Origin of the sequence: Lacinutrix gracilariae (assembly GCF_042684485.1) — a bacterium.
GTDB classification, from domain to species: Bacteria; Bacteroidota; Bacteroidia; order Flavobacteriales; family Flavobacteriaceae; genus Oceanihabitans; species Oceanihabitans gracilariae.
This window is the reverse complement of sequence record NZ_JBHULM010000011.1, coordinates 57672-980417: the sequence shown is the minus strand read 5'-3', so window position 1 is coordinate 980417 and position 922746 is coordinate 57672. Positions and strand designations below refer to the sequence as shown.

Below are 922746 nucleotides of genomic sequence, written 5' to 3'. Positions count from 1 at the left end.
TAATATTAGTATTGTTTCCGTTTCGTAAATCTAAACTACCAACGGAGCAATCATTTAAAGTAACAGCAGTTAAATTGGTACTATTAGAAAGATCGAGATGGTTAACAGAAATACCTTCTAAATAGAAACTCTCTATATCTATTAAATTACTTGTGTCTAAATTTGTTAAAGTAATCCAACCCTCGGAAACAATAGTATTAACTTTAGTACAATTAGTTAAATTAATAGTATCTAAATTACTCATCCACCTAAAACTTAATCTTTCTAAATTGATACAATTAGTTACATTTAAATCTTCGAGAGCACTATTAAATACACCAAAATTTATTAATGCTGGATTATTACTTAAATCTAAACTACGAATACCAGTTTCACTAATATTAATACCACTTAAGGAAGTACAACCCGCAACATTTAGAGTCCTTAAATAAGATTCACTTGCACTAATAGATATTAAAGAAGTTAAACCAGAAAGATCTAAATCTTGTATAGTACATTTATACATGTTAATAGATTCTAAAGAAGTACACGTGCTTACATCTATAGTATCTAAAGAAGTTAGTTTAATATTAAGATTTTTTAATCCTGTACAGCCTGTAACATTTAAGGTTTGTAAACCAGTATTTATAGATACATCTAATTCTTCTAACGCAATTAAACCACTTACATCTAGATCTGTAATATCTGATGTTTTTAAATACGTTAATGCAGTAAAATCTTGAATTCCAGTAATATCAGATATCGTAGAGGGAACATCTAAGTTATTAACAACTGCTATATCACTAGTTAATACTTGTCCGTCAAGCGTTCCTTCGCTATCTATGGTTTGATCTATTAAAAATTGTTCAAAAGTAACATCAGGAATCGCTGTATATTGTGCATGTACTTGATACATAGCTACAATACATAATAAAAGTGTGAATATTTTTTTCATGAGTTAATAGTTTAAATTAGACATAATTTATTTTTCCGCTTTACCGCAAAAACTATTAACCGTTTAAAAATAAATAAGAGAGAGATACAAATATATAAAAATTTATTTAAATAACTGATATATTGATAGTTACATATTATTTGTTAATAAAGTGGAATATAAAACCAGTGTATTAATAACTTTCAAAAAACTAGTTATAACTTGTTAATATCTTCTTATTGTTTTTTAAAACTTTAATTAGGATTATTCAGTTTATTTTTAAAACAAAAAGTGAAACTTAACCACCAAAAAAGTTAGCACTTTTTTTCAGAGAAGTTTTCCAACTAAAAAATACAGATACCAACACAAAAAATTATAATACTTATTAAAAATTTTATGTGAATTAGAGTTATTAACAACTGTTAATAGCGAATTTAAAACCTTTATAAATGAAGCGTTTATAAAACTAATAACTTGTTAATAGAATGCTTTATTAAAAAAATCAAACTAAAATCTCTAAAAGTTATACCGTTATTAACAAGCAATAATAAACAGTATTATTTTTTTAAATTTTTAAAAGAAAAAGATGAATATATATATATATGTTTATAACTACTTTTTTTAAATTTAACTTTAAGTAAATATGCATTTAATATTAAATACGTAGCTTTGTAAAAACAAATAGCGAAAATTCTCCACTTAAAACGCTAGATAATAACAGAATTTCACATAACTTAGAAATTCAATTGATTACAATTAATAAATGACAAAAAAGAAACACAGGAAACCTTCACATAATAAGATTTCTAACCTTACAAATACTATTTTAAGTATTTTAAAAAAAGATAGAACCAAGTCTTTTAACTACAAACAAATAGCTGCTAAACTGGGAGTTAATGATGCTAGTAGCAGAAACCAAATAATTAAAAAATTAGCAAAACTTAAAGCCGATGGCGACATCGAAGAAGTAGAACGTGGTAAATTTAAAGCCATTGTAAATACAGAATACTATACAGGTAAACTAGATCTTACATCTAAAGGTTCTGGTTATGTTATAGTTGAAGGTTTTGAAGATGATATTTTTATTGCTTCTAATAACATCAATAAAGCATTACATGGTGATGAAGTAGAATTATATATTTATAACCGAAGAAAAAGAGGTAGACTAGAAGGTGAAATTACCAATATAATTAAACGTGCTAAAAGCGAGTATGTTGGTATTATTCAAATTCACGAAAAGAAAAACTTTGCATTTTTTGTAGCAGATTCTAACAAAATGTACAAAGATATTTTTATACCTATCAATAAAATTAACAAAGCGCAAGATGGTGATAAAGTGTTAGTATCTCTTGAAGATTGGCCAGAAAAGGCTGATTCTCCGTATGGTAGAGTTATACAAGTGCTTGGTAAACCAGGTGAACACAATACAGAAATTCACGCAATACTTGCAGATTATGGCTTGCCTTATGAGTTTCCAGCAGAAGTAGAAGCTTTTGCAAATAAAATAGATACTTCTATAACCAAAGAAGAAATTGCTAAACGTCGAGATATGCGAGACGTTTTAACCTTTACCATCGATCCTAAGGACGCAAAAGATTTTGATGATGCCTTATCCTTTCAAATTCTAGAAAATGGAAATTACGAGGTAGGAATCCATATTGCAGACGTTTCACACTACCTGCAAGAAGGAAGTATTTTAGATGATGAAGCTTATGAACGTGCTACTTCTGTATATTTAGTAGATAGAGTAGTACCTATGTTACCAGAAGTACTCTCTAACAAAGCATGTTCTTTAAGACCTCACGAAGAAAAATATACCTTTTCTGCCGTTTTTGAAATAAATGATAAAACCGAAATTTTAAACCAGTGGTTTGGTAGAACAGTAACCTATTCTGATGCTAGATTTGCTTATGAAGAAGCACAGGCTATTATTGAAAACAATGATGGAAAAACATTTAATAGCAAAGAAATTGCTTTGATAGATACTACCATTCCTGAAGCTGTTTCGCTAACAGGAAAAGAATACAAAACCAAGCCAGAAATAGCCTTTGCAACCTTAAAATTAGATCAATTAGCAAAAATTATGCGTAGCAAACGTATGCGTACAGGTGCTATTTCTTTTGATAAGGTTGAAGTAAAATTTAACTTAGATCAAAATGCAAATCCAATTGGTGTTTTCTTTAAAACTAGTAAAGATGCTAATAAGTTAATTGAAGAATTCATGCTTCTAGCAAATAAAAAAGTAGCAGAATTTGTAGGAAAACAAAAACCAGAAAAAACATTTATTTATAGAGTTCATGATGAACCAGACGAAAGTAAACTAGCGGCTTTACAAGGCGTAGTTTCTAAATTTGGTTACAAACTAAACTTTAAAGACAGAAAAACAGTTTCTTCTTCTTTAAACAATTTACTAAAAGATGTAAACGGAAAAAAAGAACAAAATTTAGTAGATACTTTGGCTATTAGAACCATGTCTAAAGCAGAATATACTACCAAAAATATTGGACATTATGGTTTGGCTTTTGATTATTACAGTCATTTTACATCGCCAATTCGTAGGTATCCAGATGTTATGGCACACAGGCTGTTACAACATTATTTAGATAAAGGAAAAACCGTTAGTCAAGAAGCCTATGAAGATAAATGTAAACATTCTTCAAACATGGAAGGTCTAGCTACTAAAGCCGAAAGAGATTCTATTAAATACATGCAAGTAAAATTCATGCAAGACCATCAAGACGAAGAATTTGTTGGTGTTATTTCCGGAGCAACAGATTGGGGAATTTACGTAGAAATTATCTCTAATAAATGCGAAGGAATGGTTAGAATGCGTGATATTACAGATGATCATTATGAGTTTGACGAAACCCAATATGCTATTATTGGACGTAAAAACAAAAAAATGTATCAGCTTGGTGACGAGGTAATTGTTAAAGTTAAAAATGCAGATTTAGTTAAAAAACACCTAGACTTTTTATTAGTAGGAAAAGCAAATTAATACACGATAACATCTTCCTTAAACTAAGCGAAGATGTTTTTTTTTTAAACAATTAAGAAAAATGATTTTAACCACAACAAACACTATTGAAGCACATAAAATTCATGATTACTTAGGTGTTGTTACTGGAGTTGCAGTAAATAGAAAACAAACAGGAATGACTTTTAGTATAAAAAAGTATTATGATGCTTTAGAAACTAATTTAGAAGAGGTAAAAGAATTAGCTTTTCAAAACCTAAGAAAAAACGCTATTGCTTTAAAAGCAAATGCTGTTGTAGGTATTTCTGTAGATGTAGAAACTATTGCAACTTCTGGTATAATTATGGTTTCAATAACAGGAACAGCTGTTAAAGTTGCCTAAAATACAAGGCCTAAAAACCTTATTTTTTTAACTTTGTACAACTGTTAATAACCTATATATTTTATGAAAAAGTTACTTTGTTTATTATTTCTTTGTACAGCAATTACAAGTTTTGCACAAGAATCTATAGAAATTCCTATAGGTGAGTTTAGCGAAATTAAGGTCTATGATTTAATAGAAGTGAGCCTTATTAAAGCCGACGAAAATAAAGTAGTTGTTTCTGGTAAAAACACAGAAGATCTTGTTATTGTTCATAAAAAAGATATTTTAAAAATTAGAATGTCGTTAACAGAATCTTTTAAAGGCGAAGATACCACAGTACAAGTATATTATACCTCTTTAGATGTTATTGATGCTAATGAAGGAACTTTTATTGGCTCTAATGATATTTTTGAACAATTTGATTTAACCATTAAAGCACAAGAAGGAGGAACCGTTACTTTACAGGTAAAAGATTTACATTATTTAGATATTAAGGCTATTTCTGGTGCAGATATTAACATTTCAGGTTCTGCTAAACAACAAACCATAGATATTAACACTGGAGGTGCTTATAATGCTAAAGATTTAATTGCAGAAAACAGTACAGTTACTATTAATGCAGGTGGTACAGCAGATATTCATAGCACTAAAAAAGTAGAAGCAACAGTAAGAGCAGGAGGTAAAGTTTACATTTATGGTAACCCAGAAACCATAGATAAAAACACTATTTTAGGAGGAAAAATTATTATTAAAGAATAATACTAGCATTTTTCTTAAATTTGTAAGAAAGTCTTTCTTATGCTAGATGCTATTTTAACAGCAATCCCTTTTGGTATTATCTTATCGTTCACCATAGGACCTGTTTTTTTTGTTTTACTTGAAACTAGTGCCACCAAAGGGTTTAAAAGTGCGCTAATTTTTGATTTGGGAGTAATTCTAGCAGATATCTTTTTTATAATTGTGGCTTTTTATAGTACTACTAAACTCTTAGAAAAGGTAAAAGACGATCCTAGTTTTCTTATTTTTGGAGGTGTTTTTTTAACAGCTTATGGTGTTATTTCTTTTATAAAAACATCTAAATCTTTTAGAGAAATTGTTAGAGAATATCATAGAGTAGAATTTAAAAAAGACTATGGTAAACTCTTTGTAAAAGGCTTTTTACTTAATTTTATTAACATTGGTGTTTTACTAGGTTGGCTAGGTTTTATAGTAATAGGAAACTCTTTAACAGAAAGCACTTATGAACTGCAAATATTTTTAGCAACCATTTTATTGGTTTACTTTTTAGTAGATTTATTAAAAATAGCAGCAGCAAAAACACTTAAAAATAAGCTTACACCAAGACGTATTTTTAAAACTAAAAAAATAGTAGCGCTAGTAATTTTAGGCTTTGGTGTTTTACTTTTAGTACAAGGATTCTTTCCAAAAGAAAAAGAATTAATAAAAGATAAATTAGAACAGATTAATCCGTTAAACTAATTTTTAAGCCAATACACAACGGTTTTTTAGGTTTTATTAGATAATTCCTTCTGAGATCTAGCAGCAAACTATTAGGACCACTGTTTTAGTATAATCTTATTTAAAATCTAACGTAAAACCACTACTTATCTACAAGTAATTCTTTTTGATGTGTAGCAGCAAACTACTAGAAATGCTGTTTTATACTTCTTTAATTTCTTAAAAATTTAACGTAAAACCACTACTTATCTACAAGTAATTCTTTTTGATGTGTAGCAGCAAACTACTAGAGCCACTGTTTTAGTCTAATCTTATTTAAAATCTAACGTAAAACCACTACTTATCTACAAGTAATTCTTTTTGATGTGTAGCAGCAAACTACTAGAAATGCTGTTTTATACTTCTTAAATTTCTTGAAAATTCAAACTAAAACCACTACTTATATAGAATCAACTCTTTTTGTGATGTAACAGCAAACTACTAGAGCCACTGTTTTAGTCTAATCTTATTTAAAATCTAACGTAAAACCACTACTTATCTATAAGTAACACTTTTTGAGGTGTAGCAGCAAACTACTCGAACCGCTGTATTTTATTACTTAAATTTTCCTAAAATTTAAACAAAAAAAAAAAAGAGCTACTTAATTTAAGTAACTCTTTTTGAGGTGTCGAGCGGATTCGAACCGCTGTAGATGGTGTTGCAGACCACTGCCTAGCCACTCGGCCACGACACCTTATATTTCTTTAAATAGAAACCTCATTATTTCTAACGAGAAGGCAAATATAAAAATAATTCCCTTTTTACGCTATTTAGAAACACTTTTTCTTTTTTCGGTAATTTCAATAGTTACCATTTCAACATCTCCACCAATAGGAGGATTTATTTTACTTACTGCTACTGTAGCTACTGTAATTAGCTTATCTTCATTAAAAACACGTGTTAAAATGCGTTTTGCAACGGTTTCTAATAACTGTGATGGCTTAGCCATTTCTTCTCTAATTACTCTATTTAAAAACACATAATCTACAGTGTCTTTTAAATTATCTGTACTAGCACTTTTTTGTAAATCGGCTTTAACTTTAATATCTACACGATAATCGCTTCCAATTTTAGTTTCTTCGGTTAAGCAACCATGATGTGCAAATACACGAATGTTTTCTACTTTAATTATTCCCATGCCACAAAAATAGTATAACCAAAGCCACAGATACCATAATTTTTAAATTAATTTTTCACTATTCAATTAGTTGGTAAATAAATCAAAAATATTACTAAGTGCGCTAGTTTTAGATTTATAAAACTCAGTATATGTGCAGTTATTGCAGGTTACAGAGGTGTATTTTTGTGATTGTACATCAAATATTTTAGACCACGTACCTCCAGTTGCTCGCATTTGTCCTGTAGTATAAGTATTGTTATTACATTTTGGGCATTCATAGTTTTTGTGTTCCATAGCTTATCTTATTTTATTTATAGGTCTTCATTTTTATAAAAAGTTACAAAATATATACCCTTAAGCTACTATATAGTTACTATAAATTTGTCTAGTTTTGTACTTCAGTTAAGAAAGTAATACAATTATGTCTGAAGAAAATAAATCGCTCCATTTTATAGAGCATATTATAGAAGAAGATTTACAAAACGGAATGCCAAAAGAAGATTTACGTTTTCGTTTTCCACCAGAACCAAATGGCTACCTGCATATAGGGCATACCAAAGCCATTGGTATTAGTTTTGGTTTAGGAGAAAGATACAATGCACCTGTAAATTTAAGATTTGATGATACCAATCCTGCAAAAGAAGAACAAGAATATGTAGATGCTATTAAGCGTGATATTTCTTGGTTAGGTTACCAGTGGGCAAATGAAGTATATTCTTCAGATTACTTTCAACAATTGTATGATTGGGCTGTTGCTCTAATAAAAGAAGGTAAAGCATATGTAGATTCGCAAAGTAGCGAAGCTATGGCAGAACAAAAAGGAACTCCTACTAAAGTAGGTACCAATAGTCCGTTTAGAGATAGAAGTGTAGATGAAAATTTAGACCTATTTCAACGTATGAAAGCAGGAGAGTTTAAAGCAGGAGAACATATTCTTCGTGCTAAAATTGATATGGAAGATCCTAATATGCTTATGCGTGATCCTATCATGTATCGTATTATGCATGCTCACCACCACAGAACAGGAAATGATTGGTGTATTTATCCTATGTACGACTGGACGCATGGTGAAAGTGATTATATAGAACAAGTTTCTCATTCTCTTTGTTCTTTAGAGTTTAAACCACATCGTAAATTATACGATTGGTTTAAAGAACAAGTATACCCTTTAAGTGCAGAACAATATCCTTTGTTACCAAAACAAAGAGAATTTGCACGTTTAAATTTAAGTTATACCATTATGAGTAAGCGTAAGCTACTTAAATTGGTAGAAGAAGGTATTGTTACAGGTTGGGACGACCCAAGAATGCCTACTATTTCAGGTTTACGAAGAAGAGGTTATACACCAAATTCTATCAGAAAATTTATAGAAAAAGTAGGAGTTGCAAAACGTGAAAATGTAATTGATGTTTCGCTTTTAGAATTCTGTATACGCGAAGATTTAAACAAAACAGCACCAAGAGTTATGGCTGTTTTAGATCCTTTAAAAGTGGTCATTACTAATTATCCAGAAGATAAAGAAGAATGGTTTGAAGCAGAAAACAATCCGGAAGATGCTTCAGCAGGAAGTCGTAAAGTACCTTTTTCTAGAGAAATTTATATTGAAAAAGAAGACTTTAAAGAAGAAGCTAGCAATAAGTTTTTCCGTTTAAAACTAGGAGGAGAGGTACGTTTAAAAAATGCCTATATCATTAAAGCAGAAAATGTTGTTAAAGACCTAAACGGAAACATTACAGAAGTACATTGTACTTATACTGAAGATACTACTAAAAAAGTAAAAGGAACCTTACATTGGGTTTCTGTTAAACATGCAGTACAAGCAGAAGTTAGAGAGTACGATAGATTGTTTATTGATGAAGCTCCAGATAGTCATGAAGACAAAGATTTTATGGAGTTTATTAATCCTAATTCTTTAAAAATAAAAACAGCTTTTGTAGAACCTAGTCTAAGCAAAACAACTGTAGGAGAGCAGTTTCAGTTTCAACGTTTGGGTTATTTTAATGTAGATAATGATGCTACAGAAAATAAATTAGTGTTTAATAAAACGGTAGGTTTACGTGATTCTTGGGCAAAGGCAAAACCAAAAGAAAACACAAAGCAAAACCAACAAAAAGCACAACAGCAAAGCCAAAGAAAACCAATTAGTGTAATTCAACAATTAGGAAAAAAATATACCAATCTTCCTGAAGAAAAACAGCAAAAAGTAAGAGCAGAAATATTAGAATTGGCTAAAAATGTTCCTTATGAAGAATTAGAACCTCTTTTTGCAACTGCTGTTAAAAAAGCAGGAACCAGAATTGCTGCTATGTTAACACTAAGTGTTTTATTAGAAAATGGTTTAGAAAAAAATGAAGCAATACATAACTTTATAGCAAAAGCTTTAGAAGATAAAAATGAATTATTAGTTGCAGAAGCAAGTAAGCTTTAAGCAGTTAGTACCTTTTTTTAAAAAGAACCTTGATTGAAAAATCAAGGTTTTTTTGTACATTTAAAAGAACCCTTTAAACTTTAAAATATGGAATTAGCAGTAACACCTTGGGCAATACCAGTAGCAGCAGTAGCAGCTTTAGTAGTTGGGTCAATTTGGTATAATCCAAAAGTATTTGGAAATGTTTGGATGCGAGAATCTGGTATGACAGAAGAAAAAATGAAAGGAAGCAACATGATAAAAATCTTTGGTTTATCTTTAGTTTTTGCTGCTTTATTAGCCATTTTATTAATGCAATTTACCAACCATCAATGGGGAGCAATGGGAATGGTAGGAGGAGATCCTACAGATGCATTACCATCCTTTGAAGCATTTATGGCAGACTACGGAAATGCTTTTAGAACCTATAAACATGGTGCATTACATGGTACTATTTTTGGTTTATTTGGCGCATTACCAATTATAGGAACCATTGCTTTATTTGAACGTAAAAGCGCAAAATATATCTTTATAAATGCTGGATATTGGGTAGTTACTCTTGCTATTATGGGAGCATTACTATGCGGATTATAAAAAAAACGTAATGATTTTATACATTTAAAGACTGAATTTAAAATTATTCAGTCTTTTTTATTTTTACTATTTGATACACTATAAGCTATTTCATACCATAAAAGACCTTCCAGATAACTGGAATACATTACCAACACAAGATATATTCTTAAAAACCTCCTTTTTACAAGCACTAGAACAATCATCACCAAGTAATATTAATTCGTATTATTTAGCTGTTTTTAAAAACCAGAAAATAGTAGGAATTGCTGTTTTACAACGCGTAAAATTATATACCGATGATATCTTTAGAAAAACATCTACCAATATTTTTAAAGTACTAGCAAAAAAAGGAATTTCTAAAATTGTAAAAGGAAATATGTTAGTGGTTGGTAATTTAATGCATACAGGACAACATGGTTTCTTTTTTTTAAAAGATGAAATTTCGCAAGAAATCTTTTTAAATCAAATACATGATGCTATTAAATACTTGTGTATTGCTATAAAAAAGAAGCACAATAAAAAGATAAGAATCATTGCTTTTAAAGATTATTTTGAAAGCGATACCATTCATAAAAGCGAAGAATATTTTAAAAAAGAAAATCTTTATAAAGTACAAGTACAACCTAATATGTTGTTTGCTATTCCGCAAGAATGGCATACTAAAGAAGATTATATTAGTGCATTTACTAAAAAATATAGAGATCGTTTTAAAAGAGCAAGAAAAAAGAGTAATCTGTTACAAGTACAAGAACTAGACTTAGAAGCTATAAATAAGCACGCTAATACACTTTTTAACTTATATGAGTGCGTATCAGACAATGCAGGTGTAAATACGTTTAAATTAGCTAATAATCATTTTTTTAGTTTAAAAAGCCATTTAAAAGAAGATTTCAAGGTTTTTGGTTACTTTTTAAATAATGAATTGGTTGGTTTTTATACCTTAATTGTAAACAATAACACACTAGAAACTTATTTTTTAGGATACCATCCAGAGCTTCAACACCAATACCAAATGTACTTAAACATGCTTTATAATATGGCTATTTTTGGTATAGAAAATAATTTTAAAAGCATTATTTTTGCAAGAACTGCTATGGAAATTAAAAGCTCTATAGGAGCCAAACCACAAACCATGCACATTTACTTAAAGCACACCAATAATTTTATAGCTAATACTGTTTTAAAACTAATAGTAAAGTACATGAACCCAATTAGAGAATGGCAAGAACGCCATCCTTTTAAGTAGTTATATCTAATTTTTTTGTTTTTAAAGTAGGGTAAAGCAGTATTTAATTGTCTTACTCTAAAATAAACACGTAAAAAATTAATTATGACAACATCTAAAAAGAAAGGAATAAAAACCATTTTATCTGTTTTTATTTTATTATTTGTAAGCTATGGTGGCTATTCTTTAATTAGCTCTAAAATCACTAATAATACAGAAATACTAAGTGATAAAAAGTTAATTTTAAATAAGTTAAAAGAAACTTCACTGGCTTATGATACTGCAATTAAAGAAAGTAAAGTAAAAGATGTTCATCTAGAAGAAGCCAAACTTAAAATAGATCATTTAATAGATTCTTTACAAACCAGTAATGCTACTGTTAAAGATTTACTGCTATTAAAAGAAAAACAACTAGAGCTTTCTAGTGAAATGAAAAACCTTATTAGAGATAATAAAGAACTTATTCAAGACAATAAAATATTGGTGCATTCTTTACAAAAACGCAAAACACAACTTTCTAATAGCGAAGCTATATCTACAGAACTTAAAAAGGAAAATGAAGCATTACAAGCAGAAAAAAATCTATTGCATAACAGTATAGAAGAAGCTAAATATTTAACCTTATTAGATTTAGAAATAGCAGGAATTAAAGAGCGTTCTTCAGGAAAAGAAATGACAACCAATAAAGCAAAACGAGTTAATAAACTTAAAATTTGTTATGCTATTGCTAAAAATACATTAGTGCAAGAAGGAGATAAAACCATGCAAGTTCAAATTTTAGATCCTAATAATGAATTAGTCACGCAAAATACTGGAGCTTTACAAATAGCCGAAAGTAATATTTTATATTCTTTTAATACCACATTTAGTTATAAAAATGAAAACTTAAATGTATGCGATTACTTTGTTTTTAATGCAGATACAACACTTGAAAAAGGAACCTACCAAATACATATTTACGACAATAAAAATGTAGTAACAAGTTCTACTATAGCATTAAAATAAACCTTTTTTGCCCAAAAAAGCAGTTTAGTAATTGGTCTAAGCTGCTTTTTTATTTTCTTTAAATTGGTTTTTTATACCAATTGCTATGCGTAGAAAACGAATAAACATAGAGTAAAATTTGCTTCTTTTTATACCATACTTTTAATTAATTTTAACGATTATGGTTTTTGTTTGTCCTTATAAATCAGTATATTAAAAGGAATAAACAAAATTTAAGAACCATGAAAAACAAGCAAAAAATATTAACTAAAATTTCTAATCTTTTATTAGATATAGAAAAAAACCACCATGAATTGTATGTACATTTAGATGAAAACCCGATGACAATTCCTATTTCAAATCAGCCTAATATAGACACTAAATCTCTAGAAGATTATTTTATTAGCCTGAAAGAAATTTTAAAAAAATATAAAAAGAATCAATAAAAAAACCTCAAAGCAATACTTTGAGGTTTTTTGTTGGTTTTAACTATTCTTACTCTTCGTCTTCTTCTTCTTTCTTTTTCTTTGCATTTTTCATTGCTTCACCAATTTGATTACTTGCAGTAAAACTAGCAACCATATCGTTTAACATTTGACTTCCTGCTTGTGGTGAATTAGGTAGTAAAATTAAATTACTATTGGTTTCTTGACCTATAGATTGTAAAGTATCATAATGCTGCGTTACCACAATTAAAGCAGATGCTTCTTGACTATTTATACCTACTTTATTTAAAACCTCTACAGACTCTTCTAAACCACGTGCAATTTCACGACGTTGGTCTGCAATACCTTGTCCTTGTAAACGTTTGCTTTCTGCTTCTGCTTTTGCTTTTTCTACAATTAAAATACGTGCTGCATCTCCTTCAAATTGTGCAGCTGTTTTTTCTCTGTCTGCAGCATTAATTCTATTCATTGCTGCTTTTACTTGTGCATCAGGATCAATATCTGTTACTAATGTTTTAATGATATCAAATCCATAGTCAGACATAGCATCGTTTAATTCTGTTTTTACTGCAATTGCAATATCATCTTTTCTAACAAATACATCATCTAGTTTCATTTTTGGTACTTCTGCACGCACTACATCAAACACATAGCTTGTTATTTGCTCATGCGGATAATCTAACTTGTAAAAAGCATCATATACTTTTTGACTAATGACACGATATTGTACAGATACTTTTAAACGTACAAATACATCATCTAATGTTTTTGTTTCTATAATAACATCTAATTGCTGAATTTTTAAGCTTAATCTTCCTGCAATTTTATCTATTAAAGGTATTTTTAAGTGTAATCCAGATTGGCTTATTTTATGATATTTTCCAAATCGTTCTATAATTACTGCTGTTTGTTGTTTTACTACAAAAAATGCAGAAATTAAGAGGATTAGTCCTAAAAAAATAAGTGGTATTAAAAGAAAGTTTCCCATAATATGTTTTTTAATGGTTTAAATTATATGACTTTAAAATTAAACTATATTTGCCCAAACACATAAAACATTTATGAAATTTAAACAATACATCTTATTAGTAGCTTGTAGCATAGGTTTTGTTACAATAAATTTTGCACAACATAGAAGAGTACCTATAAAAAACGGTATTGGTATTCAAGGTGGTATCACTCAATTTGATATTATTACCGATAATTTTAATACTAAAAAAGGCAATGGTTGGATTGGTGGAGCCTCTGCAACAGTAGAGCTACCACACAAATGGTATAACATGAGTTATAGCATACAGCTTTCTGAAAATAACATTGGTATTGCTGCTAGACCTTTTGCTTTAGCTTCAGAAGAATATATAGATTATAAACTTTTTACAGCGCAAATTTCTTTACAAGCACATATAAAAATAGTGGAAAGCTTTTTAACGCTAGACGTAGGACCAATGCTACAGTACAATAGTGAAATGGAGTTAAAAGATAAAGATCAAGAAAACTATATCATTAATAATTACAGTAATTTATATGCTAAAGACATTAGTGATATTACTAAATTTAATGTAGATGGAGCCATTGGTTTATCTGCTGGAATAAGCCATTTTAGACTTAAAGCACAGTATATTTATGGGTTTACCAATATGTTTAATAAACTAAATAAAAACAATTTAGACACTTCAGGAAGTAGTGAAAGTAAGTTTAAAGGAAACCAATCTATGTTGGCTTTTACTTTGATGATTACTCTTTAATAAAAGTTTTATTAAATAATCTTATAAAAAAAGCGAGCCGTTAAGCTCGCTTTTTTATTTATATGGTAGTTGCTAAATTTTCTATTCGTTCTATGGTTTGGTTTTTACCAATCATATACATAATATCAAATACATCTGGACCTTGTAATGCACCAACCAAGGCTAAACGCAATGGCATCATCACTTTTCCAAATCCTATTTCTTTATTAGTAATCCATGTTTTAATAGTAGAAGTAAGGTTTTCTACTTCAAAATCTTCTATCGTTTGTATCACACCAGAAAGCTCGGTTAATAATTCGCGAGTACCTTCTTTCATAGATTTTTTATATGCTTTTTCATCATAGCTTTTAGGACTAACAAAAAAGAAAGCACTTAAGTTCCAAAAATCACTAATAAACGTTGCTCGTTCTTTTATTAAACCAACAACCATAGTGATATAATTAACATCAATGTCTTTTAATTCTTCATGATTTTGTTGAAACATTGCAGCCAATTCTTCATTGTTTTGGTCTTGCATATAATGATGATTAAACCATTTTATTTTATCAGGATCAAAACGAGCTCCAGATTTATTTACACGTTCTAAATCAAAAGCAGCAATAAGTTCTTCTAGGTTAAAAATTTCTTGTTCTGTTCCAGGATTCCATCCTAAAAAGGCAAGAAAGTTTACCATAGCATCTGCAAAATAACCATCTTCTTTATAACCTCTAGAAACTTCACCATCAGGAGAATTCCATTCTAAAGGAAAAACAGGAAATCCTAATTTGTCACCATCACGTTTGCTTAATTTTCCTTTTCCTGTAGGTTTTAAAATAAGTGGTAAATGAGCAAATTCTGGAGCTTTCCAACCTAAGGCATGATATAAAGAAATGTGAAGTGGAACAGATGGTAACCATTCTTCACCACGAATAACATGTGTAATTTCCATTAAATGATCATCTACAATATTTGCTAAGTGGTAGGTTGGCATGCCATCACTTTTGTACAATACTTTATCATCTAAAACTTCTTTTTTAAATGAAACATGTCCTCGAATAATATCTGTGGTAGAAATTGTACCATGAGAACCTTCAGTAGTGTCTAACATTTTAAAGCGAACTACATAATCATCACCATTAGCAATTCTTTTTTCAACCTCTTCTGCAGAAAGCGATAAAGAGTTATTTAATTTTAACCTATTATGCCAATTGTAAATAAAAGTTTTTCCTTTTGCTTCGTGATCTTTTCTATGAAAATCTAATTCTTCAGCAGTATCAAAAGCATAATATGCGTTTCCTGAAGCAATTAATGTATCGGCATATTTTTTATATAGATCTTTACGCTCACTTTGTCTGTATGGTCCAAATTTTTCATTTTTTCCTGGTCCTTCATCAAAAGGAATATTACACCAGTTTAAAGCATCTATAATATATTTTTCTGCACCTTCAACATAACGGTTTTGGTCTGTATCTTCAATACGTAATACAAAAGTTCCGTTGTGTTTTTTAGCAAATAAATAGTTGAATAAAGCAGTACGTACTCCTCCAATATGTAAAGGTCCTGTAGGACTTGGTGCAAAACGCACTCTAACGTTTTTGGTCATGTTATTTTTAATTTGAAAGTGCAAAGATAGTTATAAAGCCATAAGACAAAAATTAGATGCTAGAAGTTTTTTATAAAGTTGTAAGCATCTCTTTTGGTATACGTTTATTCATGATTTTAAACCAAAGCGGAGGAAATAATGAAATTAACATAGAGGTTGGGTAGCCATATGGCATTTGCGGACTCTCTTTATGGCAATCTAAAATCTGATATTTTTTGGTTGTTTTATAATGATGGTCACTATGTCTGGTTAATTCATACAAAACAATTCTGCCAATAATATGGTTAGAGTTCCAGGAATGTATTTTTTGTAAACGCTCATATCTTCCCGATTTTGTTTTTAAACGAAGCAAGCCATAATGCTCAATATAGTTAACCGTTTCTAACATTATAAAACTAACAGTTGCAGCTGCTATTGCAAAAATTAATCCTGTATTTGAAAAAAATAGATATACCAAAACCAAATAGCTAATTTGAAAAATAGTATACCAAAACATATCATTTTTAATAGAAAAAAAGGACTTGTTATTATTTTTTAAAAGCTTTTTTTGAATTTTCCACGACTTAAAATATTGTCTAATAGTAGAGGTAAACCAAAATGAATAAATGGTTTGGTTATACCTTGCAGTTGCAGGATCTTCAGGTGTTGCAACATGTAAATGATGTCCAAAATTATGCTCTATATAAAAATGCATGTATAAAGATGGTAAGAGCAAGGCTTTGCCTAAAAAACGTTCGTTGGTAGTTTGTCTGTGGCCAAGTTCATGCGCAACATTAATACCATTAATAGCCAAAACAATTCCTAAAGAAACTAGAATACCTATAAATTCATAGGTTTCTAATTTTTGACTTGCTACTGTGTTTAAACTAATAAAAACTAATGTAAAAACTATGGGTAGATTTAAATATAACAACCAATCAAATATGTTGTTTTTTAGCTTACTAGCTACAGCTTCTGCATCTAAATTGCTAGCATCTATAGGAAAACTCATTTCTAAAATGGGTAAAAATATAAAAGCATAAACAGGTACCAAATAAGTAAATATTCCTTTAAAATACACACCTAAAAAAGCCATTAACGGAATAGAAAACGCAGCTAAATATTTAAAATCTTTCATTAATAGTACTTTATGAGGTTTCCGTAATGGCAAAAATCTTTGTAATTCTTTTTAAAATTAACAGAATGTTACCAAATTTCAATATTTCTAGTTAAAATTATTATTGTAGTTTAGTGAGTTAAACAGTTATACATTGCGCAATTTTAAAAACATACAGTTAAAACTTGAAGCGTTTATTAGTAAATATTACACTAATGAACTCATTAAAGGTACCATTCTATTTTTTAGTATAGGCTTATTGTATTTTTTATTAACCTTACTTATTGAGCATTTTTTATGGTTAAGTTCCTCAGGAAGAACCATTTTATTTTGGTTGTTTGTGGTGGTTGAAATCTTGTTGTTTGCTAAATTTATAGCTATTCCTTTAGCAAAGTTGTTTAAACTTCAAAAAGGGATTAATTATGAAGAAGCTTCGCAAATAATAGGAAATCACTTTCCTGAAGTTAATGATAAGTTGCTTAATGTGCTTCAGTTAAAGCAATCTTCAGAACAATCCGAATTACTTTTAGCAAGTATCGAACAAAAATCGGAAGCATTACAACCTATACCTTTTAAGTTAGCGGTAAATTTTAAAAAGAATACCAAGTATTTAAAATATGCAGCAATACCTCTTTTTATTCTGCTTTTAGTTTCGGTTTCTGGGCATTTTAATTGGTTTAGTGATAGCTACAAAAGAGTTGTAAATTATAAAACGGCTTATGAACCACCTGCACCATTTCAGTTTTTTGTAATTAATGATGATTTACAAGCTACAGAAAATAAAGATTTCACTCTTTTTATTAAAACAGTAGGAGAGGTACAACCAGAAAATGTACAAATCACTTATAATAACGAGACTTATTTTTTACAACAAAAAGCCGTTGGTACTTTTGAGTATGTCATTAGTAAACCTAAAAAAGATATTAGTTTTCAATTGGTAGCTAATAATGTTACTTCTAAACCTTACACATTACAGGTAATAGAAGCACCAACTTTATTGAGTTTTGATATGGTTTTAGACTATCCTAACCATACCAAAAAACAAAACCAAACCCTTAAAAGTACAGGAAATGCCATAGTACCACAAGGCACTAAAGTGACCTGGAAATTAAAAACAAAAGCTACAGATCAAGTGCATTTATATGCTAAAGATACTATGAGGTTTACTGCTGATGCAGGAGTGTTTACAGCATCAAAAAAAGTATATAATAATTTAAAATATAATCTTACTACTAGTAATAAAAACTTAAAAGATTATGAGAATTTAGCTTTTAGTATTGATGTTATTAAAGATGAATATCCTGAGCTAAACATACAAATGAAAGTAGATAGTTTAGACCAACAAACACTTTATTTTTACGGACAAGTAAGTGATGATTACGGATTAAAAAAGTTACAATTGGTGTATTATCCTTCAGAAAATGAAGCAGAAAAACGCATAGAAAATATTCCTATTTCTACATCTAACGTGGCAGATTTTATAACTGCGTTTCCAAATAATTTAGAAATTACGGAAGGTATCTCTTATGATTTATTTTTTCAGGTTTTTGATAATGATGCTATTCATCATTTTAAAAGCACAAAAAGCGAAGTATTTTCTTACAGAAAATTAACACAAGAAGAAGAAGAACAAAAACAGTTACAGGAACAAAAGCAAACAATTCAAGAACTAAATAAGTCTCTTGAAAAAATGGAAGAACGCGATAAAGAGCTAGAACAACTTTCAAAAAACCAAAAAGAAAAAACCACCTTAAGTTTTAATGACAAACGTAAATTAGATAATTTTATAAAGCGTCAAAAAGAACAAGAAGAGATGATGAAGAGCTTTAATAAAAAGCTTAAAGAAAATTTAGAAAAATTTCAGCAAGAAAAGCAAAATGACGCATTTAAAGACGATTTAAAGCAACGTTTAAAAGAAAATGAAGAACAGCTTCAAAAAGATGAGAAACTCTTGGAGGAGTTAGAGAAATTAAGAGAAAAATTAGACAAAGAAGAGCTGAGCGAAAAATTAGAAAAGTTAGCCAAACAAAATAAAAATCAAGAACGTAGTTTAGAGCAGTTATTAGAACTGACTAAAAAATACTACGTAGCAAAAAAATTAGAAAAGCTACAACAAGAATTAGAAAAGTTGGCTAAAAAACAAGAGCAACTTTCGGAAGCATCTCCAGAAGAAAACACCAAAGAAAAGCAAGATGCCATCAATAAAGAATTTGAAGAATTTCAAAAAGAGATGGATGCATTGCAAAAAGAAAACAATGCATTAAAACGTCCTGAAAAAATAGAAAGAGATACTAAGGAAGAAGAAAACGTAAAACAAGATCAACAAGAAGCTTCAGATAATTTAGAAGAAAAACAAAATAGTCAAGACCAAGATCAAAAACAAGCAAGCCAAAGTCAAGCACAGAAAAAGCAAAAGCAAGCCGCTAAAAAAATGAAAAAAATGAGCCAACAAATGCAAGCAAGTATGGCTTCTTCTGGTGGTGAACAGTTAGCAGAAGATGTTGAGATGTTACGTCAAATACTTGATAATTTATTACTCTTTTCTTTTGATCAAGAAAAATTAATGAAGCAGTTTAAAGGCATAGAAATTAATCATAATATGTATGCTTCGTATTTACGTAAACAACATAATTTAAGAGAGCATTTTTCGCATATAGATGATAGTTTGTTTGCTCTTTCTTTACGTCAACCAAAAATTTCAGAAAAGGTAAATAAAGAAATAGGAGAGGTGTTTTATAATGTAGATAAATCGCTTGAAGAGTTTTCAGAAAATCAAATTTATAAAGGTGTTTCTAGCCAGCAATACACCATTACTTCAGCAAATAATCTTGCTAATTTTTTAAGCAATGCTTTAGATAATATGCAAATGCAAATGAGTGGTCAAGGGCAAGGAGGTCAAGGACAACCAAAACCTGGTGCAGGTGAAGGAGGAGATGGTGGACTTCCAGATATTATTAAAAGTCAAGAACAGCTTGCTAAAGAAATGCAAGGTAAAATGGGAGAAGGAAAAAAAGGAGAATCTGGTGAAAGTAACAAGGGAAAGGAAGGTGAAAATGGAAAAGAAAATGGCGATGGTAATAAAGGAAAAAATGGTGATGGCGAACAAAAATCAGGAGAAGGTAATAGCGAAGAATTAAATGGAGAATTGTTTAGAATTTACCAACAACAACAACAAATACGTCAAGCCTTACAAGATCGATTAGCTAAAGAAGGTAAGTCTGGATTAGGTAGTAATTTGGTAAAACAAATGGAAGAAATTGAATTAGATTTATTAAACAAAGGTTTTACTAAACAGACCATGGAAAAGATGATGAATTTAAAACATCAGTTGCTTAAATTAGAACAAGCAACCTTTCAACAAGGTCAAGAAGAAAAAAGAGAATCTCAAAGTAATAACAAACAATTTGATAATAATACTAATAATAGCATTCCTACCGCAAAACAATATTTCAACACTACCGAAATATTAAATAGACAAAGCTTACCTTTGCAGTCTATTTATAAAAAGAAAGTACAAGAGTATTTTAAACAAAACAATGATTAATTTTAATTACGAGAACGATTTTCAATTAGAAAACGAAACGAAAATAGCAGCATGGATTTCTTCTGTTATTGCTTCAGAAGGATGCAAAGAAGAGGAGATCAATTATGTTTTTTGTGATGATGACTATTTATATAAATTAAATGTAGAATTTTTAAATCACGATACCTTAACAGATATTATTAGTTTTGATTACTCCATAGGAAAAATATTACAAGGAGATATTTTCATTTCAACAGAAAGAGTAGCAGATAATGCTAATGATTTTAAGGTGACTTTTAATGAAGAACTACATCGAGTAATTGTTCATGGTGTTTTACATTATTGTGGTTATAAGGACAAAACAGATGAGGATGCTAAAATCATGCGAAGCAAAGAAAATTTCTACTTAGAGCAATTGTCTCAAGATTAGAAGTTTCGTTGTATATTTGCAGACTATTTAGTTTTAAAATAGAAGTGTTCCACGTGGAACACTGTTATCATTCTTGTAGTTTTATAAGAATATAAAGTATAATATAAATTCGATTTAAAGGTATAATTACATGTTTAACGAAGTATATGATGTTATCGTTGTTGGAGCTGGTCACGCAGGAAGTGAAGCAGCAGCTGCAGCAGCAAACATGGGAAGCAAAACGTTGCTTATTACCATGAACCTACAAAATATTGCACAGATGTCTTGCAATCCTGCTATGGGAGGAATTGCTAAAGGGCAAATAGTGCGTGAAATTGATGCGCTTGGAGGTTACTCTGGTATAGTAAGTGATACTTCTGCTATACAGTTTAAAATGCTTAATAAATCTAAAGGACCTGCAATGTGGAGTCCTAGAGTGCAAAGTGATAGAATGCGTTTTGCAGAAGATTGGAGATTGTTATTAGAGCAAACTAAAAACTTAGATTTCTATCAAGAAATGGTTGCTGGATTGTTAGTAGAAAACCATAAAGTTGTTGGTATAAAAACTTCTTTAGGTGTAGAAATTAAAGCTAAATCTGTAGTACTTACCAATGGTACTTTCTTGAATGGTTTAATCCATATTGGAGATAAGAATTTTGGAGGTGGTAGAGCAGGAGAAAAAGCTGCAACAGGAATTACAGAACAACTCGTTCAATTAGGTTTTGAATCTGGTAGAATGAAAACTGGAACACCACCAAGAGTAGATGGTCGTTCTTTAGATTTTTCTAAAATGGTAGAACAACCAGGAGATGTTGATCCTGAAAAATTCTCGTATTTAGATATTACAAAACCTTTGACAAAACAACGTTCTTGTCATATGTCATACACTAGTGAAAAGGTGCATGATTTACTTCGTGAAGGCTTTGATCGTTCTCCTATGTTTAATGGTAGAATTAAAAGTTTAGGTCCTAGATATTGCCCTTCTATTGAAGATAAAATAAATCGTTTTGCAGATAAAGATAGACATCAATTATTTGTAGAGCCAGAAGGTTGGAATACGGTTGAATATTATATTAATGGTTTTTCAACTTCTTTACCAGAAGATGTACAATTTAAAGCCTTACGTTCTGTAGCTGGTTTTGAAAATGTAAAATTCTTTAGACCAGGTTATGCTATAGAATATGATTATTTTCCGCCAACACAGTTAAAGCATACTTTAGAAACTAAGCTTGTAGAAGGCTTGTATTTTGCTGGTCAAATTAATGGAACTACAGGTTATGAAGAAGCAGCTTCTCAAGGTTTAATGGCAGGAATAAATGCTAGTTTAAAAGTAAGTGAAAAAGATACTTTTACACTACAAAGAGATGAAGCGTATATAGGTGTTTTAATTGATGACTTAATTACAAAAGGTACAGAAGAGCCATATAGAATGTTTACTTCTCGTGCAGAATATAGAACATTATTACGCCAAGATAATGCAGATTTACGTTTAACACCTAAAGGTTTTGAACTTGGTTTAGCAAGTGAAAAACGTTTAAAACGTATGGAAGAAAAACATGAAGAAGCAGCAAAGTTTGTTCAGTTTTTTAGAGAAACAAGTGTGCAACCAGCAGAAGCAAATCCTGTTTTAGAATCTAAAAATTCGGCATTAGTTAAACAATCCGATAAGATGTTTAAGTTGTATTCTAGACCTAATATTACTATTGATGATGTTAGAAAATTTAAAGCAGTTGAGGATTATATTCAAGAGCATAATCTAGATAATGAAATTATAGAGCAAACAGAAATTCAGGTAAAATACGCTGGATATATTGCTAAAGAAAAACTGAATGCTGATAAATTAAATAGGTTAGAGTATGTAAAGATTCCTGAAAATTTTGATTACTCTCAAATAAAATCTATGAGTTTAGAAGCGCGTGAAAAACTTAAAAACATTCAACCAACTTCTATTGCACAAGCATCTAGAATAAGTGGTGTTTCACCAAATGATATTTCTGTTTTACTGGTATATATGGGAAGATAATTTTCTTCTTTTATAGTAGAAAAGTAATTAGTGTTCCACGTGGAACATGTTTTTGTTTTGTATTAAAAAGGCTTAAAAAAGGTAGAAATATACTTTATGAAAGTTTAAGTGAAATTGGTTCTGTTTCTATTGGTGTGTACTTCTTGTATTCCTATTAAGTCTGTTCAAGATATAAATGGATATCATATTATTGAAAGAAATACAAAGGGAAACACAAAGAAGGACGATAGCTTTAAAAGCCAAAATGTTTTTACTTTTCAAATCTATAAAAATAGACGTGTTTTTAATACATATTTAAAAGAACGCTTTGCAGATATTCCTGGTTTTTCTTCGTCTCATTTTATTGTTGAAATAGAAGAGGTACCATTTATTATTCGTGTTTTAGGAAAAGAAGAAGCAAACCAATATGTAGATTTTACCGATTATATTTTTGAAAAGGAAGATCCTGAATTGGTAAAGAAAGGGAAGAAGAAACAGTTTATTTATATTCTTGTAAAGGATGAAAACGGAGAAGATGCTTTAAGTACAAATTCGTTTTACAGATATATTGTAGCAAAATATTTAGATACCATCCGAAGAGATTTTAATGCATATTAATATCTTTGAAAAAAAAGAAACCATCATTAAAAAAATAGTTATTTGTCCTTCTGAAATAATTTCAGAATTTATTCCTAATGAAAGAAAATAATATCCATTTTAAAGTAAAAGATTTTTCTGTTTCTGGAGAAGAATTTCAATTAATAGAAAATAAAATCTATGGTTTTTTAGAAACCACTCCACAACCTAAAGAAGAAAAACTTTCTGAGTATTATAAAACCGAAGACTATATTTCGCATACAGATGCTAAAAGAAATGTACTTGAAAAAGTATATCATATTGTTAGAGGTATTTCATTAAAAAGAAAATTAAAGCTTATTAATTCTTTTTCTTCTACTCAAAAAACACTTTTAGATATTGGTTGTGGTACAGGTGATTTTTTACAAACAGCACAACAAAATAATTGGCAGGTTTCTGGAATAGAACCTAACGAGCAAGCTAGAGCAATTGCAAATACAAAAACAAATAATGCTGTTTTTACTACAGAGCAATTACAAGAGTTTAAAAAGCAAAGTTTTGATGTGATTACCTTGTGGCATGTTTTAGAGCATTTGCCAAACTTAACAGAACAAGTTTCTGTGCTTAAAAGTTTATTAAAAGAAAATGGATCTTTAATTATTGCTGTACCTAATTATAAAAGTTATGATGCTACACATTATAAAAACTTTTGGGCTGCTTTAGATGTGCCTAGACACCTTTGGCATTTTAATCAAAAATCGATACATACCCTTTTTGCTAAAGAAAATATGAAAGTAGTACAAACGCTTCCTATGAAATTTGATGCGTATTATGTGAGCTTGCTTTCCGAAAAATACAAATCTGGTTTTATGAATCCTATTAAGGCTTTTTGGTATGGTTTTCTTTCTAATTGTAAAGCAAGACGTTCTGGAGAGTATTCTTCGTTAATTTATGTCTTAAAAAACGACTAATTCTTATTTTAACGACTTTTATTTCTTTTTTATTCTTTTACACGATAAAACACTACTAAAAATATTTAAAATCGCTTAAAACGCTTTATTTTAATTCATTTTTAATAAATTTTAGTTATTATTTAGTTTTTTAGCATAAATAATTTTTATACTATTAAATTCCTTTGCTTTTTCTACATTTGCTCCGATAAAAAATAAAATATTAAAACATGAAAAAAATAATTTTAGCATTAGTAACCGTTTTCGCTTTAAGTTCTTGTGAGCAACAAAAAATTGCTTTTATAGATAATGGAGAATTGATAAATGAATATCAAGGTAAAAAAGACATTGAAGCTAAATTTCAAATTAAAGACGAAGCTTTTAAAAAGAATACAGATAGTTTAGCTAACGGTTTTCAAATAGAAGCAAAAGCTTTTGAGCTTGCTGCAGCTAAAATGTCGCAATCTAAAGCACAAGAACAATACAGTGCTTTAATGCAAAAACAACAAGGTTTACAAAGACAAGTGCAAATGCAACAACAAGCAATGCAACAAGAATTTCAAGTAGAAATTGATTCTGCAATTGTAGCAGTAAAAGAATTTGTTACAGACTACGGAAAGAAAAATGGGTATACTTATATTTTAGGTAAAAATGAAGCAGGAAGCGTAATGTATGGTAGCGAAGCTAATGATATTACAAAAGCAGTTTTAGAAGCGTTAAATGCGTCTTATAAAAAATAATATATACTTGTAATAGGAGTAGAAAAAAAGTCAAGCTTATGCTTGACTTTTTTTATGTAGTAATCTGGTTAGTTTTATAGATAAATCGGTTAGAATTATTTTAGAATTTCCGTTACGTTCTATATGGTAAATGGCATCTTGCAACTCATCAGATATTTCTAGAATATTGTTTCCATGAATGAAAGGAGCAAAATTTTCTAGTTTAAATTTTTCGGTTTTGGGCTCAAAATATACTAGATCGTTAGCGTTATAATTTAATAATAATGCTTGTCTAAAAAAGTCTATACAAAAGAGTAAAAATTGCTTTTGAGTTTCTCTTCCTGTTTTAGCAATATCTTCACTCCACGATATTAAATCATGTATTGCTGCTTTGTTTCCTTTTGCTTTAAAAGCGCTTCTAATCCAGAAAATAAACCAAGTTTCAAATTGCGTGTCTTCGGTATCTTGGTATACTAAATCACAAGCTTTATTATAGTTTCCGTTGGCTTGATGTGCAATTTTTGTTGCTACAGCATCTTCTAAATTATAATGTTGTATAAGTCCTTTTTTTACATCGTTTTCTGCTAAAGGAGGAAATTGTAAAATTTGACAACGTGATTTAATGGTGTTAATTATTTGCTCTTCGTCTTCAGCAATTAAAATAAAAATAGTCTTATTTGGTGGCTCTTCAATAAGCTTTAAAAGTTTATTGGCTGCAGCTGTATGCATTTTTTCTGCCATCCAAATCAGCATTACTTTATAACCTCCTTCATAAGATTTTAATGCTAGAGATTTTACAATTTCTTGCGCTTCATCTACACCAATTTGCCCTTGTTTGTTGTCTACACCTAGTAGCTTATACCAATCAAATAAATTACCATAAGGTTGCTCTTTTAGTAGTTGTCTCCATTCTTCTAAATAAAAATTAGAAACAGGTTTACTTTTTACCTTGTCACTAGTAGTAACAGGAAAAGCAAAATGTAGGTCTGGATGTGAAAGGTTATTAAATTTAAGATTACAAGCAGCGTTTCCGTTGTCGTTTTCTTTGTTTGTATTGCCACACAAAATATATTGTGCATACGCTATTGCCATTGGTAATGTACCAGAACCTTCTGGACCTACAAATAATTGAGCATGAGCAATTCTACCATTATCAACACTTTGTGTTAAATGGTTTTTTATGTGTTCTTGTCCTAAAATATCACTAAAAAGCATATGGCAAATATAGTTTTTATACTTAAAATCTTACCCAAAAGCATTCTTCAATTTTAAATTTTAAACAAGCATACTACAGCTTAATGATTGTTTTGATGCACAAATACATGCCAATTATATAAAATATGGTTGTTTAGTTTAAAATAGATGTTAAAAACTTGTAAAACAATTATTTACTAGTGTTTTTGTGTGTTTTAAAAGAAGTAAAATCTATTATTGCTAATGCAGAAGGCAAAGCGTAAAAAGCTTTACAGACATACTACAATAAAAAAATTGCGCATATTATTTATTTTAAAGACCTTTAGCATTTAAAATAAACTGCGCAATTTTATATATAACTAACATGAAAACACTTAACGACTTCAACTTTAAAAACAAAAAAGCATTAATAAGAGTAGATTTTAATGTACCATTAAATGAAAACTTTCAAGTAACAGATGCTACCAGAATAATTTCTGCAAAACCAACTATTATTAAAGTTTTAGAAGATGGTGGAAGCTGTATTTTAATGTCGCACTTAGGAAGACCAAAAGGTGTTCAAGACGAATTTTCTTTACGTCATATTACAAGTACAATGGAAGAAATAATTGGAGTACAAATAAAATTTGTTTCTAATTGTGTTGGTGAGGAAGCAGAAGAAGCTGCTAAAAATTTAAAACCAGGCGAAATTTTATTATTAGAAAATTTGCGTTTTCATAAAGAAGAAACTGCTGGAGATAAAGACTTTGCTCAAGCACTATCTAAGCTAGGCGATATTTATGTTAATGATGCTTTTGGTACAGCGCATCGTGCACACGCTTCTACAACTGTTGTTGCTCAGTTTTTTCCAGACAGCAAATGTTTTGGTTATTTATTAGCTCAAGAAATTGAGAGTATTAATAAGGTTATGGAAACAGGAGAAAAGCCTGTTCTTGCTATTTTAGGAGGAGCAAAGGTGTCTTCTAAAATTACAATTATTGAAAATATTTTAGATAAAGTAGACCACTTAATTATTGGTGGTGGAATGAGTTTTACTTTTATTAAGGCACAAGGCGGACAAGTAGGAGATTCTATTTGTGAAGATGATAAAATGCCATTGGCTTTAGAAATTTTAAAACAAGCAAAAGCTAAAAATGTACAAGTACACATTCCTGTAGATGTTTTAGCGGCAAATGCGTTTAGCAATGAGGCAGAAACACAAGTTTGTGATATTACTGCTATTCCTGAAGGTTGGCAAGGTTTAGATTGTGGACCAAAATCAAAACAAAACTTTAATAACGTGGTATTACAATGTAAAACCATACTTTGGAATGGTCCTTTAGGTGTTTTTGAAATGGAAACTTTTGCTAGCGGAACTATTGCTTTAGGAGATTCTATTGCAGAAGCTACTAAAAATGGAGCCTTTTCATTAGTTGGAGGTGGTGATTCTGTTGCTGCTGTTAAACAATTTGGTTTTGAAAACAAAGTAAGCTACGTAAGTACAGGTGGAGGAGCAATGTTAGAAAGCTTAGAAGGAAAAACCTTACCAGGAATTGCTGCTATTTTAGAATAGTAGCAATCCATCTCTCTTTTTTTATTTAATAAAACACGAATTTAGTATCTTATACGTTTAAACAAGACGCTAATTATATAATCATGCAGTTACATAAACTCTCTTTCTTTGCTTATTTTTTAAGTCTTGGCCTTTTACATGCGCAAGATACCTTGCAGGTTGCTACAGAAAATACGAGACTTACAGAACAACAATTAGAAGCAGGAAAAAACTATGTTATAGATACTGTTATTGATGGTCAAGCCTTTTATAAAAAGGAAATTAAAGTGGTAGAACAGGTAGCTCTTGATAGTATTTTACAAGACAATAAACACGCTGCAGAAATAGACCAAAAGTGGCTTCAAGAATTATACAGCAACGCTTTGTATGATACTATTTATAGAAGCGTTAGTGAACTTGATTATAAAAAGGTTGACTATCCAGAATTATCTACAGAAGTACTAAAATCAAGACTTGCAGAACTAAATGCTAGAACACCTTTTAATGTAGAATACAATACCTCATTAGAAAGTGTTATTAAATCCTTTTTAAAACACAGAAGAAAATCTTTTGAAAAATTAATGGGTTTAAGCCATTATTATTTTCCAATGTTTGAACGTGAATTAGACAATTACAACATTCCGTTAGAAATGAAATATCTAGCCATTGTAGAGTCTGCATTAAAACCAAGAGCGCGATCAAGAGTAGGAGCAACCGGTTTGTGGCAATTTATGTTTGCAACAGGAAAACAATACGGATTAGATGTAAGTTCTTATGTAGATGAGCGTAGTGATCCTATAAAATCTACAGAAGCAGCATCTAAATATTTGTCTAAGTTATATCAAATTTTTGGCGATTGGGATCTTGCACTTGCTGCATATAACTCAGGACCAGGAAATGTAAGTAAAGCAATAAGACGCTCTGGAGGTTATGAAAACTATTGGAATATTCGTCATAATCTTCCACGTGAAACAGCAGGATATGTTCCAGCTTTTTTAGCAACTATGTATATTTTTGAGTTTGCCGAAGAGCATGGTTTTAAACCTGTAAAACCAGAATTTCAGTACATAGAAACAGATACTATTCATGTAAAACACATGATTACGCTAGACCAAGTTGGTGAGGCAACAGGAGTTCAAATTGAGAAATTACAATTCTTAAATCCTTCTTATAAACTAGATATTATTCCTGTTGTAGAAGGAAAAGATTATACCTTAAGGCTGCCAAGAGATGTGGTTGGTAAATTTGTCAATAATGAAGAAGCTTTCTATGCTATGGCTAAAGCCGAATTTGATAAACGCGAAAAGCCATTACCACAATTTTTTAATTCCGAAAGTAAAACACGATACACAGTTAGAAGTGGTGATTATTTAGGAAAAATTGCTAGAAAATTTGGTGTTCGTATTAGTCAATTAAAACAATGGAACGGTTTACGAAGCAATAATTTAAAAATAGGACAACGCTTAACTATTTATCCTAGAAACACAGCAGCAAGAACAAAAAGCACGTCAAGTAAACAGGCTAGTTCTACTGTTTCGCCAAATGCTAAAACCTATTTAGTAAAAAGTGGAGACTCACTTTGGAGTATATCTCAAAAATTTCCTGGAGTTTCTGTTCAAAATATTAGAGATTGGAACGATATTAGTGGTAACAATTTAAAACCAGGAATGAGGCTTGTTGTATCTAAAGGCTAATATTTCTATAAAAACAATCAATTATGCGTAATTTTCTATGTATTGCAATGGTAGTACTATTGTTTACATCTTGTAATGATGATAAAAAATCAAAAAAAAGAATCCTTTCTGCTTCTTCAGGAACACTTAATAATATTTCTGTAGTTGTAGCTAATGAGCTTTGGGATGGTGAAGTAGGAGCTACTGTTAGAGAGGTGCTTGCAGCTCCAATTTATGGCTTACCACAAGATGAGCCAATCTTTACTATGGCACAAATACCACCACAAGTATTTTCTGGTTTTGTAACCAAAAACAGAACGGTTTTAAAAATTGAAGTTGGTTCAGAAAAAGCAGAAGTAAAAATTGCTAATAATGTATTTGCAGAACCACAAAAACTAGTGTTAGTAACAGGAAAAAACAATAAAGAAATTATAGAACAGCTTACAGATAATGCAGATAAAATTGTTGCTGCTTTTAAAAATGAAGAACTTAAAGAAAAACAACGAAGAATAAATTTATCGCTTCATAAAGACGATGTTATTAAGCAAAAATTAGGGTTTTCTATAAACTTTCCTACTGCTTATAGAATAGCTAAAGAAGAAAACGATGTATTCTGGATACGAAAAGATATAACTACAGGAACAACAAATCTAATGTTGTACAGCATACCAGAAAGTGCAATTAAAAAAAATGATAGCTTAATTAGGCAAATAATTAAAATTAGAGACTCTATTAATAAAGTTTTTATTCCTGGTCCTACAGATGAAGCTTATATGGTTACAGAAGATGCGTATACACCATTTCTTTCAGAAACGATTATAGATAATAAACCAACATTAGAAACTAAAGGAATTTGGGATATGGAAAATGCTTTTATGTCTGGTCCTTTTGTTAATTATATGATAGAAGATAAGGTAAACAAGCGTTATGTAGTTCTTGAAGGTTTTGCTTTTGCTCCATCTGTTGCAAAACGCGACTATATGTTTGAGTTAGAAGCTATAATTAAATCTATAAAAATAGATTAGTAGTGCTTACTAAATACACAAAAAAAAACCAACGTCATGCGTTGGTTTTTTTTGTATCTAAAAAAGAACAAAACTATTCTTTTTTCTTTTCTTCTTCCTCTTCGCTATTGGTAGCGTCTTTAAATTCTTTAATTCCACTTCCTAAACCACGCATCAGTTCAGGTATTTTTTTACCACCAAAAATTAGTAAAATAACTACAGCAATTAAAACAACTTGAGGCCAACCTATAAAAAGAGGGATCATATTTGAAATCATAATCTTTAAATTTAAAGCAAAGTTAATAATTAAAGTTTAATATTATCGTTTTAACGCTAACTTTAGTATAATATTAAAGTGAGACTTTGTAAATTTATTTACTTTTGTTTTAGGCATGGAAAGAAAAAAGAAAAAAGAAAAAAAAATAGCAAAAAAATTACTGCATAAGTATAGGTTAGTTATACTTAATGAAGATACTTTTGAAGAGCGCTTATCCTTTAAGTTAACAAGGCTTAATGTGTTTGTGTTGCTAGCTTTTTCTTCTGTGTTATTAATTATTGGTACTACTATTTTAATTGCTTTTACACCATTAAAAGAATACATTCCTGGTTATTCATCAACAGCTTTAAAAAAGAAAGCTACTACTTTATATCATAAAACAGATTCTTTAGAAAAAGTAATAGCAGTAAATGAACGTTATTTTTCTTCCATAAAAAAAGTGTTGTATGGTGAAATGAGTAGCGTAGATTTTAATAGAGATTCTATTATTGAAGCTGCTAAATTAGATGTAAGTGAAATAGATCTTGCTCCTACAAGAGAAGACTCTTTATTACGTGAAAAAGTAGTAAAAGAAGACAAGTATAATCTATTTGAATCTGCAACCACAGACGTAAATTTTGTATTGTTTCCTCCAGTTAACGGAACCATTACAGAAAACTATAATGCAAAAGAAAAACACTACGCAGTAGATGTTGTAGTCGCTAAAAACACACCAATTAAAGCCACTGCAGATGGTACTGTTATTTTTGCAGAATGGACTACCAAAACAGGATATGTAATAATTATAGAACATAGTCATGGCTTAATTTCTGTTTACAAACACAATGCTTCTTTAAACAAAGAACAAGGAGATTTAGTAAAAGCAGGAGAAGTTATTGCTATTTCTGGAAATACAGGAGAAATTACAACAGGACCACATTTACATTTTGAACTTTGGAGTGATGGTTACCCAATAAACCCAACTAACTTTATAGACTTTGAATAAATGCTATCAATAAAAGCAGCCTTAGCAAAACCATTTGCAAAATATGTGTATAAGTCCATACAAAAATGGGCTAATAACCCTGTAGAAACACAAAACAAAGTGTTTCAAAAACTAATTAGTGCTGCAGCAGCAACACAATTTGGTAAAGACCATGATTTTATTAGTATTAACAATTATGAAGACTTTGTTGCACGCGTTCCTGTTAGAGATTATGAAGAATTAAAACCTTATGTCGAGAAAGTTGTAGCAGGAGAAGAAAATATACTGTGGAAAGGCAAACCTATTTACTTTGCTAAAACCTCAGGAACCACCTCTGGAGCTAAATACATTCCTATTACCAAAGAAAGCATGCCAACACATATAGAAGCTGCTAGAAATGCTATTTTAATGTATATACATGAAACTGGTAATGCGAAGTTTGTAGATGGTAAAATGATTTTTTTACAAGGTTCTCCTATTTTAGAAAAGAAAAACGGTATACAGCTTGGTAGACTCTCTGGTATTGTTGCGCATTACGTACCTAAATACCTTCAAAAAAACAGAATGCCTTCGTTAGAAACGAATTGTATTGAAGATTGGGAAACTAAAGTAAATGCTATAGTTGAAGAAACGCTACCAGAAAATATGACTATTATTTCTGGAATTCCTTCTTGGGTACAAATGTATTTTGAAAAACTTCAAGAAAAAACAGGAAAGAAAGTAGGAGACATTTTTAAAAACTTCAACTTATTTATTTTTGGAGGTGTTAATTACGAACCTTACCGAGCTAAATTTGAAAACTTAATAGGTAGAAAAGTTGATAGCATAGAGCTGTATCCTGCAAGTGAAGGTTTTTTTGCCTATCAAGATAAACAAAACGTAAAAGGAATGTTACTGCAATTAAACTCTGGTATTTTTTATGAGTTTATAAAAGCAGACGATTTTTTTAATGAAAACCCAAAACGTATTAGCATAAAAGATGTAGAAATAGGTGTAAACTATGTCATGATTATATCTAGTAATGCAGGACTTTGGGCATATAATATTGGTGATACAGTTCAATTTACTTCCACAAAACCATATCGAGTTATTGTTTCAGGTAGAATAAAACATTTTATTTCTGCCTTTGGCGAGCATGTAATTGGTAAAGAGGTAGAACAAGCATTACAAGAAGCTTTGGTTGCTAATAATGCAGAGGTTTCAGAGTTTTCTGTAGCACCACAAATTAACCCTTCACAAGGATTACCATATCATGAATGGTTTATAGAATTTGAAAAAGAACCTGAAAATATTTCCGCATTAGCGCAAAAAATAGATGCATCTTTACAAAAACAAAATAGTTATTATTTTGATTTAATAGAAGGTAAAGTATTACAACCATTAAAGATAACTTTAGTTAAAAAAGGTGGTTTTCAAGACTATATGAAATCTATTGGTAAACTTGGTGGACAAAATAAACTACCACGTTTATCTAATGACAGAAAATTAGTTGATAATTTAGAAACATTAAATCTCACTAAATAATTCTATCTTTGTAGGTTAAATAAAGTATATGAGTAACAAAAAACATCATGCAAGAACGAGAGCTCAAGAAAGCTCAAATGCTATAGAACGTATGTATATAACCATGAGACACCTGTTTAATCGTGGTTTTTATAAGCCAATGGGTGTTTCTGGAGAAACATTAAGAGAGGCATTATTACTACTAAGACCAGAAATTTATGGTTCTATTGGTGAAGAAAAAGCAGAATTAGAAGGACTACTTTATGTAGTAGATAGATTACCAGAAGGTATAGAAGAGTGCACTTTTATTAACTTAACAAGTGATGAAGGTTATGCAAATTCTCATTTTAAGCCTATAATTCCTCCAAAAAGAAGACGTAATTGCTATAGAATAGACGACGAGCAAATGAACATCGAGATTACTCGTGGACGTTCAGAAATCTATGATATTTTAACACACCTTACCTTTCTTTTTGTAGAGTCTCATAAAATTAGCAAACGCGTTTTAATAGATGAAAACGGAGCTACTACTAGAGACTGGGTAAAGCTTGAAAAAGCAGTAACTACCAAAAAGAAACTTACACAACAAGAACGCGAAATTGCAATAACACATACTGCAAATATTTTAGGCAGAACATTTAATGAGTTAAATGAAGTGTATAAAGATTTTGCAATTCCTACGCAACCAGAACGCTTATTACACATTGTATATTGGTTAGGTAAATTAGCTATAGAAGAAGTGGTTAATAACAACAAGAGAACCATTACATTTAGTCCTGTTTTAAGAGAGCGTTTAGGGCATCATATTCACGGTGAAATTTGGGCCAATAATATCAAGGCTATTTTACACAAAAACGGCTTGCTTGAAAGACCAATTCATGTTATAAGTGCCAATATGCATAGTGTTATGAATACGCTTTTTGCTCCAAACGCATTAAAACAATTAGCTGCTAAAAAAGATATTTTTCAGGTATACGAAGCTATAAGTGATAAAAACAATGCAGATCTACGCAATAAAGTAACTAAAGAAGCGTTGCAAAAAGGGATGCTTTATATTGAAGATGGATCTGGAACCAATATTAATGTACAGGTTTTTGATACAGATAAAATAGATTTTTCTAAAATTGATATAGAAGTTAATGCAGAAAAATTAAAAAAGGAAAAACCAATTATTTTGGTAATGGATTATGCTTTTGGTGAGCAAGCTTATGAAACTATAGATGAGCTTTTAAAACCTTATCAACCCAACGGAAATAAAACGCATTTATATGTAGATTCTATTTCTATTATGGGAAAAGCAGGTATTTTAGAAGGCGGAAAAGGAGATATTATGATACCTTCGGCACATATTTTTGAAGGTACAGCAGATAATTATCCTTTTAAAAATGAGTTGTGTACAGCAGATCTAGAAGGTCAAGGTTTACAAATATTTGAAGGAGCAATGATTACCGTTTTAGGTACCTCATTACAGAACAAAGATATTTTAAAGTTCTTTCATAGTTCTACATGGAATGTAATTGGACTAGAAATGGAAGGAGCACATTACCAAAAAGCAATTCAAGCAGCCTCAAAAGTGAGAGGTAGTATTAATGAAGACGTTAAAGTGCGTTATGCTTATTATGCAAGTGATAATCCTTTAGAAACAGGAGGAACTTTGGCGTCAGGAGGTTTAGGAACATCAGGTGTAAAACCAACATATTTAATAACAAGAAAAATTTTACAACAAATATTTAACTAACCATTATGAGTGAAAAACAAACAGAAACAAGTGCTTCTGATGAAATTGATTTAGGGCAACTTTTTAATGCTTTAGGTCGTCTTTTTGATCGATTATATAATTTTATAAAATCCATTTTTAAAGGAATATTAAGCTTTATCGTTTCTATTCTAAGGGTAATAATTAATAATTATAAAATTATATTGATAGCTGTAGTCGTTTCCGGTATAATAGGCTTTACTCTTGAAAAGGTAAAACCAGCTACTTATGGTTCAAGTATGTTAGTTAAACCTTATTTTGATTCTAAATACCAGTTAGTTACTAATATAGACTATTTTAACGCATTAATAGGAAATAAAGATTATACTACTTTATCAAATATTTTCGATTTAGATGAAGAGTCTGTAAAACAAATTAAAGCTTTTGAAATAGCTCCTGGTCCAGAAACTGAAAATGATAGAATTAAACAATATGATAAGTTTGTTAAATCTATAGATAGTGTAAGAGCAGCCGAAGTTGAATTTGAAGATTTTGTTGAAAATAGAAGTATTTACTCTGGTGATTTTTATGAAATTAGTGTCGAGTCTTACAAAAAAGATATTTTTAGCTCTTTAGAAAAAGGGTTGAACTCTTCATTTACTAATCAGTATTCTTTAAAGAAAATGAAGAAAAGAGACTCGTTGATTATTATTCAAAAAGAGAATATTTTAGCATCAATACAAGAGTTAGATTCCTTACAAAAAATCTATGTTAATGTTCTTAATGAAGAGGCTAAATCTTCTAGTGGTAAACTAAATTTTGATTCAGGATTTCCTTTAAAACAAGAAAAATCAGACACCAAAGAATACGAATTGTTAAATCAACAATTAAAATTAAGAAACGAATTAAGAATTCTTGAAGAAAAGAAGATTGAAGAAGATGTTTTCTTTGATACTATTTCCAGTTTTCAAAAAATTGGTACCAAATCGGATAAAATTTCTGAAAAGTATAGCTTAATATTTCCAATATTATCCATTATTTTACTTGTTCTTTTATATATAACTACATCTGTAGTAAAGTTTGTTAATTCTTATGGAAAAGAATAATGTTTTAATTACAGGAGGAGCTGGCTTTATTGGTTCAAATTTTATAGAATATTTTTTAGAAGAAAACACAAATATTCATATTGTTAATTTAGATAAGCTTACTTATGCAGGTGAGCTTTCTAATTTAGTGAAAGTTCAAAATAATAAAAGATACACTTTTATTAAAGGAGATATTTGTGATAGGGAGTTGGTTGAAAAGTTATTTAATGAATATCAATTTAAAGGTGTTATTCATTTTGCAGCAGAATCGCATGTAGATAACTCTATAACTAATCCAGACGCATTTATTAATACAAATGTTTTTGGCACCTTTAATCTTTTAGATGTAGCTAAAAACTATTGGATGTCTCAGCCTCATATAGTTAAAGAGGGATTTGAGAATTGTAGATTTCATCATATTTCAACAGATGAGGTTTATGGTACGCTAGGTAGTGAAGGGTTGTTTACAGAAAAAACACCTTACGCACCAAATAGCCCTTATAGTGCATCCAAAGCATCTTCAGATTTTATAGTTAGAAGTTACTTTCACACCTTTGGTTTGAATGTGGTAACCACAAATTGTTCTAATAATTATGGCCCGAAACAGCATGATGAAAAATTAATACCTACAATTATTAGAAAAGCTTTATTAGGAGATAATATACCTATTTATGGAGATGGACAAAATATACGTGATTGGTTGTATGTTTTAGACCATTGTAAGGGAATTGATTTGGTTTATAAAAAAGGAGTTGCCGGAGAAACATACAATATAGGAGGAAAAAATGAGCGTAATAATTTATATATAGCTAATAAAATTTGCGAAATTTTAGACCAAGAAAAACCTAAAAGTACATCTTATAAAAAACAGATTTCATTTGTAAAGGATAGAGCAGGTCATGATTTTAGATATGCCATAGATGCAACTAAAATTGAAAATGAATTAGGTTGGAAAGCAGATGAAAACTTTGAAACAGGAATAAAGAAAACCATTGATTGGTATATTAAAAAATACAAATAAATAAATGAAAGGTATAATATTAGCTGGCGGTTCAGGCACAAGATTACATCCGCTTACAAAAGTGGTAAGTAAGCAACTAATGCCTATTTATGATAAACCAATGATTTATTATCCTTTAACAACCTTAATGTCTGCAGGCATTAAAGAAATATTAATAATATCTACATCTAAAGACACTCCTAGGTTTCAAGAATTATTAGGTGACGGAAGTGATTATGGATGTAATTTTCAATACGCTATACAAGAACAGCCAAATGGCCTAGCAGAAGCCTTTGTAATTGGTGAAGAGTTTATAGGAAATGATGCTGTTGCTTTAATTTTAGGTGATAATATTTTTTATGGTTCCGGTTTAGACCAAACATTAAAAGACACTGTAAATCCAAAAGGAGGAGTTATTTTTGCGTATCATGTTCAAGACCCTAATCGCTATGGTGTTGTTGAGTTTGATGCAAATAAAAAAGCAATTTCTATAGAAGAGAAACCAGAACATCCTAAATCTAATTATGCTGTTCCTGGAATTTATTTTTATGATAATTCTGTAGTTGAAATCGCTAAAAAGATTAAACCTAGTAGTAGAGGAGAGTTAGAAATAACAGATGTCAATAAAGTATATTTAAATCAAGGAAATTTAAACGTTCAAATATTAGATAAAGGAACTGCTTGGTTAGATACAGGTACATTTAATTCACTTATGCAGGCCTCTCAATTTGTACAAGTGATTGAAGAGCGACAAGGGTTAAAAATTGGTTGTATAGAAGAGATAGCTTTTACAATGGGGTATATAAATAGAGATCAATTAAATAAATTAGCAGAACCATTATTAAAAAGCGGCTATGGTAAATACCTGCAACAATTAAAATAACATGATAGTTGAAGAAACATACTTAAAAGACTGTTACATAATTACACCTAAGGTCTTTAATGATGATAGAGGATATTTTTTAGAAACTTTTAATAAAAAACAATTTGAAGAAAGTACAGGTATAAAAACCTCTTTTGTACAAGACAATCAATCTAAATCTAATAAAGGAGTTTTAAGAGGATTGCATTTTCAAACAGGAAAACATGCGCAAGCAAAATTGGTTAGAGTAATTAAAGGTAGTGTTTTAGATGTTTGTGTGGATTTAAGAAAAGACTCTAAAACTTTTGGGAAATATTTTTCAATAGTATTAGATAATATTAAACACCAACAATTATTTGTTCCTAAGGGTTTTGCTCATGGTTTTGTGGTTTTAGAAGACAACACTGTTTTTGCTTATAAATGCGATAATTATTATAATAAAGAAGCAGAAGGAGGCATTATTTATAATGATAAAACGGTAAATGTAGACTGGAAATTTTCTACTGACGCTTTAATCCTTTCACAAAAAGATAAAGACTTGCCAACTTTTAAATCGCTTTTTAATGATAACTAAGGTTTTGGTTACTGGATCTAATGGGCAACTAGCAAAAACCATAAAAGATCTTTTTGAAAAAAATGAGGATGCTTTAGAATTTACTTTTGTTAACAAAAAGCAATTTGATATAACTAATACAGAAGAAATAGAAAATGTATTTAGTAAAAATGAATTTCACTTTTGTGTTAATTGTGCTGCTTACACAAATGTAGAAGGAGCAGAAGATGATGAAGAAAATGCTTTTAAAGTAAATGCCGAAGCGGTAAAGAATTTAGCAGAAGGTTGTAAAAAACATGATGTTACTTTAATTCATATCTCAACAGATTATGTTTTTGATGGCAAGGCAAATACTCCTTATCTAGAAACAGATAACACAAACCCTATAAGTGTTTATGGTAAATCTAAGTTGCAAGGAGAACAGTATATTCAACAAATAATGAATAACTATTTTATTGTTCGTACATCGTGGTTGTATTCGTATCATGGTAAAAATTTTCTAAAAACCATAATATCTAAAGCTCAAGAAAATGCAGATTTAAACATTATAACTTCTCAAAAAGGAACACCAACAAACTGTATAGATCTTTCAGCATTTATTTATGCTATAATTACTACAAAGTCTTCAGCTTATGGTATATATCATTATACAGGAAAAGGAGAAACAACTTGGTATGGTTTTGCTAAACAAATTGTCAAGTATTTTAACAATTATGATGTATCTAAACTAAAGCCTATTAAGAGTTTTAAAACTAAAGCAGAAAGACCCATTTATAGTGTGTTAAATAATTCAAAAGCACTTCAAATAATCTCTAAACAAGATACTTGGGAAGAAAGTTTAGATCAAACAATTAAAAAATATTTTATATAAAATACAAGCTAGTTAATAATTGTAACACAATCTCAAAAACCTTACATTTGTTAGCTAATATGTTTTAATTAATAAGTTTAATACATTACCAGATGTTGAATTCAAACCTAAAAACAGCTGTAGAAGCTAGCTTAAAAGCAGGAAAAGTAATCATGCAAGTATATGATACAGTTTTTGATGTAGAAATAAAAGATGATAAATCTCCTTTAACCGAAGCAGATAAAAAAGCAAATGATGTTATAAATTCTTATCTAGTTAATACCGAGTTTCCAATTATTAGCGAAGAGAATAAACAAACAGATTACGCTACAAGAAAAAATTGGACAACTTGTTGGGTAGTAGATCCTGTAGATGGTACAAAAGAGTTTATAAAGCGTAACGGAGAGTTCACTGTAAACATTGCTTTGGTAACAAACGGTAAACCCGAATTTGGAGTTATTTATGTACCAGCTACTAAAACTATTTATGTTGCAGATGTCACTAAAAAAGATGCTTTTAAAGCAGATTTAGATTCACATGATGCTACTATTGAAGAAGTAATGCAAGCAGCTATAAAACTACAGCCAAAAGCACCAGAATCAAACCCTGTGCAAGTGGTAGGTAGTCGCTCACATATGAGTCAAGAAACATTAGATTTTGTAGAGTCTATTAAAAAAGAAGGAAAAGAGGTTGAGGTAGTTTCTAAAGGAAGCTCTTTAAAATTCTGTTTGGTAGCAGAAGGAAACGCAGATGTATACCCAAGATTTGCACCTACTATGGAGTGGGATACTGCTGCTGGTCAAGCCATTTGTAATGCTGTTGGTATTGATGTAATTTCGCAAGACACCAACGAATCTCTTCTTTACAACAAAGAAAATCTATTAAATCCTTGGTTTTTAGTAAGTAAATAATGGCAGACGTATCTTATAAAAGACATATTGCTAAAACAGTAACCTGGAGACTAGTAGGTACTATAGATACTATTATCTTATCTTGGATTATCTCAGGAGACCCTTTTACGGGACTTAAAATAGGCTTTGCTGAGGTGATTACTAAAATGAGCTTATATTACCTTCATGAACGTGTATGGTTTAAAATAAACCTATCTAAAGAAGGAAAAATTTTAGAAAGTAGAAAACGTCACATTGCTAAAACAGTAACTTGGCGATTTATCGGTACTATGGATACCATGTTGCTAGCTTGGCTAATATCTGGAGATCCATTAACAGGTCTTAAAATAGGCTTTGCAGAAGTAATTACTAAAATGATACTATATTATTTACACGAACGAGCATGGTATAAAATAAATTTTGGACTTGAAGATCGTGCAAAATAATTAAAAGATACAGATGAAAGAAAATATTATCCCACATAGCTATCAGGTTTCAAAATCAGATAGACAAGAAAAAAACAAGCATAACTCTTTTTTGATTTGGTTTACAGGACTTTCAGGTTCTGGAAAATCAACAATTGCAAATGTTGTAGAACAAGAATTGTATAAGCTAGGAGTAAAAACCTACACCTTAGATGGTGATAATATAAGAAAAGGAATCAATAGTGATTTAACTTTTGCTCCAGAAGATAGAACAGAAAATATAAGAAGAATTGCTGAAATAGCAAATTTAATGGTAGATGCTGGTTTAGTAACTTTAGCAGCATTTGTTTCTCCTTATAGAAAAGACAGAGAGAACATTAAAAGTATTGTTAAAGACGTTAATTTTATTGAAGTCTATATAAATACTAGTGTTGAAGAATGTGAGCGTAGAGATGTAAAAGGATTGTATAAAAAAGCAAGAGCAGGTGAGATAAAAAACATGACAGGAATCTCTGCACCTTATGAAGCTCCAGAAAATCCAGATATTGAAATTAAAACAGAAGAAAAAACCGTAGAACAAGCGGTTAAAGATATTCTAGAATATATTAAGCCTAAATTAGAAATTTAATTATAACCAATTTTTATTTTATTAAAAATATAGAATAATAATGGATAGAATATGAGTGATAATAAAAAATCATTTTTAAAAAAAATAAAGCTAATACTACCTATTGTATTAGCTGTTTTTTTTGGGTGGCTAACCTTTTCTAAGCTTCCAATTTCAGAAATCATTCCTTATTTTAAATCTGCTAATTATTGGTGGATTGCTTTAGGTTTGGTTTTTGGTATTTTAAGTCACTTATCAAGAGCGTATAGGTGGAATTATCTATTAAAACCAATGGGATACTCTATAAAAGCGCCAAACAGTATCATGGCTATATTTATTGCATATTTAGCAAATTATGGCGTGCCAAGATCTGGAGAAGTTTTACGTGCAGCTGTAGCTACCAATTATGAGAATATTCCCTTTGAAAAAAGTTTTGGTACTATAGTCACAGAACGTATTTTCGATTTAATAATGATGCTAATTATTTGTGTTATTACCTTGTTTTTTCAATTTGACTTTATTTATAATCTACTAATAGAAAAGTTTAATCCAATTAAATTAATAGGTATATTCTTAATTTTGTGTCTCTTATTTATCTTTTTTGTTTTTTATGTTAAAAAGTCTAAAAGTAAAATTGCTAATAAAATTAAAGACTTTACAATAGGTCTTTTAGAAGGTATTACCAGTGTTTCTAAAATGAAGCATAAAGGTGCTTTTATTTTTCATACTATTTTTATTTGGTTAATGTATGTTTTAATGTTTTATATAACATCCTTTGCTATTTCAGAATTGCAAGGAGCCCCTTTTCCATCTATGATAGTAGCTTTTATTGCTGCAAGTTTTACTATAGCTACAACAAATGGAGGGGTATTCTTTTACCCAGCAGCAGTTTTATCTGCGCTTACATTATTTGGTTTAGCAGAAGAGCCTAGTTATGCTTTTGGTTGGATTATATGGAGCTCTCAAACGTTGATTATTATTGTAATAGGAGTATTGTCGTTTATATTTTTACCTATCTATAATAAAATCAAGATTAAAGTAAGTAAATAGAATATCATTAATATTTAAAGTCTTGATTATTAAATTCATTAATAGGTGTTCGTTTATAAAAAAAAACGATTAAAGATTATAAAATATCGTTAAAGATGTTAACTTTGACAAATTCATGTAAGCACTAGTAAGTCAAAATGTTAAGGTGTTATAGAATGAAGTAATTACAGTAACAGAAGATAAAATTCTGATAATTAAATAAAAAGCAAAAAATCCTAAGCAGTAGAAAAATTACTATTTTAGGAATACTATAAAGAAAAAACTAAAATTCGAGCAATGAGTAAATATTACTTAAATTATTTAGATGAATTAGAAAGCGAAGCAATCTTTGTTTTACGCGAAGTTTGGGCGCAATTTGAAAACCCAGTAATATTATTTTCTGGAGGAAAAGATTCTATTTTAGTAACGCATTTAGCAAAAAAAGCATTTTACCCAGCAAAAATACCATTTCCATTAATGCACGTAGATACTGGACATAATTTTCCAGAAACTATTCAATTTAGAGATGATATCATTAAAGAGTTAGGTGTAGAGCTTATTGTAGGTTCTGTACAAGAATCTATTGATGAAGGTCGTGTTGCTGAAGAAAAAGGTAAAAATGCCACTCGTAATGCACTTCAAATCACAACGCTTTTAGATGCTATTGAAGCAAATAAAATTGATTGTGCTATTGGTGGAGGAAGAAGAGATGAAGAAAAAGCAAGAGCCAAAGAGCGTTTCTTTTCACATCGTGATGATTTTGGGCAATGGGATCCAAAAAACCAAAGACCGGAACTGTGGAACATATTTAACGGAAAGCATTTTGAAGGAGAACACTTTAGAGCGTTTCCTATAAGTAACTGGACAGAAATGGATGTTTGGAACTACATAAAAAGAGAAAATATAGCTATACCTTCTTTATATTTTGCACACGAGCGTGAAGTAGTACGTAGACAAGGTACTTGGATTCCTAATTCTGAATTTTTAGTGCTAGAAGAGCATGAAGAAGTAGTAACTAAAAAAATACGTTTTAGAACCTTAGGAGATATCACTATTACAGGAGGAGACGAATCGGAAGCAGATACTTTAGAAAAAATTGCTGCAGAAGTTGCAGGAATGCGTAACACAGAAAGAGGAAACAGAAGTGATGATAAGCGATCAGAATCTGCAATGGAAGACAGAAAACGCCAAGGATATTTCTAGAAATTATAAATTTGTAATTCTTGTTTAAACAAGAATCTATTCAATAAAAAGCAAAAAATGTTAGATAACAATCAATTATTACGTTTTACAACAGCAGGAAGTGTAGATGATGGAAAAAGTACTTTAATAGGTAGACTATTATACGATTCTAAATCTATTTTTGAAGATCAATTAGAAGCTATTACAAACACAAGTAAAAAGAAAGGTCATGAAGGTGTTGATTTAGCCTTATTTACAGATGGTTTACGTGATGAGCGTGAACAAGGTATTACCATAGATGTTGCCTATAGATATTTTACAACACCAAAACGTAAATTTATTATTGCAGATACTCCAGGGCATATTCAATATACTCGTAATATGGTTACAGGAGCATCAACAGCAAACGTTGCAACTATTTTAATAGATGCAAGACATGGTGTAATAGAGCAAACCAAAAGACATGCTTTTATAGCTTCTTTATTACAAATACCACATATTATTGTTTGTATTAACAAAATGGATTTGGTAGATTTTTCTGAAGAAGTTTACAATAATATTGTTAAAGAATTTGAAGATATTTCTTCTAAAATGTTAGTAACAGATGTTCGTTTTATACCAATGAGCGCATTACTAGGAGACAACGTAGTAAATAAATCAGAAAACATGCCTTGGTACCAAGGAGCTCCAATGTTACATACATTAGAGACCATGCACATTAGTAGTGATATTAATAAAGTAGATGCTCGTTTTCCTGTACAAACTGTTTTAAGACCACAAAGAGAAGGTTTTATAGACTATAGAGGGTATGCAGGTCGTGTAGCTAGTGGTATCTTTAGAAAAGGAGATGAGGTAACAGTAATGCCTTCAGGATTTACTTCTAAAATTAAAACCATAGACACATTAGATAAAGAATTAGAAGAAGCTTTTGCTCCAATGTCTGTTTCTATAACATTAGAAGATGATATAGATATTAGTCGTGGTGATATGATTGTGCGCTCAAACAACAAACCAGAAGCATCTCAAGACATTGAGGTGATGTTATGTTGGTTAAATAATGATGCCGCAAAACCAAGAGCTAAATACACGATAAAACATACTTCAAACGATCAAAAAGCAATGATTAAAGAGGTTGTCTATAAGTACAATATTAATACTCTTGACCGTATTGAAGACGATAAAGAACTTAATATGAATGATATTTGTAAGGTTAAAATACGTACCACAAAACCATTAATGGTAGATGCGTATAGAGAAAACAGAACCACAGGAAGTATTATTCTTGTAGATGATGCAACTAATGAAACGGTTGCAGCTGGAATGATTGTGTAGGTTAAAAATATATAATCTAAAATAATATGAAAAAATTAGCTCTAACATTTGTTGTAGCTTTAATCGCATTTGCTTGTAAAAATGAGGCAAAGCATTCAGAAATACAAGAAACTATTAATTCGAAACTTATTGAAACAAGCCCAGAATTAATAGTTTCAATTGATTTCAAGACGAATAAAGTAGATGAATTTAGATTGTTGCTTAATAATATTAAAGTAGATGAGTTTCAAAAAAAGAATATACAAATTATTGAAAAAGTATCTCCATCAAGTAGTACTGATAATATAATAGCCAAATTTGGAGAAAATAATATATCTAAATTATTTTTAATAGTATTAGGAACCAAAGAGCTTAAAGAAGTTATTATAGAGAATATACGCCTTTCTTACGGAAAGAATAATATAAACATTAAACCTTCAGAATTAGAAAAATATTTCAACTTTAATAAATTTATTGAATTTGATTCAGCGTCAAATAAAATTTTAACCAAAAAAGTTGAAGGAAAACACAACCCTGTATTACAGTTAAAACCATTTGCTTTAAAAAAATTAGAAGAATCTTCTGATATTTCAAAATAAAAAGGTTAACGTTTATGGTTGTTAGTGTGGTAGTTTATTTTTTTTCTAATTATAAACGTATTTATTTCTCTATATGTTTTAAGTATCTATAAATTTTTTATTTTGTTTTTTGTAAAGCAGAAAATTAAAAAAAATAAAAACGCAGTAATGTCTTTAAATAAATCAGTACTACTTTTTGTTATAATTAATATACTTTATTATCAATTTCATTTAATTCTAATTTAACCGTCAAATAAGGTATATGATAGTAAATCTATATAATAAATTATTGTACTTTTTTAAAAAGGGACCTATTAAAAAAAGCATGAATGTTTTGTTTATTAGGGTTATAGGTGTGTTTCTTTTTTTTTCATTAACATTATTTATCACTAATTTTTTTGATCCAAAACTTGTTGGTTCTTATGATTATAGCAGGTCTTTGTTAACTATTTTGGCCTCGATTTCAGTCTTAGGTATGAATCAATCAATACTTTATTATTCTGGAGTTTTAAGTTCTAAAGAAGCACTTCATGAAATTAAGGATGTGTATCATAAAATGATGAAAATTACAGTGGTTATTTCAATATCTGTAACTCTATTAACACTTGTTTTTAACTTTTTTTTAGGCGCTTTTTTTTTAGAAAAAGAACTATCTACCATACTGTTCAAGTCAGTAATTATATTGTTGTTTTATTCACTATTAATTGTAAATATTGATACATTAAGAGCGCTTAAAAAAGTGTATTTATCTGAATTTTTCAGAAATATTTTAAGATATACTCCTCTTTTTTTAGTAGCAATTATATTGTACTTAACTAATAATCAAAAATGGCTACTAGAAGGCTTTTTGTTAAGTTTAAGCCTATTAGGAATAGGCTCAACAATTTATATTTTAAATTACTTTAAAAAATATAAATCTATAGTTGTAAAAAATAACTTTAGCTATAAAAGTATAATTAAAAGATCTAGTCCTATGGCAATTAGTGCTGTAGCATTTATGTTAATGCAAAGTGTAGATATAATTTTACTAGGAAAATTTACAGATTTAGCCGTAGTTGCATATTATGCTTCGTCAGTGAAGATAACAATGGTTGTAGGCCTTGTTTTAACCTCGGTAAATGCTATTTATGCTCCTATAATATCTGAATTATTTTCTTTAAATTCTTTTAACGAATTAAAGGTTAAATTGCAAGATGCTACGAGACTAATTTCTATTTTAACTCTTCCTGTTATTGTTTTCATTGCTTTTTCATCTAAGTTAATATTAAGTGTTTTTGGAGATAACTATGAGAAAGCTCAATCGGCATTACTAATACTGTTAGTAGGTCAGACAGTTAATATGTTTTGTGGATCTGTTGGGATTTATATGAATATGACAGGAAAACAAAAAGTTTTGCAATCAATATTGATTATAAGTTTCCTCTTAAATTTGCTATTTAACTGGATTTTAATACCAATTTACGGAATGAATGGTGCAGCAATTTCAACAGCTTTAAGTATGGCTTTTTGGAATATTACCGGCGCAATATACTTATTAAAAAAAGATAAAATAAAAACCTTTTTGAATTAAAATCTAAGTCGATATATTATGGAAACAACACAAAATAAAGTAAAAAATATACTGCCAGATTTTTTAATTGTTGGTGCAGCCAAATCAGGTACCACATCATTGGTTAAATATTTAGATGAGCATCCAAATATATATACATACCCTTTTAAAGAACCTAAATACTTGTCTTATAAAGTTTTAGAAAATGGTTATCAAGGTCCTGGTGATTTTTCAACAGAAAAACATATCATTAAAACATTAAAAGATTATTATAAAATATTTGAAAATGCTAAAAAAGACCAAAGAGTTTGTGAAGCAAGCGTAGATACTTTATATTACTATAAAACAACTATACCTCAAATTAAAGAATTGATGGGTGATCCTGAAATTATTATAATGCTTCGGAATCCTGTTAAGAGAGCAATTTCAGCATACTCTCATCTTATACGTGAAGAAAGAGAGAATTTGCCGTTTAGAGAGGCTTTAAATAAAGAGAAAGAAAGAATTGATTTAGGGTATGAGTTCATTTGGGCTTACAAAGATGCAGGGAGATACTATGAGAGCGTAAAAGCATTTAAAAATGCTTTTTCAAATGTTAAAGTGGTAATTTTTGAAGATTTTGTTAAGGATAGACATAAAGTAGTATATGATGTTTTAGATTTCTTAAAAATAAAAGAGAAACATGATTTTAAAGATTCTCAACACAATAAATCAGGCGTTCCAAAAAATGTAATTCTAAATAAGTTTTTGATAAATAAAAATCCAATAAAAAGTATGATAAAAAAACTTATTGGAAGGAAAAATGGAAAACTAATAAGAAATTATATTCAAAAAATCAATCTAAAACAAATTGATGTACCTAATGAAGATAAAGACTATCTACACGATTATTTTTTAGAAGATATTAATAAATTAGAAGCATTATTACAAAAGGATTTAACTTTATGGAAAAAAAATAGAGCAAATGAAAGATAAACCTTCCTTCTTGTTAGTTACAGGTTGTAGACGTTCTGGTACAACATTTTTAGGAAATTTAGTAGGAACCTTAAGCAATAGTTCTTATGTAGAAGAACCGTTTAATAAACTTAGAGGTCTTAAAACAATCCCAGATGTATGGTACCCATATCTAACTGATGAAATAGTGAATAAAGAGCTTAAAAGAGATTTAAATCGTTTTTTTGAGTTAAAAAAAATACCATTCAGACATTCAATTAATAATAATGATACTGGATATTTAGATTGTAATACAACTGTTGGTAAAGTAATTTTAGATGTTTTTAAAAATCAATCTGGAGAACCATTATTAAAAAGAATTTTAAGGGTGGTTTTAAAAAATCATCATTATTTATCATATACAAAAACAAGGTATAAAAGCAACCTTAATTACGCAGTAATAAAAGATGCTTTAATTGCTTTGTCTACACCATATATAGCAGATAATTATAATGTAAAAACTGTTTTTATATATAGAAATCCAGAAGCATATTTTTACAGTATGGTAAAACAAAATTGGTATATTGAATTAACCGATTTTCAAAAACAAAATCAATTATTAAAAGATTACCCCTTTGTTAAAAACTTGGTAGAAGAAGAACATACTAAAGATAATAGAGTTATTAATGAGTGGATAATAGTAAATAAATTTCTATTAGAAATTTATAAAAAACACGATGTAATATGTATATCGCAAGAGGAATTAGCAAAAAAACCAATAGAGCAAATGGAAAAACTCTGCGCTAAATTAGGTATTAATTCAAATGAGTTAGACTATGACAAAATAAAGAAGATGACAACAGCTTCTACTGTTAACCCTAAAAATATTAAAAATGTTAACAGAAACTCTATAGAAACATTAAAGTCTTGGAAAGGTAAATTAACAGAGCAACAGCAGCATATGATTAAACAAAAAACCGAATCCATTTTGTCTGAATTAGAAACGATCAAACTTTAATTAAAATATCAATGCCTTTAAAACTTAATGTATCAGCAGTAATAGCTGGCCTTTTTTATATAGGTCTGTTTTTTATTCCTTTCAATACTTATGAAGGATTGGGTTTTTTAGGTGAGTTTAAAAAGGAAGCTGCAGCTGTTTTTTTCTTAATTGCATTTTGCTTTCTTCTTTTAAAAAAGAAAGTTTTTATACCTATAAAAAACCCAATATTTCAAATTTTCCTATTATTTTTAATTTGGACAATAATATCTGTTATTTTAAATATTTTTGAAGTTTCTACAAACAACTTAAAAGGCACAAACGGTCTTGTAAGGTTTATTAGAGCTTTTGTTTCAGTAATAATTTCAGGAATAGTCTTCTTTTTAGTTTATTTTAATGTTTTTGCAAAGAATTCTAAGGAGTTTATTTTTTATAAGGTCAGGAAAATTCTATTCTATTCTTTTGTTTTTGTTGTAATTGTTGCTTTTTTTGAGATACTTATTATTAAGTTAAATATTGTTGCTTTAAAGCCATTATACCATCTTTTTAATTATTTGCCTTTTACCGTAGCAGATTTAGACACTAACCTACATAGGGTGTCATCTGTTACATATGAACCTCCTGCATTAGCAACATACTTGTGTTTTCTTTTTGGATGGATGGCTAGTTATATTATAACAGAAAAAGGATTAAAAAAATATATACCAATAGCAGTAGTTTTTATTCTATCGTTTTTAACAGGATCTCGTTCAGCTTTAGTTTTTATATTTTTACAAGCAATATTATTTATGTTTTTGTTACTTACAAAAACAAAATATAATAAATTTTTTATTAGAATTGTTAAGTATAGTTCTATTATTATTTTTGTCCTTTTATTGTTTAAGGGTAAAACTCTAACAGAATATATTTTTGAAAAGGCAACCTCTTTTAGTGTAGAAGAAGGTGATCATCGTGTTTCAAATAAGACAAGATTAGGGATACAGTATGCTTCTTTACAAGTGTTTTTAGAATCTCCAATTTATGGTGTAGGTTATGGTCAATTACCTTATCGAGCTAGAGATTTATATCCTGAATGGGCAACAAAAAACAATTGGGAGTTTAGATTAAGATATTTAAATGATGATTATAATAAATTTCCACCAAGTTACAATTTATATTTAAGACTTTTAGCGGAAACAGGACTAATTGGGTTCTTAATCTTTTTTATATTTATTGTTTCGGTTATATATGTTGCTTTTATATTTTACAAAAATTCAACAAAAGAAGAGGCGGTATTTTATTTGGTAATTATTACCACATTATTTGGTCTTTCAATTAATTGGCTTAAAGAAGATACTTTTAGAACATTTGGTTTTTGGGTAACATTAGCTCTGTTTTATAGGCTTACTCAAGATAAATATATTAAGGTTTATGAATAAAAATAGTGATTTAATTATAGTAATTCCGTATTTCAATGACCCTGTTGGTATAAAAACTTCTATTGATTCTATAACTGAAGAAATAAACATTGATATTATAATAGTAGATGATGGAAGTAAAACAAAATTTCATGAAGAAGATATAAAATCGTGTTATACAAAAGGGGAAATTCATTTTGTTTATTTACAAGAAAATTTAGGAATAGAACACGCTCTTAATAAAGGATTAAAAACAGCTCAAGATTTAAAATATAAATATATAGCAAGATTAGACTGTGGAGATAAGTGTAAACCAAATAAATTTAAAAAACAATTAGATTATTTAAACCAAAATCCTGATGTAAAACTGTTAGGTACTTGGGTTAATGTTGTTGATGAACAAGGAAATCACTTGCATTATATAAAACATCCTGTAAGTTATGTTGAAATAAAGAAGAAAATGTATTTAAATAGTATGTTTGTTCATCCTTCGGTAATTTTCTCAACAAGCATAATTGATTCAGTAGGATATTATCCTGTAAATTATAAAGCAGCTGAGGATTATGCATTCTTTTTTAAAATTATTAAAAAATTTAAGGCAGAAAACTATCCTGAAGTATTACTAGATTATGAATTAAATGAAAATTCTATCTCAAGTACCAAAAGAAAAATTCAAGTACAAAACAGAATAAAAATTATAAAAAAACATTTTTATTTTGGTATTACGCCAATTTATGGAATTTTAAGAAACTATATACTACTTTACGTGTCGAGAGAAGGAGCAACAAAAATTAAAAAACTTTTAAATAAATCTTGAGACCTACTCTTTTAAAAATATATAATATTGTATTTGCTCTATTGGTTTTTTTTATTCCAATGTCAGGGAAACTTACGGCTGTACCTAATATCTTACTTATTATATTAATTCCACTTTTTGTCGTTTTATTTAATAAAAATGAACTTAAATCTAGGCTACTAAAACCTGAGCTAATAGCTTTTTTGTTTTTCGTTTTATTGACCTTTATAATAGTAAGTATTAAAGGAAACATAAACCATGAATTAGATTTATTTGGTAGGTATGGTCTGGCAATCCTTTTTTTATTACTAGCAACGCCTGTTACAAACTTAAAGTATTTAAAGTATGCTATAATACTTTCTGTAATGACAATGGCTGTTTACACCTTTGTATTGTCAGGCTTTTATATTGTTCAAAATGGAAGTTTTGATATTGCAAAAGGAGGAGAAATAAAAAAGTTATTAATTACCGAAAGGTTATATACTGGCTTCTTTTCAGCATTAAGCTTTTTGTTCTCTTTAGATTTAATTTCAAGAGAAAACAAAAAAATAAGACGATTACATTATTTAAATCTATTTTTAACTTTAACATTTGTTTTAGTGGTTTCTTCTAGGATGGCACTTTTAATAATGATTACTGTTCTTTTTTATAGGTATTTACTTTTCAATAAAAGTAAAAAAGCCTTCATTGGCCTTTTTGCAGGTATTTCATTCATCGTATTATTGTTTATTTTAAACCCAAACCTCTCAAACCGATTTTTCCATCTTAACAGAGATAAAGGAATTATTGAAAATTTTAAAAACTGGGAACCTAGACTAGTTATTTGGAGTTGTGTAAATAACCTTATACAAGATGATCAAGAAAACTATAATTTATTTTTAGGTTTTGGATCAGAATATATAACAAACAATAAACTAGTTGAGTGCTATTCTTCACAAATAGAAAAAAAAGGGAGAAGAAATTATTTCCTTAAATCAAGATTTAATGCACACAATCAGTTTTTAACCTTTTTAATGGCATACGGACTAGTTGCCTTACTTTTGTTTTTAGCCATTTTTATAATACCTTTAATATATAGAAAAAAATCCCTTTTAAAAGGGAGTATTATATTAGCAGTATTTATGTTTGGTTTAATAGAATCCTTTTTATCCAGACAAATGGGAAGTTATATTTTAGGAATACTTTTAGTAATTGTTGTGAGTTTTAAATATAAAAATGAGCAGTTTAAGTTTCTTATCAAAAACAGATAATATATTTGATTAAGCATTTATAATGATATGAAAAAAATTAAAGTAGCCCATATTTTACATTCCGTTGGAGGTGTAGATGTATACTTAAGATTAGTTACAGAAAATATAAGTACTGATACAGTTGAAAATATTATTCTTCACCAAAATGAGGATAAAAAAGGCTATTTTGCTAAAGATAAATCTGTTATAAAAGAATACAAGTTACCTATTCAAAGAGAGATTAATCCCATAAAAGATTTAAAAGCAATTTTAGCTACAATAAAAATATTAAAATCAGAAAAACCAGATATTATTCATGCGCATAGTGCTAAAGGAGGTATAATTGCTAGAGCAGCATCTTTGTTTTATAAAGTAAATGTTTTACATACACCACACGCATATTCTTTTTTAAGTGCAGAATCAAATATTAAGAAAAAGATTTTTTTAACAATTGAAAAAATATTTAAGTATGCCAATTCTTATTTATTAGCTACCTCAGAATCCGAATTAAAACAGGGTATTGATAAGGTTGGTTATAAAAAAGAGCGCGCTTTAGTCTTTAATAACTCTATTCTTCCAATAAAAAGCTTTAAACCGTTAAGTATTAATAAAACATGGCCAGAAAATTATATCTGTTCTGTTGGTAGACCTTCATTTCAAAAGAACATTGAATTTATGGTTGATGTTATTTTAAAAGTAAAACAATCTCAACCTAATATACATCTAGTCTTAATGGGAGTTGGTTATCATGCACCAAATCTTGAGGCTGTAACAAAAAAAATTAAAGAATTAGATCTAGAAAATAATATAACACTTTTAGATTGGACTACCAGAGATGATATTTTTAATATTATAAAAGATAGTCAGTTATATATTTCAACATCAAGATATGAAGGGTTACCTTACTCAGTTATTGAAAGTTTAGCGCTAAGCAAGCCCATCGTTGCCACAAACTGTGACGGAAATCGAGATTTAGTTAAACATGGTTTTAATGGTTATTTACTAGACACAGAAGACGCTAGTAAAATGTCTAAATACATTTTAAACATCTTAAATGATGAAAAATTAAAATTAAAGTTCTCAAAAAACTCTTTTCAATTTTTTTTAGATAACTTTGATTTAAGTAAAAATATCTTAAAGTTAGAAGAGCAATATAAAGAGCTGATAAAAATTAAAGAAGCATAATTAAATGAAAATAAAAAATATCTGTTGTATTGGAGCTGGATATGTTGGTGGTCCAACTATGGCTGTAATAGCAAAGCAATGCCCTAACATAAAAGTAACAGTTGTAGATATTAATGAGGCTAGAATTGCAGCATGGAATGACGAGAATTTAGATAACCTTCCTGTTTTTGAACCTGGTTTAGATGCTATTGTAGCAGAAGCAAGAGGACGTAATTTATTCTTTTCAACAGAAGTAGATAAAGCTATTGACGAAGCAGAAATGATATTTATTTCTGTAAATACACCAACCAAAACCTACGGAAAAGGAAAAGGGATGGCTGCAGATTTAAAATATATCGAGCTATGTGCTAGACAAATTGCTAGAGTTTCTAAACAAGATAAAATTATTGTTGAAAAATCTACACTTCCTGTGCGTACCGCTTCTGCAATAAAAGATATTTTAGACAATACAGGTAATGATGTTGCTTTTCAAATATTATCTAATCCAGAATTTTTAGCCGAAGGTACAGCTGTTGAAGACCTTTTAAGTCCAGATAGAGTGCTTATTGGTGGAGATACAAACCCTGAAGGTTTAAAGGCAATTGAAGCCCTTGCAGATGTATATGCTAATTGGGTACCTCAAGATAGAATTTTAAGAACAAATGTGTGGTCTTCAGAGTTGTCTAAACTTACCGCAAATGCCTTTTTAGCACAACGTGTTTCTTCTATTAATGCCATGTCTGAAATCTGTGAGAAAACAGGTGCAGATGTAAACGAAGTTTCTAAAGCTATTGGTATGGATAGTAGAATAGGAGCTAAGTTTTTAAAATCATCTGTAGGGTTTGGAGGTTCTTGTTTTCAAAAAGATATTCTAAATCTTGTGTATATTGCTAAAAGTTATGGTTTAAATGAAGTAGCAGATTACTGGGAGCAAGTAATATTAATGAATGAACACCAAAAACAACGTTTTTCAGATAATATTGTAAGTACACTTTACAACACAGTATCAGGAAAAAAGATAGCGTTTTTAGGTTGGGCATTTAAAAAAGATACTAATGATACTAGAGAGTCAGCAGCAATTAAAATAGCTGATAATTTACTAAATGAGCAGGCTGAAATAACTGTTTTTGATCCTAAAGTGGTAGAAGAACGTATCTATGCCGATTTAGAGTATTTAAATACAAGATCTAACGAGGAAAATAGAAACCTTTTAAAAGTGGAAAATGATCCTTACAAAACATGTGAAAATGCACATGCTATTGCTATTTTAACCGAATGGGATGAATTTAAAACCTATGATTGGAAGCAAATTTTCAATAAGATGCAAAAACCAGCTTTCGTTTTTGACGGAAGAGGTCTTTTAGATAAAGAAACTTTAGAAGATATCGGTTTCGTTTATTATAAAATAGGAACAGGTCAATAATCAATATTAAATAATGAAAAAAGTACTAATAACAGGAGCAGCAGGATTTTTAGGGTCACACTTATGCGATAAATTTATTCATGAAGGTTTTTATGTTATTGGTATGGATAACTTCATTACTGGCGACAAAAAAAATATTAGTCACCTTGCTAATAATCCTAATTTTGAGTTTATAGAACACGATGTAACCGAGTTTATTAAAATTGAAGGAGACTTACATTATATTTTACATTTTGCTTCACCAGCAAGCCCAATAGACTATTTAAAAATACCTATACAAACCTTAAAAGTAGGTTCTTTAGGTACGCATAACTTATTAGGATTGGCTAAGGCTAAAAATGCGAGATTATTAATAGCATCTACATCTGAAGTGTATGGAGATCCATTAGTACATCCGCAAACCGAAGACTACTATGGTAATGTAAATACTATAGGTCCAAGAGGAGTATATGACGAAGCTAAACGTTTTCAAGAATCTATAACCATGGCTTATCATAGATTTCATGGTCTTGAAACACGTATCGTTCGTATATTTAACACCTATGGACCAAGAATGCGACTAAATGACGGAAGAGTTATTCCTGCATTTATGGGGCAAGCACTTAGAGGAGAAGACTTAACTGTTTTTGGTGATGGTAAACAAACTAGATCTTTTTGCTATGTAGATGATCAAGTAGATGGTATTTATAAATTAATGTTTAGTGACTATGCATATCCTGTTAATATTGGTAACCCAAATGAAATTACCATTGGAGATTTTGCAGAAGAGATCATTAAACTTACTAATACCAATCAAAAAGTAATTTACAAAGAATTGCCTGTAGATGATCCGCTACAGAGACAACCAGATATAACATTAGCAAAAGAATTACTAGGTTGGCAACCTAAAGTAGAACGTGAAGAAGGTATGCTTAAAACGTTTAATTATTTTAAGTCTTTGTCTGAAGAAGATTTATATAAAAGCGAGCATAAAGATTTTTCTAAACATATAAAAAAATAAATTGAACACATTTAATCAAGGAAGATATTCAGTCTATTTAAGGCCAATTTCATATATAATAGATTTAACTATAATAAATAGTTTGGCGATACTTTATTTTTTTAAAAGTGTAGAGCCTGCAATTTTTGTTTTAGTTATATCTATATCTTGGATTGTTATTTCTACGCTATCCAAATTTTATGCAGTTTTTAGGTTTACTCGTGAAGTAGCTATTATGACCCTTGTTTTTAGGCAAATGGCTCTTTTTACATTAGTAGTATTTGCTTTTTCAGGATTTTATTATGATTTAGACATATTACCAAAAACAATTTTTAAGTATATAGGCTGTGTATTTGTTCTTGTAACCTTATTTAAATTTACGTTGTATTACTTATTGCAGAAGTATAGAGCTTCTTTTGGTGGTAATTTTAGGGTTACTGCTATTTTAGGTAAAAATAAGCAAACACAAGCTTTAGAGAGGTTTTTTAATGACAAACCAGAATACGGATATTCACATACAAAAACCTTTAACTTTAAAAATATTACAGAAGAAGGATTGCAAGATTGTTTTCAATTTTTATTAGAAGAGAATGTAGATGAAATTTACTGTTCTTTATCGCAGCTTTCTAATAGTCAACTGAGAAAGGTTATCGATTTTGCAGATAATAACCTTAAAATATTAAAGTTTTTACCAGATAATAAAGATATATATTCTAAAAAATTAAAATACGAGTATTATAACTATACACCAATACTGTCTTTTCGTAATATTCCCTTAGAAGATTCTGTTAACCAGTTTATTAAAAGAGTTTTTGATATTGTGTTTTCAACAGCTGTAATTGTCTTACTGCTTTCTTGGTTAACTCCAATTATTGCAATTCTTATTGTACTAGAATCTAAAGGTCCAATATTCTTTAAACAGTCTAGAAACGGTTTTAACTATAAAGAATTTGATTGTTATAAGTTTCGCTCTATGACTCCAAATAAAAATGCGAATTTAAATCAAGCTACAAGAGGAGATCAACGAGTAACAAGAATTGGTAAATTTATACGTAAAACTAGTATAGATGAGTTACCACAGTTTTTTAATGTGTTGTTTGGTGATATGTCTGTAGTAGGTCCTAGACCTCATATGGTGAGTCATACCAATATGTATGCAAAACGAGTAGATAAGTTTATGGTAAGACACTTTGTTAAACCAGGAATAACAGGTTTAGCACAAGTAAGTGGTTTTAGAGGAGAAATAGAAACAGATAAAGACATCATTAATCGTGTAAAATTTGATATCTTTTATATTGAAAACTGGTCTTTATTATTAGATATTAAAATTGTTACTCAAACTTTCATGAATATTGTTAATGGGGAAGATAAAGCCTATTAAAGCAAGTTAGAAAGTGTTTTAAGCTGTGCTTCTAAATTAAAAGTAGAAGTTGCAGTTTCTTTTATTTTTTGTTTGGAAGATAAAGTAATTTCAGAGATTTGAATAGAAGCTATTATACGGTTTAAGTCACTATAATCTCCAGCAGCAGCAATCCAACCAAGTTGGTTGTTGTTTACTACATCTTCACCTTCACCACCTCCAAAATATAGAATAGGTAAGCCTAGTTTTGCATATTCAAATATTTTTGAAGGTACAGAACCATAAATTCTATTTAATAAAGGAATAATGGCAACATCATACTGCAAAAGAACTTGGTGTAGCTCTTCTCTAGCAACTCTACCATAAAAGTATATAGGAAGTTTGGGATATTTCTCTATAAACCCTTCAATAAGCTTCTGTTCTGCGCCAGAACCATAAATATGAAGTTCTATATTGTTATTAAAATCTAATTCGGTACAGAGCTTGTATATACCTTGTGCAATTCCTAAAAGTCCAGCATAAACCAGTTTTATGTTTTTATCAGAAGGGTTTCTTGGTGTTATTTTAGGTGCATCAAATTCTGGATAATTTCTATATAAAAGTGTTTTTTTGTTAGCAAATAAAGAGCTTACATGTGTTAATATTTCTTTGCTTTGCCCTAAAACTAAATCTGCTTTTTTGTAATTAAAACGCTCAATACTCTCTAGCATTTTATAACTAAAATTCTTTTTAAAAGCACCTAGTTCTAATCCTGCAATTGGCCATAAATCACTAACATTTAATACTAGTTTTCTTTTTTTACTACGTAAAAAAAACATAGAAGTAAATGCAACCAATAATGGAGGAGATTGTACAATTACTGTTTTTGGTATTTTATTAAAAGCAAAAAACCAAACCAGACTAAAACTGTACGATAGCATAGCTATTAAACGCAAAAACTTGTTTTTAGAAACTGATGCATAAATCCATAATCTAGTAATAGTGATGCCTTTTTCAACACTAGTATGTTTAAATTTTCCTTGGTAAGCATCAAATATTTTACCAGTAGGATAATTAGGTAAAGGTGTTAATACCTGCACATTAAAGTTACGTTCTTGTAAACCTTCGGCAAGGTGATAAATTCTATTTGAAGCAGCTCCAATTTCTGGAGGAAAGTAGCTAGTAATTATTAAAATATCTTTCATTTACAGCGCATAAATTTCAACCAAACAATCTGTAATTCGTTTTGCAGCATGACCATCCCAAAGTTCTGGTGTTTGTCCTTGTTTCCAATTACCTGAGAGTAAATTAGCAAAAGCAGCTTCAATTTTATTGGTGTCGTTTCCTACTAAAATATTAGTTCCAATATCGCAAGTTTCTGGTCTTTCTGTGCTATCTCTAAGTGTAATACATGGCACATTCATTACTGTGGTTTCTTCGGTAATTCCTCCAGAATCGGTAAGCATAGCAAAAGCATTTTTCACTAAATAATTAAAATGTAAATAACCTAGAGGTTCTACATAATGCAGATTTTCAAAGTTTAAATCTAAACCTTCTAAAAGCTTTTTGGTTCTTGGGTGAACAGGAAAAATAATAGGGTAATCTTTACCAAGGGTTACAATTTGATGTATTAAATTTTTTAGTTGGTTTTCTTCGTCTACATTACTTGGTCTATGCAAAGTCATAACCATATATTTCTTTTCTTCTAGCTTTAAATCTTCCCAAATTTGAGGTTTTTTAAGTCTTGGTGCGTGTTTTAATAAGGTATCTATCATTACATTTCCAACAAAGAAAACGTTGCTTTGCGCAACACCAAGATTGGCTAAGTTTGCATTAGCATAGCTAGAAGTGGTAAAAAAATAATCGGTTAAACTATCGGTTACAATTCTGTTAATTTCTTCTGGCATATTCATATCACCAGAACGTATTCCTGCTTCTACATGTGCAACATCTATTCCTGCTTTTTTTGCAACAATAGTACAAGCCATGGTTGAGGTTACATCACCAACAACCATTACCAAATCACAAGGGTTTTGTTGTAATTCTTTTTCAAAACCTATCATAATTGCAGCAGTTTGCTCTGCTTGTGTACCACTTTTTACTTCTAGATTAATATCTGGAAATGGTATGTTAAGTTCTTTAAAAAAAGTATCACTTAAGTTTTTATCATAGTGTTGTCCTGTATGAACTAATCTGTAATTTATATTAAAACCTTGCGCTTTTTTTTCTTGAATAGCATCTATAATTGGTGCTATTTTCATGAAATTTGGTCGTGCTCCTGCAATAATTGTTACGTTCATATTAGTTAAGTAAGGATCTAAATTGTTTTAATTTACCGCTTTTAGATCGTTCTATTTTATCTTGTTTTTCAAATATAATGGTTAACCCTTTTTCTAAGTAGTTTTCCATTTGTATTTTAATGTTCTCTTTATTTTCTTCAGAAATTGCTGTAGCACTAACATAAATAACTTTAAAAGTTTCTGCTGTATGTTGTTCTATAATAAACTCCTTTACATTTCCGTCGTCTTCAATAATACTTTTGGTAATGTAGTAAAAAGTAAGTCCAGCTGCTTTTTTTCCGCTAGGTAAAATAGCAATATCATTGGTTCTACCTATTAGTTTTTCAAGAATAGGCTTTTGTAATGTACTTTTTTTAGATAAAACACCAATATCACCAATGTCATAACGAATAAAAGGATGTGCTTTATTGTAAAGCGAAGTAATAACAATTCTGCCTTCTTCGCCATTAGGTAAAATATTGTCTTGTTGGTCTAGAATTTCAACAAAAAGCGTCTCGCTATTTACTTGCCATAGGTCTTCTGGGTTTTGAAATGCTATTAAATCTAATTCAGAGGCTCCATATTCATTCACTACAGGAACATCCAATTGTTTTTCTAGTAGCTTTTTATCCATTTCAAAAAGCATTTCAGAAGTAACCACACATGCTTTTAGTGTAGGGCAAACCTGCTTTAAAACTATGTTTTTTTTCTCTAAGTATTTTGCAAATTGTACAATGGCACTTGTGTAGCCATTAATATAGTCAAACGGAGTGTTTTTAAATTTTTTTAAGCATTTTTCAAAAGCAGCATCACTTAAATCGAACACCGAAAACCGATGACGATTACTTAAAGTATCTTTAAGACGTTCTTTATAATATCCTTTTTTATCTAAAGGAATACCATAAAATCGCGCTTGTTTTGAGGTGTTAAAATCTAAACCAAACCAACCAAATCTATTTTGTATTACAGACCAAGTTAATGCATGACAAAATTTGTCTTTTGCAAAAACAAAAGGATCTCCAGAAGAACCCGAAGTCTTGTTTATATATACGTTTTCTGTGGTATAGTCTTTACTCAGTCTTTGGCTTAAAGGATGTTGAAAATGTCTTTTTGTCATAACAGGAATGCTTTTCCAGTCTGTAACAGTAGCGTTTTTTGCAATATTTTGATAGAAGGTATTGTTTTGAATATGGTAATTAAAAATATTTTTTTTCTTCTGAAGGATATATGCCTCAAAATCAGCTTCATTTTTACCATGAATCCTCTTCAAAGTGCTTTTTGCTTTCTTTATAGGAAAGCCATTTAGTAATAATGAAAGGTTAAATAAATTCAAACGAAAAGATATTTTTGTAAAGTAAATAAAAAATATTCGTGTATTCGGCGCATTAGTTTTATTTTTGGGCAAACAAATTACAACATGACTATTTTAATTCTTGGTTCTGGCGGAAGAGAACATACTTTTGCTTGGAAAATATCACAAAGCCCTAAATGTATAAATTTATATGTTGCTCCTGGTAACTCAGGAACAGCAGAAATTGCTACAAATGTACCTATTGGTGTAACAGACTTTCAATCTATTAAAACATTAGTTTTAGAAAAAGAGATTGATATGGTGGTTGTTGGTCCTGAAGATCCTTTAGTACAAGGTGTTCATGATTTCTTTTTACAAGACGAAGCTTTAAAACATGTAGCTGTAATTGGTCCTGAAAAGGCAGCAGCAGAATTAGAAGGTAGTAAAGAGTTTGCCAAAGAGTTTTTATACAGACATAATATACCTACTGCAGCTTATCAAAGTTTTGATGCAAGTAGTGTAGAAGCGGGTTATGCTTTTTTAGAAACTTTAAAAGCTCCTTATGTTTTAAAAGCAGACGGATTAGCGGCAGGAAAAGGTGTTTTAATTTTAAATGACCTAGAAGAAGCTAAAGCAGAACTTAAAAGCATGCTTGTAGACGCTAAATTTGGTGCAGCAAGTACCAAAGTGGTTATTGAAGAGTTTTTAGACGGAATAGAATTAAGTTGTTTTGTTTTAACAGATGGTAAAAACTACAAAATATTACCTACAGCAAAAGACTATAAACGTATTGGCGAAGGTGATACAGGATTAAATACAGGAGGAATGGGAGCAGTATCTCCAGTACCTTTTGCTACCGAAGAATTTTTAAATAAAATTGAAGAACGCATTGTAAAACCTACTATTTCTGGTTTACAAAAAGATAATCTACCATACAAAGGTTTTGTATTTATTGGTTTAATAAAAGTTGGTGACGACCCTAAAGTTATAGAGTATAACGTAAGAATGGGAGACCCAGAAACAGAAGTTGTTTTACCAAGACTTAAAAATGATTTGGTTGAAATATTTCAAGCCATTGCAAACCAAACCTTAGATACTATAGAAATTGAAATAGATGAACGCGCAGCAACAACAGTGATGTTAGTTTCTGGTGGTTATCCTGAAGCTTATGAAAAAGGAAAAGTAATTACAGGAGTTAATGATATTACAGACTCTATAGCTTTTCATGCAGGAGCAAAACTAGAAGACGATACAATTGTAACTTCTGGAGGTCGCGTTATGGCAATAACAAGCTATGGTGATACGTACCAAGAGGCCATAAAAAAATCTTACCAAAGTATAGATAAACTACATTTTGATAAGATGAATTATCGTAAAGATATTGGTTTTGATCTGTAAATCTTATAAATAAGAATGAGCAGAAACGCTTTTATCTTCTTCGTTGTTTTGATCAAATATTCTTAATTGAAGCATCCAGTATACCATAGCTACAAATCCAATAAGAATAAAAATCCAAGAAATAGTATTTGCTGCAAACCAGTTTTCAAGTTCTAGTTCTTTAATTGCATCTAATGGAGCGAATAAAACGTTTACAAATAAGTCTTGTATTGCGTAAAAGAAATCTTTCATAATAGTAATAATAGTATATTTACACTACAAAAATACAAAAAGAGTTAATGATTACAAGTATTTTTAGTAAATCTAAACCAATTAATTTTTTAATCGTTTTTGTACTTACTGCTTTATCGTTTTTAATCGTTAAATTTAAGTATGTACAAGAACCGGTTGCTAGTTTGTTTATTTTAAAACAAGTAAGCACTTTTATGGTTGCTTATTTATCTATTTTGCTGTTAAATTTTATAACCACAAAAAACGATTTAACGCAAAAAAGTAATCTAGAAATTATACTGTTTAGTCTGTTTTTACTTCTTATACCAGACGCATTAGTAAGCGCTAAGGTTATTTGGGCTAATTTTTTTATTCTATTTGCTTTACGTCGTTTAATAAGTTTACGAACAAAAAAAAACACCAAAAGTAAACTGTTTGATGCTGCGTTGTGCATTACTATAGCTTGGTTATTTTATTTTTGGGCTATCTTATTTCTTGTATTAATTCCTTTAGTTTTATTGTTTCATTCCAGTAATGATGTGAAACATTGGCTAATTCCAATAGTAGGAGTTGTAACTGTTTTTATATTATGTATAAGTACATCTATTGTAGTTAATAACTCTTATTTAGGCTTTTTTAATAGTAATTATCAAACAAGTTTTAGTTTTATAAAGTACAACAGCTTGCCTTTTCTAGTAGCTTTAACTTTGCTATTTTCTTTTGGCTTTTGGTCTGTTTTTTATTATCTAAAAAGCTTTAGAACAAAAATAAGAACCATAAGACCTGCCTATAAAACAATATTAGCCATGTTAATACTCGCTTTTATTTTGTTTGTTATAGCGCCAAATAAAAACGGAAGTGAAATTTTATTCCTGTTTGCTCCTTTAGCAATAATTATTGCTAATTATATAGAAACCATTAGTGATAAGTGGTTTAAACAAGTGTTTTTTGGTGTATTATTAGTAACGCCAATTATACTTTTAGTGTTGCAATTTTTCACCAAAAGCTAAGTCTCCAGCATCACCTAAACCAGGAACTATATATCCTTTATCGCTTAAGTCTGGATCAATAGTAGCAATCCATAAACTAGTGTCTTCACTAAAGTTTTTGTCAATAAAATCTACACCTTCTTGTGCCCCAATAACACTAACTAAATGTACGTTTTTTGGTTTTCCAAAAGGTTTTAAAGCTTCATAAGTAGCAAGCATAGATTGACCTGTTGCTAGCATAGGATCTGCAAGAATAAGCGTCTTGTTTTCTAAGCTTGGGCATGCCAAATATTCTACAATAATCTCAAAACTATCTGGATCTTCTTTATGGTGTCTGTAGGCAGATATAAAAGCATTTTCTGCAGTGTCAAAATAATTTAATAAGCCATTGTGTAAAGGTACTCCTGCTCTTAATATAGAACACAAAACAATATCATTATTTAGTAAACTCATGGTGCAATTTCCTAATGGTGTTGCAACATTTGTGGTGTGGTATTGTAAGGATTTGCTCATTTCGTAACCCAAAATTTCACCAATACGTTCTATGTTTCGTCTAAAACGCATACTGTCTTTTTGAATTTTTTCATCTCTTATTTCAGAAATAAAAGTGTTTAAAATGGAGTTTTCTTTAGCTAGATTAAATATTTTCATGGCATAAAAATAACAATAAATTACATACTACTTACTTGCGTTTTGCTCTCTTTTTTAGATTTTAGCTTAAAATAGAACTAAAATATACTTCATAACCTTTACTGTAAGTGTACTAAAACTAGTATACATTCAGTTAAATAGTAACTTTTAGCTTCATAAAAAATAAGTTGCTACACCAAAACAATAATTAAACGCATATAGTTTAAAACCAAAAAGTTGCTTTAGGTAGCTTTTTGGTTTCATTAATGTATATTTGCATTCAAATAAATTAAAATATGTTTTCAGAACAAGCGAATAAAATATTTCAAGACGTAATAAATAAATACCATGTTTTAAATACGGTAGACCAATCATTTACTAATGTGTATGATAAAGACACTAATTTATTAGAGCATTTGCTATACAGAAAATGTTGGATAGATACTGTACAATGGCATTATGAGGATATTATTAGAGATCCGCAAATTGATCCAGTTGCAGCTTTAAAACTAAAACGTCAAATTGATGCTTCTAACCAAGATCGAACAGATATGGTAGAGTATATTGACAGTTATTTTTTAGAAAAATATAAAGACGTTACTGTAAAAGATAATGCAACCATTAATACAGAAAGTCCTGCTTGGGGAATAGATAGATTATCTATTTTAGCTTTAAAAGTGTACCACATGCAAGAAGAAGCAACACGTACAGATGCTACAGATGCTCATAAAGCGGCTTGCCAAAAGAAACTAGACGTTTTACTAGAACAACGTGTAGACTTATCTACAGCAATAGATACATTACTTAATGATATTGCTAATGGTGATAAATACATGAAAGTGTATAAACAAATGAAAATGTATAACGATGATGAACTAAATCCTGTTTTACGTTCACAAAAATAATTCGTAATTTTTATTTCTAAAAAACCACCTTTCTTTTTTATAAACAAAGGTGGTTTTTAATTTATTTAAATAAAAAGATAAAAAACCTATGGCTAAGCAACCCAAACATATATTAGTAATTAGGCTTTCTGCAATGGGAGATGTTGCTATGACAGTTCCTGTTTTAAAAGCATTTACACAGCAATATCCAGAGGTTAAAATTACGCTTTTAACAAGAGCTTTTTTTGCTCCTTTTTTTAGAGATATAAATAATGTATCTTTTTTTTCAATAGATTTAAAAAATAAGCACAAAGGTGTTTTGGGGCTTTTTAAACTTTCAAAAGAATTAAAAAAACTACAAATTGATGCTGTTGCAGATTTGCATAACGTGTTGCGTACTAAAATTTTAAAAGTTTTTTTCTTTGGCATAAAATTTATGCAGATTAACAAAGGCAGAGCAGAGAAAAAAGCATTGGTTTCTGGACAAGATTTTAAGCAATTAGAAACAACACATGAACGTTATGCTGCAGTTTTTAAAAAACTAGGTTTTCCTATAGATTTAAGTAACCCAACCTTTCCAGATGTGGTGGAACTAAGCTCAAGTGTGCTTGCTAAAACTGGTGAAAAAAACAAAAAATGGATTGGTATTGCGCCTTTTGCTACGTATAAAAGTAAAATGTATCCTCTTGATGCTATGCAAGTAGTGATTGAAGGACTATCAAAAGAACATACGGTTTTTTTGTTTGGAGGAAAAGCAGACAAAGAAGCGTTACAAAGTTTAGCAGTAAATGCGCATGTAATTAATTTAGCAGGACAGTTGTCTTTAAACGAAGAGCTAGATATAATTTCAAATTTAGACCTTATGTTGTCTATGGATTCTGGAAATGCCCATATTGCAGCTATGCTTGGTAAAAAAGTTGTTACAATTTGGGGTGTAACCCATCCCTTTGCAGGATTTTCTCCGTTTAATCAACCTGAAAATTATGCGCTATTAGCAGATAGAAAACAATTTCCTTTAATACCTACTTCTATCTACGGAAACACTTTTCCTGAAGAATATGAAGAAGCAGCAAAAAGTATTTCTCCTCAAAAAGTTATAGACACAATAAATACCTTAATTTAAAAGGTTTAAGTCTCTTTTTATTTAAACTGTAATTGGTATAAAATAAAAAACCCTACTCCAAAGAGTAGGGTTCATTTTAAACATACCATAAAATATATAATCCCTAACTATTATTATTTTTGTTTAAAACTTAAACGAATATATCTGCTTTATTTATTAAACAAATGAAAGCGTAAATTAAAAACGGTAAAATCGTTAAAGTGTATATTTATTAGGTTTAAGTGGTTTGTATTATCGGTAAAAAGCTAATTCATGTAAAATTAGCGTGTTTTTTTTTATTAAACATCATCGTAATCTACAGAAACTTTAGGCGTTGTAGGATGCGCTTGACACGTTAAAATTAACCCTTCTGCTAGTTCGCTTTCTGTTAAAATATTGTTTTGTCTCATTGTTGCTTCTCCTTCTGTAACTCTAGCAATACAGCTACTGCAAATTCCGCCTTGACAAGAATACGGAGCGTCTAAATCTTTATCTAAAGCAGCTTCTAGAATAGTTTGTTTTTGAGACATGGTAAATGTTTCCGTTTCATCATCAACCGTTATGGTGATTTCTGTGTTTCCGCTAGCAACTTCTTCATCTAAAGCAACTGTTTTTGCTGCTTTAAAAAGTTCAAAGTGAATTCGTTCTTTAGGTATTTCGTGTTCCGTTAAAACATCTTTAACCGTATAAATCATGGCTTCTGGTCCGCAAAGATAAAAAGCATCTATATCTATATTTTTATGCTTGTTTTTCATCACATAATTTACAGTGCTTTTTTCTATTCTTCCAAAAATAGCATCATCTTCATCTTCTTGGCTAAATAAAAACTGTATAGAAAATCGATCTTTATACGAGTGTTGTAAATCTAATAACTCTTTTAAAAACATGGTTTCTTTACTAGATTTGTTTCCGTAAACAAGAATTACCTTACTATGTACTTCTTCTTCTAAAGCACATTTTATAATACTTAAAATAGGTGTAATTCCGCTTCCTGCAGCAAATGCAGCTATGTTTTTTGTTATAGCGTCGTTTGGTGTAAATACAAATCTACCTTTTGGCGAAGCTACTTCAAGGGTATCACCAACTTGTAAGGTGTTGTTAGCATAAGCAGAAAAAGTACCACCTTTAACTTCTTTTACAGCTACTTTTAATTCGCCGCTTTTTGGTGAAGCGCATAAAGAGTAATCGCGTCTTACCTCGTTACCATTAATAATGGTTTTTATAGTTATATATTGTCCTGCTTTAAAAGCAAAAGCTTCTTTTAAATTTTCAGGAACATTAAAAGAAATAGTAACAGCCTTTTCTGTTTCTCTTTGTATATCTTTAATGGTTAATGTATGAAATTGTGACATATTTTTATTTTTTGTAAAAATAAGAAACTAAAACAGTAATTTCATTTTGTTTGTAACAAAAAGGGCTTTAATATTACTAATGATTTAAAACCAACCAAAATGATACAACGTTTTTTAGATTTAGAATGGAAACAATTTACTAGGTCTGCAAGCTTTGGTAAAAGTGTAGCGCTAAAAATAGTAATGGTGTTTTTTGCCTTGTATTTTATTGCTATGTTTTTAATTGTGGGAATTGTTATGTTTCCTTTGTTAAAAAAAGTGTTTCCAGAAAGGGATCCTTTTGTGGTTTTTAATGGATTAATTTTCTTCTGGATTTTAGGCGATTTAGTCATTCGGTTTTTCTTTCAGAAATTACCAGTAATGAGCGTAAAACCATTGCTTACGCTTCCTATAAAAAGAAGTAAAGTGGTAAACTTTGTGTTGGGTAAATCGGCATTGTCCTTTTTTAATTTCTTGCCTTTATTTACAATAGTGCCTTTTGGTGTAATGCTTATTATTAATGATTATGCCATTTCAGTCGTTTTAGTTTGGCTATTAACTATGGTGCTTATTACACTTATTAATAATTATTTAAATTTTATTATTGAAAGCCTTGCTGCTAAAACAGAGTTGTCTTTTTTACCTGTTATACTTTTTGCAGGTTCTCTTTATACATTAAACCATTTTCAATTAATAAATATTGCAGAGTTGTTATCTAACGGAATTCAGGCTATTGCAAATAATCCGTTGTGGTTAGTGGTACCATTTTTTATATTAATTGGTTTGTATTGGTACAACTTTAAAATACTTCGCAATAAATTGTTTTTAGACAGTTCTTTACAAACAAAAACACAAGAAGTACAAGCTTCAAACCTAGAATGGACTAAAAAGTTTGGAGATATAGCACCTTTTATGCAGCTAGATTTAAAATTACTTTGGCGTAATAAAAGACCAAAATCTTCGGTTTGGATGTTGGCTTTTGGAGTTTTATATGGCTTGTTCTTTTATCCAAATCCTATATATCAAGACAAAGAGTTTTTATTTGCCTTTGTAGGCATATTTGTAACAGGTATTTTTCTTATCAACTTTGGGCAATTTATTCCTGCTTGGGATAGTGGTTACTATAAAATGTTAATGAGTCAAAATATTAAATACCAACAATACTTAAAATCTAAATACACATTAATGACTTTAAGTGTTATTTTACTGTTTGTACTAAGTATACCTTATGTGTATTTTGGTTGGAAAATTTTACTAGCACACTTTGCGGCAGCAGTATATAACATTGGTGTAAATACCTATGTTATTTTATTAGGAGGCTCTTTTAATCGAAAAAAAATAGACTTAAACCAAAGAGCTGCCTTTAATTTTCAAGGTACAGGAGCTGTGCAATGGGTTATTGGTTTGCCTTTGTTGCTTTTGCCAATAGGAATTTTTTCTATTTTCAATTTTACTTTTAGCTTTGAAATAGGTATTCTAGCTTTAATTCTTTTAGGAGTAACAGGAATTATTCTACACCAAAAAATAATGCAATTAATTACCAAAAAATATCTAGCTTCAAAATATAAAATGATTGCTGCTTTTGATCAAGATAATTAAAAAATAACAAGATGATAACGACTACAAATCTTACCAAAAAATATAATAACAATCAGGTTTTGCACATAGAGCAATTAGATATTCCTAAAGGGCAAAGTTTTGGCTTGGTTGGTAATAATGGCGCAGGAAAAACTACTTATTTTAGTTTGTTATTAGATTTAATACAGCCAACAACAGGATATATTAAAAACAATGATATTCAAGTAAACCTGAGTGAAGATTGGAAACCTTTTACTTCGGCCTTTATAGACGAAAGCTTTTTAATTGGTTACCTAACAGCAGAAGAATACTTTTATTTTGTTGGTGAACTTAGAGGGCAAAACAAAGCAGATGTAGATGCTTTAGTTGCTACTTTTGAAGATTTTTTTCACGGCGAAATTCTTGGTCAGAAAAAGTACTTAAGAGACTTAAGTAAAGGAAATCAAAAAAAAGCAGGAATTGTTGCTGCGCTTATTGGTAATCCTGAAGTAATTATTTTAGATGAACCTTTTGCTAATCTTGATCCAACTACACAAATAAAACTAAAACAAATAGTAAAAGATTTAGCAAAAGAGAAAGGGGTAACTGTGCTTATTTCTAGTCATGATTTAATGCATGTTACAGACGTGTGTGAGCGTATTGTTGTTTTAGAAAAAGGGGAAATAGTAAAAGATATTGTTACTAGTCAAGCTACTTTAAAAGAGTTAGAAAATCATTTTGCTGGAACAGAAAAAATCTAAAAACAAGTAGTTTTTATAGCTAAATAAAAAAAGATGCGTATTTTTACCTACTTATGTATCATTTATTTCAAGTAAGTGATAGTGTTTATAATATTTGCCTGAGTTTACAGTTATTTATTTGAGTTAAATACACAGCTTTAATAATGAGCATAAATAAATTTAATATTTTTAGAACTAGACAAAATAATTCCGTTTTTTGTGCGAAAGTGAAGCAGTTGGTTTTTGCAGAAAATTTTTATTTAGTTGTTAGCAAAAATGAAAATTTTTATTAAAATGAAAACATCTTACAAGATAATATTAACCCTTTTAGTTGCTGTTACTTTAATAACTAGTTGTTCTAGAAAAAAGAACACTTTTATTAGTAGAAATTACCATGCTTTAGCTGCAAGAGACAATACCCTTTTTAATGGGTATAATGCACTAGAAGAAGGTAGAGAAAACCTTATACAAAACTATACCGATAATTATTGGGAAATTCTTCCTATTGAGCGTATGCAGGTTTTTGAAGAGGTAACACTACCAGGACAAAACAAAAACCAAAACTTTAGCAGAGCCGAAGAAAAAGCAGTAAAAGCCATTCAAAAACACGGTATGAATATTCAAGGTAAAGAATATAATTACCAAATAGATGAAGCGTATTTGCTTTTAGGAAAAGCGCGTTATTTTGACCAACGTTTTGTTCCTGCTTTAGAATCTTTCAATTATATATTATATAAATATCCTGCAAGTAACAATATTAACCAAGCCAAGGTTTGGAGAGAAAAAACAAATATTCGTTTAGAAAATGACGAGCTTGCTATTAAAAATTTAAAACGTCTTTTAGAACAAGAAGAATTAAGCGGACAAGATTTAGCAGATGCAACCTCAATACTTGCACAAGCATATATAAATACAAAATCTTTAGATAGTGCTATTACACAAATAGATATCGCTGCTAAAGTAACAAAGAGTAATGATGAACGCGGAAGATACCGTTTTATTCAAGGACAATTATATAATGCTTTAGGAGATAAAGACAGTGCTAATATTGCTTTTGATAGAGTAATAGATCTAAACCGAAGCACGCCAAGAATGTACCTTATTAGTGCACATATTGAAAAAGCTAAAAACTTTGATTATGAGCAAGGAAACAAATTGGAGTTTTTTGAACTGTTAACCGATTTAGAAGAAAATCGTGAAAACAGACCTTATCTAGATAAAATTTACCATCAAATAGCTGAGTATCACGTTAAAAATAATTCCGATTCCTTAGCTCTTGCTTACTATAACAAATCCTTACGTACAGACTCTAGAGATAAAGTTTTAAAGGCCAAAAACTATGAAATTATTGGTGATATGAAATTTGATCTGGCAGAATATAAAAGTGCTGGAGATTATTATGATAGTACCATGACAAATATGGTGCAAAACAGTAAGCCATATAGAGTTATTAAGCGTAAAAGAGACAACTTAGAAGATGTTATTTATTATGAAGACATTGCAAAAAATAACGATAGTATATTAAAACTAGTCGCTTTACCAAAAGAAGATAAGATTGCATATTTTGAGCAATACATTGAAAAACTGAAAGAAGCAGCAGAAAAAGAAAAAGAAAGACTAGAAGCGGCAGAAAGAAAAAAAGGACTTGTTACTACCAATAATAATTTTGGTAACAACGCTTCTGGCTTAACAGGAGTAAAAGGTTCTAAAGGAGGTCCATTACCAGGACAAGGCTCTTCTTTTTATTTTTATAACACTACAACAGTAGCTTATGGTAAATCAGAATTTACTAAAAATTGGGGAAACCGTAAATTACAAGACGATTGGAGATGGTCTAGTAGTATTAAATCAGGTGTAAACACTGCTGAAACAAATCCTGCTTTGGCAAATGCTTCTAATGAAGAAATGTATGATCCGCAGTTTTATATAGATCAAATCCCTTCCGAAGAAAAAGTAGTAGACAGTATTACTAAAGAAAGAAACTTTGCATACTACCAATTAGGTTTAATTTATAAAGAAAAGTTTAAAGAATATCCTTTGGCTATTTCTAAGTTTACACAATTACTAGATAATAATCCCGAAGAAAACTTAGTACTTCCTTCTAAATATAACTTGTATAAAATATATCAGTTATTAGAAGAAGAAACCGAAGCAGATTTTTTCAAAAAAGATATAATAACAAATTATCCAGATTCAAGATATGCAACCATTTTAAATAATCCGGAAGCAGCAAATCTAGAAGATAAAAATAGTCCAGAAACCATATATAAAAACCTTTACAGTCAATTTGAAAATCAAAAATATGCCGAAGTGCTTTCTAATATAGATACTTATATTACAGCATTTGAAGCAGAAGAAATAGTTTCAAAATTTGAACTTCTTAAAGCTACCACAACAGGGCGTTTATATGGTTATGAAGCTTATAAAAAAGCAATTAATTTTGTAGCACTAAACTACGCAAACACACCAGAAGGTAAGCAAGCGCAAAAGTTAGCAAGCAGTACCTTGCCTAAATTATCTAAAAAACAATTTGTTTCAGATACCTTAAAAGGTAATTATAAAGTAATCTATAAATTCAATACTGCAGATACAGAAGAAATAACAAGCTTTGTAAAAACCTTAAACGAGGTAAATGCTAATATTGCACATTATGATTTAAGTACATCTATAGATATATATGATCCTGAAACTACATTTGTAGTAGTTCATGGATTAAAAAGTATAGATGGAGCAAAAGGATTTGCTTTTATATTAAGAGATGAAGATAGATATAAAATAACCAAACCTTCTATTGCTATTTCTTCCCAAAACTATCAAATCGTTCAAATACATAAAAATATTGACGATTATATTAAAGAGCACCAATAATAAAACTAGAGTTATGTTTTCAGATAAAAAAAAGGACAAAAACAATTACGAGAATTCTTCAAGCCAAAACATTATTGCCAAAGGAACCAAAATTGTTGGCGACTTGATAAGTGAAGGAGATTTAAGAATAGATGGAATTGTAGAAGGAAACATACAAACTCCAGGAAAAGTAGTAGTAGGTAAGTCTGGAGTTATCAACGGAACATTAAGTGGGTCTGACGCTTATTTTCAAGGAAAATTTTCTGGAAGCTTAAACCTATCAGGTACACTAACTTTAAAATCTTCTGCACATATTGAAGGCGAAGTTGTTTTAGGTAAACTAGAAGTAGAGCCAGGAGCAACATTTAATGTAACCTGTGTAATGAAAGGAGCAGTGAAAGATTTAAATCATGGCAAACAACGAAAAACAGAAAAAACAGCTTAATCCTTATATTCGGTTTTCGTCTATTGCTATTCAAATGGGACTTACTATATATTTAGGAAGTAAACTAGGTGAGTGGGTAGATGTAAAATGTAATAACACTAACCAGCTGTATTATAAAATTATCACCTTGCTTTCTGTATTTATAGCTATGTATGCTGTAATAAAACAAGTGTTAAAAATCACCAATGACAATTCTTCCAAAAAATAATAAATAATGAGTAAGCGTATTTTAGTGGTAACTAGTATATTTTTTGGTTTGTTTTTAATAGCCTACAACCTGCATAACTATTTAATAGATGCTGTGTTGCCCTTTTCTTTATTTAAAGTATATCTTTTTCATCTTATAGCAGCTATTATAGTGTATATAGGTATAGAAATAGTGTCTGATAAATTGCCTAACCAAGCAGGTTATGCGTATTTAACTTTCATATTTATTAAGATAGGAGTTTTTGTTTTAATTTTTCAATCTAGCGTTTTTGCTAATGATGATTTAACACAAATAGAAAGAGTTGGTTTGGTTGTTCCGTTATTCCTGTTTTTAATTACAGAAGCTGTTAGTGTTTCTAGGCTTTTAAATAACCAATAATCAGGTGTTTTCGGTTTTTTTTGATTTAAAAATCAACTCTAATAAAATCAAAGTCAAAAAAGCCTTTATTTTTTTAAATTATTACTTACATTTGCACAAAATTTACAAAGCATAAATTCATTTAGTTACAAAAAGCATGATGGTGTCAAAAAAATCTATCAATTTTATAGCGATATTAGTTCTCACTTTATTTTCAGTTTCCTCTTATGGAAATAGTGATAAACAAGAACCACGAAATAAAGTGGATACTGCTCAAGAAATTAAAGAGTATATCGAACATCACTTAAAAGATTCTCATGACTTCCATTTGTTTACACACAATGAATCTGGAACTCATGTTAGTTTTCCTTTACCAGTAATTGTTTGGACTAGCAATGGTTTAAAAACTTTTATGTCTTCTGCATTTCATCATGATGATAGCGGAAGTGTAATTGTTGAAAAAGGCGATACGCGTTTAGTAAAAATTCACAGTAAAATATACGAGTTGGAGGAAGGTGCAACAGCTGTTGCTTTTGATGAACACCACCATCCAGAAAATGCACATAAAGTATTAGATTTTTCTATTACAAAATCTGTGTTCGGAATGTTGTTAACAGGGTTGTTAATGTTGTTAGGGTTTAGTGCTTTAGCAAGAGGTTATAAAAAAGGACACACTGTACCAAAAGGTGTTGGTCGTGTTTTAGAGCCTTTAGTAATTTATGTTAGAGACGATATTGCAAAGCCAAATATTGGAGAGAAAAAGTACCGCAAGTTTATGGGCTTTTTATTAACTGTATTTTTCTTTATCTGGATACTTAACTTATTAGGTTTAACACCAATAGGATTTAATGTAACAGGACAAATAGCAGTAACAGCATGTTTAGCTATTTTTACAGCAGTAATATATTTATTTAGCGGAAGTAAAGATTTCTGGAAACACACATTATGGATGCCAGGTGTGCCAGTGATTTTACGTCCAATATTAGCAATAATAGAGCTAGTAGGTTTTGTTTTAATTAAACCTTTCTCTTTATTAGTTCGTTTGTTTGCAAACATGACAGCAGGTCACTTTGTGGTAATGAGCTTAATTGCATTAATGATAACATTAAAAGAATCATTTGGTGTTGTAGGATCAACAGGAATGTCATTAGTGTTAGCATTATTTATTTCGGTTATTGAAATTTTAGTAGCCTTTTTACAAGCATTTATTTTCACGATGTTATCATCGTTATTTATAGGAATGGCTGTTGAAGAACATGACCATCATTAATAAGAATTTGTTTAATTAATATTTATAAAACCAAATTAGTATGTACAATTTAATTGGAGCAGGATTAATCGTAATCGGAGGAGGAATCGGATTAGGTCAAATTGGAGGAAAAGCAATGGAAGGTATTGCTCGTCAACCTGAAGCAGCTGGAAAAATTCAAACTGCAATGATCATCATTGGAGCCTTATTAGAAGGTTTAGCATTCGGTGCATTAATCTTAGGGAAATAAGAATTTCCTAAAAACAAAAAGAAACAGTTTTCTGCAACGGTTGGTTGCAGAAACTGTTTTAAATTAAACAAAACATTATTTAAGTAATCTATTTTTATGGAAGCTTTATTAAACGACTTTTCAGTAGGCTTATTCATTATGCAAGCCGTTATCTTAATAATTTTAATATTATTAATGAGAAAATTTGCATGGAAACCTATTCTAGACGCTTTACAATCTCGTGAAGACGGAATTCAAGATGCATTAGATTCAGCAGAAAATGCGAAACTAGAAATGCAAAATCTTCAAGCAGATAACGCAAACTTATTAAAAGAAGCACGTGCAGAACGTGAGTCTATGCTTAAAGAAGCAAGAGAGTTAAAAAATAAAATGATTGAAGACGCTAAAACAGAAGCTCAAGCACAAGCAAACACTATGATTGCTCAAGCACAAGCAGCTATTGAAAGCGAAAAGAAATCAGCTATGGCAGAATTAAAAAGTCACGTAGCAGGATTATCTTTAGATATAGCAGAAAAAGTAGTGCGTCAAGAATTATCAAGCAAAGACAAGCAATTAGAATTAGTTGAGTCTATGTTAAATGATGCTAAATTAAACTAAGTTTAAGTCATGGCAGGAGAAAGAGCAGCAATACGTTACGCAAAAGCAGTTTTAAGCTTAGCTACAGATAATAATACAACAGAAGTTGTAAATAATGACATGGAGCTAATTAATAATACAGTAGCGCAAAGTAAAGATTTAAAAGATATGCTTTACAGTCCTGTAATTAGTTCTAGCATTAAAAAATCTGCATTATTAGAAGTTTTTAAAGGAATTAACCCAGCAACGGTAAACCTTATAGATACACTAATAACAAACAAAAGAACAGATTTATTACCACAAGTAGCTGCAAAGTTTATTACTTTATATGAGCAACAAAAAGGTAGTCAAATTGCTACAGTTACAACAGCTGTTCCATTAACAGAAGCTTTACAAGATAAAGTTTTAGCTAAGGTTAAAGAACTAACAGGTAAAGAAGCAGCAATAAAAAATATAGTAGATGAAAGCATCTTAGGTGGTTTCATTTTAAGAGTTGGTGATACACAGTATAACGCTAGTATCGCTAATCAATTAAGCAAGTTAAAAAGAGAATTTACAATAAACTAAGACTTGCCCTAAGCTAGTCATAGGGTCTAAATTTCAATAAAGATGGCAGAAGTAAAACCAGCTGAAGTATCAGCAATCTTAAAACAACAACTTTCAGGTTTTGAAGCAAGTGCTTCATTAGACGAAGTTGGAACAGTATTAACAGTAGGTGATGGTATTGTACGTGCTTACGGATTATCTAACGCGCAATATGGTGAGTTAGTAGAATTCGAAGGTGGTTTAGAAGGTATCGTACTTAACCTTGAAGAAGATAATGTAGGTATTGTACTTTTAGGAACTTCAGTAGGAGTAACAGAAGGATCTACAGTAAAGCGTACAAATCGTATCGCTTCTATTAAAGTAGGAGAAGGTATTGTTGGTCGTGTTGTAGATACATTAGGTAACCCAATTGATGGTAAAGGACCAATAACTGGAGACACATATGATATGCCTTTAGAGCGTAAAGCTCCTGGTGTTATCTTTAGAGAACCAGTAACAGAACCACTACAAACAGGTATTAAAGCAATTGATGCTATGATTCCAGTTGGTAGAGGACAACGTGAGTTAGTAATTGGTGACAGACAAACAGGTAAAACTGCAGTTTGTATTGATGCTATCTTAAATCAAAAAGAATTTTATGATGCAGGTGAGCCTGTATATTGTATATATGTTGCAGTTGGGCAAAAAGCTTCAACAGTAGCACTTATTGCTAAAACTCTGGAAGAAAAAGGAGCTTTAGCGTATACAACAATAGTTGCTGCAAATGCATCAGATCCTGCTGCAATGCAAGTATATGCACCTTTTACAGGAGCTTCTATTGGTGAGTATTTTAGAGATACTGGTAGACCTGCTTTAATTGTTTTTGATGATTTATCAAAACAAGCAGTTGCATATCGTGAGGTATCTTTATTATTACGTCGTCCACCAGGACGTGAGGCGTATCCTGGAGATGTATTCTACTTGCACTCTCGTTTATTAGAGCGTTCTGCAAAAGTGATTAATAATGATGAAATTGCTAAAGAAATGAATGACTTACCAGAGTCATTAAAACCAATCGTAAAAGGTGGTGGTTCTTTAACAGCTTTACCAATTATTGAAACACAAGCAGGTGATGTATCTGCATATATTCCAACCAACGTAATTTCTATTACAGATGGTCAAATCTTCTTAGATGGAGATTTATTTAACTCTGGTGTTCGTCCAGCAATTAACGTAGGTATTTCTGTATCTCGTGTTGGTGGTAACGCACAAATTAAATCTATGAAAAAAGTATCTGGTACTTTAAAATTAGATCAAGCACAATACCGTGAGTTAGAGGCGTTTGCTAAATTTGGTTCCGATTTAGATGCAGTTACTTTAAATGTAATTGAAAAAGGAAAACGTAACGTAGAGATCTTAAAACAAGGTCAAAACGAACCGTTTACAGTAGAAGATCAAGTAGCAATTATTTATGCTGGATCTAAAAACTTATTAAAAGACGTACCTGTTAATAAAATTAAAGAATTTGAAAGAGATTATCTTGAATTCTTAAACGCGAAACACAGAGGTGTTTTAGATACTTTAAAAGCAGGAAAATTAACAGATGAGGTTACAGACACTTTAATTACTGTTTGTAAAGAATTATCTGCTAAATATAGAGCATAATACTATAAATTTAGAGTTGTACATCAAGTACAACTCTAAATTTAAATTTTAAACCTAATGTCACTCTGAGCTTGTCGAAGAGTCTTTATAAAAATAAAGAATGGCTAACCTAAAAGAAATACGTAACAGAATATCTTCAGTATCTTCAACGATGCAGATTACCAGTGCCATGAAAATGGTATCTGCCGCAAAATTAAAGAAAGCTCAAGATGCTATTACAGCAATGCGTCCTTATGCAGATAAGTTGACAGAACTTTTACAAAGTTTAAGTGCAACTCTTGATGCAGATTCTGGAAGTAAATTTGCTGAAGAACGTGAAGTTAATAATGTATTAATCGTATCTATTACCTCTAATAGAGGTTTGTGTGGTGCTTTTAATTCTAATATTATTAAACAAACACAACACTTAATTTCTAATGTATATGCAGATAAAAAAGTATCTGTTTTAGCAATAGGAAAAAAAGCAAACGATGCGTTTTCTAAGAAGGGAATTGTAATAGACAATAAGAGTACAATTTTTGACGATTTAACCTTTGATAATGTATCAGAAATAGCAGAAATGCTAATGGATACTTTTGTTGCAGGTGAGTATGATAAAATTGAAATTGTTTATAACAAGTTTAAAAATGCAGCAACTCAAATTGTAATGACAGAACAGTTTTTACCAATTGTTCCTGTTGCAGGAGAAGCAGTTAATAATGCAGATTATATTTTTGAACCTTCAAAATTAGAAATCGTTGAGCAATTAATTCCTAAGTCTTTAAAAACGCAATTATATAAAGGTATTAGAGATTCTTTCGCTTCAGAGCATGGTGCACGTATGACAGCAATGCATAAAGCAACCGATAATGCTACAGAGCTAAGAGATCAACTTAAGTTAACGTACAATAAAGCACGTCAAGCAGCTATTACCAACGAAATCCTTGAGATTGTTGGTGGAGCAGAAGCTTTAAATAACTAGTTTTTGTACTAAATAAACTTTAGTATCTTATTACATATAAAAGGAAACCTCACATATTGTGAGGTTTTTTTATGGAACACTATTTGATTTACTATCTTTATAATAACTAAATATTAAGTCATGCGTTTTATTAAAACATCTATTCTATCGGTTCTGTTACTCTTTTTTATGGCAAGTTTTTCTAACTGTTCCAGTACAAAAGAAACCAATAACCAAGCAAAAAAAGTAACCATGCAAGATCTTCAAGAAAATCCATCTTTTACCTTAGGACAAAGCTTTTACAAACATTGGGTTGCTGGTGTTAAAGGAGGAGGTTCTGGTATACATTTACAAATAGAAGTTACTAGTAATGATAATAACGTGGTTTTTGATTCTGTATATTTTAGAAACATGAAATCTGCTTTAGAACCTATTAAAGAAGGCTACGTTGCAAATTTTAATACTAATGCAAATACAAGGGAAGATATTATAATGAGTACAGATAAACACGCAGAATATGCTAATCAATTACCTAGTACAGCAGATTTTCCTTTTCAATTAAAAGATAATGAATGTGTTATTAGTTATGTAGAAGATAATAGTACCAAGTATTTTAAAATAGAAAACCTAGTTAAAAAATCTAGAGATGAATATCCTAGTGCTCCACCTAAACACTAATACTATTTAGCTTTGTACATCGTTTTTTATATATGTATATTTAGCAGAATAAAAAAAGAAGCTTCTTGAGCGCATTAAAATCCCTTTTTAAACAAACTTTTATTTATGGTTTAGCAACTGTGCTACCTAGAATGATGAGTTTTATTTTGGTGCCACTTTACACAGATCCAAAGGTACTATCTACAGCAGAATATGGTCGCGTTTCTTTTATCTTCGCCTATTTTGTGCTTTTTAATGTGGTTTTGGCCTACGGAATGGAAACGGCTTTTTTTAGGTTTTTTAATAAAGAAGAAAACCCTGAAAAGGTTACAAGTACTTCTTCCATATCATTAATACTAAGCTCCTTTACCTTATTGGGTGTTGCTTTTTTATGCAGAACACAAATATCTACGTTAATAAATATTGAGGTTAAGTACCTTAATTTAGTCTTTATTATTTTGCTCTTAGATGCTCTAGTTATAGTACCATTTGCTTGGTTACGTGCAACAGCAAAACCTATGCGTTATGCCATTTTAAAAATATTAAACGTTGCTATTAACTTAGGTTTAAATGTGTTTTTACTGCTTTTTTTAAAAGACCTAGCACAAGATTCTTCTTTGTTACATAGTATTTACAAACAAGATTTTGAAATAAGTTATATTTTCATATCCAACCTAATTGCTAGTGCTATAACACTAGTATTATTACTCCCTTTTTATGCTAAGGTGCAATTTAAGTTCGATACTGTTTTATGGAAAAAAATGATGCAGTATGCCTTTCCTGTACTTATAGCAGGTATAGCCTATTCGGTAAACGAAACTTTTGATCGTATTTTATTAGAAAAACTATTGCCACCAAATATTGCAGATGAGCAAGTGGGTATGTATTCGGCATGTTATAAATTGGCTTTATTCATGACCTTGTTTGCTACAGCTTTCCGTTTAGGTATAGAACCCTATTTTTTTAGCCATTCTAAAACCGAAAACCCTCAAAAAAATTATGCTAGAATTTTAGAATACTTTGTAGCCTTTGGTTCTGTCATATTATTAACTGTAGTTGTTTTTGCAGATGTTTTAAAACCTTTTATTATTAGAAGTGAAGCCTATTATGAAGCAATGTGGATTGTTCCTTTTATTCTACTTGCTAACTTTTGTTTAGGTATTTACCATAATCTTTCGGTTTGGTATAAAATTACAGATCGCACAAAGTTTGGTGCCTATATTTCTATTATAGGAGCGCTAATAACCTTGGTGATTAATTATATATTAATACCTATTATTGGCTTCAAAGGGTCTGCTATTGCTACATTTGCTGCTTATGCAGTTATGATGTTGTTGTCTTTTTACTTCGGAAAAAAATATTATCCTATTCCCTATAATTTAAAAAAGATACTACTTTATTTCTGTCTTTCAACATTATTTTCTATGTTGTATTTCTATCAATTTAGAGAGAATTACGTTATAGGAATTGGTGCAATAATTGTATTTTTAGCTTTAGTTTTTCAACTAGAGAAAAAAGAATTAAAACGAATATTTATTAATAAATAGTTTTTCCATTTAGAAAAACCGAATGATACCGCTTTCGCGGAAACAAAGCATGAACATAAAAATAATAAACAAATCTAGTCACGCATTACCAAACTATGAAACCATAGCGTCTGCAGGAATGGATTTAAGAGCAAATATTACAGAATCTGTAGTACTTAAGCCTTTAGAAAGAACTATTGTTAAAACAGGCTTATTTATTGAATTACCAATAGGTTTCGAAGCACAAGTAAGACCAAGAAGTGGTCTTGCAGCTAAAAAAGGAATTACTGTATTAAATGCTCCTGGAACTGTAGATGCAGATTATAGAGGAGAAATAGGAGTTATTCTAGTAAACCTTTCTAACCAAGATTTTACCATTGAAAATGGTGAGCGTGTGGCACAATTAGTAATTGCAAAACACGAAAGAGCAGAATGGATAGAAGTAGAAACACTATCTGAAACCGATAGAGGGGAAGGTGGTTTTGGTAGTACAGGGACTTCTTAAGAAACCCTGAAAGGTTTTTAAAACCTTTCAGGTAAAAATAACATAAAGTTTAATGAAACAGATTTCCACTTTCGTGGAAATAAAAATATATTTTTCAATGAAAATAATAGTACCAATGGCAGGACGAGGTTCTCGTTTACGTCCACATAGTTTAACAGTACCAAAACCATTAATTCCTGTTGCAGGACAACCAATAGTTCACAGATTGGTAAAAGATATTGCAAAGGTTTTAAAGCAACCTATAGAAGAAATAGCATTTGTTCTTGGTGATCCTGCATGGTTTGGTGATGATGTTGTTACTAGTTTAAAAGAACTAGCTAAAAGTCTTGGCGCAAAAGCATCTATTTACAGACAAGACCAACCATTAGGTACAGGTCACGCTATTATGTGTGCAGAACCTTCGCTTTCTGGTCCTGCAGTTATTGCTTACGCAGATACGCTAATTCGTGCCGATTTTAATTTAGATCCAGAAGCAGATGCTGTAATTTGGACTAAAAAAGTAGAAAATCCTGAAGCTTATGGTGTGGTAAATTTAAATGCAGATAATCATATTACAGAGCTTGTAGAAAAACCACAAACCTTTGTAAGTAACCAAGCAGTAATTGGTATTTATTACTTTAAAGACGTTGCTGTTTTAAAAGGAAAACTGCAAGAAGTTTTAGACGAAAACATAATGAATGGAGGAGAATACCAAATTAACGATGGTATTTTACGCATGATGCAAGAAGGTAAAGTCTTTAAAACAGGAACTGTAGACGAGTGGATGGATTGTGGTAATAAAGCTGTTACTTTAGAAACCAATACTAAAATGTTAGGCTTTTTAAAAGCAGATAACCAAGAACAATTGATTGCAGATTCTGTAACTTTAGAAAATGCTACAATTGTGGAACCTTGCTATATTGGCGAAAATGTAAAACTTAGCAATGCTACTATTGGGCCAAATGTGTCTATTGGTAATAATTGTGTAATAGAAAATGCAAGCGTTAAAAATAGCTTAATACAAAACCATACCACCATAAAAAATACTAATTTAGATCAAGCAATGATTGGTAATCACGTAAAGTATAATGGTGAATTCACTAAAATTAGTATTGGTGATTATTCAGTTTTGGAATAACTATTGCTAAGCAATAATAACAATGTTATGCTGCGCTTGTTCTAGCATCGCTATTTATGAAAAAACAACTATACATACTACTGTTTGTTTTCGGAATACTTCTTTTTCCGCAGGTAAACTATGCGCAAGTTGATTTTAATAAAAAGCCAGATGACGATTTAGGAAACAATGAAGATGCTTACCAAGAACTCTTTTTTGAAGCCTTAAAACAAAAAGGAATAGAAAACTATGATCGTGCTATTGAAGCTTTACTAAAATGCGAAGAAATAGACGACTCTGATGCTGCTTTGTTTTTTGAATTAGGAAAAAACTACAACAAGCTTAAAGATTTTGGTGCTGCAGAAAAAGCCTTACAACAAGCCATAAAAAAAGAACCAGATAACGAATGGTATTTAGATGAGCTTTATGATGTATATGCAAAACAAAACAATCTTGAAAAAGCCATTAAAACGGTAAAACAACTTGTAAAATACCATCCAGATTATAAAGAAGATCTAGCCACATTGTATGTAAAAACCAAAAAGTATGATGATGCTCTGGAGGTTTTAGATGAAATGGATGCAGAATTTGGGGTTTCAGAAACAAGAGATCGTGTAAGAAACATGATTTATAATGCTACAGGAGATAAAAAAGGACAAATAGAAAAGTTAGAAGAGCGTGTAGAAGAAAATCCTGATTTAGAAATAAATTACCTTTCTCTAATTTTTAGATATAGTGAAAATAACGAAAAAGAAAAAGCCTTTGAAACAGCTAAAAAGCTATTACAAAGCCATCCTAATTCGCAAATGGTTCACTTAGCTTTGTATAAGTTTTATTTAGATGATAATGAAGCAGAAAAAGCAGTAGCTTCTATGGAGATTGTGCTTAATTCTAGTCAAATTAAACCAGAAGCAAAAATGATGGTACTAGCAGATTTTGTAAAGTTTGTTGGTAAAAATCCAGAGTATGAAAGCCAATTGGTTGCTATTACTTCAAAAATAGCAGACGACGAAAAAGGGAAATCTAATATTGAAGTAGCGCAATACTTTTTAGCCAAAGGAGAAAAAGATAAAGCCTTGGCTTATTATGAAAAAGCACTAGAAAAAGAACCAGAAAACTATGGTGTACTGCGTAATGTATTGTTGTTATACATTGATGTAGAAAACTATGCAAAAGCAGTAGAAATGAGTGAAGATGCTTTAGATAAATACCCTTCGCAACCCATTTTTTATTTGGTACATGGTGTAGCACAAAACAAACAAAACCAACCAGAAAAAGCAATCCGTGTTTTAGAAACTGGATTAGATTATGTAATAGATGATAATAAAATGGAAAGCGATTTTTACAAGCAAATAAGTATTTCTTACTTACAATTAAACAATACGGTAAAAGCAAAATCGTTTAGTGATAAAGCAAAACAATTAGAATCTACAAATTAGATGCAAACAAAACGCCTCATATATACACTTTCCTTTTTTGTTTTTTTATTGGTAGGTTGTAAATCTTCCAAAACAGTAACTACAGGAGACAGTAATTTAAACCTTTCTGCAAAACAGCTAATAAAAGCAAATGCAAAGCAAACACCAAGCTTTAAAACCCTTGCAGCTAGAGTAAAAATAGACTACTCAGAAGGTAGCAGTTCTAAAAGTACAACTGTAAGTTTTAGAATGGAAAAAAACAAAACCATTTGGATGAGTAAATTAGGTTTTGTTAAAGTGCTAATTACTCCAGATCGCGTTAGTTTTTATAATAAATTAGACAATACGTATTTTGATGGTGACTATGCCTATTTAAGTGATGTATTAGGTATCGAGCTAGACTTTAATAAAGTGCAAAACCTATTATTAGGCGAAGCTTTATATACGTTAAAACCTAATGATTTTGAAGTGTCAACACAAGAAAATCAATACGTTTTAATGCCTAAAACACAATTAGAAGCATTAGAGTTATTTTATATTTTAGATGCTTCACATTTTAAAATAAACTCACAGCAGTTAGCACAAGCAAAAGAACAACGAATGCTTCAAATAGATTATACCAATTATCAAGAAGTAGATAAACAAACGTTTCCGCAGCACATACAAATTAATGCTATTGAAGGTTTTGATGAAACAAGACTGCATATAGAATTTAAATCGATAACATTAAATGAAAAATTAAAATTTCCGTTTAATATACCATCAGGATATCAAGAAATTGTACTTAAGTAATGCAAAATAAACCAATATATACAACCGTTTTTCTTATTGCATTCTTTTTATGCACTACGCTTTCGTTTGCGCAAAGTAAAAAACAACAAGAATTAGAAGATAGAAGACAAGAGTTACGTCAAGAAATTCAACAAATAAATAGCTTATTAACTAAAAATAAATCGCAACAAAAATCGCAATTAACCTTAATTGAAGATTTAAATTATAAGGTTAGTGTACGTAGAAATTTAATTAAAGTTACCAACCAACAAGCAAATCTGCTTACTAGAGAAATTAACGATAACCAAAATAATATTTCTGAGCTAAGAGAAGAGCTAGCCACCTTAAAAGACAATTATGCAAAAATGATTGTTACTTCTTATAAGAGTAAAAGTGAGCAAAGTCGCGTTATGTTTTTATTGTCTTCTACCAATTTTCAACAAGCATATAAACGTGTTAAATACATTAATCAATATGCAGAATACCAAAAGGAGCAAGGTGAAGCTATAAAGGCTAAAACGGCAGAATTACAGGTAATTAATAAGGCTTTGTTAAAACAAAAAGAAGACAAGCAAAAACTAATTAACGAAAATAAAATTGCCCAAGCAGAATTAGTAAAAGAGCTACAGCAGCATGAAACTTTAATGGCAGCTATTAATAAAGATGTTACTAAATACGCAGCACAAATTAAAAGTAGGCAAGCAGAAGCTAATCGTATTGATAAAGAAATAGAGCGTATTATTAAAGAGGCTATTGCAAGTTCAAATAAAAAAGTAGGTAAAACCACAAAAAGTAAATCTACTGCTTATGCAATGACACCAGAAGATAAGGTTTTAGCAAATAGCTTTATTTCTAGTAAAGGTAAATTGCCTTGGCCTGTAGAAAAAGGTGTGGTAAAACTTCGTTATGGTAGACAGCCAAGTCCTATTGTAAAAACCATTATGATACAAAGTAATGGAGTTAGAATTGAAACCGAAAGTAATGCTAAGGTAAGAGCCGTTTTTAATGGTGAAGTATATAGAATTATTGCATCTAAAAACGGAAACCCATCTGTTTTAATAAGACATGGTAACTACTTTACAGCATATTCTAATTTAGGAAAAATATACGTTAAAAAAGGAGATAAGGTAACTACAAAACAGGAAATTGGTGAAGTTTTTACTAATCCATCAGACGGAAAAACAACCTTAAGTTTTAGTGTGTTTAAAAACTCTAAAACCGAAAATCCTGCTTCATGGATTTATAAAATGTAGTATTTTAAAGCGTATAGACTTCTAGACTAGCTTCCAAATAAAACGCAAGTATATTATGTATTATACACATAGTATGTTATGTGTACATGAAATAAAGAAAGGCTTGGTGAAAATGAATTATACAAACAAAGCTTTTAGCTCTGTAGCATCATTAGGTTTCATTTTCCCTGCAAGTACTAAACTAAGTTGTTTACGTCTTAAAGCGCCATTAAAACGTTCTTTTTCTAAGTCGGTTTCTGGGTAAATGTCATCTACTTTTACAGGTCTTCCAGTTTCATCAACAGCAACAAAGGTGTAAATAGCTTCATTAGCTTTCGTTTTTTCACCAGATTCTCTGTCTTCTATCCAAACATCTAAATAAATCTCCATAGAGCTCTTAAAAGCACGAGAAACCTTCGCTTCAACTGTTACTACACTACCAACAGGTACAGCACGATTAAATGCTACGTGATTTACAGAGGCTGTAACTACAATACGTCTTGAATGTCTTCTTGCTGCAATACTAGCAGCACGATCCATTCTTGCAAGTAATTCTCCACCAAATAAATTATTTAAAGGATTGGTTTCACTAGGTAAAACTAAATCGGTTAATGTAGTTTTTGATTGTTCTGGAGTTTTTAAAGACATCTTGTTTTTTTAATTAAAGCGCAAAGGTATAACGAATTTCGTTTTTAGGAGTAAAGAATATAATTTTATTATAACATTAACGCTTCTATATTCTTCCTATAAAAAAGCGTGTAAAAAAAAACTTCCCTTAAAAAAAGGGAAGTAATTATATAAAAATGAATTGTTATAAAAAGTAACTTAGTTTAAGTCTTTAACTAATAACCAAGCATCTTTATTATGTGTTTTTTTAATATCACGTAAGGTTTTTAAGGCCTCTAATCTATCTGTATGACTAGAGTAAACCACTTGGTGTAAGCCATATTTATTAACGCCAATTTTTCTAGCATTATAGCCTTGGGTTTTTAATTTTTGTACGGTTTTATCGCTATTAGCTTCTTCTCTAAAAGCACCAGCAATAATATGGTATTTTCCTACTTGCTTATTTACCGTAACATTAAGTGTTACAGCAGGAAGCGGATTGTCTATAACAAAAGTAGCTTCTTGAATTTTATTCTCTAATTGCGTGTTTGCTTCTTCTTGCGCTAATTGGTTATGCGTTTTAATCTTGTTTACATAGAAATTAGAAGAAACCAAACCACCAACAGTTAATGCTAATAAAGCAATTGCAGCATATTTTAAATATGGTCTTGCTTTGCGTTTTTCAGTAGTTACAGCAATAGGAACCACTTTTTCTATAGCTTCTACCTCTTCTTTGTAAACCTCTCTTTTAACTACAGGAGATACCAATTGGTTTAAACCAAAAGCATCTGTTAAATAGTTTAAGTGGTAAGAAGGTTCAAACAATATTTTACCTTCGTTATTAAAAGATAAATCACCAATATTATCAAAAGTAAGTGTTTCTCCTTCTGTTAAATATGATTTTAAAGATTTTACTCTTTTCTCAATTTTTTTAACAGCAACCTCAAAAGGTATTTTTTCTACATCTGCAATATAATGCGCTAATAAACCATCATTTTGTTGTATTTGCTCGTTAAAAGACAATACTTTTTTTGGTGGATAAAAGGCATTGGTTGATTCGTGTAGTTTTGCTGAAACACGTTGTGTTAAAAAGGAACCAAATCCTGGAACTGTAACACAGTCATATCTATATAGTAAATCGCTTATGTATATTTCTAATCGCATAAAACAAAGTTAATTTTTTTTCGCTTTCTATAAAAATTCCGTCTAACTATTTATTAACAGGCCAAAAATTAATTAAATTGTAAGTTGAAAATCAAAACAATAGATGGTAGAAAATAATTTGCTTTATATATTAGCGCTGCAACATGTTGCCAAAATAGGCGATATAACTGCTAAAAAGCTTATTGCACATTGTGGTTCTGCCGAAGCTGTGTTTAAAGAAAAAAAACAAAATCTATTACAAATTGATGGTATAGGAAGTGTTGTTATTAGCGATTTGTTTTCTAGTGCACATTTAAAAGCTGCAGAAAAAGAGTTGCAATTTATTAAAGACGAAAAAATTGTATGCCATTATTTTACAGATGATGCCTATCCTGAAAAACTAAAACATTGTATAGATAGTCCTATTGTACTATTTCAAGTAGGAAACATTAACTTAAAGCAACAGCGTATTATTAGTGTTGTTGGTGCCAGAAAAGTAACTACTAATGGTATTGCTTTTTGCGAAAAACTAATAGAACAGCTTGCTGTTTTTAATCCTGTTATTGTTTCTGGTTTTGCTTATGGTACAGATATTACAGCACAAAAAGCTGCTATAAAACACAATTTACAAACCATAGGTTGTTTAGCACATGGTTTTAACCAGATTTACCCTAAAACACATAAAAAGTATGTAGCAGATGTAGAGAAAAATGGTGGCTTTTTTACCGATTTTTGGAGTAGTGATACTTTTGATAGAAACAATTTTTTAAAACGAAACCGAATCATTGCTGGTATTAGTCAAGCAACTATTGTTATAGAATCTGCAGAAAAAGGAGGAAGCCTTGTTACTGCAGATATTGCAGGATCTTACAATAGAGATGTTTTTGCAGTTCCTGGACGTGTTACAGACAGCCAAAGTGTTGGTTGTAATAATTTAATAAAACACCAAAAAGCACATATGTTATCTACTCCTTTAGATGTGCCTTATATTTTAAATTGGCAATTAGAAGAAAAGCAAAAACCTGTAGTGCAAAAACAACTATTTGTAGAGCTTGACGACCAAGAAAAAGTAATTTATAATTACTTAAAAGAAACCGAAAAAGAACAACTAGATATTATTGCTTTGCGTTGTAATTTACCAACATTTAAAGTAGCTAGCATACTTTTAAATATGGAATTAAAAGGAGTGGTAAGGCCACTTCCTGGCAAGTTGTTTGAAGTGATTTAACCTTTATAAATAAAAAAAGCAGTTATGTTGCTTTTAAAGAAACATAACTGCTTTAATTTTTCTCTAAGAAAGGTGTTTAATACCCAACTTTTTCTCTTACTCTAGCTAAAACATCATTAGCAATTACTGTTGCTTTTTCTGCACCAATAGCAAGTATCTTATCTAATTCGTCTGTGTTATTCATATAGTAATTATAACGCTCTCTTTGGTGTGCAAATTTTTCAACAATTAGCTCAAATAAGGCTTGTTTTGCATGACCATAACCAAAACCACCATTTTCATAGTTAGCTTTCATGGTTTCTATTTCTTCTTCAGAAGCTAAAAGTGCATATAAGGCAAAGCAGTTACAGGTTTTCCAGTCTTTAGGATCTTCTAAAGCAGTACTATCTGTTTCAATACCCATAATTTGTTTACGTAGTTTTTTATCGTTTAAAAACAAATTAATAAAGTTGTTTCTACTTTTGCTCATTTTTTCACCATCTGTTCCAGGAACAAGCATGATGTTTTCTTGTATTTTTCCTTCTGGTAGTACAAAAGTTTCTCCCATTTTAGCATGAAAACGAGATGCTACATCACGAGTCATTTCTATGTGTTGTAGTTGGTCTTTTCCAACAGGAATTATATTGGCATCATAAGCTAAAATATCTGCAGCCATAAGCATTGGATAGGTAAATAAACCAGCGTTTACATCGTCTAAACGATCTGCTTTGTCTTTAAAACCATGTGCTAAGGTTAAGCGTTGAAAAGGGAAAAAGCAAGACAAGTACCAAGATAACTCTGTTACTTGCGGAACATCACTTTGTCTGTAAAACACTGTTTTTTCAACATCTAATCCAAAAGCAAGCCAAGTAGCAGCAACAGAGTAGGTGTTTTCTCTTAAAACTGCTGCATCTTTAATTTGCGTTAAAGTGTGCAAGTTTGCAATAAATAAAAACGATTCGTTTTTTGCGTCTTCAGCCATTTTAATTGCTGGCATAATTGCGCCTAAAATGTTTCCTAAGTGTGGAGTTCCAGTACTTTGTACTCCTGTTAAAATTCGTGCCATAGTATTACCTACAAAAGCAGGTATCTCTTTAAATTAAACTTAATTCTTTTTTTATAAAGCAAAGATAATTTTTTTATAAAGATGAGTTCAATAATTTTAGTAGTTTTGGAGCTTATGAAAATTTTTAAATACATTTTCTGGATTTTCTATCGTATCTGGTTTTATATACTAGTTGCATTACCAATACTTGTAATGTTTCCGTTGCTTTTAATTTCTATACTTAAAGAATCTTGGTATCCTTATTTTTTTAAACTAGCGCGTATTTGGTCTAAGTTTATTTTAATAGGAATGGGTTTTAAAACAAAAATAGAACGCGAAGAAATTACAGATAAAAACAAAAGTTACATGTTTATTGCTAACCATACCTCTATGGCAGATATTATGCTTATGTTGGTTACTGTAAAAAATCCTTTTGTATTTGTAGGTAAGGCAGAATTGGCAAAAATCCCGCTATTTGGTTTCTTTTATAAACGTACTTGTATTTTGGTAGATAGAAGTAGTGAAAGTAGCAGAAAAGGCGTTTTTAAAAGAGCACAAAGACGTTTAAACCAAGGTTTAAGTATTTGTATTTTTCCAGAAGGTTTGGTTCCTGATGAAGATGTGCTTTTAACCCAATTTAAAGATGGTGCTTTTAGGTTAGCTATAAACCACCAAATACCAATTGTACCTTTAACTTTTGGAGACAATAAAAAACGTTTTTCTTATACTTTTTTTAGCGGAAGTCCTGGTAGAATGCGTGTTAAAATGCATCGATTTATACCAACAATAGGTTTAAAAACAAATAATACTAAAGAACTTAATAGTAAAGCTAGAGCTATAATTTTAAAGCAGTTAATTGCTTATAATGCATAAAAAAAGCTGTTCTAGGCACAGAACAGCCTTTAATTGTGATTGTTACTCTACATACTATAGAATAACAAAAACCAGTCTAACCAACTAGAACTTATAGCTCAACCCTGTGTAAAGCCCTATTATGTATGGTTTAAAATCACCAGAAGTGTTTTCAAACGCATTCATTTGGTACTTAAATGTAGGTTGTGCATTAAATATTATTTTATCAGAAAATTTATAATCAAAACCAAAGCCTAGGTTTCCGCTAAAACTAAAGTTGTTTACATTATTGGCTTCTCCTATCTCTGTTTTTCGTCCTTCAAATTCAGAGAATATTTTATTGTGATTTAAAAAGAAAGTACTTAATCCTGCAATTACATTTACGCCAAACCTTTTAGTAGATATTGTATATTCTAGTTCCATAGGTACTTCATAATAACCTAAACGCTGGCTTATTGCAGCATTTTCATCAGGTAAAATACCAAGTGCCTGTTGTACAGTAAGGTTGGTTGCAGAAATTGCTGAAATAGGTTGTTCGCTATTAAAAGTAATGTTTTTTAAAGGTGCATTGTTTGAAGAGTTACTAGATACGTTTTGATAAATAATTACATCATCTGTATCATAACTTAAATCTAAGGAGTTAAAACCAGTTCTAAGTTTTAATCTTTCGTTAAAAGCATAGCTTACATTTACACCATAACTGGTATTTATTTCTCCTGTTTTTGTATTGTTTACAAACTGTTCATCAATATGCGATCCTTTACCAAGCGTGTTGTAGTAAACAGGAGCAATATTGGCGTACATTTCCCATCTTTTTATTTTTTTTGTTTCTTCTTCTTCTTTTTCTTCATCCTTTAGCTCTCCTGTTTTGGCTATGGCTTCTTCTATAGATAGTGTTTCTTTTTTTATTTCTTTAGTAGGAATTGAGTCTGTGCTTGTGTTTTCTATTTCTGTATTGTTTGTATTTGCTGCAATAGCATTTGCTTTGTTGTTTTTTAATGGGGAAGTTGTCTTGTTTTCATCTTGTGCTGTAGCTGCTTTTTTGTTGTTGGTGTTATTTGATGAATTGTTTTGTGCTACAGCATTAGTATTAGCGTTAGAGTTAGCGTTGGTGTTAACGTTGTTGTTTCCTGTTTGTTCTGAAGGAATTGTAGTAGAAACAACAGTGTTGTTTTGAATTTTTTCTTCTTGGTTTTGTTCTTGCGTAGTATGAGCTGCAACTCTGTTTGTATCTGAGTTATTTATACCAACCGTTGGTTGTTGTGTACTTTTTATAGCTTCTTTGTTAGTATTCTTGTTTTTTGTTGTGCTAGTGTATGTTTTATTGTTTGCTACAGGATTAGCATTAGCATTAGCGTTGTTCAATTGTTTTTTTGTAGTTGTAGACTTGCTGGTAGTGGTGTTTGCAATACTTGTATTGGTGCTGGTATTGTTTTCTTCAGTAGTTTTTGTAGTATTGTTTAAATGCTCTGCATCATGAGTTGTATTGGTTGTTTTATCAACAACTTTGTTGTCTGTTATTGTTGTATTTGAAGCGTTTTGGTTCGTTGTATTGTTTTCTATTTCTGAAGCATTTACGGTATTTTCTGTATCTACAACATTGGTGTTAGTTTTTGTGTTGTTTTTGTTGGTATTGTAGAGGTTGCCAATGGTAATTAAAAGCAATAAAACTGCTGCAATACTTAAAACACGTAACCATATAGGAAACACTTTTTTGTTGTCTTCCTTAGGTTGTTCTATTTTACTTTGAATATTTTTCCAAACCTTAGCATTAGGAGTTTCCTCTAAATCTTTAAGTTTTTCTTGAAAAATTCTATCTATATGTTTTTTGTCACTCATTATAATGTCTGCGCGTTTAAACTCGCTCTATAGGTTTCTATCTTATCTTTTAAAATCTGTCTAGCTCGTGCTAGGTTAGATTTAGAGGTTCCTGTGCTTATTTTTAACATAGAAGCTATTTCTTTGTGCGAATAGCCATCTAAAGCATAAAGGTTAAATACTAATCTGTATCTGTCTGGTAGTTCTTGAATAATTTTAAGTAGATAATCTATGCTTAGCTCATCATCTTCAATTTCTAATGTTATGTCTTCAATTTTTTCTTCGTTTACAATTTCAAAAACTCCTTTGTTTCGGTAGCATTGTAAAGCGGTATTTATAGTAATTCGCTTTAACCAACCTTCAAAAGAACCTTTGTTATTGAATTGTGATATTTTGTTAAAAATAGTCACAAAAGCATCCTGCAGATTATCTTCCGCTTCGGCGTAATTTCGTGAATACTTTAAGCAAATAGAAAACAGTTTACCCGAAAAGAGCTGGTATAGTTCGCTTTGTGCTTGAGCATCATTCTTTTTACAATTTTGAATGAGTTGGTTTAAACTCACATGTTCATGTATTAGTTAAACTTAAATTTATTCTACAACTTCTATTTCAACAACGTTATAGTGGTCTTCACCTAATTCATCTTCGCCTTGCCAAAATTTAAAAATATAGGTTCCTAATTCTGTAGGTCTAAAAGCAAAAGAAGTTTCGGCTTCTGTACTTATTTCCTGGCAATTGTCACTTGCTGTATATACTTCACTTACTATTGCTACAGTTCTTTGGTTTTCGTTTATAGCATAATATATATCATTTAAAACATGACAAGTGGAAGGTAAGTTATAAAATAAATCTATGTTATGTGTTTGGTACCTTGTAAAAGTATCAGGCATTTGAACACTTTCAATAGGTAAAAATTCAAAGTAAGAGCGTGGTGTGTCATCACTCACGCTGCAGGAAAATAATAAAGAAACGAATAATAAGAAAGTTATTACTATTTTTTTCATAAGTACATAAGTATGCTTAAAATACATGTTTTATTACTAGATGCAGAAAACTAGAAAAGGTTGCGTATAAAAATAAAAAATCCCGAATATATCGGGATTTTTTAAAAGTAATTAGGTATGTTTTATTCTTTACCTTCTTTAATGGCTTCTTTAATTTTTACTTCTAATTCATCCATTAATTCTGGGTTGTCTTTTATTAAAGCTTTTACAGCATCTCTACCTTGACCTAGTTTGGTATCTCCATAACTAAACCAAGAACCGCTTTTCTTTACAATTTCAAATTCTACAGCAATATCAAGAATTTCACCAACTTTAGAAATTCCTTCGCCATACATAATATCAAATTCTGCAAGTCTAAAAGGTGGAGCAACTTTGTTTTTAACAATTTTTACTCTGGTTTTGTTTCCTTGTACATCTCCATCTGTGCTTTTTATTTGTGTAGATCTTCTAATATCTAATCTAACAGAAGCATAAAATTTTAATGCATTACCACCAGTTGTTGTTTCTGGGTTACCAAACATAACACCAATTTTTTCACGTAATTGGTTAATGAAGATAACTGTACAGTTTGTTTTGCTAATAGATGCGGTTAGTTTTCTTAATGCTTGTGACATTAAACGTGCATGTAATCCCATTTTAGAGTCTCCCATTTCACCTTCAATTTCACTTTTAGGTGTTAATGCTGCAACAGAATCTACTACAACAATATCTATGGCTCCAGAACGAATTAAGTTATCTGCAATTTCTAGTGCTTGCTCTCCATTATCTGGTTGTGAGATTATTAAATTGTCTATATCTACGCCTAGTTTTTCTGCATAAAATCTATCAAAAGCATGCTCTGCATCAATAAATGCTGCAATACCACCAGATTTTTGCGCTTCGGCAATAGCATGTAAAGTTAGTGTGGTTTTACCAGAAGATTCCGGACCATATATTTCAATAACACGACCTCTTGGGTAACCACCAACGCCTAAAGCAATATCTAAACCTAAAGAACCAGAAGATATAGCTTCTACATCTACTATGGCCTTGTCGCTCATTTTCATTACTGTTCCTTTTCCGTAGGCCTTATCTAATTTATCTAAAGTTAGTTTAAGTGCTTTTAATTTTGCTTCTTTTTCGCTGCTCATCTATGTATATTATTTATTCGTGTAATCGATGCTAAAATACTACTTCTTTTATCATATTACAATACAATATTACATTTCATTTTAAATTAGTAAAATAATATTTTCCTTCTAGACGCAACCTTTTTATTCTTTCTGCATCTACTATATAAAGTGGGAAAATTTTTATGCTATGAAAAAGAAAAACAACCTCGCTTTTTAATTAATAGTGCCAAATAAACTCGAGAACAATAGAAGAAAAATGGTATTATATTTTCTTTTAATGAAATAGAAATTGTACGAAACTACATTTTTGTTTTATGTTGGAATAGAAGAAAATAGAAACAAATTACAGCTGCTGTTTTTGTCTTTATGAGGTATATATAGTTTAATCTTTTAAAGCATCAAACTATGAAGTTTTTTAAAAAAAGTATTCATGTATTAGGCCTTTCAGTTGCTATATTTGTAAATAGCAATTGCAAAGCCGATGGAGGTTAACTCGTAACATATTTTAAAATTTTAAATAATTAAAAATATTAATAACGAGTTAGTCTATTAAAAGCACTTTAGAACGTCTAAAGTGCTTTTTTTTTGTTTAGAATATAGCCTAAAGCAGTATCAAACTATGCAAATCTTGTTAAGTCTTTTTAAAACACTACCTTTGCAAAAAATTATTCTTTAACCTTAAAAATTAGTATAGCATGCAACTGTACAACACATTAAGCGCAAAAGAAAGAGCTGCGTTAATCGAAGAAGCAGGAAAAGACCGATTAACACTTTCTTTTTATCAGTACGCAAAAATTGAAAATCCTCAAGAATTTAGAGACCACCTATTTTTAACTTGGAACGCATTAGATGTTCTAGGAAGAATTTACGTAGCTACAGAAGGTATTAACGGTCAATTATCGCTACCAGCAGATCAATTTGAAGCCTTTAAAAATCATTTAGATACTATTGAATTTTTAAAAGGAATTAGACTAAATATTGCTGTAGAGCAAGACAATATGTCTTTTTTAAAACTAAAAGTAAAAGTTAGAAACAAGATTGTTGCTGATGGCTTAAATGATGAAACTTTTGATGTAAGAAATAAAGGAGTACACCTTTCTGCTAAAGAGTTTAATGAAATGCTTGAAAACCCAAACACGGTTTGTGTAGATATGCGTAATCATTATGAAAGTGAAATTGGTCATTTTGACGGAGCAGTAACACCAGATGTAGATACCTTTAGAGAATCTTTAGATATTATTGAAGAAGATTTAAAAGAATATAAAGACGAAAAAAACCTGTTAATGTATTGTACAGGTGGAATACGTTGTGAAAAAGCAAGTGCATACTACAAACACAAAGGTTTTAAAAATGTATACCAATTAGAAGGCGGAATCATTGAATATACACGTCAAATTAATGCGGAAGGTTTAGAAAATAAGTTTATTGGTAAAAACTTTGTTTTTGATGAACGTAGAGCAGAAAAAATTAGTGAAGACGTAATTGCACAATGTCACCAATGCGGAACACCTTTTGACGTGCATACCAATTGTGCAAATGATGCTTGCCACCTTTTATTTATTCAGTGTGATGCTTGTAAAGAAGAAATGAACAACTGTTGTTCTTCAACTTGTCAAGAAATTCACGCGTTGCCTTTTGAAGAACAAAAAGCATTACGTAAAGGACAAGCAAATAGTAATGATATCTTTAAAAAAGGAAGAGCAGATCACTTGCCTTACAAGAAAGATTTAAGAAACATTTTCGAGAATTTTAATACGTCAGAGTCGTAGTTAACGAAGTTTTATTATGCAGAAAATTGAATTAATGGCTCCTGCAGGAAACTTTGAATCCCTTCAGGCAGCTTTAGATAATGGTGCAGATTCTGTTTATTTTGGTGTAGAACAATTAAATATGAGAGCTCGCGCCTCTATTAATTTTACATTAGATGATTTAGCTGAAATTTCTAGACGTTGTTCTCAAAAAAATGTACGTACCTATTTAACACTAAACACCATCGTGTATGACCACGATTTATCTATAGTAAAAACGCTAGTAAAAAAGGCAAAAGAAGCTAATATTACTGCGGTTATAGCTATGGATCAAGCAGTTATTGCAATAGCTAGAGAATATGGTTTAGAAGTACATATATCTACACAAATAAACGTTACAAACATTGAAACTGTAAAGTTTTATAGCATGTTTGCAGACACCATGGTTTTAAGTAGAGAACTAAGTTTGCGACAAGTAAAAAAAATTACAGAGCAAATTGAAAAAGAGCAAATAAAAGGACCTTCAGGAAACCTTGTAGAAATCGAAATATTTGGTCATGGAGCACTTTGTATGGCAGTTTCTGGAAAATGTTATATGAGTTTGCATGCGCATAATTCTTCAGCAAATCGTGGTGCTTGTAAGCAAAATTGTAGAAAAAAGTACACTGTTATTGATCAGGAAACAGGATTTGAAATGGAATTAGATAATGAGTATATCATGTCTCCAAAAGATTTGTGTACTATAGATTTTTTAGATCAAATTGCAGATGCAGGAATTAAAGTATTAAAAATTGAAGGAAGAGGTAGAGCACCAGAATACGTAGCTAAAGTAATAAAATGCTATCGTGATGCTTTAGATAGTCTTTCTCAAGGCAATTACAATAAAGATAATGTAATTACCTGGATGCAAGAACTAGAAAAAGTCTATAATCGTGGTTTTTGGAATGGCTACTATCTGGGACAAAAATTAGGAGAATGGAGCAATGGTTCAGGATCACATGCAACACAAAAAAAGGTGTATTTAGGTAAAGGCATGCATTTTTATCCTAAAGCTAAAATTGGTGAGTTTAAAATGGAAGCCTATGATCTTAATCTAGGAGACACCATTTTAATTACAGGACCAACTACAGGAGCAAAAGAATTACAGGTTAAAGAAATGTTGGTTAATGACCAAGCTTTACAAACAGGTTCAAAAGGAGATTCTGTAACCATACCTTTAGATTTTAGAATTCGTCCTTCAGATAAGTTATATAAAATTGTTGAAAATAAAGTAGAAGCTTAATGGTTATTGTTACCTTACAGCGAAATAAATGCATTGGTTGTAATTACTGTGTTGAAATGGCTCCAGAGCAATTTCAAATGTCTAAAAAAGATGGCAAAACCGTTTTATTAAACGCTAAAGACAAAAAAGGTTTTTATACCATAAAATCTAATGATCATCTTATTTTAGAAGGTTGTGAAAAAGCAGCCAAAGCATGTCCAGTAAATATTATAAGTGTAAAGTTAAATTAAATGAACATTTACAAGTTATTACAACTAAACAGAAAGATTAAAAGTCACAGAATTAAATTTTTAGGACTTTGGCTACTGCATAAATTCAATAAAAGGTATTTAGCAGTAAATCTAGATCCTGTAATGGCTTGTAATTTACGTTGTAAAATGTGTTATTTTACAGATGCAGACTATGTAAAAACCTTAAAAGGACAATTTAAACCAGAAGAGCTAGAGCAAGTAGCAAAAACCATATTTAAACGTGCATTAAAATTGCAAATAGGTTGTGGTACAGAGCCTACTTTGTATAAAAACCTACCAGAAATTGTAAAACTAGGTAAACAATACGGAGTTCCTTATATTTCTGTAACTACCAATGCCAATTTGTTGGATGAAGAAAAAATAGAAGCGCTTTTAAAAGCAGGACTTAATGAGTTTACCATTTCTTTACATGGTGTTACTAAAGAAAGCTATGAAGGTTTTATGAAAAAAGCAAGCTATGAAAAGTTTCATAATGCGTTTAATGCTTTTCAAAAACTAAAAAACAAATATGATTTTAAGGTAAGAATTAACTACACTTTTAACAAAGACAATTTTTACGAACTAACAGAACTTTTTAATCATTTTAGCGGAAAAAGTTTCGATATACTTCAAATACGTCCAATAAGAAAAATAGGAAACACAGAATACAGTGATTTTGATTTAGAAAGTATTCGAGCAGATTACTCTACGCTCATAAAACAAATTAGAGATAATTGTAAAGCCAATAATATTACGCTTTTAGCTTCTAATGAAATTCCTGAAAAAACACAAATTAACAACTCTAGTTTAATTTTTGACTATACGTTTTGTTATGTTTCACCAAATAATTTCTGGAAAGATGGTTTTGATTGGAAAAATGAATCCTTCAATCAATACTCAAAAAGAATCGGTTGGAGCAAGCAATTATATGCCAATATTTTTAAGTCTGAAACCGAATTAAAATCCCTTTCTAATCGATTGAACTATGAAGTAGAGTTTAATTAAAAAACTTTGTTTTTAAGTCTTTAGAATAATATTATCTTTACAATCCAAAGTAAAACTTGGAAATCTTTAAAAAAGAAACTATTTTTTATTAATCTTCTTCTGAAAAAAAGATACTTTTTCAGAATCAATATATACTACTTTATGGCTTGTGGAACTTGTTCAACAGGAAAAGATGGCCAACCAAAAGGCTGCAAAAATAACGGAACATGTGGAACAGACAGTTGTAATAAACTCACTGTTTTTGATTGGCTAGCAAACATGTCATTGCCCAATGGTGAAAAACCATTTGACTGGGTGGAGGTTCGTTTTAAAAACGGAAGAAAAGAATACTATAAAAACACAGAAAACTTAACATTAGCAATAGGTGACATTGTAGCCACACAAGCACAATCAGGTCATGATATTGGTATGGTAACCCTTACAGGAGAGCTTGTAAGAGTACAAATGAAGCGTAAAAAAGTTTCAGAAAAACCAGAAAATGTTTTAAAACTATACAGAAAAGCATCACAAAAAGATATTGATATTTGGTCAGAAGCTCGTGATAGAGAAGAAGCCATGAAAGTAAAAGCGCGTCAATTTGCAATAGACTTAAAATTGCAAATGAAAATTTCTGATATCGAGTTTCAAGGAGATGCAAGTAAAGCCACTTTTTACTACACTGCAGAAGAACGCGTAGATTTTAGAGAACTTATTAAGCTTTTTGCTAGAGAGTTTAGAACTAGAATTGAAATGAAACAAGTTGGTTTTAGACAAGAAGCAGCCAGACTTGGTGGTATTGGTTCTTGTGGTCGTGAGTTGTGTTGCTCTACTTGGTTAACAGATTTCAGATCAGTAAGTACTTCTGCAGCTCGTTACCAACAATTATCTTTAAATCCGCAAAAACTAGCAGGACAATGTGGTAAACTAAAATGCTGTTTAAACTATGAGTTAGATAGTTACTTAGATGCTTTAAAAACAATACCAAAACCAGAAATTAAGCTATACACACAAAAAGGAACTGCTGTTTGTCAAAAAACAGATATTTTTAAAGGACACCTTTGGTATGCTTATGAAGGAGAATGGATGAATTGGCACAAGATTACCAAAGATCAAGCCAATGAAATTATTGCCATAAATAAAAAAAGAGAAAAAATTGTAAGTCTTGAAGAATACGCCTTAGAGCTTGTAGAAGATACTAAAACAGAGTTTGAGAACGTTGTAGGTCAAGATAGTTTAACACGTTTCGATAGTCCAAAAGGCAATAAAAAACGTAAAAACAATAGAAACAGTAGAAATAGAAACAAGAAAAAAAATAATAACACCAATAAACCTAAGCCAACCAATAGCGCTAATAACAAGAAAAATAGTAACAACAAGCGAAGAAGAAAACCTCAAAATAAAAAGAACAATGAGAAGTAGTGTTATTCTAATGCTTTTCTTTCTTTCTGCGTTGGTTGTGTCTTGTGATGCTAATGGTGTTTTTGATGAGTACCAAAGTGTATCCAATCCGTGGAATAAAGAAGATATAGCACAGTTTAAAGTGCAAGCTCCAGATACAATAAGTGCTTATAATTTGTTTGTAAACTTGCGCAACAATCAAGAATATAAATACAATAATTTGTTTTTAATTGTAGAAATGAATTTTCCACACGGAAAAACAGTTAAAGATACTTTAGAGTACAAAATGGCTAAACCTAATGGAGAATTTCTAGGAACAGGTTTTTCAAGTATAAAAGAAAATAAACTTTGGTATAAAGAAGGTTTTGTGTTTTCAGAAACTGGAGAATACCAAGTAAATATTCAGCACGCCATGCGTGAAAACGGAAAAGTTAAAGGTATTGTTAACTTAGAAGGTGTCACAGATGTTGGATTTAGAGTAGAAAAAACAAGTAAAAATTAAGGTCACTTCGAGAGATTTTATACCACGCAGAAATGCCTAAAGTGTAGTAAAATGATATCGAGAAGTAAATATAATATGGCAAAAAAACAAGCGAAAAAGCAAACTAAAAAACAAGCAGAAACACAAGACTTTACAAAATACATTCGTTTATTTTGGAAACTGTTTTTAGGAGGTGTTTTAGCAATTATCTTATTGTTTGTATTAACCTCTATGTTTGGTGATTTACCAGATCATACCATTTTAGAAAACCCAAAAACCAATTTAGCAACAGAAATTATTTCTTCTGATGGTAAAACCTTAGGAAAGTTTTATTTTAACGATAACAGAACACCTGTAAGTTATGATGAGCTACCACAACATTTGGTAGATGCTTTAATTGCTACAGAAGATGCTCGTTTTCATGAACATTCTGGTATTGATGCTAGAGGAACTTTAAGAGCTATTGTAAAACTAGGAAAAGGCGGAGGAGCAAGTACTATTTCGCAACAACTAGCAAAACAATTGTTTCATGGTGAAGGGTCAAAAAATACCATAGAGCGAATACTACAAAAAGCAAAAGAATGGATTATTGCCATTCGTTTAGAACGCCAATATACCAAAGAAGAAATTATAGCGCAATACTTTAATATCTATGATTTTGGTAATAATGCAGATGGTATACGTTCTGCTTCCAGAATTTATTTTGGTAAAGAACCTATGGAGTTAGATATTAAAGAATCTGCTATGTTGGTAGGTATGTTTAAAAACTCTTCTTTATATAACCCAAGACCAGAACGCAATCCTGTAGGTGTTAAAAACAGACGTAATGTGGTTTTAGCACAAATGGAAAAGTATGATTATATAAGTGAAAAAGTTAAGGATTCACTACAAAAACTAGATTTAGGTTTACGCTATTCTCCAGAGTCACATCGTGAAGGTACAGCTACTTATTTTAGAGAATATCTTCGTGCTTTTATGAAAGATTGGACCAATGATGAGAATAATAGAAAGCCAGATGGTACTAAATACAATATCAATAGCGACGGATTAAAAGTGTTTACTACCATAGATTCACGTATGCAACTATACGCAGAAGAAGCTGTGGCAAGACACATGCCAAGGTTGCAAGCCGAATTTTTTCATCAAAATACACCAAAAAGAAATCCTACAGCACCTTTTTTAGATTTAGATAAAGCCGAAATAGAATCTCTAATGAAACGTTCTATGAAACAAAGTGAGCGTTGGAGACATATGAAGTATGATTTAAAAAAGAAAGATAAAGAAATCATTGCTTCTTTTGATGTGCCTAAAAAAATGACCATTTTCTCTTGGAAAGAAGGAAAAGTACATGAAATAGATACTATTATGAAGCCAATGGATTCTATGCGTTATTATAAGCATTTCTTACATCCAGGAATGATGAGTATGGATCCGCAAACAGGACATGTAAAAGCTTGGGTTGGTGGTATGAATTATAAGCATTTTCAATATGATCATGTAAAACAAGGAAAACGTCAAGTAGGTTCTACGTTTAAGCCTTTTGTGTATGCCACAGCAATAGATCAATTACACCTTTCTCCTTGTGATGAGTTGCCAAATACACAAATTACTATTGAAGCTAATAAATATGGTAATCCAGAACCTTGGACACCTAAAAATTCCGACAATAAATATGGTGGTACAAGAACCTTAAAAAATGCATTAGCAAACTCTATAAATACAATAACGGCTAGATTAATGGATAAAGTTGGTCCGCAACCAGTTGTAGATTTGGTGAAGAAATTAGGAGTAGAGTCAGAGGTGCTTCCTGTGCCTTCCATAGCATTAGGTACACCAGATTTAAGTGTGTATGAAATGGTTGGTGCTTATGCTACTTTTGCAAATAAAGGAGTGTATACCAAACCTGTAATGGTAACACATATTGAAGATAAAAACGGAACTATTTTATATCAATTTACACCAGAATCTAGAGACGTATTAAGTGAAGAGGCTGCATATGTAACAGTAAATCTAATGCAAGGTGTAACACAATCAGGATCTGGTGCTAGATTAAGAACAAAAGGAGCAGATTCTTACAGAGCAGATTATAGAGAGATAATAACAGGATATCCATACCAATTTACAAATCCAATTGCAGGAAAAACAGGAACCACACAAAACCAAAGTGATGGTTGGTTTATGGGAATGGTGCCAAACCTAGTTACTGGAGTTTGGGTTGGTGCAGAAGATAGAGCAACCCATTTTGCATCTATAACCTATGGTCAAGGTGCAGCAATGGCATTACCAATTTGGGGAATGTATATGAAAAGCTGTTATGAAGACGAAACTCTTAATATATCTCAAGCAGACTTTGAAAAACCAGAAGACTTAACCATTGAAGTAGATTGTAGTAAATACAATCCAAACCAAGATGCTGGATCAGATACTCCAGAGGAAGATATTCCAGAAGAATTAGATTTCTAAAAGGAAGTATTATTGTGTTCTAGCTATTTCTTTAGGTAAAAAGCAGGTTTTTTTTATGCAATGAAAAACCATATTGTTAGAAGATAAATAAGAAAATGTACCAATAGTCACACATAAATTAAAAGCCATTCTTTTTAGAATGGCTTTTTTATTTTGTATTTTTCAAACACGAAAAACAATTCAAAATGATTAGTAAAAAAGTAAACTCTGTAGAAGAAGCATTACAAGGAGTTCAAGACAATATGACTTTTATGTTTGGAGGTTTTGGGCTTTCTGGTATTGCCGAAAATTCGATAGCAGAATTAGTAAAAAAGAATATAAAAGGATTAACCTGTATTTCTAATAACGCAGGAGTTGATGACTTTGGTTTAGGTTTGTTACTGCATCAAAAGCAAATCAAAAAAATGATTTCTTCTTACGTAGGTGAAAACGCAGAATTTGAACGTCAAATGCTTTCTGGCGAATTAGATGTAGAGTTAATTCCGCAAGGTACTTTAGCAGAACGTTGTAGAGCAGCACAAGCTGGTTTTCCTGCTATTTATACTCCAGCAGGATATGGTACAGAAGTAGCAGAAGGAAAAGAAACCCGAGAGTTTGATGGTAAAATGTATGTGTTAGAGCACGCTTTTAAAGCAGATTTTGCTTTTGTAAAAGCATGGAAAGGAGATGCTGCAGGAAACTTAATTTTTAAAGGAACTGCAAGAAACTTTAATCCTAACATGTGTGGCGCAGCAAAAATAACAGTTGTTGAGGTTGAAGAATTGGTTCCTGTAGGAGCATTAGATCCTAATCAAATTCATATTCCTGGAATATTTGTGCAGCGTATTTTTCAAGGTGCTACCTATGAAAAACGAATTGAGCAACGTACTGTAAGACAAAGAAGTTAATACGTTGTCATTCCTGCAAAGACAGGAATCTACTATTCATATTTAAGTATCATATTTAAAGCATCCTGCTTTGGCAGGAATGACAAAAACTAAAAGAAAATGTTAGATAAAACAGGAATTGCAAAACGAATAGCTAAAGAGGTACAAGATGGTTACTATGTAAATCTTGGTATTGGTATACCAACCTTGGTAGCAAACTATGTTAGAGAAGATATAGAAGTAGAATTTCAAAGTGAAAATGGCGTTTTAGGAATGGGACCATTTCCTTTTGAAGGAGAAGAAGATGCAGATGTTATAAACGCAGGAAAACAAACCATAACTACGCTTCCTGGAGCTAGTTTTTTTGACTCTGCTATGAGTTTTTCTATGATTAGAGGAAAACATGTAGATCTTACCATTCTTGGTGCTATGGAAGTTGCTGAAAATGGAGATATTGCCAACTGGAAAATTCCAGGTAAAATGGTTAAAGGTATGGGAGGAGCAATGGATTTAGTTGCTAGTGCCGAAAATATTATTGTTGCTATGATGCATACCAATAGAGCAGGAGAATCTAAACTACTTAAAAAATGTAGTTTACCATTAACAGGTGTTGGTTGTGTTAAAAAGATTGTGACCAATCTTGCTGTTCTAGAAGTTACTAAAGATGGTTTTAAGTTATTAGAGCGTGCTCCTGGTGTTACAGTTGAAGAAATTAAAAAAGCTACAGAAGGTAATTTAATTATAGAAGGCGAAGTGCCTGAAATGAGCTTGTAATAAATAAGCTTTTAGAGTAGATTGCTAATAACGAATTCTGTTTTTTCTATTTAAAGTAATAGAATAGGTTACCTTAAAAAGGTTCTTTAAAAATTTATAAAGTGTTATCAATCAGTTCTTATAAAAATCTATTTAAGCTGTTATTGATTTGTTGTTTTACATATACTCTAAAGGTGCTAAAAAGAAGGGGAAATGTCTTAAAAAACTGTTAAAATGTTAAAATCTAGTGCATTTCATCGATTAATTATGCTTTTAAGCAGATTATTCTAAAATATAGTTCATATTAGCAGTCCCCAAATGTACCAAATACAATAAATCCAAGTCTACCATAGACCTAACCTTAAATTATAAATGATGAATACAGATTTATTTTTTTTAAAATTTTTTAAAACGGTAAAGAACACATTCAAATTTATAGGAAGCTTATTGTATTTAACAAAAAAGGTGTTCATGCTATAATCCTTTGGGTATAGCATGAATTAGCTTTTTTGTATATTCTTTTTTAGGATGCTTATAAATTTCATCAGCATCGTCTATTTCTTCAATTTTTCCAGCATTCATAACTAGTAATTGGTCTGCCATATATTTTACAACTGCCAAATCATGTGATATAAATATATAGGTAAACCCAAAATCGGCTTTTAGTTCGTTAAGCAGATTTAATACTTGTGCTTGTACAGAAATATCTAAGGCAGAAACAGACTCATCACAAATAATAAGTTTGGGTTGTAGTGCAATAGTTCTAGCAATACCAATACGTTGCCTTTGTCCTCCAGAAAACGCATGAGGATATCTATTAAAAGTATCGGCTTCTAAGCCAACTCTATTTAAAATTTCTATCACTTTTTCTTTCCTTTCGATATCAGAACTATAAAGTTGGTGTACTTTCATAGGTTCTAAAATGGCATTACCAACTGTTAGCCTAGGGTTTAGAGAAGCATAAGGATCTTGAAAAATAATTTGAATATCTTTTCTAAGCGTTCGCATTGCTTGTTTAGATATTTTGGTAATATCTTCTCCTTTATAAATAATACTTCCAGCAGTAGCTTTGTCTAATTGTAAAATGGCTTTACCAAGGGTAGATTTTCCACAACCCGATTCACCAACAAGTCCTAAGGTTTCACCTTCGTATAGTTTAAAACTTATATTGTTTACAGCTTTAAATCCTTCGGTTTTATTAAATAATCCAGAAGTGTTAAAGTATTCTTTTTCTAAATTAATAACTTCTAGTAAAGGCGGTTTGTTATAAATTAGTTCCTGTTGTTTTTTTCTATCTTCTTTGGTAATTATTGTTGTAGAAATACTTCCTTTTAAATAATCTTGTATAGTTGGTAGCGTTTTAAGTCTAACGTCTAATGAAGGTCTAGAATTAATAAGAGCTTTGGTGTAATTGTTTTCAGGGTTTTTAAATATTTGTTGTATGTTTCCTTGTTCTACAATATTTCCTTGATACATTACTAATACACGATGTGCAATTTCTGAAATTAAAGATAAATCATGTGTAATAAAAAGGATGCTCATTTTAGTTTTTGCTTGCAACTCTTTTAAAAGTAGAATAATATCTTTTTGTACAGTAACATCTAAAGCAGTTGTGGGCTCATCTGCAATAAGTATTTCTGGCTCGCAAGCAATTGCCATGGCAATCATGACACGTTGCATTTGTCCTCCAGAAATTTCATGAGGATATTTATTAAACGTTGTTTCTGGTATTGGTAGTTTTACTTGTTCAAACAATGAAATAACCTGCGCTTTTGCTTCGGTTTTACTTAGGCTTGTGTGTTGTAAAACAATTTCTAAAACTTGTTTTCCGCAAGTCATAGAAGGATTTAAAGAACTCATAGGTTCTTGAAAAATGATAGAAATTTTCTTTCCTCTTATTTTCTGAAAAGCTTTAGCGTTTAGTGTGGTTAAATCTTGCGCTTTGTAGAGAATGCTTCCGTTTGTGATTTTTGATATTTTTTTTGGTAACAAACCTAGAATAGCCAAAGAAGAAACAGACTTTCCTGAACCAGATTCACCAACAATTCCTAGTATTTCGTTTTCATATAAATCATAAGAAATGTTGTGAATAATTTCTTTTTCTTTCTGTTTATTAAAGAAGGAAATAGAGAGGTTTTTAACAGCAAGTATTTTGTTTTTTAACATAGTTAAAAGTAAAGATTTATACACAAATATTTACGGGAAATCCGTAAAAAATACCCGAATAATTTTAAATGAAATGTATTTCATCGAATAGTTGTTCGGATATTATTATTTTGTTAAAAAAATACTAAATTCATTGCGTTTTGAATAAAATATTAACTAAAACTTAAATTATTCTCATGAAAAAAACAATTACGTTAACAGTTATTTGTTTTCTAATGGTTGGTTCTCTTTTTGCACAATATCAAAGATGTGGTGCTATGGAAAATCTAGATTATAGAAAACAATTAGATCCACAATTGGAGCAGAGAATGGCTGAAATTGAAAGTTTCACGCAAGCAAGAACTCAGGAAATTTTAAACAATGCCAATTCCAGTAGGATAGATGGTGACATTATTACTATTCCTGTTGTTGTACATGTACTTTATAGAAATAGTACAGAAAATATTAGCGAAGCACAAATACAATCGCAACTAGATGTTTTAAATGAAGATTTTAGACGTACCAATGCAGATGCAGATAATACGTGGTCACAAGCAGCAGATACGCAAATAGAATTCTGCTTGGCTTCTGTAGATCCAAACGGAAATACTACAACAGGTATTACTAGAAAATTAACAACGCGTGAAGATTGGGGCGCTAATGACGAAGCCAAAAGCGCTTCTTCAGGAGGAATTGATCCATGGAATACTTCAGAGTATTTAAATATGTGGATTGTTCCAAAAATGACTACAACTTCAGGAGGACAAACAATTAACCTTTTAGGTTATGCTCAATTTCCTGGTGGTAATGCTGCAACAGATGGTTTGGTAATGATTTACAATGCTTTTGGTAGAACAGGAGCTGTAACCTCTCCTTATGATGGAGGAAGAACAACTACACATGAAATTGGACACTATTTTAATTTACGCCACATTTGGGGAGATTCTAATTGCGGAACCGATTATGTAAGTGATACTCCTACACACCAAACGTCTAACTATGGTTGTCCTACAGGGCAAGTTTCCTGTTCTTCTACAGATATGGTTCAAAACTATATGGATTATACCAATGATTCTTGTATGAACTTATTTACAGAAGGGCAAAAAATAAGAATGCGTACCGTTTTAGAAGCTGGAGGAGCAAGACGTGCTTTAGCTTTATCTGATAAATGTAGTGGAGGAGGAACAACACCTACATGTTCAGATGGTATACAAAATGGCGATGAAACAGGAGTAGATTGTGGAGGTACTAGTTGTACACCATGCCAATCAGGTCCTCAATATTGCGATTCTGCAAGTACAAATGTTAATGATGAGTATATAAGTCGTGTACAATTAGGAAGTATTAATAATGCGTCTGGTGCACAGTTTTACTCTAACTTTACAAGTATTTCTACAGACTTAACAAAAGGAAGTGCTACTACTATAACTGTAACTCCAACATGGACAGGATCTGTTTACAGTGAAGGATATGCCGCTTGGATAGATTATAATCAAGATGGCGATTTTACAGATGCTGGTGAACAAGTTTGGAGTCAATCTGCTACACAAACCACTCCAGTAAGTGGTAGTTTTACTGTTTCTTCTTCTGCAACAAATGGTGAAACCAGAATACGTGTTGCTATGAAGTATAACGCAGTGCCAACATCTTGTGAAACATTTAATTATGGTGAAGTAGAAGATTATACCGTAAATATTGTTTCTGGGCAAGCAGATACGGTTGCGCCAGTAATTACATTAAATGGTGCTGCTACAGTTAACTTAACAGTAGGTGATAGTTACTCAGATGCAGGAGCTACAGCAACAGATAATGTAGATGGCGACTTAACTTCTAGTATTAGTGTTACTGGTTCTGTAAATACAAATGTAGCAGGAACATATACTTTAAATTATAATGTAAGTGATGCTGCAGGAAATGCTGCAACACAAGTTTCAAGAACTGTTATTGTTACTGAAGCTTCTAGCGGAAACGAATGTTCAGGCTCAATTACAGCTTTTCCTTATAGTGAAGGGTTTGAATCTAGTTTAGGTGCTTGGTCACAAGATAGTTCAGATGATTTTGATTGGACAAGAACTTCTGGTTCTACACCTTCAAGTAATACAGGTCCATCTAGCGCATCTGCAGGTTCACAGTATATATTTATGGAGTCGTCTTCACCAAACTATTCTGCTAAAAGTGCCATTTTAAATTCTCCTTGTTTTGATTTAAGTGGAGAGAGTCAAGCAACATTTGAATTTGCATACCATATGTATGGAGCTTCTGCAATGGGTAGTTTAGCTTTAGAGGCAAGTAGTAATAATGGAAGTTCATGGACTAGCATTTGGAGTGCATCTGGAAACCAAGGAAATTCATGGAAAACAGCATCTGTAGATCTATCTGCTTATGCAGGAACAACGGTTCAATTACGCTTTAATGGTGTTACAGGTACCACATGGCAAGGAGATATGGCTGTTGATGCCGTAAGCTTGTCAACATCTGGAGGATCTTCTGGAGGTGATACTAATGTTACTTTATCTATAACTTTTGATAATTATCCAGAAGAAACCTCTTGGACAATTGCAGATGGTTCAAGTAGTGTTGTAGCATCAGGAGGAACATATGCTAGTCAAGCAGATGGGTCTACCTTAAATGTTAATGTTAGCTTACCAGCAGGATGCTATACTTTTACCATAAATGATGCGTATGGAGATGGTATTTGCTGCTCTTATGGTAATGGCTCTTATTCTTTAACAGATGGAGGAACTGTATTAGCAAGTGGAGGTTCGTTTGCAAGTTCTGAAGCAACAACATTTTGTGTTGGCGGAGCAACAAACGCTACATCTAATTACTTTGCTACAACTCCAGTACAAAGTGTAGATAGCCAGTTTACGCTATATCCTAATCCAGTAAAACAAACACTTAATGTAAGTTTAATAGGATTAGAAGCACAAAGTTTTGAAATTAAAAACTTGTTAGGTCAAACTGTGCTTAAAGGTAGATATACCAATGCTATTAATGTGGCTACATTGCAACAAGGCATGTATATTTTACAATTACATATAGGAGAGAAAACAAAAGTTAAAAAGTTTATAAAACAATAATGAATAAGCACCAATAATTAATTTAATTAAAAATCCAGAGTGAAAGCTCTGGATTTTTTTATTTCTTTTTACAAGAAGATATTTCAAATAGTTAAAAAGGGTTTTGTTTTTTTGTGCAAATTTTTACCAGAAAAAGGTAAAAACCAGGCTTTCGGCAGTCGCTCTCTTCGAGGAGCTTCAACAAAGCCTCAATCCTTTTCGCGAATACTACACATGCATAATTTCATTATCATGAAGTAGTGCATCACCACGAAGCCTTAAAAATATTTGTGCTACAGCAATAGTGTCTTTTTCGCAGTAAGTAACAATTCTGTCTATTTCATTTTCTTGGTAGTACACTTTGTAAACCTCACTACCATCAATATCATCTTTTGGTGATGGTATACCTAAAACATTGGTTAGTAGTTTTAAAGAGGTGTAGTTTTTATAGTCACCAAATTTCCAAAGTTCTAAGGTATCTAGATGAGGTACTTCCCAAGGTTTTTTGCCAAATAAATTTAGTTTGTATGGTAATTTTATATTGTGAATTATCATACGTCTTGCTATATACGGAAAGTCAAATTCCTTACCATTATGCGCACAAAGTAAATGTTTAGTTTGACTAAAATGAGAAAGCAATAGATTTTTAAAGTCTTTTAAAATTTTAGGTTCTTCGCCAAAAAACGAAGTAACCCTAAAAGTTCTTATATCATTTTGAATGGCAAAATAACCAACCGAAATACATACTATTTTACCAAACTCAGCCCAAATTCCTGCTCTATCATAAAATGCTTCAGCAGTAAACTCCTCTTTTCTTTGGTAACGTGATTTGGTTTCCCAGAGTTCTTGTTTAGTAGTGTCTAAATCAGAAAAATATTGTGTTTCTGGAACGGTTTCAATATCTAAAAATAAGATGTCTTCTAGGTTTAGTTTGCTAATCATGTTTCCTATTGCTTTGGGCTAGACTTATTAAAAGCGCTAGCGTTTATTTATTTGTTCATCATTTTGTAAGCTTCATCTATGTATAAAGAGATATCTTTGGTATATGCACCAATACCAGCATCTGGAGATTTTTGGTGTCCTAAGCGTACAATAATTACATTGTCTTCTGGCTGTACAATAACGTATTGTCCAAGGTGACCTCGCATCATGAAAAAGTCTTTATTGTTTTGTGTTTTTAACCACCAACCATAGCCATATTCTGGACTATTAGGAAAACGAGGTTTTAAAGATTTAGCTACAAAGGTAGAATCTAGAATTTGTTTGCCATTCCATTTTCCATGGTCTTTATATAGTTTACCAAAACGTGCAAAATCTTTTGCGTTACTAGTAATGCAGCAATATGCTTTTACTAAATCATGTTCTTCACTGTCAACTTGCCAAAGGGTTGGGTTTTCACTACCTAATGGTTTCCAGAAGCTTTCGGTTAGGTAGTTGTATAGTTTTTTTCCTGTTGCTTTTTCTATTACCATTGCTAGCATTTGTGTGTCTCCACTTGCGTATTTAAATGCTTTTCCTGGTTCTGTAACAACTTTTAAACCATTCATAACTTTTTCTAAATCATCATCAAAATATGCTCTAGTGGTTATAGATAATGGTGAGTAATAGGCTTCATCCCAATTGGTACCAGAAGACATGCTACTTAAGTCACCAACAGTCATTTTAGCTGCTTCGCCATCACAGAAAGCAGGTAGGAAGTCGCAAACAGGTTGGTCTAAACTTTTAATGTAACCATCTTTAATAGCTTTACCCATTAAACCAGAAACATAGCTTTTTGCCATAGAAAAAGAGTTAGATTTAGAGTCTTTGTTGTAGCCATCATAATAGTTTTCAAACCAAACGCTATCGTTTTTAATGATTACGTAAGCTACGGTTCCCCAATCTTTATTTGCTTTTTGTAGGGTTTCGGTTTCTATTACTGTATTGTAGTTTTTATGTGTTGGCCATGGTTGTGGTGTGCCGTTTTCTACAACTTGGTAATCGAATTTTTTATAGTCGTCTAAAAATGCAGTGGTATATCCTTGCATATAAATAGTACGCACTGCTTTAATAAGGTAATCTGTATCTGTAATGTATAGGATTGCAATTAGTAAACCGAAAAGCACAGCTAGTACTTTTAGAAGCTTTTTTGTTAATTTCATTTTTTTGTTAGTTTAGGGTATTAAATATAGGGAATCTTTAAAAAGTATGCCCTTTTTTTTGAAAAATCTTACTTTTAGTTTGGCTGTGCGTTAGCGATTGTAGTGGTTAGCTTTTGGCGAGCGTGCTCTTTGAGCCAAAACTAGTAACGTAAAGCGCGACCCTTGTGGTAACGCCAAAATATTAAAAAAGGCTTTGTTGTGTATAAGGACTTTCATGTTCTAAAAGCCATTGTTTGCGGTGTAAACCTCCTGCGTAACCTGTTAAACTACCATCGCTACCAATAACTCTGTGGCAAGGAATGATAATCCATAATGGGTTTTTGCCGTTGGCATTTGCTACTGCTCTAATGGCTTTTACGTCGCCAAGCTGTTTTGAGAGTTGTAGGTAAGAGGTGGTTTTGCCATAAGGTATGGTTTGTAAGGCATTCCAGACGCGTTTTTGAAAATTGGTGCCTTTTGGATTTAATTTTAGGGAGAATTGCTTTCTAGAGCCTTTAAAATATTCATGCAGTTGGGTTACACATTCTTGTAGTGTTTCTGGAATATTTTCTGTTATTGTTGTTTCTTGTTCGCTCTGTAAAGACCCATTGTTTGGTTCTTTGTTGCTGAGATTTGTAGGGTTTAAAACGGTTATGGATGCAACACCATCTTGATTGCCTGTAATTTTAGTGAGGCCTAAAGGGGTTTTGATGTTGCATGTTTGCATGGTTATTTTGAGTTGTTTTCTTCTTCTATGATGCCAAGTTTTTTAGCGCGTGCTTCCCAACTTTTTCTGGCTAGGTGTTGTAGGTCACTTACGTTATCACTTTCATCCATGATTTCCATACCAAGAAGTGTTTCTATGACGTCTTCCATGGTTACAATTCCGCTAACGCTTCCGTATTCATCTACTACTAAAGCCATGTGGTTTCTAGTTTCTACTAGTTTTTCAAAAAGAGTTGGTATGGCTAAATCGCGATCTACAATAATGATGTCTCTTTTAAGTTCAGACAGTTTTTTGCTACCATTACCTAAGGCCATTTCTTTAAAAATTTCGTCTTTTAAAACAAGCCCTTTAATATTGTCTTCTGTGTCTGCATAAACAGGTATTCTAGAAAAACGAAGGTTCATGTTTTTGTTAAAAAAGTCTTCAACGGTTGTTTTTTCGTTTTCTGTTTTCATAACAGTACGAGGTGTCATGACGTTTTTAGCAAATACTTCTTTAAAGGTTAAAAGGTTTTTAATGATTTTACTTTCATTGTGCTCAAAAACACCTTCTTCGTGTGCCATATCTGCCATTACTAAAAAACCTTCTCTACTTAAAACGCTTCCGTGTCCTTTACCACCAATAAGTTTTGTGGTAAGTTGCATTATCCATAATAAACCGGTCCATTTTAATGGAAAGATTAAGAGGTTAAGCGCTGTTGTAGTAAAACCAGCTAGGTTTTTCCAGTAGGTTGCACCAATGGTTTTTGGGATAATTTCTGAGGCAACTAATATTAAAATGGTCATTACAGCAGAAACTATAAATACACCATAGCCATCACCACTACCATAAAGTCCTTCGGCTTCTTTACCTACTAATATTGCTCCAACAGTGTGTGCAATAGTATTTAAGGTTAAAATAGCTATTAAAGGTCTGTCTACATCTTTTTTTAATTCTTCTAAGTTTGTAGCAAAGGTTTTACCTTCTTGCTTTTTAACATTAATAAAAGTAGGTGTAACGCTTAAAAGTACAGCTTCAAGTATAGAGCATAAAAAGGAGAAAAAGATAGATATAACTCCGTAAAATATTAATAATCCCATGAATTGGTTTGTTTTTGGCTAATTTACAAAATCCTATTAATAATAGCGATTAAAGAGAATTGGTTATTTTGCTTTTCTTGTTAAAGATTTTCTTTAAAATAGCTTACTGTATTTTTACAAAAGAATGATTTTTGTAAAATAGAATTAACAGTAATACTGCAAAATAATCACCATTTCGCGTACTTTATTGTGAATTCTTCTTTTTTATGTTATTAAAGATGTGTTTTCTTGTAAACTATTGTTTTTCAGTTAATTATGTTTGTTTTTTTACTTTCAAATTTCGGTAAATACCAAAAACATAATCTTTTTTTATGGTATTTGTAGTCATATATTTATAGAGGAGTTAACTAACCCTATTAATTTAAAATAACATAAAATGAAAAAAATTACTCTTTATTTGATGATGCTGCTAAGTGTCACTGCTTTTGCTCAAGTAGAAATTATTGAAGATTTTGACAGCGCAACAAGTTGGACAACTTCTAGTATGCAAACTTTTGGAAATTTTGCTTGTGGAGGTGCTGGAGATAGTATGGTACATTATGCTGAAGCTAATTCAACAGGTTCTGCTACTTCGCCTAATTTTACAGCAATTTCTAATGGTACGAATTTAACAGCTAGCTTTAGCTACAATATCTTTATACAAGATAGTCAATTTCCACCAGCAACGTATAGTGCTCCACCATCAGGTTGGGGAAGTTTAGTTTTAGAATATTCAACAGATGGAGGTTCTACATGGACTACTATTACTACAATTGATGATTCTAATTATACATTAATAGATGAAGATACTTGTCAAGATACAGGAGCTATATCTGTTGGTACAATAGCAGCAGGTGCTGATTTTCAAGCTAGATTTAGAAGCACAGTAAATACTTTTACTGGTTTTAGATTGTTAGTACAGTTTGATAATGTGTCTATAACACAATTAGCAAATGATGTTCCAAATTGTGATGCTGCACTTGTTAACCCTGTTAATGGGTCTGATACTGCAGATTTAGATACCACATTAATTTGGGAAGCTGCAACAGGTTTACCTACAGGTTATACAGTAACTGTTGGAACAAATTCAGGAGGAACAGAGGTTGTAAATACAACAACAACACAAACAAGTTTAGCATTAACAGGTTTAGCTTATAGTACTACATATTATGTAAATATAGTTCCTTATAACGCTATTGGTGATGCAACAAGTTGTACCGAAGAAACATTTACTACACGTGCAGAACCACTTGCAGGTGCTACTTGTGGAAATCCTATAGTTGTAGATGCTTCTGCAATTAGCCCAACGACTCCATATTTTACAGCTAATGACACTGCTAATTTTGAAGACAATATAGATGATAGTCCTTGTAGCAGTTACTATATGAATGGTAATGATGTGTTTTATGAAATTACTCCAACAACAGATATGTCTGTAAATATTGAATTATTAAATATAGATAATAATGGAGCTAGTATACATGTAGTAAACGGTTGTCCTGATGTTGCAACAGAATGTGTTGCTTATGTTGGTACGTATTCGCAAACTGCACAAAGAAGATTAGAAAATATAGTTTTGTTATCTGGTAATACTTATTTTGTTGTTTTAAGTAATTCAGGATCTACAAGAACATATAGTTACTTTTTAAATATAGAACAAAACTCTTGTATTAATCCAACTATTGATACTTTAACACCAGTTTCAGACTGTTTAAACGCACAATTTACTGTAAATGTAGATGTGTCTTATTTAGGTAGTGCTACTTCTTTAACATTAACAGATGATTATGTAGGTTCTGCAGATGTTACTAATATTACCTCTACAGGAGTAGTTACAGCTGGTCCTTACCCAAGCGGAACAATGGTTAATTTTACATTAACTAATGATCAAGATAGTTCTTGTTCTTATTCAGATTCAGCATATTTTTACTGTCCACCAGTAAATGATGAGTGTGGAGGAGCTATAGATTTAACTAGTACAATAAATACAGATGATACTTGTACTATGTTTACAAGCGCAACAAACGCAGGTGCTACAGAATCTTTAGCAGACGCTAATACTTGTGCATCTTCAAACAATAACACAAATGATGTTTGGTTTAGTTTTGTTGCTTCATCAGAAGTTATGATTTTAGAATACCTAAACGCTGAGCCAGCACCTGGTTACAATTTAGGAGGTACTGTTCAGGCTACAGAATTATTAGAAGGTAGTTGTGGTGCATTAACATCTATTGCATGTTTTGAAACCAATTATGTTACTTTATCAAGTTTAAGTATTGGTAACACATATTACGTTAGAAATAATACTAGAATTAGCGGAGAATATGCTCAAGATTTTGATATCTGTTTAAAAGAAGCACCTTCAGCTCCAGCTAACGATGCTTGTGTACAGGCAGAAGCTATATCAGTTCCTGTAACAGATAATGTTACAGAAACAGTTTCAGGTACAACTGTAGGAGCAACATTATCTTCAGATAACGCATGTAATACTTCTGGTTATGGAGATGTATGGTACCAAGTAGCACCTTCAACAGATGGTTTATATGAGTTTTCTCTTGAAGAAAATCCAGCTTCTCAAAGTGGTTCGGTTTACTATTCTATATATGAAGGTACATGTGGTAACTTGATAGAAAAAACCGTTTCTTGTACTTCTAATTCTAATTATGTTTTTGAACTTGCAAACGGAACTACTTACTTTGTAATGGTGCAGTCAAGCCAAACAACTCCTGGTTTAACTTTTGATCTTAGTGTAACTAAATTACCAGATGCAGTAGTTAATAATGATTGTTCAAATCCAACAGTTTTATTAGAATCTTCAGATGATTCTGGTAATAATGCTATTATGGGTAATTTAGATAACTCTTATCCTTCACCAGAAGCTTGTACTTCTAGTTATAAGTCTATTTGGTATAGCTTTACTCCTAGTTTAACAGGAATGTATCATTTTGATTTTACAAGAGTAGGTGCTTATTATTCAGTTTATAATACAGACGATTGTTCAAGTACATCAGGAAATTATGTTGACGGATTTAGCTGTTATAACTCTGGTGATAAAACAGGGGAATTAGTAGCTAATAACACGTATTTGATTAGTGTTCATATTTCTACAACAACTTCAAATAGTTCTGAGTTTACATTATTTGTATATCCAGATCCTTCTTTAGGTGTAGAATCAAATAGTTTTGAAGCTTTTAAATACTATCCTAATCCTGTTGTAAATACATTAACTGTTGAAGCAAAAAATACAATTTCTAAAATTAGTATTCACAATATTGTAGGTCAACAAGTACAAACCATTGTACCAAATAATTTTAAATCTACTATAGGTATGAATGAATTAAAAGATGGTGTTTACTTTGTAACCGTTACTATCAATAATTCACAACAAACGTTTAAGATTATTAAAAAGTAGTTTTTTAACCCTTAATACTTTTAATAGCATCCCTAAGCTTGGGCAACATCATGTTGCTCAAGCTTTTTTTTATTCTAAAGGATAACTTTTTTTACAAGTGCAATGTTCTAAGGTAAATTGCTGAATATCTAAATTTTAGTTGTTTCGCTCAAAGATATTTGTAGTATTATTCTGTAATTTAAAACTGCTCATATATTCACAAAAAGTAATTCTTTTCTAAAGTTTATTATATTTACTTCTAGCTTAATTGTTAAACCCCTTAATTAAAATCTGTTTTGCTATTATGAAACGAAGTTTTACATACTTTTATAAGCGCCTTTTTAAGGTTGTTTTGTATGTGATTTTGTTTCAGGCTAGTGCTCTTTTTTCACAACAAGACGATTTATTAAGTAAAGCAGAAGAATTAGTTTATTCTAATCCAAATGAGGCTATTAAAATAGCAAAACATACGCTTAAAACAGCTCAAGAGGCGCAAACAAAAATTCATTCTAATTTAATAATAGGTAAAAGTTATTTAGCCAAAGGAGATTATAATACAGCTTCGCTTTCTATTTTTAGTGAAGAAATTCAAGACGAAAACGTAAGTATACCAACAAAAGTAGAGGTTTGTTTACTAAAGGCGCAACTTTTAAGAATTCTGTACTTAGACAAACAGTCTACCAAATATTTAAGTGAAGCAGAAAATTTAACAACACAAATTACTAACGATAAAGAAAAAAAACATTTTCAGTTTTTGGTTGCTCTTGAAAGTGTTAATATGAAATTAAATAGGCGAAAAAACAGCGAAGCCTTACATTTAATAGAAGCACTACGTAGTCGGTTTACAGATTTTCTAGACGAAAATAAAACGCTACAAATGAAGCTTCTGTTGGCTAAAGAAGTAGCTTATAGCCAACTTGGTGAATTTAATTTAGCCACACAAAGTATAGATAGTGTGTTTGCGCTTTTAGAAGTAAATTCAATAAACAATTTAAACCAAAAAGGATTTATATATAACGAGCTAGGGAATTTGTATTTACAAAAAAAGGAATTTGTAAAAAGTGAAGAAACCCTATTTGTAGCATTACGTTATGCCGAAATTATAGATAATCCGGTTTTAAAAATGCAAATAAATAGAGGTCTGGCAATTAGTTATTTAGCAACCAACCAAAAAAATAAATATAAAGTTTATAACGAAGAGTTTTTACTATTAAGTAATAACGTAGAATTAATGGAGCAAGAATCTGTTAATACTGTATTTAACTTAATAACAAAGCAAAATGAAGATGTTGTTTTAGCTAAAAAAACAGAAAATACTAGGTATCAAAATTTATTACTATTTGGTTTACTTTTTATTTTAACTGTAGTTGCTTTTGTGTTATTAAAAAATCAAACAAGAAAAAAACGATTAAAAGAAATCATTAAATACTTAGAAGTAAGTAGAAACCAATTTAACAAAACAAAGCCTAAAAAACGTAAGCAAACCAAGCGTATTGTAATTCCAGAAGAAACAGAAAAAGCCATATTGCTAAAGCTAAAAAAGTTTGAAAACTCACAAAAGTTTTTAAATAAAGAAATGTCTTTAGCTGTTTTAGCGGGACAATTTGAAACCAATACCAAATACCTGTCTGAAATAATCAATAAGCATTACAATGATAATTTTAACACTTTCATAAATAAATTGCGTTTAAATTATATCATAAACAAGCTTAAAAACGAACCTAGTTATATTAATTATAAAATAAGTTTTTTAGCAGAAGAAAGTGGTTATTCTTCGCATAGTAGTTTTGCTACAGTTTTTAAATCTATAATCGGTATGTCGCCTGCAACTTTTATTAATTTAATAAAAGAAGAGCGTGATGAACAAAAACAACAACAACAACAAGATGAAAATTAAACTTACATATAGTTTTGCTCTTTTGCTGTTGTTTGTTAAAACAGCAAGCTTTGCTAATACCATAGAAAGTTATACGCAACAAATAGATAGCTTGTTAGAAGATAGTAAAAACCGTATTTATGAAACGCCAGACAAATCTATTGTACTTGGTCTTTCGGCTTATGAAGACACTAATAATTCTATAAAAACCAGAACAAGAGCTTTAATGTTGGTTTCTTTAGCTTACACCTCTAAAAGAGACTATCAAAAAGCATTAGAATATATTGAAAAAGCAGAACAACTGTCTATTGATTTAGAAGATAAAAGACTGCAAATAGAAATATTGTTTATGACAGGTATTCTGTACCAACAATTAAAAATATTCGATAAATCTATAGAGTTTTTAGAAAAAACAGAACAGCAATCCTTAATTTATCCGCATAGAGATTCTGTTGGTAAATACTTGGCAAACAGTTATATTGTTAAAGGGTTTATTTATAAAGATAATTTAAATTGCGATATTGCTCTAGAGTTTTTTAATAAAGGAATTAGAGAATACGAAAAGCTAAAGGGAGAAAACCACAGAGCCAATTTAAGTATTGTTTATTACAATAAAGGAAACTGTTACACTTTACTTTCTGAATACGGAAACGCAAAAAATAGCTTTAATAGATCTATTGCTTTTGCTAAACTTGAAGACGCAAGCAGTTTAATTTCTTTTGCGCAAAAAGGACTTGCTGAAGTGTATACTTTAGAAGGCCAATATGATGAAGCAGTGTCTTTACTAAAAACGGCTTTAAATCAATCTGAAAATGTTGGCGATTTAGTGCTAAATCTAGGAATATATAAAGGTCTTTTTGAAAACTATTTGGCTTTAGATAATTGGGAAGAATATCAAAAATATTACGACCTCTATTTAAAAGTACAATTAGACATAAAAAAATCAGAACGTAACTCGATTAGTGACTCCATTAATAAAAGTTCTACTAGCCAAAAAAAGGAATTAGAAGCGCTTAACAAACAGTTTAAAAATAGGGTTAAATGGATAATTGTTTTCGGTGTTTTAGCAGTCATTATCCTGTTCTTTATTCATAGAAAAGATAAAAAATACATTTATTTGCTTCAAAAAAAGGTAGAATCTATACAAAATATCAAACCAACACTTTAATGAGTTTGTTTTATAGGAATTAACAGTAAACCGTTGTTTTTCAATACATTAACCTATTTTTTATTCTTTCAAATTTCGGTAAAACGCAAAGACTTAGCTATAAAACAGAATAGTATTATATATATATTAGACATTCAATACTAACAGAAAATGTCATAATATGAAAAATAAGTTACACAATCCTGTAGCAATTAATAACCTCTTTTTTTTAAAAGAAAGAAGTAGTATTAAATTAGATTTCAAAATCAAAAATCTTCTTTTCGTTTTATTAATTGGTTTTTTATTTTTAAGTACAAATAAAAGTTATGCTCAGTTAGTAGAAGACTTTAATTCTGGTGTTCCTAATACTTGGACAATTATAGATAATGGTGTTGGTACAACTAATTGGCAAAGTACAACAGATGGTTATTTAGGCACAAGTGGCGTTTCTGTAAACCCAAGTGCAGATAATATTGGCGATCAAAATACAGCGGAATATTTTTTAGTAACTCCGCAAGTTACTGTTCCAGAAAATGGAGAAATACAATTTTATACCAAACAAGCTAGTGCTATAGATAATGGAGCTGCATATGAAATTAGAATTTCTACTGCAGCACAACCAGATATTAATGGATTTAATATTGTAATACAATCGTATACAGAAGCAAATTTAAATAATGGCTCTCCAACAAATTATGAGAAAAAGGTTGTAGAATTACCATCTTCAATTCCTGCAGGATTTAATATCTATATTGCATTTGTAGCTGTTAATACACAAAACGGAACGACACCAACTGGAGATGAGTGGTTTGTAGATACTATTTCTGTTGTAGAAGGCTGTGAAGATATTCTTGAAGAAGATGTAACTATAGATGCAATAACGGTTAATGGAGCAGAAGTAAGTTGGTCACATCCAACGGCAACTAATTTTGAAATTCAAATATTACCATCAGGAGGAACTCCTGCAGAAAGTGGTATTCCTGTTACAGGTAATACATATTCTTTATCAAGTCTAGATGAAGATACAGAGTTTGATGTTTATTTAGCAGCAATTTGTGATAATGATACACAAAGTGATTTTACTGGACCTTATTCTTTTAAAACTCTAAAATTAGGTTTGTCTTGTGATGCTCCTATAGAAATTCCAGACATTTCAACAACACCTTATGTGTTAGCAGATAATTTAGATGCTTGGGCAAATCCAGACGTAGTGTATTCTACACAAGGTGCAAACTGTATTTCAGGAAGTTCTACTACTAATTACCTTAACGGAAATAAAATTTTTCTAAGCTATACACCAACGGAAGATGGGTTACTAACACTAACACAAACAACATTTACAGGAACTGGAGGAGAAAATGATAACTGTTATAATGATAGCAGTTCTTTATTTGTTTATGAAAGTTGTAGTGATGTAGGAGTAAATTGTATGGCAGGTACAATAACTACAGATCCTTTTGATCCTAAAACAATTTCAAATTTATTAGTACAACAAGGGCAAACATATATTATAGTAGTATCTTCTCAATTATCAACTACAGCAGGTATTTGTTTTGAATTAGAAATATCTAGTCCAACATGTGCACCTCCAGGAGAAATTGTTTATAATAGTTTAACAGAAAATAGTGTTAGTTTATCTTGGGATAATAATGGAGGGTTTTCAGATTCTTGGGAATATGTAATTGTACCAACAAATTCTGGCGAACCAACAGGTTCAGGTACTGCTACAGCTAGTAATATAAATAATGTAATCAATACAGGTTTATCACCAGATACTACATATGATGTTTACGTAAGATCTGTTTGTAATGGCACACCAGGAATATGGAGTAACCCAACTACATTTACTACACAATGTACTGTTTTTGACACACCTTATTCAACAGATTTTGAAACAGCAACCAATCAAAACCCTGAGGCTTGCTGGACAACTATTGATGCAAATAACGATGGAACACAATGGAGTTTTATTGGTGGTTATGCTACAGTAGTAACAAGTGCTTCTCAATATGAAAACTATGACTTTTACATTTCACCACAAATTAACTTTAATGATGGTGTTCAAAAAAGAGTACGATACAAGCATAGAGCAACGCAAGGTGTTTCTACTTATGCTGTAAAATTATCTACTACAGGAGTTGGTGTAGATGACTTTACAACGGTACTTACTACAGAAACTATAAACAATACTAATTTTCAAGAAATAATTGTAGATATTCCTGAAACAATAACAGGCATTGTAAATATTGCTTGGATTGTTGAGCCAAATACTACTGAATCTGCTTTAAGAGTTGCTATAGATGATGTGTTTATTGAAGATAAACCAACATGTCCAGATCCTACAGATCCATTAGTATTTAATATTACTACCAATTCTGCTTGGTTAGTTTGGACAGCTGGAGATAGTGAAACACAATGGGAAGTTGCAATACAAGATTTAGATTCTGGTATTCCTACAACTTCAGGAGTTTTAACATCTAGTAACTTTCCTTACATGGCAACAGGTTTAACTCCTGGAAATAGATATGAGTATTATGTAAGAGCATATTGTGCAGAAGATGATCAAAGTGAATGGGTTGGTCCTGTTCCTTTTACAACATTATGTACATCGTATGATACGCCTTTCTATGAAAGCTTTAATGATGAAGATCCTGATACACAAAAATTCTGTTGGAGCGTAAATGATAATAATAATGATGATGCTACTTGGTCTATCAATGAAACCGAAGCAATTTTGGAAACCTCAGTGGTTTCACCTCCTTCTAGTTTTGATGATTATTTAATTTCTCCAGCAATTAATATAGATGGAACTAAAGAGCTAAAATATAAATACAGAGCACAGTTTTCATTTTTTACAGGTGATCCTCGTTATGGATTAGAAGTATTAATGTCTACAACCAATACAAATCCAAGTAGTTTTTCAGTAATTGCTCCTTTTGAAGTAATTACAAATTCAGAATACATTGAAAAAAGTGTCATTATTGAAGGCAACGGAACTATTTACATAGCTTTTAGAGTGCCTCCAGAATTTACAGGAAACTTCTCAGTTTTAAATATTGAAGATGTTAGTATTACAGATGCACCTGCTTGTCCTAATCCTGCCAATTTAATAGTAGAAACAACTACTACAAACGGAGCAACATTTTCATGGACACAAGGGTATCAAGAAACAGCGTGGAATGTTGTAGTGCAACCAGCAGGTTCTGGTGTGCCAACAACTACTGGTGAAGAAGTTACACAAACCAATTACACAACTACCTCACTTAATCCAGATACAGAATATGAAGTTTATGTTATGGCAAATTGTGGAGCAGATGGTAGTGAGTGGGTAGGTCCAGTTGCATTTAGAACCCTTTGTACTGCTTTTACTTCTCCTTTTGTAGAAACCTTTAATTATGATTCTACTTCAGAAGATTGCTGGCAAGTAGTTAATAATAACGACGATGGCGAAACTTGGGAACTAGATAGTGCTTCTTTCCCTTTTGAAGGAGATCAAGCAGCAGCAATATTTACAGGTAGTAATGGGCAAAATGAAGATTGGTTAATTTCACCAACAATTACCATTACAGAAAACCAACGTTTACGTTATTATTACAGAGTTAATGATGAATTCTTTACAGAAGATTTAGAAGTTTTACTTTCTACTAGTGGTACAGGATTAGATCAATTTACAACAGTTTTATATGATTCTGATGACGATCCAGTTTTAATTAATAATGAAGAATATAAAGTAAAGATTATTAATTTTCCTGCTGGAATAACAGGAGATATTAATATTGCTTTTCATGTTCCGTATTTTGCAAGTACTACTTCTTACAGAGGTCAAACGCTAGTGATAGATAATGTTAATATTGAAGATGTACCAGAATGTCCAGAACCAACTAATGTTTTCTTAAACAATATAACAGATACTGCATTTCAAGTAAATTGGGATGCTAACGGAAGCGAAACCGCTTGGGAAATATCTGTACAACCAACAGGAACTCCTGCTCCTACAGGAAGTACAGAACCAGAATATTTGTTTGAAACGACAACAAATCCTTTTACCATTACAGGTTTAACAGCTTCTACGATGTATGATGTTTATGTTAGAGCCGTTTGTGATGGTGATGAAGGTGCTTGGACAGGACCAACAGAGGTAATTACTAAATGTAGTTTTGATAACTTATGCCAATATACGTTTGTGCTTACTAGTGATTCAAGTTCACCAACATTAGATATTACTCAAAATAACCAGGTAACACAATCCTTGCCTTTTACAGGCCAAGCAGGTGAAGCGTTTCCAGTGTTTTTATGCTCTGGAGTAGAGTTCTCTCTATTTTTTGATACTATTGGTTGGTCAACACCTCAATATGCAAACTTTCAATTCGACATTTTAAATGATCAAGGAGAAACGGTTTACTCTAGTCCAACAGGATTAATACCAAGAACTACAGTATATACAGGTATGGTAAGTTGTGGTGTTATTGATTGTCCGCAACCAACAGACCTTACTATTAGTGATCAATCTGTGTTTTCATGGACTCCAGGAGGAAGTGAAACACAATGGGAAGTAGCTGTACAACCATTACAAAACGGAACTATTCCGCAATCAGGAACCATTGTTTCTACAAATTCTTATACGCCAAATGCAGCAGATTTTAGCGATTTAAATGCAACAACCTATGAGTATTTTGTAAGAGCTATTTGTGGTACAGATGACGAAAGTTATTGGTCAGGACCTTTTGAGTTTGTTAGAAATGATGACGTTTCAAACGCAGTAACTTTACCAATAAATAATGATGGTGTTTGTAATGTGTCTAGTACAAATGTATCTTTTATAAACGCTACAGCTTCTTCAGAAACGATGAGTTGTGAAGGTGTAAATAATGGAGATGTTTGGTTTCAATTTACAGCAGCATCAGAAATACACAGTATTGAAATAAATAATTTTAGTGGTGGTTTAAGAGATAGTAATGGATATCCATTATATCCAGAAATTGTAATGACTTTATATAAAGACAATGCAGGAACCCTTGAAGAATTAGCTTGTAGTTATGATAATGTAATTATGGCAATGTATGCTTCAGAGTTGGTTGTTGGTGAAAACTATAAAGTAAGATTAACTTTAAACGCTACATATATTTCAGAGTATTTGTTTAGCGTTTGTGTTAAAACACCAGAAGATTTATGTGCTGTAGATATTGTTAATGGAGGTTTTGAAGAGCCTGCTTTAGAAGGTTTAAGTGGAACAAATACAATTATTTCATTAAACACAGTTCCAGGATGGCGTTCTAATTTAGAATCGTCTAACAATATATTTTACTGGGAATCTTTAAATGCACCTGGTTTTGAACCTTATGAAGGAGGACAATGTGTACAAGTGCTTTCAGAACAAGGAACAACAATAGATCCAAATGATCCTAACATTAAAGGATTATACAGAGATTTAGATACTTCTGAAATAACATTATTAGAATACAGTTTTGCACACCTTGCAAGGTTTGATGGTAATACTATTCAGTTATTTGCAGGTCCTGTTGGTGGTCCTTATACCATGATTCAAGAAAACTTAGGAACCACTTTAGCGTGGACAGTTATTGCAGATACTTACCAAGTTCCTGCAGGCCAAAACCAAACTCGTTTTATATTTAGAGCAAGTGATGGTGATGATATTGGTAATGTGTTAGATGCTGTAAGTATTTTACCAAATAGTGAAATTATTACAGAACCATTTGAGGTAGATTGTACAAATCCTACCGCTTTATTAGAAGCGAATGGAATCGGACAATGGATTGCTGGTGATGAAAACCCAGGAGAAGTAACTATTACAAATGATAATACAGGAGAAGCAACAGTTACAGACTTTTTTAACCCTGGAACATATACTTTTATTTGGCAAACGGGTTCTTGCTCGTACAATATTGAGGTTTCTTATAATGGTATTTCAGAAATGCCAACAGTAGAATCACCAATAGAATATTGCTTAAATGAAACTGCAGAAGCATTAACAGCTACAACAACTAGCGATTATACCTTAATTTGGTATACCGAAGCTGTAGGTGGTACAGGAAGTATTATAGCGCCAACTCCAAACACAACTGCTGTTGGTGATACTATATATTATGTGGCAAATCAAGATGAAAATGGTTGCGAAGGTCCAAGAGCAGAATTAATAGTAACTATTAACGAAGCAATAGTACCAGAATTAACTTTTAGCTATTTAGAAACTTGTATTTTAGATACAGATAATCCTACAGCAATTTTAGTAGATGATTTTGTTACTGGAGGAACATTCAGTTCTCCAACTTTAACTGTAGATGCAACTACAGGAGAAATTGACATTAATTCTGCAACAGAAGGAGTACATGATGTTGTTTATACCTATAATGGTGATACAGATACTTGTACACTAGCAGATAGTTATACAACAACCATTACTTTTTCTCAAGCAATTCCTGCAGTAACTACCTTTGATTATGGAGCAACTTCATTCTGCGAGTTAGAAAATACTACAGTAACACCTAACTTAGTAAATGGGTTTACAACAGGAGGAACCTTTAGTTCAACAACACTAACTGTAGACGAAACAACTGGTGCTTTAGATTTATCTTCTGCTACCATTGGTAATCATGATATTACATATACCTACGTTGCAAATGAAAGTGCTTGTGAAGAAGATGGAGACTTTACTGTAAACATAGAAATTACAGAAGCTATAGCAACAATTACAGATTTCACTTATGCTGAAAACACGTATTGTTCAGATGCTACTCCAGTTTTACCAATTTTAGCAACAGACTTTACAACAGGAGGAATCTTTAGTGCAGAACCTGGTTTAACTATTGATGCGGTTACAGGAGAAATTAATGTTGCTACAAGTACAGTAGGAGATTATATAGTAACCTATCAAATAGCAGAAGATATTGCAACATGTACTCAAGGTAATACAAGTACGTTTGCAATTTCTATTCAAGATATAATTACACCAGAGTTAGCCTTTAGCTATGCAGATACTTGTGAGCTAGTAGCAGATAATGTGATGCCATTATTAAATGACAATTTTGTGTTAGGAGGAACGTTTAGTTCTACTACCTTAACTGTAGACCCAACAACTGGAGCAATTGATGTTACTTCAGCAACTGCAGGAACACATAACATAACTTATACTTTTGGAGGTGATACAGATATGTGTATACTTTCCGGAAGCTATACAGCTACAATAAACGTTACACAAGCAGTTTCTGCTGTGGTGACTTTTGATTATGGAGCAACTTCTTTTTGCGAATTAAATGCAACTACAGTGCTACCAAACTTAGCAACAGGGTTTACAATAGGAGGAACCTTTAGTTCTTCTACATTAACGGTAGATGCTGTTACTGGTGAGTTAGACCTAACAGATGCTAGCTCAGGAACACACGAAGTTGTGTATACATTTGGAGGAGATGTAACTGCGTGTTTAGCAGATGCAAGCTTTGTACTTACAATAGAAATAATTGAAAAAACAGTACCAAATACTTCATTTACTTATGTAGATGATGTGTATTGTGCAACAAGTGCTAATGTGCTTCCAGAGTTAGCAGCTGATTTTACAACTGGTGGAACTTTTTCTGCAGAAACAGGATTAACAATTAATTCTACAACAGGAGAAGTTACTGTTTCTTCAAGTGGTATAGGAAATTATACTATTAGCTATGAAGTTTCAGAAGATTTAGAAACATGTACAGAAGCAAGTGTTAGTACGTTTAATATTACCATTTTAGATACTATTGAAGCTTCTATTGATGGTGCATGTAATAACGAAGAATATTGGTTAACAGTTTCTCCTATAAATGGTTCTTACAGTCCAGATGAGGTAACTTATACTTGGATGGATGCTAACGGAAATGTAGTTGGTGAAAATTCAGAACTATTTAATGTAACTGCATATGCAGATCAAAATCCAAACATTACAGTACCAACCCAATTTACTGTATATATAGATTTTGGTAACTGTCAAACAACAGCTTCGTTTACAACAGAGCGTTTTGCTTGTAGAAATATACCAAGAGGTATTTCGCCTGACGGAAATGGTAAAAATGACACCTTTGACTTAACCGGTTTCGGAGTTACTAATATGATCATATTTAATAGACACGGAAAAGAAGTATATAGTTTCAGCGGAAACTACTCGAATCAATGGAATGGTAAATCAAATAAAGGAAAAGAATTACCAGATGGTACGTATTTCTATAGAATTCAAAAAGAAGATGGAAGCGCTGTAACAGGTTGGGTTTATATTAATCGAGCGCACTAATTGTAAATAATTTATTATACAAATGAAAAAAATATATGTAACAATAGTCTTTATACTTGTGGTTTTTATAAGTGCAAAAGCACAGCAAGACCCTCAGTACACACAGTACATGTATAATATGAATGTAGTAAATCCAGCATATGCAGGATCTAAAGAAAATCTAGCAATAGGTTTATTGTATCGTTCACAATGGGTTGGCTTAGAAGATGCTCCTAAAACAGCAACCTTTTCAGTGCATAGTCCTGTTGGAAAAAACGTAGGTTTAGGTTTATCTGTTGTTTCTGATCAAATTGGTCCTGTAGAAGAAAATAACGTATATGCAGATTTTTCATACACCCTTAATTTAAACCAATCTCACAAATTAGCATTTGGTTTAAAAGGAGGTGCTACTTTTCAAAAAATAGGATTGTTTAGCCAAGTAGGTAATGGGTATGTTCCAGATGCAAATGATGAAGCTTTTGGTCAAGATACTAATAATACACATTTAAATTTAGGAGCAGGATTATTTTACTATACAGACCATTATTATGTGTCTTTAGCAGTACCAAATATGTTAAAAAACACCTATCTTGATGTTACCAATAATGGTCAAGAATATCAATATGGTTCTGATGTGATGCATTATTTCCTTTCTGCTGGTTATGTTTTTAACCTTTCAGAAAACACCAAGTTTAAGCCTTCCTTTATGTTAAAATCTGCATTTGATGCACCAACTTCTTTAGATGTTTCTGCAAATGTGTTATTTTTTGATAAATTAGAATTAGGTGCTACTTATCGTTTAGAAGATGCTATAGGAGCCATGGTAAATTTTGCAATTACTCCAGAATTAAGAATAGGTTATGCTTATGATTATACTACATCAGAGTTAGATGTTGTTTCTTCGGGTTCTCATGAAATTATGTTGTTATTCGATTTAAATTTCCCTAAAAAAGTATCTATTTCACCTAGATTTTTCTAATAAAAAAACAGTTAAAAATGAAAAATATTCTCAGTCTTTTTTGCTTCTGTTTACTTGTAACAACAAGTTACAGTCAAAATAAATATTCAGAAAAAGCAGACGAGCTTTACAGTTCTTATCAATATGTAGATGCTATTGAAGCATATCTAGATATTGTGAAAAATAAAAAAGCAGATAGTCATGTATATAAACAATTAGCAGATAGCTATTATAATGTTTTTAATATAGACGAAGCTTCTAAATGGTATGCAAAAGCTTTAGATAAAAACCAAGATGCAGAAACGTATTATCGTTATGCACAAGTTTTAAGATCTCAAGGAAATTATGCAGCAGCCAACACGCAAATGGATGAATTTTCAAAAATGGTCCCAGAAGATCCTCGTGCAAAAGAGCATTTAGCAAACCCTAATTATATTCCAAAATTAGCTGATGACTCTAAGCTGTTTGATGTAGAAAACACAAATATTAACGATACTGAACAAAGTGATTTTGGTGCTGTTTTGTCTACAGATAATGTGCTATACTTTGTTAGTTCTAGAAGCAATGGTAAAAAAGAGGATAATTGGACAAATAATCCTTATCTAGATATTTATACTACAACTAGAAGTCCAGAAGGTACTTTTACAGAACCAGAACCGGTTAATAGTTTAAATACACCATATCACGATGGTCCAATTACCTTGAGTAAAGATGGAAAAACAATGATTTTTTCTAGAGATGGACATAGCGAAGGAGTTTATAAAAGACTTAGTAAAAAGCAAATAAAATTATCGCAACAAGGTCTGTATAGTGCTACGTTAGTAGATGGTAAATGGACAAACATAAAGGCGTTGCCTTTTAATAGTACAGAGTATTCTGTAAGTCATCCTAGTTTAAGTAATGATGGTAAAACGCTATTTTTTGCATCTAATATGCCAGGAGGTTTAGGAGATACAGATATTTGGAAAGTTAGTGTAAATAACGGTTCTTATGGAGAACCTGAAAATTTAGGACCACAAGTAAATACAGCAGGTAAAGAAGGGTTTCCTTTTATTGCAGATAATAATATTCTTTATTTTTCTTCTAGAGGAAAAAAAGGATTAGGTGGTTTCGATATTTTTAAAGTAGATCTTAGTAAAGAAGAGGAGGCTGTAAACCTGGGAAACGACGTAAATACTAAAAGTGACGACTTTTCTTTTAGTATTAATGCCTTAGAAAAAGTCGGTTTCTTTTCATCAAATAGATCTGGAGTAGATAATATTTATATGGCTATTCCTATCTGTAAATATTTAGTAGTAACTTTAGTAAAAGATGCTACAACAGAGGAGTTAATAGCCAATGCAGATGTTTCTATTTTAGACGAAAAAAAGAATATAATTGCAACCCAAAAAACAGAAGAAGGAAAAACTAGTTTTCAAGTAATCTGTGCGTCTAATTACGTAATTCATGTAGAAAAAGAAGGTTATGAAAGTCTATCTATTCCTGTAGAACGTTTAGATAAAGACCAAATAGAAGTAAATGCTTCATTACAACCAATTGTAGAATCTTCGATGCAGGAAATGATTACAGATACAGAGGTGAAACTTAATAATATTTACTTTGAGTTTAATAAAAGTAACATCACGTATCAAGGAGCTAGTGAATTAGATAAATTAGTAGCTATTATGAATGCATATCCTGAAATGGAAATAGCAATTCGTTCTCATACAGATACCAAAGGAAGCGAAGCATATAACTTGAAATTATCAGAAAGAAGAGCTCAGGCAACTATGCAATATGTAATTTCTAAAGGAATTAATAAAAATAGATTAACTGCAATAGGATTAGGTAGTACTACTCCTAAAATTGATTGTAAATCTAATTGTACAGACGCAGAAGACGCTCAAAATAGACGTTCTGAGTTTTTAATTAAAAAGTAAATATTCTTCATATTTAACTTCAAAATAGTTAGAAGTGAAGGGAGTAAGTATTAAAGGTTATGTTTAGTCTATTTGTGTTTTTTGTAATAGAATAAATGTTATAATGAAGTAAAGGCATGATGAAAAAGTTTTTATTATTAGGGTTATTCGTTTTCTTGTTTTCTAAAGTGCAAGCGCAAGAACCAAATGATTGTGGTGGTGCAATTACCGTTTGTGGTAACGGAAACTTTATGTCTAACTCAAATGGGGCAGGAGCTGTTAATGAAATTAATCCACCACAATGTGGAGGTTTTGAACATAACTCTTTGTGGCTAGAAGTTAATATCGTTCAAGCAGGAACTTTAGGGTTTGATTTAATACCTAATGATCCTGATATTCTTGTAGATTATGATTTTTGGGTATATGGTCCTAATCGTTCTTGTTCTAATTTAGGAAGTCCTATTCGTTGTGCTACAACCAATCCGAATGAAGCGGGCTTAGCTAATAACCATACAGGTATTAATGGAAGTACAACGTTAACGCAAACAGGACCAGGTGCTAACGGAAATGGTTATGTATACTGGTTAAATGTTAATGTAGGCGAAACTTATTTTATTGTAATAGATCGTCCGCAAGGTGATGGTGGTTTTGAAATACAATGGACAGGAACAGCAAATGATGGAGCAGGTGCTTTTCCTTCTCCTCCAGTTGCAAACCAAATTAATGATGTTGTTGCCTGTAGTGGTACTCCAGATGCATCTATCTTTAATTTAAATGGTTTAAGTAGTAGTATTAGTAATGATTTAGCAAATGAAACTGTTGAGTATTATGAAGATTTAGCCGATGCTACAGATGGTGTAGATGCTCTTCCTGGTATTTATGTTAATACTTCAAATCCGCAAACCATTTATGCTAAAGTTTTATCCAGTGTTACCGATTGTTACAGCTTGGTAGAATTTAATTTAGTTGTTTCAGAAATACCAGATGCTGTAGTTTCTGCTTCTGATACAGATGTGTGCGAAGGTGAAAATGTTACGTTTACTTTTTCAGGAACACCAAACACAGTCGTACATTACAACACAAATGGTGGAGCAACAGAGCAAATTGTTTTAGATAATTCAGGAGAAGCAACTTTAAACCAGGTGCTTACAGTAGACACAACAATTACTCTAGAAGATGTTCAAGTTGTAGATGGATCAGGAACTGTAATATGTTCGCAAATACTAGTAGATAGTGTTTCTGTAACCGTAAATCCTAATCTTACTCCAACATTTACGCAAGTGCCTCCAATTTGTAATGGCGATACTTTAAGTTCGTTGCCAACAACCTCAAATAATGGTATAACAGGAACATGGAGTCCTGCTTTAGACAATACTGCTACAACCACGTACACCTTTACTCCAGATGCAGGGCAATGTGCTGTTACAGAAACCATGACTATTACTGTAAACCCAATTATAACACCAACATTTACACAAGTGCCTCCAATTTGTAGTGGCGATACTTTAAGTCCGTTGCCAACAACCTCAAATAATGGTATAACAGGAACATGGAGTCCAGCTATAGACAATACAGCAACAACCACGTACACCTTTACTCCAGATGCAGGTCAATGTGCTGTTACAGAAACCATGACTATTACTGTAAATGCAAACATAACACCAATATTTACACAAGTAGTAGCAATATGTAGTGGCGAAACCTTAGCGGCATTACCAACAACATCAAATAATGGTATAACCGGAACTTGGAGTCCTGCTTTAGATAATACAGCAACAACCACTTATACCTTTACTCCAGATGCAGGGCAATGTGCGGTTTCAGAAACCATGACCATAACCGTAAATGCTAATATTACACCAACGTTTACACAAGTTGCAGACATATGTAGTGGAGAAGCCTTAGCGGCTTTACCAACTACCTCTAATAATGGTGTAGCAGGAACTTGGAGCCCAGCATTAGATAATACAACAACTACGACCTATACCTTTACTCCAGATGCAGGAGTTTGTGCTACCACACAAACGATGACTATAACTGTAAATCCATCTGTGTCTCCTACATTTACACAAGTAGGACCAATTTGTGATGGCGAAACCTTAGCGGCATTACCAACAACCTCAAATAATGGTATAACAGGAGCTTGGAGTCCAGCTATAGACAATACAGCAACAACAACTTATACCTTTACGCCAGATGCAGGGCAATGTGCAGCTACGCAAAGCATGACCATAACGGTAAATCCTAATATAACACCAACGTTTACACAAGAACCAGCAATTTGTAGTGGTGATACATTAAATGCCTTGCCAACAACTTCTAACAATGGTATAAACGGAACTTGGAGTCCAGCTGTAGACAATACAACTACAACAACATATACGTTTACACCTGCTGCAGGAGAATGTGCTACCACACAAACCATGACGATAACGGTAAACTCAAATATAACACCAACGTTTACTCAAGAACCAGCAATTTGTAGTGGTGAAACTTTAAATGCCTTACCAACAACTTCTAACAACGGTATAACCGGAACTTGGAGTCCTGCTTTAGACAATACAACTACAACAACATATACGTTTACACCTGCTGCAGGAGAATGTGCTACCACACAAACCATGACCATAACTGTAAACCCTATATTAAAGCCTGTTATTTCTTCTGTAGATGGATTAAATACGCTTTGTGTAGATTATGTTACTGGAGTTGTGCAAAATACAATTACTTTAGTTAGTGATTTACAAAACACGAATTATAACTATACATGGTATTTAAATGGAGTAGTGATATTAGGAGCAAATCAAAGTACATATACTGTAGACACTGCTGCTCCTGGATTATACACCTTATCTATTGAAGAAATTTTACCGACAGCAAATTGTAATTCAGAAATTAGTGAAGCTTTTGAAGTTATTCAATCAGGACAAGCAGTATTTGTTAATGTAGTACAATCAGGATCTTTTGAACCTAATCCTACAATAACGATACATGTAGAAGGTTATGGAGATTATTGGTTTCAGTTAGATGATGGTCCTATTCTAGATAATGGAGGTGTTTTTACTAATGTAAGTAGTGGTATACATACGGTTTATGTATACGATAGAAAAATAGGAACACCTTCTTGTGATTATATTACAATTGATAATATTAGTATTATAGATTTTCCTAAAATACTAACACCAAACAACGATGGTTATAATGATACTTGGAATGTTTTTGCCTTAAGTAACCAACCCAATAGTATGGTTAGTATTTATGACAGATATGGTAAATTATTAAAGCAGATACGTACATCAGGTCCTGGTTGGGATGGAACATTTAATGGTTCTGTTTTACCTTCTAGTGATTATTGGTTTGTTTTAACGTATGAAGAAGGTGGTGAACAAAAACAATTTCGATCTCATTTTACTTTAAAAAGATAAGTATTGAAAATAAAAAATCCTGAACTGTTTTGTTCAGGATTTTTTATTGGAAATATAATTTACTTTATTGGTTTAGTAGCTTTACAACATCCTTAGCAAAGTAACTAGCAATGATATCAGCTCCAGCGCGTTTAATGGCTGTAATTTGCTCCATCATAACCGCATCATGGTCTAGCCATCCTTTTTCTGCAGCTGCTTTAAGCATAGCATATTCTCCAGAAACTTGATATACTGCAACAGGAACATCGACTTCGTTTTTAATTTCACGAACAATATCTAAATAGCATAAACCTGGTTTTACCATTACAATATCTGCACCTTCATCAATATCCATTTCGGTTTCACGTATTGCTTCAAATCGGTTTGCATAATCCATTTGATATGATTTTTTGTCTTTTGGAATGTCTTGAGAATCTACAGGAGCAGAATCTAAAGCATCACGAAAAGGACCATAAAAAGCAGAAGCATATTTTGCCGAATAACTCATAATTCCTGCGTCTGTATACTCTCGATCTTCAAAAGCTTCACGAATCGATAAAATACGACCATCCATCATATCACTAGGCGCAACAAAATCTGCTCCAGCTTCAATATGAGATACACTCATTTCTGTTAATACTTCTACACTTTCGTCGTTTATTACTTTTCCGTTTTCAATAATACCATCATGACCATAAACAGAATAAGGATCTAATGCTACGTCTGTCATTACTAGCATTTCCGGACAAGCATTTTTAACCGCTTTTATGGCACGTTGCATTAATCCGTCTGGGTTTATGGCTTCGGTTCCTTTATTGTCTTTTAAATTGTCTGGTACTTTTACAAACAGTAATACCGATTTTAATCCAAGTTTCCATAGTTCTTTTACTTCTTCTTGTAGTAAATCTAAACTGTAACGATAGTAATTTGGCATCGATGCAATTTCTTCTTTAACACCTTTTCCTTCTACCACAAAAAGTGGTACTAAAAAATCGTTTGGTGAAATAATAGTTTCTCTAACTAAGCTTCTAATCGCTTGGTTTGTTCTTAATCTTCTATTTCTTTTAATAGGATACATAATATATTAATTTTTGGCATAACCTAAGTAATACCATTTGTTGTTTTCTTTGATAAATGCAGACTTTTCATGAATGACATCTACTTTTCCGTTTTCATAAAAATACGCGTTAAAGGTAACTGTGCCTTCTTTATCTTTTTCTAATCCTTTAGTGGTTTCTTGTACTTCTAGTTTTATCCATTCTACAGATTTTGCCCATTTTACAATTTCCTTTTTTTCAGATAATGGTCTAGTAGAAGCGTGATGTGTTTGCATTAAATAATCGCCATTTGCTAGTACAAAAGCACTATATCTTGAGCGCATAAGCTGTTCTGTAGTTTCCGTTTTTCCTTGGTTTAAATGAAATACTTGGCAACAAGCTTTATAGGTTTTATTATTTCCGCAGTAACAATTCATATTAAGCCCAATTTTTAGGGTTTTTTAATACTTCAATTAGTTTTTCTTCTTCGCTACCAGCTTCTGGATGATGGTTGTAAGCCCATTGTACATGTGGCGGAAGACTCATTAAAATACTTTCAATCCTTCCGTTGGTTTTTAGGCCAAAAAGGGTTCCTTTATCGTGTACTAAATTGAATTCTACATAACGACCACGACGTATTTCTTGCCAATCGCGTTGTGCTTTGGTGTATGCTACATCTTTTCTTTTTTCTACTATTGGAACATAAGCTTCTAGGAAACTGTCGCCAACTTCGGTAACAAAATCGTACCAGTTTTGCATGCTCATTTCTTCGGAAGCTTTGCAATAATCGAAGAATAAACCTCCAATACCACGACCTTCATTTCTGTGTGTGTTGTAAAAATACTCGTCGCAACGTGCTTTGTATTTTGGGTAGAATTCAGGATTGTGTTTATCACATGCAGTTTTACAGGTTTGGTGAAAGTGTTTCGCATCTTCCTCAAACAAATAGTAAGGAGTAAGATCTTGTCCACCTCCAAACCATTGGTCTACAATATTCCCTTCTTTATCATACATTTCAAAATAGCGCCAATTTGCATGTACTGTTGGTACCATTGGGTTTTTTGGGTGTAAGACAAGGCTTAATCCGCAAGCAAAAAAATCGGCATCTTCAACACCAAAATATTTTTGCATACTGTCTGGTAGTTTGCCATGTACACCAGAAATATTAACACCACCTTTTTCAAAAACGTTTCCGTTTTCTATAACTCTAGTTCTTCCGCCACCACCTTCTGGTCGTTTCCAGATGTCTTCTTGAAAAGTGGCTTTACCATCTATTTTTTCTAGACCTGCAGTTATACTGTCTTGTAATTGGTGTATGTATTTAAAAAATGTGTCTTTCATTATATAATGCATAGAACTCCATGTTTAGAGGGTTTTCACTAATTGGAGTAAATTCGTTTTTTTAATTGAATGTTTTAAAACCATCAAATTGTATTTTCATTACATGGTATTTGTTGTTGAGGTTTCGTCTTTTAAAAGGTTTACAGTGCTTATAGAAGCAGCAGTAACGCTTAGTGGTAAAACTAAAATGACACCAATTACAGGAATTAGTAAAAAGAGCATAAAAACAATACCATTACCAATAGCAACGCCTCTATTTTTTCTAATAAACTGTATGCTTTCTCTGTATTTAAAGTGTCGTTCTAAGGTATAATCCATATTACCAAAACCAGCATAGTAGGCTTGTAATACGAATAATAAAACAGTTGAAAATACATTTACAACAGGAATGAATTTAAGGAATAATAAAGGGATTGTATATAGAAGTTCTTTTCCTAAGTTTCTAATATTGATGCGTATTCCTCGCCATAGTTGTTCTTTAAAAGAAGTATTTCTGTGTGTGTGGTTTTCTATTCCTGTGAGGTGTGCTTCAATTTTTTCGGAAACAGGACTCATAAATGGTGCAGAAAGTGCCATGATGATGTGTTTATATAGAATCAAACCAATGGCTAAAACAGCAATTCCGCCAATAACTGTTGCAATAGAGGTGAAGGTTTCTTTTCCCCATTCCCAAAACCATAATTTGGCTATAAAGCTACCTACATTATCTGAAAAACCATAAGCCGAAACACCAATAATTATGGCAGTTATGATGCTTATTATGATTGGAATGAAAAAGAATTTCCAGAGTTTTAATTGGGAAATTAATGTGAAACTATTTGCGTATGCTTTTAAGCCTTTTAGTATGTTTTTAACCATAGTATTTGTTTTAAAGCCAAGCTTTGCGTTAGCGATTGAACTATTTGTTTGAGCTCCTCGCAGAGAGCGAGTAGTGAAAGCGCGACCTACTTTTTTATACTTATTTGTTGCAATGTATAAGAAATTGTTACTCAAAAAAAGTAGGTAACGCCCAAATTATTTTTATCTCTATTCCGTTTTAATGGAAAGCAAATTCACATGTTTTATTTTTGTGCCGAAGCAGTTTCTTTCTTTTAGAGAGATTAAGAAGGGCTTTGGTACTCTTTTACTGCATCTATAAATGCTTTAGCGTTTTCTAACGGAATGTTAGGTAGAATACCATGACCAAGATTTACAATGTATTTGTCTTTACCAAAATCGTTAATCATTTGCGTAACCATTTTCTTGATTTCTGCAGGAGGCGAAAATAAACGAGTAGGATCAAAGTTACCTTGAAGCGTGATGTTTCCACCAGTTAAATAACGTGCGTTTTTAGCAGAACAGGTCCAGTCTACACCTAAAGCAGCAGCACCAGATTTTGCCATAGTATCTAGCGCAAACCAGCAACCTTTACCAAATGCAATTACAGGAGCGTCTTCTTTTAACGCATCGATGATTTGCTGAATATATTGCCAAGAAAATTCTTGATAATCTGTAGGAGAAAGCATGCCTCCCCAAGAATCGAATACTTGAACAGCATTACAACCTGCTTTTACTTTTTCTTTTAAGTAAGCAATAGTAGTGTCTGTGATTTTTTGTAGTAAACCATGTGCAGCAATTGGGTTTGTAAAACAAAACTCTTTGGCTTTATCAAAGTTTTTAGAGCCTTGACCTTGTACGCAATAACATAGTATGGTCCATGGAGAACCTGCAAAACCAATTAACGGAATTTCGTCATTTAGTTTTTCTTTAGTTGCTTTTATAGCTTGGTACACATAGTCTAAAGCTTCTTTTGCATCAGGAACAATAACATTGTCTACGTCTTTTTGAGAACGAATAGGGTTTGGTAAATAAGGACCAAAATTAGGTTTCATTTGTACCTCAATATTCATTGCTTGTGGAATGACTAAGATATCTGAAAACAGAATAGCAGCATCCATACCATATCTACGAATAGGTTGAACGGTAATTTCACTTGCTAATTCTGGAGTTTGACAACGTGTAAAGAAATCGTATTTGGCTTTTATTTCCATGAATTCTGGAAGATATCTACCTGCTTGACGCATCATCCAAACTGGTGGACGTTTTACGGTTTCTCCTTTTAATGCTCTTAAAAATAAATCGTTTTTTATCATGCTCACTTTCCGCGAAAGCGGAAATATTTTTTAATTCAACTTGATTTTAATGCTCACTGCAAAACAAACTTGTGTTCTATGGTAGCCTGGTTATTTTGAGTTTACCACATTACATATAATGACAGCTATTAAATATAATGCTCATTTACTAATTGTATAACACTTTCTACAGTTGGTACTTTAGCAATACGTATGTCTTTAAAGTGTTTTTTTGCTTCTTGTGCAGTAGTTTCACCAATGCAAAAAGCAATCATATTATCTTTTGCTGTATTCTCTTGTTTAAAACTTTGTACTGTAGATGGACTGTAAAATAAAACCGCTTCAACAGTGTTTGGTAGTTTTACTGCATCATATTTTGTTTGGTAGGCTTGTATTTCGTGAACCGTAATATTGTTTTCTTCTAAAATAGTAGGCAATGCATCTAGACGTAAGTCACTACAAAAATAAGTCACTTCATTTCCTTCAATATAATCTACTAAATAGTTAGCTAGTTTTTTAGCATTAGGTTCTACGTGTTTTACTTTACCAATACGTTTTTCTACCAAACGTTTGGTTCTACGTCCTACACAGTATATGTTTTGAAATTGTAATTCTACAGCAGAAAAATTTTGAAGTAAAGCTTCTACTGCATTTTTACTTGTAATTACCACATTTTGAATAGGGTTTCTAACCAATTGTGGTTTTAATCTGTTGGTGCTTATTTTTATAAAGTCTGAGCTTTCTACACCTAAGTTTTCGTTTACTAATAAACGTTGGTCTTCGGTTAGCGATTTGGTAGAGTATACTTTTGTTGGCTTGCTAACTTCTTTAAGCGCATCCATTAATCGTTTACCACCTTTTTCTATTACGTAGTTAGCACACCATTCTGCTAAATCATGGTGTTCTCCTAATTTTTTGCTACGTTGTACTGTTATTTTTTTGCTTCCGTTAGGACTTAATAAAACACCATCAAAATGTATTTCTTCGTCTTTTATGTAGCATAAAGCACCAATAGGAGCAGTACAACCACCTTCTAAACGATTTAAAAACTCACGCTCAATTTGAGTACAAGTTTGTGTTTCTTCGTCATTAATTTCGCTTAAAATAGCTCTTGTTTCTTCGTCTTCTTCTAGTGCAACAGCTACTATAGCTCCTTGTGCTGCAGCAGGAATCATCCAGTCTAAATTTAAAGCAGTTTCAGGACGTAAACCTAAGCGCCCAATTCCTGCTGCTGCAAAAATAGCAGCATCAAAATGTTCTGTGTCTTTTAGCTTTTGTAAGCGTGTATTTACGTTACCGCGAATATCTTCAACAGTATGTGTAGGATAACGGTTTAACCATTGTGCTTTTCTGCGTAAGCTACTAGTAGCAATTACGGCATCTTTTGCGCCTAGAAATTCTTCGGTAGTTTTAAAAACTAAGGTATCGCGTACGTTACCACGTTTTAAAACTGCTGCTTGTACAATGCCTTTAGGTAAAATGGTTGGTACATCTTTAAGAGAGTGTACAGCAATGTCTATATCACCATTTAACATAGCGATGTCTAGGGTTTTGGTGAAAATACCAGTGATTCCTAGCTCGTATAATGGTTTGTTTAGTTGTAAATCTCCTGTAGATTTTACAGGAACTAATTGTACGTTATGGCCAAGGTGTTCTAATTGGCTTTTTAATATGTTGGCTTGGTATAAGGCAAGTTCGCTATCGCGAGTACCAATTCTTATTGTTTTAGGCATTTTTTGTGGCTGTTTCTAGTTGAAACACTTTTTTTATAAGTTCTAGACTTTCGTCTGTAGAGATAGCATCATCTTTTAAGTGATGCGCAAAATGGTTTGTTATTTTTTGAATGATTTTATTACCAATAATTTCGGCTTGTTCTTCATTAAAGTTAGCCATTTTTTTGCGTTGCGTATCTAATTCAGCATTTTTAAAGTCTTGTAATTTATGCTTTAAAGCTTTTATAGTTGGTGCAAACTTTCTAGTTTCTAACCAAGCGTTAAACTCGGTTTTTACTTCTTCAATTATGGTTTCGGCAAGCGGAATGTGCTCCTTGCGTTTCTCTAAAGTATTGTCTGTTATTTTAGACAAATAATCTAAGTGTACTAAGGTTACATTTTCTAAATCTGATACGTTATCATTTACGTTTTTAGGAATAGATAAATCTAAAATTAAAAGCGGTTTGTTGTTTTGAATGATGTGTTTGTCAACTGTTGGCATTTGTGCTCCAGTGGCAACAATTAATATATCTGAAGTATGAATTTCTTCTTGTAAATTACTATAATCTTTAACTACAAGATTAAACTTTCCTGCAATCGCTTCGGCTTTATCTTTAGTTCTATTAATTAAAGTAATTTGTTTGTTTTGTGAGTGTTTTACTAGGTTCTCGCAGGTGTTTCTTCCTATTTTTCCTGTTCCAAAAAGCAAGATGTTTTTTTCAGAAACGTTTTCTACTTCATTTAAAATATATTGCACAGAAGCAAAAGATACAGATGTTGCTCCTGTAGAGATATCTGTTTCTGTTTTAATGCGTTTGCTGGCTTGAATTACAGCATTTACTAAGCGTTCTAGAAAATGATTTAATAAACCTTCTTTTTTGGATTGGGAGGCTGCGTGTTTTAACTGACCAATAATTTCAAAATCGCCCAAAATTTGGCTGTCTAAACCAGAACCAACTCTAAACATGTGCGAAATAGCATCTTTGTTTTTAAAAACAAAGGCTACTTTTTGAAATTCTTCAACAGTACCTACTGTATTGTCACAAAGTAATTTTATAAGTTGAAAAGGGTGTTGTGCAAAACCGTAAATTTCGGTTCTGTTACATGTAGAAGTAACAACAAGACTTTCTATGCCTTCTTGTTTTGCTTGCTCTAGTAAGTTTATTTTAGATTCTGTGTCTAAACTAAAGTGTCCACGAATTTTGGCATCTGCTTTTTTGTAGCTTAAACCTATTGCGTAAAATGAGTTGCCTTTAGAAATATTGTATTGCTCCATTACCTGATTTGGATATTACCACACAAAAGTAAAACGCTTATATCTATAAAAGTAACGCTAAAAGAACTTTTAGTGTCGTTTGTGGTTTTTTAGCGTTATTTTTTAATATAATATGAAAAATATCATACTTTTGTAGGCATAACAGCGCTTTTTAGCGTTGCTGTTTAGAACTATTCTAAATAAGATTTTAAAAATGAAAGAGATTACTACTTTAAAAAATGTCGCTAGAGGTACTTTCAATGAAACACAGGTAGATGATGGTTTTTTTGTGTTAACCTATCAAAATGAAAACCAGTTAGTTGAAACCTTAGATCGTGAAATAGATAGTAGTTTCATTCAGTTTCACTTTTGTATTAAAGGGTCTGCTGCTTTTTTATTTAACAAAGGAAGTTATACTTTAAACATACAAGATGAAACTTCTTTATTGCTATATAATCCGCAACGCGATTTACCAATTCACTTACAAGTAGAGGCAAAGACCTGGTTGGTTTCTGTTTTAATTTCTATTAAAAAATTTCATGGTTTGTTTAGCCAAGAAGCAGATTATATCACGTTTTTAAGTGATGATAATAAAGATAAAAAATATTATAAAGACGGAAAGATTTCACCTTCTATGTCTATTGTATTAAATCAATTGATACACTATAATTTAAATCAGTCTATTAAAAATCTTTATTTTAAAGGAAAGGCATATGAGCTTTTAAGCTTGTATTTTAATAGAAATGAAGATGCAGATGTAGAGCAATGCCCTTTTTTGGTAGATGAAACCAATGTTATTAAAATTAGAAAAGCGAAAGATATTATAATTTCAAGAATGGCAGAACCACCAAGTTTGCAAGAACTAGCAGATGAAATAGGTTTAAGCTTAAAAAAGTTAAAAGAAGGGTTTAAGCAAATTTATGGCGATTCTGTATTTAGCTTCTTGTTAGATTATAAAATGGAAGTAGCTAGAAAATTATTAGAGTCTGGAGACCATAATGTAAATGAAGTAGGACTAAAAGTTGGTTATAGTACCTCTAGTCATTTTATTGCAGCTTTTAAAAAGAAGTATGGTACAACTCCAAAAAAATATATACAATCTATAAACTAAAATGTTTCCACTTTGGTGGAATTTAATAAGCATATGAGTAAAGGAATATTATTAGTAAATCTAGGGTCGCCAGATAGTCCAGAGCCTAAAGATGTTAAACGCTATTTAGGTGAGTTTTTAATGGATGAAAGAGTTATAGATTTACCTGTTTTAGCTAGAACAGCATTGGTAAAAGGTATTATTTTAAATACTAGACCAAAAGCATCTGCTGCTGCTTATAAAAAAATATGGTGGGAAGAAGGTTCTCCGCTAATCGTGCTTTCAGAGAGACTTCAAAAGAAAGTACAAAAACAAACAGAAATGCCTGTGGCTTTGGCCATGCGTTATGGTAGCATGACCATTAAAAAAGGATTGCAAGAATTGGTTGATCAAGGAGTAGATGAAGTTTTGCTTTTTCCTTTATATCCACAGTTTGCTATGGCAACTACAGAAACCATTACTGTTAAGGCAGAAAAACTACGTCAAAAGTTTTTTCCTAATTTAAAAATAGAATCTGTTCCTGCGTTTTATAACAAGCCAGATTATATTGAAGTGTTGTCTAATAGCATTGCAAGACACTTAGACGGTAAAAACTATGAGCATGTATTGTTTTCTTATCATGGTGTACCAGAAAGACATATTAGAAAAAGTGATGTAACTAAATCGCATTGTAAAATAGATGGAAGTTGTTGTGCAACACCTAGTAAAGCACATGAGTTTTGCTACAGACATCAGTGTTTAGAAGTAACACGTTTGGTTGCTGAAAAGCTACAGTTTAAAAAAGGAGCCTTTTCTACATCGTTTCAATCTAGATTAGGATTTGATCCTTGGTTACAACCATATACAGACAGAACTATTGAACGTTTGGGTAAAGAAGGAGTAAAAAGTATGGCAATTATAACACCTGCTTTTGTTAGTGATTGTTTAGAAACCTTAGAAGAAATTGCCATGGAAGGACAAGAAATCTTTCATGAAATGGGAGGAAAAGATTTTACAACAGTTCCTTGTTTAAATGATGATGACGAATGGGTTGCATTACTTGCTAAATGGGTTAATAATTGGGCTTTATCTAAAACAAAAGCCTAAAAATGGCTAGAGTATCATCAGAAGATTTGGGTTCACAACCCATTAGTAAATTACTTGTTAAGCAAGCTGTACCAGCATCTATTGGTGTTTTGGTAATGTCTCTTAATGTATTGGTAGATACTATTTTTGTTGGTAATTGGATTGGTGCAGTGGCAATTGCAGCAATAAATATAGTATTGCCTGTTTCTTTTTTTATAGCTGCCTTAGGAATGAGTATTGGAGCAGGAGGTGCTTCTATTATTTCACGAGCAATTGGTGCATCCAACCATGAAAAAGCGTTAAAAACATTTGGAAACCAAATAACACTGGTTTTGTTGTTAACGGTTTCTATTGTTTCGCTTGGCTTGTATTATGTAGATGATATTATTGTTTTGTTTGGTGGAAAAGGAGTTATTTTTGATCCTGCAAAAATTTACTATAAAATAGTGCTTTATGGAGTTCCGTTATTGGCATTATCTATGCTTGGAAATAATGTAATACGCGCAGAAGGGAAACCAAAATTTGCCATGTATGCCATGATGATTCCATCTATAGGAAACTTGATTTTAGATTATATTTTTATTTATATTCTAGATTATGGAATGGCAGGAGCGGCTTGGGCAACCACTATTTCTTATGGTTTATCTTTTTTGTTTGTACTTTGGTTTTTTCTCTCTAAATATTCCGAATTAAAAATAAGTATTCCGCATTTTGGTTTAGATTTTTCTCTAGTAAAAGAAATAGGTGCTTTAGGTTTTGTAACTCTTGCAAGGCAAGCAGTAGTGAGTGTAACCTATTTGTTTATGAATAATATTTTGTATGATTTAGGAGGTGAAACTTCTGTTACAGCATACGCTATTGTTGGTAGAATGCTTATGTTTGCTTTGTTTCCTGTATTAGGAGTCACGCAAGGTTTTTTGCCAATTGCAGGTTTTAATTATGGCGCTAAAAATTATGAAAGAGTGCGTGAGAGTATAAATACTGCTATAAAATACGCAGCTATTTTAGCAACTATCATATTTATTTTACTCATGCTTTTTCCTGAAGCTATTACTAAAGCTTTTACTACAGATATTGCTGTTTTAAATCAAGCACCACATGATATGCGTTGGGTGTTTGCAGCAACGCCAATTATTGCATTACAGCTTATTGGTGCTGCGTATTTTCAAGCCATTGGTAAAGCTACTCCTGCATTATTGCTTACCTTGTCAAGACAGGGTTTTTTCTTTATTCCGTTAATATTAATTTTGCCTAATTTTTTTGGTGAGTTAGGTGTGTGGATGTCATTTCCTATTTCAGATGTGCTATCAACAATAGTAACGGCTTATTTTTTAAATCGAGAAATAAAAAGAACTTTAATTAAAAAAACGATATAAATTAGTTGCATTATGGAGTATTACCAATACATAAAGTCATTACATCTTATTTTTGTAATTACATGGTTTGCAGGTTTGTTTTATATTCCTAGATTATTTGTGTATCAAATTGAAGCCTTTCATAAACCTTCTCCAGAAAAAGAAATTCTAGGAAAACAGTTAAAGCTTATGGCTAAACGTTTATGGAATATTATTACTTGGCCTTCTGCTATTTTAGCAACTTTTTTTGCTGTTTGGTTGCTTATTTTACAACCTGTTTGGTTGCAACAACCTTGGATGCATGTTAAATTAACCTTTGTAGTTTTGCTTATTTTGTATCATTTAAAAACCCATCAGTTTTATAAACAATTGCAAAGAGATGTGGTTACAAAGACTTCTAATTTTATGCGTTTATGGAATGAAGGCGCGACCTTTATTTTGTTTGCAGTTGTGTTTTTGGTAATACTTAAAAACGCTTTTAATTGGATTTTTGGTGTTATAGGTATTTTTGTTCTTGGTGTACTTTTAATGTTAGGTTTTAAGCTGTATAAAAAAATACGTAGTAAGAATCCAGAAGCATAAAAGTCTTTTTTAAAAGCGCTTTGTAGGTTCTTTTGTGTAAAAGTAGTGTAATATCGATTCTTTTAATATTTGGTGTGATTATTGTTATATTTAGACAATTACAAATACTAATTTAAGATACCTGTTTGTGCAGGCGTTTCTATGAAATTAAAAAAACTCTCCTTACGTTTTCGCATATTTATTGCTATGATTTTTCTGGTACTAGTTGCATCTATTCTTATTACAGGAGTTGCAGTATACCAATACAAAGAAGAAACTCAAGATTATCATAAGCAAAGACTAGAACGTAAAGAATCTGCTATACAAAGACATATAAATTTTGTAATTCAAGAAACTACTTTTGAGGTGAAAACCGATAAGTTGCCTTTTATTTTTAAAGAAGAAATTTATAAAATAGCAACTACACATGATTTACCAATAAATATTTATGATTTAGGAGGTCAGCTTTTAAAATCATCAATTGCTACATTAACACAAGATTCTATTCAAACCTGTTTAAATGCTGAGGTTTTAAATGCCTTATCGAATACTGTAGAGCATCGATTTGTAGAAAAACGTCAGGTAAATGGAGAAACCTACCAATCGTCATTTACTTATATAAAAGATCAAAAATCAAAACCCATTGCTATTTTAAATCTGCCATTATTAGAAAATGATGATTTTTTAGCCAAAGAGTTAGATGAGTTTTTAGAGCGTATTACTTTTGCGTATTTGTTTATGTTGCTTATGGCAATTGGCTTGGCTTACGTGTTGTCTAAGTATATTACAAAGTCGCTTAATACTATAAGTGATAAAATAAATGCTACAAGATTAGAAAAACGCAATCAAAAAATTGAATTAGATTCTGCAACTGTAGAAATTGCCACGCTTGTTAAATCGTATAATAGTATGATTGATGAGTTAGAAGAAAGTGCTGTGCAATTAGCAACTAGTGAGCGTGAACAAGCATGGCGAGAAATGGCAAAACAGGTAGCACATGAAATTAAAAACCCGTTAACTCCAATGCGTTTAAGTGTTCAGAGTTTTCAACGTAAGTTTGATCCATCAGACCCAAACATACATCAAAAAGTAGATGAGTATAGTAAAACATTAATTCAGCAAATAGACACCATGAGTTCTATAGCATCTGCCTTTTCTAACTTTGCTAAAATGCCAGCCCAGAAAAATGAAATGTTGAATGTGGTTGAAATTGTAAATCTTTCTTTAGATATTTTTAATGAAAATTATATCGAATTTTCTTCTAATAAAGAACAAATCATTGCCAAGTTTGATAGAACACAACTTATTCGTGTGGTAACTAATTTAATTAAAAACGCTATACAGTCTATTTCTCAAGACACCACACCAAGAATTGTAGTAAAAGTTTTAGAAGAAAAAGATACCGTTAAAATTACAGTGTCTGATAATGGAATAGGTATTACAGCAGAAAATAAATTAAAAATATTTGAACCTAAGTTTACCACTAAAACTAGCGGAATGGGTTTAGGGCTTGCGATGGTTAAAAATATTATGGAAACTTATAACGGAAGTATTACCTTTACATCTCAAATAGGTGAAGGCACAACATTTACAGTTACTTTTCCTAAAGAATAGACAATATTAAAACAAACAAAAATGGCATACAATAACATACTATCTAAAACAGAAGACGGAATAACCACTATTACTATTAATCGTCCTAGTAAATTAAATGCATTGAATAAAGAAACCATTCAAGAACTACATGAAGGTTTTAAAGCAGCAGATGCAGATGCAAATACCAAGGTTATTATTGTAACAGGAAGTGGAGAAAAAGCTTTTGTTGCAGGAGCAGATATAAGTGAATTTGCAAACTTTAGTGTAGAAAATGGAGGCAAACTAGCAGCTAAAGGACAAGAATTATTGTTTGATTTTATTGAAAACTTACAAACACCAGTTATAGCAGCTGTTAATGGTTTTGCGCTTGGTGGAGGATTAGAATTGGCTATGGCTAGTCATTTTAGAGTAGCAAGTGATAATGCTAAAATGGGATTACCAGAAGTGTCTTTAGGTGTAATACCTGGTTATGGTGGTACACAACGTTTGCCACAATTAGTTGGTAAAGGTCGTGCTATGGAAATGGTAATGACTGCAGGAATGATTGATGCAGAAACAGCTAAAAATTACGGTTTAGTAAACCATGTAACTACACAAGAAGAGTTACTACCTCTAGCTAAAAAAATAGCGAGTAAGATCATGCGTAATTCTACAGTGGCTATTGGTAAAGCTATAAAAGCTATTAATGCTAATTATAAAGATGGTGAAGATGGTTTTAAAGAAGAAATAAAACAATTTGGAGCTTGCTTTGGTACAGAAGATTTTAAAGAAGGTACAACCGCCTTTTTAGAAAAACGTAAAGCAGATTTTCCTGGTAAATAATAGTGTTTGTAAATAAATACAAAACATTTAAAACAAAAAAAAAAGCGAGCATCATGCTCGCTTTTTTATTTAGAGGGAATAATTATATATAATCTAACTAAAATTCTATATAATCAACAAACTTTCTTCCTTCTGTTTTTGTTACTATTTTGTATTTTCCTTTTTTCTGAATATCTAAATTTAAAATTCGGCTAATACTATTAGAGTTTTCTAATGTTTCAGAATAAATTAAGTTAAAATCATTGCTTACTGCATCTTCATAATACACAGAAACTTCTAATGGCTCTAAGTTTAAAGACAACTTGTTGATGTAAACTTTATTCTCTTTATTTCTAATAGAAGGTTTAAAAATAGTAGTTTCTTTATTGTTATTAAATACTACTACATGGTTAGAAACCTTAAAAGGAATAATTTTAATTTGAAAATCTTTATTTAATTCAAAAAAGTAATCTCCTTTTGGTAATTCTGTTAAGTCAAATCCTTTGTTGTAGCTACCAGAATTTTTAATGGTTTCTTTATATAGAATAATTCCGTAGACATTTTTAATTAATAGTTCATCTCCTTGTTTAACATCATTTAGTGTTAAAACCGTCTTTCTTACATCATTTAAAGTGTTTAAAGATGTGTTCGCGTTTGCTAGTAAAGCAGTAAACAGTACTACTATTACTAAAGTGTTTTTCATTAAATTTTTCATAATCTTAGTGTTTTCATGATTATATGGGCAAAGTTAAAACCAAAGAAGCGTTAAAAGAGCATCTATTTTTACAAGTATATGTGTTATTTTAACCTAAATATAGTTTACGAAAACGTAATATGATAAAATAGCATATAATAGTGGTAAATTAACACACACTAAAATTTTTATTATTTGTAATTTTGCTAAAAGATTTAATACATAGAATATATTTTGCAATTAAAACCAACATTCAAAAAGATAACGCCAGATTTTGGCAGCTCTATAACTGCTGTTCAAAAAACAAAAAAGCGTAAAAGAAGTGAGGCCTTCTGGCATTTTCATCCAGAGTTAGAATTGGTGTATGTAAATAAAGGAAAAGGAAGAAGACATATTGGTAACCATTTGTCTTACTTTAATAATAGTCAATTAATATTAATAGGTTCTAATTTACCTCATAATGGGTTTACAGACCGTTTAACTTCTAAAGGAAAAGAAACTTTAGTGCAATTTCATCCTGAGTTTTTAGGAGACTTGTTTAATAAGCTGCCAGAAATGAAAAACATTGTGCAGTTGGTTGAACGTGCCAAAAAAGGAATTTTATTTAAGCGTGAAATAAAAGAAGTTGTTGGACCTAAAATTGAAAAACTACCAAAATATGAAGGTATAAAGCGTGTAACAAAACTTCTTGAAATATTAGAGTTGCTTGCTTTAAGTTCAGATTATGTACTGTTAAATGAAAATGGGTATATGTTTGAAACGCAACCACAAGACAGTAATAAAATAGATATCATTTTTAAATACGTAAATAAAAACTATCAAGAACATATTACGTTAGATGAAATAGCAGCGCATGTAAACCTTACAGTTCCTGCTTTTTGTAGGTATTTTAAAAAGGTTACTGGAAAAACATTTACGCAGTTTGTAAATGAGTGTAGAGTGTTTTATGCTACCAAGCTATTAACAGAAAGCCAAAGTAGTATAACAGATATTTGTTTTGAGTGTGGTTTTAATAATTTTTCACACTTTAATAAGGTGTTTAATGAAGTAATAGGTAAAAGCGCATCAAAATATAGAAATGAAATGCGATTGATTATTCAATAAAAGGCAACAGGAAAATAAATAGATATTTATATAAGAATAGTTACGGATTTGTATGCAAAGATTTTTTGAAGGAAAAAGAAGTGTAGCAAATACGTAACTTTCTTTGTTTTAACACAAAACCACAATCCTTTTTATACGTTGTTGTGGCTGCTTTTTTTCTTTTTTATTAGTTGAAATATTCCTAAAGTTAAAACTGTAATTATAACGCCTTGAAGAAACGTCATTCCAATTCCGAATGCGAATAAGTTTATTGATTCCGTATTTCCATTTTTTGGCAAATAATTTCGGTGAAAACTAGTGACCATTAGCGTAAATCGTTCAAAATACATTCCGATTTTCATTGCAAATGCCACTAAAAGCACATACCAGAATTTTGAAGCTAATTTTTTAATGCGTAAAGTGAGCGGCAAAATTAAGGCAGATAAAAGCATGAGCCAATAAGCCCAAGCATAAGGTCCAGTTGCTCTATTAATAAAAGCATATTCCTCTGGATTTATAGCCATTCCTATGAAATAGAATGTAAAGGTGACTATGGTATAAATGATGATAATCCAGCAAATTAAACGCAGTGCTTTTCTTGTTTCAAATCGGTTTTTGAAGAAGCGTTCAACAATCATTAAAGTTAGAATTATTGGAATGAGGCAGAAAATTAGATTCGCATCCATTATTTCAATAATCCTTTTATATACTTCCATTTTTTGTTTTCCGTAGGTAGACTATAACTAGTAATATATTATATATAGTGTTGACAACAGTTTTTATTATTGAGATTACAGTATGTCGTTTAAATCTTGTCTTCCTACAATTGCCATTATTTCAACAACGTTATTATTTATTTTATAGTAGATACTATCTATTCCGCAAACACATCTCCTGTAGTCTTTTTTAATGTAGTCAACTGACTCAAAAGAAAAAGGTCTTTGAGAAATAATGTCAAAATATTCAAAAAAGGATTCAAAATACTTATCGGCTTGAGTTATTTCAAATTTTTGAACTGCGTAATGATGAATTCTAATTAAATCGTTATTAGCTTCGTTACTTAATCTGTAATTAGCCATTTAATAAGGACTTTGATTGGGCTAAGATTTCATTCTTAGTGTCATTCGTAAATCCGCTTTTTTCAGCATTATTCAGTTTTGCTCGAACCCAGTCAATTTGTATTTGCTGTTTTCTAGCTTGTCTTATTAAATCGTTTACTAATTCGCTTTTACTTGAATATTCATTTTTATTCACTTGTTCTTTTAACCATTCATCGTTAGGTTTGGTAAATGATATACTCTGTCTTGACATAATTATATGGTTTTGGTGTAAATATACATCAAATACGAATCATGTCCGAATTATTGCTAACGGTTGCGTATAAGAATAGTTGCGGTTTTGTGTGCGAGGATTTTCCGCAGGAAAATCAGACGTAACAAAATAGCAACGACCTTTGGTTAAGCACTAATTTAGCAATTATTTTTATACATTGTTGTGCCCAGTTTTTATTCGTTCAATTAACTTTTCAAGTTTATCATTCCGACACCAAGCAGTTCTGTCAAAATTAATTTCGTGTAATGCTTTTTCGTTTTTTATAATATGTAAAATTCTTTGTTTTCCAAAAAGCGCATCGTCAGATTTATATAATTTAAAATCAATAGTTTCATAATCGTAATTAAATAATTTTTCCGCTTGATTCATTGTGTTGACTGTCCAAATATTCAGCACTTTTTTTACATCGTCAAATTTTATTTTATAAACTTCTCCGTACTTATATTTTTTTTTAATCCGAAAAATAAACCAACTAATAATCGAAACAGAAAACAGCAAACTAAAAATAATAGGATTTTCCGCTAAAAATTCCACAACAGAATTGATTCGACTTCCTCGTCCTTTTGCAATGAATAATGGAATCGCAATCCAACTTGCCAAAAACAGAACGATAAATAGTACAACATACTTAATTCCTATTGTAAAATAGTTTGTTTCAGAAGTAGGTTTTTCAATTTGGTACGTGTTTTTCATAAATTGGGCACAACTAGCTAGTAAAGATTTAGGGTTTATTTTTCGCCATTCCACTCTGCGTAAAATTGCGTTAAAAAGCCTTCCATATATTGGTGTCTTTCTTGTGCAATACGCTTGCCTGTTGTGGTATTCATTTTATCTTTTAGCAGTAATAGTTTTTCGTAAAAATGGTTAATGGTAGGAGCATCCGATTTTTTATACGCTGCAGCACTCATTTTTAAGTTTGGTTTAATGTCAGGATTGTAAAGGGCTCTGTTTTTAAAACCACCATAATTAAAACAACGTGCAATACCAATAGCACCAATAGCATCTAACCTGTCTGCATCTTGTACTACTTCTAGCTCTTTAGAGGTAAAAGCAGCAATGCCTTCTAACGATTTGTTAAAAGACATATTTGCTATAATTTTTACCACATGCTCTATTGTTGTGGTATTAATCTGTTGTTCTGTTAAAAATTTTCGAGCTACTCGAGGTCCAACCGAATCATCTCCATCATGAAATTTGCTGTCAGCAATATCATGTAAAAGAGCAGCTAAAGAAACTACTAATGTATCTACATCTTCACTTTTGGCAATAAGTAGCGTGTTGTTGTATACACGCTCTATATGAAACCAATCGTGACCACCTTCTGCGTTTTTAAGTTTGTCTTTTACAAAGGCTTTAGTAGCTTCAATAATCTGGTGATTAGGCATTGGTTTTTATAATTTTGCAGGTTCTACCCATTTAAATTCAAAAGAATTATCAGATATTTTCATGCGTTCTGCAATACGAATCATTCTAGAAGGAAGTTTCATAAGGTAATCTCTAGCTTTTTCGGCTTCATCTGTAAGATTTGTAACTTTATCTATTTCCCAACGATTAATAAGCTTTTCTAAAATATCCACATAATCTGTAGCTGTGTAAACACCAATACGTTGTGCTGTGTTAGAAAATTCTTCAAAAGCAGTACTGATTTTATTTCCAGACTCTCTTAAAAAATGTGCAGGCATGGTAATTTTTTGTTTCATCATGTATTGAAATGCAAGCATCATTTCACTTGGGTCTACAGCAAAAATTCGCTCTACAAACTCACAGTATGCATGATGGTGTCTCATTTCGTCTCCAGAAATAATCTTACACATTTTAGAAAGTTGTTTGTTGCCTTTTTGTTTTGCAATTTTTGCTACTCTATTGTGAGAAATATAAGTAGCTAGTTCTTGAAAACTAGTATATAAAAAGTTTTTATAAGGATCTCTATCTGTACCAATATCAAAACCATCAGCAATAAGATGCTGTGTGGTTTTTTCAATTTCTTTCATGTTTACACGTCCAGAAAGGTATAGGTATTTGTTAAGTACGTCACCATGTCTGTTCTCTTCAGCTGTCCAATGGCTAACCCATTTAGACCATCCGTTTCTTCCGGTTTGATCTACACCTTCTACATTCATTAACCAAGACTCATAGGTTGGTAATGCTTCTTCGGTAATCATATCACCTACTAAAACTACCCAAAAATCATAAGGTAACTCTTTGGCTAATTCTCTAATTTCTTTTACTTCTTCAAAAAAATGATTTCCTTCACTATTTGGTAAAAAATCTGTTGGTTGCCAGATAGTGTCTACAGGAATTAAATATTTTTGAATTAGTGCGTCTATGTCTTTTTCTAAAAACGACATTACTTCTAATCTTACATTTTTTATGGACATAATTTTATAGTTTAATGCTATTTACAATTGTTGATTCAATATGTTCTAGTAATAATTCTTTAGATTCAAAATCACTAAGTTTAACGGGTTTGTGTGCTGTAAAAGTTAAGTGATTTCCTATGCCTAACGGAAATTTTCCATAGCATAGATTTTTCCATGAATTATTAATAGTAACAGGTATAATTACAGCGTTAGGTATATATTTTATTAGTGTTTCTAATCCTTTAGTACGAAAAGGTTTAGGTTTTCCGTCACGACTTCTAGTTCCTTCCGGAAAAATTACTGCTGCACGATTTGTAGCTTTTATATAGTCTGCAAATTTACGAATAGCAACAATAGATTGACGTGCGTTTTTTCTGTCTATTAAAACAGAACCTCCATGACGCAAGTTATAAGAAACACTAGGTATACCTTTGCCTAATTCTTTTTTACTTACAAATTTAACATGGTGTTTTCTAAAATACCACATTAATGGCGGAATATCAGCCATGCTTTGGTGGTTAGAAACTATTATTACAGGCTGTGAAGTGTCTGTAGTATACGCGTTGTAAAAGGAATGTCTAGAACCTAAAAGGTTAACACATCGCATTAAACAAAACTGTAAAATATCTACACTTTTTTTATGCGCTTGATAGCCTAAAATATTAAAGCAAAACCATTGTATAGGATGAAATATTAATAAAGACATCCCAAAAAAAAGATAATATATACAGGTTAAAGGGTATGCTAATAGTTTTCTCATCATAATATAATAAATATCCTTCAAAAATAAAAAAACCACGTCTATAAAACGTGGTTTAATACTAATTGTTTGCCTATTTTAACATATAAAAGCTAAAAGGTTCTAGCAATGTTCGTTATAAGCATCCATAAGGTTTTCTGCAATCATTTCTGCAGGTCTTCCTTCAATATGGTGACGCTCTAGCATATGCACTAATTCTCCGTTTTTAAATAGCGCCATACATGGTGAGCTAGGAGGAAAAGGAATCATATATTCACGTGCTTTATCTACTGCTTCTTTGTCTACACCAGCAAAAACCGTAGTTATATGGTCTGGTTTTTTTGCGTTTTGTAAACTCATTCTAGCTCCTGGTCTTGCATTAGCTGCTGCACAACCACAAACAGAATTTACAACTACTAAAGTTGTTCCTTCTTTTGCAATTGCAGCATCCACATCTGCAACAGTGTGTAATTCTTCAAAACCTACGTTTGTTAAGTCTTCACGCATTGGTTTTACTAATTCTGCTGGATACATATCTTGTAATTTTATATTTATAAATCTATTTGGTGCAAAGATAATCAAAAACCATGCAATTTAATGTGATGGTCATTTTTAAAGACAGAATGACGCAGAAAAATGCACTAACCCAATTTATTCTGTTGTAAAACGGAATCTTATTAAGTGAACTTCTATTTTTTTAACTAAAGCTGTTACAAAATGGCAGAAGGGTTATGTAACAAAACCCTCTGCATTATAACTAACAAATAGTATATTTGAATTTTTAAAAATAAATACATGAGTTTTGGAAAATGGATTGGAGCATCTTTAGGATGGTCCTTTGGAGGGCCAATTGGTGCCATTGTAGGGTTAGCACTTGGGAGTTTTGTAGATACACTATCTTCTGGAAAAGGAGGTTTTACTATTGATCAAGGTAGTAAAAGAGGTAGAACAGAATATGGAGGCGGAAGTTGCAGAAGTCAGCAACAACGTAGAGCGCAAACCACTTCTGGTGATTTTGAAGTAAGCTTACTAGTACTTGCCTCAGTAGTAATAAAAGCAGATGGTGTACAAGATCAAAGAGAGTTAGATTTTGTGCGTAATCAATTTGTGAGCATGTATGGTAAAGATAGAGCTAACAAGGCATTTAAGCTTTTTAAAGGCATAAATAAGCAAACCATACCTTTACGTCAAGTATGTGTTCAAATAAAGCAAATGATGGATCATTCGTCTCGTTTGCAATTGATGCATTTTCTTTTTGGAATAGCCAAAGCAGATGGGATGGTGACCGAAGATGAAGAAAGCCAAATCTATACTATTGCTGGTTATTTAGGTATCAATGCTAGTGATTATAGCAGTATTAAAGCAATGTTTTATAATAGCAGTGATAATGCCTATAAGATTTTAGAAATTACAAAATCTGCTACTGTAGATGAGATTAAAAAAGCCTATAGAAAAATGGCTAAAAAATACCATCCTGATAAGGTAGAGCATCTTGGTGAAGAGCATAAAAAAGGAGCTGAAGAAAAATTTAAACAAGTACAAAAAGCGTACGAGCAACTACAAAAAGAAAGGGGTTTTTAATTTTTCTTTTTACTGTTTACTTTTTTTTCAACACTCTTAAAATAGCGTTTTTCTTTCCACTTTCTAATAAAATAGACTACTGTAACAATTAGTCCAAGAATTAGTATTCCTTCTTTTCCTGTTAGGTATTCTAGTATTTTCATGATGCTTGTTTTGTTTACAAAAGTCGGTATTAAATATAAAACTTACGTTTTATAATGTGGTTTTTTAGAGATTCTTCGCTGCGCTCTGAATGACAAAAAGCTACACCTATGTCATTCAGAAGGAGGTACGACTGAAGAATCTATATGGTAAAATGTAAATTCATTACTAGAGATTCTTCGCTACGCTCTGAATGACATAATATTCTTCCCTGCGCTTTGAATGACACAAGTTTTTTTGTTGTACTCTGAATGGTACTTCGGTTCTGAAAACATAAACAAACATAAATAAAATTGTCATTCAGAAGGAGGAACGACTGAAGAATCTATAAGCAAAATGTAAATTCATTACTAAAGATTCTTCGCTGCGCTCTGAATGACAAATCGTTCTTCGCTGCGCTTTGCATGACACATGGTTTTTTGTTGTACTCTGAATGGTACTTAGGTTCTGAAAACATAAACAAACACAAATAAAATGAAATTGTCATTCAGAAGGAGTTACGACTGAAGAATCTATATGGTAAAATGTAAGTTTATTAGTAGAGATTCTTCGCTGTGCTCTGAATGACACAATATTCTTCGCTACGTTCTGAATGACAAATCGTTCTTCGTTGTGTTCTGAATAATATTTACGCTCTGTATTGCAAGACTTACTCTATTTATCCTCTAAAAAGGAAGAAGTCATCTTTCATATCTTCAATTTGAGCATCTTCATTGGTAATGATATAATCAATAGCTTTAGAGGTAAAAGTATCTCCTTTATCTGTTAAAGAAACAATGTTTTTATTAATGGTAATCATATTGTTTTTTAATGCCAAATCTAAAACCGTTTTAGCTCTAACTTTTTGCCAGTTTATATGTTCTTGTAAATGGTTTACATGGCGTTCGCGTTCTTCGGTATGGTTTTTTAAATGCAATAAAAAAGTCAATAAAGATACTTCTGAGCGTTGTTGTTTTTCTCTATATATAACAGCTATAATGCCTTTGCTTGGTGCAAATAAAAACACGATTAAAAAGATAACACCTAACATGGTAGTAATCGATCCAGCTATAGAAGCATCTAACCAATGTGCAAACCAATATCCTGAAATAGCACTTAAAATACCAAAACTAATAGCGAGCGCTAACATTTTTTTTAAATCTGTAGTTAATAAATACGCAGTTGCAGCAGGAGCAATCATTAGTGCTACTACCAAAATAGCACCAACAGCATCAAAAGCACCAACGGTTGTAATAGAAGAAACAGACATTAAGCCATAATGTATAACTGCAGGCGAAAAACCTAAAGATGCTGCCAACCCTTTATCAAAGGTGCTTAGTTTTAATTCTTTAAAAAAGGCGAAAAGCAAGGCAACTGTAACTACTAAAATAGCACCAATAATCCATAGTGATTTTGGTCCAACATCTGTTCCTTGAATGTGTAATCTATCAAAAGGAGCAAATGCTAATTCGCCTAATAAAACAGCATCGACATCTAAATGTACATCATTGGCATTTTTGGCTATTAAAATAACACCAATACTAAATAAGGCAGGAAAAACTAAACCAATAGCAGTGTCTTCTTTTACCAATCCTGTTTTTTGAATGTATTCTACCATAACAACGGTAATAATACCTGTTAAAGCTGCTAGTAAAATAAGTAGTGGAGAGTTGAGGTCTTGGGTTATAAAAAAACCAATGACAATTCCTGGTAAGATGGAATGGCTAATAGCATCACTAATCATTGCCATTTTTCTTAGTACTAAAAAAGTGCCTGGAATTGCACAAGCAATGGCAACCAAGCTAGCAATAAGCTGTATTTCTATTTGCGCACTATTCATTTTTAGTCGTTTGTTTGTTGTATAAATTTGCGGCTGTTTTAAAACCTAAATCGGTTAAGCTCCACATAGAATCATCAATAGTAACGTAGTTTTTTTCAACTAACTTTTGAAGTGTTTTTTTAGTAAACCCTTGAAAGTTGTTTAATAATTTAATAGCGTGTGGATGTGAAATGTTTTCATGTGTTTCTGCTATATGATACATAAAAGACAAGGTTTTATGAAGCTCTAAATCCCTTCTGTTTTTTATAAATCTAATTTGTTTAAAAAGCAATCCTCTACTAGGAGAAAAAATAAAAGAAAACACTACAAAAACAGCAGCTACTAATACAATTACAGGTCCTGTAGATAGGTTGTTTTGGCTTGCGCTAATTGCTGTACCAAATACTCCTGAAAAGGCACCAAAAATGGCTGCTAAAAAAACCATGGTAGCCAAACTGTTTGTCCATTGTCTTGCAGCAGCAGCAGGAGCCAATAGCATAGCACTCATTAAAACTACACCAACGGTTTGTAGGCCTAAAACAATGGCTAAAACAATAAAAGTGGTAATTAAAATGTCTATAAATTTTGTGTTAAATCCTAAGGTTTTGGTGTAATCTGCATCAAATAAGAGTATTTTAAATTCTTTCCAGAAAAGTAGTAATACCAAGAGGCAAATTCCGGTAACAACTGCCATGAGCCAAACGTCACTTTCTACAAGAGTAGCTGCTTGCCCAAATAAATATTTATCTAATCCAGCTTGATTGGCATTTGGTTGTTTTTGAATAAAGGTTAGCAATAGCATACCAAAACCAAAAAATAACGATAGTATTAAACCTAAAGCGGTATCGCTTTTTAAATGCGTTTTGGTTATTATTGCTCGAATCCAGAAAGTACCAACTAAGCCACTAACCAAAGCACCTAAAAGCAGCGTGTTGCTGTCTTTTGCGCCAGTTATTAAAAAAGCAATTGCAATTCCTGGTAAAGCAGCGTGTGAGATGGCATCGCCTAAAAGACTTTGTTTTCGTAATACAGCAAAGCTACCAAGCATACCAGTTACTGCTCCAAGAATGGCAGTTCCGAGTGTGATGGTTCTTAGTGTATAGTCTGTAAAGACTAATGAAAAATATTCTGTTATATTCATAATTTCTGCAAATGCAGGGATTTTTTTCTGCTATGCAATTTGTTGATTTCTTGTCATTGCGAGACTTTATGAAGTCGTGGCAATCTGTTGATTTCTAGTTTTGTTTTTAAACCCTTCCGTATTTAATTCCTTTTTGGGGAATTAAATCCACCTTCCCTTAAAAAAGGGAAGGAGTTTTTTAATTTTATTTAGCCAAGTAAGTACTGCAAACTGTGACTGAAAACTGTTTTTTTCTCTATTCTTGAATACTTACTTTGTAATTAATGCCGTAGGTTTTGGTTAAATTATCATCATTAAAAATTTCTTTAACAGGACCTGTGGCAATTTTTTTCACATTTAAAAAAGTTACCCAATCAAAATATTCAGGAACCGTTTGTAGGTCATGATGTACTACAATTACTGTTTTTCCTGCTTTTCTTAATTCTTTTAAAATATTAATAATTGCAATTTCTGTTGTAGCATCTACACCTTGAAAAGGTTCATCCATAAAATAAATAGATGCGTTTTGCACTAAGGCTCTTGCTAGGAATATACGTTGTTGTTGTCCGCCAGAAAGCTGACTAATTTGCCTGTTTTTAAAAGCTAACATGCCTACTTTTTCTAAAGCCTCTAATGCTATTTTTTTTTCTTTTTGTCTAGGACGTTTTATCCAACCTAAAGTACCATAGGTTCCCATCATAACAACGTCTAAGGCTGTTGTTGGGAAGTCCCAATCTACACTCCCTTTTTGTGGCACGTAGGCTACTAATTTGCGTTGTTTATCATACGGTTTTCCGTAGATGCTTACGCTTCCTGCAATGGGTTTTAAAATGCCTAAAATAGATTTTATTAAGGTAGATTTTCCAGCTCCATTTGGGCCAACAATAGCCATAAGAACACCTTCAGGAATTTCTAAATCAATATCCCAAAGTACAGGTTTGTAGTTGTATGCAACGGTTAAGTCGTCTACTTTTACTGCTAGTACTCCTGAATAGGCAGGAGTGTTTTTATTAAGTTTACCGTTGTTTTTATTTTCTACTGTTTTATTTTTCATTTCATAATTATCTATAAGATTATGAGATTCCTGCTTTCGCAGGAATGTGACTTACTTTAAAGCATTCACAATAGTATTCACGTTATATTCAAACATACCAATATAAGTTCCTTCAACGGTTCCTGCGTTACCAAGAGCATCGGAGTATAATGTGCCTCCAATTTTAACATCGTGTCCTTTAGAGTTTACAGCTGCTTGCAAAGCTTCAATGGTTCGTTTTGGTACAGAGCTTTCTACAAAAATGGCTTTAATCTGTTTTTCAATAATAAAAGTAGCTAATTTTTGAACATCTTGTACGCCAGCTTCAGTTGCAGTAGAAATACCTTGTAAGCCAACAACCTCAAAACCGTAAGCTTTTCCAAAATAATTAAAAGCATCATGAGCGGTTACCAATACTCTTTTTTCTTTAGGAAGTGTTGCAATAGTTGCTTCAATTGTTTTTTGAAGTGCGTCTAATTTTGTTAGATAGGCATTCTTGTTCTCTAAAAATTTAGCGGCATTTTCAGGGTTTTTTTCAGATAAAACAGTGGCTACTTTTTCTGCAAATTGCTTGAAATAATGAATATTAAACCATACATGCGGATCATAATTAGAAGCAAAATATTCAGAACCAATAAGCGTGTTTTTGTCTAAGGCATCTGCAAGTGCTATAGTTGTTTTGTTCATGTGCTCCATTTTTTCAAGCACATCAACAAGTTTTCCTTCTAAATGTAATCCGCTGTAAAAAATAATATCTGCGTTTACTAATTTAGAGACATCTCCTTCGCTGGCTTTGTAAAGGTGCGGATCTACTCCAGAACCCATTAAACCTTGAATGTTTATATAATCTTCACCTATGTTTTTAACCAAATCGGTAATCATGGTGGTAGTGGTGACTATGTTTAGTTTCCCGTTTTCTTTAGTGTCTTTTTTGCAGGATACTAATGCAAAGGAAATAGCTAATAGGAAAATTATTTTTTTCATAAATCTAAATATTTATTACGAAGGTACTAAAAATGTATGATTAATTTAGCTTATATCTTAAACCTAAGAAGAAACGAATGCCTTGATTTGGACCGTAAACATACGAAGGATCAAAGGTTAAGGCATAAGGGTTGTCTGCTGTAGCTATAACTTCTCCATTGGTATCAAATTGTACATTTTCATCAAAAGGATCATTTGATCTTGCAATTATAAACGGGTTTCCTTTGTTAGGTGTCCAGTTTAATAGATTTTTTACACCACCATAAATTTCTAAATTATCTAATCCATCATGTGTTAATTGTATGTTTTGAATGCTCCAAGTAGGAGCGTATTCTTGTCTAGGATCAAGGTCGCCAAGTAAAGGCAATCGCATAGGTCCGTAGATATTTCCTGTGTAATCTAAGGTAAGATTTGTTGGATAGTTTTTGTAGCTAAAAGACCAGATACCAGAAAATTTTTCGGTAAGAATTTGTTCTGTTCGTGTGCCATTTTCATGCTGTGAAACATCTTGATATGTTGCACCAATAGATGCTTTTATGCCACTTTTTAATACCGCATCTACACTAAAACTTAATCCTTTAGAAGTGGAGTAACCATCTAGATTATCATAAATAATTTGGTTTGGATTACTATCATAATCTGGAATAATAGCATTTGTAAAGTAGGTATACCAAGCAGAGGTGTCAAGAGTAAAATACATTCCGTTTTTTAGGTATAGTTTCTTTAAGTAATTAAGGTTGATGTTATAAGATTCCTCTGGATTTAGAGCTTCTTCAATAATAACATCTCTTGCTCCTGTAAGTGCTGCATGTTCTTCGGTAAATAAATTAACTACTCTAAAACCTGTACCAGCATTTACTCTAATAATATCATTATCTGTTGGTTTGTATTTGTAAGCAATTCTTGGTGTAAAAATAGTACCATGTCTGCTATCATAATCATAACGCATGCCTAATAACAAGCTTTGTTTTTTACTAAAAGCAATTTCATCTTGAATAAATAAAGAAGGTATAGTAACTTGATCGGCATCTATGGTAGCTGTAGTGTTGTCGTTATAATAATTATAGCGTACAGCAGTACCAAGTAGTAAGTCGTGTTTGCTTATTTTTTTGTCCCAAATAAACTGTCCGAAAGCAATACGTTGCTTTGCTAAATAGGGTGTGTCTCCATAAACCGAGTTTTGGTCATGATCGGAATATGAAAATTGAAGGTTTACCTTTTCCTTAAAAGGGAGTTCATAGTTTCCTAAGATTTCAAATCTAGAGGTATAAATGCTTTCTCCATACACTTGGTCACCACCTCTATCTGCTTTGGTCCACTGTAATTCTCCTCCCCAACGATCTTCGTAAAAGTAACGTCCTGCAAGCGATAGCTTTTTATTGTTGGCTCTTTTAAAGTCCCATTTTTGAAAAATAGAAATTCGATCTTGAAGGGTTAAGTCGGTAAAATTATCCTGGTTATTATCTATAATATTGTCGTATTTAAAATAGTTAGCACCAAATAAAACCGTTGCTTTTTCACTTACATTAGCTTTAAATCCAGCATCTAGGTTTACTTCGCCCCAACCAGTAACAAAGCCATCTGCAAAAAATGTAGGCGCATTTTCTGGAAGTTTTGTAATAACATTTATCAAACCACCAACGGCTTCACTACCATACAGGGAAGAGGCAGGACCTTTAACTACTTCAATTTGTTCAATTAATGAATTTGGGATTCCAGATAAACCATAAACCGTAGATAAGCCACTTACTATTGGCATTCCGTCAATTAAAACCAAGGTGTAAGGGCCTTCAAGTCCGTTAATATGAATATCTCCAGTATTGCATACATTACAATTTAATTGTGGCCGAACACCATTTACATTTTGAAGTGCTTCAAAAATATTTGGTGTTGGGTTTTTCTTTAAAAAAGTAGGAGAGTATACTTCAACAGGAACTGGGCTTTCTAATCTCGTTACAGCTTTGAGTGTTCCTGTGATAATTACTTCTTCTAAATCTTCATTTTCATTAAGATGAAAGCGAACAGAAACAGCTTTGTCTTTTATGGTAACGGTCTTTTTTTGAAGGGTGTATCCTGTAAAAGATGCTGCAATGCTATATTTTCCAGGTGCTAAATTTTTAATAATAAAAGTTCCTTGTTCATCTGTTGTTGTTCCTTTTGTGGTGTTTTCCAAATAGATGTTGGTATAAGGAAGAGGTTCTCCGTTAGAGAGTACTTTCCCTTCTATAATGTAGGTAGATTGTGCAGATGCGGAATAAAAAACTAGTAATACGAAAAATTTAATTAGTCTCATCTTTGTTTATTTTTTAACAAATATAAATTAATATTTAGATTAGTCTAAAAATATTTTAAGAAATATATCTTTTCTATATTTGTATACTAGAAATTCACTATGATTACATTAACAGAAGAAAATTATATAAAGGCTATTTATCACCTTGGAAACAATGGCGAAGAAACGGTAAATACAAATGCTATAGCAGAGGCCATGCAAACCAAAGCCTCTTCGGTTACCGATATGATTAAAAAGTTATCGGAAAAAAATTATGCCGATTACAAGAAATATCAAGGTGTTACTTTAACAAAAGAAGGAAGGTTTGTTGCTGTAAATATTATTAGAAAGCATCGTCTTTGGGAAGTTTTTTTAGTGGAAAAACTTAATTTTTCTTGGGATGAGGTACATGAGGTCGCAGAGCATTTAGAACATATAAAATCTGAAAAATTAATCAATCAATTAGATGCTTTTTTAGGGTTTCCAAAACACGATCCGCATGGTGATCCTATACCAGATAAGGAAGGAAATTTTAAACATGTAGAAAAAATTGTCTTAGCAAAGGCAGAAGTAGGGTCTACATATAAATGTGTTGGTGTAGATGATACTTCTTCTAGTTTTTTAAAGTATTTAGACAGTAATAATATTGGACTTGGTACTATCATTACTATAAAGCATAAGGAACCTTATGATAATTCTATTAAGCTAGCGTTAGAAACTACAGAAATAGTTGTTTCGCAAAATGTGGCTAAAAATCTTTATTTAAAGAAGATTTAGTTTTCAGTAAGCTGGCTAACTAAAGTAGATTGGTTGTTATTATAGTACTTTGTGTATTTAGTACGTTTACTACATGATTTTACGTTATAGTAGCATTTCCTGTTTATTTAGTACTTAATTACAACCACAATCGGTTGTGCCACAAGCTTTCTTTGTTTTCTTTTTGTAAAAAAACTTTTTTATAAGAAAAGCTACTGCTAGTAAAACTGCAGAAAAAGCAAGTATGTTTTGAATGATGGTATTCATGTTTTTTTAGTCGTAAATTGTACTATAAAATTACAAAAATTTTATAGTAAGTGTTTCTTGTTTTTGCAAGAAACACTTACTTTAAAAACTGGTATGCAATTAATGCTGCTATATATGCTATAACGGTCATGATTACTAACTGTAAGGTTGGCCATTTCCAGGAATTGGTTTCTTTTTTAACAATGGCTAATGTGCTCATGCATTGCATAGCAAAGGCATAAAAAAGTAATAATGAAATACCAGAGGCTAGGTTAAATAATGGTCCGCCAAGAATAGGGTTTACCTCTCCAGCCATTCTGTTTTTTATGGTTTCTTCTTCATCGCTACCCACACTATAAATTGTAGCAAGAGTACCAACAAAAACTTCTCTAGCAGCAAAAGAACTTACAATAGCAATACCAATTTTCCAGTCGTAACCTAAAGGTCTTATCACAGGTTCAATAGCTCTACCAGTAATACCAATAAAAGAATGTTCTAATTTATGCGAAGCTACTTTTTGGCTTAAATCTTCTTCCGATAAATTTTGCGAAGCATATTCCGTTTTCACAATTTCTTCGGCATTATTAAAATCTTCACCAGGACCATAAGATGCTAAAAACCATAGTACAATAGAGATTGCTAAGATGATTTTACCTGCGCCAAACACAAAAGATTTTGTTTTTTCTAAAACAGTTAAGGCAACATTTTTAAACATTGGTAGTTTGTAGTTTGGCATTTCTACTACAAAAAACGATTTGTTTTTAATTTTTAATATTTTGTTTAGTATGTAAGCCGAAACGATAGCAGTTCCAAATCCTATTAAATATAATAGCATAAGGGTTAGTGCTTGATAGCTTAAACCAAAGAATCTACCTTCCGGAATTACTAGTGCAATAATGATTAAATATACAGGAAGTCTAGCAGAACAGGTAGTAAAAGGTGTTACTAAAATAGTGATTAAGCGTTCTTTCCAGCTTTCAATATTTCTGGTTGCCATAATTGCTGGAATCGCACAAGCGGTACCAGAAATAAGAGGTACTACACTTTTTCCGCTTAAACCAAAGCGACGCATGATTCTATCCATTAAAAATACAACACGACTCATATAGCCACTTTCTTCAAGTATGGCAATGAATAAGAACAAAAATGCTATTTGCGGTATAAAAATTACAATACCACCAAGTCCTGGTATAATTCCTTCGGCAATTAAATCTGTAAAGGCACCTTGAGGTAATGCATTCTTTGTCCATTCACTTAAAGACGCAAAAGCAGAATCTATAAAGTCCATTGGTATGCTTGACCAATCGTAAATTGCTTGAAATATAGTAAGTAAGATAAACGCAAAAATAAGATAACCCCAAACTTTGTGTGTTAGTATTTTATCAATTTTAGCACGTAAGCTTTTGGCTTGTAAAGCATCAATAGTTTGTCCTTTTTTAAGGACATTATTAATAAATTGATAGCGTTTTATGGTTTCTTTTTGTTGTAGTCTTTTTAGGTTGCTAGAAGATTTGGTTTTAAAGCTAGAAATAGCTTCCATTTCTTTTCTTTCTAACTTACCAAAATTAACATCTTGGGTAATTACTAGCCAAAGTTTGTATAACAGTTGGTTAGGAAAAGTGCTGCGTAACCTGTCAAAATATTCTTTATCAATTTCAGAAGCATTTAAACAAGGGGTTACAGAAAGTTCTTTGTAGTCTGTAATTAGTTGCTTTAATGTGTCTATTCCTTCGTTTTTACGAGTACTAATTAAGGCTATTTTTGTTTTTAGTTGCTCTTCTAAATAAGCTATGTCTAGTGAGATGCCTTTGTGTTTCATTCTATCAGACATATTGATAGCAAGAATACAAGGAATTTCTAAATCTTTAATTTGTGTAAAAAGCAGTAAGTTTCTTTTTAAGTTTTCTACATCACTTACTACTATTGCAACATCTGGATAGTCTTTATCTGTTTTGTTTAAAAGCAGTTCTATAACCACATTTTCATCTAGTGAAGAAGCATTTAAGCTATAGGTTCCTGGTAAATCTATAATGTGTGCTTTTACTCCACGAGGTAGTTTACAAATACCTTCTTTTTTTTCTACAGTAATTCCAGGATAGTTACCAACTTTTTGATGTAAGCCAGTAAGTGCGTTAAATACAGAAGTTTTTCCTGTATTCGGATTTCCAATAAGCGCAACATTTATTTGTTTACTCATGGATTGTTTTTTCTATGATTATATAACTTGCTGTTTCTTTTCTAATCGCTAAATGTGTGCCGTTTATATTTAGATACATAGGATCTTGAAAAGGAGCAACTTGTAAGAGTTTTACTGTATTGCCAGGAAGACAACCCATTTCTAAAAGTTTCAATGGTATGTGCGCTGACGAAACATCAATAATGATGCCTTGTTCTCCACGTTTTAGATCTGCTATAGTTACCTGCAAGCTTATTTAGATTGATTTTAAAGAAGCAAAAGTAATATAAAAGTTGTAGCTAAAAAAATTGTAACCTAATAAACTATTTATATTCTTTTTTTAGCGTTTTAATATCTTCTAATAAAAGGTTTATATCTTCTAGTTTTGTACCATCATAAAAACCTCTAATTTGTTGCTTTTTGTCTATAAGCATAAAGTTTTCTGTATGCACCATATCAAAAGGACCTCCATCTCCATCTTCTTTAACTGCAAGGTAGCTTTTTCTAGCAAGAGCATAAATTTGTTTTTTATCTCCTGTTACTAAATTCCATTTGGTATCATTAACTCCTTTTTTTATAGCATACCTTTTTAATTGTGCTACACTATCTATTTCTGGAGTTACAGAATGAGAAAGTAGCATTACGTCATCATCGTCAAGTATTGCTTTTTGTATAATAACCATGTTATCTGTCATTAGCGGACAAATAGTTTGGCAGGTTGTAAAGAAGAAATCTGCTACATAAATTTTATCTTTATAATCTTCTTGGGTTATGGTTTTTCCGTTTTGATTAGTAAGACTAAAATCGGCAATTTTATGATATTTCTTTTTGTACTGTATAGTACTGTCAACCAGTTCTGCATTTACCGAAGCAGGTTGGTAAATAGGAAGTACTTTTTCTACCTTTAAAATATTGTAAAAAATAGAAATTATAATAACAGATAAGATACCTAAAACTATAGCAAAATATTTGTAGTCTTTAAAAAATGAAAGCATAAAATGAAATTTATTATGCAAAATTACAATTTATTTCAAGCTCAACTAGTAACTGTGGTTACATAAATTTCAACTAATTATTGTAACTTTAATCCTTAAAATGTTATCCCAATGAAATATTATTTTTTGTTAATGGCTTTATTATCTGTGTCCTTTTCTTTTTCGCAAATAGAGGAAAGTGATTTTAATGCTATTGTAGAAGCAGAAGCTAAAGCTGCTTCAAATAGAATTTACAACCATAGAGTAAATATAAATACCGGAAATTATGATGTTACATATCATAAATTAGAATTTACTGTAGACCCAAGCGTAGCAAGTATTTCTGGTGTAGTTACTACTCATTTTGTTGCAAAAGAAGCCATGACAGAGGTTACTTTTGATTTGGCAGATAATATGACTGTTTCACAAGTTATGCAAGACGGAAACTCACTGTCGTTTACTCAAAATTCAGATGATGAGCTGGTAATTACCTTGCAAGGAACTTTAAATATTGGCGAAACAGGAATTGTTGAAATTACCTATTCTGGAAATCCAATAAGTTCTGGTTTTGGTTCATTTGCGCAAACTACGCATAATGGAGATCCTATAATATGGACGCTCTCTGAGCCTTATGGAGCTAAAGGTTGGTGGCCTTGTAAACAAGATTTAAATGATAAGATTGAAAGTATTGATGTGTATATTACCACACCACAATTTAATCCAGATAATGAAGAGTATATTGCTGTTAGTAATGGCGTAGAGCAAAGCCAAACTATAAACGGAACTACTAAAACTACCTATTACAAACATGAGTTTCCTATTCCTGCTTATTTAGTAGCTATTGCAGTAACTAATTATCAAGTGTACTCACATACGGTTCCTAATAACGGAAATCCTTTTGAAATTGTAAATTATGTATATCCTGAAAGTTATAACTATGTTCAAGAAAATACTGCAATTACAGTAGATATAATGGAATTGTTTTCTACTAAATTTGAAGAATATCCTTATGCATCAGAAAAATATGGACATGCTCAATTTGGTTGGGGAGGAGGTATGGAGCATACTACTGTTTCCTTTATGGGAAGCTTTGGAAGAGAATTAATAGCTCATGAATTGGCGCATCAATGGTTTGGTGATAAGATTACTTGTGGTAGTTGGAAAGATATTTGGTTAAACGAAGGTTTTGCAACCTATTTATCCGGATTGGTAGTTGAAGATTTTGATGGTGATGATGCTTTTACAAGCTGGAAACAGGTTAAGGTAAACTCTATCACATCGCAAACAGGAGGCGCTGTATATTTATCAGATGCAGATACTACAAGTGTTAGCAGAATTTTTAGTAGCAGACTAAGCTATAATAAAGGATCTATGGTGTTGCATATGCTTAGAAAAAAATTAGGAGATGTTCCTTTTTATCAAGGTATGCAAGATTATTTAAGTGATACAGATTTAGCTTTTGATTATGCCAAAACACCAGAGTACCAAGCTAAAATGGAAGTTGCAGGTGGAACAGATTTAACCGAGTTTTTTAACGATTGGATTTATAATGAAGGATACCCAAGTTATACCATAAATGCCAATTGGATTAATACAAATCAACTACAAATACAGGTAAACCAAACACAAAGTGATGCTTCTGTATCTTATTTTGAAGCACCAGTTCCGTTGCGAATTGTTGGTACAAATAATGAAATTTTAGATGTTGTTTTAGATAATACCTTTTCTGGTGAAACCTTTGTTGAAACAGTAAATTTTGCCGTAAGTGAAATATTATTTGATCCAGAAGTAGATTTAATTTCAAAAAATAATACGGTTACCTTAAGTACTAATAATTTTCAAATAGAGCAAAGTTTAACAATGTATCCTAACCCAACATCTAGCCTAATTTATATAACAAAACCAGATGCATTAGAGGTAGACAGCATTCAAATATTTGATGTGTTAGGTAAATTAGTGTTAGAAACTAACTATCAAGAAACTATACGCACAGAAAGCTTGTCTTCTGGAGTACATTTTGTAAAGTTTTCTACAAATCAAGGAGATTTTCATAAAAGGCTGTTAAAGGAGTAAGCAATACCTCTTTGCGCTTTTTTAAGTTAGTATAAAAGCGTACTTTTGCACGTTATAAACAAAACCCAATACATGACTGTATTTATTATTAAAGCGGCTCAGTTATTTTTGAGCCTTTCTATACTAGTTGTTTTGCATGAATTAGGACATTTCATTCCTGCAAAACTATTTAAAACCAAAGTAGAAAAATTCTACTTATTCTTCGATGTTAAATTTTCATTATTCAAGAAAAAAATTGGCGAAACCGTTTATGGTATAGGTTGGTTACCACTTGGAGGTTATGTAAAAATAGCTGGTATGATAGATGAGAGTATGGATAAAGAACAAATGGCTAAACCACCACAACCATGGGAGTTTCGTTCTAAACCAACTTGGCAACGTTTAATAATTATGCTAGGTGGTGTTTTTATGAATTTTGTATTAGCATTTTTTCTTTTTTCTGTAATGCTTTTTGTTTGGGGAGGAAAATACCTTACTAAAGATAGCGTGAAATATGGTTATGCTGTAAGCAAGACCTTAGAAAATTATGGTTTTCAACAAGGAGACAAAATTATATCTATAGATGGTGAGCCAATAGAAAACTTAACTGAAGATGTTGGTAAATACTTAATGTTTAGAAATGTAGAAAACATTAAAGTAGAACATGAAAATGGTGTAGCAGAAAATATTGCAATTCCAGAAGATATAGGAAAACAACTTTTTGCAGCAGGAGATTATCCTGGTCTAGAACCACGTTCTCCTTTTAAATTAGATTCTGTGCAAGCAGGTTTACCAGCAGCAAAAGCAGGTTTATTAGCTAGTGATAAAATAATAGCTATTAACGGAAAACCTATTAACTATTTATCTGATTTTACTTACGAACTAAAAAACAGCACGCAAAAAGATATTGTTTTACAAGTAGCACGTGATAATCAAGAAAAAGAACTTGTTATAACACCTACCGAAGATAAAATGATAGGTATTGTTTATAGCAGAACAGATCCTGATTTTATACAATACAAGGATAAAACCTATACTTTTGGTGAAAGTGTTTCTGGAGGTATAAGTAAAGGATATTGGGAGATTAAAGATTATTTAGCACAGTTTCAATATATCTTTACTAAAAAGGGAGCTTCACAAATAGGAGGATTTGCTGCTATTGGCCAAATGTTTCCTTCTCAATGGAACTGGCAAGCATTTTGGTACCTAACAGCATTCTTATCTATTATGCTAGGAGTTTTAAATTTATTACCAATTCCTGCTTTAGATGGAGGTCATGTAATGTTTTTATTATACGAAATGATTTCAGGTAGAAAACCAGGCGATAAGTTTATGGAATATGCGCAATTAGTTGGTTTTGTTTTACTTATAGGTTTGGTTTTATTTGCAAATGGTAACGATGCCTTTAAAGCAATACAGGACTGGTTAAATTAATTTAAAATTTTTTTAAATTTTTTTAAAAAAGTGTTTGTAGTATTTAAATAATAACATATATTTGCACTCGCAAAAGCGAATAACACTCCTCCTTAGCTCAGTTGGTTAGAGCATCTGACTGTTAATCAGAGGGTCCTTAGTTCGAGCCTAAGAGGAGGAGCAAGTTAGAATAAGCCACTAGAAATAGTGGCTTTTTTTATGCACTAAACTCAAATGCTAAGACCAATCGGTTGTAGTAATTAAATGATTAATTATCAATGTATTGATTGTTTTGGTAAACCATTCGTCTACACTTATTTAGCATTCATCTATTCTCACAAGGGGTCTTATAGAAAATTTTAAAAATCACTGTAGTCTTGATGTAACTTTATCCTTGTTAATCCAAAACAAGTGTTATGTTATACAAAAAAATACCCTCAGGACGCTTTTTAAAGAAATTAAGTAGATGTTTCTTTAAAACAAATAAAACAACAAAACCCGCTTTTAAAAATGAAAATAAAATACATTTATTAGAAGTTAATGATGATGAAAATAATTTACAGTCTATTAAAATAAAAGCATTAGATAAAAACATTAAAAACTTAGAGTTTATAAATCATTTAGAAATGAATTTACAAGACAAGCAACTAGATAATTTGCCTATGGAGTTTTTTACAGATTTAAAACAGCTAAAACAGCATTCACAGAGAAGCATTCTTATTACGTTAGATTCTAAATCTGACAAAAAATAACATTATTTTCATATTTACAAAACCATTCGTCTATACTTAAACGTGATTCGTCTACACTAAAATTATTATAAACGAATTAAAAAATTAAAACTATTGAATAGTGCTAATTTTGTCAAGATTCATAATATACCCTCTAAATGATTAAGAAACTAAAAATTCTTCTTATTGAAGATGACATGATAGAAATAATGAAATTGAATAGAACAATTTCAACATTAAAATTAGACCACACCATAATTGAAGCTAATAATGGTGAAGATGCGCTACAGTTATTAGAGCAAAAAGATAATTTACCAGATATTATTTTGTTAGATTTAAATATGCCTAAAATTAATGGCATTGAATTTTTAAAAATCTTAAAAAACGATGACATTTTAAGGTACATACCAACAATAATTTTAACGACATCTAACAATCAAAGAGATTTGTTAGAGTGTTATAAAACAGGTGTTGCAGGTTATGTTATAAAACCTTTAAAATATGAAGATTATGTTAGTAAAATTGAAAAATTATTAGCATATTGGAGCATTAATGAGTTAATAGTAGTTTAAAAATAATGAAAGGTATTGTTTTTACAGAATTTCTAGAGTTAGTAGAAGATAAGTTTGGCTTAAAAATGGTAGATACTATTATTTCAAATTCTAACTTAGAATCTGAAGGTGTTTACACAGCAGTAGGAACCTATAGTTTTTCAGAAATGTTACAATTATTGCAACATTTAAGTGAAAACACAGGTATTTCTATAGATAATTTGCTCTTGGTATATGCAGAACACTTTTTTAGTGTGATTGAAAGAAGTTATCCAGGGCTTTTAGCAACTTATAAAGATCCTATAGAAATGATTTCATCTATAGAAAATCATATTCACGTAGAAGTACGTAAAATCTATCCAGATGCAGAGTTGCCAACTTTTGAAGTTACTAATAAAACCGAAAACTCATTAGTAATGATATATAAATCAAGTAGAGCAATGCATCATTTTGGTTTAGGTTTAATGAATAAAACCTTCGAGCATTTTAATGCCACAGCAACCATTGATTTAGAAAAAATAAAAGAAGACGGAACAGAAGTTAGATTTGTTATTCATAAAAATTAATGAGTCAAGATCAAGTTGAAATACTAGAACGAGCTTTAAAAAGAGAAAAAGCAGCAAGAAAAGCAGCAGAAAGTATTCTAGAAGAAAAATCAAGAGAACTATATTTTACTTCCCAAAAGTTAGAAGAACATTTAAAAGAAAAATCATCCCAACTACAAGGTGTTTTTGAAAACATAGTAGATGCATACGTCGTTATGGATCTAAATGGTAATATCATAAAATTTAATGAGGAAGCCGTAAAGTTATTTGGCTATGATATTGCTAATGAAAAAGTAAATGTTGTAAACCTGCTTTATAAAGAAGACTATCAATATGCAATGGCTTCCTTTTTAGAACTACAAGAAAAAGGATTTTTTAAAGACTATGAAGCCAGAGTGTACACCAAATCTAAAGAGGTAAAATGGGTACACATTAATGCAAGTATTATTTTTGATAAAAATAAAAAACCAGTTGCAGCACAAGGTATTGTTAGAGATATAACTGAACAAAAAATATCTGAAGATAAATTAATAGAGTCAGAAAACAGACTTTCTGCACTTATTTTAAACCTAGATAGTGGTATTGTTTTAGAAGATGAAAACAGAAACATTGTACTTATAAATAATAAGTTTTGTGAGCTTTTTAATATTGATGCTAAACCTGCTGATTTAATAGGTACAAACTGCAATGTAGCATCAGAGCAAAATAAGGTGTTGTTTAAAGATCCTGAGGCATTTTTACAAAGAATGCGTGCTATTGATGCAGCCAAAAAAGTAGTTATTGGTGACGATCTAGAAATGCTTGATGGCAAAATATTAGAACGTAACTACATGCCAATTACAATAGGTGAATTTAATAAAGGATACCTATGGACGTTTAAAGATGTAACCCTTAAAAGAACTTATAGTAAAAGCCTAGAAATACAAAAGCAAAAGTATTATAATATTATTGCTAATATGAATTTAGGCTTAATTGAAGTAGATACAAAAGGAAAAATTTTAATGGTAAATCAAAGTTTTTCTCAAATGTCTGGTTATAGCAAAAAAGAACTTTCAGGTAAGTTATCCAAAGAGGTGTTTCCTATTGATAAAAAAGGCACAGAAGTCATACAAGATGAAAACATCAAGCGTAATAGAGGAGAGTCTAACTCTTACGAAATTCAAATAAAAACCAAAAGCGGAGAAGAAAAACATTGGTTGGTAAGTGCAGCTCCTAATCTAGATATTGAAGGAGTGCAAACAGGATCAATAGGTGTTACTTTAGATATTACCGATTTTAAAAGCTTACAACTTCAAAAAGAAAAACTACTAAGTAAATTAGAAAAAAGTAATGACGAGCTGCAAGAATATGCACATATTGTTTCGCATGATTTAAAATCGCCTCTTCGTAGTATTAACGCTCTAGTTAATTGGTTACAAGAAGACAATAAAGGCAAGTTAGATGAGGTAAGCCTTCAAAATTTTGCACTTATTGAATCTACATTAGAAAAAATGGAGCAGTTAATTACAGATGTATTAAACTACTCTAGTGTAGGATCTGATATTGCAGAAAAAACAGATGTAGACTTAAACAGTTTGGTAAATGAGTTGGTTACTATGCTATATATTCCTGACCATATTAAAATTACAAGTTTAAATGTACTACCTAATATAAAAGGAGATAAAACCAAACTACAACAATTATTTCAAAACCTAATTAGTAATGCGGTTAAGTTTATAGATAAAGAAGAAGGTAGTATTACAATAGATGTTGAAGATTTAAAAAGCCATTACAAATTTTCTATACAGGATAATGGTATTGGTATAGATAAAAAATACCACGACAAAATATTTAAGATATTTCACTCTTTAAATAAAAGTAAAGATTCTACAGGAATAGGCTTATCTATAGTTAAAAAAATTGTCACTTTACATGAAGGTGAAATTTGGTTAGATAGTGAGCCAAACGTAGGAACCACCTTTTATTTCACTTTAAAAAAATAATAATGAAATCTGTTCAGTTAGTAAAATATAAAGGAAAAAATTGGCAGTATTTAAGCCCTAAGCAAGAGTTAGAACAACCTTTAGTATTGGTTTTTGGTAATAGGTATATGCTAGAAGATCCTGGTATTTATCAAGAAGTAAAACAATTGTTTCCTGGCGGACATATTGTTTTTGCATCCTCTTGCGCAGAAATTTCAACCAGAGAAGTACACCAAGAGAGTATTACCATAACTGCTATTTCATTTCAAAAAAGCACATTTGTTATTAAAACAAGTAATGTTTTACATACAGATTTAGATAGTTTTAAAACAGGAAAAGACCTTATTGAACAACTTCCGCATGAAGGGTTAAAATATGCGTTTGTAGTATCTGATGGTAGTTTTATAAATGGAAGCCAGTTAACCAAAGGAATGAGCGCTTCTACAGAGGATAACTTAGTAATTACTGGAGGTTTGTGTGGTGATGATGCACGTTTTGAAAAAACACTAGCTAGCTATAATGAAAACCCAAAAGAAGGAGAATTAGTAGCTATTGGTTTTTATGGTGATTCACTAGAAATTTCCTTTTCTATTCATGGTGGTTGGACACCTTTTGGTCCAGAACGCGTGGTTACAAAATCTAAGGACAATACACTATATGAGTTAGATGGGCAACCTGCTTTAGATTTGTATAAAAAGTATTTAGGTGATAAAGCTAAAGATTTACCAGGAGCAGCATTACTGTATCCATTAAATGTGAAGTCTTCTAATGAAAAACAATCTATAGTTAGGTCTATTTTAAATATAGACGAAGAACAAAACGCTGTAGTTTTAGCAGGAGATATAAAAGAAAACTCTAAGGTACAGCTCATGATGACTAATGTCGATAATATTGCAAATGCATCAGAATGTGCGGCTAAACAGGCCTTAGAACACCGAAAAAACAAACCAGAATTAGCAATACTAGTAAGCTGTATTGGTAGAAAATTAGTACTTGATCAACGTGTAGAAGAAGAAATTGATGAGGTTATTGAAGTTATTGGTAAAGACGCTGTAATTAGTGGTTTTTATTCTTATGGTGAAATTGCACCTTTTAATGACGAGATGGCTTGTCAATTACATAATCAAACCATGACTGTAACGCTAATTAGCGAATAATGAATACATTACTAAAGAGACAGATTCGTAAATATTTAAGCGAAGATTTAAAAAACAATGCTGAAATAGCCGCGTTTATTAAAGCTGTTGATCTTTCCTATAATAATTTTGACGAACAATCTAGCATGATTCAAAGAGCCATGTCTATTAGTTCTGATGAATTATATACTGCTAATAGAAAATTACAAAACGAAGCAGAAGAGCAAAAAAAAGTAATTGAAAAGCTAAAAAGCGTTATTAATACCCTAAAATATTATAACCTAGAAGAAGACCATAAAGAAGGAAACCAAGAGTTAACAGGTTCTAGTTTGGTAGATTTTATAGATAATCAAACCAAAGAGATTATTGAAATGAATAAGCAAAAACAATCTCTTTTAAATGAACTAGCACACCAAAACCAAGAGCTTAGTGACTATGCACACATGGTGTCACATGATTTAAAATCGCCTTTGCGTAGTATAGACACCTTAACAGCTTGGTTGGCTCAAGATTATAAAGATGTTTTTGATGCTAATGGTATAAAAACATTAAACCTTATTAGAAACAATGTAGAAAAAATGGATACTTTAATTAGTGGTATTTTAGAGTATTCAACCATTGGTAAAAATGAAATAGCAGTTTATGATGTAGACCTAAATAAACTTATAGACAACCTAATACAAACGCTTCATATTCCGGAACATATTCATATTAAAAAAACAGATTTACCAATAATTAAAGGAGACAAACACAGGTTGCAACAACTGTTTCAAAACCTAATTGGTAACGCAGTAAAGTATAACGATAAAGAAGAAGGAATTATTGAAATAGGAGTACAAAACCTAAACTACTATTGGCAATTTTATATAAAAGACAATGGAAAAGGTATTGAAGAAGCTTACTTTGATAAAATTTTTCAAACCTTTGAAAAACTAGAAAATAATCCAGAATCTTCAGGTATTGGTTTGTCTATAGTAAAAAAAATTGTAGAATTATATGGTGGTAAAATATGGCTAGAATCTCAAGTAGATATAGGAACCACTTTTTATTTCACCCTTAAAAAATCCCCAAATGGAACAGCCTAACCAATCTTACATTAACAGCTTATCTGGAGGTGATGAAGCTTTTAAACAACAATTAATAGATGTTATTAAAAAAGAGTTTCCAGAAGAAAAACAAGTATACTTTGATAACCTAAAGGCTACAAAATATAAGTTAGTAGCAGATAATGTACATAAACTTAAACATAAAATTAGTATTTTAGGCCTTGAAAAAGGTTATGAAGTTGCTGTAGCTTATGAAAATAACTTACTAGAAGGAAATACAACCCTGAAAGAAGAATTTGAAGAAATACTAAGTAACATAACAGCTTATCTTGAAAAAATATAAAAAGTATTTATGAATTGTATTGTTATTGATGATGAAGCAACAGCGAGAATGATTATTTCTCAACTATGCTCTAATGTACCAAGTCTTAATGTTATAGAAGCATTTCCAAATGCAATGCAAGCCATTAAATATTTAAATCAAAATGAAGTTGATTTAATTTTCTTAGACATACATATGCCAGATTTTACAGGTTTCGATTTTATTGAAACCCTAAAAAATCCTCCAAAAATAATTCTTACTACTTCAGATCCTAATTTTGCAATTCAAGCTTTTGAGTATGATTGTATTGTAGATTATTTGGTAAAACCAATCACACAAGAACGCTTTAACAAAGCTATTGCTAAAGCCGAAGCTAAACAGAGCAAACCTGTTACTACAAATTCTAATGAAAAAATTGAAAAGCTAGAAACTACTTCTGGTAATGATTTATATGTAAATATTGATAGACGCTTAATTAAAATAGATATACCAAGTATATATTTAGTAGAAGCTAAAGGAGACTATATTCAAGTAAAAACCGAAGGGAAAAACTATACAGTACATTCTACCTTGAAAAAAATAGCAGATAAACTTCCTGATAGTCTATTCTTAAAAGTGCACAGATCCTATATTATCAATATCATGAAAATTATAGATATTGAAGATAATAGCGTTTTAATTAAAAAAGATGTTATTCCTGTTAGTAGATCTAATAGACCAGAATTAATGAAAAGGCTAAATTTATTGTAATTTAAGTGTTTCATCGGTTTTTTTAGCAGTTAGTCTTAAAAAAATGTTTAGCACTTCTTTAAAAGAATAATTAATGCAATTCCTTTTAATTTTACATTGTAATCAATTTTGAGGGAATATTGATTAATTAATAAAAAAGACAGAAAAACATAATTTCTGTCTTTTTTTATGCGTTAAATGTAAAAAAATGTGAAATGCTTATTCTGTTTGTCTTTAGTAGTTTACCGTTCGTCTATGCTTAAAAATGTGTTAATCGAAAAACATAAAATAGAACAGACTTTCCATCTAATTTTATCATCAAACAAACCCAATCACGATGAAAAAATTAGTTATAGCAGCAGTAATTTTATTAAATATTTTTTTAACATCTTGTTCTGTAGAAGAAACAAGTCATACAGACAAAACGTCTAGTACAGAAACAGTATATGTAGAATACACTATACTAGATTATGAAATTGCAGAACTAATAAATGCGCACAGAATTTCAATAGGTCTTAATGCTTTAAATATAATAAACCATGCTTCGCTTGAAGCAATTACGCATAATCAATATATGATTAATGAAGGTGTGTTAAGTCATGATAACTTTCATGCACGTTCAGAAAACTTACATGCAGCAGTTCGAGCAACAAAAGTGGCAGAAAATGTTGGTTATGGCTATTCTTCTGCAGCATCTATAGTTAATGCTTGGTTAGCTAGTGAAGGTCATAGACAAACCATAGAAAACCCTGCGTTTACAGATTTTGGTATATCTTCTAAAAAAGACGAAGAAGGTAGAGATTATGTAACTAATATTTTTGTAAAACGCTAAGCAAAAAATAACTTATCTACACATAATTACCATTCGTCTACACATAAATTACATCTATCTAAAAATACATTTTAAGGCTAATTTCTAAAGTAAATTTGTCTTGTAAATAAGAATTATACAAACCATGATAACAAAAGTACACACCTTAAAAAAACAAATATTAGTAATAGCATTATTGTTTTTAACAGTATCAATACACGCACAAGACATTCCTTTTAATTGCGATTTTAGTGCCTATTTATTTCAACGTAATGATGTATACTCTATTGATTTAGCTTCTGGTAATTCTTACCTAGCAGCAACAGATATTACAGAAGGAAATATTAATGCAACCGCTTATAATCCTGCAGATGGTTTTATTTGGGGATATTTAAGTACACCTTCTAAAACTATTGTTAGAATTGGTAAAAATTTTCAAACTACCACTTTTACTCTTCCAGAATTACCTAATGGAAATAAATATGTTGGTGATATTAGCCCAGAAGGTATTTATTATTTTAAAGCTGGAGGAACAAGCTATTTTAAAGTAGATTTAAATCCAAACTCAGCAACCTATACACAATACTTATCTACAGAAACTTTAACGCAAAACATTAAAGTTCATGATTGGGCTTTTAATGCGGTAGATGGTTACTTATATGCCGTAGAAAAAACTACAAATATTTTATATAGAATAGACCCAACAACAAGTATGGTAACTCCTTTAGGTGTTGTGCCAATTCTATCAGGACTAGGTTATACTTATGGAGCTGTTTATTTTGATGCAGATGGTCGTTTTTACGTGTCTGCTAATGAAACAGGAACTATTTATGTAATACAAAGTGTTCAAGATTTAGACGGAATAAATATTATAGAATCTAATTTGTTTGCATTCGGACCTTCAAGTTCAAGTAATGATGGTGCACGTTGCCCAACTGCTCCTGTAGCTCAAGAAATTTGTGATAACGGAATTGATGATGATGGAGATGGTTTAATAGATTGCGAAGATCCTTCTTGTTCTGGTTTTGGTAGCTGCGAGGTGGTTGCTCCTCCAACAACAGCAAACGATGGTGGTTTAGAAAGTAACGGAAGATTATCTGAAGCAATTAGCAAACGTAACTTTAATCGTGCTATAAAGAGCTATACGTTTGACCAAATGTCGGCAAAGCGTGTTACGCCAAGTACTGTAAGTTATACAAGTAGAAGTGGTAATGATTTTCAATTACAAGATTTTGTTCCATTAACAACTATTAATGAAGATTACGCGGTAGAATCTACACCAACAGACTTATTACAAATTACCAATGCAACAGAAGTATATTCTGTAGATTATATGCAAAATGATGCTTCTATAGCTTCGGTTTTAGCTTTAAAAACAGAAAATGGTGTGTATGAACATACAAAATACATTTGCGATAGATTATTAGGAGCAGAATTAATTTCGGTATCTACCATAGATATTAATGAGCAAGCATTTATTAAATCGATAATAAAAAATGCAGATGGTTCTTATGAGTATGTATTAAGTTTATCGGCTAAAGTAACAAATGATGCTGCTAATTTTGAAGTAGAATCTCACTGGAATTTAGATGTATACCAAGAAAATGTAACCTTTTATAATTTTCAAATATGGTCAGATTCTATAGATGATTTATATAGCCTTTCACAAGAAGTTTTAAACCTGTTAGAAGCTGTAAAACCAATTTCAGATTACCAGTTATCTACACCTCCAACAGTTTTTGTTAGAAAAGGAAGATATACTAATGGCGCTTTAAATCTTCAAATAATAAACACAAACGCAACAGAAAATGTAACCATAGATTCTGGGTACAGAGAAACAGAAACAAGCGATTTTAATTACACAACATCTACTATTGATTTAAACCAAGAGTATATTACAGAAGTGCAAGTACCAACAGGAAGATTGTTTGATATAGGATTTAGAATTGGAGATGGAATACATACACCAGACGATTTATTTATGTCTGATGGTCCTTGGGGAATTGATGATTCGCAAACAGGTACAGTAGTTAATAACTATACAATTTCACCAAATACTAATGCTTTTGATGCTGAAGATTTTCCAGTAGAAAGAAACCTAGAGTTAAATGCAACAACAAGTACTTATTTTGCAGCATACAGAGCATTAACACCTCGTTTTAAAGCAGTAGATTTAACAGATTTTGATAGTTTTAAACTAAGAGCAAAAGGTACAGGAAACTTAGAGATCGCTTTTGTAAAACAAAGCATCACGAACTGGGAAGAACAATACAAAACCACCATTGCTTTAACAGATCAATTTCAAGATTTTGCTATTCCTTTTTCAGCGTTTACTTCTTCGTTAAACCAAGATTTAGAGCTAAATGATATAGTTACTATAGTATTTACAATGGTTAGTGAAGATGGTTCTAGAACAACAAAAGAGATGCAGTTACAAAACCTACGTTTCTCTACAGGAAATACCTTGTCTGTAACTACTATAGATACACCAGATACAAGTGCACTTGCTGCTTATCCAAACCCAATGGTTACCAATGCAAACATACAGTTTACAACAAACCAAACCGAAACTGTAAAACTAACCATTTATAACCAATTAGGTAAGGTAGTTTATAATACAACAGTTAAAGCACAACCTGGTAAAAACCAAATTGCAATTAGCAGACAAAATTTAAGTACAGGATTATATATCTGTAAATTGTCTAGTACACAAACCCATTATAACCCTTTAAAATTACTAGTGAAATAACCCTAATTATTTATTTTTGATTGATAGCTAGAAACTAAAAACTAATAATAGCTTATAGTTGGTTTCTACAAAAGGCAAGAACACGAGGGGTCTTGCCTTTTTTTTGTTTGTCTCCAAGCAAAAGAATTATCCTTTTTTGAATTATGTTTACGTGTTTTAGAAGCATGCAGAACTATGGCATCACTACATTAAATGAATCATTATTACTAATAGAATTCATTACTTTCTAAACTTAAATTAAACCTTTTTTAATTTGCAAAGTCTAATAAATTAAAATAAGATTTTGATAAACCCTAAAGTTTTAAAACAAAATGCAAAGCAGTTCTTTTGCCTACTGTTTGTATTGTGTATTACTCTAAGCTGTAACAAGGCTAAAAAGGAAATAACAACACCTAGTAAAACAGTTTCTACCAATACTTCTTCTATTAATGATAGTATTCCTGTTTATAATTTTAACGAGTTAGAACCTTTATTGTACACAGATAGTAACAAAACCTATATTGTTAACTTTTGGGCTATGTGGTGTGCTCCTTGTGTAAAAGAGCTTCCTTATATTCAAGAATATGCCAATAAACATCCAGAGGTAGAGGTGTTGTTGGTTAGTATGGATTTTCCTAAAGATATTAACACCAAACTAAAACCGTTTTTAAAAGAGAAAAATATTACTTCTAAAGTGGTAATTTTAGACGATCCAGATGCCAATACATGGATCAATAAAATTGATGCTAACTGGTCTGGAGCAATACCTTTTACTATTATTTTTAATAATAAAAAACGTGCTTTTTATGAACGCTCGTTTGCACATTTAGAAGACTTAGAAACCGAAATAAATAACACCTTAAATAATTAATTAAATATGAAGAGAATATCTGTAATACTTACTATGATTGCGTTATCTGCAATTGTACTAGTTTCTTGTAAAGATAAAGCAAGTGATAAAAAGGAAACTGCTAAAGAGCAAAAACGTCACCAACATGGTCCAGATGGAGAACATCATGAAGGAGCACATCATGAAGGAGACCGAAAAGGTCCACCACCACATGGAGGAGATAGAAAAGGACCACCAAGAGGAGGAAGTCCTGAACAAACAAAAACTTTAGAAGAAATAGGAGGTTATAAAATTGGCGAAGTTGCAACCGATTTTAGTCTTAAAAATGTAGATGGTTCTATGGTTTCTTTAGCTGGTATTGAAAACGCTAAGGGTTATATTGTAACTTTTACATGTAACGAGTGTCCTTTTGCAAAATTATATGAAGACCGTTTAATTGCATTACATAATACCTATGCACCTCAAGGATATTCGGTAATTGCAATTAACCCAAACAGTCCAGAAAATGAAAAAGAAGGTTATGCAGCAATGCAAGCAAGAGCAGAAGAAAAAGGATTTCCGTTTCCGTATCTTGTAGACGAAGGACAAAAAATATATCCACAATATGGAGCAGTTAGAACTCCTCATGTATTTTTACTAGACAAAGATCGTAAAGTGCAATATATTGGAGCAATAGATGATAATTCTAAATCTCCTGAAGATGTAAAAGTAAAGTATGTAGAAGAAGCAATAAAAGCTTTACAAGCTGGTAAAACGCCAACAATTACTTTAACAAAAGCAATAGGATGTCCTGTAAAACCTAGTAGAGGATAAAACAATAGTAACATCTTTTATAAAAAAAACACAAGCTTAAAGCTTGTGTTTTTTTATGTTTTATTTTAGGTATAATTAAATTTAGTTTCTAAAAACAGGCTTTTTAAATAACAACCATTTAAAACGCAATCCAACCTCATTAAAAGTAAATCCTGCAGCTGTTGCAGATGCAATGTTACTTCGTGTACCAAACAGGTTTGCCATACAACGATCAGAGAATTTGTAGCCTAATTTTCCTTGAAAACGATAGGTGCTTTGGCTTTCATCATCATCAATATATTGTAATCCTGTAGCAGCAGTAAGCTCATAAAACCATTCTTTAGGTTTTGCTGTGTTTTCGTCTTTAATAATATTGGCAAATACCTCTACAGCATTAAATTTTTCTGGCGAAAAATAAACCGTTGGCACTTGATTTTTAAAGGTAATATATTGGTAGTTTAAACCAGCTTTTAATGATGGTTTTGCTAAAATTTTATAGTATAATGATGTAAACAATAGGTTTCTTGCATTGTCATCACTTTGGCTAGTGTAAAAATATTGCGTAAACCAACCTAAGTTAAAATTGGTGTTTAAACTGTAGTTTGCGTAAAAGTTATTTTGAACAATTTCACGATCTAATAATTCTGCATTAAAGCTTTGTAGTTCACGTTTGTAACCAACAGTTAAATCTTGTAGTTTAAAGGGCTTTATGTTTAAAGAAATATCTGTTAAAAATTGTGTGTAGTCATTGGTCGTTGCTTTTGCAGCAGATAATCCTGCAGTACCTTTAAAGATTAAATTTGGTAATAATTGATACGATATACCTAAACTAAAATCGTTAGATGTAGCATCATTATTAGTAACAGCATTGGTAGTGTTTCTGTAATTATAACTTGCTAATATTTTAAATTTTGTAGAAAACGGAAACTCTATATTATTGTTAAAGGCAAAGGCTTCGTTATCTCCATTATCAAAAGAATAAGATATTTTTCCTTCGTAAAAAGGAGTAAAAGTGGTGTTGAGGTTTTTAATAAAGTTGGTAGCATCCTTTTGATTTTCATAAAACTTCAAGGTGTTTTCTGCAGAAGTATATGCAGCATCGTATTTACCCAATGCTTTTAACGCATTTGCGTTTCCTAAGTTACCATCAAAAGAAGTACTATCATTTATCAATATTTGATTGTAATCTTTTACACTCTTTTTAAAATCGCTTTTATAAATATTAAGGGTTGCTCGTAAGGCTAATAACCAGTTTTCGTTTGGTTTGTTTTCTATTAAATTAGCAATAAGCGTATCTGCTGTTTTGTATTTCTTATTCCAAATTAAGGCTTGAATTTGTCGCTCTGTGGTTGGCTGTATTAACTTAGGGTTAGTATCGTTTCCTAAGTTTTCAAAAGCTTGATTGCTTAATTGTAATGCTTCTTTTTCTTTTCCGTTTAAATGCGATACTAATGCTAAACCGTTTAATGCTGTGATTTTATTTTCAGGATTTTCAGCTAAAATGTTATAGGTTGCCTTGGCATCTTCTAACCGATTTGCAATTAAATATAAGTTGGCTAAGTTTAATAAGGTGTCTTTATCATTATTAAATAATGTAAGGTTTTGTTTTAGTAAATACTCAGCTTCATCGTATTTTTGCGATTGTTGTTTTTGGTACGCATACCCTAAATACATATATTTTTTAGAAGTTAATGCATTTGGGTTTCCTGGTAATACTTCTAAAGCTTTATCTACATACTTTAAAGCTTCTTCATATTCTTTTAAGTTTGAAAGTGTGTTGGCATAACTTAAAAGCGCAGGAAAGCTTTTAGGATCTTGGTCTATTAAACCTTTAAAATAGGTTTTTGCTTTGGTGAAATTGCTATTCCATAATAAAGACTCTCCGTAATTTAGTTTCACCTCAAAATCTGTTGGGTAATCTGCTAATAGATTTGTAAAAAGCGTATTGGCTTCTTCTGGTTTTCCGTTTAACCCAATAGCACGACCATAGCATAGTCTTGCTGTTTTATTGTCTGGATGTTCTTGTAATATATTTTGAAAAAATGTTTCCGCTTTAGCGTACTTACCAGTTTCTAAATAGGTAAACCCTTCTTGCATGTCTTGCGCGAAGCTTTTACAAGCGGTTAGTAATAAGATAAGTATGGCAAAAAATTTTAGTTTCATGTTCTTGTTTTAAATCATTTGCAAGTTAGTCATTCCTTTTCATTCATTCATCTACAGCAATGGTCCACTCGTCGAAATTTAAAGCGATTTCAAAGGTTTACAATGCATCTTTGCATCATAATTAAGACCCAAACAATATAAAAATAACAATTATTATGGCACTTACAATTACACAAAAAGAGAATACAATAACATTAGAAGGAGCATTAAACGCAAACACATTAAAAAGTTTTAAAAATCACTTTAATGTTGTTTTAAATACGAGTAAAAATTTGACATTAGATATTGATAAGGTTACCGAAATTGATGCGTCTGGAATGCATGAACTAAAAGAAATGTACAAAAATGCCATACATAATAACAATATATTTTTTGTAATTGGTTATGGTTGTAAAGATGTTTACGAAGATTTTAAGTATCCAAACGTAGCCTAATTAATACTAACCAAAACCACAGAATAAGATGCAAGCTTTATCTATATTAAAATCAAAAAAAATAACTCCAGAACAAATATTTATGCTAAGTGTATTGGCAGTAAATGGAGGAAACTACTTGTATAATCTTATTTTGGGTCGTGTATTAGGTCCAGCACAGTTTGCAGATGCAGCAGTGTTAATTACTTTTTTGTTAGTGCTATCTTTTGTAGCAATGACCTTTCAACTAGTAACTGCAAAATTTTCTGTGGTTTTTGAAAATGAAACCTTTAAAAATTTCATCTCTAAAATTTATAAAAACGCAACGATTGTTGGGTTAACATTAGGAGCATTAATAGTGGTTTTTGCAAACCAATTACAAGCTCTTTTTAATACTTCTACTTCAAGCATGTTTACCATTTTTGGAATAGGAGTGCCTTTGTACTTTTTAATGAGTGTTAACAGAGGTGTGTTTCAAGGAAAAAAGGAATTCAAGTATTTATCGATTACTTATCAAGCCGAAATGTTAAGCAGATTAGTAATTACCTTAGCTTTAATCTTTTTATTTAATATACAATCTTCTATTGTGATTGCGATAGGGATTTTGATTTCTTTCGGATTTGGATTAGTGCCATTTGAATTTAAAAATGTAAGCATTAAAAAATCTATTGCTATTGAAACAAGCCAATCTAAACAAGTACGAAGCTTTTTTATAATTACTGCTTTTTATGAGTTTACACAGATTATAATTAACAACAGTGACATCTTATTAGTAAAGCATTATTTTGATGCTTATGAAGCAGGTTTATATGCATCTTTAGCCTTAATAGGTCGTATTGTATATTTTGTTGCCTGGATGTTTGTTATGTTGTTACTACCAACAGTAGTACAGCTTAAAAAAGAAGGAAAAGAAACAGCGCCAATTTTATTTAAATATGTAGCTTACATTGCAGCCATTGCAACAGCTATAGTTATTGGTTGTGCATTGTTTCCAGAAACTGCAATTACCATATTATTTGGAGATAGTTACTTAGCCATGGCTCCATTATTATGGAAGTACGCCTTAGCAACAGGTTTGTTTGCCATATCTAACATTTTTGCTTACTACTACTTATCGTTAGATCAATTTGTTCCTGTAGTAATTTCTGGAATCTTCGGAATGCTTCAAATGGGATTAGTCATCTTTTTTCACGACAGTTTAGAGCAAGTGGTACACATGCAGATTGTGGCAATGGTTTCATTGTTAGTAGTACAGATCTTCTTCTTTGTTTTTAATACAAAACGTAAGAAATAAAAATTAAAAAATATTTTATATTATTAGTCTATATAGATGAAGAAGCTGTGGTTTTATACTGCAGCTTTTTCTGCGTTTAGCGTATGTAGTTTTTTTAGAACTTCTGGCATACAAGGTATACGTGTCATTCCGTTTTCCGAGTTACTATGTCATTCAGAACGCAGTGAAGAATCTCAAAAAAGCACTAGTTTTAATTATTAAGATTCTTCAGTCGTTCCTCCTTCTGAATGACAGTATTGTTTTTATTTGTGTTTCGTTATGTTTTTAGAGTTGCTATGTCATTCAGAGCAAAGCGAAGAATCTCGAAAAAGTAATAGTTTGATTTATCTAGATTCTTCAGTCGTTCCTCCTTCAGAATGACAATATCGTTTTATTTGATTTTCGTTGTGTTTTTATGGTTACTATGTCATTCAGAGCACAGCGAAGAATCTCAAAAAGTACTAGTTTCATTTATCTTGATTTTTCAGTCGTTCCTCCTTCTGAATGACAGCATCGTTTTTGTTTGTGTTTCGTTGTGTTTTCAGAGTTACTATGTCATTCAGAGCAAAGCGAAGAATCTCAAAAAAGTAATAGTTTGATTATTCAGATTATTCAGTTGTACATTATTGGTAATGATAAGGTTGTCATATTTTTTTTATATTGAAACATGAAGACAAAAGGCACACACAATTATTATGTTTACATACTAACCAACAAAAGTAAAACTGTGCTTTATACAGGAGTAACAAATAATTTATCAGAAAGATTATATTTTCACAATAATCCACTTCCTTCTTCCAAAGCTTTTACTGCAAAGTACAGATGTTTTTATCTAATTTACTATGAACATTTTTTTGAAATAGAAGATGCTATTAGAAGAGAGAAACAAATTAAAGGAAAGAGTAGAAGCAAAAAGGAATTACTTATTAATACCTTTAATCCGGATTGGAATTTTTTGAATGATAATATTTAATTATTAAGATTCTTCAGTCGTACCTTCTTCTGAATGACAGCATCGCTTTTGTTTGTGTTTAGTTGTGTTTTCCGAGTTACTATGTCATTCAGAGCAAAGCGAAGAATCTCGAAAAAGTACTAGTTTGATTTATCTAGGTTCTTCAGTCGTTCCTCCTTCTGAATGACAGCGTCGTTTTGTTTATGTTTCGTTGTGTCTTTATAGTTACTCTGTCATTCAGAACGCAGTGAAGAATCTTAAATGCAATAGTTTTAATTCTCTAGATTCTTCAGTCGTACCTCCTTCTGAATGACAGCATGGTTTTGTTTATGTTTCGTTGTGTCTTTATAGTTACTATGTCATTCAGAACGCAGTGAAGAATCTCAAAAAAAGTACTAGTTTTAATTATTAAGATTCTTCAGTCGTACCTCCTTCTGAATGACAGTATCGTTTTTATTTGTGTTTCGTTGTGTCTTTATAGTTACTATGTCATTCAGAACGCAGTGAAGAATCTCGAAAAAGTACTAGTTTTAATTCTCTAGATTCTTCAGTCGTTCCTCCTTCTGAATGACAACATCGCTTTTATTTGTGTTTCGTTGTGTCTTTATAGTTACTATGTCATTCAGAACGCAGTGAAGAATCTCAAAAAAGTACTAGTTTGATTTATCTAGATTCTTCAGTCGTTCCTCCTTCTGAATGACAGTATTGCTTTTGTTTGTGTTTCGTTGTGTCTTTATAGTTACTATGTCATTCAGAACGTAGTGAAGAATCTCAAATGCAATAGTTTTAATTCTCTAGGTTCTTCAGTCGTTCCTCCTTCTGAATGACAGCGTCGTTTTATTTGTGTTTCGTTATGTTTTTAGAGTTACTATGTCATTCAGAGCAAAGCGAAGAATCTCGAAAAAGTAATATTTTTGATTTATCCAGATTCTTCAGTCGTTCCTCCTTCAGAATGACAAGGTTTTCTAATCACTGCTCGTTAATAAAAACGCATTATAAATAGTAAAACGACATCTTTTTACCATTCGTCTACAGTAACATGCAACCTATCTAAAGTTGTCTGATTTACTGACATTTAAAACGCAAATTTGTAGTGTAATTAAGAAACACCTATAAAAGTATATATTATGAAACTAGCAATTGTAACAGCATATCCACCAAGTAAAGTAACTTTAAATGAGTATGCTTACCATTTAGTAAAACATTTTAGACAAAAAGAAAATGTTACTGAAATTGTTTTGTTAACAGATAAAACCGAAGGTAAAAAAGATATTGCTTTTACAGAAGATGGTTGTAAAATAACAGTAAAAGAATGTTGGGCATTTAATAGCTACACCAACATTATAAATGTTACTAAGGCTATCAATAACACGCAACCAGATGCTGTTTTGTTTAACCTACAATTTATGAAGTTTGGTGATAAAAAAGTAGCTGCAGCTTTAGGTTTAATGTTACCATTGGTTTGTAAGCTAAAAAACATTCCAAACATTGTATTATTACATAATATTTTAGAAGAAGTAGATTTAGGTTCTGCAGGATTTACAAGTAATAAAATCATGCAAAAAGTATATGGATTTATTGGTACTAGCCTAACAAAGTTGATTTTACAAGCAGATACTGTTGCTGTTACTATGCAGAAATATGTAGATATTTTAGAGAAAAAATACAATGCTAAGAATGTAACATTAATTCCGCATGGAACTTTTGAAATTTCTGAAGAAAAACCAGAATACACCTTACCAGAAGGACCTTTACAAGTAATGACCTTTGGAAAATTTGGAACCTACAAAAAAGTAGAAGGTATGATTGAAGCGGTTGAGAAAGTAAGAGCGTCTACAGGATTAGATCTTGAAGTGGTAATTGCAGGGACAGACAATCCAAATGTACCAGGTTACTTAGCAAAAGTACAAGAAGATTATAAGCATGTGCCACAAGTACGTTTTACTGGTTATGTAGAAGAGTATGAAGTGCCAACCTTATTTAAAGAAAGTGCAGTAGTAGTATTTCCATACACATCAACAACAGGAAGCTCAGGTGTATTACACCAAGCAGGAAGTTATGGTAAAGCAGTAGTGATGCCAGATTTAGGAGATCTTGCTTTATTAGTAAAAGATGAAGGATATAAAGGAGAATTTTTTGAGCCAACATCAGTAGATAGTTTAGCAAATGCCATTGAAGCAATTGTAACTAACGAAACATATAGAGTAGTTTTAGGAAAAGCAAACTACGAAGCTGCAACAGCTTACCCAATGGAAAAAATTGCAGATATGTACTTGTCTAATTTTGATGCTATTATCAATAAAAAAACAGCCCAAAGTAAAAATGCATTAAAACCTACAAATGCATAGAACGAAATAAAAACGAAGCCTTTTTTGTCCCAAATACAATGAATAAACCGTTAGTTTTTATAAAGAAGTAAACCAGAAGAATCTTAAGCGTTAACCTACTTGATTTGAGATTCTTCACTTTGCTCAGAATCACAAATAGAATGAAAACACTGTCAATAAAAAGACTAAAGGGATTATTAATATCCTGTCATTAACAAGAAAGTATGACTGAAGCATCTTAACATAACCTACTTAAATTAAGATTCTTCGCTTTTAATGGCATAATTACTAATTAGTAATGTATTTAAACGAAGCCTTTTTTGTCCCATTTTTATCTATAAACCCAAAATGTTTTTGGGTATTTCTACGCCAAGGTCTGCTACCTACAACCGCTTTTGGCACATCTACAAAATCATATAAAGTCCAAGACATAAATTGCAACTTATTAGCAGCAATAATTTCTTGGATTTTTTTGTGGTAATTGGCTTGATCTTCTACAGAACTGCCAAAAGGTTTCCAGAAACCACTATAAGAGGATATTCCAAATTCTTGCAATACTATTGGTTTATTAGGTATTTTGGTTTTTAATGTGTTGATGGCTAGCTCTAGGTTTTCTAAACCTTCATAATAGTGAAACGATACCATATCTACTTTATCCTTTAAAATAGGAGCACTTTGTGTATTAGACCAACCAATGGTAACAGGATGTTCTGTGTCTATAGATTTCACTAAATCTATCATTTTATCTAACCAAGCAATAACTCTATCTTTTCCTCTAGATTCAAAATCAAGGTTTGGCTCGTTTTTAATATCCCAAGCAAGCAATGCGTTGTGGTCTTTTACTGCTTTGATAATAGTTTCTGCGTGACGTTGGTTTAATGTCCAATTCATAACCGAATAATCGCCATAAAAATCAAATAAGGTTACTACTACTTTTAGCTTGTTTTCTTCGGCAGCATCTAAAGTTTGTTTTAATTTTTCTAGCTTTTTAGAATCTACATCTGCTTTCCCAAAATCATCATATTGCACAAAAATTCTCACCGAATTTAAGCCAGCATCTTTTATTATTTTAAAGTCGTTTGCAATAGTGTCTTTAGAAAAAGCATCACCAAACATATTCCATGGTGTCGCTTTAGGGTAATAATTAATTCCTTTAATAGTTAAACTATCGGTTTTAATTTTTGTTGTTTGTGCTTCAAAAGGAGTGCTGCTTTCTTTTACCAAATGCCTAATACGCCAAAACCCATCTTCTAATAAAAATACTATTTTGTAGGTAGATGTTTCTGTAGTTTCTAGTATTTGTTTTTCAGCTTTAAAAACACGTTTATACTCTACAACATGTCTATCTGTAAGTACAGCTAGTTGTCCATCTTCACTAAAAAACTCTAAGGTTGGTTTGTGGTTTAATGTTGTGGCTTCTATAGTAATATCTTCTGCTTTATTAAGTTCTATAAAAGCATATAAATTTTCTCTAGCACTATCTGTATAATAATCTTTTATACCAGCAGTTTTATTGGTTTTGTAAGCTATTTGTTTTACATACCAAGCGTCTAAATAATTGTTTTGTAAGGCATTTAAAGTTTGCTTGTCCATTGGTCTGCCTTCATTTTGTAAAGGTTCCCATTCTAATTTAGGCAGATACTGTTCTACTTTTTGAATTTCGGTATGCAGCATAGTGCTTCGGTCTGCTCCTGTATTTAGATAACTAAATAATGCGCTAACACCAGAAATTATTAAGGCTACAAGCATAATATATGAAAGTATTAATATGGTACGCATGATGTTTTTATTAAGACCTACCATAGTTTTTTTGATTTAAATTCTTTTAATAATCCTGCTGTTTCAATGCTAAAATTATAGTTGCCATTACTGTATATAGCAGGTTTTAATAGAAACGTAACATAGCCATTAAAAGTCGTTTTTGTGAGTGTTTCAATATGTGTATTATCTCTATAGATATTTAACTTTACATGCAATCCATCAGGAATCATTTGCTGCATAAAACTTTGTAAAGGACCAACCGTTATTTGTCTGTTATTTTGTGAGAAATCAACATCAAAATGGGTAATAACTTGTTTGTAATCAAGAGAAATACTATTGCTTTCAGACATTCCATCAACAAAAGCTTGTATACGCCAAAGATCGGCATAATCAGGATGTATCATTTTTGATGTAGCAACACCATCAATAGTGGTTCCTGTAGTTTTTAAAATATTTCCCTTTTTGTTTTTTATAAAAAACGTAACAAAAGTACCATCGCTAACTACGTTGTTTTGTTTGTCTTTTATAATAGATGTGGTAAAGGTTGTAATTTGATTACCATCTGCATAATCATGTGGTCTTGTAGCAGAAATGCTAAAATCTGTTGGAATTGCAGGCATGACATTGATGATAAATTCTTTTGAATTTACGCCTATGCTTTCTGAAGACACCAACATGCGTCCGCTTTCTTTTTTAGAGTGTATATTTTTAAAAGCAATTAAATTATTGGTGTAAATAGCTTCTTGTTCTTCGGAAGTTAAAAACTGAAACTTTGCATTTACCAAGGTGTTTTTTGGTACAGGATTATCTAAAGAATCGGTAGGAATAACCACTAACATGGTATAATCTTCTTCACCAGCTTCAATACTTGGTGGACCAATATAGGTTTCCATATTAGCCACTTCTGCCTTTGCAAGCATGTTTACTGTTCCTGATAAAGACGTGTTTTTTGAAAGTAATTCCCAACGAACAATTCCAATTTTTTTTGTGATGTTTTCAGGTATAGCGTATGCTAAGGTTTTGTTTTTTAAAGTTGCAGAAATAACCGTAGAACCATAACTGTTAGAACAATATAATAAAGGGCTTTCTGTTTCTGAAGTGCTAAATTTTAAAACAAGATTGCTACCAACTTCAAAAGTAGTGTCTGTGGTTATTAGTTGGATAGAGTCTTTGGTTTGTTGGTTTTGTGCAACAGTAAATGTGGCTAGTAAAAACCATCCTAAAAGAAATGAATATGTACGTTTTAATTGCATTAATTAGGGCTTCCTATATACGTGTTAATTTCTATTTTAATATAACTAAAATCCGGATGATCAATTGGCTGTAATAGATCATTGGTATGGTTTATAATTCTGTTTGGTACTATTTTATCTGAAATATCTTGGTTTGGCAAACCGTTTACAAAAATATTCTCCATGCTTGTATTAATAATTTTTACGTTGCCATTTTTTAAAATTTCATATGCAAAATCTTGTTTACGTTGTTGTCTTACACCTGCTTTTACAAATAAATGATCTACCCAAACCATATTTTTATCAGCATCGTAATACGTGATAAGTAGCTGTGGTATGGTTATTTCTTGAATACCACTATTAAAAAGATTTCCGTTTAAGGTTTCTTCTTTAATATGAATATCACTTAAAACTACATTTTTATATAAGTCTGTACCAGCAACATTTCCTGCAACTTGCAAGTTAAATTTGGTAGGTTGCTCTTCAAATTCCACAGGAGTAAATTCGTCTGGATTAAAGGTGTCAGGAATAGAATCTTGGGTTCTAGACCAAGCAATGCCTTCAAAATTAATACGGAAACTACTAGACTCTTTTGGCATTAATTTATGCTTTACATGATATTTAGCATTGTAAGTAGCGAGTTCTTTATTGTCATCGTTGTATAAAGTGCCTTTTAAAATAACATCGGCAGGCACATTGTCGATATTTTGTACTTCACCAATTATAGCATAGCTGCCATCATACTGAACAAGTTTTGCCGAAACAACTTCTAAAACAGGTTGTTTTAAAATATCTTCATGATGGGTTTGTTCTGTAGTAATGCGTCTTCTACCTTGATTAAAATATTTGGTTACATTATCAGAATACAGTTGGTCTGGAGGTAAATCGTTATTTAAATCGCCTGGTTGTAAATACCATTTTCCTTTACGTTTAGATAAGGTTTTGTAATCTACTTTTTCAATTTTCTCTAAAGGCGTAATCCATTGAGTAGTCACTTTTGCTGCTACTGTACTGTCATTATATGTAGTAATTTCTGTTTCTATAGCATCCATTTTGGCATAGCTACTTAGCAAGCCATCTGTTACAGAAATTTCTAACATGTATTGCGCAATAGGAATGCTGTTATTAGGATCAATTAAACTATGCGCTTTTTCAAATTCTTTAAAATCTAAAGCATCATAATAGGCAATAATAGCATTTTCAGGACTACGCTGCGAATCGTTTTTTAAATAGAATAGATAGATGCCATAAAACACAATAATTGCCAAGATTAGCGACCACATATGTGTAATACGTAATACGTTTCTATTAAATTTAGAATAGGTTGTAGGGAACTTTAAAAAATCAGGTATAGGTTTTATACGTGTCTTTAACATGTTTACCCAAAGCATTTGTATGTTTAAAATAAACGCGATTAATACGGTTAAAAAAGGCATAATTCCCCAATGTATTTTTAACCATTTGGCAACATCTTCTTTGGGTAAAATAGAGGATACTGGTGGAATGTTTAGTCGTTCCCAAACCATGATGCCATTTTCTAATTGGCGCAAACGTTGCCATCCACAGAAATAGAGTATTGGGTCGTAAAACTTATCATTAGAAAAAATATACTTCAAGTTATATTTTTCTGGAGTCGTTAAAAATTGCTGTAAAGAACCAATTCCTGCAACGCCTTTAAATTTAGAATTTTCTAAGCGTTCTATGGGTCTTGTGGTTAACTCTGGTAAACGTCTTGCAGAATGGTAGTTTCCATCTACAGTCATGGCATTTGTTTGTGCGCTTAGCCAAGCCATTTGGTCACCAAAACCTAAAGTTAAAAAGCGCCATTTATCATGATCATCTTGATTTAAGAAATTCACAATAGGCAACATTTTTATCTTTTGTGGTTGCGAAGGTCTAAAGTAGTTAAGACTCATGGTAAAAACAACCATAAATACCATTAGTCCTGCTAAAATTCCGCCAATAATACGATGGTAAACAGCACCAAATTTAGATTGTATTAATTCTTTTAAATCGCCTTCTATAAAACGATAGGCAAATTCTCCCATTAATGGAATGGATAAAATAGAAGCCCAAAGCGTAAATCGGTCTAATGTTAAAATATTAAAGGCTGTTTCACCTAACATTTTTAAAGGAACAGGAGTTGTTCCTCCAGTACCTAAAATGGTACAAATAGTAACCGATAAACCAAAAAATAAGTAGCGTTTACTATAATATCTGTAAAATATATAAGGTAAGAGAACCAGTAGAATTCCCCAAGGAATTAAAAAGAACACCAAACCAGAAGAGGTAATTTCAAGAAAGTTATCACGAGAACCATGCGGAATAGGTACTTGTGTAATTGGGTTGGCTTTAGAATTTAACCAATACGGAAAAATACAACCTATAATTAATACTAACGATAGCATACCGAAACTTACAATACGCTTAAAAAGCTTGAAAAAAGTATTCAAAAATATCTTGAAGGTTACTTCTTTCATCGAGTTTACTTGCTCTCTAGAAACATCCATAATTACCATTCCTATTAAAGGAAAGATAAAAAACACCATCCCGAAAATAGGTGTTACGTGATGCGAGGTAACCGTTACAGCTATTAAAGATAACGAAGTTGCTAAATACCATTTCTTACCTGTTTTTAGCCATAAATAAATTTCAGGTAAGGCATGCATTAACACCGAAACGCCAACAATACTAGGTAATTGCCCGAAAATATGAAGGGTTTCTACAAAAGACGAACTAAAAACGGCCAAAACACAAGCATAACCAGCAACGGTTTTATTGGCTGTCATCATTAAAGAAAAACGATAGGTACCAGTAACAAATAATACAATGGCAATTAAAGCTACACTAAACATTCCAAACTTTAAACCACCAATCATCGAGAGTAGACCAATAGATTGATGTACTAAAGGCGGATAGCTCTGCACAGTAAATCCTGTATACCACTCATAGTTCCATGGTTCAAACCAACTATTGGCATAATGATCTGCAAAAAATAGGTGTATTAAGGCATCATAAGTAGTCTCCAATGTAAAAAATATGGAGCTACCATGAAAAGCCAAACCTAAGAGAATGGCAGCGATTAAGTATTTATTTGAGGTTTCCTTCATTTAAAGCCTAAGCTACAATAATATGGTAAAGATAAATAAATTAAATAGTGCTTTGTTTTTTAATTATCTACAGCAACCTACCATTCGTCGACACTTAGTTGTAGGTTAAGCTAAATAACAATTTTAGAGCGCGTATCTCCTGTACATTTGTAGTATCAAAAATAAATAAACACCCTTATTATGAAAGTTTTAGCAATAGATGATCAACAATTAGTATTACTGCCTTTACAAAAGCGATTAGTAGAATTAGGATACGAAGTAAAAATAGAAACCGAAGGAAATAAAGGAATGGAAACCTTTAATTCGTTTCAACCAGATTTAGTAATTGTAGATATTAATATGCCTGGAATATCTGGATTAGAAATTGTAAAACATATTAGAATTACTAAAAATGCGCAAACTCCAATCATGGTTTTATCTGGAGATACAAAAGACGAAACCATAACAGAAGGTTTTGAATTAGGTATTAATGATTATATGAAAAAACCATTAAGCTTAAACGAGATTAGTGCACGTGTAAAACGATTAATAGGTGCTCCTGTAATGCAAAATGAAGTAGCTAAAAGCAATGTCATGATTCAAGAGCGTTGTGTAGGTGTTGTTATTCCTTGTTATAACGAAGAAGAACGTTTATTAAGTGAAGAGTTTATTACTTATATCGATAAAAATTCTGGTTACCATTTATGTTTTGTAAACGATGGTAGTAAAGATAAAACACTAGAAGTTTTAAAAGACTTACAAAAAGGAAGAGAAGATTTTATTACAGTATATGACTGTGAAAAAAATGGAGGTAAAGCCGAAGCTGTACGTTTAGGTATGTTACATATGGCTAAAAAAGAAGATTTAGATTATATCGGTTTTTTAGATGCCGATTTATCTACAGACTTAGCAGACTTTGATGATTTAGTGAAAACTATTGAAACTTCAGATTTTAAAATTGTAAGTGGTTCACGTATCTCTAGAATGGGAGCAAATATCACCAAAGAATCTGCTAGAAAAATTATTAGCTTGACTATTAATTTTATCATCAGAAAGATTTTAAAAATGGATTTTAAAGACACACAATGTGGTGCAAAAATCTTTCGTAAAGACGTTATAGATATTGCTTTTGGTAAAAAGTTTGTAACGCAGTGGATTTTTGATGTAGAGATCTTTAAAAGAATGTCGCTACACTTCGGATTAAAAGAAGCTAAAGCTATGCTTTGTGAGCAACCATTAAAAAGATGGATTCATGCAGATGGTTCTAAACTATCAATGAAAGATTCTGTAAAAATTGTAGGACAATTAGCGCAGATTGCTTGGGTGTATAGAGCTAAAAAACAAACCGTAAAACTAGAAAAAGAAACAGCATTACATACTGTTTAATTAATACAATAAATAGAGTTCCCTAAATTTATGAAAACAGGTATTATCATCATCTTCCATAATAATGCAAAAGAAATTGATACTTCTTTTTTTATTGAACAAATAAATCAGAGTTTAAATCTGGAGTTATGCTTGGTAAATAACGATAGTAAAGATGAAACCAATCATCTGTTAAATACTATAAAAGCGTCTTGTAGCAATGTGTCTGTAGTTAATATTAGAAAATTTACATCAGATAATGCAGCAGTAAAAGCAGGAGCTAGATATATGTATAATGCATTTGAGTTAAACCATTTAGGATATGTTTCTATAAACATGTTAAACATAAAATACCATGGTTTAAATGGTTTAATGCAGATGATCTGTAAAAATCAAGAGCTTATTTTAAATTATAATTATAAAAATTTAAAACGAAAACAAACATTAAAGCAGCGTTTGTTTTCTGTAACAGATTACTTAAAGCAACTAAAAGTTAATAACCCTTTTATTAATCTTCAATACCAAACTAACCTATAAAAACAGCTATTATGAAAGTATATCCAATAAAATTCAATCCAATATTAAAAGAAAAAATCTGGGGAGGAAACAAACTAGGAAACCTTTTAGGAAAAGACACAAACAAAGAGAATGTAGGTGAAAGTTGGGAAATTTCTGATGTAAACGGAAACATTTCAGAAGTGAGTAATGGTGTGTATAAAGGAGCAAATTTAAAAAGCCTAATTGAAAACCATGAAGCAGCTCTTTTAGGAGCAGAGAACTTTGCAAATTTTGGATATAATTTTCCATTACTAATAAAGTTTTTAGATGCCAAAACAGATTTATCTGTACAAGTACATCCAGACAATGCAATGGCAAAAAAGCATCACAATAGTTTTGGTAAAACCGAAATGTGGTATATTATGGATAGTGATGAAAATGCAGATATTGTTTTAGGTTTAAAAGACAAAACTACAAATCCAGAAGTTTTGCATCATATTAATGCTAATAATGTAGACGCTGTTTTTAATAGAGAAGAAGTACAGAAAGGCGATAGCTTTTTTATTCCAGCAGGAAAAATTCACGCTATTGGAGCAGGAGTATTAGCTGCAGAAATACAACAAACAAGTGATATTACCTATCGTGTTTACGATTGGGATAGAACCGATGCTTCTGGGCAAAAAAGAGAATTGCATACCCAATTAGCAGAACAAGCTACCAAGCAGTTTGATTCTAACGGAAAAGCAGCATATAATTTACAACCAAATGCAAGTGCTAGCTTAGTAAGTTGCGAATATTTTACAACAAACATTTTAGATATAACCAATCACCAACTAAAGGATTACAGTAACTTAGATTCTTTTGTAATTTTTATGTGTGTGGAAGGGGAAGCGAGCATAACAGCTGGTTTACATACCGAAACCATAAAAATGGGTGAAACTATTTTAATACCTGCAAACACAAAAGAGGTTGCATTTAGTGCTACTAATGCAAAACTATTAGAAGTTTATGTAGATAAAGGATTGGTGCAAAACATGCAGCAGGCATCTTAATACCTTATGCACGTTTATCAATTACCAAAATAGGTTTTCTACTCATTTTAGGAAACTGTAATTTTAAGATTTCCTTTTTATCATGAAAGGCAATTTTTGGAGCAACACGTAGCTTGGCTCTAAAGTGATTTTTTATACTTTGTAATAATTTTTCTGAAGGATCTGTAGCAGCAATTTTAATTAAAATTTCATCAGTACCAATATCGTTATGCGAAATTTCAATAATATAGCTTTCTACATCATTAAAATCGTTTAAAATATTATCCATTGCTGGAGGATACAAAGTAGTTCCTTTATATTTTATCATTTGTTTTTTTCGTCCAACAACAGGACCTAAACGCATGGTATTTCTACCACAAGCACAAGCAGTGTTATTGGCTTTTACCATGTCTCCAGTTTTAAAACGTAGCAAAGGCATACCTTCTATACCAAGGGTTGTAATGGTTAATTCACCAACTTCTCCTGGTGTTACTATATTGTCGTTATCATCTAAAATTTCAACAATAATAAGTTCTGGATGCTGATGTCCACCTTGTTGGTATTCACATTCTGTAAAAGCCGTATTCATTTCGGTTGATGCATAGGTAGAATACAACTCAATATTCCACTTGGCTTTTATTTTTTGCGATAAGGTATTTAAACTAAAATCTTGTTCGCGTAAGGGTTCGCCAATACAAATAGCTCCTTTAACACCAGAGGCATTTACATCTATATTGTTTCTTTCTGCATATTCTATTAATTTTAATAAAAATGAAGGAACAGCAATAAGGTACGTTGGTTTAAATTTTAAAATAGAATCCCACTGTAATTCTGGTATTCCTGCACCTACACGAATAATTCCTGCACCAAGTTTACGTACACCAAGAAAATAAGCAATTCCTGCCATAAAACGTCTGTCTATGGTAGTCATAAGTTGTACAATATCTTCTTTACCAACTCCTGCACAAGCAAATGAAATGGCTTCATTGTATGCCAAACGTTCTAAGTCATTATCGGTTAAAGCAAAAGTTACAGGATCGCCTAAAGTACCAGAAGTAGTAACGTAATCTATAATTTTACTTTTAGGTACACATAAAAAATCATCATTATACTGCTGTAATTGATCTTTTGTTGTTACTGGAATTTTAGATAAATCTTCAATAGATTGTATGGCATCTATAGCAATGTTGTTTTCTTTAAAAATACGTTTATAGTAGGCAGAATTTTCATTTAAATACGCTAATAATTGGGCTAACTTTTCTTCTTGAAAAGTTTTTATTTCTTGTTTAGATGCTTGTTCTATTTTAGGAATCATAAATCTAATTTCCTTTTAATTTTCTTAATATACTTATCTAATTCCTCTTGATCTGGAACGGTTGTAATTTCTTTGGTTTTTGCAGTTTCAAATGCATTTAAAGCTGCTGTGTAAAACCCTTTTTGGTAATAATATTTACCGACAAGATAATATACTTCCCAGTAATTAGGGTTTAATTGTATGGTTTCTTGAAGTTCTTTTGAAGGAATATATGTGTTTGCACTAATAGCATGTTGTAATTCTTTACTCGCAATTCGGTAAGCTTCATAATTTTTATACGCTTGGGTATACTGAAAAGGATCTGCTTCAATAGTTAATTCTGGTTTAGAAAGCTGTACATGTGAAGTTGCAGTTTCACTAAATACCTCGTCTAAATCATAAGCAACAAAAGCACCTAATTGATACGGATTAGAAGAAACCCAAACTTGACGTTCTTCTGGTTTAAATACAATACCATGATGTGCTAGTAGTTGATTTAATGCTTTTTCATTACCATAACCAATAGCTTTGTCATGCAAGCCTTCTTTGTTTCTTAAAATATCTACAGCGTCTTGTACGTTTAGTTTTTCTGTTGTGGCTAAAAGTTCTTCTAAACGCTCATATCGATATTGCGAATGGCTTTCTGTTATTGCTTTTAAATTGTTTTTATCTTCCGCGTAAGCGTCACTTTGAAAATGATTGGTACAAATAAGTTGGTTGGTGTTTTCTACTTTATAAACCCCAAAGTTTTTAGGTGATACTTCAATGGTGACGGCTTTTTTATCTTTTGCACTACCAACAAAAATAGATTCAGAGACAAAAACTTCGCGTTTTTTTGCAATAGCAATGGCTTCCTCAATATTGGTTGCGTATTGTAAAATTTCACGATTTAAAATAGAAATAGGTGTTTTAGCAATCCATGGTATTTTAGATTTCCCTGCGTTTATGGTTACTGTAAGTCCGTGTTCATTCATACCAGAAACCACACCAATCATTCCTGGCCAAGTTACAGACATAAATTTATAACCATCGGTTGGGTTTACAAAAGCAACTATTTTATTTTTGGCAAAATCGTCACCAGCGTAAAAGTCTAGATTTCTTCCAATGAGTAATTGTCCGTCTTCGGTTTTATTTCCCCAAGCAGCAAAAGAAGAACAGCCAACCAGCATTAAATCTTGCATGGCATGACCAATATCATGTGCACCATGCAGATACATAACCCTTAGGTATTCTTTAGCAATATGGTTGTACTTGTTAGATGCGTATTTAGAAAGTCCGTAAATTTCTGCTTTGTAGGCTTCTGGAACGTGTAAATACATTTTACGATTATAGAAAGCTAGAATTTTTCGGAGTAAGTATTGTTTAAATTTTGAAGGTACTAACTCATCCACTTTACTTAAAAAAGCATCCTCTTGTGTAGCAAATAAATCTTGGGTTAGCAATCCTGTATTTAAACCAATTTGATAGGCATTTCCTTCTACAAAAAGCTCATAAGAACCATACTTGTTTTTTGCAAGACTGTTGTTTCCTGAAGTAAAAGTAGAATCGTTAATAGTGGTTTTTTTAGCAATAGTAGCATCATAAGCACTAACATCTGGTATATCATGAATAGACTTTGAGATACCACAAGAAGTTACTGCTAGCAGTAAAATAAAAAGTTTAAAATAATAATGTAGTGAAATGGTTTTAAGCTTCATTTACTTTAATTTCTCTAGTGTTTTGTTTACTTTTTCTACAGCTTTTTTGTTTTTATAATCTATCCAGTTTTGTCCTTTCCATTTTCGCATTAGGTTTTCAAAATGACGCATAAAAAACACATTGTATAACATGTTTAAGGCAGTTTTTGGTTTTTTAGTAAATGCTCTTAAGGTCATAGAAAAACCTCCATCTAAATATTCTACAAAGTGCCAATAACCACTTGGCATGTATAAGGCATCGCCATGTTTCATTTCTACTTGTATGGCTTCTACGTGTTGCAAAGCAGGATACTTTTTAAAATCTGGATTAGCCATATCAATTTCTTCTAGATTGTGTACTGCGTATGGTATTTTGTATAAAAACTTGGTTTGCTCAGGCGAAAATAAAGTCACGCGTTTGGTACCATGAAAATGAAAGTGTACCAAGTCTGCTAAATCCATATCATAATGCGTTAATACTTGTGAACCTTTACTACCAAAAAATAAAACAGGTAAGCGTTGAAAGAATTTTAAACCTATATCTGGATATTTAAAATCTTTAGCTAGAATGGGCATTTTTTTCATGACATCATAAAAGAAAATACGCAAATCTGTGGGTTTTGTTTTTAGTATTTCTATATAATCATAGAGCTTCATTTCTGTAGCAGGCTCGGCAGATTTTTGTTTTCCTTTAGTAGCTTCGTTATTGTATAGAGGCACGACTTGATCTCCTGCAAGCGATTGTATATAATCTAAATTCCATTTTTTATAGGCATCCCAATCTTTAGTAAGATTTTCTATAAGTACAGGACGTTGCGGTTTGTAATAGTTTTTTACAAAATGAGTTTTTGTAATGTCTTTTACACGATCAATAGGTTGTAGTTTAAATTGTGCCATAGCTTTATTTTTACTGTACCTCGTGTTTGTTAGATTCTAAAATCTTATCTAGTAAATAATCTTTATCTAGAATTTCTGAACAGGTAATAATAGCACTTATTGTTACACCTAAAATACCATGCATATTAAGGCTTTGGCCTGTAAAATATAGGTTTTTTATTTTTGTTTTTGGAGAAACATGAGAGTGTAATGGTTTGTTTACATCTTTTACATAGGCATACATAGAGCCTCGATTACTACCAATATAATCTCTATAAGATAAAGGTGTTGAGGTGTAATAGGTTTCTATGCATTCTCTAATATTTGGGAATTTTTTTTCTAATTCATCAATTAGCGTTTCTGCTTTTTCGGTTTTAAACTGCTCATAGGTTTGTCCTCTTTCGTTTTTATGAGCAACCGTATTATAGGTGTCTTCCCAAGGTTTTACTTCGTCATAATGCATATAGGTCATCACAGCAATGCTATCACCAAACTCATTAGCATTTTTCTTAATTCCCATAGACATCATATAACCTTCTGGCCAACTCTCTTGAGTGTAGTTATGGGAGTCCCAAACCTTAGAAGCATCTTTAAAATGGTAAAAGTTTTTGTTTTGGTATTTAAAAGTATTTGGCTTTAAAACAATATATAGGGAGAAAGCAGCAATGGTGCTTTCAATTTTTTCAATTCTGTTGGTGTAAGATTTTCTAAACTTATCTTCGCCAACCATTTTTACAGTAAGCTTAGGTTCTATATTAGAAATAAATAAATCGCCTTTAATTTCAATGCCTTTGGTTGTAGTTACCGAAGTAATTTTACCATCTGCATATACAAACTTATTTACTTCGTGGTGTTTATATACTTCACCACCTTCTTCTTTTAGGCGTTTTAAAAGTACTTTAGTTATTTGGCTTCCTCCATTTACACAACGATACGAACTTTCTATATACGAGTTTGTAGATAAAGCATGCACGTAAAAAGGGGTTTTGTTTTGGTCTCCAGCATATAAATAGTTAGAGCCAGCAAGTACTGCTTGAAGCTTTTTGTTTTTGGTAAAGGAATTGATGTGTTCTTTTGCTGGTAGTTGAAAAATTTCAGCATCATCATAATAAGGCTTTCCTTTTTCTAACGAGTATAAAGGGAATTTCTTGCAAGTAGCTTTCATTTGCTCGCAATACTTTTTAATTCCTTCTTCTTCCTCTGGAAAATCTTCAATAAGGGTTTTTATAAAATTAGTATAGCCTTGTGCATGTTTATATTCTTTTGGGTCATCATCAAAAGAAATGATATCAAAGCCATCTTCATCCATTTTATGAAGCTGTATACCATCTAAAATACCAATGTATTTAAAGTATTGGTGAAGGTTCTGCCCTTTGCTTAAGCCACCAATGTAATGAACTCCTGTGTCAAATATGGTTTTGTTGCGTACAAAGGTTTGTAGGTTTCCGCCATATTGGTTGTTTTTTTCTAATACACAAACACTCTTTCCTTCTTTGGCAAGAATGATTGCAGAAACCAATCCAGCAAGACCACTTCCAACAATTACAACATCATAATGTTCTTTGTACTTCAATGTTTTATTTTTTTAAGATACTAAGTGTATCGTTTTCTATTTCTAATTTAAAACCTAAAGATTTTAAAATATCTGTATATAAATTTCGGCAATCTTTTAATAAAATAAAAAGATTTGCAGTGTTTGCCATGTTTTTTATTTCTTTTTCAGAGAGACCTTCTAAATTAATAATAGCAACATTGGCTTTGTTTTCTAGTGTTTCTTCAATAGTATTAGAAACAACTATTTTATAATGTGTATTTGCAATGTAGCTATTTTTTACAATAATGCTTTCTTCTTGATCTGTAATGTAAGTGTATATTTTTCGGTCTGGTCTGTCTAAAGCTAATAAAAAATCTAGTTGTCCAGCATCTTTAGAAAGATGAACAATACTCGCTTTTTCATCCACCACATCTAAAATTGTTTTATATATTTTAGCGTTGGTTTTTAAGTCGGTTTTTACCTTTTGGTAAAGTGCATCCCCTTTATATCTATAGTCTTCAAGAACAATACGATGAAAGTAGGTTGCATCTTCTATTTCATTGCGAAGCTTATTAAATTCTTTTTTAAAATGTGTGCTAATCGCCTTTGTTTTTTCTCTAGAGTTTGTACCAAAATTGGTGTTGTTGGTTGTAATTCTATCTAAAACTTTTAAGGTAATGCTTCCGTTTTTAATAATAAAACTTCCTTTTGGTAACACTTCAGAATTACCATGAATAAGCACAGGAATAATATCTAAATGAAACTGTTCTGCTAAGTAAAAAGCACCTTTGTGAAAGCGTTTTATTTTGTTGGTGTTAGAACGTGTTCCTTCAGGAAAAGCCATTAACGAGTAGCCTTGATCTACTTTTGCTTGTAAATGAGATAAGCCATTATCTATACCATTAGAAACAGGATAAAAACCTGCAAGTTTTACTGCTTTACCAAAAATAGGCGAGTTGTACACCCAGTCATTCACTAAGAAAATGATTTTTGGATGCAACATACCAATGGCTAAAATATCTAGAAAAGAAGTGTGATTAGAGATAATAACCGCTTGTTTTTTAAAGTCTTCTTTACTAGCGTTTATAATGCTTTTTTTAACAAAAGGATTGGTGTATAAAACCGATTTCATAAAGGAAGAAAGTACTTTATGAAACCAAGACATTTTTAATTTTTTAGAAAGCGGAATAATAGGAATTAAAACCACACTAATTAGCGATAATAAAAATCCGCCAATACCATAATAACCAAAAGAGACTACAGAATGTAAAAACAAACGTAAGGTAATAGGTCTTTTGGTTTTGCTACCAATAAATAATTTAAACAGTAAGGGTTGTATGCTAAACGAAATAAACAAAGCAGATAAAATACCAATGATAGACACTAAAGAAATAGAGTGTAGTGCAGGATGTTTTGCAAAAATTAAAACACCAACGCCTAAAATTGTGGTAATTACCGAAAGTATAATAGAGGTTTTATGGGTTGGTAATGCCTTTTCTCCTGTTTTATATTCATGTAGTAAACCATTGGTAATAAAGATGCAATAGTCTATACCTAAACCAAAAATAAAGGTAGAAATAATGATATTAAAGATGTTAAACTCGATACCAAAAAGTCCCATAGTACCAATAGTAAGCAACCAAGTAAGTGCAATTGGCACTGCAGTAACTAAGGTTAAAGAGGTGCTTTTGTAAAACAAGAATAACAGTAGTAACACTACAATAGAAGAATATAAAACCAAGCGATTAAAATCATTTTTTAGGTTTCCTAAAAAGGTTTCATTCATGTGTTTTCTATCTACAACAACCGTTTTTTCTTGGTTTTCAAAGGTGTTTATTAAATTTTCTGTGTTTTCTTCTTGCACTTTAACTAAAGTAGTTACTGTAGAAAAATGGTCTTTAGTAGTAATATAATCTTCTGAAGAAATGGTTTTTAAAGCTTTAAAATCTGCAACAGTTAAAGGCTTAAAATTTGTTTTTAAAAGCGCATAAAAGTTTTTAAAAGTAGTAGGTTTAAAACCTAAGGTGTTTCCGCTTTCTATTAAATTTTGCGTTGTGTTTTGTATGTTTTGAGGAGACCAAAAAAGTTTCCAATTATTAATTTTTTGAAGCTGAATTTCTTCCGATTGAATTAAAGAACCAATAGAGCTAAACTGAATTATTTTATCTTCTTTCTGAAGCTTTTTTAGCATAGGATAAATAGCATCATTTGCTTGTAAGGCTTCGTTTTCTGTATTTCCGTAGGTTGCTAAATACACAGATTTTGAAGATATATTAGTAAGTGCATCTAGTCTTTGTTGTGCATCTACTAAGGCTTTAGGCTCATAGTTTAGTTTGGCTAAATCGTTATTAAAAGTTACTTTATTATAGGTAAAAGCACTAATGCTTAATAAGATTACTAAAGCAATTAAACTCCATTTGTTTTTATGTAAAGGATAAGACGCAACACGATCTATTATGTTTTTTTTAGTCTTTGTTTCGGCTTTTGTGCTATACACTTGCGGAATAAAAAGAAGCGCAAAAACCGAAGCACCTAATACGCTAATTGCAGCAAAAATACCCAAATCTTGTAATGCTTGCGACTCTATAAAAAGCAAACATAAAAAAGCTAGAGCAGTAGTTAAACTACTCATTAAAATAGGTTTGGTAATTTCTGTGTATAGCTGTTTTACGTTGTTATTACTGCGTATATGTGTTAGTATGTGCAAGGCATAATCTAACGTTACACCTAAAAGTACAGAACCAATACCTAAAGAAATGGCAGATATTTTACCACGAATAAGGTAAAGTAAACTTACCGCTAAGAGTGCACCTAAAACGGTTGGTGTAAATAGTATAATTGGTATGCTAAGTTTTCTGTAAAACAGAATTAAAATGCATAGTAAAACCGTTACAGCAATACCAACAGTAAGCTGTATGTCTTTTTTAATTTGTTTGGCATTAGCTACTGCAATAAGAGCTCCGCCAAAATATTCGGCAACAACTTTATCTTTAAATGTGGTGTTTAGCTGCTCTTGTAAAGCGTATAAATTATCTGCAAAGATTGCGTTTTCTGCGGTTTCACTAGAAGCAAAAGTTGGTGTGATAAAAAGAAGCACATTGTTTTTGTCTTTGCTAATTATAAATCCGTTGTGCAAGGTAAAGTCATCACCAAAGCTAAGTTCTTGTAGTTTTTTTAAAGCAATAAAAGACAAGCCTAAAGGATCTTTTAAAATGGTTTCTTTAGCAATAAAACCAGAAGGAGAAATTAAGGTTTTATAATTGGCGTTTGTTGTATTTTGAATACTGTCTTTATGCAGTTTTTGCGCAATAGTTTGGTAATCGTTTTCGTCTAGAAATAAAGGTAAATTGTTGTAAACAAAGTTTAAGGTGTTCATTACATCTTCATCTGCAACTTGCCCTTGTATGTCTTTTATAAATGCTTTTGAAGAATTAGAAATACTATCTATAAACTGCGTAGCAAAAGTGGTTAAATCTTCTAGGTTTCCGTTTTCTTTACGCTGTATGTTTACAATAATTTTATCTGCAAAATTTACTTGTTTTAGCACTTTTTGTGCTTCGGAAGATTTTTCGCTTTGCGGAATTAACTTTGTAATATCTTCTTCAAATTCTACATTAGAAGCTAGAAAAAACAAACCAATAATACTTGCAAACAAAATACCTATGCTCCATAGTTTTTGAGCAGCTACACGTTGATATATGTTGTAAAATAGTTTATCCATTTTGTAGCGAGATGTTCTTTTTAGTAAAAACACTAAATACGATAAAACTAGCTATACCTAAAACAGTAGCAGCAATTATAGCTAGTGTAAAACTACCAACTACGTAAGTTTTTAAGTGGTCTGTAATTTCAAATCCATTTTTAAACATTTCTAAAGTATAGTTGTAATCTACACCTAAAATAGTTTGCCCAATTTTAGAGCTTGCATACAAAACAAAAGGAATAAAAGGAGGTAAGCTTACGTTTGAAAAACCAAAAGCGATGGCTTTATTTAGATTAAACAGTATGGCAAGCGATATTACAATAAGTGTGTGAAAACCCCAAAAAGGAGATAAGCCAATAAATACACCAAGTGCAACCGATAATGCTTTTTTTGTTGGCGAGTCTTGGTGGCCTAAAAAGTCTTCTATAAAGAATCGTTTAATGCCTTTTTTTTTTAATTTTCTAAATAAATCGCGAGGTTTAATGTAAAAGATCAATATTAAAACCAAACAGGTATTTAAAATACTTATTCTGGTAAAATCTTTAAAAGGCCTAAAGTGCGAAACGCGTTCGGTTTCATCATACAATACTTGTACTGGTACGTTTTTTACTAGTACGTCATTCCAAGCAGCTTTTACAATAACTTCAATTTCAAACTCGAATTTTTTGGTGTAAAAATGAAGTTTGTTTAATGCTTTTAAAGGATACAAACGAAAACCAGATTGTGTATCTGTAAGTTTAATTCCTGTTTCAAACCAAAACCAAAAGTTTGAAAACTTATTACCAAAACTACTTTTTCCAGGAACCGATTCATGGCTCATATTACGAGCTCCAATAAGTAAGAGGTTTTTGTTTTCGGCTTGTTCTAAAGCTTCTACAAATACTTGTATGTCTTCCGGAAAATGTTGTCCGTCAGAATCTATAGTTATGGCATAATCGTAACCTAAAGTACTAGCTTTAATGAAACCTTGGCGTAAGGCATTTCCTTTTCCTTGGTTTTGTGGTACTAGAATATGTTGTACTTGGGTATAGTTTTCTAGTATTTGTGCCGTGCTATCTGTAGAACCATCATTAATAATAATAATGTTATTTGTGTATTGCAAAACACCATCGATTACACGTTTTAAAGTGCGCTCGTTGTTGTATGTTGGAATTAACACACAGATTTTCAGATTGTTTATTTTATTAATTAATAGCTCGTTAGTCACTAAGAAAGTGTTTTCTTTTTACGAGTCTAAAATTAAGGTTTTTTCTTCATCTGTAAAGGCTTTAGACTGTAAAATATAGTCTTTGATGTGATTTTTTAAATGTGAAGAAGAGATGTTTTTATATTGTTTTAAGATAAAGAGCTTATCTTTTTCAATATTGTCTTTGTATTTTAAAAGCTTCGGAGTGTTTTCTTGAATACCTAAACGTATAAAGCGCACTTCTATATTATTAGGTGCTTTTGTAATAGCGTATTCTACTAAAGTTACACCTTCTATAAATCCTTCTTTTTTTTCTTTTAAGGTTATAGCTTGTTTAGAGACGAGTGCAATTGCAGCACCTTTGTAAGCAACCAATTCTACTTTATTTTTTTTGGTAACTTTTTTTAAAGCGTTATAAAAAGCTTCGGTTTTTGTCTTGTCTTGTGCTGCATCTTTATAAGCATCTCTTATAGAATTTAAGTCTAAAGATTGCATAGTAAAACATAAAGTAGCAAGAAGTACAAGTATAGATTTCATAAGTAATTTATTTTTCTATAAAGTTACTTGTCAATTTTAATGCCACAGTTTCATCAAACGTAGTGCTATTTTTTACTTTATAGCCATTTTCGGTTTCACTAATGTTTAGTGTTAGTACTAAATCTGGTGTTTTTTCTGGGTTTATAATTGCCATAAACTTGATGTTGCTTGAAGATTGCATCATTAATTTTTTGCCAACTACTCCTTCGGTTAACTCTTTAATAATTTGCATCATGCAAACTCCTGGAGTTACAGGGTTTCCAGGAAAATGTCCTTTAAAGATTTCGTGATCTTTATTTATGGTAATATTTGCAGTTGCATTGTTTTCTGTAACAGCTACATTATTTACAGTATAAAAGTCTTTTAATTGCATGCTTTAATCTTTAATTTTGAATTTGTAAGATACACCTAATTGAAATACGATGTTGTACATATCTGTATCGTTATTATTAAATAATTGAATATCTGTATCTATAAGTCCGTGTTTAAATCTTGTTTCAATAATAAAATTATTGTTAAAAGCATAACCAAAACCAGCTCCTAAAGCAAGATCTATATCTGTAACTCCGTTTTTTTTATCGTCTCCAAAAGTAGAAGCATCTATATCTAGTTCTATACTAGGATATACCAAAAAATGAAATCCAGAATTTTTTAAATAAAATTTATTTACTGCCGAAAAAGTAAAGTAATCTAGATATAAACTATTTGGGTTTTTAGAAGTAGATGTACCACCTTGACTAGAATACCCCATTTCTAATTGCAATCTATATAGTTGCGAAGCTTTAAAATTTATAAAAAGCCCAAAATAACCACCAATTTTATAATTTAAATCACTGTATGAAAGGTTAGAAGTATTTGCTCCTGTTCTAAAACCTAAATATACAGGTAGTTTTTCGTTTTCTAGTTCTTTAGTTTCTTGAGAAAAAGAAATACTGAAAACGAAAAGTAAAATAAATAAAAAGTAGTGGTTTTTCATAGATTATCTACTAAAATCGAATTTGTAAGTAACTCCAAATTGAATCACTCCATTTAATATATTATCTCTATTATAAAAATCATCTTCGTCATAATAATCATAATAGTCGTCTCTAACATCTATTAACCCTTGTTTATATCTTAGTTCTAGACCTAAACCAAAAGGAAATTCATAACCAAGTCCTCCAAAAACAGAAAAATCAATAGGTAAAATATCGTTATATTCTCCTGAGTTTACTAGAATATCTATAGTAGGTCCAACTATAAAATTTAAACCTAAATCTTTTATAGGGAAAAATTTATTTGCTAAGTTTAAACTTATGTATTCTAAATTTAAATCATCTTCATAACGAGTTCCTGGATCAAAACCAGAACTATGGCTTCTATATTCAATTGTAGTACCTTGATTAGAATAAGTTGTTTCAACTTGTAACTCGTAGAAATTTGCTAAATGTATATTAACAAATAATCCGCCTTGAAATCCTAGTTTAGTTTTAGAGTTATCTACGTTAGTTAAGTTTGCAAGGTTTAATCCTGTTTTAATTCCAGGACTTACGGTTACTTGTGAAAACGCTGTGGTACTTGCAATAATTAAGGCTAAGCTTAAAATGATTTTTTTCATTGGTTGTTTTTTAATTAATAGATTTAAGGCTAATTTTTAGTTTAATATTAGAGTGTATAATCTCTATATGTTGTGCAATATTATCATTTATTTTGGTAAAGAGAAATCTTACCTTTTCTTTTTGATTATTTGCTCTAATAACTTGGCTTAGTTCTGGTGTTTCAAAATAATAGTAAGTTTTGTTACTAAGCTTCGTTTTTTTGATAGTTTCCGAATGAAAAGAATAGGTTTCTTCTGTTTTTAGGTTTTCGGTTATCAATACTTTAAAATCTTTCTTTAAAATATTAATGAGAATTTTTTTATCTAAATCTTCAAGAATATAGTTTACTTTAAATTGGTCTTTATTAAATGAAAAATCAAAAAGCTTGTTTCCCATTTCTGTGGTAAAAACTATGCGGTGTTGTTGTTCGCCTAATTTTTTTACAATAAAAATACCTCCAAAAGTATTGTCATACACTTCAATGTTTGCTTTATAGATGTAGTCTAGACTAGTATTAGCAAAATAAGGATTACTAATATTACTAGTTGTTGTAACAGGGTTGAAGTTGTTTTTTTTAGAGAAGGATGCACAGCCAAAACAAAAAAAGCATACACTAATGAGTAAATATCGCATTATCTAATGTGGTGTTTAGCTTTTTATTTGTGAATACAATCTTGGTGTAATCTTGAGAAGGTTCTATCATTTTAATTTCTATGACATCTCCTTTTTCATTAAATGTAATTTGAAAGGTTTGAATGTATTTAGAAAATTTTTCGTTTTTAGGACTAAAATAAACCAAGCTATTATTGTCTTTTTTAAAATATTCAATAGCAAACTCTGTGGTGTCAAACATGTCGCCTTTTACGCTACTAATAATCAGTTTATTCAACTTTTTAAACATTTTATTACTACCAATATCTACATTGCTTTTATTGCCTTCATCATTTATAAAAAGGGTTTCGTCTTTAAATAAAATAGAATATTTAAAAGGGTTTATATATTCCCATTTTACAATATCTGGTGCTTTAAAAGCTAGTTTTCCTGAGGTTTTAATATCATTATCTAGAAAATCTAAATGCTTGTATTGTACAAAATCACTAGAAATGGTTTGCGTAGTGTTTGCTAGTGCTTTTACTTTTGTTTTTAAGGCAGTTGCCTCTATGTTGTTCATTTTAGTTTGTGCTTGTGTAGCAAAAACAATAAAAAATAATATATATACTAGCTTATGCATATGCTTTAATATTAAATAAAGAATCTATGGTTACAGATTCTAATTTTTGTTGCTGTAAAAATAACAATAACTGTTCCAAAACAGCAACAGATTTATCGCTAGTATCGTGTAACAGAATAACATCTCCTTTTTTAAGATTTCGCGTAGCTCTTTTTAATATGGTTTTTTCGTTTAAATCTGTAGTGTCTAGAGAGCGTTTACTCCAACCAACTGCTTGTAATTTTACCGTTTTTATAGCGCGTTTTATTCTTGGGTTTGTTACTCCAAAAGCAGGTCTGTACAGTTGTACATTCACTCCAATTTGTTGTTTAATGATCTTGTTGGTATGTTGTAATTCTTCTATTATTTTTTCAGTAGAAAAAAAGCCGAAATTATTGCTGTGTGAATAGGTATGATTGCCAATAGTATGTCCTTGCGCTACAATACTTTTAAAAATTTCAGGATGCATTTCTATATGTTTACCAATACAGAAAAAAGTAGCTTTTGCATTATAGCTTTTAAGAAGCGCCAACACTTTAGGTGTAAATTCTGGGTTTGGTCCATCATCAAAAGTAATGGCTACTTGGTTTTTTGCGGTTTTATGATTGGCGTTTAAGGCTTCAATATGATAATTCCATCCAATAAAAGAAGAGCCAGCAATAGTAATTAATAACCAAGTGAATAAGAATACAACAATAAACCAAACAGAAAAACTAAAAAAGGCGTAAGCAATAAGTAACCCAATTAAAATAAAGCTGGAAACAATATTTACCGTTTTAAAATTTAACATTGTTGTAGTACAGTGAAACTATGATTTTCTCCACGATACTGGTTGTATAACAAGATGGTTTTTATTGAAGCGGTTGTTGTATTGTTGCCTTTTACAACCTCAGGAATGGTTTGTGTTTTTAAAATTTTTGAAGCCAACCAAAACCCGAAAGAAGATGCTGTGTTAAACTCCCCACTTATATGTTTGTAATTGGCTATTGCTACGTTTTGAAATCCTTTAGAAAGTGTATGGTAATAAGTATCAAAATCTACATCGCCATTATTACCAAGTACTAGAAGATCTATGTCATTAATACTAAGGTTATTTTCTTTTAAAAACTGTAATGCTTCTTGTAAAACTTCATTTTCTGCCAAGGTGTTGTATGTTTTTAAAGCAACAACTTCTGCGTATGAAGAAGTTTTTTTTTCATTAGAAAGCACAAAAAAATTAGCACCTTCACCAAATACAGCACCTTTTGTATTGGCCTTTAAAACTTGCGAAACTTTTACAGGTTCTGTTTTAATATGATTTACAATTTTATGTATTGCTGTGGTGTGGTCTCCCAACTCATCAACACCACCAATAAGGATGTTTTTTTCTTCGTTTAGTTCTAGTTGTAATTTTGCATCTAACAATGCAGATTCAAAAGAATTACTAGCATGTACGTATGTAAAATTATAGCCTTTACACTGTAGATCTAAGGCAATTTGTCCACCAACCGTATTGTGTGTAGATTGAATAAAAGAAGTAGGAGTAAGGTATTGCTCATCATTATCTATAATAGCACTAACAAATTTTTCTGAATCGCGTACACAACCCATTCCTGTTCCTGTAATAATAGCATCTACATGCTCTAAGCCAGCTTCTTTTAGTGATAATTTTGAAGCAACAACACCCATTTTTATACCTTTTGCCATTCTTCTTGCAGCAGCAGGAGGTATAAAATCTTTGTATTTAGGATTGATAACTGTAATAACATTTGCTTCATGGTCTTCTATGTCATTTAAAAATGAAGTGTTTTCAAATGTTTTTTGAGCTGAAATGGAGGCGATGCTATTTATATATACTTTTTTCATGGTTATTGCTCTTTTGAAAATATTACAGTGGAGCAGTTTCCTCCAAAACCAAAGGAATTAGACATAATGGTTTGTAGTGGTTTTTCTTTAAGTTCTAGTTGCGGAGTAATATTAAATTCCTTCATCTGTGTTTTAAAATTCAGATTAGGATAAATCACATTATTTTGCAAGGCTAAAACCGAATATACCGCTTCAATAGCACCAGCAGCAGCAAGTGTATGTCCTGTGTATGCTTTGGTAGAGCTAAAATCTGGAACGTTTTCACCAAATATTCTTATAATAGCTCGTCCTTCAGATAAATCATTATTTCCTGTAGCAGTTCCGTGTGCATTTATATAATCTATATCTTCAGGATTATAGTCTGCAACGTGTAATGCTTTTTGCATGGCAAGGGTTGCTCCATCTCCATTTTCTGAAGATGCTGTTTGGTGGTAAGCATCATTAGCATTACCATAGCCTTTTACGTAAGCAAGTACTTTTTTGTTTTCTGCTTGTACTACCTTATCCGATTCTAAAACTAAATAAGCAGCAGCCTCACCAAGGTTTAAACCTTTTCGGTTTTCATCAAAAGGAGTGTTGTAAGTGTCTGATAAGATCATCAAGGTTTTAAAACCATTGATGGTAAATTTAGATAAGCAGTCTGTGCCACCAACTACTACACGATCTAATTGGCCCGATTTTATTAATCGTGCACCAAGCATAATAGCGTTTGCTGCAGAAGAGCAAGCTGTACTAATAGTGGTAACTAAAGATTTTTCTATCCCTAATTGCTCTGCAATTTTTTGGCTAGAATCACCAGCATGATGTCCTTCAATATATTTTTGCGACTCTTTATTTTCTAAATAATCATAATAATAACGCTCTGTCATGTCCATACCACCAACACTAGTAGCAGAAACTAAACCTGTTTTATACGCGTTAATATTTGTAATACCTGCATTTGTAATAGCTTCTTTAGCAGCTATAGCGCCAAGAAGTGCCGTTCTAGAATAATTATTGTCTGCTGGTAAAGCAAGTTGTTGCTCTAAGTTTTTATTAGTAAAATCAATTTCACCAACCATAATATCATTTACATGATTGGTTTTAATTTTGGAAACACGAGAGATTCCTTTTTTACCTTGTATAAGCGATTGGTAATTTTCTGCAACATTGTTTCCAATGGCAGATATAATTCCCATTCCTGTTATAGCAACTCCTTTACTCATAGTATCTTCCTGCAAACACAGGAATCTTTTTTTATAATTTTATTTTTTTCTTGCCACGAACCTATCTACCGATAGACAAGTACACGAATAATTTTCAATAAATTACGCGCAATAATTTGGCTTTGTTCTGCCACTAGAGTTTGTAATTACTTGCTCTAGAAAGAGATTCCTGCTTTCGCAGGAATATTATGTTACTTAGATCTGTGCTCTGTAATATAAGCAGCCATAGTATTAATAGACTCAAAAATAGAACGTCCTTCTTTTGGGTCTGTTAATTTAATACCATAACTTTTATCTAACATTACAATTAACTCTAAAGCATCAATAGAGTCTAAACCTAATCCATCACCAAAAAGCATATCATCATTTGCTATGTCTTCAGTAGTCATATCTTCTAAGTTTAATTGCTCAATGATATTTTCTTTTAATTCTTGTTTTAATGCGTCCATACTATGTATTATATAATTTTATTATGTCTTGTTTGTTATGTTTGGTTGTGCCTTTTGCAGACACTAAATATAAAAATGCTTGGTAGTTGTTTTCGTTATCAAATTCTACCCAACCACAAAGCACTTGATCTGCCTTGTTGCTTGATAATAAACTATTTGTGTACGTTAACAAATGCGTAGCGTTAAACGAGTCAAAGATAAAAAAACTATTTTCAGAATACAGCTTATATTTTATACTTATCTCACCAATACAAATATTTGGTAATGTGTACACAAAAACGGCTGGGCTAGGAAAATAACTTTCTTTATTTTGAATAGATTCTTGATGTTTTCGGTCTGTATTTAAACTGGAAGCTTTGTTAGAAAATACAATAGCAATATTGTTTTCTTCATCTTCGGGAAGGTTTTCGTTTTTTAATAAAACATCTGCAGCCAAAAAAGCAAGTTTACTTAAATTATCCATTTTAAAAAACTTAGGATATTTGGTGTTTTGGTTTTTGTACGCTGCTTTTATAAATTGGGTAAACGAGTTTTCTTCTTCTTTATATACCACAGAACCGTTTAAAGAAACGCAATTGTTCTTTATACTACAAAAAGATTTTATGTGGTAATTTGTATTCATGTATTATGCTTTACTAAAGGTAAACATGGTATGGTATTCGCCAATTTCTATGTCTTCTTTAAGTTGTAAACCTGCTTCGTTTGCTATGTCTTTAAATTCTGTTGCTTTATACATTTTAGAGTTTCCGTTGGCAATTACTGTAAAGTACAGCGATGTAGCTTCTAAAATAAACTTAGCATTATCAAATTTTTGTCGGTCTGTAAAGGTTTCTATAATGATTAGTTCTGAGTTCTCATTCATAGAACTCACACAGGTTTTAAGTACTTTTAAAATTTCTTCTTTAGAGAAGCAGTCTAAAAATTGACACATCCAAATGGTTTCTGCATCACTTGGTATGCTTGGGTTTTCTGAAAGCCAATCTATTTCATGACCTTGAACTCTGTCTTGAAAACCTGCTGTTTTAACATTGGCTTTTGCTTTGTTTAATTGACCAGGAAGATCAATCATAGTAATATTAACATCACTATTATAAGCGCAGCATTTAAGAGTGAATTTTCCTGTGTTTGCACCAATATCGAATATTTTTTTTCGGTCTTTTTTAAATAAAATCTCTAAGGCTTCCGAAAAAATATCATCAGAATAATGATGATCAAATTCAAACCAAGACTGTTGTTGTAAAGGTGGAAGTTGCGATAAACCTTCATAAACCGTATTCCAGTTTCCTAATTCTTTTAAGCCTTTTGGTTTACCTGTTTTTATTGCTTCATCTAAATGAAATAAGCCTTTATAGCATACTTCGTTTGTAAAGTTAATATTTACGTTAACCGTTTCATTATAGGCTAAAAAGTAACCAATAGTGGTAAGCGCATAATGTTCGGTTTCGTTTTTTGAAACAATATTAGCACTTTCGGCTATTTCTAATAATACACCAACACCATAATCGCTAAGTTTTAATTCTTCAGCAATAGCAGAAACAGTAATGCCTCCTTTTTTTCTTTTTTCGAAAATAAGATCGAAAACGCCAAGTTTTCTTAGAGAGACTGTTGCTTGAAATACAAAAGGAGCAAAGGCTATTTTTTGTGCTTCTTGAATTGCGTCTATAGCTTTTATAGATGAATTGGACATAGGTTAATTTGTTTTTTGAAATAAGATTGCTGTATTACAACCACCAAATCCGGAAGCTGTTTTTAAAAATCTATTTATGTTTTTTTCTGTTGTTTCTGTAATAATATTTAATGGTTTGCTAACGCCTAAAGTTTCAAAACCTAGTGATTTGTATAAGGTGTTGTTTTTTAATGCATGCATACCAACAATGGTTTCTACCAATCCTGAAGCACCTAAACTATGTCCAAAATATCCTTTTAAACTATTTAATGGTACATTACTTAATTGCATTCTGTTAAATGCTATAGCTTCCATTTCATCATTAAACATGGTTGCTGTACCATGAGCAGAAATAAAATCTACATCTTCTGCTGTAATATTAGCTTGTTTAAAAGCCGATTGCATACTTCTGTATAAACCTTCTCCTGTTCTTGAAGGACCAGAAATATGGTTGGCATCATTACAAGAGCCTTCTCCTAAAATAGTAACAGCTTCTTTTGCTAAATTAGTTTCTTTATTGGTAACCAAGGCGCTTGCTGCTACTTCACCAATATTAATTCCTGTTCTGTTAGCATCATAAGGTTTGCAAGGCTCGTTGCTTAAAGCTTGAAAAGAATTAAAACCAGATAAAATAAACTCTGTAATTACATCTCCACTAGCAATAAATACATGATCATAAACACCTTGTTGTATGTATCTTTTTGCAATAGCAATAGCTAAAATACCAGAAACACATGCGTTAGAAACTACAATGGCATTATTTGTAAAGCCAAAGAAATCTTTAATTTGATTGCCTAGTTCACTTAAGTAAGCTCTTTCTTCAGAAAAAGGATTATTAGCATCTAAAGCATCTACGTTACCTTTGGTAGTTGAAATAATTAAGCCAACACGATCATTTAATGGCACGTTAGAAGCATCTATAACCTTACTTAATGAAGTAATCATCATTTGCTCTAAGCGCATATAATCTGCTTTAGGATGTAGTTTATTAAAGTTTTCTTGTAATTTTTGGGTGTTAATTAACGAAGTATAAAAAGGTTCTGGTAGTATTGATGTGTCGTCTATACGTTGTAAACCAGAGATTTCCTTGCTAATTTTAGCAACAACAGCTTCGCTAGTAAAACCTAATGAAGAAATAATATTGTTATGTGATACGTAAACCTTACTCATTAATTAAGCCTACATTTTTTTTCCATTCCATAAAGAATTCAGGAATTGTTAATGATAAATCTCCTTCTCCTATTTTATCTACAAAAACTTGAACCGTTGTTCCTGTGCATACCAGCTGATTGTCTTGGTTATAAATTTCATAACGAAACATCATTTTAGCAGCAGGACTATCTACATAAATGGTTTTAATAGTAGCAATGTCTCCATAGCGTAAAGGTAGTTTGTGGTCTGTGCTAGATTTTACAATTGGAGTTGCATAACCGTGTTTTTTTTGGTCTAGGTAAGAAATACCATGTTTTCTACCAAAAGATTCACGACCATCTTCAAAATATTGAATATAATTTCCATGCCAAACAATACCAAGCGGATCTGTTTCTACAAAACGTACTCGTACTTGGCTAGTATGTTCTACTAGTTTTGTTTTAGACTGCATTTTTCTTTTCATTATAAACAATAGCAATTAATGTGGTTACTATAAAAAATAAAAATAGTAAACCTATTTCAGGTACAATTTTTAAAAGGCCTGTGTTTCGTAAAAATACATCGTAAAATGCATTTAAACCCCAATTCATTGGAGAAATATTAGATAAAGTTTGCATAAACTTAGGCATAATAAATACAGGAACCCAAACACCACCAAGTGCAGCTAAAATAACTACAAAGGTTGCACCAAAAGGAGCAGATTGTTCTTGGGTTTTTGCAATAGTACCTAGTAATAAACCTAAGCCAATTGCTGCCAAACCAGAGAATATGGCAACAATAAAAAGCAATGGTAAACGTCCTGAAATATCTAAAGTAGGAAGTCCCATTGCAGGAAAAAGATACACACCAATAGCTAGCATTAATATAAATTGAATGATGCAAACACATAAATAAACTAGTGTTTTACCACCTAAAACAGTTGCGTAAGAAACAGGATTGGTACGTAAACGTACAAAAGTACCTTGGCTTTTTTCTTTTACTATATTGATAGATAAAGGAACAATTATGAAGAAAATAGCAAAAAGTGTCCACGCAGGAACATTGTGTTGCACAGAGTTTGGTAGTACTTCTTCGTCATTTTTTACAGGGAAAATTTCTTTAAAACTAATAAAGTTATCGGTTTCAAAAATAGCCTCGGTTGGGTCATCTGTTATTTGTTCTTGAAACGCTTTATAGATAGATTGTGTTTCAATTTTAGAAATCATTTTGTCTATTCCATTTTTTACCGAAGCTTTAAAAGTAAGCTGTGTAGCAGGATCAAAATAAAGTTTTACTTCTTTTTTAGGAATAGGAATTGTTTCGGTTTCACTTGCTTCGCCTAAACCAAATTTAGAAATGATTCCTTCTACATTCTGGTTTACTTTTTTCTCTAAATCGGAAGAAAGATGCTCAGGAATAATAATAGCAAGTTGATTTTTTCCTGAAAAAACTAAATCTCTAGCTATTGTTTCGTTTTCCTTTACAATAACTTGAAAGGTATTAGAGTTTGCCAAGCCATCTTGAATGGTTTGTGCAACGGTTCCTTTATCATTATCTACTATTAAAACAGGAATTTTAGTATCGCTAATGGTTTTAAAAGTACTGTCTTGAATGATGGTAATGGTAATTATAAGTACTAATGGCATGATAAATAATACCACAAGACCACCAAAATCTTTAATGAGTAATAAATACTCTTTATATGCTGAAGCCCAAAGTTTACGCATGATCTCTTAAAGCTTTTCCTGTTAAATTTAAAAACACCTCTTCTAGATTGTGAGCACCTTCTTGTTTGTTTATTAAGTCGGCAGGTTTTCCTTTGGTTATTAATTTACCATGATCTATAATGGCAACTTTGGTACAAAAGGCTTCTGCTTCATTTAAGTGATGCGAAGTGTAAATAATAGTAGTTCCTTTTTTATTTAAATCTTGAAGAAACTCTATAATTACATTTTTTGATTGTACATCTACACCAACAGTTGGTTCATCTAAAAACAATACTTTTGGTTCGTGTAAAATACTTGCAATAAGGTTTATTCTACGTTTCATACCACCAGAAAAAGTTTCTATTCTCTTATTGGTAAATTGCGATAATCCTAATATTTCTAAGTACTCGTTAATTTTGTTTTTCAACTTTTTACCATGTAAACCATACATGCTTCCAAAATATTTTAAATTTTCAAAAGCAGTAAGTGTAGGGTAGAGTGCATACTCTTGAGGTACAATACCAATAAGTTGCTTTAGTTCGTTTTTATGGGTTTGATAGTTTAAACCGTTAATTGTAAAAGAACCAGAAGTGGGTTTTATAAGTGAGCAAAGTATAGAAATTAGTGTTGTTTTTCCTGCTCCATTAGGACCTAGAAGTCCGAAAATTTCTTTCTCTTCAATGAACAAATCCAAATCGACTACCGAAAAATTTTCGGCAGTTTTATATTTTTTAGAAATATGTTCAATTTTAATCATATTAAATAGCCTTTTTTAAAGCTTTAAAAAATAGTTCTTCTTTATCTGCAAGAATCTCTAATTGTGATGCTACTTCATTATAGCCATCGGCTTTAGCACCTCTGTTTTTGTAAATACGTGAAGCATCTACAGCAAAATCACGCCAAATATCACCTATTTGCGTCATTTCTTTAGAGAGTTCGGAAAGCTTAGGGTTGTTTAGTATTTTGCTAGATTCTTGTAAAAAAGCAGCGAAAATATAACGAAAACCTCCACCACCAGTTCCTATTTCTTCTTGCATTCTAACAATCTGCCCTAGGTAATGGTTGGCTTTTTTAGTTCCTAATTTTTTAGGCCATTTTCGTATTTGTTTTGCGGTATATCTAATTCCTTTTACACCAAGAATAGGCATTGGAGCTAGCATATCTCTACAGGTATGTTTAATACCTTTAACTATTGCTTGTTCAAGATTTAGTTCTTTAGGAAAATTTGTAGGATAGTAAATATGTCCTTTTGGTGGTAATGCACCTTTTGCAAATCTTACTTTTTCAAGCTCTTTGTCTGTTAAAGTAGTAACGGTTTCCATAACCGGATCACTTATTAAATAGGTGTTTTCTTCTTTACCATAAACCACTAAGTTATGCGCATTAAAATGAAAGCGATACTCGTCTGGAAAATAGCTTAAATTATAAACACCAACTTGTAAACCAACAGGATTATTGTTGTTTAAATTATTATCTAAAACCGCTTTTGCTTTTTTAGGATCTTTAAATTTTTCACGTTCTATTTTTATACCTACACGTTTAGCAAAACGTTTAAAAATAAAACCAGGCATTGCTCTATACGTAATAGCAGGAGCATGATTTACCTTTAAAAACGGAATATAACAAAACAGTAAACCAGAACCAATACCAAATACCATAGGTTCACTAATGTTAAAGCCGTGATGTTTCATTAAATTAGAAACCACACCATTTTCGCAATGCGCAGATTGATGGTGTGTAAAGTTAATTTGCATGTTCAATATTTTTAAGTTGCTCTATGGTAATGTCAAAAATATCTGCATATTTTTGAAGGGTTTTATTCGATAATTTTTGGAATACTTTTGGTTTAAAATGACGTTTTACGCGCCATTGCCATAAACCTACATAACTAGCTAAAATTTGAAGGTCCATTTTATGGAGTTCCATATAATATTCAATTGGGCTAGTTTGGTTGTTGTGTACTCTTTTTTTTGCGTCTTCTACACGTTGGTTTATTTCGTCGATAGCATTGTCTAAAGCAATGGTTTTTGGGTCCCAACCTGTGGTGTGTGCTGTAGTATATTCGCCATTTTCGTCTACAGCATAGCACAATTCTCTAAAGTTTGCAGACTCTAAATTACTTTTATCCTGAGGTACTTCGCTTTTTTTCATAACCCTTAATTTTTAGGTATTTCTTGAATAAACAAATTCATCTCACAAGATAATAATTCTTTGTTTGAAGTTGAAATAGTACACACTAAAGTACAAATGCTATAATTATCTGCATCAAATCTAGATTTTAAATTTGCTTCAGAAAGTATGGTTTCTCCCATTTTAGGAGTAGCAAGAATAGTTACTTTTTTTATGGCAGAAATAAAGCCAATAAGTTTTGTGCCTTCTCCTTCAAGATCATCTTCTTCAAAATAACTTTTACCAACAATTGAAGAACAGGTCTGTGCTGCATTTTCAATGAGACCTACTTCATTAAATTGCTTGTTTTCATCTAAAAAAATACAATCTTCTTTTATTTTAAAGGAAGTTTTTACATGTTCATCATCAATAGATAACACATGGTCTACCATTAAAAATGGCGCACGATGAGGTAGAAATTTTGTGATATCTAATGATGTGAATTTATTCATTACGTAGCAATAACGGTTTTCATTTCTGCAGTAGCAATTTCTTCCTTATTTTGGTTAAAGGCCTTCACTTGAACCATGGTTATTCCCATAAATTCATGAAGTATCGATGCTTGGGTAGTTATGGTTTCGTTTAGCTTAGGTAATTGGTGTACTTCTACTTTTTTTATAGAACCAATATAACCTGTTGGTGCTTCTTCTCCTTTTAAAAAATAGTCATAACCAGTATGTAAAGCAACGGTTTGTGCTAGGTTTTCTATAATGCCAGACTCTAAAAAGTAATTGTCTTGTACAAAAAGATTTGTGTCTAGAATTTTAAAACTAGATACAATTTTATCTGCAGAAAAATCTAGCAAAGTGTCTACCATTACAAATGGTGTTTTTTGCGGAATTAGATGTGATATATCTGTTATTGGTAAATTCATTTAGCAAACAGTTAATAATGCGTAAGCGTAAGCAAAACGAGCACTTTCTGGTACAGATAAAAGAATATTGTCTCCTTTTTTTAGTTTTCCTGAGTGTACTAATTCTTCTAACATAATGTAGATAGAACCAGCACCAACATTACCAACTTTACTAAGGTTCATGAACCAGTTTTCCCAAGGTATTTTTACACCTTGTACTTCCATTTCTTTGTATAAAGTATCTTTAAAGTAATACGAAGAAACGTGTGGTAAGTAATAATCTATATCTTCTGGTTTTAGGTTGTGTTTTTCAATAGCCTTTTTTAAGCTATCTACACCTTTTACCAATATGTTTTCACTAAGAAGTTTTACGTCTTGCTTCATAGCAAATAATGATTTTTTACTCCATTGGTCTGAAGGATATTCACTCCATGGTTTTAAAAATCCGTCTTCTAATTTATCTCCTCCAGCATACATACAAGCTTCTACTTCATGTGCGTAAGAGTAGCCTTCCATCCATTCAATTTTTAATGGTTGCTTTCCTTTTGGTTCGCTTTCTAATAAAACAGCTCCTGCTCCATCAGAGAGCATCCAACGTAAAAAGTCTTTATTAAAGGCTAGTATAGGGTTTTCTTCTAGTGTTTCTAGATGTTTTACTTCTTCTTCAAAAGTATCAGACATCATCCAAGAAGAAGTACGCTCAGATCCTGTACATACTGCGTTTTTGGTTTCACCAGATTTTACAGACATGTAGCCATATTTAAGGGCATTCATACCAGAAACACAAGCACCAGAAGGTGAATTAATTTCAAGGTTTCCGTTTTGTAAAAACCCATGAACCATAGCAGCATGTGATGGTAAAATTTGATCTGGACTAGAAGTACCACAAGAAAGTAGCTCAATGTCTTCGGTTTTAAAATCTTGGTCACATAATGCAACAACAGCTTCTTTTGTTAGTTGTGCATTGTTGTGTGTAATATTACCATCGTCATCAATAGCGTAATATCTAGTTTTTATTTGGTTGTTTCTTAAAACAATTCGTCTTCCTTTAGAAGTCTTACCGTTTATGGTACCTAACTTTTCTTCCATTTCATCATTAGAAATTGGACGGTTTGGTAAAAATATGGATACTTTGTTTATGTAAACGTCTTTCATTTTTATGCCTTACTCTATATATTTTACAGAAGAATAGTATAATCTGTCTTTCTTTATTTTATGTATTGAAAACACATAGGTCAACAAAAATAAGATAAAAACAATTGGTGCAAGAATCCAAATAGCAAATAATAAATAATAACTAAATAATTTAACCCAAAAAGTACGGTTTTTACTGTTTTTTTCGCTTTTAGATTGAATTATGTTAGCCCATTTAGAAAAAAGGAAATTTGCTCGTTGGTCTGTTTTTACTAAAAAAGGTTTAATTTTTATGGCACCTTTTTGTAATAGTGCTTCTTGTAAATTGTTGAAATTATTTTCTTTTATGTGTTTTGCTATAACAAAACCAAATTTATCGGCTTCATCAATATCTTTTTGTGAAACTCCTGGTTTAGGGAAAATACCAAGGTAGCTTTCTTTTTTTCCAGACATCATCCATTTTTCAATAGTAATTACACTTATGTGGTTGATGTGTCTATCTACTAAAGCAATATTACCAACCAAATTGGCTTGTAAATCTATTAGTTTTTTCTTCATTTTTTCCTGTGCCATAATCCACATATTTCTGCAGCCAATAACGGTAACTACAGGTGTGTTTTTTAGTAGTTTTTTGGCGTCTGCAGTGTTTAAAAAGGAGGTGGTTGGCAAGGATGGTGTTAAAAACCAAATTTGATAACCTAAAATGATGAGGTCGTATTTTTTATTAAGAATCTCTTGCGCAACAGGTTTAACCTTTTGTGGTTTTTGCTGAAAAGTATCAGGAAAAATTCCATAAAAAGCTTTTTCATTCCAAGGAAAAGGAAAAGGCTTTTCCATTTTAATTTCATGATAGTCAATTTTTATGCCATCATTAGCTAAAGGAGAAACGATATTGTTTACAATTTCGGTTAGTTGTCCTGATTGAGAATAGTGTATGACTAAAACGTTTTTCAAAAGATAATTTTTTTGTAATTTCGGAATAAAAGTCTACATATTGAAGAATCGCTCTTTGTAAATAATAGAACTTATTAACTTTTACGAAAAGTATAAAAAAATACTAGTAATCTTAATTTTTTTTATCGAAAGTTTCCCAAAAATCAAAATAGTTAAACCATTGTAGTGGGTATTTGTTTAGCATCCAAGAAACACTTTCGGTATATTCCTTTAAAAGGCCTTGTGCATCTCTGTGTTTTGCTTCTGCTTTTCTAGTAAAAAGATGGTAGTGTTTGTTGGTTTCTTTCATTACATACACAAAAAGAACAGGGACTTTTAAACGAGAAGCAAGCATAAAAGGACCTGCAGGGAATTTTGCTATTTGGTCTAGTAGGTCTTGCGTTAAGTATTTAGAGCCTTTGATGTATCTGTCTCCTGTAATTACCACCAATTCGTTTCTAGCAAGTGCTGCATTAATTTCAAAAATATGACTTAAATCTTCTTGAATTAATATAAGTTTTACTTTGGGCTTGTCTGTTACACTCTCTAGGTATTCTTTAATGTTAGAGTGTTCTGCATCTGTAGTTAGTATACTAATTGAAGCGTTTTCTTCTAGTTCGCCAAAAAAGTGTTCTGCAATTTCAAAATTACCAACATGTGCACTTATTAATACACCTCCTTTTTTTTGTTTTAAAGCGTTGTTTATATGCTCTACACCATCAAAGTGGTAGGTGAATTTGTCTCTTAATCCTGAAGAAATTGCTACTTTGTCAATAATGGTTTGGCCAAAAACATAGTAGCTTTTGTATACATTTAAGAAGCTTTTTAGTTTGGAGTTTTTACGTCTTTTATGAAAATAATAATAGCTAGCCTTAGTGCTTTCTGAAGCAAAAAAGCAAAAGTAAAAAGCTACAAAATAGAGGATGAAGTATGCAGAGCCAATTCCGAAATTTTTCATACAAAACACAAAAATTTTGTATCCTAAAACGGTTCCTCTGGACTTTCCTTGCCATTCAGCAGCCATAATTATTTCAAGTAAAGTTGTTTATCCTAATTTGTTTTCAATTAGGTTGTAGAAATCTTGAAGAGATTCTACATTCACAAAATCTTCTCCAACTAATTTTACGCTAAAGTTAGACTCTACCGCAACTACAAGGTCAACAAAGTCTAAACTATCTAATTCTAGAGTGTCTTTTAAATTAGCCTCAGGAGCTATATCATCTGCTTCTACTTCAAACTCATCTATTAGAAAGTCGTTTATCTTTTCAATAATAACCTCTTTAGTCATTCTGTATTATAATTTTTTTATTATTAATGCTGAATTTGTTCCACCAAATCCAAACGAATTGGACAAAAATACATCAAATTTTTTATCTAGCGTTTTACTTACTAGATTTAATTTTTTTGCATCTTCATCAGGCTCTTCTAAATTAATGTTTGGTGCAATAAAGTTGTTTTGCATCATGAGCATAGAGTAAATAACTTCACTTGCTCCAGCCATCCAGCATTCATGTCCTGTCATAGATTTTGTAGAGCTTACAAAAGGACCATTTTCACCAAAAACTTCTGCTATTGCTTTTGCCTCATTGGCATCACCAACAGGAGTAGAAGTGGCGTGTGCATTCACATATTCTATATCTTGAGGTTTTAAATCTGCTTGTACTATTGCTTTTGCCATGGCTCTTGAAGGACCATCTACGTTTGGTGTAGAAATATGTTCGCCATTAGAAGAGAAACCATAACCAATAATTTCGGCTAAAATTGGAGCGCCTCTTTTTACAGCAGATTCATAACTTTCAACTACTAAAGTAGCTGCGCCACCACTAGGAACAAGGCCATTTCTGTTTTTATCAAAAGGTCTAGATGCTTTTTCTGGATGTTCTAGATTCATGGCAAAAACACCAAGACCATCAAAACTTCCCATGGCGTATTTGTTTATTTCTTGTGCACCACCACAGATAATACAATCTTGTAATCCGCTTTTAATAAGTTGGTACGCCATACCAATAGCATGTGAGCCACTTGCACAAGCAGCGCTTATAGTAAAGTTGACACCTGTAAGTTTAAAAAGAGTAGAAAGATTCATGGTAACTGTAGAGTTCATGGCTTGAAAAATAGCGCCAGAACCAACTAGTGTTGTGTCTTTTTTATCTCTAATTTTATCAACCGAGTCTACAACCGCTTTAGCAGTACTGTCATTACCATAAAGGATTCCTACTTCGTTATTTTCTAAAAAATTTTGATCTATTTTTGCGTTTTCTAAGGCTTCGGTAGTTGCTACGTAAGCATAAGCACCTTCATCACCTAAACTAATGCGTTCTCTTCTAGTAAGTTGTTTTTTTAGATTCGGTTTTTCTACCATTCCTGTTAAAGGAGATCGATAACCAAAGTCTTTTCTGTCTTGGTCATAAACAATACCAGACTTACCATTATATAATGAGTTTTTTACTTCTTCTAGATTTTTTCCGATACAAGAATAAATTCCCATTCCTGTTATAACTACTCGCTTCATAGGGATTGCAATATTAAATTAAGAGTAAATACCTCCATTAATATTTACTACTTCACCAGTAATATAAGAAGACTTTTTGGAAACTAAAAAAGAAACTAAATCGGCAACTTCTTGGGCTTCGCCAAAACGATTTGCTGGTATTAGTTTTTTTAATTCTTTTTCATTTAAATCTGCAGTCATATCAGATTTTATAAAACCAGGAGCTACTGCGTTTACAGTAATGTTACGTTTAGCAACTTCTTGTGATAAGGCTTTAGTTGCAGCAATAATAGCACCTTTTGCAGCAGAATAATTGGTTTGTCCTGGTGTACCTTTTACTCCAGAAACAGAGGCTATATTTACAATACGACCATAACGGTTGCGTAGCATTTTTTGAATACCATAATTGGTAACATTAAAGAAACCGTTTAAAGAGGTGTTAATTACATTTTGCCAGTCTTCTTGAGGCATCCACATAAATAAACCATCTTTTGTAATACCAGCATTATTAACAATAACTTCAATTAATGCATCTGGATTTGCTTCTTGCCATGCATCTAGTTTTGTTTTTACTTGTTCTGCATTCGTAACGTTAAAAGCAATAATTTCTCCAGTATTTCCTGCTGCTTCTACTGCTTTTAAAGTGTCTTTTGCAGCTTCTTCATTACTGTTGTAATTAATTAATATGTGATAGTCTGTATCTATAGCTAGTTGTGAACAAATTGCTTTACCAATTCCTCTGGAACCACCAGTTATTAAGGCACATTTCATGTGATATTTTTATTTGATGTTAAGTCTACTCTGATTGGGAAACGTAGTAGTTTTAAATTTTGTTTGTTAGTTAAAAAGTTCTAATTGTTTATACCATGTGTTCTTTAAAGCTTCATCTTTGGTATTTATATAGCCCCAAACTTTTTCTTTTTTTACTCTGGCTAGTCCATCAATAAAACCTTTTTTATTGTTTTTGGTAAAAATGGAAAATCCACCAGCTGTAATATTGTATTTATCTTCTATTACTTGTTCGCCAGAGTTATTAATGAATCCCCAAAGTTTATTTATTTTAATAGGAGCTAAGCCGTCTTCACTAAAGATTTCTGCGTCTCTATATTTAAAGTCAATAACTGTTTTTCCTGAGGTATCTATATAACCCCATTTTTTGTCTTTAGAAACAGGAGCAAGTCCATTTACAAAAGCTCTAACCTTATCATAGCTTGGCTCTATAATCCATTCGCCATTTTTATTGATATAACCTATTTTGTCATCTTTTTTAGCATAAGTGATATCACCATTAACAGAGAAATCCCATATTTTTTGAGCACCATCTACTTTTTTAAACTCTCCGTTTATAATAAGTCCGTGACTTTCACCAAGAGTTGCCACTACATTACCATGGTAAACATTGCTAATACCATCATATTTAGTTTCTACAAAATAGTTTCCTGTTTTGTCTATTAAACCCCATTTTTCACCTTCTCTTACTTTTGCATATCCATTTACAAAATCAAAAGCTTTATTAAATTTTGGTTCAATGACAACGGTTCCAGAAGTGTTTATAAAACCTACATTATCTCCATGTCTTATTTGTGCTAGACCTTCTTCAAAATCATAAATTTTGTCTGTAGTAACCTCTGTTAATATTTTTTCTCCTTTGGTATTTATATAAAACCATTCTTTTTTACTTAAAACAATAGCAATACCAGAGTTAAAGGCTTTCGTTTTATCATAACTAGGAGGAATAACCCATTCTCCTTGTCTGTTTATAAAGCCCCATTGTTTTTTGTCGTTCATAGCTTGCGCTAGATCTTCAGAAAAGTTTTTAGCAACCTTAAATTTTGGTTGAATTTGCCACTCACCAGTTTTGGTGATATAGCCAAATTTACCGTCTTGATTAGCAAGAGCTAATTTTTGTGCATACGTGATTGCACTTAAAAAAAATAATACGATTAATAGCGAATTTGTTTTCATGTGATTTAATTTTTTAATGAATATCTATTACATATAGCATGTGAACATTTCTTGGTTAAGGAAATGCATGGTTAAAAATGCTACTGTAATTAGAAATTAATTTTATGCTTTATTGTTAATGATATAGTCTTTAACAAGGTTAACATAAGGGTACATAATAACGTCTTCTGTAAAGATAGGAACTATTTTTCTTATCTCATCATACATTTTTTTAGTTTTTGAAGAGACTTTGTCTTGTGCTTTTAAGCACTCAATAGCTTGTACTACAGTAATAAGTTCTATTGCTAATACTTCAAAAGCATTTTCAATTACTTTTTTAGTAATTAAAGCAGCGTTGGTTCCCATACTTACAATATCTTGGTTATCGTTATTGTTAGGTATAGAATGTACATACATTGGGTTAGATAAGGTTTGGTTTTCTGCAGTGGTTGATGTTGCTGTAAATTGTACACCTTGCATACCAAAATTTAAACCTAATTGACCAAGGTTTACAAATGCTGGAAGTATATTGTTTAAGCTTGGGTTTAATAAATAGTTTAATTGTCTTTCTGCTAGCATACTCATTTTAGTAACTACTATTTTAAGCTTATCCATTTCTAAAGAAACATAGTCTCCATGAAAATTTCCACCATGGTAAACGTGTTCTTTTTCTACATTTACAATAGGATTATCATTTGCAGAGTTTACTTCTTCTATTAAAACATTTTCAACACTAGTTAAAGTATCTAGTACAGGACCTAAAATTTGTGGTACACAACGTAAGGAGTAATATTCTTGAACTTTATCTTGAAAAACAGAAACATCATCATTGTTCGCGTTGTATAAATGGTGTTCTCTTTTTCTGGTAAGTTTGCTATCTGTTAAATGCTCGCGCATGTTTTTAGCAATGTTTTGTTGTCCTTTATGTTTTTTAGAATTGTTTAATTCTTCAGATAAATGATCATCATAAGCTTCTACAATTTCATTAATTGCAGCAGAGCAAGAAATCATCCAATCTAACATTCTTCTAGTATATATGGTATTTACAATACCAATTCCTGTCATTACCGAAGTACCATTCATTAAAGCTAAACCTTCACGAAGTTCTACAGAAATAGGAGTAAGGTTTTCTTTTTCAAAAACCTCTGCAGTTGCTACTCTTTTTCCTTTATAAAATACTTCACCTTCACCAATTAATGTTAAAGCTAAATGTGCAAGTTGTACTAAATCACCACTAGCACCAACACCACCATGTTCATATATTAAAGGAGTAATGTCTCTGTTTATAAGTTCAGACATTAATTCAATTACAGATTTATGTACACCAGAATTACCTAAAGAAAGTGTGTTTAGTCTAGCAAGCATTGCAGCTTTTACATATTTAGGAGGAATAGGGTTTCCTGTTCCAGATGCGTGACTACGAATTAAATTATATTGCAGTTGAATGCGTTCAGAATCTTTAATTTTATATTGTGCCATTGGTCCAAAACCAGTGTTTACACCATAAATTACTTTGTTTTCTGAGAATTCTTTTAAAAAGTTAAAGCTTTTTTCTACGGTTTCAAAAACAGAATCATCAACTTTGATGTTACTGTCTTCTATAATAATTCTGTAAAAATCTTCTAATCCTAGTTTTCCGTTAAATGTTAGCATCTATATATTTTATTCTATGTATTTTTATTAATAAATTTAACAACTAAAGTTAGAGTCGTTATTTTGGTGTGCGCTAATTTAATATAATTAAGATAAAATACTATAATGATTATGAATGAAATACAAGTTGATGTTTTAATTATAGGAGCAGGGCCTTCGGGCTGTGTTGCTGCTTCTTACTTGCACAACCAAGGAAAACAAATTAAAGTTGTTGAAAAAAGTACATTTCCTAGGTTTGTAATAGGAGAAAGTTTACTACCAAGATGTATGGATCATTTTGAAGAAGTAGGTTTGCTTGATGTATTAAATGATTTTGGATTTGAAAAAAAACATGGCGCTCGTTTTTTAAGAGATGATGTTGTTTGTAATTTTGATTTTAGTAAAAAGCATACCAAAGGTTGGGATTGGACATGGCAAGTAACACGTGCAGATTTTGATACCATTCTTGCTAAAGAATTAGTAAATAGAGGTGTAGATATTGCATTTAACCATGAGGTTGTAGATGTTGTTTTTGATGCTGATGGTGCTTCAAAAACCAAGATAAAAGATGAAAATGGTGAAGTGTATACAGTACATGCAAAACACATTATAGACTCTAGTGGTTACGGACGTGTTTTACCAAGAATACTAGGTTTAGATAAACCTTCTTCTATACCAGAACACTCGTCTATTTTTACACATGTAACAGATTTAAAAAGACCAGAAGGAGAAGAAGGTACTCTTATTACTTTTGATGTTTTAGATAAAGATACTTGGTTTTGGGTGATTCCTTTTTCTAATGGAGATACTAGTATAGGTTTTGTAAGTAAAACAGCATATTTAGATTCTTTTAAAGGAGATACCACAGAAAAAATGCAACAGTTACTTAAAACGTCTGCTTATTATCGTGATCGTTTTGAAGGTTTAGACTTTAAATTTGCACCTATTTGTATTAAAAACTATGCTAAATCGGTAACGCAGCTTTATGGAAAAGGGTATGCCTTAACAGGAAATAGTGCTGAGTTTTTAGATCCTGTGTTTTCTTCAGGAGTAACTTTTGCAACAGAATCTGCTTTAAAAGCAGCAAAACTAATTAATAAAGAGTTAGAAGGAGAATCTGTAGATTGGGAAGAAGCGTATACTGGTTACATTATGAAAGGAGTACAGGTTTTTGCTACCTATGTAAAAGAATGGTACACAGGAAACTTACAAACTTTGTTTTTTCATAGACCCGAAAACCAAGAGGTTAAAAAGCAAATATGTGCTGTTCTTGCTGGTTATGTTTGGGATGATACCAACCCCTTTGTTAAAAAGCACGATAGGTTAGTAAAAAATCTAGCCTATTTAATAGATATGGAAGTACAAGAAAAAGAAAAAGCGAACTTATAAGTTCGCTTTTTTACTTTACTTTTTTGTGTAATTTCTAATTATTTTTTTGCTTTCTTTTTTAAGTTAGCAGCAAAGGTTTTTGCAAGTTTAGCATACGCTTCTGAAATTCTGTAACCAGAATTATAATCGTTTCCAAAAGCACCATTTCCTTCTGCTTTAGTGTATTTAATCTCAAATAAAACAGTGTCTGGAGCATCATTTTTATAGACCGTTAAAATGGCATCAATTTTAGAGTTTTGTCTAACTACACCAACATTATAACCAGCATACATAAATGTGGTATGAATTTTAATGGTGTATTCTGCATCTGCTAAATCTTTACCTACAACAACTTCATTTTCTTTCCAACGTTTATTAAAAGACTCAATAAATTTAGGTTCGTATCTGTCCTCTCTGTCTGCAAACCATGATTTTTTAAATTCTTCTCCTGAACCCGGATTTTTATCTTCTCGTTTTTGCATTTTATCTTTTAAAAATTCTTCTTCATTATCATATTTAGGAATTTCTAGATCAGAATAATCAAATTCAAGGTTGAATGCTGTAATGTTTTTAAGGTTTTTCCAGTCGCCTTCTTGAACTTTACCTTTTTGAGCTACCATTATAGTAGTACAGAAAAGAAGCAAGATAATAGATAGTTGTTTTTTCATAATTATACTTTTTGTTATTGTTGATTATAAATGTAGTAAAATTTAAACTAAGATTATTGTTATTGCTATGGGTTGTGAATAAAAAAAGCGAACCCATGGGTTCGCTTTCTATTTTAATTTATAAGAGTAACTTATTTAATTTCTACTTTAATTAAAACGTCTTCTTTTTTCTTTTTGTAAAACTCAATTACAAATTGGTTTTCTGCAGTTTTAACCACTCTATTGTTGCTAAATTGATACACTTCTAATTTGTTGGTTACGTTTCTTGTGTCTAAAATATTGTCTTTAGTAACAGTACCAGTAGCATCATTAATTTTGTAAGCGGTAAGATATCCTCCATGACCATCACTATGTTTTGCAGGTACTTCATCTAATTTTAAATCTATGTTTTTTACGTTATCTAAATACACCATGTAATGGTTTCCGTTGGTGAAAAAATAAGAGTATGACATACCACCTTGATAGGTTTTACTTGTATCATAAACTTGCCCTATTTTTGGTGCTCCAGATTGTCTTTTAGGTAGTTTTTTCATCCACTCTAAATCACCAGAAGCATCTACTTTAGAGAGTAACATATCGTTGTTATGAAACGTATAGTATACTTGGCCATTGCTTCTATAATGAGTAACAACGTAGGTTTGTTCGCCAATTAAAACTAAGCTACCATCCGGATTTATTATTAAATCACGTAATTGCAAATTGGTAAATTCTGCTTTGTTTTCCTTGTCTTTTTTCTTGTTTTTCTTTTGGGTTCTTTTGCTAACGTATTGGTTTAAAACTTCTACCGGAATTTCATGAGCATTTTTTTCTACTAACTCTCCTTCTTTTGTAATTTTAAAGGTAAATAAACCATCAGAATTACCTAGGTTGTTATTTAAACCGTTGGTGTAAAAACCAGCACAAACCATAAAACCATCTGGAGATTCAAATAAAGAAATACCGTTTATAAATTTATCATTTAATACAATTTTACTTTTTTCAATTCCTTCAGAGCCATCTAATAGTCTAAACAGTTCCATGTGGTAATTGGCCTCTGTATCTTTTTTCTTTCTCTTGTCTTTGTTACTATCGTCATGAAAAACTTTAGTTAATATATAACCATGACCATCAGAATCTACAGCAAAATCTACTAGATTCATTCTTCTTTCGGTATAAGGCATTTTATACTCTTTAGACCAAATAGTATTTAAATTAGTATCAAAAACATTTACGCCAATTTTATCGTAGCTTTTAGTGTCTCTTTTAACCTTTGGCTTCTTTCTATATTGAACTAATAATTTAGATTCATCTTTAGAGGTTAAAAAGTCAAACTTATCTACTACACCAAAGCCTCCAAAACTCATTCCAAATCCACCAACAGCAAAACCTCCTCCAGAGGTGTATGTTGCCATTGGAGAGCCTGCTAGTTTACCAGAAACATTAATTAATTTAACGCTTTCTCCAATAAATTCTCCTGTATTAAAATCTATTTCTCTGTAGTATAAACGTTCTTGTTTTGTTTTTTTACCAGACCAAGAAGAGTAGAAAAAGTAGTATTTATCTTGTAACTCTATCATTCCTTCAACTACGTAATTGTCTGGAAGATCTTCGTATTTTTTTTCAGAAATAAGCTGTAATCCGTCTACCCCAAATTTTTGAATAACCAGATATTTTTTCCATGGTTTAACCGCTAGAATTTCGCTGTTTTTACTAAAATAATATTTTTTAGCAGCATCATATACCTGATAAGGTTCACTTACTGTAAAATTGTAGTCTGGCGATATTTCATTTTGTGCATTAGCTGTAAATACGAAAACGCAGATACAAAGTAAAAGGTAGATTTTTTTCATTATTTATATTTATGGGTTAATTCTCACAAACATAAGTAAATCTAACTTCAAAATACTAGTTAACAAGTAGTTTGTCTTGGTATAAGTATTAAATATGTAAAATAGGCTGCGTTATTCTTTGCCTAATTGCAAAAGCATTTCTTTGGTAATGTCTTGTAAATCAAAATTATGTTTCCAGTTCCAGTCTTCTCTAGCACAAGAATCGTCAATGCTTTTTGGCCAAGAGTCTGCAATATCTTGTCTAAAGTCTGGTTTATAAGTGATTTTAAAATCTGGAATTTGTTTTTGTATAGACTCGGCAATTTGTTTTGGTGTAAAACTAATTGCAGCCAGATTGTAAGCAGATCTAATTTTAATAGAAGCAGCGTCTGCCTGCATAATGTCTACAGTGGCTTTAATAGCATCATCCATATACATCATTGGTAGTTCTGTTTCTTCATTTAAAAAACATTCGTAGGTTTTGTTTTTAAGCGCTTCATGGTAAATTTCAACAGCATAATCTGTGGTACCACCTCCTGGTAATGTTTTCCAACTAATAATTCCTGGATAACGTATGCTTCTAACATCTACACCATATTTTTGATGGTAATACTCACACCAACGTTCCCCAACTTGTTTGGTGATTCCGTAAACGGTTGAAGGCTCCATAATGGTATATTGTTCTGTGTTTTCTTTTGGAGTTGTAGCACCAAAAACAGCAATACTTGAAGGCCAAAAAACATGATCTATTTGTTTTGTTTTGGCTAAGTTTAATACATGAAATAGTGAATTCATGTTTAAATCCCAGGCTTCCATTGGGTATTTTTCACCTGTAGCACTAAGCAAAGCAGCCATTAGGTAAACCGTTTTTACATTATGATTAATGCAACAATCTTTAATAGCATTAAAGTTTTTAGCATCTAGAATAACAAAAGGTCCAGCGTTAACTAGTTCTAATTTTCTGGTGTTTATATCGCTAGCAATAACATTTTCTACACCGTAAATATCTCTAAGTTTATAGGTAAGCTCAGAACCAATTTGTCCGCAAGCACCAATAATTAAAATTTTTGAAGTCATTAATCTTTCTGTTAAGGATGCGCAAAAGTAGCAAGATTTTCAAGAAGATAATCTAAAATGATACTAAAAATATTTCGAACCAAAGTAATTAATAATAAAAGCTAAGAATACAATATATTTGTAGCTACAATAGTTAATTATAAATGAAAGCATTACTATACATTACTTTAATATTTTGTGTAATTTCTTGTAAAAAAGAAGCAGCTACACAAGAGGTAGAAGCAGAAACCACCACCTTACAAATAACTAAAAAAGATGTCTCTAGTCTTAAATATAGACAGTTTCTTCTAGATCCTAGAACTGTTAATTCTGAAGAGTTTTGGCTAAAATATGATGAGTTGAGAGGTATTGTATCTAACGTTAATCAAGCAGACTTCTCTTTTTTTAAAGATAATAACGAAGTGTTAATTGCTTTTATTAAAGATTTAAAAGAAAGCATACCAGAAGAAATAAACACACCTTTAATACGTGCTAGATTATTGGCTTTAGAAACCAAGATGCTAAAACTAGAAGGAATTATTAATTTAACCAATCCGGATAAAAAGGAAGTACTTTTAGTGTTACAAGATTTTTTAGAAGCATTTTCTAATCTTAACCTTCAAATTAACAAAAAGTTTGAAAAGGAATGGCAAAACATTGAAAAACCATATTAGTATGAAACCTTTATACCTAATTGCTTTATTGTTAGTAATAACATCTTGTAAAACAAGCGAAGAAGTGTTGCAAGTAGCGTCTACTTCAGATATTAAAAAAGAAATTCAAACTAATTTAGATGCTTGGCATCAAGCTGCTGCAGAAGCAAATTTTGATTCTTATTTTAATTTAATGACTAAAGATGGCGTTTTTATAGGTACAGATGCATCAGAAAATTGGCAAAATGAAGCTTTTAAAACATTTTCTAAACCCTATTTTGATAAAGGTAAAGCGTGGAGTTTTACTGCAATAGAAAGAAATGTTTATGTTTCTCAAGATAAAAAAATTGCTTGGTTTGATGAGTTGCTAGACACCCAAATGAAAATTTGCAGAGGTTCTGGAGTCATGAAACTAGAAGACAACACCTGGAAAATAGCACATTATGTTTTGTCTATTGCTATTCCTAATGAAAATGTAAAGGAGGTTGTTGCCTTAAAAAACACTGCTGATAGCCTGTATATTACCTCCTTAAAAACCAAAAACAAACAGTAACTTTTGCTGTGTTACTTTTATTAATCTTTTGTTAAGATGTAACAAAAGCAATAGGTAACAGTCTATTATATGTTAAATTGTACACAAAATTAAATACAAACAAAATGAATACCAACTTTAAAAAACTATCACTTCTTAGTGCGGTTGCTTTTATAGGTTTAGTATCTTGTAAAGAAGAGGCTAAAAATGAAATTGCTGTTGTAGAAACAACACCAGGAATTAATGTAGACTATATAGATACAAGCATACCTGCTAGCGAAGATTTTTTCAAACATGTTAACGGAAAATGGCTTGAAAATAATGAAATACCAGACGACCAATCTACTTGGGGAAGTTTTCAAGAACTACGTAAAAATACAGATGCAGATGCTTTAGCTATATTAAAATCTGCCATGTCAGATAATAAAGACCTTGGTAATATTCAAGTGCTTCCAGGATCAGACCAAGAAAAAGCAGTTTTTTATTACCAAACTATTATGGATACTATTGGTAGAAATAAAGCTGGTATTGCTCCTGTACAACCCATTTTAGAAAAAATTGAAGCTATTAAAAACATTGACGATTTACAAGCTTTCATGATAGAAATGGAGCCTCAAGGTGGTGGAGGTTTATATGGTTTTGGTGTTGGTAGTGACCCAAAAGATAGTAATAGAAATGTTGCGTATTTAGGTGGTGGTAGCACAGGATTACCAGACAGAGATTATTATATTAAAGACGATGCAGACTCTAAAGAAAAGAGACAAAAATATGTAGCACATATTACAAGAATGTTTCAGTATTTAGGAGATAGTGAAGCAGAGGCAAAAACACAAGCAGAACAAATTTTAGCTTTTGAAACTAGATTAGAAGAAGCTAAAATGGATAAAGTAGAGCGTCGTGATGCACGTAAGCGTTACAACCCTCGTTCTATTGCTGATGTGCAAAAAATGGTTCCTGCAGTAAACTGGAAAAACTTTCTATCAGGAATTGGTGTAAAAGAATTAGATACTGTAATTATTGGTGATTTAGGTTACTTTAATAGATTACAAGAAGTATTAGCAGAAGGTAATGTTAGCGACTGGAAAACCTATTTAAAATGGGATGTTTTTAATGGTGCAGCAGGATTTTTATCTACAGACATTGAAACTGCTAACTGGGAGTTTTACGGAAAAGAACTTAATGGTGCAAAGGCTCAAAAAGCTAGAGATGAACGTGCTTTAGGTGCTTTAAACGGTACTTTAGGTGAAGCTTTAGGAAAACTATATGTGGACAAAAAATTTCCGCCAGAAGCAAAAGTAAAAGCAGAAAAAATGATTAAAAATGTCATTTTAGCTTTTGAACACAGAATCAATAAGCTAGAATGGATGAGTCCAGAAACAAAACAAAAAGCTATTGAAAAACTAAGAGCTACTAAAGTAAAAATTGCATATCCAGACAAGTGGAAAGACTATTCTGCATTAGAAGTTGCTAGTGTTGAAAATGGAGGTACTTATTTACAAAACAGACTTAATGCTCGTGCTTGGAATTTTAAAAAGGATTTAGATAAATTAGGAAAACCAGTAGATAAGAGTGAGTGGTATATGGCTCCGCAAGTGGTAAATGCATATTTTAATCCTGCCTACAATGAAATTGTTTTCCCAGCAGCTATTTTACAACCACCTTTTTATAATTTTACTGCAGATGATGCTGTAAATTATGGAGGAATTGGTGCTGTAATTGGTCATGAAATTTCTCATAGTTTTGACGATTCTGGTTCTAGATATGATAAAGATGGAAACCTAAATAACTGGTGGACAGACGAAGATTTAACACAATTTGAAGCTTTAGGAAAGGCTTTAGCAGATCAATATAGTGCTATTGAAGTTTTACCAGAAACCAATATTAATGGTGCGTTTACCTTAGGAGAAAACATTGGAGATTTAGGTGGTGTACTTGCTGCTTATGATGCTTTACAAATGAGTTTTGAAGGTGAAAAACCTGCACCTATTGATGGTTATACTGCAGAACAACGTTTCTTTATGTCTTGGGCAACAGTATGGAGAACAAAAATGCGTGAAGATGCATTACGTACTAAAATTAAAACAGATCCGCATTCTCCAGGAATGACAAGAGCTGTACAACCTTTATTAAATGTAGATGCTTTTTATGAAGCATTTGATATTAAAGAAGGAGATAAAATGTACATTGCTCCAGAAGAAAGAGTAAGAATCTGGTAAGATATACACTTTTAAATCCAGTTAAAAATAACAAAAAAGGCAACTCTTAGAGTTGCCTTTTTTTATTGTATACTAATCCTACTTTTGGTAACAATTGCATCATTTAGTACAAAGGGTTTAGGTATCATCTCAGCTTCACGTTGCGGTAGGTTAAGCTCTTTGTTGGTTAGTAAATCATAAGTAGCTTCATAGATTTGTAGTTCTGTTTTTTGCGTGGCAGGAACTGTTAAAATCATATCTAAAGGTTCTTTGTCTGAAACGTAATAACTAAACAATCTGTTGCTTGGCCTTTTATTAAAAACCGTTCCTGTAGTTTCTTCTGGTATAGCAGATACACCATTTATTACAAAAGAATTAAAAACAGTAGTACTGTCTGAAAATACTTCATAACGTGCCGCATTACGTTGTGAGGTTACACAAATAGCAAGCTGTCTGTTGTTTCCAATTATGGTATCGTGTGTGATTTCTATTTTAGGTTTAGCAATATTTTTAACTGCTGCTTTTTTAGTAAACGTAAAATTGGTTTTATACTTACTAGCAATAGTATTTTTTAAAAGAGCGGATGCTTGATCTGGATTATCTGTTAAAAATGATGTTGTCCATGCATCTAAAATAGTATCATAGGTTGCCCAAACAGCTGTGTTTTCATTAGTGTCTAGAATATATAAAAGACTGTTTGGTTTTGGCGTTTCTTTGGTGAATTTAGACTGAAAATGTGCTTTAATAAGAAATATACTTCCAAGAAGCACAAAGCAATAAGCCCATCGTTTTTTATGCTTTAAGAAGCCCAAAACACTAATTAATAACCCAAAAATTAAGACAACAAAAATTGCTGAAACAAATACCATTTTTAATCCTAATCCTACCGGAAGCATTTTTACCAAAGGCGCTAAAATAAACAGCAAGGGAATGCCTAATAACGCTAAAAGAATTACACTAGGTTTTTGTTGTCTAATCATTAAAAACAAGCTGATTAAACCAAAGTAAACAGGAATAATAAAAAAGCTAGCTCCTTTTAATTGTAGCGCTACTACAAGGCAAATAAGCAACCAGAAAAATAAAGGTGCAACTAATAAATTTACTGGCTTTTCGTTGTTTTTAAATATATGGTAGCTATAAAAACAAATGGCTAATGCCAAACAAGTAAAAGCAGCTATATATGCATGGCCATTATAAGTAAAGCCATGAAGCATTTCTTGGTACTGAGGATATATAAATTGTATAGCTTGCCAAGCTAAAAAGGTAAACATTGCGCTAACAATAAGACTTGTAAAAAAAGGTATAAAGCCTTTTAAAATAGCAGAAACGCTTAAAGAATTCTTTTTAAAGCCATATATAAGTAAGCCAATAAAACCAATTACAGCCAAGATAAACATAGGCCAAATCCATGAAAAGGGATAGATAACTGTTTTAAATGCAGGAACTGTAAAGTAAATATAGTCTTCGGTACTTTTAATATTGTTAAGGTTGGCATTACTAAAATGATGTAGTAGTGGCATTATGTAAGAACCTTGATGTTCAAGTGTATTTCTATCTAAACGTGCATAAGTATCTAAAGCAGTATGGTAATCAAAATGGTCATCTATAAAAGCAAAATTAAACCCATCAATATCTTTATCTGTTCTAAAACGCGTTAAATCGGTATCATTAGGAAGCATTTTATAAATACTATATGCTAAAGAGTTAGCTACAGGAAACTCCGGATTTGCCTTTACAAACTCTTTCATTAAGTTGGCATTACCTTGATTGGTTTCAATTAGCATATAACTAGGTCCTCCAGAACCACGAGCTTCAAAATTTAAAACCAGGCCAACCTCTTTTGCCCAAGGATGCTTGTTTACAAAAATATCTGCACCATTTAATCCTAATTCTTCACCATCAGAGATTAAGATAATTATGTCGTTTTTAGGAGTTTTGTTTTCAGCTAAAAAAGCACGAATAGCTTCTAAAATAGTAACTACTCCTGAGCCAGCATCACTTGCACCAAGAGAAGAATGCGGATTGCTATCATAATGCGAAAGTAGGAGTAAGGCCTTACTAGTATCGCTTCCTTTTATTCTAGCTATGATATTTTTAGGCTTAGATAAGTTTCCCCATTTACTTAAAGAATAGCCTTCTTGTATTTGGGTTTCTAATCCTAGTTTTTCTAATTCTTTAACAATATAGTCTCTAACTTCTTGGTGTGCTTGGTTACCAAGAAAATGTGGTTTTTTAGATATTTCTTTCAGCTGAACTAATGCTCTATGCGAAGAAAATGAGGTTTCTGGAGCTTCAATTGTAGAAATCTTGCTTGGTAATAAAGCACTAAAACTCCAATACACAGCAAAGCATATAATAAGGATGGCAATACTTCTTTTTAACATATTTATAAGGTAGACTATTAAGCTATAAAAATAGGGAATAATAATTAGGATTTTTCTTTTTAGGATAACTCATTTATAATCAGTATATTTAAGTTAATCAAAACACTATTGTCATGGGAATAAAAAGTTTTCAAGGAGCTAGGAAGCAGCAGAATGTTGTAGACCAAAAGCCATTAAAAGTAAGTGATTATATGTCTAAAAGTTTAATAACCTTTAGGCCAGATCAATCTGTAGAAGAAGTTATAGAAACGCTAATTGCAAATAAAATTTCTGGAGGACCAGTTGTAAATGAAAATAACGAATTAGTAGGTATTATAAGTGAAGGAGATTGCTTAAAGCAAATAAGTGAAAGTAGATATTATAATATGCCAATGGCAAAAGATAATGTTGAAAAACGTATGATTACAGAGGTAGAAACTATTGACGGAAATATGGATTTGTTTGATGCAGCTAATAAGTTTTTAGATTCTAAAAGAAGACGTTTTCCAATATTAGAAAACGGTAAATTAGTTGGTCAGATTAGCCAAAAAGATATACTAAAAGCAGCATTGCAGTTAAAAGGACACAACTGGAAGTAACAAATTAACTTTCCCGCTTTACCAATGCATAATAATCTCCTTCTAAGGGCAAATAGCCTTGGTCATACACAAAGTAGTAAATGGTTCCTGCTTTTGTGGTATATATGCTTGTAAAGTAATTAAAATCAAAACCCTTTTCAATAAGTTTTGCCCTAGACGTTTTTGTTTTTTTATCAGGATTAAGGGCTTCTAAAATTCTATAGTTTTTGCGTAACCTGTTATTGGTATTGCGTATTAAATTTTTACTGTCTTTATTTACGTGATTATTGTGTGCATTTCTGCATGCATCACTGCAGAACTTTTTATCAATTCTTCCAACAATTTTAGCTCCACATTCCGGACATTTTTTTTGCATAATCTTCTTTTTTTAGTGTGTACCAATGTAACATTACGTTTTTGTAAGCAAAGGTTTCTGTATACTGTAAACCAATTTTTTTTAATATTTTATTAGAGGCTATATTTTCTGTTTCGGCGGTACCAACAATGGTTTCTAATTTTAAGTCGTTAAAGCCAAAATGTAATGCAGCAATGGCAGATTCTTTAGCATACCCTTTATTCCAGTATCTTTCTATTAGTCTATAACCAATATCATAGAAATCTACCTTATCACCTAAGCGTTCTTTTTCTCCTGTATTAAATTTTAGTCCAGACCAACCAATAAATGCTCCTGATGCTTTTTCTATTACTGCAAATCTGCCAATTCCGCGATCTATATATTGAGTTTTAAGATTATCAATATACGTTTGTGCTTGCTCTATGCTTGTAATAGGTGTATTGCCTAAATATTTATGCACTCTTGGGTTGGCATCTAATTCAAACATGCCATTTAAATCGCAATCTCTTATCTCTCTTAAAATAAGTCTTTCGGTTTCAATATAAAATTTCATCTATTTATTAAATCGTTTTATTCTATTCCATATTCGTTATAAAAATAATGCTAAGGTGTTGTAAGTTGTTGTTTTTTAGATTTTTATTGAAGTACTAAGATACTGTTTTTTCCGTTTACAAACGACTACAAACATTTACAAACGATTTTAAATGTGTAACAACCGAATAGTATTTGTGTGTTGTTTCATCTTTGCAGTGTTGAATGGAACTAATGAAATTCAATATAATAAAAACCTTATCTTATGAATACGTTAAGAAACAAAGTACAGTTAATTGGAAACTTAGGAAACGATCCGGAAATCATTAATTTAGAATCTGGTAAAATGCTTGCCAAATTTTCTATAGCAACTAACGAGAGTTATAAAAATACAAAAGGCGAAAAAATTACTGACACGCAATGGCACAATATTGTTGCTTGGGGAAAAACTGCTGAGATTGTAGAAAAATATGTAACTAAAGGAAAAGAAATAGCAATAGAAGGGAAGCTTACCACAAGAAGTTGGGAAGATAAAGAAGGTATGAAACGTTATACTACAGAAGTTGTTTGTAATGAATTGTTAATGTTAGGAAAATAGTTTTTTACACTAAATACTAAATTATAAAAAGGGCTTACTAGGTGAGCTCTTTTTTTATTAGCCTAATTTTTTAGATTGCTTTATGATAACGTTTAAAATTAAGCCTGAAACAATTAAAAGTATGGCAAATAAACTAAGCAGGCTATAGGTTTCTTGAAACCAAATAGCACCTATTATGATAGTAAAAATAACTTCTATGTATTTTAAAGGAGCAACCTGATTAATTTCTGTAGTCTGTAATGCTTTGGTCATGTATAGTTGTCCAAAGTATCCATAAACACCCAAACTTAATAGTAATAACCATTCTATGCCTTTAGGAGTAGACCAATTGGCTATACACATTACACCACCAATAATAGCCGAAATAATCATGAAGTAATTAACAATAACAATTGGGTGGTCACTAGAACCAATTTTTCTAATTATTATGGGAACTAAACCTGTAAAAATCGCCGAAACTACTGCAAATAGTAATCCTATGTTATTTATATTATTGTCAAAGCCTTTTAAAAGTACCACGCCTAAAAAAGCTATAGCAAAGCAGAGCCATTGTAAGAGTTTTATTTTTTCTTTTAGCAAAAACAATGCAAAAAAGGCAGCAAAAATAGGAGAGATGTATCTAATAGAAACTGCAGAACCCATAGAAAGGTGTTTTATAGCCATAAAAAATAAGGTCATAGCAGTAAAACCAACCAAGCCTCTAGTAATAAGCAAGAACCTTTTATTACCTAAAAAAGGAATTTTATTTTTTATTAATAAAGGAATGGTGAAAAATAAGGTGCCAATAGATCTAAAAAAAACGATTTGATATACGTTAAAGTCGCCAAGTTTTTTTACAAATACATTTAAAAGTGCAAAGGCTAAAGCACTAAGTGACATATAAACTACGGCTTTTTTATGCATATATTTTAGTGGCGCTAACTAATTAAGCGATTTAGAGATTTTTTAAAGCTCAAAATTACTTCTTCTTTAAGTTCTTTTCTACTTTTTAGATTAGAAATTTCAATATAATCTATTGGTAATGGGTTATTAATGAAACTAGCGGTGTTTTCTTTTTTATGTTTTGAAATGATGATAGCAGCATCTACACTACCATCATTAATATTTTTTAAGCAATGTTCTTCTTGTAATTTGGAAGAAAAGCTTTGAAATACAAGAAGCCTGTAACCGTATTTAAAAGAAAATTTCTGTATTTTAGAAACAATACAACCATAATAAGAATCAGCTATTTCTGGAACTATAATAGCTAGTGTTTTTGTTCTTTGTTTTCTTAAAGATAAAGCAGTGTAATTAGGAACATAGTTGTGTTCTTGAGCAATATTTTTAATTATTTCTCTAGTTTTAGAACTAATGTCACTCTTATCATTTAATGCTTTTGAAACTGTAGAAACAGAAAAACCAGAAATATCTGAGATACATTTAAGTGTTATTGTAGGTTGATACATTAACGGTTATTTTTTTAGCTTTTGTATGATGTCTATAGAAGTTTTAGTAAGTGTTTTTATTTTATCAAAGTCATAGTTACCATTAGCATCTTTAGCAATAAGTTTAGAGCCAATACCAACGCAGGTAACACCTGCATTAAACCAAGATTCTAAGCTTTCTTGAGTAGGTGCTACACCACCTGTAGGCATAATACTTGTCCATTGACAAGGACCTTTAATGGCTTTTACATAGCTTGGGTTGTATGCGTTACCTGGAAATAATTTTACTATCTCACAACCTAACTCTTCTGCTTTGGCTATTTCTGTAAGCGTTGCACAACCAGGAGACCATAAAACTTTTCTTCGGTTACACACAATTGCAATATCTTCTCTTAAAACAGGTGTTACAATAAAGTTTGCACCTAATTGCATGTATAGTGAAGCAGCAGCAGCATCTGTAATAGAGCCAACACCCATAATCATTCCTGGTAATTCTGCTAATACATATTTATTTAATTCTGCAAATACTTCAAAAGCAAAATCTCCTCTGCTTGTAAACTCTAATAGTCTTGCGCCACCATCATAACAAGCTTTAATTATTTTTTTACTTACTTCTATATCGTCATTATAAAACAAAGGTACTAACCCTGTTTCTTGCATTACTGTTGCAACTTCTATTCTTGAATATTTAGCCATTTTGTTTTTTTTATCTTGAAACTTTTCCTGAATTATCACCACTTAATAATTTTTCAATTTCTTGAAGTGAAATTAAATTATAATCACCAGAAATGGTGTGTTTAAGGCAGCAAGCAGCAACTGCAATATTTAAAGCTCTTTGTTTGTTGTCAGCATCATTTACTAAACCGTAAATTAAACCACCCATAAAAGCATCACCACTACCAACTCTATCTACAACAGGAGTTACTTCTTTAACATCTGCAGTATAAATAGATTTACCATCATACATTATACCACCAATGCGTTGGTGCGAGGCACTAACCGAATACCTAAGTGTAGTAGCAGCTGTATGTAAATTAGGACAAGATTTAAAAATCTGATCGTATAATACAGGTAATGTGGTTTCGTTTTGATAATTAGGGCTAACTTTATCTTTACCTAACATAAATAATGCGGTATCAATATCTCCTAAAATTATATTACTATATTTTAAAAGTTCTGGCATAATTTCTTGTGGTTCTTTACCATATTGCCATAATTTTGATCGGTAATTTAAATCGGAAGAAATAGTAATTCCTAATTTATGTGCTACTTTAATAGCTTCTAAGCATTCATCTGCAGCAGATTGAGAAATTGCAGGAGTAATACCACTCCAGTGAAACCAGGTAGCATCTTTTAAAACTGTTTCCCAGTCAATACTTCCTTTAGGAATGGTTGCCATAGAACTATGTGCTCTATCATACACTACATTACTACCACGAGTACCAGCTCCTGTTTCTAAGTAATAAATACCTAGTCTATCACCTCCATAAATTATGTTTTTATTTTCTACGTTAAATTTACGCATCTCTTTAAGTGCACAAGCACCTATTTCATTTTCTGGTAACCTAGTGATAAATTCTACAGGAAGACCATAATTTGCTAGGGATACTGCTACGTTAAATTCTCCACCACCATAAGAGGCAGCAAATTTTTTAGCTTGTGAAAACCTTAAATGACGCTCTGTAGAGAGTCTTAACATAATTTCACCGAATGTGACAATTTTACTCATTTCTTGATTTTAATTACTACTGTTTATTTTTATTAAAAGCCAAATAGTTTTATTTTTTAGAAACTCTTTTTTCTATACAAATAGATAATGTGTTTAAAATAAAACCACTTGGCTTATTAAATTGAAAATGAAAAATCTAGCTAAATGCTAAACCTCCATTAATATCATAGTTTACACCAGTTATAAACGATGCTTCATCAGAAGCTAAATAAGCTACTAAATCTGCAATTTCTGATGCGTTACCTTCTCTTCTTAAAGGTGTAGAACCAGCAACTTTTACTCTAATTTCATCCTTAGTAAAATCATCATGAAATTTTGTTGCTATTAAACCAGGACAAAGTGCATTTACTCTTATACCTTTTGGTCCTAACTCTTTTGCCATTGCTCTAGTAAAAGTAGTTACAGCTCCTTTTGAAGATGCGTATAGTGAAGAACCACCACCACCACCATCTCTGGATGCTTGAGATGAAATGTTGATAATAGAAGCTCCTTCTGTCATTAATGTTTCAAAAGCTTGTGTAATAAAAACTGTAGATTTGAAGTTTACATCCATAACTAGGTTGTAAAAATCTTCATCAAGTTCTTGCAGCGTTTTTCTTGCGAAAAGGCCACCAGCATTATTTACTAAAATATCTACTTTATCGCCAAAAGCTTCTATAGCTTTTTCTTTTAAGTTTTTAATATCTGCTAGTTTTGAAACATCTGCTTTAACAGCAACAGCTTCTCCACCTAATGCTTTAATTTCATTTACAGTTTCATTAGCACCAGCTTCAGAGCTATTGTAATTTACTACCACTTTAGCACCTTCTTTAGCTAGTTTGATAGATATTGCTCTACCAATGTCTCTAGAACCACCAGTTACTACTGCTACTTTTCCTTTAAATTTACTCATTTTGTTTTTCTTACTTTTATAAAGTTAAGATTAAATACCTAAAGCTTGACCACCACCAATTTGAATAGTTTCTGCTGTAATGAAAGAAGCATCTTTACTTGCTAAGAAAGAAACAACACCAGCAACATCTTCTGGTTGACCTAATCTACCTAACATAATGTTGTTTGCCCATGAAGCGAAAACTTCTGGTTTTGTTGCTTTAATTTGTGCGTGAAAAGGAGTATCGATTGTTCCTGGAGATACTGCATTTGCTCTAATACCATATTCAGCTAAATCTTTTGCTAATGCTCTAGTGATTGCGTGTACACCAGCTTTAGAAGTTCCGTAGATTCCAGCTCCTGGTCCACCAGCAGTCCATCCTGCATTAGAAGTATAGTTAATTATAGAAGGGTGTTCTCCTTTTTTAAGAAATGGGATTGCTGCTCTAGAAGCAAAAAATACAGAGTCTAAGTTTAAAGCCATTACAGATCTGTAAAAGTCTGTTGTCATTTCTTCAAATCTAGATCTTCCACCTAAACCACCTGCGTTGTTTACAAGTACATCAATTCTACCATATTTTTCACCAATTTTAGTGATGTTAGAAGTAACAGCTTCTTCGTTTGTAACGTCAAAACCGTAATATTCAGCATCAATACCTTGTGCTTTAAGTTCTTCTAATCTTTTAGCACCAGTTTCGTCATCAATACCGTTTAATACTACAGTATAACCATCTTGACCTAATCTTTCGGCAACTGAAAAACCAATTCCACCTGTTGCTCCTGTTACTATAGCTACTTTTCCTTTGTTCTTGCTCATTTTTATATATGTTTTATTTTTATATTAATTTTTACTATTTAGAGGTTCAATTTTTGGGCATAAAAACCATACGCTTGCCATTGTAATTATTGCTAATGCAGCACCAATTATAAATGCAGGAGTATAATTACCACCTGAGGTAAGTATAGGAACTAAAGCTGTTAAACCAAATGCTCCTAATTTAGCAGCCATACCAGCAAAGCCAGAAAGTGTACCTACGGTTTTTCCACCAAATAAATCACTTGGTAATGTTTGTACATTTCCTATAGCGGTTTGAAAACCAAATAAAATAACTGCCATAAATAGTACAGCGGTTACAGGTCCTCCTGGATTAGCCATTGCAAGTAAAGTTGGTAACATAATTAAACAACCCAGTGTAATTATAAATTTACGTGTTTTGTTTACAGACCAACCTGCTTTAATACGGTTTTGCGCTAAAAGTCCTCCAAACCATGCACCTAACATAGCACCAACATAAGGAACCCAAGCGTAAAACCCAATAGATTTTACATCCATTCCGTATACTTCATTTAAATAAATAGGAATCCAGAATACAAATAACCACCAAATAGGGTCTAAAGCAGCAGATGCAATGATAACTCCCCAACTTTCTTTATGTGAAAGCATTTTTTTAGTGTCTGGGTTGTAACCTTCATCAAATTCACCATCACCATCTTTATCTTGATTTTGTTGTCCTGTTAAAATGTATTTACGTTCTTCTTCTGTTATCCATGGGTGTTTATTAGGTGGTCTTTTTACAATAATCCACCAAGGAATAAGCCATAATAAACCGGTAATACCTACTAGTATGAAAATCCATTTCCAATCGAAATAAACAGATAATAATCCTATGGTTGGAAAAGCTATAATACCACCAATAGCAGCACCAGAATTAAATAAACCTTGAGCAAAAGCTCTTTCTTTAGTAGGAAACCATTCAGCGTTTCCTTTGGCAGCTCCAGGCCAGTTACCTGCTTCTGAAACTCCTAGAAGTGCACGAAATACACTTAAACTAACAACTCCTTTTGCAAAAGCGTGTAATGCTGTGGCAATAGACCAAAAACCAATAGATAAAGTAAAGCCAATTCTTGTACCTAGTTTATCGAAAATTTTACCAAAGATTGCTTGACCAAAAGCATAAGAAAATATAAATATTGTAGATATAATAGCATAAATACCTTTTCTTTCGTCAGGTGTTTTGTCTGGATATAAATCTTTTGCAATATCTGGCCACAAAACAGGTAGCGCTTGTCTATCAATATAATTGATTACAGTGGCTAAGGCAATTAAGCCTATAACCCACCATCTTAATCCTTTAATTTTCATCTGTTATGGTTGGTTTTTTATTTGTTTTTACATTATAGCAATATTGGTATAACTCGCTAAAATGTTCCTTCATTTTTTGTTTTGCTAATTGCGGATTTTGATCTTTAATAGCATTGTAAATATCTTCGTGTTCTTGAATGGTTTGTTTTCCTTCATAGGTATCACAGAAATGATATTTTTTAAAATTGGTTATAATTTCTGGTGTAATAATTAACATAAAGGTATTCATTGTGCTATTACCACTGGCTTTAGCTATTGCTAAATGAAATAATAAGTCTTCTTGAACAGCATCTTCTTTATTTAAAACTTTTTTGCTGTAAGCATCTAAAGTTGCTTTCATCTTTTCTAAGTCTTCTTCTGTTCTTCGTATAGCAGCTAGTCTAACGGTTTTTAATTCTAGTAATATTCTTGTTTCTACTAACGATTTAAAACTAGGATCACCAAGGCCTAAAATATCATCAATCATTCCATTCATTGCAATAACACCTATGTTTGCTACAAAAGTTCCGCTTTGTGGAATTGATTTTAATAAGCCATATAATTCTAATTTTTGAATAGCCTCTCTTACATTACTTCTAGACACTTTAAATTTTTCAGACAAAACTCTTTCTGCTGGTAGTTTGTCTCCAGGTTCCAGATTTTTTAAATTAATAAGGTCTTTAATACTAGCTATTATATGTTTTTGGATATCAAAATTATCAGGTCTTGTATGTATATTTAATTTCATGAATTAATGTTTGATTGCAATTAGTTTTATTGGATAAAAATACTAAAATCTTTAACAGTTTTATTTTTAGTAAAAAGCTAAACTTTAAGGTCTGTTAAGGACCTTAAGCTTAACTAAATCACAAAAAGACTAATCAAAATATTTTTTATATATAACTTCTAAATTATAATATCTATTTTTTATAAAAATGACTTTTTAGCTTATTAAAAAAATAGGTTAATGATTCTCTATTTTTTTAAGTTGACAATATATAGGCACTTTTTATTAAAACCTTCATCTATACCCTAAGCATACCTATCTAGTATTTTCTCTTAGGAAGTGCTTAAAACTTTAAGCACTTTAGTTGTAACTCTATTCTTTTCCTTTATTTTAAATCTACATTTAGAAGAATAGAGGTGTTATTATATTTAATTTCTTTCTTTGAGAGTAGGAGTACAAACCCAACAACTCTCAAAGAAAGAAAAGATTAAATATTAGTAACCTGAATTTTGAGTAATTACTCCATCTGTTGCAAGGATCTCTGAAACTGGAACAGGGAATATGTGATAATTAGGGTTTATTGTTTGTCCCATTTCAGCATCAACAGTTCCTGTTCTTACTAAATCAAACCATCTGTGTCCTTCAAAAGCAAGTTCTAATCTTCTTTCGTTAAGAATAGCTTGTTTAACTAAAGGTTTTGTGTTGATTGTTGTAGGATCTAAAACGTCTAATCCTGCTCTTATTCTTATATCATCTAATAAAGGTAATACTGTAGTTGCAGGAGCATTGTTTTCATTTAATGTTTCTGCATATAACAGAATAATGTCTGCTAATCTTATTTCTATCCAATCGTGCTCAGCACCAAGACCACCTTCTTTTGGGAATTTTATACATGTAAGACCATCGTCACTAAGTGTTACAGCTCTTCTTAAATCTGTACCACCACCAGAAGCATCACTAGCATCAAAAGCAGCAACTAAATCTTGGTCTACAGGATAATCTGCTTTTGGATCATCACCAACAAACCAGTTCCAGAAGTCTGAAGCAGGAGAATACTCATCTACAATAGAACTTACTATTTGCGTTGAAAATATTATTTCAGAATTTTCTACTTCATTAGCAGCTCCAAAAATGTCATCAAAATTAGTTTTTAAACTAATTCCTGCAGCCGAAGCTCCGTTTACAACAGCAGCTAAATGCGGTTCTGCACTAGCATAGTTACCCATTGCTGCGTATGTTTTACCTAATAAAGCTTGAGCAGCGTAATAAGAAGCTCTTCCGTCTGTAATAGATGTGTCTAAAACATCCATAGCATCATTTAAATCAGGAATAATTACATTGTTATACACATCTGTAGCTGGTTGTCTTACTAAAATAGATGTATCATTTAAGTCTGGTGTTGCAGATAAGTTAATAGTAACATCACCAAAAACTTGTACTAATTTATAATAAGATAAAGCTCTTAAAAATTTTGCTTCTGCTACATGTGTATCATTTGTAGAATTTTCAATTACGTTATTAGCACTTAATATAGACTTGTATAAAGCAGTATAGAAAGGTCCGAAAAATTGATCTTCCATGGCAGTTAACCCATTGTCATACTCATCAAACTCTGTAAATGGAGATTCGTCCATAACCGCGTTGTCAGATCTAAATTCTCCCATTACTGCCATTGGTGTAACCGTACCTAGTTGGTAGTAATATGTTGCATTTAATACACCTTCAAAATCTGTTAATGAATCTGAATTTGCAATATTTGATGGCGCTTGGTCTAAATCTGTAGAACATGCAGTCATGAAAAACAACGACCCCAATATGATATATATTTTTTTCATTTTATTTTTTTTTAAAAATTAATATTTAAACCAAAAGTGAAACTTCTAACAACTGGGCTTACACCAAATTGAGATCCATAAGTTGTAGGTCCTAAATAATCACTACCAGAAGTAGTTACACCTTCAGGGTTGTATGAAGTATAGTCATCTGCCCATACGTATAATAGGTTTGTTGCAGCAACATAAGCTCTTACTGAACTTAACCCTATTTTATTAATTAAATCATCATTAAGTGTATAACCAATAGTTATGTTTTTTAAAGCGACAAAAGAAGCATCTTGAATCATCGCATCTGTTTGATTTCTGTTATCTGTATAATGTTGTCCATTATGATCAGCAATACCATCGTCATCTGCATCAAAACTACTTGTTAATCTTCCTCCCCATTGAGAACCATAGTAAAGTGGGTCTATATTATAAACTTCTCCACCATGAGATCCTTGAAATTGTAAAGACATATCTAAAGATTTGTAGCTAAAGTTATGTGACATTCCCCAGTAAAAATCTGGTGTATTTTGTCCTATTTTTACTAAATCTCCACCATCTTCAACGGTTCTTGTGTTATCAATTACACCATATCCTTCTTCACCAGGAGATTGTTGATCTACAACATAAGAAGCTCCAGATTGGTTGTTAACATATTGAGAAGCATCTGCTAGATATTCCATTTCTACTTCACCAGTAGTTTCTAATCCCCACATTTCACCAATACCACCACCAACGTAGTTTCTAAATACTGGTCCTCTACCACTTGTTCCGTAGATTGCTTGTGGTAATTCACTTAAACCACCTAAATCTGTAATTTCTGTGTTTACTGTAGATAAGTTAGCTCCAAAACTCCAAGAGAAATTATCTGTATTCATAACTCTTGCGTTTAATTCAAATTCCCAACCAGAACTTCTTACATCACCAGAGTTAAGTACTATAGATGGAGTACCTAATACTTCAGATACACTTTGGTTAATTAAGATATCTTCAATATCTGAAGTATAGTAATCTACACCTAAGGTAAATCTGTTATTTAATACACCTAAGTCTATACCATAGTTAGTTTCAGTGTTTGTTTGCCATGTTAAGTCTGGGTTTGCTATATTTTCAGGAATTAAGTATCCAGTACCATAGTAAGTTGCTTGTGGCTCTAAAAGACTTAAAGCATCATATGAATCTAAAAAAGAAGCAGTACCTAAAGAACCGTAACTAAATCTTAATTTTAATTTACTAAGTATTTCGCTATCTTCAAGGAAAGATTCGTTATTCACATTCCAACCTAAAGAAAATGCTGGGAATGTTGCATATTTTTTATTTGCACCAAAACGAGAATCACCATCTCTTCTTACAGATACAGATACTAAAAATCTGTCGTCATAGGCGTAGTTAACTCTACCAAATACACTCTGTCTTACTCTAGTTTCATCTCTTTCTGTAACGGTAATGTCTGCAGGATCAAATAAACCGTAATTAAGTATAGGCTCATCTGGTACATTTACACCATCTAAAGCAACACCTACTAACTTGGTATTTTGAAATTCCATACCAGCAACTGCAGATATATCATGTTTACCAATTTCTTTTGCAAAATTTAAAGTAGTTTCACTTAATACAGAAGATACTTTTAAATCTGTTTGGTCCATATACGTTTGTGAAGTTCTTGCTCTAGAATCAAAACCGATTAATCTATGCTCATAAAAACGAGTGTCTTTAAGATCACCACCTAAAACAGTCTTTACATTTAATCCATCAATAATTTCATATTGTAAATAAGAACTTACATTACCAAAATAGGTTTTTTCCCAACGGTCTGTATTGTCAAGTTTAGCTGCAGGACCAGCATCACCAGATCCTCCAATACCATTATTACTTCTACCATAGTGCCAGTCTTGCGCTGCCATACCAGGTTCTAAATCATAAATACTACTTGCTTCATAACCTGAACCTCTATAACCACTATCAAAAGCGTCTAATCCTAAAGCTTGTGCTTGTGCATCTAATTGTTGTACAAAAGCAATAGATTCTGCTGTATGGTAAATAGGACTAATTGGGTATGCTCTTAAAAGATCTCGCATATCATGTCCTAAAATATCTCTTTCAGAAGTAAAACCGTTAAAGCTTATTCCTGTTTTGAACTTTTCACCTAATTTAGCATCCACATTTAAACGAGCGTTTAATCTTTCAAAACCTTCGGTAATGATAACTCCTTTAGAGTTTTGATATCCAATTGAAGCAAAGTAATTAACATCGTCTGTTCCTCCGCTCATGCTAAAGTCATGACTTGTAGTGTTTCCGTCACGAAATAACCATTCTTCTGGGCTAACAGCACCAGGAGCGTTTTCATAAGCACTTAATCTATATTCTAAAAATGCTGGGTCTACATTGTCTACTGTACCTTGCCAGTTACCAGCAGCAATTTCTGATCTTGCTTCAGAAGCAAATTCAGAAGCATTTTTTATTATGTTTTTACGGTATTTACTAGAAAAGCTAGTGTAGGTATTGTAGCTAAATCTAGCTTTACCTGTTTTACCTTTTTTGGTTGTAACTAAAATAACACCATTAGCACCTCTAGAACCATAAATAGCTGCAGAAGCAGCATCTTTTAAAATTTCTAAACTTTCAATATCATTTGGGTTAACTGTTTCTAAACCTCCAGAAATTGGAAATCCATCTACAACAATTAACGGACTAGATTCACCAGATATAGAAGAAGCTGCTCTAATTTGAATTTTTGGAGCTGCACCAGGAGAACCATCTTGATTTTGAATTAAAACACCAGGTAATTTACCTGCTAAAGCTTCATCTACACGTGTTGCTTGTACTGCAGCAACATCTTCACCACCTACACTAGATACAGAACCTGTAAGGTGTGATTTTTTACGAGTACCATATCCAACAACTACAACCTCATCCAGGTTATTAGCATCTTCTGCTAAAGAGATGTCGATAGTACTTTGGTTTTCAATAACCACTGTTTGGGAAACGTAACCTATGTAAGAAAATTGAATAACATCTCCTTTACTTACCTCAATTTGATAGTTTCCATCAAAATCTGTACTTGTACCAGTACTAGTACCAACAATAATTACGTTAACACTAGGCAACGGCATGTTGTCATTAGCGTCTACTACAAGCCCATTAATTATTAATTTGTCTTGGGCAAAGGCAGAAAAACACAGAAAGAGAACTGCAAATAATGCCAATTTAGATTTTAAATTCATAATTGTTTTTTGTTTTAGTTAATTAATTTGTTTTACTAAAAACATAAACATTAGGCAAGTATAGATATGTTTCATACTTTTGTAATATTATGTTTTATGCATGATAACTTCCCGTCAAAGAAGTATTTTTTCAAAAAAAGGATAGTGTTTACCTATCCTTTTTTTATTGGTTATAATTATAAAAATAATTGGTTAACCAGATTGGTTTACCAAATATATATAAAATTTTGTTAAATACAACGTTTTCGTAAATTTTATATGTTAAAATAGAAGATGTTTGAGTTAAAATAGCAAACACTTTCTGTTTCTGTAAGAATTTTACTACAAAAATGTAAAGTCCTCACGTTTAGTGGTTTTGGTTTTTGTTTATTACTATTTATCACCAAAATAAGATACCTCACCACCACTTAAGAAATCTTCTCTTACAGGGCTAAACGTATCAATAAGTTCACCTTCTTCTAGGCAAACTGCGCTATGTAGTAAGTTAGGTTCAATGTATACACCATCTCCAGCTTCTACAATATGTTTTTCGCCATCAATTTCAAATTCAAATTTTCCAGATACACAGTAAGTCGCTTGTGTGTGAAAATGTTGGTGTGGTGCACCTAATGCTCCTTTGTCAAATTTTACTCTTACCATCATGATTTGGTTATCATAACCTAAGAACTTTCTAGAAACTCCTCCGCCAAGTTTTTCCCATTCCATGTCTTTTGTGACAATGTACTTTTCGCTAAATCTTTTCATAATTTTAATCGTTTTTATTTATTTGAAATAATAAGAACCTGACCACTCATAATTCTTATCGTTAATTTTTAATGTATGTTTTGCTTCTTTTGATGCGTTATTGTTTGCTAGTATTAATACTTTAGAAACACCAGATTTTAATTGTAACTCTAAGGCTGTGTATTTTTTGTTGTCTAATAATACTTTTATAGATTTAAAAGAACTGTATGCGTTGTTTGCTTTTTCAGAGATTGGATTATAATCACCATGAGATTCAATTATTGAAGCAAATACAGTAGCTTTTGTATTTTTCTTTCTTAATATTATTGAAGGATCTCTTCTTAGGTTGAATTCTGGATCGTTGGCACCAATTCTAGCTAAAATAATAGCATCTTCATTAGTAGTTGCAGCTGTAATACTATAAAATTTTCTATTATTTAACCAGGTAAATTGAATGTTATCTGCTTTTGCTTGACTTTGTGTTTCTTTCCAAAGGTGGTGGTAACCGTTTTTGGTTCCTAATGGTGTTAAGCTTTTAGGTGCTTCGGTTTTAAAACTTGTTGCTATTATTTGACCAAAATAATAATATGGTAAATCATATTGGTTTGGCTTTTCTGAGGTTACTTTAAAAAGATCGATTACATATGGTATGTCTACTGTAGCGTCTTTTACTAGAAGCATGGTACGATGAAAGTTAGTTCCTGGATAGGCATTTGTTTCTGTAGCACTCATGATTTGTACTTCAGGATTTGAAGCATCAAAGAGATATTTTTCAGAATGATTATTACTTCCTATTTCAAAATCATTATTAAAATGAGAGGTTTCGTTTTGCGTTACTGTATTATGCGCGATGGTTTGTTTGGCAAATGTTTTATTTTCTTTTAAATAACCACCTCCATTTTTCTGCTCTACATTTACAAATCTAGATAAACCGTAATCTTGTAATACTTCTTCGCCATTTTCATAAAGTGAAAACGATAACTTGTCATAATGACCATGACTTAAACCTTGTCCTGTATACTTCATTACTAATGCCATGGTGTTGTTGCTGTCATTATATCTTAAAATACCAACAGCTCCTTCGTCACCATTTGCACCATCAGAAAGTTCTATAGATTTTTTAAGGAAAGGTTTTTCTTTTCCATCACGTAAGCCAATAGCAACTGCTAGTCCTGAAGCGTTTAATTGTACAGCGTTTTGTGCTTTTGCTACAGATAGTAGTTCTGGTTTTTTGTTTCCGTGGTAATAGCTAATATCTACAACAGATACTAAGGATGCTGTGTAATATGACATTCCTTTTTGTCCATCATTTAAAGGAAAGAATTCGCCATCTGCATCTGTTAAGTTAATAAGTGCGTCTACTGCTTTTAGTAGTACAGCGTCTTTGTATTCAAAAATCTTTAATTCTGGTTTTTTATTTTGAAGCGCTTCTGCAAATATCATAAATGGATACATAGCATAGCGTTGGTAGTAAGGTCCTTCGGTATAAAAACCATCTGGTGAAAACGGACTGTCTAAATTTGCTAAAAAGCCAGCTTTACCGTCTTTATCATAGATATAACCACCATCATTATCTATGGCATTGGTATCTATATCTAGATCTTTAAGTCCGTATAATGCACGATTAACTAATTCTTCATCATCCATAACTAAACCAATCATACCAACGGAAACATTTCCCCAAGTACTATGGTTATGAATACGGTTGAAGTATTTTGGTGTTTCTATAGATAAGAAGTCTGCATATGGTCTAAATAAATTTTTATTTAAATAGTCGCTTTGTTCTTTTGGTAGCCAATCGTAAATACAATCATATGCCTGACTAGTATAAGTTAGCCAGTTAGAATCGTTAAGACATTGCCAGAAAAATTTACCTCTAGCATAAGAGCGTTCCTGCGGATGACGACCTAAGGTAGGATATAGTTTGGCGTATTCTAGTAACATGTCTCTTACGTAAATAGCGTATTTTTCATCTTCTAAAAGTTGAAATAATACACCTGCTTTTTGCATGTTTTTATAATTAGCAGTGTGTTGCGAATGCGTGTAACCTCCAGCCATGTCTTTAGGTACAGGCACATCAATACCTTCTTGAATGGCGAGGTCTACATCTTTTTGTGTAGCTGCTAAAGTTGCATCAAAAACAGGAACGTTTCCTAATTGCGATTTTATTTCAGCAACACTTTCTTGGGTTAATATTAAATTAGGATGGCTTCCTGTTTGTTTACTATTGGTTACAGATACCGATTTGCTTTCTTCTTTGCAAGATACTATGGTAAGTACTAGAGCTACTGTAGCTAATTTTAATATTCTGTTGTTTTTTAGTTTCATAGCTAGTTAGTTTTGCGAAATAATTCCTATTTCTTTTTGGTCTGTTCCTTTTTCTTTTAATGGAGAAGCGTTGGTAAGTTCAAAAGTCCCTTCTTTAAAAGTAGGAGCTATATTAAAAAGGTTTTCAATATTGTATTTTTCATCTCCTGAAACTTCAATTTTTCCTGATTTGTAGTAGTTATTATTAACCACATTTACAATAGGCTCACCAACTACTAAATGCATTTTTAAGCCATTCGTATTATTAAAGTTGTTGTTTTTAATGTCATTAACTTGAACACCATATAAAGACATTGCTGCTTGGTACTTGTTCTTTTTACCAAAACCAACATTGTTAAATACGTTGTGTTCGATTTCTAAAAATGGTCCAAAAGTACTTTCGTCTTTTCCACCTCTATATAAACGTAATGCAGCGCCTTGTACATCTGTAACTGTATTGTTTTTCATTATAAAATACTCTACGTTGTATGCACCAATATCATCTGTTTCTTTATCTAGCGCAGTAATATGACCAGTAATGTTTTTAAATTTAGAATTTTGAATGCTTATAGTGTCTGCAAAGGTTCCTTTAGAAACTCTAAGTACATCAAAAGAATGGTTTACTACAAAGTCTGTAAATTCACAATTATCTATAAACAGTTTGTAGTTTTCTATCATTGATTTTTTACTAGTGCTAATCACAGCATTTCCTGCATAATCAGGAGCACTTGCACCATCAAATTTTATGTTGTCTAGAGATAAGCTTCCTCCGTTTTGAATTTCTAAAGCCATCATACGTTCAAACAAAATAATAGGCTTGTCTTTTCCAGAAGCTTTTATAGTTAGAGGATGCTTTATTTTTGCAGCTTTAGTTAATAGGTAGGTTTCACCAGAAGTTAAGACTAATATATCTCCAGGATTTGAGTTTTTAGTCGCTTCATATAAAGTATTAATTCCTGATTCTACGGTTATGGTTTTTCCAGAATTTAAAGCAACGGTTTTGTCTTCTTTAGAGTACCAAGTTGTTCCTGTATTTTCTTTAGTTGCAATTTTAGGACTAATGGTAATCTTGTTTTTAATTTTATCTGAAGTAGGTATTAAAAAACCTTGTTCGTTTTTTACAAGTGTAATGTCTGCTTTTTCAAAGCCTTCTTGAATGCTTGTGGTATTGTTTTGCCCTAGTATATTATCTTTAAACGTAATTCCGCTAATATCATCATATACTGTAAAGATGTCTTTTGGGTTTTCATTATAAAAAATGTTTTCTGAAATTTCTGAAGTACGAGGAGCTTGACTTCTTTCGGCATCACTTCCTGCGCATAATTGAATGTGCTCACAATTTACAAACGTATTGTTGTTTAATTTAGAATCTATTACAGGAACATATCTGTTTGGTGGTGAGTTTGGTACACCATTCATCATTACAAATGCACCTCTAAAACGATATCCTGTTAAGCCAATATGGTAGTTGTTGATAACGGTTTGACTTTCATTAATAATACGAACTCCTCCTGTGCTTGGTTTGTTGTTTCCAATAAATACATTTCCGTCTACCAATGTTTCATTTCCGTGACGCATGGTTAGTGTTCCTGTACACTCAAAAAAGGTGTTGTATTTAAAGGTGTTTTGGCACGATTTGTTAGAAATGATTTCGTGCTCTCCATTGGTTCTATCAAAATAGTTAGATTCAACCAAAGTATTGGAGTTTTCTAAAGCATGATGGCTAGTACCTATTCTTAAGGTTTCTCCACCATTGTTACCAAAAGTAGGACGAGGACCAAAATAGTTATGGTCAATTTTGTGGTTGTTGGCAACACTTTCTTTAGTGTCTAAACCAACAATCATGGTTACTCCTAAATTCTTTTTACCTACTATGTGGTTGTGGTCTATTCGGTTATTTTTTCCGTAGATAGTAATCCAATAATCTTGAACGTGACGTTCTGGGTTGTTGTAATTATCAATAACACATTCTGTTAATCTTGTGTTGTTAGCAATTTCTTTTTTGTTTTTTCGGAAAGAAATAACTGCATTTGTTGGTGTATAACCGTTTTTAAAAACAAGTCCTTCTACTATTAAGTGTTCACCAGCAAGTTGTAAATTAGATGCACCTTCTAAAGTTACTTTTCCTTTTTCTTCAACAGTAAGTGTAATAGGCTCATCTGCAGTACCATTTCCTTCAAAAACAAGTTCTGCATCTTTCCATACACCATTAGCCATGGTAATAACATCTCCAGGATTTGCATTTTTAACAGCGTTATTAAACTCTGTGGTGTTTTTAACTAGTAAAGGGTTGGTATTGTTTTCTTTACAAGAAAATGTTAAGAGTAAAATTAAGACTGAAACACAAGAAAACTTTAGTTTATTTTTCATAAATAATTGGTTTACCAAATTGGTTTACCAATATACGTGAATTTTAAACCTATGCAAAATAATCTATAGAGATTTAACTCAAACCTATGCTATTTTGATAATTACTGATCTTGTTTTAAAAATATTCTGTTAGTGCTATTATACCATTATAAGATATAATACAAGCAAAAAGGAGCGAGGCGAACAAACCAAAATTGACAAAAATGCTTGTTTTGTATCCTTGCATTATTTTTTTGTTGTTTACTATTAGTATAATACCTAGAATAACAATTGGTAAAACAAATACATTAAATACTTGAGATAGTATTTGAATTTCTATTGGATTTGCACCAAAGGCAGGACCAATTAAAGCTACCAAACAAGCAACAGCAGTAATAACTCTAAACTGTGTTGAGCTAGTATCTAATTCACCAGATTGGTAATCTGCTATTAATAATGGCGCTATTAAAAGGCAAGGAAAAATAGACGAAAGTCCAGCACTTAAAGCACCAAAAAAGAAAATAGAAACAGCCCATTTACCAGCTACAGGCTCTAAGGTGTTTGCCATATCTAATACTTGCGAAACCTCTTTACCTTGGTAGTATAATGCACCAGCTGCTACAGCCATAATAACACCACTAATAATGAATATTAAAATTGCAGCTGTAATAGAATCTTTTTTCTGTTGGTCTAAGTTTTTAATGGTCCATCCTTTACCTTTTACAAAAAGAGGTCTAGATAAAAATGTAGCAGAAGCCATAGTAGTACCAACAAAAGCAGCAACTAGCATTTTACCACCAGGAACATCTGGTATTGTAGGTACTAAACCTTTAACCACATCTATTGAAAGTGGTTGTACAAAACATAAGGATAGTATAAACGATAAACCCATTAAAGTCACAAAGATGACTAGTATTTTTTCGAAAAAAGTATATTTACCTACTAGCATTAATAGGTAAAAAGTAACAATAATAACAATGGCAGTAATTAAAACAACTTCATATTTATAAGCGCTTAATCCTTCAAAATTAATGGCTAATATTTCAAAAATAATATTGGAGGAGATCCCTAAAATACCCATTAGAGAATTCCATTGTCCAAAGGTGATACCTACAATAATTGCTATGGCTAAGATTTTTCCGAATTTAAAGTGTTTTTTAAATCCGTAAAGCGCAGTTTCTCCTGTTATTAAAGCATAATTACCATAAGCAAACATTAAAACTCCAGAAAAAAGACAACTAATTAAAAGTACCCATAATAATTGCATATTAAATTTGCTTCCTGCAACAATCATTGATGTTACACTACCTGTACCAATAGTATACCCAATAGCAAAAATACCAGGTCCGAACCCTAATATGATGGCTATAATTTTTTTAAGGAATGATTTATTTGGTGTTGTGGCATCCATAATATGAGCTTGTTTGTTTGTTTGTTTGTTTGTTTGTTTGTTTGTTGTTTAGTGGGTTCTTTTTTTAGTTCCAGTTGGTATGATGGCTTTTTCCTGATGTGTCATCAAGCCTTTGGTAGGTGTGTGCACCGAAATAATCACGTTGTGCTTGAATGACATTGGCTGAGGCGTAGGCTGTAGTTATTCCGTTAAAAAACTGAATAGCTTCTGCTAAAGCAGGACTTGTAATGTCATTAAGTACACATTGCGAGACTACCTTTTTAGTAGCAGGTTTGTATTGATTTACAAGCGCTATTAATTGCGGATTGGTTAAAATGTTGGTGGTATCTTTAAAGATGTCTACCAATTCTTCCATTAAGGTTGATCTAATAATGCAACCGTTGGTCCATATTCTAGCAATTTCGCTTAGGTTTAAATTCCATTCCATTTTATTGGAAGCTTCATCTATTAATTTAAAACCTTGATAGTGATTTATAATTCTTGCAAATTGATAAGCTTCTAAAACGTCTTTTGTACTAATTTGTAATTGGGAAGTAATTGTTTTTTCAAAGTGTGTATGTAGTTCTAGGCGTTCTTCTTTATAAAAAGAAGTATAGCGTGAAAATAGGGCAGAAGCAATTAGTGTACTTGGTACACCAAGTTCTGCAGATGCAATGGTTGTCCAGTTACCAGTTCCTTTATTTCCTGCTTTGTCTAGTATTTTATTTACTAGCCAATCGTCACCTTCCTTCTTTTTAAAAATAGCAGTAGTAATTTCTAATAAATAACTACTTGCGCTGTCTTTCCAGGTCTCTAATGTGTTGGAAATTTCATCAGGATTTTGACCTAAAGCTTTTAATATAGTTGCCACTTCTGCTAATAGTTGCATTTCTACATATTCTACACCATTGTGCACCATTTTTATAAAATGACCACTACCTTCTGGACCAACATAAGTACAGCAAGGTAAGTTGTTCTTGTCTTTAGCAGCAATAGTTTCTAAAAAAGGAGCTACTTTTTGGTACGCATCAGGATTTCCACTTGGCATGATGGAAGGACCTTTTAAAGCGCCTTCTTCACCACCAGAAACTCCTGTACCAATAAATTGAACGCCTTTAGTTTTTAAATAATCAAAACGCTCTTTGGTTTTTTTGTAGTTAGAGTTTCCGCCATCAATTAAAATATCATTTTCTGATAAATGTGGTAATAAGTCTTCAATTACGTAATCTATTGTTTTTCCTGCATTCACCATAAGCATTATCTTTCTTGGTTGTTGCAAAGAGTTTACAAAAGAAGCGATATCATCAAAGGCAGCAGCTTGTGAAAGTTCTGGATAATGCGCTTTAAAATTTTTGGCAACATCTTCTTCAATACCAGAAACATGTCTATTAAACATAGATATTTTGAATCCGTTATTTGCTAAATTTCTACATAGGCTTTTTCCCATTACTCCTAAGCCAAATAATCCAAATTCTGAAGTATTCATTAGTTCTTGTTTTATTTTTTTAATAATCTCTTCTGGTGTTAAGCTAATATCTACTTGTATAGCGTCTTTAGGATTTTCTAAAGTATCAAATTGCGACTTTAACAATTTAGAAGGCATAAAATGATTTGCTCTATTGTTTAGTCTTTCAAAAATTTGATTAAAAGTACCAGCTAAATGTATCCATTCTGTATCTTTTTGTATGCTATTGCTTAAAGTATCACGATACTTTTGTTTTAAAGCAGAACATACAATAACGCAGCTATTTTTTTCAAGCTGCTTTTTAGCTAATTGGTTTAAGGTTTCCAGCCAACCTTGTCTATCCTCATCATTTAAAGATTGACCACTAGACATTTTTGTAATGTTGCTTTCTGGATGAAAATCGTCCCCATCAAAAAAAGGAACGTTTAAATCTTTAGCAAGTAATTTTCCTATTGTGCTTTTTCCACAACCAGAAACTCCCATTACAAATATTACTTTTTTCAATGTTTTCTGTTTTTATTCATTAGGGTTTGTACCTTCTCCTACTGTAGCCTCTTTAAACCATACTTCGGCATAACAACCGTTTGCGTATTGTTTGGCGATATCTCCATTGTAAGTTTCAGAACCTGTATACCACACGATGTTTTCTTCTGGGTTTTTACCATTGGTTTGGTTGTAAGCACCTTGTTTAAAGAAGTTTATTTCACCAGCATAAGCGCTGTCACGTTCTACACCATCACGACTAATGGCAGCGTATAGTTTCCAGATTTGTTCTGGAATATCTTTTTTAGTAGTAAAGTCTGATTGTAATAAGTTTTTGGTGAATTTTACCGTTTCGTGTCCTTCACTTGTAAAGGTAAGATACATGATACCTTTGTATACGTTTATTTCGTAACTAAAGGTTTCGCCTAAAGCAATACCATCTTTTGGTTCTTCAGGATAGGTGTTAGGAGTTGTACCAACAACAGACATATCATTTCCCCAAACTGCAGTAGAGTAATCCCAACGTGTAGAGTTGTCTTCACCATCTGTATTAATTTCATAATTCCAAAATACAGAACCTTTAGTGTGTCCAGGGAATTTTTTGTAGAAGATTTTTATAGGTTCGTTTTCGTGACCTTCATCACTATGAATTTGACCAACTACTACAGAGTAAGATGCTGCAACTCTAGCGTCACCAGAAGTAGAAACGTGCTGTACTTTTAATGTTCCTGTTAGTTTACCACCAACTTCTGGAATCCAGTGTTTTTTCTGACCTAATTCTGTTCTTGTATTGCTTGATGTACGCGATGTGATTCCTGAATTTGGTGTTTTGTACACTACCCAATCTGTATTGTTTTCATGTGCTACATAAAAGAAATCTTCTTTAGCATAATTAACTAATGAATCTTCATAAGTTCCGTCTCCTAAAAGAATTTTCCACTCATCCATAAACGGAATAACATCACTAGGATACTTGGCTTTCTTTGCTGTTTCATTTTTTACAGTAGTCTCTGTATTTGTATTGTTTTTACAAGCAACGATAAGTAAAAATGTAAAGACTGTAAATAGTGTTTTTTTCATGTTAAGCGTTTATGTTTGTTAGGTGAAACTTATGTTAGTACATTAACTTCATCACTAAGTTTTCTTCGGTTTTGATTTGTCCAGAATTAGTTATTGTGTTGTTTGATGCTACATTGTTTTTTGCTCCCCAAAGTATAGAAACAAATTGTACGTTGTTGTTTTTAAACGTATTGTTACTAATCGTTACATTTACAATTCCGTTGTGGTTTAGCAGTCTTTTATTTCTTTCATTTGCGCCACAATTAGTAAATGTACTGTTGGTTATTAATAGGTTTCCGCCAATGGTAGACTCATCATAACCACCTCTATAATAATCTACAACGTTTTGTTTTACGTTATTGAAGTTACAGTTTTTAATGGTTAAATATTCTGTATTATAATCGCCTTTATCATTGGTTTCTTCAGATAACTCTATACCATTTTCACAGCTGGAAATAGAAGTGTTTTCAAAGGTAATACGCTCTGAAAATGATTCTTTATACACTTTTAAAACATAATTAAAATTGCTGATTTCTGTATTAGAAACTGTTAAGCCAAAGTGGTTTGCCATATTTTCTTTTAAGCTAGCAAACGCATAATTAGAATTGTTTCCTTGTAGAATAAGGTTGTTAAGGCTTAGTTTTCCTTTAGATTGTAATGAAAATAATGGTGTGTTTGCTTCGCCAGAATAAACCAGTTGCGCTTTTGTGTTATCTTGAGATTGAATAGTTATGGTTTTATCGATAACTAAAGATTTGTTTAGTGTATGTACACCTTCCGCTACAGCGATAATATCACCATTATTCGCTTGGTTTATTTTAGTTTGTAAATCTTCTGCTTTAGTTACAATATGTGTTGTTGGGTCTTTAGTTTCTGCAATGTTAGAAAACCAAGAGGTACCATATTTTGACTTGTCTAAAATATTTGGGTTGGCAACATCTGCATTTACAACAGCACCTATGGTGTTGCTGTCTTTTCTTGAATTACCAAATAAATCGGTTTTAATAGTATTAAAGTCGAAACCATTAAAAGCTTTTATTTCTGAAGGAATTCCTGTTGGAATAAAAATATTATCGGATACTTTTTTTAATTCTAAAGACAAAGCAATAATGCCACCATTAAAATCTGGAAAAGCTAAACCTTGATTGTCAACAATGTTGCTTTTAAAAGTAACACCATCTGCTTTATCATTTTCTATAACAATATTTTCTAAGCCTTTTTGGTTATAGATCACATTATTAGCAAGTGTTGTTCTAATGGCTCTTGCAGATCGTATTTCAGATTTTGGTAAAACGTCTGCTTGTGCAATGTTAGTACCTACACCAAATTGCCAAGGCGAACTACAGTTTACATACGTGTTGTAAGCGACTACTACATCTGTTACTTGGTTGTAACGGTTTAAAGGCGATTTAGGTATACCATTCATTACAGCTAAAGGGCTTCTAAAACTGGTTCCTATTAAGTTGAAAAAATAGTTATTGGTAACCCAATGTCCTGTGTTTATAATACGAATTCCGCCAATGTTTTTATTGATACCATCTCCTATAAAATAGTTGCCATCAATAATGCTATAATTACCATGACGCGTAACTAAAGAGCCTTCGCTTTTGTAAAACACATTGTTTCTAAACTCATTAAAGTTGGTTTTACTAGAAATAATTTCTACTTCACCATTGCATTCTTCAAATAGGTTATTTGCAACCAAAGTATGACTTGGTGACATAGAAGTGTAGCTGTTTCCTAGTTGAATGGTTTCTCCGCTTGGACCTCCTTTTACAGGTCGTGGACCAAAATGATTATTAATTATTTGATGGTAATTATTAATACTTTCAATACCTTCAATGCTTACTCTTACTGTAGGACCTCTATTTGTTTTTCCTGCAATGTAGCAATTGCTTAGCTCGTTGTTTCTTCCCCAAAATTGTACCCATAAATCGCTGTTATCTCGTTTAGGTTTGTTAAAATCTTCAATAACAGAATTGGTTAACTTACAATGGTATGCTATTTCATCAAGTGTATCTTTATTGCTTATTTTAAAATCTACTACTGCGCTTGAAGGTGAAAAACCGTTTTTAAAATGTAAACCTTCCGCTACTAAATATTCACCACCAAATTTTAAATAAGATTGTCCTTCAATGCTTACTTTTCCAGCTGTTTCTGCTTTTAAAGTAATTGGGTTTTCTTTGGTTCCTTTTGCTCTAAAATTAATTTCAACATCTTTATAAATACCATTAGCTAAAACAATATTGTCTCCAGGATTGGCTTGATTAATTGCAGTATTTAGTTCTTCAATATTAGTTACTTTAATAAAGTTGTTTTTTGTTTCTTCTTTACAAGCTATAAGCAGTATGGATAAAAATAGAATACAAACTGTTTTTTTCATAACTAATGAATTAGGTTGTTGTTTTAAAAAAGAAAAAAGGGCTTTTGTTTTTTAAAGACCTTTTTAGTTTTATTATTTAGTTTCTAACGCTTAAAATTTTACTCTTTTACACAAGTAAAGCACTAGTATTTGTGCGTATTTTATTGTTTTCTTGTTTAGAATAATTTTTAAAAAACCATTTGTTTTAAGTTGTTGTGGTTTTGAAAAAAATCAATAGAAATACAAATTGGTTAACCAGATTGGTTTACCAAAAATAGAGATATTTATTTAATTCGCAAATAATTATTAATAAAATTTACAATTAAGCAGTTTGTAATACCTTTTTTTATTAAATTTATTAAAGAAATTTCTTTCCCTAACTTTTTAATAGCAGCTTAAAAAACGTTTAAATTATATATATATGTTAGGTGATACTTTAAAAATTGCATTTGGCGAATTAGGCCAAAAAGAAATTAGTGGTTCTGCTCATAACGAGCGTATTTTAGAATACCAAGAAATGACAGGTTTAGATTTTGGTAATGATGAGGTTGCTTGGTGCAGTATTTTTGCAAATTGGGTTGCTTTACAGGCAAATTTAGAAATGTCTAATAGCGCAATGGCCAGAAGTTGGTTGCAGGTTGGTAAAAAAACGACTTGGCCACAACCAGGAGATATTGTTGTTTTTTGGCGTACAGATATTAATAGCCTTTTTGGGCATGTTGGTTTTTTTCTGGGTTACACCAAAAGTGGAAAGTCTATTTATTGTCTTGGCGGAAATCAAAATGACGAAGTGAATATTCAAACGTTTCCTTTAGATCGCATTATTGAATTTAGAAGTTTAACAGATAATCTAGATGATGATTTAGAAATACCAACAGGATATTTAAGAAAAGGAGATAGTAGTGATACAGTGAAGCTTTTACAGCAGATATTAATAAAGCTAAATTACTTAACAGGAACTGCTGATGGTATTTTTGGACCAAAAACAGAAACAGCTCTTTTAGAATTTCAAAAAGATAATGCTATAACAGTGGATGGTATTTATGGTAGTGAGTCTAGAGAAGCCTTAACCCATATTTTGAATACCTAAACCTATAAAACTCTTGTTAGGAAAAGGTGCTTTTTTTGTCTATTTTACAAATGAGTTACTTCAATGTAATGTTGTACAGAAACGCAAGGTAAGTCTATAGCGCTTGCTTTTTAACAAAATTCATTTTAAGTGTATGAGGTTCGTTATTTACCCAAGCAGTATGGTTCCATTGCATGGTGTTATCAGAAATTTTAGTTATTTTAATTTTAAAGCTTTCTGTTTCTCCATTGTTTTTTAGTGTTTTTAAAACAACGTCATACTGACCTTCTTGCTTTGAAGATTTACTAATATCAAAAGATATGTTTCTTTTTCCGAAGGAGCAATAAAGATCATTTATAGCGTAGGTTCCTGTGTTGTTTAATTCACTAAACCTCCAAAGGCTTTGTTCAAAACAAAAATTAGTTACATCATTAAAAAGCGTAATTCTATCATAAAAATCTGGTTCAACGTAAGATACTTTATCTAGTAACCAGTAGTCTTTAAGTATTCTTTCTGAAGCTGTATTATTAGATGGCTTGAATGCACATAATACAAGGCATGTTAAGGGAATGAAGATTAGTTTTTTAATCATTTTGCTATTCATTTACTAGCAGTAACAACATTTAAATTATTAAAAAACCAGACCCCTTTTTCTAGTAATTTGATAGTTTAAAAAATGTTTTTATTAAATGTTTAATGAAAATTGCTTTTTGTTAAACATTTAAAAGCTTTGGTTAGGGAAAATGTGTTTTTTTGTCAAACATTTAATCGACAAAGTGCGAATATAACACATTAACGGTAAATTTTGTAATATAAACCTTGTTTTTTTTGTTTTAAAAATTAATGGTGAAGTTTTAATTGAATGCGCTTTCTAACCACATCGACTTCAAGAACTTTTACAATAATTTGCTGATGAAGGTGCACATGCTCATTTACATCTTTTACAAAAGCGTCTGAAAGATTAGAAACATGTATTAAACCACTTTCTTTAATACCAACATCAACAAAGCAACCAAAATTGGTAATATTATTTACAATTCCTGGTAATAATTGACCTTCTCTAAGGTCGTTAATGGTTTTAATGTTTTGATTAAAAGTAAAAACTTTGGCTTCTTCTCTAATATCTAAACCAGGTTTTTCAAGCTCCTTAATGATATCTTCAAGAGTAAATAATCCTATGGTTGCAGAGCTGTAGTTTTTTAAATTTATTTGTTTTAGTAAGTCTGTGTTTCCTATTAAATCTTCTACAGAAGTATTTAAGTCTTTAGCCATTTTTTGTACAATCTTATAACTTTCTGGATGTACCGCAGAATTGTCTAATGGGTTTTTGGCATCTTTAACTCTTAAAAAAGCAGCACCTTGCTCAAAAGCTTTATTTCCTAACCTTGGTACTTTTTTTATTTCATTTCTTGAAGCAAATACACCATTTTCATTTCTATATTTAAAAATATTTTCTGCTAATTTTGGTCCAATACCAGAAACGTAACTTAGTAAGCTTTTGCTGGCAGTGTTGATATTTACACCAACTGCATTTACACAATTTTCAACAACAACATCTAATTGTTTTTGAAGTTTGGTTTGGTCTACATCATGTTGGTATTGGCCAACACCAATAGATTTTGCATCAATTTTTACTAGCTCTGCTAAAGGATCTTGTAAACGTCTACCAATAGAAACCGAACCTCTTACTGTAACATCATAATCTGGAAACTCTTCACGAGCAATTTTAGATGCCGAATAAATACTTGCGCCAGCCTCACTAACCACAAATACCTGAATGTCATTTTTAAAATGAATTTTTCTAATCAAGGCTTCGGTTTCTCTTGAAGCGGTTCCGTTACCAATAGCAATAGCTTCAATTTTATAGGCATCTGCTAAAGAGCTAATTTTTTTCATGGCACCAATACTATCGTTTTTTGGAGGATGCGGATAGATGGTTTCATTGTACTTTAGTTGTCCTTGTGCATCTAGGCACACCACTTTGCAACCTGTTCTAAATCCAGGATCTATGGCAAGTACACGTTTTTGACCTATTGGTGAACCTAATAAAAGTTGCTTTAAATTTTTTGCAAATACTTGTATTGCAGCTTCATCTGCTTTGTCTTTTGCATGTTGTAAGGCTTCATTAGATAAAGAAGGTAAAAGCAAACGTTTGTATGCATCTGCTATTGCTATTTCTATTTGCTCTGCACAAGCATTATTAGATTTTATAACTCGGTTTTCTATTTTTTGTAAAGCACGTTCTTTGTCAATTTCAATTTTTACACGAATAAAACCTTCTGTTTCTGCTCTTAAAATAGCAAGTAATCTGTGTGAAGGTATTCGGTTTAAAGATTCTTCCCAGTCAAAGTAATCTCTAAATTTTTGTGCTTTTTCTTCCTCTTCTTTCGTTTTTATCACTTTCGTGGAAATCATTGCGTAACGCTCCAACTGGTTTCTAAGATTGTTTCTTATGTCTGTACGCTCATTAATCCACTCTGCAATAATATGTCTTGCTCCTTCTAAAGCATCATCAACAGAGTTGATTTCTCCTTTTACATATTTAAAAGCAATGGCTTCTATATTAGAAGCATTTTGGCTCATGATAATTTTTGCCAAAGGTTCTAATCCATTTTTTCTAGCTGTTTCAGCTTTTGTTTTACGTTTCTTTTTAAAAGGTAAGTAAAGGTCTTCTAAAGTGGTTAAGTCTTGGGCCTTTTCTATTTTAGTTTTTAGTTCTGTAGTTAAAACATCTTGTTCTTCTAAAGCTTTTAAAATGGCAGTTTTTCGTTTTTCTAAAGCTTCAAACTCTTCTTTGTATTTTACAATATCGCCAATTTGTACTTCGTCTAAATTTCCGGTACGTTCTTTTCTATAACGGGAAATAAAAGGTATGGTACAGTCTTCATTTAAAAGAGCAATGGTATTTTTAATTGAAGATTCTGGTAGTTGGGTTTTGGTTTGTATAAAAGAAATCATAATACAGTTTTAATGCTAGAAAAGTAATAAAAAAACCTTGTAGTTCTTGACTACAAGGTTTTTTGAAAAATAAGGAATATGTTTATTTAACAGCTTCAAAAACAGCTAAAGGAGTCATTTTTGCTCTGTTAAGTGTCATTTTATCTCCTTTAATAGCGTAGTTGTCTACTGTTTCAAGAATACTAAAAAACGTTTTTTCTGTGCTCATATCTGTACAGGCTTTTAAAGTTCCAGATACGTTAGATATGTTAATTTTATAACCATTTAGTGTTTCAAATCTTCCGTTGAAATTGTTACAAGATCCGTTTCCGTAAACTCTATTTTCTTCTTCAGAGAAAAAGATATATGCATCTGTGTTTTCTACTTTTTTACCAACAAGTTCCACAAGTCTCCATTTGGTTTTTGTAAAAGGAGTGGTTACTATGGTCGTATTTTGTTTTTTTAAGATATATTTTTTAGCCATTTTTCCAGTAATTTTATTACCAGATTTGTCTAATTGTGTTATAATGTTTTCAGTTACTAAAAACGAAGTTCTATTAGCATCAGATAGTACTATTATTCTTCCGTCTTCAGACCATTTAAAAATACCTTTACTTATACGTTCTGCATCTTCTTTACCTAAATAAGTGTCTGTAGCAATAAACGTTTTGTCTTTATTAATAGTAATGGTTTTTTGTATTCCTTCGCAATCTGCACAAGGGATTGTTCCTGTATAGGTACCTGGCCAATCTAATTTTATTTCACTATTATGCGCATCTGTTACTTTTTTACTGTCAACAGTAGTGTTGGTGTTTTCCTTTTTGTTAGAGTTGCAACTAGTAACTAAAATTAGTAGTACTGCTATTAATTTAATGCTTTGTAATTTCATTTTTATGCGTTTGTATTACGTGTTATTACTTTTAAGCTTTTTCAAATTGCATGTTAATGGTATAGCGTTTGTTTTTAACATAAACAACATAGTGCCATTGCATAGATGTATTTGTAAGCTCTGTTATTTTTATTCTATAATTATTGCTAAGCCCTTCTTTATTTTGTGTGTTTAAAACAATATGAGAGTATCCTGTTTTTTCTTCGGTTTTTAAAAACCTAAAAGACAGGTTGCGTTTGCCATAAGAACAATAAAGGTCATTTATAGCATACGTGCCATCGTTGTTTGTTGGGTTAAAATGCCAGCGACTATCTTTAAAACATTGGTTTGTTGCATCATTAAACAGTACAATTTTGTCATACCTATTTGGTTCAGCAAAAGAAACTTTTGTAAGTAACCAATCGTCTGAGAGATGAAACGTTGGTGTACTTGTTGTTCTTGTAGTTTTACAAGATGCAACTAGTAATATAAAAAGTAGCGCAGTTATTTTTTTCATCTTAGCTTATTTGTAAACCATTGCTAACAGCTTTGTCATCTGGATTTACAAATACCAATTTGCCTTCTGGAGTTTCTGTCATTAAAATCATACCTTGACTTTCTACACCACGAAGCGCTCTAGGAGCAAGATTAACTAAAACAGTTACTTTTTTACCTATAACTTCTTCTGCAGTAAAGCTTTCTGCAATACCAGAAACAATGGTTCTTACATCTATTCCTGTGTCTACTTTAAGCACTAAAAGTTTTTTAGTTTTTGGCATTTTTTCAGCTTCCAAAATGGTACCAACACGAATGTCTAGTTTTGTAAAATCATCAAAAGCAATAGTTTCTTTTTGAGGCTCTACAACCGCATTCGCTATTTCGTTTGCTTTTTTACTAGCTTCTAATTTATCTAGTTGTTTTTGTATGGTTGCGTCTTCAATTTTAGAAAAAAGTAATTCTGCTTTTCCTATTTGGTGTGCAGCTGGTAATAGAATTTCTTTTGTTGCAATATCATTCCAAGTAGATTCTGTATCCAATGCAGAAAGACAAAGTATACCTTTTAATTTATTAGAGGTAAACGGTAAAAACGGTTCACTTAATGTTGCTAAAGCAGATGCAATTTGCAATGCTACATACATAATGGTTTTGGTACGTTCTTCGTCTAGCTTAATAACTTTCCAAGGCTCTTCGTCTGCTAGGTATTTGTTTCCTAATCTAGCAAGATTCATTAATTCTTGACCTGCTTCTCTAAATCTATATCTTTCAATAGAGCTAGAAATTACATTAGGATATGCTTTTATAGCAGCTAGTGTTTCTTCATCTACTGCTGTATAATCACTAGGTGTAGGAACAATTCCGTTGTAATACTTATTGGTTAAAACAACTACACGATTGATGAAGTTTCCAAAAATGGCAACTAACTCGTTATTGTTTCTTGCTTGAAAATCTTTCCAAGTAAAATCATTATCTTTTGTTTCTGGTGCATTTGCTGTTAGTGCGTAACGCAATACATCTTGCTGACCAGGAAAATCTTTTAAGTATTCTGGTAACCAAACAGCCCAGTTTTTAGAGGTAGAAAGCTTTTTACCTTCTAGGTTTAAAAACTCATTTGCAGGAACATTATCTGGTAAAATATAAGAGCCTTCTGCTTTTAACATAGCAGGAAAAATAATACAGTGAAACACAATATTGTCTTTACCAATAAAGTGTACCATTTTGGTGTCTTTGTCTTTCCAGTATGGTTCCCAATCTTTTCCTTCGCGAGCTGCCCATTCTTTGGTAGAAGAGATGTAACCAATAGGAGCATCAAACCAAACGTAAAGCACTTTTCCTTCTGCGCCTTCCAGAGGTACAGGAATTCCCCAATCTAAATCTCTGGTTACTGCACGAGGACGCAAACCATCATCAATCCATGATTTTACTTGTCCGTACACATTAGGTTTCCAGTCTTTTTTATGCCCTTTTAAAATCCATTCGCGTAAAAACTCTTCATGTTTATTTAAAGGTAAAAACCAGTGTTTTGTTTGTTTTAAAGTTGGTGTGTTTCCTGTAATTGCAGATTTAGGGTTTATTAAATCTGTAGCATTATGGCTGGTTCCGCAGTTTTCACATTGGTCTCCATAACTTTCTTCATTACCACATTTTGGACAGGTACCAATAACAAATCTGTCTGCAAGAAATTGGTTAGCTTCTTCGTCATATAATTGTTCGGTAACTTCTTCAACAAATTCGTTTTTATTGTAAAGTGTTGTAAAAAACTCTGAAGCAGTATCGTGGTGAATTTTAGCCGAAGTACGTGAGTAGTTATCAAAAGTAATTCCGAATTCTTCAAAAGATTGTTTAATAATTGCGTGATATTTATCTACAATATCTTGAGGTGTAACGCCTTCTTTTTTTGCTTTAATAGTAATAGGAACTCCGTGTTCATCACTACCACAAATAAAAGCAACGTCGTTACCTGTTAAACGCATAAAACGTGCATAAATATCTGCAGGAACATAAACACCTGCTAAGTGCCCAATATGAATGGGACCGTTGGTGTAAGGTAAAGCTGCAGTAATAGTATATCTTTTAGGTGTACTCATTTTTATAATTTCTGTTAGGTCGAGCGCAGTCGAGACCTACTTTAAAACCTCTCGACTGCGCTCGAGGAGACAAATGGATGCCAATTAATTTTGAAGCTACAAAAGTACACATTTTAAGAGCGATTTAGAAAAAAAATGTACATTTACATTATGACTAAAAAAGGAATTTTATTACAGGTAATTTGTGTGTTTTTTTTCTTTGGAAACCTAAGTCTTTCTGCACAAAATTATAGCCTAAAAAAAACAACTACTTTGATACAACCAGATTATTTAAAAGCAGGAGATACTGTTGCTATTGTTGCTCCTTCAGGAATATTAAAAAACAGAAATTCTGAAGTAGAACAAGCTGTAAATCTGCTTAAAAGTTGGAATTTAAACGTGGTAGTTGGAGATCATGTTTTTAGTAAAGACAACCATTTTGCAGGAACAGATGCAGAGCGATGTGAAGATTTTCAGAAAGCATTAGACGATCCTACTATTAGTGCTGTTTGGAGTGCAAGAGGAGGTTACGGAACCGTTAGGATTTTAGATAAATTAGATTATACTAAATTTAAACAAAATCCAAAATGGATTATTGGATATAGTGATATTACAGCATTACATAATCAAGTGCACAACCAAGGATTTGAGTCTTTACATGCTATTATGTGTGTAAGTTTACCTAAAGATTTAAGCGAAATAAAAGAAAGTATAGCAAGTTTTAAAGATGCTCTTTTTGGTAAGCCAATAGCGTATACTTTAAAAGGTTCTGCTTATAACAAAATAGGAAAGGTAACAGCGCCAATTGTTGGTGGTAACTTAACTATTTTACATACTATGTTAGGTTCTAATACAAGTATAGATACTTCTGGAAAGATTTTGTTTATTGAAGAAATTGGCGAATATAAGTACCATATTGACCGAATGCTACAAAGCTTAAAACGCGCTGGTTATTTTGAAAATTGCAAAGGTGTATTGGTTGGTGATATGAGTAAAATGCGAAAAAACACTACACTTTGGGGAACTTCTGTTGAGCAACTTGTATTAGATGCGTTGGCAGAATACGATTTTCCTATAGTTTTTAATATGCCTGCAGGTCATGAAGAGGATAATCGTGCTTTAATTCTTGGTAGAAACGCTACTATTACTGTAGGAAAGGAAAAGAGTACTGTTGTTTTTGAAAATTAAAGAATTTAGGAATGAAGCAATTAAAATATTCGTGTATTCGTGGCAAAAATAAAAGCGTAATATAATAGGTTATTTGCTTTTGCGGATTAAAATTTGGTTGGTAGGATGCAATTCCTGCCTTTGTAGGCATTATGGCAGAACATAACGAACTTGGTAAAATAGGAGAGGAGTTGGCAGTAGAACATCTATTGCAAAAGGGTTATGAAATAATGGAGCGTAATTATAGATTTCAAAAAGCAGAAGTAGATATTATTGCCAAACAAAAAGAAACGCTTGCTATTGTAGAAGTAAAAACAAGATCTACTATTGATTTTGGTAATCCACAAGATTTTTTAAAACCAAAGCAAATACAACGTATAGTAAACGCAGTAGATCATTTTGTAAATGATAATAGCCTAGACGTAGAAGTGCGTTTTGATATTATTGCAATTGTTAAAACAGGTAACAAATTTGAAATAGAGCATTTAGAAAATGCTTTTTATCATTTTTAAAGCTCCTAGAAATAAGTGTCTTATTTCTGCAATGGTATTCTTGGTATGTTTTTACTATTTATAGCTAATAAGAATTTCTGCTACTTTTTTTAAATCTGTTTCATTAATTTCAGATTGTGGTGCTAACGGAAACACTTGCTGTCCTGGTCTGCTAACAAAGGCAGCTCTAAAACCAGCCCAAAGTGCTCCAGCAACATCCCAACCATGTGCTGCAATTAGCATACACTCTTCTGGTTTTACTTGCATGGTACTTGCTGCCCAATGATAGGTATCTGTAAAAGGTTTGAATTTTTGAACAGACTCAATACTTAATAAAGCGTCAAAATAAGAGGTTAAGCCAACGTTTTCAAACTTGTTTTTTAAACTTTCTTCAGAAGAGTTTGTAAGTGCTACTAACTTATAGCCTTTGTTTTTTAACGCAGCTAAAGCCTCTTTTACCTCTGGATGCACTGGTAAGTTTTGCATAGACTTTACTACAATTTCACGCGCTTTTTCTTGTGTAAGTGCAATGCCATTATTTGCAGCTACCATTTGTAAAGCTGCAGCTCCAATCTGGCCAAAAGGTTTGTATTGTTTGCTTGCAGACATTACCAAAGAATACTGTAACATAGTAGTAAACCACAAAGCTAATAGATCTTCTTTACCATTTAAAGCATCTCCTACTTGCTTTTTCATTATAGCAAGGTCTAAAAGGGTTTCGTTTACATCAAAGAATAATACTTTTGGTTTTACTTTTGTCATGATTTTTTTATTTAAGCTTCTGTAAAGCTAATACTATTTCAGAAGGTTCTGCACGTTTGCGGTAATCTGCATCTAAAAAAGCATATTGAATGATAGCATTTGTATCAATAACATAGGTAGCAGCTAGAGGTAATTTATTAGTGTTATTACCATTTACTTGGTTTAAACCAAAGGCGTCTTGGTAAATAGAAGCTACTTCATTGGTTAAAGTAAAAACTACACCATATTCTTCTGCAACAGTATTGCTAACATCACTTAAAACAGTGAATTCTAAATTGTTTTTTTCTGCAGTACTTAAGGAGTTGTCTGGTAATTCTGGAGTTAATGCTAAAAGTGTCGCTCCTGTTTTTTTAATTTCAGTTAATCTTTCTTGTAAATAACGTAATGTAATATTGCAATAAGGACACCAACCACCTCTGTACCATGTTAATACTACTGGTCCGTTTTGTAACTCGCTGCATAAAGAAACAGGTTGGTTTAGTGCATTTTTTAATGCAAAATTAGGGGCTTTATCACCAACATGTAAAGCCTTATCTAGTACTCCAGAGTTTGCTACACTAGCAATACCATCTGCGTAAATTTTACTTTTTTCTTTTGTGAATTTTGCTGCACCTTCTTTTCGTTTTACATCTAATAATGCGTCTAGTTCTTTATTGGTATCCATATTTTAATGTGTGTTGTTATTGTAAATTTTAGGGAAAATGATTTGTTATTCTGCAAGTAACTCTGTTAATACTTGTTTAAATGTATTTACTGGTTGTGCTCCTGTAACCGCACTTTTTCTATTAAAAACAATAGTTGGTACAGAGTTTACACCTAAGCTTTTCCAGTAGTTTTGTTGGTTTCTTACTTGTAAACGAGCTTCTTCATTTTGTATTGTAGCAAGTGCTTCTTCGGCATTTAAACCAACTTCTATTAGCGTTTCTTTTAAAATATTTTCTTGTGAAACATCTTTTCTATCGCTAAAGAAAGCTTTAGTAAGTGCCATTTTTAATTCGGTTTGCTTGTTGAATTCTTTGGCATACTCTAATAAAACATGTGCGTTAAAAGTGTTTACCATACGCATATCATCAAAATAATCGAATGTAAAACCAAGTTCTTCACCAACCTCTTTCATGTGTTGTTGTGATTCTTTTTGTTGCTCTAGCGTTGCACCATATTTTTCGGCAATATGTTCTGTAACGTTTTGGCCTTCGGCTGGCATATTTGGATTCAATTCAAAGGGTTGCCATTCTATTTCTATTTGGTCTTCTATTCCTAATTCTGAAATAGCTTTTTCTAAACGTTTATAGCCAATGGTACACCAAGGGCAAACCACATCGGAAACAATATCTATTTTTAATTTTTCTTTCATAGTTTCTGTTTTATAAAAACCTTCCGTAGTTACGGAAGGCTTATAGCTATTAATAAATATAGGTAACTTTAGGGATTATGAAGCTACATCTTCTTTAGACCATGCAAATTTTTGAAATGGCGCATCAACAGGAGTATTTGCTATGTGGTTGGTATAGTTACTAATTACTTTTTGTGATAGACCTAAAATGATTTCTAACACTTGTTGTTCGCCATAACCAGCAGCATAAAAAGTATCTAAATCTTCTTGTGTTACGTTACCACGATTTTTAACAATAGTTAATGTCATAGTACGTAAAGCTTCTAATTTAGGGTTTTCTAAAGGAGTTTCATTACGTAAAGCCTCTGTAATAGTATCTTCTACTTGCATCATTTTTGCAATACCTGTATGTGCAGGAACACAATAGTGACAAGCGTGCTCTACGTTTATAGCTTGCCAAACAACAGTTAATTCTTCTGCATTAAAAGAAGTTTGTGTAAACAACTCGTGTAAGGTTTGGTATGCTTCAAATATTTGTGGAGATGTAGATAAAACACCATGTAAGCCAGGAATCATTCCGAATCCTTTTAAAGATTTTTCTAATAATGGTTTACTTTCTTCTGGTGCTGTTTCTAAATTTTGAATTTTTAATGATGTCATAATTTTTCTTTTTTATTTATGTTAATTATTTCTAAACGATTGTTTAGTTTTAGGGTAAAAAAAATGTTTATATATTTTTAAAGATCATTTCAATATAATCTTCTATTTCTTTTTTTGTGTTTACTCGTGCTGCTGCTGCTAAGCCATGCTTTGCTAATAATAGGTAATTGGCTTGTTTTTCTATAGTTTCTTTGTCTTTAGAGGTATCTGTTTGTAACTTTTCAATGATAATGGATTTTAAATTATCCATAAATACATTCATTTCTTCTTTAATCAGTACATCTTCTTTCTCTGAAAACTCATTATAGGTGTTTGTTATTAAACATCCTTTTAAATGGTCGTCTTTAAAATTAGAACTTACAGAATCATAAAAAAATTGTTTAATGTCTTCTACACCATTAGAAGCATTTTTAAATTTATTTAATATAATATTTACTCTTTGCTTGTAGCACTCAAGACTTTCTAGAAACAAACCGTGTTTATTGCCAAAACTAGAATATATAGAAAATTTGTTAATGCCCATTTCTTTTTCAAGCATTTGCATAGAAGTAGTTTCATAGCCATTTTTCCAGAAAAGCAACATTGCTTTTTCTACTACTTCATCTTCATTATATTCTTTTTTTCTTGCCATGATTATTTTCCGTGAAAATGGAAATTTTCTAATTACAATACAAAACTAAACAAATGGTTAGAAATGATGAGGTGTTTTAACTTTTATTTATAGTTTGCTTGTATATGTTTGTTTTAATAGTACTTTTAAATGCAGTAATTTATTTGTGTTGCCAATTACTTTGGTATGAAAAAGAAAGAGAAAAAAATAAAAAAACCTTGGCCAACCAAAGATGCTATGGCACAAGTGTATGCCATGAAACTTTGGGGAGATGATGCTACTCGATTTTATTCTGGAGAAGGATCACATGATCTAGAATTGGTAGAGCCTTATGTTAGTAAAGTAGCTACATTTTTAAAGTCTTTTAAAAATAAACTTAGGGTTTGCGATTTAGGTTGTGGTGATTTTAATATTGGTAAACAATTGGTGACATATACTCAAAAATATATTGCTGTAGATATTGTTGAAGACCTTATTGATTATAATAAGGAACATTTTAAAGCTGAAAAGCTAACGTTTCAATGTTTAGATATTGCTACAGATAATTTACCAGATGCAGATTGTGTGATTTTAAGACAAGTATTACAACACCTTTCTAATGCTGAGGTACAATGTATTTTAAACAAATTACATGCCTACAAATATGTTATTATTACAGAACATATACCTGAAGGAGATTTTACACCAAACCTAGATATTATTTCAGGACAAGGCATTCGGTTAAAAAAACAAAGTGGTTTACAGGTATTAGCTGCTCCGTTTCATTTTAAAGTAAAAACGCATAAGCAACTACTTTCTGTACCATTAAAAAACAATAAAGGTATGGTTGTAACTACGTGTTATACTATATAACAAGTTTGTGTATGGTTAGTTGCGTGGTTAGGTAACTAAGTTAGCAAACTTTAACGAACCCGTGAAAATTCTGCAGGAATTTTCACAAGTAGAGAAGAACCTAACAATTAATTATACAAGGTGTTGTAGCCAGTTTTTTCTTTTTTATTCTTTCCCCAAGCAATAACTTTTACTCCTTTTGAGTATTGGATTTTGTTTGGCTCGTTTTTAATCAATCTGTCAAATTTTGGATAATTAAATTCTGAATTTTTCAAGTCAATTTCGTTAATTGGCCATTCCAAATGGTGAATTTCAAATTCGTTAATCGTCTTTTCTGTGTCTTGAAAAAGAGCGTATCTTTCAGTCAACCATTTGTCCAATTCCGTTTTCTCCGTAATTTCTTTTCCAATCTTAAACTGAATATTCAATTTGTCATTCAATTCCGAATTATTTGATTCGTATTGGTTTTTAGTCCGTTTTATTTTTGAAAATCTATATGGAAGTTCAGATATTCCTTTCGCAACTTTACAAGACAAACTTTTTCCGCCTTCAATGCTCAAAAAATATACTCCAGTTTTGTTATTTGATTTCACATAAGTTCGGATATTAATTTCATCAAAATCCGAAATAAGTGGAAAGGAAGGTAGGTTTTTCGGTCTTATCTTTTCCATTGTAAAAGCAACAACTGAAATCCAGGGTTTTCCATCAAAAAGATCAATTTCTAATTCTTTCGGTACAAACTTTTTCAGTTCGTTTAATTCCACTTGCCAATGAAGAAATATTGCATTATTCCACTCTTGATAAAATTTCCAATTTTCATTTGGGATATTCCAAGGCCTGTGTTCTGTCGTATTTAATATCTCTCGGATTGTCATTTCTCAAATTGGCTAAAACAAGTTTAATAAAAACCTGTTCTTTTAAGTTGTTTCTATGTGGTTAGCAGTAATTGTTGTAACATTAAATTGCTACTTAGCTATATGCTTTTTACAAATTCTGAAAACACTTTTTTATGCATTTCTAAATCTAGATTAGGTGAAAGGGATGCACGAACAATATAATCTTTATCTCCTTCTTTTGTGGTTCCTTGTGTAGAGGTTGCAGGAATGGTCCAATAACACCCTTTTAATTGTCCGTAACTAACACAAAATTTACTTTCGTTAGGAATTTGAGAAATCATTAAGTGTATTAGCTTTAAATTAAGCTTTCTTTTATACGCTTCTTTTTCTTCGTCTGTATTTCCTTTAGTAGGAAGGTCTAATGAAAAAACAGATGGCGTAAAGCCTTGTTCTGCTAGTTCTTCGGAAACAAAATTAATTTTAGCTTCTGGTAAGGTTTCATGAATAAAGTTTACAAATGCTCTAGTGTTTTTATAGGCATCTATAATTCTCTGCTTCATAGAAGGTAATTGTTCTGCTAATATTTCATATTGTAAGGCTGTAGCTTCATTGTCGCAAAGCGTTAAATGCTTTTCTATTTTTTCTATTAAAGCAATGGTTTTTTGGTTTCCTACACAATATCCAGCAGTACATTTTCCGCCACTAGGAAACTTAGAGCCACTAGCAAAAGAAATGGTTCTTACCGAAGAAAGAATGTCTTCTTCTCCTAAAAAATGTACATTAGGACAAAAAGTTTGGTCTAAAATAAAAACAGGATCTATAGCAATTTCACCAGTTGGTGTTTTACGTTGTTTGGTTAATGCTTCTTGTAGTTCTAAAAGATTAGGAACTTCTACTCTTGGGTTTGTAGGTATTTCTGCTATAATATATGGCACAGCGTCTTGACTAGCAATTTGGTCTAAAACACTATGAATACTTTGTACCATATCATTATCACCATCTACTAGTAAATCTACAATATCTACATTGTCTAGACAAGCAGCAACACGTCTTGCTTGGTCATTGGTACCACCATAACAATTTGGTGGCACAATAATTTTAATGGTTTTGCCTTTATGGTTTTCTAAGGCATCATGAATTAAGCCCATTAAAATGGCATACTGTATCGATAAACCACTTGAAGCAACTAGTGCTTTGGTATTGGTATTAGTAACCTTATTTATTGCTTGAACTACCAGTTTTTTATTAGGCTCTACAGTTGTTGTATTAACATCAAAAGTAGTTTGTGCTGTTAATGCTTTTAAGGCAATAAGTGCATTTGCAGGAGTCATAGCAATGGTTTCTCTTCTGCGTACATGTTGAATATCTGAAATATAATCTTCATTTTCTTCACCATTTACTACTAAAATACTTCCTAGATGTGCATGCAGTTGAATGTGAAAATCAATATTTGCATGTAGATTAAAATCACCAATATTATGTTCTTCAGAAATAAAAATGGTGCTACCATCAAAAGCAGGAATTTCGGAACCCTTTTCTATTTGCTTTAGCTCAAAATGATACCCATACACTTCTTGTATTGTTTGAACATCAAAACAGGTTGGTAAGGTTCCTGAGTATAGAATTTGTGTTTTTTTATTTTGGAATAGGTTTTTTCTAAGAATAGCTAAAACAGGAATTGTTTTAGAATCAAAACTAATTACATTTTGTGCATTTACATGCTGTAATTTAGCAATTGCCCATTCAAGAACACAAGATAAAGGATGCCCTAAACGAATATAGTCATACGCAGTTGGTAATGCATTTAAAGCAGTTGCATCATAATTATTACTATTAAATAAGGATTCAAACTCTTGTAGAAATTGAACTTTAGCTAATTTTTCGTCATAAATATCTAGCCTATGGGTTGTTATACTTAACCAACCTGCTGGCATATTTTTTAAAACTTCATTTATATAAATTAGCATTTTATTTTCTTTCATAATTATATGACTTTATTAAGCTGCAAAGATACGCTAATTAGATTTTTTGATAAAGTGTTTAGCTGCCGAAAAAAGATACTAGTGTTTTAGGTTTAAAAGAAAATAGCCTATGGCTTAGGCGTGTTTTTTTAGTTACTCTTGAATTTGTGTGTAACCAGAAACACCATGTAAGCATTTAATAATTTGGTTATTTAATGCATTAAAGCTAGAATTACATGTATAGTAGCATTCTATCTACAATAATTGAAATGATTTTTAATTAATCATCAACTTGTTCTTTGTCCTTTTCTACTATTATAGGATGTTCTTTATAATAGGCTTCTAAAGCAGGAAAATCATATGGTTTAGCAATGATATTCTTGTTGCTGTCTAAAATAAAGTAGGTTGGAGTAGCAGTAACACCATAGGCATCACCAATAGGGTTTTGCCATTTTCCTTCTCCGTAAACATGAATAAATTCTGGGAAATCATAGGTTTTTTCTTTCCATCTGTAAAAGTCATCTTCTAAGGCAACAGCTATTACTTTAAGTTTTCCTGTTTCTAAGCTTTGTACGTATTTATGAAACGTTGGCAATTCTGCTAAACAATGTGAGCAAGTACTGCTCCAAAACACTACTACATATTGTGTAGCTTCTATAAAATCATACAGTGCAACTTGTTCTGTTTTATTGTTTTTGGTGATTTCAAAATTAAAGTTTGGCGCAAGTGCACCTATAGATGTGTTTTTAAATACCGTAAGTTTTTCTATTAAATCATTGTCTTTATTCGCTTTGGCAATAGGTAATAAATATTTTTCTAAAATATAGTTAGCAAGCTCTTCATTATTATTTTCTGCAAATTGATTAAAAAGCACTTCTATAATGGTTTCTTTAACTTCTGGATTTTCACCAATTGCAAAATTAGCTATGTCTATACTGTCTTTATATCCTTGGTTGTTGTCTTTTGGGTTTGAAAAAGTAAAGACGTAGTTTAAAACGGTCTCCATTAAAAAACTTGAGCTTTGTAGAACGGTATCACTAAAATCTATATTACTAAAATAATTAGATTTTATGTTTTTTGAAAAAGTCTGTGCATCTTCCATTTCTGTTGGAATATATGGCCTACTAGCTTTTATAAAGTGTGATGCTATCATGCCTTCTGATGCTTTTTCAAATTCATTTTGTGTTTTGCTTAGAACACCAAATACTTTTTTAAATTCGGTACTGTTTTGGTTATTACTTGCGTAGTAATCATTAATGCTTTTGCTTACTGTTTGTAAACTTTGGGTGTATGCATTAAGCAATCTGTTTTCTTGCGACTTTATGTATTTTGCGCCTTCGTTTAAATTAAAAGTAAGTTCTATATCTTCTTTAGCATTGTAAATAAAATCAAAGTTGTATTCGTCTTGTGGTAATGCATATACAATTCTGTACATGCCTTTGGTTACTGTGCTATCTAGTTTAAATTGAAAATTACCAATACTATCTATTTCTGCATTATTTACATAGATAGAAGTCTTTGGTGTTACTTTATAAAGAATGGCAAATTTATAATCTTCAGCAGGAGAAAATGTACCTTTAATGGTATGTTGTGCTAATAATATATTTGGTAATAAAGCGAGTAAAAAAAGTAATTTTCTAGTCATTATCATTGGTTTTTTTTCAAAAGTATTTCAAACGTTATGCCAAAATAGGTTTTAAAGCAGTTAAAGCTTTTTCAATAGAATGTATTTTATCAAAAGTAAGTAATAGTCTTAAGCCAGCTCTGGTGTTTTTTTCTTTCATTTTACAAGCTTGCGGATTTTTTTGTATGTATTGTAATACCTTAGTAAAGCCTGCGCTTTGGTAAAAAGCACTCTGTTGGTCGTTAATAAAATAACCTACAAGTTTTCCTTTTTTTAGGACTACTTTTTCAAGACCTATTTTGGTAGCAACCCATTTTATTCGCACTGTATTTAATAGATCTACAACTTGTGTTGGCAACTCGCCAAATCTATCTATAAGTTGTTTTTCAAAAGTAATGAGCTCTTCTTCGTTTTTAATATTATTAAGTTGTGTGTATAGGTTTAATCTTTCGGTAATATTATTAACATAATCATCAGGGAAAAGTAACGAAAAGTCACTGTCTATAGTAATATCTTTAACGTATTCTTTTTCTTTTCCTTCGTCTTGATATAAATCTTTAAACTCCTTTTCTTTAAGCTCTTCAATAGCTTCGTTTAATATTTTTTGGTAGGTATCAAAACCAATGTCACTAATAAATCCGCTTTGTTCACCACCAAGTAAATCACCAGCACCACGAATTTCAAGGTCTTTCATCGCAATATTAAATCCGCTACCAAGTTCTGTAAATTGCTCTAAAGCAGTCATACGTTTTCTAGCATCTGTAGACATTGCAGAATATTCTGGAGTTATAAAATAGCAGAATGCTTTTTTATTGCTTCTACCAACACGACCACGCATTTGGTGTAAATCACTAAGTCCAAAATTATTGGCATTATTAATAAAAATGGTATTTGCATTTGGTACGTCTAATCCACTTTCTATAATGGTTGTACTCACAAGAACATCAAAATCGCCATTCATAAAACCAAGCATTAATTGCTCGAGTTTTTTTCCGTCTAGTTGTCCATGACCAATACCAATTTTAGCATCTGGAACCAAACGTTGTATCATACCAGCAACTTCTTTGATGTTTTCAATTCTGTTATGAATAAAGAATACTTGTCCACCACGTTGAATTTCATAACTTACAGCATCACGAATTCTTTCTTCGCTAAAGCGAATAACATTACTTTCTATAGGATAACGGTTTGGTGGAGGAGTGGTAATTACCGATAAATCTCTTGCAGCCATTAAGCTAAACTGAAGCGTTCTAGGTATAGGAGTTGCTGTTAAGGTTAAAACATCTACATTGTCTTTTAATGTTTTTAGTTTTTCTTTTACAGCGACACCAAACTTTTGTTCCTCATCTACAATTAGTAATCCTAAGTCTTTAAATTTTACATTTTTGTTTACTAGTTGGTGTGTACCAATAATAATATCGACATGGCCTTTTTCTAGTTTTTCAAGTGTTTCGCGTTTTTCTTTTGCAGTTCTAAAACGGTTTAGGTAATCTACCGTTACTGGAAATTCTTTTAAACGTTCTCTAAAGGTTCTGTAATGTTGGTAAGCTAAAATGGTAGTTGGTACTAAAACAGCTACCTGTTTGCCGTTATCTACAGCTTTAAAAGCGGCACGAATAGCAACTTCTGTTTTACCAAAACCAACATCACCACAAACCAATCTGTCCATTGGTCTTTCGCTTTCCATATCTGCTTTAATATCTGCAGTGGCAGAGCTTTGGTCTGGTGTGTCTTCATAAATAAAAGAAGCTTCTAATTCTAATTGTAAATAAGAATCTGGATTGTATTGGTAGCCTTTTTCTAGTTTTCGCTTTGCGTATACTTTAATAAGATTAAAGGCAATTTCTTTAACTCTAGATTTTGTTTTTTGTTTTAAAACTTTCCAAGCTTTACTTCCTAGTTTATATACTTTAGGTGGTTTACCATCTTTACCATTAAATTTGGTGATTTTATGTAAAGAGTGAATGCTTAAATATAAAATATCGCGTTCGCCATATATTAATTTAATGGCTTCTTGTTTTTTACCTTCAACGTCTATTTTTTGCAATCCACCAAACTTACCAATTCCATGATCTATGTGTGTTACATAATCACCAATATCTAGATTTGTAAGTTCTTTTAAGGTTATAGATTGTTTTTTAGCATAGCCATTTTTAAGATGAAATTTGTGGTAGCGTTCAAATATTTGATGGTCTGTATAGCAAATTATTTTATGGTCATGATCTACAAAACCTTGAAACAAGGATAATACAATAGTTTTGTAATGTACCTCTTGCTCTACATCTTCAAAAATATCATGAAAACGTTTTGCTTGTTGCTCACTAGAACAAGCAATATAATTAGTAAAACCTTTGTTGTGATTGCTGTTAAGGTTATCTATAAGTAAGTTAAAATTTTTATTAAAAGTTGGCTGAGGTGTTGTTTTAAACTCTATGGTTTCAGCTGCCTCATCTGTAGTACTAGATAATACAGGAGTAGAGCCAAAGGCTACAATATTAAATTCTAAAAGTTGGTTTTTTAGCAGTGTAGTATTGCAAAATAATTCTGTAGGTTTTGCATGTTTTATTCCAGTAGAAAGCTTGGTAAATGCTTCTACAGCTTTTTCAAAAAGGCTATCTATTCTAGAGAATGCTAAGTCTGTGTTTTTGGTAAAAACAACGGTTTTTTGTGCAATGTATTTTAAAAAACTCTGTCTGCTTTCTTCTAAAAACTTATTAGCAACATTTGGTATGATGTTAATTTTTTTTATTTGCTCTGTAGAGAGTTGTGTTTCTACATCAAAGGTGCGAATACTGTCTACTTCATCACCAAAAAACTCAATTCTGTAAGGTTCATCATTACTAAAAGAAAACACATCTACAATACCTCCTCTTACCGAAAACTCACCAGGTTCTGTAACAAAATCTACACGTTTAAATTTGTAGGTAAACAGTATTTCGTTTACAAAATCTATAGATAGATCGTCATTTACCGTAATTTTTAAGGTGTTTTTTTCTAGTTCTCTACGCGTGACTACTTTTTCAAAAAGAGCATCTGGATAGGTAACAATTATAGCAGGTTTTTTACGCGAGTTTATTCGGTTTAAAACTTCTGCACGTAGTAATACATTAGCATTGTCTGTTTCCTCAATTTGGTATGGTCTTCTGTAACTACCAGGATAAAAGAGTACATCTTTATCATTGAGTAATAGTTCTAAATCATTGAGGTAAAAGGCTGCTTCTTCTTTATCGTTAAAAATAAGTAAGAATGGTTTTTCTGCTTGTTTAAAGTTTTGGGCAATAACAAGTGAAAGAGAAGAACCAACAAGCCCTTTTATATGTGTTTTTGCTTGAGTTTTGGCAATAGCATTTTGCAGTTTTTGCGTTTGCAAAGACTGTGCGTAGGTTTGCGAGAGAAGTGTTTTACTCACCTAAATATAGTTTTGGGTAAAGATAAGTATTAGAGTTTTTTTTGCCATAGATACATCCTTTTTTTTTGCATTATATAATGCATGCTTGTTTTTAGTTTACTTAAAGAGCCAAATAGGCTTTAAAAGAGAACATTTAACCTGCTTAAAAATGTGGTTTAAGGCTTTGAAAAAAGCTAATAATAATGTTTTAAAAAGTGTTTTGTTTAATTATCTTTGCCATACTAAAAAAAAAGAATATATGTCAATTTCAGATTTATTTGATAGTGGGTTTAAAAAGCGTAATGAAGATCATTTTGCTTCAATTGTAAGAGTTGCAATGGAAGATGGTGTTATTTCTGATGAAGAAAAAGCGTTTTTAGATCGTTTAGCTAGAAATTTAGATATTAGTGAAGGGAATTATGCTATAATTTTAAAAGATTATGCATCTCATAATATTAATCCGCCAACTACTTACGATAGACGTTTAGAACGTTTGTATGATTTAGCAAGAATGGTTTATGTAGACCATATTGAAGGAGAACATGAAGATTTAGTTTTACGTAAAATAGCTGTTGGTTTAGGTTTTTCTCCAGATAACGTAAAGTACGTGGTAGATAAAGCGCTTTCTTTAGTTAGTAATAAAGTAGATTTAGATACTTTTATGGAAGAAATTAAAACAATGAATAAATAGTAATTGTTTATTTTTATAGAATACAAAAGGCGAACTGTTTATAGTTCGCCTTTTTTTATTTTAAGTATTTATGAATAGTTCTTAGTAAACTTTTTTCGTTAAAAGGTTTTCTAATAACATCATTTATTTTAGCTTTTTTATAGCGTTTTAAATCTTCAGGAAATAGTTTTCCTGTTAAAGCTAGTATAGGTATTTTTTTAAGTTCTTTTTCAGGAAGTTGTCTTATTTCTTGCGCTAGAACATCACCAGTTTTATTTGGTAAGTTAATATCCATTAAAATAATATCTACTTTTTGATTTTTTAAAATAGGTATTACATCTTCAGGATTAGAAACAATATCTAAAAAATACTTTTTTTGAGCTGCTAATATTTTAAGTACAGAAAGTTGAGTAATTTCTGAGTGTTCTATTAGTAGAACGTTGTGTTTTTTATTTTCGTTTTCTTCAACATGTACGTTTTGTACCTTTTTTACTTTTTTGTTTTTTGAAGATTCGTCTAATTTAAAACTTAAATTAAAAGAAATAGATGTGCCTTTATTAAAATCACTATCCACAGCAATGTTACCATGCATTAATTCTACTAGATTTTTAACAATAGCTAAACCTAAACCAGTACCTTTAATTTTATGGTTTTGATTTATTTGTGTGAAGCTAGTAAAAATGTTTTCAAAATTTTCTTCTTCAATACCAATACCTGTATCTATAATTTCAAAATGAATATTGGCTTTGTTTGCTCTTATTTGATTTAAAGAAATATTTAAAGTGATGTTTCCTTTATTGGTATACTTAATGGCGTTATCTAGTAGATTCCCTAGAATTTGCTTTAATCGGTAAGGATCACCTATGATGAAATTTGGTAATTTGTCTTCAATACTACTATTAAAAGACAGTCCTTTTTCTTCGGCTTTTACTTTATAAGTGAAAATAATATCTTCTAAAAATTCTGAAGTATTAAAAGACTCTTCTATAAGATTTAGTTTCCCAACTTCTATTTTAGAAATATCTAAAATATCTTCAATCATGTGTTTTAAATGGTCTGAAGATGTTTTAATGATATTTAAATAATCAGTTTGTTCTGCGTTTAAGTTGGTTTTGTTTAAAATATCTACAAAGGTACTTATACCAGAAAGAGGTTCTCTAATTTCATGACTAAAATTAGCGATAAACGTATTTTTAAACTCTTCTTTTTCTATTAAGTACTTGTTTTTTAATTCAAGAATTTGTGAAGTAATAACAGATTCGTTTCGTCTTTGAGCGGTTAACTGGTAATTGTTATAGTGTTGTGTTAAATCTTGAATGATTAAAAGCGGGTTTGCTTTTGTAAACGTTTTAAGTGTTATGTCTGCTATAATACTTTTATTGTCTGTATCTAAATGTATACATGAAAATAAAAGCTCTTGGTCTTTTTTTGTGTCTAATAAATTTGCAATACTATAAAAAAATGGATGTAAAGTGATAATGTTTTGCGAATGTATATTAGCAAAAAAAGTATCATCAGACTCTATGATAACTCCATCTCTATCTATTATAAGGTATTGATATATAGCTTTTTGGTGAACTGTTTTGTATTCTGAAAGCATTTTGTTAATGTATTAGTTCTTTAGCTAATGTAGAGAATAGATCATTAACTTTAGTATTTGCTTTAGCACTTGTAAAAAAATCGACAAACGGTTTAAAATTGTCGTTGTTTTCTTTTAAAAAGTCTTTAGTTACTAAGTCTTTTTTGTTTCCTACCACTTTAACAGGTGTATTTGGGTAGTTTGTTTTAATATAATTTATATCACTTTCAAGTTGCTTGTATGTAGCTGGTCTAGACAGGTCAAATACATAAATAATACCACTAGTACCTAACATATAAGAAGCTCTAGTATTAGTAATATCATCATTACCTTCTAAATCCCATATAATTAAAGAGACGGCTTCTTCTTTAGATATGTTTACTTCTTTTTTTAATATATGTACACCAATAGTTACTTTGTAATTGTCTGTAAAAGTGTCTTCTACAAAACGTCGTATTAGTGACGACTTACCAACTCCGAAATGACCTAATAAAATAATTTTTTTAGAAATACTCATTAGCAAAATATGCTTTTAATTTTTTAGTTAATGATTCTGTGTTCTTTAAGTCGGTTTTGTTTATTTCGTTTTGGGCAAAGTGTAACAATTTATCTTCTAATTTACTTTTATGACTAGCATTAAATATGCCAGAAATTGCAACTGCAATATAATAAGAAGAAAAATTTTGAATATAAATACTATAAGTTTCATATTCAATAAGTTCTAGATTTTGGTTGTTTTTTTTAAATGCATCTTCAACAAAGCTCTTAATAGCAGTAAGCATTCCTGCAACCATATCTTCATCTATATCATCTGTTCTTGAATATTTAGAAATTAATAAGCCAGAACCTTTTTCAATAACCAAAAATTGATTTAATCTAGGAGCATATTGCTCTTGCATAATTAAATCTACTTCGCTTACACCTGTGGCTTTTGCTTTAATTTTACGTTTAAAACTTTTAAAAGTAAACGTATTATTTACTTGCTTATTAATTTTTTCAGATAGCATTGCAAATTCATTTTGAATGTACTTTTTTATCATTCTACCTAAAATAGGGTACAATGCTTCTACAACTGCATCTTGTGAGTTTTTTATTTCTGTTTTTAAGGTTTGTGTAATAGTAGGACCTAATGTTTTTGGCATTTCTTGAACAAACTCATTGAGTTTGTCTTGAATAATAGGGTCTACTTTTTCAGATAAATTGGGTTTTTGGTTTATGGTATCTTCAAGAGTTTTTATTTTTTCATGAATCGATAAGGCATACTCTCTCTCATCCGTAAGTAAGATGTCTTTGAGTATTTTAAGTTTATCTTCTTGATTCATAAGTTGTAGTAATTTAGATTACTTACTTATTTTTTCTCCAAGATTCATTAGCATTTCACCAAATAATTTTCTGTCTAGTTTCTTTTCGTCAAGACGGTCTGCTTTGTCATTAAAAGAATTTTCAAGATCTGTAATTCTTATGTTAATGTCTGTGCTTAGGTTGTCAATATTTTGAAGTAATTCATTTCTTACTTCATCAATTAACGACTCTAATTCTTGTTTTTTGGAAAGAATGTCATTTTTTACAGCTTCAAACTCACTTTCATAAGCCTGCATGTTTTCACCAAAAATAAGCTGTTTTATAGCATCAATTTTTGAAGAAGCTTCAATATCAGGACTATTATTTAAAGTAGTATTGTTTATATGTTTTTCTTTAGCCATTGTAATATAACTGTTTATTAAAAAAGGTAATAACAAAAGTAATGAAAAAAAGAATGGCTTAGGCTATTAAATTTTAAGCTTTTCGCATAAACTCTTCTGCCTTTTCTACCATATTTTTACTTCCGCATAAAAAAGGAACGCGTTGGTGAAGCTCTGTTGGTTGAATTTCCATAATTCTGTTAAAACCATCACTTGCTTTTCCGTTAGCTTGTTCTGCTAGAAATGCCATAGGATTACATTCATATAATAAACGCAATTTACCTTCTTCATTTTTAGAACTTTTAGGGTACATGTAAATACCTCCTTTAATCATGTTTCTATGAAAATCGGAAACTAAAGAACCAATATATCTACTAGTATATGGTCTATCTCCTTCTTCCATTTGGCAGTATTTAATATAGTTTTTTACGCCTTGGGGAAAATGTACATAGTTACCTTCATTTACAGAGTAAATTTTACCATCTAAAGGAAATTGCATATTAGGATGTGATAAGTAAAAAGTACCAATTGCTGGATTTAGAGTAAAGCCATTTACACCATCTCCAGTGGTATAAACAATCATGGTAGAAGTACCATAAACAATATAACCAGCAGCAACTTGTTGTTCTCCTTTTTGTAAAAAATCTTCTATAGTAACAGGAGTTCCTACAGGAGTTACTCTTCTATAGATAGAAAAAATAGTACCTACAGACACATTTACATCAATATTAGAAGAACCATCTAACGGATCTATTAATACAACATATTTGTTTTGGTTGTTTTCATCTTGGCTATTAATAGCAATAAAATCATCTTCTTCTTCACTAGCAATACCACAAACAATGTTACGCTTGGTTAGCGTTTGTATAAACTTATCATTGGCATATACATCTAGTTTTTGTTGGTCTTCTCCTTGAATATTAACATCTCCAGCTGCTCCAATAATGTCTACTAATCCTGCTTTGTTTACTTCGTGATTAACTACTTTTGCAGCTAACCTAATAGAGTTTATTAGTCTAGATAACTCTCCAGAAGTGTATTTAAAAGAGGTTTGGTTTTCTATAATAAATTCTCCTAATGTTTGTTTTGTTCTAGACATAATAGCTTTTTAAGGTTTTTACAAATATCGTATTTTTTAAGAAACTACAACGTTATCGTTTACATTTAATGCATAAAATTTAATGGCTTTAAACTATATTTGAAATTAAAATTAACATATGGACTTTATTATAAGAGAAGCAACAATAAAAGACGCAAAACAAATCTTAGATTTAATTGTAGAACTTGCCGTTTTTGAAAAAGAACCAGATGCAGTAGAAGTTACGGTTGAAGATTTAGAGAAAGACGGTTTTGGTGCAAACCCTGTTTTTAAATGCTTTGTAGCAGAATATAATAATGAAATTGCAGGTATTGCCTTGGTTTATAATAGATATTCTACATGGAAAGGTAAAATAATACATTTAGAAGATTTAATAGTGAGTAATAAATATAGAGGAAAAGGTCTTGGTACTTTACTTTTAAATCAAGTTGTTATCTATGCAAACTCACTTGGCGCAAGAAGAATCAATTGGGAAGTAATTGATTGGAACGAACCTGCTATAAAGTTTTATGAGAAAAAAGGAGCTAAGGTACTTAGAGATTGGGATGTAGTGCAGCTAGATGCTGAAGGCATTCAAAACTATTTAAAAAATATATGAGAGTTTTTAAATTTGGAGGAGCCTCTGTAAAAAATGCAGAAAGTGTAAAAAACTTAGTAAAAACCATACAAAAAGTAGGCTATAAGGATACCTTAATAGTCATTTCTGCAATGGGTAAAACCACCAATTCTATAGAGGTGGTTATAGATAATTATTTTAATAATAAAGCAGCATTACAGAGTTCTATTCAGGAGGTTAGAAAGTTTCACAATGAAATTTTATTAGATTTATTTACTAGTGAAAATCATCCTGTTTTTAATACCATTAACACTCTGTTAGATGAATTAAATGCGTTTTTTAAAACCAATAAATCACCAGATTATAATTACGTGTATGATCAAACTATTGGTTATGGCGAATTAGTTTCTACAACCATTATTAGTGCTTATTTTAATCAAGAAGGAATTACAAATACGTGGCTAGATGTAAGAGAGTTTATTAAAACAGATAACTATTACCGAAGAGCAAATGTAGATTGGGAAACTACCAAAAACCAGATTAGTGCTAATTTTAATGCCAATACTTTACACATAACTCAAGGATTTATAGGTAGTGATGCTAATAATTTTACGACCACTTTAGGAAGAGAAGGAAGCGATTACACAGCTGCTATTTTTGCTTATTGTTTAAATGCAGAAAGTGTAACCATCTGGAAAGATGTTCCTGGAGTTTTAAATGCCGATCCTCGTTATTTTGAAAACGCACAATTGCTAAACAAAATATCTTATAGAGAAGCAATAGAATTAGCGTTTTATGGCGCTTCTGTAATACACCCAAAAACATTACAACCTTTACAAAAAAAGGAAATTCCCTTATACGTTAAATCTTTTTTAAACCCAGAAGCAGCAGGTACTGTTGTTAGTAAAGGTGTAGATTTAGAGCCTAATATACCTTGCTTTATTGTAAAGAAAAACCAGGTTTTAATCTCGCTTTCTTCTTTAGACTTTTCTTATATAGTAGAAGAAAATATTAGCGAAATATTTAGCTTGCTTCACCTGTATAAAATGAAAGTAGGAGTGATACAAAACTCGGCAATTAGTTTTTCTGTTTGTATAGAAAATAATTATGATAATTTAGATAAATTACTGCAGCATTTAAAGGCAAAATTTAGAGTGGTTTACAATGAAAACGTGTCTTTATATACTGTTAGGCACAGTAATGAGCAAGTTGTTAGCCAATTAGAAAAAGATAAATTTGTACTATTAAAACAAGTAACACAAGCAACAACACAGATTGTTACTAAGTAAACATTTATTACATTTGCGATTAGGTAATGAACTTGATTCAGTATCTTTATAAATTGATGTAATTTTAAAAAAGTTACTGAAAAAAAATCAGCATAAAAAAACAATTATGAGTCTAGTAACAGCAAAAGAAGTAGCAAAGGCTATACATGTAGATAAGTATGGTTTTATAGGTACATTTTGTGGTTGGTTACTTATGAAAGTTTTAAAAATTTCTACCTTAAATAAGATCTATAATCGCAATAAAAACTTAAAAGACTTACCTTTTTTAGAAGCTATTTTAGAAGAATTCCAGATAAAATTTGAAATTCCAGAAGAAGATTTAAAACGTTTGCCAAAAGATGGTGCTTACATCACTGTTTCTAACCATCCGCTTGGTGGTATTGATGGTATTTTGCTTTTAAAGCTTATGCTAGAACAAAGAAAAGACTTTAAGATAATAGCAAACTTCTTGCTTCATCGTATTGTGCCAATGAAGCCTTACATCATGCCTGTAAATCCTTTTGAAGACAGAAAAGATGTAAAATCTAGCGTTGCAGGTTTTAAAAATGCCATTATGCATTTGCGTGAAGGACATCCTTTAGGGCTTTTTCCTGCAGGAGAAGTTTCTACTTATAAAGATGGTAAATTAGTAGTTGATAAACCTTGGGAAGAAACAGCAATTAAGCTTATTAAAAAAGCAGAAGTTCCTGTGGTTCCTATTTATTTTCATGCCAAAAACTCTAAGTTGTTTTATAAGCTTTCTAAAATTAGCGATACTTTTAGAACCGCTAAATTACCTTCAGAGCTTTTAACGCAAAAACGTAGAGTTATTAAGGTTAGAATAGGAAAACCAATTAGTGTAGCAGACCAAAAAGAGCATACTACTATTGAGAATTTTTCAGAGTTTTTAAGAAAGAAAACCTATATGTTGTCTCATGCTTTTGAAGATAAACCTAAAATATTAGACAACCTATCTAACACCTTAAAAACACAAACAAAGTCGCCTAAACGTATTGTAACTCCTGTAAATATGGAGTCTATAATAGAAGAGGTTGATGCTTTACGAAAGGAAGATTTAAGGCTGTTACAAAGTAAAAATTATGAAGTCTTTTTAGCTCCAGCAAACAAAATACCTAACATGTTACATGAAATTGGTCGTTTGCGTGAAATAACTTTTAGAGAAGTTGGTGAAGGTACTAATGAAGCTATTGATTTAGATGATTTTGATAATTATTACCACCACATGTTTCTTTGGGACAATGTAACCAACAAATTAGTAGGAGCCTATAGAATGGGTCTAGGTTCTAAAATATTTGCAGAATATGGTATTGATGGTTTTTACCTACAAGACTTGTTTAGGTTTGAGCCAGAATTGCATAAAATGATGAGCCAGTCTATAGAAATGGGAAGAGCCTTCATTATTAAAAGTTACCAGCAAAAACCAATGCCTTTATTTTTACTTTGGAAAGGTATTGTGCATACCACCTTGCGTTTTCCTGAGCATAAATATTTAATAGGAGGTGTAAGTATTAGCAATCAGTTTTCTAATTTCTCAAAATCTTTAATGATTGAGTTTATGAAATCGAATTACTATGATCCTTATATTGCGCAATATGTGCATCCTAAAAAAGAGTTTAAAGTAAAACTAAAAGACGCAGATAAAGATTTTGTTTTTGATGAAGCAGAAGCCGATTTAAACAAGTTTGATAAAATTATTGATGAGGTAGAGCCAGGAGCATTACGTCTTCCTGTGTTGCTTAAAAAATACATTAAGCAAAATGCTAGACTAGTAGCTTTTAATGTAGATCCTTTATTTAATAACGCTGTAGATGGTTTAATGTATATTAAAATAGCAGACTTACCAGAAAGTACAGTGCGTCCTGTTATGGAAGAGTTTCAAGCAGAGTTAGAACGTAAATTTGCTAATGGTGAAAATGCCGAAAGTGAAAGTGAGTAGGTAATTTATAAAAGCTATTTTATTGTTTGGTATTTGCTTTTTTGTGTAAAAATAGATTTGTTTTTTTAGTAACACACATACCACAGAAGAGCTTTTTAAAGGGCTTTATTCAAACTATTTACTCCATTGTATTTTGTTTAATTCAGAACTTAAATATAGAACCACTATTTTAGGAAATTCTTGTTTTTCCCTTCTTTAAAAAATTTGGTAAGTTCATTATAGATTATTGCATTTTAACTTAGTGGAGTGACTATAGCACAACAGTTTTGTGTTTGAAAAGTAGTAAATTTAGCTGTGCAAATTTTCGGTATAACACAAAGATAGCAGAAAAGAACCTAACTTTTAATCTGTGTCTTAACTGCTATTTTTGTATATGTTTTTAGGTACTAAGCTTTTATAATTATAATACTATAATTACATCGCTTTCAGGTAGCCTAGATTTTGGTGTTTTATCAGTTGTATTAAAGTCACTTTCTGTTCTGTATCCAATGGCTACTGCTCTGATTGACGTAAATCCCTTTTCTCGTAGGTCAAATTCTTCATCCAATGCTTTCATATCAATACCTTCCATCGGACAAGCATCTATTCCAAGAGCCGCAACTCCCAATAAAAAGTTTCCGATATTCAAATAGACCTGTTTTTCTATCCAATGTTGTAAATCCTTTAAATCATATTTATGAATGTCAGCAGAAGCATTTCTACCAACATTTACATTTTGTTTTATTTCTTCATTAGGAAATCTTCCGTTCTTGTCCTTAACGTCTAAAAGGTGTTGCATATAATCATTATCTGCCGCTTTTTAAGCATCTTGCATTGTATCGGAAATTATAACTTCACGAAGCGAAACACTTTGTGGCAACTGATACATAAATTTAATCGTTTTCGCCACATCATTAGCCGTAATATTTACAGCTCCCACATTTTCTTTCCATTCGTTGTAGCCGTCAATAATATTTGAGTCTGTAGTGTGTCCTAACAGCTCCGTAGTAACTGCTCCCGGCATAATAGATAATACTCTAACGTTATGTGCCGACAGTTCGCCACGAGCAACACGAGTTAAACCTGTAACTCCAAATTTACTCGCACAATATGCACCGTGATTTCCAAAAGGTTGTACACCTGCAATTGATGAAAGATTGATAATTGTTCCCGATTTTCGTTCTTTCATATCGTTCATTACAATTTGCATTCCATACATTACGCCCATCACATTCACGTCTAACATTTTTTTCCATTCGTTAGCATCTTGCGTTGCTATGTCGCCCAAAAGCATTACACCTGCATTGTTAAGCAAAAGGTCGGTTTTTCCGTATTTTTCTTCAGCTTTTCGCACTGCTTTTTCAAAGGCGTTTTTGTCGGTTACATCTACTTGTTCGCAAATAGTGTTAGGCAAATTTAAGGCTTCCATTTTTTCTACTCGTCTTGCTAATAATAGCATAGGATAGCCCTCTTTGGCAAATTCTTTGGCTACTTCCATTCCAAATCCCGAACTTGCTCCTGTAATTACAATTAATCTCTTACTCATATTGATTTTATTTTAATTTTTTATTTTTCGCATTTCTAAATGCCCCTAACGTTTATGTATAAGAATAGTTGCGGGTTTTTATGCGAGGATTTTCCGAAGGAAAATCAGACGTTACAAACACGCAACGACCTTTGATTAAAGACTAAACCTCAATTATTTTTGTACTGCTTTAGTAGTAATTCTGTCCCAAGCAGAAGGTTGATAAGCAATTAGTTTATCACCAAAAATATAAGGCGCATAAATGATTTCACCATCTGTATTAATATCTGCAATACCTTTTGAAGATGTATCAATCAAGTAACTTTTATCGCCATCAAACGTGTATAAATGACCAGTAGGATTACTGCTTGCTAGCAAAACACCATTTATAGAGGTAACTCCATCAAATACTCCTTTTTTGTTGGAAGAAGCTATTAATTCTACCTTTTTAGAAGTGATATCAATGTTATACAATGCACCAAAATCTTCAGGTTTCCATTCTTTTCGCATTAATCCTTCGCCATTTTCCAGTCCGTAATTAGCAACAACCAAGGTGTCATCTTCTACAAAAACACCATTTGGAAACGGGATTTTATCAGACTGTAACCACACTACTAATTTGTCATTTTCAATGGTGTAAATTTTACCACCTGGCACATCAGAAATAAAAACTTGACCCGTTTTCTGATTAATTGCTAAATCATTTAAAGAACCAGCTTCGTTAGCAGAATAACTCTTTATAATGCTTCCATCGTCTAGATTTATTAGATGCACTTGTTTTTGGTCTGCAACATACAAGGTGTTTTTATAAACATCAGAACCAGTTGGAGATGTTAACCCTGTTGTCCAATTTAGGTTATCAATAACTCCGTCTTTAGAAACGCGACTTATAAAACCAGGTGCTGCACCGTTGGTATTGGATACATACAACCATTTATGATTTGGAGATGCGTAAACAGATTCAGGCATTTTAAAACCGTCTAATTCCCATTTTATAGCTACAGAAAAATCGTTTGTAATAACATCTGCAGTTTCATTTGCTGAAGTAAGGCTCGTTGCTTTTGAGGTCATTCTGTCTTTACATCCAGAAAGAATGACCACAAAAAGAATTAATATAAACTGGAGTGAATTTTTCATAAAATTAGTTTTATAGGGTCACAATTACTTTTCCCACGGTTCTTCCTTTTTCTACTTCGGTATGTGCTTCTGCCATTTTTTCAAAAGGGAAGGTTTTATATATATGAGGTTTTATTTCTCCATTTTCAAGCATATCTTTTAAGATGTTCATATCTTGGTTACTAGAATGCACTAGAATATTAGAAACCGATTTGTTTTCTTTTGCTGCCAAGGCGGTTATTTCTTCAGGTAAGTCAAGACCTACAGTAGTGATTACAGCTCCGCCATTTTTTAAAACCTTCACGGAGTTTTCCAATACTTTTCCGCCTTGGGTATCCAAAACAAAATCAATATCGGACAATACATCTTCAAAATTTTGCGTGCGATAATCGATGGCTTCATCGGCACCAATAGACAATACAAAATCTTTGTTTTTTTCTGAAACCGTAGTAATTACATAAGCTCCGAAGCTTTTTGCTATTTGGATCGCAAAGTGACCAACACCACCGGAACCTGCTTGAATCAACACTTTATCGCCTTTATTAATTTTTCCGGATAAGATTTGCAATGCTGTTAAGGCCGCCAAAGTGGTGGCTACCGCTTCTTCAAAAGAAGTATGGTCTGGCATCTTGGCTAAATGCGCTTCTGGAGCTGCAACAAATTCTGCGTAAGCGTTGCCAACACCAGGAAAGTTTACCATTCCGAATACCTTGTCGCCTAATTTAAAATCACTTACCTCTATTCCAACTTCGGTTACTGTACCGGCAATATCCCAACCTAAAACCACAGGTCGTTCTTTACCGTACATCATACTCAACATTTCGTTGTTGTATTTTGGTTTTACATCTGCCGGGTTCAAGGAAATTGCTTTGACGGCAACCAATACTTCGTTATTTTTTATACTTGGTTTCTCTATATCTGCTAGGTAAAGATTTTCTGGTCCTCCTGCTTGTTTTAATAATACCGCTTTCATTTTCTATGTTTTTTGATTTGATTATTTTTCAGGAAATAGCATTGTCGCACTTGATAACAAGTAATTTCTCCACCCGAAATTTGGATAGGCTTCATCCATTTTCTGAATGAATTCTTCACCATTTTTAGATGTAGCCATTGTTGCTTTCATATCTTGAAGGTATTTGATTTTAATCGTCACGTCTCCCGCAGTTTCCGGGGCACTATGTGAAGAATAGGTTGTATATCCTTTTTCTTGAAAAGCGGAAAGCTCTTTGATTATGGTATCTATAAATTCGGCATTAAAAATCATAGTATGGTTATCATGCCCTACCATATGTAAGTGAACTGCCTTTATTTCTGGCATCTCTACATCAAATCCAAAACCGGTGGGTGTAATGATAAATGGAATCCCTGAAATTTCTTGTGCTCCGGCTTCCAATAAATCGGTAGGTGCAATAGTCGTTTCGTCAAGGTCTTCACCTGAAACCTCTTTCAACTTTGACAGGGATTCATTTCCAGAATTCGTCATATAATCCAAAGATTCCTGGTTAGAATATATATGGTCGAATTTTAGTTTATCGGTATCAAAAAAGTGCTTTCCGATTAAATGGTACGAAACCATCACGTCAATATTGCCATATCCCAAACCAACAATATAATCCACAAGTTCTTTGTAATTATCTTTCATTGGGGGCGTTTCGATTAACACGCCTTTTCCATTTTTTTCAACAAAAAAAGCGTGAGTGTTAAAGAAACCCTTGGTCTCATAAGCATGGACTTTTGTTTCTCCATAATCAAAAACCTGTATGGTACCTTTTTCTAATTGAACTGCTTTGGTATTGTGATCAAAAGTTCTCATACTAGGTTCTTGAGCTACAACATTCTGAATTGCAACGGCTACCATAAATACGTAAACAAATGTTTTCATTATATTTTTCATCTTAACTAAGCTATATTTCTGTCACAAAATTCATATACTGCTTTAAATCCCCATCAACAGCTTCTTCCAACAATTTACCTGTTTTCATTGCGTAAGGTTGATTGAAATGTATGTCCCAAACATCGGATTCTGTTCTCCAATGCTCATAAACCGCTAAAGTATCTTCTTGGTCATCTACTGTGTATAGATCAAAAAGAATGTTTCCCTCTTCTTCTTTTCTGGTATGTGTAATGTGGTCTTTAAACTGTACTAAAATTTGTTCTCTATAACTAGGGTTAATCTTGAAGATGAAGAAAATACTTAAGACTTCATCTTCCGGATTAGCAGATTTAGAGTGGTCTGGCAAAGGGTTCGTATCTCCTAAAAAGTAAAATTCGGGTTCAGTTTGCAGTGCAGTTTGTCCTACCTCCATTAACTTTTTAGTGTGTAATTCATTATCGTGAGACGTTATTGCCGCTCTATCTGCCCAACGTTCGTAAACAAAAAATACATTGGCATCTGATTTAGATACAAACACCCTGATTTCTTTGTTGCCCGCTTCTTTTCTTGTGGCTGCCTGTGCTTCTTTTAAGGTTGCCGTAAACATATCTCTATGTTCTGGTTTTACTGTAAATTTTACAATGGTACTTTTCATAATAATGTTCTTTATAATTGAAGTGTCTTTTATTTTAATGGTGTAAGTGGCACTTTCTGAATTATTGTAGCCTCTTTTATTTTTGCAAACCTGTCATTTGGATTATCCTTTACAATCCAATGATGTGTGGTAGTCGCAGTTAATTTTTGACCCTCTTTTGACATCCCTTTCCAAACAAAATCTACATTGACGTCATATTTATTTTCTGAAATTACTTTTACAGTAAAATTCTCTGGAAAATGATTGCTTTCTTTTAATTGTTTTGGCGTTCCGTTTAACCATTGTTCTAATTGTTCTATGGAAACAATAGGTTCGCTATTTGTTGAAAAATTAAGTTTAAAATCATCAGCTAATAGCTCTTTAAAAGGTGCAACATTACCATCTAGTTGCTCCATATTTAAAAGCCAGTAGTGCATAAGTGATAACATTCTGTTTTCTGGGTACGCATCTTCAAACGTTGGGTCTTTAATCTCGCCAGTAGGTTTAATATTAATTTCTGTAAACACAGGTAAAAGTTCACCAGGGATTTCTTTTAAAAACGTGCTGTAATGCAAAGGATAACTATCATTAGACCCGTCTGATTTTAAATTTTGATAAACAATATCAGCTTCTAAATTAATAGCTCCGTTCTCTAATTTATTAACTTCTATATTTTGAATATGATGCGCATTTTTCCATCCTGTATAAACTTTTAATCTTTCAGGATAGTTCGTTTTGCCTTGTATTTCTCCTGCTGCAGATTTCATTGTTATATCATCTGCTAAAATTTCCAATTGATTTTCCAATCGTTGTTTGTTTTCAAAATCACGTTCATAAAAAAGATACCAACGGTGATATTGAACAATAGCTGCGTGAACAATTTTTGTATTTGTTTCCATCATTATTAGGTTTTGAGACTGATTATAACTGCGTGATAACTGTTTCTTCAGGAAATCTAGACTTCGGTAATTTTGCATTAAAATCGGTGTCCTTTCTGTAACCTAAAGAGACAACTGCCAATGCTGTATATCCTTTTTTGCGCAGACCAAACTCTTCATCTAAAGCTTTTACATCTACACCTTCCATAGGTACGGCGTCTATACCCATGGAGGCGACCCCCAATAATAAAGACCCCATATTTAGGTATACCTGTTTTTCCATCCAATGAGGTAAGTCTTTTAGGTCATACTTATGAATGTCGGCAAACAACATACGTCCGCTGTGCATTTGGTCTTTGAATTCTTGGGCGGCAAATCGGCCATCTTTATCTTCTTGTTCCAAAATGCTGTTCATATACGCTTCGTCGGCATTCGTTCTTGCAGCAACAACGATAACATGCGATGCGTCAATAACCTTAGGGGTGTTGAACTGAAAGAAACCTTGTGTGCCTTTTGCAATACGTTCTTTGCCTTCTTGGGTGTCGGCAATCAAAAAATGCCAAGGCTGTAGGTTTACACTTGAAGGACTTAAACGCAACAAAGTCTTTACTTGTTCAAAGTCTGAATCTGAGATCTTTTTAGTAGCATCGAATTCTTTTACGGAGTAACGATTGTTCAAAATTTCTGTGATGTTCATCTTTTTTTGTTTTTAAAATTTACCATTGTCATTTTTCCATTCACCTTTAGGTGCAATAGTTTCCATAACATCCCAATGTTCGGCTATTTTTCCGTTTTCTACACGGAATAAGTCGTAAAAAGACGTGTTTTTATCAGCAAACGAACCTTCGCTAACTGTCAATACAAAATTCCCTTCGCCTAAAACTCTATGAACTTTGTTGTATTTCATAGTAATACCTTTTGAAGCCATATATTCCAATGCTTTTCCAAGTCCTGAAAGTCCATTTGCTATATTAGGATTGTGTTGTATGTAATTATCTCCATCAAAATATCCAGCCAATTTTTCCATTTTTCCATTTACCAAAATGTCTTCAACAAAGTTCTTTACGAGCGTTTTGTTTTCTTCAGTTTTGTTGATGTCTTTGATTTCAATTGTTCCATCAATCATTGTGTTTCCACTTGGATTTGGGTGTTCTGGTTTTTCTTGTAGATTGTCCCAATGTTCTACGATTTTTCCATCTTCAAACCTGAAAATATCGAAACCTATTTTTGGTCCAAAAAATTGATAATCAGTTTGAGTGAAAACAAAATCGCCATCTTCAAAAGCTCTAACTGTGTTCACTTTCGCAGAATTAGGAGGAAGTTGTTGTAATAATGCGCCAAATCCTTCAAGTCCGTCTGAAACTCCAAGATTATGTTGAGTATACTTGTTTGGATTGATGTAACTAACTGGTTCTTGAGCACCAGTTTCAATGCTTTTTAAAAGAGTAATTACTTTTTCTTTGTTTGAAATTTCCATTTTTCCTTCTTTTTTAGTTATTGAATTTGCTTTTTGGCTTTTGCAAGATGTAAACCCTATTGCTAAAATTATCGTTGCACTTAATAGTATTTTTTTCATTTCTATGATTTTAAATTGATACTGCAAAGTTGCAATGAAGAAGAAGAAAAGAAACGATAAAAAATGTCCTTTGAATGATACTTTTACGCCAAATTGAATTCTTCTCTAAATTCAATAGGTGTTTTTTTATTGTGTTTCTTGAAGTATTTAATGAAGTTTGTTGGCTCTTCAAAACCTAACGAAAACGCTATTTCTTTGACACTTTCGTTTGTATGAGATAATAATCTTTTTGATTCTAGCAAAACTCTATCGTCAATGATGTTTTTAGGTGTTTTTCCAAAAATTTTAGATGTAGCTTGATTAAGCCTTTTTGGTGTCAAGTGCATTTTTTGACAATAAAAACTAACTTTTTTATTTTTCACGAAATTGTCATCTAATAAGGTTTTAAAAAATAATGCTTGTTCTAGGTTGGCATCTTTTTTAAATTCTATAAAATCTTGTTTTCGTCTTTCCCTTTCACAATGCATTAAAAGATTGTGTAAATTGTTTTGAAGTAAGTCGGATTGATAGTTGTCTTTAGCGTTTTTTAATTCTGTTTCCAATAATTCAAAAGTAGTCTCAATAATAGCGCTGTTTTTGGGTATTTGAATCTGTGAAATAGATAGCAAGTCGTTGAACAAAATACTACCTCTTAAAAACTTTGTATCTGTTTCTGTTTTGCAGAAAAAATTGTCAGTAAATAAAATTGCTTTTCCTTTGAATTTTGTTTTATTGTCAAAAACTTGAACGCTATTTTTATTGACAAATAATAATGAGTTTGGTTTTGTTTTTATTGGGTTGAAATCTACCAAATGTGTTGGAGAGCCTTTTTGAAACCATAAAATTTGATAAAACTCCGCTCGATGTGGTTTCTTTATTTCTTCGGAAAATTCGTTAAAAAGAAAGTCGAAATCTATAATTTCAAATTCCTGAGGAAGTCCTTCTTTGAAGTCATATTTTCGAATTTTTTCTTTCACTTTAAGTAGTTCTGAATTTTTTCAGGGTTGGATCTATCTATATACACTATATAAGTGTTTTGCTACAATTAAAAAGTAGTATTATCTAGAAGCGCTAACTTGCGTTTTTACAAAAAAGTCATTAATAAGTCTTCTACACGCGTTTAGTTTTTCTGTATTTATGGAGTAGCTTAAACTTTTTCCATGAGCAGATTGGTCTAATAATCCTATTTTTTTTATTTCGCTTAAATGTTGTGAAATGGTAGGTTGCGCTAAGCCAATTTCTTCTACAAGATCATTACAAATACAGCCAGAATTGCACGCACTAATATATTTTATAATAGCAACTCTAGCAGGATGGCTAAATACTTTAGACACCTTGGCTAAGTGATTATTTTCTGTATCATGAATGTTTACTTTGGTGGTTCCCATAACTGTGTTTTTATAATAAGAATAAATATAAGTTTAATATTGTAATATTACGATGTTAAAAATAATAAAAAATCCAAAACATATGTTTTGGATTTTTTATTTAAAGAGATTTAAACCAATCTTGAAATAATGCTCCTATAACAGGTAAGGGTTTCTTTTCATTACTTAATGCTCCTATTAAACTTAAAACCCATCCTACAACAAATAGTAATGAAATGATCCAGCCTATAACAGGAATAAAGCCTAAAATGATGGCGCTTATGGTTAAACCAACCATTTGTCTGATATAAAAGGAAGCGTATTCGGTTTTTTTATCAGTAGTATTCATTACTAAAGCTATGATTAGTCCAATAATTGTAAAGTGTGCTATTATGGCAACATTTTTACCATCACTTAGTACTTTTTTAGCATCTTCGGCAAAATCACTTGCAGCTTCTTTTGCTTCATGAGCAAATTCTTCTGCTTTTTCTGTGGCTTTTTTAGCTCCTTTTTTTGCGCCTTCTTTAGCGCTACCTATCATATCTTCTAGATCGTCACTTAAATTTTTATTGTCAGCCATTTTTCTTTATGATTTTTATTGTTCTCTTATAAAAATAATAAAAAAAAGCTAGATTTTCATCTAGCTTCTGTTTTTTAATGGGTTGGTTATTATTTGGTTAGTTGTTTTTTTAAAACTAGTAAGTATAAGATTGTAATGCGTATAATGAGGGTTTTAAAATAATAGGTTTACAAAAAAGGTTGGTCTATAGGTTCCCAAAGTTCTATTTTGTTGCCATCATTGTCTAAAATCCAACCAAATTTTCCGTATTCGTATTCTTCCATTTCTCCTACTATAGTAACACCTTCTTCTTTAAGTGTAGCTAATAATTCTACTAGATTTTCTACACGATAGTTAAACATAAAGTCTTTTTTTGAAGGCTCGTAGTACTTGGTGTCTTCAGGAAAAGGGCTCCATTGTGTCGTGCAGTCTTTACCTTCGGTATCTTTCCATTTAAAGGTACAGCCATAATCGTCTGTATTAAAACCTAAATGTTTTTTATACCAATCTTTTGCTGCTTTTGGGTCTTTGCTTTTAAAGAATAATCCGCCAATACCTGTAACTCGTTTTTTCATAAATAATATTTTTTTTATTTCCGCGAAGGCGGAAATCTATTTTTTTAAATTGGTTTCGTAAATGTCAATCCATGCATCTACAGTTAATTTAGTACATAGCTCAGCAATTAGAGCAAAAGGGATTTCTTCAATTTTTTTAAATCGAATACAACTTTTTCCCATATCTAGTTTTCGTGTACAGTGTTTTGGGTATTCTGCAACAAACCAATCGTGTATTTCTGGTTTAGCATAAATACCACTATGGTACAGGTTAATAGAGTTTTTTTGAGATGCAAAACTCATAAAAGGCAAGGGTGTTTTTGGGTTACAATGATAGCCATCTGGATAGATCGAATGTGGTACTACGTAACCAATCATGCCATAGGCAATGGTTTCTTTAAAGCCTTTTGGTAAATTATTTTTAATGGTTTTGCGTAGTTTTTTTAAAACCGCTTGTCTTTCTTCTGGTACTTGAAGTATATATTCTTCTGGAGTGTTAGCCTTGTATTGCATTTAAAATTAGTTTTTAGTCTTAGATCTACGAATTGCAAATGTACCACCAAGCCAAGCCATAGGTAAATAAGCCAATACAATATCTGTTATGGTAAACCAAGTAGGTCCTGGTAGCATATAGTTAACTGTTATTCCGCCTAACAAGAAAAGAACACCAATAGCTAAGGCAAATTTTATTTTGTGATTAAAGGCTATTAAAGCAGCAACAAGAGCTCCTATTAAAGTTCCTAAAGCGTGTGCTAGAAAAGGAAATATAAAATATTGTGCATTTAATGTTGGTATTACTTCTGCCAAAGCACTCATGTCATTTGGGTCAATGCCAGGAATAGGTAGTAATTTATTACCTAGTTGAATGAGTGACATGTTAACAACACTTCCTGCAAACCAACCAAAGATTACAGCTAAAATATTTCTAATAATTGGGTGCATATTTATGGTTTTAATACTATTAAAATAGCGAATTTAATTTAAAACATATTCGTAGGTACTAAAGTTTAAACTCTTGTTTAATCTTGTCTACAATAGTTTGTGCTAGTTTTGTATTGCTTTCTATAGTCCAACCAGCAACATGAGGAGATAGAAGCACGTTTTCTGCTTGTATTAAATGCTGAAATGCTTCTGGCATTTCTACGCTATTAGAAGCGTTGTCTTTTTTAAATAGGTTTTCAAATGAGGATTTTTCGTATTCTAGAACATCTAAACCAGCACCAAGAATTTTACCGTTTTTTAAAGCGGAAACTAAATCTTTGGTGACTACACTTTTTCCTCTTGCTGTATTTATAAACCAAAAAGGTTTTGCAAATTGATTAATAAACGCTTCATTAACCATGTTAATAGTAGTTGCCGTTTCTGGTGTGTGTAGGCTAAGTACGTCTGCCTCGCTAAAAAGTATTTCTAATGGTACTTGCTCTGCATTAGCATCGCCAACATTAGGTTGTAAATCATAGCATAATACATCTACCTCAAAGCCACGAAGTTTTTTTGCAAAAGCTTTTCCCATGTTACCATAACCAATAAGTCCAACGGTTTTTCCGTCAAGTTCTATTCCTCTATTTTCTTCGCGTAACCATTTACCATCTCTAACTTCACGATCTGCTTTGTTTAGTTTGTTAAAAAGAGAGAGTAGCATAGCTAAGGTGTGTTCACCAACTGCATTTCTGTTTCCTTCTGGAGCAGATATTAAATGTATGCCTTTGCTTTTGGCATAGTCACAGTCAATGTTTTCTAATCCTGCGCCAACACGACCTATAAATTTTAGGTTGGTTGCTGCATCTAGAAAAGTTTTGTCTATACTAAATCTGCTGCGTATAATAAAACCATCATATTCTGCTATTTTGTTTTGAATGTCTTGTTTTGAAGAGGTGTAATCTTCATGGTTTGTGCATCCTAAAGCATTTAATTGGTTTATTAAAAGTGAATGGTTAGTATCTAAGTGAAGGATTTTCATGAGTACGTATTTAAACTCAAATATAATTATAATGCCATGCTGAAACAAGTGTAGCAGGATAAATATATTACTACTAGTGTTGCGTTAGGGATTGTAGTGAAAATCCTTTTGCTTTTTTGCAAAAGATTGTAGCGAAAAGCGCGACCCTTGTGGTAACGCCCAAAATATTAAAAACCTAAGATTGCTTTGGCAATTACAAAGTATAGTAAAATACCAAAAACGTCATTGCTTGTTGTTATAAATGGTCCTGTTGCTACTGCTGGATCTATACCTCTTTTATCTAAAAATATGGGAATAAAGGTGCCAATTAGTGCTGCCATTACTATAACTGCAATTAGTGCAATTGCTATGGTTATAGAAACAACATAAGGTGTGCCAAAAATAAAATGCGTGATTAATAAACCTATACAGGCTATGGCTAAACCGTTGACTAAGCCTAAAATAAATTCTTTAAAGAGGCGTTTTAAAATGTTGCCATCTATGCTGTCATTTGCTAAACCTTGAACTACAATTGCCGAAGATTGTACACCAACGTTTCCTGCAGTTGCTTGTATAAGAGGAACAAAACTTAAGAGTACAATAAAGTCTCCCATGCTTTGGTTAAAATGCTCAATAATACTTGCTGCGCCTAAACCACCAAACATACCTATAAGTAGCCAAGGTAATCTTGCTATGGTTAGTTTTAAAATACTATCATCTGCTTCAACATCACGAGAGATACCTGCTGCTAGTTGGTAGTCTTTTTCGGCTACTTCTTTCATGACATCTACAATATCATCAATGGTAACTCGACCTAAAAGTATATGGTGTTGGTTTACTACAGGTATTGCTTCTAGATCATACTTTTGCATTACTTTAGCAACGTCTTCTGCGTGTTCATCTACAAAGACAAAATCTACATTTGGGTTGGCAATTTCTGCTATTTTTTGCTCGCTTTTTGCGGTAATTAAATCTTTTAAAGAGAGTCTGCCAATAAGTTTGTCTCTTTTATCTACTACGTAAATGGAGTGTACTCTTTTTACATCTTTTGCTTGTCCGCGAATTCTACGCATACAACCAGCAACTGTCCAGGTTTCATATACTTTTACAAGCTCTTTTGCCATAAGTCCTCCAGCAGTATCTTCATCATAAGCTAAAAGCTCTGTAATTTCTGCTTTGTGGTCTTGGTCTGTAATTTTATTAATTACTTCTTGTTGACGTTCTTCAGGAAGTTCGGCAATAATATCTGCAGCATCATCAGTATCTAGTTCTTCAATTTCTTCTGCAATTTCTTTTGTAGAAAGGTTTTCTAGAACTTTTTCACGAATATCTTCATCCAGCTCCATCAGGATGTCTGAAGTAGTGTCTGAATCTAATAGCTTAATAACATAGGTAGCTTGTTCTAGATTTACTTCGTCTAGAATTTCTGCTATATCTGCGTAATGAAAATCATTTAACAGCTTACGAAGTTCCTTATCTTTTTGGTTTTCGATAAGTTGTTCTACTTGCTCGGTGAGTTCCTTGGTTAGCTCAAATTGTATGTTTTCTTTTTCTTCTGCCAAGCTAAAAACGGTTTAAGTGTTTTTTATATCTTCTTCAATTTTTTGGGTAAGTGCAATAAATGCTTCTACACTTAATTGTTCTGGACGTTTGCCAAAGATAGCATCTTCTCTTAGATTATTTGATAGATCTAATGTTTTTAAACTGTTACGAAGTGTTTTTCTGCGTTGTTGAAAAGCCGTTTTAACAACCTTGAATAATAGTTTATCACTACATGGTAAAGTGTAATTTTCTTTTCTTGTAAGGCGAAGCACTCCAGACTCTACTTTTGGAGGTGGATTAAAAACATCTGGAGGAACTGTAAATAAATATTCGGCATTGTAAAAAGCTTGTGTTAGTACAGAAAGAATACCATAAACCTTTGAACCTTCTTTAGAGCAAATACGTTTTGCAACCTCTTTTTGAAACATGCCCGAAAATTCTGGAATTTGGTCGCGCATTTCAATCGTTTTAAAAACAATTTGTGTAGAAATGTTGTACGGAAAATTACCAATAATGGCAAAGGATTCTCCTTTAAAAACTTGGTTTAAATCGTATTTTAAAAAATCTTTTTCTATTACTCTAGAAGCTAGATTAAGGTAGTTGTTTTTTAAGTATTCTACAGATTCTGTATCAATTTCTATTACGTGTGTGGTAATTGGTTTATCTAGTAAATACTTGGTAAGCACACCCATTCCTGGACCAATCTCTAAAACTGTTTTGTAGTTTTTAAGGGTTAGTGTGTCTGCAATTTTTTTTGCAATGGTTTCATCATTTAAAAAATGCTGACCTAGATGTTTTTTTGCTTTTACTTGATGGTTATTTGCCACGTAATTACGTTTTTTAATATTGTTAATATAGCTTTTTTAACTGCGCTTATAGTGACAAAGCTAGGTTATTTAAAGTTTACTGTGTATTCATCTACAATTTGAAGTTCTGTTCTAAAAGAAAGCATTTTGTCTGCAAACTTTTTTAAGCCTTCTGCTTTTAGTCTTTCGGCATCTTCTTTATAGTAGGCTTCTAGCGCTTCTCTAGAGTAAGATCTGTATTGTACAGAATAGGTGTGACCTCCTAATTCTTCTTCTACTAAAACTTTAGTAAGGGTTGCTTTTTCAAATTTACCTGTTCCTAATACTTGCGGAATATGTTCTTTAATCCAGATTAGCCATTCTTGGTGAATGCTATCGTCTATGTTTACTGTTACGTTGTATATTACCATAATTTTAATAAGTTCAAAAGTGCTAAAACTATATTATAAAGTTTTTGCAAATAACAGAAGTTCTACATCATCATCAAAAGGTTTCACCCTTTTTTGATAAGATAAGCCTAATTTTTCTAATAACTTAATAGAATTTGCATTAGTTGGTAAGGTAATGGCTAGCACTTTTTTTAACTGAAAGGTTTCTTTTGCTAGTTTTAATACCGCTAAAGAGGCTTCTGATCCATATCCTTTTCCTTCGTATTCAGGAAGCATAGCAAAACCAATATCTGCATGTTCTAGTGTGTCTCGTTTTAAAAGTCCACAAGCACCAATAGGAGTGTTGTTTTCTTTTACATTAAGCTTGTAAAAACCAAACTTGTTTGTGTTGTAGCTTTTTAAGTGTGTGTTAGTAATATAGTCTTTGGCAGCTTCTATGGTTTTAATATTTCTGTCGCCAATATATTTTAGCCAATGTGGTGTGTTTACTAACTGCAATAAAAAGGGAGCATCTGCTAATGTAAATTTAGAAAGAGTTAGTCTTTCGGTTTCTGCTACAATCATGTTTTGTTTTTGTTAGTTAATGGCATCACCACGAAGCATTCTGTAGTTTTTTCTTGCTTCTACAAAATAGATGCTATCTTGGTGGTTAAATATTATTTGTTCATACAATTCTTTGGCTTTTTCAGGTAACATTAAATGTTCTTTATACAGTTCTGCTAAATAGAAAAGCGCGTCATCTGCAAGAATTTCTTCTTTGTAATTTGTGATGATTAGTTTGTAATTATCTGCCGCTTTTTGGTATTGTTTTTTGCTTTCAAAAAGTTGTGCTTGTTTGTATAAAGCTTGATCAATAATAGTTTCGGTTTTATGGGCTTTTAAAATTTGATAGAGTAGGCTTATTGCTTGGTCTGTTTTATTTTGAAAAGCAAACAAATCTGCTTTAGCATATAGTTTTAAAGCTGTTTGCGTAGAGTCTTCATATTTGTTATCTGAAATAAGCAACTTTAAATCTAAAGCATCATTTGCAATAAGTTGCGAAGTAGAAGACTTTAATATTTTTAATTGGGATTCTGCCCATTTAAAATCGCCTTTATAATAGCTGGTTTGTGCTACTTTAAAACGTGCTTCTTGTGATATGGTACTGTTTTTAAGGCTTCGTTGAATTTGTGTGTAGTAGATTAGTGCTTCGTTAAATTTTTCTTGAAAGACTAAAATATCTGCTAGTTCTAATTTTACTTGGGCTACTTGGTGTGTAGATAATTGTTGTTGTAAGCTTTCTTTTAAAAATAAGGTTGCTTGTTGTGTGTTGTTTTGTTTAAAAGCTAAAAAATGTGCGTAGGCTACTTGTAAATCTATTGTGCCTTTGTGCTTGCCATAGGTTTGTAATAAATCTAGATAATTTTTTTCTAAATCGGCATAGTCTTTAGGCGTTGCATTTTTAGTTTTAATTTGTAGTATACTACTTTCTGCTTCTAAGGTAATTCCTGGTGTTTGGGCAATTTCTTTAATGTATTCAAAAATCTCAATAGCAATAGCGTCTTGGTTTTCATCAGCAGCTATTACTGCCACATTTTTTATTCTGTATAGGCTTATAGGATCTCTTTTAAAAATGGCCTTTTCTTGAATAAATGCTTTGTAATATTCTTTTTGTTGAATAAATAACCAGCTTAATAAATCATTAAATAACAAGTCTGGCGTTTCCTGAATTTTTTTGAGTAGTATCTTTTTTAAGATAATATTGTTTGGGTTGTTTTTATCTTCACTTATAAAATCACTAAAAGCACGTTTTATAGTGTTTAAGTAATTATCATTGGTTTGCACAAAATTTACATAACTATAAAACATTTTTTCTACATCACCTTGCTCACCATAAATTCTAGCCAGTTGTAAGTTGAAATTGTATTCTGGTTTTATCTGCATGCCTTTTTCATAAGATAGAATGGCTTGCTCCAGAAGAGAGTGTTCTTCAAAAGCGAGTGCAATGTTATATGCAGCATTAACTTCTAGATCAATAACAGAAATTGCTTTTTTGTAGTTTAGGTTGGCGTTTTCAAGATCATTTTTTAATTGATAATTATAACCTAGTTCTACAAGTAATGAAGGATAGACTAAAATAGATTTTTCAATTAGTTCTTGTGCTTGGTCTAACTGTTCAAGCTGTTGGTGTGTTTTTACTAATTGCTTAAGAACCCTGTAGTTTCTTGGGTTTTTTTGGTGTAGTTTTTTGTACAGTACTTGTGCTTTTTCAAACTCTCCGTTTTTAAAGTATTCTTTTGCCAAAATATCTTCTTGCGCAATGGCATGAAAACTAAATAGAAAAAAAAATAGATAAATAAACTTCATAAACGTGTAGCAATAGCTTTGGGTAAATATAACAAATGTAAGTAGTAGATGTTGTAAAATTTATGCTAAAAAAATGCCTGAAATATAATTTCAGGCATTTGCCAATCTAATAAGTGTGCTATTAATCGATGTCAATTTAACATGATTCAAATATTCGATTGGGACAAATATTTATTTTACTTAATTTGGTTGTTATAAGTTTGTGCTATTTTATATAAAAATGGAAAATAGCAGTAACAACTATTAAATAGTTTTAACTGTTGGTTTTATAAAATTCTGATTTTTTTTTCAATTATCCTTATAAATAGGCATAAAATCGTTGAACGACGTATATTTTTATTCATTCATCGATAAAAATGAGTAATTTCCTGCAAATTTGTAAGAAAAAAACCTATTAATTAATGATTTTAAAACCAGTGTAAGGTACTAATGCTTCCGGAATTACAATTCCGTCTTCGGTTTGGTAGTTTTCTAAAATACCAGCTAATACTCTTGGTAAAGCTAAAGAGCTTCCGTTAAGCGTGTGAGCAAGTTCATTTTTACCTTCGCTATTTTTAAAACGTAATTTTAAACGGTTTGCTTGGTAGTTTTCAAAATTAGAAACGCTTGAAATTTCTAACCATCTGTCTTGAGCAGTAGAGAAAACCTCAAAGTCATAAGTCATTGCAGAAGGAAAACCAGTATCTCCACCACAAAGTCTTAAAATACGATAAGGTAGGTTTAGTTCTCTTAAAATACCTTGTACATGTTCTATCATGCCATTAAAAGCATTGTAAGAGTTATCAGGATGTTCTACTCTAATGATTTCTACTTTGTCAAATTGGTGTAGTCTGTTAAGACCTCTAACGTGTGCACCATAACTTCCTGCTTCTCTTCTAAAACAAGGTGTGTAGCCAGTGATACCAATAGGTAATTCGTTTTCATTTAAAATAACATCTCTAAAAATGTTTGTTCCTGGTACTTCAGCAGTAGGAATTAAATATAAATCGTCACGAGAGTCGTGGTACATTTGTCCTTCTTTGTCTGGTAATTGTCCTGTACCATAACAAGAAGCTTCGTTTACTAAATGTGGTAATTGGTATTCTGTATAACCAGCTTCTGTGTTTTTATCTAAAAAGTAAGCAATTAAAGCACGTTGTAATCTGGCACCTTTACCTTTGTATACAGGAAAACCTGCTCCAGTAATTTTGTTACCAAGTTCAAAATCTATAATGTCATATTTTTTAGCAAGTTCCCAATGTGGTAATGCGCCTTCATGTAAAGTAGGGATTTCTCCTTCTTTTAAAATTTCTTCGTTGTCTTCATCAGAGTTTCCTTGTGGAACAGACTCATGAGGTACATTAGGAATTTTATATAGCAAGTCTGTTAAAGCTTCGGTTTTAGCGTTTAGTTTTTCGCTTAATTCTTTTGAAGCTTCTTTTAAATTGGCAGTTTTAGCTTTTAAAACATTCGCTTTTTCTGCTTGTCCAGATTTGTATAGCATACCAATTTCTTTAGAGATAGCATTGGATTCTGCAAGCGTATTGTCTAATTCGGTTTGAATTTGTTTACGCTCTTCATCAAATGTAATTACTTCATCAATAATTTGTGTAGCATCAAAGTTTCTTTTTGCCAAACGTGTAATTACTAAGTCTTTGTTTTCTCTAATAAATGGTACTTGTAACATGTTTTGTTTTTTTTTAAATCGGAAATTATTTCCGTTAGGAATGCACAAAAATAACAAATAGTTTAGATTGCGCGTTAGGTTTATTTAGTATTAATCTAGTTTTGAAGGTAAAATCCATTCGCTATGTTTAAAAGCGCTCCAGGAAACCGATGCAATATCAATTTCAGGATTTATATATTTAGTATATGGTCTATTATTAACACTTATATTACAGGAAATATATACCGCAACATCTTTACCTTTTTCTTTATATTCCTTTTTTAATCTTTGAGCAAATTGCCACATTACATCTGGATGTGTGCTTACTAAGCGCATTTGTTTTTTGCTTAAATAGTCTTCAAGTTTTACAAATATGGTTTTGTTTTTTCCTTTCTCTTTTACTTTAAAGCTTATATGTGCAAGTTTAGATCTTAGCATCATACGCCAAGACATTTTATGACCTTCTTCTGTCCAGAGTACATTATCTTGTATAAAATGATGACGTAATGGTAATGCAATTTGAATGATAAAGTAAATAGAAAATAAGGCTACTAATGGTTTTTTATATTTAGGTTCTTTAACTTCTGCAGCATCATAAAATTCTCTTTTCTTGAAAAAAATGTTTTTGATAGTCTTAGGATTAAAAAAGAACAAGCTAAAGGCTAAAGCTAGGTACGGAAAAATACCAACTTGAAATACAATAGAATTGAATAGATGAAAAAATATAGATCCGAAAAAAGCAATTTTTCGAGTAGGCTTAAATAGTAAAAACGGAACCACCAAACCATCATATAAAATACCTCCATATGCTAAAAAGTAATGCAGCCATTCTTGCTGTAAAAATTCACCAATTAAAAAATAGTTCCTTTTACCAGACATAAATATTTTCATTACAGAAGCATCTAGCCAATCGGGATATAATTTTGCAATAGAGCCATAGGTGTACACAATAAACATTTGTAAAATAAAAACCAGGCGACACCATTGTGGCATAGAATTACTCTTTATTTTAGGGTTAAGTTTAGCGTCTACAGAATGGTATTTGTTAGCAGGAAGAAATACCATAATAGCACTTAATAAAATCAATAAATAATAATGATTGTTGTAAGATGCTTTTTGCATTAAATAGGTAGTTAGCCACATAAGTGTAAACATTATGGTGCTAAATCGGTATTTGTAGCCAATCATGATTAAAAAGCCAAAAATACCCATGACTAAATAATAAAAGTACATGCCGTTTCCCGGAAGTGGTTGTAACCACTCAAAACCAATAAAGGTAAAAGTGAATTTGGGTTCTACAAACGCTCTAGTAACCCATCCTGTAAAAATAGCACCAACAGACTCTAAAAAGCATAATAGACCAAAAAAGATTCTAAAAACTATTAGTGCGCTGTTGTCTATATGTTTAAATAAATACTTATTCAATGTTGTTTTGGGTTAAATAGTGTTCTGCATCTATTTTGTCTTGTTGTATTTGCGCTTTTAAGGCTTCAAGTGAATCAAATTTTTGTTCACTTCTAATTCTTTTTAAAATTTCAACAGTTATGTTTTTATCATAAATGTCTTCATTAAAATTAAAAAAATGTACTTCTATGGTTAGCTTGTTGCTGTCGTTAATTGTTGGGTTAGTACCAATATTCATCATACCAAAAAGCTTTTGGTTTTTGTAGGTTGCTGTAACTACATAAACCCCTTGTTTAGGAATGAGTTTATAGTTTTCAGAAATACTTAAATTAGCTGTAGGAAAATCAATAGTTTTACCAAGACCTTTGCCTTTGATTACTGTGCCATTTAGCATAAAATTATAACCCAAAAAAGCATTTGCAGTTTGCATATCTCCTTCTAATAAAGCCTTTCTTATTTTTGTAGAACTAACAGAAACGTCATTTATGTCTTGGGCACAAATTTCTTCAACTTCAAAATTGTAGGTATTACCAAACTTTATTAAATCTTGAATATTAGCAGCTCTATTTCTACCAAAATGGTGATCATAACCTATGATTATTTTTTTTATATGTAGTTGTTTTACAAGAATTTCTTTCACAAAATCTTCTGCAGATAAACGTGAAAATTCTTTTGTAAATGTTTTAACACATAGCTGGTCTATACCTAGTTTTTTTAAAATTGCAGACCTTTCTTCAATAGTATTAATGAGTTTTATATTGGCATCTTTTTGTAAAACCATTCTTGGATGTGGAAAAAAAGTCAATACCACAGCTTGTAGGTTTTCTTGTTTGGCAGTATTAACTAATCTTTCAATTATTTTTTGATGACCAATATGTACGCCATCAAAGGTGCCAATTGTAGCAACTGAGGATTTTTTAGAAGATTCGTCTAATGTGTTTGATTTTAACATAAAAAAAGAAGAATTCTATTCATAAGTTCAATAAAAAGGTTAAATTTGTTTTAATCGTGTTTTGTTAAATAGGGAGAACACATAACAAAAATACAATTTTGTTATTCTTTTAAAGTAACAAATATGAAAATTTCATTAATATAAATTACACAATTATGAAAAAAAAATACTTCAATTTTTTTGCATTATTGTTATTAGTGGTTCTGTCGCCATTAACAGCAAATGCACAAAATGACTATTGGTCTTCTGCATCTAAAGAGTCTCTTAGGTCTGAAGCTAAAGTAAATCGCGCTTCTGAACCCACAAAATTTCAAATTTTAAACCTTAATTTAGAAAGGTTTAAACAAGTTTTAGAAAGTGCTCCATTAGTTGATGAAGCTAGTACTAGTAGATCTAATCTTGTTATGGACTTTCCTATGGCAGATGGTAATTTTGAAAAATTTACTGTGTCTGAATCTCCTATCATGGAGGCTGGATTAGCAGAGCGTTACCCAATGATTAAAACCTATAAAGCAATTGGTGTAGACGATCCTACTGCTACTATGCGTTTTAGTGTTACACAGTTTGGACTACATGTTATGTCGTTATCAGGTGTAAGAAGTTCTGTATATATTGACCCTTATACAGAAGACAGAGCCAATTATATAGTTTATGATAGAGCGTCTTTAAGTCAAGATACGCAAAGTTTTGAATGTTTAGTAGATGAAAACATAGACTTATCCTCTTTAGAAACAGATAGAGGATCTGCTAATAGAGAAGATACAGATGATCAAAAATTAAGAACCTATAGATTAGCACAATCTTGTACAGGAGAATATGGTCAAATATTTGCTGGAACAGGAACAGAGGCAGAGCAAAAAGCTAATGTGCAAGCGCAAATGACTATAACCATTAATAGAGTTAATGAAATTTATGAACGTGATTTAGCTATACGTTTAGTTTTTGTAGCTAATAATGATGAGATAATATACCTAAATGCTTTTACAGATCCATGGACTGGAGAGTATAATACAACAACAGCAATAACTATAGATAGTGTAATAGGAGTGGATAATTATGATATTGGTCATAATTTTAATACTACAGGAGGTGGTAATGCAGGATGTTTAGGTTGTGTTTGTGCTAGTACTAGTGTATCAAACTTTCATAAAGGAAGAGGTTATACAGGAAGAGCAAACCCAACAGGTGATGCATTTGATATTGATTATGTAGCACATGAAATGGGACACCAATTTGATGGATACCATACTATGAATACATGTAGTAGATCTGGTAGTGGATTTACAGAAGTAGAACCAGCTTCAGGAAGTTCTATTATGGGATATGCTGGTATTTGTTCTACTAACGTACAATCTAATAGTGATGCACATTTTAATTATGTAAATATTAGAGATATAGCTGCTAATATTCAATCAGGAACTAGTAGTACTTGTGATGTTGAAACAAGTTTAGCTAACCAACCTCCAGTTGCAGATGCAGGAAGTGATTATGCAATTCCGCCAAGTACAGCTTACGTATTAAGAGGTTCTGCAACAGATCCTGACGGAACGGCAACTTTAACCTATAACTGGTCTCAAAATGATCCTGAGCAAGCGCCAGGAAATGGTTCTCCAGAATCTACTTGGTCACAAGGACCATTATATAGATCTATATTACCAACAACTTCTCCAGACCGTTATATGCCAAGCTGGAGTGATGTGGTTGCAGGAAATTTAACACCTACTTGGGAAGTAACACCTAGTGTTGCAAGAGAAATGAATTTTTCTTTTATAGTAAGAGATAATGGTAGTGGTTTTGCTGCAGGTATTGGACAAACAGATGCAGATTTAATGACTATTGATGTTCAAGGTGGTGATCCTTTTACAGTGGTTTCTCCAACAGTTTGGGGAGGAACAGGAAGTGCTAATACTTTAACATGGAATGTTGCAGATACTAATATAGCACCTATTAACTGTCAAACCGTAAATATTAAGTTCTCTACAGATGGAGGAGTAACTTTTCCTGTAACTTTAGCTTCAGGTGTTGCTAATGATGGTTCAGAAACTATTACTATGCCTACAGTCGCAGATACAAATAATGCAAGAATAATGGTAGAAGCTGCAGACAATATATTTTATGCGCTTTCTAATGTTTTTTCTATTAATAGTACTCCTACCTTTGGTCTTAGTAGTGCAAACAGTGCGCAATCTGCATGTAATATAGATGCTGTTGCTTATACTGTAGATTTTGCTACTATTAATGGTTTTAGTGAGTCTATTACTTTTAGTGCAACTGGTAATCCTGCTGGATCTACTGTAACTTTTTCACCTGCAACTTTAGCAGCAGACGGACAATCTGTAATGGATGTAACGGGTTTAACTGGTGCTACAGCTGGAGATTATACTATTACTATTACTGCTACTGCAGCCTCTGAAACGGTATCTATTGATGTAGATTTAACAATAGTAGATGGTATGTGTACCTCTGTTGCTAATACACAATATGAAACAAGTACAACATTAGTGCAGTTTGGAACTATTGATAATGCTTCAGGAAAACCTTCTGGTTATAGCGATTACACCGCTATTTCAACAGATGTTAATAGAGAAAGTGCTTATGATTTAACTGTAAATATGAACACAGATGGACCTTATACTTGTTATACTACAGTGTGGATAGATTGGAACCAAAATTGTGTTTTTGATGCAGAAGAAACTTATGAGTTAGGTTCTGCTTTTGGTACAGCTGATGGACCAGCAGGAAATTCTCCGTTATCGGTTACAGTACCTACAGATGCCGTTCTTGGAAGTACTATTATGCGTGTAACTACTAAATTTGGTGGTACAGCCTCTTCTTGTGAAAATAGTCATGATGCAGAAGTAGAAGACTACACTGTTAACGTATTGACTTCTTTAAGTGTACAAGAATTTGCTACAGATGCTGTTAGTGTTTTTCCAAACCCTAATAATGGTGAGTTTACCATCAAATTAAATTCTACTTCTGGAAATAATATAGGAGTGGTTGTTTATGATATTAGAGGAAGAAAAGTATATAATAATAGCTTTATTAATACTTCTAGTTTCAATCAAACTATTAACTTAGGAGATGTTGAGTCTGGTGTATATTTATTAAATGTAACAGACGGAGCAAGAGGAATTACTAAAAAAATAATTGTAAATTAAACGGTATTTATATAAGTTTAAATAAAAATAAGGGAGCGTAAATGCTCCCTTATTTTATTTTCCGTTAAAAGTATTCATGGTGTTGTTTATTCCTGCTGTACCAAAAGATTTTATAAGTGCTATAGCTTTATCTAGTCTTTCTGGAAGTTTACTTTTTTCTTCATCGGTCCATTCGCCTAATACGTAATCTATTTGTCTTCCTGTACTAAAAGCATCACTTATACCAAATCTAAATCTATTGTATTTTGTAGTGTTTAGTTTGTCTTGTGTGTCTTTTAATCCGTTATGTCCACCATCACTACCTTTTGTTTTTAGCCTTATGCTACCAAATGGTAAGTTTAAGTCATCTGTAATGACTAATAAGTTTTCTAAAGGAATCTTTTCTTTTGTTAACCAATATAAAATAGACTTTCCGCTTAAATTCATATAAGTACTTGGTTTAAGTAAAATAAAGGTTCTGCCTTTAAATCTGTAGGTTGTAAGGTCACCAAGTTTTTGTGTTTCAAATTGTAGATCTTCTGTTTTAGCAAGGTGATCTAGAATTTTAAAGCCAATATTATGTCTGGTATTTGTGTATTTTTCTCCAATATTTCCAAGTCCAACAATTAGAAATTTTTTCATAGTATCTATTTCTTCTGTTTTATGTGTGTATTTCTTATTCTTGAAAAGCATTTTTAAGAAAGTACACATAGCAGGTTTCTGTTTTTTGTAAAAATAAAAAAAGCATTCTGAATACACAGAATGCTTTTATAATTGTATGAATAAATACGTTTATTCTTGAGCTTCACCTGCTGGAGCAGCATCTGCATCGTCTTCATCATCATCAGCATCAACAACAGCAGTTCTTGAAGTTTTAATTTGACAAACTACAGTGTTTTCTGAGTGTAATAAAGTGTATTTTTCTTGGTTTATGTCTCTTACAAAGATTTTATCTCCAATTTTTAAAGGAGTAATATCGATTTCTATAAAATCAGGTAAGTTAGCAGGAAGCGCTTTAACACGTAATTTACGGTTGTTTTTTCTTAAAACACCACCATTTTTAACACCACGAGAGTTTCCTACGATATTTACAGGAATATTTAAAGAGATTTCTTTATCATCAAATAATTGATAGAAATCTATGTGTAAAATTCTGTCTGTTACAGGATGAAACTGAATGTCTTGTAATACAGCATTAAAAGTTGATCCATCTGCAAGCTCAATCACAACTGTATGCGCATTAGGCGTGTATACTAGTTTAGAGAAAGCTAATTCTGGTGCAGAGAAATGCACAGGTTTATCTCCTCCGTATAATACGCAAGGAACCTGACCAGCATTACGTAAAGCTTTTGTTGCTTTTTTGCCTACGCTTTCTCTTTGAGATCCGTTGATTGTAATTGATTTCATTTTTTTGTTTTTATATTAATTATTAATTACATTAAAAATTTTGAGCTAATTGATTTGTTGTGGTGTACGTTTTGCATCACTTCAGCAAATAAATCAGCAGAGCTTAAAACTTTAATTTTAGCGCTTTCTTTTTGAAGAGGAATAGAGTCTGTTACTATTAATTCTTCAAGTTTAGAGTTTTCAATTCTATTGTAAGCTTCACCAGATAATATTGGGTGTGTACAAATAGCTCTTACGCTTAAAGCACCTCTTTCCATCATTAAATCGGCTGCTTTTGTTAATGTTCCTGCAGTATCTACCATATCATCAACAAGTACAACGTTTTTACCTGTAACATCACCAATAAGTTCCATGTGTGAAATTACGTTAGCTTTAGCACGTTGTTTATAACAAATTACTACGTCGCTTTCTAATGCTTTTGAATAGGCATAAGCTCTTTTAGAACCTCCCATATCTGGAGATGCAATAGTAAGATTGTCTAAGTTTAATTCTTTTAAGTATGGTAAAAATATAGTAGAAGCAAATAAATGATCTACTGGTTTTTCAAAGAAACCTTGAATTTGATCTGCATGTAAATCCATGGTGATTATTCTAGTAGCACCTGCTGCTTCTAACATTTTTGCTACTAATTTTGCAGCAATAGGTACTCTAGGTTTATCTTTTCTATCTTGTCTTGCCCAACCAAAATAAGGAAGAACAGCTGTTATATGTCTTGCAGATGCACGTTTAGCAGCATCTATCATTAATAACATTTCCATTAAATTTTCTGGACCAGGATGTGTAGAACCAATAATAAAAATACGAGTGCCTCGAATAGATTCCTCATAAGAAGGTTGAAACTCTCCATCACTATAGGTTGATGTTATAACTTTACCTAAATGTGTGCCATAAGCATCAGCAATTTTCTGAGCTAGAACTTTACTTTGCATACAAGAAAATATCTTTGCTTCAGTAATTGTATTTGACATGATTAATCTATTATTAATTAGGCTTTTATATGCCTTGTTTTTATTGAGGTGCAAATTTAGAGTTTTTTTTCGTTCTTTAAAGCATTTACTTCGTATTTTTAAAGGTTATATTGAAAAATAATATATTTTTGCAGAACAAAATTGCTCAAGTGGCGGAATTGGTAGACGCGTCGGATTCAAAATCCGATTCTTAGGAGTGTGGGTTCGATTCCCACCTTGAGTACAGAGTAAAACCGTAAGGTGCTATGTTTATAGCGTTTTACGGTTTTTTTATGCGTGAAAACGAGTAGTAGAAATGGGTGTTTATGGTGTTGTTTATGCTTTGTTAAGCGTTTAGTAACTAAAGTAAGCCAATAAAAACCGAATAGAAGTTTGTGAAGCGTATAAAAGGATAGGTGAGAATAAACGATTAATAGTTCTAGTTTTTATTTTTTTCTTAACGTAAAATTTTCTCCATTTTTCTGCCTCTAGCCAGTTCATCTACCAATTTGTCTAAAAATCGTACTTGTTGGGTTAGTGTATTGTCTATTTCTTCAATTCGATAACCACATATTACTCCTTTAATTAAGTGTGCATTAGTGTTTAGTGTAGCCTTTTCAAAAAAGGTCTTGAAGGTGGCTTTTTCATCTATAAATTCTTGTAGCTTAATTTCGTTATAACCCGTTAACCATTCTATTACTTGAAGTAGCTCTTCTTTTGTTCTTCCTTTTTTTTCTACTTTAGTTATATAATGAGGGTATACAGAAGCAAAAGTCATTTTTGCAATGCGTTCATTATGTTCTGGTGTAACTTTCATTTTTAATATTTTAGTGTGTTTTTACTTTTTTCGCATAAAATCGAATGCGCCTTGCCTAAGTTGTACACCATATTCTAAGTAAGCTTTCATGCAAGCAAGAAAATTAGCCCATCCTCCTGTATTTTCTAAAGCCCATTTAAGGTTGTTTTCATTAAAATCTTTTCCGTTTTCGTTCACTCGTACTATGGTACTGTTGTCTGGTAATTTCTCTAATGTGATTTTTACAATAGTTTCTGGATCCCAAACAAAAGAAATGAAGCTTGGTTTTTCTGTTTTAACCTCTTTAATAGAAAATCTAGTATTAAATTCAGGGAATTTCCAAGTTACGTCTTTTCCTGTTTCCAATCTTCCGCTACTTTCTGAAATGAAATATTTAGTCATTTTCTCCGGATTTACAATTCCTTCAAAAACATCTTCAATAGGTTTCTGAATTTGTAAAATTGCTTTAGACTCTAGTTTCATAGGAACTCTTTTTTAGTTATAGAAATTGTATTAAATACTTTGTTGTTGGTGTGTAATGGTTAGTTTTTAAAGTTCTTTTGAGAATATTGTCCTAAGAAATAGGCAACTAAAATTGGGATTATGGCAAAGGCTATATATTTTTCTAAAACATGATATTCAGAAAAGACTATTAGTATGGCAGTTGCTAGTATTATAAAAATGATGTCGAATGTTCTTTTTTTCATTTTAATATTTAGTGCGTTTTACAATCATGTGTACCTAATAAATGGAAACGATTTAGGTAGTTGTTTATTAGGAGTTTTTACACCTCTAATGTACTAAATATAATAGAAATAAGCGAATATTTAAGTTGGTACGAAGTATTGGTTATAGATTTTAGAAGGTGATTTAGATGTTTTTCTTCTTTTTTAAAAACTCAATTATTTCTTTATCTAATAGTAGTTTTTGGGTATGTGATTTAATAGAGTCTGTTGTCATTGGTGTACTTTTAATCTGTAGTGATTTTAACGATTTGTCTTTTTGTGGAGCTATAAGAATCGTTTTTCCGTAATTTAAGTCGAATAGCCTTGTGTTAACTATAGCATAAGCATTGTTTTCAGCGGTTTGAAATGCTAGATAATCAATTCTATTGTTTTTAGTTTTAATAAAACCTTGGCCTAAATAATCTGGATGATTTCTAGAAATAACAATGCTCTGATTTAATTTATAGTTTATAGTATCTATGGTGTCTGTTAAAACTAAAATCTGAAAAAAAACTTCGTCTTTACTGTTTTTTAAACGGTCTTTATTTAGTTGGTTTTTACCAACAGAAAACCCATTCATTATAATGTTTTTGTTTTCCCACTTCAATTCTTCGTAAAGCGTTGCTAGGCCTTTAAAACTTCCTTCTCCTATTAAATTATAGTTTGGTACAGGAAATGCGCCAAGTTCAAAAGGACCAAAGTCACCAATACCAATAAATTGTTTGTCGTCTTTAAGCTTTTCTTGGTCCCAAGTGGTAGAGTCTTTTCTGTTGTTTAAATATTGCACTCTTTTTATAGCGTTCCATTGTTTGCTTTCAGGTTTAGTTTTTGAAGGTGCATCTACACAACTACAAACAATGGTTAGTGTGATTAAATAAGATAAGATTTTTCGCATTTGTTTCATTTTTAAATACTTATAACGTAGTTTGTGTGTGTTTAATTGTTTGATTTTAGTGTTTATTTAGGATATAAAAAAACTCAGGATAGAATTTTGTCCTGAGTTTTTTAGATACTTAACAAATTTATTATTTGGTATTTTATTATTGGCAAACACTAATGCCGCCTCCAATATCTACACATGTTTGACCTTGCGCACAATCTGAATCATTATTACATTGCGTACCATAATAATGGTAGCAAACTTCATCTATACAAACATCAAAAGTTAAAGGGTTTCCGTCGTCACAAGCTGTATTGCTTGTGCAACCATCAATAATACCATTGCAATTATCATCTATATTGTTGTTTGGTATTTCATTGGCTCCAGGATTAATTGAGGCTTCTGTATCATTACAGTCTGTGTTGTCTGTTACGTAGCCTGTTGGTGCCATGCTGCCTGCAATAATAGAGTTGTTGTTGTCGCCATAATCATCTCCATCACTATCTCTGTAATAGGTAATTGCGGTTACACAAGTACCATTTTCGCAAACTTCACCAGCAGCGCAATCTGTTGTGTTTTCATCTATTATTCCATTTCCATTATCATCTATTCCATTGCATAATTCTGTTGCATTTGGAAAAGCAGAGGCATTGGAGTCGTCAAAATCGGTATTGTCTGTTACGTAACCCGAAGGCTGCGTGCAAGATTGTTGAGCTATATTTTCGTTTCCAAATCCATCTCCATCAGCATCTTGATACCAAGTTTGTTCTGTACAAGCATCATCGCTATCACTGCAAGAATAAAAAGAAAGCAATCCAATTGTTAATAGTGTGATTACATTAATTAAGTTTTTTTTCCTCATTGTTTTTTATTTTAAATTTATACTTATTTGTGTTTATAGGTTTGAAAGCACTATTTAGAAAACACCTTTTAGGTACCTACTTAAAGATAGAAAAAAAGAAAAGGAAAAAGTATGATTTTTGTCATTTGAAATACTTTTATCTGGTTTGTTAAATTATTGAAAAAGAAGCTGTTATTAGTTGTTTGGTTGTTTTTATTTATTGCTACTTATTTTCAAACATCCATTTTTAATTCATCTATGTCAACTACTGAGTATTTGTTCGTTAGTTCTCCAGCAGGAGAAACAGTTGAAAATGTAATTGATGGAAATATTTATACTAAATATTTAGATTTTAATGTGGAGGATGGTATGGGTTTCATTGTAGGTTTAGGAGGTTCTTCTTTAGTTGCAAAATCTATTGACATTCCAACTTTACCTATATTTTCTCATTAATTTTAGTGTAGTTCCAACAACTTCACTAATTTTTCTCATTCCTATTAATTCAGATACTTTTGTTATTGACATTTCGTTTTTTTAAATGGCTACAGTTAATTGATATCTATATATGATAAGTCTTTTAGCTTCCTTTTTAGCAATGTTAAAAGTTGTTTTTTAATATTTTTAAACTCAAAAAAAGGGTTGATAAAGAGTTGATTAATAGCTAAAACAGTATATGTAAATTATTTTTCTTTTCATCTTTAAAATATGAAAACCTCTGATGTCTAGGTTGTTTGCATCTAATCTGTAAACCTTAGTGTTTCTATAAAGATTTTTTATTTTAAATTGTATATTTACGCAAAACCCAAATACATTAATTTATGCTTCAAGAATTCTGGTTTAACGTACAATATGGAATAAACCATGTGTTAGACATTAATGCTTATGATCACGTACTTTTTTTAATAGTGCTTGCTGTTCCTTATATTTTTAAAGATTGGAAACGTGTTTTTATATTAGTTTCTCTTTTTACCTTAGGTCACACCTTGTCTTTGGTGTTAGCGGCATATCATGTGGTATCTGTAAATGGTAAACTGGTAGAGTTTTTAATTCCGGTAACCATATTAGTTATGGCTATTTTTAATGTGTTTACAGCTGGTAAAACAGCTAAAAGTGATAAACTAGGCGTTTTGTTTTTTTCAACACTCTTTTTTGGTCTAGTTCATGGTTTAGGTTTTGCTAGAGAGTTTAATATTATGGTTGGTAAAACAGACAATAAATTATTAACTCTTTTAGAGTTTGCTTTAGGAATAGAAATAGCACAAATAATAATTGTTTTTGTAGTGTTGTTTTTAGGATTTTTAATGCAAACTATTTTTAGGTTTTCTAAACGCGATTGGGTTATGGTTGTCTCTGCTGTGGTGATTGGTTTAGTAATACCAATGATAATGAACAGTGATTTGTTTGCTTAGCCACTAAAGTTTTGGTAAAAATTTAACGTACAAGTGTTGTAAATAAAATACTTAGCAAGTATCTTCGTTATACTACTTTGTGTCTTGTGTTTACAACTAGAAAAGATGCGAACTACAATTTAAAATATGTCAGAAAAAAAGAGGCTTAAATATGATAAAGCCTATTTAAGAATAGCAACAGAATGGGGAAAACTATCTGCTTGCGAAAGAAAACAAGTTGGTGCTTTAATAGTAAAAGACAGAATGATTATTTCAGACGGTTTTAATGGTACACCAACTGGCTTTGAAAACTATTGTGAAGATGATGAAGGATACACAAAATGGTATGTATTACACGCAGAAGCTAATGCTATTTTAAAAGTAGCTTCTTCTACACAATCGTGTAAAGGTGCTACCTTATATATTACATTATCTCCTTGCAAAGAGTGTAGTAAACTTATACATCAAGCCGGAATTGTAAGAGTGGTTTACAACCAGGCTTATAAAGATGATTCTGGACTTCGTTTTTTAGAAAAAGCAGGAATAGAATTAGAATTAATTGAAGATTTAGAAGCATAATGAAAACCTCAAAAAAATACTTACCATTATTTCTTGGTGTTGCTATTGCAATAGGTATTTTTATAGGTGGAAAATTAAATTTTACAGATTCTTCTGATAGATTATTTACCTCAAACAGTAAAAAAGATAAGCTTAACAGACTTATAGATTATATAGATTATGAGTATGTAGATGAGGTAAATACAGATAGTATTGTTGATGTTACAGTAAATGGTATTCTAGAAAATCTAGATCCACATTCTGTATATATTCCTAAAGAAGATATGCAGCGTGTTAGCGAAAACATGAAAGGTGATTTTGTGGGTATTGGCATCAGTTTTTACACGTATAAAGATACCATTGCAGTAATTAGAACTGTGGAAGGAGGTCCTAGTGAAAAAACAGGAATTCAAGGTGGAGATAGAATTCTTATAGCTAATAACGATACTTTATTTGGTAAAAACTACTCTAATAGTGCTATTGTAAATAAGCTTAAAGGGCTTATGGATAGTGATGTAGAGTTAAAGGTTTACAGAAAAGGCGAGCCTGATTTGTTAGACTTTAAAGTTACAAGAAACCACGTGCCAATTGCTAGTGTAGATGCAGCTTATATGCTTACCCATAACTTAGGGTATGTAAAAATTAATCGTTTTGCAGAGTCTACATTTAAAGAGTTTAAAACTCAATTAAAAAAACTTAAAAAACTTGGTGCTACACAAATTGCTTTAGATTTAAGAGGTAATCCTGGCGGTTTTTTAACTATTGCAGAGCAAATAGTAGATGAATTTTTAGAAGATGATAAACTTATATTATTTACTAAAAATAAACGAGGTACAATTGAAAAAAGCTTTGCTACAAAAAAAGGAGACTTTGAAAAAGCAAACGTTTTTGTGCTAATAGATGAAAACTCTGCGTCTGCAAGTGAAATTGTTGCAGGAGCATTACAAGACAATGATAAAGGTACTATTGTAGGTAGACGTTCTTATGGTAAAGGTTTGGTGCAACGTGAAATGCAATTAGGAGATGGTAGTGCAGTGCGTTTAACGGTTTCACGTTATTATACACCAACAGGAAGGTCTATACAGCGTTCTTATAAAAATGGAAATAAAGATTATTACGATGAGTATTTTGATCGTTTAGAGAGTGGTGAATTACTAGATCCTGATAAAATACAAGTAGCAGATTCTTTAAAGTTTAAAACACCTAAAGGAAAAGTGGTGTATGGTGGAGGCGGAATTATACCTGATGTATTTGTGCCTTTAGATTTAAGTATGCAAAACGAAACCTTTAACTTTTTACAGCAAACAGGTTTTTTAAATTATTTTGTTTTTGAACAGTTAGATAAGCAAAGAGAAGCTTATGATAATTTAACGCAAGAAGATTTTGTAAATGACTTTATAATCTCTGATGATGTTATTCAAGATTTTCAAGTATACCTAAGAGAGCGTTTAAACAGAAATATTACTTTTTTAACCTTTAAAGATGAGATTAAACTTATTATAAAAGCATCTTTAGGTCAACAGTTATTTGGCGAAGGTACTTATCAAGAAGTAATCAATCAAAAAGATATTATGATTGATGAGGTGATTAGTTTAAGTAAAGAAAATTAAAGGCTAATCTTGTCGTGTACTTTAGTGTGTACGCCATTATTCCAAAGGGTTAAAATATCTGTAGCAACTTGCGCTCCGCTTCCAGAAGCTATAGCAAATTGACTTCTCCAACCAGCTAAAGTTCCTGCTACATATAAACCATCTTCTATTTTATGGTCTGTATTTTTTAGCCAAATTCTATCTTTTTCTTTTACAGCTCTTGGGTGAGGTTCTATATAGTTTTCTAAACCTTTTATAGTCATTAGGTTTGTGTAGCCAACAGTAATAACAACCGTTTTAGTTTGGTAGGTTTCTTTGTTGGTAGTAACAGCAAATCCGGTTTTAGATTTGGTGATTTCTAAAACTTTTTCGTTGTCTATTTGGCTAACGTGTGGATACTGTGTTTTAAGTTGTTCTTTACCTTCATCTAAAATACTAGCTCCTGTAGTTCCTGCAGGTAAGCCTAAAACATTATTAAATAATGCGTTCTGTAGATGAGATGTTTTTTGGTGTATAACAATACCAATGTGCTTATCTTTAGCAAATGCTTTGTTTTGAGCAGAACCCAAAACTAATGCGCAAGACATTCCTGCTGCTCCACCACCAATAATAAGCACATCAAGCATTACTTTTTGTTTTTTAATTGTTTAGTTACTTTTTTAGAAAGTCTTAAAACTTGTAATAAAGCTATAGCGCATAAAGCGGTAAATATGGTTATTAAGGCAACCACACTTTTATCTTCAAAAAGATTATTGAAGTTTACCTGTGTGATGTTGAAAATAATTAAACCTATGGCTATAATGGTAAATATGATAGTAAATGCTTTCATTTATATAAATAGTGCTTTAATGTTATGTGCAAATAATTTTACTGCAATAGCTAATAGTATAACACCAAATATTTTTCTAATAATGCTAATTCCGTTAGGTCCTATTAATTTTTCAATTTTAGCAGACGTTTTTAAAACAATATAAATAATTAAAACGTTAAGTAAAACTGCAACTATTATGTTTTCTATTCTATACTCTGCACGTATAGAAAGTAAGGTGGTTAAGCTTCCTGGTCCTGCAATTAAAGGAAATGCTAACGGAAATACCGAAGCTGTCATAGAACTATTTTCTTCTTCTTTATATAGTGTGATTCCTAAAATCATTTCTAAGGCTATAAAAAATAAGATAAAAGCACCTGCTACGGCAAAACTGTTTACACCAATACCAATTAAAGAAAGTATATTTTGTCCTAAAAATAGAAATACAATCATTATAATTCCAGCAATAATAGCAGCCTTTTCACTTTGTATATGACCTACTTTTTTTCTTAAATCGATAATGATAGGAATGTTTCCTATAATATCAATTACAGCAAATAGAATCATAAATGCGGTAAATATTTCTTTAAAATTAAGTTGCATTATTTTCGTTTTTAAAATTTGGTGCAAATGTCGTTATAAAATCAAATATTCCTACTGTAAATATAGGTAAATTTTAAGTCTTTAATTTGTTGGTTTTTTTACTTCAATATCTAGTATATTTGCAGCATGTTTCAACTAGGAAAAACAATTATATCAGAAGACATTATTGAAAAAGATTTTGTCTGTAATCTATCTGCATGTAAAGGTACGTGTTGTATAGATGGAGATGCTGGAGCTCCTTTAGATAAAGAGGAGGTTGGTATATTAGAGGCTATTTACCCAAAGGTAAAACCGTATTTAAGAGAAGAAGGAATTGCTGCTATTGAAGCACAAGGAACTTCTATTATTACCGATTTTGGAGATTATGAAACCCCTTTAATTGGTGGTGCAGATTGCGCATATGTGATTTTTGACAATAAAAAAACGGCACTTTGTGGTATTGAAGAAGCCTACAATCAAGGAGATATTGATTGGAAAAAACCGGTTTCTTGTCATTTATATCCTATTAGAATTAAAGAATATTCTGAGTTTTCTGCTGTAAATTATGAAAAATGGGAGATTTGTGATGATGCATGTACGCTAGGTGCAGAGCTACAGGTTCCTGTGTATAAGTTTGTAAAGCAAGCCTTGATTAGAAAATTTGGTGAAGATTGGTATGAAGCACTTGAAAAGGTTGCTGATAAAATGAAAAATAAGGGTTAAGCTGTTTTTAGTTTCATTTCTTCAGTAGGAATTTCTATTACTACTTTTGTTCCAGATGCTTGGTTATTTTCGTCGTATAAATCTATTATTTCTAGTTTATAGTCGTTGCTAAAGTTTTTAGAAAAGTTTTCTAATCTATCTTTAGTAATGGTAATACCAACCGATTTTCGTTTTAGTGTTTTTTGCTTGTTAATTTTATCAGAAGCAATTCTGCCAATACCATTATCTATAATACAAATAGAAATTGCGTTGTGTTTTGGTTTACTTACCAAAATATTAATTTCTTTATTTTGTGTTTTTGAAGACAAACCATGCCATAAAGCATTTTCTAAAAAAGGTTGTAAAATAAGAGATGGTACTTTAATAGCTGTAGTATTTACATTTTTATCAATAGTGACTTTGTATTTAATTTCGTTGTTAAACCTTATGTTTTCAATGTTTATATAAAGTGTCATGGTTTCTAACTCATCTGCTAAGGATATTTCTTTTTCTTTAGATGCTACTAAAATTTTTCGAATAAGTTTAGAAAACTTGTTTAGGTAGTAAACAGCATTTTCTTTTTCGTTGTTTATGATATAAAGTTTAATAGAGTTTAAGGTGTTAAATATAAAATGCGGATTCATTTGATTGCGCAGCATATCTTGCTCAAGTGTAATAATTTTCTTTTCGCTTTTAAGTTTGGTTTGCCTGTATAATATGTAGATAAATCCTAAAATTAAAAGCACACCAATAGCGCTTAATAAGAGTATTTTTCTGTTTTGTGCTAAGCGTAGTTTTACAATTTCATTTTCATTAGCTAAAGCTTTTATTTGACTGCTCTTTTTTTCGCTTTCATATTTAATAACCAAATCATTTACATATTGTAAGTTTCTCTCATTGGTTACGGTTTGGTCTAAAGCTACATGTGCTTTATAATATGTCATTGCTTTTTTGTAGTCTGATTTTAGTTCAAACAACTCCGAAAGATGTTTGTAGGCTTCAATTTTTGAGGAAACTAGATTAAAGTCGTTAGCAATTTTTAATCCTTTTTTTAAGTTTATTTCAGAGGATTGGTATTTTTTTTGTTTTAGTTGTAGCCATCCTAAATTAATGTAAACAGGAGCAATGTGGTATTGGTCATTTAGTTGTAAAGCACTTTGTAATGCTTTATTAAGTGTATTTTGTGCTGCTATAAGCTTTTCTTGTTTTATATAAATAACACCAATACTATTGTTACATATTACACGACCAATATTAGAGTTTATTTGGTTGTTGTATTTTAATGAGGTCCTGTAGTCTAAAATAGCTTCTTCTAGTAGGCCTTTGCTTTCTTTAACATAGCCAATATTTTGGTAGTTAATTGCTAGTCCTAATTTGTTGTCTAAGGTTTTTTCAATTTCTAAAGACTGCTTAAACTGTGTTAGCGCTAAATCATATTGTTTTAAAACCAGGTAAATGTTTCCCATGCTATTTCTAGAAACAGCGATGCTTTTTTGTAAATGTATAGAAGGAGTTGTTGCGGTTTCGGCAAGATCTAATGCTTGTTTATGAAAATCTAAAGCATAGCGTATTAGGTCTAATCTTCGGTTAACAACACCAAGCATGTTTAAACTTATTACTTGTAATTCTAAATTATTGGCTTGTATAGCTAGGTCTAGTGCTTGTTGGTGTAGCTCTAAAGCATAGTTGTATTTAGAAGTGTTTCTGTAAACAATACCAAGCATATTTAAAGCATAACTTTCTCCTTCAAAATAATTTGTTTCTTTACTTTTTGTAGCTAGATGACGCATCTTTAAGGTGTCATTACTAACAGCATTAAATTGCGTGTCTAGTGCTTGGTAGCTGTTTGGTTTGTTAATTGTAAAACTTTGTACTTGTACTTTAAAATTTAGGTTTTCTTTTTGCTGTGCGTAAGTGCTATTGGCTAACCACAAAATTGTAATTAGTTTAAAATATAGTGATGTTATATTTTTTAGCTTTTGCATGTATTAAAGTCGGTCTAAAAAATCTAATTTACGTTGTCTAGCAACAGGTATTTTATGGTTAGATTGCATGACTACATAGCCTTCTGTTTTAATAAACTCTTTTACTTTATTAAGACTAATTATATAAGAGTTGTGTATTCTAAAAAATAATTGGTCTGGTAAAATGGCGTTTACTTCTTTTAGTTTTTTGGTAACCAAAAGCTTTTGGTTGTCTTTTAAAAATAGTGTGCTGTAGTTACCATCAGATTCTATAAAAATAATATCCTCTACATTTAAAAAAATAAGCTTTCCGTCTGTGTTTATGGTGATTTTTTGTTTGCTATTTTCATTGTTAAACTTGTAAAATAACTCTTCAAGCTTGTCATAATTAATGTTTTTAATATGAAGGTTTTTCAACTTGTTTATCGTGCTACTTAAATCGTCAGAATCTATAGGTTTTAATAGGTAATCTATAGCTTCGTGTTTTATGGCTTTTATAGCATATTCATCATAAGCAGTGGTAATAATTACAGCAAAATCTTTATTGGTAAGTTTTTCTAAAAACTGAAAACCATCCATGGTAGGCATTTGTATATCTAAAAAAAGGCAGTCTGGTGTGTTTGTAGTTTTGTTTAAATAGGAGATAGCTTTTTCTGGACTAGTAAATGTTTGTACAATTTCTATGTCTTTTTTAAAATGCCCAAGCTCCCAAGTTAAACTTTGGATTGCCTTTTGCTCATCATCAACAATTACTGCTTTTATCATAATATCAAATATAATAATATAAAATGACGCTTTAACTTTATTATGTATAGCTGGTTACTATTTGTGTGTAATAAGCATGATTTTGTGTTTTTTTAGATAAGATGTATCATTTAATTACCAACTATACAAAATAACTTACCAACTATACATTTGTTTGTGAGTGTGTTGTAAAAAAACAAGATATTAGTACTGCTATTAATTGTAAAAAAGAATCAATATTAATGTATTGTTAGTAAACGTATATAATTTTAAAAACACCTAAATTATATAAACATATAGATTGATTTTTTATTATTTCAGTTAGTTATTTTAGGAGGAAAAACGAGTGTGAAAACACTCGTTTTTTTTTGCTGTTTCATTTTGTATAAGTCCTTATTACTCTGTATTTATCATAATTTGATAATTTTAAGGCTATGAAATTCAATAGGTTGTAATAAAGGTGTTAAAACCTTTGAAAATCAAGGCAAATACTCATTTGTTAAAAACTTGTTGACAACGTTTATAAAACCTTCTTTCTTTTTTAAAGACAAATGCTAATCTTTGTTCAAGGCAAAAAATAGAATTTATTTTCTAAAATTTTATCAAAAATGGAGAGAACGAAGATCTATTTTTTTTTGAAAAATACGCCCTTTTTTAATTCCTTAAACAGGAAAATATAACACGTTTTTTATAGATTATTATTAAGTTTTTGATTGATTTTTCATTCATATAAACCAAACTGCTAGCTAATTAATTAAAGTATTATGGAGATTACCCAAATTATTAAAAGAGATTACGAAACAAGTCCCTTTGTTTTAAATAAAATTTCGAATGCAATTGAAAAAGCCATGCTTTCTGTTGGTAATGGTACCAAAGAAGATGCAAATACTATCTCTGTTAATGTGCTAAAAGCGTTATTAGACAGAAAACAAGTCGATTATAAATATGTTCCTACTGTTGAGCAAGTACAAGATCTTGTAGAAGAAAAACTAATGGAAAGCGCATTTCATGATGTAGCTAAAGCATATATTTTATACAGAGACGAACAGGCTAGAAGTAGAAAGACAAATATTTTTGAAAAACGTATCAATCTGAAACCTTATGAGTATCCTGCACTTAATGATTATGTAGATGCTATTAGACATTCCTACTGGATTCACTCTGAATTTAATTTTACTAGTGATATTCAAGATTTTAAAACAAGACTGAATATTGTAGAGCAAAATGCTATTAAAAATACCATGCTTGCTATTTCACAAATAGAAGTTGCTGTAAAAAACTTTTGGGGAGAAATCTATAATAAAATGCCTAAGCCAGAAATTGGTTCTGTGGGTGCAACTTTTGCAGAAAGTGAAGTACGTCATCAAGATGCCTACTCGCATTTATTAGAAATTTTAGGGCTTAATAACGAGTTTAAAAATATTAAGAAAAAGCCAGTAATTATGCGTCGTGTGCATTATTTAGAAATGGCTTTAAAAAATGCTAAAAGTGAAGACAATAAAGAGTATGCAGAATCTGTATTACTATTCTCTTTATTTATTGAGCACGTGTCTTTATTCTCTCAGTTTTTAATCATTATGGCTTTTAATAAGCATAAAAACATGCTTAAAGGAGTTTCTAATGTTGTAGAAGCTACCTCTAAAGAAGAGCAAATTCATGGTGATTTTGGTATTGATCTTATTAAAATTATAAAAGAAGAAAACCCTACTTGGTTTGATGAAGCACACGCAACCAAAGTACAGAATTTATGTAAGGAAGCTTTTGATTCAGAAAGTCAGATTATAGACTGGATTTTTGAAGCAGGAGAATTAGATTTCTTACCAAAAGATGTAATTAATGAGTTTATTAAAAACCGTTTCAACAACTCTTTAGAGAGTATTGGAATTGAAAAAGTTTTTGAAATAAACGAAGAACTAGTAGCACAAACCGAATGGTTTGATGATGAGATTATAGGAACTAAACATGGAGATTTCTTCGTGAAAAGATCTATTAACTATAGTAAAAGAACAAAAAGTATAACCAGCGACGACCTATTTTAAAAATGAGCAACCACACAAATCAAGACACAAAGGCAAATGTAAGCCCAGAAGCAAAAGCTTCTAACTACGACGAATTAATAAACGCTAGAAAAGAAGCAAGAAAAGAAGCTACTGCACAACCAGAAATTAAATGGTTAACAGAAAATAGTCGCAAGTTTTTATCTTCAGGTTATTTAACAGAAGGTACTACTCCAGAAGAAAGAATTAGAGAAATTGCAGAACGTGCAGAATCTATTTTAAAAATAGATGGTTTTGCAGATAAGTTTTATGGGTACATGGCAGAAGGTTATTACTCTTTAGCTTCACCAGTTTGGTCAAACTTTGGTAAACGAAGAGGCTTACCTATTAGTTGTTTCGGTTCGCATATTTCTGATGATATGGGAGATATTCTTTATACACAATCAGAGGTAGGAATGATGTCTAAATTAGGAGGTGGTACTTCTGGTTACTTTGGTAAATTACGTCATCGTGGAGCTCCTGTTAAAAATAACGGAGAGTCTTCTGGTGCTGTACATATCATGCAACTTTTTGAAAAAATGGTAGATGTAGTAAGCCAAGGTTCTGTAAGAAGAGGTCGTTTTTCGCCATATTTACCAATAGATCATCCAGATATTAATGAGTTTTTAGAAATTGGTACAGAAGGAAACCCTATTCAAGAATTAACACATGGTGTAACCGTTGGTAATGATTGGATGCAAGAAATGATTGATGGTGATACCGATAAAAGAGCCATTTGGGCAAAAGTATTACAACGTAGAGGAGAAATAGGATATCCTTATATCTTCTTTAAAGATAATGCTAACAATGCTGCGCCAGAAGTATATAAAGAAAACAATCATGAAATCTATGCAAGTAACTTGTGTTCAGAAATCATGTTACCAACTAATGATAGATGGTCTTTTGTATGTGTACTTTCTTCTATTAACTTATTGCATTATGACAAATGGAAAGATACAGATGCAGTAGAAACTATGGTGTACTTTTTAGATGCTGTATTAGAAGAGTTTATTACCAAATTAGAAGACTATAGAGACTCTACCAATAGAGATGACCAACAAACATTTATGTTTATGGAAAAAGCCTATAACTTTGCAAAAGAAAATAGAGCTTTAGGTATGGGAGCCTTAGGATGGCACTCTTTATTACAGTCTAAAATGTTATCTTTTGATAGTCAAGAAGCTTTTAATTTAAATAGTGAAATATTTAAAACTATAGGTGAAAAATCTAAAAAAGCATCTGAAGAATTAGCAAAATTATTTGGTGAGCCAGAAGTATTAAAAGGTTACGGAAGACGTAATACAACCTTAAATGCAGTAGCACCAACAACTTCTTCAGCATTTATTTTAGGACAAGTTTCTCAAGGTATTGAGCCAATCTGGTCTAACAGTTATGTAAAAGATATTGCTAAAATTAAAACCACTATTAAAAACCCATTTTTAGTAGAGCTTTTAAAAGAAAAAGGAATGAATACAGTAGATGTTTGGAAAAGCATACGTGATTATGATGGTTCTGTACAACATTTAGAAGGACTTACAGATCATGAAAAAGAAGTATTTAAAACCTATTCTGAAATAGATCAATTAACCCTTATCTATCAGGCTGCAAACAGACAAAACCACATTGATCAAGGACAGTCTTTAAATATCATGGTACATCCAGATATGCCTGTAAAAGATATTAATAAAATATATGTTACTGCTTGGCAGCTAGGAGTAAAATCTTTGTATTACCAACACAGTATGAATGCTGCTCAAAAATTTAAGCAGAAGAAAGAGTGTACTAGTTGCGAAGGGTAATTAGTAAATTTAATTAGTGTTAAGTGAAAACCATCTCCTTGTGAGATGGTTTTTTGTTTACAGTCATTGTTAAAGGGTTTTGTGTTAGTTGGTAATAAATACCTTTACTTTTCTGTAGTTATTGTGCTATAGTTGTTATTTAGCCTAAGAAGTGTAGTTTGTAGGCATAAAAAAAACCATCTCAACAGAGATGGTTTTTTATTGTTTATAAAGTAAAGATTAAAAATCTATTCTTCGTCTGTAATTACAGCAGGTTTAATACTGCTATCATGCGCACCATGGTATTCTTCTAATAAATTCATAGTAGCATTTAATAAGTCTTTAGTTTCTAATAATAACCCAAAGTATAATGTGGTGTTTTTAGGACTAGACTCTTCGGTACGTGTACGTGAAACTTGTGCTTGTATTTTTTGTTTTACCAAGTTGTACACTTCTGTTTTTTCGCTTAAAATAGCTCCGATTTTTTCAAAAGAACCAGAATCAAAAGCATCTTTAATATCGTTGAATAAAACTTCAACTTTATCATCTACTTGCTTTAATTCTTTAATTTGATTAAATTTTAACTTCTTATGGTTGTTGTTAATGTGCTTATGACTCACTTTAGAAATATATTCTAAAGATTGTGTCATGTCTTGTAAGTATCCTAAAATGTTTATATAAAAGTTACTTGCACCAACACTAGATTCGTCTAAATTCTTAATAAAATAGAAGATATGATCACGTAATTCATCAATTTCTTCCGATAGCTTGATAACTTGTTTTTTATTCTTTTTAAGTAATGCTAAGTCTTGTTTAGCAAGTCCTTTAACAGCATTAGTATAAATTCGGTTTCCACGTTTTACTACACTTGCAATATTGCTTGCGCTTTCGTGTATTACACCTTGTACAGAACTGCTTTCTGCTTTGGTTAAGCTATCTTCAGCTTTTTCTTCTTTACTCTTTTTGCTATGTGCTATATAGTTTCTTAATAATAAACCAAAGGCAGCTACAAGAAGTAATGGAAACATTACTTGTAAGTTTAGGTTTAATAAATAAGCGACTAAAGCAGCAGCTAAAAATGCGCTAAAAGCAGTAAAGAACCAACCACCAATTACATTAATAACACCAGCAACTCTGTATACTGCACTTTCTGCTCCCCAAGCTCTATCTGCTAAAGAAGTACCCATGGCTACCATAAAAGTAACATAGGTTGTAGAAAGCGGAAGTTTGTATGAAGTTGCTAAAGAAATTAATACAGCAGCAACCATTAGGTTAACAGCAGCACGAACCATATCAAAAGCAGGTAACTCATGTACTTTGTCTTTAGATATTTTTATTACAGGAACTTCAAATTGCTTTTCAATTTTTGCTTGCCAAGTATCTGGTAAGATATAAGAAGACATTTGAGACATTCCTATGGCAACTCGTACAAATCCACGAGATAAAAAGTTAGGTTGAAAACGTTCTTTGGTAGCACTTTGACTAGATAAATCTAAAGAGGTTTTTACAACGTTCTTTGCTTTTGTTGAAAACCATAAGGTTAATACCATAATCATTCCTGCTATAAATAATAACAAGTTGTTTGTTGGTACTTTTTCTGCCAATACATCCATCGGGAAGTTGTTTGCAGCTAAACCTGAAGCAGTCCATTCTGTAAATGCATTATAAGCAGCAATTGGTACACCAATAAAGTTTACTAAATCATTTCCTGCAAAAGCAAGTGCTAAAGCAAAAGTACCTACTATAATAATAAGTTTGTAGATGTTAGCTTTAAGAAATGAAATTGCGATATACGATAATAAAGACCAAAAAATAGAACTTATTATAATGATATAGAATACTTGATGCTCTAAAAAGTCTTTCATGGTTTCTCCTCCTAAAAGATCAAAAGGTTGACTAGCGTATGAAGTACCTTTTAAACCTTTCATAAAAATAAAATAGGTAATTGCAGTAAGTGCAAAACCACCAAATAAGGCACCAACCCAATTGGCTTTCTTTTCAAAATTATACGAAAGTAATAATCTGGTAACCCATTGTACTAAGGCACCAATGGAGAAGGCGACGACTACAGAGAGTATGATACCAAATATAATTTGTGATGCTTTAGAAGTGTTGATATAGTTAACAACATCTATAAAGGTTCCGCCATCATGACCAATTTTAATTAATGCCATGGCAACTGCAGCTCCAAGTAATTCAAATACAATAGATACTGTTGTAGAGGTTGGCATACCAATAGTATTAAAGAAATCTAGTAGCAGAATATCTGTTATCATTACTGCCATGAAAATGATCATGATTTCATTAAACATAAATTCTCCAGGATTAAAAATTCCTTTTCGTGCAACTTCCATCATTCCGCTAGAAAAAACAGCTCCAACAGCTACACCAATACTGGCAACTATCATGATAGTTTTAAAGGAAATAGCTTTAGATCCAATGGCAGAATTTAAAAAATTTACTGCATCATTACTTACTCCAACAACTAAATCAGCGATAGCTAAAATAGCAAGAGCAATTATCATATATAAGTATATATTATCCATAATTTAATTTAAAAATGTTTGCAAATATCTTTAGTGTTCTTGATTATTATGTTACGTAATTGTTATGTTTTTAAAAATGAATATCAAATTGTAATCTATACATAAGTTCATTGTTACCATGGGTTACTTCTAAGTGGCTAATGTCTGTTTGTACTTTTAATTTATGCCCTACAATGTATTTAGAAACACCTATGGTATATTGACTTTGGTTGGCATTTTCGGTTAAAGCATCCCAATCTATATTGGTGTATCGTCCTGAAACTTCCCAATCTTTTTTAAATAGGTATCCTGCTTGTAGGTTAATAGCGCTACCAATTTGAACAGCATCTGTATTGCCATCTTCATTTATATATAATACTTCATCTGCATTTCTATCTGCATATTCTGCCATAAAAGAAATGCCTTTGTATTTAAACATAGCATCTATAAATAAAGTAGAAATGTTGGTTTCGTGAAACTCGCCAGCTTCATTTATCATATAATCTCCTTGATTGCTTTTTGTTTTTACGGCATTGTTATTAAAGTCGTAACTAACAGCTAAAGCTAATTTTGGATTTGGTTCGCGTTTTAAATCGCTTCCTTTGTAGTCTCCATTGCTTGAAAAATTTCCAAAAGGTAAAAACTCTATACGACCAGTGTATTGATGACCTCCTAGATTACCAGAGGTAACATTTCTTCCTTCTCCTTGCGAAATAGCAAATACTTCTTTTACAATAAAGGTGTCTGTAAGGTTAAAGTAATGTCTTAATTGAATACCTACATCACGATCTATATTAAAAGCGCTGTTAAGTAAAGAACGATCTACTTGTTGCATATTGGCAGAAGAAATAATACGCTCTCTGTTACCTGGTAGTTTGGTTTGACCAAACCAAAGCTCGAAGTTTTCATGAAAGTTCCACATAACAACAGCATCTAAAATGTATCGTGGTGCATTGCTAGTGTAGGCTGAAGCTCCAGAAATATCTCTATTAGATAAACCTAGTTCTATTTTGTATTTTAATTTAGGGGTTAAAGCAAAACCGTTAAACTTTAATCTTGCTCGACGTACTAAGAAGTTAGATTCATTAGCCTCACCATCTTCCCAATTGGAAATTGCAAGAAATTGCATTCTGGCTCCAATTTTCATGGTGTAACTACTATCCTTTCCTACAAGATTAAATAATCCTTTTCCAAATTTTGGAGTTTCATTTTCTTGTGCACGTAATGAGTTAATTGCAAATAGAAAAATTGCAATTAATAAATACTTGATTTTCATTAAGTTACTTATTAGTTTTTGTCACTGCAAAGAACTAACATTAATGTTAACTTAACGTTTCTAAATCATTAAGTTTAACAAACAAAAAAAGGCTGCTTTGGCCTTAAGCAGCCATTAGAAATCATGATAATATAGTCGACAAAAACTAATAGATTATATGAAATACTAAATTTTGTACTTTAAAATACAAGCAAATATCTATTTCAAAGATGATTTTAACGTAATCTAAATATTAAGTAATTATTAATAAATTTCACTTTTTTAAAACCTTTAATTTGTTGAAAAACAAACAAATAGCTTCTCAATGTTAATTTAATGTTACGTAAATGTTGCTTTAATATTAATTTATGTGTATATTTGAAGTATTAATAATTAAAAACCCATAATAATGAAGAAGCAATTTATTTTGTTTTTAGCTTTAATGATTTCAGTGGTTTCTTTTGCACAAGAGAGAACATTAAAACTTAATGAAAAAACTAACTTAATTGAAGTAACGTACTATCATGACAATGGAGTAGTGAGTCAAACAGGATTCTATACAGCAGATGGTAAACTTCAAGGCGAGTGGTTGAGTTTTGATATCAAAGGCGACAAAACAGTTTCGGCAAATTATGATAATGGGAAGAAAGTCGGCAAATGGTTTTATTGGAATGATAAAACTTTAAAAGAAGTAGATTATACAAACAATGCAATTGCAAATGTAAGTGAGTGGACAAACAAAACGTCTATTGCCTCACGTCAATAATAGCATTTTAGAAAACAAAAAAAAGCATCCTAAACAGGATGCTTTTTTAATTTGGGGCTATTTTTATTGTATTATTCTACTGTCCAAGATGCTCCCCAAGTAGCATAATCTGTTCCTGTTCCGTTACCATTACCAGAAATAAATTCTGCTTCTGTAAAAGTTTCTGCAGTATCGTTTTTCATGTTTAAAGTTACATCTGTAAAAGTTACATCAGTAACACTTAAATCTCCACTTAAAACACCAGCTCCTGTTGGGTTGTCTCCAGCATCTCCATCTAAATCAAAACCTTCTTCAAAACCTTCAATAGAAACGTTATTGAAAATTCCTTGCGTTCCAGCTCTTAAACGTATTGCTTCATTACCAGTTGTAGATCCTAAACCTATAATGGTTAAGTTAGTTACTGTTGGTTTAGAAAAATAACCTGCAGCATTACTAAAGTCTGTGTTAAAACCATCTGCTTCAATTGCTTTATCGTGGTCTGCACCATGCTTTACGTATGCATTTGTTATAGTTCCTGTGTATCCTTCTGTCCAGTCAATAGAATCATCTTGTGCGTTAACAACAGAAATGAAACTAGCGTTTACTGTACCTCCAAAAAACTCGATACCATCATCTTTACCTTCAAAAGCTTGAATGTATTCTACAGTTGTTCCGTTACCAACACCATAGAAAGAGAATCCGTTGTTTTCTGATTGCCCATCTGCAGCACCACCAGAATATTCTACACGTACATAACGTAAAGATCCAGAGTTATCTGCAGCATCTGTACCACCAAATGGTAAGCTTGCAATTTCTGAGGTAGAAGTAGAAGTACCAGTTACAGAGTTAATAGGTGCTTTTCCTAAAAGAATTAATCCTCCCCAATCTCCAGCACTTGGTGCAGCAGCATCAGAAGTTAATACAATTGGGTTGCTAGCAGTTCCGTTAGCAATAATTTGAGCGCCTTGAGAAATAGCAATATAAACATTTGCTCCAGCAGCTAAAGCTTCTAATGTCATACCTGCAGGAATGGTTAATGTAGTTCCTTCTGCCATAATTAAAGATCCGTTTACTTTGTAACAGTTGTTAGCGTCTAAAGTTAAATCTTCTACATAAGTTCCAGAAAGGTAAATACAATCATCATTGGTGTCACCACCTCCAGAATTGTTGTTTACTGTGCTGTTGTCATTAATAACGATATCTGAAGTATCATCTGTAGTACAAGAGAAAAGCATTGTTATGATTGCTAGTCCTAAAATTAAATTATTTTTCATTGTTTTAAGTTTAATTAAATTCGTTTTTGATTTTATAGTTGTGATTAAAATTTATATTTAAGTTGTAGGCTAAGGTCTATTCCTCTTTGGTAATCTGTAACTCCTTTACCATTGGCAGAGTTCACAGAAATGTTTCCTAAAGTGGTTTCTCTGTAGTAATCTATATTCGCATTTAAAATATTTTTTACTCCTACATTTATTTCTAGGTTTTCTTTTACTTTATTTTTCCAGATAAAATCTAATGTTGGCACTCCTTTTTCAATTACATTACCTAATTGTCCAGATCCTAAAGCATCAATTCTATTTGAGAAATAAGAGAATACTAAGTTTGCTGTTGGCTTGTAGTTACCAAAGGTTGGTGAGTAGTTAATGTCTGCATTAAGAATTAAAGGAGAAGCACCTTGTAAAGCTTCTTCGCTTTCTGTAAAACTTACATCGTAAAATTCACCATCAATATTGCTGTATAAATCTTGTGTAGTATGCATGTAAGTAGCGTTTATACCTGCAGATAGTTTTGCGTTATCATCACTATCTGTAATAAGGTTTTTTCTCACTTCTAGCTCTATACCATATACATTTGCTTTGTCTCCTGTTCTAAAGTAACGTTGTGTTCCTGTAGCATCTGCACCAACCACTAAGTTTACAGGATCTTTAATTTCTTTGGTGAAAGCTGCAACAGATAGTATTTCGCTTTTACTAAAGAACCATTCGTATTTTAAATCGATGTTTAAAATTTTTGAATATCCTTGCTCTAACAAGTCTGGATTACCACCAATTCTTGTAGAAATGTCTTCGTAAACAAAAGGAGCAACTTCTTTAAATTCTGGAATAGAAACGGTTTGACTTGCAGAAAAACGAAGGTTAGATTCTTCATTTAAGGCATATTTTACATTTAAAGTTGGTAATACAAATGTTTGTTTAGAAGTGATTTCGCTGTCTCCTAAGTTCCCTAAGTTAATTACGTTAAACGCTATTTTTTGTTCAAAAGACTCTAAACGTACACCAGGAACAAATAACCATTTGTCACCAGATTTAATTTCGGCATCTGCATAACCTGCGTAAACATTAAGGGTTCCTTTATATGTGTTTTCGTATAATCCTGGTCTGTTTACATTAGATAGGGTTGGAGTAGGATTGATTACTTGAATCTCGTAAATACCATCATCACCATCGTTAAGGTTTAAATTATCTAGTGTAAATACACTGTCAAAATTATTTACATCTGTTATAGCGTAATCAGAATCTAAAATATCATAACCATAACGTATATTGTTAAAAGATCTTTCTTTGCTTCTTCCGTTGTAACCAACATTAATTTTAAGGTTGTCATTAGCGTTGTAGGCTAAATTGATTCTTCCGTTGTATTCATCATCTTCAATATTTTGAAAGTAACGTTGGTTATCAAAAACCACATTGCTGTAAAAAGAAGGGTTGGTATTAATGTCGTTATCTAAAGCCAAGTGGTAGTTTTCTACACTTATACGTTTTCTGTCTGGTTGTTTAGAAAACACATAGTTATACCCAAATCCCCAATCTATATCAAATTTTCCAGAAGTATGTTCTCCTAATAATTGGTTTACATACATTTGTGTTTGGTCAAACTGCACATTCATTTGGTAAAAACCTTCGTCTGTGTTTAAAATAGCGTCACGACTTCTACCTTTTCCGTCAATACCAAAATAACCAACCTTATCTGAAGAGTTGTTAATGAATAAAGAATTGAATTTAATTTTATTATCGCTATCTATTTTATAGTTAACGGCAGCCATTGCTGTAGTAGTTGTACCATATTCATATTCTTCGGCATTATCTATAAAAGCTTTCTTTTCTGTTAAAGTGTAATCTACAGCAGAACCTTTTCTGTATTCGTAAGCATTTTCAAAAGATGCAGTAGCAAAAAGGCTTAAACGCGAACCATTGTCAAAATCAAAAGACTTTCCTGCAGAAGCACCATAACCAATATTCATTGGTGTACCAGCATTTTCAGGATCTATACCATGCGATAAAACAACAGCAAAAGGGTTGTGGTCGTATCTTCCGTAGTATCCAAAATAACCAGTACCTTCGCTTCTTACAAAGTTTTTGTCTATAGCATTGGTATTAAAACCAGTGCTTACAAAAGCATCAAAAAATCCATTTCCTTTATAGTCTTTAGAGCTAATATCTACATTACCAGCAGAAAAATCTCCGTAGTATTTTGAAGAATAAGCTTTACTGATAGAAACGTTTTCAATTACATCGGATGAAAACAGGTTTAAGTCAATATTCTTTTTGTTAACATCATTAGAAGGAAGCGATAAGCCGTTCATAGTTGTGTTTAAGTATCTGTCTCCTAAACCACGAACGTAAACATTACTAGAACCTTCTTGTTTTGAAACTCCAGAAATTTTAGCAACAGCTCCTGCTGCATCGCTAACTCCTTTTCTAGAAAGTTCTTCGGCACCAATACTTTGTTTAATTTCTACTGCTTTTTTCTGCTCTAGTAATAAAGCAGTTTCGCTTTCTCTTTTTGTAGTAGTGGTAATTACTACTTCGTCTAAAGAAGCAGCACTTGCTCCCATAGTTACATCTACTTCGGTAACTTTATTGGCTAAAATTTCAACAAGTATTTCTTGTGTTTCGTACCCAACAAAACTATATACTATAGTGTAGCTTCCAGGAGCTAAATCGTTTAAAGCGTAAAGTCCATCCATATCAGAAGTAGTTCCAGAAGATGTACCTTTAATAATTACGTTTGCAAACGGAAGTGGTTCGTTGTTATACTCCTTATCTAGTAGTTTACCTACTAATGAACCTGAAGATTGTGCAAAGCTTACTAAAGAAGTAAGTAGTGTTATTGCTAATAAAAAATTTCTCATTACTTGTTTTAATTTCTCGTGGCAAAGAAACCCCAACTATGTAAAGTTGCTGTTAAGCGCAGGTTAAACAAGCGTAATAAAACGGTTAGCTTAATGTTATGAGATTTGCTTATTATTTTTATTTGGAAATAATTTCTTAACATTCAAAAATACTATCTTGCAAATTATTAAATACATAAGATGAACTGGGAAAAACTACTCTCTTTAAAACGCTTTGGCGATACCAATAAAAGGTTAAGAAAAGAACAAGACGAAACACGTTTAGGATTTGAAGTGGATTATGATCGTGTAATATTTTCAGCAGAATTTAGAAGTCTTCAAGATAAAACGCAGGTAATACCACTATCTCAAACCGATTTTGTGCATACACGTTTAACCCATAGTTTAGAGGTTAGTGTAGTAGCAAGGTCTTTAGGAAGAAAAGTAGGGCTGAGGTTATTAGAAAAATATCCGCACCTTCAAAGTATTCATGGCTACCAAGCCAATGATTTTGGTGCTATTGTGGCTTCTGCTGCACTAGCTCATGATATTGGTAATCCTCCTTTTGGGCATTCGGGTGAAAAGGCTATTGGTGAATTCTTTAAAACAGGAGAAGGAAAAAAGTATAAAGACCAACTTTCTGCAAAAGAATATCAAGATCTGTGTGATTTTGAAGGAAATGCAAATGGTTTTAAAATAGTAACAGAAAATAGAGAAGGACGTCAAGGAGGTTTGCGTTTAAGTTATGCAACCCTTGGTGCTTTTATGAAATACCCAAAAGAGTCATTACCTAAAAAACCAAGCAAACATATTGCAGATAAAAAGTATGGTTTTTTTCAAAGTGAAAAAGAAGCGTTTTTAGATGTTGCAAATGAATTAGGCTTAATAAGTAGAAGTGATACAGATGTTAGTTTTTCACGTCATCCTTTAGCTTTTCTTGTAGAAGCAGCAGATGATATTTGTTATACTATTATAGATTTTGAAGACGGAATAAATCTAGGGTTAATTCAAGAAGAATATGCTTTAGAGTATTTAATTAATCTGGTTAAAGAAACCATAAATACTAAAAAATACAACCAATTAAGTAATACACAAGATCGTGTAAGTTATTTAAGAGCATTGGCAATTAATACACTTATTAATGAAGCTGTTGATATTTTTATAGCGAATGAAGAAGCTATTTTAAAAGACGAGTTTCAAATGGCTTTACTAGATAAAAGTAAATACGAAGCACAAATAAATGATATCATTAAAATTAGTGTAGATAATGTATATCAATCTACAGAAGTTATAGATAAAGAAATTTCGGGGTATCAAGTGTTAAATACTTTACTTAAAGTGTATACCGATGCTGTAAATAATAGCTATGACCAAAACCCAACTAATTATGATAAGCTTATTGTTAAAAGCTTACCAGAAAGTGTTATTGTAAATGAAGACAGTTTATACTTAAGATTATTGCGCTTATGTAACTACGTTTCTTTGCTGTCTGATAGCAAAGCAATCATGGTTTATAAAAAAATTAACGGTCTTAGCTTTAACATTTAAGATTTTTTTTTATAAGAGTAGTTTCATTATATTTGCTTTTACTACAAAAAATAAATTATGAAAAAGATTACCTATCTATTAAGTGTTTTTTTTGTTTTCCTTTTAGTTGGATGTAATTCTAACGAAGAATCGAAAAAAGATGTAACACAATTAAAAGAATTACATGCTAAAAATTTAGCAAAAAGCCCTTTTACTGAACGACTTGAGTTAAGTAAAACAGAAAGAAAAGAACATAGATTAACGCCTAACAAGTACAATGAACAAATGTGGGAGTTAACTATGAATCCTGAATTAGGAAGACCAACTCCAGAAAAAGTTGCAGAAATTCAAAAAGAACTTTTAGAGCAAAGAGCTAATAGCTTAGCTGCAGGAAGAGTTCCTGGTGATGCAATGGATAATGGATGGGTTTCTCGTGGACCAAACAACGTAGGAGGAAGAACAAGAGGAATCATGTTTGATCCTAATGATACTTCTAACAATACCGTATTTGCTGGAGGTGTTAGTGGTGGTTTATGGAAAAACACTAATATTTCTAGTGCGTCTTCAGAATGGGTAAGAGTTGGTATTCCAGAAAACTTAAGTGTTTCTGTTCTTACTTACGACCCGAATAACACACAAATCTTTTACGCAGGTACAGGAGAGAGTTATACTGCTGGAGATGTTTCAGGAGATGGTGTATGGCAATCTACAGATGGAGGGAATACTTGGGCAAGAATTTTTGGAGGTATCTCTGGAGATACTTACTTTGTTTCTGCTTCTAATATTACTGTAAATTCACCAGCAAGTATTTCTGGTAATTACCAGTCTTACCCAACAACAAATTTTGGTCCTGCAATTGACAGTGTAGTTACAGGAGACTTAATTTTAGCAAATGATACAACAGGTGGTGAGCCTACAGAAGCTTGTGGCGAATTTGGACCAAGTGCTACTGGAAAAATAGCTTTAATACGTAGAGGAGAATGTGCCTTTGTAGAAAAAGTGAAAAATGCGCAAATTAATGGTGCTATAGGAGTTATTATGATGAATAATGTTCCTGGAGAACCTGTACCAATGGGAGGAACAGATGCTACAATAACAATTCCTTCAGTAATGATATCTCAAGCAGATGGTGATATTTTAGAAGCTGCTTTAGCTTCTGGAACAGTAAATGCTTCATTAAACCCAACAAGTGGAGACTTTACAGCACTTGTAGTGCCAGGAGCTCAACATATTAATGATATTATTGTTGTAGATAACAATGGTGTATCTGATGTTTATGTTGCTGCTGGAGAAGGACTTTATAGTGCATCTAATGCAGGAACTACTGTAGGTGGTGATGCTTACGGTTTATACAAGTCTTCTGATGCTGGTGCAAACTGGGCAGAAATAAACGTGCCTTTAACTGCAGATGGAAACAAACACGAACCTAATGATTTAGATTACGATGGTAATGGTAATATTTGGTTAGCTACTACAAGAAGTGCACTTTATGGTGATGGTGGTGGTATGGTATTTATCTCTGAAGATAATGGTGCTACTTTTGAAGAAAGATATGTGGTTCCAAATGGAGTAAGAACGCAAGTAGCAGCTTCTAAATCTTCAACACAAGTATATGTTTTAGCAGAATTAAGTAATACAGGTGATACGGATTACAAAGTGAGTCTTACATCGTCTCCTGTTGGTTTCTTTCCTTCTTTTCTTACTTCTGGTAAAAGTGTGCCTAATGATTCTGAGCCTTCAATTACGCAATTTGACTTTACAAGAGGTCAGGCGTTTTATGATTTAATGATAGCAATTGATCCTAGCAACGATAATACAATATACCTTGGAGGTATTGATTTGTTTAAAAGTAATAATGGAGGAACTACCTATACGCAACTTTCACACTGGTATGGTGGTTTTGGTCATCAATACGTTCATGCAGATCAACACGTAGCTGTTTTTGCTCCTGGTGATTCAAACAAAATGATGTTTGGTAATGATGGAGGTGTGTATTATTCTGATGATGCAGGTACAACTATTGAAGATAGAAATAATGGTTTTGTAACTTCTCAATTTTACACGGTAGGTGTGGCTCCAACAACCGCTTTAACTGGTGATTATTTTGTTGGTGGTTTACAAGATAATGGTACACAACTTTTTCAAAATGCTAATCCTACAGGAACAGATAGTTCTACAGAGCCTTATGGTGGTGATGGTGCATACTCTTTCTTTGATCAAGATGGTACAGATAGATATTTTATAAGAAACTATGTATATAATAGTGGTGTTAATTTGCGTCATTTAAATGCAGATGGAACGCTAGGAGATAACGTTACTATAAATGCTGAATCTGATAGTAATGGTGCTTTTATAAATCCTCAAGATTTAGATTCTAATTTAGATATCTTATATTCTAATTATTCTGCAACAGAAGTTATTATTAAAAGATATTCTGGTATTAAGTCTGCTGCTACTTTAACAAGTACAGATTTAACAGATGCAGTAGAGTTAACAGCAACACCAACTGCTTTTAAAGTGTCACCTTATACTACAACATCTTCTAAGTTATTAGTAGGTACTGTTTTAGGAGATGTTATTTTAGTAGAGAATGCTAATACTGCTTCACCAACTTGGACGAACTTAGATAATAATGTAATGGTTGGTAGTATTTCAGATATTGAATACGGTCAATCTGAAGATGAAATTTTTGTAACAATTCATAACTATGGTGTTCAAAATGTATGGTACTCTGGTAACGGAGGAACTACTTGGGAACCTAAAGATGGTAACTTACCTGATTTACCAGTTAAAACAATTTTACAAAACCCATTAAACTTAGAAGAAGTAATTATTGGTACAGAGTTAGGTGTATGGTATACTACTAACTTCTCTGATGTTTCTCCTACATGGACACAAGCTTATAATGGTATGAGTAATGTAAAAGTATTAGATCTAGATTTAAGAGATGATAATATGGTATTTGCTGCTACTTATGGTCGTGGTATTTTCTCAGGACAATTTACACCAGACTCTTTAAGTATTGATGAAAATACAGAAAGTACATTTAGTATTTTCCCTAACCCATCTAATGGAACTATAAACATTAAAGTTGCTCAAGATTACGGTAAGGTGCTTGCTTCTATTTTTGATATGAATGGTAAGAAAGTATATTCTTCAGAATTATCATTAAATCAACAATCTACGATCAATGCTAATCATTTAGCTACAGGTATGTATGTGTTGAAAATTCAAGGAGCTAACTTTTCACATGCTGAAAAATTAATAATCAAGAAATAAGTAGAATACCTACTTGTTTATTAAAAAGTGCCACTTTTAAGTGGCATTTTTTTTTATGTTATATTTTGAGTAAATGGTTTAAAAATAGGAGTTTTTATAAGGAAGAGAGGAGCGGTTTTATGTGTTTTGTAGGATAATACTACTTTTAATCGATATTAATTGATTAAGTTTATATTCCAAATCTTGAAGTTTTAATAATGTTGTTTCTTAGAAAACATAAAAAATTAAATGATGAAAAAAAACCTACTCGGAGCTCTTGTTATTTGTTTTGTGCTCTTCGCTTGTATATTAGTAATTAACGAAATAATGCAGGATAGTGCATCTCAAATGGAAAGTGATACCTATTATGTTACCGATTAGTAAAGCGCTTTAATTTTGTTGGCTATACTTATAGCATCTAATTGTAATTCTTTTTGTAGTTCTAAAGTGCTTCCTTGGTGTATAAAGGTATCTGGTATACCTAATATGCTAATTTTGTTTTTATAATTGTTTTCTGCTAAAAACTCTACTATAGCACTTCCAAATCCACCATGTATAACGCCATCTTCTAGTGTAATTATAGTTTGGTGTGTTTTGCATATGTTGTGTAGTAAAGCAGTATCTAGAGGTTTAATAAACTGCATGTTGTAATGTGCAACCTCTATATCTTTACTAACTAACTGTATGGCTTCTGTTGCAATACTAGCCATAGTACCAATGCTTAAAATAGCTATGTCTTTACCTTTTTGTAAGCAAAGCCCTTTACCTATTTCTATTTTGGTAAAAGGTTGTTTCCAGTCTATAATTTTACCTCTTCCTCTTGGGTATCTAATGGCGATAGGTAATTTTAAACCCAATTGTGCAGTATACATGATATTGCGTAAATCAATTTCATTTCTTGGTGCATAAGTAATAAGGTTAGGTATGCATCTTAAATAGGCTAAATCAAAAACACCATGGTGTGTAGCGCCATCTTCACCAACCAATCCAGCTCTGTCTAAACAAAAAATGACAGGTAGTTTTTGTAAAGCAACATCGTGTATAATTTGATCATAAGCACGCTGTAAAAAGGTAGAGTATATGTTGCAAAAAGGAATATAGCCTTGTGTTGCCATTCCTGCAGCTAAAGTGACTGCATGTTGCTCTGCAATACCAACATCTAAAGCGCGTTCAGGAAATTCTTGCATCATGTATTTTAAAGAGCTTCCTGTTGGCATGGCAGGTGTTATACCAATTATCTTTTTGTTTTTTCTTGCTAGCTCAACCATAGTGTGCCCAAAAACATCTTGAAATTTAGGAGCTTCAATGGTATTTGCTTTTACGTGTAGTTCTCCAGTTTTTGCATTAAATTTACCTGGAGCATGATACCTTACTTGGTCTTCTTCGGCTTGTTTTAGTCCTTTTCCTTTAGTGGTAATAACGTGTAAAAACTTAGGTCCTTTAACTTTTTTTAATCTTTCTAGTTCTAGAATTATAGCAGGTAAGTCATGTCCATCTATAGGTCCAGAATAATTAAAATTTAGTGCTTCAAATATATTATCCTGTTTTTGTGTTCCTTTTTTAACATTGGTTAAATATTGTTTTAAAGCACCAACACTTGGGTCTATACCAATAGCATTGTCGTTTAAAATAACGAGTAAGTTGGCAGAGGTAACACCAGCGTGATTTAAGCCTTCAAAAGCCATTCCGCTTGCAATAGAAGCGTCACCAATAACAGCAATGTGTTGTTTGTTTTTTTCTCCTTTTAATTGTGAAACAAGAGCCATGCCTAGCGCTGCAGAAATAGAAGTAGAAGAATGTCCAACACCAAAAGCGTCATAAATGCTTTCTTCTCGTTTTGGGAATCCAGAAATACCTCCTAACTGCCTATTGGTATGAAAAGTGTTTTTTCTGCCTGTAAGTAGTTTGTGTACATAGGCTTGGTGGCCAACATCCCAAACCAATACATCGTCTGGTGTGTTAAATACATAATGTAAGGCAATGGTAAGTTCTACTACACCAAGACTTGCGCCTAAGTGGCCTTCTTTGGTTGCAACAATATTAATTATAAATTCACGTAATTCTTTGGCTAGAGCAGGTAGTTGTTCTTGCTTTAAAAGACGTAAATCTTTAGGGTAATTTATATGGTCTAGTATCTTACTCATGAACTACAAATGTAATATTTGAAAATGATACTCTTACTAATAACATTTGAAATTGTATTTTTACCATAATTATTAATGTAATACTAGTTAACAATGATTAATCCTTTTGATGATACTTATTTTATGCGAAAAGCACTTCAGGAAGCAGAAGCTGCTTTAGAAAAAGGAGAGATACCTGTTGGTGCTGTTATTGTTGTAGAAGATAGAATAATAGCTAGAGCACATAATTTAACCGAGTTGTTAAATGATGTAACTGCGCATGCAGAAATGCAGGCTATTACTGCTGCTGCTAATTTTTTAGGAGGTAAATATCTTAAAAACTGTACGCTTTATGTAACCTTAGAGCCTTGCCAAATGTGTGCAGGAGCTTTGTATTGGAGTCAGATTTCTAAAATTGTTTATGGTGCTACAGATGCACATAGAGGTTGTGGTGTGATGAAAACTACCTTACACCCAAAAACCGAAATTGTAGGTGGTGTTTTAGCAAAAGAAGCTGCTGCTATTATGAAACGCTTTTTTGTTGAAAAACGAAATTTGAATTAAGACGTTGCTTATAATAATACAAGCGTTTTCTTTTTTTTTGGTAATATCCTTGGCAGATTGATGCATTAGCGATAGAAACGGCATCCTTTTTTGTTTTTAATACTGTTTGTTAAAATGCAATATATTCTGCATTAAAGGATTTGTGAAGGAGCAAAATAAGTGTGTTACAAAAAAGATATAGTGTATAGCGCGACGCTTTGTAGCTTTTCGCGAAAAAGGGGAATGCCCTAATTATAATTTTCTAGTATCTCCTTCGCGTTTACGCATTTTATCAAGGTTTTCTTTATTGAGCATATAGTCGTTGATGTCTTTGTTTTTCCATCTGTAATACGAAAACAATGGGAATACAATTAAAAATAAACCTACCACACCAAAGCCTATTAATTTTTGCGAATAGGGAAGGTTTAATGCAAAGCCAGAAACGATACTTGTTAAAGAAGCTACAAAAGCTATAAATGTTATGATTTTTATGGGTTTCATGGTTTTAAGTAATGCCTATATTTTGCGTTTAACGCGTCTATTAGATTGTTAGGTTGTAAAATTAATCAATTCACGACGGTAAGCAGTTAATAATTTAGATTTTGATATAAAACCAATGTATACACCGTTTTTTACTACAGGTAAATTCCAGGCGTTACTTTCGTGGAATTTTTTCATTATAGTAGTCATTTTATCTTTTTCTATATTAATAATCTCAGGAGGGTTTTGCATGACATCTATTGCAGTTACTTCGTTATAAAGTGTTTGGTCAAACATAATAGATCTAATATCATCTAGTAAAATAATACCTTTAAGTGTTTTATATTTTTCATCGATAACAGGAAAAATGTTTCGGTTAGATTTTACAACGGCTTGCTCAATGATTTCTCCTAAAGTCATTTTAGTAGTAACAGGTTTAAAGTTAGTTTCAATAACTTTATTTATATCCATTAAAGTTAAAACAGCATGGTCTTTGTCGTGTGTTATGAGTTCTCCTTTTCTGCCTAATTCCATAGTATATACAGAGTGAGGTGCAAAATGTTTTGTAATACCAAATGAAATAGCAGACGTAATCATTAAAGGTATAAATAGGTCGTAACCACCAGTAAGTTCTGCAATTAAAAAGATAGCAGTTAAAGGTGCTTGTAAAATTCCTGCTAATAAGCCAGTCATGCCAACAAGCGTAAAATTGCTTTCGGAAACAGGTGTGCTAAACAATCCGCAATTGTTTATAATTTTAGCAATGCAGTTTCCCATAATGCTTCCCATGAAAAGTGTAGGTGCAAATATACCACCAACACCACCAGCGCCAAAAGTAAGAGCACTAGCTATCACTTTAAAAAATACAAGACCTGCTAAAAGTAGAATAACAGCCCAAACATTGGTTAAATCTAAATGCAGAAAATTATTTACCAAGGCTTTTTCTGGATTTCCGGCAATGAGGCTGTTCATGATATCAAAACCTTCACCATAGAGTGGCGGAATTAAATATACAAGCACACCAATAGCAGCACCACCAAAAAGAAGTTTTTTAAGAGGTGTATTTATTTTGTCAAAAAGTTTTTGCACTCTTTCATAAACTTCATTAAAGTATATGGAAGTAAACGCAGCGCAAACACCTAAAAACATGTAAAAAGGAACGTCTGAAATAATAAATTTATCCTCAATTCTAAAAGGTAGTAAGATGTCATCACCAAAGAAAAAATACGAAGTAAGAATCGCAGAAAGCGATGCTAAAAGCAAAGGTAGCATAGACACAATAGTTAGATCTAAGCTAAAAACTTCTATGGCAAAAATGATGGCAGCAATAGGAGCCTTAAAAATGGAAGATAGCGCTCCTGCAGCAGCACAACCAATTAATAAGGTTTTTGTTTTTTGGTTCATTCTAAACAGCCTGGAAATATTAGAGCTAATTGCTGCACCTGTGGCAACAGCAGGTCCTTCTAGTCCTACAGAACCACCAAAACCAATAGTAACAGGAGCTGTAAGTATAGAACCAAACATTTGATAGCTTTTTATGATTCCTTTACGTTTGGCTATTGCGTGTAAAGTAGAAGGTATACCATGGCTAACTTTTGCCCTAATGATATACTTGATAATTAATAACACGAGTATAAAACCAATGGTTGGAAATAGAAAATAAAAAGCCTGATGGTAATATTGTACCAATCGGGTTTCTAATAAATGCTGAATAAAGTGTGTTAGGTTTTTTAATATTACAGCACCAACACCAGAAGTAAAACCAACTAAAGCACTTAAAAAATATACAAACTGTTTATTTGAGATGTGCTTGGTTCTCCAGATTAGTATTCTTTTTAATATTGGATGTTTTACTGGCATAGTTAAAACTACTAAAAAATCCTGCAATTAGCAGGATTTTTAATTTATGATTTTAAGTTTAGCTTTAAATTTAGCTCTGTTAGTTGTTCCTCATCAATAGGAGCAGGAGCATCTATCATGACGTCTCGACCAGAATTGTTTTTTGGGAAAGCAATAAAGTCTCTAATAGTTTCTTGGCCTCCTAAAATAGCTACTAGTCTGTCTAGACCAAAAGCGAGTCCACCATGAGGTGGTGCACCATATTCAAAAGCATCCATTAAAAAGCCAAATTGTGCTTTTGCTTCTTCTTCAGTAAAACCTAAATGTTTTAACATGATACCTTGTGTTTTCTTATCGTGAATTCTAATAGAACCACCACCAATTTCGTTTCCGTTTAAAACTAAATCGTAAGCGTTTGCTTTTACTTCACCAGGATTGGTATCTAGTAATTCTATTTGTCCTGGTTTAGGTGAAGTAAACGGATGATGCATGGCGTGGTAATTACCAGTTTCTTCATCAAGTTCTAATAATGGGAAGTCTATTACCCAAAGAGGAGCAAATACTTTTGGGTCGCGTAAACCTAAACGTGTTGCTAACTCCATACGTAAGGCGCTTAGTTGTGCTCTTACTTTATTGGTGTCACCAGATAGTACACATATTAAATCGCCAGGTTTAGCTCCTGTAACTTCTGCCCATTTGGCTAAGTCTTCTTGGTTGTAAAATTTATCAACAGAAGATTTAAAGCTTCCGTCGTCATTATATCTACAGTATACCATTCCTAAGGCACCAATCTGCGGACGTTTTACCCAACTAATAAGTTTGTCAATTTCTTTTCTGGTATATGTGTTTCCGCCAGGAACAGCAATACCAACTACTAGTTCTGCATTGTTAAAAACGCCAAAGTCTTTATGTTGCGCAACTGCATTTAGCTCTCCAAACTCCATTCCGAAACGAATGTCTGGTTTGTCATTTCCGTATAAACGCATCGCGTCATCATATAGCATTCTTGGAAATTTTTCTATTTCCACACCATTGATTTCTTTTAATAGGTGACGTGTTAAACCTTCAAAAGCATTTAAAATGTCTTCTTGGTCTATAAATGCCATTTCGCAGTCTATCTGTGTAAATTCTGGCTGTCTGTCTGCACGTAAGTCTTCGTCTCTAAAGCATTTTACAATTTGAAAATACTTATCCATACCACCAACCATAAGCAATTGCTTGAAGGTTTGAGGAGATTGAGGTAAGGCGTAGAATTGGCCTTCGTTCATTCTGCTTGGTACCACAAAATCACGAGCACCTTCTGGTGTAGATTTTATTAAATAAGGAGTTTCTACTTCTATAAAACCTTCTTTAGCTAAATAGTTTCTAACTTCTTGAGTTACTTTAGATCTAAAAATAAGGCTGTCTTTTACAGGGTTACGTCTAATATCTAGGTAACGATATTTCATACGTAATTCTTCTCCTCCATCGGTATCATCTTCTATAGTAAAAGGAGGTAAAAGTGCTTCGTTTAAAATGGTTAATTCAGAAACTAAAATTTCTATGTCACCAGTAGACATTTTAGGGTTTTTAGATGCACGTTCAATAACGGTTCCTTTTACTTGAATAACAAATTCACGACCTAATTTTTGTGCTTGTTCTAAAAGGCTTTTTGAAGTGCGTTCTTCATCAAAAACTAATTGTGTAATTCCGTATCTATCTCGTAAATCTACCCAAACAATAAATCCTTTGTCTCTAGATTTTTGTACCCAACCTGCAAGTGTTACTTCTGTATTTGTATGTGATGCATTTAGCTCACCACAATTATGACTTCTATACATAAAATTTTATTTGAAGTGCAAATTTAACATTTATATTTTGACTATAATTACTTATTTTAAAACAAATTAATTTCTTAATTTTTAACGAAAAAATAAAGAATATTGCTGTTGATTATTTTAAAAAATAAGAATTATATAAAAAATATGCGTAATTTGTTGTTATTTAGTAATGATTAATTAAAAACCAAAAATTATGATTAAAAACTACCTAGTAGCAATGATGCTTTTCTTTGGAGCTTCTCAAGTCATTGCACAACAGCAAATTAAAGGGAGTGTGTCTGATGATACAGGACCTATTCCAGGAGTTTCTGTAGTTGTAAAAGGAACAACTACAGGAACAACCACAGATTTTGACGGTAATTATAGCATTGCAGCTAATGATGGAGATGTGTTACTCTTTTCATATGTTGGTTATGAACCGCAAGAAATTGTAGTTTCTGGTAAGGTTATTAATGTAACCTTAAAATCTGGAGTTTCACTAGATGAAGTGGTTCTTGTTGGTAATAGAGCCAAGCCTAGAACTATTTTAGATTCTCCTGTGCCTATTGATAATATAGGTGTGGCAGAATTAAAAAATACAGGACAACCTACTGTAGATAAAATGTTAACCTATAAGGTGCCTTCTTTTAATTCTACCACTCAGGCTATTTCTGATGGTACAGCACATTTTGATCCTGCAGATTTAAGAGGTTTGGGTCCTAGTAGAACATTGGTTTTAGTAAATGGTAAAAGAAAAAATCAAAGTGCTTTGGTGTATATAAATGATACTCCAGGAAAAGGAGAGGTTGGTGTAGACTTAAAAAGTATTCCTGCGGCAGCTATTGAACGTATAGAGGTGTTAAGAGATGGAGCGTCTGCACAATATGGTTCTGATGCCATTGCTGGTGTTATTAATATGGTTTTAAAAAAGGATGTGGAGTTTACTACTGTAAGTGCAAAAGCAGGAGTAACTACTGAAGGAGATGGTTTTAATTTTGGTGCAGATTTAAATACTTCATTAAATCTTGGTAAAGAAGGAAGTTATTTAAATTTTACCCTTGGGTATTACCAACAAGAAGAAACCAATAGAGCAGGAACTCCAGGAAAAGATGATTTATTTGGTGTAGCTGCAGATGATCCTACTTTTGGTGATTGGTTATCTGAAAATCCAGATTTAGGAATGACTGTTGGGCAACCAGAATTAAAAATCATGGATATTTTTGTAAATGCAGGAGTGCCAATTGGAGATAAAGGTGCAGAGTTCTATACTTTTGGAGGATTGACCTATAGAACAGGAAAAAGTTTTGCGTTGTATCGTACTCCGTATTGGGTACAAGATCCTTATAATTTACTACATGAAGCTGGAACAGAATATCAAGGGTTTCAGCCTACTTTTGAAACCGATATTAGAGATAATAATATGACTGTTGGATTTAAATGGGATTGGTTAGGTTTTAATGTAGATTTAAGTGGTACATACGGAAGAAATGCTGTAGACTATGAAGTTAATAATACTTTAAATGTAGATTTAGGAGCTAATAGTCCTACCTCTTTTGAAGTAGGAGGTTATACCTTTAGTAATACACTGGCAAATTTAGATTTAAGTAGAGAATTAGGAGCGTTTGTAGTTTCTTTTGGTGCAGAAGTAAGAGGAGAGCGTTTTACTGCAAAACCAGGAGATTTTGCTTCTTATTATAATCCGTCAGGTGCAGGAGGAGCACAGTCTTTTCCAGGATTACAGCCTGCTAATGCTGTAAATGCCGATAGACATAATTATGGCGTTTATGGAGCCTTAGATTGGGAGCCAACCGAAAAGATTTTAATTGGTGGTGCTGTTCGTTATGAGGATTTTAGTGACTTTGGTGATAATACCTCATGGAAAATAAATGGTCGTTACTCATTAGGAGAAAAAGGAGCTATTAGAGCATCTTATAGTACAGGGTTTAGAGCGCCTTCATTACATCAAATTTATTTAAGTAATGTGCAAACATTAGTGTCTGGTGGTACTATTTCTAACCAAGGTACTTTTAATAATGTAGATCCAATAATTAGAGATGGTTTAGGTGTGCCACAATTAACAGCAGAAACTTCAAAAAATATTTCTGCAGGTATAACCTTTAAACCTATAAGTAATTTATCATTATCGCTAGATTTTTATAATGTAAAAGTAGATAATAGAGTGTTGTTTACTAATGAAATTGGTTTTGATGCGGATACAGCTAATACCAATCCTGTAGAGCAAATATTAATAGATAACTCGATAACAAGTTTAAAATTCTTTGTTAATGCGGTAAATACAAATACAACAGGTGTTGACTTGGTAGCTAATTATAGAAATATAGAACTAGGTAGTGGTAAACTAGGTGCAACGTTAGCTGCAAATTTTAATAATACAGATATTGATGGTAAAATTGATACTCCTGCACTATTAGAAGATAATGGATATGATATTTTTAATAGAAAAGAGCAGTCTAGGATTCTTTCTGCTAGACCAAAAACCAAAGTATTATTAGGCTTTGATTACGAAATAAATAAATGGAACTTGGCATTGAATAATACCTATTTTGGCGAAGTAACATGGCAGCATGCAACAGATGAAGATAAAGATCAAACTTTTGCAGGAAAAGTAATTACAGATTTAATATTTGGGTATCAGTTTAGTGATCGTCTTTCGGCATCTCTATCTGTAAGTAATTTATTAGATGTGTATCCAGATGAAATTGAAACTGGAGGAGATGTGGTTACAGATCTTGGTGGAAGATTTAAATATCCTTGGGAAGTAAATCAATTTGGTACCAACGGAACTACCATAAGTGGTGGATTAAATTTTAAATTCTAATGTCAAAGAATAAGTTATTTTAAAACAATGAAACTACAATTAGTAGAAGTAAAAAACAGAGAAGCTATCTTCTCTGTTTTTTTATGTTTTTAAGCTTCATTTTCTGTGTATTTTCATATGTGTAATAAATTATGATATTTTAACAATTATTATGTTAATAATTAAATTAATAGCTTTAAATGTTGTAGATAGTTTAAATTATTAGTAATTTTTGGTATTATTTATTATTAATCAATAAAAACCAAAAATTATGATTAAAAACTATCTAGTGGCAATGTTGCTTTTCTTCGGATTTGCACAAGTCGTTGCTCAACAGCAAATTACGGGAACCGTGTCTGATGATACAGGACCAATACCAGGAGCTTCTGTGGTTGTAAAAGGAACAACAACAGGAACAGTAACAGATTTTGATGGTAAATATACAATTGAAGCCAAAAATGGAGATACATTAATGTTTTCTTATGTTGGGTATGATGCCAAAGAAGTTATAGTAATAGGAAGCGTGATGGATGTAACGTTACAGTCTGGAGTTGCTCTAGAAGAAGTCGTTTTAGTTGGGTCTAGAAGATCAGGAAGAACTGTTTTAGATTCTCCTGTGCCAATTGATGTTATTGATGTGAAAGAGGTAGCGTCTCTTGGAGCGCAAACAACAGTAAATGAAATTTTAAATTATGTAGCGCCTTCGTTTACATCTAATGCACAAACCGTTTCAGATGGTACAGATCATGTAGATCCTGCATCTTTAAGAGGTTTAGGACCAGATCAAGTATTGGTTTTAATTAATGGTAAAAGACGTCATAAGTCTTCTTTAGTTAATGTAAATGGTACTGTAGGTACAGGTACTGTAGGTACAGATATGAACTCTATTCCTTCTTCTGCAATTGCTAAAATTGAAGTATTACGCGATGGTGCTGCTGCACAATATGGTTCAGATGCTATTGCTGGTGTAATTAATATTGTATTAAAAAAAGCAACTAATGAATTAACATTAAATGTAAATAGTGGTGCAAATATTAGTAAACATTCTGAGCAATATGATGAAGGTGGTATTGATGGTGAGAAATTTCAGATAGATGCTAACTATGGTGTAGACTTAGGTAAAAATGGAGGTTATATTAACTTTACAGGTTCTTTAGAAAATAGAGGAGCTACAAATAGAAGTGATTCTATGGGACAGCCTATATTTACTATGTTTGATGTTGCTGCTAGAAACTTAGGTTATGAGCAGGCGTATAATATGAATCCAGGAGCTCTAGCTAGTTATGTTGCTGGTTTAGATCCTACTTTACAAGCAGTGTATGATCAAGGGGTTGCTAATGGTGATTCTTATTTAGATATTATAGCATCCGATGGTGTTACTTTTGGAGGTGATACTTCAAATCCTGCTCCAATTACAGAATATGAGTTGGCACAAAGAGGTTTAACTCGTGATGATTTTAGAATGAAAATCGGGCAATCTAAACTACGAGGCGGAAAGTTTTTAATGAATATGGAGTTGCCTTTAGATGATTCAGGATCTGCTGTGTATACTTTTGGTGGTATTAGTTTTAGAGATGGTTTAGGTGCTGGTTTTTACAGAAGACCTGCTTATACTGATGGTAGAGGAAATCAAGAAGCATTACCAAACGGTTTTTTACCACATATAGCATCTAAAATTATTGATAAGTCTTTAGCTGCAGGAATTAAAGGTAAAATTGGGGATTGGGATGTTGATTTTTCTAATACCTATGGTACTAATAGTTTCGATTTTACTATTGAAAATACTGTAAATGCTACTTTAGGTACTTCCTCTCCTAGAGAGTTTGAGGCAGGAGGTTTTTCTTTTGCGCAAAACACTACAAACCTAGATATTTCTAAATTTTATGAAGATATGTTTTCAGGATTTAACGTGGCTTTTGGTGCAGAGTATCGTGTAGAAAATTACCAATTAATAGCTGGTGAAGAAGCTTCTTGGGCTAGTTATGATGTTAATGGAGAAATAGTAACAGGAAGTACGTCAGATGCAGATTTAGTAACAAGCTATTTTGGAAATGTTGTTCCTGGAGGAGCACAAGTTTTTCCTGGATACAGGCCAGAAAACGAAGTAAATCAAAACAGAAATAGTTATGCTGGTTATGTAGATTTAGAAGCAGATATTACCGAAGCATTTTTACTAAGTACTGCTTTTAGATATGAAAATTACAATGATTTTGGAGATACCTTTAACTGGAAACTAGCTTCTAAATATAAGTTTTCAGATGATTTTGCAGTAAGAGCAGCGTACAGTACAGGTTTTAGAGCGCCAGATTTACATCAAATTTATTTTAATGCAACAGCAACACAGTTTGTTGGTGGTATACCAATAGAGCAAGGTACTTTTGCAAACAATAGTAGATTGGCACAATTGCTAGAAATACCAAGCTTAAAAGAAGAAACTTCTAAAAACTTTAGTTTAGGGTTTACTGCTAAATTACCAGATTTAGGATTGAAATTTACAGTAGATGGTTATATCGTTAATGTAGAAGATAGAGTAGGATTAACTAGAAGTTTTGCTCCTATAGATGCAGAATCTCAAGAGTTATTTGATAACGCTTCTGCTACTGCTGCTAAATTTTTTACAAACGGATTTGATTTAGATAATAAAGGTATAGACCTTGTAATAGCACATAATATGGCTTTAGGTAAAGGGGATTTAACCAACAATCTTTCTGCTACCTTTAGAGAGGTGGAGGTTAAAAATGTAAAAGAAATTCTTGGTGAAGAAATTTTAGACGAAACCCTAAAAGGATACATTGAAGATGCAATGCCAAGAACAAAAGTAAATTTAACCAATACCTATAAATGCGAAAAATGGAATGTTATGCTTCGTAATGTATACTTTGGTTCGGTAAACGATCCAGATTTTAGAGGTACTGCAACACCTGTAGAATATGGTGCTAAAATTGTAACCGATTTATCTGCTTCGTATGACTTAATGGATAATTTAAAAATAACAGCAGGAGCTAATAACCTGTTTGATATTTATCCAGACGAAGTGCCTTTTGAAGATTCTCAATATGGTGATCAATTTATCTTTTCTAGAAGAACTTCGCAATTTGGATTTAATGGTCGTTATGTATTTGGTAGATTAACTTTCACTTTAAAATAAAAAAACTATGAAAAATATAAAATCAATTTATAAAATATGCTTGCTGCTAGCCGTTGTGTTTGTGGTGAGTTGTGATGATAGTGACGACGTTAATGATGTTGTTTCACAAATAGACACTGGTTTTGATACCAATAATACCGTGTTTTTTAATAACGATACAGATTCTGCAGATATTTATACAGGTACCAATATTTTAAATGAATTAAATATTAGTGCGATAAGTGAATTGGCAACAGATACTAATGTGGTTTTTAGTGTAACCTTTCAAGACGGAACAGCTGCAGTAGAAGGAACAGATTATGCGGTTAATGACGGAATGATAGCTTCTGGATCTCAAGAAGGAACAGGAAGTGTTGTGTTTTATAATTTAGGAAACTATGAGGTTTCTATAGTAAGTAATGATGGTACAAGTCTAGATAATACACCTTCAAAACTTATATATAAAGTAATACCAACAGTTACTTTTTCTATTGTTTGGGCAGATGCTTTTTATGATTATGATATGTTTTATCTAGACGGATTTGATGCTTCCTTAGGCGATGTGTATACTAATGGAATTCCGGAAGGGTTAACAACTTTAGGTTATAGTGGTGGTATTTCTAATATGGAGTCTGTAACCATATTATCTACAGATTTAGTAGGTGAAACCTATTTGTATTTAGAAGATTATTATAATGATAATGCTAGTATAGATGTTACTTTAACGGTTGCAATTCAGGATGGTGCTAGTACAGATTTTCCTATTGTAATGGATATGGATAAATATGTTTTTAAAGTAGAAGGAACAGAAACAGATTCTGGTGTTACTTTTACCTATGAAGTATTGTAGAAACGTTGTTTGTATACTATAAAAAAATCCGAAGCATATGTGCTTCGGATTTTTTTTATTTAAACAATTATAAAAAGGTTTATTCTTCTGTAATTACTTCTGTTGTTTTTCCTTTTTTTAGTAACCACATTTTAAATTTTGTAACTAAGTAGAACAGGATAGGAACTACAATTAGTGTTAAGAAAGTAGCTATTAGTAAACCGTAAATTACAGTCCATGCTAATGGTCCCCAAAAAACAACATTGTCTCCTCCCATATATATGTGCGGATTAAACTCACTAAAAAGTGAAAAGAAGTTGATATTTAAACCAATAGCTAAAGGTATTAAACCAAGTATAGTAGTAATTGCAGTTAGTAACACAGGACGTAAACGTGCTTTTCCTGCTCTTACAATACTTTCAAATAAATCATCAGGCTCTAAGTAAGCATCTGCATCTAAATGTAATTCTTCTTTTTTTCTGTCTATTAAAAGTTGTGCATAATCTAGTAGTACCACACCATTATTTACAACAATTCCTGCTAAAGAAATGATACCAACCATAGTCATCATGATAACAAAAGCACTTCCTGTAATAACAATACCACCAAACACACCAATAAAGCTCAAGAAAATAGCAAGCATGATTATTGTTGGTTTTGAAATAGAGTTAAATTGAAAAATTAATATGAAGAAAATTAAACCAAGTCCAGTAAAAAATGCGCCAACTAAAAAAGACATTTGTTTGTTCTGTTCTTCTATTTGGCCTGTGTAATCTACCTTAATGTTTTCTGGTAAACCTTCATAGTTTTTCATTTCATTTTGAATCTGGTTAACAATTACTCCAGCATCTGTATAGCCAGGAGAAAGTGCAGAGTAAACGGTTACTACACGTTTGGTGTCTTTGTGCTTAATAGCATTAAAACCAGAGTTGTTCTCGTATTTTGTTACAGCAGAAACAGGAACACTTTTTAATTGACCTGTATTGTCTCTAAAGGTTATGTTTTGATTAAAAAGAGCGCTTGTATTATATCTGTTGTCTTCGTTAAAACGTACATAAATATCAAAATCATCACCATCTTCTTTATAGATTCCTGCTTTAGAACCAAAAATAGAATTACGTAATTGTTGTCCTACTTGCGAAGAGCTAACACCTAGTTCTCCTGCTTTTTTACGATCTACAGTAACACGCATGGTAGGCTTGTCTTTGTTTACGTCAATTTTAAGTTCATCAATACCAGGAATGTTTTTGGTATTAATAAATTCACGCATGTTTTCTGCTGTTGCAATTAGTTCATTGTAATCTTCTCCTTCAATTTCAATATTAATAGGAGATCCAGCAGGAGGACCATTTTGGTCTTTTTCAACAGATATTAAAACTCCAGGATAAATACCAACCAAAGAGGTTTGTACTTTTTGTCTTAAAAGCTCACTGTCTTCTCCTCTTCTGTATTTGTATTCTCGCATAGAGGCCGTAATTTTTGCCTTATGTGGTGTTTCTGCTGCAGAACCCATATCTGTTTGTGCGTTTCCTGCACCAGCGCCAACTTGAGAAACGGCACTTTCTACCATGAAATTGTAACCGTTATCCATATACTGCTCATTGTTTAAAACCGTTGCAACACGTTTTTCTATCTCTTTAGTGATAGCGTTTGTTTTTTCAATAGCAGTTCCTTCAGGATATTCTATATATACAATAATCTGGTTAGGCTTGTTGTCTGGAAAGAATTCTACTTTAGTACGTTGCGAACTTAAAGAAGCTCCAAAAGCAATAAAGGAAAATATTAATAAAACAAAAGTACCAATACTTAAAACATAAGGCATTTTACCAGAAAGTGCGTTACGCAGTTTACGCTCATACCAGTTTTCTAATCGTACTAAAGTTTTGGTTTGAAAACTATTTGCCCATTTACGTATAAACCATCGGTATAACCAAAGCATAATTGCTGTAAATAGCATTAAACTACCAAGTCCTTTATAAGCACCACCAAATAGTAAGATTAATACACCAAAGATTGCAACAATACTAGTGGTTTTAATAATTTGCTTTAAAGGCATGTCTTTATCTTCAATACTCATGAATTTAGAAACTAAAACCGAGTTAAAGAAGATAGCAACAAATAAAGAGGAACCTAAAACTACAGATAGTGTAATAGGTAAAATCATCATAAAATCTCCCATAATTCCTGGCCATAAACCTAATGGGATAAAAGCAGCAACAGTAGTTGCTGTAGATATTATAATAGGAAAAGCAATTTCGCCAATTCCTTTTTTAGCAGCTTCAATTCTGCTCATGCCTTCTTCATCCATCAACCTATAAACGTTTTCAACAACCACAATTCCGTTGTCTACTAGCATACCAAGTCCCATGATTAATCCAAAAAGCACCATGGTATTTAAACTGTGACCTAAAAAGTTTAATATCATTAAAGACATAAACATAGACATAGGAATAGCAAATCCTACAAAAAGTGCGTTTTTAAATCCTAAAAAGAACATTAAAACGGTAACTACTAAGATGATCCCGAAAATAATATTGTTTACCAAATCATCTACTTGACCAATGGTTTTAGGAGATTGGTCATTAGTGATGGTTACTTTTAAATCTTGAGGAAATACATTATCTATAGCGTCTTGAACAATTACTTGTATTTGTTCTGCTGCAGCTACCATGTTTTTACCAGCACGTTTTTTTACGTCAAGCATAACAACAGGTTCGCCAAACTCACGTGCAAATGTGGTTTTGTCTTCTTCTTTAAAAGTAACCGTTGCTATTTCTTTAAGGTAAATGGCATTGCCATTTTCTGCTTTAACTACAAAGTTTTTAAGCTCAGAAGGTTTTTCAATTTCTCCTAATATTCTAATGGTACGTCTTTGTCCACTTGTAATTAAATTACCTGCAGACATCGTTACGTTTCCACTTTTAATAGCGCCAATTACATCGTTAAAAGTAACATTGGCAGCCATCATTTTATAAATATCTACAGCTACTTCTACTTCTTTGTTTTGAGCACCACGAATGTCTGCTTTTTTAATTTCTTGTATATCTTCAATTTCTTCTTGAAGGTATTCTGCAAAGTCTTTTAATTTTTCTACAGGATAATCTCCAGAAATATTAATATTTAGAATAGGCATTTCTTCAGAAAGACTTAAATCAAATACATCTGGTTCTATTTTAGCTTCGTTAAAAGTAGGCCAATCTTCTCCAGAAGTTTCGGTGTCTATTTCGTCTTTTACTTTTAGCTTTGCTTGTTCTACAGTAATGTTTTCATCAAACTCTACAACAACCATCGAGTAGTCTTCTTGTGATGTTGAGGTGATTTCTACTACATTACTTATCGATTTTAATTTATCTTCTAAAGGATCTGTTATAAGCTTTTCAATGTCTTCTGCTGTGTTACCAGGAAAAACAGAGCTTACATATATTTTAGTTTCATTAACCTCTGGAAAATTTTCTCTTGGCATGCTAAAAAAAGCAGAAACACCAATATAAAATATAACAGCAATAAGCGCATACATAGTAGTCTTATTGTTAATTGCCCAAGAGGATAAGCTAAACTCCTTATCTGTATTTTTTTTATTTGTACCCATGGATGGAAAGTATATTCGTTAAACAGTTTATAGCCTTTTGTTTTAATAAACGTCAAGGCTATGCACTGGAAACTTTTTTAATAATTAATCACTTTAACGGTTTGCCCATCTTTTACGCTACGAGCACCTTCTTTAATAATTTCTGCGTCATTTTCAATTCCTTCTAAAACTTCAATAACATCTCCTTGCGTTCTTCCTGTTTTAATGATGACTTTTTTAGCAACACCTTCTTTGTTTTCGTTTTTGTCATTTACAACATAAACATATTGCTCACCTTCTGCATTTTCAGAAATAATACTTTGCGGAATTAACACTGCATTTTCATTGGTGTAATCATTAATTTTAAGCTTTGCTGTTAAGTTTGGTTTTATAGACTTATCTTTATTAGGAATAGCAACTTCTATTTTAAAAGTTCTATTTGTTGGGTTTATAAAATCTCCTGCTTGACGTACATTGGTTTCAACCGTTTTACCTAAAACAGGAAACTCTGCAGTAACCTCTTTTCCTTTGGTAATGTTAGTAATATAAGCTTCTGGTACATCTGTTTCTATGTACATTTCATCTAGATTAACAATACGTATTAATGGTGATTGTCCTGCGGCAACAACACTACCTTGTTCGGTAATAACATCATCTATAGTTCCTGAAAAAGGAGCTTTTACATTGGTTTTGTTTAGTTGTTGTTGTAGTTGGTTTACTGCTTGTGTTTGTGCTTCGTAATTAGATTTTGCTTGTAGGTATTGTATTTCACTTCCTATCTTTTGATTCCAAAGTCTTTCTTGACGCTCAAAAGTAGTTTTTGCTAAATCTGCTTGAATTTGTAATTGGGTTAACTGTTGACTTAGTCCACCATCATCAATTTTAGCTAACAATTGACCTTTTGTAACTTTTTGTCCTTCTTTTACGTATATTTTAGAAAGTATACCATTGTATTCTGGGTAGATTACAATCAGGTTCTTGGTAGTTACGTTACCTTGAATTTCTAGTACGTGTTTAAATACTTCATGCTTTGCAGTAAATGTGGTTATTAAAGGTACTTTTCTAACAGTATCTAGTTTAGAAATGGCTTGGTCTAATAAGGTAATTTTATCATGAATAATCTTTTGATCATCTACAAGTTCTGTGCGTTTAGCTCTTATTTTTTCTAGATTTTCGGTTGCTAAAATATTTTCTACAGAATTTTTCTTTTTCTCGCCTCCGCATGAAACAGTTAAAAGGGTAAGTAAGAATAGTGAATATATATTTTTCATTATAGTGTGTTTTCTGATTGTTTTAGTTTTTAGGTATTTCATTTAAAACAGTTTCTAATTCTGCTTTTTTATTTATAACATCTAGCATAGCTTGTAATAATTCTTGCTGTGCTGTGTATAGTTGTGTTTGCGCTTGACGTAAATCGAAACTTGAAGAAATACCTTCAAAAAATTTGATTTGATTTTTTTGTTCAATGCGTTCTGCAAGATTTAAGTTCGATTTTTTATTTTCATAATCTTCTATAGCAAATTGGTAATCGCTTTTAGCAGCAGCAATTTGTAGTTTTAGTTGTTGCTGTGTTTCTGTTAGATCATCTTGTGCTTTTTCAAGGTTTACTTTTGCTCTTTGTGTAGAAGCGCTACGCATGCCAGAGCTAAATATTGGTATGTTTAAGCTTACACCAAATAAGGAAGAGCCAAACCATTTTTGGTCACTGTTTGTAAAGTGAAATTTTTCATTGTAAGCAGCGTAACCTCCATTTATAAAAGCGTCTAAAGTTGGTAAAGCTTTACTTTTTTCTAGTTTAAGTAATAACTCTTTAGAGGTTTTATCATTTACAGCTATTTTATAATCTACATTATTTTCAACATTTTCATCTGCATCTAATAAGCTAATAACAGTGTTGAAGTTAGCTAAGCCTTCTAAGTTATCTGTTAATGTAGTAGGAGTGTTTACCTCTAGGCCAACCGTAATGTTAAACATTTGGTATGCTAGTTTTTTTAGTCTTAGGGTGTTTTGTAATTGGCTTTGTACTCCAGAAAGTGTAATTTGTAGTTGTTCTACGCTTTCTTCTTCTTCTAAGCCATTTTCATATATTTTAGTAATTTCAAAAATATTTTTTTCTAAAACAGCAATGTTTCGGTTTAAAACAGCAATGGTTTCTTCGGTTAGTAATACATTTCCGTAGGCGTTTATAACTGCTTTTCTTACTTCTAAATCGGTTTTCTCTTTTGCGTTTTTAGAAATTTCTAAAAATACTTTGGCAGATTGTAAACCAACTAAATACGAACCATCAAACAGTTTTTGTGTTAATGTTGCGTAAGCAGTAGTGCTTTGTTTTGTACCAAATACTGCAGGAAATTGATCGTTAACTCCTAGTCCTAATTCATTTCTTGTTGCGTCAGATAATAAGCTAGCAGGAAGAAGCGATACTTGTTGCTTTAGCCAGTTTTGGTAATCTACACTTGCGTTTATTTGTGGTAAGCCTGTTGCTGTAGTTTCCCATTTTTGTAATTTGGCTGCTTTAATATCACGAGCTGCATTTTTTGCAGTTCTGTTATTTTCTAAAGCATAATCTATTGCATCTTGCAAACTAAAGCTTGTTGTTGTTTCTTGCGAAAAAACTACTGCTGTTATTAAAAAGAATAGAAGTGTGATTCTTTTTTTCATTCGTTTATGATTGATTGGTTTTTATAAATTTGTTTAATGTTAAAAGCCCATTTTCATTACATATAGCTCTTAAATGGTATTCTAGATAACTTTCCATTAAATAGTCTAGCGTAAATAATTGGGAAGGAAAAATAGTATTGTCTTTAATTCCTGTCATGCCATTAAAGTACATTCTAGAAATAAAATCTATATCTATATTAGGACGATATAAACCTGTTTCGACGCCTTTTTTAATGCTTTCTTTAACCGATTTATGCATTTTTTCAAATTGCTTTAAATGTAGGTTTTTGTATATTTTAGGATAGTATTTTTTTAATTGGTACTGTGGTGATGTTTTTTCCTTTTGTAAATACTGCATGACAAACATTTTAATGTCATACAATTCTTCAATTGGGTTGTGTGATGCGTTGCAAATGCAATCTATTCCGTCACAAATATTCTCAAATATATTTAAAGTAGTAGCTTCAATTAATTTGGTTTTGTTAGCAAAGTGCTGATAAATTGTTTTTTTAGATATGCCCAATTCATTGGCTATATCATCCATGGTAACGCTTTTAAAACCTAGTTCTAAAAACAGTTCTCCAGATTTTTGTATAATTCTTTCTCTCATTGTCATAGTGCTATTAAATGCAAAAGCTTTTTTTTAATGCGTTGCAAAGGTACGTTAGGAAACTTTAAAAACAAAAAAAGTTTCCTAAGTATTTATAATTTCTTAACATTTACTAAAAGAATTGCTTTGAATTTTTATAATTCACTTATTTTTGCAGGATGCAAAACATCCTATTTTATCAAGAAGCATTTGTTTCCTATTTAGAGAAATTTGTTTCTAAACGAGAACCAGAAACACTATATAACCCTATTCATTACATATTAGAGTTAGGCGGAAAAAGATTGCGTCCTGTTTTAACTTTAATGACAGCAGAAATCTTTAATAGTGATTATAATAAAGCCTTAGACGCTGCTTTAAGTATTGAGGTTTTTCATAATTTTTCTTTAGTTCATGATGATATTATGGATGATGCTCCTTTACGAAGAGGTAAAGAAACAGTACATGAAAAATGGAATATAAATACAGGTATTCTCTCTGGTGATGCTATGCTAATTTTAGCATATCAGCTTTTTGAAAACTATAATCCAGAAACTTTTCAGGCGTTAGCTAAACTGTTTAGTAAAACAGCATTAGAGGTTTGTGAAGGACAACAATATGATGTAGATTTTGAAACGCGTGATGATGTTACTATAGCAGAGTATTTAAAAATGATTGAATATAAAACCGCTGTTTTGGTTGGTGCTGCTATGCAAATGGGAGCTATTGTTGCAGAAGCTAATAACGAAGACCAAAACACCATTTACCATTTTGGTAAAAATTTAGGTATTGCTTTTCAATTACAAGATGATTATTTAGATGCTTTTGGTGATCCTAAAACTTTTGGAAAACAAGTAGGAGGTGATATTATTGAAAATAAAAAAACGTATTTATATTTAAAAGCATTAGAATTTTCTTCAGAAGAAGATCAAATACAATTGCAACATTTGTTTAGTATCAATCCTAAAGATGCTTCTGATAAAATTGAAGCGACAAAAGAAATATTTATTACAAGTGGTTCTGCCGAAGCAACAAAGCAAGCTATAGCAATGTATACCAATAAAGCGTTTTCGGTTTTAGAAAGTTTACATATTTCTGAAGAAAACAAAGCAGCATTAATACAATTTGGTAATCAATTAATGAATAGAACGGTTTAATATCCTTCCTGAAAAGATTGGATCCTTACTATATAAAAACCAAATTAAAATAGAAACCTGTTGTGCAGGAAGGATAACAATGAAGCTACCAGCAACTTTTAATGATTTAATAGAAGAAGCAAACCAACTTGCTCTTTATAAAAAGCTAATACAACAGCTTAATAAAGATTTTCTTTTTGCGAATATAGATTTAGATTTTGATGAAGAAATACTACCATCAAGTTTAAAATTGTTACTTCATGAAGAGGTGTACAGACTTATTCAAGAAAAATTTGCCGATTATTTAAACCTCCTTTATATTATAGATGTGCCAGAAAAACAAGTCAAAGCCTTAAATGGTAATGATACTGTTAAACTAGCAGAAGATGTAGCCTTTTTAATATTAAAGCGCGAATGGCAAAAAGTATGGTTTAAAAATAAGTACAGCTAGTTTATTAAAAATAAACTCTAACAAAAGGAGACCATGCATTTGCATAAATACTTTTGTTATCATCATAGAGTAAATCGTACTTTACACCAATAGTTACATTTCGTGTTCTGTAACCAGCACCAACAAAAAGAGCAGGAGACCAATAGTTTTCATCGCTATAACTAGAATCATCAAAATTTCTGCTAACATTATTTTGTTCTAATTCACCAGAAATTTGTATTTCATTTATAGGGTTGTACAGTCCTATTATACTACCACCTATAATTGTAGATTTATATTTTCTTAAGGTGTTTTTGTTTCTTAAGTATGAACCGCTTAAACCAACACCAAGCGCAAAGGTATTATCAAATTGATAAATAGCACTAGGAGCTATTGTTGCACTAAAAATATTATTGCTTGTACTTAAACCAATTCCGCCACCAAAACGAACTTTTTGCCAAAATTCACTTTTTTGTTTCACATTATTATCTTGTGCTTTAGCAGATGTTGTGAAAACACAAACAAACACAAAAAAAACAATAATTTTATGGGCTAAAGAGTCAGATTTATTCATAATTACTAAAAATGTTAAATTATATGTTATAAATATAATAAAACTACATCTATTTTTAGTAAAAGTTGTATTTTTGAATAAATTTTGTTGAAGCTAGATTCTTTCAAAAAAAATAATGGATAAATATTCCTTTTTAAACGCAGCACATACAGCATACTTTGCTGAATTATACGACCAATATTTACAAAACCCTGACTCTGTAGAGCCAAGTTGGAGAGCCTTTTTTCAAGGTTACGACTTTGGTAGTGAAGACTATGGCATGGAAGGCGAAATTGTAGAAGGTGTTTCTGTTCAAATACCAGAACACGTTCAAAAAGAATTTCAAGTTGTAAAACTAATAGATGGTTACAGAACCAGAGGTCATTTGTTTACAAAAACAAACCCTGTAAGAGCAAGGCGGAAATATGCGCCAACGCTAGAAATTGAAAACTTTGGTCTGTCACAAGCAGATCTTAATACTGTTTTTAGTGCAGGAGAAACTTTAGGTATTGGAGCGCAAACACTTCATGAAATACGCAACCACTTAGAAGCTATTTATTGTAACTCTATTGGTATTGAGTATATGTACATTAGAAATGTAGCCCGTAAAGAATGGGTACAAAGTAAATTGAGTGTAAACGACAACCAGCCAAACTTTTCTGTAGACGAAAAAAAACACATACTTAAAAAATTAAACGAAGCAGTTTCTTTTGAAAGCTTTTTACATACTAAATATGTAGGTCAAAAACGTTTCTCTTTAGAAGGAGGAGAGTCTTTAATACCTGCATTAGATGCTTTAATTGAAAAAGCATCAGAGTATGATGTAAAAGAATTTGTAATGGGAATGGCACATCGTGGTCGTTTAAGTACACTTACAAATATTTTTGGTAAATCTGCTAAAGACATTTTTAGTGAGTTTGATGGTAAAGATTACGAACAAGAAATCTTTGATGGAGATGTAAAATATCACTTAGGTTGGACTAGTGATAGAATAACAGACGCAGGAAAAAAGATAAACCTAAATATTGCACCTAACCCTTCGCATTTAGAAACTGTAGGAGCAGTAGTAGAAGGTATTGCAAGAGCCAAACAAGACGATAAATATCCAGAAAACCCATCGCAAGTATTACCTATAGTAGTACATGGTGATGCTGCAATTGCAGGACAAGGTTTGGTATATGAAATTGTTCAAATGGCACAATTAGATGGTTACAAAACAAACGGAACCATTCATATTGTAGTTAATAACCAAATAGGTTTTACCACCAATTACTTAGATGCAAGATCAAGTACCTACTGTACAGATGTTGGTAAAGTAACACTTTCTCCAGTATTACACGTAAATGCAGATGATGCTGAAGCTGTAGTACATGCCGTTTTATTCGCGCTTCATTTTAGAATGAAATTTAAGCGTGATGTCTTTATCGATTTATTAGGATATAGAAAATACGGACATAATGAAGGTGATGAACCTAAATTTACTCAGCCTTTACTATATAAAGCAATTGCAAAACATAAAAATCCTAGAGATATTTATGCAGCAAAATTAATTGCTGAAGGGGTTATTGATAAATCTTATGTTACTAAATTAGAAGAAGATTATAAAAATTCTTTAGAAGAAAAATTAGAAGATTCTCGTAAAGATAAAACAACAGAAATTACACCATTTATGAGTAATGAATGGGTAGAATTTACTGCTGTACAAGAAGACGGAATGATGCAAACGGTAGATACTACCTATGCTAAAGAAGAATTAGCAAGAATAACTAAAGTGCTTGCTAACCTTCCAAAAGATAAAAAATTCATTCGTAAAATCTCTCGTCTTATCGAATCTAGACAAACCATGTTTGATGAAAACAGGTTAGATTGGGCAATGGCAGAACACTTAGCATACGGAACTCTTTTAGAAGAAGGATATGATGTTAGAATTTCTGGGCAAGATGTAGAAAGAGGTACATTCTCTCACAGACATGCCGTTGTAAAAGTAGAAGACAGCGAAGAAGAAATTATATTACACAATAATATAAGTGATACACAAGGAAAATTCTTTATTTACAACTCCTTGTTATCAGAATATGGTGTGGTAGGCTTTGACTATGGTTATGCTATGGCAAGCCCTAAAACACTAACCATTTGGGAAGCACAATTTGGAGACTTCAGTAATGGAGCACAAATTATGCTAGATCAATATATCTCTGCAGCAGAAGATAAATGGAAACTACAAAACGGTTTGGTAATGTTATTACCACATGGTTATGAAGGTCAAGGAGCAGAACACTCTTCTGCAAGAATGGAAAGATACTTGCAGCTTTGTGCTAAAGATAATATGTTTGTTGTAGACTGTACTACACCAGCAAATATGTACCATTTGTTACGTAAACAAATGAAAGCAGATTTTAGAAAACCTTTAATTGTATTTACTCCTAAAAGTTTATTACGTCATCCATTAGTAGTTTCTACTGTTGATGAATTAGCTAACGGAAGCTTCCAAATGCTAATAGATGATAAAAAAGCGAAAACCGATAAAGTAAAAACATTAGTTTTTGTAACCGGAAAGTTCTATTATGATTTATTAGAAGAACAAGAAAAGTTAGAAAGAGAGGATGTAGCTTTAGTACGTATAGAACAACTATTCCCATTACCAACACAAAATATTCGTGAGGTATTGAGTAAATATAAAAATGCAGACGATGTAGTTTGGGCACAAGAAGAACCAAGAAATATGGGTGCTTATAGTCATATGTTAATGCATTTAGACGAAGCCAAAACATTTAGAGTAGCAAGTAGAAGACCTTATGGTGCACCAGCAGCTGGTAGTTCTGTAAGATCTAAAAAACGTCATCAAGAAGTAATTGATTTCGTTTTTGATAAAACAAAAAATAATCAGAGATAATATAAAATAAAATTATAGAGCATGATTTTAGAAATGAAAGTTCCTTCACCAGGAGAATCTATTACAGAAGTAGAAATAGCAACATGGTTAGTTGAAGAAGGTGATTATGTAGAAAAAGACCAAGCTATTGCAGAAGTAGATAGCGACAAAGCAACTTTAGAACTTCCTGCAGAAGCAAGTGGTACTATTACCTTTAAAGCAGAAGAAGGAGACGCTGTTGCTGTAGGTGCAGTTGTATGTTTAATTGATACAAGTGCAGAAAAACCAGAAGGAGGAGCTGCAACAGAAGCGCCAGTAGCAGAAGCGCCTAAAGCCGAAGCACCAAAAGTAGAAACGCCTAAGGCTACTACCTATGCAACAGGTACAGCAAGTCCTGCAGCAAAAAAGATTTTAGCTGAAAAAGGTATGGCTGCTGCTGCTGTTACAGGAACAGGTAAAGCTGGTAGAGTAACCAAAGAAGATGCTGTAAAAGCAGTACCATCTATGGGAACACCAACAGGAGGATCTCGAGGAGAATCACGTTCTAAATTATCTATGTTACGTCGTAAAGTAGCTGAGCGTTTAGTGGAGGTGAAAAATACTACAGCAATGTTAACTACGTTTAACGAAGCGAACATGACGCCAATTTTTGAGTTACGTAAACAATATAAAGACGACTTTAAAGCAAAACACGGCGTTGGTTTAGGATTTATGAGTTTCTTTACGCTTGCAGTGGTTAGAGCTTTAAAAATGTATCCAGCAGTAAACTCTATGATGGATGGTAAAGAAATGATCTCTTTTGATTTTTGTGATATTAGTATTGCTGTATCAGGACCTAAAGGTTTAATGGTTCCTGTAATTAGAAATGCTGAAAACTTAACCTTTAGAGGTGTTGAGTCTGAAGTAAAACGTTTAGCGCTTCGTGCTAGAGATGGACAAATTACTGTAGATGAAATGACAGGTGGTACATTTACCATTACTAATGGTGGTGTTTTTGGTAGTATGTTATCTACACCAATTATTAACCCTCCTCAAAGTGGAATTTTAGGTATGCACAATATCATTGAAAGACCAATTGCTGTAGATGGTAAAGTGGAAATTCACCCAATGATGTATTTAGCATTATCTTATGACCATAGAATTATTGATGGTAAAGAGTCTGTTGGTTTCTTAGTAGCTATTAAAGAAGCGCTTGAAAACCCAGTAGAATTGTTAATGAATAACGATATCAAGAAAGCTTTAGAAATGTAAGATTTTTAAAGAATAAAAAAAAAGCGCAATTTTTATAAAATTGCGCTTTTTTTTTGATGCATAACTACAAGTAAACTACAAGATATTTACAAAAACATTAACTAAAATAACGGTAACAATTAGAATGACTAAACCAGCAATTAGTAGTTTGTTTGTAAAATTTAATTTGTTTTCCATTTCAAGAGTATTTTCCATTTTCTTTTCTAATTAATTACTGTAGTTTTTTAATTGTACAGTAGGTTAGTTTATAAGTTGTTGATAAATAGCTTTGTAAATATACTATAGATAAGAGTTTTAAAAAATACGTAGTTATACGTATTTTTTTACAAAAACAGTATTGCGTATTTTTTCTTACAAAACGTTGTAAGTGTTTGGCTCTCTAGTGTTTATTGGGTTTTGAATTGCAAAATGAGGAATTTAGGTGCTGTATTTAAAAAAATACAAAAGCGTAGTATAGGCTTTTTATGTACGTAATTGTTTACAAAACACTACTAATAGGAAACCCTATAAAAAACGAAAACCCTACATGGTAACCAAGTAGAGTTTTCTTGCAAAAATAATTTTCCCTAAAAACTAATTAATAGCATAGTGTAAAGGTAGAGTAAGTTGTAGAAATAAAAAATACGTAGTTCTACGTAATTTTAATATATAAGAAGTTAATAAATAAAGGCTCTGGTTTATTTAAAACCAGAGCCTTTAACAATTCTCCCTAAGAACCGATTAATAGCACTATAAAGGTAAGTGCTTTTATTCAAATAAAAAATACGTAGTTCTACGTAATTTTAAAAGAAAGTATATGGTTAAAAACGCGTAAAGACTCTAGCGAAAAAAAACACTAGAGCCTTTAAAAGTTCCCCTTATAACTGATTTAATAGCGATGTAAATTTACGCCATGTTAAGGATAAAAAAAATACGTAGTTCTACGTATTTTTTTAAAAGTAATCTTTATTTAGTCCTGCCCATATAGAAAGCGCAGTAGGTTTATTGTCCAATTTTAATTTGGCAACTATATTAGAACGATGCTTTTCAATAGTTCTAACAGATATATAAAGGTCGTCTGCAATTTCTTGACTAGTCATGTTTTTAGCTATAAGCATCACTATTTTTTTTTCAGACTTAGTAAGGTTTTCTAGTACACTTTTAGTGTTGTTAGATTCCGATTTGTTGAGGTAGTTAGCAATTTCTTCACTAAAGTAAGGCTCATTCATTTCTACATGTGCAATACAGGTTTCAATTTCTTCAATGGCAAACTCTTTTAATATATAACCATATATACCAAGTGCTTTTGCTTTGTCAAAAATTTCCTCTTCCTTATCAAAAGTGATTAAGATTATTTTTGTTTCAATATTGTTCTTCTTACACTTTTCGGCTATTTCTAAACCAGTCATATGTGGCATTCTTATATCTAAAAGTGCAATGTCTGGCTTTTCTTTTATAATAAGATTGTATGCCGCTTGTCCGTCTGTAGCGCTTCCTAGTATATTAAATCCTTTAGAACTTAAAAAATCTTGAATGCCTCGAAGCATTAATGGATGATCATCTGCTATTATTATAGAAGTATTCATTGGTTATGGAGAAAGTGATGGTTGCTATTACTTGTAAAAGTAAGAAAACTAAACAGTAAATCAGATTTTTTTAAGGTATAAATACTTCTTTTCGTAATCTATTATTCCTTTTCCTTTTTTTAAAATATCAGCTCCTATAATGCCATCTACAGGTTTTGAATTATGATTTATTAAAGCGGTATTTACATGTGTTAAATTAAATAGAATTAAAGCGACTTTATTTTTTTTCCACTTCCCAATTTTTAATTGGTTCTTTTTAGAGATTTGGGTTTGCATATCTGTAGCTCCTGCACCAGCAGCTTTAATTTCAGAATCTTTGGCTTTTAGTTTAAAGGTTTCAATGCCTTCAAAACCTACACAAGAACTAGATGCTCCTGTGTCTAGTATAAAAAGCCCTTTAATGCCATTAATACTTGCTTTAATTTCAAAATGATTGGTTTTGGTGAGATGTAACTTGATTTTGGTATACCCTTTTTTTTGTAAGAAATCTTTAAGTGGTAAATCTTTTATATCATCCATGTGTTTTTCTTTTTCTTCGTATCAAAAATACAATAAATACAAGTGTCACAATGCCAATGAAATAATAAATAATGTGTAAATCTTGCTTTGCAGTACTAAGGTTTCCGTAGTAAACAAAAGCACTCCAATAATAAGGTGACTTTTTTAGGTTGCTAATAGCATTGTCCTTTAAGTAGCTTAGTTTAGACTGTCTATTGGCATAACTAGCCGATGCTGAAGGTGTATAGGTTTTGTAAAAACGATGCATCAGTTCTGATGTAGAAGCATCATTTATTTGCCATAAAGAGAACAAAATATTTTTTGCACCTGCATACTGAAAGCCTCTAGCAATACTCATAGCGCCTTCGCCTTTTTGCAGTTTTCCTACACCTGTTTCACAAGCACTTAAAACCACAAGTTTTGGGTGTATATTTAAACTATACAGCTCATTTAAAAGCATTGGTGCATCATAAAAAGCAATATTGGCAGGATGTATAAAATCGCCACTTGTTGCATGTGTTGATAAATGCAAAACACTATAATCTGAAATAGAATCTATAAAGCTCTTTTTTGTTGCTGCAGCATGTATTAATAGTGTGGCTTCTGTATTGTTTTTTATGGCTTTGGCTTCAGCAATAGAATAGGTCAGTGGTTGGTTGGTGTTTTCAAAAACAGGAAAAACACCCAACACATTGGTTTCTTTTGTTTGTGATTGAGGCAACAGATAAAAAGCTATACTAGAGTTATACACTACGTTTTGTGTTGTAACCAAAAAAGGCATCTTACTAAAGTTTGTGGTACTGGTTTGCTGACTTAGTAATGCTTCAAAAGGCACAAAATTTAAAAGTCCGTCAGGAATAATAATTAGGTTTTTACTCGAAGCCGTTTCTTTAATATGTAGTAAGTTATAAATAGTATGTGCTTGATGCGTAAATGCGTTTATATTATTATTTATAGCAGCAGCATTATCAAATAGGTGAATAAAGTCTGTAAGCGATTTTTTGGTAGTTGCTTCTAAGTTAATTTTAATAAAATCAATATGATTGGCAGAAATAATAAATGGATAGATAGCTTGGTTTCCATAAAAATAAGCAACAAGCGTGGCATTATCTGTTTTTAACTGCTCTTGAACTTTATGAATGTTTACTGTGTTTTGCGCATTAGGAAACTTACGTTCTATCTTCTTTTTTACTGTTTTTAAAGCAATACTTATATCTAAAAGTTGTTTGTTTAAACTATCATTTTTAACGGTTTCATAGCCAAGTTGCTTTTTAATAAGCGTGCTTGTTAGTTGTTCTTGTTGTTTTAAAAGTTGTTGCTCTTTAAGCAGTAAGCTGTCTTTAGGAAATTGCTCTAATAAAGACTGTTTGCTATAGTTATCTTTTAAAATAGCTGCTTTGTTTTTTTCAGCATACTGCAATGCGCGATAAAAAACATCTGTAGAAGCAGTGTTTTTATACAGTTTAAAAAGGAGTTCAATACAATGCTCACTACGTATTCTGTTGCTAACTTGATTGGCTATTTTAGCTTCTTGAGATGTTATGTTTTTTGTAAGCAAATGAGATACATGAAAACTCAGGTCGTAATAGGTTAATGCTTTTTCTGCATTAGGCTGTAGTCTTGCTAAAAAATCAAAAATATCTATAAAAGTATTTTCGGTATATAAACTTGAAGGTTCAGGAATACTATTCCTTTTATGATTAGGAAGTAAAAGTTGTAAAGCTGCTTGTAAATTGTTGTTGGCAGTATCAAAATCATGCAATACATAATGTAATTGTGCTTCTTCTAAATGGCGTTTTGCTAATTGACGTCTGGATAAAGTATCTCTTTTGGTAAATGCTTTGGTAGCATTAAAGTGTTTTAAAGCAGATTTGTAATCCTTATTTTTTAATGCAAGTTCATACGCTATTTGGTGTTGGTTATACAGCGTGTTTGCATTTGGAAGAATAATATCATTAGCTACTAAACCTTTGTTTAATGCAATAGTACTAGTAGCCTCTAAGCGTTCTAATTTTTCTTTCTGTTTTGCTTGTATTGTGGTAATTTGTTGCGCTTGCTTTGTTAGAGTTAAAACCGATGCATGTTTTCCTAAAGATTGATATAATGCAGATAGGTTAATCATTCCAGCTACTTGCTGTGTTTGATTATTAGTAGCTTTTGCAATAGTTATATATTGCTTAATCGTGTTTTCGGCATTGGTATAATCGTTGGTTTTGGTATATAGGTTTCCTAAAGGTTTTAAGCAGTATTCAATGATGTCATAATCAGAAATAGTCTGAATATTGAAATGGGTATAACGTCTCCAGGCTTCTTCATAAGAAGTTATTGCTTCATGTTGTTTATTGGTTTCTTTTAAATAAAAACCTTTGTTACACAATAAAAAAACAAAGGCAAGTTGTTCTTCTTTAGTAGAAATAATGTTTTTAAAAAGCGCTTCTTGATGGTTTAGTTTTTCAAACGCTAACGGCGTTTTATTTGCAATAAAGTGTTCTGTAGCTGTGTAAATTTGTTCTTCTAAATTCTGCGAAATAGAAGTAAAACAAATAAAAAAGAAAAGTACAGATAACGTTTTTTTCATCCGATTAAAATTTCCAAATAGCGTATAACTGCAAATAATTAAAATCTTCTTTAAAGTTTAGTACGTAACGAGCACCTACACTTGGACCAATGCGAGAAAAACCAGCTGTGACATCAAATAATAATCCTGTTTTAAAATTGGTAAAAGACTCTGAAGTGTCAGAATTTGTTTCATAGGTTTCAAAAATAGGAGCATCAGGACTGCTGCCTTCATAGTTTTCTACCAATTGCGATTGTGATGCTTTTTCGTTTATGCTAAGCATACCTTGTAGTCCAGCGCCAATACCAATAAAGTTATTTATGTTATAGCGCATGAGTATGGGTATTTCCCAATCTATATTTTTATAACTCGTATTGGTGGTGGTACGTTGCAAAAACTCAAAACCTTGCGGACCATCTACTATAGCTTCTTGCACTGTTGTTTCGTCTTTATAATGATGAAAACTATTTAAAAGCTCTACTTGCCAATACCAACGATACGATTTATAAGGAGATAATGTAGCTCCAAAAAAGTAGCTTTCAGAATCTTTTAAATCGGAAAAAGAATTATAACCCGCTTTAACACCAACAGATAAACCAGGAACAAAACGTGTTGTAGAATAGTTGGTGATAATGGGATCGTTTTTATCAAAAATAATAGCGGTTCTACTTTTGGTTTTCTTTTTATGAAAATCTTTAGCAAACTTGATGGTGTATTTTACAAAACCTTTGGTAGAGTCGTACTCCTTTACATTTTTTTGTTCGCTTCCAGGAAGGTAAATATTCTTAAAAGTAAATATGGCTTGAGTATCTGTAAAAGTAGTATCTAAGCAACTGTATTGTACTTCTTCTTTGGGACAAATTTTACATTTTGGGTACATGTCTTTTACCGCAATAGTAGATTTGTCTAACATCTCTGGAATATCCGTTTCTAAACGGATGGTTCTTGCAGGACCTTCGCCATTATTTTGAAATTTAATTTTGTATTTTAAAGTTTTAAAGCGCACCAATCTATAATTCATTAAGGTGCCATTGCTAGACATCTTGTTAGGATCATGTGAAGTAACAATTTCCATTTCCATGTCTTTTACTTTATGGTTGTCATAGTTGGCATCCGGAATATAAACACCACGTATAGAAATAATCGCACTCGTATCTTTTAGCATCTCTGGAGGTGTTTTCATAGTAAAGAATAAGTTACGTTCTTCATTTGGAGCCATATTGTCAAATTCAAAAAGATTCCAATCTTTATAATATGCCTTAGACTCTTCCAGTGTTAAAGGAAGGTTGGTTTTTATGGTTGTGTCTTGTGGTTTGGCTTTTAATTGAAGTATACTATTTTCAGTAGAAGCGAGTAAGGTGTTTTCAAAATCATCAATAGAATAGGTGTATGCAAAATCATTAGTTTCTATTTGTTTTTCATCATGATGGGTTCTTATGTCACTCACCTCAAAATTATTGGCTTTATATTTTTGCTCGTTGTAAAACAGATAAAGTTTGCCATTGGTGTTGTAGTTTAAATAATTTCGGTAACTCATAACAACCGCTATTTCTTCTTCAGGCATAGGTTCTCTATTGCGTTGTAAAGTAAAATCTTCGGTCATAGAAGCTTCATCATGAGTAGAAGCATCTACTTGAGATACTTTAATTTTTTTAGGCCTTGTTGTAGGTGGTTTTCCGGTATCGTAATTATTTGTTGCCCAAAGTTTAATAGCATAATCACCAGGAGCTTTATACCTGTGCTTCGGATTTTTTTCTTTACTGTAAGTACCATCGCCAAACTCCCAATAGTAGGTGTAGAATGCTTTTGGTGCACCAGCTATTTGTTGTAATGCAGGTGTTTCTGGTGTAAATTGTATGTCAGTTCCCTCTACTTGATGCTTTATGGTTGCTATTCTTGAAATAGAATCCTTGCTGTTGTTTTCTTGCGCATAAAGTGAAAAAAAACAATAAAAAAAAGCAAAAGTAGTGTATAGCGTTTTCATAAAGAGGAGGTTATGGTTACTGCTAAAATACAAAAAGCGACGGCATTTATTGCCGCCACTTTTATCAAGGTTAAATTAAGGCAGATTATTTATGATTGTAGTAAGTTCTGCTTCCGTTGCAATATCTGTTTCTGAAATGGAAAATGTTATGATATCGTTTTCAGCAATAGTCACTGCTTTTATGGCGTATCTCCAATTACCAGCTTCTTCGGTTACAAAAATTAAATGACATTCTAAACCTATAGGAATTTGTCCGTAGTGCTCGCTAAACAATTCATCAATTGGGTCATAAGAGTCTAGATGTGCTAATCCTGAATCTTCACCATCATAAGACAAGTAAATGGCACTGTTGGTGTTATCATAGCCTTCAGGAACAGCAGCTTTAATGGTAGTTTTTGGTCTTGGGTCGTTATAAAATTTGTCTATGTTTGTCCAACCGAACGCTCCAAAAAAAGCGTAGTATTGTGATCCTTCTGTAAAAACACCATTTTCACCTTGTCCATCAGGACCGTTATCCATTTCGTCCCAAGCAAGGTCTCCATTTTCATCTATAAACCCAGTCCAAAGAATCATATTATTATCTGGTGTGCCAGTTAAACTAGCAGGTACAAGTAGTTGTAAAGGGCAGTTGGTTTCTAGTGTTACACCATCTTGAGTGGCTTCTAGAAAAAATTCTCCACCTGAAATTAAAAGAGCCTTTTCTCCGCCTGGCATAATTCCCATAGTAGGCTTGTTAGTAGTAAGCATATGGCCTTTTTGAAACAGCTCGATATATTCTAAATCAACTATTCCTGTAACTGGGTTTCCATTTTTGGTTAAACAGTTTCCGTTAATAGAAATACTAACTCCGTTATTAGATGTTAAATTTATATTCCCATCATCTGCATTAAACTGAAAGCTTTGCGTTACATTTTCTAGGGCTTGTTCTCTAATACTTTCAAATTCTTGTGAGGTTGGTGTATTGCTGCTTACATAATTAGGCTCTCCATCATCATTAGGATTACAGCTGCTTAATAGGGCAAGGGTTAGCAAAGTACCAAAAGTTATTTTTAAAGTTTTGCTCATAGCATTTAAGGTGTTTACATACTTGTGAAGTTGTTTTGAAATTTTCATAATAAATAGGTTTTTATATTCGTATTCATTTTTAAATAAACAGGCTAAACGTTTTGTTACCTGTATGTTGTTAAAGATTGTCTATTGTCTAGGCTGACTAAAAATTATTTTTTTAGTGATAATGTCTCCAGATGCAACCAATTGTATCATTTTATCTGCATGCTTTTCTGAAGAAGAATATCCTTTAGCATAGCCTTTATTGCTTGTTACTTCCCAGAAGTAAACTCTCTTTTTATTGTTTTTTGCTTCGTAATCTAGCATAAAGAAGCTTTCTACTTTTTTCTCTATAATAATTTCTCCCTTGCTTACTAGTGTAATCATATAGTTAGCATGTGCTAGGTTTAGTGATGTACCTGAATAAACACCTTTGTTTGTTTTTACAGACCAATCATAAATTTTTACAATATTGTCTTTTGTAATTGCTACAGTTTCTTTGTAGGTGTTAGGTATGTTTGTTTCATTGGTAGCATTCACATTTAAAAAGGCAAAAACTACAGTGACGATAATTAAAATGGAATTTTTCATGATTTTAATGTTTTTGAGTTTTAATAATTTCTTTTTTTTAGTGTAACCTTTTTGTTGTTACACCCTTATATCAAAACCGTTTTAAATTTGTTACCCTTTTAATAGAAAGTTTTTTTACTTTAGTAGAAAATACAAGGGTTCATGAGCCAAAAAAAAATTCACGAAGATCAAAAATATGTTGACGGGTTAGTGCAAAACAATGCATTTATCATACAAGCAATCTATGATAAGTTTGCGCCAAAAGTGGTTAATTATATTAAACAGAATAGTGGAGATGCTTCTAGAGCTCAAGATGTAATTCAAGAGACTATAATTACTATATATAACCAAGCAAATGAAAAAGGTCTGCAATTAACATGTCCTTTTGATGCTTATTTTTTCTTGCTGTGCAAACGCAAATGGTTAAATCAATTAAAAAAAACAGGTAATAAAGAGGTAACAATTAATGAAGAAGTGTTATCTAAAGATGACGACGCTCAAGAACTTGCTTTTGAAACAAGCTTATTTGAACAACAGCACAACTTGTTTACAGAAATGTTTCAAAAGTTAGGGAAAGCTTGTAAAGATTTGCTTAAAACTTCTTTTAAAATAAAATCTATGGAAGAAGTTGCTAAAAGTTTAGGAGTAAGCTATGCTTATGCTAGAAAAAAGAAATCCTTATGTATTGGCAAACTAACTAAAATGGTTCAAGAGTCACCAGCGTATAACAACCTAAAATCGTAACCATGCAAGAACAAGATTATATCACTTTTGAAGCCTATCTTTCTAGAGCATTACCTCTTGAGGAGCAAATGGAATTTCAAAAACGTCTTCAAGAAGATGAAGCTTATAAATTAGCTTTTGAAACGTATAAAGAGGCGTCTGGTTTTTTAGAGCATAATTTTAAAAACGAAGAAAAAAATAAGGCTTTTAAAGCTAACCTAGAAAAGGTTTCTAAGAGCTATTTTAATAAACAAGAAGCACCAAAAGGAAAACGCATACAACCTTGGTATTACTCAGTAGCTATTGCAGCAATTCTTGTAATAGGATTTTTTATTAAACAGCAATTTTCAAGTCCTGTTTATAGTGATTTTGCAAACTACGAAACCATAAGCCTAACGGTTAGAGGTGCGCAAAGCAATATGCTAAATAAAGCAGAAACAGCATTTAATGCTAAAAACTATAAAGATGCCGAAGCATATTTTACAGCGCTTATAAAATTAGATTCTAATAATTTAGAGCTTCAATTGTATCAAGCAGTATCTCTGGTAGAATTAGATGCTTTTAAGGAAGCAGATGCTATTTTTATGAAAATAATAAACTCTCCTTCCGTCTATAATAACAAAGCAAAATGGTATTTAGCATTAAGTAAATTAAAGCAAGAAGATACCAATGCTTGTTTAAACGTATTACAGAGCATACCAGAAGATGCTGATGATTATAAGCAAGCCCAAAAACTTATAAAAAAGTTAGATTAAGGATATTGTAGAAATAGTATTGAAAAAGGCATCAGGTTGCTGATGACTTTTTTACTTTTGCTTTATGATAATTACAGATACACATACCCATTTATATAGTGACGCTTTTGATGCAGATAGAGCAGAAATGATTCAACGTGCTATTGATAATAAGGTCACTCGTTTTTTTATTCCAGCTATAGATTCCTCATATACACAGTCTATGTTGCAGTTAGAACAAGATTTTCCCGATCATGTTTTTTTAATGATGGGTTTACATCCTACTTCTGTAAAAGATAATTATAAGGAAGAACTTGCGCATGTAGAAGAAATGTTAGCCAAAAGAAAATTTGTTGCTGTAGGCGAAATTGGTATTGATTTATATTGGGATACAAGTACATTAGCCATACAACAAGAAGCTTTTAGATATCAAATACAACTAGCAAAAAAGTATAAATTACCTATTGTCATTCATTGTAGAGAAGCTTTCAATGAAATTTTTGATATTTTAGAAGAAGAAAAAGGAGAAGACCTTTTCGGAATTTTTCATTGCTTCACAGGAACACTAGAACAAGCACATCAAGCCATTTCTTATAATATGAAACTTGGTATTGGCGGAGTAGCAACTTTTAAAAATGGTAAAATAGATCAGTTTTTAAATGAAATAGACTTAAAACATATTGTTTTAGAAACCGATTCGCCATACCTAGCACCAAAACCATATCGAGGAAAAAGAAATGAAAGTGGTTATATTATTAAGGTGTTAGAAAAACTGGCTGAAATTTATAGCGTTTCACAAGAAGAAGTTGCAGCTATTACTACACAAAATTCAAAAGAAATATTTAGCCTTTAATATATGTCTATTACAAAACCTAACATACTTTTAATTTATACAGGAGGAACTATAGGAATGATAAAAGATTCTAAAACAGGAGCCTTACGTGCTTTTGATTTTAGTAATTTATCTAAAAGAATTCCAGAGCTTAATCTGTTAGATTGTGATATTCAAACCATTTCTTTTGAAGAACCTATAGATTCTAGTAATATGAATCTTCAATATTGGGCGCAAATAGCTACTATTATTGAAGAAAATTATAGCAAGTTTGATGGTTTTGTAGTTTTACATGGTAGTGATACTATGAGTTATACAGCGTCTGCACTTAGTTTTATGTTAGAAAACTTAGGCAAACCTGTGATATTTACAGGATCTCAATTACCAATAGGTGATTTGCGTACAGATGCCAAAGAAAACTTAATTACCTCTATACAAATAGCATCATTACAAGAAAATAACAAACCGGTTATACAAGAAGTAGGTTTGTATTTTGAGTATAAACTATACAGAGCCAATAGAACAACAAAAATAAACGCAGAACATTTTGAAGCTTTTGCATCTTTAAATTATCCAGACCTTGCAGAATCTGGAGTACATTTAAAAGTAAACAATGAGTGTTTGTTAAGACCTAAAAAAGCAAGCAAGCTAAAAGTGTTTAAAGATTTTAATGAAAACATAGCTTTAGTAAAATTATTTCCAGGTATTTCCAAAGCACTTTTAGAGTCTATTTTTAATACAGAAAATTTAAAAGGAATTATTTTAGAAACCTATGGAGCGGGAAACTGTACCACAGAAAATTGGTTTATAGAATTGTTAGAACAAACAATAAAAAAAGGAATACATATAATAAATGTAACCCAATGTTCTGGAGGAAGTGTGGCAATGGGACAGTATGAAACCAGCGAAAAGCTAAAAAATATAGGAATTATCTCCGGAAAAGACATAACTACAGAGGCTGCTATTTGTAAATTGATGTATTTATTAGGCCGAAAAATCATGCCTAAAACATTCAAAATCACCTTTGAAACTCCATTACGTGGAGAAATGGCTTAAAATTAACTTTCAAAATTTTAACAACTAAACTTTTTTTTGTTATTTGAGCCACTGTAATAAAAGGTAAAAAAATACAGAGAGGTGGCCGAGTGGTCGAAGGCGCACGCCTGGAAAGTGTGTATACCTCAAAAGGGTATCGAGGGTTCGAATCCCTTCCTCTCTGCTTAAGAATTTTTGTAAACGAACTGGAAAATTCTTTTGTAGTATTATATTTATAAGGAGGTATGAATTCCATGTTTCCTAGGGTATAACTGTTTTTTTTTATTTTTTAATTGCAATTTTTTTATATCTTTAACACTTTAACTAATAAAATTAAGATCAAGAACAAATGAAAAGATTATTTTCAATTCTAGCCATAGTATGTTTTATGGCATTCGGAACAGTAAATGCAACTACAAATGCAAGTGCTATTGCAACTACAGTTGTAACAGCTCAAGATGATGCGGCAGATGCAGCAACAGTTGAATCAGAAGGATTTCACCAAGAACTTAAAACACGTTTTATAGAAGGTGGACCAGGGTTTATGGGAATCGTATTATTATGTTTAATTCTTGGATTAGCTATCGCTATTGAAAGAATTATCTTTTTAAACTTATCAACAACAAACACAAAAAAATTAACGCAAAATGTAGAAGATGCATTACAATCTGGTGGTTTAGATGCTGCTAAAGAGGTATGTAGAAATACAAAAGGACCTGTTGCTTCTATTTTCTATCAAGGATTAGATAGAGCAGATGGTGACCTAGAAGCTGCTGAAAAAGCTGTTGTAGCTTATGGTGGTGTACAAATGGGGCAATTAGAGAAAAACGTATCTTGGATTTCTTTATTTATTGCATTAGCGCCAATGTTAGGGTTCATGGGAACTGTAATTGGTATGATTCAAGCCTTCGATAAAATTGAAGCAGCTGGTGATATGCAACCTTCATTAGTAGCAGGTGGTATTAAAGTAGCACTTTTAACAACAGTATTTGGATTAGTAGTAGCAATTATTCTTCAAATTTTTTACAATTACATTATTGCAAAAATTGATAGTATCGTTAATGACATGGAAGACTCTTCTATTAACTTAATGGATATGTTATCAAAATATAAGAAGTAATACTAACTAATTCTAATTTTAAATAATATTATGAATTCACAAAAAATAATTACCATAATAGCTGGAGTAGTTGGTGTAATAGCCATGTTCTTCCTAATTAGAATTATTGGAGTAGGTGATGAAGCCATTAAAGCTGGAGAATCTGATGCTATCGTTAATACATTTATGTATATAGCGTACATTATATTAGGTTTAATACTAGTTTTAGTAGTACTATTTACATTAAAAAATATATTTACCAATAAAGACACATTAAAGAGTACTTTAATGAGTGTTGGTGCTTTTTTAGCTGTAGGTTTAATTTGTTACTTTCTAGCAACAGGAGTAGAAACACCAATGAAAGATGGTGAAGTTCTTACTGCTAGCGATTCTAAATTAGTAGGAGCTGGATTATACATGTTCTACGCACTTGCTATTATAGCAGTAGGATCTATGTTATTCTCTGGAATTAAAAAAATGATTAAATAAAATGGCAAAAAGAGCAGCACCAGAAGTTAATGCAGGATCCATGGCTGATATCGCCTTCTTGCTCCTCATTTTCTTCTTAGTAACCACAACAATTGAAACAGATTCTGGTTTAAACAGAAAGCTTCCTCCTATGGAAGAGTCTGATCAAGATGTGATTATTAAAGAAAAAAACATTTTCCAATTAGAGGTGAATAGAAACAATCAGTTGTTTTTAAAAACTGGAGGAGAGGAAAAGGTGATTGAAATAAAAGATTTACGCGCATCTGCAGTAACTTTTCTAGATAATGGAGGAGGAACAGGAGACGATGCTTGTAAATATTGCCAAGGGAAAAAAGACCCAAGGTCATCTGATAATTTTGATAAAGCTATTATTTCTTTACAAAATGACAGAGCCACTAAGTATGACACATATATAGCAGTACAAAATGAAATTATTGCTGCTTATAATGAGTTAAGAAATAGAGAATTTAAAAGAGCGTTTCCTAGTTTAGATATGAACTTTGTGGAGGCAGAAAAAGCATATTCTGATCCAAGAACAACTCCTGGAACCAAAGCAAAGCTAAAAGAAAAATTAGAAGAAATTAAAACTTTAGTACCTCAAAAATTCTCAGAAGCAGAGCCGAAGTCTAATTAGATAAAAAATTTATATATGTCTAAATTTAAAAAGAAAAAAGGAGGCGAAATGCCAGCAGTAAATACAGCGTCTTTACCAGATATTGTATTCATGCTGTTATTCTTTTTCATGGTGGCTACTGTTATGAGACAAAACACCTTAATGATTGAGAATAAATTACCACAAGCGGATCAAATTGAAAAATTAGATAAAAAGAGTTTGGTAATGTATATTTATGCTGGTAAACCAAGTACCAACTATAAAAGTCAATATGGTAGCGAAGCAAGAATTCAGTTAAATGATAAGTTTGCCGACGTTAGTGATATTGCTGCATTTATAGCTGCAGAAAGAGCTTCTAAAAGAGAAGAAGAAGTTCCTTTTTTAACTACTGCTTTAAAAGTAGATAGTGATGCTAATATGGGACTGGTAACAGATATTAAGCAAGAATTGCGTAAAGTAAACGCATTAAAAATTAATTATACAACTAGAAAAGGTAATGCCTTAGAAGGTTTAAAACAATAATTATAAATCTTAATTTTATTAAAAGGCGTTTTGAGAAATCATAACGCCTTTTTTTATATACAATGAAAAATAAACTTCTACTTTTAATGCTTCTGTTTACGGTTGGTTATGCTTTTTCACAAGAAGAAGAAAACTTAACTACTGCTGTAGACTCTTTATATAAAGAAGATCAGTTTTATATTGGTGCTACATATAACCTACTTGTAAATAGACCAAGCGGAGTTTCGCAAAGTGGCTTTTCTAGTGGTTTTCACTTAGGTTTTATTAAAGATATGCCTATTAATACTAGACGTAATGTAGCCATTGGTTTAGGTTTGGGGCTTTCTACCAATTCTTTTAACCAAAACCTGTTAATTGATAAAGATAGTAATGATAATTATACCTACACGGTTTTAGATGACAGCGAAACATCGTATTCTAAAAACAAGTTTACCACCTATATGGTTGAAATGCCTTTAGAGTTTAGATGGCGAACTTCAACAGCTGCAGAGTATAAGTTTTGGAGAATTTATACAGGTTTAAAGTTAGGGTATATAATTGCAAATTCTTCTAAGTTTAATGGTGATACTACCATTAAGAATACTAATATTTCAGATTTCAATAAATTGCAATATGGTTTTACTTTAAGTGCTGGTTACAATACCTGGAACCTTCATTTTTATTACGCACTAAATACCATATTTAATAAAGATGCTCAAATGGATGGAGCTTCTTTAGATTTGCATGCCCTTAAGTTGGGTTTAATGCTTTATATTCTTTAAGTAAGCCAGTAATTTAATAAGGTAAGTTGCGGTAAAAAGCCAATACAAAATCCTACTATTAATTCTACATAGTTATGGGCTTTTAAGTGTAATCTAGAAGTAGCAATAGCTCCTGTAATTATTGCCATTAATGCTAATGTACCATTAATATTAATGCCAAAGTGTAGACTTAGCGCTATGTAAAACATAAATACACCAGAAACAGCTATCATATGTATGCTTGCTTTAAATTTTAGAATAGCTAGAATGAAGCAAGTAAGATTAGATAGTAATACACCTATAAAAAAATAATAAAGCTCTATAACCTCACTAGGAGGAAAAACACGCTTTACAATTAAATAAATAATTATACAGTTAAGCCCTAAAGGTAATATACGCTCTTTAGCAGATCTTAAATAGATACTGTGGGTTTTACCTATAGTTTTTAATAAGTAATAAATAAGTATAGGCAGTATAATGGTTAATATAGAAATAGATACAAGTTTGGCTTGTATAATTTCCGTAGGTATAAACCTAGGCGATTTTGAGAAGTAAAAAATCACACCAAGTAATGGCATGATTAAAGGGTGAAAAATAAACGATATGCTTTTTAAAATGTAATTCATTAAATCTTCTTACGCAATCTTGCCACAGGAATATCTAATTGTTCTCTATATTTAGCCACAGTACGTCTAGCAATTGGGTAGCCTTTTTCTTTTAGTATTTTAGCTAAAGCTTCATCTGTTAAAGGTTTCTTTTTGCTTTCTTCTTCAATAACCGTTTCTAGTATTTTTTTAATTTCTCTAGTAGAAACTTCTTCTCCTTTATCATTAGTCATAGACTCACTAAAGAACTCTTTTATTAATTTAGTACCATAAGGTGTGTCTACATATTTACTGTTTGCCACGCGCGAAACTGTTGAAACATCCATTTCAATTTCATCTGCAATATCTTTTAAAATCATTGGTTTTAGCTTGCGCTCATCACCTGTTAAAAAATATTCTTTTTGGTAATGCATGATAGAACTCATGGTAACAAAAAGGGTTTGTTGGCGTTGCTTAATAGCTTCAATAAACCATTTTGCGGCATCTAGTTTCTGCTTTATAAACATCACCGCATCTTTTTGCGACTTGCTTTTTTCTTTCGTGTCTTTATAGCCTTTAAGCATATTGTTATACTCTCTAGACACATGAAGCTCTGGTGCGTTTCTTCCGTTTAAGGTAAGTTCTAGTTCGCCATTTACAATCTTGATGGCAAAATCAGGTACTACGTGTTCTACAATTCGGTTATTTCCTGCATAGCTTCCTCCTGGCTTAGGATTTAAGCGTTCAATTTCATGAATAGCATCTTTAAGCTGTATCTCGGTTATATCAAACTTTTGTAAGAGCTTTTTGTAGTGCTTTTTGGTAAATTGTTCAAAAGCATTGTCAATGATATTTGTAGCTAATGCCACATCTGGATGCTGTTCTTTTCTATGTAATTGTATAGATAAGCATTCTTTTAAATTTCTAGCTCCAACTCCTGCAGGATCTAGTTGGTGTACAATTTTTAGTACGTTTTCTATTTTTTCTTCTGTGGTAAATACGTTTTGGGTAAAGGCTAAATCATCCATAATATCAGATAATTCTCTGCGTATATAACCACTTTCATCTACACTACCTACAAGAAATTCTGCAATATCACGTTCTTCATCACTTAGTCTATAAGTGTTTAGTTGGTTTACTAAATGTTGTGTAAAAGAGGTTCCAGCAGCATAAGGCATTGTTTTTTCCTCATCATCTGCACTGTAGTTATTTGCTTGGGTTCTATAATCTGGTACTTCATCATCACTTAAATACTCATCTACATTAATATCTCCAGTATCTATAGTTTCATTATCATCATATTCATCATTAGAATTATCGAAATCGTCATCAAAGTCACTTTCTTTCTCTTCTTTACCACCTTCAAGCGCAGGGTTTTCTTCTAATTCTTGCTTTAAACGTTGTTCAAAAGCTTGCGTAGGCAACTGTATCAATTTCATTAATTGAATTTGTTGTGGCGACAATTTTTGCGATAATTTAAACTGTAAATATTGTTTAAGCATTGTTATATTATAATTTTACCATTGTATTGTTTTGAAATTTCTGTAAAAGAAATGGTTTTCTTTCTTTACACAGGTAACAAAAAGTAAGGTATAGCCTTAATTATTGCTGCTTTTTATACTTGCATTTAATATACAAAAAGATAGTAGAGTTAAAAATAAAAAAAACAATCTAGATTATGAGTAATCTAGATTGTTTTAATTAAAATATTTTAAACGAAGCAAGTATTCCTGTTCGTTAGTTTATGTGTATTTACTTTGTTACTAATACAAATTGCAACAAATAAATAGTTTAAAATTCAGCGTTTTGTGGTGTTCTTGGGTAAGGTATTACGTCACGAATGTTTGTCATTCCTGTTGCAAACATTACTAAACGTTCAAAACCTAAACCAAATCCTGAGTGTACTGCTGTACCATATTTACGTAAGTCTAAATACCACCAAAGTTCTTCTTCAGGAATATCAAGTGCAGCCATTTTTTCTTTTAATACTTCTAAACGTTCTTCACGTTGGCTACCACCAACCATTTCTCCAATTCCTGGAAAAAGAATATCCATAGCACGTACGGTTCTACCATCTTCATTTAAACGCATGTAAAACGCTTTAATGTTTGCAGGATAATCAAATAAGATTACAGGACATTTAAAGTGTTTTTCTACTAAGAAACGCTCGTGTTCACTTTGTAAATCTGCTCCCCATTCCTTAATAATATAATTGAACTTTTTCTTTTTATTAGGTTTAGAGTTTTTAAGTATATCTATTGCTTCGGTATAACTTACACGCTTAAAGTTGTTATCGATTACGAATTTTAATTTTTCAATTAAACTCATTTCACTTCGCTCTGCTTGCGGTTTTGTTTTTTCTTCGTCTAATAAACGTTTTTCTAAAAACTCTAAGTCTTCTCTATTGTTTTCTAGAATATAGCTTAAAACCGATTTCATAAAATCTTCGGCTAGATCCATATTACCAGCTAAATCCATAAAGGCAACTTCTGGTTCTATCATCCAAAATTCAGATAAGTGTCTTGAGGTATTAGAGTTTTCTGCTCTAAACGTTGGTCCAAAAGTATATACTTTACCAAGAGACATGGCGTAGGTTTCTGCTTCTAATTGCCCAGAAACTGTTAAGTTGGTTTCGTTACCAAAAAAGTCTTCTTTAAAATCTACCTTACCATCCTCTGTTAGTGGAGGGTTTTCAGCATCTAGATTTGTTACTCTAAACATTTCACCAGCTCCTTCTGCATCACTACCTGTAATAATTGGTGTGTGCATGTAGTAAAAGCCGTTTTCATTAAAGTATTTATGTATGGCAAAAGATAAGCTAGAACGTAAACGCATTACAGCACTAAAAGTATTGGTACGTGTGCGTAAGTGCGCATTTTCACGTAAAAACTCAAAAGAGTGTTTTTTAGGTTGAATTGGGTAGGTTTCAGGATCAGAGTCACCAAGAATTTCTATGCTAGTAACAGCAACTTCTACTTTTTGACCTTTACCTTGGCTTTCTACCAATTCTCCTTTTATATGTACTGCAGCTCCTGTTGTTATTCTTTTAAGTGTTTCTTCGCTAGTATTTTCAAAATCTACAACACATTGTATGTTATTTATTGTAGAGCCATCATTTAAGGCAATAAAACGGTTAGCACGAAAGGTTCTAACCCAACCTTTAATTTCTATTTCAAGACCAAATTGGTCTTTTGCTAATAATTGAGAAACTGTGTAAGTGTTCATTGTATTTTATTTTTTTTCATTTAAGCCAAGGCTAGAATGTATATGGATGCAAATATAATTTTATTGTTGTATTTATTTTTGTGAAACCCCTAGATTTTCATCGGCATCATCTTCATCATTTTCTTCTGGAATAATATTTATTGCGGGTTTACGTAAAACTTCTTTGTTTGCTATACTTCTTTCTAACGAAAGTAATAAAGAAGGTAACAGTAATAAGTTAGATAGCATTGCAAATAATAAGGTTGTAGATACTAATGCACCTAAGGCTACTGTACCACCAAAACTAGAGAATGTAAATACTAAAAACCCAAAGAATAATACTATAGAAGTATAAAACATACTTACTCCTGTTTCGCGTAATGCTGCGTAAACAGATTTTTTAATTTTCCAGTGGTTGGCAATTAACTCTTGTCTGTATTTTGCTAAAAAGTGAATGGTATCATCTACAGATATACCAAAAGCAATACTAAATACTAATATGGTAGAGGGTTTTATAGGTACTCCTAAATAACCCATTAGTCCTGCAGTGATTAGTAATGGTAAAAGGTTTGGTATTAAAGATATAATAATCATTCTTAAAGAGCGAAACATATAAGCCATAAACAATGCAATTAGTATAATGGCTAGCGATAAAGAGATGGCTAAGTTTTTAACGAGGTATTTGGTTCCTTTTTGAAAAACTAATGCTTTACCTGTCATGGTAACATTAAAATTTTCTGCAGGAAATACCTTGTCTATTTTACTTTGAAGGTTTTCTTCAATACGTTCCATTTTATCGGTACCAATATCTTTCATAAAGGTAGTGATACGTGCATATTGTCCTGTGCTGTCTACAAAGTTTTTTAGTAAGTCTACATTAGAAGAAGAGTTTTTAGCATAAGACATGATAAAACTATTTTCTTGACTGGTTGGCAATTGGTAATATTTAGGATTGCCATTATAATAAGCCTGTTTAGAGTATTTTACTAAGCTTACTACAGAAATTGGTTTAGAGAGTTCTGGAGTTTCTAAAATAACTTCTTCTAGTTTGTCCATACGTTTTAAGGTAGAAAGTTTCATAACTCCTTTTTTACGTTTGGTGTCTACTAGAATTTCTAAAGGCATAATACCATTGAATTCTTTTTCAAAAAAGCGAATATCTTGAAAGAAACCTGCTTTTTTAGACATGTCTTCAATTAAACTACCAGAAATTTTTATTTGAAAAATACCAATTAAACTTAAGGTTAATAATACTACAGAAGTAATGTAAATGGTAATTCTTTTTTGTTTTACCATACGTTCTATCCAGTTTACAAAACCACCAATCCATTTTTTGTTTAGGTGTTCTAAATGTCTGTCTTTAGGATAAGGTAAAAACGTGTAAATAATTGGTATAATTAATAAACACAACATGAAAATGGCTAAAATGCTTAAAGAAGCAACAATACCAAATTCTTTTAATAGCTGACTTTCTGTTAAAATAAATGTAGCAAAACCAGAAGCTGTGGTAACATTAGTCATTAAAGTAGCGTTACCTACTTTGGTAATAACACGCTGTAAAGACCTTACTTTATTACCATGTAATTTTACTTCTCTTTGGTATTTATTGATTAAGAAAATACAGTTAGGTATACCAATTACAATAATTAAAGGCGGAATCAATGCGGTTAACACTGTAATTTCATATTTAAGCAAACCAATAATACCAAAGGTCCACATAACACCAAAGCAAACTACAATTAGTGATATAAATGTGGCTCTAAAAGATCTGAAAAACAAAAAGAAAATAAGCGATGTAACCAATAAAGCTAAACCAATAAATTGCCCAATTTCATCTACAATATTTTGCGCATTAAGGGTACGTATATAAGGCATCCCTGAAACTCTAACATCTAAATTGGTTTGCTTTTCAAAAGCTTCAATTTTAGGCACTAGATTATCAAAAACAAAGTCTTTTCTAGCAGCAGTATTTACAATTTCTTTATTCATGTAAATTGCAGTACGTACTGTTTTGGTGTCTTTATTGAATAAAAAGTTATCGTAAAAAGGATATTTTTTAAACAGCTCTTCTTGTAAAACATCAATTTGTGCTATAGAAGAGATAGAGTCTTTAATAAAAGGCTCTAATGCAAATTTTTCGTTTTTAGTATCTTTTACAAGTTTTTGAAGATCGCTAATAGATACAACGGTTTCAACCTCGTCTAAATTTTTAAAACTTTGTGAAAGTTGGTTCCAAGCGTTTAATTTATCTACTGTAAAAAGTGTGCTATCTTTTACACCTAAAACAATAAGGTTTCCTTCTTCACCAAAGATATCTAGAAAGTTATTATACTTTAAATTTACCTCATGGTCATCTGGTAGTAAATTAGCTTCGGTATAAGTGAAACGCATGTATTTCCATTGCGTAGCAAGTAGTACAGTAGCTGTTAATATAGCAAGGATGATGGCAATTTTATTACGCAGAATAAGTCTTGCAACAACGTCCCAAAAACTTTTTGTAAATAGTTTAAACATAGTGTAATTAAAAAAAATCCATTTAATTACATGTAATGGCTTTTACTTTAGGTAAAATATGTAGTTAAATTGGATTGGCAAAGGTAGGAAAAAGCGATGTATAACAATGGTTAAAAGTGTTATAAAGTAACGTTAAATGTAAATTTTAATGCTACATTATCTTCTACCTTAGGTAAATGATACGCTCCGTATCTGTAAGTAAAACTTAAACCAAAACCAAAAACTAGTTTATTGATTTCAAAACCAGATTCTGTATAGCCTTTATCAAGCGTATTGAAGCTTATTTGTTGGTGTCTTTCGGTATTACTCATGTTACCAATGGCAAACCTAGATATTAATACCAATTCTGGTTTAAAACGTTTACTTATTTTAAACGGACTTAAATGGTGTTTTAGTTGTAAGGTGGTAATTCTATCAGAAAAGAATTCATTAAAAAACATAGTTTCAAAACTAGTTACACCAGCAACAGAAAAACGCTGCATTATAGTTTCTTTATTAATGTTATTAGGATAGGCATGATACAAATGCGTTAAAGGAGTTTCACCATTTGCTAATCCTGCTGTAACAGTTAACAAAGAAAAAGCATCATTAGCATATTGTTTTTTAAAGATGGTTCTAAAATCAATTTTAGAGAAGTTAAAATCACTTTTAAAAACACCACTAAAACTTTTAGTGTATTGTAACGTAAATTTAGGATAGCCTTCTTTAATAATTTTTAATTTATTGTCTTTGGTTTCAAAGGTGCTAAAGGGGCTCCATTGTAAGGCGGTTTTAGAGGTGCTTAACTGTATTTGGTTGTATATTTTATTATTCACTACAAAATTATAAGCATAAGTAGTATTTATGTTACTTACAGCAAATTCTGTTTCACCAATTAAACTTGGGTTAAGTTGGTGTTCTAGTGATATGGTTTTGGTAATGTGTTTATGAAACAGATTAATGTTTAATAATCGTGGTTCAAAAAGCTGAAAAAACCTACTGTCTGTTAAAAAGGTGGAGCTTCCTGTTTCACTTAAATCGTCAGTATAAGATACATTTAACCAAGTGTTTGTTTTTTCGTTTAGTTTTACACCAGATCCAAAACTATATTTAAAAGTGTGGTCTTTAAAACCATATACTACATAGGTGTTAAAACGTATTTTTTCTGAAAAAGTATTGTTGGTTTGTCCGCCAAGTCCATTTCTTAATCCTTCATATTGGTTATACTTTACAAGGTATCTTAAATCAATATCAAAGTATTTGGTAGGAAAAAAACCATTACCTAACTGTTGTATAAAGGCTTTTCTTTTAAGCGAATCTTTTTTTACAACTTTGGTGGTGTCGTTAGCAATAGGTGTTTGCGCTTTACTTAAAAAGAAGGATAAACAGAGTAGGAGTGTAAAGCAATATTTTTTCATTAAAATTATAATGATGCATTTATTGAAGTAGCTAAAACTTCTTTAATATTAGTTCTGTATCCTAGTTCTTTAAGCACAATTTCTCCTTTTTTATTTATAACTATACTTGTAGGGAAGCTGTTTACTCCATACATGCTAATTACATGATTTGCGTCTGCTAAAATAGTATATTGAAAAGGATTGCTATCTAAAAAGGTGTGCACAATATTTTTTTTATTAAAAGTAATAGCTAAAAAAACAACTTCTTTTTCTTTAAAATTAGTGGCTAACTCATTGAGCTGTGGCATTTCTTGTATACAAGGACCACATGTAGTAAACCAGAAATTTAATACTACCACCTTGCCTTTTAACTCAGAAAGCTTGTAGGTTTTTCCGTTTAAATCTTTAGCAATAAAATCTAAGGCACGTTCACCAGGAGTAAATGCAGCTTCTGCATTTGTTTCTATACGCACAGGAGCATTACTTTTTTTAATAAAAATAACACTCTTTAATTGCTTAGTACTATCTACAAAAAACAGCGGCTTATACGCAGCGTTTGTCATTAACGATAAACTAGACATAGGTAATGTGTTGCCTTGCTCATTGTATAGCACTATATCTGGAGTAATATTTATGGGTGTTTTTTTTAGTTGTGCTTCTGTTAATTGCGTTTGGTTACTAGCAATAAAAGGATATCTATTTTGCGCAACACTAATCGAGCATTGTAGTATACATAGTATAAATAATATGTGAAGTGTTTTTGGCATATTTAGATAAACGAAAAATAGAGCATATTGGTATAAAAAAAGCGACAAGAAAGTCGCTTTTAAATTATACGGTCATGATTTCTTTTTCTTTAACAGTAAATATTTCATCCACTTTTTTAATATACTCGTCTGTTAAACCTTGCACATCTTGTTCTGCATTTTTTTGCAGATCTTCAGAGATGCCATCTATTTTTTTAAGATCGTTATTGGCTTCTTTTCTTGCATTTCTAATACCAACTTTAGCATCTTCGGCTTCTGATTTTGCTTGCTTTGCTAAGTTACGTCTACGTTCTTCTGTTAAAGGCGGAACGTTTATAATAATAGTTTCACCATTATTCATTGGGTTAAAACCAAGGTTTGCATAAGCAATACCACGTTCAATTTCTTGAAGCATGTTTTTTTCCCAAGGTTGTACCGTAATGGTTCTACCATCAGGTGTATTTACATTGGCAACTTGACTTAATGGTGTTTGTGATCCATAATAATCTACCATAACACTACCAAGCATTGCAGGACTGGCTTTACCAGCTCTAATATTTTTTAGTTGCTTTTCTAAATGCTTGATGGCATTTGTCATTGCTTCTTTGGTTCCGTCTATTATAAATTGAATGTCTTCGTTCATTATTTTAATATTTAATATGCTAGTTCGTTTTCAAAAACTAAGCCAAAGTTAAGTTTCTCGTTTTAAGAGTAATCTAATTTTGTTTGCAACAAGTTACTTACTTGTTACTAATTTTACAAGTTTACTTTAGTACCAATATTTTCACCAGAAACTACTTTTAGTAAGTTTCCTTTTTTATTCATATCAAAAACAATAATTGGCAATTGGTTTTCTTGACTTAATGTAAAAGCTGTAGTATCCATAACTTTTAAGCCTTTTCGTAATACATCGTCAAAAGTAATATGGTCAAACTTAATAGCAGAGCTATCTTTTTCAGGATCTGCATTGTAAATACCATCTACACGAGTACCTTTTAAAATAACATCTGCTTCAATTTCTATAGCACGTAAAACAGCTGCAGAATCTGTTGTAAAATATGGGTTTCCGGTTCCACCACCAAAAATAACTACACGTCCTTTACGTAAATGGCTTAATGCTTTTCTACGTATAAAAGGTTCTGCTACTTCGTTAATTTTAATGGCTGTTTGTAAGCGGGTTTTTACATCTGCATCTTCTAATGCGTTTTGTAGTGCCAAACCGTTAATAACGGTTGCAAGCATTCCCATATGGTCTCCTTGTACACGATCCATACCATTCATGGCTCCAGCAACACCTCTAAAAATGTTTCCTCCACCAATTACAATGGCAACTTCTACACCTTTCTCGGTAAGTACTTTAATTTCTTCTGCATATTCTGCTAAACGTTCTGGGTCTATACCATATTGGCGACTTCCCATTAATGCTTCACCAGATAATTTTAAAAGAATTCTTTTGTATTTCATTTTATGTTTAGCTTATGTTGTGATTCCTGCTTTTGCAGAAATTTAAGGTTTAGCAAATATAATCAATATCTTTTTTTAAGAAAGCAGATTTTTACAAATAAAAAAACCACTACGCTTAAATAAAAGAGTAGTGGTTTAATATTATTTAGATTCCTGCCTTCGCAGGAATTTGACTATCCTAAAGATACACGTTTAAATGCAGTAACCGTAAGATTTTTTGATGCTACATATTCTGCAACAGTCGTTTTTTCATCTTTAATAAACTTTTGATCTAATAAACATTGTTCTTGATCTAAAGTAGTGTTATCGCTAATAAAACGCTCCATTTTTCCTGGAAGAATTCTATCCCAGATTTGTTCTGGTTTTCCTTCTGCTTTTAATTCTGCTTTAGCATCTTCTTCTGCTTGAGCTAAAACTTCAGGAGTTAATTGTGCCATAGAGATGTATTGAGGTACGTTTTTAAGTGTTTTACCTAAACGACCTAATTCAATATTATCTTTTTCTATAACAGCTATTCTTGCTTCAGTTTCGCTAGCTACATAAGCAGGATCAAAATCTTTGTAAGATAAAGAAGTTGCTCCCATAGATGCTACTTGCATTGCTACGTCTTTTGCTACAGCTGCAGCGTCATCTGTTTTTTCAGATAAACCAACTAAAGCGCCAATTTTGTTAATGTGTACGTAAGAACCAACATAAGGTGCTTCTAATTTTTCAAAAGCGTTGATTTCTAATTTTTCACCAACAACACCTGTTTGCTCTACTAATTTTTCAGCAACTGTCATGCCTCCAAAATCTGCTGCTAAGAAATCTTCTTTGTTATCAAAGTTGATTGCTATATCTGCAAATTGGTTAGCTAAAGTTAAAAAAGATTCGTTTTTACCAACAAAATCAGTTTCACATCCTAAAACAATAGCAACACCTACAGTGTTGTCTGCATTAATTTTAGCAACTGCTGCACCTTCACTAGATTCACGATCTGCTCTTTTTGCTGCTACTTTTTGTCCTTTTTTACGTAAAACTTCAATTGCTTTATCAAAATCACCTTCTGCTTCAACTAAAGCTTTTTTGCAATCCATCATTCCAGCTCCTGTAGCTTTTCTTAATTTGTTTACTTCTGCTGCTGTTATTTTTACCATAGCTTCCATATAGTTTTTAATTTAAAAAAGTCGTTCAATAATTTCTGTAAAGAAAAGAACTAAACGACTTATTTATGTTGTGTTAACGTTATTTTATTCTTCCTCTTCTTTTGCTACTTCAGCTTTTTCAGCTTTTTTAGCTGGAGCTGCTTTCTTGTCTGCTTTTGGAGCATCTTTTTGCGCTTTACGCTCAGCTAAACCACCAGCAATTGCATTAGAAACGTGCGTTAAAATTTTGTCAATTGATTTTGAAGCATCATCATTTGCAGGTATAACGTAATCTACTTGACGTGGATCTGAGTTAGTATCTACCATTGCAAAGATAGGAATGTTTAATTTTTGTGCTTCTTTAATTGCAATATGCTCACGCTTGATATCTACAACAAATAAAGCTCCTGGTAAACGAGTCATGTCGCTAATAGAACCTAAGTTTTTTTCTAACTTCGCTCTTAAACGATCTACTTGTAATCTTTCTTTTTTAGAAAGTGTCATGAATGTTCCATCTTTCTTCATTCTATCAATAGAAGCCATTTTTTTAACCGCTTTTCTAATAGTAACAAAGTTTGTTAACATTCCTCCAGGCCAACGTTCAGTAATGTAAGGCATGTTTACTGCTCCTGCTTTTTCTGCAACGATGTCTTTTGCTTGTTTTTTTGTAGCAACAAATAAAATTTTACGACCTGATGCTGCAATTTTAGCAAGTGCTGCTCCAGCTTCGTCAATTTTAGCTGCTGTTTTATAAAGGTTGATTATATGAATGCCGTTACGCTCCATATATACGTAAGGAGCCATGTTTGGATCCCACTTACGTGTTAGGTGTCCAAAGTGTACACCTGCTTCAAGTAATTCTTTTACTTCTACTGCCATTTTGTAATAGTTTACGTTCTGTTGAATTAGCAATGTTCCATATAGCTTTTCGCTGCTGGCTTCATTTAGATGCTAAACTAAATCCTGCTTGCGCTAGGACAACAATAACTGTTTAAATACTGAAGTTTTTTCAGTATCTTTTTAATAATTTTTTTTGAACAGGATTTAAGAATCTGAAATACAGATCCTGAATCGCGTTCAGGACTTGTATTAACGTTTCGAGAATTGGAATTTCTTACGCGCTTTCTTCTGACCGAATTTCTTACGCTCTACCATTCTAGGATCTCTAGTTAATAAACCTTCTGGCTTAAGAATTAATCTGTTTTCTGCATCTACTTCGCACATTGCACGAGATAATGCTAAACGGATTGCTTCTGCTTGACCAGTAATACCACCTCCATATACATTTACTGTAATATCAAAGTTGCCATCATTGTTAGTCATAACTAAAGGTTGATTTACTTTGTACTGTAAAGTTCCAGTAGAAAAGTAATCTGTCATGTCTTTTTTATTTACTGTTATCTTACCAGTTCCTGCAGCAAGATATACACGTGCAACAGCCGTTTTTCTACGACCAATTTTGTGAATTACATCCATGTTATTTGAATTCTTCTAGGTTAATTGTTTTCGGCTTTTGCGCTTCATGTTTATGAGCTGTACCTACAACAACATTTAAATTACGGAATAGCTCTGCACCTAATTTGTTTTTAGGTAGCATTCCTTTTACTGATTTTTCCACTAATCTTGCTGGATCTTTTCCAAACAATTCTGTAGCAGTTAAACTTCTTTGACCACCTGGATAACCTGTGTGACGAATATAAGATTTGTCCGTCCACTTGTTTCCGGTTAAGTTGATTTTTTCTGCATTGATAACAATTACGTTATCTCCACAGTCAACATGTGGTGTGAAGCTAGGTTTGTGTTTTCCTCTTAAAAGTTTTGCCACTTTAGAAGATAAACGACCCAAAGATTGACCTTCAGCATCTACTAAAACCCACTGCTTATCTACAGTAGCTTTGTTTGCTGAAATCGTTTTGTAGCTTAATGTGTCCACGTTATTAATAATTTTTTACCTGTCTTTGACTAGGTAGATTAAACATTCCTCTCTTAAAAAAGAGTTTGCAAATTTACGATTATATATTTGAATACCAAATAGTGAGGTCACTTATTTTTAAAGTGATTTTCAATACCTTATATATATATTATTTACTTACTACTTTAAAATACGATTTTTAAATCGTTTCTTCTTATCTATTCATCGCTTTTACTAGCTTTGCATTTTTAAAAATAAAACTATGATTTCAGTAGATAATTTAGCAGTAGAATTTAGTGGCCATACCTTATTTAGTGATGTGTCTTTTACTATTAATGAAAATGATAAGATTGCTTTAATGGGAAAAAATGGGGCTGGTAAGTCTACCATGATGAAAATTATTGCTGGTGAACAAAAAGGAACACGCGGTAATATTCGTTTTCCTAAAGAGGCTGTGATTGCCTATTTACCACAACATTTGCTAACCGAAGATAATACTACTGTTTTTGATGAAGCTTCTAAAGCATTTAGTCATGTGTATACCATGCGTGACGAAATGGAAGCATTAAATAAACAATTAGAAACACGTACCGATTATGAATCGGATGAGTACATGAAGATTATTGAGCGTGTATCCGATATAGGAGAGAAGTATTATGCGCTGGAAGATGTAAATTATGATGCCGAAGTAGAAAAAGCATTAAAAGGTTTAGGCTTTAAACAAGAAGATTTTACCAGACTTACTAATGAGTTTAGTGGAGGATGGCGTATGCGTATTGAATTGGCTAAGATATTATTACAAAAACCAGACCTTATATTATTAGATGAGCCTACCAACCATATTGATATTGAATCTGTAATTTGGTTAGAAGACTTTCTAGTAAATAAAGCAAAAGCTGTGGTGGTTATTTCACACGATAAAGCTTTTATTGATAATATTACCAATCGTACTATTGAGGTAACTATGGGGCGTATTTATGATTATAAAGCCAACTATAGTCATTATTTACAACTGCGTGAAGATAGACGTGCGCATCAAATTAAAGCCTATGAAGAGCAACAAAAATTTATAGCAGACAACCAAGCGTTTATAGATAGGTTTAAAGGTACCTACTCTAAAACCAACCAAGTAACTTCTAGAGAGCGAATGCTTGAAAAATTACAGCTTATTGAAATTGATGATATAGATACTTCTGCATTAAAATTACGTTTCCCAAAAACGCAGCGTTCTGGTGATTATCCGGTTACAGTAAAAGAGGTTTCCAAATCCTATGACGATCATGTGGTGTTTCATAATGCAAACATGTCTATTTCTCGTGGAGAAAAAGTGTGTTTTGTAGGTAGAAATGGAGAAGGAAAGTCTACCATGATAAAATCCATTTTAGGCGAAATTGAAGTAGAAGGGCAATGTACTTTAGGCCATAATGTAAAAGTGGGTTACTTTGCACAAAACCAAGCCGCTTTGTTAGATGAAAATTTAACCATATTTCAAACCGTTGATGAAGTAGCAAAAGGTGATATACGTACACAGATAAAAAATATCTTGGGTCGTTTTATGTTTAAAGGAGACGATATTGATAAAAAAGTAGGTGTGCTTTCTGGAGGAGAAAAAACCAGATTAGCTATGGTAAAACTTTTATTAGAACCAGTAAACTTGCTTATTTTAGATGAGCCTACCAATCACTTAGATTTAAAGTCTAAAGATGTTTTAAAAGAAGCTTTGTTAGAGTTTGATGGTACCTTAATTCTTGTTTCGCATGATAGAGATTTTTTACAAGGCTTGGCAAACAAAGTATTTGAGTTTAAAGAAAAACGTGTTATTGAGCATTTTGAAACTATTGACGATTTCTTAGCTAGAAATAGAATAGAAAGCTTAAAAGCAATAGATTTATAATAGCTACAAATTTTTAAAAAGAGGCCATGTATTTATATGTTGCCTCTTTTTTTTGTCTTGATTTTTGTGTAATTATCTGGTAATTAATATTTTGTTGTTTGGGTTTCGGAATTGTTTTGTAATGAACCAACTACACAATATTTATTTTAACCATTAGTTATATGTTTATGCGAGTAGTATTTGTTATTCTATTTTTAAGTAGTTCTCTAGGTGCTTTTGCACAATTAAAGCCAGGTTTTAACGCAAACGAAGCCACTTCAACCATAGCCATGTGTAATAGTTTTAATTTTATAAAACAATTTGGCAGCAACAAAAACATTATTCCTGCCCATTATAATAAACACTATGCTTCAGATGTTTTTGGTATGGATAATAAGTTTGAAGTGTATACTAGTGCTACTACAGCAATTATTAATTACAGAGGCTCAACAGATAAAATGATTAGTTGGGTAGAAAACTTTTACTCTGCTATGATTCCTGCAAAGGGAACCATCGTTATAGAGGAAGAAGCACACGATTATATATTTGCAAATAACGATAAAGCATCTGTTCATGCAGGATACGGATTAACAGTAGTTATGCTTTCTAATGAAATGATAACACAAATAAAAGCCTTAAACGCAAAGGGAATTTATAATATAATCATCACAGGACACAGCCAAGGTGGTGCTTTGGCAAGTTTAACAAGGGCTTATTTAGAAAATGTACCCAAAACAATTTTGTCAAATAAAAATAATTATAAAACCTATGCTTATGCGCAACCCATGTGTGGTAATAAGGAGTTTGCTGAAGAATATAATACGCGATTTAGTATGCAAGGAACTAGTTTTTCAATTATAAACCCAGAAGATCCTGTGCCTAAAATGCCACTTAATTATGAAGAAGATACACTAATTACCAAAGAAAAAATAGGCGGATGGCTTTTCGGAAACAAAGAATTTAAAGCAAAAAATCTAGGTAAAGATGCTTTTGTGCGTTTGTTTGAAAGAGGCTTAACGGGTTATGTAAAAGGAAGCAATACCTTAATAAATAAAATTCTAGGTTTAAAATTCGGAAAAATTGAAATGCCAGACTTTGTAGCAGATATCAATTACTATCCTATAGGAACACCTGTAGAAATACCTGCTTTTACTTACCCAAAAATAGCAGTAGATATTACAGAGTTAACAGAAAAAGAAAAGCAAGATTTAAAACAAGATAGTAACGGAAAATGGTATAAAAAAGAAAGCAAGTTTTTTCAGCATAAGCCATATAACTACTATGTAGCTGTGCTTAAAAAATGGAATACTAAAGCATATAATGGTTTAGAAACAACGTATTTACACAGTGATTTGTAATCTTGTATTTCCTTTAAATTCAGTCTTTTTTCCTTTAAAAAAGTATAATATATTCTGCTGTTTGCTGCAGCTTTACTGGTGGTTTTAAGTGTTTTTAAACTTATAAATAAATGCTAAACCCTTTTATAATAATAGATAAGAGAGTTTTTTTAACTATTTTTGCAGCAATATGCAAGAATTAAAACTATCCGATTGGTTACCTACCACAAACAAAGAGGTTAAAATACGCGGTTGGCAAGAGCTAGACGTTATACTTTTTAGTGGAGATGCTTATGTAGATCATCCAACATTTGGTCCTGCAGTAATAGGTCGTATGTTAGAAAGTTTTGGCTTGCGTGTAGCTATTGTTCCGCAACCTAATGTAAACGATAATCTTCAGGATTTTGTAAAGCTTGGTGCACCAAAATTATTTTTTGGAGTAACAGGTGGTTGTATGGATCCTATGATTAGCAATTATAACGCCAATAAAAAAAGACGTGATAAAGATGCCTATACACCAAATGGTGATATTGGTTTTCGTCCGGATTATGCAACAACCGTTTATTCTAAAATTTTAAAAGAAAAATGGCCGGATGTACCTGTTTTAATTGGTGGTATTGAAGCTTCTTTACGTCGTGTTACGCATTATGATTATTGGAGCGATAAATTATTACCTTCTATTTTAGAAACTTCTAAAGCAGATATGTTGGTTTATGGTATGGGTGAGCAACCCTTGCGTGAAGTAGTGCGTTTGCTAGAAAAAGGAGTTCCTTTTAGTAGTATAAATACCGTAAATCAAACCGCTGTACTTTTAAACGAAGGGGATAAAATTCCTAAAAACAGCAATTGGCAAGATGTAGAAATTGCATCGCATGAAGTTTGTTTGAAGGATAAGAAAAAATACGCTTCTAACTTTAAAGTTATTGAGCAAGAGTCTAATAAATTAGCAGCAAGACGTATTTTTCAAAAAATAGGCGATAAGACCTTAATGATCAATCCGCCTTATCCAACCATGACAGAAGCAGAGATTGATGCTTCTTTCGATTTGCCTTACACCAGATTACCACACCCAAAATACAATAAGCGAGGACCAATTCCTGCCTTTGAAATGATTAAGTTTTCTATCAACATTCACAGAGGATGCTTTGGTGGTTGTAGCTTTTGTACCATTTCAGCACATCAAGGAAAATTTATTGCTTCAAGAAGCCAGGAGTCTATTTTAAAAGAAGTAGATACTGTAGCAAATATGCCTGACTTTAAAGGGTATTTATCAGATATTGGAGGACCAAGTGCCAACATGTATCAAATGAAAGGGAAGGTGCAATCTATTTGTGACAAGTGTGTGGCACCTAGTTGTATTTCGCCAGTAATTTGTAGTAATTTAGATACGTCGCACAAACCGTTGACCGAGTTATACCAAGCAGTAGATAGTCACCCGAAAGTAAAAAAATCGTTTATAGGTTCTGGTATTCGTCACGATATGTTAGTGCCAGAATTTAATAAAAATGCAGATCCTAAAGAGTTAGATGCTTATACCGAAGAGGTAATGACCAAACACGTTTCTGGTAGACTAAAAGTAGCACCAGAACACACTAGTGATCCGGTTTTAAAACTCATGCGTAAGCCGTCTTTTAGTTACTTTCATAAGTTTAAAGAACGTTTTGATAAGATTAATATTAAGAAAGGGTTGAAGCTTCAGCTAATTCCTTATTTTATTTCTAATCATCCTGCTTGCGAAGTAGAAGATATGGCTAACCTAGCTGCAGAAACCAAAGATATGGGCTTTCAGTTAGAGCAAGTACAAGGCTTTACGCCAACACCAATGACAGTGGCTACGGTAATATATTATAGTGGGTATCATCCTTATACACTTAAAAAAGTAAATACGCCAAAAACTAGAAAAGAAAAAGAAGAGCAACATCGTTTTTTCTTCTGGTATAAAGACGAAAATAAAGCGTGGATTAAAAAGACCTTGAACAAAGTGGGTCGTCAAGATTTATTAGATGTGTTACTTCCTGCTAAAACCGAAAAATGGCGTAAAAACAAACCGAAAGGAGAAGCTAAAAATACCTTTAATGATGCTGTGCCTTTTAATCAACGTAAAAATAAGGTAAAGTATAAAGGAAAGAATAAGAAGAAGAGGAGGTAGGTTACTTACTTATAACTTTATTTAATGAAGTTATAGAGGGTAGATATTTTTTCAATAGGTTAATGTTTCTTGTATCGTTTTTATCGAATATTGATTTAGGATTAAACTTTTGAATTAATTTATCATTAAATATTATTTTACCATCAATAATTATTTCATAATAATACTCTGTTTTTGAATTTTCTTTACCTTCAATTTTAGATTTATGCTTTAGCTTAATGTTTTTTATTTTACCATAATGACCTGTAAATATCAAAGGATTACTTCTACCTCCTTGATAGGTATATAGATATTTTGCTTCTGTAATACCTAAAGGGAAATCCTGAATAACATTTCCTTGTTCGATTGCGTGGAAGTAGAATTTATTACTTTTAATTAATTTTGAAATATCTTTTTTTCTGCAAAATCCTAAAGCTACTTTAATTTGTGGCTGTGGTTCTTTAGTTAAATAATTTGAATACTCTTTTTTTGTAGTAAAGCCCCTTATTTTTTTACGGTATAACTCAGCAGTTTGTTCGTTTTCAATTTCTAGTTTTCTTTTTTTACTGATGTCTAAGTATTCTTTTTCTTTATCAATTCCTAAAAAACGTCTATTTGCTAAGTTAGCAGCAATTCCAGTTGTACTGCTACCAGAAAAAGGATCTAATATCCAAGCATTAGGCTTTGTAGAAGCTAAAATTAAACGAGTTAAAACAGATAACGGTTTTTGTGTTGGGTGTTTTTTGCAGCTTTTTTCCCAAGGAGCAATTGCAGGTAATTTCCAAACATCTTTCATTTGCTTATTACCATTAAGCTGTTTCATTAACTCATAATTAAAGTAATGAGGTACTTTTTCATGTTTTCTAGCCCAAATAATTTGCTCTGTTGAATGTGTGAAAAAACGACAAGAAAAATTTGGTGGAGGATTAGACTTTTGCCATGTAATTATATTTAATATTTTATAGCCTAATTCGGTTAATATTTGGCCAACACTAAAAATATTGTGCATAGTACCACTAATCCATATAGTGCCATCATCTTTTAAATTGTCTCTAACTTTAGATAACCATTGCCTGTTAAATTCATTTATATATTCAGTTCCATACGATTTATCCCATTTACCCTTGTTTACAGAAACAATTTTACCACTTTGTATAGATAAACCATTATTAGATAAAAAATACGGAGGATCTGCAAAAACCATATCAAATTTATGGTCGATTTTTGGTAACAAATCCATTGTGTCTCCTTTTAGAAGATAAAATTTTTTGTCTTTGGATTTATAGTATGGTTTAAGCATATGCAAATATAGAGAGATTTATTTTGATACGTATTGTCTGTAGACTTATTGTGTGTTAAAGTTGATATTTGAGCTATGAATAAAAATGATGTTTTAGTTGAATTCGGTAATAAAATTAGACAATTGCGAGACGAAAAAGGTTGGAGTCAGGAAGAGCTTGCTTTTAAATCAGGTTTTCATAGGACTTATATAGGAATGATTGAAAGAGCAGAACGCAATATCTCTTTGAAAAATATTGCAAGAATGGCTTTAGCTTTTGATGTTAAAATCGAAGAACTATTCATTAATACAAATAAAATATGATTGAAGTTGATTTAACTGAAGTGAATTTCAGTCAAAACAGAGAAGAATTTAGAAAAGAAATTATTACTATTTTTTTAGAAGAAAATCCAGGAACAGGAAAAGGAGCTAACACATCAAGATACAAATATGTTGTTAGAGTTTTACCTAATGGTAATAAAGTTTACTTAAGTCGTCCAGCAAATTTTAATAATGGTTTCGATTTTACTCTAAATGTTGAGAATACTAATTTTAATGCTGGCTTACTAAATAAAAAAGGAAGCGCTAAAAGAGCAAGTACAAGGCCAACTCACGAGAATATTTTAGCAGATTTAAGAAATAAAAAAACGGAAAACACTACTTTATATAATTCATTTATTACTCAAGTTGAATTGATTTATAACTGTAAAAATCCTATAAATATGCATCTTGCATTTATAACAGGACATTCTAGCGAATTATTATTAGAATGTATAAAATGGCTTTTTGAAGAGCAAGATGTAACCTATTGGAATTATTCTGGTCGAGCTATGTTTTATAACGCAATTAAAAACATATAATATGCCAAGAATACCAAATACTGTAGGCGGAGGTTCAAGAACAAATCTTAATGGGCTTAAATTTGAAGCTAGAGCAGATTTAAGAGATGCTATAATTGCACATCCTGACTATGTCTTAAATAATGATAAGGTGTATAAAGATGGTGAAGTAATTGCAAGATATTTTGAAAAACACGGTTTGTATAAGAAATTATTAGAACCTAAAGGAATTGATTATAGAAATAGGATATCTGCGAAGCTATTACCTGATGGCGCGTTACTTGTAGGGAATACAATATATATAATAGAAAAGAAATATCAAGCTGGCAGTGGTTCAGTAGCAGAGAAATTGCAAACATGTGATTTTAAGAAAAAACAGTATATCAAACTTTTTGATGGGCTAGATTTTGAAGTAGAGTATTATTACGTGTTGAATGATTGGTTTGATCAGCCTGTATTTCAAGATGTATTTGATTATATTGAAAGTGTAGGTTGTAAGTATTTTATTGTTGATTTACCTCTAAGTGAATTAGGTCTTTAGTTTTTAGATGTATCATTATGTAATTCAAACGTCATATTTGAAATCTTAATCTCTTTGGTTTTAACTTTAATATTTTTGAATCAAAAAGAGATTATTTTTTAGCTGAAATCTCCTTTTTTAATAAAAAACTGTCAGCATTTAAAAGAAATCCATTGTGTTCCTATAAGGAGCTACAATGGATTTATGTTTAGATTTAAAATAGGATTAAGTACTATTTATAACTTTATCTAACACCATTTAAATAGCCTAAAGCATATGCTGCATGAGGACTTTTGTGTCTTCTTTGTCCTTTTTGACTTTCGACTAAACTATCAAGTGTGTCACCTAAATTTATGTTTTCACTTCTTTCTAAACCATGTTGATAGCCAATTTCATATGCGTACGCGGCACATTTATGACGACCTGCACCACCTTGGTCTATTGGTAAATCGCTTACAATAACATCAGTTTCTGAATGTTCTTTTTTGCATGCCATAATTTGTTTGTATTGTAAATTTATAGCTTTAGCTAATTTTTATTCTAACTTTTTTATATAAGTTTCTTAAGAATCCCGTTTTTCAGCATTTCTAGGTTTAGCAAGTATTCTGCTTTGTCAAAGTACTCTCTTAATGGTAGAACAGCACTTAACCAACCTGCTCCATCTGTTATCCAAATAAACTCAATATTTTGTGCATTCCAATATTGATTCATATTTACATATTCTGTAGCTGTAGATTTTAGTTTAGAACCACCGCTATTATAGAAATTAACTTCAAAAAAGTAAAGTTTACCATTATTATTGATAACATAATCTAATCTACGAGAAGATTTATCTACCGCTAATTCAATACCCCAAGCACTCTTAATGGCTGTTGCATTGGCTTCTTTTAAGTATGATAAATTCAGTTCTTGACAAACTTCATTAATGTAAAACTCAACAGCATTCTCCATTTGATGGCCTCCTCTGTTTTTTCTTCCATTACTATCTAGGCCAACTTCTACACCTGTAGCATAATCTACTAAATTTTTTACTCTTTTATCTTTTATTAAATCACCTAAACCGCAACCCATAAAAAAAGTGGATATGCTTTCTGCTTCCTGTTGATTAGGTGCTTTTATAGATAAATCAAAATGGTCGTATTGAAATGTTTTAAGGTCAGAAACTATGTTTATTTTTTGTTCCTTTTTGGTTTTAAATCTAATAGCTAATAGAATTGGTATTACATTTACAACCTTTGGATATTGAAGTATTAATTTAGTTAGTTCTTCCTTAATATTTTCTTTACCAATTAGAACATTTAAAATATTCAATTCAACTTCGTGTGGTTCAATATTATTATGAACTTTTTCCCATTTCACAAAGTAATCCCATTGGGTGATTCCTTTTAGTTTTAAGGTTGATATGATATAGTCAAATAATTCATCGTCTGAATTAAAATCTAATAGATTGGTTAGTTTTTTCATAAATTTTCCTGTAAACTGTTTCTAATTTCTTTTTTCACTAACCATTTATGAATTTTTTCAACAAGTTCAAATTGTTCATCTGTAATTTGATCACCAGAGACGTGTGAAACTATATTTCTTATAAGATTAATTTTATTAAACCAAGCTAATTGTTCTTTTTTGTTGCTTTTTTCAGTACCAGGTAGCGTATAGTTTATTTCCATAAACTTCTCCCTTTTACCAGTGTCTGGATTTATTCTAGACCAATTTTGCGAAGCAATTTGTTCATAATGAATTAAGTTTAGATTATCCCATTCTGTTGTTTCCTCCTCTTTAGACCTTTCTCTATTCTTTTTACGCATTAATTCTTCAGCTCTATCTTGAACTTTTTCTGGAACACCTTTTTTCCATGCCCACTCATCTGTTAGTTTCTCAATTAATTCTTTTTTAAAGTCCTCTTTTAAGAAAATCTCAATATCTTTAATGTAATTGTATGTTTTATTATTTAATTGCCTTTCTTGTCTTTTGATATAATCATCTAACCCTTCTGGACTAAAGTGAGGGTTTTTATCTCTAACTGCAAGTTGGAATTGACGCCAATAGATGACAGGAGCTCCTGCACCTTTCTCTCTCATTAACTTTTCTTTATTTGGAGTATCTATGTTTACGACAAAATCGATAAGACCGTCTAAATAATGTTTTGATGAATCTATAATTGTTAATAGATTCGTTTTATTCATTAATAGCGATTGTTTACTTTCTATAGTTAAAAGTATATCACTCAAAAGCATAATTGTTGAGGTAATACCTTTGTTAACAAAAAGGAAACTATCCTTACCCTTTAAAAAATCAAATTCAAGATTTTCATAAAGATATTGAAAGCAGTCTTTCAGATATCTTTTCATAAGAAAGAAAGCTACATCCAAATCTCCTTTATAAAAAATACCTGTTTCTTCTATTTCAGTTTTAGAAACCTTCCCTAGAAACTTAGTTTTTTTTATACCAATACCAAATGCGGTAGTTGTTAAAATCCTTTTGTCCTCACCAATAGAGATATAATTAAAAAAAGGTGAATCTTTATCTTCACCTAAAGAAATTGCAATTCTTGAACAAATAGCTTGCATTTGTTCTTTTAAATTTTTTGAACTCCATTTTAAGTCTGCATTAAGAGTATCTCTTAAGGTTTTTGGTACCGCTTTTTGATTTTCATTTATTTGCATAAATAAATCAACCTGTTCTGTTTTACTAAGGTTAACAAAAGCAACAACAGGAATTGAGTTTGTTGATTTATATTTAGATGATGCATAACCATATAGCCTATGTTGACCATCTATTATGTATGCGCTTTTATATTCTTTAGGTAAATATAATACTCCAATATTTGAAATAGCATCCTCCACTTGGGTATTAGCCGGCTCCCATTTTAATTTTCTTTTTGTTTCAATATTAATTATTATTGAATTAGGAAAAAACCCAGGGCTCTCTTCATTTTCAATAAATTCTGAAACCGATCTTAGCCTACTTTTTTTTATAACTCTTTGATACGTTGGCATCATATTGTTATTCGCCTTATTTCTATGTAAGACATAACCAATTTTTAACAACTTTTCTGGCTCTATAGAAAATGAATAATATAAATGTCCACCCATTTTACCGGTAATGGCTGGAATCTTGTTTTTTAGTTCTGGAATTGTAGTACCCGCAAATAATGACCCCAAAAACTGGTACTTAGCAGCAGACCCTAGTTCTTTAAACATGTCTAGATAATAGTCAATAGTTTCTTCATCAAAATGAATACCACCTAGAGCTTCTAATCTTTCTAAATCAACATCAGAAATCGTTTGATTTTCAGTCGCTAGGATAAACTTCTTTTTCAATTTTGTCGGTGAAAATAGTTTGTTAATTGAATTTTCAATCCCTCTTTTTTTTGTTTCCCAACTTTCTAGTAACTGTTTGAAATTACCTCTTTTTCTTTCTTTTGAAGATTTACATTCTACATAAATTGCACATTCATTATCCTTTGCAAAAACATCTATTTGTTGTGTATTATCATCGTCGTAAGGAAGTACAAAACTTCTATCTTGATTAAGGAAATCAAAACCTAAATTTGAAATCATCACCCAAACTTTGTTTTCAAAAGTTAAATCGTGACTTTTCAGTGTTTTCATTTTAATAGACTTACTATAATCTCTATCAAATACCCATCCTTTTTCTTCATATTCTTTTTTTACAGACTCCCTATGCTCATCATCTTTAACAGGTATTGTTTCAAATTCGTAAATGTTTTTTCTTTTTCTTCTCTCAGTATTTAATTGGTTATCAGAAATTAATTTACCTAGAATTTGAGTCTTCTGTTTTTCATTCATATTTGTTTTTTAATTAGTGATTAATAGCTCTTTTAATTTACCCCTTTTTTTAGCATTAGCGTTTATGCTTCTTCTAGCATCCACTCTGTATATATTAAAATCAGCATAAAGATCGTCAAAAAAGTTATCGTCAGGATTTTTTCCTTTAACATCCGAGTTGCTTAAAATCCATTGATGGTTTTGGTTGTTTAATTCTATACAAAAATCTCTTAAACGTATTTGTTCTTCATCATTAAAATCATCTTTAGCATACGAGTTAAAACTAGATGTATTACTTAATGGTTTGTAAGGAGGGTCGAAATAGAAAAAAGTATTGTTGGTTGCATGATTTAAAGTTTCGGTATAATCTCCATTTAGTATTTCTACTCTTTGTAAAACTTCAGAAACTGCTAATAAGTTTTCTTCGTTACAAATTAATGGTTTTTTATAACTTCCGATAGGTACATTAAATTCATTTTTTTTATTCACTCTAAATAAACCATTAAAGCAGGTTCTGTTTAAAAATATAAAAAGTGCACTATGGGTTGTTTGTTCTTGGGTTCTTGAATTAAAAAGACTTCTTTTTTCGTAATAATATTCTTTTTTGTCTGCTTCTATCTCAGATATTTGATAGTATTCTTCTTGCCATTCGTATAGTAGTTCTATAAGATTAGTGACATCGTTTTTAATGGTTAAATAGCAGTCTGTTAGGTCTTTATTAATGTCGTTAATTATTGCGTTTTGCATATTTGGAAATTGTTCTAACATCCAAAAAAGGATAGCTCCACTTCCTACAAAAGGTTCTATGAATGTAAAAGGTCTATCTATAATGTTTTCTGGTAATTGATTTTTAATTTCATCAATTAATTGAGTTTTTCCTCCAGCCCATTTTAAAAATGGTTTTGCAGCTTTAGTTGACATACTTGTTATATGGTTATGTGTAAAAATACACTTATAGTTTTTTAGTTTTAAATAATGAGTGGTTTAATGCGCCTCCAACCAATTCAGTCCAGTATCTACTTCCACATCCAATGGTACATCTAGTGTAAAGGCATTTTCCATTTCGGTTTTAATAAGCTTTGTCATTTCTTCTAGTTCTGGTTTATACACATCAAAAACCAATTCATCATGCACTTGCAGTAGCATTTTGGTTTTGTAGTTACCAGCCTCTAGTTTGTTATAAATATTAATCATGGCAATTTTAATAATATCTGCCGCACTACCTTGTATTGGTGCATTTACTGCATTACGCTCTGCAGCACTACGTACCATGGCGTTTCTAGAGTGAATATCTTTTAGGTAACGTCTTCTATCTAAAACCGTTTTTACATAACCATGATCACGAGCAAAATCTACCTGTGTACTCATGTATTGTTTTAGTTTTGGGTAGGTTTCATAATAGGTGTCTATAAGCTCTTTGGCTTCACCACGTGATAAATCGGTTTGGTTACTTAGTCCGAATGCAGATACACCATAAATAATCCCGAAATTCACTGTTTTGGCATTACTACGTTGCTCTCTTGTGACTTCTTCAATAGGCACACCAAATACTTTAGAAGCTGTAGAAGCATGAATATCTTCGCCGTTTTTAAAAGCTTCAATCATGGTTTCCTCTTTACTTAAAGCAGCAATAATACGAAGTTCTATTTGACTATAATCGGCAGCTAAAAGCGTGTACTCTTCGCTTCTTGGTATAAATGCCTTACGTACTTGTCTACCACGTTCGGTACGAATAGGAATATTCTGTAAATTCGGGTTGTTACTACTCAGTCTTCCTGTAGCAGCAACGGTTTGCATATAATCGGTATGCACACGACCAGTAACGGCATCTACCTGTAATGGTAAAGCATCTACATAAGTGCTTTTTAATTTTGTTAAACCACGATACTCTAAAATATTTCTAATAATCTCGTGTTCTTTGGCCAAAGCAGATAAAATATCTTCTCCAGTTTTATACTGTCCTGTTTTGGTCTTTTTAGGCTTATCTACCAGTTTTAGTTTTTCAAATAGTATAATTCCTAATTGCTTTGGTGAGGCAATATTAAACTCTTCACCAGCAACCTCATATATTTTAGCTTCTAAGCTTTTAATGTCATTATTTAAGTCTTCTGAAAGCGAATTTAAAAAGGCAACATCCAGATTAATACCTTCTAATTCCATAGCAGCCAAAACACGTAATAAAGGCACTTCAATAGCATCAAACAGTTTTTGGGTATTGGCTTCGCCTAGCTCTTTTTCAAAATGTTCTTTTAACTGTAGTGTAATGTCTGCATCTTCAACAGCATATTCCGTTTGTTTTTCTAACGGAACATCACGCAGGGATAATTGATTTTTTCCTTTTTTACCTAGCAATTCGGTAATAGAAATAGGTGTGTAATTCAGGTAGGTTTCTGCCAACACATCCATATTATGTCGCATATCTGGATTAATCAAGTAATGCGCTAACATGGTATCAAACAAAGGTCCTTTTACTTGCACCTTATATTTGGCCAATACTTTAATATCGTATTTTAAATTCTGACCAATTTTCTGAATATTTTCTGCTTCAAAAAAGCATCGTAATTCTTCAATGATGGCTTGTGCTTCCTCTTTTTCTTCAGGAAAAGGTATATAGAATCCTTTGCCTACTTCCCATGAAAATGAAATACCTACTAGCTCTGCTGTTAACGGATTCAAGCCTGTGGTTTCGGTATCAAAACACACGCTGCTTTGATTCATTAAGTTTTTTATAAACAATTTGGTTGCCATTCCTGGCGCTACACTTTGGTAAAAATGCGAAGTGCTTTCGGCAGTTTTACGTACAAAGGCATTGGTTTCTGTGCTCGCTTCCGCGGAATTTGGGTCTCCTCCAAATAAAGAGAATTGCCCAGCTCCAGCATTTTCTGCTTCCTTTGGTGTTGCTTTTGTTTCGGTGGTAACGGAAGCTGTTTTGGTAGGAGTAACCGTTGGTGTTTCGGTAGAAAAAGTTTTTATAAAATTATCTATTAGCCTTCTAAATTCTAATTCTTGAAAAATTTCGGTAACCTTCGGAATATCTGGTTCAGACATTTCAAAATCTTTAGCATCAAACTCTACAGGAACATCTAGCATAATAGTAGCTAGTTGTTTAGAAAGTAAGCCTAATTCTTGGTTAGCTTCTACCTTTTCTTTCATTTTACCCTTTAGTTCATGTGTATTGGCAAAAAGGTTTTCCATGCTTCCGTAAGCAGCTAAAAATTTCTTTGCTGTTTTTTCTCCAACACCAGGAAGACCAGGAATATTATCACTTGCATCTCCCATCATCCCTAAGTAATCAATAACTTGTAAAGGGTCTGTAACTTCAAATTTCTTCTGCACTTCTGGTATTCCCCAAGTTTCATAACCACCACCAAAAACAGGACGATACATAAAAATGTTCTCGCTTACCAATTGCGCAAAATCTTTATCTGGTGTTACCATAAAGGTTTTGTAACCTTCTTTTTCTGCCTTTTTTGCTAAGGTTCCTATTACATCATCGGCTTCATAACCTTCTTTAACCATAATAGGAATATGCATGGCTTTTAAAATTTCATATATATACGGAACAGCTGTTTTTATGCCTTCAGGAGTTTCATCTCTATTGGCTTTGTAAGCTTCAAACATCTCTACGCGATCTGCACTTCCGCCTTTGTCAAAACATACTGCTAAATGGTCTGGTCTTTCTCGTTTTATTACGTCTAATAACGAATTCATAAAACCCATAATAGCAGACGTGTCTTCGCCTTTAGAGTTAATTCGTGGGTTTTTTATAAAGGCATAGTAACCTCTAAAAATTAAAGCGTAAGCATCTACAAGAAATAGGCGTTTTTGTTCTGACATTTTGTTTGTTTTGTAAGGAATTCAAAACTACGAAAAAGTTATTAGACCTATATGTTTTTTGAGAACTACACCTTGATTTTTTTCAAACTTAAAACACCAGATTCTTAAAGCTTTTTTAATATTAGGATGCTGTTTTAGGATTAGTGGTTAAAACCAAAAAGAAACAACAAACTTACTCCATAGATACTTCATGGATACTTCATGGATACTCCATGGATAGTGTATGGATAGTGTATGGATAGTTCATGTGTGTTTTTTAGTAAATATTTCCTGGTGATTAAAAAATACAAGACTTTATTTTAAAATAGTAAAGCGTATCTTTAAAAAACCAATTAGTATATTTTAAATATGCATATAGAATAGCAATATAACTTTGGTAAAAGGTTAGAGGTGGAAGCTAAAATTAGAAACTATATTGTAGCTTTACAAGGCGCATAAAAGAAGGTGTTTTCATTTTTATAGTATTTCAAAAAGATTAAAAAAAGGTTTTAATAATGAATGATTTAAATAATACATACGCAGATTTATTTATTGCTCAAAAAGCAAATAGGTTTGCTATTGGAAATACAACGTATAAAGAAAGAATTGCCAAATTAATTGCTTTAAAAAAAGCAGTAGAATTTACCTATAAAGATAAAATACGTCAGGCCTTATTTGATGATTTTAAAAAGCCTTTTACCGAAACCGACTTAACCGAAATCTATCCTGTTATTGGCGAAATAAAATTTGCAATACGCCATTTAAAATCTTGGATGAAACGCCAAAAAGTGGATACGCCATTGGCTTTAACAGGTTCTTCTTCTTGGTATGTGTATGAACCAAAAGGAGTTTGTTTGCTTATTTCACCTTGGAATTTCCCTGTAAATCTAACCTTCGGACCATTAGTTTCTGCAATAGCAGCAGGAAATACAGTAATTATTAAACCTAGTGAAATGACGCCAAATACTTCTAAGGTAATGGCAGAAATGGTTGCGAATTTGTTTAATGAAAATGAAATTGCTTTGGTAGAAGGAGAGGTAGAAGTATCACAAGAATTATTAAAACTTCCTTTTAATCACATCTTTTTTACAGGATCTCCTCAAGTAGGGAAAATAGTAATGCAAGCAGCTGCTAAGCATTTAACTTCGGTAACCTTAGAACTTGGCGGAAAGTCGCCAACCATAATTGACGAAACAGCAAACCTAAAAGCAGCAGCTAGAAAAATTGCTTGGGGAAAGTTTTTAAATAGCGGACAAACCTGTATTGCGCCAGATTATATATTAATACAAGAGGAAGTAAAAGAGGAGTTTGTTGCAGTGTTAAGAGCGCAATTAAAAGCATTTTTTACAACAGATGCTTCGGCTTCACATTCGCTTTCTCGTGTAGTAAATACAAAACATTTTAAACGATTAGTAGCACATTTAGAAGATGCTATCTCTAAAAATGCAACTGTTGAAATTGGAGGTAAAACGGCTTCTGAAGATAATTTTATAGAGCCAACTGTAATTTCTAATGTTGCAGAAAATGCTTCGCTTTTACAAGATGAAATTTTCGGACCTATTCTTCCTATAAAAACCTATAAAACCATTGTGGAAGCTATTGGTTATATTAATTCTAAGGAAAAACCTTTAGCGTTATATGTATATTCTAAAAGTAAAAAGAATACCAATACCATTATAAAAAATACCAGAGCTGGCAGCACAGCTATTAATAATAACGTATTGCAATATACCAATCATAACCTACCATTTGGAGGAACAAATAATAGTGGAATTGGTAAAGCGCATGGTGTTTTTGGTTTTCAAGAATTTTCAAATATGCGTTCGGTATTAAAACAACACACTAAGGGTTCTATCGAGTTTTTGTTTCCTCCTTATACCCATTTAAAACAGAAATTCGTAGATGCAACCATAAAGTGGTTTTAAATAAAAAAGAGGAATCTTAGTTTTACCTAACTTCCTCTTTTTCGACTAATAGCACCTTTGTTTTTTTTATTGAATGACAATTTTTTTAGTGACTGCTCCTTTTTCTGTGGTGATTTTAATCAGGTAGATGCCTATAGGATACGTACTAATATCTATTGTTTTAGATGTTGTGCTAAGTACGCTTTTTCCTAGAATATTAAATAAGGTAACAGATGTAATGCTATGATTTTCTGTGTTAGTGATTTGTAGCATGGTGTCTGCAGGATTTGGATACACACCAATACTGTTTTCTAAAGAAGTATTGTTACTACTTAATGTTTCTGTACTATGAATGGTAAAACTCTTATATAGTTCGTCATCAGCTAGAGCTAGTGTTCTAAATACACGAAGTTTGTAGGTGGTTCCGTTGGTTAAACCAGCAATAGTACCTTCGTCAGAAAAGCAACCAAGCTCGTTACCATTACATGCATCGTATAGTGCAAAATTATTCCAACTTAGTGTTCCGTCAATAACAATATAGCCATCAATTGGCATGGTAAATGCATACCAAACATCTGCATAATCTTCTACTGAAGTTCCAGAACATCCTATTTCATTATTAATAGTAGCACCTGCTATACCAAAGTTTACTGTTGTTGGTGTATTGGTATCCGTTATGTTTTCTGCAGAAGCGCAATCGTCATTGTTTATAATTTCAAAAGCTTGAATGCTAAAGGATTTATAGTTGCTATTATCTGCTAATTCTACAGTTCTAAAAACGCGAAGCTTGTAGTTGCTTCCTGCTGTTAAATCAGTGAATAGTTCGTTGGTGTTTCCACATTGTATTAGTGTGCCATTACAAGCATCATATAAACCAAAATTATTCCAACTTAAAGTTCCGTTTACATACAGGTTTCCGTTTACAGGCATGGTAAAAGCATACCAAATATCTGCGTAGTCGTCTGTGGTTGCTGTACAACCAGTTTCATTATTAATTGTAGCGCCACCAATTTCAAAATCAATGGTAGATTCTGTTGTGGTAACGTTTATGTTTTCCGCGGAAGCGCAATCATCATTACTAACACTTTCAAAGGCTTGAACAGTAAATGATTTATAGTTGCTTTGGTGCGCAGTAGTTATGGTTCTAAAAACACGAAGTTTGTAGTCGTTTCCTGCTGTTAAATCGGTGAATAGTTCGTTGGTGTTTCCACATTGTATTAGTGTGCCATTACAAGCATCATATAAACCAAAATTATTCCAACTTAATGAGCCGCTTACATAAAGGTTTCCGTTAACAGGCATGGTAAAGTGGTACCAAATATCTAGATAATCTTCTGTGGTTCCTGGGCAACCTTCTTCGTTGGTAATTGTAGCGCCACCAATTTCAAAATTAACGGTAGATTCTGTAGTGGTAACGCTTATATTTTCTGCGGAAGCACAATCATCATTACTAACACTTTCAAAAGCTTGAATAGTAAAACTGGTATATGCATTATCTGCAAGTGCTTCTGTTCTAAACAAACGCAGTTTATAGGTTGTGCCAGCGGTTAGCTCATTAAAATAACTATTTGTGTAGTCGCATTGTATTAGTGTGCCACCACAAGCGTCATATAAACCAAAGTTATTCCAACTTAATGTTCCGTTTACAAAAAGGTTTCCGTTAACAGGCATGGTGAAATCGTACCAAATATCTACGTAATTTGATGCATCTCCAGAACAACCAATTTCGTTGTTTATAGTTGCTCCTCCAATTTCAAAATCTATGGTAGATGCTGAGGTGGAAACCGTAATGTTTTCTGAAGTCGCGCATTCATCATTAGTTGCTGCAGGAAAAGATTGAATGTCAAAACTTTGGTAGTTTGCGTTAGATGCTGTTGCTGATGGTCTGTATACTTGAAGAAAATAGGTGGTTCCGGAGCTAAGGTTTGCAAAAAGGTTACTGCTTTCTCCGCAATCTATTTCTGCTCCACCACAGGTTGTATACAGGGCAAAATTATTCCAAGATAAAAAACCATTTACAAATACGTTACCATCATATGGCATGGTAAATTGAAACCAAACATCCGCAAAATCTTCCGTGCTTGAGCAAATGGTTTCATTATTTAATACCGCTGTATTAATATCAAAAGTGTAATTTGTTGAGGTATTAGATACTGTTATGCTTGTTGCGTTTGTACAATCATCATTTGCTGGTTGTGAAAAAGTAAACGTAGATAATAATAGTGTTAGAATAAAAAAGTAGCGTTTTTTCATGGTTTTTATTTTTAAAGCATTAAATATAAGGTAATTAGCTTTAAAAAATAAACGCTTGCTTTCTTATTGTATAGTTGGTGTTGTTTTATGTATAAATGGTTTGTTTGTATCGATTTTTAAACTTTTATAGTATTAATAGTTTACGCCTTGTTTGTCTAAAACTGTTTTTGTTCTAAAGGCATAAAACAGTAAATACACAAAGCATAATACTGCCATCCAGTACGAAGATTGAATATTAAAAACATCTGCTAATTTACCTTGTAGTGGCGGAATAATAGCGCCACCAAGAATCATCATAATTAAAAAAGCAGAACCTTGAGAGGTGTATTTGCCAAGTCCAGCAATACTTAGTGTAAAAATGCATGGCCACATAATAGAACAAAACAAACCTCCAGATAAGAATGCAAATAATGCAATGTTTCCTGAAGAGAATAAACCTATTAACATGGCAATAATACCAAACAGGCTAAATAATTTAAGGGTTTTTACAGGATTGTCTTTGGCAATAAAGAAACCAATTATTTGTACGGCAATACAGATAGCAAAAAATAAAAACTGATCTAAAGAGTATTTGCCAAAATTTACTAATAGTATAACACCAAAAGCAATATATGGTACGACTACTAATAGTATTTTTTTTAACCCTTTACTTGGGTTAAAAACAGTGATAGCACCTACCCAACGACCTACCATTAATCCTCCCCAATATAGAGAAATGTATGGTGCTAATTGTCCGTCGTTTAATATTTGTAAACCTAATGCATTTAGGTTGGTTCCGTTTACTGCTTTTTTTAGTAATTCGCCTAAATTACTACCAATAGTAACTTCTACACCTACGTAAGTAAAAATAGCAAGCATACCCAAAACAAGTTGTGGGTATTTCATTGCTCCCCAACCATCGGCTTTTTTAGAAGAACGTGTATATGCAAAAATAAGACTTCCAACAACAGCAAATAATGCAATTATTAGTAAGGATAGTCTTTGGTGTTCTAAGGCTTCTGTAGAAGTTTCTCCGCTAGTATAGGTACTAAAAATATATCCAAAACAGGCAATAATAATTACGGTTAAAATAAGAAGCGTGTTTTTTGCTTTGTTGGCAGGTTCAAAAGCGGTTTCCGACTTTAAAGCAGGCAGTTTTTTTGAAAAATGAAATAAAGCAGCAGCAACCAAAAACAACAAACCAACACCAATATATAATGCTTGAATGGTGGTTAGTTTTATTTCATTGTTTTTAATCATAGTAGTTAATTCTTCACCAGATAAGGGCGCAGAACCAAAGATGATAAAAGCAACCACAATTGGGCCAATGGTAGTACCAAAAGAGTTGATTCCTCCAGCCAAATTAAGCCTGTGCGATCCTGTTGCAGGATCACCAAGAGCAATAGTAAAAGGGTTTGCAGCTGTTTGCTGTAGCGAAAAACCTAAACCAACAATAAAAAGAGCAATTAAAACAAAGTAGAATATTTGTGTTTGGCCTTGTTCTGCTCCCATAGTTGCAGGATACATAGCAAATGCACCAATGGCAGAAAGCAGTAAGCCATAAATAATACCGTTTTTGTAACCCCAAGAATTTAAGATGTCCTTTTTTATAGAACTAGACAAAACAAATAAAAATAAAGCCCCTAAATAATAGGCACCATAAAAAGCAAAATCTACCAATTGCGATTGAAATTGGTCTATGTTAAAATACGTTTTACAAAAAGGAATAAAGACACCATTAGAGGCAGCTATAAAACCCCAGAAAAAAAATACCGTAACTAAGGTGGTTAAAGCCGACTTGTTGTTTTGATTGTTCATGTGTTTCATTGGTTAGTTGGCTAAAAGTAATTAAAATATGTTTTACTTTTCAAGTTTTCATTATATCTATATTTTTTGTGTTGTTAAAAAACAACTGTTTGGTGTGTGCCTAAATCCTAAGCATTGTTTTGTTGGTAGTTTATTAACAGGTTATTAAGTAAGTTTCTTTGTTAGATGATTTATCTTTGTACTAATTAAAAATAAAACATGCGATTTATTATTCCTGTCATTCTAGTAATTATACTAGAACTTTATACGTTTTCAGCTTTACGCACCTTAACCAAAAACAAAATTATTCTTGTAGGTTTTTGGGTGTTGTTTGCATTGGTTTGTGTCGTATTTTTTTACCAAATGAGTTTGGTTGGTAAAGGGAGTAGGTTTAGTTTAAACACTGGCTATGCCATTGCTTTGCTTTTAACTGTTGTAGTGCCAAAACTATTTGTGTTTGCTTTTCTTTTTATGGAAGATATTGTGAGGTTTTTTCAAACGTTTATTCATTATTTTCAACAAGACACAAGTTTTAAAGAAGCAATTCCTTCACGTAGAAAATTTATTAGCCAATTAGCCTTGGGTGTTGCAGCAATACCTTTTGCTGGTTTTGTATATGGCGTAATTAAAGGGAAATATAATTTTAAGGTTATTAAACAACAGATTGTTTTTGATGATTTACCAGAAGCTTTTGATGGGTATAAAATTACCCAAATTAGTGATATACATTCTGGTAGTTTTGACAACAAAGAGAAAATAGAATATGCTGTTAATTTAATTAATGAGCAGCAAAGTGATACTATTTTATTTACAGGTGATTTGGTAAATGCTGTAGCAGAAGAAATGCATCCTTGGGTAGATACTTTTAAAAAATTAGAAGCAAAAGATGGTATGTATTCTGTTTTAGGAAACCATGATTATGGGTATTATGCATACAATTCTGAAGAAGAAATTCTAGATAATCACAAAAAACTAGGAAAAATACACGAACAAATTGGCTTTGATTTATTACTGAATGACAGCAGAACCATTGAAAAGAATGGAGAGAAAATTAATATTCTTGGTGTTGAAAATTGGGGAGCTTCTAGACATTTTCCTAAACGCGGAAGCTTAAAAGAGGCAAGTAAAAATGTAGCAGATAATGGATTTAATATCTTACTATCTCATGATCCTTCTCACTTTGATTTTAAAGAAATGGAAGTGAATACAACCGATAGAAATCATTTAGATAAAGTACTTGACGAAACCAATATTGTAGATTTTGAAAAGAAGATACATTTAACCTTAGCAGGACATACGCATGGAATGCAGTTTGGTATAGAGATTCCTTTTTTTAATTTTAAATGGAGTCCTGTAAAATACCGTTATCCAAAATGGGCAGGTTTATATAAAGAGGCAGAGCAGTATTTGTATATTAATAGAGGTTTTGGTTTTTTAGCTTTTCCAGGACGTGTTGGTATATGGCCAGAAATTACAGTTATAGAGCTTAAAAGAGGTACAGCTACTGCATAATTAGCAATTAATGCTATACTTTATAATAAAATCGTTATTTTTACAAGAAGACCTTTTATTAAAAGCTATAGCGTATGTCAAAATTTGGAGAACTTATAGATGTAGAAATTCCTGTGCTCTTAGACTTTTTTACAGTAGATGAGCAGTCGCAAAACATGCATGTAATTCTTAGAGATGTTGCTGCTGCGCTTGGTGATAAAGCTAAAGTGATTAAAATTGATGTAGAAAAAAATAAAGAACTTGCTAAAGCTTTACGAGTAAAACGTTTGCCTACTTTAATTATCTATAAAAACGGAGAAATGAAATGGAGGCAATCAGGATATCAAGATGTAGATACGCTTATTGGCTTAATGCAAGAATATGTATAATGCTTTATGCAGTTAATAGGATCTAGTATAAGCTTTTAAACGTATAGCCTTTTTTACTGTAATATTCTAAAACCTTAGGTAATGCATATTGCATGTTTTTTGAAGCTTTTATGCTATCATGAAACACAATAATACTTCCTGAACCAGCTTTGGTAATAACATTGCTTAAACAAACTTTTCTAGATACAAATTTATCCCAATCTATAGAAAGTACACTCCACATTATAATTTTATAGCCTAACTTTATAAGAGCAGTGCCTTGTTTTGGCATTATTTGTCCGTAAGGAGGACGAAATAGCTTTGTATGTGTTGTAGTATCCTCACTTTTATTATCTGCTGTATTGGGCTTATTTAAGTCTATAATTTGCTGTGCTTTTTCAACATTATCTAAATACTGTGGCACCGAAGTTTTCCAACCTTTTACATGGTTGTGTGTGTGGTTACCTATAGCGTGACCTTCTTGTATAATATTTTGAAAAATTTCAGGATGCTTTTCAATATTGTTTCCAATGCAGAAAAAAGTAGCTTTAGCGTGGTATTGCTTAAGTGTGTTTAAAACCCAATTGGTTATTTCTGGTGTTGGGCCATCATCAAAAGTAAGATATATTTCTTTGGTATTAGATGCTATTTCCCAAGTGTATTTAGGAAATAGTTTTTGTACCACTAAAGGCGCTTTTACAGGAGTTAGATTCATGGTAATTATGCAAACATACAAACAATATGCTAGTCTTGAAGTTATGGTTTATAACAGCAAAATTTACATATTATAATGATAAAGGTATTGAATATTTGGTGGTTTTAACCAAATAACTCAATACCTTTTTACTTTCTATTTAGGTTTACTTCTATTCAGGAGCAATAACCGTGTCTTTTTGTAACAAATCTAAATCTTGTTCTTGTGGTCTAGTGGTTTCATCAGGAATGCTAGCATTAAAATGATCAAACAATTGTAAGAAATTAGTAAATGTTTTAGCTTCGGTTTTTGCTAGTTCATCATCATAATTTAAAACAACATCTACAAGTGCTTTGTAGCGCTCAATATCTGTAATAATAAGTTCACCAAGCTCACGTTGTTTTCTTTGGTCTAATGTGCTGTAGTAAGTTAAATTTTCTTGGTATTTAACACTTACATCTTTAAAAAGTTTACGTGCTTTTTCTGTGGCACCAACTTCATAATAGGCGCTTATATAAGGCTCAAGTAAGGTGTAATAACCATAGTAATCTACAGGCATTTTCTCCATTGCTAAATCTGCAATTTCTTCTGCTTTTTCTGGTTGGTCTTCGTTTATAAATTGTTCTATTAAACGCGCTAGGTTTCCTCGGTAAGTAATAGAGTTTGTTCTAGTTTCAATATCGTGGTAAATATCTGGACTATCGCTATTTCCCCAATCCCATTTTTTAACAATATTGTACATTTTTTCACTATCTACTCTTCCCATATCAAATGGATTTGCTCTATCTACAGGAGTTTTAATAGGTGTTAGTTTGTAGCACATACCATCTAGTTGTAGGTAGTCTTTCATCCAGATGTAGTCTTCTTCACTAAAGGCACCACCAGTAAAATAAATAGGTCTTTTCCAATCGTTATTAGCAACAACATCTAGCATAAGAAGACGGTTTTTATACAAGGCACTTTCCGTGATTTTAATTTGTATATAGTCTTCCATTTTGTCTGCATCTTTTTCGTCTACAATTCCGTATTTTAAAGCGTTTTCTTTGTTTACAGGAATTACAACATCTTCAACAGGAAAATAATTAGAGTTTATTAATTGACTAGGATAGTCATTAGGATTGTCTCCTTGTTGTTGAATAATATATTTAAATTTTGTTTTAGGATTATCACTTCCTACAAAATCTAAGAAATCTTTAATTAACATGGTGTCTTTAGAGATTTGTCTTTTCATGATATAATCTCTAGTACCATGTTTGTATTGGTCATGCGTAAATTGAGAAGGTATTGGGTCGCTCTCATACGCTTTACGTTTCATTTGGTCTATATACCAATCTGTTTGAAAAAGACTGGTGTTAACCACACGAACATCTGTTCTGTAGCCTTCAATTTCTTGGGCATACCAAAGGGCAAAAGTATCATTGTCACCAATAGTAAATAAAATGGCGTTTTCATCACAAGAGTCTAAATACATTTTAGCCATTGCTTCTGCAGTGTATTTTCCAGATCTATCATGATCATCCCAATTGTTTGCTGCTAAAATACCAGGAACTAAAATTAAGCAAACTACTGTAATTGCTGGTGCTAGCATTTTTGAGGATGCATGTTTTTTAAGTGTATCATAAATGGCGTAAACACCAAAGCCAATCCATAGTGCAAATACATAAAACGAACCAACTACAGAGTAGTCACGCTCACGAGGCTCAAAAGGTCTTACGTTGGTGTATACTTGAATTGCTAATCCTGTAAATAGGAAAAATACAAGCATGGTCCAGAATACTTTTTTGTCTTTGTTGAATAAAAAGAACAAGCCAATAAGACCAAGAATTAATGGTAAAAAGTAATAGGTGTTTCTGGCTTTGTTGTTTTTAACGTCTCCTGGTAGGTTTTCTTGTGATTGTCCTAAGTGCCAAGAATCAATAAAATTAATTCCGCTAATCCAGTTACCATGATTATCATATTTACCTTGAATATCGTCTTGTTTTCCGGTAAAATTCCACATAAAATAACGCCAATACATGTAGCCTAACTGGTATTCAAATAGGTATACAATATTGCTAATTAAAGAAGGTTTTTCAATATCAAGATATTGGCCAAACTGCTTTAAAAAGCTGTTATAGTCTTCATAATCTATTAGTCCTTGGTTTACATCAGATTTAAAATCAGAAATAGCTCTACGTAATTCGTTTTCTAATTGGTATTCTGGTTTTAGTTTAAAATCTAAAATGCCAGTAAACATTAAATAGTTTTCCGCATTTTCTGCACTCCACATTCTTGGTAAAATAGAAGCGTGCTCATGGTTGTAGTTTTGTTTCGCCTTCTTATAGTCGTTAACAATAACATATTCCCCTTTTTCTAAATCTTTTTCGTATTTCGGTTTATCATCTACATAAGGTTCAATTTCATCTAAGCCAGAATATTGATCGGTGAATTGTGGTCCGTAAAACAGGTGTGTTTCAGGATATTGCTCTAAGTTATAATAGGCTAATAATTCTCTAGCACTAGAAGGGTTGTTTTCGTTAATTACCACATTTGCATTGGCACGAATAGGTAGCATGGTCCATGTAGAAAAACCTATAATAATAAAGGTTAAACAAAGAATACCTGTATTTAAATGTACGTAGTTTTTCTTTCTTGTGTATTGTAAACTATAATAAACAAAAGCAATTAAAAGTATGGCAGCTATAATGGTTCCTGAATTAAAAGGAAGGCCAATAGAGTTAACAAAGAAAATTTCTAGAACACTAAAAAATCTTAAAATATTAGGAGCAAGAAGTTTAAATATAAAAAGAAGGATAGCAACAGTAATTGCATTTGCTATAATAAAACTTTTAAGCGTAATGTCTTTGTAGTTTTTAAAATAGTAAATGAGTCCAATTGCAGGAATAGTAAGTAATCCCATAAAGTGTACACCAAACGAAAGCCCAATAACAAAGGCTATTAAAATAAGCCAACGGTTTCCTCTAGGCTTATCCATATCTTGTTCCCAACGTAAACCTAGCCAAAACAGAATAGACATGATTAAAGTAGCCATGGCGTATACTTCAGTTTCTACAGCATTAAACCAAAAAGAATCTGTATAAGTAAATGCTAAACTACCTACTAAAGCAGAACCTAAAATAGCAATAGATTGATTTTCATTTAAAACTCCATCATGTGCAACTAATTTTTTTAACAAAAGACTTATCGTCCAGAACATAAATAAAATGGTGAAAGCACTTGCAAAGGCACTCATCATGTTCATTAAAAGTCCTACTTGCGAAGCTTCAAGAGCAAACATAGAAAAGAAAGCACCAAGCATTTGAAATAAAGGTGCTCCAGGAGGATGACCAACTTGTAATTTTGAAGCGGTTAGAATATATTCACCAGCATCCCAAAAACTTACTGTAGGTTCTACTGTTAAGCTGTATGTGATTAAAGCGATTAAAAAAGAAAACCAGCCTAGAATGGTGTTCCATTTTTTAAAATTGAATTGTGTCATGAATTTGTCTGAATTAGCATGGCGAATTTAATAATAAATATGAAAGTAACATAGATTTTAAGTTTTTCATAACTAAATTGATAAAGAGTATTTGTACCTTATACAAAATGCCACTTATAAAGCTGTGAAATTGTGCTGTTTTGAAAAAAAAACGAAATTTTTTTTTATTTTTTTTCAAAAAAGTTTGCGCAAACAAAAGTTTGTGTTAAATTTGCACTCTCAATTTGAGTATTGGCCCATGGTGTAACTGGCAACACGTCTGTTTTTGGTGCAGAAGAGTCTAGGTTCGAGCCCTAGTGGGCCAACAAGAATTCAATTAATCCTTACTTTTTATAAGTAGGGATTTTTTTGTTTTAAGAGATAGTTGGGCGAGAAGTTTATGCTGAGCGCAGCTAAAGTGAGCTTTATTCAATAAAAAAAAGTCTTCCTTTTTAGGGAGACTTTATTGTTTGGATACTTTTTAAAATACGTGTAGTATTAAATTCTAAAAGTAATAACAGGTCTTTTTGCATGATTTACCAAGTCTTCACTAATGCTTCCGTTAAAAAAATGAGCAATACCTTGTCTGCCATGCGTGCTAATACCTATTAAATCTGCGCCAATATTATGCGAAAAATTTAAGATTCCTTTTTCTACAGATTCGTCATTGTAAATAGTGATATCGTAGTTGTTGAAGCTGGTTTCTTTAATAAAATCTGCAATTCTACTTTTGGCAGTTTCTGTAGTTGTAAATCTGCTAGGTGTGTTTACAAATAGTAAATGTATTTTTGAATTTAAAAGTTTTGCTAACTCAGTAGCTTGTTTGTAGGTTTCTTTGTTGTCGTTTTTAAAGTCTGAAGCAAAAACAAAATCCTTAATAATAAAATCTTCGTGTTTGTTTTTAATAACTAAAACAGGAACATCAGATACGCGTACCACTTTTTCAGTATTAGAGCCTATAAACATTTCTTTTAAGCCACTTGCTCCATGTGATCCCATGGTAATCATGTCTATATTATGTTCTTTACAGGTATTTTTTATGTCTTCAAATGTTTGATAAAAATTAACGGTTTCATGAACGTTTATTCCTTGTAAAAAGTCTTCATTTAAAATTTCTTTAAAACGTTTGTGTGCTAATTGTATAAAAAACATGGCTTCAGGAATGGTGTCTGCAGTGCTTCCTCCAAGTTCAGGTATTTGGCTTAGGGGAATGTCTATCATATGTAGAAGATAAATTTCGCTATTATTTTTTTTTGCTAGCATTGCTGCAACCTCAAGAGCATAATTAGCCTGTTCTGAAAAGTCTGTTGGTACGAGTATTTTTTTCATATTGTTTAAGAGTTTAGTTAAAAAGAATAGCTTCTTAAATTTAAGAAATAAAAATGACAATTTTTTGCATTGTGTGATTTTTCGTATATTTATATATAAATAGATTGTATTTTATGAAAAAAATCACCTTGTTTTTTTTCTTTTTTGTTCTCATCGTTAGTGCTCAAGAGAATCTTCAGGAATTAGCAACAGGCTATATAGATAGTCAAGAAAATTTTAGCACCGAAATTTCTCAAGAGAAGTTTTTTATGCATACCAATAAATCCTTGTATTTTTCAGGAGAAAAAATATGGTATAAGGTATATGCGGTTTCCGATATAGACAATACGCCTAATTACCAAACTACCAATTTACATGTCAACATTTACAATTCTAAAAAAGAATTAGTAGAAAGTAGCTTGGTGTTTGTAGAAAACGGAAAAGTAAATGGGTTTATTGATTTAGATCGTTCTTATGAAACCGGAACGTATTATATTGCTTTAAGTACTGTGTATAGTTCTAATTTTAATTCAAAATATGTAAAGCAGCTGGAGGTGGTGAACCTGAAAGAGAGTCAGCCCGATTTTAGAGAAGCTAATCTAGTTACAGAAAAAATAATTCAAGAAGATGCGGCTGCTAACTTAGAGGTAACGTTTTTTCCAGAAAGTAACGTGTTTCTTAATAGGGCATATAATACCATGTATTTTAAGGCTACTTTTAACGGTAATCCTATACAAATAGAAGGGAGTATTATTAATGTGAATTTTAATTCTGAAGTAAAAAAAGTTAGCACAAATAAAGAAGGACTTGGCGCTGTTACATTTCCATATTATCCAGATAAAAAATATGCTTTAAAAACCATAATCAACGGAAAATTATACTTAAAACCATTACCGATAGCTGTTGATAAAGGTTTTGTAATTCATTATGACGATAAAAATACCTCGAGTAAAGAAGTGGCGTTTACTGTTTCGACTAACAATGAAACCAATAAAGATTATGAGGATGGTGAAATTATATATGCTGTTATTAATAGAAAAGGGGCTTTAAAATCTGTTACTCCAATAATTTTAGAATCTAAATTTAATTCATATGCTTTAAAGATTGAAAAAGAAGGACTGTTTGATGGTGTAAATATGCTAACAATCTTCAATTATAAGAATGAGCAGATAGCAAATAGAAATTTCTTTTTTAATAAGAATAAAGAAGTTTTGCTTAGTGTAGAGAAAGGAAAAGAAACAAAAGATTCTATTCAGTTAAAGATAAAAACATTAAATAAATATGTAAAAACAAGTTCCAGTATTTCTGTTCTAACGGAAGAGACAAAAATGTATAATAATTATAGTAATGCTCGTACGGATTTTTTATTAAGTCCTTATGTAGAATTGCATACTATTGACCCAAATTGGATTTTAAATACATCCAGTTCTCTTCAAGAAAAGGATATGGTACTTCAGATAAATGCAAAATTTAAAAAAGAATCTCCTTTAATAAAAAGCCAGAAATTAGTGGTTAAGGCAGAAAACGGACTGTCTATAAAAGGTGTGGTGAATACTAAATTTAAGAATTTAAATGGGTTTAGGGTTTTACTAACATCGAAAGAGAATAATATTGTTTTATTTGAAAAACTAGAAGGAAAAAAAACATTTGCTTTTAATAATTTATTGCTGCTGTATCCTAGTGCGTATAAATTAGCACTATTAAATCCCTCAGGTGTAATACAAGATGCTACATTTAATATAAGCCCAATAACAACAAGTTTTAAAACAGAGGATGTTTTAAAATATGAAGCCAAAAAAACAGAGAGTGTGTACTATAAAGTGAAAAACACATATGATAGTGCTATTTTTCTAGATAATGGGGTAGAGCAATTAGGAGAAGTGTCTATTATTGGTAAGAAAAGAAAAAAAAGGAAAATAACAAGTTTGGATTCTATAGGTTATGTTAACGCGCCAAAAGAGTTAGGTAATGGTTTTTCCGAAACTTTAAAGAGAGATCCTTTTCTGTGTAAGGGTTGCACTATTTTTGAATATCTAGATCAAATTCCAAATATAAGAACTAGTCTTGCTTTTGATGACTTAGGTTTGCTTGTGTATGATGTTGTTTTTACAAGTAGAGGACGAAATACTTTTTTTGGGTCAAATCAAGCGCTCGTTATTTTAGATGGTTTTCCTTTAGCTAATGATTTGAGTACTCTTAATGATCTTAGAGTAGATGATGTGGAGTTTATTAAAATTAATAGGTCTGGAGCAGGTTACGGTATTAGAGGAGCGTCTGGAGTGATAGATATTAAATTAAAGAAAATAGGAGATCGTTCTAGTGGTGTTACTAATGTGTTAACCACTACAAGTGAAACAAATTTTGGTTTTAAAAGGAATACAGCTTCTTTTCAGTATATGCCACTTCAATTTAGTAGCTCTCGTGTTAAGATGTATTATGACACAGTAGATTGGATTCCGGAGTTTACAATTATGCCAAACAAAGATAATTTTATCATGGTAGCTAAAGAAGGTAATGATAGTTTAAAAATTATAATTAACGGATTAAATGAAGAAGGTGATTTGCTGTATAAAGAGGTTAATGTGAATTCAAGAACTATAAATTAAGTGCATTCTAACTATTGTGTTTCAACAACTTTTGTAAATCAAGATAAAAATTGTATATTTGCAGCGTTGAAACGAAAAAGAAAAGGATGAGGGGACGAAAAGTCCCCTCTTTTTATACCAAAAAATGTTTAAGAATACAGTAAAAGACTTATTAGACGCAAGCTTAAAAGAAAAGCCAGATTTATTTCTTATAGACTTATCTATAGCAACAGATAACGCGATAAAAATAATTTTAGATGGTGATAATGGTGTAACTGTAGAGGATTGCATATATATTAGTAGAGCAATTGAAAATAGCTTAGATCGAGAAGAACAAGATTTTTCTTTAGAAGTTATGTCTGCAGGAGCAACAAATCCAATGACTCATAAACGTCAGTATGTAAAAAACATTGGTAGACTTTTAGAAGTGAAAACAAAAACTGAAAACTTTGAAGGTAAGCTAGTAGATGCTACTGAAGAAGAAATTACTTTGCAATGGAAAAGCAGAGAGCCTAAACCAGTAGGTAAAGGTAAAGTTACCGTCCAAAAACAGGCAAATATTGCCTATGAAAATATTGTAGAAGCAAAAGTTATGATAAAATTTTAATTTAAAGAGTTATGGAAAATCTTGCGTTAATTGATTCTTTTTCAGAATTTAAAGACGATAAATTAATAGATCGTGTAACCTTAATGGCAATTTTAGAAGATGTTTTTAGAAATGCATTAAAAAAGAAATTTGGAGATGATGATAATTTTGATATTATTATAAACCCAGATAAGGGAGATTTAGAAATTTGGAGAAATAGAATAGTAGTAGCAGATGGTGAAGTAGAAGAACCAAATCAAGAAATATCTTTAACAGAAGCGAGAAAGATTGAGCCAGATTTTGAAGTTGGTGAAGATGTTTCTGAAGAAGTAAAATTAATTGACCTTGGTCGTCGTTCTATATTAGCGTTAAGACAAAACTTAATATCTAAAATACATGAACACGATAACACCAATATCTACAAACAATTTCAAGAGCTAATTGGTGAAATATATACAGCAGAAGTGCACCACATTCGTCACAGAGCTGTTATACTTTTAGATGATGAAGGAAACGAAATCATCTTACCAAAAGACAAACAAATTCCTTCCGATTTTTTCCGTAAAGGAGATAACGTAAAAGGAATTATTGAAAATGTAGAGTTAAAAGGAAACAAGCCTGCAATAATCATGTCTAGAACTGCACCAGCATTTTTAGAGAAATTATTCGAGCAAGAAATTCCTGAAGTTTTTGATGGTTTAATTACTATTAAAAACGTAGTACGTATTCCAGGTGAAAAAGCAAAAGTAGCTGTAGATTCGTATGATGACAGAATAGATCCTGTAGGTGCATGTGTAGGTATGAAAGGATCAAGAATTCATGGTATTGTTCGTGAATTAGGAAACGAAAATATCGATGTAATTAATTACACAAACAATTTACAATTGTATATTACAAGAGCATTAAGTCCTGCTCGTGTAACTTCAATTAAAATTGACGAAGAAAATAAAAGAGCAGAAGCAATTTTAAAACCAGAAGAAGTAAGTAAAGCTATAGGTCGTGGAGGTCACAACATACGTTTAGCAGGAAAACTAACAGGTTATGAAATTGATGTATTTAGAGAAGGAGCGGAAGAAGATGTAGAATTACGCGAATTTTCTGATGAAATTGACGGATGGATTATTGATGAATTCAGCAAAGCTGGACTAGATACCGCTAAAAGCGTACTAGAACAAGAAGTTGATGATTTGGTAAAACGTACCGATTTAGAAGAAGAAACAATAAACGAAGTTATTAGAATTCTGAAGGCAGAATTTGAAGACTAACACATTTTAGGTTATATTACAAGCAATTTATGGCTGGAACAGTAAGATTAAATAAAGTATTACGCGAGCTTAACATCTCTATCGATCGTGCAGTAGATTTTTTAGAATCTAAAGGCATCGAAATAGAGAAGCGTCCTACTACAAAAATTTCAGAAGAAGTTTACCAAATTCTTTCAAACGAATTTCAAACAGATGCTAGCAAAAGAATGGCATCTCAAGAAGTTAGTGAAGCTAAACTCAAAGAGAAAGAAGCTTTACGATTACAACGTGAAAAAGAGCTAGAAGAAAAGCAAAAAGCAGAAGCAAAAAAAGAAGCAGCTAAACAACAGCAGCAACAAGAAATTGTTAAAGCTAAGTCTAATCTGTCTGGTCCAAAACAAGTTGGTAAAATAGATTTAGATGCTAAATCTAAAAAAGTAGAAGAGAAGCCAAAACCTCAAGCCGAAAAAGTTAAGCAAGAAACGGTTAAAGAAGAAGTAACTCCTACTACACCTAAAGAAGTTCAAAAGCCTAAAGAAGTACAAAAGCCTCAAGAAATTAAAAAACCTGAGGTAGTACAACCAACTAAAACCGAAAAACCTAAAACACCAGTTAAGGTAGAAAAGGTTGAAAAGGTGGAGAAAATTAAAAAGGTTGAAAAAGTAGAAAAGGTAGAAAAACCTGCAGCTGCTAAAAAAGAAAAAACTGCTAAAGCAGAAGAGCAACCTTTTAAAGAAGAAAGAGTAGAAACCAAATATCAAAAACTTTCAGGTCCTAAAATTGCAGGTACTAAAATTGACTTAAGTCAGTTTAATAAACCTAAAAAGAAAAAGGAAGACGCTAAGAAAGACGATAAATCATCAGATAATAAACGTAAAAGACGTAGAATTTCTAAACCAGGAGATAATAGATCTGGAGGAAATAATTCTGGTGGTAACAACAGATATAAAGGTAACAAATCTGGACCAGGCAAAGGAAGAAGAAATATTGTAAAAGAAGAGCCTAGCGAAGAAGATGTTAAAAAACAAGTACGTGAAACCTTAGAGAAACTGCAAGGTAAATCTAATAAAGGTAAAGGTGCTAAGTACAGAAGAGATAAAAGAGATCAACACAGAGAACAAACTGAAATTGATCAACAAATTGAAGCTGCAGAAAATAAAATTCTTAAAGTAACAGAGTTTGTAACAGCAAATGAAGTTGCTACTATGATGAATGTTCAAGTAACCCAAATTATATCTGCGTGTATGTCACTAGGTATGATGGTTACAATGAACCAACGTCTAGATGCAGAAACTCTTTCTATCGTTGCTGAAGAATTTGGTTATCAAGTAGAATTTATCACAGCAGATATTGAAGAAGCTATTGAAGAAGTTGAAGATAAACCAGAAGATTTAAAACCTCGTGCTCCTATTGTAACAGTAATGGGTCACGTTGATCATGGTAAAACATCACTTCTAGATTACATACGTAAAGAAAATGTAATTGCTGGAGAGTCAGGAGGTATTACACAACACATTGGTGCTTATGGAGTAACTTTAGACAACGGACAAAAAATTGCATTCTTAGATACTCCAGGTCACGAAGCCTTTACAGCAATGCGTGCTCGTGGAGCTCAAGTAACAGATATCGCTATTATTGTTGCAGCAGCAGATGATGATATCATGCCGCAAACTAAAGAAGCAATCTCTCACGCACAAGCAGCAGGAGTACCTATAGTATTTGCTATTAATAAAATTGATAAACCAGACGCAAAACCAGAAAATATTAAAAGTGGTTTAGCACAAATGAACCTTTTAGTAGAAGATTGGGGAGGAAAAATCCAATCGCAAGATATCTCTGCTAAAATGGGAACAGGTGTTAAAGAACTTTTAGAAAAAGTATTACTGGAAGCAGAATTATTAGAGTTAAAAGCAAATCCTGACAAATTAGCACAAGGAACAGTTGTAGAAGCATTCTTAGACAAAGGTCGTGGATATGTATCTACCATATTAGTACAAGCAGGTACATTACGTATTGGTGATTATGTTTTAGCTGGTAAAAACAGCGGAAAGATTAAAGCAATGCAAGATGAACGTGGAAATGATATTAAAGAAGCAGGTCCATCAACTCCAGTTTCTATTCTAGGTTTAGATGGTGCGCCACAAGCAGGTGATAAGTTTAATGTATTTGAAGACGAGCGTGAAGCAAAACAAATTGCTACCAAACGTACACAATTACAACGTGAGCAATCAGTACGTACACAACGTCATATTACACTAGACGAAATTGGTCGTCGTATTGCACTTGGTGATTTCCAAGAGTTAAACATTATCCTAAAAGGAGATGTAGATGGTTCTGTAGAAGCTTTAACAGATTCTTTCCAGAAATTATCTACCGAAGAAATTCAAATCAATATTATTCATAAAGGTGTTGGACCAATTACAGAGAGTGATGTATTATTAGCAACTGCTTCAGATGCTATTATTATAGGATTTAATGTACGTCCAATGGGTAATGCTCGTCAAATAGCAGATAACGAAGAAATCGATATCAGAATGTACTCGATTATTTATGATGCTATAAACGATCTTAAAGACGCAATGGAAGGTATGTTATCTCCAGAGCTTAAAGAAGAAATTACAGGTACTGCAGAAATTAGAGAAATCTTTAAAGTTTCTAAAATTGGAAGCATTGCAGGTTGTATGGCATTAACCGGAAAAATAATGAGAAACTCTGGTATACGTTTAATACGTGATGGCGTAGTAGTGTATACAGGTGAATTAGCATCCTTAAAACGTTTTAAAGATGATGTGAAAGAAGTTTCTAAAGGATATGATTTTGGTACGCAAATTAAGAACTACAATGATATTAAAGAAGGTGATGTAATTGAAGCCTTCCATGAAGTAGAAGTAAAGAAAAAATTGAAATAATTTTTTAACACATATTAAAAAAAAGCGACCTTATGGTCGCTTTTTTTGTTTTATACCAAATGTTTAAAACAGGAAGTAAATGTTTTCATAAAATATACTAAATTTAAAGTCTATTAATCTTTATAAATTTATCTTATGAAAAAAACAATTACATCTTTAACAGTATTCCTATGTTTCTTTTTGGTGAATACTGTAAATGCACAAGAAGCATACCTAGGCGATATTAAATTAACTGCAGTACATTTTGTACAAAGTGGTTGGATGGAATGTGATGGTAGTTTATTACCAATTTCACAAAATGCAGCTTTGTTTAGCCTTTTAGGAACACAATATGGAGGTGATGGTGTAACTACTTTTGCTTTACCAGATTTAAGAGGTCGTGTACCTATAGGGCAAGGTACTGGTCCTGGACTTCCTAATTACGCACAAGGTAGTCAAGGTGGTTTATATACAACCACTCTAGTAGAGGCAAATTTACCAGCACATAACCACTCTGTTCATGCAGTTGTAGAAGATGGAGATAGTGCTTCTCCTACAGATAACTTTCCTGCAGGTACAAAGTTGCTAGATAAGGAATATTCAACAGGTACAAGTACCACATCTACTGTTATGAATGCTAACATGATTGGTGACACAGGTAGTGGTACAGCAGTTAATAATATGCAACCATATACCACACTTCGTTATGTTATTTGTGTTCAAGGTATTTTTCCAACACAAAATTAGCATGTATTATGAAACAAAATATTATACTTTTATTGTTCGTTATGCTAGGTGCAAATGCCGTTGCACAAACCATAACGTTAAATGCATGCCATTATTTATTAGAAACAGCTGATTATACTTTTAATCAAAAAACCTTAGATGTAACAGGTAGAAATGTTTTTGAAACAAGTCCAGTAGACGAAAATGCACCATGTGGAGGTTTTGGTAACTGCGAATTACAAATGGCATGGAATGAAATTGTTTCTCGTTGGGAAATCTATGCAGATGATGGTAACGGAACATTTGAAAACACGTATGTATTGTATTATAATACGGAAGCTTCATTACCTAATCCGCCAAGTTTAAATTTAGGGAACTGGGTAGAAGAAACTAGTGTAACAGAATCTTTATGTGGTGCTATTATTTCATTAACAGGTGATGTGCAAGACACTACTTTGTCTATTGAAAATTTAGGGTTAACTAGTGAAATAACCATACATCCAAATCCAGTAAAAAACACTTTGTTTGTTGATTTTTATAATAAGGAAGTCGATAATATTTCGCTTTATAATATCTTAGGAAAACATATTTATAGTGTTAATAATGCTAAAACTATAGATGTTTCTAAATATGCACCAGGTCTTTATTTTGTGAAAATAAGCGTTGAAAAAAAGGAAACGGTTAGAAAAATTATCATTGAATAACAAACCTCTTTTTTAAAAATTAAAACACCTTCTACTTTTCATAAGCAGAAGGTGTTTTTTTAATATATAATCCTAAAATGTATTAGAGGTAGCGTAAAATGTATTGATTTTATTTTTGTGTTTTGGTATAGTTTTAAGCCTTAATTTAAACTGTTACTAGCGTTAAAGAAACTAAAGAAAAGTGTTTTTTAAATGTTATAGTTTAAAAAATACATAAACTATACTGTTTTACTTTTTAAGTAAAATAGCAGGATATTTGTAATAAAAAATAGCAAGTTTAAACATTCATGAAGTAAGCTATTTTCATATAAATACAGGCATAAAAAAAGCGACCATTGGTCGCTTTTAAATTTAATTTTAAAGTTCTTTTTTTATTTTAGGTTTAAAAATAAAAGCATTCGGAAACTTTTTTTTCACTTCCAATAAAGCCTTATCTGCTTCTAATCTACTTTTAAAACTTCCAACCCAAATCTTATAATTAGGTGTTTCATATACTAACTTACTAGACCATTGTGCGTAAGCATTTTTAAAATCATCTTGTTGTGTTTCTGCAGCACCTCTTCTGCCAGAAAATATTTGTATTTTATATCTATCACTAGCATCTTCATTAGTATTAATTTCTTTTTTTAATTCTAATAAACGAGTGATTTCTTCATCTTGATGTATACTAACAGTGCCTTGTTGTGCATTGCAAACAGTTGTTATTACTAAAGTTATAATGGTTATAAGTAACGCTTGTTTTGTTTTTAATAATTTCATTTTCAAATATATTTAATGCAAATGTATAGGTTATAAACGAAATAGTTAAGTGTTTTCTTATTTAGAATTTCTCTAAATTAGCAATTAACAGTTCGCTAACATTTCTAAAATCGACTTTTAATATTACTTTTGCTTGAGATTTTATAACTGTATTTTTTGTTTTAGTAAATGAAAAAACCATACCAAAGTTTAGAAGTTAATTCAACCAATAATATGAAACAGGTGATTCACCGCAAGTTAAGTGCAACAATCTTTCGTTTAAGCTTAGTTTTTTTACTAACATTCTCCATGACGCTTTCTGCTCAAGAAGGCGATCCTGCTAAGGGTAAATCTTTATTTAATGCTAATTGTGCAGCTTGTCATAAGCTAGACAAGAAAATGACAGGTCCTGCTTTACGAAAAGTAGAACAACGTTTGTCTGACGATGAAGGTTTAGATAAAGACTGGATTTATGCTTGGATACGTAATAGTTCAGGAGTAATTAAGTCTGGAGACGCTTATGCAAATAAGGTGTACAACGAGTATGGAGGAGCTGCAATGACTGCTTTTCCACAATTATCAGATGAAGATATTAATAACATTTTAGCTTATACAGCTGAAGAGCCTAAAGCGCCAGCTGCTGCTGTAAATACGCAAGTAGGTGCAACACAAGCATCAGGAAGTGGTGATAGTGTTTCTAATAAATTAATTTTAGGAGCATTAGCTGTCTTGTTTGGTTTGTTAGCATTTGCTTTAATTTTAGTGAATAAGACTTTACGTAAATTTGCTGAAGCTAAAGGTGTAGATGTGGAAACAGAAGACAAAAGCGTTCCGTTATGGAAAGCGTTTGCTCAAAACCAATTCTTAGTATTGGTTTCTGTAATATTCTTATTATTAGCTAGTGCTTATTTTGTTTATGGCTACTTATCACAAGTAGGTGTTGATCAAGGATATCAACCAGTACAGCCAATTCATTTTTCGCATAAAATTCATGCAGGTGATAATGGTATCGATTGTAAATACTGTCACTCTTCTGCAAGAGTTAGTAAAACATCAGGTATACCTTCATTAAATGTTTGTATGAACTGTCACAAATCAGTATACGAATACACAGGAGAAACTTCTGCAGAATATACTAAAGAGTTTTATGATGGTGAAATTCAAAAGCTATATGCTGCTGCAGGATGGAATGATGCAGATCAAAAATATTCAGGAACACCACAACCAGTTAAATGGGTGCGTATTCATAACTTACCAGACTTTGCATACTTTAACCACTCACAACACGTAACTGTTGCAGGATTAGAGTGTCAAACATGTCATGGTCCAGTAGAAGAAATGGAAATTGTATCACAACATGCTCCATTAACAATGGGATGGTGTATTAACTGTCACAGAGAGACTAACGTTAAAGTTAAAGATAACGCGTACTACACTAAAATTCACGAAGAGCTATCTAAAAAATATGGTGTTGAGCAGTTAACTGCTGCACAAATGGGTGGATTAGAATGTGGTAAATGTCATTACTAAACTAGAAGTAGTCATTTCCACGAAAGTGGAAATCTCTTAAAAGGGATTTAAAACTTTAAATAAAATTAATAAGAAGTAATTCAATTATATAATATGTCATCAAACAAGAAATACTGGAAAAGTGTTGAGGAGCTAAACGAAAATAGCTCTATTGTTGAGACGCTAAAACAAAACGAATTTGTAGAAGAAATTCCTACAGACGAATTTTTAGGAGATAAAGACGCATTAGAGTCTTCTTCAACTACTCGTCGTGATTTCTTAAAGTATGTTGGTTTTAGTACAGCTGCAGCATCACTTGCTGCCTGTGAAGGACCAGTTATTAAATCAATTCCTTATGTAGTACAGCCAGAAGAAATTATTCCTGGTGTTGCTAATTACTATGCAACTACTATTGCAAACGGATTTGATTTTGCATCTGTTTTAGTTAAAACTCGCGAAGGTCGTCCTATTAAAATCGAAAACAACGCTATGGCAGTTGCTAACGGTAGCGCTAATGCTAGAGTTAATGCTTCGGTTTTAGGATTGTATGATAGTTTAAGAGTTCAAGGTCCAATGCGTGGCCAAGAAGCTATCTCATGGACAGAACTTGATAATACAATGATGCAAAAACTAGAAGCTCTTAAGGGTTCTGGTAAAGACATTGTGTTATTAACTCAAACTTTTGCAAGTCCGTCAACTTCAAAATTAATTTCAGAGTTTAAAGAAAAATACGGTAACGTTCGTCATGTAGTTTATGATGCTGTTTCAGAATCGGCTGCATTAGATGCTTACCAAGCAAAGTACGGAGAACGTGCTTTAGCAAATTATGATTTCTCTAAAGCAATGACAGTTGTATCTGTTGGCGCAGACTTTTTAGGAGATTGGCAAGGAGGAGGATTTGATTCAGGATATGCTAAGAACAAAATTCCAAATCACGGAAAAATGTCTCGCCATATTCAGTTTGAATCTAATATGTCTTTAACAGGAGCAAATGCAGATAAGCGTGTTCCATTAACACCAACTCAACAAAAAATAGCTTTAGCTAAATTATACTCTTATGTAGTAGGAGGTTCGGTTTCTGGAGATTTGCCAGAAGCATTAGATAAAGCAGTTCGCCAAGCAGCTTCGCAACTTAAAAAAGCGGGAAGTAATGGTGTTGTTGTAACAGGTATACAAGATGTTAATGCACAAACAGTAGTTTTAGAAATAAACGAAGCTTTAAAATCTAAAGCTTTTGATACTACTTCTCCTATATTAACAAGACAAGGAAATGATAAAGCAGTAAGTGCTTTAGTTGCTGATATGAAAGCAGGTAAAGTTGGTGCTTTAATCATGAATGGTGTAAATCCATTATATACATTACCAAATGCTTCAGATTTTGCTGAAGGATTAAAAAATGAAAACTTAATTTCGGTTTGCTTTTCAATGAAAGCTGACGAAACTGCATCTGCATCTACTTATATTGCTGCTGCACCTCACTATTTAGAATCTTGGGGAGATGTAGAAATTAAAAAAGGACATTTTGCTTTAACGCAACCAACTATTCGTCCTTTATTTGATACAAAACAATTTCAAGATGCTTTATTAAAATGGACAGGAAGTGAGCAATCATTTCATGACTATATCAAGCAAACTTGGAAAACAAGTATAGTTAATGGTGGTTCATTTAACAAAGCATTACATGATGGTGTTTTTGTTGGTGCTGCTACAACTGTAGAAGATACTGTTTCTGAATTAGATGAAACAGAAGAAACAACAGTAATGCCTTCTGGTGATGCAGCAAGAGCTTTAGCTGCTTCTGCAAAAACATCAGAATTAGAATTAACCTTATATACTAAAACCGGAATGGGAGATGGTCAACAGGCCAATAACCCATGGTTACAAGAGTTTCCAGATCCTATTACTAGAACAACTTGGGATAACTACTTAACAATGTCTGCTAAAGATGCCGAGAAATTTGGTGTTAAAAACTGGCATGTTGCAACAGGTGGTTTAAACTCTAGTTTAGTTGAATTAACCGTTAATGGTACTACGGAAGTAGTTCCAGTAATTATTCAACCAGGTCAAGCAGTTGGATCTTTAGGAATGTCTTTTGGTTTTGGTCGTAAAAATGGTTTAAAAGAAGAAATGCAAACTGGTAAGAATGCATTCCCTTTTTACCAAGACTTTAATAAGGTACAAAGCAACGTATCTTTAAAAGTAGTTCCTGGTGAACATGAATTTGCTTGTGTACAATTACACAACACATTAATGGGACGTGGAGATATTATTAAAGAAACAACTTTAGAAATCTTTAATACTAAAGATAAATCACACTATAACGCAATACCTGTAGTTTCTTACAACCATGAAGAAATTCCAGTAACTTCTAAAGATGCAGATCTTTGGGATGAGTTTGATCGTTCTATCGGACATCACTTTAACTTATCTATAGACTTAAATGCTTGTACAGGTTGTGGAGCATGTGTAATAGCATGTCACGCTGAAAACAACGTTCCTGTTGTAGGTAAAGAAGAAATAAGACGTAGTCGTGATATGCACTGGTTACGTATTGATAGATATTATTCTTCAGAAGAATCTTTTGCTGGAGATAATGAAAAGAAAGATAATATTTCTGGTTTAAGTAGTTCATTAAGTGAGTTTGGAGAATTAGAACAAGCTTCTGAGAATCCACAAGTTGCTTTTCAACCAGTAATGTGTCAACACTGTAATCACGCACCTTGTGAAACGGTTTGTCCAGTAGCTGCAACCTCTCATGGTCGTCAAGGTCAAAACCATATGGCATATAACCGTTGTGTAGGTACAAGATATTGTGCTAACAACTGTCCGTATAAAGTACGTCGTTTCAACTGGTTCTTGTATAACGAAAATGACGAGTTTGACTATCACATGAATGATGATTTAGGACGTATGGTATTAAATCCAGATGTTGTAGTTCGTTCTCGTGGTGTTATGGAAAAATGTTCTATGTGTATGCAAAAAACACAAAAAACCATTTTAGATGCAAAACGTGATGGTCGTGTAATTAAAGATGGTGAATTCCAAACCGCTTGTTCTGCAGCTTGTAGTAGTGGAGCAATGGTATTTGGAGATATTAACGATAAAGAATCTAAAGTTGCAAAACTTTTAGAAGATAACCGTATGTATCACTTGTTAGAGCACGTTGGGACAAAGCCTAATGTACAATATCAAACAAAAGTGAGAAATACAACAGAAGCATAAAAATTAATTAAGAAACAATTATAAAGCATTATGGCGTCTCATTACGAAGCACCTATTAGAAGACCTTTAGTTACAGGTGAAAAATCATACCACGATGTTACTGTGGATGTGGCAAAGCCTATTGAAGGTAAGGCAAATAAGCAATGGTGGATAGTATTTTCAATTGCATTAGTAGCTTTTCTTTGGGGAATAGGATGTATACTTTACACAGTATCTACAGGTATTGGTACTTGGGGTTTAAACAAGACCGTTGGTTGGGCTTGGGATATTACTAACTTTGTTTGGTGGGTAGGAATTGGTCACGCAGGAACATTAATTTCTGCAGTACTTTTACTATTCCGTCAAAAATGGAGAATGGCAATTAACCGTTCTGCAGAAGCAATGACAATTTTCTCTGTAGTTCAAGCAGGTTTATTTCCAATTATACACATGGGAAGACCTTGGTTAGGATATTGGGTATTACCAATACCAAATCAATTTGGTTCTCTTTGGGTAAACTTTAACTCACCATTACTTTGGGATGTATTTGCAATCTCTACGTATTTATCTGTATCATTAGTTTTCTGGTGGACAGGTTTATTACCAGATTTTGCAATGATTAGAGATAGAGCAGTTAAACCATTCCAAAAGAAAATTTATTCTTTACTAAGTTTTGGTTGGTCTGGTAGAGCAAAAGATTGGCAACGTTTTGAAGAAGTATCTTTAGTACTTGCTGGTTTAGCAACACCTTTAGTACTTTCTGTACATACTATTGTATCTTTTGACTTCGCAACATCAGTTATTCCTGGTTGGCATACAACAATATTCCCTCCATACTTCGTTGCAGGAGCAGTATTCTCAGGATTTGCAATGGTAAACACACTACTTATTATTATGAGAAAAGTGTGTAACTTAGAAGACTATATCACATTACAACACATCGAATTAATGAACATTGTAATCATGATTACAGGTTCTATAGTAGGTGTAGCATATATAACAGAGTTATTTATTGCTTGGTATTCAGGTGTAGAATATGAACAATTTGCATTCTTAAATAGAGCAACTGGACCTTACTGGTGGGCATATTGGGCAATGATGACTTGTAACGTATTCTCTCCACAATTCATGTGGTTTAAGAAACTTAGAACAAGTATCATGTTCTCTTTCTTTATCTCTATTATTGTAAATATAGGAATGTGGTTTGAGCGTTTTGTAATTATTGTAACATCATTACACAGAGATTACTTACCATCATCATGGACAATGTTCTCTCCTACATTTGTAGATATAGGAATATTTATAGGTACTATTGGTTTCTTCTTTGTATTATTCTTATTATACTCTAGAACTTTCCCAGTAATTGCACAAGCAGAGGTTAAAACTATTTTAAAATCTTCAGGTGAACGTTACAAGAAAATTAGAGAAAGAGGAGATAGCTTAGTAGGAACAGGTACAGACGAAAGAACTTCAGGTAAATCTAAAGTTACTTCTAAACCACAAGTAGAAGCAACAAAAGAAACACCTGCTAAAGATAATTCTGAAAGCGTTAATAACCTTTTAGGATCTATCGGAACTTTTGATCCTAATACACAAACACCAGATGATCTTAAAAAGATTAATGGCGTTGGACCTAAAATGGAAGAGGTATTAAATAGTATCGGAATTTATACATTCTTACAAGTAAGTAAGATGACGAACATTGAATATAATTTGTTAGATTCTATTACAGAATCATTCCCAGGAAGAGCAGAACGCGATGATTGGGCAGGACAAGCTAAAAAACTAATAAACTAAAAGTAGCATATGGAAGCTTCAAAAGTAATTCACGCTATTTATACAGACGACGATGTGTTAATGAATGCTGTAAAAGCGGTTAAAGCCGAAAAGCATCACATTGAAGAAATATATACACCTTTTCCAGTTCACGGACTAGACAAGGCAATGGGTTTAGCGCCAACTAGAATAGCAATAACATCTTTTTTATATGGATGTGTAGGTTTAACGGTAGCAATTGTAATGATGAATTTTATTATGATTGAAGATTGGCCTCAAAACATTGGTGGTAAACCAAGTTTTAGTTATATCGAAAACATGCCAGCATTTGTACCTATTATGTTTGAGTTAACGGTATTCTTTGCAGCACACTTAATGGTAATTACTTTTTACTTACGTAGTAAAATGTGGCCATTTAAAAACGCTGAAAATCCAGATCCAAGAACAACAGATGATCATTTCTTAATGGAAATTGCCATTCATGGTAATGAAAAAGAATTAACGACTCTGTTAGAAAAAACAGGTGCTGTAGAACTAAATATTATTGATAAAGAAGATGAACATTAATATGAAGCATTTAATAAAAATATTTGTATTCGTACTTGTAGTAAGTTCCATAGTATCTTGTAAAAAAGATTCTAGACCTAACTATCAATTCATGCCTAACATGTATGAACCTGTACCTTATGAAGCATATGGAGAATCTACTGCTTTTGCAAATGGTGTAGAAGCACAATTACCAGCAGAAGGAACTGTACCAAGAGGATTTACTCCTTTTGAATATGAAAATTCTACAGCTGGTTATGAAGACGCTAAAGCAAATTTACTTAGCCCTTTAAATGCCGATCAATATGATGAAGCAAAAGCGAAAGAGTTATACGAAATTTATTGTGGTATTTGCCATGGTAATAAAGGTAACGGACAAGGTAACTTAGTAAAACGTGAAAAAATACTTGGTATACCTAGTTATGATGATGCTGGTAGAGCAATTAATGCAGGTAGTATTTACCATACTATTTATTATGGTAAAAATGCAATGGGTTCTTATGCTAACCAATTAAACGAACAAGAACGTTGGCAAGTTGTTGCTTATGTTTTACAATTGAAAGCAGATTTAGAAAAATAAGATTAGATAAAGTTTATATATAGATATGTACACATTCTCAAATAAATTAAAGACATTTTCTATCGCACTAATGATTTTAGGATTATTAGGAGTTGGATATGGTTTTATGACCTCTCATAAATCTTTTGAAGACGTTGAAACCATATTAGCTGAAGAAGCTCATCATGGTGGTGGTCATGGCGAAGAAACTGCACATGCAGTAACAGAAAAAGCACATGATGCGCATGCAACAGAAAATACACATGCAAATGATACGCATGGTGCAGAAGCAGGTTCACATGTAGATGAACATAAAAAACACGTAGAACACGTACAACATCAAATAGCTAACAGACCTTGGGCTGCAATATATGTAGCAGCATTCTTTTTTATGATGATTGCTTTAGGTGTATTAGCATTTTATGCAGTACAATGGGCTTCTCAATCTGGTTGGTCTCCTGTTTTATTTAGAGTAATGGAAGGTATCACAGCATACTTGCTTCCAGGTGCTTTAATAGTGGTAGGTGTTGCAGCGGCATCTCACTTTATTGGACATAATAATATCTTTGTTTGGATGGATCCAGAAGTTGTGGCTCATGATAAATTAATTCAAGGTAAATCTGGCTGGTTAAATGTATGGGGCTTCATTATTAGAGGTCTAATATTTATTGGTGGTTGGGTATTATATAGACAATTTTCTCGTAAATTTTCTATAGCGCAAGACAATGCATCAGATAACAAAAACTTTAAAAAGACTTTTCGTATTTCTGCAGCATTCTTAGTATTCTTTTTATACACAGAATCTATGATGTCTTGGGACTGGATTATGAGTGTTGATCCTCACTGGTTCTCAACATTATTTGGATGGTATGTATTAGCAGGAATGATGGTTTGCGGTATTACTGTAATAGCATTTATTTCTTTATACTTAAAATCTAGAGGTTACTTAGAGTTAGTAAATGATAGTCATTTACATGATTTAGCTAAATTTATGTTTGGATTTAGTATTTTCTGGGCTTACTTATGGTTCTCTCAATTCATGTTAATTTGGTATGCAAATATTCCGGAAGAGGTAACATACTTTGTGACTAGAATTAACGACTATACATTACCTTTCTTTGGTATGTTAGTACTAAACTTAGTATTCCCATTCTTAGTATTAATGAATAGCGATTATAAACGTATTCCTTGGTTTGTTGTTATGGCAGGTGTGGTTATCTTAATAGGTCACTATATAGATGTCTTCAACATGATTATGCCAGCAACTGTAGGTGATAGATGGTTTATTGGTATTCCTGAACTTGGAGCATTAAGCTTATTTGCAGGTCTATTCATATACGTAGTATTTACTGCTTTAACAAAAGCACCATTACTAGCAAAACGAAATCCTTTTGTAAAAGAAAGCGAACATTTCCATTATTAATAAAATATAAATAAAGACGAACGACAACAATGACTGCTTTATTAACAATTTTAGTATTAGTATTTATAACAATTGCCATTTGGCAAATGGTTAAAATATTTGATTTAGCTCAAGTAGGTAACTCAAATAGCCAAATAGCAACAGATAAAGATAATAACTTAAACGGTTATTTAATGATTGGTTTCTTAGCCTTCATTTATATAATAACTATCTGGAGTGTTGTAGAATTAGGTGATTTACCATTAATGTCTAACTCAGCATCAGCACATGGTCCTGAAATAGATAATTTAATGACCATTTCTATGATTCTTATTTTTATAGTTCAGGTTATTACACAATTTCTTTTACACTATTTCTCTTTTAAATATAAAGGGGAAAAAGGTAAGAAAGCATTATTCTTTGCAGATAACAATACTTTAGAGTTTATCTGGACAATTATTCCTGTTATTGTATTAGCTGGTTTAATTATCTACGGATTATTTACTTGGTCAAGTATCATGAATGTTAATGAAGATGAAGATCCTTTAGTAGTAGAGTTGTATGCACAACAGTTTAACTGGAAAGCAAGATATGCAGGACAGGATAATACTTTAGGTAAAGCTAATGTTCGTTTAATTGATATTGATAGAGCTAATATTTTAGGTTTAGATGAAGCAGATCCAAATGCACAAGATGATGTAATTACAACAGAATTACATTTACCAGTTGGTCGTCCTGTATTGTTTAAAATGCGTTCGCAAGATGTATTACACTCTGCTTACATGCCACACTTTAGAGCACAAATGAACTGTGTTCCTGGTATGATTACTCAGTTTGGTTTTACTCCAACTGTAACTACAGAAGATATGCGTCAAAATCCAGATATAATTGATAAGGTTACAAACATCAATAATATTAGAGCAGAAAAGAGTAAAGATCTTGTTGCTAAAGGAGAAGATGCTCTAGAAAGATATGATTTTGATTATTTGTTATTATGTAATAAGATTTGTGGTAAATCTCACTACAATATGCAAATGAAAATTATTGTTGAAACTCAAGAGGAATATGACGCTTGGATGAAAGAACAAAAAGTTTTCAAAAACTCACTAATTAACTAAATTTAATAAGACAAAAGAATATTAAATTATGTCAGCACACGCAGATACACACGATCACGAAGCACACGAAGAGCATCACCATAAAGAAACTTTTATCACTAAATATATATTTAGTATAGATCACAAAATGATTGCTAAGCAGTATTTAATTACTGGTACAATCATGGGAGTTATTGGTGTAATCATGTCACTTATGTTTCGTATGCAAATTGCATGGCCAGAAGAGCCTAATGTAATTTTTGAAGCATTATTAGGTAAATGGGCTCCAGGAGGAGTTATGGATGCAGATATCTATCTTGCATTAGTAACTATTCATGGTACTATCATGGTATTCTTTGTACTTACAGCAGGATTAAGTGGTACTTTTAGTAACTTATTAATTCCGTTACAAATTGGTGCAAGAGATATGGCATCAGGTTTCTTAAACATGGTTTCTTACTGGTTATTCTTCTTATCTAGTGTTATTATGTTAATCTCACTTTTTGTTGAAGCAGGACCTGCTGCTGCTGGTTGGACTATTTATCCTCCATTATCTGCATTGCCAATGGCATCAGGTGGATCAGGAATGGGTATGACATTATGGTTAGTAGCTATGGCTATATTTATTGCTTCTTCTTTATTAGGATCATTAAACTATATTGTTACTGTAATTAACTTACGTACAAAAGGAATGTCTATGACTAGACTACCTTTAACTATTTGGGCATTCTTTATTACAGCTGTTATTGGTGTAGTATCATTCCCTGTATTATTATCTGCTGCATTATTATTAATAATGGATAGAAGCTTTGGTACATCATTCTTCTTATCAGATATATTTATTCAAGGTGAAGTATTACACTATCAAGGTGGTTCACCAGTATTATTTGAACACTTATTCTGGTTCTTAGGACACCCAGAAGTATATATTGTAATCTTACCAGCAATGGGATTAGTTTCTGAAATTATGGCAACAAACTCACGTAAACCTATTTTCGGTTATCGTGCTATGATTGCTTCTATTTTAGCAATTGCATTCCTTTCTACTATAGTTTGGGGTCACCACATGTTTGTATCTGGTATGAATCCATTCTTAGGTTCTGTATTTACATTTACAACACTATTAATTGCAATACCTTCAGCGGTAAAAGCTTTTAACTGGATAACCACAATATGGAAAGGTAACATTCAAATGAATCCAGCAATGCTGTTCTCTATAGGATTTGTTTCTACTTTCATAACAGGAGGTTTAACAGGTATTATTCTTGGAGATTCTGCTTTAGATATTAACGTTCACGATACGTATTTTGTAATTGCACACTTCCACTTAGTAATGGGTATATCTGCTCTTTACGGTATGTTTGCAGGTATTTATCACTGGTACCCAAAAATGTTTGGTAGAATGTTAAATAAAAACCTTGGTTATATCCATTTCTGGATTACAGCAATTTGTGCTTATGGTGTATTTTTCCCAATGCATTTTATTGGTATGGCTGGTTTACCAAGACGTTATTATACAAACTCTAACTTCCCACTATTTGATGATTTAGCAAATACTAATGTAATCATTACTATTTTTGCTTTAATTGGTGGAGCAGTACAGTTAATATATTTATATAACTTCTTTAGCAGCATGTTCTTTGGTAAGCGCGCAGTGCAAAATCCATGGAGAGCTACTACTTTAGAGTGGACTACTCCAGTAAAACATGTTCATGGAAACTGGGAAGGAGAAATTCCTCACGTATACAGATGGTCTTATGACTATTCTAAACCAGGTCATGATGAAGATTTCATTCCTCAAAATGTACCTTTAAAAGAAGGTGAAGAAGAACTTCAACACTAAATAAAAACATCCTGAGCTTGGCTTAGGGTCTCAATAAAACTTAAAAGCCTTTCTATTTTTAGAGAGGCTTTTTCATTATATTTGTTTTAGTAATCTACTAAGTTTTTTAAAAGCTTATAGATTTTATTAAATTATAAAAGAAAGTTCTGCCTAGACAGAAAATGCTATGAACGAAAACCTAGATCCCACAGACCAAAATTTTTCTCCGGAAGAATTTGATGTAGAAAAAAAATTAAGACCATTATCTTTTCATGATTTTACTGGTCAAGATCAAGTATTAGAAAATTTACAAATTTTTGTTCAAGCAGCTAATGGTCGTGATGAAGCTTTAGATCATACCCTTTTTCATGGTCCTCCAGGTTTAGGAAAAACCACTTTAGCTCATATACTTGCCAATGAGTTAGAAGTTGGTATAAAAGTTACCTCAGGACCTGTTTTAGATAAACCAGGAGACTTAGCTGGTTTACTTACTAACCTAGAAGAACGTGATGTTTTATTTATAGATGAAATACATCGACTAAGTCCAATAGTAGAAGAATATCTGTATTCTGCTATGGAAGATTATAAAATTGACATCATGATTGAAACAGGACCAAATGCAAGAACGGTTCAAATCAATCTAAACCCATTTACATTAATTGGTGCTACTACGCGTTCTGGGCTTTTAACCGCTCCAATGCGAGCACGTTTTGGTATACAAAGTAGATTACAATATTATAATACCGAATTATTATCTAGTATAGTACAACGTAGTGCACAAATATTAAACGTTGCTATATCTATGGAAGCTGCAGTAGAAATTGCTGGTAGAAGTAGAGGTACACCAAGAATAGCAAATGCTTTACTACGTCGTGTTCGTGATTTTGCACAAATAAAAGGAAACGGAAACATAGATATTGAAATATCTCGTTATGCTTTAGAGGCATTACATGTAGATGCGCATGGATTGGATGAAATGGATAATAAAATATTAACTACTTTAATAGATAAATTTAAAGGTGGTCCAGTAGGTATCACTACTTTAGCTACTGCTGTAAGTGAAAATGCTGAAACTATTGAAGAAGTATATGAGCCATTTCTTATTCAACAAGGTTTTATCATACGTACACCAAGAGGTCGTGAGGTTACAGAATTTGCTTATAAACACTTAAATAAAATAAAAGGTCCTACACAAGGCGGATTATTTTGAAAGGAAGCACATTGAGACTTCAGTAATGTACATTGTGCGCTATTATTTCTAAATTGTTGCTAATCCATAATACAATGTTGAACAATAAAGCGAAACATACTAAAAGTATAAAAGCAGAAGCCAAACGCCTCGGTTTTATGTCTTGTGGTATTAGCAAAGCAACATTTTTAGAAAAAGAAGCACCAAGATTAGAAAACTGGTTAAACCAAAACATGCATGGTACCATGCAGTATATGGAAAACCATTTTGATAAACGTTTAGATCCTACAAAACTAGTAGAAGATTCAAAATCGGTAATATCATTATTACTTAATTATTATCCTTCTAAAACACAAAACACAGAAAGCTATAAGCTATCTAAATACGCATACGGAACCGATTACCACTTTGTAATTAAAGACAAACTAAAACAGCTTTTACAATTTATTCAAGATGAAATTGGTGAAGTTGCAGGACGTGCTTTTGTAGATTCAGCTCCTGTTTTAGATAAAGCTTGGGCAGCAAAGTCAGGTTTAGGTTGGATTGGTAAACACAGCAACCTACTCACACAACAAACAGGGTCTTTCTATTTTATAGCAGAACTCATTGTCGATCTAGACTTAGAATATGATGCTATAACTACAAACCATTGTGGTACTTGTACTGCTTGTATAGACGCTTGCCCAACACAAGCAATTACAGAACCATATGTGGTAGATGGTAGTAAATGCATTTCGTACTTTACTATCGAGTTAAAAGACCAACTCCCAAATAGCATGAAAGGTACTTTTGACGATTGGATGTTTGGTTGTGATGTTTGTCAAGATGTTTGTCCATGGAATAGATTTTCAAAACCACATAACGAACCACTCTTTAATCCGCATCCAGATCTGTTAGAAATGACCAAAAAAGACTGGCAGGAAATAACACAAGAAACTTTTAGTAAAGTATTTAAAAAATCTGCAGTTAAACGTACCAAGTTTTCCGGGTTGCAACGAAACATTAATTTTTTGAAATAAAGGATTATAGCTATGCAAGCTATTTTGTTCGAGTTACCAAATTAAAAAAAATCGAAATAAATGTAGTTAATTTTGAAAGGTTTGAAGTTTGATCTCGACTACTATGGATTAATTAACAAAAAGAAAGCAAAAAATGAGAATCCCTTTTAACCTTCTAGGTTTATTTTTAGTATTAAATCTTGTAGCATGTAAAGAAACTACAAATAAAGAAACAGCTGCTAGTACGGAAGTGAAAACAACAGAAGTTGCATATAATATTCCAGATTCTTGGATTCAAGATAGAGTGGCAAAAGCGAATAAAAGATTAAATGCTACTGAAGCAGGTAAAGTGCTATGGAGTGCTATGGAAGCGCATGGTGGATTAGATAAATGGTATGGTAATGGTTATTTGTCATTACGTTTTAATTATGAACCAGTAGATGGTAAAGGAATAAGAGACTCTTACCAAACCATAGATACCTGGAGCAATAAAGCTAGACATAATAGCATTACAGACCCAACATCTATTTTTGGTTGGGATGGTAAAGAAGCTTGGGTAAAAGCAAAAGACAGCACATCCTTTGCTTATGATACGAAATTTTGGGCTTTAACCCCATTGTATTTTTCAGGACATCCGTTTGTTTTAGATGGTGAAGGTGTAAATTTAGAATTATTACCAAAAATCGAATTTCAAGGTGCAACACAAAAAGTAATCAAAGCAACCTACGAAGCTGGTGTAGGTTCTGCTCCAGATGATTATTATATTCTGTACGTAGATGCAAAAACCAATTTAGTATCAGCAATTAAATATATTGTTTCATACCCTAAATACTTTCCAAATGGAGGGCATGCACCAGAAAAAATAACAGTTCTTCAAGGTACAACAACAGTAGACGGAATTGTTTTTGCTAAAGGGTTTAAAACCTACTGGTCTACTAATGATAAAGATGGACTAGGAGAATATATCACTAAAATAAGCGTTAGTGATCTTAGTTTCTCTCCAACTGTAGAAGAGAATTTCTTTTCTAAACCAGAAGGAGCAAAAGTGTTAATGGATTAATTTTAATAACGAATAGTATAATAAAAGCCTTAGTAATACTCCTGTGATTACTAAGGCTTTTTGTTTTATAGCAGAACTCATTGTCGATCTAGACTTAAAATATGATGCTATAACTACAGACCATTGTGGTACTTGTACTACTTGTATAGACGCTTGCCCAACACAAGCAATTACAGAACCATATGTGGTAGATGGTAGTAAATGTATTTCGTACTTTACTATCGAGCTAAAAGAGCAATTGCCAACTAGCATGAAAGGTGCTTTTCAGGATTGGATGTTTGGTTGTGATGTCTGTTAAGATGTTTGTCCATGGAATAGATTTTCAAAACCACAAAGCGAACCACTCTTTAATCTAGATCCAGATCTGTTAGAAATGACCAAAAAAGATTGGCAAGAAATAACACAAGAAACTTTTAGTAAAGTATTTAAAAAATATGCAGTTAAACGTACTAAGTTCTCTAGGTTGCAATAAAACATCAATTTCTTAAAAGATTAGGCTTTCAATTGCAGTATTCTTACATTTGCTAGTTCTATAAACTAATAGAATAGTAATTATGAGCAAGCAAAGTAAACGTAGAGAAGCTTTAGTATATCACGCAAAGCCTTCACCAGGAAAAATTGAAGTAGTACCTACAAAAAAATATACAACACAAAGAGACTTATCTTTAGCATATTCTCCAGGTGTAGCAGAGCCTTGTTTAGAGATTGAAAAAGACAAAAATAATGCCTATAAATATACAGCAAAAGGTAACTTAGTTGCTGTAATTTCTAATGGTACTGCTGTTTTAGGTCTAGGTAATATAGGTCCTGAAGCATCTAAGCCAGTAATGGAAGGAAAAGGACTTCTATTTAAAATATTTGCAGGAATTGATGTTTTTGATATTGAAGTAAACACAGAAAATATTGAAGAATTTATTGCTACAGTTAAAAATATAGCTCCAACTTTTGGAGGTATAAATTTAGAAGATATAAAAGCTCCAGAAGCATTTGAAATTGAAAGACGTTTAAAGGAAGAATTAGATATTCCTGTAATGCATGATGACCAACATGGTACTGCAATTATTTCTGCAGCAGCATTATTAAATGCTCTTGAACTTTCAGAAAAAAAGATAGAAGAAGCTTCTATTGTTGTTAGTGGAGCAGGAGCAGCGGCAATTTCTTGTACGCGTTTATACCAAGCATTTGGTGCAAAACGAGAAAACATTGTAATGCTAGATAGTAAAGGAGTTATTCGTGATGATAGAGATAATTTAACTTCACAAAAAGCCGAGTTTGCTACACATAGAAAGATAGATACATTACAAGAAGCAATGCAAGATGCAGATGTGTTTATAGGTTTATCTACTGCAGATATTGTGACTCCAGAAATGTTAAAAGTCATGGCCAAAAACCCTATAGTTTTTGCAATGGCTAATCCAGATCCAGAAATTAAATACCAACTAGCTAAAGATACTAGAGATGATATTATTATGGCAACTGGTAGAAGTGACCATCCTAATCAAGTGAATAATGTATTAGGTTTTCCTTTTATTTTTAGAGGTGCTTTAGATGTTCGTGCAACAGGAATTAATGAAGCAATGAAAATGGCAGCAGTTAAAGCGCTAGCCGATTTAGCTAAAGAACCAGTACCTGAGCAAGTAAATATTGCTTATGGCGAAACTAGATTAACATTTAGTAAAGAATATATTATACCTAAACCATTTGATCCTCGATTAATTGCAACCGTTCCTCCTGCTGTAGCTAAAGCTGCAATGGAAAGTGGTATTGCAAAAGAACCTATTGAAGATTGGCAAAAATATGAAGACGAACTATTAGAGCGTTTAGGTAGCGATAATAAAATTGTTAGACTCTTACTTAACAGAGCTAGAACCAACCCAAAACGCGTGGTTTTTGCAGAAGCAGACCAATTAGATGTTTTAAAAGCAGCACAAATTGTTTATGAAGAAGGTATTGCTATACCAATTCTTTTAGGAAGAAAAGACGAAATTGAAAGACTAAAAGAAGAAATAGAGTTTGATGCAGATGTTTCTATTATCGATCCAAAATCAGATGAAGAATTAGAAAGAAAAAACAGATATGCCGAAGCGTATTGGAAACAAAGAAAACGTAGAGGTGTTACTATATATTCTTCTCAAAAAATCATGCGTGAGCGTAATTATTTTGCTGCAATGATGGTTAATGAAGGTGATGCAGATGCACTTATTTCTGGGTATTCTAGAAGTTATCCTTCGGTTGTAAAACCAATGCTAGAGCTTATTGGTATGGCACCAGGAACAACTCGTGTTGCAACTACAAATTTAATGATGACTAAAAAAAGAGGTCCTTTGTTTTTAAGTGACACCTCTATTAATATAGATCCTACTGCAAAAGACTTAGCCATTATTGCTAAAATGACTGCTAGAATTGTAAAAATGTTTGGTATGGATCCTGTTATGGCAATGACTAGTTATTCTAACTTTGGTTCTTCTACTAATGATAAAGCTTCAAAAGTAAGAGAGGCTGTTTCTAAACTTCATAAAGCATATCCAGATATGGTTGTAGATGGTGAGTTACAAACAGATTTTGCATTAGATAGTGAAAAAATAAAACAGATTTTTCCGTTTTCAAAATTAGCAGGAAAAAAAGTAAATACCTTAATTTTTCCTAATCTTGACGCTGCTAATATTACCTATAAACTACTTAAGGTGCTTAATAAAGCAGATTCTATAGGACCAATTATGATGGGTATGCGCAAACCAGTTCATATTCTTCAATTAGGTGCAAGTGTAGATGAAATTGTAAATATGGCTGCAATTGCTGTAATTGATGCACAAGAAAAAGAAAAATGGGAAGCAAAAAAAAAGAACAAAGCCAGTAACTAATTCGTGTTTTATCGATTAAAATTAACATTTCATTATGATTTAACATATCGCAATGGAAATGCACAATAATTTTATTACATTTGAGAGTTTAACGCGAAGTTTACATGATTACACATATACAAGGAAAATTAGTAGAAAAAAGGCCAACAGATGTGGTTATAGATTGCAATGGTATTGGTTATTTACTTAATATTTCTTTACATACATACTCACAAATTCCTGATCAAGAAAACCTGAAACTGTATACATATCTTCAAGTTAAAGAAGATTCGCATACACTTTTCGGGTTTTCTTCTTTAGCAGAAAGAGAAATGTTTAAACTTCTTATTTCTGTTAGTGGTATTGGCGCAAATATAGCCAGAACCATGCTGTCTTCATTAACACCAAAACAAGTTAGAGAAGGAATTGCCGTTGGAGATGTTGCTTTAATTCAATCTATTAAAGGAATTGGAGCCAAAACAGCACAACGTGTTATTCTTGATTTAAAAGATAAAGTGTTAAAAATCTATGATATTGATGAAGTTTCAATTGCAAAAAGCAATACAAGTAAAGATGAAGCGTTATCAGCATTAGAAGTTCTTGGTTTTAATAAAAAACAGGCAGAACGTGTGATAGATAAAGTGATTGCAACACAACCAGAAGCAAACGTTGAAGAAATTATAAAGCAAGCTTTAAAAAATTTATAATAAGATTTGAATACAACTAACTATAATTCGGCAAACGCAATTAAAAAGCAATTTTTTACTTTAAGTGCAATATTGTTGTCTTTTGTAGCTTGGTCACAAGAACCAACACCACAAGATTCTACAAGTACTGGTTATAGCTTAGGTACTATGCAAATGCCTAATCCAACTAGTATTGTTTCGCAGTACACTTATGATCCTATTACAGATAGATATATATACACCGAGTCTGTTGGTAGTTTCAATATTAATTATCCCGTAATTTTAACACCAAAAGAGTATCAAGACTTAGTAGCTAAAGAAAATTTAAGAAACTACTACAAACAAAAAGTAGATGCTTTTGATGGTAAAAAGGAAGGAAGTGAAGAAGAACAAAAAAACTTACTGCCAGAATTTTATGTGAATTCCGGACTTTTTGAAACCATTTTTGGAAGCAATACCATTGAAATTGTACCTCAAGGATCTGTAGAAATGGATTTAGGAGTGCTTTTTTCTAAACAAGATAATCCTTCATTTTCACCTAACAATAGAAGCAATTTTACTTTTGATTTTGACCAACGTATAAGTTTAAGTTTATTAGGTAAAGTAGGAACACGTTTGCAAGTAACAGCAAATTATGACACAGAGTCTACCTTTGATTTTCAAAATTTAGTAAAGTTAGAATACACACCTACAGAAGATGATATTATTCAAAAAATAGAAGTAGGTAACGTAAGCATGCCATTAAACAGTTCTTTAATTACAGGAGCACAAAGTTTATTTGGTGTAAAAACACAATTACAGTTTGGTAAAACTAGTATAACAGCGGTTTTTTCTGAACAAAAATCAGATAGCCAAACAGTAATAGCACAAGGAGGAGGAACCTTAGAAGAATTTGATTTTTATGCTAGAGATTATGATGAAAACAGACACTTCTTTTTAGCACATTATTTTAGAGATAACTATGATAATGCTTTAAATAACTATCCATACATAAACACACAAGTACAAATTACTAGAATAGAAGCTTGGATTACCAACCGAAGTAATAGTACAGAAAACGTTAGAAATATTGTTGGTTTACAAGATTTAGGGGAATCGGCAAATGTAGGATCTGCAGTTACTGTAACAGCAGGACCAAATGCTTATCCAGATAATGGTAATAATGCCTTTGATCCAACAAATATTGGTGGTGGAGGATCACAACTTAATGATTTAATTAGAGATATTGCCACTGTACAATCAGGTATAAATGTTGCAGGAGTTACCGAAGGAGCAGATTATGCTAAACTTGAAAATGCTAGAAAACTAACAGAAAATCAAGAGTATACCTTAAATACACAATTAGGGTATATATCTTTAAACCAACGTTTAAATAGTGATGAAGTTTTAGCTGTAGCGTTTCAATTTACTGTAGCAGGTCAAGTATACCAAGTAGGTGAGTTTGCTAATGATGGAGTAGATGCAACAGGAGTTACCACAGATTCTAATGGAGATGTTACTTCAGTTACCAATAACAATTTAGTATTAAAATTATTAAAAAGCCCTATAACTTCTACATCACAACCCATTTGGGATTTAATGATGAAAAATATTTATGACACTGGTGCATACCAATTAAGTCAAGAAGATTTTAAATTAAATATTTTTTATAACGAAGGTTCTGCAGTAAACTTTATTACTCCAGTTGATGGTACTGCTTTTCCAACCTTTGATGCAAATACAACAACAACAGCAGATGATTCTGAAATAACAGAAACACCATTAATTCGCTTATTTCATTTAGATAAATTAAACTATAATAATGACCCGCAAGCAGGAGGAGATGGTTTCTTTGATTATGTTTCGGGTGTAACCATTATTCCTGAAAATGGAAAAATTGTTTTTACCAAAGTAGAACCTTTTGGAGAATACCTTTTTGATGTTTTAGCTTTAGGTAGTGAAAATTATGAAATAAATACTTCCTATAATGCCAATCAAGAAAAGTACGTGTACGATGTATTATATAAGGAAACCAAAACAGCAGCACTTGAGGAAGTTGAAAAAAATAAATTTCAAATAAAAGGTAGTTACACCTCTTCAGGTAGTGATGGTATTTCTATAGGAGCCTTTAATGTTCCTAGAGGTTCTGTAGTAGTTACAGCAGGTGGTCGTGTGCTTGTAGAAGGTATTGACTATACGGTAAACTATCAATTAGGAACCGTACAAATTTTAGACGAAGCTTTAAAGGCTTCTAATACACCTATTCAAGTAACCACAGAAAACAATTCTATTTTTGGGCAGACTTCTAAACGTTTTTTTGGTTTAAATATAGAACATAAGTTTAATGAAAATTTTGTTCTTGGTGCTACTTATATTGGTTTAAAAGAAAGGCCTGTAACGCAAAAAGCAAATTATAATAGTGAACCTATAAACAATCAAATTTATGGGTTAAATGTAAACTACTCTACAGAAGTTCCTTTCTTAACAAGATTAGTTAACAAACTTCCAAATATTGATACAGATGTACCTTCAAACTTTTCGGTAAGAGGTGAAATTGCAGCATTAAAACCAGGTTCTCCTAGCGGAACAGATTTTGATGGCGAAGTAACTTCTTATATTGATGATTTTGAAGGATCTCAAAGTGCAATAGATTTAAAATCTGCAAGCTCTTGGTATTTATCAAGTAGGCCAATTCAAGTAGATGGAACCAGTGTTTATGATGTACAAAACATAACAAATGGTTATAATAGAGCTATGTTAAACTGGTATCATATTGATCAGACTTTTTACAGTAGTCAACGTCCTGACGGAATTAGTGATGATGATATGTCAGACTTATATACTTCAAGAGTATTTATTAATGAGCTTTTTCCAGAACAAGATATTGCGCAAGGACAAACAACCGTTTTAACTACGTTAGATTTAGCATATTATCCAACAGAACGTGGTCCTTATAATTTTCAAACCTATGATATCGATATTCCTAATGGTGTTTTAACACAACCACAAGATTCATGGGCAGGAATTTCTCGTCAACTTACTTCTACCGATTTTGAACAAGCAAATGTAGAATATATTGAGTTTTGGTTACAAGATCCTTTTCAAGAAAACCCTACTAATCCAGGTGGTAAATTAGTGTTTAACCTTGGTAATATTTCTGAAGATGTTATTAAAGATGGTAGAAAATTATATGAAAATGGTCTTCCTGATGATGGTAATGTTAGTGTTTTTACTCCAACAGATTGGGGAAGTGTAGTACCATTAAATCAATCTTTAATCTATGCATTTGATTCTACAGGAGATGAACGTACCAATCAAGATGTTGGGTATGATGGATATGATGATATTGAAGAAAAAGATTTAGATCCAGCATTTGCCAACTTAGACGATCCATCTAATGATAACTATGCCTATTTTTTAAATACAGAAGGAGATATTTTTGAACGTTATAAAAAATATAATAACGTACAAGGTAACTCGCCAGATACTTTTAGTAATACTAACAGAGGAAGCACTACGCAACCAGATGTTGAAGATATTAACAGAGATAACACAATGAATACCATTGATAGTTATTATGAGTATGAGTTAGATATTACTCCAGCAGATTTAAATCTTAATAATCCGTATATAGTAGACATCAAAGATTCAGAAACTAGAAGTTTACCTAACGGACAATCTGTTGTTCCTGTTTGGTATCAATTTAGAGTACCAGTTACAGACTTTACAAATGATATTGGTGGTATTGCAGATTTACGTTCTATACGTTTTGCACGTATGTATGTTAAAGAATTTTCAGAACCAACCGTTTTTAGATTTGGAACACTAGATTTAGTGCGTAGCGAATGGAGAAGATATACACAAACCTTAGATGAAGATTTAGGAGATCCAGAATTAGATGTAAATACAGATTTTAGTATTGGTGTAATTAGTACTCTAGAAAACGATGGAGATTATGAATCACCTCCAGGAGTAGAAGCCGAAGAATTATATAACAATAACACTGTTATTAGACAAAACGAACAGTCTTTAGTGGTTAATGTTTGCGACTTAGAGTCTCATGATGCAAGAGCTGTGTATAAAAACATAAATGTAGATATGAGGCAATATAAACATTTAAAAATGTTTATGCATGCAGAACAAGGTGAAGATAGATCTTCTTTAGCAGATGGTGAATTAGTAGGTTTTATTAGAATGGGTAATGACCTTTCTCAAAATTATTACCAAATAGAAATACCATTATCTGTTTCTACTGGTACTTCAAGTTCAGAACTATGGCCTGAAACCAATGAGCTTGATGTAGATTTAGAAATTATACAACAGATAAAAGCAAAAGCAATTGCAGATAATTTTAGTGCTACAGAAGCTACTTTTTATGATGTTATCGATGGCGTTTTAAGTGATAACCCAGTTTCAGAATTTTCAGATTATATTATTGGGCAACAACGTGTAGCTATATTTGGTAGTCCTAGTTTTGGTGACATTAGAAGCTTAATGGTAGGTGTAAAAAATGCAAGTGATTCAGATAGATGTGGTGAAGTTTGGTTTAATGAGCTTCGTCTTGCAGATATGGATAATGAAGGTGGTTGGGCAACTATTGTTAGTGCAGATGGAAACATTGCAGATTTTGCAAGCGTTAGTGCCTCTGGTAGTTATAGCACTTCTGGTTTTGGGTCTATTGAACAAGGTCCGCAAGAACGTAGTTTAGAAGACGTAAAACAATATGATGTAGTTACTAATGTTAATGTTGGGCAACTACTACCAAAAAAATGGGGAATACAAATACCATTTAATTATGGCCAAGGTGAAGAAAGTATTACACCTAAGTATGACCAATTATATGAAGATATTGAACTGCAAACCAGAATTGATGCTGCAGAAACGCAAGAAGAAAAAGACCAAATTTTAGAGCAGTCTCAAACCTATACCAAAAGAAAAAGTATAAGCTTTATTGGTGTTAGAAAAAATAGAACTACAGATAAAAAACCACAATTTTATGATGTAGAAAATCTTACATTTAATTACGCTTATAATAAAGAAGAATATCGCGATTTTGAAATAGAAAGATCTTTAGACCAACAAGTAAGCACAGGAGCAAACTATGCTTATAATTTTGCGCCAGTTTCTATAGAGCCTTTTAAAAAGAACGACTCTTTATTTACAGGAAAATACTGGAAACTATTAAAAGACTTTAATTTTAACCCATTACCTTCAAGTTTTACGGTTAATTCTAACTATAACAGACAGTTTAATAAACAAAAATTTAGAGATGTAGATTTATCAGGTGATAATATAGGTTTAGAAGAATTATTTAGAAGATATTACACCTATGATTTTCAATATACTTTAAATTACAACCTAACAAAATCATTAAGTTTCAACTATACTTCTGCTAGTAATAAAATTATAAGAAATTACTATATAGATGGTAATATAAACGGAAGCCAAGATCCAGAACTTGATGTTTGGGATAACTTTTTTGACTTCGGAGATCCAAATACACAATACCAAAAACTTGGTGTAAATTACCAATTACCAATAAATAAAATACCAACCTTTAGCTTTATTGATGCTACTTATAGTTACAGTGGTGAGTTTCAATGGCAAAAAGGATCCGATTTATATGATGAAATCGAGCTAGATGGTGTAATCTATGATTTAGGTAACTCTATATCTAATTCAAACCAGCATAATATTAATGCTAGTTTAGATATGAGCAAGTTTTATAAATACCTTGGTATTAAACAAACAAGAGGAAGAAGTAATGGTAAAGTAAGTAGAGCAGAAAGAGCTAGAAGAGCAACACCTCCAGGACAAACAGACCAAAAAACAAAAACGAAAACTAAAAAAACAAGTAAACTAGCAAATTTTGGTATTGGCTTAGTAACCAGTGTAAAACGTATTCAGTTAAATTATAACGAATCTAATGGTACTTATCTTCCAGGATATTTAAGAACACCAGGATTTGCAGGAACATTAAAACCTACTTTGGGTTATACTTTTGGTAGCCAAAATGATATTAGATCACTAGCAGCACGTAATGGTTGGTTAACACAATATCCAGAGTTTAATGAGCAATATACAGAAACACATGCTAAACAATTTGATTATGCTGTTAATGTTGAACCATTTAATGACCTTAAAATAGATATTGTAGGTAATAGAATTTACTCTGAAAATTTAACCGAAAACTATAATGTAAATAGTGATTTAGAGTATCAATCATTAACACCAAATACCTATGGAAACTTTACTATTTCTACAGCGTTAATTAAAACAGCATTTAATAAAAGTGATGAAAACGAATCAAAATCTTTTGAAGATTTTAGATCTAACCGATTAATAATAGCAAATAGACTGGCTGAAAAATTCTATGGTAATAACACCTTTAATAGAGATGCAGATGGTTTTCCAGAAGGATTTAGTAAATCTAGTCAAGCCGTATTATTACCATCCTTTTTAGCAGCATACCAAGGGCAAGATGCTAGCAAAACAAAAACAAGTGCTTTAAGAAATATACCAATTCCTAACTGGGATTTAAAGTATACAGGTTTCATGAAATTGGCTTGGTTTAAAAAGCGCTTTAAACGTTTCTCATTATCTCATGGGTATCGTTCTGCATACACCATTAATCAGTTTAGTACAAATTTAGATTATACAGCTCCAGATCCATCCGAAGATTATGCCAACCAACCAGCAGATGCTTTAGACCAAAGTGGAGATTTTAAAAATAAAAACTTATACAGCAATATTAACTTAACAGAAATGTTTAGTCCTTTATTTCGTATAGATTTTGAATCTAAGAGTTCTATTAAAGTACTTTTAGAAATGAAAAAAGATAGAATGCTTAGCTTGAGTTTTGATAATAATTTAATGACAGAAATACAAGGAAAAGAATATACTGTAGGTTTAGGATATAGAATTAAAGACGTAAGAATGAAATCTAAACTTGCAGGACCTAACAAAACAATAATTAGTGATATTAACCTTAAAGCAGATGTTTCTTTTAGAGATAATAAAACACTTATTAGGTATTTAGATTTAGAAAACACACAAATAACTTCCGGTCAATCACTATGGAGTGGTAAGTTTACGGCAGATTATTCGTTTAGTAAAAACCTAACAGGTATTTTTTACTTTGATTATACTTTTTCAGAATATGCCATATCTACATCCTTTCCGCAAACAACTATTAGATCCGGCTTAACTTTAAGATATAATTTTGGTAATTAAAAGTTTAAAATTAACAGACAATTAAATACATTTGCCAATACTAATAATTAAATAAAACAAAATGAATATTCCATCAGAATTAAAGTATACAAAAGATCACGAATGGGTTAAAATAGAAGGTGATACTGCTATAATAGGTATTACAGACTTTGCACAAAGTGAATTAGGTGATATTGTATATGTTGAAGTTGAAACGGTTGATGAAACATTAGACGCAGAAGAAATATTTGGTACAGTAGAAGCTGTAAAAACAGTTTCTGATTTATTTTTACCACTTTCAGGAGAAATAACAGAATTTAATGAGTCTCTAGAAGACGAGCCTGAAAAAGTAAACACAGATCCTTATGGTGATGGTTGGATGATAAAAATGAAATGCTCCGATCTTTCAGAATTAGAAAATCTAATGACTGCAGATGCGTATAAAACACTTATAGGTGCTTAAAAAATATACTTTTGTTATTGCTTTATTCTACACTTGTTTATTAACTATAGTTAGTTTAATAAGTGTAACAGGATTGCCAGATCTTGACTATTCCAATTCCGATAAGATATTTCACTTTATAGCATATAGTGGTTTAACTTTGTTTTGGTTTCTTACCTTTAGCAATAATTTAAAGTGGACTTTTAACAAAGCATTGTTGTTTTCTGCAATCATTTCTGTAATTTTTGGTATAATTATTGAGATATTACAAGGTGTGTTAACAGAAACAAGAGTAGCAGACAATAATGATATTTTAGCTAACACCTTAGGAGTGAGCTTAACTATAGTAATTCTCTTACTGTTTAAGAAAGCACTAGTTAAAAAATTATAAACCCTTGCTTTTTTGCCAAATAATTGGTTATTTTAGCAACAAGTAAAAAATAGACACATGGAACTTAAGAAAAATCCTAAAGCAAACGTTGGTAGAAACAGTGGTCTCTACTTTTTAGTAGGTTTAGCATTAATGTTATTATTAACAAATTTTGCAATTAATTATAAAACTTATGATAAGACTGTAATTGATATAGGTCAATTAAATCTTGACGAAGAGTTAGATGAAGAAGTGCCAATTACAGAACAAATACAAACGCCACCACCTCCACCACCACCACCAGCAGCACCTGAAGTTATTGAGGTTGTTGAGGATGAAGTAGAAGTGGAAGAAACAGTAATTGAATCTACAGAAACAAGTCAAGAAGAAGAAATTGTAGAAGTAGAAGAGGTTGAAGAAATTGAAGAAGTAGAAGAAGATATTGAGGTACCATTTGCAGTTATTGAAAATGTTCCTGTTTTTCCTGGTTGTGAAGGTGAATCTAGCAACAATGCAAGAAAAAAATGTATGTCTCAAAAAATTAGCAAATTTGTAAACAGAAAGTTTAATACAGACTTAGCTCAAGATTTAGGTTTAAATGCTGGTAAACACAGAATTAGTATTCAGTTTAAAGTAGATAAAAGTGGTAACATTGTAAGTGTACGTGCAAGAGCACCACACCCAAAACTAGAACAAGAAGCTGTAAAAGTTGTAAGTCAATTACCTAAAATGAAACCAGGTATGCAACGTGGTAAACCTGTAACAGTACCTTACGGTTTTCCAATTTCATTTCAAGTACAAGACTAAAAAAATACTTTTTTACTCATAAATTAAAATCCCGTTACATTATTTGTAACGGGATTTCTTTTTTGGTATGCTTATTGTGAATTTAGCATAATATTAACACTTAAACATTTAATATTATGAGAAATCAAATGAAATCTCGTGACCTCAATGGCCAAAAAGAGGAAAACGTGAAAAAATCACAAAAGCATGATGCAAATTTACAAAAAAACACAACCATTTACTTTCAGGTTGGTTTAATTGTATGCTTACTGTTTAGTTATGTACTTCTAGAAATGGAGTTTGCTAGTAAAAACTATGTTATAGAGTTTACCGATTATATAGAAGAACCCACAGACTATGTTCCTGAAAAATTTAAGATTTATAAAGAGGAAAAAATAGCTTCGGTAAAGAAAAAAAAGCCAACTGTTTTTACAAATCCAGTAGTAAGCGATGATGATTCTGATACAATAGAAACTTCAGAAATTATTACAGAACCATTAACCACAAATACATTACCAACAGAGCTAGATTTTAGCGATTTGCTTGAAGAACCAGAAGAGCAAGTTATTCTTTCTGTAGATTTTGTAGAAGTAGTTCCTGTTTTTCCAGGATGTGAAAATGCTACCAATAATGCAGAAAGAAAAGCATGTATGTCTAAACGTATAGCAAAACATATTCAAAAATACTTTGATACAGATATTGCTAATGATTTGGGCTTGTCTGGTAGACAACGAATAAACGTTGGTTTTAAAATTAATTCGAATGGAGAAATAACAGAAGTTACTGCTATATCAAAACACAAAGCCTTAAAACTTGAAGCCGAAGAGGTCATTGGTAAACTGCCAAAAATGAAACCAGGCAAACAGCATAATAAAAATGTATCTGTGGTATATTCACAACCCATAATTTTTAATGCACAAAATTAAAGGAGTACTATATCCTTGTTTTTAAAGAAAGTCGTTAATAAGTAATTGTTAACGATTTTTTTTAATCTTTAAAATTGTAAAAAAATAGTATCTTTCAACTTTATAATAAACAGCAAATTTAATATGAAGAGATTCTTTCTTTTACTTCTTCTACTTCCTATATTTTCGTTTTCGCAAGAAGAAACATACATAGAAAAGCCACCAGTTTTTCCTAAATGTGAATCTGTAGAAATTAATAACCTTCAAAATTGTTTTGATACTAATGTGTTAAATCACATTTACAATACCTTCAAAACACCAGAAATTGTTACAGAAGATAATTACATAGGTAAAGTAGATGTTCTTTTTGAAGTAGATAAAGAAGGTGCTTTCCGCCTTATTTATGTAGATGCTATGTATAAAGAACTAAAAGAGGAAGCAACTCGTGTTTTTAATGCAATACCAAAAATTAAACCAGGTACCTATAATGGTAAACCTACTTATAAGCAGTACTCTCTTTCTATTCAAATTCCTATTGTAAATCAAGCTACTCAAATTGCAAATAAAAATGCGCAAACCACAAGTGTACACAGTATAGGAGAAAAAGAAGAAAAGGAAAAACAATCTATTGAAGATGCTATAAAAACAGAATACGATAGTGTAAATAAAAAACTGGTTCCATATACTAATAAAGAGTACACAAGCCAGTTAAATATACCTTTTACACATAGCGCATATGCTAAATTTGATAGAAATATAAATTTAGTTGGTACTAATAGCCATACAGCATCTAAGCCTTTTGTATATGAAGATGTTTCAAAATATTACAATTTTGAAGCGGAAAAGGAAAAGTTAACAAAAGGAAACGAAACCTTACTGTCTAGAAAATTATGGAATGAGCATCTAGTACGTTATCAAGCAGAAAATTATTGGTTTACTGTAGATCCTATTTTTGATTTAGAAGTAGGTAAAGATACAGATGCAGATTTTAGTTCTACATACAATAACACTAGAGGTCTGTATATTCAAGGAGGATTAGGAAAAAAGTTTAGCTTTTATGCTTCGGTTTATGAAAGTCAAGGTCGTTTTGCTCAATATTATAATCAATATGCAGAATCTATAAAAGCATCAGACGAAGCAGCAATTATTCCTGGTCGTGGTATAGCAAAAAGTTTTAAGGATAATGGGTATGATTATCCTGTTGCCGAAGCGTATTTATCCTATTCACCAAGCAATTTCTTAAACGTACAATTTGGTCATGGTAAAAACTTTATTGGTGATGGTTATCGTTCGTTATTTGTAAGTGATGTGGCTAGTCCTTCCCCATTTTTAAAGATCAATACTAAATTCTGGAAAATTAAATATACCAATACCTGGATGTGGTTAAAAGATGTTACACCAGCAGGAACGGATGAAGATGGCGCGTATTTAAGTAAGTACATGGCAACGCACTTTTTAAGTTGGAACGCTACAAAACGTTTAAATATTGGTTTTTTTGAATCTATTATTTGGGCTAAATCACAAAACAGAGGGTTTGATATTAATTACTTAAACCCAATTATTTTTTATCGTGCTATAGAGTTTGAAACAGGACAAGATGCAGGAAATGCTATAATGGGTTTATCTGCAAAGTATAAAGTGAATGATAATATTAATGCATACAGTCAATTTGTGCTAGATGAGTTTTCATTAAGTGATATTACAGGAGGGCAAAAAAGCTGGAAAAATAAGTTTGGTTATCAATTAGGTCTAAAATATTACAACGCTTTTAAAGTAGATAACCTGATGCTGCAAGCAGAATATAACAGAGTAAGACCTTATACGTATTCGCATAACAGTACTTTTTTAAATTACGGACACAACAACCAATCTATGGCGCACCTTTGGGGAGCAAACTTTAGTGAGCTTGTGCTTATTGGTCGCTACCACTATAAACGTTGGTTTGCCAATGCAAAAATGGTTTTAGGTGCTCGAGGTTTAGATTTTGATGATGGCATTAGTTATGGTAGTAATATTTACCTAAGCTATAACGATAGACCAACTAATACAGGTGTAACCGTAGGTCAAGGTAACAAAACCAATACTTTTTATACCAATTTACAAGCGGGTTACTTGATAAATCCTGCTACAAACCTTAAAATATTTGCAGATATTACTTTTAGAGACTATAATCCAGATGCGCAAACGGCTACTACTTTTAGTAATAACACTGTTTGGTTTAATTTTGGGATCAGAACCGACTTGTTTAACTGGTATTTTGATTTGTAAAACATTCTAGTGTAAGCAAGAATCTGCATCTTAAAGATTTAAAAAAAGCGTATAATAAAAATATCTTTAAGTGAAAGAAAACCCCACAAACAAAAACCTTGTGGTTTTTTCTTTTTAAATATCGTTTTATAAAGTATCTTTGCACTCGCAAAATAAAGCGTTTTATTTGAGTACAACAGCTACATCTACAACACAATATTCTATAATTTCAGATTTTAAAGAAATTACAAAAATGCGCTTGGCAATAAGTGTCGTATTTTCTTCAATGGCTGGATACTTACTAGGAGTAGAAACAGTAGACTATACAACATTAGCACTTTTAGCATTTGGAGGTTATTTTATGGTTGGTGCATCTAATGCATTTAACCAAATTATAGAAAAAGATCTAGACGCTTTAATGGATAGAACTAAAAACAGACCTGTTGCTGCAGGACGTATGTCTGTAAATACAGCCTTTGCAATTGCTTCTATTTTTACCATTCTAGGTATTGTTATTTTATATATAATAAATCCGCAAACAGCAATGTTTGGTGCTATTTCTATATTTTTATATGCTTGTGTGTATACACCTTTAAAAACAAAAACACCATTATCGGTTTTTGTAGGTGCTATTCCAGGAGCAATACCTTTTATGTTAGGTTGGGTTGCAGCTACTAATGATTTTGGTATAGAACCAGGAACCTTATTTGCAATACAGTTTTTTTGGCAATTTCCACACTTTTGGGCAATTGGCTGGTTTTTGTATGACGATTATAAAAAAGGAGGTTTCTTTATGTTGCCTACCAGAAAAAAAGATAAAGGAACAGCAACACAAACCATTATATATACGGTTTGGACGGTTTTAGCTTCGCTAATTCCAGCATTTGGTTTTACAGGAAAACTATATATAACACCTGTTTCGGCAGTTATTGTAGGGCTTTTAGGTTTAGGGCTGTTATATTTTGCTTTTCAATTATATAAAAAATTAACAACACAAGCAGCTAAAACATTAATGCTTGCTAGTGTTTCTTACATTACACTATTACAAATAGTATATGTATTAGATAAATTTATACGTTAATCATGGATTTAACTCAAGGTACTTTAAAAGAAAAACACGGCAGAGCAAAAAAGATGATGCTTTGGTTTGGTATAATTTCACTAGTAATGTCTTTTGCAGGATGGACCAGTGCTTTTGTAGTAAGTAGTGCTAGGCCAGATTGGTTAAAAGAATTTGTACTACCTAATGCTTTTATCATGAGTACTGTAGTAATTGTAATAAGTAGTATTACTTTTATTTTAGCAAAACGTGCTCTGAAAAATAATAATAGACAACAAACTACTATTTGGTTATTAGCAACTCTAGTTCTAGGTGTTGTTTTTATTGTAAACCAATTTCAAGGCTTTCAACAAATCATAGATTTAGGATATTATTTTACTGGTGCAGCTAGTAATGTTACTATGTCTTACATCTATTTAATAGCAATGGTGCATATTATACATGTTATTGTAGGTCTTATTTGCTTGTTGGTGGTAATTTATAATCATTTTAAACAAAAGTATAATCCTACAAATATGTTAGGCTTTGAGCTAGCTGCAACTTTTTGGCATTTTATTGATATTCTATGGGTATATCTCTTTTTGTTTTTATATTTTGTTAGATAATTTTTAACCCATTTTTAAAGGTCATTTTTTAGATATACATTAAAGCTTGTTTATAGTCTTTAAAATTTACTGTTGTATATTTCGTTAGATAAATAAAATGATTATTTTTGTGCAACTTTAATAACTAAACCAATTATATGAATACTACAGTAGCTACTGGAACAGAAGGTAAAACTTGGGGAGGAGGAAATGAACCTCTTAAAGCAAGTTATGGAAAAATGATGATGTGGTTTTTCATCGTTTCTGATGCATTAACCTTTTCCGCTTTTTTAGCAGCCTATGGCTTTTCAAGATTTAAGTTTATTGACTCTTGGCCAATTGCAGATGAAGTGTTTACGCACTTTCCTTTCTTACATGGTGTAGAAGCACCTATGTATTATGTTGCTTTCATGACATTTGTACTTATTATGTCTTCAGTAACCATGGTACTTGCTGTAGATGCAGGTCACCATTTAAATAAAGCCAAAGTAACCATTTACATGTTTTTAACAGTAATTGGTGGTTTAATATTTGTTGGTTCTCAAGCTTGGGAATGGAATACTTTTATTAAAGGTGAATTTGGTGCTGTACAAACTAAAGGTGGTAATATTTTACAGTTTGTAGATACCGATGGACACAGAGTAGCTGTTGCAGATTTTGCTAAAGCAGAAGCTGGAGAAAGAACGCAACACGAAAGTAAAAACGGTTTATGGTTTGTAAACGAAAGCGCATTACCAGCATTTACAATGTCTGAAATTACTAAAGGTTTAGAAGCGCATCCAAATGTTTTAGTAAGAACACAAATTTTAGATGCAGATGGCAAGAAAACAGTATTGTCTAGAGAAGAGTCTATAAAACAATTAAAAGATAACGGAAGATTATATGTGCAAGGTGCTAACCTTCATGTAAACGAATATGGTTCGCCTTTATTTGCTGACTTCTTCTTCTTTATAACAGGTTTTCACGGTTTTCACGTATTTTCAGGAGTTGTCTTAAATATTATCATATTTTTCAATGTAATTTTAGGAACTTACGAAAGACGTAAAAGCTACGAAATGGTTGAGAAAGTTGGACTTTATTGGCACTTTGTAGATTTAGTTTGGGTATTTGTATTTACTTTCTTCTACCTAGTTTAATTAATTAAAGATATATTTAAAAAAAATGGCACACGAACATAAATTAGAGATATTTAGAGGGTTATGGAAATTTAAATCCAATACAGCTAAAATTTGGGGTGTATTAGCATTCTTAACTTTTGTAACTATTATTGAAGTTGTATTAGGTATTTTTAAACCAGAAGCTTTAATGGGACACGTTTTAGGTATGAAAGCCTTAAATTGGATATTCATTATTTTAACCATAGTTAAAGCATATTATATTACTTGGGATTTTATGCACATGCGTGATGAAGTAAAACCTTTAAGACGTATGGTTGTATGGACTGCAGTATTCTTAATTTTATACCTTGTATTTATTCTTTTACAAGAAGGTGGTTATATTGAATCTGTTTACGCTTCAGGTTTTATTAAAACCGATTTTTAGTACAAGATTTTTCAGTTAAATTATATATAAAAGGTGGTTATTAAACCACCTTTTTTTATTTTTGTACTATGAACAAAAAGCTGATTAAAAGAAATGTAATACTTGGAATTTTATTCTTCCTTCCTGTATTATTTTTACTGTTTTTATATCCTGCAAAACACAATTATATTGCCTTAGATATATTAGAAGAAAATGTTTTAGACATTACTTCGTTTTCCTCCTTAGAAAAAGATACTATTCAACTTAAAGACCATATTACTATTCTTGGGTTTTTAGGTAATAAGCCCATAGATAAACTTATTGCTATGTCTAACTTAAAAGAGTTGATGTATGATAAATTTAAAGGCTTTAAAAAGTTTCAAATCGTTATGATTGTTCCTGAAAGCGCCAAAGCAGAAGTTGAGCAACTTAAAAGCGAACTTAGTAAATACGAATACTTAGCGTATTGGAAATACGTTTTTGCTTCAGATAAAGAAATTAAAAAAGTATATAACAGCCTTCACCTTATTAAAGATTTAGACGCAAACCTTGCTACTAATGATGTGGTTATTATTGATAAAGAATTAAATTTAAGAGGAAGAATAGATGATAGAGCAGATAATGAGAAAGCTAAAAATAAGCCTGCATACCAATTAAAATCTTATGATTGTATTGAAGTAGCAGAGCTTAAAAATAAAATGAGCGAAGACCTAAGAATCCTTTTTACTGAATATAGACAAAAACGTAAAGGGAATTTCAATTCGGAAACCAGAAGAGCAAACGATTTAAAAAACGTAACCGAGTAATAAACGCAAACAAAGAAAATGTTTATTAAAAAACCATCTAATGGTCTTTTAATTTAAGGTTTCAACTTTTGTAATAGCAAAGCATAACACCATGAGCAAAAAATCAAATTATTCATACATTGGTATAGCATTAACTATATTGGTTTTTGGTATTATTTTTATACCTAAAATAGTAGATAGAGTTACTAATAAAGACATTACCAGAGAAGAGAGTAGAAGCGTAAGTGTTTCTAATGAAGATAGAACCATTAGAACTTCAGACTTAGCATTTCTAGAAATTAATGGCGAACCAAAAAAAGTACCAGACTTTAGTTTTAAAAATCAAGATGGTAAAATTATTACCAATAAAGATTACCTAGGTAAAGTATATGTTATCGAATTTTTCTTTACTACCTGTCCTACCATTTGCCCAAGAATGAGTAGAAACCTAGTAGATATTCAAAATACATTTCCAGATAATAAAAACTTTGGTGTAGCTTCTTTTACTATAAATCCAGCGCATGATACTTCAGAAGTATTAAAAGCTTATGCTAAAAAATATGGTATAACAAACCCAAACTGGAATTTAATGACAGGAGATCAAGAAGTAATTTATGAATTAGCTAATAAAGGTTTTAATTTATACACTGCAGAAGAAGCAGAAGTAGAAGGTGGTTTTGAACACTCCGGAAACTTTGCTTTAGTAGATAAAAACGGTTTTATCCGTTCTAGACTAGAAAATGGTAATCCTATTATTTATTATAACGGAATGATCTCTGAAGAAGAACAAGTAGATGATGAAGGTCAAGAACAGCAAATTACCATGCTTAAAGAAGATATTAATAAATTACTAAACGAATAATATTATAATACACCTTCTTAATTTAAGTAAGGGGATAGTATTTCTTTGTAATAACTAAGATAGAAGGGTAAAAATTATGAATAAAGATCAAAACATACAAGAAGAGCAAAAATACAATAAATGGATAATTACTTTATCTATTGTTGTGCCAATTGCTGTAGCTATTTTATTTGGAGTTAGAATACCAAATGTAGAACCTCTATCTTTTTTACCTCCAATTTACGCTACCATAAACGGCTTTACTGCAATTATTTTAGTAATAGCTTTTTTTGCAATTCGTAAAAAAAATATTGTACTTCATGAAAACTTGATGACTACTGCTGTAATGTGTTCCGCTGTGTTTTTAGTTCTTTATGTAGCGTACCACATGACAAGTGATTCTACCAAATTTGGCGGAGAAGGAGTTATTAAATACGTGTATTATTTTATTCTTATTACACATATTTTACTTTCTATTGTAATCATACCATTTGTATTGATTACCTATGTAAGAGCAATAACTAAAAACTTTGAGAGACATAAAAAAATAGCACGTATTACCTTTCCTTTATGGTTATATGTTGCAGTTACAGGTGTTATTGTTTATCTTATGATTTCACCATATTATATAAATTAAATGTTATTCTAAGCATAGTTTAATATTGTAATACCATCTAGTATGAAACAAAAAATTCTTTTTTTCATTTTCTCTTTGTTTATCTTTTTACAAACAAATGCGCAATGCGCCATGTGTAGAGCAGTGCTTGAAAGTGAAGATGGGCAATCTACAGCAGAAGGCGTTAATAATGGTATTGTGTATCTTATGGCTATTCCATACATATTGGTAGCAGGAATTGCTTATTTTATCTACAAAAGATTTTCAAAGTCTAAAGCAGAATAATTTATTTTACTGTAACATTTCTTCGTTTTAAGAGTCTTACTTCTAGAGTGCTAATGTTTCTTAACAGTTCTTTGGCATAAATTATTTCAATGTTTAAGTAATATTGTAATTGCTAATTTTTCAATATGATAGAAATCAAAGACTTACATAAATCATACCATATGGGAAGCAATTCCCTTCACGTGTTAAAAGGAATTAACTTTAATGTGAAAGAAGGCGAATTAGTTTCTATAATGGGTTCTTCAGGATCAGGTAAATCTACTTTGCTAAATATACTAGGTATGTTAGACGAAGCAGATGAAGGTTCTTATACATTAGATAATGTACCTATTAAAAATCTAAACGAAAAAATAGCAGCTAACTACAGAAATAAGTTTTTAGGATTCATCTTTCAATCCTTTAACTTAATCAATTATAAATCTGCATTAGATAATGTGGCCTTGCCTTTATATTATCAAGGTGTAAAACGAAAAGAACGTGCAGATAAAGCCATGCATTATCTAGAAAAAGTAGGTTTGGCAGAATGGTCTCACCATTTACCTAACGAGCTTTCAGGTGGTCAAAAACAGCGTGTAGCTATAGCAAGAGCATTAGCAAGTGATCCTAAAGTATTATTGGCAGATGAGCCAACAGGTGCCTTAGATACCAAAACATCTTATGAAGTAATGGATCTTATTCAAGGTATTAATGACGAAGGTAAAACCATACTTTTAGTTACACATGAGCCAGACATTGCACAAATGACCAAACGTATAGTAAACCTTAAAGATGGTTTAATTATAGATGATAGTAAGGTAGAACAAATAAGAGCTTTAGCACATGTTTGATTTAGAGCGTTGGCAAGAAATATTTGAAACCTTAAGCAAAAATAAGCTTCGTACTTTTTTAACAGGACTCTCTGTGGCTTCAGGTATTTTTATATTAATTATACTTTTGGGCTTTAGTACAGGAATTCAAAATGGAGTAAAGTCGCAATTTGAAAGAGATGCAACTAATTTAGTGAGTGTTTGGGCAGGAACCACTACCAAAGAGTACAAAGGATTAAATCCAGGTAGACCTATTCAATTAAAAAACAACGATTTTGATGCTATTTCTAATAAATATGCAGAAAATATTGAAAATGAATCTGCATTCTATACCATTTGGGGAGGATTAGTAAACTACAAAAACGAATCTGGAAATTATAGAATTCAAGGTATTTTACCAGGAAATCAATTTATTGAAAATGCAGATATAAGCAAAGGCCGATTTATTAATATATCTGATATTGATAACCTAAAAAAAGTAGCTGTAATTGGTAATAAAGTAGCAAAAGATTTATTTAAAGACGAAGATCCTTTAGATAAAAACATTTCACTTTATGGTATTAGCTTTAAAGTGGTAGGCGTTTTTTATGATCCAGGAGGAGAAAGAGACGAAAGCAAAGTGTTTTTACCATTACCAACTGCACAACTTGCTTTTAATGGCGCAGATAATATTAGAAACATGATGTTTACCTTAAAAATGTCAGATAATTTTGAAGAAGCTGTAGCAGAATCTCAAGCCATTTCTGCTGCTATTGAAAGTGATCTTAAATTAAGGCAAACCATTGCTCCAGATGATACTAATGCAATAAGAGTGTATAACACACTAGAAAGAGCAGAAGATATATATTCTTTAATAGGTACTATTGCAGCTGTTTTTTGGTTTGTTGGTATTGGTACTATTATAGCAGGAGTTGTTGGCGTTGGTAATATCATGCTAATTATTGTAAAAGAACGTACCAAAGAAATTGGTATACGCAAAGCTTTAGGTGCACAGCCTTGGTCTATTGTAGGTATGATTTTACAAGAGTCTGTTTTCGTAACTATGTTTTCAGGATTATTCGGACTTATCTTAGGTTTAGGTTTGTTAGAAATTGTTGGTCCTTTAATAGATAGCGAGTTTATACAATATCCGCAAGTAGATTTTAATATAGCCATAACCACTGTTTTTATTTTAGTATTTGCAGGTGCTTTAGCAGGATTTATTCCAGCATACAGAGCAGCTAAAATTAAACCAATTGTAGCATTAAGAGACGAATAATATGTTTAGTAGAGACCGTTGGGACGAAATATTACAAGCACTTACAGCTAATAAGTTTAGAACCTTTTTAACTGCTTTTGGTGTGTTTTGGGGAATTACCATTTTAGTACTTCTTCTGGCATTAACTAATGGATTAAAAAATGGTGTAACTGCAGACTTTGGAAACTTTGCCACAAACTCTATGTTTATGTGGACACAAGGAACCACAAAAGCATACAAAGGCTTACCAAAAGGAAGATACTTTAATTTTAAATTAGAAGATGTAGAAACGCTTAAACGTGAAATTCCTGCATTAAAATATGTTTCACCTAGACACCAATTAGGTGGTTTTAATGGTGCAAATAATGTGGTTAGAGGTACAAAAACAGGAGCTTTTTCTATTTATGGTGACTATCCAGAGTTTATAAACCAACAACCTATGGATATTCTTCAAGGTCGCTTTATTAGTTATTCAGATATTGATTCTAAACGTAAAGTATGTGTTATTGGTGAAGACGTAATTAAAGCGATGTATGACCAAGACGAAGATCCTTTAGGTTCTTATGTTAAAGTAAACGGAGTAAACTTTTTGGTGATAGGTACTTTTAAAGCTTCTAATAGTGGTGATCAAGAGGAAGATGCTAATACCATTTTTATACCTTTTACTACTTTCGGACAAGCGTTTAATAGAGGAGATAGTGTTGGTTGGATGGCAATTACTGCTAAAGACGGAATTTCTGTTACTTCTGTTAAACCAAAGATATTAGAACTAATGAAAGCGAGCCATAAAATACATCCTGATGATGAACGTGCTATTGGTAATTTTGATTTATCAGAAGCTTTTGGTCGTGTAAACGGTTTGTTTTCTATTCTTTCTGTTGTAGGTTACTTTGTAGGCGCCTTAGTACTTATGTCTGGTATTATAGGTATTAGTAATATTATGCTTATTGTGGTAAAAGAACGTACTAGAGAAATTGGTGTAAGACGCGCTTTAGGTGCTTCGCCTTGGTCTATAAAATCACAAGTATTACAAGAAAGTTTATTATTAACCATCATTTCAGGAATGGTAGGTATTTCATTTGCAGCTTTCGTCATTTTTGTGCTCAATTACATATTAGATCAAATGGGTCCTGTAAAGAATTTTGCCAATCCAAGTGTAGGCATGTCTGTTATTTTTACGGCATTATTCATATTAATTGTTTCTGGTTTGTTAGCAGGTCTAATTCCAGCAAATAGTGCTATTAAAATGAAGCCTGTAGATGCTTTACGTACAGAATAAAAATTAAAAAACAAATCAATTAAAAGTCAATTAGAAAATTATAATCACATGAAAAGAACCAAAACCATAATAGTATTAACACTAATCGTTCTTGTATTTGGTGCAGCGCTATATTACCTATGGCAAAAAAACCAACAAGATCCAGTAACCTATACTACAGAAACTGCTAGTGAAGAAACCATAACCGTAAAAACGGTTGCTACAGGAAGTATTTTGCCAAAAGATGAGGTTTTAATTAAGTCTAATATTTCTGGTGTGGTAGAAGAAATTTTTGTGGAAGCAGGAGAGTATGTAAAAGCAGGAGACTTAATAGCTCAAATTAGAGTAATTCCTAATGTGTCTTCTTTAACAAATGCAAAAGGTACTATTGCTATTAATCAAACGGCTTTGCAAACGGCAAATATTAACCTTCAAACACAACAAACAAGTTATGATCGTCAAAAAGCATTATTTGATAAAGGTGTTATTTCAGCAAATGATTTTGAAGCAATTGAAAACAGTTATTTACAAGCGAAACAAAGTGTAGAGCAAGCTAAAATAAATGTAAATACAGCAAAACAGAATTATGATATTGTTAAAACAGGAACCACAAGTGGTTTAGGTAATATTGCACAAACACAAGTAAGAGCAACTGTTTCAGGAATGGTTTTAGATGTTCCTGTAAAAGAAGGAAATCAAGTTATTGAAGCTAATAACTTTAATGAAGGTACTTCTATTGTATCTTTAGCAGATGTTAAAAAAATGATTTTTGAAGGTAAAATTGATGAAAGCGAAGTAGGTAAAATAAAAGAAGGTTTACCTCTTGAAATCACTGTTGGTGCTATTGAAGACAAGAAATTTGATGCTGTTTTAGATTATATTGCTCCTAAAGGTGTTGCCGAAAATGGTGCTATTCAATTTGAAATTAAAGGAACCCTTCAAAAAATAGATTCTACTTTTATTAGAGCTGGTTTAAGTGCAAACGCTTCTATTATTTTAGATAAAGTAGAAAAAGTTTTAGCTATTAAAGAAGCGCTAGTACAATATGATTCTGAAACCAAAAAGCCTTTTGTAGAAATACAAAAAGGAGATCAAGAATTTGAGAAAAAAGATGTAGAGCTTGGTATTAGTGATGGTATTTTTGTAGAAGTAAAAAGCGGTATTACTAAAGAAGATAAAATAAAGGTTTGGAACCAAGTACAAGGTGTTCCTAAATACGCACAAGAGAATTAATAAAAAATATTTGTAACACATTTACACTTATAAAGACTTATCATTTATTATGAAAAAACTTATTTTTATACTGCTTGCTTTTATGAGCATTACTACTCAAGCCCAAGATAAAAAATGGACGCTTCAAGAGTGTGTTGAATATGCATTAGATAATAATATATCTGTAAAACAAAGCGAACTAGATTTACAAAACGCAGAGATTAATAAAAAAGATGCTTTTGGTAACTTTTTACCTAGTCTTAATGCTAGTGCAACCCATTCTTGGAATATAGGTTTAAACCAAGATCCAGTAACTTTTGATGCTGTAAATTCTACAACAAGAAACCTTAGTGGTGGTGTAAGTTCTGGTTTAACTATTTATAATGGTTTAAGAAATGTAAACCAATTACGTCGTTCTAATCTTGAAATATTAGCTAGCCAGTACCAATTAGATAATATAAAAGACAACATGTCTCTAAACATAGCAAATGCTTTTCTTCAAATATTATTTAATAAAGAACAATTAAAAGTATTGCAAGCGCAACAAGTAATTACACAAGAAGAATTACAACGTACTAATGATTTAGTAGAAGCAGGAGCTTTACCAAGAGGTGATTTGTTAGAAATTCAAGCAACCATTGCAACCCAAGAACAACAAGTAGTAAATGCTGAAAATGCTATTACTTTATCTAAAATAAGCTTAGCACAATTGCTTTTATTAGAAGATTATGAAACTTTTGATATTGTAGATAATGATTATCAAGTACCACCAACTTCTATTTTAAACGAGTCTCCGCAAGCTATTATTACAAAAGCTAAAGAAGCTAGATATGATATTAAGATTGCAGAAAACAATAGTGAAATTGCAGCATACAACCTTAAAATAGCTAAAGGAGCTTTACAGCCAACTTTAAGTGGTGCTTATAGTTTTGGTACTAATTATTTTAAATCTCAATTGTTTGATACTCCTGAATTTACAGACCAAGTTTCAGACAATAAAAGTCATGGATTTTCACTAAGTTTAAGCATTCCTATTTTTAACGGATTTTCTGTAAGAAATAATGTTAAACGTAATGAAATAAATGTGTTAAGCACACAATATCAATTAGAACAAGCTAATCTGGATTTAGAAACCAATGTGTATCAAGCTTATAATGATGCTAAAGGCGCTTTAAAAGCGTATGAAGCTGCATTAAAAACAGAAGAAGCAAGAAGTCTCGCTTTTGATTATTCGCAAGAAAGATATAATGTTGGTATGTTAAATGCTTTTGATTTTAATCAATCAAAAAATAGATTAGAAAACGCGCAAAGTGAAGTAGTAAGAACAAAATATGATTATATATTTAAACTGAAAGTATTAGAATTCTATTTCGGAATTCCTATTACAGCATTAAACTAACAACCATGAGTAAAAAAACAGTAACCATAATTGTAATTGCAGTAGTTGTATTGCTAGCCCTTTTAATTGGAGGAAAAAAAGCAGGATGGTTTGGTAAACAAGGTAATTTTAAAGAAGTAGAAACCAAGAAAATTGCTAAAATTGATATTATTGAAACCGTTTCTGCTACTGGAAAAATTCAACCAGAAATAGAGGTAAAGCTTTCTAGTGAAGTTTCTGGTGAAATTATTGAACTTCCTATTGTAGAAGGTGAACAAGTAAAAAAAGGAGATTTATTAGTTCGTGTAAATCCAGATATTTATCAGTCTAGCTTAAGTCGTACACAAGCCGCTTTACAAAACGTTCGTGCTGGTTTAAATCAAGCCGAAGCATCTCTTAAAGAAGCTAAAGCTAATTACGATAGAAACCAACAGCTATATGAAAAAGGAATCATCTCTAAAGCAGATTGGGACAAAGTAATCTCTTCTTATGAAATCGCGCAAGCAAACAGACAGTCTGCTTATTTTAATGTGCAAAGTTCTGCTGCTACAGTAAATGAAGCTAAAGACAATTTAAACAGAACCAATATTTATGCACCAATGTCTGGTACTATTTCTAAATTAGATGTAGAGTTAGGTGAACGTGTGGTTGGTACACAACAAATGGCTGGAACCGAAATTATGCGTGTTGCTAACTTAACCAACATGGAAGTTGAGGTAGATGTAAATGAAAACGATATTGTAAAAGTTAATATTGGTGACTCTACCATTGTAGAAGTAGATGCCTATTTAAAAAAACAGTTTAAAGGTTTAGTTACTGAAATTGCAAACTCTGCTGATGGAGTTTTAACTTCAGACCAAGTAACAAACTTTAAAGTAAAAGTTAGAATACTAGAAGAGTCTTATAAAGATTTATTAAAAGGAAAAGGTGAAAATTACTCGCCTTTTAGACCAGGAATGACTGCAACAGTAGATATAATTACAGACAAACGTGAAAATGTTGTTGGTGTACCTATAAGTGCTATTGTAATTAAAACAGACACTTCTTCAACAAAAAAAGCAATTAAAAAAGATGCTATTGAAAGCGATAGCGAAGAAAAATTTGAATGCGTTTTTATTAAAGAAGGAGACAAAGCAAAATTACGCGTTGTAAAAACAGGAGTGCAAGACAATACTAATATTGAAATAGTAGAAGGCTTGCAAGAAAATGATGAAATTATAACAGGACCTTACAATACAGTTACCAAGTCATTAAAAAATGGCGATGCTGTTGAAATTAAAAAGGAAGAACAAACAAAAGATAAAAATCAAGACGATTAATACTATATTTTGGCTATAATACTAAACATAGAAACAGCAACAACAAACTGCTCAGTCTCTCTTTCTAAAGAAGGAGAGACTTTTGCTTTACAAGAAGATAACAGTAAGCAGTATTCACATGCAGAGCGTTTACATGTATATATTGAAACCTTACTAAAGCAAAATAATTTACAACCTACAGATTTAGATGCCATAGCAGTAAGTAAAGGACCAGGTTCTTATACAGGCTTACGCATTGGTGTTTCTGCAGCAAAAGGCTTGTGTTTTGCACTAGATAAACCTTTAATTTCGGTTTCTACTTTAGAAGCACTTGCAAGACAGGTGAAAGCAGAAGAAGGGGTTATTGTACCAATGTTAGATGCAAGACGTATGGAAGTGTATTCTGCCGTTTTTGATGCTAATTACAATATAGTAAGAGAAATTGAAGCCCAAATTCTAGACGAGCAATCTTTTGCTAGTTATTTAGAAAAAGGAAAAGTGTATTTTGTTGGTAATGGTGTAGAAAAAACCAAAACGCTAATTACACATGAAAATGCCGTTTTTATAGAAGATAAATTACCTTCGGCTAATGAAATGTCTGTAATAGCTTTTAATAAGTATCAAAAAAAGGATCTAGAAGATGTGGCTTATTTTGAACCTTATTATTTAAAAGATTTTGTTGCATTAAAACCCAAACCTAAAGTATAAAAAAAAGACCTTTCCACTTTTAAAAGCAGAAAGGTCTTTTTTTATATACACTAAAGAGGAATTAGCCTTCTTTGTGTATTTCTACTTGATGTGGATAAGGAATTTCTATACCTGCCGCATCTAATGCTTCTTTTACATTTTCTGTAGTTTCAAAGTATACATCCCAATAATGTTCTGTTTTAGACCAAGGTCTTACAGCAAAATTAATAGAACTATCTGCTAGTTCAGAAACATTTACTGTTGGAGCAGGATCTTGAAGTACTTTAGGGTTAGAAGTTAAAACTTGCATTAAAATTTCTTTGGTTTTTTTAATGTCAGAATCATAACCTACACCAAAAGTTAAATCTACACGACGTGTACCTTCTGTACTATAGTTTACAATGTTTCCGTTAGATAAAGATCCATTTGGTATGATAATTTCTTTATTAGAAAGTCCTGTAAGTTTAGTAGTAAAAATTTCAATTTCTTTTACAACACCTATTTCACCTTGTGCTTCAATTAAATCTCCAATTTTTATAGGTTTAAAAATCATAAGTAAAACACCACCAGCAAAATTACCAAGAGATCCTTGTAATGCCATACCAATAGCTAAACCAGCTGCTGCTAAAATGGCTGCAAAAGAAGTTGTTTCTACTCCTAAATTACCTAGTATAGAGATGATTAAAAGTATTTTTAAAACCCAACTAATTAAGTTTAATAAGAATTTTTTTAAGCTTTCTTCATAATCTCTACTATTCATTACCTTAGTAACGGTCTTAAGTATTTTTTTTATTAGCCAAGAACCAATAATCCAAATGGCAATGGCACCAATAACTTTTATACCATAGGTTGAAATAAATTCAAAGCCTTTTTCTGTCCATTTTTCTAATTCCATAATTTGTGTTTAATAATTAATTAATAATTTTAATAAGCGAAATTAAAAACTAAAAGAACAAATTGTGCTAAACAAATGTTATTTTAAAGTTTAATTCTGTAAAATCCGTATTTCTTCGATAAAATTAATATAGAAATAAAACGGAAGCTAAAGCAAAAATAGCTGGAATAGATTGAAAGTAAAACAATCGAATTTTTTGTGTAGAATATGCGCCATAAATTCCAGCAATAACAATACAGCTTAATAAAAACACTAGCATACTAGTATTGTTATCTACTAAGCCAAAAACCAAACCTGCTGCTAAAAAACCATTATATAACCCTTGATTTGCTGCTAATACTTTTGTTTTTTCTGCAAAGGCTTCACTTTCTGTGCCAAAGGTTTTAATTACTTTTTGGGTAGTCCATAAAAACATTTCAAGTACTAAAAAGTAAAAATGTTCAAAAGCTACAAAGGCTACTAATAAGATTGCTAAAATTTTCATGGAGAATTATTTTTTTGCAATCAAAGTTAGTCAATTAATAACATAAAAAAAGCGTTCTGTTATAGAACGCTTTTGTGTTATTACTTTAAAAAGTTTATTTTACTTCAAAAGTTAGTTTTAAGTTTACTCTAAACTCTGTTACTTCATCATCTTTAACTACTGCGCTTTGTGATTGTACAAATACAGATTTAATGTTTTTTACACTTTTAGAGGCGTGTTTTATTGCTTTTTTAGTTGCATCTTCCCAGCTTTTATCTGAATTAGACATTACCTCAATTACTTTCATTATTGACATATTAAGTTTTTTTAAGTTAATAATTGCTTGAAACCTTAATTTACAAATAATAATAGAAAGATAAAAGTTTGATTAAGAGTATTTTAAAAACACAACAAACGTATTTTTAATAGTTTAACCGTTTATAGCTTCAACCGTTTCTACTCTACCTTTCATCATTTCTTTAAGCATGTTTTCAATACCATTTTTTAAAGTAAATGTAGAAGAAGGACATCCACTACAAGCTCCTTGTAAAATAACTTTTACTTTTTTGGTAGTAGCATCATAAGAATCAAACTGAATGTTTCCACCATCACTAGCAACAGCAGGTTTTACATATTCTTCTAATATATTAATGATTTCTTTAGAAGTATCATCCATGTTTTCATAAGAAGCATCTAAGGCTTCCGTAGATTTTTCTACAACTTCTGGAGCATTAGCAAGTACTATTTCCTTACCATTTTCAATAAAAGTTCTAATAAATTCACGAAGTTCCATGGTAATGTCATTCCATTCTGCAACTTCATATTTTGTAATAGAAACATAGTTCTCATCTAAAAAGATACTTTTTACAAACGGAAAGTGAAATAACTCTGTAGCAAGAGGAGAGGCTTTTGCTTCATCTATAGAAGTAAATTCAAAAGTAGCTGCAACTAGTTTTTTGTTAGCAACAAATTTTATAACCGAAGGGTTAGGTGTGCTTTCTGCATAAACAGTTACTGGTACTTTTTTAGGAGTTGCTTCTTCTTCAACTATAAGTCCACCATTATTTAGGTAACTTTCTATTTGTTCTGCAACTTCTTGTTGTACATCTTGCCATTCAACAATACTATATCTTTCTATAGCTAAAAAATTACTTGTGATATATACTTTTTTTACAAACGGAAGGTAAAATAATTGTTGTGCTAATGGAGATGCTTTAGCTTCATCAATATTATTAAATTCAAAGCTTTGATGCTTGGTAATAAATTGATTAAGCTCAAATTTTATTATGGTTGGATTGTTAGTTTCTTTTACAGAAACTTTAAACGTATTCATAGTCAATTATTTTTTTGCAAAAATACTAAAAGAACTCAAGAGTTATCTATATATTTAGCTTTTCTTATAGGTATTCTTATTGATTTACGATAAACAACTTAAATCTTTAACTTTTATATCATTATTTATAAAAACTAAATTTTATATATTTGGTGACTTATAATAATAAATTAAAAATATTAAGTTAAAATACTTATAAAAAAGTGCATTTAACCTAGCTCCCTTGAAAATTAAAATTATGAATTTAAAAAAGTTATACCTTTTAGCTGTTGTTGTATTTTGCTCTCAGTTTGTAAACGCCCAAGAAGGACTTCCTATTTATACGGATTATTTAACAGATAATTATTACCTAATACACCCTTCAATGGCTGGAGCTGCTAACTGTGCTAAATTAAGAGTAACAGGAAGACAACAATGGTTTGGACAAGAAGATGCACCACAATTAGCAACCATAAGTGTTAATAGTAGAATTGGAGATACACCTTCTGCAATAGGAGCAATAGTATATTCTGATAAAAATGGATACCATTCTCAAAACGGAGTGTATTTAACCTACGCACACCATTTAATGTTTTCTAGAAATGAAATTGATTTAAATCAACTTTCTTTTGGTTTAAGTGTTGGTATGATACAATATAAATTAGATGAAACGGCTTTTTTAAACGAACCTTTTGATCCTTTAATTTACGGAATCGAGCAAAGCTCTACCAACTTTAATATTGATTTAGGTTTTTCTTATAACTTATATAACTTTTATGCGCATGCAACAGTAAAAAACCTGTTGAATAATGACGGAATAAATAACGATATTGAAATTACTAGTAACTTAAGACGTTATTTATTTTCTGCTGGTTATGGTTTTGGTAAGTTTGGTAGTGACTGGTCTTATGAGCCTTCTATTTTATTTCAATATAAAGATGGTACTAAAGAGGCTTCTTTTGACTTAAACTTTAAGACGTATAAAAAAATGGAATTTGGTCAAATTTGGGGAGGATTATCTTACAGACGTAGCTTAGATGGTGCAGAGTATATTGATGGTTCTAGTATTAATAGCCAAAAGCTTCAATACATTTCGCCAATATTAGGTATTAACTATAACAACTTTATGTTTGCATATACGTATGCATATCAAGCAAACTCTGTAGTATTTAACAATGCAGGTTTTCATCAAATAACACTAGGTTTAAACTTTAACTGTAGAAAAGAAAAATACCACTGTAACTGTCCTGCAGTTAACTAAGGAGTTACAAGTTTATAAACTATATATTAAAAAAGTCTTCCAGAATATGGAAGACTTTTTTGTTGCGTATTATTCCCATTTATAATTTTTCTTTTTTGCTTGAGATTTAATAGCATTAAGCATGGCGTTTTCTAGGCTGTTATTTCCTTCTTTTTGTTGTTGGGCAACATATTGCTTTCGTTTTGCGTTTAGGTCTTGAATTTGCTCTTGTATGGCTTTACGCTCGTTTCGTTTTGTATCTAAATAGCTTTTTATTTCTTCTTTACTCTTGCCTTGAAGCGCTTTTGGCAAATCACTATCTTTTAGATTTTTATATTCAAAAGATGCTGCTTCACTAGCATCAATTAAATCCCAAGAAGCATTTTTATATAAATGCGAACTCTTACTAACTGCTCTACTAACAGCATTAGCTTCACTGTATCCTTGTGCATTTACATCTTGTTCTGCTTGCAATTCCATTTTATCTTTTCCGTAGCTTCCATAGGCAACATAGGTTTTGTTTAACTTGTTGTTTAGTTCTAAAATACTAGCGTCATAAGGCGAAGCGATATGTACCGTTTCATGATTGTGATTAATAGCCATATAATTACCATGTGTTACATCTGCTCCATCTTTCCAATAGCTAGAGATTCCTTGGTTATAATCGCCACAAAAAATGGTGTTTACTGTTACGTCTTTACTATGTGCTAATTTACCAGCCACTTTATAAGGCACTCTTCCTTGGGTAAAAGGCTCGTTTCCTGCAATAAAAATAAGCTTTAAATCGTCTGGATTATTTCCCCATTGTAGTTGGTTTAATGCAGTTTGTATAACATAACCACAATATTCATTTCCTCCTCTTGTAGTTAGAGAAAATAATTCTTTAGAAATTTCATCTAAGTCCTGACTAAAAGCTAATACTTGACGTATATAACCTTCGTTTCCATTTAAATTATCATTACCATATTCATACAAGGCAATTTGAAGATTTGGTTTCATAGCATTGCATTTAGCATAGGAAAGCTCGTTTACAATTTCCCAAAGCTGTGCTTTTGCTTGGTCTATTAAACCATCCATACTATTACTAGTGTCTAATAGCAAAGCAACTTTAATAAATTGTTTGTTTGCTTTGCTAGCTGTTGTAGGTTTATGGGTTTCAGGTTGGTTTAAGGCTACTGTAGTTTCTAATTTTTTTGTCTTTGCTTGACAAGCTGTGAGACTAACAAAAAATAATGCTAGTATACTCTGTTTAAATACGGTTTTCATAGTTTTTGTTTTATTGTTATGTTGTTTTTATTTCTTTTATATCAATACTTCCATCTGGAGAAATGATGTAATACTTGTTTTTAATTACTTCTTTTTCTATTGGTTTTTCTTGTTTTGGTTTGGGTGTGTATTGTAGTTTTATTTCCATTCCTATTTGTATTACAGGTTCTACAATAGAAGGATTTATTACAACATCATAATCTCTAAACGAAATAGGATCATAGTAATATGACGTTTGTTTTTTTGCTTGATATACACCTCTTTTTTTCTTTAAAGCTTCCATAGAAACGCTATTAAAAGCTTGATAGTTTTTGTAAAAATCTCTTGGAAAATAACAGTACTTATTGTCTGCTATTATTGGTGTGTATTCTGTTAAATCAAAACCTAAATTTTTATAGAATTCTTGTTTTTCTTTTAATTCTTTTAAAATTTCTACTCGTAGTTTTTTGTATACTTCTTGCAGGTTGTCTATAAAATAATCGACTTTCACTAAGTTGTAAATTTCGTTATTAGCACAAGCAGCTAAGATTTCTTCAAACTGCGCTACCTTGGTGAATTTAATATGAATGTTCTGCTGTAACTCAAATCCCTTAGGTACTTCAACATACTTTTTGCTGAATAATTTTTTTTCAACAATCGTTTCATAAACAGGAACAAATGAAATAACATCTATAACAAAATCACTGGTTAAAATACCTTTTGCAGCTAAATTGCTTTTTAATTTTAGTGTACGCTCTTTTATTAAATTATTGGTTTCTTCAGAAGTTTCACCAATTTGTGTTACATTAAAAACTGCTGTATAAGACGAAGCAATTATATTACTTAAAGCTTTTACTTCTAAATTTATAGTAGGATTAGGAACTAAGTTTGCAGATTTAAAATGGTTAGAATGGTTTCCGTACACATAACCATTTCCTAGATCTTTAGATGCAATATTTTGTCTAGATATAGAAATTGCATTTCCTTTTATTTGCGCAAAATTAGATATGCTATATACAATAATTAAAGAGGTAATAATAAGCTTTTTCATGAGTTGTTTTTTAAATTCTTAGTAAACCTATTACCAAAGTTTTTTATAAAAAACCACCAATGAGTAAAGCGTGCAATTGCATGCGTGAACCCTTTTTTATATTTAGGCAACCTAACTTTTTACGATTAAAAAAAAGTAAAAGACTCCTGTTGCCGTTTTTAAGTGTAGATTAAAGTGTGTAAGTTTATACTTTATAATAACAATAAATGAAATACCTCTTAAAATATAGTATCCTCTTAGGCTTTCTGTTTCTTTCTAGTCATTTGTTTGCACAGCAACATGCCGAAACAACTGCAGATAAAGAAGAAGTAAGTTTTATAGTTAAAGGTTCTGTAGTAGAAAGTGATACACGTAAGCCAATTACAAACGTGCAAATCTCTGTAAATGGAGGAGCATATACCACAACTAATCTTTCTGGTGATTTTAGAATTCAAGTAAAAAAAGGCGATGAGTTAACCATTGCACATAAAGATATTAAAACTGTTTTTTATACCATTAAAGATGATGAAAGAATAACCGTTGAGGTAAAACCAACAACCGAAGTTGACGAAGCAGTTTATAAAAGAAAAGTATCGCTAAAGCCTTTTAATAGTGTTATAGATTCTGCCCAAGTATATCTTAAAAAAGATGCCGAAAAAAGTATTTTATTTATAACTGAAGCTTTAGCCCAAAGCAACTCTACCAACCAAAATGCCGAAGCTTATGAAGTACTAGCAGATGTATATATGCAGTGGAAACAGTATGATTTGGCAATTTCTAACTATAAAATTAGCCTTCAAAACAATAGATTAAACGAAGTAGTTTTAAAATTAGCAAAGGCATATTATAAAAATAAAGATTACCAAGAAAGCCTACAAACCTATCAAAGTATTAAAGAAAGCAGCCTTTCTAATTACCAAAAAACCGAATATTATGAAGGTTTAGGTGATGTGTATACAAAAATAATACAATTAGATACTGCTATTTCTAACTATAAAAAAGGGCTTTCTATTGCCGAAAAACATCTTATTAAACCCAAAATAACAGACTTAAATTCTAAAATTGGTGAGGCTTACAATGCAAGTGGTAAACTAAACGAAGCAAATAGCTATTTTGAAAACGCTTTAGACTTAGCAGCACAAGAAAACAAAAAAAGAGCAGTAGAAGAGAAGGTAAAAGTAGCCGATTTCCAGAATGATAATATGGCTTATGAAAATGAAATTCAATTACGTAAAGAAGCAATTGAAGAAATTTCAGAATTAGAAACAGATACGTTAATGGATAACGAAACTGCCTTAACCTTACAAAAGCAAAACTATAAAATTGGTAACGCATATTACCAACAGCAAGATTATAAAAATGCGATTCCGTATTTAGAAAAAAGTATAGAAGAAGCAGATAATAAAGAAGATTTATTGGTTAAAAAAGATGCTGTACGTAAGCTCTCAGAAACCTATAGAGATGCTGGTAATTATACAGAAGCCTTAGAAACCTACAAAACCTATCAAGAAACAGTAGATGCTTTATATGCTAAAATGGAGCAGGAAATTACACAAGCAGCACGATTTAATAAAAGCATTGCCGAAAAGCAAAACCGTATTACCAGTTTAGAAAGCGATAGAGCATTAACTCAAACCAATTACCAACTTACTATAGAGCAAAGTAAAAGACAGAAGTTGATTATTTATTCGCTTTTTGGAGGTGTGCTTTTATTGTTAATTGTAGCCTATGTTATGTATAAATACATCAAGCAACAAAAATTGGCAAACAATCTTTTGGCATTAAAATCATTGCGTAGCCAAATGAATCCGCATTTTATATTTAATGCTTTAAATTCTGTGAACAGCTTTATAGCTTCTAATGATGAAAGAACAGCAAATAGATATCTGTCTGATTTTTCTCAACTCATGCGAGCTGTTTTAGAAAATAGCGAACAAGATTTTATTCCACTTCAAAAAGAAATAGAATTACTAGAATTGTATACACAATTAGAACATTTTAGATTTAAAGACAAGTTTGATTATAGTATAAATGTAGCAGAAAATGTTGCTGTTAACCAGTTTCAAATTCCACCTATGCTTTTACAACCATATATAGAAAATGCTGTTTGGCATGGCTTACGTTATAAAGAGGAAAAAGGAAAATTAGAAATAAGCATAAATCAGAATAGTAAAGACGAAATTACTATTGCTATTATAGATGACGGAATAGGAAGAGAAAAATCTAAAGCCTTAAAAACTGAAAACCAGAAAAAACAAAACTCTAAAGGAATGAACAACATTAAAAAACGTGTTGCCATTTTAAACGAAATGTATAAAGACAAAGTAGATGTTTTTATAGATAATTATCAAGCTCAAGGAGATCAAGGTACCAAAGTTGTTGTTACTTTAAAAAAGGACTAATAATAAAACAGAAAATGATACCACGACGCAGTCTTTAGGTCTCATTAGAATTTAAAATTTGAAAAAGGAATTAATAAATAATCAATTTTAAGAGTAGGACAAGATTCCTGCCTTTGCAGCAAGTGCACATGAAACTAAACGCCATAATAGTAGAAGACGAAAAAACAAGTAGAGATATATTAAAAAAATATCTTGCTAAATATTGTCCTAATGTTAACATTTTAGGAGAAGCAGAAAACGTAGAAGAAGCTTTGGTGCTTATTAGAAATAACCACTTAGATGTTGTATTTTTAGATGTAGAAATGCCTTATGGTAATGCCTTTGATTTGCTAGATAAAGTAGGTGATGCCAGCTTTGAAACCATTTTTGTAACTGCCTACAACCATTATGCAATAGATGCTTTAAATGCACATGCTAGCTATTATTTAATGAAACCAATTTCTATTGACGAACTTATAAAAGCAGTAGATTATGTTGTAGAAATTAAAACTAAAGAAGATGCTTTGCAAGATGAGGTTTTAGTACCTAATACAAATACAGTAAACGGAAAAATTACCATACCACAACAAGATGGATTTGAAGTCATTGAAACAGCAAACATCCTGTATTGTAAAGCAGATGATAATTACACAGAATTGTATTTAAATAACAACAAAAAGAAACTAGTAAGTAAAACTTTAAAATATTTTGAAGAAGCGCTAAGTAATTCAAGCTTTGCAAGAGTGCACAAAAGCTATTTGGTAAACGTTAATGAAATTACCAAATACGTAAAAGGAAAAGGAGGACATGTAGTACTTAGTAACGGAAAAGAAGTACTCGTTTCTGCATCTAAAAAAGCAGCTTTACTATCTTATTTTAAGTAGCAAATTCCTGCGTTAGGCAGGAATCTCATTATAAAAATGATGCTGTTACTGATTAAGAAGATCTAAAGCATTCGAGCGAAGCAAGAAATTATACAACACAGTTTTGTTATTTCGAACTTGTCGAGAAATCTCAAAAGAGGAAAATTATATAAGGCAAATACAGTCCTTGTCATTTCGAGCATGTCGAGAAATCTCTAATAATAAATTAAAACGAACATAAAGAAATAAAATATGCCAGTAATAAAACCAGTAAATAATAAACACCCACAAATTCCTGAAGATTGCTATGTAGCAGAAAACGCAACTATAGTTGGCGAAGTAAGTTTTGGTAGCCAATGTAGTGTATGGTTTAATGCAGTCATTCGTGGTGACGTGCACTTTATAAAAATGGGAAATAAAGTAAACGTACAAGATGGTGCAGTAATTCATGCAACCTACCAAAAATCACCAACAACCATAGGTAATAATGTATCTATTGGGCATAATGCCATTGTACATGGTTGTACCATTCAAGACAATGTTTTAATAGGTATGGGAAGCATTGTTATGGACGATTGTGTTATAGAAAGCAATAGTATTGTGGCAGCAGGAGCAGTTGTAACAGCAAACACTAGAGTAGAAGCAGGAACTATTTATGCAGGAGTTCCAGCCAAGAAAGTAAAAGATATTAGCAAAGAGTTAATTTCAGGAGAAATCAATAGAATAGCAGATAATTACGTGAAATATTCTAGTTGGTTTAAGTAAGGTGAAAATGTTAAAACAAAGTAAATCACTTGTTTAAGTGAAAAATATTTACTATATTTAGATTGTTGTATTGAGGTGCCTAAACTTACATTAGTGGCTGAGAACAAACTCATAGTACTTTATTGGATAATGCCAAAAAAGGAATACGACTTGCAAAGGAAACACTTGATAAAAAATGTCATACTGTTTCCTTTGTTTTTTTATGGCGTTACCACAAGGGTCGCGTTTTCCGTTATATCTTTTTTTCGTGCCTCAAAAAAGGATGCCACTGCAACCGCTAACGCAAACCAGAACTTCAATTAAAATATAGTAGGTATTAGGTATTAGGTATTAGGTATTAGGGATTAGGTTGTAGGTATGAGGGATTAGGTATAAGGGGTTATGCTAATTTAAAAGCCTAGAAGTCTAAATAGTCTACAGTATAATCTTCTTCTAAAAGTTGCATCATTACTTTTGGGTTTCCGTTAGAGTAAAATTGCAATTTAGGTGTATTGTTTGTAGTATTTAAAAGCTCATGTTGTTTTAAAACAGCTTTTGTTTGTTTGGCAACTGCTTCGCCAGAGTCTATAATTTTAACATGGCTTGGTAATATTTTTAATAACTGCGGAATCAAATAAGGATAGTGCGTACAGCCTAAAACCAAATAATCTATATCTGCATCTAACATTGGTTTTAAGTACAATTGTAAGAGATCTTTCATTTGTGTAGACTCTACATTGCCACTTTCAATTAAAGGCACAATACCTTCACCAACCTGTTCTATAATTTTAATTTTATTAGAAAATATATTAGTGGTTTTATAAAACAATTCACTAGATAGTGTTCCCTTTGTAGCAAGAATACCAACTGCTTTTGTTTTGGTGTTTAATGCAGCAGGTTTAATTGCTGGTTCAATGCCTATAAAGGGTATATTATAATTTTCGCGTAAATAGTTAATAGCATTTGTGGTTGCTGTATTACATGCAACAACAATAAGCTTACAGCCTTTATTAAGTAATAACTCGGTGTTCTTTTTAGTTAAATCAAGAATTTCATTTTTGCTTTTATTGCCATAAGGAGCATTTTTGCTATCGGCTAAATAAATAGTGTTTTCATGAGGTAGTAATGCATGAAGTTCTTTCCAAATAGAAGTACCACCAACGCCAGAATCAAAAACACCAATAGGTTGTTTACTCATATACATACATATTGTTTATAAAAGTAAATAATTACTTTTAAATACATTTAGTCATTTAGATTTTTAAGTAGATATAATACACAATTTTTTAAAGTCTATTGCATAAAAAAAGCTGTCTTTTACAAGACAGCTTTTTTTATAGAAATATTAAAGGTTTATTAGAAACCTAATTCTTTTTTAACATCAGCAAGTAAGTCTTTACCTTCTGCCATGATAACACCACCACCTTGAGTAGAGTCTAATACATAGTTAAAACCTTGTGCTTTTGCTACTTTTAAAATTGCAGCTTTTGCTTTTTCTGTAATAGGTTTTAGCAAGTCCACTTCTTTCTTTTGCATGTCTTGTTGTGCTTGCCCTTGGTATTGTTGTATGTTTTGTTGCATAGTTTGTACTTCAACTAAACGCTTTTGGTTTTCTTCGTCTGTTTTAGTAGTAGCTTCTGCTTCGTATAATTTCATTTTGTTTTGGTACTCTGTTACCATAGCTTTAATGTCTGCTTCATAGGTTTTTCCTAGTTTGTCCATTTCTGCTTGTGCAGCTTTCATGTCTGGCATTGCAGCAATAAGCTCTTGAGTGTTAATATGAGCAACTTTAGTTTGCGCTTGCATAAAGCTAGTTCCACCAATAAATAAAGCTACTGCTAATAATAAAGTTTTAATTTGTTTCATTTTTAATAGTTTAATGTGTGTAATAAATTGTTAATTGTCTTCGCCTTCTGTGGCATTCTGGTTTTCACGTTCTTCTTTTGCTTTTTTACGTGCTTCTAATATTTTTCTTTTTCTTTCTTCTAATGCTTGTTTGCGTGCTTCTCTATCACTTAATTTCTTTGCGGCTGCATCTTCTTCTTCAGTAGCACTAGCTTCTTTATCTGTTGATGTTTCTTCCGCTGTTTTTTCTACATTTTCAGTTTCAGTTTCAATTTGAGTTTCTGTTGTTACACTTTCTTCTTTATTGTCTTCTGCTTCTGTTTTTGCTGCATCACTAGTTTCTTCAGTAGTACTATTTCTTTCTTTAAGCGTTTTTTCTTTTAATTGCTTTCTAGCTTCAATAATACTATCTCTTCTTTTTTGTGCTGCTTCTTTTTTAGCTTCACGTGCTTCTAAAATTTCTTTTCTGCGTTGTTCTGCTTCTGCTGCACGCGCTGCTTTTTTATCTTCTAATGCTTGTTTTCTAGCATCTAATGTTTTATTTACTTCTGGTACTACATCTTCGTCTTTAGCTTCTCTTCTTTCTTTTTTAGATTTAGCTTGATCGCGTTTTGCAGTACGTACAATTGCTCGTATTACTTGTTCACTAATATCAAATCTATCTGCCGAATATAGCATAACAACATCTGCAGACTTGTCAAATATAAAATCATATTTTTTAGTAGATGCAATATCTTGTACTGCAGCAAAAATTTGATCTTGAATTGGTTGAATAAGTTGTCTTTTCTGGATCATTAAATCACCTTTAGGACCAAATCTGTTTTGTTGATACTCTAATATTTCAAGTTCTTCAAAATGGATGTCTTCTTCACGTTCTTTAACAAGTTCACTAGTTAAAAGAGGTTTTTCATTGCTTAGATCTTTTCGTTTTTGTTCTATTTCACTTAAACGATTTTCAATTTCAGATTTCCATTTTTGCACCTTGTTATCTAATTGCGATGTTGCTTCTTGATATTCAGGTATGTTTTCTAAAATGTATTCTGTGTCTATATAACCTATTCTAACACCACGTTGTGCTTGAGTAGAGGTTACACTAAGCATAAATACAATTGCCAGTAAAAAAAGAACTTTTATTTTCATCTGTTATATGTTTTTATCATTTATTGGCTTTATAAATTCTAAAAATGTACAGATGATTATTACTATTATTCTGTCACTTCTTGAATTAAGCTTTTCAAAATTAACAAATTTTAATTTTAAATTTTTTAATTCTTGTTTTAAATAATCAAATTGTTAATAGAAAATATCGTGCCAAACTAAAATTGTTGTCCTATTATAAAGTGTGTTTGCCAACCACTTACTGCTGTTCCTTGTCCTGGTACAGAATCAAATCCGTATCCAAAATCAATACCTAATAAACCAAAAGCAGGCATGAATAAACGTAAACCTAAACCAGCAGATCTTTTAAGATCAAACGGATTATAATCTTTAAAATTGTTATAAGATACACCACCTTCAAGAAAACCTAGCATATAAATCTTTGCTGCAGGTTTTAATGTTATTGGGTAACGTAGCTCTAAAGAGAACTTGTTATAAATAGAACCACCATCACTTGTTACGTTTCCGTCTTCATCAACTGGTTGTAATGATTGGTTTTCATAACCACGTAATGCTATGGTTTCTCTACCATCTAAACTGTAACTAGCTAAACCATCACCACCAAGAAAGAAACGCTCAAAAGGAATAACACCTCTATCATTGTTATAAGATCCTAAGAAACCAAATTCTAAACTAGGACGTAATACTAACTTGTCTACAATTCTTGTATACCAGTCTGCTTTAAATTTAATTTTATAGAACTCTAACCACTTGTAACGTTCTTGATCAATTTCTCCCATTCTAGTATAAGCATTGGTACTTTGTATATCTGTATACACACCATCTGCATCATAATAGATTTCTTCTTGTTCATCTCTTTCTTCACTTAATGCAGCATAATCTACATTATTAAATAAAGAATAAGGAATAGATAATTTAGCACTAACATTAAAGTTAGAACCACCTGTTGGGTACACAGGATCATTATACGTATTGTTTCTGCTTAAACCAATAGTATATGCTAAGTTGTTAGAGTAACCATCACCAAAAGTAAATAAACCTGTATTATAGTTTTTTAAATCATAGTGTTGAAAACTTAATGCTTGTGATAAAGTAAAATAGTCATCAGGTACTGAAAGTCTTTTTGCTAAACCAACAGATATACCTGTAATATTAAAACGTTTGTCTTTATCTGCTTTACCTGTTGTATAATCGTATAAAAATTGTTTTGAATGCGATATTGAGGTAGAAAATTGTACTGGTTTTTTACCACCTAACCATGGTTCTGTAAAGGAGAAACTATAGGTTTGGTAAAATGCACTAGCTTGTAAACGTAACGCTAGTTTTTGACCATCACCACGAGGTACTGGTTTATAAGCTTTACGGTTTAATATGTTTTTTATAGAAAAGTTATTAAACGATAAACCAAGTGTACCAATAAAACTTCCGCTACCATAACCACCTTGAAGTTCAATTTGGCTAGAACCAGTTTCTATAACACCATATTGTAAGTCTATAGTACCTTCATTTGGGTTTGGGTTTTGAAAGTCTGTAGTAATTTGTTCTGCATCAAAAAATCCTAATTGACTAAGTTCTCTAATAGTACGTACTACATTGGCTTTACTATATAGTTGTCCTGGACGCGTACGTAATTCTCTATAGATAATTTTGTCATTAGTTACTTCATTACCTTGTACAGTTACATTGTTGAAGTAGGTAGGCTTACCTTCAGAAATTCTAATTTCCATATCAATAACATTTCCTTCTGCATTAACCTCTACAGGATTAATAGTAGAGAATAAATACCCATTATTTTGATATAGATTAGTTAAATCTTCTGCGTCTGGTCTAGTATTGTCGGCAATTCTTTCTTGTAATAAAACACCGTTATATGTTTCGCCTTTAGTTATACGTAAAACTCTTTTAAGTTGTTGGTCTGTGTATACTGTGTTACCAATAAAAGAAATATCACCAAAGCTATATTTTTCACCTTCTTCTAAATTAATATTTAGTGTAATGGTGTTATCATTGTTTATAATTAAACTGTCTGATAGTATTCTAGCATCTCTATAACCGTTTTCTTTATAGGTATCTATTATGCTAGTTAAATCTGTTTTATAGTCTTCTTCTATATATTTAGAGCGCTTGTAAATTCTTAAAAAGTTTCTTTTTTTAGTGTTTTTCATTGCACCACTAAGTTTACTGTCTGTTAAAACAGAATTTCCAGTAAATACAATGTCTTTTACTTTTACTTTTTTTCCTTTATCTATGGCTAAAACCATATTCACTTTAGATCTTGGTAAAGAATCTACTGCTTCAATAGTGTTGATGTTTACTTTAGCGTTAGTAAAACCATCTTTTTTGTACTTATTTTGTAAGTAGTTTTTGGTAGTAGTTATAAGGTTTTCTGTGACTTTTACACCTTTATCTAATTTGTTTTCTTTAATAATAGTTTCTTTTTTACCTTTTTTAACACCTGTTATTTTAACAGCGTTAAGTTCTGGTAAGTCAGACAATCTAATTTCTAAGAAAGCATTGCTGCCTTCTACTTTTAATAGATAAATGTCTATATCATTAAAAAGGTTAGAATTCCACAGTTTTTTTATTGCGCTACTTATTTCCTCTCCAGGAATTTGCACTTCGCTTCCTTTTCTTAAACCAGAATAGGTAACTATGGTTTGTTCACTAAATGATGTGTTACCATTAACAGTTATTTCTGCAATAGTGTACTTGTTGCCTTTTGTAAATGTAGTTTCTTGAGCAAATGTGCTTAAACTAAATATGGTTACTGTTAGCGCTAAAAAATGTTTAGTAAGTGCTTTTAAAGGCATTAACTTAGCTAAGTTGTTCACTTGTTTTCCCAAATCTTCTTTCTCTTTTTTGATATTCTATTATGGCTTCATATAGATGTTGCTTTGTAAAATCTGGCCATAAGGTTTCAGTAAAATACAATTCTGCGTAGGCAATCTGCCAAAGCAAGAAGTTACTAATACGTTGTTCACCACTAGTTCTAATAAGCAAATCTACATCTGGTAAATTTTGCGTGTAAAGATGCTCATTAATAAATGATTCATCAATACTTTCAGGCGAAATTATATTATTTTTAACTTTAATTGCTATTTTTTTAACTGTATTTAGTAATTCTTCTCTAGAACCATAGCTTAAAGCTAAGGTGAGCGTCATTCTATTGTTTGTTTTTGTTTTGTCTATTACTTCAAGAAGTTCACGATGTGCTTTTGTTGGTAAAGCAGATAAATTACCAATAGCAGATAGTTTAATGTTGTTTTCTTGAAGTGTTTTAATTTCTTTCTTTAATGAAGAAACTAAAAGTTTCATTAGTGTTTGTACTTCTAGTTTTGGTCTGTTCCAATTTTCTGTAGAAAAGGCGTAAAGGGTTAGGTTTTTTATGCCAAGTTCTGCCGAAGCTTCAACGGTTTCTCTAACAGATTTTGTTCCGTTTTCATGGCCAAATGCACGTAGCATTCCTTGTTGTTTTGCCCATCTTCCGTTACCATCCATTATAATAGCTAGATGTTGCGGTAACCTATTTGTATTTATTTTTTCTTTTAAACTCATCTAAAATGAACAATAACATGGTGTTTCACCAAAAGTGTAAGTTAATGTAATACCAGTAAACATATACCAGTCATTATTATTTAAATTTCCAAAGGCAGCTCTATCATATGCTTCTTCAGCATCAGGTACACTACCATCAATTTCATCGGTAAAGGTGTAACGTGCACCAATTTCTCCTGCAAGTATAAATTTTTCTGCTATTTGAAATTTGTATCCTAAAACCATTGGTAAGCCATAGGCTAAACTTGAGGTTTGATCGTCTATTAGTTCGCCACTGTTGCTAAAATGAAAGTTGTCATGTTTGGCAACGGTTATTCCTGTATATAAATAAGGAGTGGCATTTGTTTTTCTGCTATGTAAGTTAAAGTCAAAGAATGTAAATTCTAAACCTACAGAAGCTTCAATTATTGGGTTTGTAAATTTATAGTCTCTTTCTATTCTTCTTGGGTCATCAGATTTGCTGTCTGAAGCTTCTAATTCGGTGTAAATCAACGAAAATCTAAACGAGTGTCTAGAGCTTCTGTTCCATTTAAAAATCCCTCCAATTGCAGGCTTGTTTGGAGAAATGTAGGTAGTTGCACCAACATCTCCAATAAAATTACTGCCTCCAGCATACAAACCTAATTCATAAGTTTGTGCTTGCGTTAGCTGAAAAGTTAAAGCGCTGATTAGAATAAAAATAAAGTACCTCATATACAATTAAAAGTTTGCAAATATAATAAATAAGATTAGCCAATAACAATTTGTAGCAAATTGTATGTGAATTAAACAGTTTTTCGGTTAAAATATTGTTTAATTTCGTTTATCTTCTCCCCAGAGTAGTTTTTTTCGGAGGGTATCTAAAAAACTTTCCTCAACTAGTTCTAACATTTTAATAGTGAATGGCGCTTTTTTAATTCTTATAATGGTATTGTTGTTTAATGTTGCAATTCTAGAATCTAAAGACACTAAATGCTGTTCTTCTCTACCATCTACTTTTAATTCTATTTCTGTAGAGTCAGGTATAACTAAAGGTCTTGCGCTTAAGTTATGAGGTGCAATAGGTGTTAGTACAAAGCTATTGGTGTCTGGCGTTATTACTGGTCCGCCACAACTTAAAGAATACCCAGTAGATCCTGTTGGTGTAGATACTATTAAACCATCACTCCAATAAGAAGTTAAATACTCATTGTTTAGTTTGGTATCAACCGTAATCATTGAGGTGGTGTTTTTTCGGCTTATAGCAATTTCATTTAGTGCAAAATTGGTTTCTTTAATTTTGTTGTTTTCAGGTAGCGTTTCAATACTTAATAAACTGCGTTCTGATATTTTATAATTTTTGTTTAAAATATTTTTAATAGCAGCTTCAATATCATTGGTTTGTATGGTAGATAAAAAACCTAAACGTCCTGTGTTTATACCTACAATTGGTATGTCTAAATCTTTTAAATACGTAATAGCTCTTAAAATAGTACCATCACCACCAATACTTATTAATAGGTTAAAACTTTTGTCTAGTGCTGTAAACGGTTTTACGGTTTCGTTTTTTAGCATTTTAAATTGAGTTAAAAACTCTTTTTCTATAAAAACTTCTGCTTTCTCTTGTGAGAGTATTTGCAATAAATGATGAAATGCATCAAAAGATTTTTCAGGATAATATTGGCTATAGATGGCTATCTTCATATTACATGTTTAGATATTTGTTAAGGTAGTCTGATCGTTCTTTTAAACTTTCAATATAGCTATCTTCTTCATGGCCAGAAACCACATTATAACTATATCTTCTAAAAGTTTGCATGATATCATTTAGTCCAGTATTTCCTATTTTAAGGGTTATTTCAGCAATGTCATTTTCTATTTTAGAAACAAAAGCGCCTAATAATTTACCGTTGTTAGATTCTACTATTTGGCTTATTTCGCTAAAAGAATAATCTGTTAAGCCTTTTTCTATTACTAAAATTGCTCCAGCTTCAGAGAAAAAAGGTGTTTCGTTAAATAAACTAATAATGTCTTTAAGCTCATAATAGCCTATGTAGCTGTTTTTTTTGTTTAGAATAGGCATAATGTTTGTTGCATTTTGTGCAAATGCTTCTAAGGTATCAAGCCAGTTTGTGTCTTCTCTTACAAAAAAACCTTCTGCAGAATAGATAATGTCTTTTACTAGTTTAGCGCTTTCAAAACAGTGAATATCTGTTTCAGAAATACATCCTAAATACACACCTTCTTCATTTTTAATAGGAATATGTGAGTACGTTAGTTGTTGAAAAAGCACTTGTAAATCACGAACACTATTGGTTAATAGTGGTGGTTTAATGTCGTTTATTATATAATTAGAAAGATTCATTTTATTCTTCTTTTTAGCTTTTGCAAATTAATCAAAAAAATAGTCAATAAGCCTGTTCTAGTTTGTATTTTTGTACTATAATACGTTAAAGAATGACAAAATTAAGTGTAAATATTAATAAGATAGCAACTTTACGAAATTCACGTGGAGGAGATTTACCAAATGTAGTACAGTTTGCTAAAGATGTACAGCGTTTTGGAGCAGAAGGTGTAACAATACATCCAAGACCAGACGAAAGACATATTCGTTATCAAGATGCTTACGATTTAAAACCGGAAGTATACACAGAATATAATATTGAAGGAAACCCGATTCCTAAATTTATAGATATGGTTTTAGCTATAAAACCAACACAGGTTACATTGGTTCCAGATAGCGTAGATGCTATTACTAGTAATGCAGGTTGGGATACCATTAAGCATAAAGATTTTTTAGTGGAAGTGATTAAAGAATTTAAAGCCAATGGTATTAGAACCTCTATTTTTGTAGATCCAGAGGTTGCACAAATAGAAGGTGCTAAAGAAACAGGAACAGACAGAATAGAATTGTATACCGAAGCCTTTGCACACCAATATGGCTTAGGAAATCACGAGGCTATTAAACCTTATACAGCATGTGCAGAGTTAAGTAATGCATTAGGTTTAGGTATAAATGCAGGGCATGATTTATCTTTAGATAATATAAAATTCTTTAAAGAAAATATTCCTGGTTTATTAGAGGTTTCTATTGGTCATGCACTAATTTCAGAAAGTCTTTATTTAGGAGTAGAAAATGTAATACAAATGTATTTACAAAAACTAAAATAAGCATTTCTCTTTCTGCAAAGAGTTACAAAAATTAAATAATTGTTTGGTTGCATATAGACTAAACCTTATTAAACTATTAAAACATTGGCAAAATTATATTCTAACATTATAGGAGAAGGAAAACCATTTATAATTCTTCATGGTTTTTTAGGAATGAGTGATAACTGGAAAACATTAGGTACGCAATTTAGTGCTGCTGGTTTTCAAGTGCATTTGGTAGACCAACGTAACCATGGAAGAAGTTTTCATGATACGCTTTTTAATTATGACGTTTTAGTTGAAGACTTAAAAGAGTATTGTAAAGCGCATAAGCTAGAAGATATCGTTTTATTAGGACATTCAATGGGAGGGAAAACAGCCATGCTTTTTGCTACAGAATATCCAGAACTAGTTTCTAAATTAATTGTGGCAGATATTTCGCCAAGATTTTATCCTGTACATCACGATGCTATTTTAGAAGGATTAAGTAGTCTTAATTTTGAAGAACTAAAATCTAGAGGAGCAGCAGATAAAGCACTTGCTAATTATGTTTCAGATTTTGGAACCAGACAGTTTTTACTTAAAAATTTATATTGGATTGAAAAAGGTAAACTAGCACTGCGTATGAATCTTGAGGTTTTAAAAAACAATGTAAGTGAAGTTGGTGAAGCATTACCTATACATGCAAAATTTAATAAAGACACCTTGTTTCTTCGTGGAGACAGAAGTGAATATATAGCATTACAAGACGAGGCTTTAATTACAAGGCATTTTCCAGAGGCACAAATTACAACCATTGCAAATGCAGGACATTGGTTGCATGCAGAAAACCCAGAAGACTTTTATAATGCTGTAATACATTTTGTAAATAATTAATACGTACTAATTAAAAAAAGAAAGACTATGAACTTAATTATTAGATTACTATTAAACGCTATTGCTGTTTTTGTTTTAGCAAATGTTTTAAACGGAGTAAATGTAAATGGGTACGCTACAGCTATAGTAGTTGCCTTAGTATTGTCTATCTTAAACTTAATTGTAAAACCAATTTTAGTTATTTTTACCTTACCAATTACCATAGTAACTTTAGGCTTATTCATGTTTGTTATTAACGCATGTATTGTGCTTTTAGTAGATAAATTTGTAGATGGTTTTTACGTAGATAGCTTTTGGGTAGCATTGCTTTTTAGTGTGCTTTTAAGCATCTTACAATCTTTATTGCAATCTTTTTTAAAACAAGATTAAAAGCAGCCTTGTTTTCAATACGTTAAAAACTTTGTTGTAGAGTAAAAAAGTAGTATTTTTGCACTCCTTTTAATAGAAAAACAATAGAAAGAAACACTTTTTTATAAATCTATTAAATTGGTTTTCCATGAAAATGGAAATCTAAACTAGTGTTAAATGCCCTATTTTGGGCTTTATATCATTTATAATGAATATTACAAGAGAAAACATTGATGCATTAAATGCAGTAGTAAAAGTAGATATCGCAAAAGAAGATTATAGCGATAAAATTGAAAAAATCTTAACAGATTACAGAAAAACTGCTAACATTCCTGGATTTAGAAAAGGTCACGTACCAATGGGAATGGTTAAGAAACAATATGGTAAAGCCGTTTTAGTAGATGAGGTAAACAAACTTTTACAAGATGCTTTAAACAAATATTTAACAGAAGAAAAGTTAGATGTTTTAGGGCAACCGTTACCAAAAGTGCAAGACGAAATAAATTGGGATGCAGAAGATTTTTCTTTTGAATTTGAATTAGGTTTAGCGCCAGAATTTGATGTGGAGTTAAAAAGCAAAAAAGCAATAACACATTACAATATTGTTGCTGGAGATAAAATGATTGACGATCAAATCGTAAACATCCAAAAACAATACGGTAAATTAATTTCGCAAACAGAAGTTGAAAAAGACAGTGAAATCACTGGAACTTTTAAAAACGAAGAAAAAGAAATTGAAAACACAGTAACTTTAACTTTAGATAAGTTTAAAGGTGCAGCAAATGCAAAGAAATTTGTAGGAGCTAAAGTTGGTGATGTAATTACTTTAAAAACAAAAGGTTTATACAGTGATGATCATGAATTAATGCATGCATTAAAAATTCAACATGATGAAGCACATGGTTTAGATATTGAAGTAACTTTTACAATTACTGAAATAAACAAACGTGAGCTTGCAGATTTAGACCAAGAATTGTTTAATAAATTATTTGCAGATGGTAGTGTAACTTCTGTTTCAGAATTAAAAGAAAAGATTAAAGAAGATGCCGAAAAACAATTCGTGCAACAAGGAGATCAAAAGCTTTTAAATGACGTAACAGAATATTTAGTAGAGAATACTAAATTTGATTTACCAGCAGCATTTTTACAAAAATGGATGCAAACAGCAGGTGAGCAACCGTTAACAGAAGATCAAGCAAAAGAAGAATACGAAAAATCTGAAAAAAGTTTACGTTACCAATTAATTGAAGGTAAATTAATTACAGACAATAAAATTCAAGTAACTTTAGAAGATATTCAAGGGCATGCTAAAAACATGATTAGAATGCAAATGGCTCAATTTGGTCAAATGAATCCTTCTGAAAAAGAACTAGACGATATTGCTGCTCGTGTATTATCTAACCAAGATGAAGCGCGTAAAATATCAGAACAAATTATTAGCCAAAGATTATTAGAAATCTATAAAGAAAAAGCTAATATTAAAACCAAAGAATTAACTTACGAAGACTTTGTAAAAGAAGTTTACGGAGATAAATAAGAGGTGAAATTAGTGCACTTAGCTTATTAAAGTGTTAACATAATTTTAAAGAATAAATCCTTATATTTAGGCGTTGAAACTTTTACGTTTTAACGCCTTTTTAATAACTATAACTTTTATATCAACATATGGATTACGGAAAAGAATTCGAAAAATTCGCAATAAAAGATCAAGGTATTAGCAGTACGTACTACAATAAAATTATTAGTAGTATGTATCCAACAAACTTGACACCAAATATAATTGAAGAACGCCAAATGAACATCGCTATTTTTGATGTGTTTTCGCGTTTAATGATGGATAGAATCATCTTTTTAGGAACAGGTATTAATGACCAAGTTGCTAATATCATTCAGGCACAATTATTGTTCTTAGAAAGTACAGATGCTAATAAAGATATTCAAATATATATTAACTCTCCAGGAGGAAGTGTATATGCAGGATTAGGTATTTATGATACTATGCAATTTATTAAGCCAGACGTTGCTACAATTTGTACAGGAATGGCTGCATCTATGGGAGCTGTTTTATTATGTGCAGGTCAAAAAGGAAAACGTAGTGGTTTAACACACTCTCGTGTTATGATTCACCAACCTTTAGGTGGTGCACAAGGGCAAGCTAGTGATATAGAAATTACGGCTCGTGAAATTTTAATATTAAAAGAAGAACTTTATAATATTATAAGTAAGCACTCAGGACAAGATTACGACAAAGTATATGCAGATAGTGACCGTGACTACTGGATGAAAGCTGATAAAGCAAAAGAATACGGAATGATTGATGAAATTTTAGTAAGAAGCTAAAAAGAGTCAGCTAGAAAATAAAAGCCTTTAACTTGTATTAAAAGCTTTGGTTTTCTTGAATTAAAAAAATTAAGTAAAAGTTATAAGTATAAAGTGAAAACTTTTAACTCGTGATTTTTAATTTATAACTTGAAAAATGGCAAAAGAAGATTTAGAATGTTCGTTTTGTGGACGTAAAAAGCCAGAAACCAATTTATTAATTGCAGGATTAGATGCGCATATATGTGATCGTTGTATCGAGCAAGCACATGGTATTGTTGTAGAAGAATCTAAGCAATCAGATACTAGTGATTTGTCTGCAGAATTGGTGTTGCGCAAACCACAAAAAATAAACTCGTTTCTAGATGAATATATAATTGGGCAAGAATCTACCAAAAAAGTAATGTCTGTTGCAGTATATAATCACTACAAGAGATTATTACAACCACCAAGTGATGATGATATCGAGATTCAAAAATCAAATATCATTATGGTTGGGCAAACAGGAACAGGTAAAACCTTAATGGCTAAAACCATTGCTAAAATGCTAAACGTACCTTTAGCAATAGTAGATGCTACTGTTTTAACAGAAGCTGGTTATGTTGGTGAAGATGTAGAGAGTATTTTAACAAGATTATTACAAGCTGCAGATTACAATCTGGAAAAGGCAGAAAAAGGAATTGTATTTATTGATGAAATAGATAAAATTGCTAGAAAAAGTGATAATCCATCTATAACTCGTGATGTTTCTGGTGAAGGTGTACAACAAGCTTTATTAAAACTTTTAGAAGGAACTGTTGTTAACGTGCCACCAAAAGGAGGTCGTAAACATCCAGATCAAAAATTTATTGAAGTAAATACCGAAAATATACTATTTATAGCTGGAGGAGCTTTTGATGGTATAGAGCGTGTAATCTCAAAACGATTAAACATGCAAGCAGTAGGTTATAGCGCTTCTATGAGTGATAATGCTGTAGATCAAAACCACTTGTTGCAATATATTATTCCTAAAGATTTAAAAGATTTTGGGTTGATACCAGAAATTATTGGTAGACTACCTGTTTTAACTTACATGGATCCTTTAGATGCAAAAACCCTAAAGGCTATTTTAACACAGCCTAAAAATGCCATCATTAAACAATACCAGAAATTGTTTGAAATGGATGATATTGAGTTTAGCATAACAGATGGAGCTTTAGATTTTGTTGTAGATAAAGCAATAGAATATAAGTTAGGTGCTCGTGGTTTACGTTCGCTTTGCGAAGAAATTTTAACAGACGCAATGTTTGAATTACCTGGAAGTGACCAGAAAGATTTAAATGTAACTAAAGCTTACGCAGAAGAAAAGCTTACTAAAACAACTATTAAAAAACTGAAAGCAGTTTCGTAATAATTAGTTGTTATACACTTAAAAAGCCATTTATAAATTTATTTGTAAATGGCTTTTTTGTTTTTAAAAAAACAAAACAATTCTATATTCATAAAAATAAGAAGCATGCCGTAAATAGAATCTTCAATAGGAATATTGCTAATTCGTATTCCTAAATTTTCAGCATCATTATACCAGACTATTGGCTTATCTACTAAAAAACTTCCTGTAAGTATACCATTGCTAATAAAAAAGAAAGGTAGTATTAAGAAGAAAGTTATATAATGATAAGCGAGGTTTATTTTTTTTGCTTTTAAATACATCAAGAAAACAGAAGTGCTTAAAAGCGTAATAGAAGTGTATAGTTTGTCTGTGTGAAAAAGACCTACTGTAATAAATACAAGTATTAATACATAACTTAAGCCTGTTTCTGTTTTTTCTAAAGGATTCTTATTTATAATATATTTTAAGGCAAAAAAAGTAAAAACACAGCAATACGGAATGCAGATAAAAAATAGAATTTCTTCAATAGGTAAATTGCCTATATCAAAACCTGTTAAATAGTCTGTGTTAAATCCCCAAACTCCAATATTTGTAAAAATAGAATCCCATATAATAAACAGTAAAGCAATAATTAAGTTTGCTTTAAAAAAGGCATTCCACTCTTTATAAAAGGCGTGTTTTTTATAAAAACTGGCTAAAAACGGAATGCTAATACAAGCAAAATCTACAATAAGATAAGTGTATGCTTGCATGTATTATTTTTTAAAAATTTTATGGTATTTTTTTGGTACAAACAACATGCCGAAGCATTCGCCTTCTTCTTTTCCTAAATGTTTATGGTGCACCTTATGTGCTTTTCTTAATCCTATAAGGTATTTGTTTTTGGTGTTTTTAAACCATTTAAAACGTTGGTGAATAAGCACGTCATGTATTAAAAAATAACAAACGCCATAAAAGAAAATACCTAAACCAATAAAGAACATAAAATTTAAGTTAGGTAGTAGTCCAAAGTATAATAGCAGTATGCTAGGAATGGCAAAAATGACAAAAAAAGCATCGTTCTTTTCAAAGGTATGCGGATATTTAGGTTGGTGATGATCTGCATGTAAATACCATAAAAATCCGTGCATGACATATTTATGCGTAAGCCATGTAACCGCTTCCATACAAACAAAAGTGGCTATTGTAATTAGTATGTATTGTATAATAATCATAGGGTAAGTTACTTAATATGTTTAAAATTTAAAAAGCATTTAACTTATATCGTATATACGATTTTGTGAGAATAAATAATTTTAAAGAATTTGATATTCTAATTCTTCCTTTTAAAATCTTTTCAGAGTCTGCTTTTTTTAGTTTTTTTAATAGTTTTAAATAATACCTATACGCTATATATACACCTAGTTTACTTTCTAAAGGAAGTTTTATAATCCCTTTATAGGCTTTTTTAAAATCTTTTTCAATGTCTTTTATTATTTCTTCTTTAGTAGCGTTAGTTAAAGCGTTGGTGTTTAGGTTAGGAAAATAAGATCGACCTAAGTTTTCTGTATCCTCTTTAATATCTCTTAAAAAATTTACTTTTTGAAATGCAGATCCTAAATGTGTTGCAGCGCTTTTTAGAGCTTCAAATTTTTTATCGTCATTATTTACAAATACTCTTAAACACATTAAACCAACCACGTCTGCAGAACCATATATATAATTTTCGTAAGCTTCTTTAGTGGTGTAATCTGTAACTTTTAAATCTGCTTCCATTCGTTTTAAAAAATCTTCGGCATAAGTTTGCAAGTGGTATTTATGCGCAACTTCTTGAAACGAATTAATAATAGGGTTTAAGCTAATTCTTCTTTCTAATGCTTTATTATAATCAGAAACAAAGTCATGGAATAGTTCTTCTTGCGGATAATCTTCAAAAGAATCTACAATTTCATCTGCATAACGCACAAATCCGTAAATAGCATAAATTGCTGGACGTATAGATGGAGCAAATAATTTAATGCCCAAAGAAAAAGATGTGCTGTAGCTATTAGTAACAATTTTGCTACATTTTAGGCTGGAAGTATCAAATAACGCTTTCATATTATACTATGTTTTAAAATTAAATCACTTACTATCTTACCGGAAATTAATGAAGGAGGAACTCCTGGTCCTGGAACAGTTAATTGTCCGCAGAAATATAAATTAGAAACTTTTTTACTTTTTAACTTGGGTCTGAGTACATGTGTTTGTGTTAGTGTGTTTGCTAAGCCATAAGCATTGCCTTTGTAAGAATTATAATCTTCTTTAAAGTCTTTTACACAATAAGATTCTTTAAACAGAATGTTGTTTTTAATAGATTCGCCAGTGATTTTTTCAATACGTTCAATAAGTTGCTTAAAGTAGTGTTCTCTAATTTCTGGAGTGTCTTCTACATCTGGAGCAATAGGAATTAAAAAAATACCAGCTTCTTTACCTTCAGGAGCTGAAGTAGCATCTGTAATACTTGGAAAACTAGCATAAAACAAAGGTTTTTCTGCCCATTCTTTTGTATCGTAAATAGTTTTTGCATGTGCCTCAAAATCGGTATCAAAAAATAAAGTGTGGTGCGAAACGTTTTTAAGTTTTTTATTAAATGCCACATAAAATAGTAAGGCAGAAGGAGCAAAGGTTTTTTTGTTCCAATAACTTTCAGAGTATTGTCTTAGTTGTTTTGGTAGTAAAGTTTCTGTGTGGTGGTAATCTGCTCCGCTCAATAAAATATCACAAGCATAATTTTTTTCATTGGCTGTAACACCAATAACGGTGTTTTTTTCTGTGTTTATTTTTTCTACAGCACAATTGGTAATAATATTTACACCTAAACTTGTAGCAAGATTAGTCATTGCGTTTACAACCTCATACATACCTCCTTCAGGATGCCAAGTACCAAGCTTAAAATCGGCATAATTCATAAAATTATAAAAAGAAGGAGTGTTGCTTGGTTTGGCACCAAGAAACAAAACAGGAAATTCTAATATCTTTTGTAGTTTTTTGTTTTGCACATAACCAGCAACTTGTTTTTTTATAGTTAAAATAAATTCTTTTAATTTTAAAATAGTTTTGCTGTTAATGATTTCAAACACGTGTTCTCCAGGTTTGTATACTAAATCTTCTATGGCAATCTCGTAGTTACTTTGTGCTTTATCTATAAAGTCTTGTAATTTGTTAGCGCTACCTTTTTCAACCTTTTCAAAGGTGTTTTTAATATCTTCAAAGTTGTCTGTTATGCTAATAGAGTCTTGTTTTCCAAAATAAATTTGATAGGCAGGATTTAGCTTTTGTAATTTGTAAAAATCTTTGGTAGTGGTATTAAAGTCATTAAAAAAACGTTCAAATACATCAGGCATCCAGTAAAAAGTGGGTCCAATATCAAAAACAAAACCATCTTTTTTTAACTGTCTAGCTCTTCCGCCAACCGTATTATTTTTCTCTAAAATAGTTACGTCAAAACCTTTACTTGCTAAATAGCAAGAAGCCGATAGTGAGGAGAATCCAGAACCTATTATTACAATTTTTTTCAAATTCATGGTATAATTTAATTAAATAAACCGACAACAAAAAGAGTTATCGGTCTATTTATCAGTTAGATACTAGGGTTTTTCTGACTATTAGTTATTAATCATTACTTTGTTAATTACGTGTATCACGCCATTTCCTGCTTGTACATCTACAGCTATAATACCAATGTCTGTAGCTCCAGATCCATCAGTTACATCTGCAATATTATCACCTGTTCCAGGCAGTGTAATGGTAATATTATCTCCTTCAATAGTTGCTGCTGTAGTATCACCAGGATTGTTAAGCATGCTTGAAGTTATGTTTGCTTCTTTTATAACATGGTGTAATAATATTTGAGTTAAAGGCGCTTCATCTGGAATTGCTGCTAAAGCTGCAAAAGCATCATTTGTTGGAGCAAATACTGTAAAGCTTGGGTCTAACATATCTGCATTACCAGTTTCTGTTCTAGATAAGATAGAAACAAAATCTGTAGCAGGTGTTAATGTTGTTAATGCTTGTACTAAAGTAGAGAATGTTGGGTCTGCTGCAGCAAAGGTTACTACTGTTGGAATATCTATTACAGTATTTACAGCATGAATAATACCATTAGTACCAACTACATCAGCTTGTGTAACTGTAGATACTCCATTAAATACAACATCACTAGATGTGTTGTAATATAAACTCATTGCATTTCCTCCTGGTCCAGATGCACCTGTGTTTGTGTATCCTGCTCCTGCATCTACTAAAGCAGATGAGGTTACTGTAGAACCAATAATAACGTGGTTTAATAATATTTGTGAAAGTACTGCTGTATCTACATCACCTAATGCTGCTCCATTTAAAAAAGTGCTAAATGCGTTATCATCTGGTGCTAAAACTGTAAATGGTCCGTCACCACTTAATACATTTACTAAATCTCCATCAGCAGCACCTAAAGCAGCTACTAAATTAGAAAAGTTTGAATTTGCTACTGCGTGATCTACTATGGTTGGTAATGCTAAAACTCCATCAATAATATGAATGGTTCCGTTTGAAGCATCTATATCTGCAGTACTAACTGTTCCTGCATTGTTAAAAGTTACACTGCTAGTTGCATCAAAGTATATGCTAACATTTAAGCCATCAGGTCCACTTGCGCTTCCTGAAGTATATCCAGATCCCATACCAATTAAGTCACTTGATGATACATCAGCCATAATTACATGGTTTAAAAGTATTTGTGATAATACATCTGTTGGTACAGCTTCTAAAGAAGCAAACCCGTTAGCAGTTAAGAAAGCTGCAAAGGCATCATTTGTTGGTGCTAAAACTGTAAATGGTCCATTACCACTTAAAACAGTTGTTAAGTTTCCGTCAGCTCTAGTTAGTGCAGCTACCAAAGAACTTAAATCTGGATTAGCTACAGCTAATTCTACAATATTAGGTTCTGGAGTTGTGTTGTTGTTTGAGCTATCGTCATCATTACTACATGAAACTGTTAATAATGATAGACTAAAAAGTGCGATAAAAAAGAATTTCGTTTTCATAATGTCTAGTTTAAATGTTTAAAGTTTAGACAAATATATGAAAATATTTTAATTTGTCAATCAAATTATTGAAAAAGTTAGACAAAACGTTTTTTGAAATATTTAGAATTCTTGATATTTTTGTTTAACTTTGTGAAGTAAATTATTAGACATGAGCAAATACACAATGGCCCAAATAGTTACTTTAACAGGTATTAAGGCGCATACTTTACGTAAGTGGGAGACTAGATATAATTTTTTAGATCCAGAACGAACTGATACAAATATTAGGTATTATTCAGATCAGCAATTAAAAAAATTATTGAACATAAGTGTTTTAACTAGAAATGGTTACAGGATTTCTAAAATAGATAAGATGTCTGATGATGAAATTTATAAAATCATTTCTGACAGCTTAGAAGAAGGTAATTATGAAGATGAGATTAGCGCAATGGTTATTAGCATGCTAGATATGGATGAAGAGAAGTTTAATGAATTACTTAGAACACATATAGTTAAAAACGGACTTTTAGCTACAGTTACCGAATTGGTGTACCCTTTTTTAAATAAGGTAGGTGTGTTATGGGGAATGAATAAAGTGATGCCTGCTCAAGAGCATTTTATTTCTAATTTAATTAAGAAAAAAATGTTTGCTTCTATAGATTTACTCCCTTATCCTCATAGAGACAGTCCTAGTATTCTAATGTTTTTAGTAGAACAAGAACATCATGAAATAGGTTTGCTTCTTGCGTATTATATAGCTAGAGAAATGGGCTGGAAAGTATATTATTTAGGGCAAAATGTGCCTGTTGAAAATATTAAACAGGTAGTTGAAGATGTTAAGCCAGAGTGCTTGTTGACTATGTTTGTTACACCAACCGAAGATACTATAAACGCTACTATAGAAACTATTTTAAATCAGGCAGATGTACCGCTTCTGTATGCTGGAAATCCTATTGGGTTAGAAAAAGTAGAAGATAATAGTAGGCTTATTTATTTGTCGCATCCAAAGGATTTAATAGGCTATTTAAAAAAATAAACAAATAAAAAGACCAAGCAAAATGCTTGGTCTTTTTTGTTACGATAATTAATTTATGTAATTATCGACTAATAGCAGTACTAAGGTAGTGCTATTTAATAAATGTTAATGTGTTTTTAGATGAAGCATTAGTTATACTCGTTGTAATAAGCTATTGTTAAAAAAGTAGCTATCCATTCAGTTTCATCAATTCTTCAATATAATCTCTAGAGTTTGATAGTCTTGGTATTTTATGTTGTCCGCCAAGTTTATTGTTTTGTTTCAGCCAATCATAAAATAGTTTTTCTCTTGCTATATGAACCGTTGGTTTGTTGAGTGTTATGTTGTTAAAACGCTTTGCTTCGTAATCTGAATTTAATTTTTTTAACGCGTTGTCAAACAGCTCGCTAAATGTGTTTAGGTTTTTAGGAGGTGTTTTAAATTCTATCAACCATTCATGCGCTCCTTTTTCTTTTTCTTTCATAAAAATAGGAGCAGCGGTATAATCTACAATTTCTGAAGCTGTTTTAATACATACTTCTTTTAGCGCATTTTCTGCATTTTCAATAATTAGTTCTTCTCCAAAGGCATTTATGTGGTGTTTGGTTCTGCCAGAAACTTTTATTCTGTATGGTTTTATAGAGGTAAATCGAACTGTATCCCCAATTTTGTAACGCCATAAACCTGCGTTTGTAGTTATAATAACAGCGTAGTTTTTGTTTAGTTCTACTTCTGAAAGCGGAATAATTTTTTGTTCGGTACTTCCGTAAGTATCCATTGGAATAAACTCATAGAAAATTCCGTAATCTAGCATTAAGAGTAATTCGCTAGAATTGTTTCGGTCTTGAATAGCAAAAAAGCCTTCCGAAGCATTATAAATTTCATAATATCTAAAATCGCTATTAGGTAGTATGTTTTTGTACTGTTCTTGGTATGGAGTAAAACTTACGCCTCCATGAAAATAGACTTCTAAATTAGGCCATACTTCGTGTAGATTGTTTTTACCTGTAGTTTCTAAAACATTATTTAGTAAAACTAGCATCCAGGAAGGTACACCTGCAAGACTTGTAACGTTTTCATTAATGGTCTCGTCTACAATGGCCTGCATTTTGTGTTCCCAATCGCTCATAAGAGAAACCTTGCTACTAGGTGTACTGCTAAATTCTGCCCAAAAAGGCATATTGTCAATTAAAATAGCACTTAAATCACCAAAAACAGTTCCGTTTTCTTTGTATAGTTCTTTGCTTCCGCCAAGGCGTAAACTTTTACCAGTAAAGAGTTGTGAGTTTTCATTGTTGTTTAAATACATGCACAGTAAATCTTTACTTGCAGCATAGTGACAGTCTTCTAAAGAGTCTGTGCTTACAGGAATAAATTTGCTCTTTGCATTGGTAGTTCCGCTAGATTTTGCAAACCATTTAATAGGTGTTGGCCAGAAAATATTATTTTCACCTTTTCTAGAGCGCTCAATGCTAGGTTGTAAATCTTCGTAACATGAAATAGGTACGCGTTCTGCAAATTGCCTATAATTTTTAATAGAAGAAAAATCATATTTCTTACCAACTTCAGTGTCTCTTGCGGTTTCTATAAGTTCTAGTAATAACTCTGTTTGTACTTCATTTGGATATTTTAAAAATAAATCAATTTGGTGAAAACGTTTTTTTAAAAACCACGAAGCAATAGAATTGACTATAGGAATTGGCATATTTATACTATCTTTATTCTTAATTAGATTTACTTGTAAAAAGGCGATTAATTGCTGAAAATTTCAGGAAGAAATGCACCCAAAATGAGGCCGTTTTTACTAAGTATCTTCAATGATAAAAATAAGACTTTTTTTTTATGTACTACCAAGGTGTTTTAACAAAAATGGAAACCGAATTTGCTAAGCCTATTCAATATTATTTGGTGTTTGAAAATGATTTTTTAAACATGAACCAGTTGATAGGCAAAAACATACATTTGAAATTTGTAAAGTATCAATGTTTAAACTGTGGTTTAAATAAAGTGATTTACAGACAAGGATTTTGTAAGAGCTGTTTTTTTGATATTCCGCAAGCAGCAGATTGGATTATGCGTCCAGAATTGAGTACTGCACATTTAGATAAAGAAGATAGAGATTTGGCTTATGAAAAGAAAGTACAATTGCAACCACACATTGTATATTTAGCAAATTCAAGTAATGTAAAGGTTGGTGTTACCAGAAAAAGTCAAGTGCCAACACGTTGGATAGATCAAGGTGCGCATGAAGCTATTGAAATTGTAGAAGTACCAAATAGATATTTGGCAGGAATTACCGAAGTTGCATTAAAAGATTATGTTGCAGATAAAACCAATTGGCGAACCATGTTAAAAAATGATTTGGTAGATGAAAACTTGGTAGAGTGGCGAGAGCGATTAAAAGGTTTTATTCCTGACGAAGCAAAAGACTATTATATTGCAAATAATACCGAAACGAATATGGAGTTTCCTGTACTGCAATATCCTTTAAAACCTAAGAGTTTAAATATTAAAAAAGAAGGAACTTATTCTGGAAAGCTAGTTGGTATAAAGGGACAATACCTGATTTTTGAAGACCAAACCGTTTTTAATATAAGATCAAACGAAGGTTTGGTTGTAGAAATAGGAGTAGATTAAATCGGAAAAAATAAACCAACAAAAAAACACGCTTTTATTGAAAAGCGTGTTTTTTTTTATATGTATAAAGAAGTAACTACTAAATATCTTCAGCGTCTCTTAAACCTTGAATGTAAGATGCTTTTTGTACTTGACGTCTACGTTTTACAGATGGTTTAGTGAAAAACTGGTTTTCTCTTAAGTTCTGCATAACTTTCACATTTCTGTGTTTACGCTTGTAACGTTTTAAAGCACGTTCTATATTTTCGCCTTCTTTTATTTCTATTCTTAACATAATGATTCTTTAATTGTGGATGCAAAAGTAAATTAATTATTTTTATTTTAGAATATTTATTTACTTTTTTTTGATAAAAAATGCATAAAAAACTAAAATTCAAGTAAAAAGTAGTTTTTAGATGCTGTTTTGGTCTTTATTTATATGTAATACAAATGCTATTCGCTAATGTTTTATAAGTGCAAATTGTAGGTGTATTATTCTGTAGAGTCTTTAGCAGATTCTTTATTTTTTGTGTTATTTAAAAAGTTTCCTAGAATGTTTTTTACACCTTCTTCAACGGTTGTGTTATTAGTTGGTGTTTCATCACTATTATTATTGCTGTTATTTCCTGTAATGTCATCTAGTACATTTTTAATAGGATTGCTTGTTTGTGTTTCTGTAGAGTCATTTTTAGTGCCTCCAAGCGCATCACCTATTAAGTTTTGAAGTTCTTGAGAGCCTTGATTTAAAAGTTTATTTTTTTGTATTTCAATTAGCTGTTTTGTTAAATTACTAACACTACTTGTTAAGTCTGTTTTAACTGTTGGTGCTGTAAAAGTACCACCAATGGTTGCGGTTACCGGAATTGTAATATTGTTTACATCAGGATCATCTATTTTACCTATTAGTTGGTTAATTTCACTTCCTAAATATTTTGCAGGAACTTGTAAAACTGCATTGTAATCCATGCTTTTATCAAAACCATGTGACCCATCTACTGTAATATTAATGTCTTGGTATTTAATATCAAAAGGTTTTACGTTTACTTTTCCGTCTTTAAAATCTAATTTGGTTTTTAAGTCTTTTAAATCTAGTTTATCAAAATCTATAAAATTAAAAGCACCATCTAATTTACTTAATAAAGGAGCTGTTTCTGAAGAAATATTAGTAGTTAATAATTCGGCAAGCGCATCACCAGAAACTGTAGATAAATCTGGTGAGAAACTTTGGTCTAAAGCTCCAGAAAGATTAATGGTTGTATTTAGTTTTCCTTGTAATATTTTTGCAATAGGAGCTAGGCTTTTAAGTAATTGTAAATCTTGAAAAGATTCTGAAATATCAAAATCATTGATACCAAGATTCATATTAAAAAGTGGTGTTTTCTCTTTGGTGTCTACCAAACCAGACACTGTAATCTCTCCATCAAAAAGATTAGAACTAAGGTTTTGTAAAGTGGCTTGTTCGTCTTTTATTTTTAGACTTCCTTTTACATTTTTAAGGGTTAAATTATCATACAAAACAGTTTTTGCATCTGCTTGAATGGTACAGTCTAAAAATGCAGGAATTTTAAGGGATTCTTCTGCAGAGGTCGTTTTGTTGTTTGTAGCTGTTTCGGTTTCTGCAACCATAAAATCATCTACAGCAAAAGTATTAGATTTTACATTAAAATTTCCTTTTAAATTACCATCACTTAATAAGAAACCTAGTAAATTTTCAATATTTCCAGTAGCATTCAAGTCGCTAGTACCTGTTCTTGCATCAAAACTATTTAAAGAAACAGTTCCTGGATTAAAGGTAATGTCTGCCTTGTTTATTTGAATAGGGTTTACAATATCTTCACTTGAAAAAATAAAATCAGTGATACTTACATTTCCATCATTTTTAATACGTTGGTATGCGTTGGTTTCTAATGCATTCATATCAAAAGAAGTGTGTAGTTTTCCTTTTAAAATACCACTTAGCTCTTTATCTAGTGTTACAGGATATGCTTGAGTAATGTTTGCTAAGTTTAAAACACCATCAATATTAGCGTTAACCAACATGTTTTGGGTTATGTTTTTTAATGTAGCAGAAGATTTAAACACATCTTGATCTATTTTAAAATTTAAAGTTTCTAGGTTTAAATAGGTGTTGTCAACATTACCATCATCGTTTTTTAGCGATGCATTTATTGCAATGTTTTCTACACTTTTAGGTAAGTCTGGATATTTAAAAGATGCGTTGTTTGATGTTACGTTAATATCTAGATGAGGTATGGTAGTATCACTACTTAACCCTTTAATGGTTCCTTTTACTTTAAAGTTTCCGGTTGTAGTAACATCTTCTATGTTTTTAGAATATGCTTCAGGAACAACAGCTAAAAAATCTTTAAAATTAGAACCCGGATTTTCAAATGTAATATCTATGTTTTGGCCTTCATCTACCATTTGTACAAAACCTTGAAAGGTTAAAGGTAGCTGGTTAATGATGGCTTTGTTTTCTTTAAAAGTGTATTTGCTGTTTTCTAAATCTAGATCAATTAAGGCATCTAGTTTTATGGTGTTGTTGTTTAGATATTGTGTGCTATCTAAACTAAGACTTACTTTGGCTTCTGTGTTTGTGTCTAACTCTGAAACTGTTCCAGAAAAGGTTCCTTTACCAGAGTGGTTTAAATCTGTGATGTAAAATGTAATATTCGATTTTTCGTCTAAATAGGTAAATGCACTATTATTTATAGCATAATCTTGTATGTCAAAACTAAAACTAGAATTGGTATCAGTGTTTGTAGGTGCTGCATCAGCATCTGTTTTTTTAGCAATATCATAATTAACATCGCCAAATTTGTTGGTTTTTAATGTTAATAAGGCTTCATTTACATTAATAGCGTTTATAACTAGAGGTCCTTCAGATGCTTTTTTAAATAACTCTTTTACAGACATGTCAAAAGTAATGGCCTTTACTGTAGCAAAAGTCTCGTCTTTAAAAGGTTCAAAATTAGTAATTACTAAATCGTCTACACTAACATGTGCTTGCGGAAAACTGCTTATAAGACTCAAGCTTACATCGCTAAATTCTACTTTAGCATTCATGTTTTCGTTAATAAATTGTTTTACCATGTCCTTGATTTGTGATTTAAACATAAAAGGAATGGCAACTAAAAGTGCCACAATAATTAGTAATGTTATACCAATAATTTTTAAAGCTTTTTTCATAAAAAAATACAGATTTGATTGTGTAAGTATTTACGTAATAATACTAGTTTTAGATTTTGTAAAGCTAGATTTTAGTAAAAGTTTAGCATTTAAGCTAAAGCTATTTCTTCGTTAACTTTAAGTTGAAAACGTTTTCTAAAAAGATACACACCTAAATATAAAAAAGGCGTATCAAAAAAAGCGATAAGTACTTTAAAAATAAATCCTGCTAGTAGTAATCCTGCAAATTTATCCCAAGCAATTATGCCAAATGAACACAGTAACATTAAAATGGTAAAGGTGTCTACAAATTGTGATAAAAAAGTAGAAAAATTATTACGCAACCATAAATGTTTTCCTTTGGTTAACCGTTTCCAGAAATGGTAAATTTGTATGTCTATAAATTGCGCAAAAAGATATGCCATCATGCTAGCAAAAACAGCAATAGCTGTGCTTCCGAAAACAGTTGTAAATAGTTTGTCATCTACAGGAGACCAACTTGTAGCAGGAACAATGTTAGAAACATAAACAATTAGCATAGAAAAAAACGATGCAAAAATACCAGCAATTACTACTTGGTTTGCACGCTTTTTACCATAAATCTCGCTTATTAAATCGGTTATTAAAAAAGTAATAGGATAGGGTAAAATACCAACAGAAATTTCAAAAAGTTTCACACCAAAAATTTCAATATTAAAAGGATACCAGTAAAAAAACTTCTGAAAAATTAAATTAGAAACCACTAGTGAGGTGATAAATAAAGCGCCTAGTAATAGGTAAATGCGTTGTGCTGCAAGAGTGTCTTTTAATGTCATAATAATTTCTGCTATGGCAGTAATGCGGTTTTTAATTTTTTAATAGTTTGCTAGTTTAATCTTGTGTGCTGTATAGCATTTGTTTAGCGTGATTTGGTGAAACAAATTTTTAGCCTAAAAACGTTAGCGGTTAAATTGTGAATAAATAGCTAAGATAAATATAAAGCATTAAAAATTGTTTTAGTTATTTTGCTGTTACTTATGAGCCAACCCAAAAAAGCATATATATCACTAGGAAGCAATAAAGGCGATAAATTTAAAAATTTGCAAAACGCTATAGATTGTATTCATCAACAAGTTGGTAATATAAAAATAATATCTAAAGTATATAAAACACCTGCTTTTGGTTTTGAAGGCGAAGCGTTTTTAAATACCTGTTTAATTTTAGAAACCGATTTAAAACCAAACAAGCTATTAAGGTTACTTTTAGATATTGAAAAACAATTAGGAAGAGTAAGAACAAACGCTCCAGGTTATCAAGCGCGAATTATAGATTTAGATATTGTGTTTTATGGCGAGGAGATTATAGATGCTAAAACGTTACAAGTTCCGCATCCAGAAATGCAAAAACGCAAGTTTGTATTACAGCCTTTGTTTGATATAGCTTCTAAAGTAAAGCATCCTGTTTTAAACAAGGATATTGGTGAGTTGTTAGCAGCATGTACAGATACAAGTGTTTTAGAACCTGTAAATATTTGGCTCAAAAATCCGAGTAAACAGTATGATTTTTCTAAGTATAATTTTATAGCAATTGAAGGGAATATTGGAGCAGGAAAAACAAGTTTAAGCAATAAAATGGCACTTGATTTTAATGCGAAGCTTATTTTAGAACGTTTTGCTGATAATCCGTTTTTACCAAAATTCTATAAAGAGCCTAAGCGTTATGCGTTTACTTTAGAAATGTCTTTTTTAGCAGATAGATACCAACAAATTAGTGATGATTTATCGCAATTAGATTTATTTAAAGATTTTATAGTTAGTGATTATGATGTGTTTAAATCGCTAATATTCTCAAAAATCACCTTGCCAGAAGACGAGTTTAAATTGTATAGAAAGCTTTTTTACCAAGTATATAAAGACATAGCAAAACCAGATTTGTATGTGTATTTATATCAAAATACTGAAAGACTTCAGGCAAATATTAAAAAAAGAGGTAGAAATTACGAGAAGGATATTGAAAACGATTATCTAGAAAAAATTAATACAGGTTATTTAGAGTTCTTAAAAGAACAAACCGAATTAAATGTGAAAATTATTGATATTTCTGAAAAGGACTTTGTGAAAAACAGAGCAGACTATTTATGGTTGTTAGATAGAATTTGTGAATAGGAACATTTATTTTTTGTAAATTTCTATATATTTAGATGTATGAAGCAAAACAAATGTATACTATTTTATTTTTTCCTATTCATTACTATTACTACAATAGCGCAAAATAAATCATTTGATTCTATTGTTTCTGCACTACAAAAAGAACATCTTTTCTTTGAGAAAACTTTTATACATACCAACAAATCAAAATACGATAAAGAAGATACGGTTTGGTTTAAAGCGTATGTGTCATCCAGTGATAATAAACCATCGTTAAAAACCACACTGCTTTATGTTAGTCTGTTTTCTGCAAAGGGAGATTTAATTGAAACTCAAAATATATTTATACATGAAGGAATAGGTGTAGGACAGTTTGCGCTTCATGATGGGTTAGATTCTGGAGATTATTATATTCAAGCGCGTACTAATTTCATGAAAAATTTTGGAGATGAAAATGCATTTGTTTCTAAAATAAGTATTGGTAATATTGTTAAAAAAAATATTGGTAAAAGTGAAATCTTATATGATGTACAGCTCTTTCCAGAAGGTGGATATTTACTAGAAAATGCGGCTAATGTTATAGCAATTAAAGCATTGTTGAATGGTAAGAGTTATGCTTTTCAAGCAAAAATTATAGATTCAAAAAATAATGAGATTGTATATTTTAATAATCCATACAAAGGAATGAGCAAATGCGAATTTTATTATAAAGAATCTGAAAAATACCAAGCTATAATTAATATTAACGATACTATTTTAAAAATAGACGTTCCTTTGCCTAAAAGCAAAGGAGTAACTTTAAAGATAAAGGAAAATTCTAGTTTTTTAGATTTAGAAATGCAAACCAATCAACAAACTTTACAAAATCTAAATGATGCTTATTTTGTGCTTTTTCATCAAAACAATAAAATAGTTAATTATGCAGATATTGTACTTAAAGATACTTCTAAAATAGTATTAAAAATAGATAAAAAAGATTTCTATAATGGTGTAAATACAGTAACCATATTTAAAAATAACACACCTATTTTAGAAAGGAAATTTTTTGTCTATAAAGATGTAGAAAAAATAGATGTAAATATTGAAAAGCTAACGAAAGAAAAGGATTCTGTGGTTTTTAAGTTGAATACATTAGCTAGTGATGGTGCAGCAAATTTAAGTGCTTCAGTGCTCTCTAATAGTGAGCAATTAGATGTAAACACAAATATTGAAGCGGCTTTTTTATTAACACCTTACTTAAAAGGTTATATAGAAAAACCTTCTTATTATTTCAATGATAAAAATAAAGATAGGTTTATTCATTTAGATTTGCTTCTGCTAACTCAAGGTTGGACGCAGTATGCTACTTCTGAGTTTATAAATAATTTAAACCCTAAATATAAATACGATTTTGAAATTGGATATAAATTATCTGGTTTTTCTAGACCTTTAGGTTCTAATAATCTAGCCCTAATTAACAATGAAAATAAAATAATTGATAAAATATTTCTAAACAACAAACTTGATTTCGAGTTTAAAAACTTGTTAATTCATAAAGGGGATTCTGTAAAGTTATCTTTTGTGAAGCCTAATAAAGCATTAGCAAAACCAGAAAACATGTATTTTGATTCCATTATAAATAATAAAGAAGTATTAAAAGCTAATGTATTTACATCAAATTATTCTATTCCTTTTATAATAAATGAAAATATAAATGAAGTCGATTTTGCTTTTTATGATAATAACGTAACAGAGTTAGACCAAGTTAATGTATCTGGTAAGATTAAAAGTGAAGCGTATCATAAAAAGAAAAAGCTTGTAGATAAATATTGGAAAACCACATTTGATATAGGAAAATATATGCCTTTACCAGTAAGAGATAGTTATAAAAATGAATATTTGCTAACTTATTTAGAAAAAGAGGAAGGTGTTCGATTAGTGAATTGGAAAGGTTTAGAATGGTATTTAGCAGTTGGTGTTACAGGAGAAGCTGTTCTGTTTATTGATGGTAAGAAATTAGATTCTGGTGATTTAAATAGTCTAAGGTTAGAAATGAAAGATGTAGAGGCTGTTATGATGCAACCAATTAAAATGAATAGAAAATACCAGATTTTTACAACAGAAAATTATAAAAAAGGTATAGAAGAATTATATGTGAATTATGTTTTTGAATACGGTTTTAATGCACCAAAAAAATATTATACACCCATTTATGATTTTAACTCAAAAAACAAATCACAAGAAATAGATTGGAAACCAATACTTAAAACCAATACTATTGGTGAAGTAAGCTTTAAGGTTAAAAATAGTTTTTCAGGATATGTTTTTTATATTCAGGGGTTTACTAGAAATGGAAAGCTTATTAACCAAATCATTATTGTAGAATAGTACTTTTTATTTTACTAAATACATCCCAAACTACAACACCACAACTTACTGAAATGTTTAAAGAATGTTTGGTGCCAAATTGAGGTATTTCAATAACTACGTCACTTGCGCTAACTACATCTTGTGCCACACCTTTTACTTCGTTACCAAAAACTAGAGCGTATTTAGTATCTGCTTTAGGAGCAAAATCATTTAACATGGTTGCGTTTTCTGCTTGCTCAATGGCACAAATTTTTACACCTTGGCTTTTTAAATCTTCAATAACATCTAAAGTGTTTTCGGCATACTGCCAAGCAACAGTGTCTGTGCTTCCTAGAGCTGTTTTGTGTATGTCTTTATGTGGTGGAGTAGCAGTAATTCCGCAGAGATAAATTTTTTCAACTAAAAAAGCATCACTAGTTCTAAAAACAGAACCTATATTGTTTAGGCTTCTAATATTATCTAAAACTATAATAATAGGTGTTTTGGTCGAGTTTTTAAAATCTTCAACACTTAGTCTGTCTAGTTCGCTATTTCTTAGTTTTCTCATACTGCAAATATTCAAAAAAAAACTTCCTTTAAAAAAAGGAAGTTTTATAATTATTTAAAAAAAAAATTAAATATCTTTTTCTTCTGTTGGTTTAGGTTTCACTGTCCCTTTAATACGTATTACTTTTTTAGGAGCATTAATGGCATTAGAAGTTAAGGTAATGCTTTTAGAAAAAGAACCCGTTCTGTTTGTTGCATAACGCACACCAATAACAGCAGATTCTCCAGGAGCAATTGCTTCTTTTGGCCAAGTAGGTACTGTACAACCGCAAGATCCTTTAGCGTTTGTTATAACCAAAGGCGTGTTCCCTGTGTTTGTAAAAGTAAATTCTCTATTTCCGTCCGAATTGTTTTCAATAGTTCCGTAGTCTATAGTTTCTGTTTCAAACTCAATTTTTGCTCCGTTTTCAGTCGCTACAGTTTCTGCTTCGGTTGTCTTTGTGTCGTTTTGTGCTACACCAACAGCAGTCATGGCGAACATAGCAAAACTTAATAAAATTGCTTTTTTCATATATAAATGGTTTTGATTTTGAAAATAAGAGTATAAATTTACTAAAACAGAAGGTCTTTACTGTTACAATTTAATTTTTAACATTATTTTATCACAACTATTTATTTAACTAAATTCGCATGATATTCAATTTTAATAAATAAAAGCACTTTCCATTGGCAAAAAAAGCAAAAAAAGTAACACCTTTAATGAAACAATACAATGCGATAAAAGCAAAATATCCAGATGCTTTGTTGTTATTTCGCGTTGGAGATTTTTATGAAACTTTTGGTGAAGATGCTATTAAAACTGCAGGAATCTTAGGTATTATATTAACCAAAAGAGGAGCAGGAAGCGAGAGTGAAATTGAACTTGCAGGTTTTCCGCATCACTCTCTAAATACCTATTTACCAAAACTGGTAAAAGCAGGAGAACGCGTTGCTATTTGTGATCAGTTAGAAGATCCTAAACAAACTAAAACTATTGTAAAGCGAGGTGTTACCGAATTAGTAACGCCTGGAGTTGCTCTTAATGATGAGGTTTTAGTTTCTAAATCGAATAATTTTTTATGTTCGGTTTACTTTGAAAAAAATAAAATAGGAATTTCTTTTTTAGATGTGTCTACTGGAGAATTTTTAACCTCACAAGGAAATGCCGAGTATATAGATAAATTATTGCAAAATTTTAGTCCGAGTGAAGTCTTGGTTTCTAAACAAAAACGTAGCCTTTTTAAAGAAACGTTTGGTGAAGATTTTCATACTTTTTATTTAGAAGATTGGGTATATCAAACCGATTACGCCAATGAAACACTAATTAAGCATTTTGATACCAAGACGCTTAAAGGTTTTGGTATTGCAGATTTGCATGAAGGTATTATAGCATCAGGGTCTATTTTACATTATTTAGGCGAAACGCAGCATAATAAATTGCAGCATATAACTTCTATTTCTAGAATAGCAGAAGATGATTATGTTTGGATGGATAGATTTACTATTAGAAATCTAGAGCTCTACAGTTCTACCAACAATAATGCAGTTACCCTTTTGCATGTAATAGATAAAACCATCTCTCCAATGGGAGGACGTTTGTTAAAAAGATGGTTGGCGCTGCCTTTAAAAAATGTGGAGAAAATTAAACAACGTCATGAGGTGGTTGATTTCTTTACTAAAGACAATACTACGCTTCAAAAAATACAAAACCATATAAAGCATATAGGAGATATTGAACGTTTAATCTCTAAAGTAGCTACTGCAAAGGTGAATCCTAGAGAGGTTATTCAGCTTAAAAATTCATTAGATGCAATTATACCAATAAAGCAATTATCGTCTCATTGCGATAATGAATCCCTTAAAATAATAGGCGATAAATTACAAAGCTGTGATTTGCTAAGAGAGAAGATTAAAACCATGCTTAATGAAGATGCTCCTGTAAATGTTTTAAAAGGAAGCACGATTGCTATGGGCTTTTCAAAAGAGTTAGATGAGCTTCGTGCCTTATCTACTTCAGGTAAAGATTATTTAGATAATATGCTAAAGCGTGAGAGTGAACGTACAGGAATCACCTCGCTTAAAATAGCATCTAATAATGTGTTTGGGTATTATATTGAAGTAAGAAATACGCATAAAGATAAGGTTCCAGAAGAATGGATACGCAAGCAAACCTTAGTGAATGCTGAGCGTTATATTACCGAAGAACTTAAAGAATACGAAAGCAAAATTTTAGGAGCCGAAGAAAAAATTCTAGCAATAGAACAGCAATTATTTGCAGAGTTAGTTGCTTGGATGAATCAATACATAAAACCAGTACAGCAAAACGCGTATTTAATTGGTCAGTTAGATTGCTTAGCAGGTTTTGCTCAATTGGCTAAAGACAATAAGTACGTTTACCCAATTATAGATGATACGCATGATTTAGAAATTAAAGAAGGACGTCACCCAGTAATTGAAAAACAATTGCCAATAGGTGAGCCTTATATAGCTAATGATGTGTTTTTAGATAGAGATACACAGCAAATTATCATGATTACGGGTCCTAATATGTCTGGTAAATCCGCTATTTTACGTCAAACAGCTTTAATTGTATTGTTAGCACAAATGGGAAGTTTTGTGCCAGCAAAAGCAGCAAGAATTGGTTTGGTAGATAAAATATTTACTAGAGTAGGAGCGAGTGATAATATTTCTATGGGAGAATCTACTTTTATGGTAGAAATGAATGAAACCGCTTCTATATTAAATAATATAAGTAATAGAAGCTTAGTTTTATTAGATGAAATAGGAAGAGGAACAAGTACTTATGATGGTATTTCTATAGCTTGGGCAATAAGTGAGTACTTACATGAGCATCCTACAAAACCTAAAACCCTTTTTGCTACCCATTACCATGAGTTAAATGAAATGACCGAAACATTTACTAGAATTAAAAATTACAATGTTTCTGTAAAAGAATTAAAAAACAATGTTTTGTTTATAAGAAAGCTGGTTGCAGGAGGAAGTGAGCATAGTTTTGGTATTCATGTTGCAAAAATGGCAGGAATGCCTAAGCAGGTTTTACATAGAGCGAATAAAATATTAAAGAAATTAGAAAGGTCACATTCTAGTGAAGAGCTTACAGATAAAGTAAAATCAATAAAAGATGAAATGCAGTTAAGTTTTTTCAATTTAGATGATCCTTTACTAGAAGAAATTAAAGAGGAAATATTACATACTGATATTGATACACTTACACCTGTAGAGGCCTTGATGAAACTCAATGAAATTAAGCGAATGTTGGTGAAGAAAAAGCCTGTTTGAAAAAAAAAATAATATTTTTTCAAAAAAAGCTTTGTAGTTCTAAGATTTGTTTTAAATTTGCACTCGCAATAGCAATATAGCACGTTCATACAAAAGACTGCGAAAGTAGCTCAGGGGTAGAGCATCACCTTGCCAAGGTGGGGGTCGCGGGTTCAAATCCCGTCTTTCGCTCTGAGACTTTCTTAAAATATACCAAGCGATTTTTATATAAATCGTAAACTGCTGAAGTGGTGGAATTGGTAGACACGTTGGACTTAAAATCCAATGTCCATTAGGACGTACGGGTTCAAGTCCCGTCTTCAGTACAAAAGCCTTACAGAAATGTAAGGCTTTTTTGTTTTTAATAAATAAGGAAAATCATCTGCTAGTTTTAAGATTGTTTGTTAATTTATCCTTTTCCCTAAATCATAATGTAGTTTAAGTTTAAATAGGAGTTTAAAAGCTTGCATTTAATAGCTGCTTTAGGTTTCTCTTTTTTTATCGGAATAACTATTACTGTTTGTTTCTTTATATATGCTTAAATAAGGCGTAGAATGATATAAGAGAGTAGTGAGGAGGCTTGGTGTTTTATAAGTGTTGTAAATGTGAAGAGAATGGATGTGATCTAGGAAAAGCACTTGTGAAAAAATCAATAAATAAAATAGATATAGGTCTTCTAAAAGCTAGGTTTTTGATTAAGGTCTTTATTCTGTAACTATCAAGCATAAAAAAAGCCTTCATAAACATGAAGGCTTTTTTTTTAAAGTAAGATAACTACTAATTAGTTGTTAACTTTTAATTCTTTTGCTTTGTTAGAAACGGCATCAGCAGCTTTGTCTACAGCATCAGTAGCTGCATCTTTAGCATCGTTAGCAGCGTCTTTTGCAGCATCTTTAGCATCGCTAGCAGCTTCTCCAGCAGCATCAACTGCATCTTCTACAGCTTTTTCAGCAGTATCTACAGCGTTTCCTGCAGCATCAACAGCAGATTCAGTAGCAGCTTCAACAGCTTCTCCTGCCTCTTTAGCAGCTTCTTCAGTTGCTTCAGCAGCATTGTTTACAGCTTCTCCTGTTGCTTCAGTTGCATTTTCTACAGCTTCACCAGCAGCATCTGTTTTTTCTTTTACTTCTCTACATGATGTAAATGATGCACTTAATGTTAATAATAAGGCAGCGCTAAATAATAATTTTTTCATTAGTAATAGTTTTAGTGTTAATTTTCTTATTTACGAAAATAACAACTTCTTGTTAAAATTCATACAAGTTTTGTTAACAATTTTAACATAATTGCTGTTTTAGTAAATTAATTAGTCTATTTACGTATGTAATTGATGATTTGGATGACAGCTTCCTTGTTTTTTTTGATATAATTAAAGTTTTGAGCTCCCATTTTTTCTCTTTTTGCTTGATTATTAGCTAATTCGTCTAAAAATAAGGCTAGTTCTTTTTTGTTTTTTACAGAGAGCATTCCGTTTTCTGCTATTAAAGCATAAGCTTCAGGGAATTTTTTATAGTTTTTTCCTATTATTATTGGTATACCAAACACGGCAGGTTCTAAGGTGTTGTGTAAACCTGTTTTTCCCATGGCACCTCCAACGTATGCAATATCTGCATAACTGTATGCTTTGGTTAATAACCCAATAGTATCCATGATAAATACAGAAAAAACAGATAGGTCTTTATTTTCTTTTTTAGAAAATGTTACAAAAGGAACTTGTAGTTGATTACAAAATTTATCTATTTGAGAAGCTTTAATATTATGAGGAGCAATGATGAATTTTAATTTAGTAGAGGCATTACTGTTTATATAATCTATTAAAATGTTTTCATCTTCAGGCCAAGTGCTTCCAGCAATAATACATAGGCTATCTTGTTTAAATTCTTCAATAAAATCTAAGGTGTTATCTTGTTCTAATTGACTATAAACACGATCAAAACGCGTGTCTCCAGAAACAGTTACATTGGTGTAGTTTATTTTGTTTAAAAGCTTTTTTGAAGCTTCGTTTTGAACAAAAATATGATTAAAAGCAAATAAGGCATTGCGTTGTTCTTTACCGTAAAATTTAAAAAATGAATGGTTGGGTCTAAATAAAGCAGAAATTAAAATGGCTTTTAGGTTTCTTTTTTTTAGTTCTTTTAAAAGATTAGGCCAAATATCATATTTCACAAAAACGGTAAGTTCTGGATGAACTAGATCTATAAATTTTTTGGCATTTTTTTTAGAATCTAATGGAAGGTAGATTACAAGATCTGCAACATCTGTGTTTTTTCTTATTTCATAGCCAGAAGGCGAAAAGAAGCTTAAAACAATTTTATGATTGGGATATAGTTTTCGTATGTTTTTAAAAACAGGTAGACCTTGTTCGTATTCTCCTAAAGAAGCACAATGAAACCAAATGCATTTATCTGTTTTTAAAATGTTATTTTTTAGTACAATAAATGTTTGCTTTCTTCCGTCAACCCCTTTTTTTATTTTGGTGTTAAATAACGAAACTCCTTTTAAAATAAAAGAAGTTAAAGCTATAAGTATGTTATAAATGAAACCCAATATTTTTTCTTTATTGCTAAAATACATTTCTTTTAAATGATATGCATATCTAGTATTTAATTAATTATTTATTATTCATTAATCTTCATTGCTAAACGTTATGGTTTTTTGTAAATTCGTGATGTAAAAATGAGCCTATTATAAGCATAAGGTTTCAAAAATTAAGAAAGTGAAAAAAATTCAAATGGTTGATCTTAAGGGTCAATACGCAGGTATTAAAGATGTTGTAAATCCAACTATTCAAGAAATAATAGATAATGCTTCTTTTATTAATGGACCAAAAGTTCATGAATTTCAGAAAAATTTAGAAACATATTTAGGAGTTAAACATGTAATACCTTGTGCTAATGGTACAGATGCATTACAAATAGCAATGATGGGTTTAGGTTTAAAGCCAGGAGATGAGGTTATTACTTCAGATTTTACATTTGCAGCAACCGTTGAGGTAATTGCGTTATTGCAATTAACTCCAGTTTTGGTAGATGTAAATCCAGATGATTTTAACATTAGTGTTGATGCTATTAAAAAAGCAATAACACCAAAAACAAAAGCAATTGTTCCTGTACATTTATTTGGACAATGTGCTAATATGGAAGAAATCATGAAAATTGCTGAAGCACATAATCTATATGTTATAGAAGATAATGCACAAGCAATTGGAGCAACGTATACCTATGCTAATGGAGACAAGGCAAAATCTGGAACCATTGGTCATGTAGCGTCTACTTCTTTTTTTCCATCTAAAAACTTAGGATGTTATGGAGATGGAGGAGCAATTTTTACAAATGATGATGCCTTAGCTCATACTATTAGAGGAATTGTAAATCATGGTATGTATGAACGTTATCATCATGATGTTGTAGGTGTAAACTCTAGATTAGATTCTATACAAGCAGCAGTATTAAATGCAAAATTACCATTTTTAGATACGTATAATAAAGCAAGACAATCTGCAGCAAGAAAATATAACAAGGCTTTAGAAGCAATACCAAATATAACAACACCACAGGTGTCTAAAAACTGTACTTCCATTTGTGAAGATTGTGATTGTCACGTTTTTCATCAATATACTTTAAAGCTAAATAATGTAGATAGAGACGGTTTAGTAAAGTACTTAAATAGCCATGATATTCCTTGTGGTGTGTATTATCCAATTCCGTTACACAATCAAAAAGCATATAAAGATACGAGGTATAACGAAGCAGATTTTACGGTTACTAACCAATTAGTAAAAGAGGTAATTTCTTTACCAATGCATACCGAGTTAGAAGATGAACAAATAGAGTTTATCACCAATAAAATTAAAGAATTTATAGCAAATAATTAGGGCGTTACCACAAGGGTCAGGCTGTACGCTAAAATCTTTTTTTGCCATATATGCAAGCAAAAAAAGGATACCGCTACCATCCTTAACGCAAATAGAGGCCAATGAAAATATTAGTAACAGGAGGTTTAGGTTTTATAGGATCTCATACAGTTGTAGAACTTCAAAAAGAAGGATACCAAGTTGTAATAATAGATAATCTTTCTAATTCTTCTATAGAGGTTTTAGACGGAATTGTTGCAATTACAGGAATAAAACCAATATTTGAGCAATTAGATTTAAAAGATAAATTAAAAGTACAAGCATTTTTTAAAGCACATCAAGATATTGAAGGTGTTATACATTTTGCAGCATCTAAAGCAGTAGGAGAGAGTGTGAAAAAACCTTTAATGTATTATGAAAATAATATTAATACATTGGTTTATGTACTTCAAGAATTAGAAAAATTGAAAGTAGCTAATTTTATATTTAGTTCTTCATGTACTGTTTATGGTCAAGCAGAAAAAATGCCTATAACCGAAAGTTCCCCAATACAGGTTGCAGAATCTCCTTACGGAAATACAAAACAAATTGGCGAAGAAATAATACAAGATGCTTGTAAAGTAAATAGTAATATACAGGCTATTTCTTTGCGTTATTTTAACCCTATAGGAGCGCATGAAAGTATTCATATTGGAGAGCTACCTAAAGGAGTGCCGCAAAATTTAATACCATATATTACGCAAACAGCAATAGGTTTAAGAGAAGAATTATCTGTTTTTGGTAGTGATTATCCTACACCTGATGGTACTTGTATAAGAGATTATATTCATGTTGTAGATTTAGCAAAAGCACACGTAGCAGCAGTAAAACAGTTGATAGAGAAAAAGAATGAAACAAACTATCAAACTTTTAATCTAGGAACAGGTATTGGTAGCTCTGTTTTGGAGGTAATTAAATCTTTTGAGCGTGTTTCTGGACAAAAGCTAAATTATAAAATGGTAGATAGAAGAGAAGGAGATATTACTTCTGCTTATGCAGATACTAAAAAGGCAAATGCCACTTTAGGTTGGAAAACCGAACTGTCTTTAGATGATGCAATGCTTTCTGCATGGAAATGGCAACAAAGCTTAAAAGCGGATTAGTAAATATTAAATTATAAATACTTTCTCTTATAAATTTTGTAATATTTCTCTTATATGATTAAAGTATCTGTATTAATATCTTGATTAACAATAATTTAATGTTATCTATTCGTGATTGGTTAATATTATTGCGTTCTTTGTAAAGAATGAAAATGATAAAACAATGAAATTGATTACAGTAAAACGTCAGACAAGACAAGAAAACAGATTCGCTCCTAAAATGGGACGTGTAAATGCCAAAGTAACGTATATTAAAAAGCAACTGCTAGGTATTCCTATAAAAACGCTACACAAATACAGAGAAACCTATTACGGAAAAGTAAAAGACTGTGAAGATTGTGTCTTAAGTAGATAAAAAAAAAGCCTCGAATTATTTCGAGGCTTTTTTTTTAAGATTAATTTTTTATGCTTCTTTCTTTTTAAAATTACCAAGAATCAGTAATCCTAAACCTAGCATAACAGACATATCTGCAACGTTAAAAATTCCGGTTCTAAAAACACCGCCAAGATCTATATGAAACATATCGGTTACAGAACCATACATAAATCTATCGTATATATTTGCTATTCCTCCACCTAAAATACAACAGAAACCTATTAAAGAAAAGGTGTCTAGATTTTTGTTTTTAAAAATTAAATACAAAACATAGGCCATAACAGAAACAGGAATAATCAGTAAAAAAATAGCACGCATTGTAGGGTTTAAATCGCTTCCCATACCTAAAAATGCACCTGAATTTTCTACATTATGCAAGGTGAAAAAATCACCAATAATTTCAGTTTTACTTCCTCTTGTAACGTTTTCTCGTGTCCAAATTTTAGAAAGCTGATCAATTACAATATTAAAAACAATTAAAAATGTAATAAATAAAGAACGTTTCATTATGCTTTAGTTTCTATAGATGCAGCAGCAGTTTGTGCTTCTCTATTAATTTTTTTAACTAAGCCTTGTAATACTTTTCCAGGACCAACTTCTGTAAATAAAGTAGCGCCATCCGTTATCATTTGTTGTACAGATTGTGTCCAACGTACAGGAGCTGTTAGTTGTGAAATTAAATTTGTTTTTATTTCGGTTTCGTTTATAACTGCACTTGCAGTAACATTTTGATAAATTGGGCAATTAGGTTTGCTAAATGTAGTGTTTTCAATTGCTGCAGCTAATTCTTCTCTAGCAGGTTCCATCATTGGTGAATGAAAAGCGCCTCCAACAGGAAGCACTAAAGCACGTCTTGCTCCTGCTTCTTTCATTGCTTCACAAGCACGATTAATAGCTTCAATTTCTCCAGAAATAACTAGTTGTCCTGGACAGTTATAATTTGCTGCAACTACAATACCTTCGGTTTTAGTACAAATATCTTCTACTAGTTTATCTTCTAAGCCTAAAACAGCAGCCATAGTACTAGGTTGTAACTCGCAGGCTTTTTGCATTGCTATAGCACGTTTTGATACTAAGCGTAAACCGTCTTCAAAAGTTAAAGCGCCATTTGCAACTAAGGCAGAAAATTCACCAAGAGAATGACCAGCAACCATATCTGGTTTAAAATTTTCTCCTAGAGTTTTAGCTAAAATTACAGAATGTAAAAATATAGCAGGTTGTGTTACTTTGGTTTCTTTTAGTGCTTCAGCAGTACCTTCAAACATGGTGTCTGTAATGTTGAATCCTAATATTGCATTAGCATCTTCAAATAAATGTTGTGCTTCTGGTGAGTTTTCGTAAAGGTCTAAACCCATTCCTGAAAATTGTGCTCCTTGACCTGGAAATATATATGCGTTCATTGATATCTAAATTTAAGATGCAAAAATAGTAATAATTTATTAAAGCTACTTGCATATATATTCACTGCTTTAATTTGTGTTTTTAATATAGAAAAAAAGGATGCTTTACTAAAGCATCCTTCAAGTTTACCTTTTATTTCCTACAATAAAAAGTACCCCTAATTATTTTATATATTTTTTGAAACACATAATATTTATTTACAATGGTCTCTTAGATTTAGTGATGTAGATAATTTAGTACTAATACTGCTTTTTGTTCCTATGGAATTAACACCAATTTTATACTGTAATGCTAGAAAATTACTATACATGCCAATTAGTAATTAACGATGGGTTTATTATTTCTAGAAGTGTAATTACGGTTGTAATCATCTGTACTTCTAGTGTCTACTGAGCTATTTAAGTTGATATCGAAAAGCAACATGATTTGTGCTGTTACAAGTGCTATTGCAAACACTATTAATACAATAAACAAGAAGTTGTTTTTTTTCACAAGTAAGTAGGTCAATATTTAAAACAATATTAACGCAATAATGCAAGATGTAAAAAAAAATGTCGTGAAGTGATGAGTTTTGTACGTAGAAAGTAAAGTTACAAATACGCTTAAACGGAGTTTTTAAACAGAACACCGTTAAATAATATGCGTTTTTAGACGTTAAAGCTGATTGTAGGCGTTTTTAAAATCTTGTTTATATGTGTTTGATATAGGTATTTCTAGGTTGTTTATGTGTATGATAGATCCTTTTACACTGTCAATATTATCTAATTTAACAGCGTATGATCTGTGTACACGACAAATTCCTTTCTGCTCATTTTGTTGAAGAAAGCTATTTATAGTGTCTCTTTTTAAGTACTTTTTTGTTTTGGTATGTATTTCTATATATTTATCTGAAGACATTATAAAAAGTAAATCACTATCTTTTACTTTATGTATTTCATGACCTATTTTAATATTAAAATAGCTGTTGTTTTTATGATGTCTTTGAAGTACTATATTTAAAGTAGAAAATATGGTAGCCTCATTAAAAGGTTTTAGTAAATAACTATCTGGAGTTAGTTTAGATGCTTCATTAACGGTAGATTCATCAGCAAAAGAGGTTAAGAATATAAATGGAATATTTACATTGTCTTTGATGTATTTGGCAATTTCAAATCCTTGATTTCTGCCATGCATATTTATATCTAATATTGCAATGTCTGGAGGATTTGTTTTTAAAGAGTGTATGGCGCTTTCTGCATTGAAAGCTATATCTGAAACCTGATAACCCAAATCTTCTAATATGCTATTAAGTTGTTCTGAGATGAATACATCATCATCAACAATTAAGACTTTTGATTTTGTTTTATCTGGCATGAAATGTTATGTTTATAGTAAATCCGTTGGTATTACTAATTTGTGTTTTACCAAGTAATTGTCTTGTTGATAGCGAATAGATTAACTTCATACCAAAAGATTTGGTTGTTGTTATATCAAAATTTTCAGGTAAACCTTTACCATTATCAGAATAACTAAATTGAATTTCGTTATTTGTTTTTATAATACTAATGTCTACTTTTTTAGTGTCTGTTTTATTCCAAGCATATTTTATACTATTCGCAATCAATTCGTGTAAAATAAAACCTAATGCTTGTGTTTGTTCTACATCTAACCACAGTTCTTCACCATGCACAGTAAAACAATCTTCTGGTGCTTTAATGGGTTGCAATAAAAGAGTAACAATGTCATTAAAATATTCTAAAACATCAATTTGTTGATAGTTTCCTTTTTGATACATTTTTTGATGTACCAATTGCATAGCGTCTATTCTTTTTTTGCTATCTATTAATGCTTCTTTGGCAATTTTATCTTCGGTGTTTTTAGATTTTAAATATAATAAGGAAGATACTACTTGCATATTGTTTTTAACACGATGATGTACTTCTTTTAATAAAATTTCTTTATCGTTTAAAGCTACTCTAATAGCTTTGTTTTTTTTAGAAAGTACCGCAGCAATTTTCTTTTTTTGATTATAAAAATAAGCAATACATAGCACTACTGCTAAAAGAATTATTATACTGAAAATTGCGGTATAATTTCTTAGTTTATTACGTTCTTCTTTTTTGTCATATTCATATTGAAGTAGCTTGATTTCGTTTGCTTTATTAATACTATCTGTTAACGATTTCTTTTTGTAAACATCCTGCATTTCAAGACGGATAATTTGTTTTATACCATCTTCATTTCTTATTTGATTGCTATAGGTGTTATATTCTTTATGGTATTTAATAGCATTTAATAAATCTCCACTTTCTTCATAGGCCATTGCTAAACTATAACTTGCTAACTTTAGCGTGTTAATGTGGTTTGTGTTTTTAGCAAGTTCATAGGCTTTTTTGTAGTATGTATGGCTTTCTTTTTTTCTGTTTAATTTGTGGTATATTTTAGCAGTAATGATATAGGCATTATCTAAATTGTCTTTTATTTTTAAAGTTTCAAATTGATGTAGAGCCAGCGTAATATGCTCTAAGGCTTTATCTGTTTTGTTTAGTTGTAGTAGTACGTTTGCTAAATTAGCTCTTGTTTTTGCCTCTAATGTATAGGCTTTACTAGTGGTGGCAACATGTAAAGCTTGGTTGTGAAAATCTAGTGCCTTGTCTAGACTGTTAAGCTCTAGGTGTAATATACCTAATTTGTTTAAAGAATTTATTAATCTGTTATTGTTATTAAGGCGTTTAGCATAGTCTACTGCTGTGGTATAGTTTTTTTTTGCAGTTTCATATTCTTTAATAGTAATGTTTACATCACCAAGACTTTCATAGATAGAAGATTTAAATCCTGCAAAATGATGTGCTACACAAAAGTTTAGTGCCTTTTCAAAAGTTTCTATACTAAGTTTATACTTTCCTTGCGCTTCATATATTTCACCAATATTAATTTTTGCTCTTGCATATTCTACATAAATATTATGTTTTTCAGCATATTCAAGGGCTTTAAAATGATACTCTAAAGCAGTATTCGTATTTCCTAAGTTGTTATTTAGGTTTCCTAAGTCTCCGTAAATTTCAGCAATACCTGTATAATATTCATTTTTAAGAGATACCTCTAAACCTTCTTGTAAGGTTTTGTTAGCTTCATCAAATTGACCTAACATCATTTGTGAATGTCCTAAAAAATGGTACGCTTTAGAAATATTATCATGCTGTGTTGTTGTTTTGGCTAAGGCTAAATATTCTGAACTATTTTTTAAACCTTGGTTAAAATCTAAATACACTGTTTTCCAGCAACAATAACGGTATGCATCTAGTCTTACATTTATAGGTCTCGTTTTTTGTGTGGCTATTTGGTAAGCAGAGTCTATAGCGCGTTGTTTTTTACTACTAACTTGGCTAAACCCATGTATAGTAAAAAATAGCGCTATTAAAATATATGCGTACCTCATGTATTATAGCTATGGTAAGTGAAATGGTTTAAATAAAAACATATAGATATTGTTTAATTAAAGGTTACTAGTAGCGGCTTCTGCACAGCGTTCACCATCCATGGCAGCACTAACAATTCCGCCAGCATAACCACCTCCTTCACCACAAGGAAAAAGGCCAGTAATTTCAGGGTGTTCTAAATTTTCTTTTCGTGGAATATTTACAGGAGATGAGGTTCTGGATTCTACACCAATAATATTGGCTTCGGCAGTATAAAAGCCTTTCATTTTAGTACCAAAAGCTTTAAAACCTTTACGTAATCTGCTTCCTATTAATTTTGGAAACAAAGAGTGTAGAGGAGCAGCATTTAATCCTGGTTGGTATGAAGTAGGATTTAAACTAGAAGATAAATTACCTTCTACAAAATCGGTTAATCGTTGTGCAGGAGCTGTTTGGCTTCTTCCTCCAGCAGTAAAGGCTAGTTTTTCAAAATCCTTTTGATATTCTAATCCTTTTAAGACTCCAAATCTTTCATATTTAGGTAAATCTTTATCCACATTAATTTCTACTACAATACCAGAATTTGCAAATTCGTTATTTCTTTTAGAAGGCGACATACCATTAACTACAACTTCACCATTTGCAGTAGCGGCAGGAACAATAAATCCGCCAGGACACATACAGAAAGAATATACACCTCTATTATTTACTTGATGCACCAAACTGTAGGCAGCAGCAGGAAGTAACTCGTTTCTATTACCATCACAATGGTATTGAATAGCATCTATAATATGTTGTGGATGCTCTACACGAACTCCCATAGCAAAAGATTTTGCTTGTAAGGCAATTTCTTTTTTATGTAATAAATAATAAATATCTCGAGCGGAATGACCTGTAGCCAAAATAACTCTATTTGCTGTTAGTTCTTTACCATTTTGAAGCTGAATACCTTGAATGGCATTGTTTTTTATAATAAAATCGGTGACACGAGATTCAAAATGAATTTCGCCACCATATTTTAAAATGGTTTCTCTAATATTTGATACCACTTTTGGTAATTTATTGGTACCAATATGCGGATGCGCATCTACCAGAATTTGATCTGTTGCACCATGAAAAACAAGGTTTTCAAAAATACGTCTTACATCACCACGTTTTAAACTTCTTGTATATAGTTTTCCGTCACTATAGGTTCCTGCACCACCTTCACCAAAGCAGTAATTAGAATCTTCATTTACAAAATGATCTTGGTTTATAGCTTTTAAATCTCTACGTCTGTCTTGCACGTTTTTTCCGCGTTCTAAAACAATGGGTTTAAAACCAAGTTCTATACAACGCAATGCAGCATACATTCCTGCAGGACCAAAACCTATAATATGAACAGGTTTTGCTTTGGATACGTCTTTATATTCAAAAACATATTCTGAAGTTTCAGGAACAGGCTCATTTATATAAACAGCAACTTTATAATTAAAGAATATTTTTGGTTTACGCGCATCAATAGATTTACGCAATACTTTAATGCCTGAAATATCTTCGCGAGAAATAGCTAGTTTTTCGGAAGCTTTTATTAGAAGAATATTTGTTATTTCTTCTTCTTTAAGTGAAACGCGTAATTGAAGGTCTTTAATCATGTTGCGAATTTAAGGAAAATTGCAATAGCGAATTAAAGATTTTTTGTTTTACACTTGTTACAGTGCCTACAGAAAATAGGTTTGTTTAAAAGCGAAGTGATTTTTTTGTAAGAAGAATACGCTTTTTTATATTTCTATTGAAGAGATTACGAAAATATGCTTTTAAAAAACCTGTAAATAAATACTATTTATTAAAAAGCCTGATAGCAATTGCTAGCAGGCTTTATTAATTTTTATGCTACAGAAATAGTATTAAACTAAGGCTCCATTTGCACCAATTACTTGTCCAGAAATCCATTTAGAATCATCACTAGATAAAAATAGTGCTACTCTAGCAATATCTATAGGTTTTGCTAAACGATTAAAAGCATTCATACTACTTAATTTTGCTATAAATTCTGGTGTTTTACCAGTTAAAAACAATTCGGTTTCTGTTGCTCCAGGAGCTAAAGCGTTTACAGATATTCCTCTTCCTATTTCTTTAGAAAATACACGTGTCATTTGTTCTACTGCAGCTTTAGATGCAGAGTATAATGCATAGGTAGGAAACATTAATTTTACAGTACTTGAGGATATATTGATGATGTTTCCGTTGTCTGCTAATTTACTACTTGCTTCTTGAAGTGTGTTAAAGATACCTTTAACATTAACATCAAACTGTTTGTCAAAATCTGCTTCCGTATTATCTTTTAATTCTTTTGAAATCATTGCACCTGCATTGTTAATTAAAACATCTACTTTACCAAAAGCACTTAATGCTTGATCAAACAATGCAGTTACCTCTTCTTTTTTACTTACATCTGCTTTTACTGAAATAGCTGTTCCTCCTTGTTCTTTAATGGTGTCTACAGTTGCTTGTGCTTCGGCTTCACTATTAGAATGATTAACTACTACTTTTGCACCATTTTTTGCTAAAAGTGTTGCAATTTCTTTTCCAATTCCTTTAGAAGAACCGGTTACTATTACTACTTTACTATCTAGTTTCATATGATTATAGTTTTAAGAGTTATTTATGTTTAAGGGCTTCCCTTATTTTAAAGCAATAAGTTTGTCTGCTATTACAGTTAAATTAGATGCTATTATTTCTGGTTTTTCTGCTAATGGATATAATTGTGCTCCTGGTCTGCTAATAAAAGCACCTCTCCAATTTGCCCAAATAGCACCTGCAATATCCCAACCATGTGCTGCTACTAAAAGGCATTCTTCTGGTTTTATCTGCATTTTTCTGGCAGCCCAATCATAAGCATCTGTATGAGGTTTAAATTTACCCATATCTTCAATACTTAATCTTTCATCAAAATACTCTAATAAACCAGCATTTTTAAATTGCGTTTCCACACCTTTGTTAGATGAGTTCGTAAATGAAACTAGTTTATAGCCAGCATCTTTTAATTTTTGTAAAGCGGCTTTTACTTCTGGATGTGCAGGTAAAGATCTAATAGGACCTAAAATAGATTCTCTAGCTTGTTCTTCTGTTAAGGTTATACCATGGTTAGAAGCTACCATTTGTAAAGCTGCAGCACCTATGATACCAAAATCATTATATTGTCTTCCAACAGTAGAAACTAAGGAGTATTGTAGCATTGTGGTAAACCATAATGGTAAAAGATCGTTTCGGTTTCCTAACACTTTACCAACACTTTCTTTCATGGCAGTAAGGTCTAATAAGGTTTCATTAACATCAAAAAATAACACTTTGGGTCTTATGTTTGTGCTTTCTGTTTTTGAAGGTTCGTTTAAAGTAGAGCTAAATGCTAAATGCGGAGCAGCCAAACCTACCATTGCTGTTTTTTTAATAAAATCTCTTCTGTTGTTTTTTTTATGTATCATGTGTTGTATTGTTATAAAAACATACTAACTAGTATGTTTTTGGTTAAAAAAATTAAGCTTTTAATTGGGTTAGGTATAAGGAGAGTCCTTGAATGTATTCTTCAAGAATTTCATCATTATTATATAGTTTTCTAATGCCACGAATACCTTCAAAAGCGCTTATTAAATATACAGCAACTGCTTTGCTTGATATATTTTTACGGATTGTTTTTTCTTCTTTTCCTCGTTCTATGAGTTGAATTAAAACAGATTTCCATTCGTCAATAATAGATCTTAAGGCCATTTGGTATGCGGTTTCAAAATCTGCAATTTCATTAATAAAATTGTTCATTGGGCAACCGTGTTTCTTTTCGTAAATAGGAAAAGATTTTAATCTATCTATAAAGGTGTTTTCTAAAATAGTTAAGGTATTTCCTGGTTGGTATAAAGGAGAAATCATTCCTTCATAAACTCTTTTTTGCACTTTTAAACTAATAACAGCAAGACCTAGTTCTTTTTTGTTTTTATAATGATGATAAAAAGCACCTTTAGTAAGCTTGGTTGCTTTCATTATTTTATCTACACTAGTGGTTTTAAATCCGTTTTCATAAAACAGTTTAAACGATTCGTTTAAAATGGTTTGCTTTGTGAGTTCTGATTTAAGTTCTTGTTGCATAGTACAAAGATAGCATAAAAAATACTAGTTGGTATGTTTTATGTGTTAAAGTAAAACTAAAAGGTAGAAGTTGCTTTTATTTCTTTACATAAGTTAAAAATGAAAACTCATGATCGTGGTTTTCATCTTTAGCATGGTAAGTGTCGCTGGTTTTTTTCCAAACAGAAGCATCTATTTTAGGGAAAAAAGTATCTGCTTCAAAGGTTTCATGCACACGAGTAATTTCTATTTTATCTGCTAAAGGCATGGCTTGTTTGTAGATTTCGCCACCACCAATAATAAAAGGTTGCATATCGCTTTTTGTGTTCTCTAGTGCTTTTTCTAAAGAATTCACTACTATTACACCTTCTGGTACTTGGTAATTATCTTGTCTAGATATAACAATATGGGTTCTGTTAGGTAGTGGTTTAGGAAAACTCTCAAAAGTCTTTCTTCCCATAATTATATGATGCCCAGAAGTTAGTGTTTTAAATCTTCTTAAATCATCACGTAAATGCCAAATAAGTTGGTTGTCTTTACCAATAGCATCATTTTCAGCAGCAGCTACAATAATGGTTATTACTTGTTTTTTAGCAGCTATACTTTCATTATACAATTGAGTTTCGGCAATAATAGGAGCTTCGTTTTTAAGGTTTTCTTTAATTTTTTCTATGCGTTCTTGTTGTTTACTAACTAGTTTTTCTAGTTGTTTTTGCTCCCATTCTTTTCCCATAAAGGTTTGAAATAAAAACACGTTTAAAAAGTGCCAAAATAGAAGTAAAAACCAAAAGCCAATGATTACTGTAGACCAAGGTAGTGTTGCTAAAGTAAACTCATCTGCTAAACCTAAACCAACATTAAATGTATACATGATTAAACCAATAACAGCAAATACAATAAGGTGTGTGTAAAAGCGTTTTTTTTGCTTAATTCTACGTTGTGCATTTTGTATAAGTTGTAATTGCTCTTGGTCTATTTGTGGTTTGTTTTTCTTTTTTCCAAACATAGGCTTGCTTTTAAAAAGTAAAGTTACTTAATTGTTTTTATAAATCGTTTTGATTTGATATTCAGTGTATTATAGTGAATTGCTGATTATTAAATTCTTTAAATACTAGTTGCTTTTATAATAAATTAAAATTTTTAAAGTACAATTATTAGCAATAAAATAATAATTCAAAATTAGGTATTTATTTTTTTGATACCTCTAACTTTCTTATTTAATTTTGAATACGTTAAATCAATAATATTATGGCAATTAAGAAACAATTTTTAAAAAGTAAGCCTGTATGTAAAGTAACATTCACGGTTCCTGCAAAAGAAGCAAATGAAGTGTTATTAGCAGGAAATTGGAACAATTGGGATGCAAAAACAGCGCCTTTGAAAAAACTTAAAAACGGAACATTTAAAGGAACCGTAAATTTAGAGAGTGGAAGCACTTATGAGTTTAAATATGTGGTTGATGGTGAGTGGCAAAATGAAGAACAAGCAGATGCTTTTGTTTGGAATGATTATGCGGCTTCAGACAATAGTGTAATAAATTTGTAATAGGTATTAAATAAACGAAAGGTACCATCTATAGAAGAAAGTACCTTTTTATAATTTAAAACCTGCAATGTTGTCTTTAAAAAGAAAGAGACTTTTAAGATCTATTTTTCTTTTTAAGTCTACGTTGTTCTTTTTTAGATAAAGCTTTAGGAGGATCTATAGTAAAAGCTATAGGAAACCCATAAGGTACTATAACTGGTTTGCCATCTTGAAAACCTGGTCTATCTAATTTAGGTATTAAGCTAACCACACGAATAGCTTCTTTTTTTAATTCAGGATGTGGTGCTTTTGCACGTACATCTATAATATTTCCTTCTTTGTCTACTTTAAATTGAATCTTAATTCTATGTTTTCCAGCAGTAAGCCCAACAGATTTCAATAGTTCTAAGTTAAAGTTTCTATTAACAAAAGCTTGCATTTGAGAAGCCATACATTGTTTTAAGGCTTGGTTTCCCATGTTTTCATCACATCCAGAATATACAGGTACTTTTTCAATTACAGAAAAAGAAACCTCTTCAGAATCTTTTGTTACTTCATTTGTAGTTGTTGTATTCTCTTGTGAAAAGGAAACTATGCTAGACAATAAGCATAAAGAAAGGTATAAATATTTCATTGGTTAATTTAAGTTATACAGCAACAGCTCCTTTAATATGTGGATGCGGATTGTAGTCTTCTAGTGTAAAATCTTCAAATTTAAAATCGAAAATATCTTTTACCTCAGGATTGATTTTCATTTTAGGAAGCGGTCTAGGTTCACGAGACATTTGTAATTCTAACTGTTCATAATGGTTGCTGTAAATATGTGCATCACCAAAAGTGTGAATAAAATCTCCAGCTTGGTAACCACAAACTTGTGCCATCATCATAGTTAACAAGGCATATGAAGCAATGTTAAACGGAACACCTAAAAAGATGTCTGCACTACGTTGGTATAATTGGCAAGATAATTTTCCATCTGCTACATAAAACTGAAAGAAGGCGTGACAAGGCGGAAGCGCAGCTTTACCATTAGCAACATTTTCACTAAAAGATGTAGTAGTATCTGGTAAAACCGAAGGATTCCAAGCAGAAACCAACATTCTTCTACTGTTAGGATTTGTTTTAAGAGCTTGAATAACCTCTTTTATTTGGTCTATTTCATCATTATTCCAGTTACGCCATTGGTGTCCATACACAGGACCTAAATCTCCATTTTCATCAGCCCAAGAATTCCATATTTTAACCCCATTTTCGGTAAGGTAATTAATATTTGTATCTCCTTTTAAAAACCAAAGTAACTCGTGAATTATAGATTTTAAGTGTAGCTTTTTGGTAGTAACCATTGGGAAACCTTCACTTAAATCAAAACGCATCTGGTAACCAAAAACACTTTTTGTTCCAGTTCCTGTTCTGTCTCCTTTTTCATTTCCGTTTTCTAAAACGTGTTTTACTAGGTCTAAATATTGTTTCATGAGCCCATCTTCTGTCTTCCAAAAAGGAAGAAACTTTCTTAAAATTATTAATTATAAGTGCAAGGGCGAATTTAAGTAAAATGATAGATAACTACTTAAAAGATTCATTAACAAATATTAAAAGTTATTAACGAGTATTTTTCAAGTAATTTTTTCGTTTTTTGGGAATTAAAAGAGCTTTTATCCTATTATCATTCCTGCAATAGTTGCAGACATTAGTGATGCAATAGTACCACCAATTAATGCTTTCATACCAAACTCTGACAATGTTTTACGTTGTCCAGGAGCAAGAGATCCAATACCTCCAATTTGAATTCCAATAGAAGCAAAGTTTGCAAAACCACATAACATGTATGTAGCCATAATAATAGATTTGTTATACGTTAAATGTGTAGCGCTTGCAACGTCTTTTAAATCTGCTAATTGTATATAACCAACAAATTCACTTGCTGCTAATTTAATTCCTAAAAGCTGTCCCATTAGCGCCATGTCTTCTGTAGCAACACCAATAAGCCACATAAGTGGAGCAAATAAATATCCTAAAATAAGCTCTAAAGATAAACTTTGGTAGGCTGTGTTTTCTGTAACCCAAGAGTTAATCGTTGTAATGTCACCAACCCAACCTAGAATTCCGTTAAACATAGCAATAAAAGCAACAAATACTAAAAGCATAGCACCAACATTAACTGCTAGTCGTAAACCTTCAGTAGTACCATTTGCAATAGCATCTAGAATGTTTGACCCTATTTTTTCAGAAGAAACACTAACGTCTGTATTAATATCTTCGGTTTGTGGATATAGTATTTTTGAAATTACAATGGCTCCAGGAGCTGCCATAACAGATGCCGCAAGTAAGTGTTTAGCATACATTAAACGCAAAGCAGGATCGTCTCCACCAAGAAAACCAATATAAGCAGCAAGTACAGCACCAGCAACGGTTGCCATACCTCCAATCATAACCAGAAGCATTTCAGATTTATTCATCTTTTCTAAATATGCCTTAATTAATAAAGGTGCTTCGGTTTGACCAAGAAAAATATTTCCGGCTACACTTAAGCTTTCTGCTCCAGAAATTTTTAATACTTTAGATAAAACAATTCCAAAGGCTTTAACTACTTTTTGAATAATTCCTAAATAGAATAAAAGCGATGTTAAAGCGGAAAAGAAGATGATTGTTGGTAGTACTTGAAAGGCAAAAATAAATCCGAAAGTATCCATATCTACCACTAAGCCATCAAATAAAAATTGACTACCAGCTCTTGTAAAGTCTAATACGCTAACAAATAAACCTCCAACCCATTCAAATATTTTTTGAACAAAAGGAACTTTTAACACACCAACTGCTATAATAAGTTGAAAAGCTAAGCCAAGTCCTACTGTTTTCCAGTTTATAGCTTTTTTATTACTACTAAATAAAAAGGCTAATACTAAAAGAGATAGCATACCTATTATACCACGCCATAAACTTTGCATAGAAAATCCTTGGCTATCTACAATGGTATTATTGGTATCTGTACTATTTACTGCTGCTACAGCTTCTTTTTGTTTAAAAGCGGTAAAGTGATAGTCTACGTCTTTTTCAGAAAATACTAAAGTAGAGTCTGTATGCTCTTTAATTTTGTAACGTCTTATAGTGTCGTTTGGTTGGTTATAGTAAAAGACTAATAAGTTGTTTTGGTGAATGTAATCTCCAGAAGCATTTGTTGTATTGAATTCACCTTGATTAAGTTCTAAGGTTTCAAAACTATTGCTTTGATTATTTGTTATCCATTTTTTTTCAAGGTCTTGAGCAATACTTGTAGAAAATGCAAAAAAAATAGCTACAATAGCTAATACAAATTTTTTCATGTGGTGTTTTTTATTTTCGTTTAGAGATTTCGTCTCTTATATGTGCAGCTTTTTCGTAATCTTCATTAGCAACAGCTTCTTCTAGTAGTCTGTTTAATTCTTCAATAGTTTTGCTAGCAAAGGTTTCACTTGGGGAAGCAGTTTCTAATTCTTCGGCAACTAAGGCGTCTAAAAGAATGTCTTCTTCTTTGTTTGTGTCTTCTTTTTCAGGATTCACTTTTAAATAAATACCAGCTTTATCTAAAATGTTTTTATAGGTGAAAATAGGTGCATGAAAACGTAATGCTAAAGCAATAGCATCACTAGTTCTTGCATCAATAATTTCTTCTATTTTATCGCGTTCGCAAATTAAGCTAGAATAAAAAACACCATCTACTAATTTATGAATAATTACTTGCTTGACCACAATATCAAACCGATCTGCAAAGTTTTTAAATAAATCGTGTGTGAGTGGTCTTGGAGGACTGATTTCTTTTTCTAAAGCAATGGCAATAGATTGTGCTTCAAAGGCACCAATAACTATTGGAAGTTTTCTGTCTCCATCTACTTCGTTTAAAATCAATGCGTAAGCGCCATTTTGCGTTTGGCTATACGAAATACCTTTTATGTTTAACTTGACTAAGCTCATATTTAAAAACACAAAAGACTGTTTAAATTAGGACAAAACAAAATTTAAACAGTCCTTTTTAACAATACAATTTATAAAAAAATATTTATTGTTGTGCCTTAAAGGCTTTTAATTTTTCGATTAAGTTAGGTACAACTTCAAAAGCATCACCTACAACACCATAATCCGCAGCTTTAAAGAAAGGTGCTTCTGGGTCTGTATTTATTACCACTTTTACTTTACTCGCATTAATACCAGCAAGGTGTTGAATAGCTCCAGAAATACCAATAGCAATGTATAAATTAGAAGCAACAGGCTTACCTGTTTGTCCAACGTGTTCGCTATGTGGTCTCCATCCTAAATCACTAACAGGTTTAGAACAAGCAGTAGCAGCACCAAGTACGTCTGCTAATTCTTCTACCATTCCCCAATTTTCAGGACCTTTTAATCCACGACCAGCAGAAACTACTATTTCGGCATCTGCAATACTTACTTTATCACTTGCTTTATCTACAGATTGTACTTGTACTCCTGAATCTGGAATGGTAGGAGCAAAGTCTTCCGCAGCAGCGCTACCAGAATTTTCTACTAATCCGAAAGAATTATTAGAAACAGCAACTAATTTTACATCTGTATTAATAGTTGTCATATTAAATGCTTTGTTGGTAAAAGCAGTACGTTTTACGGTAAAAGGCGAAGTGCTAGTAGGTGCTTCAACTACATTTGTAGCGTAACCAGCATGTAAACCAACTGCTAATAATGGCGCTAAATATTTACTGTCTGCGGTAGAGCTAACAATAACTACTTTTGCGTCTTCTTTTTCTGCAGCTTGTTTTACAACATCTGCATATGCTTTGGCGTTAAAAGTGTCTAATTGTGTATTGGTAACATTTAATACTTTGTCTACACCATAGTTTCCTAAAGCACTTGTATCATTAGCATTAATTGTTACTGCAGTAACGGTTGTACCTAATTGGTTAGCAACTGCTTTTGCATAAGAAGCTACTTCAAAAGCTACTTTTTTAAATTTTCCTTGTTCTGATTCTGTATATACTAAAACTGACATAATATATTCTTTATTTTTTATTTCCACCTAGGTGGAGATCTCATTAATGTTTTTGTAAACTTTTAAAAGGTTCCAAATCTAGTTCGGAATTATTTAGTTTACCACTAAATTACCTTAGCTTCGTTATGAAGTAAGTTTACTAATTCATCTAAGTTATCTGGAGCAACAAGTGTTACAGCGCCTTTAGGTGCAGGTTTTTCAAATTTCACAGATGTAGTTTCTGCTTCTGTAGTAACAGGTTCTAAAACTTGTAAAGATTTTTTACGCGCCATCATGATTCCTCTCATGTTTGGTATACGTAAATCACTTTCTTCTACCAATCCTTTTTGTCCACCAATTACTAAAGGTAATGCAGTAGTAACGGTTTCTTTTCCACCATCAATTTCTCTGGTAGCAGTTACATTGGTACCATCAACCTCTAGGCTAATACAGTTATTTACAAAATTTGCATTTGTAAGAGCAGCTATCATTCCAGGAACCATTCCTCCATTATAATCAATAGATTCACGACCAGCAATTACTAAATCATATGCACCATCTTCAATTACTTTTGCTAATTGTTTAGCAACGGCAAAACCATCTATAGCTTCTGTATTTACTCGTATTGCTTCATCTGCACCAATTGCTAGGGCTTTACGTAGCGTAGGTTCGGTTTCTGGTCCACCAACATTAACTACAGTTACACTAGCATCTTGCTTTTCTTTAAACCACATGGCACGTGTTAAACCAAATTCATCATTAGGGTTTATTACAAATTGAACACCATTGGTGTCAAATTTTGTGTCTCCTTCGGTAAAATTAATTTTTGATGTCGTGTCAGGAACGTGACTGATACAAACTAAAATTTTCATAATTATATAATTTAATTAAAAGTGTATTTGTTTTGTTAAGGCTAGAACTATATCGTTTTCGTTTCATAAATAGCGAATTAAAATTCTAGGCTTTATTTTCTAGGTTACGAAGTTAAATATTTTATTTTGATTATTTGCTATGCGTGCATAATAAATTTTAAACAAATCTTTCTAAGAAAGTTTTTCTTTTATTGCTATTTTTGTTCTCGTAAATATAAATAAGGTATGTGAAATGAACCTTGCATCATTAGTTTATTAAACTAAAATGTGGTTAGTAGATTTCATTTTTAGAATAAAACAAATAAAAAATCACGAATGAAAACAATACAATTTAGAGAAGCTATTTGCGAAGCCATGAGCGAAGAAATGCGTAGAGATGAAAGCATTTATTTAATGGGAGAGGAAGTAGCAGAGTATAATGGAGCATACAAAGCTAGTAAAGGTATGTTAGATGAGTTTGGTGAAAAGCGTGTAATTGATACACCAATTGCTGAACTTGGTTTTTCTGGTATTGCTGTTGGTTCTACCATGACAGGTAATAGACCTATTGTAGAGTTTATGACTTTTAACTTCTCTTTAGTTGGTATTGACCAAATTATTAATAACGCAGCTAAGATTAGACAAATGTCTGGCGGACAATTTAAATGTCCTATTGTTTTTCGTGGTCCTACAGGATCTGCAGGGCAATTAGCAGCAACACACTCACAAGCTTTTGAAAGTTGGTTTGCAAATACACCAGGTTTAAAAGTGATTGTACCTTCAAACCCTTATGATGCTAAAGGTTTATTAAAAGCAGCAATACGTGATGACGATCCAGTTATTTTCATGGAAAGTGAGCAAATGTATGGTGATAAAGGTGAAGTGCCAGAAGGAGAATATGTAATACCAATTGGTGTTGCAGATATTAAAAGAGAAGGTACAGATGTAACTATAGTGTCTTTTGGTAAAATTATTAAAGAAGCTTATAAAGCTGCTGATGAATTAGCTAAAGAAGATATTTCTTGCGAAATTATAGATTTACGTACAGTAAGACCTTTAGATATTGATGCTATTTTAACTTCTGTTAAAAAAACAAATAGACTAGTTATTTTAGAAGAAGCTTGGCCATTTGGTAACGTTTCTACAGAAATTACATACCAAGTTCAAGAAAAAGCATTTGATTTCTTAGATGCACCAATTGTAAAAATAAATACGGCAGACACGCCTGCACCTTACTCTCCAGTATTATTAGCAGAATGGTTACCTAACAGTAATGATGTTGTTGCAGCTGTAAAAAAAGTAATGTATAAATAAAAACCAATTATTTTCGTTATATAAACTTCATTGGCAACTTTGTTGATGAAGTTTTTTAGTATAAAGTATAATGAAAGCAAAGGGACTAGATGAAGTATAAATTAATTCTATTATTATTTTTTTTCGGAAATATTTTAGTTGTCGCACAAACTAAAATTAGCGGTAAAGTGTACGATGAATTTAATGATCCCATTGCATTTGCAAACGTTATATTTAAAGGTTCTTCTGAAGGTACTATAACAGATGAAAATGGTACTTTTTATTTAGAATCTGATGCCACTTGGGATGCTGTAATAGTTTCCTTTATTGGTTTTACTACATTAGATGTTCCTCTAAAAAAGAAAGTAAGCTACCAGTTAAAGTTTGTTTTAAAAGAAGAAACAGGAGCGCTTGATGAAGTAGTAATTGTAACAGGTAAACAATCAAAGAAAGAATCTGAAAATCCTGCAATTGCCATTCTTAAAAAAGTATGGGAAAATAAAAGGAAAAATGGCTTAAAGCAATTTAAGCAATACCAATATGATAAATACGAAAAAGTAGAGTTTGACCTTAATACTATTGATAGTTCGCTTATTAAAAGTAAACTGTTTAAAGGTATGGAGTTTGTGTTTGAAGAAGTAGATACTTCGCGCATAACAGGAAAAACCTATTTACCTATCTTTATTAATGAAGCCGTTTCTAAAGTATATGGTGACAATGTTATCAATAAAGAAAAAGAAGATTTACTAGGTAATAAAAACTCTGGTTTCAGCGATAATCAAGTAATAATTGATTTTGTGAATGATCTTTATTCCGAATTTGATATTTATGATAATTACCTGAAATTTTTCGATAAGAGTTTTGTAAGTCCAATATCTAAAACAGGAATTAATACCTATAACTACGTTTTATCAGATAGTACATATATAGATAATAAATGGTGCTATAATATTATTTATTACCCAAGACGTAAAAACGAACTAACCTTTAAAGGTGATTTTTGGGTTGCAGATACTACCTATGCTATTAAAGAAATTAATATGCAAGCCTCTAAAAGCGCTAATATAAATTGGGTAAAAGAAATTTATATAGAGCAAGAGTTTGATGTATTAAATGACTCTTTACTACTATTAAAGAGAGATTATTTTATGTCTGATTTCTCTTTTAATAAAAAAGAAAAATCTAGAGGTGTTTATGGTAAACGTACTACTTTGTATGAAGACTATACCTTTGATATTCCTAAAGACGAAAAATTTTATAGCCAAGAAGTATACAACTATGATAAAGATGTATACAATAGAGAAGATGAGTTCTGGCAAGCAAACCGAATGGAATCCTTAAACAAGGATGAAAAAGGAGTTTACAAAATGCTAGACACCTTAAAAACGGTTAAAAAGTTTAAACGCCTTTACAATGTAGGAAGCATTTTAGCTTCAGGTTACATAGAAATGCCTAGCTTAAACCTAGATTACGGACCTATTTTTTCCACCTTTGGTTATAATGAAGTAGAAGGGTTGCGTTTGCGAGCAGGAGGAAGAACTTATTTTGGACAAAATGACCTTTGGCGAATTGAAGGATTTACAGCCTATGGATTTAAAGATGATAAATTTAAATATGGTATTTCTGGTAAAGTTCTACTAAATAAAAAAAATAGATTTATTCTCTCTGGAGGAAACCGAAGAGATGTAGAGCAAATAGGAGCAAGTTTAACAACATCAACAGATGTGTTAGGTCGTAGTTTAGCATCCTCTTCTATTGTAGGAACAGGAACAAATGATAAACTTACCTCTATTAATTTAACTAGTTTAGCGGCAGAATTAGAACCTGTAAGAAACCTTGTTTTTAGGTTAAGCGGAAACTATAGAACACTAGAATCTGCTTCGCCAACCTTTAGTTTAGATTATAATACACCTACAGGAATTGCTTCAGAAATTAAACAATTTGAAAGCGCTTTATCTATCTCTTATTTTCCAAAAAGAAAAATGACAGGATTTGGTGTAGAACGTAGAGAAGCTAATGATAACTTTGCTAGAATTTTTGCGCAAGTATCTAATGGTAGCAAAAATATGTTTAAAAGTGATTTTAACTATACCAAACTACAATTCTCTTATTTACAACCTTGGGCTATTGGTGGTTTTGGTAGATTATATACTACATTAGAAGTAGGTAAAACATTTGGTGAAGTTCCGTTAGGATTATTAAGTGTAGTACCAGGAAATCAAAGTTACTTTTCTATATATAACACCTTTTCTAATCTAGACTATTATGAGTTTGTAACAGATACTTATGCATCGATGCATATACAACATAATTTTAATGGTCGTTTCTTTTCTCGTATTCCGTTTTTAAGAAAATTAAACTGGAGAGAAATAATTGGCTTTAGAGCAGTTTGGGGAGAATTATCGCAAGAAAATATCGACTTAAATAATACTGCAAATCCTTATAATATTGCTTTAAATGCACCAAACAATAAAGCGTATTATGAATATAGCTTTGGTATAGGTAATATTTTTAAAGTCTTTAGAATAGACTTTAATTTTAGAGGTAATTACTTAGATAAAACACAATATCCTGATGCTAGAAAATTTGGTATTACAGGTAGTTTTGGGTTTATTTTCTAATACTTTATTTTGTAATACGCAGTAGCTTCTTCATTAGTGACTAAAACCAAATTATTTGCATCTAAATGCGTAATTTTAGAAGTCCAGCTACCATGCTTATAAATATATTCTAAAGTAAAAATGTCACCTTCTTTTTTTATATAAATATAAGAGTGTGATTTTTCTACAGGCTTATATTTACCTATTGTTTCTGTAGTTTCTACGTTTTCAACATTTCCTCTGCCATTTTCAAACCAATAATGGTACACGCTTTTAGAGTCTACATTTTTAATTTTCCAATAACCAGAGAGTGCTTCTTCTACAACTTCTATAGAAGTGCAACACGATGCTGTTTGTGCAAAATTTTGAAACGGAATTAATAATATAAAAAGCAGAAAATATTTTTTGTGAAGAGCCATATTCAGAATATATTAATAAAAAATAGTCTATAATATACAGTTTTTTAGTTAAATGGCATGTATTTTAGTTGCTTGAAGCTAAATGTTTCTGTATTTTTGCCTTCCAATTTATGGATATTAATAATACTTTTTTTGCGTTAGCAGAAATTATAAACACTACATATATAGATGAGCCCAAAAGGAAAAAAAACATTTGATGTTTTAATTGAAATTCCAAAAGGAAGTAGAAACAAATACGAATATGATTTTGAATTAAATAAAATTCGTTTTGACAGAATGCTATTTTCTTCAATGATGTACCCAGGAGATTACGGATTTATTCCAGAAACTTTAGCCTTAGATGGTGACCCATTAGATGTATTAGTAATGGGAACAGAGCCTACTTTTCCAATGTGTGTTATGGAAGTAAAACCAATAGGAGTTTTTCATATGACAGATGAAAAAGGTCCTGATGAAAAATTAATTTGTGTACCTACAACAGATCCTATTTGGAATATTTATAGCGATATTGATGATTTAAATCCACATAGAATTAAAGAAATTACACATTTCTTTCAAGTATATAAAGACTTAGAGAAAAAGAAAGTTGATGTTGGTGGATGGGGAAATGCTGAAGAAGCATACGCTATCTTAGACAAATGTGTAGATCGTTATGAAAATAGCGAACATAAAGCAAAAGGTGATTTTACTATATAAAACACTTTAGTAATACTACTAAAAGCCCTTTCATTTAATATGAAAGGGCTTTTTTATTTTAGAACCTTATTGGTTTTGTATTTCGACTATGCAAATTTTTTACTTTAATCTGATTTTGTTAATTGTATTATTATTGTGTTAAAAAATTGATGATTTTAAAATATTTTTTACTTCAAATTGCTTTTATTACATTAGTAGTCATTATTAACTAATCTAACTAAAAAATATATATATGGAATCAATGATGATTTATATGCCAATATTATTGGCAATTTTAGGTTTAATCTACATGGTGATTAAGCAAAATTGGGTAATGAAGCAAGATGCTGGAGATGGTAAGATGAAAGAAATTTCAGATCATATATACCAAGGAGCACTTGCTTTTTTAAATGCAGAATATCGCTTACTAGCCGTTTTTGTTATTATAGTAAGTGTATTATTGGCAATTGTATCCTTTGTTGTGCCAACTACGCATTGGTTAATTGTAGTTGCTTTTATTTTTGGTGCTGTATTTTCTGCCTTTGCAGGTAATATAGGTATGAAAATAGCAACAAAAACAAACGTAAGAACTACCCAAGCAGCTAGAACCAGTTTGCCTAAAGCGCTAAAAATATCTTTTGGTGGTGGTACAGTAATGGGACTTGGTGTTGCTGGTTTAGCAGTACTAGGTTTAACCGCATTTTTTATTGTTTTCTTTCAGTTTTTTATGGGTGGAGTTTGGACAAATACCATGGACATGACTATTGTTCTTGAAACATTAGCAGGTTTTTCACTTGGTGCAGAATCTATAGCTTTATTTGCTCGTGTTGGTGGTGGTATTTATACCAAAGCAGCAGATGTTGGAGCCGATTTAGTAGGTAAGGTAGAAGCAGGTATTCCAGAAGATGATCCTAGAAATCCTGCTACCATAGCAGATAATGTTGGTGATAATGTTGGTGATGTTGCAGGAATGGGAGCCGATTTGTTTGGTTCGTATGTTGCAACCGTTTTAGCAGCAATGGTATTAGGTAATTATGTTATTAAAGATATGGGCGGAAATATAGGTGATGCTTTTGGTGGCATTGGCCCAATTTTATTACCAATGGCAATTGCTGGTGTAGGAATTATTATTTCTATTATAGGAACCGTTTTAGTGAAAATTAGTAGTAACAACGCTAAAGAAGCACAAGTAATGGGTGCTTTAAATGTAGGTAACTGGACCTCTATTATCTTGGTAGCTGCAGCATGTTTTGTACTAGTAAACTGGATGTTACCAGAAACCATGCAAATGCAATTTTTTGGTGAAGGCTTACAAGAAATATCTTCTATGCGTGTGTTTTATGCTACACTTGTTGGTTTAGTGGTAGGTGCAGTTATTTCATCTGTAACAGAGTATTATACAGGATTAGGTAAAAAACCAATTTTAAAAATAGTACAACAATCGTCAACAGGAGCAGGAACAAATATTATTGCAGGTTTAGCAACAGGTATGATTTCTACTTTTCCTTCTGTTTTATTATTTGCTGGTGCTATTTGGGCTTCCTATGCATTTGCAGGATTTTATGGTGTTGCGCTTGCTGCTTCTGCAATGATGGCTACTACTGCTATGCAATTAGCAATTGATGCCTTTGGACCAATATCTGATAATGCTGGAGGTATTGCAGAAATGAGTGAGCAAGAGCCTATTGTAAGAGAGCGTACAGATATTTTAGATTCTGTTGGTAATACAACTGCAGCAACAGGAAAAGGCTTTGCTATTGCTTCTGCAGCATTAACGTCTTTAGCTTTATTTGCTGCTTATGTAACCTTTACAGGAATTGACGGAATTAATATTTTTAAAGCTCCTGTTTTAGCAATGTTGTTTGTTGGTGGTATGGTGCCTGTAGTATTTTCTGCATTGGCAATGAACGCAGTTGGTAAAGCTGCCATGGAAATGGTGCAAGAAGTGCGTAGACAGTTTAAAGAAATTCCAGGAATTATGGCTGGTACAGGAGAACCAGAATATGATAAATGTGTTGCTATTTCTACAAAGGCATCTTTAAAAGAAATGATGTTACCTGGTTTGTTAACTATTGGGTTTCCTTTGCTTATTGCTTTTGTTCCTATGTTATTTGGAATGAAGCATATGGCAATTGCAGAAATGCTTGGTGGTTATATGGCAGGAGTTACTGTTTCTGGTGTGCTTTGGGCTATATTTCAAAATAATGCTGGAGGTGCTTGGGATAATGCTAAAAAATCTTTTGAAGCAGGAGTAGAGATTAATGGAGAAATGACTTATAAAGGTTCTGATGCGCATAAAGCAGCAGTTACAGGTGATACTGTTGGTGATCCTTTTAAAGATACTTCGGGTCCTTCCATGAATATTTTAATTAAACTTACTTGCTTGATAGGTTTAGTGGTTGCTCCTATTTTAGGAGGTCATACTGCAGAAACGAAGACTGTAATAGAAAATGTAAACATTGAAAAAATTATAGATGATACAGAAAGCCAAGTGATACAGAAAGCAATTATTGAAAAATATGCTGATGCTACAGCGAAAGCTACAGTAAAAACGGTTGTTATAAAAAATGGTGTTGAAAAGGAGGAAAGCAAAGTGATAAAAGGAACTTATGATGAGGTAATTAAAAAAGTAGAAGGCTCTGGTAAAGATGTTATTATTAAAGTAATTGATGTAAACGAATAATTTTTTGTTTTTTATATATTTAAACCACGCTTTTTAGCGTGGTTTTTTGTTATTTTATTGCAACTATTTATTCATGAGTTTATTTACAAAAAATCCAGTTCAAATTATAGCATTTCAAAGCTACGGAACAGATAAACACTTTTATTTACGCGGAAGAGCTTTGCAAGATGAATCTATTGATTTAGAAGAACAAGGTACTTTTAGTTTAATATTAAATAGTTGGAAACGTCTAGAAAGCGACGAATTAAAACATGTTGCTATTACTATAAAACTACCTAATGGCGAAGTTTTACATACTACAAGTGATAATCATGGGTATTTTAAATTAAAAGCAGATGTACAAGATTTAAAAAAAATGACTAATCCTGAAGGTTGGTTAGCTTGTGAGGTTGCTTTTAATGATGCAGCTATTAAAAGGAAGATACAGAGAGAAAACAGGTTTCCTGCAGAAATTTTAATACCTTCTAGTAAAGCTGTTTTTGCAGTTGCTAGTGATATTGACGATACTATTTTACATACAGGTGTAGTGTCTACATTAAAATGGCGTGTGTTGTATAATACATTTTTTAAATCTGCTAAAATGCGTTTGCCTCTTAAAGGTGCAGCAGACTTTTATCATTTATTGCATCGAGGAAAATCTGGCGACAATGCAAATCCTATTTTTTATGTAAGTAATAGTCCGTGGAATTTATATCGATATTTAGAATTGTTTTTAAAGCAAAACAACTTTCCGAAAGGTCCTATTTTACTTAGGAGTTTTAAAGATATTTTAAAGAAAAAAGCACCAGACGAAAAACCTAAAAAGCAAAAAGAAATTTTAGATTTATTACATACCTATCCAGATATACCTTTTATATTAATTGGTGATAGTGGTGAGCATGATCCTGATATTTATATGGAAATTGCTGAGCAGTATCCTGATAGAATAATTGCTATTTATTTACGTAGTGTAAAGCATAAAAAGAAAATGATTCGAGTAAAAGGATTGCTTGAAAATTATAAAACTACTCCTGCTTTATTGGTAGAATCTAGCAAACAAGCTATTATTCATGCTAGAGAAAATGGTTTTATTGCATAGTTTTAAAACCATTTCATTATATACACCTTCCCTTGGTTAAAGAAAGGTGTGTTTTGCTTTAGTAAACTTTAATGGTTTGTAGTAAAAGGTGAAGCCCTTTTAATTTATAATTCTAATGCGTTAGCGATAGTAGCGGCATCCTTTTTTGTGCGCGCTTATGCGCAAAAAAGATATAGCAAATAGCGCGACCCTTGTGGTAACGCCCAAAATAAGAATAGTGTTAGTTTAAAATAACCCGTTTATTTCTGCGTCAATTTTATTTAGTATAAAACCTAAATCTTCAGGATTGTCTACAAAATCAAGATTATCTACATCAATAATTAAAAGTTTTCCTTTGGTATAACCATGAATCCATGCTTCATAGCGTTCGTTTAATCGACTTAAATAATCAATACTAATAGAGTTTTCATAATCGCGACCACGTTTGTGTATTTGCGATACCAAATTAGAAATAGAACTGCGTAAGTATATTAGTAAATCTGGACCTTGAACAAAGCTTTCCATAAGGTCGAAAAGCGATTTGTAGTTTTCAAAATCACGATTTGTCATCAAGCCCATTGCATGTAAGTTTGGCGCAAAAATATGTGCGTCTTCATAAATGGTTCTGTCTTGAATAATGTCTTTTCCGCTTTCGCGAATATCAGAAACTTGTCTGAATCTACTGTTTAAAAAGTAGACTTGTAAATTAAAACTCCAACGTTCCATTTGGTTGTAGAAATCATCTAAATACGGATTGTCTACAACATCTTCTAATTGCGCTTCCCAATTGTAATGTTTGGCTAGTAATTTGGTTAGTGTTGTTTTACCAGCACCAATATTTCCTGCTATGGCAACGTGCATAAATTATTTGTTTTTTAGTTGAAATTTTGAAAGCGTTTTCGGTTGGTAAAGATACAAGGTTTGGTTGGTTAGTAAAAACTGATTTATTAACAAATTTGGTATTTCTACTTTTGCAAACTGCTCTGTATTCTTTTTTAAATAGTATAGTGTGTTTTCTTTTTTTAAAACCAGATTTCCGTTGTCTTCTTCTATTTGTGTAAAGCCTTCATTTTTAATTTTTTGCGTTAAGCTACCAAAATAATTGTATTTATATAGGTGGTTTTCTGTAAGTAGCCAGCAAAAGTTAAAATTACTTTTTAGGTCTAGTATTCTAGATTGTACTGGTAAGGTGGTTGCTCTTGTTTTATTGGCTTTATAATCATATAACTCTAATTGTTGGGTGTCTTGGTTAAAGAGCCAAATGGTATTATCATTACCTGTAGATATATGAGATGCACTTTTATATGGTGTAGTAGTATTAAAGTCTATTTTAAAAATTTCGGCCAACCTATTGTCTAATATAATTACAGTATTAAAATCTTTATAAAACAGATTTATTTTTAATGGGTTAAAGGTGTTGGCAGAAGAAATTTCACCCAGTTGAATATTACTATAGTTGCTGGTTTGGGTATTGTTTTTTTTATAAAACACATTTTGGTCTATATAATAATGTATGCCAAAATTATCTATATCTACAATGTGCTGTTTTGTGTAGGTAGTATCTTTTATAAAAGTGGTTTGTATCGTGTTTTGTGCAGTAACAGAAACAGTAAAGCAAACAAGGTATAATAGTATATATTTCATAAGGCTTAGAAAAGTACAAAAATTGCACCAATTATGGTAAATAAAAAAATAGCTTAACCAGAAATTAATATATTTTAAATACTTAACAACCCTTGATTAAAGTGGCTTTCTGTATTGTTTTAATTTTTTTTGCAATAAATTAACGTTTGCTAATTAAACGTTTTTATGTTTTAAAAGTCTTAAAGGCGTTAATACATGTACATTTATTAAAAACTACAAATTCCTTAAAATGAAAATACACAAAACATTATCTGTTATTTGCTTAACGCTTTTTGCATATACATTCACTTTTGCACAACAAGACTTTCAAGGTAAAGCCTATTACGCATCAAAAACTACTATAGATATGGATGGTTTTGGATCTCCAGATATGTCTGCAGATAGAAAAAAAGCAATGATGGAGCGTATGAAAAGTTTTCTTGAAAAAAGTTACATCCTAACTTTTAATAAAACAGAATCTATTTATACAGAAGAAGAGCAATTAGCAGCTCCAGGAGCTTCTCAAGGTCGTGGTTTTGGAGCTATGATGTCTAGTTTTTCTGCTGGTGATCAATATAAAAATGTGCAAACAAACCAGTTATTACAAGAACAAGAGTTTTTTGGAAAACAGTTTTTAATTAAAGATTCTTTACCACAATTAAAATGGAAAATGACAGGTGAAACCAAACAAATTGGGCAATATTTGGCTATGAAAGCTACTGCAATGAAACCTGTAGATAAAATGGACTTTAGAAGTATGCGCCCTAATAGAGGAGGTGCTGCAGACAAAAAAGCAGATTCTGCTAAAGTAAATAAGCCTATTAAAGAAATTGAAGTTCCTAAAGAAATAGAAGTTACTGCTTGGTACACCATGCAAATTCCTGTTAACCAAGGTCCAGGAGAATATTGGGGATTACCAGGTTTAATTTTAGAAATTAATGCAGATAGAACTACTATTTTATGTACTAAAATAGTACTAAATCCTGCTGAAAAAGAAACCATTAAAGAACCTAAAAAAGGAAAAGAGGTTACTAAAGAAGAGTATACAGAAACCGTATTAAAAAAGATGGAAGAAATGCGTGAAATGTATGGAGGTCGTGGTGGACGTGGCGGAGGAAGAAGACGCTAATACATTAAGTCATTATTCTATTTAAACCTAATCAGAAAATTTTAAAATGAAAAACCTATTAACGCTACTAATTTGCTTAGTAGCAAGCACAACCTTTGCTCAAGTTAAAGTAGAAGGTGTAGTAAAAGATAACATGGGAAACCCTTTAGAACTTGCTAATGTTGTTGCTGTAAACCAAGAAACCAAAGCTTTAGATTCTTACGGAATTACCAATGATGCTGGACGTTACAAACTGTCTTTAGAAAAAAATACAAACTACCAAATACAAGTGAGCTATATTGGTATGAAAACCTCTGAAGAACTTGTTAGTACACAAGAAGTAGAGCTTACTAAAAACTATACCTTAGAAGATGATACCACTCTTGATGAGGTAGAGCTTGTTTACGAAATGCCTGTAACGGTAAAAGGAGATACTATTGTATATAATGCAGATTCTTTTAAAACAGGAACCGAAAAAAAACTAGAAGACGTTTTAAAAAAGCTTCCAGGTGTAGAAATTAATGATGATGGTGAAATTGAAGTAGAAGGAAAAGCGGTAAGTAAAATTATGGTAGATGGTAAAGATTTCTTTGATGGAGATACCAAACTAGCCGCAAAAAATATTCCTTCTAATGCTATAGATAAAGTAGAGGTACTTAAAAACTTTAGTGAAGTTGGGCAGTTAAGTACTGTTACTAATAACCAAGATAATATTGCTATTAACTTAAAACTTAAAGAAGGAAAAGATAAATTCTGGTTTGGTGATATTACTGCAGGAACAGGAATTGCTTCAGAAGACGGTTTGTACAAAGTACAACCAAAACTCTTTTTCTATAGTCCAAAAACAAGCATTAATTTTATTGGTGATTTAAATAACACGGGTGAAGTTGCCTTTACACGTAGAGACTATTTTAATTTTACTGGTGGATTTAGAAACCTAAGCCAAAGTAGTGGTACTAATATTAGTTTAGGAGATAATAGCCTAAGCTTTTTAAATACTACCAATGATAAAGCCGAAAGTATCGATACCAAATTTGCTGCAGCTAACTTTAGTTATGCACCAAGTAAAACATTAACTTTTAGTGGTTTTGGTATTTACTCAGGTACAAAAACAGGAATTCGTGAAAATAACGAGGTGACCTATACAGATGATGAACTTAATATTCCAGATGAGTCTACAACCAATTACACACAACAAGAAAGTAATTTAGGCTTACTAAAATTAAGTACAGTGTATAAACCTAATGCAAATAACCAGTTAGATTATGATGTGTTTGGTAGACTTTCAAAACAAACACAAAACAAGTTTTTTAATTCGTCTGTCTTAGGGCAAGTAGATCAAATAGAAGAGCAAACACCATATAGTATTAATCAAAATTTAAATTACTACTATACCTTAGATGAAAACAATATCTTTTCTTTTGAAGCACAACACTTACTTCAAGACGAAGATCCTTTTTACAATGCTTTTATTGAAGATAAAGCAACCTATGCAAATACAGCAGATGTTTTAGGATATGACGATGCACAAACAGCCTATGATGCTGCACAAAACAAACGTGTAAAATCTAATAAACTAGACGCTAAATTAAACTACTGGAATGTACTAAACCCAAAAAGTAACCTTAACTATACCGTAGGTTTGGTGTATAGCAACCAGAAATTTAATTCCGAAATATTTCAAATTTTAGATGATGGTTCAGAGTATAACCCAACGCCAGCCGAAGGTTCAAATACCAATGATGTAGATTATACCTTTAGTGATGCTTATGTTGGTGTGCATTATAACCTTAAAGCAGGAAAGTTTACACTAACACCAGGTTTTTCTGCACATGCATACAATACTAAAGACACGCAATTTGGTTCTACTAACTCTAATAGTTTTACTAGAATTTTACCAGATGCAACAATTAGGTTACAACTTAAAAAGAGCGAAAACCTAAACCTTAGTTACTCTATGCAAACCAACTTTACAGATGTTACGCAATTGGCAGAAGGTTTAATCATGAATAACTACAGTTCATTATTTTCTGGAAATCGCGAATTAGAAAACTCTTTATCGCATAATGTAAACCTATCTTATTTTAGTTTTAATATGTTTAATTATACCAATGTGTTTGGTGTTTTAAACTATTCTAAAAATATTGATGGTATAAGAAACAGCACAGATTTTGAAAGTGTAATTGCAACATCAACACCATTTAATTCAAATTTTGCTGACGAAACTTTTTCTGCTCGTGGACGTTTTGAACGTCGTTTTGGTAAAATAAAAGCCAACCTTTCTGGATCTTGGAGCTGGGCAACCTTTAACCAATTTATTGGCGGAAACGTAAGTGAAAACAATAGTTTTACACAAACCTATGGAAGTAGAATTAGTACATTCTTTAAAAATGCACCTAACGTAGAAATGGGTTATGATTTAACCATAAATGATAACGAGCAAGGAAACAACAATACCAAGTTTTATACACACAGACCATTTATAAATCTAGATGCTGTAATTTTAAAAGAATTTAGCTTTGTAACCGAATACAGTTATTACGATTTTAGAGATGAAGAAATCTCACTTAATAAATACGGTTTTCTAGACGCCTCATTAACCTATCAAAAAACAGATAGCCAGTGGGAATACAAAGTTGGTGCAACCAATTTATTAGACACACAAAGCTTAAGCCAGAGTAACACAGGAAACATATCAGTGAGTAATAGAGAGTATTACATACAACCACGTTATGTTGTTTTTAGTGTAAAGTACAACTTATAAGCAAACTGTCATTATGAGGAGCAAAGCGGCGCGATCATCTCATAAAAAGAATAGTTCTATTATAATTTGGGCGTTACGCTACTACGCTGAAAAAGCTACGTAGCGTCAGGCTGTACGTTATATCTTTTGTAAAAAACAAAAGGATGCCACTTCCATCCTTAACGCAAAAAAGCCTTCTTGAAAAAAGAAGGCTTTTTTTGTGTGGTTGGTTTTTGCTTTTAAGTGTTTGTTGTGCTTTCGTGCTTTTCTAATTCAACAATTTATTTATTTTTTCGAACCAACCTTTAACCTCATTATTAGGATCTCTCTCTTCTATCATTTCAGCTGTCATATTCGGGAATGCTCTTTCCGCTAAGAGTTTTTTAGCATTTTTATCTCTAATTGGGTTTGGTATTCCATTCTTTAAGGAATAAGCCTCTGCAAATATTTTCGGAGTAGCTTTATTATCTCCATTTAATTGGTCAGGTATTTCAATATCTAAGTCAAATCCAATTTTCACTGCATCTTTATGTAAGTAGCTTTCTATTTCAAGTTTTTGAGTTAATTGACCAATCGACAAATCATCTCGTTCGTTAACTTGGTCTATGGAATTTTGATAAGAAGTTACATCATTATCGTATAGGTGAAATTCTGGTTTTCCTAATTCCTTTAAATAGTTGTGATTAACCCAATGTTTTAATGTAGAACCTCCCATTAAAATAAAAGCAACACGCTCATCAGTAAGCAAATTGGGTATTTCAGGATATTTTAAGTTCATAGCTTTACTTAAACAACCTAATGCAGTGACATCAGTTGGGCCTTCAACGCAAATTAAAGCTTTTACCCTGCTATCAGGAGTTACACCTAAAGTTTCCGCTATTTTTGGAAAAATACCTTCTCCAAATGCAATGCTTAATTTACCGTGTTCGTCTTTATCTATAAACCTTAAACTGTTTATAGGAAGTTCAGAAGCTAATCCTGGACTATGAGTTGTTAAAATTATTTGGCAGTTACTTTCATTGGCTAATGATTTAAAAGATTCAATTAGTACTTTTTGATTATTTGGATGCTGGGCAGTTTCAGGCTCTTCAATTGCATAAATTATATTTTGTTTAGCCGAAGATTTAAGTCGTCTTTCAGCTTCTGCCTTGAAGAAACTTACTAGAATCATTCTTCTGACTCCACTACCTCTTTTGTTAAGAGGGATTCCGTCATCTGTGTCTAATTGAATGGAGAATAAACCATTCCATTTTGCTGGAGTTGGAGGGTTGAATTTAGGGTCTAATTTACTAGCTAAATTTTCATCAATTTCCTTTAATGCTTTATGTGTATTGGTTGCAATTTCTTCGGCTTTTTCTCTTACTTTTTTCTGAATATCATTTATTTCTTGTTGTACTTCTGAAATAGCAGTTGCTATTGCTGCTTTCATAGGGCTTTGTACTTCACTATCAGAATCACTACTACTTCTGTCGCTTTGAAATAAAGCAAACATTGGCAAATAAGTATCTATTTGCTCCCAAATTCTTTTAGCGTCTTCTTTTGGTTTTGAAACAGGTAATTCGATAGTTTGAAGTTTTAAGTCTGAAACTGAACTCCAAATAGCTTTTCTCATTGTTGGATTTCCCTTTAATTTAGAATCTAATGATTTCGCTTTTACAATTCCCTGCAAGTCTTTTTCTTTTAGCTCTAGAAGATTTGCAACTTCTTTCTCTGTTGGGTGATTTGCAACAATATAAATATCAATGCTTGGTGTTTTTTTATTACAATCAATTTTTTTTCTAATTACTAAAGTTTCATCTTTAGATAAAAGGTATTCATCTTTTAGATTAGTTGGAGAAGAAGAATCAATAGATATTTCAGAAGGGTAATCGGTGAATTCGCAAGTTATTTCAACGGTTTTATCTGTGGAATGAATATTTGCATCTGAGGATTCAATTTTTACTGTACTATTATTAAAGAAAATTTCAAGTGCTTCAAGTACTGTAGATTTTCCAATATCATTTTTTCCAATTATTGTGGTTAATTGATCAAATTCAATTTTTGTTTCAGCTTGATAAGCTCTGAAATTTTTAACAGTTAAAGATTTTAAATTCATTTGATTGGTTTTCTGCATGAAGCACAACTTTTTATATAATAATTTTTATTAATGATATCCTTCAAATAAACCATACTATAGTTAGTTTACTGTTACTTATATCCTGTAAAGTCATGCTAAACAAACCTACAACTTTTCCCACAAAACTAAAATACGTAGCTCTACGTATATTAAAAAAGCCTCCTCTAAAGAGAGTAAGCTTTTTATAATTAAGTAAAACATATCATGCATCATACACATTCAAGTATGTCATGTTATTTCTCTTTCCGTTTAGTCTAAAGGCACAATAAGTACTGGTATTTTAGATTTTTTTACAATTTCTCTAGATACGCTTCCTATAAATGCATTGTAGAGAAAATTGTGTTCTTGGTGTCCTGCTATAATTAAATCAATGCGTAATTTCTTCGCTTTCTCCATAATCATTTCAATAGTTGTTCCTTGTATAAGTAAACCTTCTGTAGCAACACCTTTGCTGTTTAGCATATCTGTATATTCTTGTAGTTGTTGGCGTTCTTTTTTAAGTTCTGTAGCACGACTATCTCTTATGTTTTGAGGTCCAACTCCTAAACCAACAAAATCTGGATCTGGAGCAGAAATATGTATAAGCCATATTTTAGAATGGAATTTCTCAGCCAACTCAAAGGCTTTTGTAATTAGTAATTGTTCATTACTACGAAAATCAATGGTAACTAAAATATTTTTCATAATTCTATTTTTAAGGACGTCAATGGGTTTAATAGGCAATACTCTCATTATTTACATAAATCTAGCAATAGGGTATTTATTATTGCTTATTTACGTAAGTAGCTGATTGTTAAAGTTATTGAATTTATTGCTAAAATAAAATACGAGCCTTTACTTTTTTGTGTTTAAGTATGTTGTGTAGCAAAACATACTGCAAGTAGGTAATCTTTGCTAGAATAAAAACACAAGTTTCTAGAAGTTTTGTGTATAAAAAAAGCCTTCTTAAATAAAGAAGGCTTTTAGTGTAATGTGGGGAGAGCAGGATTCGAACCTGCGAAGTTAAAAACAACAGAGTTACAGTCTGTCCTCGTTGGCCGCTTGAGTATCTCCCCAAACAGACCGCAAATATATTTAAGTTTTCTATTTTTTCAACTATATAAAGCGGTCTTTTTTATCAATTTTTTAAAAAAAATTAATGTTCTAAGATTTAGAAGGCTTTATGGTCTTGTTATTTAAATGTTTACGCGCTTTATAAAGTGTGTAAAAAATTTAAATTTTTACATAAAAAAAGCCTCTAGCAAGTATACTAGAGGCTTTTTGGTTTGTTTTATCTGTATTTTACAACCCAAAGGCTGCTTTTACTTTGTCTACATGGTCTAATTTTTCCCAAGTAAACAATTCAACATCTACCGTTAAATCTTCACCATTAGGTTGCGAAAAAGTTTTACTTACAGTTTCACTAGGTCTTCCCATGTGTCCGTAAGCAGCAGTTTCGCTATACATTGGATTACGTAATTTTAATCGCTCTTCAATAGCTGCAGGTCGCATGTCAAAAATTTCAGAAACTTTTTGAGCAATTTCACCATCTGTCATATTAAAAGGACAAGTTCCGTAGGTATCAATAAAAATTCCCATTGGTTCTACCACTCCAATAGCATAACTTACTTGTACTAAAACTTCATCAGCAACACCTGCTGCAACTAAGTTTTTAGCAATATGTCTGGTAGCATAGGCAGCACTTCTGTCTACCTTACTTGGGTCTTTTCCAGAAAAAGCACCTCCACCATGAGCTCCTTTTCCTCCATAGGTGTCTACAATAATTTTTCTTCCTGTAAGTCCTGTATCTCCATGAGGTCCACCAATAACAAATTTTCCTGTAGGGTTAATGTGGTATTTAATGTTTTCATTAAAGAGCGCTTGTAAATTCTCTGGTAATTTTGCAATTACTCTAGGAATCAATATCTCTACAATATCTTTTCTAATTTTTTCAAGCATGGCTTCTTCTGTATCAAAATCATCATGCTGTGTAGAAATTACAATAGAGTCAATACGTTGTGGTACATTATCATCACTATACTCAATAGTTACTTGACTTTTTGAGTCTGGACGTAAATAGGTAATGTCTTTGCTTTCTCTACGTAAAGCGGCAAGCTCTATTAAAATTTTATGCGAAAGATCTAATGCTAAAGGCATGTAGTTTTCGGTTTCGCGTGTAGCATAACCAAACATCATTCCTTGGTCTCCAGCTCCTTGCTCTTCTTTAGTTGCTCTGTCAACCCCTTGATTAATATCTGGAGATTGTTCATGTATAGCAGAAAAAACACCACATGAATTTCCGTCAAACATATATTCGCTTTTTGTGTAACCAATTTTATTAATGGTATCACGAGCAATTTTTTGTACGTCTAAATAGGTGTTCGATTTTACTTCTCCTGCAAGAACTACTTGTCCTGTAGTAACTAAGGTTTCGCAAGCAACTTTAGATTCTTTATCAAAAGCTAAAAAATGATCAATTAAAGCGTCGCTTATTTGGTCTGCTACTTTATCTGGATGTCCTTCTGATACACTTTCAGAAGTAAATAAATATGGCATAAATCCTAAATTTTTTAATTATAGTTTAATTATAAATTTGCTGGATTGCTTGGTCGCTAGAGTAGTGAATAACTTACTGCTTTAGCATTTTTTAATTTCAAATAGAATTTGAAATCTGCTTTTCGATAACCCGAAAAACATAGAGGTTGCAATCAGACAAATTTTTCCTCTTAATTTTTAATAGTGCAAAAGTAAATAAATAAAATGGAAAGCATATCAATTTAACCTTTTTTAAATAAAAGATAGGATATTAAAAAAGCTTTCTTACATTTATACCATACAATGAAAAAACAAATAATTAATATCATCTCTATTATTCGCATCGTGATTATACCACGAAGCCAAGGGAAGTTATAAATTATTTAAAAATATATATATGTAAGCCTTCCTTAATCCGGAAGGCTTTTTTTTTGCTTTAAATCTAAGATTTAAAACCTATTTGTAATATGTTATAAATAATAATAAGAATTGAACATCATATAAAAAAAGACAATAACTAATTGTAAATCAACTAGTTAAGTGTTAGCTTGTAACATTGAGTTTAGCTTGTTACACCTATTAAAAATATAAAAGAAAAGTAAAACCTATAATTTCGAATCATAAAGGAAGATAATATTATAATGGCACTAAATAAATATAGTAAAACAGTAACACAAGACCCAACGCAACCCGCAGCACAAGCAATGTTGCATGCTATTGGCTTAACAAAAGAAGATTTTTTGAAACCTATTGTAGGTATTGCAAGTACGGGTTATGAAGGTAACCCTTGTAACATGCATTTAAATGATCTAGCAAAATTAGTTAAAAAAGGAACTTTAAATGAAGATGTTGTCGGACTAATTTTTAACACCATTGGTGTTAGTGATGGTATATCTATGGGTACACCAGGAATGCGTTTTTCATTACCTTCTCGTGATATTATTGCAGATTCTATGGAAACAGTTGTGCAAGCCATGAGTTATGATGGTTTGGTAACCGTTGTTGGTTGTGATAAAAATATGCCTGGCGCTTTAATGGCAATGATTCGTTTAAATCGTCCTTCTATATTAGTATATGGAGGTACTATTGATTCTGGTTGCCATAATGGAAAAAAACTAGATGTGGTTTCTGCTTTTGAAGCTTGGGGAAGTAAAGTTGCTGGTACTATGCAAGAAAGCGAATACCAAAGTATTGTTGAAAAAGCATGTCCAGGAGCAGGTGCTTGTGGTGGTATGTATACAGCAAATACTATGGCTTCTGCAATTGAGGCTTTAGGTATGACCTTGCCTTTTAATTCTTCTAATCCAGCATTAAGTGATGCTAAAAAAGAAGAGTCTGTAAAAGCTGGTGAAGCACTGCGTTTGTTGTTAGAAAAAGACATCAAGCCTTCAGATATTATTACGCGTAAATCTTTAGAAAATGCAATACGCTTAGTAACCATTTTAGGAGGTTCTACCAATGCAGTATTACACTTTTTAGCCATTGCAAGAGCAGCACAAATAGATTTTACGCTTAAAGATTTTCAAGATATAAGTGATAATACACCGTTTTTGGCAGATTTAAAGCCTAGCGGAAAATATTTAATGGAAGACGTTCACGCTGTTGGCGGAATTCCTGCAGTATTAAAATACCTTTTAAAGAAAGGATTAATTCATGGAGATTGTTTAACCGTTACAGGAAAAACAATTGCAGAAAATTTATTAGACGTACCAGATTTAACCGAAGGACAAGACGTTATAAAACCTATTGAAGAACCTATTAAAATTTCAGGGCATTTACGTATGCTTTATGGAAACTTAGCTACCGAAGGAAGTGTTGCTAAAATTACAGGTAAAGAAGGGTTACGCTTTCGCGGAAAAGCAAAAGTGTTTGAAGGTGAATATGCGGCAAATGATGGTATTCGTGATGGTAAAGTAGAAAAAGGAGATGTTGTAGTTATTAGATACGAAGGACCAAAAGGAGGACCAGGAATGCCAGAAATGTTAAAACCAACTGCTGCTATTATGGGAGCTGGTTTAGGTAAAGATGTAGCCTTAATTACAGATGGTCGTTTCTCTGGAGGAACGCATGGTTTTGTAGTAGGACATATTACTCCAGAAGCCCAAGAAGGAGGAAACATAGCCTTAGTTAAAGATGGTGATATCATTACTATTGATGCAGAAACAAATACGATTAGTGTAGATGTTTCTGATGAAGAATTACAAGAAAGAAAAAAAAGCTGGAAAGCGCCAGAATTAAAATTTGAAAGAGGCGTACTTTATAAATATGCTAAAACCGTTTCTTCTGCATCTAAAGGATGTGTAACAGATGAGTTCTAGAGAAGAAATATAATGATCCTAACAAGATTAATATGGATACAAAAACAATAAAAAAAGAAGCTAAAAGCAATGAAACAACACAGCGCATCTCAGGAAGCGAAGCTGTAGTAAGATGTCTTTTAGAAGAAGGTGTAAAGGTACTTTATGGTTATCCTGGTGGAGCCATCATGCCTGTTTATGATGAATTGTATAAATACCAAGGTAAAATTCATCACGTATTAGCACGTCATGAGCAAGGTGCAACGCATGCAGCACAAGGCTATGCTAGAATTTCTGGAGAGGTAGGTGTCGCAATTGCAACTTCTGGTCCAGGAGCAACCAATTTAATTACAGGTATTGCAGATGCCCAAATAGATAGTACACCAATGGTTTGTATTACAGGGCAGGTTGGTTCCCATTTATTAGGTAGTGATGCCTTTCAAGAAACAGATATTGTAGGTATTTCTACTCCTGTTACCAAATGGAACTGTCAAGTAACTAAAGCTTCAGATATTCCTGCAGTTTTAGCAAAAGCATTTTACATTGCTAAAAGTGGGCGTCCAGGTCCTGTTTTAGTAGATATTACTAAAGATGCACAGTTTGAAGAGTTCGATTTTAACTATAAAAAATGCACAGGAATAAGAAGTTATACTGCAGTGCCTAAAACCGAAAAAGCATCAGTAGAAGCGGCAGCAAAATTAATTAATGCTGCTAAAAAACCATTAGTAGTTTGGGGACAAGGTGTAATATTAAGTGAGGCAGAAGAAGCTTTTAAAGCAGTAATTGAAAAAGCAGGAATTCCTTCTGCTTGGACCATTTTAGGTGCTTCGGCAATTCCTACTTCTCATCCTTTAAATGTTGGTATGGTTGGTATGCATGGTAATTATGCGCCAAATGTGCTAACTAATGAATGTGATCTTTTAATTGCTGTAGGTATGCGTTTTGATGATCGTGTTACTGGTAATTTAGCAACCTACGCAAAACAAGCTAAAGTAATTCACTTTGAAATTGATCCTGCTGAAATTAATAAAAATGTAAAAGCAGATGTTGCTGTTTTAGGTGATGCAAAAGCAAGCCTAGAAACAATACTTCCGTTAATAAATGAAAATTCGCATACAGAATGGCATCAAGAATTTAAAGATCTTTATGCTATTGAGTATGAAAAAGTGATTAAAAACGATCTGTATCCTACTAAAGAAGGATTAACCATGGGAGAGGTTTTAAATCAAATAAATATACAATCTAAAGGTGAAGCTGCAATTGTAAGTGACGTTGGTCAGCATCAAATGATTGCTTGTCGTTATGCAGAGTTTAACCAAACCAAAAGTAATATTACCTCAGGAGGTTTAGGTACTATGGGCTTTGGTCTTCCTGCTGCAATTGGAGCAAAAATGGCAAAACCAGAACGTGAAGTAGTTTCTATATCTGGTGATGGTGGTTACCAAATGACCATTCAAGAATTAGGTACTATTTTTCAGCAAAAAGCAGCGGTAAAAGTAGTGGTGTTAAACAACGACTTTTTAGGAATGGTTCGCCAATGGCAACAACTGTTTTTTGATAAACGCTATGCATCTACAGAAATGGTGAATCCTAATTTTGTAGCCATTGCTGAAGGATATTATATACGTGCAAGAAAGGTTACAACAAGAGAAGAGTTGGTAGAGGCTGTTGCAGAAATGATGGCAAGTAAAGAAGCCTACTTTTTAGAAGTTTGTGTAGAAAAAGAAGATAATGTATTTCCTATGATACCAACAGGAGCTTCCGTTTCAGATATAAGATTAGAATAATATGAGCGCAGATAAACAACTATTTACCGTTTCCGTTTACACGGAAAATAATATAGGATTGTTGAATAGAATTTCAGCAATCTTTCAAAGAAGACATATAAATATAGAAAGTTTAAATACTTCTCCTTCTGAAATTGAAAGTGTTTCAAGATTTACTATTGTGGTAAATATGACCGAAGAAAACATCAAAAAAATCATTGGTCAAATAGAAAAACAAGTAGAGGTTATTAAGGCCTATTACCATACCGAAGAGGAAATCATTTATCAAGAGTCTTGCATTTTTAAAATGAAATCTGGTTTGTTGTTTGATGAACGTCAAATTCAAAACATCATTAAAGAAAGCAATGCAAGAATTGTAACCGTAAATAGAGACTTTTTTGTAATTGAAAAATCAGGTCGAAAAGAAGAACTAGAATTATTATATAGAGAATTAAGTGTCTTTGGTATTATGCAATTTACACGCTCAGGACGTATTGCAGTATCTAAAGAAGAAATGAAAATATCAACAATGCTAGAAGCATTTCAAGATTAAAAATAAAAAGAATAAGAGAATAGAAAATAGAAATTAGAAACCATAATGATGCATTTTAATTGTATCCTTTTTTCGCTCTTCTATTTTCTCAAAAATCAAAAACAATGTCAAATTACTTCAACACATTATCATTAAGAAACCAATTAGAACAATTAGGAAAATGTAGATTCATGGATGCTTCAGAGTTTGAAGATGGTGTAAATGCATTAAAAGGAAAAAAAATCGTAATTGTAGGTTGTGGAGCGCAAGGATTAAACCAAGGTTTAAATATGCGTGATTCTGGTTTAGATATTTCGTATACCTTACGTCAAGTAGCTATCGATGAAAAACGTGATTCTTACAAAAATGCAACCAGTAATGGGTTTACTGTTGGTACTTATGAAGAGTTAATTCCAACAGCAGATTTAGTTTTAAATTTAACTCCAGACAAGCAACATACTAATGTTGTAAAAGCAGTGATGCCTTTAATGAAAAAAGGAGCTACCTTAAGTTATTCTCACGGTTTTAATATTGTAGAAGAAGGTACAGAAGTTCGTGAAGATTTAACTGTAATTATGGTGGCGCCAAAATGCCCAGGAACAGAAGTTAGAGAAGAGTATAAACGTGGTTTTGGTGTGCCTACATTAATTGCTGTGCACCCAGAAAACGATCCAGAAAATAAAGGTTGGGCACAAGCAAAAGCCTATGCCGTAGCAACAGGAGGAGATCGAGCAGGAGTGTTAGCATCTTCTTTTATTGCTGAGGTAAAGTCTGATTTAATGGGAGAGCAAACTATTTTATGTGGATTGCTACAAACAGGAGCCATTTTGTCTTTTGATAAAATGGTTGCAGAAGGTATTGAGCCTGGTTATGCTGCAAAATTAATTCAGTATGGTTGGGAAACTATTACCGAAGCATTAAAACATGGAGGTATTACTAATATGATGGATAGATTATCTAATCCAGCAAAAATAAAAGCCTACCAATTATCTGAAGAATTAAAAGAGATCATGCGTCCTTTATTTGAAAAGCATATGGATGATATTATTTCTGGTCATTTTTCTAAAACCATGATGGAAGATTGGGCAAATGATGATGTAAACCTATTAAAATGGAGAGCAGAAACTGGTGAAACAGCATTTGAAAAAACAGCATTAACCACAGAACATATTACTGAACAAGAATATTTTGACCATGGTGTTTTATTAGTAGCTTTTGTAAAATCAGGAGTAGAATTAGCTTTTGAAACTATGGTAAGTGCTGGTATTATTGAAGATTCTGCTTATTATGAATCTTTACATGAGTTGCCATTAATTGCAAATACCATTGCTAGAAAAAAATTATTTGAAATGAACCGAGTAATTTCAGATACAGCAGAATATGGTTGTTATTTATTTGATCATGCATGTAAGCCTTTATTAACAGACTTCATGAAAAAAGTAAAAACAGATGTTATTGGTACTTCTTTTTCTACTACAACAGGAGTAGATAATATCGAGTTAATTGCTGTAAATGATGCTATTAGAAATCATCCAATTGAAGCCGTTGGTAAGCGTTTAAGAGCTGCAATGACTGCAATGAAAATTATAAAATCAGATGTAAAAACAGAAGATTCTGTTTTGGCTTAAGTAGTAATGCAATTAAAATGGCACACTTACTTTAGTATCGTGTGTCATTAAAATATTAAAATTTCCACTTTGGTAGAAAATTAACATGAAAGAAACCAAAACAATATACATGCCAACAATAGCTTCTGTTGAAGCTGCTGCCGAAAAATTAAAAGGAGTTGCAACTGTAACTCCTTTAATTGCTAATATGCAATACTCGAAGCAATTTGGCGCTAATATTTTATTTAAACGCGAAGACTTGCAACAAGTACGTTCTTATAAAATTAGAGGAGCATACAATAAAATGTCGTCTTTAAGTGATACCAAAGTAGAAAACGGAATTGTTTGTGCTAGTGCAGGAAACCATGCGCAAGGTGTTGCTATTTCTTGTAAATTATTAAAAATAAAAGGTACTATTTTCATGCCTTCACCAACACCAAACCAAAAGATAGAACAGGTGAAAATGTTTGGTGAAGACTATATTGAAGTCGTTTTAATTGGTGATACTTTTGATGATGCTTATGATGCAGCAATGCAACAAAGCGAAAAATTAAACCAAACATTTATCCATCCTTTTAATGATAAAAAAGTTATTGAAGGACAAGCAACTGTTGGTTTAGAAATTATTGATCAAGCCCAACATCCTATTCATTATGTTTTTGTTCCTGTAGGAGGAGGAGGTTTATCTGCAGGATTGTCTTCTGTTTTTAAACACCTTTCACCAGAAACAAAAATTATAGGTGTAGAGCCTGAAGGAGCTCCTTCCATGAAAACTTCTTTAATAAATAATAAAAATACAGCCTTAAAGCAAATTGAAAACTTTGTAGATGGTGCTGCAGTAAAACGTGTTGGCGATTTAAATTTTGCTATCTGTAAAGAAAACCTACACGATATGATAACGGTTCCAGAAGGAAAAGTATGTCAGATTATTTTAGAGTTGTATAATAAAGATGCTATTGTTGTAGAACCAGCAGGAGCATTAAGTATTGCAGCTTTAGATAAATATAAAGAAGAAATTAAAGGTAAAAACGTAGTATGTGTTGTTAGCGGAAGCAATAATGATATTACGCGTACACCAGAAATTAAAGAACGTGCACTTTTACACGCCAAATTAAAACATTACTTCATTATTAAATTTCCACAACGTGCAGGTGCTTTGCGTGAGTTTGTTGTAGATATTTTAGGTCCTACAGATGATATTACACATTTTGAATATACAAAAAAAGTAAATCGAGAAAATGATGTAGCTGTGGTTGGGTTAGAACTTAAATCTCCAGAAGATTTAGAACCTTTAATTACAAAAATGAAACTAAATAACTTCTATGGAGATTACTTAAATAATAAGACCGATTTGTTTCAGTTTTTAGTATAAGTATAACATACAGTTAACAACCCTTTCAGGATGCAGTAGTATCTTTAGTTTGAAAATTTTATTAAAATCACAGAATTATGAAAACACCTTTTTCTAACATACCAGAAGCATTTCAAATAACAAACCTTACCAACCAAGAAAAGTATTTGGTAGGAGGAGAGTTAAAAGAATGGAAAGGAGAAACCTCAGAAGTATATTCAACCATATCTTCTACCAAAGAGTATAAGCCTACACTGTTAGGAAGTATTCCTACTCTAGGAGAAAATGAAGCTCTTGAGGCTTTAGATGCTGCATGTGTGGCATATAATAAAGGACAAGGTTTGTGGCCAACCATGAAAGTGGTAGATAGAATTTCTTGCATGGAAAAATTTGTAGAACAAATGAAAACCAAGCGAGACGAAGTGGTAAAACTTTTAATGTGGGAAATTGGTAAAAACCTTCCTGATTCTGAAAAAGAATTTGATAGAACTGTAGAGTATATTTATGATACTATTGAAGACTATAAACAAATGGATCGCGATAGTGCTAAGTTTGAAAAAAATGCAGGTGTAAATGCACATATTCGTCGTGGACCATTAGGTGTGGTGTTGTGTTTAGGTCCTTATAATTATCCCTTAAACGAAACATTTGCACTATTAATTCCTGCTTTAATTATGGGTAATACTGCCATTTTTAAACCAGCAAAACATGGTGTTTTACTAATCTCTCCTTTGTTAGAAGCCTTTAAAACAAGTTTTCCAAAAGGAGTGGTAAATATTATTTACGGAAGAGGAAGAACCGTTGCTACACCAATAATGCAATCTGGTAAAGTAGATGTTTTAGCTTTAATAGGAAATAGTAAATCTGCAAATGCTTTACAACATCAACATCCAAAAAGTAACAGATTGCGTTTAGTATTAGGTTTAGAAGCAAAAAACCCAGCAATTGTATTGCCAGATGCAGATTTAGATTTGGCAATAGCAGAATGTATTGCAGGTGCTACATCTTTTAATGGGCAACGTTGTACAGCACTAAAAGTATTGTATGTACATCAAGATATTATAGAAGAATTCAATAAGCGTTTTTCAGCAAAAGTAGATGCGCTTAAATTTGGTAACCCTTGGGAAGATGGTGCTAAATTAACACCATTACCAGAACCAGATAAACCAGCATATATTCAAGAATTAATTGATGATGCTACGTCAAAAGGAGCAAAAGTAATTAATGCTAAAGGAGGCGAAACTTCAGAAAATTATATTTTTCCTGCTGTTTTATATCCTGTAACTAAAGACATGCGTGTTTTTCAAGAAGAGCAATTCGGACCAGTAATTCCTGTAGTTCCTTTTAGTGATATTGATGAGCCTTTAGAGGATATGGCTGCTTCTAATTATGGACAACAAGTAAGTTTGTTTGGTCAAGACATAAAAACATTAGCACCTTTAATTGATACTTTAGTAAATCTGGTTTGTCGTGTTAACTTAAATAGTTCTTGTCAACGTGGTCCAGACGTGTATCCTTTTACAGGTCGTAAAGATTCTGCTGTAGCTACATTAAGTGTACATGATGCGCTGCGTTCTTTTTCTATTAGAACCTTTGTGGCATCAAAAGACAATGAATATAACAATGCTATTTTAAAGAAGTTATTAGATTCTAAAGCTTCTAACTTTGTGAGCACAGATTATATTCTTTAAATAAAAAGGCTTAAAAATGAGGTATTTACAATTTAAATGTCTCATTTTTATAAAGTCATAAATTTTACATAAAAAAGAAGTCTAGTCATGGTTGTTTTAATTTTTATATGTAGTTTAGTACTATGTTTACACTAAGACACAAATATAGAACTCCCAGACCAACGGGTTTAGATTTATCTAAACGACGTAGCTAATTCTACCATTTAGCAACAAATTCTATATTCATATTTATTCTTTATATTGTGTACAACACCATTTTAAATTCCGTTTTTCAACTACATTTTATCTCAAAAGATAATACAAGATTTGAGCGTCGTAGTTTTACGCGTCGCCCTTAGGGTGTACTTCTATTTATAGAACTTAGGTGAGTCCAGTTCTGCTTTCAAAACCAAATTCCTGAAAAACAGGAATCTCAATAAAAAAATCATTATATTATTTAATTAATAAATCAATTACAATGGAAATTGTTATTGCTAACAAATCGCATAGTATTTATGCCGAAGTTATTTGCAACACTATTGCAGATGCTGCTCAGGTTAGAGGAACTGGTATAGCAAAACGTAAACCAGAATATATCATTACCAAAATGGAAAATGGTAACGCAGTTATAGCCTTAGAAGGAGATAAGTTTGCGGGTTTTTGTTATATAGAACAGTGGAGTCATGGCAAGTTTGTAGCAAATTCAGGCTTAATTGTGCATCCAGATTTTAGAAATATGGGTCTAGCAAAAAAGATTAAAAAAAGAATTTTTGAACACTCTAGAGACAAATACCCAAATGCCAAAGTATTTAGTATTACTACAGGTCTAGCAGTTATGAAAATGAATAGCGATTTAGGCTATAAACCAGTTACTTTTTCAGAATTAACAGAAGACCAATCCTTTTGGAATGGCTGCCAAACCTGCAAAAATTTTGATGTACTTACCAGAACAGAACAAAAAATGTGTTTGTGTACTGGTATGTTGTATGATCCTTCAAAAGAAGTAAAAAAAACACACCAGCATAATTATGATAAAAAAGTGTGGACAAGATTAAAAAATATAAAGCAATCCATGTTTTTAAAAAAAGATAAAAAAAATGAGTAAGAAGTTAGTTATAGCATATAGTGGAGGTTTAGATACCTCTTATTGCGCAGTAAGTTTAAGTAAAGCAGGATATGATGTGCATGCCGTAAGTGTAAATACTGGCGGATTTACCACAGAAGAAATAAAAGATATTGAAAGTAATGCCTATAAAATGGGTGTTTCTACTTATAAAAATATAGATGCTGTTGCTACATTTTACCAAAAAGTAGTGAAGTATTTAATCTTTGGAAATGTGCTTAAAAACAACACCTATCCTTTATCTGTAAGTGCAGAACGTATTATTCAAGCCATAGAAATTATTGAATATGCTAAAAGTATTGATGCAGAATTTATTGCTCACGGAAGCACAGGAGCAGGAAATGATCAAGTGCGTTTTGATATGATTTTTCAAACCTTAGCTCCAAATATTAAAATTATTACACCTATAAGAGACGGAAGTTTAACCAGACAAGAAGAAATAGATTACCTTAAAGAAAACGGAATCGATATGTCTTGGGAAAAAGCAAAATACTCTGTTAATAAAGGACTTTGGGGAACTAGTGTTGGAGGATCTGAAACCTTAACCTCAGAAAAACCTTTGCCAGACACAGCATATCCATCGCAATTAAAACATGCCGAAGAAGAAAAAGTAACACTAACCTTTTTAAAAGGAGAACTAGTTGCTGTTAATGGTGTTGAAAATAGTCCAGAGGTAAATATTGAAGTACTAAACAATATTGCTTCGGCTTACGCTATAGGAAGAGATATTCATGTTGGTGATACTATTGTCGGTATAAAAGGGCGTGTAGGTTTTGAGGCAGCTGCTGCATTAATAATTATTAAAGCACATCATTTATTAGAAAAACATACGCTTACCAAATGGCAATTACAACATAAAGAATACTTAGCTAGTTTTTATGGTATGCATTTACATGAAGGACAATATCTAGATCCTGTAATGCGTGACATGGAAGCCTTTTTGCAAAGTAGTCAAGACAAGGTTTCTGGAGATGTGTTTATAACCTTAAAACCATATCATTTTAATTTAGACGGAATATCTTCTAAGCACGATTTAATGAATGCAAAATTTGGTAGCTATGGCGAAGAAAATAAAGGTTGGACAGCAGAGGAAGCAAAAGGCTTTATTAAAATAATAGGTAACCAAAACAAAATTTACCAACAAGTAAATAGTTAGCACAAGCCTGTCAGGTTTTTTAAACGTTGAAGACTTGAAAAGACAAATTAAAATGAAAAATTTAGAAATAGGAATTATTGGAGGATCAGGTTATACTGCTGGTGAGTTACTTAGAATCTTGCTAAACCACGCTAAGGTAAATATCAATTTTGTGTATAGTACCTCTAATGCTGGTAACAAAATATATAAAGTACATCAAGATTTAATAGGTACTACAGAAATAGAGTTTACAAGTAAAATACATACAGAAGTAGATGTGTTGTTTTTGTGTTTAGGACATGGAAACTCGAAAGCCTTTTTAGAAAAAAACACCTTTTCAGAACATACTAAAATTATCGATTTAAGTAATGATTTTAGATTATCAGCAGATAAAAATTTTGAAGGAAAAGATTTTGTTTATGGTTTGCCAGAATTGAACAAAGACGCTATAAAAAAAGCTAATTACATTGCTAATCCTGGTTGTTTTGCAACAGCCATTCAGTTGGCATTATTGCCTTTAGCTAAAGCGAAATTTTTAAATAATGATGTGCATGTTAATGCTGTAACAGGAGCAACAGGAGCAGGAACTTCCTTATCTGCAACCACACATTTTACGTGGAGAGATAATAATTTTTCGCATTACAAAGCGTTTACGCATCAGCATTTAGGTGAAATAAATCAAACGGTAAACTTGTTGCAGACCAGTTTTAATTCCGAAATTAACTTTATGCCAAATAGAGGCGATTTTTCTAGAGGAATTTTCGCAACCCTTTATACTAAATATTCAGGAAGTCTAGAAGATGCTAAAAACTTGTTTTCTCAATATTATAAAGAAGCTGTGTTTACTGTGGTTTCTCAAGATGATATTCATTTAAAACAAGTAGTAAATACCAATAAATGCATCCTTCATTTACATAAACATAAAGATAAATTACTAGTAACAAGTGTTATCGATAATTTGCTCAAAGGAGCCTCAGGACAAGCAGTTCAAAATATGAACTTAATGTTTGGTTTTAAGGAAACAGAAGGGTTACAATTAAAAGCAAATTACTTTTAATAAGCATTTTTTTTCATTTCCGCGAAGGCGGAAATCTAAAGAAGTTAATAATAAAAAATTTCCGCCTTCGCGGAAATAAAAAGAAAAAGATCAAGCATGAAAATAGCCATTATAGGAACAGGAAATTTAGGGAAGTCTATAGCAAAAGGGTTAATAACCACAAATGCTATTACTACTCTGTATTTAACCAAAAGAAATATTGAAGGTATTCAAGAATTTGATGGATATAAAAATGTGTATGTAACCACAGATAATACCGAAGCTGTTAAGCAATCCGACATTATCATTTTTGCAGTACAACCAGCACATTTTGAAGGCATTTTAGAAACCGTAAAACCATATTTAACAGAAAAACACGTGTTAATATCTACTATAACAGGTTTTTTAATTCCTAAGATTGAAGAAAATGTAGGAGCAGATAAGTTTATTATTCGTGCCATGCCAAATACAGCTATTGCAGTTGGTAAATCTATGACTTGTTTATGTAGTAATACGCAAGGTGAAAAACGTATTAAAATTGCCGAAGCTATTTTTAACAGATTAGGACATTCTTTAAGTATTCCAGAAAGCCAAATGCAAGCTGCAACAGTAGTTTGTGCTAGTGGTGTTGCTTTTTGGATGCGTTTAATACGTGCAACAACACAGGCTGCTATTCAGTTAGGTTTTGATGCTAAAGAAGCACAAGAGCTAGCCATGTATACTAGTGAAGGAGCTGCAAGTTTATTAATAAATAATGGCAATCATCCAGAAGAAGAAATTGATAGAGTAACCACACCTAAAGGTTGTACTATTGAAGGTTTAAACGAAATGGAACACAAAGGGTTGAGTTCTTCTTTAATTCAAGGAATGATTGCTTCGTTTAATAAAATTAACAACATTAAAAAGGAACAAATATGAGTTTGTTTAACGTATATCCATTGTTTGATATCACACCTGTAAAGGCCGAAGATGTTTATGTTTTTGATGAAAACAATACCAAATATTTAGATTTGTATGGTGGACATGCTGTGATTTCTATTGGGCATTCGCATCCTAAATATGTAAAAAATATTAGTGAGCAAGTAGCTAAATTAGGCTTTTATAGTAACTCTATTCAAAATCCGTTACAAGTCAAGTTAGCAGATAAATTAGAACAATTATCAGGCTGTAATGACTACCAATTGTTTTTGTGTAATTCTGGAGCAGAAGCCAATGAAAATGCCTTAAAGCTAGCTTCCTTTCATAATAAAAAGAAAAAAATAATAGCCTTTAAAAATGGGTTTCATGGTCGTACCTCTGCTGCAGTTGCAGCAACAGATAATACTAAAATTATTGCGCCTTTAAACGCACAACAAGAAGTTGAGATTTTAGAATTAGGAGACTTAAAAACCTTAGAAAATGCATTAGCTAAAAACAATGTTTGTGCTGTAATTATAGAGTGTATTCAAGGGGTTGGCGGCTTAGATGAAAGTACTGCTGTTTTCTATGAAGGCGTTGATGCATTATGCAAAAAATACAATACTTGTTTTGTTGCAGATGAGGTGCAATCTGGTTTTGGTAGAACAGGTGATTTCTTTGCTTTTCAAAAGTATAATGTAACTCCAGATATTATTTCTATAGCTAAAGGCATGGGAAATGGTTTTCCAATAGGAGGTATTTTAATTCATCCAAATATTAAAGCATCCTTTGGGTTGTTGGGTACCACTTTTGGCGGAAATCATTTAGCATGTGTTGCTTCTAGCACTGTTTTAGAAGTGATTGAAGAAGAAAAATTAATGCAAAATGTAAAGGATGTTTCGGCTTATTTTATTGAACAAGCAAAGGCTATTCCAGAAATAAAAAATACAAAAGGAAGAGGATTGATGTTAGGGTTGGAGTTTGATTTTCCTATTGCAGAACTTCGTAAAAAGTTAATTTTTAATCAAAAGATATTTACAGGAAGTGCAAAGAATCCTAATTTATTAAGAATTCTTCCGCCTTTAACCATTAAAAAAGAACATGTCGATTTGTTTTTTGAAGCTTTAAAAAGGGAATTAAATTAATTAAAAGAAATTTCCACTTTCGTGGAAAATGAATATGAAAAAGTACACTAACATAAAAGATATTTCCAATCTTAAAGAAACCATTAGAGAGGCTATTTTATTAAAAATGGATCCTTTTGAATTTCAGGACTTAGGAAAAAACAAAACACTAGTCATGCTATTCTTTAATTCCAGTTTGCGTACGCGTTTAAGTACTGAAAAAGCTGCAAAAAACTTAGGAATGAATGTGATGATACTAAACGTAAATGATGCGTGGAATCTAGAGTTTGAAGATGGTACTATCATGAACGCAAATACTTCAGAACATATTAAAGAAGCAGCGCAAGTAATTTCGCAATATGCAGATATAATTGCGGTAAGAGCCTTTCCTAGTTTAACAGATAAACAAAAAGACGAAAGTGAATTTTTATTGCAAAGTTTTATTAAATACGCAACGGTTCCTATTGTAAATATGGAGAGTGCTACAGCGCATCCTTTACAGGCATTGGCAGATGCTATTACTATTACAGAATTAACCGAAAAAGCAAATCCTAAAGTGGTCTTGTCTTGGGCACCACACCCAAAAGCATTACCGCAAGCAGTTGCAAATTCTTTTGTAGAAATGATGCAAAATATGGATGTTGATTTAACTATTACACATCCTGAAGGGTATGAGTTAAGTAAAGAAATTACCAAAAACACAGCTATAAATTACAAGCAAGAAGAGGCTTTAAAAAATGCCGATTTTGTGTATGTAAAAAACTGGAGTAGTTATAATGACTACGGAAAAGTATTGTCTCAAGACAAAAGTTGGATGATGACCAAAGAAAAATTAGGTGCCGCAAAATTTATGCATTGTCTACCTGTACGAAGAAATGTAGTGGTAGAAGATGCGGTTTTAGATAGTGAGAGCTCTGTAGTAATAAAACAAGCAAATAACAGAACTTTTGCAGCGCAGATGGTACTGAAACAAATATTAGAAGATTTGTAAAATCTTCATAACTCTGAACTTGTTTCAGAATCTAACTTTAAATAAAAAGATACTGAAACTAGTTCAGCACTTATGAAAACACTAAAAATCATAAAAATTGGAGGAAACATCATCGATAATGAAGATGCCTTACAGCAATTTTTAAAAGAATTTTCAACCATTAACGGTCCAAAAATCCTTGTGCATGGTGGCGGAAAATTAGCAACCAAGCTAGCGCAACAAATGCAAGTAGAAGTTAAAATGATAGATGGTAGACGTGTTACAGATGCAGATACTTTAGATATTATTACTATGGTATATGCGGGAAAAATTAATAAAAATATAGTGGCGCAATTACAATCACATCAATGTAATGCTATAGGTTTTTCTGGTGCAGATGGAAATACCATAGTTTCAGATTTAAGACCATCAAAACCTATAAACTATGGTTTTGCTGGAGATGTAAAAAAAGTGAATACAGAAACCTTAGAGGTGCTTTTAAATAATAAGGTAACTCCTGTTTTTTGTGCAATAACACATGACCAAAACGGACAATTATTAAATACAAATGCAGATACCATTGCATCTGAATTAGCAATTGGCTTTGCATCGATATACAACACGGAATTATATTACTGTTTCGAAAAAAATGGGGTGTTAGAAAATGTAGACGATGACCATTCAGTTATAGAAAACATCAATACAGAAACCTATAAAACATTAGTAGAAGATAAGGTGATTTTTGAAGGCATGCTTCCTAAATTAAATAACTGTTTTTATGCTATAAATAATCAGGTTCAAAAAGTCTGTATAGGTAAATCAGAAATGCTATTTCATAAAAACAATAAACATACAACCATTACCAAATGATAGAAAAATTAACATCAGAAGCAATTGTTTTATTGAAGCAATTGATAGAAACAGAGTCGTTTTCTTCTCAAGAAGACCAAACTGCAGCGCATATTGAGCAATGGTTTAAGGTTCAAAATATTCCTTTTAAAAGAAATCAAAATAACGTTTGGGCAACCAGTAAGTATTTTGATGAAAGTAAACCAACGCTATTGTTAAACTCGCATCACGACACAGTAAAACCAAATAATGGGTACACCAAAGATCCGTTTAAAGCTATAGTAGAAGATGGTAAGTTATTTGGTTTAGGTAGTAATGATGCTGGAGGTTGTTTGGTGAGTTTATTGGCAACTTTTGCGTATTTTTATAACAGAGAAAGCCTAAAGTTTAATTTGGTAATTGTGGCTTCTGCCGAAGAAGAAAGTAGTGGTCCAAACGGTTTAAATAGTATGTTAAGTGTTATTCCAAAAGTAGATGTCGCTATTGTTGGTGAGCCAACTTTAATGCATTTGGCTGTGGCCGAAAAAGGTTTGGTGGTTTTAGATGCAGTGGTAAAAGGAACACCAAGTCATGCTGCGCATCCAAATAACAATAATGCTATTTATAATAGCATTCCGGTTTTAGAGTGGTTTAAAAATTATACTTTCAATAAAACATCTGAAGCTTTAGGTGAAGTGAAAATGACAGTCACACAAATTAATGCAGGAAAGCAGCACAATGCTGTACCAGCAGATGTAAAGTTGGTAGTAGATGTTCGTGTAAACGATAAGTATTCTAACCAAGATATTGTAGATATTTTACAAAAGGAAGCGCCTTGTGATAGTATTATACCACGAAGTATAAAATTAAATTCATCGTCTATTCCTATTGATCATCCATTAGTAGTAGCAGGAGTAGAAATTGGCAGAAGCACTTATGGTTCGCCAACCTTATCCGATCAAGCCGTTTTAAGCTGTCCTTCTTTAAAATTAGGACCTGGAGATAGCACAAGATCGCATTCTGCAGATGAGTTTATTTATCTAAATGAAATTGAAGAAGGAATTAAAATATATATTGAATTATTAGAAAAAGTACTTTAAGAACACTGTCATTCCGCACTTGATGCGGAATCCAAAAATAGATTCCTGTATTTGCAGGAATGAAAATGTTTAACAAAAAAAGAAAGCAGTGATTGCTGCTTTCGCAGGAATAAAATGAAACTCTGGGATAAAGGAATTAGTATTGATAAAAAAATAGAACAATTTACCGTTGGAAACGATAGAGAAATTGATATGCATATTGCAAAGTATGATGTGCAAGCATCACTAGCGCATGCAATCATGTTAGCCTCTATTGGTATTATTTCTTCAGAAGAATTGCAACAACTTAAAGAAGGATTACAAGCAATTGAAGAAACTATTGAAAACGGAACTTTTGTTATTGAAGATTCTTTTGAAGATGTGCATTCTAAAATAGAATTTGAACTTACAAAAACCTTAGGAGATGTTGGTAAAAAAATACATACAGCACGTTCTAGAAACGATCAGGTTTTAGTCGCACTTCAGTTATATTATAAAGATAGCCTAAGGCTGGTTAATGAAAAAACAGAGACTTTTTTTAATACTCTGTTAGTTTTAGCAGAAACACATAAAGATGCATTGCTTCCTGGTTATACACACTTACAAGTTGCTATGCCTTCTTCATTTGGATTGTGGTTTTCTGCCTATGCTGAGGTTTTAATAGATGATGTGTATTTACTAAATGCAGCGTTAAAAACCGTAGATCAAAATCCCTTAGGTTCTGCTGCAGGTTATGGTAGTTCGTTTCCTATTGATAGAGGATTAACTACTAAAGAATTGCATTTTTCAACCCTAAAATATAATGTAGTTGCAGCACAAATGAGCAGAGGAAAAAGCGAGCGTACTATTGCTTTGGCTTTAGGGAGTATCTGTAATACTTTAGCGCGTTTTGCTATGGATATTTGTGTGTATAATAGTCAGAATTTTGGCTTTATCGCTTTTCCAGATGAGCTAACTACAGGAAGTAGTATTATGCCACACAAAAAGAATCCTGATGTGTTTGAATTGATTCGTGGAAAAGCAAATAAAATACAAGCTTTGCATACTGAAATGGTTTTAATTACTAATAATTTACCTAGTGGTTATCATAGAGATTTTCAGTTATTAAAAGAAAATATCATTGCAGCAATGGAAGATGTAAAAGACTTGTTAGATATTTTTAATTACGCTATTCAGCAAGTAATTGTAAAAGAAATCGACTTAAACGACACTAAATACCAATACCTATTTACAGTAGATAATATTAATACCTTAGTGGTAGAAGGTATGCCGTTTAGAGAAGCATATCAAAAAATTGGAGGTGAAGTAGAAAACGGAACCTACAAACCAGATACTTCTAAAAAACACACGCATGTTGGTAGTATTGGTAATTTGTGTTTAGAGGAAATTAAAAACAAATTTCCTTTAGTAAAATAAAATAATTTGAAAATGATTTAGAAAAATTGTCGCTATTAGAAATTATTGTTACCTTTGGCGTATCAATAAGATACAAATGACATTTATTCAATTACATCATCATCATTTTCATATTTGCATTCAGGCGAACAGGAATTGATATTTGTAATTTTAAAAAATATTTCAAAAACCCGTCTGAATTAATCAGATGGGTTTTTTAGTTTTCTACTCTTTTGGTTTTTTCAGACTTCAACAAAAATTAAAATGAGTACACTAAAAATTGCCATTCAGAAAAGCGGAAGATTAAACCAAGACTCCTTACAGTTATTAAAAGATTGCGGAATTAAAATCGATAATGGTAAAGACCAATTAAAGGTTGCTGCAAGAAACTTTCCTATTGAGGTTTTGTATTTGCGTAATTCAGACATTCCGCAGTACATTGAAGATGGCGTGGTTGATATTGCTATTATTGGAGAAAATATTCTCATTGAAAAACAAAAAAAATCCGAAATAGTTGAAAAGTTAGGCTTCGCTAAATGTAGAGTTTCCTTAGCTGTTCCCAAAAGAATTGAAACCGATGAAGTAACTTACTTTAATGGAAAAAACATAGCAACTTCTTACCCAAATACCCTTAATGCCTATTTAAAAGAAAATAATATAAAAGCAGATATTCATGTAATTTCTGGTTCTGTAGAAATTGCTCCAAATATAGGTTTGGCAGATGGTGTTTGTGATATTGTGAGCTCTGGTAGTACTTTGTTTAAAAACGGATTAAGAGAAACGCAAGTTATCTTAAAATCGGAAGCTGTTTTAGCAAAAAATATAAACCTAGATGTCGAAAAAGAAGCCATTTTAGAAAAGTTGATATTTAGAATACAAGCGGTTTTAAGAGCAAAAAATACACGATACGTGTTAATGAATGTGCCCAATGATAAAATTGATGAGGTATCAGCTATTCTTCCTGTGTTAAAAAGTCCAACCATTCTTCCTTTAGCACAAGAAGGTTGGAGTTCCTTACACTCTGTAATTGATGAAGAAAAATTTTGGAATAATATTGATGCTTTAAAAAATGCTGGAGCAGAAGGTATTTTAGTGGTTCCTATAGATAAAATGGTATTATAATGAAAACGTATAAATTTCCAGATATAAAGGAGTGGAATGCTTTAATACAGCGTCCTGTTTTAGATCAGCAATCTTTAGATGCTATTGTTTTAGATGTTTTGCAAGAGGTAAAAACCAATAAAGACAAGGCGTTGTTTGCTTATGCAAAAAAATTTGATGGTGTACAGCTAGAGACTGTAGAAGTGACTGCTTCAGAAGTGGAAGAAGCTACAGCGCAAGTGCCGCAAGAATTAAAAGAGGCTATTGAATTAGCAAAGCAAAATATTCTAGCTTTTCATGCAGCACAAAAAGAAAAAGAGCAAATTGTAGAAACTACCAAAGGGGTAAAATGCTGGAGAAAATCGGTAGCTATCGATAAGGTTGGTTTGTATATTCCTGGAGGTTCTGCGCCTTTGTTTTCTACCATATTAATGCTTGGTGTGCCTGCAAAATTAGCGGGTTGTAAAGAGGTGGTTTTGTGTACACCACCAAATCAAGAAGGAAAAGTACATCCTGCAATTTTATATACAGCAAGTCTAGTTGGTATCACTAAAATATTTAAAGTTGGTGGTGCGCAAGCTATTGCTGCTATGGCTTACGGAACAGAATCTATACCACAAGTGTATAAAATTTTCGGACCAGGAAATCAATACGTAACCAAAGCAAAAGAATTGATTCAACAGCAAGGTGTTGCTATAGATATGCCTGCAGGTCCAAGTGAGGTTTTGGTAATTGCAGATAAAAGTAGTAATCCAGAATTTGTTGCAGCAGACTTACTGTCGCAAGCAGAGCATGGTCCAGATAGTCAGGTTATTTTACTTTCAGATGATGAGGCTATGATAGCTAAAACTACCGAAGCTGTACAAAGACAATTAGAAGCATTGCCACGAAAAGAAATTGCAGCCAAAGCCTTACAGATAAGTCGTTCTATTCTTTTAAATTCTATGGAAGAATGTGTTGCTTTTAGCAATTTATACGCTCCAGAACACTTAATCTTTGCAACCGATAATGCTACAGATTATATAGCGCAAATTACAAATGCTGGTTCTGTGTTTTTAGGAAAATATAGTTGTGAAAGTGCTGGTGATTACGCTAGCGGAACCAACCATACTTTACCAACTAATGGTTATGCTAAAAATTATAGTGGTGTTTCTTTAGATAGTTTTGTAAAGAAAATAACCTTTCAAAATTTAAGTCCTGAAGGAATACAAACTATTGGTCCAGCTATTGAGTTAATGGCTGAAGCCGAAGGATTAGATGCACATAAAAATGCGGTAACTATAAGGTTAAAAACTCTATAGTTACTAGTGCTGAACTTGTTTCAGTACCTCATAAAATAAAAAGAAGATACTGAAATTAATTCCGTATAAAATTAGAAATTTAAAATGTTTGATTTAAAAACTTTAGTAAGACCAAATATCTTAGCGTTGCAACCATATTCAAGTGCTAGAGATGAGTTTAAAGGTAGTGAAGGTGTGTTTTTAGATGCTAATGAAAACCCGTTTGGAACACTAAATCGCTATCCAGATTCGTATCACAAAGAATTGAAAGCGGTTTTGTCTAGCAATAAAAATATTCCAGAAGAAAATATATTTACAGGAAATGGAAGTGACGAAATTATAGATTTACTATATCGTGTTTTTTGTAATCCAGGAAAGGATAAAACGCTAACCTTTACGCCTACTTTTGGTATGTATCAAGTAGCTGCAGATGTTAATGATGTCGCGTTAATAAAGCTTCCGTTGCAAGACGATTTTCAAATAAATACAGAAGCTTTAAAACCATATTTAAGCGAAGAAAATTTAAAGCTCATTTTTATCTGTTCGCCTAACAATCCTACAGGAAACTGTTTTCGTGAAAAAGATGTAGAGTATATCTTGAAAACTTTTAAAGGTATTGTGGTTATTGATGAAGCTTATATTGATTTTAGCACTAAAGATTCTTTTGCAAAGTATTTAAAAGTATATCCTAATTTAATTGTTATGCAAACCATGAGTAAGGCTTGGTCTTTAGCAGCAGCTAGAATAGGAATTGCTTTTGCAAGTAAAGAAATTATTCAGTTGCTAAATAATGTAAAAATGCCATATAATATTAGTGTTTTAAATCAACAAGCAGCTGTGGTAGCACTAAAAGATGTCACTACATTTGAAGCTAATAAAAAGCTGATTTTAGAAGAAAAAACAAAGCTAAAACAAGCATTGGAAACATTATCTATTATCAAAAAAATATATCCTTCTGATGCTAATTTTTGGCTGGTAGAAGTAGAAGATGCTAATAGTGTATATGAAAAATTAGTAGCACAAAAAGTAATTACAAGAAATAGAAATAGCTTAGTAAAAAATAGTATTCGAATTACTGTTGGTACTTCAGCTGAAAATGAGAAATTAATAAAGGCTTTAAAAAATATTTAATAATGAAAAAGAAAGTACTTTTTATAGATAGAGATGGCACTTTAGTGATAGAGCCACCAGTAGATTATCAATTAGATAGTTTAGAAAAATTAGAATACTATCCTGGAGTTTTTCAGTGGTTATCTAGAATTGCTCGCGAAATGGATTACGAGTTGGTAATGGTTACTAATCAAGATGGTTTGGGTACAGATTCTTTTCCAGAAGATACCTTTTGGCCAGCACAGAATAAAATTATTCAAGCCTTTGAAAATGAAGGTGTCGTTTTTTCAGAAATACTTATCGATAAAAGTTTTCCTGAAGATAATGCGCCAACTAGAAAACCTAGAACAGGCTTGTTACATAAATATATTCACGGCAATTATGATTTAGAAAATTCATATGTACTTGGTGATAGAGCTACAGATATTGAGCTTGCTAAAAACTTAGGTAGCAAAGGCATTTTTATAAGTGAAGAAAAAAATGATTATGCAACACTAACTACTACATCTTGGCAGGAAATTTATAACTTTCTAAAAGCTATTCCGCGTAAAGCAAAGGTGGTTAGAAAAACCAATGAAACCGATATTCAGGTGGAGGTGAATTTAGATGGTTCTGGGAAGAGTAATATCGCTACAGGTTTAGGTTTCTTTGATCATATGTTAGAGCAAATTTCTAAACACGGAAACATAGATTTAAATATTCAGGTAGATGGCGATTTAGAAATAGATGAACACCATACCATTGAAGATGTAGCGATCACTTTAGGGGAAACATTTATAAAAGCATTAGGAAGCAAAAAAGCAATTGAACGTTATGGCTTTTTATTACCAATGGATGATTGTTTAACGCAAGTAGCTATTGATTTTGGAGGAAGACCTTGGTTGGTTTGGGAAACCGAATTTAAGCGCGAAATGATTGGTGAAATGCCAACCGAAATGTTTATGCATTTCTTTAAATCGTTTAGTGATGCAGCTAAATGTAATTTGAATATTAAATCGGAAGGAGATAATGAACACCACAAAATAGAATCTATTTTTAAAGCTTTTGCAAAAGCGATTAAAATGGCTGTTTCTAAGACGGATAATTTTTCAATTCCAAGTACAAAAGGAAGCTTATGATTGCAATAATAAAATACAATGCAGGTAATATTCGTTCTGTGCAAAATGCTTTAAACCGTTTGGGTTATGAAAGTATTATTACAGATGATAAAACCGAAATATTAAACGCTAGTAAGGTTATTTTTCCTGGTGTAGGTGAAGCGAGTTCTGCAATGCAATATCTAAAGGAAAAAGGTTTAGATGAGGTGATTTTGTCTGTTAAAAAACCAATGCTTGGTATTTGTTTGGGCTTGCAGTTAATGTGTGATTTTTCCGAAGAAGGGAATACTAAATGCTTAGGGATTTTTAATACCCAAGTAAAAAAGTTTCCACCTAAAGAAAAAGTACCACATATTGGTTGGAATAGTTTTGCTGAAGTGAAAGGCGAATTGTTTAAAGATATTAAAGTCGATAATGATATGTATTATGTGCATAGTTATTATGCAGAAGATAATACGCAAAGCATTGCTACCTGCAATTATATTTTGCCATTTGCCACAGCTATGCAACACGATAATTTTTACGCCACACAATTTCATCCAGAAAAATCTGCCGATGTTGGAATGCAATTACTTAAAAACTTTTTAGAATTATGAGAATTATACCAGCAATAGATATTATTGACGGAAAGTGCGTAAGACTCACCAAAGGAGATTACGACACCAAAAAAATATATAATGAAAACCCTTTAGAGGTTGCCAAAGAATTTGAAGCTAATGGTATTCAATATCTGCATTTAGTAGACTTAGATGGCGCAAAATCAAAGCATATTGTAAACCATAAAATTTTAGAAAGTATCGCATCTAAAACCAATTTAAAGGTAGATTTTGGAGGCGGATTAAAATCAGATGACGATTTAAGAATTGCTTTTGAGTCTGGAGCAAACCAAATTACAGGAGGAAGCATTGCTGCTAATAATCCAGAAGTATTTTTAAAGTGGTTAGAAAAATATGGTCCTGAAAAAATTATTCTAGGAGCAGATTGTAATAACCGAAAAATAGCAACAAACGGTTGGCTAGAGGCTTCTAATTTAGATGTTGTAGATTTTATAAAGGATTACGAAACTAAAGGAGTTCAGTATGTTATTTGTACAGATATTGCAAAAGATGGCATGCTTCAAGGAACTTCTAATGATTTATACAAGGAAATTGTTTCCGAGTCTAAAGTGAAGCTGATTGCAAGTGGAGGAGTAGCTTCTGTAAAAGATATAGAACTAGTAAAAGATTTAGGTTGTGAAGGTGCTATTCTTGGAAAAGCTATTTATGAAGGGAATATTTCACTAAAAGAATTACAGAAATTATGCTAAAAAAACGAATCATACCTTGTCTTGATATTAAAGATGGTAGAACTGTAAAAGGTATCAACTTTGTTGGTATTAAAGATGCAGGAGATCCAATTGAATTGGCAAAACAGTACGTTGCTCATGGTGCAGACGAGTTGGTGTTTTTAGATATTACAGCAACGGTTGAAAAACGAAAAACATTAGTAGAATTAGTAACGCATATTGCCGAACAAATTAATATTCCGTTTACAGTTGGTGGCGGAATTAACAGTATTGAAGATGTTTCTAGTGTTATTAAAGCTGGAGCAGATAAGGTGAGTGTAAATTCTTCCGCAGTAAAAAATCCAGAGCTTATTACTCAAATAGCTAATCAATTTGGAAGCCAATGTTGTGTAGTTGCTATTGATACTAAGTTTGTAGATGGCGAATGGATGGTTTTTGTACATGGAGGAAGAACAGCTACGCCATTAAAAACTATGGATTGGGTAAAACAAGTGGAAGCTTTAGGTGCAGGGGAAATTTTATTAACTTCTATGAATAACGATGGTACAAAAGCTGGTTTTGCTCTAGATATTACAGAAGAAGTAAGTAAATCTATTAATATTCCTGTTATTGCATCTGGAGGAGCAGGAACTAAAGAGCATTTTAAAACCTTGTTTGAAACTACACATGCAAGTGCTGGTTTGGCAGCAAGTATTTTTCATTATGGTGAAATACCAATTCCAGAATTAAAACAATATTTATTAAAAGAAAACATAGCAATACGATGGACATAGATTTTTCAAAAGGAGACGGATTAGTTCCTGTAATTATTCAAAATAATAGCACTTTACAAGTCTTGATGTTAGGCTATATGAATGCAGAGGCTTTTCAAAAAACAAAAGAAGAAAATAAGGTTACTTTTTTTAGTAGAAGTAAAAATAGACTTTGGACAAAAGGAGAGGAATCTGGTAACTTTTTAGTAGTTAAAGACATTCAGATAGATTGTGATAACGATACTATTTTAGTAAAAGCAGAACCAAAAGGACCTACCTGTCACACAGGAAGTACTTCTTGTTTTAAGGAAGAAACAGCAAAAGGCTTTGTGTATGAATTACAAAAAACAATAAACGAAAGAATAGATTCTGACGATCAAAACTCGTATACCAATACCTTGTATAAAAGAGGAATAAATAAAGTGGCGCAAAAAGTTGGTGAAGAAGCGGTGGAGTTAGTTATTGAGGCTAAAGATGATGATGCTAATTTGTTTACAAACGAAGCTGCAGACTTAATGTATCACTATTTGATTCTTTTAAAAGCAAAAGGATTTACGCTAGAAGATATTGAAGCTGTTTTAAAAAGCAGACATTAAAAATATTAAAAAAGCACCTTTTTCAAGGTGCTTTTTTGTTGTTGTATTTCTTTGTGAAATTATACTCTTGGTAAATCAAAATCATCTTTTAATGGAAGAAAAGATTCTCCCATTAAATAGGTGTCAATATGATATGCTGCTTGTCTACCTTCTGAAATAGCCCAAACAATTAATGATTGTCCGCGACGCATATCTCCAGCTGCAAATACACCAGGAATATTGGTTTTGTAATCTTTAGTCGATGCTTCTATATTGGTTCTAAAATCCATGTTTAAACCGAACTGTTCTGCTAAGGTTTTTTCAGCTCCTGTAAAACCAAGTGCTAATAAAGCTAGATTGCATTTCCATTCTTTTTCGGTACCTTCAATTTCTTTAAGTTGTGGTCTTTCGCCAGGAGTAAAAATCCATTCTACTTCTACGGTTTTTAATCCAGTTAAGTTTCCTTGTTTGTCTCCTAAAAATTCTTTGGTAGAAATGCTAAAAAAACGTTCTACACCTTCTTGGTGTGATGAGGTTGTTTTTAGCTTCATTGGCCAATAAGGCCAAGGTTGGTTTGCTGGTCTTCCTACAGAAGGTTTACTTAAAATTTCAAAATTGGTAACCGAGTTTGCTCCATGACGATTTGAAGTACCAATACAGTCACTTCCTGTATCACCACCACCAATAACAATAACGTCTTTGTCTTTGGCAGAAATAATATCTTTAAAGTCTGCTAAACCGTCTACGTATTGGTTGTTCTGTTTTAAAAAATCCATGGCTTGTGTCACGCCTTTTACATCTGCTCCAGGAATTGGGATGCTTCTTCTAACGGTTGCTCCACCACATAAAACTACAGCGTCAAAGTCGTTTTTAAGTTTTATTGCATCTACGTTTACACCAACATGAGCATTGGTTTTAAAAGTGATTCCTTCTTCTTCTAAAACAGCAACACGTCTATCAATCACGTGTTTTTCCATTTTAAAATCCGGAATACCATAACGTAATAAGCCACCTACTTTTGCATCGCGTTCAAAAACGGTAACGGTATGTCCTGCACGATTTAATTGTTGTGCAGCTGCTAAACCAGCAGGTCCAGAACCAATTACAGCAACGGTTTTTTCGGTTCTTACTTTTGGAGGATTTGCTTTTATCCAACCTTCTTTAAAAGCTGTTTCTACTATGTTTTTTTCAATATTCTCAATAGTTACTGGGTCTTCGTTAATACCTAAAACACAGGCTTCTTCACAAGGAGCAGGACATAGTCTTCCTGTAAACTCTGGAAAGTTGTTTGTTTTGTGTAATATTTCGGCAGCTTCTTTCCATTTTCCTTTATAGACTTTGTCGTTAAAATCAGGAATTAAATTACCAAGCGGACAACCACTATGGCAAAACGGGATTCCGCAATCCATACAACGTGCACCTTGATTTTTTAAGTGGTCTTCTTTTAACGGAACCGTAAATTCTTTATAATTTTCTATGCGTTTTTCTGGCGCTATATAACTTTCGTTTTCACGCTTAAACTCTAAAAATCCTGTTATCTTTCCCATAATTACGCTAATTCTAATTGTTCTTGTTCTAATCTTAATAAGGCTTGTCTGTATTCTTCTGGCAGTACTTTTTTAAACTTTGGAAGGTAGTTGTTCCAGTCTTTTAGTATTCGCTCAGCCAATGGGCTTCCTGTTGCTTCTAAATGATTTTTAATTAATTCTTTTAATTGCAATTCATCTGCTTCACTAATAATTGGGTCAATGTTTAAGTCGTCTGAATTACTGTTTTGTTTAAAGGTGTTGTCTTGGTCTAGAACATAAGCAATTCCGCCACTCATTCCAGCTCCAAAGTTTCTTCCTACAGCTCCTAGAATTACAGCAACTCCACCAGTCATATATTCACAGCCATGATCACCAATACCTTCTACAACGGCTTTTGCTCCAGAGTTTCTTACGCAAAAACGCTCACCAGCTTTTCCGTTAATATAGACTTCGCCAGAAGTTGCTCCATATAAAGTAACATTTCCTGTAATGATATTGTCTTCAGGAACGATAGTACATTTTTCTGGTACTTTAATTATTAGTTTTCCTCCAGATAGTCCTTTTCCTAAGTAATCATTGGTGTTGCCATGAACGGTGAATTTTAAGCCTTTGGTTGCAAATGCGCCAAAACTTTGTCCTGCAGAGCCATGAAAATCAATATCTATTGTGTCTTCTGGTAGGCCAGTTGCACCATAAATTTTAGAAATTTCATTGCTTACAATAGCACCAACAGCACGATCAATATTGGTAATTGGTAACTCTAAATTTGTTTTTTGTCTTCTAAATAAGGCTTGATGTGCTTGTTTTATAATCTTAAAATCTAAGTGTGTTTCTAGATTGTGGTCTTGTTTTCCTGTGTTGTGTAATTTTACATCCTGTGGCACTTCTACTTTGTGTAAAATAGGAGTTAGGTCAATTCCAGAAGATTTGTAATGTTCAATGGCTTTATTTCTGTTTAGTTTTTGCGATTGACCTACCATTTCATTGATGGTTCTAAAGCCTAATTTAGCCATGATTTCACGTAGTTCTTGTGCTACAAAATACATGTAGTTTACTACGTGTTCTGGTTTTCCTTTAAACTTTTTACGTAGTTCTGGATTTTGTGTTGCTATACCTACAGGACATGTGTTAAGGTGGCATACACGCATCATGATACAACCAGAAGCTACTAATGGAGCTGTTGCAAAACCAAATTCTTCTGCACCTAATAAACAAGCGATGGCAACATCACGTCCTGTTTTTAATTGTCCGTCACACTCTAAAACAATTCGGTTTCTAAGGTCGTTCATTACTAAGGTTTGTTGTGCTTCAGCAATACCTAATTCCCAAGGAAGTCCTGCATGACGTAAGGATGTTAAAGGAGATGCTCCTGTTCCTCCATCAAAACCAGAAACCAATATCACATCTGCTTTTGCTTTAGCAACACCAGCAGCTACAGTACCAACTCCGACTTCTGAAACTAGTTTTACATTAATTCGTGCTTCTCTATTGGCTGATTTTACATCATAAATTAATTGCGATAAATCTTCAATAGAGTAGATGTCGTGATGTGGTGGTGGAGAAATTAATCCTACATAAGGAGTGGAATTTCTTGTTTTAGCAATTTCACGATTCACTTTAGGTCCAGGTAATTGTCCTCCTTCACCAGGTTTTGCACCTTGAGCTATTTTTATTTGTATTTCATTAGCGCTTGTTAAGTAATTAGAGGTAACACCAAATCTACCAGAAGCCACTTGTTTGATTGCTGAGTTTTTCCAGTCTCCTTGAGAGCTTTTGTAAAAACGTTCTTGGTCTTCACCTCCTTCACCAGAATTAGATCTTCCTCCAATTCTATTCATGGCAACAGCTAGATTTTCATGTGCTTCTTTACTAATTGAACCATAAGACATGGCTCCTGTTTTAAAGCGTTTTACTATTTCTGTCCATGGTTCTACTTCTTCTAAAGGAATAGGGTCAAATTGATCAAATTCAAATAAACCTCTAATAGTCATTAAGCTTTTAGATTGATTGTTTACTAGGTCTGAGTATTCCTTGAAAGTAGAGGCTTTATTGGTTCTTACCGATTCTTGAAGTTTGGCAACAGTTAATGGGTTAAACATGTGTTTTTCTTGACCACGTCTCCATCTGTAATCACCACCAATTTCAATGTTAGGTTCTATGTTTTTATGAAAAGCTTTTTTGTGTCTTTTTACAATTTCTTTTTCAATTTCTCTTAAGCCAATACCTTGAATTCGTGTTGGTGTATTTGGAAAATATTTTTCTACGGTTGCTGTTTTTATACCAATACATTCAAATAATTGCGAACCACGATAAGAGTTAAGTGTAGAGATTCCTATTTTGTTCATTACTTTAAGAATTCCTTTTCCTACTGCTTTGTTATAGTTTTTTATGGCAGTTAAATACTCTAAATCTGTAACGTCTTTATTGTTGATTTGTTTTTGTACAATTTCATTAACAATATACGGGTTTACAGCACTTGCGCCATAGCCAAATAATAAAGCAAAATGGTGAACTTCTCTAGGTTCTGCAGATTCTATAATTAAGCTGATTTTAGAACGTTTTCCTAGTTTATGCAGTGCGTGATTAACATAAGAACATGCTAAAAGCGCAGGAATAGGAGCGTGGTTTTCATCTACAAATCTATCCGATAAAATAATAATATTTGCACCATTATCTATTGCTTTTGATGCTTTAGTTACTAAGTTTTCAAGAGCGTTTTCTAGTTCGTTTAATCCTCTGTTTACTTTATATAACATAGAAATAGATTCTACTTTAAAATCAGGATTGGTATCGTAATTTCGTATTTTATCTAAATCGTGTTTTGAGATAACAGGGTTTTGTATTTTTAGTTTTTTACAATGTTCTGCATTAATATCAAATAAGTTTACGTCGCTACCTAAAGTTAAGCTGATATCTGTAATAAGTTCTTCTCGAATTCCGTCTAAAGGCGGATTGGTAACTTGTGCAAATAGTTGCTTAAAGTAGTTGTAAATAAGTTGTGGTTTTTCGGACAAAATGGCGATTGGTGCATCGCTTCCCATAGATCCAATAGGTTCTTTTCCTAATTGTGCCATTGGGCGAATAATAGTATTTAGGTCTTCTTGTGTGTAACCAAATACTACTTCTCGTTTTTTTAACTCAATTTCATCATATTTAATAGGTCCTTTTTTAGCAGAAATGTCTCTTAAATGTACTAAGTTTTCATCTAACCATTTTCTGTAAGGGTGTTTTGATGCAATTTCTTCTTTTATCTCTTCGTCATTAACAATTCTACCTTCGCTCATGTTTACTAAAAACATTTTTCCAGGCTCTAATCTTCCGTGATATTCTACATTTTCGGGTTTAATATCTACAACACCAGTTTCTGAAGACATGATTACATTACCTAGCTTGGTTACTGTATAACGTGAAGGACGTAAACCGTTTCTGTCTAAAACAGCTCCAATAAAATTACCATCTGTAAAAGGTATAGATGCTGGACCATCCCAAGGTTCCATAAGGCAAGAGTTGTATTCGTAAAATGCTTTTTTAGCATCTGACATGTTTGGGTTTTTCTCCCAAGCTTCAGGAACTAACATCATCATTGCTTCAGGAAGAGATCTACCTGTCATTAATAGTAATTCTACCACCATGTCTAAGGTTGCAGAATCTGATTTTCCTCTTAAAATGGTAGGGATTATCTTTTTAATGTCTTCACCAAATAATGGGCTTTTCATGATTTCTTCACGAGAAAACATACGTGATATATTACCTCTTACAGTGTTTATTTCTCCGTTATGGCAAATGTATCTAAATGGTTGTGCTAAATCCCAAGTAGGAAATGTGTTGGTTGAAAAACGTTGGTGTACTAACGCTAATCTAGTGTCTAAAGCAGAGTTGAATAAGTCTAGGTAATATTCATTTATATGTTCAGGCATTAATAGGCCTTTAAAAATGATTATTTTGGTAGACAGACTTGGTAAGTAAAAGAATTTAGCTTCAGATAATTTAGAGTCATATATAGTATGCTCTGCAATTTTTCTAGCAGCAAATAATTTTAAATTAAACTCTCTGTCTGTTTGTTCGTTGTTTGCTTTACCAATAAAAACTTGTTTTACAAAAGGTTCAGTTATTTTGGCAACTTTTCCTAAAACTTCACTATTTACAGGAACGTCTCTCCAACCAATTAATTGAAGTCCTTGATTTTGTATTTCTTTTTCAAAAACATCTATACAATATTGGCGTTGATTTTCTTTTCTAGGAAGAAAAACATTACTAACTGCATATTCGCCAGCTTCTGGTAATTCAAACTCACAAAATATCTTAAAGAATTTATGTGGTATGTCAATTAGTATTCCTGCTCCGTCACCTGTAACACCATCAGAGCTTACAGCTCCACGATGCTCTAATTTAACTAGAATTTCTAGCGCTTTATGTATGATGTCGTTAGATCTTTTTCCTGTTAAACTACATATAAATCCAGCACCACAATTATCGTGTTCAAATTCTGGTAAATAAAGTCCTTGTTTCTTTAGCATAATATGAGAAATTTATAGGTTTTAATAACCTTAATATAGCCCTAAGATACATGGTAAAATATGAATTAAAAAAAAGGGGAAACACTTTTCACATATCGATAGTATACTTAAAATTGAATGAAAAATAAGCAAAAAAACGAGTGAAAACTAATAAATAAGCAATGAAAAATATTTAATCAAACGGTAGTATTATTGCGAAAACGTTTTCGTTAATGCTAAATGATTGCATTTTTCTTATTGAATCATAAGTATTTGTGTTAATATGAATATTTGGCGAATGTGAATATTTTAATAAAACATGATAATATTTATTATACCCCATAAAAAACAGGGGTTAAAATAAAATAATCATAAAAATAACATTTTCACCCCCTAATATTTAGGGGTTAACTTCTTTTTAGTATAGATTTGGAGTTCTATTAACAACTAAATTTATAAACTTATGAAAAGATTTTTATTATCTGCAATGGTGCTAACCACATCATTTGTGTCTGCACAAGAAGTTACAGAAACAGAAACAGAAACAAAAGAGAAAAAGTTTTCTTTTGAAGGTAGTGTTGATGCGTATTATCAAACAAACCTAACATCTAGTGATAAAGCTATTTTTGGAGATGATGGAGATTCGTTTCAGTCTTTTGGTACTTCTTTTGCTGATGAAACAGGTTTTGCATTAGGTATGGCTAATATTATTGCAAAATATGAAGGAGAAAAAACAGGTGTAGTTGCAGATTTAGTTTTTGGGCCTAGAGGTGATGCTGCTATTGGTGGTTATAATATAAACCAATTGTATGCTTATTGGAATGTTACCGAAAGTACAACTTTAACTTTAGGGCGTTTTAATACTTATTTGGGTTATGAAGTAATTTCTCCAACAGGAAATTTTAACTACAGTACTTCTTATTTATTTTCTAGTGGACCGTTTTCTCATGTTGGTTTAAAAGCTGATTTTGCTTTATCTGATGATTTTAGTTTAATGGTTGCAGTGATGAATCCAACAGATGTAAATAATAATTATATAGGTGGTTACGCTTTAGGAGCGCAATTAGGATATTCTGGACAGTTTTTAAATTTCTATTATGACGATAAAGAGGTTTTAGGATTTGAAATAGATTATACAGGAGGATTTGATCTTTCCGATTCGTTTTTCTTAGGACTTAACGCTGCTTATGCAGATAATGATGGTGAAGGATTTATGGGGGCAGCTATCTATCCGCAATATGCTGCTACAGATAGTTTTTCTATTGGTTTAAGAGGAGAGTATTTTGATTGGTTAAGTGATGCAGATACTGCTGTAGATGATTTAGATGTTATGGCTCTTACTTTAACTGGAAGCTATACTTATGAAAGCTTAACCATAAAACCAGAATTACGATTAGATAGTAATGCAGAAGAAGTTTATTTAGACAGTGACTTAGAAAGTACTAAAAGCTTTGCGGCTTTTACAGTAGCTGCAATCTATCAGTTTTAAGTAAAAAATAACTAACAATTAAATAATAACAACAAATAATTATTATGGAAAATTTTTTAACAATTTTACCAAATTTAATAGCTGTACAGGAAGTTACTGCAGCTACTACAAAAGATATTGAAGAAGTAGTGTCTGCTGTTAATGCAGATATGGGAATGCTATGGATGCTGATTTCAGGGATTTTAGTATTCTTTATGCAAGCTGGTTTTACCTTAGTAGAAACAGGAATGACACGTTCTAAAAATGCTGCCAATATAGCCATGAAAAATCTGTTAGATATTTGTGTTGGTTCTCTAACCTATTGGTTAGTGGGTTACTCATTAATGTATGGAGATACTTCTAATGGATGGTTTTTCTGGAGTGGTTTAATGCAAGGAGAAGGAGCAGATTTATTCTTTCAAACCATGTTTGCTGCAACTGCTGCAACTATAGTTTCTGGAGCTATTGCAGGAAGAACTAAATATTCTACCTATGCTATATTCTCTATATTAATGACAGCTTTAATCTATCCAATAGCAGGAGGATGGCAATGGCAAGGTTCTGGTTGGTTAACCGAATTAGGATTTATTGATTTTGCAGGTTCTTCTATTGTGCACTCTGTTGGTGGTTGGGCTGCGCTAGTTGCTGCTTTTATGGTAGGACCAAGAATAGGAAAATATGTAGATGGAAAAGTAAACCCAATTCCAGGACACAATCAAATTCTTGCAACCTTAGGGGTTTTTATCTTATGGTTAGGATGGTTTGGTTTTAATGGTGGATCACAACTTGCTTGGGGAGGAGCAGATTCTATTGCTGCTTCAACAGTAGTTTTAATAACCAACTTAGCAGCAGCAGCTGGTGGTTTAGGTGCATTAGTTACTACTTGGATCTGGTATGGTAAACCAAATTTACCACAAACTTTAAATGGTGCATTAGCAGGATTAGTTAGTATTACTGCTGGTTGCGGAAATATGTCTGCAATAGGAGCTGTTTTTGCAGGACTAATTGGAGGTGTTATTGTGGTGTTTTCTATAGAAATTATTGAGAAAAAACTTAAAATTGACGATGCTATTGGTGCAGCTTCTGTACATGGTGTAGCTGGTGCTTGGGGAACTTTAGTGATAGGACTTTGGGGAATAGATGGAGATACAGGTATTGGTTTATTTAATGGAGGAGGCTTTGGTCAACTAGGTACGCAAGCAATAGGTGTTGTAGCTTATGCTGTTTGGTCTATTGTATTGTCTTATGTAATATTAAAAGTGTTAAAGTCTACAATGGGACTTCGTGTTACTGAAGAAGAAGAGATGATTGGTCTTGATTTATCAGAACATGGTGAAATTGCTTACCCAGGAAAAAGACAAAGAAGTTAAAATATTGTTTGTTGAGTTTTAATAGTCCTAGAGCTATTTCTAGGGCTATTATTCTTTTCTATTCAAGTAAAAAAAATGCAATGAAAAAAGTAGAAACCATTATAAGAAAGTCAAAATTTTCAGAGGTTAAAAAAGCACTTCATGAAGTAGGTGTAGATTTCTTTTCTTATTGGGATGTTTCAGGAGTAGGTGTTGAAAAAGTAGATAATGATATTTTAAACAACGGAACTGTAACTATTAGTGATATTGAAAGATGTTTTTTGTCTATAATAGTAAATGATGATTTTGAAGAAGTAACTATCAAAGCTATTCTTGAGTCTGCATCTTCTGGAGAAATTGGTGATGGTATATTAATTGTTTCATCTATAGATGAAGTTTATAGAATTAGAACAGGAGATAAAGGATCTAATGTTTTAAGATAAAAAGAATAAAAAAAAAGTATTTAAAATAAAGAAGAAATAAAGATTTTAATGTTCTTGATTTTTGGACGTCTATCCAGTTATTAGTTAAAAGGAACATTAATTAGTTAGTTTAATTGTTTGTTTGTAAAAACCTCGAAATGTAATGTTTCGAGGTTTTTTATTTAAGACTAACAATAAAATGATAGGCTAGGCAGAATTACGGCTTGCGTTTATATTACCAAATAAAGAACGTGTTACTATTTTTTCAAATATTTTTATTTGTTCTTCATCTCTAACCTCTGCTTTTTCTAATTCTTGAATTTTCTTTAAAGCAAACTGTTGTATGGTAAGTAATGGTAATACAATAGACTCTCTAACTGCAATAGATGCTTTACCTGCTGGTTCTTCTTGCATCAATTCTTTATATCCAGTTAGTTTAAGTATAAGGTGCTTTGTAGTTTCATACTCGTCATAAATAACCTTCCAGAATGCTCCATACTCAGGGTCTTCAGACATGTATTTTGTTAAATCAAAAAAGGATTTAGATAAAGACATCATACTGTTTTCTATTAGTGTTTTAAAGAAGTCTGATGTTTTAAACAAGTGTTGTACTTTGTCAAATTCACCTGCATCTTCATATTTCTTTAAAGCAGTACCAACACCAAAAAATCCTGGAACATTTTGTTTTAATTGACTCCATGAACCTACAAAAGGTATGGCTCTTAAATCTTCAAAAACTAAGCCTTCTGCTTTTCCTCTTTTAGAAGGACGACTACCAATATTTGTTTTTGCATAATATTTTAAAGTACTCATATGCTCTAAATACGAAATGAATTTAGGATGCGCTTTAAATTTTACATAAGCTTCATAGCTTAAGTTGGCAATGTCATTCATTACCTCTCTGTTTGTAGGAACCATGCTTAAGTCTGTTGCACTAAAGCTGTTATGAATTCCCGAGGTAATAAGCTGTTCTAGGTTGTATTGTGAAGATTCAAGTGTTCCAAAATTAGAACTAATAGTTTGTCCTTGTATGGTTAACTGTACTTCTTTGTCTTCAATAGTTGGACCAAGAGAAGCATAGAAATTATGCGTTTTTCCTCCTCCACGAGCAGGTGGTCCTCCACGACCATCAAAGAAAATAGCAGTAACATCGTATTTTCTTGAAATAGCGGTTAGGTTTTCTTTGGCTTTGTAAATTGCCCAGTTTGCCATTAAATAGCCACCATCTTTTGTACCATCACTAAAACCAAGCATGATAGTTTGCTTGTTTCCTCTAGCTTTTAAATGTGCAGCATATTCTGGGTTTGTATATAAAGCTTCCATAACTGCAGGTGCATTTTCTAAATCTGTAATGGTTTCAAAAAGTGGACCTATATCTACAGTTAGCTCGTCTTGAAAAGCAACCAGTTTTAGCATAGCAAACAGTTGCATGACGTTTAATGTAGTTTGGTTATTGCTTATAATATATCTGTTTGCAGCCTTTTCACCATTAGATTCTTGAATGGTTTTAATGGCTTTCATGGTATTTAAAGCTTTTAAGGTTTCTTCGTCTTTTATTAAAGAAAGATCGATGCTTCCTTTTACTTTAGATAGAATTTGTATTTGTTCTTCTTCTGATAGTTCATGATAGTTTTTAGGAAAAATATCGCTTCCGTTTTCTATTAAAGCATTAACCATATCATTAAAAAATTGGTCGTGCTTTCTACTATCTTGTCTAATGTCTAAATTAGCAAAATGAAATCCGAATAAGTGTACTTTATTAATCAAGCTATTCACTTCCTCAATATAAAGAGATTGGTGCTTGTCAATAATAAGCTGTTTTATTTCTTTTAATTCTGATGTAAAACTAGCAACAGTTAAACTAGATTTTTTATTGGTGATTATTTTATATAGTTCTGTTTCTAAAAAAACAATTCTTTCTTCTACACCTTGAAAAGTTAATTTTCTTCTTAGTTTTCTAGTGTCTCTATAGTAGTTTTTTATAACAGTGTCTTGCAGTCTTTTGGCAACGTTAAGTGTTGTTTCTGGTGTTACAAAAGGGTTTCCGTCTCTGTCTCCTCCAGGCCAAAAGCCAATATTTATAATATCGTTATCTATTTGTTTACCTTCAAATATATTTTGTTGAATATAGTCGTAAATGCTTCCAAAGGATTTATAAAATACGTTTTCTAAATACCAAATTAAACTTACAGCTTCGTCATAAGGAGTAGGTTTTTTGTGTTTAAAGAAAGGTGTTTTTCCTAATTGAGCTAATAAATCATTAATGCGAAGCAGGTCGTTTTCTTTAACAGCTTCGGTTAAATCTGTAATAATTCCTAAAACAGAACCAGGATAAAACTGTGTTGGGTGTGCAGTTAAAACAATTCTTACTTTAAATTCTTCTAGATATTTTTGAAGCGTTTCTATTTTATCTTCGGCAGAAGCAGTTTCTTTTAAACTTCTTAAAGTACCAATTCCGTCCATGTTATTTACTACAGGAAAAGCTGCATCTTCAATAGCATCAAATAAAACTACTTGTCTTTCTATGTATTGAATAAAACGAAACAATAAATCGATTTGGCTTTTTTTAGAGCGTCTAGCTTGGTACTTTTTAAAAAAAGTATTTACTATGGTTGTTGGGTCGTCTCCATTAGCAAAACCATTTTTGCATGTTTCGTGAAATAAAGGCAATAAAACTCCTGTTTTTGTAATAGAATCAAAAGGTAAAGTCATGAATATACTATTGTATATCTGATATTTTGATAGTACGTTTTGATTAAATCTTGTGAGTTTTGGTTGTGTTGCCATATAGTTATATTATTGTAGATTGTCCTAAGTGAATGTTAGAAAAGTTAAGGTTAGAATCGTTAGGGTTAGAAATGTAATCTGCTATAAAATCACCAACCTTAGATGTAGATACAGTATGTTCTGTGTTTAAGTCTGGAGTGGTAATGTTTAGTAGTAAAGATTTTTCTACAGCTTTACGTATTACAGCAGCTTCTTCTGTTAAGTCAAAATGATCTAGTAGCATAGCTGCAGATAATATAGAGGCAATAGGGTTAGCAATACCTTTTCCTGTTGCTTGCGGATACGAGCCATGAATAGGTTCAAACATAGCATATTTGTCTCCAACAGAAGCCGAAGCTAATAAGCCTATAGAGCCACCAATTACACTAGCTTCATCACTGATAATGTCTCCAAACATATTTTCGGTTAAAATAACATCAAATTGATTTGGATTTAAAATCATTTGCATGGCAGCATTATCTACAAATAAGAAGTCTAATGTAACTTCAGGATAATCTTTTGCAATTTCAGTAACTACCTTACGCCAAAGTCTAGAACTTTCTAAAACATTAGCCTTGTCTACTAAAGTTACTTTGTTTTTTCTGGTTTGCGCAGCTTTAAAAGCTAAATGTGCAATGCGTTCAATTTCTGTTTTTGTATATAAACATAAGTCAGAAGCTGTGTTGCCATCTTCACTTAAAAATTTTTCGCCAAAATAAATACCTCCAGTTAATTCTCTATAAATACTAATATCTGTGCCTTGAATAATATCCTTTTTTAAAGGAGATTTTTCAATTAAAGTATCATACGCCTTTACAGGTCTAATATTTGCAAAAAGGCCTAAAGACTTACGTAAACGCAATAAACCTTGTTCTGGTCGTACTTTTGCATCTGGATTGTTGTCGTATTTTGGGTCGCCAATAGCGCCAAATAAAATAGCGTCTGTAGCTTCACAAACGTCTAATGTTTCTTCTGGTAATGGGTTTCCTGTTTCATCAATTGCAATTGCGCCAACAGGAGCATGCGTAAAAGAAAACGAATGATCAAATTCTAAAGCAATTGCTTGTAAAGCCTTTATTGCCTGCTTTGTCACTTCTGGGCCAATACCATCTCCTGGTAAAACTGCTATATTTAATTTCATAATATTTCCAGCGAAAACAAGATTTTCATCCTGCTGTCATTTATTAGTTTATAATTTTTTTAAGTTGGGCGTTTCTTTTTGCTTATACCTATTCGTTTTTATACAAACTTTCAGGCTTGCAAAAAGTCGCGCTTTCACTACTCGCTCTCTTTGAGGAGCTCAAACAAACCGTTCAATCGCTAACGCGTGTACTAGCTATTAGCGTTTTCAAAAGCTTCAATTGCTGCTTTTTTGCTTAGTAAATAGTCAATATCATCATAACCATTTATCATGCACGTTTTTTTATAAGCATCAATTTCAAAAGTTTCAGATAGATTGGTGTTATCTACAGAAATGGTTTGCGCTTCTAAATTAACAGTTATTTTTGTTTCTGGGTAATTTTCAATCGTATTTAATAGTTCTTTTAAAAAATCTGCCGAAACTTGTACTGGTAATAAACCGTTATTTAGTGCATTACCTTTAAAAATATCTGCAAAAAAACTAGACACCACCACTTTAAATCCGTAACCTGTTAAAGCCCATGCTGCGTGTTCTCTACTAGAACCACATCCAAAATTATCTCCAGCAACAAGAATAGTGCCAGAATAATCAGGATTATTTAATGCAAATGCTGTATTTACCGATCCGTCTTTATGGTATCTCCAATCTCTAAAAACATTGTCTCCAAACCCTTTTTTGTCTGTCGCTTTTAAAAAACGCGCAGGAATAATTTGGTCGGTATCTACGTTTTCTATTTGTAACGGAATTGCTCTTGAGTTTAATGTTGTAAATTTTTCCATCTCAACTTCCTACAAAAGGCAGGAATCTCTTTTTAATTGTTGGGTCGAGCGCAGTCGATACCTAACTATATTGTTTATTATTATGTGACCTCTCGACTGCGCTCCAGGTGACACTTGATTTTTTAAATTAATTCTAACTCCTTAATTTCTTTAGTGACATCTACTATTTTTCCTGCAACAGCTGTAGCTGCAGCAACTAATGGGCTAGCAAGAATGGTTCTTGAACCTTGACCTTGTCGTCCTTCAAAATTTCTGTTAGAAGTAGATACGCAATATTCGCCTTGCGGAATTTTATCATCATTCATTGCTAAACACGCAGAACAACCTGGTTGTCTTAATGTAAAACCTGCTGCTTCAAAAATATCTTTTAAGCCTTCTTCAATAATTTGTGTTTCTACTTGTTTACTTCCAGGAACCAACCAAGCTGTAACATTACTTGCTTTTTGTTTTCCTTTTATAAAGTTTGCAGCAATTCTAAAATCTTCAATTCTTGAATTTGTACAGCTACCAATAAACACATAATTAATAGGTTTGTTTATTAGGCTTTCTCCTGCTTTAAAATTCATGTATGCTAAAGACTTTTTAAAAGACGCGTTAGACTCTACAGGAATGTTTTCGGTAATTTTAATTCCCATTCCAGGATTAGTACCATAGGTAATCATTGGTTCTATATCTTCGGCATCAAAAAAGTATTCTTTATCAAAAGTAGCACCTTCATCTGTTGGTAAGGTTTTCCAATAAGCTACTTTTTTATCAAAATCTTCGCCTTTAGGAGCAAATTCTCTTCCTTTTACATAATCAAAAGTAGTTTGGTCTGGTGCAATCATTCCTCCTCGAGCTCCCATTTCAATACTCATATTGCAAACAGTCATTCTTCCTTCCATGCTCATTTCTTCAAAAACATTTCCTGCATATTCGCAAAAATATCCTGTTCCAGAATTGGTGCCTAGTTTAGAGATAATATAAAGAATAACATCTTTTGGTAATACGCCATTTTTTAGTTTACCATTAACAGATACTCGTAAGCTTTTTGGTTTTGTAAGTAGCAAGCATTGGCTAGCAAATACTTGTGCTACTTGACTAGTACCTATACCAAATGCAATGGTACCAAAAGCACCATGAGTAGAGGTGTGGCTGTCACCACAAACCATGGTCATTCCTGGTTGTGTAAAACCTAACTCTGGAGCCATTACATGAACAATACCATTGTATTTATGACCTAGTTGGTATAAGGTAATATTGTTTTTTTTACAATTAACAGATAGTTGCTCTAGTTGTTTTTTAGAGAGTTCATCTTTAATAGGTTGATCTTGATTTTGTGTTGGTGTATTGTGGTCTGCTGTAGCCACAATTTGCTGAGGTCTAAAAATAGGAATTCCGCGATCTTCTAATTCATTAAAAGCTTGCGGACTTGTTACCTCGTGTATTAAATGTTTGTCTATATAAAGTACCTGTGGACCATCTTCTATAGTGTCTACCACATGTGCATCCCAGACTTTATCAAATAGTGTCTTTTTCATTTATGCGGAAATTATTTGTTGGTAGATGTTACTTGTTTCAATAATTTGATGAATATCATTATCATTAATTTCTTTCTTTTTATCTGCAAAAGTTAAAAAGCTAGCGTAAATTTCATCTAATTGAAGTTTGGTTAGCTCATAACCTACATTTTTTGCTCGGTATGCTAAAGCAGCTCTACCGCTTCTTGCGGTTAGTACAATAGCAGATTCTGTTACACCAACATCTTTAGGGTCTATAATTTCGTAAGTTTCACGATTTTTAATAACGCCATCTTGGTGTATTCCAGAGCTATGTGCAAAAGCATTTGCGCCTACAATAGCTTTGTTAGGTTGGGTGTAAATTCCCATGCTATCAGATACCAATTGGCTTATTCCGTATAGCATTTGTGTGTTAATATTTGTGTCTAAATTTAAGTAAGGATGTTGTTTTAAAACCATGACAACCTCTTCTAAAGCGGTGTTTCCTGCACGTTCGCCAATACCATTTATGGTACATTCAATTTGGCGAGCACCATTAATTACACCTTCAATAGAGTTAGCGGTTGCTAAACCTAAATCATTATGGCAATGGCAAGATAAAATCGCTTTTTCTATGCCTTTTACATTTTCTTTTAGGTATTTAATTTTTGCACCATATTCACTTGGTAAGCAATATCCTGTAGTGTCTGGAATATTTAAAACCGTTGCACCAGCTTTTATAGCAGCTTCACAAACTCTTGCTAAATATTCATTGTCTGTTCTTCCTGCGTCTTCTGCATAAAACTCTACATCTTCAACAAAAGATTTGGCGTATTTTACGGCTTCATAAGCACGTTTAATTATCGCTTCTTTATTCGATTTGAATTTATGAAGAATGTGCGAGTCTGATGTGCCAATTCCTGTGTGTATTCTAGCTTTTTTAGCCTTTTTTAACGCTTGGGCAGCAACTTTTATATCGTTTTCTACGGCTCTGGTTAAACCACAAACAGTAGCGTTTTTTACGATTTTAGAAATTTCTTCTACAGATTTAAAGTCGCCTGGACTAGAGACGGGAAATCCGGATTCTATAACATCCACTCCAAGTTGATCTAGCTGTTTTGCAATGATAACCTTTTGCTCTGTGTTCAGTTTGCAACCAGGAACTTGCTCTCCATCTCGAAGCGTTGTATCAAAGATTTGTATATTGTTACTTGACATTTATCAAAAAATATTTTTGTATTGTATAACGAATTTATATTTTGATTAGGTATTATTATTTGATTTTGAGTTACTTTTACGATGTTCAAAAGCATAAACATAATTTAAAGTATTGATAATCAAGAAGTTAAATTAATATTCTATTGATAACTAAAGAACAAAAAGATAATTTATTTCTGTTAGTTAAGTCTTTAACTAAATCTGAAAAAAGACAATTTAAATTGTATGTAGGCAGACTTGGGGTAAACTCAGATTCTAAATTTTTAAAACTTTTTAATCTTTTAGATAAGGCTCAAGTGTATGATGAAACTGCAATATTAAAAAGTGGCATTGTTAAAAAACAACAAATAGCCAATGTTAAAGCACATTTGTACAAGCAGATTTTAGTAAGTTTAAAACTAAACCCTTCACACCAAAATATACGTTCTCAAATTAGAGAGCAATTAGATTTTGCTTCTATTTTATACCATAAGGGCTTGTATAAACAAAGTTTGAAAATACTAGATAAAGCAAAAGAACTGGCTATTGTAAATGAAGAAAAAAATGCTGCTTTTGAAATTATAGAACTTGAAAAAGTAATAGAATCACAATACATAACAAGAAGTATTAGTACACGTGCAGATGAGCTGGCAACACAGGCAAAAGAAATTAGTGCCTTAAATTTAATTGCAAGTAAATTATCTAATCTATCGTTACAGCTTTACAGTATTATTTTAAAAACTGGTTATGTTAAAAATGAAGAGGAAAGCCGTTTAGTAACCGAATATTTTAATAAAAGAATTCCTAAATTTGATTTAACAAAAACAGGCTTTCGTGAAAAATTATGGTTTTATAAAGCGCATTTATGGTATAGTTTTTTACTACAAGATTTTTTAAATTGTTATAAATATGCATCAAAGTGGGTAGATTTATTTTATCAAAATCCTAGTATGATAAATTTAAATCCCGTTTTTTTCTTAAAAGGAAATAACTACCTGTTAGAGGCTATTTATTTTATTAGAAATAAGCCAAAGTTTATTGAAAAATTAAACGAGTTTAAAGTTACAGTTGCTAGTGATGGTTTTCCTAAAGATGAAAACGTTGCCAGCTTGGTTTTTTTGTATACCAACTTTCATAATATAAATCAATATTTTATTGATGGTAGTTTTAGTGAAGGTTTAGCGCTTATTCCTCAGATTGAAAAAGAATTAATTCCGTATAGTAATAAAATTGATGCACACCATAAAATGGTTTTTTATTACAAATTTGCTAGTATGCATTTTGGAGCAGGAAACAATAAAGAATGCATTAAATATTTAGATAAAATTATTTCTAATAAAACGCTTTCTATGCGTGAAGATTTACTGTGTTTTTCTAGAGTTTTAAACCTGGTTGCGCATTATGAGGCAGGTTTAGATTATCATTTAGAAACCTTACTGCGTAGTACTTATAAGTTTTTAATTAAAATGAATGAGCTTCATGAGGTGCAAAAAGAAATGATAAAATTTATTAGAGGTTTGCAAGATATTTATCCGCAAGATCTTAAAAAGGAATTTAAAAAACTGTTGGTGGTTTTAAAACAATATGAAGATCATCCTTATGAGCGTCGTGCGTTTTTATATTTAGATATTATTTCTTGGCTAGAAAGTAAAATTGAAAATAAGCCTGTAGGTCAGATTATTAAAGACAAGTACTTAGCAGAGCACACCTAGTTTTTAGCCTTCCTCAAAAAAAAGAATGAAAAAAAAAGCTTAAAAAATTTGGATATTAAATTTTTGTAATGCAATATTTGTGCTCACAAAGTTCAAACACTTACTGAAATGTTATCAAGAAAGGTGGAGAGATAGACTCTATGAAGCCTTAGCAACCCTTAGATTTACTATGAAGGTGCTAAATTCTACTTAATGTTCGATTCATTAATCGAAGTATTGGATAGATAACTCAAACCCAATTACTCATCTGTAATTGGTATTTTCTTTTTAACATTTTTCTATTAAGTACGCTTCTAACGAGGCTTATTTGGCTTTTGGTTTAATTTATTTTAATTCAAAATTTAGAAAAATGAGTACACAAAAATTCGCAACTAAAGCGTTGCACGCAGGACACGACGTTAGTCAAACTTCAGGAACCAGAGCAGTTCCTATTTACCAAACTTCATCTTATGTTTTTGATGATTCTGATGATGCAGCAGGAAGATTTAATCTTTCGGTTCCAGGGTTTATTTACACACGATTAAATAATCCTACAAATGATATTCTAGAACAACGTTTAGCTGCCTTAGAAGGTGGTATTGCAGCAGTAGCAACTGCTTCTGGAACTGCAGCAATTTCAACAACTTTATTAACTCTTTTAAAAGCAGGTGATCATATTGTTGCCTCTAGTAGTTTGTATGGAGGAACCTATAATTTACTAAGTGTTACCTTACCAAGACATGGTATTACAACTACTTTTGTGGATCCTTCAGATGTTGAAAACTTTAAAAAAGCAAGCCAAGAAAATACAAGAGCATTTTTTGTAGAATCTTTAGGAAACCCAAAACTAGATGTTTTAGATATTGAAGCAATTGCTGAGGTGTCTAAAGCAAATAAAGTGCCTTTAATTGTTGATAATACAGTAGCAACACCTTATTTGTTAAACCCAATAGAGTATGGTGCTAATATTGTAATTCACTCGTTGACCAAGTATATTACTGGTAACGGAACCTCTCTTGGTGGAGTTATTATTGATGCAGGAACTTTTGATTGGACCAATGGTAAATTTCCTGAATTTACAGAACCATCTCCTGGTTATCATGGTTTAGTGTATAGCGAAGCTATTGGTGCTGCTGCTTTTATTGCAAAAATTAGAGTCGAAGGACTAAGAGATTATGGTGGAGCATTAAGCCCTTTTAATGCCTTTCAAATTATTCAAGGTTTAGAAACTTTAGAACTGCGTATACAAAAACACAGTGAAAATGCATTAGAATTAGCAACATGGTTAGAAGCGCAGCCAGAAGTGAATTGGGTGAATTATCCTGGTTTACAATCTAGTAAATATAAAAAACTTGCCGATAAATATTTGCCAAACGGACAAAGTGGCGTAGTTACCTTTGGTGTTGAAGGAGGTTTTGAATCGGCTAAAAAAATAGCAGATACCACAAAAATATTTTCATTACTGGCTAATATTGGCGATACCAAATCGTTAATTATTCACCCAGCAAGTACAACGCATCAACAATTAGATGATGCAGCACAAGAGGCAACAGGGGTTAGTAAAGATTTAATTCGTTTGTCTGTAGGAATTGAAAATATAGAAGATTTAAAAGCAGATTTAAAAGAAGCTTTTAAAGTGGTTAAAGAAACCATTTTAGCATAATATATTTTAGTTATACCTGCTTTGCTAATAAATTACAAAGCAGGTATAGCAATTAAAAACCTATAAATGGCTACGTTAAACTACATAAAAATACCAAGTTTTAAACTTGCTTCTGGTGTCTCTCAAGATATTAAATTATCCTATCAAACTTTTGGGCAACCTTTACATCAAGCACCTATTGTGCTAGTAAATCATGCGCTTACAGGAAATAGTAATGTGGCAGGAGAAGATGGCTGGTGGAACGATGTCATTGGCGATAACAAAGTTATAGATACTAAGGTATATACTGTTTTAGCTTTTAATATTCCTGGAAATGGTTATGATGGTTTTATTGTTGAAAACTACAAAGATTTTGTAGCAAGAGACATAGCAAAAATATTTTTGGTAGGATTAGAAAAACTAAAAATAAGTTCTGTTTTTGCACTAATAGGAGGTTCTTTAGGAGGAGGAATTGCTTGGGAAATGGCAGTGCTTTCTCCAAATCTTGCAGCGCATTTAATTGCAGTTGCAACCGATTGGAAATCTACAGATTGGCTAATTGCAAATTGCCAAATACAAGAACAGTTTTTAGTGAATTCTAACAATCCAGTGCACGATGCAAGAATGCATGCTATGTTGTGCTATAGAACGCCAAAATCATTTAAAGAACGTTTTAAGCGAAGTAGAAATAACGAGTTAGAAATTTTTAATGTAGAAAGTTGGTTGCTGCATCATGGTAAAAAGCTTCAAGAACGTTTTCAGTTGTCTGCCTATAAGTTAATGAATCAATTATTACGAAGCATAGACGTAACCAAAGGCAGAGAAAATTATGATGCAGTATTAAAAAATATAAAAGCAAACATTAGCATTATAGGTGTAGATTCTGATTTGTTTTTTACTGCAGAAGAAAATAGAGAAACACAAAAACAATTAGCATTATTACATCCAAATGTGACGTATCATGAAATTAATTCTGATCATGGACACGATGCTTTTTTAATAGAATTTGATCAATTAGAAAAAATCATTGAAGATATTTTTAATCCGAATTCGAAAAATAAAAAAATGAAAATATTAAAATTTGGCGGAAAATCTTTAGGAAATAAAGAAGGGTTAACCAATACTATTTCTATTATAAAAGATAAGGTAGAAAAAGAAGAACGTATAACTGTTGTGGTTTCCGCTAGAGGAAATGCTACAAATGAGTTAGAAGAAATTCTTAAAAAAGCATCTCAAAAAGAAGCCTATAAAGAAGCGTTTTTAGCTTTTCAAAAATACCAAACAGAGCCTCTAAAAACCATTGATTTTTCCGAAGAGTTTAAAACCCTAGAAACCCTTTTTGAAGGTGTTGCTTTATTAGGAGATTATAGTGAGAAAATAGAAAATCAAGTATTGGCTTATGGCGAAATTTTATCGGCTAAATTAATTACGGCCTTACTTAAAAAAGAAAAGGTAAACGCAAATGCTACAGATGCAAGAACGCTAATTAAAACCGAAGGAACGTTTAGTAATTCAAAACCTATTCATGCCGTTTCTAAAGAAAATGTTTTAACTCATTTTAAACAATATAATGGTACAACCGTTAATATAGTTACTGGTTTTGTCGCTTCTAATCTTAAAAATGAGACTACTACTTTAGGTAGAAACGGAAGCAATTATTCTGCAGCTCTTTTAGCCAATTATTTAGATGCCGAAGAGCTTCAAAACTATACTCATGTTAATGGTATTTATACGGCAAATCCAGATTTGGTTCCTGATGCAAAAAAAATTAAAGAACTCTCTTTTTCTGAAGCGAATGAGCTAGCTAATTTTGGTGCAACCATTTTACATGCAAAAACCATTATTCCGTTATTAGAAAAAAATATAAACCTTCGTATTTTAAATACTTTTAACCTTGAAGATGAAGGTACTTTAATAACTGCAAAAAACGATAGCAACCAAGCTACTTCTTTATCTGTTTTAGATAATGTGGCTTTAATAAATTTAGAAGGTCGTGGTTTGTTGGGAAGAGTAGGTGTAGATGCTAGAATTTTTAAAGCCTTGAGTCTTTATAATATTAGTGTAAGTATTATTTCGCAAGGTTCTTCAGAACGAGGAATAGGCTTGGTTATTGATGCTGATAAAGCAACACAGGCAGTAATTGCTTTAGAACAAGAATTTGAAAATGATTTTTATTCGCAAGACGTACATAAAATTGACGTGGTAGATGATGTTTCCGTTATTTCTATTATTGGTCTTGCCTTGAGCGATTTTCATAAACCTTTTAATGCACTTATTAAAAATCAAATTACACCACTACTTTTTAACAATACATTTACTGGTAAAAATGTAAGCCTTGTGGTTAAAAAAGATCAATTATTAAAAGCTGCAAATGTAATTCATGGCGAAGTTTTTAATAGTTCAAAAAAAGTCAATCTTGCTATTTTTGGTCATGGTTTAGTTGGTAGTGCTTTAATAAATCAAATTATTTCTTCGGCTAGAGATATTGAAAAACGTAAAGGTGTTAAACTAAATATTTTTGCCATTGCTAATTCTAAAAAAGTACTGTTGTCTAAAAATGGTGTGTCACAAAACTGGAAAGAAGAAATAGCGCAAAAAGGCGAAGCGTATAACATTCAAAATATTATTGATTTTGCAGAAAAACACCACCTTGAAAATTTAATTGCTATAGATAATACAGCAAGCAAGACTTTTGTAAATAGTTACAATACTTTGGTTTCTCATGGATTTGACTTGGTTTCTTCTAATAAAATTGCCAATACTATAGGTTTAAAGTTTTATAATGAATTGCGTGAAAACTTAGATAAGCATCAAAAAAAATATTTATACGAAACCAATGTAGGAGCAGGTTTACCATTAATTGATACCATTAAGTTACTACATCTATCTGGCGAAAATATTACGCGTATTCGAGGTGTTTTTTCGGGTACTTTAAGTTATATATTTAATAGTTTTTCTGCACAAGACAAGCTTTTTTCAGAAGTGCTAAAAGAAGCCATTGATAAAGGATTTACAGAACCAGACCCAAGAGAAGATCTTTGCGGAAATGACGTGGCAAGGAAATTACTAATACTAGCTAGAGAATTAGATTTAAATAATGAAATTGAAGATGTTGTGATTCAAAATTTAATTCCTGAAGCTTTGCAAAGTGTAAATGTATCTACGTTTTTAAATTCTCTTGAGGAAATGAATGCTACCTATGCAGCGTTAAAAAGTGCTCAAGATAAAGATTGTGTATTGCGATATATTGGCGATTTATCTGGTAATTTAGAAGATGAAAATGGTGCCAAATTAGAAGTAAAACTAGTTTCTGTTCCGCAAAGTTCTCCTTTAGGTGCTTTAAAAGGATCTGATTCTATTTTTGAAATTTATACAGAGTCTTATGGAGAGCAACCATTGGTAATTCAAGGAGCAGGAGCAGGAGCACAAGTAACAGCAAGAGGTGTTTTTGGAGATGTTTTAAGATTAATAGAAAACAATAATTAAAAGTAGTAGACGTATTATGAGCAAAAATAATTTTGAAACCGAAGCGATAAGAACACAATTAGAACGTTCGCAATTTTTAGAGCATTCTGCTCCTTTATACCTTACTTCTAGTTATGTTTTTGAAGACGCAGAAGATATGAGAGCTTCTTTTGCTGAAGAAAAAGAACGTAATATTTATAGCAGATTTACAAATCCGAATACCTCAGAGTTTGTAGATAAAATTTGTAAAATGGAAGGTGCAGAAGCAGGTTATGCATTTGCAACTGGTATGTCTGCTATTTTTTCAACATTTGCTGCCTTGCTAAATGCTGGTGACCATATTGTTTCTTCTAGAAGTGTTTTTGGCTCCACACATGGTTTGTTTACCAAATATTTGCCAAAATGGAATATCACTACTAGCTATTTTGATGGTAATAATTTAGATAGTATTGAAGATGTCATTCAGCCTAATACAAAAATATTATATGCTGAGAGTCCAACAAATCCAGCCATAGATATTCTAGATTTAGAATACTTAGGAAAAATAGCTAAAAAACACAATCTGTTATTGGTAATAGATAATTGTTTTGCTACTCCATACTTACAAAACCCAATACAATTTGGTGCAGATTTAGTAATTCATTCTGCTACAAAATTAATAGATGGTCAAGGTCGTGTTTTAGGAGGTGTTACTGTTGGTAGTAAAGCATTGATTAGAGAAATTTATTTGTTTTCAAGAAATACAGGTCCTGCATTATCGCCATTTAATGCTTGGGTATTGTCAAAAAGTTTAGAAACACTAGCAGTACGTTTAGATAGGCATTGTGAAAATGCAGAAAAAGTGGCTTTGTTTTTACAGTCTCATGCAAATGTAAACTTGGTAAAATATCCTTTTTTAAAGTCGCATCCTCAATATGAAATAGCTAAAAAGCAAATGAAAAAAGGAGGGAATATTGTAGCTTTTGAAGTAAAAGGAGGTATTGAAGCAGGAAGAAATTTTTTAAATAAAATACAAATGGCAACCCTTTCTGCAAATTTAGGAGATACAAGAACTATAGTGACACATCCAGCTTCTACAACACATAGCAAGTTAACAGAAGCAGACCGTTTAGAGGTAGGAATTACAGATGGATTGGTTCGTGTTTCTGTTGGTTTAGAAAATGTAGATGATATTATTAACGATTTAAAACAGGCTTTAGATTAATATATAAAATAAGTATCTTTGTAGGATGCTTTCAAAGAAAACAAAATACGGAATTAAAGCACTTACCTTTTTGGCAAAACAAGAAGTAGGTGTGCCTGTTCCAATTGAAATGATTTCAAAAAGTGAAAATATTTCTAGAAAATTCTTAGAAAGTATATTGTTAAGCTTACGTAAAAATGGCTTTTTAGGATCTAAAAAAGGAAAATCAGGTGGTTATTACCTTCTTAAAAGTCCAGAAGCTATTAAAATGGTAGATGTTATGCGTATTTTAGAAGGACCTATTGCAATGGTTCCTTGTGTAAGTTTAAACTTCTATGAGAAATGTTCCGATTGTCCAGACGAAGCTGCATGTGCTGTACATTTGTTAATGATTAAAGTAAGGGATAATACGCTAGAAATATTCAGAAATACCTCACTAGCAGACCTAACGCGTTAACAGTTTACTAGAAATAGCCTTATATTTTTATGATTTTTTTAGTACTAGAAATAAATAAAAAGTATACATTTGTTTTTTAATCCTAGTAAATCGATAGGAATTATAGAAATAATAAAAATACGACATGATAAAACTAGATATTGATACCTTAAATAAAGAGCTAAGAAACAAAACACCAGATGAAATAATTCAATGGGCTTTAACGCTATCTAGCAACAGGATAGTAACTACCAGTTTTGGTAAATATTCGGCAATACTTTTAAGTACCATGTCTAAACATGATAAAAATATTAAGGTGGTTTGGTGTGATACCTTGTTTAATTTACCAGAAACCTATGCACATGCAGATAGCCTTATTAAAGATTATAATTTAAATATTAAAAAATACCAATCTTTAAAAACAAGAGAAGAAATAGAAGAAACCATAGGCTTGCCTAATGTTGAAGATGATAATCATGCGTTGTTTTCTGAAGTAGTAAAATTAGAACCTTTTAGAAGAGCATTACAAGAACAGCAACCCGAATTATGGTTTACAAATATTAGAGTACGCCAAACAGAACTAAGAGATAAAAAAGATATTTTAAGTTACAGTAAAGATGGTATTTTAAAGATCAGCCCATTTTATTATTGGTCAGATTACGATTTAGATAATTATTTAGAAGTACATAATTTACCTAAAAACCACACGTATTTTGATCCTATAAAAGCCTTAGAAAATAGAGAGTGTGGTATACACTTACAATAAAGTTGAAACAGTATGCAAAGTTTTAGAACCGAAATAGAAAACCCAGTAGTAGAGCAAGATATTATTGACTTAGCCAATAAAATTGAACTTTTTAAAGCTGGAAAAGTAGACGAAGAAAAATTTAGAAGTCTTCGTTTGGCAAGAGGTGTTTACGGACAACGTCAACAAGGCGTGCAAATGATTAGAATAAAGCTTCCTTATGGTAAAGTTTTAAGCAACCAGTTGCACAGAATTGCAGATGTTTCTGATGAGTATTCTCGTGGTAGATTACACATTACTACACGTCAAGATATTCAAATTCATTATGTAGATCTGGATAGAACACCAGAACTTTGGGCAGAATTAGAGCGTGATGATGTTACACTTCGTGAGGCTTGTGGTAATACAGTTCGTAATGTTACAGCAAGCGAAACTGCAGGAATAGATGTTAAGGAGCCTTTTGATGTTTCTCCATATGCAGATGCTATTTTTAAGTTCTTTTTACGCAATCCTATTTGTCAAGAAATGGGTAGAAAATTTAAAGTGTCTTTTTCTGCTACAGAAGAAGATACAGGCTTGTCTTACATGCATGATTTAGGATTTATTGCTAAAATTAAAAACGGAGTAAGAGGTTTTAAAGTGATGCTTGGTGGTGGTTTAGGCTCGCAGCCAAGACATGCAGATGTGTTTTATGGTTTTTTAGAATCCGATAAAATAATTCCTGTAATGGAAGGTGTCTTAAGAGTTTTTGATCGTCATGGCGAACGTAAAAGTCGTGCCAAAGCAAGAATGAAATTCTTAATTAAAGACATTGGTTTAGATGCTTTTAAAAAATTGGTAGAAGAAGAACAAGATGCTATCGAATATAAGTCTGTAGCTATTGATGCAGAGAATTATCCGGTTTCTATTCCTGTTTCTGTTGAAGCGCCAACAGTAGAAATTGAAGATGAAGAAGCATTTCAATTATGGAAAGCTACTAATGTCATTCCGCAAAAACAAGAAGGATATGTTGCCATAGGAATTAAAGTGCTTCTAGGAGATTTTTATACGGACAAAGCACGATTATTAGCAGATTTAGTGCAAAATTATGCTGCAGGAGAAATTCGTTTAAGCCTACGTCAGAATATATTAATTCCGTTTGTAAAAGCAGATTTATTACCATTTTTCTACCAAGAATTAGCCAAATTAGGTTTTGTTGAAGCAGGTTACAATAAAGCGGTTGATATTACTGCATGTCCAGGAACAGATACTTGTAATTTAGGTATTGCAAGCAGCACAGGAATTGCAGATGAGCTGGAACGTGTTATAAAAACAGAATACCCACAATATTTAAAAAACGAAGATTTAATCATCAAAATTAGTGGTTGTATGAATGCTTGCGGTCAACATAATGCTGCAAATATTGGTTTTCAAGGTATGTCTATTCGTACGCCAGATAAATTAGTAGCTCCAGCTTTACAAGTACTTTTAGGTGGAGGAAATAAAGGAAATGGTCAAGGTGTTTTTGCTGATAAAGTGGTAAAAGTGCCTAGTAGAAGAGGACCAGAAGCATTACGTAGAATTTTAAATGATTTCGAAACTAACGGAAACGGAAAGCTATTTGTAGATTATTATTTGCAACAAGGCGAAAAGTATTTTTATGAAATGCTAAAAGACCTTTCTGATGCTACCAACTTAACACAAGAAGATTTTATAGATTGGGGAACTAATGAAGCATACGTAAAAGCTATCGGAATTGGAGAATGTGCAGGTGTTGTTATTGATTTAATTGCAACTTTATTTCTGGAAAGTGAAGAAAAAATAGAAACAGCAAAAGAAGCTTTTACTAATAAAGTGTATTCTAATGCTATCTACTTTGCGTATCGTTCTATGGTAAATTCCGCGAAAGCGATTTTACTTTCCGAAAATATTTCCACCAATACACAAGCAGGAATTATAAATACGTTTCAAACTGAGTTTGTAGAAAACAATAAAATTAATTTAGGTGTGTCTTTTTCTAAATTAATTTATCAGATAAAAAATAATGCGCCAACCCAAGCATTTGCAAAAAGTTATATTAAAAATGCCGAAGATTTTTTAGAAGCTGTTCGTGTGTTTAGAGAAAATGAAAAACAATTGGTAAGCTAGCTTACTACTAAAATTTAAGAAGATGAAAACACCAAAACTAACAGTAGTAGGAGCAGGTCCTGGAGATCCAGATTTAATTACTTTAAAAGCAATTAAAGCCATTAAAAATGCAGATGTTATTTTGTATGATGCCCTTGTAAATAAAGAATTATTGACCTATGCTTCAACTGATACAGAACTTATTTTTGTAGGTAAACGTAGAGGTTGTTATGCGTATCAGCAAGAACAAATTAATGACTTAATTGTTGCTAGAGCTAAATCTCACGGACATGTAGTACGTTTAAAAGGAGGAGATCCTTTTATTTTTGGTCGTGGTGCAGAAGAGATTGATTATGTAAGACAATTTGGACTAGAAACCTACATGGTTCCTGGTATATCTTCTTCATTAGCTGTTCCTGCTTATCAAGGAATTCCGTTAACAAAAAGAGGAAGTTCAGAAAGTTTTTGGGTAATTACAGGTACTACTAAATCGCATGCTATTTCAAAAGATGTAGCGATTGCTGCAAAATCTTCAGCAACCGTTGTTATTTTAATGGGAATGGGAAAACTAAAAGAAATTGTATCTATTTTTTCTGCTGAAGGAAAAGCAAAAACTCCAATAGCAATTATTCAAAACGGAACAACGAAAGACGAGAAATTTGGCGTAGGAACCATAGAAACTATTTGTAATGTAGTTACAGAAAAACAACTAGCAAATCCTGCTATAATTGTTATTGGTGAAGTGGTTGAAAAACGCGTACAGCTAAATTCTATTTTTAATGAAGTTATTAAGCAACCAGAAGTAATTTCTGCATAACAAGGAATAGAAATGGAAGATAGAAATAACTTATATCCAATTTTTTTAAAAGTAGAACAACTCAACGTTCTTATTGTTGGAGGAGGTAACGTAGCTTTAGAAAAATTAAACTTTTTACTAAAGTCTAGTCCGAATGCAAAAGTGCAAATGATAGCTCCTTTTTATAGAGCCGAAACTATTGCATTAGCTACAGAATATGGAGTAGAAATGCTTGATGGTGTTTATAATGATTTGCATTTAAGTAATAAACATATTGTTATTGCTACTACAGATAATGTAGATGTAAATATTGAGGTGTACCAAGATTGCAAGCAAAGAAATATTCTAGTCAATGTGGCAGATAATCCTCCATATTGCGATTTTTATATGGGAGGAATTGTTACCAAAGGAAATGTAAAAATAGCCATTTCTACCAACGGAAAATCACCAACAACAGCCAAACGCTTACGTCAATCTTTTGAAGATGTTATTCCTGATAATATTGACGATATGGTTAAAAATTTAAACATTTTTAGAAAAACAATAAAAGGCGATTTCGAAGAAAAAGTAGAAACGCTTAACGAGTTTACAAAAGGGTTAATTAGTAAAAAAGAAGTACATCATGATTAAAACAGATATATTAATAATAGGAGCAGGTCCAACAGGTTTATTCACAGTTTTTGAGGCAGGATTGCTAAAATTAAAGTGCCATTTAATTGACGCGCTGCCTCAGCCTGGCGGACAATGTTCAGAGATTTATCCTAAAAAACCTATTTATGATATTCCTGGTTTTCCAGAGGTTTTAGCAGGAGATTTAACCGCTAATTTATTAGAGCAAGGAAGACAGTTTGAACCAGGTTTTACCTTAGGGGAACGTGCAGAAACTATTGAAAAACAAGAAGACGGAAGTTTTATCGTTACCACCAATAAAGGAACGCAACACCAAGCACCTGTAGTTGCCATTGCTGGTGGCTTAGGTTCTTTTGAACCTAGAAAACCAAAGATTGAAAACATTGCCTATTACGAAGATAAAGGTGTAGAATACTTTATTAAAGATCCTGAAGTGTACAGAGATAAAAAAGTGGTGATTTCTGGTGGTGGAGATTCTGCCTTAGATTGGAGTGTGTTTTTAACAGATGTGGCTTCTCAAGTGACTTTAGTTCATAGAAGAAATGAGTTTCGTGGTGCTTTAGATTCTGTTGAAAAAGTACAAGAACTTAAAAAACAAGGTAAAATAAATCTTATAACTCCAGCCGAAGTAACTGCTTTACATGGTAATAATAAGCTAGAAGGAATTACAGTTACTAAAGAAGGTGAAAAAATATTGTTAGAAACCGATCATTTTATTCCGCTTTTTGGACTGTCGCCAAAACTAGGACCTATTGGTGATTGGGGATTAGAAATTGTTAAAAATGCTATAAAAGTAGATACTTTAGACTATCAAACAAATATTCCGGGTATCTTTGCTATTGGAGATGTAAATACATACGAAGGAAAACTAAAGTTGATTTTGTGTGGTTTTCATGAAGCAACCTTAATGTGTCAGTCTGCATATAAAATTATCAATCCAGGTAAAAAGTATGTGTTAAAATATACAACAGTTAGTGGTATTGATGGTTTTGATGGTACACGTAAAGAAGCACCAAAAGCAGTAGTTCAATCTATCAATTAATTTAAATGATTTTTAACCTTCGACTAAAAGAAGAAGTAGCAGTTTTTACTAAAGATTTGTTTTATGCTTTATTTGAAGAAGAAGAAAAGCAAAAAGTAGAATTAGAATACTTAAAAGCAGTTTTTTTAAAATTTTCAAAAGAACTAAAAGTTCTTAATGGAGAAATTATCTGGAAAAATTTTGCAGATAAATTACATCTAATTAAAAAGAAAATTGAATTAGATGCCAAAGCGGCAAAAGCAAATGATCCTGCTTGTAAAAGTTTAGAAGAAGTATACTTAGCATATCCTGGTTTTCACGCCATAGCTATATATCGTTTAAGTCATGAGTTTTATTCATTAAACTTATATATTCTTTCTAGAATGATGTCAGAGTATATTCATGGCATTACAGGAATAGATATTCATGCAGGAGCGACTATAGGTGATTCTTTTTTTATAGATCATGGTACAGGTGTTGTAATAGGCGAAACTGCTATTATAAAAAGTCAAGTAAAAATTTATCAAGGAGTTACTTTAGGCGGAATTCAAGTTAAAAAAAGTCTTGCTTCCACAAAAAGACATCCTACTATTGAAGATAATGTAACCATTTATGCAAACGCAACTATTCTTGGTGGCGATATTGTTATAGGAAAAAATAGTATTATTGGAGCTAATGTTTGGATTACAGAATCTGTTCCAGCAAATTCTTTGGTAACCTATCAATCTGAAATAAAAATAAAGACAAGAAAATAATGATAGAAGGAAAATCAATAACAGACTTAATTGGTAATACACCTTTAGTAGAAGCAACACATATTATACAAAAAGAAGGTGTTCGCTTGTTTTTAAAATTAGAAGGAAAAAATCCTGGAGGAAGCGTTAAAGATAGAGCTGCTTTTAATATGATTACCGAAGCCTTAAAACGTGGTGATATTAAAAAAGGAGATACGCTAGTTGAAGCAACAAGTGGTAATACAGGTATTGCTTTAGCGTTTATTGCACAGCTTTCAGGTTTAAATATGGTGCTTATAATGCCAGAAAACTCTACCAAAGAGCGCATTAAAACCATGCGTGCTTATGGTGCAGAATTAATTTTAACTTCTGTAGATGTTGGTATTGAAGGAGCAAGAGATTTAGCCATTCAATTAAGTGAAGAGAAAGGCTATTTTATGCTGAATCAGTTTGCTAATGAAGATAACTGGAAAGCACATTATAAAACTACTGGACCAGAAATCTGGAACGATACTAACGGAGAAATTACACATTTTGTTTCTGCCATGGGAACCACAGGAACCATTATGGGAGTTTCTACCTATTTAAAAGAGCAAAATAAAGACGTGGTAATTGTTGGAGCGCAACCTAAGGATGGTGCGAAAATTCCTGGTATTCGTAAATGGCCAGAAGCATACTTACCAAAAATATTTAATGCTTCTAAAGTAGATCAAGTAGTTGATGTAAGCGAAGAAGATGCAAGAGAAGTAGCCAATAGACTAGCAAAAGAAGAAGGTGTTTTTGCAGGAATGAGTAGTGGTGGCTCTGTAGCTTCTGCTTTACAAATTGCAGAACAAATAGATAAAGGAATCATTGTTGCTATTATTTGCGATATAGGAGATCGCTATATTTCTTCAGATTTATATGAATAAAATTGGTTATCCTATTTTTATTCTGTTATTTTACACTTTAATACTAGTTGTTAATTGAAATTATTATTGAAATTTCAATTAGTAAATGGTATTTGTTCATAATCGTATTGAATGTTATCACGAAAGGCAGAGGGAATAGACCCATTGAAGCCTTGGCAACCCTTTATAAAAAAGAAGGTGCTAAATTCTACTTTTTACTGAATCTTCAGTAAACAGACAGATAACCATAAGTAATTCTCTTACTTCCCTTCCTGATGACATTTATATAATTTAATATAACATGTCAGATATAAAACAAATTTTAAAACAACATATTTTAGTGCTAGATGGTGCCATGGGTACTATGCTTCAGCAGTATGATTTTACCGAAGAAGATTTTCGTGGTGAACGCTTTAAAGAATATCCAACTTCTTTAAAAGGTAATAATGATTTGCTGTCGCTTACCCAACCAGAAGCCATTGCAACCATTCATGCTAAATATTTTGAAGCAGGAGCAGATATTGTAGAAACCAACACTTTTTCTGGTACTACAATAGCAATGGCAGATTACAATATGGAAGATTTGGTATACGAACTAAATTTTGAGTCAGCCAAAATAGCAAAAAAAGTTGCCGAAGAATTCACAAAAAAGAATCCAAATAAACCTCGATTTGTAGCAGGAAGTATTGGTCCAACAAACCGAACAGCTAGTTTATCTCCTGATGTAAACAGACCAGAATATAGAGCCATTACTTTTGAAGAATTACGCGTTGCCTACAAGCAACAAGTAGAAGCTTTACTAGATGGAGGAGTAGATATTCTTTTGGTTGAAACCATTTTTGATACACTTAATGCAAAAGCCGCATTATTTGCTATTGAAGAAGTGAAAGAAGCACGAAATATCGATATTCCAGTAATGGTTTCTGGTACCATTACAGATGCATCAGGAAGAACTTTGTCAGGTCAAACGGTTGAAGCTTTTTTAACTTCTATTTCTCATATTCCATTATTAAGTGTAGGTTTTAATTGTGCTTTAGGAGCAGAGCAACTAAAACCTTATTTACAACGCTTATCTAATGAAACCGAGTTTTTTACTTCTGCACATCCAAATGCAGGATTGCCAAATGCATTTGGTGAATATGACCAAACACCAAAAGAAATGCAAACCTATATTGAATCGTATTTACAAGATAATTTAATCAATATTATTGGTGGCTGCTGTGGTACTAGTCCAGAGCATATTAAGTTAATTGCAGAAGTTGCAAAAAAATATAAGCCAAGAAAATTAGAAATAGAAGCATAATGGGGAAAACTAAAAATAAATACTTAACTCTTTCAGGTTTAGAACCATTAGTTGTAACTCCAGAAAGTAACTTTATAAATGTTGGAGAAAGAACCAATGTTACAGGGTCTCGTAAATTTCTACGCTTAATAAAAGAAGAGAAGTATGACGAAGCATTAAGTGTTGCTAGAGATCAAGTAGAAGGTGGAGCGCAAATTATAGATGTTAATATGGACGAAGGTATGCTTGATGGAAAGTACGCCATGACTACCTTTTTAAATCTTATTGCTTCAGAACCAGATATCTCTCGTGTGCCTATTATGATTGATAGCTCGAAATGGGAAATTATTGAAGCTGGTTTGCAAGTTGTACAAGGAAAATGTGTAGTAAATTCTATAAGTTTAAAAGAAGGCGAAACCGAGTTTATTAGACAAGCAAAATTAGTGAAACGTTATGGTGCTGCGGTAATTGTGATGGCATTTGATGAAGACGGACAAGCAGATACTTACGAACGCAGAATTGAAATTTGCGAACGCTCCTATAAAATATTAGTAGATGTTGATGGTTTTCCTCCTCAAGATATCATTTTTGATCCTAATATTTTTCCTGTAGCAACAGGAATGGAAGAACACCGTTTAAATGCTTTAGATTTCTTTAGAGCCACAAAATGGATTCGTGAAAATTTACCATATGCCAATGTTTCGGGAGGCGTAAGTAATGTGTCCTTTTCTTTTCGAGGAAATAATACGGTTCGCGAAGCTATTAATGCCGCATTTTTATACCATGCTATTCAACACGGAATGAATTTAGGTATTGTTAATCCTACCATGTTAGAGGTGTATGATGAGATTGATAAAGATTTATTAAAGCATGTAGAAGACGTTTTATTTGATAGAAGTGATGATGCTACAGAACGTTTGTTAGACTTTGCCGAAACCGTAAAAGGAAATAAAAAAGAAGATGTAACCAAAGTATTAGAGTGGAGAAGTAATCCGTTACAAGATAGAATTACACATGCATTAGTAAAAGGATTAGATACTTTTATTGTTGAAGATGTAGAGGAAGCTAGGCTAGAAGTTGGAAAACCAATTGAAGTTATTGAAGGACATTTAATGATTGGAATGAGTGTAGTTGGTGATCTCTTTGGAAGCGGAAAAATGTTTCTACCACAAGTAGTTAAATCTGCGCGTGTCATGAAAAAAGCAGTTGCATATCTACAGCCTTTTATAGAGGCAGAGAAAGATGGAAGACAAGAGTTTGCTGGTAAAATTTTAATGGCAACTGTAAAAGGAGATGTGCATGATATTGGTAAAAATATTGTAAGCGTGGTTTTGGGTTGTAATAATTATGAAATTATTGACTTAGGTGTTATGGTTCCACCAGAAAAAATTGTGGATACTGCCATTAAAGAAAATGTAGATATTATTGGTTTAAGCGGATTGATAACACCTTCATTAGATGAAATGGTATATGTTTCAAAATCTTTAGAAAAAAAGAACGTTACCATTCCTATAATTATTGGTGGAGCAACAACATCTCGTGCGCATACTTCGGTTAAAATTGCACCTAATTATAGCAATACAGTAGTGCATATTAATGATGCCTCTAGAGCTGTAACTGTTGTTGGTGAGCTACTTAATAAAGATAATAAAGTATATAAAGAGCAAATTCGTGAAGAGTACAATGCGTTTAGAGAACAGTTTTTAGGCAGAACCAGAAAAAAAGAATACTTGTCTATTGAAGAAGCTAGAAAAAACAAGTTTAAAATAGATTGGAATACTTCTGAAATTATAAAACCTAACCATTTAGGTGTTCAAGAACTTCAAGATTTTGATATTACCAAATTAGAAGCATACATCGATTGGTCTCCATTTTTTAGAAGTTGGGATTTACATGGTAAATATCCAGATATTCTTACAGATGAAGTTGTTGGTGAGCAGGCAACCGATTTATTTAAAGATGCGCAAGAACTATTACAGCGCATATTTAAGGAAAAGCTTTTAAAAGCAAAGGCTGTTTTTGGCTTGTTTCCTGCAAATACCATAAATGATGATGATATAGAAGTGACTGTGGAAGCATCTCAAAAAGATACTTTAAATTTCTTAACGCTTAGGCAACAATCTAAAAAAGCGGCAGGAAAACCTAACCTTGCTATTGCAGATTTTATTGCTCCTAAAGCAACAGGAAAGCAAGATTATATTGGTGCTTTTTGTGTGTCTACTGGATTTGGTACTGCCGAATTAGCCAAGCAGTTTGAAGATGCGCATGACGATTATAACTCGATTATGATAAAGGCATTAGCAGATAGACTTGCTGAGGCTTTTGCAGAATATCTTCATAAAGAAGTACGAACCAAGCATTGGAGCTATGCTGCAAACGAAAATCTTAGCAATCAAGAGCTAATAAAAGAAAGCTATAAAGGTATTCGTCCAGCTCCTGGTTATCCTGCTTGTCCTGATCATTTAGAAAAAAAGACCATTTGGCAATTGCTTGATGTAGAAAATAGAATAGGAGTACAGCTTACCGAAAGCTTAGCCATGTGGCCAGCTGCAAGTGTAAGTGGCTATTATTTTGCAAACCCAGAAGCTAAGTATTTTGGATTAGGAAAAATAAAAGAAGACCAGTTAGAAGATTACGCAAAGCGAAGAAATATAAGCAAAGATGAAGCTACAAAATGGTTAAATCCAAATTTAGCGGATTAATAATGCTTGCGTAGGAAGGAATCTCTTAGCAAATAGAAAATAGTTTTTGCTAAGAAACCTGGCCATAGCAAGTAGATGCGTTAGCGATAGAACGGTTTGTTTGAGCTCCTCAAAGAGAGCGAGTAGTGATAGCGCGACCATAAGAAGCTTAAGCGAAGTATGGTAACGCCCAAAAAAAGAAAAAATAGTTTAATTAAAGAGATTTCCACATTGGTGGGCAATACTATGAAAGTAACAGAACACATAAAAAGTGCAAACGGAAAAACGCTTTTTTCATTTGAAATAATTCCTCCACAAAAAGGAAAAAATATTCAGGAATTATATAATAATATAGATCCTTTAATGGAGTTTAAACCTCCTTTTATTGATGTTACTACTTCTAGAGAAGAGTTTATTTATATTGATAAAGCGGGTTTGTTTGAAAGAAAAATAACTAGAATGCGTCCTGGAACTCTTGGTATTTGCGCTGCCATAAAACATAAGTATGATGTAGATACTGTGCCTCATGTGTTGTGTGGTGGATTTACCAAAGAGGAAACAGAATATTTACTAGTAGATTGCCATTATTTAGGTATTAATAATGTCATGGCTTTACGTGGCGATGCTATGAAGCATCAAAAATATTTTGAGGCAGCAAAAGGTGGTCATTTATATGCCAAAGATTTGGTGTCACAAATTCAAGATTTAAACAAAGGAAAGTATTTACATGATGTTATAGAGGTAGATGATAAATCTGATTTTTGTATTGGTGTTGCTGGTTATCCTGAAAAACATATTGAAGCACCTTCTTTACAAACCGACTTAAAACGACTAAAAGAAAAGGTAGATGCAGGAGCAGATTATGTGGTTACACAAATGTTTTTTGATAATGAAAAATACTTTCAGTTTGTTGAGGCAGCAAAAGCAGCAGGAATTAATGTGCCTATTATTCCAGGAATAAAACCAATTGCTGTACAAAGACATTTGCAATTATTACCTCAGGTTTTTAAAATTGATTTGCCAGAAGATTTAATTCAAGCTGTAGAAAATTGTAAAGACAATAAACAGGTAAGACAAGTAGGCGTAGAGTGGGCAATTAAGCAATCTAAAGAGTTGCAAAAAGCAGGAGTTCCTGTGCTTCATTTTTATTCTATGGGAAAGAGCGATAATATAAAAACCATTGCTTCTGCTTTATTTTAAATTTTATACTTTTGTGCTCTAACTAAATTTAATGAAGCGTTTATTAACCTACTTTATTTGTGTGTTTTGTACTTGCGTTTTTTCGCAAGAAAAGAAAACTACAAAGGCTTATTTTGATGTAAATTATTTTACAGGAAATATTGCTGTACATAATGATGATATAACACATTTAATTCAAGGGCATCCTGAAGGGTTTCTTTTAAGTTGGAACACTAAAACTTTTGGTGAAGAAGATTGGCAACAACGTTATAATTATCCGGATTACGGATTGTCATTAGGTTATCAGGATTTTAAAAACAGTGTGCTTGGTAATAATATTTCGTTGTATGCGCATTATAATTTTTACTTTTTAAATAGAAACTTAATGCTTCGTCTTGGTCAAGGTTTGGCTTATGCTAGCAACCCTTATGATAAGGTAGACAATTATAAAAATGTAGCTTTTGGTTCTACTATTTTAAGTAGTACTTATGCTATGATAAATTATAAAAAAGAGCGTGTTTTTAATCGTTTTGGTGTGCAAGCAGGTTTAACCCTTTTGCATTACTCTAACGCTAATGTAAAAGCACCAAATACAAGTGTAAATACTATAGCTTTTAATGTTGGTGTTACATATAATTTAGATGAGCAAGATGCCGAATACTTGCATACCTTAACAAATGAAAAATTTACACAACCTATAAAATACAACCTTGTGTTTAGAAGTGGTGTAAATGAAAGTGATGTTGTAGGTAGTGGCCAGTTTCCTTTTTATATACTTTCGGCTTATGCAGATAAACGCTTAAACCATAAAAGTGCTGTGCAATTGGGTACAGATGTTTTCTTTTCTAATTTTTTAAAAGAATATATAAAATATCGCGCAGCTGCTTTTCCTGAAGCAGGTGAAGATGGTAGTGCAGATTATAAACGTGTTGGTGTTTTTGCTGGTCATGAGTTATTTATAAACAAAATGTCTGTGGTAACACAGTTTGGTTATTATGTGTACTATCCTTATGATTTTGAAGGAAGAACCTATTTAAGAATAGGAGCAAAACGCTATTTTGGCGAAAAATGGTTTGCTGCATTAACCTTAAAATCACATGGTGCAAAAGCGGAAGCTGTAGAGCTTGGTGTAGGTATTAGATTGTAATAGGAAGCATAAATTTAATATAAAAAATCCTTCTCTTTTTTTAAGGAAAGGTGTTGCTAGAACGAAAGAGTTATGAGTCCATTTTAGTAGAATCATTAGCGATAATTAAATGATTTATAACAAACAGCATGTGACAGCTAAAAAAAACAATAAAAAAACATACATGAAAAACGGCATATACATACTTATTATATTATTTGTTTTTTCGTGCAATAACGAAGATGCTAACGATTGCTTTCAAAAAGCAGGAAGTATTGTACAGGAAGAAGTGTTTGTGTCTTCTTTTGAAAAAATTCTAGTAAATAAAGACGTAGAGCTTATACTTAAACAAGATATAGATTTTGAAGTAGTTATTGAAACTGGTGAAAACTTATTAAATGATGTGGAAGCAAAAGTGGTAAATAATGAGCTACAACTTACAGATCATAATTCTTGTAATTATATACGCGATTATGGTATAACCAAAGTATATGTAAGCGCACCAAATATTACGGAAATTAGAAGTTCTACACAATATGATATTTCTAGTGATGGTGTTTTACATTATGCCGATTTAAAATTGTTTTCAGAAGATTTTAATGCGCCAGGAAGTATTACTGTTGGCGATTTTAAATTACAGGTAAACTCGCAAAATTTAAATGTAGTAGGTAATAATATTTCATCGTTTTATATTTCTGGTAGTACGCAACATTTATATGTTGGGTTTTTCTCAGGTACAGGACGTTTTCAAGGCGAAAACCTAATTGCTCAAGAGGTAGATGTTTACCACAGAGGAACTAATGATATTCTTGTAAATCCGCAAGTATCTATTGCAGGTGAAATTAGAAGTACAGGAGATGTTATTTCTTTTAACCAACCAGCAACAATAGCTGTAGAAGAGTTTTATGATGGAAGATTGATTTTTGAGTAATTTTTAGGTGTGGTTTATTAGTAATAAAAAATATGCTTAGGTTACCTAACACCTAACACCTAACTCGTCAATTCTCTAAACAAACTTTCTAAGCTAGCATTCTTTTGGTTTAGCTGCAGTATTTTTAACTCGTTATCATGAGCAAAATCAAACACGTGAGAGCGCATATCTTGTGAGGTTTCAAAAGTGATTTCATAAATAAAATCGTGCGTGTTTTTTACGCTTTTTACCTTTGGTAATCTTAGTAAAAAGGCATCTTCTACTCTGTAATCAAATTCTACAATAACTACTTGTTCTTTTTCGTCTCTAAGTTCTTTTAAGGTTTTGTTGGCAACAATTTCACCTTTATTAATAATAATAACTCTGTCACACATAGCTTCTACTTCTTGCATAATATGTGTAGATAAGAAGACTGTTTTTTCTTTACCTATATTGATTATTAAGTTTCTAATGTCTACCAATTGATTTGGGTCTAAACCAGTAGTGGGTTCGTCTAAAATTAAAACATCAGGATTGTGTAAAAGCGCATTTGCTAAACCAACACGCTGTCTATACCCTTTAGATAGTTGACCTATTTTTTTATGTGCTTCAGGAGTTAATCCTGTAAGTTCTATAACCTCATTAATTCTATTTTTACCAACACCATACACTTGCGCATTAAAAGCAAGGTATTCTCTTACATACTGCTCTAAATACAAAGGGTTGTGTTCTGGTAAATAGCCAACACTTTGCTGTACTTGTTTGGTATTGTTATTTACATCATGGCCATTCACCTTTGCTTCACCTTCAGTAGCATCTAAATAGGTGGTTAGTATTTTCATCATTGTAGATTTTCCTGCACCATTAGGACCCAGAAAACCAACAACTTCTGGTTTGTTTACTTTAAAAGATATCTGGTTTAACGCTTTTTGCGTTCCGTATACTTTAGAAATGTTTGTAACTTCAATAGACATGTATAAATAGTTTCTTCAAAAATAATAGTAATTATATAATTTATTAGATTAATAACTACTAAATCTTTAAAAATTAAACCTAAAGCAAAAAAAACTATTTATACAATTTTGTTATTTCATATAATTAAGTACATTAGCCTTATTATTATAAGTATGAAAACAAATTTTACATTTTATAGCTGGTTCTATTTCTTTTTTAAGTAAAAGGCGAGACGTTATATATGTATATTAAATATAAATTAAACAACAAGTCTCGAAATATCGAGGCTTTTTTTTTATGATAAAATCTGTAGCAATTCAAGGAGTAAAAGGGTCTTTTCATCATATTGTATCTGAGCAATATTTTGGAAATCAGATGCATGTTAAAGAATGCTTGACTTTTGATGCCACTGTAGAAAATCTTTTAGCTAAAAAAGTAGATGCTGTAATTATGGCTTTAGAAAACTCTATAGCAGGATCTATAATACCAAATTATGCATTAATAGATAGTCATAATTTGCATATTGTAGGTGAGCAATATCTAGATATACAGCACAATTTAATGGCTTTACCAAATCAAGATATAGCAGATATTACAGAGGTGCATTCGCATCCTATGGCATTGTTACAATGTAAAGAGTTTTTTAAAAAATATCCGCACATTAAACTAATAGAAGATAAGGATACAGCAGAGGTTGCACAGCGTATTCATAAAAATAATTTAAAAAATGTTGGCGCTATTGCAAGTGTTTTAGCTGCAGATATTTTTGAATTAAACATTTTAGCAAAGAGTATTCAAACTATAAAGCTAAACGAAACACGCTTTGTAATTGTAAAAAGAGAAAATCATGAATTTCCAGAAAGTGAAATTAATAAAGCTTCGGTAAAGTTTGAGTTAGAACACAAAAGAGGAAGCTTAGCAACCATATTAAATGTAATGAGTGATTGTAAATTGAGTTTAACAAAAATACAATCCTTACCAAAAATTGAAACTCCTTGGAGTTATGCCTTTTTTGTTGATGTTACTTTTGATGATTATGAAGATTATAAAAAAGCAAAATCCATATTAAAAATTATGGCACAAGATTTTAAAATATTGGGCGAATACAAAAACGCAAAACTACAATGATACAAGTAGCAGACAGATTACATACAGTAGAAGAATACTATTTTTCAAGAAAATTGCGTGAAGTAAACTTGCTTAAAGCTAATGGTAAACCCATTATTAATTTAGGTATTGGTAGTCCAGATTTACAGCCACCAACCAAAGTAGTAACAGCAATATTAAATAGCATGCAAGATGCTACAGCGCATAAATACCAAAGCTATCAAGGTTTGCCAGAACTACGTGAGGCCATCACCTCTTTTTATAAAGAGCAGTTTTCGGTACATGTAAGTCCTACTACAGAGGTGTTGCCATTAATGGGAAGCAAAGAAGGTATTATGCATATTTCTATGGCTTTTTTAAATGAAGGTGATGAGGTACTTATACCAAATCCTGGTTATCCTACCTATGCTTCGGTTACTAAATTAATAGGTGCTAAACCTGTGTTTTATAATTTAGAAGAAAGCAAAGGATGGTTGCCTAATTTAAAAGAATTAGAAAAGCAAGACCTAAGCAAAGTAAAAATTATGTGGCTTAACTATCCACACATGCCAACAGGAGCTAAAGCAACCAAACAGTTGTTTAAAGAGGTTGTAGAATTTGCTAGAAAGCACAATATTTTAGTGGTAAATGACAATCCGTATAGTTTTGTTTTAAATGAAGAACCAACAAGTATTTTAAGTGTAAAAAAAGCAAAAGACGTTTGCTTAGAGCTAAACTCATTAAGTAAAACATTTAATATGTCTGGCTGGAGAGTAGGAATGGTTTTAGGAAACGCAAAACATATAGAAGCAATAATAAAAGTGAAAAGTAATATGGATTCTGGTATGTTTTATGGTATACAAAAAGGAGCCATTGAAGCTTTAAAATGTTCTTCAATGTGGTACAATAGCTTAAACAGTGTGTATAAACAAAGACGCGAATTGGTATGGAAACTAGCAGATGCTTTAAACTGTACCTATAATAAAAATGCTTCTGGATTATTTGTTTGGGCAAAATTACCACCACATTTTAAATCGGAAGAATTTATAGATATGCTGTTAAAAGAAAACCACATATTTATAGCTCCAGGAACGATTTTTGGATCACAAGGAGAAGGATATGTTAGGTTTTCATTATGTGCATCGACAGAGGAGTTAGAAGAAGCACTAGCAAGAATATAATTATGAGTGTAAAAAATATATATGTAATAGGAGTAGGATTAATAGGAGGAAGCATTGCTAGAGATGTAAAAAACTTAAATCCTAACATTAGCTTGTTTGGTGTAGATTCTAATCCAACACATTTAAAAGAAGCTTTAGAACTAAAAGTTATAGATTTTAAAGCAACATTAAAAGATGTGGCAAATGCAGATTTTGTAATACTAGCAGTTCCTGTAGATGTTTCTGTAAAATTATTGCCAGAAGTACTAGACCTTGTGTCTGATGATGCTTTGGTAATGGATGTTGGTTCTACTAAAAGCGATATTTGTAAAGTAGTAGAAAATCACGCAAAGCGAAGAAATTTTCTAGCAACACATCCTATAGCAGGAACTGAGTTTTCTGGTCCTAAAGCAGCATTATTAGGTTTGTTTAAAAACAAAACAAACATTATATGCGAAATAGAAAAAACAGCATTTAAGCTTCAAGAAAAAGCATTAACCATTTTTCAAATTATGGGCATGCGTATTCGGTACATGAATCCTGAAGCTCATGATAAACACATTGCTTACGTTTCACATTTATCACACATTAGTGCCTTTATGTTAGGGAAAACAGTAATAGATAAAGAAAATAACGAACGTGATATTTTTGATATGGCAGGAAGTGGATTTGCCTCAACAGTACGTTTGGCAAAAAGTAGTCCTGCTATGTGGACACCAATTTTTAAGCAGAATAAAGAAAATGTAATTGAAACTTTAGAAGAATATATAAGCAATCTTACACATTTTAAAGAAAAGATTCAAAAGGAAGATTTTGAAACTGTTTTTAAAGAAATGGAAAACACCAATAGAATAAAAGACATATTAAACGGAATAGAATAACACTTTACAAAACGCAAAAACTAAATACCAATTAAAAGGAAATAGCATTAATGCTTTTTGAAATTTGGAATTTTATTTTTGGAATATTTAAAATTATGGAAAACAAAAAAGAATTAAGAACATGGTTAGATGACATGAAGTTAGATCATCCACTAGTAATAGCAGGACCATGTAGTGCAGAAACAGAAGAGCAAGTTTTAAAAATTGCACATCAGTTAAAAGATACTGATGTAAATTACTTTAGAGCAGGAATATGGAAACCTAGAACAAGACCAGGAAATTTTGAAGGTGTTGGTGCTTTAGGTTTAAATTGGTTAAAAAAAGTAAAAGAAGAAACAGGTATGAAAACCTGTACAGAGGTTGCTAATGCAGCACATGTAAAATTAGCATTAGAAAATGATGTAGATTTATTATGGATTGGTGCACGATCTACTGTAAGTCCATTTATCATGCAAGAAATTGCAGATGCTTTACAAGGAACAGATAAAATTGTGCTAGTAAAAAATCCGGTAAATCCAGACTTATCTTTATGGTTAGGTGGTATTGAAAGATTATATACTGCAGGAGTTAAAAACCTAGGAGCCATACATAGAGGTTTTTCTACTTACGAAAAATCAAAATACAGAAATATTCCAGAATGGCAATTAGCTATTGAATTTCAAAACAGATTTCCAGATATTCCTTTAATTAATGATCCTTCACATATTACAGGAAAAAGAGATATGATTTTTGATGTGTCACAAACAGCATTAGATCTTAATTTTGATGGATTAATGATAGAAACACACTATGATCCAGATAACGCGTGGAGTGATGCAGCACAACAGGTAACACCAGATTCTTTAGTGCAAATAATGGAAGATTTGCGTATAAGAAAAGAAACAGATCCTGAAGCTGCATACAATCAAGAACTTAATAATTTAAGAGCTCAGATAGATGTAGTAGATAATCAAATTATTGATTTACTAGGAAAAAGAATGAAAGTAGCAGACGGTATTGGCGCTCTAAAAAAGCAAAAAAATGTTTCTGTTTTACAAAGCAAACGATGGAATGAAATTCTAGGAAAAATGGTTCTTGAAGGAGAGTCAAAAGGATTAAGTGAAGAGTTTATTTTACGTATGTTTAAAGCAATTCACCAAGAGTCTATAAATCATCAAGAAAAGATTTTAAAAGCTTAAAAATTAAAAGGCTCGCATTTGCGAGCCTTTTTTATTGTATTCCAATGGCATATTATGCATCTTTGCATTAATGAAAGGACTAGTTTACAAATCTACAGGAAGTTGGTATACCGTAAAAACAGAAAACGGTAAGACTTATGAGTGCCGAATAAAAGGAAAATTTAGGCTTAAAGGTATTAAAAGTACCAACCCAATTGCTGTTGGTGATCATGTAGATTTTGAGTTAGAAACCAAAAACGATACAGAAACAGGTGTAATTAACTATATACACGATAGAAAAAATTATATTGTTCGTAAATCGGTAAACCTTTCTAAGCAAACTCATGTTATTGCTTCAAATATAGACCAAGTGTTTTTATTGGTTACTATAAATAATCCGCCAACATTTACCTCTTTTATAGATCGCTTTTTAGTAACAGCAGAAGCTTATTCTATTAAAACCATTTTACTTTTTAATAAAATAGATGTGTATGATAAAGAAACTCTAGATGAGGTTCGCTATCTAGCTCATGTATACAGAAGTATTGGTTATGAGTGTATTGGTATATCTGCAACTACAGGTAAAAATGTAGAGAAGGTTAAAAGCATGATGCAAGACAAAGTAAGCATGTTTGCAGGACATTCTGGTGTTGGTAAATCTACACTTGTAAATGCTATTGAACCTAATTTAGACTTAAAAACAAAAGAAATTTCTACACAACATAGCCAAGGACAACACACTACTACCTTTGCAGAAATGTTTGATCTTAGCTTTAATGCTAAAATTATAGATACTCCAGGAATAAAAGGTTTCGGAATTGTAGATATGGAAAAAGAAGAAGTTAGTGACTATTTTCCAGAGTTTTTTGCGTTAAAACAAGACTGTAAATTCAATAACTGTTTACATATTGAAGAACCTAAATGTGCTATTAAAAAAGCAGTAGAAAATGACGAAATTGCCTATTCACGCTACAGAAGTTATGTAAGTATTATTGAAGGCGAAGACGAGCATTACAGAACAGATAACTATAATTAATATATTCCTACTAAGGCAAAAAACTTGCTGCCTTTTAAGTGTAGATAAATTAATAGTAAGAGAGTTTTAAATCATGAAAGCAGTTATACAAAGAGTTTCTCAAGCAAGTGTTACTATTGAAGGTAAACAAGTAGCATCTATTCAACAAGGTTTATTAATACTATTAGGTATTGTTCCAGAAGATACCCAAGAAGACATCCAATGGTTGTCTAATAAAATAGCTAACCTTCGTATTTTTAATGATGCAGATGGTGTGATGAATAATTCGCTTAAAACTAGTAATGGAGATGCTATTGTAGTTAGTCAATTTACCTTACACGCAAATACCAAAAAAGGAAACAGACCTAGTTATATTAAAGCAGCAAAACCAGATGTTGCTATTCCTTTGTATCAAGATTTTATTAGTCAAATAGAAAAAGATCTTGGTAAAGCAGTACAAACAGGAGAGTTTGGTGCAGATATGCAAGTAGCACTTTTAAATGATGGACCAGTTACTATAATAATAGATACAAAAAATAAAGCATAAAAAAAGTATAGTATTTTTTGTAAAGTATTAAAAATTAGTATTTTTAAAATCCTAAACTTAACTAAGTGATTTTAAAACAATACCTACTTGTACTTTTTTTATTTATTTCTTTTTTTGCAACACAAGCCCAAGATGAAAGTTTGTTTAATTCTACAACAGTACCACTTTCTTTAAGAGTAAATGCAAATGCTGTGGTTAGGTCAGATCTTATTCATATAGAAATTAAAGATTATGACGCAATGGTGTATACCAATAAACGTATTATAACTATTTTTAATAAAGAAGGCGATAGCAAACAAGGAGCTTACCAATACTATGATAAGAATACTAATATAAAAAATCTACAAGCAAGAATTTATAATGCACATGGTGAAGAGATAAAGAAGTTTAGAGAAAAAGATTTTTTAGATGTAAGTGCTGTTAGTGGAGGTACATTATTTTCAGATAACCGAGTGAAGTATTTAAACTACACACCAACAAGTTATCCATATACCATGATGTTTGATGTAGAAGTGGTTTATAAATCAACAGCGTATATACCTAGTTGGAGACCAATTGAAGGTTTTTATACAAGTACAGAAAATGCAGAATATAAAATTACAAATGCATCTACTTCAAAAGTAAAAGTACAAACCTTAAATTTTGAAAACTACAACATTGAGAAAAAAAGCGATTATAACTATGTCGCCAAAAACTTAAAACCCATTAAAAGTGAATTGTACAGTCCTTCATTTAAAACCTATGCTCCATACTTAAATGCAGCATTAACAGATTTTAATATGGAAGGAGTTCGTGGTGTAAATAACAATTGGCAAGACTTTGGTAAATGGATGTATGATGCGTTAATTACAGGAACCGAAGAATTACCAGAAAGCATAAAACAAGAAATAAAAGAAAAAACAGCATTAGCAACCACAAACAGAGAAAAAGCTAAAATAGTATACCAATATGTGCAAAATAAAACACGCTATATTAGTGTGCAAGTAGGTATTGGTGGATGGAAACCAATGCTAGCAGAAGAAGTAGACAGGTTAGGTTATGGAGATTGTAAAGCACTAACAAACTACACAAAATCATTGTTGGCAGAGGTAGGAGTAGATTCGTATTATACAGTAGTTTATGGTGATGATGATATTGTAGATATAGACAAAGGTTTTTCTTCTTTACAAGGTAATCATGCCATATTAAGCATACCAGAAGATAACGATTATCTTTGGTTAGAATGTACCAGCCAAACTAGTCCCTTTGCGTATAATGCCAATTTTACAGATGATAGAGATGTGCTATTGGTAACACCTGAAGGAGGGAAAATTGTACATACCAAAGTATATCCAGCCGAAGAGAATAGAACAGAAACCAGCGCAAGTATACAGCTAGAAGATAGCGGAAATATTACAGCACAGGTGAAAATTGTTTCTAAAGGAACAAGATATTCTAATCATTATTTTTTAGAAAACGAATTAGAAAAAGATCAAAAATTATACTACAAAGACTATTTTAATACAATTAATAATTTAGAAATTAACGCTATTACTTTTAACAATAACGCAGAAGATATTGTTTTTACAGAAGAGTTAGATGTTCAAGCAATAAAATATGCTTCTAAAGTAGGACAGCGAATTTTATTAAAACCCAATGTTTTCTTTGAAGAAGAATACGTGCCTCCACGTTATAAAAAAAGAAATTTACCTTTTCAAATTAACAGAGGAAAAGTAAATACAAACACCTTTAAAATTACAATACCAGAAACATTACAAGTAGAAGCATTGCAAGATACAGTTACAATAACCAATAAATTTGGATCGTATCATTATGCCATCACACAAAAAGATGCAAATACCTTACTGTTTCAAAGAGAATTAAAAATAAATAAGGGAAACTACAGTAAAGAAGAATATAAAGAATTCAGAGATTTTTTATTACAAATAGCAAAACACGATACATCTAAAATAGTATTAAAAACCAATATTTAAATATGAAAATAAAAGTACTAATAATTACCCTTTTAATAGCACAATTTACCTTTTCTCAAGACTTTAGGTTTGGTAAAGTTAGTAAAGCAGAACTAGAAGAAACACAACATGCAATAGAGCCAGAAGCTAATGCTGCTGTATTGTATAAAGAACATCGAATTTATTTTGAATATGTTCAAGGTACTGGTTTTGTTCAAAATGTAGAGGTGCATGAAAGAATAAAAATATACAATAAAGATGGATATGATTATGCAACTAAAAATATACGGTTATACAACGCATCCAATAAATATAAAGATAAATTAGTGGGCTTAAAAGCATATACCTATACCTTAGAAAATGGTAAAATAGAAGATGCCAAACTTAAAAATGATGGTATTTTTGAGGAAGAAAACAACAAATACTGGAAGACCACAAAATTTACCATGCCAAATATTAAGGATGGTTGTGTTGTAGAATATAAATATACTATAAAATCAGAATCTATAAATATTGATGATATTGCGTTTCAAAAAACAATACCAATTAATAAGTATTATTTTAAAGTAGCAACACCAGAATATTTTGGCTATAAAGCATTAATAAATCCTAAGGCAGTGTATTATCCAAAACTTGATAGATCTTATGAGCAATCTAAAATTACGCTTGGTGGATTTGATAGATATTCAACAGGAACAAAAGGTTCTAAGTACAATTCGTCTGCAGTAGACTATCAAAAGAATATTATTATCGCAGACTTAACCAATATTCCGGCTTTAAAAGACGAAGTGTATGTTGATAATTTAAATAATTACCAAGCAAAATTAACTTTAGAACTAGAGTATATTAAATACCCTAATGAGACTGCTAATGATTTTACAACCTCTTGGGATAAGGTAACAAAAACTATTTATAGTAATGATGATTTTGGAGGTCAGTTAAATAAAAAAGGATATTTTAAAAAAGACCTAGATGCTTTGCTTGCAGGAGTAACAAGCCCAATGGAAAAAGCTGCAACCATTTACAACTTTGTTAAAACTAAAGTAAAATCAAATGGTTTAATAGGTTATTATACAGACCTTGGTGTGTCTAAAGCATATAAAGAAGGTGCTGGTAATGTAGCAGACATTAACTTAATGCTAGTTGCTATGTTAAGATATAGTGGCTTAAACGCAAACCCTGTTCTTATAAGTACTAGAAGTAACGGAATACCTTATACACCAACTATGGATGGTTTTAATTATGTAATTGCAGCTATAGAATTTCAAGAAGGAACAGTCTTGCTAGATGCTTCAAATTTGTATGCAACAGCAAATGTATTGCCTGTAAACATACTAAACTGGAAAGGTAGAATTGTTAGAGAAGATGACAGCTCAGCGTGGTTAAGCCTACAACCAAGTCAAAATTCTAAACAAATAAACTACCTAAATGCTACTATTAATGAAGACTTTTCTGTTTCTGGTAAAGTAAGACAGCAATTAACCAATCATTTTGCGCTGTCACATAGAGAAGATTTTAACACGTATAGTGATGAGCAATATGTTTTATCTATTGAAGAAGGAAAAGGAGATATTGAAGTAAGCAATGTAGATGTAAAGTCTAAAAACGAAATAAGTAAACCAATTCTTATTTCTTATGAATATAACTTACAAAACGGAATAGAAGAAATAGCAGATAAACTATACTTCTCTTCGTTGTTATTTTTAGCTCCAGAAGAAAACGTGTTTAAACAAGAAACTAGAGAGTATCCTATAGATTTTACCTATCCTGTTTCCGAAAAAAATGTAATTAATATTAAAATTCCTCAAGGGTATCAAGTAGAGTCTTTGCCAGAAAGTGTAAAAATTCAATTTAATGTTAATGATGGTGGTTTTACTTATTTGGTAAAACAAACCAATGATTTATTACAGATTACTACAAACTTAGATATTAATAAAACACTCATTATGCCTCAGGAGTATGTAGAGTTCAAGAAGTTTTTTGATTTAGTAGTTAAAAAACAAACCGAACAAATAGTACTTAAAAAGGTGTAAATGGCTTCTGTTTTTGGTCATGGTTTCGTTGCCTATACAACAGCAAAAGTAATAGACTCTAAAACCAGTAAATTACTTTTGCTTTTGGCAATAGCCTCTGCAATGCTTCCAGATATAGATGTGTTGGTATTTAAATTTGGAGTGCCTTATACGCATCCTTTTGGGCATAGAGGTTTTACGCATTCTATTTTATTTGCAGTATTATGGAGTGTTTTACTTGCTTTTGTATTTGGTAAAAACCGAAAACAGATTTTCTTTATTGTTATATTTCTTTCCACGCTTTCTCACGCACTTTTAGATGCCTTAACCACAGGAGGAAAAGGTGTTGGTTTTTTTATTCCTTTTATAAATGAAAGATATTTTTTTCCGCTAAAAATTATTAAAGTATCACCAATTGGTGTGAAACAATTTTTTTCAGAATGGGGAATGCAAGTAATTATTAGCGAATTAATCTATATCGCTATTCCTTGCAGTATTATTTTAATAACTTTGTCTATTGCAAAAAAGAAAAAAGCATGGACATAAAAAACGCACAATTAGAAGTAGATAATTGGATTAAAAATCACGGAGTTCGTTATTTTAATGAACTTACCAATATGGCGCAGCTAACAGAAGAAGTTGGTGAAGTAGCACGTATAATTGCAAGACGTTATGGCGAGCAAAGTGAAAAAGAAAGCGATAAAAATAAAGACCTTGGTGAAGAGTTAGCAGATGTTATGTTTGTAGTATTATGTTTAGCAAACCAAACAGGAATTAATTTACAAGAAGCTTTTGATAAAAAGCTAGACATAAAAACAAAACGCGATCACGATCGTCACCACAATAACGAGAAATTAAAATAATCAAAAATTAAAATAATTCCTTTATTTCTTTCCCTTTGGGAGAGATGTCCAAAGGACAGAATGGACTTATGAACATACACCTTCAAAAATCAATCCTTGCTAAGCAATCTGCTATACAAATAACAGGTTCTAAAAGTGAATCTAATAGACTATTGTTATTACAAGCGCTGTTTCCTAATTTACAATTAGAAAACGTATCTAATTCAGACGATTCTAAAGTAATGCAAAAAGCATTAACTTCTCTAGAAAATGTAATAGACATTCATCACGCAGGAACAGCAATGCGTTTTTTAACAGCCTATTTTTCTATTCAAAACAATAGAGAAGTAATACTTACAGGTTCTTCAAGAATGCAAGAAAGACCAATTGCTATTTTGGTGGAAGCTTTAACCCAATTAGGTGTAGAAATTAGTTATGAAGAAGAAGTTGGTTATCCTCCAATAAAAATAAAAGGAAAACAAATAACTAAAAATAAAGTCACGTTAAAGGCAAACGTAAGTAGTCAATATATTTCGGCTTTATTGCTAATAGCACCAAAATTAGAAAACGGTTTAGAGCTTACCTTAGATGGTGAAATAACATCAATTCCGTATATAAACATGACCTTGGCTTTGCTAAATGAAATTGGTGTAGAAACAAGTTTTAAAAACAATGTAATTACAGTAAAACCTAAGGCTAGCATACAAGCAAATAAAGGTTTAATAGAGTCAGACTGGTCTTCTGCGTCTTACTATTATAGTATTATTGCAATGAGTCCTGTTGGCACCCAAACTACACTAGCATCTTATAAAGAAAACTCTTTGCAAGGAGATGCATCTTTAGCTGAAATTTATAAACAGTTTGGTGTAGAAACAACGTTTAAAGACAATAAAATAACCCTTCAAAAGTCGGCAGATATTAATGCGCAAACCGTAATTTCTTTAGATCTTAAAAACTCTCCAGATATTGCACAAACTATTGCAGTAACGTGTTTTGGTTTAGGGATTGCATGCGATTTAAAAGGACTACATACCTTAAAAATTAAAGAAACAGATAGGTTAGTGGCTTTAAAAACCGAAATTGAAAAATTAGGAGGAGCAGTAAGTATTACAGATAAAACCCTAGAATTACAAGTTGCAAATAGCATTAATAAAGATATAAAAATAGCAACCTATCAAGACCATAGAATGGCAATGGCATTTGCGCCATTAGCCTTAAAAACATCTATAATTATTGAAGAAGCAGATGTGGTTTCAAAATCGTATCCAACATTTTGGAAAGACCTAAAAGCAATTGGTTTTAAATTTTCCGAATAATAATTAGCTATTTACTTGACAACCCCTACTTTGAGATTGTATATTTGTATTCTTGTAAAATACATTACAAAATCTAATACTACTACATGCAGAATTATAAAATGAAGTTGTCACACTTCCAATTTGAACTTCCAGAAGAGTTATTAGCAGAGCATCCAGCAGAAAACAGAGATGAGTCTCGCTTAATGGTTTTAAACAGAGAGAAACAAACTATTGAACATAAAATGTTCAAAGATCTTATTGATTATTTTGAAGAAGATGACGTATTAATACTTAATAATACTAAAGTTTTTCCTGCTCGTTTATATGGTAATAAAGAAAAAACAGGAGCACGTATTGAAGTATTTTTATTAAGAGAACTTAATGAAGAGCAACGCCTTTGGGACGTACTTGTAGATCCAGCACGTAAAATACGTATTGGTAATAAATTATACTTTGGTGATGATGAAACCTTAGTAGCAGAAGTAATTGATAATACAACCTCTAGAGGTAGAACTTTACGTTTTCTTTATGATGGTTCTTACCAAGAATTTAGAAGAAAACTTACAGAACTTGGTGAAACACCATTACCAAAATACATAAAAAGAGAAGTAACACCAGAAGATGAAGACCGTTACCAAACCATTTTTGCAAAAAATGAAGGAGCAGTAGCAGCACCAACAGCAGGTTTACACTTTTCAAAACACCTTTTAAAACGTTTAGAAATAAAAGGAGTAGATATAGCAGAAGTAACACTACACGTTGGTTTAGGTACTTTTAACCCAGTTGAGGTAGAAGATTTATCTAAACACAAAATGGATAGCGAAGAAGTAACTATTGATGCAAAAGCAGCAGAAATAATAAACAATGCTAAAAAGAACAAAAAACGTATTTGTGCTGTAGGTACAACTGCAATGCGTGCTATAGAAAGTTCTGTTTCATCAAGTGGCACTCTAAATGAGTTTGATGGTTGGACCAACAAATTCATCTTTCCACCTTATGATTTTAGTATTGCTAACTGTATGATTACAAACTTTCATACACCAAAATCAACCCTTTTAATGATGGCATCAGCCTTTGCAGGACATGATTTTATACTAAAAGCATACCAAGAAGCAATAAAAGAAAAATACAATTTCTACAGTTATGGTGACGCCATGCTAATCATATAATAAAAATAACACCTATATAAAGCCTCTTTTTTTAGAGGCTTTTTTTATGGCATTCCCTTTTGCTAAAAGCTTCCAGGTTTTTATAAATAAACCTTTCAGAATAGCAAAACGTCGCGCTTTCACTACTCGCTCTCTGCGAGGAGCTCAAACAGACCGTTCAATCGCTAATGCGCTTTCCCATGGCAAGTGCGCAACTTCTAAACTAGTAATATGCATCTAAATTCGTAAATCGTAATTCGTTTCACTACTTTTGCAAAGCTATGGCAACAACAAAAAAAGATATTAGAGCATTAAACAAAGAACAACTAAGAGAATTCTTTGTAAAACAAGGCGATAAAGCATTTCGTGGTAACCAAGTATATGAGTGGTTATGGAGTAAGTCTGCACATACTTTTGAAGACATGACCAACCTCTCTAAAGAAACCAGACAAATGCTAGAAGATAACTTTGTTATCAATCACATACGTGTAGATACCATGCAAAAAAGTAACGATGGTACCATAAAAAATGCTGTGCGTTTACATGATGGTTTAATTGTAGAATCGGTTTTAATTCCAACAAAAACAAGAACTACAGCATGTGTTTCTAGTCAAGTAGGTTGTAGTTTAGACTGTAGATTTTGTGCAACAGCACGATTAAAGCGTATGCGTAATCTAAATCCAGATGAAATCTACGATCAAGTAGTTGCTATAGATAAAGAAAGTAGGTTATACCATAACAAGCCATTAAGTAATATTGTTTTTATGGGTATGGGAGAACCACTCATGAACTATAACAATGTACTAAAAGCTATAGATAAAATTACATCACCAGAAGGATTAGGTATGTCGCCAAGACGTATTGTAGTTTCTACTTCTGGAGTGCCAAAAATGATTAAAAAAATGGCAGATGATGAGGTGAAGTTTAAACTAGCAGTTTCTTTACACTCTGCAATAGACGAAGTGCGTACATCTATTATGCCATTTAACGCTACTTTTCCTTTAAAAGATTTACGCGAAGCTTTAGTGTATTGGTACGAAAAAACCAAAAACCGAATTACCTATGAGTATGTAGTTTGGCGAGGCATTAATGATACCAAAGAAGCAGCAGAAGCTTTGGTGCAGTTCTGTAAATTTGCACCAAGTAAAGTAAATTTAATAGAATACAACCCGATTGATGATGGTGAGTTTCAGCAAGCAGATAGTGCTGCAACAGATATGTATGTGTCTATTTTAGAAAAAAACAATATTACTGTAACAGTAAGGCGTTCTAGAGGTAAAGATATTGATGCTGCTTGTGGGCAACTAGCAAATAAAAAATAATAAAAAAGGCTTTCATTTAATGAAAGCCTTTTTTTATTTATAATCTTAGCTTTTTATAAAACTATCTTCTTACGTATTACAGCTTTAGTAAAAGTATCTGTAAGTTCTACAATATAAATACCATTAGATAAAGAATTTGCTTCAATAACATACGTGTTGTCATTTATAGAACCTTGCATTACCGCTTTTCCAGATATATCTAAAAGTTTATAGTCTGTGTTTTCTGGTAAATTGTAAAGTGCAACTGTTTTATTTAAACTTATAATTTTAACCTCATTGATGGCATAATCATTAACACTTAATAGTGTTTGTCCTGCTTCAATTGGTTCGCCTGCAACAGAGTTGTATGCGTAATCTTTAATAGTCATGGTTAAAGGGTTTGTTGCAACTTGAACTCTTGCCCAACCATAGTGAGTATCTGTTCCAATAGCAAAATGAAAACCTAAATAACCATCATTACCATCACAAAATTGGCTATTTGGGTATGCACAACTATTCCAGTTCATGTCTCCTCTAGCATAAGATGCCATAAGGTTATTTCCAGAGCTAATTATAGCTCCTGCGTTTAAGTTATATGGATATTGATATCCAAAAGAAGAAGATCCTACAATTCTATTCGAGTTATAGTAGCTACTAGTAATAGGAAAAAGAAATGCAGCAGGATTTGCAGCAGGATTACCAAAAGAATCGTTTGGTTGTACTCTTAATAAATAATCACCAGACGTTTCATTATTTAGATCCAGAGTGTATGCAGGGTTAACTCCATCAATAGTTACATCAGCTATATCTGTGTAAATAATCTGCCCATTAGCATCTGCTACACCTGCTATAGCAGCTGTTAAAGCACCATATTGAGCTAAACGTTTCGATAGGTTTTTAGAAGTAGTTAAAGTAGTTTTTTTCATAGTGGAATGAATTAAATATTTGTAAATCAAAAGTTTGTGAAAGTACAAGGTAATAAATTTCTATTGTAAGAAAAAAAATGTATATGTTAAATGTTTTATAATCTTGTTTTTTTATCAATCTTATAATTTTGTAGGATTTTTATTAATAATTATGAAATAATAAGTTTCTGAAATCTGAAAATTAGGATATATATATTATGTTTTGTTTTTTTATACAAAATCATTAGTTATGTCTTTAAATAAGAAAAAATCGGAAAACCTTGCCGAGTTTAAAATACCTAAAGAAGGATCTTTAGGGCTTTTAGCATTTGGGGATATAGGATTGCGAGAATGGAGAAAAGTAAAAAGTAAAATGAATAAAAATAACGAGAATTCTAATGGCCAAAAATAAAGTGTTGTTAATAGGTTGGGATGCCGCAGATTGGGATGTTATTTGGCCCTTAATAGCCAAAGGAGAAATGCCAGCTCTAAAAAAACTAATGGATAAAGGGGTTTATGGTAACATGAGCACCATGAATCCGCCGTACTCTCCAATGCTTTGGTCTTCGGTTGCTACAGGTAAAACACCAGATAAACATGGTGTTTTAGGTTTTATAGAGTTAATGCCAAATATGAAAGGTGTTCGCCCTGTAACTACAAATTCTAGAAAAGTTAAAGCTTTATGGAATATTTTACATCATAAAGGCTACAAAAGTAACTTAGTGGGTTGGTGGCCAAGTTTTCCAGCAGAACCTATTAATGGTGTAATTATTTCCGATAAATTTCAAAAAGTAAATAAAAATCCTAAGCAGAAAAGCCCTATAGTAAAAGGAACTGTTCATCCAGAATCGTTAAGTAAAGAAATAGAGGATCTACGCATATTTCCTTATGAAATTACAGAAGCGCATATTCTACCTTGTATACCAAATGCAGCAAAAATAGATCAAAAAAAAGATAAAGGTTTAGGAGCTTTTGCTAAAATTCTAGCAGAAAACTCTAGTGTTCATGCAGCAGCTACTAATGTAATGCGTACTACAGAATGGGATTTTATGGCTGTGTATTACGATTTAATAGATCATTTTTGCCATTCTTTTATGAAATATCATCCACCAAAGTTGCAAGGTGTATCTCAAGAAGCATATGATATTTATAAGGATGCCGTTGTTAGTGCCTATAAAATTCAAGACATGATGTTAGAGCGTACTATGGAATTAGTAGATGATGATACCACTATTATTGTCATGTCAGATCATGGTTTTGAGTCTGGTCATAAACGTATTTTAAAAATGCCTAAATATCCAGCAGCTCCAGCTTTAGAGCATCGACAATTCGGTATGTTTGTAGCTGCAGGTCCTAACATTAAACAAAACGAAAAAGTCTTTGGTCTAGGATTAATAGATATTGCACCAACCATTTTACATATGTTTGACTTACCTATAGGAAAAGATATGGATGGTAAAGTAGCTTTAGATATATTTAAAGAACCTACAAAGCCAAAGTATATTGATAGTTGGGAAAATGTGGAAGGTGATTTTGCGCAAATAGAGGGAACTGGAGATACAGATTCTTTAAATGATCAAGAAACGATGCAACAATTGGTAGATCTAGGTTATATTGACAAGCCAGATGAAAGAATTGAAACAGCAATACTAAAAACAAAATGTGATTTAAAACATAATTTAGCTAGAGTGTTTCTAGGTAAAAAAGATTTTGAAAAAGCAACAGAAATTCTACTAGAATTAATTAATGAACCTTACCCTGTATATCAAGAAAGTGATTTAAAAGGAAAAACACCAGAACAGATTAAAAAATCAGGAATCCAAATAGGTAAATCTATAATTGATTTAATTCCATTCTATATCGATTTGCTGTCTACTTCTTTGATTAGAAATAAGTTAGATGATGCTGAGGTTTATTTAAATGAGTTACGTGCCTTAGATACAAATTTTGAAATAAATACGTATTTTTCTGAAGCAAAAATATTAGTAGGTAAAGGAAATGTTCATGCAGGTCTAGAAGTTTTAAAAAAAGCAAAAGAGAACAAGCCTAATGCAGAAGTTTTATATCAAATAGGTAAAATTCACATGCAATTAAATCAAATAGAGGAAGCTAAAGAATCTTTTGAAACTGCATTAGATTTAGAGATAGATAAAGCTAAATACCATCAGGCTTTAGCAGCTGTTTTAATTCGTTTAAATGATTATGAAGAAGCGGCAGAACATGCATTAACAGCAATAGAATTGGTGAAGTATTATCCAGAAGCACATTATGTTTTAGGAGAAGCTCTAGAAAAATTAGGCGATTTAGATAATGCAAAAATAGCTTATGAAACTGCTGCAAAATTAAAACCTGTAGAACATAAAAGAGCAGAAAAAGCGCTTGAGAATATAGAAGAAAAACGTAATGTATCTATAGATTTAACAGATAAAGCAGCGTATAAATATAGAGATAATCAAATAGTAATTGTTTCTGGTTTACCGCGTTCTGGTACTTCTGTTATGATGCAAATGCTTCATGATGGAGGTGTTGAGGTATTAACAGATGGCAATAGAAAATCAGATGATTCTAACCCTAAAGGTTATTTTGAGTATGACCCAGTAATGTCTATACATAAAGACAACACTTGGTTAGATAAAGCGCAAAATAAAACCGTAAAAGTGGTAGCGCCTTTATTAAAGTTTCTAGACCCTAAATATAGATACAAGGTTATTTTTATGAATCGTGATTTAACAGAAGTGGTGAAATCGCAACAAAAAATGATTGGTAAAAATCCAGATGTATTGCCTGTTTCACTATTTGATGCTTACCATAAGCACTTAAATCAAGTAGAAACTTGGAAAGATAGTGAACCAAGTGTAGAGCTTATTTATGTAGATTATAAGGATGTTCTTTTTAATACTCCTGAAGTTTTAGAAAAAGTAACTTCTTTTATTGGTGTAGATTTAGATACAAAAGAAATGGCAAAATGTGTAGATCCTGCCTTATACAGAAACAAAGCCTGATTTGTTTCTTCTATAATAGTATTTTACATGCTTTTTTAGTAGGTTTGTCAGCACATTTTATACTCTTTTTCTATTGAAAATTGTAGAACAAATAAAACAACCAATAGCTTATGAGATGGAACTTTTTGAACAAAAGTTCCAACTCTCTATGTCTTCTAAAGTAGCTTTACTTAATAGAATTACACACTATATTGTTAACCGAAAAGGAAAACAAATGCGACCAATGTTTGTGTTTCTGGTTTCTAAAATGGTGTCTAATGGTGAAGTTAGCGAGCGTACATACAGAGGAGCTTCTGTAATAGAACTTATTCATACAGCAACTCTTGTGCATGATGATGTGGTAGATGAAAGCAATCGTCGTCGTGGCTTTTTCTCTATCAATGCACTCTGGAAAAACAAAATTGCTGTTCTTGTTGGTGATTATTTGCTTTCTAAAGGCTTACTACTTTCTATAGATAATAACGATTTCGATTTACTAAAAATTATCTCTATTGCAGTTCGCGAAATGAGCGAAGGAGAATTACTTCAAATTGAAAAAGCTAGAAAACTAGATATTACTGAAGACGTATACTACGAAATCATCAGACAAAAAACAGCTACCTTAATTGCTGCTTGTTGTAGTCTTGGTGCTGCATCGGTAAAACCAGATTCTAACCACGTAGAAACCATGCGAAAGTTTGGAGAACTCATTGGTATGGCTTTTCAAATAAAAGATGATTTGTTTGATTATGGTAAAGAGCAAATAGGTAAACCTACTGGAATTGATATTAAAGAACAAAAAATGACCTTGCCTTTAATTTATGTGCTAAATCAAGCAAACAAAAAGGATAAAAAATGGTTAATCAATTCTATAAAAAACCATAATAAGGATCAAAAACGAGTGAAAGAAGTTATTGCTTTTGTTAAAGAAAATGGAGGCTTAGATTACGCGGTTTCTAAAATGAAAGCATTTCAAGAAGAAGCCCTACAAATACTTCAAAAATATCCAGAAAGTCAATACAGAAATTCACTAGAACTTATGGTGAATTACGTAATTGACAGAAAAAAATAAACTTCAGGCAACCTTTTTTATTTTTTTTGCGTCTTTATAAATAGAAAGTAATACGTACTAATATTTTGAAAGTCATTCAACTGCATAAAAATGAATCTTTGCTTATTAAAAAGGCAATTAAAAATAATCGTGAGGCACAACACGTATTGTTCCAGTTGCATGCACCAAAAATGTTAAGTGTTTGTCGTTATTATATTAAAGACACCCAATCTGCAGAAGAAGCCATGTTAAATGGTTTTTTTAAAGTATTCCATAATTTAAAAAGTTTTAAAAACCAAGGAAGTTTTGAAGGTTGGATACGCAGAATAATGGTAAGAGAATCCATTTCTTTTTTAAGGCAGAAAAAGCAAATTGAATTTTCTTCTGATGCAGAAGTAGAAGATGTGCAATTTTCTAATAATATACAAACCAATATGGAAGTTGCAGAAATACAGCAACTCATAGATGATTTGCCAGAAGGATATAAATTGGTTTTTGTCATGTATGCTATTGAAGGATATAAACATCAAGAAATAGCGAAGATGTTAGATATTTCTGAAAGCACATCAAAATCCCAATTATTCAAAGCTAGAAAAGCACTTCAGCATAAAATTAAAGAATTAAACACAACAGGTTATGGCACCAATTAAATTTGAAGAAAATATAAAAGATAAGCTAGAAAAGCGAACTATGGAGCCTTCTGTAAATGCTTGGCAACATTTAGAGCAGCAATTAAATGCAGATGCTAAAAAACAAAATAATAGTAAGTATTGGTGGTTTGGTATTGCTGCAGGTTTTATTGGTTTATTGTTTGTAGTGCAACAATTTAGAAATGTAGGTGCTACTAGAAATATGGTTTCTCCAGTAGTTGTTGAGTCTGAAAAAGAAACTAAAATTGAATCTATAACAAATCCTATTAACATTAACGAACCTGAAAAAAAGCTAAAAGAAACAATAATTAAAAAATCAACTATTCAAAAACAAAATAGTATTGCTACTACCAATTCAAAAGCAGAAAGCCGAAAAGAAAAAGAACAAGCACCTGTTGTAATAGCACAAAAAGAAGTAAAAGAAGCACCAAAAGTATTAAACAATGTAAAAATATCTAAAGATGAAGTTGTTGCTTCTGTTGTAACTATAGAGAAAGCTTCAGAGAATGAAGAAGTTCAAATTGCAGTTTTAAAAACTTCCGAATCAGAAATAGACGCACTGTTACTTGCTGCTAAAAATAGCATTCAGTTAAACGATAATACTAACATTAAAACAGTACGTGTAGATGCAAATGCCTTGCTAGAAAATGTAGAAACAGAAATGCCTCCATCGTTAAGAGGACAAATATTTAAAGTTATAGAAAAGAATCTTAAAACAGCAACAACAGCAGTTGCAACTAGAAACGAGTAAAAATAAATCATCTATTAAAAAACGAACAAAATGAAAACAATAACCCAATACGTAATCGGTATTATTTTAGTGTGTGCTACACAATTTTCTGTAGCACAAGAAAACCCAAATAGTTTAAAAATTGAATTTTTAGAAGCTAAAAAAGAAGAAGTGAAAACCCAAGAAAAAGAGTTTTTAAAAGATGCAGTTGCTATTATAAATAACAAACTCGATACTGGCGAAATCACCATTGAAGAAGCAGATGCATTAAAGCAAACTGAAGCAAAAAAACATGCATTAAATATTGAAAATAGAATAGCCATTATAGATAATAAAATTGCTTTATTACAAAGAAATGAAGAAGTAACATCTGATGTTGGAGCCAATTTAGATGGATATGTAATTTCAATAGGTAAGGGAGAAGATAGTTATGAGTATGATAAAAGTGGAATTTATATTGGCCCTAAAAACAAAAAGGCACCAAAAAAATATGATAGACGTACTACTAGTGATATGGTTTTTGCTATAGGATTTAATAACGCCATAATTGAAGGACAATCGTTAAGTGATTCACCATATAAATTAGGAGGTTCAGGATTTGTAGAATTAGGTTGGGCTTGGAAAACACGTATATTTAAAAATACAAATGCAGTACGATTAAAGTATGGTTTGTCTGTACAATGGAATAAATTAGATGTTAAAGAGGATCAATTCCTTACAGAAAATGATGGCGTTGTGTCATTAGAAACAAGTTCCTTTAACTTAAAGAAATCAAAATTTAGATCTACAAACTTAGTAGTGCCAATACATTTTGAATTTGGTCCATCTAAAAAAATTGAACGTGATTCGTATTTTAGATATTCTACATACAATAAGTTTAAAATAGGAATAGGTGGTTATGCAGGAGTGAACTTAAGTTCCATGCATAAAGTAAAATATAAAATAGATGGAGATAGAGTAAAGGATAAGGAAACCGATTTAAACACTAATTCTTTTGTTTACGGAGTTAGTAGCTATGTTTCTTTTGGTAATGTTGCTCTATATGCAAAGTATGATTTGTCTCCTTTATTTAAAGACCAAGTAATAGACCAAAACAATATTTCTTTAGGATTGCGTTTTGACTTAGATTAGTTTTTGCAATTAGAATTAGCTCTTTAAAAATAGCACCATTTTGGTGCTTTTTTAATTAGTAATAAGTTGTATGTCTCCAGTAATAGCACAAGAAAGTTTTACCGTATTAAATATGGTTCCAAACTTTTCAATATTCTTTTTAAGCAAATCAATATTTAAGGTATTGTCTTTAGTGTAAATGCGTAAATGATATTGAATTTCGTCCATTCTAGGTGGTTTTTCAAGACGAATTGCGTTTACTGTTATTTCTGCTTTGGTATAATCAAAATGCATGAAACCAGAAAAACGTTCTACATTTTTTAAAACGCAAGCAGAAAAAGAACCTAGAAATAATTCGGCAGGATTTGGTAAGCTATCTGAAGATTCAGGAGTAGTACCAAAATTAATATCAGACTGTTTTATGTGCATTGCTGCATCTTTTTTAGCAGTTGCAGTTGCTTGAATAGAGTATTTCATAAATAATTATTTTTTAGACAGCTACATGCTTTTGTTATTTTAATACCACAAAGAAATCTTTAAGACCACTTAAAATACTTTGCACTGCATAGGCAGCTAATATTAATCCCATAATTTTACTAATTACAGTAATACCATACTCTCCAACACGTTTTTGTACTAGGTTTGCAGCTAGAAGAATAAACATTGTTATTGTAATTACTACAGCAATTAAAAGCGTGGTAATTGCTTGCTGTTCTATAGAATATAAATGATTATCTGTTAAAAGTACTGCAGCCATTATAGCTCCTGGAGAGGCAATAGATGGTATGGCAACAGGAAAAATAGTGACATGTTTATAGTCGTTAATCATGTGTTTTTCAGATTCTGGTTTGCCTTCTCCAAAAATCATAGTTAAAGCAAAAAGAAATAAAATAACACCACCAGAAATTTGAAAAGCATCTAAAGTAACTTGCATACCTTCAAGAATAATCTGCCCAACAATTATAAAAAATAAGAGTATAGAAAAAGCAATAAATGATGCTCTAATAGCTACTTTCTTTTTGTGTTTTTCGCTTAGTTGTTTTGTTGCTTCTAAGTAAACAGGAACAGATCCTAAAGGGTCAACCACTGCAATTAAAAAAAGAATTTTAGTAAAAATTTCTGCAAACATATTTTAGAACATTTTATAAATAGTAATAAGAATATAGCGAAATTAACCAATTTTAATCAAATTTAAGTTTGCTTTATTCTTAATTCATATAGGAAAAAATGCTTTTTTTAAATTATTTGTTTTTGAAGCTTATTATGCGTTTTTCTACCTTCTTTAACGATTATATTAATACACTCTTTTATATCTTTTTTTGTAGTTCTAAAATTTACAATACAGGTTCTTAAACAATATTTACCTTCAATTATAGCATTAGATAAAAACATTTCGCCTCCTTTTTGTAATTCATCTAACAAGGTTTCATTAAGTGTATTTATATAATTGTTGTCTTCTTTATAATTTTTGGGTTTATACCTAAATGTTGCAATGCTTAAATTTTGAGTAACTGCTTCTAGTTCTTCCTGCTTATCTGCTAATTCATAAAAATATTTTGATAAAACGATGTCTTCTTTAATCAACTTAGTATAACCATTTTCACCTAATTGTTGTAAGGCAAGCCAAACTTTTAATGCTCTAAAACCGCGAGAATTTTGTAGTCCGTATTCAAAATAATTTAAAGATCCACCATCTTCGGTTGCATTAAAATTATAATATTCGGGATGAGAACTATATGTATCTATAAGATGTTTTGGGTTTTTTACCAAAGTACAACCTGCTTCTAGAGGACTATATAACCATTTATGAGGATCTAGCGCTATAGAATCTGCTTCTTGAATACCATGAAACATTTCTTTTAATTCAGGAACAATAGCAGCAGGAATACCATAAGCACCATCTACATGAAACCATAAGTCATAGGTTTTACAAATAGAAGCTATAGCTTCAAGATTATCTACAACACCTGTGCTTACATCTCCTGCAGTACCTACAACTATAAATGGTTGGTGTCCTTTTTTTAGATCTTCATTTATGGTATCTTTTAAAAAGGAAATATTCATTTTGTTAGTAGCATCTGTTGGTATCCATCGTACAGATTTTGTTCCATGCCCAAATAAAATAGCGGCTTTGTCAATCCAAGTATGTGTAGATTTTGAACAGTATATAATTAATTGTTTTGACATACTTAAAAGTCCGTTTTCTTTAATGTCCTTTGGAGCCTTTGCTGTTCTTGCTGCTAGAAAGGCGGTAAAATTAGCCATATTACCACCACTAACTAAAACACCTCCATAATTTGGTGATACACCAATAAATTGGGCTAACCATTTAATGGTTTGTTTTTCTATTTCTGTGGCCATCGGACTTAATATTTGAGCGCCAACATTTGGGTTTACAGCAGCAGCTAGTAAATCTGCTAGAGCTCCAATTGGTGCTGCGGACGATGTTATATAACCAAAAAATTTAGGATGCCCATTAAATAGAGAATGTTCTAATAATAATTTACTAGCATTAGAAATTAAATTATCGGCTGGTAATCCATTTTTTGGTAAGTTAGAATGTTTTAATAATTGTTGTAATTCTTTAGGAGTCTTATTGGTTGTAATTGGTTTTTCAGGAATTTCATCAAAAAAATCTGAAATGGTATTAATGAGTTCATAACCAATTTTTCTAAAATCGGCCTTGCTCATCGCTATTGCGTTTTCTCTTGTTTCCATTCTTTCTGTTTTTGTGTTACTAAATAATAGGCGTGTAAGTGTTTTGTTTACAATCTATTATGTTTGTTTAAAAGCAAGTTAGAAGAAATTTTTTAAAAAATAGCAGTATAACACTTACTAAATAGTTGGCAGTGTTTGTTATTTTAATATTCCAGTAAAAATAGCAACATAATACAAGCCTGTTATTATAAAAACAATACCTGCAATGTTTCGCATTACTTTTTCAATTTTTGTTATTTTATTGTAAAACAGGCCAATTTTTCCAGCTGTAAAAGCTAATAAATATGTAAAAAGAATAACAGGCAATCCTGTGCCAAATGCAAATATTATGGGTAAATACAAACCGTCTGCAGACGCAATGGTTATTGGTATTAGCATTCCAAAAAATAAAGCCGCACTATATGGGCAAAATGCTAAAGCAAACACAACACCAATTAAAAAAGAACCAAATAATCCTTTGTTCTTAAATCTTTCGGAGAGTTTTTCTTGAAAATTAGTTTTTCCTAAAAAATGGAGTTTAATAACGTTAAATATAATTAAACCAATTATAATTAATAAAGGGCCTAAATATTTTTCGCCATTTTGATTAAAAAATCGTGCTATATGAAATTTGCTAGCACCAAGGTATAATATTAAACCAATGGTTGTGTAGCTAAAACCTCTTCCTAAAGAATATAACAAGCCGCTTACAAATACTTTTTTCTTGCTAGAAATATTTTTTGAAATATAAGCAGTTGCAGTGATGTTAGTAGCTAAAGGACAAGGGCTAATAGCAGTCATTAGTCCAAGTACAAAAGCAGATACAATAGGAATGTTATAACTCTCTAAAAGAGATTTTAAAAAATCCATTTACAGCGTATTTAATTGGGTATCAATTTTAGTTTTTAGCTGTTTGGAAAAGGCTTCTTTGTCATTCCCTTCCATAAAGGCAAATTCGGTTAGATCTATTTTAGACTCTTTTCCGTTTTTTATCACATTTATATATAATGCTGTTCCTGAAGCTTCAAATTTTTCAGCAATTTTTTCGTTTTCTTTTTCATCTACATTAATCACTTGAAAGCTTATTTTATCTTGTTTTAATTCTTCAGAAAAATAAGTGTCTAGCGTGTATTTTGTGTTTGCTTCTATGGCTTTACAAGTCATGCATCTGTGTGTAGAATGAAAGTCTAAAATTTCTATTTTTGAGACAGATGTATCTAAAGAAGGAGTAGCGTTTTCGCTTTTATTGTTACATGCTGTTAGTATAAAAGCTATAGTTAAAATGGCGATAAATGAAATTGTTTTTTGCATTGTTGTAGTTTTTATTGCTTTTGTAAATCTTCTGTTTTTCTTTTATTTAAAAGTTGAGCTTTTGTTTTAGAGTAGGACATTAAATAGATAACCAGAAAGGATGATAAAGAGTGTTACCACTCCAAAAAAGATGGCTATTAACTTTAAGGATAATACTTTTTTTAATAAAGTAGCTTCAGGAATAGATAGACCTACTGTTGCCATCATAAAGGCAATTGCAGTACCTAGAGGAACACCTTTTGCTACAAAAACCTGAATTACAGGAACAATTCCTGCTGCATTGGCATACATTGGCACAGCTAGTATTACTGCTAATGGTACTGTCCACCATTGTCCACCACCTAAATAGGTGTTAAAAAAGTTTTCAGGTACATAGCCATGCATAGCAGCACCAATTGCAATTCCTATAATTACATAGAGTAATACATTTTTTACAATATCCCATGCGCTATGTGTTATTTCAGGTAGTCGTTGAGAAAAGGTTAGTTTTTCTTCTTGATATTCTTGGTGTTGCATTTTGTTTTCAAGAATTTTTTTTGCCCAATCAGATAGTAAGTGTTCTAGCTGAAATTTACCCAATAACCAACCGCCAAATGTTCCTAATAAAATTCCGGAGACTACATAAATTAAGGTAGGCTTTAAACCAAACATTCCTATAAACATGGCAACAGCAACTTCATTTACTAATGGAGAAGTAATTAAAAAAGAGAAAATAACTCCTAAAGGAATTCCTCCTTGAACAAAACCAATAAATAAAGGAACCGAAGAACAAGAACAAAAAGGTGTCATAGCTCCAAAAACAGAAGAAAAAAAGTATTCTAAACCATATAGTTTTTTTCTGTTCAGGTAGTCTTTTAGTTTTTCAATAGGAAAATACGCATTCACTATTCCCATGATAAAAACAATAATGAATAACAGAATAAGAATTTTAATGGTATCAAACACAAAGAAATTTAAAGCCGTTCCTAAGTGTGTTTCTGCTCCAATATTAAAAACAGAATATATTAACCAATCTGCAAAATTTTGTAACCAATCAAACACTTTCTTTTAATTTTTAATGTGTTATTATGTAACTGTATATTGTTACTGTAAATCTTTTAATAGTAGATAATGCTATCTGTTATAGATAGATTTTTAAGAGGTGTACTGTAAATTTTAAAAACTAAAAATCTTGTACACTTTAATAAACGCTTCTTGTTTTTACTCCATTTAGCGTGAATGAGCTCTATAAAATGCAAATAGAATTTGTTGTATTTTCTAAGCTTATCCTGTTTTATATATCTGGATGAAACAGGATAAGGCTTAGCTGCTATAATTTGTTTTATTTCTATTTTAAAAGATCTAAAACTTCATCTTTTGAAGGTACTCTTCCTTTAATACTAATTACATCATCAATTGCTAAAGCAGGTGTAGTCATGATGTTAAATTTCATGATTTCCATAATATCTTCTACTTTTTCAACAGTAGCATCAATATTGTTTTCTGAAACTACATCTGTAACCACTTTTGTCATTGATTTACATTTAGGGCAACCAGTACCTAGTATTTTAATTACTTTACTCATTATATTTAAGTTTGTTTATCGTAAATAAACGATAATGTTAATAGAAAAATATTAATTAAAAAAATGTTGAAATAAGCTTTTAGCTGTCTTCCAGTTGGTTTGATTAATACAGTATTTTATTTTTGGAGGTTCTAATTCTCCTTGAATTAAACCTACATTTTTTAACTCTTTTAAATGTTGCGAAATAGTAGATTGAGCCAAAGGAAATACGCTTACTAAATCACCAGTAAAGCAGCAAGATTGGTTTTCAAGATGTTTTAAAATGGCAATTCTAGTAGGATGCCCTAACGCTTTAGCAAATTTAGCCAAGGTTATGGTGTCTTCCTTGTAATCAATATGTTCTAAATTTCTTTTCATTTTCTTATCGTAAAGATACGATTGGTTTCTGGCTTGGTTTGTGACTTTTGTTACATAGCATATAAATTTTAAACGTTGTTTATTTTAGTGTGTAAAATGAATTAAACAATTCAAAGTATCGCCTCTATAAGATGTGGTTTGTTTTTAAAAATAGAAGCATCCTCCTTACATTAATTTTTAAACTATTATCTTTTATAGTACATTTACAAACTAATTCTGCGAAAGCAAAAACCCTCAATAATTGATATCAAAATCCACCATAGACCAAGTATTTGAAACCTCACGTGTAGAAGAGGTAATAGGTGATTTTGTGCAATTAAAAAAGTCGGGAAGTAGCTTTAAAGGGTTAAGTCCTTTTAGTGAAGAACGTACACCAAGTTTTATGGTATCTCCTGTAAAACAAATCTGGAAAGATTTTAGTACAGGAAAAGGAGGTAATGCAGTGGCTTTTTTAATGGAGCATGAGCATTTTACCTATCCAGAAGCCATAAAATATTTGGCTAAAAAGTACAATATTGAAATTGAAGAAACCGAACAAAGCAATGAGCAAAAGCAACAAGCTAATGAACGTGAAAGTTTATATTTAGTAAGTGAATTTGCTAGTACGTATTTTCAAAGAATATTACATAAAACAGACAAAGGTAAAGCTATTGGCTTAAGCTATTTTAAAGAACGTGGCTTTACAGATGAAACCATAAAAAAGTTTGCTTTAGGATATTCATTAGACGAGTGGCAAGCTTTTACAGATGAAGCTTTAAAACAGGCTTATAAGTTAGAATTTTTAGAAAAAACCGGACTTACTATTGTTAAAGGCGATAAGCGTTTTGATAGATTTAAAGGTCGTGTAATGTTCCCAATTCAAAGTATGAGTGGTCGTGTACTTGGTTTTGGTGGAAGAATTTTAACCAATGATAAAAAAGCAGCCAAATACCTAAACTCACCAGAAAGTGATATTTACCATAAAAGTAAAGTTTTGTATGGTATTTATCAGGCAAAGCAAAGTATAGCAAAAGAAGATAATTGTTATTTGGTTGAAGGGTATACAGATGTAATACAGTTTCATCAAACCGGAATTCACAATGTGGTTTCTTCTTCAGGTACGGCGTTAACACCAGACCAAATTCGATTAATAAATAGACTTACTAAAAATATAACCGTTCTTTTTGATGGAGATGCAGCAGGATTACGTGCTTCGCTTCGCGGAATTGATTTAATTCTAGAACAAGGTATGAATGTAAAAATTTGTACGTTTCCAGAAGGAGAAGATCCAGATAGTTTTTCTAAACAAAATACTTTACAAGAGTTAAATGAGTATTTAAAAGAGCATGCTCAAGATTTTATTCAGTTTAAAGCTTCGGTTTTGTATGAAGAATCTAAAAATGATCCTATAAAAAAAGCAGATACTATTCGTGATATTGTAAATAGTATTGCTAAAATTCCGGATAGAATTAAAAAGGAAATCTATATTCAAGAATGTTCTAGAATCATGGATATTAGTGAACAAGTTTTGTTTACTACCTTGGCGCAGATAACCAATAAAGACGTTCAAGATACCCATAAAGAACAAGCTCAAGCACAACAAGCATTTGAAGTGATAAAGCACAAACAACCAGAAAAAAAGGTAGATGTGCAATATCTTTTAGAACGAAAAATTATTGAAATACTTTTACTCTACGGAAATAAAACCGAAGAGTTTGAAGATTTAGTTTTAAAAGAAAATGATAAACACGAATTAATTCTAGAGCCTGTAAAACACGAAGCAAAAGTTTTTGAAAAAATTTACTTAGATCTGCAAGATGATGAAATGCAGTTTGGTAACGAACAATTTAAAAACCTGTATTATACCATTATAAACACCTTAAACCAAACTCCTGATTTTGAGTTAAAGCAATTTGTAAATACTGTAGACCAAGGTGTTGCTAATGAGATTTCATCTATTTTAATGGAAGATGAACGCTACAGTTTATCCGATTGGCACAGTAAAAATATATTTCCAAAAGAAAAAGATCAAACAGTTTCACAGCTAGTGAGTGAAACTATTTTAAACCTACGTTGCTTTTTAATAGACCAAAAAGTTAAAGAGTTTATGCAACAAACACTAGCTAATAAATCTGAAGTAAACAGAAATATATTAGAAGAAGTAAAAGATTACTCTAGTTTAAAAATGCTACTATCTAGAAAATTAAATAGAGTATTATAACTCTAATAACTTTGCTCTATTAATTAAGTCTACAATATTGGTAACGTTAAGCTTTTTCATTAAACGCGCTTTGTAAGTACTAACCGTTTTTTCGTTTATATTAAGCTCTTTAGCAATTTCTTTGTTTTTTCTACCAGACGAAATAAGTTTTAAAACCTCAATTTCTCTTGTAGAAAGTTTTTTGTAAAAATTACCAGATCTGCTAACGCGTTTACCAATAGCCAAGCGTTGCGCAAGGTTATTACTTAAGTAAATACCACCACCATACACTTTTAAAATAGCTTCTTTAAGTGTTATTATATTGGCTGTTTTACATAAATACCCAGAAGCACCTGCTTTTATAGTGTTCATAGCATACACCTCTTCAGGCTGTGCGCTAAACATAATAACTTTAACATCAGGATACTCTTTGTTAAGCCTTCGTAAAGCAGTGATGCCATTAAGCTTAGGTAAGTCAATTTCAGAAATAATAATATCTACTTTATTCTTGTTTAAGAATTCAAAAATAGCTTCACCATTATCTAGTGAACCCACTACTTGAATGTTAGACGACGTAATAAATAGTAGATCTAGACCCTTCCTAATTATAGGATGATGGTCTACTACCAACAGTTTAATCATAACTTTAATTTTTTAAATTCGTTATAACTGTTGAAGAAAACAACAGACGTTTTGCTATTAGTCGTTAAGTAAATGTAGTGAATTCTTACGTAAAAAGAAAATATATTATTTTAAATCTTTTGGTATGGTACAAATAGGAATAGCAACCATCTTATGTTTATTGGCTGTATTGTATTGTTTATAAATTTTAAAAGCCTCTTTTTGTCTTCCGGTAAAGTCCTCTTCGGTTTTCCCTTCATCCTGCATTTGCATAGCCCATTCTAGTTCTGGGTAAGAGGCACCAATTTGGTCTTCGTCACTTCTTGCGTCTCCAAATAAACCATCACTTGGTGCTGCTTTCATAATAGATTCTGGTACTTTTAAATAGGTACCTAATTGGTATACTTCAGATTTTAATAAATCGGCAATCGGACTTAAGTCTACGCCACCATCACCATATTTGGTATAAAAACCTACACCAAAATCTTCTACTTTGTTTCCTGTTCCTGCAACCAATAATTTATATAAACCTGCATGATAATATAAAGTAGCCATACGTAAACGCGCTCTTGTATTTGCTAAAGCCATATCTACTGTTGCTTGGTCTGCATCAAGAGATACTTCTGTTTTAAATTCTTCAAAAACAGGCGTTAAGTCTGTTCTCGTGTCTCTTACGTTTGTATATCGTTTTTTTAATTGCTCAATATGCTCATGTGCTCTACTAACGTGACTTGCAGCTTGATGAATTGGCATTTCAATACATAAAACGTCTAATCCGGTTTCTGCACAAAGCGTAGATGTTACTGCAGAATCAATTCCGCCAGAAACACCAACAACAAAACCATTCACTTTTGCGTTTAATGCATAATCTTTTAACCAATTTACTATATGTTGTGCTACTTTTTCTGTTTGCATTTTATAAAGATTTTAAAACAAAGAATAGTACCTTTGCCTAACAAAAATAATTCAATATCGCTTTAAATAAAAATAAGTTTATGAAGAATATATTTTTATTTCTTTTTGTTGCTGTTTTATGCGTTTCCTGTAAAAAAGACGCTAGAATAGAAAAAGAAATTTCGAATATGGAAATGTCTGTTGCTATAGAGCGCTTTGATTTAGCATTTGCGCACGCAAAACCAAACGAATTACCAAAATTGAAAGCATCTTTTCCGTTTATGTTCTCTAAAAAGTATGCAGATTCTTTTTGGATTGCTAAAATGCAAGATACCATACAAATAGAGTTAAATAAAGAAGTTGAAAAAGTGTACCCTAACCTAGACTTGGTAGAAGGAGAAATGAAAAGCTTTTTTCAACATGTAAAATATTATTTTCCAGAATTTAAAATACCACGAGTAGTAAGTGCTACCTCTTTTGTAGATTACAGAAATAAAGTAATTGTTACAGATACTATTTCACTTATTTCAATAGATACCTATTTGGGAAGTGATCATTTTTTTTACAGTGGAATTCAAAAATATTTGGCTGCTAATTTTACCGAAAACCAAATTGTGGTAGATTTTGCTTCAAAATATGCTGAAAATTATATCTTTCCGAAGCAAAATAAAACATTTTTAGACGAAATGATTTACTTTGGGAAGCAATTGTATTTTAAAGATATCATGATTCCGTTTAAAACAGATGCAGAAAAAATTGGCTATACACAAGACCAATTAAACTGGTCAAAGGCAAATGAAGGACAGATTTGGACATATTTTGTAGAACGTGAATTACTGTATAGTACAGATGCTAAATTGGTAAATAGGTTTATAACAGATGCACCTTTTTCAAAATTTAACTTAGTAGAAATAGATAGAGAATCGCCAGGAAGAATAGGGCAATACATAGGATGGCAAATTGTAAGAGCGTATATGGAAAATAACGATGTTTCTTTAAAAGAAATGCTTACAAATACTGCCGAAGAAATATTTAATAAATCAAGATTTAAACCAGAATTATAATGGCTAAAATTACATCAAAAATTGAATTAAACGTAGAGTTAGACGAAAATAGAGTACCTGAAAAATTAATGTGGACAGCAGAAGATGGAGGTATTAGTGAACAAGAAGCAAAAGCAATGATGCTTTCTGTTTGGGATAGTAATACGCAAGAAATGCTACGTATTGATCTTTGGACAAAAGATATGCCTGTAGATGAGATGAAGGTGTTTTTTCATCAAACTCTTGTAGCTATGTCAAATACTTTTAATAGAGCAACTCAAGATGAAAAAATGACTGCAACAATGAAAGATTTTTGTGATTATTTTGCTGAAAAATTAGAGCTAAAAAAGAAATAAGTTTTTCTTTAAATACAAAAAAAAAGCGTCTTGATAATTTTATTTCAAGACGCTTTTTTTATGCGTTACTTTTCTTACCATTCATTGATTCTGTTAGAGTCAAGCTTAATAAAAATAAATAGTAAAATGGTAAAACCCCAAAGTCCAGAACCACCATAACTAAAAAAGGGTAGTGGTATACCAATTGTAGGTATTAAGCCCATAACCATACCAATATTAATCATAAAATGAAAGAATAATATAGATGCTACAGCGTATCCATAAACTCTACTAAATTGCGATTTTTGTAATTCTGCCAATCTAAGAACACGTAGCATTAAAAGTATAAATACAATAATAACAAAGATGCTTCCTAAAAAACCCCATTCTTCACCAACAGTACTAAATATGTAGTCTGTATGCTGTTCTGGTACAAATTTACCTGTAGTTCTTGTTCCTTCTAAAAAACCTTTACCAGCAAAACCTCCAGAGCTAATTGCTTTTTCAGATTCATAGAGATTGTATAAAATATCTCTACGCATTTGTGCAATTTTTTGCGGATCTTTTTCAAGGCGTAACCAAAGGCTTATTCTATCTTGTTGGTGTGGTTGTAGTACGTTTTGGTAGAAAAATTTTATTCCAAAAGCAATTATAATACAAGCTATAGTGGTTAAGATAGGTTGTAAAATTACAGGCTTCTTTTTTTTAAGAAAATAGTTAGTAATGATAAACACTACAGCTATAATAGAAGTAATTATGGGTCCAAATTTTAATGCTAAAACAGAAATTGAAACTATAGTTAAAGCTAAAACTAAGTATATTTTTGGCAGTCCTTCTCGATACAAAACAAAAAAGAAAGAACCATAAACTAGCGTACTTCCTGCATCATTTTGTAATAATATTAATACTGCAGGAATGATGATGATGATAAAAACTCTTATTTGGTCTTTAAAGGTTTTTATATCTGTGTTTAAATCACTTATATATTTAGCAACAGCCAATGCAGTAGCAGCTTTGGCAAACTCACTAGGTTGTAAGGTCATGCCGCCAATACCATACCAAGAGGTTGCTCCGTTTACGTTTTTACCAAAGAGAAATAGTCCTGCTAAGGATAGCATAGAGAAAATAAAAATTAAACTAGAAAACCGCTCATAAAACTTAGCATCAATAGATAGAATGAATATGATAAGTAAAACGGTTAAACCAATAAACATTAATTGTTTTCCGTAAGGTTGTGAAATGTCAAAATAGTCAATAGTTGGTCCTATATGCGAAGCCGATAAAATATTCATCCACCCAAAGCCTACTAAAATCAAAAATAAAATGATGGTTATCCAATCAAATTTAAAATGTCTATCTGTTTGTCTAAACATATATTATGAATCTAATTTTTTGATTTGTGCTTTGAGTTTATTTGCTTCTTCTGGAGGTATTACTTGAAGTTTTGTTTTTCCATTAATATCAAAAGGTTTTCCAGAATATGGTTTAGCATACTCGTCTTCTAAACTGTGATTTAGTATCCAGTTTTCTAAATCTGTTCTTGTAACTTCTCCTTTAATATATTTTTCAATCATTAGGCTGGCAATACGTCCAGCAAAACGTCCTCCCCAATATCCATTTTCTACAAACACAGCAATGGCAATTTTAGGATCGTGTTTTGGTGCAAAGGCTACAAATATAGAATGGTCTGTAAGTTGTGTTTTTACACTGTCTATTTTTACAAAATTTTCTACAGTACCTGTTTTTCCGCAAATATCAATATCTGGAATTTGTAAATGCTTAGCTGTACCATGTGTGTATACATGTTGCATACCTTCAATTACAGGTTCAAAGTGCTGCTTATCTATTGTGGTGTATTTAGGTGTAGTAAAGTTTGGATCTAAAGTTTCGCCTTTAATTTCTTTAATAATATGTGGTGTAAAATAATAGCCTCTATTAGCAATAGCAGCAATCATATTTGCTAATTGTATAGGTGTTGTTGCTACTTCACCTTGACCAATGGCATTAGAAATGGTATATGTAGAGTAGAAGGTGTTAGGATATATTCTGTTATAATAATTTCTATCTGGAATTCTTCCTTTTTGACCAACGTATAAATCGTTATTTAAAAAGTTTCCTAAACCAAAACTTTTAACATGATTACTCCATACATTAATACCTATAGAAGCGTTTTCAGGCTTGTCTAAAATTCTTCTGTAAACGGTTGCAAAATACGCATTACAAGATTCTTGAATACCATGAACCATGTCGTTTCTTGTTCCAACTCTACAGTGGCATTTCATAAACCTATTTCCGTATTTATAACCAGCATAACACGTTACTTTTTCATCTGTAGAAATAACACCTTCTTGTAAGGCTACTAAGGCATTCATTAATTTAAAAGGAGAACCAGGTTCATATACACCTTGTAAACTTCTATTAAACAAAGGTTTTGCAATAGAATCATTATACAGCTTGGTAAAGTTTTTAGAGCGATCTCTACCAACCAATAAATTTGGGTTGTAGGTTGGAGCAGAAACCATAGATAGTATTTCTCCAGAACTAGGCTCAATTGCTATAATACCACCACGTTTGTTTTGCATAAGTATTTCGCCATAGGCTTGTAACGTTGCGTCAATGGTGGTTTTAATGTCTTTTCCTGGTTCTGGTAAAGTGTCAAACTTACCATCTTTATAAGGACCAATATTTCGGTTAAATCTATCTTTTTGTATGAATTTAATACCTTTTACACCACGTAGTGTTTTTTCATAGGAAGCCTCAATACCTTGCATACCAATTAAATCTCCCATTTTGTAGTAGGGATTTTTATTCATGATTCTTTGGTTTACTTCACCAATATCACCAAGTACATTAGCACCAATAGTGGTTTCATAATTTCTTAAGGAACGTTTTTGAATATAGAAACCTTCAAATTTTCGCATTTTTTCTTGAAGAACCGCATAGTCTTCTTTAGATAACTGCGGAAGAAAAACATAAGGCAATCTAGGAGAATATCTATATGCTTTTTTGTAGGTTTTAATAAATTGCTCTTTGTCTATTTTTAAAAGCGAACAAAACTCTAAAGTATCTAGTGGTTTTACTTCACGCGGAATTACCATCACATCATAAGACGGTTGGTTAGAAACTAGAAGTTTTCCGTTTCTGTCATAAACAAAACCACGTTTAGGATAATCATATACCTTACGTATGGCGTTATCTTCATATAAATTATTGGCATTATCTTGATATACTTGTAGATAGAAAAGTCTAGAAATAAAAAGAATACCAACAAAAATTATGGAAATGAAAAGTAATAATTGTCTCATTTAGTTTTTCTGCTGAATATAATGGTTACTAAAACACATAGTATAATAGTAAATATACTTGAGAATAACGTTTTTTGAAGCACTAAAAGTATTTTAGAAAAGTTAAAAACTTCTAAAAGAAATAAGATTAAGTGATGTGTTACAGTAAGTATGCTAATATATGTTAGTTTAGCGCCAAAATCTACTTGATTAAATTTTATGGTTTGGTGCTCATAAACTGCACCAAAACAAAATTTTAAAACTGCAGGTCTTACAAAAGCTATAGTGACACAAGCTGCTGCATGCATACCTCCTGAGTCTAAAAACATATCTACAGTTATACCTAATAAAAAACTTAAAAGTAAAAATACCATTCTGTTGTTTTTTACAGGAAATAAAAGCACAAACAGAATATAGATATATGGATTTAAGTAGCCTAAATAATTAATATGCGAAAGCACAAGTACTTGGGCAAATACTAGTGTTATAAACCGAAGAATATTAGTAGTGATGATGCTATTCATTAACAGGGTTTATTAGGTTGTTAATTTCTGTTGCATCTTTATTTTCTATAATGTACACGTGTTCAATATTGGTCATGTCATTAAATAAAGCAATGTTTATTTCGTAAAAATCTTCAGCAGCATCTAGCTTAAAGTCTTGAATAGTACCAATAGGAATTCCTTTAGGAAAAATGGCAGAACGACCAGAAGTAATAATAGTATCTCCTTGTATTAATTTTGCTTTAGATGATATATCTACCAATTGCACCAATTCTGGTGATTTTCCATTCCATTTTAAGGTACCAAAGTGATTGGTTCTTTTTAACTGTGCACTAATTTTACTTTTGGTATTTAATATAGAAAGTACCGTTGCGTATTTTTTGCTTGTATGGTCAACAATACCTAAAATTCCTTTAGAGGTAATTACGCCATAATCTTGTTTTATACTGTCGCGTTTTCCTTTGTCAATTAATAAAATATTGGTGCTAAAGGTATAGTTGTTTTTTATAACTAAAGCAGGAGTAAACTGGTAAATAGAAGTATACGAAAGGCTGTCTATAAAACTAGGTTTAGATTCTGTAACTGTATTATAAAGTACAGATTTTAGCTTATTATTTTCTTCTTGAAGTAAAAGATTTTGTTCTTTTAAACTAAAATACTTATTAATATTATTTACTTTATTATAAACACCTCCTGATAAAAAGTTTGCAGAGTTTACAAACTTACTTCTTTGGTATGAGTGGTTTTGAATAGTAAAAAAAATAGATATTATAAACAGCAATATGTATAACAAAAACGATTTGTTACGTAGTATAAAATTAATTATTTGCTGCATGATTTAATGGGTATTACTCTTATTTAATCAATACGCTTTTGAATTTAGCTAAGTTTTTAAGTGTAATTCCGGTTCCACGAACAACAGCACGTAATGGATCTTCTGCAATATAAACTGGTAAGTCTGTTTTTTGCGATAAACGTTTGTCTAAACCACGTAGCATAGATCCTCCACCTGCAAGGTAGATTCCTGTGTTATAAATATCTGCTGCCAATTCTGGAGGAGTTTGTGATAAGGTTTCCATTACAGCGTCTTCAATACGAAGAATAGATTTATCTAAAGCTTTAGCAATTTCACGATAGGATATTTGTACTTGCTTTGGTTTTCCTGTTAATAGGTCACGACCTTGAACGCTCATATCTTCTGGCGGAAGATCTAAATCTTCTGTTGCAGCACCAATTTGAATTTTAATTTTTTCGGCAGTACGCTCACCAACATATAAATTGTGTTGTGTACGCATGTAATAAATAATATCATTTGTAAATACATCACCTGCAATTTTTACAGATTTGTCACAAACAATACCACCAAGAGCTATTACTGCAATTTCTGTAGTACCACCTCCAATATCAACAATCATGTTTCCTTTTGGTTGCATAATATCTACACCAATACCAATTGCAGCAGCCATAGGCTCATGTATTAAGTAAACTTCTTTACCATTTACACGCTCTGCACTTTCTTTTACTGCTCGCATTTCTACTTCTGTAATTCCTGAAGGAATACAAATTACCATACGTAATGCTGGAGTAAAAAGTTTCTTTTTTAAAGCTGGAATGTTTTTAATAAACATGCTGATCATTTGCTCTGAAGCATCAAAATCTGCAATTACACCATCTTTTAATGGTCTAATAGTTTTAATGTTTTCATGCGTTTTTCCTTGCATCATACTTGCTTCTTTACCAACAGCAATAATTTTTCCTGTTATTCTATCTCTAGCAACTATGGACGGACTGTCTACAACTACTTTATCATTATGAATAATTAAAGTATTTGCAGTTCCTAAATCTATTGCAATCTCTTCGGTTAAGAAGTCAAAAAATCCCATTCTTTATTTTAATTATATGCGTTAAAAAATCAAATCTCGTAAAGGTAGTAAAACTCTTTCTAAATATGATTTTTAAAGTTAATGTTTTAATAGTTGAAAATCTATAAAATTAAGTATAGATTTTCAACTATTTAGATACTATTTTAATTCTCACTAAGGAGATAACAACCTAGTGTTTAAAATGTCTTGTACCTGTAAAAACCATAGCTACATCATTATCATTACAATAATCAATACTCAATTGGTCTTTTATAGATCCTCCTGGTTGTATTACTGCTGTAACTCCTGCGTTTTTAGCAATCTCTACACAATCTGGAAACGGAAAAAATGCATCACTTGCCATTACTGCACCTTGTAATTCAAAATTAAAAGATTGTGCTTTGTGTATGGCTTGGTTTAATGCATCTACACGACTTGTTTGTCCTGTTCCGCTAGCACATAGTTGTTTGTTTTTTACTAAAACAATAGTGTTTGATTTGGTATGCTTACAAATTTTAGAAGCAAAGATTAAATCATCTAACTCTTTTTGTGTTGGTTTATTGTTTGTAGCATCTTTTAAATCTTCTAAAGCATCTGTTTTAGAGTTTCTGTCTTGTACTAAAACACCATTTAAACAAGTTCTTACTGTTGTTTCCGGGAAATCAAAATCTTTTAAAACAAGTAAGATTCTGTTTTTCTTTCCTTTTAAAATCTCTAAAGCTTCATCAGAAAAAGAAGGTGCTATTACTACTTCGCAAAATAATTTGTGAATTTCTTCTGCTGTTGCTTTGTCTATTTCTGTATTGCTAATTAATACACCACCAAAAGCAGAAACAGGATCTCCTGCTAAAGCATCGATATACGATTCTAAAACGGTTTCACGTTGAGCAAATCCGCAAGCATTGTTATGTTTTAATACTGCAAATGTAGGAGCTTCGCCTTTAAATTCATTAATTAAATTTACAGCTGCATCTACATCTAAAAGGTTGTTGTAGCTTAATTCTTTACCATGAAGTTTTGTAAATATTTCGTCAAAATCACCAAAGAAAAATCCTTTTTGGTGCGGATTTTCTCCATAACGTAATACTTTACCTTGCGTTTCGCTAAGTTTAAAAGAAGCGATTTCATGGTTTTTATTGAAGTAATTAAAAATGGCAGAATCATAATGCGAAGAAACATTAAATGCTTTTGCAGCAAATAATTTTCTGTCTGCTTCTGTTAAGGTTCCGTTTTTTTCTGTAATTAATTCTAAAAATTCAGCATAGTCATTTACCGAAGAAACGCAAATTACATCTGCATAATTTTTAGCAGCTGCACGAATTAATGAAATTCCTCCTATATCAATTTTTTCAATAATATCTTGTTCGCTTGCTCCTGAAGCTACTGTTTTTTCAAAAGGATATAAATCAACAATTACCACATCTATCTGCGGAATGTTGTATTCTTCCATTTCTGCAACATCACCATCATGGTTTTGTCTGTTTAAGATTCCACCAAAAACTTTTGGGTGTAATGTTTTTACACGACCTCCAAGAATAGAAGGATATGAAGTTACATCTTCTACAGGAACGACATCTATTCCTAAATCATTAATAAATTTTTGTGTTCCACCAGTGGAATAAATGGTTACACCTTGTTTGTTTAATTGTTTTACAATTGGTTCTAAACCGTCTTTACTAAATACCGAAATTAGTGCAGACTTAATTGTTTTACTGTTGCTCATTATAGTTGTGTTATTTGCCTGCAAAAATAGGAATATTTAGTGCTTTTTATAAGAGAAAATGCATTTGTTTTTTTAACTAAAACAAGGAGTTATTAACAACATATGTGCTCTTATTTGTTTTCATTTATTTGTAACAAATATTATATAAAAACGTCTTACCTTTATAATTCTTTAAAAAAGTATAATTTTTACTGCATATGTTACTGTATTTACGTCTCTTTAAAGAGAGTTTTTCTTTTGCTATTAGTGCTTTGACAAACAATAAACTGCGAACGTTTTTGTCTTTGTTAGGTGTTACTATTGGTATATTTTCTATAATAGCAGTTTTAGCAGCAGTAGATTCTTTAAAAAATGATATTAAAGGTAGTATTAGTTCTTTAGATAATAGTACACTTTATATCATGCGTTTTTCTTTTGGACCTAGTACCATTCCGCAATGGAAAAGAGAACAATTTCCTGATGTTACTTATGAAGAATTTCAGTTTATAGAAAATAAAATTCCTAATGTTGAAGCGGCTTCTTTTTCGCTAAATGTAAATCCTGAAACCATTAAATATGATGCTGCCTCTGTTGAAAATGTACAGATTGCAGCAGTAACAAGTGGTTATTATAACATTGAAAGTTTACAAATAGGAGAGGGAAGGTTTTTTAATGAATCGGAATCTAATTCTGGTTCGCCAGTAGTGGTTTTAGGAGATGAAATAGCTAGTAGTTTATTTGGTAATTTAAATCCTATAGGTAAAGTAGTAAGGCTTTACGGAAGAAAATTTACAGTTATTGGTGTACTTGAAAAGGAAGGCTCTGGTTTGTTTGGAAACTCTAAAGATACCGCAGCTATTTTGCCTGTAAATTTTGTGCGAAGACTTTTAGGTGATAATAATAAAAGAGCGTTTCCTGCAATAATTGTAAAACCAGAATCAGGAATTGACTTATCTGAATTTAATGCGGTAATAGCACAAGGATTAAGAAACTTTAGAGGTTTAAAAGCAGGAGAAGATAATAACTTTTTTGTTAACGAGCTTCAAGGTTTTACCGATTTAATAGATAATATTACAGGACAACTAAATTTTATGGGTTGGATTATTAGTGGTTTCTCTCTTCTTGTAGGAGGTTTTGGTATTGCTAATATTATGTTTGTTAGTGTAAAAGAAAGAACCAATTTAATTGGTATTCAAAAATCATTAGGAGCAAAAAACAGATTTATTTTGTTTCAGTTTTTGTTTGAAGCCGTAATTTTAGCTGTTATTGGTGGTTTAGTAGGTTTGTTTTTTGTTTGGATAGTTTCCTTATTAATGACGCAACTTACAGATAGTTTTGAGTTTGTATTGTCTTATAGCAATATGTTTCTTGGTTTTATACTCTCTACTATAATAGGCTTGGTTTCTGGAGTTATTCCTGCGCTTTCTGCGTCTAAACTAGATCCTGTAGAAGCTATTAGAACAGGAATGTAGCATTCAAGATTTAAAGTATTGCAGGAGTAAATAGCAAAAAAAAACTCCAAAAAGCATATTATTTGGTAATACTGCTATTTGGAATTTTATGTTTTTTTTTTTTCTTCTCTAAAAAGCTACTATAGTAGTGTGGCTACTTGTGCGCAAACAAACTCTAAAAAGCGTTCGTCTTCTTCAGTAAAAGGATCAGGAGTATTAGAGTCTATATCTATTTGACCAATATTTTCACCATTTACAAAAATAGGAATTACTATTTCAGCTTTAACTGTAATGCTACATGCAATATAATTGTCTTGTGCAGCAACATCTGCTACCACAAAGTTTTCATTGCTAACAGCAACTTGTCCGCAAATACCTTTACCAAAAGGAATGATTACGTGATCTGTAGGATCACCTACATAAGGACCTAATTTCAATTCGTTTTTATCTCCATTTTTAAAATAGAAACCAACCCAATTGTAATAGGTAATATGTTCTTCAAGAAGCTTGCAAATAGATAATAACTTATCGTCTTTTGTAGCCTCTTTTTGATTTATTATTGTTGTTATTTCTGGTTTTAACTGCTCGAAATTCATAGGATTAAAAAACTTTTTACAAAAGTATTTAAAAACCAATATATATTATCACATTTTGCATAAATTTAACCAAGTAAATTAAAAGTAAATCTTTGAAACAACTTTTTATAAAATATAAGTCTGTATTAAAATTTATAGCCACTTTTTTAATGGTTTATGCAGTCTTAACCTTTAGCTATAAATTGTTTTTGCAATATTCTTCAGGTAATACGTATTATCCAGATTACTTGACCAATTTGGTGGCTAAACAAAGTAAGGAAATTTTAAATGCTCTAGATTATAGAGTGCAGTTATTGCCACATCCAAACGAAGCTTCCTTAAAATTAATTATAAACGAAAAATATGTAGCTCGAGTAATAGAAGGTTGCAACTCTATAAGTATTATTATTTTGTTTATATCTTTTATAATAGCCTTTTCAAGTACATTTAAAATTACAGTACTTTATATTTTAGCAGGTAGTGTGTTAATATACATTGCTAATTTAATTAGAATAGTAATACTTTCTGTTGGTTTGTATCATTATCCTTGGCGAAAAGATATTTTGCATACTGTAATATTTCCAGCCATAATTTATGGTATGGTTTGTTTGCTTTGGATGGTTTGGGTGAATCGTTTTTCTAATTCAAAAAAGTAAGATGAATACATTTGTTAAATACGGTTTACTTCTTGTTTTAGGTACTTTACTCGTGTTAATTCGCGTTTTTGAAGAACAAATTTTCTACGATCCATATTTGTCTTTTTTTAAAAATGATTATCTGTATTTAGATTCGCCAAGACAAGAAACATTTAAATTAACAGCGTTTACAGTGTTGCGATACGCTTTAAATACCATTTTGTCTTTAGCTATTTTGTTTGTGCTGTTTAAAGACAAAAACATTATTAAATTTTCGGCTATTTTATATGCAATTGCCTTAGTAGTACTTTTATTATTGTTTTTATATTTTGTAATAAATCCAAGACAAGAAGACTATTATTTATTCTTTAACGTACGAAGGTTTTTAATTCAACCATTGATTTTATTGCTCTTGATTCCTGCGTTTTATTATTTTAAACAACAAGAGTAATTTGTTAATGATTTTGTAAAACAAGGATTTTAAACTTAGTTTTTGTAATTTTGTATCGCATTTAAGAATGATAAAAAAAATATTACATACAAGCTTTTCTGTAACATTAGCCTTTCTAGTGTTATTTTCAACAGTATCTCTTACTATTGAAAAGCACTTCTGTGGTGATGTTTTAGTAGATGTTTCTATTTTTTCTGAAGGAGAAAAATGTGGTTTAGAACCTTTTGAAATGGACCAGGAAACAATTACTAAAATGTCTTGTTGTAAAGATCAAATAGATGTTATTCAAGGTCAGAAAGATTTAACTATTAAAACTTTTGACGACCTAGATTTTGAGCAACAACAATTTTTAGCATCTTTTGCATATTCTTATGTTTATCTTTTTGAAGGTTTGCCAAAACAGGTTATTCCGCATAAAGATTACTCTCCACCTAATATAGTTGTAGATATACAATTACTTAATGATACTTTCTTGATTTGATTTTTTAATGTTTTTCCTTTCGTGTTAACGAAAAGCAATTACTTATTAATACATCAAACATAAATTCATGCAACATACATATACAGTTACAGGAATGACTTGTAATGGTTGTAAAGCATCTGTAGAAAAAGAATTAAAAGCTTTACAACAGGTAACTAATGCAACAGCACATTTAGAAGCTAAGGAAGTTACTATTACAATGTCTACACACATACCTTTAGAAACCTTGCAAGAGGCACTTTCTAATAAATACACTATTTCTAACAAAGAAGAAGTTAATGTGTTTTCTTCTGCTAAAAAAGAGGAAGAAAAAACAGATATACAACAACTTTTTCCGCTGTTTTTAATCTTTATCTTTATTATTGGCGCTTCGGTTTTACTAAATTATAATCCTTGGGATTCTTCAGCATTCATGCTAGACTTTATGGGACTTTTTTATGTGGTTTTTAGCTTTTTTAAGTTTCTAGATTTAAAAGGATTTCCAGAATCTTTTAAAATGTATGATCCGTTAGCAAAATTAATTCCAGCCTATGGTTGGGTGTATCCTTTTATAGAATTAGCCTTGGGTATTTTATTCTTAATGCGAATTCAAATTCCGTTAGCATTAATCATTACAGTAATCATTCTAGGAATTACAACCGTTGGTGTGACCAAAAGCTTGCTAGATAAAAAAGCAATACAATGTGCATGCCTTGGTACTGCATTAAAGCTACCAATGACTAAAGCTACCTTTATAGAAAATAGCATCATGCTAGTTATGGCTATAATCATGCTACTAAAAATTTACAATTAAAATAGATTCCCGTTTTCACGGAAATAAAAAAATATACAATGAAAAAAATAATATATATATTATTGATGCTTCCTATTACTATCTTTTCGCAAGATAAAATTAGCGGAATGGTTATGGAAGCTAATGAAGCCAATGAACACTTGCCCTTGTTTGGAGCAAATGTATATTGGTTAGACACAACGGTTGGTACTACTTCAGATTTTGATGGTAATTTTACCATTCCGTATAACGCATCTTATAAAAAGTTAGTGGTTAGTTATGTAGGTTTTAAAACCGATACTATAACTATTACTAAACCGCAAAAAGTACATGTGGTATTAGAGGCTAAAAGCGAATTAGGCGAAGTTACCGTAACTTCAAGAAAACAAGCAACAGCAAAATCTTACTTAAAGGCAGCAAATACATTTACGGTAAGTAGTAAAGAGTTGCTAAAAGCAGCATGTTGTAATTTGTCTGAAAGTTTTGAAACCAACCCTTCTATTGACGTTAACTTTGCTGATGCAGTAACAGGAACAAGGCAGATTAAAATGTTAGGTTTAACTAGTCCTTATCTATTAATTGCAACCGAAAATATACCATCAATTCGTGGTGCATCACAAGCATTTGGTTTAAGTTTTATTCCAGGTACTTGGGTAGAAAGTATACAAATAACCAAAGGAGCAGGAAGTGTGGTGACTGGTTTTGAAAGTATTGCAGGACAAATAAATGCAGAACTAGTAAAACCGTCTACAGATGATAAATTTTATGTAAACCTTTACGGAGCAAGTAATACGCGTTTAGAATTAAATACACATTTTAATACTAAAGTGAGTGAAAAGTGGGATACAGGTATTTATGTACATGGTAATATGCATAACGAAAAACACGATGTAAATGACGACGGATTTTTAGATATGCCATTATACAACCAAATCAATTTAATGAATCGTTGGCAGTATACCAATCAAGAAAAAGGATTGGTAAGCTTTGTTAATTTTAAGTTTTTAAACGACGAAAAACAAACTGGAGAAGTAAGTTTTGACCCAGAAACAGATCGAGGTACAACCAATGCTTGGGGAGGAGAAATAGATACAAAACGCTATGAGGTCTCTGCTAAATTTGGATACGTAAACCCAGAAATTCCTTGGCAAAGTATTGGTGTGCAAACAGCTTACAGTAGCCATGAACAAGATTCTTATTTTGGCTTAAACGACTATGATATTAAACAAAACAGTTTATATACTACTATTATTTATAGTTCTATTATTAGTGATTCTAGAAGTAAGTTTAAAACAGGGTTGAGTTACACTTATGATCATTATGATGAAGTAGTAAACACTATAGATTACGGAAGAAATGAAGCAGATTTTGGTGCCTTTTTTGAATATGCTTATGATAATTTAAAAAACCTAAATGTTACAGCAGGAATTCGTGTAGATTCTCATAATCTATTAGGAACATTTATTACGCCTCGAGTACATGCTAGATATACACCTTGGGGAAAATCTGCATTACGTGCTTCTTTTGGAAGAGGAAAGCGTAGCGCAAGTATTTTTGCCGAAAACCAAAATATATTCTCTACATCAAGAAGTATAAATATTTTAAATACAGACGGAAACATTTATGGTTTAGACCCAGAAATAGCATGGAATTATGGTGTTTCTTTTTTACAAGGATTTAATTTGTTTAACAGAAAAGCAGATATCACTGTAGATTATTATAAAACCGATTTTCAAAACCAAGTAGTTGTAGATTATGAAAATCCGCAGGAAGTAAATTTTTATAATTTAGAAGGAGATAGTTATGCCAATAGCTTTCAAGCAGAGTTTAATTACAATGCTTTTGAAGGATTTGATATGCGTTTAGCATACAAGTATTATGATGTACAAACACAATATGGTACCGAAAAATTAGAAAAACCATTAGTGCCTAAAAACAGGTTTTTTGCTAATGCATCTTATGAAACAGCAATTAAAGAAGGAAAAACAGGACATTGGAAAATGGATGCAACATTTAACTGGTTAGGTAAGCAGCGTTTTTCTTCTACAGCATCTAACCCAACAGCATATCAATTGGGTGAATATTCGCCAACCATAGGTACTTTAAACTTGCAAGTAACAAAAGTATTTTCTCCTAAATTTGAAGTATATTTAGGAGGAGAAAATGTAACTAATGTAAGACAAGATAATCCAATATTAGGAGCAGATGATCCTTTTGGTTCAAATTTTGATACTACTTTAGTATATGGTCCTATATATGGATCTAATTATTACGCAGGATTACGATTTAAAATACAATAAACAAATTCTTGTAAAAGCAGGAATCTTATTAATATAAACTAAATTTTATAAAATAAAAACCATTTAAAATGAAAAAAACAATAGCATTAATCGTCTTATTATTTGTAGGAGTAACATCATTTGCTCAAAACAAAAATGCAAAAGCATCTATTGAGGTAGATGGTGTTTGTGGTATGTGTAAAGATAGAATTGAAAAAGCTTGCTTTAAAATTAAAGGAGTGAAATCTGCCATTTGGAGTGTAGACACACATGAATTAAAGTTAATTTACAATGAAGCAAAAACCAATTTAAACGAAATTCATACTGGTATTGCAGCAGCTGGTCATGATACTAAAGATTTAAAAGCTACAGAAGAAGCATATAATAGTGTGCATCCTTGTTGTAGATATCGTGATTTAGAAGTACAAGAAGATCATAAAGATTAAATAAATTAAAAAAAGCCTGAATATTAATTCAGGCTTTTTTATTTTTAGTGTATGCCATACCAAATTTACGTTATCGAATTATCTAAACGTGTGTTTACCGAAAATGCTAAGTTTAGAAATGCCAATCCGCAATTTAATGGCGTGTTGCAATGTTTGTATGTTGGCATGACAAGTAAGACACCAAAAGAACGTTTTACACAACATAAAACAGGTTATAGAAATAAGAAAGGCTATAAGCTGTCTTCAAATATTGTGGAGAAATACGGATTGTATCTTCGTCCGAGTTTATACAACCATATAGACCCAATTACCACCAGAGCAGCAGCTTTAAAAATGGAAGTAACGCTTGCTTTAGAGTTACGCAGGCAGAAATATGCGGTTTGGTTTAATTAAAATTTAAGAGTTTACCTTTTTTGGTAAACAAGAAACAAATTATTCCATAAAAAAAACGCTCCTAGAAATATCTAGAAGCGTTTTTTAAATTTTATGTGTTTTGATGATTAACAGAAGACTCTTCTTATTATACATAAGAGTGAGTAAACTGTCTACAGCGACTCGCTATTACATCATTCCTGGCATTCCGCCTCCCATTCCAGCAGGCATTCCTCCAGCAGGAGCATCTTCTTTAATGTCGATTAATGCACATTCTGTAGTTAAGATCATTCCAGAAACAGAAGCAGCATTTTCTAATGCAATTCTAGTTACTTTTTTAGGATCGATAATTCCAGCTTTAAGCATGTCTACATAAGCATCCGATTTTGCGTCATAACCAAAGTCTTTTTCTCCTTCTAATACTTTGTTAATAACAACACTTCCTTCGCCACCAGCATTTTCAACAATAGTACGTAATGGTGCTTCAATAGCTTTATTTACTATTTGAACTCCTGTAGTTTCGTCTAAATTTACAGTAGTAATTTTTTCTAATACTTTTTTAGCACGAACTAAAGCAACTCCACCACCAGCAACAATACCTTCTTCTACAGCGGCACGTGTAGCATGTAAAGCATCATCAACTCTATCTTTCTTTTCTTTCATTTCTACTTCACTAGCAGCACCAACATAAAGTACAGCAACTCCACCAGCAAGTTTAGCTAAACGTTCTTGAAGTTTTTCCTTATCATAATCACTAGTTGTAGTTTCAATTTGTGATTTAATTTGGTTTACTCTGTTTTTAATTATGTTTTTGTCTCCAGAACCATTAACAACAGTTGTGTTGTCTTTGTCTATAGTAATGCGTTCTGCAGTACCAAGCATATCTAGAGTAGTATTTTCTAAAGTAAATCCTCTTTCTTCAGAAACAACAGTTCCTCCTGTTAAGATAGCAATATCTTCTAGCATTGCTTTACGTCTGTCACCAAATCCTGGTGCTTTTACAGCAGCAATTTTTAAAGAACCACGTAATTTGTTTACTACTAAAGTAGCTAATGCTTCACCATCAACATCTTCTGCAATAATTAATAATGGTTTACCAGATTGCGCTACAGGTTCTAGAACAGGAAGTAAATCTTTCATTGTAGATACTTTTTTATCATACAATAAAATATAAGGGTTTTCTAAATCTGTAATCATTTTGTCACTATCTGTAACAAAATAAGGAGATAAATAACCTCTGTCAAACTGCATACCTTCAACAACATCTACGTAAGTATCTGTTCCTTTAGCTTCTTCAACAGTAATTACTCCTTCTTTACCAACTTTACCAAAAGCGTTAGCAATTAAATCACCAATAACATCATCATTATTAGCAGAAATAGAAGCAACTTGTTTTATTTTATCTGAAGAGTTACCAACTTTTTTAGTTTGTTTTTCAAGGTCTTCAACAATAGCAGAAACCGCTTTGTCAATACCACGTTTTAAATCCATAGGATTTGCTCCTGCAGCAACATTTTTTAAACCTTCTTTAACAATTGCTTGAGCAAGAACAGTTGCTGTAGTAGTACCATCACCTGCAAGGTCATTAGTTTTGCTTGCAACTTCTTTTACCATTTGCGCTCCCATGTTTTCTAGCGCATCTTCTAATTCTATTTCTTTAGCTACAGAAACACCATCTTTTGTTACTTGAGGTGCACCAAAACTTCTACTAATAATTACATTACGTCCTTTAGGACCAAGAGTTACTTTTACTGCGTTTGCTAATGCATCAACACCACGTTTTAAACCGTCGCGTGCATCTATATCAAATTTTATGTCTTTTGCCATTTTTAAAATTTTTTTTGTCATTCCTGCCAAAACAGGAATCTTTTTAATTTAACTTATTTGTTTGATGGAATAGATTCCGCATACAATGCGGAATGACAGCTTATATAATAGCCATTATATCTTCTTCGCGCATCATTAAATAGTTTACACCATCTAATTTTAATTCGCTACCTGAATATTTTCCGTAAAGAACAGTATCTCCTACTTTTACAGTAAGAGGCTCATCTTTTTTACCTGTTCCTATTGCTACAACAGTACCTTTGTGTTGTTTTTCTTGTGCAGAATCTGGAATAAATAAACCAGATGCTGTTTGTGTTTCTGCAGGAAGTGGTTCTACTAAAACACGATCTGCAAGTGGCTTGATGTTTACTTTACTCATTTTATATTTTTTATTTAGTTATAATAATTTTATTGCTTTTACAAGAAGCTAAAAATGTGCCAACAGAGTACGACTGACAAAGTTTCAGAAATCTAAAATGTTTTTTGTTTAAAATAAATTTGGGTAAAAAAAAATGCCAACTTTATAGGTTGGCATTTTGTGCTATTTTAAAAATAAAATAGTTTATTCTGGAGTGTTATCTGTTTGCGCTGGCGCTGTTGGTACTTCAATAGGCTGCGTAACATTATCAGTATCTAAAGCTTTAGATTCTGTAGTTGTTCCACCACTGTTAATAGCAACGTTAGAAACTAAAATTAATACCACTAAAATAGTTGCAAGTGTCCATGTGCTTTTGTCTAAAAAGTCGGTTGTTTTTTGAACACCACCTAATTGTTGTGTTCCTCCACCACCAAATGATGATGATAATCCGCCTCCTTTTGGGTTTTGTACCATAATGACTACAACTAGCAAAAATGCTACCACTACTATTAATATTAAAAATACTGTAAACATGTTATTATTTATTGTTTTGTTCTTGTAATTGTTTTACTGCTTTAATTTGGTCTGCAAAGAAACCACTTTTTTCTGGATATTTCAAACTTAATATTTTATATGATTGTAAAGCCTTTTTATAGTTTTTTTGTTCTACATAAATTCGCGCCAATGTTTCAGTCATTAGAGCTTCTGGTTGTATCATTTGTTCTTCGGCAATATTAATATTTGCCTTAGCTGTTTTTGCTGGCTTTAACTTAGGGTTTTTAGTTATAAATTTTTCAATTAGGTCAAACTTTTTCTCTCTATCGGTTTTTATTTCTTCTTTATTTTCTTCTCTTTCAATAGGAGTGTAGCGTGCTAATTTTAACCATTCGTTAAAAGAATGTGTTTCATTATGGTCAAATTCTAAAGGTTTACCTAGGTTTAAAATTTGACTTGCAGTAGTGGTTTCTGGTGTTGCTGTTTCTTGTGGTTTTTTATCTTCTTCCTTTTGTTGCGAAGCCTCTACATTAAAGTTTGCAATTTTTGTGCGTTCTATTTTTGGTTGAAATAAATCTGGATCTAAAACTCCTGTAGTATCTTTTATTTGTTGTTTTAAACCATCATCTAAAGTAACTTTTTTGTTTACCGAAATATCTTCAACATCTACTTGTATGTCTTTAACATGTTCTGCATTTTGCTTGATGTGTTGCGAGATTTCATTTTGAATAAATTCTTGCGAGGTGATATAATCAAACAGGATACTTCTGTCTGAGGTGTAACTTGCTGTTTTTTTTAGTTCTTGGTTGTATGTAAAGCTTTCTTTGTTTTTTAATCCTTTAAGGTAAATGGCTCTTGCCGATTGACAATACGGAAAATCTTCAAGAACAGTTTTTAACGCTTCGGTTTGCAAAGCAGTAACTTCTTGAGGATGCTGTACTAAGTATGTAAAGTCAGTATTATTCATTGGCGTTGTTAAATTTAGTGTTTTATTTTTTTGTTTCAGATTTTTAAAACAAACAAAAAAATAAGGGTTTAATAATTAAGCTACCAATTAGCTAATGAGGCATTAAAAATATCTTGTGTTAGGCGTTCAAAAATTTCTTCAAAAGCTGTCGTTTTTATAGAGCCTGTAAGTTGGTCACTAGCTCCATAATCATAATAAAAAGAAAAACGTCTTTCAAAATCATCTTCTTCATTTTTCTTATTAAAAAAACGAACATTTACACTTATGGTTAAACGGTTTTGAGCAGCTGTGTTTTCTGATGTTGCTGTTGTTGGTGAAATTCTGTATTCTACAATTTCTCCTTCGTAAACCAAATCGGCATTAGAGTTTTGTAAACTTAAATTGGTTTGGTTGGTAATTAAATCTTGTAAGGCAATGGTAAAATCTCTGTTTAAACCAGGTTCTACTAAAATGGCATTATTTTGAAAATAATTAACCTGAAACGTTTTTATGTTAGAAGCAATAGAGGCTCCTGTAAAAGAGTAGTAACCACAACTAAAAAAAGTAGTTGTAATAAGTAAAAGGAGTATTCGATGTATGTTTTTCATGTGTAAATATGCTTGGTAAAAGCGTACTAGTATGTTTATGTTTTTTAATTTTTTCTTTTTATGGTCAACTATTTTAAAGCTTATGTACTACGAATATATTTAAAGTTCTTAATAGCTGTCTATAAAGTTGTGTTAATATACAGGTTGTATGTATCTAAAACTAAAAAAACTATTTATAATTTATAAATCAAATTGTTTAATTTTTCTATACAGTGTACGCTCACTTATACCTAATTCTGCAGCTGCCAACTTGCGTTTTCCTTGGTGACGCTCTAAAGATTTTTTAATTAGTTCTAATTCTTTATCGTGTAAAGAAAGGGTTTCTTCTTCTTCAATTTCTTCTGCAAAATGGTACTTGTCTGCAGTGTCTTTTGTGGGTTCTATACTTGCGTTTTCAGGAATAGAAAGCAATTCTATATCTTCTTCTTTGGCATCTTCATAAGCTGCATCTTCTTCATTGCCATATATTTTTTGAATTAAGCTTTCGTTTTTTTCTTGTACTTCTGTAGCGTTACCATTTTTCATGAGTTCCATGGTAAGCTTTTTAAGATCGTTTAAATCTGCTTTCATATCAAACAAAACCTTGTATAAGATTTCACGCTCATTACTAAAATCGCTTTCTGATTTGTTGCTTTTAACAACAGCAGGTAAATTGGTGCTTCCTGTTGGTAGGTAGCTTTGTAGAGTAATGGCGTCTATACTACGGTTTTGCTCTAAAACAGAAATTTGTTCTGCTACGTTTCGTAATTGTCTTATGTTACCAGACCATCTATATTTAAGAAGCATTTGTACTGCTTCTTCAGATAGTTTTATGGTTGGCATTTTGTATTTTAAAGCAAAGTCACTAGCAAATTTTCTAAATAATAAGTGAATATCTTCTTTACGTTCGCGAAGTGGTGGAAGGTTGATTTCTATAGTGCTTAATCTATAGTACAAATCTTCTCTAAACTTTTCTTTTTTAATAGCTTCAAACATGTTTACGTTTGTTGCAGCAACAATACGCACGTTTGTTTTTTGTACTTTACTAGAACCAACTTTAATAAATTCACCGTTTTCAAGAACACGTAGTAAACGTACTTGTGTAGTTAATGGTAGTTCACCAACTTCATCTAAAAAAATGGTTCCTCCATCAGCTACTTCAAAGTATCCATTTCTGGTTGCTGTTGCTCCTGTAAAGGCTCCTTTTTCATGTCCGAAAAGTTCAGAGTCTATGGTTCCTTCAGGAATTGCTCCGCAGTTTACTGCAATGTATTTACCATGTTTTCTGTGGGAGAGCGAATGAATAATTTTAGGAATACTCTCTTTACCAACACCAGATTCTCCAGTAACTAATACCGAAATATCTGTTGGTGCTACTTGTATGGCTTTTTCAATGGCACGATTTAATGTTGCATCGTTACCAATAATACCAAAACGTTGTTTTATAGATTGTATGGATTCCATATATTTAGATTCTAGAGCCTAGATATATAGCATCTAGGCTTCTATTTTTTAAAATATTTTAAATAAACAAAAAGGCTCTAGTTTTAGCGTTTTTGTCATGTTTTATTTAATTATTTGCACTTAAACCTAAAGGCTCACCAATTAATGTGGTTTTTGTAACTCTAGTAATTTTTACATTTACAAAATCACCAACCTTATAGTTTTCTTTAGGGAAAACACAAAGTAGGTTTTGGCTGTTTCTTCCAGACCAATCTTGATCTCCTTTTTTTGCTTCTTTTTCAATTAAAACTTCTACTGTTTTACCAATAAAAGACTGTGTTTTTTCTAAACTATGTTCTAGTTGTAAGTCTATTACTTCTTGTAAACGTCTCTTTTTTACCTCTAAAGGCACATCATCTTCTAATTTTCGTTCTGCCATAGTTCCTGGTCTTTCGGAATATGCAAACATATAACCAAAGGCATATTTTACATATTGCATTAAGCTTAAGGTGTCTTGATGGTCTTCTTCGGTTTCTGTAGGGAAACCTGTAATCATATCTTGACTAATAGTACATTCTGGAAGAATACGTTTTATATTATCTATAAGCTCCATGTATTCTTGGCGTGTATGTTGTCTATTCATTTTCTTTAAAATCCTGTCGCTTCCGCTTTGAACAGGTAAATGAATGTAGTTACAAATGTTTTCGTATTTAGCCATAGTTTCTACAACATCTAAGGTCATGTCTTGCGGATTAGAAGTAGAAAAACGAATACGCATTTTAGGTTGTGCTTCTGCACATAGTTCTAAAAGTTTCGCGAAATTTGTAGCAGTTGCTTTTTGAAAATCTGTAGCTTTTTCAAAGTCTTTTTTTAAGCCTCCACCATACCATAAATAGCTATCTACGTTTTGCCCAAGTAAGGTGATTTCTTTGTACCCTTTATTATAAAGGTCATTTATTTCTTCTATAATGCTTTGTGGGTCGCGACTACGTTCTCTTCCTCTTGTAAAAGGAACTACGCAAAAGGTACACATATTATCACAACCACGTGTAATAGAAACAAAAGCAGTAACACCATTGGTGTTTAAACGTACAGGAGAAATATCTCCATAAGTTTCTTCTTTAGATAAGATAACGTTTATAGCGTCTCTACCATCTTCTACTTCAGCAAGTAAGTTTGGTAAGTCTTTGTAGGCATCAGGACCAACAACAAGATCTACAATTTTTTCTTCTTCTAAAAATTTGCTTTTTAAGCGTTCAGCCATACAGCCTAAAACCCCAACTTTCATGTTTGGGTTTACTTTTTTCTTAACCTTGTTGTATTTTTCTAAACGCTTTCTTACCGTTTGTTCAGCCTTATCACGAATAGAGCAAGTGTTTACCAGAACCAAATCTGCATCTTCTAAGTTTTGTGTGGTATTAAATCCTTGGTTAGATAGAATAGAAGCTACAATTTCACTGTCGCTAAAGTTCATAGCACAGCCATAACTTTCAATAAAAAGTTTACGCGTATTTCCTTCTTTATTTTCTAAAACAAGGTTTTCTCCTTGTTTGCTTTCGTCTATAGTCTTTTCCATATTCAAGCCTGTATATACAGGTGTCTTGTTTTTTACACTTATGCTATACTTTAGGTTAGCTTTGGTAAAAATTATTTTTTTTTAACTTTCTCAATAAGTATGCAAAGATACGATTATTTTAAAGAAAGTGACAAAGTGACAGTGTGTATTTTTTTATCTATTCTTATTAATTTACTTACATTTGAATCGCTAATCAATAATATAAATAATGAAATTTCAGGAGTTTGAAAGTAAAGTACAAAACGCTAAAACATTAGATTTTGGCGATATATTTAATAAAAGTATCGAGCTTTTTAAAAAAGTCTGGATTCAAGGTATGGTCATGCTATTGTTAAGTATGTTAATTATCTTACCTTTTTATTTATTAATGTATTTGCCTTTAATAGGAGCAGGATTAATAGATCCATATATGTTTGAGCATGGAGGAGCGTCAAGTTTTGTGTTAATGATGCCTTTCTACTTTTTTATACTAGTATTTTCTGTTATAGCTTCTGTAGTTTCGTTTGGTATGCGAGCAGGATTTTACAGAATTTGTAAAATGAAAGATTTAGAGGAAGATGGTAAAGAAGATTATTTCTTTTATTTAAGAAAACCATACTTAGGTAAGTTAATAAAATTGTCTCTTGCAACTTTTGGTATATCATTAGTAGCAATACTTTTGTGTTACCTTCCTATTTTTTATGTGGTAGTACCTATCACTTTAATGAATGTAATTTTTGCATTTAATCCGGAGCAGTCGGTTTCAGAAATAGTTAAATCTGGTTTTGCTTTAGGAAATAAAAAATGGCTAATTACTTTTGGTTTAGTTATTGTCAGTTCTATTTTGGCTTCTATAGTTGGTATGATTATGTGTTTTATAGGTATTATTGTAACGGCATCTTTTGCATATATTCCTGCATACTATATATATAAGGACAGTATTGGTTTTGATGAAGAAGAAGAAAACAAGCAAATAGAAAATTTTTAAAATATTTGTAAAATGTATTAAAAGCCTGTTAAATCAGGCTTTTTTTATTAGTTTTATTGAGAATTTGTAGCTCAAAATAGAATAAATTAGGCACGTGAATTTTTTTTCGCATACCTTTGCACTCTGAAAAAATAGAAATATGGCGAAGAATTTAGTTATCGTAGAGTCACCTGCAAAAGCAAAAACTATTGAAAAATTTCTTGGAAAAGATTATAAAGTAGAGTCTAGCTTTGGGCATATTGCAGATTTACCTTCTAAAGAATTAGGGGTAGATGTAGATGGTGATTTTAATCCTAAATATGAAGTATCAAAAGATAAAAAAGCAGTTGTAAAAAAGCTTAAAGACCTAGTAAAAAAAGCAGATATTGTATGGCTAGCTAGTGATGAGGATCGTGAAGGAGAAGCAATAGCATGGCATTTAGCAGAAACTCTAAAACTAGATAAAGAAAAAACAAAACGTATTGTTTTTCATGAAATTACTAAAACAGCAATACAGAAAGCAATAGAAAACCCTAGAAGTATTGACTATCATTTAGTAGATGCTCAACAAGCACGTAGAGTGTTAGATAGAATTGTAGGTTATGAGCTTTCTCCTGTTTTATGGCGTAAAGTAAAAGGAGGACTTTCAGCAGGACGTGTACAATCGGTTTCTGTACGACTAATTGTTGAAAAAGAAAGAGAAATTCAAGAATTTAAAGCCGAAGCATCTTATAGAATAGATGCTGAGTTTTCTAATGAAGAAGGACAATCTTTTAAAGCAAAACTACCAAAGAATTTTACTTCTAAAAAAGAAGCCTATGCGTTTCTAGAAAGTAATGCAGCGGCAGATTTTAAGGTGGCAGATTTACAAAAAAAACCTGCTAAAAAATCACCAGCAGCACCTTTTACAACATCTACTTTACAACAAGAAGCAGCAAGAAAATTATATTTTTCGGTAAGTAAAACCATGAATATGGCACAACGTCTATATGAAGCGGGTTTAATTACTTATATGAGAACAGATAGTGTAAACTTATCTGATGAAGCAAGAAAAGGAGCGCAAGCAGAAATTGAAAGTGCTTATGGTGAAAAATACAGCAAACCAAGAAACTATAAAGGAAAATCCAAAGGTGCTCAAGAAGCACACGAGGCTATTCGTCCTACAAATTTTGCAACACACTCTGTAGATATTGAAAGAGATCAAGCAAGATTGTATGATTTAATATGGAAACGTGCTATAGCATCGCAAATGAGCGAAGCGCAATTAGAGCGTACCAATGTAAAAATTGAATCTTCAAAAACTAGTGAAATCTTTACAGCTAATGGAGAGGTTATTAAATTTGATGGATTCTTAAAAGTATATTTAGAAGGTACAGATGATGAAGAGGTAGAGCAAGATGGTATGTTGCCTGCAATGAAAGTAAACGAAACTCTTTTAAATAATTACATCACTGCAACAGAACGTTACACAAGACCACCAGCAAGATTTACTGAGGCTTCTTTAGTGAAGAAACTAGAAGAACTTGGTATTGGTAGACCATCTACATATGCACCAACTATTTCTACTATTCAAAACAGAAACTATGTAGAAAAAGGTACTATTGATGGTGTAGAGCGCGAGTATACACAACTAACTTTAAAAAGTGGAAGTGTAAAAGACGTTATGCTTACTGAAAAAGTTGGGTCAGACAAGGGGAAATTAGTACCAACAGATATTGGTATGATTGTTACCGACTTTTTAGTGAATCATTTTGAAAGTATTTTAGATTACAATTTTACAGCTAAAGTAGAAAACCAATTTGATGATATAGCAGAAGGAAAGCAAGACTGGAAAAAGATGATGAAATCTTTTTATAAAACGTTCCATCCAATAGTAACAGACGTTCAAGAAAATGCCGAAAGAGAATCTGGAGAACGTATTTTAGGAAAAGATCCTAAAACCGGAAAACGTATTAGTGTACGTTTGGGTAAATTTGGACCAATGGTGCAAATGGGAGAACCAGATGATGAAGAAACACCAACCTATGCTAGTTTAGGTCCAGACCAACAATTAGGTACTATTACTTTTGAAGAGGCTATGGACTTGTTTAAGCTTCCTAAAGATTTAGGAACTTATGAAGGCGAAGAAGTACAGGTTAATAATGGTCGTTTTGGACCTTATGTTAAATTTGGTAAAGCATATGTTTCCTTACCAAAAGGTACAGATCCTTTAAATGTAGAATTAGATGACGCTATTGTTTTAATAAAAGAAAAACAAAAAGCAGATGCACCAATTTATCATTATAAAGATTTACCAGTGCAAAAAGGAAAAGGGCGTTTCGGTCCATTTATTAAATGGAACGATATGTTTATTAATGTAAATAAAAAATACGATTGGGATAATCTATCTGATGCAGATATTGTAGAATTGATTGAAACCAAGATTCAAAAAGAAATTGATAAGGTTATTCATAACTGGGAAGAAGAAGGAATACGTGTAGAAAAAGCACGTTGGGGAAGATTCAATATCATACAAGGTAAGGTAAAGATTGAAATGCCAAAAACAACAGATGCTGCAGCTTTAACTTTAGAAGAAGTTAAAGATATCATCGAAAAAAATGCGCCTAAAAAGAAAGCCGCAAAGAAAAAAGCACCAGCTAAGAAAAAAGCGACTGCAAAGAAGAAAACAACCGCAAAAAAGAAATAAGTAGTACATGAATTTTAATTTTCTTTCACCAGTTTCAGATATCGTTTTAGCGCACAATGAATTATTGCCAGAACAAGCTTTAGGTCGAAAATTAAAAATACATTCTAAACAACAAGGAGTTCCTGATCTAGAAGGAGTACAGCTTGCTATTATAGGTGTGCTTGAAACTAGAAATGATGTTAATTATATAGGAGAAGATTTCAATTTAAACGAAATACGTAAATCTTTCTATGCCCTTTTTCCTGGTAGTTGGAATACTATTATTGCAGATTTAGGTGACATCAATAAAGGAGAGTCTGTAGAAGATACTTACTTTGCACTTAAAACTACCATTGCTATTTTAGTGCAAAAAGGAGTGATTCCTATAATTTTAGGAGGAAGCCAAGATTTAACATACGCCAATTATCGTGCTTACGACAATATTATACCAATGGTTAATGTTGTTAATGTAGATTCTAAATTCGATTTAGGAGATTCTGCAAAACCTATTAAAAACACAAGTTTTGTAGGTAAAATAATTCTAGACCAGCCATTTAACCTTTTTAATTATTCTGCAATTGGTTATCAAACTTATTTTAATTCGCAAGAAGAGATAGATTTGATGGAAAAGTTGTACTTTGACGCCTATCGTTTAGGAGAGGTTTCTAATGACATTACCATTGTAGAACCTGTAATGCGTGACGCTAATATTGTAAGTATAGACTTACGAGCTGTCAAGTCTTCAGAGGTGAGTTTAAAACAAAAAGATTCACCAAATGGTTTAGATGGTAAAGAAATTTGTGCTATTTCTAGATACGCAGGAATAAGCAATAAAGTAACCTCTTTAGGTATATGGGAATACAAACCATCTAAAGACGATGAAATAACAGCAATGCTTATTTCGCAAATTATATGGTACTTTATAGAAGGTGTAAATTGTAGAGTTAGTGATGATGGTGATTTTAAGAATGAAAATAACTATCAGAAATTTATTACACTAATAGATGACCAAGATTTAATCTTTTATAAAAGTATTAAAACAGGTAGATGGTGGATAGAAATTCCTTTTTTAAATGAAATGAATAATAAATTAAAAAGACATACGTTATTACCTTGCATGCACCAAGATTATATAGACGCTTGTAACAATATTTTACCCGAGCGTTGGTATAAAGCATTTCAGAAGAATTGCGTATAACTGTTTTAACGTGTTAAAATTATAGTTTTGTCGTTTAAATGTTTTATTTTTACGACGAACCGTATTTTTTTTTCACAAAAAAGTTGTTTTTTAAAAAATATATAAATATGTTTACGCTCTTAAATTTTGAGCACAGAATAATTAACCTCGAGTTTTCAATGAATATGAAGAATTTTCTCTTATTAACAGTAGTTTTAGCATTCCTTTCAAGTTGTGGATCTGGTGACAGAGGACAGCTAGTTGGTGTTAAAGGAAAGAAGTGGCATCCTGAAAAGCCATATGGTATGGAATTAATACCAGGAGGAGCATTTATTATGGGTAAATCTGATGATGATTTAGCTGGAATACAAGATGCACCAACTAAAACGGTAACAGTAAGATCGTTCTATATGGATGCAACTGAAATCACAAATAGTGAATATCGTCAGTTTGTTCAATGGGTAAGAGATTCTACTATTAGAACAAAACTTGCAATATTAGCAGATGAAGTAGGAGCAACTCCAGGAGATGGTGGTATTGGTGAATTTGCATTTAAAGATGCAGATCCAGAAAATATGAATGCATATGAGCAATATATGTATGACAACTACAGTGGTATGGGTGAAACTGGTTATGAAGGTAGAAAACTAAATCACGATGTAGATTTAATTTTTGATACTGCAGAATATCCAGATGAGTATTATGTAGAGGTAATGGATACTATGTATTTACCTATTGAAGAGTCTTACAACGGACAACGAACTTGGGATGTTTCAAAATTCAAATTTCAATATACATACATGGATATTGAAAAAGCAGCAAGAGTTAGTAATAAAGGAAAAAAGAGATCTGAGTTTTTAATTACAGAAGCTGTTGAGATTTATCCAGATACTACTGCTTGGATTAGAGATTTTGCATACTCTTACAATGAGCCAATGCACAATGACTATTTCTGGCATGATGCTTACGGAGAATATCCTGTAGTAGGAGTTTCTTGGCAACAAGCAAAAGCATTCTGTGAGTGGAGAACTTTATACCACAACGCATACAGAAAAGAGAAAAACTTACAATACGTTAATGAATACAGATTACCATCTGAAGCAGAATGGGAATATGCTGCAAGAGGAGGTTTACAAGGAGCAACTTTTCCTTGGGGTGGACCTTATGCTAAAAACGATAGAGGTTGTTTTATGGCAAACTTTAAACCGTTAAGAGGAGATTATGCTGCAGATCAAGCTTTATACACTGTAGAAGCTAAATCGTATGAGCCAAATGACTTTAACTTATATAACATGGCTGGAAACGTTTCAGAATGGGTTAGCGCATCTTATGATCCTAGTTCTTATGAATACGTATCAACAATAAACCCTAGTGTAAACGATGTAAATAACCAACGTAAAGTTGTTAGAGGAGGATCTTGGAAAGATGTTGCTTATTATTTACAAGTAAGTTCAAGAGACTATGAATATGCAGATTCTGCAAGAAGTTACATTGGATTTAGAACTGTTCAAGATTATATGGGAACAGATGTTACAGCAAATGCTAGATAACCTAAAATAGAAACTAACCAAATTAATTATTAACAATAATCAACTAAAAAAGTAGAAATACTTAAAAACATTAAATTATGGCACAAAAAGGAAAACTTTCAACAATGAATATGGTCTATGGATTAGGAGCAGCAATTGTAATTGTTGGAGCTCTATTTAAAATTCAACACTGGCCTTATGGTTCAGAAATCCTAACTTTAGGTATGATTGTGGAAGCTTTAGTATTTACAATTTCTGCATTCGAAAAACAAGCTGGAGATTTAGATTGGTCTTTAGTATACCCTGAATTAGCAGGAGGTGCTTCTACAGGTGCTAAAAAATTGAAAAAAGAAGAACCTAAAGAAGCAGAAGGTTTACTTTCAAAAAAATTAGACAACTTATTAAAAGAAGCTAAAATTGATGGTGAGTTAATGGCAAGCTTAGGAACTAGCATTAAAAACTTTGAAGGAGCTGCTAAAGGAATCTCTCCTACAGTAGACAGTATTGCTGCTCAAAAGAAATACAGCGAAGAAATGTCTTTAGCTGCTGCACAAATGGAATCGTTAAACAGTCTTTATAAAGTACAAATGGAAAGCGCTTCTAAGCAAGCATCTATTAACGAAGAAGCTGTTGAAAACGCTTCAAAATTAAAAGAGCAAATGCAATCTTTAGCTTCAAACTTATCTTCTTTAAACGGAGTATATGGTGGAATGCTTTCTGCAATGAACAAAAACTAATTAGTATTTGTTATTAACTAATATTTTAACCAATAAAAACTAATTAAAAATGGCAGGAGGAAAAGCATCTGCAAGGCAGAAAATGATTAACTTGATGTATTTAGTATTCATCGCAATGATGGCTATGAATATGTCAAAAGAAGTACTTTCAGCATTCGGATTGATGGAAGCTAAATTTGCAGACTCTAATGAGGCTACAGCAAATAGAAATGAAGCATTGCTAGGAGATTTAATAACTAAAGGAGAAGAAAAACCTGAAGAATTTAAAGTACCAGCAGCAAGAGCACAACAAATTCAAATAGCTTCAGATAAATTTTTTAAATATATCGAAACTATAAAGAATGATTTAATTAAAGCAGGTCAATATAAAGTAGATCCTAAAACTGGTAAATTACCTTTTGAATCAATGGATAAAACAGATATTCTTGACGAAGCTTGGTTTACTGGTGACCGTTTAACTAAAAAAGGTCAAGAAGTAATGGATCAAATCAACCTTTATAAATCTGAAGTTCAAAAAGTTTTAGCAACAGACGAATCATACAGAGGAGCTGCTGAATCTTTTGAAAAAACATTTAGTACTGAAAAAGTATTAAACAAGGATGGTAAGAAAATTGATTGGTTAAACTATAACTTTCAAGGGTTTCCAGCAATTGCATCTTACACAAAGTTAACTGCAATGCAAAATGATGTTAAAGTAACAGAAGCTAATATGTATAACCTATTCTTAGGGAAAACATTAACAGAAGCTACTACTTTAAATAACTATAAAGCAATTGTATTAGCTGATAAATCTGCATTCTTTGCAGGAGAAAAATTCCAAGGTAGAGTAGTAATTGGTAAATACGCTAACGTACCACCTACAAAATTAGTTGTTCAAGGTCAGGAGATTGATTTATCTACAGCTATCGATTCAACTGGAGCTGCAAAATTAGATTTCAATGTTGGTAATGTTGGAGAACATACTATCGACGGTCAGTTTACTTTTATTGAAAATGGTAAAGAATTACCAATTCCTATCGAAGCGAACTACGTAGTAGTACCAAGACCTAACTCAGCAACTATTTCAGCAGACAAAATGAATGTTGTATATCGTGGTGTAAACAACCCAATGACTATTTCTTTTGCTGGTGTACCTGATAATAAAGTATCTGCAACTGGAGCTGGTTTAACTAGAGGTTCTGGAACAGGTAAATACAACATGGTACCAACAACTGGTAGCAAAGTTACTATTAACGTAACTGCTAAATTAGACGATGGTAAATCTGTTGGAGATAGTAAAACATTCAGAATTAAAGATATTCCTAAGCCTTCTGGTCAAATGGTAGGTAAAACAGGACAATTCTCATTACCAAGAAACAACGTAGAGATTGGTAAAGTGGAAGCTGTTTTAGAAGACTTTGATTTCGATTTACCTTTAACAGTAACATCATTTAAGTTTAAAGTTCCTGGTTCACCAAGTGTAACTTGTTCAGGTAACAGACTTAATTCACAAGCTAAAGCTGCTTTACGTAAAGCTAAACGTGGTTCTGCAGTTCAAATATTTGATATTAAATCAAAAAGTAATGGACCAAGAATTAAGCCAGCAGCACCAATTATTATAGAGTTATCTAACTAAACCAACTTTATAGTAGTATTAATTAAAAATAATTATTGTAAGATGAATTATAAATCTTTTTTATTAACCATTTTTAGTGTAGCACTAACAACTACAGGGTTTTCGCAAGCAAATATTTTAAATGCAAAAACACCTCAAGAAATAGGAGTTAGAACAGAAGCACAAAAAGCAGTAGATAACGATAAACCATTAGAATATGGTTACGTAGATGATAGAGACATTATGTACTCTAAAATGACTTGGGAAAAAGTGGTTTTAGATGAACGTGTAAACTTTCCGTTATACTATCCTGTAGATACCAATAACATTGGAAGCAATAGACGTTCTTTATATGATGTTTTAACAAAAGCTATCAAAGAAGGTAAAATAGAAAATGTATATGATGATTCTTATTTTACTGCGAAACGTAGTCTAAAAGATTTAAAAGATATAACTAGTAAAGTAGATACTTTAGATATTGGTTATGATCAATTAAATGCAGATGGTTACGTAGACCCAGAATATATTACAAAAAGAGAAATCGCTTCTTATGATGTAAGTGCATATTTAATTAAAGGTCTTTGGTATTTTGATAAACGTCAAGGTGAACTTAAATTTAGATTATTAGGTCTTGCTCCAGCAGCACCAGATGTAAACTTTATTGATAGTGATGACGAAGAAAATAAAGAACCAAACCCTTTATATTGGATATTCTTTCCAGACGCAAGAGAGGTTTTACATGAAGCTAAAGCATTTAACAATAAAAACAGTGCTGTACCATTTTCATACGATCATATCTTAAACTCTAGACGTTTTAACGGCTATGTTTATAAAGAAGAAAACGTTTTTGGAGATAGAACAGTAGATGAATATATTACAGAAAATGCTTTAATGCAATTATTAGAATCTGATAGAATTAAAGATAAAATCAGAAACTTTGAAATGGACATGTGGTCTTATTAATCACATTTTTATATAATTTAAACGCCCACTTTTAGTGGGCGTTTTTTGTTTCCACTAAGGTGGAAATCTTTTTTTATATTACTTTTACCCTTATGAAACATGTAGACTATATTATAGTAGGTTGTGGTTTAGCAGGAGTGCATTTCTGTGAACAATTAAAAGCACATAATAAATCTTTTGTGGTATTAGATGATACCTCACAACAATCTTCTGTAGTTGCAGGAGGATTATATAATCCTGTAGTTTTAAAACGCTTTACTTCGGTATGGAAAAGCAAAGAGCAGCTGCAACTTGCACTACCTATATACCATAAGCTAGAACAGGAATTAAATGTTGTTTTAGACCATAAAACTCCTGTATATAGACGTTTTACTTCTGTAGAAGAACAAAATGATTGGTTTACAGCATCAGATAAGCCAGAATTAGCAAATTACCTTTCTACTTCTATCCTTAAAAACACAAATCAAGCTATAGATGCTAATTTTGGTTTTGGTAAAGTTTTAGAAACCGGAAGAATTGATACTAAGTTACTAATAGAATCCTATAAGAAGCATTTAATAGAAAACAATCAATTACTTGAAGAAAGTTTTAATTATGATGCCTTAATTATTAACGAGGATGAGATTACCTATAATCAGATCACAGCAAAGCATATAATTTTTGCTGAAGGTTTTGGTGTAAAGAAAAATAAGTACTTTCAAGATCTTCCATTAAAAGAAGTGAAAGGCGAATTATTGACTATACATGCTCCAGATTTAAAAATAGATTTTGTTTTAAAATCCAGTGTGTTTTTAATTCCTATTGGTAATGATTTGTATACTGTTGGTGCAACTTATGATTGGAAAGACAAAACAAACAATATTACTATAGAGGCTAAAGAGTTACTTTTAAAAAAGCTGAAAACCTTTTTAAAATGTGATTTTAAGGTGGTACATCAAGTTGCTGGTATCAGACCAACAGTTACAGACAGAAGACCGCTTGTAGGTAGACATGAAAGTTTTAAAAATATGTACGTGCTTAATGGTTTAGGTACTAGAGGAGTTATGATAGCTCCTTATGTAGCTAAACAGCTTTTTAATAATATAGAAAATAACACTCCTTTAGAAAGAGATATTGATATTGCAAGATTTAATTAGTAGTCTCTACTTTACTAGGTATCTTATAGATGTATAGTATAAGACTAATGATTATTTTTTCTTCACTAAATTTTTGTCATAATGCACAAAAAAGTTGATCCAAATATTTCTAGATAATCGCATGATTACAGGAGCAAAAACTACTAATGTTCCAATAATAGAAATAAAGACGTAATGTCTTGATGCATCAAAAAATACAGCGCTTATAACAAAAGCAGCAACAGCAAAAGCTACACCTACAGCATAACTAACATACATAGCTCCGTAAAAAAAAGACGGTTCTATTTGGTATTTAGTATGACAATGTGAGCATTCCTCATTCATTTCTAAAGTCTTAGATAAATGATATGGGTTTTTATCCGTGTACATAGATTCTTGGTGACACTTAGGGCAAGCTCCAGTAAGAATACTATATAACTTAGAGTCTTTATAAAACATAATATTTTATGTACTTTTGTGGATTAATTTTATAAAACAAAATTAACTTTTTATTATTAAATAAAAGTAACAATTGTTACCAAACTATGCTTAATATACACAATCTATCGATTTCATTTCAAGGCGAATATTTATTCGAAGAAATTACTTTTAAATTAAATTCGGGCGATCGTGTTGGTTTAATAGGAAAAAATGGTGCAGGAAAATCTACCATGCTTAAAATATTATCTAAAGAGTTTGAACCAGATTCTGGGCAAATTGCAACAGATAAAGATTTAAAAATTGGGTTTTTAAAACAAGACATTGACTTTGTTTTAGGTAGAACAGTACTAGAAGAATCTTACCAAGCTTTTACAGAAATTAAAAAAATAGAAGCTCAGTTAGAAGATATAAATACACAGCTTGTTGAGCGTACAGATTACGAAAGTGAAGCATACCATCAAATCATGGTAGATCTTAATGATTTGCAACACCAATATGAAATAATAGGAGGATACAACTACCAAGGAGAGACAGAAAAAATATTACAAGGTCTTGGTTTTAAACGTGAAGATTTTAATAAACTAACAGATACTTTTTCTGGAGGTTGGCGTATGCGTATTGAGTTAGCAAAGCTATTATTACAAAACAATGATTTGCTATTGTTAGATGAGCCAACCAACCACTTAGATATTGAGTCTATTATTTGGTTAGAAGGGTTTTTAAAAAATTATACAGGAGCTGTAGTTATAGTATCGCATGATAAAATGTTTTTAGATAATGTTACTAACAGAACAATAGAGATTTCTTTAGGAAGAATTTACGATTATCCTAAACCATATACTAAATACCTAGTGCTTAGAAATGAAATTAAAGCACAGCAATTAGCTTCTCAAAAAAATCAACAAAAGCAAATTGAGCAAACCGAAAAGCTAATAGAAAAATTTAGAGCTAAAGCTAGTAAGGCGACTATGGCGCAATCGCTTATTAAAAAGCTAGATAAAATTGATAGAATTGAAGTAGATGAAGATGATAATAGCGTCATGACATTAAACTTTCCGGTATCTGTTACACCTGGTAAAGTAGTGGTTGAAGCAGATAAGATTTCAAAAAACTACGGAGACAACCAAGTACTGTCTGAAGTTAGTTTAATGATTGAACGTAATGAGAAAACAGCTTTTGTTGGGCAAAACGGACAAGGTAAATCTACTTTGGCTAAAATATTGGTTGGCGACTTACAACACGACGGAAACCTAAAACTAGGGCATAACGTACAAATAGGGTACTTTGCACAAAATCAAGCAGAATATTTAGATGGTAATAAAACCGTTTTAGATACCATGATTGATGCTGCTAATGAAACCAATAGAAGTAAAGTAAGAGATATTCTAGGTTCTTTTCTTTTTCGTGGTGAAGAAGCAGAAAAATATGTAAGAGTGCTTTCTGGAGGTGAACGTAACCGTTTAGCTCTTGCAAAACTAATGTTACAACCTTTTAATGTGCTTATTATGGATGAGCCTACCAATCACTTAGATATTAAATCTAAAAACGTTTTAAAAGATGCATTACAACGTTTTGAAGGTACTTTAATTCTAGTGTCGCATGATCGTGATTTCTTACAAGGCTTAACAGATACGGTTTATGAATTTAAAGACGAAAAATTAAAAAAATATTTAGGTGATGTAGACTATTACTTAGAGCAGCGTAATGTGGAGAATTTAAGAGAAGTAGAAAAACGTACTGTTGTAAAATCTGCTCCTAAAGAAAAGAAAACACAATCTTACGAAGAACAAAAGAAATTAAAATCTTTAAACAACAGATTGAGTAATATCGAGTCTAAAATTAGCCAGTTAGAAAAAGAAATTAAAGAAATAGATGTAGAGCTAGCTGTAAATTATGACGAAGTAGCTTCTAAACCAGGCTTTTTTGATGCATATCAAGAAAAAAAGGATAAATTAGTACAATTAATGGAAGACTGGGAAGATATAACTTTAAAACTAGAAGATTACGCCTAATTAATTTGGGTTTTTTTTAACGTTTTGCGGTTAAACAAAAGTATAGTTTTGCAGTCTAACAACAAAACTAAACCAATGCGTAATATTATACTATCTATTATAGGTGTTCTAGTAATAGTAGCCTCTTTTCTATTTGCTAAAAAATTAATAGCAGATAAAAATAAACCTAAACCTGTACAAGCAAAAGTTGTAAAAACGGTTTTTACAGATACTATTCAGAATGCAACTATACCAATAGTTATTGCTGCAAATGGTAACCTAGAAGCAAAACGTAGATTAGAAATTTATGCAGAGGTACAAGGGGTTTTTAAACCTGGTAGCAAATTGTTTAAACCAGGACAAGAGTATAAAGCAGGACAGAGTTTAATAAAAATCGATGCTTCAGAATATTATGCAAGTGTACAATCTTCAAAAAGTAACTTGTATAATTCTATTGCTGCAATTATGCCAGATTTACGTCTAGATTTTCCTGATGTGTTTGATAAATGGCAAAATTATCTTACCAATTTCAATTTAAATAAAACAACACCAAAACTACCTGAAATGACTTCCGATAAGGAAAACTTTTTCATTACAGGAAGAAGTATTGTGTCTAACTATTATAATGTAAAAAACCTAGAGCAACGTTTAGCTAAATACACGATTTCTGCTCCTTTTTCTGGTATTTTAACCGAGGCATTGGTAACCGAAGGAACTTTAATTAGAAGCGGACAAAAATTAGGAGAGTATATTGACCCTTCTGTTTATGAAATGGAAGTAGCCATTAGCAAAACCTATGCAAACCTGTTAAAAGTCGGTGAAGATGTTGCGTTAAATAATTTAGATAAAACGGAAACTTATACAGGAAAAGTAACACGTGTAAACGGAAGTATAGACGCAACCACACAAACCATTACAGCATATATAGAGGTTAAAGATGCAAACCTAAAAGAAGGAATGTATTTAGAAGCAAATTTAAATGCAAAACAAGAAAAGGATGCTATTGAAATTGATAGAAACCTGTTGTTAGAAAACCAACAAATCTTTGTGGTAAAAGATAGTTTGTTAGATGTTATAGATGTAAAACCTGTATATTTTTCAGATACTAAAGTGGTTTTAAAAAATGTACCCAACGGAAGCATTATACTTAAAAAAGCAGTTCCTGGTGCATATGCAGGAATGTTAGTGAAGCCTTTTCAAGATAAACCAGTTACTAAAGACCAGCAGTAAGCATGAGAAAACTCATAGAATATTTTATTAGGTATCACGTAGCTGTTAATATTTTTATTATAGCTTTTATTCTTTTTGGAGTTATTGGTGTATTATCACTAAAATCTTCATTCTTTCCGTTAACAGATTCTAAAATTATAACGATAAGTATAGCTTATCCAGGAGCATCGCCTCAAGAAATTGAAGAAGGTATTGTGCTTCAAATAGAAGATAATTTAAAAGGTTTAAAAGGTATTGATAGAGTAACTTCGGTTTCAAAAGAAAATAGCGGAACCATTACTGTAGAAATTGAAAAAGGAGAGAATATAGATTTCATGCTATTAGAGGTTAAAAATGCGGTAGATCGCGTGCCTTCCTTTCCTTCAGGTATGGAGCCTTTAGTAGTAGCGAAACAAGAAGCAGTAAGAGAAACCATTTCCTTTGCTTTAAGTGGTGAAAACATTCCCTTAGCCACTTTAAAACAAATTGGTAGGCAGGTTGAAAATGATTTGAGAGCCATTGATGGTATTTCGCAAATAACAATTTCTGGTTATCCAGATGAAGAAATTGAAATAGCAGTAAATGAAACCAGTTTACTTGCTTATGATATTACCTTTAGTGAGGTTTCACAAGCGGTTAGTACTTCTAATATTTTAACCACAGGAGGAACCATTAAAACAGATGCCGAAGAATATCTTATTCGTGCCAATAACCGTTCGTATTATGGTGATGAGCTTTCTAATATTGTAGTAAAAGCTTCTAATGATGGTAAAGTGGTACGTTTAAAAGATGTTGCTGTAATTCGTGATCGTTTTTCAGAAACTCCAAACGCCACGTATTTTAATCAAAAATTAGCCTTAAACATTTCTATTACTAGTACAAATTCTGAAGACTTAATAAGTTCTGCAGATAATGTAAAAGACTATATAGAAACTTATAACCAAAAACATAATAATGTACAGTTAGATGTAGTTAGAGATTTGTCTAAAACACTTAACCAACGTACCGATTTATTAACCGAAAATGCCATTGTAGGTATGCTGTTGGTTTTGTTATTTTTATCGGTTTTTTTAAACACACGTTTGGCGTTTTGGGTAGCCTTCGGATTGCCAATTTCGTTTTTAGGAATGTTTATTTTTGCAGGACAGTTTGATGTTACAATTAACGTGTTATCGCTCTTCGGAATGATTATCGTTATCGGAATATTAGTAGATGATGGTATTGTTATTGCCGAAAATATTTACCAACATTACGAAAAAGGAAAATCGCCAATTCAAGCAGCTATAGATGGTACTATGGAAGTAATTCCACCAGTAGTTTCTGCCATTATCACAACCCTTTTAGCCTTTTCATTATTCTTGTTTTTAGATAGTAGAATAGGGGAGTTTTTTGGTGAAGTTTCTGTAATTGTAATTTTAACCTTAGTAGTTTCATTGGTTGAAGCTTTAATTATTCTTCCTGCCCATTTAGCCCACTCTAAAGCATTAAAACAGCAAGTTGTTGAAGAAAACCCTTCTAAAATAAAGCAGTTTTTTTCTAAAATGCGTGTAATAAACAAAGCTGGAGATAACTTCATGAATTTTTTAAGAGACAAGGTATATACACCAGCAATTACATTTGTTTTAAACTTTAAATTATTCTCTCTAGGTATTTTTGTTTCCTTGTTAATTTTAACTTTTGGTTCTATTGGTGGAGGTGTCATTGGTATGACTATGTTTCCTTCTGTAGCAAGTGATGCTGTTTCTATATCGTTAGACATGCCGAATGGTACTAATGAAAAAGTTACAGATTCTATTATTTCTATGATAGAAGAAAAATCGTTTATTGTAAATCAAGAGTTAACCGAAAAATATTTAAAAGGTACCGATAAACAACTTTTTGAAAACACCATTTTAAATATAAATAGTAGTTCTAGTGCTAGTTTACAAATAAACTTATTACCAGGAGAAGAAAGACCAGATGCCATAAAATCTTCTTTAGTAGCAAATAGGTTGCGCGAATTAGTTGGTCCCGTAATTGGTACAGAGCGTTTAATATTTGGTTCTGGAGGTAATTTTGGAGGTAGTCCTGTTTCGGTTTCCCTCTTAGGAAATAATATAGAAGAGTTAAAAGCTGCTAAAATAGAGTTAAAACAAGTTTTAGAAAGCAACCCTCTGTTAAAGGATGTTGAAGATAATGATCCTGCAGGTATTAAAGAAATACGTATTCAACTTAAAGAAAGCGCTTATTTATTAGGCTTAAATTTAAGTACAGTGATGAGCCAAGTACGTTCTGGTTTTTTTGGTACACAAGCACAACGCTTTCAACGTGGTCAGGATGAAATTAAAGTTTGGGTACGTTATGATAGAACCAATAGAGCTTCTATTAACGATCTAGACGAAATGCGAATTGTGACTCCTACAGGAGAGCGCGTAACGCTTAAAGATATTGCTTTTTATTCTATAGAAAGAGGTGATGTTGCTATTAACCATCTAGAAGGGCAACGTGAAATTCAAGTTTCGGCAGATTTAAAAGACCCAAATACAAGTACTACAGATATTTTAGACGATATAAAAAATGTAACTATGGTAGAGTTACAATCTAAATATCCAACTATTTCTGCTTCTTATGAAGGTCAAAATAGAGAAAAAGATAAGTTAATGAGCTCTTTAAGTAAAGCAGGATGGCCTATTTTATTTCTTATTTATATAGTAATTGCTTTCACCTTTAGAAGCTATAGTCAACCCATTTTACTAATTTTATTAGTGCCTTTTAGTCTTACAGCAGTAGCTTGGGGACACTGGATGCTTGGTTTTTCGGTAAATATATTATCCCTTTTAGGTATTATAGCCTTAATAGGTATTATGGTCAATGATGGTTTGGTGCTTATTGGTAAATTTAATACCAACCTAAGAGAAGGCTTAAAATTTGATGAAGCATTATTAGATGCTGGTAAATCTAGATTTAGAGCTATTTTCTTAACCTCTCTAACCACTATTGCAGGTTTGGCTCCTTTACTTTTAGAAAAAAGTAGACAAGCACAATTTTTAAAACCTATGGCAATTTCTATATCTTTTGGTATTGCTTATGCTACCATTTTAACGCTTTTAGTCTTACCATTGTTTTTATCTTTTAGCAATACCATTAAACAAAAAACAAAATGGTTAGCTACAGGAAATAAGGTGACAAAAGAAGAAGTAGAACGCGCTATTAAAGAACAAAAGGAAGAAAATGAACACTAAAATAATCACATTATGTTGCTTTATTCTAGGATGGAGTACTTGTAAAGCACAACAAGAACTACGTCCAGAAGATGCGGTAAAGTACACGCTGGATAATAACTTCGGAATTAAAGTTGCAAATAAAAACGTAGAAGTATCAGAAAATAATACCAGTATTTATAATTCTGGATATTTACCAACAGTAACAGGTAGTGCAGGAGCAACCTATAGTTTAGATAATAATGAATCTGAATTTTCTTCAGGTGATGTTACCAACTTAAATGGAGCAGAAAGTGATCGTTACAATGCATCTATAGATGTTAGCTACACTTTATTTGATGGCTTAGGAAGAAAATACAATTACAAAAGCTTAAAAGAACAATACCAACTTTCAGAGTTACAAGCTCGTGAAACCATAGAAAATACAATAATTGAACTTTTTACTATTTATTATAATGTAGCACAGCTTACAGAAAACGCAACCACTTTTAAGCAAACTTTAGATATTTCTAAAGATAGGTTAGTGCGTTCAGAATATCAATTTGAATATGGCCAAAACACAAAATTAGAAGTGTTAAACGCAGAAGTAGATATTAATAACGATAGTATAAATTTAATAAACACCAAGCAACAATTAAACAATACCAAGCGTGATTTAAACTTGGTGATGGGAAATGTTTTAAATGAAGATTTTCAAGTAAAAACAGAAATTAGCTTTCTTTTAGATGTGAATAAAGAAGATTTGTTTGAAAAAGCAAAATCTAGAAATGTTGCCTTAATGCAAGCAGATAAAGCTATACGTATAAGTGAGCTAGATATTAAACTAGGTAAATCTTCTTATTTACCAACTTTAGGTTTAATAGGTTCTTATGGTTGGAGTAAAAGCAATAATAATGCAGCTTCTTTTGTTTCTGTTTCTACAAATACAGGATTGTCTGCAGGACTTAATTTAAGTTGGAATATTTTTGATGGAGGTAGTACTTTAACAACCGTAAAAAATGCTAAAATAGCTTTAGAAAGTCAAGAAATTCAAAAAGAAGAAATACTACTTTCTTTAGAGCGTGATTTTAATAATGCTTGGGACGATTACCAAAACAAATTAACCATCTTTCGTGTACAAGAAAACAATATAATTACTGCTCAGAATAATTTTGATCGTTCGCAAGAAAAATTTAAAATAGGTCAAGTAAATTCTATTGAATTTAGACAAGCACAATTAAATTTATTAAATGCAGAATTAAGTAGAAATCAAGCCAAATACCAAGCTAAATTATCCGAATTACAACTCTTACAATTAAGTGGTGAGTTGTTAAATATAGCATATTAATAAAGGGAGTGAATTTTTATAGCTTGCAGTTCATCGAATAAATTTGTTTTTTATCTTGATATGAGTTAGTTTCGTTAAGAATTAATACCAAATCTATTCCTAATGAAAACATTAAAACTAACCTTTATATGCCTTTTTACAAGTTTATTTGTAAGCGCAAATGTTTCGCAAATAGAAAAAGATGCTTTAATAGCATTGTATAATAGTACACAAGGTACTCAATGGAATACTACTTGGGATTTAAACACACCTGTTACTACCTGGTATGGTGTTACTGTTAAAAATGACAAGGTTGTAAGTATTAATTTATTCAGAAATAATTTAAAAGGTAGTCTTCCTCAAGAATTAGGAAACCTAAAATATATTCAAGGTATAAACTTAGGATTTAATAAAATAGAAGGAAACTTACCAACATCTTTATTTAATTTAAAAGAGCTTAAATCATTACAATTATTTGTGAATTCTTTAGATGGTAATATACCAAGTGAAATAGGCCAATTAGAAAATCTTGAAGTATTAGAATTATTTAGTAATACTTTTACAGGAGATATACCTGCAACTATTGGGAATTTAAAAAACTTAAAAGTTTTAGTACTAGGAAGCAATTTTCTAACAGGTAATATACCAACAGAAATATCTGCATTAAATAATTTAGAAGTATTAAGTTTAATAGATAATAAATTAGAAGGACAAATACCTTCAGAACTAGGAGATCTAGTAAACTTAAAAGAATTAGTAATAGGTAGTAATGCTTTAACAGGAAACCTGCCAAGTGAACTAACAAATCTTACTAATTTAGAAACTATAATAGTTAGTGGTAATCAATTAAACAACGATATAGCTAGTATTGTAAAAAGTAATCCAGGTGAAATTCAAATGAAATTACATTTTGCTACAGATACCGCTTTAGCTACAGAAGAAGATTAATCACCATAGCATATATAATTATTACATAGGCAAAATTTATTTTGCCTATTTTTATTTTATGATAGAGCACTTTTTTTCATGTCCTTATTGTTGGCAAGAGGTATCTATGTTATTAGATTCTAGCATTGCAAAACAAACTTATATTGAAGATTGCGAGGTATGTTGTAATCCTATTGAAATAAAAATAGAATTTTTTCATGCAGAACTAACTGATTTTCAAGCAAGAAATATGGAGCAGTGATTTTTTTTTATAATTAAGCTTGTATTATCTAAAAAGGGTTGTATATTTGCAGTCCGAAACAATTTGATCGGCATTATGAACCGAGAGTTAAAAGCTAAGTAAATTGTTTTAATATTACATCGCGGGATAGAGCAGTAGGTAGCTCGTCGGGCTCATAACCCGAAGGTCACTGGTTCGAGTCCAGTTCCCGCTACTAAGTAAACCTCTTGAGAAATCAAGAGGTTTTTTTATGCTCAAAAGTGAAATTTATTTCAACTTTTAAAAGCATAAAAAGACCTAAAAGCGCAAAGCGCTTTAGGATTGCATTGGGCTGCTATCTTAATGGCCCATTTTGTTGTTTGGCAACAAAATGAATCCAGTTCCAGCTACTAAAAAAAACAGATACGAAAGTGTCTGGTTTTTGTGTTTTTAAGCAAAATGTTATTGCTTTAATACTTGCTTAAAATATACAGGAAAAACAAAAACGCATCTTGATACTGTATAAAAAAAGCCTTTCAAGTAATTGAAAGGCTTTTTTTGTATTATATTATAATGGTCTAGAACATTCTTTTAAGCTTATTTAAACCCGTTTTTTTGCTGTAGTGGCAAATGGTGAGGTATTTATCTTTTTAGCTAAATAAGAAGATATGTACGCTTATAAAATGTTTAGATTATTTTGTCACTAAATGTTTTGGTAAATCTTCCACTCTTTCACAGCATAACTGCTCCATTACTTGTTGAAATTCGCGTTTCATTAAAGAAATGGTATGGTTTCCGCCTTCTTTTCCTAATGCACCAACACCATACATAAAACTACGTCCCATAAATGTAAATTCTGCTCCATTTGCCATTGCTCTTGCAATATCTGGACCTCCACGTAAACCAGAGTCTACCATGATTTTTATCTCATTCTTATACTTTTTTGCTAAATGCGTCATCGGTACAATGGAAGATTGACCAGCATCTAACTGTCTCCCACCATGATTAGACACAATTAATCCATCGACACCTAAATTAATCGCTTTTTGAGCATCTATTTCGTTTACAACGCCTTTTATAACTAATTTCCCTTTCCATTGATCTCTTATAGAAGCTATTCTGTCTTCATTTAATCGACCAGAAAACGTAGCATCCATAAATTCGCCTAATTTTTTTAAATTTAGTCCTTTAGGCATATATTTTTCCATGGTTTTAAAAGCTGGTTGTCCATGTATTAAAGTTTGAATAGCCCAATCTGGCTTTCTAAAAACTTCAATAATATTTTTTAGACTCATAGATGGTGGCATTGCTAAGCCATTTCTAACATCTCTTGGTCTGTACCCAAATGTTGGTACATCTGCTAGAATGACTAAAACATCAGTGCCTGCATGCGCCGCTCTATCTAATAAATCTCTTTTTACTTTTTCTTCAGCAGGATGATAGAGTTGAAACCAAGATTTTCCTTCTGTTAACTCTGCAACACGTTCAATACTAGAAGTGGTTACAGTACTTAATATAAAAGGAATGTTGTGATTAAAAGCTGCTTTTGCCAAGATCTCTGGCGAATTTGGCCACATTAAGCCTTGTAAACCAACTGGCGCAATTCCAAAAGGCGCATCGTAAGTATGCCCAAACAATTCTGTCTTTAAATTAGATTTATCAAATTTTGATAAATATTGTGGCATCAATTCAATTTTCTGAAGATCCGTTCGATTCTTATCTAAATTGATATCTTCATTACATCCACCATCTAAGTATTCAAAAGCGAATTTTGGCATTTTAACCATCGCTCTTTTTCTTAAATCTGTTACTGATGGATATTTGGGATTTATTTTTATTTCCATATTAAAATTTCTAAAGTTTTAATTACGCTTTCTTATTTATAAATCTTTAAAGTTCGATAACCGTAAATTGCGATAATGCAAAAACATATAAAAGGCAAGATAAACGAGAAGTTAACACCAGAAAATGGTCCTATCTTTTCTGTATCTATCATTAATCCTTGTAAAATAGGCATTAAAGCACCACCAACAATAGCCATTACTAAACCAGCTGCACCAATAGCAGTGTCGTCTGCTCGTAATCCGTCTAAAGCAATTCCGTAAATAGTAGGGAACATTAAAGACATAAATGCGGAGGTAGCTACTAATAAATAGAGACCTAAAATACCTTCAATTAATATAACTCCAGACATGGTTGCCATAGCGCATAATGCAAAAATCATAAGTAATTTTCTTGAATTTACATATTTCATTAAAAAGGTACTAATAAATCTACTACATAAAAATATAGCCATTGCAATAATGTTATAGTTTTGCGCTTCTGCTTTTGATATTCCTAAGTTTCCAGCATATTGAATAATGAATGTCCAGCACATAATTTGAGCTGCCACATAAAATAATTGAGCCAAAACACCTTCTTTGTATTTTCCGTTTTTAAATAACCTTTTAAAGGAAGATGCAGCACTAGTAGGGTTTTCATTAACCGTTCTTTTAGGCATTTTAGTAAGAGATATTACCACTAACATGGCAATAACTACAAAACCAAGAATTACATAAGGGTTTCTAATTATTTCTAAATCGTGTGTTCTAATGATGGCTTTTTGTGCTTCGTCTAGTGTGTTAAAAACAAGTTCACCAGCAGCATTTCGTATATCAGAATCTAATGCAACAAGTATAAATTTTGAAGCCACAAACATTCCGAAAAGAGAACCAATAGGATTAAATGCTTGAGCTAGGTTTAAACGTTGGGTTGCAGTACGCTCGTCTCCCATAGAGAGGATAAAAGGATTTGCAGTAGTTTCTAAAAATGCCAATCCGAAAGTTAAAATGTATAGTGATCCTAAAAAGAATCCGAAGACTTCAAATTTTGCGGCTGGAAAAAATAATAAAGCACCTATTGCGTAAAGTGTTAAGCCTAAAATAATTCCTTTTTTATAGCTGTATTTTCTAACAAAAAGTGCAGCAGGAATAGCCATAGTTGCGTATCCTCCATAAAAAGCTAATTGTACTAAGGCGGCTTTTGCTGTAGAAATTTCCATTACAGTTGCAAAAGCAGCTACCATTGGGTTTGTAATGTCATTAGCAAAACCCCAAAGTGCGAACAAAGATGTAATAAGTATAAAGGGTATTATGACCTCTTTAGATACTACTGGTACTTTTGTTGAATTCGTCATTTAGTATTGGTTTTTTTGTTTTTAAAGAAAAAAAGCACCATTCAAATTAGTATCTAAAAATGAATAGTGCTTTGGTAATTTGCTATTAATTTCTATCTGTATTGTGCGTAAATCACCTTGGTTTGAAGGTATTCTTCCATACCATGTTTTCCATCTGCTCCACCAATTCCAGATTTTTTCCATCCTGCATGGAAACCTTGAATGGCTTCAAAATGTTCTCTGTTGATATACGTTTCTCCATATTGTAATTCTTCAGCAGCATGCATAACTTTATTAAAGTTTTCTGAGAAAATCGAAGAGGTTAATCCATACTCAGAATCATTTGCTAATGCAATAGCTTCGTCTAAAGTGCTAAATTTCATTACTGGTAAAACAGGACCAAAAACTTCATCTTGAATAATTTGCATGTCTTGTCTTACATTAGTTAATAATGTAGGTTCGTAAAAATACCCTTTATCAAACTGGCTAGATTTATTACCTCCAACTAAAACTTCTGCACCTTCTTTTTTTGCAAATTCAACCATTTCTGCTACTTTATCTAACTGTGGTTTAGAAACCAATGCACTCATATCTGGATTGTTATCAGAAAAAGCATCTTCTACTTTTAAAGCTTTCATTTTAGCAGTAACCATTTCTAAAAATTGGTCGTGAATAGATTCTTCAACATACACACGTTCTGCACAATTACATACTTGTCCGCTATAAATAATTCTAGAACCAACAACGGCATTAACCGCTAATTCTAAGTTAGCATCAGCACATACAATAGCAGGTGCTTTACCTCCTAATTCTAAAGATACTTTTGTAATATTTTCTGAAGCAGCTTCCATAACTTTCTGACCTGCAAATACACTACCAGTTAAACTGATAATTCCTGTAATAGGGCTTTTAGATAAAGCGTTTCCAACTACTGGTCCAGTACCACACACAAAGTTTAATACACCAGCAGGTAATTCTATTTTTTGTATTAAATCTACCCACTCCATAATAGTGTTAGGTGCAATACAGCTAGGTTTAATAACACAAGTATTACCTGTAATTAAAGATCCAGCAACTTTTCTTGCCATTACAAAAAATGGGAAGTTCCATGGTAAGATACCTACAGCAACTCCAATTGGTGCTTTGTGTAAAAAGATGTGTTCTTTTTGACGGTCACTTTGTATAATTTCTCCTTCTATTCTTCTTGCAAAACCTGCATAATAATCAAAATAATCGGCTGTAACATCAATTTCAACTTGCGCAAGAGCTATTACTTTAGCTTGTTCTGCTGCTAAAGTTTCGGCTAAAAACACACGGTTTTCACGAATTACAGTAGCCATTTTGTGTAAATAATTAGCACGTTCAATAGCTGTTAGAGATTTCCAAGCGTGTTGTGATTCTTTTGCTGCATCTAATGCTTTATTGGCATCTTCAATAGAACCTTTTGGAATCTCAGACAATACTTCTTCTGTACAAGGGTTAAGTACTTTTGTTACTTCTGAAGAAGTAGATTTTACAAACTTTCCGTTTATAAATTGATTAAATTCTTTCATGAGTGTTTACGTTTATTTTATGTTGTAATATGTGTAAAATTTCGAGCTTTTTGTGATAAATAAACAAAGGCTCGACTTGTTCTTTGCTAATGTGGTTAACAAACTTATATAACAATGTGGCTTTAGTATTTATCCATATTAATCAATAATATGTACAATTTAAACATAGAAGATTTTCTGTGTTTAAATTTTTTCAGAATTATCTAGTACTGAAAAGTCAAAATGTATTGTAATAGAAATTTGTTGACCTGTAACCAATGGTATTTGGTCTCTACAAATAAAGAAAGAAAAGAATAGAAAGGGTTTCTCAAATCCGTCAATTGATTGCTCAAAATCTTCATAGGGTTGAAAACACCTTATTTATAAATAGTAATCATGTATTTTAAAATGAGATTTTAGGTGTATTTACCAGATTTGTATGAAGCAGGAGTTAAGCCAGTAACCGATTTGAATACACGAGAAAAATGATAACGGTCTGAAAAACCTAAGCTGAAAGCAACATTTTCAATAGACCTATTAGTGTGCTCAAATAGCTCGCAAGATTTTGCAATTTTTCTGTTTTGAACAAATTGATGTAGTGTAAAATTCATCTCTTCTTTAAATAATCTCGCAAAAGAATTTGGAGCCATATTTACCAGAGAAGACATTTGTGTATTGCTTAATTTTTTGTCAATATTCACTTCAATATAACGGATGATTTTTAAAACACGTTCGTCTATATTAATAGTTTTCCATAACTCAGGACCAATATTGGTGAGTGCTTCTTTTATAAAAGCTTGTAGTTTTAAATTAAAAGTAAGTTTAAAATCTTTGTTTTCAACTTTTAATCGTTCGGTTAAATAATGTAATCTATCTTTTAAATAATCTGTTAATTCAATTTTTAAAATACCAGGATAAACACTATCAAAAGGAACACCTAAATTAAAGTGAACAAAGAAGTGTATTAAATGCATGCTTTCTAAATCTTTTTCGTTGTGCTTGGTGTTTAGCTGTTTTCCAGAAACATGAATGCCTTCATTATAGATGTGGTTTTTGGTGTAAAGCGATGAAAAAGATGTAAATGGAGGAATAATATAAATATGATTTGGATCCATTTCAAAAACAGTATCCTGATGAATTAATTGTCCGCCTGTGTTTTTATTCCAATATAGCCTCCAAAAAGGAAAAACCATTTCATGACAATCCCACAAATCTAGAAGCCAATACCTACAGCATAACATCTTTATTTTTAAGTCAATAAAGTTTTGATGATTTGCAGAAGGATCGCCTAATTCAATTTTTTTTACAAATTTCATGGAATGCTAATGTTTGAATTAGATACAAAAATACAGATTTTGAATATTTAATAAGGTGTATATAGTCTCTATTTTTGTTACAATAATTTTATTCAAAAAAAAACTATGAAAACAATAAAACTCCCAGTACAGGTAGAAGCAGAATTAAATAAAGTATCTGAAGTAGCTGGTTATTTATGGCAACGTGAATGGGCAGAAAGAAATGCAGGAAACATTTCAATGAACTTAACCTCATACTTTACTAAAGAAGAAGTACAAGGTATTGGAACAGAAGTTCCGTTTGAATTTCCAAAAGGAGCTGCAGGGTTTGTACTCTATATTACAGGTACAGGTTGTTATTTAAGAGATTTAGTGAATAAACTTGAAGAAGCTTCTTGTATTCTTTACATCAATGAAGATGCAACTGCATATTCTATTATTTGGGGAGGTAAGCGTGAAAACTTTGGACCAACTTGTGAGTTGATTTCCCACTCAAGTATTCACCTTTTTAATTCTATACACCATCCAGAAAATTTAGCAGTAGTACATACACATCCTCTAGAGTTAATTTGTATGAGTCATCATGAATTATTTAATGATGAAGAAGAATTAAATAGACAAATTTGGGCTATGTGTCCTGAGGTTAAAGTTTTTGTACCAAAAGGTATTCACTGTACACCTTATGCTCTGTCTAGTACAGCTGCATTAGCAGAGGTTACTATGGAAGCTTTTAAAACAAGAAACGTTTCGTTATGGGAAAAGCATGGAGCAACAGCAACAGCTCCAGATGTAATGCAAGCTTGGGACTTTTTAGATGTAGCAAATAAAGGCGCTAAAATGTTAATGATGTGTTGGGCTGCAGGTTTTAAACCAGCTGGTCTTTCTAATGAGCAATTGACAGAATTAGAGCAGTTTATATAAATTATAATAAGATATAGATCATGAGTAGATTAATAGGTAGACTACCAAAAGTAGGAATTCGTCCTGTAATTGATGGACGTGAATTAGGTGTTAGAGAATCTTTAGAAGTTCAAACCATGGACATGGCTAAAGCAGCAGCTAAATTAATAGAAGAAACCTTACGCTTTCCTAGTGGTGAAAAAGTAGAATGTGTAATAGCAGATACTACTATTGGTGGTGTTGCAGATGCAGCAGCATGTGCAGATAAATTTCAAAGAGAAGGTGTTGAAGTGTCATTAACAGTAACACCATGTTGGTGTTATGGTACAGAAGTTATGGATACCAACCCTTTAACGCCTAAAGCAGTTTGGGGTTTTAATGGTACAGAAAGACCAGGAGCTGTATATTTAGCAGCAGCATTGGCAGGGTATTCTCAAAAAGGATTACCAGCTTTCGGAATTTATGGTAAAGAAGTACAAGATGAAGGAGATCAAACCATTCCTCAAGATGTTTCAGAAAAAATATTACGTTTTACAAAAGGAGCGTTAGCAGTAGCGCAAATGAAAGGGAAGTCTTATTTATCTATAGGATACAGTTCTATGGGTATTGCAGGTTCTATGGTAGATGTAAACTTTTTACAAGATTACTTAGGTGTAAGAGCCGAGTTTGTTGAGTCTGTAGAGTTATTAAGACGTATGGATGAAGGTATTTATGACCATGACGAATATGAAAAAGCATTAGCTTGGACCAAAGAAAACTGTAAAGAAGGAAAAGATTATAACAGTCCTGAAGCTCAAAAATCAGCAGAACAAAAAGATGCTGAGTGGGAAAAGGTAGTGAAAATGACCTTAATCTGTAAAGATTTAATGAACGGAAACCCTAAATTAAAAGAAATGGGCTTCGGTGAAGAATCTAAAGGTAGAAATGCCATTATGGGAGGTTTTCAAGGACAACGTCAGTGGACAGATTACCAACCAAATGCAGATTTTACAGAGTCTATTTTAAACTCTTCTTTTGATTGGAATGGTATTCGTCAAGCATACACATTTGCTACAGAAAACGATTGTTTAAACGCTATTTCTATGTTGTTTGGACATTTATTAACCAATAAAGCACAATTATTCTCAGATGTACGTACGTATTGGAGTCCTGAATCTGTAGAGCGTGTAACTGGTAAAAAATTAACAGGAATTGCTAAAGACGGAATTATTCACCTTATCAATTCTGGTTCTACAACCTTAGATGCTACAGCACAACAAACCGATGCTGATGGTAACCCAACAATGAAACCATTCTGGGAAATTACAGAAGAAGAAGTTCAAAAATGTTTAGATAATACAAAATGGCCAGCTGCAATTGCTGAATATTTTAGAGGTGGAGGATTCTCTTCGCAGTTTAAAACAAAAGGAACTATTCCGTTAACCATGTGTAGAATTAACCTTGTAAAAGGAATTGGACCTGTACTTCAAATTGTAGAAGGATGGAGCGTAGAGTTACCTGAAGATGTACATGAAGTATTAGACGAAAGAACCAACCCAACTTGGCCAACAACTTGGTTTGTACCAAGAGTTACAGGTACTGGTTTCTTTAAAGATGTGTATACAGTTATGGCAAAATGGGGAGCAAATCATGGAGCGATTTCTCATGGTCATATTGGTGCAGATTTAATTTCACTAGCAGCAATGTTACGTATTCCTGTGAATATGCATAATGTTAGCGAAGATGATGTGTTTAGACCAAGTGCATGGTCTGCTTTTGGCGAAGGCTTAGAAGGAGCAGATTATAGAGCTTGTAAAAATTACGGTCCGTTATACGGATTTAAAGAATAATTTAGAATAACTAACAAGGGTGTTTGGCTTTAAGGCTAAACACCCTTTTTTTAATTTTTGAACTGTGATGGTGAATGTAATTGCTGTAATTGATATAGGAAAAACAAATAAAAAAATACTTTTGTTTAATGAAGCGTTTGATGTAGTATACAGAAATGCAACGCGTTTTGATGAGGTTGTAGATGAAGATGGCTATCCTTGTGATGACATCGCGTCTATTGAAAACTGGATTCAAAATGAAATAAAAAGAATTCAATCAGAAGGAGAGTATACTATAAAGGCTATTAATTTTTCTACGCATGGTGCTAGTCTTATTTATCTGGATAAAAACGGAGAAAGAATTACACCTTTATATAACTACTTAAAACCTTTGAATTTAGATGAATATCATGAGTTTTATGAAGCCAATGGAGGTCAAGAAGAGTTTTCTAGAAAAACAGCTTCTCCAGCGTATGGTATGTTAAATACAGGCCTTCAAATATTAAAATTACAAAAAGAGAAACCAGAATTTTGGAATCAAGTAGATGCAATTCTACATTACCCACAATACCTTAGTTACCTTTTTACCAAAAAAATTACTGCAGACTTTACTTCTGTAGGAGCACATACTGCCACTTGGGATTTTGATACCATGCAGTACCATCAATGGATTCAAGATAAAAATATTAAACTTCCGCAACCAAGTAATGGTAAAGAGGCTATAGTAACCCATTTCAATGGACAAGAAATAGCTGTTGGTACAGGATTACATGATAGTTCGGCATCTATTCTTCCTATTTTAGAAACCGAAAAAAATAAAGAATTTATTCTGTTGTCTACAGGTACTTGGATTATTGCTATGAATCCCTTTAGTAAAGAGACCTTAACACAACAACAGTTAAAAAATAACTGCTTGTGTTTTATGACACCTCAAAAGCAGCAAATAAAATCTTCGATGCAGTTTCTAGGGAAAATTCACGAAGTATATTTAACAGCTTTAAGTACGTATTTTAAAGTAGATATCGATACCCATTTACACTTAGAATTAAATGAAACATTGTGCCAAGAATTAGTCAATACCAATGCACGAGTGTTTTTATCTGAAGGGATTGATAGTGATTTTGAAGCACATCCCTACTTATTAACCAATTACAGTAATTACGAAGCCGCTTATTACCAATTGGTTTTTGAAATAAGTAAAAAAGTAATTCAAGGAATTGATTTAATTTTAGATGAAAATTCGGCTATTAAAGACATTTATATTTCTGGTGGTTTTAATAAAAATCTCATATTTATTGCCTTTTTAAAGCTATTGAAAACAGATATTGAAATCCATATTTCTGACTGTAAAAACGAAAGTGCTTTAGGAGCAGCATTGATGATGAAGTCTTATTTTAAATCTATTTAATTATAAATAATGTCGCATCAAAAAACTACTTTAGGAGAGTTTATTATTAAAAACCAAGCTTCGTTCTCGTATTCAACAGGAGAATTATCAAGTCTTTTAAACGCCTTACGTTTAGCTGCAAAAGTGGTAAATCACGAAGTTAATAAAGCTGGATTAGTAGATCTTTTTGGAGACTCTGGTGATGTAAATGTTCAAGGAGAACAGCAGCAAAAACTAGATGTATTTGCAAACAAAACGTTTATACAATCTTTAAAAAACAGAAATATTGTTTGTGGTATTGTTTCTGAAGAAAATGACGAATTTATTACCATAAAAGGGCAAGATAAAGAATCAAACGGTAAGTATGTAGTGCTTATGGATCCTTTAGATGGTTCTTCTAATATAGATGTTAATGTTTCTGTAGGTACTATTTTTTCTATTTATAGAAGAATTACACCAATAGGAACACCTGTGGAAGAAAAAGATTTTTTACAACCAGGAAACGCACAAATTGGCGCAGGTTATATTGTTTATGGTACTTCTACTATGTTGGTGTATACTACAGGAGATGGTGTTAATGGTTTTACCCTTAATCCTGCAATTGGTACGTTTTACCTTTCACATCCTAATATGACATTTCCTGAAGAAGGAAAGGTATATTCGGTAAATCAAGGAAATTATAGGCATTTTCCAGATTCGGTTAAAAAATATATAAAATATTGCCAGCAAGAAGAAGAAGATAGACCATACACACAACGTTATATTGGGTCTTTAGTTTCCGATTTTCATAGAAATATGATACAAGGAGGAGTCTATTTATATCCTAACAGTACAGTTAATAAAGATGGAAAATTAAGATTGCTTTATGAATGTAATCCTATAGCATTTTTAACAGAGCAGGCAGGAGGTATAGCTACTGACGGACAGGTAGATATACTAGATATTGTTCCTTCTCAAATTCATGAACGTGCTCCTCTCTATTGTGGAAGCAGTTCTATGGTTAAAAAATTACTTGAATTTATTAAATAATAAATCAAAATATATGTATTTTAAGCCAAACTAAAAATGCAAAATGCGTAAAATTATTTTCTTTATAGGTATTGTAATTACACTAATTACGCAAGGAGTTAATGCTCAAAATTTCGAAAGAATTTCTAATAAAGAAGGTTTTAATCAAAATACGGTTAACGCCATAGAGCAAGATAAGTATGGGTTTTTATGGTATGCAACTCCTAATGGTTTAATTCGTTATGATGGGTATGAGTTTAAAACATTTAGTACCCAAATTAACCTAGAGTCTACTATTTCTAGTAATAACGTTACTAGTTTGTATAACGATGAAAATGGTGTACTTTGGATTGGTACTAAAGTTGGTGTTAATATCTATGTGCCTTGGTTAGAGCGCTTTTTTACAGTTCCGTTAGACCACAATATTGGTGTTAACAAAATTGCTTCTAAAAATGATGGTTATGTTTGGATAACGTCTGCAAAGAAACTAATACGATGTAAATTAAAAGATGTAAATAAAGGTGTTTTTGAAGTATCTGAAAATATACTGGATTTACAAGATGAATCTCTTGAAATTAACACGTTTACATTTGGTCTTAATTCTTCTATTATTTTAGGAACCAATCTAGGGTTAAAAAAAGTAAAATACACATTAGCAAACCCAGTAGTAAAATCTACACTTCCTGATTCAAATGATTTTGAATTTTTTAAAGATAAACAGATAACAGAAATTATTAAAGTAGATAATATATTCTGGATTGGTACCACAGCAGGTTTGTACAGTTCTAATTTAGATATTAATTCAGATTATCTGATTAAAAAAATAAAAGTTCCAAACCAAGATTCTACTTTTTATGTAAATAGCCTTTTTAAAGATAATGATAATGCCATTTGGATAGGAACTACAGGTGATGGTCTCTATAAATTTAATCCTATTTTAAATTCTTTTAAGCATTTTAATTATGACGCTAAGAATAAAAATAGCATTAGTAGTCATCAAATCAATGCTGTATATCAAGATAGTTTTGATGTGCTTTGGGTAGGTACAGCACAAGGAGGAATTAATAAACTAGACCTGTTTCAAAAACCATTTTATTCGTATACCAACAATCCTTATGATGCCTTTTCTATTGGTGATAATCTAATCACTTCTATTTTAGAAGATAATAATGGAAAGATTTGGATTTCTGGTTACAACAAAAAATTATTTAGATCTGTAGATGACATAGATGAAAACAATATAGACAAAATTAAATTTGAAGATTTACAAAGTAAATTGCCAATAGAAAGTAACGATGTTATAAGGTATATCTATCAAGACCAAAGAAATTATATATGGTTTGGTACAGATAAAAAAATAATGGTTTACAGTCCCGTAAAAAAGAATTTTAAAGAGATTCAATTTTTATCAAAAGGAGACATTACCTCTTTGTTTTTAACTAGAAAGATTGCACAAATTAATGATACAGATATTGTTTTAGCAGGAAATAGAATTTTAGTTGTTGAAAACCCTTGGAAAACAATTGAAATTTCTACACAGCCAAAAATCACTATTAAATCTGCTTTAAAAACAACAAGTAAAGTGCAAAGTTTCTTGCAAGATAGCAATAAACAATTGTGGTTTGGTACAGATAGAGGTTTGTTGCAATGTAGTTATGAAAGAGGAAAATTAAAGCTTATTAGAAACTATAATGATACCAAAACAGGAAGCTCTAAACTAACTTACAATAGCATTTTTACACTTTATGAAGATGCAAAAAAAAATATTTGGATAGGTACTTTTGGTGGTGGCTTAAATAAATTAACACTAGATAGTGATGGTAATCCTTTAAATATTGAATATTTCAGAAAAAACGATCTCTTACCAGATGATGTTATTTACGGAATTTTACCAGAAGCAAACAGTACAAATCTTTGGGTAAGTACAGATATGGGATTGGTTAGGTTTAATACAGAAACCAACAAAGTAAATGTATTTGATGTAAGTGATGGTTTAATGCAAAATAATTTTAGGCAATCGGCTTATGCTTTAGGTGCATCTGGCTATATGTATTTTGGAGGTTTAAACGGACTAACCATTTTTGATCCTCAAAAAATATCTTTAAACAAAATGCCTCCAAGAGTTTTAATTACGTCGCTATTAATTAATAATAAAGCCGTAAAAATAGGAGAGAAATTAAATGATATTACTATTCTTAAAAAAGCAATATCAGAAACAGATACTATTACCATTTCTAAAAGCCAACGCATTATTTCGTTTAATTTAGTTGCTGAGCATACTTCTGCACCAGCAAAAAATAAAATAGCCTATAAATTAGATGGTTTTAATAAAGATTGGGTAGAAACAGATGAAGGTAAATCTGCTATCACGTATACCAATTTAGAAGCAGGAACCTATACCTTAAAAGTAAAATCTGCTAATGGAGATGGTGTTTGGAGTGCTTCAATCAAAACATTAACATTAGAAGTACTGCCGCTTTGGTATCAAACTTGGTGGAGTTATACGTTGTTAGTCCTTATCTTTTTGGGAGTTGGCGTAGGAATTGTTTTCTATTTTGTACAACATGAAAAACTAAAACAAAGATTAATCTATGAGCAAATAGATAAAGATAGAATGGAGGTTGTAAACCAAGGGAAATTTAAATATTTCACCAACCTATCTCATGAGTTTAGAACACCACTTACGTTAATTTCTGGTCCGCTAGATCGCGTTATAGAAAACAACAGAAATCCAGAGAACGAAAAATATTTATCAATTATAAAAAGAAATACACATCGTCTTTTAAGTTTAATTGATCAATTAATAACATTTAGACAATCAGAACAAGGGTATTTAAATTTAAACTATACAAAGTCTACTTTAGGTGAATTCTTATATCCAACAACAGAAGCTTTTGAAAATTACGCTTTAGAAAAGAACATTAATTTTTATTATAAAATAAGTTCTCCAAATGAAGAAATTGTAATAGATGTAGAAAAACTAGAAAGAATACTTTTTAATCTACTTTCTAATGCCTTTAAAAATACACCTGTTCAAGGTACTATTAGTATTGAAGCTTCTATTGTATTTGAAAATAATGAAAAAAACATTAAAATAGATGTTGTAGATACAGGTAAAGGAATTCCTAAAGAAAACCTGAATAATATATTTGAAAGGTTTTATCAATTAGGAAACCAAGATGGAAATGTTAGTGGAGGAGGAATTGGGTTGTCTTTCTGTAAATCTTTAATAGACTTATTTAACGGACGTATTACTGTAAAAAGTAAACCAAATAAAGAAACTCGCTTTACGGTTTTTATTCCGTCTTCTAAAATTGAAGAAGTGGAAATAGAAGACAGCAAAGTACAGAAGTCTTTTATAAAAAATTGGGTGCCTTTACAAGCTAATAGTTTAAAGAAGGATAATGAAGAGCAAATAGCTGAAAAACAACATAGTGTGTTAGTAGTAGAAAATGAAATAGATATTCAAGATTTTCTTAAAAATGCATTGTCAGACACTTATAATATTGCCATTGCAAACAATGGAGTTGAAGCTTTAGAAGCCATTAAAAAAACAGAGTTTAGTACAGTAATAAGTGATGTGATGATGCCAGAAATGGATGGTTTTGAATTGTGTAAACGTATTAAGGCTAATCCGGAAACCTGTCAACTTCCCGTTTTACTATTAACTGCTTTAGGAGATAATGTAGATTTAATTAAAGGTTTAGAGTTTGGTGCAGATGAATATATTAGCAAACCCTTTTCTTTAAAACATTTAGAACTTCGACTTAAAAAGTTAATTGAAAATAATTTTAAGATTAAAGAGTATTTTTCAAAAAACAGTATACCTCCAAAAAATAAAAAAGAGTTAGACTTATCTAAAAGAGATCTTGAGTTTTTAGAGAGAATTTCAGAAATAATAGAAAAGAATTTATCCAATTCAAATTTTGGTGTAGAAGAACTTTCTATTGAAGCTGGCTTAAGTTCCTCTCATTTTTATAGAAAATTAAAGCAACTTACTGGGCAAGTACCAAATGCTTATTTGCGTAATTTTAGATTGCAAAGAGCTGCCGAATTGTTAGACAGTAATACAGGGTATAATGTTGCAGAAGTGATGTATCAAATAGGTATAGAGTCTAACTCTTACTTTTCAACTTCCTTTAAAAAACTGCATGGAGTTTCCCCTTCAGAATATTCAAAAAGAGCTAAATGATAGTTTTTAGCAACGAAATGATGAATTAAAGAACAGTATATCGTACTAAGTTATTTAAGTTTGTTACTCACAATTATTAACTAATATTAAACCCATTTAACAAGATGAAAAAAACAATATTATTACTAGTATTTAGCATAGCACTTTCAAGTTCAGTATTTGCTCAAAGTGATGTGGATAAAAAAGTAGAATCTTATATCGCAAGAGTAGAGAGTAAATTAACACTTACTAGTGAAGAAAAAGAAACTTTAGTAGCATTAAATACAGAACATGCTAAAGCAACTTTAGAAATTAATGACACTTATGAAAAAGGTTCTGAAGAGCTTAAAGCAAAACGCAAAGCGAATAACCAAAAATATGGTAAGGCTTTAAAAGAAGCCTTTGGAAAAGAGCGTGCTAAAGAAATAAAAATGGCAGCTAAAAAGAATAAAAAAGGTAAAAAGAAGAAAAAGAAAAACTAAAAACTTCTATAATAATCAATAGAATTTTCTTCCATATTATTACGTAAAAAACAGGATAAAGTTTTAAGGCGTAACTAAGAAAACATCTTATATATAGTAAGTCTCTTAAAGGTATCTATAAATACTTTTAAGAGACTTATTGTTTTATATAGCTAATATGCCTGTTGTAGCGAAATAATGCTTTACAGTGTTAAATTATAGTGTTTTAATATAGAAAAGTAGCTTTATTATCTCTACTAAGTAACACGCTGTAAGTTTAAGAGTGTATATTGTTTGTTGCCTAGAATTAATAAATAAAAAAATCTCAGCAATATGCTGAGATTTTAAAGTTAGTATTACGTGTTTGTTATCGTATTAAATTATAGTTTAAAAAGGTAGTGTATACCATTTTAAATTGTTGCTATTGCCTTTTAAAATGCATGTATATAAGGCAAAGTGTTTAGGCTACGTTCAATTACCAAGTAGTTAAGGCAGCTCTTACCCATGTGTTAGTTGCTATGCAAACGTAAATGTGTGTTGCTGTAACTCTTATTTCTCCTTCTTCACCAAGAGCTGTACTACTAGCAGGAGCTGTATTTAAAGCAGAAACTTTATACTGTGTAGCTTCTGTTGTACCATTAACTTCTAAGGTATGTGTTGTTGCTATTTTGTCTATTCCAACTCTATCGTTCCCAAAATCACCATAAATCAATGGTGTAGCACTATTTTCATTTTGAATTAATAAAGTATTTGAAACAGCACCCCAAGCACCATTAAAACCTGCTCTGTTTCCAATAAAAACGTTAGAACTACCATTGTTGTTACGGCCAGCTTGTCTTCCTAAAAACACATTTTCATTTCCTGTGGTAAATCGACCAGCTTGTTGCCCAATAAAAACGTTGTTAAATCCATCTAATTCTTCACCGGTTAATTGACCAATAAGCACATTGGCGGTTGAGGTATCATCATCATTTGCAATTAATGCTCCGGCTAATGCTCCAATAGCAGTATTACCACCAGAGATATTTTGTTTAAGTGCACCATATCCTAATGCAGTATTATTATTACTGCTAACATTATTATTAAGTGCCTCAAAACCAACACTAGTATTTTGTAAGCCATCTTCATTAAGGTATAAAGCACGATAACCAACTGCAGTATTTTGTCCAGTGGTATTATTATTTAATGCTTCTCTACCAATTGCGGTATTACTAGAACCAGTTACATTATTAGACAAAGCCAATTCACCTATAGCGACATTGTAATCTCCAATAGTATTGCTAGTCAATGCTTGTGTTCCTACAGCAGTGTTAAAATTTGCAGTTGTATTTGCTTCTAAAGCACCTCTTCCAAAAGCAGAGTTTCTTCGTCCGGAGCTATTTGTTGCTAAGGCTCTAAAACCAAAAGCAGAGTTGTTTAAACTTGTATTTAAATTCAAAGCTTGAAATCCGAAAGCAGAATTAGCATCCCCATTTATATTCGACATTAATGCGTTATAACCAACAGCAACATTTTGATTATGATCACCATCATCACCTTGTCCTGCTCCTATACCAATAAAAACAGAAGATCCATCATTTGTTCCATCGTCATCTGATTTTGCATCCGAAAGATCATTTAATTTTTCAATACTTGAAAATCGAATCCAATTTGTAGTTGCTTGATCCCAATGATAAAAGCCTTTTGTGTCTAAACCAACTGTAGTTGTTAAATACACAAGCATTCCATCTTGTGCAGCCGTAGGGTTTGTAGCAGGAAAAGCATCAATTCTAGGTATTAATAAACCGTCTGCATTAGTGGGAGCAGCTTGATTAGAAGCTGTAATATCTAGAGTAGCTTGAGGATTAGAGTTTCCTATACCAACTTGCGCAAAAGAGAACGAACCTATACATAATAAAATATAAAAAAGAAAAGCTCTTTGCTTTAGAGGTCGTGCTTTGTGTAAATTGTTTTTCATATCAGTAAAATGATTTAATTTAGTTAGATAATTATAACAGTCGTATTTATAGTTTTGTAATAACAAAAATGAATAGATTACTTTTTTCTAACTAAACTATTATTAATTAAATAGCGTTATTGCTTAGGTCAATAAATATTTAGGGTAATTAAATTTTTTTTATAAAAATAAATAGAATAACGCAGTTGTACTTTCTCTAATCCACTAGTTTATTACTGTAATCCACCTAAATAATATATGGAAAAAATACTAGTGATAAAGTTGAGGTTACGAGATTACTTCATGCTCTTTTTTTTATAAAAAGTTGAAAAAATAACGATACTTCAATAGTAAGCTAAGTATTAATTGATGGATTAAAGCAAAATTAGAGAGAAAAAAAGAGTTTTAATGACCAAATAGTTTTGTTTCTTAGCCACAGAAAAAGAACCCTTTTAAAGAGGATATAATTAATAGTAGCAATAAAAGCATGTATTTATCTAACGCAATTATAATGAAATTCAAATATATTATAACCTGTATTATTTTAGGAGTTTTAAGTTTTAGCTGTAATGCGCAAAACCCTAAAACAGTAAATTACAAAACACAAAATACAGATAGGCCAGCACCTAATGTGCTATTGTTGCTTACAGATGATTTGGGTTGGCAAGATGTAAAAGCATATGATATAGATGAACCTTCGCCTTATGAAACGCCAAACATAGATGCATTAGCAAAAAAAGGAGTACAGTTTTGGCAAGCGTATTCTCCAGCGCCAACTTGTGCGCCTAGTAGATGTGCTATAATGAGTGGAACCCATCCAGCAAGAGCACAAAAAACACATGTTGTTGGTGGAGCGCCTCCTACGGTTTATGCTAACAAAGAAACACAACGCGTTATGGATCCTTGGTATAGTGGACGTATGCCAGAAAACGAAATGACACTAGCAAGAGCCTTACAGCAAAAAGGATACACTACGGGACATGCCGGAAAATGGCATATGGCTATTAATCATTTTGCCTATCCGCAACCAGAAGATCAAGGTTTTGATGTTACAACTGCAAATCGTGGTGCAACTAGTCCGCAAGAACCACATCGATTAACAGATTTTGCAACTACAGATCCTTCAGATCCTTATCGATTAGATGAAAACGGTTTTCCTTTTCATCAAAATAGTCAAGATGCTTTAAACTTTTTAAAAGAACATAAACAAGATCCATTTTTCTTGTACTATGCTACGTTTTTAGTGCATGCGCCAATACATACAAGAAGCAAAGCACTTTTTGAAAAATATTGCGAAAAACTAGGAGTTCCATACCCAACAGATCCTAACCATTGGAATGTAAAAGGACAGAATAATCCGTATTACTGTGCCATGGTAGAAATGTTAGATTATTATGTAGGTCAAGTTCTTAACTACCTTGAAACTACCGATGATCCGCGTTGGCCAGGACATAAATTAAGCGAAAACACTTATATTATTTTTACTTCTGATAATGGAGGAATGGAAAAAGCTCATGGTGATATTGTAACCGATAATTTTCCGTTAGATAAAGGGAAGATTAATGCAAAAGAAGGTGGTACAAGAGTGCCTTTATTAATTTCTGGACCTGGAATAAAGCAAGGTGTTCAGTCTGATGTTGTGGTTAACGGACTTGATTTTTACCCTACAATTCTATCTTTATTAGGTGTTGATACACCTGAAAATAAACATTTAGATGGTGCAGATTTATCTACTTTATTATTACAGGATCCTACCAATTCTAAATTAGTTTTAGATAAAAATGGAAAAGAAAGAACTACCATGATGTGGCATTTTCCGCATGCATCCTACCAAAGTACATTGCGTGTAGGTGATTATAAATTGATTAGAAATTACGATTATAAAAATAATCCTGGCACGCCAGAGTTTGAGCTATACAAATTATATAATTCTAATAATGGAGTAGTAGAACGTGTAGATATTGAAGAGGCTAATAACTTAGCTACATCTTATCCTGAAAAAACTAAGGAAATGAATAAGCAGCTGACTTCTATTTTAACAGAAATGAATGCGAGTTATCCTTCCTATAATCCATATTATAAAAAAGATATGGAGCACAAAGAAACAGTTCCTACAATATTGTCTGCGTCAAAAGAGAATAATCTAGTTACTTTTAAATATCAAGAAAATGGAGCTAAGGTGGTAAAAGCCAATTTAATTTATACTACCAATGGAGGACATCGTTATGAGGAATGGTTTAAAACAGAAGCTAAAATAAATACCAATGGTACTATAACAGTTTCTTTACCTAAAGAAACAACCCATTATATCATAAACCTAATAGATACACATAATTTTTTAGTAAGTTACCCTGAAATACCACCTATTAAATCTCTTAAAAAAACAAAAAAGAAATATTCTAACTATGCTATAAGTAATGATTAATTCACTTTGAAATTACTATAAACATTTGATTTTAAGTTGTTAAGCGTTTGTTTTACAAGAAATGAGAATGCTTTTGGTTGATTTAAGCAAGAACAAATGTCTTTATATAATTAAATTTGAAAAACATTTTATAAAACTTTATAAACAAACATATTATGAAAAAAACACTACTAACCTTAACATTAACCCTTGTTTCCTTAATTGGGTTTTCACAAACGTATACATGGCATTCTGTAGATGATTGCGTAACAATGAATGCAGTTCCTTCAGGAAATGCTGTTTATGTTACATCTGTAGCAAATCCAGATACTGTTAATCCTGTAGCCAACCCAAACACTTCAATAAACGTATCTAGTATTACTTCAGATTCGTCTAACAATAATATTACATTCGATCTGCCTGCAGGTATTACTGCAGGAACTAATTTTTCAATTAGTTTTCGTTTTTGGACAGCAAATGCAGGATCTAATAATGATGGTTCTGGAAGAATGATTGTTAGAATGTATAATTCTAGCTTAGGTACTGGAGCAAGTAGCCGTTTAAATTTACCTGTTGCAAATAAAGTAGGAGGAGAATGGGAAGACTATACCTATTCTGAAACTTCTTTACCTGATAATGCAGATGGTACAATTAATGGTGCTGGTGGTTATGATAAATTACTTATTATACCTTCAAATAATGCCGTTGCTATTGAAACATTATACTTTGATGATATTGAAATGAATATTGAAAATAGTTATACAACACTTCCTAGTGAAGCAACTTTAGCTACAGATAACCAATGGTACTATAATAATAGTCCTGATGCTTTTAATACTACAGTAGAAGGCTGGGGTGGAGGTTCCGATGTTTTAGCTTCTCAACCAACGCCTACAACTAATGGTAATAGCAGTCCTACAGTTTTAAAATTTACAAGAAATGATTTAGATGCTACTACAGGAATTAAATTTGATCAAGCAACAAGTGGTTTTAAATACGATGAAGGAGATGGAAAAATAACGGTAAGAATTTATCCGGAATGTAACGTGGCTTACGGAACTCCTAATTTAAAAATTCGTGCAAGATATAATGCAGCTGCTGGTACGCAAATACAAACAGATGGTACTACAGATTTAATTGCTAATCAATGGAATGAAGTTAGTTTAGACTTAACAGATGCTGGTAATCAAGCTGGTTTAACCTCTGATGGTATTTACAACGAAGTTTACCTTATTTTTAATCAAGGTGTTAATATTGATACAGAAGGAAATCCTGCTGTTTTTTACATCGATGCATTACAGGTTCCTAGTGCAGGATCCTTATCTGTAGATGATTTTGAATTAAATAGTTTTAGTATATATCCAAACCCAGTAAAAAATAGTTTTAAAATTGATACTAACAGTAGCATTGAAACTGTAGAAGTGTATAATATTACTGGTCGTTTAATAAAAACATTTACTCAAGAAAATACGTATGATATTAGTGATTTAGCAACTGGAATTTACATTGCAAATATCAAGACACAATTTGGGGTTAAAACAATCAAAATTGTAAAGCAATAATATTTTAATTACAAACAAATCTTATTAAAGTTCTTTGGTGCAAAAAAAACATCAAAGAACTTTTTTTTGTTTTCTACCTATCGACATACATATGTTTACATGTTTAATTACAAAACAACCTTAAGTAGCTTTTTTAAGCCACTCTGTTTCTAGGTGTTGAAATTTGCTTTTATAAAAAAGAATGCAAGAAATAGGTATGATTTTGGGTGAAATGAGTAAATAAAAATCACTTTATATCCTTATCTTTATACAACACAAAAAAACATTTATTATGAAAAAAACTTTACTTTTTACAATTGCTTTTTTAGGAGCAATTACTTTATCATCTGCACAAAACAGCGAAGCAATGGTAACCGATGCTATAGACACTGAAAATTTTTTAGTAGGAACAAATAAAGCCCTTAATGACCCTGCTATAGGTGCAATTACAGCTGGAACTGGAACAGTATCAACTAATGGGGCTTATATCGCTATTTCATCGGATTCTAATGATCCAGAATTAGATGGAACCTTTGTTTCTACGGATGATGTTCAAGGAACCCTAACTTTTACAGCAAAAACAACAAGCGCAAATTTAAATACAAACATAACACTTACGTTAAGAAAAAGAAAAGGAAACTCCGTAACAGGAACTGTAGACGTAGCAGGTGTTCAAGTAGAAACTTTCTCTGACCTTACAGATGCTACAACAGGAAATTCGTTAGAATATTTTAATGTGGTTTTAACTGGTGTAGAGCTAACTCCAACTGCTAAAACTATTACTATAAATATAAATTCATTACTAAGAGAAAGCCAAACTTCAGCAGGCCTACCAACAGTTAGATTCTCAGAAATTTCTATCGAAAAAACGGCCACTTTAAGCGTTGATGAGATTCATTCTGTTAACAGTGTTAGTCTGTATCCTAATCCTGTAACAAACAGCTTTCAAATCACTTCGAATAGAACCATCCAAAGTGTAGCACTATATAATATTACTGGAAGATTAACAAAAACTTTTAATGCAGCATCTAATTATGATATTAGTGATTTAGCAACAGGAATTTACCTTGCAAAAATCCATACAGATTTAGGTTCTAAAACACTTAGAATTGTAAAAAAATAAAGTATTTGATTAATAGCAAATTAAATATTAAAAGAGTTCCTAAGTCTATTGGCTAAGGAGCTCTTTTACTTTTCTATAATATGGTAAATAGGCTTGTTTAACCTATTACATTTGTAAAAAAAGATAACCCTTAATCTCTTTCTTTTCTCTTTTATATAATTAAAGAGAAAGAGCTTAGTAGAGGTTTGCGCCTAGATTAGACACAAAATCACTGTTTGTAATCAAAAAGTCGCGTAATTTGAAATCGAAGTAATTTAACTATCCGATGAAATCACCCCAAATTTTAATATTGGTTTTTCTTCTCTTGTCTAAGGTTGTATTATGTCAGTCTGCACCACCAATTAAGGGTCGTGTTGTTAGTGAAAACAAGACGCCTTTAGAACTAGTTTCTGTAGCCCTTTTAAAACAGAAGGATTCTACATATATAAATTATACAATTACAGATGTTACTGGAGCATTTGCTTTTCTAGAGGCTCCTAAAGACTCCTTGTTACTTCAATTTTCTTATTTAGGTTATATGTCCCATTTTGAGCATGTTTCTTATGCAAATAAGCCTATAGATCTTGGTGAAATCCTTCTTAAAGAAGACACGTATCAATTAGAAGCTGTTACGATATCTGCAGAAATTCCTGTTCAAATAAAAGAAGATACTATTGCTTTTAATGCCAATTCTTTTAAAGTAAACTCTAGTGATAATTTAGAAATGCTATTAAAAAAATTACCAGGTTTAGAGATCGATTCTAATGGTAAAGTTGTAGCGCAAGGCAATGAAGTCACCAAAATATATGTGGATGGAAAAGAGTTTTTTGGAGGTGATCCAGCTATTGTATTAAAAAATTTATCGGCAGATGCTATTGCAAAAATTGAAGTTATTGATAAAAAAAGCGATGAAGCAGAACTTACAGGTGTAACCGATGGTAATAAACAAGTGGTTATTAATTTCACGCTTAAAGCATCAAAAAAAAATCAAGGTTTCGGTAAGGCTTCCGCAGGTATTGGCTTAGATAGTCGCTATTTTAGTAATTTTAATTACAATAAGTTTTCACCTAAAACCCAGTTTTCCATTATTGGAAAACTAAATAACATCAATATTACAGGCTCTAACATTCAAGGCTTTCTAGAAAATGCCGATGGTATTGCAGATGAATCTGATGATGACGATAGCAATATAACATCCTCAAAAAGCTTAAGTGGTTATTTAAAAACAGGGGTTAGTGGCGTAAATTTTGGCCACGAGTTTAAAGAAAAAGAAGTGTTTAATGCCGATTATTTCTACAATCTTTCAGATAACAGAGGTACGTCTTTTTCAAAACGAATATCTTTTTCTAATACCAATAACTTTGATTACGAAGCAGAAAATACGTTTAACAAAGTTTCTAAAAATCACAATTTTAATTTCAATTATAAAAACAGATCCAACAAAACCAATAGCCTTATTATTAGAGGACGTTTAAATGCAGACGATGTTGTGCAAAATACATCTAGAGCGGGTTTTTATTATGATGAAGACGAAGCTTTACAAACTACAAACGTTCAAGAGTACCGAAATAAGAATACTAAAAAAGCATTACTTTTTAATGTAAACTACTATCAGAAACTAAAAAAAGCAGGACGTAGCTTTAGTGTTGGTTTTAATACCAATGTAAGTAAAAAAGAAAAAGATAATACGCAACACACGTTTATTACCAGAAACATTAGTAGCGATAATCTCTCCAATAGTGAAATTCTTGCCCTTAGGGACGAAGTTTTTAATAACGGCCAATATAAATTCAATTTTAAATATACAGAGCCACTAGGTGGTTATCATTATTTTAAATTTCAATCGTTTTTAAAGGTGTTAAATCAAAAGGAAGACATCTATCAACTTAAAACTACAGTCACAGATGATAATGCCGAAGAGCTTCTGGTATATAAATACAATAACAGAGAAGGGAGTTATCAAAACCGAATGGCTTACAGTTATAGTGCTAAAAAGCTGAATGTGTTTACTGGTGTTGAACTTCAAGAACTCGATCGCTCTTTTGGTGTCATAAACCAAGATAATTTCACGAGTAGTCAGTTTTATGTCAACCCATTTTCAACTGTACAATACAAACCCAAACAAGGCGTGAAATACCGATTGGTGTATAAAAGAATTATACGTAGCCCTAGAACTAATGAAAGCTCAACCGTTATTAATGACCTTAATCCTTTTTTTATTAGACGTGGTAATCCTGATTTAAAAACCGAAAAAAATGATGATTTTTCGCTATTGGCTAATATTTATAATTATAAATCGTCACTCAATTTTACAGGTACCATGCGATACCAGTTTTCTCAAGATGCTATTATACCCAACATTGTTATTGATGATGAATTTGTTAAAACAAGAAGTTACATTAATAGTGGCGATAGAAGACGATTAACGACAGCTTTTAATTTTAGTAAAAAAATTAAAGGATTAGGAATGCGTTATACCATTAAGAATAGTAGTTTTTATGATGCCTATACCGCATTGGTTAATTTGCAACTCAATGATGTTGTTGCTAAAGAGGTTTTAATAGGTTTGACTTTAGAAAATACAGCTAAAAATCTTATGGACTTAAAGTTAGGAACGCAATACAGTGTAAATAACACGTCGTTTTCTATAGAAAAAGACCTGAACAGAACGTATACCAAACAACATTATTTTTCTTCTGTAGATTATGATTTTACTAAACAACTAAACTTTAATACACAGTTTGATTATTTTGTGTTTTCAGATAATCAATTTTCTACTAATCTGCATCTCCCAATATGGAATATGGCTATTTCTTATACTGTTAAGAATAGTTCTAATATTGTAAAACTGGTTTTAATTGACCTTTTAGATAAAAATGTAGATTTTGAAAGAAGAAGTACTACTAATTATTTTGAAGAAACAACCTCAGAGAGTTTAGGACGCTATATTATTTTAAGTTATACCTATAGATTAGGTAACCGAAATAATAACAAAAACTAAAGGAATAAAGGCTTACAGAAGGTTCTTTCTTGTAATTGTAGATTAAAAAGACCCCGTTTCATTGCTGCTTGTTGTTTACGAAACGAAGTTCTCTAAAGGGTATAAAAAAATAATTTGTCATTCCTGCTTTATGTAGCGCAAGTAGCGCTTAAGCTAAACGCCGTAGAACGAAGTTGTCTTTTTGTGAAGATACCTTTGTTTGTACGTTGTTTGGAATGACAAATTATTTTCAAGTAGAATATAATTCTATAAAATTATTTCTTTATTAGTTTTAAGGTTGTTTTATTTCCGTTAGCATCAATAGCTTGTAAAAAGTACATACCAGACTTTATATGTGAGATGTCTATATTTTGATGCTGATTTTTAAACTCTAGTGTTTTTGCACCATGTATGTTATATAAAATCCCTGATTGTACAGGTTTATTTAAACTAAAAACCCCTTTTGTAGGATTAGGAAATATCAAAAGGTTTTGAACAGTATCTTCAACCTCATCTACGCCTAAACTTTCTAAATCTAAGTGAAAAGTAATATCATAAACTCTAAATCTAGGTGGTAGTGTTTCATCTGCATTCACTAAACCAGTCGTTAATAATTCCATGGTTTGAGCGGCTTCTGTAAAGGTAATAGGTGTGTCAAATTCGTAATACAAATCATCCGCATCTCTTGTACTTGTATATTCAAAGCTATGCGTGTTATCACCAATAGTAATATCAAAATTAGCCGTGTCTCCTTCACGAGATCGTACTCTAAAAACAATCTTTTCACATAATACAGGAGCTTCCGCTTTTACATTGATATTAAAACCATCACCACCACCAACAGTTCGCATTTGAACAAATGCCGAGTTTGCTGTAGTATTTCCTACTAATTCTGCATATACATCAGAACTTTCCGGATCAAACAACTGCGCTTCATCTACTGTGTTTAGGGTGATTTTAGTAACATTAACAATCTCTAATTGATTGGATAATACTGAAAAGTTATTTTCATCTCTTAAAGCAAAGGCAATTCTATATGCATTTTCTGGTACATTTGCAGTTATTATATTACCATTAATAGTTACTTCTCCAGCTTCAAACCATTCTTCATTGGATTCATTTAGTCTGTACAATAAATGACCATAACTAATTGCTGCTTTTGTGTCATCATCTACTAGTGTTAACGTAGAAACACCTGTGTTTTCATCATAAACTAACGAAGCTATTGAAGGCACTAATAGTTGGTTTTCTAAAGGACCATCAGCTTCCGCATAATCTGGATTCCATGACGGAATTCTTGCATCATTATTTGCTAAATATGCTTCCAATGTATCAATCATATCTTGTTTCAATGTCTGATCCATGGTATCTATAACATCTGTAGTTTCATTTATATCTACAAAATTATCTCCTCCATTATACAATTGATATGCTTCATAAGTATTGTCAATATATTTTTTATATATTTTATAATCACCTCTTCTTATAGATGATTTTGCTTTAAGATCACTACCAACACTAGGGTAATGCCAAAAAAGATCTGTTCTTTCTGTTGTTACGCCTCCTACTGTTTGTTCTACTATAGTATTATTTCCTTTTAACAGGTCGCTTAAATCTGCGCCATCTAAATCATCCATAAGAGGCTCAGCTATAGTTGTATCAGTTAACGATAAAATTGTTGGAAAAAAATCTAAACCATTAACAATATTGCTATATGTAGCTACAGGAATATCTGGTCCTGTTACAATCATAGGTACACGAATACCTCCTTCTTTAGCACTTGTTTTTCCTAAATCTAAAGGGTAGTTATCCGCTACAATTTCAAAACCATTAGCCGCATTATTTTGTTCAGAAGCTCCGTTATCTGAAGAAAAAATAATATATGTTGTATCAAATAATTTCATTCCAGGATGTCTTGGGTCATCCGTTGCTTTTAAATAATCAACTAACTTCCCTAAACTCCAATCTACAGTTTGCACCATAGCTCCATAAAATGGATTATGCTCTCCATCTGCAGTTAAAGGTGTTGTTTCCGTTGGTATACCATTTGGACCAACATCAGCAGGATCTATTTCACCTGCATCCACTAATGTTTGTGTTATGTCTTGTAACATTGGCAAATCTCTAGTTTGAATTGGTGTATGTACCAACCAAGTAGCCATATACAAGAAAAAAGGCTCTCCAGATCCACCATTAGCAGCGACTCTATCTGCCATATATGCTACAGCTTCATCTGTAACAGAATCATATGGTATTCCATCCGCATCTAAAGGGTAATTTGGATCATTCCCACCAAAATTTGAAATATCATATCTGTCACCCATATTTTGTTGCACACCTCTACTTGTAAATTCAGTATCAAAACCTTGGTCTACAGCTACAGGAAAACCATTGGCTCCATCAACATGCCATTTACCAATATGGCCTGTGTGGTATCCATTTGCACTTAAAGCTTCTGCTATTGTAAACTCATTAACATCTAATCTTTTTGGAAAATAAGGGCTTATTAATTTATTAGCAGCTTGTGAATTCTTTAATTTAGGTAAGATACCTCCAGATACTTGTGTTAATTTAGTTTTTATTGGGTGTCTACCACTTAGCATTGCAGCTCTAGAAGGTGCACAAGTTGGTGCAGGAGAATATGCTTGCGAAAATTTAGCGCCATCTGCAGCTAAAGCTTCCATCTTAGGAGTTTCCCAAGGTACTGGGTCTCCTACATTATTAAGGTTAGTATCTTGCCAACCCAAATCATCAACATAAAAAATAACAATATTCGGCTTATCTATGGTTTGACCATAAACTTGTGGGAATAAAAGTAAACTGAATAAAAAAAGTAGTGTCGTGTTTTTCATCGTGAAATTATTTTAGGTAAAAGTACTTTAAAGGAAGGATGTCTTGCTGCTAGTTTTAACCAAAAAGTTGCTGAAATCCACCTTTTTTGATTTTAGAATATTTGTGGTATCATATCGTTAAAGGGATGATGCATACTTGAATAACAAAAAAAGCACTATAGTATTTAGGACTATAGTGCTTTTTTTAAAAAGGAAATATACTTTACTATTTCACAGAAATAGCTTTGGTTGCAAATACTTTGGTTAATTTTTGATACCCAGCATCTGGATAGCTGATTAAGTAATTGTTTTCATCTACTAAATTAAAGACGTAGTGTGTTGTGCCTTCAGGTAAAGTCACAGAAGCTTTATTATCTTTTAATGTCATAGGTACAGGAAACCAAATCTCTCCTTTTATACCACCATTTGTAGTGTAAATAAGTTCGGCTTTAGTCACCTTAGCACCATTATTTTTAAAGCTTACCCAAACCGTATTGCCATCAGATCCATGATCTGCAACAGTAGGTGCTTTAGATTGGTTAGGTAAAGCTTTTTTACTCGTTGGATTCAAGAAAGGATATCTAGCGTTAAGTTGATCTAAGCGTTCTTGCAACAATTCATTCATTGCTTTTGCTTTCTCAGGCATTTCTAAGGCCAAGTTTTTTGATTCCTCAATATCTACACGTTTCGACCCGTTTTCATACAGTTGGTATAAATCTAGCGTTGTTCTTTCCTTAGTGTCTGTATAGTTTCGTACCAATTTATAATCTCCAATTCGTAAAGTCGATTGCATAGAACTGTTAGGGAAGTGCCACATCATAGAGTTTCTAGATGCTCCTGTCCAAGGGTCAATGACCAACTTAGAGTCCGTTGGGTCTTTATCTAATAAGGTAGATAAATCAGCACCATCAAGAATTTGATTCTCTTGTTTTTTAGTGCCTGTCCAGCTTAAGATTGTAGGGTAGAAGTCAATACCATTTACGATAACATTAGATTCTACGTTTGAAGCGATATTAGGACCAGTTATAATAAGTGGTACTCTAACACCTCCTTCTTTAGCGTTTATTTTTCCTTTATCTAAAGGGTAGTTGTCTGTTATAATTTCTTTTGTATGTCTTTCCATACCACCATTATCTGATGTGAAAATAACATAGGTATTTTCAATTAACATATGTCCAGGCCATCTCGGATCTTCTGTTTCTTTCAGGTATTTAAGTAATAATCCCGTATAATGATCTATGGTTTCAACCATGGCAGCATAATAGGCATTTCTTTGACCTGCTTCATCCCAAACATCACTTTCTCTTGGGTAGTCTATACCTAATTTTTCATAGTATTTTTTTAGCAATGCTTCACTTCTTGTATGAATAGGCGTATGTACTAAACGCGAACAATAGTAAAGAAAAAATGGATCTGCTTTAGAGGCATCCATAAAGTCAATACCATCTTGTGTAATATCATCAAAAGGGAAACCTTCTTCGTCTAAATAAAAAGGATCTGAAGGATCTGTAGTGGCAAATCCTGTTGTTCTATCCTTCATTTTTTGATGTGATCCAAATCCATGTTCAGAGAAATCAAAACCTTGCTGCTTAGGTAAAGGTTCATCCGATCGTGCAGCACCTACATGCCATTTTCCTGAGTGTCCTGTTTTATAACCATTAGATTGAAGCGATTCTGCAATAGTAACTTCTGAAGTATCTAAAGCGCCACGCATCCAAGGGCTAATTAAGGTAGAACCATGATTGAAAGGTAAAGGCGGATGACCACCTCTAACATTGGTACGTTCTAAACGCACAGGATGTTTACCCGATAATATGGCACCTCTTGAAGGCGAACAGGTTGGTGCTGGCGAATATGCTTGCCAGAACATTACGCCTTCTTTGGAGAGTTGATCAATGTTTGGAGTTTCAAATGGAGATGGTTCATCTACATCATAGCATTTTACGTCTTGCCAACCCAAATCATCGGTTAAAATTAGTAATACATTAGGTTTACTTGGTCTTTCGTTGTCTGCATGAGTTTGACTGCTGCATGTTGTTGGGATGCTAAACAGTACAAAAAATGAAAGTAGGAATATTTTATACATTGTATTAAAGTAATAATTTATAAGATCTATTTATTTAGAATATGATTAGTTTTTCTTCTTCTTTTTCTTTCTTTTCTTTTTCTTCTTGTTGCTTGCTCTTTTTAAAATTTCCTCATAGGTACCAATTAAATAAGGTTTTTTCTCTTCAGCAGTGGCATTTCTATCAAATAACACACCATATTTTTGATAACGATTATCTGTAGTAGCTTCATTTCGCAACTTTTCGAGTTGTTCATCATAGATAGCACGCATTTTTTCAAGCTGTTTTTTGGCAGAAGGATCGCTGGCTTTATTGGTCATTTCTAATTTGTCTTCTCCAATATGAAAAAGTTCTTCAGTAGGATTCATGCGATCATCTTCATACTGCCAAAACACGTATTTCCAATCTTGCGAAACAACTCCCATAGCTTGTATTTCGTCATTTCCCCACATATTAGTCAATGCAACAGTTTCGCGTTTAAATTTCCTAGGTTTTTCTATCAATAGGTTTAAATCTTCTCCATCCATGTTTTCTGGTGCTTCTAAACCTGCATACTTTAAAATGGTTGGAGCTAAATCAATATTTGCAGTAATGGCCTCACGACGTACTCCTCTTTTTTTACTTGGTACTCTAGGATCGTAAATGATAAGTGGAGATTTAGATGCTTCTTCATAAGGTAAAACTTTTCCGCCAAAACTGTGTGCACCACAGCTATAACCATTGTCACTAGTGAAAATAATGATGGTGTTATCGGCAATGCCTTGTTCTTCTAAAGTTTTTCTAATCATACCCAAAGCATAATCGACACCATGGATTAATTGGTTGTAATTTTTAATGGTTTTTTGGTAGCTCTCTTCAGAATCTCTCCAAAAGTCGTAGCTATTGTACTGTCGTCCTGTTTTTGCTTGAGGTGCTAAATGTTCTGCGTTTTCTGCTCCGTAATTATCGGGTTTCTTGTATGTTTTTCCTTCGTAAACATAGTCGAAATATTGATCTGGTGAAAAAGGCATGTGTGGCGCCTTGAAGCTAATAGACATAGAAAACGGTTTACCAGTGGCTTTAGCTTCTATAATAAAATCTTCTGCCCAAGCGGCATACGCTCTAGTACTATGCGGATATTTTTCGGCATATTTAGCCATGTATTTATTTTTGGCTGTTCGGTAACTAGTTTGTCCTAAGCCACCTGCCCAATTGTCAAAATCATCAATAGGAAGGTCTTCCCATTTATTATGACTTGTGCCATTGCCATCATCAGAAACGGCTAAGCCAAATTTACCTGCAAATCCAGTGTAATACCCTTGCTCTCTTAAAAGTACAGGATAAGATTTAGCAAATTTTTCTTTTCTAAGTGGACCATGTTCAAAATTACAACCTGCTTTATATTCATACATTCCGGTAAGAATAACCGCTCTACTAGCCATACAAATGGCTGTGGTGTTATAATGGTTTTCAAATAATACCCCTTCTTCTGCTAAGGCATCCATATTTGGGGTTACCACTTGGTCGTTACCATAACAACCTGTTGCGATACTGGTTTGGTCATCGGATAACAAGAAGATGATGTTTGGTCTGTCTTGAGCAAAACTGCTTGCCGTAATAATGCTGAAAATGCATGATAAAATGATATGCTTCATATAGCTTTTGTTGCTTTTTTATTATTTATTAATGTTGGAAATATAAGTGTTATTTAGAAACGATTATTTTTTTGGTGATGCTGAGGTTATTACCATCGGTAAGTTTTACAAAATAAATTCCTGTATCTAAAGATTTCATATCTATTTGTGTTGTAGTAGTACCATTGTTCCAAACTTTTTGCATCACTTTTGTTCCTATAGTACTAAAAATAGTGATGTAATTGACCTCTGTAGTTAAACGGTTAATGGTTAAAACTTCTGCTACTGGGTTGGGGTAGAATTTAACTTCTGAAGTATTAAAACTTGTTACAGACAAAGGTTCTTCACCTACTAAATGTGCACCTTCAGGTCTTATGTAAGGTTCACATTCGGCAATAGGAGTTGCTAAAAGTCTGTCGTTAATAGTTTTCATAATTAGCATTTCATCATCCATCATATACCCTTTGTCACTTCCTGTATCATCGATAGTTGTTGCAAAGGTTACGGCAGCATTGGCTTGTACCAGGCGCTTCGTAAATCTATAGGCATCTTCAATACCAAAGACTATGGGATGAGAAGATACATGCCATTTTTCTCTAATAGGAAACCACGCGTGTTTTAATACGGTATTTCCTTGGTACATAGACCATGGGTTTTCTACCATATTAGGTATGGTATACTCTTCATAAGCCCAAGAGTTTGGTGGTGCGCCTTGCCCAAGTGGTGTTACATGTCCTTTGGTAAAATCTTGATAGGTGCTATTGGCTTCAAATTTTATAATTCTATAGTCGCTATCATCTTCATCATCAATACCGTCAGAATCCACTAAAAGATTATTGCCGTTTTCATCTGTAAAATAAAGGCCTGTAGGTTGTGCTCCTATAACTGCAGTAGGATCTGCATCTTTAATCATTTGTGTAAAATCTTCTAAATGCCCATCATTGAGAAGTTCAGAAGTAGTATCTAGCCAATAACCATCGGCATAATCTTTAACTTGTAGAACAAAGCCTTCAATTAAATCCTTGTATGCTGCATATTCGTCGCCTGCAAAATTGTTAGTGTAATAATTAATCCAAGCGGCTTCAATATCTGCACCATCATCAATCGCTCTATCTAAATAATTGGTAGAGATGTACAAAATCACCTTTTTTCCATCGTCTATGAACTTTTGCATGACTTCAAAAATGATGTTTTCATTAGCTACACTAGGTACTAATGCTTCGTGGATTTCATTCGCCACATCTACATTACTATTTTGTCTTAAAGTGAAATAATGCGAATGCGCAAAGTACGATAAGTTTGTAATCACATGGCCTACGGCAGGTAATTCATCTACCACTTCTTGAGCACCAGCAGGTAGATCATAACCTCCAGCGACTTCAGAATCTAAACGCTCACCTCCATAGACTGGAAAGGTAATTCCCCATGAACCTGATAACCATGAAGCTTTATGTGAAGCGACGTCTACTACTTGATCTGTTGTACCACTAATGGAGTCTATATAATAGGTGGTTGCAGGAACTGATGTTGTGCCATTGGCAAAACCTAAAGCAATATATTGATAGCCATCTGCATTAATAATGGCGTTTGGAATTGTAGTATCGTTAAAATTAAAGGTAAAAGTTTCCCATTGTTGGCCAACGGTAAAGTTGAGTTCTATAGCACTTTCTGGACTAACTGTAGCATGAGATAAGTGCACACTTATTTTTGAATTATCTGTTGTTAATGCAGCTGTAGGAATATCAATATACGCCTTGAAGGTTACAGAATATCCTGAAAAATCAGTTACAGCGTTATATAAATCGAATTTTAAAAAAGCGTCTTGACCTTGGGCTCTATTAAATTTAGAAACGGTCGCATTTGTATTTATTCCGGTAAGGTATGGATTAGAAACATCTCTAAGAAATGTACCTGAGCTTGTACTTTCTTGTTCAATTTTAAAGGTATTCGTTTCATTTTCGTACCATACAAATTGTGCATTAGATAATTGAACGAAAAACAGTAAAAAAAAGAAAACTGTTAGAGATTTATTCATTATTAAAGAGTTAACTTATCATTAGTAAACCAAAGATATATTGTGAATAGGGAATCTCGTTTCTTAAAATAGTCAAATACTTGCTCTAAAGCATCATTTGTAATTAACGAAAACAAAAACTCAGGTTTCTATTAAAAAGAAGCGAGGGGTTGTAAGTTTTCTCAAGAATGCTTTAGGTTGTTCCCTGAAGTTATTTCATTTTTAAGTGTGTCTTTTAGCAACAGGATTATACAGTTTGTAATTATAATTTGTGTGGCTACTTTATAATATAAAAAAGTCCTGAGTTAAAAATTTAACAAAGGACTTTTAATTGTTGTGTCATCTAATGAGAGGACTCATCTATTATTTTTTAAGAAAGCTTAAAAGCTTTTCTGTTTCAATCTTCAATAGAGAACCTAATTTTAAAACTTAGGTTCTAATACTTCTTAATTTATTTCATACGTAATCGTATCAATATAAAAGTCAAGACCGTTATCTAAATTTGTAAAGTTATTACCTACTAGTCTAATTTCTCCACTAATGATATCTGAAGTTAGTTCAGCACCTGAAGGTGTTCCTGTAAAATCAAATACCACAGTATGCCATTGCGCTTCGTTCGTTTCTTCAAAATTAACTTGTACTTGTTGTGCCGCAGTTCCATCACTTAAATAGAATCTCAAACGCTCATTACCATCAAAATTACTAATGTCATTGAAACTAGGCCAGTACATACGTACGGTTACTATTAAATTAGAATACTCAGCAAGAGTAACACCTTCTCCTTCGTTGAAATCAAAATTAAGGCTTTTATTTCCACTACCAGAAGTAGAGCCAATAGTCCATTTTGTTACATTGGTAGCTTCTGCATCTGATGCGTCAGGATTTGCTACTGTGGATACAGAACAATCTGTACACGTAGTTGATAATGTTAAATTTGTAATTGAATTGTCAACATCAAGCCAAGTGTTTTGTGTAGGTTCAGTTGTATTACCATCTTTCTCAACAATTACTTTTGCTAACCTAAAAATAGGATTTGTTGTATTACCTTCAGTTAACATTTCATCTAGTGTAATAGTAACAGTAAGCGGTGTGCCAGAAACTAGTGAAATCATTGATGCAAATTGAAAATCGATAGCAGGAGCACTACCACCATTTTCTGTTGATGTAGCTGCATAAGAAAAAGGTGTATCTGGATAACCTGTAACAGAAACAGTTCCGCTAACGCTACCTTTTGCTCTTTTTGCTAACTCTAAATTTAAAGTAGCATCAAATGCAGTAGTTGCATTTGTAGTTAAGTCAAAAGTGAAAACTGCAGTGGCACCATCATCACTAGCATCTTCAGTACTAACACCTATAAAATTATTGTTTTCAACAAGTATTCCTGTACCTCCTACGGTAATAATATCTTGATTAAGATCATCATCATCTTCCTTTCCTACATTGAATGTTTGACTATTCTCTCCGGCTTCATCAAATACTATTTCTGGGTTAGTATTATCGTCACCACCACCTTCGCCATCACCATAATCAACATCTGATTCTAAGATGATTTGTACTACAAATCCTTCCGTATTATCTATACTGTCAGAAATAAAGATGAATCTTCCAATATTTTCAAAATTGAAAGAATAAACGCCATTTTCTTGACCATTAGTTGCTTCTACAAGTGTTTCCGTAACGTATGGCCAGTTATTGCCATCGGCATCATCAATTCTAAGCGTTGGATGTTTGGCTTTTAAGGTTCCAAATGCATATTGTAACTCTTCCTCAAGTGCACGAGGATAACTAGTCGTATAGCCTTCGTACAAGTCAGAATATAAATATATTTTATCAATAATATCTGTTGTTGTGTTTACGCCAAACCCTATTCCTTCAGATAAATATTGCCATCTTACTAATCCGTCTACGGCTTGAGTTATTTCTTCGGGCTCGCCGTGTAATGCTTCTAACTCTACTGAAGTATCCACGCCTATTTCTATACCTTCTACGGTTTTGAAATCTACGGTGCCATATTCGTTTACACCAAATGAACTTGGTTCTGGTACGATTACTGGATCGTAGTCAGGGTCAGATGAACAGGATATGCTAAACAATAATAGAATAGCTGAAATATACTTGATAGTTTTCATAAAGTTTAAATTAGTATTAATATGTCTTCAAATATCTCATACTTATGCGAAAAAACGATTCTTTATTCTATCAAATGCTTGCTCTTTTTATGCATAAGTACGTTTAGTCGTTAAATAGAGCACTAAGATAGCGTTTTGACTTTTAGTGGATTCCAAATTATATAAATGAAATATATGTATTTTAAAAAGCAAAATGTATTTGGAACTGAGGTTTAAAAGGTAATTTAAATTAGTTGAGTTCCGATACCAATGTTTTACATCGTTCTCTATATTGATTTAAAACCTCAAGATAGTCTTTGTTTCCCACTAAGTTATTTTGCTCTTTAGGATCGTTAATAATATCGTATAGTTCTTCGTAAATTGGTTTTTCATCATTTTCTACAGTCTGATTAGGAACATATTTTGAGCGGTCATTGTCCTTACTAAAGGAACGAATGTATTTAAACTGTTTACTTCTTACCCCTTCTTGTCTTGGGTAGCCTTGGTCGGTGAATAGGTTTTCTAAAAAGATATCTTTTCGCCAGTCAATGGATTCATCATGAATTAAAGGCAGTACGCTTTTACCTTGATAAGATTGCGGTGTTTCTATATTACATAGTTCTAAAATAGTGGCAGGAATATCTTGACCAACCACCAAGTCATCAATAACTTTTCCTTTGGTTTGATCCTTAAAAAATGGTGAATACACAATCATAGGCACATGTACAGATTCATCATATAAAATGGTTTTTCCGCCTAGGCCATGTTCGCCTAAAAATAAACCGTTGTCCGAACAAAAGACAATAATGGTATTCTCAGCTTCACCGATTTCCTTTAAAAACGCGCGTAGTTCCCCAAGCATTAGGTCAATGGCATAGACCGCACGATCCATTTTCAGTTTTTCGTTGAGCAACTTTCCTTTATTAGAGGTCACGTAGTATTTCATTAAATCTTTAGTGGCATACACATTGTCTGGTAAACTAATGTCTTGCGGATACCCTTCAGGTAATTCAATCTGATGTTTAACGTCCTCGTATTTTGTTTTGTAATATTCCGGATCTTCTGGCTGCGTGCCCATTCCGCCAATACTAGAGGCATGCGGTAGATTTAAATTAATCCAAGCCGAAAAAGGTTTGTTGGGATCTCTTTTGTTGAGTTGTTTTTTGATGGAAGGCTGCGCATTTTCATAAAAGTAATCGTAAGTATCATCTTGAGTTAAAAACGCTTTTGTAGCTTCTAACATCCCTTCAATTTGGGTTTTGTTTTTAAGGTTTGAAAATTGCTTGTGTCGTTTTGCAGGATAAAATCCTAAATGCCCATTGCCATAGTAAGCAAAGTCTGTGTTTTCGTTTAATGGCGTGTTGTGTTTGTCACCAATTTTAGTGTGACTCTTACCAATAAACGCCGTAGAATAACCTGCCTCTCTTAAAAGTACTTGCCAGCTTTTTTTATAGGTGTCTTCTGCAATGATATTTTTCGAGATATAATTAAAGCCGATTTTATTTCTGCGTTCCCATTGTCCTGTAAATATATTGGCTCTACTTGGTCCGCAAATAGGACTTGTAATATAAGCGTTATTAAAAAAGACGCCTTCTTTTGCAAGCTGATCTATATGTGGAGTTTCCGTTACCCGATCGCCTGTCATGCTTAACGAATTGAAGCGTTGATCGTCTGAAAACACAAAAATAATATTTGGTTTCTTCGGTTGTTCTTGTGCTGTACAGGAACAGAACGACGTGAGTATAAAGAGGCTATATAAAAAGGTTTTCATGTGTTTGTATTTATTGTTTTTTAGCGGTCACATGCTGTTCGCTATTAATCATTCTGTTGGGTGATGATATTTTTAGCATGCTTGTTTCATAATAACTTAATAAGAACTGTAATAGTTATGACCAGGTAGACGTTTTGTTTTCTTTCCATAGCCGAAAAGGTTTTGTTCATCTTCTAATTTTGGTAATTCTTCAATGTTTAAATCTGTTTGATTTAATGATTTTGAAGTAATGACAACAGTTTCATTGCTTTTTAAAGCGATCGTATAAAACCCGTCTGAAGATGCCTCCACTGAAATTGATTTTCCGTTTTTATAAAATTTCGGATTCTCGAAATCCACTTGAACAGTACATACGTTGCCTTTTAAACTTTTAACCGACACAAATTCCGTTTCGCCTTCTACTTTTTTCGCACTTACTAAAAAGGCACCTTGTGTTCTAAAATCGTGAAAGGCTACATCTTTCCATTTTTTAGGACTGGCCGGAAATACACGAATTTTTCCTCCCCAACTTTGTAGCATCATATCGTGTAAACTTGTGGCAAAGGACAGTGGACTTTCAATTACCGGATTTATTTTGCCTTCAGAATACATGGTGGTTGAGGAAATGTTTTTGTGCTTAATTAAGAAATCGAGGTAATAATAGGCTTTTTCAGCATCACCTAAATTAGCATACATAGAAGACGCTCCTGTTGCCGTATAACCGGTTACAGGCATGGCTTTAATCTTTTTGCCACTATTAAATGTAACATCTAACCAATGGTCTAAAGAGGTACGTAATAACTGTTTGTCTTCTTCTTTTTCTGGTGTAATCACCATTAAAGGGTAAAAAGCGAGTAGATGCGAATAATGACGATGTGGATTAGCAAAAGGTCTATCTTTTCCAACCATAAGGCCATTCTCATCAATTTGAAAATCTACCAAATTATCTAATAGATGTTGCCATTCTTTTTTAAGCGGGTCGTTTATGTGATGTTCATTGTCAATGTCAATAAGGGTTTGGCAACTCCAACGAATTAGAGCCAAGGTAAAGTTAATATCCTGACCACGTCCTGGTTTGTATTCAGGCGACCAACTGTATTTAATATGAATTTTACCGTCTTCGTACTCTACAGGATTATCTTTAATATAGTTTAAATAACTATTTACAGTCTTTTTCAAAATCGGAAACAACTTATCGCGCATACGCTCATCATCACCTGCAAATTGACAATGCAACCAATAATCATTTAGAATCCATGCCAACATATCTGGAACTTTCCCACCATTGAAAGCAATTAAATCTTGAGGCATTAAAGCCGCAACGGCCGCACTGTTTTTCCAATGTTTAGTCACATTGTTTTCTAGGTTTTCGGTGTACTTATCAATGTTGTTGGGTAAAGATTCACCTATAGCCATTCTATTGGCAGTTAAATGCGTCCAATAAATGAGTTGCACGTTTAAATCGCCCCAAACCATTGGCCAAAACGTTCTGTTGTACCAAGGGCCCATTAAATCTAAAATTGGTCCGTTACCTCGAGAGGCAGAGCCTAATTTGTACATTTGTATCCAGTAAAACGATTCCTTTTCGGCATCGTTGATGGTTATAAAACTCAACGGATAATACGCGTGCCACCATTCTTGATGCGTTGCTATAAAGTTGTTATCTTTAATAATGGCATCAGCAGTTTCTAAGTTTTTAGTAACAATATCCAAGGAATTATGTTCCGGGAAGGTATGATGTACACTCGCAATTAATTGTTGTTTTTTAGAAGCATTACCTGTTATCTTATAACCTGTAGTGGTTTCTCCTCTATTATCAAATAAGGCTTGATAGCAGAAATTATAGCCATTTTTTTTGCTGAATTCTGCCTTTGGTGCCATTTCTAAAGTCACCGCTCTCATTTTATCCCAAGTACCTCCTTTTGGACCTCCACCTTTTTGTAGAACTTCGTAAACCGGTGGAATAGGAGCTTCAGCATGCCATGTGATTTCTACAGCTTCGTTTTTAGCATCCGTTTCAAAATAAATAATATCATTAGTGCTGTGTGTAAGTCCTTTAATGTTATAAGACCCTTGAGAGGTTGTTATCGTTCCTGTAAGTTCGGCATTCCATAAATCTAGGCGCATATCTACACTTGTAATTTTTCCTTTAGAGGCTAATTTAAAATGCCCCAATGGTAATCGACTGCGTTTGATCCAAAGCATTTCTTCGGCTTTGGTTGCGGCTTCTCTATGATCGTAATAATCATGTCTTCCAATATGTAGCGAAACCACATTGTCATTTTCTTCAGGACTTTGATATAATAAAAACCCAACATTCCCATTTCCAGAATAAGGTGCGGTTTGCCATTTGTCTGGCATAATATCCCAAAGCATATCATGTTTGGATAAAAAAGACTGGTAATCGACTTTAAAATCGACATTTTGCCCTTGCATTATTTGCGTAAAGCAAAACATAAACAACAGATACGATAAGGTGGATTTAAATAGTCTATATAGATTCATTATTAAGGTATATAATATTAAATATAAAGATAGAATAGAATCTTTTAAGCTGTTTTCTCTATTCGTTCAAAAGCTTGCTGAATATAAGCATTGTTTATTCTACGCCTTTGATACTGAGTTTTTCAAGAAATTTAATAGATAAATCCATCGTTTTATTAAAAATAGTATCCGCTTTCTGTTTCCGAAAAAAGGAGCCATTAAAAAAGCCATGACCTTTCCCTTCAAAAGGAATTAATTCGCATGTATTTCCAGCTTCAGTCATTAATTTAGTGAAGCGTTCAACATTTTCAAAAGGAACAGTTTGGTCTGCGGTGCCATGGAATATTAACGTGGGTGGAATGCCTTCTTCAACATGATCATTTGGTGATAGCTCTGTTTTTCTATCTTCACCTACTTTTTCAATACCATAGCCTTTTTCTGTGGTGTCAATGACTGGATTAAAAAGTAACATCGCATTAGGAATAGAACTAATATCTAAATTTTCATCTGTTTCATCAAAACCTTTAATAACACCTGTGCAGGCTGCTATATGGCCACCTGCAGAGGCGCCTGAGGCTATAATTTTATTAGGGTCAATTCCGAGTGTATCAGCCTGCGCTCTTAAAAAACGAATAGCAGATTTTGCATCTGTAACCGATTCAAAAGGTGTGGTTTTGTGTTTGCCACGAACCCTGTATGCCGCAGAAATAGCTAGAAAGCCGTGATCTGCAAAATACCGTGCTTGTTGGTAAAATTGCTTTGGGTGACCGCCAACCCAACCGCCTCCAAAAAAGAAAACTATTACAGGCCGTTGGTCTGAAGCTTTGTAGTTTGAAGGTTTAAAAACATGCATTTTTAAGTTGCCTTGCGCTGTGGTTTTGTAGATTAAAGTACTGTCTGGAACAAAATTAGCTTGACCTTTTACTGTAAAAGAAAAAGCGATTAAGAATGTCGTAAGAAGTATTTTAAGAGATGTCATAAAAAGTTAAGGCTTGAAAGTTTCATTCAAGGGCATTTTTAATGCCAAGTGATCTTAGCTTCTTTAGTTTTGGTATTCACCCAAACGGAAGCATGTTCATATTCGCGCGTAAACTCCCAACCTGTTGTTGAGGTTCTATGATATGCACCTTTAGGAGCACCTAATGGTTTTTGCAATTCTGGATATTCCATTAAAGAGCCATGTGCCAATTGCCAACCCCAACCATATTGAAAATAAGAATAGGGTTGCGCGCCTATTAAATAACAAGCGTGATAATATTCTAATTTCTCTTTAGAGAGTTTTGCATAACGTTCATTTCTCTTTTTGCCTTTATAATAGGAAGGATTGGCGATCGCTACACTATCATACTCCACACCAATTCTAAATATTGACATTTTTCCAGCTTTAGATATTTTAAGCATGTCTTCCCAATCCGTAAGCAGTTTTTCTTTGGTTAACATTTTATCGCCATAATGTTCAAACATATTGGCATCTATAGACGGGAATACATATCGTGCCAATTTAGCATTTGCATTGTTCCCTAATAGTATTTTATCAGGCCCTAGTTTTTCTTTTAGGGCTTTCATCATAGTTCCCATTGCTTTTTGAACGTCTTGTGCTTTATCTTGGCGTAACCAGGCAAAACCATGCATTTGATCTATAAACGCACCATCAGCACCAGAAAATTCAACCGCTTCTGCGACTGTATTTACCCACCATTCCTGAAAATCTGGATTTAAAACATCAAAATAAAAAACGTTTTTTCGTTCTTCTAAGGATTTGGTTTCGGGATTTTCTATTAAAAAGGCCTTTAGTTCTGGGTAATTATTAATGTTTTCTTTCGTAAAATTTTGGTTGTAAGAAGTGAAAGGCCAAGCATAAGCCGAATTAAAATAAAAAAGCACTTTCATATCTGGTTTTGCCTTTTTAAACGCTGCGACTTCATGTTTTGCGCCTAATTCTGCAGCGCCTAAATCCCCATGACCATGCGATTTTTCAATACAAATAAAGTCTGTTCGTTCTGCAATAAATTCAACTTCTTCTGGATGTAAAACGCGTTTTGGATCCCCAAACATATAGTACATCGGTGTCGTTTCCCAGCTAAATTTCGGATAAAATGATTTTGTCTCAAAAGTACTACCATCACTTATTGTATAAGGGATTTGAGCGGTTTTACATGAGCAAAACAATAAAATAATTGAGAGTATACTAATGCTAGAAAGACTAAATTTCATGAAAGTAGGATGATTAATTTTTAGATTTTTTACGTTTTGGTTTTGTTTTCCAAAGCACAATTTTGTCCACATCATTTTCAGAAAACTCCCCTTTGGTGCTACGCCCTGTTTTGATATCTAATTCTAATTGCTTTAAAAGTTGTTCTGCAATTTCAGGACGTTTTGTATATAAATTTTCGGTTTCAGCAGGATCATTTTCCATATCATACAATTGTGCTTTAGGCATGTCTGCGGATTCTCTTTCTCGTGGTGACGACCAACCACCAGAACCTTTGGCTAGTAGCAACTTCCATTTGCCTAAGCGATAAGCAAAGTGGCCTGTGATAGAGTGATGGATGACACCTGCTCGTGTACTATTAATCGCTTCGCCTTGTAAAGCTGGTAAAAAACTAACACTGTCTTCTCCTGCCTTACTTGGTACGGGAACAGCTGTGATTTCAGAAAAGGTGGCGAAGATGTCGGTTAAACAAATTAAATCATCATTCGTACTGTTTGGCTTTACTTTGCTTGGCCATTTTACAATAAAAGGTACACGATGGCCTCCATCCCATAAATCGGATTTTGAACCACGATAGCCAGCACTTACAATATGTCCTTGTGCTGCAAGTCCTTCGATATCTGCAGCTTTAGAGGTGCCATTATCGCTCGTAAAAATCACTAAGGTGTTTTCGGTTAATCCATTTGCTTCAAGAGCGTCTGTTATAGTACCAACAGTGGCATCGGTTTGCATGACAAAGTCGGCATAATCGCCCATACCACTTTTGCCTTGCCATTCTTTTGAAGGTAAAATTGGTGTATGTGGTGAGCCTAAAGGCACATATAAGAAAAACGGTTTTCCATCTTTATTTTTTGCCTGTTGGTTAATGTAATCTACCGATTTTGTTGTTAAACGTGGTAGCATATTAATTTCATCATCATAGAGAATGACTTTATCATTTTCAATAACTGCTTTCATGTCTTTAGCATGATGAAAACCGTGGTAATAATCAAACCCACGATTAATAGGGCCATCAGGAATCGTGGCACCTACAGGTGGTAAATGTTTTTTAGATTTTTTCTCAATTGCTGTTTTTGTAACCGGATCTATGTATTGAAAATTTAAGTGCCATTTTCCAATTAAAGCCGTATGATACCCTTGATCTTTAAGGAAGTTGGCAATGGTCGGACGGTCTTCTTTAATAAGGTTAGGGGCAAAACCTTGTACCACACCTCTTTGTAGTTTTGTACGCCAGCTGTATCGTCCTGTCATAATACCATAACGCGTTGGTGTACAAACAGCAGAACCAGAATGCGCATCGGTAAACACCATACCTTCTCGGGTTAATTGGTCTATACTTGGGGTTTTAATCTTACTAGTTTCTGGTGCAAGTGCTTGTACTTCTCCATAACCTAAATCATCACATACAATAAATACGATATTGGGTTGTTTTGATTTTTCTTGTGCATATCCTGACCAAGTCATAGACATACAAATTGCAAAAATAAATTTCACATAAAAAAAACGCATTCTATTCATCATTATTTAATTTTTTACTCCTTATTAAAATATCTTATCACAACTTTACTCACCCACTAAAAAAGCACCTTCAGGCCTTACATAAGGTTCAAAGTCAGGCATAGGATTAGAAAGCAATCTATCGTTAATGGTTTTCATAATTGTCATTTCTTCTGCCATCATATATCCTTTGTTATTTACATCATCAGTAGTAGTTGCAAATGTCACTCCAGCATTTGCATCTTTAAGTGTTCTTGTAAATCTATAAGCATCTTCGGTACCAAATATTAAATTTGCTGATGATACGTGCCATTTGTCTCTCACCGGAAACCATGCATGTTTTAATATTACTTTTCCATCATATTCATCCCAAGGATTGGCTACCATTGCTGGCATTGTAAACTCTTCATAAGCCCATGAATTAGGAGGAGCTCCTTGTCCTAAAGGTGTTACATGGCCACTTGTAAAATCTTGATAGTTATTTACACCTTCGAAGCTTACAATTTTATAATCTCTATCATCTGTATCATCAACGCCGTCAGAATCTACTTTTATAAACTCATTGTTTTCATCCGTGAAATAGGCACCGTTAGGAGATGCTGAAATAGCAGCATCAGGGTCTGCATCTCTAATCATTTGAACAAAATCTTCCATATGACCATCATCGTCTAATTCTGCGGTAGTGTCTAGCCAATAGCCATCAGCATAATCTTTAATGCGTAAAATAAATCCTTGTACAAGGTCTCTGTATGCAGCATATTCATTTCCTTCAAATTCATTTGTATAATACGTTATCCATGCCGCATGTGCTGCATTAAAGTCTTCATCATCTGATTCCTCTGGTCCTAATCTATCAAAATAATTGGTGGAGATATATAGAATATTTTTCTTTCCAGCATCTTTAAAATTTTGAAGAACATCAAAGATTATTTGTTCATTTTCTAGACTTGGAACTAAGAGTTCGTCTATTTCTGATGCGATATCTACATTTTCATTTCCTCTTAAAGTAAAATAATATGATTTTGCAAAATTAGAAAGATTAGTTATAATGTGGCCTGTTGCAGGCAATTCATCAGTAATTTGTTGCGCGCCAGCTCTGTAATCATAACCTCCAGCGACTTCAGAATCTAATCGCTCACCTCCATAAATAGGAAAGGTAACTCCCCAAGAACCACTTAACCATTCTGCACTTGATTCTGGTGTTGGATCCGGTTCTTCAGTTATTGACTGATCATCTATTGGCTGATCATCCTGCTTAGAACAAGATGAAAGAAATAATAGGGCGAGTAATATAATTTGTATGGGTTTCATTAATCTCTGCTTATATTTTTTTAGTAAAAATAAAAGAAAACGCATTCAAAGAATTGCCTTAAAACCCCTTTTGTTTGCTTTAATCCACCTTATTTTTTTTAAAGAAAAAGAAGCAATAATTTTTATAATTTGTTATTAAACAGGTTCTAAATCATTTTAAATGTGCTACAAAAAAGTCAATGGTGGTTTGCACAATCTCACCTCGTGTTGGTTGAATGGGTTTCCCTACTTTTCGCCAGTTATGCGCCGAGTTTTTTACAATTTGAATAGTGACTGGCGCGTTGATGGTTTTATTTTTTTCTTCCATATAATACGCATGTTTTACAGGAATGGTGTTGTCACTGTCGCCTTGCAGCAATAGCAAAGGTGGACTGTCTTGAGTTAAATAATTTACAGGACTCATCTCTCTATACAAGGACAAAGCCTCTTCTTTTTTAGTACCAGACTTTAAAATTCTTGGGCTAAATCGATCTTTAAAGTTTGGTCTATCATCCGGATTAAACAGACTTGTATTTTCAAAATCGGTAGGGCCATACCACGATACTCCTGCAGCCATGGTATAATCGTATTTTGCTAAATCTTTATCTCCAATGAGACTGTCTGGCGAACTCAATACTAGCATTTGAGCAATTTGGCCTCCTGCGGAATCCCCAAAAGCATAAAATCTGTTTTTATCAATCCCTAGCGTTTCACTGTGTTTAGAGATATAACGAAGGGCGTCTTTACTGTCTATAACACAGTCGCGCATGGCCGTTGTGCCATTTTTCTCTACTAATCTATAACTCACAGCCACCACACAAAAGCCTTGCTCTAAAAGTGCCATGTGTACGGTTTTAAAAGACGCATTGGCAGCTCCATGTCTGCTTCCTGCAGCCCAACCTCCTCCATGAGTGTAGAAAACAACCGGTAATTTTTCTCCTTTCTTTATGTTTTTAGGATAGTAAATGTCTAAGTATAAATCGTCTTCTTTTGTGGTTTTGTATAAGACATTTAATTTCCTTTTACCATCGGTTTTTAAATAAGGAATGCGGAAATTACTGGTGAATTCTTCTTGGGTGAGTATGCTATCTTTATTAATATCATAATGTTTGTAACGGCTCCATTGTCTTTTATCTTCAGGTTTCGAAAACTGCTGATTATGATCAGGATCTAATTTCTGCCACGTTTTCTGAAGTAAAAAAGCTTTGTAAGCACCATTGGATACATCATCGGATTGTGAAAAGCCATGCCACACCGATGCTATGGTAAAAGCAATCATCAAAAGTCTATTTATTTTAAGTCCCATTAATGTGGTCATGTTGCTGAAATTTTTATTTGTTACTGAAGCCTTGATTTTTATAGGTTTCTAAAAGTTGGTCTAATTCTTTAATAACTTCTGGGTGTGTATTATAGAGGTTGTTTTTTTCTTCAGGATCATTAATCATATCATATAAGGTGCCTGGTGCTTCATTCGGTTTTGGTTCAACAGTTTTTGGCTTTGTAAATCCTCCCGAACCTAATTGTGGCGTATATTTCCATTTGCCTTTTCTAATGGAAAACATACCGTAAATAGAATGATGAACAACCGCTTCTCTAATAGGTGTTTTTACATCAGACGTGTAAGCAGGCCATAGGTTGAAACTATCTTCCGCACCTTTTTCTATTTGAGGTTGATGTAATATTCCCGATAATGTGGCAAACAAATCTGTGGTACACATTAATTGATTCGATTCTAATCCTGCTGGAATGACGCCTGGCCATTGTGCTATATATGGAACGCGATGACCTCCATCATAAATGTCGGCTTTACGACCTTTGTAAATGTAATTGGCACGATGTGGATATTTTTCTTGATCTCTTTCGGTCCAATTAGAACCGTTATCCGAAGTCACAATGATTAATGTGTTTTCTAATTGACCGGATTCTTTTAAAGCATCAACAACAGCTCCAACAGCATCATCTACCATAGTGACGTAATCTCCATAAAGTCCTGCTTTAGATTTTCCAATGGCTTCACCTACAGGCAACCAAGGTTTATGCGGTGCGGTTAAAGGAAAATAAAGAAAGAAAGGTGCGTTTATGTCTTGTTGTTCGTTGATAAACGCTACCGATTTTTTAGTAAAATGATCGAGTACTTCTTCAAATACAAAATTGGGTGCTTTTTCACCTGGGCGCCACATGACACCTCTACCTTCATTTTTACCTTCGGTATATTCTGTTGGCAACTCCACCGTTTTCCCGTTTTCGATATAGACATAAGGTGGAATGTCTAAGGATGCAGGCATAGTATATGAATAATCAAAACCTAAATCACTTGGGTCTTTTATGCGTTTACTAAAATCTACATTACTAATTCCGTCTTTTGCTATGACTTTTTGCGCTCCATCTTTAGGTTGCATATCTAAACCTATGTGCCATTTTCCAATACATGCCGTTGTGTAACCGTTACTTTTGAGATAGGACGCAACCGTTGGTCGACTTTCTTCTATTAAAGCGGGTTTATAACCATTTAGAACGCCTTTTTTTAATGGGCTTCTCCATGCATAACGTCCTGTGATTATGCCATAGCGCGTAGGTGTGCAAACAGACGAATTGGAATGTGCATCTGTAAAATGAACACCATTTTTTAGTATATTATCCATGTATGGCGTTTGGATGGCAGATTCTGAGTTTAAAGCCGAAAGATCACCATAACCCATATCATCAGCTAAAATATAGACAATATTAGGCGCCTTGGTTTTATTTGTAACATCTTGTTGTGCAGCTTCTGTATTGGATTTGCAGGATGTTATAAAAGCACAGATGATAAGAACTCTTAAAATGTACATAGTCTTTATGGGTTAATTTAATTGAAATTAGTTTTCAAAGGCAAATGCGGCTTGCGGCCATTCGCCAGGTATAGCATCGTTTTCTTGAATTTTTCCAGGGGTACTTCTGCCATCTCTAATTTGTTTAATGAGAATGGTCTTTAGTTCCTTCACTTTTTCAGGATATTGATCTGCCACATTATTTTTTTCTTTAATGTCTTCTTTTAGGTTATAAAGTAGTGCTTCTGAATGAACATCTTTATGAATCTTAGTTTTTCCGGAAGCCATAATGCCAGAATTAGGCGCCATAACAAGTTTCCAGTCGCCTTTCCGAATAGCAAAAACACCATATTTATCATGATGAATTGTAGCGTCTCTTAAATAAGTGCCTTCATTGGTCAGTAAAGGCAACATGCTAAAACTATCTTCGGCTTCATTGTCTTTAAACTCATAATCCACGATATCGGCACAGGTTGCCATAAAGTCTGTAGTACATATGGTAGCAACAGAAATGGAATTGGGTTTAATTTTTCCCGGCCATTTTACTAGAAATGGGACTCTGTGACCACCTTCTAAATAACTGCCTTTGTAACCACTATACACATAACTTGGACTGTGTTTTTTTTGTCGCAAGGTTTTTAAATCGTTGGTAGTGGCAAAGCCATTATCACTAGTAAAAACAACTAAGGTATTATCGTCAATACCTTGTGCTTTTAGGGTTTCAAAAATAGTACCCATTAAATCGTCAATCATCATTACAAAATCGGCATAAGGACTACCAATCTCACTTTGACCTTTCCATGGTGCAATAGGAAGCACAGGATTATGAGGTGAAGGCAAAGGAATGTACATAAAAAATGGTTGGTCTTTGTTGGCATTTTCCTTTATGAATGAAATGGATTTGTCCACTATTTTAGGTAAAACTTCCTCGTGTTTAAAATCGTCTGCAATGTCTCCTTTTATCCAGCTACTAAACGGATATATTTTTCTGTTTCTTTCGGTTTTATCCGTTGGTAGCATCGTGGCCTTGTCATTTTCTAAATACACATAAGGAGGCATATTTAAAGATGCTGAAATCATAAACGAATAATCAAATCCCATATCTAAAGGGCCGAATTTTAAGGGTTGGCTATAATCGATATCCTTAAAATTTAAACGGTCCGAACGTTCTGAATAATGATTAAATTCTGGACTATTATTTTTCATGCTCCAGTTTAAACCCAAATGCCATTTCCCAATATTAGCCGTTTTATAGCCTTGATTTTTGAGCAGTTGCGCAACGGTTAATCTGTTGTTCTGAATTAAACTCGGTGAGTTCCCCCAAGTCACAAATTCCTTTAAAGGGGTTCTCCAATTATAGCGTCCGGTTAAAATGCCGTAACGTGTTGGTGTACAAACTGCAGATGAGGTATGTGCATCGGTAAATCGCATCCCTTCTTTAGCCATTTGGTCTAAATGCGGTGTTTGTATTTTGCTGTTTTCATTGTAAATACTAAGATCGCCAATGCCTAAATCATCAGCTAGAATGTAGATGATGTTTGGCTGTTTAGTTTTCGGTTTTTCTATAGTGTCCTTTGGAATAAAACTAGAAAACAGAACGAGTAAGCCTAAAAGCGATAGACTTACCGAAAAAACTTTAAATAGTTTGTTGTTTTTCATCCTTCTAGCGATTTTAAAATAGCATCTACACTTACACCTAAAGTGGTTTCAGCAATAGCACTGAGTTCGTCTTCATCACCTTGTAAATGAATGGTGGTTTGAATATGAACCATTGTTTCATTCGGTTTTAAGGCAGCGGCAGGGGATGAGCTTTCCAATTCATAAAATGGTCCCATAGGTGCAACGCCTGGTTCTGGTGCGCCATCGTTATAGGCATTTATCACATCACCTGCATACGGTTCTTCTTGATATTCCCAAGCCGAATTTACGTAACCGTTAGTAGCATCTTGTGCATTATACGTTACTAAGGTTAAAACTTTCCCTACAGCATCATAACTTCCGGAAATACCTTTTGAACGTTTTGAGTTGATACCAATTTTACTGCGTTTGGTTCCATCACCTTTAAAGTATAACACGTCATTGTTGACTTCTAAATAAGCTTCAGGAACTTTACCAAAATAGGAGTCGTTTACCTTTGGACCTAAATCATCATCTTCACCAGCTTTAAAAGGAATTACCATGGTGGTTTCTGGCGAGGGCTTATACATACCTAATAGCCAAATAGAAGGTAATCCTGTTTCTGGTAGCCATGGTTTTTTTCCAATATTTGTAATTTGATTGTTGGTTTGATAGCCAACAAAGGCAATGTTGTCTGAAAATGTTTTATTAAGAATGTTTTGTATTGACGCTTTATTCAAAATAGAAATAGAACGTCCAATGCCCATTTTAAAAATGGTGCCACTTTTGTTTATTAATTCGCATTGGTGTTCAAACATTGCCGTGTTATTCGTTTTCGACACTAAGGTAAATGCTTCGGTATCTATAACAGCAGGTGTTTTCCAATTTGAAAAATCGAAATTATCTTCTGGCTTAAAGAAGAGTGAAAACTGTCCACCTTCAGGACCTAACCAAAAGCGTTCTTCGCCTCCAAACACATAAATCTGATTTTCTAAACGGCCTTTACGTTCTTCTTCTGGTAAAAAACCAGCTTCAATGACTTTTTTGTTAATCCAACCAAAACTAGCACCTTCTGATATGTTGGTTGTACTGGTCATTACACGCCCTTGAAATTGTGGTGCAATAGCTAATGCACTTTCGCCTTCTTGCAACACAATGATGTTGGTATGCGCTTTTAGAAAGTTAAGATCTTTAGAAAAATTGTTGTTTATAGTTTCAGTCATGATTTTGTAATTGGTAAATGCTTTATAAATCCATATCGCTTTGCTGCGAAATAAAAGTTTTTAAGGTTACTAATTTGCAGTTTCTTTTATCAAAATGTCATATCTAATTCAATCTAAAATATGTCTTATTTAAATAATTTAAACTGCTTTAGATATATTCGAAATTATTACATGTTGTTTTCTAGTTTTTTTCTGTAATTGCATCTTCTGGATTCCAATTTGGAATTCCTTCTGCTTCTAGTTGTTTATAATATTTTGTGTGAAGTGGTTGTTCCTTTACTCTTTTTCTATTTTCATTTATCATCAAAGGAATAGAATTGGACCACCATTCATTATAAGGTTCTTGAAATTTTGCAATCACATCTGGATGTTCTGCTGCTACATTATGACGCTCTCCAGGATCGTTAATGATATCATACAATTCGGTATTATTCACAAAGCGCCATTTTTGGCTTCTAATCGCCATTTTAGTGAATTTAGCCGTGTTTACCATACCTGTTTTCCAGCGTCCGCAATGTGTAAATAATAAGCGATCTTCCCAATTTATTGCTGTGTTTTCTAATAAAGGAATTAAAGATAAACCTTCTAAATCTTTCATATCTTCTGGTAATTTCGCTCCTACTAATTCTGCAAACGTTGGATATAAATCAATATGAGCGGTAAGCTGATTGATGTCTTTGCCTTCCGTTAAAACACCTTTCCAATACATAAAAAAAGGAACATGATTACCACCTTCATTTGGTGAGTTTTTCCCACCTTTAAGGTTGGCATTAAAATGTTTTATCTTTTCGCCATTTAAAGTGCCTCTTAAATGTGTGGCGCCATTATCTGTCGTAAAAATAACTAGGGTGTTTTCTAAAACATTCCACTCTTCAAGCTTGCTCATCAACCTTCCGAAGTTATCATCGATGTTTTCAATCATGCCATATCTACTCGCAGTGCCTTCATCATAGCCTAACTCTAGAAAGCGTTTTTTATAATTTTCAGGTGCCACCAGAGGAGCATGTGGTGCATTTAAAGAAACATAGGTGAAATACTGTTGTTGTTTATCTATGTTCTCTTTGAGCCAAGCCATAGCGGCATCAAAAAACACATCTGTACAAAAGCCTTTAGTTTTTACAATGGTTTCATTATGAAGCAAAACATTATCAAAATACACATTGTCTTTATTCGGTGGGAAATCTCCAAGATTTACTTGACCAATTCCACCACCTCCATGCATCAACACTTCGTTGAAACCCCTATTTTGTGGCAAATAGTCTTCAGCATCTCCCAAATGCCATTTACCAAATAATCCGGTTTTATAGCCTGCAGATTGCAAGGCTTCAGGAAGCGTGTATACATCTAAAGCCATACGTTCTCGTTCTAAAATAGTGTGGGTGACGCCAACTCTAAATTCGTGTCGACCACTCATAATTGCAGCTCGTGTTGGTGCACAAGTAGGACTTACATGATATTCTGTAAAACGTGTTGATTTTTGATAAAACGCATCAATGTTTGGGGTTTTTACGACTTCATTTCCCATACAAGACAAATCGCCCATACCTTGATCATCGGTCATTACGAAGATGATGTTGGGTCTGCTGTTTTTTAAAACTTTAGAAAACGTTTGCCCATTAGTGGTTTGAATAAAAAATAGGAAACACAAGCAACAGCATATAACGCTATATTTTATGATTCCTATTTTCATCTTCAACACTTAATTATTTAACTTTTTGAAACTCACTTTTTACCATAAAACGGTTTTCATCAATTAAAATGAGTCCGTATTCTATAGCCTCTTCCGGAACGGAATAGCTGAATTCTAAACCATTATTGCTAATATTTACAGGGACTTTTAAGTAGGTAGACCTTACTTTTTTCTTCTTGCCTTTGTTTGTTCTCTTAACAGGATCTGAAATTTTTACAAGCGCATAGCTTTCAATCACATTAGATTTGCCTTGTTCTAATTGTGCTGTTACTTTACGAGATGCTGCGTTAAAGGTATTCGTTGCAATCACAGGAATAGCAGCAACATGCTTATCACTTTTAAATTTTGAAGGCTCCTTATACGGCAACTTAGCATCGTAATCTTTGATGTATTGTTCTAATTTTTCAGATAAGGCTTTTGCGATTTTTGGCTCGTCTTTAGCAATATTGTGTTGCTCTTCTAAATCGTGACGTTTGCCATTTTTATATAAGCGATATAACAGATATTCACCAGTCATAAATTTCTTATACAATTTATAATCTCCAGAGCGTATAGCCGATTGGTTTTGATGCTCAAGACCATAAGGATAGTGCCACCATAAATCTTCTCTAACGTTTCCGTCGTTATCTTTGACTTCGCTTTTTCCTTCTAATAGAACGTTTGAAATATCTAAACCATCAAAATCAGAACTGTATTCTGAAGGGATTTGGCTGTTGGTAAGATTTAATATGGTTGGAAAATAATCTAACTGATTGATTAACATATCCTGTGTTTGTCCTTTGGCAATGTTTGGACCAGAAATAAGCATTGGCACTCTAATACCACCTTCTTCGGTGTATTTTTTACCTTTATCTAAAGGCGCGTTATCAGACATGATTTCTGTTTTACGCTGTTCAGCTCCTCCGTTATCCGAAGAGAAAAAGATATAAGTGGTCTCGTATAATTTCTTACCAGGATTCCTTGGGTCGTCTGTGGTTTTTAATAAATCTACCACACGTCCTAAACTCCAGTCTAAGGTAGTTACCATCGCTCCAAAATAAGGATTGGTTTGGCCTCCTGAAGTCATGGGAACATCTTCGATTGGGAAATCTACGCCTAATTTATCGCAATAATATTGTAATAATTCACGGTTTTTAGTGTGAATTGGGTAATGTACCATCCAGTGTGCGAGGTATAAAAAGAACGGTTCTTCTTTATTGTCTTTAATAAATTGAAGCGCGTTTTCAGTAACCGCATCTTTAGGATACGAAATACCATTAGGCGATGCCTCAGTAAAAGGAAAGTATTTCTCTTCACTTAATTGGTATTTGTCGTCTTCATCATGCGTGGCAAAAAAATTGGTTCTGTTGTTTTTACCTTTTGGGCCTTGGTGTGCACCACGAGATTCGTGCGCAAAATCGAAACCTTGATTGGTAGAACTTTGAATTTGTAAGTGTCCTGCATGCCATTTTCCCACGTGTCCTGTTTTATAACCGTTCATTTTTAAAGCTTCCGCAATAGTGAAATGTTCAGGCATTAAACCTTCTGGGAAATAAGGACTAATATATTGAGACGATCTATGTGCTTTTGGAATTTTCCCACCGCTCACATTCGTTATGCCTGTTTTTGCAGGATGTAATCCCGTTAAAATAGCACATCGTGAAGGTGCACAAGTTGGAGCAGGCGAGTAGCCATTGGTAAAATTAATGGCGTCTTTTGCTAACTCTTTGATGTTTGGAGTATCCCATGCACAAGGCTCATCTAAATCATTTAATTCTACATCTTGCCAACCTAAATCATCAGCATAAAAAATGATGATGTTCGGTTTTATTAAATCGTTTTCCTGACTGTGACTATAGTTTGAGGAAAAGAACGCTAGAAAAACTAGGGCTGCGACTAATTTATTGTATTTCATTTTAAAGCTTAATTTTTTAGTTGATTCTACGGAATTCACTTTGAACCATAAATTGATTTTCATCAATTAAAACAAACCCATATTCCATAATGTTTTCAGGTACAGTGTAGGTGTATTCTAAATTGTTTTTGCTCGCTTCTAAAGGTACTTTTATAAAGGTTGTAGAATGCTTTTTTAGTTTTCCTTTCTTTTTTAATGCCGATTTATTCGCAATTCGAATTAAAACATAAGGTTCTACAACATCAGATTTTCCTTTTTCTAATGTGATGGTTGCTTTACGCGATTCAGCATCATAAGTATCGTTAACAATTACTGGAATAGACGCAGTTTCTTCAGCCTTGAATTTTGAAGGGTTCTTATAAGGGAATTGTGCATTATATTCCTCTAGATATTTTTCTAATCTTGCCGCTAAATCTTTAACCACTTTTGGGTTGTCTTTAGCAATATCAAATTTCTCTTCTAAATCTTCTCTTTTACCATTTTTGTATAAACGGTATAATTCATAGGTTCCTGGAATTAAGTTTTTGTATAACTTATAATCACCATGTCTTATCGCAGATTGCATTTGAGAATCCGTGTTATGTGGAAAGTGCCACCATAAATCTTCTCTTGCGTTTCCGTTTTTGTCCGCTACTTCTTTGTCATTATCTAATAAAACCCCAGAAATATCTAAACCATCAAACTCTGAACTGTACTTTTCAGGTACTGTACTGTTGGTAAGGTTTAATACTGTTGGAAAAAAGTCTAATTGATTAATCAATACATCTTTAGTTTCTCCTTTAGGAATTTGAGGACCAGCAATTACCATAGGCACTCTAATACCACCTTCTTGGGCGTACTTTTTTCCTTGATCTAACGGGAAGTTATCCGTAACGATATCTCCATTGGCTTTTTCAACACCTCCGTTATCTGAAGAGAAAATGATATAAGTCGTTTCAATTAATTTTTTACCAGGATGTCTTGGATCGTCGGTGGTTTTTAATAAATCTACTATACGTCCTAAACTCCAATCTAAAGAGGTAACCATAGAACCGTAAAATGGATTGGTTTGGCCTCCTGTTTTAATCGGGATATCTTTTGTAGGCATTTCAATCCCTAATTTATCACTGTAATATTGTAATAATTCCTTGTTCTTCGTGTGAATTGGCGCATGTACCAACCAATGTGCTAGGTATAAAAAGAACGGTTCGTCTTTACTTGTTGAAATAAATTCAAGAGCTTTTTCGGTCACCATATCCTTTGGATAAGAAATTCCGTTAGGAGATGATTTCGTAAACGGAGGATATTTTTCATCACTTAAACGGTAACGATCACCTTCATCGTGAGTTGCAAAATTGTTTACACGGTTCTTTTCTCTCTTAGGCCCTTGGTGTGCACCTCTAGATTCGTATGCAAAATCGAAACCTTGTTTGGTTGATTTCTGAATGTCAAGCGCTCCAACGTGCCATTTTCCAACATGACCTGTGGTATAACCATTCATTTTTAAGGCTTCTGCAATGGTGAAATTCTCAGGCATTAAACCAATAGGGTAGAATGGCGTTACATATTTAGAGCGTTTAGTGCTTTTAGGTGCAGTTCCGCCACTCACGTGCGTTACACCAGTTTTAGTAGGATGTAATCCCGAAAGCATTGCTGCTCTTGATGGCGCACAAGTAGGAGCAGGCGAATAGGCATTGGTAAAATTAATACCTTCTTTTGCGAGTGCTACCATATTAGGTGTTTCCCAAGGTGTGGGTTCATCTAAATCATTCAGTTCTGAATCTTGCCAACCTAAATCATCTACATAAAAGATAACAATATTAGGTTTGTCTATACTGCTTTTGTTTTGACTAATGGCATGATTAGTAAAACACAATAAAATGGTAAGCGTTGTTAAAAGTGATTTCATTTTTTATGTATAAATATTTAGTTTTTAGTTTATTTCCAGTGTAATTGAGCGGTTTGGTTTTTAATATCGAGCCAAACATCTAGGTGTTCAAAAGCGCGTGTGTAAATATAGCCGTCGCGTTGCGCATAGCCTTTTGGTGCTCCTAATTTTTTATTGTACTGCGGAAAGGTTTTTAACCAGATAGCAGACCTGTTAACATCATAACCATCATGAGGATAAACGTAACTGTATTTTTCGGCACAAACTAGAAAAATGGCCAATAGATAATCAATACGTTTACTAAGGTCATCATCACCATTCTCATGTTTGGTTAAGCGTGCTCTAACATCATCCATACCTACATTTTCGTTCTCTAAAGCTTTCCCTATGCCAAGAGACATGGCAATAACTTTACCTTCTCGAGCTGATTTCTGAACCGCTTCAATACCTTTAGCAAGATAATCTTCATAAGTCATGCCAAAACTCTCATGCTCAAAGCCTTCAATATAAGAGCCATCAAAGAATTTCATATAGTCTTTGCCTGAATCTTTAAACTCGGGACGTACACGAAGCATATTCGCAAGCAGTAAGTTGTCCTTTCCTAATTGGGTATTTAGATCGGACATCATCCTTAAGTAACCCGATTCAATAGCTTGTTGTTTGGCTTCACCAACACGATTACTAAAGAACGTAGGCACTAAAACTTTAATATTAGCATCTAGAAACACCCCGTCAATATATGGGTTTTCAGTGCTATTTTTTACATGATTTAACCAATACGCACGAACATAATCTTTAGAGATATCAAAAAAGCCCGTTCTCTTATTAGGCATTAAAGCTTTTTTACCGTTTTTGTTTACCAATAACGCGTCGGGATGTTGTTTTAAAAAGGCTTTGTCTTCCTTATAACCGCCCCAATTAACGACTACGTTTTTATAGTATAATATAGTGGCTTCCGGATTTATTTTTTTTACCGCTTTGGCTGCTTTTAGCGTTCCTTTTTCTGCAGATCCGTAAGTTTTACTTCCTGTTGTTTTTTCAAAGGTAATTAACGGGAATTTTGAAAGGTATTTCAGTTCCTTTCTGTTGAAGGCCGTTGATTTACGCAAATGCATATACAAGGGCATTGTATCCCAAGAAAAGTCTGGTAATTTCTGTTTTACCACAACCGTTTCTTGTTTATGCGCAGCACAGGCCGTTAAAAAAACGGCTAGTAAAAGCAATAAAATGGACGATTTGTAATGCATTAATCTTGTTCTAAATTTTAACTATTCCGTGATTATTTTAAAGCATAGCGCTGATTGATTTGGTAGCGTTGTAAAGTTGTGTGTAATTAATAAGCCTTCTTTACTGCGTTTCCAGCTAATGGTTTGATCGCTCCCTAATAATTGTATCTTTTTGATGTTTTTTTCTAAAAGGCCGTCTTTTTTCAGGGTTTTAATTAAGATATCTTCGGTTGGTGTTGACAAAACAAAAGCATAAATATTATCGTCTTTTGTGGTAAAACGAATGTCTTTTTCAGAAAAGGGTTTTAGGTTTTCTCCTGCGCGTTTAGTTACAATCTCTAAAGGACCTTCGCCAAAGGTTTTCCATGGTCTGGTATTGTAAATACCTTCTTGGTTATGCTTAACAAAAGCGCCAAAAGCGCTAAGCATTTGTTTTTGGTTTTCAGGAATAGTCCCATCGCCTTTTAAAGCAATATTAATCATAACGGCACCATTTTTACTAATAGCATCAATAGCATTGCCAATTAAAACAGGCAAGGACATACGGGTAAACGAGTTCTTGCGGTAAAACCAACTTCCTGATAAATCGGTTGCCCAAATCCAAGGGTGTTCTTGAAGCTCACCAAACATACCACGCTCTAAATTATAGGTAAATGCGGCTTTGTTTTCTTTGGTGTTTTTAAAGGATAAAACAGTGGTTTGTTTGCCCTTGTTTTCTTTTAAATCTCTATTTAAATACGCTGAGAATAGTTTCACCCCTAAGCCTTTACCTGAACCTATTTTAGGATATGGCGAATCGTTGTTAAACATATCCGGATCATACTTTTCGATTAAATCCCAAGAGCGTTTGTACCAATGTTGGTTCCAGCTATCTTGGCTAGCAAACTTATAGGTGTCATAATCCATATTGAAAAAGTCCCAAGCTGCTGTACCTTCTTTTTGAAATTTTCTAGCCGTTCTAAAAAAGCGTGGTGACCAATATAAATGTGTAGATACACCGAATTTTAAATCATGCTTGTAGGCCGCATCTTTCCATTCTCTAAGAATATCTCTTTTTGGTCCCATGTTTACGGCATTCCAAGGGAAGAAGGAATCATACATGTCAAAATTATCGTGATGTGTAGCGACTGGCATGATAAAGCGTGCACCACAATCTTTAACAAATTTGACGATGGCATTAGCGTCAAAATTTTCAGCTTTAAAATCTGCGATAAATTTTTCGTAACCAAACTCTGAAGGATTTCCGTAACGTTTTTCATGCCATTCCGATAATTTTACGGTTCGCAATCTGTCGGGTTCATTTCTGGCATCATAATCTTCATCACCATACATGCGTCTTCCGTAATGCGATCCATCTTCGGGTCTATTTTCATCGATTGATGACGGAATTCCCCAATGCATCCATACGCCAATTTTACCATCTTGAAACCATTCTGGTACGTGATAGTTGGCTGCCATAGATTCCCAATTGGCTTCAATGGGTTTTTGAGCCTGTTTTGTTTGGGCAAAAGAAAAACAAGTGCTTAGTAGAAAAAAAAGAATACTTGAGTTTTTTTTAAGAGACATGGGTTTTTATTTATCAGATAAACAAAGTAACTATTTACTTATTTATAAACGCTTCTCTAATCTGTCATTTTGTTGCTGTAAAATTTCAAATATGCCGAGACTGCCAATATTTAAAGGGTTTGGTTGAAATGAGAAAATTTAAAAACGAAATGAGCAAGTTGAATTCTCTTATTTGTCACATATTTGTAAGCATACGAACTAACCCTTCAAATCATGAAAAAAAATATTTCTAAAAGTTTAATGTTTTTGTTTTTACTGCAATGCTTTATTGGCTTTGCACAAGAGCAAGCTATTACTGGTAAAATTATTGATAAAGATAATATTCCTTTGCCTGGAGCAAGTGTTATAGAAAAAGGAACGAGTAATGGTACCATGTCTGATATGGATGGGTATTATACTTTAGAATTAAATAATGCAGATGCTGTATTGGTTTTTTCTTATGTAGGTTTTAAAACTGTAGAAAAGGTTGTTGCAGGAAAAAGCATCGTAAATGTTAAGATGGAAACAGATACAGAATCTTTAGATGAAGTAGTTGTAACAACAGGTATTAGAAGTTCGCAATTGAAAGCTGTTAAAGAAAAAAGAGAAGCAGCTACAGTTATAGAGGCTATTACGCCAGAAGATATTGGTAGTTTTTCAGATAGTAATGTAACAGATGCTTTACAAAGAGTTGCAGGTGTGCAAATAGAGCGAAATGACGATGGTGTTTCAGGAGACAGAGTTTCTATTAGAGGTATAGGTCCGCAGTTTGTTAAAATTACTATGAATGGACGTGCTCCAATTTCTGCAGGAAATGAAGGAAAATCCGATTTTAGAAAATTTAACTTGAATGTTATTCCTACTGAAATTATTAATGGAGCTAGAATTCATAAAACATCACAAGCAAAAGAAATAGCTACAGATATTGGTGGAACTGTAGATTTTCAGACTTTAAGACCATTAGATAAAAGATATAAAAAGGGAAAAAACTATTTCGCTAGTTTTAATCTAAGAGGAGATAGCGAGGCTGAGTTTAAGAATATTGATTTTGATAAAAGGTACTCAGGAGTTTTTGGTGCTAAAATAAATGACAAACTAGGTGCTGCTGTTTCTGTAGTGTATGCAGATGATTTTAGGTTACGTGAAGAAGCAGGAATGCGAGGTTATAGATTTGTTGATTTTTATGAAGATACTGACAGTGATGGTTCTTTTGAAGAAGGTGAAAATGTTTACGAAAATATCTTGGTGCCAGCAACTATTAATAATGTAGTTAGAAAAGATTATAGAGAGCAATTAGCTATATCTGCGGCAATTCAATATAAACCAACCAAAAAATTAGAGTTTTTATTAGATTATACCTTAACAAGATTGCAAGCTGCTTCAGACAGACAACAATTCCAAATGTCAATGGCTGCAGGTGGTGATAGTAATGGTATATTAGGAGCTGATAACTTCTTTACTCCAGGAAGTCTTGCTTTTAATGGTAATAATCTAGCTTATATTGATGGAGCAGGTGCTAACCAATCTAGAGTAAATATTCAAAATAAAAATCAATTTTATGACAATAACACTACTAATAATATTATTGGTTTAAATACAAAATATAAAGAATCAGATAAGTTGGTTTTTGGTTTTGATTTGTCTTATTCTAATTTAGATTATTTCCAAGACTTAACACAAATAACATCAAGACTAAAAGGACAAGACTATGATAATAGCGCTTTTAGTTTAGATTTAAGAGGATACTTTCCTCAATATGGAGTGCCAGATGAAATTTATGACCCAACGGCATTTAGTTTATTGTCTGCTTCAAAAAGACATATTAGAACCAAAGGATACAACTATGCATCTAGAATAGATGTAGAGTATGAGTTAAATAAAAAGGTGAAATTTACTTTAGGTGCTAGATCTGCAGTTACAGATTTTGAAGCAAGAGAAGCGCAAGGAGATGCAGGAGATATATATGGCGATTATACAGAAGCGCAAAATCAGCAATTTTTAGATCTTACTTCTATTAACAATTATTATGTTCCAGGAGATTTTCTATACGGAGAAACAGGTTTAGATCAATGGATTAATATTCCTGGAAATGAAGTCTTAGATATAACTCCAGGATTTGATAGTTTAGATGGTGCAGGTGTTTTTGATTTTGATACACCTTTAAATGAATTGGTTTCTGACGTAGATAATCTGCAATTTAATCCTGCAAAATCTTATGGTGCTATAGAGAAAAGTTTTTCTACTTATGCGCAAGTAGATGCAAAAGCAAGAATTTTTAATGTGCCTGTAGTTTTAAATTTTGGAGTACGAGCAATTAATACAATAAATGAATCTAGTGGATTTACTGGAGTAGAACAATTTGACCCTATTGCAGAAACGGTAAGTGTTGTAAATGAAGCATTATACCATGAGGTAGAAAATTCTAGATGGGATATATTACCTACTTTTAATGCTAATTTTAAAATAAAAAGAAATTTTAACTTAAGATTTAGCGCTGCTAGAGGAGCATCAAGACCAAAATATAGAGACATGATGCCAAGTAATGAAGTAACGTATTTAGATCCTACTTCTGAAATTTTTAATCCAAGTTCACCTGACTATGAGCCTAATTTAGCAACTAGTTTATATAGAGGAACAATTACTTCTGGAAATCCAAATTTAAAACCTTACAGTGCATGGATGTATGATACAACATTTGAGTTGTATAGCAAAAATGGTGGCGCTATAGTTGGTAGTGTTTTCTTTAAAGACATTAGAAATTATATAGGAAGACAAACACTTAATGATCAGGCTTATCCAGGAGTAGAAGAATTGGGTATAGCAATACCTGCAGGTCAAGAAGATTTATTATTTGATATTTCTACACCTATCAATATTACAAATGCACAATTGTATGGTTTTGAAATAGGTTTTAATCATCACTTTACATTTTTACCAGGTTTTGCTAGCGGTTTTGGTTTGCGTGCAAATTATTCTTTTGTTGAAAGTAATTTTGATGGAGCTGTTGGTGATGCAACAAATGGTTTTCCTGGTACTTCAAAACATAATTTTAATACGGTTATGTATTATGAAAAATACGGTTTCTCTTTTAGGTTTACAGCTGCTTACAGAAGTAATTACCTAAGTAATTTAGGAGGTATTGGATCTACACGTGCAGATGAAGCACATTATACCGAAGGTACAACGTTATTAGGTATCAATTTAAAATATAATATCATAAAAGGCTTACAAGCAAGTGCTGGAGTAAGTAACCTTACAGGAGAAGATACCAGAAGATATATTGGAGATGATCCTCAAAACTTAACATCTTATTACCGAAGAACTCCTACATGGAAAATTGGGTTGAGATACAGACTATAATCTAAAAATAAGAAAATTATAAAAATCAAGAAAGAGGGTGTTTTATCCCATTTAAAAAGAAATAAAAATTAATAAAAGTTCGCATATGTTTAATAATAAATGTTTAATGTTTTCCGCTATAGTAATGTTTTTAGGTATTCTAAACATGCATTCTCAAGAAAAAGATAAAAAGGGAATGGAAGAAATGTGGGGAGAAACTACAGTTTCTGGTGATGCTTTAAAAAGTGGAAAAGCGAAGTTGTTTGATGAAGGAAATTACGGAATGTTTATTCATTGGGGTTTATTCTCAAACCTTGGTGGAGTATGGGAAGATAAAACCTATTATGGTATTGGAGAATGGTTAATGAGCAAGCGTGTGGCCAATATTGCACCAGAAAAATATATGGAAACCGCTAAAACCTTTAATCCTACCGAATTTGATGCCAAGCAAATAGCACAATTGGCTAAAGATGCAGGTATGAAATATATCATCATTACCAGTAAGCATCATGAAGGATTTGCGATGTTCGATTCTGAAGCAAGTGACTTCAATATTGTAGATGCAACGCCATTTGGTAGAGATCCTATGCATGAGTTGTCTGCAGCTTGTAAAGAATTAGGTCTTGGGTTCGGATTTTATTATTCGCATAATCAAGATTGGACCGCTCCAGGAGGAACTAGAGGCCCAGAAGTTGATGAAAATGGAAATAAAGTAGACTTCAAAGACTATTTCTACAATAAATGTAAACCTCAAGTTAAAGAAATATGTACTAATTATGGAGACATAGATTTCGTGTGGTTTGATACACCTGGTGATATGCCAAAAGAATATGTGGTAGAATTAGCTGATATGGTAAGAGAATTACAACCTAATGCTATGATGTGTAGTCGTGTAGGTTATGGTATGGGAGACTATGCTAGTATAGGAGATATGGAAGTGCCAACACGTAATGTTGAAGGACTTTGGGAAACCTGTGATACGAATAACGATTCTTGGTCATACGCTTGGTATGATAACAACTTTAAAAGCCCTAAGAAAATTTTAGGTCGTGTTATTGAAACGGTAGCTCGTGGAGGATCTTATTTATTTAATGTGGGTCCAGATAGTAGTGGTGCTATTCCAAATATAGGAATTGAATTTTTACAAGAATCAGGTCGTTGGATACAAAAATATCCACAAGTAGTATATGATGCAGGAAGTTCACCTTGGGGTTACGCCTTACCATGGGGAGATGTTACTACTAATAATGAGTCACTTTATTTATCTGTAGGGCAATGGCCAACAGATGGTAAATTATATTTACCAGGTTTAAAATCTAAGGTGAAAAACATTGCACTTTTAGATGGAGACCAAAGCAGTGCTTTAACATACACTATGGAAAATGATTGGTTGGTGATTGATGTACCTTATAAAGCACCTGAAGAATTGATTTCTGTAATTCAAGTTCAACTTGAAGACACAGATGCTATTGTAGAAACCAACTTAGGGGTTTATCCTAATGTTCCAACACGATTATTAACCGAGTTTGGAGTTGCTGAAGGTGCCGAACAAAAGAATGTTCGATGGATGGAAAAATTTGGTGAATGGAAACACGCTAACCAAGTAAGTAATTGGGAAGAAAACGGTACGGTAACTTGGGAAGTGAATGTACAACAACCAGGCTATTACTATTTAGATTTAGAATATAAAGGCGAAGGACGTTTAGTTTGGAAAACCACCACAGACGAAGGTATAAAAGTCCAAAACCAACAAGCTGCAACAGACAAGTACGCTTACCGTAGAATGGGTATATTAGAGTTTAAAACGGCAGGAAAGCATACCATTAAAACCTCATTGGTTGAAGGTGATGCCAACACATCAAGTTTAAAATCTATTAAAATTTTACCAATAAAATAAATTTAGGTATCATGAAGTTTCCTTTTTTACCAAAAAGTCTTTGTTTAATTGCATTGGTGATATGCCAAGTAGCATTTTCTCAAAATAATGAGCATTATCCTGCTTTCAGTTGGGATAAAGTTCCTGTGGCTTTTCACTTTGGAAAAAAAGGGGATTTGTTAACGCCATCTGAAGCTCAGTTTATTGCCGAGCGTTCTAATTTTGTAGTTTTAGAAAAAGCCCATGGTTTTCCTAAATACAAATATTCTGAAGATGCCATTGCAGAGGATGCTAAGGTTTTAAAAGACTTAAATCCAAACCTAAAAGTAGTATTCTATTGGAATGCGTTTTTAGATTATGATATGTATAGAGCGCATAAAGCGTATCAAAAACAATCAGAGTGGTGGCTTAAAACAAAAACGGGAGCTGTTGATTTAAAAAATAATAGAATAAAACGCTATGATTTATCTAATCCAGAATTCAGAGATTGGTGGTCTAATGTTGCTAAAGATAATTTAGATAACCCTAATGTCGATGGAGTCTTTTTTGATGCCTTAGTGCAAGTTACTAACCCTGGAAATAAACAATTGTGGGGAACAGAGAAATTTGACGCGATTCAACAAGGCTTAAAAGAGCTCATTAAAGAAACTAGAGCTAAAATCGGTGCTGATAAATTAATCGTTTATAATGGTATTCGTTCTACGCCAGTTAGAAATGTAGGGAATAATTTTCCGGATCATACCGATGCCATCATGATTGAACATTTCGGATATTTTAATAGCAGAACCAAAGAAAGTATGCTACAAGATATTCAGGAAATGGAACAAGCGGGTAAAAGCGGTAAAATAGTCGTGTTTAAAACTTGGCCTGAAAATGCATGGTTAAACAAAACCTTTATGGCGAAGTCAGACCAAGAGAAAGAACGTATTTCTAAAGCGCACATAACCTTTGCACTCGCTTCTTTTTTAGCAGGAGCTCAAGAACATTCTTATATTATTTATAATTGGGGGTATCGTTTGAAAATGGGATCCTTATCCTGGTATCCAGAATTTGAGAAACCTTTAGGGAAACCCTTGAATGAGATGCAAGTCAACGATTGGATTTTAACCAGAGAATACGAACATGCCAGTATTTGGGTGGATTTAGAAAACAAAAAAGCAACCATAGACTGGAAAAAACAAAGCTAAAAACTATGAAGATTAGAGCTTACTTTTTTGTTTTTATACTTGTAGGGCTCACCTCTTGTAAACCACCAAAAACAAAGGGAGTAACGGAAAATAGCAAACCCAACATCATCATATTTTATGCTGATGATATGGGTTTTGGCGATTTAGCCATTCAAAATCCACAATCTAAAATTCCTACACCTCATCTCGATCAATTAGCCAAAGAGGGCTTGTTAATGACAGACGCGCATAGTTCTTCTGGGGTGTGTTCCCCAAGTCGATACGCCTTGTTATCGGGACGCTATCACTGGAGAGATTTTAATGATATTGTCCATTCCATGGGATCTTCAGTGTTTAAAGAAAATCAGGTGACTTTACCTCATATTCTTAGCCAAAACGGCTACCATACCACAGCTATTGGGAAATGGCATTTGGGTTGGGACTGGGAAGCTATCCGAAAAAAAGAGTTTACCCAAAAAGAAAAAGCCGTTTTAAGAAATAAGAATATTGACATTTGGCCAGCACAAGCTTATGACTGGAATAAAACCATTCCTGGTGGTCCATTATCTATAGGTTTCGATTCTTATTTTGGTGATGGAACTATTAATTTTCCACCGTATACCTGGATAGAAAACAACAAAGTTACAGCAGCACCAACACTGACCTTACAGCATCCTGAAGAGGATTTTGCTTTAGAAGGGAATTGGGAATTACGTCCAGGACCAGCTGTTAAAGATTGGGATTTTTATAAGGTCTTACCAACCGTGACACGTAAGGCCGTGACCTTTATAAAAAATCAAGAACAAGCCAAAAAGCCTTTCTTTTTGTATATGGCATTTCCTTCGCCACACGCGCCAATAATTCCGAATGAAGAATTTAGAGGAAAAAGCGAAGCTGGACCATATGGCGATTTTGTATATCAAACTGATGATGCGGTCGGACAAATTTTAGAGGCTTTAAAGGGCATTAATGCCGATGAGAATACCATTGTTATTTTTACTTCCGATAATGGCTCTGAAAAATATGCCTACGAACGTATTAAAAATTACGATCATGATAGCTCACATCCGTTTAGAGGTGTAAAACGAGATATATATGAAGGCGGACACCATGTGCCTTTTATTGTAAAATGGCCCAACAAGATTAAACCGGGTTCTAAAAGTACCCAATTGTTTAGTCAGATAGATCTTCTAAATACTTTAGCGTCACTGACTAATAGTGACTTGCCAAAAGACTTTCAGCATGATAGCTTTAATTTTTCTAAGCTTTGGTTAGACAAAAGTCCTTCTCCAGTAAGAGAACAATTGGTACATAATACTTGGACAACTAAATACGCGATTAGAAAAGGGGATTGGTTGTACATCAATAACAAAGATGGTTACCATACCAGAACTCCTAAATGGTTTAAAGAAGGACAACGTTTTAAAACCGCCAAGGATACGGTGCAACTCTTCAATCTTAAAAATGATAAGGGGCAAAACACCAATTTAGCAAGTCAATTCCCTGAAAAAGTTAAAGAATTGGCAGCAGCATTACGCGAAGAACAACAAACAGAAACGTTTAAAAATTAAAACAGAATGAGAATTAGTGGGTTAAAACTTAGTATTCTTTTAGGTATTGCATTAGCGATCTGTTCTTGCAATGGCACAAAAAAAGAACCTGTAGCTGGAAAAGAGGTTGTAAGCCAACAAAAAGAAACAAGACCAAACATCATTTTTATTTTTGCAGATGATTGGGGTTATGGTGATTTAGGCGTGTATGGAAATACAGAAGTCGCAACGCCCAATTTAGATAAAATGGCTGCTGAAGGCACACGATACAGTCAGTTTCACGTGACAAGTGGAGTGTGTTCTCCAAGTCGAGCGTCGGTTTTAACAGGTCATTTTCCGGCAAGACACCGTGTTCATGCTCACTTTGCAGGAAACGAAGTTAATGCCAAACGCAATATGCCTAATTATTTAAACGATTCCCTTCCGGTTTATCTACCGCAAACCTTACAGAAAGCAGGTTATAAAACGGCACATTTTGGGAAATGGCATTTAGGCGGTGGCGGTAAACCTCATGGTGATCCTTCAGCACCAGAACCGAAAGGCTATGGTTATGATGAAACAAGAGTTTGGAACGGCAATGGGCCCACTTGGAAAGGCGATCAAAAATGGCCAACCACACGATTTATGGATAAAGATACCCTTTGGGTACAAAGTTCAAGCAGAATAGCTGTAGATGAAACCATAGATTTTATAAAGGAGAATAAAGGAAAGCAACCCATGTTTGTCAACCTTTGGTTAAAAGATCCGCATACACCGTTATGGCCTTCCGACGCACAACGCGAACCGTTTAAAGGCTTGTCACCAAGCAAAGAAACCTATTATGCGGTTTTAAAGGATGCCGATTATCATATAGGACGCTTATTAGACTCTATTTCAGAGCTAGGATTAGATGAGAATACACTAATTATCTTTTCAAGCGATAATGGTCCTGCAGGATGGGGACCTTCTAAAGAAGCGGGTTCTACAGCAGGTTTAAAAGGACGAAAAGTAGATATCTTTCAAGGTGGTGTGGTGGTGCCTTTTATTGTAAAATGGAAAAATCATGTTGAAGAAAATAAGGTAGATTCTACTAGTGTGCTTTCCACTGTAGATTTATTACCAACCTTTGCCAGTTTAGCGCAAACCGAATTACCAAACGATTATCCAATTGATGGAGAAAATATCAGTTCAATTTTAGAAAACAATAGTTTTACAAGAACAAAACCCTTATTTTGGGAATGGCGTTTTCCTAGAGAAAATACCAATCATTGGGCACAAGGCGCTGTTAGAAAAGGCGATTGGAAACTGTTGTTTAACGACAAAATAAAAAGAGAAGAACTCTATCATATTTCTGAAGATCCAAAGGAAAACAATAATGTTGCTAAAGCGAATCAACAAGGTGTTGATGCACTTAAACAACTTTGGTATGATTGGAAAAAAGAACTTCCGGAATAACTAAATAACGCTTAAAAATAATTTAATAACACCATAGACTTTCAAAAAATAGTATTGAAATGAACAAAAAAATAATAGTATTAATGGCGCTTATGGGATTTGCATTTTCATGTACCTCTCAATCGACAAAAACAGTGACTAAGAAAAAATCAAAACAACCTAACGTCATTGTAATTATAACCGATGATCAAGGTTACGGCGATCTTGGTGCTCATGGTAATACCTTGGTAAAAACACCAGCATTAGATGAGTTTCATGACGAATCTGTAAGGTTAACCGATTTTCATGTTGGTCCTACTTGTGCGCCTTCTAGATCAGGTTTAATGACCGGAAGATATGCTAATAGAGTAGGCGTTTGGCATACCATAGGTGGCGTGTCTATTTTAAGAGAAGATGAGGTGACTATGGCTGAGGTATTTCAAGAAAATGGCTATGAAACCGCGATGTTTGGAAAATGGCATTTAGGAGATACTTATCCTTCTAGACCGCAAGATAAAGGGTTTGAATACACCATAACACATGGTGGAGGTGGTGTTGGCCAAACACCAGATTATTGGGATAATGATTATTTTGATGATACTTATTTTAAAAATGGCGTGCCTACAAAGTATGAAGGTTACTGTACTGATGTGTGGTTTGATGAGGCGATAGATTATATTGAAACACATAAAGACCAACCGTTTTTCACCTACATCTCTACAAATGCACCACACTTACCTTATAATGTTCCTGAAGACTATTATAACCAATACAAAGATTTAGATATTCCTGAGTTTCAAAAAATATTCTACGGAATGATTACGAACGTGGATGATAATTTTGCGAAACTTCAGAAGAAATTAGAAGACTTAAACATCGCAGATAATACCATTGTTATCTTTATGACCGATAACGGAACCGCTTCAGGGTATAAGAAAGTTAAAGGGCAACTTTACGGTTATAATGCAGGAATGAAAGGTACAAAAAATAGTGAATATGAAGGTGGACACCGCGTACCATTCTTTATTAAGTATCCAGAGAAAAATATTGAAGGCGGAAGAGATGTTAAGGCACTTACGGCACATTTAGATATTTTACCAACCTTAGCGACTTTATGTGATTTAGAATTGCCAGAGCGCCAAAAAGAAATTGATGGTTCAGATATTTCAGCACTTCTTTTAGGAGAAAAAGACAGCATTGGAAGAGACTATCTTATTACAGATTCACAACGTGTGCAGAGTCCTATTAAATGGCGAAAAAGTGCTGTGATGTCAGACAAAATGCGATTGGTTAATGGGAAGGAATTGTATGATGTGTCTAAAGATCCAGGGCAAGAGAATGACTTAGCCGCACAGTTCCCAGAGAAGGTAGAACAAATGCGTGGATATTATAACGAATGGTGGAGTTCTGTTTCAACAGAATTTAACCAGTTTCCAATTATCGTTTTAGGGTCAGATCAGCAGAATCCTATTGAATTAACCTGTCATGATACGCATGTGCACGATTCTAAAATTCCATGGAATCAAAATTATATCAGAGAAGCACAAAAGAACCCAATAGGAGGTGAGTTTACCGTAGCCTTTGAGCAATCGGGAACCTACACCATTGAATTAAGCAGATGGCCTTTTGAAGCTGATTTAGCCATTAATGCAGCTGTTGAAGGTAAGGAAGGTACTATTTCTACTGAAGCTATTGCAGCAGGAAGAACCATGAATTTTAAATCTGGTGGTGTAAAAATTGGCGCTTGGGAGCAAACAAAAGCTATAACTAAAGACGCTAAAGTGATTAGTTTTATGGGGAACTTTACCAAAGGAGAAACCGATATGAGTGCATGGTTTACAACCGATGAAGATGAAGATTGGGGCGCTTTTTATATGAGAGTCACTAGAGTCTCTAAAGACTTTTCTTTAATAGATTAGTCGCGGATTATATAATAAAACATAGGTGGTGTTACACATCACTTTATGGAATAAAAAAAAGGGAAAGTTTACTTTCCCTTTTTTTAGTGTTATACCTTAAATAAATAAGCTTTAATACGGATTCGTAGTTAAAGGTTTTGTCATAGATATTCGAGTTTTTTATTCTTCAGACTTCAACATGTCTGGCGTAGCAACGGTTCTAAAGCCCATATGATCCGATCCAGAATCCATAGAAACACCCATTTTAGCCGAAATTCTAAAGCTTGCACAGTACGAAGCATGACATAAAAAAGAACCTCCTTTCATCACGTGTTCTACTTGATAAGGATTGTTCGGGTTAAAATGCTTTTCAGCTCCTTTAGGATTTACAATAGGTTGAGAACTATCTAATTCCTTATAATAGTTTACATTAAAAAAGTCATTCGTAATTTCCCATACATTTCCAGCCATATCATATAATCCAATACTATTTGCTGGATAAGACTTTACAGGCGAAATAAATTCAAAACCATCTTTAGAATCATTTTTAGTCGGAAAAACACCTTGCCACGTATTGGCATTAGCATCTAAAACCGCAGGATTATCTCCCCAAGTAAAAATGCTGTTTGCATTTGTGCCTTGTGCAGCAGATTCCCATTCGGCTTCCGTTGGTAAACGTCGGTTAGCCCATTCGCAATACGCTATAGCATCTTGGTAAGCGACATGCACTACAGGAAAGTTGTCTTTACCTTCAATAGTAGATTCCGGACCTTCTGGATGTCTCCAGTTTGCTCCCGTTTTCCATGTCCACCATTGTCCGTAGTTTTCCATATTTACAACAGCATTTACATCTTTATTAAAAATAAGACTACCAGGTTGCAGTATAGAATCATGAGGTTTTGGGGTGTTAGGAGGTAATTCTTTTTTCATTTCTTCCCAATCAATCTCGCGTTCAGCAATAGTAATATAGTCTGTAGCCTCTACAAAGGCTTTAAATTGCTTGTTGGTAACTTCTGTAGCATCTATAAAAAAGCCATCTACAGTAACCATATGTGCAGGTTTTTCTCTAGGCATAGCATATTGGTCTGTGTCTTTTGCGCCTTGTAAAAATGTTTTTTGTGCTACCCAAACCATACCTTCAGGAGCTTCAATTTGTGCTATAGGTTTTGGCACAGAGGTTTGGCTTTCTTTTTTGTTTTTACAGTTAGAAAGGGTTGTAAAAAGTAATAAAGCTAGAGCAAAATACGCTAATTGCTTTTTTATGTTTTGATGGTACATGTTGTTTTATGTTAAATATAATTAGTTGTAATTTTGTTTTGTTAGCAGTAGCCTGTATATAAAAATAATGATGTGATTTTAAATATAAACAGTGCGCTTCATTTATTATTTCAAAGTTAAATTTTAAAAAGCTAAAACAAATAGTTAAAGCATCTTTTTTATTACAGAAATTCAATAGTTTATCCCTTTGTAATAAGTTTTGTTTTTTCTGCAATTTTATTTGTCTTTATTCAAGTTTATACCTTTTTTTTAAAGTAATAAAGTCTCAAAAATTGAAAATAATTATCCTGATAAATGTTTTTCTTTTTACACTTATGCTCCTTACAAAAATGTGATTTTTTTTCCACTAAATAAGCGGTTTGTTAAAATAATTTCTATCAAATGACACCAACTATTTTTTTGTCTAAAATTGGTGTTTATCTCTTTTAAAATGATGAAGTTTTTAAGAAAAATTTTTAAAACCTTTTTATGTATTTAAGTTCCTTTCTTCTGTAGTTCTTAATCTTTGTGTTTTTCTTTCCTAAAAATATATTCTATGATTTATATCCTTATTAAAGTGCTATTTTCTTACTATATTTAGAATTAAATGTTTAATAATGAGTAGTTCAAGTGGTTTTAAGTCTTTTTTTGTAGAAATAGGTGAGCTCTCGCTATTTGCAAACCGATTTTTTAAAGAGGTATTTACACGACCTTTTGAAGGTAAAGAACTAATGAAACAGTGTTACCAAATAGGTAATCGTTCTATTTTGTTAGTTGCAGTTACAGGATTTATTATTGGTTTAGTAATGACCATACAAACTAGGCCAACTTTAGAAGGTTTTGGAGCAGAATCTTGGATGCCTTCTATGGTTAGTCTTTCTATTATAAGAGAAATAGGTCCAGTAATAATAGCTTTAACTTTTGCAGGCAGAATAGCTTCTGGTATAGGTGCTGAGTTGGGTTCTATGCGTGTAACAGAACAAATTGATGCCATGGAAGTTTCTGGAACAAATCCGTTTAAGTTTTTAGTAGTTACTAGAATTGTTGCAGCAACCCTTATGTTACCTCTGTTAGTGCTTTTAGGTGATGCAATTGCGCTTTTTGGATCTTATATTGTAGAGAATATTAAAGGAGAAGTTTCCTTTGTGCTTTATTTTAATAAAGTCATTAAAGTTCTAGAGTTTAGTGATCTTTTACCTGCAACGATTAAAACCTTTTTTTTCGGATTTGCAATTGCGCTTGTTGGATGCTTTAAAGGCTATAATTGTAAAAAAGGAACGGTTGGTGTAGGAGCAGCAGCTAATTCTGCAGTGGTATTTTCTTCTATGTTATTGTTTATTATAGATTTTATAGCCGTTTTTGTAACAGATATTTTTATTGATCTTTAAGCTATGCACACAAAACAAAATATACAAAGACCTTCTAATGGTACTCGAGAAAAGTCGATAATGTTAGAAATTAAAGACTTAAAGAAAAGCTTTGGTGACAATCATGTTTTAAATGGTTTTAATTTAAAACTGTTTGAAGGCGAAAACCTAGTAATCATGGGTAAATCTGGTTCTGGTAAATCGGTAATGATTAAATGTTTGGTTGGTTTATTACAAGCAGATTCAGGTACCATTAAAATAATGGATCATGAAATTAATACTTTAAATCAAACCGATTTAGATACACTAAGAACAGAAATAGGTTTTTTATTTCAAGGTAGCGCTTTGTATGATTCAATGACTGTTAGAGAAAACTTAGAGTTTCCATTACGAAGACATAAAAGTAAATTAAATAATGCAGAAAATATAGATAAATTAGTACACGAAGCACTTGAAAATGTAGGCTTAGTACACGCAATAGACCTCATGCCAGCAGAGCTTTCAGGAGGAATGAAAAGACGTATTGCATTAGCTAGAACTTTAATTTTAAAACCAAAAATAATTTTATATGATGAACCAACAAGTGGTTTAGACCCTATAACCTCTAAAGAAATTATTGAGCTTATGCGAAACGTACAAAAACAATATAAAACCTCTTCGCTAATAATAACACATGATGTAGACTGTGCTCGTGTAGTTTCAGAACGTATTATATTACTAGTAGATGGTGTTAATTATGCCGAAGGTACTTTTAATGAATTGGCAAGCTCAACAGATGCGCAAGTAAAAGCCTTTTTTAAATAATTAAAATGTAGCATATTATGGATAAAACAAAAAATCAAAAATTAAGATTAGGAGTCTTTGTTATTCTTGGGTCGCTACTTTTTATTGCTGCCATTTATTTTATAGGAGCGCGTAAAAACCTATTTGCAAAAACTTTTATTGTATCGTCTAATTTTAAAAATGTAAATGGATTAATGCAAGGTAATAACGTACGTTATTCTGGTATTAACGTAGGAACTGTAAAATCTATTTCCATGATTAACGATTCTACCATCAATGTAAGCATGCTTATTGAAGAAAAAATGATGAACCATATCAAAAAAGATGCTATCGCAACTATAGGGTCTGATGGTTTGGTTGGTAATATGATAGTAAATATTATACCAGGAGAAGGTAGTGCAGCTGTTGTAACCTCTGGTGATACTATTGCATCTTATTCAAAAATAGGAACCAATGAAATGTTGAACACCTTAAGTACAACTAATGAAAATGCAGCATTGCTTACCTCTAAGTTACTAAATATAACCAATGCCATAACAAGTGGTAAAGGTACTTTAGGTATGCTTATTAATGATACTATTGCTTCTTACGAGTTAAAACAAACCATTCATTATTTAAAATTAACAAGTTTAGAGGCTAATAAAACCATGAAGGAAATTAATGGTATTGTAGGATCTTTAGATGTAGATAATAGTGTTGCTAGTGTTTTACTTAGCGATTCTATTCAAGCACAAAAAGTAACCAAAATGATAACGAACTTAAATCAATCTAGTGAAGATATTAAAAAAGTTATAGATAATTTAAACGAAACAATAACAGGTTTTAAAGAAGGTGAAGGTGCTTTAAATTATATAACCGAAGACAAAGAACTTGTAGAGAGTTTAAAAGAGTCTATAGAGAATATAAATGAAGGAACAGATAAATTTAATCAAAATATGGAAGCGTTAAAGCATAACTTTTTAACGCGAGGATATTTTAGAAAACTAGAGCGTCAAGCAAAAAAAGAAGCAAAAAATGAAAATTAAAAAAGAGCTGTTTCGTGCTTGAATATGACTTTTGTCATTTTTATTGTAAGTAGTGTTTATTAATTTTAAAGTAAATACTACAATTATGAAAACAGATATTAACTTTTATACAAATAAAAACGAGTATCGTTTATTTGTAAAACAATCGTACTCTAGTCTTATTCAACTAAAAAAGGAAGGAGATAAAAAAGCCTTCAATGATTTAGTTTTAAAAATATTACCAACCTTAAGAAATTATATTAACAGAGGCTTACATGTTTTTATTAGTAAAGGAAATTTTTCTAAAGGAAAATATAAAGCAGATGATATTATAGATCAACTTTTTATTGAAATTTTTGATCATATTGAAGAAGTAGAAAAAGAAGATGATTTTTATGCTTGGCTATATTTAAAAATAGACGAATTAATGGAGGATATTCAAGTAGAAGAAGAATTTAATGATTTCTTTTTTAAGAATATTGATACCTATTCAAAACCAGAATGGGATGAAATGCAAGAAAAATATAGTACAGATGGCGATGGTGATTTGATGTTGATTGAAGAGTTAGATGATATTTCATATAATCATAACGATTATGATTTAAATGCTGTATTTATAGAAGACAATGAAGTAGAATTTATAAGTACCATAGATAAAAAATTAAATGAAGACACCGTAAAAAAACACACTGCTTTAGTGCTTCATAATTTACCTTATGCAATGCGTCATGTTTTTGAGTTATTTACTAATGAACACTTGTCTTTAGAAGAAATAGCATTAATTAAAAAATCTACATTAGAAGAAGTAAAACAGTTGCTGCAAGATGCAAAACAAGCCTTGCAAGTGAGTTTGTTTAATAGATATCTTAATTAATATAGTTTGTAGATTGAATAAAAAAAAGGAGCTAATTATTAGCTCCTTTTATCATTTTTACGCTTTTTCATTTAAGCGTTTTTTTCCTGTTATTTCATTGATTTTTATAATAAAAACAGCAGGAATATCATCTTTGTAAATTTTGCTAGAAAAATCACTAATAAAATTAGCTTTACTTTGCTCTTTCTCCAGAATAATATCTTTAATACCTAAAGAAAATTTATGAAGATACGCTTTGGCATCACTAGCAAAATGCTGTTCAAAAGTACCATGAACTAAAACAGATTTCCAATTGGTAACGCTATCTACATCAGAAACAAGTAGTGAAATAGTTGGGTTTTTTCGCATGGAATTCATTTTATGTCCATCTCCAGAGTAGCATATTATAGCGTTAGATTCTTTGTCAAAAAAATACGTTATAGGTACCACAAAAGGCTTGTTGTTAAAGATATAACCAAGTTGTCCTATATAGTTATTCTCTAAGATGTAGTCGATTTCTTTTTTTTCTAAATTTTTAAACATAGCCTTTTGTGTTAATTAATAGTTGGGTTTATTCATTGTTTTATAGAAAATTACCAGCATCATCTAATTTTACTTTAATACGTTTGTCTCCATTTGTTAAAGTAAGTTTGTACCTTTTTGTACTGTTTCCGCTTTCAAAATAATTTACTAAATATAGGTCTTTTGTAATTTCCCATTCTGGAAATCTTTTAGAAACTGCATGAACAACAGCTTTTGGTAAATCAATACCTTTATATTTTTCAGCTGTTCTTAAAATGGTTCCTTTACCATCATAAGTTGCAAGTATTTTTCCTTCCGGAATAAAAAAGTATACATCATAAAATTCGTATTCATCTGTATAAAAATCTAATGTTTTAACATCAAAGTTTGCTACTTTAAGTTCTAGCTGTTCAACAGGAACGGCTAAATCTCTTCCTTCTGTACTACTTATGTACTTGTAATTGGTATTTACTAATACAACTTCATCTAACATGGTAGGTGCTGGATCTTGGGCATACAATTGGATGGTAAGTCCAAAAAACAATAAACCAATAATTACTTTTTTCATAATAATAAAATTTAAATTAATAATAGCTTTGCTATAAGCTAAGATTAATAAATGATTAATACTATGATAATTATCAGTTTTAATAGGATTTAAGTGTTTTTGTTTTTTATATCTATCTGTATTTCAGGTGTTTTTATTAGTTCTATGGTTTCTGATGCTAAAACAACTTTGCCGTTTGTAGCTTCTATTTCTTTTCTTATACTATCATTTAATAGATGTTTGGTATGTCTTCTTTTTTTGTAATCAACAATATATCTTAAATTAAATTTTACCCAATTATCAGTAAGTGTTGTTGCTAATGTTGGGTCTAGTATAGCGTCTTCAATATAATATTTTTTTACCACACTTTCCCATTGATTTTTAGATGCTTTCGTGTAATCTGCGAGAATGTTTTTGGCTGCATTAATAATTATAGACTTTGCAAGTTCTATGTCTGAGCCATATCTGATGGGTAAATTAAACTCATCCCAAATGAATGGAAAATCTTGTGAGTAATTGTAAACAGGTCCTTTAAAAACAAATGCATTACTAAGTTTTACAATTCTGCCAGTATAATTATCACTATCTACCCATTGACCAATTTCCATCATTGTAGTGTAAATACTGTCTACATCAATAACATCACCTTTTATTCCGTTAATTTCTATCCTGTCTCCTGGTTCATACACTTTAACAACAAAGATATATACAGAACCTGCAATGCTTAAAATTAGCTCTTGTAGTGTAAGTGCTAATCCTGCAGAAAGTAAACCAAGAGTTATGGTGAAATCTTTTATGCTACCTGTAAAATATAGAATAGTGATGGCTGCTATAGTAAAGTAACCTAGTATTTCTATTCCTTTTTGTGACTTATATCTTACGGAAGTATTGCTTATTTTTTGTTTTAAAAATTTTCTAATAAACTGAAGACACAGCAATATAAATGCGATTACTACAAGGTATTTAATAATACTTTGTATAAGAGGATATTCTTGAAGCCATTGCTGTATTTGGTTCATTTTTGTTGGTTTATAAGTCTTCGTAAAGCCTTAATTTGTTATGAAGTGTTGTTACCTCGTTTTGTAGGTTTTCAACACGTTGTAATAAATTATATACGGCATCTAGTCCTTCTAAATTTATATTTAAGTCATAATGCAAACGTATCATTTTTTCTACCTCGTTAATTTGTGTTGTTTTTATATAATTTACATTATCAGAAACTACAATTTCTATTAATTCATAATCTTGTAATTCATTAATAAAAGTTGGCGGTACGTTGTAATGTGTACACAGGGTTTTTATAGAAATTAAATCTGTTACTTCCATGATTATCTTAGTTTTTGAAGTTGCTTAAACAATTCTTTCTCCTTTTCTGTAAGCTTAGTAGGTGTTTTTAATTGATAGGTTATATATAAATCGCCAAATTGACCTTCTTTTTTATATTTTGGGAATCCTTTTCCTTTTAGCTTTACTTTTGTTCCGTTTTGTGTTTCTGGTTTAATGGTTAGTTTTACTTTGCCATTAAAGGTGTCTACCATTAAGTCGCCACCAAGCATTGCAGTATATAAATCTAAATCTACATTGGTGTATAGGTTGTCTTTATCTCTTTTAAACTTAGAGTGGTTTTTAATTGCAAACTGTATGTATAGATCTCCATTTGGTCCACCATTAACTCCTTTTCCTCCATGACCTTTAATTTTAATGGTTTGTCCGTTTTCTACTCCTGCAGGAATAGTAATACGTATGTTTTTATTATTTACGGTAAGTGTGCGTTTGTGATCTTGGTACACATCTTTAAGTTCTAATTGTAACTCTGCATTAAAATCTTGCCCTTTAAACCTTGCGCTTCTTTGGCCACGACCAAAATCTTGACCACCAAACATATTACCAAATATATCTTCAAAATCTTTTTCGCTATAGTTTCCAGATTGCCTTTGGTAAGTTCTTTGTTGCTGCTGTTGCTGTTGCTGTTGTTTTGCTTGTTCATAGGCTTCGGCATTTTGCCAATGCTCACCATAGGTATCGTATTTTTTACGATTTTCAGCATTACTTAACACCTCATTAGCTTCATTAATTTCTTTAAATTTTTTTTCCGCTACTTTATCATTAGGGTTTAAGTCAGGATGGTATTTGCGTGCTAATTTTCTGTACGCCTTTTTTATGTCTTTTTCTGTTGCAGTTTTAGGTATACCCAACACTTTGTAATAATCTATAAAAGCCATTTATTTTGATTTATGTGTTTTTATATGATGTTGTAATTCTTGTTTTAAAGTTTGTAAATAATCTTGTAAAATAGCCAGGTTTATTTCAGGATGCTGTTTAGAAGGAATGGTTATTGGTTCTTCTTGTAAAAAAGCATATAATTCTGGGTAATTTGTTTCTATATTATTAGTTAGCTGCGTGATTTGCGTGAGTAATTCTTGTGTTGTTTTCATGCCTTTACCTTTTTTATATCTATAAATTTACAAATTAAATTAGAGAATTTAAATGATTATCTTTCATTTAAACAGCTTGTGTTTAGGGTATTATCCTGCCGTCTTCCATTGTGATAATTCGGTCTGTGCGTTTTGCAAAATCTTCATCATGTGTTACTATTAATAAAGATAAATTTTGCTCAACACTCAGTTGTTTAAAAATATTAAACACATTGTCTGCGTTGTGGCTATCTAAGTTTCCTGTAGGTTCATCTCCCATAATTATAGAAGGGTTGTTTATAAGCGCTCTTGCAATGGCTACACGTTGTTTTTCTCCTCCAGAAACTTGCGAAGCTTTTTTGTGTGCCAAATGTTCTATGTTTAATATTTTTAGTTTTTGAAGTGCATTTTCTTCAATTTCTTTCAGGCTTTTTTCTCCTAATTTTTTAGCAGGAAGCATGACATTTTCTAGAACACTAAACTCTGAAAGCAAATAGTGAAACTGAAACACAAAGCCAATATGCTTGTTTCTTATATGCGATAGTTTTTTTCTGCTATCACCAGATAGTAAATCGTTATTTAAATACAAATTGCCTTCATAGTCTGTATCCATAGTAGATAAGATATACAAGAGTGTAGATTTACCACAACCAGATTTTCCCATTATAGAGACAAATTCTCCTTTTTTAATTTTAAAATTAATATCCTTGAGTACATGAAAAAGTACTGGTTTTTTAAAGTATTTGTTGATATTTTTTGCTTCTAAAACGGTTTCCATTATTGGCCTCTTATAATTTTTACGGGATCTATTTTTTTAGCTTTTTGTGATGGTAAGTAACCAGCAAAAAAAGTGGAAATTATGGCAAAGACAATTCCTATAACATAAAACCAAACATCAAAATTAATAGGATAGGTTTCAACGGTTGGTAAAGCGTCGGTTTTAAAAGGAATTGTGCTAATTATATTGGTAAAAATCAATCCTATTAATAATCCTAAAACTCCTCCAATTATACCAATTATCATAGCTTGACTCATAAAAATATACTGTACATCTTTACCAGAAAAACCTATTGCTTTTAAGATGGCAATGTCATTCATTTTTTCATAAATAAGCATGTTTAAAATGTTGTAAATACCAAATCCAGCTACTATTAATAGGGTTATAGAAACTGCGTAAGTAATAAGGTTTCTAATTGTTGTTCCTGTTTCAAACTGTGCATTTGCGGTATTAATATCTATGGCAGTTAAATGAAATTGTTTTTCAATTTTTTTAGATAGTAAAAAGGCTTTGTCTATATCAAATAGCTTAACGTTAATATCTGTTATATAATTTTCAGCTTCTCCTAAAATACGCTGTACTGTTTTTAGGTTTACAAAACTTTGAATTGCATCAATATCTGCTACACCACTTTGGTAAATACCAACAATTTTTAAAGGGAATACATCTCCTTTTATGGTACTGATTTGTATTTTGTCTCCTAGTGTTAATGCCATTTTTTTTGCAATACCAGAACCTAGTAAAATACCGTTTTCGGTATTTTTAAGTTTTTCAGGAGAACCTTGTATAATGTAGTCTCTAAAGTTAAATAATCTAGCTTCTTCTACTGGTTGTATTCCTGTTAAATTACCTGCTATTTCAATAGAACCTGCTATATAAAATATTTGAGATTTTATTTGTGGTATGGCACCTTTAACTTCTTCCTTTTTGTTTAAAAAATGAATAATAGGTATGGCATTGTGTATTTTTTTCTGACTTAATTTAGGTTTGATAGAGTGTACTACATTAAAACTGTTTTTAAAGTCATCATACAAAGAAATGGGTTGCTGTTTAGAGGGTTCTATTTCATTGTAGATATGTATATGTGGTGTTTGGTTTAAAATTAAATCGTCTAACATCGCATTTAAACCTGTCATAAAACTCACCAAGGTAATATAAGCGCCAATACCAAAAGTTACACCTAAGGCAGCAATAGCTGTTTGCTTAAATTTAGTAAGCAAATGTGTTTTAGCAATGTTTAATATGATGGTCCAGTTTACCATTATTCGGGTTTGTATATATAGGTGTCTTTAGTAATTCCGCTTATAACTTCAATAAACTCCATGTTTTCTAAACCAGTGGTAATGGTTGTTAAACCTTGGTCTGTTTTTACTTGGTTGTTGTTAATTAGGTAGTTTTTAGGTATGGTTAATACTTTTTCTTTTTTAGATATAACTATATTGGCTTCGCCTGAAAGCCCAGGATATATTATTTCTGGCGGATTTATAAAAACAGCTTCTACTTTAAAGGTTTGGTTGCGTGTGTCTTTTTTAGGGTAAATTTTAGATACTTTTCCTTGTAAAACTTCACCACTATAAGCATCTAGTGTTATTAAAACTTCTTGGTTTTGTGTTATTTTTACAATATCTACTTCATCTACCAATAACTCAATAATAAAAGTACCAGCACTACCAATAGATGCTATAGGTTCCATGGTGTTTACTAATTCGCCAGTTTCTTTGTAAAGCGCATAAACTTTTCCGTTTATAGCACTTTTTACTGTAAAATCTTTCGTGCTAATTAATGAAGTTTGATAGTTGTTGTACGCTTGTTTTAAACTAGTGTTTAATTGGTTTTTAGTTTGGTTGTATTTGTTTTTAAGTAGAGTTAAATTGTTTTTAGATAATTTATAATTTAACTCTTTTGCATCAAACTCTGCTTTAGAACCTATGTTTTGATTCCAAAGATTTTGTTGTCTAAAAAAGTGAATAGAATCGTTTTTGTATTTTAGTTTAGCAGCTTCAATTTCATCTTTTATTCCAGATAAAATAGTAGCGCTTCCTTGGTAGTTTTCTTTGGCTAATTCTAAAGATAACTTAGCATTTTTAGTGTTTAGTACAGGAGTGTTATTTATTATTTGCGAAATAGCTTGACCCTTTTTAACGAGTGTACCTTCTTCAACTACATTTTTTTCTAAAATACCAGCAACAATAGCATAGGCTTGGTATAAACTATCGGGTTGTATGGTTGCAGAAGAGTATACAGATTCGGTTAAGTTTTGCTCTGTAGGTAAAATTTTATCACTTGTTTTATTACAAGATAAAACAAGAATGAAAATAATAATTAGATAGTGGTTTTTCATGCTTTTTTTAATTCTATTTCTAGTTTGGCTAGCATAATTAATTCTGATTTGTTTCTTCCAGAAAAACTACTAGCAATAGCATTTGCTGTTTGTAAAATTAAGTTTGTAACTGTACTGGTGAATAAATGTTTTTCTTTGTTTTTGTAGCGTATAAAATCTTGATACAGTACTTCTGGATCTTGGTTATTTTCTTTGTGTAACCTGTTAAATGTATTCGTGATTTCTTGTAAAGCATCTGTGTCAAATAAAGAAACAGATAGCCATTGTGTTGTAATGCTATTTTTTAAAACTAGAATTTCATTGCTTTCTACTTTTTTGTCAGCAGCAGCTATTGCGTAAAATAGACTTCCTACGTTTTTAAAAAATAAGGAAGTGAAGTTTTTATTCTTTCCCATAATTATATTCTAGTTTCATGTACAAGTTAATGATTTGTTGATTAACAAATCATGATAAAAATCAGTTAAAAGGTATTTAGTTAAAAAATATAAATTTTTGATAGAAATAAGTAAAACCTGACAAATGTCATAGTTAATGGTTTTATTATCAGGTATATTTATAATGTAATTTAAGGAGTATATGTTGAAAGACATTAATTAAATTACGTGCTATTAGTCAATAAAAAGCCAAATGAAAGTTTGGCTTTTTTAAAAACAAGATGAATGCTGTTTTTTGCTTTAATGATATTTGTCATATTTTTTTAAAGGGAACTATCGTATTTTTAACTTGTTCAATTTAAGGTGTTTAATGTAAATAAAAGTTTTAGTTATGGTTAAAATATTGATTCCAACAGATTTTTCAGATAATGCAATGAATGCAATTAAATATGCATTAGAATTTTTTAAATATCAGAAAGCAGAAATTTATTTCATGCATGCTTATGAAGCAGAAGTTTATAACCATGAAGAATTATTAAGTAGAACAGATTTTAGTCATATTGTAGAGCGTGTTAAAAAGCAATCTGAAGATAATTTAGAAAGTTTATTAAGTAAGGTTAAAGAAATTTCACCAAATCCAAATTTTCAATACCATACCGTTTCTGCCTATAACTCTTTGCTAGATGAAGCAGATTTATTAGTAGATGGTAAAAATATAGATCTTGTGGTAATGGGAACGAAAGGGAAGTCTAATAATAGCCATCTCACTTTTGGTAGTAATACCTTACAGGTTTTAAAATATGTACAATGTCCTGTATTGGCTATTCCAGAAAATTACCAATACCAACAACCTAAGCACGCATTGTTTCCTACCAATTACTTAATACCTTACAAAAGAAGAGAATTAAAATTGGTGTGTGATTTACTTACTCCATACCGAACAAAAATAGATATGTTATACGTGTCTAAAACCAATTCTTTATCGTTTAGACAAGAAGATAATAAAACTTTTATAGAAGAAACCGTTTGTAAAAACAAGCTTAGTTTTTATACTACAAACAATAAGAAAATTGACAGCGCTATTAATACTTATGTAGAAGACAATAAGGTAGATTTTCTTATTATGGTAAATACCCAACACTCTTATTTAGAGAATATCATATTTCAATCTACAATAGATAAAATTAGTTTAAAAATAGCAATACCATTATTGGTTTTGCAAAACTTAAGACGCCAATAACTAAAAATATAGGTCATGAAAAAAATACTATTACCAACAGATTTTTCAGAGAACGCAATGAATGCTATTACTTATGCATTAAAGTTGTTTACCCATGAGGAGTGTACCTTTTATATTTTAAATACATACACTCCTATAATTTACCAAGCAGAATATTTACAGCTTAGTACAGCACAGTTTGGTTTGTTAGATACTGCAAAAGATATTTCGTTAAAAGGCTTAGCAACCGTAAAAGAAAGTATTGATAAAAAGTTTATAAACCCAAAGCATACTATTAAAACCATTTCTGTTTTTAACAATTTAATTCCAGAAATGGAATCGCTTATAGAGCGTGAAAATATAGATTTAGTAATTATGGGAACGCAAGGAGCATCTAATATACAAGGTGTGTTGTTTGGTTCTAATACAGTACATGTTTTTAAAAATATAAAAGCACCAGTTTTAGCAGTGCCTAGCGCATTTGAATTTGAGCCACTACATCAAATTTTATTTCCATCCGATTATGAGGTGAATTTTCAAGAAGAACAAATAATGACATTGGTGTCATTAGCTGCTAAGTATCATGCTAATGTAAATGTTTTACATGTGAATTATGGCGAAGAACTTTCAGAAAAACAACAAAAAAACAAACAAAAGTTAGAAACTTATTTTAACCATGTTTCTCATTTGTTTCATGATATAAAAAATAATAACGTAGTAGATGCTATAAATGATTTTCAGAAAAAAACGAATGTTAACCTATTGGTAATGATTAATAATAAACATTCCTTTTTTGAAAACTTATTTTTTCAATCTAAAATAAACCAAATAGGGTTTCATTTAAATATTCCTTTCTTGGTTATTCCTTCAAAATTATAATTAAAAATAAATGAAATTAAATATTTTATTACCTACAGATTTTTCAGATAATTCCTGGAGCGCTATAGTATATGCTTTAAAACTATATGCTAATGCTTCTTGTGCTTTTTATTTATTGAACAGCACAGAAAATGATAGAATAAATAAAAGAACCCATATTACAGGTCATTTTTTAGAAGAGCTAGAAAACAAGGCAACCAAAGAGTTGCTTGCCTTAAAAGAACAAGCTATAGAGGCAAACGCTAATGAAAATCATGATTTTGAAATTATTGTAAGTTCAAAAAAGTTAACCAAAGCTATAGCTGAAAGTATTGAAGAATTTGCTATTAACACAATAGTAATGGGAACACAAGGAGATGCTAAAAAAGAAAATGTTTTTTTTGGTAGCAATACTGTATCTGTTTTAAAAAACATACACTCTTGTCCTGTTTTGGTAGTGCCAGATGAGTTTGATTTTGAGAAGCCAAAGCATATCGCTTTTCCTACAGATTACAATCGCTTTTATAAAGATAAAGAACTAGAAGTATTAAGAGATTTGGCTGAGTTGTATAATTCTTCAATTAATGTGGTGCATATTGAAGAAAAAAAAGAACTAAGTGAAGTGCAGCAATACAATATTAGTAAGCTTGATGTGTATTTGAAAGAGTTTGAACACAGCTTTCATTGGATGCCTAATTATGCTAAAAAAACAACAGTAATAAATGACTTTATTGAAGAGTTAGATATTAATATACTAGCAATTGTAAATTACAAGCACAGTTTTGTAGAAAACATAATAAAAGAACCAATAATAAAAAAAATAGGCTATCATCCTATAATACCTTTTTTAGTAATACCAGAATAATTTTATATCTTATAATAAAAAAAACAATGAGCAAAAATATTTTACTTCCTACAGATTTTTCAGATAACGCATGGAGCGCAATTGCATATGCCTTAAAACTTTATGAAAATGAAAGCTGTACTTTTTATTTTATAAACTCTTTTAAGTCAGGATCAGCATCTATGTCTAGTTTGTCTAACAAATTATCACGTGTAATGAAAGAGTCTGCCCAAAAAGATATGCTAGAATTAAAAAGAAAAGCTAGAATTGTAGACACTAATGAAAATCACAATTTTGAAACTATTTTAAGTTCAGAAAGTTTATTAGAAGCTATACATACAGTAACCACAACCCATAAAATAGATATGGTAGTAATGGGAACAAAAGGAGCATCAAAAGCCAAAGAGATATTTTTTGGTAGTAATACTGTAAATGTTTTAAATAGAATTAAATCATGTCCTGTTTTAGCTGTTCCAGATGCGTATAGTTTTGTTACTCCTAGCCAAATAGCTTTTCCAACAGATTATAATAAAGAATATACAGACAAAATATTAGGTCCTATTAAATCCTTAAGCAAGTTACATTCTTCTAAAATTAGAATATTACATATTCAAGAAGAAAAAGAACTGTCTGAAACACAAAACACAAACATTAAAAATTTAGAAGATGATTTAGCAGGTTTTGATTATAGTTTTCATTGGATGCCTGGTTATGACCAAAAAACTTCGGTAATAGTAGACTTTATTAAAGAGTTAGAAATTAATATTCTCGTGTTGGTAAACAATAAGCATAGTTTTATTGAAAATATCATAAATGAGCCTGTTGTAAAGAAAATAGGTTTTAGTCCTATAATTCCTTTTTTAGTTATACCAGAATAATATAAAACGTATACTATGGGTAATACAGATGTCAATATCATAAAATCTTCAGGAGAAAAGGTAAAGTTTTCTTTAGATAAATTGCGAAACTCCTTACAACGTACAGGAGCAAGTAAAAACTCGGTAAATAAGATTTTAGATGTTGTTAGAGATGAATTATACCAAGGTATATCTACCAAAGAAATTTATAATAGAGCATTTGCATTACTAAAAAAAGAACATGGTCATTTTGCTTCTAAATACAAACTAAAAAAAGCAATATATGAACTTGGACCAACAGGATATCCTTTTGAAAACTTTATAAGTGCTATTTTAAAATACACTGGTTATGAAACAAGCACAGGAGAAATTGTACAAGGAGATTGTGTTAAGCATGAAATAGATGTATTAGCACATAAAAATAATACTACCACAATTGTAGAGTGCAAGTTTCATGGTGAGCAAGGACTTAAATGTAATGTAAAAGTACCATTATACATCAATTCAAGGTATATAGATGTAAAATCACATTGGAATAAAAATAAAAATAAAACTACCCAACTTACTGCAGGTTGGGTAGTAACAAATACACGTTTTACAGAAGATGCTCTGCAGTTTGGTACATGTGTAGGATTGCATTTACTAAGTTGGGATTACCCAAAAAACGAAGCCTTAAAAGATAAAATAGATAGCTTAGGTCTGTATCCTGTTACAGTGTCTACGTTGTTAACAAAAAGAGAAAAACAGTTTCTGCTAAGTCGCGATGTGGTGTTATGTAGAGATTTAATAAATGATGTTTTCTTTTTAGATCATTTAGGTATTTCTGAAGTAAGAAAAGTAAAAATTTTAAAAGAGATAAAAGCCTTATGTGATAATTAAAACCAAAAAAGGATGTTAGATTATGCTACAGTTAGATTCTTAGGAGCTGCAGGAACCGTTACTGGTTCTAAATTTTTATTAGAAGCTTTTGGTAAAAACATACTTATAGATTGTGGTATGTTTCAAGGAATAAAAGATTTGCGCGAACGCAACTGGAATAATCTACCAATTACAGTTGAAAACATAGATATTGTATTGCTAACACATGGTCATTTAGATCATGTTGGTTATTTACCAAGACTAGTACAACAAGGTTTTAAAGGCAAAATAATTGGCACAGCACCAACTTTGGCCATTGCAGAAATTATATTAAAAGATAGCGCAAAAATTCATGAAGAATCTGCAGAAAAGGCAAATAAAGAACAGTTTTCTAAACACCATCCTGCGCTTCCTTTTTATACTGTTAAAGATGCAGAAAAAACCATTCTACAATTTCAAGTAGAAATACCAGGTAAATGGATTTTATTTACCCAAGATATCTCTTATCGTTTTCAGTATAACGGACATATCATTGGAGCAACTTTTATAGAATTAGATATTCACGGAAAAAGATTCGTTTTTTCAGGAGATATTGGTAGAACAGATGATTATTTGCTCAATGATCCTAAAAAACCAGAATGGGCAGACTTCTTGTTTATTGAAAGCACCTACGGAAATAAATTGCATCCAAAAGAAGATGTAGAAGCCATTCTAGCAGATATAATAAACCAGACCATACATAAAAGAGGAAATTTAATTATACCAAGTTTTGCTGTAGAGCGCTTGCAAACACTTATGTATATGCTCTGGAAACTTTACAAAGAAAATAAAATACCTAATATTCCTATTTTTGTTGATAGTCCTATGGGAAATAACGTTTTAGAGGTTTTTAATCGTTTTCCTAAATGGCACAAACTATCTCCTTCAGACTTTAATGCCATGTGTAATCATGTAAATATTATTCAATCTTACAAAGAAACGTGGCAAACCATTGATGATAAGCGTTCAAAAATTGTTATAGCAGGAAGTGGTATGGTTACAGGAGGACGCGTTTTAACCTATCTACAACAACTCATAGATGTGTCTTCTACAACCGTTTTGTTAGTTGGCTATCAAGCCGAAGGTACCAGAGGAAGGCAATTGTTAGAAGGAGCACATGAAATTAAATTCTTCGGAAAATACTATCCTGTAAAAGCTACAATTAAAAACATAGATAGTCTTTCGGCACATGCAGATCAAAACGATTTAATAAACTGGATGCGTGGCATTAAAAATGTTCCTGAAAAAGTATATTTAATTCATGGAGAACCTACAGCGTTAGATGCTTTTCGAGTGAAAATTAAAGATACATTTAATTGGAATGCGACTATTCCTAAACTTTTAGATGTAGAAAAAAACAGCCTTTAAAATTTAGTAAAATTTTAACACAAGTAACTGATTTTTATCATGTTATTCGCGTGTTTCATTTTGTATCTTACATAGTGTAATTAATTGTTTAATCCATAAATAAATACAACTATGTCACTTATTAAATTTAACAACAGAAACAGATTATTTCCATGGAATAATGATAATTTAAAATCATTTTTAAATTCAGATAATTTTTTTGATAATGATTTTTTAGATGATGAAAGTCTCATGCCTGCAATGAACGTAAAAGAGCATGATAAAGATTTTGAAATAGAATTTGCAGCACCAGGATTTAATAAAAAAGATTTTGATGTTACCATAGATGGAGATATACTTAATGTTTCTGCCGAAAAAAACACAAATCAGGAAGAAAAAGAAGAGAACTATACACGTAAAGAGTTTAGTTATAGCTCTTTTAAAAGATCTCTACAATTGCCAAAAACGGTAAATACAGAAGAAAAAGTTAAGGCTACCTACAATGATGGTATATTAAAACTTAATATTTTAAAAAAAGAGGAAGAAAAAGGAAACTCAAAAAAGAAAATTGAAATTCTTTAATACACACAATACAGGCAGAATATTATTGTGCAAATTGTATTCTGCCTTTACTTTAAAACATATATTATGATAACTACAAAAACACAAGAAAAATATCTGGAATTAATGAATGCAACAGAAATGCATCAAGCCTCAAAAAAATGGTATTCAGAATTAAGTTTCATAAAAGATGAACAACTGTTTTTAGATGATTTGGTAACTACCTACACCTTGCAACTTATTAATAAAAGAGAGTTTGAAGACAATACAGAAATTGTAGATGCCTTAAATAGATCGCAAAAAAGAAATGAAGAACTTCTAAATATTGTGAAAACACATACTAATGATCTAGAAGTTTTAGTTGATAATATTAAGCAACCAAAAGAAGAAGCAGGTTATAAAAAAGAACATCAAGAACTTGTAAAAGTAATCAGTGAGTTCTTTATTGAGTATAAAAACCTTAAAACACAATTGTTTCAAATTTTTAAAGATATTTTAAAAAACGAAAAGCAAATACGCTTGTTAGATAGAGATTAATAATAGATTCGATATTATTAAAAAAATTGCAAAAAAACAATATGAGGTTATAAACAAGCCTACTTTTTTTAATTTAATTTTATTAATATGTTTATATATTGAAATTTATAAGAAAATAAATACAACTAATTGTATTTCAGTTATTTAGATGTTCAGTATTAGTGTTTTTAACCGTTTATTATGCTGTACGTCGAGTTTTTTAAAAGGAGAAATTAAATAGTTCTACATTTAAGTTAGATGTGCTATTAATTTAAATTTTTTAACATGAAAACAATCAACTCGAAAATTTTTTCAAGTATGGGCAATTATAAGTCTATACAAAACAAAAGATTAAACAGGATGAAAATAACTTCCATCCTTTTGTTTTTTCTAACCGCTAATGTCTTTTCTAATAGTTTAACCATTATTAAAGAGGCTGACCTTAATTTAGATGTAGTTAATAAAACAACTCCAATAGGAGATAAGTCTAAAAAAAACAATTCTACTACAAAGCAAAGTACGCTAAATTCAGCAAGTATTGAGTGTGTAACTAATACCAAAAACGTATTCAGGTCATCAGATGACATTGCTTCATTTGTAATGATTGCAAAAGAGCAAATAGAACTTAAAGACAATAATCTTGTGATTTCTGGAGCTTTAGGTGTAACCCAATCTAACGGGACAGCTAAAATAAAAGACGAAAGTATTGTATATAGTTTTGTTAAATCTCCAGAAATAGAGATAGATAGTGATAGCTCTGTAGGAGCTTCAATCTATGCACAAGCAGTAATAACATTACCATCATTTATAACTAACAATACAACTAATGGAGATAGTGTAGATATTGTGGTTGAAGAAGGAGAAGATGTTGTATTACCAGGAGATGTTTATGGTAAAATTGAAGTGAAAGAAGGAGCTACTTTATCTTTTACAAGTTCCGATGTTTTTATTAAAGAAATTAAAACAAAAGAAAATGCAACAATTATTTTTATCAACAAATGTGGTAATGTGTATTTGCAAAAAGGAATGGAATTAGGTGAAAATAATATTTTCAACCCAATGCACAGAAATGTTACAATTTATGCAGATGATAAGGTTAAAATTAAAAAAGGTACAAACTTAACAGCTCGTATATATGTTAGAGATAAAGAAATTGAAGTAAAAGGAGAAAGAGGGAATACTACTTATATGAATGGTATTTTTGTTGCTAAAAAAATTAAAGGAGATGATCATGTTACCTGGACACAAGATTTAGTGACTTTACCATGTGACCCTGTTACTCCTCCAGAAGGAGCTTGCAATGAATGTGATGGTGGATTAGTAGAATTAACCATGCAATACAATGGTATGTCAAATGCTACTATTATGGTGTTAAATAAAGATGATGAGGTATTGTATCAAGGTATGCATTCTGCTACTGACCAATTTACATTTATAGGTAATGGAGATGAAAATAGAATGACAAATACTATTTATTTCTTTGTTAATGGTTTAGAAGTAAGTGATTTACATGTTAGTTGTTCACAGCCTGTTGGTCCTGGATTACAAATTGGAGACTTCGAAATAATTTCAGGAGTCAGTAGAAATGGAGGAGCCTTATGTCCTTATGTAGAAGAATGTGAATGTAAAGGTGGTTTAACAGAAATAACCATTGCTTATAGTGGAGGGCCTGGAGCTATTTTAATATCTAATTCTGGAACTGTTACAGATAATGGAGACGGAACGTATACTATTACCAATAATGGAGATAAATTAGAAAAAAACTTAGAGGTCTCTAATGGAGTAGAAACAGCAGAAATCCATACCTCATGTTCTCAGGATATTTTAGGTGTTACTTTTTCTGGAGGAATACAAGTAGTTCATTATACAGATACAGAAGGTCATAGTTCCGATTTAGTTGAAGGTTGTTCTTCTGTTGAAGTTCCTGGAGAATGCGAATGCAAAGGAGGATTAGAACAGCTAATTGTTTCTTATAGTGGAGGACCTGGCGCTACCTTAGTATCAAACTCTGGAACAGTAATAGATAATGGAGATGGTACCTATACAATTTATGATAATGGTGATAAACTAGAAAAAAACTTAGAGCTTTCTAACGGTTCTGATACTGCAGAAATTCATACCTCTTGCTCACAAGATATTTTAGGTGTTACATTTGAAGGAGGAATAGTTGTTGTTGGCTATACAGATATGGAAGGTAGCGTAGTAGGTGTAAATGGTGAGTTTTGTAACCCAGCACCTGAAAAATCACAAGTAAAATTAAATAGTGTAAGCAATAGTTTGCAAGTACAAGTTAGTCCAAATCCAAGCCAAAATACGTTTCGTATAAAAATGGATAATGCTGTGCCTAATAAAAACTACAAATTACAACTATTAGATATAAGCGGAAAACTTTTGTTGTCAGAAGAACATAATCCAAACGAAGAATTTTCTTTTGGTAGTGACTTAAAAACAGGTATGTACTTCTTAAATATTATTCAAGGAGATCAAAAACAAACCATTAAGTTATTAAAAAAATAAACAAATTTTAATAAAATTAATCAAGAGCTGTAATACTTTTTACAGCTCTTTTTTATATAGATAACTCTTAATTAATGGTATGATAAAATAAAAGCATTAAACTTTTAAAAAGTTAATAAACACCCATTAATTGTGAATAATAAAACAATTTTAAAGCAAATTTATCTACAGGTTTTGTAAAATAATCAGCATCTTTGCATCGTTAATTATGATAAAAATAAAAAAAGTTTATTAAACGTATTAAAATATAAAAAATGAACAAGCAAATTGACCAACAAGCAGCAGATAACATTAGAGCATTGGCAGTAGCCATGGTTGAAAAAGCCAGCTCTGGCCATCCTGGTGGTCCAATGGGAGGTGCAGATTTTATGCATATTCTTTATTCCGAATTCTTCAATTACGATCCTTCAGACATGACATGGCCTTTTAGAGATCGTTTTTTTATGGATGCTGGTCACCTATCTACACTAATGTATGCGCAATATTATCTTTTAGGTAATTATAAAAAAGACGATGTTGCAAACTTCAGACAATGGGGTTCTATTACTCCAGGTCATCCAGAAGTTGATGTTGCTAGAGGTGTTGAAAATACTTCAGGACCTTTAGGGCAAGGACACACAATGGGTGTTGGTGCTGCAATTGCTGCTAAATTTTTAAAAGCACGTTTTGGTGATTGGATGAATCATAAAGTATATGGTTTTATTTCTGATGGTGGTGTGCAAGAAGAAATTTCGCAAGGAGCAGGTAGAATTGCTGGTCATTTAGGTTTAAATAACTTTATCATGTTTTTTGACTCTAATGATATTCAATTATCAACTTCTACAGATGAGGTAACTACTGAAGATACTGCTATGAAGTATGAATCTTGGGGATGGAAAGTAGTAACTATTGATGGTCATGATCATGAAGCTATTAGAAAAGCATTAACAGATGCTAATAACGAAACCGAAAAACCAACCCTTATTATTGGTAAAACAATAATGGGTAAAGGTTGTGTTACTGCAGATGGAGATAAGTTTGAAGGACATTGTGAGTCTCACGGACAACCAATTAGTAATACAGGAGCAGATTACGAAAAAACATTATTAAACTTAGGAGCAAATCCTGAAAGTCCTTTTGATATTTATGAAGATGTGCAAACATTTTATAAAAATCTTATAAAAGAAAAAACAGCACAAGCTGCTAAAAAGAAAGCAGAAATTGATTCTTGGAGAAATGAAAACGAAGCACTAGCAGCAAAACTAGACTTCTTCTTATCTGGTGAATTACCAGAATTAGACTTTTCTACTATAGAGCATAAAGCAGGATTAGCAACAAGAGCTGCTTCTTCTGGTGTATTAGGTTATTTAGCTGAAAATGTAGAAAACATGATTGTTTCTTCAGCAGATTTATCTAATTCAGATAAAACAGATGGTTTCTTAAAGAAAACACACGCCATACAAAAAGGAGATTTTACAGGTTCTTTCTTACAAGCAGGAGTTGCAGAATTAACAATGGCTTGTATTGCTAACGGATTGGCTTTACACGGAGGAGTTATACCTGTAGTGGCTACATTCTTTGTGTTTTCAGATTATATGAAACCTGCAATTCGTTTAAGTGCTCTTCAAGAATTAGGTGTAAAATATGTTTGGACACATGATGCCTTTAGAGTAGGTGAAGATGGACCAACACACCAACCAATAGAGCAAGAAGCACAAATACGTTTATTAGAAAAATTAAAAAATCACAGTGGTGACCCAAGTTTCTTAGCATTACGTCCTGCAGATTCTGCAGAAACTAGCGTAGCTTGGAAAATGGCTTTAGAAAACAAAAGCAGACCAACAGGTTTAATTCTTTCTAGACAAGGTATTAAAGATGTAGAAGCACAAGGAGACTCTAGATATAATGAAGCATTAGCTGCAGAAAAAGGAGGTTACTTGGTAAAAGAAGTAGAAAATCCAGATGTGGTTTTAATTGCAAACGGATCTGAAGTTGCAACTTTAGTAGCAGCAGCTGAGATTTTAGAAAAAGAAAATAACTTAAAAGTAAATATTGCTTCTGTAATTTCTGAAGGTGTTTTTAGATTACAATCTAAAGAATACCAAAACAGTATCATACCTAAAAACAAACCATTATTTGGTTTAACAGCAGGATTACCAGTAAACCTAGAAGGTTTAGTTGGTGATAACGGTAAAGTTTTTGGTGTAGATCACTTTGGTTATTCGGCACCAGCAAAAGTGCTAGATGATAAATTTGGTTTTACTGGCGAAAAAGTAAGCAAGCAAGTATTAGAATATTTAAAAACAGTATAAAACAATAGATATGAAATTTTTTATAGACACTGCAAACCTAGAACAAATTAAAGAAGCTCAAGATTTAGGAGTTTTAGATGGTGTTACAACAAATCCGTCTTTAATGGCTAAAGAAGGAATTACTGGAGCAGAAAATATTTTAAACCACTACAAAAAGATTTGTGAACTTGTAGAAGGAGATGTTTCTGCAGAAGTTATTGCTACAGACTTTGAAGGTATGGTAAAAGAAGGAGAAGCTTTAGCAGCATTGCATCCGCAAATTGTTGTAAAACTTCCTATGATTGCAGATGGTGTAAAAGCTTGTAAATATTTTTCAGATAAAGGAATAAAAACCAATGTAACTTTAGTTTTTTCAGCAGGACAAGCATTGTTAGCTGCTAAAGCTGGAGCAACTTATGTTTCTCCGTTTTTAGGAAGACTAGATGATATTTCTACAGATGGTTTAAACCTTATCGATGAAATTAGAATGATTTATGATAACTATGGCTTTAGAACAGAAATTTTAGCAGCATCTATTCGTCACACCATGCACGTTATTAACTGTGCTAAATTAGGTGCAGATGTAATGACAGGACCTTTATCTTCTATTACAGGATTATTAAAACACCCTTTAACAGATAGTGGTTTAGCTAAGTTTTTAGAAGACTATAATAAAGGAAACTAAATATTTTTCTGTTTCATAAAAAACAGAAAAATAAATACTTAAAAAGTAGGTTGTAATTTTAAATTATAACCTACTTTTTTGTTTTTAAAAAACTATTAAATATAAACCTATAGTAGTTTTTTCTAGTAAATTAATTTTGGTAATTTGTGGTCTAATATAAAAGACTTTTCCATGATTTGGTATTTCATACTTTTCCAGTTCTTCTTTGGTCAAGAAACACCAATTAATACTCCAGATACACTTTTATATTTTGATATTGTTTTAAAAGATAAAGTTATAGGTCAATTACAAGCTGCAAAAACGCATCAAGACGCTAAAGTGCTTTACCAAAGCACTACTAATATTACCACTAGAATAATTAAAGAGGTTAATGTTAATTACCAATATCATGTAACTTTTAATGATAATAGTTTAAAAAAAGCAGATGTTTATATCACAGTTAATAATAAACCACATGCAGAAACAACCACACAGTGGTTAGGAAATCATTATGTAATTAAACAAAATGATTCAGAAAAATCATTAAAGCAGTCTATTAATTATAGTACTATTTTAATGTACTTTACAGAACCCAAAAATATAAAGCATTGTTTTTCTGAAGAAGATGGAAGTTTAAATACCATTGTGCCTTTAGGTAATCATACCTACAAGAAAATAAACGCAAAAGGAAAAGAAAATATATATTACTATAAAAACGGAAAGCTTAATAAAGCAGAAATTGATGGAGGCTTAATTCGATTTCAAATAATTTCAAAATAGATTGCAATACATATTTGTAAAATATTAAATAAAATCGCAATAAAATGAATATAGGATTAGTTTTATCAGGAGGAGGAGTAAGAGGTGTTGCGCATATAGGTGCAATTAAAGCATTAGAAGAAGCAGGAATATATCCTACACATATTGCAGGTACTAGTGCAGGAGCTATAGTAGGTTCTCTATATGCTGCAGGAATGACATGGCAAGAGATACTTCATTTTTTTAAAACCATACCCATTTTTAGAACAAGTAAATTTGCCTTAAACAAGCCAGGAATTATTGATACCGAAAAACTAACAAATGAGTTTCATGTTTGTTTTAAAGGCGATGATTTTAGTAGTTTAAAAAAGGCGCTTTTTGTTGCTGCTACCAATGTGGAAACAGGAAAATTAAAAATATTTAGTTCCGGAGAATTAATAAAACCTGTATTGGCATCTGCTTCTTTTCCAGGTGTTTTTACTCCTGTAAAAATTAAAAATTCGTATTATATTGATGGAGGTGTACTTAATAATTTTCCAACAGAACCATTAATACCACATTGTGAAAGTATTATAGGTGTATATGTAAACCCTTTAACATCTGTAAAAATAAAAGATTTAAAACACTCTTTTTCGGTGTTAGATAGAGCGTATAAAATTATGGCTGCTTCTGGTTCTTTAGCAAAATTTTCAGATTGTGATTTTGTTGTCTCTCCTAAAGGATTAGGAAGATATGGTACTTTTAATATGAAAAGTATGGATGCTATTTTTAGTCTTGGTTATAATAGTACCAAAGAAGCATTAGAGAATAATGTTTCTAAAGTAGAAGCGATTATAAGTTAGCAGCAGTTTAATAGTATAGATGCTTAAAAAAAAGAGTAGCAGTATTTCTTGAGTTTTCAAGACTGTTTTTTGTTTTTCAATATGTTAAAGTTTGTAAGTATACTGAATAGTAGCGACTTACGTATTGTAAAGGCATAGGTTATGAAAAATACAATACTATTATTCTTCGTTATATTACTTTTTAATTGTTCTTCAGATGATTCTAATAAAAATATAGAAAGTAGTGAGTGGTCTGTAGACCTAAATGATGTTTCTGGTAGGTTAAATTTGTTCCCATTGTCATTAGATCCAGAGTTTCTTTCTGTTTCAAATACAGATTTAAGTGATGGTGTTATTGTAGGAGTGGTTTCTTTTGGTTCTGCTATTAGAGTGTTTCCTTATGTTTTTGTGCGTCCAACAGAAATTATTAATACTAGTTATAGCAATGTAGATTATGCTTTTTCTTATTGTCCTATAACAAAAAGCGGAATTGCTTTTAAAAGAGATCAAATTTTTAGAGCCTCTGGTTATTTATACAAAGATAACCTAATGCCTTGGGATGAAAGTACAGAAAGTATTTGGTCGCAAATGTTAGGAAAAGGAGTTAATGGTGCACGACAAAATGAAATTTTAGAAAAAATTCCAGTTCTTCAAACTACCTGGAAGACCGTTAGAACTTATTATCCTACAGCTAGAGTCTTAAGTCGAAATTCAACTTCTAAATTATATAGGTTTCCTCAAGAACCAAATGATGATAATGATGATAATGTAGAGTTGCCATTTGCAGGTGAGTTAACATATGGTATTGTAGAAAATAATTTGCAAACCGTCCATTTTTTTAGATATCAAGATTTTGAATCTTCTAAAAGAAAAGATGTAATTATTCAAGGTCAAAAATATATAGTTTATGGTAATGCAACAAAACGGGTTGTTAACGCTTTTAAAGTAAGTGATTTTGATAGTTTTCAATTATTAGATGATGCAGAGTTTCCAAAAATATTAAAATCTAATAATGTTAAATATGATATTTTAGGAAATAGCACTGGTGGAGCATCTTTAAATAAACCAAATTTTGCCTATGTTGCAGCTTGGTTTGCGTGGAGTGATATTTTTGTAGGCTATAAGTTTTATCCAAACCAATAATCAAATTTTAAAAATATTATTGTAGCTATTCGTATAAATAACTTTTACAGTACCTTTGCATAAAATACTTTTTAAATGCATAAAGCTGGCTTTGTAAATATTATTGGTAACCCAAACGTAGGTAAGTCTACATTAATGAACGCCTTTGTAGGCGAAAAACTTTCTATCATTACGTCTAAAGCGCAAACAACGCGTCATAGAATTTTAGGTATTGTTAATGGTGAAGATTTTCAAGTAGTACTTTCTGATACTCCTGGAATTATAAAACCAGCATATGAGCTACAAGCATCTATGATGGATTTTGTAAAATCTGCCTTTGAAGATGCAGATGTGCTAATTTATATGGTAGAAATTGGTGAAAAAGAATTAAAAGACGAAGCCTTCTTTAATAAAATTACCAATTCAAAAATACCTGTTTTACTACTTTTAAATAAAATTGATAAATCAGACCAAACACAACTTGAAGAGCAAGTACAAACTTGGCAAGCAAAAGTGCCTAATGCCGAAATATTTCCTGTTTCTGCTTTAGAAGGTTTTAATGTAAAAGAAGTATTTAATCGTATTATAGACTTACTTCCTGAGTCACCTCCATTTTATCCAAAAGATCAACTTACAGATAAACCAGAGCGCTTTTTTATAAATGAAACCATAAGAGAAAAAATCTTATTACACTACAAAAAAGAAATTCCGTATGCTGTTGAGGTAGATACCGAAGAGTTTTTTGAAGAAGAAGAAATTATTCGTGTGCGTTCTGTAATCATGGTAGAAAGAGAAACGCAAAAAGGAATCATTATTGGTCATAAAGGATCTGCTTTAAAACGAGTAGGAGTAGAGGCTAGAAAAGATTTAGAAAAATTCTTTGGTAAACAAATTCACTTAGAACTGTATGTAAAAGTGAATAAAAACTGGAGAAGCAATCAACGTCAGCTGAAACGTTTTGGTTACAATCAATAGCTTTTACTAATAGTATCTTTTTGTTTAGCTAACATTAAGTTTAAATGCGAATACCATATTTGAGAATTAATAATTCAACCAAATATGAAAAATTTAAACAAACTTTTTTTAGCATCTTGTATTGCCTTATTTTTTAGTTGTAATCAAGATGATGACCAAGCACAAGAAACAATCATTAACACAGAGGTAAACTTTCAATATAAATCTACAATTAATGTAGGTGGTGAAGGTGCTTCAGAAATTTCAGCTTTTGACGCAATAACCAATAAGTTATATGTTGTTAATGTAGAATCTAATCAAATATCTGTTTTTAATATTTCAGATATAAACAATCCTTTACAAGAAACTGCTATAAATCTTAGCGCTTTTGGTACGCCAAATAGTGTAGCTGTAAAAGACGGAAAATTAGCCATTGCAGTAGAAGCTAATGTAAAACAAGATCCAGGAAAAGTATTAGTGTATAACACAACAGATGATACTTTACTAAACCAATATAATGTTGGTGCTTTACCAGATATGGTGACTTTTACTAAAGATGGTAATTTAATTATTTCTGCTAATGAAGGCGAGCCAAATGATGATTATACAGTAGACCCAATGGGAACTATTAGTATTATAAGTTTAGCAGATAACACAACTACTACCTTAGATTTTATAAGCTTTAATGCGCAACAAGCAAGTTTAGAAGCACAAGGTTTTCGCGTTTTTGGTCCTGGAGCTACTTTAGCTCAAGATGTAGAACCAGAGTATGTTGCCGTTTCTGAAGACTCACAAACCGCTTGGGTCTCTTTACAAGAAAATAACGGAATGGCTAAGGTAAATTTAATATCTAAAACCATTGAAGCTATTTATCCTTTAGGATTTAAAGACCATAGTATAGCCGGAAATGAGCTAGATGCAAGTGATAAAGATGATGTTGCAACATTAAAAAATTGGCCAGTTTATGGTATGTACCAACCAGATGCCATTGTAAATGTAAATATAAACGGAACAGATTATATTATTTCTGCTAACGAAGGTGACGCTAGAGATTATGATGGTTTTTCTGAAGAAGAAAGAGTAGATGATTTAACTTTAGATGAAACTGCTTTTCCTTTAAGTGAAGATTACCAAAACGAAATTAATTTAGGGCGTTTAAAAACAACAAACACTTTAGGCGATTTAGATAATGATGGAGATGTAGATGCTATTTATGCGTATGGAGCACGTTCTTTTAGTGTGTGGTCAACAAACGGAAACTTAGTGTATGACAGCGGAAACAGTATTGCTACAGAAACACTTGCCTTAACACCAAGTAAGTTTAATGATGAAGACGGAAGAAGTGATGATAAAGGTGCAGAACCAGAAGCTGTTGAGGTGTTAAATATTGGTAATGAGCGTTACGTGCTTTTTGTAGGTTTAGAGCGTACAGACCAAGTAATGGTTTATGATATTACCAATCCAACATCACCAACATTTTTATCTATTTTATCCCATGCAGGTGATGAAGCTCCAGAAGGTGTTTTAATCATTCCAGCAGAAACTAGTCCTACAGGAAAAGATGTATTAGTGGTTTCTAATGAAGATAGCGGAACGGTTAGTTTTTATGAAAATGAATAAAAATCATTTATAATAAAATAAAAAAGCCTTAGTTTTTGCTAAGGCTTTTTTTATTTCGAGATTGTAATTGTAGCTGTTGTAACTCTAGGTTTATATAGCATCAATACCTTTGCTTTTTAAGGTTTTACGCATGAAATTATGTAGCTCATGCATTTGTGCTGTTCCTGTTTTTTTTCCTATTCTTCCGCCAAAATAAAGAGCAAACCAAACTACTATCATAAACAAGGTTACAAATAATTGTATCGCATAGTTTGTGTTTAAAGACCAATTGGTGTAGGCCCAAACACAAAAACCAAAAAATAAGCAAATCACTATAAAATGCAGAAACATAAACATGGTCCAAACGGTAGGGTTTGGTCCAAACAAGCCATAGATATAGCTGTTGTTGTCTTTTTCTTTTTTGTTGATTTCTAAATGTAGTTGTGGCGACCAAAAGTGTTGTTTTGCTTTTGGTATTTTAATAAAAACATGATCATCAACCCTAGAAACTATAAAATCACTTTGTGTGTTTTTAGTGTCTTCAAAAAGTTTCAACAACGTTTCTTTGTCTAATTTTACATCTAGTTTAAAACGAGGTCTTAATACTATTTCATTGGTTAATGCCATTTTATATCATTTAATGTTTCAATGTACAGTTTTTTATTTAAACTTTTTCAGAAAATATAAAACCACTAGTTATTAGGTGTTTGAAGGGTTTTACTGCTCTTTTAAATAGAAATTAAGAAGGAAAAAGTACTCAAAAAAACAATTTATTAGCTAATTTTAAAAAAACAACAACGAGTTCTATAACTAAACACTACCTTTGCAGACGCTTACAGGATATGTAAGGCAGATTAAAACAAAAAATATGAGTAATATAGTAGCTATTGTAGGAAGACCAAATGTTGGAAAATCAACATTTTTTAACCGATTAATTCAACGTAGAGAAGCCATTGTAGATGCAGTAAGTGGTGTAACTAGAGACAGACATTACGGTAAAAGTGACTGGAATGGAAAAGAATTTTCATTAATAGACACAGGAGGATATGTTAAAGGAAGCGATGATATTTTTGAAGCAGAAATTGATAAGCAAGTAGAATTAGCTATTGATGAAGCAGATGCTATTATCTTTATGGTAGATGTTGAATCTGGTGTTACAGGAATGGATGAAGATGTTGCAAAATTACTTCGCAAAGTAACAAAACCCGTTTTTTTAGTAGTAAATAAAGTAGATAATGGTAAACGTGCCGAAGATGCTGTAGAATTTTATTCTTTAGGTTTAGGCGAATATTATACCGTTGCAAGTATTAATGGTAGTGGAACAGGAGATTTGTTAGATGCACTTGTTGAAGCTTTACCAGAAAATGAAGAAGAGGAAGAGGTAGAAGAAGATTTACCACGTTTTGCTGTTGTTGGTCGTCCAAATGCAGGGAAATCTTCATTTATTAACGCTTTAATTGGTGAAGATAGATACATCGTTACAGATATTGCTGGAACCACTAGAGACTCAATTGATACAAAATATAACCGTTTTGGATTTGAATTTAATCTTGTAGATACTGCAGGAATTAGAAAAAAATCAAAAGTAAAAGAAGATTTAGAATTTTACTCCGTAATGCGAAGCGTAAGAGCTATTGAGCATTGTGATGTATGTCTTGTGGTTTTAGATGCTACTCGTGGTTTTGATGGCCAAGTACAAAATATATTTTGGTTAGCAGAACGTAACAGAAAAGGTATTGTTATTCTTGTTAATAAATGGGATTTAATTGAAGATAAAGGAAGTAATACTATTAAGGAGTTTGAACGTGCTATAAGAAAACAAATGGAACCTTTTACAGATGTGCCAATTGTATTTATTTCTGTACTGAATAAGCAACGTATTTACAAAGCAATAGAAACTGCTGTTGAGGTATATAAAAACAGAAGCAAGCGTATTAAAACTAGTGAGCTTAATGAGATAATGTTACCTATTATAGAAAATTATCCGCCACCAGCACTTAAAGCAAAATTTGTAAAAATTAAATACATCATGCAGTTGCCAACACCACAACCGCAATTTGCATTTTTCTGTAATTTACCACAATATGTAAAAGAACCTTATAAGCGTTTCTTAGAAAATAAATTACGTGAAAAATTTAATTTTCATGGTGTTCCAATTAGTGTATACATGCGTAAAAAATAATTAAAAGTACTATAATATATATAGGCATAATGTAAAAGGCAAGCTTTTATATTATGCCTTTTTTTATTTTAAGTATTTATAAAGAAATTTTAAAGACTTCTCTTTTTTAGTAACTTAGGTTTTTAAATTATTCTTTATGTATAAAATTATTGCGTTTTTTCTGTTTAACTACTCTGCTAACTGTTTTTCTCAAAACAATGATTTACCTAAAAACCCTCAGCCAGGAAAATGTTATGTAAGATGCATTCAGGATAATGTTTTAGATTGGAAAACAATTCCGTGTGATTTATTATCTAAAAACAATGAATTGTCCATTCATATTACTCCAAATACCGAAACAATTTCTAAAAGAGATAAAAAGACAATAGATAGAAAAATTGTAAAGCTTATTAAAAAAGAGTACGTGGTGCTAATAGAAGTGCATCATGATTCTTCTGAAAGTGCTACTGTAAATAAAGAATTATCTAATAAAAAAGCACAACTAATAACAGAGTATTTTGATAGTCTTGATATACCCAAAGAAATGGTTTGGATTAATTATTTAGGCAATTCTAAAGCTAAAAATAAATGTGTAAATAATACATTAGACTGTAATAAGCTATATCGTGAAAATAGTAAAATTACCTATAAAGTAGTTTCTGCAGGTAAGCCAATTAAAGGTCATAGATATATGTATAATGAAAATACAGGAACGTATTATTGGTTAAAATCTAAGGAATAAATGTTTTAAGAAGTACTACAAACTTTCTGCTTGCTAACTATAATAGTTCACTGAACACTGAACACTGAACACTGAGTACTGAACACTGAGTACTGTCTACCAACCTCCAGAAGCACCTCCACCTCCAAAGCCACCTCCACCAAAGCCACCTCCAAAACCTCCTCCAGAGCTTCCGCCTCCAAAGCCTCCACCAAAACCTCCAGAACCACTTCTGTAGCCTCCGCGTCCTGAGTTGCTTAGTATTATAGCTTCTAGTATATCTCGTGTGGTATTTCTTTTTCCTCCAAAATGATCAGTGCCATTTCCGCCACCTCTACTTTTAGAAATAGAAATTAAAATGATGATAAATATGATAAAAAGGAGTACTACAAAGCCTACAGGAAATTCACTAGAATTTGATTGTCTTGTGCCTTGATATTCGCCATTTAATACTTCAAAAATAGCATCTGCACCTCTGTTCAATCCTCCGTAATAATCGTTTTGTTTAAAATAAGGTATGATATCTCTTTCAATAATACGTCTAGACATAGCGTCTGTAAGTAAATGCTCTACACCATAGCCTGTTGCTATAGCAATTTTTCTATCGTCTCTAGCTAGTAATATAAAAACACCATTGTCTTTTTCTTTACTACCTCCAACTCCCCATTTATGAGCCCATTGTGTCGCTAAGTACATTATATTTTCTCCTTTTGTAGTAGGTATAATAGATACTACAATTTGGGTAGAGGTGGTGTCAGAATATTTTATAAGTTTGTTTTCTAATGAGTTTTTTTCATTAGAAGAAAGCATGCTAATATAATCGTATACACTAGTTTGCTCTTCTGGTATTTCTGGAATATCAAATTGAGCAGTAACGGTTTGAAAAAATCCAAAACAGCATATAAGTAAAAGTAGATGTTGAAGCTTTTGCATTAGCTTTTTGATATTTCGTTGGTTAGCTCGTTTTGGTCTAAATCACTAAACGGAAAATACTTTTTTAGTTGTTCTCCTGCATGTAAAATACCTTCAACCAAGCCTTGTTTAAAGTTTCCAGATTTAAATTGGTTTTCTATAATGGTTTTGGTGTCATTCCAAAAATTAGCAGCAACTAATTCATGTATACCTTTGTCTCCATAAATAGCAAATGCTTTGTTTTGTACTGCCACATAAATTAAAACACCGTTTTGTAATTTGGTATTATGCATTTTTAAAACAGAAAACACTTCTAAAGCACGACTTTCTATGTCGCCTTTAAAAGTGTTTTCTATGTGCACACGTATTTCGCCAGAAGTGTTTTTTTCGGCTAAACGTATAGCTTCAACAACTTCTTGTTCTTCAATGGCGCTTAAAAATTCTTCAACTCTATCAGACATGTATATTAGTTAAAATCAAAATCTACATCTGGAGCATTTTCACTACCAGCATCTGCTTTGTAGTAATCCATAGGTTCAAAATTTAAAAATCCTGCTAATAAATTATTAGGAAAAGTTTTAATGTGCTTGTTATATGGTTCAACAGCTTCATTAAATCTATCTCTAGCAACATTAATTCTATTTTCTGTTCCTTCTAATTGACTTTGTAGTTCTAAAAAGTTTTGGTTTGCTTTAAGTTCTGGATAACGCTCTACAGAAACTAATAACTTAGACAAAGCGCCACTTAAGCCACTTTGTGCTTGTTGAAATTGTGCCATGTTTTCTGCTGTTAAATTACTAGCATCTATTGTTGTTGAAGTTGCTTTTGCTCGCGCTTCAATAACTTCTCTTAATGTAGTTCTTTCAAAATCAGCTGCACCTTGAACGGTTTTAATTAAATTGCCAATAAGGTCATTTCTACGTTGGTAAGAGCTTTCAACATTTCCCCAAGTTTTTGTTGCAGACTCTTGTAGGTTAATTGCTGTGTTGTTAAAATTCTTTCCCCAAGAAAATATTGCAAATACAATAACACCTAAGACTACTAATGGTATAAGCCACTTTTTCATAATTAAGTTAGTTTAAAGTTGTTCTTTTAGTTTAATTAATTGATTTTTTATTCCTTCTAATTTACTAATAATATCGAAATTAGAGAGTGTTTGTTTTTTTTCTTCTTTTAAATGCGTTTTTGCTCCATCAAGTGTAAAGCCTCTTTCTTTTACTAAATGGTAAATTAGCTTTAGGTTGGTAATGTCTTCTGGTGTAAACTTTCTGTTTCCTTTTGCATTTTTTTTTGGTTTTAAGACATCAAATTCTTTTTCCCAAAAGCGAATAAGTGAAGTGTTTACGTTAAAAGCTTTGGCTACTTCTCCAATACTATAATATCGTTTTTCAGGTAAATCTATAAACATTAATCTAGAGATTGGTTTTCTAATGAAGCGTGTTTTAATAATTCATTAAATTCTTCAGCAGTTAAACTTCCATAATAAAAGTTTAAAGGGTTAATACGTTGGTCGTCTTTAAAAACTTCATAGTGTAAATGTGGTGCTTCACTTCGGCCTGTACTACCTACAAACCCAATTAAATCTCCACGTTTTACTTTTTGGTTTTTTCTAACATTATACTTGTACATATGTGCATATAATGAAACGTAACCATAACCATGATCTATTCTAATATGGTTTCCGTAACCAGCAGCTCCATTGTCTGCACGTATAACAATACCATCTCCCGAAGCATAAATTGGTGTGCCTCTTGGTGCTGTAAAATCCATTCCCCAATGCATTTTTCTAGCTTTGGTAAATGGGTCTGTACGCATACCAAAACCAGATGCCATACGTGTTAAGTCTTCATTTCGTATAGGTTGTATCGCAGGAATAGATGCTAAAAGTTTTTCTTTTTCTTTTGCAAGAATCGCTATTTCATCTAAAGATTTAGATTGTACAACAATACGTTTTTGTAATTTGTCTATGCGCTTGTTACTTTCTATAATAAGTTTTGAATTGTCATAACCTTCAAACTTTTTATATCTATTAACACCTCCAAAACCAGCTTTACGTTGTTCTTCAGGAATTGGGTTTGCTTCAAAATATAGTCTGTATATGTTATTGTCTCTATCTTCAACATTTGCTAAAACCGCTTCCGCTTCATCAAACTTTTTATTTAGCAGTTCAAAATTTAATTTTAAATTCTGTAACTCTCTATTTAAAGCTTTTTCTTTAGGAGATTCAAAGTATTGACTTGCTATAAAAACAAAAAAGAAACCAAACAAAGCTGCTGCACTTAAAAACAGTGTAATGTATTTTAAAGTACGTCTTTTTTTACGCTCTATCTTTCTATAAGAAAGCGTTTCAGAATCATAATAATATTTTACCTTACTCATTCTATAATTTATACTATTTTTGTATGAAAAATAAATAGAAGCCCTATTTAATACTTAATAGCTAACGACCAAAGATAAAAATTGTTTTGCAATTAAGACCATTTAATAATATTAAAGATTATTTAAAATAGAAATGAAATCTCAAGATATTCGCTCAAAATTTTTAAGTTTTTTCGAAGAAAAAAAACATAGCATCGTACCATCTGCACCAATGGTTTTAAAAGATGACCCAACATTAATGTTTGTAAATTCTGGAATGGCTCCTTTTAAAGAATACTTTTTAGGAAATGCAGAACCTAAAAATACGAGACTTACAGATAGTCAAAAATGCTTGCGAGTTTCTGGTAAACATAATGATTTAGAAGAGGTTGGTTATGATACGTATCATCATACCCTTTTTGAAATGTTAGGAAATTGGTCTTTTGGTGATTATTTTAAAAAAGAAGCTATTGCTTGGGCTTGGGAGCTTTTAGTAGATGTGTATAAAATTGATAAAGATATTTTATATGTTACTGTTTTTGAAGGTAGCGATGACGATGATAATCTTGAAATGGATACCGAAGCATATGATATTTGGAAACAATACATTTCTGAAGACCGTATTTTAAAAGGGAATAAAAAAGATAATTTTTGGGAAATGGGTGAGCAAGGACCTTGCGGACCTTGTAGTGAAATTCATGTAGATATACGTTCGGCAGAAGAAAAAGCCAAAGTAGATGGTAAGTCTTTAGTAAATATGGACCATCCGCAAGTGGTAGAAATCTGGAATCTTGTATTCATGCAATACAACCGTAAAGCTAACGGAACTCTAGAAAATTTACCAAACAAACATATAGATACAGGAATGGGATTTGAGCGTCTTTGTATGGTATTACAAAACGTGCAATCTAATTATGATACAGATGTGTTTACACCTCTAATTAGAGAGATTGAAACTATTACAGATAAAGATTATGGTAAAGAAGAAAAAGTAGATGTTGCCATTCGTGTGATTTCAGATCACGTACGTGCAGTAGCTTTTTCTATTGCGGATGGACAACTACCAAGTAACACAGGAGCAGGTTATGTAATTCGTAGAATTTTACGTCGTGCTGTGCGTTACGGATTTACGTTTTTAGACAAAAAAGAACCATTTATTTACAGGTTGGTAGATGTATTAAGTAAAAAAATGGGAGATGCTTTCCCAGAAATAAAAGCACAAAAACAACTTATTGAAAATGTAATTAAAGAAGAAGAGGCTTCGTTTTTAAGAACATTAGATCAAGGTCTAGCTATTTTAGATCGTATCGTTGCTAATGCAACAGATAAACAAGTGTCAGGTTCTAAGGTTTTTGAACTTAAAGATACTTACGGTTTTCCTGAAGATTTAACCGATTTAATATTACGAGAAAAAGGTTTTTCTTATAACAAAGGAGAGTTTAATAAACGCTTAAAAGAACAACAAGGAAGAGGTCGTGAAGCATCTGAACTAAAATCGGATGATTGGACGGTTTTAATAGAAGATGAGGAACAAGAGTTTATTGGTTATGACCAATTAGAAGCTAAAGTAAAAATTACTAAATACCGAAAAGTAGTTTCTAAAAAAGATGGTGAATTATACCAATTGGTATTTAATTTAACTCCGTTTTATGCAGAAGGAGGAGGTCAAGTTGGTGATAAAGGATATATAGCATCTAGTAACGGAAACGTTTTTTACATAGTAGATACTAAAAAAGAAAACAATGTTATTATTCATATTACCAAAGAATTACCTGGTGATGTAAACCAAGTGTTTGATGCTACAGTAGATGCTAAACAGCGTTACAGAACCGAGTGTAACCATACAGCAACACATTTATTACATCAAGCTTTACGCGAAGTTTTAGGTGATCATGTAGAGCAAAAAGGTTCTGCTGTGCATTCTAAATATTTACGATTTGATTTTTCGCATTTTTCTAAATTAACAGTAGAAGAATTACGTGACGTAGAAAACTTTGTAAACGCTAGAATAGATGGTAAATTACCTTTGCAAGAAAATAGAAATGTGTCTATGGATAAAGCACTAGAAGAAGGTGCAATGGCTCTTTTTGGTGAAAAATATGGAGATGCTGTTCGTACGATTCGTTTCGGACAATCTATTGAGCTTTGTGGAGGAACACATGTAAAAAATACAGCAGATATTTGGCATTTTAAAATTGTGTCTGAAGGAGCAGTTGCAGCAGGTGTACGTAGAATTGAAGCTATAACTAATGATGCTGTTAAAGACTTTTATTTTGAAAATAACAGAGCGTATTTTGAAATGAAAGATTTACTAAACAATGCAAAAGAACCTGTAAAAGCATTACAAAATTTACAGTCTGAAAACACCGAATTAAAAAAGCAAATTGAAAGCCTTTTAAAAGATAAAGCTAAAAATATTATTAGCGATCTTAAAAACGAAATATCAGAAGTTAATGGTATTCAGTTTTTAGCTAAAAAAATAGACTTAGATGCTGCAGGTATTAAAGATGCATGTTTTAATTTAGGTCAAAATCAAACCAATATATTTTTATTATTTGCAACAGAACAAAACGGAAAAGCATTGCTTTCTTGCTATATCTCTAAAGAATTAGTAGCAGAAAAAGGCTTAAATGCAGGAACTGTAGTTAGAGAGCTTGGTAAGCATATTCAAGGAGGAGGAGGAGGACAGCCTTTCTTTGCAACTGCAGGAGGGAAAAATCCAGGAGGTATAGAATTAGCCCTTAAAGAGAGTGAAAACTATATAAAATAGAGCGCATGAAAAGGTCTGTATTGGTTTTTTTTATAATGTTGTTTATGTCTGCTATGCATGCGCAGACATTACCTGCATTAAAAGAAAAAAATACAGGTAAAAATACAGCCATGTTTTGTCATTATGTTGATGAAAATGGCAAAGAGCATTGGGTGGAAACCGTTAAAAATCTTAGCAATAAACAAATAAGTAAGATACAGAAGCAGCTTCTTTTTTTAGACTATACTATAGTAGAAACAGGAGTTTTAGATGTGCAAACCAAACGTGAGTTGGCTTTGTTTAATAAAGAAAATGGTTTAGGAAACTATCCTTATGTTTTGCCAGAGACTCAATCTGTGTTAAAAGCAAAATATAAAGAAAAGAAGAAAGCGGTTAAAAAATAACATTGAAACTACAAACACAAATACCACTAAAGCAAGAGAAAAATAATCTTATAGATTATAATGCAAAACTCTTGCTTTTAGGTTCGTGCTTTTCAGAAAATATAGGCGAAAAGTTTACTTATTTTAAGTTTCAATCCTTAGTGAATCCTTTTGGTATTTTGTTTCACCCAAAAGCTATTGAAACAGTAGTTGAAAAGGCTTTAGATTTAAAAAAATATACAGACAAAGATGTCTTCTTTCATAACGAACAGTGGCATTGTTTTGATGTACATTCAAAATTAAGTAATGCATCTAAAGCCATTTTGTTAGAAGATTTAAACGCTACCATACAAACTACCAATCAACAACTAACAAAAGCAACACACATTATCATTACCTTAGGTACTGCTTGGGTGTATAAGCATATAGAAACCAATACTATTGTTGCTAATTGCCACAAAGTACCACAAAAAGCATTTACAAAACAATTACTTACAGTAGATGAAATTTTAAATTCCTTAAAAAATATAGTTTCAAAAATTAAACAAGTAAATGCTAATGCTTCAGTAATTTTTACGGTTTCTCCTGTAAGACATATAAAAGATGGTTTTGTAGAAAATACACAAAGTAAATCGCATTTAATTACAGCAATTCATCAATTACTGCAAGAAAAAGAGCAATCCTTAGGTTTGGCATATTTTCCTAGTTTTGAAATTATGTTAGATGAACTTAGAGATTATCGTTTCTATAAAGAAGATATGTTGCATCCTAATAAGTTAGCAGTAAGTTATATATGGAATAAGTTTCAACAGGTTTGGATTTCTTCTGAAGCCAATAAAACAATGCAGGAAATTGACACGATACAAAAAGGCTTAATGCATAAACCATTTAATCCAAATGCTAAAGCGCATCTTCAATTTTTAGATGCACTAGATCAGAAAATAAAAAGAATTAAAACGAAACATGATTTTGTAATCTTTTGACTACAAACAAGATAGGTATTTACATATGGTCTTTTTATTTTTCGTTTAGTCGAAAAAGTAGTGTTAATTGATTTATATATGCTATATTTATAAAGCTATTAATCAATTATTTATTAAACATCAACCACAAACTTATTCATTTTAAGAAATTGTAGTTGATGTTTTTTTTATGTGTATTTTTGAAATATGCGAAAAATTATTCTTGGTATTCTTATAGCACTTGCAGTGTTAATCACCTTTAAATATTACAACAACCAAAAAGAAGACAAAATAGTACTTCAAGAAAGTTCTTTATTAATTCAAGAACAAATAAAAAACGTTGGAAAGCTTGTAGTAACCGAAGGTCATTTTAGTGAGGTGTTTAATTATAATAACTCAAAAGAAATTTTCGGACAATACTTTACTTCCGATAAAAAAGCACTGGTAGTTGTAAATGCATATGTTACTATTGCTTATGATTTAAGTAAAATGGAATTTCAAGTAGATCAGCAAAATAAAACACTTACCCTAAAATATATTCCAGAAGCAGAAATAAAAATACATCCAGATCTAGAGTATTATGACGTGCAAGCAGATTATTTTAATCCTTTTCAAGCAAAAGATTATAATGATATAAAAAGCACCATTAAAATGTCGCTAATGAAAAAACTAGAAGCTTCAGGTCTTAGAGAAAATGCAGAAAATAGATTAATAAGTGAGCTGTCTAAGTTTTATATCTTGACCAATTCTTTAGGTTGGACCTTAAAATACAACGAAACACCTGTAAATAATCCAGAGCAATTTAAGTTTTAAACTATAGTTTTTTGCTTAAACTAAGCCATCCTCCACCATTTATAGCTTCAATACCTTGTGCTTTTAAAATGCTTGCAGCACTACCAGAACGCATACCACTAGCACAACAAGTTATTACTGGTTTGTTTAGTTTTTTAATCTCTTTTATTTTACTGTTTATAATTTGTAACGGAATGTTTTTTGAACCAGGAATAGCACCTTGACTATATTCTCCTGTTGTTCTTACATCAATTATAACAGCATTTCTAGATTGAAAATCTTTGATTTTATCGTTTTTATTTCCAAATAAAGTGTCTAATAAGCCCATAATTTATTTTTTTACAAATTACTAGCTATTATTTCAAAAGATAAGTAACAATAGTTACAACATAATTTTTTTATCTTTCCTACCTATATGAAGCCAGAAACAAGAAAAGACGAAATTATTAAAACAGCTGCTAAGCTTTTTAAAGAAAAAGGATATAGTGCTGTTACTATGCGTGATTTAGCCACAGCAATGGGTATGAAAGCAGCAAGCTTGTATAATCACATAAGTTCTAAACAAGAAATTTTAAAAGAAATTATTATTTCTCTAGCCGAAGAATTTACCCAAAGTATGGAGGTTATCAATAGTTCTAATGCTAGTAGTTTAGATAAATTAAGTCAAATTATTGCGCTTCATGTAAAAATTACAACTAATAATACTTCCGGAATGGCATCTTTAAACAACGATTGGATGCATCTTGAAGATCAATTAGCTTATTATTTAAAATTAAGAAATAACTACGAAACTATTTTTTTAAATATTATTGAAGAAGGTATCTCTGCTTCCGAAATAAAGAACCTCAATCCTGAAACCATTATGTTTTCTATGCTTTCCACTTTAAGGTCCTTATACCTATGGATTCCAAAAAAAGAAGCACTCAACGCAAACGATTTAGCAAATAGCCTTAGTAATATCCTAATTCAAGGAATTAACAAATAATTTGCAATTTATTTCTTAACTTTGTCCAACAGACTAACAAGTGTTAGTTTCATGTTTTAAACATTCGTATGGCAGAGTTCTATAAACTAAAGATTAAAGAAATATACAAGGAAACCAAAGACACTTCGGTGATTACTTTTGATGTTCCTCAAGCATTACATGAGACTTTTAAGTTTCGTCAAGGGCAACATTTAACCTTAAAGGCAGACATTAATGGAGAAGATGTTCGTCGTTCGTACTCGCTTTGTACAAGCCCTTATGAACAAGAATGGAAAGTCGCAGTAAAGGAGATTCCTGGTGGTAAATTTTCTACCTATATTAATGAAACCTTATCTGCAGGAGATGAACTAGAAGTGATGTCGCCAAGCGGAACTTTTGGTGTAGAATGCAATCCTAACAAAGCAAAAAACTATCTCTTTTTTGCAGCAGGAAGTGGTATTACACCTGTTTTATCCATGTTAAAAGCGCATTTACAAGCCGAACCGAATGCAACTTGTAAGTTGTTTTATGTCAATAAAACCGCAAAATCCATTATCTTTAAGGAAGAGCTAGAACAATTAAGAAATACTTATTTCGGAAGATTAGAAATCTATTATTTCTTAACCAAAGAGCGTAGAGATATCGAGTTGTTTAACGGAAGATTTGATGACGAAAAAATGCAAGTCCTCACAAAAACCTTTATCGATATTCCAGATACTAGTGAAGTGTTTTTATGTGGACCAGAAAAGATGGTCAACTATGTTAGTCAGTACCTTATAAATGCAGGATTGCCAAAAGAATTGGTGCATTTTGAGCTCTTTGTAACTGGGCTTTCAGAAGAAGACATTAAAAGAGCTGAGCGCTTATCGCAGCAAAATGTAGAAGGAACAGAAGTTGTCATTGTAGATGGTGGAAAAGAATTCGCTTTTACCATGACCAAAGAATATGATAATATCCTCGACGCAGCCTTAGGTGCAGGAGCAGACTTACCATTTGCCTGTAAAGGCGGTGTGTGCAGTACCTGTAAATGTGAAGTCAAAGAAGGTAGCGTTGAAATGAAAATAAATTACGCGCTAGATGATAAAGAAGTATCACAAAACCTAGTGCTCAGCTGTCAGGCTGTACCAACATCAGATAAAGTTATCGTTGATTTTGATGTATAATAAATTCCTTAGAAAAAAGGAATTTCAACAATTTGTCATTCCTGTGTAAGCAGGAATCCACTAATCACTAAATACGATTCACTAACAACTATATATTATGAGTGAAGAACAAATAAAAAATTTAGAAGCCCAATTCGAAGCACGTATTGCTAGAGACGAGAAGATCGAACCTAAAGATTGGATGCCAGAAAAATATCGAAAAACGCATATCAGGCAAATGTCGCAACACGCACATTCCGAAATTGTAGGTATGCTTCCAGAGGGTAATTGGATTACAAGAGCACCTTCCTTACGTCGTAAAGTAGCCTTATTGGCAAAAGTACAAGACGAAGCTGGTCATGGCTTATATCTGTATTCTGCATGCGAAACCTTAGGGGTTTCTCGTGAAGAACTTTATGAGCAATTACACTCTGGTAAAGCAAAATATTCTTCTATATTTAACTACCCAACCATTACTTGGGCAGATATGGGAGCTATAGGTTGGTTAGTAGATGGTGCTGCAATTATCAATCAAGTGCCATTGTGTAATACCTCTTACGGACCTTACGCTAGAGCCATGGTACGTGTGTGTAAAGAAGAAAGCTTTCACCAACGTCAAGGCTATGAAATCATGATAAAATTGGCAAACGGAACACCAGAACAAAAGGAAATGGCGCAAGACGCTTTAAACCGTTGGTGGTGGCCAAGTCTTATGATGCTAGGCCCAACAGATGCCGAGTCTATTCATACCGAACAATCCATGAAATGGAAATTAAAACGTAAGTCTAATGACGATTTACGTCAGCAATTTATAGATCAAACCGTGCCACAAGCCGAGTTAATCGGTCTTACCATTCCAGATCCAGATTTAAAATGGAACGAAGAAAAAGGCGTTTACGATTTTGGTGAAATCAATTGGGATGAGTTTTGGCAAGTAGTAAAAGGGCACGGACCAATGAATAAAGAACGTATGAAAGCAAGAGTTGATGCTTGGGAAGAAGGGCAATGGGTACGTGATGCCGCTATGGCTTATGCCGAAAAGAAAAGAATTCGTACCGAGAAAAAAGCGGTTTAAAAAGTAAAATAGAAAGCTGAGTTTGATTTAAAAAAATCAGTTAGCAAATAATCAACACGTTGAAATGCAGAATAAAAAAATGAAATCGTTAAGAATTTTTGAAACCTTGGAAAAAATTTAGATTTCATTTTGAGGTTTTAAAACGGTGAAACAAGTTTTAAAAATTCTTCATTTCAACTTGAATTTTTGGTTCGTTTTGTTTCAAGACAAAATGAATAAGAAAGAAAATAAAAAAGAATAAATATCATTAATAAGATACCTGTTTTACAGGCATTATAAATTATGTCAAACAAAAAAAACTGGCCACTTTGGGAAGTCTTCGTAAGAAGTAAAAACGGATTAGAACACAGACACTGCGGAAGTTTACACGCTGCAGATGAAGAAATGGCACTAGAAAACGCACGCGATGTTTACACAAGACGTAGCGAAGGCGTTAGTATTTGGGTGGTAGAATCAAAACACATCACAGCATCCAATCCAGAACATAACGGCGAACTGTTTGAGCCCGCTCAAGACAAAGTTTATCGTCATCCAACTTTTTACGATTTACCAGATGAGGTAAAACATATGTGATGCTTGCGTCATTCCGAACTTGTTTCGGGATCTCATCAATTGAAAGTAAATCACAAATAGAATCTAAATGTCATGCTGAGCTTGTCGAAGTATCTCAATCATTAGAAAATGAATAACAATTTATACAAATACATCCTAGGCATTGCCGATAATTCTCTAATCCTAGGACAAAGATTAGGAGAACTAACAGGTCATGGACCAAGCCTAGAAACAGATATTGCTTGTACCAATATGTCATTAGATTTATTTGGTCAAGTACGAAGCTATTTTCAATACGCTGCAAAAATCGCAGGAGACCAGAGAACCGAAGATGATATCGCTATGCTTCGTAAAGAAAGAGAATACATCAATGTTTTATTGGTAGAACAACCCAATAGAAATTTTGCCTATACCATGGCACGTCAGTTTTTATTTGATGTATATCACTTGCTTTTTTTACAAGAATTACAGAAAAGTAAAGATTTAACATTGGCAGCAATAGCTAATAAATCTATAAAAGAAGTGAGTTATCACTTGCGTTTTTCTTCCGATTGGATAAAACGTTTGGGTGATGGTACCGAAGAAAGCAAAGCAAAAATGCAAGACGCTATAGATGGTTTATGGACCTATACAGACGAATTGTTTCATCAAACCGAAGCCGATAAAGTTATGGTTCAAGAAGGGATTGGTGTAGATGTTACGGAATTGAAGGAAGCTTATTATGAAAAAGTAAATGCTGTTTTAGAAGAAGCAACACTTGAAATTCCAGAATCTAAATGGTTTCAAAAAGGTGGGAAACAAGGGATTCATACCGAACATTTAGGATATTTGCTAGCAGAATTACAATACATGCAACGCGCTTATCCTAATATGGAATGGTAAAATTCCTGCGAAGGCAGGAATCTCATGAATGAGAAAACTAAATTTTTACAAAAAAAACAATTTGTCATCCTGAACTTGATTCAGGATCTCATCAAATATGGAGGTTTTAATACGAAAAGTAATGTCATGCTGAGCTTGTCGAAGCATCTCATTAATCAAAATTAAATGTCACTTCGAGTGATTCCGATTTTTTTATCGGAATGGTATCGAGAAGCAATAAAATAGAATGTCATTCAGAGCAAAGCGAAGAATCTAAAAATAATCATGACAACAGAACAAAACATAGACGATATCTTAATTCCAATCCTGGAAAAAGTTTCCGATCCCGAAATTCCAGTATTATCCATTATGGATATGGGTGTTGTTCGTAAAGCTGTTATAGAAAATGAGATGGTGAAGGTGCAAATCACACCCACTTATAGTGGTTGTCCAGCAATGGATGTTATTGGTGACGATATCAAAGCAGCATTAAAGCAAGCAGGATATGATTCCGAAATAGAATTAATTCTTGCGCCAGCTTGGACAACCGATTGGATTACACCAAGAGGTAGAAAAGCTTTAGAGGAATACGGTATTGCAGCACCTTTAGATGCCGAAGCGGATAAAAGTGTGCTGTTAGAAGGTAAACGTTTGGTGAAATGTCCACAATGCGGTTCCACCAATACAAGATTAGTAAGTCAGTTTGGTTCCACAGCATGCAAAGCACAATTTCAGTGCGACGATTGCCAGGAGCCTTTTGATTATTTTAAATGTTTAAAATAAAACTTGTTGTCATCTTGAACTTATCTCAGGGTTGTATTCAAGAAAAAATATTTGTCATTCCTGCGTAGGCAGGAATCTATAATAAGATGTCATTCAGAGCAAAGCGAAGAATCTCAGCTTATAAAACATAGCGTAAGTTCAAGAGAAGTTCTTTTTTAGAGTTTTGTATCGAGAACATATCAAAGCATTGTCATTCCTGCGAAAGCAGGAATCTTATAAATATAAATTAAATGTCACCTTGAGCGCAGTCGAAAGGTCTCAATATAAAGAAATATGAACAAAAGTATTCAGCTTAAAATTGAAAACAAAGTAGCAACCATAACGCTAAACCGACCAGAAGTATTCAATAGTTTCAATCGTGAAATGGCATTTTTACTGCACGACACTTTAGATGCATGTGAGAAAAATGAAGAAGTGAGAGCAATCGTTCTTACAGGAAACGGAAAAGCATTTTGCGCTGGTCAAGATTTAAAAGAAGTTACAGATCCAGAATTAAACCCTGGATTCAAAAAAATACTAGAAGAACACTACAATCCAATAATCACTAGAATTAGAAATATTAAAAAACCTGTTATTGGTGCTATCAACGGAGTAGCAGCAGGAGCAGGAGCAAATATAGCCTTGGCTTGTGATGTAGTTGTAGCGCATGAAAAAGTAAGTTTTATTCAAGCTTTTAGTCTCATAGGTTTGGTTCCAGATAGCGCTGGAACGTTCTTTTTACCAAGATTAATCGGATTTCAAAAAGCATTAGCATTAGCCATGTTAGGGGATAAGATTGGTGCAGAAGAAGCTGAAAAAATGGGCATGATTTACAAATGTGTTCCTACGGAAGAATTTGAGGAAACTATTAGTAAGTTAGCTTTAAAACTAGCAAACATGCCAACCAAAGCATTGGGTATGATTAAAGAATTATTCAATAAATCGATGACCAACGATTTAGAATCTCAATTAGCCTTAGAGTCTAAATTACAAATAGAAGCAGCACAAAGCAATGATTATGCAGAAGGTGTTGCAGCCTTTATTGAAAAACGTAAACCAAACTTTAACGGAAATTAATTAACGATTGCTGATTGCAGATTTTAGAAGTAGGAGTGAGAACTTCAAAAATCAAATATTGTTAATCAACAATCTCAAATAATGTAACATGAAACCGAATCAATTAGAAGAACGATTAATTCAGTTTGCCATTGATGTGATTTTACTTTGTAAGAAAATAGATAAATCGTTTGCATCAGAACATTTGGCAAAACAACTGATTCGATCCGCAACCTCTTCTGCTTTAAATTATGGAGAAGCAAGAAGTGGAGAGTCTACAAGAGATTTTCTGCATAAGATGAAAATATGTTTAAAAGAATTAAGAGAATCATATATCAATTTAAAAATTCAGAAGGGAGCTAGTCTTATTTCGGATTTAACTGCATTAGAAAAGTTATTAAAAGAAAATGATGAGTTAATTTCCATATTTGTAGTTAGTATAAAAACAGCTTCCAATAAACTTAAATGATTATCGATTGTCGATGGAAGATTAACGAATTAAGAAGTTCAAGAATCCACAATCCACAATCTCCAATATAAAAGTATGAGTGAAAATCAAAAATCAAAAATCGTTAATCCACAATCTCTAATCCAATTTGTAGGAATTATAGGCTCAGGAACCATGGGAAGTGGCATTGCACAAGTTGCTGCAACTTCGGGTTCTAAAGTGAAATTATACGATACCAATCAAGCAGCTTTAGATAAAGCAAAAAGCGGTTTAGAGAAAATATTAAATCGTTTAATCGAAAAAGGACGCATAGATGCTACTGAAAAAGATAGAATTCAATCTAACATTTCATACGTCAGCAACCTAAAAGATTTAGCAGATTCTAATTTGACTATCGAAGCTATTATTGAAAATCTAGAGATTAAAAAGAAAGTATTTTCAGAATTAGAAAGCTATGTGGCTGACGATTGTATTATCGCTTCAAATACCTCTAGTTTATCCATCGCTTCCATTGCAGCATCGCTAAAAAAAACAGAACGATGTGTCGGAATTCACTTTTTCAATCCAGCACCTTTAATGAAATTGGTTGAGGTTATTCCTGCCATTCAAACTTCCAAAGAAGTATTAGAAAAGTCGATACAAACCATCAAGGATTGGAAAAAAGTAGTTGCAGTCGCTAAAGACACACCTGGTTTTATTGTTAACCGCGTCGCAAGACCTTTTTACGGCGAAGCTTTACGCATTTATGAAGAAGGATTGGCAGATTTTGCAACGATAGACTATAGTTTAAAAAGTTTAGGTGGTTTCCGAATGGGACCATTTGAATTGATGGATTTTATTGGAAACGATGTCAATTACACCGTAACAGAAACCGTCTTTACCGCTTTTTATTTCGACCCAAGATACAAACCAAGCTTTACGCAGAAACGATTAAGTGAAGCTGGTTATTTAGGACGAAAATCAGGAAAAGGGTTTTACGATTATGATGAAAATGGAAAGAAAGTAATAAATACTGATGTCTCGTCGAGCGCAGTCGAGACGTCTCTATCTGAAACCATCCTTAACCGCATCCTCGTCATGCTCATCAACGAAGCAGCAGATGCCTTATTTTTAAACATCGCATCCGCAGAAGATATAGACAACGCCATGACCAAAGGCGTTAATTATCCAAAAGGGTTATTAGCTTGGGCAGACGAAAAAGGTATCGATTGGTGTGTGTCAACATTAGATGTATTATATAACGAATATCATGAAGATAGATATAGATGTTCACCATTGTTACGCAAAATGAATAAAGAAAATAAAACGTTTTATAATTGAAGAGGTATTAGAAAACAGGAATTAGGCATTAGTATGAAAAGTGATTATCATTTTAAATTTGAAGATTTATTAGTGTATCAAAAGGCTATGGACTTTGGCGAAGTGGTTGATGACCAAGTTAAGTCCTTTCCTAGTCACGAACTATATGCTTTGTCATCGCAATTCAGAAGAGCTGCTGATTCTATTGCCTTAAATCTCGCTGAAGGTTACCCAGGTTCTGATGCGCAATTTGTAAAGCATATTAATCATGCAATTCATAGCGCTAATGAATGTGTAAGTTGTAGTACAAAAGCGAAAAGGAGAAAGTATATTAGCTTTGAAGAGAATGAAAATAACCGTAAATTAATTTCCGAATTAACAAAAATGATGTCCTCATTACGGAAGAAAATTTTAGAACGAAATACGAAAAACTAATCCCTAATACCAAAAACCTAATGCCTTTATCTAGTGATAAAATCCCACATAAAATGTTAAGTCAAGACGCCTACAGCACCTGGCTAGGAATAGAAATTCTAGAATGCGAAATCGGATGTTGTAAAGTCGGAATGACCATTAGAAAGGAAATGCTAAACAGTATGGGTAAAGCTCATGGAGGCATCAGTTATTCTTTGGCAGATACCGCTTTCGGATTTGCTGCAAACACACATGGTAAATATGCCGTTTCTATTGAAACAAGCATTAATCATATTGAAGCTTTAAACGAAGGCGATTATATTGTTGCTGAATCGGTAATTGAAAGCGTTAAAAACAGATTAGGTTTTAATATTGTTGAAGTCAAACGCGGAGAGGAATTAGTCGCACTTTTTAAAGGTGTGGTGTACAGAACACAAAAAGATTGGGAATAAAATAGTAAAACAATACATTATGAAATGGAAAGGTAGACGTCAAAGTGGTAATCTAGAAGACCAACGTGGTATGAGCAGCAAAGGAAAAGTTGTTGCTGGAGGTGGTGTTATTGCCGTAGTTGTAATTCTTTTACAATTATTCGGTGGTGAAACAGGGCAACAAATAGCGCCAATTATTGAGCAGGTTGCCAATAGTCAGACCACACAACAAGTACAAGAACGAGAATTGACTAACGAAGAAGTTGAAATGGGCGAATTTATGGGGACCGTTTTAGCCGATACTGAAGATGTTTGGAATGCCATTTTTACAGAGTATAACCTAGGAGATTATAAAGAACCTAAAATGGTGTTGTTTACAAATGCGGTGAATACGGCCTGTGGAAGCGCAACTTCAGCTTCTGGACCATTTTACTGTCCAGGAGACCAAAAATTATATATGGATTTAGCCTTTTTCGATGAGTTAAAAACAAGATTCGGAGCTCAAGGTGGCGATTTTGCAATTGCTTACGTTACGGCGCATGAAGTCGGACATCATATTCAAACCATTTTAGGCACTTCTAATAAAGTGAGACAATTACAAAGTCAGACCAACCAAACAGGAGCCAATAAATTATCGGTAGCTCAAGAATTACAAGCCGATTTTTATGCAGGTGTTTGGGCACACCACAATAAAGAATATTTACAGGAAGGCGATATAGAAGAAGCGTTAAGTGCTGCCAATGCTGTAGGAGACGACGCCATTCAAAAACGAATGAGCGGAAGCGTCAATTCAGACAGTTTCACACACGGAACATCAGAGCAGCGTATGGAGTGGTTTATGAAGGGCTACAACACAGGCGATATTAGAAATGGAGATACATTTTCGGCCTTATTAAACTAAAAATTTCTGCGAAGGCAGAAATCGCTTAGCAAATAGGAAATGAGTTTGGAGTAAGAAACAAGATAGCAAACAAGTGCGTTAGGGATAGTAACGGCATCCTTTTTTACATCAGTTTGAGTGAAATTGCTTTTTGGCAATTTTGTATCGAGAACAAGTAAAAAAGATATAGTGGATAGCCCGACCTTTAGGTAACGCCAGAATAAATAATTAGGAATAAATAAGATACCTGTTTTGCAGGCATTAATTATGAAAGAAGCATACATAATAGACGGCATAAGAACAGCAATAGGAAATTACAAAGGCACATTATCTGCGGTTCGTACAGACGATTTAGGAGCATTAGTAATTCAAGAAATTGTAAAACGAAATCCAGACATCCCAAAGGAAGCTTACGACGATGTTATTATGGGCTGCGCCAACCAAGCAGGAGAAGACAATCGTAATGTAGCGCGTATGTCATCGTTATTAGCAGGATTGCCATTTAGCGTTCCTGGAGAAACCGTAAACCGATTATGTAGTTCTGGACTATCTGCAATCATTCACGCCAACAGAGCCATAAAAGCAGGAGATGGCGATGTGTTTATTTCTGGAGGAGTGGAAAACATGACCCGCGGACCCTACGTAATGGCAAAACCATCATCGGCTTTTGGAGGCGATTCTAAGATGTACGATTCTACTTTTGGATGGCGTTTTATCAATCCGAAAATGCAGAAATTATATGGTACTGATGGTATGGGAATGACTGCCGAAAACCTAGTAGAAAAATATAATATCTCTCGCGAAGACCAAGATAAGTTTGCACTTTGGAGTCAGCAAAAGGCAAGCAAAGCACAAGAAAACGGACGTTTAGCAAAAGAAATAGTAACTGTAGAAATTCCGCAACGTAAAAAAGATCCTATTTTATTTTCAAAAGATGAGTTCATAAAACCAACGTCTTCTTTAGAAGTTTTAGGAAAACTAAGAGCAGCCTTTAAAAAAGAAGGCGGAAGCGTAACCGCTGGAAATTCTTCTGGATTAAACGATGGCGCAGCAGCAACCATTATTGCAAGTGAAGATGCAGTAAAAAAATACAATTTAAAACCATTGGCAAGAATCGTGAGTTCTGCTGTGGTTGGTGTAGAGCCAAGAATTATGGGAATTGGTCCTGTGCAAGCGTCTAACAAAGCGCTAGAAAAAGCAGGTTTAACCATGGAAGATATCGATATCATTGAGCTTAACGAAGCCTTTGCAGCACAAGCTTTGGCGTGCATTCGTGCTTGGGGATTAGCAGATAACGACCCAAGAATTAATCCAAACGGTGGCGCTATTGCTATTGGTCATCCGCTTGGTGTTACAGGTGCAAGAGTTGCCTATTCTGCGGCTTTAGAGTTGCAGGAACAAAACAAGCGTTACGCATTAATTACCATGTGTATAGGAGTTGGTCAAGGTTATGCATGCGTTATTGAAAGAGTCTAATTCCTGCGCAGGCAGGAATCTCTTAACAAAAAGAAAATAAACTTTGGTTAAGAAATAAACATAGCAAATTAGTGCGTTAGGGATTAAAGTGGCATCCTTTTTTGAAGCATGAGAAAAAGATATAACGGAAAGCCCGACCTTTAGGTAACGCCATAAAAGAATAGAAGTCTAATTTAATAGATACCCACTTTCGTGGGCATTAAGATGAATAAAATACAACACTACGTCCAAGGTTCTTGGACCACAGGAAAAGAAGAAGGAACCCCAATTCTAGACGCAATCACAGGTGAAGCATTCACTAGCGTTGCAATCGAAGGATTAGATGTTCCCGAAATTCTAAACTACGGAAGAACCAAAGGAGGAGAAGTTCTAAGAAAAATGACGTTTCAAGAACGTGGTAACATGCTCAAGAAATTAGCATTATATCTTACCAAAAGAAAAGATGCTTTTTACGATTTAAGCTACAGAACAGGAGCTACCAAAGTAGATAGTTGGATCGATATTGAAGGTGGTTTTGGAAACTTATTTGCAAACGCTTCTCTTAGAAAACTATTCCCAAATCAACCCTATCATGTAGAAGGAGATGCTATCGATTTGTCTCGTGGTGGACGCTTTATGGCGCATCATATTATGGTGCCTAAAAAAGGAGTTGCAGTACATATTAACGCATTCAACTTTCCAGTTTGGGGAATGTTAGAAAAATGTGCTGTAAACTGGATGGCAGGAGTTCCTGCTGTGGTGTTACCTGCACCTTCGTCATCCTATTTAGCAGAAGCCGTTGCAAGAACTATTATTGATTCTGGAATATTACCAGAAGGGGCTTTGCAAATCATAAACGGAACGGTTAAAAATATTCTAGATACTGTAGAATCTCAAGATGTAGTCACGTTTACAGGTTCTGCACAAACAGGACGATTGTTAAAAGCGCATCCAAGATTAATTCAAGAATCGGTACCTTTTACTATGGAAGCCGATTCTTTAAACGCTTCCATTTTAGGAGAAGATGCGGTTCCTGGAACACCAGAATTCGACTTGTTTGTAAAAGAAGTTAGAAAGGAAATGACGGTTAAAGCTGGGCAAAAATGTACAGCAATTCGTAGAATTATTGTTCCGGAAAAATTAGTTGACGACGTACAAACGGCATTAGCAAAACAATTAGATAAAGTCACTATTGGAGACCCAAGATTAAAAGAGGTCAGAATGGGTTCTTTAGTCAGTCATCAACAAGTACAAGCCGTTCGAGATTCGGTAAACGATTTGTCAAAAGAAGCACAAATTGTATATGGTAATTTAAACGAGATAAACACCATTGGAGCAGATGCTAAAAAAGGTGCATTTATTAGTCCGATTGTATTGAGAGCAGACCATCCTTTTCAAAATACAGTCATTCACGAACGCGAAGCATTTGGACCAGTAAGTACCATAATGCCTTATAAAAATTTAGACGAAGCCATTACTTTGGCGCAAATGGGTAAAGGTTCGTTAGTATCTTCCATTGCTACCAACGACGATAAAATTGCTAAGGACTATGTTATAAATGCAGCATCGCATCATGGTAGAATTTTAGTTTTAAATAGAGAAAGTGCGAAGCAAAGTACAGGACATGGTTCGCCATTACCATATTTAGTTCATGGTGGTCCAGGACGTGCTGGTGGAGGTGAAGAAATGGGAGGCATGCGTGGTATTAAGCATTATTTACAGCGTACAGCCATTCAAGGTTCGCCAACAACCATTACCGAAATTACTGGAGTTTACCAACAAAATGCAAAGTATAAGGAAGCAGAAAAGCATCCGTTTCAATACCATTGGGAAGACATTCAACCAGGAATGTCTTTAAAAACCCACAAGCGAACGTTAACAGATACGGATATCCAGAATTTTGCCAATTTAACTTGGGACCACTTCTATGCACATACCGATATTACATCTTTAGACGGAAGTATTTTTGAAAAAAGAACAGCGCATGGTTATTTCATTATTTCTGCAGCAGCAGGATTATTTGTGTATCCAAATAAAGGACCAGTAGCAGCAAATTATGGCTTAGATAGCATCCGATTTTTAAGACCATTATATCATAACGATACCATTTATGTGCGTTTAACATGTAAAGAAAAAGTTGATAGAGATGTCGCTTCTGCAGAACATCCTAGCGGAATTGTAAAATGGCACGTTGAGGTTTTTGATGCTAATTTTGAAAACCGTCCCGAAAGTCAGAAAACCGAAAAAGATAGTCCGTTAGTTGCTGTTGCAACCATTTTGACGATGGTAGAGAAAAAACAAGAAACTTTTGTGGAAATGACAGAAGAAAAAATAGAGGAATGTCTTTCTGCATTACAAGAAGATGCAAAACCAAAATGGGGAATCATGACGCCTCAGCATATGATAGAGCATTTAGAATATACTTATAAAATTGCTTCTGGAGAGATTCAAGATTTTGAGATTGCAACACCGGAAAAGATTTTAGATAAGGTACACCATAGTTTGTATAACTATAAAAAGTTTCCAAGAAATTCTCAATTTCCAGAATTGGAAAAAGATACATTAGAGCCTTTAAAACATGCCGATTTAGCAACAGCTATTGAGAAGTTTAAAGCACAAAGAAAAAAATATATAGAATATTATAAAGAGCATCCAGAAGCTAAATTGAAAAATTTAGTGTTTGGAGTATTGAATAAATATGAAGCGTATCTTTTAGAGCGAAAGCATTTGAATCATCACTTTGAGCAGTTTGGATTGATATAATTATTAATAGAAAGTCACTGCGCACGTGTTGCGCAGTCGCATTAATGTTAACGAAAAGCTTTAATGCAGTGACTTTAATGTAAGTGCAATGTCTAAAAAATATTATACATACATTTTAACACACGAAAGAAATCACATCTTTTATGTTGGTGTAACAAATAATATAGAACGACGAATGAGTGAACATAAAGCAGCAACTTTTGGAACTCATGTTGGACATTATAACATTAAAAAATTAGTTTATTTTGAAGCGCATTCTGATATACGAATCGCCATCAAAAGAGAAAAGACCATTAAGAAATGGAAAAAAGTTTGGAAAAGAAACCTAATAACGGAAATGAATCCGGAATGGAAGGATTTGAGTTTAGGTTGGAATCTTTCTAAATATAATAAGAACAATGATTAATACGAATGCGCAACAGGTGCGCATTGACATACTAAAAATAGATTCCTGCCTACGCAGGAATGACAGTAAAAAATAAAAATATGAGAGACCCTTATGTTAAGTTAGAAATAAAAAACGAAGTAGGATACATCGAATTTTTCCATCCTGCTCACAATTCCTTACCAGGAGATATATTAGCAGAACTAGCACAAACCATTACAGCTGCAGGAACCAATGACGCTATTAAAGTAATCGTTTTAAAAAGTGGAGGTGATAGAACCTTTTGTGCAGGCGCAAGTTTTAATGAACTTATCAATATTAATGACGAAGCTACAGGTAAAGTATTCTTTTCTGGATTTGCGAATGTGATAAACGCGATGCGTAAATGTCCAAAATTCATCATTGGTCGCGTACAAGGAAAAACCGTTGGTGGAGGTGTTGGACTAGCCGCTGCAACCGATTATTGTATGGCTACAAAGTTTGCTTCCATAAAACTTAGTGAGCTAAATATTGGAATAGGGCCATTTGTAGTCGGACCAGCAATTGAACGTAAAATGGGATTAAGTGCGATGTCGCAAATCGCGATAGACGCGAATACGTTCTATACGCCAGAATTCGCAAAACAAAAAGGCTTATACACGCATGTTTTTGATACTACAGAAGCATTAGACGAAGCGGTAAAAACAACTGCAGAACATTTATGCACTTACAATACAGAAGCTATGCTAGAAATGAAAAAAGTATTCTGGCAAGGAACAGACCATTGGGATGCTTTATTGGCAGAACGCGCAGCGACTAGTGGAAGACTTGTACTTTCTGATTTTACAAAAGAGAAATTGAAAGGGTTTAAGTAACCAATTCCTGCGAAGGCAGGAATCTCATAATAAAGAAGGAATGGCGTTATGGTATGTCTATATAATGACAAATAAACCAAATGGAGTGATTTATATTGGTATAACCGATAATCTTAACGAAAGAGTAAGGGAACATAAATATAATGTATATCCAAAATCGTTCACAGCTAGATATAATTGTGAGAATCTTGTTTATTTTGAAGAATATGAAAAGGGAGAAGAAGCTTCAATTAGAGAGCGACAATTCAAAAAATGGAAAAGAGAATGGAAAGTGAACTTAATCGAAGAAATGAATCCAAGTTGGGCTGATTTAAGCGCGAATTGGAATTTAGATGATAATAGAGAATTTAGAATTAATAAATAATGAGATTCCTGCCTACGCAGGAATAAGGATATGATTTACAGTTTCAAAAATTACACACCAGTGGTTCACGAATCCAGTTTCGTGCATCCACTTGCAGCAGTCACAGGCAATGTCATCATTGGCAAAAACTGTTACATTGGTCCAGGAGCAGCTATTCGTGGGGATTGGGGACAAATTATTTTAGAAGATGGCGTCAACGTACAAGAAAATTGTACCGTACATATGTTTCCTGGCAAGTCCATCACGTTAAAAGAAAGTGCACATGTTGGTCATGGAGCCATTATTCATGGCGCTAATTTAGGGCGTAATTGCCTCATTGGTATGAACACTGTAATCATGGATGATGCCGAAATAGGTGATGAATCTATAGTGGGTGCTATGGCTTTTGTAAAAGCAGAAACCAAGATTCCGCCACGTAGTCTAGTCGTTGGTAATCCTGCCAAAGTAATCAAACAAGTGAGTGATGAAATGATTGCATGGAAAACAAAAGGCACGCAATTGTACCAGCAATTACCAGCAGATTGCCACGAGAGTTTACAAGCTGTAGAGCCGTTGAGAGAAGTGCCTGAAAACATGAAAATGCAAGAAGGAGCTTATGATACCCTTCGTGATTTTTTAAAGAAATAGTTGGGCGTTACCACAAGGGTCGTGCTTTACACTATATCTTTTTTATGAAAAATAAAAAAGGATGCCGTTTCAATCGCTAACGCAAATGGAACTATCCTTCAAGATAGAGTAAACTAACAAACGCTAGTTAATATGATTTAACATTCTACATGTAGTAGAATATTTAAAATAAAAGAAAAAAGACCATGTCTAGTTACGAATTAAAAATGCCTAAAATGGGCGAAAGTATAACAGAAGGAACCATAATCAACTGGTTGCTAGCAGAAGGAGATTCTTTTCAAGAAGGCGATATTATCCTAGAAGTGGCAACAGATAAAGTAGATAATGAAGTGCCTGCTCCTGCAGCAGGTACCTTAGTAAAAACCATGTTTCAAGCAAAAGATGTTGTTCCTGTTGGAGAAGTACTAGCAATTCTTGAAGTTTCAGAAGACGTTAAAACTTCAGAAAAGAAAGATGTCACTCTGAGTGCAGTCGAAGCGTCTAAGGTAAAGAAGAAAGATACTAAAAGACCAAAACCAGTTCAAAAGGTTTCAACTTCAACGTCTTTTTCAACAGCAAACACCAACACCTTCTTTTCGCCATTAATCATAAAAATCGCCAAAGAACATCATATTAGTTTTGAAGAACTCGCTCGTATTCCCGCAACAGGACACGAAGGCCGACTTCGTAAAAGTGATGTTTTCAATTATATAGAAGAGGGAAGACCATATAAATTCGCGCAAGCTGTAACACAAGATCCAACAGCTTATCGTATTCCACAATTACAATTCGATAAAGGAAAAGGAAAAGTTATTGAAATGGATAGAATGCGCCAGATGATTGCAGACCATATGGTGTATTCTAAACACACTTCGCCTCATGTTACCGCTTATGTAGAAGCAGATTTAACCAATATGGTAAATTGGCGTAATGCCAACAAAGTAGCCTTTCAAGAAAAGTATGGAGAACGTTTAACCTTTACACCCTTATTTGTAGAGGCTGTAGCAAAAGCAGTAAAAGATTTTCCGAACATCAATGCTTCGGTAGATGGTAATAACATTATTGTAAAAGAAGACATCAATATTGGTATGGCAACCGCTTTACCTAGCGGAAACTTAATTGTTCCTGTGGTAAAAAATGCAGATACCAAAGATTTAAAAACGATTGCTAGTACTGTAAATGAACTAGCAAACAAAGCAAGAGAAAATAAATTAGCAGGAGACGATATTAAAGGAAGCACCTTCACCATTTCAAACGTAGGAACCTTTGGTAGTGTTATGGGAACACCAATTATTAACCAACCAGAAGTAGCTATTCTTGCTTTAGGAATTATAAAGAAAAGACCCGAAGTCATCACCACAGAAAAAGGAGATGAAATCGCTATTCTTAGTATGATGTACTTATCGCTTTCTTTTGATCATCGAGTAGTTGATGGTTTTTTAGGAGGAAGTTTTGTGCGTCGTGTAGCAGATTATTTTGAACAATTTGACACCAATAGAAAGATATAATATTAGAAAAGATCACACTGGTTTTTGAAACTGCTGAGGTCTACATCGAAATCTCGCGTTAGGGATTGTAGTGAAAAGCCCACAGCGCAGCGAGGACTTGCAACGTAAAGCCCGCTCGAACGCCAAAAAAAATAAAATATGAGTGCTTTAAATAAAGACATACTAAAAAAAGGATTTTCAAAATTATGTACCGCCAAAGCAATGGCAGAACTATACGAAGCTAATTTTAAACAAGTTTCAAAATATGTGCATGCCACATCGAGAGGTCATGAAGCGATTCAAATTGCTTTAGGTATGCAATTGTTACCGCAAGATTATGCGTTTCCATATTATAGAGATGATGCGATGTTGCTTTCTTTTGGCCTAGAACCTTACGATTTGATGTTGCAATTATTAGCTAAAAAAGACGATCCGTTTTCTGGAGGAAGAACCTATTATTCACATCCAAGTTTAAAGGATGATGATAAGCCGAAAATTCCGCATCAATCTTCTGCAACAGGTATGCAAACTATTCCAGCAACAGGAGTTGCTATGGGAATGCAGTATATCGAATTACAGGGAATTAGCAATGCTAATGTTATTAAGAGCGATAGCGAAGAATCTCTAAAACCAATAACAGTTTGTTCTTTAGGAGATGCTTCCGTAACCGAAGGAGAAATAGCAGAAGCTTTTCAGATGGCAGCTTTAAAACAAATGCCAATTTTGTATTTGGTACAAGATAATGGTTGGGATATTTCTGCCAATGCAGCAGAAACACGAGCACAAAGTGCATTTGAATATGCACAAGGTTTTAAAGGTTTAGAAGCGATTTCTATTGATGGAGCCAATTTTATAGAAAGTTATGAAGCGTTAGGAAAAGTTATAGAAACCATTCGTACAGAACGAAGACCTTTTTTAGTACACGCGAAAGTTCCTTTACTAAATCATCATACTTCTGGTGTGAGAATGGAATGGTATCGTGATGATTTAGAAGAAGCACGTTCTCGAGATCCTTATCCAGTTTTAAAGCAACAATTAAAAGATCATGGATTTACGGAAACAGAAATTGAAGCGATAGAAAATTCCGCGAAAGCTAAAGTACAAGCAGACTTTGAAAAAGCATTATTAGCCGAAGATCCAAAACCGGAAGATTTATTTACTAATGATTTTGTACCAACACCAATAACCGAAGAACAAGGAACACGTGCGCCAGAAGGTGCCGAAAAAGTGGTGATGGTAGATTGCGCTTTATTTGCCGTTGAAGAGTTGATGAAAAAGCATAAAGAATGCTTGTTGTACGGACAAGATGTTGGTGGGAGATTAGGCGGTGTTTTTAGAGAAGCTGCCACCTTAGCGCAAAAATTTGGAGACGATCGCGTTTTTAATACACCAATACAAGAAGCCTTTATAGTAGGTTCCACTGTTGGTATGTCTGCAGTAGGATTAAAACCTATTGTTGAGGTGCAATTTGCCGATTATATTTGGCCAGGCTTAAACCAGTTGTTTACCGAAGTGAGTAGAAGTTGCTATTTAAGTAACGGAAAATGGCCAGTTTCTATGATTTTACGTGTGCCAATTGGTGCGTATGGAAGTGGTGGACCTTACCATTCATCTTCTGTAGAAAGTGTGATTACTAATATTAGAGGTATTAAAATTGCCTATCCAAGTAATGGAGCCGATTTAAAAGGTTTAATGAAAGCAGCATATTACGACCCAAATCCTGTAGTGATTTTAGAGCACAAAGGTTTGTATTGGTCTAAAGTGCCTGGAACGCAAGGAGCAACCTCTGTAGAACCAAGTGAAGATTATGTGTTGCCTTTTGGAAAAGCATGGGTTTTACAAGAAATTTGGAAACAAGAAAGTGTAGAAACTTTAACGATTGTTACTTACGGAATGGGAGTGCATTGGGCTTATAACGCTTCGGGAGAATTAGATATGCGCGATCAAATAGAGATTATAGATTTACGAACTTTATTTCCTTTAGACGAAGACACGATTATGAAATCGGTAAAGAAAACAGGGAAATGTTTGGTGGTGACAGAAGAACCTTCTAATAATAGTTTTGCTAGAGCATTATCTGGAAAAATTCAAGAAGAATGCTTTAAATATCTAGATGCACCAGTAATGACTATTGGTAGTGAAAACATGCCAGCAATTCCGTTGAATTCTACTTTAGAACAAACGATGATTCCTTCCACAGAAAAAGTGAAAGCTAAAGTTTTAGAGATATTAAAATATTAACCTTTATAAAATTAAAAAAAAATCTAGATGTTTATGATGGATATGCAGTTAGCGCTGTCATAGATTTAGTTTTTTTTCATTTTCAAGAAATGAAGCTTCACTTATATGGAGTTAATACACCTGCATAACGAGGAAAAATAAGAGGAAGGAAAAAAACTAGAGATATAGTAAGGGGTTTAATTCTAGATAAGGAGGTGTAAATTCCTTGCTAAAAGGATAAACTAGGAAAGTATGGTTCTTATTTAGTAAACATACTAGTAGATGATGTACATGTTAATTCGTGGTTAGTAGCTAATGGTTATGCAAAACCATATCTATTATAATTATTTAATTTTTAATTTGCTTTAAATATTGAAGATTCATAGAGTGTGTTAGCATGTTAGACTAGCATATGTTGGTTTAATTTAATTGTAGTTTTAAAAAAAATTGTATATTGGATCACTGAAATTTTTTAATCATTATAAAATAATTAACATGAAAAAGTATATTACACTTTTAAGCTTAATAGCTGTTTTTTTTATTGGTATGCAACAGACACAAGCACAGGATTCTAGAGTAGCAGAGGCTGAGTTTCCTGAAGCGATTGCTAAGAAACAATTACATGAATTACATCAAACAGTTGCTCTTACAGGAGAACAGCAAACGGAAGCATACAAAGTGCTAGTTGATTTACAACAAAACTTTAATGGCTTAAAAGGTAATACTAATATTACAGAAGTACAAAGAGCAAAAGCTGCTTTATTAGAAAGAGCTAATATGAAATTGAAAAGTATTTTAAATGCAGAACAGTATGAGGCATATTTAGCTTCATTAAAAAAATAAGCAATATAAATACAATTACATATAAAAAAAACCACTCTTAATTAGAGTGGTTTTTTTGTGCAATTAATTTTCTATACCAGGAGGATATTTCTCCATGATTTTAGTAACAAACTCTTTAATTCGTTCTTCTTTTTTATTTTGAGATAGATAGCCAGTACCATGTCCTTGCCATACTAGTTCTTTTTTGTTAGCATCAATTAAATCTATATAAAGAATTCCTTCTGTAGAAGTAGATACGGTATTGTAGTTATTCCAATACCAAGGGCTCCATCCCCAACCATAACCGTAAGGACCAAAACCATTGTTATACACATTTACTTTTTCTCTAGATTTAGTAAATATACTAACCAGTAAATCTGGGTTTTTAGATTTTGTAAATCCTTTAGCAAGTAATTCTGCTTCAATAGCACGTAGAATTCTACGCTTATCAAGGTCATTAATTTCTGCTTTATCAATTCCTGTTTTATAAAAAGCAAAGGTTTTAAAATCATTAAAATTTGCTTGTTTGTCATAGTCTGATGCAACTCTTACAGAGCTACAAGAGGTAGTTACTACTAATAGGAGTAGTACAGATGTAATAGTGATTAGGTTTTTCATAATTGCAATTTTTTAAATTTTCAATTCAGTAAAGCATCGTCCACATGATTTGGTAGTGTTACTTTTAAATTAGGTTCTACTTCCATAGCGCGTTTAATAGCAAATTCTGCTCCAGAATTTCTTGCCCAACTTCTTCTTGAAATACCATTGTTTACATCCCAGAAAAGCATGGCATTTAAGCGTTTAGATGCTTCTGTAGTACCATCAAGAACCATACCAAATCCACCATTAATAACTTCTCCCCAGCCAACGCCACCACCATTATGAATACTAACCCAAGTAGCACCTCTAAAACTATCACCAATTACATTTTGTATAGCCATATCTGCAGTAAAACGGGAACCATCATAAATATTGCTTGTTTCTCTATAAGGTGAGTCTGTACCAGAAACATCATGATGATCACGACCTAAAACTACATAACCAATTTCGCCATTTGCAATAGCATCATTAAAGGCTTGGGCTATTTTCATTCTTCCTTCAGCATCTGCATATAGTATTCTTGCTTGTGAGCCTACTACTAATTTGTTTTCTTGAGCTCCCTGTATCCATTGAATATTATCAGCCATCTGTTGCTGAATTTCTATTGGAGAGTTCTTTTTAATTTCTTCTAACACATTGCATGCAATAGCGTCTGTTTTTGCTAAGTCTTCAGGTTTTCCTGATGCGCAAACCCAACGGAATGGTCCGAAACCATAGTCGAAACACATAGGTCCCATAATGTCTTGTACATAACTTGGGTATTTAAAATCTATGCCATTTTTTGCCATAATATCTGCTCCTGCACGAGAAGCTTCTAGAAGAAAAGCGTTTCCGTAATCAAAGAAATACGTTCCTTTTGCAGTATGTTTATTAATGGCATCTGCGTGTCTTCGTAATGTTTCTTGTACTTTTTCTTTAAATAATTCAGGATTGTTGGCCATCATGTCATTAGCATCTTCAAAAGAGATGTCAACAGGATAGTATCCTCCAGCCCAAGGATTATGAAGTGAGGTTTGATCGCTTCCTAAGTCTATATGTATGTTTGCTTCATCAAATTTTTCCCAGACGTCAACAATGTTTCCTAAGTATGCTATTGAAATAGTTTCTTTTTCTGTTTTCGCTTTATTAACGCGAGAGACTAGTTTATCTAAGTCTGTTATTTTTTCGTCTATCCAACCTTGATCTAATCGTACTTGTGTGATTTTAGGGTTTACTTCTGCGCAAACTGTAATACAGCCAGCAATGTTACCAGCTTTTGGTTGTGCACCAGACATGCCTCCTAAACCAGAGGTAACAAATAGGTTTCCTTTAGGTTCTTTTTTTATTTTTCTAAAGCCGTTTAAAACGGTTATGGTTGTACCATGAACAATACCTTGCGGACCTATGTACATATAGCTTCCTGCTGTCATTTGTCCGTATTGTGTCACGCCAAGCGCATTGAATTTTTCCCAATCATCTGGTTTGGAGTAATTAGGAATCATCATTCCGTTTGTTACTACAACACGTGGTGCATTTTTGTGGCTAGGAAATAAACCCATAGGATGACCAGAGTACATAACAAGGGTTTGTTCTTCATTCATTTCTGCCAAATATTTCATGGTTAGCCTGTATTGTGCCCAGTTAGAAAAAACAGCACCATTACCACCATATGTAATTAGTTCATGTGGATGTTGCGCTACTGCATAATCTAGGTTGTTTTGTATCATTAGCATGATGGCAGCTGCTTGTTTTGATTTTGCAGGATATTCGTCTATTGGTCTTGCGTACATTTTGTAATCAGGACGTAAACGATACATGTAGATTCTTCCGTAGGTTTCTAATTCGTTTTTAAATTCTGGAAGTAATTCTGCATGTTGTTTTTTATTAAAATAACGTAGGGCATTACGTAATGCTAGTTTTTTTTCTTCAGCAGTTAAAATGTCTTTACGCTTAGGAGCGTGGTTTATTTCTGTTTCATATGCTTTTGGTTGTGGTAAAGTATCTGGAATGCCTTGTAATATTTGCTCTTTAAATGTCATGTTTGTTAAAGAATTTACTTTTTTTTAATTGTTTTACGTGAGGTTGATGCGTTAAAACCATAAGGACAATGTCTGCAACCACTTTCGCAACAGTAACCACGTTTTAAATGGTATTGCTCTGTGAAACATTTGTAGCCTTCTGGTGTTAGGTAATAATCACCTTCTTCAATGGGAACAAATTTCTTCATCTAACAAAGATAATGTAATTTGGTTTGATTTTTGAGTGGTATAAATTATGATTTTTATTTCTAAATTTTTGGTGCCTAAAGGATATACAGGAATTACACTGTTTCCGTTTGTGTTTTTAAAACATAGTAGTTTAAAACAGAATAAAATTTTATTGAATCATGAAAAAATTCATTTTAAGCAACAATTAGAATTGTTGGTTATTCCGTTTTATATTTTATATGTTTTTGAATTTTTTATACGATTGCTTACTTGTAGAAATTGGCAGCAAGCATATAGAAATATTTCATTTGAACGTGAGGCTTATACCAATGAAAAAGACCTTAATTATTTAAAATCAAGGCCTTTTTATAGTTTTTTAAAATATTATTAATGTTTTAAAATTACTTTCTGTGTTTTTTGTTTTTGATTTACTAGTGTTACTTTCACTATGTAAGCACCTTCAGAAAATTTATTGTCGTTAATAATAAATTCTTTAGCATTAATATTTTGGTGATTTCTTAAGGCTCTTCCTAAAAGGTCATATACAGTAACACTTTCTATTGTGCTATTTCCAGATATTACCTTAATATAATTGTTATTTGGTGCTAAAATTTCAAGTGCGTTTAAATCATAATCAGTAGCACTTAAAGAATGATCTGTGTATCTTAATATAAATCGGTCATTATAGGTTCCTGCATTTATATTGAAGCTATACGGATTGATACGTAAATTATGAAAAGTATTAGTGTATGTGTCTTCAATAAATATAGATTGATTTGTAGTTTCAAATAAACCGTCTAAACTATTGATGGCAATGGTGTAATTTCCGCTTTGAGAAATTTCAATACCAAGAGGAACAGTGTCTGCATCTTGAAAAGGTAGTGCTTTACCTTGAATAGACATTTTTTCATTTTCTATTAAAGAATAGAATCTTGCGCTAGTTTCACTTAATTCGTAAGCGTCATATAATCTATCTTTGCTGTTAGTAGCTCCTTCAATATAACCTACTAAAATAGAATTAGCAGTATTACTAGGTGTAATTAAATCTAACCAGATTCTATGTTTTTCTATTTCTGATGTGCGTTGCTGAGTTTCTTCTGTTCTATAAAACTGACTGTTGTTTAATGTTTCACCACGCATGGTGTTATTGAATATAACATTTGAATTTACAGGAGCTGTATGTTCCATGAGTACAAAAAAGGCTTGCCCTGAAGCAATTTTGCCATCAAATCCAGATGGGTTAGAACCTGTGCTGTTGTATGCCACATAGTCGTTAGGGGTGTAATTGTAAATATAACCTTGGTAAAAAGGATCGTTTACTGCATTGCTAGGAGTTTCTATATGTCTCCATAGGTATACAGTTCCTTGAATAGAGTTGTTTACATCATCATCAATTACTCCAGCATTTGTTGAAATAAATGTGTCTGCTGAAATAGCTGAAGGATAAGGGTTACCTATTAAGTTCCAGTTATCGTCTAGTTTGGTTGCCATTGTAGAGCCTCCTCCAGGATAATCTGCTCCATTATATGTACCTCTAGTAATGGCTTTAGTAATTATTCCGTTATTTGGTGTTCCAACAAACTCAGGGGTTGATGGAGTTGGAGTACCTGTTACATTTCTAATAATATATCCTTTACCAGGAATCATATTTTCTGTTGTTGCTGACCAATCTCCATAATTACCACTTATGGTTGGAATCCATTCGTAAATATTAGAAGATCCAGGAGATACATTTGTAACATTAAAACCTTCAACAGGAGATGCCCAATAAATGTAATCATAAGGACTATTAATTGTAGCAGTTCTTTCCATGGTAATATTTCCAGAATTATTATTAGAAGCTACGTCTGTAACCTGAATTAGGCTACCTCCAGATTTAATGGTTAAATCTCCTCCTGCTTTTACATTTACCCAATCTGTAACTGTTAAATAGTTGTCTGTTAGTATTTCTAAACCTCCAGCGCTGTGCACTGTTAGGTTTTTAGCATATGCTTGATAGTCAAAAGGAGGAAATGGTATGCTTATATTGTTAGGTACTTTACATGCTTCTCCATCAGGAATAACAACACAATTATCTGGAGTTGGTACTCCTTCCGGTTTCCAGTTGGTAGGATCACTCCAGTCTGTACCACCTCCTTTAAATACTTTTGTGTTGTTAGTAACTACAATACTACTGCTTACTGTACAACCGTTAGATAGTGTGGTGCTAACAGGAATGTTAAATGTTTCATTTTCTAGTTGCGTAAGTGTTGGTTTTATCCATATTGTAGTAGCAGGAGTATTTGGTGTATAGCTAGCTGTAGCAGCTGCATCTGTATATGCGTCTACAGTTGTAGTGTCATAATCAAAGGCGGTGTTTATAGTTTTTTCTCCATATAAGTTAAAATCATCTATGGCAACACCATCACACCATCCTGCGTAATATTTTATTCTAATTCTTAAGGTGTTTTCATTTGTATAAGCATTTAAGTTATAGGATAGTAAATCGAATTTGGTGCCAATACCTATATCTGATGTTATGTTTCCTGTAGGTAATACTGTCCAATTTGTTCCGCCATCCGTAGAAACTTCAATTTTTACATTTTCATCAGTTGGATAAGTGTTGTCTTTAAAATAGCGTGAATGGTACATTTTGAAATCTAAGGTAAGGTCTAAAAAGGCCGTGGTATTTACTGTAGGTGAAATTAGTTGATTATGTGTGGTATATGTACCTACATCAGAAGTGGACATTACAAATTTATTGTTTCCAAAACCTGTAGATATGGCAGGAAACCAAGTTTCTTGTGAAGGAACAAAAGTACTTGTTCTATTTTGCCATTTTGTTTTGTTGTTAATTGTAGCTCCGTTATTTACAATATTATTAGTTGTAAACACGCCTAAATCACCAGTTTCAAAATCTTCTTGAATTAAGTATGCGGTTTCTATATCTCCTTCTGCTGTAAGTTGAATAATTTCATTGGCTCCACATACTGTAGGTGCGGAAGGAGTAAAAGTAACCGTTGGTGTAGGGCTTATTGTAGCCTCAATAGGAGTTCTTACTAAAGATTCGCAACTACCATTTGTGGCAGTTATCCAATATGTGGTTGTAGTTGCAAGTGAAGGAGATGTCCAGCTTGCAGTTGGTACTCCTCCAGGAGCAGTAAATGTAGGAGCAGGAGATAAAACTGTTCCTCCAGTTTCGGTAGTGTAGATGTTAAAGCCAGTAACTCCAGTGGTTCCGGTAGCATATAAATCTACAGTTCCTGTGCCACAGCTTTCGCCATCTGTTATTGTTGCAATATTAGCATCACAACTTTCAATAACGGTAAATAAATAATCTTCTGCTTCACCATAATAATTTGAATTACCACATGGTCCAAAATTAGCAAAGCCATTATAATCACTCATACGAATACGAATTCTATAATCTCCAGGGAGTGCAGTTGTTGGTATTACAAAACCAAAAGTTGTAGAGGCTTGTGCAATGCCTCCAACATCATAAATATCTTCATTAAGATCTGTGAAATCACCATCCTTATTCCAATCTACCCAAGCTTTATAGTATCCGGAAAATTCTGTACCTACATAAATATTAACGCCTTGGCCTTGTGCTTGTATAGCTTTTGTTGCTAAACCTGTAAAATCTTGATATCCTCTAGGTGTAGGATCGCTATATGTACTTGTATTTGTAATATCTTGTAAGTTACCTATAAAAGAAACTGTATTTATGTAGTTTGTAGGTGGCTGGTATGTTGCACTAATAGAAGGCACGCAATACGATACCGTTCCTGGAGTTGTTGTACAGTTAATAGTTAAATCGAAACCAGTATCTATAATACTATAATCTGATGTAAAGTAAACTGTTAAAGGGCCAGATATAGATGTGGTAGTTGGAACAGTTAAAGCTCCTGAACCATCCCATAATAATGTGCCTCCAATTCCGACACCATCATAAATATATACATTATCATAACCAAATTCTGTCTCTATTGTCCCAGAAACCTCTACAAAGTTCCCTGGAGTACTTGGGTTTAATACCGTATATCCAGAAGAGTTATTTGAGTAATCACCAGTGCTTCCACCATTATCGTATAAGTTTCCAGAACATACAGAATAGGTATTTGTGCCAGTAGCTGGTACAATTAATGGACCAGCTATTGTAGTTTCATTGCTAGATAATGGAGCTGTAGTATAATAATCTGGACCATCACCACAAGCAGTATTGAAACTATATATATAAAAGTAATAGGTTGTTGTTGGTGATAAACTTGTAGCTGTAAATGTTGTGTTAGTATCGGTATCTATCACAGTTGCTCCGCCTATAGTATCACCTATAGCATAGGAGTTCGTGTCTGTAGGAGCAGGCGAAGGTGTTGTGCCTGTAGTGTTCATTAATACTAAATAATTGTCTGGTGTTGACGAAGCTGCTGTGAAATTACCTACAATACTAGTCTCTGTTACTGTACCAAAAGTTAAATTTGATGCTTGTGCTGTTGGTTCTATACAAGGTGTGGAAGCTGTTCCTTTAACTATAATGTTATCTACATAAAAAAAATTAGAATTGTTCGCTTGACTAGCTCTTAGTATTAGTTTAATGCTATTTTCTGTATCTGGAATACTAAATGTATATGGGTTTGAGGTTACCGCTCCACCACTATTATCTGGTGTTCCCCAAGCCCAAGTTTCTCCTCCAGAACGATTATTTTGACCATCAATTAATTTAATTTCGTTCCAATTAGTTCCATTATCATACGAAACATATAAAAATAGATCTTTATTGTTTTTTGCATTTACAGAAGAAAAAGAAACCGTTGCGGTTACATTGGAAAAGGAAGATATATCTACATTTTGAAATGTTATATTTGAGTTGTTACTATTTAACTTAAAAGAGTTAGGAGCAGATTCTGAAGAGGCATTAGTAATAGTAGTATTTCCTGATGTTGTATAGGTTAAATCATCGGAATAACCAGAAGCACCATAATCGAAACTTTGGCTTTTAATTATTGATTGTCCATAAAAAGTGCTAGTAATTAAAAAAAAGATGAAGGTTGTGAAAATTAGTTTTGTTTTCATGAAAAATTTGAGGTTAATAGCTAGTAATACGTTTAAAGAATTTTAATACTTTAAGTGTTTAGGTTTACGGTTTTAATGAAAGACTAATATTATTGTTGTAGGTTAGAATTGTATGCTTTATAAATAGGTGAAGTTTTAATTGTAATATGCTTTTTTTTTTGAGTGTAATTTTAGTGTCATAAACTTTAGATTTGGGTTCGTTTTTTAGCGAAAAAGACAATGAAGCAATAATGTGAAATATATTTTTGTGTTATTCTGATTAATTTTGAGTGTTTATGTTGTTTTGTTGTTGAAAATTTAAGTATTTGTCTATTTTGTCGAAAATAGTTTAAAGTTTTTGAATAAAAATAAATTTTCGTTTAAGTGAACGATTTTACTGACAAAATGTATTTCAACCTAGTAATCAGTATTTTGTGGATGAAATCTGATGGGTTGAAATATGTGGTTTTTGATGTTGGTTAATGGAGGTTTTTATTTGTTTTTTTTGATGAAAGAATAGAATTGTTTGCTTTTTAAAAGACGATTGAATAGTCTTTGTGTATTTTGGGTTTTTATAAGGAGTAGTACAAGAAAAGCTGTAAACTAAAAATAAAATAATTCTAGTTTACAGCTTGTAATTAAATTGAAGTATGCTACAAAAATGGATTAGGAGTTAGTGCTTTAAAATTACTTTCTGTATTTTTTGTTTTTGGTTTACTAGTGTTGCTTTTACAATGTAAGCGCCTTCAGCAAACTTAAAGTTAGTAATGGTAAATTCTTTGGCGTTAATATTTTGATTGTTGCTTAGGTTTCTTCCTAAAAGATCATATACAATAACGCTTTCTATTGTGCTATTTCCGGATTTTACCTTGATGTAATTGTTGTTTGGTGCTAAAATTTCAAGTGCGTTTAAATCAAAATCAGTAGTGCTTAAAGAATGATCTGTATATCTTAATATAAATCGGTCATTATAGGTTCCTGCATTTATATTGAAGCTATATGGATTGACACGTAAATTATGAATGTTATTGGTATAGGTATCTTCAATAAATATAGATTGATTTGTAGTTTCAAATAAACCATCTAGGTTGTTGATAGCAATGGTGTAATTTCCGTTTTGAGGAATTTCAATTCCTAGAGGTACAGTATCTGTGTCTTGAAAAGGCACAGCTTTACCTTGAATAGCAAATTCGTTATCATTGATTAAAGAATAAAAACGCGTGTTGTTTTCACTTAATTCAAAGCCATCATACAGTCTGTCTTGTGTATTTGTAGCTCCTTCAATATAACCAACTAATACAGAGTAAGCACTGTTGTCTGGTGCAATTAAATCTAACCAAATTCTATGTTTCTCTATACTTGATGTTTGTTGTGAGTCTTCGTTTGTTTTATAAAATTGACTGTTATTTAGGGTTTCATTACGCATGGTATTATTAAATGTAACACTTGAATTTATAGGAGCTGTGTGTTCCATGAGTACAAAAAATGCTTGTCCTGCAGCTATATCTCCTCCAAATCCTGAAGGGTTAGAACCTGTACTATTATAAGCGATATAATCATTAGGGTTATAATTATAAACAAATCCATCATAAAAAGGATCGTTTACAGCATTACTTGGTGTGTTTAGGTGCCTCCATAGATATATGGTTCCTGAAATAGAAGAGTCTACGTCATCTGTTATGGTAGAAGCATTTGCTGTAATAAAGGAGTTTGCTGAAATTGCAGATGGATACGGATTTCCAACTAAATTCCAATTGTCGTCTAATCTAGTCGCTATCGTGTTGCCTCCTCCTGTATAATCTGTACCATCATAACTTCCTCTAGTTATAGCTTTAGTGATAACTCCATTATTAGGTTTGCCAACAAATTCAGGAGTAGAAGGAGTTGGTGTGCCTGCTACATTTCTAATAATATAACCTTTACCATTTATCATGGGTTCTGTTGTAGCTTGCCAATTACCATAATTACCAACTCCATTTCCTGGAATAGTTGAAATCCATTCATAAATTAGTGTGGACCCTGGAGATACATTTGTTACGTTAAAACCTTCAACTGGAGATGACCAGTAAACATAATCATAAGAACTTGTAATGTTTGCTGTTCGTTGCATATTAATAGCTCCACTACCTGTATTGTTGTTTACGTTTGTTGCTCCATCAGTAATTTGAATTAAGCTACCAGAGTCTCTAATATCAATAGAGCCATCTAATGCAATCCAATCTGTTACCACTAGATTTGTTCCCGAAGCAATTTCAAGGTTTGCTGTAGGTGCTACTGTTAAGTTTAATGCATAAGCGGGTTGTGGAGGAAGTGGTGCTAAATTGATAATGTCTGCTATGGGTTCGTCAAAATTAGAAACAGTAACATCAGGTATTAGTACGCAATCACTAGAAGTTGGTACTCCGTTAGGTTCCCAATTACCATCTACATACCAATTATTATCTATGTAGCCCATCCAGGTTTTACTCGATTGGTCGACAACAACATCATCTGTAAATGTAGTTGTAGTGCCACAAGAAGTGTAGGTTACCTCTGCGGTATATGTGTCTGGAGTAGAGATTTCTAAAGTTGATCCGGTTCCAATAACAGTAGACCCAGTACTTGCGGAAAACCACTCTACAGAGTCTGGTGTGATAATAGCGCCATTTGGTACAAAGCGCCATGCTTCATTTGTTGTTTCCCAATTGGTGTCTAATCCATTTCTACACGGAGCAGTAATGGCTTCTCCTGCATTGGCGTCTCCTTGTAGGCCTACAATTGCATTACCGTCATTCCATGGGTTTATATCTCCATTTTCTATTCTTTTTTCCTCAATAAACACTTCAATGATGTTGGTGGTTTCATGTAGCACAATCATACCTGTATAAAGCCTGCTTGCGTCACCAAACATAGGGATGTCAATCCAAGATATAATAAATTGTCTGCATCCTGGAGAGCCTAGTACGCGACTTTTAATAGGTGTACCTGATAAGCCTCTTGGATCTATATCGTGGTAAACACCATAAATAGTATTGTTAAATAAAGCTCCAACTAAACTAGGAAGGTTGTCGTTAAAAGCATAGCCACAAGAAGAGCCTGGAGTGTAGGAGCTATCAAAAGTAATCATGCCATTAGCGCCAACAAGTGTTTCTGAGTATGTGTTGCCATAAAAGCAAAAATTAAAACCAATATTAGTTCTGGTATCTGCCCAAACATCATCATCTGTAATTGTTTGAGCTCCTGATCCACCAAAAGTTGGAAACTCATATTCTGGTGCAGGATTAGGGTAGGCTATTTGCTCAACAATATAGCTATCTGTTTCTCTAATTGTGGAATGTGCTTGTAACGTAAGTGTTGGGTTAGAGCAATCTAAGCTAAAGCTTGGGTCTGGATCAAAAGGGTCTGCTGTAAAGGGATCTACTCCTTGTTCTCCAACTATTAGCGGGCAAACCGTTGGGGTTGTTATAATGTTGGAACAACTAGTTGTGAATGTTGTATTAACCCAAATACCAAAATCTACGGCATTACATAGTCCTCTTACAAATACATAGTAAGTAGTTCCTGCTGTTAAACCTGTAAGATTTACTGTTGTTCCTGTTGTTGTTCCTATAATGTCTCCAGCAGGAGTGCTTGTTGAATTATCTGTAGAAACAATATATTCATAACCATTTGCAGGAGCTGGAGAAGGAGCTGTCCAGTTAATGGTTCCTGTAGTAGGGGATGCAGGGGTAGCAGTCAAACTGATTGGGTCGTCGGTGCAATTTAATGGTGTAATTGTAATCGAATAATCTTCAGCTTCACCAGAAGGACCATAGGTATCAAAAGCACATGGGTCAGGTGATGTTGCCCAATAATCAGCCAATATTCTAACTCTGTAAGTGCCTGCAGCTACCCCAGGTATTGTGTAGCTGAAGTTAAGGTTTGATATATAGCCAGCAGAATTGTAGATTTGTTCATTGAGATCATTAAAATCGCCATCGTTATTCCAATCTACCCAAATACCTACTCCCATTCCTATAACTCCATATATAAAATCGGCTGAAAATGTAATATTTCCGCCAGGTGCTTGAGAAGCTATCATAGAAGTATAATCTGCATAACCTCCAGTGGTGTATCCGGTATTGTTGTTTGTGATATTAGTTATACCGTTTGTTGTGGAAAAATCATCAATGTAATTCGAAGAATTTGTAGATGAAGGTGTACATAAACATGGCGCATTTGTGGTAGTAAAACTCCAAGTAATTGGAGTGCCAGAAGAAATTCCGCAAGGACCGTATGGGACTATTCTCCAATAGTATGTTGTGTTTGGTGTGAGTGCTCCAATGTTGTATATTGTTGTTGTTACATTGGATACAAAGGCAGGGGTTGCATTTGTGCCAAAATACACATCATAATTAATTGCGTTTGCGGCAGCATTCCAATTTAAGCTTGTAATAGCATTTGTTCCAGAATAACAAACTGTTGCAGCATTGTTTGCTGGGGAAGGAGAACTTGCTAGTGAACTTATTGGATTATTAACAGTAACATTAATAACTCCAGAGCCAGCACTCCAGCATCCGGTAGTGTTATTTCTAGCTCTTAAATAATAAGTGCCTGAAGTATTTGTAATATATGTGTTACCGCTATCGGTTGTAGTTGTTCCATTGGCTGTGGTTTGCCAGAACCAAGTTATTCCAGCAGGTGGAGTTCCACTTCTAGTGATAGTAACTCCAGCAGGGTTACATTGCGGGGAATTACTTGTTGGATTGGCAGGATTGGTAGGTAGCGGGTTTACTGTAAAGGAAGTTATACTACTTGCGGAGCCTCCACCTGTTATAACCGTTACAGTTCCAGTTGTGCCAGCTCCTACAGTAGCCGTTATGGAGTTAGCTGTATTTGAAGTAATAGTTGCTGCGGTGCCTCCTATAGTAACAGAGGATGCAGCAGTTAAATTTGTTCCATTAATTGTGAACGAGCTACCTTCGCAACCAGATGAACTACTTAAAGAGGTAATGGCCGGAGGACCTGGCTCTACTATAAGTAAGGTATAATCTTCATAAGACGCATAAGTACCAGTGTAACATGGGTCGTTTGTAGGTCCAAAATCTTTTCCGCCAATTCTCATTCTATGGAGGCCTGTTCCATTTCCTGAAGTGGCTGCTCCAGCTGGAATGGTAATAGACGCTGCTAAAGTAGTAGGGTTTGCGGCTAGTGACACTCCATTATAAACAGTTTCTCCTGCATCCGTAAAATCAAAATCATCATTCCAATCTACCCAAATGGTAGTGTCATAAGTATAACCTGTGGAATAAGTAATATTTACGGGAAGCGTGGTGCCTTCAACGGCGGTACCTATTAAGGCGGAATAGTCACCGTAATTTCCGGGTTCGGATCCAGTTGTATTGTTAACAATGTCGAACGAAACATTGGTGATACCTAGTCCGTCAACACTTGATGGTGCTGGTGTGCAATAACTGCTGTTCATATCAGAAATTAAAGATATATTGTCGATACCAATAGGAGGGTTTTGACCTGAGTTACCATCATTACGCCATTCAAAAACTAATCTAAAGGTATTGCCTGCATAGGCTGTGGGAATAGTATAAGTGGAATTGGTCCAAGTGTATTGCTCACTAAAATTACCTCCAACTTGAACTCTGCCAGTAGGCGCCGTCCCATTTGCGTTAATTTGATTGCCATAAGTCGGGTTGTAAGTTGTTGGTACTAACCAGATGCGCATTCTATCATAAATCCCTTCTCCATTACAAATCCAATCAAAATTTAAAGTAATATTAGATTCTGTGTTAGGAATGGTTATATTTCTATATAGGTGAGTAACTCTAGTCGCGGTATTTGTGTAGGCGTGCGGAGGAGGATTTGAGTTTCTAGCGTTTGATATATAAGCTGCACGAGTATCTGAAAAACCAGTAGTTGCTCCTGTGTCGCAAACCCATTGGTTTTGGTTTGCTCCTCCTGTAGTTGCATTCCACCCATTAGTGGCAAATGTAGCTCCCAATTCAAATCCACCATTACCGGTTGGGGAAATATGTGTGGTTTGAGCATTTGTAAAAGGATTATAGCTAAATACTAAAACTATTAGTAGCAATAGTTTATAATCTATTACCTTTGACTTGTTTTTTTTGTAAAGTAATTTTTTCATCATAAACTGTAAATTTGCAACATAAGTTTATGTCAAAAAGACAGGATAGAAAAAGCAAATTGTAGATTTGGGGAATCTTAATATAAAAAGATGTAATTCAAGTGTAATTTAACATTTTTTATGTAAATGACGTAAATTATTAACACTTTTTAGTGAAATAGTTTAAAAATTGTTAATTACGAGTAAATTTTCTATAAAATGAAAGGTTTAACTGTTGAAATTAGTATGGGTGCTGTAAATCAGGTTTTTGTAAGAAAAACCTATCTCAACCATGCATTTATTTCTGGAAATAAATTATACAAACTGAAGTATAATATTCAAGAAGCCAAAAATCAGAATAAAACTACTTTGTTGACTTTTGGAGGTGCTTTTTCTAATCATATTGCCGCTGTTGCCGCTGTAGGAAAAGAATATGGTTTTCATACTATTGGTGTTATTAGAGGAGAGGAGTTACAAGATAAAATAGGCGAAAATCCTACCTTGAGTTTTGCTAAAGAGCAAGGCATGCAATTTCATTTTGTTTCTCGTGAAGCGTTTAGAAGTAAAACAACAGATTATTTTATAGAAGACTTAAAGAAAGAGTTTGGTGACTTTTACCTAATTCCCGAAGGAGGAACAAACGCACTTGCAGTCAAAGGTTGCAAAGAAATTTTAGAAGAAGGTGACCAAGTGTACGATTATATATGTTGCCCAGTAGGAACAGGTGGTACTATATCAGGAATTATAAAAGCTAGTTTGTCGCATCAAAAAATTCTTGGATTTCCAGCATTAAAAGGAGACTTTTTACAAGAAGAAATTAGTAAATTTACAACCAAAACAAATTGGGAGCTTGTTACAGATTATCATTTTGGTGGTTATGCTAAAGTAAATGCAGAATTAATAGCATTTATTAATCAGTTTAAAAAACAAAACAATATACCATTAGATCCCGTTTATACAGGGAAAATGCTTTTTGGTATTCGTGATTTAATGACAAAAGGATTTTTTCCGAAGCACTCTAAAATATTAGTTATTCATACAGGAGGATTACAAGGTATTCAAGGTATGAATACTGTTTTGAAAAAGAAAAATTTACCATTGATTCAATAATAGATGAAGAAAATAATAATATTAAGTTGTTTGGCTGGTTTTATGTTTAGCTGTGGCTCAAGTAAAAAAGTTACTACTAAAAAAAATAAAACAGTTATAGTTGATAAGAGAAAAGAAAAAAAGGAGGAAGTAAAAGAAGTGGTGGTTACACCAGAAATTAAACCAAGTACTCCAGAAGTATATGCAAATGCTACCGAAGAATATATTGCTATTTATAGTGATATTGCACAAGATGAAATGCGTGCATATGGTATTCCTGCTAGTATAACTTTAGCACAAGGTATTCTAGAGTCTGCTTCTGGTAAAGGAAGACTTTCTGTAGAAGCTAATAATCATTTTGGTATTAAATGTCATGATTGGACAGGCGCTAGAATTTATCACGATGATGATGCGTCACAAGAATGTTTTAGAAAATATAACAATTCTAAATATTCGTTTAGAGATCACTCGCTTTTCTTAACAGGAAGAGAGCGTTACAGTGCTTTATTTGATTATGAACAAGATGACTATAAATCATGGGCTAAAGGATTAAGAGCAGCTGGTTATGCAACAGATAAAAAATACCCAAATAAATTAATTAGCCTTATAGAGCGTTACCAATTACATCGATTTGATGCAGAGGTTTTAGGTACAAACGCTACTAATAATGATAAACATACTGTTATTAAAGGAGATACTTTGTACTCTATTTCTAAAAAATATAAATTAACGGTTAAAGAACTTCAAGAACTAAATGGTTTAGAAGATACTGGCTTATTTGTAGGTCAAGTGCTTTTTGTTAAACCAATGCCTAAAGATTATTAAATGAGTTATATACGTAGTAGTGCGTTATTTGCACAAGCAGAAAAAGTAATTCCTGGAGGAGTAAACTCTCCTGTAAGAGCTTTTAAAGCTGTAGGAGGAACACCAATATTTATTAAAGAAGCCAAAGGAGCTTATTTAACAGATGAAGACAATAATGAATATATAGATTATATAAATTCTTGGGGACCAATGATACTTGGTCACGCTTATCAGCCAGTTGTAGATGCTGTAGTTGAAAAAACAAAAAAAGGAACTTCTTTTGGTACACCAACAGAAATTGAAACGCAAATTGCAGAGTTGGCAGTTTCTATGGTTCCAAATATTGAGATGATTCGTTTTGTAAATTCAGGAACAGAAGCATGTATGAGTGCTGTGCGTCTTGCTCGTGGATATACAGGAAAAGATAAAATTATCAAATTTGCTGGTTGTTATCATGGGCATAGTGACTCGTTTTTAATACAAGCAGGAAGTGGAGCTGTAACTTTTGGATCGCCTAATAGTCCAGGAGTAACACAAGGTACAGCAAAAGATACTTTGCTTGCTGTTTATAATGATATTGATAATGTGAAGCAAATTATTGAAGCTAATAAAGGAGAAATAGCTTGTATTATTATAGAGCCAGTTGCAGGAAATATGGGATGTATCCCTCCAAAAAATAATTTCTTACAACAATTAAGAGAGCTATGTACAGCCAATGATATTCTTTTAATTTTTGATGAGGTAATGACAGGCTTTAGACTTGCAAAAGGTGGAGCTCAAGAGTTGTTTAATGTTAAGGCAGATATTGTTTGTTTTGGTAAAGTTATTGGAGGAGGATTGCCAGTTGGTGCTTTTGCTGCTAATAATGAAATAATGCATTATTTAGCACCTATTGGTCCTGTGTATCAGGCAGGAACTTTAAGTGGAAACCCATTAGCAATGGCAGCAGGTTTAGCTATGTTGCAAGAATTAAATAAAGATGGAGCGATTTACAATCGTTTGGCAGAAAAAACCGAATATTTACATAAAGGAATTGCTGAGGTTTTAAATCAAAATAATATTACACATACTATAAATAGAGTAGGATCTATGATTTCTGTACATTTTGCAGAAGGTGAAGTTTTAAATTTTGAAACTTCGGCAAAAGGGAATAATGATACCTTTAAAAAATTCTTTCATGGTATGTTAAGTCAAGGGGTTTATATTGCTCCTAGTGCTTTTGAAACTTGGTTTATTACAGATGCTTTAACTTATGCAGATTTAGACAAAACAATTAGTGCTGTTGCTGCAGTTGCCAAAACGTTATAAAATATAAAAGCACCTTAAAAGATTTCTCTTTTAAGGTGCTTTAAAAAAAAACTAAAACTAATTTTTATTTAATCGTTATCCTTACTATCGCCATCTCGCTTTCCTTTTTTACCTTTTCTTTGCATATGGCCTTTTCTATCTTGCTTTTTTTCCCACTTAGCGTATTGCTCTTCATTTAAAATATTTTTCATTTTTCTCTTTAATTCAATTTGAGCATCTAATCTTTCGTTTCTCATTTTAAGCATTTCCTCTTTGCTAGGCTTTTCTTCGGTATTTTTTTTGCTTTTTCTAGCTTCCATTTTTGCTTTTCTAGCGATGGCATTTTCCAAATTAATAGCACCAACTTGTTCTTGTTGCTCTTCGGTTAGATCTAAATCTAAGGTCATTTGCTTGGTCTGTAATTGTGCCATTTCTTCTGGTGAAAAATCTGCTTTTCTTTCTCTTCCTTCTCTTTTCTCTTGCGCACTAACTTGAATGGTTACTAAGGCTAATGCTATTACTAATAATTTTTTCATCTGTTTTGTTTTTATTGTTATTTGCTTCTTTGACATTATAAATGTTAAATAGTTTAATTGTTATGCAGTTTTTAACTGCATATTAACATATTTACTAGTTGTTAATATGCTTGTGTTTTACATTTTTTTAATGAAAAATAAAAAAGAAAAATCTTCTTGATGTCTTTGTTTGTAGGTTGTTGGGTTGCTAAAACGGTTACTGTGCTTCTTAATAAATAGAAGGTTTTTTATGTTTCACTTGTTTTTAGTTGCAAATTTCACTTCTTCTTTTTTTTCGTGAAATACATTGTTTAGCAGAATGAATTATAAAGAATTTACAAATGCTTCGATTAAATTGTACCCTTCGGTATGAATCATGGTAGTACCTATTAAAGGCATAGAATAGTCGTTTGCGTAATTTTGAGTTCTTGCTTGAATAGTAAATCGTTGTAAATATATGTTTGTTTCATCAAAAGGTCTTTCAAAAGTAAAATCTAAAATAGAAGTAGTGTCACAGGTTCCTCCTGGTGAGTGGCAATGTGCGCAGTTAACATCAAAATAAGCTCTAGCTCTTTGCATTAAAGTATAGTCTCTATCGTTTTGCCAATCTGGTAATGTGGTTACGTTAGAAACATCTGTAATATTGGTAAGTAGATTTTGGTCTACAAAAGATTGTAGTTGATTGTTGAAGTGCATTGATCGTAATTTTGGGCCAATAGGTGTAATAATACTATTGTTACTATGGCAAGTAAAACAATCTGTGTTTGCTGGAATTTCATAATTTACACTTTTTGGTTGTCCTGTATTATCTACATAATTATAGGTAACAACACTGCCATTAGGATCTAAAGTAGCTTCGGTTTGTGCATCGTTCCATTTATAGTTTCCGGTAACCCAAGTGCCATTTTGTTTTATTAAAATTCTAGTTTCCATGATTTTTTTTCCTAAAGAAGTATCGCGTTCATCATTAAAGTAATAGAATGTTTTTGCAATAACTGTATTGTCTGGAAATGTAGGTAGACCATTGTCTACATATTGCATTGCTTCTCCTGGAGGTAACGCAATTAAGCGTTGTTTATATGCGTAGTCTGTAAATAGAGGAGTAATTAATTCGTATTCAAAAGTATAAGTGCTAGGGTTTAAATCTTCAAGATTTCCTGTGTAAATATGCATATCTGAAAGATTGTTTACAAACTGAGGAACAACAAGAGGTTCATTTGTGGTAAAATGTGTTACATTGGTTAACATGCTAACATTATTACTGCATATAGATTGTATGTAGATATCATAACTGGTGTTTGCTTCTAAACCTGTTAATGTTGCAGTTGTGTCTGTAGTTGTTATTGTTTCACCCAAGCCTAATGTAAAGCCAGAAATACCATATTCTATAGTGTAAGTAGCAGATGTATTACTGTCTTCCCAAGTAATGCTAGTGCTTTCATGTGTGGTGTTGCTTAACACAATGTTTGTAGGTGTTAAACATTGTTCTATAAACTCATCATCTGGATCGTTAAAGCAAGAGGTTAATGTGCATGCAAATAGTAAGGTGAGTAATAATTTCTTCATGATATAAAATGGAATAGCAGTTGTTAAAGTAATGAAATTGCTATTAAAATGAAGAATTTTTTATTAAAAAATAAGTTTAATATTGTTTTAAGTTGAAAATAGATGGTTTAATTGTTAATTAACTATCCATTTTTTAGTCGTTGTTCTGTTGTCTATTTCAAGAATAACAATATAAATTCCTTTTTGTAAATCTTTTAAATGTATTGTTTCTGCAACTTGTAGATTGGTTTTAGTGTAAATTACTTTTCCTAAAACATCATAGATTTTTAAGGATCTATTGTTGCTAGTGGTATTTAAAAAGTTAAGATTTAAAACACCATTATTGCTTGGGTTTGGGTAGAAGTTAACTGTGTCTTGAATATTTTCGTTAATGCTTAATGCATTGGTGCTTATTGCAAATTCTAATAAAGCACCTAAAGAACCTTTGGTTACCTCTGTTAAGTAAGCAGGATCCATGTTTGTTAATACATCTGTAGGTGTGTGCGCATGTGTGGTTTCGTTGGTTTCATATAAACCTGTAATTATTTCACCATTGTTTTCAAAAGGAACATAATCTGAAGCATATGCATATGAAATTTGGGTGTTTAAGTTGGAGTACAACTCTATACAGTTAGCAAGAATGTTAGTTATTATTGAAGAGTCACTGTTGTTAGCAGGAGGGTTGCTTCGGTCTTCTTCACAAGTAATGGTATCATTTGTTGCGCCATTTACTCCTCCAACTTGATCTAGATTAAATACTAAATGAATATCTAAATTTTCAGGATTAACCGTATTGTTTACATAATAATTACTACCAATTAAACCATCTTCTTCACCACTAAAATGGATGATTTTTATAGAGTATTCAGTATTTATATTGGTAAGTAGTCTAGCTATTTCTAGTAATAAAACGGTTCCGCTACCATTATCATTGGTTCCTGGTCCGTTAATGGTATCATAATGTGCATCAATAATTATATAGGTGTCAGGATAAACGGTTCCTGTTTTGGTAACAATTATATTATTGCTAGTACCAGAAGAATAAGTAAAAGGTTGTAGTTCAATATCTGTATAACCTAGACTAGTGTAACGAGAAGTAATCCAGTTTTCTGCATTGGTTAAGGCAGAAGTACCAACTTCTTTAACTCCAAAATTTTCAAAGCTAGTTAAATCTGTAAGTATGTTTGATGCAGAAACATTATCAACAATACTTTGGTAAAAGGTATTATAGGTTTGTGCGTATGTAGAAATGCTTAAAAAAAAGCATAAGATTATTTTTGTAAAGTTAGATTTCATTTAAAACTAGTTTTATACAAAAGTAAGCTAAATTTAGTTGTTAGTAAACTACGCATGTTATAGTAACTCTGGCTTCCTTGCCAACCCTTATAGTGCTAAAATCTTCACCTATATTATAATCAAATCTGTTTATTACTAAATCACCAATTAAAGTATTGTTTGTAAAGGTAAATGGTATTTCTACAAATTGTGTAACACCATGAATAGTCATGTTTCCTATGGTTTTAAAACCGTTTTCGGTTTTTGTTACAGCAGAAGAAACAAAGCAAATATTTTTGTACGTTTTGGTATCTAAAAAATCAGCACTACGTAAATGATCGTCTCTTTTTTGGTTTTTGGTATTAATGCTTGAGGCATCTACACATATATTAAAATTTGCATTTTTTAAATCAGAAGTATCTAAATTAAAGTCGCCTTGCATTCCTGTAAAAGTTCCTTTTACCTTAAAAATTCCTCCTCCTGTAATATGAAATTCAATAACCGATTTTTCTTGATGTATGTTTTGTTGCGCTTGTATTAAGGTAAAGCTGGTTATAAAATATAGAGCGAATAGTAGTATTGGTTTTTTCATGCTTTAAGGATTTTATGTAGTTTTTATACTATTCGTTTTTATTTAATAAAACAGAAAATAATTCCTGTTAATTAACCATACAGGTTATTTCAATTTTTACCATTTCACCAATAACAAACGGGTTTTCGTTTTCGCCAAGATGATAGTCTGTTCTGTTTATTTTAAATGTACCAATAAAGGTGTTGTTTTTATAGGAAAACGGAATAGTAACATCGCGACTGACACCTAGCATTGTTAGTTTTCCTGTGGTTGTAAAACCTTCTTCAGATTTTGAAAAAGTTGTTGAAACAAAACAAATATTAGGATTGTTTTCTACATAAAAAAAATCTTGTGAACGTAAATGAGTATCTCTTTTATCATTACCTGTTTCTACTGTTTCTGCAGCAATACATACATCTATTTTAGAGTTGCTTAAATGGTCTGTATCTATATTTACAGTTCCTGTCATATCTGTAAAGGTTCCTTTGACATAGCTAAAAACTAAGTTGTTAATTTTAAAATGAACAACAGATTTTTCGGTATTTACATTTTGCGCTTTTATAGCAAATGAAAATAGAAAGAACAGTATTAGTGTAAAGGGTAACTTTTTCATTAATAAATGATTGTAGTTTATTTGTAGGCAGCTGTTCTTGGAGGATCTTATGTTAAATATAAGGAAAAAGCTTGAGATTTTAGCATCTAATTATTAGGAATAAAAAAAGGAACTACATTTCTGTAGTTCCTTTTGGTTTCACATTGCACAGTTTGTTTTTTGAAAGTATTTACTTTTAAAGATAGATGAATTGCGATTAACAACCCATTAATCCAAAAGAGACCACTTGTTCTTGATCCATTTTTTCACCTTTCAGGTTTTCTGCAGGTTTCCATTTTCCTGGTAAGTTTTTAATTAACTCTATCATGGTTTTATCTACCTCAGGATAGTTAGATGTTCTGTCTAGTTTTACATTTTTAATATTTCCGTCTTTGGTTACTGTAAAATGTAGTTTTGCGGGCTGAAGCTTTTCTGGATCTACATCTTTTCTAGCTTCGCTGCTATTTTCTTTTAAGAATTTTTTTAGGACCTCTTTACCATCCATATATTCGGCTTGTTTTTCTGGAACAATAGTTATGTGTGGGGAGTTAAATTTATGTTCTAATTGACCTATAGAATTTTTTTCTAAATATTCTATTCTAATATTAAAGTGTGAAGTGTAATCTAAAGATTGTAGTAATTTTAATTGTGCATCTGTAAAATCTTTGGTGTAACTAATCGCTCTTTTTTGGGTTTGTCTTTCGTTTTCAATAATTATAATTTCAATAAATTTAATTTCAGATATAGCGCGTAATTCTTCCCAAGTAAAAAAATCTTCAAGCGAAGTTGCTTTTTCAATTGCACTTTTTTTCATTGGCGCAAATCTAGAACCAACATCATAAATAAAATCCTCGAAAACTTCTGGTTCAGGTTTTTCAAAATAGTGCCTTAGAATTGGACCAATAGGTCCTTGATAGCAGGTGCTCTCCATTGTTTTTTCGGTAGAAGTGGAATGCATTGCAATTTCTGCTTTGGTAGAAACTTTTGGTTGTTTCGTTTGTACATTCGTCCAGTTTGTAAATCCAAAAGCGGTTACGCTTAAAGTGATAAGTACTGCAAATAAAATAGTTATGCGCTTCTTCATAGTATGTAAATTTAATGATTAATTATTAAGTGTTGTATTTTTGCTTCTGTAAAACTAGAAGATAGCTTTCTGTAAAGTGTCAAAAGAATGTAAAAGAAGTGTCAACTATTGTAAAAAGTCCCGAAATTGTATGTTATTTACCAGTAATTATGAATAATACGATATCACGTTTTTTTAAGCAATTTACTTTTTGTGCACTTTTTGTTTGCATGTTATCTTGTAATAAAGAGACAAATCTGCATTTTCCAGAACTAGTAAAAGTTTCTTTGCGAGAAGTAGGACACAACTTATTATTAACTAATGGCGATTCTACCTCTGTGGTTCCTCCGGTAATTGCTTTAAATGAAAACAAATACCAAATAACTTTTGAAAACACTTTAACCATTCATCCCGATAGTTTGGTGGCTATTATTAAACGTAGTTTTGCAAAAGCCAATTTACCACAACAGTATATTACCGAAGTTACGCAATGCGAAGATCTAGAAGTGGCATACAGTTATGTCATGATACAAAATACAGAGCAAGGGATTGTGCCTTGTAGCGGACGCGAATTAAAAAAAGGATGCTATCAAGTTACCGTAGAATTCACAGCAATTACCGAACAAAACAAAACCCAAACCAAAATTTTATATGTGCTTTTTTTAGTGTTTTTAGTACTACTTGTAGTATTTGCACTGAGAAGAAGAACCAAGAAAAAAACCGAAACAGTAGATTTAGACTATACTTCGTTAGGAAGATTTAAGTTTTATCCTGAACAAAATAAACTGATTAAAGAAGCTACAGAAATTAGCCTTTCTAAAAAAGAGTGTGAATTACTAGCGCTTTTTGTAGCACAGCCCAATCAAGTGATTAAACGCGAAGAACTCACTAAAAAAGTTTGGGAAGATAAAGGCGTTATTGTGGGTAGAAGTTTAGACACCTATATTTCTAAACTTAGAAACAAACTAAAAGAAGATCCTGCTATTACTATTGTTAATGTGCATGGTGTTGGTTATAAGTTGGAGGTTGGTTAGAAGTTAAATGAATTACTAAATTGTCATTCTGAATTTATTTCAGAATCTAAAAGTTGATGCAACAAAAAAGGAACTACAATTTGTAGTTCCTTTTTTATTATAATGAGATTTCCGCCTTCGCGGAAATGATAAATTATACTATTTCAACAAACAAACCTTCTTCTGTCTTCTCCACTTTAGCAAGGTTGTTTTTAGTAAGTTCTTTTATGGTTTTATCCCATTTTTTATTCGATAAACCAGATTGTGTTTTTAAATCACCAAGCGCTATTTTTTCAGCAGCTTTTAACGTTTTTAAAACTTCTTTTGCTTCATCGCTTATTGCTAAGGCTTTCTTTTCTGGTCGCATTTGCGGAAAGAATAAAACCTCTTGTATACTTTGGTTGTTGGTTAAAAACATGATAAGTCTATCCATACCAATTCCCATTCCAGAAGTAGGAGGCATACCATATTCTAAAGCACGTAAAAAGTCGTAATCTATAAACTCGGTAGCTTCATCATCTCCTTTGGCAGCCAATTTTAATTGATGCTCAAAACGCTCACGTTGGTCAATTGGGTCATTCAATTCCGAATATGCATTCGCAATTTCTTTACCACAAACCATTAACTCAAAACGCTCGGTTAATTCTGGGTTGTCTCTGTGTTCTTTACATAACGGACTCATCTCTTTTGGGTAGTCTGTAATAAAGGTTGGCTGTATGTAGTTACCTTCACATTTCTCACCAAAAATTTCATCAATAAGTTTTCCTTTACCCATGGTTGCATCAACAGCAATTCCCATGCCTTTTGCAGCTTCACGTATTTCGTCTTCACTTTTTCCTGTAATGTCAAAACCTGTAAAGTGCTTGATAGAGTCTGCCATAGTTACTCTAGCGTAAGGCGCTTTAAAGTCTATTTCATGCTCACCAAAAGTAGCTTTACTCGTTCCGTTTACAGCAACAGCACAATGCTCTAGTAGTTGCTCACAGAAATCCATCATCCAGTTGTAATCTTTATAAGACACATAAATTTCCATTGCTGTAAATTCCGGATTGTGAGTTCTGTCCATTCCTTCGTTTCTAAAGTTTTTAGAAAACTCATAAACACCATCAAAACCACCAACAATTAAACGTTTTAGGTATAACTCATTAGCAATTCGCATATACAACGGAATATCTAAAGAGTTGTGGTGTGTAATAAAAGGTCTTGCAGCTGCTCCACCAGGAATTGGTTGTAAAATTGGCGTTTCTACTTCAAAATATCCAGCGTCATTAAAGAAACCACGCATGGCATTAAAAAGTTTCGTTCTTTTTACAAAAACCTCTTTTACTTTTGGGTTAACCACTAAATCTGCATAACGTTGTCTGTAACGTAATTCAGGATCGTTAAAGGCATCGTGTAAATTACCTTCGGCATCTTCTTTTGGTAATGGTAATGGTTTTAAAGCCTTACTTAAAAGGGTAAAGTCGGTAACACGTACACTTTTTTGCCCTACTTTAGTAGTGAATAATTCCCCTTCAACTCCAATAAAATCACCAATATCTAGTAATTTTTTATATACATCGTTGTACTTGCTTTTGTCTTCGCCTGTACAAATTTCGTCTCTATTAAAATACACTTGTATTTTGCCTTCGCTATCTTGTAATTCGGCAAAACTTGCATTACCTTGAATACGTCTAGACATTAAACGTCCTGCAATAGTTACTTTCTCTCCTTCTTTAAAATCCTTCTTTATTTTATTGGTTAAATGAGTTAAAGGATATAAATCTGCTGGATAAGGGTTAATGCCTAATTCGCGTAATTTGGCTAACTTATCTCTTCGTACTAATTCTTGTTCAGATAATTGCGACATGTAATTTTTATGTTTTTTAAGAAGCCACAAAGATACATTAAAGCTACTAATTAGAAAATGCTTTTTTGGGCATTCTTTTTCTGTAAAAAAGCCGTGCTTTCGCTAGTCGCTCTTTTCAAGGAGCTCCAACATGCGCTCAATCACTAATGCAAAGTGTAACAAACAACAAAACATTGCGTCTAATAAGCATCAATCAATTAATTAAAAATCAAAATCAATGAGTTTTTGGAGAGTCTTACTTTCAATAATATGTCCACCTTTAGCAGTTTTAGATAAAGGCTGTGGCTCTATATTAATAGTTTTTATTTTGTGGCTTTGTGGTTGGGTACCAGGAGTGATTGCAGCACTCGTAATTTTAAATAATCCCGAAAGATAAAATACGTATCTTTGTTTCTAATTTAAGAATAACAAAATCTTTATAAATGAAACAAATTTTACTAGTTCTTGCCAGCGTTTTTTTATTAACCAGTTGTAATTTTACCGAAGAAATAACCTTTAATCCCGATGGTTCTGGAGAGTTTATTATGCGTTATGACATGAGTGAAATCATGAAAACCATGGATGAAATGGGAGGAGCTAAAAAAGACGACACTAAAGAAAAAGTAAAACTAGATAGTGTCATGTATTTTAAAGATATGTTGGTAGAAAAAGCCGATAGTATTGCTAAGCTACCTGTTGAAGAACAAGAAAAATTAAAGTCTTTAGAGAGTATCATTATAAAAATGAAGATAGATGAAGAAGAAGGTCTTTTTGATATGGGATTTGGTTCTACATTTACTAGTTTAGAAGAGCTACCTGAAGCTTTAGAAAAAATTGATGAAGCTAAAAAGCTAAATTCAGAAAGCAATTCGCAATTCGGACAATTAGGAGAAAGCGCTGTAGCGAAAGCATCAGAAGATGTTTTTGAGTATATAGATTTCACCTATGATGGTAAAACCTTTTCTAGGTTTGTTAAAAAAGATTTTGAGTTAGCGACTGAAGACATTGAAACTTTAGATGCAGAAATCAATGAAATGGGAGATTCTAAAGAGGTTTTTGAAGCTATGAGTTATACGTTAGTGTATCATTTTCCAAAAGAAATAGAATCTGTTACCAATAAAAACGCTGTAATAAGTGCAGATAAAAAATCGGTTAGCTTAAAAATGAATTTTATTGAAATGATAAAATCTCCAGAAGCAATGACTTTAGATGTAGAATTAAAAGATTAAAAAGCAGGATTAGTTTTGAATAAAACAGTACAATTACAGGATTTAGGATTAAAAGATTATAAAGATACTTGGGACTATCAAGAGTCTTTATTTAAATCTGTTGTAGATGCTAAAATTAAAAATAGAAGAGAAGCGTTAACGCTACCAACTACAAACTATTTTTTATTTGTAGAACATCCGCATGTGTATACTTTAGGTAAAAGTGGTGACATGGCAAACCTATTAGTAAATGAAGAGCAGCTTGCCGAAAAAGGAGCTAGTTTTTACAAAGTAAATAGAGGAGGAGATATTACCTATCATGGTCCAGGACAAATTGTAGGATATCCTATTTTAGATCTAGATAACTTTTTTACAGACATACATAAATACCTTCGTTTTTTAGAAGAAATGATTATTCTTACACTTGCAGAATACAATGTAAAAGCAGAGCGTAGTCCTGGTGAAACAGGTGTTTGGCTAGACGTAGGTACGCCATTTGCAAGAAAAATATGTGCTATGGGAGTTCGTGCTTCTCGTTGGGTAACCATGCATGGATTTGCTTTAAATGTAAATGCAGATTTGGGGTATTTTGATAATATGATTCCTTGTGGTATTCGTGGTAAAGCGGTTACTTCTTTAAACGTAGAACTTGGTGTAAAAGAAGTAAGTATTGAAGAGGTTAAAGAAAAACTATTAAAACATTTTACAGCTCTTTTTGAAGCAGAGTTCAAGTACGCTGTGGCTGGTTTGTAATAGCTTAAGTTTTTTTTGTTTATTGAAATGTAATATTTAGGTTACAATATTTGTAAATTATTATTGTAAATTGTTTGCGTAAAACCAAATGATACTATGACAAAAAATTACATTTTAATTGCTGTTCTTTTTTTTAGTTTAAAAATTACTGCACAAAACTCTTATGAATATACGGTAGAATCTATACCTTTTCAAGAATTTACAGAAATAGACGAAGTAGTATTTAATAATGATGATATTTATTCATCTGTTATCGCTATTCCTTTTGATTTTAAGTTTTATTCAGATTATGCTAATTACTCACAATTAGTTGTTGGCTCAAACGGAACAATTTCTTTTGATACTTCTAATGCAGATAATTTTGCTCCTTGGACTTTTAATGAAGCTATTCCTTCTGCAGCACTTCCTTATCCATCTATATTTGGTCCTTTTCATGATATGGATAATAATACAGCAGATGTAGTAGGAACGATTTTTACAGGAGTTTCTGGTCAATCACCTAACAGACGTTTTTATACTATATTTGATAATATTCCGCAATTTGCATGTAATGAAATGCTTTCTACATCTCAAATTGTTTTACATGAAACCTCAGGAATTATTGATGTGTATATAAAAAATAAACCTTTATGTGCAACGTGGAATAATGGTAACGCAGTAATAGGATTACAAAAAGAAGTAGGAGCAGAAATTCATGGTATAGCTCCTCCAGGACGTAATACAGGCCAATGGGAAGCAACAGAAGAGGGTTGGCGTTTTATACCAACTACAAGTTTTAATGTTGTTGTTTGTGATGCCGATAATGACAATACAGAGTATTTTGATTTTGCTGTATATGCCAATACTATATTAGAGCAATTTAATTTAGATCCAGCAGAAAATATAGTTTCTATTTTAGATGCTAATAATACAGAAGTTACAGGAACAGTAAGCATTAATGCAGGAATTAATAGCTATTCAATAGTTATGAATCCAGCAACAGATAATGTGAGTTTCGATTTAAATATATCTTTTGTTGATTGTGAAGGAGATCAAGAAGCAGATGGATTGCCAAACGGAATGGAAGATGTAAACGATAATGGCAATTTAGCAGATGACGATACAGATGGTGATGGTATTCCTAATTATTTAGATAATGATGACGATGGTGATACTGTTGTTACTAATATTGAATTGGTTTTTGGAGGTAGAGATACTACGCCAACATTTTTAGATACAGATAACGATGGTATTTATAACCATTTAGATTTTGATGATGATGGAGATGGAGTGCTTACGCTAGATGAAGATTATAATGGCAATGGAGATCCTACAGATGATGATATTAATGAAAATGGTGTAGCAGATTATTTAGATGCACAACAGCTTAGTGTAAATGATATAAGCTTAAATACACAGTCTTTTACCTTATATCCTAATCCTACAAATACTATTTTAAATCTAGCCTTTGCTTCGCAATATAATTTTGAAGGTCATGAAATACAGGTTAAAATATATGATATTCAAGGAAGACAACTTTTTGAAGTAGAAAAAGAATTACTAGATAATAAAACACAGTTAGATGTTTCTAGTTTAACTGCAGGGCATTATATATTGGTAGTTAAAAAAGACGGCTTGCTAAAAGCAAAGAAGTTTATGGTAAACTAAAAAGTAGATTATTAGCCAAACAAAAAGCCTAAGTTTTAAACTTAGGCTTTTTGTTTTTATGGTAGTAGCTTATTGTAAATCACGCAATCCTTCATAAACAACAATGCTTACTGCATTTGCTAAGTTTAGGCTTCTAACATGTTCACTGTATAAAGGTATTTTAAAAAGCTTGTCCTTGTTATTTTCAACAAGTACTTTAGGTAAACCTGCAGACTCTTTACCAAATACAAGAAACATATTGTCTTTATAACTAATGTCATAATGTTTTTGGGTACCATGACTAGATAAAAACACCATGTTGGCATCTTTGTTTTTTGTTAAAAAATCATCTAAACTATCATAATAATGAAGGTTAAGGTGTTGCCAATAATCTAATCCAGCACGTTTTAGTCGTGTATCTGTAATTTCAAAACCAAAAGGTTTTACTAAGTGTAAATTAGATCCAGAAGCCAAAGCTAATCTACCAATGTTACCAGTGTTGTTTGGTATTTCTGGTTCTATGAGTACAATGTTAAGCGGCATTTTTTGAGACTATTTTTAATATTATTAACCGTAAAAGTAATACAAAAGGAAAACCATGCAATACAACATCAAACCAATCCATAAACTGCATACCATCTGCACCACCAAAAATCCATTTTAGTTTACCAATAATGTGAGGTTCTGGTGTAAATGGTGCTAAGCCTAAAGTGAAGCAGAGTACAGTAATTATTTTCCAATCGTTTAGTGTTTTCATGCTTTAGTTCAAGATGTTTTTTACGAAACTGTTTATTTCTGAAACTCCTTTATTGGTAAGATGCTTGATAAATGCAGAACCTATAATAGCACCTTTTGCATGTGTGGTTGCTTGAGTAAAGGTTTCGTTATCCGAAATTCCAAAACCAATAACTTGCGGATTGTTAAGTTGCATGTCTGCAATGCGTTTAAAGTAATTGGTTTGTTCTTTACCAAAACCAGAACTGCTTCCTGTTACACTTGCACTACTTACCATATAAATAAATCCGTTTGAAATAGAATCTATAAAGTTTATGCGCTCTACGCTAGTTTGTGGTGTAATTAAAAACACATTGATTAATCCGTATTTTTCAAAAGTTGCTTTATACTCATTGTTATACACATCTACTGGTAAATCTGGAATAATTAATCCGTCGATCCCTATTTCTTGGCATTTTTTACAAAAGGCTTCTACACCATATTGTAGCATTGGGTTAAAATAGCCCATGATAATTAAAGGAATAGAAACGGTTTTACGTATGTCTTTTAATTGATTAAAAAGCGCTTGGGTTGTCATGCCGTTTTTTAATGCTTGTGTAGAACTAGCTTGTATGGTTGGTCCATCAGCTAAAGGATCACTAAAAGGTAATCCTATTTCTATCATGTCTACACCGCTTTTTTCCAGGTTTTGAATAATGGTTGCAGTATCGTCTAGACTAGGATATCCTGCTGTAAAGTAGATGGATAAAAGCTTTTTGCTTTCTTTTAGTTTTGTTTGAATGCGATTCATTGAAGATGTGTCTTTTCATTTCCGCAAAGGCGGAAATCTTTTAAATATTAGTGATGATTTGTTTATAGTAAATCTGATAAGTCCTTCCAATCTGGATTCATATCATTTATCAAATTTTCTTTCCATTCCCGATTCCATTTCTTTATTTGTCTTTCTCTTTTAATAGAATTGTTTACATATTTGGTAGTTTCAAAATAGACAAGTTTATCTACGTTGTATCTTCCTGTAAAAGTTTTTAAACTATTGTTTTTATGTTGTTTTATTCTGATTTTAGGTTGCTTAGACCTGCCAACATAAAGAACAGTATGATTTTTATTTGTTAATATGTAAACATAATGTAGTTCCATTTTTAATTCATGAGATTTCCGCCTTCGCGGAAATTAAAAAACTATAGTTTAAAATAGTCTATATAATTCTGTAAATCTTTATCGCCACGACCAGATAAACTCAATACAACAACATCTTCTGGTTGAAACTTTTTTTGCTCAAAAACGGCTAATGCATGCGAGCTTTCAATAGCAGGAATGATACCTTCTAGTTTGCATAATTCTAATCCTGCGTTCATGGCTTGATCATCTGTAATGGCAATAAATTCTGCACGTTCTGTTTTGTATAAATGGGCATGCATTGGGCCAACACCTGGATAATCTAATCCTGCAGAAATGGAATATGGTTCTGTAATTTGTCCGTCGTTGGTTTGCATCAACAAGGTTTTGCTACCATGAATAATACCTTCTTTGCCTAAAACGGAAGTTGCAGCACTTTCACCAGTTTCTACACCTAAACCAGCAGCTTCTACAGCAATAAGTTTTACGTCTGTGTCTTCTAGAAAATGATAGTAAGCTCCTGCAGCATTACTACCACCACCAACGCAAGCTACTACGTAATCTGGTTTTGTAGTGCCTTCTTGCTCTTTTAGTTGCCATTGTATTTCTTCAGAAACGATGGCTTGAAAACGCGCTACCATGTCTGGGTATGGATGCGGACCAACCACACTACCAATAATATAATGCGTGTCTACAGGGTTGTTAATCCAATCACGAATGGCTTCGTTGGTAGCGTCTTTTAGGGTTCGGCTTCCAGATAATGCAGGAATAACTGTTGCGCCTAACATTTTCATTCTAGCAACATTTGGTGCTTGACGCGCAATATCAATTTCGCCCATATATACTATACACTCTAAACCCATTAAAGCACAAACGGTTGCTGTGGCTACACCATGTTGTCCTGCACCAGTTTCGGCAATAATTCGGTGTTTACCTAAACGCTTAGCCATTAAAATCTGGCCAATAGTATTATTGATTTTATGTGCTCCTGTATGGTTTAAGTCTTCTCTTTTTAAGTATACTTTGGTGTTGTATTTTTTAGAAAGACGTTTTGCAAAATATAATGGCGAAGGACGACCAACATAATCTTTTAATAGCTGGTTGAATTCTTTTTGAAACTCAGGTTCTGCCATGACTTTAAGATAGTTTTGGCGTAACTCTTCTACATTAGGATACAGCATTTCTGGTATGTATGCTCCACCAAATTCTCCGTAATATCCGTTTTCGTTAATATTATAATTCATGACTGGTAACTGTTTTCTTAATTAGCGTATGTAGTTATTAATGGCTAATTGGTGTTTGAATTCTTTTAGTTTGCTAAGGTCTTTTATTCCTGGTAATTTTTCGAACTTACTATTTAAATCTAAGGTGCAACATAAATCAGATTCTGGGCGTTTTAAAAATAATAGTAATGCTTCTATTTGTTCAGGACCAATTCCTCCACTTAAAATATAAGGTTTTTTAGAAGGGTATTTTTTAAAGATATTCCAGTTAAAAGGATAACCGTTTCCTCCAGGTTCTTTTCCTTTGGTATCAAAAAGAAAATAATCACAAACCTCTTCATAAGGTTCTAAAACACTAAAATCAAATAGGTTTTTTACAGAAAACACTTTTATTACAACTACGTTGTATTCTTTTAATTGGGCACATAGTTCTGGAGATTCATTACCATGTAATTGTACACCATGTAATTGATAGGTTTCTATTTTATCTACAATATATGCTAGCGATGCATTAACAAAAACACCAATTTTTTGGATGCTTTCTGGTAATTCTGGCATTTCGGTATTAAAGTATCGTGGCGACTTTTCGTAAAATATAAAACCTAGATAATCTGGTTGTATTTCTGCAACATCTAAAATGTTGTTTTCGGATTTCATTCCGCATACTTTTAGTTTCATAATTTTTTGTTTTTTCTGCGTAAACAGAAATCTGTTTTTTGCTGTTAATTATATGGTGTATTCTTCCTTTAGCAGGAAGTATAGTTTATTTTTTTAATTCTTCAATAAATTGTTTTGCACTGTTGCCTGCATTTTCTGTTTTCATAAAGTTTTCACCAATTAAAAATCCTTTATAACCATAAGGTTGTAATTGTTGTATTGCTTCAACAGAACTAATACCACTTTCTGATACTTTTACAAAGTCATTAGGTATTTGTTCGCTTATCGTTTTACTGGTTTCTAGACTTACTTTAAAAGTTTTTAGGTTTCGGTTATTTACGCCTAACATATCTAAACTTGGCATGATTGCTTTTTGTAATTCTTCTTGGTTATGCACCTCTAAAAGAACATCTAAATGTAAGCTTTTTGCAAATTCTGAAAACTGTTTTATTTCTGCTCTTGTTAAAATAGCAGCAATTAGTAAAATAACATCAGCTCCATAGGCTTTGGCTTCTAAAATCTGGTAGGTGTCTATAATAAATTCTTTGCGAAGCAGTGGTAAATTACAACTAGCTCTTGCAGTAAGCAAATCGTCTAGGCTACCTCCAAAATATTTCCCGTCTGTAAGTACAGACATACCACAAACACCTGCGTTTTCATATCCTTTTGCTACATCAAAAACGTTTAAGTTATGGTTAATAACTTGTTTTGAAGGCGAACGACGCTTGTGTTCTGCAATAATTCCTGAAGTGCTGTTTTTTAATTTGTTAGCCAAAGAAATGGTTTTTCTTTCAAACAAAATAGATTGCTCTAACTGTTTGGTAGGAATTAGCTGCTTACGAAGCGTAACTTCTATACGTTTGTCTGTTACTATTTTTTGTAATATGTCCATGGTTGCGTCTTCCGTTTTTCATTTACAGTTTACATGTTTACTGCTTTATGAATACTATAGCTTTTTTATTTACTCAATGCAATTAAAGCATCTAAACTCGCTTTTGCTTTTCCGCTTAATAGCGATTCTTTAGCAAGTTCAAATCCTGTTTTGTGGTCTATCTGTTTTGTGGTAGCAATTGCTAATCCTGCATTTGCACACACTACATTATTTTGCGCTTCGGTTCCGTTTCCTGAAATAACATTTAAAAATATCTTAGCAGAAGTTTTTACGGTATCTCCTCCAAAAATGTCGCTTTGCTCAATTTGTTCTAGGTTTAAATCGGATGGAGAAAGCATGGTTTCTGTTTGGTTAGAAATAATTTTAGTATTTCCGGTTAAAGAAATTTCATCATAACCATCTAAAGCGTGAACAATACTATAATTAGTGTCTGTTTCTTGGTATAAATAACCATAAAGACGTTGTAGCTCTAGATTAAAAACACCTACCAATTGGTTTTTTGGAAACGAAGGATTTACCATTGGACCTAACATGTTAAAAAATGTTTTAACACCAAGTTCTTTTCTTATTGGTGCTACATTTTTCATTGCAGGATGAAATAAAGGTGCGTGTAAAACACATATTCCTGCTTTTTCTATAGATTGTTTTAAAAAATCTTCTTGGTTAGAAAATTTGATACCAAGGGCTTCCATAACATTAGAAGATCCTGAAGCAGAAGAGACACCATAATTACCATGTTTGGCAACGTTAACACCAGCACCAGCAGTTACAAAAGAAGAAAGTGTGGAAATATTAAAGGTGTTTTTTCCGTCACCACCTGTTCCGCATAAATCAATAGCATTGTAGTCTGATAAATCAATAGGAATACATAGCTCTAATAAAGCATCTCTAAAACCTTGAAGTTCTTCAAGCGTTATGCTTCGCATCATATAAACAGTTAAAAATGCTGCAATTTGGCTTTGGTTATAGTCTCCTTTAGAGATGTTAACTAATACCTGTTTCGCCTCTTTTGTAGAGATGTTTTCGTGGTTTATTAGTCTGTTTAATATTTGTTTCATGTTTCGGTTTCCACGAAAGTGGGAATTTCTTTTATTTAAACTTTAATTTTCTGTTGTCCTTAGCATTAAGTAGCATCTACTAACTTTCAACCCAATTTTTTAATATTTGTTTTCCGTCAGGAGTTAAAACCGATTCTGGATGGTATTGTACTGCACGCACATCATAAAATTTATGGCGCAGCGACATGATTTGACCATTTTCATCAAAAGAAGTGGCTTCTAATACTTCTGGTAAATTAGCGTTTACTACCCAAGAATGATATCTGCCTACAGGAAATGATTTTTTTAATCCTTTAAAAAGTATTTCGTCATCAACGGTTACTTTTACCTCTGTAGCAACACCATGAAATACATGGTCTAAATTTACTAAAGTACCACCAAAAACTTCACCAATTGCTTGTTGGCCCAAGCAAACACCAAAGATGCTTTTTGTAGGTGCATAGGTTTTTATAATATCTTTTAATAATCCTGCTTCGTCTGGAATTCCTGGTCCAGGAGAAAGTACAATTTTATCAAAAGCATCTACTTCTTCTAGTGTAAGTTTGTTGTTTCTTTTTACCGTTACATTACAGTTTAAATCCTCTAAGTAATGCACTAGATTGTAGGTAAAACTGTCATAATTATCTATTACTAATACTTTTGTTTTCATCTGTCAATTCTTTCTGCCAATTCAATAGCTTTTGTTAATGCACCTAATTTGTTATATACTTCTTGTAATTCGTTTTCAGGACTTGATTTTGAAACAATTCCTGCTCCAGCTTGCCAATGTAGCTGGTGGTTTTTACTCATAAATGTTCTAATCATTATGGCATGGTTATAATTGCCTTCAAAATCCATAAAACCAATAGCGCCACCATAAAAAGCACGACTTGTTTTTTCGTATTTTTCTATAAGTTGCATGGCGTTGTGTTTAGGCGCTCCACTTAAAGTTCCTGCAGGAAAAGTGTCTGCTACCACTTGCATGGTTGCTGTGTTTTCATGTACTTTACCAGTAACTTTGCTAACTAGGTGTATAACGTGAGAGAAAAATTGTGCTTCTCTATAGGTTTCTACTTTTACTTCACTACCATGTCTACTTAGGTCATTTCTTGCTAAATCGACAAGCATAACATGTTCGGCATTTTCTTTAACATCTGCAGCAAGTTTTTTGGCAAGTTTTTGGTCTTCTTCATCATTACCTGTTCTTTTAAAAGTACCAGCTATTGGGTGGATTTCTGCTTGCCCATTATTAACCACAAGTTGTGCTTCTGGTGAGCTACCAAAAATTTTAAAGTTTCCGTAATCAAAATAAAACAGATAAGGAGAAGGGTTTATGCTGCGTAAAGCTCTGTATACATTAAATTCATCGCCTTTAAAGTTTTGTTCAAATTTTTTAGATAGTACTAATTGAAAAACATCTCCTCGTGCACAATGTTTTTTAGCTAGTTCTACATGTGATTTATATTCTTCATCACTAAGATTAGAAGTGATTTCTCCTTCAGCAGTAAATTTATAGGAAGCAAAATTCTTAGCTTTTATAAGCTGTAAAATTTCATCAATATTATTGTTGCTATTATCAAAACAATGCGCAAAAATATAGGCTTCGTTTTTAAAGTGATTTATAGCAATAATGTTTCGGTAAACCGAGTAATAAATTTCTGGAATGTTTAAGGAGTCTGGCTTTTTTGTGATTTCTATATCTTCAAAATATTTAACAGCATCATAAGCAGTATAGCCAAAAATACCATTGTTTATGAATTTAAATTTCTTTTCAGATTTTACCTTAAAACGCTGTGTGAATTTGTGAATTTCTTCGGTAACAGAAATGCTTTTGGTGTAGTTTTTTTTTGAGCTTCCGTCAGGAAAATGCTGTTCTATTCTATCGTTTTCAACTTTAATAGAAGCAATAGGATTAAAACAGATGTACGAGAAACTATTGTCGTTTGCATGGTAATCACTACTCTCTAATAATATGCTGTTTGGGTATTTATCTCTAATTTTAAGATAGATACTTACAGGAGTTATGGTGTCTGCTAGTATTTTTTTGTAATGTGTATAAAGACTGAATGTTTTCATTTTTATTTGCTGAATTTATTTCAGTATCTCTTCTTTTTTAGAGATAAAATAGATTTGTTATTAGATTCTGAAACTGGTTCAGAATGAAAAAAGGCTTGTCGTGAATGACAAGCCTTTTTTTGTATTTTTAATTAAATATACGGTATAGCGTTAGTTCACGAAGATTGTTTTTCGAGAGTTCCACCACCAAGTATGATTTAAAATTGTTTTCAATTGTTATTAATTTGTTTCAAATATATAAATCTAAATATTAAATACCAATATTTTATAAAAAAACTATTGCTCAATATTATATGTTGAATTCTAAGTCAGTAAAAGGTAACTATCCTTACAAAGCAAATTAAAATTTTGTTAAACCTAATTAAGTTCCTTTTACTAATGTATACATTTAGAGTTATGAATTGTAGAATTTTATTAATTGTATTTGTTTTATTTTTAAGTTGTAAAAACGAGAATAAAAGTCAAGAAGTTACTACTTCTATTGAAAAGGAAGATGTTTTAAAAGAAAAACCAACTGTAGAAGCGTATGATTTTAATGCTTTTGAAAAGTTTTTAAACCGTAAAGATGACAAAATATATGTAGTAAATTTTTGGGCTACTTGGTGTGCGCCATGTATAAAAGAGTTGCCTTATTTTGAAGCAATAAATAAAAACTTTAAAAGTGAAAATGTAGAGGTGTTATTGGTGAGTTTAGATTTTCCTAAGCAATACCAAACAAAGTTAATTCCTTTTATAAAAAAGCATCAATTACAATCTAAAGTAGTAGCTTTAAATGATCCAGATTCAAATGCATGGATTCCTAAAGTAAGTGAAGAATGGTCTGGAGCAATACCAGCAACCGTTATTTATAATAAAGATAAACGTATGTTTTATGAGCAATCGTTTAACTACAACCAACTAGAAACCGAAATAGAAAAATTTATTAATTAAAAATCATACTCATGAAAAAATCAATTAAAATAGTTTCTGCGTTAGCCATAGTGTTATTGTTTAGTGCATTTACTTTAAATAAAACCAATACCAATAAAGGATATCAAATAGGCGATATTGCTACTGATTTTTCATTACAAAACATAGATGGAAAAATGGTTTCTTTGGCAGATTATACAGAAGCTAAAGGCTTTATTGTAATATTTACATGTAATACTTGCCCTTATGCAGTAGCTTATGAAGATAGAATAGAAGCTTTAAATAAAAAATATGCAGATAAAGGATATCCTGTAATAGCTATTATGCCAAATAATACAGATGTACAACCAGGAGATAGTCTAGAGGCAATGCAAGCAAGAGCAAAAGCAAAAGGGTTTACTTTTCCGTATTTAAAAGATGAAGGTCAAAAAATATATCCTCAATATGGTGCAACAAAAACACCACATGTATATGTTCTTGAAAAAACCAAGCAAGGAAACCAAGTAAAGTATATAGGAGCAATAGATGATAATTATCAAGACGAAGCTTCCGTAAGCAAAAAATATGTAGAAAATGCTGTAGATGCTTTATTGCAAGGCAAAGAAATTGAAGAAAAAGAAACAAGAGCAATAGGTTGTACTATAAAAGTATAAGTTTTACTATACGAGAATAAATAAAAAGAAATCTGAGGTAGTAATACTTCAGATTTCTTTTCGTCTAGTAACTAAAGAAATATTAATTTTGTAAAAAAAAAAGTAAAAATGGCAGATTTAACACAAGAAGAGTGGGCAGAAGCATTAGCAAAAGATGAAAATGCAGTAATATTAGATGTAAGAACCGAAGAAGAAACCGATGAAGGTATTATACCTAATGCAATAAAAATTGATATTTATAAAGGACAAGAATTTATAGATCAAGTAGAAGCATTAGATAAAAGTAAGACCTTTTACGTATATTGTAGATCTGGAGGAAGAAGTGCACAAGCATGTGCAATTATGAATCAACTAGGTTTTACAGAAACTCACAATTTACTTGGCGGATTTAATGATTGGACAGGAGAAGTAACTAATTAAAAAACACAAACCAATGAAACGTTTATCCATACTATTACTAAGCTTACTAGTTTTAATAAGTTTTGGCTGTAAAGAAGAAAATGCAACAAACATAAAAGAGATTACTACACAAGAAATGCAATCGCTTTTAAAAATGGATCAAGTGCAATTGGTAGATGTAAGAACATCTAAAGAGTTTAAAACTGGTTATATTGAAAAAGCACAAAATATAGACTTTTTATCACCAACTTTTGATCAAGATATATTAAAACTAGATAAAGAAAAACCGGTTTTATTATATTGTCATTCTGGAGGTAGAAGCGCAAAATGCGCCAAAAAACTAGAAGAAGCAGGATTTAAAAAAATATACGATTTACAAGGAGGTATTTCCCGATGGAAACATGAAGGGTTGGCAGTCTCAAAATAAAAAAAAGCCTCTCTATTTTAGAGAGGCTTTTTTTGTAAATTATCTTCTATTTATACCTCGATAAAGACCTTTGTGGGTTTTTATAATCTGCACAAAAAATATTATACAAAACCGGTGATAAGAATATACATTTAGTAGAATGACTACCGCATGGATACATCAATATAACAGCATCGGTTTGAAACATAAATTTAGTTATAGAACTAGGAACTATAATCGTTTCTCCAATTTTTGTGTGATAATCTCAATTATTTTTTCCTGTTTTTTATTAAATTTTCCAGGATTTGCCAATGTTTTCTTTTCAGAATTTTTTAGTTAGTTTCCTCCCCAAATTCTATAGCCATAAGGACTAAAAGTTAAAGGAAATAGCTTGTTTTTTTTAAACTCATTTATTGCATTTGATTTACGAATTTTTTAGTCATATTTTTAAGGTGCAGTTTTGCATTCATCATGGCATCTTCTAAATTTTTAGCTTCTTTAATAACTTCTGCAGCATAGGTAATACCCATGCTGTTTAGATTTTTTTTGTTTATGTCAATGGTACCGCAAAAGGCAGCCACTTTAATATTTTTAGGCGCTGAGGCATCTAATATTCCTTGAATGGTTTTTCCGGACAGGGTTTGTTTGTCTAGTTTTCCTTCTCCTGTTATAATCCAATCGGCATCTGTAATTTGGTTATCAAAATCAGACAATTGTTTTATTAGTTTAATACCGCTTTCTAGGTTTCCTTTTAAAAATACTTTGGCAGCAATACCCATACCACCGGCAGCTCCAGCTCCCGAAACAGATTGCGCATTTACATGAAAAACGCTACTTATTATTTTAGAGAAATCTTCAAGGCCTTTATCCAGTAGTTTAATGTCTTCTTTGGTAGCCCCTTTTTGTTCTGCATAGACGTATGCTGCTCCATTTTTACCATATAGTGGATTAGTAACATCGCAAGCAATTTGAAAATCTACCTCGAATAATTTTGGGTGTACTTGACTAAGGTCAATGGTTTTTATTGTAGAAAGTTTAGCTCCAATAGGATTTACGCTTTTGTTTTCTTTGTCTAAAAACCGATAACCTAAAGCGGTTGCCATACCAATACCGCAATCGTTTGTAGCACTGCCACCAATGCCAAGAATAATGTTTTTAGCTCCATTATTAATAGCATCTAAAATGAGCTCTCCCGTACCAAAAGTTGTTGCGTTTTTACAATCTAAAGCGTTTGCACTTAGTAATTTTACACCTGAAGCCTCGGCCATTTCTATAAATGCTGTTTTAGATTTTTTAGCATATAAATAAGTAGCTTTTATAGCTTTAAAAAACGGATTAGAAACCGTTTTCTCTTTGGTTTCTCCGTTAAGGTAAAAGTTAACTATATCTATAGTTCCATCGCCGCCATCTGCTAAGGGTAATTTAACAATTGTTGCTTCTGGGTTTTGGGATAAAATTTGCTTCTCCACAATATTGCAAAACTCTAAACTACTTAGGGAGTTTTTAAACTTATCAGGAGCTATTACTATTTTCATATTATAAATATTAACTTAAAATTTTAATAATAAAAATGGAAAACAAAACAATAAAAATAAAATAGCTAAGTAAAGTTATAACTTCTTTTTTACCAGCTTTATAAATAGATATGTCTAAGCATTCTTTGGTTTCCTTTTTAGTAACGTAGCTTACAATAAGCGCAATTACTATGGTTAGTACACATCCTATTGCATTCCACCAAAACCAAAAAATACTTGGTACATATAACCATAAGTACATATTAAATAGTACACCAATTACAATACCAATATTTGCACCTAAAGCATGTGTTTTTTTAGTCATGATAGCCAATATAAATGCGGCTAAAATAGGACCGTAAAATATCGAGCTAATTTTATTAATTACCTCTATAACAGTACCTTCTATGCTACCTGCGAAAAAGGCAAAAAACAAGCAAACTAAACCCCAAAAAACAGATAGTAACCTTGAGTATAGTACATATTTTTTGTCTGGCATATCCGGTTTAAAACGTTTAATAAAATCTTCTAAAGTTACTGCAGAAAGTGAATTAACGGTAGAACTTAATGAGGACATTGCGGCAGACATGATCGCTACAATTAAAATACCAATAATTCCATTTGGTAAATATTTAATTATAAATACAGGAACCATTAGGTCTGCTTTTTTACCTTCTAAACTTGTAATATTAGATTGATAAACCTCACTTAATAATTCTTGAAAACTAGCATCTTGAAACAATAAGGTACCTAAAACTAATCCCATGATACAGTAAGTAAGTGTAATTGGAAACCTAAATAACCCGTTAGCTAACAGAAGCTTTTTAATAGTTGGTAATCCTTTAGCCGACAGTAATCGTTGCGATTGTGTTTGGTCTGTACCATAATAAGAAGCGTATAAAAAGAAACCACCAATTACCATTGGCCAAAAACCAAATTCATCATTTTTATCGGCATTATTAAATCCCCATTTTGAAAAATCAACAGCGGTTAATCTGTCCTTATCTACAAGGTTTATAAAATTATCATAGCCACCTAGCTCGCTTAAACCATAAAAAAGACAAATAATGATCCCGAAAAAGAGGATACACATTTGTATTACATCTCCCCAGATTACGGCTTTCATTCCGCCTTGAAAAGAGTAAATCATGGTAATAACACCAATAATTAAAATGGAAATCCAAAAATCAATACCTATAGTAGCTTGCAAAATAAGTGCCATGGTATAAACCATAACACCCGTTGCTACAGAACGACTTACTTGAAAAACAAAACTTATTAATAATCTTGAAGAAGCATCAAAGCGTCTTTCTAAATATTCATAAACACTTACAATTCCAGAATTGTATAAAGTAGGTATTACGGCAATTAATAAAAATGCCATTGCTAGTGGTACTCCAAATTCATAGGTTAACCATTGTAAGCCTCCTCCGTCTTTTAGGCCTACAAAAGCAGGAGCAGAGATGAAACTAATGGCAGATAACTGGGTTGCCATAGTGGATAGGCTTAAAGGAAACCAACCCATAGACTGTCCGCCTAAAAAGTAATCTTTAGAGTTATTGTTTTCTTTAAAAAAGTAACCTATCCCTAAAAATCCTATTAAATATAAAATGATAATGATGTAATCTATGTAATTCATGGTTTTGCAAGTAGTAGGTTATTTATTCGTTTAATAAATCTATAAACAGTGCTGCGCTCCAGGAGAAATTGTAACCTCCATAACCTGCTTTACCATTTTTGTGTTCTTCTTTTCTAGGATCGAAATATTCATAAAAACCATTTTTTTTAATGATTTCAAGGGTGTCTTGTTTCATTCTTTTAGCTATATCTTTAAATCCATTTTGTTGTAAACCATAATAAAGAAACCAATTTAAGTTGATCCACACTGGACCTCTCCAGTATTTTTTCGGGTTAAATCTATCACTTGTAGGATCAAAAGAAGCACATAGATATTGATCGGGGTTACCAAACTTTTCCATCATGACATCTACCATTTTTTTTGCTTGGGTTTCACTTGGTAAGTTAGCAAAAAGTGGTGTAAATGAAGAGGATGATATGTGTCTTAATGGTTTTTCATTTCGTAAATCATAATGTATGTAAACGCCTAGTTCTGCATCATAAAGTTTGCTGTTAACGGCTGCCGTACCTTTTTCCTGCCATTTTTTAAGTTGTTCAATTTTGTCTTCATTATTTCCAATCATACCATATAAGTCTATTAAGCTTTGGTTTGATTTTAGAAGTACGGTGTTAAACAAAGGGTCTTGTACTAAAAAAGGCGATAGTTCGGCAATTTTTTCATCATTATAATTGTTCTGTTTGGCAATTTCAATGATGTGTAAATAATGATCGTATTCTCTTTTTGATGGTCGTTCTGACGCATCTACATGTGTTGTGTCTCGTCTTTCAAAAGTGTAATCTGGTGGGTTCATGGTATCCCAAATATCATCCCATATAGGGGAGTTATCTGTACCAGATTCCCAGTTGTGGTAAATGTAAACTAAACCTTCATTTTGAGGGTCACGTTGGGTATAAAAGTACTCATGGTTTTTATACACCTTATCAATTAGGGATTCAATAAAACCTAAGGTTGCTTTTTTGTCTTTGCTTATTCTATATAAATCTTGTAACACAAATCCGGTAACGGGTGGTTGTGTCATCCCTGTGGATTTGAATTTTTTTGAAGAATCTGGATGTAAATTCGAACGATGAAAATCTGGCCCAGGAAAATAAGTATCTGTATCTGTGTGAAAAATAATATGAGGTATAAAACCGTTACTCCATTGTGCATCTAAAAGGGTTTCTATTTCCTTTTCGGCTTTAGGCATGTCAAAATGCGCAAACCCAATGGCAATTAGTCCAGAATCCCAGAACCATTGAAAAGGGTATAACTTGTCACAGGGGATACTAAATTTGTCTTTCCAGTTTTTATTTAAAACTGCAATGGCGTTTTGTTGTAAGTCTTTCATTTAAGCTTTATTTTTTTTGTTTTTGTAGTGTGGATAAGCAAGGCATCACTTTCTTTCACTGAAAGTGATGCCTTGCTAGACTAATTATATAATTTTGAATTAAAAGTTGAATGTTGCTGTCAAGAAAAATCTTCTTGGTAAAATTGGTCTTCCGTAGAAAAACTCAGCATCTCCAGCTTGATTTACATTTCTAGGGTCACCTTCTGTTACGCCCTCATCATCAAATAAATTAAATATAGAGAACCCTATTCTTACAGTATCATCATTATCTACATTTTCACCCATTTTAAACGTATATCCAGCCCCTAGACGTGCTATAGTAATTGCATCTAATTCTACGGTATTGTTATCTGCAGCAAATTTGCTACCGGTATGGTTAAAAGAAAATAAGGCGTCAAATTGATTGTTATCAAAATATACTCCAAGGCTACCTAAAAAGTTAGGTTGTCTTGATAGTTCGTTTCCCTCATTTTCTGTAGTTGTGGTGTTATCTGTTAAGTTAGTAATTTCGTTTTTAGTAATTTCATGATCTTGGTAAGTTGCTGTCCCTCTAAGGTTTAAGTTTTTGGCAAAAGCATAATCAAAATTAGCTTCTAAACCTACGGTTCTTGTGCTTTGTTCTGATCTTGTTAAATCTACTAAGGTACCGCTAACAAAACCTTGGTCTATTTTAATTCTATCGGTTAATCCTACATAGTAAGCAGCCAAAGAACCTTTGATTTTTTCTGTTCCTACTTTAGTACCTACTTCAAACTGAATAATCTTTTCAGAGTCGTATTTGCTTCCTGTTACACCGGTTGCAATAGGGGCAAAACCTCTAATTTGTGGAAAGAAAAAACCTTTAGAAAAGTTAGCATATAAATTCACTGTTTCATTTAAGTTATACAAACCGGCTAATGAAAGGGCCCAATCTGTTGCACTTACATTTGCTCTTGTAAAGCTTCCATCAGCATAATTTACATTGGCTAATTCTGCTGTCAAAGAAGGATCATTATACACTTGGCTTTCTACAATATTTCCTTTACTAAAAGTACCTTCTGTATTTTCAACTCTAAAACCAACATCAAAACGCCATTTATCGAAAACCATTTCATCTGTTAAATAAAATGCTGTTTTGTTCTGAGATAAATAATTATTAGATGTCATTCCTATTCTGTTGTATAAACCACCTTGAGAAAAAATTACATCACTTCCGTCTGCAGCTGTATAGCTAAGGTTTACTAATTTAGGGTTGTTGTTAAATTCAGATAATACTCTATATTGGTAGTTTACATCTTCCGCTTCGGTTCTTGCTAAATATGTACCAGCTGTAATATTATGTGTTCCAGAAGATGTTTCTAATTTTTTAGTTAGCGATGCCTCTCCAGAATAATCGGTCATTGGTCTTAGTCTGTCAATGTGTAAATTGTCTATTACTAAGTCGTTTCCGTTAATTTCACTAGCTGAACCTTGATATTGTGCTTGAAAGCCTAAGTTTCCAGGAGCAATATTAGCTACATATTCATCTAAAGTAATAGGGTTGCTATTGTCACCATTACCACCAACATATAAGGCAAAATTGTGTTTGTAATTGGCGTATTTTATTTTAGACTTAAATTTTAAATCATCAGATAAGTTATAGTTAAAATCTGCCATAATATAACCACCACTAGTATAAACACCATCTTCTATCGGACTTTCATAAACACCACCCGGAGTTAAAAAGGAAGTGTTTGCTAATTCACCAGATAATAATTGAGATACAGCTTCACCATCATTTCCCTCGATTCTTTTTCGGTCTCCATCTAAAGGTAATGGCATAAAGAATTGTGCTCTATCATTTATAAACTGACCATGTACCGTAAAAGAACCATTTTCAAATTTCTTTTTTATGTTCGCTCTAAATTGCACTCCTTTTGAAGGCATTCCCGTTTCAATTGGTCCATCGTCTTTTCTTACAAAACCGGTAAGGGCATAGTAAGTGTTAGAGTCCTCACCACCTAGTTTACCACCAGTATAAAAATCTGTTTTTATACGCCCTTGGTCTGCCCATTCTACATTAATAATATTTTCTGCATTTGAATCTCCTGTTTTACTGGTATAATTAATAATACCCGCTACAGATCCCGCACCATATAAAACGGCAGCACCACCACGAACAAATTCTACACCTTTAAAACCAATATCTGGTCTAGCATAAACATCATGAGCAGAGGAGTTTAATCCGAAGGTACTCATTAATGGCATTCCATCATATTGTAAAGGGTTAAATACATATTGACCACCAGACGGTAAACCTCTAACAAATATATTTGAAGCCGTTTCACCACCACCACCTTCTGCAGTAATACCAGGAATACTTCTAATTATATCTGCTTGACTATTGGCCGAGAGTTTCGTTATTTCCTTTTGTTTTATTGAACTAATAGACATTGGTGTCTCTTTTTGAGATCGAAACGTTGAAGAGGCAGTAAGTACTACTTCGTCTAATGCGTTACTGCCTTCTTTTAATGATTTGTTTAATTTTATTGGAGTTCCATCTAGGTTTACCATTTCACTATAGGTTTCATACCCTACATAAGATATTTGTATTACTTGCGTACCTGTAAGGTTCGTTGTGAATAGAAAATTTCCATCAAAATCTGAAGTTGTTCCAGAGTCACTTTCTGGTATAAAAATATTAGCTCCAGGAATAGGTATTCCAGATTGATCTGTAATGGTTCCTGAAATTTTTGTTTGTGAGAACATTAAAGTAACGCTAAATATAAGCAATACTGTAAAGGATAATTGTTTCATTGTTTTGCGAATTAGTTAATTTAATGCTAATATAAATTAGAAATAAACAAATTTGCATCTAAAAAAGTACGATATTTGTATGCAAACGATTGCGGGAACGTTTGCATACAAATATTATTTATGAAAAAAGAAGTTACTACATTAAAACAACTAGCAAAGGCATTAAATGTATCCATTTCAACGGTTTCTAGAGCTTTGAATGACCATCCAGATATTAGTTTGGAAACAAAGGATAAGGTTCAGAAATTAGCTGCAAAATTAAATTATGTTCCAAATATTTTTGCTAAAGGGTTTAGACAACATAAAACAAACATTATAGGAGTTATTGTGCCAAATATTACCCATTATTTTACAACAACCATCGTGCGAGGAGCACTTGAAGAAGCAGAAAGTAAGGGGTATAGGGTGATAATTTCTGAGTCTAATAATAATGTAGAAAAACAAAAGGAAATGTTTAATACCATGCTACAATTTGGTGTAGATGGTATTTTAGCCTCCCTTACTAAAAGAACAAGAAATGTAGATTATATTTTAGCCACGCTTAATAATTTACCGATCGTTTTATTTGATAAAGTGTCTAATAAAATTCCGTGTACTCAAATTACTATTAATGATGAAGAGGCTTCGTATAACCTTATAGACCATTTAATAAATATTGGTAAGACTAGAATTGCGATTATTAAAGAGGGGGAATATTCTTATAATTCTGAAAAAAGGTTTTCAGGATATTTAAAAGCATTGAAAGAACATAATATGGATGTAGATCCTAAAATGATAATCACTGTAGAAGACATCTCTCTGCAAGAAGGTAAACGAATGGCAAATGTTTTATTGAGTGCTAAAGAAAAGCCCGATGCTATTTTTGCTATTACAGATGGTGCGGCAATTGGAGTAATCAAAACATTAAAAAAATTTAATATTAAAATACCTGAAGAAATAGCCGTAGTTGGTTTTAGTAATTCTTCTTACTCTACCATTATTGACCCCAAATTAACAACAGTAGATCAGCCTGGAGAAAAAATAGGAAGAACAGCTATGAAATATTTAATTGATGAAATAGATAATCCTGAAGAAAATATAACTTCGAAATTTGTAGAAATTAAAAGCAATATAGTTATTAGAGATTCTTCTTTTAAAGCCTAAAGGAAATACCTGCTAAAACTAAAAAAGATACATAATTTTTAAACTGTAAACAACAAAGCTCAATCAAGTATAACTTGTTGAGCTTTTTTTCTTTAATTTAAATAGTAAGCTAGGCTTAATTGTGGAGTCGGAGAGAATCGAACTCTCGTCCAAACAAGTAATCAAAGGGCTTTCTACACGTTTATTCTTTTCTTGGGTTTTCGATTGTAAGCTGGTTAAAGACAACCTATTTACAACTTATCTTCTTTATCTCGAAAGTGCATCAAAGCGCTACACAATCATAGTCAATATTTACGATGCCTCATACAGAACGCCATTAACCAAGGCTTTCAAGAGACATTTAGCTCTCCTACCTAGTAGGACGAGGCTTAATCTTACTATAATTCAGATTAGGCAGCTAAAGCGTAGTTATTCTCGCCGTTTAAAAAGTTTGAAATAAGTATTTACGAGTATAATTTCATTACTCGACGTGCTTACCATTTCATTAATCTCGCTGTCAAAACCAGTCGACCCCATTTATAAAATGATAATTTGGGCGTTACCCATTTTTGCTTTTAAGGGCAAAAATGCGTCAGGCTTTCGGCAGTCGCTTTTTTTTGAGAAAAACAAAAAAGAGCTTCAACAATGCCTCAATCCTTAACGCGAGCAAACCTAAACAAAAAGCATCGGTTTACAAATGCAAAGTTATTAAAAAGTTTGTATAACCTTGCAATTCCTATTACTTTAGTGCAAAAATTATTCCAACCATACGTTCCTGACAAATATTCGTGAACACGTGGAGAAAATAAATGCAATAGTTAACAATAAGGTTCCCACTTTTGTGAGAATGAATAAATAAATTTTCAATGAAATTCGCAATCATCAAAGAACGAAAAAATCCACCAGACAGACGTGTTGTTTTTTCACCAGAAAAACTAGCCGAAGCTCGTGCACAATACCCACAAGCAGAATTTGTTGTAGAATCAAGTGATATTCGAGTATTTCCAGATGAAGCATACAAAGCATTAGGATTTGAGGTAACAGATGATGTGTCTGATGCAGATGTAATGATTGGAGTAAAAGAAGTACCTATTGAAAATTTAGTTGCTAATAAAAAGTATTTTTACTTTTCGCATACCATAAAAAAGCAACCATACAATCGTAAGTTACTTTTAGCCATGCTAGAAAAAAACATCGAAATGTATGACCACGAAACCATTGTAAAACAAAGTGGAGCAAGACTTATAGGTTTTGGTCGTTATGCAGGATTAGTAGGTGCCTACAATGGCTTTAGAGCACTAGGCTTACGCGATGGTTTATTTAACTTACCAAAAGTTGAAACCCTTCCAGATTTAGAAGCAGTAAAAGCCGAGTTAGATAAAATTACCATACCAAATATTAAAATATTACTTACAGGAACAGGAAAAGTAGCTCTTGGTGCTAAAGAAATACTAGACCATTTAAAAATAAAAGAAATCAGTGATGCACTGTATTTAACTTCAGAATTTACAGAGCCAGTATACGTTATGGCAGATGTTATGGAGTATGCAAAACGCAAGGATGGTAAAGTAGGAGATAAGTGGGCTTTTTATAAAGACCCTTCTGGTTATGAAAGTAATTTTATGGCATATGCCAAAGAAACAGATTTCTTTATTGCAGGACATTTTTATGGTAATAATGCACCTTATTTATTTACACGTGAAGATGCAAAATCGCCAGATTTCCGTATTAATTTAGTAGCAGATATATCTTGTGATGTAGATGGTCCTGTGGCTTCTACGTTAAGAGCATCTACCATAGCAGATCCTTTTTATGGTTATGATGCTAAAACAGAAACCGAAGTAGCTTTTAATGCACCAAATTCAATAACCGTTATGGCTGTAGATAATTTACCTTGCGAACTACCAAAAGATGCCAGTGAAGGTTTTGGAGAAATGTTTTTAGAACACGTAATTCCAGCATTTTTTAATAATGATAAACGCGGTAGATTAAAACGAGCAAGAATAACCCAAAACAAAAAACTTACCGAAAGATATTCCTACCTACAGGATTATGTAGACGGAAATTAATTTACATTACATCATCACATGACCAAAACCGCATTAATAACAGGAGCAGCATCAGGATTAGGCTATGAATTAACCCTTTTGTTAGCCAAAGATGCTTATAAATTAATTTTAGTAGATATTAACGCAGATAGTCTAGCTAAAGTTAAAACCGAATTAGAACGTGATTTTAAAGTAGAAGTCATTACGCTAGCTAAAGATTTAAGTCTTCCTAATATTGCCCAAGAAATTATGGATGATATTCATAACACTCCAATTGATGTACTTGTAAATAATGCAGGTTTTGGTTTGTTTGGAAATTTTTATGAAACCAATTGGCAACGCGAATCTGCCATGTTGCATGTGCATGTAATGACCACAACCCATTTAACTAAACTAGTTTTAAAAGGTATGGTTGCTCGTAATTCTGGTAAAATATTAAATATGTCTTCATTGGCAGCATTTCAACCAGGACCATTAATGTCTATTTATTATGCCTCAAAAGGGTATATGCTTTCTTTTTCTGAAGCCATTGCATGTGAGTTAAAAGATAAAGGAGTTACGGTTACTGCTTTATGTCCTGGACCAACAAAAACAGCTTTTCAAGAAACGGTTTCAGAAAATGCTAAAGAAAATAAAATTACCTTTAATATGGCTTCTGCAAAAGAAGTAGCAGCTTATGGTTATAAGTCTATGTTAAAAGGAAAACCAGTTGCAATTCCAGGTGTTTTTAATAAGTTTCTTGCAAGCTTACCAAGAATCTTACCAAGAAAAGTAGCCGCTTCTATTGTTAGAAAAATTCAAGAAAAAAATAGAGAAGACTAATTTTACTACATATTACACTGGGTTTCATGGTGTGTTTTGTTGCTAAATATTTGTAAAGGTCTTGTGTATGGTTAGTTGCTTGTTTCAGCAAGTAATTCATTATACATGTTGTTGCACACTGGTTTTTTATGTGTTGTCTTTACTCGTTTTTTCCAAGGACTACATCTGTACCTACTAACTTGTAGTAATTTGACGGTTTGTTTACTTTAAGAGGTAAAAATGTATTATTGGTAAATTACATTTGTCCACCAGTGGTCTTTTCCAGTTTTTCCACCATGTTATAAGTTCTTCTTTATCTTTATGGTATGGCACATTTTAGAGGTTCCATCTGGCCAATACCACACTATGTCATTGGCTAAATAGCCTTTTCATTCGACTGTATTTAATAGATTAATAGCTAGTTAAATATGTTAAAAATAATCTTTGTCTTGGTGTTTTTAGTTTGTAAATGGCTGTTTATTAGTTGTTTGTGTGCTTGTTTTGCGATTTGTATGGTAAAAAATCGTAAATTTAGTTGAAACTATATATATGAAAATCAAGAACTTAGCATTAAAAGGAGGAGGAGTTAAAGGTATTGCGTATGTAGGTGCATTAAAAGAATTAGACAAAGCAGGTATTTATAAAGGTATTCAACGTGTTTCCGGAACTTCGGCAGGAGCCATTGTTGCTTTAATGATTGCATTGCAATTATCTCCAGCTACCATTGAAACCTTAATGCGTGAGTTAGATTTTAAGTCTTTTAAAAGCGGTTGGAATCCTTTGCGTATTTTTACTAAATACGGTTTATATACAGGTGATGCTATTCTTCAATTTATTTATAAATGCTATGAGGCTTCTTCTTTAAACCTTACTCAAAAAGCAACTTTTAGTGATTTTGAAAAAGCAGGAAGCAAAGAAATTATTGTTTTTGCTTCCGATTTAAACACTAAAAATATTTGCGAATTTTCTAATTATAAAACCCCAGACTGTATTGTTGCAGAAGCTATAAGAGCTTCTATGTCTATTCCGTTTTTCTTTAAAGGTTGGCAGTTTTCTAATAATATTCCTAATAACCATATTTATGTAGATGGAGGTGTTATTTTTAATTATCCCTTATCTTTTTTCGATAAACCTCGCTTTCATGAAAACCCTGTAGAATATCATCAAGAGTCTTTAGGTTTGTTTTTAGAACCTAAAAAAATCTATGACAGTTTTGACAATCAAAATGAAGAAAAACTAGCCACAGAAAAAAAACATGGTTTTAAAAAAATGGTATACATGGCAGAATTTAAATATGGTATGTGGATATTTTTATATATAAAACATCTGTTTGATACCTTGATGAATGCACAAGATATTGATTTGTTTGAAGAAAGCCACCTAGTAGATAGAACTATTTTTATTGATGATCTTGGTATTTCTGCAACAGATTTTAATCTTTCAGATCAAGATAAAACCAATCTTGTAAATTCTGGAAGCAAAGGAACTTTACGGTATTTTGAATATCTAAAAAACAAAGAAGTAATTAATAACTAACCAATGTTCCTTTAAAATGAGTCAGCAAAATCCATTAACTCTAGTAACTCCTATAAAACCAGATAGGCTTGCAGAATTGTATAAAGTGCTCTCTAATATGAAGTATAGGCTCGAGAAAGGTGAACATGAATTGTTTGAAAAAAATAATAACATACACTACTTAAGATGGTTGGTTATAGATGATGAAAATTCTGTTTTTTTTAATGGAACAAAAAGAAATCCTAAGCTAGTCTTTTCTTCTAATTTTGATGGTGAGGTTTTAGCGCATATTGCAGATTTAAGTAGTGATATGGAACATCAATTACTAGATGAAATTTATTCTTGTTGTATTGATTATCCAGAACCAGGCAATTGTAACGCTAAAACTAGAGCTGCTTTTTTAAAGAAATCTATGATTAAAGTTTCTGCTTTTTATAAAGGAAGTCCAGGCAGAAGTTTAAAGCAAATTAGAGAAGAGCAAGATTTACGAATGTATTTAAGGAAAAAATTAGATACAGAGAATTGGAGTGGCTTAACAGCACAACAAATTCACCAAAAGCTAAAAAAAGATGTACGCGAAAATGCCGCTTTTTCTTTTCTTAATAAAAAATATAGCATGCCAAAAATCAACTGGTTTAAGTTTGCTTTACTAGTCATTGTATTACTTGCCTTGTTGCCAATAATTATTATTTGGATTTTAATTGTAGAGTTTGCTTATGAAAGAAAAGATGTGCATTACACCAAAACTAGAAGTGATTTAGATGCAGATAAAATTAAAATTTTAGAGGAGTATGAAGACTTAACAAGTGGTGAAGATTTAAGCAAAGAAGATCAAGCTATAGATGGCGTTTTAGTAAAAGATAAAGTTATTAATTATCAAAATCAGTTTTCGCAATTGGTAGAAATGAAAGAAGGTAAAGTTCGATTAATAACTTTTAAAGCAATGATGCTTTTTGCTAAAACCTTAATACCAATAAAGTTTGTAAAAGGTGAACTTATGGGAATTCCTACCATACATTTTGCTCGTTGGGTGTTATTTGATGATAATAAAAGAGTGCTTTTTTTTAGCAATTTTGATGGTAGCTGGCAGCAATATTTAGGAGATTTTATAGATCAAAGTGGTTGGGGACTTACAGGTATTTTTTCTAATACCAAAGTGTTTCCTAAAACACGTTTTTTGCTAACAGGTGGTGCTTATGATGAAGAACACTTTTTAGCATGGAGTAGAGATTCTGAACTGCCAACTCAAATTTGGTATTCTGCCTACCCAAGTTTATCTATAAAAAACATAAATAATAACACACAAATAAGAGTGCTGTTCTCTAAAAACCTCAATGCTAAAAAAGCAAAAAAACTATTCGAATTAATTTAAAGACAAATGCAAACAATAGAATTAAAAGACGTTCAAGGGTATATTTTTAGAGCCTATGGTAATATGAAATATTCTAGATTTACTTTACTAAAAATAAGTAATCCTGAGGCTGCTAAAAAGTGGATTAATAGTATTTGTAATCAAATTACTAATGCTACTATAGTTGCAAAAGACCAATTGCCAGAAACCTGTCTTAATATTGCTTTTGCACCAAACGGGCTTTCAGAGTTAGGGCTTTCTCAAGAAAATATAAACACCTTTTCGCCTCCTTTTAAAGAAGGAATGACCACAATACACAGAACAAGTTTATTAGGTGATATTGATAGTAGCTCACCAGAAAATTGGCTTTGGGGAGGATTAAAAAATGCGCCTGTACAACTTGTGCTTTTGGTTTTTGGAAAAGATAAAGCGACTTGTTTAACGTATTATAATTCGCTTAAAGCGGAATTTGAGTCTCATGGATTAGAAGAACAGAGAAATTTAGACGGACTTACTTTAAAAGATAATAAAGAGCATTTTGGTTTTAGAGATGGTATTGCGCAACCCATAATAAAAGGAAGCGGAAGAATAGGTCCTGAGCATAATACTGTGCATCCTGGTGAGTTTGTTCTAGGCTATAAAAATAATTATAAGGTATATCCAGATTCACCAACTATAGATAAACCACAAGGGAATATGAATTTATTGCCACCAAGTCCTTTAAAAACAGGGAAAAAAGATTTAGGTAAAAACGGAAGCTACTTTATAATTAGGCAAATGCAGCAAGATGTAGAAGGTTTTTGGAATTTTATGAATGATAGAACACGCAATGAAGATGGATCTATAAACGAAGCAGAAAGTGCTAAACTAGCATCTAAAATGGTAGGCAGGTGGCCAAGTGGCGCACCTCTTTCTAAATTTCCAGATAAAGATCCTGGTGGTACTAGTGATGAAAATGATTTTTTATATGCTAAAGATGATCCTAAAGGTTTAAAATGTCCTTTTGGTTCACATTTGCGAAGAATGAATCCTAGAGATAGTTTTGAAACCGATACTCCAAAAAAATCTTTATTATTAAGTAATCGTCATCGTTTAATACGTAGAGCAAGATTATATGGAGACCCAATTATTGGTACACCAACCAATAACAAACCTAAAGGAGATGTTGGTTTGTACTTTAATTGCTTTAGTGCAGATATTAGCAGGCAATTTGAGTTTTTACAATATACTTGGTCTAATTACCCAAAAATAAAACAGTTGTATAGTGATCCAGATCCTATCATTGGTGTGGTTGAAAACCCAAAGGAAGGAGAGGAACAACAATTTACGCTTCAAGGGGATCCTATTAATAAAACAGAAAAAAACTTACAAAGATTTATAACCATAAAAGGTGGTGCTTATTTTTTCTTTCCTTCCATTACAACCATACGCTATATTTGTAGTTTGTAAGCTTGAAGACTTGGGTTTTGTAAGGTGCTCTTTTTTGTATTCTATTGCTTAGTGGTGTTTCTTTTTGCTTGTAATTCCGCCACCAACTTCTTTTATATTTAAAATAAACATAAACGCTTTTGGGTCTATGCGTTTAATCGCTTTTTTTATTTTATGTACTTCTATTCTTGTTACTACAGTAACTACAATATCACAATCATGCTTTATGCCATAAGAACCTGGTAAATTACCACGCTCTCCTTTATATATGGTAATTGCTTTATTAAAGTCGTTTACAATGAGCTTTTTAATTACTTCAGGATTAGGAGAAATTATGGTTAAAGAAATTAGTTTTTCAAATCCATCTACAACATAATCTGAAACTTTTACAGCAGTAAAAAAAGTAAGTATAGAGTACATGGCTTTTTCAATTCCTAAATAAAGGGCAATCACTAAAAAAACAACGGTATTAATGGCTATTATAATTTCTGAAGTGCTTAAACCAAATTTTTTATGAGTAAAATCTGCAAGTACCTCAAGACCATCAATTACACCACCACCACGAATTACAAATCCTATACCAAGACCAACAAAAACACCTCCAAAAGCTGCAGTTAAAAAATGGTCATGTGTTACTGCAGGAACAGGTAGAAAACTAAGAAATATACCAAGAAAGAATAGAGATAGTAACGAGTGAATTGCAAAATTCTTTCCTATTTTTTTATAGCTTAATATAACAAAAGGAATGTTTAAAAGAATTAAAGGTATGCCAACATTAATATGATAAAACTCATGGATTAAGATAGAAATCCCTAACAAACCACCATCTAGAAAATGATTAGGAATCATAAAACCTTTAATAGCAATAACGGCAAAAATCACCCCAAATATTTTCCAAAGTAGAGATTTTAAAGAAAAGATGCTGGTAAGGTTAATAGTGTCTGAATTAGAATTGCTCATAGATAATGTGTTTAATTAATATTAATTTTAATCGCCATTTTCAATATATTCTTTAGCATGTTTTAAACTTAATTGCATAAATTTTTTGAATACTACAGTAAGTATGATGCTGAGTATTATTCTTGCAAAAATGTTTTTATAGGTAAAAGAATACTCCCAAGTGATTCTAGTTTTATCGTCTATGGTATCAAACCAAAGTTGGCCATAGGCTACTTTAGAAAAGTGTTTTATAGAATTATTAAATTCTGTGATTTTATAGGCGTAATTAGCGTAAGGGTTATAGCTTATAAGTTCTTCTATAGTTGACTGTTTGTGGTCAAAAAAAACTTTTCGTTTTGCACCAATTTGATTGTATGGACCTTTTATAACTTCAGTATTAATAACCGCAGGAATGGTAGCATGTTTCTTTAACCAATTAGGTAATTCATTATTGCTAGAAATAAAGTTAAAAGCAATAGGTTTAGAACAATTAACAAGCACATGCGCAGCCCTTTTTAATATTTTTTTCTTTGGTATTTCTTGCGGAATTGTATGCGCTTTATGTTTGTAGGTATCCTTGAAAAAAGAAGGGTCTTCTTTGGGTTCAGCTTCTAAAATATCGTTTTTATTATGTCTATAAGCAGACATATATTCATATACGCGTTTTCGTGCACGATTGAAACTACCTAAAGGTCTGTGTTCTGGCAGTGCATGCCAACTATTAAAAGAAAGGTCTTCGCCAAATTTTATTTGCTGGTTGGTGTCAAATTGTTGCGGTACAATTTCAAGAGTTGCTAGTTTTACAAATTCTGAAGTCCATGGTACTGTAGGATTTTCAATAGGCATACTAGTAACGTCTGTTTGAAACTGCACATAGAAATCAAACTTGGCGGCATGATTGTTTAGGGTTTGTGCCATATTGATTTTTAAATAATCAGGCTCTTTTATATTTTCATTGATATACTTGTTATTTGCAGAGGGTTTTAAAAAATATTTAACTGCTTTATTTTTTTGACCGAAACGATATGGTTGCGTGCTCCAATACGGAATACTTAAAGGATTGTTGCATTTTACAAACGTTTTCATAAGTCTTTTTAGAATGCTCCAATGTTTAGGATTTAAAAAGTATACTGCTAGTTTTAGTTTGCTTTTAGAAATAGATGCTTTTAGTGTACCTCTAAATTCTTTAATGTTTTTTGAAAAAAACGTTTCGCTGCTCATTAATAAAAAATCATGAGTTGTTTCGTGTCTTTTATCATTAAGTATTTTTTCACCAGGAACACCCATTAGTTTAATAGCTATACCACGAATATCTTTTTTCTTATCGGCTTTAGGTTGGGTTTGCGAATTAGAAAAACGTACCCAACTAGCATAGGTTTTAGGTTCTTTAAAAACACCAACTTTATACTTGGCATCTAAGTTAGGTTCAATTATAAATTTAGCCTTAACACAGCCATGCATTTTGGTATGTATTTGACGTAGCATTTTTTTATCAGCATACAACTTATCCATTTGTGCTTGCATTTCTTGTATCATCTCATTAATGATAGCATCTTCATCTGCAGCAATATATTCTTGTCCTAGTTTTAAATGGTTGGTTGGTAGTTTTGTCATAATACATGTCTTGATAGTTGTTTCTCTTTCTACATTGCGTTTAATTTGGATAATTAATTTGTTCTAAAAGTGTATTGAATCTTGGGTCGCTACGTAAAGGATTAAACTCAGGACCATATTTTAAGGCAATTATCCAGCTGTCTTTATAGGTAATTGCTTTGTTGAGGTATAAAAAGGCATTGTCAAAATCATCTAAATACGCGTAAATAAGTCCTATGCCAAGAGGAGAAATATTTACTTGTTCTTGGTTAGATTGTAAATTATTTAAAATAGAGATGGCTTCTTCGTGGTCTCCATTTTGCGCTAAGGCAATACTTAAGGTTATTTGCGACCATCCTAAACCGTGTGCTAAATCCACAGCTTTTCTAGCTTCGGTTACAGCTCTCTTGCTATCGTTTTCTAGTAAGCTGTTATAGGCTAACAGACGTTGCGCATCTGAGTGGTTAGGAATAGTTAAAAGCAGATTTTCTAGTACTTTTCTAGCTTTGTGTGCTTGTCTTCCCCAAGTATAGAAACAACCTAATAAAAATTGATAGAAAAACGAAAGAGGGTTGGTTTCCATGATGGTTAAAGTAGCGTTTACAGCAGCTTCAAAATCTCCTTTTGCAAAGGCATGATACCAAGGGTCTATAGCAACACCAGTAAAATAAAAAGGTACACTAGCTTGTGAGGCTTTTATGTATTGGTCTTTTGCTTTTTGGAAATTCCAATGGTACCAAAAATTTATCTGACCAATTAAAAAATGGGCTGCAGCAATTTCATTATTAATAGACAGTGCTTTGTCTGCATAATATTGCGCTTTACTAAATCCATCTCTTGGAGAGTGAATAAGATACATAGTAAATAGAAAATGAATATTTGCCAAAGCAGCATAAGCTTCTGCATAATTGGGCTCTAACTCTATGGCTCTTGTGTAACAGGTAAGTGCTTTGTCAAAACCTTGAATAAATTTTTCTTCGTAATACCTACCCTTTAAAAGCATTTCATAGGCTTCCATATTTACAGGGTTTACTTTATTCGCGTTTTCTAATAAGGTAACTTTAAGTTTTTTTGAAATTTTATTAGCAATATCATCTTGTATTTCAAATATGTCTGTTAGTTCTCTGTCATAGCGTTCTGCCCAAATTTGGCTGTTTTCTTGTACGTTTATTAAGTGCGCATTTATTCGGAGTCTGTTTCCGCTTCTTCTTACGCTACCTTCTAGAATATGGTTAACGTTTAGTATTTTACTTATTTCTTTTTGTGATAATTCGCTGTTTTTAAATCGAAAAGAAGAACTTCTTCCTGTAATTTTTAAGTCTTTTATATTAGAAAGTACAATTAAAATATCTTCTGCTATTCCTTCGCAAAAGTACTCTTGATCTGGATCATTTGTCATATTGTTAAAAGGCATTACAGCAATGCTTTTTTTTAATATGTCGTTGGTATTTGAGAATACATTATCGGTTTGTATGTTAAGGCTACTTTCAAATTCATCGGTTACTATTACTTGATAAATTTTTATTTCTTCTTTGACATTTTTTAACTGAAAGGCACCAATAAACTTAGTTTCAATACCTTTTTTGTTATAGAGATTACTTTGCACTGCATGTGTAATATGTGTACCACCAGAAGGAGCTGTAGGTTCTACTCTAGAAGCAATATTAACGCCATCTCCAAAAATGTCACCATTTTCATAAATGATTTCGCTTAGGTGCAAACCTATTCTTATGTTTAAATGCGGATTGTTTTTTGTGGCAATATGTATTTCTGAGGAAGCAGAAACAGCATCTGTAGCAGTAGAAAAAATAGCGAGTATACCATCACCTAATTCTTTAATCCATTCGCCATCATATTTTTTAATTATAGAACGATGAATTAATCTGTTTTCATCTAATGTTTTAAGCGCTATGCCTTCATCTTTACTCATTAATGAAGTATAGCCAACAATATCAGTAAACATGATACAAGCTAGTTGTCTCTTTTTTATTAGGGTATTGCTCATAGAAATTATAGATTAAATTAAATATTTGTTATTTAATTTATTCTAACATAATAATCAGCCTATAATAGATAGAGGTATAATTTGCTATTAGTCAATACTATGTAAAGATACGTAAAAACTAGTTATAATAAATATTTAATACCAAGACGCATGGTGTTTATAATAAGAAGGGGTTAAAAAGATGTTGTAAAATTGTTGTTACCTGCAGTTTTAAAGCTGAAATATATTTCAATAATAAGAATAGAAAGAACTCCAAGTGTATAAGCTATTAAGTCGGAAATGCTAAAGGTGCTTCCTAAAATTAGTTTGGCTACAGTGCTATTTTGAAGATTTAAAAGTGCTAGTAAGTTTGTTAGTTGTAAAAACTCTATGCCAAATGCTATAACTAATACTATTGCTGCAATATACATAGGTTTTGTTTTTATGAAACTTTTAAATATGCAATAGAGTAAGATGACTACTAAATAATCTCCGAAGGTATGACGAATAAATCCTTGGGTTAAAAAGCTTGCAATTAAGGCTTCTATTAAAAAGAGTATTATGGAAGCGATAAGGTATTTTTTGTTATATGCTAGTTTCATCATTTATAATAGTGCTGTTTTAGGAGGTTTTTTGGGGTTTACGATTTATGTTTATGGTTGTATTTTTAAAGGTAGTTACTGTTTGCGTTAGCGATTGAGCAATTGTTGGAGCTCCTTGCAAAGAGCGACTTGTGAAAGCGCGACCCTCTGAAGCTTTTTCGCGAAAGAGGGTAACGCCATATTATTATTTATCCGTTAGTCCAATCTATTTTTCTGGATACAAACATGACTGTTGCTAATATGACAAACAGACCAATACTACCAACTAGTAGTGCATAGTTTTCTAGTTGAATAATTACGTAAATAAAGGTGTATAAAGCGGTTAGTGATACACCAATAAATAGTGGGAATTTTAGTGTTTTTAATATGGATTTGGAGTAGAGTGTGATGAGTGTTATTACCGAAATTCCTGCAATGAGATAGGCTTTTAAAAAGTTACTGTGTTCTGAAATAGAAACGAGTAAGGTGTAAAACATGGTGAGTGCAATACCAATCATTAAATATTGAAATGGATGAATGTTTATTTTGCTCATGGTTTGTATGAGGAAGAATATTAGGAAGGTTAAACCTATTACAAGAAAACCGTATTTTGCCGAGCGTTGTGATTTTTGATACTCATCTACCATGACCATAAATTTGGTTCCGAAGGCAAAGGTATTTAGGTTTGGTATTTTGTTGAGGTGTTGTTGTGAAAACGCTCTATTGATGTGTAGAATTTTCCAATCTGCTGTAAAGCCATCTTTAGTAATTTTTTTGGTTTCATCACTTGGTAAATAGTTACCAATAAAACTAGGATCTGCCCAATTAGAGGTCATGTGCATGGTTGTGGTTTTACCAATAGGAATGATTTCTATTTGCTTGCTACCATTAAAAGCCATGTGAATACTGAAGGTGGTGTTTTCTGTTTTGTTAATATCTTCTGGGTTTAAGAAACCAGATTCTAAAACGTCTAGATGGTTGTTTGTGGTGGTAGTATTAAAATTAGTTTGAAAGGTGTAGGTGTTTTTGTTTAGTTTTAAAAAGATTTCATTTTTAATGCCTTTAAGGTTTGAGGTTTTAATAATGACACTTGCTTTGTTAAAAAGAATGTCTTCTTTTTTTATTCCTTTTGCAGAAAGGTCTGTAGGAATATAATTTCCTGAAAAGTCCATATTGGTTGTGAAAACTGCAGATTCAAAGTTTCCTCTGTTTAGTGTTTTAGATTTCACGGTTGTTTGTGTGTCTAGTTTTTCGGGAAAAATATAGGCGTAATTAATATGCGTTTGGGTTTCTTTAAAGTAGGTTTTTGTTTTTTCGTTATATGTTTTTGTTTCGCTATAGGTTTTATAAGGAAGCTTTAAAATAGGACCATAAACTAAAACTTGATTTCCCCATTTTTGATTGATTTCATTTACAACGCCTTGTTGTCTAAAGGAACGTTCTGTGATTAAACCTTCAATAAAAGATAAGGGAATGAGTAATACAATGCTTAAAAAGCCAATCATGAGCATTCTTGCAGTAATAGATGTTCTTATCCAATTACCAAATTTGTTTGTGTTTTGTTTTTCTGTCATAATATTATTTTTAAAGTACTTTGAATTTCAAAGTAGAAGATTAAAAAAAAGGAAAATCCTCTTTATTGTTCCCTCAAAAGGAGGGAAGTTATTGTTTATTAATTAATTTTTCTAGTGCTTCAATATGTTTTTTAAATTCTAATTTACCAAGCTTTGTTGCTGCATATCGTGTGTTTGGTTTTCTGCCAATAAATTGTTTTTCAACGCTTATGTAATCTACTTTTTCAAGCGCTTTGGTATGACTTGCTAAATTACCATCTGTAACATCTAGCAGTTCTTTTAGTGTTTTAAAATCTGCATACTCATTTACCATTAAAACAGACATGATGCCTAATCTAATTCTGTGGTCAAAAGCTTTATTTATGTTTGTAATTATGCTCATATTATTTCCTGCGAAGGCGGGAATTTTAATAGATTAAAGATGGTTTGCTATAGGTTACTAATATGGTGTCTTTTTCAATGGAGAATGTAATCCATTTATTTAAAGAAGAACCATTGGTATAGTATCCTTCTTTTTTTATTCTTTTCTTTTTGTTGGCATCCACATATTCTAAGATATAGTTTCCGTCTTGTTTGTTTTTTTTCATTGACAAAAATTTAGAAACGGTTTTATTGGCTTCGATATTAGGGATTTGTAATGTTTCTAATTTTTCTGAGGTATAACATTGTATATCAGTAATAGGATGCTTTGAATTATTTTTTATTGTAACCTCAATACCATTATTATCTTGTAGTAGTGAACAAGATTGTATTACAAGTATAAATAAAATAAATAGTTTTTTCATCCGTTTTTTAGTGTTGGCTAATTTCCAGCAAATGGAGATCCAAAAAGACCTATTGCAAGTTCTGCCCAAATTAGTAAAAGCGATATTATAAGTATTAATACTAAAACGGTTCGGTTTTGTTTTTTAGCAACTTTTTTTAGTATTAACTCTAGTATTAAACCACCAATAAGTAACAAGGTTCCTGCAACAATAAAATCGAGTACACTCCAATGTACTTGTGTAGTAAATTGCATAGCAATTAAAGGCACTAAAAGTATAAGTGCAATACACATTATGATTATTAATAATCTTTTATTTTGCGAGAACATGTTTTTTATTTTTAGTTACATTTTTTAAGGTTTACATAAAATGGGTTTTTATTAAAACAACAGTAAATTAATAATGCGTATTTACTGGTAGTTAATTTCATTAGTATCAATGGTATTTATCTTTTTTAAAAGTATTGCAACAGCAAAACAAATAAAACCAATTACTATAGCTACAGGTATTAAAATAATCACTGCTTGTTTTGTTGTTTTTCTTTTAGCCATTTGGTTTAAATATAGCTCTGCTTGTATTGACTTTTCATTAGTATCAATAGAACCATTTTTATTTATATCAAATTTTTCAAAAGTTTGACTAAATTTTTGGTTAGAATAATAGGTATACGTTACTCCAAGTACGTAAACTATTACTGTTGCAATGAATCCTATTTTTATTGCTTTGCTCATTTTTTATCGTATTTAAAATACATGATGGTTCCGTAAATAATGTGTAAAACACCAAAGCCAAGTACCCAAAGGATAAAACCATAACCAGGTAATAAAGCACCAATTAAGCCTAAAATAATTTCGATAAAACCTAAGTATCTAATATCTCCAATACTGTATTTGGAAGCATTTACTAAGGCAAGACCATAAAATATTAGCATTAACGCTCCTGCTTGTCCGTATTTTTGTTGTGCTAAAATAATCAATATATAAAGCCCTCCTGTAACCAGCGGAATTAAAAAATTAAGAATTAAACGTTTGGAAGTACCATCCCAAACCTTTTCGTTATTCTTTTTTGCTTTTCTGGTGGTTAAGAATATTGCAGTTGCAATACTAAACAAAGCAACTAGAGCTAAAATCAATAAGCAGGTTTTAAATACCCAACCATTTAAAAGTAAGGTGCCATAGCTATGGTTACTGACTAACCAATAAGCAATAGTTGCACCAATAAGTGCGTAGATTCCTGCTAGTATTCCTGATAAACCACTTAATGAAATAAAACGGGAAGATTTATTCATTAAATTTTTAATCTCATTGATGTCTTTTAAATAATCTTTGGCTTCCATATAAAAGTACTTTGAAATACAAAGTAAGTGTAATTAATGGAATATACCAAAATATTTTTTTATTAAGATTTAAGGATTCTTGTTTTGCGTTTCTATTTTAAAACCAATAGAAGCGTCTCCATTGTTGAATATGGTGAGGTTTTTAGAGTTTTTGTTTTTAACTTTTAGAGTTGCAAAGTATTTGTTGTCTTTGTTTTTTCTAATGTTTAATTTTTTTGCTTTAAAATCAGTGTCCAATACATAGTGTAAAATTGGTTCTTTTGGTATTTCATCAAAGAGCAAAGTGATTTTTTTTGTGTTTTTGGTAATAAAAATTATTCCGCTATGTTGCTTGGCTATTTTTAGGTTAGAATTAAAGTAAGCAGAATAGAATATAGGAGAAGCAAAGAAATCTTTTAATTTAATAGGTTTTGCTATTAATTGCCATTCTTGTTTCTCAGGAAAATGATGGTTTATAAATTCTTTAGGAGAAGTAAAGAAATAGAAATCATTAAAGCTTTTAATAAATTTTTTTGTTTGTATGTCTTGATAGCCTGCAGCCCAGGTAACATCTATAAGTTTCCATTTGTTGTTTATTTTTACAGTATTCCAAGCGTGGTCTTTAACTACTCTATTTATACCAATATCATTAATGTTAGATTTTGTTAGACCATAAATTATTTTAGATTCTATATTTAGATTGTTGCATAACACTTTAAATAAAATCGAGTATCCATAACAGTTTGCCTCTTTTGAATTTAAAACATGTTTTATTGTTTCTGTTTCTTTTTTCTTTAGATCTCTATTTTTTTGATAGTTTGACGAGTAAACTTTATAAATATTATTGTTGTAGATACTGTTATAATCATCGTTGTATTTTATATTTAATGCAATCCATGTAAAAGCAGCTCTAGCTTTTTCAATGTCTGTATTAAAATCATTAGTAATTCTAACGGTTAAACTTTTTGCATTGTTGTAAGCTGGATAGCTTGCTACTTTTTTGTCTATTGAGTTATACTCATATATATTAGGAGGATTTCCTAAAGTGATTAAGAAAAGAAATGTAGATATTAGTAGTTTCATTGTTACAATTTACATAAAATAAGAATATGAATCCAGCAGCGCAATATATAATTAATCAGCCAGAACCATATCGTTCTATTTTAATGCATTTACAAGCAGTTATAGAGCATACATTACCTGAAGCAGTGCTACAATATAAATGGCGAATACCTTGTTATTATATAAATAAAAAACCCATTTGTTATTTAAACGCAAGCCAAAAAAAAGAATTTGTAGATGTTGGTTTTTGGCATTCGGCTTATTTATCTAAAAAATACGACGCTTATTTGGTAAGTGAAAACCGCAAATTAGTAAAGTCTCTACGCTATAAAGCTTTAGAAGATGTTAAGGATGCTGTTTTTATAGCAATTCTTCAAGAAGTGTATATGCATAAAGAGAAAAGTTTTTATAAATAATTTTTAAAGCAAGGTTTGTTGTTTAAACTCTAAACCTTGCTCCAAATGCAATTACACGTTGTAAAAACCAAAAATGTTGTGATGCACTTTCATTGGTGTTGCTTGTGGTTCTTATGTCTGGCATATTAATAAAACCTCCTCTTAAAGAACTTTCCATAAAAAAGTATTTAAAGAAAGTAAAGTTAAGACCAACATTTGCAGAAATACCATAACCAGCTAAATGAAACTCATCATATCTATCTTTTTGTAAAAGAGTAGTATTTGTTTTTGGGTATAAAATTCCTCCACCAAAACCTTCGGTAAGGTTTAGTTGAAATTTATCGGTGTTACTAACTTTAAATATGCTAGAAATATCATCAAATCTATTTAATTCTAGATACACATAGTTTAAGCCGTTGGTGTGTTCAAATTGTAAAAATTCTTCAGAAACAAAATAAGGGTCTCCTGTAAATTCTTGATTAAAAACACTGCCTTCTTCATCTGCAGGTAGATTTATATAACCACTAACGTTTTTGTATAAATCTTCTTTCATTACATATTTCATGTGGTCAACACCTAATGATATATTGTATTTGTCAGAAATAAAATAACCAATTTTAAAATTGGTTTGTGGTATAGTCATTCTAGTTGGATTTATATAATCTATATGCCAACCTTTAGGTTTATCTACAGCAGAAGCATCATGAATGGTAAAATCATAATCTTCTCCTTTAAACCTGATATCAGACTTTGAAAAGGTTTCTCTGTTTCCTCCCCAACTTATAAAAAACTTGCCTTTATTGTTTGCGGTATATTTTTCTGTTTCTTCTTGAGCTTGTGTAGTTATTGAAAATAATGTAAGACTTAGTAGTGCTAATGTTCTTAGCGTTGCAATCTTCATGGTAAGTAAAATTAGGGGTAATTATAAAGTGTTTATGGTTTTTCTGATAGCCACTAAGTTGGTAAGTAGTTTTTCTAAATTGTCTAGATGTAACATGTTTGCACCATCGCTTTTAGCATTAGCAGGATCAAAATGAGTTTCAATAAATAAGCCGTCTACGTTATTTACAATTCCAGCTCTTGCAATAGTTTCTATCATGTCAGGTCTTCCTCCTGTAACACCAACCGTTTGGTTAGGTTGTTGTAAAGAGTGTGTTACATCTAAAACCGTAGGAGCGTATTGACGCATAGTAGGTATACCTCTAAAGTCAACAATCATGTCTTGGTAGCCAAACATGGTACCTCTATCTGTAATCCAAGCTTTATCGCTTCCAGAATCTTTTACTTTTTGTACGGCATGTTTCATGGCTTCCGGACTCATAAACTGACCTTTTTTTAAGTTTACTACTTTGCCTGTTTTAGCAGCAGCAACTACCAAATCTGTTTGGCGAACTAAAAAAGCAGGAATTTGTAAAACATCTACATATTGTGCAGCAAAAGAAGCATCACTAGCTTCATGAATATCGGTTACTGTTGGTACGTCAAATTTTTCGGAAACTTTTTTTAAGATTTCTAAAGCTTTTTGGTCTCCAATACCTGTAAAACTATCAATCCTACTTCGGTTTGCTTTTTTGAAACTTCCTTTAAAGATGTAAGGAATTTCTAGTTTATTAGTGATTTCTACTACTTTTTCGGCAATACGAAATGCCATTTCTTCACTTTCAATAGCGCAAGGTCCTGCTAAAAGAAAGAAATTGTTAGAATTTGTGTGTTTTATTTTTGGAATATCTTGAAGATTCATCGACTTAAAATTTAAGCCACAAAGGTAATCAAATTAAAAACTTTTTTTCATACTATTTCTCATAATCCATAAAGCCATTATAAAGTTAACTACAGCAATTAATCCACTATGAAGTATTAGTTGTTTTGTTGCGTTAGAAAACTGTACAATGTGTAATATATTGGATATGTATGCTATTATCATGTAAGAAGATAAACACACAAAAGTAATTCCTAATCCAAAATTAAGTCTTCTGTTGGGTTTTAATATTTGTAGAATAAATGGTATACCAAATAATAAAATAGGGTAGGCAGAAACACCTTCACTTTCATTTATATACGTGAACCAATATACTATTATGGATAGATAATAAAGATAAGGGATGAATTTTGAATACTTACTAATTAAGTTCATAAGATTTCATTTATTTAGTTAGGGAAAATTTTTAATACGCTGTATATATAATATGAACGAAAAGTAATAAGAATAATTACAGTGTTTTCGAATTATAACAAAAAATTAACTAAAAAATAATACATATGTTAAAATAAAGTATAAGTGTTTTGAGTAGTAGTTAAAATAGGCGTTTTTTTAGTTTATTATTAACCATTTGAAAGTCAGAATATTTTATTGAAATCATAAATACTTTATAAGATGCGTGTTTTACAGGAAAATAGTGTACCTTTGCACGCTTAAAATAAGGCAGAATTATGGCTAATATTAAAAACATTGCAATTATTGCACACGTAGATCATGGTAAAACTACATTGGTAGATAAAATCATGTACCATTGTCAACTCTTTAGAGAAAACCAGAATACTGGTGATCTAATTCTAGATAATAACGATTTAGAAAGAGAAAGAGGAATTACTATTACTTCTAAAAACGTATCTGTAGTTTATAAAGACACAAAAATAAACATTATTGATACACCTGGTCACGCCGATTTTGGTGGAGAGGTAGAAAGAGTATTAAACATGGCTGATGGTGTTTTACTATTAGTAGATGCCTTTGAAGGGCCTATGCCACAAACTCGTTTTGTATTACAAAAAGCAATTGACTTAGGTTTAAAACCTTGTGTGGTTGTAAACAAAGTAGATAAAGAAAACTGTACGCCAGACGAAGTACATGAAAAAGTTTTTGATCTAATGTTTGAATTAGGTGCAGAAGAATGGCAGTTAGATTTTCCTACAGTATATGGTTCTGCAAAGAACAACTGGATGAGTGATGATTGGCAAAATGAAACAGAAAACATTGAGCCATTATTAGATATGGTTATTGAGCATATTCCAGAACCAAAAATTGAAGAAGGAACTACGCAAATGCTAATTACATCTTTAGACTTTTCTTCATTTACAGGAAGAATAGCTATTGGAAGATTAACAAGAGGAGAATTAAAAGTAGGACAACAAATTTCTTTAGTAAAAAGAGATGGTTCTATTGTTAAAAATAAAATTAAAGAATTACATACTTTTGAAGGTTTAGGACGTTTAAAAGTAGACCAAGTACAAACAGGTGATATTTGTGCAATAGTAGGTTTAGAAGGTTTTGAAATTGGGGATACTGTTGCTGATTTTGAAAATCCTGAAGGACTTAAAACAATTGCTATTGATGAGCCTACAATGAGTATGTTATTTACAATTAACGACTCACCTTTCTTTGGTCAAGACGGAAAATTTGTTACTTCTCGTCATATTAAAGACAGACTTAATAAAGAGTTAGAAAAGAATTTAGCACTTCGTGTAAACGAAACAGATAGTGCAGATAAATTTTTAGTTTTTGGTCGTGGTGTATTACACTTATCGGTATTAATTGAAACGATGCGTCGTGAAGGGTATGAACTTCAAATTGGGCAACCACAAGTAATCATTAAAGAAATTGATGGTGTAAAATGTGAGCCTGTTGAAGAAATGACTATTGATTTACCAGAAAATGTTTCAGGTAAAGCTATAGAAATGGTAACCATGCGTAAAGGTGAAATGTTAAGCATGACAGCAAAAGGAGATCGTATGGTATGTGAGTTTGTAGTGCCTTCAAGAGGTATTATTGGTTTACGTAACCAATTACTTACTGCTACAGCAGGAGAGGCTATTATGGCACACCGTTTTAAAGAATACCAACCGTTAAAAGGTGGAATTCCAGAACGTCAAAATGGTTCTTTAGTTTCTATGGAAAGAGGTCAAGCAATTCCTTATTCTATTGATAAGTTACAAGATAGAGGAAAGTTTTTTGTTAATCCTGGAGAAGATATTTATGAAGGACAGGTAATTGGTGAAAACTCTCGTGGAGATGACATGTCTGTAAACGTAACTAAAACTAAAAAATTAAGTAACGTACGTTCTTCTGGAGCAGATGATAAAGCTAAAATTGTACCAGCTATTAAATTTAGTTTAGAAGAAGCTTTAGAATACATTCAAAAAGATGAATACGTAGAGGTTACACCAAACCACTTACGTTTACGTAAAATATACTTAACAGAAGTAGAGCGTAAAAGAAATAAAATTGTTTAAGTAGTACTTAAGCATTAAGTAATAAAAATTACGTCAAATAGTTCACGCTAATACAGTGAATCTATTTGGCGTAATTTTGTTTTTAGCGATCACTATACGTTGCAACGCATTCATTTTACATGAAAAAAAACAGGAGGTGTTTATGTCTTATTTTCTTTAAAATATCAGATAATATTGAAGGTGTAGTTTTTAAATAAAAGCCCAACATTTATTTAATTCAGCCAGACGGTTATGCTAATATTTCTGAATTAAAATCAGGTTATTACAATTTTGATAATACCCAATTTGAAAACTATTTGCAAAACAAAGAATTTAAAATTTATCCAGATTATAGAAGTGATTATTACTCTACTTTAAGTTCTTATTGTTCTTTTTTGGTATGAAACATCATTGCTATAATTATCCTATAAATAGGGTAAGTGAACTTTATAATGCTAGAAATGTAATTGTTGGAGAAAACCCTGTTTTAAAAGTCTTAAAGAACAATAATTACAAAACACATTTATTACTATATAAATCTTATTAGTTATACAATAAGCCAAAACTGTTTTATGATTCTTGTAATATTAGCTTACAAGAACTTCCATGTATAGCAGCAGATCATGGTGGTTATTTAGTATTTAGTAGCTTATAAGAAGGAAATATAATGACTAAAGAAAGAGATAAGTTGTATTCTATGTTTTCTAGTAAATTGGCAATATGTTGGTCTAATAGCGATTATACAACGTATGCTGATAAACAGCGAACTAGTGTAAATTTATTTCGTGTGCTCTTTCGTTATTTATCTGAAAACACTTCCTATTTACATCATTTAGAAAAAGATGCCAGTTATGGTTTAATTGAAAAAAGGTGCTGCAAAAGGAGTGTATCAATGTATAGATGAAAATGGCAGTATAACTTCAAAAAAAATGAGTGACTAGTATTTGTTTATTTATATTTTAAGCCTAAAATGCTAAAAAATAAGCTAAAAAGTATTATTTGAATTCCTAATTGTAATGCTAAAACTGCTGGAATAATACTTCTAATTGTTGTTTGTATATCAAGATTACCAAAGTTTGAAGCTTTCCAGTTAGAAAAACCATTATAACTTAACCCAAAACCAATAAAAATTAAGATTAAACCAGCTATAAGTCCTTTTTCTAAATTTAAAAAGTAAAACAATTTATTGTATCTGTTGCTTTTAGGTAATAAGCCGTTTTCTACCGCATAAATTTTAGTTAGTGCATAAAATACTATAAACTGAAAACCAATAAGAAAAGAGCTGGAAGTGTAAAGTAAGGTATGTACATCTAAAGTGAATGTTTCAAAAACTAAAGGGCTTTTAATTAGTAAAACTGAAAAAACAAAACCAATTAAAAAAAGAAGAATACCAGGAAAGAGAAACAACCAATTAGGAGCATACAACATTAAAAAACGCAAATGCCTCCAGCCATCGCGCCAAGTGTTTAAATGTGGAGGTCTAGATCTTCCATCTTTATGTAATATAGTAGGAACTTCTGTAATGCTTAAACCGTTTAGTTTAGATTTTACAATCATTTCTGAAGCAAACTCCATTCCTGTAGTTTTCAGATTCATTTTAGAATATGCTTCTTTACTAAAGCCTCTTAAACCACAATGAAAGTCACCTATGTTGATTTTGAAAAATAATCTACCAATAAACGAGAGTACTGGATTTCCTAAATATTTATGAATAAAAGGCATGGCTCCTTTTTTTATTCCACCTTTGAATCTGTTACCCATTACAAGATCATAACCTTCTCTTAGTTTTGAAATAAAAGGAGAAAGTGATTCAAAATCATAACTATCATCAGCATCTGCCATGATAATATATTTGCCTTTAGCAGCTTCAATACCTCCACGTAATGCGCTACCATAACCTTTGTTTGTAACAGGTATTACTATAGCGTTTAGCTTCTTCGCAATGCCTTGCGATCCATCATTGCTTCCGTTATCTGCTATGATAACTTCTCCTGAAATATTATTTTTGACAATGTAGTTTTGTGCTTTTTTTATGCAAATCTCTAACGTTTCTGCTTCGTTTAAGCATGGCATTACAATAGAAAGTTCTATACTCATAATAGTTTCTTTGTTGGAGCTTCTGTGAAATTAAACAAGATGAAAATAACTAAAAAAATGACCCAATCATTATAAAAAGTAAATCTTTTTATAGTATGCATACCTATAGAAACTAAAGCTACATTTGAAAGGGTTAAAAGGGTAAGTAGACAGATTATTTTATATCCTTTCGATTCTTTTTTTGTTTGGTATAAACTAAATATAAGTAATACAAAAAACAGTAATGTGTATTTAGCGTTTCCAAAAGCATGAACAAAATTTTTCACATAAATGCTAATCCATTTTTTGAAATTATTAAGGATTAATGGTACTGTCATTTTTTTAGTTAGCCTATCAATTGCGATAAGTTGTTTATCTTCGTTTACTGTATTATTGTACGTTTTTTTACCAGAGATAAAAATAGTGCTATTGGCAATTTCTGGATACTTATTAATGTAAGTAGAAATATCATTTCCAGAATATTTTTCATCTAAAAGATTGTTTGTAGTTAAATGCTTAACATATAGATCTGCATAAGTGTTTTTGAAAAACAACTGCTCTTCTTCAGAATCAAAAATGGCATAATCTTCTTTATCTGAAACATAGAAAGCAGGAGTTATTAAGTGAATTCCTGTCCATGGTGTGTTTACAAATTCATTATGTACTATTTTATGATATGTTTTATCTAAAAGAGATGTAATAAAAGGAAAAGCTATTAATAATAAAAGCAACCCTTTGTTTTGAAATTTTTTGTTTGTAAAAGAGTTATATAATAGTATGATGATCGCTACAGGAATTAAAAATAAAAACTGACTACGTGTTAATATTAGTAAAAGAAGAACAGGAAGTGATAAAACTAAATGTTTTGCTTTTTTTTCTAAAAAAGCTGTTATAAAAAAAGCAGTACATATTAAGTAAAGCGGATATGTTAATGATTCTGATAAAATAACATTTGCAAGATTCTGATTATATACATACGGAATTAACAATATTATTAATAATAGAATATACCATAAGTTATTTAATGAATATTGCTTCTTT

General features: G+C 32.0%; 780 protein-coding genes, 9 tRNA genes, 1 other RNA gene, 3 pseudogenes and 2 riboswitches (2 of these 795 running past the window's edge). Of the genes and pseudogenes, 412 read left to right on the top strand and 381 right to left on the bottom strand.

From position 1 onward, the window contains the following. Positions 1-934, bottom strand: the 5' portion of a protein-coding gene (locus tag ACFSSB_RS11445; RefSeq protein WP_379904319.1) for a T9SS type A sorting domain-containing protein. It extends 371 nt beyond the left edge of the window; only the first 934 of its 1305 coding nucleotides appear in the window; the start codon lies at positions 932-934; the stop codon falls past the left edge of the window. A 742-nt stretch (positions 935-1676) separates the two neighbouring features. Between ACFSSB_RS11445 and rnr the strand changes: the two genes are divergently transcribed. From rnr to ACFSSB_RS11425, 4 genes are all read left to right on the top strand, one after another. Further along, positions 1677-3911, top strand: a complete 2235-nt coding sequence (gene rnr / locus ACFSSB_RS11440) for a ribonuclease R (protein ID WP_379904317.1) — start codon at positions 1677-1679, stop codon at positions 3909-3911. 61 nt (positions 3912-3972) lie between these two features. Further along, a complete protein-coding gene (locus tag ACFSSB_RS11435) occupies positions 3973-4272 on the top strand; it encodes a heavy metal-binding domain-containing protein (protein WP_379904315.1) in 300 nt (99 codons plus the stop codon). 63 nt (positions 4273-4335) lie between these two features. Then, entirely contained in the window at positions 4336-5013 is a 678-nt protein-coding gene (locus ACFSSB_RS11430; protein WP_379904313.1) for a head GIN domain-containing protein, read from the top strand. Positions 5014-5052: 39 nt separating this feature from the next. After that, complete coding sequence (locus tag ACFSSB_RS11425; protein ID WP_379904311.1) at positions 5053-5733, top strand: LysE family translocator; 681 nt, start codon at positions 5053-5055, stop codon at positions 5731-5733. Positions 5734-6374: 641 nt separating this feature from the next. Here ACFSSB_RS11425 and ACFSSB_RS11420 read toward each other — a convergent pair. The 3 genes from ACFSSB_RS11420 to ACFSSB_RS11410 all read right to left on the bottom strand — a co-directional run bounded on the left by ACFSSB_RS11420 (position 6375) and on the right by ACFSSB_RS11410 (position 7165). Then, a tRNA-Cys gene (locus ACFSSB_RS11420) sits at positions 6375-6445 on the bottom strand. Positions 6446-6517: 72 nt separating this feature from the next. Beyond that, a complete protein-coding gene (gene folB / locus ACFSSB_RS11415; RefSeq protein ID WP_379904309.1) occupies positions 6518-6889 on the bottom strand; it encodes a dihydroneopterin aldolase in 372 nt (123 codons plus the stop codon). Between the two features lie 66 nt (positions 6890-6955). Beyond that, entirely contained in the window at positions 6956-7165 is a 210-nt protein-coding gene (locus ACFSSB_RS11410; protein ID WP_379904307.1) for a zinc ribbon domain-containing protein, read from the bottom strand. A 127-nt stretch (positions 7166-7292) separates the two neighbouring features. Between ACFSSB_RS11410 and ACFSSB_RS11405 the strand changes: the two genes are divergently transcribed. The 5 genes from ACFSSB_RS11405 (at position 7293) to ACFSSB_RS11385 (ending at position 12509) form a co-directional block, all read left to right on the top strand. After that, a complete protein-coding gene (locus ACFSSB_RS11405) occupies positions 7293-9299 on the top strand; it encodes a glutamine--tRNA ligase/YqeY domain fusion protein (RefSeq protein WP_379904305.1) in 2007 nt (668 codons plus the stop codon). Positions 9300-9386: 87 nt separating this feature from the next. Then, complete coding sequence (locus ACFSSB_RS11400) at positions 9387-9872, top strand: DUF1761 domain-containing protein (protein ID WP_379904303.1); 486 nt, start codon at positions 9387-9389, stop codon at positions 9870-9872. 70 nt (positions 9873-9942) lie between these two features. Next, entirely contained in the window at positions 9943-11100 is a 1158-nt protein-coding gene (locus tag ACFSSB_RS11395) for a GNAT family N-acetyltransferase (protein WP_379904301.1), read from the top strand. A gap of 84 nt (positions 11101-11184) precedes the next feature. Further along, on the top strand, positions 11185-12084 hold the full coding sequence (locus ACFSSB_RS11390; RefSeq protein WP_379904299.1) for a hypothetical protein: 900 nt from the start codon (positions 11185-11187) through the stop codon (positions 12082-12084). A gap of 221 nt (positions 12085-12305) precedes the next feature. Then, positions 12306-12509 carry a hypothetical protein gene (locus tag ACFSSB_RS11385; protein ID WP_379904297.1) on the top strand — a complete coding sequence of 68 codons (204 nt, stop codon included), beginning with the start codon at positions 12306-12308 and terminating at the stop codon, positions 12507-12509. Between the two features lie 49 nt (positions 12510-12558). On the opposite strand, the gene ACFSSB_RS11380 is transcribed toward ACFSSB_RS11385, so the two are convergent. Continuing rightward, positions 12559-13497 carry an SPFH domain-containing protein gene (locus tag ACFSSB_RS11380; RefSeq protein WP_379904295.1) on the bottom strand — a complete coding sequence of 313 codons (939 nt, stop codon included), beginning with the start codon at positions 13495-13497 and terminating at the stop codon, positions 12559-12561. A gap of 73 nt (positions 13498-13570) precedes the next feature. Here ACFSSB_RS11380 and ACFSSB_RS11375 point away from each other — a divergent pair, with 73 nt between their 5' ends. Then, positions 13571-14254: an outer membrane beta-barrel protein gene (locus tag ACFSSB_RS11375; RefSeq protein WP_379904293.1), complete on the top strand. Its 684-nt coding sequence runs from the start codon at positions 13571-13573 to the stop codon at positions 14252-14254. Between the two features lie 58 nt (positions 14255-14312). Here the strand turns inward: ACFSSB_RS11375 and gltX are convergent, their stop codons facing one another. Both gltX and ACFSSB_RS11365 read right to left on the bottom strand, forming a co-directional pair. Further along, the gene (gene gltX / locus ACFSSB_RS11370) at positions 14313-15836 is read right to left on the bottom strand and encodes a glutamate--tRNA ligase (protein ID WP_379904291.1); all 1524 of its coding nucleotides are present in this window, start codon (positions 15834-15836) and stop codon (positions 14313-14315) included. Between the two features lie 70 nt (positions 15837-15906). Further along, a complete protein-coding gene (locus ACFSSB_RS11365) occupies positions 15907-16953 on the bottom strand; it encodes an alkane 1-monooxygenase (protein ID WP_379904289.1) in 1047 nt (348 codons plus the stop codon). 133 nt (positions 16954-17086) lie between these two features. On the opposite strand from ACFSSB_RS11365, the gene ACFSSB_RS11360 reads away from it, so the two are divergent. The 6 genes from ACFSSB_RS11360 to ACFSSB_RS11335 all read left to right on the top strand — a co-directional run bounded on the left by ACFSSB_RS11360 (position 17087) and on the right by ACFSSB_RS11335 (position 25132). Then, positions 17087-20476: a DUF4175 family protein gene (locus tag ACFSSB_RS11360; RefSeq protein ID WP_379904287.1), complete on the top strand. Its 3390-nt coding sequence runs from the start codon at positions 17087-17089 to the stop codon at positions 20474-20476. Beyond that, a complete protein-coding gene (ybeY, locus tag ACFSSB_RS11355; RefSeq protein ID WP_379904285.1) occupies positions 20469-20885 on the top strand; it encodes an rRNA maturation RNase YbeY in 417 nt (138 codons plus the stop codon). Before ACFSSB_RS11360 ends, ybeY begins: the two co-directional genes overlap by 8 nt. A gap of 130 nt (positions 20886-21015) precedes the next feature. Continuing rightward, the gene (gene mnmG / locus ACFSSB_RS11350; protein ID WP_379904283.1) at positions 21016-22887 is read left to right on the top strand and encodes a tRNA uridine-5-carboxymethylaminomethyl(34) synthesis enzyme MnmG; all 1872 of its coding nucleotides are present in this window, start codon (positions 21016-21018) and stop codon (positions 22885-22887) included. Positions 22888-22995: 108 nt separating this feature from the next. Further along, a complete protein-coding gene (locus ACFSSB_RS11345) occupies positions 22996-23484 on the top strand; it encodes a hypothetical protein (RefSeq protein ID WP_379904281.1) in 489 nt (162 codons plus the stop codon). Positions 23485-23561: 77 nt separating this feature from the next. Further along, a complete protein-coding gene (locus ACFSSB_RS11340; RefSeq protein ID WP_379904279.1) occupies positions 23562-24413 on the top strand; it encodes a class I SAM-dependent methyltransferase in 852 nt (283 codons plus the stop codon). Positions 24414-24622: 209 nt separating this feature from the next. Next, entirely contained in the window at positions 24623-25132 is a 510-nt protein-coding gene (locus ACFSSB_RS11335) for an OmpH family outer membrane protein (RefSeq protein WP_379904277.1), read from the top strand. 36 nt (positions 25133-25168) lie between these two features. On the opposite strand, the gene ACFSSB_RS11330 is transcribed toward ACFSSB_RS11335, so the two are convergent. After that, positions 25169-26326: a DNA polymerase III subunit gene (locus tag ACFSSB_RS11330; protein ID WP_379904275.1), complete on the bottom strand. Its 1158-nt coding sequence runs from the start codon at positions 26324-26326 to the stop codon at positions 25169-25171. 343 nt (positions 26327-26669) lie between these two features. Here ACFSSB_RS11330 and ACFSSB_RS11325 point away from each other — a divergent pair, with 343 nt between their 5' ends. From ACFSSB_RS11325 to ACFSSB_RS11315, 3 genes are all read left to right on the top strand, one after another. Then, complete coding sequence (locus tag ACFSSB_RS11325) at positions 26670-27857, top strand: phosphoglycerate kinase (protein WP_379904273.1); 1188 nt, start codon at positions 26670-26672, stop codon at positions 27855-27857. An 83-nt stretch (positions 27858-27940) separates the two neighbouring features. Continuing rightward, on the top strand, positions 27941-29530 hold the full coding sequence (locus ACFSSB_RS11320) for a LysM peptidoglycan-binding domain-containing protein (protein WP_379904271.1): 1590 nt from the start codon (positions 27941-27943) through the stop codon (positions 29528-29530). A gap of 23 nt (positions 29531-29553) precedes the next feature. Continuing rightward, positions 29554-30534 (top strand): DUF4837 family protein, encoded by a 981-nt coding sequence (locus ACFSSB_RS11315; RefSeq protein ID WP_379904269.1) that lies wholly within the window; start codon positions 29554-29556, stop codon positions 30532-30534. A gap of 73 nt (positions 30535-30607) precedes the next feature. Here ACFSSB_RS11315 and ACFSSB_RS11310 read toward each other — a convergent pair whose 3' ends face one another. Beyond that, positions 30608-30790, bottom strand: coding sequence for a Sec-independent protein translocase subunit TatA/TatB (locus ACFSSB_RS11310; protein ID WP_379904267.1), 183 nt, complete (start codon positions 30788-30790; stop codon positions 30608-30610). A 115-nt stretch (positions 30791-30905) separates the two neighbouring features. Between ACFSSB_RS11310 and ACFSSB_RS11305 the strand changes: the two genes are divergently transcribed. The 25 genes from ACFSSB_RS11305 to ACFSSB_RS11185 all read left to right on the top strand — a co-directional run bounded on the left by ACFSSB_RS11305 (position 30906) and on the right by ACFSSB_RS11185 (position 57173). Further along, positions 30906-31775 carry a M23 family metallopeptidase gene (locus ACFSSB_RS11305; protein WP_379904265.1) on the top strand — a complete coding sequence of 290 codons (870 nt, stop codon included), beginning with the start codon at positions 30906-30908 and terminating at the stop codon, positions 31773-31775. Continuing rightward, positions 31776-33278: a GH3 auxin-responsive promoter family protein gene (locus ACFSSB_RS11300; protein ID WP_379904263.1), complete on the top strand. Its 1503-nt coding sequence runs from the start codon at positions 31776-31778 to the stop codon at positions 33276-33278. A gap of 28 nt (positions 33279-33306) precedes the next feature. Continuing rightward, complete coding sequence (locus tag ACFSSB_RS11295) at positions 33307-34995, top strand: DUF6909 family protein (RefSeq protein ID WP_379904261.1); 1689 nt, start codon at positions 33307-33309, stop codon at positions 34993-34995. A gap of 5 nt (positions 34996-35000) precedes the next feature. Continuing rightward, positions 35001-36059, top strand: a complete 1059-nt coding sequence (locus tag ACFSSB_RS11290; RefSeq protein ID WP_379904259.1) for a hypothetical protein — start codon at positions 35001-35003, stop codon at positions 36057-36059. Next, entirely contained in the window at positions 36046-37059 is a 1014-nt protein-coding gene (gene rfbB / locus ACFSSB_RS11285; RefSeq protein WP_379904257.1) for a dTDP-glucose 4,6-dehydratase, read from the top strand. The genes ACFSSB_RS11290 and rfbB overlap by 14 nt, the downstream gene beginning before the upstream one ends. A gap of 4 nt (positions 37060-37063) precedes the next feature. Continuing rightward, positions 37064-37921, top strand: a complete 858-nt coding sequence (rfbA, locus tag ACFSSB_RS11280; protein WP_379904255.1) for a glucose-1-phosphate thymidylyltransferase RfbA — start codon at positions 37064-37066, stop codon at positions 37919-37921. A 1-nt stretch (position 37922) separates the two neighbouring features. After that, on the top strand, positions 37923-38474 hold the full coding sequence (rfbC, locus tag ACFSSB_RS11275) for a dTDP-4-dehydrorhamnose 3,5-epimerase (RefSeq protein WP_379904253.1): 552 nt from the start codon (positions 37923-37925) through the stop codon (positions 38472-38474). After that, positions 38464-39324: a dTDP-4-dehydrorhamnose reductase gene (rfbD, locus tag ACFSSB_RS11270; protein ID WP_379904251.1), complete on the top strand. Its 861-nt coding sequence runs from the start codon at positions 38464-38466 to the stop codon at positions 39322-39324. The genes rfbC and rfbD overlap by 11 nt, the downstream gene beginning before the upstream one ends. A gap of 92 nt (positions 39325-39416) precedes the next feature. After that, positions 39417-40214, top strand: a complete 798-nt coding sequence (gene cysQ / locus ACFSSB_RS11265; protein ID WP_379904249.1) for a 3'(2'),5'-bisphosphate nucleotidase CysQ — start codon at positions 39417-39419, stop codon at positions 40212-40214. Beyond that, complete coding sequence (locus ACFSSB_RS11260) at positions 40214-40639, top strand: DUF2061 domain-containing protein (protein WP_379904247.1); 426 nt, start codon at positions 40214-40216, stop codon at positions 40637-40639. Before cysQ ends, ACFSSB_RS11260 begins: the two co-directional genes overlap by 1 nt. A 13-nt stretch (positions 40640-40652) precedes the next feature. Further along, a complete protein-coding gene (gene cysC / locus ACFSSB_RS11255; RefSeq protein ID WP_379904245.1) occupies positions 40653-41246 on the top strand; it encodes an adenylyl-sulfate kinase in 594 nt (197 codons plus the stop codon). Between the two features lie 51 nt (positions 41247-41297). Beyond that, positions 41298-42275: a lysylphosphatidylglycerol synthase transmembrane domain-containing protein gene (locus tag ACFSSB_RS11250; protein WP_379904243.1), complete on the top strand. Its 978-nt coding sequence runs from the start codon at positions 41298-41300 to the stop codon at positions 42273-42275. Between the two features lie 276 nt (positions 42276-42551). Next, a complete protein-coding gene (gene cysD, locus ACFSSB_RS11245) occupies positions 42552-43457 on the top strand; it encodes a sulfate adenylyltransferase subunit CysD (RefSeq protein WP_379904241.1) in 906 nt (301 codons plus the stop codon). A 57-nt stretch (positions 43458-43514) separates the two neighbouring features. After that, positions 43515-44768 (top strand): sulfate adenylyltransferase subunit 1, encoded by a 1254-nt coding sequence (locus ACFSSB_RS11240; RefSeq protein WP_379904239.1) that lies wholly within the window; start codon positions 43515-43517, stop codon positions 44766-44768. A gap of 26 nt (positions 44769-44794) precedes the next feature. After that, positions 44795-45346 carry a hypothetical protein gene (locus ACFSSB_RS11235; protein WP_379904237.1) on the top strand — a complete coding sequence of 184 codons (552 nt, stop codon included), beginning with the start codon at positions 44795-44797 and terminating at the stop codon, positions 45344-45346. A gap of 241 nt (positions 45347-45587) precedes the next feature. Then, on the top strand, positions 45588-46895 hold the full coding sequence (locus ACFSSB_RS11230; protein ID WP_379904235.1) for an MATE family efflux transporter: 1308 nt from the start codon (positions 45588-45590) through the stop codon (positions 46893-46895). Positions 46896-46913: 18 nt separating this feature from the next. Next, entirely contained in the window at positions 46914-47849 is a 936-nt protein-coding gene (locus ACFSSB_RS11225) for a sulfotransferase family protein (protein WP_379904233.1), read from the top strand. Next, on the top strand, positions 47839-48825 hold the full coding sequence (locus ACFSSB_RS11220; RefSeq protein ID WP_379904231.1) for a sulfotransferase domain-containing protein: 987 nt from the start codon (positions 47839-47841) through the stop codon (positions 48823-48825). The genes ACFSSB_RS11225 and ACFSSB_RS11220 overlap by 11 nt, the downstream gene beginning before the upstream one ends. Before the next feature lie 11 nt (positions 48826-48836). Next, the gene (locus tag ACFSSB_RS11215) at positions 48837-50222 is read left to right on the top strand and encodes an O-antigen ligase family protein (protein WP_379904229.1); all 1386 of its coding nucleotides are present in this window, start codon (positions 48837-48839) and stop codon (positions 50220-50222) included. Beyond that, positions 50215-51018, top strand: a complete 804-nt coding sequence (locus ACFSSB_RS11210; RefSeq protein ID WP_379904227.1) for a glycosyltransferase — start codon at positions 50215-50217, stop codon at positions 51016-51018. Before ACFSSB_RS11215 ends, ACFSSB_RS11210 begins: the two co-directional genes overlap by 8 nt. A 197-nt stretch (positions 51019-51215) precedes the next feature. Further along, positions 51216-52247, top strand: a complete 1032-nt coding sequence (locus ACFSSB_RS11205; protein WP_379904225.1) for an O-antigen ligase family protein — start codon at positions 51216-51218, stop codon at positions 52245-52247. Positions 52248-52274: 27 nt separating this feature from the next. Then, positions 52275-53411 (top strand): glycosyltransferase, encoded by a 1137-nt coding sequence (locus ACFSSB_RS11200; RefSeq protein WP_379904223.1) that lies wholly within the window; start codon positions 52275-52277, stop codon positions 53409-53411. A 4-nt stretch (positions 53412-53415) separates the two neighbouring features. Then, positions 53416-54813 carry a UDP-glucose 6-dehydrogenase gene (locus tag ACFSSB_RS11195; protein WP_379904221.1) on the top strand — a complete coding sequence of 466 codons (1398 nt, stop codon included), beginning with the start codon at positions 53416-53418 and terminating at the stop codon, positions 54811-54813. 13 nt (positions 54814-54826) lie between these two features. Beyond that, positions 54827-55813 carry a UDP-glucuronic acid decarboxylase family protein gene (locus ACFSSB_RS11190; protein WP_379904219.1) on the top strand — a complete coding sequence of 329 codons (987 nt, stop codon included), beginning with the start codon at positions 54827-54829 and terminating at the stop codon, positions 55811-55813. Position 55814: 1 nt separating this feature from the next. Next, the gene (locus ACFSSB_RS11185; RefSeq protein WP_379904217.1) at positions 55815-57173 is read left to right on the top strand and encodes an undecaprenyl-phosphate glucose phosphotransferase; all 1359 of its coding nucleotides are present in this window, start codon (positions 55815-55817) and stop codon (positions 57171-57173) included. Here ACFSSB_RS11185 and ACFSSB_RS11180 read toward each other — a convergent pair. From ACFSSB_RS11180 to ACFSSB_RS11170, 3 genes are read right to left on the bottom strand one after another with little or no spacing between them, the layout of a single operon-like run. Next, positions 57170-58336, bottom strand: a complete 1167-nt coding sequence (locus ACFSSB_RS11180; protein ID WP_379904215.1) for a glycosyltransferase family 4 protein — start codon at positions 58334-58336, stop codon at positions 57170-57172. The two genes, ACFSSB_RS11185 and ACFSSB_RS11180, sit on opposite strands and share 4 nt — an antisense overlap. Further along, positions 58337-59431 carry a non-hydrolyzing UDP-N-acetylglucosamine 2-epimerase gene (wecB, locus tag ACFSSB_RS11175; RefSeq protein WP_379904213.1) on the bottom strand — a complete coding sequence of 365 codons (1095 nt, stop codon included), beginning with the start codon at positions 59429-59431 and terminating at the stop codon, positions 58337-58339. It abuts the gene before it with no gap. Position 59432: 1 nt separating this feature from the next. Beyond that, positions 59433-60743 carry a phenylacetate--CoA ligase family protein gene (locus ACFSSB_RS11170; RefSeq protein WP_379904211.1) on the bottom strand — a complete coding sequence of 437 codons (1311 nt, stop codon included), beginning with the start codon at positions 60741-60743 and terminating at the stop codon, positions 59433-59435. 84 nt (positions 60744-60827) lie between these two features. Between ACFSSB_RS11170 and purD the strand changes: the two genes are divergently transcribed. Then, the gene (purD, locus tag ACFSSB_RS11165) at positions 60828-62099 is read left to right on the top strand and encodes a phosphoribosylamine--glycine ligase (RefSeq protein ID WP_379904209.1); all 1272 of its coding nucleotides are present in this window, start codon (positions 60828-60830) and stop codon (positions 62097-62099) included. A gap of 3 nt (positions 62100-62102) precedes the next feature. On the opposite strand, the gene ACFSSB_RS11160 is transcribed toward purD, so the two are convergent. Continuing rightward, the gene (locus ACFSSB_RS11160; protein ID WP_379904207.1) at positions 62103-62330 is read right to left on the bottom strand and encodes a DUF6341 family protein; all 228 of its coding nucleotides are present in this window, start codon (positions 62328-62330) and stop codon (positions 62103-62105) included. A 47-nt stretch (positions 62331-62377) separates the two neighbouring features. On the opposite strand from ACFSSB_RS11160, the gene ACFSSB_RS11155 reads away from it, so the two are divergent. Further along, positions 62378-63319: a DUF6427 family protein gene (locus tag ACFSSB_RS11155; RefSeq protein ID WP_379904205.1), complete on the top strand. Its 942-nt coding sequence runs from the start codon at positions 62378-62380 to the stop codon at positions 63317-63319. Here ACFSSB_RS11155 and upp read toward each other — a convergent pair. Beyond that, positions 63290-63949 carry a uracil phosphoribosyltransferase gene (gene upp, locus ACFSSB_RS11150; RefSeq protein ID WP_379904203.1) on the bottom strand — a complete coding sequence of 220 codons (660 nt, stop codon included), beginning with the start codon at positions 63947-63949 and terminating at the stop codon, positions 63290-63292. The genes ACFSSB_RS11155 and upp overlap by 30 nt on opposite strands. Positions 63950-64224: 275 nt before the next feature. Between upp and ACFSSB_RS11145 the strand changes: the two genes are divergently transcribed. Beyond that, positions 64225-64833 (top strand): DUF4254 domain-containing protein, encoded by a 609-nt coding sequence (locus tag ACFSSB_RS11145; protein ID WP_379904201.1) that lies wholly within the window; start codon positions 64225-64227, stop codon positions 64831-64833. Positions 64834-64921: 88 nt separating this feature from the next. After that, positions 64922-65935, top strand: coding sequence for a glycosyltransferase family 9 protein (locus ACFSSB_RS11140; protein WP_379904199.1), 1014 nt, complete (start codon positions 64922-64924; stop codon positions 65933-65935). A 278-nt stretch (positions 65936-66213) separates the two neighbouring features. On the opposite strand, the gene ACFSSB_RS11135 is transcribed toward ACFSSB_RS11140, so the two are convergent. After that, entirely contained in the window at positions 66214-67266 is a 1053-nt protein-coding gene (locus ACFSSB_RS11135) for a 2Fe-2S iron-sulfur cluster-binding protein (protein WP_379904197.1), read from the bottom strand. A 99-nt stretch (positions 67267-67365) separates the two neighbouring features. Here ACFSSB_RS11135 and ACFSSB_RS11130 point away from each other — a divergent pair, with 99 nt between their 5' ends. The 19 genes from ACFSSB_RS11130 to ACFSSB_RS11040 all read left to right on the top strand — a co-directional run bounded on the left by ACFSSB_RS11130 (position 67366) and on the right by ACFSSB_RS11040 (position 85830). Then, complete coding sequence (locus ACFSSB_RS11130) at positions 67366-68844, top strand: DUF5687 family protein (protein WP_379904195.1); 1479 nt, start codon at positions 67366-67368, stop codon at positions 68842-68844. A gap of 11 nt (positions 68845-68855) precedes the next feature. Continuing rightward, on the top strand, positions 68856-69563 hold the full coding sequence (locus tag ACFSSB_RS11125; protein ID WP_379904193.1) for an ABC transporter ATP-binding protein: 708 nt from the start codon (positions 68856-68858) through the stop codon (positions 69561-69563). Between the two features lie 273 nt (positions 69564-69836). Beyond that, positions 69837-72410, top strand: a complete 2574-nt coding sequence (gene porW / locus ACFSSB_RS11120) for a type IX secretion system periplasmic lipoprotein PorW/SprE (RefSeq protein WP_379904190.1) — start codon at positions 69837-69839, stop codon at positions 72408-72410. Between the two features lie 13 nt (positions 72411-72423). Further along, complete coding sequence (locus tag ACFSSB_RS11115) at positions 72424-72834, top strand: bactofilin family protein (protein ID WP_379904188.1); 411 nt, start codon at positions 72424-72426, stop codon at positions 72832-72834. After that, positions 72800-73042, top strand: coding sequence for an AtpZ/AtpI family protein (locus ACFSSB_RS11110; RefSeq protein ID WP_379904186.1), 243 nt, complete (start codon positions 72800-72802; stop codon positions 73040-73042). Before ACFSSB_RS11115 ends, ACFSSB_RS11110 begins: the two co-directional genes overlap by 35 nt. Before the next feature lie 6 nt (positions 73043-73048). Then, complete coding sequence (locus tag ACFSSB_RS11105; RefSeq protein WP_379904184.1) at positions 73049-73420, top strand: DUF6168 family protein; 372 nt, start codon at positions 73049-73051, stop codon at positions 73418-73420. Between the two features lie 136 nt (positions 73421-73556). Then, positions 73557-74669 (top strand): F0F1 ATP synthase subunit A, encoded by a 1113-nt coding sequence (atpB, locus tag ACFSSB_RS11100; RefSeq protein WP_379904182.1) that lies wholly within the window; start codon positions 73557-73559, stop codon positions 74667-74669. 40 nt (positions 74670-74709) lie between these two features. Further along, positions 74710-74898 carry an ATP synthase F0 subunit C gene (gene atpE, locus ACFSSB_RS11095; RefSeq protein WP_004569351.1) on the top strand — a complete coding sequence of 63 codons (189 nt, stop codon included), beginning with the start codon at positions 74710-74712 and terminating at the stop codon, positions 74896-74898. A gap of 96 nt (positions 74899-74994) precedes the next feature. After that, entirely contained in the window at positions 74995-75495 is a 501-nt protein-coding gene (locus tag ACFSSB_RS11090; RefSeq protein WP_379904179.1) for a F0F1 ATP synthase subunit B, read from the top strand. A gap of 9 nt (positions 75496-75504) precedes the next feature. Beyond that, on the top strand, positions 75505-76041 hold the full coding sequence (atpH, locus tag ACFSSB_RS11085) for an ATP synthase F1 subunit delta (protein WP_379904177.1): 537 nt from the start codon (positions 75505-75507) through the stop codon (positions 76039-76041). 42 nt (positions 76042-76083) lie between these two features. Then, on the top strand, positions 76084-77664 hold the full coding sequence (gene atpA / locus ACFSSB_RS11080; RefSeq protein ID WP_379904175.1) for a F0F1 ATP synthase subunit alpha: 1581 nt from the start codon (positions 76084-76086) through the stop codon (positions 77662-77664). Positions 77665-77764: 100 nt separating this feature from the next. Further along, complete coding sequence (atpG, locus tag ACFSSB_RS11075; RefSeq protein WP_379904173.1) at positions 77765-78625, top strand: ATP synthase F1 subunit gamma; 861 nt, start codon at positions 77765-77767, stop codon at positions 78623-78625. A 120-nt stretch (positions 78626-78745) separates the two neighbouring features. Continuing rightward, positions 78746-79282, top strand: a complete 537-nt coding sequence (locus tag ACFSSB_RS11070) for a hypothetical protein (protein WP_379904171.1) — start codon at positions 78746-78748, stop codon at positions 79280-79282. 65 nt (positions 79283-79347) lie between these two features. Continuing rightward, a complete protein-coding gene (locus ACFSSB_RS11065) occupies positions 79348-80808 on the top strand; it encodes an oligosaccharide flippase family protein (protein WP_379904169.1) in 1461 nt (486 codons plus the stop codon). Between the two features lie 49 nt (positions 80809-80857). Beyond that, a complete protein-coding gene (dut, locus tag ACFSSB_RS11060) occupies positions 80858-81292 on the top strand; it encodes a dUTP diphosphatase (protein ID WP_379904167.1) in 435 nt (144 codons plus the stop codon). Between the two features lie 97 nt (positions 81293-81389). After that, a complete protein-coding gene (locus ACFSSB_RS11055) occupies positions 81390-82409 on the top strand; it encodes a sugar phosphate nucleotidyltransferase (protein ID WP_379904165.1) in 1020 nt (339 codons plus the stop codon). 56 nt (positions 82410-82465) lie between these two features. After that, positions 82466-83827, top strand: coding sequence for a tetratricopeptide repeat protein (locus ACFSSB_RS11050; RefSeq protein ID WP_379904163.1), 1362 nt, complete (start codon positions 82466-82468; stop codon positions 83825-83827). Further along, positions 83828-84598, top strand: a complete 771-nt coding sequence (locus ACFSSB_RS11045) for a DUF4292 domain-containing protein (RefSeq protein WP_379904161.1) — start codon at positions 83828-83830, stop codon at positions 84596-84598. After that, positions 84598-85830 carry a murein hydrolase activator EnvC family protein gene (locus ACFSSB_RS11040; RefSeq protein WP_379904159.1) on the top strand — a complete coding sequence of 411 codons (1233 nt, stop codon included), beginning with the start codon at positions 84598-84600 and terminating at the stop codon, positions 85828-85830. Before ACFSSB_RS11045 ends, ACFSSB_RS11040 begins: the two co-directional genes overlap by 1 nt. Positions 85831-85947: 117 nt before the next feature. Here the strand turns inward: ACFSSB_RS11040 and ACFSSB_RS11035 are convergent, their stop codons facing one another. Both ACFSSB_RS11035 and ACFSSB_RS11030 read right to left on the bottom strand, forming a co-directional pair. Then, complete coding sequence (locus tag ACFSSB_RS11035; RefSeq protein ID WP_379904157.1) at positions 85948-86457, bottom strand: acyl-CoA thioesterase; 510 nt, start codon at positions 86455-86457, stop codon at positions 85948-85950. Positions 86458-86634: 177 nt separating this feature from the next. Further along, the gene (locus ACFSSB_RS11030; RefSeq protein ID WP_379904155.1) at positions 86635-87579 is read right to left on the bottom strand and encodes an HU domain-containing protein; all 945 of its coding nucleotides are present in this window, start codon (positions 87577-87579) and stop codon (positions 86635-86637) included. A 103-nt stretch (positions 87580-87682) separates the two neighbouring features. On the opposite strand from ACFSSB_RS11030, the gene dprA reads away from it, so the two are divergent. Beyond that, positions 87683-88786 carry a DNA-processing protein DprA gene (gene dprA / locus ACFSSB_RS11025; RefSeq protein WP_379904153.1) on the top strand — a complete coding sequence of 368 codons (1104 nt, stop codon included), beginning with the start codon at positions 87683-87685 and terminating at the stop codon, positions 88784-88786. A gap of 76 nt (positions 88787-88862) precedes the next feature. On the opposite strand, the gene trpS is transcribed toward dprA, so the two are convergent. Continuing rightward, a complete protein-coding gene (trpS, locus tag ACFSSB_RS11020; RefSeq protein WP_379904150.1) occupies positions 88863-89831 on the bottom strand; it encodes a tryptophan--tRNA ligase in 969 nt (322 codons plus the stop codon). Between the two features lie 114 nt (positions 89832-89945). Between trpS and ACFSSB_RS11015 the strand changes: the two genes are divergently transcribed. Then, entirely contained in the window at positions 89946-90683 is a 738-nt protein-coding gene (locus ACFSSB_RS11015) for a lysophospholipid acyltransferase family protein (RefSeq protein WP_379904148.1), read from the top strand. A gap of 84 nt (positions 90684-90767) precedes the next feature. Here the strand turns inward: ACFSSB_RS11015 and ACFSSB_RS11010 are convergent, their stop codons facing one another. The 4 genes from ACFSSB_RS11010 to recA form a co-directional block, all read right to left on the bottom strand. After that, entirely contained in the window at positions 90768-92501 is a 1734-nt protein-coding gene (locus ACFSSB_RS11010) for a hypothetical protein (protein ID WP_379904146.1), read from the bottom strand. Beyond that, entirely contained in the window at positions 92501-93043 is a 543-nt protein-coding gene (locus ACFSSB_RS11005; RefSeq protein WP_379904144.1) for an RNA polymerase sigma factor, read from the bottom strand. The genes ACFSSB_RS11010 and ACFSSB_RS11005 overlap by 1 nt, the downstream gene beginning before the upstream one ends. 27 nt (positions 93044-93070) lie before the next feature. After that, on the bottom strand, positions 93071-93484 hold the full coding sequence (locus ACFSSB_RS11000) for a hypothetical protein (RefSeq protein WP_379904142.1): 414 nt from the start codon (positions 93482-93484) through the stop codon (positions 93071-93073). Positions 93485-93606: 122 nt separating this feature from the next. Then, positions 93607-94614 carry a recombinase RecA gene (gene recA / locus ACFSSB_RS10995; protein ID WP_379904140.1) on the bottom strand — a complete coding sequence of 336 codons (1008 nt, stop codon included), beginning with the start codon at positions 94612-94614 and terminating at the stop codon, positions 93607-93609. A 677-nt stretch (positions 94615-95291) separates the two neighbouring features. Here recA and trhO point away from each other — a divergent pair. The 9 genes from trhO (at position 95292) to ACFSSB_RS10950 (ending at position 104822) form a co-directional block, all read left to right on the top strand. After that, complete coding sequence (gene trhO, locus ACFSSB_RS10990) at positions 95292-96365, top strand: oxygen-dependent tRNA uridine(34) hydroxylase TrhO (RefSeq protein ID WP_379904138.1); 1074 nt, start codon at positions 95292-95294, stop codon at positions 96363-96365. Between the two features lie 16 nt (positions 96366-96381). Then, entirely contained in the window at positions 96382-97626 is a 1245-nt protein-coding gene (locus tag ACFSSB_RS10985) for a peptidase U32 family protein (protein ID WP_379904136.1), read from the top strand. Next, complete coding sequence (locus tag ACFSSB_RS10980) at positions 97626-97856, top strand: ferredoxin (protein ID WP_379904134.1); 231 nt, start codon at positions 97626-97628, stop codon at positions 97854-97856. The genes ACFSSB_RS10985 and ACFSSB_RS10980 overlap by 1 nt, the downstream gene beginning before the upstream one ends. After that, the gene (locus tag ACFSSB_RS10975; RefSeq protein WP_379904132.1) at positions 97857-98861 is read left to right on the top strand and encodes a radical SAM protein; all 1005 of its coding nucleotides are present in this window, start codon (positions 97857-97859) and stop codon (positions 98859-98861) included. A 141-nt stretch (positions 98862-99002) separates the two neighbouring features. After that, complete coding sequence (locus tag ACFSSB_RS10970; protein WP_379904130.1) at positions 99003-100259, top strand: PSP1 domain-containing protein; 1257 nt, start codon at positions 99003-99005, stop codon at positions 100257-100259. Further along, the gene (locus tag ACFSSB_RS10965) at positions 100249-100740 is read left to right on the top strand and encodes a gliding motility lipoprotein GldH (protein ID WP_379904128.1); all 492 of its coding nucleotides are present in this window, start codon (positions 100249-100251) and stop codon (positions 100738-100740) included. Before ACFSSB_RS10970 ends, ACFSSB_RS10965 begins: the two co-directional genes overlap by 11 nt. Before the next feature lie 75 nt (positions 100741-100815). Next, on the top strand, positions 100816-103182 hold the full coding sequence (locus ACFSSB_RS10960; protein WP_379904126.1) for a penicillin-binding protein 1A: 2367 nt from the start codon (positions 100816-100818) through the stop codon (positions 103180-103182). A gap of 185 nt (positions 103183-103367) precedes the next feature. After that, positions 103368-104069: a CoA transferase subunit A gene (locus ACFSSB_RS10955; protein WP_379904124.1), complete on the top strand. Its 702-nt coding sequence runs from the start codon at positions 103368-103370 to the stop codon at positions 104067-104069. Between the two features lie 99 nt (positions 104070-104168). Beyond that, positions 104169-104822: a CoA transferase subunit B gene (locus ACFSSB_RS10950; RefSeq protein WP_379904122.1), complete on the top strand. Its 654-nt coding sequence runs from the start codon at positions 104169-104171 to the stop codon at positions 104820-104822. A 453-nt stretch (positions 104823-105275) separates the two neighbouring features. On the opposite strand, the gene ACFSSB_RS10945 is transcribed toward ACFSSB_RS10950, so the two are convergent. Further along, positions 105276-106967 (bottom strand): ABC transporter ATP-binding protein, encoded by a 1692-nt coding sequence (locus ACFSSB_RS10945; protein WP_379904120.1) that lies wholly within the window; start codon positions 106965-106967, stop codon positions 105276-105278. Between the two features lie 176 nt (positions 106968-107143). Here ACFSSB_RS10945 and ACFSSB_RS10940 point away from each other — a divergent pair, with 176 nt between their 5' ends. Continuing rightward, complete coding sequence (locus ACFSSB_RS10940; protein WP_379904118.1) at positions 107144-110026, top strand: immunoglobulin-like domain-containing protein; 2883 nt, start codon at positions 107144-107146, stop codon at positions 110024-110026. 207 nt (positions 110027-110233) lie between these two features. On the opposite strand, the gene ACFSSB_RS10935 is transcribed toward ACFSSB_RS10940, so the two are convergent. The 4 genes from ACFSSB_RS10935 to ACFSSB_RS10920 form a co-directional block, all read right to left on the bottom strand. Beyond that, complete coding sequence (locus tag ACFSSB_RS10935) at positions 110234-110947, bottom strand: 3'-5' exonuclease (RefSeq protein WP_379904116.1); 714 nt, start codon at positions 110945-110947, stop codon at positions 110234-110236. A gap of 47 nt (positions 110948-110994) precedes the next feature. After that, the gene (locus ACFSSB_RS10930; protein ID WP_379904114.1) at positions 110995-112146 is read right to left on the bottom strand and encodes a serine hydrolase domain-containing protein; all 1152 of its coding nucleotides are present in this window, start codon (positions 112144-112146) and stop codon (positions 110995-110997) included. Between the two features lie 181 nt (positions 112147-112327). Continuing rightward, complete coding sequence (locus ACFSSB_RS10925) at positions 112328-112852, bottom strand: methylated-DNA--[protein]-cysteine S-methyltransferase (protein WP_379904112.1); 525 nt, start codon at positions 112850-112852, stop codon at positions 112328-112330. Between the two features lie 2 nt (positions 112853-112854). Then, positions 112855-113931, bottom strand: a complete 1077-nt coding sequence (locus ACFSSB_RS10920) for a CNNM domain-containing protein (protein WP_379904110.1) — start codon at positions 113929-113931, stop codon at positions 112855-112857. Positions 113932-114307: 376 nt separating this feature from the next. On the opposite strand from ACFSSB_RS10920, the gene ACFSSB_RS10915 reads away from it, so the two are divergent. The 7 genes from ACFSSB_RS10915 to ACFSSB_RS10885 all read left to right on the top strand — a co-directional run bounded on the left by ACFSSB_RS10915 (position 114308) and on the right by ACFSSB_RS10885 (position 134859). Then, positions 114308-117322 (top strand): T9SS type A sorting domain-containing protein, encoded by a 3015-nt coding sequence (locus ACFSSB_RS10915; RefSeq protein ID WP_379904107.1) that lies wholly within the window; start codon positions 114308-114310, stop codon positions 117320-117322. A 283-nt stretch (positions 117323-117605) separates the two neighbouring features. Then, positions 117606-119198, top strand: a complete 1593-nt coding sequence (locus ACFSSB_RS10910; protein WP_379904105.1) for a helix-turn-helix domain-containing protein — start codon at positions 117606-117608, stop codon at positions 119196-119198. Beyond that, complete coding sequence (locus tag ACFSSB_RS10905) at positions 119188-120345, top strand: tetratricopeptide repeat protein (protein WP_379904103.1); 1158 nt, start codon at positions 119188-119190, stop codon at positions 120343-120345. The genes ACFSSB_RS10910 and ACFSSB_RS10905 overlap by 11 nt, the downstream gene beginning before the upstream one ends. A gap of 160 nt (positions 120346-120505) precedes the next feature. Continuing rightward, positions 120506-128599: a choice-of-anchor J domain-containing protein gene (locus ACFSSB_RS10900; RefSeq protein ID WP_379904101.1), complete on the top strand. Its 8094-nt coding sequence runs from the start codon at positions 120506-120508 to the stop codon at positions 128597-128599. Positions 128600-128621: 22 nt separating this feature from the next. Next, positions 128622-129557 (top strand): PorP/SprF family type IX secretion system membrane protein, encoded by a 936-nt coding sequence (locus ACFSSB_RS10895; protein WP_379904099.1) that lies wholly within the window; start codon positions 128622-128624, stop codon positions 129555-129557. 17 nt (positions 129558-129574) lie between these two features. Next, on the top strand, positions 129575-131455 hold the full coding sequence (locus tag ACFSSB_RS10890; RefSeq protein ID WP_379904097.1) for an OmpA family protein: 1881 nt from the start codon (positions 129575-129577) through the stop codon (positions 131453-131455). Positions 131456-131574: 119 nt separating this feature from the next. Further along, complete coding sequence (locus tag ACFSSB_RS10885) at positions 131575-134859, top strand: T9SS type B sorting domain-containing protein (RefSeq protein WP_379904095.1); 3285 nt, start codon at positions 131575-131577, stop codon at positions 134857-134859. A gap of 64 nt (positions 134860-134923) precedes the next feature. On the opposite strand, the gene hemB is transcribed toward ACFSSB_RS10885, so the two are convergent. The 7 genes from hemB to hemA form a co-directional block, all read right to left on the bottom strand. Then, positions 134924-135916 (bottom strand): porphobilinogen synthase, encoded by a 993-nt coding sequence (gene hemB / locus ACFSSB_RS10880; RefSeq protein ID WP_379904093.1) that lies wholly within the window; start codon positions 135914-135916, stop codon positions 134924-134926. Positions 135917-135922: 6 nt separating this feature from the next. Continuing rightward, complete coding sequence (locus ACFSSB_RS10875; protein WP_379904091.1) at positions 135923-136312, bottom strand: YchJ family protein; 390 nt, start codon at positions 136310-136312, stop codon at positions 135923-135925. A 1-nt stretch (position 136313) separates the two neighbouring features. Next, complete coding sequence (hemF, locus tag ACFSSB_RS10870; RefSeq protein WP_379904089.1) at positions 136314-137216, bottom strand: oxygen-dependent coproporphyrinogen oxidase; 903 nt, start codon at positions 137214-137216, stop codon at positions 136314-136316. A gap of 99 nt (positions 137217-137315) precedes the next feature. Then, positions 137316-138074 carry an EI24 domain-containing protein gene (locus ACFSSB_RS10865; RefSeq protein WP_379904087.1) on the bottom strand — a complete coding sequence of 253 codons (759 nt, stop codon included), beginning with the start codon at positions 138072-138074 and terminating at the stop codon, positions 137316-137318. A gap of 242 nt (positions 138075-138316) precedes the next feature. Beyond that, the gene (hemE, locus tag ACFSSB_RS10860; protein ID WP_379904085.1) at positions 138317-139348 is read right to left on the bottom strand and encodes a uroporphyrinogen decarboxylase; all 1032 of its coding nucleotides are present in this window, start codon (positions 139346-139348) and stop codon (positions 138317-138319) included. Positions 139349-139476: 128 nt separating this feature from the next. Further along, positions 139477-141060 carry a hydroxymethylbilane synthase gene (hemC, locus tag ACFSSB_RS10855; protein WP_379904082.1) on the bottom strand — a complete coding sequence of 528 codons (1584 nt, stop codon included), beginning with the start codon at positions 141058-141060 and terminating at the stop codon, positions 139477-139479. Next, on the bottom strand, positions 141053-142315 hold the full coding sequence (hemA, locus tag ACFSSB_RS10850) for a glutamyl-tRNA reductase (protein WP_379904080.1): 1263 nt from the start codon (positions 142313-142315) through the stop codon (positions 141053-141055). The genes hemC and hemA overlap by 8 nt, the downstream gene beginning before the upstream one ends. A gap of 193 nt (positions 142316-142508) precedes the next feature. On the opposite strand from hemA, the gene ACFSSB_RS10845 reads away from it, so the two are divergent. From ACFSSB_RS10845 to ACFSSB_RS10820, 6 genes are all read left to right on the top strand, one after another. Further along, a complete protein-coding gene (locus tag ACFSSB_RS10845; RefSeq protein ID WP_379904078.1) occupies positions 142509-143405 on the top strand; it encodes a helix-turn-helix transcriptional regulator in 897 nt (298 codons plus the stop codon). A 33-nt stretch (positions 143406-143438) separates the two neighbouring features. Further along, the gene (hemH, locus tag ACFSSB_RS10840) at positions 143439-144470 is read left to right on the top strand and encodes a ferrochelatase (protein WP_379904076.1); all 1032 of its coding nucleotides are present in this window, start codon (positions 143439-143441) and stop codon (positions 144468-144470) included. A gap of 2 nt (positions 144471-144472) precedes the next feature. Then, a complete protein-coding gene (locus ACFSSB_RS10835) occupies positions 144473-145825 on the top strand; it encodes an MATE family efflux transporter (protein WP_379904074.1) in 1353 nt (450 codons plus the stop codon). A 12-nt stretch (positions 145826-145837) separates the two neighbouring features. Continuing rightward, on the top strand, positions 145838-146386 hold the full coding sequence (locus ACFSSB_RS10830) for a CopD family protein (protein WP_379904072.1): 549 nt from the start codon (positions 145838-145840) through the stop codon (positions 146384-146386). Positions 146387-146527: 141 nt separating this feature from the next. Next, complete coding sequence (locus tag ACFSSB_RS10825; protein ID WP_379904070.1) at positions 146528-147979, top strand: sensor histidine kinase; 1452 nt, start codon at positions 146528-146530, stop codon at positions 147977-147979. A gap of 21 nt (positions 147980-148000) precedes the next feature. Further along, complete coding sequence (locus ACFSSB_RS10820) at positions 148001-148783, top strand: enoyl-CoA hydratase/isomerase family protein (RefSeq protein WP_379904068.1); 783 nt, start codon at positions 148001-148003, stop codon at positions 148781-148783. A gap of 97 nt (positions 148784-148880) precedes the next feature. Here the strand turns inward: ACFSSB_RS10820 and ACFSSB_RS10815 are convergent, their stop codons facing one another. Further along, positions 148881-149477 carry a hypothetical protein gene (locus ACFSSB_RS10815; protein WP_379904066.1) on the bottom strand — a complete coding sequence of 199 codons (597 nt, stop codon included), beginning with the start codon at positions 149475-149477 and terminating at the stop codon, positions 148881-148883. 210 nt (positions 149478-149687) lie between these two features. Between ACFSSB_RS10815 and ACFSSB_RS10810 the strand changes: the two genes are divergently transcribed. Further along, on the top strand, positions 149688-150560 hold the full coding sequence (locus ACFSSB_RS10810) for an AraC family transcriptional regulator (RefSeq protein ID WP_379905679.1): 873 nt from the start codon (positions 149688-149690) through the stop codon (positions 150558-150560). Positions 150561-150691: 131 nt separating this feature from the next. Here ACFSSB_RS10810 and ACFSSB_RS10805 read toward each other — a convergent pair whose 3' ends face one another. From ACFSSB_RS10805 to ACFSSB_RS10770, 8 genes are all read right to left on the bottom strand, one after another. Further along, positions 150692-151255 (bottom strand): hypothetical protein, encoded by a 564-nt coding sequence (locus tag ACFSSB_RS10805; RefSeq protein WP_379904064.1) that lies wholly within the window; start codon positions 151253-151255, stop codon positions 150692-150694. Positions 151256-151330: 75 nt separating this feature from the next. Next, a complete protein-coding gene (locus ACFSSB_RS10800; RefSeq protein WP_379904062.1) occupies positions 151331-151618 on the bottom strand; it encodes a type II toxin-antitoxin system RelE/ParE family toxin in 288 nt (95 codons plus the stop codon). Beyond that, the gene (locus tag ACFSSB_RS10795) at positions 151611-151850 is read right to left on the bottom strand and encodes a ribbon-helix-helix domain-containing protein (protein ID WP_379904060.1); all 240 of its coding nucleotides are present in this window, start codon (positions 151848-151850) and stop codon (positions 151611-151613) included. Before ACFSSB_RS10795 ends, ACFSSB_RS10800 begins: the two co-directional genes overlap by 8 nt. Before the next feature lie 171 nt (positions 151851-152021). Continuing rightward, positions 152022-152564, bottom strand: coding sequence for a hypothetical protein (locus ACFSSB_RS10790; protein ID WP_379904058.1), 543 nt, complete (start codon positions 152562-152564; stop codon positions 152022-152024). Positions 152565-152599: 35 nt separating this feature from the next. Continuing rightward, a complete protein-coding gene (locus ACFSSB_RS10785; protein ID WP_379904056.1) occupies positions 152600-153256 on the bottom strand; it encodes an HD domain-containing protein in 657 nt (218 codons plus the stop codon). Positions 153257-153262: 6 nt separating this feature from the next. After that, positions 153263-154249 (bottom strand): acyl-ACP desaturase, encoded by a 987-nt coding sequence (locus ACFSSB_RS10780; protein WP_379904054.1) that lies wholly within the window; start codon positions 154247-154249, stop codon positions 153263-153265. A 4-nt stretch (positions 154250-154253) separates the two neighbouring features. Next, the gene (locus tag ACFSSB_RS10775; protein ID WP_379905677.1) at positions 154254-154991 is read right to left on the bottom strand and encodes a lysophospholipid acyltransferase family protein; all 738 of its coding nucleotides are present in this window, start codon (positions 154989-154991) and stop codon (positions 154254-154256) included. 102 nt (positions 154992-155093) lie between these two features. Continuing rightward, on the bottom strand, positions 155094-155504 hold the full coding sequence (locus tag ACFSSB_RS10770) for a BrxA/BrxB family bacilliredoxin (protein ID WP_215965760.1): 411 nt from the start codon (positions 155502-155504) through the stop codon (positions 155094-155096). 261 nt (positions 155505-155765) lie between these two features. Here ACFSSB_RS10770 and ACFSSB_RS10765 point away from each other — a divergent pair, with 261 nt between their 5' ends. Continuing rightward, the gene (locus ACFSSB_RS10765; RefSeq protein WP_379904052.1) at positions 155766-156551 is read left to right on the top strand and encodes a DnaJ domain-containing protein; all 786 of its coding nucleotides are present in this window, start codon (positions 155766-155768) and stop codon (positions 156549-156551) included. Here ACFSSB_RS10765 and ACFSSB_RS10760 read toward each other — a convergent pair. The 6 genes from ACFSSB_RS10760 to ACFSSB_RS10735 all read right to left on the bottom strand — a co-directional run bounded on the left by ACFSSB_RS10760 (position 156548) and on the right by ACFSSB_RS10735 (position 163920). Then, positions 156548-156694 (bottom strand): hypothetical protein, encoded by a 147-nt coding sequence (locus tag ACFSSB_RS10760; RefSeq protein ID WP_379904050.1) that lies wholly within the window; start codon positions 156692-156694, stop codon positions 156548-156550. The genes ACFSSB_RS10765 and ACFSSB_RS10760 overlap by 4 nt on opposite strands. Before the next feature lie 656 nt (positions 156695-157350). Then, positions 157351-158511, bottom strand: coding sequence for a metal ABC transporter permease (locus ACFSSB_RS10755; protein ID WP_379904048.1), 1161 nt, complete (start codon positions 158509-158511; stop codon positions 157351-157353). Continuing rightward, positions 158504-159631 carry a metal ABC transporter permease gene (locus ACFSSB_RS10750; protein ID WP_379904046.1) on the bottom strand — a complete coding sequence of 376 codons (1128 nt, stop codon included), beginning with the start codon at positions 159629-159631 and terminating at the stop codon, positions 158504-158506. Before ACFSSB_RS10750 ends, ACFSSB_RS10755 begins: the two co-directional genes overlap by 8 nt. 235 nt (positions 159632-159866) lie before the next feature. After that, on the bottom strand, positions 159867-160664 hold the full coding sequence (locus tag ACFSSB_RS10745; RefSeq protein WP_379904044.1) for a metal ABC transporter ATP-binding protein: 798 nt from the start codon (positions 160662-160664) through the stop codon (positions 159867-159869). Between the two features lie 51 nt (positions 160665-160715). Further along, positions 160716-161627, bottom strand: coding sequence for a metal ABC transporter solute-binding protein, Zn/Mn family (locus ACFSSB_RS10740; protein WP_379904042.1), 912 nt, complete (start codon positions 161625-161627; stop codon positions 160716-160718). A 40-nt stretch (positions 161628-161667) separates the two neighbouring features. Further along, positions 161668-163920 carry a TonB-dependent receptor gene (locus ACFSSB_RS10735; RefSeq protein WP_379904040.1) on the bottom strand — a complete coding sequence of 751 codons (2253 nt, stop codon included), beginning with the start codon at positions 163918-163920 and terminating at the stop codon, positions 161668-161670. 99 nt (positions 163921-164019) lie between these two features. On the opposite strand from ACFSSB_RS10735, the gene ACFSSB_RS10730 reads away from it, so the two are divergent. After that, positions 164020-164676 (top strand): metal-dependent transcriptional regulator, encoded by a 657-nt coding sequence (locus ACFSSB_RS10730; protein WP_379904038.1) that lies wholly within the window; start codon positions 164020-164022, stop codon positions 164674-164676. Positions 164677-164790: 114 nt separating this feature from the next. On the opposite strand, the gene ACFSSB_RS10725 is transcribed toward ACFSSB_RS10730, so the two are convergent. From ACFSSB_RS10725 to ACFSSB_RS10710, 4 genes are all read right to left on the bottom strand, one after another. After that, positions 164791-164922 carry a FeoB-associated Cys-rich membrane protein gene (locus tag ACFSSB_RS10725; protein ID WP_379904036.1) on the bottom strand — a complete coding sequence of 44 codons (132 nt, stop codon included), beginning with the start codon at positions 164920-164922 and terminating at the stop codon, positions 164791-164793. 76 nt (positions 164923-164998) lie between these two features. Then, positions 164999-167098 carry a ferrous iron transport protein B gene (gene feoB, locus ACFSSB_RS10720; protein ID WP_379904034.1) on the bottom strand — a complete coding sequence of 700 codons (2100 nt, stop codon included), beginning with the start codon at positions 167096-167098 and terminating at the stop codon, positions 164999-165001. After that, on the bottom strand, positions 167091-167327 hold the full coding sequence (locus ACFSSB_RS10715; protein ID WP_379904032.1) for a FeoA family protein: 237 nt from the start codon (positions 167325-167327) through the stop codon (positions 167091-167093). The genes feoB and ACFSSB_RS10715 overlap by 8 nt, the downstream gene beginning before the upstream one ends. A gap of 73 nt (positions 167328-167400) precedes the next feature. Continuing rightward, positions 167401-168072, bottom strand: a complete 672-nt coding sequence (locus ACFSSB_RS10710) for an SCO family protein (RefSeq protein WP_379904030.1) — start codon at positions 168070-168072, stop codon at positions 167401-167403. 111 nt (positions 168073-168183) lie between these two features. On the opposite strand from ACFSSB_RS10710, the gene ACFSSB_RS10705 reads away from it, so the two are divergent. The 15 genes from ACFSSB_RS10705 to ACFSSB_RS10635 all read left to right on the top strand — a co-directional run bounded on the left by ACFSSB_RS10705 (position 168184) and on the right by ACFSSB_RS10635 (position 183739). After that, positions 168184-170124, top strand: a complete 1941-nt coding sequence (locus ACFSSB_RS10705) for a M1 family aminopeptidase (protein WP_379904028.1) — start codon at positions 168184-168186, stop codon at positions 170122-170124. A 72-nt stretch (positions 170125-170196) separates the two neighbouring features. After that, a complete protein-coding gene (gene rseP / locus ACFSSB_RS10700; RefSeq protein ID WP_379904026.1) occupies positions 170197-171537 on the top strand; it encodes an RIP metalloprotease RseP in 1341 nt (446 codons plus the stop codon). Between the two features lie 86 nt (positions 171538-171623). Then, positions 171624-171697, top strand: a tRNA-Asn gene (locus ACFSSB_RS10695). A gap of 235 nt (positions 171698-171932) precedes the next feature. Further along, on the top strand, positions 171933-172268 hold the full coding sequence (locus ACFSSB_RS10690; protein ID WP_379904024.1) for a hypothetical protein: 336 nt from the start codon (positions 171933-171935) through the stop codon (positions 172266-172268). Positions 172269-172405: 137 nt separating this feature from the next. Next, a complete protein-coding gene (locus ACFSSB_RS10685; RefSeq protein WP_379904022.1) occupies positions 172406-172819 on the top strand; it encodes a response regulator in 414 nt (137 codons plus the stop codon). Between the two features lie 5 nt (positions 172820-172824). Continuing rightward, positions 172825-173364, top strand: coding sequence for a heme NO-binding domain-containing protein (locus ACFSSB_RS10680; protein ID WP_379904020.1), 540 nt, complete (start codon positions 172825-172827; stop codon positions 173362-173364). Beyond that, positions 173364-175325: a PAS domain-containing sensor histidine kinase gene (locus ACFSSB_RS10675; protein WP_379904018.1), complete on the top strand. Its 1962-nt coding sequence runs from the start codon at positions 173364-173366 to the stop codon at positions 175323-175325. The genes ACFSSB_RS10680 and ACFSSB_RS10675 overlap by 1 nt, the downstream gene beginning before the upstream one ends. Positions 175326-175327: 2 nt before the next feature. Beyond that, complete coding sequence (locus tag ACFSSB_RS10670) at positions 175328-176461, top strand: FIST signal transduction protein (RefSeq protein WP_379904016.1); 1134 nt, start codon at positions 175328-175330, stop codon at positions 176459-176461. Beyond that, the gene (locus ACFSSB_RS10665) at positions 176461-177525 is read left to right on the top strand and encodes a sensor histidine kinase (RefSeq protein WP_379904014.1); all 1065 of its coding nucleotides are present in this window, start codon (positions 176461-176463) and stop codon (positions 177523-177525) included. The genes ACFSSB_RS10670 and ACFSSB_RS10665 overlap by 1 nt, the downstream gene beginning before the upstream one ends. Beyond that, complete coding sequence (locus ACFSSB_RS10660; protein ID WP_379904012.1) at positions 177512-177829, top strand: Hpt domain-containing protein; 318 nt, start codon at positions 177512-177514, stop codon at positions 177827-177829. The genes ACFSSB_RS10665 and ACFSSB_RS10660 overlap by 14 nt, the downstream gene beginning before the upstream one ends. Before the next feature lie 9 nt (positions 177830-177838). After that, positions 177839-178558 carry a LytR/AlgR family response regulator transcription factor gene (locus ACFSSB_RS10655; protein WP_379904010.1) on the top strand — a complete coding sequence of 240 codons (720 nt, stop codon included), beginning with the start codon at positions 177839-177841 and terminating at the stop codon, positions 178556-178558. A gap of 316 nt (positions 178559-178874) precedes the next feature. Further along, positions 178875-179369, top strand: coding sequence for a CAP domain-containing protein (locus ACFSSB_RS10650; RefSeq protein WP_379904008.1), 495 nt, complete (start codon positions 178875-178877; stop codon positions 179367-179369). 124 nt (positions 179370-179493) lie between these two features. Then, positions 179494-182097, top strand: coding sequence for a DUF6923 family protein (locus ACFSSB_RS10645; protein ID WP_379904006.1), 2604 nt, complete (start codon positions 179494-179496; stop codon positions 182095-182097). A gap of 283 nt (positions 182098-182380) precedes the next feature. Beyond that, positions 182381-182947 carry a TlpA family protein disulfide reductase gene (locus ACFSSB_RS10640; protein ID WP_379904004.1) on the top strand — a complete coding sequence of 189 codons (567 nt, stop codon included), beginning with the start codon at positions 182381-182383 and terminating at the stop codon, positions 182945-182947. Between the two features lie 6 nt (positions 182948-182953). Further along, positions 182954-183739: a thioredoxin family protein gene (locus ACFSSB_RS10635; protein WP_379904002.1), complete on the top strand. Its 786-nt coding sequence runs from the start codon at positions 182954-182956 to the stop codon at positions 183737-183739. Between the two features lie 81 nt (positions 183740-183820). Here ACFSSB_RS10635 and ACFSSB_RS10630 read toward each other — a convergent pair whose 3' ends face one another. Further along, a complete protein-coding gene (locus ACFSSB_RS10630; protein ID WP_379904000.1) occupies positions 183821-185881 on the bottom strand; it encodes a tetratricopeptide repeat protein in 2061 nt (686 codons plus the stop codon). A 155-nt stretch (positions 185882-186036) separates the two neighbouring features. Here ACFSSB_RS10630 and ACFSSB_RS10625 point away from each other — a divergent pair, with 155 nt between their 5' ends. The 4 genes from ACFSSB_RS10625 (at position 186037) to ACFSSB_RS10610 (ending at position 190867) form a co-directional block, all read left to right on the top strand. Next, positions 186037-186315: an STAS domain-containing protein gene (locus ACFSSB_RS10625; RefSeq protein ID WP_379903998.1), complete on the top strand. Its 279-nt coding sequence runs from the start codon at positions 186037-186039 to the stop codon at positions 186313-186315. 28 nt (positions 186316-186343) lie between these two features. After that, positions 186344-187588, top strand: coding sequence for an oligosaccharide flippase family protein (locus ACFSSB_RS10620; protein WP_379903996.1), 1245 nt, complete (start codon positions 186344-186346; stop codon positions 187586-187588). 646 nt (positions 187589-188234) lie between these two features. Then, positions 188235-188540, top strand: a complete 306-nt coding sequence (locus ACFSSB_RS10615; protein ID WP_379903994.1) for a GIY-YIG nuclease family protein — start codon at positions 188235-188237, stop codon at positions 188538-188540. 1106 nt (positions 188541-189646) lie between these two features. Continuing rightward, positions 189647-190867 (top strand): glycosyltransferase, encoded by a 1221-nt coding sequence (locus ACFSSB_RS10610; protein ID WP_379903992.1) that lies wholly within the window; start codon positions 189647-189649, stop codon positions 190865-190867. A gap of 267 nt (positions 190868-191134) precedes the next feature. On the opposite strand, the gene ACFSSB_RS10605 is transcribed toward ACFSSB_RS10610, so the two are convergent. The 3 genes from ACFSSB_RS10605 to ACFSSB_RS10595 are packed head-to-tail and all read right to left on the bottom strand — an operon-like array spanning position 191135 to position 196949. Beyond that, positions 191135-192649 carry a cellulase family glycosylhydrolase gene (locus tag ACFSSB_RS10605; protein ID WP_379903990.1) on the bottom strand — a complete coding sequence of 505 codons (1515 nt, stop codon included), beginning with the start codon at positions 192647-192649 and terminating at the stop codon, positions 191135-191137. Further along, positions 192643-193860 carry a hypothetical protein gene (locus ACFSSB_RS10600; RefSeq protein ID WP_379903987.1) on the bottom strand — a complete coding sequence of 406 codons (1218 nt, stop codon included), beginning with the start codon at positions 193858-193860 and terminating at the stop codon, positions 192643-192645. Before ACFSSB_RS10600 ends, ACFSSB_RS10605 begins: the two co-directional genes overlap by 7 nt. Further along, positions 193860-196949 carry a hypothetical protein gene (locus ACFSSB_RS10595; RefSeq protein ID WP_379903984.1) on the bottom strand — a complete coding sequence of 1030 codons (3090 nt, stop codon included), beginning with the start codon at positions 196947-196949 and terminating at the stop codon, positions 193860-193862. The genes ACFSSB_RS10600 and ACFSSB_RS10595 overlap by 1 nt, the downstream gene beginning before the upstream one ends. A gap of 180 nt (positions 196950-197129) precedes the next feature. Here ACFSSB_RS10595 and ACFSSB_RS10590 point away from each other — a divergent pair, with 180 nt between their 5' ends. From ACFSSB_RS10590 to ACFSSB_RS10580, 3 genes are read left to right on the top strand one after another with little or no spacing between them, the layout of a single operon-like run. Further along, positions 197130-198314: a response regulator gene (locus ACFSSB_RS10590; RefSeq protein ID WP_379903982.1), complete on the top strand. Its 1185-nt coding sequence runs from the start codon at positions 197130-197132 to the stop codon at positions 198312-198314. Positions 198315-198344: 30 nt separating this feature from the next. Next, the gene (locus tag ACFSSB_RS10585) at positions 198345-198830 is read left to right on the top strand and encodes a family 2 glycosyl transferase (protein WP_379903980.1); all 486 of its coding nucleotides are present in this window, start codon (positions 198345-198347) and stop codon (positions 198828-198830) included. An 11-nt stretch (positions 198831-198841) separates the two neighbouring features. Beyond that, on the top strand, positions 198842-199843 hold the full coding sequence (locus ACFSSB_RS10580) for a type I phosphomannose isomerase catalytic subunit (protein ID WP_379903978.1): 1002 nt from the start codon (positions 198842-198844) through the stop codon (positions 199841-199843). 4 nt (positions 199844-199847) lie between these two features. On the opposite strand, the gene ACFSSB_RS10575 is transcribed toward ACFSSB_RS10580, so the two are convergent. The 34 genes from ACFSSB_RS10575 to ACFSSB_RS10410 form a co-directional block, all read right to left on the bottom strand. Further along, positions 199848-201137 carry a phenylacetate--CoA ligase family protein gene (locus ACFSSB_RS10575; RefSeq protein ID WP_379903975.1) on the bottom strand — a complete coding sequence of 430 codons (1290 nt, stop codon included), beginning with the start codon at positions 201135-201137 and terminating at the stop codon, positions 199848-199850. Continuing rightward, positions 201134-202813, bottom strand: coding sequence for a C45 family autoproteolytic acyltransferase/hydolase (locus tag ACFSSB_RS10570; RefSeq protein WP_379903973.1), 1680 nt, complete (start codon positions 202811-202813; stop codon positions 201134-201136). The genes ACFSSB_RS10575 and ACFSSB_RS10570 overlap by 4 nt, the downstream gene beginning before the upstream one ends. Further along, positions 202814-203689, bottom strand: coding sequence for a cupin-like domain-containing protein (locus ACFSSB_RS10565; protein WP_379903971.1), 876 nt, complete (start codon positions 203687-203689; stop codon positions 202814-202816). A gap of 10 nt (positions 203690-203699) precedes the next feature. After that, positions 203700-205241 carry a phytoene desaturase family protein gene (locus tag ACFSSB_RS10560; protein ID WP_379903969.1) on the bottom strand — a complete coding sequence of 514 codons (1542 nt, stop codon included), beginning with the start codon at positions 205239-205241 and terminating at the stop codon, positions 203700-203702. A gap of 4 nt (positions 205242-205245) precedes the next feature. After that, the gene (locus ACFSSB_RS10555; protein ID WP_379903967.1) at positions 205246-208923 is read right to left on the bottom strand and encodes an MMPL family transporter; all 3678 of its coding nucleotides are present in this window, start codon (positions 208921-208923) and stop codon (positions 205246-205248) included. Further along, complete coding sequence (locus tag ACFSSB_RS10550; protein WP_379903965.1) at positions 208916-210112, bottom strand: DUF2062 domain-containing protein; 1197 nt, start codon at positions 210110-210112, stop codon at positions 208916-208918. Before ACFSSB_RS10550 ends, ACFSSB_RS10555 begins: the two co-directional genes overlap by 8 nt. Before the next feature lie 18 nt (positions 210113-210130). Continuing rightward, positions 210131-210628, bottom strand: coding sequence for a hypothetical protein (locus tag ACFSSB_RS10545; RefSeq protein WP_379903963.1), 498 nt, complete (start codon positions 210626-210628; stop codon positions 210131-210133). A gap of 7 nt (positions 210629-210635) precedes the next feature. Beyond that, positions 210636-211001: a 3-hydroxyacyl-ACP dehydratase gene (locus ACFSSB_RS10540; protein ID WP_379903961.1), complete on the bottom strand. Its 366-nt coding sequence runs from the start codon at positions 210999-211001 to the stop codon at positions 210636-210638. A gap of 3 nt (positions 211002-211004) precedes the next feature. After that, positions 211005-211604, bottom strand: a complete 600-nt coding sequence (locus tag ACFSSB_RS10535; protein ID WP_379903959.1) for an outer membrane beta-barrel protein — start codon at positions 211602-211604, stop codon at positions 211005-211007. A gap of 3 nt (positions 211605-211607) precedes the next feature. Beyond that, the gene (locus ACFSSB_RS10530; protein WP_379903957.1) at positions 211608-212225 is read right to left on the bottom strand and encodes a porin family protein; all 618 of its coding nucleotides are present in this window, start codon (positions 212223-212225) and stop codon (positions 211608-211610) included. A 10-nt stretch (positions 212226-212235) separates the two neighbouring features. Continuing rightward, entirely contained in the window at positions 212236-212838 is a 603-nt protein-coding gene (locus tag ACFSSB_RS10525) for a hypothetical protein (RefSeq protein WP_379903955.1), read from the bottom strand. Further along, complete coding sequence (locus ACFSSB_RS10520) at positions 212819-213436, bottom strand: LolA family protein (protein WP_379903953.1); 618 nt, start codon at positions 213434-213436, stop codon at positions 212819-212821. The genes ACFSSB_RS10525 and ACFSSB_RS10520 overlap by 20 nt, the downstream gene beginning before the upstream one ends. After that, the gene (locus ACFSSB_RS10515; RefSeq protein ID WP_379903951.1) at positions 213429-214205 is read right to left on the bottom strand and encodes a polysaccharide deacetylase family protein; all 777 of its coding nucleotides are present in this window, start codon (positions 214203-214205) and stop codon (positions 213429-213431) included. Before ACFSSB_RS10515 ends, ACFSSB_RS10520 begins: the two co-directional genes overlap by 8 nt. Further along, positions 214199-215260, bottom strand: coding sequence for a beta-ketoacyl synthase N-terminal-like domain-containing protein (locus ACFSSB_RS10510; protein ID WP_379903949.1), 1062 nt, complete (start codon positions 215258-215260; stop codon positions 214199-214201). Before ACFSSB_RS10510 ends, ACFSSB_RS10515 begins: the two co-directional genes overlap by 7 nt. A gap of 2 nt (positions 215261-215262) precedes the next feature. Next, positions 215263-216465, bottom strand: coding sequence for a beta-ketoacyl-[acyl-carrier-protein] synthase family protein (locus ACFSSB_RS10505; RefSeq protein WP_379903947.1), 1203 nt, complete (start codon positions 216463-216465; stop codon positions 215263-215265). Between the two features lie 191 nt (positions 216466-216656). Further along, positions 216657-216914, bottom strand: coding sequence for a phosphopantetheine-binding protein (locus ACFSSB_RS10500; protein WP_215965811.1), 258 nt, complete (start codon positions 216912-216914; stop codon positions 216657-216659). A 1-nt stretch (position 216915) separates the two neighbouring features. Further along, positions 216916-217536 (bottom strand): 3-oxoacyl-ACP synthase, encoded by a 621-nt coding sequence (locus tag ACFSSB_RS10495; protein WP_379903944.1) that lies wholly within the window; start codon positions 217534-217536, stop codon positions 216916-216918. A 3-nt stretch (positions 217537-217539) separates the two neighbouring features. Further along, positions 217540-218601 (bottom strand): methyltransferase, encoded by a 1062-nt coding sequence (locus ACFSSB_RS10490; RefSeq protein WP_379903942.1) that lies wholly within the window; start codon positions 218599-218601, stop codon positions 217540-217542. A gap of 3 nt (positions 218602-218604) precedes the next feature. Then, positions 218605-219750: a beta-ketoacyl-[acyl-carrier-protein] synthase family protein gene (locus tag ACFSSB_RS10485; RefSeq protein ID WP_379903940.1), complete on the bottom strand. Its 1146-nt coding sequence runs from the start codon at positions 219748-219750 to the stop codon at positions 218605-218607. Further along, positions 219743-220195 (bottom strand): acyl-CoA thioesterase, encoded by a 453-nt coding sequence (locus ACFSSB_RS10480; RefSeq protein ID WP_379903938.1) that lies wholly within the window; start codon positions 220193-220195, stop codon positions 219743-219745. The genes ACFSSB_RS10485 and ACFSSB_RS10480 overlap by 8 nt, the downstream gene beginning before the upstream one ends. Beyond that, positions 220173-221438 carry an ABC transporter permease gene (locus ACFSSB_RS10475; RefSeq protein ID WP_379903936.1) on the bottom strand — a complete coding sequence of 422 codons (1266 nt, stop codon included), beginning with the start codon at positions 221436-221438 and terminating at the stop codon, positions 220173-220175. Before ACFSSB_RS10475 ends, ACFSSB_RS10480 begins: the two co-directional genes overlap by 23 nt. After that, positions 221431-222174, bottom strand: coding sequence for an ABC transporter ATP-binding protein (locus tag ACFSSB_RS10470; RefSeq protein WP_379903934.1), 744 nt, complete (start codon positions 222172-222174; stop codon positions 221431-221433). Before ACFSSB_RS10470 ends, ACFSSB_RS10475 begins: the two co-directional genes overlap by 8 nt. A 1-nt stretch (position 222175) precedes the next feature. Beyond that, positions 222176-223171, bottom strand: coding sequence for a BtrH N-terminal domain-containing protein (locus ACFSSB_RS10465; protein WP_379903932.1), 996 nt, complete (start codon positions 223169-223171; stop codon positions 222176-222178). Further along, entirely contained in the window at positions 223161-223568 is a 408-nt protein-coding gene (locus tag ACFSSB_RS10460) for a hypothetical protein (protein WP_379903930.1), read from the bottom strand. Before ACFSSB_RS10460 ends, ACFSSB_RS10465 begins: the two co-directional genes overlap by 11 nt. A 5-nt stretch (positions 223569-223573) precedes the next feature. Beyond that, positions 223574-224038 (bottom strand): ABC transporter permease, encoded by a 465-nt coding sequence (locus ACFSSB_RS10455; RefSeq protein ID WP_379903928.1) that lies wholly within the window; start codon positions 224036-224038, stop codon positions 223574-223576. Further along, positions 224038-224460 carry a hypothetical protein gene (locus tag ACFSSB_RS10450; protein WP_379903926.1) on the bottom strand — a complete coding sequence of 141 codons (423 nt, stop codon included), beginning with the start codon at positions 224458-224460 and terminating at the stop codon, positions 224038-224040. The genes ACFSSB_RS10455 and ACFSSB_RS10450 overlap by 1 nt, the downstream gene beginning before the upstream one ends. Next, positions 224461-225594, bottom strand: a complete 1134-nt coding sequence (locus ACFSSB_RS10445; protein ID WP_379903924.1) for a beta-ketoacyl-ACP synthase III — start codon at positions 225592-225594, stop codon at positions 224461-224463. A 9-nt stretch (positions 225595-225603) separates the two neighbouring features. Then, positions 225604-226527, bottom strand: a complete 924-nt coding sequence (locus ACFSSB_RS10440; RefSeq protein ID WP_379903922.1) for a dialkylrecorsinol condensing enzyme DarA — start codon at positions 226525-226527, stop codon at positions 225604-225606. 112 nt (positions 226528-226639) lie between these two features. After that, complete coding sequence (locus tag ACFSSB_RS10435; protein ID WP_379903920.1) at positions 226640-227530, bottom strand: LpxL/LpxP family acyltransferase; 891 nt, start codon at positions 227528-227530, stop codon at positions 226640-226642. Between the two features lie 21 nt (positions 227531-227551). After that, the gene (locus ACFSSB_RS10430; RefSeq protein ID WP_215965825.1) at positions 227552-227794 is read right to left on the bottom strand and encodes a phosphopantetheine-binding protein; all 243 of its coding nucleotides are present in this window, start codon (positions 227792-227794) and stop codon (positions 227552-227554) included. Between the two features lie 6 nt (positions 227795-227800). Continuing rightward, positions 227801-229018, bottom strand: a complete 1218-nt coding sequence (locus ACFSSB_RS10425) for a beta-ketoacyl-[acyl-carrier-protein] synthase family protein (RefSeq protein WP_379903918.1) — start codon at positions 229016-229018, stop codon at positions 227801-227803. 18 nt (positions 229019-229036) lie between these two features. Further along, entirely contained in the window at positions 229037-229768 is a 732-nt protein-coding gene (gene fabG, locus ACFSSB_RS10420) for a 3-oxoacyl-ACP reductase FabG (RefSeq protein WP_379903916.1), read from the bottom strand. Between the two features lie 66 nt (positions 229769-229834). Next, entirely contained in the window at positions 229835-230962 is a 1128-nt protein-coding gene (locus ACFSSB_RS10415; protein WP_379903914.1) for a WG repeat-containing protein, read from the bottom strand. A gap of 102 nt (positions 230963-231064) precedes the next feature. After that, positions 231065-232594 carry an HAL/PAL/TAL family ammonia-lyase gene (locus ACFSSB_RS10410; RefSeq protein ID WP_379903912.1) on the bottom strand — a complete coding sequence of 510 codons (1530 nt, stop codon included), beginning with the start codon at positions 232592-232594 and terminating at the stop codon, positions 231065-231067. A 111-nt stretch (positions 232595-232705) separates the two neighbouring features. Between ACFSSB_RS10410 and ACFSSB_RS10405 the strand changes: the two genes are divergently transcribed. Then, complete coding sequence (locus tag ACFSSB_RS10405; RefSeq protein WP_379903910.1) at positions 232706-233962, top strand: NAD(P)/FAD-dependent oxidoreductase; 1257 nt, start codon at positions 232706-232708, stop codon at positions 233960-233962. A gap of 38 nt (positions 233963-234000) precedes the next feature. On the opposite strand, the gene ACFSSB_RS10400 is transcribed toward ACFSSB_RS10405, so the two are convergent. From ACFSSB_RS10400 to ACFSSB_RS10390, 3 genes are all read right to left on the bottom strand, one after another. Continuing rightward, complete coding sequence (locus ACFSSB_RS10400; RefSeq protein WP_379903908.1) at positions 234001-234609, bottom strand: hypothetical protein; 609 nt, start codon at positions 234607-234609, stop codon at positions 234001-234003. Between the two features lie 131 nt (positions 234610-234740). Next, positions 234741-236438: a hypothetical protein gene (locus ACFSSB_RS10395; RefSeq protein WP_379903906.1), complete on the bottom strand. Its 1698-nt coding sequence runs from the start codon at positions 236436-236438 to the stop codon at positions 234741-234743. 111 nt (positions 236439-236549) lie between these two features. After that, positions 236550-237494, bottom strand: a complete 945-nt coding sequence (locus tag ACFSSB_RS10390) for an NAD-dependent epimerase/dehydratase family protein (protein ID WP_379903903.1) — start codon at positions 237492-237494, stop codon at positions 236550-236552. A 143-nt stretch (positions 237495-237637) separates the two neighbouring features. On the opposite strand from ACFSSB_RS10390, the gene ACFSSB_RS10385 reads away from it, so the two are divergent. The 3 genes from ACFSSB_RS10385 (at position 237638) to ACFSSB_RS10375 (ending at position 240874) form a co-directional block, all read left to right on the top strand. Continuing rightward, a complete protein-coding gene (locus ACFSSB_RS10385; protein ID WP_379903901.1) occupies positions 237638-238147 on the top strand; it encodes a hypothetical protein in 510 nt (169 codons plus the stop codon). Position 238148: 1 nt separating this feature from the next. Beyond that, entirely contained in the window at positions 238149-238679 is a 531-nt protein-coding gene (locus tag ACFSSB_RS10380) for a nuclear transport factor 2 family protein (RefSeq protein WP_379903899.1), read from the top strand. A 104-nt stretch (positions 238680-238783) separates the two neighbouring features. Further along, complete coding sequence (locus ACFSSB_RS10375; RefSeq protein WP_379903897.1) at positions 238784-240874, top strand: M13 family metallopeptidase; 2091 nt, start codon at positions 238784-238786, stop codon at positions 240872-240874. A gap of 62 nt (positions 240875-240936) precedes the next feature. On the opposite strand, the gene ACFSSB_RS10370 is transcribed toward ACFSSB_RS10375, so the two are convergent. Then, positions 240937-243237 (bottom strand): M28 family peptidase, encoded by a 2301-nt coding sequence (locus ACFSSB_RS10370; protein WP_379903894.1) that lies wholly within the window; start codon positions 243235-243237, stop codon positions 240937-240939. Between the two features lie 113 nt (positions 243238-243350). Here ACFSSB_RS10370 and ACFSSB_RS10365 point away from each other — a divergent pair, with 113 nt between their 5' ends. After that, a complete protein-coding gene (locus ACFSSB_RS10365) occupies positions 243351-243815 on the top strand; it encodes a CBS domain-containing protein (RefSeq protein ID WP_379903892.1) in 465 nt (154 codons plus the stop codon). Positions 243816-243819: 4 nt separating this feature from the next. Here ACFSSB_RS10365 and ACFSSB_RS10360 read toward each other — a convergent pair whose 3' ends face one another. Next, complete coding sequence (locus tag ACFSSB_RS10360; RefSeq protein ID WP_379903890.1) at positions 243820-244170, bottom strand: hypothetical protein; 351 nt, start codon at positions 244168-244170, stop codon at positions 243820-243822. Further along, positions 244139-244702 (bottom strand): GNAT family N-acetyltransferase, encoded by a 564-nt coding sequence (locus tag ACFSSB_RS10355; protein ID WP_379903888.1) that lies wholly within the window; start codon positions 244700-244702, stop codon positions 244139-244141. Before ACFSSB_RS10355 ends, ACFSSB_RS10360 begins: the two co-directional genes overlap by 32 nt. 243 nt (positions 244703-244945) lie before the next feature. Between ACFSSB_RS10355 and ACFSSB_RS10350 the strand changes: the two genes are divergently transcribed. Then, a complete protein-coding gene (locus ACFSSB_RS10350; protein ID WP_215965841.1) occupies positions 244946-245278 on the top strand; it encodes a single-stranded DNA-binding protein in 333 nt (110 codons plus the stop codon). 57 nt (positions 245279-245335) lie between these two features. Here the strand turns inward: ACFSSB_RS10350 and ACFSSB_RS10345 are convergent, their stop codons facing one another. The 17 genes from ACFSSB_RS10345 to ACFSSB_RS10265 all read right to left on the bottom strand — a co-directional run bounded on the left by ACFSSB_RS10345 (position 245336) and on the right by ACFSSB_RS10265 (position 269353). Continuing rightward, a complete protein-coding gene (locus tag ACFSSB_RS10345; RefSeq protein WP_379903885.1) occupies positions 245336-246181 on the bottom strand; it encodes a DMT family transporter in 846 nt (281 codons plus the stop codon). 14 nt (positions 246182-246195) lie between these two features. After that, positions 246196-246723, bottom strand: a complete 528-nt coding sequence (locus ACFSSB_RS10340) for a LacI family DNA-binding transcriptional regulator (RefSeq protein WP_379903883.1) — start codon at positions 246721-246723, stop codon at positions 246196-246198. 6 nt (positions 246724-246729) lie between these two features. After that, positions 246730-247398: a bifunctional 4-hydroxy-2-oxoglutarate aldolase/2-dehydro-3-deoxy-phosphogluconate aldolase gene (locus tag ACFSSB_RS10335; protein ID WP_379903880.1), complete on the bottom strand. Its 669-nt coding sequence runs from the start codon at positions 247396-247398 to the stop codon at positions 246730-246732. Between the two features lie 10 nt (positions 247399-247408). Next, on the bottom strand, positions 247409-248431 hold the full coding sequence (locus tag ACFSSB_RS10330) for a PfkB family carbohydrate kinase (RefSeq protein WP_379903878.1): 1023 nt from the start codon (positions 248429-248431) through the stop codon (positions 247409-247411). 136 nt (positions 248432-248567) lie between these two features. Then, the gene (locus ACFSSB_RS10325; protein WP_379903876.1) at positions 248568-249323 is read right to left on the bottom strand and encodes an SDR family NAD(P)-dependent oxidoreductase; all 756 of its coding nucleotides are present in this window, start codon (positions 249321-249323) and stop codon (positions 248568-248570) included. Positions 249324-249353: 30 nt separating this feature from the next. Further along, positions 249354-250118 (bottom strand): SDR family NAD(P)-dependent oxidoreductase, encoded by a 765-nt coding sequence (locus ACFSSB_RS10320; RefSeq protein ID WP_379903874.1) that lies wholly within the window; start codon positions 250116-250118, stop codon positions 249354-249356. Between the two features lie 24 nt (positions 250119-250142). Beyond that, positions 250143-251444 (bottom strand): MFS transporter, encoded by a 1302-nt coding sequence (locus ACFSSB_RS10315; RefSeq protein WP_379903871.1) that lies wholly within the window; start codon positions 251442-251444, stop codon positions 250143-250145. Continuing rightward, the gene (locus ACFSSB_RS10310) at positions 251434-252171 is read right to left on the bottom strand and encodes a FadR/GntR family transcriptional regulator (protein ID WP_379903869.1); all 738 of its coding nucleotides are present in this window, start codon (positions 252169-252171) and stop codon (positions 251434-251436) included. Before ACFSSB_RS10310 ends, ACFSSB_RS10315 begins: the two co-directional genes overlap by 11 nt. Before the next feature lie 473 nt (positions 252172-252644). Beyond that, positions 252645-253985, bottom strand: coding sequence for a RagB/SusD family nutrient uptake outer membrane protein (locus ACFSSB_RS10305; protein ID WP_379903867.1), 1341 nt, complete (start codon positions 253983-253985; stop codon positions 252645-252647). A gap of 11 nt (positions 253986-253996) precedes the next feature. After that, the gene (locus ACFSSB_RS10300) at positions 253997-257194 is read right to left on the bottom strand and encodes a SusC/RagA family TonB-linked outer membrane protein (protein WP_379903865.1); all 3198 of its coding nucleotides are present in this window, start codon (positions 257192-257194) and stop codon (positions 253997-253999) included. Between the two features lie 372 nt (positions 257195-257566). Then, the gene (locus ACFSSB_RS10295) at positions 257567-257938 is read right to left on the bottom strand and encodes a cupin domain-containing protein (RefSeq protein ID WP_379903862.1); all 372 of its coding nucleotides are present in this window, start codon (positions 257936-257938) and stop codon (positions 257567-257569) included. Positions 257939-257956: 18 nt separating this feature from the next. Next, positions 257957-260245 (bottom strand): heparinase II/III domain-containing protein, encoded by a 2289-nt coding sequence (locus ACFSSB_RS10290; RefSeq protein WP_379903860.1) that lies wholly within the window; start codon positions 260243-260245, stop codon positions 257957-257959. Positions 260246-260251: 6 nt separating this feature from the next. Continuing rightward, positions 260252-262594 carry a polysaccharide lyase 6 family protein gene (locus ACFSSB_RS10285; RefSeq protein WP_379903858.1) on the bottom strand — a complete coding sequence of 781 codons (2343 nt, stop codon included), beginning with the start codon at positions 262592-262594 and terminating at the stop codon, positions 260252-260254. Positions 262595-262709: 115 nt separating this feature from the next. Next, positions 262710-263984 carry an Nramp family divalent metal transporter gene (locus ACFSSB_RS10280; protein ID WP_379903856.1) on the bottom strand — a complete coding sequence of 425 codons (1275 nt, stop codon included), beginning with the start codon at positions 263982-263984 and terminating at the stop codon, positions 262710-262712. 64 nt (positions 263985-264048) lie between these two features. Further along, the gene (gene gndA / locus ACFSSB_RS10275) at positions 264049-265932 is read right to left on the bottom strand and encodes an NADP-dependent phosphogluconate dehydrogenase (RefSeq protein WP_379903854.1); all 1884 of its coding nucleotides are present in this window, start codon (positions 265930-265932) and stop codon (positions 264049-264051) included. A gap of 12 nt (positions 265933-265944) precedes the next feature. Further along, positions 265945-266991 carry a polysaccharide lyase family 7 protein gene (locus ACFSSB_RS10270; RefSeq protein WP_379903852.1) on the bottom strand — a complete coding sequence of 349 codons (1047 nt, stop codon included), beginning with the start codon at positions 266989-266991 and terminating at the stop codon, positions 265945-265947. Positions 266992-267025: 34 nt separating this feature from the next. Continuing rightward, positions 267026-269353 (bottom strand): chondroitinase-B domain-containing protein, encoded by a 2328-nt coding sequence (locus ACFSSB_RS10265; protein WP_379903850.1) that lies wholly within the window; start codon positions 269351-269353, stop codon positions 267026-267028. Positions 269354-269753: 400 nt separating this feature from the next. Here ACFSSB_RS10265 and ACFSSB_RS10260 point away from each other — a divergent pair, with 400 nt between their 5' ends. After that, a complete protein-coding gene (locus ACFSSB_RS10260) occupies positions 269754-270422 on the top strand; it encodes a C40 family peptidase (protein WP_379903848.1) in 669 nt (222 codons plus the stop codon). 94 nt (positions 270423-270516) lie between these two features. Here ACFSSB_RS10260 and ACFSSB_RS10255 read toward each other — a convergent pair whose 3' ends face one another. The 5 genes from ACFSSB_RS10255 to metG form a co-directional block, all read right to left on the bottom strand. After that, positions 270517-270993, bottom strand: a complete 477-nt coding sequence (locus ACFSSB_RS10255) for a hypothetical protein (RefSeq protein ID WP_379903845.1) — start codon at positions 270991-270993, stop codon at positions 270517-270519. Positions 270994-271241: 248 nt separating this feature from the next. Beyond that, positions 271242-273359 carry a Tex family protein gene (locus tag ACFSSB_RS10250; RefSeq protein WP_379903843.1) on the bottom strand — a complete coding sequence of 706 codons (2118 nt, stop codon included), beginning with the start codon at positions 273357-273359 and terminating at the stop codon, positions 271242-271244. A gap of 82 nt (positions 273360-273441) precedes the next feature. Next, positions 273442-274227, bottom strand: coding sequence for a copper resistance protein NlpE N-terminal domain-containing protein (locus tag ACFSSB_RS10245; RefSeq protein WP_379903841.1), 786 nt, complete (start codon positions 274225-274227; stop codon positions 273442-273444). Positions 274228-274258: 31 nt separating this feature from the next. Further along, on the bottom strand, positions 274259-274723 hold the full coding sequence (locus tag ACFSSB_RS10240) for a hypothetical protein (protein ID WP_379903839.1): 465 nt from the start codon (positions 274721-274723) through the stop codon (positions 274259-274261). A 1-nt stretch (position 274724) separates the two neighbouring features. Then, positions 274725-276791, bottom strand: coding sequence for a methionine--tRNA ligase (metG, locus tag ACFSSB_RS10235; protein WP_379903837.1), 2067 nt, complete (start codon positions 276789-276791; stop codon positions 274725-274727). 135 nt (positions 276792-276926) lie between these two features. Between metG and ACFSSB_RS10230 the strand changes: the two genes are divergently transcribed. Beyond that, positions 276927-277958, top strand: a complete 1032-nt coding sequence (locus ACFSSB_RS10230; RefSeq protein ID WP_379903835.1) for a S66 peptidase family protein — start codon at positions 276927-276929, stop codon at positions 277956-277958. A 131-nt stretch (positions 277959-278089) separates the two neighbouring features. Then, positions 278090-278449: a YraN family protein gene (locus tag ACFSSB_RS10225; protein ID WP_379903833.1), complete on the top strand. Its 360-nt coding sequence runs from the start codon at positions 278090-278092 to the stop codon at positions 278447-278449. A gap of 54 nt (positions 278450-278503) precedes the next feature. Here the strand turns inward: ACFSSB_RS10225 and ACFSSB_RS10220 are convergent, their stop codons facing one another. The 5 genes from ACFSSB_RS10220 to ACFSSB_RS10200 all read right to left on the bottom strand — a co-directional run bounded on the left by ACFSSB_RS10220 (position 278504) and on the right by ACFSSB_RS10200 (position 281814). Then, positions 278504-279190 carry a haloacid dehalogenase type II gene (locus tag ACFSSB_RS10220; protein WP_379903831.1) on the bottom strand — a complete coding sequence of 229 codons (687 nt, stop codon included), beginning with the start codon at positions 279188-279190 and terminating at the stop codon, positions 278504-278506. A gap of 7 nt (positions 279191-279197) precedes the next feature. Next, complete coding sequence (locus tag ACFSSB_RS10215; protein WP_379903829.1) at positions 279198-279854, bottom strand: peroxiredoxin-like family protein; 657 nt, start codon at positions 279852-279854, stop codon at positions 279198-279200. Between the two features lie 45 nt (positions 279855-279899). Continuing rightward, positions 279900-280544, bottom strand: coding sequence for a DsbA family oxidoreductase (locus ACFSSB_RS10210; RefSeq protein ID WP_379903827.1), 645 nt, complete (start codon positions 280542-280544; stop codon positions 279900-279902). 75 nt (positions 280545-280619) lie between these two features. Then, on the bottom strand, positions 280620-281183 hold the full coding sequence (locus ACFSSB_RS10205) for a carboxymuconolactone decarboxylase family protein (RefSeq protein ID WP_379903825.1): 564 nt from the start codon (positions 281181-281183) through the stop codon (positions 280620-280622). A gap of 67 nt (positions 281184-281250) precedes the next feature. Next, complete coding sequence (locus tag ACFSSB_RS10200) at positions 281251-281814, bottom strand: TetR/AcrR family transcriptional regulator (protein WP_379903823.1); 564 nt, start codon at positions 281812-281814, stop codon at positions 281251-281253. A gap of 165 nt (positions 281815-281979) precedes the next feature. Between ACFSSB_RS10200 and ACFSSB_RS10195 the strand changes: the two genes are divergently transcribed. Next, positions 281980-282645: a class I SAM-dependent methyltransferase gene (locus tag ACFSSB_RS10195; RefSeq protein WP_379903821.1), complete on the top strand. Its 666-nt coding sequence runs from the start codon at positions 281980-281982 to the stop codon at positions 282643-282645. Positions 282646-282752: 107 nt separating this feature from the next. Here the strand turns inward: ACFSSB_RS10195 and ACFSSB_RS10190 are convergent, their stop codons facing one another. The 4 genes from ACFSSB_RS10190 to mfd all read right to left on the bottom strand — a co-directional run bounded on the left by ACFSSB_RS10190 (position 282753) and on the right by mfd (position 290454). Next, positions 282753-283499: a YqjF family protein gene (locus tag ACFSSB_RS10190; RefSeq protein ID WP_379903818.1), complete on the bottom strand. Its 747-nt coding sequence runs from the start codon at positions 283497-283499 to the stop codon at positions 282753-282755. Positions 283500-283597: 98 nt separating this feature from the next. After that, positions 283598-285442 carry a cystathionine beta-synthase gene (locus ACFSSB_RS10185; RefSeq protein WP_379903816.1) on the bottom strand — a complete coding sequence of 615 codons (1845 nt, stop codon included), beginning with the start codon at positions 285440-285442 and terminating at the stop codon, positions 283598-283600. Between the two features lie 259 nt (positions 285443-285701). Then, positions 285702-287066, bottom strand: coding sequence for a TlpA family protein disulfide reductase (locus tag ACFSSB_RS10180; protein WP_379903814.1), 1365 nt, complete (start codon positions 287064-287066; stop codon positions 285702-285704). A gap of 34 nt (positions 287067-287100) precedes the next feature. After that, positions 287101-290454, bottom strand: a complete 3354-nt coding sequence (mfd, locus tag ACFSSB_RS10175) for a transcription-repair coupling factor (RefSeq protein WP_379903812.1) — start codon at positions 290452-290454, stop codon at positions 287101-287103. Positions 290455-290692: 238 nt separating this feature from the next. Here mfd and ACFSSB_RS10170 point away from each other — a divergent pair, with 238 nt between their 5' ends. After that, entirely contained in the window at positions 290693-291124 is a 432-nt protein-coding gene (locus ACFSSB_RS10170) for a TerB family tellurite resistance protein (protein ID WP_379903810.1), read from the top strand. A gap of 55 nt (positions 291125-291179) precedes the next feature. On the opposite strand, the gene ACFSSB_RS10165 is transcribed toward ACFSSB_RS10170, so the two are convergent. From ACFSSB_RS10165 to fbp (ACFSSB_RS10145), 5 genes are all read right to left on the bottom strand, one after another. After that, complete coding sequence (locus ACFSSB_RS10165; RefSeq protein ID WP_379903808.1) at positions 291180-292703, bottom strand: ATP-binding response regulator; 1524 nt, start codon at positions 292701-292703, stop codon at positions 291180-291182. Between the two features lie 4 nt (positions 292704-292707). After that, positions 292708-293199 (bottom strand): Rab family GTPase, encoded by a 492-nt coding sequence (locus tag ACFSSB_RS10160; RefSeq protein WP_379903806.1) that lies wholly within the window; start codon positions 293197-293199, stop codon positions 292708-292710. Next, entirely contained in the window at positions 293186-294004 is an 819-nt protein-coding gene (locus ACFSSB_RS10155) for a cell envelope biogenesis protein OmpA (protein WP_379903804.1), read from the bottom strand. Before ACFSSB_RS10155 ends, ACFSSB_RS10160 begins: the two co-directional genes overlap by 14 nt. Positions 294005-294022: 18 nt before the next feature. Further along, entirely contained in the window at positions 294023-294385 is a 363-nt protein-coding gene (locus ACFSSB_RS10150; RefSeq protein ID WP_379903802.1) for a fructose 1,6-bisphosphatase, read from the bottom strand. 73 nt (positions 294386-294458) lie between these two features. Continuing rightward, on the bottom strand, positions 294459-295463 hold the full coding sequence (fbp, locus tag ACFSSB_RS10145; RefSeq protein WP_379903800.1) for a class 1 fructose-bisphosphatase: 1005 nt from the start codon (positions 295461-295463) through the stop codon (positions 294459-294461). 118 nt (positions 295464-295581) lie between these two features. On the opposite strand from fbp (ACFSSB_RS10145), the gene ACFSSB_RS10140 reads away from it, so the two are divergent. From ACFSSB_RS10140 to ACFSSB_RS10130, 3 genes are all read left to right on the top strand, one after another. Continuing rightward, entirely contained in the window at positions 295582-296061 is a 480-nt protein-coding gene (locus tag ACFSSB_RS10140) for a GNAT family N-acetyltransferase (RefSeq protein WP_379903797.1), read from the top strand. Next, entirely contained in the window at positions 296058-297308 is a 1251-nt protein-coding gene (locus ACFSSB_RS10135) for an aspartate kinase (RefSeq protein ID WP_379903795.1), read from the top strand. The genes ACFSSB_RS10140 and ACFSSB_RS10135 overlap by 4 nt, the downstream gene beginning before the upstream one ends. Before the next feature lie 106 nt (positions 297309-297414). Further along, a complete protein-coding gene (locus ACFSSB_RS10130) occupies positions 297415-299244 on the top strand; it encodes a GNAT family N-acyltransferase (RefSeq protein ID WP_379903792.1) in 1830 nt (609 codons plus the stop codon). 400 nt (positions 299245-299644) lie between these two features. On the opposite strand, the gene ACFSSB_RS10125 is transcribed toward ACFSSB_RS10130, so the two are convergent. The 24 genes from ACFSSB_RS10125 to ACFSSB_RS10010 all read right to left on the bottom strand — a co-directional run bounded on the left by ACFSSB_RS10125 (position 299645) and on the right by ACFSSB_RS10010 (position 320307). After that, the gene (locus ACFSSB_RS10125; protein ID WP_379903790.1) at positions 299645-300022 is read right to left on the bottom strand and encodes a nitroreductase family protein; all 378 of its coding nucleotides are present in this window, start codon (positions 300020-300022) and stop codon (positions 299645-299647) included. A 21-nt stretch (positions 300023-300043) separates the two neighbouring features. Further along, positions 300044-300769 (bottom strand): SDR family oxidoreductase, encoded by a 726-nt coding sequence (locus tag ACFSSB_RS10120; RefSeq protein ID WP_379903788.1) that lies wholly within the window; start codon positions 300767-300769, stop codon positions 300044-300046. 153 nt (positions 300770-300922) lie between these two features. Next, positions 300923-301885 carry a hypothetical protein gene (locus ACFSSB_RS10115; RefSeq protein ID WP_379903786.1) on the bottom strand — a complete coding sequence of 321 codons (963 nt, stop codon included), beginning with the start codon at positions 301883-301885 and terminating at the stop codon, positions 300923-300925. A 10-nt stretch (positions 301886-301895) separates the two neighbouring features. Next, positions 301896-302837, bottom strand: coding sequence for an NADP-dependent oxidoreductase (locus ACFSSB_RS10110; RefSeq protein WP_379903784.1), 942 nt, complete (start codon positions 302835-302837; stop codon positions 301896-301898). Between the two features lie 21 nt (positions 302838-302858). Next, entirely contained in the window at positions 302859-303758 is a 900-nt protein-coding gene (locus tag ACFSSB_RS10105) for a hypothetical protein (protein ID WP_379903782.1), read from the bottom strand. Between the two features lie 10 nt (positions 303759-303768). Then, positions 303769-304392: a putative quinol monooxygenase gene (locus ACFSSB_RS10100; protein ID WP_379903780.1), complete on the bottom strand. Its 624-nt coding sequence runs from the start codon at positions 304390-304392 to the stop codon at positions 303769-303771. 29 nt (positions 304393-304421) lie between these two features. Continuing rightward, positions 304422-305270, bottom strand: a complete 849-nt coding sequence (locus ACFSSB_RS10095) for a hypothetical protein (RefSeq protein ID WP_379903778.1) — start codon at positions 305268-305270, stop codon at positions 304422-304424. Positions 305271-305292: 22 nt separating this feature from the next. Beyond that, the gene (gene nfsB, locus ACFSSB_RS10090; RefSeq protein WP_379903776.1) at positions 305293-305946 is read right to left on the bottom strand and encodes an oxygen-insensitive NAD(P)H nitroreductase; all 654 of its coding nucleotides are present in this window, start codon (positions 305944-305946) and stop codon (positions 305293-305295) included. A gap of 12 nt (positions 305947-305958) precedes the next feature. Next, positions 305959-306825: a nuclear transport factor 2 family protein gene (locus ACFSSB_RS10085; protein WP_379903774.1), complete on the bottom strand. Its 867-nt coding sequence runs from the start codon at positions 306823-306825 to the stop codon at positions 305959-305961. Positions 306826-306908: 83 nt separating this feature from the next. Then, positions 306909-307781, bottom strand: coding sequence for a helix-turn-helix domain-containing protein (locus ACFSSB_RS10080; protein ID WP_379903772.1), 873 nt, complete (start codon positions 307779-307781; stop codon positions 306909-306911). Between the two features lie 81 nt (positions 307782-307862). Next, on the bottom strand, positions 307863-308192 hold the full coding sequence (locus ACFSSB_RS10075; protein ID WP_379903770.1) for an ArsR/SmtB family transcription factor: 330 nt from the start codon (positions 308190-308192) through the stop codon (positions 307863-307865). A gap of 100 nt (positions 308193-308292) precedes the next feature. After that, a complete protein-coding gene (locus ACFSSB_RS10070; protein ID WP_379903768.1) occupies positions 308293-308751 on the bottom strand; it encodes a DUF4870 domain-containing protein in 459 nt (152 codons plus the stop codon). Positions 308752-308918: 167 nt separating this feature from the next. After that, the gene (locus ACFSSB_RS10065; protein WP_379903766.1) at positions 308919-309305 is read right to left on the bottom strand and encodes a VOC family protein; all 387 of its coding nucleotides are present in this window, start codon (positions 309303-309305) and stop codon (positions 308919-308921) included. A 36-nt stretch (positions 309306-309341) separates the two neighbouring features. Further along, positions 309342-309797, bottom strand: coding sequence for a DUF1801 domain-containing protein (locus ACFSSB_RS10060; protein ID WP_379903764.1), 456 nt, complete (start codon positions 309795-309797; stop codon positions 309342-309344). Positions 309798-309803: 6 nt separating this feature from the next. Continuing rightward, the gene (locus tag ACFSSB_RS10055; RefSeq protein WP_379903762.1) at positions 309804-310226 is read right to left on the bottom strand and encodes a hypothetical protein; all 423 of its coding nucleotides are present in this window, start codon (positions 310224-310226) and stop codon (positions 309804-309806) included. A 58-nt stretch (positions 310227-310284) separates the two neighbouring features. Next, positions 310285-311244 carry a 2-hydroxyacid dehydrogenase gene (locus ACFSSB_RS10050; RefSeq protein WP_379903760.1) on the bottom strand — a complete coding sequence of 320 codons (960 nt, stop codon included), beginning with the start codon at positions 311242-311244 and terminating at the stop codon, positions 310285-310287. 167 nt (positions 311245-311411) lie between these two features. Continuing rightward, entirely contained in the window at positions 311412-312785 is a 1374-nt protein-coding gene (gene mgtE, locus ACFSSB_RS10045) for a magnesium transporter (RefSeq protein ID WP_379903758.1), read from the bottom strand. Between the two features lie 12 nt (positions 312786-312797). Continuing rightward, complete coding sequence (gene rsmA / locus ACFSSB_RS10040; protein WP_379903756.1) at positions 312798-313592, bottom strand: 16S rRNA (adenine(1518)-N(6)/adenine(1519)-N(6))-dimethyltransferase RsmA; 795 nt, start codon at positions 313590-313592, stop codon at positions 312798-312800. Between the two features lie 65 nt (positions 313593-313657). Beyond that, a complete protein-coding gene (locus ACFSSB_RS10035) occupies positions 313658-313981 on the bottom strand; it encodes a DUF4286 family protein (protein ID WP_379903754.1) in 324 nt (107 codons plus the stop codon). A 33-nt stretch (positions 313982-314014) separates the two neighbouring features. After that, entirely contained in the window at positions 314015-314524 is a 510-nt protein-coding gene (locus ACFSSB_RS10030) for a GNAT family N-acetyltransferase (protein WP_379903752.1), read from the bottom strand. A gap of 12 nt (positions 314525-314536) precedes the next feature. Then, entirely contained in the window at positions 314537-316306 is a 1770-nt protein-coding gene (locus ACFSSB_RS10025; RefSeq protein ID WP_379903750.1) for a tetratricopeptide repeat protein, read from the bottom strand. Between the two features lie 394 nt (positions 316307-316700). Then, a complete protein-coding gene (serS, locus tag ACFSSB_RS10020; protein WP_379903748.1) occupies positions 316701-317972 on the bottom strand; it encodes a serine--tRNA ligase in 1272 nt (423 codons plus the stop codon). 90 nt (positions 317973-318062) lie between these two features. Then, positions 318063-319376, bottom strand: coding sequence for an HTTM domain-containing protein (locus tag ACFSSB_RS10015; RefSeq protein ID WP_379903746.1), 1314 nt, complete (start codon positions 319374-319376; stop codon positions 318063-318065). Next, positions 319369-320307: a bifunctional riboflavin kinase/FAD synthetase gene (locus ACFSSB_RS10010; protein WP_379903744.1), complete on the bottom strand. Its 939-nt coding sequence runs from the start codon at positions 320305-320307 to the stop codon at positions 319369-319371. The genes ACFSSB_RS10015 and ACFSSB_RS10010 overlap by 8 nt, the downstream gene beginning before the upstream one ends. A gap of 155 nt (positions 320308-320462) precedes the next feature. Here ACFSSB_RS10010 and ACFSSB_RS10005 point away from each other — a divergent pair, with 155 nt between their 5' ends. Next, complete coding sequence (locus tag ACFSSB_RS10005) at positions 320463-323468, top strand: reprolysin-like metallopeptidase (RefSeq protein WP_379903741.1); 3006 nt, start codon at positions 320463-320465, stop codon at positions 323466-323468. 54 nt (positions 323469-323522) lie between these two features. On the opposite strand, the gene pth is transcribed toward ACFSSB_RS10005, so the two are convergent. The 3 genes from pth to ACFSSB_RS09990 form a co-directional block, all read right to left on the bottom strand. After that, positions 323523-324158: an aminoacyl-tRNA hydrolase gene (pth, locus tag ACFSSB_RS10000; protein ID WP_379903739.1), complete on the bottom strand. Its 636-nt coding sequence runs from the start codon at positions 324156-324158 to the stop codon at positions 323523-323525. 81 nt (positions 324159-324239) lie between these two features. Beyond that, entirely contained in the window at positions 324240-324854 is a 615-nt protein-coding gene (locus ACFSSB_RS09995) for a 50S ribosomal protein L25/general stress protein Ctc (protein WP_379903737.1), read from the bottom strand. Positions 324855-324880: 26 nt separating this feature from the next. Then, on the bottom strand, positions 324881-325822 hold the full coding sequence (locus ACFSSB_RS09990) for a ribose-phosphate pyrophosphokinase (RefSeq protein ID WP_379903735.1): 942 nt from the start codon (positions 325820-325822) through the stop codon (positions 324881-324883). 143 nt (positions 325823-325965) lie between these two features. Here ACFSSB_RS09990 and ACFSSB_RS09985 point away from each other — a divergent pair. Next, positions 325966-326045 (top strand) — tRNA-Leu (locus ACFSSB_RS09985). Between the two features lie 213 nt (positions 326046-326258). Here the strand turns inward: ACFSSB_RS09985 and ACFSSB_RS09980 are convergent. The 5 genes from ACFSSB_RS09980 to ACFSSB_RS09960 all read right to left on the bottom strand — a co-directional run bounded on the left by ACFSSB_RS09980 (position 326259) and on the right by ACFSSB_RS09960 (position 329064). Continuing rightward, positions 326259-326618 carry a DUF2200 domain-containing protein gene (locus ACFSSB_RS09980; protein WP_379903733.1) on the bottom strand — a complete coding sequence of 120 codons (360 nt, stop codon included), beginning with the start codon at positions 326616-326618 and terminating at the stop codon, positions 326259-326261. A 21-nt stretch (positions 326619-326639) separates the two neighbouring features. Further along, the gene (locus ACFSSB_RS09975; protein ID WP_379903731.1) at positions 326640-327080 is read right to left on the bottom strand and encodes an SRPBCC domain-containing protein; all 441 of its coding nucleotides are present in this window, start codon (positions 327078-327080) and stop codon (positions 326640-326642) included. 59 nt (positions 327081-327139) lie between these two features. After that, a complete protein-coding gene (locus tag ACFSSB_RS09970) occupies positions 327140-327304 on the bottom strand; it encodes a hypothetical protein (RefSeq protein WP_379903729.1) in 165 nt (54 codons plus the stop codon). A 163-nt stretch (positions 327305-327467) separates the two neighbouring features. Beyond that, positions 327468-328217 (bottom strand): hypothetical protein, encoded by a 750-nt coding sequence (locus tag ACFSSB_RS09965; RefSeq protein WP_379903727.1) that lies wholly within the window; start codon positions 328215-328217, stop codon positions 327468-327470. Positions 328218-328362: 145 nt separating this feature from the next. After that, positions 328363-329064: a putative metal-binding motif-containing protein gene (locus ACFSSB_RS09960; protein ID WP_379903725.1), complete on the bottom strand. Its 702-nt coding sequence runs from the start codon at positions 329062-329064 to the stop codon at positions 328363-328365. A 156-nt stretch (positions 329065-329220) separates the two neighbouring features. On the opposite strand from ACFSSB_RS09960, the gene ACFSSB_RS09955 reads away from it, so the two are divergent. From ACFSSB_RS09955 to ACFSSB_RS09940, 4 genes are all read left to right on the top strand, one after another. After that, entirely contained in the window at positions 329221-329496 is a 276-nt protein-coding gene (locus tag ACFSSB_RS09955) for a hypothetical protein (protein ID WP_379903723.1), read from the top strand. A 365-nt stretch (positions 329497-329861) separates the two neighbouring features. Then, on the top strand, positions 329862-330452 hold the full coding sequence (locus ACFSSB_RS09950) for a HupE/UreJ family protein (RefSeq protein WP_379903721.1): 591 nt from the start codon (positions 329862-329864) through the stop codon (positions 330450-330452). A gap of 126 nt (positions 330453-330578) precedes the next feature. Then, positions 330579-331010 carry a deoxycytidylate deaminase gene (locus ACFSSB_RS09945; protein ID WP_379903719.1) on the top strand — a complete coding sequence of 144 codons (432 nt, stop codon included), beginning with the start codon at positions 330579-330581 and terminating at the stop codon, positions 331008-331010. Then, entirely contained in the window at positions 331010-332599 is a 1590-nt protein-coding gene (locus ACFSSB_RS09940) for a S41 family peptidase (RefSeq protein ID WP_379903717.1), read from the top strand. The genes ACFSSB_RS09945 and ACFSSB_RS09940 overlap by 1 nt, the downstream gene beginning before the upstream one ends. Here ACFSSB_RS09940 and ACFSSB_RS09935 read toward each other — a convergent pair. Genes ACFSSB_RS09935 through ACFSSB_RS09925 form a run of 3 tightly spaced genes read right to left on the bottom strand, consistent with a single transcriptional unit; the run spans position 332596 to position 333989 of the window. Next, positions 332596-333204 (bottom strand): FAD-dependent oxidoreductase, encoded by a 609-nt coding sequence (locus ACFSSB_RS09935; protein ID WP_379903715.1) that lies wholly within the window; start codon positions 333202-333204, stop codon positions 332596-332598. The two genes, ACFSSB_RS09940 and ACFSSB_RS09935, sit on opposite strands and share 4 nt — an antisense overlap. Next, positions 333204-333407 carry a hypothetical protein gene (locus tag ACFSSB_RS09930; protein ID WP_379903713.1) on the bottom strand — a complete coding sequence of 68 codons (204 nt, stop codon included), beginning with the start codon at positions 333405-333407 and terminating at the stop codon, positions 333204-333206. Before ACFSSB_RS09930 ends, ACFSSB_RS09935 begins: the two co-directional genes overlap by 1 nt. After that, positions 333408-333989 (bottom strand): MarC family protein, encoded by a 582-nt coding sequence (locus ACFSSB_RS09925; RefSeq protein WP_379903711.1) that lies wholly within the window; start codon positions 333987-333989, stop codon positions 333408-333410. It lies immediately after the preceding gene. Between the two features lie 126 nt (positions 333990-334115). On the opposite strand from ACFSSB_RS09925, the gene ACFSSB_RS09920 reads away from it, so the two are divergent. Further along, positions 334116-334691, top strand: a complete 576-nt coding sequence (locus ACFSSB_RS09920) for a DUF3109 family protein (protein WP_379903709.1) — start codon at positions 334116-334118, stop codon at positions 334689-334691. On the opposite strand, the gene ACFSSB_RS09915 is transcribed toward ACFSSB_RS09920, so the two are convergent. Both ACFSSB_RS09915 and ACFSSB_RS09910 read right to left on the bottom strand, forming a co-directional pair. Beyond that, positions 334688-336655, bottom strand: a complete 1968-nt coding sequence (locus tag ACFSSB_RS09915) for a tetratricopeptide repeat-containing sensor histidine kinase (RefSeq protein ID WP_379903707.1) — start codon at positions 336653-336655, stop codon at positions 334688-334690. The genes ACFSSB_RS09920 and ACFSSB_RS09915 overlap by 4 nt on opposite strands. A 3-nt stretch (positions 336656-336658) precedes the next feature. Further along, a complete protein-coding gene (locus ACFSSB_RS09910; RefSeq protein WP_379903705.1) occupies positions 336659-337399 on the bottom strand; it encodes a LytR/AlgR family response regulator transcription factor in 741 nt (246 codons plus the stop codon). A 743-nt stretch (positions 337400-338142) separates the two neighbouring features. Here ACFSSB_RS09910 and ACFSSB_RS09905 point away from each other — a divergent pair. Then, the gene (locus ACFSSB_RS09905) at positions 338143-339417 is read left to right on the top strand and encodes a ribonucleotide-diphosphate reductase subunit beta (RefSeq protein WP_379903703.1); all 1275 of its coding nucleotides are present in this window, start codon (positions 338143-338145) and stop codon (positions 339415-339417) included. 2 nt (positions 339418-339419) lie between these two features. After that, positions 339420-341213, top strand: a complete 1794-nt coding sequence (locus ACFSSB_RS09900; RefSeq protein WP_379903701.1) for a ribonucleoside-diphosphate reductase subunit alpha — start codon at positions 339420-339422, stop codon at positions 341211-341213. Positions 341214-341440: 227 nt separating this feature from the next. Here the strand turns inward: ACFSSB_RS09900 and ACFSSB_RS09895 are convergent, their stop codons facing one another. After that, on the bottom strand, positions 341441-343738 hold the full coding sequence (locus ACFSSB_RS09895; protein ID WP_379903699.1) for an inorganic phosphate transporter: 2298 nt from the start codon (positions 343736-343738) through the stop codon (positions 341441-341443). A 70-nt stretch (positions 343739-343808) separates the two neighbouring features. Then, complete coding sequence (locus ACFSSB_RS09890) at positions 343809-344993, bottom strand: porin (protein WP_379903697.1); 1185 nt, start codon at positions 344991-344993, stop codon at positions 343809-343811. Positions 344994-345381: 388 nt separating this feature from the next. Between ACFSSB_RS09890 and ACFSSB_RS09885 the strand changes: the two genes are divergently transcribed. Then, positions 345382-345738, top strand: a complete 357-nt coding sequence (locus ACFSSB_RS09885) for a toxin-antitoxin system YwqK family antitoxin (RefSeq protein ID WP_379903695.1) — start codon at positions 345382-345384, stop codon at positions 345736-345738. A 71-nt stretch (positions 345739-345809) separates the two neighbouring features. Here the strand turns inward: ACFSSB_RS09885 and ACFSSB_RS09880 are convergent, their stop codons facing one another. Both ACFSSB_RS09880 and ACFSSB_RS09875 read right to left on the bottom strand, forming a co-directional pair. After that, the gene (locus ACFSSB_RS09880) at positions 345810-346991 is read right to left on the bottom strand and encodes a multidrug transporter (protein ID WP_379903694.1); all 1182 of its coding nucleotides are present in this window, start codon (positions 346989-346991) and stop codon (positions 345810-345812) included. Between the two features lie 44 nt (positions 346992-347035). Beyond that, a complete protein-coding gene (locus ACFSSB_RS09875) occupies positions 347036-349849 on the bottom strand; it encodes a TonB-dependent receptor (RefSeq protein ID WP_379903691.1) in 2814 nt (937 codons plus the stop codon). Between the two features lie 180 nt (positions 349850-350029). Here ACFSSB_RS09875 and ACFSSB_RS09870 point away from each other — a divergent pair, with 180 nt between their 5' ends. Together ACFSSB_RS09870 and ACFSSB_RS09865 are read left to right on the top strand one after the other, a co-directional pair. Continuing rightward, positions 350030-351376 carry a deoxyguanosinetriphosphate triphosphohydrolase gene (locus ACFSSB_RS09870; RefSeq protein WP_379903689.1) on the top strand — a complete coding sequence of 449 codons (1347 nt, stop codon included), beginning with the start codon at positions 350030-350032 and terminating at the stop codon, positions 351374-351376. A 57-nt stretch (positions 351377-351433) separates the two neighbouring features. Further along, a complete protein-coding gene (locus ACFSSB_RS09865; RefSeq protein WP_379903687.1) occupies positions 351434-354634 on the top strand; it encodes a PA domain-containing protein in 3201 nt (1066 codons plus the stop codon). A gap of 356 nt (positions 354635-354990) precedes the next feature. Here the strand turns inward: ACFSSB_RS09865 and dxs are convergent, their stop codons facing one another. After that, the gene (gene dxs / locus ACFSSB_RS09860) at positions 354991-356757 is read right to left on the bottom strand and encodes a 1-deoxy-D-xylulose-5-phosphate synthase (RefSeq protein WP_379903685.1); all 1767 of its coding nucleotides are present in this window, start codon (positions 356755-356757) and stop codon (positions 354991-354993) included. Between the two features lie 93 nt (positions 356758-356850). On the opposite strand from dxs, the gene ACFSSB_RS09855 reads away from it, so the two are divergent. Beyond that, complete coding sequence (locus ACFSSB_RS09855; protein WP_379903683.1) at positions 356851-357300, top strand: nucleoside deaminase; 450 nt, start codon at positions 356851-356853, stop codon at positions 357298-357300. Between the two features lie 231 nt (positions 357301-357531). Here the strand turns inward: ACFSSB_RS09855 and ACFSSB_RS09850 are convergent, their stop codons facing one another. From ACFSSB_RS09850 to aspS, 3 genes are read right to left on the bottom strand one after another with little or no spacing between them, the layout of a single operon-like run. Continuing rightward, positions 357532-357780: a hypothetical protein gene (locus ACFSSB_RS09850; protein WP_379903681.1), complete on the bottom strand. Its 249-nt coding sequence runs from the start codon at positions 357778-357780 to the stop codon at positions 357532-357534. A 48-nt stretch (positions 357781-357828) separates the two neighbouring features. Beyond that, positions 357829-359619, bottom strand: coding sequence for a chloride channel protein (locus tag ACFSSB_RS09845; RefSeq protein WP_379903679.1), 1791 nt, complete (start codon positions 359617-359619; stop codon positions 357829-357831). A 44-nt stretch (positions 359620-359663) separates the two neighbouring features. Next, the gene (aspS, locus tag ACFSSB_RS09840) at positions 359664-361418 is read right to left on the bottom strand and encodes an aspartate--tRNA ligase (protein ID WP_379903677.1); all 1755 of its coding nucleotides are present in this window, start codon (positions 361416-361418) and stop codon (positions 359664-359666) included. Between the two features lie 193 nt (positions 361419-361611). Here aspS and ACFSSB_RS09835 point away from each other — a divergent pair, with 193 nt between their 5' ends. From ACFSSB_RS09835 to ACFSSB_RS09825, 3 genes are all read left to right on the top strand, one after another. Further along, complete coding sequence (locus tag ACFSSB_RS09835; protein WP_379903675.1) at positions 361612-364236, top strand: TonB-dependent receptor; 2625 nt, start codon at positions 361612-361614, stop codon at positions 364234-364236. 250 nt (positions 364237-364486) lie between these two features. Further along, on the top strand, positions 364487-367363 hold the full coding sequence (locus ACFSSB_RS09830) for a TonB-dependent receptor (protein WP_379903673.1): 2877 nt from the start codon (positions 364487-364489) through the stop codon (positions 367361-367363). 7 nt (positions 367364-367370) lie between these two features. Next, on the top strand, positions 367371-368192 hold the full coding sequence (locus ACFSSB_RS09825; RefSeq protein ID WP_379903671.1) for a hypothetical protein: 822 nt from the start codon (positions 367371-367373) through the stop codon (positions 368190-368192). Positions 368193-368271: 79 nt separating this feature from the next. On the opposite strand, the gene ACFSSB_RS09820 is transcribed toward ACFSSB_RS09825, so the two are convergent. The 4 genes from ACFSSB_RS09820 to ACFSSB_RS09805 form a co-directional block, all read right to left on the bottom strand. After that, a complete protein-coding gene (locus tag ACFSSB_RS09820) occupies positions 368272-371760 on the bottom strand; it encodes an efflux RND transporter permease subunit (RefSeq protein ID WP_379903669.1) in 3489 nt (1162 codons plus the stop codon). A 77-nt stretch (positions 371761-371837) separates the two neighbouring features. Further along, positions 371838-373010, bottom strand: coding sequence for an efflux RND transporter periplasmic adaptor subunit (locus ACFSSB_RS09815; RefSeq protein ID WP_379903667.1), 1173 nt, complete (start codon positions 373008-373010; stop codon positions 371838-371840). Positions 373011-373032: 22 nt separating this feature from the next. Then, positions 373033-374400, bottom strand: a complete 1368-nt coding sequence (locus tag ACFSSB_RS09810) for a TolC family protein (protein WP_379903665.1) — start codon at positions 374398-374400, stop codon at positions 373033-373035. Between the two features lie 4 nt (positions 374401-374404). Further along, complete coding sequence (locus ACFSSB_RS09805) at positions 374405-375010, bottom strand: TetR/AcrR family transcriptional regulator (protein WP_379903663.1); 606 nt, start codon at positions 375008-375010, stop codon at positions 374405-374407. A gap of 158 nt (positions 375011-375168) precedes the next feature. Here ACFSSB_RS09805 and ACFSSB_RS09800 point away from each other — a divergent pair, with 158 nt between their 5' ends. Both ACFSSB_RS09800 and ACFSSB_RS09795 read left to right on the top strand, forming a co-directional pair. Further along, entirely contained in the window at positions 375169-376143 is a 975-nt protein-coding gene (locus ACFSSB_RS09800; protein ID WP_379903661.1) for a polyprenyl synthetase family protein, read from the top strand. Between the two features lie 79 nt (positions 376144-376222). Next, positions 376223-376573 (top strand): hypothetical protein, encoded by a 351-nt coding sequence (locus tag ACFSSB_RS09795; RefSeq protein ID WP_379903659.1) that lies wholly within the window; start codon positions 376223-376225, stop codon positions 376571-376573. Positions 376574-376577: 4 nt separating this feature from the next. Here the strand turns inward: ACFSSB_RS09795 and ACFSSB_RS09790 are convergent, their stop codons facing one another. Further along, a complete protein-coding gene (locus tag ACFSSB_RS09790; protein WP_379903657.1) occupies positions 376578-377126 on the bottom strand; it encodes an alpha-ketoglutarate decarboxylase in 549 nt (182 codons plus the stop codon). 115 nt (positions 377127-377241) lie between these two features. Here ACFSSB_RS09790 and ACFSSB_RS09785 point away from each other — a divergent pair, with 115 nt between their 5' ends. Both ACFSSB_RS09785 and odhB read left to right on the top strand, forming a co-directional pair. Then, positions 377242-379998, top strand: coding sequence for a 2-oxoglutarate dehydrogenase E1 component (locus ACFSSB_RS09785; RefSeq protein ID WP_379903655.1), 2757 nt, complete (start codon positions 377242-377244; stop codon positions 379996-379998). A gap of 21 nt (positions 379999-380019) precedes the next feature. Further along, positions 380020-381228, top strand: a complete 1209-nt coding sequence (gene odhB / locus ACFSSB_RS09780; protein WP_379903653.1) for a 2-oxoglutarate dehydrogenase complex dihydrolipoyllysine-residue succinyltransferase — start codon at positions 380020-380022, stop codon at positions 381226-381228. Between the two features lie 932 nt (positions 381229-382160). Here odhB and ACFSSB_RS09775 read toward each other — a convergent pair. The 6 genes from ACFSSB_RS09775 to ACFSSB_RS09750 form a co-directional block, all read right to left on the bottom strand. Next, on the bottom strand, positions 382161-382793 hold the full coding sequence (locus ACFSSB_RS09775; protein WP_379903651.1) for a response regulator: 633 nt from the start codon (positions 382791-382793) through the stop codon (positions 382161-382163). Between the two features lie 60 nt (positions 382794-382853). Continuing rightward, the gene (locus tag ACFSSB_RS09770; RefSeq protein ID WP_379903649.1) at positions 382854-383312 is read right to left on the bottom strand and encodes a retropepsin-like aspartic protease family protein; all 459 of its coding nucleotides are present in this window, start codon (positions 383310-383312) and stop codon (positions 382854-382856) included. Continuing rightward, positions 383305-385869 (bottom strand): CHAT domain-containing protein, encoded by a 2565-nt coding sequence (locus ACFSSB_RS09765; RefSeq protein WP_379903647.1) that lies wholly within the window; start codon positions 385867-385869, stop codon positions 383305-383307. Before ACFSSB_RS09765 ends, ACFSSB_RS09770 begins: the two co-directional genes overlap by 8 nt. 4 nt (positions 385870-385873) lie before the next feature. Then, the gene (locus ACFSSB_RS09760) at positions 385874-387832 is read right to left on the bottom strand and encodes a PKD domain-containing protein (protein WP_379903645.1); all 1959 of its coding nucleotides are present in this window, start codon (positions 387830-387832) and stop codon (positions 385874-385876) included. A 75-nt stretch (positions 387833-387907) separates the two neighbouring features. Then, the gene (locus ACFSSB_RS09755) at positions 387908-388945 is read right to left on the bottom strand and encodes a hypothetical protein (protein ID WP_379903643.1); all 1038 of its coding nucleotides are present in this window, start codon (positions 388943-388945) and stop codon (positions 387908-387910) included. 81 nt (positions 388946-389026) lie between these two features. Continuing rightward, the gene (locus tag ACFSSB_RS09750) at positions 389027-389470 is read right to left on the bottom strand and encodes a hypothetical protein (protein ID WP_379903641.1); all 444 of its coding nucleotides are present in this window, start codon (positions 389468-389470) and stop codon (positions 389027-389029) included. Between the two features lie 141 nt (positions 389471-389611). Between ACFSSB_RS09750 and ACFSSB_RS09745 the strand changes: the two genes are divergently transcribed. The 10 genes from ACFSSB_RS09745 (at position 389612) to ACFSSB_RS09700 (ending at position 396257) form a co-directional block, all read left to right on the top strand. After that, positions 389612-390193, top strand: coding sequence for an RNA polymerase sigma factor (locus ACFSSB_RS09745; protein ID WP_379903639.1), 582 nt, complete (start codon positions 389612-389614; stop codon positions 390191-390193). Positions 390194-390195: 2 nt separating this feature from the next. Next, a complete protein-coding gene (locus ACFSSB_RS09740; RefSeq protein WP_379903637.1) occupies positions 390196-390927 on the top strand; it encodes a hypothetical protein in 732 nt (243 codons plus the stop codon). 64 nt (positions 390928-390991) lie between these two features. Continuing rightward, positions 390992-391759 carry a TatD family hydrolase gene (locus tag ACFSSB_RS09735; protein WP_379903635.1) on the top strand — a complete coding sequence of 256 codons (768 nt, stop codon included), beginning with the start codon at positions 390992-390994 and terminating at the stop codon, positions 391757-391759. A gap of 3 nt (positions 391760-391762) precedes the next feature. Further along, entirely contained in the window at positions 391763-392794 is a 1032-nt protein-coding gene (locus ACFSSB_RS09730; RefSeq protein WP_379903633.1) for an asparaginase, read from the top strand. 75 nt (positions 392795-392869) lie between these two features. Further along, positions 392870-392957, top strand: a tRNA-Ser gene (locus ACFSSB_RS09725). Between the two features lie 165 nt (positions 392958-393122). Beyond that, positions 393123-393893: a MotA/TolQ/ExbB proton channel family protein gene (locus ACFSSB_RS09720; RefSeq protein WP_215965946.1), complete on the top strand. Its 771-nt coding sequence runs from the start codon at positions 393123-393125 to the stop codon at positions 393891-393893. 30 nt (positions 393894-393923) lie between these two features. Beyond that, positions 393924-394361, top strand: coding sequence for a hypothetical protein (locus ACFSSB_RS09715; RefSeq protein ID WP_379903630.1), 438 nt, complete (start codon positions 393924-393926; stop codon positions 394359-394361). A 1-nt stretch (position 394362) separates the two neighbouring features. Further along, positions 394363-394995: an ExbD/TolR family protein gene (locus ACFSSB_RS09710; protein ID WP_379903628.1), complete on the top strand. Its 633-nt coding sequence runs from the start codon at positions 394363-394365 to the stop codon at positions 394993-394995. Between the two features lie 15 nt (positions 394996-395010). Continuing rightward, positions 395011-395496 (top strand): ExbD/TolR family protein, encoded by a 486-nt coding sequence (locus tag ACFSSB_RS09705; protein ID WP_379903626.1) that lies wholly within the window; start codon positions 395011-395013, stop codon positions 395494-395496. A 62-nt stretch (positions 395497-395558) separates the two neighbouring features. After that, a complete protein-coding gene (locus tag ACFSSB_RS09700) occupies positions 395559-396257 on the top strand; it encodes a porin family protein (RefSeq protein ID WP_379903624.1) in 699 nt (232 codons plus the stop codon). Here the strand turns inward: ACFSSB_RS09700 and ACFSSB_RS09695 are convergent. From ACFSSB_RS09695 to rplM, 12 genes are all read right to left on the bottom strand, one after another. Further along, positions 396254-396862 (bottom strand): hypothetical protein, encoded by a 609-nt coding sequence (locus tag ACFSSB_RS09695; protein WP_379903622.1) that lies wholly within the window; start codon positions 396860-396862, stop codon positions 396254-396256. The two genes, ACFSSB_RS09700 and ACFSSB_RS09695, sit on opposite strands and share 4 nt — an antisense overlap. Next, the gene (gene rpoN, locus ACFSSB_RS09690) at positions 396862-398322 is read right to left on the bottom strand and encodes an RNA polymerase factor sigma-54 (protein WP_379903620.1); all 1461 of its coding nucleotides are present in this window, start codon (positions 398320-398322) and stop codon (positions 396862-396864) included. The genes ACFSSB_RS09695 and rpoN overlap by 1 nt, the downstream gene beginning before the upstream one ends. Positions 398323-398611: 289 nt before the next feature. Then, complete coding sequence (gene asnS, locus ACFSSB_RS09685; protein WP_379903618.1) at positions 398612-400045, bottom strand: asparagine--tRNA ligase; 1434 nt, start codon at positions 400043-400045, stop codon at positions 398612-398614. Between the two features lie 72 nt (positions 400046-400117). Continuing rightward, the gene (locus ACFSSB_RS09680; RefSeq protein WP_379903616.1) at positions 400118-402538 is read right to left on the bottom strand and encodes an efflux RND transporter permease subunit; all 2421 of its coding nucleotides are present in this window, start codon (positions 402536-402538) and stop codon (positions 400118-400120) included. Positions 402539-402657: 119 nt separating this feature from the next. Further along, positions 402658-403935 carry a DUF5686 family protein gene (locus tag ACFSSB_RS09675; protein ID WP_379903614.1) on the bottom strand — a complete coding sequence of 426 codons (1278 nt, stop codon included), beginning with the start codon at positions 403933-403935 and terminating at the stop codon, positions 402658-402660. A gap of 5 nt (positions 403936-403940) precedes the next feature. Continuing rightward, on the bottom strand, positions 403941-404681 hold the full coding sequence (locus ACFSSB_RS09670; RefSeq protein ID WP_379903612.1) for a peroxiredoxin family protein: 741 nt from the start codon (positions 404679-404681) through the stop codon (positions 403941-403943). A 64-nt stretch (positions 404682-404745) separates the two neighbouring features. After that, positions 404746-405303, bottom strand: a complete 558-nt coding sequence (frr, locus tag ACFSSB_RS09665) for a ribosome recycling factor (protein ID WP_379903610.1) — start codon at positions 405301-405303, stop codon at positions 404746-404748. Positions 405304-405416: 113 nt separating this feature from the next. After that, positions 405417-406124: a UMP kinase gene (gene pyrH, locus ACFSSB_RS09660; RefSeq protein ID WP_379903608.1), complete on the bottom strand. Its 708-nt coding sequence runs from the start codon at positions 406122-406124 to the stop codon at positions 405417-405419. A gap of 173 nt (positions 406125-406297) precedes the next feature. Then, positions 406298-407260, bottom strand: a complete 963-nt coding sequence (tsf, locus tag ACFSSB_RS09655; protein WP_379903606.1) for a translation elongation factor Ts — start codon at positions 407258-407260, stop codon at positions 406298-406300. Between the two features lie 93 nt (positions 407261-407353). Then, complete coding sequence (gene rpsB, locus ACFSSB_RS09650; protein WP_379903604.1) at positions 407354-408127, bottom strand: 30S ribosomal protein S2; 774 nt, start codon at positions 408125-408127, stop codon at positions 407354-407356. 210 nt (positions 408128-408337) lie between these two features. Next, a complete protein-coding gene (rpsI, locus tag ACFSSB_RS09645) occupies positions 408338-408724 on the bottom strand; it encodes a 30S ribosomal protein S9 (protein ID WP_379903602.1) in 387 nt (128 codons plus the stop codon). Position 408725: 1 nt separating this feature from the next. Beyond that, on the bottom strand, positions 408726-409181 hold the full coding sequence (rplM, locus tag ACFSSB_RS09640; RefSeq protein ID WP_379903600.1) for a 50S ribosomal protein L13: 456 nt from the start codon (positions 409179-409181) through the stop codon (positions 408726-408728). Between the two features lie 241 nt (positions 409182-409422). Between rplM and ACFSSB_RS09635 the strand changes: the two genes are divergently transcribed. From ACFSSB_RS09635 to ACFSSB_RS09625, 3 genes are all read left to right on the top strand, one after another. Then, complete coding sequence (locus ACFSSB_RS09635) at positions 409423-411054, top strand: ABC-F family ATP-binding cassette domain-containing protein (RefSeq protein ID WP_379903598.1); 1632 nt, start codon at positions 409423-409425, stop codon at positions 411052-411054. 167 nt (positions 411055-411221) lie between these two features. Then, the gene (locus ACFSSB_RS09630; RefSeq protein ID WP_379903596.1) at positions 411222-412391 is read left to right on the top strand and encodes a lipase family protein; all 1170 of its coding nucleotides are present in this window, start codon (positions 411222-411224) and stop codon (positions 412389-412391) included. Positions 412392-412560: 169 nt separating this feature from the next. Continuing rightward, on the top strand, positions 412561-414519 hold the full coding sequence (locus ACFSSB_RS09625) for a YgiQ family radical SAM protein (RefSeq protein ID WP_379903594.1): 1959 nt from the start codon (positions 412561-412563) through the stop codon (positions 414517-414519). Positions 414520-415003: 484 nt separating this feature from the next. Here ACFSSB_RS09625 and ACFSSB_RS09620 read toward each other — a convergent pair. After that, a pseudogene (locus ACFSSB_RS09620) lies at positions 415004-415798 on the bottom strand (DNA-methyltransferase); the annotation flags it as partial. A 75-nt stretch (positions 415799-415873) separates the two neighbouring features. Here ACFSSB_RS09620 and ACFSSB_RS09615 point away from each other — a divergent pair. The 3 genes from ACFSSB_RS09615 to ACFSSB_RS09605 are packed head-to-tail and all read left to right on the top strand — an operon-like array spanning position 415874 to position 417157. Beyond that, positions 415874-416101 (top strand): helix-turn-helix domain-containing protein, encoded by a 228-nt coding sequence (locus tag ACFSSB_RS09615; protein ID WP_379903592.1) that lies wholly within the window; start codon positions 415874-415876, stop codon positions 416099-416101. After that, on the top strand, positions 416098-416637 hold the full coding sequence (locus tag ACFSSB_RS09610) for a hypothetical protein (protein ID WP_379903590.1): 540 nt from the start codon (positions 416098-416100) through the stop codon (positions 416635-416637). The genes ACFSSB_RS09615 and ACFSSB_RS09610 overlap by 4 nt, the downstream gene beginning before the upstream one ends. Position 416638: 1 nt before the next feature. Continuing rightward, positions 416639-417157 carry a hypothetical protein gene (locus ACFSSB_RS09605; protein WP_379903588.1) on the top strand — a complete coding sequence of 173 codons (519 nt, stop codon included), beginning with the start codon at positions 416639-416641 and terminating at the stop codon, positions 417155-417157. 223 nt (positions 417158-417380) lie between these two features. On the opposite strand, the gene ACFSSB_RS09600 is transcribed toward ACFSSB_RS09605, so the two are convergent. The 5 genes from ACFSSB_RS09600 to polA all read right to left on the bottom strand — a co-directional run bounded on the left by ACFSSB_RS09600 (position 417381) and on the right by polA (position 424761). Then, a complete protein-coding gene (locus ACFSSB_RS09600; protein WP_379903586.1) occupies positions 417381-417632 on the bottom strand; it encodes a hypothetical protein in 252 nt (83 codons plus the stop codon). A 53-nt stretch (positions 417633-417685) separates the two neighbouring features. Continuing rightward, positions 417686-418600 carry a type II restriction endonuclease gene (locus tag ACFSSB_RS09595; RefSeq protein ID WP_379903584.1) on the bottom strand — a complete coding sequence of 305 codons (915 nt, stop codon included), beginning with the start codon at positions 418598-418600 and terminating at the stop codon, positions 417686-417688. Beyond that, positions 418597-420945 (bottom strand): DGQHR domain-containing protein, encoded by a 2349-nt coding sequence (locus ACFSSB_RS09590; RefSeq protein WP_379903582.1) that lies wholly within the window; start codon positions 420943-420945, stop codon positions 418597-418599. The genes ACFSSB_RS09595 and ACFSSB_RS09590 overlap by 4 nt, the downstream gene beginning before the upstream one ends. A gap of 9 nt (positions 420946-420954) precedes the next feature. Then, on the bottom strand, positions 420955-421845 hold the full coding sequence (locus tag ACFSSB_RS09585) for a DNA adenine methylase (protein WP_379903580.1): 891 nt from the start codon (positions 421843-421845) through the stop codon (positions 420955-420957). Between the two features lie 63 nt (positions 421846-421908). Further along, positions 421909-424761 (bottom strand): DNA polymerase I, encoded by a 2853-nt coding sequence (polA, locus tag ACFSSB_RS09580; RefSeq protein WP_379903578.1) that lies wholly within the window; start codon positions 424759-424761, stop codon positions 421909-421911. Positions 424762-425255: 494 nt separating this feature from the next. Between polA and ACFSSB_RS09575 the strand changes: the two genes are divergently transcribed. After that, a complete protein-coding gene (locus ACFSSB_RS09575) occupies positions 425256-426665 on the top strand; it encodes an aldehyde dehydrogenase family protein (protein WP_379903576.1) in 1410 nt (469 codons plus the stop codon). 66 nt (positions 426666-426731) lie between these two features. Here the strand turns inward: ACFSSB_RS09575 and ACFSSB_RS09570 are convergent, their stop codons facing one another. Continuing rightward, positions 426732-428897: a T9SS type A sorting domain-containing protein gene (locus ACFSSB_RS09570; RefSeq protein ID WP_379903574.1), complete on the bottom strand. Its 2166-nt coding sequence runs from the start codon at positions 428895-428897 to the stop codon at positions 426732-426734. A gap of 132 nt (positions 428898-429029) precedes the next feature. Beyond that, positions 429030-430694 carry an MFS transporter gene (locus ACFSSB_RS09565; protein WP_379905675.1) on the bottom strand — a complete coding sequence of 555 codons (1665 nt, stop codon included), beginning with the start codon at positions 430692-430694 and terminating at the stop codon, positions 429030-429032. Positions 430695-430901: 207 nt separating this feature from the next. On the opposite strand from ACFSSB_RS09565, the gene ACFSSB_RS09560 reads away from it, so the two are divergent. Together ACFSSB_RS09560 and ACFSSB_RS09555 are read left to right on the top strand one after the other, a co-directional pair. Next, positions 430902-432194 carry a metallophosphoesterase gene (locus ACFSSB_RS09560; RefSeq protein WP_379903572.1) on the top strand — a complete coding sequence of 431 codons (1293 nt, stop codon included), beginning with the start codon at positions 430902-430904 and terminating at the stop codon, positions 432192-432194. 74 nt (positions 432195-432268) lie between these two features. After that, positions 432269-432562: a thioredoxin family protein gene (locus ACFSSB_RS09555; RefSeq protein ID WP_379903570.1), complete on the top strand. Its 294-nt coding sequence runs from the start codon at positions 432269-432271 to the stop codon at positions 432560-432562. 22 nt (positions 432563-432584) lie between these two features. Here the strand turns inward: ACFSSB_RS09555 and ACFSSB_RS09550 are convergent, their stop codons facing one another. After that, entirely contained in the window at positions 432585-433256 is a 672-nt protein-coding gene (locus ACFSSB_RS09550; RefSeq protein WP_379903568.1) for a polysaccharide deacetylase family protein, read from the bottom strand. 151 nt (positions 433257-433407) lie between these two features. Then, entirely contained in the window at positions 433408-436713 is a 3306-nt protein-coding gene (locus tag ACFSSB_RS09545) for a glycosyltransferase family 117 protein (RefSeq protein WP_379903566.1), read from the bottom strand. 232 nt (positions 436714-436945) lie between these two features. Here ACFSSB_RS09545 and ACFSSB_RS09540 point away from each other — a divergent pair. Then, positions 436946-437018, top strand: a tRNA-Gln gene (locus ACFSSB_RS09540). Positions 437019-437190: 172 nt separating this feature from the next. On the opposite strand, the gene ACFSSB_RS09535 is transcribed toward ACFSSB_RS09540, so the two are convergent. After that, on the bottom strand, positions 437191-438021 hold the full coding sequence (locus ACFSSB_RS09535; RefSeq protein ID WP_379903564.1) for a universal stress protein: 831 nt from the start codon (positions 438019-438021) through the stop codon (positions 437191-437193). Between the two features lie 113 nt (positions 438022-438134). Here ACFSSB_RS09535 and ACFSSB_RS09530 point away from each other — a divergent pair, with 113 nt between their 5' ends. From ACFSSB_RS09530 to ACFSSB_RS09505, 6 genes are all read left to right on the top strand, one after another. After that, a complete protein-coding gene (locus tag ACFSSB_RS09530; protein ID WP_379903561.1) occupies positions 438135-440606 on the top strand; it encodes a TonB-dependent receptor in 2472 nt (823 codons plus the stop codon). 124 nt (positions 440607-440730) lie between these two features. Next, positions 440731-441192 (top strand): ribosome assembly cofactor RimP, encoded by a 462-nt coding sequence (gene rimP, locus ACFSSB_RS09525; protein WP_379903559.1) that lies wholly within the window; start codon positions 440731-440733, stop codon positions 441190-441192. Positions 441193-441203: 11 nt separating this feature from the next. Beyond that, positions 441204-442436, top strand: a complete 1233-nt coding sequence (gene nusA / locus ACFSSB_RS09520; protein ID WP_379903557.1) for a transcription termination factor NusA — start codon at positions 441204-441206, stop codon at positions 442434-442436. A gap of 29 nt (positions 442437-442465) precedes the next feature. Next, entirely contained in the window at positions 442466-445324 is a 2859-nt protein-coding gene (gene infB / locus ACFSSB_RS09515) for a translation initiation factor IF-2 (protein ID WP_379903555.1), read from the top strand. 135 nt (positions 445325-445459) lie between these two features. Next, positions 445460-446050: a phage tail protein gene (locus ACFSSB_RS09510; RefSeq protein ID WP_379903553.1), complete on the top strand. Its 591-nt coding sequence runs from the start codon at positions 445460-445462 to the stop codon at positions 446048-446050. Positions 446051-446058: 8 nt separating this feature from the next. Continuing rightward, the gene (locus ACFSSB_RS09505; protein ID WP_379903551.1) at positions 446059-446733 is read left to right on the top strand and encodes a T9SS type A sorting domain-containing protein; all 675 of its coding nucleotides are present in this window, start codon (positions 446059-446061) and stop codon (positions 446731-446733) included. Between the two features lie 357 nt (positions 446734-447090). Here ACFSSB_RS09505 and ACFSSB_RS09500 read toward each other — a convergent pair whose 3' ends face one another. After that, complete coding sequence (locus ACFSSB_RS09500) at positions 447091-447492, bottom strand: SPOR domain-containing protein (protein WP_379903549.1); 402 nt, start codon at positions 447490-447492, stop codon at positions 447091-447093. A gap of 213 nt (positions 447493-447705) precedes the next feature. On the opposite strand from ACFSSB_RS09500, the gene ACFSSB_RS09495 reads away from it, so the two are divergent. The 35 genes and pseudogenes from ACFSSB_RS09495 to tsaB all read left to right on the top strand — a co-directional run bounded on the left by ACFSSB_RS09495 (position 447706) and on the right by tsaB (position 491686). After that, positions 447706-449001 carry a cytochrome c3 family protein gene (locus ACFSSB_RS09495; RefSeq protein ID WP_379905673.1) on the top strand — a complete coding sequence of 432 codons (1296 nt, stop codon included), beginning with the start codon at positions 447706-447708 and terminating at the stop codon, positions 448999-449001. A gap of 93 nt (positions 449002-449094) precedes the next feature. After that, positions 449095-452202, top strand: a complete 3108-nt coding sequence (locus ACFSSB_RS09490; protein ID WP_379903547.1) for a TAT-variant-translocated molybdopterin oxidoreductase — start codon at positions 449095-449097, stop codon at positions 452200-452202. A 30-nt stretch (positions 452203-452232) separates the two neighbouring features. Then, complete coding sequence (gene nrfD, locus ACFSSB_RS09485; RefSeq protein ID WP_379903545.1) at positions 452233-453978, top strand: NrfD/PsrC family molybdoenzyme membrane anchor subunit; 1746 nt, start codon at positions 452233-452235, stop codon at positions 453976-453978. A 9-nt stretch (positions 453979-453987) separates the two neighbouring features. After that, positions 453988-454524 carry a DUF3341 domain-containing protein gene (locus ACFSSB_RS09480; protein WP_379903543.1) on the top strand — a complete coding sequence of 179 codons (537 nt, stop codon included), beginning with the start codon at positions 453988-453990 and terminating at the stop codon, positions 454522-454524. Between the two features lies 1 nt (position 454525). After that, positions 454526-455083: a c-type cytochrome gene (locus ACFSSB_RS09475; protein WP_379903541.1), complete on the top strand. Its 558-nt coding sequence runs from the start codon at positions 454526-454528 to the stop codon at positions 455081-455083. A 25-nt stretch (positions 455084-455108) separates the two neighbouring features. After that, positions 455109-456485: a quinol:cytochrome C oxidoreductase gene (locus tag ACFSSB_RS09470; protein WP_379903539.1), complete on the top strand. Its 1377-nt coding sequence runs from the start codon at positions 455109-455111 to the stop codon at positions 456483-456485. A gap of 29 nt (positions 456486-456514) precedes the next feature. Continuing rightward, positions 456515-457582: a cytochrome c oxidase subunit II gene (locus ACFSSB_RS09465; protein WP_379903537.1), complete on the top strand. Its 1068-nt coding sequence runs from the start codon at positions 456515-456517 to the stop codon at positions 457580-457582. Positions 457583-457610: 28 nt separating this feature from the next. Continuing rightward, positions 457611-459404, top strand: a complete 1794-nt coding sequence (locus ACFSSB_RS09460; protein WP_379903535.1) for a cytochrome c oxidase subunit I — start codon at positions 457611-457613, stop codon at positions 459402-459404. A gap of 166 nt (positions 459405-459570) precedes the next feature. Continuing rightward, entirely contained in the window at positions 459571-460593 is a 1023-nt protein-coding gene (gene ruvB, locus ACFSSB_RS09455) for a Holliday junction branch migration DNA helicase RuvB (RefSeq protein ID WP_379903533.1), read from the top strand. Between the two features lie 74 nt (positions 460594-460667). Beyond that, positions 460668-461591, top strand: coding sequence for a tRNA epoxyqueuosine(34) reductase QueG (gene queG / locus ACFSSB_RS09450; RefSeq protein ID WP_379903531.1), 924 nt, complete (start codon positions 460668-460670; stop codon positions 461589-461591). A gap of 133 nt (positions 461592-461724) precedes the next feature. Next, a complete protein-coding gene (locus ACFSSB_RS09445; RefSeq protein ID WP_379903529.1) occupies positions 461725-462630 on the top strand; it encodes a hypothetical protein in 906 nt (301 codons plus the stop codon). Positions 462631-462685: 55 nt separating this feature from the next. Further along, positions 462686-463102 (top strand): annotated as a pseudogene (locus tag ACFSSB_RS09440) (epoxyqueuosine reductase); the annotation flags it as partial. 82 nt (positions 463103-463184) lie between these two features. After that, positions 463185-465491: an NADP-dependent malic enzyme gene (locus ACFSSB_RS09435; protein ID WP_379903527.1), complete on the top strand. Its 2307-nt coding sequence runs from the start codon at positions 463185-463187 to the stop codon at positions 465489-465491. 104 nt (positions 465492-465595) lie between these two features. Beyond that, positions 465596-466177 carry a Holliday junction branch migration protein RuvA gene (gene ruvA, locus ACFSSB_RS09430; protein WP_379903525.1) on the top strand — a complete coding sequence of 194 codons (582 nt, stop codon included), beginning with the start codon at positions 465596-465598 and terminating at the stop codon, positions 466175-466177. 6 nt (positions 466178-466183) lie between these two features. Next, on the top strand, positions 466184-473368 hold the full coding sequence (gene sov, locus ACFSSB_RS09425) for a T9SS outer membrane translocon Sov/SprA (RefSeq protein ID WP_379903523.1): 7185 nt from the start codon (positions 466184-466186) through the stop codon (positions 473366-473368). 61 nt (positions 473369-473429) lie between these two features. Further along, complete coding sequence (gcvH, locus tag ACFSSB_RS09420; RefSeq protein WP_379903521.1) at positions 473430-473810, top strand: glycine cleavage system protein GcvH; 381 nt, start codon at positions 473430-473432, stop codon at positions 473808-473810. Continuing rightward, positions 473803-474180, top strand: coding sequence for a VanZ family protein (locus ACFSSB_RS09415; RefSeq protein ID WP_379903519.1), 378 nt, complete (start codon positions 473803-473805; stop codon positions 474178-474180). The genes gcvH and ACFSSB_RS09415 overlap by 8 nt, the downstream gene beginning before the upstream one ends. A 57-nt stretch (positions 474181-474237) precedes the next feature. Beyond that, positions 474238-474966 carry an energy transducer TonB gene (locus ACFSSB_RS09410; protein ID WP_379903517.1) on the top strand — a complete coding sequence of 243 codons (729 nt, stop codon included), beginning with the start codon at positions 474238-474240 and terminating at the stop codon, positions 474964-474966. Positions 474967-475082: 116 nt separating this feature from the next. Continuing rightward, positions 475083-475871 (top strand): energy transducer TonB, encoded by a 789-nt coding sequence (locus ACFSSB_RS09405; protein WP_379903515.1) that lies wholly within the window; start codon positions 475083-475085, stop codon positions 475869-475871. Positions 475872-475994: 123 nt separating this feature from the next. Beyond that, entirely contained in the window at positions 475995-478118 is a 2124-nt protein-coding gene (locus ACFSSB_RS09400; RefSeq protein WP_379903513.1) for a gliding motility protein RemB, read from the top strand. Between the two features lie 166 nt (positions 478119-478284). Further along, positions 478285-479178, top strand: coding sequence for a heme o synthase (cyoE, locus tag ACFSSB_RS09395; protein ID WP_379903511.1), 894 nt, complete (start codon positions 478285-478287; stop codon positions 479176-479178). A 2-nt stretch (positions 479179-479180) separates the two neighbouring features. Beyond that, on the top strand, positions 479181-479762 hold the full coding sequence (locus tag ACFSSB_RS09390) for a cytochrome c oxidase subunit 3 (protein WP_379903509.1): 582 nt from the start codon (positions 479181-479183) through the stop codon (positions 479760-479762). Positions 479763-479899: 137 nt separating this feature from the next. Continuing rightward, positions 479900-480877 carry a cytochrome c oxidase subunit 3 gene (locus ACFSSB_RS09385; RefSeq protein WP_379903507.1) on the top strand — a complete coding sequence of 326 codons (978 nt, stop codon included), beginning with the start codon at positions 479900-479902 and terminating at the stop codon, positions 480875-480877. A gap of 25 nt (positions 480878-480902) precedes the next feature. After that, on the top strand, positions 480903-481283 hold the full coding sequence (locus ACFSSB_RS09380) for a cytochrome C oxidase subunit IV family protein (RefSeq protein ID WP_379903505.1): 381 nt from the start codon (positions 480903-480905) through the stop codon (positions 481281-481283). A gap of 68 nt (positions 481284-481351) precedes the next feature. After that, a complete protein-coding gene (locus ACFSSB_RS09375) occupies positions 481352-482068 on the top strand; it encodes a hypothetical protein (protein WP_379903503.1) in 717 nt (238 codons plus the stop codon). 91 nt (positions 482069-482159) lie between these two features. After that, positions 482160-482909, top strand: coding sequence for an SCO family protein (locus ACFSSB_RS09370; RefSeq protein ID WP_379903501.1), 750 nt, complete (start codon positions 482160-482162; stop codon positions 482907-482909). A 76-nt stretch (positions 482910-482985) separates the two neighbouring features. After that, positions 482986-483525 (top strand): DUF420 domain-containing protein, encoded by a 540-nt coding sequence (locus ACFSSB_RS09365; protein WP_379903499.1) that lies wholly within the window; start codon positions 482986-482988, stop codon positions 483523-483525. Positions 483526-483567: 42 nt separating this feature from the next. Further along, positions 483568-483789: a hypothetical protein gene (locus ACFSSB_RS09360; protein ID WP_379903496.1), complete on the top strand. Its 222-nt coding sequence runs from the start codon at positions 483568-483570 to the stop codon at positions 483787-483789. Positions 483790-483914: 125 nt separating this feature from the next. Then, positions 483915-484616: an ABC transporter ATP-binding protein gene (locus ACFSSB_RS09355; RefSeq protein ID WP_379903494.1), complete on the top strand. Its 702-nt coding sequence runs from the start codon at positions 483915-483917 to the stop codon at positions 484614-484616. Further along, the gene (locus ACFSSB_RS09350) at positions 484609-485853 is read left to right on the top strand and encodes an ABC transporter permease (protein ID WP_379903492.1); all 1245 of its coding nucleotides are present in this window, start codon (positions 484609-484611) and stop codon (positions 485851-485853) included. Before ACFSSB_RS09355 ends, ACFSSB_RS09350 begins: the two co-directional genes overlap by 8 nt. Position 485854: 1 nt before the next feature. Beyond that, complete coding sequence (locus ACFSSB_RS09345; protein ID WP_379903490.1) at positions 485855-487111, top strand: ABC transporter permease; 1257 nt, start codon at positions 485855-485857, stop codon at positions 487109-487111. A gap of 48 nt (positions 487112-487159) precedes the next feature. Continuing rightward, the gene (locus ACFSSB_RS09340; protein WP_379903488.1) at positions 487160-488323 is read left to right on the top strand and encodes an efflux RND transporter periplasmic adaptor subunit; all 1164 of its coding nucleotides are present in this window, start codon (positions 487160-487162) and stop codon (positions 488321-488323) included. 49 nt (positions 488324-488372) lie between these two features. Beyond that, complete coding sequence (locus ACFSSB_RS09335) at positions 488373-489701, top strand: TolC family protein (protein WP_379903486.1); 1329 nt, start codon at positions 488373-488375, stop codon at positions 489699-489701. A gap of 5 nt (positions 489702-489706) precedes the next feature. Further along, positions 489707-490999 carry an efflux RND transporter periplasmic adaptor subunit gene (locus tag ACFSSB_RS09330; protein ID WP_379903484.1) on the top strand — a complete coding sequence of 431 codons (1293 nt, stop codon included), beginning with the start codon at positions 489707-489709 and terminating at the stop codon, positions 490997-490999. A gap of 9 nt (positions 491000-491008) precedes the next feature. After that, the gene (gene tsaB / locus ACFSSB_RS09325) at positions 491009-491686 is read left to right on the top strand and encodes a tRNA (adenosine(37)-N6)-threonylcarbamoyltransferase complex dimerization subunit type 1 TsaB (RefSeq protein WP_379903482.1); all 678 of its coding nucleotides are present in this window, start codon (positions 491009-491011) and stop codon (positions 491684-491686) included. A gap of 61 nt (positions 491687-491747) precedes the next feature. On the opposite strand, the gene ACFSSB_RS09320 is transcribed toward tsaB, so the two are convergent. The 4 genes from ACFSSB_RS09320 to ACFSSB_RS09305 all read right to left on the bottom strand — a co-directional run bounded on the left by ACFSSB_RS09320 (position 491748) and on the right by ACFSSB_RS09305 (position 494356). Then, positions 491748-492560, bottom strand: coding sequence for a mechanosensitive ion channel family protein (locus ACFSSB_RS09320; protein ID WP_379903480.1), 813 nt, complete (start codon positions 492558-492560; stop codon positions 491748-491750). A gap of 124 nt (positions 492561-492684) precedes the next feature. Further along, positions 492685-493044, bottom strand: a complete 360-nt coding sequence (locus tag ACFSSB_RS09315; RefSeq protein ID WP_379903478.1) for a DUF1304 domain-containing protein — start codon at positions 493042-493044, stop codon at positions 492685-492687. Positions 493045-493138: 94 nt separating this feature from the next. Continuing rightward, positions 493139-493339 (bottom strand): dodecin family protein, encoded by a 201-nt coding sequence (locus ACFSSB_RS09310; protein ID WP_379903476.1) that lies wholly within the window; start codon positions 493337-493339, stop codon positions 493139-493141. A 114-nt stretch (positions 493340-493453) separates the two neighbouring features. Continuing rightward, entirely contained in the window at positions 493454-494356 is a 903-nt protein-coding gene (locus tag ACFSSB_RS09305; RefSeq protein ID WP_379903474.1) for a NifU family protein, read from the bottom strand. A 238-nt stretch (positions 494357-494594) separates the two neighbouring features. On the opposite strand from ACFSSB_RS09305, the gene ACFSSB_RS09300 reads away from it, so the two are divergent. Beyond that, positions 494595-495596, top strand: a complete 1002-nt coding sequence (locus tag ACFSSB_RS09300) for a PorP/SprF family type IX secretion system membrane protein (protein ID WP_379903472.1) — start codon at positions 494595-494597, stop codon at positions 495594-495596. Between the two features lie 69 nt (positions 495597-495665). Here the strand turns inward: ACFSSB_RS09300 and ACFSSB_RS09295 are convergent, their stop codons facing one another. Both ACFSSB_RS09295 and ACFSSB_RS09290 read right to left on the bottom strand, forming a co-directional pair. Beyond that, positions 495666-496841: a vWA domain-containing protein gene (locus tag ACFSSB_RS09295; protein ID WP_379903470.1), complete on the bottom strand. Its 1176-nt coding sequence runs from the start codon at positions 496839-496841 to the stop codon at positions 495666-495668. 16 nt (positions 496842-496857) lie between these two features. Further along, positions 496858-497871, bottom strand: coding sequence for an SIMPL domain-containing protein (locus ACFSSB_RS09290; protein ID WP_379903468.1), 1014 nt, complete (start codon positions 497869-497871; stop codon positions 496858-496860). Positions 497872-498077: 206 nt separating this feature from the next. Between ACFSSB_RS09290 and ACFSSB_RS09285 the strand changes: the two genes are divergently transcribed. The 3 genes from ACFSSB_RS09285 to ACFSSB_RS09275 all read left to right on the top strand — a co-directional run bounded on the left by ACFSSB_RS09285 (position 498078) and on the right by ACFSSB_RS09275 (position 501859). Next, positions 498078-500252 carry a tetratricopeptide repeat-containing sensor histidine kinase gene (locus tag ACFSSB_RS09285; protein ID WP_379903466.1) on the top strand — a complete coding sequence of 725 codons (2175 nt, stop codon included), beginning with the start codon at positions 498078-498080 and terminating at the stop codon, positions 500250-500252. Between the two features lie 128 nt (positions 500253-500380). Further along, a complete protein-coding gene (locus tag ACFSSB_RS09280) occupies positions 500381-501115 on the top strand; it encodes a LytR/AlgR family response regulator transcription factor (RefSeq protein ID WP_379903464.1) in 735 nt (244 codons plus the stop codon). 231 nt (positions 501116-501346) lie between these two features. After that, the gene (locus ACFSSB_RS09275) at positions 501347-501859 is read left to right on the top strand and encodes a gamma carbonic anhydrase family protein (RefSeq protein ID WP_379903462.1); all 513 of its coding nucleotides are present in this window, start codon (positions 501347-501349) and stop codon (positions 501857-501859) included. A gap of 397 nt (positions 501860-502256) precedes the next feature. On the opposite strand, the gene murI is transcribed toward ACFSSB_RS09275, so the two are convergent. The 8 genes from murI to ACFSSB_RS09235 all read right to left on the bottom strand — a co-directional run bounded on the left by murI (position 502257) and on the right by ACFSSB_RS09235 (position 510680). Beyond that, the gene (gene murI / locus ACFSSB_RS09270) at positions 502257-503036 is read right to left on the bottom strand and encodes a glutamate racemase (protein WP_379903460.1); all 780 of its coding nucleotides are present in this window, start codon (positions 503034-503036) and stop codon (positions 502257-502259) included. Positions 503037-503194: 158 nt separating this feature from the next. Next, positions 503195-503704 (bottom strand): OmpH family outer membrane protein, encoded by a 510-nt coding sequence (locus ACFSSB_RS09265; protein WP_379903458.1) that lies wholly within the window; start codon positions 503702-503704, stop codon positions 503195-503197. Positions 503705-503734: 30 nt separating this feature from the next. Further along, on the bottom strand, positions 503735-504823 hold the full coding sequence (locus ACFSSB_RS09260) for an OmpH family outer membrane protein (protein WP_379903456.1): 1089 nt from the start codon (positions 504821-504823) through the stop codon (positions 503735-503737). Between the two features lie 176 nt (positions 504824-504999). Next, the gene (gene bamA, locus ACFSSB_RS09255; RefSeq protein ID WP_379905671.1) at positions 505000-507612 is read right to left on the bottom strand and encodes an outer membrane protein assembly factor BamA; all 2613 of its coding nucleotides are present in this window, start codon (positions 507610-507612) and stop codon (positions 505000-505002) included. Positions 507613-507616: 4 nt separating this feature from the next. After that, entirely contained in the window at positions 507617-508357 is a 741-nt protein-coding gene (locus tag ACFSSB_RS09250; protein ID WP_379903454.1) for an isoprenyl transferase, read from the bottom strand. Beyond that, positions 508358-509050, bottom strand: a complete 693-nt coding sequence (porG, locus tag ACFSSB_RS09245; protein WP_379903452.1) for a type IX secretion system protein PorG — start codon at positions 509048-509050, stop codon at positions 508358-508360. A 99-nt stretch (positions 509051-509149) separates the two neighbouring features. Next, on the bottom strand, positions 509150-510019 hold the full coding sequence (locus ACFSSB_RS09240; protein ID WP_379903450.1) for an NAD kinase: 870 nt from the start codon (positions 510017-510019) through the stop codon (positions 509150-509152). A gap of 1 nt (position 510020) precedes the next feature. Beyond that, positions 510021-510680 (bottom strand): CBS domain-containing protein, encoded by a 660-nt coding sequence (locus ACFSSB_RS09235; protein WP_379903448.1) that lies wholly within the window; start codon positions 510678-510680, stop codon positions 510021-510023. A gap of 92 nt (positions 510681-510772) precedes the next feature. On the opposite strand from ACFSSB_RS09235, the gene ACFSSB_RS09230 reads away from it, so the two are divergent. The 6 genes from ACFSSB_RS09230 to clpX all read left to right on the top strand — a co-directional run bounded on the left by ACFSSB_RS09230 (position 510773) and on the right by clpX (position 516398). Continuing rightward, positions 510773-511486 carry a pyridoxine 5'-phosphate synthase gene (locus tag ACFSSB_RS09230; protein ID WP_379903446.1) on the top strand — a complete coding sequence of 238 codons (714 nt, stop codon included), beginning with the start codon at positions 510773-510775 and terminating at the stop codon, positions 511484-511486. Positions 511487-511570: 84 nt separating this feature from the next. After that, complete coding sequence (locus tag ACFSSB_RS09225) at positions 511571-512341, top strand: alpha/beta fold hydrolase (protein ID WP_379903444.1); 771 nt, start codon at positions 511571-511573, stop codon at positions 512339-512341. A 27-nt stretch (positions 512342-512368) separates the two neighbouring features. Continuing rightward, positions 512369-512710 (top strand): phage holin family protein, encoded by a 342-nt coding sequence (locus ACFSSB_RS09220; protein ID WP_379903442.1) that lies wholly within the window; start codon positions 512369-512371, stop codon positions 512708-512710. Positions 512711-512897: 187 nt separating this feature from the next. Then, a complete protein-coding gene (gene tig / locus ACFSSB_RS09215; protein ID WP_379903440.1) occupies positions 512898-514226 on the top strand; it encodes a trigger factor in 1329 nt (442 codons plus the stop codon). Between the two features lie 128 nt (positions 514227-514354). Beyond that, complete coding sequence (gene clpP, locus ACFSSB_RS09210) at positions 514355-515029, top strand: ATP-dependent Clp endopeptidase proteolytic subunit ClpP (RefSeq protein WP_215967612.1); 675 nt, start codon at positions 514355-514357, stop codon at positions 515027-515029. A gap of 136 nt (positions 515030-515165) precedes the next feature. Beyond that, positions 515166-516398 (top strand): ATP-dependent Clp protease ATP-binding subunit ClpX, encoded by a 1233-nt coding sequence (gene clpX, locus ACFSSB_RS09205; protein WP_379903437.1) that lies wholly within the window; start codon positions 515166-515168, stop codon positions 516396-516398. A 38-nt stretch (positions 516399-516436) separates the two neighbouring features. On the opposite strand, the gene ACFSSB_RS09200 is transcribed toward clpX, so the two are convergent. The 5 genes from ACFSSB_RS09200 to ACFSSB_RS09180 all read right to left on the bottom strand — a co-directional run bounded on the left by ACFSSB_RS09200 (position 516437) and on the right by ACFSSB_RS09180 (position 521425). After that, entirely contained in the window at positions 516437-517132 is a 696-nt protein-coding gene (locus ACFSSB_RS09200) for a lycopene cyclase domain-containing protein (protein WP_379903435.1), read from the bottom strand. 3 nt (positions 517133-517135) lie between these two features. Next, entirely contained in the window at positions 517136-517594 is a 459-nt protein-coding gene (locus ACFSSB_RS09195) for a sterol desaturase family protein (protein WP_379903433.1), read from the bottom strand. A 28-nt stretch (positions 517595-517622) separates the two neighbouring features. Next, positions 517623-518459: a phytoene/squalene synthase family protein gene (locus ACFSSB_RS09190; protein ID WP_379903431.1), complete on the bottom strand. Its 837-nt coding sequence runs from the start codon at positions 518457-518459 to the stop codon at positions 517623-517625. Further along, positions 518456-519925, bottom strand: a complete 1470-nt coding sequence (locus ACFSSB_RS09185) for a phytoene desaturase family protein (RefSeq protein WP_379903429.1) — start codon at positions 519923-519925, stop codon at positions 518456-518458. Before ACFSSB_RS09185 ends, ACFSSB_RS09190 begins: the two co-directional genes overlap by 4 nt. A gap of 81 nt (positions 519926-520006) precedes the next feature. Further along, positions 520007-521425 carry a fasciclin domain-containing protein gene (locus tag ACFSSB_RS09180; protein ID WP_379903427.1) on the bottom strand — a complete coding sequence of 473 codons (1419 nt, stop codon included), beginning with the start codon at positions 521423-521425 and terminating at the stop codon, positions 520007-520009. 151 nt (positions 521426-521576) lie between these two features. On the opposite strand from ACFSSB_RS09180, the gene ACFSSB_RS09175 reads away from it, so the two are divergent. Next, positions 521577-522443, top strand: a complete 867-nt coding sequence (locus tag ACFSSB_RS09175) for a MerR family transcriptional regulator (RefSeq protein WP_379903425.1) — start codon at positions 521577-521579, stop codon at positions 522441-522443. A gap of 169 nt (positions 522444-522612) precedes the next feature. Here ACFSSB_RS09175 and ACFSSB_RS09170 read toward each other — a convergent pair whose 3' ends face one another. Further along, positions 522613-524127, bottom strand: coding sequence for a GH3 auxin-responsive promoter family protein (locus ACFSSB_RS09170; protein ID WP_379903423.1), 1515 nt, complete (start codon positions 524125-524127; stop codon positions 522613-522615). A 137-nt stretch (positions 524128-524264) separates the two neighbouring features. Between ACFSSB_RS09170 and ACFSSB_RS09165 the strand changes: the two genes are divergently transcribed. Then, positions 524265-525059 (top strand): DUF2797 domain-containing protein, encoded by a 795-nt coding sequence (locus ACFSSB_RS09165; RefSeq protein WP_379903421.1) that lies wholly within the window; start codon positions 524265-524267, stop codon positions 525057-525059. Between the two features lie 79 nt (positions 525060-525138). On the opposite strand, the gene rpsU is transcribed toward ACFSSB_RS09165, so the two are convergent. From rpsU to ACFSSB_RS09150, 3 genes are all read right to left on the bottom strand, one after another. Then, positions 525139-525333 (bottom strand): 30S ribosomal protein S21, encoded by a 195-nt coding sequence (rpsU, locus tag ACFSSB_RS09160; protein WP_055443717.1) that lies wholly within the window; start codon positions 525331-525333, stop codon positions 525139-525141. A gap of 197 nt (positions 525334-525530) precedes the next feature. Next, complete coding sequence (locus ACFSSB_RS09155) at positions 525531-528227, bottom strand: AsmA-like C-terminal region-containing protein (protein ID WP_379903418.1); 2697 nt, start codon at positions 528225-528227, stop codon at positions 525531-525533. An 89-nt stretch (positions 528228-528316) separates the two neighbouring features. After that, positions 528317-529021 carry a queuosine precursor transporter gene (locus tag ACFSSB_RS09150; protein ID WP_379903416.1) on the bottom strand — a complete coding sequence of 235 codons (705 nt, stop codon included), beginning with the start codon at positions 529019-529021 and terminating at the stop codon, positions 528317-528319. 201 nt (positions 529022-529222) lie between these two features. Here ACFSSB_RS09150 and folK point away from each other — a divergent pair, with 201 nt between their 5' ends. Beyond that, positions 529223-530350, top strand: a complete 1128-nt coding sequence (folK, locus tag ACFSSB_RS09145; RefSeq protein WP_379903414.1) for a 2-amino-4-hydroxy-6-hydroxymethyldihydropteridine diphosphokinase — start codon at positions 529223-529225, stop codon at positions 530348-530350. A 39-nt stretch (positions 530351-530389) separates the two neighbouring features. Beyond that, the gene (locus tag ACFSSB_RS09140) at positions 530390-532699 is read left to right on the top strand and encodes a hypothetical protein (protein ID WP_379903412.1); all 2310 of its coding nucleotides are present in this window, start codon (positions 530390-530392) and stop codon (positions 532697-532699) included. On the opposite strand, the gene ACFSSB_RS09135 is transcribed toward ACFSSB_RS09140, so the two are convergent. Next, complete coding sequence (locus ACFSSB_RS09135; RefSeq protein WP_379903410.1) at positions 532686-533228, bottom strand: RNA methyltransferase; 543 nt, start codon at positions 533226-533228, stop codon at positions 532686-532688. The genes ACFSSB_RS09140 and ACFSSB_RS09135 overlap by 14 nt on opposite strands. A 66-nt stretch (positions 533229-533294) precedes the next feature. After that, on the bottom strand, positions 533295-533738 hold the full coding sequence (locus ACFSSB_RS09130; RefSeq protein WP_379903408.1) for a DUF1573 domain-containing protein: 444 nt from the start codon (positions 533736-533738) through the stop codon (positions 533295-533297). A gap of 155 nt (positions 533739-533893) precedes the next feature. On the opposite strand from ACFSSB_RS09130, the gene mutS reads away from it, so the two are divergent. The 3 genes from mutS to ACFSSB_RS09115 all read left to right on the top strand — a co-directional run bounded on the left by mutS (position 533894) and on the right by ACFSSB_RS09115 (position 536811). After that, entirely contained in the window at positions 533894-536506 is a 2613-nt protein-coding gene (gene mutS, locus ACFSSB_RS09125) for a DNA mismatch repair protein MutS (protein ID WP_379903406.1), read from the top strand. A gap of 99 nt (positions 536507-536605) precedes the next feature. Next, a tRNA-Gly gene (locus ACFSSB_RS09120) sits at positions 536606-536677 on the top strand. A 50-nt stretch (positions 536678-536727) separates the two neighbouring features. After that, positions 536728-536811: transfer RNA gene (locus tag ACFSSB_RS09115), tRNA-Leu, on the top strand. Positions 536812-537266: 455 nt separating this feature from the next. Here ACFSSB_RS09115 and ACFSSB_RS09110 read toward each other — a convergent pair. Together ACFSSB_RS09110 and ACFSSB_RS09105 are read right to left on the bottom strand one after the other, a co-directional pair. Beyond that, the gene (locus tag ACFSSB_RS09110; RefSeq protein WP_379903404.1) at positions 537267-537680 is read right to left on the bottom strand and encodes a hypothetical protein; all 414 of its coding nucleotides are present in this window, start codon (positions 537678-537680) and stop codon (positions 537267-537269) included. A 116-nt stretch (positions 537681-537796) separates the two neighbouring features. After that, on the bottom strand, positions 537797-539059 hold the full coding sequence (locus tag ACFSSB_RS09105; RefSeq protein ID WP_379903402.1) for a 3-deoxy-D-manno-octulosonic acid transferase: 1263 nt from the start codon (positions 539057-539059) through the stop codon (positions 537797-537799). Between the two features lie 157 nt (positions 539060-539216). On the opposite strand from ACFSSB_RS09105, the gene ACFSSB_RS09100 reads away from it, so the two are divergent. The 3 genes from ACFSSB_RS09100 (at position 539217) to ACFSSB_RS09090 (ending at position 541835) form a co-directional block, all read left to right on the top strand. Further along, a complete protein-coding gene (locus tag ACFSSB_RS09100; RefSeq protein ID WP_379903400.1) occupies positions 539217-540359 on the top strand; it encodes a DegT/DnrJ/EryC1/StrS family aminotransferase in 1143 nt (380 codons plus the stop codon). Between the two features lie 101 nt (positions 540360-540460). Continuing rightward, on the top strand, positions 540461-541480 hold the full coding sequence (gene galE / locus ACFSSB_RS09095) for a UDP-glucose 4-epimerase GalE (RefSeq protein ID WP_379903398.1): 1020 nt from the start codon (positions 540461-540463) through the stop codon (positions 541478-541480). A 163-nt stretch (positions 541481-541643) separates the two neighbouring features. Continuing rightward, positions 541644-541835 (top strand): hypothetical protein, encoded by a 192-nt coding sequence (locus ACFSSB_RS09090; RefSeq protein ID WP_379903396.1) that lies wholly within the window; start codon positions 541644-541646, stop codon positions 541833-541835. A 48-nt stretch (positions 541836-541883) separates the two neighbouring features. Here the strand turns inward: ACFSSB_RS09090 and lspA are convergent, their stop codons facing one another. The 9 genes from lspA to ACFSSB_RS09045 all read right to left on the bottom strand — a co-directional run bounded on the left by lspA (position 541884) and on the right by ACFSSB_RS09045 (position 551759). Next, complete coding sequence (lspA, locus tag ACFSSB_RS09085) at positions 541884-542363, bottom strand: signal peptidase II (protein ID WP_379903394.1); 480 nt, start codon at positions 542361-542363, stop codon at positions 541884-541886. Beyond that, positions 542363-543256: an ACP S-malonyltransferase gene (gene fabD / locus ACFSSB_RS09080; RefSeq protein ID WP_379903392.1), complete on the bottom strand. Its 894-nt coding sequence runs from the start codon at positions 543254-543256 to the stop codon at positions 542363-542365. The genes lspA and fabD overlap by 1 nt, the downstream gene beginning before the upstream one ends. Positions 543257-543911: 655 nt before the next feature. Continuing rightward, the gene (locus ACFSSB_RS09075) at positions 543912-544610 is read right to left on the bottom strand and encodes a LytR/AlgR family response regulator transcription factor (protein WP_379903390.1); all 699 of its coding nucleotides are present in this window, start codon (positions 544608-544610) and stop codon (positions 543912-543914) included. Beyond that, entirely contained in the window at positions 544600-546675 is a 2076-nt protein-coding gene (locus tag ACFSSB_RS09070) for a tetratricopeptide repeat protein (RefSeq protein WP_379903388.1), read from the bottom strand. The genes ACFSSB_RS09075 and ACFSSB_RS09070 overlap by 11 nt, the downstream gene beginning before the upstream one ends. Before the next feature lie 57 nt (positions 546676-546732). Further along, positions 546733-548289 (bottom strand): NAD(P)/FAD-dependent oxidoreductase, encoded by a 1557-nt coding sequence (locus tag ACFSSB_RS09065; RefSeq protein ID WP_379903386.1) that lies wholly within the window; start codon positions 548287-548289, stop codon positions 546733-546735. Positions 548290-548541: 252 nt separating this feature from the next. Next, positions 548542-549276, bottom strand: a complete 735-nt coding sequence (locus tag ACFSSB_RS09060; protein WP_379903384.1) for an SDR family oxidoreductase — start codon at positions 549274-549276, stop codon at positions 548542-548544. A gap of 42 nt (positions 549277-549318) precedes the next feature. Next, a complete protein-coding gene (locus ACFSSB_RS09055; RefSeq protein WP_379903382.1) occupies positions 549319-550119 on the bottom strand; it encodes a haloacid dehalogenase type II in 801 nt (266 codons plus the stop codon). Between the two features lie 52 nt (positions 550120-550171). Further along, complete coding sequence (locus ACFSSB_RS09050; protein WP_379903380.1) at positions 550172-550774, bottom strand: TetR/AcrR family transcriptional regulator; 603 nt, start codon at positions 550772-550774, stop codon at positions 550172-550174. Between the two features lie 76 nt (positions 550775-550850). After that, the gene (locus ACFSSB_RS09045) at positions 550851-551759 is read right to left on the bottom strand and encodes a dihydrofolate reductase (RefSeq protein ID WP_379903378.1); all 909 of its coding nucleotides are present in this window, start codon (positions 551757-551759) and stop codon (positions 550851-550853) included. A gap of 242 nt (positions 551760-552001) precedes the next feature. Here ACFSSB_RS09045 and ACFSSB_RS09040 point away from each other — a divergent pair, with 242 nt between their 5' ends. Next, positions 552002-552298 carry an isoamylase early set domain-containing protein gene (locus tag ACFSSB_RS09040; RefSeq protein ID WP_379903376.1) on the top strand — a complete coding sequence of 99 codons (297 nt, stop codon included), beginning with the start codon at positions 552002-552004 and terminating at the stop codon, positions 552296-552298. A 94-nt stretch (positions 552299-552392) separates the two neighbouring features. Here the strand turns inward: ACFSSB_RS09040 and ACFSSB_RS09035 are convergent, their stop codons facing one another. The 6 genes from ACFSSB_RS09035 to ACFSSB_RS09010 form a co-directional block, all read right to left on the bottom strand. Beyond that, a complete protein-coding gene (locus ACFSSB_RS09035; RefSeq protein WP_379903374.1) occupies positions 552393-552911 on the bottom strand; it encodes an energy transducer TonB in 519 nt (172 codons plus the stop codon). A gap of 13 nt (positions 552912-552924) precedes the next feature. Beyond that, the gene (locus ACFSSB_RS09030) at positions 552925-553749 is read right to left on the bottom strand and encodes a thymidylate synthase (RefSeq protein WP_379903372.1); all 825 of its coding nucleotides are present in this window, start codon (positions 553747-553749) and stop codon (positions 552925-552927) included. Positions 553750-553929: 180 nt separating this feature from the next. Continuing rightward, positions 553930-555597: a NupC/NupG family nucleoside CNT transporter gene (locus tag ACFSSB_RS09025; protein WP_379903370.1), complete on the bottom strand. Its 1668-nt coding sequence runs from the start codon at positions 555595-555597 to the stop codon at positions 553930-553932. Between the two features lie 10 nt (positions 555598-555607). Next, positions 555608-556225 carry a bifunctional nuclease family protein gene (locus tag ACFSSB_RS09020; protein ID WP_379903368.1) on the bottom strand — a complete coding sequence of 206 codons (618 nt, stop codon included), beginning with the start codon at positions 556223-556225 and terminating at the stop codon, positions 555608-555610. A gap of 85 nt (positions 556226-556310) precedes the next feature. Further along, positions 556311-557270: an electron transfer flavoprotein subunit alpha/FixB family protein gene (locus ACFSSB_RS09015; protein ID WP_379903366.1), complete on the bottom strand. Its 960-nt coding sequence runs from the start codon at positions 557268-557270 to the stop codon at positions 556311-556313. Between the two features lie 104 nt (positions 557271-557374). After that, positions 557375-558121 (bottom strand): electron transfer flavoprotein subunit beta/FixA family protein, encoded by a 747-nt coding sequence (locus ACFSSB_RS09010; RefSeq protein WP_379903363.1) that lies wholly within the window; start codon positions 558119-558121, stop codon positions 557375-557377. Between the two features lie 312 nt (positions 558122-558433). Between ACFSSB_RS09010 and ACFSSB_RS09005 the strand changes: the two are divergent. Beyond that, positions 558434-559414, top strand: a pseudogene (locus tag ACFSSB_RS09005) (pyruvate dehydrogenase complex E1 component subunit beta); the annotation flags it as partial. 89 nt (positions 559415-559503) lie between these two features. Further along, on the top strand, positions 559504-562014 hold the full coding sequence (locus tag ACFSSB_RS09000; RefSeq protein WP_379903361.1) for a DUF5686 and carboxypeptidase-like regulatory domain-containing protein: 2511 nt from the start codon (positions 559504-559506) through the stop codon (positions 562012-562014). On the opposite strand, the gene ACFSSB_RS08995 is transcribed toward ACFSSB_RS09000, so the two are convergent. After that, on the bottom strand, positions 562011-562412 hold the full coding sequence (locus ACFSSB_RS08995) for a hypothetical protein (RefSeq protein ID WP_379903359.1): 402 nt from the start codon (positions 562410-562412) through the stop codon (positions 562011-562013). The two genes, ACFSSB_RS09000 and ACFSSB_RS08995, sit on opposite strands and share 4 nt — an antisense overlap. A 168-nt stretch (positions 562413-562580) precedes the next feature. Between ACFSSB_RS08995 and ACFSSB_RS08990 the strand changes: the two genes are divergently transcribed. The 3 genes from ACFSSB_RS08990 to ACFSSB_RS08980 all read left to right on the top strand — a co-directional run bounded on the left by ACFSSB_RS08990 (position 562581) and on the right by ACFSSB_RS08980 (position 566848). Continuing rightward, positions 562581-563108, top strand: coding sequence for an inorganic diphosphatase (locus ACFSSB_RS08990; RefSeq protein WP_379903357.1), 528 nt, complete (start codon positions 562581-562583; stop codon positions 563106-563108). A gap of 232 nt (positions 563109-563340) precedes the next feature. Next, positions 563341-565770 (top strand): sodium-translocating pyrophosphatase, encoded by a 2430-nt coding sequence (locus tag ACFSSB_RS08985; protein WP_379903355.1) that lies wholly within the window; start codon positions 563341-563343, stop codon positions 565768-565770. A 73-nt stretch (positions 565771-565843) separates the two neighbouring features. Then, on the top strand, positions 565844-566848 hold the full coding sequence (locus ACFSSB_RS08980; protein WP_379903353.1) for an App1 family protein: 1005 nt from the start codon (positions 565844-565846) through the stop codon (positions 566846-566848). A gap of 225 nt (positions 566849-567073) precedes the next feature. On the opposite strand, the gene ACFSSB_RS08975 is transcribed toward ACFSSB_RS08980, so the two are convergent. Next, positions 567074-567688, bottom strand: a complete 615-nt coding sequence (locus tag ACFSSB_RS08975; protein WP_379903351.1) for a deoxynucleoside kinase — start codon at positions 567686-567688, stop codon at positions 567074-567076. A 3-nt stretch (positions 567689-567691) separates the two neighbouring features. Beyond that, complete coding sequence (locus ACFSSB_RS08970; RefSeq protein ID WP_379903349.1) at positions 567692-568471, bottom strand: hypothetical protein; 780 nt, start codon at positions 568469-568471, stop codon at positions 567692-567694. Between the two features lie 229 nt (positions 568472-568700). Here ACFSSB_RS08970 and ACFSSB_RS08965 point away from each other — a divergent pair, with 229 nt between their 5' ends. Together ACFSSB_RS08965 and ACFSSB_RS08960 are read left to right on the top strand one after the other, a co-directional pair. Further along, positions 568701-569579, top strand: a complete 879-nt coding sequence (locus ACFSSB_RS08965) for a GLPGLI family protein (RefSeq protein ID WP_379903347.1) — start codon at positions 568701-568703, stop codon at positions 569577-569579. Positions 569580-569625: 46 nt separating this feature from the next. Then, positions 569626-572322, top strand: a complete 2697-nt coding sequence (locus ACFSSB_RS08960) for a carboxypeptidase regulatory-like domain-containing protein (protein WP_379903345.1) — start codon at positions 569626-569628, stop codon at positions 572320-572322. A 247-nt stretch (positions 572323-572569) separates the two neighbouring features. Here ACFSSB_RS08960 and ACFSSB_RS08955 read toward each other — a convergent pair whose 3' ends face one another. The 4 genes from ACFSSB_RS08955 to metK all read right to left on the bottom strand — a co-directional run bounded on the left by ACFSSB_RS08955 (position 572570) and on the right by metK (position 576952). After that, positions 572570-574414, bottom strand: coding sequence for an ATP-binding protein (locus ACFSSB_RS08955; protein WP_379903343.1), 1845 nt, complete (start codon positions 574412-574414; stop codon positions 572570-572572). Between the two features lie 252 nt (positions 574415-574666). Then, a complete protein-coding gene (locus tag ACFSSB_RS08950; protein ID WP_379903341.1) occupies positions 574667-575101 on the bottom strand; it encodes a universal stress protein in 435 nt (144 codons plus the stop codon). 289 nt (positions 575102-575390) lie between these two features. Continuing rightward, positions 575391-575472: transfer RNA gene (locus ACFSSB_RS08945), tRNA-Tyr, on the bottom strand. A 226-nt stretch (positions 575473-575698) separates the two neighbouring features. Continuing rightward, positions 575699-576952 (bottom strand): methionine adenosyltransferase, encoded by a 1254-nt coding sequence (gene metK, locus ACFSSB_RS08940; RefSeq protein ID WP_379903339.1) that lies wholly within the window; start codon positions 576950-576952, stop codon positions 575699-575701. A gap of 620 nt (positions 576953-577572) precedes the next feature. Between metK and ilvD the strand changes: the two genes are divergently transcribed. The 23 genes from ilvD (at position 577573) to hisIE (ending at position 602962) form a co-directional block, all read left to right on the top strand. Beyond that, positions 577573-579249 carry a dihydroxy-acid dehydratase gene (ilvD, locus tag ACFSSB_RS08935; protein WP_379903337.1) on the top strand — a complete coding sequence of 559 codons (1677 nt, stop codon included), beginning with the start codon at positions 577573-577575 and terminating at the stop codon, positions 579247-579249. Between the two features lie 32 nt (positions 579250-579281). Beyond that, complete coding sequence (ilvB, locus tag ACFSSB_RS08930; protein WP_379903335.1) at positions 579282-581015, top strand: biosynthetic-type acetolactate synthase large subunit; 1734 nt, start codon at positions 579282-579284, stop codon at positions 581013-581015. Between the two features lies 1 nt (position 581016). Beyond that, positions 581017-581547 carry an acetolactate synthase small subunit gene (gene ilvN / locus ACFSSB_RS08925; RefSeq protein WP_379903333.1) on the top strand — a complete coding sequence of 177 codons (531 nt, stop codon included), beginning with the start codon at positions 581017-581019 and terminating at the stop codon, positions 581545-581547. A gap of 104 nt (positions 581548-581651) precedes the next feature. Then, complete coding sequence (gene ilvC / locus ACFSSB_RS08920; protein ID WP_379903331.1) at positions 581652-583154, top strand: ketol-acid reductoisomerase; 1503 nt, start codon at positions 581652-581654, stop codon at positions 583152-583154. Positions 583155-583239: 85 nt separating this feature from the next. Further along, the gene (ilvA, locus tag ACFSSB_RS08915; protein ID WP_379903328.1) at positions 583240-584505 is read left to right on the top strand and encodes a threonine ammonia-lyase IlvA; all 1266 of its coding nucleotides are present in this window, start codon (positions 583240-583242) and stop codon (positions 584503-584505) included. A 77-nt stretch (positions 584506-584582) separates the two neighbouring features. Beyond that, positions 584583-586175 carry an NADP-dependent glyceraldehyde-3-phosphate dehydrogenase gene (locus ACFSSB_RS08910; protein WP_379903326.1) on the top strand — a complete coding sequence of 531 codons (1593 nt, stop codon included), beginning with the start codon at positions 584583-584585 and terminating at the stop codon, positions 586173-586175. Between the two features lie 457 nt (positions 586176-586632). Next, on the top strand, positions 586633-587259 hold the full coding sequence (locus ACFSSB_RS08905) for a GNAT family N-acetyltransferase (RefSeq protein ID WP_379903324.1): 627 nt from the start codon (positions 586633-586635) through the stop codon (positions 587257-587259). Then, complete coding sequence (locus ACFSSB_RS08900) at positions 587252-588433, top strand: argininosuccinate synthase (protein ID WP_379903322.1); 1182 nt, start codon at positions 587252-587254, stop codon at positions 588431-588433. The genes ACFSSB_RS08905 and ACFSSB_RS08900 overlap by 8 nt, the downstream gene beginning before the upstream one ends. A 52-nt stretch (positions 588434-588485) precedes the next feature. Further along, on the top strand, positions 588486-589469 hold the full coding sequence (gene argC, locus ACFSSB_RS08895) for an N-acetyl-gamma-glutamyl-phosphate reductase (protein WP_379903320.1): 984 nt from the start codon (positions 588486-588488) through the stop codon (positions 589467-589469). A gap of 96 nt (positions 589470-589565) precedes the next feature. Further along, positions 589566-590366, top strand: a complete 801-nt coding sequence (proC, locus tag ACFSSB_RS08890) for a pyrroline-5-carboxylate reductase (protein ID WP_379903318.1) — start codon at positions 589566-589568, stop codon at positions 590364-590366. Continuing rightward, a complete protein-coding gene (locus ACFSSB_RS08885; protein WP_379903316.1) occupies positions 590363-591490 on the top strand; it encodes an aspartate aminotransferase family protein in 1128 nt (375 codons plus the stop codon). Before proC ends, ACFSSB_RS08885 begins: the two co-directional genes overlap by 4 nt. 34 nt (positions 591491-591524) lie before the next feature. After that, positions 591525-592460, top strand: coding sequence for an N-acetylornithine carbamoyltransferase (locus tag ACFSSB_RS08880; RefSeq protein ID WP_379903314.1), 936 nt, complete (start codon positions 591525-591527; stop codon positions 592458-592460). A gap of 72 nt (positions 592461-592532) precedes the next feature. Next, the gene (argB, locus tag ACFSSB_RS08875) at positions 592533-593309 is read left to right on the top strand and encodes an acetylglutamate kinase (protein WP_379903312.1); all 777 of its coding nucleotides are present in this window, start codon (positions 592533-592535) and stop codon (positions 593307-593309) included. After that, entirely contained in the window at positions 593306-594367 is a 1062-nt protein-coding gene (locus tag ACFSSB_RS08870) for a M20 family metallo-hydrolase (protein ID WP_379903309.1), read from the top strand. The genes argB and ACFSSB_RS08870 overlap by 4 nt, the downstream gene beginning before the upstream one ends. 114 nt (positions 594368-594481) lie before the next feature. Continuing rightward, positions 594482-595762 (top strand): argininosuccinate lyase, encoded by a 1281-nt coding sequence (argH, locus tag ACFSSB_RS08865; protein ID WP_379903307.1) that lies wholly within the window; start codon positions 594482-594484, stop codon positions 595760-595762. 243 nt (positions 595763-596005) lie between these two features. Next, positions 596006-596863: an ATP phosphoribosyltransferase gene (gene hisG / locus ACFSSB_RS08860; protein ID WP_379903305.1), complete on the top strand. Its 858-nt coding sequence runs from the start codon at positions 596006-596008 to the stop codon at positions 596861-596863. Further along, positions 596863-598143, top strand: coding sequence for a histidinol dehydrogenase (hisD, locus tag ACFSSB_RS08855; RefSeq protein WP_379903302.1), 1281 nt, complete (start codon positions 596863-596865; stop codon positions 598141-598143). Before hisG ends, hisD begins: the two co-directional genes overlap by 1 nt. An 84-nt stretch (positions 598144-598227) precedes the next feature. After that, positions 598228-599253: a histidinol-phosphate transaminase gene (gene hisC, locus ACFSSB_RS08850; protein WP_379903300.1), complete on the top strand. Its 1026-nt coding sequence runs from the start codon at positions 598228-598230 to the stop codon at positions 599251-599253. A gap of 2 nt (positions 599254-599255) precedes the next feature. Continuing rightward, positions 599256-600350 carry a bifunctional histidinol-phosphatase/imidazoleglycerol-phosphate dehydratase HisB gene (hisB, locus tag ACFSSB_RS08845; protein ID WP_379903298.1) on the top strand — a complete coding sequence of 365 codons (1095 nt, stop codon included), beginning with the start codon at positions 599256-599258 and terminating at the stop codon, positions 600348-600350. Continuing rightward, positions 600347-600925, top strand: a complete 579-nt coding sequence (gene hisH / locus ACFSSB_RS08840; RefSeq protein ID WP_379903296.1) for an imidazole glycerol phosphate synthase subunit HisH — start codon at positions 600347-600349, stop codon at positions 600923-600925. The genes hisB and hisH overlap by 4 nt, the downstream gene beginning before the upstream one ends. Further along, positions 600922-601635: a 1-(5-phosphoribosyl)-5-[(5-phosphoribosylamino)methylideneamino]imidazole-4-carboxamide isomerase gene (hisA, locus tag ACFSSB_RS08835; RefSeq protein ID WP_379903294.1), complete on the top strand. Its 714-nt coding sequence runs from the start codon at positions 600922-600924 to the stop codon at positions 601633-601635. Before hisH ends, hisA begins: the two co-directional genes overlap by 4 nt. Beyond that, on the top strand, positions 601629-602387 hold the full coding sequence (gene hisF / locus ACFSSB_RS08830) for an imidazole glycerol phosphate synthase subunit HisF (protein ID WP_379903292.1): 759 nt from the start codon (positions 601629-601631) through the stop codon (positions 602385-602387). The genes hisA and hisF overlap by 7 nt, the downstream gene beginning before the upstream one ends. Then, positions 602378-602962, top strand: coding sequence for a bifunctional phosphoribosyl-AMP cyclohydrolase/phosphoribosyl-ATP diphosphatase HisIE (gene hisIE, locus ACFSSB_RS08825; RefSeq protein ID WP_379903290.1), 585 nt, complete (start codon positions 602378-602380; stop codon positions 602960-602962). Before hisF ends, hisIE begins: the two co-directional genes overlap by 10 nt. Positions 602963-603021: 59 nt before the next feature. Here the strand turns inward: hisIE and ACFSSB_RS08820 are convergent, their stop codons facing one another. Further along, positions 603022-604488: a glutamate synthase subunit beta gene (locus ACFSSB_RS08820; RefSeq protein WP_379903288.1), complete on the bottom strand. Its 1467-nt coding sequence runs from the start codon at positions 604486-604488 to the stop codon at positions 603022-603024. A gap of 2 nt (positions 604489-604490) precedes the next feature. Beyond that, positions 604491-608987, bottom strand: coding sequence for a glutamate synthase large subunit (gene gltB, locus ACFSSB_RS08815; RefSeq protein ID WP_379903285.1), 4497 nt, complete (start codon positions 608985-608987; stop codon positions 604491-604493). Between the two features lie 442 nt (positions 608988-609429). Between gltB and ACFSSB_RS08810 the strand changes: the two genes are divergently transcribed. The 3 genes from ACFSSB_RS08810 to ACFSSB_RS08800 all read left to right on the top strand — a co-directional run bounded on the left by ACFSSB_RS08810 (position 609430) and on the right by ACFSSB_RS08800 (position 612226). Further along, complete coding sequence (locus tag ACFSSB_RS08810; protein WP_379903283.1) at positions 609430-610455, top strand: outer membrane beta-barrel protein; 1026 nt, start codon at positions 609430-609432, stop codon at positions 610453-610455. Positions 610456-610499: 44 nt separating this feature from the next. Beyond that, entirely contained in the window at positions 610500-611804 is a 1305-nt protein-coding gene (locus ACFSSB_RS08805) for an ammonium transporter (RefSeq protein WP_379903281.1), read from the top strand. Positions 611805-611884: 80 nt separating this feature from the next. Then, on the top strand, positions 611885-612226 hold the full coding sequence (locus ACFSSB_RS08800; protein WP_379903279.1) for a P-II family nitrogen regulator: 342 nt from the start codon (positions 611885-611887) through the stop codon (positions 612224-612226). Positions 612227-612412: 186 nt separating this feature from the next. Here the strand turns inward: ACFSSB_RS08800 and ACFSSB_RS08795 are convergent, their stop codons facing one another. From ACFSSB_RS08795 to ACFSSB_RS08775, 5 genes are all read right to left on the bottom strand, one after another. After that, entirely contained in the window at positions 612413-614992 is a 2580-nt protein-coding gene (locus ACFSSB_RS08795) for a phosphoenolpyruvate carboxylase (RefSeq protein WP_379903277.1), read from the bottom strand. 4 nt (positions 614993-614996) lie between these two features. Then, complete coding sequence (gene leuB, locus ACFSSB_RS08790) at positions 614997-616112, bottom strand: 3-isopropylmalate dehydrogenase (protein WP_379903275.1); 1116 nt, start codon at positions 616110-616112, stop codon at positions 614997-614999. A gap of 191 nt (positions 616113-616303) precedes the next feature. After that, on the bottom strand, positions 616304-616891 hold the full coding sequence (leuD, locus tag ACFSSB_RS08785) for a 3-isopropylmalate dehydratase small subunit (RefSeq protein ID WP_379903273.1): 588 nt from the start codon (positions 616889-616891) through the stop codon (positions 616304-616306). 122 nt (positions 616892-617013) lie between these two features. Further along, a complete protein-coding gene (leuC, locus tag ACFSSB_RS08780; protein WP_379903271.1) occupies positions 617014-618411 on the bottom strand; it encodes a 3-isopropylmalate dehydratase large subunit in 1398 nt (465 codons plus the stop codon). Continuing rightward, the gene (locus ACFSSB_RS08775; protein WP_379903269.1) at positions 618412-619587 is read right to left on the bottom strand and encodes a 2-isopropylmalate synthase; all 1176 of its coding nucleotides are present in this window, start codon (positions 619585-619587) and stop codon (positions 618412-618414) included. 146 nt (positions 619588-619733) lie between these two features. Here ACFSSB_RS08775 and ACFSSB_RS08770 point away from each other — a divergent pair, with 146 nt between their 5' ends. From ACFSSB_RS08770 to ACFSSB_RS08690, 17 genes are all read left to right on the top strand, one after another. Further along, positions 619734-621278 (top strand): hypothetical protein, encoded by a 1545-nt coding sequence (locus tag ACFSSB_RS08770; protein ID WP_379905669.1) that lies wholly within the window; start codon positions 619734-619736, stop codon positions 621276-621278. A gap of 108 nt (positions 621279-621386) precedes the next feature. Beyond that, positions 621387-621509, top strand: a riboswitch (SAM riboswitch). A 118-nt stretch (positions 621510-621627) separates the two neighbouring features. Then, the gene (locus ACFSSB_RS08765; protein ID WP_379903266.1) at positions 621628-622920 is read left to right on the top strand and encodes an O-acetylhomoserine aminocarboxypropyltransferase/cysteine synthase family protein; all 1293 of its coding nucleotides are present in this window, start codon (positions 621628-621630) and stop codon (positions 622918-622920) included. Between the two features lie 66 nt (positions 622921-622986). Beyond that, positions 622987-626385, top strand: a complete 3399-nt coding sequence (thrA, locus tag ACFSSB_RS08760; protein ID WP_379903264.1) for a bifunctional aspartate kinase/homoserine dehydrogenase I — start codon at positions 622987-622989, stop codon at positions 626383-626385. A 16-nt stretch (positions 626386-626401) separates the two neighbouring features. Further along, a complete protein-coding gene (locus ACFSSB_RS08755; RefSeq protein ID WP_379903262.1) occupies positions 626402-627568 on the top strand; it encodes a trans-sulfuration enzyme family protein in 1167 nt (388 codons plus the stop codon). Positions 627569-627593: 25 nt separating this feature from the next. Next, positions 627594-628004, top strand: coding sequence for an RrF2 family transcriptional regulator (locus ACFSSB_RS08750; protein WP_379903260.1), 411 nt, complete (start codon positions 627594-627596; stop codon positions 628002-628004). Positions 628005-628128: 124 nt separating this feature from the next. Beyond that, complete coding sequence (locus ACFSSB_RS08745; protein ID WP_379903258.1) at positions 628129-628749, top strand: phosphoadenosine phosphosulfate reductase domain-containing protein; 621 nt, start codon at positions 628129-628131, stop codon at positions 628747-628749. 12 nt (positions 628750-628761) lie between these two features. Further along, complete coding sequence (locus ACFSSB_RS08740) at positions 628762-630855, top strand: nitrite reductase (protein WP_379903256.1); 2094 nt, start codon at positions 628762-628764, stop codon at positions 630853-630855. A gap of 22 nt (positions 630856-630877) precedes the next feature. Then, complete coding sequence (gene cobA / locus ACFSSB_RS08735; protein WP_379903254.1) at positions 630878-631651, top strand: uroporphyrinogen-III C-methyltransferase; 774 nt, start codon at positions 630878-630880, stop codon at positions 631649-631651. A gap of 12 nt (positions 631652-631663) precedes the next feature. Beyond that, complete coding sequence (locus ACFSSB_RS08730) at positions 631664-632260, top strand: precorrin-2 dehydrogenase/sirohydrochlorin ferrochelatase family protein (protein ID WP_379903252.1); 597 nt, start codon at positions 631664-631666, stop codon at positions 632258-632260. Further along, complete coding sequence (locus tag ACFSSB_RS08725; RefSeq protein WP_379903249.1) at positions 632253-633302, top strand: NAD(P)/FAD-dependent oxidoreductase; 1050 nt, start codon at positions 632253-632255, stop codon at positions 633300-633302. The genes ACFSSB_RS08730 and ACFSSB_RS08725 overlap by 8 nt, the downstream gene beginning before the upstream one ends. Before the next feature lie 5 nt (positions 633303-633307). After that, positions 633308-634036 (top strand): serine O-acetyltransferase EpsC, encoded by a 729-nt coding sequence (gene epsC, locus ACFSSB_RS08720; protein ID WP_379903247.1) that lies wholly within the window; start codon positions 633308-633310, stop codon positions 634034-634036. After that, positions 634036-634926: a cysteine synthase CysM gene (cysM, locus tag ACFSSB_RS08715; RefSeq protein WP_379903245.1), complete on the top strand. Its 891-nt coding sequence runs from the start codon at positions 634036-634038 to the stop codon at positions 634924-634926. The genes epsC and cysM overlap by 1 nt, the downstream gene beginning before the upstream one ends. 111 nt (positions 634927-635037) lie before the next feature. Then, a riboswitch (SAM riboswitch) is annotated at positions 635038-635153 on the top strand. Positions 635154-635206: 53 nt separating this feature from the next. Next, positions 635207-636208, top strand: coding sequence for a homocysteine S-methyltransferase family protein (locus ACFSSB_RS08710; RefSeq protein WP_379903243.1), 1002 nt, complete (start codon positions 635207-635209; stop codon positions 636206-636208). Further along, on the top strand, positions 636208-638889 hold the full coding sequence (gene metH / locus ACFSSB_RS08705; protein ID WP_379903241.1) for a methionine synthase: 2682 nt from the start codon (positions 636208-636210) through the stop codon (positions 638887-638889). The genes ACFSSB_RS08710 and metH overlap by 1 nt, the downstream gene beginning before the upstream one ends. 225 nt (positions 638890-639114) lie before the next feature. Next, complete coding sequence (gene metF / locus ACFSSB_RS08700) at positions 639115-640068, top strand: methylenetetrahydrofolate reductase [NAD(P)H] (protein WP_379903239.1); 954 nt, start codon at positions 639115-639117, stop codon at positions 640066-640068. 31 nt (positions 640069-640099) lie between these two features. Then, a complete protein-coding gene (locus tag ACFSSB_RS08695; protein WP_379903237.1) occupies positions 640100-641194 on the top strand; it encodes an acyloxyacyl hydrolase in 1095 nt (364 codons plus the stop codon). 163 nt (positions 641195-641357) lie between these two features. Beyond that, positions 641358-642104 (top strand): head GIN domain-containing protein, encoded by a 747-nt coding sequence (locus tag ACFSSB_RS08690; RefSeq protein ID WP_379903235.1) that lies wholly within the window; start codon positions 641358-641360, stop codon positions 642102-642104. A gap of 59 nt (positions 642105-642163) precedes the next feature. On the opposite strand, the gene gldA is transcribed toward ACFSSB_RS08690, so the two are convergent. Continuing rightward, a complete protein-coding gene (gldA, locus tag ACFSSB_RS08685; protein WP_379903233.1) occupies positions 642164-643057 on the bottom strand; it encodes a gliding motility-associated ABC transporter ATP-binding subunit GldA in 894 nt (297 codons plus the stop codon). Between the two features lie 277 nt (positions 643058-643334). Between gldA and ACFSSB_RS08680 the strand changes: the two genes are divergently transcribed. From ACFSSB_RS08680 to rlmN, 13 genes are all read left to right on the top strand, one after another. Beyond that, positions 643335-644165 carry a prephenate dehydratase gene (locus ACFSSB_RS08680; RefSeq protein WP_379903231.1) on the top strand — a complete coding sequence of 277 codons (831 nt, stop codon included), beginning with the start codon at positions 643335-643337 and terminating at the stop codon, positions 644163-644165. Next, positions 644162-645304: a pyridoxal phosphate-dependent aminotransferase gene (locus ACFSSB_RS08675; protein WP_379903229.1), complete on the top strand. Its 1143-nt coding sequence runs from the start codon at positions 644162-644164 to the stop codon at positions 645302-645304. The genes ACFSSB_RS08680 and ACFSSB_RS08675 overlap by 4 nt, the downstream gene beginning before the upstream one ends. A gap of 2 nt (positions 645305-645306) precedes the next feature. After that, the gene (locus ACFSSB_RS08670) at positions 645307-646164 is read left to right on the top strand and encodes a prephenate dehydrogenase (RefSeq protein WP_379903227.1); all 858 of its coding nucleotides are present in this window, start codon (positions 645307-645309) and stop codon (positions 646162-646164) included. Positions 646165-646259: 95 nt separating this feature from the next. After that, positions 646260-647342 carry a chorismate mutase gene (locus tag ACFSSB_RS08665; protein ID WP_379903225.1) on the top strand — a complete coding sequence of 361 codons (1083 nt, stop codon included), beginning with the start codon at positions 646260-646262 and terminating at the stop codon, positions 647340-647342. 70 nt (positions 647343-647412) lie between these two features. Continuing rightward, entirely contained in the window at positions 647413-648357 is a 945-nt protein-coding gene (rsgA, locus tag ACFSSB_RS08660) for a ribosome small subunit-dependent GTPase A (protein WP_379903223.1), read from the top strand. Positions 648358-648430: 73 nt separating this feature from the next. Next, positions 648431-648883, top strand: a complete 453-nt coding sequence (gene dtd, locus ACFSSB_RS08655) for a D-aminoacyl-tRNA deacylase (protein ID WP_379903221.1) — start codon at positions 648431-648433, stop codon at positions 648881-648883. A gap of 65 nt (positions 648884-648948) precedes the next feature. Continuing rightward, positions 648949-650856 carry a DUF3857 domain-containing protein gene (locus tag ACFSSB_RS08650; protein WP_379903219.1) on the top strand — a complete coding sequence of 636 codons (1908 nt, stop codon included), beginning with the start codon at positions 648949-648951 and terminating at the stop codon, positions 650854-650856. Between the two features lie 2 nt (positions 650857-650858). Further along, the gene (locus tag ACFSSB_RS08645) at positions 650859-652868 is read left to right on the top strand and encodes a DUF3858 domain-containing protein (protein WP_379903217.1); all 2010 of its coding nucleotides are present in this window, start codon (positions 650859-650861) and stop codon (positions 652866-652868) included. After that, a complete protein-coding gene (locus ACFSSB_RS08640; protein WP_379903215.1) occupies positions 652869-653393 on the top strand; it encodes a metal-dependent hydrolase in 525 nt (174 codons plus the stop codon). Next, positions 653384-653710, top strand: a complete 327-nt coding sequence (locus ACFSSB_RS08635; protein WP_379903213.1) for a nucleotide pyrophosphohydrolase — start codon at positions 653384-653386, stop codon at positions 653708-653710. Before ACFSSB_RS08640 ends, ACFSSB_RS08635 begins: the two co-directional genes overlap by 10 nt. 68 nt (positions 653711-653778) lie before the next feature. After that, positions 653779-655005 (top strand): 3-phosphoshikimate 1-carboxyvinyltransferase, encoded by a 1227-nt coding sequence (locus tag ACFSSB_RS08630; protein ID WP_379903211.1) that lies wholly within the window; start codon positions 653779-653781, stop codon positions 655003-655005. A 101-nt stretch (positions 655006-655106) separates the two neighbouring features. Beyond that, positions 655107-656156, top strand: coding sequence for a tRNA preQ1(34) S-adenosylmethionine ribosyltransferase-isomerase QueA (queA, locus tag ACFSSB_RS08625; RefSeq protein WP_379903209.1), 1050 nt, complete (start codon positions 655107-655109; stop codon positions 656154-656156). 260 nt (positions 656157-656416) lie between these two features. Beyond that, entirely contained in the window at positions 656417-657457 is a 1041-nt protein-coding gene (gene rlmN, locus ACFSSB_RS08620; RefSeq protein WP_379903207.1) for a 23S rRNA (adenine(2503)-C(2))-methyltransferase RlmN, read from the top strand. Between the two features lie 53 nt (positions 657458-657510). Here rlmN and ACFSSB_RS08615 read toward each other — a convergent pair whose 3' ends face one another. Next, complete coding sequence (locus ACFSSB_RS08615; protein WP_379903204.1) at positions 657511-658362, bottom strand: T9SS type A sorting domain-containing protein; 852 nt, start codon at positions 658360-658362, stop codon at positions 657511-657513. Positions 658363-658591: 229 nt separating this feature from the next. Here ACFSSB_RS08615 and ACFSSB_RS08610 point away from each other — a divergent pair, with 229 nt between their 5' ends. From ACFSSB_RS08610 to ACFSSB_RS08585, 6 genes are all read left to right on the top strand, one after another. Then, entirely contained in the window at positions 658592-658753 is a 162-nt protein-coding gene (locus tag ACFSSB_RS08610) for a hypothetical protein (RefSeq protein ID WP_379903202.1), read from the top strand. Further along, positions 658740-661343 carry an alkaline phosphatase family protein gene (locus ACFSSB_RS08605; protein WP_379903199.1) on the top strand — a complete coding sequence of 868 codons (2604 nt, stop codon included), beginning with the start codon at positions 658740-658742 and terminating at the stop codon, positions 661341-661343. The genes ACFSSB_RS08610 and ACFSSB_RS08605 overlap by 14 nt, the downstream gene beginning before the upstream one ends. Before the next feature lie 73 nt (positions 661344-661416). Continuing rightward, positions 661417-662394, top strand: a complete 978-nt coding sequence (locus tag ACFSSB_RS08600) for a polyprenyl synthetase family protein (RefSeq protein ID WP_379903197.1) — start codon at positions 661417-661419, stop codon at positions 662392-662394. A gap of 65 nt (positions 662395-662459) precedes the next feature. Next, complete coding sequence (locus tag ACFSSB_RS08595; protein ID WP_379903195.1) at positions 662460-663023, top strand: RNA polymerase sigma factor; 564 nt, start codon at positions 662460-662462, stop codon at positions 663021-663023. Further along, the gene (locus ACFSSB_RS08590; RefSeq protein ID WP_379903193.1) at positions 663010-663774 is read left to right on the top strand and encodes a hypothetical protein; all 765 of its coding nucleotides are present in this window, start codon (positions 663010-663012) and stop codon (positions 663772-663774) included. The genes ACFSSB_RS08595 and ACFSSB_RS08590 overlap by 14 nt, the downstream gene beginning before the upstream one ends. A 30-nt stretch (positions 663775-663804) precedes the next feature. Beyond that, positions 663805-664884, top strand: a complete 1080-nt coding sequence (locus ACFSSB_RS08585) for a hypothetical protein (protein ID WP_379903191.1) — start codon at positions 663805-663807, stop codon at positions 664882-664884. A gap of 51 nt (positions 664885-664935) precedes the next feature. On the opposite strand, the gene ACFSSB_RS08580 is transcribed toward ACFSSB_RS08585, so the two are convergent. From ACFSSB_RS08580 to ACFSSB_RS08545, 8 genes are all read right to left on the bottom strand, one after another. Further along, complete coding sequence (locus tag ACFSSB_RS08580) at positions 664936-665340, bottom strand: OsmC family protein (RefSeq protein ID WP_379903189.1); 405 nt, start codon at positions 665338-665340, stop codon at positions 664936-664938. 34 nt (positions 665341-665374) lie between these two features. Further along, positions 665375-665992 carry a MarC family protein gene (locus ACFSSB_RS08575; protein WP_379903187.1) on the bottom strand — a complete coding sequence of 206 codons (618 nt, stop codon included), beginning with the start codon at positions 665990-665992 and terminating at the stop codon, positions 665375-665377. Positions 665993-666099: 107 nt separating this feature from the next. After that, positions 666100-667581, bottom strand: coding sequence for a pyridoxal phosphate-dependent decarboxylase family protein (locus ACFSSB_RS08570; protein ID WP_379903185.1), 1482 nt, complete (start codon positions 667579-667581; stop codon positions 666100-666102). A gap of 138 nt (positions 667582-667719) precedes the next feature. After that, on the bottom strand, positions 667720-668430 hold the full coding sequence (locus ACFSSB_RS08565) for an aromatic aminobenezylarsenical efflux permease ArsG family transporter (RefSeq protein ID WP_379903183.1): 711 nt from the start codon (positions 668428-668430) through the stop codon (positions 667720-667722). Then, complete coding sequence (locus ACFSSB_RS08560; protein WP_379903181.1) at positions 668431-668871, bottom strand: nitrophenyl compound nitroreductase subunit ArsF family protein; 441 nt, start codon at positions 668869-668871, stop codon at positions 668431-668433. Positions 668872-668937: 66 nt separating this feature from the next. After that, entirely contained in the window at positions 668938-669912 is a 975-nt protein-coding gene (locus ACFSSB_RS08555) for a permease (RefSeq protein ID WP_379903179.1), read from the bottom strand. Positions 669913-670198: 286 nt separating this feature from the next. Beyond that, a complete protein-coding gene (locus ACFSSB_RS08550) occupies positions 670199-670435 on the bottom strand; it encodes a thioredoxin family protein (protein WP_379903177.1) in 237 nt (78 codons plus the stop codon). Between the two features lie 51 nt (positions 670436-670486). Then, positions 670487-670792, bottom strand: a complete 306-nt coding sequence (locus ACFSSB_RS08545; RefSeq protein ID WP_379903175.1) for an ArsR/SmtB family transcription factor — start codon at positions 670790-670792, stop codon at positions 670487-670489. A gap of 241 nt (positions 670793-671033) precedes the next feature. Between ACFSSB_RS08545 and dnaG the strand changes: the two genes are divergently transcribed. Beyond that, complete coding sequence (gene dnaG / locus ACFSSB_RS08540) at positions 671034-672992, top strand: DNA primase (RefSeq protein ID WP_379903173.1); 1959 nt, start codon at positions 671034-671036, stop codon at positions 672990-672992. Here dnaG and ACFSSB_RS08535 read toward each other — a convergent pair. Then, a complete protein-coding gene (locus ACFSSB_RS08535; RefSeq protein WP_379903171.1) occupies positions 672987-673613 on the bottom strand; it encodes a response regulator in 627 nt (208 codons plus the stop codon). The two genes, dnaG and ACFSSB_RS08535, sit on opposite strands and share 6 nt — an antisense overlap. A gap of 105 nt (positions 673614-673718) precedes the next feature. Continuing rightward, entirely contained in the window at positions 673719-674507 is a 789-nt protein-coding gene (nadE, locus tag ACFSSB_RS08530) for an NAD(+) synthase (RefSeq protein WP_379903169.1), read from the bottom strand. A gap of 80 nt (positions 674508-674587) precedes the next feature. Between nadE and gldB the strand changes: the two genes are divergently transcribed. Together gldB and gldC are read left to right on the top strand one after the other, a co-directional pair. Further along, the gene (gldB, locus tag ACFSSB_RS08525; RefSeq protein WP_379903167.1) at positions 674588-675550 is read left to right on the top strand and encodes a gliding motility lipoprotein GldB; all 963 of its coding nucleotides are present in this window, start codon (positions 674588-674590) and stop codon (positions 675548-675550) included. Continuing rightward, entirely contained in the window at positions 675550-675885 is a 336-nt protein-coding gene (gene gldC, locus ACFSSB_RS08520) for a gliding motility protein GldC (protein WP_379903165.1), read from the top strand. The genes gldB and gldC overlap by 1 nt, the downstream gene beginning before the upstream one ends. A 74-nt stretch (positions 675886-675959) precedes the next feature. On the opposite strand, the gene rodA is transcribed toward gldC, so the two are convergent. From rodA to purH, 6 genes are all read right to left on the bottom strand, one after another. Beyond that, positions 675960-677237, bottom strand: a complete 1278-nt coding sequence (gene rodA, locus ACFSSB_RS08515) for a rod shape-determining protein RodA (protein ID WP_379903163.1) — start codon at positions 677235-677237, stop codon at positions 675960-675962. 3 nt (positions 677238-677240) lie between these two features. After that, positions 677241-679169 carry a penicillin-binding protein 2 gene (gene mrdA, locus ACFSSB_RS08510; RefSeq protein ID WP_379903161.1) on the bottom strand — a complete coding sequence of 643 codons (1929 nt, stop codon included), beginning with the start codon at positions 679167-679169 and terminating at the stop codon, positions 677241-677243. Next, positions 679166-679672 carry a rod shape-determining protein MreD gene (locus ACFSSB_RS08505; RefSeq protein WP_379903159.1) on the bottom strand — a complete coding sequence of 169 codons (507 nt, stop codon included), beginning with the start codon at positions 679670-679672 and terminating at the stop codon, positions 679166-679168. Before ACFSSB_RS08505 ends, mrdA begins: the two co-directional genes overlap by 4 nt. Further along, a complete protein-coding gene (gene mreC / locus ACFSSB_RS08500; RefSeq protein ID WP_379903157.1) occupies positions 679665-680486 on the bottom strand; it encodes a rod shape-determining protein MreC in 822 nt (273 codons plus the stop codon). The genes ACFSSB_RS08505 and mreC overlap by 8 nt, the downstream gene beginning before the upstream one ends. Before the next feature lie 19 nt (positions 680487-680505). Beyond that, positions 680506-681534: a rod shape-determining protein gene (locus ACFSSB_RS08495; RefSeq protein WP_215967480.1), complete on the bottom strand. Its 1029-nt coding sequence runs from the start codon at positions 681532-681534 to the stop codon at positions 680506-680508. Between the two features lie 169 nt (positions 681535-681703). Next, entirely contained in the window at positions 681704-683236 is a 1533-nt protein-coding gene (gene purH / locus ACFSSB_RS08490; RefSeq protein WP_379903154.1) for a bifunctional phosphoribosylaminoimidazolecarboxamide formyltransferase/IMP cyclohydrolase, read from the bottom strand. A gap of 197 nt (positions 683237-683433) precedes the next feature. On the opposite strand from purH, the gene ACFSSB_RS08485 reads away from it, so the two are divergent. Further along, positions 683434-684687, top strand: coding sequence for an ABC transporter permease (locus tag ACFSSB_RS08485; RefSeq protein WP_379903152.1), 1254 nt, complete (start codon positions 683434-683436; stop codon positions 684685-684687). A 119-nt stretch (positions 684688-684806) separates the two neighbouring features. Here the strand turns inward: ACFSSB_RS08485 and ACFSSB_RS08480 are convergent, their stop codons facing one another. Next, positions 684807-685262 (bottom strand): GAF domain-containing protein, encoded by a 456-nt coding sequence (locus ACFSSB_RS08480; protein WP_379903150.1) that lies wholly within the window; start codon positions 685260-685262, stop codon positions 684807-684809. A 92-nt stretch (positions 685263-685354) separates the two neighbouring features. Between ACFSSB_RS08480 and xrtF the strand changes: the two genes are divergently transcribed. From xrtF to ACFSSB_RS08445, 7 genes are all read left to right on the top strand, one after another. Then, entirely contained in the window at positions 685355-685897 is a 543-nt protein-coding gene (gene xrtF / locus ACFSSB_RS08475; RefSeq protein WP_379903148.1) for an exosortase family protein XrtF, read from the top strand. 1 nt (position 685898) lies between these two features. After that, positions 685899-686327, top strand: a complete 429-nt coding sequence (locus tag ACFSSB_RS08470) for an exosortase F system-associated membrane protein (RefSeq protein ID WP_379903146.1) — start codon at positions 685899-685901, stop codon at positions 686325-686327. A gap of 67 nt (positions 686328-686394) precedes the next feature. Then, positions 686395-686808, top strand: coding sequence for an HYC_CC_PP family protein (locus tag ACFSSB_RS08465; protein WP_379903144.1), 414 nt, complete (start codon positions 686395-686397; stop codon positions 686806-686808). A gap of 67 nt (positions 686809-686875) precedes the next feature. Next, entirely contained in the window at positions 686876-687601 is a 726-nt protein-coding gene (locus ACFSSB_RS08460; RefSeq protein WP_379903142.1) for a heavy-metal-associated domain-containing protein, read from the top strand. Between the two features lie 38 nt (positions 687602-687639). Further along, the gene (locus tag ACFSSB_RS08455; protein ID WP_379903140.1) at positions 687640-689880 is read left to right on the top strand and encodes a TonB-dependent receptor; all 2241 of its coding nucleotides are present in this window, start codon (positions 687640-687642) and stop codon (positions 689878-689880) included. 68 nt (positions 689881-689948) lie between these two features. Continuing rightward, on the top strand, positions 689949-690305 hold the full coding sequence (locus ACFSSB_RS08450; protein ID WP_379903138.1) for a heavy-metal-associated domain-containing protein: 357 nt from the start codon (positions 689949-689951) through the stop codon (positions 690303-690305). A gap of 51 nt (positions 690306-690356) precedes the next feature. Then, positions 690357-690698, top strand: a complete 342-nt coding sequence (locus tag ACFSSB_RS08445; protein ID WP_379903136.1) for a ribose-5-phosphate isomerase — start codon at positions 690357-690359, stop codon at positions 690696-690698. 168 nt (positions 690699-690866) lie between these two features. Here the strand turns inward: ACFSSB_RS08445 and groL are convergent, their stop codons facing one another. The 7 genes from groL to miaB all read right to left on the bottom strand — a co-directional run bounded on the left by groL (position 690867) and on the right by miaB (position 697909). Beyond that, positions 690867-692504, bottom strand: a complete 1638-nt coding sequence (groL, locus tag ACFSSB_RS08440; RefSeq protein ID WP_379903134.1) for a chaperonin GroEL — start codon at positions 692502-692504, stop codon at positions 690867-690869. Between the two features lie 100 nt (positions 692505-692604). Then, positions 692605-692883 (bottom strand): co-chaperone GroES, encoded by a 279-nt coding sequence (locus tag ACFSSB_RS08435; protein ID WP_379903132.1) that lies wholly within the window; start codon positions 692881-692883, stop codon positions 692605-692607. Between the two features lie 183 nt (positions 692884-693066). After that, complete coding sequence (secG, locus tag ACFSSB_RS08430) at positions 693067-693396, bottom strand: preprotein translocase subunit SecG (protein WP_379903130.1); 330 nt, start codon at positions 693394-693396, stop codon at positions 693067-693069. A gap of 4 nt (positions 693397-693400) precedes the next feature. Next, complete coding sequence (locus ACFSSB_RS08425) at positions 693401-694324, bottom strand: hypothetical protein (protein WP_379903128.1); 924 nt, start codon at positions 694322-694324, stop codon at positions 693401-693403. A gap of 80 nt (positions 694325-694404) precedes the next feature. After that, complete coding sequence (locus tag ACFSSB_RS08420) at positions 694405-694911, bottom strand: LptE family protein (protein ID WP_379903126.1); 507 nt, start codon at positions 694909-694911, stop codon at positions 694405-694407. Between the two features lie 180 nt (positions 694912-695091). Then, the gene (locus tag ACFSSB_RS08415) at positions 695092-696354 is read right to left on the bottom strand and encodes a sigma-54 interaction domain-containing protein (RefSeq protein ID WP_379903124.1); all 1263 of its coding nucleotides are present in this window, start codon (positions 696352-696354) and stop codon (positions 695092-695094) included. Between the two features lie 106 nt (positions 696355-696460). Continuing rightward, a complete protein-coding gene (miaB, locus tag ACFSSB_RS08410) occupies positions 696461-697909 on the bottom strand; it encodes a tRNA (N6-isopentenyl adenosine(37)-C2)-methylthiotransferase MiaB (RefSeq protein WP_379903122.1) in 1449 nt (482 codons plus the stop codon). A 208-nt stretch (positions 697910-698117) separates the two neighbouring features. Between miaB and ACFSSB_RS08405 the strand changes: the two genes are divergently transcribed. The 8 genes from ACFSSB_RS08405 to ACFSSB_RS08370 all read left to right on the top strand — a co-directional run bounded on the left by ACFSSB_RS08405 (position 698118) and on the right by ACFSSB_RS08370 (position 708656). Continuing rightward, the gene (locus ACFSSB_RS08405; RefSeq protein ID WP_379903120.1) at positions 698118-698876 is read left to right on the top strand and encodes a hypothetical protein; all 759 of its coding nucleotides are present in this window, start codon (positions 698118-698120) and stop codon (positions 698874-698876) included. 139 nt (positions 698877-699015) lie between these two features. Then, a complete protein-coding gene (topA, locus tag ACFSSB_RS08400; protein ID WP_379903118.1) occupies positions 699016-701541 on the top strand; it encodes a type I DNA topoisomerase in 2526 nt (841 codons plus the stop codon). 7 nt (positions 701542-701548) lie between these two features. Then, the gene (locus ACFSSB_RS08395) at positions 701549-702718 is read left to right on the top strand and encodes a formimidoylglutamase (RefSeq protein WP_379903116.1); all 1170 of its coding nucleotides are present in this window, start codon (positions 701549-701551) and stop codon (positions 702716-702718) included. Positions 702719-702882: 164 nt separating this feature from the next. Beyond that, positions 702883-704247, top strand: coding sequence for a type IX secretion system lipoprotein PorK/GldK (gene porK / locus ACFSSB_RS08390; protein ID WP_449274555.1), 1365 nt, complete (start codon positions 702883-702885; stop codon positions 704245-704247). A 77-nt stretch (positions 704248-704324) separates the two neighbouring features. Then, complete coding sequence (porL, locus tag ACFSSB_RS08385; RefSeq protein ID WP_379903112.1) at positions 704325-704963, top strand: type IX secretion system motor protein PorL/GldL; 639 nt, start codon at positions 704325-704327, stop codon at positions 704961-704963. Between the two features lie 49 nt (positions 704964-705012). Next, complete coding sequence (gene porM / locus ACFSSB_RS08380; protein WP_379903110.1) at positions 705013-706578, top strand: type IX secretion system motor protein PorM/GldM; 1566 nt, start codon at positions 705013-705015, stop codon at positions 706576-706578. 42 nt (positions 706579-706620) lie between these two features. Beyond that, entirely contained in the window at positions 706621-707520 is a 900-nt protein-coding gene (gene porN / locus ACFSSB_RS08375; RefSeq protein ID WP_379903108.1) for a type IX secretion system ring subunit PorN/GldN, read from the top strand. 92 nt (positions 707521-707612) lie between these two features. Further along, positions 707613-708656: an NAD(P)/FAD-dependent oxidoreductase gene (locus ACFSSB_RS08370; RefSeq protein ID WP_379903106.1), complete on the top strand. Its 1044-nt coding sequence runs from the start codon at positions 707613-707615 to the stop codon at positions 708654-708656. Between the two features lie 51 nt (positions 708657-708707). Here the strand turns inward: ACFSSB_RS08370 and ACFSSB_RS08365 are convergent, their stop codons facing one another. Then, complete coding sequence (locus ACFSSB_RS08365) at positions 708708-709094, bottom strand: DUF983 domain-containing protein (protein WP_379903104.1); 387 nt, start codon at positions 709092-709094, stop codon at positions 708708-708710. Between the two features lie 86 nt (positions 709095-709180). On the opposite strand from ACFSSB_RS08365, the gene ACFSSB_RS08360 reads away from it, so the two are divergent. The 7 genes from ACFSSB_RS08360 to ACFSSB_RS08330 all read left to right on the top strand — a co-directional run bounded on the left by ACFSSB_RS08360 (position 709181) and on the right by ACFSSB_RS08330 (position 718164). Continuing rightward, a complete protein-coding gene (locus tag ACFSSB_RS08360; protein WP_379903102.1) occupies positions 709181-711088 on the top strand; it encodes an ABC-F family ATP-binding cassette domain-containing protein in 1908 nt (635 codons plus the stop codon). A gap of 75 nt (positions 711089-711163) precedes the next feature. Next, entirely contained in the window at positions 711164-712297 is a 1134-nt protein-coding gene (locus tag ACFSSB_RS08355) for an efflux RND transporter periplasmic adaptor subunit (RefSeq protein WP_379903100.1), read from the top strand. A 2-nt stretch (positions 712298-712299) separates the two neighbouring features. After that, complete coding sequence (locus tag ACFSSB_RS08350) at positions 712300-715497, top strand: efflux RND transporter permease subunit (RefSeq protein ID WP_379903098.1); 3198 nt, start codon at positions 712300-712302, stop codon at positions 715495-715497. Continuing rightward, entirely contained in the window at positions 715487-716803 is a 1317-nt protein-coding gene (locus tag ACFSSB_RS08345; RefSeq protein ID WP_379903096.1) for a TolC family protein, read from the top strand. The genes ACFSSB_RS08350 and ACFSSB_RS08345 overlap by 11 nt, the downstream gene beginning before the upstream one ends. 102 nt (positions 716804-716905) lie before the next feature. Next, complete coding sequence (locus ACFSSB_RS08340; RefSeq protein WP_379903094.1) at positions 716906-717730, top strand: leucine-rich repeat domain-containing protein; 825 nt, start codon at positions 716906-716908, stop codon at positions 717728-717730. A 58-nt stretch (positions 717731-717788) separates the two neighbouring features. Beyond that, positions 717789-717971, top strand: a complete 183-nt coding sequence (locus ACFSSB_RS08335; protein WP_379903092.1) for a CPXCG motif-containing cysteine-rich protein — start codon at positions 717789-717791, stop codon at positions 717969-717971. 120 nt (positions 717972-718091) lie between these two features. Beyond that, a tRNA-Met gene (locus ACFSSB_RS08330) sits at positions 718092-718164 on the top strand. Between the two features lie 457 nt (positions 718165-718621). Here the strand turns inward: ACFSSB_RS08330 and ACFSSB_RS08325 are convergent. From ACFSSB_RS08325 to ACFSSB_RS08310, 4 genes are all read right to left on the bottom strand, one after another. Continuing rightward, complete coding sequence (locus ACFSSB_RS08325; protein ID WP_379903090.1) at positions 718622-719773, bottom strand: alpha-hydroxy acid oxidase; 1152 nt, start codon at positions 719771-719773, stop codon at positions 718622-718624. Between the two features lie 32 nt (positions 719774-719805). Next, positions 719806-721104: an L-fucose:H+ symporter permease gene (gene fucP / locus ACFSSB_RS08320; RefSeq protein WP_379903087.1), complete on the bottom strand. Its 1299-nt coding sequence runs from the start codon at positions 721102-721104 to the stop codon at positions 719806-719808. Positions 721105-721196: 92 nt separating this feature from the next. After that, complete coding sequence (aldA, locus tag ACFSSB_RS08315; RefSeq protein WP_379903085.1) at positions 721197-722636, bottom strand: aldehyde dehydrogenase; 1440 nt, start codon at positions 722634-722636, stop codon at positions 721197-721199. 395 nt (positions 722637-723031) lie between these two features. Next, the gene (locus tag ACFSSB_RS08310) at positions 723032-723931 is read right to left on the bottom strand and encodes an AraC family transcriptional regulator (protein ID WP_379903083.1); all 900 of its coding nucleotides are present in this window, start codon (positions 723929-723931) and stop codon (positions 723032-723034) included. Between the two features lie 105 nt (positions 723932-724036). Between ACFSSB_RS08310 and rhaD the strand changes: the two genes are divergently transcribed. From rhaD to ACFSSB_RS08280, 6 genes are all read left to right on the top strand, one after another. Next, positions 724037-724831 carry a rhamnulose-1-phosphate aldolase gene (gene rhaD / locus ACFSSB_RS08305; protein ID WP_379903081.1) on the top strand — a complete coding sequence of 265 codons (795 nt, stop codon included), beginning with the start codon at positions 724037-724039 and terminating at the stop codon, positions 724829-724831. Between the two features lie 20 nt (positions 724832-724851). Then, on the top strand, positions 724852-726639 hold the full coding sequence (locus ACFSSB_RS08300; RefSeq protein WP_379903079.1) for an L-fucose isomerase: 1788 nt from the start codon (positions 724852-724854) through the stop codon (positions 726637-726639). 67 nt (positions 726640-726706) lie between these two features. Continuing rightward, positions 726707-728026 (top strand): FGGY family carbohydrate kinase, encoded by a 1320-nt coding sequence (locus ACFSSB_RS08295; protein ID WP_379905667.1) that lies wholly within the window; start codon positions 726707-726709, stop codon positions 728024-728026. A gap of 9 nt (positions 728027-728035) precedes the next feature. Next, on the top strand, positions 728036-729034 hold the full coding sequence (gene fbp, locus ACFSSB_RS08290; RefSeq protein WP_379903077.1) for a class 1 fructose-bisphosphatase: 999 nt from the start codon (positions 728036-728038) through the stop codon (positions 729032-729034). A gap of 43 nt (positions 729035-729077) precedes the next feature. Then, positions 729078-733205, top strand: coding sequence for a hybrid sensor histidine kinase/response regulator transcription factor (locus tag ACFSSB_RS08285; RefSeq protein WP_379903075.1), 4128 nt, complete (start codon positions 729078-729080; stop codon positions 733203-733205). Positions 733206-733309: 104 nt separating this feature from the next. Next, a complete protein-coding gene (locus tag ACFSSB_RS08280) occupies positions 733310-733666 on the top strand; it encodes a hypothetical protein (RefSeq protein WP_379903073.1) in 357 nt (118 codons plus the stop codon). 454 nt (positions 733667-734120) lie between these two features. Here ACFSSB_RS08280 and ACFSSB_RS08275 read toward each other — a convergent pair whose 3' ends face one another. Further along, entirely contained in the window at positions 734121-735602 is a 1482-nt protein-coding gene (locus ACFSSB_RS08275; RefSeq protein WP_379903071.1) for a hypothetical protein, read from the bottom strand. Between the two features lie 490 nt (positions 735603-736092). Here ACFSSB_RS08275 and ACFSSB_RS08270 point away from each other — a divergent pair, with 490 nt between their 5' ends. From ACFSSB_RS08270 to ACFSSB_RS08255, 4 genes are all read left to right on the top strand, one after another. After that, positions 736093-738006: a sulfatase gene (locus ACFSSB_RS08270; RefSeq protein WP_379903069.1), complete on the top strand. Its 1914-nt coding sequence runs from the start codon at positions 736093-736095 to the stop codon at positions 738004-738006. 155 nt (positions 738007-738161) lie between these two features. Next, the gene (locus tag ACFSSB_RS08265) at positions 738162-739547 is read left to right on the top strand and encodes a T9SS type A sorting domain-containing protein (protein ID WP_379903067.1); all 1386 of its coding nucleotides are present in this window, start codon (positions 738162-738164) and stop codon (positions 739545-739547) included. Between the two features lie 271 nt (positions 739548-739818). Beyond that, a complete protein-coding gene (locus tag ACFSSB_RS08260) occupies positions 739819-740649 on the top strand; it encodes a T9SS type A sorting domain-containing protein (RefSeq protein ID WP_379903065.1) in 831 nt (276 codons plus the stop codon). A 265-nt stretch (positions 740650-740914) separates the two neighbouring features. Next, positions 740915-743629 (top strand): outer membrane beta-barrel protein, encoded by a 2715-nt coding sequence (locus ACFSSB_RS08255; RefSeq protein WP_379903063.1) that lies wholly within the window; start codon positions 740915-740917, stop codon positions 743627-743629. A gap of 254 nt (positions 743630-743883) precedes the next feature. Here the strand turns inward: ACFSSB_RS08255 and ACFSSB_RS08250 are convergent, their stop codons facing one another. The 20 genes from ACFSSB_RS08250 to ACFSSB_RS08155 form a co-directional block, all read right to left on the bottom strand. After that, positions 743884-746460, bottom strand: a complete 2577-nt coding sequence (locus ACFSSB_RS08250) for a sulfatase-like hydrolase/transferase (protein WP_379903061.1) — start codon at positions 746458-746460, stop codon at positions 743884-743886. A 205-nt stretch (positions 746461-746665) separates the two neighbouring features. Beyond that, positions 746666-748525, bottom strand: a complete 1860-nt coding sequence (locus ACFSSB_RS08245; RefSeq protein WP_379903058.1) for a sulfatase — start codon at positions 748523-748525, stop codon at positions 746666-746668. 45 nt (positions 748526-748570) lie between these two features. Next, positions 748571-750139 carry a sulfatase family protein gene (locus ACFSSB_RS08240; RefSeq protein WP_379903056.1) on the bottom strand — a complete coding sequence of 523 codons (1569 nt, stop codon included), beginning with the start codon at positions 750137-750139 and terminating at the stop codon, positions 748571-748573. Between the two features lie 49 nt (positions 750140-750188). Continuing rightward, a complete protein-coding gene (locus ACFSSB_RS08235; protein WP_379903054.1) occupies positions 750189-752153 on the bottom strand; it encodes a T9SS type A sorting domain-containing protein in 1965 nt (654 codons plus the stop codon). 425 nt (positions 752154-752578) lie between these two features. Then, positions 752579-754261, bottom strand: coding sequence for a hypothetical protein (locus tag ACFSSB_RS08230; protein WP_379903052.1), 1683 nt, complete (start codon positions 754259-754261; stop codon positions 752579-752581). Between the two features lie 229 nt (positions 754262-754490). Next, a complete protein-coding gene (locus tag ACFSSB_RS08225) occupies positions 754491-756011 on the bottom strand; it encodes a sulfatase-like hydrolase/transferase (RefSeq protein ID WP_379903050.1) in 1521 nt (506 codons plus the stop codon). Positions 756012-756107: 96 nt separating this feature from the next. Next, the gene (locus ACFSSB_RS08220; RefSeq protein WP_379903048.1) at positions 756108-758426 is read right to left on the bottom strand and encodes a glycosyl hydrolase family 95 catalytic domain-containing protein; all 2319 of its coding nucleotides are present in this window, start codon (positions 758424-758426) and stop codon (positions 756108-756110) included. 163 nt (positions 758427-758589) lie between these two features. Beyond that, positions 758590-759453 carry an alpha/beta hydrolase gene (locus ACFSSB_RS08215; RefSeq protein WP_379903046.1) on the bottom strand — a complete coding sequence of 288 codons (864 nt, stop codon included), beginning with the start codon at positions 759451-759453 and terminating at the stop codon, positions 758590-758592. Between the two features lie 38 nt (positions 759454-759491). After that, positions 759492-760688 (bottom strand): putative glycoside hydrolase, encoded by a 1197-nt coding sequence (locus ACFSSB_RS08210; RefSeq protein WP_379903044.1) that lies wholly within the window; start codon positions 760686-760688, stop codon positions 759492-759494. 13 nt (positions 760689-760701) lie between these two features. Next, entirely contained in the window at positions 760702-762207 is a 1506-nt protein-coding gene (locus ACFSSB_RS08205) for a sulfatase family protein (RefSeq protein WP_379903042.1), read from the bottom strand. Positions 762208-762249: 42 nt separating this feature from the next. Next, positions 762250-763494 (bottom strand): hypothetical protein, encoded by a 1245-nt coding sequence (locus ACFSSB_RS08200; protein ID WP_379903040.1) that lies wholly within the window; start codon positions 763492-763494, stop codon positions 762250-762252. A 151-nt stretch (positions 763495-763645) separates the two neighbouring features. Next, the gene (locus ACFSSB_RS08195; RefSeq protein ID WP_379903038.1) at positions 763646-764791 is read right to left on the bottom strand and encodes a carboxylesterase family protein; all 1146 of its coding nucleotides are present in this window, start codon (positions 764789-764791) and stop codon (positions 763646-763648) included. Positions 764792-764804: 13 nt separating this feature from the next. Beyond that, the gene (locus ACFSSB_RS08190) at positions 764805-766301 is read right to left on the bottom strand and encodes a sulfatase-like hydrolase/transferase (RefSeq protein WP_379903036.1); all 1497 of its coding nucleotides are present in this window, start codon (positions 766299-766301) and stop codon (positions 764805-764807) included. Between the two features lie 27 nt (positions 766302-766328). Continuing rightward, complete coding sequence (locus ACFSSB_RS08185; protein ID WP_379903034.1) at positions 766329-767939, bottom strand: sulfatase family protein; 1611 nt, start codon at positions 767937-767939, stop codon at positions 766329-766331. Beyond that, positions 767936-769120 carry a DUF6786 family protein gene (locus ACFSSB_RS08180; RefSeq protein ID WP_379903032.1) on the bottom strand — a complete coding sequence of 395 codons (1185 nt, stop codon included), beginning with the start codon at positions 769118-769120 and terminating at the stop codon, positions 767936-767938. Before ACFSSB_RS08180 ends, ACFSSB_RS08185 begins: the two co-directional genes overlap by 4 nt. A 181-nt stretch (positions 769121-769301) precedes the next feature. After that, entirely contained in the window at positions 769302-770810 is a 1509-nt protein-coding gene (locus tag ACFSSB_RS08175) for an arylsulfatase (protein WP_379903030.1), read from the bottom strand. Positions 770811-770823: 13 nt separating this feature from the next. Next, on the bottom strand, positions 770824-772704 hold the full coding sequence (locus tag ACFSSB_RS08170; protein ID WP_379903028.1) for a sulfatase: 1881 nt from the start codon (positions 772702-772704) through the stop codon (positions 770824-770826). A gap of 16 nt (positions 772705-772720) precedes the next feature. Next, positions 772721-774592: a sulfatase gene (locus tag ACFSSB_RS08165; RefSeq protein ID WP_379903026.1), complete on the bottom strand. Its 1872-nt coding sequence runs from the start codon at positions 774590-774592 to the stop codon at positions 772721-772723. A 29-nt stretch (positions 774593-774621) separates the two neighbouring features. Next, positions 774622-775818: a putative glycoside hydrolase gene (locus ACFSSB_RS08160; RefSeq protein WP_379903024.1), complete on the bottom strand. Its 1197-nt coding sequence runs from the start codon at positions 775816-775818 to the stop codon at positions 774622-774624. Positions 775819-775839: 21 nt separating this feature from the next. Then, a complete protein-coding gene (locus tag ACFSSB_RS08155) occupies positions 775840-777363 on the bottom strand; it encodes an alpha-L-fucosidase (RefSeq protein ID WP_379903022.1) in 1524 nt (507 codons plus the stop codon). A 213-nt stretch (positions 777364-777576) separates the two neighbouring features. Here ACFSSB_RS08155 and ACFSSB_RS08150 point away from each other — a divergent pair, with 213 nt between their 5' ends. The 6 genes from ACFSSB_RS08150 (at position 777577) to ACFSSB_RS08125 (ending at position 788605) form a co-directional block, all read left to right on the top strand. Beyond that, the gene (locus ACFSSB_RS08150) at positions 777577-780702 is read left to right on the top strand and encodes a TonB-dependent receptor (RefSeq protein ID WP_379903020.1); all 3126 of its coding nucleotides are present in this window, start codon (positions 777577-777579) and stop codon (positions 780700-780702) included. Between the two features lie 145 nt (positions 780703-780847). Beyond that, a complete protein-coding gene (locus tag ACFSSB_RS08145; protein ID WP_379903018.1) occupies positions 780848-782578 on the top strand; it encodes an alpha-L-fucosidase in 1731 nt (576 codons plus the stop codon). A 56-nt stretch (positions 782579-782634) separates the two neighbouring features. Next, positions 782635-783744: a putative glycoside hydrolase gene (locus tag ACFSSB_RS08140; protein WP_379903016.1), complete on the top strand. Its 1110-nt coding sequence runs from the start codon at positions 782635-782637 to the stop codon at positions 783742-783744. A gap of 5 nt (positions 783745-783749) precedes the next feature. Continuing rightward, positions 783750-785294, top strand: a complete 1545-nt coding sequence (locus ACFSSB_RS08135; protein ID WP_379903014.1) for a sulfatase family protein — start codon at positions 783750-783752, stop codon at positions 785292-785294. A 6-nt stretch (positions 785295-785300) separates the two neighbouring features. Next, complete coding sequence (locus ACFSSB_RS08130; protein ID WP_379903012.1) at positions 785301-786707, top strand: sulfatase family protein; 1407 nt, start codon at positions 785301-785303, stop codon at positions 786705-786707. A gap of 59 nt (positions 786708-786766) precedes the next feature. Beyond that, complete coding sequence (locus ACFSSB_RS08125; protein ID WP_379903010.1) at positions 786767-788605, top strand: arylsulfatase; 1839 nt, start codon at positions 786767-786769, stop codon at positions 788603-788605. A gap of 159 nt (positions 788606-788764) precedes the next feature. Here ACFSSB_RS08125 and ACFSSB_RS08120 read toward each other — a convergent pair whose 3' ends face one another. Then, the gene (locus tag ACFSSB_RS08120; protein ID WP_379903008.1) at positions 788765-789862 is read right to left on the bottom strand and encodes a formylglycine-generating enzyme family protein; all 1098 of its coding nucleotides are present in this window, start codon (positions 789860-789862) and stop codon (positions 788765-788767) included. A 596-nt stretch (positions 789863-790458) separates the two neighbouring features. On the opposite strand from ACFSSB_RS08120, the gene ACFSSB_RS08115 reads away from it, so the two are divergent. The 4 genes from ACFSSB_RS08115 to ACFSSB_RS08100 all read left to right on the top strand — a co-directional run bounded on the left by ACFSSB_RS08115 (position 790459) and on the right by ACFSSB_RS08100 (position 793869). Beyond that, positions 790459-791229: an MlaE family ABC transporter permease gene (locus tag ACFSSB_RS08115; RefSeq protein ID WP_379903006.1), complete on the top strand. Its 771-nt coding sequence runs from the start codon at positions 790459-790461 to the stop codon at positions 791227-791229. A gap of 3 nt (positions 791230-791232) precedes the next feature. After that, positions 791233-792012, top strand: a complete 780-nt coding sequence (locus ACFSSB_RS08110) for an ABC transporter ATP-binding protein (RefSeq protein ID WP_379903004.1) — start codon at positions 791233-791235, stop codon at positions 792010-792012. A 17-nt stretch (positions 792013-792029) separates the two neighbouring features. After that, the gene (locus ACFSSB_RS08105; protein ID WP_379903002.1) at positions 792030-793016 is read left to right on the top strand and encodes an MlaD family protein; all 987 of its coding nucleotides are present in this window, start codon (positions 792030-792032) and stop codon (positions 793014-793016) included. An 85-nt stretch (positions 793017-793101) separates the two neighbouring features. Further along, positions 793102-793869, top strand: a complete 768-nt coding sequence (locus tag ACFSSB_RS08100; RefSeq protein ID WP_379903000.1) for an RNA polymerase sigma factor — start codon at positions 793102-793104, stop codon at positions 793867-793869. Positions 793870-793926: 57 nt separating this feature from the next. Here ACFSSB_RS08100 and ACFSSB_RS08095 read toward each other — a convergent pair whose 3' ends face one another. The 10 genes from ACFSSB_RS08095 to ACFSSB_RS08050 all read right to left on the bottom strand — a co-directional run bounded on the left by ACFSSB_RS08095 (position 793927) and on the right by ACFSSB_RS08050 (position 800845). Then, entirely contained in the window at positions 793927-794391 is a 465-nt protein-coding gene (locus tag ACFSSB_RS08095; protein WP_379902998.1) for a pyridoxamine 5'-phosphate oxidase family protein, read from the bottom strand. A gap of 40 nt (positions 794392-794431) precedes the next feature. After that, a complete protein-coding gene (locus ACFSSB_RS08090) occupies positions 794432-794938 on the bottom strand; it encodes a nicotinate-nucleotide adenylyltransferase (RefSeq protein ID WP_379902996.1) in 507 nt (168 codons plus the stop codon). A gap of 89 nt (positions 794939-795027) precedes the next feature. Beyond that, the gene (locus ACFSSB_RS08085; RefSeq protein WP_379902994.1) at positions 795028-795936 is read right to left on the bottom strand and encodes a mechanosensitive ion channel family protein; all 909 of its coding nucleotides are present in this window, start codon (positions 795934-795936) and stop codon (positions 795028-795030) included. Between the two features lie 10 nt (positions 795937-795946). Beyond that, positions 795947-796243, bottom strand: coding sequence for a chaperone modulator CbpM (locus ACFSSB_RS08080; protein WP_379902992.1), 297 nt, complete (start codon positions 796241-796243; stop codon positions 795947-795949). 2 nt (positions 796244-796245) lie between these two features. Then, on the bottom strand, positions 796246-797139 hold the full coding sequence (locus ACFSSB_RS08075; protein ID WP_379902990.1) for a DnaJ C-terminal domain-containing protein: 894 nt from the start codon (positions 797137-797139) through the stop codon (positions 796246-796248). Further along, the gene (locus tag ACFSSB_RS08070; protein ID WP_379902987.1) at positions 797140-797352 is read right to left on the bottom strand and encodes a hypothetical protein; all 213 of its coding nucleotides are present in this window, start codon (positions 797350-797352) and stop codon (positions 797140-797142) included. 82 nt (positions 797353-797434) lie between these two features. Then, on the bottom strand, positions 797435-798109 hold the full coding sequence (locus tag ACFSSB_RS08065; protein WP_379902985.1) for an ABC transporter ATP-binding protein: 675 nt from the start codon (positions 798107-798109) through the stop codon (positions 797435-797437). Further along, positions 798109-799371 (bottom strand): ABC transporter permease, encoded by a 1263-nt coding sequence (locus tag ACFSSB_RS08060; RefSeq protein WP_379902983.1) that lies wholly within the window; start codon positions 799369-799371, stop codon positions 798109-798111. Before ACFSSB_RS08060 ends, ACFSSB_RS08065 begins: the two co-directional genes overlap by 1 nt. Further along, positions 799371-800450, bottom strand: coding sequence for an efflux RND transporter periplasmic adaptor subunit (locus tag ACFSSB_RS08055; RefSeq protein ID WP_379902981.1), 1080 nt, complete (start codon positions 800448-800450; stop codon positions 799371-799373). The genes ACFSSB_RS08060 and ACFSSB_RS08055 overlap by 1 nt, the downstream gene beginning before the upstream one ends. Then, positions 800447-800845: a hypothetical protein gene (locus ACFSSB_RS08050; protein ID WP_379902979.1), complete on the bottom strand. Its 399-nt coding sequence runs from the start codon at positions 800843-800845 to the stop codon at positions 800447-800449. Before ACFSSB_RS08050 ends, ACFSSB_RS08055 begins: the two co-directional genes overlap by 4 nt. Before the next feature lie 370 nt (positions 800846-801215). On the opposite strand from ACFSSB_RS08050, the gene ACFSSB_RS08045 reads away from it, so the two are divergent. The 16 genes from ACFSSB_RS08045 to ACFSSB_RS07970 all read left to right on the top strand — a co-directional run bounded on the left by ACFSSB_RS08045 (position 801216) and on the right by ACFSSB_RS07970 (position 818650). Next, on the top strand, positions 801216-802064 hold the full coding sequence (locus ACFSSB_RS08045) for a universal stress protein (RefSeq protein WP_379902977.1): 849 nt from the start codon (positions 801216-801218) through the stop codon (positions 802062-802064). Positions 802065-802079: 15 nt separating this feature from the next. Continuing rightward, a complete protein-coding gene (locus ACFSSB_RS08040) occupies positions 802080-802922 on the top strand; it encodes a universal stress protein (protein ID WP_379902975.1) in 843 nt (280 codons plus the stop codon). A 10-nt stretch (positions 802923-802932) separates the two neighbouring features. After that, a complete protein-coding gene (locus ACFSSB_RS08035) occupies positions 802933-803766 on the top strand; it encodes a universal stress protein (RefSeq protein ID WP_379902973.1) in 834 nt (277 codons plus the stop codon). Positions 803767-803792: 26 nt separating this feature from the next. Further along, positions 803793-804623: a universal stress protein gene (locus ACFSSB_RS08030; protein WP_379902971.1), complete on the top strand. Its 831-nt coding sequence runs from the start codon at positions 803793-803795 to the stop codon at positions 804621-804623. Positions 804624-804638: 15 nt separating this feature from the next. Continuing rightward, a complete protein-coding gene (locus ACFSSB_RS08025; protein ID WP_379902969.1) occupies positions 804639-805481 on the top strand; it encodes an ATP cone domain-containing protein in 843 nt (280 codons plus the stop codon). A 12-nt stretch (positions 805482-805493) separates the two neighbouring features. Beyond that, on the top strand, positions 805494-806867 hold the full coding sequence (locus tag ACFSSB_RS08020; protein WP_379902967.1) for an MBL fold metallo-hydrolase RNA specificity domain-containing protein: 1374 nt from the start codon (positions 805494-805496) through the stop codon (positions 806865-806867). A 111-nt stretch (positions 806868-806978) separates the two neighbouring features. Further along, positions 806979-807428 (top strand): Hsp20/alpha crystallin family protein, encoded by a 450-nt coding sequence (locus tag ACFSSB_RS08015; protein ID WP_379902965.1) that lies wholly within the window; start codon positions 806979-806981, stop codon positions 807426-807428. Positions 807429-807494: 66 nt separating this feature from the next. Further along, a complete protein-coding gene (locus tag ACFSSB_RS08010) occupies positions 807495-807944 on the top strand; it encodes a hypothetical protein (RefSeq protein WP_379902963.1) in 450 nt (149 codons plus the stop codon). 339 nt (positions 807945-808283) lie between these two features. Beyond that, positions 808284-810440 (top strand): T9SS type A sorting domain-containing protein, encoded by a 2157-nt coding sequence (locus ACFSSB_RS08005; RefSeq protein WP_379902961.1) that lies wholly within the window; start codon positions 808284-808286, stop codon positions 810438-810440. Positions 810441-810694: 254 nt separating this feature from the next. Further along, entirely contained in the window at positions 810695-812731 is a 2037-nt protein-coding gene (locus ACFSSB_RS08000; RefSeq protein WP_379902959.1) for a transketolase family protein, read from the top strand. Positions 812732-812741: 10 nt separating this feature from the next. Beyond that, on the top strand, positions 812742-813395 hold the full coding sequence (gene fsa / locus ACFSSB_RS07995; RefSeq protein ID WP_379902957.1) for a fructose-6-phosphate aldolase: 654 nt from the start codon (positions 812742-812744) through the stop codon (positions 813393-813395). A 171-nt stretch (positions 813396-813566) separates the two neighbouring features. Beyond that, positions 813567-814154 (top strand): DUF6134 family protein, encoded by a 588-nt coding sequence (locus tag ACFSSB_RS07990; protein ID WP_379902954.1) that lies wholly within the window; start codon positions 813567-813569, stop codon positions 814152-814154. 44 nt (positions 814155-814198) lie between these two features. Further along, complete coding sequence (locus tag ACFSSB_RS07985) at positions 814199-814975, top strand: patatin-like phospholipase family protein (RefSeq protein WP_379902952.1); 777 nt, start codon at positions 814199-814201, stop codon at positions 814973-814975. A 141-nt stretch (positions 814976-815116) separates the two neighbouring features. After that, positions 815117-816097, top strand: coding sequence for a DUF3179 domain-containing (seleno)protein (locus ACFSSB_RS07980; RefSeq protein WP_379902950.1), 981 nt, complete (start codon positions 815117-815119; stop codon positions 816095-816097). Between the two features lie 75 nt (positions 816098-816172). After that, positions 816173-817051, top strand: a complete 879-nt coding sequence (gene era, locus ACFSSB_RS07975) for a GTPase Era (RefSeq protein ID WP_379902948.1) — start codon at positions 816173-816175, stop codon at positions 817049-817051. An 84-nt stretch (positions 817052-817135) separates the two neighbouring features. After that, complete coding sequence (locus ACFSSB_RS07970; RefSeq protein WP_379902945.1) at positions 817136-818650, top strand: choice-of-anchor I family protein; 1515 nt, start codon at positions 817136-817138, stop codon at positions 818648-818650. Positions 818651-818740: 90 nt separating this feature from the next. On the opposite strand, the gene ACFSSB_RS07965 is transcribed toward ACFSSB_RS07970, so the two are convergent. After that, positions 818741-819256 carry a GTP-binding protein gene (locus ACFSSB_RS07965; RefSeq protein WP_379902943.1) on the bottom strand — a complete coding sequence of 172 codons (516 nt, stop codon included), beginning with the start codon at positions 819254-819256 and terminating at the stop codon, positions 818741-818743. A 241-nt stretch (positions 819257-819497) separates the two neighbouring features. On the opposite strand from ACFSSB_RS07965, the gene der reads away from it, so the two are divergent. Then, positions 819498-820811, top strand: a complete 1314-nt coding sequence (der, locus tag ACFSSB_RS07960) for a ribosome biogenesis GTPase Der (RefSeq protein ID WP_379902940.1) — start codon at positions 819498-819500, stop codon at positions 820809-820811. 136 nt (positions 820812-820947) lie between these two features. After that, positions 820948-821532 (top strand): OmpA family protein, encoded by a 585-nt coding sequence (locus tag ACFSSB_RS07955; protein WP_379902936.1) that lies wholly within the window; start codon positions 820948-820950, stop codon positions 821530-821532. Between the two features lie 96 nt (positions 821533-821628). Here the strand turns inward: ACFSSB_RS07955 and ACFSSB_RS07950 are convergent, their stop codons facing one another. The 5 genes from ACFSSB_RS07950 to ACFSSB_RS07930 are packed head-to-tail and all read right to left on the bottom strand — an operon-like array spanning position 821629 to position 824802. Then, positions 821629-822444 (bottom strand): TPM domain-containing protein, encoded by an 816-nt coding sequence (locus ACFSSB_RS07950; RefSeq protein WP_379902934.1) that lies wholly within the window; start codon positions 822442-822444, stop codon positions 821629-821631. Beyond that, on the bottom strand, positions 822444-822884 hold the full coding sequence (locus ACFSSB_RS07945) for a TPM domain-containing protein (protein WP_379902931.1): 441 nt from the start codon (positions 822882-822884) through the stop codon (positions 822444-822446). Before ACFSSB_RS07945 ends, ACFSSB_RS07950 begins: the two co-directional genes overlap by 1 nt. A gap of 5 nt (positions 822885-822889) precedes the next feature. Then, positions 822890-823489, bottom strand: a complete 600-nt coding sequence (locus ACFSSB_RS07940; RefSeq protein WP_379902928.1) for a LemA family protein — start codon at positions 823487-823489, stop codon at positions 822890-822892. Positions 823490-823501: 12 nt separating this feature from the next. Beyond that, a complete protein-coding gene (locus ACFSSB_RS07935; RefSeq protein ID WP_379902925.1) occupies positions 823502-823831 on the bottom strand; it encodes a MerR family transcriptional regulator in 330 nt (109 codons plus the stop codon). Continuing rightward, positions 823831-824802 carry a M23 family metallopeptidase gene (locus ACFSSB_RS07930; RefSeq protein WP_379902922.1) on the bottom strand — a complete coding sequence of 324 codons (972 nt, stop codon included), beginning with the start codon at positions 824800-824802 and terminating at the stop codon, positions 823831-823833. The genes ACFSSB_RS07935 and ACFSSB_RS07930 overlap by 1 nt, the downstream gene beginning before the upstream one ends. Positions 824803-824935: 133 nt before the next feature. Here ACFSSB_RS07930 and alaS point away from each other — a divergent pair, with 133 nt between their 5' ends. From alaS to ACFSSB_RS07910, 4 genes are all read left to right on the top strand, one after another. Then, positions 824936-827551, top strand: coding sequence for an alanine--tRNA ligase (gene alaS / locus ACFSSB_RS07925; RefSeq protein ID WP_379902920.1), 2616 nt, complete (start codon positions 824936-824938; stop codon positions 827549-827551). A gap of 5 nt (positions 827552-827556) precedes the next feature. Further along, the gene (locus ACFSSB_RS07920; RefSeq protein WP_379902917.1) at positions 827557-827934 is read left to right on the top strand and encodes a hypothetical protein; all 378 of its coding nucleotides are present in this window, start codon (positions 827557-827559) and stop codon (positions 827932-827934) included. Positions 827935-827936: 2 nt separating this feature from the next. Next, complete coding sequence (locus tag ACFSSB_RS07915) at positions 827937-828896, top strand: GSCFA domain-containing protein (RefSeq protein WP_379902914.1); 960 nt, start codon at positions 827937-827939, stop codon at positions 828894-828896. A 186-nt stretch (positions 828897-829082) separates the two neighbouring features. After that, the gene (locus ACFSSB_RS07910) at positions 829083-829688 is read left to right on the top strand and encodes a DUF4230 domain-containing protein (protein WP_379902912.1); all 606 of its coding nucleotides are present in this window, start codon (positions 829083-829085) and stop codon (positions 829686-829688) included. Between the two features lies 1 nt (position 829689). Here the strand turns inward: ACFSSB_RS07910 and ACFSSB_RS07905 are convergent, their stop codons facing one another. Then, positions 829690-829995 carry a rhodanese-like domain-containing protein gene (locus tag ACFSSB_RS07905; protein ID WP_379902908.1) on the bottom strand — a complete coding sequence of 102 codons (306 nt, stop codon included), beginning with the start codon at positions 829993-829995 and terminating at the stop codon, positions 829690-829692. An 87-nt stretch (positions 829996-830082) separates the two neighbouring features. On the opposite strand from ACFSSB_RS07905, the gene ACFSSB_RS07900 reads away from it, so the two are divergent. The 21 genes from ACFSSB_RS07900 (at position 830083) to ACFSSB_RS07800 (ending at position 850528) form a co-directional block, all read left to right on the top strand. Next, entirely contained in the window at positions 830083-830652 is a 570-nt protein-coding gene (locus ACFSSB_RS07900) for a TetR/AcrR family transcriptional regulator (protein WP_379902904.1), read from the top strand. A 68-nt stretch (positions 830653-830720) separates the two neighbouring features. Then, positions 830721-831794, top strand: coding sequence for a 2Fe-2S iron-sulfur cluster-binding protein (locus ACFSSB_RS07895; RefSeq protein WP_379902901.1), 1074 nt, complete (start codon positions 830721-830723; stop codon positions 831792-831794). Between the two features lie 97 nt (positions 831795-831891). Next, a complete protein-coding gene (gene paaA / locus ACFSSB_RS07890) occupies positions 831892-832848 on the top strand; it encodes a 1,2-phenylacetyl-CoA epoxidase subunit PaaA (protein ID WP_379902898.1) in 957 nt (318 codons plus the stop codon). Positions 832849-833130: 282 nt separating this feature from the next. Next, positions 833131-833421, top strand: a complete 291-nt coding sequence (gene paaB, locus ACFSSB_RS07885) for a 1,2-phenylacetyl-CoA epoxidase subunit PaaB (RefSeq protein ID WP_114308576.1) — start codon at positions 833131-833133, stop codon at positions 833419-833421. A gap of 108 nt (positions 833422-833529) precedes the next feature. After that, positions 833530-834282: a 1,2-phenylacetyl-CoA epoxidase subunit PaaC gene (gene paaC / locus ACFSSB_RS07880; RefSeq protein ID WP_379902893.1), complete on the top strand. Its 753-nt coding sequence runs from the start codon at positions 833530-833532 to the stop codon at positions 834280-834282. 264 nt (positions 834283-834546) lie between these two features. Continuing rightward, positions 834547-835044 (top strand): 1,2-phenylacetyl-CoA epoxidase subunit PaaD, encoded by a 498-nt coding sequence (gene paaD / locus ACFSSB_RS07875; RefSeq protein ID WP_379902890.1) that lies wholly within the window; start codon positions 834547-834549, stop codon positions 835042-835044. Between the two features lie 273 nt (positions 835045-835317). Beyond that, positions 835318-836100, top strand: a complete 783-nt coding sequence (locus ACFSSB_RS07870) for an enoyl-CoA hydratase-related protein (protein WP_379902888.1) — start codon at positions 835318-835320, stop codon at positions 836098-836100. A gap of 88 nt (positions 836101-836188) precedes the next feature. After that, positions 836189-836548 (top strand): four helix bundle protein, encoded by a 360-nt coding sequence (locus ACFSSB_RS07865; protein ID WP_379902885.1) that lies wholly within the window; start codon positions 836189-836191, stop codon positions 836546-836548. A 75-nt stretch (positions 836549-836623) separates the two neighbouring features. Then, complete coding sequence (locus ACFSSB_RS07860; RefSeq protein WP_379902882.1) at positions 836624-837847, top strand: 3-hydroxyacyl-CoA dehydrogenase NAD-binding domain-containing protein; 1224 nt, start codon at positions 836624-836626, stop codon at positions 837845-837847. Positions 837848-837880: 33 nt separating this feature from the next. Then, positions 837881-838261, top strand: a complete 381-nt coding sequence (locus tag ACFSSB_RS07855) for a four helix bundle protein (protein WP_379902880.1) — start codon at positions 837881-837883, stop codon at positions 838259-838261. 20 nt (positions 838262-838281) lie between these two features. Then, positions 838282-838692: a PaaI family thioesterase gene (locus ACFSSB_RS07850; RefSeq protein WP_379902877.1), complete on the top strand. Its 411-nt coding sequence runs from the start codon at positions 838282-838284 to the stop codon at positions 838690-838692. A 19-nt stretch (positions 838693-838711) separates the two neighbouring features. Further along, positions 838712-839572 carry a KPN_02809 family neutral zinc metallopeptidase gene (gene ypfJ, locus ACFSSB_RS07845; protein ID WP_379902875.1) on the top strand — a complete coding sequence of 287 codons (861 nt, stop codon included), beginning with the start codon at positions 838712-838714 and terminating at the stop codon, positions 839570-839572. A 246-nt stretch (positions 839573-839818) separates the two neighbouring features. Continuing rightward, positions 839819-841027, top strand: coding sequence for a 3-oxoadipyl-CoA thiolase (gene pcaF / locus ACFSSB_RS07840; RefSeq protein WP_379902873.1), 1209 nt, complete (start codon positions 839819-839821; stop codon positions 841025-841027). Positions 841028-841231: 204 nt separating this feature from the next. Then, complete coding sequence (gene paaZ, locus ACFSSB_RS07835; protein ID WP_379902871.1) at positions 841232-843769, top strand: phenylacetic acid degradation bifunctional protein PaaZ; 2538 nt, start codon at positions 841232-841234, stop codon at positions 843767-843769. Positions 843770-843857: 88 nt separating this feature from the next. Beyond that, on the top strand, positions 843858-844175 hold the full coding sequence (locus ACFSSB_RS07830; protein ID WP_379902869.1) for a GIY-YIG nuclease family protein: 318 nt from the start codon (positions 843858-843860) through the stop codon (positions 844173-844175). Between the two features lie 80 nt (positions 844176-844255). Beyond that, positions 844256-845008: an enoyl-CoA hydratase/isomerase family protein gene (locus ACFSSB_RS07825; RefSeq protein WP_379902866.1), complete on the top strand. Its 753-nt coding sequence runs from the start codon at positions 844256-844258 to the stop codon at positions 845006-845008. 40 nt (positions 845009-845048) lie between these two features. Next, a complete protein-coding gene (locus ACFSSB_RS07820) occupies positions 845049-845372 on the top strand; it encodes a GIY-YIG nuclease family protein (RefSeq protein WP_379902863.1) in 324 nt (107 codons plus the stop codon). A 30-nt stretch (positions 845373-845402) separates the two neighbouring features. Further along, entirely contained in the window at positions 845403-845999 is a 597-nt protein-coding gene (locus tag ACFSSB_RS07815; RefSeq protein ID WP_379902861.1) for an acyltransferase, read from the top strand. 185 nt (positions 846000-846184) lie between these two features. After that, a complete protein-coding gene (locus ACFSSB_RS07810) occupies positions 846185-847486 on the top strand; it encodes a dihydrolipoamide acetyltransferase family protein (protein WP_379902858.1) in 1302 nt (433 codons plus the stop codon). Between the two features lie 138 nt (positions 847487-847624). Further along, positions 847625-849706, top strand: a complete 2082-nt coding sequence (locus tag ACFSSB_RS07805; protein ID WP_379902856.1) for an alpha-ketoacid dehydrogenase subunit alpha/beta — start codon at positions 847625-847627, stop codon at positions 849704-849706. 474 nt (positions 849707-850180) lie between these two features. Continuing rightward, entirely contained in the window at positions 850181-850528 is a 348-nt protein-coding gene (locus tag ACFSSB_RS07800; RefSeq protein ID WP_379902854.1) for a hypothetical protein, read from the top strand. Between the two features lie 63 nt (positions 850529-850591). Here the strand turns inward: ACFSSB_RS07800 and ACFSSB_RS07795 are convergent, their stop codons facing one another. The 3 genes from ACFSSB_RS07795 to ACFSSB_RS07785 are packed head-to-tail and all read right to left on the bottom strand — an operon-like array spanning position 850592 to position 853313. Continuing rightward, complete coding sequence (locus ACFSSB_RS07795; RefSeq protein ID WP_379902851.1) at positions 850592-851125, bottom strand: DUF4136 domain-containing protein; 534 nt, start codon at positions 851123-851125, stop codon at positions 850592-850594. Between the two features lie 20 nt (positions 851126-851145). Further along, on the bottom strand, positions 851146-853125 hold the full coding sequence (locus tag ACFSSB_RS07790; protein WP_379902848.1) for a urocanate hydratase: 1980 nt from the start codon (positions 853123-853125) through the stop codon (positions 851146-851148). 14 nt (positions 853126-853139) lie between these two features. Beyond that, on the bottom strand, positions 853140-853313 hold the full coding sequence (locus tag ACFSSB_RS07785; protein WP_379902844.1) for a DUF5522 domain-containing protein: 174 nt from the start codon (positions 853311-853313) through the stop codon (positions 853140-853142). A gap of 47 nt (positions 853314-853360) precedes the next feature. Here ACFSSB_RS07785 and ACFSSB_RS07780 point away from each other — a divergent pair, with 47 nt between their 5' ends. Continuing rightward, the gene (locus ACFSSB_RS07780; RefSeq protein ID WP_379902841.1) at positions 853361-853684 is read left to right on the top strand and encodes a hypothetical protein; all 324 of its coding nucleotides are present in this window, start codon (positions 853361-853363) and stop codon (positions 853682-853684) included. Here ACFSSB_RS07780 and ACFSSB_RS07775 read toward each other — a convergent pair. Both ACFSSB_RS07775 and ACFSSB_RS07770 read right to left on the bottom strand, forming a co-directional pair. After that, positions 853681-858345 (bottom strand): GEVED domain-containing protein, encoded by a 4665-nt coding sequence (locus ACFSSB_RS07775; protein ID WP_379902838.1) that lies wholly within the window; start codon positions 858343-858345, stop codon positions 853681-853683. The genes ACFSSB_RS07780 and ACFSSB_RS07775 overlap by 4 nt on opposite strands. A gap of 652 nt (positions 858346-858997) precedes the next feature. Further along, entirely contained in the window at positions 858998-864445 is a 5448-nt protein-coding gene (locus ACFSSB_RS07770; RefSeq protein ID WP_379902835.1) for a GEVED domain-containing protein, read from the bottom strand. Between the two features lie 222 nt (positions 864446-864667). Here ACFSSB_RS07770 and ACFSSB_RS07765 point away from each other — a divergent pair, with 222 nt between their 5' ends. From ACFSSB_RS07765 to hemL, 3 genes are read left to right on the top strand one after another with little or no spacing between them, the layout of a single operon-like run. Then, on the top strand, positions 864668-865531 hold the full coding sequence (locus ACFSSB_RS07765; protein WP_379905665.1) for a 1-aminocyclopropane-1-carboxylate deaminase/D-cysteine desulfhydrase: 864 nt from the start codon (positions 864668-864670) through the stop codon (positions 865529-865531). 3 nt (positions 865532-865534) lie between these two features. Further along, positions 865535-866335 (top strand): glucosaminidase domain-containing protein, encoded by an 801-nt coding sequence (locus tag ACFSSB_RS07760; protein WP_379902832.1) that lies wholly within the window; start codon positions 865535-865537, stop codon positions 866333-866335. Beyond that, positions 866336-867622 carry a glutamate-1-semialdehyde 2,1-aminomutase gene (gene hemL / locus ACFSSB_RS07755; protein ID WP_379902829.1) on the top strand — a complete coding sequence of 429 codons (1287 nt, stop codon included), beginning with the start codon at positions 866336-866338 and terminating at the stop codon, positions 867620-867622. It begins immediately after the preceding gene. Between the two features lie 68 nt (positions 867623-867690). Here the strand turns inward: hemL and ACFSSB_RS07750 are convergent, their stop codons facing one another. The 6 genes from ACFSSB_RS07750 to ACFSSB_RS07725 form a co-directional block, all read right to left on the bottom strand. Next, positions 867691-868137, bottom strand: a complete 447-nt coding sequence (locus ACFSSB_RS07750; RefSeq protein WP_379902826.1) for a hypothetical protein — start codon at positions 868135-868137, stop codon at positions 867691-867693. A gap of 303 nt (positions 868138-868440) precedes the next feature. Next, complete coding sequence (locus ACFSSB_RS07745) at positions 868441-869682, bottom strand: fibronectin type III domain-containing protein (protein ID WP_379902822.1); 1242 nt, start codon at positions 869680-869682, stop codon at positions 868441-868443. Between the two features lie 114 nt (positions 869683-869796). After that, positions 869797-870957: a M28 family peptidase gene (locus tag ACFSSB_RS07740; RefSeq protein WP_379902820.1), complete on the bottom strand. Its 1161-nt coding sequence runs from the start codon at positions 870955-870957 to the stop codon at positions 869797-869799. A gap of 40 nt (positions 870958-870997) precedes the next feature. After that, the gene (locus ACFSSB_RS07735) at positions 870998-871528 is read right to left on the bottom strand and encodes a YceI family protein (RefSeq protein ID WP_379902817.1); all 531 of its coding nucleotides are present in this window, start codon (positions 871526-871528) and stop codon (positions 870998-871000) included. Between the two features lie 67 nt (positions 871529-871595). Beyond that, on the bottom strand, positions 871596-872120 hold the full coding sequence (locus tag ACFSSB_RS07730; RefSeq protein WP_379902814.1) for a YceI family protein: 525 nt from the start codon (positions 872118-872120) through the stop codon (positions 871596-871598). A 196-nt stretch (positions 872121-872316) separates the two neighbouring features. Beyond that, positions 872317-873183, bottom strand: a complete 867-nt coding sequence (locus tag ACFSSB_RS07725; protein WP_379902810.1) for an energy transducer TonB — start codon at positions 873181-873183, stop codon at positions 872317-872319. 149 nt (positions 873184-873332) lie between these two features. On the opposite strand from ACFSSB_RS07725, the gene ACFSSB_RS07720 reads away from it, so the two are divergent. Next, positions 873333-874196 carry a winged helix-turn-helix domain-containing protein gene (locus tag ACFSSB_RS07720; protein WP_379902807.1) on the top strand — a complete coding sequence of 288 codons (864 nt, stop codon included), beginning with the start codon at positions 873333-873335 and terminating at the stop codon, positions 874194-874196. Between the two features lie 133 nt (positions 874197-874329). Here ACFSSB_RS07720 and lysS read toward each other — a convergent pair whose 3' ends face one another. Next, complete coding sequence (gene lysS, locus ACFSSB_RS07715; RefSeq protein ID WP_379902804.1) at positions 874330-876024, bottom strand: lysine--tRNA ligase; 1695 nt, start codon at positions 876022-876024, stop codon at positions 874330-874332. A 217-nt stretch (positions 876025-876241) separates the two neighbouring features. Between lysS and ACFSSB_RS07710 the strand changes: the two genes are divergently transcribed. From ACFSSB_RS07710 to ACFSSB_RS07695, 4 genes are all read left to right on the top strand, one after another. Further along, positions 876242-876400 carry a YqaE/Pmp3 family membrane protein gene (locus ACFSSB_RS07710; protein WP_215967682.1) on the top strand — a complete coding sequence of 53 codons (159 nt, stop codon included), beginning with the start codon at positions 876242-876244 and terminating at the stop codon, positions 876398-876400. A 46-nt stretch (positions 876401-876446) separates the two neighbouring features. Continuing rightward, positions 876447-877232: a hypothetical protein gene (locus tag ACFSSB_RS07705; RefSeq protein ID WP_379902800.1), complete on the top strand. Its 786-nt coding sequence runs from the start codon at positions 876447-876449 to the stop codon at positions 877230-877232. Between the two features lie 15 nt (positions 877233-877247). Beyond that, entirely contained in the window at positions 877248-877964 is a 717-nt protein-coding gene (gene lipB, locus ACFSSB_RS07700) for a lipoyl(octanoyl) transferase LipB (RefSeq protein ID WP_379902797.1), read from the top strand. Between the two features lie 96 nt (positions 877965-878060). After that, the gene (locus tag ACFSSB_RS07695) at positions 878061-879611 is read left to right on the top strand and encodes a T9SS type A sorting domain-containing protein (protein WP_379902794.1); all 1551 of its coding nucleotides are present in this window, start codon (positions 878061-878063) and stop codon (positions 879609-879611) included. Positions 879612-879680: 69 nt separating this feature from the next. On the opposite strand, the gene ACFSSB_RS07690 is transcribed toward ACFSSB_RS07695, so the two are convergent. From ACFSSB_RS07690 to ACFSSB_RS07645, 10 genes are all read right to left on the bottom strand, one after another. Then, positions 879681-880133 carry a tRNA (cytidine(34)-2'-O)-methyltransferase gene (locus tag ACFSSB_RS07690; RefSeq protein ID WP_379902791.1) on the bottom strand — a complete coding sequence of 151 codons (453 nt, stop codon included), beginning with the start codon at positions 880131-880133 and terminating at the stop codon, positions 879681-879683. Further along, the gene (locus ACFSSB_RS07685) at positions 880123-880347 is read right to left on the bottom strand and encodes a hypothetical protein (RefSeq protein WP_379902789.1); all 225 of its coding nucleotides are present in this window, start codon (positions 880345-880347) and stop codon (positions 880123-880125) included. Before ACFSSB_RS07685 ends, ACFSSB_RS07690 begins: the two co-directional genes overlap by 11 nt. A 3-nt stretch (positions 880348-880350) precedes the next feature. Further along, positions 880351-881115 (bottom strand): tryptophan synthase subunit alpha, encoded by a 765-nt coding sequence (trpA, locus tag ACFSSB_RS07680; RefSeq protein WP_379902786.1) that lies wholly within the window; start codon positions 881113-881115, stop codon positions 880351-880353. Between the two features lie 62 nt (positions 881116-881177). Further along, the gene (locus tag ACFSSB_RS07675) at positions 881178-881462 is read right to left on the bottom strand and encodes a GIY-YIG nuclease family protein (protein WP_379902783.1); all 285 of its coding nucleotides are present in this window, start codon (positions 881460-881462) and stop codon (positions 881178-881180) included. A gap of 41 nt (positions 881463-881503) precedes the next feature. Beyond that, complete coding sequence (gene trpB, locus ACFSSB_RS07670; RefSeq protein ID WP_379902780.1) at positions 881504-882685, bottom strand: tryptophan synthase subunit beta; 1182 nt, start codon at positions 882683-882685, stop codon at positions 881504-881506. A 21-nt stretch (positions 882686-882706) separates the two neighbouring features. Further along, positions 882707-883342, bottom strand: coding sequence for a phosphoribosylanthranilate isomerase (locus ACFSSB_RS07665; RefSeq protein ID WP_379902778.1), 636 nt, complete (start codon positions 883340-883342; stop codon positions 882707-882709). Between the two features lie 85 nt (positions 883343-883427). Further along, entirely contained in the window at positions 883428-884213 is a 786-nt protein-coding gene (gene trpC / locus ACFSSB_RS07660) for an indole-3-glycerol phosphate synthase TrpC (RefSeq protein WP_379902775.1), read from the bottom strand. A 65-nt stretch (positions 884214-884278) separates the two neighbouring features. Beyond that, on the bottom strand, positions 884279-885271 hold the full coding sequence (gene trpD / locus ACFSSB_RS07655) for an anthranilate phosphoribosyltransferase (protein ID WP_379902773.1): 993 nt from the start codon (positions 885269-885271) through the stop codon (positions 884279-884281). 79 nt (positions 885272-885350) lie between these two features. Then, on the bottom strand, positions 885351-885920 hold the full coding sequence (locus tag ACFSSB_RS07650; protein WP_379902770.1) for an anthranilate synthase component II: 570 nt from the start codon (positions 885918-885920) through the stop codon (positions 885351-885353). Then, positions 885917-887326, bottom strand: coding sequence for an anthranilate synthase component I family protein (locus ACFSSB_RS07645; RefSeq protein WP_379902768.1), 1410 nt, complete (start codon positions 887324-887326; stop codon positions 885917-885919). The genes ACFSSB_RS07650 and ACFSSB_RS07645 overlap by 4 nt, the downstream gene beginning before the upstream one ends. Positions 887327-887722: 396 nt before the next feature. Here ACFSSB_RS07645 and ACFSSB_RS07640 point away from each other — a divergent pair, with 396 nt between their 5' ends. The 4 genes from ACFSSB_RS07640 to ACFSSB_RS07625 all read left to right on the top strand — a co-directional run bounded on the left by ACFSSB_RS07640 (position 887723) and on the right by ACFSSB_RS07625 (position 889714). Further along, positions 887723-888256: a redoxin domain-containing protein gene (locus ACFSSB_RS07640; RefSeq protein ID WP_379902765.1), complete on the top strand. Its 534-nt coding sequence runs from the start codon at positions 887723-887725 to the stop codon at positions 888254-888256. A gap of 11 nt (positions 888257-888267) precedes the next feature. Continuing rightward, the gene (locus ACFSSB_RS07635) at positions 888268-888888 is read left to right on the top strand and encodes a thioredoxin family protein (protein ID WP_379902763.1); all 621 of its coding nucleotides are present in this window, start codon (positions 888268-888270) and stop codon (positions 888886-888888) included. Positions 888889-888996: 108 nt separating this feature from the next. Further along, on the top strand, positions 888997-889308 hold the full coding sequence (locus ACFSSB_RS07630; RefSeq protein ID WP_379902761.1) for a rhodanese-like domain-containing protein: 312 nt from the start codon (positions 888997-888999) through the stop codon (positions 889306-889308). A 13-nt stretch (positions 889309-889321) separates the two neighbouring features. Further along, on the top strand, positions 889322-889714 hold the full coding sequence (locus tag ACFSSB_RS07625; RefSeq protein WP_379902758.1) for a rhodanese-like domain-containing protein: 393 nt from the start codon (positions 889322-889324) through the stop codon (positions 889712-889714). A gap of 389 nt (positions 889715-890103) precedes the next feature. On the opposite strand, the gene ACFSSB_RS07620 is transcribed toward ACFSSB_RS07625, so the two are convergent. The 4 genes from ACFSSB_RS07620 to ACFSSB_RS07605 all read right to left on the bottom strand — a co-directional run bounded on the left by ACFSSB_RS07620 (position 890104) and on the right by ACFSSB_RS07605 (position 896948). Then, the gene (locus ACFSSB_RS07620) at positions 890104-891228 is read right to left on the bottom strand and encodes a glycerate kinase (RefSeq protein WP_379902754.1); all 1125 of its coding nucleotides are present in this window, start codon (positions 891226-891228) and stop codon (positions 890104-890106) included. A gap of 10 nt (positions 891229-891238) precedes the next feature. Further along, on the bottom strand, positions 891239-892846 hold the full coding sequence (locus tag ACFSSB_RS07615; protein ID WP_379902751.1) for a sodium:solute symporter: 1608 nt from the start codon (positions 892844-892846) through the stop codon (positions 891239-891241). A gap of 22 nt (positions 892847-892868) precedes the next feature. After that, positions 892869-894173 carry an MGH1-like glycoside hydrolase domain-containing protein gene (locus ACFSSB_RS07610; RefSeq protein WP_379902749.1) on the bottom strand — a complete coding sequence of 435 codons (1305 nt, stop codon included), beginning with the start codon at positions 894171-894173 and terminating at the stop codon, positions 892869-892871. Between the two features lie 99 nt (positions 894174-894272). Continuing rightward, entirely contained in the window at positions 894273-896948 is a 2676-nt protein-coding gene (locus tag ACFSSB_RS07605) for a TonB-dependent receptor (RefSeq protein ID WP_379902747.1), read from the bottom strand. 120 nt (positions 896949-897068) lie between these two features. On the opposite strand from ACFSSB_RS07605, the gene ACFSSB_RS07600 reads away from it, so the two are divergent. Further along, the gene (locus ACFSSB_RS07600; RefSeq protein WP_379902745.1) at positions 897069-898091 is read left to right on the top strand and encodes a LacI family DNA-binding transcriptional regulator; all 1023 of its coding nucleotides are present in this window, start codon (positions 897069-897071) and stop codon (positions 898089-898091) included. Between the two features lie 119 nt (positions 898092-898210). Here ACFSSB_RS07600 and ssrA read toward each other — a convergent pair. Then, positions 898211-898605: a transfer-messenger RNA gene (gene ssrA / locus ACFSSB_RS07595) on the bottom strand. Between the two features lie 331 nt (positions 898606-898936). Between ssrA and ACFSSB_RS07590 the strand changes: the two genes are divergently transcribed. From ACFSSB_RS07590 to ACFSSB_RS07570, 5 genes are all read left to right on the top strand, one after another. After that, positions 898937-900139 carry an NAD(P)-dependent oxidoreductase gene (locus tag ACFSSB_RS07590; RefSeq protein WP_379902742.1) on the top strand — a complete coding sequence of 401 codons (1203 nt, stop codon included), beginning with the start codon at positions 898937-898939 and terminating at the stop codon, positions 900137-900139. A gap of 18 nt (positions 900140-900157) precedes the next feature. After that, positions 900158-900940: an SDR family NAD(P)-dependent oxidoreductase gene (locus ACFSSB_RS07585; RefSeq protein WP_379902739.1), complete on the top strand. Its 783-nt coding sequence runs from the start codon at positions 900158-900160 to the stop codon at positions 900938-900940. 528 nt (positions 900941-901468) lie between these two features. Beyond that, complete coding sequence (locus ACFSSB_RS07580) at positions 901469-902455, top strand: patatin-like phospholipase family protein (protein WP_379902736.1); 987 nt, start codon at positions 901469-901471, stop codon at positions 902453-902455. Positions 902456-902471: 16 nt separating this feature from the next. Continuing rightward, positions 902472-903806: a hypothetical protein gene (locus ACFSSB_RS07575; RefSeq protein WP_379902733.1), complete on the top strand. Its 1335-nt coding sequence runs from the start codon at positions 902472-902474 to the stop codon at positions 903804-903806. Positions 903807-903812: 6 nt separating this feature from the next. Further along, entirely contained in the window at positions 903813-905234 is a 1422-nt protein-coding gene (locus ACFSSB_RS07570) for a Dyp-type peroxidase (RefSeq protein WP_379902730.1), read from the top strand. Positions 905235-905282: 48 nt separating this feature from the next. Here the strand turns inward: ACFSSB_RS07570 and ACFSSB_RS07565 are convergent, their stop codons facing one another. From ACFSSB_RS07565 to ACFSSB_RS07515, 11 genes are all read right to left on the bottom strand, one after another. After that, positions 905283-906173 (bottom strand): YitT family protein, encoded by an 891-nt coding sequence (locus ACFSSB_RS07565; RefSeq protein ID WP_379902728.1) that lies wholly within the window; start codon positions 906171-906173, stop codon positions 905283-905285. Between the two features lie 27 nt (positions 906174-906200). Continuing rightward, on the bottom strand, positions 906201-907766 hold the full coding sequence (locus tag ACFSSB_RS07560) for a hypothetical protein (protein ID WP_379902726.1): 1566 nt from the start codon (positions 907764-907766) through the stop codon (positions 906201-906203). 40 nt (positions 907767-907806) lie between these two features. Then, complete coding sequence (locus tag ACFSSB_RS07555; RefSeq protein WP_379902723.1) at positions 907807-909750, bottom strand: adenylate/guanylate cyclase domain-containing protein; 1944 nt, start codon at positions 909748-909750, stop codon at positions 907807-907809. Positions 909751-909923: 173 nt separating this feature from the next. Continuing rightward, positions 909924-910334, bottom strand: a complete 411-nt coding sequence (locus ACFSSB_RS07550) for a ribosomal maturation YjgA family protein (RefSeq protein ID WP_379902720.1) — start codon at positions 910332-910334, stop codon at positions 909924-909926. A 185-nt stretch (positions 910335-910519) separates the two neighbouring features. Beyond that, positions 910520-911884 carry a cell envelope integrity protein CreD gene (gene creD / locus ACFSSB_RS07545; protein ID WP_379902717.1) on the bottom strand — a complete coding sequence of 455 codons (1365 nt, stop codon included), beginning with the start codon at positions 911882-911884 and terminating at the stop codon, positions 910520-910522. A gap of 88 nt (positions 911885-911972) precedes the next feature. Beyond that, a complete protein-coding gene (locus tag ACFSSB_RS07540) occupies positions 911973-912266 on the bottom strand; it encodes a winged helix-turn-helix domain-containing protein (protein ID WP_379902715.1) in 294 nt (97 codons plus the stop codon). 25 nt (positions 912267-912291) lie between these two features. Continuing rightward, a complete protein-coding gene (locus ACFSSB_RS07535) occupies positions 912292-912669 on the bottom strand; it encodes a hypothetical protein (RefSeq protein WP_379902712.1) in 378 nt (125 codons plus the stop codon). 17 nt (positions 912670-912686) lie between these two features. Further along, a complete protein-coding gene (locus ACFSSB_RS07530; RefSeq protein ID WP_379902709.1) occupies positions 912687-912941 on the bottom strand; it encodes a hypothetical protein in 255 nt (84 codons plus the stop codon). 117 nt (positions 912942-913058) lie between these two features. Then, on the bottom strand, positions 913059-913379 hold the full coding sequence (locus tag ACFSSB_RS07525; RefSeq protein WP_379902706.1) for a hypothetical protein: 321 nt from the start codon (positions 913377-913379) through the stop codon (positions 913059-913061). Next, positions 913376-913984 carry a hypothetical protein gene (locus ACFSSB_RS07520; protein WP_379902703.1) on the bottom strand — a complete coding sequence of 203 codons (609 nt, stop codon included), beginning with the start codon at positions 913982-913984 and terminating at the stop codon, positions 913376-913378. Before ACFSSB_RS07520 ends, ACFSSB_RS07525 begins: the two co-directional genes overlap by 4 nt. A 69-nt stretch (positions 913985-914053) precedes the next feature. Then, on the bottom strand, positions 914054-915046 hold the full coding sequence (locus tag ACFSSB_RS07515; RefSeq protein ID WP_379902700.1) for a transglutaminase domain-containing protein: 993 nt from the start codon (positions 915044-915046) through the stop codon (positions 914054-914056). Between the two features lie 26 nt (positions 915047-915072). On the opposite strand from ACFSSB_RS07515, the gene ACFSSB_RS07510 reads away from it, so the two are divergent. Further along, positions 915073-915441 carry a DUF1801 domain-containing protein gene (locus ACFSSB_RS07510; RefSeq protein ID WP_379902698.1) on the top strand — a complete coding sequence of 123 codons (369 nt, stop codon included), beginning with the start codon at positions 915073-915075 and terminating at the stop codon, positions 915439-915441. Positions 915442-915463: 22 nt separating this feature from the next. Here the strand turns inward: ACFSSB_RS07510 and ACFSSB_RS07505 are convergent, their stop codons facing one another. Next, the gene (locus tag ACFSSB_RS07505; protein WP_379902695.1) at positions 915464-916321 is read right to left on the bottom strand and encodes a hypothetical protein; all 858 of its coding nucleotides are present in this window, start codon (positions 916319-916321) and stop codon (positions 915464-915466) included. 21 nt (positions 916322-916342) lie between these two features. Beyond that, entirely contained in the window at positions 916343-917161 is an 819-nt protein-coding gene (kdsA, locus tag ACFSSB_RS07500) for a 3-deoxy-8-phosphooctulonate synthase (protein WP_379902692.1), read from the bottom strand. Positions 917162-917850: 689 nt separating this feature from the next. Here kdsA and typA point away from each other — a divergent pair. Beyond that, on the top strand, positions 917851-919650 hold the full coding sequence (typA, locus tag ACFSSB_RS07495; protein ID WP_379902689.1) for a translational GTPase TypA: 1800 nt from the start codon (positions 917851-917853) through the stop codon (positions 919648-919650). 927 nt (positions 919651-920577) lie between these two features. Here typA and ACFSSB_RS07490 read toward each other — a convergent pair. Next, on the bottom strand, positions 920578-921726 hold the full coding sequence (locus ACFSSB_RS07490) for a glycosyltransferase family 2 protein (RefSeq protein WP_379902684.1): 1149 nt from the start codon (positions 921724-921726) through the stop codon (positions 920578-920580). Then, positions 921723-922746: the 3' portion of a hypothetical protein gene (locus ACFSSB_RS07485; RefSeq protein ID WP_379902680.1), read on the bottom strand. 269 nt of this gene lie beyond the right edge of the window; only the last 1024 of its 1293 coding nucleotides appear in the window; its start codon lies beyond the right edge, outside the window; the stop codon is at positions 921723-921725. The genes ACFSSB_RS07490 and ACFSSB_RS07485 overlap by 4 nt, the downstream gene beginning before the upstream one ends.

Excerpts from the sequence above, each read along its gene's own strand:
- gltX (WP_379904291.1), bottom strand. The coding sequence starts at position 15,836 with ATGACCAAAAACGTTAGAGTGCGTTTTGCACCAAGTCCTACAGGACCT.
- ACFSSB_RS07945 (WP_379902931.1), bottom strand. The coding sequence starts at position 822,884 with ATGTCTGATAGAGTTGAAGAATTTTTAAGCGCCATTGAAGAACAAGAA.
- ACFSSB_RS08250 (WP_379903061.1), bottom strand. The coding sequence starts at position 746,460 with ATGAAAAACACGACACTACTTTTTTTATTCAGTTTACTTTTATTCCCA.
- ACFSSB_RS08645 (WP_379903217.1), top strand. The coding sequence starts at position 650,859 with ATGAAAATAAAAGTACTAATAATTACCCTTTTAATAGCACAATTTACC.
- ACFSSB_RS11235 (WP_379904237.1), top strand. The coding sequence starts at position 44,795 with ATGAAAAAATTAGCTCTAACATTTGTTGTAGCTTTAATCGCATTTGCT.
- ACFSSB_RS11125 (WP_379904193.1), top strand. The coding sequence starts at position 68,856 with ATGATAACGACTACAAATCTTACCAAAAAATATAATAACAATCAGGTT.
- ACFSSB_RS09015 (WP_379903366.1), bottom strand. The coding sequence starts at position 557,270 with ATGTCAGTTTTAGTATATACAGAATCAGAACAAGGAAAATTTAAAAAA.
- aspS (WP_379903677.1), bottom strand. The coding sequence starts at position 361,418 with ATGTATAGAAGTCATAATTGTGGTGAGCTAAATGCATCACATACAAAT.
- ACFSSB_RS08080 (WP_379902992.1), bottom strand. The coding sequence starts at position 796,243 with ATGGAAGTAACAGATTTAATTTCTATAAAAACCCTGTGTACACATTAC.
- rpsB (WP_379903604.1), bottom strand. The coding sequence starts at position 408,127 with ATGGCAGTAGAAGTAAAAGAATTACTTGAAGCAGGTGTACACTTTGGA.
- ACFSSB_RS11215 (WP_379904229.1), top strand. The coding sequence starts at position 48,837 with ATGCCTTTAAAACTTAATGTATCAGCAGTAATAGCTGGCCTTTTTTAT.
- ACFSSB_RS08565 (WP_379903183.1), bottom strand. The coding sequence starts at position 668,430 with ATGGATTTTTTAAAATCTCTTTTAGAGAGTTATAACATTCCTATTGTA.
- ACFSSB_RS08260 (WP_379903065.1), top strand. The coding sequence starts at position 739,819 with ATGAAAAAAACTTTACTTTTTACAATTGCTTTTTTAGGAGCAATTACT.
- argH (WP_379903307.1), top strand. The coding sequence starts at position 594,482 with ATGAAACTCTGGGATAAAGGAATTAGTATTGATAAAAAAATAGAACAA.
- leuC (WP_379903271.1), bottom strand. The coding sequence starts at position 618,411 with ATGAAAAAGACACTATTTGATAAAGTCTGGGATGCACATGTGGTAGAC.
- topA (WP_379903118.1), top strand. The coding sequence starts at position 699,016 with ATGGCGAAGAATTTAGTTATCGTAGAGTCACCTGCAAAAGCAAAAACT.
- leuD (WP_379903273.1), bottom strand. The coding sequence starts at position 616,891 with ATGGAAAAATTTACAACATTAAACTCAAGAGCAATTCCGTTACAAATA.
- ACFSSB_RS10150 (WP_379903802.1), bottom strand. The coding sequence starts at position 294,385 with ATGGCTAAAGAAAAACATATAAACAATACTACTTTAAATAATAGTCCT.
- typA (WP_379902689.1), top strand. The coding sequence starts at position 917,851 with ATGGCTAATATTAAAAACATTGCAATTATTGCACACGTAGATCATGGT.
- ACFSSB_RS10745 (WP_379904044.1), bottom strand. The coding sequence starts at position 160,664 with ATGAAAAATAAAACAGTAGAAAATAAAAACAACGGTAAACTTAATAAA.
- fabD (WP_379903392.1), bottom strand. The coding sequence starts at position 543,256 with ATGAACGCATATATATTTCCAGGTCAAGGAGCACAATTTTCAGGAATG.
- porM (WP_379903110.1), top strand. The coding sequence starts at position 705,013 with ATGGCAGGAGGAAAAGCATCTGCAAGGCAGAAAATGATTAACTTGATG.
- ybeY (WP_379904285.1), top strand. The coding sequence starts at position 20,469 with ATGATTAATTTTAATTACGAGAACGATTTTCAATTAGAAAACGAAACG.
- metG (WP_379903837.1), bottom strand. The coding sequence starts at position 276,791 with ATGAGTACACCTAAAAGATATACTATTACTGCAGCTTTACCTTACACC.
- ACFSSB_RS10600 (WP_379903987.1), bottom strand. The coding sequence starts at position 193,860 with ATGCAATTAAAACGTACATATTCATTTCTTTTAGGATGGTTTTTACTA.
- ACFSSB_RS10255 (WP_379903845.1), bottom strand. The coding sequence starts at position 270,993 with ATGATTAAAAAACTAATCTTCATTCCCTTAACATGCCTTGTATTATGT.
- ACFSSB_RS09495 (WP_379905673.1), top strand. The coding sequence starts at position 447,706 with ATGAAACAGGTGATTCACCGCAAGTTAAGTGCAACAATCTTTCGTTTA.
- ACFSSB_RS07830 (WP_379902869.1), top strand. The coding sequence starts at position 843,858 with ATGTCTAAAAAATATTATACATACATTTTAACACACGAAAGAAATCAC.
- ACFSSB_RS08455 (WP_379903140.1), top strand. The coding sequence starts at position 687,640 with ATGAAAAAAATAATATATATATTATTGATGCTTCCTATTACTATCTTT.
- ACFSSB_RS11140 (WP_379904199.1), top strand. The coding sequence starts at position 64,922 with ATGGCTAAGCAACCCAAACATATATTAGTAATTAGGCTTTCTGCAATG.
- galE (WP_379903398.1), top strand. The coding sequence starts at position 540,461 with ATGAAAATATTAGTAACAGGAGGTTTAGGTTTTATAGGATCTCATACA.
- trhO (WP_379904138.1), top strand. The coding sequence starts at position 95,292 with ATGCAACTGTACAACACATTAAGCGCAAAAGAAAGAGCTGCGTTAATC.
- ACFSSB_RS09505 (WP_379903551.1), top strand. The coding sequence starts at position 446,059 with ATGAAACAAAATATTATACTTTTATTGTTCGTTATGCTAGGTGCAAAT.
- ACFSSB_RS10450 (WP_379903926.1), bottom strand. The coding sequence starts at position 224,460 with ATGAATTTACCAATAACAGATATATCACATCTAATTCCGCAAAAAACA.
- ACFSSB_RS11155 (WP_379904205.1), top strand. The coding sequence starts at position 62,378 with ATGATTACAAGTATTTTTAGTAAATCTAAACCAATTAATTTTTTAATC.
- ACFSSB_RS09635 (WP_379903598.1), top strand. The coding sequence starts at position 409,423 with ATGATTTCAGTAGATAATTTAGCAGTAGAATTTAGTGGCCATACCTTA.
- ACFSSB_RS08030 (WP_379902971.1), top strand. The coding sequence starts at position 803,793 with ATGAGCAAAAATATTTTACTTCCTACAGATTTTTCAGATAACGCATGG.
- queG (WP_379903531.1), top strand. The coding sequence starts at position 460,668 with ATGTTGAACAATAAAGCGAAACATACTAAAAGTATAAAAGCAGAAGCC.
- ACFSSB_RS08225 (WP_379903050.1), bottom strand. The coding sequence starts at position 756,011 with ATGAAAACCTTTTTATATAGCCTCTTTATACTCACGTCGTTCTGTTCC.
- ACFSSB_RS09715 (WP_379903630.1), top strand. The coding sequence starts at position 393,924 with ATGAATTCACAAAAAATAATTACCATAATAGCTGGAGTAGTTGGTGTA.
- ACFSSB_RS07570 (WP_379902730.1), top strand. The coding sequence starts at position 903,813 with ATGCAAACAATAGAATTAAAAGACGTTCAAGGGTATATTTTTAGAGCC.
- ACFSSB_RS10035 (WP_379903754.1), bottom strand. The coding sequence starts at position 313,981 with ATGGTAATATACAACGTAACAGTAAACATAGACGATAGCATTCACCAA.
- ACFSSB_RS10885 (WP_379904095.1), top strand. The coding sequence starts at position 131,575 with ATGAAAAAGTTTTTATTATTAGGGTTATTCGTTTTCTTGTTTTCTAAA.
- ypfJ (WP_379902875.1), top strand. The coding sequence starts at position 838,712 with ATGAAATGGAAAGGTAGACGTCAAAGTGGTAATCTAGAAGACCAACGT.
- argC (WP_379903320.1), top strand. The coding sequence starts at position 588,486 with ATGAAAAATTTAGAAATAGGAATTATTGGAGGATCAGGTTATACTGCT.
- aldA (WP_379903085.1), bottom strand. The coding sequence starts at position 722,636 with ATGAAAGAATTTAATCAATTTATAAACGGAAAGTTTGTAAAATCTACT.
- ACFSSB_RS07575 (WP_379902733.1), top strand. The coding sequence starts at position 902,472 with ATGAGTCAGCAAAATCCATTAACTCTAGTAACTCCTATAAAACCAGAT.
- ACFSSB_RS11040 (WP_379904159.1), top strand. The coding sequence starts at position 84,598 with ATGCAAAATAAACCAATATATACAACCGTTTTTCTTATTGCATTCTTT.
- ACFSSB_RS07750 (WP_379902826.1), bottom strand. The coding sequence starts at position 868,137 with ATGAAAAAATTATTAGTAATAGCATTAGCCTTAGTAACCATTCAAGTT.
- porN (WP_379903108.1), top strand. The coding sequence starts at position 706,621 with ATGAATTATAAATCTTTTTTATTAACCATTTTTAGTGTAGCACTAACA.
- ACFSSB_RS08055 (WP_379902981.1), bottom strand. The coding sequence starts at position 800,450 with ATGAAAAACCACTATCTAATTATTATTTTCATTCTTGTTTTATCTTGT.
- ACFSSB_RS08905 (WP_379903324.1), top strand. The coding sequence starts at position 586,633 with ATGGAAATTGTTATTGCTAACAAATCGCATAGTATTTATGCCGAAGTT.
- ACFSSB_RS10555 (WP_379903967.1), bottom strand. The coding sequence starts at position 208,923 with ATGGATAAACTATTTTACAACATATATCAACGTGTAGCTGCTCAAAAA.
- ACFSSB_RS07855 (WP_379902880.1), top strand. The coding sequence starts at position 837,881 with ATGAAAAGTGATTATCATTTTAAATTTGAAGATTTATTAGTGTATCAA.
- ACFSSB_RS09750 (WP_379903641.1), bottom strand. The coding sequence starts at position 389,470 with ATGAAAAATTCCATTTTAATTATCGTCACTGTAGTTTTTGCCTTTTTA.
- ACFSSB_RS07860 (WP_379902882.1), top strand. The coding sequence starts at position 836,624 with ATGAGTGAAAATCAAAAATCAAAAATCGTTAATCCACAATCTCTAATC.
- ACFSSB_RS11435 (WP_379904315.1), top strand. The coding sequence starts at position 3,973 with ATGATTTTAACCACAACAAACACTATTGAAGCACATAAAATTCATGAT.
- rfbA (WP_379904255.1), top strand. The coding sequence starts at position 37,064 with ATGAAAGGTATAATATTAGCTGGCGGTTCAGGCACAAGATTACATCCG.
- hisIE (WP_379903290.1), top strand. The coding sequence starts at position 602,378 with ATGGACATAGATTTTTCAAAAGGAGACGGATTAGTTCCTGTAATTATT.
- metK (WP_379903339.1), bottom strand. The coding sequence starts at position 576,952 with ATGCCATATTTATTTACTTCTGAAAGTGTATCAGAAGGACATCCAGAT.
- ACFSSB_RS09605 (WP_379903588.1), top strand. The coding sequence starts at position 416,639 with ATGCCAAGAATACCAAATACTGTAGGCGGAGGTTCAAGAACAAATCTT.
- hisH (WP_379903296.1), top strand. The coding sequence starts at position 600,347 with ATGATTGCAATAATAAAATACAATGCAGGTAATATTCGTTCTGTGCAA.
- ACFSSB_RS08020 (WP_379902967.1), top strand. The coding sequence starts at position 805,494 with ATGTTAGATTATGCTACAGTTAGATTCTTAGGAGCTGCAGGAACCGTT.
- clpP (WP_215967612.1), top strand. The coding sequence starts at position 514,355 with ATGGATTACGGAAAAGAATTCGAAAAATTCGCAATAAAAGATCAAGGT.
- ACFSSB_RS09550 (WP_379903568.1), bottom strand. The coding sequence starts at position 433,256 with ATGAATCTAACTCCTGTAAAAGCGCCTTTAGTGGTACAAAAACTATTT.
- cysQ (WP_379904249.1), top strand. The coding sequence starts at position 39,417 with ATGTTGAATTCAAACCTAAAAACAGCTGTAGAAGCTAGCTTAAAAGCA.
- ACFSSB_RS10310 (WP_379903869.1), bottom strand. The coding sequence starts at position 252,171 with ATGAAATTAAATATACATACAAGACCTGATAATTTTGATATCCAAAAA.
- ACFSSB_RS09915 (WP_379903707.1), bottom strand. The coding sequence starts at position 336,655 with ATGCAAAAGCTAAAAAATATAACATCACTATATTTTAAACTAATTACA.
- atpB (WP_379904182.1), top strand. The coding sequence starts at position 73,557 with ATGATGGTGTCAAAAAAATCTATCAATTTTATAGCGATATTAGTTCTC.
- ACFSSB_RS10370 (WP_379903894.1), bottom strand. The coding sequence starts at position 243,237 with ATGTTAAAAAGAAGTATTGCCATCCTTATTATATGCTTTGCTGTGTAT.
- ACFSSB_RS08695 (WP_379903237.1), top strand. The coding sequence starts at position 640,100 with ATGAAGCGTTTATTAACCTACTTTATTTGTGTGTTTTGTACTTGCGTT.
- ACFSSB_RS07865 (WP_379902885.1), top strand. The coding sequence starts at position 836,189 with ATGAAACCGAATCAATTAGAAGAACGATTAATTCAGTTTGCCATTGAT.
- ACFSSB_RS09185 (WP_379903429.1), bottom strand. The coding sequence starts at position 519,925 with ATGAATTTGAAAAAAATTGTAATAATAGGTTCTGGATTCTCCTCACTA.
- cysD (WP_379904241.1), top strand. The coding sequence starts at position 42,552 with ATGAGTAAATATTACTTAAATTATTTAGATGAATTAGAAAGCGAAGCA.
- ACFSSB_RS09830 (WP_379903673.1), top strand. The coding sequence starts at position 364,487 with ATGATTAAAAACTATCTAGTGGCAATGTTGCTTTTCTTCGGATTTGCA.
- ACFSSB_RS11365 (WP_379904289.1), bottom strand. The coding sequence starts at position 16,953 with ATGAAAGATTTTAAATATTTAGCTGCGTTTTCTATTCCGTTAATGGCT.
- ACFSSB_RS10815 (WP_379904066.1), bottom strand. The coding sequence starts at position 149,477 with ATGAAAAATTTAATGAAAAACACTTTAGTAATAGTAGTACTGTTTACT.
- ACFSSB_RS08885 (WP_379903316.1), top strand. The coding sequence starts at position 590,363 with ATGAGTTTGTTTAACGTATATCCATTGTTTGATATCACACCTGTAAAG.
- ACFSSB_RS08125 (WP_379903010.1), top strand. The coding sequence starts at position 786,767 with ATGAACAAAAAAATAATAGTATTAATGGCGCTTATGGGATTTGCATTT.
- paaB (WP_114308576.1), top strand. The coding sequence starts at position 833,131 with ATGTCAAACAAAAAAAACTGGCCACTTTGGGAAGTCTTCGTAAGAAGT.
- ACFSSB_RS09365 (WP_379903499.1), top strand. The coding sequence starts at position 482,986 with ATGAATAAAGATCAAAACATACAAGAAGAGCAAAAATACAATAAATGG.
- ACFSSB_RS07725 (WP_379902810.1), bottom strand. The coding sequence starts at position 873,183 with ATGAAGAAGCGCATAACTATTTTATTTGCAGTACTTATCACTTTAAGC.
- ACFSSB_RS10290 (WP_379903860.1), bottom strand. The coding sequence starts at position 260,245 with ATGAAACTAAAAAACAACAGAATATTAAAATTAGCTACAGTAGCTCTA.
- ACFSSB_RS08775 (WP_379903269.1), bottom strand. The coding sequence starts at position 619,587 with ATGTCAAGTAACAATATACAAATCTTTGATACAACGCTTCGAGATGGA.
- ACFSSB_RS08150 (WP_379903020.1), top strand. The coding sequence starts at position 777,577 with ATGAAAAAAAATATTTCTAAAAGTTTAATGTTTTTGTTTTTACTGCAA.
- ACFSSB_RS09930 (WP_379903713.1), bottom strand. The coding sequence starts at position 333,407 with ATGAAAGCATTTACTATCATATTTACCATTATAGCCATAGGTTTAATT.
- ACFSSB_RS07900 (WP_379902904.1), top strand. The coding sequence starts at position 830,083 with ATGAAGCCAGAAACAAGAAAAGACGAAATTATTAAAACAGCTGCTAAG.
- ACFSSB_RS07810 (WP_379902858.1), top strand. The coding sequence starts at position 846,185 with ATGTCTAGTTACGAATTAAAAATGCCTAAAATGGGCGAAAGTATAACA.
- ACFSSB_RS07530 (WP_379902709.1), bottom strand. The coding sequence starts at position 912,941 with ATGTGTATTGCACTTATACTTTTAGTGCCTTTAATTGCTATGCAATTT.
- ACFSSB_RS08990 (WP_379903357.1), top strand. The coding sequence starts at position 562,581 with ATGAGCCCAAAAGGAAAAAAAACATTTGATGTTTTAATTGAAATTCCA.
- ACFSSB_RS08060 (WP_379902983.1), bottom strand. The coding sequence starts at position 799,371 with ATGGTAAACTGGACCATCATATTAAACATTGCTAAAACACATTTGCTT.
- ACFSSB_RS09305 (WP_379903474.1), bottom strand. The coding sequence starts at position 494,356 with ATGAATACGTTTAAAGTTTCTGTAAAAGAAACTAACAATCCAACCATA.
- mnmG (WP_379904283.1), top strand. The coding sequence starts at position 21,016 with ATGTTTAACGAAGTATATGATGTTATCGTTGTTGGAGCTGGTCACGCA.
- ACFSSB_RS10955 (WP_379904124.1), top strand. The coding sequence starts at position 103,368 with ATGATTAGTAAAAAAGTAAACTCTGTAGAAGAAGCATTACAAGGAGTT.
- ACFSSB_RS08040 (WP_379902975.1), top strand. The coding sequence starts at position 802,080 with ATGAAAAAAATACTATTACCAACAGATTTTTCAGAGAACGCAATGAAT.
- ACFSSB_RS11310 (WP_379904267.1), bottom strand. The coding sequence starts at position 30,790 with ATGATTTCAAATATGATCCCTCTTTTTATAGGTTGGCCTCAAGTTGTT.
- ACFSSB_RS09615 (WP_379903592.1), top strand. The coding sequence starts at position 415,874 with ATGAATAAAAATGATGTTTTAGTTGAATTCGGTAATAAAATTAGACAA.
- ACFSSB_RS11295 (WP_379904261.1), top strand. The coding sequence starts at position 33,307 with ATGAGTAACAAAAAACATCATGCAAGAACGAGAGCTCAAGAAAGCTCA.
- ACFSSB_RS08570 (WP_379903185.1), bottom strand. The coding sequence starts at position 667,581 with ATGGAAACAAGAGAAAACGCAATAGCGATGAGCAAGGCCGATTTTAGA.
- hisD (WP_379903302.1), top strand. The coding sequence starts at position 596,863 with ATGAAAACGTATAAATTTCCAGATATAAAGGAGTGGAATGCTTTAATA.
- ilvB (WP_379903335.1), top strand. The coding sequence starts at position 579,282 with ATGGATACAAAAACAATAAAAAAAGAAGCTAAAAGCAATGAAACAACA.
- ACFSSB_RS10320 (WP_379903874.1), bottom strand. The coding sequence starts at position 250,118 with ATGAGCAAGAACAAAGGAAAAGTAGCTATAGTAACAGGAGCAACAGGT.
- ACFSSB_RS07955 (WP_379902936.1), top strand. The coding sequence starts at position 820,948 with ATGTATAAAATTATTGCGTTTTTTCTGTTTAACTACTCTGCTAACTGT.
- leuB (WP_379903275.1), bottom strand. The coding sequence starts at position 616,112 with ATGAAATTAAATATAGCAGTTTTACCAGGAGATGGTATTGGCCCAGAA.
- pcaF (WP_379902873.1), top strand. The coding sequence starts at position 839,819 with ATGAAAGAAGCATACATAATAGACGGCATAAGAACAGCAATAGGAAAT.
- ACFSSB_RS10525 (WP_379903955.1), bottom strand. The coding sequence starts at position 212,838 with ATGCGATATTTACTCATTAGTGTATGCTTTTTTTGTTTTGGCTGTGCA.
- ACFSSB_RS11405 (WP_379904305.1), top strand. The coding sequence starts at position 7,293 with ATGTCTGAAGAAAATAAATCGCTCCATTTTATAGAGCATATTATAGAA.
- ACFSSB_RS10270 (WP_379903852.1), bottom strand. The coding sequence starts at position 266,991 with ATGAAAAAAACACTATTTACAGTCTTTACATTTTTACTTATCGTTGCT.
- ACFSSB_RS09000 (WP_379903361.1), top strand. The coding sequence starts at position 559,504 with ATGAAGTATAAATTAATTCTATTATTATTTTTTTTCGGAAATATTTTA.
- wecB (WP_379904213.1), bottom strand. The coding sequence starts at position 59,431 with ATGAACGTAACAATTATTGCAGGAGCACGACCAAATTTCATGAAAATA.
- ACFSSB_RS10140 (WP_379903797.1), top strand. The coding sequence starts at position 295,582 with ATGGACTTTATTATAAGAGAAGCAACAATAAAAGACGCAAAACAAATC.
- ACFSSB_RS10410 (WP_379903912.1), bottom strand. The coding sequence starts at position 232,594 with ATGCTAACATTTAACGGAAAACTAGGATTAGAAGATTTTTACAGAATT.
- ACFSSB_RS10480 (WP_379903938.1), bottom strand. The coding sequence starts at position 220,195 with ATGAAAAGAAAAATGCAGTCTAAAACAAAACTAGTAGAACATACTAGC.
- ACFSSB_RS08765 (WP_379903266.1), top strand. The coding sequence starts at position 621,628 with ATGAGTACACAAAAATTCGCAACTAAAGCGTTGCACGCAGGACACGAC.
- ACFSSB_RS09870 (WP_379903689.1), top strand. The coding sequence starts at position 350,030 with ATGAACTGGGAAAAACTACTCTCTTTAAAACGCTTTGGCGATACCAAT.
- ACFSSB_RS10415 (WP_379903914.1), bottom strand. The coding sequence starts at position 230,962 with ATGAAAACAAATTCGCTATTAATCGTATTATTTTTTTTAAGTGCAATC.
- ACFSSB_RS08180 (WP_379903032.1), bottom strand. The coding sequence starts at position 769,120 with ATGACTGAAACTATAAACAACAATTTTTCTAAAGATCTTAACTTTCTA.
- ACFSSB_RS09805 (WP_379903663.1), bottom strand. The coding sequence starts at position 375,010 with ATGAGAGAAAGAATTATACAAAAATCTGGAGAACTGTTTTTAGAACTA.
- ACFSSB_RS08820 (WP_379903288.1), bottom strand. The coding sequence starts at position 604,488 with ATGGGAAAGATAACAGGATTTTTAGAGTTTAAGCGTGAAAACGAAAGT.
- creD (WP_379902717.1), bottom strand. The coding sequence starts at position 911,884 with ATGACAGAAAAACAAAACACAAACAAATTTGGTAATTGGATAAGAACA.
- ACFSSB_RS07695 (WP_379902794.1), top strand. The coding sequence starts at position 878,061 with ATGACAAAAAATTACATTTTAATTGCTGTTCTTTTTTTTAGTTTAAAA.
- ACFSSB_RS10680 (WP_379904020.1), top strand. The coding sequence starts at position 172,825 with ATGAAAGGTATTGTTTTTACAGAATTTCTAGAGTTAGTAGAAGATAAG.
- ACFSSB_RS08870 (WP_379903309.1), top strand. The coding sequence starts at position 593,306 with ATGATAGAAAAATTAACATCAGAAGCAATTGTTTTATTGAAGCAATTG.
- ACFSSB_RS09925 (WP_379903711.1), bottom strand. The coding sequence starts at position 333,989 with ATGCAACTTAATTTTAAAGAAATATTTACCGCATTTATGATTCTATTT.
- ACFSSB_RS08680 (WP_379903231.1), top strand. The coding sequence starts at position 643,335 with ATGATAAAATCTGTAGCAATTCAAGGAGTAAAAGGGTCTTTTCATCAT.
- ACFSSB_RS09175 (WP_379903425.1), top strand. The coding sequence starts at position 521,577 with ATGAGCAAATACACAATGGCCCAAATAGTTACTTTAACAGGTATTAAG.
- ACFSSB_RS09265 (WP_379903458.1), bottom strand. The coding sequence starts at position 503,704 with ATGAAACAAATTAAAACTTTATTATTAGCAGTAGCTTTATTTATTGGT.
- ACFSSB_RS09105 (WP_379903402.1), bottom strand. The coding sequence starts at position 539,059 with ATGTATTTTAGCAATAAAGAAAAAATATTGGGTTTCATTTATAACATA.
- ACFSSB_RS09240 (WP_379903450.1), bottom strand. The coding sequence starts at position 510,019 with ATGAAGATAGCCATCTATAGCCAATATTATCCTGAAAAATCTTTTGAT.
- ACFSSB_RS10910 (WP_379904105.1), top strand. The coding sequence starts at position 117,606 with ATGAAACGAAGTTTTACATACTTTTATAAGCGCCTTTTTAAGGTTGTT.
- rfbD (WP_379904251.1), top strand. The coding sequence starts at position 38,464 with ATGATAACTAAGGTTTTGGTTACTGGATCTAATGGGCAACTAGCAAAA.
- ACFSSB_RS08005 (WP_379902961.1), top strand. The coding sequence starts at position 808,284 with ATGAAAATAACTTCCATCCTTTTGTTTTTTCTAACCGCTAATGTCTTT.
- ACFSSB_RS11225 (WP_379904233.1), top strand. The coding sequence starts at position 46,914 with ATGGAAACAACACAAAATAAAGTAAAAAATATACTGCCAGATTTTTTA.
- fabG (WP_379903916.1), bottom strand. The coding sequence starts at position 229,768 with ATGAAATGTGCCTTAATAACTGGTGGTTCCAGAGGAATTGGTAAAGCA.
- ACFSSB_RS09045 (WP_379903378.1), bottom strand. The coding sequence starts at position 551,759 with ATGTTTGGAAAAAAGAAAAACAAACCACAAATAGACCAAGAGCAATTA.
- ACFSSB_RS09825 (WP_379903671.1), top strand. The coding sequence starts at position 367,371 with ATGAAAAATATAAAATCAATTTATAAAATATGCTTGCTGCTAGCCGTT.
- ACFSSB_RS11250 (WP_379904243.1), top strand. The coding sequence starts at position 41,298 with ATGAGTGATAATAAAAAATCATTTTTAAAAAAAATAAAGCTAATACTA.
- ACFSSB_RS09030 (WP_379903372.1), bottom strand. The coding sequence starts at position 553,749 with ATGAAACAATATTTAGACCTAGTAAAACACGTTTTAGAAAACGGAAAT.
- ACFSSB_RS08395 (WP_379903116.1), top strand. The coding sequence starts at position 701,549 with ATGAATTTTAATTTTCTTTCACCAGTTTCAGATATCGTTTTAGCGCAC.
- ACFSSB_RS08280 (WP_379903073.1), top strand. The coding sequence starts at position 733,310 with ATGAAAAAAACAATATTATTACTAGTATTTAGCATAGCACTTTCAAGT.
- ACFSSB_RS08420 (WP_379903126.1), bottom strand. The coding sequence starts at position 694,911 with ATGAAAAACATACATCGAATACTCCTTTTACTTATTACAACTACTTTT.
- ACFSSB_RS11400 (WP_379904303.1), top strand. The coding sequence starts at position 9,387 with ATGGAATTAGCAGTAACACCTTGGGCAATACCAGTAGCAGCAGTAGCA.
- ACFSSB_RS09335 (WP_379903486.1), top strand. The coding sequence starts at position 488,373 with ATGAAAAAACTTATTTTTATACTGCTTGCTTTTATGAGCATTACTACT.
- ACFSSB_RS10100 (WP_379903780.1), bottom strand. The coding sequence starts at position 304,392 with ATGAAAAGTACCATTGTAAAATTTACAGTAAAACCAGAACATAGAGAT.
- ACFSSB_RS07505 (WP_379902695.1), bottom strand. The coding sequence starts at position 916,321 with ATGAAGATTGCAACGCTAAGAACATTAGCACTACTAAGTCTTACATTA.
- ACFSSB_RS08000 (WP_379902959.1), top strand. The coding sequence starts at position 810,695 with ATGAACAAGCAAATTGACCAACAAGCAGCAGATAACATTAGAGCATTG.
- hisF (WP_379903292.1), top strand. The coding sequence starts at position 601,629 with ATGCTAAAAAAACGAATCATACCTTGTCTTGATATTAAAGATGGTAGA.
- ACFSSB_RS10625 (WP_379903998.1), top strand. The coding sequence starts at position 186,037 with ATGGCACTTACAATTACACAAAAAGAGAATACAATAACATTAGAAGGA.
- ACFSSB_RS08415 (WP_379903124.1), bottom strand. The coding sequence starts at position 696,354 with ATGGAATCCATACAATCTATAAAACAACGTTTTGGTATTATTGGTAAC.
- ACFSSB_RS07825 (WP_379902866.1), top strand. The coding sequence starts at position 844,256 with ATGAGAGACCCTTATGTTAAGTTAGAAATAAAAAACGAAGTAGGATAC.
- serS (WP_379903748.1), bottom strand. The coding sequence starts at position 317,972 with ATGTTACAAGTACCATTTATTAGAGAAAACAAAGACTTAGTAATTACA.
- ACFSSB_RS10510 (WP_379903949.1), bottom strand. The coding sequence starts at position 215,260 with ATGAAAAAAGTATATATAAATAGCATCGCCTCCATTTCAGCTCAAAAA.
- rfbC (WP_379904253.1), top strand. The coding sequence starts at position 37,923 with ATGATAGTTGAAGAAACATACTTAAAAGACTGTTACATAATTACACCT.
- ACFSSB_RS10230 (WP_379903835.1), top strand. The coding sequence starts at position 276,927 with ATGTACATTTACATTATGACTAAAAAAGGAATTTTATTACAGGTAATT.
- ACFSSB_RS10210 (WP_379903827.1), bottom strand. The coding sequence starts at position 280,544 with ATGAAAGAAAAATTAAAAATAGATATTGTTTCCGATGTGGTTTGCCCT.
- ACFSSB_RS11425 (WP_379904311.1), top strand. The coding sequence starts at position 5,053 with ATGCTAGATGCTATTTTAACAGCAATCCCTTTTGGTATTATCTTATCG.
- ACFSSB_RS07920 (WP_379902917.1), top strand. The coding sequence starts at position 827,557 with ATGAAAAGGTCTGTATTGGTTTTTTTTATAATGTTGTTTATGTCTGCT.
- ACFSSB_RS07720 (WP_379902807.1), top strand. The coding sequence starts at position 873,333 with ATGAATAATACGATATCACGTTTTTTTAAGCAATTTACTTTTTGTGCA.
- ACFSSB_RS10335 (WP_379903880.1), bottom strand. The coding sequence starts at position 247,398 with ATGGCTAAATATTCAAGAATAGAAGTTGCAACAGTAATGCAAGAAACA.
- atpH (WP_379904177.1), top strand. The coding sequence starts at position 75,505 with ATGGCAGGAGAAAGAGCAGCAATACGTTACGCAAAAGCAGTTTTAAGC.
- ACFSSB_RS10070 (WP_379903768.1), bottom strand. The coding sequence starts at position 308,751 with ATGGCTGACAATAAAAATTTAAGTGACGATCTAGAAGATATGATAGGT.
- ACFSSB_RS10155 (WP_379903804.1), bottom strand. The coding sequence starts at position 294,004 with ATGAATCAAGAAGATAAACTTAAAATACTCAAAGACATCTTACTTACG.
- ACFSSB_RS10355 (WP_379903888.1), bottom strand. The coding sequence starts at position 244,702 with ATGAAATTTTATATTGAAACCGAAAGACTTATTTTAAGAGAGATAAGA.
- ACFSSB_RS11195 (WP_379904221.1), top strand. The coding sequence starts at position 53,416 with ATGAAAATAAAAAATATCTGTTGTATTGGAGCTGGATATGTTGGTGGT.
- ACFSSB_RS09765 (WP_379903647.1), bottom strand. The coding sequence starts at position 385,869 with ATGAAAAAAACGTTATCTGTACTTTTCTTTTTTATTTGTTTTACTTCT.
- ACFSSB_RS11055 (WP_379904165.1), top strand. The coding sequence starts at position 81,390 with ATGAAAATAATAGTACCAATGGCAGGACGAGGTTCTCGTTTACGTCCA.
- pth (WP_379903739.1), bottom strand. The coding sequence starts at position 324,158 with ATGTGTACTTTCTTAAAAATGCTTTTCAAGAATAAGAAATACACACAT.
- ACFSSB_RS08155 (WP_379903022.1), bottom strand. The coding sequence starts at position 777,363 with ATGTCTCTTAAAAAAAACTCAAGTATTCTTTTTTTTCTACTAAGCACT.
- ACFSSB_RS09535 (WP_379903564.1), bottom strand. The coding sequence starts at position 438,021 with ATGAAAAAAATACTCGTACCAACAGACTTTTCAGAACAGGCTAATTAT.
- ACFSSB_RS08615 (WP_379903204.1), bottom strand. The coding sequence starts at position 658,362 with ATGAAAAAAACTACTTTAACTACTTCTAAAAACCTATCGAAACGTTTA.
- ilvD (WP_379903337.1), top strand. The coding sequence starts at position 577,573 with ATGGCACTAAATAAATATAGTAAAACAGTAACACAAGACCCAACGCAA.
- ACFSSB_RS09530 (WP_379903561.1), top strand. The coding sequence starts at position 438,135 with ATGAAAAAAATCACCTTGTTTTTTTTCTTTTTTGTTCTCATCGTTAGT.
- ACFSSB_RS10505 (WP_379903947.1), bottom strand. The coding sequence starts at position 216,465 with ATGAGTAAAGGAGTTGCTATAACAGGAATGGGAATTATATCTGCCATT.
- rhaD (WP_379903081.1), top strand. The coding sequence starts at position 724,037 with ATGAAAACAATAAAACTCCCAGTACAGGTAGAAGCAGAATTAAATAAA.
- ACFSSB_RS08345 (WP_379903096.1), top strand. The coding sequence starts at position 715,487 with ATGAACACTAAAATAATCACATTATGTTGCTTTATTCTAGGATGGAGT.
- ACFSSB_RS10665 (WP_379904014.1), top strand. The coding sequence starts at position 176,461 with ATGAATACATTACTAAAGAGACAGATTCGTAAATATTTAAGCGAAGAT.
- ACFSSB_RS09575 (WP_379903576.1), top strand. The coding sequence starts at position 425,256 with ATGAATGATTTAAATAATACATACGCAGATTTATTTATTGCTCAAAAA.
- ACFSSB_RS09555 (WP_379903570.1), top strand. The coding sequence starts at position 432,269 with ATGTCAAAATTTGGAGAACTTATAGATGTAGAAATTCCTGTGCTCTTA.
- ACFSSB_RS07525 (WP_379902706.1), bottom strand. The coding sequence starts at position 913,379 with ATGAGCAAAGCAATAAAAATAGGATTCATTGCAACAGTAATAGTTTAC.
- ACFSSB_RS10055 (WP_379903762.1), bottom strand. The coding sequence starts at position 310,226 with ATGCACCCAATTATTAGAAATATTTTAGCTGTAATCTTTGGTTGGTTT.
- ACFSSB_RS10905 (WP_379904103.1), top strand. The coding sequence starts at position 119,188 with ATGAAAATTAAACTTACATATAGTTTTGCTCTTTTGCTGTTGTTTGTT.
- ACFSSB_RS10615 (WP_379903994.1), top strand. The coding sequence starts at position 188,235 with ATGAAGACAAAAGGCACACACAATTATTATGTTTACATACTAACCAAC.
- ACFSSB_RS10750 (WP_379904046.1), bottom strand. The coding sequence starts at position 159,631 with ATGAATATAACAGAATATTTTTCATTAGTCTTTACAGACTATACACTA.
- ACFSSB_RS11180 (WP_379904215.1), bottom strand. The coding sequence starts at position 58,336 with ATGAAAGATATTTTAATAATTACTAGCTACTTTCCTCCAGAAATTGGA.
- ACFSSB_RS07765 (WP_379905665.1), top strand. The coding sequence starts at position 864,668 with ATGGGTGCTGTAAATCAGGTTTTTGTAAGAAAAACCTATCTCAACCAT.
- ACFSSB_RS08580 (WP_379903189.1), bottom strand. The coding sequence starts at position 665,340 with ATGAAATACTCTATTCAAGCAACTGCAACTGCTAAAAAAGATGCAGCA.
- ACFSSB_RS09700 (WP_379903624.1), top strand. The coding sequence starts at position 395,559 with ATGAAAAATAAACTTCTACTTTTAATGCTTCTGTTTACGGTTGGTTAT.
- ACFSSB_RS09900 (WP_379903701.1), top strand. The coding sequence starts at position 339,420 with ATGAGCAACCACACAAATCAAGACACAAAGGCAAATGTAAGCCCAGAA.
- ACFSSB_RS07775 (WP_379902838.1), bottom strand. The coding sequence starts at position 858,345 with ATGAAAACAAAACTAATTTTCACAACCTTCATCTTTTTTTTAATTACT.
- ACFSSB_RS11130 (WP_379904195.1), top strand. The coding sequence starts at position 67,366 with ATGATACAACGTTTTTTAGATTTAGAATGGAAACAATTTACTAGGTCT.
- cysC (WP_379904245.1), top strand. The coding sequence starts at position 40,653 with ATGAAAGAAAATATTATCCCACATAGCTATCAGGTTTCAAAATCAGAT.
- ACFSSB_RS09280 (WP_379903464.1), top strand. The coding sequence starts at position 500,381 with ATGAAACTAAACGCCATAATAGTAGAAGACGAAAAAACAAGTAGAGAT.
- trpA (WP_379902786.1), bottom strand. The coding sequence starts at position 881,115 with ATGAATCGCATTCAAACAAAACTAAAAGAAAGCAAAAAGCTTTTATCC.
- ACFSSB_RS07625 (WP_379902758.1), top strand. The coding sequence starts at position 889,322 with ATGAAACGTTTATCCATACTATTACTAAGCTTACTAGTTTTAATAAGT.
- ACFSSB_RS11340 (WP_379904279.1), top strand. The coding sequence starts at position 23,562 with ATGAAAGAAAATAATATCCATTTTAAAGTAAAAGATTTTTCTGTTTCT.
- hisB (WP_379903298.1), top strand. The coding sequence starts at position 599,256 with ATGAAAAAGAAAGTACTTTTTATAGATAGAGATGGCACTTTAGTGATA.
- ACFSSB_RS09465 (WP_379903537.1), top strand. The coding sequence starts at position 456,515 with ATGACTGCTTTATTAACAATTTTAGTATTAGTATTTATAACAATTGCC.
- trpC (WP_379902775.1), bottom strand. The coding sequence starts at position 884,213 with ATGGACATATTACAAAAAATAGTAACAGACAAACGTATAGAAGTTACG.
- feoB (WP_379904034.1), bottom strand. The coding sequence starts at position 167,098 with ATGAGTAAACAAATAAATGTTGCGCTTATTGGAAATCCGAATACAGGA.
- ACFSSB_RS11145 (WP_379904201.1), top strand. The coding sequence starts at position 64,225 with ATGTTTTCAGAACAAGCGAATAAAATATTTCAAGACGTAATAAATAAA.
- nusA (WP_379903557.1), top strand. The coding sequence starts at position 441,204 with ATGGAAAATCTTGCGTTAATTGATTCTTTTTCAGAATTTAAAGACGAT.
- ACFSSB_RS08085 (WP_379902994.1), bottom strand. The coding sequence starts at position 795,936 with ATGAACCAAATACAGCAATGGCTTCAAGAATATCCTCTTATACAAAGT.
- ACFSSB_RS08240 (WP_379903056.1), bottom strand. The coding sequence starts at position 750,139 with ATGAAGCATATCATTTTATCATGCATTTTCAGCATTATTACGGCAAGC.
- ACFSSB_RS09025 (WP_379903370.1), bottom strand. The coding sequence starts at position 555,597 with ATGAAAAAATTTGTATTAGCTATTGTAGCTATTTTTTTTGCATTTTCT.
- rodA (WP_379903163.1), bottom strand. The coding sequence starts at position 677,237 with ATGTTTAGACAAACAGATAGACATTTTAAATTTGATTGGATAACCATC.
- ACFSSB_RS09285 (WP_379903466.1), top strand. The coding sequence starts at position 498,078 with ATGAAATACCTCTTAAAATATAGTATCCTCTTAGGCTTTCTGTTTCTT.
- ACFSSB_RS07535 (WP_379902712.1), bottom strand. The coding sequence starts at position 912,669 with ATGAAAAAACTATTTATTTTATTTATACTTGTAATACAATCTTGTTCA.
- ACFSSB_RS08550 (WP_379903177.1), bottom strand. The coding sequence starts at position 670,435 with ATGAGTAAAGTAATTAAAATACTAGGTACTGGTTGCCCTAAATGTAAA.
- ACFSSB_RS10170 (WP_379903810.1), top strand. The coding sequence starts at position 290,693 with ATGTCAATTTCAGATTTATTTGATAGTGGGTTTAAAAAGCGTAATGAA.
- ACFSSB_RS09735 (WP_379903635.1), top strand. The coding sequence starts at position 390,992 with ATGATAATTACAGATACACATACCCATTTATATAGTGACGCTTTTGAT.
- rfbB (WP_379904257.1), top strand. The coding sequence starts at position 36,046 with ATGGAAAAGAATAATGTTTTAATTACAGGAGGAGCTGGCTTTATTGGT.
- ACFSSB_RS11375 (WP_379904293.1), top strand. The coding sequence starts at position 13,571 with ATGAAATTTAAACAATACATCTTATTAGTAGCTTGTAGCATAGGTTTT.
- ACFSSB_RS10220 (WP_379903831.1), bottom strand. The coding sequence starts at position 279,190 with ATGACAAAAGTAAAACCAAAAGTATTATTCTTTGATGTAAACGAAACC.
- ACFSSB_RS08335 (WP_379903092.1), top strand. The coding sequence starts at position 717,789 with ATGATAGAGCACTTTTTTTCATGTCCTTATTGTTGGCAAGAGGTATCT.
- ACFSSB_RS09300 (WP_379903472.1), top strand. The coding sequence starts at position 494,595 with ATGAATTTAAAAAAGTTATACCTTTTAGCTGTTGTTGTATTTTGCTCT.
- ilvC (WP_379903331.1), top strand. The coding sequence starts at position 581,652 with ATGTCAAATTACTTCAACACATTATCATTAAGAAACCAATTAGAACAA.
- ACFSSB_RS09295 (WP_379903470.1), bottom strand. The coding sequence starts at position 496,841 with ATGAAAACCGTATTTAAACAGAGTATACTAGCATTATTTTTTGTTAGT.
- ACFSSB_RS10265 (WP_379903850.1), bottom strand. The coding sequence starts at position 269,353 with ATGAAAAAAACAGTTTGTATTCTATTTTTATCCATACTGCTTATAGCT.
- ACFSSB_RS07650 (WP_379902770.1), bottom strand. The coding sequence starts at position 885,920 with ATGAAAACAAAAGTATTAGTAATAGATAATTATGACAGTTTTACCTAC.
- ACFSSB_RS08275 (WP_379903071.1), bottom strand. The coding sequence starts at position 735,602 with ATGAAAAACAATTTACACAAAGCACGACCTCTAAAGCAAAGAGCTTTT.
- thrA (WP_379903264.1), top strand. The coding sequence starts at position 622,987 with ATGGCTACGTTAAACTACATAAAAATACCAAGTTTTAAACTTGCTTCT.
- rimP (WP_379903559.1), top strand. The coding sequence starts at position 440,731 with ATGTTTAAGAATACAGTAAAAGACTTATTAGACGCAAGCTTAAAAGAA.
- ACFSSB_RS11410 (WP_379904307.1), bottom strand. The coding sequence starts at position 7,165 with ATGGAACACAAAAACTATGAATGCCCAAAATGTAATAACAATACTTAT.
- ACFSSB_RS09330 (WP_379903484.1), top strand. The coding sequence starts at position 489,707 with ATGAGTAAAAAAACAGTAACCATAATTGTAATTGCAGTAGTTGTATTG.
- ACFSSB_RS11430 (WP_379904313.1), top strand. The coding sequence starts at position 4,336 with ATGAAAAAGTTACTTTGTTTATTATTTCTTTGTACAGCAATTACAAGT.
- ACFSSB_RS10785 (WP_379904056.1), bottom strand. The coding sequence starts at position 153,256 with ATGCCTAATCACCAGATTATTGAAGCTACTAAAGCCTTTGTAAAAGAC.
- fucP (WP_379903087.1), bottom strand. The coding sequence starts at position 721,104 with ATGACGAATTCAACAAAAGTACCAGTAGTATCTAAAGAGGTCATAATA.
- ACFSSB_RS08985 (WP_379903355.1), top strand. The coding sequence starts at position 563,341 with ATGGAATCAATGATGATTTATATGCCAATATTATTGGCAATTTTAGGT.
- ACFSSB_RS10340 (WP_379903883.1), bottom strand. The coding sequence starts at position 246,723 with ATGTATCAACCTACAATAACACTTAAATGTATCTCAGATATTTCTGGT.
- ACFSSB_RS08165 (WP_379903026.1), bottom strand. The coding sequence starts at position 774,592 with ATGAAATCACTTTTAACAACGCTTACCATTTTATTGTGTTTTACTAAT.
- folB (WP_379904309.1), bottom strand. The coding sequence starts at position 6,889 with ATGGGAATAATTAAAGTAGAAAACATTCGTGTATTTGCACATCATGGT.
- ACFSSB_RS07910 (WP_379902912.1), top strand. The coding sequence starts at position 829,083 with ATGCGAAAAATTATTCTTGGTATTCTTATAGCACTTGCAGTGTTAATC.
- ACFSSB_RS09170 (WP_379903423.1), bottom strand. The coding sequence starts at position 524,127 with ATGCCAATTCCTATAGTCAATTCTATTGCTTCGTGGTTTTTAAAAAAA.
- ACFSSB_RS10400 (WP_379903908.1), bottom strand. The coding sequence starts at position 234,609 with ATGAAAAAACAACTATCTATTATCTTGCTTCTTTTCTGTACTACTATA.
- ACFSSB_RS09040 (WP_379903376.1), top strand. The coding sequence starts at position 552,002 with ATGGCAATTAAGAAACAATTTTTAAAAAGTAAGCCTGTATGTAAAGTA.
- ACFSSB_RS10595 (WP_379903984.1), bottom strand. The coding sequence starts at position 196,949 with ATGAAGGAAACCTCAAATAAATACTTAATCGCTGCCATTCTCTTAGGT.
- ACFSSB_RS09710 (WP_379903628.1), top strand. The coding sequence starts at position 394,363 with ATGGCAAAAAGAGCAGCACCAGAAGTTAATGCAGGATCCATGGCTGAT.
- ACFSSB_RS09190 (WP_379903431.1), bottom strand. The coding sequence starts at position 518,459 with ATGAAAGCGTTATTTGATACTTCCAGCCTAAAATGTAGCAAAATTGTT.
- fbp (WP_379903800.1), bottom strand. The coding sequence starts at position 295,463 with ATGTCTAGAACAAAACAAACATTAGGAGAATTTATTATAGAAAACCAA.
- paaZ (WP_379902871.1), top strand. The coding sequence starts at position 841,232 with ATGAATAAAATACAACACTACGTCCAAGGTTCTTGGACCACAGGAAAA.
- ACFSSB_RS10110 (WP_379903784.1), bottom strand. The coding sequence starts at position 302,837 with ATGAAAGCGGTATTATTAAAACAAGCAGGAGGACCAGAAAATCTTTAC.
- ACFSSB_RS08105 (WP_379903002.1), top strand. The coding sequence starts at position 792,030 with ATGGATAAAACAAAAAATCAAAAATTAAGATTAGGAGTCTTTGTTATT.
- dtd (WP_379903221.1), top strand. The coding sequence starts at position 648,431 with ATGAAAGCAGTTATACAAAGAGTTTCTCAAGCAAGTGTTACTATTGAA.
- lspA (WP_379903394.1), bottom strand. The coding sequence starts at position 542,363 with ATGAAACGTTCTTTATTTATTACATTTTTAATTGTTTTTAATATTGTA.
- ACFSSB_RS09250 (WP_379903454.1), bottom strand. The coding sequence starts at position 508,357 with ATGAGTTTAAAAGAAAAAATAAATACAAATAGGTTACCGCAACATCTA.
- ACFSSB_RS10655 (WP_379904010.1), top strand. The coding sequence starts at position 177,839 with ATGAATTGTATTGTTATTGATGATGAAGCAACAGCGAGAATGATTATT.
- ACFSSB_RS10740 (WP_379904042.1), bottom strand. The coding sequence starts at position 161,627 with ATGAAAAAAATAATTTTCCTATTAGCTATTTCCTTTGCATTAGTATCC.
- ACFSSB_RS08670 (WP_379903227.1), top strand. The coding sequence starts at position 645,307 with ATGAGTGTAAAAAATATATATGTAATAGGAGTAGGATTAATAGGAGGA.
- groL (WP_379903134.1), bottom strand. The coding sequence starts at position 692,504 with ATGGCAAAAGACATAAAATTTGATATAGATGCACGCGACGGTTTAAAA.
- ACFSSB_RS07760 (WP_379902832.1), top strand. The coding sequence starts at position 865,535 with ATGAAGAAAATAATAATATTAAGTTGTTTGGCTGGTTTTATGTTTAGC.
- ACFSSB_RS10980 (WP_379904134.1), top strand. The coding sequence starts at position 97,626 with ATGGTTATTGTTACCTTACAGCGAAATAAATGCATTGGTTGTAATTAC.
- ACFSSB_RS08370 (WP_379903106.1), top strand. The coding sequence starts at position 707,613 with ATGAAACATGTAGACTATATTATAGTAGGTTGTGGTTTAGCAGGAGTG.
- ACFSSB_RS09770 (WP_379903649.1), bottom strand. The coding sequence starts at position 383,312 with ATGGATGATATAAAAGATTTACCACTTAAAGATTTCTTACAAAAAAAA.
- ACFSSB_RS11035 (WP_379904157.1), bottom strand. The coding sequence starts at position 86,457 with ATGTCTTTAAAAACTCCAGAACAATCAAAAACTACATTAACCGATTTA.
- gltB (WP_379903285.1), bottom strand. The coding sequence starts at position 608,987 with ATGCTAAAGAAACAAGGACTTTATTTACCAGAATTTGAACACGATAAT.
- ACFSSB_RS09585 (WP_379903580.1), bottom strand. The coding sequence starts at position 421,845 with ATGTCAACTAAAGCTGCAAAACCATTTTTAAAATGGGCTGGAGGAAAA.
- ACFSSB_RS08185 (WP_379903034.1), bottom strand. The coding sequence starts at position 767,939 with ATGAAAAACAACAAACTATTTAAAGTTTTTTCGGTAAGTCTATCGCTT.
- ACFSSB_RS09375 (WP_379903503.1), top strand. The coding sequence starts at position 481,352 with ATGAACAAAAAGCTGATTAAAAGAAATGTAATACTTGGAATTTTATTC.
- ACFSSB_RS10390 (WP_379903903.1), bottom strand. The coding sequence starts at position 237,494 with ATGACTTCAAAAATTTTAATTATTGGTGCTTGCGGACAAATTGGTTCT.
- ACFSSB_RS09775 (WP_379903651.1), bottom strand. The coding sequence starts at position 382,793 with ATGAATACTTCTATAATAATAGCAGATGATCATCCATTAATGCTTCGA.
- ACFSSB_RS08960 (WP_379903345.1), top strand. The coding sequence starts at position 569,626 with ATGAAAAACCTATTAACGCTACTAATTTGCTTAGTAGCAAGCACAACC.
- ACFSSB_RS10005 (WP_379903741.1), top strand. The coding sequence starts at position 320,463 with ATGAAAAAAAAATACTTCAATTTTTTTGCATTATTGTTATTAGTGGTT.
- ACFSSB_RS07685 (WP_379902789.1), bottom strand. The coding sequence starts at position 880,347 with ATGAAAACACTAAACGATTGGAAAATAATTACTGTACTCTGCTTCACT.
- hemF (WP_379904089.1), bottom strand. The coding sequence starts at position 137,216 with ATGAAAGACACATTTTTTAAATACATACACCAATTACAAGACAGTATA.
- ACFSSB_RS08470 (WP_379903146.1), top strand. The coding sequence starts at position 685,899 with ATGAATACATTTGTTAAATACGGTTTACTTCTTGTTTTAGGTACTTTA.
- ACFSSB_RS10790 (WP_379904058.1), bottom strand. The coding sequence starts at position 152,564 with ATGAAAAACACGTACCAAATTGAAAAACCTACTTCTGAAACAAACTAT.
- ACFSSB_RS11135 (WP_379904197.1), bottom strand. The coding sequence starts at position 67,266 with ATGTCACAATTTCATACATTAACCATTAAAGATATACAAAGAGAAACA.
- hemE (WP_379904085.1), bottom strand. The coding sequence starts at position 139,348 with ATGATAAAAAACGATTTATTTTTAAGAGCATTAAAAGGAGAAACCGTA.
- ACFSSB_RS10605 (WP_379903990.1), bottom strand. The coding sequence starts at position 192,649 with ATGGTAGGTCTTAATAAAAACATCATGCGTACCATATTAATACTTTCA.
- argB (WP_379903312.1), top strand. The coding sequence starts at position 592,533 with ATGAAAACACTAAAAATCATAAAAATTGGAGGAAACATCATCGATAAT.
- ACFSSB_RS08965 (WP_379903347.1), top strand. The coding sequence starts at position 568,701 with ATGAAAATACACAAAACATTATCTGTTATTTGCTTAACGCTTTTTGCA.
- ACFSSB_RS10710 (WP_379904030.1), bottom strand. The coding sequence starts at position 168,072 with ATGCTTTCATTTTTTAAAGACTACAAATATTTTGCTATAGTTTTAGGT.
- ACFSSB_RS10895 (WP_379904099.1), top strand. The coding sequence starts at position 128,622 with ATGAAAAAAATATATGTAACAATAGTCTTTATACTTGTGGTTTTTATA.
- ACFSSB_RS10195 (WP_379903821.1), top strand. The coding sequence starts at position 281,980 with ATGAAAAAGAAAGAGAAAAAAATAAAAAAACCTTGGCCAACCAAAGAT.
- ACFSSB_RS08750 (WP_379903260.1), top strand. The coding sequence starts at position 627,594 with ATGCTTTCAAAGAAAACAAAATACGGAATTAAAGCACTTACCTTTTTG.
- ACFSSB_RS08950 (WP_379903341.1), bottom strand. The coding sequence starts at position 575,101 with ATGAAAAATATTTTAGTTACCATTGATTTTCGTAGTAATGAACAATTA.
- ACFSSB_RS08730 (WP_379903252.1), top strand. The coding sequence starts at position 631,664 with ATGGAAGATAGAAATAACTTATATCCAATTTTTTTAAAAGTAGAACAA.
- ACFSSB_RS09200 (WP_379903435.1), bottom strand. The coding sequence starts at position 517,132 with ATGCAAGCATACACTTATCTTATTGTAGATTTTGCTTGTATTAGCATT.
- ACFSSB_RS09695 (WP_379903622.1), bottom strand. The coding sequence starts at position 396,862 with ATGAATTACATTTTAAAAAGCATATCGTTTATTTTTCACCCTTTAATC.
- ACFSSB_RS10060 (WP_379903764.1), bottom strand. The coding sequence starts at position 309,797 with ATGCAATACAAGGCTAACACTCCAGAAGAATATATACTTCAAGTACCA.
- ACFSSB_RS07560 (WP_379902726.1), bottom strand. The coding sequence starts at position 907,766 with ATGACAAAACTACCAACCAACCATTTAAAACTAGGACAAGAATATATT.
- ACFSSB_RS10295 (WP_379903862.1), bottom strand. The coding sequence starts at position 257,938 with ATGAAAAGATTTAGCGAAAAGTACATTGTCACAAAAGACATGGAATGG.
- ACFSSB_RS09075 (WP_379903390.1), bottom strand. The coding sequence starts at position 544,610 with ATGCCAGATAAAACAAAATCAAAAGTCTTAATTGTTGATGATGATGTA.
- dxs (WP_379903685.1), bottom strand. The coding sequence starts at position 356,757 with ATGAGTAAGATACTAGACCATATAAATTACCCTAAAGATTTACGTCTT.
- ACFSSB_RS10165 (WP_379903808.1), bottom strand. The coding sequence starts at position 292,703 with ATGCTTTCAGAATACAAAACAGTTCACCAAAAAGCTATATATCAATAC.
- ACFSSB_RS11115 (WP_379904188.1), top strand. The coding sequence starts at position 72,424 with ATGTTTTCAGATAAAAAAAAGGACAAAAACAATTACGAGAATTCTTCA.
- ACFSSB_RS10925 (WP_379904112.1), bottom strand. The coding sequence starts at position 112,852 with ATGCAAACATGCAACATCAAAACCCCTTTAGGCCTCACTAAAATTACA.
- ACFSSB_RS08130 (WP_379903012.1), top strand. The coding sequence starts at position 785,301 with ATGAGAATTAGTGGGTTAAAACTTAGTATTCTTTTAGGTATTGCATTA.
- ACFSSB_RS07785 (WP_379902844.1), bottom strand. The coding sequence starts at position 853,313 with ATGAAGAAATTTGTTCCCATTGAAGAAGGTGATTATTACCTAACACCA.
- ACFSSB_RS11390 (WP_379904299.1), top strand. The coding sequence starts at position 11,185 with ATGACAACATCTAAAAAGAAAGGAATAAAAACCATTTTATCTGTTTTT.
- ACFSSB_RS09385 (WP_379903507.1), top strand. The coding sequence starts at position 479,900 with ATGAATACTACAGTAGCTACTGGAACAGAAGGTAAAACTTGGGGAGGA.
- ACFSSB_RS10565 (WP_379903971.1), bottom strand. The coding sequence starts at position 203,689 with ATGGCACAATTTAAACTACAACCTATTGATCGTGTAAAAGACATTACA.
- ACFSSB_RS09350 (WP_379903492.1), top strand. The coding sequence starts at position 484,609 with ATGTTTGATTTAGAGCGTTGGCAAGAAATATTTGAAACCTTAAGCAAA.
- ACFSSB_RS08300 (WP_379903079.1), top strand. The coding sequence starts at position 724,852 with ATGAGTAGATTAATAGGTAGACTACCAAAAGTAGGAATTCGTCCTGTA.
- ACFSSB_RS07745 (WP_379902822.1), bottom strand. The coding sequence starts at position 869,682 with ATGAAGAAATTATTACTCACCTTACTATTTGCATGCACATTAACCTCT.
- ACFSSB_RS09895 (WP_379903699.1), bottom strand. The coding sequence starts at position 343,738 with ATGGATAATATATACTTATATATGATAATTGCTCTTGCTATTTTAGCT.
- ACFSSB_RS10250 (WP_379903843.1), bottom strand. The coding sequence starts at position 273,359 with ATGATTTCTTTTATACAAACCAAAACCCAACTACCAGAATCTTCAATT.
- ACFSSB_RS10705 (WP_379904028.1), top strand. The coding sequence starts at position 168,184 with ATGAAATATTATTTTTTGTTAATGGCTTTATTATCTGTGTCCTTTTCT.
- ACFSSB_RS10260 (WP_379903848.1), top strand. The coding sequence starts at position 269,754 with ATGTTAGGTGATACTTTAAAAATTGCATTTGGCGAATTAGGCCAAAAA.
- ACFSSB_RS07780 (WP_379902841.1), top strand. The coding sequence starts at position 853,361 with ATGATTTTTATTTCTAAATTTTTGGTGCCTAAAGGATATACAGGAATT.
- ACFSSB_RS10365 (WP_379903892.1), top strand. The coding sequence starts at position 243,351 with ATGGGAATAAAAAGTTTTCAAGGAGCTAGGAAGCAGCAGAATGTTGTA.
- ACFSSB_RS10120 (WP_379903788.1), bottom strand. The coding sequence starts at position 300,769 with ATGAGTAAGAGATTAATTGTAATTACAGGAGCAAGTTCGGGATTTGGA.
- ACFSSB_RS10620 (WP_379903996.1), top strand. The coding sequence starts at position 186,344 with ATGCAAGCTTTATCTATATTAAAATCAAAAAAAATAACTCCAGAACAA.
- ACFSSB_RS07930 (WP_379902922.1), bottom strand. The coding sequence starts at position 824,802 with ATGAGTAAGGTAAAATATTATTATGATTCTGAAACGCTTTCTTATAGA.
- ACFSSB_RS09610 (WP_379903590.1), top strand. The coding sequence starts at position 416,098 with ATGATTGAAGTTGATTTAACTGAAGTGAATTTCAGTCAAAACAGAGAA.
- ACFSSB_RS07895 (WP_379902901.1), top strand. The coding sequence starts at position 830,721 with ATGGCAGAGTTCTATAAACTAAAGATTAAAGAAATATACAAGGAAACC.
- ACFSSB_RS10760 (WP_379904050.1), bottom strand. The coding sequence starts at position 156,694 with ATGAAAATACTAGAATACCTAACAGGAAAAGAAGGAATACTAATTCTT.
- ACFSSB_RS08010 (WP_379902963.1), top strand. The coding sequence starts at position 807,495 with ATGATAACTACAAAAACACAAGAAAAATATCTGGAATTAATGAATGCA.
- ACFSSB_RS09445 (WP_379903529.1), top strand. The coding sequence starts at position 461,725 with ATGAGAATCCCTTTTAACCTTCTAGGTTTATTTTTAGTATTAAATCTT.
- ACFSSB_RS10285 (WP_379903858.1), bottom strand. The coding sequence starts at position 262,594 with ATGAAAAATAAACTAAAGTTTTCTTGTGTTTCAGTCTTAATTTTACTC.
- ACFSSB_RS09850 (WP_379903681.1), bottom strand. The coding sequence starts at position 357,780 with ATGAAACCCATAAAAATCATAACATTTATAGCTTTTGTAGCTTCTTTA.
- ACFSSB_RS09130 (WP_379903408.1), bottom strand. The coding sequence starts at position 533,738 with ATGAAAAAAGCAATTTTATTAAGTTTTGCTATGTTCGCCATGACTGCT.
- ACFSSB_RS07690 (WP_379902791.1), bottom strand. The coding sequence starts at position 880,133 with ATGCCGCTTAACATTGTACTCATAGAACCAGAAATACCAAACAACACT.
- ACFSSB_RS08035 (WP_379902973.1), top strand. The coding sequence starts at position 802,933 with ATGAAATTAAATATTTTATTACCTACAGATTTTTCAGATAATTCCTGG.
- ACFSSB_RS08175 (WP_379903030.1), bottom strand. The coding sequence starts at position 770,810 with ATGAAAATAGGAATCATAAAATATAGCGTTATATGCTGTTGCTTGTGT.
- ACFSSB_RS10635 (WP_379904002.1), top strand. The coding sequence starts at position 182,954 with ATGAAGAGAATATCTGTAATACTTACTATGATTGCGTTATCTGCAATT.
- lysS (WP_379902804.1), bottom strand. The coding sequence starts at position 876,024 with ATGTCGCAATTATCTGAACAAGAATTAGTACGAAGAGATAAGTTAGCC.
- ACFSSB_RS07970 (WP_379902945.1), top strand. The coding sequence starts at position 817,136 with ATGAAAAATTTAAACAAACTTTTTTTAGCATCTTGTATTGCCTTATTT.
- ACFSSB_RS09950 (WP_379903721.1), top strand. The coding sequence starts at position 329,862 with ATGCTTCAAGAATTCTGGTTTAACGTACAATATGGAATAAACCATGTG.
- ACFSSB_RS08665 (WP_379903225.1), top strand. The coding sequence starts at position 646,260 with ATGGAAAACAAAAAAGAATTAAGAACATGGTTAGATGACATGAAGTTA.
- ACFSSB_RS11220 (WP_379904231.1), top strand. The coding sequence starts at position 47,839 with ATGAAAGATAAACCTTCCTTCTTGTTAGTTACAGGTTGTAGACGTTCT.
- ACFSSB_RS07870 (WP_379902888.1), top strand. The coding sequence starts at position 835,318 with ATGAACAAAAGTATTCAGCTTAAAATTGAAAACAAAGTAGCAACCATA.
- ACFSSB_RS08360 (WP_379903102.1), top strand. The coding sequence starts at position 709,181 with ATGCTTAATATACACAATCTATCGATTTCATTTCAAGGCGAATATTTA.
- ACFSSB_RS11090 (WP_379904179.1), top strand. The coding sequence starts at position 74,995 with ATGGAAGCTTTATTAAACGACTTTTCAGTAGGCTTATTCATTATGCAA.
- ACFSSB_RS09920 (WP_379903709.1), top strand. The coding sequence starts at position 334,116 with ATGTTTCAACTAGGAAAAACAATTATATCAGAAGACATTATTGAAAAA.
- asnS (WP_379903618.1), bottom strand. The coding sequence starts at position 400,045 with ATGAACACTTACACAGTTTCTCAATTATTAGCAAAAGACCAATTTGGT.
- ACFSSB_RS09730 (WP_379903633.1), top strand. The coding sequence starts at position 391,763 with ATGTCTATTACAAAACCTAACATACTTTTAATTTATACAGGAGGAACT.
- hemA (WP_379904080.1), bottom strand. The coding sequence starts at position 142,315 with ATGGAGCAATACAATATTTCTAAAGGCAACTCATTTTACGCAATAGGT.
- ACFSSB_RS08590 (WP_379903193.1), top strand. The coding sequence starts at position 663,010 with ATGGCACCAATTAAATTTGAAGAAAATATAAAAGATAAGCTAGAAAAG.
- ACFSSB_RS08190 (WP_379903036.1), bottom strand. The coding sequence starts at position 766,301 with ATGTACATTTTAAGAGTTCTTATCATCTGTGCTTTTATAACATCCTGC.
- ACFSSB_RS10280 (WP_379903856.1), bottom strand. The coding sequence starts at position 263,984 with ATGGATGCCACAACACCAAATAAATCATTCCTTAAAAAAATTATAGCC.
- ACFSSB_RS10135 (WP_379903795.1), top strand. The coding sequence starts at position 296,058 with ATGAGAGTTTTTAAATTTGGAGGAGCCTCTGTAAAAAATGCAGAAAGT.
- ACFSSB_RS08115 (WP_379903006.1), top strand. The coding sequence starts at position 790,459 with ATGAGTAGTTCAAGTGGTTTTAAGTCTTTTTTTGTAGAAATAGGTGAG.
- ACFSSB_RS11320 (WP_379904271.1), top strand. The coding sequence starts at position 27,941 with ATGCAGTTACATAAACTCTCTTTCTTTGCTTATTTTTTAAGTCTTGGC.
- ACFSSB_RS08365 (WP_379903104.1), bottom strand. The coding sequence starts at position 709,094 with ATGTTTTATAAAGACTCTAAGTTATATAGTATTCTTACTGGAGCTTGC.
- ACFSSB_RS10215 (WP_379903829.1), bottom strand. The coding sequence starts at position 279,854 with ATGGATACCAATAAAGAACTAGACGCATTATTAGATGTAAAACGAAAA.
- bamA (WP_379905671.1), bottom strand. The coding sequence starts at position 507,612 with ATGCCTTTAAAAGCACTTACTAAACATTTTTTAGCGCTAACAGTAACC.
- rpsI (WP_379903602.1), bottom strand. The coding sequence starts at position 408,724 with ATGGATGTAATTCACAAAATTGGTCGTAGAAAAACGGCTGTTGCACGT.
- ACFSSB_RS08405 (WP_379903120.1), top strand. The coding sequence starts at position 698,118 with ATGAAATTTCAGGAGTTTGAAAGTAAAGTACAAAACGCTAAAACATTA.
- ACFSSB_RS10330 (WP_379903878.1), bottom strand. The coding sequence starts at position 248,431 with ATGAGTAAAATTGTCACATTCGGTGAAATTATGTTAAGACTCTCTACA.
- atpE (WP_004569351.1), top strand. The coding sequence starts at position 74,710 with ATGTACAATTTAATTGGAGCAGGATTAATCGTAATCGGAGGAGGAATC.
- ACFSSB_RS09560 (WP_379903572.1), top strand. The coding sequence starts at position 430,902 with ATGCGATTTATTATTCCTGTCATTCTAGTAATTATACTAGAACTTTAT.
- ACFSSB_RS11210 (WP_379904227.1), top strand. The coding sequence starts at position 50,215 with ATGAATAAAAATAGTGATTTAATTATAGTAATTCCGTATTTCAATGAC.
- ACFSSB_RS09370 (WP_379903501.1), top strand. The coding sequence starts at position 482,160 with ATGAGCAAAAAATCAAATTATTCATACATTGGTATAGCATTAACTATA.
- ACFSSB_RS08995 (WP_379903359.1), bottom strand. The coding sequence starts at position 562,412 with ATGGCTCTTCACAAAAAATATTTTCTGCTTTTTATATTATTAATTCCG.
- ACFSSB_RS07905 (WP_379902908.1), bottom strand. The coding sequence starts at position 829,995 with ATGGGCTTATTAGACACTTTATTTGGAAATAAAAACGATAAAATCAAA.
- ACFSSB_RS10485 (WP_379903940.1), bottom strand. The coding sequence starts at position 219,750 with ATGAGTAAGGTTTACGTATCACATAACAATATTATTTCTTCATTAGGT.
- ACFSSB_RS08805 (WP_379903281.1), top strand. The coding sequence starts at position 610,500 with ATGGAAAATTTTTTAACAATTTTACCAAATTTAATAGCTGTACAGGAA.
- ACFSSB_RS08435 (WP_379903132.1), bottom strand. The coding sequence starts at position 692,883 with ATGAGTAAAGTAAACATCAAGCCACTTGCAGATCGTGTTTTAGTAGAA.
- ACFSSB_RS10900 (WP_379904101.1), top strand. The coding sequence starts at position 120,506 with ATGAAAAATAAGTTACACAATCCTGTAGCAATTAATAACCTCTTTTTT.
- ACFSSB_RS11160 (WP_379904207.1), bottom strand. The coding sequence starts at position 62,330 with ATGAAAGATTTCTTTTACGCAATACAAGACTTATTTGTAAACGTTTTA.
- ACFSSB_RS10865 (WP_379904087.1), bottom strand. The coding sequence starts at position 138,074 with ATGGTTAAAAACATACTAAAAGGCTTAAAAGCATACGCAAATAGTTTC.
- ACFSSB_RS07645 (WP_379902768.1), bottom strand. The coding sequence starts at position 887,326 with ATGAAAACATTCAGTCTTTATACACATTACAAAAAAATACTAGCAGAC.
- ACFSSB_RS08235 (WP_379903054.1), bottom strand. The coding sequence starts at position 752,153 with ATGAATAAATCTCTAACAGTTTTCTTTTTTTTACTGTTTTTCGTTCAA.
- ACFSSB_RS10940 (WP_379904118.1), top strand. The coding sequence starts at position 107,144 with ATGAAAAAAACAATTACGTTAACAGTTATTTGTTTTCTAATGGTTGGT.
- ACFSSB_RS10775 (WP_379905677.1), bottom strand. The coding sequence starts at position 154,991 with ATGAGAAAACTATTAGCATACCCTTTAACCTGTATATATTATCTTTTT.
- ACFSSB_RS11325 (WP_379904273.1), top strand. The coding sequence starts at position 26,670 with ATGAAAACACTTAACGACTTCAACTTTAAAAACAAAAAAGCATTAATA.
- ACFSSB_RS09435 (WP_379903527.1), top strand. The coding sequence starts at position 463,185 with ATGAGCAAGCAAAGTAAACGTAGAGAAGCTTTAGTATATCACGCAAAG.
- ACFSSB_RS10580 (WP_379903978.1), top strand. The coding sequence starts at position 198,842 with ATGAAAGTATATCCAATAAAATTCAATCCAATATTAAAAGAAAAAATC.
- ACFSSB_RS11200 (WP_379904223.1), top strand. The coding sequence starts at position 52,275 with ATGAAAAAAATTAAAGTAGCCCATATTTTACATTCCGTTGGAGGTGTA.
- ACFSSB_RS09855 (WP_379903683.1), top strand. The coding sequence starts at position 356,851 with ATGATTAATCCTTTTGATGATACTTATTTTATGCGAAAAGCACTTCAG.
- ACFSSB_RS09510 (WP_379903553.1), top strand. The coding sequence starts at position 445,460 with ATGAAAAAAACAATTACATCTTTAACAGTATTCCTATGTTTCTTTTTG.
- ACFSSB_RS09590 (WP_379903582.1), bottom strand. The coding sequence starts at position 420,945 with ATGAATGAAAAACAGAAGACTCAAATTCTAGGTAAATTAATTTCTGAT.
- ACFSSB_RS09135 (WP_379903410.1), bottom strand. The coding sequence starts at position 533,228 with ATGAGAAAACTAAGAAATAGCGAACTAGACAGACTAAGTGTTGAAGAT.
- ACFSSB_RS10180 (WP_379903814.1), bottom strand. The coding sequence starts at position 287,066 with ATGACTAGAAAATTACTTTTTTTACTCGCTTTATTACCAAATATATTA.
- ACFSSB_RS07590 (WP_379902742.1), top strand. The coding sequence starts at position 898,937 with ATGAAATTCGCAATCATCAAAGAACGAAAAAATCCACCAGACAGACGT.
- ACFSSB_RS08090 (WP_379902996.1), bottom strand. The coding sequence starts at position 794,938 with ATGAAAAAAGTAATTATTGGTTTATTGTTTTTTGGACTTACCATCCAA.
- ACFSSB_RS10130 (WP_379903792.1), top strand. The coding sequence starts at position 297,415 with ATGAGTCTAGTAACAGCAAAAGAAGTAGCAAAGGCTATACATGTAGAT.
- ACFSSB_RS09595 (WP_379903584.1), bottom strand. The coding sequence starts at position 418,600 with ATGAAAAAACTAACCAATCTATTAGATTTTAATTCAGACGATGAATTA.
- ACFSSB_RS09970 (WP_379903729.1), bottom strand. The coding sequence starts at position 327,304 with ATGAAAAAAAGAACATTCGACATCATTTTTATAATACTAGCAACTGCC.
- ACFSSB_RS08795 (WP_379903277.1), bottom strand. The coding sequence starts at position 614,992 with ATGGCAACACAACCAAAACTCACAAGATTTAATCAAAACGTACTATCA.
- ACFSSB_RS10430 (WP_215965825.1), bottom strand. The coding sequence starts at position 227,794 with ATGACTAAAGAGGTTATTATTGAAAAGATAAACGACTTTCTAATAGAT.
- ACFSSB_RS08135 (WP_379903014.1), top strand. The coding sequence starts at position 783,750 with ATGAAGATTAGAGCTTACTTTTTTGTTTTTATACTTGTAGGGCTCACC.
- ACFSSB_RS07520 (WP_379902703.1), bottom strand. The coding sequence starts at position 913,984 with ATGGAAGCCAAAGATTATTTAAAAGACATCAATGAGATTAAAAATTTA.
- hisG (WP_379903305.1), top strand. The coding sequence starts at position 596,006 with ATGAGTACACTAAAAATTGCCATTCAGAAAAGCGGAAGATTAAACCAA.
- ACFSSB_RS09155 (WP_379903418.1), bottom strand. The coding sequence starts at position 528,227 with ATGAAAAAAGCTTTAAAAATTATTGGTATAACATTACTAATTATTGTG.
- ACFSSB_RS10800 (WP_379904062.1), bottom strand. The coding sequence starts at position 151,618 with ATGGCTAATTACAGATTAAGTAACGAAGCTAATAACGATTTAATTAGA.
- ACFSSB_RS10935 (WP_379904116.1), bottom strand. The coding sequence starts at position 110,947 with ATGATTAGCAAACTAAACCTAGAAGACATCTTATTTTTAGATATTGAA.
- infB (WP_379903555.1), top strand. The coding sequence starts at position 442,466 with ATGGCTGGAACAGTAAGATTAAATAAAGTATTACGCGAGCTTAACATC.
- purH (WP_379903154.1), bottom strand. The coding sequence starts at position 683,236 with ATGAGCAACAGTAAAACAATTAAGTCTGCACTAATTTCGGTATTTAGT.
- ACFSSB_RS08755 (WP_379903262.1), top strand. The coding sequence starts at position 626,402 with ATGAGCAAAAATAATTTTGAAACCGAAGCGATAAGAACACAATTAGAA.
- ACFSSB_RS11260 (WP_379904247.1), top strand. The coding sequence starts at position 40,214 with ATGGCAGACGTATCTTATAAAAGACATATTGCTAAAACAGTAACCTGG.
- ACFSSB_RS10845 (WP_379904078.1), top strand. The coding sequence starts at position 142,509 with ATGAAAGAGATTACTACTTTAAAAAATGTCGCTAGAGGTACTTTCAAT.
- ACFSSB_RS09755 (WP_379903643.1), bottom strand. The coding sequence starts at position 388,945 with ATGAAAATTTCAAAACAACTTCACAAGTATGTAAACACCTTAAATGCT.
- ACFSSB_RS07800 (WP_379902854.1), top strand. The coding sequence starts at position 850,181 with ATGAAAAAGTATATTACACTTTTAAGCTTAATAGCTGTTTTTTTTATT.
- ilvN (WP_379903333.1), top strand. The coding sequence starts at position 581,017 with ATGAGCGCAGATAAACAACTATTTACCGTTTCCGTTTACACGGAAAAT.
- ACFSSB_RS09760 (WP_379903645.1), bottom strand. The coding sequence starts at position 387,832 with ATGAAAACGCTATACACTACTTTTGCTTTTTTTTATTGTTTTTTTTCA.
- ACFSSB_RS09795 (WP_379903659.1), top strand. The coding sequence starts at position 376,223 with ATGAAGCTACCAGCAACTTTTAATGATTTAATAGAAGAAGCAAACCAA.
- ACFSSB_RS10725 (WP_379904036.1), bottom strand. The coding sequence starts at position 164,922 with ATGAATACCATCATTCAAAACATACTTGCTTTTTCTGCAGTTTTACTA.
- ACFSSB_RS10190 (WP_379903818.1), bottom strand. The coding sequence starts at position 283,499 with ATGACAATCCGAGAGATATTAAATACGACAGAACACAGGCCTTGGAAT.
- ACFSSB_RS09315 (WP_379903478.1), bottom strand. The coding sequence starts at position 493,044 with ATGAAAATTTTAGCAATCTTATTAGTAGCCTTTGTAGCTTTTGAACAT.
- ACFSSB_RS10685 (WP_379904022.1), top strand. The coding sequence starts at position 172,406 with ATGATTAAGAAACTAAAAATTCTTCTTATTGAAGATGACATGATAGAA.
- ACFSSB_RS10490 (WP_379903942.1), bottom strand. The coding sequence starts at position 218,601 with ATGTCCAATTCATCTATAAAAGCTATAGACGCAATTCAAGAAGCACAA.
- ACFSSB_RS08605 (WP_379903199.1), top strand. The coding sequence starts at position 658,740 with ATGGCCAAAAATAAAGTGTTGTTAATAGGTTGGGATGCCGCAGATTGG.
- cobA (WP_379903254.1), top strand. The coding sequence starts at position 630,878 with ATGAAAACACCAAAACTAACAGTAGTAGGAGCAGGTCCTGGAGATCCA.
- ACFSSB_RS10780 (WP_379904054.1), bottom strand. The coding sequence starts at position 154,249 with ATGTCCATAAAAAATGTAAGATTAGAAGTAATGTCGTTTTTAGAAAAA.
- ACFSSB_RS08710 (WP_379903243.1), top strand. The coding sequence starts at position 635,207 with ATGTCAGATATAAAACAAATTTTAAAACAACATATTTTAGTGCTAGAT.
- ACFSSB_RS11305 (WP_379904265.1), top strand. The coding sequence starts at position 30,906 with ATGGAAAGAAAAAAGAAAAAAGAAAAAAAAATAGCAAAAAAATTACTG.
- ACFSSB_RS08635 (WP_379903213.1), top strand. The coding sequence starts at position 653,384 with ATGGACATAAAAAACGCACAATTAGAAGTAGATAATTGGATTAAAAAT.
- atpG (WP_379904173.1), top strand. The coding sequence starts at position 77,765 with ATGGCTAACCTAAAAGAAATACGTAACAGAATATCTTCAGTATCTTCA.
- ACFSSB_RS10875 (WP_379904091.1), bottom strand. The coding sequence starts at position 136,312 with ATGAATTGTTACTGCGGAAATAATAAAACCTATAAAGCTTGTTGCCAA.
- trpD (WP_379902773.1), bottom strand. The coding sequence starts at position 885,271 with ATGAAACAAATATTAAACAGACTAATAAACCACGAAAACATCTCTACA.
- ACFSSB_RS08725 (WP_379903249.1), top strand. The coding sequence starts at position 632,253 with ATGATTAAAACAGATATATTAATAATAGGAGCAGGTCCAACAGGTTTA.
- trpB (WP_379902780.1), bottom strand. The coding sequence starts at position 882,685 with ATGAATTATAATATTAACGAAAACGGATATTACGGAGAATTTGGTGGA.
- ACFSSB_RS09630 (WP_379903596.1), top strand. The coding sequence starts at position 411,222 with ATGCGAGTAGTATTTGTTATTCTATTTTTAAGTAGTTCTCTAGGTGCT.
- era (WP_379902948.1), top strand. The coding sequence starts at position 816,173 with ATGCATAAAGCTGGCTTTGTAAATATTATTGGTAACCCAAACGTAGGT.
- ACFSSB_RS08910 (WP_379903326.1), top strand. The coding sequence starts at position 584,583 with ATGAAAACACCTTTTTCTAACATACCAGAAGCATTTCAAATAACAAAC.
- ACFSSB_RS10945 (WP_379904120.1), bottom strand. The coding sequence starts at position 106,967 with ATGTTAAAAAACAAAATACTTGCTGTTAAAAACCTCTCTATTTCCTTC.
- ACFSSB_RS07605 (WP_379902747.1), bottom strand. The coding sequence starts at position 896,948 with ATGAAACAATTATCCTTTACAGTATTGCTTATATTTAGCGTTACTTTA.
- ACFSSB_RS10965 (WP_379904128.1), top strand. The coding sequence starts at position 100,249 with ATGAGAAGTAGTGTTATTCTAATGCTTTTCTTTCTTTCTGCGTTGGTT.
- ACFSSB_RS09965 (WP_379903727.1), bottom strand. The coding sequence starts at position 328,217 with ATGCGAAAAATCTTATCTTATTTAATCACACTAACCATTGTTTGTAGT.
- ACFSSB_RS08170 (WP_379903028.1), bottom strand. The coding sequence starts at position 772,704 with ATGAAATACAATAAATTAGTCGCAGCCCTAGTTTTTCTAGCGTTCTTT.
- ACFSSB_RS10105 (WP_379903782.1), bottom strand. The coding sequence starts at position 303,758 with ATGAAAAATATAATGAAAACATTTGTTTACGTATTTATGGTAGCCGTT.
- ACFSSB_RS11230 (WP_379904235.1), top strand. The coding sequence starts at position 45,588 with ATGATAGTAAATCTATATAATAAATTATTGTACTTTTTTAAAAAGGGA.
- ACFSSB_RS09670 (WP_379903612.1), bottom strand. The coding sequence starts at position 404,681 with ATGCCAAAAACACTTCACATATTATTTATACTATGTATACTACAATGC.
- ACFSSB_RS10380 (WP_379903899.1), top strand. The coding sequence starts at position 238,149 with ATGAAACCTTTATACCTAATTGCTTTATTGTTAGTAATAACATCTTGT.
- ACFSSB_RS07640 (WP_379902765.1), top strand. The coding sequence starts at position 887,723 with ATGAATTGTAGAATTTTATTAATTGTATTTGTTTTATTTTTAAGTTGT.
- ACFSSB_RS09055 (WP_379903382.1), bottom strand. The coding sequence starts at position 550,119 with ATGATACATAAAAAAAACAACAGAAGAGATTTTATTAAAAAAACAGCA.
- ACFSSB_RS10470 (WP_379903934.1), bottom strand. The coding sequence starts at position 222,174 with ATGATTAAAATTGAACATATTTCTAAAAAATATAAAACTGCCGAAAAT.
- rsgA (WP_379903223.1), top strand. The coding sequence starts at position 647,413 with ATGAAAGGACTAGTTTACAAATCTACAGGAAGTTGGTATACCGTAAAA.
- ACFSSB_RS09810 (WP_379903665.1), bottom strand. The coding sequence starts at position 374,400 with ATGAAAAAAAGAATCACACTTCTATTCTTTTTAATAACAGCAGTAGTT.
- ACFSSB_RS10025 (WP_379903750.1), bottom strand. The coding sequence starts at position 316,306 with ATGAAGTTTATTTATCTATTTTTTTTTCTATTTAGTTTTCATGCCATT.
- ACFSSB_RS10735 (WP_379904040.1), bottom strand. The coding sequence starts at position 163,920 with ATGAGACTAATTAAATTTTTCGTATTACTAGTTTTTTATTCCGCATCT.
- ACFSSB_RS09570 (WP_379903574.1), bottom strand. The coding sequence starts at position 428,897 with ATGAAAAAACGCTACTTTTTTATTCTAACACTATTATTATCTACGTTT.
- ACFSSB_RS09865 (WP_379903687.1), top strand. The coding sequence starts at position 351,434 with ATGAAAAAGATTACCTATCTATTAAGTGTTTTTTTTGTTTTCCTTTTA.
- ACFSSB_RS09070 (WP_379903388.1), bottom strand. The coding sequence starts at position 546,675 with ATGAGGTACGCATATATTTTAATAGCGCTATTTTTTACTATACATGGG.
- ACFSSB_RS09980 (WP_379903733.1), bottom strand. The coding sequence starts at position 326,618 with ATGAAAGTTACACCAGAACATAATGAACGCATTGCAAAAATGACTTTT.
- ACFSSB_RS10645 (WP_379904006.1), top strand. The coding sequence starts at position 179,494 with ATGATAACAAAAGTACACACCTTAAAAAAACAAATATTAGTAATAGCA.
- ACFSSB_RS09890 (WP_379903697.1), bottom strand. The coding sequence starts at position 344,993 with ATGAAAATCAAGTATTTATTAATTGCAATTTTTCTATTTGCAATTAAC.
- ACFSSB_RS07710 (WP_215967682.1), top strand. The coding sequence starts at position 876,242 with ATGAGTTTTTGGAGAGTCTTACTTTCAATAATATGTCCACCTTTAGCA.
- ACFSSB_RS08955 (WP_379903343.1), bottom strand. The coding sequence starts at position 574,414 with ATGCAGAAAACCAATCAAATGAATTTAAAATCTTTAACTGTTAAAAAT.
- ACFSSB_RS07665 (WP_379902778.1), bottom strand. The coding sequence starts at position 883,342 with ATGAAACTAAAAGTATGCGGAATGAAATCCGAAAACAACATTTTAGAT.
- ACFSSB_RS10985 (WP_379904136.1), top strand. The coding sequence starts at position 96,382 with ATGCAGAAAATTGAATTAATGGCTCCTGCAGGAAACTTTGAATCCCTT.
- ACFSSB_RS11385 (WP_379904297.1), top strand. The coding sequence starts at position 12,306 with ATGAAAAACAAGCAAAAAATATTAACTAAAATTTCTAATCTTTTATTA.
- ACFSSB_RS11015 (WP_379904148.1), top strand. The coding sequence starts at position 89,946 with ATGAAAATTTTTAAATACATTTTCTGGATTTTCTATCGTATCTGGTTT.
- gldC (WP_379903165.1), top strand. The coding sequence starts at position 675,550 with ATGGCTAAAATTACATCAAAAATTGAATTAAACGTAGAGTTAGACGAA.
- ACFSSB_RS09340 (WP_379903488.1), top strand. The coding sequence starts at position 487,160 with ATGAAAAGAACCAAAACCATAATAGTATTAACACTAATCGTTCTTGTA.
- ACFSSB_RS10770 (WP_215965760.1), bottom strand. The coding sequence starts at position 155,504 with ATGTATCCAGCAGAATTAGTAAAACCAATGCGTGAAGACTTAACAAAC.
- ACFSSB_RS11050 (WP_379904163.1), top strand. The coding sequence starts at position 82,466 with ATGAAAAAACAACTATACATACTACTGTTTGTTTTCGGAATACTTCTT.
- ACFSSB_RS10500 (WP_215965811.1), bottom strand. The coding sequence starts at position 216,914 with ATGGACGCATTAAAACAAGAATTAAAAGAAAATATCATTGAGCAATTA.
- ACFSSB_RS08195 (WP_379903038.1), bottom strand. The coding sequence starts at position 764,791 with ATGACCACATTAATGGGACTTAAAATAAATAGACTTTTGATGATTGCT.
- der (WP_379902940.1), top strand. The coding sequence starts at position 819,498 with ATGAGTAATATAGTAGCTATTGTAGGAAGACCAAATGTTGGAAAATCA.
- tig (WP_379903440.1), top strand. The coding sequence starts at position 512,898 with ATGAATATTACAAGAGAAAACATTGATGCATTAAATGCAGTAGTAAAA.
- ACFSSB_RS08265 (WP_379903067.1), top strand. The coding sequence starts at position 738,162 with ATGAAAAAAACACTACTAACCTTAACATTAACCCTTGTTTCCTTAATT.
- ACFSSB_RS10325 (WP_379903876.1), bottom strand. The coding sequence starts at position 249,323 with ATGAGTAAATTTAAAGGAAAAGTAGCAGTAGTAACTGGTGGTTCTAGA.
- ACFSSB_RS07805 (WP_379902856.1), top strand. The coding sequence starts at position 847,625 with ATGAGTGCTTTAAATAAAGACATACTAAAAAAAGGATTTTCAAAATTA.
- ACFSSB_RS11110 (WP_379904186.1), top strand. The coding sequence starts at position 72,800 with ATGGCAAACAACGAAAAACAGAAAAAACAGCTTAATCCTTATATTCGG.
- ACFSSB_RS10915 (WP_379904107.1), top strand. The coding sequence starts at position 114,308 with ATGAAAAAAATTACTCTTTATTTGATGATGCTGCTAAGTGTCACTGCT.
- ACFSSB_RS09675 (WP_379903614.1), bottom strand. The coding sequence starts at position 403,935 with ATGAAAAAATATTGCTTTACACTCCTACTCTGTTTATCCTTCTTTTTA.
- ACFSSB_RS10535 (WP_379903959.1), bottom strand. The coding sequence starts at position 211,604 with ATGAAAAACCACTACTTTTTATTTATTTTACTTTTCGTTTTCAGTATT.
- ACFSSB_RS07820 (WP_379902863.1), top strand. The coding sequence starts at position 845,049 with ATGGCGTTATGGTATGTCTATATAATGACAAATAAACCAAATGGAGTG.
- ACFSSB_RS10445 (WP_379903924.1), bottom strand. The coding sequence starts at position 225,594 with ATGAAAGACGTTTACATAAACAAAGTATCCATATTTTTACCAAACCGT.
- ACFSSB_RS09905 (WP_379903703.1), top strand. The coding sequence starts at position 338,143 with ATGGAGATTACCCAAATTATTAAAAGAGATTACGAAACAAGTCCCTTT.
- ACFSSB_RS08480 (WP_379903150.1), bottom strand. The coding sequence starts at position 685,262 with ATGAATTTCGAGCAGTTAAAACCAGAAATAACAACAATAATAAATCAA.
- frr (WP_379903610.1), bottom strand. The coding sequence starts at position 405,303 with ATGAACGAAGACATTCAATTTATAATAGACGGAACCAAAGAAGCAATG.
- ACFSSB_RS08210 (WP_379903044.1), bottom strand. The coding sequence starts at position 760,688 with ATGAAATTTAGTCTTTCTAGCATTAGTATACTCTCAATTATTTTATTG.
- ACFSSB_RS08485 (WP_379903152.1), top strand. The coding sequence starts at position 683,434 with ATGTTACTGTATTTACGTCTCTTTAAAGAGAGTTTTTCTTTTGCTATT.
- ACFSSB_RS11070 (WP_379904171.1), top strand. The coding sequence starts at position 78,746 with ATGCGTTTTATTAAAACATCTATTCTATCGGTTCTGTTACTCTTTTTT.
- ACFSSB_RS08110 (WP_379903004.1), top strand. The coding sequence starts at position 791,233 with ATGCACACAAAACAAAATATACAAAGACCTTCTAATGGTACTCGAGAA.
- ACFSSB_RS10975 (WP_379904132.1), top strand. The coding sequence starts at position 97,857 with ATGAACATTTACAAGTTATTACAACTAAACAGAAAGATTAAAAGTCAC.
- proC (WP_379903318.1), top strand. The coding sequence starts at position 589,566 with ATGAAAATAGCCATTATAGGAACAGGAAATTTAGGGAAGTCTATAGCA.
- ACFSSB_RS09195 (WP_379903433.1), bottom strand. The coding sequence starts at position 517,594 with ATGATTATTATACAATACATACTAATTACAATAGCCACTTTTGTTTGT.
- dprA (WP_379904153.1), top strand. The coding sequence starts at position 87,683 with ATGGTAGAAAATAATTTGCTTTATATATTAGCGCTGCAACATGTTGCC.
- atpA (WP_379904175.1), top strand. The coding sequence starts at position 76,084 with ATGGCAGAAGTAAAACCAGCTGAAGTATCAGCAATCTTAAAACAACAA.
- miaB (WP_379903122.1), bottom strand. The coding sequence starts at position 697,909 with ATGGAAAAGACTATAGACGAAAGCAAACAAGGAGAAAACCTTGTTTTA.
- ACFSSB_RS08445 (WP_379903136.1), top strand. The coding sequence starts at position 690,357 with ATGCCATACCAAATTTACGTTATCGAATTATCTAAACGTGTGTTTACC.
- ACFSSB_RS09600 (WP_379903586.1), bottom strand. The coding sequence starts at position 417,632 with ATGGCATGCAAAAAAGAACATTCAGAAACTGATGTTATTGTAAGCGAT.
- ACFSSB_RS08295 (WP_379905667.1), top strand. The coding sequence starts at position 726,707 with ATGGTGAATGTAATTGCTGTAATTGATATAGGAAAAACAAATAAAAAA.
- ACFSSB_RS07565 (WP_379902728.1), bottom strand. The coding sequence starts at position 906,173 with ATGAGCAATTCTAATTCAGACACTATTAACCTTACCAGCATCTTTTCT.
- ACFSSB_RS09500 (WP_379903549.1), bottom strand. The coding sequence starts at position 447,492 with ATGAAATTATTAAAAACAAAACAAGCGTTACTTATAACCATTATAACT.
- ACFSSB_RS07615 (WP_379902751.1), bottom strand. The coding sequence starts at position 892,846 with ATGAATTACATAGATTACATCATTATCATTTTATATTTAATAGGATTT.
- ACFSSB_RS10930 (WP_379904114.1), bottom strand. The coding sequence starts at position 112,146 with ATGAAATTAACAAAAAAGCTTCTAAAAGTACTAGCTGTGCTTTTCGGT.
- murI (WP_379903460.1), bottom strand. The coding sequence starts at position 503,036 with ATGAGTAAACAACCTATTGGTGTTTTTGATTCTGGCGTTGGTGGTACT.
- ACFSSB_RS09290 (WP_379903468.1), bottom strand. The coding sequence starts at position 497,871 with ATGAAAAAGCTTATTATTACCTCTTTAATTATTGTATATAGCATATCT.
- nrfD (WP_379903545.1), top strand. The coding sequence starts at position 452,233 with ATGGCGTCTCATTACGAAGCACCTATTAGAAGACCTTTAGTTACAGGT.
- ACFSSB_RS07980 (WP_379902950.1), top strand. The coding sequence starts at position 815,117 with ATGAAAAATACAATACTATTATTCTTCGTTATATTACTTTTTAATTGT.
- rlmN (WP_379903207.1), top strand. The coding sequence starts at position 656,417 with ATGGCAACAACAAAAAAAGATATTAGAGCATTAAACAAAGAACAACTA.
- ACFSSB_RS10425 (WP_379903918.1), bottom strand. The coding sequence starts at position 229,018 with ATGAAGCGAGTAGTTATAACAGGAATGGGAATTTATTCTTGTATCGGA.
- ACFSSB_RS09230 (WP_379903446.1), top strand. The coding sequence starts at position 510,773 with ATGACAAAATTAAGTGTAAATATTAATAAGATAGCAACTTTACGAAAT.
- ACFSSB_RS08460 (WP_379903142.1), top strand. The coding sequence starts at position 686,876 with ATGCAACATACATATACAGTTACAGGAATGACTTGTAATGGTTGTAAA.
- ACFSSB_RS10825 (WP_379904070.1), top strand. The coding sequence starts at position 146,528 with ATGAAATTAAAAAAACTCTCCTTACGTTTTCGCATATTTATTGCTATG.
- mreC (WP_379903157.1), bottom strand. The coding sequence starts at position 680,486 with ATGCAGCAAATAATTAATTTTATACTACGTAACAAATCGTTTTTGTTA.
- nfsB (WP_379903776.1), bottom strand. The coding sequence starts at position 305,946 with ATGAACATCACAGAAATTTTGAACAATCGTTACTCCGTAAAAGAATTC.
- ACFSSB_RS09320 (WP_379903480.1), bottom strand. The coding sequence starts at position 492,560 with ATGGAATTAGAAAAATGGACAGAAAAAGGCTTTGAATTTATTTCAACC.
- ACFSSB_RS07735 (WP_379902817.1), bottom strand. The coding sequence starts at position 871,528 with ATGAAAAAACCAATACTACTATTCGCTCTATATTTTATAACCAGCTTT.
- pyrH (WP_379903608.1), bottom strand. The coding sequence starts at position 406,124 with ATGAAATACAAAAGAATTCTTTTAAAATTATCTGGTGAAGCATTAATG.
- ACFSSB_RS09845 (WP_379903679.1), bottom strand. The coding sequence starts at position 359,619 with ATGCCAGTAAAACATCCAATATTAAAAAGAATACTAATCTGGAGAACC.
- ACFSSB_RS10585 (WP_379903980.1), top strand. The coding sequence starts at position 198,345 with ATGAAAACAGGTATTATCATCATCTTCCATAATAATGCAAAAGAAATT.
- epsC (WP_379903247.1), top strand. The coding sequence starts at position 633,308 with ATGATTTTTAACCTTCGACTAAAAGAAGAAGTAGCAGTTTTTACTAAA.
- ACFSSB_RS08740 (WP_379903256.1), top strand. The coding sequence starts at position 628,762 with ATGCAAAGTTTTAGAACCGAAATAGAAAACCCAGTAGTAGAGCAAGAT.
- ACFSSB_RS11030 (WP_379904155.1), bottom strand. The coding sequence starts at position 87,579 with ATGCGATTAGAAATATACATAAGCGATTTACTATATAGATATGACTGT.
- ACFSSB_RS09140 (WP_379903412.1), top strand. The coding sequence starts at position 530,390 with ATGAAGCAAAACAAATGTATACTATTTTATTTTTTCCTATTCATTACT.
- ACFSSB_RS07550 (WP_379902720.1), bottom strand. The coding sequence starts at position 910,334 with ATGATGAAACTAGCATATAACAAAAAATACCTTATCGCTTCCATAATA.
- ACFSSB_RS08015 (WP_379902965.1), top strand. The coding sequence starts at position 806,979 with ATGTCACTTATTAAATTTAACAACAGAAACAGATTATTTCCATGGAAT.
- ACFSSB_RS07620 (WP_379902754.1), bottom strand. The coding sequence starts at position 891,228 with ATGAAAATAGTAATAGCTCCTGATAAGTTTAAAAACTCCCTAAGTAGT.
- gldA (WP_379903233.1), bottom strand. The coding sequence starts at position 643,057 with ATGTCTATTGAAGTTACAAACATTTCTAAAGTATACGGAACGCAAAAA.
- ACFSSB_RS08690 (WP_379903235.1), top strand. The coding sequence starts at position 641,358 with ATGAAAAACGGCATATACATACTTATTATATTATTTGTTTTTTCGTGC.
- rseP (WP_379904026.1), top strand. The coding sequence starts at position 170,197 with ATGACTGTATTTATTATTAAAGCGGCTCAGTTATTTTTGAGCCTTTCT.
- hemH (WP_379904076.1), top strand. The coding sequence starts at position 143,439 with ATGAGTAAAGGAATATTATTAGTAAATCTAGGGTCGCCAGATAGTCCA.
- ACFSSB_RS09220 (WP_379903442.1), top strand. The coding sequence starts at position 512,369 with ATGAACTTAATTATTAGATTACTATTAAACGCTATTGCTGTTTTTGTT.
- ACFSSB_RS08325 (WP_379903090.1), bottom strand. The coding sequence starts at position 719,773 with ATGGAAATAAAAATAAATCCCAAATATCCATCAGTAACAGATTTAAGA.
- ACFSSB_RS07990 (WP_379902954.1), top strand. The coding sequence starts at position 813,567 with ATGATTTGGTATTTCATACTTTTCCAGTTCTTCTTTGGTCAAGAAACA.
- rnr (WP_379904317.1), top strand. The coding sequence starts at position 1,677 with ATGACAAAAAAGAAACACAGGAAACCTTCACATAATAAGATTTCTAAC.
- ACFSSB_RS09010 (WP_379903363.1), bottom strand. The coding sequence starts at position 558,121 with ATGAAAATTTTAGTTTGTATCAGTCACGTTCCTGACACGACATCAAAA.
- ACFSSB_RS10670 (WP_379904016.1), top strand. The coding sequence starts at position 175,328 with ATGAAATCTGTTCAGTTAGTAAAATATAAAGGAAAAAATTGGCAGTAT.
- ACFSSB_RS09820 (WP_379903669.1), bottom strand. The coding sequence starts at position 371,760 with ATGGGTACAAATAAAAAAAATACAGATAAGGAGTTTAGCTTATCCTCT.
- fsa (WP_379902957.1), top strand. The coding sequence starts at position 812,742 with ATGAAATTTTTTATAGACACTGCAAACCTAGAACAAATTAAAGAAGCT.
- ACFSSB_RS09470 (WP_379903539.1), top strand. The coding sequence starts at position 455,109 with ATGTACACATTCTCAAATAAATTAAAGACATTTTCTATCGCACTAATG.
- porK (WP_449274555.1), top strand. The coding sequence starts at position 702,883 with ATGAAGAATTTTCTCTTATTAACAGTAGTTTTAGCATTCCTTTCAAGT.
- ACFSSB_RS09400 (WP_379903513.1), top strand. The coding sequence starts at position 475,995 with ATGAAGAGATTCTTTCTTTTACTTCTTCTACTTCCTATATTTTCGTTT.
- ruvB (WP_379903533.1), top strand. The coding sequence starts at position 459,571 with ATGAACGAAAACCTAGATCCCACAGACCAAAATTTTTCTCCGGAAGAA.
- ACFSSB_RS10530 (WP_379903957.1), bottom strand. The coding sequence starts at position 212,225 with ATGAAAAAAATCATTTTAAGCTTAGCCTTAATTATTGCAAGTACCACA.
- ACFSSB_RS10240 (WP_379903839.1), bottom strand. The coding sequence starts at position 274,723 with ATGAAAAAAATAACTGCGCTACTTTTTATATTACTAGTTGCATCTTGT.
- ACFSSB_RS10200 (WP_379903823.1), bottom strand. The coding sequence starts at position 281,814 with ATGGCAAGAAAAAAAGAATATAATGAAGATGAAGTAGTAGAAAAAGCA.
- ACFSSB_RS08100 (WP_379903000.1), top strand. The coding sequence starts at position 793,102 with ATGAAAACAGATATTAACTTTTATACAAATAAAAACGAGTATCGTTTA.
- ACFSSB_RS09390 (WP_379903509.1), top strand. The coding sequence starts at position 479,181 with ATGGATTTAACTCAAGGTACTTTAAAAGAAAAACACGGCAGAGCAAAA.
- ACFSSB_RS10085 (WP_379903774.1), bottom strand. The coding sequence starts at position 306,825 with ATGAAAAAAATACTATTAAGTGCAACGATAATTTTAGCAATAGGGTTT.
- ACFSSB_RS11010 (WP_379904146.1), bottom strand. The coding sequence starts at position 92,501 with ATGAGTGACAAAAAACATATAGATAGAATTTTTCAAGAAAAACTTAAA.
- ACFSSB_RS09995 (WP_379903737.1), bottom strand. The coding sequence starts at position 324,854 with ATGAAATCAATTACAATCAACGGATCTCAAAGAGAAAGCGTAGGCAAA.
- ACFSSB_RS08220 (WP_379903048.1), bottom strand. The coding sequence starts at position 758,426 with ATGCAAGGGCAAAATGTCGATTTTAAAGTCGATTACCAGTCTTTTTTA.
- ACFSSB_RS07740 (WP_379902820.1), bottom strand. The coding sequence starts at position 870,957 with ATGAAATCTAACTTTACAAAAATAATCTTATGCTTTTTTTTAAGCATT.
- ACFSSB_RS09020 (WP_379903368.1), bottom strand. The coding sequence starts at position 556,225 with ATGAGCTTAGTCAAGTTAAACATAAAAGGTATTTCGTATAGCCAAACG.
- ACFSSB_RS10835 (WP_379904074.1), top strand. The coding sequence starts at position 144,473 with ATGGCTAGAGTATCATCAGAAGATTTGGGTTCACAACCCATTAGTAAA.
- ACFSSB_RS08070 (WP_379902987.1), bottom strand. The coding sequence starts at position 797,352 with ATGAAAACAACACAAGAATTACTCACGCAAATCACGCAGCTAACTAAT.
- ACFSSB_RS08310 (WP_379903083.1), bottom strand. The coding sequence starts at position 723,931 with ATGAAATTTGTAAAAAAAATTGAATTAGGCGATCCTTCTGCAAATCAT.
- ACFSSB_RS09975 (WP_379903731.1), bottom strand. The coding sequence starts at position 327,080 with ATGAAACTAGAGTCTAAAGCAATTTTACAAATTCAGAAACCTATTGAA.
- ACFSSB_RS10315 (WP_379903871.1), bottom strand. The coding sequence starts at position 251,444 with ATGAAAATTAAAGGATTAAGATGGTGGGTTATAGGCTTAATTGCCTTA.
- ruvA (WP_379903525.1), top strand. The coding sequence starts at position 465,596 with ATGATTACACATATACAAGGAAAATTAGTAGAAAAAAGGCCAACAGAT.
- ACFSSB_RS07540 (WP_379902715.1), bottom strand. The coding sequence starts at position 912,266 with ATGAGCATAATTACAAACATAAATAAAGCTTTTGACCACAGAATTAGA.
- ACFSSB_RS09060 (WP_379903384.1), bottom strand. The coding sequence starts at position 549,276 with ATGAAACTAGATAGTAAAGTAGTAATAGTAACCGGTTCTTCTAAAGGA.
- ACFSSB_RS09310 (WP_379903476.1), bottom strand. The coding sequence starts at position 493,339 with ATGTCAATAATGAAAGTAATTGAGGTAATGTCTAATTCAGATAAAAGC.
- hemC (WP_379904082.1), bottom strand. The coding sequence starts at position 141,060 with ATGCCTAAAACAATAAGAATTGGTACTCGCGATAGCGAACTTGCCTTA.
- hemB (WP_379904093.1), bottom strand. The coding sequence starts at position 135,916 with ATGTATCCTATTAAAAGAAATAGAAGATTAAGAACAAACCAAGCGATT.
- ACFSSB_RS10455 (WP_379903928.1), bottom strand. The coding sequence starts at position 224,038 with ATGAATAAATTCACATCATTAGATATCACAAAATTTCTACCTCATCGT.
- ACFSSB_RS11380 (WP_379904295.1), bottom strand. The coding sequence starts at position 13,497 with ATGGGAAACTTTCTTTTAATACCACTTATTTTTTTAGGACTAATCCTC.
- ACFSSB_RS07580 (WP_379902736.1), top strand. The coding sequence starts at position 901,469 with ATGAAAATCAAGAACTTAGCATTAAAAGGAGGAGGAGTTAAAGGTATT.
- ACFSSB_RS10755 (WP_379904048.1), bottom strand. The coding sequence starts at position 158,511 with ATGAATAGTGCGCAAATAGAAATACAGCTTATTGCTAGCTTGGTTGCC.
- ACFSSB_RS09165 (WP_379903421.1), top strand. The coding sequence starts at position 524,265 with ATGTACTACCAAGGTGTTTTAACAAAAATGGAAACCGAATTTGCTAAG.
- ACFSSB_RS08880 (WP_379903314.1), top strand. The coding sequence starts at position 591,525 with ATGAAAAAGTACACTAACATAAAAGATATTTCCAATCTTAAAGAAACC.
- ACFSSB_RS09835 (WP_379903675.1), top strand. The coding sequence starts at position 361,612 with ATGATTAAAAACTACCTAGTAGCAATGATGCTTTTCTTTGGAGCTTCT.
- ACFSSB_RS08450 (WP_379903138.1), top strand. The coding sequence starts at position 689,949 with ATGAAAAAAACAATAGCATTAATCGTCTTATTATTTGTAGGAGTAACA.
- kdsA (WP_379902692.1), bottom strand. The coding sequence starts at position 917,161 with ATGAATCTTCAAGATATTCCAAAAATAAAACACACAAATTCTAACAAT.
- ACFSSB_RS07585 (WP_379902739.1), top strand. The coding sequence starts at position 900,158 with ATGACCAAAACCGCATTAATAACAGGAGCAGCATCAGGATTAGGCTAT.
- ACFSSB_RS09460 (WP_379903535.1), top strand. The coding sequence starts at position 457,611 with ATGTCAGCACACGCAGATACACACGATCACGAAGCACACGAAGAGCAT.
- ACFSSB_RS08745 (WP_379903258.1), top strand. The coding sequence starts at position 628,129 with ATGATAAAACTAGATATTGATACCTTAAATAAAGAGCTAAGAAACAAA.
- ACFSSB_RS11240 (WP_379904239.1), top strand. The coding sequence starts at position 43,515 with ATGTTAGATAACAATCAATTATTACGTTTTACAACAGCAGGAAGTGTA.
- ACFSSB_RS08215 (WP_379903046.1), bottom strand. The coding sequence starts at position 759,453 with ATGACATCTCTTAAAATACTTCTTACGACATTCTTAATCGCTTTTTCT.
- ACFSSB_RS07935 (WP_379902925.1), bottom strand. The coding sequence starts at position 823,831 with ATGTTTATAGATTTACCTGAAAAACGATATTATAGTATTGGAGAAGTA.
- cysM (WP_379903245.1), top strand. The coding sequence starts at position 634,036 with ATGATAGAAGGAAAATCAATAACAGACTTAATTGGTAATACACCTTTA.
- ACFSSB_RS09050 (WP_379903380.1), bottom strand. The coding sequence starts at position 550,774 with ATGCAACAAGAACTTAAATCAGAACTCACAAAGCAAACCATTTTAAAC.
- ACFSSB_RS10495 (WP_379903944.1), bottom strand. The coding sequence starts at position 217,536 with ATGAATACAAATTACCACATAAAATCTTTTTGTAGTATAAAGAACAAT.
- ACFSSB_RS07510 (WP_379902698.1), top strand. The coding sequence starts at position 915,073 with ATGAATCCAGCAGCGCAATATATAATTAATCAGCCAGAACCATATCGT.
- ACFSSB_RS07675 (WP_379902783.1), bottom strand. The coding sequence starts at position 881,462 with ATGGAACTACATTATGTTTACATATTAACAAATAAAAATCATACTGTT.
- ACFSSB_RS09945 (WP_379903719.1), top strand. The coding sequence starts at position 330,579 with ATGTCAGAAAAAAAGAGGCTTAAATATGATAAAGCCTATTTAAGAATA.
- ACFSSB_RS10245 (WP_379903841.1), bottom strand. The coding sequence starts at position 274,227 with ATGAAATTACAAAGCATTAAATTAATAGCAGTACTACTAATTTTAGTT.
- ACFSSB_RS10475 (WP_379903936.1), bottom strand. The coding sequence starts at position 221,438 with ATGCGTAAACTTTGGGCTTCAGCATATAAAGAGTATTTATTACTCATT.
- ACFSSB_RS10405 (WP_379903910.1), top strand. The coding sequence starts at position 232,706 with ATGAATGAAATACAAGTTGATGTTTTAATTATAGGAGCAGGGCCTTCG.
- ACFSSB_RS10690 (WP_379904024.1), top strand. The coding sequence starts at position 171,933 with ATGTTATACAAAAAAATACCCTCAGGACGCTTTTTAAAGAAATTAAGT.
- ACFSSB_RS09345 (WP_379903490.1), top strand. The coding sequence starts at position 485,855 with ATGTTTAGTAGAGACCGTTGGGACGAAATATTACAAGCACTTACAGCT.
- ACFSSB_RS07950 (WP_379902934.1), bottom strand. The coding sequence starts at position 822,444 with ATGCAAAAGCTTCAACATCTACTTTTACTTATATGCTGTTTTGGATTT.
- ACFSSB_RS07850 (WP_379902877.1), top strand. The coding sequence starts at position 838,282 with ATGCCTTTATCTAGTGATAAAATCCCACATAAAATGTTAAGTCAAGAC.
- rpoN (WP_379903620.1), bottom strand. The coding sequence starts at position 398,322 with ATGCTTAAACAATATTTACAGTTTAAATTATCGCAAAAATTGTCGCCA.
- ACFSSB_RS10115 (WP_379903786.1), bottom strand. The coding sequence starts at position 301,885 with ATGAAAAATTCACTCCAGTTTATATTAATTCTTTTTGTGGTCATTCTT.
- porL (WP_379903112.1), top strand. The coding sequence starts at position 704,325 with ATGGCACAAAAAGGAAAACTTTCAACAATGAATATGGTCTATGGATTA.
- hemL (WP_379902829.1), top strand. The coding sequence starts at position 866,336 with ATGAGTTATATACGTAGTAGTGCGTTATTTGCACAAGCAGAAAAAGTA.
- ACFSSB_RS10570 (WP_379903973.1), bottom strand. The coding sequence starts at position 202,813 with ATGAAGCTTAAAACCATTTCACTACATTATTATTTTAAACTTTTTATT.
- odhB (WP_379903653.1), top strand. The coding sequence starts at position 380,020 with ATGATTTTAGAAATGAAAGTTCCTTCACCAGGAGAATCTATTACAGAA.
- ACFSSB_RS10520 (WP_379903953.1), bottom strand. The coding sequence starts at position 213,436 with ATGCATAAGCTAGTATATATATTATTTTTTATTGTTTTTGCTACACAA.
- ACFSSB_RS08610 (WP_379903202.1), top strand. The coding sequence starts at position 658,592 with ATGTCTTTAAATAAGAAAAAATCGGAAAACCTTGCCGAGTTTAAAATA.
- ACFSSB_RS10460 (WP_379903930.1), bottom strand. The coding sequence starts at position 223,568 with ATGAAAAAAAGCGAAGTACCTCAGGATAAAAGTAATTTAGAGTCTGCA.
- ACFSSB_RS08025 (WP_379902969.1), top strand. The coding sequence starts at position 804,639 with ATGGGTAATACAGATGTCAATATCATAAAATCTTCAGGAGAAAAGGTA.
- porW (WP_379904190.1), top strand. The coding sequence starts at position 69,837 with ATGAAAACATCTTACAAGATAATATTAACCCTTTTAGTTGCTGTTACT.
- ACFSSB_RS10540 (WP_379903961.1), bottom strand. The coding sequence starts at position 211,001 with ATGCAATTAAAAGACTTTTATACTGTAAATAATGTAGCTGTTACAGAA.
- ACFSSB_RS08630 (WP_379903211.1), top strand. The coding sequence starts at position 653,779 with ATGAACATACACCTTCAAAAATCAATCCTTGCTAAGCAATCTGCTATA.
- ACFSSB_RS10300 (WP_379903865.1), bottom strand. The coding sequence starts at position 257,194 with ATGAATTTAAAATCTAAATTGGCATTATTTGCAGTTCTCTTTCTGTGT.
- trpS (WP_379904150.1), bottom strand. The coding sequence starts at position 89,831 with ATGGCACGAATTTTAACAGGAGTACAAAGTACTGGAACTCCACACTTA.
- ACFSSB_RS09360 (WP_379903496.1), top strand. The coding sequence starts at position 483,568 with ATGAAACAAAAAATTCTTTTTTTCATTTTCTCTTTGTTTATCTTTTTA.
- ACFSSB_RS10795 (WP_379904060.1), bottom strand. The coding sequence starts at position 151,850 with ATGTCAAGACAGAGTATATCATTTACCAAACCTAACGATGAATGGTTA.
- ACFSSB_RS08230 (WP_379903052.1), bottom strand. The coding sequence starts at position 754,261 with ATGAAAACTATCAAGTATATTTCAGCTATTCTATTATTGTTTAGCATA.
- ACFSSB_RS10675 (WP_379904018.1), top strand. The coding sequence starts at position 173,364 with ATGAGTCAAGATCAAGTTGAAATACTAGAACGAGCTTTAAAAAGAGAA.
- ACFSSB_RS07600 (WP_379902745.1), top strand. The coding sequence starts at position 897,069 with ATGAAAAAAGAAGTTACTACATTAAAACAACTAGCAAAGGCATTAAAT.
- ACFSSB_RS10050 (WP_379903760.1), bottom strand. The coding sequence starts at position 311,244 with ATGAAAATCCTTCACTTAGATACTAACCATTCACTTTTAATAAACCAA.
- ACFSSB_RS10435 (WP_379903920.1), bottom strand. The coding sequence starts at position 227,530 with ATGGCTGCTGAATGGCAAGGAAAGTCCAGAGGAACCGTTTTAGGATAC.
- ACFSSB_RS10350 (WP_215965841.1), top strand. The coding sequence starts at position 244,946 with ATGAATACGTTAAGAAACAAAGTACAGTTAATTGGAAACTTAGGAAAC.
- ACFSSB_RS10160 (WP_379903806.1), bottom strand. The coding sequence starts at position 293,199 with ATGAGTATTTCTAAAAAAATTATTTTATTAGGTCATTTCGGAGTTGGT.
- ACFSSB_RS10630 (WP_379904000.1), bottom strand. The coding sequence starts at position 185,881 with ATGAAACTAAAATTTTTTGCCATACTTATCTTATTACTAACCGCTTGT.
- ACFSSB_RS08465 (WP_379903144.1), top strand. The coding sequence starts at position 686,395 with ATGATAAAAAAAATATTACATACAAGCTTTTCTGTAACATTAGCCTTT.
- ACFSSB_RS08350 (WP_379903098.1), top strand. The coding sequence starts at position 712,300 with ATGAGAAAACTCATAGAATATTTTATTAGGTATCACGTAGCTGTTAAT.
- ACFSSB_RS09940 (WP_379903717.1), top strand. The coding sequence starts at position 331,010 with ATGAAAACCTCAAAAAAATACTTACCATTATTTCTTGGTGTTGCTATT.
- ACFSSB_RS11315 (WP_379904269.1), top strand. The coding sequence starts at position 29,554 with ATGCGTAATTTTCTATGTATTGCAATGGTAGTACTATTGTTTACATCT.
- ACFSSB_RS07940 (WP_379902928.1), bottom strand. The coding sequence starts at position 823,489 with ATGAAAAAGTGGCTTATACCATTAGTAGTCTTAGGTGTTATTGTATTT.
- alaS (WP_379902920.1), top strand. The coding sequence starts at position 824,936 with ATGAAATCTCAAGATATTCGCTCAAAATTTTTAAGTTTTTTCGAAGAA.
- ACFSSB_RS10345 (WP_379903885.1), bottom strand. The coding sequence starts at position 246,181 with ATGCATAAAAAAGCCGTAGTTTATATGTCACTTAGTGCTTTAGCCTTT.
- ACFSSB_RS07790 (WP_379902848.1), bottom strand. The coding sequence starts at position 853,125 with ATGACATTTAAAGAGCAAATATTACAAGGCATTCCAGATACTTTACCA.
- ACFSSB_RS09545 (WP_379903566.1), bottom strand. The coding sequence starts at position 436,713 with ATGACACAATTCAATTTTAAAAAATGGAACACCATTCTAGGCTGGTTT.
- paaA (WP_379902898.1), top strand. The coding sequence starts at position 831,892 with ATGAGTGAAGAACAAATAAAAAATTTAGAAGCCCAATTCGAAGCACGT.
- ACFSSB_RS07610 (WP_379902749.1), bottom strand. The coding sequence starts at position 894,173 with ATGAAAGACTTACAACAAAACGCCATTGCAGTTTTAAATAAAAACTGG.
- rpsU (WP_055443717.1), bottom strand. The coding sequence starts at position 525,333 with ATGTTAAGAATAGAAATAAAAGAAGGCGAAAATATAGAACGTGCTTTA.
- ACFSSB_RS09875 (WP_379903691.1), bottom strand. The coding sequence starts at position 349,849 with ATGAGAAATTTTTTATTAGCAATAACACTACTTACTTCTTTAGTAAGC.
- ACFSSB_RS10765 (WP_379904052.1), top strand. The coding sequence starts at position 155,766 with ATGAGTTTTGGAAAATGGATTGGAGCATCTTTAGGATGGTCCTTTGGA.
- ACFSSB_RS10205 (WP_379903825.1), bottom strand. The coding sequence starts at position 281,183 with ATGACATCATTAAAAATTCAAAATTTAGAAACAGCACCAGAAGAAAGT.
- ACFSSB_RS10950 (WP_379904122.1), top strand. The coding sequence starts at position 104,169 with ATGTTAGATAAAACAGGAATTGCAAAACGAATAGCTAAAGAGGTACAA.
- ACFSSB_RS11300 (WP_379904263.1), top strand. The coding sequence starts at position 31,776 with ATGCTATCAATAAAAGCAGCCTTAGCAAAACCATTTGCAAAATATGTG.
- ACFSSB_RS08160 (WP_379903024.1), bottom strand. The coding sequence starts at position 775,818 with ATGCATTACAAATCGTCCATTTTATTGCTTTTACTAGCCGTTTTTTTA.
- ACFSSB_RS08980 (WP_379903353.1), top strand. The coding sequence starts at position 565,844 with ATGAGTTTATTTACAAAAAATCCAGTTCAAATTATAGCATTTCAAAGC.
- ACFSSB_RS11105 (WP_379904184.1), top strand. The coding sequence starts at position 73,049 with ATGAGTAAGCGTATTTTAGTGGTAACTAGTATATTTTTTGGTTTGTTT.
- ACFSSB_RS08810 (WP_379903283.1), top strand. The coding sequence starts at position 609,430 with ATGAAAAGATTTTTATTATCTGCAATGGTGCTAACCACATCATTTGTG.
- ACFSSB_RS08800 (WP_379903279.1), top strand. The coding sequence starts at position 611,885 with ATGAAAAAAGTAGAAACCATTATAAGAAAGTCAAAATTTTCAGAGGTT.
- ACFSSB_RS10095 (WP_379903778.1), bottom strand. The coding sequence starts at position 305,270 with ATGGAAACAAATACAAAAATTGTTCACGCAGCTATTGTTCAATATCAC.
- ACFSSB_RS08535 (WP_379903171.1), bottom strand. The coding sequence starts at position 673,613 with ATGATTAAACTGTTGGTAGTAGACCATCATCCTATAATTAGGAAGGGT.
- hisA (WP_379903294.1), top strand. The coding sequence starts at position 600,922 with ATGAGAATTATACCAGCAATAGATATTATTGACGGAAAGTGCGTAAGA.
- ACFSSB_RS08145 (WP_379903018.1), top strand. The coding sequence starts at position 780,848 with ATGCATTCTCAAGAAAAAGATAAAAAGGGAATGGAAGAAATGTGGGGA.
- ACFSSB_RS10575 (WP_379903975.1), bottom strand. The coding sequence starts at position 201,137 with ATGATTCCTAAAATAGAACAAGCATCTAAACAAGAAATAAAAACTTTT.
- metH (WP_379903241.1), top strand. The coding sequence starts at position 636,208 with ATGGGGAAAACTAAAAATAAATACTTAACTCTTTCAGGTTTAGAACCA.
- ACFSSB_RS11290 (WP_379904259.1), top strand. The coding sequence starts at position 35,001 with ATGAGTGAAAAACAAACAGAAACAAGTGCTTCTGATGAAATTGATTTA.
- ACFSSB_RS10920 (WP_379904110.1), bottom strand. The coding sequence starts at position 113,931 with ATGGGATTATTAATATTTTACGGAGTTATATCTATCTTTTTCTCCTTT.
- ACFSSB_RS10010 (WP_379903744.1), bottom strand. The coding sequence starts at position 320,307 with ATGTTAAAATCAAACACATTAGACGAATCTTCTAAAAAATCCTCAGTT.
- ACFSSB_RS11330 (WP_379904275.1), bottom strand. The coding sequence starts at position 26,326 with ATGCTTTTTAGTGATATTTTAGGACAAGAACACATAAAAAACCATTTA.
- ACFSSB_RS08505 (WP_379903159.1), bottom strand. The coding sequence starts at position 679,672 with ATGAATAGCATCATCACTACTAATATTCTTCGGTTTATAACACTAGTA.
- queA (WP_379903209.1), top strand. The coding sequence starts at position 655,107 with ATGAAGTTGTCACACTTCCAATTTGAACTTCCAGAAGAGTTATTAGCA.
- ACFSSB_RS10030 (WP_379903752.1), bottom strand. The coding sequence starts at position 314,524 with ATGATTGTAGCAGAAACCGAAAGACTAACTCTTTCTAAATTTACATTA.
- ACFSSB_RS09380 (WP_379903505.1), top strand. The coding sequence starts at position 480,903 with ATGGCACACGAACATAAATTAGAGATATTTAGAGGGTTATGGAAATTT.
- ACFSSB_RS08095 (WP_379902998.1), bottom strand. The coding sequence starts at position 794,391 with ATGTTTAAAAATTTAGAAAAAAAAGAAATCGACTACATCTTAGAGAAT.
- ACFSSB_RS09480 (WP_379903543.1), top strand. The coding sequence starts at position 453,988 with ATGGAAGCTTCAAAAGTAATTCACGCTATTTATACAGACGACGATGTG.
- ACFSSB_RS08900 (WP_379903322.1), top strand. The coding sequence starts at position 587,252 with ATGAGTAAGAAGTTAGTTATAGCATATAGTGGAGGTTTAGATACCTCT.
- ACFSSB_RS09275 (WP_379903462.1), top strand. The coding sequence starts at position 501,347 with ATGCCAGTAATAAAACCAGTAAATAATAAACACCCACAAATTCCTGAA.
- clpX (WP_379903437.1), top strand. The coding sequence starts at position 515,166 with ATGGCAAAAGAAGATTTAGAATGTTCGTTTTGTGGACGTAAAAAGCCA.
- ACFSSB_RS10650 (WP_379904008.1), top strand. The coding sequence starts at position 178,875 with ATGAAAAAATTAGTTATAGCAGCAGTAATTTTATTAAATATTTTTTTA.
- dut (WP_379904167.1), top strand. The coding sequence starts at position 80,858 with ATGAACATAAAAATAATAAACAAATCTAGTCACGCATTACCAAACTAT.
- ACFSSB_RS08245 (WP_379903058.1), bottom strand. The coding sequence starts at position 748,525 with ATGTATAAAATATTCCTACTTTCATTTTTTGTACTGTTTAGCATCCCA.
- ACFSSB_RS10395 (WP_379903906.1), bottom strand. The coding sequence starts at position 236,438 with ATGAAAAAAATCTACCTTTTACTTTGTATCTGCGTTTTCGTATTTACA.
- ACFSSB_RS09625 (WP_379903594.1), top strand. The coding sequence starts at position 412,561 with ATGCAAGAATTAAAACTATCCGATTGGTTACCTACCACAAACAAAGAG.
- ACFSSB_RS10660 (WP_379904012.1), top strand. The coding sequence starts at position 177,512 with ATGGAACAGCCTAACCAATCTTACATTAACAGCTTATCTGGAGGTGAT.
- ACFSSB_RS07770 (WP_379902835.1), bottom strand. The coding sequence starts at position 864,445 with ATGATGAAAAAATTACTTTACAAAAAAAACAAGTCAAAGGTAATAGAT.
- ACFSSB_RS07815 (WP_379902861.1), top strand. The coding sequence starts at position 845,403 with ATGATTTACAGTTTCAAAAATTACACACCAGTGGTTCACGAATCCAGT.
- ACFSSB_RS10820 (WP_379904068.1), top strand. The coding sequence starts at position 148,001 with ATGGCATACAATAACATACTATCTAAAACAGAAGACGGAATAACCACT.
- ACFSSB_RS11000 (WP_379904142.1), bottom strand. The coding sequence starts at position 93,484 with ATGAAAAAAATAGTAATAACTTTCTTATTATTCGTTTCTTTATTATTT.
- ACFSSB_RS08200 (WP_379903040.1), bottom strand. The coding sequence starts at position 763,494 with ATGAAACCCATACAAATTATATTACTCGCCCTATTATTTCTTTCATCT.
- ACFSSB_RS08495 (WP_215967480.1), bottom strand. The coding sequence starts at position 681,534 with ATGGGATTTTTTGACTTCTTAACCGAAGAGATTGCAATAGATTTAGGA.
- ACFSSB_RS09090 (WP_379903396.1), top strand. The coding sequence starts at position 541,644 with ATGAAATTGATTACAGTAAAACGTCAGACAAGACAAGAAAACAGATTC.
- folK (WP_379903414.1), top strand. The coding sequence starts at position 529,223 with ATGAGCCAACCCAAAAAAGCATATATATCACTAGGAAGCAATAAAGGC.
- ACFSSB_RS10185 (WP_379903816.1), bottom strand. The coding sequence starts at position 285,442 with ATGAAAGAAAATAAAATGCTAATTTATATAAATGAAGTTTTAAAAAAT.
- ACFSSB_RS09065 (WP_379903386.1), bottom strand. The coding sequence starts at position 548,289 with ATGATTAAAGACCTTCAATTACGCGTTTCACTTAAAGAAGAAGAAATA.
- ACFSSB_RS08575 (WP_379903187.1), bottom strand. The coding sequence starts at position 665,992 with ATGTTTGCAGAAATTTTTACTAAAATTCTTTTTTTAATTGCAGTGGTT.
- tsf (WP_379903606.1), bottom strand. The coding sequence starts at position 407,260 with ATGGTAAAAATAACAGCAGCAGAAGTAAACAAATTAAGAAAAGCTACA.
- ACFSSB_RS09565 (WP_379905675.1), bottom strand. The coding sequence starts at position 430,694 with ATGAACAATCAAAACAACAAGTCGGCTTTAACCACCTTAGTTACGGTA.
- ACFSSB_RS07515 (WP_379902700.1), bottom strand. The coding sequence starts at position 915,046 with ATGAAACTACTAATATCTACATTTCTTTTCTTAATCACTTTAGGAAAT.
- hisC (WP_379903300.1), top strand. The coding sequence starts at position 598,228 with ATGTTTGATTTAAAAACTTTAGTAAGACCAAATATCTTAGCGTTGCAA.
- ACFSSB_RS10515 (WP_379903951.1), bottom strand. The coding sequence starts at position 214,205 with ATGTTAAATTTTAAAACGGTAAATATTGTTTCCAGCTTTATTTTAATT.
- gcvH (WP_379903521.1), top strand. The coding sequence starts at position 473,430 with ATGAATATTCCATCAGAATTAAAGTATACAAAAGATCACGAATGGGTT.
- recA (WP_379904140.1), bottom strand. The coding sequence starts at position 94,614 with ATGAGCAGCGAAAAAGAAGCAAAATTAAAAGCACTTAAACTAACTTTA.
- paaC (WP_379902893.1), top strand. The coding sequence starts at position 833,530 with ATGAATAACAATTTATACAAATACATCCTAGGCATTGCCGATAATTCT.
- ilvA (WP_379903328.1), top strand. The coding sequence starts at position 583,240 with ATGAAAGAAACCAAAACAATATACATGCCAACAATAGCTTCTGTTGAA.
- ACFSSB_RS09745 (WP_379903639.1), top strand. The coding sequence starts at position 389,612 with ATGAGCCAAAAAAAAATTCACGAAGATCAAAAATATGTTGACGGGTTA.
- ACFSSB_RS10890 (WP_379904097.1), top strand. The coding sequence starts at position 129,575 with ATGAAAAATATTCTCAGTCTTTTTTGCTTCTGTTTACTTGTAACAACA.
- ACFSSB_RS09035 (WP_379903374.1), bottom strand. The coding sequence starts at position 552,911 with ATGAAATATTTATACCTTTCTTTATGCTTATTGTCTAGCATAGTTTCC.
- ACFSSB_RS09705 (WP_379903626.1), top strand. The coding sequence starts at position 395,011 with ATGTCTAAATTTAAAAAGAAAAAAGGAGGCGAAATGCCAGCAGTAAAT.
- ACFSSB_RS07965 (WP_379902943.1), bottom strand. The coding sequence starts at position 819,256 with ATGGCATTAACCAATGAAATAGTATTAAGACCTCGTTTTAAACTAGAT.
- ACFSSB_RS10805 (WP_379904064.1), bottom strand. The coding sequence starts at position 151,255 with ATGGAAGTATATAAAAGGATTATTGAAATAATGGATGCGAATCTAATT.
- paaD (WP_379902890.1), top strand. The coding sequence starts at position 834,547 with ATGACAACAGAACAAAACATAGACGATATCTTAATTCCAATCCTGGAA.
- ACFSSB_RS08425 (WP_379903128.1), bottom strand. The coding sequence starts at position 694,324 with ATGAATAATACTGACTTTACATACTTAGTACAGCATCCTCAAGAAGTT.
- ACFSSB_RS07490 (WP_379902684.1), bottom strand. The coding sequence starts at position 921,726 with ATGAGTATAGAACTTTCTATTGTAATGCCATGCTTAAACGAAGCAGAA.
- gldB (WP_379903167.1), top strand. The coding sequence starts at position 674,588 with ATGAAGAATATATTTTTATTTCTTTTTGTTGCTGTTTTATGCGTTTCC.
- upp (WP_379904203.1), bottom strand. The coding sequence starts at position 63,949 with ATGAAAATATTTAATCTAGCTAAAGAAAACTCCATTTTAAACACTTTT.
- ACFSSB_RS09740 (WP_379903637.1), top strand. The coding sequence starts at position 390,196 with ATGCAAGAACAAGATTATATCACTTTTGAAGCCTATCTTTCTAGAGCA.
- ACFSSB_RS10360 (WP_379903890.1), bottom strand. The coding sequence starts at position 244,170 with ATGCAAAAAAAATGTCCGGAATGTGGAGCTAAAATTGTTGGAAGAATT.
- ACFSSB_RS07795 (WP_379902851.1), bottom strand. The coding sequence starts at position 851,125 with ATGAAAAACCTAATCACTATTACATCTGTACTACTCCTATTAGTAGTA.
- metF (WP_379903239.1), top strand. The coding sequence starts at position 639,115 with ATGAAAGTAACAGAACACATAAAAAGTGCAAACGGAAAAACGCTTTTT.
- ACFSSB_RS08285 (WP_379903075.1), top strand. The coding sequence starts at position 729,078 with ATGCGTAAAATTATTTTCTTTATAGGTATTGTAATTACACTAATTACG.
- ACFSSB_RS07630 (WP_379902761.1), top strand. The coding sequence starts at position 888,997 with ATGGCAGATTTAACACAAGAAGAGTGGGCAGAAGCATTAGCAAAAGAT.
- ACFSSB_RS10970 (WP_379904130.1), top strand. The coding sequence starts at position 99,003 with ATGGCTTGTGGAACTTGTTCAACAGGAAAAGATGGCCAACCAAAAGGC.
- ACFSSB_RS08640 (WP_379903215.1), top strand. The coding sequence starts at position 652,869 with ATGGCTTCTGTTTTTGGTCATGGTTTCGTTGCCTATACAACAGCAAAA.
- ACFSSB_RS10375 (WP_379903897.1), top strand. The coding sequence starts at position 238,784 with ATGAATACCAACTTTAAAAAACTATCACTTCTTAGTGCGGTTGCTTTT.
- ACFSSB_RS09815 (WP_379903667.1), bottom strand. The coding sequence starts at position 373,010 with ATGAAAAATATATATTCACTATTCTTACTTACCCTTTTAACTGTTTCA.
- ACFSSB_RS09355 (WP_379903494.1), top strand. The coding sequence starts at position 483,915 with ATGATAGAAATCAAAGACTTACATAAATCATACCATATGGGAAGCAAT.
- ACFSSB_RS08065 (WP_379902985.1), bottom strand. The coding sequence starts at position 798,109 with ATGGAAACCGTTTTAGAAGCAAAAAATATCAACAAATACTTTAAAAAA.
- ACFSSB_RS09110 (WP_379903404.1), bottom strand. The coding sequence starts at position 537,680 with ATGAAAAAATTATTATTTAGCGCTGCCTTATTATTAACATTAAGTGCA.
- ACFSSB_RS09990 (WP_379903735.1), bottom strand. The coding sequence starts at position 325,822 with ATGTCAAATACAATTACTGAAGCAAAGATATTTTCTTGTATGCAAAGT.
- ACFSSB_RS09800 (WP_379903661.1), top strand. The coding sequence starts at position 375,169 with ATGCAAAACATCCTATTTTATCAAGAAGCATTTGTTTCCTATTTAGAG.
- ACFSSB_RS07985 (WP_379902952.1), top strand. The coding sequence starts at position 814,199 with ATGAATATAGGATTAGTTTTATCAGGAGGAGGAGTAAGAGGTGTTGCG.
- ACFSSB_RS10730 (WP_379904038.1), top strand. The coding sequence starts at position 164,020 with ATGATTACATTAACAGAAGAAAATTATATAAAGGCTATTTATCACCTT.
- ACFSSB_RS08355 (WP_379903100.1), top strand. The coding sequence starts at position 711,164 with ATGCGTAATATTATACTATCTATTATAGGTGTTCTAGTAATAGTAGCC.
- ACFSSB_RS09405 (WP_379903515.1), top strand. The coding sequence starts at position 475,083 with ATGAGAAATCAAATGAAATCTCGTGACCTCAATGGCCAAAAAGAGGAA.
- ACFSSB_RS10610 (WP_379903992.1), top strand. The coding sequence starts at position 189,647 with ATGAAACTAGCAATTGTAACAGCATATCCACCAAGTAAAGTAACTTTA.
- ACFSSB_RS09720 (WP_215965946.1), top strand. The coding sequence starts at position 393,123 with ATGAAAAGATTATTTTCAATTCTAGCCATAGTATGTTTTATGGCATTC.
- ACFSSB_RS08340 (WP_379903094.1), top strand. The coding sequence starts at position 716,906 with ATGAAAACATTAAAACTAACCTTTATATGCCTTTTTACAAGTTTATTT.
- ACFSSB_RS09235 (WP_379903448.1), bottom strand. The coding sequence starts at position 510,680 with ATGAATCTTTCTAATTATATAATAAACGACATTAAACCACCACTATTA.
- ACFSSB_RS10075 (WP_379903770.1), bottom strand. The coding sequence starts at position 308,192 with ATGGGAACCACCAAAGTAAACATTCATGATACAGAAAATAATCACTTA.
- ACFSSB_RS10305 (WP_379903867.1), bottom strand. The coding sequence starts at position 253,985 with ATGAAAAAAATATATATCATATTGGGGTCGTTGTTTTTCATGACTGCA.
- ACFSSB_RS11045 (WP_379904161.1), top strand. The coding sequence starts at position 83,828 with ATGCAAACAAAACGCCTCATATATACACTTTCCTTTTTTGTTTTTTTA.
- ACFSSB_RS09790 (WP_379903657.1), bottom strand. The coding sequence starts at position 377,126 with ATGAATAAATCTGACTCTTTAGCCCATAAAATTATTGTTTTTTTTGTG.
- ACFSSB_RS08545 (WP_379903175.1), bottom strand. The coding sequence starts at position 670,792 with ATGAAAAGAAATTTAGAACATATTGATTACAAGGAAGACACCATAACC.
- ACFSSB_RS11190 (WP_379904219.1), top strand. The coding sequence starts at position 54,827 with ATGAAAAAAGTACTAATAACAGGAGCAGCAGGATTTTTAGGGTCACAC.
- fbp (WP_379903077.1), top strand. The coding sequence starts at position 728,036 with ATGTCGCATCAAAAAACTACTTTAGGAGAGTTTATTATTAAAAACCAA.
- ACFSSB_RS10125 (WP_379903790.1), bottom strand. The coding sequence starts at position 300,022 with ATGCAACACCTTTTAGACGTTAAGGACAAGAACGGAAGATTTCCTAAT.
- ACFSSB_RS10830 (WP_379904072.1), top strand. The coding sequence starts at position 145,838 with ATGGAGTATTACCAATACATAAAGTCATTACATCTTATTTTTGTAATT.
- secG (WP_379903130.1), bottom strand. The coding sequence starts at position 693,396 with ATGTTTACAGTATTTTTAATATTAATAGTAGTGGTAGCATTTTTGCTA.
- nadE (WP_379903169.1), bottom strand. The coding sequence starts at position 674,507 with ATGCAAACAGAAAAAGTAGCACAACATATAGTAAATTGGTTAAAAGAT.
- ACFSSB_RS09785 (WP_379903655.1), top strand. The coding sequence starts at position 377,242 with ATGGATAAATATTCCTTTTTAAACGCAGCACATACAGCATACTTTGCT.
- ACFSSB_RS09410 (WP_379903517.1), top strand. The coding sequence starts at position 474,238 with ATGGAACTTAAGAAAAATCCTAAAGCAAACGTTGGTAGAAACAGTGGT.
- ACFSSB_RS10545 (WP_379903963.1), bottom strand. The coding sequence starts at position 210,628 with ATGAAATCTATACTTGTACTTCTTGCTACTTTATGTTTTACTATGCAA.
- ACFSSB_RS09490 (WP_379903547.1), top strand. The coding sequence starts at position 449,095 with ATGTCATCAAACAAGAAATACTGGAAAAGTGTTGAGGAGCTAAACGAA.
- polA (WP_379903578.1), bottom strand. The coding sequence starts at position 424,761 with ATGTCAGAACAAAAACGCCTATTTCTTGTAGATGCTTACGCTTTAATT.
- ACFSSB_RS08205 (WP_379903042.1), bottom strand. The coding sequence starts at position 762,207 with ATGATGAATAGAATGCGTTTTTTTTATGTGAAATTTATTTTTGCAATT.
- ACFSSB_RS09885 (WP_379903695.1), top strand. The coding sequence starts at position 345,382 with ATGAAGAAGCAATTTATTTTGTTTTTAGCTTTAATGATTTCAGTGGTT.
- ACFSSB_RS08970 (WP_379903349.1), bottom strand. The coding sequence starts at position 568,471 with ATGAAATATATACTATTATACCTTGTTTGCTTTACTGTTTCTGTTACT.
- ACFSSB_RS09475 (WP_379903541.1), top strand. The coding sequence starts at position 454,526 with ATGAAGCATTTAATAAAAATATTTGTATTCGTACTTGTAGTAAGTTCC.
- ACFSSB_RS08120 (WP_379903008.1), bottom strand. The coding sequence starts at position 789,862 with ATGTACCATCAAAACATAAAAAAGCAATTAGCGTATTTTGCTCTAGCT.
- ACFSSB_RS07705 (WP_379902800.1), top strand. The coding sequence starts at position 876,447 with ATGAAACAAATTTTACTAGTTCTTGCCAGCGTTTTTTTATTAACCAGT.
- ACFSSB_RS09260 (WP_379903456.1), bottom strand. The coding sequence starts at position 504,823 with ATGAAAATAAAAGTTCTTTTTTTACTGGCAATTGTATTTATGCTTAGT.
- ACFSSB_RS07555 (WP_379902723.1), bottom strand. The coding sequence starts at position 909,750 with ATGAGCAATACCCTAATAAAAAAGAGACAACTAGCTTGTATCATGTTT.
- ACFSSB_RS08050 (WP_379902979.1), bottom strand. The coding sequence starts at position 800,845 with ATGGGAAAGAATAAAAACTTCACTTCCTTATTTTTTAAAAACGTAGGA.
- mrdA (WP_379903161.1), bottom strand. The coding sequence starts at position 679,169 with ATGAGACAATTATTACTTTTCATTTCCATAATTTTTGTTGGTATTCTT.
- ACFSSB_RS07730 (WP_379902814.1), bottom strand. The coding sequence starts at position 872,120 with ATGAAAAAGTTACCCTTTACACTAATACTGTTCTTTCTATTTTCATTT.
- purD (WP_379904209.1), top strand. The coding sequence starts at position 60,828 with ATGACTATTTTAATTCTTGGTTCTGGCGGAAGAGAACATACTTTTGCT.
- ACFSSB_RS08975 (WP_379903351.1), bottom strand. The coding sequence starts at position 567,688 with ATGCACGTTGCCATAGCAGGAAATATTGGTGCTGGTAAAACAACACTA.
- ACFSSB_RS10590 (WP_379903982.1), top strand. The coding sequence starts at position 197,130 with ATGAAAGTTTTAGCAATAGATGATCAACAATTAGTATTACTGCCTTTA.
- ACFSSB_RS08255 (WP_379903063.1), top strand. The coding sequence starts at position 740,915 with ATGAAATCACCCCAAATTTTAATATTGGTTTTTCTTCTCTTGTCTAAG.
- ACFSSB_RS10465 (WP_379903932.1), bottom strand. The coding sequence starts at position 223,171 with ATGCAAATTAACTTTACACACCATCAATCTGCGCATTGCGAAAATGGT.
- ACFSSB_RS09150 (WP_379903416.1), bottom strand. The coding sequence starts at position 529,021 with ATGACATTAAAAGACACTCTTGCAGCACAACGCATTTACCTATTACTA.
- ACFSSB_RS10065 (WP_379903766.1), bottom strand. The coding sequence starts at position 309,305 with ATGAAAAAACGAGTTACAGGTATTGGCGGATTATTCTTTAAAAGCAAA.
- ACFSSB_RS08045 (WP_379902977.1), top strand. The coding sequence starts at position 801,216 with ATGGTTAAAATATTGATTCCAACAGATTTTTCAGATAATGCAATGAAT.
- ACFSSB_RS10960 (WP_379904126.1), top strand. The coding sequence starts at position 100,816 with ATGGCAAAAAAACAAGCGAAAAAGCAAACTAAAAAACAAGCAGAAACA.
- ACFSSB_RS09935 (WP_379903715.1), bottom strand. The coding sequence starts at position 333,204 with ATGCTTGATGTGCTTATTATTGGTGGTGGAGCAGCAGGAATGTCTTGC.
- ACFSSB_RS09100 (WP_379903400.1), top strand. The coding sequence starts at position 539,217 with ATGGTTGATCTTAAGGGTCAATACGCAGGTATTAAAGATGTTGTAAAT.
- ACFSSB_RS09180 (WP_379903427.1), bottom strand. The coding sequence starts at position 521,425 with ATGAAAACGAAATTCTTTTTTATCGCACTTTTTAGTCTATCATTATTA.
- ACFSSB_RS08675 (WP_379903229.1), top strand. The coding sequence starts at position 644,162 with ATGATACAAGTAGCAGACAGATTACATACAGTAGAAGAATACTATTTT.
- porG (WP_379903452.1), bottom strand. The coding sequence starts at position 509,050 with ATGAGGTACTTTATTTTTATTCTAATCAGCGCTTTAACTTTTCAGCTA.
- ACFSSB_RS11335 (WP_379904277.1), top strand. The coding sequence starts at position 24,623 with ATGAAAAAAATAATTTTAGCATTAGTAACCGTTTTCGCTTTAAGTTCT.
- ACFSSB_RS10385 (WP_379903901.1), top strand. The coding sequence starts at position 237,638 with ATGAAAGCATTACTATACATTACTTTAATATTTTGTGTAATTTCTTGT.
- ACFSSB_RS07635 (WP_379902763.1), top strand. The coding sequence starts at position 888,268 with ATGAAAAAATCAATTAAAATAGTTTCTGCGTTAGCCATAGTGTTATTG.
- ACFSSB_RS08560 (WP_379903181.1), bottom strand. The coding sequence starts at position 668,871 with ATGCAAAAAACAATTTCATTTATCGCCATTTTAACTATAGCTTTTATA.
- ACFSSB_RS10225 (WP_379903833.1), top strand. The coding sequence starts at position 278,090 with ATGGCAGAACATAACGAACTTGGTAAAATAGGAGAGGAGTTGGCAGTA.
- ACFSSB_RS09910 (WP_379903705.1), bottom strand. The coding sequence starts at position 337,399 with ATGATAAAAGCAGTAATTGTTGATGATGAGCAAAAGGCAATCCAAAGT.
- ACFSSB_RS09680 (WP_379903616.1), bottom strand. The coding sequence starts at position 402,538 with ATGTTTAAACTATTTACAAAAAGTTTTTGGGACGTTGTTGCAAGACTT.
- ACFSSB_RS08270 (WP_379903069.1), top strand. The coding sequence starts at position 736,093 with ATGAAATTCAAATATATTATAACCTGTATTATTTTAGGAGTTTTAAGT.
- ACFSSB_RS08585 (WP_379903191.1), top strand. The coding sequence starts at position 663,805 with ATGAAAACAATAACCCAATACGTAATCGGTATTATTTTAGTGTGTGCT.
- ACFSSB_RS09960 (WP_379903725.1), bottom strand. The coding sequence starts at position 329,064 with ATGAGGAAAAAAAACTTAATTAATGTAATCACACTATTAACAATTGGA.
- ACFSSB_RS08075 (WP_379902990.1), bottom strand. The coding sequence starts at position 797,139 with ATGGCTTTTATAGATTATTACAAAGTGTTGGGTATACCTAAAACTGCA.
- ACFSSB_RS09880 (WP_379903694.1), bottom strand. The coding sequence starts at position 346,991 with ATGAAAAATAATTTAATTTTAGGACTAGCAATCATAACAATGCTTTTC.